The organism is Cellulomonas sp. GTC20042 (genome assembly GCF_055389595.1).
In genome coordinates, this window is record NZ_AP043678.1 from 1,076,412 (window position 1) to 1,999,157 (window position 922,746).

At 73.9% G+C, this 922,746-nt stretch carries 808 protein-coding genes, 10 tRNA genes, 3 rRNA genes, 1 other RNA gene, 3 pseudogenes and 1 riboswitch (2 of these 826 running past the window's edge); of the genes and pseudogenes, 542 read left to right on the forward strand and 283 right to left on the reverse strand.

Annotated elements, in window-relative coordinates:
- Positions 1-400, reverse strand: partial view of a Na+/H+ antiporter NhaA gene (gene nhaA / locus ACZ5HG_RS05050; protein WP_464180790.1) — the 5' portion only. The gene continues 986 nt to the left of window position 1, outside the view; only the first 400 of its 1,386 coding nucleotides appear in the window; the start codon lies at positions 398-400; its stop codon lies off the left edge, out of view.
- A 246-nt stretch (positions 401-646) separates the two neighbouring features.
- On the opposite strand from nhaA, the gene ACZ5HG_RS05055 reads away from it, so the two are divergent.
- Positions 647-1,453 carry an SDR family NAD(P)-dependent oxidoreductase gene (locus ACZ5HG_RS05055; RefSeq protein ID WP_464180791.1) on the forward strand — a complete coding sequence of 269 codons (807 nt, stop codon included), beginning with the start codon at positions 647-649 and terminating at the stop codon, positions 1,451-1,453.
- A 26-nt stretch (positions 1,454-1,479) separates the two neighbouring features.
- Here ACZ5HG_RS05055 and ACZ5HG_RS05060 read toward each other — a convergent pair whose 3' ends face one another.
- Genes ACZ5HG_RS05060 through ACZ5HG_RS05070 form a run of 3 tightly spaced genes read right to left on the reverse strand, consistent with a single transcriptional unit; the run spans position 1,480 to position 3,107 of the window.
- Complete coding sequence (locus ACZ5HG_RS05060; RefSeq protein ID WP_464180793.1) at positions 1,480-1,926, reverse strand: HIT family protein; 447 nt, start codon at positions 1,924-1,926, stop codon at positions 1,480-1,482.
- A 30-nt stretch (positions 1,927-1,956) separates the two neighbouring features.
- A complete protein-coding gene (locus ACZ5HG_RS05065; RefSeq protein ID WP_464180795.1) occupies positions 1,957-2,544 on the reverse strand; it encodes a DUF1697 domain-containing protein in 588 nt (195 codons plus the stop codon).
- A complete protein-coding gene (locus ACZ5HG_RS05070) occupies positions 2,544-3,107 on the reverse strand; it encodes an NYN domain-containing protein (protein WP_464180797.1) in 564 nt (187 codons plus the stop codon). The genes ACZ5HG_RS05065 and ACZ5HG_RS05070 overlap by 1 nt, the downstream gene beginning before the upstream one ends.
- Before the next feature lie 101 nt (positions 3,108-3,208).
- Between ACZ5HG_RS05070 and ACZ5HG_RS05075 the strand changes: the two genes are divergently transcribed.
- The 13 genes from ACZ5HG_RS05075 to ACZ5HG_RS05135 all read left to right on the forward strand — a co-directional run bounded on the left by ACZ5HG_RS05075 (position 3,209) and on the right by ACZ5HG_RS05135 (position 16,119).
- The gene (locus ACZ5HG_RS05075) at positions 3,209-3,727 is read left to right on the forward strand and encodes a MarR family winged helix-turn-helix transcriptional regulator (protein WP_464180798.1); all 519 of its coding nucleotides are present in this window, start codon (positions 3,209-3,211) and stop codon (positions 3,725-3,727) included.
- A gap of 191 nt (positions 3,728-3,918) precedes the next feature.
- Positions 3,919-4,428, forward strand: coding sequence for a flavodoxin domain-containing protein (locus ACZ5HG_RS05080; protein ID WP_464180800.1), 510 nt, complete (start codon positions 3,919-3,921; stop codon positions 4,426-4,428).
- A gap of 74 nt (positions 4,429-4,502) precedes the next feature.
- Positions 4,503-5,513 carry a LacI family DNA-binding transcriptional regulator gene (locus ACZ5HG_RS05085; protein ID WP_464180801.1) on the forward strand — a complete coding sequence of 337 codons (1,011 nt, stop codon included), beginning with the start codon at positions 4,503-4,505 and terminating at the stop codon, positions 5,511-5,513.
- Positions 5,514-5,631: 118 nt separating this feature from the next.
- Positions 5,632-7,302 carry a glycoside hydrolase family 13 protein gene (locus ACZ5HG_RS05090; RefSeq protein ID WP_464180803.1) on the forward strand — a complete coding sequence of 557 codons (1,671 nt, stop codon included), beginning with the start codon at positions 5,632-5,634 and terminating at the stop codon, positions 7,300-7,302.
- A 55-nt stretch (positions 7,303-7,357) separates the two neighbouring features.
- Positions 7,358-8,740, forward strand: coding sequence for an ABC transporter substrate-binding protein (locus ACZ5HG_RS05095; RefSeq protein WP_464180804.1), 1,383 nt, complete (start codon positions 7,358-7,360; stop codon positions 8,738-8,740).
- On the forward strand, positions 8,740-9,654 hold the full coding sequence (locus tag ACZ5HG_RS05100; protein ID WP_464180805.1) for a carbohydrate ABC transporter permease: 915 nt from the start codon (positions 8,740-8,742) through the stop codon (positions 9,652-9,654). The genes ACZ5HG_RS05095 and ACZ5HG_RS05100 overlap by 1 nt, the downstream gene beginning before the upstream one ends.
- Positions 9,651-10,667, forward strand: coding sequence for a carbohydrate ABC transporter permease (locus ACZ5HG_RS05105; RefSeq protein ID WP_464180806.1), 1,017 nt, complete (start codon positions 9,651-9,653; stop codon positions 10,665-10,667). The genes ACZ5HG_RS05100 and ACZ5HG_RS05105 overlap by 4 nt, the downstream gene beginning before the upstream one ends.
- A gap of 109 nt (positions 10,668-10,776) precedes the next feature.
- Positions 10,777-12,003, forward strand: a complete 1,227-nt coding sequence (locus ACZ5HG_RS05110; RefSeq protein ID WP_464180807.1) for a ferrochelatase — start codon at positions 10,777-10,779, stop codon at positions 12,001-12,003.
- On the forward strand, positions 12,000-12,728 hold the full coding sequence (hemQ, locus tag ACZ5HG_RS05115; protein WP_464180808.1) for a hydrogen peroxide-dependent heme synthase: 729 nt from the start codon (positions 12,000-12,002) through the stop codon (positions 12,726-12,728). Before ACZ5HG_RS05110 ends, hemQ begins: the two co-directional genes overlap by 4 nt.
- Positions 12,729-12,875: 147 nt before the next feature.
- Positions 12,876-13,172, forward strand: coding sequence for a WXG100 family type VII secretion target (locus ACZ5HG_RS05120; RefSeq protein WP_464180809.1), 297 nt, complete (start codon positions 12,876-12,878; stop codon positions 13,170-13,172).
- Between the two features lie 176 nt (positions 13,173-13,348).
- Positions 13,349-13,615: a hypothetical protein gene (locus ACZ5HG_RS05125; RefSeq protein WP_464177863.1), complete on the forward strand. Its 267-nt coding sequence runs from the start codon at positions 13,349-13,351 to the stop codon at positions 13,613-13,615.
- On the forward strand, positions 13,612-15,183 hold the full coding sequence (locus ACZ5HG_RS05130) for a hypothetical protein (RefSeq protein ID WP_464180810.1): 1,572 nt from the start codon (positions 13,612-13,614) through the stop codon (positions 15,181-15,183). The genes ACZ5HG_RS05125 and ACZ5HG_RS05130 overlap by 4 nt, the downstream gene beginning before the upstream one ends.
- Before the next feature lie 9 nt (positions 15,184-15,192).
- Entirely contained in the window at positions 15,193-16,119 is a 927-nt protein-coding gene (locus ACZ5HG_RS05135) for a hypothetical protein (protein WP_464180811.1), read from the forward strand.
- A 237-nt stretch (positions 16,120-16,356) separates the two neighbouring features.
- Here ACZ5HG_RS05135 and ACZ5HG_RS05140 read toward each other — a convergent pair whose 3' ends face one another.
- The 5 genes from ACZ5HG_RS05140 to ACZ5HG_RS05160 all read right to left on the reverse strand — a co-directional run bounded on the left by ACZ5HG_RS05140 (position 16,357) and on the right by ACZ5HG_RS05160 (position 20,929).
- A complete protein-coding gene (locus ACZ5HG_RS05140) occupies positions 16,357-16,719 on the reverse strand; it encodes an META domain-containing protein (protein WP_464180812.1) in 363 nt (120 codons plus the stop codon).
- A gap of 68 nt (positions 16,720-16,787) precedes the next feature.
- On the reverse strand, positions 16,788-18,092 hold the full coding sequence (locus ACZ5HG_RS05145) for a Glu/Leu/Phe/Val family dehydrogenase (protein WP_464180813.1): 1,305 nt from the start codon (positions 18,090-18,092) through the stop codon (positions 16,788-16,790).
- Between the two features lie 156 nt (positions 18,093-18,248).
- Positions 18,249-19,310, reverse strand: a complete 1,062-nt coding sequence (locus ACZ5HG_RS05150) for a M15 family metallopeptidase (protein ID WP_464180814.1) — start codon at positions 19,308-19,310, stop codon at positions 18,249-18,251.
- On the reverse strand, positions 19,307-20,089 hold the full coding sequence (locus tag ACZ5HG_RS05155) for an aldo/keto reductase (protein ID WP_464180815.1): 783 nt from the start codon (positions 20,087-20,089) through the stop codon (positions 19,307-19,309). The genes ACZ5HG_RS05150 and ACZ5HG_RS05155 overlap by 4 nt, the downstream gene beginning before the upstream one ends.
- A 27-nt stretch (positions 20,090-20,116) precedes the next feature.
- Entirely contained in the window at positions 20,117-20,929 is an 813-nt protein-coding gene (locus ACZ5HG_RS05160; RefSeq protein ID WP_464180817.1) for a helix-turn-helix domain-containing protein, read from the reverse strand.
- Positions 20,930-21,040: 111 nt separating this feature from the next.
- Here ACZ5HG_RS05160 and ACZ5HG_RS05165 point away from each other — a divergent pair, with 111 nt between their 5' ends.
- Complete coding sequence (locus tag ACZ5HG_RS05165) at positions 21,041-24,445, forward strand: proline dehydrogenase family protein (protein ID WP_464180819.1); 3,405 nt, start codon at positions 21,041-21,043, stop codon at positions 24,443-24,445.
- A 175-nt stretch (positions 24,446-24,620) separates the two neighbouring features.
- On the opposite strand, the gene ACZ5HG_RS05170 is transcribed toward ACZ5HG_RS05165, so the two are convergent.
- The 5 genes from ACZ5HG_RS05170 to ACZ5HG_RS05190 form a co-directional block, all read right to left on the reverse strand.
- Entirely contained in the window at positions 24,621-25,658 is a 1,038-nt protein-coding gene (locus tag ACZ5HG_RS05170) for a LacI family DNA-binding transcriptional regulator (RefSeq protein WP_464182107.1), read from the reverse strand.
- A gap of 103 nt (positions 25,659-25,761) precedes the next feature.
- Positions 25,762-26,685, reverse strand: a complete 924-nt coding sequence (locus tag ACZ5HG_RS05175) for a carbohydrate ABC transporter permease (RefSeq protein WP_464180822.1) — start codon at positions 26,683-26,685, stop codon at positions 25,762-25,764.
- Positions 26,682-27,782: a carbohydrate ABC transporter permease gene (locus tag ACZ5HG_RS05180; protein ID WP_464180824.1), complete on the reverse strand. Its 1,101-nt coding sequence runs from the start codon at positions 27,780-27,782 to the stop codon at positions 26,682-26,684. The genes ACZ5HG_RS05175 and ACZ5HG_RS05180 overlap by 4 nt, the downstream gene beginning before the upstream one ends.
- Before the next feature lie 114 nt (positions 27,783-27,896).
- Positions 27,897-29,192 (reverse strand): ABC transporter substrate-binding protein, encoded by a 1,296-nt coding sequence (locus ACZ5HG_RS05185; RefSeq protein ID WP_464180825.1) that lies wholly within the window; start codon positions 29,190-29,192, stop codon positions 27,897-27,899.
- Between the two features lie 243 nt (positions 29,193-29,435).
- The gene (locus tag ACZ5HG_RS05190) at positions 29,436-29,942 is read right to left on the reverse strand and encodes a DUF2505 domain-containing protein (protein WP_464180826.1); all 507 of its coding nucleotides are present in this window, start codon (positions 29,940-29,942) and stop codon (positions 29,436-29,438) included.
- 260 nt (positions 29,943-30,202) lie between these two features.
- Between ACZ5HG_RS05190 and ACZ5HG_RS05195 the strand changes: the two genes are divergently transcribed.
- Positions 30,203-31,687 (forward strand): sensor histidine kinase, encoded by a 1,485-nt coding sequence (locus ACZ5HG_RS05195; protein ID WP_464180828.1) that lies wholly within the window; start codon positions 30,203-30,205, stop codon positions 31,685-31,687.
- Positions 31,688-31,928: 241 nt separating this feature from the next.
- Here the strand turns inward: ACZ5HG_RS05195 and ACZ5HG_RS05200 are convergent, their stop codons facing one another.
- The gene (locus ACZ5HG_RS05200) at positions 31,929-32,177 is read right to left on the reverse strand and encodes a WhiB family transcriptional regulator (protein WP_464180830.1); all 249 of its coding nucleotides are present in this window, start codon (positions 32,175-32,177) and stop codon (positions 31,929-31,931) included.
- Between the two features lie 380 nt (positions 32,178-32,557).
- On the opposite strand from ACZ5HG_RS05200, the gene ACZ5HG_RS05205 reads away from it, so the two are divergent.
- Positions 32,558-32,986, forward strand: coding sequence for a hypothetical protein (locus ACZ5HG_RS05205; RefSeq protein WP_464180832.1), 429 nt, complete (start codon positions 32,558-32,560; stop codon positions 32,984-32,986).
- A 119-nt stretch (positions 32,987-33,105) separates the two neighbouring features.
- Here ACZ5HG_RS05205 and ACZ5HG_RS05210 read toward each other — a convergent pair whose 3' ends face one another.
- The 4 genes from ACZ5HG_RS05210 to ACZ5HG_RS05225 form a co-directional block, all read right to left on the reverse strand.
- Positions 33,106-35,730, reverse strand: a complete 2,625-nt coding sequence (locus tag ACZ5HG_RS05210; RefSeq protein WP_464180834.1) for an FtsX-like permease family protein — start codon at positions 35,728-35,730, stop codon at positions 33,106-33,108.
- A gap of 23 nt (positions 35,731-35,753) precedes the next feature.
- Positions 35,754-36,572 carry an ABC transporter ATP-binding protein gene (locus ACZ5HG_RS05215; protein ID WP_464180836.1) on the reverse strand — a complete coding sequence of 273 codons (819 nt, stop codon included), beginning with the start codon at positions 36,570-36,572 and terminating at the stop codon, positions 35,754-35,756.
- 158 nt (positions 36,573-36,730) lie between these two features.
- A complete protein-coding gene (locus tag ACZ5HG_RS05220) occupies positions 36,731-37,444 on the reverse strand; it encodes a response regulator (RefSeq protein WP_464180838.1) in 714 nt (237 codons plus the stop codon).
- A 5-nt stretch (positions 37,445-37,449) separates the two neighbouring features.
- Positions 37,450-38,712 carry a sensor histidine kinase gene (locus tag ACZ5HG_RS05225; RefSeq protein ID WP_464180840.1) on the reverse strand — a complete coding sequence of 421 codons (1,263 nt, stop codon included), beginning with the start codon at positions 38,710-38,712 and terminating at the stop codon, positions 37,450-37,452.
- A 164-nt stretch (positions 38,713-38,876) separates the two neighbouring features.
- Here ACZ5HG_RS05225 and ACZ5HG_RS05230 point away from each other — a divergent pair, with 164 nt between their 5' ends.
- Both ACZ5HG_RS05230 and ACZ5HG_RS05235 read left to right on the forward strand, forming a co-directional pair.
- A complete protein-coding gene (locus ACZ5HG_RS05230; RefSeq protein WP_464180841.1) occupies positions 38,877-39,569 on the forward strand; it encodes a response regulator transcription factor in 693 nt (230 codons plus the stop codon).
- Positions 39,570-39,572: 3 nt separating this feature from the next.
- A complete protein-coding gene (locus ACZ5HG_RS05235) occupies positions 39,573-40,898 on the forward strand; it encodes an ATP-binding protein (protein ID WP_464180842.1) in 1,326 nt (441 codons plus the stop codon).
- Here ACZ5HG_RS05235 and ACZ5HG_RS05240 read toward each other — a convergent pair.
- Entirely contained in the window at positions 40,858-41,490 is a 633-nt protein-coding gene (locus ACZ5HG_RS05240; protein ID WP_464180844.1) for a GtrA family protein, read from the reverse strand. The genes ACZ5HG_RS05235 and ACZ5HG_RS05240 overlap by 41 nt on opposite strands.
- A 71-nt stretch (positions 41,491-41,561) precedes the next feature.
- On the opposite strand from ACZ5HG_RS05240, the gene ACZ5HG_RS05245 reads away from it, so the two are divergent.
- From ACZ5HG_RS05245 to ACZ5HG_RS05255, 3 genes are all read left to right on the forward strand, one after another.
- Entirely contained in the window at positions 41,562-42,734 is a 1,173-nt protein-coding gene (locus ACZ5HG_RS05245) for a 5-(carboxyamino)imidazole ribonucleotide synthase (protein ID WP_464180846.1), read from the forward strand.
- Positions 42,731-43,276: a 5-(carboxyamino)imidazole ribonucleotide mutase gene (purE, locus tag ACZ5HG_RS05250; RefSeq protein WP_464180848.1), complete on the forward strand. Its 546-nt coding sequence runs from the start codon at positions 42,731-42,733 to the stop codon at positions 43,274-43,276. Before ACZ5HG_RS05245 ends, purE begins: the two co-directional genes overlap by 4 nt.
- A gap of 96 nt (positions 43,277-43,372) precedes the next feature.
- Positions 43,373-44,590 carry an acyltransferase family protein gene (locus tag ACZ5HG_RS05255; RefSeq protein ID WP_464180850.1) on the forward strand — a complete coding sequence of 406 codons (1,218 nt, stop codon included), beginning with the start codon at positions 43,373-43,375 and terminating at the stop codon, positions 44,588-44,590.
- 12 nt (positions 44,591-44,602) lie between these two features.
- Here the strand turns inward: ACZ5HG_RS05255 and ACZ5HG_RS05260 are convergent, their stop codons facing one another.
- From ACZ5HG_RS05260 to rfbB, 3 genes are all read right to left on the reverse strand, one after another.
- On the reverse strand, positions 44,603-45,553 hold the full coding sequence (locus ACZ5HG_RS05260; protein ID WP_464180852.1) for an LCP family protein: 951 nt from the start codon (positions 45,551-45,553) through the stop codon (positions 44,603-44,605).
- A 569-nt stretch (positions 45,554-46,122) separates the two neighbouring features.
- Positions 46,123-47,424 carry an LCP family protein gene (locus tag ACZ5HG_RS05265; RefSeq protein ID WP_464180854.1) on the reverse strand — a complete coding sequence of 434 codons (1,302 nt, stop codon included), beginning with the start codon at positions 47,422-47,424 and terminating at the stop codon, positions 46,123-46,125.
- A 166-nt stretch (positions 47,425-47,590) separates the two neighbouring features.
- On the reverse strand, positions 47,591-48,586 hold the full coding sequence (gene rfbB, locus ACZ5HG_RS05270) for a dTDP-glucose 4,6-dehydratase (RefSeq protein ID WP_464180856.1): 996 nt from the start codon (positions 48,584-48,586) through the stop codon (positions 47,591-47,593).
- A gap of 197 nt (positions 48,587-48,783) precedes the next feature.
- Here rfbB and ACZ5HG_RS05275 point away from each other — a divergent pair, with 197 nt between their 5' ends.
- The 6 genes from ACZ5HG_RS05275 to ACZ5HG_RS05300 are packed head-to-tail and all read left to right on the forward strand — an operon-like array spanning position 48,784 to position 56,840.
- Positions 48,784-49,626: an ABC transporter permease gene (locus tag ACZ5HG_RS05275; protein WP_464180857.1), complete on the forward strand. Its 843-nt coding sequence runs from the start codon at positions 48,784-48,786 to the stop codon at positions 49,624-49,626.
- On the forward strand, positions 49,623-50,891 hold the full coding sequence (locus ACZ5HG_RS05280; RefSeq protein WP_464180858.1) for an ABC transporter ATP-binding protein: 1,269 nt from the start codon (positions 49,623-49,625) through the stop codon (positions 50,889-50,891). Before ACZ5HG_RS05275 ends, ACZ5HG_RS05280 begins: the two co-directional genes overlap by 4 nt.
- Positions 50,888-51,070, forward strand: coding sequence for a hypothetical protein (locus ACZ5HG_RS05285; protein ID WP_464180859.1), 183 nt, complete (start codon positions 50,888-50,890; stop codon positions 51,068-51,070). Before ACZ5HG_RS05280 ends, ACZ5HG_RS05285 begins: the two co-directional genes overlap by 4 nt.
- Positions 51,071-51,099: 29 nt before the next feature.
- Entirely contained in the window at positions 51,100-51,885 is a 786-nt protein-coding gene (locus ACZ5HG_RS05290; protein ID WP_464180860.1) for a rhamnan synthesis F family protein, read from the forward strand.
- Entirely contained in the window at positions 51,873-54,923 is a 3,051-nt protein-coding gene (locus ACZ5HG_RS05295; RefSeq protein ID WP_464180861.1) for a glycoside hydrolase family 99-like domain-containing protein, read from the forward strand. The genes ACZ5HG_RS05290 and ACZ5HG_RS05295 overlap by 13 nt, the downstream gene beginning before the upstream one ends.
- Positions 54,924-54,968: 45 nt before the next feature.
- Positions 54,969-56,840, forward strand: coding sequence for a methyltransferase (locus tag ACZ5HG_RS05300; RefSeq protein ID WP_464180862.1), 1,872 nt, complete (start codon positions 54,969-54,971; stop codon positions 56,838-56,840).
- A 95-nt stretch (positions 56,841-56,935) separates the two neighbouring features.
- Here ACZ5HG_RS05300 and ACZ5HG_RS05305 read toward each other — a convergent pair whose 3' ends face one another.
- The 5 genes from ACZ5HG_RS05305 to rfbC are packed head-to-tail and all read right to left on the reverse strand — an operon-like array spanning position 56,936 to position 61,913.
- Entirely contained in the window at positions 56,936-58,450 is a 1,515-nt protein-coding gene (locus tag ACZ5HG_RS05305) for a lipopolysaccharide biosynthesis protein (RefSeq protein WP_464180863.1), read from the reverse strand.
- The gene (locus ACZ5HG_RS05310) at positions 58,447-59,334 is read right to left on the reverse strand and encodes a glycosyltransferase (protein ID WP_464180864.1); all 888 of its coding nucleotides are present in this window, start codon (positions 59,332-59,334) and stop codon (positions 58,447-58,449) included. The genes ACZ5HG_RS05305 and ACZ5HG_RS05310 overlap by 4 nt, the downstream gene beginning before the upstream one ends.
- A complete protein-coding gene (locus tag ACZ5HG_RS05315; protein ID WP_464180865.1) occupies positions 59,331-60,374 on the reverse strand; it encodes a glycosyltransferase family 2 protein in 1,044 nt (347 codons plus the stop codon). The genes ACZ5HG_RS05310 and ACZ5HG_RS05315 overlap by 4 nt, the downstream gene beginning before the upstream one ends.
- Positions 60,371-61,303, reverse strand: a complete 933-nt coding sequence (locus ACZ5HG_RS05320; RefSeq protein WP_464180866.1) for a glycosyltransferase family 2 protein — start codon at positions 61,301-61,303, stop codon at positions 60,371-60,373. The genes ACZ5HG_RS05315 and ACZ5HG_RS05320 overlap by 4 nt, the downstream gene beginning before the upstream one ends.
- The gene (gene rfbC, locus ACZ5HG_RS05325) at positions 61,296-61,913 is read right to left on the reverse strand and encodes a dTDP-4-dehydrorhamnose 3,5-epimerase (RefSeq protein ID WP_464180867.1); all 618 of its coding nucleotides are present in this window, start codon (positions 61,911-61,913) and stop codon (positions 61,296-61,298) included. Before rfbC ends, ACZ5HG_RS05320 begins: the two co-directional genes overlap by 8 nt.
- Positions 61,914-62,019: 106 nt before the next feature.
- On the opposite strand from rfbC, the gene rfbD reads away from it, so the two are divergent.
- The 3 genes from rfbD to ACZ5HG_RS05340 all read left to right on the forward strand — a co-directional run bounded on the left by rfbD (position 62,020) and on the right by ACZ5HG_RS05340 (position 63,702).
- A complete protein-coding gene (gene rfbD, locus ACZ5HG_RS05330; RefSeq protein ID WP_464180868.1) occupies positions 62,020-62,871 on the forward strand; it encodes a dTDP-4-dehydrorhamnose reductase in 852 nt (283 codons plus the stop codon).
- A gap of 235 nt (positions 62,872-63,106) precedes the next feature.
- A complete protein-coding gene (locus ACZ5HG_RS05335; RefSeq protein ID WP_464180869.1) occupies positions 63,107-63,439 on the forward strand; it encodes a hypothetical protein in 333 nt (110 codons plus the stop codon).
- On the forward strand, positions 63,439-63,702 hold the full coding sequence (locus ACZ5HG_RS05340; RefSeq protein WP_464180870.1) for a hypothetical protein: 264 nt from the start codon (positions 63,439-63,441) through the stop codon (positions 63,700-63,702). Before ACZ5HG_RS05335 ends, ACZ5HG_RS05340 begins: the two co-directional genes overlap by 1 nt.
- 46 nt (positions 63,703-63,748) lie before the next feature.
- On the opposite strand, the gene ACZ5HG_RS05345 is transcribed toward ACZ5HG_RS05340, so the two are convergent.
- Positions 63,749-66,130, reverse strand: a complete 2,382-nt coding sequence (locus ACZ5HG_RS05345) for a glycoside hydrolase domain-containing protein (protein ID WP_464180871.1) — start codon at positions 66,128-66,130, stop codon at positions 63,749-63,751.
- Between the two features lie 166 nt (positions 66,131-66,296).
- Entirely contained in the window at positions 66,297-67,358 is a 1,062-nt protein-coding gene (locus ACZ5HG_RS05350; protein ID WP_464180873.1) for a hypothetical protein, read from the reverse strand.
- Positions 67,359-67,535: 177 nt separating this feature from the next.
- Here ACZ5HG_RS05350 and ACZ5HG_RS05355 point away from each other — a divergent pair, with 177 nt between their 5' ends.
- Positions 67,536-70,028, forward strand: coding sequence for a SpoIID/LytB domain-containing protein (locus ACZ5HG_RS05355; RefSeq protein WP_464180875.1), 2,493 nt, complete (start codon positions 67,536-67,538; stop codon positions 70,026-70,028).
- A gap of 32 nt (positions 70,029-70,060) precedes the next feature.
- Here ACZ5HG_RS05355 and ACZ5HG_RS05360 read toward each other — a convergent pair whose 3' ends face one another.
- The 5 genes from ACZ5HG_RS05360 to rfbA all read right to left on the reverse strand — a co-directional run bounded on the left by ACZ5HG_RS05360 (position 70,061) and on the right by rfbA (position 76,595).
- Positions 70,061-70,477, reverse strand: a complete 417-nt coding sequence (locus ACZ5HG_RS05360; RefSeq protein WP_464180876.1) for a DUF2304 domain-containing protein — start codon at positions 70,475-70,477, stop codon at positions 70,061-70,063.
- Positions 70,474-71,214, reverse strand: a complete 741-nt coding sequence (locus ACZ5HG_RS05365) for a glycosyltransferase family 2 protein (RefSeq protein WP_464180877.1) — start codon at positions 71,212-71,214, stop codon at positions 70,474-70,476. The genes ACZ5HG_RS05360 and ACZ5HG_RS05365 overlap by 4 nt, the downstream gene beginning before the upstream one ends.
- A 55-nt stretch (positions 71,215-71,269) precedes the next feature.
- The gene (locus ACZ5HG_RS05370) at positions 71,270-72,697 is read right to left on the reverse strand and encodes a hypothetical protein (protein ID WP_464180878.1); all 1,428 of its coding nucleotides are present in this window, start codon (positions 72,695-72,697) and stop codon (positions 71,270-71,272) included.
- A gap of 111 nt (positions 72,698-72,808) precedes the next feature.
- A complete protein-coding gene (locus ACZ5HG_RS05375; RefSeq protein ID WP_464180879.1) occupies positions 72,809-75,592 on the reverse strand; it encodes an N-acetylmuramoyl-L-alanine amidase in 2,784 nt (927 codons plus the stop codon).
- A 130-nt stretch (positions 75,593-75,722) separates the two neighbouring features.
- Positions 75,723-76,595 carry a glucose-1-phosphate thymidylyltransferase RfbA gene (gene rfbA / locus ACZ5HG_RS05380; RefSeq protein ID WP_464180880.1) on the reverse strand — a complete coding sequence of 291 codons (873 nt, stop codon included), beginning with the start codon at positions 76,593-76,595 and terminating at the stop codon, positions 75,723-75,725.
- 138 nt (positions 76,596-76,733) lie between these two features.
- On the opposite strand from rfbA, the gene manA reads away from it, so the two are divergent.
- The 4 genes from manA (at position 76,734) to ACZ5HG_RS05400 (ending at position 82,084) form a co-directional block, all read left to right on the forward strand.
- Positions 76,734-77,936 (forward strand): mannose-6-phosphate isomerase, class I, encoded by a 1,203-nt coding sequence (manA, locus tag ACZ5HG_RS05385; protein WP_464180881.1) that lies wholly within the window; start codon positions 76,734-76,736, stop codon positions 77,934-77,936.
- Positions 77,937-78,041: 105 nt separating this feature from the next.
- Entirely contained in the window at positions 78,042-79,043 is a 1,002-nt protein-coding gene (locus ACZ5HG_RS05390) for a glycosyltransferase family 2 protein (protein WP_464180882.1), read from the forward strand.
- Positions 79,044-79,136: 93 nt separating this feature from the next.
- On the forward strand, positions 79,137-79,868 hold the full coding sequence (locus ACZ5HG_RS05395) for a class I SAM-dependent methyltransferase (RefSeq protein ID WP_464180883.1): 732 nt from the start codon (positions 79,137-79,139) through the stop codon (positions 79,866-79,868).
- A complete protein-coding gene (locus tag ACZ5HG_RS05400) occupies positions 79,865-82,084 on the forward strand; it encodes a hypothetical protein (protein ID WP_464180885.1) in 2,220 nt (739 codons plus the stop codon). The genes ACZ5HG_RS05395 and ACZ5HG_RS05400 overlap by 4 nt, the downstream gene beginning before the upstream one ends.
- 37 nt (positions 82,085-82,121) lie before the next feature.
- Here the strand turns inward: ACZ5HG_RS05400 and ACZ5HG_RS05405 are convergent, their stop codons facing one another.
- Entirely contained in the window at positions 82,122-82,886 is a 765-nt protein-coding gene (locus tag ACZ5HG_RS05405) for a TIGR03089 family protein (protein WP_464180886.1), read from the reverse strand.
- 246 nt (positions 82,887-83,132) lie between these two features.
- Here ACZ5HG_RS05405 and ACZ5HG_RS05410 point away from each other — a divergent pair, with 246 nt between their 5' ends.
- The 3 genes from ACZ5HG_RS05410 to ACZ5HG_RS05420 are packed head-to-tail and all read left to right on the forward strand — an operon-like array spanning position 83,133 to position 89,134.
- The gene (locus ACZ5HG_RS05410) at positions 83,133-83,468 is read left to right on the forward strand and encodes a WhiB family transcriptional regulator (RefSeq protein ID WP_464182108.1); all 336 of its coding nucleotides are present in this window, start codon (positions 83,133-83,135) and stop codon (positions 83,466-83,468) included.
- Between the two features lie 36 nt (positions 83,469-83,504).
- The gene (locus ACZ5HG_RS05415) at positions 83,505-87,416 is read left to right on the forward strand and encodes a glycosyltransferase (RefSeq protein ID WP_464180887.1); all 3,912 of its coding nucleotides are present in this window, start codon (positions 83,505-83,507) and stop codon (positions 87,414-87,416) included.
- A gap of 5 nt (positions 87,417-87,421) precedes the next feature.
- Complete coding sequence (locus ACZ5HG_RS05420) at positions 87,422-89,134, forward strand: DUF5719 family protein (protein ID WP_464180888.1); 1,713 nt, start codon at positions 87,422-87,424, stop codon at positions 89,132-89,134.
- 107 nt (positions 89,135-89,241) lie between these two features.
- Here ACZ5HG_RS05420 and ACZ5HG_RS05425 read toward each other — a convergent pair whose 3' ends face one another.
- Complete coding sequence (locus ACZ5HG_RS05425; RefSeq protein ID WP_464180890.1) at positions 89,242-90,102, reverse strand: glycosyltransferase; 861 nt, start codon at positions 90,100-90,102, stop codon at positions 89,242-89,244.
- Between the two features lie 12 nt (positions 90,103-90,114).
- On the reverse strand, positions 90,115-90,597 hold the full coding sequence (locus ACZ5HG_RS05430; protein WP_464180892.1) for a metallopeptidase family protein: 483 nt from the start codon (positions 90,595-90,597) through the stop codon (positions 90,115-90,117).
- 95 nt (positions 90,598-90,692) lie between these two features.
- Between ACZ5HG_RS05430 and ACZ5HG_RS05435 the strand changes: the two genes are divergently transcribed.
- The 6 genes from ACZ5HG_RS05435 (at position 90,693) to ACZ5HG_RS05460 (ending at position 94,666) form a co-directional block, all read left to right on the forward strand.
- On the forward strand, positions 90,693-91,073 hold the full coding sequence (locus ACZ5HG_RS05435) for a DUF3499 domain-containing protein (protein WP_464180894.1): 381 nt from the start codon (positions 90,693-90,695) through the stop codon (positions 91,071-91,073).
- A gap of 4 nt (positions 91,074-91,077) precedes the next feature.
- Positions 91,078-91,362: a hypothetical protein gene (locus tag ACZ5HG_RS05440; protein WP_464180895.1), complete on the forward strand. Its 285-nt coding sequence runs from the start codon at positions 91,078-91,080 to the stop codon at positions 91,360-91,362.
- Positions 91,363-91,511: 149 nt separating this feature from the next.
- Positions 91,512-92,546 carry a phosphohexomutase domain-containing protein gene (locus ACZ5HG_RS05445; RefSeq protein ID WP_464180896.1) on the forward strand — a complete coding sequence of 345 codons (1,035 nt, stop codon included), beginning with the start codon at positions 91,512-91,514 and terminating at the stop codon, positions 92,544-92,546.
- Positions 92,543-92,743, forward strand: a complete 201-nt coding sequence (locus ACZ5HG_RS05450; protein WP_464180897.1) for a Trm112 family protein — start codon at positions 92,543-92,545, stop codon at positions 92,741-92,743. Before ACZ5HG_RS05445 ends, ACZ5HG_RS05450 begins: the two co-directional genes overlap by 4 nt.
- Positions 92,744-92,822: 79 nt before the next feature.
- A complete protein-coding gene (locus tag ACZ5HG_RS05455) occupies positions 92,823-93,746 on the forward strand; it encodes a cation diffusion facilitator family transporter (protein WP_464180898.1) in 924 nt (307 codons plus the stop codon).
- Positions 93,747-93,949: 203 nt separating this feature from the next.
- The gene (locus tag ACZ5HG_RS05460; protein ID WP_464180899.1) at positions 93,950-94,666 is read left to right on the forward strand and encodes a DUF3800 domain-containing protein; all 717 of its coding nucleotides are present in this window, start codon (positions 93,950-93,952) and stop codon (positions 94,664-94,666) included.
- 193 nt (positions 94,667-94,859) lie between these two features.
- On the opposite strand, the gene ACZ5HG_RS05465 is transcribed toward ACZ5HG_RS05460, so the two are convergent.
- The 3 genes from ACZ5HG_RS05465 to ACZ5HG_RS05475 form a co-directional block, all read right to left on the reverse strand.
- On the reverse strand, positions 94,860-95,783 hold the full coding sequence (locus ACZ5HG_RS05465; RefSeq protein WP_464180901.1) for a glycine betaine ABC transporter substrate-binding protein: 924 nt from the start codon (positions 95,781-95,783) through the stop codon (positions 94,860-94,862).
- Positions 95,784-95,904: 121 nt separating this feature from the next.
- Positions 95,905-96,810, reverse strand: coding sequence for an ABC transporter permease (locus ACZ5HG_RS05470; RefSeq protein ID WP_464180902.1), 906 nt, complete (start codon positions 96,808-96,810; stop codon positions 95,905-95,907).
- The gene (locus ACZ5HG_RS05475) at positions 96,807-98,051 is read right to left on the reverse strand and encodes a quaternary amine ABC transporter ATP-binding protein (RefSeq protein ID WP_464180903.1); all 1,245 of its coding nucleotides are present in this window, start codon (positions 98,049-98,051) and stop codon (positions 96,807-96,809) included. Before ACZ5HG_RS05475 ends, ACZ5HG_RS05470 begins: the two co-directional genes overlap by 4 nt.
- A 506-nt stretch (positions 98,052-98,557) precedes the next feature.
- On the opposite strand from ACZ5HG_RS05475, the gene ACZ5HG_RS05480 reads away from it, so the two are divergent.
- The 4 genes from ACZ5HG_RS05480 (at position 98,558) to ACZ5HG_RS05495 (ending at position 102,596) form a co-directional block, all read left to right on the forward strand.
- The gene (locus ACZ5HG_RS05480; protein ID WP_464180904.1) at positions 98,558-99,928 is read left to right on the forward strand and encodes a sensor histidine kinase; all 1,371 of its coding nucleotides are present in this window, start codon (positions 98,558-98,560) and stop codon (positions 99,926-99,928) included.
- Between the two features lie 43 nt (positions 99,929-99,971).
- Positions 99,972-100,637: a response regulator transcription factor gene (locus tag ACZ5HG_RS05485; protein ID WP_464180906.1), complete on the forward strand. Its 666-nt coding sequence runs from the start codon at positions 99,972-99,974 to the stop codon at positions 100,635-100,637.
- Positions 100,638-100,729: 92 nt separating this feature from the next.
- Positions 100,730-101,164 carry a hypothetical protein gene (locus ACZ5HG_RS05490; RefSeq protein ID WP_464180907.1) on the forward strand — a complete coding sequence of 145 codons (435 nt, stop codon included), beginning with the start codon at positions 100,730-100,732 and terminating at the stop codon, positions 101,162-101,164.
- Positions 101,165-101,360: 196 nt separating this feature from the next.
- The gene (locus tag ACZ5HG_RS05495) at positions 101,361-102,596 is read left to right on the forward strand and encodes an acyltransferase family protein (protein WP_464180908.1); all 1,236 of its coding nucleotides are present in this window, start codon (positions 101,361-101,363) and stop codon (positions 102,594-102,596) included.
- Positions 102,597-102,660: 64 nt separating this feature from the next.
- Here ACZ5HG_RS05495 and ACZ5HG_RS05500 read toward each other — a convergent pair whose 3' ends face one another.
- Positions 102,661-103,932: an MFS transporter gene (locus ACZ5HG_RS05500; protein WP_464180910.1), complete on the reverse strand. Its 1,272-nt coding sequence runs from the start codon at positions 103,930-103,932 to the stop codon at positions 102,661-102,663.
- 82 nt (positions 103,933-104,014) lie between these two features.
- Entirely contained in the window at positions 104,015-106,210 is a 2,196-nt protein-coding gene (locus ACZ5HG_RS05505) for a glycoside hydrolase family 3 protein (protein WP_464180911.1), read from the reverse strand.
- Between the two features lie 146 nt (positions 106,211-106,356).
- On the opposite strand from ACZ5HG_RS05505, the gene ACZ5HG_RS05510 reads away from it, so the two are divergent.
- The gene (locus ACZ5HG_RS05510) at positions 106,357-106,998 is read left to right on the forward strand and encodes a TetR/AcrR family transcriptional regulator (protein ID WP_464180913.1); all 642 of its coding nucleotides are present in this window, start codon (positions 106,357-106,359) and stop codon (positions 106,996-106,998) included.
- A 33-nt stretch (positions 106,999-107,031) separates the two neighbouring features.
- Here ACZ5HG_RS05510 and ACZ5HG_RS05515 read toward each other — a convergent pair whose 3' ends face one another.
- Positions 107,032-108,015, reverse strand: coding sequence for a TIGR03557 family F420-dependent LLM class oxidoreductase (locus ACZ5HG_RS05515; RefSeq protein WP_464180915.1), 984 nt, complete (start codon positions 108,013-108,015; stop codon positions 107,032-107,034).
- A gap of 23 nt (positions 108,016-108,038) precedes the next feature.
- A complete protein-coding gene (locus ACZ5HG_RS05520) occupies positions 108,039-109,079 on the reverse strand; it encodes a threonine aldolase family protein (protein ID WP_464180916.1) in 1,041 nt (346 codons plus the stop codon).
- 80 nt (positions 109,080-109,159) lie between these two features.
- Between ACZ5HG_RS05520 and ACZ5HG_RS05525 the strand changes: the two genes are divergently transcribed.
- Complete coding sequence (locus tag ACZ5HG_RS05525) at positions 109,160-110,461, forward strand: PucR family transcriptional regulator (RefSeq protein WP_464180918.1); 1,302 nt, start codon at positions 109,160-109,162, stop codon at positions 110,459-110,461.
- 14 nt (positions 110,462-110,475) lie between these two features.
- Here ACZ5HG_RS05525 and ACZ5HG_RS05530 read toward each other — a convergent pair whose 3' ends face one another.
- The 9 genes from ACZ5HG_RS05530 to ACZ5HG_RS05570 all read right to left on the reverse strand — a co-directional run bounded on the left by ACZ5HG_RS05530 (position 110,476) and on the right by ACZ5HG_RS05570 (position 120,227).
- Positions 110,476-111,444: an LLM class flavin-dependent oxidoreductase gene (locus tag ACZ5HG_RS05530; RefSeq protein WP_464180919.1), complete on the reverse strand. Its 969-nt coding sequence runs from the start codon at positions 111,442-111,444 to the stop codon at positions 110,476-110,478.
- 2 nt (positions 111,445-111,446) lie between these two features.
- Positions 111,447-112,745, reverse strand: a complete 1,299-nt coding sequence (locus ACZ5HG_RS05535; protein ID WP_464180920.1) for a pyridoxal-phosphate dependent enzyme — start codon at positions 112,743-112,745, stop codon at positions 111,447-111,449.
- Positions 112,742-113,947 carry a M24 family metallopeptidase gene (locus ACZ5HG_RS05540; protein WP_464180921.1) on the reverse strand — a complete coding sequence of 402 codons (1,206 nt, stop codon included), beginning with the start codon at positions 113,945-113,947 and terminating at the stop codon, positions 112,742-112,744. Before ACZ5HG_RS05540 ends, ACZ5HG_RS05535 begins: the two co-directional genes overlap by 4 nt.
- Positions 113,947-114,963, reverse strand: coding sequence for a TIGR03619 family F420-dependent LLM class oxidoreductase (locus ACZ5HG_RS05545; RefSeq protein WP_464180922.1), 1,017 nt, complete (start codon positions 114,961-114,963; stop codon positions 113,947-113,949). The genes ACZ5HG_RS05540 and ACZ5HG_RS05545 overlap by 1 nt, the downstream gene beginning before the upstream one ends.
- On the reverse strand, positions 114,960-115,799 hold the full coding sequence (locus ACZ5HG_RS05550) for an ABC transporter ATP-binding protein (RefSeq protein ID WP_464180923.1): 840 nt from the start codon (positions 115,797-115,799) through the stop codon (positions 114,960-114,962). Before ACZ5HG_RS05550 ends, ACZ5HG_RS05545 begins: the two co-directional genes overlap by 4 nt.
- Entirely contained in the window at positions 115,786-116,601 is an 816-nt protein-coding gene (locus ACZ5HG_RS05555; protein WP_464180924.1) for an ABC transporter ATP-binding protein, read from the reverse strand. Before ACZ5HG_RS05555 ends, ACZ5HG_RS05550 begins: the two co-directional genes overlap by 14 nt.
- Positions 116,598-117,467, reverse strand: coding sequence for an ABC transporter permease (locus ACZ5HG_RS05560; RefSeq protein WP_464180926.1), 870 nt, complete (start codon positions 117,465-117,467; stop codon positions 116,598-116,600). Before ACZ5HG_RS05560 ends, ACZ5HG_RS05555 begins: the two co-directional genes overlap by 4 nt.
- Positions 117,464-118,486, reverse strand: coding sequence for an ABC transporter permease (locus tag ACZ5HG_RS05565; protein ID WP_464180928.1), 1,023 nt, complete (start codon positions 118,484-118,486; stop codon positions 117,464-117,466). Before ACZ5HG_RS05565 ends, ACZ5HG_RS05560 begins: the two co-directional genes overlap by 4 nt.
- 100 nt (positions 118,487-118,586) lie before the next feature.
- Complete coding sequence (locus ACZ5HG_RS05570) at positions 118,587-120,227, reverse strand: ABC transporter substrate-binding protein (RefSeq protein ID WP_464180930.1); 1,641 nt, start codon at positions 120,225-120,227, stop codon at positions 118,587-118,589.
- Positions 120,228-120,605: 378 nt separating this feature from the next.
- Between ACZ5HG_RS05570 and ACZ5HG_RS05575 the strand changes: the two genes are divergently transcribed.
- Complete coding sequence (locus ACZ5HG_RS05575; RefSeq protein WP_464180933.1) at positions 120,606-121,409, forward strand: hypothetical protein; 804 nt, start codon at positions 120,606-120,608, stop codon at positions 121,407-121,409.
- Here ACZ5HG_RS05575 and ACZ5HG_RS05580 read toward each other — a convergent pair.
- Positions 121,385-122,374, reverse strand: coding sequence for a stage II sporulation protein M (locus ACZ5HG_RS05580; protein WP_464180934.1), 990 nt, complete (start codon positions 122,372-122,374; stop codon positions 121,385-121,387). The genes ACZ5HG_RS05575 and ACZ5HG_RS05580 overlap by 25 nt on opposite strands.
- Positions 122,375-122,442: 68 nt before the next feature.
- Between ACZ5HG_RS05580 and ACZ5HG_RS05585 the strand changes: the two genes are divergently transcribed.
- A complete protein-coding gene (locus ACZ5HG_RS05585) occupies positions 122,443-123,264 on the forward strand; it encodes an RDD family protein (RefSeq protein ID WP_464180935.1) in 822 nt (273 codons plus the stop codon).
- Between the two features lie 157 nt (positions 123,265-123,421).
- On the opposite strand, the gene ACZ5HG_RS05590 is transcribed toward ACZ5HG_RS05585, so the two are convergent.
- Positions 123,422-123,883 (reverse strand): MarR family winged helix-turn-helix transcriptional regulator, encoded by a 462-nt coding sequence (locus ACZ5HG_RS05590; RefSeq protein ID WP_464180937.1) that lies wholly within the window; start codon positions 123,881-123,883, stop codon positions 123,422-123,424.
- A gap of 77 nt (positions 123,884-123,960) precedes the next feature.
- On the opposite strand from ACZ5HG_RS05590, the gene ACZ5HG_RS05595 reads away from it, so the two are divergent.
- Both ACZ5HG_RS05595 and ACZ5HG_RS05600 read left to right on the forward strand, forming a co-directional pair.
- A complete protein-coding gene (locus ACZ5HG_RS05595; protein ID WP_464180938.1) occupies positions 123,961-125,856 on the forward strand; it encodes an ABC transporter ATP-binding protein in 1,896 nt (631 codons plus the stop codon).
- A gap of 16 nt (positions 125,857-125,872) precedes the next feature.
- Positions 125,873-126,070 (forward strand): hypothetical protein, encoded by a 198-nt coding sequence (locus ACZ5HG_RS05600; RefSeq protein WP_464180940.1) that lies wholly within the window; start codon positions 125,873-125,875, stop codon positions 126,068-126,070.
- A 150-nt stretch (positions 126,071-126,220) separates the two neighbouring features.
- On the opposite strand, the gene ACZ5HG_RS05605 is transcribed toward ACZ5HG_RS05600, so the two are convergent.
- Entirely contained in the window at positions 126,221-127,384 is a 1,164-nt protein-coding gene (locus tag ACZ5HG_RS05605) for a winged helix DNA-binding domain-containing protein (protein ID WP_464180941.1), read from the reverse strand.
- Positions 127,385-127,795: 411 nt separating this feature from the next.
- Here ACZ5HG_RS05605 and ACZ5HG_RS05610 point away from each other — a divergent pair, with 411 nt between their 5' ends.
- Both ACZ5HG_RS05610 and ACZ5HG_RS05615 read left to right on the forward strand, forming a co-directional pair.
- Positions 127,796-128,812: a hypothetical protein gene (locus ACZ5HG_RS05610; RefSeq protein WP_464180943.1), complete on the forward strand. Its 1,017-nt coding sequence runs from the start codon at positions 127,796-127,798 to the stop codon at positions 128,810-128,812.
- A gap of 278 nt (positions 128,813-129,090) precedes the next feature.
- Complete coding sequence (locus tag ACZ5HG_RS05615; protein WP_464180945.1) at positions 129,091-131,673, forward strand: hypothetical protein; 2,583 nt, start codon at positions 129,091-129,093, stop codon at positions 131,671-131,673.
- A gap of 111 nt (positions 131,674-131,784) precedes the next feature.
- Here ACZ5HG_RS05615 and ACZ5HG_RS05620 read toward each other — a convergent pair whose 3' ends face one another.
- The 5 genes from ACZ5HG_RS05620 to ACZ5HG_RS05640 all read right to left on the reverse strand — a co-directional run bounded on the left by ACZ5HG_RS05620 (position 131,785) and on the right by ACZ5HG_RS05640 (position 137,665).
- Entirely contained in the window at positions 131,785-133,077 is a 1,293-nt protein-coding gene (locus tag ACZ5HG_RS05620) for a DUF58 domain-containing protein (RefSeq protein WP_464180947.1), read from the reverse strand.
- A 10-nt stretch (positions 133,078-133,087) separates the two neighbouring features.
- Positions 133,088-134,092, reverse strand: a complete 1,005-nt coding sequence (locus ACZ5HG_RS05625; RefSeq protein WP_464182109.1) for an AAA family ATPase — start codon at positions 134,090-134,092, stop codon at positions 133,088-133,090.
- Between the two features lie 299 nt (positions 134,093-134,391).
- Entirely contained in the window at positions 134,392-135,585 is a 1,194-nt protein-coding gene (locus ACZ5HG_RS05630) for a DUF4350 domain-containing protein (protein ID WP_464180949.1), read from the reverse strand.
- Positions 135,582-136,262: a DUF4129 domain-containing protein gene (locus ACZ5HG_RS05635; protein ID WP_464180950.1), complete on the reverse strand. Its 681-nt coding sequence runs from the start codon at positions 136,260-136,262 to the stop codon at positions 135,582-135,584. The genes ACZ5HG_RS05630 and ACZ5HG_RS05635 overlap by 4 nt, the downstream gene beginning before the upstream one ends.
- Entirely contained in the window at positions 136,259-137,665 is a 1,407-nt protein-coding gene (locus ACZ5HG_RS05640) for a DUF7847 domain-containing protein (RefSeq protein ID WP_464180951.1), read from the reverse strand. The genes ACZ5HG_RS05635 and ACZ5HG_RS05640 overlap by 4 nt, the downstream gene beginning before the upstream one ends.
- Before the next feature lie 107 nt (positions 137,666-137,772).
- Here ACZ5HG_RS05640 and mtrA point away from each other — a divergent pair, with 107 nt between their 5' ends.
- From mtrA to secA, 7 genes are all read left to right on the forward strand, one after another.
- Positions 137,773-138,456: an MtrAB system response regulator MtrA gene (gene mtrA / locus ACZ5HG_RS05645; protein WP_464180952.1), complete on the forward strand. Its 684-nt coding sequence runs from the start codon at positions 137,773-137,775 to the stop codon at positions 138,454-138,456.
- A complete protein-coding gene (gene mtrB, locus ACZ5HG_RS05650) occupies positions 138,453-140,288 on the forward strand; it encodes an MtrAB system histidine kinase MtrB (protein ID WP_464180954.1) in 1,836 nt (611 codons plus the stop codon). The genes mtrA and mtrB overlap by 4 nt, the downstream gene beginning before the upstream one ends.
- Positions 140,285-142,030 (forward strand): LpqB family beta-propeller domain-containing protein, encoded by a 1,746-nt coding sequence (locus ACZ5HG_RS05655; RefSeq protein WP_464180956.1) that lies wholly within the window; start codon positions 140,285-140,287, stop codon positions 142,028-142,030. Before mtrB ends, ACZ5HG_RS05655 begins: the two co-directional genes overlap by 4 nt.
- Positions 142,031-142,241: 211 nt before the next feature.
- Positions 142,242-143,300: a ComF family protein gene (locus ACZ5HG_RS05660; protein WP_464180958.1), complete on the forward strand. Its 1,059-nt coding sequence runs from the start codon at positions 142,242-142,244 to the stop codon at positions 143,298-143,300.
- Positions 143,301-143,467: 167 nt separating this feature from the next.
- Positions 143,468-144,097, forward strand: a complete 630-nt coding sequence (hpf, locus tag ACZ5HG_RS05665) for a ribosome hibernation-promoting factor, HPF/YfiA family (protein ID WP_464180959.1) — start codon at positions 143,468-143,470, stop codon at positions 144,095-144,097.
- Positions 144,098-144,249: 152 nt separating this feature from the next.
- Positions 144,250-145,599, forward strand: coding sequence for a winged helix-turn-helix domain-containing protein (locus ACZ5HG_RS05670; RefSeq protein ID WP_464180961.1), 1,350 nt, complete (start codon positions 144,250-144,252; stop codon positions 145,597-145,599).
- A gap of 163 nt (positions 145,600-145,762) precedes the next feature.
- Positions 145,763-148,567, forward strand: a complete 2,805-nt coding sequence (secA, locus tag ACZ5HG_RS05675; protein ID WP_464180963.1) for a preprotein translocase subunit SecA — start codon at positions 145,763-145,765, stop codon at positions 148,565-148,567.
- Between the two features lie 241 nt (positions 148,568-148,808).
- On the opposite strand, the gene ACZ5HG_RS05680 is transcribed toward secA, so the two are convergent.
- On the reverse strand, positions 148,809-149,618 hold the full coding sequence (locus ACZ5HG_RS05680) for an Rv3235 family protein (protein ID WP_464180965.1): 810 nt from the start codon (positions 149,616-149,618) through the stop codon (positions 148,809-148,811).
- Positions 149,619-149,798: 180 nt separating this feature from the next.
- On the opposite strand from ACZ5HG_RS05680, the gene ACZ5HG_RS05685 reads away from it, so the two are divergent.
- Positions 149,799-150,269, forward strand: a complete 471-nt coding sequence (locus ACZ5HG_RS05685) for a DUF6912 family protein (RefSeq protein ID WP_464180967.1) — start codon at positions 149,799-149,801, stop codon at positions 150,267-150,269.
- An 86-nt stretch (positions 150,270-150,355) separates the two neighbouring features.
- Here the strand turns inward: ACZ5HG_RS05685 and hisN are convergent, their stop codons facing one another.
- The 4 genes from hisN to ACZ5HG_RS05705 form a co-directional block, all read right to left on the reverse strand.
- On the reverse strand, positions 150,356-151,156 hold the full coding sequence (gene hisN / locus ACZ5HG_RS05690; RefSeq protein WP_464180968.1) for a histidinol-phosphatase: 801 nt from the start codon (positions 151,154-151,156) through the stop codon (positions 150,356-150,358).
- A 43-nt stretch (positions 151,157-151,199) separates the two neighbouring features.
- Positions 151,200-152,258, reverse strand: coding sequence for a ribosome small subunit-dependent GTPase A (gene rsgA / locus ACZ5HG_RS05695; RefSeq protein ID WP_464180970.1), 1,059 nt, complete (start codon positions 152,256-152,258; stop codon positions 151,200-151,202).
- Positions 152,255-153,580 (reverse strand): 3-phosphoshikimate 1-carboxyvinyltransferase, encoded by a 1,326-nt coding sequence (gene aroA / locus ACZ5HG_RS05700; RefSeq protein WP_464180971.1) that lies wholly within the window; start codon positions 153,578-153,580, stop codon positions 152,255-152,257. Before aroA ends, rsgA begins: the two co-directional genes overlap by 4 nt.
- Before the next feature lie 171 nt (positions 153,581-153,751).
- Entirely contained in the window at positions 153,752-154,327 is a 576-nt protein-coding gene (locus ACZ5HG_RS05705) for a DoxX family protein (RefSeq protein WP_464180973.1), read from the reverse strand.
- 126 nt (positions 154,328-154,453) lie between these two features.
- Here ACZ5HG_RS05705 and ACZ5HG_RS05710 point away from each other — a divergent pair, with 126 nt between their 5' ends.
- Entirely contained in the window at positions 154,454-155,224 is a 771-nt protein-coding gene (locus tag ACZ5HG_RS05710) for a sigma-70 family RNA polymerase sigma factor (RefSeq protein WP_464180974.1), read from the forward strand.
- On the forward strand, positions 155,221-155,550 hold the full coding sequence (gene rsrA / locus ACZ5HG_RS05715) for a mycothiol system anti-sigma-R factor (RefSeq protein WP_464180975.1): 330 nt from the start codon (positions 155,221-155,223) through the stop codon (positions 155,548-155,550). The genes ACZ5HG_RS05710 and rsrA overlap by 4 nt, the downstream gene beginning before the upstream one ends.
- 87 nt (positions 155,551-155,637) lie before the next feature.
- On the opposite strand, the gene ACZ5HG_RS05720 is transcribed toward rsrA, so the two are convergent.
- A complete protein-coding gene (locus ACZ5HG_RS05720) occupies positions 155,638-155,712 on the reverse strand; it encodes a 50S ribosomal protein bL37 (RefSeq protein WP_123371254.1) in 75 nt (24 codons plus the stop codon).
- 157 nt (positions 155,713-155,869) lie between these two features.
- Here ACZ5HG_RS05720 and ACZ5HG_RS05725 point away from each other — a divergent pair, with 157 nt between their 5' ends.
- The 3 genes from ACZ5HG_RS05725 (at position 155,870) to ACZ5HG_RS05735 (ending at position 158,647) form a co-directional block, all read left to right on the forward strand.
- Positions 155,870-156,958: a type IV pilus twitching motility protein PilT gene (locus ACZ5HG_RS05725; RefSeq protein WP_464180976.1), complete on the forward strand. Its 1,089-nt coding sequence runs from the start codon at positions 155,870-155,872 to the stop codon at positions 156,956-156,958.
- A gap of 97 nt (positions 156,959-157,055) precedes the next feature.
- Positions 157,056-157,898 (forward strand): DUF4097 family beta strand repeat-containing protein, encoded by an 843-nt coding sequence (locus ACZ5HG_RS05730; protein ID WP_464180978.1) that lies wholly within the window; start codon positions 157,056-157,058, stop codon positions 157,896-157,898.
- The gene (locus tag ACZ5HG_RS05735; protein ID WP_464180979.1) at positions 157,898-158,647 is read left to right on the forward strand and encodes a PadR family transcriptional regulator; all 750 of its coding nucleotides are present in this window, start codon (positions 157,898-157,900) and stop codon (positions 158,645-158,647) included. Before ACZ5HG_RS05730 ends, ACZ5HG_RS05735 begins: the two co-directional genes overlap by 1 nt.
- 67 nt (positions 158,648-158,714) lie before the next feature.
- Here the strand turns inward: ACZ5HG_RS05735 and ACZ5HG_RS05740 are convergent, their stop codons facing one another.
- Complete coding sequence (locus ACZ5HG_RS05740) at positions 158,715-159,314, reverse strand: GDSL-type esterase/lipase family protein (RefSeq protein WP_464180980.1); 600 nt, start codon at positions 159,312-159,314, stop codon at positions 158,715-158,717.
- Between the two features lie 105 nt (positions 159,315-159,419).
- Positions 159,420-159,575 (reverse strand): hypothetical protein, encoded by a 156-nt coding sequence (locus ACZ5HG_RS05745; RefSeq protein WP_464180981.1) that lies wholly within the window; start codon positions 159,573-159,575, stop codon positions 159,420-159,422.
- A gap of 93 nt (positions 159,576-159,668) precedes the next feature.
- Between ACZ5HG_RS05745 and ACZ5HG_RS05750 the strand changes: the two genes are divergently transcribed.
- The gene (locus ACZ5HG_RS05750) at positions 159,669-160,643 is read left to right on the forward strand and encodes a GlxA family transcriptional regulator (protein WP_464180982.1); all 975 of its coding nucleotides are present in this window, start codon (positions 159,669-159,671) and stop codon (positions 160,641-160,643) included.
- Positions 160,644-160,740: 97 nt separating this feature from the next.
- Here the strand turns inward: ACZ5HG_RS05750 and ACZ5HG_RS05755 are convergent, their stop codons facing one another.
- Positions 160,741-164,634: a multifunctional oxoglutarate decarboxylase/oxoglutarate dehydrogenase thiamine pyrophosphate-binding subunit/dihydrolipoyllysine-residue succinyltransferase subunit gene (locus ACZ5HG_RS05755; RefSeq protein WP_464180984.1), complete on the reverse strand. Its 3,894-nt coding sequence runs from the start codon at positions 164,632-164,634 to the stop codon at positions 160,741-160,743.
- 278 nt (positions 164,635-164,912) lie between these two features.
- Positions 164,913-166,181 carry a multidrug effflux MFS transporter gene (locus tag ACZ5HG_RS05760; RefSeq protein ID WP_464180985.1) on the reverse strand — a complete coding sequence of 423 codons (1,269 nt, stop codon included), beginning with the start codon at positions 166,179-166,181 and terminating at the stop codon, positions 164,913-164,915.
- On the opposite strand from ACZ5HG_RS05760, the gene ACZ5HG_RS05765 reads away from it, so the two are divergent.
- A complete protein-coding gene (locus ACZ5HG_RS05765) occupies positions 166,180-166,761 on the forward strand; it encodes a MarR family winged helix-turn-helix transcriptional regulator (RefSeq protein WP_464180987.1) in 582 nt (193 codons plus the stop codon). The genes ACZ5HG_RS05760 and ACZ5HG_RS05765 overlap by 2 nt on opposite strands.
- 15 nt (positions 166,762-166,776) lie before the next feature.
- Here ACZ5HG_RS05765 and ACZ5HG_RS05770 read toward each other — a convergent pair whose 3' ends face one another.
- Genes ACZ5HG_RS05770 through ACZ5HG_RS05785 form a run of 4 tightly spaced genes read right to left on the reverse strand, consistent with a single transcriptional unit; the run spans position 166,777 to position 170,503 of the window.
- Positions 166,777-167,583: an ABC transporter permease gene (locus ACZ5HG_RS05770; RefSeq protein WP_464180988.1), complete on the reverse strand. Its 807-nt coding sequence runs from the start codon at positions 167,581-167,583 to the stop codon at positions 166,777-166,779.
- On the reverse strand, positions 167,580-168,572 hold the full coding sequence (locus tag ACZ5HG_RS05775; RefSeq protein WP_464180989.1) for an ABC transporter ATP-binding protein: 993 nt from the start codon (positions 168,570-168,572) through the stop codon (positions 167,580-167,582). Before ACZ5HG_RS05775 ends, ACZ5HG_RS05770 begins: the two co-directional genes overlap by 4 nt.
- 57 nt (positions 168,573-168,629) lie before the next feature.
- The gene (locus tag ACZ5HG_RS05780) at positions 168,630-169,721 is read right to left on the reverse strand and encodes a sensor histidine kinase (RefSeq protein WP_464180991.1); all 1,092 of its coding nucleotides are present in this window, start codon (positions 169,719-169,721) and stop codon (positions 168,630-168,632) included.
- A complete protein-coding gene (locus ACZ5HG_RS05785) occupies positions 169,718-170,503 on the reverse strand; it encodes a response regulator transcription factor (protein WP_464180992.1) in 786 nt (261 codons plus the stop codon). Before ACZ5HG_RS05785 ends, ACZ5HG_RS05780 begins: the two co-directional genes overlap by 4 nt.
- A gap of 165 nt (positions 170,504-170,668) precedes the next feature.
- Here ACZ5HG_RS05785 and ACZ5HG_RS05790 point away from each other — a divergent pair, with 165 nt between their 5' ends.
- The 3 genes from ACZ5HG_RS05790 (at position 170,669) to ACZ5HG_RS05800 (ending at position 174,289) form a co-directional block, all read left to right on the forward strand.
- Positions 170,669-172,015, forward strand: a complete 1,347-nt coding sequence (locus ACZ5HG_RS05790) for a hemolysin family protein (RefSeq protein ID WP_464180993.1) — start codon at positions 170,669-170,671, stop codon at positions 172,013-172,015.
- Positions 172,012-173,055: a hemolysin family protein gene (locus ACZ5HG_RS05795; protein ID WP_464180994.1), complete on the forward strand. Its 1,044-nt coding sequence runs from the start codon at positions 172,012-172,014 to the stop codon at positions 173,053-173,055. Before ACZ5HG_RS05790 ends, ACZ5HG_RS05795 begins: the two co-directional genes overlap by 4 nt.
- Before the next feature lie 286 nt (positions 173,056-173,341).
- On the forward strand, positions 173,342-174,289 hold the full coding sequence (locus ACZ5HG_RS05800) for a M15 family metallopeptidase (RefSeq protein ID WP_464180996.1): 948 nt from the start codon (positions 173,342-173,344) through the stop codon (positions 174,287-174,289).
- Positions 174,290-174,367: 78 nt separating this feature from the next.
- Here the strand turns inward: ACZ5HG_RS05800 and ACZ5HG_RS05805 are convergent, their stop codons facing one another.
- Positions 174,368-175,279 carry an aldose 1-epimerase family protein gene (locus ACZ5HG_RS05805; protein ID WP_464180997.1) on the reverse strand — a complete coding sequence of 304 codons (912 nt, stop codon included), beginning with the start codon at positions 175,277-175,279 and terminating at the stop codon, positions 174,368-174,370.
- Positions 175,280-175,388: 109 nt separating this feature from the next.
- Between ACZ5HG_RS05805 and prfB the strand changes: the two genes are divergently transcribed.
- The 6 genes from prfB to ACZ5HG_RS05835 all read left to right on the forward strand — a co-directional run bounded on the left by prfB (position 175,389) and on the right by ACZ5HG_RS05835 (position 182,107).
- Positions 175,389-176,501, forward strand: a complete 1,113-nt coding sequence (gene prfB / locus ACZ5HG_RS05810) for a peptide chain release factor 2 (RefSeq protein WP_464180998.1) — start codon at positions 175,389-175,391, stop codon at positions 176,499-176,501.
- Between the two features lie 149 nt (positions 176,502-176,650).
- On the forward strand, positions 176,651-177,340 hold the full coding sequence (gene ftsE / locus ACZ5HG_RS05815) for a cell division ATP-binding protein FtsE (protein WP_464180999.1): 690 nt from the start codon (positions 176,651-176,653) through the stop codon (positions 177,338-177,340).
- Positions 177,341-177,356: 16 nt separating this feature from the next.
- Positions 177,357-178,274 carry a permease-like cell division protein FtsX gene (ftsX, locus tag ACZ5HG_RS05820; protein ID WP_464181001.1) on the forward strand — a complete coding sequence of 306 codons (918 nt, stop codon included), beginning with the start codon at positions 177,357-177,359 and terminating at the stop codon, positions 178,272-178,274.
- A 2-nt stretch (positions 178,275-178,276) separates the two neighbouring features.
- Positions 178,277-179,602 (forward strand): M23 family metallopeptidase, encoded by a 1,326-nt coding sequence (locus ACZ5HG_RS05825; RefSeq protein ID WP_464181002.1) that lies wholly within the window; start codon positions 178,277-178,279, stop codon positions 179,600-179,602.
- 172 nt (positions 179,603-179,774) lie between these two features.
- The gene (smpB, locus tag ACZ5HG_RS05830) at positions 179,775-180,245 is read left to right on the forward strand and encodes an SsrA-binding protein SmpB (RefSeq protein ID WP_464181004.1); all 471 of its coding nucleotides are present in this window, start codon (positions 179,775-179,777) and stop codon (positions 180,243-180,245) included.
- The gene (locus ACZ5HG_RS05835; protein ID WP_464181005.1) at positions 180,242-182,107 is read left to right on the forward strand and encodes a DUF2207 domain-containing protein; all 1,866 of its coding nucleotides are present in this window, start codon (positions 180,242-180,244) and stop codon (positions 182,105-182,107) included. Before smpB ends, ACZ5HG_RS05835 begins: the two co-directional genes overlap by 4 nt.
- Positions 182,108-182,140: 33 nt before the next feature.
- Here the strand turns inward: ACZ5HG_RS05835 and ACZ5HG_RS05840 are convergent, their stop codons facing one another.
- Positions 182,141-183,202, reverse strand: a complete 1,062-nt coding sequence (locus ACZ5HG_RS05840) for an ATP-dependent DNA ligase (protein WP_464181007.1) — start codon at positions 183,200-183,202, stop codon at positions 182,141-182,143.
- 62 nt (positions 183,203-183,264) lie between these two features.
- Here ACZ5HG_RS05840 and ACZ5HG_RS05845 point away from each other — a divergent pair, with 62 nt between their 5' ends.
- Positions 183,265-185,154 (forward strand): methyl-accepting chemotaxis protein, encoded by a 1,890-nt coding sequence (locus ACZ5HG_RS05845; RefSeq protein ID WP_464182111.1) that lies wholly within the window; start codon positions 183,265-183,267, stop codon positions 185,152-185,154.
- 65 nt (positions 185,155-185,219) lie between these two features.
- Here ACZ5HG_RS05845 and ACZ5HG_RS05850 read toward each other — a convergent pair whose 3' ends face one another.
- Both ACZ5HG_RS05850 and ACZ5HG_RS05855 read right to left on the reverse strand, forming a co-directional pair.
- Positions 185,220-185,954 carry an ABC transporter permease gene (locus ACZ5HG_RS05850; RefSeq protein ID WP_464181009.1) on the reverse strand — a complete coding sequence of 245 codons (735 nt, stop codon included), beginning with the start codon at positions 185,952-185,954 and terminating at the stop codon, positions 185,220-185,222.
- On the reverse strand, positions 185,951-186,943 hold the full coding sequence (locus tag ACZ5HG_RS05855) for an ABC transporter ATP-binding protein (RefSeq protein ID WP_464181010.1): 993 nt from the start codon (positions 186,941-186,943) through the stop codon (positions 185,951-185,953). The genes ACZ5HG_RS05850 and ACZ5HG_RS05855 overlap by 4 nt, the downstream gene beginning before the upstream one ends.
- 158 nt (positions 186,944-187,101) lie before the next feature.
- Here ACZ5HG_RS05855 and ACZ5HG_RS05860 point away from each other — a divergent pair, with 158 nt between their 5' ends.
- Positions 187,102-187,911: a TetR/AcrR family transcriptional regulator gene (locus ACZ5HG_RS05860; protein WP_464181011.1), complete on the forward strand. Its 810-nt coding sequence runs from the start codon at positions 187,102-187,104 to the stop codon at positions 187,909-187,911.
- A gap of 7 nt (positions 187,912-187,918) precedes the next feature.
- Here ACZ5HG_RS05860 and ACZ5HG_RS05865 read toward each other — a convergent pair whose 3' ends face one another.
- A complete protein-coding gene (locus ACZ5HG_RS05865; RefSeq protein WP_464181012.1) occupies positions 187,919-188,428 on the reverse strand; it encodes a DUF6328 family protein in 510 nt (169 codons plus the stop codon).
- A gap of 197 nt (positions 188,429-188,625) precedes the next feature.
- Between ACZ5HG_RS05865 and ssrA the strand changes: the two genes are divergently transcribed.
- Positions 188,626-188,993: a transfer-messenger RNA gene (gene ssrA / locus ACZ5HG_RS05870) on the forward strand.
- 89 nt (positions 188,994-189,082) lie between these two features.
- On the opposite strand, the gene ACZ5HG_RS05875 is transcribed toward ssrA, so the two are convergent.
- The 3 genes from ACZ5HG_RS05875 to ACZ5HG_RS05885 all read right to left on the reverse strand — a co-directional run bounded on the left by ACZ5HG_RS05875 (position 189,083) and on the right by ACZ5HG_RS05885 (position 190,351).
- Entirely contained in the window at positions 189,083-189,757 is a 675-nt protein-coding gene (locus ACZ5HG_RS05875) for a restriction endonuclease (protein WP_464181014.1), read from the reverse strand.
- Positions 189,758-189,893: 136 nt separating this feature from the next.
- A complete protein-coding gene (locus tag ACZ5HG_RS05880; protein ID WP_464181015.1) occupies positions 189,894-190,145 on the reverse strand; it encodes a hypothetical protein in 252 nt (83 codons plus the stop codon).
- The gene (locus tag ACZ5HG_RS05885) at positions 190,145-190,351 is read right to left on the reverse strand and encodes a hypothetical protein (RefSeq protein WP_464181017.1); all 207 of its coding nucleotides are present in this window, start codon (positions 190,349-190,351) and stop codon (positions 190,145-190,147) included. Before ACZ5HG_RS05885 ends, ACZ5HG_RS05880 begins: the two co-directional genes overlap by 1 nt.
- A gap of 299 nt (positions 190,352-190,650) precedes the next feature.
- Here ACZ5HG_RS05885 and ACZ5HG_RS05890 point away from each other — a divergent pair, with 299 nt between their 5' ends.
- Entirely contained in the window at positions 190,651-190,998 is a 348-nt protein-coding gene (locus ACZ5HG_RS05890; protein ID WP_464181018.1) for a hypothetical protein, read from the forward strand.
- 32 nt (positions 190,999-191,030) lie between these two features.
- On the opposite strand, the gene ACZ5HG_RS05895 is transcribed toward ACZ5HG_RS05890, so the two are convergent.
- Both ACZ5HG_RS05895 and ACZ5HG_RS05900 read right to left on the reverse strand, forming a co-directional pair.
- A complete protein-coding gene (locus ACZ5HG_RS05895; protein WP_464181019.1) occupies positions 191,031-191,396 on the reverse strand; it encodes a hypothetical protein in 366 nt (121 codons plus the stop codon).
- Positions 191,397-191,520: 124 nt separating this feature from the next.
- Positions 191,521-191,835, reverse strand: coding sequence for a hypothetical protein (locus ACZ5HG_RS05900; RefSeq protein WP_464181021.1), 315 nt, complete (start codon positions 191,833-191,835; stop codon positions 191,521-191,523).
- Between the two features lie 496 nt (positions 191,836-192,331).
- Between ACZ5HG_RS05900 and ACZ5HG_RS05905 the strand changes: the two genes are divergently transcribed.
- From ACZ5HG_RS05905 to ACZ5HG_RS05935, 7 genes are all read left to right on the forward strand, one after another.
- Positions 192,332-192,886, forward strand: a complete 555-nt coding sequence (locus ACZ5HG_RS05905; RefSeq protein WP_464181022.1) for a hypothetical protein — start codon at positions 192,332-192,334, stop codon at positions 192,884-192,886.
- 197 nt (positions 192,887-193,083) lie between these two features.
- Complete coding sequence (locus tag ACZ5HG_RS05910; RefSeq protein ID WP_464181023.1) at positions 193,084-194,334, forward strand: hypothetical protein; 1,251 nt, start codon at positions 193,084-193,086, stop codon at positions 194,332-194,334.
- Between the two features lie 176 nt (positions 194,335-194,510).
- Positions 194,511-196,055, forward strand: coding sequence for a TIGR02677 family protein (locus ACZ5HG_RS05915; protein ID WP_464181024.1), 1,545 nt, complete (start codon positions 194,511-194,513; stop codon positions 196,053-196,055).
- Positions 196,052-197,389: a TIGR02678 family protein gene (locus ACZ5HG_RS05920; RefSeq protein ID WP_464181025.1), complete on the forward strand. Its 1,338-nt coding sequence runs from the start codon at positions 196,052-196,054 to the stop codon at positions 197,387-197,389. The genes ACZ5HG_RS05915 and ACZ5HG_RS05920 overlap by 4 nt, the downstream gene beginning before the upstream one ends.
- Positions 197,386-201,318 (forward strand): TIGR02680 family protein, encoded by a 3,933-nt coding sequence (locus ACZ5HG_RS05925; protein WP_464181027.1) that lies wholly within the window; start codon positions 197,386-197,388, stop codon positions 201,316-201,318. Before ACZ5HG_RS05920 ends, ACZ5HG_RS05925 begins: the two co-directional genes overlap by 4 nt.
- Positions 201,315-202,508, forward strand: a complete 1,194-nt coding sequence (locus tag ACZ5HG_RS05930; RefSeq protein ID WP_464181028.1) for a TIGR02679 family protein — start codon at positions 201,315-201,317, stop codon at positions 202,506-202,508. The genes ACZ5HG_RS05925 and ACZ5HG_RS05930 overlap by 4 nt, the downstream gene beginning before the upstream one ends.
- A gap of 414 nt (positions 202,509-202,922) precedes the next feature.
- Positions 202,923-203,291, forward strand: coding sequence for a hypothetical protein (locus tag ACZ5HG_RS05935; RefSeq protein WP_464181029.1), 369 nt, complete (start codon positions 202,923-202,925; stop codon positions 203,289-203,291).
- Positions 203,292-203,440: 149 nt separating this feature from the next.
- Here the strand turns inward: ACZ5HG_RS05935 and ACZ5HG_RS05940 are convergent, their stop codons facing one another.
- Positions 203,441-203,605, reverse strand: coding sequence for a hypothetical protein (locus tag ACZ5HG_RS05940; protein WP_464181030.1), 165 nt, complete (start codon positions 203,603-203,605; stop codon positions 203,441-203,443).
- A gap of 492 nt (positions 203,606-204,097) precedes the next feature.
- Between ACZ5HG_RS05940 and ACZ5HG_RS05945 the strand changes: the two genes are divergently transcribed.
- From ACZ5HG_RS05945 to ACZ5HG_RS05985, 9 genes are all read left to right on the forward strand, one after another.
- Positions 204,098-205,465, forward strand: coding sequence for a variant leucine-rich repeat-containing protein (locus ACZ5HG_RS05945; RefSeq protein ID WP_464181031.1), 1,368 nt, complete (start codon positions 204,098-204,100; stop codon positions 205,463-205,465).
- The gene (locus ACZ5HG_RS05950; protein WP_464181033.1) at positions 205,462-207,963 is read left to right on the forward strand and encodes a VWA domain-containing protein; all 2,502 of its coding nucleotides are present in this window, start codon (positions 205,462-205,464) and stop codon (positions 207,961-207,963) included. Before ACZ5HG_RS05945 ends, ACZ5HG_RS05950 begins: the two co-directional genes overlap by 4 nt.
- 130 nt (positions 207,964-208,093) lie before the next feature.
- The gene (locus ACZ5HG_RS05955) at positions 208,094-209,779 is read left to right on the forward strand and encodes a DUF7937 domain-containing protein (RefSeq protein ID WP_464181034.1); all 1,686 of its coding nucleotides are present in this window, start codon (positions 208,094-208,096) and stop codon (positions 209,777-209,779) included.
- A gap of 110 nt (positions 209,780-209,889) precedes the next feature.
- Entirely contained in the window at positions 209,890-212,301 is a 2,412-nt protein-coding gene (locus ACZ5HG_RS05960; protein ID WP_464181035.1) for a variant leucine-rich repeat-containing protein, read from the forward strand.
- A gap of 1 nt (position 212,302) precedes the next feature.
- Positions 212,303-212,749: a hypothetical protein gene (locus ACZ5HG_RS05965; protein ID WP_464181036.1), complete on the forward strand. Its 447-nt coding sequence runs from the start codon at positions 212,303-212,305 to the stop codon at positions 212,747-212,749.
- 242 nt (positions 212,750-212,991) lie between these two features.
- Entirely contained in the window at positions 212,992-213,390 is a 399-nt protein-coding gene (locus tag ACZ5HG_RS05970) for a hypothetical protein (protein WP_464181037.1), read from the forward strand.
- 7 nt (positions 213,391-213,397) lie between these two features.
- Positions 213,398-213,763 (forward strand): hypothetical protein, encoded by a 366-nt coding sequence (locus tag ACZ5HG_RS05975; protein ID WP_464181038.1) that lies wholly within the window; start codon positions 213,398-213,400, stop codon positions 213,761-213,763.
- Positions 213,764-213,943: 180 nt separating this feature from the next.
- A complete protein-coding gene (locus ACZ5HG_RS05980; protein WP_464182112.1) occupies positions 213,944-217,684 on the forward strand; it encodes an nSTAND1 domain-containing NTPase in 3,741 nt (1,246 codons plus the stop codon).
- 94 nt (positions 217,685-217,778) lie between these two features.
- Positions 217,779-218,735, forward strand: coding sequence for a GGDEF domain-containing protein (locus tag ACZ5HG_RS05985; RefSeq protein WP_464181039.1), 957 nt, complete (start codon positions 217,779-217,781; stop codon positions 218,733-218,735).
- A gap of 115 nt (positions 218,736-218,850) precedes the next feature.
- Here the strand turns inward: ACZ5HG_RS05985 and ACZ5HG_RS05990 are convergent, their stop codons facing one another.
- Positions 218,851-219,618: an SAVMC3_10250 family protein gene (locus ACZ5HG_RS05990; protein WP_464181040.1), complete on the reverse strand. Its 768-nt coding sequence runs from the start codon at positions 219,616-219,618 to the stop codon at positions 218,851-218,853.
- A gap of 239 nt (positions 219,619-219,857) precedes the next feature.
- On the opposite strand from ACZ5HG_RS05990, the gene ACZ5HG_RS05995 reads away from it, so the two are divergent.
- Entirely contained in the window at positions 219,858-220,613 is a 756-nt protein-coding gene (locus ACZ5HG_RS05995) for an SDR family NAD(P)-dependent oxidoreductase (protein WP_464181041.1), read from the forward strand.
- A 46-nt stretch (positions 220,614-220,659) separates the two neighbouring features.
- Here ACZ5HG_RS05995 and ACZ5HG_RS06000 read toward each other — a convergent pair whose 3' ends face one another.
- Complete coding sequence (locus ACZ5HG_RS06000) at positions 220,660-221,793, reverse strand: ABC transporter ATP-binding protein (RefSeq protein ID WP_464181042.1); 1,134 nt, start codon at positions 221,791-221,793, stop codon at positions 220,660-220,662.
- Positions 221,794-222,005: 212 nt separating this feature from the next.
- On the opposite strand from ACZ5HG_RS06000, the gene ACZ5HG_RS06005 reads away from it, so the two are divergent.
- Positions 222,006-223,493, forward strand: a complete 1,488-nt coding sequence (locus tag ACZ5HG_RS06005; protein ID WP_464181043.1) for an aminotransferase-like domain-containing protein — start codon at positions 222,006-222,008, stop codon at positions 223,491-223,493.
- Here ACZ5HG_RS06005 and ACZ5HG_RS06010 read toward each other — a convergent pair.
- Positions 223,390-224,163 (reverse strand): DUF4118 domain-containing protein, encoded by a 774-nt coding sequence (locus tag ACZ5HG_RS06010; RefSeq protein ID WP_464181044.1) that lies wholly within the window; start codon positions 224,161-224,163, stop codon positions 223,390-223,392. The genes ACZ5HG_RS06005 and ACZ5HG_RS06010 overlap by 104 nt on opposite strands.
- 144 nt (positions 224,164-224,307) lie before the next feature.
- Between ACZ5HG_RS06010 and ACZ5HG_RS06015 the strand changes: the two genes are divergently transcribed.
- Complete coding sequence (locus tag ACZ5HG_RS06015; protein WP_464181046.1) at positions 224,308-224,892, forward strand: acyl-CoA thioesterase; 585 nt, start codon at positions 224,308-224,310, stop codon at positions 224,890-224,892.
- Between the two features lie 4 nt (positions 224,893-224,896).
- On the opposite strand, the gene ACZ5HG_RS06020 is transcribed toward ACZ5HG_RS06015, so the two are convergent.
- The gene (locus ACZ5HG_RS06020) at positions 224,897-225,328 is read right to left on the reverse strand and encodes a type II toxin-antitoxin system PemK/MazF family toxin (protein ID WP_464181047.1); all 432 of its coding nucleotides are present in this window, start codon (positions 225,326-225,328) and stop codon (positions 224,897-224,899) included.
- Between the two features lie 4 nt (positions 225,329-225,332).
- On the opposite strand from ACZ5HG_RS06020, the gene ACZ5HG_RS06025 reads away from it, so the two are divergent.
- Positions 225,333-225,974: a helix-turn-helix domain-containing protein gene (locus ACZ5HG_RS06025; protein WP_464181049.1), complete on the forward strand. Its 642-nt coding sequence runs from the start codon at positions 225,333-225,335 to the stop codon at positions 225,972-225,974.
- Between the two features lies 1 nt (position 225,975).
- On the forward strand, positions 225,976-226,479 hold the full coding sequence (locus ACZ5HG_RS06030; protein ID WP_464181050.1) for a DUF6036 family nucleotidyltransferase: 504 nt from the start codon (positions 225,976-225,978) through the stop codon (positions 226,477-226,479).
- Between the two features lie 10 nt (positions 226,480-226,489).
- Here ACZ5HG_RS06030 and ACZ5HG_RS06035 read toward each other — a convergent pair whose 3' ends face one another.
- On the reverse strand, positions 226,490-227,359 hold the full coding sequence (locus ACZ5HG_RS06035; RefSeq protein WP_464181053.1) for an alpha/beta fold hydrolase: 870 nt from the start codon (positions 227,357-227,359) through the stop codon (positions 226,490-226,492).
- A gap of 30 nt (positions 227,360-227,389) precedes the next feature.
- On the opposite strand from ACZ5HG_RS06035, the gene ACZ5HG_RS06040 reads away from it, so the two are divergent.
- A complete protein-coding gene (locus tag ACZ5HG_RS06040) occupies positions 227,390-227,755 on the forward strand; it encodes a DUF1905 domain-containing protein (protein ID WP_464181054.1) in 366 nt (121 codons plus the stop codon).
- 107 nt (positions 227,756-227,862) lie between these two features.
- Here the strand turns inward: ACZ5HG_RS06040 and ACZ5HG_RS06045 are convergent, their stop codons facing one another.
- Complete coding sequence (locus ACZ5HG_RS06045) at positions 227,863-228,252, reverse strand: CBU_0592 family membrane protein (protein ID WP_464181055.1); 390 nt, start codon at positions 228,250-228,252, stop codon at positions 227,863-227,865.
- 174 nt (positions 228,253-228,426) lie between these two features.
- Here ACZ5HG_RS06045 and ACZ5HG_RS06050 point away from each other — a divergent pair.
- Positions 228,427-229,245: pseudogene (locus tag ACZ5HG_RS06050) on the forward strand (LysR family transcriptional regulator); the annotation flags it as partial.
- Here ACZ5HG_RS06050 and ACZ5HG_RS06055 read toward each other — a convergent pair.
- Both ACZ5HG_RS06055 and ACZ5HG_RS06060 read right to left on the reverse strand, forming a co-directional pair.
- Entirely contained in the window at positions 229,190-230,380 is a 1,191-nt protein-coding gene (locus ACZ5HG_RS06055; protein WP_464181056.1) for a glycosyltransferase, read from the reverse strand. The pseudogene ACZ5HG_RS06050 and the gene ACZ5HG_RS06055 sit on opposite strands and share 56 nt — an antisense overlap.
- A gap of 3 nt (positions 230,381-230,383) precedes the next feature.
- Positions 230,384-231,373: a phosphodiester glycosidase family protein gene (locus tag ACZ5HG_RS06060; protein ID WP_464181058.1), complete on the reverse strand. Its 990-nt coding sequence runs from the start codon at positions 231,371-231,373 to the stop codon at positions 230,384-230,386.
- A gap of 117 nt (positions 231,374-231,490) precedes the next feature.
- On the opposite strand from ACZ5HG_RS06060, the gene ACZ5HG_RS06065 reads away from it, so the two are divergent.
- Both ACZ5HG_RS06065 and ACZ5HG_RS06070 read left to right on the forward strand, forming a co-directional pair.
- Positions 231,491-231,760 (forward strand): hypothetical protein, encoded by a 270-nt coding sequence (locus ACZ5HG_RS06065; RefSeq protein ID WP_464181059.1) that lies wholly within the window; start codon positions 231,491-231,493, stop codon positions 231,758-231,760.
- Positions 231,761-231,886: 126 nt separating this feature from the next.
- Positions 231,887-232,306 carry a VOC family protein gene (locus tag ACZ5HG_RS06070; protein WP_464181060.1) on the forward strand — a complete coding sequence of 140 codons (420 nt, stop codon included), beginning with the start codon at positions 231,887-231,889 and terminating at the stop codon, positions 232,304-232,306.
- A gap of 21 nt (positions 232,307-232,327) precedes the next feature.
- Here the strand turns inward: ACZ5HG_RS06070 and ACZ5HG_RS06075 are convergent, their stop codons facing one another.
- Positions 232,328-233,284, reverse strand: coding sequence for a hypothetical protein (locus tag ACZ5HG_RS06075; RefSeq protein ID WP_464181061.1), 957 nt, complete (start codon positions 233,282-233,284; stop codon positions 232,328-232,330).
- Between the two features lie 125 nt (positions 233,285-233,409).
- Between ACZ5HG_RS06075 and ACZ5HG_RS06080 the strand changes: the two genes are divergently transcribed.
- Positions 233,410-235,089, forward strand: coding sequence for an AMP-binding protein (locus ACZ5HG_RS06080; protein WP_464181063.1), 1,680 nt, complete (start codon positions 233,410-233,412; stop codon positions 235,087-235,089).
- 70 nt (positions 235,090-235,159) lie between these two features.
- On the opposite strand, the gene ACZ5HG_RS06085 is transcribed toward ACZ5HG_RS06080, so the two are convergent.
- The gene (locus ACZ5HG_RS06085; RefSeq protein ID WP_464181064.1) at positions 235,160-236,536 is read right to left on the reverse strand and encodes an NYN domain-containing protein; all 1,377 of its coding nucleotides are present in this window, start codon (positions 236,534-236,536) and stop codon (positions 235,160-235,162) included.
- A 100-nt stretch (positions 236,537-236,636) separates the two neighbouring features.
- On the opposite strand from ACZ5HG_RS06085, the gene ACZ5HG_RS06090 reads away from it, so the two are divergent.
- Positions 236,637-238,190 carry a PucR family transcriptional regulator gene (locus ACZ5HG_RS06090; protein ID WP_464181065.1) on the forward strand — a complete coding sequence of 518 codons (1,554 nt, stop codon included), beginning with the start codon at positions 236,637-236,639 and terminating at the stop codon, positions 238,188-238,190.
- Positions 238,191-238,389: 199 nt separating this feature from the next.
- Here ACZ5HG_RS06090 and ACZ5HG_RS06095 read toward each other — a convergent pair whose 3' ends face one another.
- Together ACZ5HG_RS06095 and add are read right to left on the reverse strand one after the other, a co-directional pair.
- Complete coding sequence (locus ACZ5HG_RS06095; RefSeq protein WP_464181067.1) at positions 238,390-238,848, reverse strand: PPC domain-containing DNA-binding protein; 459 nt, start codon at positions 238,846-238,848, stop codon at positions 238,390-238,392.
- A 2-nt stretch (positions 238,849-238,850) separates the two neighbouring features.
- The gene (add, locus tag ACZ5HG_RS06100; protein ID WP_464181069.1) at positions 238,851-239,861 is read right to left on the reverse strand and encodes an adenosine deaminase; all 1,011 of its coding nucleotides are present in this window, start codon (positions 239,859-239,861) and stop codon (positions 238,851-238,853) included.
- Between the two features lie 377 nt (positions 239,862-240,238).
- On the opposite strand from add, the gene ACZ5HG_RS06105 reads away from it, so the two are divergent.
- The 11 genes from ACZ5HG_RS06105 to ACZ5HG_RS06155 all read left to right on the forward strand — a co-directional run bounded on the left by ACZ5HG_RS06105 (position 240,239) and on the right by ACZ5HG_RS06155 (position 252,419).
- Entirely contained in the window at positions 240,239-241,312 is a 1,074-nt protein-coding gene (locus ACZ5HG_RS06105) for an ABC transporter substrate-binding protein (protein WP_464181072.1), read from the forward strand.
- A complete protein-coding gene (locus ACZ5HG_RS06110; RefSeq protein ID WP_464181073.1) occupies positions 241,309-242,094 on the forward strand; it encodes an ABC transporter ATP-binding protein in 786 nt (261 codons plus the stop codon). Before ACZ5HG_RS06105 ends, ACZ5HG_RS06110 begins: the two co-directional genes overlap by 4 nt.
- Positions 242,094-242,891: an ABC transporter permease gene (locus tag ACZ5HG_RS06115; protein ID WP_464181074.1), complete on the forward strand. Its 798-nt coding sequence runs from the start codon at positions 242,094-242,096 to the stop codon at positions 242,889-242,891. Before ACZ5HG_RS06110 ends, ACZ5HG_RS06115 begins: the two co-directional genes overlap by 1 nt.
- On the forward strand, positions 242,888-243,682 hold the full coding sequence (locus ACZ5HG_RS06120) for an ABC transporter permease (RefSeq protein ID WP_464181076.1): 795 nt from the start codon (positions 242,888-242,890) through the stop codon (positions 243,680-243,682). The genes ACZ5HG_RS06115 and ACZ5HG_RS06120 overlap by 4 nt, the downstream gene beginning before the upstream one ends.
- Positions 243,679-245,295, forward strand: coding sequence for an N-acyl-D-amino-acid deacylase family protein (locus ACZ5HG_RS06125; protein ID WP_464181077.1), 1,617 nt, complete (start codon positions 243,679-243,681; stop codon positions 245,293-245,295). Before ACZ5HG_RS06120 ends, ACZ5HG_RS06125 begins: the two co-directional genes overlap by 4 nt.
- Positions 245,292-246,506 (forward strand): type III PLP-dependent enzyme domain-containing protein, encoded by a 1,215-nt coding sequence (locus ACZ5HG_RS06130; RefSeq protein ID WP_464181078.1) that lies wholly within the window; start codon positions 245,292-245,294, stop codon positions 246,504-246,506. Before ACZ5HG_RS06125 ends, ACZ5HG_RS06130 begins: the two co-directional genes overlap by 4 nt.
- A gap of 23 nt (positions 246,507-246,529) precedes the next feature.
- Positions 246,530-247,729: an amidohydrolase family protein gene (locus ACZ5HG_RS06135; RefSeq protein WP_464181079.1), complete on the forward strand. Its 1,200-nt coding sequence runs from the start codon at positions 246,530-246,532 to the stop codon at positions 247,727-247,729.
- 287 nt (positions 247,730-248,016) lie between these two features.
- The gene (locus tag ACZ5HG_RS06140) at positions 248,017-248,775 is read left to right on the forward strand and encodes a hypothetical protein (RefSeq protein ID WP_464181081.1); all 759 of its coding nucleotides are present in this window, start codon (positions 248,017-248,019) and stop codon (positions 248,773-248,775) included.
- A 65-nt stretch (positions 248,776-248,840) separates the two neighbouring features.
- A complete protein-coding gene (locus ACZ5HG_RS06145; protein WP_464181082.1) occupies positions 248,841-250,049 on the forward strand; it encodes an NAD(P)/FAD-dependent oxidoreductase in 1,209 nt (402 codons plus the stop codon).
- Positions 250,050-250,453: 404 nt separating this feature from the next.
- Positions 250,454-251,875 carry a putative T7SS-secreted protein gene (locus ACZ5HG_RS06150; RefSeq protein WP_464181084.1) on the forward strand — a complete coding sequence of 474 codons (1,422 nt, stop codon included), beginning with the start codon at positions 250,454-250,456 and terminating at the stop codon, positions 251,873-251,875.
- A gap of 31 nt (positions 251,876-251,906) precedes the next feature.
- The gene (locus ACZ5HG_RS06155; RefSeq protein WP_464181086.1) at positions 251,907-252,419 is read left to right on the forward strand and encodes a hypothetical protein; all 513 of its coding nucleotides are present in this window, start codon (positions 251,907-251,909) and stop codon (positions 252,417-252,419) included.
- Between the two features lie 94 nt (positions 252,420-252,513).
- Here the strand turns inward: ACZ5HG_RS06155 and ACZ5HG_RS06160 are convergent, their stop codons facing one another.
- Positions 252,514-253,551 carry a LacI family DNA-binding transcriptional regulator gene (locus tag ACZ5HG_RS06160; RefSeq protein ID WP_464181087.1) on the reverse strand — a complete coding sequence of 346 codons (1,038 nt, stop codon included), beginning with the start codon at positions 253,549-253,551 and terminating at the stop codon, positions 252,514-252,516.
- 181 nt (positions 253,552-253,732) lie between these two features.
- On the opposite strand from ACZ5HG_RS06160, the gene ACZ5HG_RS06165 reads away from it, so the two are divergent.
- The 8 genes from ACZ5HG_RS06165 to ACZ5HG_RS06200 all read left to right on the forward strand — a co-directional run bounded on the left by ACZ5HG_RS06165 (position 253,733) and on the right by ACZ5HG_RS06200 (position 261,206).
- The gene (locus ACZ5HG_RS06165; protein WP_464181088.1) at positions 253,733-255,064 is read left to right on the forward strand and encodes an ABC transporter substrate-binding protein; all 1,332 of its coding nucleotides are present in this window, start codon (positions 253,733-253,735) and stop codon (positions 255,062-255,064) included.
- Between the two features lie 111 nt (positions 255,065-255,175).
- Entirely contained in the window at positions 255,176-256,147 is a 972-nt protein-coding gene (locus ACZ5HG_RS06170) for a carbohydrate ABC transporter permease (RefSeq protein ID WP_464181090.1), read from the forward strand.
- Positions 256,148-256,155: 8 nt separating this feature from the next.
- Positions 256,156-256,980, forward strand: a complete 825-nt coding sequence (locus ACZ5HG_RS06175) for a carbohydrate ABC transporter permease (RefSeq protein WP_464181092.1) — start codon at positions 256,156-256,158, stop codon at positions 256,978-256,980.
- A complete protein-coding gene (locus ACZ5HG_RS06180; protein ID WP_464181094.1) occupies positions 256,977-258,923 on the forward strand; it encodes a glycoside hydrolase family 127 protein in 1,947 nt (648 codons plus the stop codon). The genes ACZ5HG_RS06175 and ACZ5HG_RS06180 overlap by 4 nt, the downstream gene beginning before the upstream one ends.
- Before the next feature lie 134 nt (positions 258,924-259,057).
- Positions 259,058-259,942, forward strand: a complete 885-nt coding sequence (locus ACZ5HG_RS06185) for an LLM class F420-dependent oxidoreductase (RefSeq protein WP_464181095.1) — start codon at positions 259,058-259,060, stop codon at positions 259,940-259,942.
- A gap of 185 nt (positions 259,943-260,127) precedes the next feature.
- On the forward strand, positions 260,128-260,466 hold the full coding sequence (locus ACZ5HG_RS06190; RefSeq protein WP_464181096.1) for a YciI family protein: 339 nt from the start codon (positions 260,128-260,130) through the stop codon (positions 260,464-260,466).
- Positions 260,467-260,556: 90 nt separating this feature from the next.
- Positions 260,557-260,748 (forward strand): type II toxin-antitoxin system HicA family toxin, encoded by a 192-nt coding sequence (locus tag ACZ5HG_RS06195; protein ID WP_464181099.1) that lies wholly within the window; start codon positions 260,557-260,559, stop codon positions 260,746-260,748.
- Positions 260,745-261,206 carry a hypothetical protein gene (locus tag ACZ5HG_RS06200; RefSeq protein ID WP_464181100.1) on the forward strand — a complete coding sequence of 154 codons (462 nt, stop codon included), beginning with the start codon at positions 260,745-260,747 and terminating at the stop codon, positions 261,204-261,206. Before ACZ5HG_RS06195 ends, ACZ5HG_RS06200 begins: the two co-directional genes overlap by 4 nt.
- Before the next feature lie 13 nt (positions 261,207-261,219).
- Here ACZ5HG_RS06200 and ACZ5HG_RS06205 read toward each other — a convergent pair whose 3' ends face one another.
- Entirely contained in the window at positions 261,220-262,860 is a 1,641-nt protein-coding gene (locus ACZ5HG_RS06205) for an endo-1,4-beta-xylanase (RefSeq protein ID WP_464181101.1), read from the reverse strand.
- Positions 262,861-263,187: 327 nt separating this feature from the next.
- Here ACZ5HG_RS06205 and ACZ5HG_RS06210 point away from each other — a divergent pair, with 327 nt between their 5' ends.
- Positions 263,188-263,955, forward strand: coding sequence for a M15 family metallopeptidase (locus tag ACZ5HG_RS06210; RefSeq protein WP_464181102.1), 768 nt, complete (start codon positions 263,188-263,190; stop codon positions 263,953-263,955).
- Positions 263,956-264,264: 309 nt separating this feature from the next.
- Positions 264,265-265,251, forward strand: coding sequence for a universal stress protein (locus ACZ5HG_RS06215; RefSeq protein ID WP_464181104.1), 987 nt, complete (start codon positions 264,265-264,267; stop codon positions 265,249-265,251).
- Between the two features lie 74 nt (positions 265,252-265,325).
- Here ACZ5HG_RS06215 and ACZ5HG_RS06220 read toward each other — a convergent pair whose 3' ends face one another.
- Entirely contained in the window at positions 265,326-265,931 is a 606-nt protein-coding gene (locus tag ACZ5HG_RS06220; protein ID WP_464181105.1) for a sugar O-acetyltransferase, read from the reverse strand.
- Between the two features lie 23 nt (positions 265,932-265,954).
- A complete protein-coding gene (locus ACZ5HG_RS06225) occupies positions 265,955-267,013 on the reverse strand; it encodes a LacI family DNA-binding transcriptional regulator (RefSeq protein WP_464181106.1) in 1,059 nt (352 codons plus the stop codon).
- A gap of 381 nt (positions 267,014-267,394) precedes the next feature.
- Here ACZ5HG_RS06225 and ACZ5HG_RS06230 point away from each other — a divergent pair, with 381 nt between their 5' ends.
- The 5 genes from ACZ5HG_RS06230 (at position 267,395) to ACZ5HG_RS06250 (ending at position 273,993) form a co-directional block, all read left to right on the forward strand.
- Complete coding sequence (locus ACZ5HG_RS06230) at positions 267,395-268,216, forward strand: carbohydrate ABC transporter permease (RefSeq protein WP_464182114.1); 822 nt, start codon at positions 267,395-267,397, stop codon at positions 268,214-268,216.
- A gap of 4 nt (positions 268,217-268,220) precedes the next feature.
- Positions 268,221-269,153, forward strand: coding sequence for a carbohydrate ABC transporter permease (locus tag ACZ5HG_RS06235; RefSeq protein WP_464181109.1), 933 nt, complete (start codon positions 268,221-268,223; stop codon positions 269,151-269,153).
- An 81-nt stretch (positions 269,154-269,234) separates the two neighbouring features.
- On the forward strand, positions 269,235-270,554 hold the full coding sequence (locus ACZ5HG_RS06240) for an ABC transporter substrate-binding protein (RefSeq protein WP_464181111.1): 1,320 nt from the start codon (positions 269,235-269,237) through the stop codon (positions 270,552-270,554).
- Between the two features lie 141 nt (positions 270,555-270,695).
- On the forward strand, positions 270,696-272,462 hold the full coding sequence (locus ACZ5HG_RS06245; RefSeq protein WP_464181112.1) for a glycoside hydrolase family 35 protein: 1,767 nt from the start codon (positions 270,696-270,698) through the stop codon (positions 272,460-272,462).
- A gap of 157 nt (positions 272,463-272,619) precedes the next feature.
- The gene (locus ACZ5HG_RS06250) at positions 272,620-273,993 is read left to right on the forward strand and encodes a PAS domain S-box protein (protein ID WP_464181113.1); all 1,374 of its coding nucleotides are present in this window, start codon (positions 272,620-272,622) and stop codon (positions 273,991-273,993) included.
- Positions 273,994-274,122: 129 nt separating this feature from the next.
- Here ACZ5HG_RS06250 and mtnN read toward each other — a convergent pair whose 3' ends face one another.
- Positions 274,123-274,872: a 5'-methylthioadenosine/S-adenosylhomocysteine nucleosidase gene (mtnN, locus tag ACZ5HG_RS06255; protein WP_464181115.1), complete on the reverse strand. Its 750-nt coding sequence runs from the start codon at positions 274,870-274,872 to the stop codon at positions 274,123-274,125.
- The gene (locus ACZ5HG_RS06260; RefSeq protein WP_464181117.1) at positions 274,869-275,321 is read right to left on the reverse strand and encodes an S-ribosylhomocysteine lyase; all 453 of its coding nucleotides are present in this window, start codon (positions 275,319-275,321) and stop codon (positions 274,869-274,871) included. The genes mtnN and ACZ5HG_RS06260 overlap by 4 nt, the downstream gene beginning before the upstream one ends.
- A gap of 155 nt (positions 275,322-275,476) precedes the next feature.
- On the opposite strand from ACZ5HG_RS06260, the gene ACZ5HG_RS06265 reads away from it, so the two are divergent.
- The 3 genes from ACZ5HG_RS06265 to ACZ5HG_RS06275 are packed head-to-tail and all read left to right on the forward strand — an operon-like array spanning position 275,477 to position 278,126.
- A complete protein-coding gene (locus ACZ5HG_RS06265; protein WP_464181119.1) occupies positions 275,477-276,415 on the forward strand; it encodes an ABC transporter ATP-binding protein in 939 nt (312 codons plus the stop codon).
- Positions 276,412-277,272 (forward strand): ABC transporter permease, encoded by an 861-nt coding sequence (locus ACZ5HG_RS06270; RefSeq protein ID WP_464181120.1) that lies wholly within the window; start codon positions 276,412-276,414, stop codon positions 277,270-277,272. The genes ACZ5HG_RS06265 and ACZ5HG_RS06270 overlap by 4 nt, the downstream gene beginning before the upstream one ends.
- Positions 277,269-278,126 (forward strand): ABC transporter permease, encoded by an 858-nt coding sequence (locus tag ACZ5HG_RS06275; RefSeq protein WP_464181122.1) that lies wholly within the window; start codon positions 277,269-277,271, stop codon positions 278,124-278,126. The genes ACZ5HG_RS06270 and ACZ5HG_RS06275 overlap by 4 nt, the downstream gene beginning before the upstream one ends.
- 116 nt (positions 278,127-278,242) lie before the next feature.
- Here the strand turns inward: ACZ5HG_RS06275 and ACZ5HG_RS06280 are convergent, their stop codons facing one another.
- Positions 278,243-278,722 carry a hypothetical protein gene (locus ACZ5HG_RS06280; RefSeq protein ID WP_464181124.1) on the reverse strand — a complete coding sequence of 160 codons (480 nt, stop codon included), beginning with the start codon at positions 278,720-278,722 and terminating at the stop codon, positions 278,243-278,245.
- Positions 278,723-279,009: 287 nt separating this feature from the next.
- The gene (locus ACZ5HG_RS06285) at positions 279,010-280,026 is read right to left on the reverse strand and encodes an NAD(P)-dependent oxidoreductase (RefSeq protein ID WP_464181125.1); all 1,017 of its coding nucleotides are present in this window, start codon (positions 280,024-280,026) and stop codon (positions 279,010-279,012) included.
- 148 nt (positions 280,027-280,174) lie between these two features.
- Between ACZ5HG_RS06285 and ACZ5HG_RS06290 the strand changes: the two genes are divergently transcribed.
- Positions 280,175-280,396 (forward strand): hypothetical protein, encoded by a 222-nt coding sequence (locus ACZ5HG_RS06290; RefSeq protein WP_464181127.1) that lies wholly within the window; start codon positions 280,175-280,177, stop codon positions 280,394-280,396.
- 30 nt (positions 280,397-280,426) lie between these two features.
- Here ACZ5HG_RS06290 and ACZ5HG_RS06295 read toward each other — a convergent pair whose 3' ends face one another.
- Positions 280,427-280,849, reverse strand: a complete 423-nt coding sequence (locus tag ACZ5HG_RS06295; protein ID WP_464181128.1) for an RNA-binding S4 domain-containing protein — start codon at positions 280,847-280,849, stop codon at positions 280,427-280,429.
- Between the two features lie 25 nt (positions 280,850-280,874).
- The gene (locus ACZ5HG_RS06300) at positions 280,875-281,870 is read right to left on the reverse strand and encodes a ketopantoate reductase family protein (protein ID WP_464181129.1); all 996 of its coding nucleotides are present in this window, start codon (positions 281,868-281,870) and stop codon (positions 280,875-280,877) included.
- 83 nt (positions 281,871-281,953) lie between these two features.
- On the opposite strand from ACZ5HG_RS06300, the gene ACZ5HG_RS06305 reads away from it, so the two are divergent.
- The 3 genes from ACZ5HG_RS06305 (at position 281,954) to arfA (ending at position 286,375) form a co-directional block, all read left to right on the forward strand.
- The gene (locus tag ACZ5HG_RS06305) at positions 281,954-283,201 is read left to right on the forward strand and encodes an amidohydrolase (RefSeq protein ID WP_464181130.1); all 1,248 of its coding nucleotides are present in this window, start codon (positions 281,954-281,956) and stop codon (positions 283,199-283,201) included.
- A gap of 153 nt (positions 283,202-283,354) precedes the next feature.
- Positions 283,355-284,728: a S1C family serine protease gene (locus ACZ5HG_RS06310; protein WP_464181131.1), complete on the forward strand. Its 1,374-nt coding sequence runs from the start codon at positions 283,355-283,357 to the stop codon at positions 284,726-284,728.
- 132 nt (positions 284,729-284,860) lie between these two features.
- On the forward strand, positions 284,861-286,375 hold the full coding sequence (arfA, locus tag ACZ5HG_RS06315) for an arabinosylfuranosidase ArfA (protein ID WP_464181132.1): 1,515 nt from the start codon (positions 284,861-284,863) through the stop codon (positions 286,373-286,375).
- Positions 286,376-286,451: 76 nt separating this feature from the next.
- On the opposite strand, the gene ACZ5HG_RS06320 is transcribed toward arfA, so the two are convergent.
- The 3 genes from ACZ5HG_RS06320 to ACZ5HG_RS06330 form a co-directional block, all read right to left on the reverse strand.
- Complete coding sequence (locus ACZ5HG_RS06320) at positions 286,452-289,133, reverse strand: fibronectin type III domain-containing protein (RefSeq protein WP_464181134.1); 2,682 nt, start codon at positions 289,131-289,133, stop codon at positions 286,452-286,454.
- 310 nt (positions 289,134-289,443) lie between these two features.
- On the reverse strand, positions 289,444-291,123 hold the full coding sequence (gene pgi / locus ACZ5HG_RS06325; protein WP_464181136.1) for a glucose-6-phosphate isomerase: 1,680 nt from the start codon (positions 291,121-291,123) through the stop codon (positions 289,444-289,446).
- Positions 291,124-291,301: 178 nt separating this feature from the next.
- Positions 291,302-292,714, reverse strand: coding sequence for a leucine-rich repeat domain-containing protein (locus ACZ5HG_RS06330; RefSeq protein WP_464181138.1), 1,413 nt, complete (start codon positions 292,712-292,714; stop codon positions 291,302-291,304).
- A gap of 279 nt (positions 292,715-292,993) precedes the next feature.
- Here ACZ5HG_RS06330 and ACZ5HG_RS06335 point away from each other — a divergent pair, with 279 nt between their 5' ends.
- From ACZ5HG_RS06335 to ACZ5HG_RS06380, 10 genes are all read left to right on the forward strand, one after another.
- Complete coding sequence (locus ACZ5HG_RS06335; RefSeq protein WP_464181139.1) at positions 292,994-294,199, forward strand: ROK family transcriptional regulator; 1,206 nt, start codon at positions 292,994-292,996, stop codon at positions 294,197-294,199.
- A gap of 104 nt (positions 294,200-294,303) precedes the next feature.
- Complete coding sequence (locus ACZ5HG_RS06340) at positions 294,304-295,602, forward strand: extracellular solute-binding protein (protein ID WP_464181140.1); 1,299 nt, start codon at positions 294,304-294,306, stop codon at positions 295,600-295,602.
- 106 nt (positions 295,603-295,708) lie between these two features.
- Positions 295,709-296,683 carry a carbohydrate ABC transporter permease gene (locus ACZ5HG_RS06345; protein ID WP_464181142.1) on the forward strand — a complete coding sequence of 325 codons (975 nt, stop codon included), beginning with the start codon at positions 295,709-295,711 and terminating at the stop codon, positions 296,681-296,683.
- Entirely contained in the window at positions 296,680-297,603 is a 924-nt protein-coding gene (locus tag ACZ5HG_RS06350; RefSeq protein ID WP_464181144.1) for a carbohydrate ABC transporter permease, read from the forward strand. Before ACZ5HG_RS06345 ends, ACZ5HG_RS06350 begins: the two co-directional genes overlap by 4 nt.
- A gap of 40 nt (positions 297,604-297,643) precedes the next feature.
- Complete coding sequence (locus ACZ5HG_RS06355; protein WP_464181146.1) at positions 297,644-298,579, forward strand: ROK family protein; 936 nt, start codon at positions 297,644-297,646, stop codon at positions 298,577-298,579.
- A complete protein-coding gene (gene nagB / locus ACZ5HG_RS06360) occupies positions 298,579-299,373 on the forward strand; it encodes a glucosamine-6-phosphate deaminase (RefSeq protein WP_464181147.1) in 795 nt (264 codons plus the stop codon). Before ACZ5HG_RS06355 ends, nagB begins: the two co-directional genes overlap by 1 nt.
- Before the next feature lie 173 nt (positions 299,374-299,546).
- Positions 299,547-300,530: a hypothetical protein gene (locus ACZ5HG_RS06365; protein WP_464181148.1), complete on the forward strand. Its 984-nt coding sequence runs from the start codon at positions 299,547-299,549 to the stop codon at positions 300,528-300,530.
- A 128-nt stretch (positions 300,531-300,658) separates the two neighbouring features.
- Positions 300,659-301,054 carry a DUF3039 domain-containing protein gene (locus ACZ5HG_RS06370; RefSeq protein ID WP_464181149.1) on the forward strand — a complete coding sequence of 132 codons (396 nt, stop codon included), beginning with the start codon at positions 300,659-300,661 and terminating at the stop codon, positions 301,052-301,054.
- Positions 301,051-302,883 carry a DEAD/DEAH box helicase gene (locus ACZ5HG_RS06375; RefSeq protein ID WP_464181150.1) on the forward strand — a complete coding sequence of 611 codons (1,833 nt, stop codon included), beginning with the start codon at positions 301,051-301,053 and terminating at the stop codon, positions 302,881-302,883. Before ACZ5HG_RS06370 ends, ACZ5HG_RS06375 begins: the two co-directional genes overlap by 4 nt.
- 178 nt (positions 302,884-303,061) lie before the next feature.
- On the forward strand, positions 303,062-303,217 hold the full coding sequence (locus ACZ5HG_RS06380) for a hypothetical protein (RefSeq protein WP_464181151.1): 156 nt from the start codon (positions 303,062-303,064) through the stop codon (positions 303,215-303,217).
- A 118-nt stretch (positions 303,218-303,335) separates the two neighbouring features.
- On the opposite strand, the gene ACZ5HG_RS06385 is transcribed toward ACZ5HG_RS06380, so the two are convergent.
- The gene (locus ACZ5HG_RS06385) at positions 303,336-304,661 is read right to left on the reverse strand and encodes a nicotinate phosphoribosyltransferase (protein ID WP_464181152.1); all 1,326 of its coding nucleotides are present in this window, start codon (positions 304,659-304,661) and stop codon (positions 303,336-303,338) included.
- 47 nt (positions 304,662-304,708) lie between these two features.
- Here ACZ5HG_RS06385 and clpS point away from each other — a divergent pair, with 47 nt between their 5' ends.
- The 10 genes from clpS (at position 304,709) to ACZ5HG_RS06435 (ending at position 317,043) form a co-directional block, all read left to right on the forward strand.
- Positions 304,709-305,008 (forward strand): ATP-dependent Clp protease adapter ClpS, encoded by a 300-nt coding sequence (gene clpS, locus ACZ5HG_RS06390; RefSeq protein WP_464181154.1) that lies wholly within the window; start codon positions 304,709-304,711, stop codon positions 305,006-305,008.
- A complete protein-coding gene (locus ACZ5HG_RS06395; RefSeq protein WP_464181155.1) occupies positions 305,009-305,629 on the forward strand; it encodes a DUF2017 family protein in 621 nt (206 codons plus the stop codon). It abuts the gene before it with no gap.
- A 91-nt stretch (positions 305,630-305,720) separates the two neighbouring features.
- Positions 305,721-306,536, forward strand: a complete 816-nt coding sequence (murI, locus tag ACZ5HG_RS06400; RefSeq protein ID WP_464181157.1) for a glutamate racemase — start codon at positions 305,721-305,723, stop codon at positions 306,534-306,536.
- Between the two features lie 218 nt (positions 306,537-306,754).
- Positions 306,755-307,546: an MBL fold metallo-hydrolase gene (locus ACZ5HG_RS06405; RefSeq protein WP_464181160.1), complete on the forward strand. Its 792-nt coding sequence runs from the start codon at positions 306,755-306,757 to the stop codon at positions 307,544-307,546.
- A 44-nt stretch (positions 307,547-307,590) separates the two neighbouring features.
- Positions 307,591-308,412, forward strand: coding sequence for a ribonuclease PH (rph, locus tag ACZ5HG_RS06410; protein ID WP_464181162.1), 822 nt, complete (start codon positions 307,591-307,593; stop codon positions 308,410-308,412).
- On the forward strand, positions 308,409-309,026 hold the full coding sequence (gene rdgB, locus ACZ5HG_RS06415; RefSeq protein WP_464181164.1) for an RdgB/HAM1 family non-canonical purine NTP pyrophosphatase: 618 nt from the start codon (positions 308,409-308,411) through the stop codon (positions 309,024-309,026). Before rph ends, rdgB begins: the two co-directional genes overlap by 4 nt.
- 4 nt (positions 309,027-309,030) lie before the next feature.
- The gene (locus ACZ5HG_RS06420; RefSeq protein WP_464182115.1) at positions 309,031-310,647 is read left to right on the forward strand and encodes an ABC-F family ATP-binding cassette domain-containing protein; all 1,617 of its coding nucleotides are present in this window, start codon (positions 309,031-309,033) and stop codon (positions 310,645-310,647) included.
- 59 nt (positions 310,648-310,706) lie between these two features.
- Positions 310,707-312,089: an SWIM zinc finger family protein gene (locus tag ACZ5HG_RS06425; RefSeq protein WP_464181167.1), complete on the forward strand. Its 1,383-nt coding sequence runs from the start codon at positions 310,707-310,709 to the stop codon at positions 312,087-312,089.
- Positions 312,086-314,575 carry a hypothetical protein gene (locus tag ACZ5HG_RS06430; protein WP_464181169.1) on the forward strand — a complete coding sequence of 830 codons (2,490 nt, stop codon included), beginning with the start codon at positions 312,086-312,088 and terminating at the stop codon, positions 314,573-314,575. The genes ACZ5HG_RS06425 and ACZ5HG_RS06430 overlap by 4 nt, the downstream gene beginning before the upstream one ends.
- Positions 314,572-317,043 (forward strand): DUF6493 family protein, encoded by a 2,472-nt coding sequence (locus tag ACZ5HG_RS06435; protein WP_464181172.1) that lies wholly within the window; start codon positions 314,572-314,574, stop codon positions 317,041-317,043. The genes ACZ5HG_RS06430 and ACZ5HG_RS06435 overlap by 4 nt, the downstream gene beginning before the upstream one ends.
- 13 nt (positions 317,044-317,056) lie before the next feature.
- Here the strand turns inward: ACZ5HG_RS06435 and ACZ5HG_RS06440 are convergent, their stop codons facing one another.
- Together ACZ5HG_RS06440 and ACZ5HG_RS06445 are read right to left on the reverse strand one after the other, a co-directional pair.
- Positions 317,057-317,776, reverse strand: coding sequence for a Pr6Pr family membrane protein (locus tag ACZ5HG_RS06440; RefSeq protein ID WP_464181174.1), 720 nt, complete (start codon positions 317,774-317,776; stop codon positions 317,057-317,059).
- Between the two features lie 8 nt (positions 317,777-317,784).
- Positions 317,785-318,339 (reverse strand): NUDIX hydrolase family protein, encoded by a 555-nt coding sequence (locus tag ACZ5HG_RS06445; RefSeq protein WP_464181176.1) that lies wholly within the window; start codon positions 318,337-318,339, stop codon positions 317,785-317,787.
- Between the two features lie 156 nt (positions 318,340-318,495).
- Between ACZ5HG_RS06445 and trxA the strand changes: the two genes are divergently transcribed.
- Positions 318,496-318,867 (forward strand): thioredoxin, encoded by a 372-nt coding sequence (trxA, locus tag ACZ5HG_RS06450; RefSeq protein WP_464181179.1) that lies wholly within the window; start codon positions 318,496-318,498, stop codon positions 318,865-318,867.
- A gap of 77 nt (positions 318,868-318,944) precedes the next feature.
- Here trxA and ACZ5HG_RS06455 read toward each other — a convergent pair whose 3' ends face one another.
- The 5 genes from ACZ5HG_RS06455 to bcp form a co-directional block, all read right to left on the reverse strand.
- Positions 318,945-320,543 carry a methyl-accepting chemotaxis protein gene (locus tag ACZ5HG_RS06455; RefSeq protein WP_464181181.1) on the reverse strand — a complete coding sequence of 533 codons (1,599 nt, stop codon included), beginning with the start codon at positions 320,541-320,543 and terminating at the stop codon, positions 318,945-318,947.
- Between the two features lie 166 nt (positions 320,544-320,709).
- Entirely contained in the window at positions 320,710-322,359 is a 1,650-nt protein-coding gene (locus ACZ5HG_RS06460) for a methyl-accepting chemotaxis protein (protein ID WP_464181183.1), read from the reverse strand.
- Between the two features lie 233 nt (positions 322,360-322,592).
- A complete protein-coding gene (locus ACZ5HG_RS06465; RefSeq protein WP_464181184.1) occupies positions 322,593-322,880 on the reverse strand; it encodes a DUF1905 domain-containing protein in 288 nt (95 codons plus the stop codon).
- Positions 322,881-322,921: 41 nt separating this feature from the next.
- Positions 322,922-323,007: transfer RNA gene (locus tag ACZ5HG_RS06470), tRNA-Leu, on the reverse strand.
- A gap of 53 nt (positions 323,008-323,060) precedes the next feature.
- Positions 323,061-323,528, reverse strand: coding sequence for a thioredoxin-dependent thiol peroxidase (bcp, locus tag ACZ5HG_RS06475; protein ID WP_464181185.1), 468 nt, complete (start codon positions 323,526-323,528; stop codon positions 323,061-323,063).
- 174 nt (positions 323,529-323,702) lie between these two features.
- Between bcp and ACZ5HG_RS06480 the strand changes: the two genes are divergently transcribed.
- The 3 genes from ACZ5HG_RS06480 (at position 323,703) to ACZ5HG_RS06490 (ending at position 324,515) form a co-directional block, all read left to right on the forward strand.
- Positions 323,703-323,999, forward strand: coding sequence for a GroES family chaperonin (locus tag ACZ5HG_RS06480; protein ID WP_464182116.1), 297 nt, complete (start codon positions 323,703-323,705; stop codon positions 323,997-323,999).
- 77 nt (positions 324,000-324,076) lie between these two features.
- Positions 324,077-324,355: a hypothetical protein gene (locus ACZ5HG_RS06485; RefSeq protein WP_464181186.1), complete on the forward strand. Its 279-nt coding sequence runs from the start codon at positions 324,077-324,079 to the stop codon at positions 324,353-324,355.
- 87 nt (positions 324,356-324,442) lie between these two features.
- Positions 324,443-324,515, forward strand: a tRNA-Lys gene (locus ACZ5HG_RS06490).
- Between the two features lie 77 nt (positions 324,516-324,592).
- On the opposite strand, the gene ACZ5HG_RS06495 is transcribed toward ACZ5HG_RS06490, so the two are convergent.
- On the reverse strand, positions 324,593-326,080 hold the full coding sequence (locus ACZ5HG_RS06495; RefSeq protein WP_464181188.1) for an outer membrane protein assembly factor BamB family protein: 1,488 nt from the start codon (positions 326,078-326,080) through the stop codon (positions 324,593-324,595).
- A 69-nt stretch (positions 326,081-326,149) separates the two neighbouring features.
- Positions 326,150-326,437 carry a DUF1905 domain-containing protein gene (locus ACZ5HG_RS06500; protein WP_464181189.1) on the reverse strand — a complete coding sequence of 96 codons (288 nt, stop codon included), beginning with the start codon at positions 326,435-326,437 and terminating at the stop codon, positions 326,150-326,152.
- 164 nt (positions 326,438-326,601) lie between these two features.
- Here ACZ5HG_RS06500 and ACZ5HG_RS06505 point away from each other — a divergent pair, with 164 nt between their 5' ends.
- Positions 326,602-328,209 (forward strand): methyl-accepting chemotaxis protein, encoded by a 1,608-nt coding sequence (locus ACZ5HG_RS06505; RefSeq protein ID WP_464181191.1) that lies wholly within the window; start codon positions 326,602-326,604, stop codon positions 328,207-328,209.
- Between the two features lie 138 nt (positions 328,210-328,347).
- On the opposite strand, the gene ACZ5HG_RS06510 is transcribed toward ACZ5HG_RS06505, so the two are convergent.
- Complete coding sequence (locus tag ACZ5HG_RS06510; protein WP_464181193.1) at positions 328,348-328,560, reverse strand: hypothetical protein; 213 nt, start codon at positions 328,558-328,560, stop codon at positions 328,348-328,350.
- Positions 328,561-328,807: 247 nt separating this feature from the next.
- On the opposite strand from ACZ5HG_RS06510, the gene ACZ5HG_RS06515 reads away from it, so the two are divergent.
- Positions 328,808-330,346: a dihydrolipoyl dehydrogenase family protein gene (locus ACZ5HG_RS06515; RefSeq protein WP_464181194.1), complete on the forward strand. Its 1,539-nt coding sequence runs from the start codon at positions 328,808-328,810 to the stop codon at positions 330,344-330,346.
- 134 nt (positions 330,347-330,480) lie between these two features.
- Here ACZ5HG_RS06515 and ACZ5HG_RS06520 read toward each other — a convergent pair whose 3' ends face one another.
- Genes ACZ5HG_RS06520 through ACZ5HG_RS06530 form a run of 3 tightly spaced genes read right to left on the reverse strand, consistent with a single transcriptional unit; the run spans position 330,481 to position 333,062 of the window.
- On the reverse strand, positions 330,481-331,485 hold the full coding sequence (locus tag ACZ5HG_RS06520) for a glycine betaine ABC transporter substrate-binding protein (protein WP_464181196.1): 1,005 nt from the start codon (positions 331,483-331,485) through the stop codon (positions 330,481-330,483).
- Positions 331,486-331,537: 52 nt separating this feature from the next.
- Positions 331,538-332,374, reverse strand: a complete 837-nt coding sequence (locus ACZ5HG_RS06525; RefSeq protein ID WP_464181198.1) for an ABC transporter permease — start codon at positions 332,372-332,374, stop codon at positions 331,538-331,540.
- A gap of 1 nt (position 332,375) precedes the next feature.
- Entirely contained in the window at positions 332,376-333,062 is a 687-nt protein-coding gene (locus tag ACZ5HG_RS06530) for an ABC transporter permease (RefSeq protein ID WP_464182117.1), read from the reverse strand.
- A gap of 187 nt (positions 333,063-333,249) precedes the next feature.
- On the opposite strand from ACZ5HG_RS06530, the gene ACZ5HG_RS06535 reads away from it, so the two are divergent.
- Positions 333,250-334,257 carry an ABC transporter ATP-binding protein gene (locus ACZ5HG_RS06535; protein WP_464181199.1) on the forward strand — a complete coding sequence of 336 codons (1,008 nt, stop codon included), beginning with the start codon at positions 333,250-333,252 and terminating at the stop codon, positions 334,255-334,257.
- A gap of 57 nt (positions 334,258-334,314) precedes the next feature.
- Complete coding sequence (locus tag ACZ5HG_RS06540; protein WP_464181201.1) at positions 334,315-335,232, forward strand: ATP-grasp domain-containing protein; 918 nt, start codon at positions 334,315-334,317, stop codon at positions 335,230-335,232.
- Between the two features lie 64 nt (positions 335,233-335,296).
- On the opposite strand, the gene ACZ5HG_RS06545 is transcribed toward ACZ5HG_RS06540, so the two are convergent.
- The 5 genes from ACZ5HG_RS06545 to ACZ5HG_RS06565 all read right to left on the reverse strand — a co-directional run bounded on the left by ACZ5HG_RS06545 (position 335,297) and on the right by ACZ5HG_RS06565 (position 337,884).
- A tRNA-His gene (locus tag ACZ5HG_RS06545) sits at positions 335,297-335,372 on the reverse strand.
- A 105-nt stretch (positions 335,373-335,477) separates the two neighbouring features.
- Complete coding sequence (gene orn, locus ACZ5HG_RS06550) at positions 335,478-336,131, reverse strand: oligoribonuclease (RefSeq protein WP_464181202.1); 654 nt, start codon at positions 336,129-336,131, stop codon at positions 335,478-335,480.
- 58 nt (positions 336,132-336,189) lie between these two features.
- Positions 336,190-336,405, reverse strand: coding sequence for a hypothetical protein (locus ACZ5HG_RS06555; protein WP_464181204.1), 216 nt, complete (start codon positions 336,403-336,405; stop codon positions 336,190-336,192).
- Positions 336,406-336,539: 134 nt separating this feature from the next.
- On the reverse strand, positions 336,540-337,163 hold the full coding sequence (locus tag ACZ5HG_RS06560) for an alpha/beta hydrolase (protein WP_464181205.1): 624 nt from the start codon (positions 337,161-337,163) through the stop codon (positions 336,540-336,542).
- 1 nt (position 337,164) lies between these two features.
- Entirely contained in the window at positions 337,165-337,884 is a 720-nt protein-coding gene (locus ACZ5HG_RS06565) for an NADPH-dependent F420 reductase (protein WP_464181207.1), read from the reverse strand.
- Here ACZ5HG_RS06565 and ACZ5HG_RS06570 point away from each other — a divergent pair.
- Positions 337,883-338,410: a MarR family winged helix-turn-helix transcriptional regulator gene (locus ACZ5HG_RS06570; protein WP_464181208.1), complete on the forward strand. Its 528-nt coding sequence runs from the start codon at positions 337,883-337,885 to the stop codon at positions 338,408-338,410. The genes ACZ5HG_RS06565 and ACZ5HG_RS06570 overlap by 2 nt on opposite strands.
- A gap of 33 nt (positions 338,411-338,443) precedes the next feature.
- Here ACZ5HG_RS06570 and ACZ5HG_RS06575 read toward each other — a convergent pair whose 3' ends face one another.
- Entirely contained in the window at positions 338,444-338,794 is a 351-nt protein-coding gene (locus ACZ5HG_RS06575) for a PGPGW domain-containing protein (RefSeq protein WP_464181210.1), read from the reverse strand.
- Between the two features lie 144 nt (positions 338,795-338,938).
- Here ACZ5HG_RS06575 and ACZ5HG_RS06580 point away from each other — a divergent pair, with 144 nt between their 5' ends.
- The gene (locus tag ACZ5HG_RS06580) at positions 338,939-339,733 is read left to right on the forward strand and encodes a class I SAM-dependent methyltransferase (RefSeq protein WP_464181212.1); all 795 of its coding nucleotides are present in this window, start codon (positions 338,939-338,941) and stop codon (positions 339,731-339,733) included.
- A gap of 27 nt (positions 339,734-339,760) precedes the next feature.
- Here the strand turns inward: ACZ5HG_RS06580 and ACZ5HG_RS06585 are convergent, their stop codons facing one another.
- Entirely contained in the window at positions 339,761-340,603 is an 843-nt protein-coding gene (locus ACZ5HG_RS06585) for a helix-turn-helix transcriptional regulator (RefSeq protein ID WP_464181214.1), read from the reverse strand.
- A 164-nt stretch (positions 340,604-340,767) separates the two neighbouring features.
- Here ACZ5HG_RS06585 and ACZ5HG_RS06590 point away from each other — a divergent pair, with 164 nt between their 5' ends.
- Complete coding sequence (locus tag ACZ5HG_RS06590; protein WP_464181215.1) at positions 340,768-341,700, forward strand: SDR family oxidoreductase; 933 nt, start codon at positions 340,768-340,770, stop codon at positions 341,698-341,700.
- 7 nt (positions 341,701-341,707) lie between these two features.
- Here the strand turns inward: ACZ5HG_RS06590 and ACZ5HG_RS06595 are convergent.
- Positions 341,708-341,780, reverse strand: a tRNA-Arg gene (locus tag ACZ5HG_RS06595).
- A gap of 253 nt (positions 341,781-342,033) precedes the next feature.
- On the opposite strand from ACZ5HG_RS06595, the gene ACZ5HG_RS06600 reads away from it, so the two are divergent.
- The 8 genes from ACZ5HG_RS06600 to ACZ5HG_RS06635 all read left to right on the forward strand — a co-directional run bounded on the left by ACZ5HG_RS06600 (position 342,034) and on the right by ACZ5HG_RS06635 (position 350,384).
- Entirely contained in the window at positions 342,034-343,650 is a 1,617-nt protein-coding gene (locus tag ACZ5HG_RS06600; protein ID WP_464181216.1) for a dynamin family protein, read from the forward strand.
- Positions 343,647-345,176: a P-loop NTPase family protein gene (locus ACZ5HG_RS06605; protein WP_464181217.1), complete on the forward strand. Its 1,530-nt coding sequence runs from the start codon at positions 343,647-343,649 to the stop codon at positions 345,174-345,176. Before ACZ5HG_RS06600 ends, ACZ5HG_RS06605 begins: the two co-directional genes overlap by 4 nt.
- 200 nt (positions 345,177-345,376) lie before the next feature.
- A complete protein-coding gene (locus tag ACZ5HG_RS06610) occupies positions 345,377-345,934 on the forward strand; it encodes a single-stranded DNA-binding protein (RefSeq protein ID WP_464181219.1) in 558 nt (185 codons plus the stop codon).
- A gap of 274 nt (positions 345,935-346,208) precedes the next feature.
- Entirely contained in the window at positions 346,209-347,891 is a 1,683-nt protein-coding gene (gene ettA / locus ACZ5HG_RS06615; protein ID WP_464181221.1) for an energy-dependent translational throttle protein EttA, read from the forward strand.
- A gap of 126 nt (positions 347,892-348,017) precedes the next feature.
- Positions 348,018-348,593, forward strand: coding sequence for an acyl-CoA thioesterase (locus tag ACZ5HG_RS06620; protein WP_464181223.1), 576 nt, complete (start codon positions 348,018-348,020; stop codon positions 348,591-348,593).
- Positions 348,594-348,778: 185 nt separating this feature from the next.
- On the forward strand, positions 348,779-349,021 hold the full coding sequence (locus ACZ5HG_RS06625; protein ID WP_464181224.1) for a hypothetical protein: 243 nt from the start codon (positions 348,779-348,781) through the stop codon (positions 349,019-349,021).
- Positions 349,009-349,494 carry a hypothetical protein gene (locus ACZ5HG_RS06630; RefSeq protein WP_464181225.1) on the forward strand — a complete coding sequence of 162 codons (486 nt, stop codon included), beginning with the start codon at positions 349,009-349,011 and terminating at the stop codon, positions 349,492-349,494. Before ACZ5HG_RS06625 ends, ACZ5HG_RS06630 begins: the two co-directional genes overlap by 13 nt.
- Entirely contained in the window at positions 349,485-350,384 is a 900-nt protein-coding gene (locus ACZ5HG_RS06635; protein WP_464181226.1) for a hypothetical protein, read from the forward strand. Before ACZ5HG_RS06630 ends, ACZ5HG_RS06635 begins: the two co-directional genes overlap by 10 nt.
- 179 nt (positions 350,385-350,563) lie before the next feature.
- Here the strand turns inward: ACZ5HG_RS06635 and ACZ5HG_RS06640 are convergent, their stop codons facing one another.
- The 4 genes from ACZ5HG_RS06640 to ACZ5HG_RS06655 all read right to left on the reverse strand — a co-directional run bounded on the left by ACZ5HG_RS06640 (position 350,564) and on the right by ACZ5HG_RS06655 (position 354,905).
- A complete protein-coding gene (locus ACZ5HG_RS06640; RefSeq protein WP_464181229.1) occupies positions 350,564-352,255 on the reverse strand; it encodes an SDR family oxidoreductase in 1,692 nt (563 codons plus the stop codon).
- 249 nt (positions 352,256-352,504) lie between these two features.
- A complete protein-coding gene (locus ACZ5HG_RS06645; protein WP_464181231.1) occupies positions 352,505-353,515 on the reverse strand; it encodes a DNA topoisomerase IB in 1,011 nt (336 codons plus the stop codon).
- 43 nt (positions 353,516-353,558) lie between these two features.
- Positions 353,559-354,419, reverse strand: a complete 861-nt coding sequence (locus tag ACZ5HG_RS06650; protein WP_464181232.1) for an acyl-CoA thioesterase — start codon at positions 354,417-354,419, stop codon at positions 353,559-353,561.
- 57 nt (positions 354,420-354,476) lie between these two features.
- Positions 354,477-354,905, reverse strand: a complete 429-nt coding sequence (locus tag ACZ5HG_RS06655) for a globin (RefSeq protein ID WP_464181234.1) — start codon at positions 354,903-354,905, stop codon at positions 354,477-354,479.
- A 196-nt stretch (positions 354,906-355,101) separates the two neighbouring features.
- Here ACZ5HG_RS06655 and ACZ5HG_RS06660 point away from each other — a divergent pair, with 196 nt between their 5' ends.
- Positions 355,102-355,332: a glucose PTS transporter subunit EIIB gene (locus ACZ5HG_RS06660; protein ID WP_464181236.1), complete on the forward strand. Its 231-nt coding sequence runs from the start codon at positions 355,102-355,104 to the stop codon at positions 355,330-355,332.
- 111 nt (positions 355,333-355,443) lie between these two features.
- On the opposite strand, the gene ACZ5HG_RS06665 is transcribed toward ACZ5HG_RS06660, so the two are convergent.
- Together ACZ5HG_RS06665 and ACZ5HG_RS06670 are read right to left on the reverse strand one after the other, a co-directional pair.
- Positions 355,444-356,505: a mechanosensitive ion channel family protein gene (locus tag ACZ5HG_RS06665; RefSeq protein ID WP_464181238.1), complete on the reverse strand. Its 1,062-nt coding sequence runs from the start codon at positions 356,503-356,505 to the stop codon at positions 355,444-355,446.
- A gap of 81 nt (positions 356,506-356,586) precedes the next feature.
- Entirely contained in the window at positions 356,587-358,743 is a 2,157-nt protein-coding gene (locus ACZ5HG_RS06670; protein WP_464181239.1) for a prolyl oligopeptidase family serine peptidase, read from the reverse strand.
- 60 nt (positions 358,744-358,803) lie between these two features.
- On the opposite strand from ACZ5HG_RS06670, the gene malQ reads away from it, so the two are divergent.
- Entirely contained in the window at positions 358,804-360,969 is a 2,166-nt protein-coding gene (gene malQ / locus ACZ5HG_RS06675; RefSeq protein WP_464181240.1) for a 4-alpha-glucanotransferase, read from the forward strand.
- A 131-nt stretch (positions 360,970-361,100) separates the two neighbouring features.
- Here the strand turns inward: malQ and pepN are convergent, their stop codons facing one another.
- Positions 361,101-363,716, reverse strand: a complete 2,616-nt coding sequence (gene pepN / locus ACZ5HG_RS06680) for an aminopeptidase N (RefSeq protein ID WP_464181241.1) — start codon at positions 363,714-363,716, stop codon at positions 361,101-361,103.
- Between the two features lie 177 nt (positions 363,717-363,893).
- On the opposite strand from pepN, the gene ACZ5HG_RS06685 reads away from it, so the two are divergent.
- The 9 genes from ACZ5HG_RS06685 (at position 363,894) to ACZ5HG_RS06725 (ending at position 370,425) form a co-directional block, all read left to right on the forward strand.
- Positions 363,894-364,523 carry a mycothiol-dependent nitroreductase Rv2466c family protein gene (locus ACZ5HG_RS06685; protein ID WP_464181243.1) on the forward strand — a complete coding sequence of 210 codons (630 nt, stop codon included), beginning with the start codon at positions 363,894-363,896 and terminating at the stop codon, positions 364,521-364,523.
- A 49-nt stretch (positions 364,524-364,572) separates the two neighbouring features.
- Positions 364,573-365,130 (forward strand): DUF6636 domain-containing protein, encoded by a 558-nt coding sequence (locus ACZ5HG_RS06690; RefSeq protein WP_464181245.1) that lies wholly within the window; start codon positions 364,573-364,575, stop codon positions 365,128-365,130.
- A gap of 78 nt (positions 365,131-365,208) precedes the next feature.
- A complete protein-coding gene (locus ACZ5HG_RS06695; protein WP_464181246.1) occupies positions 365,209-365,946 on the forward strand; it encodes a hypothetical protein in 738 nt (245 codons plus the stop codon).
- 184 nt (positions 365,947-366,130) lie between these two features.
- Positions 366,131-366,691 carry a hypothetical protein gene (locus ACZ5HG_RS06700; RefSeq protein ID WP_464181248.1) on the forward strand — a complete coding sequence of 187 codons (561 nt, stop codon included), beginning with the start codon at positions 366,131-366,133 and terminating at the stop codon, positions 366,689-366,691.
- A 171-nt stretch (positions 366,692-366,862) separates the two neighbouring features.
- Positions 366,863-367,357 carry a hypothetical protein gene (locus ACZ5HG_RS06705; RefSeq protein ID WP_464181249.1) on the forward strand — a complete coding sequence of 165 codons (495 nt, stop codon included), beginning with the start codon at positions 366,863-366,865 and terminating at the stop codon, positions 367,355-367,357.
- A gap of 98 nt (positions 367,358-367,455) precedes the next feature.
- Entirely contained in the window at positions 367,456-368,166 is a 711-nt protein-coding gene (locus ACZ5HG_RS06710) for an ABC transporter ATP-binding protein (RefSeq protein WP_464181250.1), read from the forward strand.
- A gap of 95 nt (positions 368,167-368,261) precedes the next feature.
- On the forward strand, positions 368,262-369,419 hold the full coding sequence (locus ACZ5HG_RS06715) for a hypothetical protein (RefSeq protein WP_464181251.1): 1,158 nt from the start codon (positions 368,262-368,264) through the stop codon (positions 369,417-369,419).
- Positions 369,416-370,027, forward strand: a complete 612-nt coding sequence (locus ACZ5HG_RS06720; RefSeq protein ID WP_464181253.1) for a hypothetical protein — start codon at positions 369,416-369,418, stop codon at positions 370,025-370,027. The genes ACZ5HG_RS06715 and ACZ5HG_RS06720 overlap by 4 nt, the downstream gene beginning before the upstream one ends.
- A 65-nt stretch (positions 370,028-370,092) precedes the next feature.
- Positions 370,093-370,425, forward strand: coding sequence for a hypothetical protein (locus tag ACZ5HG_RS06725; RefSeq protein ID WP_464181254.1), 333 nt, complete (start codon positions 370,093-370,095; stop codon positions 370,423-370,425).
- Positions 370,426-370,503: 78 nt separating this feature from the next.
- Here ACZ5HG_RS06725 and ACZ5HG_RS06730 read toward each other — a convergent pair whose 3' ends face one another.
- Entirely contained in the window at positions 370,504-372,480 is a 1,977-nt protein-coding gene (locus ACZ5HG_RS06730; RefSeq protein ID WP_464181255.1) for a M13 family metallopeptidase, read from the reverse strand.
- A 90-nt stretch (positions 372,481-372,570) separates the two neighbouring features.
- A complete protein-coding gene (locus tag ACZ5HG_RS06735; RefSeq protein WP_464181256.1) occupies positions 372,571-373,239 on the reverse strand; it encodes a TetR/AcrR family transcriptional regulator in 669 nt (222 codons plus the stop codon).
- Positions 373,240-373,403: 164 nt separating this feature from the next.
- On the opposite strand from ACZ5HG_RS06735, the gene ACZ5HG_RS06740 reads away from it, so the two are divergent.
- The 15 genes from ACZ5HG_RS06740 to ACZ5HG_RS06810 all read left to right on the forward strand — a co-directional run bounded on the left by ACZ5HG_RS06740 (position 373,404) and on the right by ACZ5HG_RS06810 (position 392,078).
- On the forward strand, positions 373,404-373,856 hold the full coding sequence (locus ACZ5HG_RS06740; RefSeq protein ID WP_464181258.1) for a ribose-5-phosphate isomerase: 453 nt from the start codon (positions 373,404-373,406) through the stop codon (positions 373,854-373,856).
- Between the two features lie 161 nt (positions 373,857-374,017).
- Positions 374,018-375,037, forward strand: coding sequence for a LacI family DNA-binding transcriptional regulator (locus tag ACZ5HG_RS06745; RefSeq protein WP_464181260.1), 1,020 nt, complete (start codon positions 374,018-374,020; stop codon positions 375,035-375,037).
- A 699-nt stretch (positions 375,038-375,736) separates the two neighbouring features.
- A complete protein-coding gene (locus ACZ5HG_RS06750) occupies positions 375,737-377,050 on the forward strand; it encodes an MFS transporter (RefSeq protein ID WP_464181262.1) in 1,314 nt (437 codons plus the stop codon).
- A gap of 106 nt (positions 377,051-377,156) precedes the next feature.
- Positions 377,157-377,933 carry an electron transfer flavoprotein subunit beta/FixA family protein gene (locus ACZ5HG_RS06755; protein WP_464181265.1) on the forward strand — a complete coding sequence of 259 codons (777 nt, stop codon included), beginning with the start codon at positions 377,157-377,159 and terminating at the stop codon, positions 377,931-377,933.
- A 29-nt stretch (positions 377,934-377,962) separates the two neighbouring features.
- Complete coding sequence (locus ACZ5HG_RS06760) at positions 377,963-378,883, forward strand: electron transfer flavoprotein subunit alpha/FixB family protein (RefSeq protein ID WP_464181267.1); 921 nt, start codon at positions 377,963-377,965, stop codon at positions 378,881-378,883.
- Between the two features lies 1 nt (position 378,884).
- The gene (locus tag ACZ5HG_RS06765; RefSeq protein ID WP_464181269.1) at positions 378,885-380,201 is read left to right on the forward strand and encodes an FAD-dependent oxidoreductase; all 1,317 of its coding nucleotides are present in this window, start codon (positions 378,885-378,887) and stop codon (positions 380,199-380,201) included.
- Entirely contained in the window at positions 380,198-380,503 is a 306-nt protein-coding gene (locus ACZ5HG_RS06770) for a ferredoxin family protein (RefSeq protein ID WP_464181270.1), read from the forward strand. The genes ACZ5HG_RS06765 and ACZ5HG_RS06770 overlap by 4 nt, the downstream gene beginning before the upstream one ends.
- A 194-nt stretch (positions 380,504-380,697) precedes the next feature.
- Positions 380,698-381,936 carry a CoA transferase gene (locus ACZ5HG_RS06775; RefSeq protein ID WP_464181271.1) on the forward strand — a complete coding sequence of 413 codons (1,239 nt, stop codon included), beginning with the start codon at positions 380,698-380,700 and terminating at the stop codon, positions 381,934-381,936.
- A 28-nt stretch (positions 381,937-381,964) separates the two neighbouring features.
- On the forward strand, positions 381,965-383,185 hold the full coding sequence (locus tag ACZ5HG_RS06780) for a CoA transferase (RefSeq protein ID WP_464181274.1): 1,221 nt from the start codon (positions 381,965-381,967) through the stop codon (positions 383,183-383,185).
- A gap of 33 nt (positions 383,186-383,218) precedes the next feature.
- A complete protein-coding gene (locus tag ACZ5HG_RS06785; RefSeq protein ID WP_464181276.1) occupies positions 383,219-384,511 on the forward strand; it encodes an MFS transporter in 1,293 nt (430 codons plus the stop codon).
- Positions 384,512-384,599: 88 nt separating this feature from the next.
- Positions 384,600-386,687, forward strand: coding sequence for an oxidoreductase (locus ACZ5HG_RS06790; protein WP_464181278.1), 2,088 nt, complete (start codon positions 384,600-384,602; stop codon positions 386,685-386,687).
- The gene (locus ACZ5HG_RS06795; protein WP_464181281.1) at positions 386,687-387,436 is read left to right on the forward strand and encodes an enoyl-CoA hydratase/isomerase family protein; all 750 of its coding nucleotides are present in this window, start codon (positions 386,687-386,689) and stop codon (positions 387,434-387,436) included. The genes ACZ5HG_RS06790 and ACZ5HG_RS06795 overlap by 1 nt, the downstream gene beginning before the upstream one ends.
- Before the next feature lie 7 nt (positions 387,437-387,443).
- Positions 387,444-390,089, forward strand: a complete 2,646-nt coding sequence (locus ACZ5HG_RS06800) for an AMP-binding protein (protein WP_464181282.1) — start codon at positions 387,444-387,446, stop codon at positions 390,087-390,089.
- Positions 390,090-390,141: 52 nt separating this feature from the next.
- Positions 390,142-391,296 (forward strand): acyl-CoA dehydrogenase, encoded by a 1,155-nt coding sequence (locus tag ACZ5HG_RS06805; protein WP_464181284.1) that lies wholly within the window; start codon positions 390,142-390,144, stop codon positions 391,294-391,296.
- A gap of 5 nt (positions 391,297-391,301) precedes the next feature.
- On the forward strand, positions 391,302-392,078 hold the full coding sequence (locus tag ACZ5HG_RS06810; protein ID WP_464181285.1) for a TIGR03084 family metal-binding protein: 777 nt from the start codon (positions 391,302-391,304) through the stop codon (positions 392,076-392,078).
- Positions 392,079-392,183: 105 nt separating this feature from the next.
- On the opposite strand, the gene ACZ5HG_RS06815 is transcribed toward ACZ5HG_RS06810, so the two are convergent.
- Positions 392,184-393,458, reverse strand: coding sequence for a GNAT family N-acetyltransferase (locus tag ACZ5HG_RS06815; protein WP_464181286.1), 1,275 nt, complete (start codon positions 393,456-393,458; stop codon positions 392,184-392,186).
- A gap of 150 nt (positions 393,459-393,608) precedes the next feature.
- On the opposite strand from ACZ5HG_RS06815, the gene ACZ5HG_RS06820 reads away from it, so the two are divergent.
- Both ACZ5HG_RS06820 and ACZ5HG_RS06825 read left to right on the forward strand, forming a co-directional pair.
- Positions 393,609-394,709: a PP2C family protein-serine/threonine phosphatase gene (locus ACZ5HG_RS06820; RefSeq protein WP_464181288.1), complete on the forward strand. Its 1,101-nt coding sequence runs from the start codon at positions 393,609-393,611 to the stop codon at positions 394,707-394,709.
- A gap of 1 nt (position 394,710) precedes the next feature.
- Positions 394,711-395,040, forward strand: a complete 330-nt coding sequence (locus ACZ5HG_RS06825) for an MGMT family protein (RefSeq protein ID WP_464181289.1) — start codon at positions 394,711-394,713, stop codon at positions 395,038-395,040.
- Between the two features lie 169 nt (positions 395,041-395,209).
- Here the strand turns inward: ACZ5HG_RS06825 and ACZ5HG_RS06830 are convergent, their stop codons facing one another.
- Positions 395,210-396,742, reverse strand: a complete 1,533-nt coding sequence (locus ACZ5HG_RS06830) for an MFS transporter (protein WP_464181290.1) — start codon at positions 396,740-396,742, stop codon at positions 395,210-395,212.
- A gap of 133 nt (positions 396,743-396,875) precedes the next feature.
- On the opposite strand from ACZ5HG_RS06830, the gene ACZ5HG_RS06835 reads away from it, so the two are divergent.
- A complete protein-coding gene (locus ACZ5HG_RS06835) occupies positions 396,876-397,538 on the forward strand; it encodes a TetR/AcrR family transcriptional regulator (RefSeq protein ID WP_464181292.1) in 663 nt (220 codons plus the stop codon).
- A 103-nt stretch (positions 397,539-397,641) separates the two neighbouring features.
- On the opposite strand, the gene ACZ5HG_RS06840 is transcribed toward ACZ5HG_RS06835, so the two are convergent.
- The 10 genes from ACZ5HG_RS06840 to ACZ5HG_RS06885 form a co-directional block, all read right to left on the reverse strand.
- On the reverse strand, positions 397,642-398,136 hold the full coding sequence (locus ACZ5HG_RS06840) for a CoA-binding protein (protein WP_464181293.1): 495 nt from the start codon (positions 398,134-398,136) through the stop codon (positions 397,642-397,644).
- On the reverse strand, positions 398,133-399,611 hold the full coding sequence (locus tag ACZ5HG_RS06845; RefSeq protein ID WP_464181294.1) for an O-acetylhomoserine aminocarboxypropyltransferase/cysteine synthase family protein: 1,479 nt from the start codon (positions 399,609-399,611) through the stop codon (positions 398,133-398,135). Before ACZ5HG_RS06845 ends, ACZ5HG_RS06840 begins: the two co-directional genes overlap by 4 nt.
- Entirely contained in the window at positions 399,608-401,734 is a 2,127-nt protein-coding gene (gene acs / locus ACZ5HG_RS06850) for an acetate--CoA ligase (RefSeq protein WP_464181296.1), read from the reverse strand. Before acs ends, ACZ5HG_RS06845 begins: the two co-directional genes overlap by 4 nt.
- Positions 401,731-402,624: an ABC transporter permease gene (locus tag ACZ5HG_RS06855; RefSeq protein ID WP_464181298.1), complete on the reverse strand. Its 894-nt coding sequence runs from the start codon at positions 402,622-402,624 to the stop codon at positions 401,731-401,733. Before ACZ5HG_RS06855 ends, acs begins: the two co-directional genes overlap by 4 nt.
- Positions 402,625-402,655: 31 nt before the next feature.
- Positions 402,656-403,738 (reverse strand): aliphatic sulfonate ABC transporter substrate-binding protein, encoded by a 1,083-nt coding sequence (locus ACZ5HG_RS06860; protein WP_464181301.1) that lies wholly within the window; start codon positions 403,736-403,738, stop codon positions 402,656-402,658.
- Positions 403,739-403,777: 39 nt separating this feature from the next.
- On the reverse strand, positions 403,778-404,632 hold the full coding sequence (locus ACZ5HG_RS06865; RefSeq protein WP_464181302.1) for an ABC transporter ATP-binding protein: 855 nt from the start codon (positions 404,630-404,632) through the stop codon (positions 403,778-403,780).
- A gap of 905 nt (positions 404,633-405,537) precedes the next feature.
- Complete coding sequence (locus tag ACZ5HG_RS06870; RefSeq protein WP_464181304.1) at positions 405,538-406,722, reverse strand: benzoate/H(+) symporter BenE family transporter; 1,185 nt, start codon at positions 406,720-406,722, stop codon at positions 405,538-405,540.
- 70 nt (positions 406,723-406,792) lie between these two features.
- Positions 406,793-407,830 (reverse strand): LLM class F420-dependent oxidoreductase, encoded by a 1,038-nt coding sequence (locus ACZ5HG_RS06875; RefSeq protein WP_464181306.1) that lies wholly within the window; start codon positions 407,828-407,830, stop codon positions 406,793-406,795.
- A 142-nt stretch (positions 407,831-407,972) separates the two neighbouring features.
- Complete coding sequence (locus ACZ5HG_RS06880) at positions 407,973-409,013, reverse strand: DUF1648 domain-containing protein (RefSeq protein WP_464181307.1); 1,041 nt, start codon at positions 409,011-409,013, stop codon at positions 407,973-407,975.
- Positions 409,010-409,405: a GntR family transcriptional regulator gene (locus tag ACZ5HG_RS06885; RefSeq protein ID WP_464181309.1), complete on the reverse strand. Its 396-nt coding sequence runs from the start codon at positions 409,403-409,405 to the stop codon at positions 409,010-409,012. Before ACZ5HG_RS06885 ends, ACZ5HG_RS06880 begins: the two co-directional genes overlap by 4 nt.
- 133 nt (positions 409,406-409,538) lie before the next feature.
- Here ACZ5HG_RS06885 and ACZ5HG_RS06890 point away from each other — a divergent pair, with 133 nt between their 5' ends.
- Together ACZ5HG_RS06890 and ACZ5HG_RS06895 are read left to right on the forward strand one after the other, a co-directional pair.
- Positions 409,539-409,985 (forward strand): methylglyoxal synthase, encoded by a 447-nt coding sequence (locus tag ACZ5HG_RS06890; protein ID WP_464181310.1) that lies wholly within the window; start codon positions 409,539-409,541, stop codon positions 409,983-409,985.
- A gap of 49 nt (positions 409,986-410,034) precedes the next feature.
- A complete protein-coding gene (locus ACZ5HG_RS06895) occupies positions 410,035-410,367 on the forward strand; it encodes a DUF6191 domain-containing protein (RefSeq protein ID WP_464181311.1) in 333 nt (110 codons plus the stop codon).
- A 51-nt stretch (positions 410,368-410,418) separates the two neighbouring features.
- On the opposite strand, the gene ACZ5HG_RS06900 is transcribed toward ACZ5HG_RS06895, so the two are convergent.
- From ACZ5HG_RS06900 to cysK, 3 genes are all read right to left on the reverse strand, one after another.
- Entirely contained in the window at positions 410,419-410,994 is a 576-nt protein-coding gene (locus ACZ5HG_RS06900; protein ID WP_464181313.1) for a hypothetical protein, read from the reverse strand.
- Positions 410,995-411,033: 39 nt separating this feature from the next.
- Positions 411,034-411,615: a serine O-acetyltransferase EpsC gene (epsC, locus tag ACZ5HG_RS06905; RefSeq protein ID WP_464182118.1), complete on the reverse strand. Its 582-nt coding sequence runs from the start codon at positions 411,613-411,615 to the stop codon at positions 411,034-411,036.
- Positions 411,616-411,776: 161 nt separating this feature from the next.
- On the reverse strand, positions 411,777-412,712 hold the full coding sequence (gene cysK / locus ACZ5HG_RS06910) for a cysteine synthase A (RefSeq protein WP_464181315.1): 936 nt from the start codon (positions 412,710-412,712) through the stop codon (positions 411,777-411,779).
- A gap of 470 nt (positions 412,713-413,182) precedes the next feature.
- Here cysK and ACZ5HG_RS06915 point away from each other — a divergent pair, with 470 nt between their 5' ends.
- On the forward strand, positions 413,183-414,139 hold the full coding sequence (locus ACZ5HG_RS06915) for an alpha/beta hydrolase (RefSeq protein WP_464181317.1): 957 nt from the start codon (positions 413,183-413,185) through the stop codon (positions 414,137-414,139).
- A 112-nt stretch (positions 414,140-414,251) separates the two neighbouring features.
- On the opposite strand, the gene ACZ5HG_RS06920 is transcribed toward ACZ5HG_RS06915, so the two are convergent.
- A complete protein-coding gene (locus ACZ5HG_RS06920) occupies positions 414,252-415,016 on the reverse strand; it encodes an SCO1664 family protein (RefSeq protein WP_464181318.1) in 765 nt (254 codons plus the stop codon).
- Positions 415,013-415,573, reverse strand: a complete 561-nt coding sequence (locus tag ACZ5HG_RS06925; RefSeq protein WP_464181319.1) for a DUF3090 domain-containing protein — start codon at positions 415,571-415,573, stop codon at positions 415,013-415,015. Before ACZ5HG_RS06925 ends, ACZ5HG_RS06920 begins: the two co-directional genes overlap by 4 nt.
- A gap of 63 nt (positions 415,574-415,636) precedes the next feature.
- Between ACZ5HG_RS06925 and ACZ5HG_RS06930 the strand changes: the two genes are divergently transcribed.
- Complete coding sequence (locus tag ACZ5HG_RS06930) at positions 415,637-416,866, forward strand: BaiN/RdsA family NAD(P)/FAD-dependent oxidoreductase (protein ID WP_464181321.1); 1,230 nt, start codon at positions 415,637-415,639, stop codon at positions 416,864-416,866.
- Between the two features lie 97 nt (positions 416,867-416,963).
- Here ACZ5HG_RS06930 and ACZ5HG_RS06935 read toward each other — a convergent pair whose 3' ends face one another.
- Positions 416,964-417,662 (reverse strand): histidine phosphatase family protein, encoded by a 699-nt coding sequence (locus ACZ5HG_RS06935; RefSeq protein ID WP_464181322.1) that lies wholly within the window; start codon positions 417,660-417,662, stop codon positions 416,964-416,966.
- 111 nt (positions 417,663-417,773) lie between these two features.
- Between ACZ5HG_RS06935 and ACZ5HG_RS06940 the strand changes: the two genes are divergently transcribed.
- Positions 417,774-418,208 (forward strand): YybH family protein, encoded by a 435-nt coding sequence (locus ACZ5HG_RS06940; RefSeq protein ID WP_464181323.1) that lies wholly within the window; start codon positions 417,774-417,776, stop codon positions 418,206-418,208.
- Between the two features lie 123 nt (positions 418,209-418,331).
- Positions 418,332-418,967, forward strand: coding sequence for a dTMP kinase (gene tmk, locus ACZ5HG_RS06945; RefSeq protein ID WP_464181325.1), 636 nt, complete (start codon positions 418,332-418,334; stop codon positions 418,965-418,967).
- Between the two features lie 68 nt (positions 418,968-419,035).
- Here the strand turns inward: tmk and ACZ5HG_RS06950 are convergent.
- A tRNA-Gly gene (locus tag ACZ5HG_RS06950) sits at positions 419,036-419,109 on the reverse strand.
- 71 nt (positions 419,110-419,180) lie between these two features.
- Here ACZ5HG_RS06950 and ACZ5HG_RS06955 point away from each other — a divergent pair.
- The 4 genes from ACZ5HG_RS06955 to ACZ5HG_RS06970 all read left to right on the forward strand — a co-directional run bounded on the left by ACZ5HG_RS06955 (position 419,181) and on the right by ACZ5HG_RS06970 (position 424,145).
- Positions 419,181-419,254 (forward strand) — tRNA-Pro (locus ACZ5HG_RS06955).
- A 416-nt stretch (positions 419,255-419,670) separates the two neighbouring features.
- A complete protein-coding gene (locus ACZ5HG_RS06960; protein ID WP_464181327.1) occupies positions 419,671-420,522 on the forward strand; it encodes a hypothetical protein in 852 nt (283 codons plus the stop codon).
- Positions 420,523-420,651: 129 nt separating this feature from the next.
- Positions 420,652-423,297: an HtaA domain-containing protein gene (locus ACZ5HG_RS06965; protein ID WP_464181328.1), complete on the forward strand. Its 2,646-nt coding sequence runs from the start codon at positions 420,652-420,654 to the stop codon at positions 423,295-423,297.
- A 467-nt stretch (positions 423,298-423,764) separates the two neighbouring features.
- Positions 423,765-424,145, forward strand: coding sequence for a DUF2255 family protein (locus ACZ5HG_RS06970; RefSeq protein WP_464181330.1), 381 nt, complete (start codon positions 423,765-423,767; stop codon positions 424,143-424,145).
- Between the two features lie 53 nt (positions 424,146-424,198).
- On the opposite strand, the pseudogene ACZ5HG_RS06975 reads toward ACZ5HG_RS06970, so the two are convergent.
- Positions 424,199-425,214: pseudogene (locus ACZ5HG_RS06975) on the reverse strand (aldo/keto reductase).
- A 372-nt stretch (positions 425,215-425,586) separates the two neighbouring features.
- Between ACZ5HG_RS06975 and ACZ5HG_RS06980 the strand changes: the two are divergent.
- The 12 genes from ACZ5HG_RS06980 (at position 425,587) to ACZ5HG_RS07035 (ending at position 440,287) form a co-directional block, all read left to right on the forward strand.
- Positions 425,587-426,183, forward strand: a complete 597-nt coding sequence (locus tag ACZ5HG_RS06980; RefSeq protein ID WP_464181332.1) for a hypothetical protein — start codon at positions 425,587-425,589, stop codon at positions 426,181-426,183.
- A 318-nt stretch (positions 426,184-426,501) separates the two neighbouring features.
- Positions 426,502-426,684: a LysM peptidoglycan-binding domain-containing protein gene (locus tag ACZ5HG_RS06985; RefSeq protein WP_464181335.1), complete on the forward strand. Its 183-nt coding sequence runs from the start codon at positions 426,502-426,504 to the stop codon at positions 426,682-426,684.
- Positions 426,685-426,786: 102 nt separating this feature from the next.
- A complete protein-coding gene (locus tag ACZ5HG_RS06990) occupies positions 426,787-430,806 on the forward strand; it encodes a hypothetical protein (RefSeq protein ID WP_464181336.1) in 4,020 nt (1,339 codons plus the stop codon).
- Entirely contained in the window at positions 430,775-431,245 is a 471-nt protein-coding gene (locus ACZ5HG_RS06995; RefSeq protein ID WP_464181337.1) for a hypothetical protein, read from the forward strand. The genes ACZ5HG_RS06990 and ACZ5HG_RS06995 overlap by 32 nt, the downstream gene beginning before the upstream one ends.
- Before the next feature lie 252 nt (positions 431,246-431,497).
- A complete protein-coding gene (locus ACZ5HG_RS07000; protein ID WP_464181339.1) occupies positions 431,498-432,106 on the forward strand; it encodes a hypothetical protein in 609 nt (202 codons plus the stop codon).
- 97 nt (positions 432,107-432,203) lie between these two features.
- A complete protein-coding gene (locus tag ACZ5HG_RS07005; protein ID WP_464181340.1) occupies positions 432,204-433,772 on the forward strand; it encodes an esterase/lipase family protein in 1,569 nt (522 codons plus the stop codon).
- Between the two features lie 258 nt (positions 433,773-434,030).
- Positions 434,031-435,413, forward strand: a complete 1,383-nt coding sequence (tig, locus tag ACZ5HG_RS07010; protein WP_464181341.1) for a trigger factor — start codon at positions 434,031-434,033, stop codon at positions 435,411-435,413.
- A gap of 303 nt (positions 435,414-435,716) precedes the next feature.
- Positions 435,717-436,340 carry an ATP-dependent Clp protease proteolytic subunit gene (locus ACZ5HG_RS07015; RefSeq protein ID WP_464181344.1) on the forward strand — a complete coding sequence of 208 codons (624 nt, stop codon included), beginning with the start codon at positions 435,717-435,719 and terminating at the stop codon, positions 436,338-436,340.
- Between the two features lie 43 nt (positions 436,341-436,383).
- Positions 436,384-437,085: an ATP-dependent Clp protease proteolytic subunit gene (locus tag ACZ5HG_RS07020; RefSeq protein WP_464181346.1), complete on the forward strand. Its 702-nt coding sequence runs from the start codon at positions 436,384-436,386 to the stop codon at positions 437,083-437,085.
- A gap of 191 nt (positions 437,086-437,276) precedes the next feature.
- Complete coding sequence (gene clpX, locus ACZ5HG_RS07025; protein ID WP_464181347.1) at positions 437,277-438,557, forward strand: ATP-dependent Clp protease ATP-binding subunit ClpX; 1,281 nt, start codon at positions 437,277-437,279, stop codon at positions 438,555-438,557.
- A 91-nt stretch (positions 438,558-438,648) separates the two neighbouring features.
- A complete protein-coding gene (locus tag ACZ5HG_RS07030) occupies positions 438,649-438,960 on the forward strand; it encodes a chorismate mutase (protein WP_464182120.1) in 312 nt (103 codons plus the stop codon).
- Positions 438,961-439,084: 124 nt separating this feature from the next.
- The gene (locus ACZ5HG_RS07035) at positions 439,085-440,287 is read left to right on the forward strand and encodes a baeRF2 domain-containing protein (RefSeq protein ID WP_464181349.1); all 1,203 of its coding nucleotides are present in this window, start codon (positions 439,085-439,087) and stop codon (positions 440,285-440,287) included.
- A 69-nt stretch (positions 440,288-440,356) separates the two neighbouring features.
- Here the strand turns inward: ACZ5HG_RS07035 and ACZ5HG_RS07040 are convergent, their stop codons facing one another.
- The 7 genes from ACZ5HG_RS07040 to valS form a co-directional block, all read right to left on the reverse strand.
- Positions 440,357-442,174, reverse strand: a complete 1,818-nt coding sequence (locus ACZ5HG_RS07040) for an AMP-dependent synthetase/ligase (RefSeq protein ID WP_464181350.1) — start codon at positions 442,172-442,174, stop codon at positions 440,357-440,359.
- A gap of 159 nt (positions 442,175-442,333) precedes the next feature.
- Complete coding sequence (locus ACZ5HG_RS07045) at positions 442,334-443,116, reverse strand: amino acid ABC transporter ATP-binding protein (RefSeq protein WP_464181352.1); 783 nt, start codon at positions 443,114-443,116, stop codon at positions 442,334-442,336.
- Positions 443,113-443,967 carry an amino acid ABC transporter permease gene (locus ACZ5HG_RS07050; RefSeq protein ID WP_464181354.1) on the reverse strand — a complete coding sequence of 285 codons (855 nt, stop codon included), beginning with the start codon at positions 443,965-443,967 and terminating at the stop codon, positions 443,113-443,115. Before ACZ5HG_RS07050 ends, ACZ5HG_RS07045 begins: the two co-directional genes overlap by 4 nt.
- 2 nt (positions 443,968-443,969) lie before the next feature.
- On the reverse strand, positions 443,970-444,773 hold the full coding sequence (locus tag ACZ5HG_RS07055) for a transporter substrate-binding domain-containing protein (RefSeq protein WP_464181356.1): 804 nt from the start codon (positions 444,771-444,773) through the stop codon (positions 443,970-443,972).
- A gap of 206 nt (positions 444,774-444,979) precedes the next feature.
- Positions 444,980-446,194 carry an MFS transporter gene (locus ACZ5HG_RS07060; RefSeq protein WP_464181357.1) on the reverse strand — a complete coding sequence of 405 codons (1,215 nt, stop codon included), beginning with the start codon at positions 446,192-446,194 and terminating at the stop codon, positions 444,980-444,982.
- Positions 446,195-446,293: 99 nt separating this feature from the next.
- Positions 446,294-446,959 (reverse strand): 7-cyano-7-deazaguanine synthase, encoded by a 666-nt coding sequence (locus ACZ5HG_RS07065; protein ID WP_464181359.1) that lies wholly within the window; start codon positions 446,957-446,959, stop codon positions 446,294-446,296.
- A 293-nt stretch (positions 446,960-447,252) separates the two neighbouring features.
- Positions 447,253-449,952 carry a valine--tRNA ligase gene (valS, locus tag ACZ5HG_RS07070; protein ID WP_464181362.1) on the reverse strand — a complete coding sequence of 900 codons (2,700 nt, stop codon included), beginning with the start codon at positions 449,950-449,952 and terminating at the stop codon, positions 447,253-447,255.
- A gap of 179 nt (positions 449,953-450,131) precedes the next feature.
- On the opposite strand from valS, the gene ACZ5HG_RS07075 reads away from it, so the two are divergent.
- Together ACZ5HG_RS07075 and ACZ5HG_RS07080 are read left to right on the forward strand one after the other, a co-directional pair.
- Complete coding sequence (locus ACZ5HG_RS07075) at positions 450,132-454,031, forward strand: Pls/PosA family non-ribosomal peptide synthetase (protein WP_464181363.1); 3,900 nt, start codon at positions 450,132-450,134, stop codon at positions 454,029-454,031.
- On the forward strand, positions 454,028-455,356 hold the full coding sequence (locus tag ACZ5HG_RS07080; protein WP_464181364.1) for a M1 family metallopeptidase: 1,329 nt from the start codon (positions 454,028-454,030) through the stop codon (positions 455,354-455,356). Before ACZ5HG_RS07075 ends, ACZ5HG_RS07080 begins: the two co-directional genes overlap by 4 nt.
- A 92-nt stretch (positions 455,357-455,448) precedes the next feature.
- On the opposite strand, the gene ACZ5HG_RS07085 is transcribed toward ACZ5HG_RS07080, so the two are convergent.
- Together ACZ5HG_RS07085 and ACZ5HG_RS07090 are read right to left on the reverse strand one after the other, a co-directional pair.
- On the reverse strand, positions 455,449-456,303 hold the full coding sequence (locus ACZ5HG_RS07085; RefSeq protein ID WP_464181367.1) for a 4'-phosphopantetheinyl transferase family protein: 855 nt from the start codon (positions 456,301-456,303) through the stop codon (positions 455,449-455,451).
- A gap of 26 nt (positions 456,304-456,329) precedes the next feature.
- On the reverse strand, positions 456,330-457,727 hold the full coding sequence (locus ACZ5HG_RS07090; protein WP_464181368.1) for an MFS transporter: 1,398 nt from the start codon (positions 457,725-457,727) through the stop codon (positions 456,330-456,332).
- Between the two features lie 202 nt (positions 457,728-457,929).
- On the opposite strand from ACZ5HG_RS07090, the gene ACZ5HG_RS07095 reads away from it, so the two are divergent.
- From ACZ5HG_RS07095 to ACZ5HG_RS07110, 4 genes are all read left to right on the forward strand, one after another.
- A complete protein-coding gene (locus tag ACZ5HG_RS07095; RefSeq protein ID WP_464181370.1) occupies positions 457,930-458,775 on the forward strand; it encodes a LysR family transcriptional regulator in 846 nt (281 codons plus the stop codon).
- Positions 458,776-458,897: 122 nt separating this feature from the next.
- Entirely contained in the window at positions 458,898-459,275 is a 378-nt protein-coding gene (locus ACZ5HG_RS07100; protein WP_464181371.1) for a hypothetical protein, read from the forward strand.
- A gap of 138 nt (positions 459,276-459,413) precedes the next feature.
- The gene (locus tag ACZ5HG_RS07105; RefSeq protein WP_464181374.1) at positions 459,414-460,433 is read left to right on the forward strand and encodes a TIGR03557 family F420-dependent LLM class oxidoreductase; all 1,020 of its coding nucleotides are present in this window, start codon (positions 459,414-459,416) and stop codon (positions 460,431-460,433) included.
- Between the two features lie 2 nt (positions 460,434-460,435).
- Positions 460,436-461,242 carry a coenzyme F420-0:L-glutamate ligase gene (locus tag ACZ5HG_RS07110; RefSeq protein ID WP_464181375.1) on the forward strand — a complete coding sequence of 269 codons (807 nt, stop codon included), beginning with the start codon at positions 460,436-460,438 and terminating at the stop codon, positions 461,240-461,242.
- Positions 461,243-461,303: 61 nt separating this feature from the next.
- Here the strand turns inward: ACZ5HG_RS07110 and ACZ5HG_RS07115 are convergent, their stop codons facing one another.
- Entirely contained in the window at positions 461,304-461,684 is a 381-nt protein-coding gene (locus ACZ5HG_RS07115; RefSeq protein ID WP_464181376.1) for a YbjQ family protein, read from the reverse strand.
- Positions 461,685-461,847: 163 nt separating this feature from the next.
- Here ACZ5HG_RS07115 and ACZ5HG_RS07120 point away from each other — a divergent pair, with 163 nt between their 5' ends.
- Positions 461,848-462,243 carry a hypothetical protein gene (locus ACZ5HG_RS07120; protein WP_464181378.1) on the forward strand — a complete coding sequence of 132 codons (396 nt, stop codon included), beginning with the start codon at positions 461,848-461,850 and terminating at the stop codon, positions 462,241-462,243.
- Between the two features lie 7 nt (positions 462,244-462,250).
- Here the strand turns inward: ACZ5HG_RS07120 and ACZ5HG_RS07125 are convergent, their stop codons facing one another.
- The gene (locus tag ACZ5HG_RS07125) at positions 462,251-462,823 is read right to left on the reverse strand and encodes an HhH-GPD-type base excision DNA repair protein (protein WP_464181379.1); all 573 of its coding nucleotides are present in this window, start codon (positions 462,821-462,823) and stop codon (positions 462,251-462,253) included.
- 59 nt (positions 462,824-462,882) lie between these two features.
- Here ACZ5HG_RS07125 and ACZ5HG_RS07130 point away from each other — a divergent pair, with 59 nt between their 5' ends.
- Positions 462,883-463,245, forward strand: a complete 363-nt coding sequence (locus ACZ5HG_RS07130; RefSeq protein ID WP_464181381.1) for an iron chaperone — start codon at positions 462,883-462,885, stop codon at positions 463,243-463,245.
- 3 nt (positions 463,246-463,248) lie between these two features.
- On the opposite strand, the gene ACZ5HG_RS07135 is transcribed toward ACZ5HG_RS07130, so the two are convergent.
- Positions 463,249-463,434, reverse strand: coding sequence for a hypothetical protein (locus ACZ5HG_RS07135; RefSeq protein WP_464181383.1), 186 nt, complete (start codon positions 463,432-463,434; stop codon positions 463,249-463,251).
- A gap of 69 nt (positions 463,435-463,503) precedes the next feature.
- On the opposite strand from ACZ5HG_RS07135, the gene cofC reads away from it, so the two are divergent.
- Complete coding sequence (gene cofC / locus ACZ5HG_RS07140) at positions 463,504-464,193, forward strand: 2-phospho-L-lactate guanylyltransferase (RefSeq protein ID WP_464181385.1); 690 nt, start codon at positions 463,504-463,506, stop codon at positions 464,191-464,193.
- A gap of 28 nt (positions 464,194-464,221) precedes the next feature.
- Here the strand turns inward: cofC and cofD are convergent, their stop codons facing one another.
- The 5 genes from cofD to ACZ5HG_RS07165 all read right to left on the reverse strand — a co-directional run bounded on the left by cofD (position 464,222) and on the right by ACZ5HG_RS07165 (position 470,198).
- Positions 464,222-465,220, reverse strand: a complete 999-nt coding sequence (gene cofD / locus ACZ5HG_RS07145; protein WP_464181387.1) for a 2-phospho-L-lactate transferase — start codon at positions 465,218-465,220, stop codon at positions 464,222-464,224.
- Positions 465,217-466,017: a putative F420-0 ABC transporter ATP-binding protein gene (locus ACZ5HG_RS07150; RefSeq protein WP_464181388.1), complete on the reverse strand. Its 801-nt coding sequence runs from the start codon at positions 466,015-466,017 to the stop codon at positions 465,217-465,219. The genes cofD and ACZ5HG_RS07150 overlap by 4 nt, the downstream gene beginning before the upstream one ends.
- A complete protein-coding gene (locus tag ACZ5HG_RS07155) occupies positions 466,008-467,111 on the reverse strand; it encodes a putative F420-0 ABC transporter permease subunit (protein ID WP_464181391.1) in 1,104 nt (367 codons plus the stop codon). The genes ACZ5HG_RS07150 and ACZ5HG_RS07155 overlap by 10 nt, the downstream gene beginning before the upstream one ends.
- Positions 467,112-467,117: 6 nt before the next feature.
- Entirely contained in the window at positions 467,118-468,131 is a 1,014-nt protein-coding gene (locus ACZ5HG_RS07160) for a putative F420-0 ABC transporter substrate-binding protein (protein ID WP_464181392.1), read from the reverse strand.
- Positions 468,132-468,608: 477 nt separating this feature from the next.
- Entirely contained in the window at positions 468,609-470,198 is a 1,590-nt protein-coding gene (locus ACZ5HG_RS07165) for an aminotransferase-like domain-containing protein (RefSeq protein WP_464181394.1), read from the reverse strand.
- Between the two features lie 225 nt (positions 470,199-470,423).
- On the opposite strand from ACZ5HG_RS07165, the gene ACZ5HG_RS07170 reads away from it, so the two are divergent.
- The 9 genes from ACZ5HG_RS07170 to ACZ5HG_RS07210 all read left to right on the forward strand — a co-directional run bounded on the left by ACZ5HG_RS07170 (position 470,424) and on the right by ACZ5HG_RS07210 (position 479,885).
- Positions 470,424-471,272, forward strand: a complete 849-nt coding sequence (locus tag ACZ5HG_RS07170; protein ID WP_464181395.1) for a nitrilase-related carbon-nitrogen hydrolase — start codon at positions 470,424-470,426, stop codon at positions 471,270-471,272.
- Positions 471,273-471,304: 32 nt separating this feature from the next.
- Positions 471,305-472,738 (forward strand): dihydropyrimidinase, encoded by a 1,434-nt coding sequence (gene hydA / locus ACZ5HG_RS07175; RefSeq protein ID WP_464181396.1) that lies wholly within the window; start codon positions 471,305-471,307, stop codon positions 472,736-472,738.
- 34 nt (positions 472,739-472,772) lie between these two features.
- Complete coding sequence (locus ACZ5HG_RS07180; RefSeq protein WP_464181398.1) at positions 472,773-473,804, forward strand: TIGR03842 family LLM class F420-dependent oxidoreductase; 1,032 nt, start codon at positions 472,773-472,775, stop codon at positions 473,802-473,804.
- Complete coding sequence (locus ACZ5HG_RS07185) at positions 473,801-474,709, forward strand: ABC transporter permease (protein ID WP_464181399.1); 909 nt, start codon at positions 473,801-473,803, stop codon at positions 474,707-474,709. The genes ACZ5HG_RS07180 and ACZ5HG_RS07185 overlap by 4 nt, the downstream gene beginning before the upstream one ends.
- Positions 474,706-475,536 (forward strand): ABC transporter ATP-binding protein, encoded by an 831-nt coding sequence (locus tag ACZ5HG_RS07190; RefSeq protein WP_464181401.1) that lies wholly within the window; start codon positions 474,706-474,708, stop codon positions 475,534-475,536. Before ACZ5HG_RS07185 ends, ACZ5HG_RS07190 begins: the two co-directional genes overlap by 4 nt.
- Positions 475,533-476,303, forward strand: a complete 771-nt coding sequence (locus tag ACZ5HG_RS07195) for an ABC transporter permease (RefSeq protein WP_464181403.1) — start codon at positions 475,533-475,535, stop codon at positions 476,301-476,303. The genes ACZ5HG_RS07190 and ACZ5HG_RS07195 overlap by 4 nt, the downstream gene beginning before the upstream one ends.
- Before the next feature lie 81 nt (positions 476,304-476,384).
- A complete protein-coding gene (locus tag ACZ5HG_RS07200) occupies positions 476,385-477,548 on the forward strand; it encodes an ABC transporter substrate-binding protein (protein ID WP_464181405.1) in 1,164 nt (387 codons plus the stop codon).
- Positions 477,549-477,656: 108 nt separating this feature from the next.
- A complete protein-coding gene (locus ACZ5HG_RS07205; protein ID WP_464181406.1) occupies positions 477,657-478,979 on the forward strand; it encodes an aminotransferase class III-fold pyridoxal phosphate-dependent enzyme in 1,323 nt (440 codons plus the stop codon).
- Positions 478,980-479,129: 150 nt separating this feature from the next.
- Complete coding sequence (locus tag ACZ5HG_RS07210) at positions 479,130-479,885, forward strand: SDR family NAD(P)-dependent oxidoreductase (RefSeq protein WP_464181408.1); 756 nt, start codon at positions 479,130-479,132, stop codon at positions 479,883-479,885.
- A gap of 52 nt (positions 479,886-479,937) precedes the next feature.
- Here the strand turns inward: ACZ5HG_RS07210 and ACZ5HG_RS07215 are convergent, their stop codons facing one another.
- From ACZ5HG_RS07215 to ACZ5HG_RS07225, 3 genes are all read right to left on the reverse strand, one after another.
- Complete coding sequence (locus ACZ5HG_RS07215; RefSeq protein WP_464181409.1) at positions 479,938-480,585, reverse strand: response regulator; 648 nt, start codon at positions 480,583-480,585, stop codon at positions 479,938-479,940.
- Positions 480,582-482,726 (reverse strand): sensor histidine kinase, encoded by a 2,145-nt coding sequence (locus ACZ5HG_RS07220; protein WP_464181410.1) that lies wholly within the window; start codon positions 482,724-482,726, stop codon positions 480,582-480,584. The genes ACZ5HG_RS07215 and ACZ5HG_RS07220 overlap by 4 nt, the downstream gene beginning before the upstream one ends.
- Before the next feature lie 80 nt (positions 482,727-482,806).
- Positions 482,807-483,517 carry a hypothetical protein gene (locus ACZ5HG_RS07225; RefSeq protein WP_464181411.1) on the reverse strand — a complete coding sequence of 237 codons (711 nt, stop codon included), beginning with the start codon at positions 483,515-483,517 and terminating at the stop codon, positions 482,807-482,809.
- A 199-nt stretch (positions 483,518-483,716) separates the two neighbouring features.
- On the opposite strand from ACZ5HG_RS07225, the gene ACZ5HG_RS07230 reads away from it, so the two are divergent.
- Entirely contained in the window at positions 483,717-484,223 is a 507-nt protein-coding gene (locus ACZ5HG_RS07230; protein WP_464181413.1) for a phosphoribosyltransferase, read from the forward strand.
- 10 nt (positions 484,224-484,233) lie between these two features.
- Here ACZ5HG_RS07230 and ACZ5HG_RS07235 read toward each other — a convergent pair whose 3' ends face one another.
- The 4 genes from ACZ5HG_RS07235 to ACZ5HG_RS07250 all read right to left on the reverse strand — a co-directional run bounded on the left by ACZ5HG_RS07235 (position 484,234) and on the right by ACZ5HG_RS07250 (position 487,043).
- Positions 484,234-484,794, reverse strand: coding sequence for a hypothetical protein (locus ACZ5HG_RS07235; protein ID WP_464181414.1), 561 nt, complete (start codon positions 484,792-484,794; stop codon positions 484,234-484,236).
- Positions 484,795-484,879: 85 nt separating this feature from the next.
- A complete protein-coding gene (locus tag ACZ5HG_RS07240; RefSeq protein WP_464181415.1) occupies positions 484,880-485,479 on the reverse strand; it encodes a hypothetical protein in 600 nt (199 codons plus the stop codon).
- Positions 485,476-486,741 carry a hypothetical protein gene (locus ACZ5HG_RS07245; protein ID WP_464181416.1) on the reverse strand — a complete coding sequence of 422 codons (1,266 nt, stop codon included), beginning with the start codon at positions 486,739-486,741 and terminating at the stop codon, positions 485,476-485,478. Before ACZ5HG_RS07245 ends, ACZ5HG_RS07240 begins: the two co-directional genes overlap by 4 nt.
- Positions 486,738-487,043 carry a hypothetical protein gene (locus tag ACZ5HG_RS07250; protein ID WP_464181418.1) on the reverse strand — a complete coding sequence of 102 codons (306 nt, stop codon included), beginning with the start codon at positions 487,041-487,043 and terminating at the stop codon, positions 486,738-486,740. The genes ACZ5HG_RS07245 and ACZ5HG_RS07250 overlap by 4 nt, the downstream gene beginning before the upstream one ends.
- 459 nt (positions 487,044-487,502) lie before the next feature.
- Here ACZ5HG_RS07250 and ileS point away from each other — a divergent pair, with 459 nt between their 5' ends.
- The 31 genes from ileS to whiG all read left to right on the forward strand — a co-directional run bounded on the left by ileS (position 487,503) and on the right by whiG (position 522,158).
- The gene (ileS, locus tag ACZ5HG_RS07255; RefSeq protein ID WP_464181420.1) at positions 487,503-490,823 is read left to right on the forward strand and encodes an isoleucine--tRNA ligase; all 3,321 of its coding nucleotides are present in this window, start codon (positions 487,503-487,505) and stop codon (positions 490,821-490,823) included.
- Positions 490,820-492,208 (forward strand): bifunctional folylpolyglutamate synthase/dihydrofolate synthase, encoded by a 1,389-nt coding sequence (locus tag ACZ5HG_RS07260; RefSeq protein WP_464181421.1) that lies wholly within the window; start codon positions 490,820-490,822, stop codon positions 492,206-492,208. The genes ileS and ACZ5HG_RS07260 overlap by 4 nt, the downstream gene beginning before the upstream one ends.
- 177 nt (positions 492,209-492,385) lie before the next feature.
- Entirely contained in the window at positions 492,386-493,381 is a 996-nt protein-coding gene (gene dhaK / locus ACZ5HG_RS07265; RefSeq protein WP_464181422.1) for a dihydroxyacetone kinase subunit DhaK, read from the forward strand.
- Between the two features lie 70 nt (positions 493,382-493,451).
- Positions 493,452-494,099 carry a dihydroxyacetone kinase subunit DhaL gene (dhaL, locus tag ACZ5HG_RS07270; RefSeq protein ID WP_464181424.1) on the forward strand — a complete coding sequence of 216 codons (648 nt, stop codon included), beginning with the start codon at positions 493,452-493,454 and terminating at the stop codon, positions 494,097-494,099.
- Complete coding sequence (gene dhaM, locus ACZ5HG_RS07275) at positions 494,096-494,833, forward strand: dihydroxyacetone kinase phosphoryl donor subunit DhaM (RefSeq protein ID WP_464181425.1); 738 nt, start codon at positions 494,096-494,098, stop codon at positions 494,831-494,833. Before dhaL ends, dhaM begins: the two co-directional genes overlap by 4 nt.
- Positions 494,834-494,892: 59 nt before the next feature.
- Positions 494,893-495,555, forward strand: coding sequence for a TetR/AcrR family transcriptional regulator (locus ACZ5HG_RS07280; RefSeq protein WP_464181426.1), 663 nt, complete (start codon positions 494,893-494,895; stop codon positions 495,553-495,555).
- Between the two features lie 146 nt (positions 495,556-495,701).
- Positions 495,702-497,402, forward strand: coding sequence for an MDR family MFS transporter (locus tag ACZ5HG_RS07285; RefSeq protein WP_464181428.1), 1,701 nt, complete (start codon positions 495,702-495,704; stop codon positions 497,400-497,402).
- Positions 497,403-497,427: 25 nt separating this feature from the next.
- Positions 497,428-497,814 (forward strand): DUF4233 domain-containing protein, encoded by a 387-nt coding sequence (locus tag ACZ5HG_RS07290; RefSeq protein ID WP_464181430.1) that lies wholly within the window; start codon positions 497,428-497,430, stop codon positions 497,812-497,814.
- Positions 497,815-497,836: 22 nt separating this feature from the next.
- Complete coding sequence (gene ndk / locus ACZ5HG_RS07295; RefSeq protein WP_464181431.1) at positions 497,837-498,262, forward strand: nucleoside-diphosphate kinase; 426 nt, start codon at positions 497,837-497,839, stop codon at positions 498,260-498,262.
- A gap of 109 nt (positions 498,263-498,371) precedes the next feature.
- The gene (gene smc, locus ACZ5HG_RS07300) at positions 498,372-502,019 is read left to right on the forward strand and encodes a chromosome segregation protein SMC (protein ID WP_464181433.1); all 3,648 of its coding nucleotides are present in this window, start codon (positions 498,372-498,374) and stop codon (positions 502,017-502,019) included.
- Between the two features lie 86 nt (positions 502,020-502,105).
- Positions 502,106-502,438: a hypothetical protein gene (locus tag ACZ5HG_RS07305; protein WP_464181435.1), complete on the forward strand. Its 333-nt coding sequence runs from the start codon at positions 502,106-502,108 to the stop codon at positions 502,436-502,438.
- Positions 502,439-502,487: 49 nt separating this feature from the next.
- Entirely contained in the window at positions 502,488-503,675 is a 1,188-nt protein-coding gene (gene ftsY, locus ACZ5HG_RS07310) for a signal recognition particle-docking protein FtsY (RefSeq protein WP_464181436.1), read from the forward strand.
- A gap of 25 nt (positions 503,676-503,700) precedes the next feature.
- A complete protein-coding gene (locus tag ACZ5HG_RS07315) occupies positions 503,701-504,399 on the forward strand; it encodes a hypothetical protein (RefSeq protein ID WP_464181437.1) in 699 nt (232 codons plus the stop codon).
- A 181-nt stretch (positions 504,400-504,580) separates the two neighbouring features.
- The gene (locus ACZ5HG_RS07320) at positions 504,581-505,894 is read left to right on the forward strand and encodes an ammonium transporter (protein WP_464181439.1); all 1,314 of its coding nucleotides are present in this window, start codon (positions 504,581-504,583) and stop codon (positions 505,892-505,894) included.
- Positions 505,894-506,235 carry a P-II family nitrogen regulator gene (locus ACZ5HG_RS07325; protein WP_464181441.1) on the forward strand — a complete coding sequence of 114 codons (342 nt, stop codon included), beginning with the start codon at positions 505,894-505,896 and terminating at the stop codon, positions 506,233-506,235. Before ACZ5HG_RS07320 ends, ACZ5HG_RS07325 begins: the two co-directional genes overlap by 1 nt.
- Positions 506,236-506,254: 19 nt before the next feature.
- On the forward strand, positions 506,255-508,042 hold the full coding sequence (locus tag ACZ5HG_RS07330; protein ID WP_464181442.1) for a [protein-PII] uridylyltransferase: 1,788 nt from the start codon (positions 506,255-506,257) through the stop codon (positions 508,040-508,042).
- 28 nt (positions 508,043-508,070) lie between these two features.
- The gene (gene ffh, locus ACZ5HG_RS07335; protein ID WP_464181443.1) at positions 508,071-509,678 is read left to right on the forward strand and encodes a signal recognition particle protein; all 1,608 of its coding nucleotides are present in this window, start codon (positions 508,071-508,073) and stop codon (positions 509,676-509,678) included.
- A 20-nt stretch (positions 509,679-509,698) separates the two neighbouring features.
- A complete protein-coding gene (locus ACZ5HG_RS07340; protein WP_464181444.1) occupies positions 509,699-510,781 on the forward strand; it encodes an amidohydrolase family protein in 1,083 nt (360 codons plus the stop codon).
- Between the two features lie 159 nt (positions 510,782-510,940).
- A complete protein-coding gene (rpsP, locus tag ACZ5HG_RS07345) occupies positions 510,941-511,381 on the forward strand; it encodes a 30S ribosomal protein S16 (RefSeq protein ID WP_464181445.1) in 441 nt (146 codons plus the stop codon).
- The gene (locus tag ACZ5HG_RS07350) at positions 511,381-511,620 is read left to right on the forward strand and encodes an RNA-binding protein (protein ID WP_464181446.1); all 240 of its coding nucleotides are present in this window, start codon (positions 511,381-511,383) and stop codon (positions 511,618-511,620) included. Before rpsP ends, ACZ5HG_RS07350 begins: the two co-directional genes overlap by 1 nt.
- A 130-nt stretch (positions 511,621-511,750) precedes the next feature.
- The gene (rimM, locus tag ACZ5HG_RS07355) at positions 511,751-512,299 is read left to right on the forward strand and encodes a ribosome maturation factor RimM (RefSeq protein ID WP_464181448.1); all 549 of its coding nucleotides are present in this window, start codon (positions 511,751-511,753) and stop codon (positions 512,297-512,299) included.
- A 1-nt stretch (position 512,300) separates the two neighbouring features.
- Positions 512,301-513,083 (forward strand): tRNA (guanosine(37)-N1)-methyltransferase TrmD, encoded by a 783-nt coding sequence (gene trmD / locus ACZ5HG_RS07360; protein ID WP_464181450.1) that lies wholly within the window; start codon positions 512,301-512,303, stop codon positions 513,081-513,083.
- 187 nt (positions 513,084-513,270) lie between these two features.
- Complete coding sequence (gene rplS / locus ACZ5HG_RS07365; protein WP_464181451.1) at positions 513,271-513,639, forward strand: 50S ribosomal protein L19; 369 nt, start codon at positions 513,271-513,273, stop codon at positions 513,637-513,639.
- Between the two features lie 130 nt (positions 513,640-513,769).
- The gene (gene lepB / locus ACZ5HG_RS07370; protein ID WP_464181453.1) at positions 513,770-514,507 is read left to right on the forward strand and encodes a signal peptidase I; all 738 of its coding nucleotides are present in this window, start codon (positions 513,770-513,772) and stop codon (positions 514,505-514,507) included.
- Entirely contained in the window at positions 514,504-515,271 is a 768-nt protein-coding gene (locus ACZ5HG_RS07375; protein ID WP_464181455.1) for a ribonuclease HII, read from the forward strand. The genes lepB and ACZ5HG_RS07375 overlap by 4 nt, the downstream gene beginning before the upstream one ends.
- Before the next feature lie 42 nt (positions 515,272-515,313).
- Positions 515,314-515,637 (forward strand): DUF2469 domain-containing protein, encoded by a 324-nt coding sequence (locus tag ACZ5HG_RS07380; RefSeq protein WP_464181456.1) that lies wholly within the window; start codon positions 515,314-515,316, stop codon positions 515,635-515,637.
- 158 nt (positions 515,638-515,795) lie between these two features.
- Entirely contained in the window at positions 515,796-516,269 is a 474-nt protein-coding gene (locus ACZ5HG_RS07385; protein ID WP_464181457.1) for a YraN family protein, read from the forward strand.
- Positions 516,270-517,808 carry a YifB family Mg chelatase-like AAA ATPase gene (locus ACZ5HG_RS07390; RefSeq protein WP_464181459.1) on the forward strand — a complete coding sequence of 513 codons (1,539 nt, stop codon included), beginning with the start codon at positions 516,270-516,272 and terminating at the stop codon, positions 517,806-517,808.
- Positions 517,805-519,709 carry a DNA-processing protein DprA gene (gene dprA, locus ACZ5HG_RS07395; RefSeq protein ID WP_464181460.1) on the forward strand — a complete coding sequence of 635 codons (1,905 nt, stop codon included), beginning with the start codon at positions 517,805-517,807 and terminating at the stop codon, positions 519,707-519,709. Before ACZ5HG_RS07390 ends, dprA begins: the two co-directional genes overlap by 4 nt.
- Before the next feature lie 509 nt (positions 519,710-520,218).
- Positions 520,219-521,103, forward strand: a complete 885-nt coding sequence (locus ACZ5HG_RS07400; RefSeq protein ID WP_464181461.1) for a tyrosine recombinase XerC — start codon at positions 520,219-520,221, stop codon at positions 521,101-521,103.
- A gap of 107 nt (positions 521,104-521,210) precedes the next feature.
- A complete protein-coding gene (whiG, locus tag ACZ5HG_RS07405) occupies positions 521,211-522,158 on the forward strand; it encodes an RNA polymerase sigma factor WhiG (protein ID WP_464181462.1) in 948 nt (315 codons plus the stop codon).
- 78 nt (positions 522,159-522,236) lie between these two features.
- Here whiG and ACZ5HG_RS07410 read toward each other — a convergent pair.
- Positions 522,237-522,869: pseudogene (locus ACZ5HG_RS07410) on the reverse strand (peptidoglycan DD-metalloendopeptidase family protein); the annotation flags it as partial.
- 556 nt (positions 522,870-523,425) lie between these two features.
- Between ACZ5HG_RS07410 and rpsB the strand changes: the two are divergent.
- From rpsB to dxr, 8 genes are all read left to right on the forward strand, one after another.
- Entirely contained in the window at positions 523,426-524,328 is a 903-nt protein-coding gene (gene rpsB / locus ACZ5HG_RS07415; RefSeq protein WP_464181463.1) for a 30S ribosomal protein S2, read from the forward strand.
- Between the two features lie 37 nt (positions 524,329-524,365).
- Positions 524,366-525,211 (forward strand): translation elongation factor Ts, encoded by an 846-nt coding sequence (gene tsf, locus ACZ5HG_RS07420; RefSeq protein WP_464181465.1) that lies wholly within the window; start codon positions 524,366-524,368, stop codon positions 525,209-525,211.
- Positions 525,212-525,348: 137 nt separating this feature from the next.
- A complete protein-coding gene (pyrH, locus tag ACZ5HG_RS07425; RefSeq protein ID WP_464181467.1) occupies positions 525,349-526,089 on the forward strand; it encodes a UMP kinase in 741 nt (246 codons plus the stop codon).
- 70 nt (positions 526,090-526,159) lie between these two features.
- Complete coding sequence (gene frr / locus ACZ5HG_RS07430; protein ID WP_464181468.1) at positions 526,160-526,717, forward strand: ribosome recycling factor; 558 nt, start codon at positions 526,160-526,162, stop codon at positions 526,715-526,717.
- On the forward strand, positions 526,717-527,574 hold the full coding sequence (locus ACZ5HG_RS07435) for a phosphatidate cytidylyltransferase (protein ID WP_464181470.1): 858 nt from the start codon (positions 526,717-526,719) through the stop codon (positions 527,572-527,574). The genes frr and ACZ5HG_RS07435 overlap by 1 nt, the downstream gene beginning before the upstream one ends.
- Positions 527,575-527,618: 44 nt before the next feature.
- Positions 527,619-528,737, forward strand: a complete 1,119-nt coding sequence (gene rlmN, locus ACZ5HG_RS07440; protein WP_464181472.1) for a 23S rRNA (adenine(2503)-C(2))-methyltransferase RlmN — start codon at positions 527,619-527,621, stop codon at positions 528,735-528,737.
- On the forward strand, positions 528,734-529,291 hold the full coding sequence (locus ACZ5HG_RS07445) for a DivIVA domain-containing protein (protein ID WP_464181474.1): 558 nt from the start codon (positions 528,734-528,736) through the stop codon (positions 529,289-529,291). Before rlmN ends, ACZ5HG_RS07445 begins: the two co-directional genes overlap by 4 nt.
- A 35-nt stretch (positions 529,292-529,326) precedes the next feature.
- On the forward strand, positions 529,327-530,622 hold the full coding sequence (gene dxr, locus ACZ5HG_RS07450) for a 1-deoxy-D-xylulose-5-phosphate reductoisomerase (RefSeq protein WP_464181476.1): 1,296 nt from the start codon (positions 529,327-529,329) through the stop codon (positions 530,620-530,622).
- Between the two features lie 103 nt (positions 530,623-530,725).
- Here dxr and ACZ5HG_RS07455 read toward each other — a convergent pair whose 3' ends face one another.
- The 3 genes from ACZ5HG_RS07455 to ACZ5HG_RS07465 are packed head-to-tail and all read right to left on the reverse strand — an operon-like array spanning position 530,726 to position 534,050.
- Positions 530,726-532,165, reverse strand: coding sequence for an NAD(P)/FAD-dependent oxidoreductase (locus ACZ5HG_RS07455; RefSeq protein WP_464181477.1), 1,440 nt, complete (start codon positions 532,163-532,165; stop codon positions 530,726-530,728).
- Complete coding sequence (locus ACZ5HG_RS07460; RefSeq protein ID WP_464181479.1) at positions 532,162-533,556, reverse strand: aspartate aminotransferase family protein; 1,395 nt, start codon at positions 533,554-533,556, stop codon at positions 532,162-532,164. The genes ACZ5HG_RS07455 and ACZ5HG_RS07460 overlap by 4 nt, the downstream gene beginning before the upstream one ends.
- Complete coding sequence (locus tag ACZ5HG_RS07465; RefSeq protein WP_464181480.1) at positions 533,553-534,050, reverse strand: Lrp/AsnC family transcriptional regulator; 498 nt, start codon at positions 534,048-534,050, stop codon at positions 533,553-533,555. Before ACZ5HG_RS07465 ends, ACZ5HG_RS07460 begins: the two co-directional genes overlap by 4 nt.
- Before the next feature lie 176 nt (positions 534,051-534,226).
- Here ACZ5HG_RS07465 and ACZ5HG_RS07470 point away from each other — a divergent pair, with 176 nt between their 5' ends.
- The 7 genes from ACZ5HG_RS07470 to ACZ5HG_RS07500 all read left to right on the forward strand — a co-directional run bounded on the left by ACZ5HG_RS07470 (position 534,227) and on the right by ACZ5HG_RS07500 (position 542,540).
- A complete protein-coding gene (locus ACZ5HG_RS07470; RefSeq protein WP_464181482.1) occupies positions 534,227-535,654 on the forward strand; it encodes a gamma-aminobutyraldehyde dehydrogenase in 1,428 nt (475 codons plus the stop codon).
- A 130-nt stretch (positions 535,655-535,784) separates the two neighbouring features.
- A complete protein-coding gene (locus ACZ5HG_RS07475) occupies positions 535,785-537,089 on the forward strand; it encodes a polyamine ABC transporter substrate-binding protein (protein WP_464181484.1) in 1,305 nt (434 codons plus the stop codon).
- On the forward strand, positions 537,086-538,243 hold the full coding sequence (locus ACZ5HG_RS07480) for an ABC transporter ATP-binding protein (protein ID WP_464181486.1): 1,158 nt from the start codon (positions 537,086-537,088) through the stop codon (positions 538,241-538,243). Before ACZ5HG_RS07475 ends, ACZ5HG_RS07480 begins: the two co-directional genes overlap by 4 nt.
- Positions 538,240-539,199, forward strand: a complete 960-nt coding sequence (locus ACZ5HG_RS07485) for an ABC transporter permease (RefSeq protein ID WP_464181488.1) — start codon at positions 538,240-538,242, stop codon at positions 539,197-539,199. The genes ACZ5HG_RS07480 and ACZ5HG_RS07485 overlap by 4 nt, the downstream gene beginning before the upstream one ends.
- Positions 539,200-539,216: 17 nt before the next feature.
- Positions 539,217-540,053, forward strand: a complete 837-nt coding sequence (locus ACZ5HG_RS07490; RefSeq protein ID WP_464182121.1) for an ABC transporter permease — start codon at positions 539,217-539,219, stop codon at positions 540,051-540,053.
- A gap of 30 nt (positions 540,054-540,083) precedes the next feature.
- Positions 540,084-541,364 carry a saccharopine dehydrogenase family protein gene (locus ACZ5HG_RS07495; RefSeq protein WP_464181489.1) on the forward strand — a complete coding sequence of 427 codons (1,281 nt, stop codon included), beginning with the start codon at positions 540,084-540,086 and terminating at the stop codon, positions 541,362-541,364.
- Between the two features lie 21 nt (positions 541,365-541,385).
- On the forward strand, positions 541,386-542,540 hold the full coding sequence (locus ACZ5HG_RS07500; protein WP_464181490.1) for a GGDEF domain-containing protein: 1,155 nt from the start codon (positions 541,386-541,388) through the stop codon (positions 542,538-542,540).
- A 34-nt stretch (positions 542,541-542,574) separates the two neighbouring features.
- Here the strand turns inward: ACZ5HG_RS07500 and ACZ5HG_RS07505 are convergent, their stop codons facing one another.
- From ACZ5HG_RS07505 to gabT, 6 genes are all read right to left on the reverse strand, one after another.
- Positions 542,575-543,258: a hypothetical protein gene (locus tag ACZ5HG_RS07505; protein WP_464181491.1), complete on the reverse strand. Its 684-nt coding sequence runs from the start codon at positions 543,256-543,258 to the stop codon at positions 542,575-542,577.
- Positions 543,255-543,956 carry a hypothetical protein gene (locus ACZ5HG_RS07510; RefSeq protein WP_464181492.1) on the reverse strand — a complete coding sequence of 234 codons (702 nt, stop codon included), beginning with the start codon at positions 543,954-543,956 and terminating at the stop codon, positions 543,255-543,257. Before ACZ5HG_RS07510 ends, ACZ5HG_RS07505 begins: the two co-directional genes overlap by 4 nt.
- Positions 543,953-544,612: a hypothetical protein gene (locus ACZ5HG_RS07515; protein ID WP_464181494.1), complete on the reverse strand. Its 660-nt coding sequence runs from the start codon at positions 544,610-544,612 to the stop codon at positions 543,953-543,955. Before ACZ5HG_RS07515 ends, ACZ5HG_RS07510 begins: the two co-directional genes overlap by 4 nt.
- Positions 544,613-544,635: 23 nt before the next feature.
- Entirely contained in the window at positions 544,636-546,804 is a 2,169-nt protein-coding gene (locus ACZ5HG_RS07520; RefSeq protein ID WP_464181495.1) for a hypothetical protein, read from the reverse strand.
- Complete coding sequence (locus tag ACZ5HG_RS07525) at positions 546,801-547,094, reverse strand: hypothetical protein (protein ID WP_464181496.1); 294 nt, start codon at positions 547,092-547,094, stop codon at positions 546,801-546,803. The genes ACZ5HG_RS07520 and ACZ5HG_RS07525 overlap by 4 nt, the downstream gene beginning before the upstream one ends.
- A gap of 79 nt (positions 547,095-547,173) precedes the next feature.
- Complete coding sequence (gabT, locus tag ACZ5HG_RS07530) at positions 547,174-548,505, reverse strand: 4-aminobutyrate--2-oxoglutarate transaminase (RefSeq protein WP_464181498.1); 1,332 nt, start codon at positions 548,503-548,505, stop codon at positions 547,174-547,176.
- Positions 548,506-548,726: 221 nt separating this feature from the next.
- Between gabT and ACZ5HG_RS07535 the strand changes: the two genes are divergently transcribed.
- The 3 genes from ACZ5HG_RS07535 to ACZ5HG_RS07545 are packed head-to-tail and all read left to right on the forward strand — an operon-like array spanning position 548,727 to position 552,118.
- Entirely contained in the window at positions 548,727-550,043 is a 1,317-nt protein-coding gene (locus ACZ5HG_RS07535) for a M50 family metallopeptidase (protein ID WP_464181500.1), read from the forward strand.
- A gap of 48 nt (positions 550,044-550,091) precedes the next feature.
- A complete protein-coding gene (gene ispG / locus ACZ5HG_RS07540; RefSeq protein ID WP_464181502.1) occupies positions 550,092-551,243 on the forward strand; it encodes a flavodoxin-dependent (E)-4-hydroxy-3-methylbut-2-enyl-diphosphate synthase in 1,152 nt (383 codons plus the stop codon).
- Complete coding sequence (locus ACZ5HG_RS07545; protein WP_464181503.1) at positions 551,240-552,118, forward strand: GNAT family N-acetyltransferase; 879 nt, start codon at positions 551,240-551,242, stop codon at positions 552,116-552,118. Before ispG ends, ACZ5HG_RS07545 begins: the two co-directional genes overlap by 4 nt.
- Before the next feature lie 31 nt (positions 552,119-552,149).
- Here the strand turns inward: ACZ5HG_RS07545 and ACZ5HG_RS07550 are convergent, their stop codons facing one another.
- Positions 552,150-553,043, reverse strand: coding sequence for an Fpg/Nei family DNA glycosylase (locus tag ACZ5HG_RS07550; RefSeq protein WP_464181504.1), 894 nt, complete (start codon positions 553,041-553,043; stop codon positions 552,150-552,152).
- Between the two features lie 128 nt (positions 553,044-553,171).
- On the opposite strand from ACZ5HG_RS07550, the gene ACZ5HG_RS07555 reads away from it, so the two are divergent.
- A complete protein-coding gene (locus tag ACZ5HG_RS07555; RefSeq protein WP_464181506.1) occupies positions 553,172-554,983 on the forward strand; it encodes a proline--tRNA ligase in 1,812 nt (603 codons plus the stop codon).
- Positions 554,984-555,188: 205 nt separating this feature from the next.
- On the opposite strand, the gene ACZ5HG_RS07560 is transcribed toward ACZ5HG_RS07555, so the two are convergent.
- Positions 555,189-556,295 carry a DUF4439 domain-containing protein gene (locus tag ACZ5HG_RS07560; protein ID WP_464181507.1) on the reverse strand — a complete coding sequence of 369 codons (1,107 nt, stop codon included), beginning with the start codon at positions 556,293-556,295 and terminating at the stop codon, positions 555,189-555,191.
- Positions 556,296-556,494: 199 nt separating this feature from the next.
- Between ACZ5HG_RS07560 and ACZ5HG_RS07565 the strand changes: the two genes are divergently transcribed.
- The 5 genes from ACZ5HG_RS07565 (at position 556,495) to rbfA (ending at position 562,174) form a co-directional block, all read left to right on the forward strand.
- Positions 556,495-557,061, forward strand: a complete 567-nt coding sequence (locus ACZ5HG_RS07565; RefSeq protein ID WP_464181508.1) for a ribosome maturation factor RimP — start codon at positions 556,495-556,497, stop codon at positions 557,059-557,061.
- Position 557,062: 1 nt separating this feature from the next.
- Entirely contained in the window at positions 557,063-558,181 is a 1,119-nt protein-coding gene (gene nusA / locus ACZ5HG_RS07570) for a transcription termination factor NusA (protein WP_464181510.1), read from the forward strand.
- 125 nt (positions 558,182-558,306) lie between these two features.
- Positions 558,307-558,549, forward strand: coding sequence for a YlxR family protein (locus ACZ5HG_RS07575; protein ID WP_464181511.1), 243 nt, complete (start codon positions 558,307-558,309; stop codon positions 558,547-558,549).
- A 169-nt stretch (positions 558,550-558,718) separates the two neighbouring features.
- On the forward strand, positions 558,719-561,586 hold the full coding sequence (infB, locus tag ACZ5HG_RS07580; protein WP_464181512.1) for a translation initiation factor IF-2: 2,868 nt from the start codon (positions 558,719-558,721) through the stop codon (positions 561,584-561,586).
- 108 nt (positions 561,587-561,694) lie between these two features.
- Positions 561,695-562,174 (forward strand): 30S ribosome-binding factor RbfA, encoded by a 480-nt coding sequence (gene rbfA, locus ACZ5HG_RS07585; RefSeq protein WP_464181515.1) that lies wholly within the window; start codon positions 561,695-561,697, stop codon positions 562,172-562,174.
- A gap of 192 nt (positions 562,175-562,366) precedes the next feature.
- Here rbfA and ACZ5HG_RS07590 read toward each other — a convergent pair whose 3' ends face one another.
- Entirely contained in the window at positions 562,367-563,899 is a 1,533-nt protein-coding gene (locus ACZ5HG_RS07590; RefSeq protein ID WP_464181516.1) for a DHA2 family efflux MFS transporter permease subunit, read from the reverse strand.
- 77 nt (positions 563,900-563,976) lie between these two features.
- Between ACZ5HG_RS07590 and ACZ5HG_RS07595 the strand changes: the two genes are divergently transcribed.
- Together ACZ5HG_RS07595 and truB are read left to right on the forward strand one after the other, a co-directional pair.
- Positions 563,977-564,570 (forward strand): TetR/AcrR family transcriptional regulator, encoded by a 594-nt coding sequence (locus tag ACZ5HG_RS07595; protein WP_464181519.1) that lies wholly within the window; start codon positions 563,977-563,979, stop codon positions 564,568-564,570.
- Complete coding sequence (truB, locus tag ACZ5HG_RS07600) at positions 564,567-565,604, forward strand: tRNA pseudouridine(55) synthase TruB (protein WP_464181521.1); 1,038 nt, start codon at positions 564,567-564,569, stop codon at positions 565,602-565,604. The genes ACZ5HG_RS07595 and truB overlap by 4 nt, the downstream gene beginning before the upstream one ends.
- A gap of 43 nt (positions 565,605-565,647) precedes the next feature.
- On the opposite strand, the gene ACZ5HG_RS07605 is transcribed toward truB, so the two are convergent.
- Both ACZ5HG_RS07605 and ACZ5HG_RS07610 read right to left on the reverse strand, forming a co-directional pair.
- Positions 565,648-566,172 carry an NUDIX domain-containing protein gene (locus ACZ5HG_RS07605; RefSeq protein WP_464181522.1) on the reverse strand — a complete coding sequence of 175 codons (525 nt, stop codon included), beginning with the start codon at positions 566,170-566,172 and terminating at the stop codon, positions 565,648-565,650.
- An 11-nt stretch (positions 566,173-566,183) separates the two neighbouring features.
- Positions 566,184-566,633 (reverse strand): YdeI/OmpD-associated family protein, encoded by a 450-nt coding sequence (locus ACZ5HG_RS07610; protein WP_464181524.1) that lies wholly within the window; start codon positions 566,631-566,633, stop codon positions 566,184-566,186.
- 175 nt (positions 566,634-566,808) lie between these two features.
- Between ACZ5HG_RS07610 and ACZ5HG_RS07615 the strand changes: the two genes are divergently transcribed.
- From ACZ5HG_RS07615 to ACZ5HG_RS07645, 7 genes are all read left to right on the forward strand, one after another.
- Complete coding sequence (locus ACZ5HG_RS07615) at positions 566,809-567,780, forward strand: bifunctional riboflavin kinase/FAD synthetase (protein ID WP_464181526.1); 972 nt, start codon at positions 566,809-566,811, stop codon at positions 567,778-567,780.
- Between the two features lie 92 nt (positions 567,781-567,872).
- Entirely contained in the window at positions 567,873-568,142 is a 270-nt protein-coding gene (gene rpsO, locus ACZ5HG_RS07620; RefSeq protein WP_179685891.1) for a 30S ribosomal protein S15, read from the forward strand.
- Between the two features lie 211 nt (positions 568,143-568,353).
- On the forward strand, positions 568,354-570,582 hold the full coding sequence (locus tag ACZ5HG_RS07625; RefSeq protein WP_464181528.1) for a polyribonucleotide nucleotidyltransferase: 2,229 nt from the start codon (positions 568,354-568,356) through the stop codon (positions 570,580-570,582).
- A gap of 1 nt (position 570,583) precedes the next feature.
- Positions 570,584-571,906 carry a M16 family metallopeptidase gene (locus ACZ5HG_RS07630; protein WP_464181529.1) on the forward strand — a complete coding sequence of 441 codons (1,323 nt, stop codon included), beginning with the start codon at positions 570,584-570,586 and terminating at the stop codon, positions 571,904-571,906.
- Between the two features lie 215 nt (positions 571,907-572,121).
- Positions 572,122-572,961, forward strand: a complete 840-nt coding sequence (locus ACZ5HG_RS07635) for a helix-turn-helix domain-containing protein (protein WP_464181531.1) — start codon at positions 572,122-572,124, stop codon at positions 572,959-572,961.
- 9 nt (positions 572,962-572,970) lie between these two features.
- A complete protein-coding gene (gene dapB / locus ACZ5HG_RS07640; protein ID WP_464181534.1) occupies positions 572,971-573,726 on the forward strand; it encodes a 4-hydroxy-tetrahydrodipicolinate reductase in 756 nt (251 codons plus the stop codon).
- 5 nt (positions 573,727-573,731) lie between these two features.
- Positions 573,732-574,256: a hypothetical protein gene (locus ACZ5HG_RS07645; RefSeq protein WP_464181536.1), complete on the forward strand. Its 525-nt coding sequence runs from the start codon at positions 573,732-573,734 to the stop codon at positions 574,254-574,256.
- Positions 574,257-574,263: 7 nt separating this feature from the next.
- On the opposite strand, the gene ACZ5HG_RS07650 is transcribed toward ACZ5HG_RS07645, so the two are convergent.
- The 3 genes from ACZ5HG_RS07650 to ACZ5HG_RS07660 all read right to left on the reverse strand — a co-directional run bounded on the left by ACZ5HG_RS07650 (position 574,264) and on the right by ACZ5HG_RS07660 (position 578,213).
- Entirely contained in the window at positions 574,264-576,030 is a 1,767-nt protein-coding gene (locus tag ACZ5HG_RS07650) for an EAL domain-containing protein (RefSeq protein ID WP_464181538.1), read from the reverse strand.
- A 147-nt stretch (positions 576,031-576,177) separates the two neighbouring features.
- The gene (locus tag ACZ5HG_RS07655) at positions 576,178-576,738 is read right to left on the reverse strand and encodes an N-acetyltransferase family protein (protein ID WP_464181540.1); all 561 of its coding nucleotides are present in this window, start codon (positions 576,736-576,738) and stop codon (positions 576,178-576,180) included.
- Positions 576,739-576,743: 5 nt separating this feature from the next.
- Positions 576,744-578,213 carry an NAD-dependent succinate-semialdehyde dehydrogenase gene (locus ACZ5HG_RS07660; protein ID WP_464181542.1) on the reverse strand — a complete coding sequence of 490 codons (1,470 nt, stop codon included), beginning with the start codon at positions 578,211-578,213 and terminating at the stop codon, positions 576,744-576,746.
- 65 nt (positions 578,214-578,278) lie between these two features.
- Between ACZ5HG_RS07660 and ACZ5HG_RS07665 the strand changes: the two genes are divergently transcribed.
- Complete coding sequence (locus tag ACZ5HG_RS07665) at positions 578,279-579,097, forward strand: thymidylate synthase (RefSeq protein WP_464181544.1); 819 nt, start codon at positions 578,279-578,281, stop codon at positions 579,095-579,097.
- A 44-nt stretch (positions 579,098-579,141) separates the two neighbouring features.
- Here ACZ5HG_RS07665 and ACZ5HG_RS07670 read toward each other — a convergent pair whose 3' ends face one another.
- Entirely contained in the window at positions 579,142-579,462 is a 321-nt protein-coding gene (locus ACZ5HG_RS07670; protein ID WP_464181546.1) for an AzlD domain-containing protein, read from the reverse strand.
- Positions 579,459-580,199, reverse strand: a complete 741-nt coding sequence (locus tag ACZ5HG_RS07675) for an AzlC family ABC transporter permease (RefSeq protein ID WP_464181548.1) — start codon at positions 580,197-580,199, stop codon at positions 579,459-579,461. The genes ACZ5HG_RS07670 and ACZ5HG_RS07675 overlap by 4 nt, the downstream gene beginning before the upstream one ends.
- A 244-nt stretch (positions 580,200-580,443) precedes the next feature.
- Here ACZ5HG_RS07675 and ACZ5HG_RS07680 point away from each other — a divergent pair, with 244 nt between their 5' ends.
- The 9 genes from ACZ5HG_RS07680 (at position 580,444) to ACZ5HG_RS07720 (ending at position 591,337) form a co-directional block, all read left to right on the forward strand.
- On the forward strand, positions 580,444-581,367 hold the full coding sequence (locus ACZ5HG_RS07680) for a carbohydrate ABC transporter permease (RefSeq protein WP_464181550.1): 924 nt from the start codon (positions 580,444-580,446) through the stop codon (positions 581,365-581,367).
- The gene (locus tag ACZ5HG_RS07685; RefSeq protein WP_464181552.1) at positions 581,364-582,314 is read left to right on the forward strand and encodes a carbohydrate ABC transporter permease; all 951 of its coding nucleotides are present in this window, start codon (positions 581,364-581,366) and stop codon (positions 582,312-582,314) included. The genes ACZ5HG_RS07680 and ACZ5HG_RS07685 overlap by 4 nt, the downstream gene beginning before the upstream one ends.
- Before the next feature lie 135 nt (positions 582,315-582,449).
- Positions 582,450-583,814 carry an ABC transporter substrate-binding protein gene (locus tag ACZ5HG_RS07690; RefSeq protein ID WP_464181554.1) on the forward strand — a complete coding sequence of 455 codons (1,365 nt, stop codon included), beginning with the start codon at positions 582,450-582,452 and terminating at the stop codon, positions 583,812-583,814.
- A 94-nt stretch (positions 583,815-583,908) separates the two neighbouring features.
- Positions 583,909-584,823 (forward strand): 4-hydroxy-tetrahydrodipicolinate synthase, encoded by a 915-nt coding sequence (gene dapA, locus ACZ5HG_RS07695; protein ID WP_464181556.1) that lies wholly within the window; start codon positions 583,909-583,911, stop codon positions 584,821-584,823.
- Between the two features lie 13 nt (positions 584,824-584,836).
- Positions 584,837-586,522 (forward strand): ribonuclease J, encoded by a 1,686-nt coding sequence (locus ACZ5HG_RS07700; protein WP_464181558.1) that lies wholly within the window; start codon positions 584,837-584,839, stop codon positions 586,520-586,522.
- 132 nt (positions 586,523-586,654) lie between these two features.
- Entirely contained in the window at positions 586,655-589,384 is a 2,730-nt protein-coding gene (locus ACZ5HG_RS07705; protein WP_464181559.1) for a DNA translocase FtsK, read from the forward strand.
- A 71-nt stretch (positions 589,385-589,455) separates the two neighbouring features.
- Positions 589,456-590,130, forward strand: coding sequence for a CDP-diacylglycerol--glycerol-3-phosphate 3-phosphatidyltransferase (pgsA, locus tag ACZ5HG_RS07710; RefSeq protein ID WP_464181560.1), 675 nt, complete (start codon positions 589,456-589,458; stop codon positions 590,128-590,130).
- Between the two features lie 118 nt (positions 590,131-590,248).
- Positions 590,249-590,761 carry a CinA family protein gene (locus tag ACZ5HG_RS07715; protein ID WP_464182122.1) on the forward strand — a complete coding sequence of 171 codons (513 nt, stop codon included), beginning with the start codon at positions 590,249-590,251 and terminating at the stop codon, positions 590,759-590,761.
- Between the two features lie 234 nt (positions 590,762-590,995).
- Complete coding sequence (locus ACZ5HG_RS07720; RefSeq protein WP_464181562.1) at positions 590,996-591,337, forward strand: helix-turn-helix domain-containing protein; 342 nt, start codon at positions 590,996-590,998, stop codon at positions 591,335-591,337.
- A gap of 114 nt (positions 591,338-591,451) precedes the next feature.
- Here ACZ5HG_RS07720 and ACZ5HG_RS07725 read toward each other — a convergent pair whose 3' ends face one another.
- The 3 genes from ACZ5HG_RS07725 to ACZ5HG_RS07735 form a co-directional block, all read right to left on the reverse strand.
- The gene (locus ACZ5HG_RS07725; protein WP_464181564.1) at positions 591,452-592,255 is read right to left on the reverse strand and encodes a DNA-formamidopyrimidine glycosylase family protein; all 804 of its coding nucleotides are present in this window, start codon (positions 592,253-592,255) and stop codon (positions 591,452-591,454) included.
- Positions 592,256-592,303: 48 nt separating this feature from the next.
- Positions 592,304-597,523, reverse strand: coding sequence for an Lhr family helicase (locus tag ACZ5HG_RS07730; RefSeq protein ID WP_464181566.1), 5,220 nt, complete (start codon positions 597,521-597,523; stop codon positions 592,304-592,306).
- A gap of 286 nt (positions 597,524-597,809) precedes the next feature.
- A complete protein-coding gene (locus ACZ5HG_RS07735) occupies positions 597,810-599,705 on the reverse strand; it encodes an HNH endonuclease signature motif containing protein (RefSeq protein ID WP_464181569.1) in 1,896 nt (631 codons plus the stop codon).
- A 222-nt stretch (positions 599,706-599,927) separates the two neighbouring features.
- On the opposite strand from ACZ5HG_RS07735, the gene ACZ5HG_RS07740 reads away from it, so the two are divergent.
- The 6 genes from ACZ5HG_RS07740 (at position 599,928) to rny (ending at position 607,889) form a co-directional block, all read left to right on the forward strand.
- On the forward strand, positions 599,928-600,161 hold the full coding sequence (locus tag ACZ5HG_RS07740) for a DUF3046 domain-containing protein (RefSeq protein WP_464181571.1): 234 nt from the start codon (positions 599,928-599,930) through the stop codon (positions 600,159-600,161).
- Positions 600,162-600,307: 146 nt separating this feature from the next.
- Positions 600,308-602,431, forward strand: coding sequence for an alkaline phosphatase family protein (locus tag ACZ5HG_RS07745; protein ID WP_464181573.1), 2,124 nt, complete (start codon positions 600,308-600,310; stop codon positions 602,429-602,431).
- The gene (locus ACZ5HG_RS07750; protein WP_464181575.1) at positions 602,428-603,252 is read left to right on the forward strand and encodes an MBL fold metallo-hydrolase; all 825 of its coding nucleotides are present in this window, start codon (positions 602,428-602,430) and stop codon (positions 603,250-603,252) included. The genes ACZ5HG_RS07745 and ACZ5HG_RS07750 overlap by 4 nt, the downstream gene beginning before the upstream one ends.
- A gap of 246 nt (positions 603,253-603,498) precedes the next feature.
- Positions 603,499-604,539: a recombinase RecA gene (gene recA, locus ACZ5HG_RS07755; protein ID WP_464181577.1), complete on the forward strand. Its 1,041-nt coding sequence runs from the start codon at positions 603,499-603,501 to the stop codon at positions 604,537-604,539.
- Between the two features lie 135 nt (positions 604,540-604,674).
- Positions 604,675-605,982 (forward strand): regulatory protein RecX, encoded by a 1,308-nt coding sequence (locus ACZ5HG_RS07760; RefSeq protein ID WP_464181579.1) that lies wholly within the window; start codon positions 604,675-604,677, stop codon positions 605,980-605,982.
- A gap of 353 nt (positions 605,983-606,335) precedes the next feature.
- The gene (gene rny / locus ACZ5HG_RS07765; protein WP_464181581.1) at positions 606,336-607,889 is read left to right on the forward strand and encodes a ribonuclease Y; all 1,554 of its coding nucleotides are present in this window, start codon (positions 606,336-606,338) and stop codon (positions 607,887-607,889) included.
- A 33-nt stretch (positions 607,890-607,922) separates the two neighbouring features.
- Here rny and ACZ5HG_RS07770 read toward each other — a convergent pair whose 3' ends face one another.
- The 4 genes from ACZ5HG_RS07770 to ACZ5HG_RS07785 all read right to left on the reverse strand — a co-directional run bounded on the left by ACZ5HG_RS07770 (position 607,923) and on the right by ACZ5HG_RS07785 (position 611,291).
- Positions 607,923-608,795, reverse strand: coding sequence for an amino acid ABC transporter permease (locus tag ACZ5HG_RS07770; protein WP_464181582.1), 873 nt, complete (start codon positions 608,793-608,795; stop codon positions 607,923-607,925).
- Positions 608,792-609,442: an amino acid ABC transporter permease gene (locus tag ACZ5HG_RS07775; protein ID WP_464181583.1), complete on the reverse strand. Its 651-nt coding sequence runs from the start codon at positions 609,440-609,442 to the stop codon at positions 608,792-608,794. The genes ACZ5HG_RS07770 and ACZ5HG_RS07775 overlap by 4 nt, the downstream gene beginning before the upstream one ends.
- Before the next feature lie 96 nt (positions 609,443-609,538).
- The gene (locus tag ACZ5HG_RS07780; protein WP_464181584.1) at positions 609,539-610,426 is read right to left on the reverse strand and encodes a glutamate ABC transporter substrate-binding protein; all 888 of its coding nucleotides are present in this window, start codon (positions 610,424-610,426) and stop codon (positions 609,539-609,541) included.
- A gap of 88 nt (positions 610,427-610,514) precedes the next feature.
- Positions 610,515-611,291 carry an amino acid ABC transporter ATP-binding protein gene (locus ACZ5HG_RS07785; RefSeq protein WP_464181585.1) on the reverse strand — a complete coding sequence of 259 codons (777 nt, stop codon included), beginning with the start codon at positions 611,289-611,291 and terminating at the stop codon, positions 610,515-610,517.
- Between the two features lie 164 nt (positions 611,292-611,455).
- On the opposite strand from ACZ5HG_RS07785, the gene miaB reads away from it, so the two are divergent.
- Positions 611,456-613,054 (forward strand): tRNA (N6-isopentenyl adenosine(37)-C2)-methylthiotransferase MiaB, encoded by a 1,599-nt coding sequence (miaB, locus tag ACZ5HG_RS07790; protein WP_464181586.1) that lies wholly within the window; start codon positions 611,456-611,458, stop codon positions 613,052-613,054.
- Positions 613,055-613,142: 88 nt separating this feature from the next.
- Here miaB and ACZ5HG_RS07795 read toward each other — a convergent pair whose 3' ends face one another.
- Complete coding sequence (locus ACZ5HG_RS07795; RefSeq protein WP_464181587.1) at positions 613,143-613,643, reverse strand: YbjN domain-containing protein; 501 nt, start codon at positions 613,641-613,643, stop codon at positions 613,143-613,145.
- Entirely contained in the window at positions 613,640-614,200 is a 561-nt protein-coding gene (locus ACZ5HG_RS07800; protein ID WP_464181589.1) for a type III secretion system chaperone family protein, read from the reverse strand. The genes ACZ5HG_RS07795 and ACZ5HG_RS07800 overlap by 4 nt, the downstream gene beginning before the upstream one ends.
- 195 nt (positions 614,201-614,395) lie before the next feature.
- On the opposite strand from ACZ5HG_RS07800, the gene ACZ5HG_RS07805 reads away from it, so the two are divergent.
- The 8 genes from ACZ5HG_RS07805 (at position 614,396) to ACZ5HG_RS07840 (ending at position 622,772) form a co-directional block, all read left to right on the forward strand.
- On the forward strand, positions 614,396-614,884 hold the full coding sequence (locus ACZ5HG_RS07805; protein ID WP_464181592.1) for a type III secretion system chaperone family protein: 489 nt from the start codon (positions 614,396-614,398) through the stop codon (positions 614,882-614,884).
- Entirely contained in the window at positions 614,884-615,402 is a 519-nt protein-coding gene (locus ACZ5HG_RS07810; RefSeq protein WP_464181594.1) for a type III secretion system chaperone family protein, read from the forward strand. Before ACZ5HG_RS07805 ends, ACZ5HG_RS07810 begins: the two co-directional genes overlap by 1 nt.
- A gap of 98 nt (positions 615,403-615,500) precedes the next feature.
- Positions 615,501-617,453: an HSP90 family protein gene (locus ACZ5HG_RS07815; RefSeq protein WP_464181596.1), complete on the forward strand. Its 1,953-nt coding sequence runs from the start codon at positions 615,501-615,503 to the stop codon at positions 617,451-617,453.
- Positions 617,450-619,414, forward strand: coding sequence for a hypothetical protein (locus ACZ5HG_RS07820; RefSeq protein ID WP_464181598.1), 1,965 nt, complete (start codon positions 617,450-617,452; stop codon positions 619,412-619,414). Before ACZ5HG_RS07815 ends, ACZ5HG_RS07820 begins: the two co-directional genes overlap by 4 nt.
- A gap of 57 nt (positions 619,415-619,471) precedes the next feature.
- Positions 619,472-620,377, forward strand: coding sequence for a hypothetical protein (locus ACZ5HG_RS07825; protein WP_464181600.1), 906 nt, complete (start codon positions 619,472-619,474; stop codon positions 620,375-620,377).
- A complete protein-coding gene (gene miaA, locus ACZ5HG_RS07830; RefSeq protein WP_464181602.1) occupies positions 620,374-621,330 on the forward strand; it encodes a tRNA (adenosine(37)-N6)-dimethylallyltransferase MiaA in 957 nt (318 codons plus the stop codon). The genes ACZ5HG_RS07825 and miaA overlap by 4 nt, the downstream gene beginning before the upstream one ends.
- On the forward strand, positions 621,327-622,259 hold the full coding sequence (gene dapF, locus ACZ5HG_RS07835; RefSeq protein WP_464181603.1) for a diaminopimelate epimerase: 933 nt from the start codon (positions 621,327-621,329) through the stop codon (positions 622,257-622,259). Before miaA ends, dapF begins: the two co-directional genes overlap by 4 nt.
- Before the next feature lie 183 nt (positions 622,260-622,442).
- On the forward strand, positions 622,443-622,772 hold the full coding sequence (locus tag ACZ5HG_RS07840; RefSeq protein ID WP_464181604.1) for a TlpA family protein disulfide reductase: 330 nt from the start codon (positions 622,443-622,445) through the stop codon (positions 622,770-622,772).
- Between the two features lie 177 nt (positions 622,773-622,949).
- Here ACZ5HG_RS07840 and ACZ5HG_RS07845 read toward each other — a convergent pair whose 3' ends face one another.
- On the reverse strand, positions 622,950-623,645 hold the full coding sequence (locus tag ACZ5HG_RS07845) for a class I SAM-dependent methyltransferase (RefSeq protein WP_464181605.1): 696 nt from the start codon (positions 623,643-623,645) through the stop codon (positions 622,950-622,952).
- A 265-nt stretch (positions 623,646-623,910) separates the two neighbouring features.
- Between ACZ5HG_RS07845 and hflX the strand changes: the two genes are divergently transcribed.
- From hflX to ACZ5HG_RS07860, 3 genes are read left to right on the forward strand one after another with little or no spacing between them, the layout of a single operon-like run.
- Positions 623,911-625,416 (forward strand): GTPase HflX, encoded by a 1,506-nt coding sequence (hflX, locus tag ACZ5HG_RS07850; protein WP_464182123.1) that lies wholly within the window; start codon positions 623,911-623,913, stop codon positions 625,414-625,416.
- A gap of 18 nt (positions 625,417-625,434) precedes the next feature.
- Positions 625,435-627,555, forward strand: a complete 2,121-nt coding sequence (locus ACZ5HG_RS07855; protein WP_464181606.1) for an ATP-dependent DNA helicase — start codon at positions 625,435-625,437, stop codon at positions 627,553-627,555.
- Between the two features lie 54 nt (positions 627,556-627,609).
- Positions 627,610-628,617 (forward strand): L-lactate dehydrogenase, encoded by a 1,008-nt coding sequence (locus ACZ5HG_RS07860; RefSeq protein ID WP_464181607.1) that lies wholly within the window; start codon positions 627,610-627,612, stop codon positions 628,615-628,617.
- Between the two features lie 95 nt (positions 628,618-628,712).
- On the opposite strand, the gene ACZ5HG_RS07865 is transcribed toward ACZ5HG_RS07860, so the two are convergent.
- Complete coding sequence (locus ACZ5HG_RS07865; protein WP_464181608.1) at positions 628,713-629,633, reverse strand: LysR family transcriptional regulator; 921 nt, start codon at positions 629,631-629,633, stop codon at positions 628,713-628,715.
- 81 nt (positions 629,634-629,714) lie between these two features.
- On the opposite strand from ACZ5HG_RS07865, the gene ACZ5HG_RS07870 reads away from it, so the two are divergent.
- Complete coding sequence (locus ACZ5HG_RS07870) at positions 629,715-630,785, forward strand: aminotransferase class V-fold PLP-dependent enzyme (protein ID WP_464181609.1); 1,071 nt, start codon at positions 629,715-629,717, stop codon at positions 630,783-630,785.
- A gap of 91 nt (positions 630,786-630,876) precedes the next feature.
- On the opposite strand, the gene lexA is transcribed toward ACZ5HG_RS07870, so the two are convergent.
- A complete protein-coding gene (lexA, locus tag ACZ5HG_RS07875) occupies positions 630,877-631,629 on the reverse strand; it encodes a transcriptional repressor LexA (protein WP_464181610.1) in 753 nt (250 codons plus the stop codon).
- 302 nt (positions 631,630-631,931) lie between these two features.
- Here lexA and ACZ5HG_RS07880 point away from each other — a divergent pair, with 302 nt between their 5' ends.
- The 3 genes from ACZ5HG_RS07880 to ACZ5HG_RS07890 all read left to right on the forward strand — a co-directional run bounded on the left by ACZ5HG_RS07880 (position 631,932) and on the right by ACZ5HG_RS07890 (position 635,571).
- The gene (locus ACZ5HG_RS07880; RefSeq protein WP_464181612.1) at positions 631,932-632,396 is read left to right on the forward strand and encodes a LysM peptidoglycan-binding domain-containing protein; all 465 of its coding nucleotides are present in this window, start codon (positions 631,932-631,934) and stop codon (positions 632,394-632,396) included.
- Between the two features lie 572 nt (positions 632,397-632,968).
- The gene (gene nrdR, locus ACZ5HG_RS07885) at positions 632,969-633,466 is read left to right on the forward strand and encodes a transcriptional regulator NrdR (RefSeq protein WP_464181614.1); all 498 of its coding nucleotides are present in this window, start codon (positions 632,969-632,971) and stop codon (positions 633,464-633,466) included.
- 98 nt (positions 633,467-633,564) lie between these two features.
- Complete coding sequence (locus ACZ5HG_RS07890; protein WP_464181615.1) at positions 633,565-635,571, forward strand: S9 family peptidase; 2,007 nt, start codon at positions 633,565-633,567, stop codon at positions 635,569-635,571.
- Between the two features lie 76 nt (positions 635,572-635,647).
- Here ACZ5HG_RS07890 and ACZ5HG_RS07895 read toward each other — a convergent pair whose 3' ends face one another.
- The 5 genes from ACZ5HG_RS07895 to ACZ5HG_RS07915 all read right to left on the reverse strand — a co-directional run bounded on the left by ACZ5HG_RS07895 (position 635,648) and on the right by ACZ5HG_RS07915 (position 642,904).
- Positions 635,648-636,547 carry a phosphotransferase family protein gene (locus ACZ5HG_RS07895; protein WP_464181616.1) on the reverse strand — a complete coding sequence of 300 codons (900 nt, stop codon included), beginning with the start codon at positions 636,545-636,547 and terminating at the stop codon, positions 635,648-635,650.
- Entirely contained in the window at positions 636,544-638,241 is a 1,698-nt protein-coding gene (locus ACZ5HG_RS07900; RefSeq protein WP_464181617.1) for an AMP-binding protein, read from the reverse strand. The genes ACZ5HG_RS07895 and ACZ5HG_RS07900 overlap by 4 nt, the downstream gene beginning before the upstream one ends.
- A 56-nt stretch (positions 638,242-638,297) precedes the next feature.
- Entirely contained in the window at positions 638,298-639,335 is a 1,038-nt protein-coding gene (locus tag ACZ5HG_RS07905; protein ID WP_464181618.1) for an aldo/keto reductase, read from the reverse strand.
- Positions 639,336-639,367: 32 nt separating this feature from the next.
- Positions 639,368-640,564 (reverse strand): phosphoglycerate dehydrogenase, encoded by a 1,197-nt coding sequence (gene serA, locus ACZ5HG_RS07910; protein ID WP_464181619.1) that lies wholly within the window; start codon positions 640,562-640,564, stop codon positions 639,368-639,370.
- 69 nt (positions 640,565-640,633) lie between these two features.
- Complete coding sequence (locus tag ACZ5HG_RS07915; RefSeq protein WP_464181621.1) at positions 640,634-642,904, reverse strand: HelD family protein; 2,271 nt, start codon at positions 642,902-642,904, stop codon at positions 640,634-640,636.
- A 245-nt stretch (positions 642,905-643,149) separates the two neighbouring features.
- Between ACZ5HG_RS07915 and ACZ5HG_RS07920 the strand changes: the two genes are divergently transcribed.
- The 3 genes from ACZ5HG_RS07920 to ACZ5HG_RS07930 all read left to right on the forward strand — a co-directional run bounded on the left by ACZ5HG_RS07920 (position 643,150) and on the right by ACZ5HG_RS07930 (position 645,942).
- Positions 643,150-644,085 (forward strand): proteasome assembly chaperone family protein, encoded by a 936-nt coding sequence (locus ACZ5HG_RS07920; protein ID WP_464181623.1) that lies wholly within the window; start codon positions 643,150-643,152, stop codon positions 644,083-644,085.
- 45 nt (positions 644,086-644,130) lie between these two features.
- Positions 644,131-645,381, forward strand: a complete 1,251-nt coding sequence (locus tag ACZ5HG_RS07925) for an MFS transporter (protein WP_464181624.1) — start codon at positions 644,131-644,133, stop codon at positions 645,379-645,381.
- A 357-nt stretch (positions 645,382-645,738) separates the two neighbouring features.
- Entirely contained in the window at positions 645,739-645,942 is a 204-nt protein-coding gene (locus tag ACZ5HG_RS07930) for a cold-shock protein (RefSeq protein ID WP_464181625.1), read from the forward strand.
- Positions 645,943-646,096: 154 nt separating this feature from the next.
- Here the strand turns inward: ACZ5HG_RS07930 and ACZ5HG_RS07935 are convergent, their stop codons facing one another.
- A complete protein-coding gene (locus ACZ5HG_RS07935) occupies positions 646,097-646,948 on the reverse strand; it encodes a spermidine synthase (RefSeq protein WP_464181626.1) in 852 nt (283 codons plus the stop codon).
- A 210-nt stretch (positions 646,949-647,158) separates the two neighbouring features.
- Between ACZ5HG_RS07935 and ACZ5HG_RS07940 the strand changes: the two genes are divergently transcribed.
- From ACZ5HG_RS07940 to ACZ5HG_RS07950, 3 genes are all read left to right on the forward strand, one after another.
- Positions 647,159-647,572, forward strand: coding sequence for an SAV_6107 family HEPN domain-containing protein (locus tag ACZ5HG_RS07940; RefSeq protein ID WP_464181628.1), 414 nt, complete (start codon positions 647,159-647,161; stop codon positions 647,570-647,572).
- Positions 647,569-648,915, forward strand: a complete 1,347-nt coding sequence (locus ACZ5HG_RS07945; RefSeq protein WP_464181630.1) for a DNA polymerase IV — start codon at positions 647,569-647,571, stop codon at positions 648,913-648,915. Before ACZ5HG_RS07940 ends, ACZ5HG_RS07945 begins: the two co-directional genes overlap by 4 nt.
- Positions 648,916-649,056: 141 nt before the next feature.
- Complete coding sequence (locus tag ACZ5HG_RS07950; RefSeq protein ID WP_464181631.1) at positions 649,057-649,452, forward strand: DUF3040 domain-containing protein; 396 nt, start codon at positions 649,057-649,059, stop codon at positions 649,450-649,452.
- A gap of 194 nt (positions 649,453-649,646) precedes the next feature.
- Here ACZ5HG_RS07950 and ACZ5HG_RS07955 read toward each other — a convergent pair whose 3' ends face one another.
- From ACZ5HG_RS07955 to ACZ5HG_RS07970, 4 genes are all read right to left on the reverse strand, one after another.
- Positions 649,647-650,006 (reverse strand): VOC family protein, encoded by a 360-nt coding sequence (locus ACZ5HG_RS07955; RefSeq protein ID WP_464181632.1) that lies wholly within the window; start codon positions 650,004-650,006, stop codon positions 649,647-649,649.
- 68 nt (positions 650,007-650,074) lie between these two features.
- A complete protein-coding gene (locus tag ACZ5HG_RS07960; RefSeq protein WP_464181634.1) occupies positions 650,075-652,426 on the reverse strand; it encodes a transglutaminase TgpA family protein in 2,352 nt (783 codons plus the stop codon).
- On the reverse strand, positions 652,423-653,646 hold the full coding sequence (locus tag ACZ5HG_RS07965) for a DUF58 domain-containing protein (protein ID WP_464181635.1): 1,224 nt from the start codon (positions 653,644-653,646) through the stop codon (positions 652,423-652,425). Before ACZ5HG_RS07965 ends, ACZ5HG_RS07960 begins: the two co-directional genes overlap by 4 nt.
- A complete protein-coding gene (locus ACZ5HG_RS07970; RefSeq protein ID WP_464181636.1) occupies positions 653,646-654,650 on the reverse strand; it encodes an AAA family ATPase in 1,005 nt (334 codons plus the stop codon). Before ACZ5HG_RS07970 ends, ACZ5HG_RS07965 begins: the two co-directional genes overlap by 1 nt.
- A gap of 452 nt (positions 654,651-655,102) precedes the next feature.
- Here ACZ5HG_RS07970 and mraZ point away from each other — a divergent pair, with 452 nt between their 5' ends.
- From mraZ to ACZ5HG_RS08115, 29 genes are all read left to right on the forward strand, one after another.
- The gene (gene mraZ, locus ACZ5HG_RS07975) at positions 655,103-655,576 is read left to right on the forward strand and encodes a division/cell wall cluster transcriptional repressor MraZ (protein WP_464181637.1); all 474 of its coding nucleotides are present in this window, start codon (positions 655,103-655,105) and stop codon (positions 655,574-655,576) included.
- A gap of 206 nt (positions 655,577-655,782) precedes the next feature.
- Entirely contained in the window at positions 655,783-656,787 is a 1,005-nt protein-coding gene (rsmH, locus tag ACZ5HG_RS07980) for a 16S rRNA (cytosine(1402)-N(4))-methyltransferase RsmH (RefSeq protein WP_464181638.1), read from the forward strand.
- A complete protein-coding gene (ftsL, locus tag ACZ5HG_RS07985; protein ID WP_464181639.1) occupies positions 656,784-657,200 on the forward strand; it encodes a cell division protein FtsL in 417 nt (138 codons plus the stop codon). Before rsmH ends, ftsL begins: the two co-directional genes overlap by 4 nt.
- On the forward strand, positions 657,197-659,074 hold the full coding sequence (locus ACZ5HG_RS07990; protein WP_464181641.1) for a peptidoglycan D,D-transpeptidase FtsI family protein: 1,878 nt from the start codon (positions 657,197-657,199) through the stop codon (positions 659,072-659,074). Before ftsL ends, ACZ5HG_RS07990 begins: the two co-directional genes overlap by 4 nt.
- 67 nt (positions 659,075-659,141) lie before the next feature.
- On the forward strand, positions 659,142-660,737 hold the full coding sequence (locus ACZ5HG_RS07995) for a UDP-N-acetylmuramoyl-L-alanyl-D-glutamate--2,6-diaminopimelate ligase (RefSeq protein ID WP_464181642.1): 1,596 nt from the start codon (positions 659,142-659,144) through the stop codon (positions 660,735-660,737).
- On the forward strand, positions 660,734-662,242 hold the full coding sequence (locus ACZ5HG_RS08000) for a UDP-N-acetylmuramoyl-tripeptide--D-alanyl-D-alanine ligase (protein WP_464181644.1): 1,509 nt from the start codon (positions 660,734-660,736) through the stop codon (positions 662,240-662,242). The genes ACZ5HG_RS07995 and ACZ5HG_RS08000 overlap by 4 nt, the downstream gene beginning before the upstream one ends.
- Positions 662,239-663,315 (forward strand): phospho-N-acetylmuramoyl-pentapeptide-transferase, encoded by a 1,077-nt coding sequence (gene mraY, locus ACZ5HG_RS08005; RefSeq protein ID WP_464181645.1) that lies wholly within the window; start codon positions 662,239-662,241, stop codon positions 663,313-663,315. Before ACZ5HG_RS08000 ends, mraY begins: the two co-directional genes overlap by 4 nt.
- The gene (gene murD, locus ACZ5HG_RS08010; RefSeq protein WP_464181647.1) at positions 663,316-664,749 is read left to right on the forward strand and encodes a UDP-N-acetylmuramoyl-L-alanine--D-glutamate ligase; all 1,434 of its coding nucleotides are present in this window, start codon (positions 663,316-663,318) and stop codon (positions 664,747-664,749) included.
- Positions 664,750-664,760: 11 nt separating this feature from the next.
- Entirely contained in the window at positions 664,761-666,011 is a 1,251-nt protein-coding gene (ftsW, locus tag ACZ5HG_RS08015; protein ID WP_464181650.1) for a putative lipid II flippase FtsW, read from the forward strand.
- Positions 666,012-666,081: 70 nt separating this feature from the next.
- Entirely contained in the window at positions 666,082-669,348 is a 3,267-nt protein-coding gene (murC, locus tag ACZ5HG_RS08020) for a UDP-N-acetylmuramate--L-alanine ligase (protein ID WP_464181653.1), read from the forward strand.
- Positions 669,345-670,520, forward strand: coding sequence for a cell division protein FtsQ/DivIB (locus ACZ5HG_RS08025; protein WP_464181655.1), 1,176 nt, complete (start codon positions 669,345-669,347; stop codon positions 670,518-670,520). The genes murC and ACZ5HG_RS08025 overlap by 4 nt, the downstream gene beginning before the upstream one ends.
- A 135-nt stretch (positions 670,521-670,655) precedes the next feature.
- Positions 670,656-671,870 (forward strand): cell division protein FtsZ, encoded by a 1,215-nt coding sequence (gene ftsZ, locus ACZ5HG_RS08030; RefSeq protein WP_464181656.1) that lies wholly within the window; start codon positions 670,656-670,658, stop codon positions 671,868-671,870.
- Positions 671,871-671,877: 7 nt separating this feature from the next.
- Entirely contained in the window at positions 671,878-672,639 is a 762-nt protein-coding gene (gene pgeF, locus ACZ5HG_RS08035) for a peptidoglycan editing factor PgeF (RefSeq protein ID WP_464181657.1), read from the forward strand.
- Between the two features lie 110 nt (positions 672,640-672,749).
- Positions 672,750-673,250 (forward strand): cell division protein SepF, encoded by a 501-nt coding sequence (locus ACZ5HG_RS08040; RefSeq protein WP_464181659.1) that lies wholly within the window; start codon positions 672,750-672,752, stop codon positions 673,248-673,250.
- Positions 673,251-673,262: 12 nt separating this feature from the next.
- Positions 673,263-673,550, forward strand: a complete 288-nt coding sequence (locus ACZ5HG_RS08045; protein WP_464181660.1) for a YggT family protein — start codon at positions 673,263-673,265, stop codon at positions 673,548-673,550.
- 138 nt (positions 673,551-673,688) lie between these two features.
- Complete coding sequence (locus ACZ5HG_RS08050; RefSeq protein ID WP_464181662.1) at positions 673,689-674,378, forward strand: DivIVA domain-containing protein; 690 nt, start codon at positions 673,689-673,691, stop codon at positions 674,376-674,378.
- Positions 674,379-674,516: 138 nt separating this feature from the next.
- Entirely contained in the window at positions 674,517-674,975 is a 459-nt protein-coding gene (locus tag ACZ5HG_RS08055; protein WP_464181663.1) for a TraR/DksA family transcriptional regulator, read from the forward strand.
- A gap of 39 nt (positions 674,976-675,014) precedes the next feature.
- Positions 675,015-675,680: a signal peptidase II gene (locus ACZ5HG_RS08060; RefSeq protein WP_464181665.1), complete on the forward strand. Its 666-nt coding sequence runs from the start codon at positions 675,015-675,017 to the stop codon at positions 675,678-675,680.
- Complete coding sequence (locus ACZ5HG_RS08065) at positions 675,673-676,611, forward strand: RluA family pseudouridine synthase (RefSeq protein ID WP_464181667.1); 939 nt, start codon at positions 675,673-675,675, stop codon at positions 676,609-676,611. Before ACZ5HG_RS08060 ends, ACZ5HG_RS08065 begins: the two co-directional genes overlap by 8 nt.
- 63 nt (positions 676,612-676,674) lie before the next feature.
- Positions 676,675-680,244, forward strand: coding sequence for a DNA polymerase III subunit alpha (gene dnaE, locus ACZ5HG_RS08070; protein ID WP_464181669.1), 3,570 nt, complete (start codon positions 676,675-676,677; stop codon positions 680,242-680,244).
- Between the two features lie 43 nt (positions 680,245-680,287).
- On the forward strand, positions 680,288-680,509 hold the full coding sequence (locus ACZ5HG_RS08075; RefSeq protein WP_464181670.1) for an RNA-binding S4 domain-containing protein: 222 nt from the start codon (positions 680,288-680,290) through the stop codon (positions 680,507-680,509).
- A 179-nt stretch (positions 680,510-680,688) separates the two neighbouring features.
- Positions 680,689-682,011 (forward strand): histidinol dehydrogenase, encoded by a 1,323-nt coding sequence (gene hisD, locus ACZ5HG_RS08080; RefSeq protein WP_464181671.1) that lies wholly within the window; start codon positions 680,689-680,691, stop codon positions 682,009-682,011.
- Positions 682,012-682,203: 192 nt separating this feature from the next.
- Complete coding sequence (locus ACZ5HG_RS08085) at positions 682,204-682,500, forward strand: WXG100 family type VII secretion target (RefSeq protein WP_464181673.1); 297 nt, start codon at positions 682,204-682,206, stop codon at positions 682,498-682,500.
- A gap of 72 nt (positions 682,501-682,572) precedes the next feature.
- Entirely contained in the window at positions 682,573-686,952 is a 4,380-nt protein-coding gene (locus ACZ5HG_RS08090) for an FtsK/SpoIIIE domain-containing protein (protein ID WP_464181675.1), read from the forward strand.
- 43 nt (positions 686,953-686,995) lie between these two features.
- Positions 686,996-687,250: a hypothetical protein gene (locus ACZ5HG_RS08095; RefSeq protein ID WP_464181677.1), complete on the forward strand. Its 255-nt coding sequence runs from the start codon at positions 686,996-686,998 to the stop codon at positions 687,248-687,250.
- A 74-nt stretch (positions 687,251-687,324) separates the two neighbouring features.
- Positions 687,325-689,427: a hypothetical protein gene (locus tag ACZ5HG_RS08100; protein ID WP_464181679.1), complete on the forward strand. Its 2,103-nt coding sequence runs from the start codon at positions 687,325-687,327 to the stop codon at positions 689,425-689,427.
- An 89-nt stretch (positions 689,428-689,516) separates the two neighbouring features.
- Positions 689,517-690,176: a hypothetical protein gene (locus ACZ5HG_RS08105; protein ID WP_464181681.1), complete on the forward strand. Its 660-nt coding sequence runs from the start codon at positions 689,517-689,519 to the stop codon at positions 690,174-690,176.
- Between the two features lie 80 nt (positions 690,177-690,256).
- The gene (locus ACZ5HG_RS08110) at positions 690,257-690,913 is read left to right on the forward strand and encodes a hypothetical protein (protein ID WP_464181683.1); all 657 of its coding nucleotides are present in this window, start codon (positions 690,257-690,259) and stop codon (positions 690,911-690,913) included.
- A 344-nt stretch (positions 690,914-691,257) separates the two neighbouring features.
- Positions 691,258-691,632 carry a hypothetical protein gene (locus ACZ5HG_RS08115; RefSeq protein WP_464181684.1) on the forward strand — a complete coding sequence of 125 codons (375 nt, stop codon included), beginning with the start codon at positions 691,258-691,260 and terminating at the stop codon, positions 691,630-691,632.
- A 137-nt stretch (positions 691,633-691,769) separates the two neighbouring features.
- Here the strand turns inward: ACZ5HG_RS08115 and ACZ5HG_RS08120 are convergent, their stop codons facing one another.
- Positions 691,770-693,953 carry a RecQ family ATP-dependent DNA helicase gene (locus ACZ5HG_RS08120; RefSeq protein WP_464181686.1) on the reverse strand — a complete coding sequence of 728 codons (2,184 nt, stop codon included), beginning with the start codon at positions 693,951-693,953 and terminating at the stop codon, positions 691,770-691,772.
- Positions 693,954-694,063: 110 nt separating this feature from the next.
- Between ACZ5HG_RS08120 and ACZ5HG_RS08125 the strand changes: the two genes are divergently transcribed.
- The 6 genes from ACZ5HG_RS08125 (at position 694,064) to ACZ5HG_RS08150 (ending at position 698,668) form a co-directional block, all read left to right on the forward strand.
- Positions 694,064-695,188, forward strand: a complete 1,125-nt coding sequence (locus ACZ5HG_RS08125) for a histidinol-phosphate transaminase (protein ID WP_464181688.1) — start codon at positions 694,064-694,066, stop codon at positions 695,186-695,188.
- The gene (gene hisB, locus ACZ5HG_RS08130) at positions 695,185-695,799 is read left to right on the forward strand and encodes an imidazoleglycerol-phosphate dehydratase HisB (protein ID WP_464181689.1); all 615 of its coding nucleotides are present in this window, start codon (positions 695,185-695,187) and stop codon (positions 695,797-695,799) included. The genes ACZ5HG_RS08125 and hisB overlap by 4 nt, the downstream gene beginning before the upstream one ends.
- On the forward strand, positions 695,796-696,425 hold the full coding sequence (locus ACZ5HG_RS08135) for a hypothetical protein (RefSeq protein ID WP_464181690.1): 630 nt from the start codon (positions 695,796-695,798) through the stop codon (positions 696,423-696,425). Before hisB ends, ACZ5HG_RS08135 begins: the two co-directional genes overlap by 4 nt.
- Before the next feature lie 61 nt (positions 696,426-696,486).
- Positions 696,487-697,134: an imidazole glycerol phosphate synthase subunit HisH gene (gene hisH, locus ACZ5HG_RS08140; protein ID WP_464181692.1), complete on the forward strand. Its 648-nt coding sequence runs from the start codon at positions 696,487-696,489 to the stop codon at positions 697,132-697,134.
- Positions 697,135-697,172: 38 nt separating this feature from the next.
- Entirely contained in the window at positions 697,173-697,913 is a 741-nt protein-coding gene (gene priA / locus ACZ5HG_RS08145; protein WP_464181694.1) for a bifunctional 1-(5-phosphoribosyl)-5-((5-phosphoribosylamino)methylideneamino)imidazole-4-carboxamide isomerase/phosphoribosylanthranilate isomerase PriA, read from the forward strand.
- Positions 697,910-698,668 carry an SseB family protein gene (locus ACZ5HG_RS08150; RefSeq protein WP_464181696.1) on the forward strand — a complete coding sequence of 253 codons (759 nt, stop codon included), beginning with the start codon at positions 697,910-697,912 and terminating at the stop codon, positions 698,666-698,668. The genes priA and ACZ5HG_RS08150 overlap by 4 nt, the downstream gene beginning before the upstream one ends.
- 155 nt (positions 698,669-698,823) lie before the next feature.
- Here ACZ5HG_RS08150 and ACZ5HG_RS08155 read toward each other — a convergent pair whose 3' ends face one another.
- The 3 genes from ACZ5HG_RS08155 to ACZ5HG_RS08165 all read right to left on the reverse strand — a co-directional run bounded on the left by ACZ5HG_RS08155 (position 698,824) and on the right by ACZ5HG_RS08165 (position 701,163).
- Positions 698,824-699,501 carry a hypothetical protein gene (locus ACZ5HG_RS08155; protein WP_464181698.1) on the reverse strand — a complete coding sequence of 226 codons (678 nt, stop codon included), beginning with the start codon at positions 699,499-699,501 and terminating at the stop codon, positions 698,824-698,826.
- Positions 699,502-699,595: 94 nt separating this feature from the next.
- Positions 699,596-700,333, reverse strand: a complete 738-nt coding sequence (locus tag ACZ5HG_RS08160) for a S1C family serine protease (protein ID WP_464181699.1) — start codon at positions 700,331-700,333, stop codon at positions 699,596-699,598.
- Positions 700,330-701,163: a zinc ribbon domain-containing protein gene (locus ACZ5HG_RS08165; RefSeq protein ID WP_464181700.1), complete on the reverse strand. Its 834-nt coding sequence runs from the start codon at positions 701,161-701,163 to the stop codon at positions 700,330-700,332. Before ACZ5HG_RS08165 ends, ACZ5HG_RS08160 begins: the two co-directional genes overlap by 4 nt.
- A 105-nt stretch (positions 701,164-701,268) precedes the next feature.
- Between ACZ5HG_RS08165 and ACZ5HG_RS08170 the strand changes: the two genes are divergently transcribed.
- Positions 701,269-702,633, forward strand: a complete 1,365-nt coding sequence (locus ACZ5HG_RS08170; RefSeq protein WP_464181701.1) for an MFS transporter — start codon at positions 701,269-701,271, stop codon at positions 702,631-702,633.
- A gap of 16 nt (positions 702,634-702,649) precedes the next feature.
- On the opposite strand, the gene ACZ5HG_RS08175 is transcribed toward ACZ5HG_RS08170, so the two are convergent.
- The 3 genes from ACZ5HG_RS08175 to ACZ5HG_RS08185 all read right to left on the reverse strand — a co-directional run bounded on the left by ACZ5HG_RS08175 (position 702,650) and on the right by ACZ5HG_RS08185 (position 705,161).
- Positions 702,650-703,006: a DUF1844 domain-containing protein gene (locus tag ACZ5HG_RS08175; protein WP_464181702.1), complete on the reverse strand. Its 357-nt coding sequence runs from the start codon at positions 703,004-703,006 to the stop codon at positions 702,650-702,652.
- A 180-nt stretch (positions 703,007-703,186) separates the two neighbouring features.
- Positions 703,187-704,629 (reverse strand): catalase, encoded by a 1,443-nt coding sequence (locus ACZ5HG_RS08180; RefSeq protein ID WP_464181703.1) that lies wholly within the window; start codon positions 704,627-704,629, stop codon positions 703,187-703,189.
- An 85-nt stretch (positions 704,630-704,714) separates the two neighbouring features.
- Positions 704,715-705,161: a Fur family transcriptional regulator gene (locus ACZ5HG_RS08185; protein ID WP_464181705.1), complete on the reverse strand. Its 447-nt coding sequence runs from the start codon at positions 705,159-705,161 to the stop codon at positions 704,715-704,717.
- 299 nt (positions 705,162-705,460) lie between these two features.
- Here ACZ5HG_RS08185 and infC point away from each other — a divergent pair, with 299 nt between their 5' ends.
- The 8 genes from infC (at position 705,461) to ACZ5HG_RS08225 (ending at position 717,706) form a co-directional block, all read left to right on the forward strand.
- Entirely contained in the window at positions 705,461-706,543 is a 1,083-nt protein-coding gene (gene infC / locus ACZ5HG_RS08190; RefSeq protein WP_464182124.1) for a translation initiation factor IF-3, read from the forward strand.
- Between the two features lie 87 nt (positions 706,544-706,630).
- Positions 706,631-706,825 (forward strand): 50S ribosomal protein L35, encoded by a 195-nt coding sequence (gene rpmI / locus ACZ5HG_RS08195; RefSeq protein ID WP_464181706.1) that lies wholly within the window; start codon positions 706,631-706,633, stop codon positions 706,823-706,825.
- Between the two features lie 63 nt (positions 706,826-706,888).
- Positions 706,889-707,275 (forward strand): 50S ribosomal protein L20, encoded by a 387-nt coding sequence (gene rplT / locus ACZ5HG_RS08200; RefSeq protein WP_464181707.1) that lies wholly within the window; start codon positions 706,889-706,891, stop codon positions 707,273-707,275.
- A 227-nt stretch (positions 707,276-707,502) separates the two neighbouring features.
- The gene (locus tag ACZ5HG_RS08205; protein WP_464181708.1) at positions 707,503-708,405 is read left to right on the forward strand and encodes a TrmH family RNA methyltransferase; all 903 of its coding nucleotides are present in this window, start codon (positions 707,503-707,505) and stop codon (positions 708,403-708,405) included.
- 150 nt (positions 708,406-708,555) lie between these two features.
- Positions 708,556-709,200: an RNA 2',3'-cyclic phosphodiesterase gene (thpR, locus tag ACZ5HG_RS08210; RefSeq protein ID WP_464181709.1), complete on the forward strand. Its 645-nt coding sequence runs from the start codon at positions 708,556-708,558 to the stop codon at positions 709,198-709,200.
- A gap of 282 nt (positions 709,201-709,482) precedes the next feature.
- Positions 709,483-710,550 (forward strand): phenylalanine--tRNA ligase subunit alpha, encoded by a 1,068-nt coding sequence (pheS, locus tag ACZ5HG_RS08215; RefSeq protein ID WP_464181710.1) that lies wholly within the window; start codon positions 709,483-709,485, stop codon positions 710,548-710,550.
- The gene (gene pheT / locus ACZ5HG_RS08220; protein WP_464181711.1) at positions 710,550-713,090 is read left to right on the forward strand and encodes a phenylalanine--tRNA ligase subunit beta; all 2,541 of its coding nucleotides are present in this window, start codon (positions 710,550-710,552) and stop codon (positions 713,088-713,090) included. Before pheS ends, pheT begins: the two co-directional genes overlap by 1 nt.
- 485 nt (positions 713,091-713,575) lie before the next feature.
- Positions 713,576-717,706 carry an ExeM/NucH family extracellular endonuclease gene (locus ACZ5HG_RS08225; protein WP_464181713.1) on the forward strand — a complete coding sequence of 1,377 codons (4,131 nt, stop codon included), beginning with the start codon at positions 713,576-713,578 and terminating at the stop codon, positions 717,704-717,706.
- Between the two features lie 65 nt (positions 717,707-717,771).
- On the opposite strand, the gene ACZ5HG_RS08230 is transcribed toward ACZ5HG_RS08225, so the two are convergent.
- Entirely contained in the window at positions 717,772-718,539 is a 768-nt protein-coding gene (locus tag ACZ5HG_RS08230) for a DsbA family oxidoreductase (protein WP_464181714.1), read from the reverse strand.
- Positions 718,536-719,519: a quinone oxidoreductase family protein gene (locus ACZ5HG_RS08235; protein WP_464181715.1), complete on the reverse strand. Its 984-nt coding sequence runs from the start codon at positions 719,517-719,519 to the stop codon at positions 718,536-718,538. Before ACZ5HG_RS08235 ends, ACZ5HG_RS08230 begins: the two co-directional genes overlap by 4 nt.
- A 125-nt stretch (positions 719,520-719,644) precedes the next feature.
- Here ACZ5HG_RS08235 and argC point away from each other — a divergent pair, with 125 nt between their 5' ends.
- From argC to ACZ5HG_RS08320, 17 genes are all read left to right on the forward strand, one after another.
- Positions 719,645-720,715, forward strand: a complete 1,071-nt coding sequence (gene argC / locus ACZ5HG_RS08240) for an N-acetyl-gamma-glutamyl-phosphate reductase (RefSeq protein ID WP_464182125.1) — start codon at positions 719,645-719,647, stop codon at positions 720,713-720,715.
- Entirely contained in the window at positions 720,712-721,875 is a 1,164-nt protein-coding gene (argJ, locus tag ACZ5HG_RS08245; RefSeq protein WP_464181716.1) for a bifunctional glutamate N-acetyltransferase/amino-acid acetyltransferase ArgJ, read from the forward strand. The genes argC and argJ overlap by 4 nt, the downstream gene beginning before the upstream one ends.
- Entirely contained in the window at positions 721,872-722,936 is a 1,065-nt protein-coding gene (argB, locus tag ACZ5HG_RS08250; RefSeq protein ID WP_464181717.1) for an acetylglutamate kinase, read from the forward strand. The genes argJ and argB overlap by 4 nt, the downstream gene beginning before the upstream one ends.
- Positions 722,933-724,225 (forward strand): acetylornithine transaminase, encoded by a 1,293-nt coding sequence (locus ACZ5HG_RS08255; RefSeq protein WP_464181719.1) that lies wholly within the window; start codon positions 722,933-722,935, stop codon positions 724,223-724,225. The genes argB and ACZ5HG_RS08255 overlap by 4 nt, the downstream gene beginning before the upstream one ends.
- Complete coding sequence (gene argF, locus ACZ5HG_RS08260; RefSeq protein WP_464181720.1) at positions 724,225-725,169, forward strand: ornithine carbamoyltransferase; 945 nt, start codon at positions 724,225-724,227, stop codon at positions 725,167-725,169. The genes ACZ5HG_RS08255 and argF overlap by 1 nt, the downstream gene beginning before the upstream one ends.
- Complete coding sequence (locus ACZ5HG_RS08265) at positions 725,166-725,711, forward strand: arginine repressor (RefSeq protein ID WP_464181721.1); 546 nt, start codon at positions 725,166-725,168, stop codon at positions 725,709-725,711. Before argF ends, ACZ5HG_RS08265 begins: the two co-directional genes overlap by 4 nt.
- A 44-nt stretch (positions 725,712-725,755) precedes the next feature.
- Complete coding sequence (locus tag ACZ5HG_RS08270) at positions 725,756-727,003, forward strand: argininosuccinate synthase (protein ID WP_464181722.1); 1,248 nt, start codon at positions 725,756-725,758, stop codon at positions 727,001-727,003.
- Positions 726,996-728,420: an argininosuccinate lyase gene (argH, locus tag ACZ5HG_RS08275; protein ID WP_464181723.1), complete on the forward strand. Its 1,425-nt coding sequence runs from the start codon at positions 726,996-726,998 to the stop codon at positions 728,418-728,420. Before ACZ5HG_RS08270 ends, argH begins: the two co-directional genes overlap by 8 nt.
- Complete coding sequence (locus tag ACZ5HG_RS08280; protein ID WP_464181724.1) at positions 728,417-729,019, forward strand: uridine kinase family protein; 603 nt, start codon at positions 728,417-728,419, stop codon at positions 729,017-729,019. Before argH ends, ACZ5HG_RS08280 begins: the two co-directional genes overlap by 4 nt.
- 44 nt (positions 729,020-729,063) lie before the next feature.
- Entirely contained in the window at positions 729,064-729,774 is a 711-nt protein-coding gene (locus ACZ5HG_RS08285) for a DNA-3-methyladenine glycosylase (RefSeq protein ID WP_464182126.1), read from the forward strand.
- A gap of 97 nt (positions 729,775-729,871) precedes the next feature.
- Entirely contained in the window at positions 729,872-731,137 is a 1,266-nt protein-coding gene (tyrS, locus tag ACZ5HG_RS08290) for a tyrosine--tRNA ligase (RefSeq protein ID WP_464181725.1), read from the forward strand.
- A gap of 824 nt (positions 731,138-731,961) precedes the next feature.
- Positions 731,962-733,484, forward strand: a 16S ribosomal RNA gene (locus tag ACZ5HG_RS08295).
- 394 nt (positions 733,485-733,878) lie between these two features.
- A 23S ribosomal RNA gene (locus ACZ5HG_RS08300) occupies positions 733,879-736,990 on the forward strand.
- Between the two features lie 112 nt (positions 736,991-737,102).
- Positions 737,103-737,219 (forward strand): 5S ribosomal RNA (gene rrf, locus ACZ5HG_RS08305).
- The 16S, 23S and 5S rRNA genes sit together here, the layout of an rRNA operon.
- 365 nt (positions 737,220-737,584) lie before the next feature.
- The gene (locus ACZ5HG_RS08310) at positions 737,585-739,150 is read left to right on the forward strand and encodes an alpha/beta hydrolase-fold protein (protein WP_464181726.1); all 1,566 of its coding nucleotides are present in this window, start codon (positions 737,585-737,587) and stop codon (positions 739,148-739,150) included.
- A 21-nt stretch (positions 739,151-739,171) separates the two neighbouring features.
- Positions 739,172-739,816, forward strand: a complete 645-nt coding sequence (locus ACZ5HG_RS08315) for a nucleoside/nucleotide kinase family protein (protein WP_464181728.1) — start codon at positions 739,172-739,174, stop codon at positions 739,814-739,816.
- 124 nt (positions 739,817-739,940) lie between these two features.
- Positions 739,941-740,324, forward strand: coding sequence for a hypothetical protein (locus ACZ5HG_RS08320; protein ID WP_464181729.1), 384 nt, complete (start codon positions 739,941-739,943; stop codon positions 740,322-740,324).
- A gap of 88 nt (positions 740,325-740,412) precedes the next feature.
- Here ACZ5HG_RS08320 and ACZ5HG_RS08325 read toward each other — a convergent pair whose 3' ends face one another.
- Positions 740,413-741,270, reverse strand: coding sequence for an alpha/beta hydrolase (locus tag ACZ5HG_RS08325; protein ID WP_464181731.1), 858 nt, complete (start codon positions 741,268-741,270; stop codon positions 740,413-740,415).
- 289 nt (positions 741,271-741,559) lie between these two features.
- Here ACZ5HG_RS08325 and ACZ5HG_RS08330 point away from each other — a divergent pair, with 289 nt between their 5' ends.
- From ACZ5HG_RS08330 to ACZ5HG_RS08340, 3 genes are all read left to right on the forward strand, one after another.
- Positions 741,560-742,498 carry a hypothetical protein gene (locus tag ACZ5HG_RS08330; RefSeq protein ID WP_464181732.1) on the forward strand — a complete coding sequence of 313 codons (939 nt, stop codon included), beginning with the start codon at positions 741,560-741,562 and terminating at the stop codon, positions 742,496-742,498.
- 137 nt (positions 742,499-742,635) lie between these two features.
- On the forward strand, positions 742,636-744,369 hold the full coding sequence (locus ACZ5HG_RS08335) for an ABC transporter ATP-binding protein (RefSeq protein ID WP_464181733.1): 1,734 nt from the start codon (positions 742,636-742,638) through the stop codon (positions 744,367-744,369).
- Positions 744,366-746,375 (forward strand): ABC transporter ATP-binding protein, encoded by a 2,010-nt coding sequence (locus ACZ5HG_RS08340; protein ID WP_464181734.1) that lies wholly within the window; start codon positions 744,366-744,368, stop codon positions 746,373-746,375. Before ACZ5HG_RS08335 ends, ACZ5HG_RS08340 begins: the two co-directional genes overlap by 4 nt.
- A 127-nt stretch (positions 746,376-746,502) precedes the next feature.
- Here ACZ5HG_RS08340 and ACZ5HG_RS08345 read toward each other — a convergent pair whose 3' ends face one another.
- Positions 746,503-747,438: an aldo/keto reductase gene (locus tag ACZ5HG_RS08345; protein WP_464181735.1), complete on the reverse strand. Its 936-nt coding sequence runs from the start codon at positions 747,436-747,438 to the stop codon at positions 746,503-746,505.
- A 113-nt stretch (positions 747,439-747,551) separates the two neighbouring features.
- Here ACZ5HG_RS08345 and ACZ5HG_RS08350 point away from each other — a divergent pair, with 113 nt between their 5' ends.
- Both ACZ5HG_RS08350 and ACZ5HG_RS08355 read left to right on the forward strand, forming a co-directional pair.
- On the forward strand, positions 747,552-748,457 hold the full coding sequence (locus tag ACZ5HG_RS08350; RefSeq protein WP_464181737.1) for a LysR family transcriptional regulator: 906 nt from the start codon (positions 747,552-747,554) through the stop codon (positions 748,455-748,457).
- Positions 748,458-748,506: 49 nt separating this feature from the next.
- Positions 748,507-749,460, forward strand: a complete 954-nt coding sequence (locus ACZ5HG_RS08355; RefSeq protein ID WP_464181738.1) for a hypothetical protein — start codon at positions 748,507-748,509, stop codon at positions 749,458-749,460.
- Positions 749,461-749,583: 123 nt separating this feature from the next.
- On the opposite strand, the gene ACZ5HG_RS08360 is transcribed toward ACZ5HG_RS08355, so the two are convergent.
- The 3 genes from ACZ5HG_RS08360 to ACZ5HG_RS08370 all read right to left on the reverse strand — a co-directional run bounded on the left by ACZ5HG_RS08360 (position 749,584) and on the right by ACZ5HG_RS08370 (position 749,864).
- Positions 749,584-749,658 (reverse strand) — tRNA-Val (locus ACZ5HG_RS08360).
- A gap of 12 nt (positions 749,659-749,670) precedes the next feature.
- Positions 749,671-749,741 (reverse strand) — tRNA-Cys (locus ACZ5HG_RS08365).
- Between the two features lie 51 nt (positions 749,742-749,792).
- Positions 749,793-749,864, reverse strand: a tRNA-Gly gene (locus tag ACZ5HG_RS08370).
- Positions 749,865-750,041: 177 nt separating this feature from the next.
- On the opposite strand from ACZ5HG_RS08370, the gene ACZ5HG_RS08375 reads away from it, so the two are divergent.
- Positions 750,042-751,286, forward strand: coding sequence for a chorismate-binding protein (locus ACZ5HG_RS08375; protein ID WP_464181739.1), 1,245 nt, complete (start codon positions 750,042-750,044; stop codon positions 751,284-751,286).
- Positions 751,283-752,071 carry an aminotransferase class IV gene (locus ACZ5HG_RS08380; protein ID WP_464181741.1) on the forward strand — a complete coding sequence of 263 codons (789 nt, stop codon included), beginning with the start codon at positions 751,283-751,285 and terminating at the stop codon, positions 752,069-752,071. The genes ACZ5HG_RS08375 and ACZ5HG_RS08380 overlap by 4 nt, the downstream gene beginning before the upstream one ends.
- Before the next feature lie 13 nt (positions 752,072-752,084).
- Here the strand turns inward: ACZ5HG_RS08380 and ACZ5HG_RS08385 are convergent, their stop codons facing one another.
- Positions 752,085-752,513: an SsgA family sporulation/cell division regulator gene (locus ACZ5HG_RS08385; protein WP_464181743.1), complete on the reverse strand. Its 429-nt coding sequence runs from the start codon at positions 752,511-752,513 to the stop codon at positions 752,085-752,087.
- A gap of 215 nt (positions 752,514-752,728) precedes the next feature.
- Between ACZ5HG_RS08385 and ACZ5HG_RS08390 the strand changes: the two genes are divergently transcribed.
- The 20 genes from ACZ5HG_RS08390 to ACZ5HG_RS08485 all read left to right on the forward strand — a co-directional run bounded on the left by ACZ5HG_RS08390 (position 752,729) and on the right by ACZ5HG_RS08485 (position 772,802).
- Positions 752,729-752,800 (forward strand) — tRNA-Val (locus ACZ5HG_RS08390).
- 147 nt (positions 752,801-752,947) lie between these two features.
- Positions 752,948-754,963 carry a threonine--tRNA ligase gene (gene thrS / locus ACZ5HG_RS08395; protein ID WP_464181745.1) on the forward strand — a complete coding sequence of 672 codons (2,016 nt, stop codon included), beginning with the start codon at positions 752,948-752,950 and terminating at the stop codon, positions 754,961-754,963.
- Positions 754,950-755,522, forward strand: a complete 573-nt coding sequence (locus ACZ5HG_RS08400) for an HIT family protein (protein WP_464181747.1) — start codon at positions 754,950-754,952, stop codon at positions 755,520-755,522. The genes thrS and ACZ5HG_RS08400 overlap by 14 nt, the downstream gene beginning before the upstream one ends.
- A 7-nt stretch (positions 755,523-755,529) precedes the next feature.
- Entirely contained in the window at positions 755,530-756,138 is a 609-nt protein-coding gene (gene pgsA / locus ACZ5HG_RS08405; protein ID WP_464181748.1) for a phosphatidylinositol phosphate synthase, read from the forward strand.
- On the forward strand, positions 756,135-757,136 hold the full coding sequence (locus ACZ5HG_RS08410; RefSeq protein WP_464181749.1) for a phosphatidylinositol mannoside acyltransferase: 1,002 nt from the start codon (positions 756,135-756,137) through the stop codon (positions 757,134-757,136). The genes pgsA (ACZ5HG_RS08405) and ACZ5HG_RS08410 overlap by 4 nt, the downstream gene beginning before the upstream one ends.
- A 44-nt stretch (positions 757,137-757,180) precedes the next feature.
- Positions 757,181-758,380: a glycosyltransferase family 4 protein gene (locus tag ACZ5HG_RS08415; protein WP_464182127.1), complete on the forward strand. Its 1,200-nt coding sequence runs from the start codon at positions 757,181-757,183 to the stop codon at positions 758,378-758,380.
- Complete coding sequence (locus ACZ5HG_RS08420; protein ID WP_464181751.1) at positions 758,377-759,003, forward strand: hypothetical protein; 627 nt, start codon at positions 758,377-758,379, stop codon at positions 759,001-759,003. The genes ACZ5HG_RS08415 and ACZ5HG_RS08420 overlap by 4 nt, the downstream gene beginning before the upstream one ends.
- A gap of 94 nt (positions 759,004-759,097) precedes the next feature.
- Positions 759,098-760,021, forward strand: a complete 924-nt coding sequence (pdxS, locus tag ACZ5HG_RS08425) for a pyridoxal 5'-phosphate synthase lyase subunit PdxS (RefSeq protein WP_464181753.1) — start codon at positions 759,098-759,100, stop codon at positions 760,019-760,021.
- Positions 760,018-760,647, forward strand: coding sequence for an NUDIX hydrolase (locus ACZ5HG_RS08430; protein ID WP_464181755.1), 630 nt, complete (start codon positions 760,018-760,020; stop codon positions 760,645-760,647). The genes pdxS and ACZ5HG_RS08430 overlap by 4 nt, the downstream gene beginning before the upstream one ends.
- Positions 760,648-760,697: 50 nt before the next feature.
- On the forward strand, positions 760,698-761,894 hold the full coding sequence (locus tag ACZ5HG_RS08435) for a pyridoxal phosphate-dependent aminotransferase (RefSeq protein ID WP_464181756.1): 1,197 nt from the start codon (positions 760,698-760,700) through the stop codon (positions 761,892-761,894).
- A gap of 51 nt (positions 761,895-761,945) precedes the next feature.
- A complete protein-coding gene (gene pdxT / locus ACZ5HG_RS08440) occupies positions 761,946-762,578 on the forward strand; it encodes a pyridoxal 5'-phosphate synthase glutaminase subunit PdxT (protein WP_464181757.1) in 633 nt (210 codons plus the stop codon).
- 92 nt (positions 762,579-762,670) lie between these two features.
- On the forward strand, positions 762,671-763,426 hold the full coding sequence (locus ACZ5HG_RS08445; RefSeq protein ID WP_464181758.1) for a YebC/PmpR family DNA-binding transcriptional regulator: 756 nt from the start codon (positions 762,671-762,673) through the stop codon (positions 763,424-763,426).
- Positions 763,427-763,544: 118 nt separating this feature from the next.
- Positions 763,545-764,117, forward strand: coding sequence for a crossover junction endodeoxyribonuclease RuvC (ruvC, locus tag ACZ5HG_RS08450; protein ID WP_464181759.1), 573 nt, complete (start codon positions 763,545-763,547; stop codon positions 764,115-764,117).
- An 85-nt stretch (positions 764,118-764,202) separates the two neighbouring features.
- On the forward strand, positions 764,203-764,820 hold the full coding sequence (ruvA, locus tag ACZ5HG_RS08455) for a Holliday junction branch migration protein RuvA (RefSeq protein ID WP_464181761.1): 618 nt from the start codon (positions 764,203-764,205) through the stop codon (positions 764,818-764,820).
- Positions 764,813-765,859, forward strand: a complete 1,047-nt coding sequence (gene ruvB / locus ACZ5HG_RS08460; protein WP_464181762.1) for a Holliday junction branch migration DNA helicase RuvB — start codon at positions 764,813-764,815, stop codon at positions 765,857-765,859. The genes ruvA and ruvB overlap by 8 nt, the downstream gene beginning before the upstream one ends.
- A gap of 188 nt (positions 765,860-766,047) precedes the next feature.
- On the forward strand, positions 766,048-766,479 hold the full coding sequence (gene yajC, locus ACZ5HG_RS08465; protein WP_464181763.1) for a preprotein translocase subunit YajC: 432 nt from the start codon (positions 766,048-766,050) through the stop codon (positions 766,477-766,479).
- Between the two features lie 94 nt (positions 766,480-766,573).
- A complete protein-coding gene (gene secD, locus ACZ5HG_RS08470) occupies positions 766,574-768,442 on the forward strand; it encodes a protein translocase subunit SecD (RefSeq protein ID WP_464181764.1) in 1,869 nt (622 codons plus the stop codon).
- A complete protein-coding gene (gene secF / locus ACZ5HG_RS08475; protein WP_464181765.1) occupies positions 768,442-769,548 on the forward strand; it encodes a protein translocase subunit SecF in 1,107 nt (368 codons plus the stop codon). The genes secD and secF overlap by 1 nt, the downstream gene beginning before the upstream one ends.
- Complete coding sequence (locus ACZ5HG_RS08480; protein WP_464181767.1) at positions 769,545-770,102, forward strand: adenine phosphoribosyltransferase; 558 nt, start codon at positions 769,545-769,547, stop codon at positions 770,100-770,102. Before secF ends, ACZ5HG_RS08480 begins: the two co-directional genes overlap by 4 nt.
- Positions 770,103-770,471: 369 nt before the next feature.
- Complete coding sequence (locus ACZ5HG_RS08485) at positions 770,472-772,802, forward strand: RelA/SpoT family protein (RefSeq protein WP_464181768.1); 2,331 nt, start codon at positions 770,472-770,474, stop codon at positions 772,800-772,802.
- An 816-nt stretch (positions 772,803-773,618) separates the two neighbouring features.
- Here the strand turns inward: ACZ5HG_RS08485 and ACZ5HG_RS08490 are convergent.
- Positions 773,619-775,361 carry a DUF349 domain-containing protein gene (locus tag ACZ5HG_RS08490; RefSeq protein ID WP_464181770.1) on the reverse strand — a complete coding sequence of 581 codons (1,743 nt, stop codon included), beginning with the start codon at positions 775,359-775,361 and terminating at the stop codon, positions 773,619-773,621.
- Positions 775,358-776,152 carry a peptidylprolyl isomerase gene (locus tag ACZ5HG_RS08495; RefSeq protein WP_464181772.1) on the reverse strand — a complete coding sequence of 265 codons (795 nt, stop codon included), beginning with the start codon at positions 776,150-776,152 and terminating at the stop codon, positions 775,358-775,360. Before ACZ5HG_RS08495 ends, ACZ5HG_RS08490 begins: the two co-directional genes overlap by 4 nt.
- 177 nt (positions 776,153-776,329) lie before the next feature.
- Between ACZ5HG_RS08495 and ACZ5HG_RS08500 the strand changes: the two genes are divergently transcribed.
- Both ACZ5HG_RS08500 and hisS read left to right on the forward strand, forming a co-directional pair.
- On the forward strand, positions 776,330-777,052 hold the full coding sequence (locus ACZ5HG_RS08500; protein WP_464181774.1) for an MBL fold metallo-hydrolase: 723 nt from the start codon (positions 776,330-776,332) through the stop codon (positions 777,050-777,052).
- A 5-nt stretch (positions 777,053-777,057) separates the two neighbouring features.
- Positions 777,058-778,416: a histidine--tRNA ligase gene (gene hisS / locus ACZ5HG_RS08505; RefSeq protein WP_464181776.1), complete on the forward strand. Its 1,359-nt coding sequence runs from the start codon at positions 777,058-777,060 to the stop codon at positions 778,414-778,416.
- A 20-nt stretch (positions 778,417-778,436) separates the two neighbouring features.
- Here the strand turns inward: hisS and ACZ5HG_RS08510 are convergent, their stop codons facing one another.
- Entirely contained in the window at positions 778,437-778,970 is a 534-nt protein-coding gene (locus ACZ5HG_RS08510) for a TspO/MBR family protein (RefSeq protein ID WP_464181778.1), read from the reverse strand.
- A gap of 115 nt (positions 778,971-779,085) precedes the next feature.
- Here ACZ5HG_RS08510 and ACZ5HG_RS08515 point away from each other — a divergent pair, with 115 nt between their 5' ends.
- From ACZ5HG_RS08515 to ACZ5HG_RS08525, 3 genes are all read left to right on the forward strand, one after another.
- A complete protein-coding gene (locus ACZ5HG_RS08515) occupies positions 779,086-780,150 on the forward strand; it encodes an Rv2578c family radical SAM protein (protein ID WP_464181780.1) in 1,065 nt (354 codons plus the stop codon).
- A 197-nt stretch (positions 780,151-780,347) separates the two neighbouring features.
- Positions 780,348-782,156: an aspartate--tRNA ligase gene (gene aspS / locus ACZ5HG_RS08520; protein ID WP_464181782.1), complete on the forward strand. Its 1,809-nt coding sequence runs from the start codon at positions 780,348-780,350 to the stop codon at positions 782,154-782,156.
- Positions 782,157-782,281: 125 nt separating this feature from the next.
- Positions 782,282-783,022, forward strand: a complete 741-nt coding sequence (locus ACZ5HG_RS08525; protein ID WP_464181784.1) for a GNAT family N-acetyltransferase — start codon at positions 782,282-782,284, stop codon at positions 783,020-783,022.
- Positions 783,023-783,149: 127 nt separating this feature from the next.
- Here the strand turns inward: ACZ5HG_RS08525 and ACZ5HG_RS08530 are convergent, their stop codons facing one another.
- Both ACZ5HG_RS08530 and ACZ5HG_RS08535 read right to left on the reverse strand, forming a co-directional pair.
- Positions 783,150-783,512, reverse strand: a complete 363-nt coding sequence (locus tag ACZ5HG_RS08530; protein WP_464181786.1) for a hypothetical protein — start codon at positions 783,510-783,512, stop codon at positions 783,150-783,152.
- Positions 783,513-783,519: 7 nt separating this feature from the next.
- Positions 783,520-785,757 (reverse strand): MMPL family transporter, encoded by a 2,238-nt coding sequence (locus ACZ5HG_RS08535; protein WP_464181788.1) that lies wholly within the window; start codon positions 785,755-785,757, stop codon positions 783,520-783,522.
- A 117-nt stretch (positions 785,758-785,874) separates the two neighbouring features.
- On the opposite strand from ACZ5HG_RS08535, the gene ACZ5HG_RS08540 reads away from it, so the two are divergent.
- From ACZ5HG_RS08540 to ACZ5HG_RS08805, 54 genes are all read left to right on the forward strand, one after another.
- Positions 785,875-787,296: a replication-associated recombination protein A gene (locus tag ACZ5HG_RS08540; RefSeq protein ID WP_464181790.1), complete on the forward strand. Its 1,422-nt coding sequence runs from the start codon at positions 785,875-785,877 to the stop codon at positions 787,294-787,296.
- A 220-nt stretch (positions 787,297-787,516) separates the two neighbouring features.
- A complete protein-coding gene (gene rpsD / locus ACZ5HG_RS08545) occupies positions 787,517-788,143 on the forward strand; it encodes a 30S ribosomal protein S4 (RefSeq protein ID WP_464181791.1) in 627 nt (208 codons plus the stop codon).
- Positions 788,144-788,324: 181 nt separating this feature from the next.
- Complete coding sequence (locus ACZ5HG_RS08550; protein ID WP_464181792.1) at positions 788,325-788,687, forward strand: DUF948 domain-containing protein; 363 nt, start codon at positions 788,325-788,327, stop codon at positions 788,685-788,687.
- A complete protein-coding gene (locus tag ACZ5HG_RS08555; protein ID WP_464181794.1) occupies positions 788,687-789,121 on the forward strand; it encodes a hypothetical protein in 435 nt (144 codons plus the stop codon). Before ACZ5HG_RS08550 ends, ACZ5HG_RS08555 begins: the two co-directional genes overlap by 1 nt.
- 126 nt (positions 789,122-789,247) lie before the next feature.
- Positions 789,248-791,935, forward strand: a complete 2,688-nt coding sequence (alaS, locus tag ACZ5HG_RS08560) for an alanine--tRNA ligase (RefSeq protein WP_464181796.1) — start codon at positions 789,248-789,250, stop codon at positions 791,933-791,935.
- Between the two features lie 17 nt (positions 791,936-791,952).
- A complete protein-coding gene (ruvX, locus tag ACZ5HG_RS08565; protein WP_464182128.1) occupies positions 791,953-792,525 on the forward strand; it encodes a Holliday junction resolvase RuvX in 573 nt (190 codons plus the stop codon).
- Positions 792,522-793,691 carry an endolytic transglycosylase MltG gene (gene mltG / locus ACZ5HG_RS08570; protein ID WP_464181798.1) on the forward strand — a complete coding sequence of 390 codons (1,170 nt, stop codon included), beginning with the start codon at positions 792,522-792,524 and terminating at the stop codon, positions 793,689-793,691. Before ruvX ends, mltG begins: the two co-directional genes overlap by 4 nt.
- Positions 793,688-794,638, forward strand: coding sequence for a shikimate dehydrogenase family protein (locus ACZ5HG_RS08575; RefSeq protein ID WP_464182130.1), 951 nt, complete (start codon positions 793,688-793,690; stop codon positions 794,636-794,638). Before mltG ends, ACZ5HG_RS08575 begins: the two co-directional genes overlap by 4 nt.
- 150 nt (positions 794,639-794,788) lie before the next feature.
- A complete protein-coding gene (locus tag ACZ5HG_RS08580) occupies positions 794,789-796,462 on the forward strand; it encodes a GspE/PulE family protein (RefSeq protein ID WP_464181800.1) in 1,674 nt (557 codons plus the stop codon).
- 148 nt (positions 796,463-796,610) lie between these two features.
- Positions 796,611-798,005 (forward strand): type IV pilus twitching motility protein PilT, encoded by a 1,395-nt coding sequence (locus tag ACZ5HG_RS08585; protein ID WP_464181802.1) that lies wholly within the window; start codon positions 796,611-796,613, stop codon positions 798,003-798,005.
- Entirely contained in the window at positions 798,005-799,231 is a 1,227-nt protein-coding gene (locus ACZ5HG_RS08590; RefSeq protein WP_464181804.1) for a type II secretion system F family protein, read from the forward strand. The genes ACZ5HG_RS08585 and ACZ5HG_RS08590 overlap by 1 nt, the downstream gene beginning before the upstream one ends.
- 155 nt (positions 799,232-799,386) lie before the next feature.
- On the forward strand, positions 799,387-799,845 hold the full coding sequence (locus ACZ5HG_RS08595) for a prepilin-type N-terminal cleavage/methylation domain-containing protein (protein ID WP_464181806.1): 459 nt from the start codon (positions 799,387-799,389) through the stop codon (positions 799,843-799,845).
- A 94-nt stretch (positions 799,846-799,939) separates the two neighbouring features.
- Positions 799,940-800,398 carry a hypothetical protein gene (locus tag ACZ5HG_RS08600; protein WP_464181808.1) on the forward strand — a complete coding sequence of 153 codons (459 nt, stop codon included), beginning with the start codon at positions 799,940-799,942 and terminating at the stop codon, positions 800,396-800,398.
- 1 nt (position 800,399) lies between these two features.
- A complete protein-coding gene (locus ACZ5HG_RS08605; protein WP_464181811.1) occupies positions 800,400-801,041 on the forward strand; it encodes a PilW family protein in 642 nt (213 codons plus the stop codon).
- Positions 801,042-801,121: 80 nt separating this feature from the next.
- Positions 801,122-802,675: a polymer-forming cytoskeletal protein gene (locus ACZ5HG_RS08610; protein ID WP_464181812.1), complete on the forward strand. Its 1,554-nt coding sequence runs from the start codon at positions 801,122-801,124 to the stop codon at positions 802,673-802,675.
- A gap of 43 nt (positions 802,676-802,718) precedes the next feature.
- A complete protein-coding gene (locus tag ACZ5HG_RS08615; RefSeq protein ID WP_464181814.1) occupies positions 802,719-803,507 on the forward strand; it encodes a prepilin peptidase in 789 nt (262 codons plus the stop codon).
- A 109-nt stretch (positions 803,508-803,616) separates the two neighbouring features.
- A complete protein-coding gene (gene pilM / locus ACZ5HG_RS08620) occupies positions 803,617-804,687 on the forward strand; it encodes a type IV pilus assembly protein PilM (RefSeq protein WP_464181817.1) in 1,071 nt (356 codons plus the stop codon).
- A complete protein-coding gene (locus ACZ5HG_RS08625; RefSeq protein WP_464181819.1) occupies positions 804,684-805,379 on the forward strand; it encodes a PilN domain-containing protein in 696 nt (231 codons plus the stop codon). Before pilM ends, ACZ5HG_RS08625 begins: the two co-directional genes overlap by 4 nt.
- Positions 805,379-806,218 (forward strand): hypothetical protein, encoded by an 840-nt coding sequence (locus tag ACZ5HG_RS08630; RefSeq protein ID WP_464181820.1) that lies wholly within the window; start codon positions 805,379-805,381, stop codon positions 806,216-806,218. Before ACZ5HG_RS08625 ends, ACZ5HG_RS08630 begins: the two co-directional genes overlap by 1 nt.
- 84 nt (positions 806,219-806,302) lie before the next feature.
- Positions 806,303-807,493, forward strand: a complete 1,191-nt coding sequence (gene aroC, locus ACZ5HG_RS08635) for a chorismate synthase (protein WP_464181822.1) — start codon at positions 806,303-806,305, stop codon at positions 807,491-807,493.
- The gene (locus ACZ5HG_RS08640; protein WP_464181824.1) at positions 807,490-808,065 is read left to right on the forward strand and encodes a shikimate kinase; all 576 of its coding nucleotides are present in this window, start codon (positions 807,490-807,492) and stop codon (positions 808,063-808,065) included. Before aroC ends, ACZ5HG_RS08640 begins: the two co-directional genes overlap by 4 nt.
- Positions 808,062-809,183 carry a 3-dehydroquinate synthase gene (gene aroB, locus ACZ5HG_RS08645; RefSeq protein ID WP_464181825.1) on the forward strand — a complete coding sequence of 374 codons (1,122 nt, stop codon included), beginning with the start codon at positions 808,062-808,064 and terminating at the stop codon, positions 809,181-809,183. Before ACZ5HG_RS08640 ends, aroB begins: the two co-directional genes overlap by 4 nt.
- A gap of 70 nt (positions 809,184-809,253) precedes the next feature.
- Entirely contained in the window at positions 809,254-809,784 is a 531-nt protein-coding gene (locus ACZ5HG_RS08650) for a Pycsar system effector family protein (RefSeq protein WP_464181826.1), read from the forward strand.
- Positions 809,785-809,908: 124 nt separating this feature from the next.
- Positions 809,909-810,472: an elongation factor P gene (gene efp / locus ACZ5HG_RS08655; RefSeq protein ID WP_464181828.1), complete on the forward strand. Its 564-nt coding sequence runs from the start codon at positions 809,909-809,911 to the stop codon at positions 810,470-810,472.
- A 1-nt stretch (position 810,473) separates the two neighbouring features.
- On the forward strand, positions 810,474-810,890 hold the full coding sequence (nusB, locus tag ACZ5HG_RS08660; protein ID WP_464181830.1) for a transcription antitermination factor NusB: 417 nt from the start codon (positions 810,474-810,476) through the stop codon (positions 810,888-810,890).
- 323 nt (positions 810,891-811,213) lie between these two features.
- Positions 811,214-811,804 (forward strand): bifunctional pyr operon transcriptional regulator/uracil phosphoribosyltransferase PyrR, encoded by a 591-nt coding sequence (pyrR, locus tag ACZ5HG_RS08665; RefSeq protein ID WP_464181831.1) that lies wholly within the window; start codon positions 811,214-811,216, stop codon positions 811,802-811,804.
- On the forward strand, positions 811,801-812,853 hold the full coding sequence (locus ACZ5HG_RS08670) for an aspartate carbamoyltransferase catalytic subunit (RefSeq protein ID WP_464181833.1): 1,053 nt from the start codon (positions 811,801-811,803) through the stop codon (positions 812,851-812,853). Before pyrR ends, ACZ5HG_RS08670 begins: the two co-directional genes overlap by 4 nt.
- A complete protein-coding gene (locus tag ACZ5HG_RS08675) occupies positions 812,850-814,232 on the forward strand; it encodes a dihydroorotase (RefSeq protein WP_464181835.1) in 1,383 nt (460 codons plus the stop codon). Before ACZ5HG_RS08670 ends, ACZ5HG_RS08675 begins: the two co-directional genes overlap by 4 nt.
- Positions 814,217-814,774 (forward strand): PH-like domain-containing protein, encoded by a 558-nt coding sequence (locus ACZ5HG_RS08680; RefSeq protein WP_464181837.1) that lies wholly within the window; start codon positions 814,217-814,219, stop codon positions 814,772-814,774. The genes ACZ5HG_RS08675 and ACZ5HG_RS08680 overlap by 16 nt, the downstream gene beginning before the upstream one ends.
- Positions 814,771-815,964, forward strand: coding sequence for a glutamine-hydrolyzing carbamoyl-phosphate synthase small subunit (carA, locus tag ACZ5HG_RS08685; protein ID WP_464181839.1), 1,194 nt, complete (start codon positions 814,771-814,773; stop codon positions 815,962-815,964). The genes ACZ5HG_RS08680 and carA overlap by 4 nt, the downstream gene beginning before the upstream one ends.
- Entirely contained in the window at positions 815,964-819,308 is a 3,345-nt protein-coding gene (gene carB / locus ACZ5HG_RS08690; protein WP_464181841.1) for a carbamoyl-phosphate synthase large subunit, read from the forward strand. Before carA ends, carB begins: the two co-directional genes overlap by 1 nt.
- A gap of 86 nt (positions 819,309-819,394) precedes the next feature.
- Positions 819,395-820,222 (forward strand): orotidine-5'-phosphate decarboxylase, encoded by an 828-nt coding sequence (gene pyrF, locus ACZ5HG_RS08695; protein ID WP_464182131.1) that lies wholly within the window; start codon positions 819,395-819,397, stop codon positions 820,220-820,222.
- Positions 820,223-820,462: 240 nt separating this feature from the next.
- A complete protein-coding gene (locus tag ACZ5HG_RS08700; protein WP_464181843.1) occupies positions 820,463-820,750 on the forward strand; it encodes a hypothetical protein in 288 nt (95 codons plus the stop codon).
- A gap of 61 nt (positions 820,751-820,811) precedes the next feature.
- Positions 820,812-821,564, forward strand: coding sequence for an ABC transporter ATP-binding protein (locus tag ACZ5HG_RS08705; protein ID WP_464181844.1), 753 nt, complete (start codon positions 820,812-820,814; stop codon positions 821,562-821,564).
- Positions 821,561-822,772 carry a DUF7224 domain-containing protein gene (locus ACZ5HG_RS08710; protein WP_464181846.1) on the forward strand — a complete coding sequence of 404 codons (1,212 nt, stop codon included), beginning with the start codon at positions 821,561-821,563 and terminating at the stop codon, positions 822,770-822,772. The genes ACZ5HG_RS08705 and ACZ5HG_RS08710 overlap by 4 nt, the downstream gene beginning before the upstream one ends.
- On the forward strand, positions 822,769-823,476 hold the full coding sequence (locus ACZ5HG_RS08715) for a hypothetical protein (RefSeq protein ID WP_464181848.1): 708 nt from the start codon (positions 822,769-822,771) through the stop codon (positions 823,474-823,476). Before ACZ5HG_RS08710 ends, ACZ5HG_RS08715 begins: the two co-directional genes overlap by 4 nt.
- Before the next feature lie 132 nt (positions 823,477-823,608).
- Positions 823,609-823,920 (forward strand): integration host factor, actinobacterial type, encoded by a 312-nt coding sequence (gene mihF / locus ACZ5HG_RS08720; RefSeq protein ID WP_464181849.1) that lies wholly within the window; start codon positions 823,609-823,611, stop codon positions 823,918-823,920.
- Between the two features lie 68 nt (positions 823,921-823,988).
- Positions 823,989-824,558, forward strand: coding sequence for a guanylate kinase (gene gmk, locus ACZ5HG_RS08725; protein ID WP_464181850.1), 570 nt, complete (start codon positions 823,989-823,991; stop codon positions 824,556-824,558).
- A 45-nt stretch (positions 824,559-824,603) separates the two neighbouring features.
- Positions 824,604-824,867: a DNA-directed RNA polymerase subunit omega gene (rpoZ, locus tag ACZ5HG_RS08730; RefSeq protein WP_464181851.1), complete on the forward strand. Its 264-nt coding sequence runs from the start codon at positions 824,604-824,606 to the stop codon at positions 824,865-824,867.
- Between the two features lie 10 nt (positions 824,868-824,877).
- Positions 824,878-826,101 (forward strand): bifunctional phosphopantothenoylcysteine decarboxylase/phosphopantothenate--cysteine ligase CoaBC, encoded by a 1,224-nt coding sequence (gene coaBC / locus ACZ5HG_RS08735; RefSeq protein WP_464181852.1) that lies wholly within the window; start codon positions 824,878-824,880, stop codon positions 826,099-826,101.
- Positions 826,102-826,110: 9 nt separating this feature from the next.
- Positions 826,111-827,328 (forward strand): methionine adenosyltransferase, encoded by a 1,218-nt coding sequence (metK, locus tag ACZ5HG_RS08740; RefSeq protein ID WP_464181853.1) that lies wholly within the window; start codon positions 826,111-826,113, stop codon positions 827,326-827,328.
- A gap of 5 nt (positions 827,329-827,333) precedes the next feature.
- Positions 827,334-829,604 carry a primosomal protein N' family DNA-binding protein gene (locus ACZ5HG_RS08745; protein ID WP_464181854.1) on the forward strand — a complete coding sequence of 757 codons (2,271 nt, stop codon included), beginning with the start codon at positions 827,334-827,336 and terminating at the stop codon, positions 829,602-829,604.
- Entirely contained in the window at positions 829,601-830,218 is a 618-nt protein-coding gene (locus ACZ5HG_RS08750) for an HAD-IA family hydrolase (RefSeq protein WP_464181855.1), read from the forward strand. Before ACZ5HG_RS08745 ends, ACZ5HG_RS08750 begins: the two co-directional genes overlap by 4 nt.
- A 10-nt stretch (positions 830,219-830,228) precedes the next feature.
- Entirely contained in the window at positions 830,229-831,197 is a 969-nt protein-coding gene (gene fmt, locus ACZ5HG_RS08755) for a methionyl-tRNA formyltransferase (protein WP_464181858.1), read from the forward strand.
- Positions 831,194-832,873, forward strand: a complete 1,680-nt coding sequence (locus ACZ5HG_RS08760; protein WP_464181860.1) for an RsmB/NOP family class I SAM-dependent RNA methyltransferase — start codon at positions 831,194-831,196, stop codon at positions 832,871-832,873. The genes fmt and ACZ5HG_RS08760 overlap by 4 nt, the downstream gene beginning before the upstream one ends.
- 48 nt (positions 832,874-832,921) lie before the next feature.
- On the forward strand, positions 832,922-833,587 hold the full coding sequence (gene rpe, locus ACZ5HG_RS08765; protein WP_464181861.1) for a ribulose-phosphate 3-epimerase: 666 nt from the start codon (positions 832,922-832,924) through the stop codon (positions 833,585-833,587).
- Between the two features lie 154 nt (positions 833,588-833,741).
- Positions 833,742-833,873: riboswitch (FMN riboswitch) on the forward strand.
- A 105-nt stretch (positions 833,874-833,978) separates the two neighbouring features.
- Entirely contained in the window at positions 833,979-835,343 is a 1,365-nt protein-coding gene (ribD, locus tag ACZ5HG_RS08770; protein ID WP_464181862.1) for a bifunctional diaminohydroxyphosphoribosylaminopyrimidine deaminase/5-amino-6-(5-phosphoribosylamino)uracil reductase RibD, read from the forward strand.
- Positions 835,343-836,008: a riboflavin synthase gene (locus tag ACZ5HG_RS08775; protein ID WP_464181863.1), complete on the forward strand. Its 666-nt coding sequence runs from the start codon at positions 835,343-835,345 to the stop codon at positions 836,006-836,008. Before ribD ends, ACZ5HG_RS08775 begins: the two co-directional genes overlap by 1 nt.
- A complete protein-coding gene (gene ribA / locus ACZ5HG_RS08780) occupies positions 836,005-837,348 on the forward strand; it encodes a GTP cyclohydrolase II (RefSeq protein ID WP_464181866.1) in 1,344 nt (447 codons plus the stop codon). The genes ACZ5HG_RS08775 and ribA overlap by 4 nt, the downstream gene beginning before the upstream one ends.
- Positions 837,345-837,818 (forward strand): 6,7-dimethyl-8-ribityllumazine synthase, encoded by a 474-nt coding sequence (ribH, locus tag ACZ5HG_RS08785; RefSeq protein WP_464181868.1) that lies wholly within the window; start codon positions 837,345-837,347, stop codon positions 837,816-837,818. Before ribA ends, ribH begins: the two co-directional genes overlap by 4 nt.
- Positions 837,815-838,507, forward strand: coding sequence for a nicotinamide riboside transporter PnuC (pnuC, locus tag ACZ5HG_RS08790; protein ID WP_464181869.1), 693 nt, complete (start codon positions 837,815-837,817; stop codon positions 838,505-838,507). Before ribH ends, pnuC begins: the two co-directional genes overlap by 4 nt.
- 54 nt (positions 838,508-838,561) lie before the next feature.
- Positions 838,562-838,825, forward strand: coding sequence for a phosphoribosyl-ATP diphosphatase (locus tag ACZ5HG_RS08795; RefSeq protein WP_464181871.1), 264 nt, complete (start codon positions 838,562-838,564; stop codon positions 838,823-838,825).
- A gap of 111 nt (positions 838,826-838,936) precedes the next feature.
- Entirely contained in the window at positions 838,937-839,785 is an 849-nt protein-coding gene (gene hisG / locus ACZ5HG_RS08800; protein WP_464181872.1) for an ATP phosphoribosyltransferase, read from the forward strand.
- Between the two features lie 9 nt (positions 839,786-839,794).
- Positions 839,795-840,382 (forward strand): PH domain-containing protein, encoded by a 588-nt coding sequence (locus ACZ5HG_RS08805; protein WP_464181873.1) that lies wholly within the window; start codon positions 839,795-839,797, stop codon positions 840,380-840,382.
- Positions 840,383-840,598: 216 nt separating this feature from the next.
- Here the strand turns inward: ACZ5HG_RS08805 and ACZ5HG_RS08810 are convergent, their stop codons facing one another.
- Complete coding sequence (locus ACZ5HG_RS08810) at positions 840,599-841,903, reverse strand: DUF3866 family protein (protein WP_464181875.1); 1,305 nt, start codon at positions 841,901-841,903, stop codon at positions 840,599-840,601.
- A gap of 33 nt (positions 841,904-841,936) precedes the next feature.
- On the opposite strand from ACZ5HG_RS08810, the gene ACZ5HG_RS08815 reads away from it, so the two are divergent.
- The 6 genes from ACZ5HG_RS08815 (at position 841,937) to ACZ5HG_RS08840 (ending at position 846,475) form a co-directional block, all read left to right on the forward strand.
- Entirely contained in the window at positions 841,937-842,968 is a 1,032-nt protein-coding gene (locus tag ACZ5HG_RS08815) for a helix-turn-helix transcriptional regulator (protein WP_464181877.1), read from the forward strand.
- Complete coding sequence (locus ACZ5HG_RS08820; protein WP_464181878.1) at positions 842,961-843,971, forward strand: helix-turn-helix transcriptional regulator; 1,011 nt, start codon at positions 842,961-842,963, stop codon at positions 843,969-843,971. The genes ACZ5HG_RS08815 and ACZ5HG_RS08820 overlap by 8 nt, the downstream gene beginning before the upstream one ends.
- A 9-nt stretch (positions 843,972-843,980) precedes the next feature.
- Positions 843,981-844,316, forward strand: a complete 336-nt coding sequence (locus ACZ5HG_RS08825) for a hypothetical protein (protein ID WP_464181879.1) — start codon at positions 843,981-843,983, stop codon at positions 844,314-844,316.
- 96 nt (positions 844,317-844,412) lie between these two features.
- Positions 844,413-844,757: a Sec-independent protein translocase subunit TatA gene (gene tatA, locus ACZ5HG_RS08830; protein WP_464181880.1), complete on the forward strand. Its 345-nt coding sequence runs from the start codon at positions 844,413-844,415 to the stop codon at positions 844,755-844,757.
- Between the two features lie 45 nt (positions 844,758-844,802).
- A complete protein-coding gene (tatC, locus tag ACZ5HG_RS08835) occupies positions 844,803-845,561 on the forward strand; it encodes a twin-arginine translocase subunit TatC (RefSeq protein ID WP_464181881.1) in 759 nt (252 codons plus the stop codon).
- Positions 845,558-846,475, forward strand: coding sequence for a diacylglycerol/lipid kinase family protein (locus ACZ5HG_RS08840; RefSeq protein WP_464181882.1), 918 nt, complete (start codon positions 845,558-845,560; stop codon positions 846,473-846,475). Before tatC ends, ACZ5HG_RS08840 begins: the two co-directional genes overlap by 4 nt.
- Before the next feature lie 31 nt (positions 846,476-846,506).
- On the opposite strand, the gene ACZ5HG_RS08845 is transcribed toward ACZ5HG_RS08840, so the two are convergent.
- From ACZ5HG_RS08845 to ACZ5HG_RS08880, 8 genes are all read right to left on the reverse strand, one after another.
- Positions 846,507-847,355 (reverse strand): hypothetical protein, encoded by an 849-nt coding sequence (locus tag ACZ5HG_RS08845; protein ID WP_464181883.1) that lies wholly within the window; start codon positions 847,353-847,355, stop codon positions 846,507-846,509.
- Positions 847,355-849,514, reverse strand: a complete 2,160-nt coding sequence (locus tag ACZ5HG_RS08850; protein ID WP_464181885.1) for a hypothetical protein — start codon at positions 849,512-849,514, stop codon at positions 847,355-847,357. Before ACZ5HG_RS08850 ends, ACZ5HG_RS08845 begins: the two co-directional genes overlap by 1 nt.
- 8 nt (positions 849,515-849,522) lie before the next feature.
- Positions 849,523-849,657 (reverse strand): hypothetical protein, encoded by a 135-nt coding sequence (locus ACZ5HG_RS08855; RefSeq protein ID WP_464181887.1) that lies wholly within the window; start codon positions 849,655-849,657, stop codon positions 849,523-849,525.
- A gap of 254 nt (positions 849,658-849,911) precedes the next feature.
- Entirely contained in the window at positions 849,912-850,616 is a 705-nt protein-coding gene (locus tag ACZ5HG_RS08860; protein ID WP_464181889.1) for a hypothetical protein, read from the reverse strand.
- Positions 850,613-852,778 (reverse strand): WXG100 family type VII secretion target, encoded by a 2,166-nt coding sequence (locus tag ACZ5HG_RS08865; RefSeq protein ID WP_464181890.1) that lies wholly within the window; start codon positions 852,776-852,778, stop codon positions 850,613-850,615. The genes ACZ5HG_RS08860 and ACZ5HG_RS08865 overlap by 4 nt, the downstream gene beginning before the upstream one ends.
- A 6-nt stretch (positions 852,779-852,784) precedes the next feature.
- Entirely contained in the window at positions 852,785-853,057 is a 273-nt protein-coding gene (locus ACZ5HG_RS08870) for a hypothetical protein (RefSeq protein WP_464181892.1), read from the reverse strand.
- Positions 853,054-857,457, reverse strand: a complete 4,404-nt coding sequence (locus tag ACZ5HG_RS08875; protein WP_464181893.1) for an FtsK/SpoIIIE domain-containing protein — start codon at positions 857,455-857,457, stop codon at positions 853,054-853,056. Before ACZ5HG_RS08875 ends, ACZ5HG_RS08870 begins: the two co-directional genes overlap by 4 nt.
- Before the next feature lie 83 nt (positions 857,458-857,540).
- On the reverse strand, positions 857,541-857,828 hold the full coding sequence (locus ACZ5HG_RS08880; RefSeq protein WP_464181894.1) for a WXG100 family type VII secretion target: 288 nt from the start codon (positions 857,826-857,828) through the stop codon (positions 857,541-857,543).
- Positions 857,829-858,198: 370 nt separating this feature from the next.
- Between ACZ5HG_RS08880 and ACZ5HG_RS08885 the strand changes: the two genes are divergently transcribed.
- The 7 genes from ACZ5HG_RS08885 to ACZ5HG_RS08915 all read left to right on the forward strand — a co-directional run bounded on the left by ACZ5HG_RS08885 (position 858,199) and on the right by ACZ5HG_RS08915 (position 871,868).
- Positions 858,199-861,174, forward strand: a complete 2,976-nt coding sequence (locus tag ACZ5HG_RS08885) for a hypothetical protein (protein ID WP_464181895.1) — start codon at positions 858,199-858,201, stop codon at positions 861,172-861,174.
- Positions 861,171-862,388: an ABC transporter substrate-binding protein gene (locus ACZ5HG_RS08890; protein WP_464181897.1), complete on the forward strand. Its 1,218-nt coding sequence runs from the start codon at positions 861,171-861,173 to the stop codon at positions 862,386-862,388. Before ACZ5HG_RS08885 ends, ACZ5HG_RS08890 begins: the two co-directional genes overlap by 4 nt.
- Positions 862,385-864,424: a serine/threonine-protein kinase gene (locus tag ACZ5HG_RS08895; RefSeq protein WP_464181898.1), complete on the forward strand. Its 2,040-nt coding sequence runs from the start codon at positions 862,385-862,387 to the stop codon at positions 864,422-864,424. Before ACZ5HG_RS08890 ends, ACZ5HG_RS08895 begins: the two co-directional genes overlap by 4 nt.
- 41 nt (positions 864,425-864,465) lie before the next feature.
- Positions 864,466-867,387, forward strand: coding sequence for a DEAD/DEAH box helicase (locus ACZ5HG_RS08900; protein WP_464181899.1), 2,922 nt, complete (start codon positions 864,466-864,468; stop codon positions 867,385-867,387).
- Positions 867,388-867,453: 66 nt separating this feature from the next.
- Entirely contained in the window at positions 867,454-869,127 is a 1,674-nt protein-coding gene (locus ACZ5HG_RS08905; RefSeq protein ID WP_464181901.1) for an amidohydrolase, read from the forward strand.
- A gap of 426 nt (positions 869,128-869,553) precedes the next feature.
- Positions 869,554-871,119 (forward strand): apolipoprotein N-acyltransferase, encoded by a 1,566-nt coding sequence (lnt, locus tag ACZ5HG_RS08910; RefSeq protein ID WP_464181903.1) that lies wholly within the window; start codon positions 869,554-869,556, stop codon positions 871,117-871,119.
- A complete protein-coding gene (locus tag ACZ5HG_RS08915) occupies positions 871,116-871,868 on the forward strand; it encodes a polyprenol monophosphomannose synthase (protein WP_464181904.1) in 753 nt (250 codons plus the stop codon). The genes lnt and ACZ5HG_RS08915 overlap by 4 nt, the downstream gene beginning before the upstream one ends.
- Positions 871,869-872,124: 256 nt before the next feature.
- On the opposite strand, the gene ACZ5HG_RS08920 is transcribed toward ACZ5HG_RS08915, so the two are convergent.
- The 3 genes from ACZ5HG_RS08920 to ACZ5HG_RS08930 form a co-directional block, all read right to left on the reverse strand.
- Positions 872,125-872,469 (reverse strand): RNA polymerase-binding protein RbpA, encoded by a 345-nt coding sequence (locus ACZ5HG_RS08920; RefSeq protein ID WP_147793582.1) that lies wholly within the window; start codon positions 872,467-872,469, stop codon positions 872,125-872,127.
- Positions 872,470-872,675: 206 nt separating this feature from the next.
- Positions 872,676-872,996 carry a hypothetical protein gene (locus tag ACZ5HG_RS08925; protein WP_464181905.1) on the reverse strand — a complete coding sequence of 107 codons (321 nt, stop codon included), beginning with the start codon at positions 872,994-872,996 and terminating at the stop codon, positions 872,676-872,678.
- A gap of 512 nt (positions 872,997-873,508) precedes the next feature.
- Positions 873,509-874,636, reverse strand: a complete 1,128-nt coding sequence (locus ACZ5HG_RS08930) for a carboxylate-amine ligase (protein ID WP_464181906.1) — start codon at positions 874,634-874,636, stop codon at positions 873,509-873,511.
- Positions 874,637-874,765: 129 nt separating this feature from the next.
- Between ACZ5HG_RS08930 and ACZ5HG_RS08935 the strand changes: the two genes are divergently transcribed.
- A complete protein-coding gene (locus ACZ5HG_RS08935; RefSeq protein WP_464181907.1) occupies positions 874,766-875,374 on the forward strand; it encodes a TIGR00645 family protein in 609 nt (202 codons plus the stop codon).
- Between the two features lie 87 nt (positions 875,375-875,461).
- Here the strand turns inward: ACZ5HG_RS08935 and ACZ5HG_RS08940 are convergent, their stop codons facing one another.
- Positions 875,462-877,768, reverse strand: a complete 2,307-nt coding sequence (locus ACZ5HG_RS08940; RefSeq protein WP_464181908.1) for an exo-beta-d-1,3/1,6-glucosidase — start codon at positions 877,766-877,768, stop codon at positions 875,462-875,464.
- A 100-nt stretch (positions 877,769-877,868) separates the two neighbouring features.
- Between ACZ5HG_RS08940 and ACZ5HG_RS08945 the strand changes: the two genes are divergently transcribed.
- Entirely contained in the window at positions 877,869-878,375 is a 507-nt protein-coding gene (locus ACZ5HG_RS08945) for a fluoride efflux transporter FluC (protein WP_464181909.1), read from the forward strand.
- Complete coding sequence (locus tag ACZ5HG_RS08950; protein ID WP_464181910.1) at positions 878,372-878,752, forward strand: fluoride efflux transporter FluC; 381 nt, start codon at positions 878,372-878,374, stop codon at positions 878,750-878,752. The genes ACZ5HG_RS08945 and ACZ5HG_RS08950 overlap by 4 nt, the downstream gene beginning before the upstream one ends.
- 9 nt (positions 878,753-878,761) lie before the next feature.
- Here ACZ5HG_RS08950 and ACZ5HG_RS08955 read toward each other — a convergent pair whose 3' ends face one another.
- Together ACZ5HG_RS08955 and ACZ5HG_RS08960 are read right to left on the reverse strand one after the other, a co-directional pair.
- The gene (locus tag ACZ5HG_RS08955; protein ID WP_464181911.1) at positions 878,762-879,418 is read right to left on the reverse strand and encodes a cation efflux transmembrane domain-containing protein; all 657 of its coding nucleotides are present in this window, start codon (positions 879,416-879,418) and stop codon (positions 878,762-878,764) included.
- On the reverse strand, positions 879,415-879,744 hold the full coding sequence (locus tag ACZ5HG_RS08960) for an ArsR/SmtB family transcription factor (protein WP_464181912.1): 330 nt from the start codon (positions 879,742-879,744) through the stop codon (positions 879,415-879,417). Before ACZ5HG_RS08960 ends, ACZ5HG_RS08955 begins: the two co-directional genes overlap by 4 nt.
- A 76-nt stretch (positions 879,745-879,820) precedes the next feature.
- Between ACZ5HG_RS08960 and ACZ5HG_RS08965 the strand changes: the two genes are divergently transcribed.
- Genes ACZ5HG_RS08965 through ACZ5HG_RS08980 form a run of 4 tightly spaced genes read left to right on the forward strand, consistent with a single transcriptional unit; the run spans position 879,821 to position 883,506 of the window.
- Positions 879,821-880,231, forward strand: a complete 411-nt coding sequence (locus ACZ5HG_RS08965) for a VOC family protein (protein WP_464181913.1) — start codon at positions 879,821-879,823, stop codon at positions 880,229-880,231.
- Positions 880,228-880,851, forward strand: coding sequence for a Type 1 glutamine amidotransferase-like domain-containing protein (locus ACZ5HG_RS08970; RefSeq protein WP_464181915.1), 624 nt, complete (start codon positions 880,228-880,230; stop codon positions 880,849-880,851). Before ACZ5HG_RS08965 ends, ACZ5HG_RS08970 begins: the two co-directional genes overlap by 4 nt.
- 55 nt (positions 880,852-880,906) lie before the next feature.
- Positions 880,907-883,012 (forward strand): excinuclease ABC subunit UvrB, encoded by a 2,106-nt coding sequence (uvrB, locus tag ACZ5HG_RS08975; RefSeq protein ID WP_464181916.1) that lies wholly within the window; start codon positions 880,907-880,909, stop codon positions 883,010-883,012.
- 44 nt (positions 883,013-883,056) lie between these two features.
- A complete protein-coding gene (locus ACZ5HG_RS08980) occupies positions 883,057-883,506 on the forward strand; it encodes a VOC family protein (RefSeq protein ID WP_464181917.1) in 450 nt (149 codons plus the stop codon).
- 198 nt (positions 883,507-883,704) lie between these two features.
- Here ACZ5HG_RS08980 and ACZ5HG_RS08985 read toward each other — a convergent pair whose 3' ends face one another.
- The 14 genes from ACZ5HG_RS08985 to ACZ5HG_RS09050 form a co-directional block, all read right to left on the reverse strand.
- Positions 883,705-883,968 carry a hypothetical protein gene (locus tag ACZ5HG_RS08985; RefSeq protein WP_464181919.1) on the reverse strand — a complete coding sequence of 88 codons (264 nt, stop codon included), beginning with the start codon at positions 883,966-883,968 and terminating at the stop codon, positions 883,705-883,707.
- Positions 883,968-891,407, reverse strand: coding sequence for a DNRLRE domain-containing protein (locus ACZ5HG_RS08990; protein WP_464181921.1), 7,440 nt, complete (start codon positions 891,405-891,407; stop codon positions 883,968-883,970). The genes ACZ5HG_RS08985 and ACZ5HG_RS08990 overlap by 1 nt, the downstream gene beginning before the upstream one ends.
- Positions 891,408-891,765: 358 nt before the next feature.
- Positions 891,766-892,200, reverse strand: a complete 435-nt coding sequence (locus tag ACZ5HG_RS08995; RefSeq protein ID WP_464181922.1) for a hypothetical protein — start codon at positions 892,198-892,200, stop codon at positions 891,766-891,768.
- Between the two features lie 129 nt (positions 892,201-892,329).
- Positions 892,330-892,620 (reverse strand): hypothetical protein, encoded by a 291-nt coding sequence (locus tag ACZ5HG_RS09000; RefSeq protein WP_464181923.1) that lies wholly within the window; start codon positions 892,618-892,620, stop codon positions 892,330-892,332.
- A gap of 30 nt (positions 892,621-892,650) precedes the next feature.
- Positions 892,651-892,857, reverse strand: coding sequence for a hypothetical protein (locus ACZ5HG_RS09005; RefSeq protein ID WP_464181924.1), 207 nt, complete (start codon positions 892,855-892,857; stop codon positions 892,651-892,653).
- Positions 892,854-893,291: a hypothetical protein gene (locus ACZ5HG_RS09010; protein ID WP_464181925.1), complete on the reverse strand. Its 438-nt coding sequence runs from the start codon at positions 893,289-893,291 to the stop codon at positions 892,854-892,856. Before ACZ5HG_RS09010 ends, ACZ5HG_RS09005 begins: the two co-directional genes overlap by 4 nt.
- A gap of 40 nt (positions 893,292-893,331) precedes the next feature.
- On the reverse strand, positions 893,332-893,637 hold the full coding sequence (locus ACZ5HG_RS09015; RefSeq protein ID WP_464181928.1) for a hypothetical protein: 306 nt from the start codon (positions 893,635-893,637) through the stop codon (positions 893,332-893,334).
- Positions 893,638-893,700: 63 nt separating this feature from the next.
- A complete protein-coding gene (locus ACZ5HG_RS09020) occupies positions 893,701-895,311 on the reverse strand; it encodes a hypothetical protein (RefSeq protein ID WP_464181929.1) in 1,611 nt (536 codons plus the stop codon).
- The gene (locus tag ACZ5HG_RS09025; RefSeq protein ID WP_464181930.1) at positions 895,308-895,700 is read right to left on the reverse strand and encodes a hypothetical protein; all 393 of its coding nucleotides are present in this window, start codon (positions 895,698-895,700) and stop codon (positions 895,308-895,310) included. The genes ACZ5HG_RS09020 and ACZ5HG_RS09025 overlap by 4 nt, the downstream gene beginning before the upstream one ends.
- A gap of 16 nt (positions 895,701-895,716) precedes the next feature.
- Positions 895,717-895,998 (reverse strand): hypothetical protein, encoded by a 282-nt coding sequence (locus ACZ5HG_RS09030; RefSeq protein ID WP_464181932.1) that lies wholly within the window; start codon positions 895,996-895,998, stop codon positions 895,717-895,719.
- Positions 895,999-896,092: 94 nt separating this feature from the next.
- Positions 896,093-896,359 (reverse strand): hypothetical protein, encoded by a 267-nt coding sequence (locus ACZ5HG_RS09035; RefSeq protein WP_464181933.1) that lies wholly within the window; start codon positions 896,357-896,359, stop codon positions 896,093-896,095.
- Positions 896,356-896,634: a hypothetical protein gene (locus tag ACZ5HG_RS09040; RefSeq protein WP_464181934.1), complete on the reverse strand. Its 279-nt coding sequence runs from the start codon at positions 896,632-896,634 to the stop codon at positions 896,356-896,358. The genes ACZ5HG_RS09035 and ACZ5HG_RS09040 overlap by 4 nt, the downstream gene beginning before the upstream one ends.
- Positions 896,631-897,014, reverse strand: coding sequence for a hypothetical protein (locus tag ACZ5HG_RS09045; RefSeq protein ID WP_464181937.1), 384 nt, complete (start codon positions 897,012-897,014; stop codon positions 896,631-896,633). The genes ACZ5HG_RS09040 and ACZ5HG_RS09045 overlap by 4 nt, the downstream gene beginning before the upstream one ends.
- Positions 897,011-897,901, reverse strand: coding sequence for a hypothetical protein (locus ACZ5HG_RS09050; protein WP_464181938.1), 891 nt, complete (start codon positions 897,899-897,901; stop codon positions 897,011-897,013). Before ACZ5HG_RS09050 ends, ACZ5HG_RS09045 begins: the two co-directional genes overlap by 4 nt.
- 311 nt (positions 897,902-898,212) lie before the next feature.
- On the opposite strand from ACZ5HG_RS09050, the gene ACZ5HG_RS09055 reads away from it, so the two are divergent.
- Together ACZ5HG_RS09055 and ACZ5HG_RS09060 are read left to right on the forward strand one after the other, a co-directional pair.
- Positions 898,213-899,265 (forward strand): TerC family protein, encoded by a 1,053-nt coding sequence (locus ACZ5HG_RS09055; protein WP_464181940.1) that lies wholly within the window; start codon positions 898,213-898,215, stop codon positions 899,263-899,265.
- 7 nt (positions 899,266-899,272) lie between these two features.
- Positions 899,273-900,277 carry a TerC/Alx family metal homeostasis membrane protein gene (locus tag ACZ5HG_RS09060; protein WP_464181941.1) on the forward strand — a complete coding sequence of 335 codons (1,005 nt, stop codon included), beginning with the start codon at positions 899,273-899,275 and terminating at the stop codon, positions 900,275-900,277.
- A 30-nt stretch (positions 900,278-900,307) separates the two neighbouring features.
- On the opposite strand, the gene ACZ5HG_RS09065 is transcribed toward ACZ5HG_RS09060, so the two are convergent.
- Positions 900,308-900,604, reverse strand: coding sequence for a YciI family protein (locus tag ACZ5HG_RS09065; RefSeq protein WP_464181943.1), 297 nt, complete (start codon positions 900,602-900,604; stop codon positions 900,308-900,310).
- A gap of 46 nt (positions 900,605-900,650) precedes the next feature.
- On the opposite strand from ACZ5HG_RS09065, the gene ACZ5HG_RS09070 reads away from it, so the two are divergent.
- Entirely contained in the window at positions 900,651-901,487 is an 837-nt protein-coding gene (locus ACZ5HG_RS09070; RefSeq protein WP_464181944.1) for an aldo/keto reductase, read from the forward strand.
- A gap of 2 nt (positions 901,488-901,489) precedes the next feature.
- Entirely contained in the window at positions 901,490-902,638 is a 1,149-nt protein-coding gene (locus tag ACZ5HG_RS09075; RefSeq protein ID WP_464181945.1) for an acyl-CoA dehydrogenase family protein, read from the forward strand.
- 25 nt (positions 902,639-902,663) lie between these two features.
- Here the strand turns inward: ACZ5HG_RS09075 and ACZ5HG_RS09080 are convergent, their stop codons facing one another.
- From ACZ5HG_RS09080 to ACZ5HG_RS09090, 3 genes are all read right to left on the reverse strand, one after another.
- Positions 902,664-903,797, reverse strand: coding sequence for a DUF4190 domain-containing protein (locus ACZ5HG_RS09080; protein WP_464181946.1), 1,134 nt, complete (start codon positions 903,795-903,797; stop codon positions 902,664-902,666).
- 74 nt (positions 903,798-903,871) lie between these two features.
- Positions 903,872-904,561, reverse strand: a complete 690-nt coding sequence (locus tag ACZ5HG_RS09085) for an MBL fold metallo-hydrolase (protein ID WP_464181947.1) — start codon at positions 904,559-904,561, stop codon at positions 903,872-903,874.
- The gene (locus ACZ5HG_RS09090; RefSeq protein ID WP_464181948.1) at positions 904,558-906,420 is read right to left on the reverse strand and encodes a glycoside hydrolase family 15 protein; all 1,863 of its coding nucleotides are present in this window, start codon (positions 906,418-906,420) and stop codon (positions 904,558-904,560) included. Before ACZ5HG_RS09090 ends, ACZ5HG_RS09085 begins: the two co-directional genes overlap by 4 nt.
- A 115-nt stretch (positions 906,421-906,535) precedes the next feature.
- On the opposite strand from ACZ5HG_RS09090, the gene uvrA reads away from it, so the two are divergent.
- Positions 906,536-909,397: an excinuclease ABC subunit UvrA gene (uvrA, locus tag ACZ5HG_RS09095; protein WP_464181951.1), complete on the forward strand. Its 2,862-nt coding sequence runs from the start codon at positions 906,536-906,538 to the stop codon at positions 909,395-909,397.
- A gap of 148 nt (positions 909,398-909,545) precedes the next feature.
- Here uvrA and ACZ5HG_RS09100 read toward each other — a convergent pair whose 3' ends face one another.
- Positions 909,546-910,046 (reverse strand): OsmC family protein, encoded by a 501-nt coding sequence (locus tag ACZ5HG_RS09100; RefSeq protein ID WP_464181952.1) that lies wholly within the window; start codon positions 910,044-910,046, stop codon positions 909,546-909,548.
- Between the two features lie 59 nt (positions 910,047-910,105).
- Here ACZ5HG_RS09100 and uvrC point away from each other — a divergent pair, with 59 nt between their 5' ends.
- The 14 genes from uvrC to ACZ5HG_RS09170 all read left to right on the forward strand — a co-directional run.
- On the forward strand, positions 910,106-912,208 hold the full coding sequence (gene uvrC, locus ACZ5HG_RS09105) for an excinuclease ABC subunit UvrC (protein ID WP_464181953.1): 2,103 nt from the start codon (positions 910,106-910,108) through the stop codon (positions 912,206-912,208).
- A complete protein-coding gene (gene rapZ / locus ACZ5HG_RS09110) occupies positions 912,205-913,149 on the forward strand; it encodes an RNase adapter RapZ (protein ID WP_464181954.1) in 945 nt (314 codons plus the stop codon). Before uvrC ends, rapZ begins: the two co-directional genes overlap by 4 nt.
- A gap of 2 nt (positions 913,150-913,151) precedes the next feature.
- Positions 913,152-914,147 carry a gluconeogenesis factor YvcK family protein gene (locus ACZ5HG_RS09115; RefSeq protein WP_464181956.1) on the forward strand — a complete coding sequence of 332 codons (996 nt, stop codon included), beginning with the start codon at positions 913,152-913,154 and terminating at the stop codon, positions 914,145-914,147.
- 4 nt (positions 914,148-914,151) lie between these two features.
- Complete coding sequence (gene whiA / locus ACZ5HG_RS09120) at positions 914,152-915,132, forward strand: DNA-binding protein WhiA (protein ID WP_464181958.1); 981 nt, start codon at positions 914,152-914,154, stop codon at positions 915,130-915,132.
- A 235-nt stretch (positions 915,133-915,367) separates the two neighbouring features.
- On the forward strand, positions 915,368-916,372 hold the full coding sequence (gap, locus tag ACZ5HG_RS09125; RefSeq protein ID WP_464181960.1) for a type I glyceraldehyde-3-phosphate dehydrogenase: 1,005 nt from the start codon (positions 915,368-915,370) through the stop codon (positions 916,370-916,372).
- A 189-nt stretch (positions 916,373-916,561) separates the two neighbouring features.
- On the forward strand, positions 916,562-917,749 hold the full coding sequence (locus tag ACZ5HG_RS09130) for a phosphoglycerate kinase (protein WP_464181962.1): 1,188 nt from the start codon (positions 916,562-916,564) through the stop codon (positions 917,747-917,749).
- 4 nt (positions 917,750-917,753) lie between these two features.
- A complete protein-coding gene (gene tpiA, locus ACZ5HG_RS09135; RefSeq protein ID WP_464181964.1) occupies positions 917,754-918,530 on the forward strand; it encodes a triose-phosphate isomerase in 777 nt (258 codons plus the stop codon).
- A gap of 220 nt (positions 918,531-918,750) precedes the next feature.
- The gene (gene secG / locus ACZ5HG_RS09140) at positions 918,751-918,993 is read left to right on the forward strand and encodes a preprotein translocase subunit SecG (protein ID WP_464181966.1); all 243 of its coding nucleotides are present in this window, start codon (positions 918,751-918,753) and stop codon (positions 918,991-918,993) included.
- 13 nt (positions 918,994-919,006) lie between these two features.
- Positions 919,007-919,363, forward strand: a complete 357-nt coding sequence (locus ACZ5HG_RS09145) for an RNA polymerase-binding protein RbpA (RefSeq protein WP_464181968.1) — start codon at positions 919,007-919,009, stop codon at positions 919,361-919,363.
- 278 nt (positions 919,364-919,641) lie between these two features.
- On the forward strand, positions 919,642-919,923 hold the full coding sequence (locus ACZ5HG_RS09150; protein ID WP_464181970.1) for a hypothetical protein: 282 nt from the start codon (positions 919,642-919,644) through the stop codon (positions 919,921-919,923).
- Between the two features lie 61 nt (positions 919,924-919,984).
- Positions 919,985-920,602, forward strand: coding sequence for a hypothetical protein (locus ACZ5HG_RS09155; RefSeq protein WP_464181972.1), 618 nt, complete (start codon positions 919,985-919,987; stop codon positions 920,600-920,602).
- Between the two features lie 44 nt (positions 920,603-920,646).
- Positions 920,647-921,645, forward strand: coding sequence for a peptidoglycan-binding domain-containing protein (locus ACZ5HG_RS09160; protein WP_464181973.1), 999 nt, complete (start codon positions 920,647-920,649; stop codon positions 921,643-921,645).
- A 107-nt stretch (positions 921,646-921,752) separates the two neighbouring features.
- Positions 921,753-922,265, forward strand: a complete 513-nt coding sequence (locus ACZ5HG_RS09165; RefSeq protein WP_464181974.1) for an ATP-binding cassette domain-containing protein — start codon at positions 921,753-921,755, stop codon at positions 922,263-922,265.
- A protein-coding gene (locus ACZ5HG_RS09170; protein ID WP_464181976.1) for a hypothetical protein crosses the window boundary here: on the forward strand, positions 922,262-922,746 show its 5' end (the start). The gene runs 589 nt beyond the window's last position; the window shows 485 of its 1,074 coding nt (coding positions 1-485); it begins with the start codon at positions 922,262-922,264; the stop codon falls past the right edge of the window. Before ACZ5HG_RS09165 ends, ACZ5HG_RS09170 begins: the two co-directional genes overlap by 4 nt.

Below are 922,746 nucleotides of genomic sequence, written 5' to 3' on the forward strand. Positions count from 1 at the left end.
GCAGCGCGGGCACGGCGAGCCCGCCGAGCGCCCCGAGCGCGGGCACCGCCACCGTGCGCCGGTCGCGCAGCTCGCCGCTGGTGACCTCGCGGTTGATCTCCAGGCCGACCACGCAGAAGAACACCGCCATCGCGGCGTCGTTCACCCAGGCGTGCAGCGAGAGGTCGAGCGTCCACGAGCCGAGGTGCATCCCGGCTCCGGTGGACCACAGCGCGTCGTAGGCCTCGGACCACGGGGAGTTCGCCCACAGCAGGGCCACCACCGTCGCACCCAGCAGGAAGACAGCGCTGCCGGCCTCGGTCGCCAGGAAGTCGCGGACCGAGGGGGACACCGACGGCAGCCGCAGCCGCAGCGGCGGGCCGGGCAGCGTGCGGGACGGGTCGGTGGCGTCGGTGGTCACGGGCGGCTCCCTGACGGACGGGCGGCGGAGGGGGTTCCAGGCGGGCGGGGCGCGTGCGCGGGCACGGCCCCGGACGTCCCCAACGCCGCGGCACCAGCCAGTATGCCGATCCCGCGGCCACCGCTCCCGCCGAGCGGACAGCAGGTGTCGCTTCGACGGCCCGGTTGACGACAACTGGCGTCCTCTCGGCGTGCCGCGGGGTGGGCGCGCGGGTGGGTGCAGCCGCGGATGGGCGACCATGGGGGCATGACGAACCCGCGCACCGCAGTCGTGACCGGAGCAGGACGAGGCATCGGCCGGGGGATCGCCCTCGGGCTGGTGCGTGCGGGGTGGGACGTGGCCCTGCTCGGCCGCACGCGTGAGCACCTGGACGCGGTGGCCGCGGAGTGCCGTGCGGCGGGCGGCATGGCCGGCGTGCACGACCTGGACGTCACCGACCGCGCCGCCGTCGAGCGGGTCGTCGCGCAGATCCAGACCGGGTTGGGCGGGATCGGCCTGCTGGTCAACAACGCGGGCGTGATCGAGCGCCAGGAGGTCGACCTGGTCCGTGACGACCCCGACGACGTGTGGCGCGTGATCGAGACCAACGTGCGCGGCCCGCTGCTGATGTCCCGCGCGGTGCTGCCCGGGATGCTCGCGCGCGGCACCGGCTACGTGGTCAACATCAACTCCGGCTCCGGGCACCGGCCGTCCGGCGTCTACACCGGCTACGGGATCAGCAAGGGCGCGCTGGCCCGGCTGACCACGATGCTGGACGCGCAGTACGCCGACCGCGGCGTGCTCACCCTCGACGTCGCCCCCGGCGTGGTCGTCACCGACATGACCTCCGCGATGCCGCTGCACGACGGCCGCACCGCGTGGACGCCGGTGGAGGACACGGTCGACCTGGTGGACGCCTTCGGCTCCGGGCGCCTGGACGCCCTGCACGGGCGGTTCGTGCGCGCGGGCACCGACACGGTGGACTCGCTGCTGGCGATGGCCGACCGGATCGTGGCGACCGACGCCCGCACGCTGCGGCTGGCGGCCTGGGGCGAGGACGACCCGGTGGCCTGATCCGCCGGTCCTCCGGCGCGGGTGTCCTACAGGGCGGGCGACCCCAGCGCCGCCGGGACGTGCGCCCCGTGCCCCGCGTCGCGCAGGGCGGCACGCAGCCGCTCGGCCGCGGCGTCCAGCCGGTCGGCGGGCTCGTCGACGCGGGCGTTGCCGAAGGACAGCTCGGCCTCGCCCCAGGCGGGCAGCACGTGCAGGTGCAGGTGCGGCACCTCGAAGCCGGCGACGAGCAGGGCGGCGCGCGGGGCGTCCCAGGCGGTCTGCTGCGCGGTGCCGATCGTCTTGGCGACGGACATCAGGTGCGCCAGCAGGTCGTCCTCGGCCTCGGTGAAGCTGGCGACCTCCGCGCGCGGCACCACCAGCACGTGCCCGTCGGTGATCGGGGCGATGGTCGCGAAGGCCACCGCCCGGTCGTCGGCCCAGACGAACCGTCCGTGGATCTCGCCGTCGATGATGCGGGTGAACAGCGTGCTCATGCGCCTCACCGTAGCGCTGCGCCCCGGGGTTCAGACTCGCGCGTGCAGCAGGTCCCGCACCGCGAGCACCGTGCGCCAGTTCCGCCCGGTGCCGCGCCGCCCGCTGACCCGGTCGAGCACCGCACCGGTGACCGTGGACCGGCCGATGCCGTCCGGGTAGTGCAGGTACGCCTCGCTCCCGTGCCAGAGCAGGCGCTCGCGGCCGTACCGGCTCAGGTCGACCGGCTCGTCCGGCGCCGGGCCGTCGAGGAACAGCACCAGCAGGTGCGACGGGTCGTCCTGCGCCACGTCGGCCCAGGGCAGATCCGCGACCAGCGCGTCGATCTCGGCGACCGTCCGGACCACGAGATCCAGCGGCAGAACGAGCCGGTCGCGCAGCCCCGCGGTGAGGTCCGCGGCGAGGGCGGCCGGGTGGGTCGGCGCGGAGGGGGCAGGGCGCAGCACGAGGTTGCCGGTGGCGAGGTGGGTGGCGACGTCGGTGTGCCCGAGGTCCGCCGCCGCCTCGCGCAGCGCGGGCATGGCGACCTTGCCGGTGCCGCCGACGTTCACGGCGCGCAGCAGCACCACGACGGGCTCGCGGACGTCGCCGCGTGCCGTGCCGCCGCGTGCCGCGGACATCAGAGGTAGCGCAGCGGGTCGAACTCGTCGAGCGAGATGATCCGCAGCCGGGGCAGCGTGACGTTGAAGGCGTGCACGTCGCTCTCCAGGTCGAAGGTCTGCAAGCCCCGCTCGGCCAGGTGCGCCAGCGACTGGCTGGTGAACTCGCGGAACGCCAGCAGCCCGACGCGGCGCTCGCCGCCGAGCAGCGCCTCGATCTCGGGGGTGAAGTCGCCGTCGTGCGAGGCGAGCAGCACGTCGCCGTCCCGGGCGGCCAGCGCCTCCAGCGTGCGCTTGATGCCGATGTCGACGACCTTGCCCTCGCCGGACAGCGGGATCGGCTGGAACCCGATCGCCATCAGCGCCTGCACGAAGGACATCGGCAGCGTGCCGCTGGTCGCGTTGAGGAAGAACAGCCCCTTGACCGGGGAGTCCCACTGCCGCTCGGCGAAGTCCAGCACGCGCTCCCAGCGCGGTCGCTGCTCGGGGTTCGGCCGCCCGTTGAGGATCGAGGACCCGAGGGTCGCGTCGATGTTCTCGCCGTCGACGAGGACGTAGGTGGTGCGGGCGCCGTCGGTGTCCATCCCGCCAGGGTAGAGGGCCGCGGAACACCGTGCGGCCTTCTGCGGTTGTGCCGTCAGGATCGATGCGTTCGCATGGACCCGACGGCGAGGAGGACGACGGCATGACCGTGCAGACGGGGCAGCGGGCCGACAGCAGGACGGCGGGCGTCGCGTGGGAGGAGCTGTTCCGCGCGCAGGTGACGGTGATGCGCCGCCTGCAGCGCGACCCGATCTGGGACCGGCTGAGCATGCGCGAGTACGACGTGCTGTTCACGCTGTCCGACGCGCCGGGGCACCGGCTGCGGCTGCGCGACCTGGCCGGGTCCAGCCTGCTCAGCCAGCCGAGCCTGAGCCGGATGGTGGAGCGGCTGGAGCAGTCCGGGTGGGTGCGCCGCGAGGCGGTGCCCGGTGACGGCCGGGGGGTCGACGTGGTCCTCACCGCCGAGGGCGCGCGCCTGCAGAAAGAGGTCGGCCGCCGGCACGTGCAGGCGATCGAGCACTACGTCGCCGGGGCGCTGGACGCGGACGAGCTGCGTGTCCTGACCGACCTCTCCCACCGGCTGCGCACCGCCCAGACCGCGATCGGCGACCTGCCCCGCCCGGGCTCGACGACGGAGGCTCACGGCTCCGACCAGCCATGACGTCCGTCACACCGACGGGTCTCCACCCGGGTCCTGCCGCCGGTGAGCGGCGCGCCCGCGCGGATCGACCTGGTCGGGAGGGACCTCCGGCCCACGACTTGCGGGGCTCTGCCACACACCATGGGAGGCAGAGAAATGAGGACCAGGGGGGTCTCTCGAACGGTTCATCTCAGCCTCGGGAGGGCAGAGCGATGCAGATCCTGGTGACGGTGGCGTCCCGCCACGGCGCCACCGCCGAGATCGGCTCTGCGATCGGCGCGGTCCTCACCGCCGCCGGGCACGTGGTGACCGAGGCGGCGCCGGACGAGGTCATCGACGTGACGCCCTACGACGCCGTCGTGCTGGGCTCCGCGGTGTACACCGCCCACTGGCTGCCCGCCGCCCGCGAGATGGCGGCCCGGTTCGCCGACGACCTCGGGGCGCGTGCGGTGTGGGTGTTCTCCTCCGGGCTGGCGACGCAGCCGGCCGCCTCGGCGAACTCCCCGCACGAGCTGCTGGCCCTGATGCAGCGGATCGGCGCCCGGGGGCACCGGGCCTTCGCCGGCCGGCTGCTGCGCAGCGAGCTCGCCTTCGCGGAGCGCGCGCTGATCGCCGGTGCCCGCGCCAAGGAGGGCGACCACCGCGACTTCGCCGCCGTCGAGGCGTGGGCGCAGCAGATCGCCCAGCAGCTCGCCGAGCTGAGCCCCACGCCCACCGCCTGAGGCGCCCCGCGCGGCCACGTGCCGACCGCGCAAGAACGCAAGCGGCTTGCGTAAGGCAGTCGTAGGCTTGCGGCATGTCTCGACGACTTGCGGATGTCGCTCAGAAGGTCGGCGTCTCCGAGGCGACCGTCAGCCGGGTGCTCAACGGCCGGCCGGGGGTCTCCGAGGCGACGCGGCAGGCGGTGCTCACCGCCCTCGACGTGCTCGGCTACGAGCGCCCGACCAAGCTGCGCGGCGAGCGCGCCCGGCTCGTCGGCCTGGTGCTGCCGGAGCTGCAGAACCCGATCTTCCCGGCCTTCGCCGAGGTGGTCGGCGGGGCGCTGGCGCAGCAGGGCTACACGCCGGTGCTCTGCACGCAGACCGCGGGCGGGGTGTCCGAGGCGGACTACGTGGACCTGCTGCTCGCCCAGCAGGTGTCCGGCATCGTGTTCGCGGGCGGCAACTACGCGCAGCGCGGCGCGGACCACGGGCACTACGCGCTGCTGGCCGAGCGCCGGCTGCCGGTGGTGCTGACCAACGCGTCGATCGACGAGCTGCCGTTCCCGCGGGTGTCCTGCGACGACGAGGTGGCCGTGGAGCAGGCGGTGGGGCACCTGGCGTCGCTGGGTCACTCCCGGATCGGCCTGGTGCTGGGCCCGGTGGACCACGTGCCCTCGGAGCGCAAGCTGCGCGCGGCCCGGCTGGCGGCGCAGCGGCTGGGGATCGAGATCGCCGACGAGGACGTGGTGCGCAGCGCGTACTCGCTGGAGAGCGGGCAGGCGGCGGGCACCCGGCTGCTGCGGCGCGGGGTGACCGGGCTGGTGTGCGCGAGCGACCCGCTGGCGCTCGGGGTGATCCGGGCGGCGCGGCGTGCCGGGCTGCGGGTGCCGGAGGAGGTGTCGGTGGTGGGCTACGACGACTCGCTGTTCATGAGCTGCACGGAGCCGCCGCTGACCACGGTGCGGCAGCCGATCGAGCCCATGGGGCGGGCGGCGATCGACCTGCTGGTGGGGCTGATCGCCGGGCAGGAGGTGCCGCAGGACGAGCTGCTCTTCGAGCCGGAGCTGGTCGTGCGGGGGAGCACGGGGCCGCTGATCGGGGACTAGCCAGGGTTTGGTCGCGTTTCGATAACGCATCTGTCGAGTTCTTGCGCGTAAGTCGTCGCGTCGTTACTGTCATGCCCACGCCGGCATCGGCGTGCGATGACGAAAGACGAGGCACGACGTGGTGCTCCCCCCTGACTCGACCCCTGACCCGCTGTGGTGGCGCGACGCCGTCATCTACGAGGTCTACGTCCGCTCCTTCGCGGACGGCGACGGTGACGGCACCGGCGACCTGGCCGGCGTGCGCGCCCGGCTGCCCTACCTGCGCGACCTCGGCGTCGACGCCCTGTGGTTCACGCCCTGGTACGTGTCCCCGCTGGCCGACGGCGGCTACGACGTGGCCGACTACCGGGCGATCGACCCCGCCTTCGGCACGCTGACCGAGGCGGAGGCGCTGATCAGCGAGGCGCTGGACCTGGGCATCCGCACGATCGTGGACGTCGTCCCCAACCACGTCTCGGACCAGCACCCGTGGTTCCGCGCCGCGCTGGCCGCCGGCCCCGGGTCGCCGGAGCGCGAGCGGTTCTGGTTCCACCCCGGCAAGGGCGATGACGGCGAGCAGATCCCGACGCACTGGGTGTCGAGCTTCGGCGGGTCGACCTGGACCCGCACCACCGCCGAGGACGGCACGCCGGGGGAGTGGTACCTGCACCTGTTCACCCCCGAGCAGCCGGACCTCAACTGGAACCACCCGGACGTCGCCGCCGAGCACGAGGACGTGCTGCGGTTCTGGTTCGACCGGGGCGTCGCGGGCATCCGGATCGACTCCGCCGCCCTGCTGATCAAGGACCCCGCGCTGCCCGAGCTGCCGGAGCCCGGCACCGAGACCCCCGGCGGCCACCCGCACATCGACCGGGACGAGCTGCACGACGTCTACCGGGCCTGGCGCAAGGTCGCCGACTCCTACCCGGGCACCCGCGTGCTGGTCGGCGAGGTGTGGCTGGACGACACCGCGCGCTTCGCGCAGTACCTGCGCCCGGACGAGATGCACACCGCCTTCAACTTCGACGTGATGACCCAGCCCTGGGACGCGACGGCGCTGCGCACCTCGATCGACCGGACCCTGGACGCGCACCGCGCGGTCGGCGCCCCGGCCACCTGGGTGCTGTCCAACCACGACGTCACCCGCCCGGTCACCCGCTACGGACGGGAGGACAGCGCCTTCGCCTTCGCCACCAAGCGCTTCGGCACCCCGACCGACCTCGATCTCGGCACCCGGCGCGCCCGGGCCGCCGCCCTGCTCACCGCCGCGCTGCCCGGCTCGCTGTACGTGTACCAGGGCGACGAGCTCGGCCTGCCCGAGGTCGAGGGGCTGCCGCCCGAGGTGGTGCAGGACCCGATGCATGAGCGTTCCGGCGGCGTCGACCCCGGCCGCGACGGCTGCCGGGTCCCGCTGCCCTGGTCCGGCCAGGCCGCGCCCTACGGGTTCAGCCCGGAGGGCGCCACCGCCGAGCCCTGGCTGCCGCAGCCCGCCGGCTGGGCGTCGCTGACCGCCGAGGCGCAGGCCGCCGACCCGACGTCGATGCTCCGGCTGTACCGCGCCGCCCTCGCGCTGCGCCGCGCCGAGCCCGCCCTGGGCGACGGCACGCTGCACTGGCTCGACGCGGGCGACGCCGCGGCCCCGGTCCTCGCCTTCGCCCGCGGCGACGTGCTGTGCGTGGTCAACCTCGACCACGTGCCCGTCCCGCTGCCCCCGCACTCGGCGGTGCTGCTGACCAGCGCCGACGACCCGCACGCCCCCCTGCCCGCCGACCTGCTGCCGCCGGACACCGCCGTGTGGCTGCGGGCCTGACCTGCTTTTCCGATCGATCCCACCACAGTTCGACCACCACAACCGAGGAGTGACGATGAGGTCCTCACGTACCGCGGCGCTCGCCCTGACCGGCGCCCTGACCGTGACCCTGCTGGCCGCCTGCGGCTCCGGCGACGACGACAGCGCCGAGGCCGACGGCCGCACCGTGCTGCGCGTCGTGTCCCTGCTGCCCGGATCGGAGCAGGAGGCGTTCGACGCCTTCGACGAGCAGGTCGCCCAGTTCGAGGCCGCCAACCCGGACATCGACGTGCAGCCGGAGGAGTACGAGTGGAAGGCGACCACGTTCGCCGCCCAGCTCGCCGGCGGCACGCTGCCGGACGTCTTCGAGATCCCGTTCACCGACGGCAAGACGCTGATCGAGAACGGCCAGCTCGCGGACATCGACGCGCAGGTGCAGGCGCTGCCCTACGCCGACCAGTTCAACCCGAACGTGCTGGAGGCCGGTCTCGGCGCCGACGGCAAGGTCTACGCGATCCCGGCGAAGTCGGTGTACGGCATCGGCCTGCACTACAACCGGACGCTGTTCGAGCAGGCGGGGCTGGACCCCGACGACCCGCCGACCACCTGGGACGAGGTCCGCGCCGACGCCAAGGCCATCGCGGACGCCACCGGCCAGGCCGGCTACGCGCAGATGACGCAGAACAACACCGGTGGCTGGCAGCTGACGGTCGCCACCTACGCCCGGGGCGGCCGCGTCGAGGAGGTCGCCAAGGACGGCACCGCCACGGCGACGCTGGACAACGACGGCACCCGGGAGGCCCTGCAGTACCTGCACGACCTGCGATGGGAGGACAACTCCATGGGCGCGAACTTCCTGCTCGACTGGTCCTCGATCAACCAGGCCTTCGCCGCCGGCCAGATCGGCATGTTCACCTCGGGCTCCGACGTCTACACCTCCCTGGTGCAGACCAACGCGATCAACCCGGACGACTACGGCCTGACCGCCGTGCCGCTCGAGGGCTCCGACGCGGGCGTGCTCGGCGGCGGCACCCTGGCCGCCGTGAGCGCCAAGGCCGATGAGGCGGTGAAGGACGCCGCGGTGAAGTGGATCGACTTCTACTACCTGCGCAAGCTCACCGACCAGGATGCCGCGGTGAAGGACGCCGAGACGCTGATCGCCTCCGACCAGCCGGTCGGCACGCCGGTGCTGCCGATCTTCAGCCAGGAGCAGTACGACGAGTCGCAGACCTGGATCGCCGACCTGATCAACGTCCCGCTGGACCAGATGACCGGCTTCACCTCGGTGATCTTCGACCAGCCGCTGATCCCCGAGCCGGCCGCCTCCACCCAGGAGCTGTACGGCGCCCTCGACACCGTCGTCCAGGCGGTGCTGACCGACCAGAACGCCGACATCGACGCGCTCCTCGCCACGGCGAACGAGAACGTGCAGGCGATCCTGGACAAGAACGCCGCGTGATGTCCGAACGCACCCACAGCCGTCCGCGGCGGACCCCCGGGGTCCGCCGCGGCGGGCTGAGCACGCTCGTCTTCGCGATCCCGCTGCTGGTGATCTTCGGGCTGTTCTCCTGGCTGCCGATCGGTCGCTCGATCGTGATGAGCCTGCAGGAGACCAACCTGATCGACACCTCGTGGGTCGGCCTGGACAACTTCCGGACCGTGCTGTCCGACCCGCTGCTCGGCACCGCGATCCGCAACACCCTGTGGTTCGCGGTGCTCGCCCTGGCGATCGGCTACCCGGTGCCCTTGCTGGCGGCGGTGCTGATGAGCGAGGTCCGCCGGATGAAGGGCCTGTTCAGCGCCCTGGCCTACCTGCCCGTCGTGGTGCCGCCGGTGGTCGCGGTGCTGCTGTGGAAGTTCTTCTTCGACGCGCGGCCGGAGGGCGTGTTCAACACGATGCTCGGCTGGGTCGGCCTCGGCCCGGTGCCCTGGTTGCAGGACGCCGGCTGGGCGATGCCCTCGCTGGTGCTGGAGGCGACCTGGGCCGGTGCGGGTGGCACGATCATCATCTACCTGGCCGCGCTGACCTCGGTGCCCGCCGAGCTGTACGACGCCGCGGAGGTGGACGGCGCCTCGGTCTGGCGCAAGATCTGGCACGTCACCATGCCGCAGCTGCGCGGGGTGCTGCTGATCACCTTCATCCTGCAGATCATCGGGACCGCGCAGGTGTTCCTGGAGCCCTACCTGTTCACCGACGGCGGGCCGGCCAACGCCACGATCACCGTGCTGCTGCTGGTCTACCGCTACGCCTTCGGCAACTCCCTCGGCGGCGACTACGGGGCGGCGACCGCGCTGAGCCTGATGCTCGCGGTGTTCCTCGCCGTCCTGTCGATCGTCTACTTCCGCCTGACCCGATCGTGGAGCACCTCATGACGACGGTCCTCACCCCGCCGCCCCGCGGTTCCGAGCCCAGCGGGGCCGACATCCCGGAGGTCGAGCCCGTGCCCGCCCGGGCGCTCGGTGGCGCCTGGTCGCGGCTGCGCCGACGGCCCGCCCCGGCCCCGGACGACGCCGAGCGCGGCGCGCTGTCGGTGGCCGACTGGCGCCGCCCGCTGGTCCGCCGGTCCATGCGCACCTCGCACCTGGTGCTGCTGGCGCTGCTGGTGCTGTGCGGCCTGGGCCCGCTGCTGCTGCTCGCCAAGTTCGCGATCACCCCGACGCAGGACATCCTGCGCACCCCGCTCGCGCTGTTCCCGCACGGCATCGCGTGGGAGAACCTCTCCGACGCCTGGAACGACGTGCAGGTCAGCCGGTACTTCCTCAACACGGTGGTCCTGGCGGCGGGATCGTGGGCGAGCCAGATGCTGGTCGCCACCACCGGCGGCTACCTGCTGTCGGTGCTGCGGCCGCGCTACGCCAAGATCGTGCAGGCGGCGGTGCTGTCCACGCTGTTCGTGCCGGCGGTGGTGCTGCTGGTGCCGCTGTACCTGACGATCCTCGACCCGCCGGTGTGGCACTCCTCGCTGATGAACTCCTACTGGGCGGTGTGGCTGCCCGCCGGGGCCTCGGCGTTCAACGTGCTGCTGGTGCAGCGGTTCTTCGACGCCCTGCCGCGCGAGGTGTTCGAGGCCGCGCGGGTCGACGGGGCCGGGCCGTTCCGGCTGTTCTGGTCGATCGTGCTGCCGATGAGCCGGCCGATCCTCGGGGTGGTGTCGGTGTTCGCGATCATCGCCTCGTGGAAGGACTTCCTCTGGCCGATGCTGGTGCTGCGTGACCCGAACATCCAGCCGCTGTCGGTCCGGCTGCCCTCGTTGCAGGCCACCACCGACCTCGGCGTGCTGATGGCCGCGCTGGCGATCTCCACGCTGATCCCGGTGGCGCTGTTCCTGGTGTTCCAGCGGCAGTTCCTGCGCGGCGCCGGGCTCGGGGGAGCGGTCAAGGGCTGATCGAGGGGCCGTCCCGCGGTCGGGTTCTGACGGGGTGTCGCGACAACGTCACGCTCGTGCAGCACCCGACCGCGGACGATGGTCCCAGAGCCGGTGGGAGGATGGGTGCGTGGTTGCTCCCTCCTCGACATCGACGTCGCTCGCCCCCTACGACGCCGTCCTCCTGCTCTCGTTCGGTGGTCCGGAGAAGCCCGAGGACGTCCTGCCGTTCATGCGGAACGTCACCCGCGGCAAGGGGATCCCGGAGGCGCGGCTGGTCGAGGTCAGCCAGCACTACGCCCTGTTCGGCGGGCGCAGCCCGATCAACGACCAGAACCGCGCCCTGATCGCCGCCCTGCGCGCCGAGCTCGACGCGCGGGGGATCGACACCCCGATCGCCTGGGGCAACCGCAACTGGGACCCGTACACCGAGGGCGCCCTGGACGGCCTGCGCGCCGACGGCGCCGAGCGGGTGCTCGCGCTGGTGACCAGCGCCTACGGCTCCTACTCCGGCTGCCGGCAGTACCGCGAGCACGTCGCCGCCGCCCTGCGCGGGCTGGGCACCGACCCCGGCGACCCCACCGGCGACGCCGGGACCGCGGGCGTGCGGGTGGACAAGCTGCGGCACTACTTCAACCACCCCGGCTTCGTGCGGGCCAACGCCGACGCCGTGGTCGAGGCCTACACCGCGCTCGCCACGACCACCGGCCGCCCGGTCGCCGACCTGCTCGCCGACGCGCCGCTGCTGTTCGTCACGCACTCGATCCCGCTGGCCATGGAGGCCGGCTCCGGTGCGCAGCGCCCCGGCTACCTCGCCCAGCACCAGGAGGTCGCCCGGCTGGTCGCCGCGCTGGCCGCCGAGGACCTGGGCGCCGAGCCCGCGTGGAGCCTGGCGTTCTGCTCCCGCTCCGGCCCGCCGCACCAGCCCTGGCTGGAGCCCGACATCAACGACGTGCTCGCCGAGCGTGCCGACGCGGGGACGACCGCCGTGGTCATGTCGCCGATCGGCTTCGTCTCCGACCACATGGAGGTCGCCTTCGACCTCGACACCGAGGCGATGGCCACGGCCGCCGACCTGGGCATCACCGCCGTGCGCGCCGGCTCCGCCTCCACGCGGCAGCCCTTCGTCGCCGGGCTGGTCGACCTCCTGCTCGAGCGGGCCGCCGCCGAGCGCGGCGAGGACCCGGAGCGCGTCACCGTCGGCGACCTCGGGCCCTGGCCCGACGTGTGCGCCACCGGCTGCTGCTTCCAGCGCGCCGACCAGGACACCGGCATCCCGGCGGTCGCCGGGTCCGACCCGGCCCCCGCCCCCGGGGAACCCGCCACCGTCAGCAGCGAGGGAGCAGCACGCGCATGAGCCAGAACGAGGGCGGTCACGCCCCGGAGGTCGCCGAGCAGATCAACGGATCGATCCGCTACGCCATGTACGCGGTCTTCGAGCTGGCGTCCCCGCTGCCCCTCGACGCGATCGAGCGCGGGCGGATGGTCGACGCGGCACTGTCCGCGCTGACCGGGCCGGACGCCCCCGAGGGCCTGGTGGTCCGCGGCTGGTACGACGTCGCCGGGCTGCGCGCCGACGCCGACCTGATGGTCTGGTGGCACGGCCCCACGATCGAGTCCGTGCAGGACGCCTTCCACCGGCTGCGCGCCAGCGACCTCGGCGCCCACCTGCTGCCGGTCTGGTCCGTGGCCGCGCTGCACCGCCCCGCCGAGTTCAACCGCGGGCACGTGCCGGCGTTCCTGGCCGGCGAGGAGCCGCTCGCCTACCTGTGCGTCTACCCCTTCGTGCGCTCCTACGAGTGGTACGTGCTGCCCGACGAGGAGCGCCGCGAGCTGCTGCGCGAGCACGGCCACGCCGCCCGCGACTACGCCGACGTCCGCGCGAACACCCTGTCGTCCTTCGCGCTGGGCGACTACGAGTGGATCCTCGGCTTCGAGGCCGACGAGCTGCACCGGATCGTCGACCTGATGCGCGACCTGCGCGCCACCGGCGCCCGGCTGCACGTCCGCGAGGAGACGCCGTTCTACACCGGCCCGCGGGTCGAGCTGGCCCAGTGGGCGGAGCGTCAGCCCCGCGACTGAGCACGGGGAATGACCGGGGAATGCCCCGGGGACGGTCACGCGCAGATCGTGATTGCGCGCGGTGTTGGCGTGCTAGTTTCGCGGAACTGTATCCCACGCGGGTATTCGTTCGGCGTGGGTCCCGCACTATCGAGAGCAGGGGCGAGCATGGCCAACCTGAATGTGACGTACCAGGAGCTGCGTGACGTGTCGACCAAGCTGACCAACGGTCAGCGCACGGTCGAGGACGAGCTGTCGGCGCTCAAGAGCGCGGTGGACAACCTGGTCGCGGCTGGTTTCCAGACGGACAGCGCCTCGGGCGCGTTCCAGGGCTCGTACTCGGAGTTCGACTCCGGGATCCGTCAGGTGATCTCGGGGCTGGAGGGCATGAGCTCGTTCCTGACCGCTGCGGCGAACGCCTACGAGCAGACCGACTCGGACCTCGCCTCCGCCGTTCGCAGCTGACATGGCGCACGTGCGTGGCACCCGACCGAAAAATGGGACTTAAGTCCCGGCAATGTCGGGTGCCGCGCCTGTTCGCGTCAATCACGATCATCGGCGCAACGCCGCGCAGGGGGAGGTATCCGGTGGCTGACCGGTTGTATGTCGCGGGGGATTCTCTGTCCTCGTTGGCGACCCGCATGAGCGATGCTGCGGCGCTGCTCGACAACGAGGTCTCCGGCCTGTCCGGGCGCGAGGCGGGTGTCGGGCACCAGGGCGTGGTCAGCGCAGTGGCGGGGTTCGAGCGCCACTGGGGCGACGGCCGCACCCGCGTGCGCAAGCAGGCCGAGCAGCTCGCGCAGATCCTGCGCGACTCGATCGTCGCCTACGACGACACCGAGTCCCAGCTGACCTCCGCCCTGCGCGAGGGCGGAACGCGCCCGGCAGGCGCTGCGAGGGCGGTGTGAGCCGCCCGGGTGACTGGCAGCTCGTCGGCCTGTGGACCGATCCGACCCCGGGCGAGTCCTGGCAGGTCCGCGAGATCGCGAGCGTCTACGGCGCGACGTCGTCGGCGGCGAACCAGACCGGCCAGCTCGTGCGAGCTGCGTTGCAGGCGTCGGGGACGGGGATCTGGCACGGGCAGGCCGGGGATGCGTTCCGTGAGCAGCTCGGACAGTTCCCCGCACAGGTCGAGGCCTGCGAGACCTCCTACGCCACTGCGCGCGACGCGATGAACTGGTGGGCCGGGCGCCTCGAGGACAACCAGGCAGGCGCCGACCGCGGCCTCGAACAGGCCCGTGCCGCCGACGCCGACCTGCGTGCCGCCCAGGTGGCCCTCGACGCCGCGATGAGCAGCGCCCGCACCACCAGCAACGCTCTGGAGCAGATCGAACGCAACCAGGTCCGCTACGCCACGACCACCCCACCGGCGGGGTGGAACGCACCGACCCCGGGTGAGATCGCCCGCGCCCGCCGCGCCGCCTCGACCGCGGCCACCGCCCGGGCCGCCGCCGAGCGTGCGAGCGCTGACGCCCAGTCGCGTCTGGACGTCGCCGCCCGGCTTGTCGCCGAAGCCGCCGCGTCTTACCAAGAAGATGCCGCGACCGCGATCAACCGCATCGAGCAGGCCACCGACCAGGCACTGCCCGAGAACAGCCTCTGGCGCAAGATCTACGAGTCCGACGCCTGGGGCGTCATCGTCACCATCGCCACCGTCGTGGTCATCGTTGCCGCCATCGCCGCGTTCATCCTCACCGGACCCATCGCCGCGATCGTCGGGATGATCGCCACCATCGCCGGCGTGCTCCTCATGCTCAACGACGTCATGGCCTGGCGAGCCGGCGACGCCGAAGGCTGGCAAGCAGCACTCTCCGTCGTGCTGACCGTGGTCCCCGGCGGCGTCCTGCTCAAGGCAGGCAAACGCGCCACCAGCCTCCTCGCCGACACCGCGACCGCCATCGCCCCCCGCTTCACCGGCCTGGCCACCGGATTCCTGCGCACCGCCCGCGGCGTCGCCTCCGAAGGCCTGCTCCGCATCACCCGCATCACCGACCCCTGGGTCGCACGCATCAACACCGCCATCTCTCGGCGTCCACCGGTGAACGTGCAGAGCATTGCCGACATACAGAGCTGGCTGCCCCGGATCAACCTCGACCAAGTCACCGGGATACCTCGGAGTCTGGACAACTGCGGCAGTTGTACCGCACGCGTGCACGAAGCCTTCTCAACAGGAACCACGGCGCCATCGAGCCTGAGGACATACTCGACACCGGAGATGGAAGCGATCACCGGAGGACACCAGATCCCGATGGGACCAGAAGAAATTGAGGGCGCGCTCCGCGGTTCCGGCGCAGGGGCGCACGCCGTCGTCGGGATCGATCGGCGCAGTGGTGCCGGCCATTGGTTCAATGCGTATTTCGACGGGGATCGGGTGGTTCGAGTGGACGCCCAGGTCAACATCGTCTCCGATTGGCCACCCACCGACCTCGGCGATGTCTCCGCCTGGGACGCCGCCATCTTCGGCTCGCACCGGTAGGATTGAACCGTGGAGATGCCATCAGATCCCGTCCTCGCGCATGCTGCTGCAGTCCTCGACACCACCGAGGCGGAGGCCGGAAATCGCGCGACCCGGGTGAATGAGATCAAGGCGACTGCTTTTCTCACACCAGGTCGAGGTGGGAAGCAGATTCTTGTCGGCGACGATCTGTCTGTCCTGACGATGACTTCTGCGCGCGACCTCGATTGGCACGTCAACCAGTTCCGCAATGGAGTGCGCGACGGCCTCACCGGATGGCATCACTCCGACACGCCCGAAGCTGGCGCCCTCGATGTGTTCGACTCGATGGATCCCGATCAGATCGCCGCGGTAGTGCTCGAGAGTCCCCTCGGTTCCCACCTCTCGAAGCAAAGACTCCCCGAGATGCACGCGACGGCATTCGCGCATCCAGTACGCGGAGGCGGAAGCTGCATCGTCGGCGACGACAACAGCACGTACTACGCACACTCGTACCTGAGTCGGAGCGATGCACTCCTTCTCTTTCGAGCTGGAGTTCGGCATCGCCCGAGCGACGTCCGAGCGATGAGAACCCCGTTGTCGCTCAACAGTGGCAGCTGCGCGAGCGCGCTCTTCCGGACCTTGAGCTCTGGTCTTCTGCATCAGGCCGAGCCGGTGCTGATGACCCAGGAGGAGGTCGCGCACCAGATTGGATCGTCGTTCCATGAAACAACCGCTCAGGCTGCAAAGGATGAACTCATAGCACGAGGTGCCGGTGCCCACGGGGTGGTCGGGTGGGATCGAGATCCTGGTTTCTCTGGATACTGGTTCAACGCGTTCTACGATGGTGATCAGGTGTGGGTCATCGACGCGCAGCAAAATGCAACGACCCGATGGCCGCCGAACAGCGACGGGGTTGCGCGCTGGGAGATCGCCCTCGGAACGCGAGCCGTCGCAGGCGTGGCCCACACCCACTGACCCGCGGGATTCTGCTGGCTGTCTACCGAATCAGCGTCCAGCGAAAGAATCCACCACAACTCAGTCCGCTTTGCCCCTGGCGCCGTGAACGGTGCGTCTCGGCTCGTCAAAGGGCGGACCCGCAGTTTGAGGGAGTCCAGCAACCGAGGTCAACGCCCACCGCACCGCCGGCCCGACGTCGTCTGGGGAGTGGGTCGAGGTCCTCTGACGGTGGGGTGCTTCGCAATGCAGGTGCGCTCAGACCGTGTCGCCTGCGGGCACGACCGCGATCAGCCGGCTCTCCCGCCCGTCGGCGCCGGTGAGCACCAGCTCCGGCCCGTCGTGCCCCAGGGTCACCGGCCCGCCGAGCAGGTCCAGCACCGCCCGCTCGCGCGCCATGTGCTCCGGGGTGCCGGCCATCAGCGTGGTCACCACCGGGCCGAACGTGAGTGTGCCGTCCTCCTCCTGCCAGGTGCCGCGCAGCCGGTTGATCCCGCCGGTGCCGTAGACCTGGCCGTCGCCGTCGAAGGTCAGCGACGGCCGCGCGCGGTCCGGCACGTCGGTCACCGGCTCGCCGGCGACGGTGGTGAACTCCCAGGTGTGCCCGACGACGTCGTCCATCGACCGATCATGGCACCGGGGGCGCACCACCGCCGCGCGGGCGGGGCGGTCGCGGGTCTGCGGCTCGATCAGGGGTAGAGGCCGCGCAGGCGGTGGGCGTCGGCCACCCGGTGCACGCCGATCGCCAGCGCCGCGTCGCGCAGGCCGGTGCCGTCGGCCCGGGCCCGCTCGGAGACCGCCAGGTACGCCGTGCGCATCCGGTGCTCCAGCCGCTCCTCGATCTCGGCCTCGGTCCACCAGTACGCCTGGTTGGCCTGCACCCACTCGAAGTAGGAGACGACCACGCCGCCGGCGTTCGCCAGGATGTCCGGCACGACGGTGATCCCGCGCTCGGCGAGCACCCGGTCGCCCCCGCTGGTGGTGGGGCCGTTCGCGCCCTCGACCACCCAGCGCGCCTTGACCGTGCGCGCGGTGTCCTCGTCCAGCACGTCCTCCACCGCCGCCGGGACCAGCACGTCCACGTCGAGGGCCAGCAGCTCGGCGTTGCCGACCGGGTCCGCCTCCGGGAAGCCGACCACCGATCCGGTGGCGGCGACGTGCGCGCGCAGGGCGGTGACGTCCAGCCCTGCGTCGTTCTTCACGCCGCCGTACTGGTCGGAGACCGCCACCACGCGGGCGCCGCCGTCGGCGAGGAACTGCGCGGCGTGCGCTCCCACCTTGCCGAAGCCCTGCACGGCGGCGCTGACCTCGCCCAGCGAGACGCCCGCGTCGGCCAGCGCCGCGACGGTGGCGTGCACGACGCCCCGGGAGGTGGCGGTGGCCCGCCCGAGCGATCCGCCGACGGCCAGCGGCTTGCCGGTGACCACCGCGGGGATCGTGTACCCGGAGTTCACCGAGTACGTGTCCATCACCCAGCTCATCGTCTGCTCGGTGGTGCCGACGTCCGGCGCCATGATGTCCCGCTCCGGGCCGATCACCGGCATCACCTCGGAGGTGTACCGCCGGGTCACCCGCTCCAGCTCGGCGGTGGAGTACCCGCGCGGGTCGATCGCCACGCCGCCCTTCGCCCCGCCGTAGGGCAGGTCGACCACGGCGCACTTCCAGGTCATCCACATCGCCAGCGCCCGCACCTCGTCGATGTCGACGCCCGGCGCGTAGCGCAGCCCGCCCTTGCCTGGCCCGCGGGAGATGTTGTGCTGCACCCGGTAGCCGGCCAGCAGCTCGATCCGGCCGTCGTCGCGCCGCAGCGGGACGGCGACGTGCAGCTCACGGCGCGGGGTGGCGAGCATCCGGTGCATCCCCTCGTCGTAGCCCAACCGGTCCACGGTGGTGGCCAGCTGCGCGAGCGCGGTGGTGAGGGGAGAGGTGCGCGGGGCGTCCACGTCGGACCCGGGGGTGGTGGGGGTCGTGGGGCCCTGCTCGGTCGCGGTCATGCGGGGGTTCCTCCTGTGCGGCAACCGCCCGGTCGGCCCGGGAGCGGCCTCGTCGCCGCACCCGCGGGTAGCCGCCGGGTCGGGGCCACTGTGCCACACGGTCCGGTGCGCGGCCCGCGCGGGCACAGCGGCGCGCCCGGGTGGCGTCCGGGCCGGTCAGCTGGTGCGGCCGGGGCCGTACTCGAAGTGCCAGTACTCGGCGTAGGGCTGGCCCTCGCGGACCCGCGCCGGGGCGTACCAGCCGTAGGTCGGGCCGTTCTCCACCAGCCAGGTGTACCGCTCGGAGCCGAAGGCGTAGGTCGCCCACTCCTGCACGTCCAGGGCGGTGCCGGTGCCGTGCGAGGAGGTGCCGGGCGTCGCGGCCAGCCCGCCGAACGCGGCCTTCATCGCGACCTGGTCCTCGTAGGAGCGGTAGGTGAGGTCCATGTCGATCGCGGCGCCGAACCGCGCGGTGAACGCCTGGTTCAGCGCGGTCAGCGCGTCGGCGGCGTCGCAGCGCAGGTACTGGGCGAAGCCGAGCTGGTCGGTGCCCCACGGGATCAGGCACATGCTCGACATCGGCATCCGGCCGTTGGACCCGTCCCCGTCGGAGGTGGGCACCGAGGTCACCCACAGCACGTTCCCGGCGGCGTCCACCGGGCGACCGTCCACCCACCCGGCGATCCGCGAGCCGGAGGAGGTGACGGCGGAGCCCGAGGACGCGGATGCGCGGGCGGCGGCGTCGGCCTCCTCCTGCGCGACGCGGGCGGCCTCCGCGGCGGCGGCCTCCTCGGCTGCCCTGGCGGCCTCGGCGGCGGCGCGCTCGGCCTGGATCGCGGCCTCGCGGGCCAGCGCCCGGCTGCCGGCGTCGGCCTGCGCCAGCCGGTCCTGCGCGGACAGGAACTCCGCGTCCTCGGCGGCCACGTCGGCGGCCAGCCCGATCGCCTCCGCGCGCTCGGCGGCCTCGGCGGCGCGCTGCCGGGAGGTGTGCAGCTGCACCCCGGCGAGGGCCACGGCCCCGACCAGCAGGACGGTGGTCGTCGCCGCGACCACGGTGCGGGTGCGGGCGTGCCGGCGACGGGCCGTGCGCGCGGAGCGGCGGCTCGGGGGCGGGGCGGCGGGCGCGGCCGCGGGCGTGGGGCTCGGCGCGGGCGTGGGCACGGCCTCGCCGATGGGTGCTGCCGTGCCGTCGACACCCGCGTGCTCGACCCCCGCGCCCTCGGCCGCCCGCCCGGTCACCGCGTGCTCAGCCCGTCGATCCGCGCGATCTCCTCCGGCGTGAGCGCGAACGACAGCGCGGCCAGGTTCTGCTCGATCCGCTCCCGGTGCACCGACTTGGGGATCACCACGATCCCGTGGTCCACGTGCCAGCGCAGCACCACCTGCCGGGTGCTGACCCCGTGCGCGGCGGCGATCTCGGTGAGCACCGGGTCGTCCAGGTCGGTGCGCTTGAACGGGCTGTAGCCCTCGACGCGCACCCCGCGCTCGGCGTGCGCGGCCAGCAGGTCGGCGTCGTAGTCGCCGGGGCTCCACGGGATCTGGTTGATCGCCGGGGCCTCGCCGGTGGCGGCGATCAGCTCGTCGATCTGCGCGATCGAGTAGTTGGACACCCCGATCGAGCGCACCAGGCCCTCGTCGCGGGCGGCGATGAACTGCTCCCAGGTGGCCGGCGTGGCCTGCTTGTGCGGCGGCCAGTGCACCAGCCAGAGGTCCAGGTGGTCGGTGCCGAGCGCGGACAGCGACTCGGTCAGCGTGCGGCGCTCGCGGCCCGCGTGGTCCGGCGGCAGCTTGGTGGTGACGAACACCTGCTCGCGAGGGACGGGGGACGCGGCCAGCGCGCGGCCGACCTCCGCCTCGTTGCCGTAGCCGGTGGCGGTGTCCACGTGCACGTAGCCGAGGTCGAGGGCCGCGGTCACGGCGCGCTCGGCGTCGCCGCCCTCGGACTGCCAGGTACCGATGCCGAGCAGGGGCATGGCGCCGCCGGGCAGCGCGACGGTGGGGGTGTCGATCAGGGTCATGCCCCCATCGTCACCCGTCCGCGCGCGTCAGGCCAGGGCTGGCAGCGGCAGCGGCACCGCGACCACCGGTCCGCCGGGGGCGGCGCGCCGGTACTGCGCGGGGGTCTCGCCGGTCAGCCGCCCGAACGTCCGGGTGAAGGACGCCTGGTCGTAGAAGCCGGTGGCGGCGGCGACCTCGACCAGCGGCAGGTCCGTCCCCGCGAGCAGCGCGGCGGCGTGGTCCACCCGGGCGCGCAGCACGTACTGCTGCGGCGACAGCGTGTAGACCCGCCGGGTGCGCCGGTCCAGCGTCGAGGGGGAGCAGCCCGCCGCCTCCGCCAGCTCGGCCACCGTCGGCGGATCGGTCAGCCGGCCCCGCACGAAGGCGGCCGCCCGGGTCAGCGACTCGACCGTGGCACGGTCGGCGTCGGCGGCCCGCAGCGCCTGCGAGATGCTGACCAGCCCGACCACGGTGCCGTCCTCCGCACGCACCGGCACCTTGGAGGTGAGGTACCAGCCGGGGGCGCCGCCGGGCCGGCGGATCAGCTCCAGCTCGCGGTGCAGCGAGCGCCCGATGCTCAGCACCTCACGGTCCTGGGCGTCGTAGCGCGCGGCCAGGTGCGGGTCGAACAGCTCGCCCGCCGGATGGCCCACCACCGCGCGGCGGGAGCGCTCGGAGGTGCGGCGCACGAAGGCCTCGTTGACCACCACGTAGCGACCGGTGACGTCCTTCGCGCAGAACATCGTGCCGGTCAGGTCGTCGCACAGCCGGAGCAGGGCGGGGCTGAGCGCACGCAGCAGGGCGCGGGCGGCCGCGGGCGCTGCGGCGGGCTGCGGGTCGATCGGTGGACGGGTCGGCATCTCGGGGGCAGCGTAGGTGGTGCATGTGTCGCCGGCATGTCACGGATCGGGGCGCCGGGGGCACGGGATCGGTGCAAGACGTGCCCCGGCCGGATCGGTGACGATGCCGCCATGACGACGACCAGCAGCGGACCGACCAGCGCCGCGACCCCGTCCGGGCCGGAGCACGAGGCGCTGACCGCTGCGGCGGTGGACCTCGCCCACCGCTGGATGGCGGCCACCACCGCCGACGAGACCCCCGCCGAGCGCCGGGCCACCGGCCGCCTGGCCGCGCTGGTCGCCGACCCGGTCGGCCTCGACCTCGCGGTGCGCTTCGTCGACCGGGTCGCCCGCCCGCAGGACCTGCGCGTCGCCGCGCACGAGCTGGCTGACCTCGGCGACCGGGCCGCCGACGCCGCCGGGTTCCTCGGCCTGACCGATCGCACCCTGCTGGCGATCGGCTCGCGGGTGGCACCGGTGCTGCCGGGGGTCGTCGTGCCCGCCGCGCGGGTCCGGCTGCGCCAGCTGGTCGGGCACCTGGTCGCCGACGCCGGTCCGGGGCTGGCCGGGCACATCGCCCGCGCCCGCAAGGACGGCTTCCGGCTCAACCTCAACCTGCTCGGCGAGGCGGTGCTCGGCGAGGACGAGGCCGCCCGCCGGCTGCGCCGCGTCACCGAGCTGGTCGCCCGTCCCGACGTGGACTACGTGTCGGTGAAGGTCTCCGCCGTCGCCAGCCAGCTGTCCACCTGGGACACCGCCGGCAGCGTGGCGCGGGTGGTGGAGCGGCTGCGCCCGCTGTACGCCGCCGCCGCGCAGCACGGCACCTTCCTCAACCTCGACATGGAGGAGTACCGCGACCTCGCGCTCACCGTGCAGGTGTTCGACGCGCTGGTGAACGACCCGGCGGTCCGCGACCAGCAGCACGGGATCGTGCTCCAGGCCTACCTGCCCGACACCTCGGACGCCCTGGAGGAGATCACCGCGATCGCCCGGCGCCGGGTGGACGCCGGCGGGGCACGGCTCAAGGTGCGCCTGGTCAAGGGCGCCAACCTCGCGATGGAGCGGGTGGAGGCCGAGCTGCACGGCTGGCCGCAGGCGCCCTACGGCGGCAAGCCGGAGGTCGACGCGCACTACGTCCGCCTGGTCCGCACCGCCCTCGACCCGGCGCGCACCGACGCGCTGCGGGTCGGCGTCGCCAGCCACAACCTGTTCCACGTCGCCTACGCCCACCTGCTCGCCGAGCACCGCGGGGTGTCCGAGGCGCTGGACGTCGAGATGCTCCAGGGCATGGCCCCGGCGCAGTCCCGCGCGGTGCAGCGCGACGTCGGCCAGGTGCTGCTCTACACGCCGGTGGTCGCGAAGCAGGACTTCGACGTGGCGATCTCCTACCTGGTGCGACGGCTGGAGGAGAACTCCCAGCACGAGAACTTCCTGCACGCGCTGTTCGCGGGGGAGCCGGACGCCGCCGGGGCGGTGGCCGCCCCGGCGCCGGACGAGGGGATCCCCGCGCAGGAGGCCGCCTTCCTCGCCTCGGTGCGCGACTCCGCGACCGTGCCCACCGCGCGCCGCCGCACCCCGCGGGCGCCGGGGGCGGGCGTGGCCGGATCGGGCACGGCAGGGATCGGCTCGCCGGAGACCGACCGCTTCGCGAACTCCGCCGACACCGACCCCGCCGTCGCCGAGCACCGCGCCTGGGCCGCCGGCCTGGTGGCCCACGACGTCGAGCCGCCCGCCGGCGCCGTCACCGTCGAGACCGTCGCGCAGGTGGACGAGGTCGTGGCCCGCGCCGTCGCCGCCGCCCCCACGTGGTCCGCGCGCACCCCCGCCGAGCGCGCCGCCGTGCTGCGCCGGGCCGCCGACGAGCTCGAGGCGGTGCGTGGCGACCTGGTCGCGACCATGGTGCACGAGGGCGCCAAGACCGTCGCCGAGGCCGATCCCGAGGTCAGCGAGGCGGTGGACTTCGCGCGGTACTACGCCGAGCAGGCCGAGCGCCTGGCCGACGGGGCCGTGCCCGGCGCCCGCTTCCGCCCGCACGGGGTCACCGTGGTCACCCCGCCGTGGAACTTCCCGGTGGCGATCCCGGTCGGCTCGACCCTCGCGGCGCTCGCGGCCGGATCGCCGGTGCTGGTCAAGCCCGCCCCGCAGACCCCGCGCTGCGTGCGGGTCGCGATGGCCGCCGTGCAGCGCGCGCTGGACGCCTCCGGCGTCACCGAGGACGCGCTCACCGTGGTGCTCTCGCCGGAGGGGGAGGTCGGGCGGCGCCTGGTCACCCACCCCGACGTGGCCCGCGTGGTGCTCACCGGATCGATCGACACCGCGCGGCTGTTCCTCGGCTGGCGGCCCGACCTCGACGTGCTCGCCGAGACCTCCGGCAAGAACGCGCTGGTCATCACCCCCTCCGCGGACGTCGACCTCGCGGTCGCCGACCTGGTGCGCTCCGCCTTCGGGCACGCCGGGCAGAAGTGCTCCGCGGCCTCGCTGGCGATCCTGGTGGGATCCGCCGGCACCTCGGACCGGCTGCGCCGCCAGCTCGCCGACGCGGTGACCTCGCTGCACGTCGGCCCGGCGGACGACCTCGGCACCACCATGGGCCCGCTGGTCGAGCCGGCCTCCGGCCCGCTGCTGCGCGCGCTGACCACCCTGGACGCGGGGGAGGGCTGGCTGGTCGAGCCCCGGCGCCTGGACGACGAGGGTCGGCGGTGGACGCCCGGCGTGAAGCACGGCGTGCGGCCCGGCTCGTGGTTCCACCGCACCGAGTGCTTCGGCCCCGTGCTGGGCGTGATCCGGGTCGACACCCTGGACGAGGCCATCGCGGTGCAGAACGCCGTCGCCTTCGGGCTCACCGGCGGCCTGCACTCGCTGGACGAGGCGGAGATCGCGCACTGGCTGGAGCGGGTCGAGGTCGGCAACGCCTACGTCAACCGGCACATCACCGGCGCGATCGTGCAGCGGCAGCCCTTCGGCGGGTGGAAGGCCTCCGTGGTCGGCCCCGGCGCCAAGGCCGGCGGACCGCACTACCTCGGCGAGCTCGGCACCTGGCAGGACGACCCCGAGGTCTCCGCCCTGGACGACGACTCCTGGCTCGCCTGGGCCGAGCGCGACGACGCCCGCGCGTGGGCGGAGCGCTTCGGCACCGGCCACGACCCCTCGGGGCTGGCCGTCGAGGAGAACACGCTGCGCTACCGCCCGGTGCCCGCGCTCACGGTGCGGCTCGGCGCCGACGGATCCGCGCGCGACCTGCGCCGGGTGCTGGCGGCCGCGGCCACCGCCGGGGTGCCGGTGGCGGTCAGCCGCGCCGACGCCGAGACCGACCAGGCCTTCGCCGCGCGCGTCGAGCACGGGGACGTCAACGGGCGGATCCGCGTGGTCGGCACCGCGCCGGGCCTGCGGGCCGCCGCCGTCGGGCGCGTCGGCGAGGTGACCGTGCTGGACGGTCCGGTGCTGGCCTCCGCGGAGCGCGAGCTGCTGGGGCTGCTGCGCGAGCAGGCGATCAGCCGCACCCGCCACCGCTTCGGCCACGTCGACCCCACCCGCTGAGGAGAGCGGGTGCGCACGCACCCCGCACGCGCACGCACCCCTCCTGCGCTCGCTTCCCCTCGCCGAGTTCGGTGGTTCGTGCGAGAAAAGTGCCCCCGAACCACCGAACTCGGCCCGAACCACCGAACTCACGGGCAGGGGAGAACGGGCAGGGGCGCGCAGAGCGCGCGGGCGCTCAGGCGCTGCCGCGGACGATGAGCTCGGGGTGGAAGATCTGCGGCTCGGTGCGCGCCGGCTCGCCGTGCAGCTGGCCGACCAGCTCCTCGCCGGCGGCCCGCGCCATCGCGATCACCGGCTGCACCACGGTCGTCAGGTTGGGCTTGGTGGTCATCGCCAGGCCGCTGTTGTCGTAGCCGACCACGGCGACGTCCTCGGGCACCCGGCGGCCGGCCTCCTGCACCACCGGCAGCGCTCCCACCGCCATCAGGTCGGAGGCGATGAACAGTGCGTCCAGGTCGGGGTGCTCGGCGAGGATCTGCCGGGCGGCCTGCTCGCCGCCCTCGACGGTGAAGTCGCCGTGCACCACGGCGTCGTCGGGCAGCCCGGCAGCGCGCAGCGCCTCGCGCCAGCCGGCGAGCCGGTCCAGGCCCGCGGACATGTCGGCGGGGCCGGCGATCGTGCCGATCCGACGCCGGCCGAGGCCGATCAGGTGCTCGGTGGCCAGGTGCGCGCCGCGGACGTTGTCGGTGTCGACGAACGCCACCGCGCGGCGCGAGGTGAGCGGCCGGCCGATGAACACGCAGGGCAGCCCGGAGTCCTCCAGCGCCTGGTCGATCGAGTCGTCGCGGTGGTGCGACACCACGATCGCGCCGTCCACGTGGCCGGCGCGCAGGTAGCGCACGGTGCGGGCGGAGTCGCCGGGGCGCGCGATGATCAGCAGCAGCTGGAGATCGGACTCGGACAGCGGGGTCGACACGCCGTTGAGCACGCCGGCGAAGAACGGGTCGGAGAGCACGCGCTCGTCCGGCTCCGGCACGACCAGCGCGACCGAGTCGGTGCGCCGGGTCACGAGCGACCGCGCGGCGCGGTTGGGGGTGTAGCCGAGGTCGTGCACGGCGGCGGCGACGGACTCCATCGCCTCGGGGGACACCCGCAGGCCCCCGTTGATCGCACGGGAGGCGGTCGAGCGGGACACGCCGGCCCGCTCGGCGACCTGCTCGAGCGTCGGGGCGGAGTGCGCCGGGGGCGCAGTTCTCTGGTCGACCACGTGGATCGCCCCCTTGCCTGGGAAGAGTGGTGCTGGGGCGCTGACGCCCGCGTCGGGCACACCCGGCGCGGGGGACCGGGGCTCGGTCCCCCGCGCGGAAGCGTAGCGGTCAGCCCTTGACGGCTCCGGCCATGATGCCCGCGACGAGCTGGCGCCCGGCGACGATGAACAGCAGGAGCAGCGGGATCACGGAGAGCACGACACCCGCCATGATCAGCGGCATGTCCTGGAAGAAGCCGGCCTGGAGCAGCTTGAGGGCCACCGGCAGGGTCGGGTTCTGCGAGCCGAGCACGATCGACGGCCAGAAGAAGTTCGTCCAGGACCCGATGAACGTGAACAGCGCCAGCATCGCGGCGGCCGGCCGGGCGGCGGGCAGCGCCACCGACCAGAACGTCCGGAACATCGACGCGCCGTCCACGCGGGCGGCCTCGATCAGCTCGTAGGGCAGCGCCGAGTCGAGGTACTGGGTCATCCAGAACACGCCGAACGCGGTGACCATGGCGGGCAGGATCACGGCCAGCAGGTTGCCGGTCAGGTGCAGGTTGCGCATCACGATGTACAGCGGGACCACGCCGAGCTGGGTCGGGACGGCCATGGTGGCGATCACGAAGACCAGCAGCGGGCCACGGCCCTTGAAGCGCAGCTTGGAGAACGAGAAGCCGGCCAGCGTGGAGAAGAACACCACGGAGATCGACGTGACCACCGCGGCGATCAGCGAGTTGCCGGTGGCGGCGAACAGGTTGATGTCTGCGTCGAACACGCGCTGGAGGTTGCTGAGCAGCTCGCCGTCCGGGATGAGCGACGGGATCGGGTTCTGCGCGATCTTCTGCGAGGTCGAGGACGCCAGCAGCAGGGTGAAGTACAGCGGGTACGCCGAGATCAGGATGACCAGGCCGAGCACCACGTAGGTGACCCAGCCGGCACGGCGCTCCGAGCCACCGGCGACGGCGGTGCCACGACGGCGCCGGGCGGCGCGGGCGGCGGACTTGCCGGCGGTCTGCTCGATGACGGGGATGGACGGGGTGGTGCTCATCGCTGGGCCCCCTCGGAGGTCGGGGCGGCGGTCGTCGTGGTGGACGCGGCCTGCTGCTTGATGGACCGCTCCAGCGCCTTGGCGTTGCGGCGGGTGGCCTTGCGGGCGGCCTTCGCGGTGCGGCTGGTGTCGTCCGCCGAGGCGATCTTGCGGCTCAGGAAGTTGTTGAGCAGCGCGAACACGATGATCACGAGGAACAGCAGCCAGGCGACCGCGGCGGCCCGTCCGAGCTGCTGCTTGTTCCAGCCCAGCTCGTAGAGGTACAGCGTCACGGTCTTCCACTGGCCGGAGGACCCGCCGAGGCCGGTCGCGTCGTACATGCGCGGCTCGTCGAAGATCTGCAGACCACCGATGGTCGAGGTCAGGATCACGAAGATCATGGTCGGGCGGACCATCGGGATCGTGATCGAGAAGAACTGGCGCAGCCGGTTGGCGCCGTCGATCGTGGCGGCCTCGTACAGGTCGCGCGGGATGGCCTGCATCGCGGCCAGCAGGATCAGCGCGTTGTAGCCGGTCCAGCGGAAGTTGACCATCGAGGCGATGGCGATGTGCGACGCGAAGGCGTCCTTGTGCCAGCCGATCGGGTCGATCCCGACCAGGTCCAGCAGCGAGTTGATCAGGCCGGAGCCGTCCGCGAACATCTTGGAGAACACCAGGCCGACGGCCACCGGGGCGACGACGTAGGGGAGCAGGACGCCCATCCGCCAGAACGTCTTGGCACGCAGGTTGGCATCGAGCATCGCGGCGATCACGAGGGCCGCGATCACCTGCGGCACCGTGCTCAGCAGGAAGATGCTGAAGGTGTTGCGCAGGGACAGCCAGAAGAACTTCTGGCCCAGCACGAAGGTGAAGTTGTCCAGCCCGACGAAGTCGCCCTGGCCACCGATCAGGCTCCAGTCGTGCAGCGAGACCCACGCGGTGTAGATCAGCGGGAACAGGCCCACGATCGCGAACAGGATGAAGAACGGCGAGATGTACAGGTAGGGGGACACCTTGACGTCCCACCGGCCCAACGTCTGACGGAAGCCGATCTTGCGGGGCGGGCGGTCGTCGCCGAGCGGTGCCGCGCCCTTGAGGGGCGCCGTCTGGGTGCTCATGGTTGTCCTTCGGTGCGGGCGTGGAGCTGGGGGAGCGTTCGCCCGGCGGTCGTGCGGGGCGCGTGCAGCGGGCCGGGCCGCCGGGAGTGGTCCCGGCGGCCCGGCCCATGAGGGTCAGCCGATGGCTGCGACGGCGTCCTCGAAGCCGGACCACGACGCGTCGGCATCCTGCGACTGGTCGACGTCGACACGGTTGATCGCGTCGGACAGCGCGGTGCGGATCGTGAAGTAGTTCGGGCCCTTGAACGGGATCACGTCGATCGCCGCGGCACGCTCGGTGAAGAACTGACCGGTCGGGGCGTTGTTGAAGAACTCGTTCGTGACGGCCTGCAGGGTGTCGGACTCCTGGGCCTCGACCTGGCTCGGGAAGTTCGAGGTCTGCTCGAACGCCTTGAGCTGCTGCTCGGGGGCGGTCAGCCAGTCAGCGAGCTTCTGGGCCTCCTCCTGGTGCTTGCCCATGGTCGGGACGGTCAGGAAGGAACCGCCCCAGTTGCCGCCGCCGCCGGGGAAGACGTTGGCGACGTCCCAGCCGGTGACGCCGGCGGAGTTGCCCTCGATGTTGGAGAGCATCCAGGACGGGGCCAGCATGACCGCGAAGCCGTTGTTCTGGAACGCGTTGGTCCAGTCCTCCTCCCACTGCTTGAGGTGGGCCGACTGGTCCGTGTGCGACAGGATCGTGTCGTACATGTCACGGATGTCGGGGTTGGAGGTGGCGATGATCGTGCCGTCCTCCTCCTCGAGCGGGAACTCCTGCTGGTTGATCATGCCCTGGGCGATGGCGTCGGCCGAGTCGAAGAAGCCGACCCCGGTGCCCGCGGCGATGAACTGGTCGCCGACCTTGAAGAAGTCGTCCCAGGTGGCGTCCGCGCCACCGAAGAGCTCGGCGACGGCCTCGCGGTCCGTCGGCAGGCCGGCGGCGGCGAACAGGTCGGAGCGGTACGCGATGACCTCGGGGCCGATGTCGGTCGGGTAGCCGAGCAGCGCGCCGTCCGGCGTGGTGGCCTGGTCGACGGTCCAGTTGTTCCAGCGGCCCTCGACCGAGTCGGAGGACAGGTCCTTGAACTGGTCGGAGTACTGGATGATCTGCGGCATCCAGTCGACCTCGACGCCCACGACGTCGGCGAGACCGGAGTTGGCGCCCAGAGCGGTCTGGAACTGCTCCTTGGCGTCGTCCGACTTGCCGAACTTGTTGTGCTCGATCTTGATGTTCGGGTTGAGCTCCTCGTACTCCGCGATCAGCGGGTCGTAGCCCCACTCGTTGAAGGTGGAGATCGTGAGGGTGATCTGCCCGTCCTCGCCCTCGCTGGCGTCGTCGGACGAACCGCCGCCGCCTCCGCAGGCCGTCGCGAGCAGGGCGACCCCGGTCGCACCGGCCACTGCCATCCAGGTCTTGCGCGTGCTCCTCAGCACTGTGACTCCCTCGTCAGTCGGACGGCGACGTCGCCGTTCTGGTGTGACGCCTTGGCGTCGTCGGGGGCGGTGAGAGCGTTCCCAAGATCCTGCGGGAGCGTTCCCACGCCAACGCTCCGCAGCCTGTCCGAGGGGTGGAACCGTGTCAAGCGACCCACATGCGCAAACGGGTGTGGAAGCGATCCCATGACCGCATCGTCGCAGGTCAGCGCTCCAGCGCGGCAGGGGCGTGTTACCCAATCGTTACGCGTCGGGGGAGGTGGCCACCCATTCGCGCGCCACGCCCTGCTCGGCCTCCAGCGCGCCGCGCACCGCCGTGGCCGCCGCCTCCTCCACCGCGGACGCGAACAGCGGCACCGAGGCCTTGAGCTCGCCGTCGTACACGATCGTCGAGACCGCGTCGTCGCCGGTCAGCGCGACGGTGCCCGTGAGGCGCACCGGGGCGCCCGCGATCTCCACCGCCACCGTGCCGCGCCGCGAGCCGTCGGCGGCCGGGCCCTCCCACGCCTCGACCTGACGCACCTCCAGCCGCGCGCCGACGAAGGCCCGCACGTTGGCCGGGATCAGGTCGGTCGGCAGCGAGCGCCGCGTCGTCACCGTGAACGCCTCGCCGTCCCCCGGGGTCACGTCCAGCGCGACCTCCTCGGCGCCGCTCGCCCGGACCTTCGCCCGCACGTACACGGGGTCGGCCAGCATCGCGGCGGTGCTGCGGGGATCGGTGTCCACGGTGAGGGTGACCTGCAGGTGCACGGCGTCGGGTCCTTCCAGGGTGCGCTGTCGCGCGGGCGCGGGTGTTCCGGCGAGCGTAACCGCCCGGGGCGGTGGCGGTCTCGTGCGCGCGCCGGGTGCGCAGCGGTCGGTGGGCGCACGGCCGGCACGGACGGTCGGCAGGGGCGTGCGCGGGGCCCCGGGCGTCCAGGGCGGACGGTGAGGTGGACGTCACGTCCGCTCCTGGCGGACGGGCGTGGTCACGGCGCCGGCCGCGTCGGCAGACCACCTACCCTGGACGGGTGTCCACCCTGAGCGACCTCGCACAGCGCCACGCGCACCTCGACGCGGCCGACCTGGAGTGGTTGCACCTGCTCGTCGGCGACTGGCAGGTGATCTCCGACCTCGCCTTCGCCGACCTGGTGCTCTGGCTGCCCACCGACGACGGCGACTTCGTGGCCATCGCCCAGTGCCGGCCCAGCACCGGCGCCACCGTGCACTACGACGACGTCGTGGGCTCCCGCGCCCCGGACGGCCAGCGTCCGCAGCTGGTCAGCTCGCTCACCGAGGTGCGCGCCCAGCGGTCCCGCGAGCCGCGCTGGTTCGGCTCCTACGCCGTGCGCGAGGAGGCCGTGCCGGTGGTCCGCGAGGGCCGGGCCATCGCCGTGATCGCCCGGCAGACCAACCTCGGCGGCGCCCGCACCCCCAGCCGGCTCGAGCTCAACTACGTCGAGGCCGCCGACGACATCATGGGCATGATCGTGCGGGGCGAGTTCCCGCTGCCCAACGCCGCCACCGGCCCGCGCCGCGGCGCCCCGCGCGTCGGCGACGGGCTGGTCCGCCTCAACTCCGAGGGCGAGGTGCTGTACGCCAGCCCGAACGCCCTGTCCTGCTTCCACCGGCTCGGCGCCATGGACGACCTGGTCGGACGATCGCTGGTCGAGGTCGTCGCCGACCTGATCGAGCAGAACTCCCCGGTGGACGAGTCCATGCCGCTGGTGCTCATGGGGCGCGCGCCCTGGCGCACCGACATCGAGGCCCGCGGCGTCGCGCTGTCCCTGCGCGCGGTCCCGCTCACCGAGGGCCCCGACCGGATCGGCGCCGTGCTGCTCTGCCGCGACGTCTCCGAGCTGCGGCGGCGGGAGCGCGAGCTCATCACCAAGGACGCGACGATCCGCGAGATCCACCACCGGGTGAAGAACAACCTGCAGACCGTCGCCGCGCTGCTGCGTCTGCAGGCCCGTCGGATGGACTCCCCGGAGGCGCGGGCCGCGCTGGAGGAGGCGATGCGGCGCGTCGCGACCATCGCCCTGGTGCACGAGACCCTGTCGCAGACCCTGGACGAGACCGTGCAGTTCGACGAGCTGGTCGGGCGCAGCCTGCGCCTGGCCGCCGACGTCGCCTCCGCGGGCGCCTCCGTCCGCACCCACGTGCGCGGCACCTTCGGCCCCGTCTCCGCCGAGGACGCCACCGCCCTCGCCCTCGTGCTCACCGAGCTGGTGACCAACGCCGTGGAGCACGGGCTCGCCGGTCGCGAGTCCGGCACCGTCGAGGTCACCGCCGAGCGGATCGAGGACGAGCTGCGCGTGGTCGTCGGCGACGACGGCGCGGGCATCCCGGAGGGCGCCGGCGCGGGCACCGGGCTCGGCACGCAGATCGTCAACACCCTCGTCACCAACGAGCTGCGCGGGTCGATCACCTGGTCCGCGCGCGAGGGCGGCGGCACGGAGGTCGTCCTCACCGCCGGCCTGCGCACCCCCGGCCGCGAGGCCAACACCGTCGCCTGACCCCTGCGCGCCGCGCCCCGCAGGACCCCGGCATGCGCCGAGTTGTCAGTTCTTGTCGCTTCCCGGGGGCCCGAAGCGACAAGAGATGACAACTCGGCGGGCGTGAGCGCGGGGCTCGGCGGGACGCGGGAGCGCGCGGGCCGGCTCGGCGGGGTGCCTCTGCGCGGGCCGCAGACGCGACGACGCCCGCGGCCCCGGAGGGGGGACGCGGGCGTCGTGGGTGCTGCGAGGTGCGGGCCGGTCAGCCGGCGCGGCGCTGGCGGGCGGTGCGGCGCTTGAGGGCGCGGCGCTCGTCCTCGGAGAGGCCGCCCCAGACGCCGGCGTCCTGGCCGGACTCGAGGGCCCACTTGAGGCAGGTGTCCACGACGTCGCAGCGACGGCAGACGGCCTTGGCCTCCTCGATCTGCAGGAGCGCGGGGCCGGTGTTGCCGATCGGGAAGAACAGCTCCGGGTCCTCGGTCAGACACGCGGCGTTGTGGCGCCAATCCATCAGAACTCCTCTGCACAGGGGCGTACCACTCCCAGGGGGGAGGAGTGGAGGGGCGCAGAAGCACACGTCGACGCACGAGATCTCGTGGGGGCGTGAGCGTCGGCGCTCGTGAACAGCAACTAGAAATAGGTTCACACGGCGACGCACAGCGCACAAGGGGTTACGGGCAGGTTTCTTGCGCGTAACCAGTGAGGCGTTGGTCACATCTGTGTGAACCCTGGACGCCTTGGCTGCACCGTACCCCGTGCCGGGGGTCGGGTGCCAACCGTCTCGACCTGTGGGACCTACGTCCCTGGTCGGTGCCGCGTGATCACGCGGGGAGCGGGCTGCCGCACGCCCGTTTCACCCGTCGCGCCGGTGCGTCGTCGTAGGGTCGGCGGGTGAGCGACGCCCCCGCACCCGTCCCTGCGCCCGCGTCCGGCCTGCGCCCGCCCGGCCTGGTGCTCGGCGTGGTCGCTCTGGTGCTCGCGCAGGCGCTGGTGCTCGTGGTCGCCGGGGTCGGCATGCTGGTCGCCCTGGTGCGGGGGAGCGACATGCCGGGGCCGGTGGTGTTCCTGGTGGTGATGGCCCTCGGGGTCGCCGCGCTGCTCGCCGGTGCGGGGCGGGCCCTGCTGCGCGGGCACCGGTGGGCGCGCTCGCCGGTGATGACCTGGCAGATCCTGCTCGTGGTGCTGTCGTTCGGCTGGATCGGCTCCGAGGCCGGGCCGTGGGCGGTCGGGGTGCTCGTCGTCGCGGTGGTGGTCGGCGTCGGTCTGCTGCTGCCCCCGGTCGTCGCGTGGACCACCCGCACCTCCGCCGCCACCGACTGAACCCCGAGCGCCCCCGCACCCGCGCGCCGCACCGCACGCACGGACGCCCGCGTCCGACCGGCCCTCCACCGGTCGGACGCGGGCGTCCGTCGTCACCCCTCACGAGGGCGGACGGCCCCTCACGCCACGGCGAGCGCCGCGACCGGGGGAGTGCGGGCCGCGCTGCGACCGGGGAGCACCGAGGCGAGCACCCCGGCGACCACGGCGACCAGCAGCACCAGGCCGAGGTCGGCCCACGGCACCCGCAGCTCGACGGTGCCGAGCTGGCCGAGCACCGCGGCCGAGCCCGCCCAGCCGTAGACCGTGCCGAGCAGCACGCCGACCACGGCCCCGGTGCCGGCGATCAGCACGCCCTCGACGGCCATCGACGCCCGGAGCCGGCGGCGGGTGAGCCCGAGCGCCCGCAGCGTGGCGGACTCCCGCCGGCGCTCGATCACCGACAGCGACAGCGTGTTGGTGACGCCGACCAGCGCGATCACGACCGCGACGGCGAGCAGGCCGATCACGACGGCCAGCACCGTGTCGATCGCCCGCTGGTACATCGCACGCTCCACCGCGGCGCCCATGATGCTCAGGCCCTGGTCGGCGGTGGCGTCCTGGATCTCCTGCACCACCGCGCCGGAGTCGTTGACGTCCGCGACCCGCACCCACGCGGTGCCGGTGGCGCCCGCCGTACCGAGCCCGGCCAGGGTCGCGTCGGTGACGATCGGGGTCCACCCGGACAGCCGGGCCACGGCGGCGGTCAGCGTGACGGTCGGGGAGTCGTCCACCCCGGCCAGCGTCACCGGGATCCGGTCGCCGTCCGTGATGCCGAGCGACGTCGCCATGGTCTCGCCGATCACGATGCTGTCGTCCCCGATCTCCGCGGAGATCTCCTGGTCGCGCAGCAGCCCGGCGATGTCGGAGGGCAGCACGGCGTCCACCGGCGACTCCGTGTCGGCGTCGCCGCCGAGCAGCACCTGGGCGGTGGCGACCGGTGCCACGGCGACCACGCCGTCGATGTCGGCCAGCCGGTCGACGGTGCCGGCGGGCAGCGGGCGGGTGCTCGCGGTGCCGTCGGCGGCGAAGTCCGTGCCGGTGCTGACCTCGAGGTCGACCGGGAAGCGGGTGTCGAGCTCGCCGTCCAGGGTCGCCCGGGCGGTGACCGCGCCGGTGCTCATCATGGCGACGAGGGTGACGCCGATCAGCAGAGCGGTGCTGGTAGCGGCGGTGCGCGCCGGGTTGCGGCCGGTGTTGGCGGCGGCGAGCCGGGCCGGCATGCCGAGCCGGCCGACCAGCGCGCCGATGCCGGCGACGATCTTCGGCATCCACAGCACCGCGGTGACCAGCAGGCCGACGAAGGACGCCGCCCCGCCGAGGATCGCGACGCCGACGCCGAGCAGCGCCTCCTTCTCGATGGCGAGCCACACGCCGCCGGCGAGCATGGCGAGCCCGCCGAGGCCGAGCAGCAGGCCGATCACCAGCCGGGCGCGGCCGGCGCGGTGCAGCCCTTCCGGGGCGTCGGCGGGCCGCAGCGCCGCGATCGGGGACACCCGGGTGGCCGCGCGGGCCGGGGACAGCGCCGCGAGCACGGTGACCAGGGTGCCGACCAGCAGCGGCGCGAGCACGGCGGCCAGCGTGAGGTGCACCGCCGACGGCACCGGGAACGGCAGGTCCGCGCTCTGCATCACCCACAGGGCGATCTGCACCAGGCCGGTGCCGAGCAGCAGCCCGGCGACGGAGGCGGTGGAGCCGAGCAGCGTCGCCTCCAGCAGCACGGAGCGGCGCACCTGGCTGCGCACGGCGCCGACGCAGCGCAGCAGCGCCAGCGTGCGGGTGCGCTGCGCGACGAGCACCTGGAAGGTGTTGGCGATCACCAGCCCGGCGACCAGCAGCGCCACCGCCGCGAAGGACAGCACCACCACGGTGATCGGGCCGGTCTCGTCCCCGGAGAGCGAGCGTTCGGCGGCCTCGTCCCGGGTGAGGGCGAGCGCCCGCTCGTCGCCCGGGACCGACAGGGTGTCGACGATCTCCTGCCGGACGGCGGCGGCGTCCGCACCGTCGGCCAGCGCGATCATGACCTGGTGGGAGCCGAGGGCCTCCAGCGTGGGGGCCTCGCCGTCCATCGACTGCCCGGACCAGGCGACCACGTCGGTGAGCTGTGCCTGGGCGGCCCCGTCGAACTGCGACCAGGCCGAGCGCGGGTCGGTGGTGAGGCCGACGACGGTGACCTGCTGCTCGGTGCGGCCCCAGCCGAGATCGCCGTCCAGCGCGTCGGCGGCAGCCCCCGCGGCGTCGGCGGCGGAGCCGGTGCCCGCGGCGCCGGGGGCGTAGTAGGAGACGGTGACGGTGTCGCCCACGCCGACCTCGAGCCGCTCGGCGGCCCGCTCGGGCAGGGTGATCTGGTCGGTCCCGGAGGGCATCTCGCCCTCGGTGACGTGCTGGGTGTCGAAGACGCTCGACGTCGGTGCCGGCACGACGGCCTGGCTGATGCTGCGCTCGCCGGCGCCGATCTCGACCGCGCTGAGCTGGACGTAGGGGTCGGCGGCGGCGACGCCGGGCAGCGCCCGCAGGTCGTCGAGGTCCTGCTCGGTCACCGTGCGCGCGCCCCCGGCGATCAGGTCGGCGGTGCCGTAGGAGGCGGTGAGCGAGTCCGCGGAGATCCGCCGCATCACGTCACCGGCGAGCAGGGTCGCGGCGACGAAGGCGGTGCCGATCGCGATGGCGACGGCCGCGGCGGTCAGTCGGCCGATGCTGCGGCGCATCTGCGCCAGGGTCAGCCGCCACATCAGGCACCGACCGGGGAGTCGGTGCTCTCGAGCTGGCGCAGCGCGTCCAGCCCGGTCAGCACGGCCTCGGGCGTCGGGTCCACGATGTCCCCGGCGATCCGCCCGTCGGCCAGCAGGACCACGCGGTCGGCGTAGGCGGCCGCCGTCGGGTCGTGGGTGACCATGATGATCGTGCGGCCGAGCTCGCGCACGGAGCGGCGCAGGAAGCTCAGCACCTCGGCGCCGGAGCGCGAGTCCAGGTTGCCGGTGGGCTCGTCGGCGAAGACGACCTCCGGCTTGGCGATCAGCGCGCGGGCGATGGCGACGCGCTGCTGCTGCCCGCCGGACAGCTCGGAGGGCCGGTGGGTCAGCCGGGCGCCGAGGCCGAGGGTGCCGACCAGGGTGTCGAACCAGCCGCGGTCCACCGGGGCGCCGGCCAGCTCGAGCGGGAGCAGGATGTTCTGCTCGGCGGTGAACATCGGCAGCAGGTTGAACGACTGGAACACGAAGCCCACCCGGTCGCGGCGCAGCCGGGTCAGCGCGTCGTCGCCGAGGGTGGTGACGTCGGTCTGCCCGAGGAACGCGGAGCCGGAGGTCGCGGCGTCCAGGCCGGCCAGCACGTGCATCAGCGTCGACTTGCCGGAGCCGGACGGGCCCATGATCGCGGTGAACGCCCCGCTGGCGAAGTCCACGTCGACGCCGGCCAGCGCGTGCACGGTCGCCTCGCCGCGTCCGTAGACCTTGGTCAGGCCGCGCGCCCGGACGGCGGGTGCGTCGGTGACGGCGTAGCTGCGGGGGTCGGCCGGCGGGCCGGCGGGGGAGAGGGCGGTGCTGTCCACGGGATGCTCCACGGGTGGGGTGCGATGACGTGATCGACGCTACGGACCCGCACCCTGCGTCGTCGTCCACCCGTGGGCCGGACCCGGCATCATCCCGGGGGACGACACCGGGACGCGACCGGGGTCGCACGCTCCACCCGCGGTGGGGCGGGCCCGGTTCAGGAGCCGGGGACCACCAGGCCGGTCTCGTACGCGACGACGACGGCCTGCACCCGGTCGCGGGCGCCGAGCTTGGCGAGGATCCGTCCGACGTGCGTCTTCACGGTGGCCTCGGCGACGAACAGGTCCTCGCCGATCTCGGTGTTGGAGCGTCCGCGCGCCATCAGCACCAGCACCTCGCGCTCCCGCTCGGTGAGCTGGGCGAGGGCGTCGTGCGCGGCGCTCGCCTGCGGCTGCTCGGGCGGCAGCGCGGTCACCAGGTGCTCCAGCAGGCGCCGGGTGCTGGACGGGGCGATCACCGCGTCGCCGTGGTGCACGGTGCGGATCGCGGCGAGCATGTCCTCCGGCGGGGCGTCCTTGAGCAGGAACCCGCTGGCGCCGGCGCGGATCGCGGACAGCACGTACTCGTCCAGGTCGAAGGTGGTCAGCACGATGATCCGCGGGGCCGGGTGCTCCGGCGTGCCGGCGGCGACGATCTGCTCGGTGGCGGCCAGGCCGTCCAGGTGCGGCATCCGCACGTCCATCAGCACGACGTCCACCGGTCCGAGCACCTGCGCCTGCGGGGTGCCGGGCGTGAGCGCGCGCACCGCCTGCTGGCCGTCGCCGGCCTCCAGCACCACGGACAGGTCGGGCTGGGAGTCGATCACCAGGCGGAACCCGGCCCGCACGAGCTGCTGGTCGTCCACCACGCCGACCCGGATCGTCTCGCTCATGCCGGTCAGCCTAGGGGCGCGGCGGCCGGTGCCGGACCGGGGGCCGGTGGCAGCGGGATCTCGGCGCGCACCCGGAACCCACCGCCCGGGCGCGGGCCGGTGCTCACGGTGCCGCCGAACATGGCGGCGCGCTCGCGCATGCCGAGCAGCCCGTGACCGGCGCCGTCGGAGTCGGCGGCGGCTCCGCGCCCGTCGTCGGTGACCTCGATCAGCAGCGCCACCGGCAGCCACTGCACCAGCACCGTCACGGTGGGGCCGGGGCCGGCGTGCTTCATCACGTTGGTGAGCGCCTCCTGGGTGATCCGGTACGCGGCCAGGCCGGTGCCCGGCGGCAGCGCGCGGGCGGTGCCCATCCGGACCAGCGAGACGTTCACCCCGCTGGCGCGCACCTGCTCGACCAGCTGCTCCAGGTCCTGCTCGGCGGGCTGCGGGGTGAACGGCGCGACCGCACCGCCCGCGGGAGCGCCGGGGTCGGCGGGGGCGCCCTCGGGGGCACGCAGCACGCCGAGCAGCCGGCGCATGTCGGCCAGCGCCGCCCGCCCGGTCTCGGAGATCGTGCCCAGCGCCCGCACTGCGGCGTCCGGGTCCGCGGCGGCGGCGTAGCGACCGCCGTCGGCCTGCGCGATCACCACGGACAGCGAGTGCGCCACGATGTCGTGCATCTCGCGGGCGATCCGGGTGCGCTCGGCGGCGGTGGCGATCCGTGCCTGCTGGTCACGCTCGACCTCCAGCCGCTCGGCGCGGTCGCGCAGCGCCACCAGCGTCTCCCGCCGGGCGCGACGCATCAGCCCGAACGCCCAGGTGGCGATGGCGCACATGCCGCAGAAGATCGCGATCGAGACCACGCTGAAGACCTGCTGCTCGATCGAGTACAGCGGCCGGGAGGCGATCAGCAGGTTCAGCGACAGCAGCAGGCTGCCGACCACCGCGCCGACGATCGCGGTCAGGTGCGCCCAGCGCGGGCCGTAGACGGTGACCGAGTACAGCGCGATCAGCACGGCGAGGTCGGTCGGCAGGAAGGTCGGGGCGCCGAGGAACAGGTGCAGCAGGCCGGCGGAGTACACCAGCACCACCGAGGTCACCGGGTTGCGGCGCCGCCATGCCAGCGGCGCCCAGGTGACGAACGCCCAGGACGCGGTCAGCAGGTCCCCGGCGCCCAGCGGCCCGCTGAGGATCACCAGGAAGAACCCGGTCGCCGAGGTCACGGCGACGTCGATGCCGAACCTGTGGCGCTCGTTCCACTGCGTCACGCGGTCCCACCAGCTCATCGCGCCAGCGTAGGCGGCGGCCGACGGGACGGTCGTGCCCCCACGGGCTGATCCCGGGGCGGCACGGGTCCACCCCCGGTCCGAGCGCGCCGACCGGCGGACGTGACGACGACGATGCCCGTTTCTGCCGTGGACAAGACCGTTCCATGACCTAGCATGGCGGAATGACCCAGGTGCTGCTGGCCGAGGACGATCCCGCGATTGCCGAGCCTTTGGCGCGGGCGCTGGGCCGTGAGGGCTACGACGTGCGCGTGCAAGGGACCGGTCAAGGTGCCATCGACCGCGCCGCCGAGGCGGACCTGGTGGTCCTCGACCTCGGCCTGCCGGACATGGACGGCCTCGACGTCGCGCGCGCGATCCGCAACCAGGGCCTGACCACGCCGGTGCTCGTGCTGACCGCGCGCGCCGACGAGGTGGACCTGGTGGTCGGCCTGGACGCCGGCGCCGACGACTACGTCACCAAGCCGTTCCGGCTGGCCGAGCTGCTGGCCCGGGTGCGGGCGCTGCTGCGACGCACCGGTGCGGACGGCCCCGAGGAGGAGGAGCTGCGCAGCCAGGACGTCCGGGTCGACGTCGCCGCGCACCGTGCCTTCCAGGGCGAGCGCGAGCTGCACCTCACCGCCAAGGAGTTCGACCTGCTGCGCGTGCTGGTCGGCGCGGCCGGCACGGTGGTCGCCCGCGAGACGCTGATGCGCGAGGTCTGGGGCTCCGACCCCACCGGCTCCACCAAGACGCTCGACATGCACGTGTCCTGGCTGCGCCGCAAGCTCGGCGACGACGCCAGCGCGCCGCGCTACATCAGCACCGTGCGGGGGATGGGCTTCCGGTTCGAGTCCGGCGAGGGCACCCGGGGCTGACCCGTGCGTCGTCGGGTCCTGCAAGCCACGATCGCGGCCGTCACGGTCGCGGTGCTGCTGCTCGGCTTCCCGCTGGCGTTCCTCGGCGCGCAGTACGTGCGCGACAACGAGATCAGCTCGCTGGAGACCCGGGCCTCCGACCTGGCGCGGCAGATCGACGGCCGCGTGCAGGAGGGCACCCCGCTGTCCGACGGCATGCTCGAGCCCTACGTGGACCGGCGCGGCGGGATCGTGGTCTCCGTCTTCGTGGTGGCCGCCGACGGCGCCCGCTACCAGGCCGGCCCGGAGGTCCCCGCGCGCACGATCACCATCACCGAGACCTCGGTGACCGGCGCGCACATCACCATGTACGCGTCCTGGTGGGACGTGTTCCTGATGAGCACGCAGGTGATGGGCCTGGTGGTCGCCGCCGCGGTGGTCGCCTTCGCCGCCGGCATCGCGATGGCGATCTGGCAGGCGAACCGGCTCACCGCCCCGCTGGTCTACCTGGCGGCCTCGGCGGAGCAGCTCGGGTCCGGCCAGGTGCGCCCCCAGCTCGAGCCCTCCGGCGTCGAGGAGATCGACCTGGTGGCCGCCGAGCTCGCCCGCAGCGCCGACCGGATGGCCGGACGGCTGGCCGCCGAGCGGCAGTTCGCCTCGGACGCCTCGCACCAGCTGCGCACGCCGCTGACCGCGCTGACGATGCGGCTGGAGGAGATCATGCTGGCCTCCCGCGACGAGTCGGTGCGCGAGGAGGCGAGGATCTCGCTGGAGCAGGTGGAACGGCTGGTCACCGTGGTCGACGACCTGCTCACCCGCTCGCGCCGGGCCCAGGGTGGCACCACGGAGGCGGTGCGGCTGCTCGAGGTGGTGCACCAGCAGGAGGAGGAGTGGCGGCCGACCTTCGAGTCCGAGGGGCGCCGGCTGGTGATCGACGTCGACCCGACGGCGCAGGTGCTGGCCACCCCGGGGGCGCTCGCGCAGGTGCTCGCCACCCTGATCGAGAACTCGCTGCGGCACGGCGGCGGCACGACCACGGTGCGGTCGCGCCAGGGCGCCTCGCGCGCGGTGGTGGTCGAGGTCGCCGACGAGGGGGACGGCGTGCCGGACGACCTGGCGCCGCGGATCTTCGAGCGCGAGGTCACCTCGGGCGCCGGCACCGGGCTCGGCCTGTCGCTGGCCCGCGACCTGGCGTCGGCGGACGGGGCGCGCCTGGAGCTCGCCCAGCGGCGGCCCGCGGTGTTCGCGCTGTTCCTGACCGGGGTGCCCGCGGCGATGGCGCCGGACGTGGTGCTGCCCCGGGGGTCGGTCATCTCCCCGCGGGTCGAGCGGAGCCGTCGGCGTCGCTGACGTCGTCCTCGGTCGTCGTGTGCGGGTGGGGCAGGATCGCGATCACCGGGTGGTCCGGGATGCCGTGCACCTCGTGCGCGATCTCCACCAGCGAGGTCGGCAGCGTCGCCGTGCCGGTGAAGACGAACAGCTTGTAGCCGACGTAGCGCACCACGGTGCCGAGCCCGATGCCGACGACGTTCGCCACGTTGTCCCACCACGGGCCGCTCAGCCCGAGCACCGAGTGCCAGAACGCCAGCACGCCGACGGTCACGCCCATGCCGAGCACGTTGATCACCGCGAACAGCGCGGCCTCGCGCCCCTGCCGACCGCTGCGCTGGTCCGCGAAGGTCCAGTAGCGGCTGCCCAGCCAGGACACCAGCGTGGCGAGCACCACCGCGATCACCCGGGCGGTCAGCGGGTGGCCGCCGAGCACGTCGCCGGGGCCGAAGCGCAGCAGGTTGTAGGTGCCCATGTCCACCACGAAGGCCACCGCGCCGACCGAGGAGAACCGTGCGAGCTCCACCAGCCGGGCCCGCACCAGCCCCTGCCAGCGCGCGGCCCGGTCGGCACCGGGCACGGCCGGGAGCTGCTGCGTGCCGGGGGAGGTCATCCCCCCACCGTATCGCCGTCGGCTGGGAGGCTCCGATGAACGGTCACGGGAGTCGGTTAGGCTCCACGCTCGTGGCGTCTCCTGTGGTGGCAGTGGTCGGTGGTGGGCAGCTCGCCCGCATGATGGCGCCCGCGGCGACGGCGCTCGGCGTGCACCTGCGCGTGCTGGTCGAGGACGCGGCGTCCTCCGCGGCGCAGGTGGTCGTGGACGCGCCGGTCGGTGCCGCGTCCGACCCCGAGGCGATCGAGGCGCTGGTGGTCGGCGCGCAGGCGCTGACCTTCGAGCACGAGCACGTGCCGAACGGCCTGCTGACCGAGCTGGTGGACCGCGGCGTCGCGGTGCGGCCCGGCCCGGACGCCCTGGTGCACGCGCAGGACAAGATCGTCATGCGGACCCGGCTGACCGCCCTCGGCGTGCCGTGCCCGCGCTGGGCGCCGGTGGGCGACGCCGCGGCGCTCGCCGCCTTCCTCGCCGCCGGTGGCGGCACGGCGGTGGTCAAGACCGCGCGCGGCGGCTACGACGGCAAGGGCGTGCGCGTGGTCCGCGACGCCGACCAGGCCGCCGACTGGCTGGACGCGGCCGCCGCCGGCACGGGGGCGCCGCTGCTCGCCGAGGAGCGGGTGCCGTTCACCCGGGAGCTCGCCGTGCTGGTGGCCCGCCGCCCCTCCGGCGAGGTGCGCACCTGGCCGGTGGTCGAGTCCGTGCAGCGCGACGGGGTGTGCGCCGAGGTGGTCGCCCCGGCGCCCGGCCTGGACCCGCGCACCGCCGCCGAGGCCGAGCGGATCGGCCGGCTGGTCGCCGAGGGTCTGGACGTCACCGGTGTGCTGGCCGTCGAGCTGTTCGAGGTGCCCGGCGCTGCCGCGGGCGACGCGCCGCGGGTGCTGGTGAACGAGCTGGCGATGCGCCCGCACAACTCCGGCCACTGGACGATCGACGGCGCCGTCACCAGCCAGTTCGAGCAGCACCTGCGGGCGGTGCTCGACCTGCCGCTCGGCGGCACCGGTGCCCGCGCCCCGTGGACCGTGATGGCGAACGTGCTCGGCAGCACCCGCGCCGAGCTGACCGACGGCCTGGCCGAGGTCGCCGCGCTGGACCCGGAGGCCAAGGTGCACCTGTACGGCAAGGGCGTCCGCCCCGGCCGCAAGCTCGGTCACGTCACCGTCAGCGGGGACGACCTGGACGACGTGCGCGCCCGCGCGGTGGCCGCCGCCGCCGTGCTGCGCGGTGAGGAGGAGGACGCATGAGCACGCAGCCGCTGGTCGGCATCGTCATGGGCTCGGACTCGGACTGGCCGGTGATGGAGGCCGCCGCCGAGGCGCTGGCCGAGCTGGACGTGCCGGTCGAGGTGGACGTCGTCTCCGCGCACCGCCAGCCGGACAAGATGGTCGACTACGGTCGCACCGCCGCCGACCGGGGCCTGCGGGTGATCGTCGCCGGTGCCGGCGGGGCCGCGCACCTGCCCGGCATGCTCGCCGCGGTCACCCCGCTGCCGGTGGTCGGCGTGCCGGTGCCGCTGGCCCGCCTGGACGGTCTGGACTCGCTGCTGTCGATCGTGCAGATGCCCGCCGGGGTGCCGGTGGCCACGGTGTCGATCGGCGGGGCGCGCAACGCCGGGCTGCTGGCCGCGCGGATCCTCGCCGCCGGCACCGACGAGACCGCCCTGCGGCTGCGTGCCGCCATGGTGGCGTTCCAGGACGGGCTGCGCGCCCAGGCGGACGCCAAGGGGGAGCGGCTGCGCGCCCAGCACGGCGACGGGCGCCGGACGACCACCGGCTTCGGGATCTGACGCTCCCCGATCGGCACGGCGCGGTCGCAATGCGCTGACCTGCGGTGACGTCCGCTCGCCGGGCGAGGTGCGCCGGGCGCGCCTACCGTCGAACGGATGACGACCCGCGCCCCCGCGACGGCCGCCGAGGCTCCCGCCCGCCCGGCCGACGCCCACGAACCGCCCGTCGCCGCACTCCCGGCACCCGCGGCCGCGCCCTCGCAGCGGCTGGCGGCGCTGGACGGGCTGCGGTTCCTCGCGGCGCTCGGCGTGCTCGCCTACCACTTCACCGCGCGCCAGACCGACGCGTGGGGGCGCGACCTCGCCGAGGTGGCCCCGGCGGTGGCGCCGTGGGCGGTCTACACCTCGCTCGGGCCGGAGCTGTTCTTCGTGATCAGCGGTTTCGTGATTCTGATGACCGCCTGGGGCCGCACGGTGCCGGACGTGATCGGCTCCCGGGTCGGACGCCTGTTCCCGGCGTACTGGGTGGCGGTGCTGGCCACCGGCGCGCTGCTGCTCTTCATCTGGCCCGGCAAGCACATCACCGGCGACCAGGTGCTGGTGAACCTCACCCTGCTGCAGAGCATGGTCGACGTCGGCCACGTGGACGGCGTCTACTGGACGCTCTGGGTGGAGGTGCGGTTCTACCTGCTGATCGTGCTGCTCGCCGCCTGGGGCGTCACCCGGAGCCGGGTGCTGTGGGCAGCCGCGCTGTGGCCCGCCGCCGCGATGCTGGTGCGCGCGGTCGGCCCCTCCGAGCTGGTGACGCTGCTGGTGGCGCCGTACGCCCCGCTGTTCGCCGCCGGGATGGCGCTGTACGTGATCCACCGGACCGGGCACGCGCTGGTGCCCTGGCTGCTGGTCGTCGGCAACGCCGCCGTCGCGATGGCCGCGCTGGTGCCCGCGCGGATGGGGTCGCTCGGCCGGAACTCGGTGGTCGCCCCCGACCCGCTGCTGCTGGCGCTCGCGCTGTCCGGCTGCGTCGGCCTCGTCGCGCTGGTGGCGCTGACCCCGCTGTCCCGGTGGCGCTGGGCCGGGCTGACCGCCGCCGGCGCGCTGACCTACCCGCTGTACCTGACGCACGAGTACTGGGGGCTGTGGATCGTGCACCTGATCGGCGGGCGCGCACCGGTGGCCGTCACCCTGGCGGCCGCGGTCGGGGTGTCGCTGCTGCTGGCCTGGCTGGTGCACCGCTGCGTGGAGCGACCGCTCGGGCCCCGGCTGCGCCGCGCCACCACCGCGGGGTGCGCGGGCGTGCGGGAGCGGGTGGCGGCGGCGTGGTTCGGCTGGCGCGCGCGGCTGGCGCTGGCGGCGGCGCTGCACGGGCGGCGCTGAGGTGGCGCGGGGTCAGCCCTGCGGGACGCCGCCGACGACGCTGCCCGGCGCGAACGTGCCGTCCTGGATCGCGGTGAAGAACGGGCCGACCTGATCGGGGTCCAGCTGCACCGTCGAGCCCACGCCACCGGGCCGGTAGTCCAGGCTGAGGATCGGTGGGGTACCGGTGACGCCCTCCGGGCCGGTCGCCGCGCGGAACGCGAGCGCCAGGCGGCCCAGGTCGACGACGTCGGTCTCGTCGCTGGTGGTCAGGGCACCCGTGCCGGTGCGGATCAGGTCGACCTGCGTCGTGGGCCTGAGCAGCAGCGACGGGTCCTCCGCCTTGGCGGCCACCGCCGAGATCAGCTGCCGCTGCCGCAGCCCGCGGCCGATGTCGCCCGAGGGATCGGAGTAACGCATCCGGGAGAAGGCCAGCGCCTGCACGCCGTCGACCGTCTTGCAGCCCGGGGCGTCCCAGACAAGGCCGGACTTCTCGTCGTTCACCGGGAACGTGATGCCGGTGGAGCCGTCCAGGCACAGCTCGACCCCGCCGAGCGCGTCCACGATCTGCTCGACGCCGCCGAAGCCGACCTCGACGTAGTGGTCGACTGTCATGCCGGTGAGCTGCTCGACGGTCTGCACCAGCAGCGGCGCGCCGCCCCAGGAGTAGGCCGCGTTGAGCTTGCTCGGCTCGTAGCCGGGGATCTGCACATAGGTGTCGCGGGGCAGCGAGATCAGCGCGCTCGGCCCATGCTCCGGGACGTGCAGCAGCAGGATGGTGTCGGTGCGCGCGCCGACGGTCTCGGAGTCCTCGATCACCCCGTCCTCGCGCGAGTCCGAGCCCGCGAGCAGGTACGTGGTGCCGGGTGTGCTCGCGGCGCCGGACAGGGCCGCGGTGTGCTGGATCTTGCCGTTGGCCCAGAGCACCAGCCCGACGGGCCAGGCGATCACGAGCAGCAGCACGAGCACGGCGATGACGGCCACGACGCGCAGGCGGCGACGGCGTCGGGGCGGCGTCGCCGAGGTCCCCACCCCGTCCGGGGGGGTGCCGGGGCCGCCCGGTCGACGGCCCGCCGGTGCGGCGGCGCGTGCGGCGGGGTGCCCTGGACCCGCGGGGGCGGAGCGCCGCGGCGGGCGGGTCGTCCCGGCGTCCTGAGGTGTGCTGCGCGACGCGGCTGGCGGGTCCTGCCGGGCGGCGTCGGCACGGGCGCTGCCGTCCGCGGGGACGGCGGAGGAGCCGGGCCGCGCCGAGGAGCGCGCACCGCTGTCGGCGGCGGGGCGGCGGGCGGCGGGACCGGTGCCCCGCGGGGCGAAGCTCGCCGGGGTCTGGTCCGCGGGTCCGGGTTGCGGGGTCGGTCGTCCGGCGTCCCGCCCGGGCACGGCAGGACGGCTCGGGCGCGACGTGCGTCCGGGGCCTTCGGCCCGCGCCGGACCGACCGGCACGGCGCCGTCCGAGGAGGGGCGCGTGCCACGCCCGCCGGGCGCGAAGCTCGGCGGGGTCGTCGCGTCGCGCGACGGCTCCTGACGGGGTCGATCCTCCCGGGGTGCCACGATCAGCCGCAGGAGGCCGTGATGTCGTTGGCGCTGAACGCCTCCTTGCCGGCCTCGCGCGTCTGCGCGGCGGTCGGGGTGGAGGGTGCGGTGGTCGTCGGCGCCCCGGTGGCGGTCCCGGCATCCGAGTCACCGGTGCCCGCGTCGCCCGTGCCCGTGTCGCCCGTGCCGGCGTCGGCGGTGGCGCTCTCGTCCTCGCTGGTGCCGGTGAGCATCGGCTGGTCGGCCGCGACGTTGGCCCAGATCGTGTCGGCCTCGGAGGTCCACACCACCCGGTTCTTGTCGCTCGGCGCCGCGCCGAAGGGGATCGTCATGAAGGTGATGTTCTCGCGCGGAGTGCTCCGCAGGCTGTAGGCGAGGCCGGCCATGTCGGTGAGCGAGCTGAACCCGGAGTCGATCGACAGCGACTCGGTCGCCGAGTCGAGGAAGCTGATCAGCTGCGTGATGTTCGTCAGCACGTTCTTGGTCAGCAGCTCGTTGATCACCGCGGACAGCAGCTGCTGCTGGCGGCCCAGCCGGTTGGTGTCCGAGCCGTCGCCGACGCCGGTGCCCTTGCGTGCCCGGGCGAACGCCAGCGCGGTCGTGCCGTCCAGCACCTGCTGGCCCGCGGTGAGGTTCAGCCCGGCGAGCGGGGCGTTCATGTCGTTCGGGACGCAGATCGAGACGCCGCCGATCGCGTCGATCATCTTGGCGAAGCCGGCGAAGTCCACCACGACGAAGTGGTCGATCCGCACGCCGGTGTTCTGCTGCACCGTGTTGATCGCGCACGCCGCGGCCGAGGCGATGTCGCCGCCCTGGTCCGCACCGATCGAGAACGCCGAGTTGAACATCGCCGACTTCTGCGCCTTGGACGTCGAGCCGTCCGTCATCGTGCAGGAGGGGATGTCCACCAGCGAGTCGCGCGGGATCGAGATCATCTCGACGCGGCTGCGGTCCGCGGAGATGTGGGCGACGATCGTCGTGTCCGAGCGCATGCCGCCGACGTAGCCGCCGATCGCCTCGTTCTCGCCGTCGCGCTCGTCCGACCCCATCAGCAGGATGTTGACGTCGCGGCCCGCGTTCGGGTCGTCGGGGTCGGCAGGGCCCGTGGCGGTCGGCTCGGGCAGCGCGCTGACCAGGTCGCTGACGTCGACCGAGTCGATGTTGCCCTGGTACTTGACGTACAGGGCGGCGGCGCCGGAGACGCCGAAGCACAGGACGCTGACCACCGTGAGGGCCACGCCGCGCAGGACGCCGTGCCTCCGGTGGTGCCTGCCGTGGCGGACGGCGCGGGGGCGGCTCGGGGCAGCGTGGCGGGAGGTCACCGGTGCAGCATAGGAGAACGCCCCGTGGAGCCCGCGGAACCGGGGCGTGCAGCGGGTGGAGGATTCGTGCAGATCATCCGCTCGTGGGCGCGCCGGACGCAGCGCACCCGGCCACAGTCCGGCCTCGTGGCGAGGCGGACCGTGACCGGGTGCGAGACCGGCCGGGTCAGCGACCGAGCTGGGTGTACTTCGCCTCGGTGGCGTCCTTCTGGCCGCGCCACCACGCCTCGTTCGTGACGTACCAGTCGACCGTGGCGGCCAGGCCGTCGCGGAAGGTGGTGTAGCGCGGCGTCCAGCCGAGCTCCTCGCGCAGCTTGGTGGAGTCGATCGCGTAGCGCAGGTCGTGGCCCGGGCGGTCGCTCACCAGGTCGTAGGCGTCGGACGGCTGGCCCATCAGCTCGAGGATCAGCTCGACGACGGTCTTGTTGTTCTCCTCGCCGTCGGCACCGATCAGGTAGGTCTCGCCGAGGCGGCCCTTGGTGATGATGTCCCAGACCGCGGAGTTGTGGTCCTCGACGTGGATCCAGTCGCGGACGTTCTCGCCGGTGCCGTAGAGCTTCGGGCGCACGCCGTCGATCACGTTGGTGATCTGGCGCGGGATGAACTTCTCGACGTGCTGGTAGGGCCCGTAGTTGTTCGAGCAGTTCGAGATGGTCGCCTTGACGCCGAAGGAGCGCGCCCAGGCGCGGACCAGGAGGTCGGAGGAGGCCTTGGTCGAGGAGTACGGGCTCGACGGGTTGTACGGGGTGTCCGGCGTGAACTTCGCCGGGTCGTCCAGCTCGAGGTCGCCGTAGACCTCGTCGGTGGAGATGTGGTGGTAGCGCACGTCGTGGCGGCGCACCGCCTCGAGCAGCGTGTACGTGCCGATCACGTTGGTGTGCACGAAGGGCCACGGGTCGTGCAGCGAGTTGTCGTTGTGCGACTCGGCGGCGAAGTGGACGACGACGTCCGACTCCTTGACCAGGTCGTCCACGATGTCGTTGTCGGTGATCGAGCCCTTGGCGAAGGTGATCCGGTCCCACACGGGGGCCAGGCTCTTCTCGTCGCCCGCGTAGGTCAGCGAGTCGAGGACCGTGACCTGCACCTCGGGGTGCTCGCGCACGACCTGGTGGACGAAGTTGGAACCGATGAAACCGGCTCCGCCGGTGACGAGCATGCGCACGAGGAGACCTCCGTCGAGTGTGAGAGCGCCTGAGTCTAGAGGACCAGGGACCGCTGCTAAGGTCTGATGTCCGGTTGGCCCGAAGCGGGTCGCCCCCGTGAGATCCGACGCGATGGCCTGCGCGGGGACACGGTGTTGCAGGGCCCCCCGGCGTGGCCGGATCGTGGAGCCACCCATCGAGGAGCAGGAGCGTCGGTGTGACGCAGGTCGACACGGTCCGCGTGCGGGAGGTCCGCCAGACGGCGCCCCTCTGGCGACAGTGGAACCTGATCTGGAACTTCGCCCAGCGGGACTTGAAGTCGAAGTTCAAGGCGTCCGCGCTCGGCTGGGCGTGGTCCCTGGTCGTGCCGCTGGCGACGCTCGGCATCTACACGATCGTCTTCTCCATCGTGTTCCGCGGCACGGCGCCCGACATGGGCAACGGTCGTGAGGGCATCTTCGTGGTCTGGCTGTTCGCGGGCCTCACGGTGTGGACGTTCTTCTCGTCCAGCGTGAACGGGGGGATCGGCGGTCTGATCGGCACCGGCGCGCTCCTCAAGAAGATCTACTTCCCGGCCTACGCCCCGGTGCTCGGGTCGACGGTGGCCCAGGGCGTGCAGAGCCTGATCGAGCTCGGCCTGTACCTCGCGGTGCTCCTGGTGCTCGGCAGCGTCGGGTGGACCTGGCTGCTGCTCCCGCTCGTCGTCGGGCTGCTCGTCGTGTTCAGCGCCTCGGTGGCCACCGCGCTCGCGATCCTCAACGTCTACGTGCGCGACCTCGCGCACCTGGTGTCGGTCGCGCTCCAGCTGCTGTTCTACGCGACCCCGATCATCTACACGCTCGACTTCGTCCCGGTCGAGTACCACGGCGTCCCGATGCGGGCGATCATCGAGTGGAACCCGCTCAGCCTGTTCGTCGAGCTGGTGCGTTCGGTCACCTACGGCCTGGAGACGGGGCCGGCGTCGGCCTGGATCGCGCTGTCGATCTGGACGGCCGCGGCCCTGGGCCTGGCGATGCTGGTCAGCCGCCGACGCGGCGGCGACCTGGGGGAGGAGCTGTGAGCGTGCACGCCGACGGGCCCGCGATCCGGGTCGAGAACCTGTCCAAGTCCTTCAAGCTGCACACCGAGCGCCGCAACTCCATCAAGGAGCGCGTGGTCCGCGGGCGGGAGCACACCGACGGGCGCTTCCGCGCGCTCAAGGACGTCTCCTTCGAGGTCCCGCGGGGCACCACCGTCGGCCTGATCGGGCACAACGGCTCGGGCAAGTCGACCCTGCTCAAGGTGCTCGCCGGCGTCTACCGCCCCACCAGCGGTGCTGTGCTCGTGGACGGGCGCGTCTCCGCGTTGCTGGAGCTCGGCGCGGGGTTCCACGGCGAGCTCACCGGCCGGGAGAACATCTACCTCAACGGGTCGATCCTCGGCATGAGCCGCAAGCAGATCGAGGCGTCGATCGACGACATCATCGAGTTCGCCGGGATCGGGGAGTTCATCGACTCCCCGGTGAAGATCTACTCCTCCGGCATGTACGTGCGGCTCGGTTTCGCCATCGCGGTGACGCTCGAGCCGGAGATCCTCATCGTCGACGAGATCATCGCGGTCGGTGACGAGGAGTTCCAGCGCAAGTGCTTCGACCACCTGTTCCGGCTGCGCAGCCAGGGCACGACGATCGTGCTGGTCACGCACTCGATGGGGCTGGCGGCCGAGCTCTGCGACTCCGCCGTGTGGCTGGACCACGGCGACGTCCGCGCGATCGGCTCGGCTCCCGAGGTGATCGACCAGTACCTCGCCGAGGTCAACGAGCGCGAGGCCGAGGCGCGCGGGGGCGAAGAGCCCGATGACGAGGTGGCGGGTGCGACGCGGACCGGTTCCGGTGAGGTGCGGGTCACGGACCTGGAGATCCTCGACGCCGACGGGCGTCCCGCGCAGCTGATCGTCCCGGGGGACCCGCTCACGCTGCGGCTCCACTGGCGTGCGACGAGCGCGGTGCCCGAGATCCTCTTCTCGCTCGGGTTCGTGCACGAGAACGGCCTGGCGATCGCAGGGTCGAACACGCGCCTCCAGGGCGTCGCCGTCGATCTCGAGCCCGGTGCGGGGACCATCGACTACACCTTCGACGAGCTCCCGTTCCTGGCCGGCAACTGGCGGGTGTCGGTCGCAGTGCGCAGCCGGGGCCACGTCTACGACCATCGCGACAAGGCGTTCGAGCTCGCCGTTCGTGCCAAGAGCGGTGAGCCGGAGGGCGGTGCCGTGCGGCTCAAAGGTCGCTGGTCGGCGCCTGCGGTGCTGGGCGCGCCCGTCGTCGCCTCGACGAGGACGACGCCGTGACCGAGGAGCGCGACCCCGCCGGCGCCGAGCTGGAGCGACTGCGTCACGAGCTGGTGGTGGTCACCGGCCAGCGCGATGCCGCCTGGGGGCAGATCGAGGCGATGCGACGGTCCGTGTCCTGGCGTGCGACGTGGCCTCTGCGACGGTTCCGGGCCGCTCTCACCAGGTGGCGCGGGTGACGTTGCGACGCTACCCGCGAGCACGTGCGATGGCGACGAGCCATGTCGAGCACGCGCACGGGGATCCGCGGGACGCGGCCCGGACCGCGATGGTGGCGCACTTCTCGACGGACGCCCGGGTGACTCGTTCCTTCTCCCGCCTGGTCGGCGAGCTGCGGGAGGGCGGGTTCCACGTCGTCGTCGTGTCGTCCTCGCCGGCCGTGTCCGCCCTGGAGTGGGGCGCCACCGACCTGAGCGGGGTCACGGTCCTGCGCAAGTCCAACCACGGCTACGACTTCGGCTCGTGGTCGGTCGGCCTCGCCCGGTTCCCCGAGATCGTCCGCCAGGAGACCGTGGTCCTGACGAACGACAGCCTGGTGGGTCCGTTCGCCTCGATCGGTCCGCTGCTCAGTCGGCTCGACGAGGCGCGTACCGACGTGTGGGGGATGACCGAGACCGAGCAGTTCGTCCGTCACGTGCAGAGCTACTTCCTGGGCTTCCGCGGCGGCGTGCTCGCCGACCGACCGCTCGCGCACTTCTGGGCGGATGTCCGGCACTACGACGACAAGCAGATGGTGATCCACCGCGGGGAGCTCGGGCTCGCGCGGCTCCTCCGACGTGAGGGCTACACGATCGACGCGGCTTTCCCCGCGCAGAGCGTCGCGAGCAGCGGCGACAACCCCACGCTCGCCGGCTGGCGGGGCCTTCTGGAGGGTGGGTTCCCGTTCGTCAAGCGGGAGCTGCTCCGGGTCCCGACCCTCGTGCACGACGGCCATGAGGTGGCGTCGGTGGTGCGGGACCTCTTCCAGGAGGAGGTCGACGCGTGGCAGAGCTGACGTCGGTCCCGACCCCCGCCCCGTTGCTCTCGGTCGTCGTGGTCGCGCACCAGATGCAGCGTGAGCTTCCCCGCACCCTGATCTCGCTGTCGCGTGCGTACCAGCGTGACGTCGACGCCATCGACTACGAGGTGGTCGTGGTCGACAACGGCTCCGAACCCCGGGTGAGCGAGACGGTCTTCGACGGTCTGGACGGGTCGTTCCGGCTCGTCACGGTCGATCCGGCCCCGCCGTCGCCGGCCCGCGCGGCGAACCTCGGGATCGCCGCCGCACGGGGCGCGCTCGTGGCCCTGGTGCTCGACGGGGCCCGCATGGTGACGCCCGGAGTGATCGCTGCGGCCGTCGACTCGCTGCGCGAGCGGCCGCGCGCGGTCGCGACCCCCATCGCCTTCCACCTCGGCGCAGAGCACCAGTCGATCTCGGTGGCGAAGGGGTACGGCCCCGCTGCCGAGGACGCGCTGCTCGCGCGGGTCGCGTGGCCGGGCGACGGCTACCGGTTGTTCGACGTCTCGGCGTTGGCGGGGGCCAACCCCGAAGGGTTCACCGGCCCGCTGAACGAGTCCTGCTTCCTCGTCGCGCACCGCGCGCTCTGGGAGGAGGTCGGCGGGCTCGACGAGCGCTTCGACCTGCCGGGCGGTGGGCTGGTCAGCCTCGACCTCTTCACACGGTTCGTCGGTCTGCCCGAGGTGGCGGTCCTCGTGCTCGTGGGCGAGGGGTCGTTCCACCAGGTGCACGGAGGTGCGTCCACCGCACCCGGGGCCAAGCACCAGCTCTGGCACGAGCAGTACGCCCAGATCCGCGGTGGCGGCTACCAGCCTCCACGGTTCCAGGCGATCCACCTTGGCGAGGCATCCGGTCCGGCGGCGAGGTTCGCCGCACCAGCACAGCCCGTCCCCGACACCAGCACGAAGGATGAACCGACGGTGAGCAGCGCAGAGGGGTCCGTGTCCGCGGTCCGAGTGACGGCAGGTCGGGTGGTCCGGGGGACGGTGCGCCGGTTGACCGGCAAGGAGATCACGCGGGCCGGGCTCGTCGGACGGATCAAGCGTCTCCGGATCGCCGTCGGCATCCGGATCGCGGGGACCCGTCCCCGGCGGCCCGACACCGGTGCCCCGACGAGCATGGCCTCCTGGCAGCGCCGGCAGCGAGGACGCCGCACCGGAGCGTTCCCGGACGCCTGGCGCGTGAACCCCGCGCTGCCGTTCGTCGAGCCGAGCCGGGTCGCAGTGCTCATGCACGTGCACTTCCCGGACCTCGTCCCCGAACTGGTCGCCCAGCTCGCGCACCTGCCCGTCGAGGTCGACCTGCTGGTCACCAACTCCTCGGGCACCACCCTGGACCTCGGGGCCTCGCTGCCGCCGGCGGTGCGCCACGTGGCCGTGCTGGACGTCCCCAACCACGGGCGGGACATCCTGCCGACGGTGGGGGTGGTCAACGCCGGGCTGCTCGACCCGTACGACCTGGTGCTCAAGATCCACACCAAGCGGAGCGCCTGGCGTGACACCCGCGAGGACCTGGCCGGCACCGGCCAGGAGTGGAAGGACGCCTTCCTGACCGCGCTGCTCGGCTCGCGGGAGAACGTCGAGGAGATCCTCGGATCCTTCGCCGCAGACCCGGACCTGGGCCTGGTCACCGCTGATGGCAGCCTGCACGGCCCTGAGCACTGGGGCGGTGACGAGGAGATCGTCCGCGACCTGCTCGACCGGCTCGGCCTGCCGCTGGACCACGACGGCCTGTGGTTCCCCGGCGGTTCGATGTACTGGGTCCGTGGCTTCGTCCTCCAGGGCCTGCGGTCGCTCGCGCTCACCGCTGACGACTTCGCCGAGGAGGCCGGTCAGATCGACGGCACCACGGCGCACGCCGTGGAGCGGCTGGTCGGGATCCTGTCGAAGGAGGCCGGGCTGCGCCTCTCCGACCGTTCCTCCGCGCACGGCGGGGCCGACGGCGTCGCACGGTACTCCTGGACGCAGCCCGCTCCCTGCCGGGTGCGGCTCGTGCCGTTCTACCTGCCGCAGTTCCACCCGTTCCCCGAGAACGACCGGTGGTGGGGAACCGGGTTCACCGAGTGGCAGAACGTCACCGCGGCCCACCCGATCTACCCGGGTCACGAGCAGCCGCTGCTCCCGTCCGACCTCGGCTTCTACGATCTTCGCCTCGACTCGGTCCGGGACGCCCAGCAGGACCTCGCGACGGCCTTCGGCATCGAGGGCTTCATGTACTACTACTACTGGTTCGCGGGCAAGCGGCTGATGTCGATGCCGATCGAGAAGCTCGCAGCCGGTACCACGCCCAAGACGTTCTGCCTGATGTGGGCGAACGAGAACTGGACCCGGCGCTGGGACGGCCGCCAGTCCGACCTGCTGATCGGGCAGGACTACGACGAGGTCCCGGCGACCGAGTTCATCGAGGACGTGATGGACTTCCTGCGCGATCCCCGGTACCTCACCGTCGACGGGCGCAAGGTCATCTCGGTCTACCGGATCTCGCAGATCCCGGACTTCCCCGCGGTGCTGGAGCACTGGCGCCGGCGCGCCCGCGAGGAGGGGGTCGGCGAGCTCCTGCTGGTCAACGTGGACGTCGCCAAGGAGTTCGACGGGCTGGACCGCGCGGCGGCGACCGTCGGCCTGGACGGGACGCACTGGTTCCCCCCGCACAACGCGAAGTGGGACTGGATCGACTACGGCGACCTGGGCGCGGACGCGGAGTTCCGCGGCAACCTCCTCAGCTACGGGTCGCTGGTGCGGGACGCTGAGAAGCGTCTCGAGCGGCTCGAGCCGGGGACCTATCCCGCCGTGATGGTGAACTTCGACAACACGGCGCGGCGCCAGTGGGGTGCCGACGTGTGGCACGGCTCCAACCCCTACACCTTCCGCCGCTGGCTGGCGGCCACGGCACGGGCCGTGGAGCACCGGACCCCCGAGCAGCGCCTGGTCTTCTGCAACGCGTGGAACGAGTGGGCCGAGGGCGCCGTCCTGGAGCCCACGGTGAGGCACGGCAACGGGTATCTTGGCGCGGTGCGCGACGTCGTGCGGGGGTGACGTGGCCCTGATCGACCGTGCCCCGACCAGCGATTGCGAGATCCCGTGACCGAGACCCTGACCCCGCTGCGCGCCCTTCCTGCCGACGTCGTCGACGGGGTCCGGGTCGTGCGGGCCGCGCAGACGCCGTGGCTCGACGGATCCGAGGGCCTGCTGTACGACCGGATGGGCACCGGGCTGCCGCTCGACTCGCTGAGCGACGAGCTGTACGCGACGGCCACCGACTGGCCGCAGCGCTACCACCTGTCGCCGTCACGGGCGAACGTGATCCGTGCGCTCGACCTGCCGGCCGACGCCGTGGTGCTCGAGATCGGCGCCGGGTGCGGCGCGATCACCCGCTACCTCGGTGAGACCTGCGCCGTGGTCGACGCGCTGGAGCCCACGTTCGAGCGCGCCCGCGTCGCCGCGCGTCGCACAGCCGAGCTGCCGGGCGTCACGGTGCACAACGCCGAGGTCGCCGACCTGCCTGCGGAGCCCACGTACGACCTGGTGGTCGTGGTGGGCGTCCTGGAGTACGTCGGTGGCGGCGGGCGTGACGAGCGCCCCTACGTCGAGTTCCTCGAGGCGCTGCGCCGCACGCTGCGCCCGGGAGGTCGGCTCGTGCTGGCGATCGAGAACGAGCTCGGCGTGAAGTACCTGGCCGGTGCACCGGAGGATCACTCCAACCAGGTGTTCCACTCGGTCGAGGGCTACCCCGAGGACGGCCCCGCCCGGACGTTCTCCCGTCGTCGCCTGGCCGGGCTCGCGCGGACCGCCGGCTTCGACGACACCGAAGTGCTCGGCGCGTTCCCGGACTACAAGCTGACGCGTGCGGTGCTCTCCGAGCGGCTGTTCGACGAGGCGCCCGCGCTGGCCTCGCAGCTGCCCTCGTTCCCGAGCCCCGACTGGACCACCCCGCGCCCGGTGCTGCTCGACGAGGGCGACCTGTGGCGCGAGCTGGTCGAGGCGGGTGTGGGCGCCGAGTTCTCGAACTCGTTCCTGCTGATCGCGGGCACGGGCGGCGACGCCTCCCCGCTGTGGCCGCAGGACCGGCTGGCCCGCTACTTCTCGCTGCACCGTCGGCGGGCGTTCCAGGTCCGCAAGACGGTCACCGCGGCCGACGGGGACGTCACCGTCACCAGTGAGCCGTTGGGTGCGGGCGAGTCCGACGGCCTGCGCGTCCTCGGGTACAGCGAGCCGTGGACGGCCGGCACGTCGCTGGTCGAGCGGCTGCTCGCCGGGCCCGACGAGCTCGATGCCCTGGTGGCGCAGTGGGCTGGCATGCTGCGCGAGCGTGCCGTCGCCGCCGCACCCGAGGTGCCGTTCGACGTGCAGCCGGGCAACGTCCACCTGGACGCCGACGGCGCACGGCTGATCGACGACGAGTGGCGGGCGGCCGATCTCACCCTGGACCAGGTGGTCCTGCGCGGATCGCTGCTCCTCGCCCGGGACCTCGTCGCCGCGGCGCCGGCAGGACGATGGGGGTGCCAGGACGCCGTCGCGCTCGTCGTGCGTCTCGCGGCGGCGGCCGGGTTGACCGCCGACCGTGACCAGGTGGACGAGGCCGTGGCCCTCGAGGCGGCGCTCCAGGCGCGGGTCGGTGGCGGCGAGCCCGGCAGCGACGCGGCGGAGCGGACGCGGGAGACCGTGGAGGCGCAGCTGCGCCGCCAGCTGGTGGAGCCGGCCGAGGGGCGCCGTGCGGACCCGCTCTGGGTCACCGCTGCACGCGCGGAGCAGGATGCCGTGCACGCGCGCGACCAGCTGTTCATGACGGGTGATCAGCTGCGGGATGCGCGCAAGGCTGCTGCGGACGCGGAGGCGGCGCTGCTCGCGGCGCAGCGGGCGGTAGGTGCCGCCCACGACGAGATCCGGCGGATGCGCCGCAACCCGGTCGTCCGGGTCGCAGACGGCATCGCCCGTCAGTTGCGGCGCGGCTGAGCGAGCAGGCACCGCGGGAGACCGCGGTGCCTGCTGCCATGCACGGGCCGATCAGTCCCTGTGCTTCCGAGCCGCGGTGTCGAGGAGAGGTCCGCTCAGACGGGAGCCTGTCCGAGATCGTGGCCCGCACGCCGGGACCGCAGCACGGGCAGCAGCGCGACGGCGGCGCCGAGCAGGGCGACGACCACCAGGCATGCCAGGGTCGTCCAGCGCCCGTCGACGACCCGGGTGACGCCCCAGGAGGCCGCCGCGGTCGCCGCGGCGAGCACGAGAGCGCCGAGCAGCGGTCGCAGGCCCGGGCCGGCACCCGGTGCGGTGAGCCCGCGCGACCCGCGCAGCAGCACCGCGAGCGCGGCGGAAGCGGCCAGCAGGCCCGAGGCGGCCAGACCGATCATCCCGCCGACAAGCGCGAGCGCCACGCCCGCAACCACCTTGACCAGGGCGTACACCACGTAGGAGCGGGTCTCGATCCCCGGGCGCCCGGCCGCGCGCACCAGCACCGCGCGGGCGTTGCCCGCCAGCGACACCACGAAGCCCGCGGCGAGCACGGCGGTGAGCGGCACGATCCCGGAGACCTGCGGACCGAGCCACTGCGCGGCAGCGAAGGGCAGCACGCCGAGGGCCAGTGCGGCGAACGGGAGCACCAGGCGCAGCCATCCGCGCTCGGCCCGGGCACCGGCGGCCGGCAGCCCCGCCGGGTCGCGGCCCGCCTGCACGCTCAGCGAGGTGAACACCGGGGTGAGCAGCACCGTCGGCGCCAGGCAGGCGGCCGCCGTCAGCGGGGCGGCCGCCGAGACGCTGGCGAGCGCGCTGGTGGTGAGCAGGATGCCGGCGAGGATCACGTCGAGCTCGCGCTGGGCGACGAAGCCGAGCGCCGACAGCTGGTTGCGCCAGGCGTAGGCCCACAGGTCCCGGGTCTCCGCGCGGTCGGTGGGACGGCGGACCTCGTGCAGCAGGTGTCGTCGGCACTGCACGGCGCCGAGCACCAGCGCGACGCCGGTGTCGGCGAAGGAGGCCAGCAGCAGACCGGGCAGGCCCTGGTCGGTGAGCAGCGCCCAGCCGATCCCGGCCGCGAGCACGCCCCGTGCCACCAGCGACTGCGCGAACACCGCCACGAAGCGTCCGTGCGCGGCCAGGTAGGAGCTCAGGGCCAGCGCGCCGAGCTGGAGCACCGCGATCGTGCCGGCGTGCCGGAACAGCAGCGCGGCGTCGTCGTGCACCGCAGCGGGCACGTCGACCACGGCGAGCACGGCGCGGGAGATCCACGGGCCGGCGGCGACGACCACCACGAGCAGCGCGCCGAGCACCAGCAGGACGGACGAGGTGATCCGTCCGCCGAACGCGGGGTCCGAACGGCCCCGGGCGACGCCGTGGTAGCGCTGCATGATGCCTACGACACCGAGGTCAGCGGTGAGCAGCAGGTTGATGGTGGTCATCATCAGCGCCCAGGCCGCGTACGCGCCGTCGCCCAGCCGGTCGAGGACCAGGGGCGTGGCGAGCAGCTGGACGCCGAGCGGCGCCATGCGGGCCACCGCGACCAGCACCGCGTCGCGGCGGTACGTGGGATCGGCGGCGGGCACCTCGGGCTGCTCGGGGACGGTCGCGCTCACCGCGCGGACCCCGGACGCATCCGCTCGTCGGTCCGGCCGGACCAGCCGTCGCGGGCGCCGCGCGCCAGGGTGGCGAGCCGGCGGAGCCGGGGCGGCTCGAACAGCAGCACGGTCAGCGCGACGTAGGCCTGGAGGGCCAGCGAGGTCGCGACCCACCCGGGCTCGCGGCGCAGGTTCTCCCGGGCCAGCACCGTGCCGTTGCGGGCCGTCCAGTACAGCCGCCACGTCGGGTGGCTCGTCGAGCGCAGGCGCAGCGGACCGACGCCCCGCCACCGGGTGTCGCCCAGCGAGTGCGGCAGGCGCACCCGGGCGTCCTGGACCACGCGCCAGCCCGCCCGGCGCACCCGCAGGCAGAAGTCCTGGTCCACGCAGTCGACGAAGAAGTCCTCACGGAACGGCCCGGCGTCGGCGAGCGCGGCGGCCCGCACGAGCATGCCGGAGGTGATGATCACCGGCAGGTCGGCCAGCTCGGGCCGGTGCGCGGCACGCGGGTCCAGCGGCCGGTCCGCGGCGGCGTCCCAGGGGAGCGGGCCGGTGACCCCGATCTGCGGGTCGGCGTCGAGCCGGGCGGTCAGGGCGTCGACCGCACCGGCCGGCAGCGCCGAGTCCTGGTCCAGGAGCAGCAGGGCGTCGACCTCGCCGGCCTCTGCGGCCCCGAGGTTGAGGGCCCCGGCCAGGCCGAGGTTCCGGCCCGGACGCAGCAGGCGCACGGTGTCACCGATCTCGGCGACACCCTCGGCGCCGGGCTCGCCGTCCGGGGTGTTGTCCACCACGACGACCAGCGCGGTCTGCCCGACCGCGGACCGCACGACCTCGGCCAGGCGTGCGTCCGGGCGGAACGCCGTGACGACGGCGGCCACCCCGCCGCCGCGGGCGGCGGTCACAGCGCTCTCCGCGAGGCACGCCACCACAGCCGGAGCAGCCCCTGCGCCGGTGCGGCGGCGGCGGGCAGCGGCATCTGGGCGGAGTCGAAGGTGTCGGTCATCAGGTGCGCCAGGTCGCGGTCGGGCACGGTCCGGGAGGACTGCACCAGCCGGCGCCGCCGGGCCACCGCACCGGGGTGGCGCAGCACCCAGCCCCAGCCGCGGAGCTTCTGCCGGCCCCAGCCCTGCGCCCCCGCCACCAGCGCCATCGCGAGCTCGAAGCCGAGCAGCGGCACGGCGAGCAGCAGCAGCGTGCGCGTCTGGTAGGTGGTGAGCACGAACAGCAGGCGGTTGCGCTCCAGCAGGTACATCTTGAGCGGCGACCGGCTGAACTCGAAGTGGTGCACCGCGCTCGCCTCGGGCACGTAGCGCACCGAGCGACCGTGCTGCCAGGTGCGCCAGGACAGCTCGAGGTCCTCCATGTAGGCGAAGAACTCCGTGGGGAACCCGCCGAGCTCGTCCCACAGCGCGCGGTCGACCGCGACGAAGGCACCGCTCGCCGAGGCGACCTCGCGCCCCTCGGCGTGCGCGGACACCGGCTCCTCCAGCCCGCCGGCCCAGCACAGGCCCAGGACGTGCAGCGGGTTGCCCGCCGAGTTCACCAGGTCGGGGTCCGAGGCGAGCCGGACCAGCCCGCCCGCGACACCGACGTGCGGGTCCGCCGCGAGCGTCCGGAGCAGCACAGCGATCGCGTCCGGGGCCACCACGGCGTCCGAGTTGACGAGCACGAGGGGCCGGCCGGAGGTGGCTGCCGCCGCGGCGTTCATGCCACCGGTGAAGCCGAGGTTCTCGCCCGGCACGATCACCCGCACCCGGTCGTCCGGCGGGAGCGTGGCGACCGCGTCGGTCGTGCAGCCGTTGTCGATCAGCACGATCCGCACGTCCACGTCCGCGGAGCCCAGCACCGCCGCCACCGCCTCGTGCAGGTACGGCTCGGCGCCGAACGCGAGCATGAGCACGTCGGCGGTCAGGGGCGCCGCGGCGCCCGTCGTCCCGGTCACAGACCCTCCCGCAGCGCCCCGGTGCGTCCGCGGAACCCGTCGGCGAGCCCGCGCAGCAGCAGGCCCGCACGCCGGAGCCGCGGGGCGACGGCCAGGACGTAGAAACCGCTGTACTTGGTGATCCAGGCCAGGTAGCCGACGCGCCAGGCGGCCGGGAGCAGCCCCGAGCGCACCAGCAGCACCGTGTTCCGGGCCATGTAGTAGTTCCGGACGGGGGAGTGGATGTGCACGTCCCGCTCGCGACCGGGGATCCGCTGCACCCGGTCGCCCAGGGAGTGCTCCAGCCGTGCGCCGACCACGCCGAACAGGCCGTAGCCCGCGCGACGGGCTCGCAGCCCCCACTCGAGGTCGATGTGGTCGATGAACCAGTCGGCGTTCATCTCGCCGATCTCGTCCAGCGCCGCCAGGTCGACCAGGCAGCCGGAGGCGATCAGGAAGGTCGCCGGCACCAGGGCGCCGTCCACGGCCGGCACGACGGCCCGGCGAGGGCCCCACCGCCGGTCGGAGAACAGCAGGGCGGCTCCGGGGTTGCGGTCGTCCACGGTGACCGGGCCGACCGCCGCGACCCGCCCGTGCTCGGCCCGCGCCCGCGCGATGCCGTCAGCCAGCCGCCGCACCATGTCGGGGGCGGGCGCCGAGTCCTGGTCGGACAGCAGCACGTACCCGGCGTCGAGCGCGCGCGCCCGCTCGATGCCGAGGTTCTGCGCCGCCGCGATGCCGACGTTCTCCGGCAGGTCCAGCAGCTCGCCGTCGAGTGCGTCGGTCTCGGCGCGCAGCGACGCGACGACGTCCGGCCCGCTGCCGTTGTCCACCACCACGAGCCGGGTGACCTGCGGGGCGAGCGCGCGCAGCAGCACCGACGTCGCGGTCAGGTCGGGCCGGTGGGTGACGACGACCGCGACGACACGGTCGGTCGTCGGCTCAGGCACGCAGGCTCGCCAGGAAGGCCTCGACCTCGGACGCCCGGGGCAGCAGCCCGTCGGCCTGCGCCTGCTCCAGGGTCGGCGCGGCGGTGTCCTTCTCCGACAGCAGCGGCTCGAGCGGGCTGCCGTCCCGCGCCGTGGTCGGCCAGTCGATGCCGATCGTCGGGTCGAGCGGGTGGATGCCGTGCTCGCGGCCGGGCGCGTAGCCCGTGGAGCACAGGTACAGCACCGTGGAGTCGTCCTCGAGCGACATGAAGGCGTGGCCGAGGCCCTCCGCCAGGTAGATCGCGCGACGGTCCTGGTCGTCGAGGAGCACCGAGTCCCAGGTGCCGAAGGTCGGCGAGCCGACCCGGATGTCGACCACCACGTCGAGGACCGCGCCACGGGCGCAGGTCACGTACTTGGCCTGCCCCGGGGGGACGTCGGCGAAGTGGATCCCGCGCACGACCCCCGCGGCCGAGACCGAGAGGTTGGCCTGCTTCAGGTCCAGCGAGTGCCCGGCGGCCTCGGCGAAGGGCGCGTCCTTGAACCACTCGAGGAAGACCCCGCGCGGGTCGCCGAACTGCTTCGGGGTGATCTCCCAGGCCCCAGGGACGGCGAGCTCGCGGTACTGCACGGTTGTTCTCCTTCGATCGGTGCGCACGGGCGGTGCGGCGCCCTCAGCCTAGCCGGGCCGACTACCCTGACCCGGAGATCGGACGTCGAGGCGAGAAGAGGATGCGGTGCGCTGGTTGGTCACGGGGGCCCACGGGATGCTGGGCCAGGACCTGGTCGCGCGGGTGCGCGCCGAGGGGCACGAGGCGGTCGCGGTCGATCGCGACGAGCTGGACATCACCGACGGCGCCGCGGTGCTCGCCGGGGTCGCCGGGTTCGACGTCGTCGCGAACTGCGCCGCGTGGACCGCGGTGGACGACGCGGAGACCCGGGAGGGCGACGCCTTCACGGTGAACGCGGTCGGGCCGCAGTCGCTGGCCCGCGCCGCCGCGGCGCACGGGGCGCGCCTGGTGCACGTCTCCACGGACTACGTGTTCGACGGGCACGCGAAGGAGCCCTACGCCGAGGACGGCTTCGCCGCGCCGCGGTCCGCCTACGGGCGCACCAAGCTGGCAGGCGAGTGGGCGGTGCGGGCCGAGGCCGCCGACCACGTGATCCTGCGGACCGCCTGGCTCTACGGCGCCGGCGGCGGCTGCTTCCCGAAGACGATCGCCCGCGTCGCCGCCGAGCGCGGCGCGCTGGACGTGGTCGAGGACCAGGTCGGGCAGCCGACCTGGACGCGTGACGTCGCCGACCTCGCCGTCCGGCTGGTCGTCGCGCAGGCGCCCTCCGGCACCTACCACGCGACCTCCTCGGGCCGGACCTCCTGGTACGGCTTCGCCCGCGAGGTCGTGGCGGCCGCCGGTCTCGACCCGCAGATCGTCAGCCCCACCACCTCGGAGGGCTTCGTGCGACCCGCCCAGCGCCCGGCGTTCTCGGTGCTCGGGCACGACGCGCTGCGGGCCGTGGGCGTCGAGCCGATCGGCGACTGGGAGCAGCGCTGGGCCACCGCGGCGGCGGAGGTCCTGGCGGGCCGCTGACCCGCCTCAGGAACAGTGGGGGCGCGGTCGTCGTCGAGGGGTCGCAACGTGACCGCGAACCGACGACCGCGCACCTCCACGAATGCCCGGGAGCGCTCGGGGTCGGACACGCGGAGCAGGTCGAACTGCTCCGCGATCGACCTGTCGGCGTCGAGGCGGGAGTCCGCCGGACGGCGACGCGGGTAGTACGTCGGCTCGCCCTGCTGAGGCTCGGGGCGAGCCGGCGCGCGACGCAGTGGCTCTCCCGCCGGCCTACCCGGTGCTGACGACGCTGATGGGCGGTGACGCGATCGCCTTCCGGCTCGCCTGGATCGTGCCGGTCCCGGCGGTGGTCGGGCTGCTCGCGAGCCTGCCGGTGCGGGGGGTGCTGCTCCCGGTGGCTCCCGTGACCGCGGGTGCCCTCGCGGTGCTCCTGGTCGCGGGGCAGCCGCTGTGGTCCGCCGAGAACTCGGCGCACCTGGGCCGGCCCGGCACGTGGAAGGTCCGCGACCAGGCCGACCTCGCCGCGGGTGGATCGTCGAGCAGCAGCCCGAGGGGCGGCACCTCGCGGCGAACTGGGTGGCGATGATGACCGGCGTGCTCACCTCGACGATCCAACCGGTCGGGACCCGGATGGACTACGTGCGCTCGTTGGACGAGATCCCGGGGGCGCGCACCGAGCAGCGGGTGCTGCTCCAGGAGATCGCCGACGGTACCGGCCCGCAGCGTGAGCCTGCACGGCTGGACGACGCGCTGGAGGCGCTGGACGACCTGGACGTCGACGTGGCCTGCGCGGCCGTCGGCTTCGAGCCAGGGCTCGCGGTCGGCCCCTGGACCTGCTGGAGCCGCTGAGCCGCTCGTGCGCCGGGGGACGGCTGTCGCGTCCCCCGGCGCACGCTCAGCGCACGTCGAGCCAGGAGCACCCGAGCTCGCGGCTGGTGCCGGGGCCGACGTTGACGGCGTAGACGCACGCCCGGTGCTCACCTCGCGTGACCGCGGCCGACATGGCGAAACCGCGTGCTGCGCTGTAGCCGGGGTAGGCCGCCGCGACGTCGGGCCGCGACTGGTCGGCGCGGGCCATCGCACGGATCTGCCCGTCCACGTAGAGCTGGACGATCAGGGACTCGGTGCTGTCCGGGTCCAGGGTCCATCCGCTCACGACGACGTTCCCGCCCGCGGCTCGCATCGAGTCGACCTGCCCGATCGGGTCGCCCGAGGGCACCGTCACCCAGCCGCAACCGAGCAGCGTGCTCGCGCCGGGTCCCTCGTTGACCGCGTACACGCAGACGGTGTGGTTGCCCGGCGAGGCGGCGGCGGGCACGCGGTAGCCGTGCGCCGCTCCCGCGGAGGGGTAGGCCGCAGCCACATCAGGTCGGGAGACCGAGGCGCGCCCCATCGCGGAGTACTGGCCGTCGACGTAGACCTGCACGATCAGCGAGGCGCTGGTGTCCGGGTCGATCGTCCAGCCCGAGGCGGTCACCGTGCCGGAGGAGGTGGCCAGCGCGTCGATCCGGCCGAACGGGTCGGAGGACGGCACCACCGCGGTCGTGCACCCGAGCGTCGTCGGGTTCCCGGGGCCGACGTTCACGGCATAGACGCACACCTGGTGCGCCCCGGGTCCCGCCGCGGCGGAGATCGTGTAGCCGTGGTCGGGGCCGGCGGCCGGGTAGGCGCTCGCCACGTCGGGGCGGGACGAGGACGCCCAGCCCATCGCGGCGTACTGGCCGTCCACGTAGACCTGCACGATGATCGGGCCGGACTGGTCGGGATCGAACGTCCAGCCCGCGACCGTGATCTTCTGGTTGCTGGTCGTCACCTGGTCGAGCTGACCCCGCGGGCTGCCGGCCCGCGGGTCGGTGTCGACGCGGTTGCTGTCGATGTTGATCGACGCCCCGCCCCAGGTCTCGACGTGGCCGCCGCGGTACTGGTGCACCCGGGCGTACGGGGTCCACATGTTGTCGGCGACGTAGGGGGTGTGGCCGTAGATGGACGCGGTGCCGGTCCACCGGGCGATCCAGATCTTGTCCGGCGGGGTGAAACCGGGCTGCCCGACGGACTGCGCGAGGTCGCGGATGCCTGTGGACACGCTCGAGTAGACGCCGGAGCTGTAGCCGTAGGCGTGCAGCGTCTGCGTCCAGACCGACAGGTAGGTGAGCACCGAGGCGGAGCACAGGCCGCCGGTCGGGTAGCTCTCCATGTCGTAGTAGATGTCCGAGCCGGCACCGAGCCCGAGCGCCTGCGCACGGGCGACGGCGTCCTGGGCGGCCTCGGTCGCCTGCTGGGCCTCGGCGCCCGGTGTGATCTTGCTGCTGAAGGAGCTGCAGGACGCCTGGCGGCCGACGTAGATCGGCAGTGCGCTCCACCCGGTCGTCGCGAGCGAACGCAGGTAGTCCGAGGTGAGGTTCGGCTGGGCGCAGCCCCGCGCGGACCCGCCGATGTAGACGCCGACCGTGCGGTACGGGGATGCGGAGCGCCAGGCGTTCATGGTGCTGAGCGCCGGGGCGGTGCAGGCGTCGAAGCCCTCGCCGTTGCCCCAGGTGAACGACCGGTCCAGCGGGGCCGGGAGGGCAGCCGCCGCGGCGGTCGTCGCGACGCGCGCCCGGGACGCGGCGGGCGTGGCCTGGAGCCCCGAGAGGACCGCGGCGACCACGTCGGCCTGGTCGGCCAGCGTCGCGGTCACCAGCACGGAGGTCCCTGTCACCCGGGTCACGACCTCGCCGGAGGTGAGCTGCGCCGAGGTGAGGACGAGCGGCTCGCCCGCGGTCAGATCCACCTGCCCGGGGAGCGCGGACGCGGCGACGTCACCGAGGTGGACGGTCGGGGCGGATCCGAAGACAGTGGCCGGGCAGCTCGGGGAGTCGCCCGCCGGGCCGAGATAGACCGTCGCGATGTCGTGCCGGACGCACGCGGTCGGGTCGGCGACCAGGTCGACGACGCGCCACCCGTCGGGGACGGTCACGGTCACCCCGCCGTAGGACGCGGTGCCGTCGGCGACCGCCGGCTCCTCGGCGACGGTCGAGCCGTCGTCCGGTGCCGTGGTGCCCTCTGGGGTGGCGCTCGGCGCGGGGGAGGCCGCCGGCTCCTCGCCGGTCTCCTGCGGCACCCCCGTCGTCTCCTCGCCCGACGCCGGTGCGGCCGGCTCCGTGGCGCTCGGCGACGGCTCCGCGGTGGCCGCCGGCTCGGCGGATCCCGGATCTGCTGCGGCACCGGCGGGCACCGCCGACATCAGCAGCAGCGCGGCGACCACAGGCACCACCAGATGCCCGGCTCTTCTCTTCACGACAGCCCCTCTGCTCCGGCCCCCGCCGGGTCACACCCGCCGGCGCTGCCGTGCGGAGACCGGTCCGACCGGCCGCCCGGAGCATAACCGCGCAGCGGATCGCTCCGAGGGCAGACCGCGCCGTGGTCCGACGATCGGGCGACCGGCCGGTGCAGAGTGCCGTGCGTCAGACCTGGACCCGGACGCAGCCGAGCTGTGTGCTCGACCCCGGGCCGATGTTCACCGCGTACACGCAGACGGTTCGGGTGCCCGGCCTGACCGTCGGACGCAGGTCGAACCCCCGGTAGGGGCCCCACGCACGGAAGAAGGGTGACGGCTCGGTGCGCAGGATGTCGGACCGGGCCATCCCGGCGTACCGCCCGTCGACGTACACCTGCACGATCACCGGGTCGGGCACGTCCTGGTCCATGGCCCACCCGGTGACCACCACCGTGGTGCCGGCGGCCCGGACCGAGTCGATGTGCCCGATGGGGTCGCGGCCGCTGGGCGCCATGGTCCGGCAGCCGAGCGCGGTGCTCGACCCGGGGCCGACGTTGACCGCGTAGATGCACACGGTGTGCGTCCCGCTCTCCATCCGGCCGTTGAGCGTGTACCCGTGCTGCGTGCCCGCCGCGCCGAGCACCGCGAGGTCGGGCCGGTTCTCCGCCGCGCTCGCCATCGCCGCGAACCGGCCGTCGACGAACATCTGCACGATGAGCGGCGTCGTCTGCTCGTCCGGGTCGACCGCCCACCCCGAGGCGGTGACGGTCCCGTCCGTGTGCACGGTGATCGAGTCCAGCTGCCCGAACGGGTCGGAGGACGGCACGACGACGTCGCGGCAGCCCAGAGTCGTGCTGGCGCCGGGTCCGACGTTCGCCGCGTAGACGCAGACACGGTGCCGGCCCGGTGCGGCGGCCGCGTCCAGCTGGTACCCGCTGGTCGGACCGACCTCCGGGTGGACGCCGGGGACGTCCGGCCGGGCGATCGAGGTCAGGCCCATCGCCTTGTACACCCCGTCGACGTAGAGCTGCACGATGACCGAGCCGTCCGGGTCGAACGCCCAGCCCGTGACCCGCACCTGGCCCGTGCCGCCCTGGACGCCGTCCAGCGCGCCGAACGGGCTGCCCGGCGGATCGGTCGCGGCCCGGACCGAGGTCGAGGCGACCTCCGTCCGCGGTGCCTCGGCCGTGGCGGCTGGTGCACCGCCCAGCAGGAGTGCTCCTGCCGTCACGAGGGTGGTCGCTCTCACCCGCAGTCGTCTGGTCATGACAGAGCCCCCTTGCTCCGCTGCCGCCGACGGCCGCGTCATTGCGGCCTGGCCGCGAGCATACCGATCGCGGGGCGCCCGGCGAGCCGGTCCTCCGTCGAACGCTGCGCCGGATACCGTGCGGCGGACGCGGGGGCGCACCAGCAGTCGGACGAGGGGATGGACGTGCAGGATCGAGGTCGACGCCGGCTGACCGCGGCGCTGGCAGCAGTGATCACCGCCTTCACGGGACTGGTCCTGGCACCGCCCGCGGGTGCGGCCGACGTGCTGGACATCCCCGCGAGCAGCTCGTGGACCGTGGCCGGTCGCGGCTGGGGCCACGGGATCGGCATGTCGCAGTGGGGTGCCCAGGGTGCGGCCCTCCAGGGCGTGAGCACCGCGGCGATCCTCGACTTCTACTACCCGGGCACCACCGACTTCGACATCGGTCAGGACTACCCGCTGCGGGTCCGGCTGCTCAGCCTGGCCGGCGCGTCCGCCCGGATCGCGCCGTCCAGCGGCTCCCTGGTGCTCACCGACCTGTCGACCGGCGCGGCCACGACGCTCGCCGCGGGCGGGCAGGTCGTCGTCACGCGGTCCGGCGGGCTGTTCCAGGCCACCGTCGGGGGAGCGGCGGTGCAGATCGCCGGATCGTCGGCGTTCGCGGGTCCGATGCAGGTGTCCGGTGCCCAGGCGAGCGAGATCTGGGCGCTCGACTCCTCAGGCGCCGGGCGGCTCTACTCCGGCTCGGTCCGGCTGAACGCGACCGGCACCGCCGCCCTCGAGGTGGTCAACCACGTGCCGATGGAGCAGTACCTGCGTGGCGTCGTCCCCCAGGAGGTCTCGTCCTCCTGGGACCCGGCGGCGCTGCGCGCGCAGGCGATCGCCGCCCGCTCGTACGCCCTCGCGGTCCGCTCGACGACCGGGACCGCCGACCTGTGCGACACCACCGCGTGCCAGGTCTACGGTGGGCTCGCGTCCCGGACGTCCGGCGGCACCGTCACCACCGTCACCCGGGCCACCACCGACACCGCGATCAGCGCGACCGCCCGGATCGCCCGCTACTACGGCGGGGGGCCCGCGTTCACGCAGTTCTCGTCCACGAACGGCGGCTACACCAAGGCCGGCAGCCGGCCGTACCTGGTCGCCAAGGCCGACCCCTACACGGGCACGGCACCGGGTGACACCCGGACCCGGTGGACGGACACGCTCACCGTCGCCCGCGTCCAGCAGTCCTGCCCCTCGGGCGGCACGTTGCAGCGCATGGTGCTCAACCGGGACGGCAACGGCGACCTCGGCGGCCGGATCACCTCGGCGGAGCTCCAGTGCTCGACCGGCACGGTCACCGTCGCGACCCCGGCGTTCGGGCTGCTGTCGAGCTGGTGGATCCCGACGTCGGTCAACCAGCCCTTCGGCAACTTCGAGGTGGCCGAGACCGCCTCCGGCGGCGTCCGCGTCAAGGGCTGGGCGATCGACCCGGACACCGGTGCGTCCATCGACGTCCGTGTGAACGTGGGCGGGACGGTCACCACCGTCCAGGCGAGCACCACCCGCAACGACGTGGCGGCGGTCTACCCCAGCGCCGGGGCGGCGCACGGGTTCGACGCGGTGGTCCCGGGGTCGGGCAGCACCGCCTGCGTCACGCTGGTGAACGTCGGCGTCGGCTCGGACACCGAGCTCGGCTGCCGGACGATCACCGTCTCGACCGTGGGCACACCACCGTTCGGCTCCTTCGACTCGGCGTCGGCGGCCCCGGGCGCCGGGGAGGCGGGGCCGGTCGTGACCGTGTCCGGGTGGACGGCCGACAGCGACGCGCCGCAGACCTCGCTGGGTGTCCGGGTGACCGTGGACGGCACCGTGGTGGCGTCAGCGACGGCCGACGGGGCTCGCTCCGACGTCGCGGCGGCGCTGCCCGGGTTCGGGTCCGCGCACGGCTATGCCGTCTCGTTCACCGCGGCACCGGGTGCCCGGCAGGTGTGCGTCCTCGCGGTCGACACGCCCTCGGGCAGCACGACGTCGCTCGGGTGCCGTTCCGTCACCGTCCCCGGCGGGTCGCCGACCGGCAACTGGGAGGTCGGCGAGGGCGTGCCGGGCGGCATCAAGGTCGCCGGCTGGGCGATCGACCCCGACACGACCGCGTCGGGCTACGTGTGGGTCGACGTGGACGGCAGCGGAGGACCGGTGCGCGCCGCCGGCACCCGTTCCGACGTCGGCCGCGTCTACCCGGCGTACGGCAACGCGCACGGCTTCTCGACCACCGTCGCCGCCGCCGCGGGCACGCACACGGTCTGCGTGACCGGCGTGAACGTCGCCCACGGCTCGAACACCTCCTTCGGCTGCCGCACGGTGACGGTCCCCGGAGGCTCGCCCTTCGGCAACTGGGAGGTCGCGCAGGGCGTGCAGGGCGGTGTGCGGATCACCGGCTGGGCCATCGATCCCGACACCACGACCTCGCCCTACGTCTGGGTCGAGGTGGACGGCGTCGGGCACTACCTGCGGGCCTCCACGAGCCGGAGCGACGTCGGGAACGCCTACCCGGCGTACGGCAGCTCCTTCGGGTTCACCGAGGTCGCCGTCGCCGGCCGGGGCACGCACCAGGTGTGCGTGACCATCTCCAACACGGGGGCTGGGGGGAACACCTCGCTCGGCTGCCGCCAGGTCGCGGTCCCCTAGGTGTCGGCTCGTGCGCGTCCGGTGCGCACCGGTCAGCGCCCGGTGGCCGGATCCTCGGGCACGGTGCCGGGCACCTCGGGGGAGGGCGCGTCGTCTCGGGCGACGAGGGCCGCTTCCAGCACGTCGACCCGGCGGGCCAGCAGCGCGTGCTCCTCGGCGAGCGTGCGGGTCTCCTCCTCCAGGCCGGACAGCTCCGTGCTGAGCTGCACGCACACGAACAGCAGCACGACCAGCGAGGTCGCGAACAGCAGATTGGACGGGGTGTCGACGCCGACGAACCCGGCGAGCGTGACGACCAGGCTGGGGAACGCGCCGAGCACCACGATCGCCAGGGAGAGGACGATCCAGATCGCCGCGTACTTCTCCCGCAGGCGACGTGACCGCAACAGCCAGAGGATGAAGACCAGCGTGACGGCAGACAGGCCGAGCGCGAAGCCGTAGCCGCTCATCGGACCGCCTCCCCGGGGACCGGAGTGCCGGGACGAGTCAGCGCCACGGCCAGCGCCAGCCCGGCACGCATGAGGAAGATGGCTGCTCGCAGCGGGCTGTGCGAGGGCTCGCCGCCCGCCCGCGGGCGCATGGACACGCCCACCTGCCGCACGCTGAGGCCCGCGCGATGCGCGATCACGAGCGACTCGATGGTGTCCCCCAGGTACTCGGCCGGGTAGTTGCTCGCGAACAGGCGCACGGCGCGCGGCCCGCAGAGCTTGAACCCCGAGGTGGTGTCGGTCAGGCGGGTGCCGGTCAGCCGGGAGAGCACGGCCGACAGCCCCTTCATGGCCCATCGGCGTGGCCCCCGTGCCTGGTAGGTGCCGGTGCCCGCGAACCGTGCGCCGATGACGATGTCCGCCTGCTCGCGATCCATCGCCTCGAGCAGGTCTGTGATGTTGCGCGGGTCGTGCTGCCCGTCGGCGTCGAGCTGGATCACCGCCCGGTGACCCGCCCGCAGGGCGTAGGAGTAGCCCGCGCGCATCGCGCCACCGACACCGAGGTTGATCGGGAGGTCGAGGACCGCCACCCCGGCCGCTCGTGCGACCTGCGAGGTCCGGTCGGTCGACCCGTCATTGACGACGAGGACGTCGGCCTCCGGGACGCTGGAGCGCAGCTCGGCGAGGACACCGGGAAGTGCCTCTTGCTCGTTCCAGGCCGGCAGGACGACCAGCACGCGGTCGAGAGGAGCAGACACGCGGAACACTGTAGTCGACCGTCGATCACCCGCGTCGCCGCCGGGACCCTCCTGGTCAGACGAGCCGCAGCACCGAGAACAGCAGCGCGGCGACGGCCAGGCCTCCGGCGGCGACGGTCGCCGGTCGCGTCTTCAGACCGGTCGCGGTGAGCACGGCCATCGCGGGGACCAGCGCGTAGCCGTACCGGGCGGGCGGCGGCACGTACAGCGCCTGGGCGTAGAACGTCAGCAGGATGAAGAAGGTCGCGCCGAAGAGCCCGGTCAGGAGCAAGGACCAGGCGAGCACCCGCTCACGGAGGTTCCGCCAGCCGATCACGGCCGCGGAGAGGAACCCGGCTGCGACCACGAGCTGGGCCAGACGCTGGAGCACGTCGGTGAACTCGGGACGTCCGACGACGGTCCACGGGCTCGACAGCGGGGTCAGCCACTGGCCGAAGTAGCTGACGAGGCCGCTCAGGCTCAGCTCGTCGGCGTGGAACTGCTGGTTCATCGGGATCAGGTCGAGGTCGCCGTGCGTGAGCGCCGTCTGCGTGAGCTGCCAGCCGACCGCGACGACCAGTGTGGTCACCGCGAGGGTCGCTCCGCCGATGAGCCAGTCCACCAGCCGGGGCTCGCGCACCGGACGTGCGTCGCGGTCGTCGTGCGCCGTGCGGGCCGCGACGAGCTCGGCCTGCGCGGGGAACCAGCGCTGCACCACGAGCCGGATGAGCATCGCGACGCCGACCGCGAGGAGGATCGTGATGTTGCTCATCTTGATCGCGAGAGAGGCCGCGGTCACCAGCGCGAGCACCGGCCAGCGCCGGGTGGGGCGCTCTTCCCACCACAACGCGGCGAGGAGCGCACCGGCACCGACCGCGAAGGTCGCGGCGTCCGGCGTGATCGTCGAGCTCGGGTACACGATGGCCGGGGTGCACGCGAGGATCGCGAGGACCGACGCGGCCGCCCAGCGCCCGGCGCCGAGCCGTCGTGCGGCCGCGTAGGCGAGCAGCAGACCGCCGGCGAGCCAGAGACCGCCGACCAGGCGCCCCGCGGTGACCAGGCTGTCGAGCCCGGCGACCGCCTTCAGCGGGGCGGCGACCAGGTGGGTGATCGAGTAGTACAAGGGCGTGTTCGCCGAGGCGGTGTTGTAGCCGGCCTCCTGGAAGTCATCGGGGTCGTAGTCGCCGCCGACCTCGCACGCGGGAAGGACGAAGCCGGGGTAGTCGAGCCCGCGGCACGCCTCCTCCTGCATCGCCTCGTCGCCGAACTGGTCACCGGGGCGGACGATCTGCGGGCTCTTGTACAGGTAGTCGATGTGCTGGAGCTCGTCGATCGGCCCTACGAGCGTGTACGTGCGCACGTGCAGACCCACCGACACGAAGGCGACGAGCACGACCAGCAGGGGCGGGAGCAGGCGGCGCAGGAGCGTGCGGGCACGACCAGGTGCGTCCGCACCCTCCTGCGCCGTGCTGGCGGCGGCGATGGGCTCGGCGGTGTGGCTCACGGTGTCCCTGTCCTCGTCGTGCTGCTGACGCTGCGCCCCGGCGTCGTGGTGCCAGGGCCGTGGTCACCCTAGTCGGTGCGGCGGCCGGCACCTGCCACCCGGCGGACCGGGTCAGGGCATGGTGACGGTGCGGCAGGACAGGGCGGGGTTGTCGCCGGCGGGGGTGTTGATGGCGTAGACGCACAGCCGGTGGTTGCCGGCCGGGATCCGGACGGTGACCTGGAAGCCGTGGTTGGTGGTGGGGGAGATCGAGGCGAGGTCGGGTCGGTCCCGGTTGGCGGTGGTGGCGGTGCCGCCGGTGTCGACGTAGACGTGCACGGCGATCGGTTGGGTGGTGTCACGGTCCAGCGCCCATCCGGACACCGTCGCCGTCCGGGCCGTCGTGTCGATCCGCACCGAGTCGACCTGCCCGATCGGGGGCGTCGCCGGCATGGTCACCGTGCGGCAGCCGAGGGAGGGGTTGTCGCCGGCGGGGGTGTTGATGGCGTAGACGCACAGCCGGTGGGCGCCGGCCGGGATCCGGACGGTGACCTCGAACCCGTGGTTGGTGGTGGGGGAGATCGAGGCGAGGTCGGGTCGGTCCCGGTTGGCGGTGGTGGCGGTGCCGCCGGTGTCGACGTAGACGTGCACGGCGATCGGTTGGGTGGTGTCACGGTCCAGCGCCCAGCCCGACACCGTCGCCGTCCCCGCGCCGGTATCGAGGCGTACGGAATCGACCTGGCCGATCGGGGGCGTCGCCTGCATGGTGACGGTGCGGCAGGACAGGGCGGGGTTGTCGCCGGCGGGGGTGTTGATGGCGTAGACGCACAACCGGTGGTTGCCGGCGGGGACCCGGACGGTGACCTGGAAGCCGTGGTTGGTGGTGGGGGAGATCGAGGCGAGGTCGGGTCGGTCCCGGTTGGCGGTGGTGGCGGTGCCGCCGGTGTCGACGTAGACGTGCACGGCGATCGGTTGGGTGGTGTCGCGGTCCAGCGCCCAGCCCGACACCGTCGCCGTCCCGGTCGACTGGTCGAGCGTCACGGAGTCGACCTGTCCGATCGGTGGCGTGTTGGTGACCGTGACGTAGCGGCACCCCAGGATGCGGTCCGAGCCCTCGCCGACGTTCACCGCGCGCACGCAGACGACGTGGGTGCCACCGGCGGCGGGCGCCGTGACCGCGTATCCGTGCCGAGGACCGTACGCCGGGAACAGGCGCCCGATGTCGGGGCGGTCTCCATCGGCGACGGCCTGCGTGTTCACACCGTCCACCGAGACGCTCACGGTGATCGGGGCGCTGAGGTCGGGGTCGATCAACCACCCGGACACGGTGATCGATCCGGCGGTGGTGGTGGTGGAGTCCCAACCGCCGTAGGGCGTGGCCGCGCTCGCGACGTCGGTGAGCGCGGCGACCCGGGCGCGGATCGCGCCGAGCTGGTCGTACAGGCGCTGGCCCGGGCAGGAGGTGTACTGGACGTCGCGGTGGGCGAAGATCGTCGGGAAGGTGACGACCGTGCCCGCCGGGAACTTGGTCGCGCCGCCGCCCGAGACCATCGACACCGTCCCCGAGCCCATGATGCGGTGCATGGCGAACTTCCACGCGACGAGCTGGGAGATGGCCTCGGTCATCGCGGGGGTCGGGCTAACGGTGTCGTAGGTGCCGATCGCCGCGACGCCGAACGTCCGCGAGTTGAAGCCTCCGGTGTGCACGCCGACGACGGGCACGTCCACGCCGCCCGCTCGCCCCTCGAACACGCGCCCGAACTGGTCGACGAGGAAGTTGTAGCCGATGTCGCACCAGCCGCGGCCGCCGGCCGCCTCGGGACGGGTGTGGTAGGCGAGGAAGCCGCGCAGCAGCCCGGGCACGTCAGCCGCGGAGTACGCCGTCGTCGACGCGGTGTGGTGGATGGCCGCCGCGACGACCTCGGTGGACAGGTCGGGGCGGCAGGTGCGCATCGACTCGTCCGCACCCCACTGCGCGCGGGTGATGATCGCCGGCGCGGCGGGCGCAGCCGCCGTGAGGACGCTGCCGGCGGAGGTCGCGAGCGCCGTGCTCACCGTCGCCTCGCCGCTCGAGGACACGCCACGCGCCGCCGACGCGGGGTCGGCATCCGTGGTGCGCGTCCCGGGGTCGATCAGCACGGCCTTCAGACCGGTCACCGTCGTCGACTCCGAGTCCGCCCAGATCTGCAGCCCGTCTGCGTGCAGCGCGACGACGGGGTCGGTCGCTCGCCGCTCGCCCGACCCGCTCTCCGGAGAGGTGGAGTCCGGGGCGATGTCGGAGACCCCGACCGCCTCCCACTCGGACCAGGTCCCGGCCTGCCGCACGCGGTAGCGGATGACAGTGTCGTCCTCGACGCCGGCCGGGGTGGCGGCCTCCCAGCTCACGCCGAGCACCGAGAAGTCGGCCGTGTCGAGCTCGGCGGTGAGGACGTCGGCCGTCGGCTCTGCTGACTCGTCCTGCGGGCCCTCGACGCTCGGCGTCGGGGTCGACGTCCCCGTCGGCGTCGGGGTGGGCGTGCTCGGCGCCAGTGTCGCCGAGGGCTCCGGCGACGGCGCGGGCGACGGGTCGGTGCCGGTCGCCCGCGCCGCGGGCGCACCCACGGTGCGGGACACGGTGGCGATCGACGCACCGGCGTCCAACGCCGAGGTGCCCTCGACGACGGGAGCGTCCTCCACCGCGCCGGTGATCGACTCCGCCGGCTCCGGCGGCGAGTCGGGCAGGTCGGCCACCGCCGCTGCGGAGACCCCGCTGAGGTCGAGCTCGACCGTGGACAGCGGCGAGTCGCCGGCCGCCGCGGGCAGCTCCGCACCGGCCGTGGTGCGGGCCTGCGTCGTGGCGGCGGTGCTCGGTGGAGCACCGAGAACTAACACCGCTCCGGTCGTCACCACCGCGGCCAGTGCTGCAAACCTGGACATCCGAGCCCCTCCGTCGCGAGGGGCTAGGGAAGCACGTCCTGCGCTCCGGCGCAGCGGGACACTCCGAAGGCCGGCCGGACCGGGGCGCCGTCGCCGTCTCGAGGACGGTGCCGCGCCCCGGTCCGAGCGGTCAGCGGTCGCCGGACTCGAGCAGCCCCAGCAGGTACGCGCCGTACCCGGACTTCACCAGGCCCTCGGCCCGGACCCGCAGCTCGTCGTCGCTGAGGAACCCGCGACGCCAGGCGACCTCCTCCGGGGAGCCGATCTTCATGCCCTGGCGGCTCTCGATCGTCCGGACGAAGTCCGAGGCCTCGAGCAGCGAGTCGAAGGTGCCGGTGTCGAGCCACGCGGTGCCGCGGGGGAGCACCTCGACCTGCAGGCGGCCCTGCTCGAGGTACTTGCGGTTGACGTCGGTGATCTCGTACTCGCCGCGGGCGGAGGGCTCGAGGTCCCGGGCGATGGCGACGACGTCGTTGTCGTAGAAGTACAGGCCGGGCACCGCGTAGGACGACTTCGGCTGCGCCGGCTTCTCCTCCAGCGACAGGGCACGGCCCTCGGCGTCGAACTCCACGACCCCGTAGGCGGTCGGGTCGGCGACCCGGTAGGCGAACACCGCGGCGCCGTCGATCTGCTCGAAACGCTGGAGCTGGGAGCCCAGACGGGGTCCGTAGAAGATGTTGTCGCCGAGCACCAGCGCCGCGGAGTCGTTGCCGACGAAGTCCGCGCCGAGCACGAAGGCCTGGGCCAGTCCGTTCGGCTCCGCCTGCACGGTGTAGGAGATCGAGATGCCGAACTGCGAGCCGTCGCCCAGAAGGCGGTGGAACTGCTCGGCGTCGTGCGGGGTGGTGATGACGAGGACGTCCTTGATCCCCGCCAGCATCAGCGTCGTGAGCGGGTAGTAGATCATCGGCTTGTCGTAGACCGGGACGAGCTGCTTGCTCACGCCGAGGGTGATCGGGTGGAGCCGGGTGCCGGAGCCGCCGGCGAGGATGATTCCGCGCATGGGCAGACATTCTGCCCCACCGGGGCTCGTCGCCGTGGGCGACCGGGGGATCGCGGGTGCACCGGTGCCGTGGTCGGTATCGTGGCCGGACCGCCGCGGGCGCCGCTCCGGGCCCGGCGCGCTCCACGAGGGGGGACGATGTTCGCGATCTCGACCGCGCTCCAGGACTACGCCTGGGGCTCGCCGACGGCGATCCCGCTCGCGCTCGGCCTCGACCCCGACGGGTCGCCGGTGGCGGAGGCATGGTTCGGCGCGCACGACGCGGCCCCGTCCCGGGCGCGGGTCCGCGGTGCCGAGGGAGACCAGCCGCTGGGCGCGGTGCTGGCGGCGGAGCCCGAGGCGATGCTCGGGCAGGACCTGGTGGCCCGGTTCGGCCCCTCGCTGCCGTACCTGCTGAAGCTGATCGCCGCAGACGGCCCGCTGTCGTTGCAGGTGCACCCGCACGTCGCCGCGGCCCGCGAGGGCTACGCGCGGGAGGACGCCGCCGGGGTGCCGCTGAGCGCCCCGCACCGCAACTACCGGGACCGGAACCACAAGCCGGAGCTGGTGTACGCGCTGACCCGCTTCGAGGCCCTGTGCGGGTTCCGGGCGCCCCGACGTGCGGCCGAGCTGCTGGAGGACCTGGACGCGCCGCTGGCCAAGGAGCTGCACGACGTCCTGGTGGCCCAGCCGACGGCGGTCGGGATCGAGGCGGCGTTCACCCGGCTGCTGCGGCCGGAGACCCGCCCGGACGCGGCGGCGGTGCAGGGTGTGGTCGACGCCTGCGCCGCGCGCCTGGAGGAGGGCTCGCCCTCGCCGCGCGCGGACCGCACCGTCGTGCGCCTGGCGCAGTCCTACCCCGGCGATCCCGGGATCGTCACCTCGCTGCTGCTCAACCCGGTGACGCTGCACCCCGGGGACGCGCTGTTCGTGCCGGCCGGCGGGGTGCACGCGTACCTCAAGGGCCTCGGCGTGGAGATCATGGCCTCCTCGGACAACGTGCTGCGCGCGGGCCTGACCCCCAAGCACGTGGACGTGGACGAGCTGCTGCGCAACGTCGACTACGTCGCGGCCCCGCCGATCCGGATCGCCCCGGAGCGGTTCCACGGCGCGACCCGGGTGTTCTACGCGCCGGTGGACGACTTCGAGCTGTCGGTGACCGAGCTGATCGACGACGACCCGCACCCGCTGCCGGGCCGAGGGCCGCGCATCCTGCTCTGCCTGGAGGGCTGGATGGAGGTCAGCGCGACCTCGGGCGACAGCCTGAAGCTGGGCCGGGGCCGGGCGGCGTTCGTGCCCGCCTCGGACGGCGCGCTGACCGTGCGCGGCACCGGCCGGCTGGTCCAGGCCGACGTGCCGTGACCGGTCCCGTGCCGACCGCGCCGCCGCGCTGAGCGGGCGCCGATACGCTGGCCGCCGAGCAGAGGAGGCGCCGGTGTCGGTGCGGGTGACGGGTCCGGTGGCCCCGTGGTGAAGGTCGTCGTGCAGGTGCCGTGCCTGGACGAGGAGGAGACGCTGCCCGCGGTGCTCGCGTCGATCCCGCGCGCGATCGACGGCGTGGACGTGATCGAGGTCGTCGTGGTGGACGACGGGTCGACGGACCGCACGGCGCAGGTCGCGCTGGCGCACGGCGCGACGGTGATCCGGCACACCCGCCGGCGCGGGCTCGCGCGCTCGTTCCGGGACGGCGTGGACCACGCGCTGTCACGCGGCGCCGACGTGGTGGTGAACACCGACGGCGACAACCAGTACCCGCAGGAGCGGATCGGCGACCTGGTGCGGCCGATCCTCGAGGGTGTCGCCGACATCGTGATCGCCGACCGGCAGACCGCGACGATCGCGCACTTCTCGCCGTTCAAGAAGGCGATGCAGCGGATCGGCAGCCGGGTGGTGAACGGCGCCGCCGACACGCACCTGCCGGACGCGGCGAGCGGGTTCCGGGCCTACTCGCGGGGCGCGCTGCTGCGGCTGAACGTGGTCACGGACTTCTCGTACGCGATGGAGACGATCATCCAGGCCGGGCACAAGCGGCTGCGGATCGTCTCGGTGCCGGTGGTGACGAACGCCAAGACCCGCGAGTCCCGGCTGTTCCGCAACGTGTTCCACCACATGATCAAGTCCGGCTCCGCGATCGTGCGCTCGTACCTGATGTACAAGCCGCACGTGGTGTTCGCCTGGCTGGCGACGGTGTTCGGGGTGGCGGCGCTGGTGCCGATGGTGCGGTTCCTGGTGCTGTGGCTGGCGCACGGGCACGCGGGCAACGTCCAGTCGCTGATCTTCGGGTCGATCATGGCGGTGGCGGCGCTGCTGTCGGTGGCGCTCGGGGTGATCTCCGACCTGCTGCGCACCAACCGGACGCTGCTGGAGGAGCAGCTGGAGCGGATCAAGACACTGCAGTACGGCGCCCCGGCGGCCTCCGGGGTCCCGCCGGTGCAGGGCGAGGTGCTGGAGCCGGACGACCCCTCCTGAACGGCCACGGGCGCGCCGGGGTGCTGCGGCTACGCTGGCGGCTCGCCCCGGGTCGACTCCGCACCCCGGGTCCGACCTGCGGAAGGACGGCTGGTGCCAGAACCGGGTGAGGTCGCGCGCGCGGCGTACGTGGGGGCGTGGCGGGCGCTGCGCTCCGGCGCCGAGACCACCGGCGTGCTGGACCGGCTGGACCGGCGCGCGCCGAGCAGCCGGGTGGCGGCGCACCTGCGCTCGCTGTTCGCGATCCACGACGTCGACGACCTGGTGCGGTTGGACGCCCCGTGGTGGACCTACGGCGCGACCGCCGAGGTCGAGGCGCACCTGGCGGCGCTGGACGGGCGTGCGCGGGTGTTCGAGTACGGCGCCGGGGCGTCGTCGGTGTGGTTGGCCCGCCGGGCCGCGCGGGTGCACAGCGTGGAGCACGACCCGGGCTTCGCCGGGGTGATGCGGCGGCTGGTCGACGAGCACGACCTCGGCGACCGGCTGACGCTGCTGGAGGTGCCGCCGACGGTCTCCGCGGAGCCTCGCGTGCCCTCCACCCGGCGCGGGGAGCAGGGCCGCGACTACGCCGGGTACGTGGCGGCGATCGACGCGGTGCCCGGCGACCTGGACCTGGTGGTGGTGGACGGGCGCGCCCGGATGGCCTGCCTGGAGGCGGCGGCGCGCCGGCTCGCCCCGGGCGGGATCGTGCTGGTGGACGACTCGCAGCGACCCCGGTACGCCGCCGGTCTGGCGTCCTGCGGGCTGGCGGTGCGCCGGCACCGCGGCTGGGTGCCGTCGCTGCCCTACCCGCGCGAGACGGCGGTGCTGCGAGGGCGGCGATGAGCGCCGACCGGGTGGCGCACGGGTCGGCGGGCCGGTGGTCGCCGGTCGGGGACGTCGCGGTGCCTCGTGCGGCGGGCGCGGGGCGCGCGGCCTCCCGACGGCCGGTCGACCGGGTGCTCGACGGTCTGCTCGCCCTGCCGGACCGGCTGCCGGTGGTCGTGCTGTGCCTCGGCGTCGCCGGGGTGCTCGCGGTGCTGGCCGACCAGTTCCGCCCTGTCGTGGTGCTGCCGCTGGCGCTGCTCGGCGTGGTCGCCACCTGGCGGCTGGTGCCTCCCGCCCCGCCGCGCACGGCCGCGCACCTCGGGGCGCTCGCGGCCGTGCTGGTGCTGTGCGCGGGATGGCTGGTGGTCTCGCTGCGGTACGTCTCGGCGTACGTGGTGGTCAACCGGGACCCCGGGTTCCTCACGCTGCGCGGGCTGTGGCTGAGCGGGCACCCGACCGGGACGATCCCGGTGGGCTCGGCGGAGGCGGTGGGTGCGGCGGTGCCGGCGGTGAGCGCGGGCACGGAGGCGTTCTGGTTGCAGGACGGCGCGCTGCACGTGCAGGGCAACGCGATGCTGCCGACGCTGCTCGGGATGCAGGGCTGGGTCGGCGGGGAGCGGGCGGTGCTCGCGGGCAACCTGCTGATCGGCGTGGTCGCGCTGCTCGCGGTGTTCGCCGCGGCGCGGGCCTTCGCGGGGCCGCTGTGGGCGCTGGTGCCGGTGACGGCGCTCGCGCTGTCGCTGCCCTTCCTCACGGTGACCCGGGCGGCGTACACCGAACCGCTGACGGTGGTCTTCCTGTGCGGCGGGCTGGCGCTGCTGCGCAGGGCGTGGCACGGCGCCGGTGCGGGACGGCACCTGATGATCGGGCTGCTGACCGGGGCGGTCGCGGCGGCCCGGATCGACGGGGCGGTGGTGGTGGTCGGGCTGGCCGTCGGCTACGCGCTGGTCGCGGCGAGCCCGCTGGGCCGGGCGGACCGCCGGACCGCGGTGCGGCGCGCGCTGGCGGCGATCGGCGGCGCGGTCCCGATGCTGGTGCTCGGCATGGTGGACGTGCTGCGGCTCAGCCCGGAGTACGTCCGGGTGCACGACTCCCAGCTGACCCAGCTGCTCACGGCGACGGCGGCGGTGGTGCTGCTCGCCGTGCTGGTGGTGCTGGCCCCGGCCGGGCTGCTCGGGTGGCTGCGCCGGTGGGTGCACGCCCGACGGCGGGCGCTCGGTGCGGCCGCGGCGGTGACCGTGCTGCTGGTGGCGGCGGTGCTGATCAGCCGGCCGCTGTGGTGGCAGGGGCACCACACCGAGGCGGACACCGGCTTCGGCTACGCGGTGCAGGTGCTCCAGCAGGCGGCGGGGCTGCCGCTGGACGCCACCCGCTCCTACGACGAGCAGACGGTCACCTGGGTGTCCTGGTACCTGGGCTGGCTCGCCGTGCTGCTCGGCTTCGCCGGGCTGGCGGTGCTGGCGCGGCGGGCGGTGGCGGGGCGCGACCCGGCGCGCACGGTGCTGGTCGCCGTGGTCGCGGTGGCGGCGGTGTTCCCCCTGGTGCGGGTGAGCATCACGCCGGACCAGATCTGGGCGGTGCGCCGGCTGGTGCCCGCGACGTTCCCCGGGCTGCTGGTGGCGGGGACGTGCGCGCTGGCGGCGCTCGCGGGCCGGTGGCGGACCGGGGACGCGCGGGTGAGGTCGGGCGCGCGCGCCGGGCACGCCGCCGGGGCCGGTCCGGCCGCGCCGCTGCTGCGACCCGTGGTGCGGACCGGGGCAGCGGTGGGGCTCGGCGTCGCGGTGGCGCTCAGCCCGGTCGCCACCTGGGGCTCGGTGGCCGGCGTGGTCGAGCTCAGCGGGCGCGACGTGCAGGCGCACGCGGTCTGCGACGCCCTGTCCGACGCGGGGGTGGATCGGGTGGTCTGGGTGCACAGCAGCCCGTTCCGCTACCTGGCGACGCTCCGGGTGATCTGCGACGTCGAGGTGGTCGAGACGCTGACCCCGCCTTCGGTCACCGACCTGGCGGCGGTGCGGGCGGCGTGGGGCGGAGCACCCGTGGCGGTGGCGTCCTTCGACGTGGCGGACCTGCCGTGGACGCAGGCGCCCGCCGGGTCGGTCGGGGGAGTGGTCTCGACCACGCTCGGCCGCACCCTGACCGGCCCGCCGACGACGGTGGACCGCACATGGAGCGAGGTGTGGATCGGGCTGCTGGAGGCCGACGGGACGGTGACGCCGCTCCCTGCGGCGGGGTGACCGTGCGGCCCCCGGGTGCGGCTCAGCAGTGGTCGGTTCAGCGGCGGGCGGTGACCCGCTCGTCGGCGCAGATCCGGTCGGCGCGCGCCGCGACCTGCTCGGGGGTGGCGTCGGGGTCGGGGGCGAGCAGGACCACCGACCCGTCCTCGGCGAGCAGCCCGAGCACGGTCAGCAGCACCTCGCGGGTGGTCGCGCGGTCGGCGTCCACCAGGAGCAGGGTGCGGGCGCCGGGCTCGTGGCCGGTGTCCGCGGAGCGAGCGGCGAGGGCGGCGGAGGCGGTGGCGATCAGGTCGGCGTGCGGGGTCCCGCTGCCGTCGGCGATGAGTGCCGGGGCCGCGGGGTCGACCGGCGGGGCCCAGCCGATCACGTCGCCGTAGGTCATCACGGCCTGCGCGGCGTCGATCGCCCCGGCCGGCAGCACGCCGTCGAACCGGCGGGCGAGCGCGGGCAGCGCCACCGCGATCGTCGCGGCTCCCGGTGCTCCGGTGCCCGGCCGGTCGGTGACGACCACGTCCGCCGCCACCCCGTCGAGGGACACCGTCGCGCCGGTGCGCCAGGTCGCCAGCGCCCACACCACGGTCCGCCAGTGCGGCGGCAGGTCGAGCAGCACGGTGCTCCCCGGCGCGGCGTCCATCTCCTCCACGAGCAGGTTCGTGGTCTTCGACACCCAGTTGTCCAGCACCGCGCCGGACAGCTCGATCCGCTCGCCGTCGGGCCCGTACCAGGTCAGGCGGGGGCGCCCCGGGGCGGTGACCAGGGCGGACAGCACGTCGGCGACGGTGGTGGGGGTGCGGTGGGGCATCGGCCCAGACTAGGTCCCGCACGGTGGCGGACAACCGGACATTTCGCCAGATGTGCCGCCAATAGCACGGGCCCGCTTGACGGATGGGAACGACACGCGTGTAATTCCGTGGAAAGGTCTCCTTGTCACGAGTGCTCTGACCCCGTCACGACGGGGGCGACGCGCGGGACGATCCCGGCGTCCAGAGGCATCGGGTGAGCACGGCCGGACATGACCAGCACGACGATCGAGCGCGGGAGGCACGCCATGTGGAGTCTGCTCGACGACGAGGGACCCTTCCCGAGCGACGCCCGGACCCCTGCCCAGCGACCCGACGCCGGCGCCGCGGTGCTGCCGCTGTTCGGCACGCCGGAGGACGACGGGCTGATGGGGTGGCAGGAGCGCGCGCTGTGCGCCCAGACCGACCCCGAGGCGTTCTTCCCGGAGAAGGGCGGCTCCACCCGTGAGGCCAAGAAGGTCTGCACCGGGTGCGACGTGCGTGCGGAGTGCCTGGAGTACGCCCTGGCCAACGACGAGCGCTTCGGCATCTGGGGCGGCCTGTCCGAGCGTGAGCGCCGCAAGCTCAAGCGGCGTGTGGTCTGACCCCGGGGCCGTCCCGGGGCGCATGATGTCGTGAGGATGCCCGACACCCCGCCCTCCCTCGGGAGCACCCCGGACCCCCGGACGAGCCCGACCGTCGCCGCCGTGGCGGCCGTCGTCGTCTCCCGGGGGCGCACCTCCTTCCTGGAGACGACGCTGCGCGCCCTCGCCGCGCAGACCCGGCTGCCCGCGCGGCTGCTGCTGGTCGACGTCGGCCCCGCCCCGGATCCCGAGGTCACCGCCCTGCTGCGCCAGGCCGGCCTCGACCCGACCCCCGTCGAGGGACCCGCGCTCAGCCGCGGGCGCGCCGTCGTGCGGGTGCTGCACGCCCCGCGCGCCAGGACCTTCGGCGAGGCCGTCCGCACCGCCGTCGCCACCCTGCCGCCCGCCGACGAGCGGACCTGGCTCTGGCTGCTGCACGACGACTCCGCCCCCGAGCCGACCGCGCTCGCCGAGCTGGTCCGCGCGGTCGAGGCCGCCCCCTCGGTGGGCGTCGCCGGCGTCAAGCAGCGCACCTGGACCCGGCCGGCCCGCCTGCTCGAGGTCGGCGTGCGCACCTCGCGCTCCGGGCGTCGGATGACCGACGTCGAGCCGGGCGAGGTGGACCAGGGCCAGCACGACGGCCGGGACGACGTGCTGGGCGTGGGGATCGCCGGGGCGCTGGTGCGCCGGGACGTGTGGGACGCGCTGCGCGGCCCCGACCCGGTGCTCGGCCCCTTCGGCGACGGCTTCGACCTGTCCCGGCGGGCCCGGCTGGCCGGTCACCGCGTGGTCGTGGTGCCGACGGCCGTGGTCCGGCACGCCCAGGCGGCCTACCACGGGCTGCGCGGCGAGGACCTGGGCGACGTCCCCGTGGTCGACCTGGACGCCGACGGCGAGCCCGACGCCGCCGACCCGCGACGCTCCTACGCCGCCCGCCGCACCGCCCTGCTGCACCAGCGGCTGATCTCCGCCCCGCTGCCGCTGCTGCCCTTCGTGGCCGTGATGGCGGTGCTGGCCGGCCTGGTGCGCGTGCTGGTCCGGGTCGCCACCAAGGAGCCGGTGCTGGCCGCCGCCGAGATCGCCGCCCCGTTGCGCGCGCTCGGTCGCCCCGCCGCCGTGCTGCGCGCCCGGGCGCAGGCCCGACGGACCCGGCGCCTGCCGCGCCGCACGCTGCGGCCGTTGCAGGCCGACTGGCGCACGGTGTGGCAGCAGTGGCGCGACCGCCGGCTGACCCGCTCCGAGGCGCGTCGGGTGGTGCGGGCCCCCTCCGAGCTCGAGCTGCGCGAGATGGCGGCGCTCGCCGTCCGGCGGCGTGCCGGGCTGGCCGTCGTGGTGGTGGCGCTGGTCGCCGTCGCCGCGCTGGCCTACGGACGGGTGATCGTGCCGCTGACCGGTGGCGCGAGCCTGGTCGGCGGGGCGCTGCTGCGGGTGCAGACCGGGCTGGGCGACCTCTGGCAGGCCGCCACCGACGGGTGGGTCGCCGGTGGTCTGGGTGACACCGGGCCCGCCGACCCGCTGCTGACCGCGCTGCTGCCCTTCGCCGCCCTCACCGGTGGACGGCTCGACCTGGTGGTCGCGGTGCTGGTGCTCGGCGCGGTGCCGCTGGCCGGGATCGGCGCCTGGTTCGCCGCCGGTGCCGCGACCCGCGCGGTGACCGTGCGGGTGTGGGCCGCGGTGGTGTGGGCGGTGCTGCCGCCGCTGCTGCTCGCCTCCGGGCAGGGCCGGGTCGGCGCGGTGCTGGTGCACGTGACGCTGCCCTGGCTGGTGCTGGCGCTGGCCCGGGCGGTGGGGGCGCAGCGGGTCGACGTGATCGCCTCCGGCGTCTCCACGGCCGCCCGTGCCGGGGACGACCTGCGCGAGCAGCGCGGCGTGGACGAGTGGAGCGACCCCGAGGCGTGGGTGCGCGACGGCGGCGAGCGCGTGGTGCGGGACGAGCGGCGCGGACGCCGGGCGGCCGAGCGTGCCGGAGCGGCGTGGGCCGACGACGCGGACGACGTGGACGGGGACGGCCCGACCGGGTCGGTCGGCGCGAGCGCGGCCGGCGCGAGCGCGGTCGGCACGGGCGCTGCCGGGACGGGCACGACCCCCGCCGCGGACGACGACCTGCCGGAGCACGACCCCGAGACGACGCCGGTGCGGGGCGTGCCCGCCGTGCCGGCCCCCGCACGGCAGTCCGGCTGGCCGGGCGCCACCGTGCCGGTCGCGGCACCGCAGCGCCCGGCGTCGCCGGAGCGCCCGGAGCCGACGGTCCCGTCGGTGCCGACGCTGACCGACGTGCTGCCGGTCACGCCCGCCGCCGAGGAGCCCGTGCCCACCGCACCGGTGCCGACCCGCCCCACGGGCTCGATCGCCGCAGCGGCCGGTGCCTCGCTGGCCTTCGCGCTGGTCGTCGCGGGTGCGCCCGTGCTGCTGGTGCCGGGTCTGGTGGCCCTGCTGGCGGTGGCGGTGTGCGCGCCGCGCCGGCACCGGCTGCGGGTGCTGGTCGCGGCGGTCCCGGCGCTGGTGCTGCTCGGCCCGACGCTGGTCGAGGCGGTCGGGCGCGGCACGGACGGGCTGCGGCTGCTGCTCGCCGATCCCGGGTCCCCGCTGGCGTCGAGCGCGCAGACGCCGCTGGCGCAGCTGCTCGGCGTGCCGACGGACGCCACGACGCTGGTGCCGACCTGGCTGCCCTCCTGGGTGCCGGAGCAGGTCGTCACCTGGTGGCCGGCGGCGACCGGTGCCGTGCTGCTGCTGGTCGCCCTGCTCGCGCTGCTGCGCGGCGCCCCGCAGGCGCGGGCGGTCCGGCTGGGCTGGTTCGTCGCGGCGCTCGGCGTGGCCACCGCAGTCGTCAGCGGCCGGGTGGTCGTCGGCGAGGACGGCGGCGTGCCGGTGGTGGGCTGGGCCGGCGCCGGGGTCTCGCTGGCGACGGCGGGCCTGCTCGCCGCCGCGGTGATCGGCACCCGGGACGTGCAGGCGGTGCTCGGCCGCGCGACCTTCGGCTGGCGTCAGCCGCTGGTGGTGCTGGTGGCGGCGGTCGCGGTCGTGGTCCCGGTGGTGCAGACCGGCACCTGGGCGTGGGAGGCGCGGCGCGGCGACGCCGCGGACCTCAGCGCGCTGGACCGTGCCGTGGTGCCGGCGATCGGCCGGCAGACCCAGCAGTCGCAGGACGCCCCGCGGATCCTCGCGCTGACCGCCGGCGCCGACGGGAGCACCGCCTGGCAGCTGTGGCGCGGGGACGGCCCGCAGCTGGTCGAGGAGGCCGCCGCCGTGCGCACCCGGGCCCTGGTCGGCGACCTGGACGGCGCGACGACGGCGGCGCCGGACGAGGCCACCACCGAGCTGGAGGCTGTGGTCGCGGCGCTGAGCGCCGGGGCGAGCGTCGACCTGGCCCCGGACCTGGCCGCGCTCGGCATCGCGGACGTGCAGGTGCCGCCGACCGCCGCGGACGCCGACGCCGGGCTCGGCCAGGCCCGCACGACGCTGGTCGGCCGGCTGGACGCGACCCCGGGCCTGGAGCGGATCACCGACGGCGAGACCGGCGTGATCTGGCGCGTGCAGCCCGCCGCGCCGACCGACGGCTCCGCGGACGCGACCGATGCCGACACCGGATCGGTGGTGCAGTCCTGGGCGCGCCTGGTGCCCGACGCCACCGCCGCCACGGACGCCGCGGGGCTGACCGGCGAGGCGGTGGCGGTGCCCTCCGAGGGCTTGCGGGTGCACACCGACATCGACGCCGGCGGCACGGACCGGCTGCTGGTGCTGGCCGAGCGCGCCGACAGCGGCTGGCACGCGACCCTGGACGGCCGCCCGCTGCGGGCGGTGACCGACGGCTGGCGGCAGACCTTCGCGGTCGGCCCGGACGCCGGGCACCTGGTCGTGACGTACGAGGCGACGGACCGCACCGCGTGGACGGTGGCGCAGGGGGCCGTCGGCCTGCTCGCGCTGCTGCTCGCGCTGCCGGTGCGCCGACGCCGGGCAGGCAGGAGGTGACGGCGATGACCGACGACGGCACGACGGAGGGCCCCCGCCCGCGGGTGTGGCCCGGTCGGACCGCCCGGATGCTGTCCGGGCTGCTGGTGCTCGGCCTGACCGGCGGCACGGTCGCCTGGGCGAGCACCCTGCCCGGCACCGACGCGAGCCCGGTCGCGGCCGACGCCGTGGACGTGCCCGCCGCCACCACCACGCTGGTCTGCCCGGGACCGCTGCGCCTGCCGGACGACACGTCCTCCGGCGGCAGCGCCTTCGACCGGGTGCCGGTGGACCCGGTGGAGCGGGTCAGCGGCGTGTCCGTGCTGGACGGCGGCGACGCGACGCTCACCGGCCTGGACGGCTCCGGTGCCGTGGACCTGGACGGCAGCGCCTCGACCGGGCGGCTGACCGGGCCCGTGGTGCTGCGCGCCGACCCGGTGGACGACGAGCCCGCCCAGGCGGCCGGCGTGACCTCCGCGGTGGTGACCGACGGCGACCTGCGCGGTCTGTCCGCCGCGTCCTGCGCCGCGCCGTCCTCCGACGTGTGGCTGGTGGGCGGCAGCACCGCCCTGGAGAGCTCGGCCGACCTGGTCGTGGTCAACGCCGGCTTCACCACCGCGGACGTCACCGTCGAGCTGTGGGGGCCGTCCGGCCCGGTCGACCTCGGCACCGGCGGGCGCCTGCTGGTGGCACCCGGCGGGGAGCAGGAGGTCGTGCTGGCCGCGGTCGCCGCCGAGCAGCGCCGCGTCGTGGTGCACCTGTCGGCGGCCGGCGGGCAGGTCTCGTCTTACCTCCAGGACTCCCTGCTCGACGGGTTCACCCCGCGCGGCACCGACCTCGTGACGGCGGGCTCCGCCCCGGCGACCCGCCAGGTGGTGCCCGGGATCGTGGTGACCGACACCCAGGTCGACTCGCCGGACGCCGGCCTGCTGCGGCTGCTGGCGCCGGGTGACGACGGGGCGACGGTCTCGGTGACCCTGCTCGGCCCGGACGGCGAGCAGCCGCTCACCGGCGCGCAGGACCTGACGCTCGGCACCGGCGAGGTCACCGACCTGTCGCTCGGCGGGCTGCCGGCGGGCGCCTACACGGCGGTGGTCGAGGCGGACGCCCCGGTGGTCGCCTCGGCGATGACCGCGCGGCTGGGCCAGGCGGGCGAGCTCGACGAGTCGCCGCGGGTGGACCGGGCGTGGTCCTCGGCCATCGGCACCGGCGGCGGGCTGCTCGCGGTCCCGGCCGGCACCGGCGTCACCGGGGGGATCTCCGGCAGCCTCGTGCTGTCCGCCGTGGACGCCCCCGAGGAGGCTGAGCCCGCCGAGCCCTCGGCATCGCCGACGAGCGCACCGACCGCCGCACCCAGCCCGTCGACGACCTCGAGCCCGACCGACGACGCCACCGTGATCGACCCGATGGCCGTGCCGGACGCCCCGGTGGGAGCCGTGCTCGACGCCACCGTGCGGATCTACGGCGCCGGCGGCCTGCTGGACGAGCAGGACGTCGAGGTGCCGGTCGGCGGCACGCTCACCCTGGCGCTGGCCGACCTGGTGGCCGAGGCCGGTGGCACCGTCACCGGCCTGGAGGTGGTGCCGGCCGACGGCGCCGACGCCGCGCTGTCCTGGGCGTACGTCGCCACCGCGCAGGCGCCGGACGGACCGCTGCTCTCGGTGATCACCCCGACCCTCGCCTCGGCGGGGGCCGGTCAGGCGCTGGTCCGCGAGGGCCGCCGCCTCGGCCTGGGCTGAGCCGCGTCGGACGGGCCACGCTGCCGCGTGGCCCGGCGTGCGGAGGCTCGGCGTGCGAGGGCCCGGCGTGCGGAGGCTCGGCGTGCGGAGGCTCGGCGTGCGAAGGCTCAGCGTGCCGCGCGCAGCTCCGCGAGCTCGCGGGCCTTGAGCCCGAGGGTGATCGCGGCGCGCACCGGCCATTGGTACCACCGGTGGTAGCGCCGGTGCAGGTAGCGCCGGGCGCTCGCGTGGTGCGCGGAGATCATCCGGGCCGGGCGCGCCTTCCACGACACCCCGCCCACGTGCAGCACCCGCGCGGCGGGCACGTACACGTTCGCGCGACCGCTGCGGCCGAGCCGCTCGCCCAGGTCGACGTCCTCGAAGAACATGAAGTAGTCCTCGTCGAAGCCGCCCACGGCCTCGAAGGCGTCCCGGCGCAGCAGCAGGCAGGCGCCGGACAGCCAGCCGGCGGTGCGCTCCTCGCCGACCGTCTCCTGCCGACGGTGGTACGCCTGCGTCCACGGGTTGCCGGGCCAGACCTTGCCGAGCAGCGCGTGCCCGGTGCCCTGGGTCAGCGAGGGCAGCTCGCGCGCCGAGGGGTAGACCGTGCCGTCCTCGTTGAGCAGCGCCGGTCCGAGGGCGCCCGCCGTCGGGTGCCGCCGTCCGGCGTCCAGCAGCACGTCCAGCGCGCCGGGCTGCCAGACCACGTCCGGGTTGGCGACGACGAGCCAGGGCTGGTCCGCGCCGGCCGCACCGGCGTTGGCACCGCCGCCGTAGCCGAGGTTCGCGCCGGTGCGCACCACGCGGGCGCCGTGCTCGGCCGCCACCGCGTCGGTCACCGCCGGGTCGTCGCCGTTGTCCACGATCACCAGCTCGATCTCGGCGGTGGTCGCGTCGGCCAGCGACCGGGCGAAGTCGGCGAGCTCGTCACCGGGGTGGTAGGCGATCGTCACGACGCGGACGCGGTCGGGGGCGGGGCTGCTGGTCATGTCCGGGTCAGGCTACCGTCCGTCGCCGACCTCGGGGTCGACCTCGTCCGGGGAGCGGCCGAGCAGGTGGGCGACCTGCTCCACGACCACCTCGTGCACCAGGTCGGCCAGGTCGTCCGAGTCCTGCGCGCGGCTCTCGACCGGTCGGCGGTAGACCACGATCCGCGGCGGCAGGCCCGGCTGCGAGGGGAAGCAGCGCCCGAACGGCACGCCGCCACGCTCCCACGGCGCCGGGCTGGACGGGGGCACGTCCTCGACCGCGAACTCCACGCCGTCCAGGTACTTGCCCCACCGGTGCTCCAACCGCTCGACCGAGTCGAGCACCAGGTCGTCGAAGCGCTCGGCGCGGCTGCGGTAGGCCGGCAGGGTCGCCGGCATCAGCGGGCCACGGACCCCGCGGCCCCGCCGGTCACGTCGGCGCACCGGCCCCACGATGCCGTCCGGACCGGGGAGGGACGGCTCCGGGGTGCTGGGGACGATCCGACGCGGGGCCATCCGGGCACTGTATCTCCGCCCGATCGGTGCGCATCACCCGCCTGCCGCGCGGGTCGCGGCGCCACCACGGCACCGGCGGCGGTACCGTCGTCCCCGTGAGATCCGTTCGTCAGTGCTCCCGCACCGCGTGCGGTCGCCCGGCGGTCGCCACGCTCACCTACGTGTACGCCGACTCCACGGCCGTGCTCGGACCGCTCGCCACCCTGGCCGAGCCGCACTCCTACGACCTGTGCGCCGAGCACGCGTCCCGCCTCACCGCCCCGCGCGGCTGGGAGGTCGTCCGGCTGAGCCCGGAGTTCGTCGAGACCGGACCGAGCCACGACGACCTGGTCGCGCTCGCGGAGGCGGTGCGCGAGGCAGGCCGCCCCGCACCGCGGCACGCCGCCACCGCGTCCGACGGCCTGCCGCCGGCCTCCGACCTGGCCGAGACCCGGCGACGTGGCCACCTGCGCGTGCTGCACGGCGAGGACGGCTGACCGCGTGGCAGCCGCAGGGGGCACCGGCGGACGCCGGCGACGGGGCGAGCCCGAGCAGACGCCGCTCGGCTCGCTGAGCCGGCCCGAGGAGCACCTCGCGCCCGGCGCGGGGGAGTGCGAGGTCTGCGGCTCCACCCGGCTGACCCGGCTGCACCTGGAGCTCGCCGACGGCACGGCCGTCACCTTCGTCTCCTGCCACGAGTGCGAGCACCGCGCGTGGTTCCCGCTGGACGGCGACGGCACGTCGCTGAGCCGGGACGAGGTCGTCGCGCGCAGCACCCGCCGCTGAGTCCCGGCGGCGCCGGTCGCGGGCGACGTGCCCGGCCACGGGCCCGGCGATCGGGGCGGTGCGCGGCACGCGCCGATGCGGCCGGCCACGGGTCCGACGACCCGGCCCGCGATGCCGGGCGCACCGACCGCATGGGATAGCGTGACCGGGTGTCCGCGACCCCCTCGACGCCCCCGCCCGGGGAGGCTGACGTCGCCGCCACGGTCGCCGCGCTGACCGCCCGTGCGGGCCTCGACCCGGTCCGCCCGCTGACCCTCGTGGTGGACGACCCGACGGTCGCCGCTGCGCTGGCCTCTGCGGCCGCCGATCGGGTGCGGGTCGACCTCGCCCCCGGTGACCTCCCGGCCGACGCCGCGATCACCGAGCGCGTGCGCGATCTGCGGCACGCCGTGCTGGGTGCCTCCGCGGACCTCGGGATCGTCGTCGAGACGCTGACCGGCGCCGACGTGGCGGTGCCCGCGGTGCGGGTGCGGGTGCTGGACGAGAACGGCGAGCCGGTCGACCCCGCCGTCGTCGCCGCGCTGGTCGCGCTGCCCGAGGTCGCCGCCCTGCGCGCACCCGGCCGCACGCCCGTCGTCGTGCACGACGTGCTCACCTCGCGGGCGCTGCCCGACCTGCTGGACGCCGCCGGCGCGCGCACCGTGCGCGTGGCCACCGGCACCGGACCGCTCACGGCGGCCCTCGCCGCGGAGGGCGCCGCGCTGGCCCTCGGGCACGACGGCCTGGTCGCGATCGCCGACCGGGGCTCCCTCCCCGGCGCGGAGGGTCGGCCCGATCTGCCGGTCGCCGGTCTGCTGGCCGTGCTGCACGTGCTCGCCGCCGTCGGCGCACGCCCGCACCCGCTGTCCGTGCTCGCCGAGCTGCACCAGCCCTACGTCGGCAGCGGCGAGCTCGTCGTGCCGGTGACCGATGCCGACGCGGCGCGCGAGCGCGTGGTCGAGGCCTACGTCGAGCGGCGCGGCGCGGGCGAGGTGGCGGTGGACGACCTGGACGGCCTGACCGTCTCGCACTGGGACGGCACCCCCGCGTGGTGGTTCCACCTGCGCACCGATCGCACCGGCAGCGTCGACCCCGCCGCGCAGGACGCGCCCGTGCTCCGGCTGCGCGTCGAGGCCGCCGACGAAGACATCATGGAGAAGGTGCGCGACGACCTGCTCGCGCTCGCCCGACAGGAGGACCGATGACCGAGAGCACCACCACCGGACTGGCACCGTGGGTCCGGGAGCTGCTGCGCTGCCCGGTGACCGGCGCGACGCTGGTCGACGGTGTCGGCCCCGGCGGCCAGCCCGAGCTGGTCTCCACCGACCCGGACCGCCCGCTGGCGTACCCGGTGCGCGACGGGATCCCCGTGCTGCTCGCCGACGAGGCCCGCGAGGTCTAGCATCTCCGCTCGGGTCCGCAGCGGGACCTGACGTCCCCGCCGGTCGGAGGGGGTGTCCGGCACCGGCAGGAGGACCCGCATGGCCCACGGGGGCGGTAACAAGGCGATCGTCGCGGCACTGTCCGCGAACCTCGGCATCGCGGTCACGAAGTTCGTCGCGTTCCTGCTCACGCAGTCCAGCTCGATGCTGGCCGAGTCGGTGCACTCGCTCGCCGACTCCGGCAACCAGCTCCTGCTGCTGCTGGGCGGTCGCCGGGCGCGCCGGGCCGCCGACGAGCAGCACCCCTTCGGCTACGGCCGTGAGCGCTACATGTACGCGTTCATCGTGTCGATCGTGCTGTTCAGCCTCGGCGGGCTGTTCGCGCTGTACGAGGCGTGGCACAAGTTCGCCGACCCGCACCCGATCCACTCCTGGCACTGGGTGCCGATCGTGGTGCTGCTCGCCGCGATCGTGATGGAGGGGCTGTCCTTCCGCACCGCGATCCGCGAGGCGAACCACACGCGCGGGAAGCAGTCCTGGGTGCAGTACATCCGCACCGCGAAGGCGCCGGAGCTGCCGGTGGTGCTGCTGGAGGACTTCGGTGCGCTGATCGGCCTGGTCATGGCGCTGTTCGGTGTCTCGATGACGCTGGTCACCGACGACGGGCGCTGGGACGCGATCGGCTCGGCCGGGATCGGCGTGCTGCTGGTGGTGATCGCCGTGGTGCTCGCGGTGGAGACGAAGTCGCTGCTGCTCGGCGAGTCGGCCACCCGCGCCGACGTGGACGCGATCCGTGCCGCGCTGGTGGGGGAGGGCGTGCCCTCGGTGATCCACCTGCGCACCCTGCACCTCGGTCCGGAGGAGCTGCTGGTCGCCGCGAAGATCGAGGTCACCGCCGACGCGAGCGCCGCCGACGTGGCCGGGGCGATCGACGCCGCCGAGCAGCGGGTGCGTGCCGCCGTGCCGATCGCCCGCGTGATCTACCTCGAGCCCGACCTGCGCCACGCGGTCGCCCGCGCCTGAGACTTCGTGGCAGACGGTGTACCTGGGTTGACAGCCTGTGACGTGACGTCACAGACTGACCGGGTCGAGAGGACTGCCTACGCGGTTCCGATCAGCAGGGTGGGACTGCCAACGCGGTGCCTGCATCGCTGACTCGGCGCAGAGTAAGGCCTGGCCTCGGCCAGGCCTTACCTCGTTTCTGGCTACTCGACGGAGCGTGGCGCGTGTATCTCTTGTTCGTCGACGAATCGGGGACGCACGGCGGGAGCCCGGCGTTTGTCCTCGGCGGTGCTGCAGTGCACGAGGACGATGCCCAGCGGCTCCAGAGCTCACTCGACAACTTGGTGATCGAACACCTGGGCCGCGTCCCCCCGAACCTGGACGAGTACGAACTGCACGCCGGCGAGATGCGCAATGCCAAGAAGCCCCACAAGTCGGAGCAGCGGGGGAGCATCTGGGCGGGAGTTTCCCGCGCTGATCGTCTTGCGCTCCTGAGTGACGCCTATCGCACCATTGCTGAGTTCTCTCCGTCTGACCCGGATCTGCCCGTGGCGCTGTTCGGAGTTGTTGTCGATGCGCGTTTCCACTCGGCCGATTCGGCGGAGAATCGAGAGCGTTTCGCGTACGAGGTGTTGCTCAACAAGTTCGACATGATGCTGATGAAGGCGCGCGTCGAACGACACAAGCCGAACCGCGGACTGGTGATCCACGATCGCCGGGTGGTGGCGGAGCGGGACATCCAGTCATGGACGTCCGAGTGGCGCAAGGCTGCGGGAAACGTGGGGCAGTTGCGCAATCTGGCAGATGTCCCCCTGTTCGCCGACTCGCGCGCCACTCGGCTGCTCCAAGTCGCCGACCGTCAGCTACTCGCTGTCCCGGCAGTTCACATCGAGCGGAGTCGACTCGGAGTTCGATCGACTCTGGCCGTTGTTCGCTGCTGACAAAGGTGTCACCCACGGTTGCGTCCACTTCACCCCCTCGTACGGACAGGGTGAGTGTGGATGTCGGCCCTGCGAGCAACGGCTGCTGGCCGAGGCGACTCAGCGAACGCGTTCGCGTCGGACGCGAAGACCGACCGAGCGCGCTCGCGCCTGAAGGCGCGTACATCAGCACGAGCCTTCAGGCGCGACGGGATCAGACCCCGGCGGCGGACTTGAGATCGGTGACGAAGTCCGGGTTCTGCTCGAGCCAGGTCGCCGCGGAGGCCGCGGGGTCGGTGCCGCCGTCCTCGTTGAACATGAGGTTCTCCAGCGAGAACAGCTGCTCGTCGGTCAGCGTGAAGGCCTCGATCAGCTTGGTCAGCGTGGGGTAGTCCTCGGAGAAGCCGAGCCGGCCGACGGTGTGGATCTCCTCGGCGGTGCCCATGGCGCCCTCCGGGTCCTCCAGGTCGCGGATCGGGTACTCGTCGTAGGCCCAGTGCGGACGCCACAGGGTGACCGCGATGTTCTCGCCGGCGTCGGTGGCGCCCTTGAGCTCGGCGAGCATGGCCGGGGTGGAGGACACGACGAACTCCATGCCGTCCAGGCCGTAGGTCGGGATGGCCTCGTCCTGGGTGATCCGGGTCAGGCCGGCGCCCGCCTCGATGCCGACGATCCGGTTGCCGAAGGCGTCGGCGTTCTCGGCCAGCTCGTCCAGGGAGGTGATCGGGGCGTCCTCGTTCACCGCGATCGTGAGCACGGCGTCGTCGTACCAGACGCCGAGCTGCTCCATCTGGTCGCCGTACTCGTCCAGGTAGTCGGCGTGGGTGCTGGGCAGCCACATGTCGAAGTTCACGTCGAAGTCGCCGCCGGTCAGGCCGGTGTAGACGACGCCCGGGTCGGCCTCCTGGGACTCGACGGTGTACCCGTCGGCCTCCAGCATCGCGCCGAACAGGGCCGAGACGGCGATGCCCTCGTCCCAGCCGGAGTGCACGCCGATCGCGACGGTCTCCAGGTCGCCGTTGTCGAGGCGCGGGGCGTCCTCGTCGGCGCCGGTCGAGCCGGAGCCTGAGGAGCAGGCCGCGAGGGCGAGGGTGAGGCCGAGGGCGGCGGGGGCGAGCAGACGGGTGCGGTGACGCATGGTGTCCTTCCGGGTGGGGGTCGTGCGGATGGTGCGGACCGGGGCGTGCGGGGGCACGCCGGGCCCAGGGTGTGCGGTCGCCCGGGACCCGGTGCGGACCGGACCCCGTGGGGCGGGTGGATCAGGAGCGGGCGGAGGCGGCCGCGACGGCCCGGGAGACCGTCGACCGGGTGCCGAGCGCGCTGGTGACGCGGTCGAGGAACATCGCGAGGATCACCACGGACAGGCCCGCCTCGAAGCCGAGCGAGACATTGATCCGGTTGAGGGCGTTGACCACCTGGCCGCCGAGGCCGCCGGCGCCGACCAGGCCGCCGATCACCACCATCGACAGCGCGAGCATGATCACCTGGTTGACGCCGGCCATGATCGTCGGCAGCGCGAGCGGCAGCTGGATCTGGCGCAGGATGCGGCCCTCGGAGGAGCCGAAGGCGTGCCCGGCCTCGACGACCTCGCGGTCGACCTGCCGCAGCCCGAGCTCGGTGAAGCGCACGCCGGGGGCCATCGCGAAGATCACGGTGGCGACGATCCCGGGCACCACGCCGACGCGGAAGATCACCACGGTCGGGATCAGGTACACGAAGGCCGGCATCGTCTGCATGAAGTCGAGCACCGGCCGCAGCACGCGGGACACTCGGTCGTTCCGGGCCGCCCAGATGCCGAGCGGGATCGCCACCAGCAGCGCGATCACGCTGGCCAGCAGCACGAGCGCCAGAGTGTCCATCGCGTTGCCCCACTGGTCGACGCCCGCGATCACCACGAAGCCGACCAGCGACCCGACCGCGAGCTTCCAGCCCTTCGCGAACAGGGCGATCAGCGCGAGCGCGACGGCGACGAACCAGAACGGCGGGCCGGAGAGCACCTGGTCCAGGCCCTCGTAGAGCAGGGACAGCAGGTCCTTGATCGCGGCGAACAGCCCGCGGAAGGTGCTGGTGACCCAGTCCACGGCCACGTCGACCCAGGACCCGAACGGCAGGCGGGGGATGCCGCCCTCGGTGGTGCCGGCGGCGAGCACGGAGAGCGCGGTCACGCGGTCACCTCCACGGGGGTGTCGATCGGGTCGGTCGCGACGGGGGTGCCGCGCGGCGGCGTGCTGGTCTCCGGCGGGACCATCGCCTCGAGCAGCGTGACGCGGGGGATCACCCCGACCAGGCGGCCGTTCGCGTCGGTGACCGGCACCGGCAGCGGGGACTCGGCGGCGGGGGCGAACACGTCGGCCAGCGGCGTGTCCTCGTGCACCGCGGTGAGCGAGGTGTCGACCAGGCCGTCCAGCGTCTCGGCGCCGGCGCGGGTGGCGTCCACGGCGTCGGCGTCCCGGATGATCCCGCGCAGCGTGCGGGTGCGGTCCACCACGTAGGCGGCGGCGACCTGGGCGTCACGCATGGTGCGCAGCGCGAGGCGCGGCCCGCCGGCCAGCGAGACCACGGCGGCGGGGCGCCGCATCACCGAGGACGCGGTCAGCACGCGGGTGCGGTCCACGTCGGCGACGAACTGCGCCACGTAGTCGTCCGCGGGGTCGGACAGGATCTGCTCGCTGGTGCCGACCTGCACGATCCGGCCGTCGCGCATCACCGCGATCCGGTCGCCGAGGTACATCGCCTCGTTGAGGTCGTGGGTGATGAAGACGATCGTCTTGCCCAGGCTCTGCTGGAGCTCGAGCAGCTGGTCCTGCATCTCGCGGCGGATCAGCGGGTCGAGGGCGGAGAACGCCTCGTCCATCAGCAGCACGTCGGTGTCGGCGGCCAGCGCGCGGGCCAGGCCGACCCGCTGGCGCATGCCGCCGGACAGCTCGTGCGGCAGCGATCCGCCCCACTGGCCGAGGCCGACCATCTCCAGCGCCTCCTGGGCGCGGGCCCGGCGCTCGTCCTTCGGCACGTCCTGGAGCGCCAGCGGGTAGGCGGCGTTGTCCAGCACGGTGCGGTGCGGCAGCAGCGCGAAGTGCTGGAACACCATGCTGACCTTGCGCTGCCGGATCGAGCGCAGCTGGGCCGCGCTCACCGCGCCGAGGTCGTCGTCACCGAGCAGCACGCGCCCAGCGGTCGGCCGCCACAGCCCGTTGAGCATCCGGATCAGGGTCGACTTGCCGGAGCCCGACAGCCCCATGACCACGAAGGTCTCGCCGCCGGCGATCTCCAGGTCGGCGTCGATCACCGCCGCCGTGCCCCACGGACGCACCTCGTCGCGGGTCGCCCCGTCCTTCAGCCGTCGCACCGCCTCGCCCGGCCGTCGGCCGAACACCTTGTACACGCCTTCGACGCGCAGACCCGTCACTCACTTCACCTTCCAGTCCTGACGCACCGCCCACCGGCCCGTGCGGGCAGGCGCACCCGGAGGTGCACCGCGGTTCGGCGCGTCGTCGGTCGGCCCCGCCACGCGGCCCGGTCAGGGGCCGCCGGCGGCGGGAGGGGCGCACTCCGAGGCCCTCGCTCGTGCTGCCCGGGGAGGGCGCCGCGAGGGCCGGGTCAGGGGGTGCCGCACCGACCGTCTTGTCGATCTGGTCGTGGTCCACCGTGCCCCATGACCGGTGGTCGGCGCAGGGCGGGACGGGTGGATCGAGGGGTCGATCGCTGGTCATGGGATGACCGTTACCCGATCTGACCTGCGACTTTACCGATTCTTGGATCGTTACGGTTTCGTGATCTTTCGTGGGACGATTTCCGGCCTGCGCCCCGCCCCGGACCCGGGGGACAACCCCCGCACGACCGGGGGCCGACCGGGTGCCGCGGGAGGGTCCGCGCGCGGCACGATGGGACTCCGCACCACCCGAGGAGCCACCCATGTCCCACCCGCCGACGCCCACCGCGCCCGGCACCGCCGAGGTGCCCTCGACCGCCGCGGCCGCGCCGGCCCCGCGCCCGACGGGTGCCCTGTGGCGCCCGGGGGTGTGGGTGCGCACCTGGCGGGAGTTCGGCTACCTCGGCACGGCGTTGCTGCTCGCCTCGTTCGGTCTGTTCTACGTCCTGGTCACCATCGCCCTGGCCGCGGGCCTCGCGGTCACCGTCGTCGGGCTGTTCGTCCCCGGATACCTGGTCGTCGGCGGGCGCGCGTGGGGGGCGATGTACCGGGGGATGGCACGCGGGATGCTCGGCACCGACGTGCCCGAGCCGCGGCCCTTCCGGCACGGCCGCGGGTTCTGGCGCTCGCTCGGCAGCGTGCTCGGCGACGCGACCGGCTGGCGGGCGCTGGCGTTCCTGGTGCTGGTGTTCCCGCTGGCCATCGTGTCCTTCGTGCTGTCGGTGACGTTCCTCGCCCTCGCGCTCGGCGGCACGACGCACTGGATCTGGTCGCGCTGGCTGCCCGCGCAGGCGGCCTCCGACGGCTCGCTGCACCGCGGCGCCCAGTTCGGCACCGACTACTACATCGACACCCCGATGCGGCAGATCGGGCTGGTGATCATCGGCCTGCTGGCGCTGCTGGCGTGGCACCGGGTGACGATCGCGATGGCCCACCTGTTCCGGCTGCTCACCCGCGCCCTGCTCGGCCCCAGCCGGTCCAGCGAGCGGATGGCGCACCTCGAGCAGACCCGGGGCAGCGCCGTGCTGGACGCCGACGCCCGCCTGCGCCGGATCGAGCGCGACCTGCACGACGGCACCCAAGCGCGGCTGGTGGCGGTCGCGATGCAGGTGGGGGAGGCCCGCGACCAGCTCGCCACCGGCGGGGGCGACGCCGCCGAGCTGCTGGACGAGGCGCACGCCGCCCTCAAGGAGACCCTGGCCGAGCTGCGCGAGATCGCCCGCGGCATCCACCCGCCCGCGCTGGACAACGGGCTCGCCGTCGCGCTGGAGACCCTGGCCGCCCGGTCGCCGCTGCCGGTCACCGTCGACGTCGACCTCGGCAGCACCCCCGCGCCGGAGGTCGAGACCATCGCCTACTTCGCCGTCGCCGAGCTGCTCGCCAACGTGGTGCGGCACTCCGGCGCCAGCGGGGCCTACGTCCGCGCCGAGACCGTCGCCGGCCTGCTGCGGGTGCGGGTGCGCGACGACGGGCGTGGCGGCGCCCGGCCCGCGCTGCCCGGCGCGTCCGGCGGCACCGGCCTGCACGGGCTGGCCGAGCGGGTCGCCACCGTGGACGGCGACCTCGACATCGTCAGCCCGGTCGGCGGGCCTACGGTGGTCACCGTGCACCTGCCGCTGAGCGTCGCCCGATGACCGCCCCCCGTCCTGCGCGGCGCCAGGCTGCCGGAGGTGCCGCGTGCGGATCGTGATCGCCGAGGACTCCGTGATCCTGCGCGACGGCCTGGTCGCGCTGCTCGGCCGGCGCGGGCACGAGGTCGTGGCGGCGGTCGGCGACGGCGACGCCCTGGTCCGGGAGGTCGGCGCGCTCGCGGCCACCGACGCCCTGCCGGACATCGCCGTGGTCGACGTGCGGATGCCGCCCGCCTTCACCGACGAGGGGCTGCGCGCCGCCCTCACCCTGCGCGCCCGGCACCCCGGCCTCGGCGTGCTGCTGTTCTCCCAGTACGTCGAAACCCGGTTCGCCGCCGAGCTGTTCGGCGGGGACGCCCGCGGCGTCGGCTACCTGCTCAAGGACCGGGTCGCCGACGTCGGCGACTTCCTGGACGCCCTGGAGCGGATCGCTGCCGGGCGCACCGTGCTCGACCCCGAGGTGGTCACGCAGCTCATGGGCGCCGCCCGCGTCGACCCCGGCGTCGAGCGCCTCACCCCCCGCGAGACCGAGGTGCTCGAGCTCATGGCCCAGGGGCGGTCCAACGGGGCCATCGCCGAGGCGCTGTTCCTGTCCTACGGCGCGGTGGAGAAGCACGTCACCGCGATCTTCGGCAAGCTCGGCCTCGCGCCGGACGCGGGGGACCACCGGCGGGTGCTCGCGGTGCTGCGCTACCTGCGGCTCGGCGAGTGACGCGACCGACGCATCCGGCGTCCGGGCAGGTGGCGCAGCAGGTACGGTCGTCGGGAGCCGCGCGCAGCGGCCCCCGGCACCGAGGAGGACCCATGCCCCGCCTGCGTCCCAGCAGCATGTTCTGGACCGGAGCCGTCGTGCTCCTGGTCGGCGTGACGGGGAGCGCGGCGTCGAGCTCGCTGTTCTCGGCCTGGCTCTACGACGGGCCGTACTGGTTCTACACCGTCCTGTCCTACGGCTGCTCCGCGCTGATCACCTTCGGCGCCGCGCTGGCGGCGGGGGCGCTGGTGCTCGCCGCGCTGGAGGCGAGGCTCGGTGGCGGCGCGGGTGCGGGCGGTGGCGTGCCGGGTGGTGCGGGGTCGTCCGGGGTGCCGGGTGCAGCACCGTACGGGCCCTACGGACCCGGCGCGCAGGCGTCGCCGTACGCCCAGCCCGGGCACCCCTCGCCGTACCCGCAGCCGGGTCCGGTGCCGCAGCCCTCGCCGTACCCGCAGGACGGCCCCGGCGCCGGTACCCCTCCGGTCTGACCGCCCCCGGGGCCCCGGCCGACCGGGGGCGTCCCCGCACCCGGCCCGGGGGAAGACCCCCGCCTGCCCCTCCGGTGCGCACCCCCGGTGATCCGGGGGCCAGACCCGTTCTGACCTGCGGCGATGCTCGACAGGCTGGTGACGTGCCCGATCGCCGGGCGCCCGCGCCCACCGCGCGGTCCCCCGGGGGAGCACCATGACCGCCCTGCATCCCGCACCGCCGAGCCCGTCCCGGGTCGGCGTCGCACCGTCCGGCCCGGCCCGTGCCGCCGCGTCCCTCGCCGCCGCGCGCCCCGTCGTCGCCCGTCCGGCGCCCACCCGTCCGGCCCCTGCCCGCCCGGCGCTGAACCGTCCGCCGCGGGACACCTTCGTCGACGGCGTCCGGGTGATCGGCACCCTGCTCGTCGTCGCGCTGCACTGGATCATGGTCGAGGCCACCTGGGACGGCGAGACGCTGGTGGTCGGCAACGCCCTCGCCCACGGCTCCGCCTGGCTGCTCACCTGGCTCCAGCCGCTGCCGATCCTGTTCTTCGCCGCCGGGGCCGCCGCCCGCTACGACCTGATCCGGCACCCCGCGCAGCCCGGCTGGCGGTTCGCCGGCTCCCGCCTGGTGCGGATGGGGCGGCCCGTCCTCGTGCTGGTCGCCGTCTGGTCCGCCCTGCTGGTCGCCCTGCCCGCGCTCGGCGCCCCCGAGCAGGCCGTGCAGCGCGCCGCCCGGATCGTCCCGCAACCGCTGTGGTTCCTCGGCGTGCAGCTCGGGCTGCTCGCGCTCACCCCCTGGCTGGTCCGGCTGCTGCACCGCCACGGCCCCCGCGTGCTCGTGATCGCCGCGACCCTGCCGATCGTGGTCGACCTGCTGCGCTTCTCCGACGAGCTGCCCGTGCCCGGCACCCCGAACATCCTGCTCGTGTGGGCGGTGCCCTACCTCGCCGGGCTGCTCTACGCCGAGCGCCGTGCCATCGGCGGGTCGATCGCCTCCCGCGGCACCCTCGTCGGCCTGGCCCTCGGCGGCCTCGCAGCCACCGTCGCGCTGCTGACCTTCGGTCCCTACCCGATCTCGCTGATCGGCATGCCCGGCGACGCGATCTCCAACCTGGCCCCGCCCACCGCACCGGTGGTCACCTTCGCGGTCGCGCAGGTCGCCGTCGCGCTGCTCGCGCGGGACGCCGTCGCCGCCTGGGCCGGGCGCTCCCGCCTGGTCGCCTGGGTGAACGCGCGGTCGATGGGGCTGTACCTCTGGCACCTCACGGCGATGTTCGTGGTCGCGGGCGTGGTGCTGCTCGGCGTCGGGCGCGTGCTGCCGGAGCCGTGGACCTGGGACTGGTGGACCTCGCGGGCGGGGTACCTCGGGGCGTCAGCGGTGGTGCTGGTGGGGCTGGTGGCGCTCGCGGGGCGGGCGGAGCGGGTGCTGCGCGGGCGGCGAGCGGCCTGATGCGCGACGGCCCGGGGACCCGCGTGGAGGTCCCCGGGCCGTGACGCCCGATGTCGTCGCGCGATCAGCGCACCCGGCGGATCGCCATGATCAGCCCGGCCCCGACCAGCGCGAGCACCGCGGCGAACGGGAACACCGCCTGGTAGCCCACGGCCGAGATCGCCGCAGCGGCGACGACGGGCCCGACGATCTGCCCGCCGGTGTTCGCCAGGTTCAGCACGCCGAGGTCCTTGGCGGCGGTCTTCTGGTCGGGCAGCACCTCGACGTTCAGCGCCTGGTCCACCGCGTTGAAGGCGCCCATCCCGACGCCGGCGATCACCGCGTAGACCAGCATCGTCCACGGGCTCGCGGAGACCGCGGGCACCAGCACCCCGATCGCCACCAGGACGCCGGCCACGACGACGGGCAGCTTGCGTCGGCCGAGCCGGTCGGACACCGGCCCGGACACCGCCGACATCACCAGGGCGGTGATCATGAGGATGGTCGCGATGCTGGAGATGTAGCCGGCGGTGGACGTCTCGCCCAGTCCCATGTAGTCGGTGAGGATGTAGAGCTGGTAGCCGGAGATCGCGAACGTCGCCGAGATGATCGCGAACTTGCCGAACAGCGCGAGGTAGTAGTCGCGGCAGTCCTTGCGCGGCAGGCTGAACGAGTCGAGCAGCATGTCGCGGCTGAGCGTGCGTCGCGGCAGGTCTCGGCTGGACGGCTCGCGCAGCACGGCGGCGGCCACCGGCCCGGACAGCAGGGTCAGCGCGGCGAGCACCACGAAGCCGGTCCACTGGCTGCCGAGGAACTGCGCCCCGATGATCTGCCCGCCGTACAGGCCGGCGGAGTAGCCGAAGGCGTAGACCGAGGAGATCGTGCCGCGGTGCTTCGGGGCGATCCGGTCGGAGATCACCGCGATCAGCGGTGCCACGATCGCGTTGAGGAAGACCTGGTAGACGGCCCACAGCGCGAGCAGCGCGCCGACGCTGGACGCGCGGCCGACGGCGAGCAGCATCGCGGCGGATCCGACCGAGCCGACCACCAGCCAGGGGGTGCGACGGCCCCACCGTGAGCGGGTGAGGTCCGAGAACGCGCCGATCACGATGTTGGCGAGGGTGGCGACGACCATCGCGACGGTGGCCAGCAGCGCCAGCACCGAGGTCTTGTCGTCCGGCGCCACGTCGGCGATCCGCGCGGGCAGGAGCACGGCGTTGACACCGAGGTACGGCCCCAGCCAGAGGAAGCAGCCGAGGGCGAGCGCGACGCCGATCCGGATCGGGACGCGGGGCTGCTGGTCGTCCGTGGGGGAGGCCGCCGCGTCGGTGGCCTCGAGGGGGGTAGGAGCAGTCATGGGTCTCTCTCGTCGTTGAGCGGAGGTGCGGGGAAGGGGCGCGCAGGGCCGGAGGGCCGGCCCTGCGCGGGTGCTGCTCGGATCAGAGGTCGACCGTGGCGACCGCGGCGTCCGGGTCGCCCCAGGACGACGCCGCCTCGACCACGACGCCGCCGCCGGGCAGCGTCGTCGTGGTCGACCGGGTGTCCCACCGGGTCAGCGCGGTCAGCGGCACGTCGAGGGCGACCTCGACCGCGTCGCCGGAGCGGACCTCGACCGTGGCGAAGCCGAGCAGCTCGCGCTCGCCGGCGCGGTCGCCGTCGGTCCGGGTGCCGTACACCTGGACGACGTGCCGGCCGTCGCGGTCGCCGGCGTTGTGCACGGTGACCCGGCCGGTCAGCCTCCGGGCCACGGGGTCGACGGCGTCGATCCGCAGATCGGTGACCGACCAGCCGGTATACGACAGCCCGTGCCCGAGCGGGTACAGCGCGGCGACGCCCTCGCGCTGGAGCCGGCGCTGGCCGTACCAGCGGTCGTAGGTGATCGCGCTGGCGTCGATGTCGAGCTCGGGCAGGTGGGCCGCGTCCGCGGGGATCGCGTAGGGCAGGCGCCCCGAGGGGTTGTGGGCGCCGGTGAGCACGTCGGCCAGCGCGCGACCGCCCTCCATGCCGCAGTACCAGGAGACGAGCACGCCGGGGACCTGCTCGTGCCACTCCTCCATCAGCACCGCCCCGGCGGTGACCACGACGACCACCGTGCGCGGGTTGGCCGCGGCGACCGCGCGGACCAGCGCGACGTCCTCGGGCCGCAGGTGCAGGTCGCGCCGGTCGCCACCGGCGGCGCCCGCGCCGACCACGCTCAGGCCGGAGCCCATCGCGTCCATGACGTGCTGCTGCCAGGCGCTCTGCTGCTCGTCGGCGGGCTCGGGGTAGAGCTGCACCAGCTCGCCGCGGGTCGCGAGGGAGCCGTCCACGAACTCGCCCTCGTCCTCGGCGGTGAAGCCGACCACGACGACCGCCACGTCCGCCGCGGCGGCGCTGCGGGCGGCGGCCTGCGGATCGACCCCCGTGTCGTGCCGCACGTCCACGCCGGGCAGCGCCTCGGTGATCCCGGCCAGCGCCGAGACGACCCGGGGCGCCCGGACGTCCGAGGAGCCGTGGTCCCCGGTGTTCGCCTCGTCGGCGAGCCGGCCGACCACGGCCACCGAGCGCAGCGCGGCGGGGTCGAGCGGCAGCACCGGGGTGCCGGCGACCGGCTCGTTGCGCAGCAGCACCATCGCGCGGCGTGCCGCGTCCCGGGCCAGCTCGGTGTGCGCGGCGCTGACCACGACGTCCGTGCCCGGTTCCTCGCTGACTCGCTCGGCGTAGTGCCGGAGCTGGGTGGCGAGGATCCGGATGCCGGCGCGGCGCACGTCCGCCCAGTCCGCGGCACCGGCGTCCAGCGCCGCCCGCAGGTGCGCCCCGCGCTGCTGACGGAACGGTGCCTCGACGTCCAGCCCGGCGCGCAGCGCCGCCGTGCCGTCGCGCATGCCCCAGATGAAGTCGGTGATGACGGTGCCCTCGAAGCCCCACTCCTCGCGGAGCACCGTGGTCAGCGTGTGCGGGTTCTGGCCCGCCCACTCGCCGTTGATCGAGTTGTAGGAGCTCATCACCGCGTGCGCCCCCTCGTCGATCACCCGGCGGAAGTGCGGCAGGAAGTCCTCGTGCAGGGTGGCGTCGTCGATCGTGACGTCCACCGAGAACCGGGCGTTCTCCATCGAGTTCAGCGCGAAGTGCTTCACGCACGCCATCGCGTGCCGCTGGATGCCCCGGGTCAGCGCGGCACCCATCTCGCCCAGGAGCGCGGGCTGGTCGGAGTAGGTCTCCTGCGCGCGGCCCCACGCCGGGTGCCGGGGCAGGTTGATGCACACGCCGCCGAAGAAGTTCCCGCCCAGGGCGCGCAGCTCGGCGCCGATCGCCTCGCCGATCCGCTCCTCGAGGTCGACGTCCCAGGTGGCGCCGCGGGCCATCGAAACCGGGAACGCCGTGGCCCGCCCGACCACGCAGCCGCGCGGGCCGTCGACGAACCGGATGCCGGGGACACCCAGGCGGGGGACTGCGCCCATCACGTACGGCTCGACGTTGTAGCCGTCCGTGACGAAGGAGTACATGCCCTGCCAGAACGGGGTGTCTCCGTCCAGGAGGTCCAGCCGCTCGTCCTCGGTCAGCGCCTCGTACAGGTGCGCCGCCCGGGCGGCGGCCGGTGCGCCGGCGGCGACCGCGGCGACCGCGCTGCGGAAGGGGGTGGTGGGGGTGGTCATGCGTCGTCTCTCCACTCGTCGTCGAGGGGGCACGGGGTGACGACCTCGGGTCGAGATCGTTACTGAGTGCTCGTTCAGTGTTCAGTAACGTAGCGCCTGGGCGGCCTCTGCCACAATGGCCCAGGCCGGACGACCGAGGAGACCAGGTGCCGAACAGCCCCACCACCAGCGGGTACTCTCCCCGCGCGACCCGGTCGCGGATGAGCGCGTCGGACCGGCTCACCCAGATCCTCACGGTCTCCGCCGGGCTGATCGCCGAGCGCGGGTTCTGGGGCCTGACGCTGCGCGACGTCGCGCTGGCCTGCGGGATCACCGAGGGCGGGGTGCTGCACCACGTCGGGTCGAAGGAACAGCTGCTGGTCGCGGTGCTCGAGTACCGCGACGCCGTCGACCTGGCCCAGCTCGCCGACCTGCTCGGGACGGACCCCGAGGTGTTCGACTCCGGCCACGACGCGACGGTCCCGCTGCCCGAGCTCTGCGCGGCACTCGTGCGGCGCAACGCCCGGCAGCCCGAGATCGTCCGGCTCTACACCGTGCTCAACGGGGAGTCGCTGGACCCGGCGCATCCTGCGCACGAGTACTTCCTCACCCGCGAGCGCTGGGCGCTCGACCTGTTCGCCAGCGGCGCCGACCCGGCCTGGGGCGACCCGGAGGAGACCGCGCGCGACGTGCTCGCGGCGATGGACGGTCTGCAGCTCCGGTGGCTGCGGGACCTGGACGGCCTGGACCTGGTGAGCGAGTGGGAGCGGATCGCCGCGCGGCTGATGGGCACGCCCGGCGTCCGCTGAGGGTCGGCGCCGGTCGCAGCCGGCGCCGCCCCGTCACCGCGTCAGCGCGGGCAGCACCTCCCGCGAGAACACGTCGATCCACTCCCGCTGGTTGCGCCCCACGTTGTGCAGGTACACGTGCGTGAAGCCGGCGTCGATGAACCGCTGGATCTCGGCGCGGTGCGCGTCCGGGTCGTCGGAGACCAGCATGCGGCCGTCGAAGTCCTCGGGGCGGACCAGCTTGGCCATCTGCTCGAAGTCGTAGGGGGAGCGGATGTCGCCCTTGGGGAACTTCATGCCGCCGTTGGGCCACTCGGTCATCGCGTTGGCGACGGCCTCGGCCTGGGTCGGCGCCCAGGACAGGTGCAGCTGGAGGATCTTCGGCATGGTGTCCGGGTCCTTGCCGGCCTCGCGGGCGCCCTCGGCGAACTTGTCCAGGATGCCGCCGACCTTCTCCAGGGTGGCGCCGGGGGTGATGATGCCGTCGACCTGGCGGCCGGTGCGCTTGGCGGTGACCGGGCCGGCGGTGGCGATGTAGATCGGCGGGGCCTCGTCCAGGGTCCAGAGCTTGGTCTTCTCCAGGGTGAAGAACTCGCCGGCGTGCTTGACCTCCTTGCCGGAGAACAGCGTGGTGATGATGTCGACGGCCTCCCACATGCGGCGCAGGCGCTCGGGGGCCTCGGGCCAGTAGCCGCCGACCACGTGCTCGTTCAGCGCCTCGCCGGAGCCGAGGCCGAGCCAGTGCCGGCCGGGGTACATGGCGGCGAGGGTGGCCGAGGCCTGGGCGACCATCGCGGGGTGCATCTTGAACGACGGGCAGGTCACGCCGGGCCCGAGGTCGGCGGTGGTGGCGGCGCCGACGGCGGTGAGCAGGTTCCACACGAAGGGCGCGTGGCCCTGCGCGGGCACCCACGGCTGGAAGTGGTCGGCGGCCATGGTGCCGCGGAACCCGGCGGCCTCGGCGGTGCGGCACAGGTCGACGAGCTCGGTGGGGTGGAACTGCTCGCTCATGGCGGCGTACCCGATCTGGGCGGTCATGGGGTGCTCCTTCGTGGGGCGGATCACGCGGTGGGCGCGGCGAGGGCCGCGAGGGTCGTGGCCGATCGGGTGATCGTGGACAGGACGGTCTCGACGTCGGCGGGCCCGACGTCGCGGTGGGTGACGAAGCGGACGTGGCCGTTCATCGCGGAGGCCAGCACGCCGACCCCCTCCAGGGCGGCCAGCGCGGCGGGCAGGTCGGCGACGGCGACGAGCAGGATGTTGGTGGCGGGCGGCACGACGGCGCAGCCCAGCGCGGTCAGCCCGTCGGCGAGCCGCTGCGCGAGGACGCGGTCGGCATCGATCGTGGGCAGGTGCTCGTCCAGCGCGACCAGGCCGGCGGCGCCGAGCACCCCGCCCTGACGCACCCCGCCGCCGAGCATCTTGCGGATCCGTCGGGCCTCGGTGATCTTCGCGGTCGACCCGGCGAGCACGGAGCCGACCGGGGCGCCGAGGCCCTTGGACAGGCAGACCGAGACGGTGTCGGCGGCGCCCACGCACTCGGCGACGGACACCCCGAGCGCGGCGGCGGCGTGCCAGATCCGCGCGCCGTCCAGGTGCACGGCGAGCCCGGCGGAGTGCGCGGCGTCGACCAGGGCGTGGTGCGTCGCGGGCGGGGTGATCGTGCCGCCGGCGGCGTTGTGGGTGTTCTCCAGGCTGAGCAGCGCGGGCCGCAGCGCGTAGTACGGGCCGGTGGCCCCGGCGGCGGCGCGCACGTCCTCGACGGAGGGCACGCCCGGGCCGGCGGCCCACGGCAGCTCGACGGGCATGCCCTGGGCGATCCAGGCGGCGGTGCCGAGCTCGAAGTCGACCACGTGGGCGTGCGCGGGGGCGAGGAAGCGGTCGCCGCGGCGCAGGTGCAGCATCAGGCCGACCAGGTTGGACAGGGAGCCGGTCGGCATCCACAGCGCGTCCTCCAGGCCGGTGATCCGGGCGACGGTGCGCTCCAGCTCGCGCAGGGTGGGGTCGCCGTCGAGCACGTCGTCGCCGACCGCGGCCTCGGCCATCGCGCGGCGCATCGACGGGGTGGGGCGGGTGACGGTGTCGGACCGCAGATCGATCACAGGGTTCTCCGGGACGCTGGGCGGGGCTGGTGAGGCGGGACAATGGTCCCGGACGTGTGGTCGCGGGACGAGGAGGCACGGTGGCGAGGACACCCGACGAGGTGCTGCGGGTCGCGCGGTCGATGGTGGCCGACTTCGAGGAGCTGATCGGCGAGATCACCGATCGCGTCTGGCGCATGGTGCCCGCGTACCCGCAGGTCGTGGTGGACCGCGGCGACCTCAACGAGCAGGTGCGCGACTCGATCCTCAACGTGCTGGTCTGCCTGATGGAGGACCGCGCCCCCTCGGAGGCCGAGCTGGCGACCGCGGCGACCAACGGCGAGCGCCGGGCGCTGCAGGGGGTGGCGCAGTCCGCGATCATCCAGTCGTACCGCAACGCCGAGCGCAGCCTGGTCGACACCTTCCAGGCCCGCTGCGCGCGGATGCAGGTGCCGGTGGGCGCGCTGCGCGCGGGTCAGCAGGCGATCGTCACGGTGCTGGACCAGCTGGAGGGCGCGATGCTGCGCACCTACCTGGAGATGCAGCAGCGGATCGCGACGCGCACGGTGCTGACCGAGCCCGACCTGATGAACCGGCTGGTCACCGGCGAGCCGATCGACCCGGTCGACCTGGCTCGTCTGGTGCGCACGCTCGGGCTGGACGTGGACGAGAGCACCCGCGTGGTCGGGCTGGCCGTGGGGCTGGCGGGGGACGCCGTCGAGCCGGAGGACGGCACGGACGGTCCCGGGCCGTCGGAGGCGGAACGGCTGGCGCAGGTGCGGCACCACGTGGTCGCGCACCTGCACGCGGTCACCGGGCGCACCGCCCTGTCCGGGGTGGTCCGCGAGGACGACCAGCCACCGGTGATCGTGCTCGCGGTCGCCTGGGACGGCCCGGTGGCGGAGCTCGGCGCGCGACTGGCCTCCGGGCTGGACCGGCGCCGGCTCGCGGTGACCGCGCTCGGATCGATCGGGGAGCCCCGGCGCGGGCTGGGCACCGTCGGCGGGTCCTGCCGGCAGGCGATCGGCGCGCTGCGTGTCGGCGGGCGGCGCGGTGCGGAGCGCGAGGTCGTGCTGTTCGCGGACGTGCTGCTGGAGGTGCTGGCGCTGCGCGACCCGCGCATGGTGGTCAACCTGCAGGACCGCTACCTGCGGCCGCTCGCCGCGCACGAGCACCTGGTCGAGACGCTGCGCTGCCACCTCGGCACCGACCTGTCCGTGCCGGAGACCGCGCGCCGGCTGGTGGTGCACCCGAACACGGTGTCGTACCGCCTGCGCCGGATCTCCGAGCTGAGCGGCCTGGACCTGCACCGGGTGACCGACGTCGCCCGCGCGGTCCTGGCGGTCGAGGGCCTCACCCTGGGCATCAGCGCGGACTCGCACGGCTCCGCCGCCGTCGACTGAGGCGGACCCGCGGGTCACAGCAGGCCGGCGCGGCTCGCGCAGGCGGCGGCGCGGTCCAGGGCCTCCTCGGCGGGGCTCACGCCGTCGTCCATCACGACCAGGGTGTCCAGGCCCGCCTCGGCGAACGCCCGCATGCCGTCGGCGACCTCGTCCGGGGTACCGGCGAGGGTGAAGGTGCGCAGCAGGTCGTCGTCCACCAGGTCCGACCCGTCGGCCCCGGCGAGCATCCGCTCCCGCAGCCCCTCCGCACGCTCGGCCGACAGCCCGGCGACGGCGGTGATCGGCGAGGCCCCGTGCATCCCGAGGAACCGCGCGGTGCGCGCCCGCACGCGGTCCCGGGCCAGCGCGCCGTCCTCGTCGCAGGAGAACGCCGCGTAGCCGGTCAGTCGCAGGTCGGCGCGCGGGTGCTGCTCGCGGATCCACCGCACGTAGGCAGGGGTGGACAGCACGGAGAGCATCAGCCCGTCGGCGATCTCGGCGCCGACCGCCAGCGCCCGCTCGCCCTTGACGCCCAGGTAGACCGGCACGTCGGTGCGCGGCGGGGTGAAGGAGAGCGCGGCGTCCAGGGTCAGCCCGTTGACGTCGCCGGCCACCGTGCCCCCGGCGAGCAGGGTGCGCAGCGCGGCGGTGTAGGCGGCGAGGGTGCTGATCGGCTTGGCGAACGGGATGCCGAGCCGGTCCTGCATCCAGCCCTTGTTGCTGGCGCCGATCCCGACGATCAGCCGACCGCCGCTGATCTCGTCCAATGCCGCGCACTCCATGGCGGTGAGGGCGACGTGCCGGGTCCACGGGTTGATCACGCCGAGGCCGATCGCGACCCGGGACGTGCTGGCGGCGACCGCACCGGCGGCGGCGAAGGCCCCGCGCTCCAGGTAGTCCTCGCTCAGCCACACCTCGGCGAAGCCGGCGTCCTCGGCCCGGCGCGCCAGGGCGACCGCGGTGGCGGCGTCCCGGCGGCCGGCGGGGGCGTAGGCGATCCGCACGCTCAGACCCCCACGGCGGTCGGGGCGGCGGTCGGTGCGGCGGCTCGGGCAGCCGCGTCGAAGGCCGCCAGCGTCGGCTCGATCACCGGCACGCCGGGCAGCCGCGCGGCGGTGGCGCCCACGTCCTTCAGCCCGGTCGAGGTGCCGAGCAGCACCACCGTGTCGTCCGCGCCCACCACGCCACGGTCCACCAGGGTCGGCAGCACCGCCAGCGTGATCACCGAGGACGCCTCCAGGTACAGCCCCTCGGTGGCGGCGAGCGCGGCCTGCGCCCGCATCACCTGCTCGTCGGTGGCCGTCGCGGCGGCGCCCCCGGTGGAGCGCAGCGTGTCCCACGCCTGCCAGGTCGCCATGGAGGAGCCGATCGAGAACGCCACCGTCGGCCCGGAGGGGACGCTCGCGCCGGGCTCGAAGCCGTCGCGCAGGGCCATCTCGTGCGGGCCGAAGGGCTCGGCGGCGACCATCCGCGGCACCCGGTCGGTCAGCCCGAGGTCGACCAGGTCCGCGAAGCCGCGGGCCATCCCGGCGGTGCCGTCGCCGTAGGCCACCGGGGCCACCACGACGTCGGGCACCCGTCCGCCGAGCTGCTCGAAGATCTCATAGGCGATCGTCTTGTAGCCGTCGACGCCGAACGGGTTGGAGCCCGACGGCGGGCTGAGGTAGCCGGAGACCGGCACCCAGCCGCGCTCCTCGACGCCGGCGCGCATGACGGTCCACCGGTCGCGCGGGTCGTCGAAGGCCACCACGTCGGCGCCGTAGGACTGCATGAGCGTCTTCATGGTCTGCGGCACGGAGGCGATCGTCAGCACCACGCAGCGCAGCCCGGCGCGGGCGGCGTAGGCGGCGGTGGCGGCACCGTGGTTGCCGGTGCTGGCGACCACGACGGTGTCGTGCCCCTGCTGCACGGCCTTGGTCACCGCGACGGCGGCCAGCCGGTCCTTGTACGACCAGGTGGGGTTGCGCGACTCGTCCTTGACGAACAGCGAGGGCACGCCGAGGCCGGCGCCGGTGCGGGCGACCGGGACCAACGGGGTGCCGCCCTCGCCGAGGCTGACCAGCGGCCCGGCGGGGTCGACCGGCAGCAGGGAGGCGAAGCGGAACAGCCCGGGCCGCGCGGGGTCGGGCGCCGGCAGCGCGGCGGGCCCCGCCAGCCGGGACAGGTCGTACACCGGGGAGGCGTAGGCGTGCACGCCGCGGGCCAGCGCAGGGGCGGACGGGCGGTAGGCGTCGGCCTCCGCCACGTCCTCGCCGGTCACGCCGCAGCGCAGGACCCCGGTGTAGGCCGAGGGAAGAGCAGTCACGCGGGCACCTCCGTCAGGCCGCGGGCCAGCGTGGTGAGCGGGGCGACGCCGTCGGCGGTGACCACCAGCGCGTCCTCGATCATCATGCCGCCCCAGCCGATCTCGTAGTACGGGGTCTCGAAGCAGAAGGTCATGCCCTCCTCCAGCGGCACGTCCTCGCCGGGGCGCACGATCGGCGCCTCGTAGACGTCCAGGCCGATGCCGTGCCCGCAGTGGTGCCGGCGGTAGGGCGCCAGCCCGGCGGACTCGGTGGTGGCGACCGCGAGGTCGAACACCGAGGCCGCGGACACCCCCGGGCGGGCGGCAGCGAGCTGGGCGTCCAGGCCGTCCAGGATCGCGTCGTACCGCTGGGACTGCAGGGTGGTGGGGGAGCCGACGACGGCGGTGCGGCCGATGTCGGACCAGTAGCCGTCCAGCAGGCAGCCCACGTCGAAGCGCAGCAGGTCGCCGGGCGCGAGCAGCCGGTCGGTGGCCACCGCGTCGGACAGCGCAGACCGCTCGCCGGCGGTCACCACGACGAACTTCGGCTGGCCGCCGCCGTCGACCATGGTGCGGGCGACGACGCGGGCGAGCTCCTGCTCGCTGACCCCGGTGCGGGCCACGGCGAGCGCCGCGACGATCCCGGCCTCGGCCAGGCGCGCCGAGCGGCCGATCAGCTCGACCTCCCCGGGCAGCTTGCGGGAGCGGACCCGGGCCAGCCAGGCGCTGGCGTCGACGAAGGTCACCCCGGGCAGGGCGGCGGCGAGCGCGGCGCGCAGCGGTGCCGGGCAGGCGGCCTCGTCCAGGCCGATCGTGGCGGTGGCGGCGACCCCCGCGCGGACGACGGCGGCGGCGACGGCCTCCGGGGCGCCCGGGTGCTGGTCGACCAGCAGGGTCGGCGTCGCGGCGGACCCGGCGGACTCGTAGTAGAACCGCCCGAAGGCCACGAAGTCGTCCTCGCCGATCCCGGCGTCGAAGGCGGGGGCGGAGTCGGCCACCGGCCCGGCGAGCACGGTGCGCCCCGGGGTGATCACCGCGGCGATCGACGAGGTGCCGTGCACGGATCCGGACATCGAGCGGTAGCCGGTGGCGTAGTCGACGTTCGGGCCGGACAGCGCCAGCACGGCGTCGAAGGGCGCGGCGGCCAGGTGCTCCAGCAGGCGGGCGGTGCGCTGGGCGACCAGCGCCGGGCGCGGGGTGAGGATCCCGGTCGGTGCCGTCATCACGCCACCGTCCCGTTGATCGGCGCGATGACCTCGGCGGAGAACTGCGCCATCTGGTCCAGGGTCTCCTCGACGGTGTTGCAGGCGAACAGCAGGGCGGACAGCGTGGTCACGCCGGCCTCGGCGTAGGCGGCCACCTGGTCCTGGATCTGCGCGGTGGAGCCGACCAGGTTGCGCGCGGCGAAGCCGTCCTGCTGGCCCTTGAGGGTGGACGTCGAGAGCGAGCGCATGTGCTGGTGCAATTGCGTGCGCTCGAAGCGCTCCATCGCGTCCGGCACCGAGGAGCCCATCGCCACCGACAGCTGCGGTGCGACGTCGAAGTCGGCGGGCAGGTCGCGGCCGATCGCCTCGGCCTCGCGCCGGATGTCGGCCAGACCGGCGGCGACCTCGGCGGGGCTGAGCACGGCGGGCAGCCAGCCGGTGCCGTAGCGGGCGGCGCGCTGCTTGGAGCCCACCGCGTTGCCGCCGGAGAGGATCGGCAGCGTGGCCTGCGCCGGCTTCGGGAAGGACTCGACGTCCTCGAACTGGATGAACTCGCCGCTGAACGACGCGCGACGGTCCCGCAGCAGCGTCTCCATCGAGGCCAGGAACTCGTCCGCCTGGCGCCCGCGGTGCAGCGTTCTGCCGGGCCACATGGCGTCGGTCTCCTCGCGGTACGCGCCGATCCCGACGCCGAGGATGAACCGCCCGCCGGACAGCTGGTCGAGGGTGGCGGCCTGCTTGGCGGCGACCACCGGGTGCCGGAAGGCCATCACCGTGATCGCGGTCGCCAGCCGGAGCGTGGTGGTCCGCGCCGCGACGAAGGACAGGTACAGGTAGGGGTCGTAGAACCGCGGCGGCGTGTCGAACTCCTCGCGCACGTACCTCTGCGTGGTCACGTGGTCGTTGCCCCACACCGAGTCGAAGCCCAGCCGCTCGGCCTCGACGGCGATCCGCACCGCCTGCTCCGGGTCGGCGTAGGGCACCGGGTACATCAGGCCCTCGGTGCCGGTGGGGACTCCCAGTCCGAACTTCATCGTGCGCTCTCCTCGGTCGTGGGGGTGGTGGGCAGATCAGCGGGTACGGCGCCCGGCAGCCGGCGGGATCGGCGGCGCGGGTCGGCCACCGGCACGGCGGCCAGCAGCGCGCGGGTGTAGTCCTCGCCCGGGGTGTCGAGCACGGCGGTGCGGCTGCCGCGCTCGACCACCAGGCCGTGGTGCATGACGACCACCTCGTCGGCGATCCGGCGCACCACGGAGATGTCGTGCGTGATGAACAGGTAGGCGGCCTGCGTGGTGCCCTGGAGGTCGCGCAGCAGGTCGACGATCCGCCCGCGCACCGACTGGTCCAGGCCGGAGGTCGGCTCGTCCAGCACGATCAGGTCGGGGGAGGGCGCCAGCGCCCGGGCGATGGCCACGCGCTGCTGCTGACCGCCGGACAGCTCGGACGGCATCCGGCGGCGCATGGCGCGCGGCAGGCCGACCAGGTCCAGCAGGTCGTCGATCCGGGCGCTCGCGGCGGCCCCGCGGGTGCCGGTCAGCCGGGCCAGCGGCTCGCCGAGGATGCGCTCCACCGACCAGCGCGGGTCGAGCGACTGGTACGGGTGCTGGAACACCATCTGCACCGACCGGCGGCGCTCGCGGTCCCACGAGCCGTCCAGCAGGTCGAAGCCGCCGAAGGTCGCGGTGCCGGAGGTGGCGCGGTGCAGGCCCGCGACCACCCGGCCGAGGGTGGACTTGCCCGATCCCGACTCGCCGACCAGGGCGACCGTGCGGGCGGTGTCCAGGTCGAGGTCCACCCCGCGCAGCGCGTGCACGGTGCGGCCCCTGCCGGTGAAGGTCTTCGTGACGTCCCGCAGCTCAAGCAGCGCCATCGGTCGCCTCCTCGGTCTCGGGCGCGGCGTCCCCGGCCGCCACCAGGTACTGCGTGTACTCGTGCTGCGGGGCCTCGAACAGGTCGACCACGCCGGTGGTCTCCACCAGGTCGCCGCGGTACAGCACCGCCACCCGGTCGCAGACCTCCGCGACCACGCCGAGGTCGTGGGTGATCAGCAGCACCCCGCAGCCGGTCTCGTCGGCCAGCTCGGTCAGCAGCGTGAGGATCTGGGCCTGCACGGTCACGTCGAGCGCGGTGGTCGGCTCGTCGGCGATCAGCAGCGTCGGCCGGCAGGCCAGCGCCATCGCGATCATCACGCGCTGGCACATGCCGCCGGACAGCTGGTGCGGGTAGCAGCGGGCCACCTGCGCCGGGTCGGCGATGTGCACCCGGCCCAGCAGCCGCTCCGCCTCCGCCCGCGCGGCACCCTTCGACGCCCCGGGGCCCTCGGGCTGGTGCAGCCGCACCATCCGGGCGATCTGCTCGCCGACGCGCATCAGCGGGTTCAGCGAGTCCTTGGGGTTCTGGAAGATCATCGCGAACCGGTGCGCCACCGAGCGGCGGGCGGTCGCGGTGGCGTCCACGCCATGCACCCACACGGTGCCGCCGGTCATCTCGATCCCGTCCGGCAGCACGCCCATCACGGCCAGCGAGGTCATCGACTTGCCGGAGCCGGACTCGCCGACCAGCCCGACGATCTCCCCGGCGCCGACGGTCAGCTCCACGTCGCGCAGCAGGCTCGCGCCGGTGGCGGTCACCCGGACGTCCAGCCCCTCGATCTCCAGCACGGGCGCGGTCATCGGTCGCCTCCCAGGTCGTCGCCGACGAAGTGCAGGCCCATCACGGCCAGCGCGATCAGCAGGCCCGGGAAGAACGCCGTCCACCACTGGCCGGTGAGCATGTTCTGCGCGCCCTCGGCCACCATCACGCCCCACTCGGGGGTCGGTGCGTGGATGCCGATGCCCAGGTAGGCCAGGCCGGCGACGTTGAGGATCGAGTAGCCGCAGACCAGCGTGAACTGCACGGCTGCGGGGCGCAGCGAGTTCGGCAGCACGTGCGTGAACGCGATCCGCAGCCACCCGGCACCGGCCACCCGCGCGCCGTCCACGTACTCCAGCTCGCGCTGGGTGAGGGCCTCGGCGCGCACCAGCCGGACGAAGGGCGGCACCGCCGCCACCGCCAGCGCGACGGCGAGCTTCGGGGTGCTCTCGCCGATCGCGAGCAGCAGGATCATCGCCAGCACGAAGCCGGGGAAGGACATCAGCACGTCGACGCACCGCATGATCACGTCGTCCACCCGGCCGCCGAGGTAGCCGGAGACCACACCGATCGCGGAGCCGATCACCATGGCCAGCAGCGCGACGCTCACGCCGAGCAGCAGGTCGAGGCGGATGGCGTGCACCGCGCGGGCCAGCACGTCGCGGCCGTAGTAGTCGGTGCCGAACCAGTGCGCGGCGGACGGGTGCTGCAAGGCGTTCGACGGGTCCACGGCCAGCGGGTCGGCGACCAGGAACGGGCCGATCACACCGGCCAGCACCAGCACGGCCAGCACGCCGAGGCCCACCCAGAGGAACGGGCGGCGGCGCCGGGCGCGGGTGCGCACCACGTCGGCGGTCGAGGCCGGGGCCGGTGCACCACCGGCGGTGGCGAGGGCGGGGGTGGTCATGCGCGGGCACCTCCGAGCCGGATCCGGGGATCGACGGCGGCATAGGCCAGGTCGATCACGAAGTTGAGGGCGATGTAGAGGACGCCGATGACGATCGCGTAGCCCTGGAGGATCTCCAGGTCGTTGGCCCGCACCGCGTCGTAGGCGAGCCGGCCCATCCCGGGCCAGGAGAACAGCTGCTCCACGATCACGTTGCCGCCGAGCAGGAAGCTGAAGACGATGCCGAGCGAGGTGAGGATCTGGAGCATCGCGTTGCGCATCTGGTCCCGCCACAGCACCTCGCGCCCGGCGACGCCGAACGCCCGCGCGGTCCGCACGTAGCCGGTGCCCTGCGTGGCGATCAGCGCGGAGCGGACCATCTTCACCACCGCCGCCGAGGCGCCGATGCCGAGGGTCAGCGCCGGCAGCGCCAGGTACCGCACCGCCTGCCAGGCCGTGCCCGGATCGCCGGTGAGCAGCGCGTCCAGCACGTACATGCCGGTGATCTCGGTGGGCGGCACCGCGCCGATCGGCAGCCGACCCGTCGGACCGGGCAGCCAGCGCGCCACCGAGAACAGCCCGTAGATCAGCAGCAGGCCGAGCCAGAACGGGGCCATCGACGAGCCGAGCACCGCCCAGACCCGGGCGGCCGCGTCGGCGGTCCGGCCCCGGTGCGCGGCGGCCAGCACACCCAGCGGCACCCCGATCACCAGCGCCACCAGCAGCGCCGTCAGCGCCAATTCGATCGTCGCGGGCAGCCGGGCGAACAGCTCGGTGCCGACGTCGCGCCCGGTGGACACCGCCTGCCCGAGGTCGCCCTGCGCCAGCCGGAGCAGGTAGTCCTTGAGCTGGACGAGCAGCGGGTCGTCCAGGCCGTACTGGGCGCGCAGCGCGGCGATGTCCTCGGGCGTGGCCTCCGGGCCGAGCCGGGCGGCCGCCGCGTCGCCGGGCAGGATGCGCGTGACGAGGAAGACGACCAGCACCAGCCCGAGGACCGTCAGCGCCGAGATGCCGAGCCGGCGCAGGACGTAGCGGGTCACGGGTGCTCCTGATTCGTGGGGGCGGACGAGGGATCGGGGAAGCCGGCGGGATGCGGGGCAGGGGTTCCGCGCACCCCGCCGGCGTCAGGTCACCGAGCTGTCACTCCGTGGTGAGGTACTGCAGCCGCAGCTGCTCGGTGTTGTCCTTCGTCAGGCCGGACACCCCGTCGCGGACCACGAAGGTCCAGTTCGGGTTGTAGATCGGGATGAACGGCATGTCGTCGTAGATGACCTTCTGCGCCTGCGCGGAGATGTCCGCACGCTCGGTCTCGTCCGTGGTCGCGACCCCCTGCTGGAGCAGGGCGTCGAGGTCCGCGTTGGCGTACGACGTGAAGTTGGTGCCCGCCGCCGATCCGGCCAGGTAGTACATCTGGTAGAACGGGTCGGCGCCCCAGCCGAGGAAGTTGTTCAGGTACATCGGCAGCGACCGGGCGTTGGTCTGGGACGTGAAGTCCGCGTCGGTGAGCGGCTTGAGCTCGATGTCGACGCCGATCTCCTTGAGGTTCGCCTGCACGAGCACCGCGGCGGCGGCCTCGACCGCGTTCGACTGCTTGAAGTACAGCGTCGAGGAGAAGCCGTCGGCCAGACCCGCCTGGTCGAGCAGGTCACGGGCGGTGTCGAGGTCCTCGGTGAACTCGCCCGCGTCGTCCGAGTGCGTCTCCATCGAGGCCGGCACCACGCCGGTGGAGGCGTTGGCGTAGCCGTACAGCACCTGGTCCACCAGGTCCTCGTAGGGCACCGCCGCGGCGATGGCCTGGCGCACCAGCGGGTCGTCGAACGGCGCCTCGCTGGTGTTGAAGCCCAGGTACTCCAGCCGGTTCGACGCCTCGGACACGACCGTCAGGCCGTCCTCGTCCTCCATCTGCGCGACCTGGTCCAGCGGGATGCCCTGCGCGACGTCGATCTCGCCGGACCGCAGCAGCAGCGCGCGCTGCGAGGGGTCGGAGACGAACTGGATCGTCACGCCGCCGTTCGCGATCTTGTCCTGGTCGTAGTAGTGCTCGTTCGGGGTGAGCACCAGCTGCTGCGTCGGGTCGTAGGAGCCGACGGTGTACGGGCCGGAGGAGTTCGCGTTCTCGCGGAAGTACGCGCCCGCCCACGGGTCGTCCGTGGTGGCGTTCGCCTCGCCGGTGGTCTGGGAGAAGATCCCCAGCGGCTGCATCGCCTCCATCTTGGTGAGCAGCGGGCTGGCGAAGGTGCTGGTGACGACCACGGTGCTGTCGTCCGGCGCGGTGACGTCGTCGGCGCTCGGCACGCCCGCGAAGGGCAGCAGGGCCTTGACGTAGCCGGGGCCGAGCAGGCTGCGCTGGTAGGACCAGACGACGTCCTGCGCGGTGAGCGGTGTGCCGTCGGCGAACGCCAGGCCGTCCCGCAGGTGGAACGTGGTGGTCAGGCCGTCCTCGGACGTCTCCCAGGACTCGGCCAGCGCCCCCTCGAAGCCGCCGTCGCCGGTGCGGACGATGCCGTCCTCGGAGTAGGTCTGCTCGATGAGCTGCTCGACCAGCGATCCGGTGGCCACCATCGCGGCCGGGGTGCGCCACGCCTGGGCGTCCAGCAGGTCGACCGAGGAGTCCAGGCTGATCACCAGCGGCTTCTTGCTGCCGTCGGCGGTTGCCGAGGAATCGGCGCCGGAGGTGTCGTCGCCGCCCGCGCAGGCGGTCAGCGCGAGCACGGAGACGACCACGGCGGCGCCGGCGCCGAGGGCGCGGCGGCGGGGTGCTCGGGGGGAGTGCGGCTTCACAGGGGCTCCTAGCACGGTCGGTCCGGGCGGACCGTGCGGCCACCGGCCGGACGCCGGGGCGCGGTCGGGGGAGAGCGGGTCCGCGCCGTCGGGGGAGCGGCGCGGTGCTGCGCCGGGATCAGCCTCCGCCCGGCCGGGGGACCGGGGCATCGGCGGTCGGGCCAAACCGCGCGCACCCGGGTTGTGGTCCACCCGGGAGCCCCTGCGGCGGGGTCCAGCCCGGTGACGAGGGTAGGCAGACGGGTGTTTCACGCCCGGCCACCGGACGGAAACGTCACGGAAACGCGGGGGCGGACCCGCTGCTCGTCACCGGTTCGGGTGCGAGCGCGTCGGGCAGAAGTTCAGCCGGTTCCCAGGCTCGCGTGGTCCACTGGTGAGGTGCTGCACCACCGACTCCGACGCCGGATCGACGCCGCCCGGTCGGCCGACGACGCCCGCCCCGTGCCGGCCGGCGCTGCCGCCGCCGACCCCGCCGTGATCGACGACCTGCCGTGCGAGGACACCGTCGGGCCCTGGCAGGTGCGCCGTGCCGGGCTGGTCGACGTCAACCCGATCGCCCGGATGCTCCAGCAGCACCGCCCGTTCATCGACCTGGACGGAGACGGCGAGCCCGACGAGGTGCCGGACCCCGAGCACGCCGCCCCCGCCACCCGCCTGGTGCTCAGCCTCGGCGCGCTGGAGCACGGCGAGGTCTGGTACGCCCAGGACGCCGAGGGCGTCACCGCGGTCGCGGTGTGGATGCCGCCGGACGCCGAGCACCTGGCCGGCGACCTGCACCGCGTCGTCGCCCGCGAGCTCGGCGAGCCCACCGACCTCGACCCGGAGCCCGCGCACGCCCCGTTGCGCTCGATCGTGGGCGGCACCGCCCAGCTGCTCGGCGCACTGAGCGAGGACGAGGCCCGCCGGGTGCTGATCATGCTCGCCGACGCCGGGCGCACCGCGCCGGAGGACCGGCGGACCCTGCTCGCCGACGTGCTCGCGCCGGTGGTCACCGCCGAGCTGCTGGACGGCCGCAGCGTGCTCGCCGTGACCGTCGACCCCGAGCAGGTGGCGGACCTGCGCGCCCTGGGCTTCGGCGAGGTGCGCAGCGAGCCGCTCGGCGCCGCGTCGCTGTGGCTCGGCGCGATGCGGCCGGCGGCGGTGTCGGGCGCTGCGGGTCAGGCCGCGACGGCGACGGTGTAGCCCGCCTCGTCCGACGCGAGGTCACCGGTCTCGCCGTCGCGCACGGCCCGGCGGCCCAGCACGATCGTGTACGTCCAGAACGCCGCCAGCGCGAGCGCCCCGATCACGATCTTCAGCCACCACGGCAGCGACGACCCGGTGACGAAGCCCTCCACCAGGCCGGACAGCGCCAGCGCCCCGGCCAGCCCGATCGCCACCGTGATCAGCGAGCGACCCTCCTCGGCGAGCGCCCGCGCCCGGGGGCGGCCTTGCGGGTCGATCCAGGTCCAGAAGATCTTCAGGCCCGCGGCACCGGCGACGAAGATCGAGGTCAGCTCGAGCAGGCCGTGCGGTGTGATCAGCTGGAGGAACAGCCCCAGCTCGCCGTGCACGGCCATCATGCCGCCGATCGACCCCACGCTGATCGCGTTGCTGAGCATCAGGTAGAGCGGGCCGATCCCGGAGATCCCGACGCCGATGCAGAGCGCCGCGATCCACGCGTTGTTCGTCCACACCATCGTGGCGAAGCCGGCACCCGGGTCGTAGTAGCTCGCGAAGGCGTCCTGCACGTACGCCTCCTGCTCCGTGGGCGTGCCCATCGCCGCCAGGGCGTCCGGGTCGGTCGCCACCCACCAGCCGGACACGACCGCCACCGCGAGGAACCCCACGGTCACCGCCACGGTCCACCAGCGGATCCGGTACAGCGCCGCCGGCAGGGAGACCGCCACGAACCGCGTCACGTCCCGCCACGAGGGCTCGTGCGTGCCGGAGATCGTCGCGCGCGCCCGCGCCAGCAGCTGCGACAGCCGGGTCACCGTCTCCGGGTCCGGCGCCGAGGAGCGGATCGTGGACAGGTCGGTGGCGGTCGCCTGGTACAGCCGCACCAGCTCGTCCGCCTCCGCGCCGTCGAGGCGCCGCCGCTTGGCCAGCGTGTCCAGGCGCGCCCACGCGTCCTGGCGTACGGCGGTGAAGGCGTCGAGGTCCACGCCCGCTACCCTGCCACAGGGGCACCGTGCGCGGTGCCGCGTCGCAGCGTCCGACCAGGGGAGGGATCGTGCAGGACGAGGGGATCGTCACCGGCGAGGGCGTGCTGCTCGACGCGCGCCCCGTGTCCTTCGTGGTGCGGCTCGCCGCCGCGCTGATCGACCTGGTCGCGCTGTTCCTGCTCGGGCTGCTCACCGTGTTCGTGCTCGGGCAGACCCCGCTGACCCTGGACGAGCACACCTCGCGGATCGTCAGCGTCGTGCTGATCGTCCTCGTGCTCCTCGTGCTGCCGACCTCCGTCGACACGCTCACCCGGGGCCGCTCGCTCGGCAAGCTCGCCGTGGGCATCCGCGTGGTGCGCGACGACGGCGGGCCGATCCGGTTCCGGCAGGCCTTCGTGCGCGCGCTGGTCGGCGTGCTCGAGCTCTGGTTCACCCTCGGCTCGGTCGCGCTGATCACCTCGCTGGTGCAGGCCCAGGGCAAGCGCCTCGGCGACCTGCTCGCCGGCACCTACGTGGTGCGCGTCCGCGGCAAGGCGGCCCCCCGGGCGGTCGTGCCGATGCCGCCGCACCTGGCAGTCTGGGCGACCACCGCGGACGTGCGCCGGCTGCCCGACGGGCTCGCGCTGTCCGTCCGGCAGTTCCTGGTGCGCGCCGCCTCGCTGCACCCCGGCTCGCGGGTGGCCCTCGGGCAGCGGCTCGCCGACGACGTGGCGCGCTACGTCGCCCCCGGCCCGCCGCCGGGCACCCACCCCGAGGACTTCCTCGCCGCCGTGCTCGCCACCCGCCGGGACCGCGAGTACGTCGCCGCCGGGCGCGCCGGTGCGCGGGCGCAGGCCGAGGCCGCGAGCCTGCACCGGCTCCCGCACGCCGTCCCCGACCCCGCGCGCTGAGCGCCTGCCGGCTGCGCGCGGCCTGCGCCCGCGTGCCCTTGCCTGCCCGAGTGCGCGCCCTGCCCGCTCGCACTGTTCGCCGAGTTGTCACTTCTTGTCGCTTCGCATGCGGCGGAAGCGACACAAGATGACAACTCGGCGCGGGTGGACGGACGTGTCAGTCGTCCGCGAGGCGGTGCAGGAGGCGCAGCAGCTCGGCGCGCTCGGCGTCGGTGAGCCGGGCGAGCAGGTCGTCGGCGCGTCGGCGTCGTTCGGCGTCGGCGGCGGCCAGCACCGCGCGGCCCTCGTCCGTCAGCGCCACCAGCGTCGCCCGGCGGTCGGTCGGGTCGGGCCGGCGCTCCACCAGGCCGGCGTGCTGGAGGTCGTCCACCACCGACGTGATCGAGCGCGGGACCACGTCCAGCGCCGAGGCGAGCGCGGTCTGACGCTGCGGCTCGCCCGCCCGGGCGACCACCCGGAGCAGCCGGTGCTGCGAGGGCGTGAGGTCCACCGGTGCGAGCTGCTCGCGCACGTCCCGCCGCAGGCGCCGCAGCGTGGTGCGCAGCAACCAGAACAGCTCGTCGCCCTGACCCGCGGGCTCGCAGACGTGCTGGTCGTGGCCGTGGTGGTGGTCGCGCATGGCACCACGATAGCGAGCCTTCAACATAGAGAGGTAGACTCACTAAATGAGCGGCGACCCGCGCCGCAGGAGGTCCCATGTCGATGCACTCCCGCCCCGGGGGGATGGACGCCCGGTCGATGTACCGGTCCTTCCGCCTGGACCCCTCCGTCACGCAGCGCCGCCTCACCCGCGACGTGCTGCGCCGGATCCTCACCTTCGCCCGGCCCTACCGCCGCCTGATCGCCGTCTTCCTGGTGATCGTCGCGCTGGACGCGGCCGTCGGCGCCGTCACCCCGCTGCTGTACCGCCAGATCATCGACCACGGCATCGCCCAGGGCCGCACCGGCCTCGTGCTGGCGCTGGCCGGGGTCGTCGCCGGGCTCGCGATCACCGCCGCCGGCCTCGCGCTGGCGTCCCGCTGGTGCTCCGCCCGGATCGGCGAGGGGCTGATCCTCGACCTGCGCACGCAGGTGTTCGACCACGTGCAGCGGATGCCGCTCGCGTTCTTCTCCCGCACCCAGACCGGCGCCCTCGTGCAGCGGCTCAACGGTGACGTGCTCGGCGCCCAGCAGGCCTTCACGTCCACGCTGTCCAACGTCGTGTCCAACGTGCTGACCGTGGTGCTCGTGCTCGCCGCGATGCTCTCGCTGTCCTGGCAGATCACCCTGGTCTCGCTGATCCTGCTGCCGCTGTTCGTGCTGCCGGTGCGCGCCATGGGCCGCCGCCTGGCCACCGTCACGCAGGAGAGCTACACCCTCAACGCCGCCATGGGCCAGACCATGACCGAGCGCTTCAACGTCGCCGGCGCCCAGCTGGTCAAGATGTACGGCCGCGCCGACGACGAGACCCGCGAGTTCACCGACCGCGCCGCCCGCGTGCGGGACATCGGCATCACCTCGGCGATGTACGGCGCCGTGTTCCGGGTCGGCCTGACCCTGGTCGCCGCGGTCGCCGTCGCGATCGTCTACGGCCTCGGCGGCGTGCTCGCGATCCGCGGGTCGCTGACCGTCGGCGTCGTCGTCGCGCTCACCAGCTACCTCACCCGGCTCTACGGGCCGATCACCGCGCTGTCCAACGTGCAGGTCGACATCATGACCACCCTGGTCTCCTTCGAGCGGGTGCTCGAGGTGCTCGACCTCGAACCCACCGTCGCCGACGCCCCCGACGCCCGTCCGCTGCCCGCCGACGTCGCCGAGCGTGCCAGCATCGAGCTCGACGACGTCACCTTCCACTACCCGGCGGCCTCCGAGGTGTCCCTCGCGTCGCTGGAGTCGGTGGCCCGGCTCCAGACCGAGATCCCCGGGACCACCCTGGAGCACGTCTCCTTCACCGTGCCGCACGGCCACCTGGTCGCGCTGGTCGGGCCCTCCGGCGCCGGCAAGACCACCGTCTCCCAGCTCGTCGCCCGCCTGTACGACGTCACCTCCGGCACCGTCCGCGTCGCCGGGCAGGACGTCCGCGAGGTCACGCAGGACAGCCTGCGCGCCGCGATCGGCGTGGTCAGCCAGGACGCCCACCTGTTCCACGACACGATCCGCGCCAACCTGCTCTACGCCCGGCCGACCGCCACCGACGCCGACCTGGAGCAGGCGCTGCGCCGCGCGCAGATCTGGGACCTCGTCTCCCGGCTGCCCGACGGGGTGGACACCGTGGTCGGCGACCGCGGGTACCGGCTGTCGGGTGGCGAGCGCCAGCGCCTCGCCATCGCGCGGCTGCTGCTCAAGGCCCCGCCGGTCGTCATCCTCGACGAGGCCACCGCGCACCTCGACTCCGAGTCCGAGGCCGCCGTGCAGCACGCGCTCACCGAAGCCCTGGTCGGACGCACCGCACTGGTGATCGCGCACCGCCTGTCCACCGTCCGCGAGGCCGACACCATCGTCGTGCTGGACGAGGGGCGGGTCGTGGAGCAGGGCAGCCACGCCGACCTGCTCGCGCGCGGCGGGCTGTACGCGGAGCTCTACGCGACGCAGTTCGCGCCCGCGGCGGGGTGATCCGGGCCGGCGGGGCGTGGCCGGCTGGGAGACGTTCCCGGACCCCTCGTTCGTCGATCCGCCGGCGTGGTGCCTCGGCGGGCCGTTCGTCTTCGACCGGGTGCAGCACGAGGCCGTGCTGCACCGGTTCGTCGCGACCTTCGACGCCGTCCGCGCCACGCTGCCGATCGATCCGCCGGTGCCTCCGGGGCGTCGGCGGTGGTGGCGGCGCTGACGGGCGTGTGCGCGCTCGGTGCGCGGCTCGACCGGGCGTGCTTGATCGGTGTACGGCAGGTCCGGGTGCAGCCGATCGGCGCGTGACGGGACCGCGTGCCGCCGTCAGCATGCGGAGTCGCCGCCCGGGCGGCGCGGCCGGGACGGGACGTCAGGCCCCCGCGATCGTGACCTGGTGCTCCACCGCACCGTCCGCCACGAACCGGACCAGCGGCTCGCCCTCGGCCACCACGGCGGCACGCTCGGCGCGGGACCACCTCCGCAGCGGTGTGACCTCCAGCCGGGCGTGCTCGGGTCGGCCCCGCTCGCCCGGCACGGCGTCACCCCGTGACCGGGTGATCGACCAGGCGCCCGCGACCAGCCCGTCCACCAGCACCGTGCCCGGCGGCATCCCGTTGCGGCTCGCGAGCATCGGTCGGATCTCGGGCGGCACGATCCGGCTGCGGTCGTCGTGGCCGAGCAGCACCTCGTCGAAGTCCGGCAGGAAGCGCACCGGCGCGGGGACGTCGGCATCGGGACGCGGGGCGTCGGGCAGGTCCCACAGCGGACGGCCCCGGTCGTCCGCGCCGAGATCGACCAGGTCGGACCGGATCCGGGCGATCACCGCGGCGACCCGGGTCAGCCCGGACCACCGCTGCACGTCCGCCGCCGTCGCGGGCCCGAACGCCGCCAGGTAGCGCCTGACCAGGTCCTCCACGACCCGCTCGGGGTCCTGCGGCGGGGGAGCGGCCCCGAACCAGGCCTCGGCGGTGGCCCAGGTCGTCGTCATGCTCCGGCCCCACACCCCGCGCGGCGTCACCTGCACGAGCGGCAGCATCCCGCGCGCGCCCAGCGCGAGGTGCCCGGGGTCGTGGCCGGGGAAGTCGGGCGCCAGCCGCTCGCCGAGCGCGCGTGCGGTCAGCGGCCCCTCCGCCAGGGCGGCCCGCGCACGATCCTCCAGCCGGTCCAGGTCGACCTCGCGCAGGGTGGCGCCCCCGGAGGTCGAGAGCATCCGGCGACGCAGCAGCGGGGCGAGCAGCGCGTGCAGGCCGTGCGCCTCCTCGGCCGTGACCAGGTGCACGGTGTCCCGCATCAGCGCGAGCCGCCCGACCGTGCGGTCCAGCATCGGCCTCGAGAGGTCGTCGTGCGTGAAGCCGTCGATCCGCGCGTGCAGCGCCAGGTACGCCGACGACGGGTTCTGCGACTGCATCCCCACCAGGTGCCGGACCATCGGCACCGTGCCGGCGCCCGGTCCCGTGGCGCGCTCCAGCAGGTGCTGCCGGGCGAGCAGGGCGCGGCCGAGCGCTCGGGTGCTGGACGCGGTGATCGGGGGCACGGAGCCACGGTACGACGGGGTGCCGACAGGCGAGCGGCCACCCTGCGGGCACGGGGACGGGCGCCCGCCGAGGCTCTCCGCACGGGCGCGACCCTGCCCGTGCGGTCCTCGGAGCGGTCGGCGACCTGCCGGTGCGACCCCCGGATCCGGGCGCGCCGGACGTCGTCCCCAGGGTGGCGGACCTCGGCCTCGACCGCCCTCGAACACGGCTGACCAGCCGCATCGCCGTGCCGACCTGGGGACGACGGGCCCCTCCGATGCACCTGGGCGCAGGTCGGCGCCGCACCGCCCTCGGATGGCCCTACCGTGGTCCTCGGTCGTCCCGTTCGTCGTCGCACCGGCGGGGTCCAGGGCGACCGACGAGGTGCCAGCCGCGCCCATCGCCTCGTCCGGAACCACCCGAGGGCGTCCATGAGCACCACCGATCCGCATCACCCCGACCCGCCGACCCGGCACCGTCGGACCCGCCTCGTCGCGAGCCTGCTCGTGGCGGTGCTGGCCCTCGGCGTCGCCGGCCTGACCTGGTGGGACCGGTCCACCGACGCCGCGCTCGCGGACGCCGAGGCCGGTCGCACCGCACTGCTCGACCAGGTCGTCACCCGGCACCGCGAGGGCGAGGACCTGCTGCTCCGCGCCGACGGGCAGGTGGCCGACACCGCCGTGCTCGACGGGCTGGCTGCTGCCGTCGCCGAGGCGGGTGCGTCCATCGACGTGCCCGTCACCGACGAGGGATCGCGCCGGCAGCGGACCGATCGTGCCCGTGCCCACACCGAGCGCCTGCGTGACGCGCTCGGACACCTCGAAGACCACATCGCCGTCGTGGCGGACACCCATCACCGGTGGGTGCACGACACGGCGGTCGCCGACCGTGCCGCCGCCCTCGGCGAGCTGTCCCTCGCGGTCGACGCCGCCACGGCGGCCCTCTCGGCGAGCGAGGGCCGGGTGCTCGACGACGCCCTGCGCACCACCTTGCGGGCGGCGCTCGACGCCGCGACGACGGCAGCGGACGACGCTGCGCCGACGGAGGCCGACGCGCTGACGGCGGCAGCGGCGGCGCTGCGCGAGCATGCCGGTCTGCTCGCCGCCGCGACGCGGGCCGTGCACGAGGCGCAGGCCGTCTGGCAGGCCGAGCAGGACCGTCTGGCGGCGGAGGCGGCCGCCGTCGCGGGATTCGGCTCGGGCTCGACGGGTCGCGGCGGCGGGTCGGGGGCTGCCGGCGGGTCCGGTGCTGCCGGTGCGTCAGGTGGACGGTCCGGCAGCTCGTCCGGCACCGGGTCGGGCAGTGCCGGGGCCGCTGATCCGGGGGCCGGTGGCTCCGGGTCGACGGGATCGGCCGGTGGCGGCTCGGGCGGTGTCTGGGTCGAGGAGCCGGACGGCGTCGACTGGGGCTGGTGCGCGGACACCTCGGGGAACGCCTGGGAGTGCTGAGCGGGCGCCTGCCGTGACGGACCCACCGCCGACCGCACGAACCGCTGCACGCACCGACCTCACCGTGAGCACGACCGACCTGGAGGCACCCCCGCAGACACCCGAGCACGCATCCCGCACGACGAAGGGCCCCGGTGCTGGCACACCGAGACCCTTCCGCCCGCACTCGATCCTTCGGAGACCCCATGCAAGCAGCACCATCCTGGCACGCCCGTACCCGCCACGACCCGGCTGTCGGCCACCGACCGGCGCCCCCGCCGGACCCCTGCCCGGCGTCGGTGCCGCCTCGCCGGCGGACGCGTGCCGACCGACGCCGACGTCTGGCGGGCCTCATCGGGATCGTCCTGGCGGCGGGGTTCCTGCACGCCACCCCCGCCGCCGCGTCCGGCCCGGTGACGGCGCCCCGGCCGACCACCGACCATCCCGCCCCGCAGGCCACCGCCGACCCGTTCGACCAGGCCGACCTCGGCACGCGGGCCCCGACCGTCACGCTGCCCAGCCCGGCGGTCACCGGCGGCACGCCCAACCCGGCGGCCTCCTCCGGCGCCGCCCGTGGGCTGTCGCCGTTCGCCACCCGGGCCGTCCCCGCCCAGGGCGTCGTGGTGCGCCCCGCCGGCTACGGCGAGGTGCGTCTCGGCCCGTACCCCGGCCCGGCCGGCGCGCCCGAGCACGGCTACTGCGTGCAGGCGCGCGTCTCGCCGACGGGCCCGGCGGACGTGCCGGAGTCCGTCGGGTTCGTCGTCGACCCGTTGCTGGCCGCAGTCCTCGCCGAGCATCGCGGGTCCACCGACGACCTGACGCAGGCCGCCCTCGCGCTCACGGTGCACCAGCGTCACGAGCGGCCCGGGACGATGGAGGGCGGTGACGCGGAGGCGGCCGCGCGTGCGGTCGTGGCCGCCGCCCCGCAGGCGGTGCTCGACCGTCAGGCGGAGATCCTGTCCGGGGCTGCGCGCGCCACGGGGCCGTTCACCGCCGACGCGGGTCCGGTGGACGCGAGCGAGCGGCGCACCGGTGTGCTGCGCGGGATCGCGCTGCGTTCTGCGACGGGCGAGCCGGTCGCGGGCAAGTCGTTCACCGTGACGCTGCACGGCCCCGCGGTCTTCGACCTCACCGGCGAGCCCACCTACCGGGGAACCACCGGCACCGAGCCGATCGACCTGACGTGGACGGCCACCGGCACCGGCACGGTGACGTCCGAGGTCCGGTTCCACGGTGCGACCCGCACCACGCTCACGCTGTACGACATGGCCGGGAACCGGCAGGACCAGATCTCCTACGGCAACCGCCCCGGTCACGATCCCGAGACGATCGTCCGCGAGCTGCCGCCCTTCGAGGTCGCCGCGGATTTCCAGCCGGTCGCGGCCTCCGACGTCGGCGGGTCGAAGGTCGTCGACGCCGGGCAGCCGATCACCGACACGCTGACCGTCGCGGCCGCCCCGGGCGACACCTGGCTCCGGGTCGACGGCGAGCACGTGCCGGTCCTGCTGGAGGGGACCGCCTACGGCGTCGGCACGGTGCCGGTCACCCAGCGTGACGACGTGCCCGCCGAGGCCCCGGTGGTCGGCCGAGCGACGGTGACCGCCACCGGCCCGGGCACGTACACCGCGACCGTCGACGGACCCGCCGCCGGTCAGGTCGTCACCTGGGTGTGGCGGGTGGTGAAGGAGCATCAGCCGCCGGAGCACCGCGCCCTGGTGCGCGGCGACTGGTCCGACGACTACGGGATCGCCGAGGAGACCACGTCGGTCCGCTGGACCACCGGCACCGTCGACTCAGCGCTCAGCATCCGCACGACCCGGGGCGGCACCTACCTGGTCGACGACCTCATGGTGACCGGACTGCCCGAGGACCATCCGGGCTTCGCCGGTGGCCATGGGCTGCGCCCCGACCACGGCACGCTCACGCAGGAGCTCTGGTTCTTCGCCGAGGGCGTCCCGGTGGACGACGACCACCTCGCCGAGGCCGACCTGCGCGGATCGGTCGAGGTCCCCGCCCGCAACGGCTTCCATCCCTCGATCTCCCACCCGTCGTTCCGGGTCCAGGAGGTCGACGGCCGACCCGTGCCGGGCACCTACGTGTTCCGCACCGTGTTCGCGGGGGACGACCGGCTCGCCGCCTTCGCCTCCACGGTCACGGACGTCACCGAGCAGCACCTCGTCGCCGGCGACCCGCTCCGCGTGACCACGCGCGCGCGGGCGGACCGGCAGCTCGTCGCGGGGCAGCCCGCGGTGCTGCACGACGTCGCCACGGTCGACGGGACCACCCCGCCGGGCGCCACCCTCGAGTTCGCCCTGCACCGCTGGGACGGCGACAGCCCCACCTGCACCGAGGAGACGCTCGTGGACCGCACGGCACCGGCGGCGCTGACCGGCCCGGGGGAGCACCCCTCCGCTCCGGTGACCGTCGACGCCCTCGTCCCCGGTCGCTACGGCTACGTCGAGACCGTCCGCGCCGCCGACGGGCGGGTGCTGCACCGCGGCGAGTGCGGCGTGAGCGCCGAGACCCTCGTCGCCCGGATCGTCCCGGAGACGCCGGCGCAGCCCGAGGGCCCGGCGCCGGCACCCGCACCGGTTGCGTCCGGGTCCGCGACGACGCTGGCGGTCACCGGCGCCCCGCTCGCCGCGCTCGGAGGGATCGCGCTGCTGGCGCTCGCGGCCGGGGTGCTCGCGCTCGGTGCACGCCGTCGTGGTGCACGCCGTGCTGCGGCCGATCGCGGCGACGTCCCGTGCGCCGAGACGGCCCGTGGCGAGGCATCTCGTGACGACGCAGATCGTCGCGACACCGATCGTGCAGGCGCGAGCCGTGGCGGGGCGGGAGGTCGTGAGCGCCGACCCCAGGGGAAGGAGGCGACCGCAGGCTGACCGCTCGGCGGCCACGGGCGGCCGGTCGGCGGTCGCTCGCGGACGGTCCGTGGTCCGGTGCCCCGCGTCGGAGGCGGCGGGCACCCGACCGCGGACCAGCGGGCCCGCTCGCTACAGCCGACCGGCCGCCTTGAGCGCGAGGTACGTGTCGGCGAGCCGGGGTGCGAGGTCGTCGGGCAGCGCGTCGACCACCTCGATCCCGCGCCCGCGCAGCCGCTGCGCGACGGCGGAGCGTTCCAGCTCGGTGCGCTCCGCAGCGGCGGCGTCGAACAGCGCACGGGCCGACCCGCGGCCGGCGCGCAGCTCCTCGATCTCGGGGTCGCGCACGGAGGCCAGCACCACCTGGTGCCGGGCGGCGAGCTGGTCGACCACCCCGAGCAGGCCCTGCTCGACGGCAGCGGGCTCGAGCGCGGACAGCAGCACGACGAGCGCGCGCTGCGACAGGCGCTCCTGCACCTGCGCGACGACGCCGGGCCAGTCGGCCTCGACCAGGGTGGCCTCGACGGTGGACAGCGCATCGGCGATTCCGGGCATGAGGCGCGGGCCGGACATCCCGGCGACGCGGGCGCGGACCTTGCGGTCGTAGGCCAGCAGCTCCACGCGGTCGCCGGCGCGGGACGCGAGGGCGGCGAGCAGCAGCGCGGCCTCGATCGACGCGTCGAGCCGGGGGGCGTCGTGCACGCGGGCGGCCGCGGTGCGGGAGGTGTCGAGGACGAGCAGCACACGGCGGTCGCGCTCGGGCCGCCAGGTGCGGACCACGACGTCGTTGCGCCGGGCGCTGGCCCGCCAGTCGATCGAGCGGACGTCGTCACCGATCACGTACTCGCGCAGGGAGTCGAACTCGGTGCCGCCGCCGCGGACCTGCACCGCGGCACGGCCGTCCATCTCGCGCAGCCGGGCGAGCCGGCTGGGCAGGTGCCGTCGGGAGGCGAACTCGGGCAGCACGCGCAGGGTGCCGGGCACGTCGATCGACGCCTGCCGCCCGGCGAGCCCGAGCGGCCCGACGGTGCGGATCGTCACGCGGTCCGCGCGCAGGTCGCCGCGCCGGGAGGGGAGCAGCGCGGTGTCGACGCGGGTGGACTCGCCGCTCGGCAGGTCCACCAGGTGACGGTTGTGGTCGGCGCCGGCGGAGGGCTGCCAGGCGTCGCGCACGATGGCGCGGAGCCGGCGCGGCCCCTGCTGGGTCACCAGCAGCCGCGAGCGGGAGGGCTCGTGCAGCCGGACGGGTCCGGTGACGTCCCGGCGCAGCGCGACCTGGCGCGGCGAGGCGGCGAGCGCGGTGTCCAGCGCGCACAGCGCTGCCACGAGCAGCGCCCAGACCAGCACCGTCCCGGGCACGGGGACGAGCGCCACCGCCACGACGCCGACGGCCGTCAGCGCGGCCGCACGCCAGGTGATCGCCACGCCGGGGACCTCAGCGGGGGACCGGGACGGACGCGAGCACGGTGTCCAGCACCGACTCGGCGGTCACGCCCTCGAGCTCGGCCTCGGCGCGCAGCTGCACGCGGTGGCGCAGCGTCGGGTGCGCGAGCGCCTTGACGTCGTCCGGGGTCACGTAGGAGCGGCCGGACAGCCACGCCCAGGCGCGCGAGGTCGCGAGGAGCGCGGTGGCCCCGCGCGGGGACACCCCGAGCGACAGCGAGGGCGACTGGCGAGTCGCGCGCACCAGGTCCACCACGTAGCCGAGCACCTCCGGGGCGACCTGCACCTCGGCGACCTCGCGGCGCGCGCGGTCCAGCACGTCGGTGCCGGCGGCGGGGCGGACCCCGGCAGCGGCGAGGTCACGGGGGTCGAAGCCGGCGGCGTGCCGGGCGAGCACCTCGATCTCCTCGTGCCGCTCGGGAAGCGGCAGCGTCAGCTTGAGCAGGAACCGGTCGAGCTGGGCCTCGGGCAGCGGGTAGGTGCCCTCGTACTCCACCGGGTTCTGCGTGGCGATCACGACGAAGGGCTCGGGCAGCGGGCGCGGGGTGCCGTCCACCGACACCTGGCGCTCCTCCATCGCCTCGAGCAGCGACGCCTGGGTCTTCGGGGGCGTGCGGTTGATCTCGTCGGCGAGCATGAGGTTGGTGAACACCGGGCCCTCGCGGAACGAGAACTCGGCGGTCCGGGCGTCGTAGACCAGCGAGCCGGTGATGTCGCCGGGCATGAGGTCCGGGGTGAACTGCACGCGCTTGGTGTCGAGCTCGAGCGCGGCGGACAGGCTGCGGACGAGCAGGGTCTTCGCCACGCCGGGCACGCCCTCGAGCAGCACGTGGCCGCGGCAGAGCAGGGCGATGACCAGACCGGTGACGGCGGCGTCCTGGCCGACCACGGCGCGGCCGACCTCGGCGCGCACCGCGCCGAGCGCGGCCCGCAGCTCCGGGCTGGGCGTGGGGACGGCCGGCGGTGCCGCGGGCGCTGCGACGGGAGCGGCCGGCACGGGCGACGGCGCCGCGGCCTGCTGCGGTGCGGGTTCCGGCGCGGGCGACGGCGTCCCGTACCCGGGAGCGGACGGCTGCGCGCCGTACGCGGGCGTGGACGGCTGCTCGCCGTCCACGGGGACCGGTGCGGACGACAGGGTGGCGCCGTGCCCGGGGACCGGCGCGGACGGCTGCTCGCCGTACCCCGGAGTCGCCGGCGGCACCGGCTGCGGGTACCCCGGCGCAGCAGCGCCGGGTGTCGTGGGCTCGGCGCCCTGCGGGGCGTGCGGCCAGGTGGGCTGGGCGGGGTGTTCCTCGGTCACGTGCGGTGAACCTCGCTCTCGAGCTGGTCGAGCCGACGGACCAGGGTCTCCAGGCCCGCGTCGGTGGTGGGCGGTGGGCCGTACAGCAGGTCGGCCACCTCGTCGGTGGTGCGTCCGCTGGCGCGGGCGACGGCGTCGATCACGTCGGTGGCGCCGGCGGAGCGGGGCAGGCCGAGGCGCTGGGCGCAGCGGCTGGCGGCTCCAGCGCGCAGGGCGGCGGCGGCGTGCCCGTGCGAGCGGGACACCCGGTACAGGCGTGCGCGTCCGCGGGTGGTCTCGGCGGCGCGCACGGTGACGGGGAGCCGCTCGACGACGACCCGGCCGAGGCGGCGCCCGCGCCACAGGGCGAGCGCAAGCACCACGACGAGCAGCTGGAGCCCGATCACGGAGACGACCGGCGGCACCCGCAGGCCCAGGTCGCCGGAGCCGGCGCCCTCGCCGCCGACGGACAGGTCGTCCAACGAGGGCACGTACCAGACCAGATCGTCGTGCCGGCCGAGCGCACGCAGCACCAGCGCGGCGTTCCCGGCGTCGTCGATCCGCTGGTTGGTGAGCATGCCGGGATCGGCGATCACGGTGACCCGCCGGTCGCCGTCGTCCTGCACGGCGTACAGCGCGGCGGGGGTCGCCTCGGCGGGGTCGAGGTAGCACAGCGTGACGCCGGTGGCGCCGGCACCGGCGACCACTCCGGTGCCGGCCGCGGAGATGGGGCCGGCGGCGAGCGCGTCGGGGTCCTCGCAGGCGGCGCCGACGAAGGCCGGGGTGGTGCTCCCGGTCCAGGCGCTGCGCAGGTCGGAGGTCAGGCTGAGCAGCATGGAGGGGGCGAGCAGCACCAGGTCGGCCTCGGTGCCGGCGACGGCCGCCGCCTGGTCGGTGCTGAACAGCCAGTCGCTGGTGACGAGCAGGGTGCTGCCCGCGGTGGCGGCGCGGGTCGCGTCGGCGGTGGTGCGCACGTAGGTGATGTGCACGCCCTGGCCCTCGAGAACCTGGGCGACGGCGCGCGCGCCCTGGTCGCCGGGGTTGTCCGGGGCGAGGGTGACCTGCGAGGTGACGGGCTCCGGCAGCACGGCCGCGAGCACGGCGACCAGCAGCACCCCGGCGAGGGCCAGCAGCCAGCGGCCGCGGCGCCAGCGTCGGCCGGCCCGGCTGCGCGTGGTGGTGCCGTCGCCGACGACGGTGACGGCGGTCATCCGGCACCGCCCGGTGCGCCCCAGCGCGCGCCGACGGCGGCCGGGGCAGCGGCGGAGGGACGGGTGCCGGCGACGCGGTGGTCCAGGTCGCGCAGCGTCTCGTCGTCCTGCCGGCGGGCGGCGAGGTCGCCGTAGACGACGTCGTCGAACAGCCGGCCGGCGCCGCGCAGGTCCTCGACCAGGGTGGGCAGCCGCAGGGCGGCGGCCTCGACGGCCTCGTGCGCGGTGACGCCGGGTCGCTCGTCCAGGATCGTGCGCTGCTCCAGGGCACGGACGATCGCACGGAACCGGTCGGCCACGGCGGTCGACCAGTCGCCCCGGGCGGCGGCGGAGTCGGCGGCGGCGCGCAGCTCGTCGGCGGTGCGCCGGTCGTCGCCGTCGAGCACGGCGCGGTCGGTGCCCCGGCTGCGGCGGGATCGTCGGACCGGTCCGGCGACCCAGAACGCGATCAGCGTGACGACCAGCAGCACGGCGACCACGACCACCAGGGCGCCGGTGCCGCTGATCGGCAGCCCGTCGGTGCCCTGGAACAGGTCGCGCAGCCACTCCAGGAACCGCTGGAGCAGGCTCGGTCGCTGGTGGTACACGGGGTCGGCGAGCTCACGCTCGATCCACGAGCGCGCCTCGTCGGCGTCCGGGACCACCGGCACGTCCGTCGGGAGGCGGCGCGAGATCACTGCGCGGCGTCTCCGGCGGCCGCGGCGCGGGCCAGCTCGACGTCCAGGCCCTCGCGGCGCATCCGGGCGTCGATGTAGGCCAGGGCCCAGACGCCCGCGCTGAACACGGTCGTGAGGGTGAGCGTGAGGATCGAGGTGACGCCGTTCAGCGCGATCGACGGGAACGTGGTCAGCATCGGGTCCTGGAACAGCAGGGTGGCGATCACCGAGACCGGGACGCTCAGCAGGCCGGAGACGACGAAGACCAGGATGTTGACCAGCAGGTACAGGCCGGTGAACCGCCAGAAGCTGCCGCGGGTCAGCCGCCAGGCGCGCCCGATCGAGGACCAGAAGCCGCCCCCCTCGAGCATGATCGCCGGGGCGACGAGCAGCGTGCGCACCGTGAACCACACGGCCAGCACGAGCATCGCGGCGACGCCGACCAGCACGATCAGGATGGACCAGGCGCTGTCGACCGCGACGGCGGCGGCGATGGTCGCGACCACGATCACCGCCACGCCGATCACCGCGACGAGCCCGGACAGCAGCGCGAAGCCGACCACCCAGAACAGGCGCTTGGCGGACCCGCGCAGCACCTCGCCGATCGTGGCGGTCCGGCCGATCACCGACCGGCTGACCGACAGGATCAGCAGACCGGTGAGCACCGTGGTCGCCAGCGAGATGAGCGGGGTGGTCAGCGCGCTGCCGAAGGAGCTGCCGGCGACGCCGAGCTGCTCCGAGATGAACATGCCGTCGGCCGAGGAGGGGCCGGTGAGCGAGGGGTCGAGCGAGGAGAACCAGTCGTTGAGCTCGTTGGCCACGATGGTCGCGATGTACCAGGTGAGCACGGACGAGATCGCCACGACGATCGTGACCACGCCGGCGGTCAGGCCGAACATCGTCTTCGGGTTCGCCCGGATCGCGCGGAAGGCGCCGTCGAAGATCTCCCAGATGCTCAGCGGCCGCAGCGGGATGATCCCGGGGCGGTACGCCTCCTGCTGGTAGGGCGTCTGGTACCCGCCGCCGGGGTAGCCGTAGCCGGGCGGGACCTGGCCGGGCTGCTGCCAGCCGGGCTGCCCGTAGCCAGCAGGGCCGGGCGCTCCGGGGGTGCCGGACCACGGGCCCGCGCCCCAGGCGCCGACCGGCTGACCGGCGGGCGGCACGGGCGCACCCGGCACCGGTCCGCCGGGCGGGACGGGCTGCACGGGCGCTGCGCTGCCGGGCGCCTGCCACCCGGCGGGGGCGTACTGGCCGTAGCGCGGCTCGGGCCTGGGCTCGCCGACCGGGGGCACGGCGCCCTGCCCGGTCGGGACCTCGGGGCGGCCCTCGTCGTGCGGCGTGGTCATCGCGCTCCCTCGGTCGGGGTCGTCGGTCTGCCCGCCGAACCCGCGGAGCAGGGCCGGGACGAGCATGGCTGCCGCCATCGTGCCACGTCCGTCCGCACCGCGGGCGCGCCGTCGGACGTTCCCCCGGACGGGTGCGGGGCGCGCCGTCGCCGCCGGTCAGGCCCGTCCAGTGCGATCATGGTGCGATGAAGGGACGCGTCCTGGTGGTCGACGACGACACAGCCCTGTCCGAGATGATCGGCATCGTGCTGCGCTCGGAGGGGTTCGAGCCCGTGTTCTGCGCCGACGGCGACGAGGCGCTCGACACGTTCCGCAGCACCCAGCCGGACCTGGTGCTGCTGGACCTCATGCTGCCCGGCAAGGACGGCACGGAGGTGTGCCGGCTGATCCGTGCGGAGTCGGGCGTGCCGATCGTGATGCTGACCGCCAAGGCGGACACGGTGGACGTCGTGCTCGGCCTGGAGTCCGGTGCCGACGACTACATCTCGAAGCCGTTCAAGCCCAAGGAGCTGATCGCCCGCGTGCGCGCGCGGCTGCGGCGCAGCGACGAGCCCGCCCCCGAGCACCTGCGGATCGGCGACCTGTCGATCGACGTCACCGGGCACCGCGTCACGCGCGACGGCGCGCCGATCTCGCTGACCCCGCTGGAGTTCGACCTGCTGGTGGCGCTCGCGCGCAAGCCGTGGCAGGTGTTCACCCGTGAGGTGCTGCTGGAGCGGGTGTGGGGCTACCGGCACGCGGCCGACACCCGGCTGGTGAACGTCCACGTGCAGCGGCTGCGCTCGAAGATCGAGGCCGACCCGGAGCGCCCCGAGATCGTGGTGACCGTGCGCGGCGTCGGCTACAAGGCGGGCGCGACTCCCGCGTGAGCGAGCCCGGGGGCGGGCGCCCGGCCGGGTCGGGCCGGAGCGCGCGGGCTGCCCGTGCCGCGCGGGCCTGGCGGCTGGCGACCGTGCGGGGCGCCCGACGGGCCCGTCGGCTGGCCCGGGTGTGGCGCACGTCGTTGCAGTTCCGCGTGCTCGGGTCGACCCTCGTGATCGGGCTGATCGCGCTGGTGGTGATCGGCGGGTACCTGTCGGTGACGGTGCGCGACGGCCTGTTCACCCAGCGGGTCGACCAGCTGCTCGACGAGAGCGCCCGCAGCGCCGCGCAGGCGCAGAAGACCTTCGACGCCTCGACGGCGACCACCGAGCCGGAGGTCCAGCTGCTGCTCAACGACATGGTCACGGCGTTGCAGTCCGGCGGCTCGGGGGAGCGGGAGGTGTTCCTGCTGCGCTCCCGGGGCCAGCAGGTCGCGATCCTGGTGCTCAGCGCCTCCACGGACTCCTCGCTGCTCGGGCTGGTCTCCGACGACCTGCGCACCGCCACCGCGGCCGGTGAGGGGCAGCGCTGGCAGTCGGTCGCCCTGCCCGGCACCGCCACGGCCACCGGCGAGCCTGAGCCCGCGGTGGTGGTCGGCCAGGCGGTGACGGTGCCCGCGGCCGGCAGCTACGAGCTGTACTTCGTGTACAGCCTCCAGGCCGAGCAGGAGCGGCTGGCCTTCCTCCAGGGCGTGCTGCTGATCGCCGCGGTGGCCCTGGTCGGGCTGCTGGTCGGGATGACCTGGCTCGTGACCCGGCAGGTGGTGCACCCGGTGCGGCAGGTGGCGCACGTCGCGGAGCAGATCGCGGACGGCGACCTCACCGAGCGGGTACCGGTGCGCGGCGAGGACGAGATCGCGCGGCTCGGCCGGTCCTTCAACGAGATGGCCGGCAGCCTCCAGGACCAGATCGAGCGGATGGAGAACCTGTCGGCGCTGCAACGGCGGTTCGTCTCGGACGTGTCGCACGAGCTGCGCACGCCGCTGACCACCGTGCGGATGGCCGGCGAGGTGATCTACGAGGCCAGCGACGACTTCGAGCCCGCGGTGCGCCGCTCCGCGGAGCTGATGCAGACCCAGCTCGACCGCTTCGAGGACCTGCTGGCGGACCTGCTGGAGATCAGCCGGTTCGACGCGGGCGCCGCGGTGCTCGACGCCGAGGCCCGTGACGTGCGTGACGTGGTGAACAGCGCCGTGGACCAGGCCGTGCCGCTGGCCGGGCGCAAGGGGACCTGGCTCTCGGTGCAGGTGCCGGACGAGCGGTGCGTGGCCGACGTGGACCCGCGCCGCGTCGAGCGGGTGCTGCGCAACCTGCTGGTCAACGCGATCGAGCACGCCGAGGGCACCGACGTCGTGGTGACGGTCGCGGCCGACCCGCAGGCGGTGGCGGTCACCGTGCGCGACCACGGCGTCGGCATGAGCCGCGACGAGGCCGAGCACGTCTTCGACCGGTTCTGGCGCGCCGACCCCGCGCGGGCCCGCACCACCGGCGGCACCGGGCTCGGCCTGGCGATCTCCCTGGAGGACGCGCACCTGCACGGCGGCTGGCTGGAGGCGTGGGGCCGTCCCCGCCAGGGCGCGAGCTTCCGGCTCACGCTGCCGCGCCGCGCGGGGATCGTGCTGACCTCCTCGCCGCTGCCGCTCGAACCTCCGGCGGAGCCGCAGGTCCCGCAGGCCCCGGTCGTGCGCGCCGGCGTCGACCCCGCGGCGCTGCCCACCCTGCCGGCGACCACCGGCTCGCTGGAGGTGGTCGAACGCGTCCGGCAGGCCCAGCGCGAGCGCGAGGACCAGATCCGCGAGGAGCGGGCCCACCAGGAACCCCCGACGGAGGAGCGGCGATGACGGCGACGACCGGGCACCACGGACCGTCCGCCGGGCCCCGGGCACGGGCCGCGCGCGCGGCGGCGCTGCTCGGTGCGCTCGCGCTGCTGCTCGCCGGCTGCGTCGCGATCCCGACCTCCGGGCCGGTGGGCGTCGGGGTCGACGACGTGTCGGACCAGGGGTCGATCGAGCTGCTGGGCGACCCCCCGCCGCAGGACGGCACCCCCGAGGACATCGTGCGCGGGTTCCTCGGCGCCGGTGCCGCGGGCTTCAACCGTTCCGCGGAGGCGGAGTCCGGCGACGACTTCCGGATCGCCCGCGAGTACCTGTCCGGCGAGGTCCGCCGCTCGTGGAACCCGCGCGAGCGCGTGGTCGTCTACGCCACCGCGTCCAGCCCGACCGTCACGCCCACCTCCGCCTCGCAGGTGGAGGTCCAGGTGCGGGTGTCTGCCCGGATCGACGCCGACGGCCGGTACTGGGCGGCCGGCCCCGACGCGGAGGAGACGTTGTCCTTCGAGCTGGTGCAGGACGACGAGGGCCAGTGGCGGATCTCCGGCCTGGAGAACGGCGTCGTGCTGTCCGAGCCCGTGTTCGAGGCGATCTACCGCTCCGCCACCCTGTACTTCCTCTCGCTCGACGGCACGTTCCTGGTGCCGGAGACCCGCTGGTTCCCGCTGCGGAACCTGGCGACCTCCATCGTCCGCGAGCTGATCGCCGGGCCGTCGGACTGGCTGCGCGACGCCGTGCGCACCGCCATCCCGGAGGGCGCGGTGCTCCAGCCGGACGCGGTCTCGGTCGACGACGACGGGGTCGCCACCGTCAGCCTGGCCGCCGGTGGTCTGCCGACCGAGATGGACGACCGCGAGCTCATGCTGGCCCAGCTCCAGGCCTCGTTGCGGATCGCGCGGGTGCGCAGCGTCGAGGTGTCCGCCGACGGGGTGGCCCTGGGTGCGCAGGCCGCCGACCTGGAGCGCGGGCAGGACGGGGGCGGCGCGCTGGAGATGATCCAGGACGACACGCTGGTGGACCTGGAGCAGTCCGAGCTCGTGCCGGTCGAGGGGATCGCCTCGCTGGCCGGCCTGGACGCGCACGATCCCGCGCGCGACGGATCCGGCGAGGTCCGCGTGCTGCTGTCCGGCACCGACACGCTGATGACGGTCCCGACGACCGACGCGCCCGCGCGCACGCTGCTCAGCGCCTCCGCCCTGGTCGCGCCCTCGGTGGACCGCCTGGGCTGGGTGTGGACGGCCTCGCGCGACGTCGACGGGTCGCTGCTGGCCGTGTCCGCCGACGCGGGGACGCGGATCGACGTCGAGGGCGACTGGCTCGACGGGCGCACCGTGCGCTCGATCCGGGTGGCCCGGGACGCCACGCGCGTCGCGGTGGTCTCCGCCGGTGCGGACGGGGTGCGGGTGGACGTCGCGGCGATCATCCGGGACGCGTCCGGCACGCCGCAGGCGCTCGGCGAGTCCTGGCGCACGGCGGTGAACCTGGTCGACGCGACCCGGGTGGTCTGGGTGGACGAGTCGACGCTCGGCGTGCTCGGCCGGACCGCGAGCGGCACCACGCCGGTGCTGCACCTGGTGCAGGTCGCCGGGCAGTCGCAGGCGCGGCCCGCGATCGTCGACCTGGTGGACATCGCGGCCGGCAAGGGCGAGGGCACGCTGTACGTGGTGACCGCCCAGGGGACGCTGTACGGGCGCTCGGGGTCGAGCTGGGCGCAGGTGGTCTCCGGCGTGCGGGACCCGTCCTTCCCGGGCTGATCGGGCTGCCCGGCGGTCGGGCTGCCGGGCTTCGGCCCGACCGACGACCGCGCGTCCGGGCCGGCCGACGATCGGATCGTGGATCGCCGGGCCCTCGGTCCCGCTCGGGGAGCGGGCGTCGAGCCGTCCACAGGCGCCCCGGGCCGTCGTCGTCCCCAGGAGCGGCTGTGCGGGGGTGCGGCGGCCGGCACCGGTCGCGCACCGTGGCGGCATGACCGCCGATCCGCACCGTGACCCCGCTGACCCCGCTGCCCGCGCGGGACCCGCCACCCCCGGTGCCCGCGCTGCGCTCGCCGCGCCCGGAGCGCCTGGTGCCCGTGGCGTCCTCGCCGTGCTCGTCCTGCTCGCGCGGGCCGCCCTGGATCTCGTGCTGCCCGTCACCTGCGCGGGCTGCGGCACCGGTGGCGTGCGGGTGTGCCCCGCCTGCGCGGCGGTGTGGTCGGCAGCCCCGCACCGGTGCGAGACCGGGGCCGCGCGCTGGGACTGGCTGGAGCCCGGCGGGCCGCCGCCGGTGTGGGCGCTCGCGGCGCACGAGGGCCGGGTGCGGCGGCTCGTGGTCGCGTGGAAGGACGGCGGACGCGCGGACCTCACCGGGTGGCTGTCCGCCGTCGGGCGCCGGGCAGGGCGCTGGCTCGCCGCCACCGGGCGGATGCGCGCGGCGACCGGGCTGCCCGACGCGCGTGCCGCGCCGGACCCGCGTGCCGCGCCGGACCCGCGTGCCGCGCCCGACGCGCGTGCCGCGCCCGACGCGCGTGCCGCGCCCGACGCACGGGCAGCGCCCGGGGTGCGCTCGCCGGCCGTGGTGGGCGCCCCGTCCTCGCCGGTCGGGCCCGAACCGCCGGACCCGCCCGCCCTGCTCGTCGTGCCCGCGCCCCCGTCGGCGTCCGGTGCGCGCCGACGGGGCGAGGACCTCGTCGCAGCGGTGGCGCGGGCGGTGGCCGACGGGCTGTCCGACGGCGGGCTGCCCGCCACCGGCGCCCGCGTGCTGCGGCTGCGCGGCGGCGGGCCGGACCAGGTCGGGCTCGGTGCCCGCGGGCGCTCCGCGAACCGTGCCGGACGGGTCCTGCTGCGCCCCGGCGGTGCCGTGCGGGTGGCGGGCCGGGACGTGCTGCTGGTGGACGACGTGCTCACCACCGGCGCCACCCTGGCCGAGTGCCGGCGCGTCCTGGAGCGCGCCGGTGCGCGCGTCCGCGGGGCGGTGGTGCTCGTCGTCACCCGGTCGCCCGGCACGCGGACCGGTCGGTTGGAAACACCCGGCGACCAGGGCTAGCGTGGGTCCCCAGACCACGGCGGCAGCGACGTCGCCGGATGGTCCGCACGTGTCGCGACGGGTCCGCCCGTCGGCGAGGAGGTGGTGCCGACGATCCGCCCCACGAGGGCGTTCCGCGCATGTCACCGGGCGGGATCACCCGCCCCCAGACCTCCAGGAGGTACCCCATGGAGATCGTCGTCGCAGGCCGTCACACCGACGTCCCCGAGCGGTTCCGGCGTCACGTCGAGGACAAGCTCGCCAAACTCGAGCAGCTCGCCCCCCGGGCGCAGCGCATCGACGTCGAGGTGACCCACGAGTCCAACCCCCGTCAGGCGGCCGCCGCCGAACGGGTCGAGCTGACCGTGGTCGGCAAGGGGCCCGTCATCCGGGCCGAGGCGTGCGCGGACGACCGGTACGGGGCGTTCGACCTGGCGATCGACAAGCTGTCGGAGCGGCTGCGCAGGGCACGCGACCGGCACAAGAACCACCGGGGCAAGGTGCCCACGCCCCCGGTGGACGTCCGTCCGTTCGAGCCGGAGCCGGAGCCCGTCACCTCGACGGTCACCGCCGACGGCGTCGTGGAGACCACGCTCGGCGACTCGCCCGTGGTGATCCGGGAGAAGATCCACGCCGCCCAGCCGATGACCATCGACGACGCACTGTACGAGATGGAGCTGGTCGGTCACGACTTCTTCCTCTTCGTCGACGCCGAGACCGCCCAGCCGTCGGTGGCCTACCGCCGGCGCGGCTGGAGCTACGGCGTGATCAAGCTCGACGCCGCCGTCGGAGCGCCGCTGGTGCCCGTCCAGGCCTGATCGACCGCCGGACGCCCCGTGCCCTCGTCGGGCGCGGGGCGTCCGTGCGCACGTCCGCGGTCCGGGGGCGGACGGACGGAGCCGGGCGCGCTCGGGCCTGTCGCGCGCCGAGAACGCGCCCGTGTGTGGGTGGTCACCGGCACGATGGCCCCATGACCTCCACGGACCCGGGGCCCCGCACCGTCGCGCCCACCGGCACCGCCCGCGCCGTCGGCACCGCCCACCGCCCGTCCGGCACGCTGTCGCTCTCGCAGGCCCGGCGGGTCGCGCTGCGCGCGCAGGGGCTCGACCGACCCCGGGCGGTCCGCGCGGGCGCGCCGACGATGCGCCAGTTCCAGCAGGTCGTCGACCGGGTGGGGCTGATCCAGATCGACTCGGTGAACGTGCTGGCACGGGCGCACCTGATGCCGGCGTTCTCCCGCCTGGGCCCCTACGACACGGCCCTGCTCGACCGGGCGTCCGGGCGCGCGCCGCGCCGGCTGGTCGAGACCTGGGCGCACGAGGCGTCCTTCGTGCCGCCGGAGACCTGGATGCTGCTCGGCTGGCGCCGGCGGGCCTACCTGGACCACGCCTGGGGCACGATCGCCGAGGTCCCGGTGCGCCACCACTCGCTCGTGGCCGACGTGCGCGCGGTGATCGCCGAGCACGGTCCGCTCACCGCGCGGGAGGTGCACGAGCGGGTCGGCGCCGACCACCCCCGGGCCACGGTGGAGTGGGGCTGGAACTGGTCGGCGTCCAAGCGCGTGCTGGAGTTCCTGTTCTTCACCGGGGAGGTGTCCTCGGCGCGGCGCAACGCGCAGTTCGAGCGCTGCTACGACCTGACCGAGCGGGTGCTGCCGCCCGAGGTGCTGGCGGCGGGGGAGCCGGACCAGCAGGAGGCGCTGCGCGCGCTGGTGACGATCGCGGCGCGGGCGCACGGGGTGGCCACCGAGCGCTGCCTGCTCGACTACTTCCGGCTGCGCGGGCCGAAGGCGCAGGCGGCGGTGGCCGAGCTGGTCGAGGAGGGGCGCCTGGTCCCGGTCTCCGTCGAGGGCTGGTCCCGCCCGGTGCTGCTCGACGCGGGGGCCGACCTGCCGCGGGCCGCGACCGCGCGTGCGCTGCTCAGCCCGTTCGACCCGCTGGTGTTCGAGCGCCGCCGGCTGAAGGAGCTGTTCGGGCTGCGGTACCGGATCGAGATCTACGTGCCGGAGGACAAGCGGGTGCACGGCTACTACGTGCTGCCGTTCCTGCGCGGGGAGCGGCTGGCGGCGCTGGTGGACCTCAAGGCGGACCGCAAGGACGGCGTGCTGCGCGTGCACGCCGCGCACCTGCCGGACCCGGTCGAGGGCGGGTCGGCGTCCGAGTGCGACCCGGCTCCCGGCGACGTGGCCGCCGACCTCGCGGCGGAGCTGCGGCTGATGGCGGGCTGGCTCGGGCTGGCGGACGTGGTGGTCGGTGACAAGGGCGGGCAGCCGCGCGGGTCGCTGGCGGCCACCCTGACGGCCGCCCTGCTCGCCGGATGAGCGGGTCCGGTCCGGCCTGATCTGCGCGGACCTCGTGCGGATCTCGGCGCGAGTTTGCTCCGGCCGCTCTCGCCTCACCTACGATGGACCGGGCCCGGCTGTGCGGTCGGGGCACCGGGTCGTCCCGCGAGGTCTCGCGGGACCCACGAGTTCGGGAGTGCACGTGCCTGCGATCCTCGAGAAGGTCCTCCGCCTCGGTGAGGGCCGGATCCTCAAGAAGCTGTCGGGCGTCGCCCAGCAGGTCAACGCGCTGGAGGACAGCTTCACGTCGCTGTCCGACGCCGAGCTGCGCGAGGAGACCGACCGCTTCAAGGCCCGCCTGGCCGACGGTGAGAAGCTCGACGACCTGCTCGCGGAGGCGTTCGCCGCGGTCCGCGAGGCCGCCCGGCGCACCCTCGGCCAGCGGCACTTCGACGTGCAGCTCATGGGCGGCGCCGCCCTGCACCTCGGGAACATCGCCGAGATGAAGACCGGTGAGGGCAAGACCCTGGTCGCCACCGCGCCGGCCTACCTCAACGCGCTGACCGGCAAGGGCGTGCACGTCGTCACGGTCAACGACTACCTCGCCTCGTACCAGGCCGACCTGATGGGCCGCGTGTACCGGTTCCTCGGCCTGACCACCGGCGTCATCCTCACCGGGCAGACCCCGGCCGAGCGCCGCGTGCAGTACGCCGCCGACATCACCTACGGCACCAACAACGAGTTCGGATTCGACTACCTGCGCGACAACATGGCGTGGAGCACCGAGGAGCTCGTGCAGCGCGGCCACCACTTCGCGATCGTGGACGAGGTCGACTCGATCCTCATCGACGAGGCCCGCACCCCGCTCATCATCTCCGGCCCCGCGTCCGGCGACGCCAACCGCTGGTACGCCGAGTTCGCCAAGGTCGTCCGCCGTCTCCAGCCGGAGCGCGACTACGAGGTGGACGAGAAGAAGCGCACCGTCGGCGTGCTGGAGCCCGGCATCGCACGCGTCGAGGACTACCTCGGCATCGACAACCTCTACGAGTCGCTGAACACGCCGCTGATCGGCTTCCTCAACAACGCGATCAAGGCGCAGGAGCTGTTCAAGCGCGACAAGGACTACATCGTCGACAAGGGCGAGGTCCTGATCGTCGACGAGCACACCGGTCGCGTGCTGCCCGGCCGTCGCTACAACGAGGGCATGCACCAGGCGATCGAGGCGAAGGAGGGCGTCGCGATCAAGGCCGAGAACCAGACGCTCGCCACGATCACGCTGCAGAACTACTTCCGCCTGTACGACAAGCTCTCCGGGATGACCGGTACCGCCGAGACCGAGGCTGCCGAGTTCCAGGGCACCTACAAGCTCGGCGTCGTGCCGATCCCGACCAACCGCGGGATGCAGCGCATCGACCAGACCGACCTGGTCTACAAGGCCGAGGCCGGCAAGTTCGACGCCGTCGTCGCGGACATCGTGGAGCGGCACGCCGCCGGCCAGCCGGTGCTCGTCGGCACCACCAGCGTCGAGAAGAGCGAGCTGCTGTCGGGCAAGCTGCGCAAGGCGGGCGTCCCGCACGAGGTGCTGAACGCCAAGCAGCACGCCCGTGAGGCGTCGATCGTCGCGCAGGCCGGCCGCAAGGGCGCCGTCACCGTCGCCACCAACATGGCCGGTCGTGGCACCGACATCATGCTCGGCGGCAACGCCGAGTTCATGGCCGTCGCCGACCTCGCCGCCCGCGGGCTCGACCCCAAGGAGAGCCCGGAGGAGTACGAGGCCGCCTGGCCCGACGCCCTGGAGAAGGCCCGCGAGGCCGTCGCCACCGAGCACGACGAGGTGGTGGAGCTCGGCGGTCTGTACGTGCTGGGCACCGAGCGCCACGAGTCCCGCCGGATCGACAACCAGCTGCGCGGCCGCTCCGGCCGCCAGGGTGACCCGGGCGAGTCCCGGTTCTACCTGTCCCTGCAGGACGACCTGATGCGGCTGTTCAACTCGGGCATGGCCGAGTCGATGATGACCCGCGCGGGCTTCCCGGACGACATGCCGCTCGAGGCCAAGATCGTCGGCCGCGGCATCCGCTCCGCGCAGTCGCAGGTCGAGGCGCGCAACTTCGAGATCCGCAAGAACGTGCTCAAGTACGACGACGTGCTGTCCCGGCAGCGGGAGGTCATCTACGACCAGCGCCGCCGCGTGCTCGAGGGCGAGGACCTGCAGACCCAGGTCCAGCACTTCATCGAGGACGTCGTCACCGACTACGTGCAGGGCACCACCGGTGAGGGTCACCCGGAGGAGTGGGACCTCGAGGGCCTGTGGACCCAGCTCCGCGCCGTGTACCCGGTGTCGATCACCGTGGACGACGTCGTCGAGCAGGCCGGCGGCCTGGGCCGGGTCACCCCGGAGCTGCTCACCACCGAGCTGCTGTCCGACGCGCGGATCGCGTACACCGAGCGCGAGACCGCCCTCGGCGAGACGAACATGCGCCAGCTGGAGCGTCGTGTGGTGCTCTCGGTGCTGGACCGCAAGTGGCGCGAGCACCTCTACGAGATGGACTACCTCAAGGAGGGCATCGGCCTGCGCGCGATGGCCCAGCGCGACCCGCTGATCGAGTACCAGCGCGAGGGCTACCAGCTGTTCCAGGCGATGACCGACGGGATCAAGGACGAGGCCGTCGGCTTCCTCTTCAACCTCGAGGTCAAGGTCGCCGAGCCCGCCGAGGGCCAGACGGACGGCGCCGTCGTCCCGGCCGAGGGTGAGGCGGCGTCCTCCGACGGCGCGGCGCCGGTGCTGGTCGCCAAGGGGATCGACGGGCCGGAGCGCCAGGTGCCGCTGCAGTACTCGGCGCCCAGCGAGGACGGCGACGGCGGCACCGTGGTCTCCCGTGACGGCCGCTCCTCCGCGAGCAGCGGCTCCGCCGGCACGACGACCTCCGCCGGCTCCGACGCGGCGGACTCCGGCGCGTCGAACCGTGAGGCCCGCCGCAAGGCCGCGCGCAAGCAGCAGCGCCGCTGACTGACGCCCGTGGGGTGGGCCGGTGCCGTGCGCGCCGACCCACCCCACGGACGTTCCCGGGGCCGGTGCGTCGCGGCATCGCGGCGGTCCAGCGCGCGGCACGCCGGGTTGCGGCGTGGTCGGGCCGAAGCGGCCCGGTGCGATGCGTCGCGGCGCGATCCAGCGCGGTGCGACGCGGCTCGCGATCGTCGGGCGGACGAGGAGAGCCCCCGCCCACCCGACGTCGCGCCGGCTTCCGGTGTCAGCCGATGACCAGCTCCGCGGCGCGCCACCGACCGTTGCGCCGCACCAGCCGGAGCGCGACGGCACGCACCCGCCCGACGTGCGAGACCACGACGGCGGACTCGACCGTGTCCTCGTCCACCCGCATCATCCGCAGCGCGCGGACGACGGCGCGCAGGCCCTGGGCGGCGATCGTGCCACCGACCATCTCCGGGCGTCCCGTGGCCGAGGTGGCCGGACCGCCACCGGCGGCAGGCCCGGACCGGGCACGAGGTCGGGAGGCACCAGCGCCGCCGACGCGGGCACCGACGGCGGAGAGCGCGGCCCGCTGCCCGAGCGCCTCGTAGACCTCGGGCAGCAGCCACCGGGCGAGCTGGGCCTGCTGCCGCGCGCCGGAGAGCACCTCGACGGTGGCGATGGCGATCATCATCGACGCCTGGTCCGGGTCGACGACGAGGCCGACCGGTGCGCGTTCGCCCGGTGCGCGGGGTGTGCGCCGGGCGAACGCGGGCAGCGGTGCGTCGCCGCGGGTACCGGGTGACGAGGCGAGCGTGGTGCCGGTGCCGGTGCCGCGCGGGCGGGGGATGACCCCGGGCGGGGCGCTGCTCCCGTGCGGCGCGCCACCGTCGCCGAGCGCGGCGCTGTCGACAGGGCTGCTGTCCTCGTGGCGCGCACGGCCGACGTGCGGCGTGCCGCCGTCGGGCGGGGCGCTGCCGCCGTTCGGGATCCGGGTGGGGACGCCGCGGTGCGGCGCGGCGGGCGTCGATGCGGGCGCGCTCGGGACCAGCAGGGGTGACGGGACGAGCCGGACGGTGGGCACGGTGCTCACAGGACCTCCTCGGTCGTGGGTCCCCGGGGGCGGAGGTCCCGGTCTACCCCGTCCGGGTGACCGCGGTCCACGCCGCTGACCTGCACCTGTGGACAGAACAGGACAGCGCCGGCCTGTGGATGACGACGGGTCCGCGGGTCGTGGCTGGGAGCACCGGCCCGGGCACGGCACACTGGTGCCGTGCGCCTCTACGTCCCCGCGACCCTCGACGAGCTCGACACCCTCACCGGCCCGGACGCCGCCCTCGCCGGACCGCGGCGTGCCCACGCGGTGACGCCCCGGCTGAGCGGTCTGCTGCCGGACGAGGACGAGGAGGGCTGGGAGTTCGCCGCGCAGCTGATGGCCGCCGACGACGCGCTGGTGCTGCTGGCCTCTCGCCCGCAGGCGCCGACGCTGCGGCTGCTGGTGACGGTGGAGGTCGCGGACTCCGCGGTGGACGTGACGCCCGCGGCCGAGGACGAGCCGGTGAGCCTGGTGACGCTGGTCGAGCCGCTGGACCTGGACGACGTGGTGTGCGCGCTGGTGGACGAGCCGGCGGCGCGCGCCGAGGTGGTGCGGGCGCTGGACGGCGACGACGCGGCGCTGGACGCCCTGGGCGAGCGCGACCTGCTCTGGTACGACGTGAGCGAGCTCACGCGCATCCCGCGCTGACCCGCTCTCGCTCGACCTCGCGCGCGGATCGACCCGGCCTGCGCGATCCCGCGCGCCGATCGACCCGGCCCGCGCGAGCCCCGCGCTCAGTCCGCGATCAGCGGGTCGAGCACCTGCAGCGTCGCGCTGTGCAGCAGCCCGTTGGTCACCAGCGCCGACCCGCCGAACGGCCCGTCGACGCCCTGCACCGACGTGAACCGCCCGCCGGCCTCGGTGACGATCGGCACCAGCGCGGCCATGTCGTGCAGCGCGAGCTCGGGCTCGGCGGCGATGTCCACGGCACCCTCGGCGACCATGACGTAGGACCAGAAGTCGCCGTAGGCGCGGGTGCGCCACACGCGGCGCGTCAGGTCGAGGAAGTGGTCGAGGCGACCCTGCTCCTCCCAGCCGGACAGGCTGGAGTACGACAGCGAGGCGTCCTGCAGCCGGCCGACCTGCGACACCTGCATCCGGGTCGCCGAGGTGAGCGAGCGCCCGCTCCACGCGCCGGACCCGGTGGCGGCCCACCAGCGACGGCCCAGCGCCGGGGCGCTGACCAGGCCGACCACCACCTCGTCCCCGTCGAGCAGGGCGATCAGGGTGGCCCACACCGGCACGCCGCGCACGAAGTTCTTGGTCCCGTCGATCGGGTCGACCACCCAGCGGCGCGGCCCGTGCCCGGTGTCCGGCATCTCCTCGCCGTGCACGGCGTCCCGCGAGCGGGTGCGGGACAGCTGCGCGCGGATCAGCGCCTCGGCGGCACGGTCGGCGTCGCTGACCGGGGTGAGGTCCGGCTTGGTCTCGACCTGGAGGTCCAGCGCCTTGAACCGCGACATGGTCAGCGCGTCCACCTGGTCGGCGATCACGTGGGCCAGGCGCAGGTCGTCGTCGTACCGGGGGGTGGTCATGCGCTCCAACCTAGCGGTCGGCGGGGGAGGGCACCGGCCCCGCTCAGCCCTCGGCGGCGCCGGTGCGGCTGACCAGCAGGCGGCGGAACGAGTCCACCCGCGCGGCGCGGGCCTCGCGCTCGGTGTCGTCGCCGGCGGCCTCCACCCACTCGTCCAGGGCGCAGTCCGGGGCGTCGGCGGCGTGGGTGCAGCCGCGCGGGCACTCCTCGGCGACCTCGGCCAGGTCCGCGAACGCGCCGATCAGGTGGTCCGGGTCCACGTGCGCCAGGCCGAAGGAGCGCACGCCGGGGGTGTCGATCACCCAGGTCGGCTCGTCGGCGTCGGGCACCCGCAGGGCGACCGCGGAGGTGGAGGTGTGCCGGCCGCGCCCGGTGACGTCGTTGACCACGCCGGTGGCGCGCCGGGCGTCCGGCACCAGCGCGTTGACCAGGGTGGACTTGCCAACGCCGGAGTGCCCGACCAGCACGGAGGTCCGTCCGACGAGCGCGGCGCGCACCGCGTCGATCCCCTCGATGTCGGCCTCGACGGCGCCGCGGCTGGACACGACCACCTGCACGCCGATCGGCTCGTAGAGCGCCCGCAGCGGTCCGGGGTCGGCGAGGTCGGCCTTGGTCAGCGCGAGCAGCACGTCCATGCCGGCGTCGTAGGCGGCCACCACGCAGCGGTCGATCATGCGCGTGCGCGGCTCGGGGTCGGCCAGGGCGGTGACCACGACGAGCTGGTCGGCGTTGGCGACGATCACCCGCTCGACCGGGTCGGTGTCGTCGGCGGTCCGCCGGAGCACGGTGGTGCGGTCCACGATCCGCACGATCCGCGCCAGCGAGCCGTCGGCGCCGGAGGTGTCGCCGACCAGGTCCACCCGGTCGCCGGGCACCACGCGCTCGCGTCCGAGCTCGCGGGCCTTCATGGCGATCGCGACCCGCTCGGCGGGACCGTCGGCGTCCACCAGGACGGTGTACCGGCCCCGGTCGACGCCGGTGACCAGCGCGCGCTCGGCGTCGGCGTGCTCCGGTCGGGTCTTGGTGCGCGGACGCGACCCGCGTCGGCCCGGGCGGACCCGGACGTCGGACTCGTCGAAGGTGCGGCGCGCCGCGGCGCTCACGCGAGCATGCCGTCCCACAGCCCGACGAAGTCGGGGATGGTCTTGGCGGTGGTGGCGACGTCCTGCACCCGCACGTCGGGGACCACCAGGCCGATCAGCGCGCCGAAGGTCGCCATCCGGTGATCGGCGTAGGTGCGCACCGTGGCGGCGTGCAGCGGGCGGGGGGTGATCAGCAGGCCGTCCGGCGTCTCCTCGGCCTCGCCGCCGAGCCGAGTGATCTCGGCGGTGAGCGCGGCCAGCCGATCGGTCTCGTGCCCGCGCAGGTGCGCGATCCCGCGCAGCCGGGTCGGGCCCTCGGCGAGCACGGCCACCGCGGCGATCGTCGGGGCGATCTCTCCGGCGGCGCTGAGGTCCAGGTCGATGCCGCGCACGGTGCCGGTGCCGGTCACGGCGAGCACGTCGCCGTCCAGCGCGCAGCGCGCCCCCATCCGCTCCAGGATCCCGGGCAGCAGCCCGCCCGGCTGGGTGGTGCTCGCCGGCCACCCCGGGACGCGCACGGTGCCGCCGGCGACGACCGCCGCGCTCAGGAACGGTGCGGCGTTGGACAGGTCGGGCTCGACGCGCACGTCCCGCGCGCGCAGCGGGCCGGGGGCGACCCGCCAGACGGCGTGCTCGGAGTCGTCCACCTCGACACCTGCGGCGCGCAGCACCTCGACGGTCATCTCGATGTGCGGCACGCTCGGCAGGCTGGTGCCAGTGTGCCGGACGGTCAGCCCCTCGGTGAACCGGGCGCCGGCCAGCAGCAGGGCGGAGACGAACTGGGAGGATCCCGAGGCGTCCACCGCGACCTCGCCGCCGCGCACGGCCCCGGCGCCCGCGATCTCGAACGGCAGGAAGCCGGGCTCGCCGAGCGCGCGGGTGCTGACGCCGAGGTCGCGCAGCGCGTCGAGCACCGGCCCCATCGGCCGCACGCGGGCACCGGCGTCGCCGTCGAAGGTGACCGTGCCGGCGGTGAGCGCGGCCACCGGGGGCACGAAGCGCATGACGGTGCCGGCGAGCCCGCAGTCGATCGTGGTCGCCGGGACGGTCGCATTGGTGGCCAGCGGCTCGACCAGCCAGTCGCCGGGGGCGTCCGGGGCGTCGGTGATCCGCACGCCGAGCGCGCGCAGCGCCTGCGCCATGAGCAGGGTGTCGCGGGAGCGCAGCGGGGACCGCAGCCGACCGGGGCCGTCGGACAGCGCGGCGGCGACCAGGTAGCGGTTGGTCAGCGACTTCGACCCGGGCACGTCCACGGTCGCGTCGAGCGGCCGGGTGACGGTGGGGGCGGTCCAGGCGTCCGCCAGGGAGGCGTCGGCGAGGTCGGCGGCGCTGTGCGAGGTCATGGGTCCCAGGTTATCGGCCGGGGAGGTCCGACCCGGCGGGTGTCCGCGCGGCGGGGCGGCGGGCTCCCGGGATCGTGGGGGAGCGGCCGGTCGAGCGACCCCCGCCGGCCTGCTGCGCGATCTCGTACGAGTGCGCCGTGCGTCCCGCCCTCGCGGCGTCAGCCCAGAGCGTCAGCCGAGCGCGTCGGCGACCGCGTCCCGCGCGGCCCCGGCCTTCTCCACCGCCGCCCGCGTCGCGCGTGCGTGCTCCACCCGCCAGGCGATCCCGGGACGCCCGGCGGTGTCGGCGGCGGCGATCAGCGCGCCCCCGGTCAGCGCCAGCGAGCGGACGAACCGGCGGCGGCGCTCGGCACGGTCGGCCTTCTCCGCGGTCTCCTGCGCCGAGGCCGTGCGGCGCGGGTGGGGCAGGTGCGGGCGGTGACCCTCCGGGGCGTCGGCGGCGGCCAGCGGCAGCGTGAGCCCGGCCAGCGCCAGGGCGGCGGTGCGCGGGGCGCGCCCGGTGGCGAGCATCAGCGCCGCGACGGCGGTGGCGGCGCCGTGCCCGCGGACCAGGAGCGTCAGGTCGCGCTCGCTGGGCCGGCGGAACCGCTCCAGCGGACCGAGGGAGCCGTCGGGGACCATCGCGGTGGCGCGGCCCAGGGCGTCCCGGGCGACCTCGACGTGCGGGGCGGGGTGCCGGACGGCGTCGATCCCCTCGGTGAGGAACCACGACGCGAAGAGCGGTCGGGCGATCCGGCGCAGCAGCATGACGTCCTCCCTCGCACGGCCCACGCGGTGCGGACCAGCGGTGATCCGCGTCGTGCGGGCCACCTCCACCCACGCTAGCCGCCCACCGGCGGGAATGCGTCGGCTGTGAGCAGTGTTGTCCCGGCCATGAGCTGCACCACCCTCGAGCGCCCCTCCGTGACCGGCGCCACCGGCGGCGCGGGCACCGCGGTGCTCGACGCCCGGCCCGTGGCGGGCTCCATGCCCTCGGGCGGACTAGGCTCGCCGGTGATGAGCGACGACACCACCCGCGCCCCCGAGACCGAGGACGACGCGGCGCGCAGCGAGCGGTTCGAGACCGAGGCGCTGGTCTACCTGGACCAGCTCTACGGCGCCGCCCTGCGCATGACGCGCAACCCCTCGGACGCCGAGGACCTGGTGCAGGAGACCTTCGCGAAGGCGTTCGCGGCGTTCCACCAGTACCGCCCGGGCACCAACCTCAAGGCGTGGCTGTACCGGATCCTCACGAACACCTTCATCAACTCGTACCGCAAGAAGCAGCGCGAGCCGCAGCAGTCCCAGGCCGACGACATCGAGGACTGGCAGATCGCGCGCGCGGAGTCGCACACCTCGACGGGCCTGCGGTCCGCGGAGGCGGAGGCGCTCGACCATCTTCCGGACTCGGACGTCAAGGACGCGCTCGCGCGGCTGCCCGAGGAGTTCCGGATCGCGGTGTACCTCGCAGACGTCGAGGGCTTCGCGTACAAGGAGATCGCCGAGATCATGGGCACCCCGATCGGGACGGTGATGTCCCGGCTGCACCGTGGGCGGGGTCAGCTGCGCGAGATGCTGGCCGACTACGCCCGCGACCGGGGGCTGGTGGTCGCGGCCCCGTCCGGGTCCGAGCCCGGCACGGGATCGTCGAGGAGGGCACGATGACGGGGTGGGACACCGCGGAGGGCGGGTCGGCTGCGGTCGGCGACGCGTCGCGCACGGCGGAGGTCGTCGGCGGGTGCGGTCCGGACTGCGAGCAGGCGCTCGGCCGGCTGTTCACCTACCTGGACTCCGAGCTGGAGGCGACGGACGCCGAGCAGGTGCGCGCGCACATCGAGGACTGCCGTCCCTGCCTGGACGAGCTGGCCGTCGAGACCATGCTGAAGAACCTGGTCAAGCGCTGCTGCCAGGAGGAGGCCCCCGCCGACCTGCGGGTGCGTATCCACGCGCAGCTCACCACGCTCAAGGTCGTCCGGCCCGAGCAGGCCTGACGCGCGACCGCAGCGCGTGACGAGCAGAGCATGACGAAGGGCCCGGTGCATCAGCACCGGGCCCTTCGTCAGATTCGCGCGCGACGCTCAGGCGTTGGGGCGCTTGCCGTGGTTGGCGGAGCTCCCGGCGCGGGAACGGCGCTTGCGGCCACGCTTGCTCATCGATCTCTCCCTGGTCTGGCGTGCGGCCGACGATGGCGCACGCGAGGGTGCTCCGACGGCCCGAGGACTCCCCATCGTCCCACACCCGGGCGGGTGGTTCCGCATCGGGGGAGCGCGGGCGTTCAAGGCAAGGCCCTTCCCGGCCGATGACCAGGGGGTGAGCGAGCAGCCCCAGTCCGTCGTCCCCCTCCTGCACGCGCTGGCCCAGGCCGGCGGGTCCGACCTGCACGTCAAGGTCGGCTCCGAGCCGCGGGTGCGCGTGGACGGCCGGCTGCGCCGGTTGCAGGTGCCCTCGCTGTCGCCGCGCGACACGGCGCACATGCTCGAGGAGGTGCTGCCGGAGGACCTGGTCGACGAGTTCCGTCGCACCAAGGAGGCCGACTTCGCGTTCTCGCTGTCCGGCGTCGGGCGGTTCCGTGTGAACGCCTACCAGGCGCGCGGCACCTACGGCCTGGTGTTCCGCCTGGTCGCGATGGGCGTCGAGTCGCTGTCCGAGCTGGGGCTGCCGGAGGTCGTCGGCGAGCTCGCGCTGGAGCCGCGCGGGCTGGTGCTGGTGACGGGGCCGACCGGATCGGGCAAGACCACGACGCTGGCGTCGATGATCGACCTGATCAACACGGTGCGCGAGGCCAACATCATCACGATCGAGGACCCGATCGAGGTGCTGCACCAGGACAAGCGCGGCATCATCTCCCAGCGCGAGATCCGGCAGGACACCGACGACTTCACGGTCGCGCTGCGTGCCGCCATGCGTCAGGACCCGGACGTGATCTTCGTCGGCGAGATGCGTGACGTCGAGACGGTGCGCGCGGCGATGTCTGCGGCGGAGACCGGTCACCTGGTGCTCTCGACGCTGCACACGATCGACGCCTCGGAGTCGGTGAACCGCATCGTCGACTTCTTCCCGCCGCACGAGCAGCAGCAGGTGCGCGTGGCGCTGGCGCAGGCGCTGCGCGGGATCGTCTCGCAGCGCCTGGTGCGCCGTGCCGACGGCCAGGGTCGGACCGCGGTGGTGGAGGTGCTGGTCAACACGGGCCGTACTGCCGAGGCGATCCTCGACCCGGCGTCGGCGGAGCCGCTGGTGGACCTGATCCGCCAGGGCGACTACTACAAGATGCAGACCTTCGACCAGCACCTCGTGTCGCTGGTGGCGGACGGCACGGTCGCCTACGAGGAGGCGTGCGCGGTCGCGTCCAACCCCCAGGACCTCACCGTCGAGCTGCGCAGCGTGGGCCTGATCTCCTGATCCGCTCGACGTGTGTGGGACGCACGAGGGTTGTCGTGCGCGGAGACGCGATATATCGTGTCGGAACGCGATATATCTCGAACGCGAGGAGAGTGCGATGGCCACGGAGTCCTGGGTCGTGATCGGCCCGCAGGTGATCGAGGTCGACGGCGCGCACGCCGTCAACGTGCACGTGAACGGCGGCCGGGTCGACGTGGTCGCGCACGACGACCCGACCCGCACCGACGTCCGGCTGGAGGTGCACCGTGTCGACGGCTTCCCGCTGGAGGTGACCTTCGCCGACGGTGAGCTGCGGCTCCGCGTGCGGTCGGTGACCGGGCTGGACGGGATCTTCGAGCGGCTGCGCGGGCCGCACCACCGCGACCGCATCGACGTGCACCTGGCCGTCCCGCAGCACGTGCGCGCCTCGCTGGCCTCGGTGAACGCCGACCTGCTGCTCGCCGGGGTGCAGCAGGACGCCTCGGTCAGCACGGTCGGCGGAGCGGTGGTCGTGGACGGCACCCGCGGTGCGCTGTCCACCAAGAGCGTGTCCGCGGACGTCGTGGTGCGCGATCACGTGGGCGACCTGTCGATCGGCACGGTCTCCGGCGCGGCCACCGCCTCCGGCGCGCTGGCCCGGGTGCAGGTGACCACGGTGTCCGGCGAGGTGACGCTGGACTGCCTGGCGGCGACCTCGGTGTGCCAGGTGCGCACGGTCTCCGGCGACATCGCGGTGCGGCTGCCCGCCGGTCACGGCGTCGGCATCCAGTCCAGCAGCGTCTCCGGCCGGGTGGTCGTGGACGGGGTGGAGCACGGCGAGCGGCGTCCCGGACGGACCTCGGTGGACCTGCGTGACCCGCAGGCGACCTGCTTCGTCACCTCGCACTCGGTCTCCGGGCACCTGACCGTGCTGCACGGCGCCCCGCTGCCGGAGGGGTCCGGGGTGGGGAGCGCCGACTGATGCCGCCGGTCTTCGCGCACGGTCAGCTGCGGCTCTACCTGCTGTCCCTGCTGGAGGACGGCCCGCGGCACGGCTACGAGCTGATCACGGCGCTGTCCGAGCGGTTCGGCGGCACGTACCGGCCCAGCGCCGGCACGGTGTACCCCCGGCTGGCCCGCCTGGAGGAGGACGGGCTGGTCCGGCGCACCGACGCCGGTCGCAAGAGCCTGTACGAGCTGACCGACGCGGGCCGTGCCGAGCTGGAGGAGCACCGCGACGAGCTGGTGGCACTGGAGCACGACCTGGCGGACACGGTGCGGCGGCTGGCCGCGCAGGTGCGGCACGAGGTCACCGGGGCGATGGCCGGGATGAAGGCGGACCTCGCGGCGGCGGCGCAGGAGGCGCGCGCGGCGGCGGTGCGGGTGGCGGCGGTCGCGGGGGAGGCCGTGCAGGGCGGTGGCTCCTGGGCCGGCGGTCCGCCCGGTGGTTCCGGCGCGGGTACGACCGACCCGGCGCCGGGTGCGACCCCGTCCGGAGCGCCGCACCCGCACGCTGCCCCCACCGAGCAGCCCCACCCCACCGACCGCGCCGAGCAGCGCAGGCGTCGGGCCGAGGTGGAGGCGGAGCTGATCCGGTTCCGCGAGGAGGTGCGCGCCGCCGTCCGGGTGGCCGAGGCGCACGGGGACCTGCCGGCGCTCACGGTCGACACCGTCCGCACGGTGCTGGCCAGCGCCCGCTCGGCGATCACCGGCACCCTGCCGCGCCGCTGAGACGCGCGCCGGGTCGCCGTCGCGCGGGCCGCCGCACGCCTCAGCGGCACGCGCGCGGCGCGAGGTCTCAGGCGGCGTCGTCCGGCAGGCCGAGCCAGGTGCCCCAGTGCGAGTGCAGCACCAGCCAGGCCATCAGCCCGTACCCGGCCTGCCCGGGGAGGGCGCCGTCGCCGGCGGCGAGGTCGGCGAGCCACTGCTCGTGGGAGACCAGCGGCGTGAAGGTGTCCACGTAGGGCACCCGGCGGCGGGTGGTGACGTCGGCGAAGGCCGCCGAGAGGTCGGAGAGCGCGGTGGGGTCGGTGCCGGCGCCGGGCGGCGGGCCGATCACGAACGCGGACATCCGCCGCTGGTCGGCGGCGTCGAGGATGTTCGCCAGGTTGAGCCGGCTGCGGGCCAGCGAGAGGCCGGCGTGCAGGTCGGCGCGCCCGAGCGCCACCACCAGGCGGTTGTCGGCCTCGGCGGAGGTGCGCAGGTCGACCTCGGCCTCCCAGCGGGCGGACAGGCCGGTGGTGGTCTCGCCCGGGACGGCGAGGGTGAGCACGGTCGGCGGGACGGGTGTCGTCGTGCGCGCGGCGACCCGTCCGACCCAGCCCAGCGCCTTGGGGTCGCCGGCTCCGGCGGCCAGCTCGTCCCCGATCACCAGCAGACGCACCGGCAGCTCGCCCACAGTCCCCACCCCACCCGTTCTCGACCTTCAGCCCCGCACGTACCCCCGCGCGGTGACTCCTCAAGTCTCCCAGGTGGTCCGGTGCGGGCCGCAGAGCGACGCGCCTCATCGGTGGCGCAGCGGGTCGGACCCCTCGGTCCAGTCGTGGTGCGAGGCCGGCGGCCGACGGTTGCCGAGGCCGTCGCGGCGGACGGCGAGCACCAGCCGGACCGCCCACCACGCGGTGAGCGCGATCACGATGAGCAGCAGCGACGTGTCCATGGCAGAAAGTCTGTCGTCGCGCAGATCGCGACACGAGTGGCAGCAGTGCCGGTCTCCATCGAGATCCCGCCAGAACCGTGCCACACTGGCCGCATGCTCCAGCGCGTCGCCGCCATCGCGGTCCCGGGCCTCGCCCCCTTCGAGCTCGGTCTGGTCTGCGAGGTGTTCGGGATCGACCGGTCCGACACCGGCGGCCCGACCTTCGACCTGACCGTCTGCACCCCGGAGCCGGGGGTTCTGCCGATGAAGACCGGGCTCGCGCTCACCGTGCCGGACGGGCTGGAGGCCACGCAGGACGCCGACCTGGTGATCGCGCTGCCCTTCGACGCCTCGGCCGCGGTGCCCGAGCCGGTGCTCGACGCGCTGCGCGCCGCCCGGGCCCGGGGCGCCTGGGTGATGAGCATCTGCTCCGGGGCGTTCGCCCTGGCGCAGGCCGGGCTGCTGGACGGCCGGCGCTGCACGACGCACTGGATGTACGCCGACGACCTCGCCCGCCGCTACCCGCGCGCGGAGGTGGACCCCGCCGTGCTCTACGTGGAGGACGACGGGGTGATCACCAGCGCCGGCACCGCCTCGGGCATCGACGCCTGCCTGCACCTGGTCCGCCGCGAGCTCGGTGCCCGCCAGGCCGCCGCCGTCGCGCGCCGGATGGTGGTGCCGCCGCACCGGGACGGCGGGCAGGCGCAGTACGTCGACACGCCGCTGCCCTGCGACGCCGACACGCTCGGTCCGCTGCTGGCGTGGATGGTCGAGCACCTGGACGCCGAGCTGACCGTGCCGGACCTGGCAGCCCGCGCGCTGATGTCCGAGCGCACCTTCGCCCGGCGGTTCCGCGCCGAGACCGGCACCACCCCGGCTGCCTGGGTGACCCGCCAGCGGCTGGTGCGCGCGCAGGAGATGCTGGAGCGGACCTCCGCCGGCGTGGACGAGATCGCCCGGCGCAGCGGCTTCGGCGGCGCGGCGATCCTGCGGCACCACTTCGCCCGGGTGCTCGGCACCAGCCCGCAGGCCTACCGCCGGCAGTTCGCGTGCACGACCGAGGCCGAGGAGGCCGCCCGCGTGGCGTGACGGCCCCCCGGGTGCCGTCGGCGCACGCACGAGGGCCGGGCCCCGCCCTCGGCGAGACCCGGCCCTCTGCGTCGTCCGGACCCGGCCGGAGCGGACGTCAGCGCTCGAACGCCTCACGCAGCAGGTCCGCCTGCTCCGCCTGGTGGGCCTTCGCCGACCCCGCCGCCGTGGATGCCGAGGCCGGGCGCGACACCGCGCGGACCGGGGCGCCGACCACCTGCGGCATCGCCAGCGACACGTAGGACCACGCGCCCTGGTTGCGCGGCTCGTCCTGCACCCACACCAGCTCGGCCCCGTCGAAGGGCGCCAGGGCGGTGCGCAGGGCCTCGTGGTCCAGCGGGTACAGCTGCTCCAGCCGCACGATCGCGGTCCGCTCGTCCTGCCGCTCGGTGCGCTGCGCGACCAGGTCCCAGTAGACCTTGCCGGAGCAGAGCAGCACCCGGTCGACCGACGCGGCCCGCTCGGCGGCGGCCTCGTCCGGGATCACCGGGCGGAACGTCCCGGTGGTGAACTCCTCCACGGGGGAGGCGCCGGCCTTGAGCCGCAGCATCGACTTCGGGGTGAAGACGATCAGCGGGCGACGCGGGCGGGCGTAGGCCTGCCGGCGCAGCAGGTGGAAGTACGAGGCCGGCGTGGTCGGCTGCGCCACCACCATGTTGCCCTCGGCGCACAGCTGGAGGAACCGCTCGATCCGCGCGGAGGAGTGGTCCGGGCCCTGCCCCTCGTAGCCGTGCGGCAGCAGCAGCACCACGGAGGAGTGCTGGCCCCACTTCTGCTCGGCGGAGGAGATGAACTCGTCGATCACGGTCTGCGCGCCGTTGACGAAGTCGCCGAACTGCGCCTCCCACAGCACCAGCGCGTCCGGCCGCTCCACCGAGTAGCCGTACTCGAAGCCGAGGGCCGCGTACTCCGACAGCGAGGAGTCGTAGACCCAGAACTTCGCCTGGTCGGCGGACAGGTACAGCAGAGGGGTCCACTCGGCGCCGGTCTCCCGGTCGTGCAGGACCGCGTGCCGCTGCACGAAGGTGCCGCGTCGCGAGTCCTGGCCGGCGAGCCGCACCGGCGTGCCCTCGATCAGCAGCGAGCCGAAGGCCAGCAGCTCGCCGAAGCCCCAGTCGATCCCGCCCTCGCGGGACATCTGCTCCCGCTTGGCGAGCAGCTGCGCCAGCTTGGGGTGCACGGTGAAGCCCTCCGGCGGGCGCACGTGCGAGGCGCCGATCCGCTCCAGCACCTTCGGCGTCACGGCGGTCTGCCAGCCGATGATCATGCCGGCGTCCTCGCGCTGGGACTCCGGGCGCTCCAGGCCGGCGACCGGCTCGGCGTCCGGCGGCGGCGGGGTCCAGCCGTCCTCCCGCGTCTCGGCGAACACGCGCTCGAGCTGCGACTGGTAGTCGCGCAGCACGTGCTCGGCCTCCTCCAGGGTGATGTCGCCGCGGGCCACCAGCGCCTCGGTGTAGAGCTTGCGCACGGAGCGCTTGGCCTCGATCAGGTTGTACATCAGCGGCTGGGTCATCGAGGGGTCGTCGCCCTCGTTGTGCCCGCGCCGGCGGTAGCAGACCATGTCGATGATCACGTCGCGGTCGAACTGCTCGCGGTACTCGAAGGCCAGCTCGGCCACCCGCACGCACGCCTCGGGGTCGTCCCCGTTGACGTGGAACACCGGGACCTGCAGGCCCTTGGCGATGTCGGTGGCGTACTGCGAGGAGCGCGAGGACGACGGGCCGGTGGTGAAGCCGACCTGGTTGTTGATGACCAGGTGGATCGTACCGCCGGTGCGGTACCCGCGCAGCTGCGCCAGGTTGAGCGTCTCGAAGACCACGCCCTGACCGGCGAAGGCCGCGTCGCCGTGCAGCAGGATCGGCAGCACGGAGAAGCCGTCGCCGCCGAGGTCGATCCGGTCCTGCTTGGCGCGCACGATGCCCTCGAGCACCGGGTCCACCGCCTCCAGGTGCGAGGGGTTGGCGGCCAGGTACACCCGGGTGCTGGCGCCGGACTCGGCGCGGAACACGCCCTCGGTGCCCAGGTGGTACTTGACGTCGCCGGAGCCCTGCACGGACTTCGGGTCCTGGTTGCCCTCGAACTCGCTGAAGATCTGCCCGTAGGACTTGCCGGCGATGTTGGCGAGCACGTTGAGCCGGCCGCGGTGCGCCATGCCGATCGCGACCTCGTCCAGGCCGCCCTCCGCCGCGCGGGACAGGATCGCGTCGAGCAGCGGGATGACGGACTCGCCGCCCTCCAGCGAGAAGCGCTTCTGCCCGACGTACTTGGTCTGCAGGAACGTCTCGAAGGCCTCGGCGCCGTTCAGCCGCCGCAGGATCCGCAGCTGGTCCTCGCGCGGGGTGGGGGCGTAGCCGGACTCGAGCCGCTCCTGCAGCCAGCGGCGCTGCCGCGGGTCCTGCAGGTGCATGTACTCCACGCCGGTGGTGCGGCAGTAGGAGTCGCGCAGCAGGGCGAGCACCTGGCGCAGGGTGGCGCGGGGCTTGCCGGTGAACCCGCCGGTGGGGAAGCTGCGGTCGAGGTCCCACAGCGACAGGCCGTGGGTCTGCACGTCGAGGTCCGGGTGCTTGCGCAGCCGGTAGGCCAGCGGGTCGGTGTCCGCCATGAGGTGACCGCGCGAGCGGTACGCGTGGATCAGCTCGGCGATCCGGGCGGGCTTGATCGCCTCCGCGTCCGGGTCGGCGGCCTCCTTGACCCAGCGGATCGGCTCGTAGGGCACGCGCAGCGAGGCGAACACCCGGTCGTAGAAGCCGTCCTCGCCGAGCAGCTTGCGGTGCAGGATCCGCAGGAAGTCGCCGGACTGCGCGCCCTGGATGATCCGGTGGTCGTAGGTGGACGTCACCGTGAGCACCTTGGACACGCCGATCTTGTTCAGGTGCTCGTCGGAGGTGCCCTGGAACTCCGCCGGGTACTCCATCGCGCCGACGCCGACGATCGTGCCCTGGCCCTGCATCAGGCGCGGCACCGAGTGCACCGTGCCGATCGTGCCGGGGTTGGTCAGCGAGATCGTGGTGCCCGCGAAGTCGTCCACGGTGAGCTTGCCGCCACGCGCGCGGCGCACCACGTCCTCGTAGGCGGTCCAGAACTGCGCGAAGTCCAGCGTCTCGGCGCGCTTGATGCTCGGCACGAGCAGCTGGCGGGTGCCGTCCGGCTTGGCCAGGTCGATCGCGAGGCCCAGGTTGACGTGTGCGGGCGCCAGCACGCCGGGCTTGCCGTCCACCTGCGTGTACGCGGAGTTCATCGCGGGCATCTCGCCCACGGCCTCGACCAGCGCGAAGCCGATCAGGTGCGTGAAGGAGATCTTGCCGCCCCGGCCGCGGGCCAGGTGGTTGTTGACGACGATCCGGTTGTCCACCAGCAGCTTGGCCGGGATGGCGCGCACGGAGGTCGCCGTCGGCACCTCGAGGCTGGCCTCCATGTTGGTGACCACCCGGGCGGCGGGGCCGCGCAGGCGCTCCACGCTGTCGGTGGCGTCCTCGGCGGGGCCGGCGTCGCGGCCGGCGGTGGCCAGCGCGGCGTAGGGGGCGGTGGCGGGCTGCGCGGTGGCGACCGGGGAGGTGGCGGGCGCGGGCTCGGGCTCGGCGGGGGCGTGCGGGCCGGCCGGCGCCGTCGCCGGGGTGGACTGCGGGACCGGTGCGGGGGCGGGCGCCGCGGGGGCGGCCTGCTCCGGGGAGGGCGCGGGGGAGACGATCGGCACGGCGTCGACCCGGGCCGCGTCGACCGGCGCGGGTGCGGCCGGCGCGGGGGTCCCGGCAACCGCGGTGGTCCCCGTGGCACCGGCGCCGACCGGGCCGTTCCCGTCCTGCGCCGCACCGTCGGACGGCGCCGCGCCGTCCGCGTCAGGGGCGCCGGAGGACGTCGTCGCGGGCACCGACGGGCGGTACCCCTCGAAGAAGTCCCACCACGCGGGGTCGACCGCGGTCTTGTCCTGGAGGTACTGCTCGTACAGCTCGTCCACCAGCCACGCGTTCGCGCCGAAGTCGGCCCGGCTCACGTCTGGCTCGGCATGCTGGGACACGCGAGGATCGCCCACTTCCTCCGCGGCCCGCAGGACCGCGTCATCGCCGGATCTGTCGAAGCCCCACCCTACGTCGTGACCCCGTGTCATCTCCCGTCGAGAGCGCGCGGCTCGCGGGTGGTTCTGGTGTCGGCGAGGTGATGGGCCAGGTCCAGGTCAGGGGCGGGTCGGGCGCACGTCATCGGTGGGCATGGCGGTGGTCTGCACGCCCCCTGCGCGTCCCCCGCACGGGCGAGGTGCAGACCACCGCGCGGTCAGTCGCGGTCCGCCTGCGGGGCGCCCGTCCCGCCCCGGGTCAGCGTCACCAGAGCCACCGCGGCGAGCACGGCCGCCGCGAGCATGGTCAGCGCCATCGGCAGCGCGTCGTGCTCCCCGCGCAGGCCGACCAGCGGGGACACCACCGCCGCCAGCCCGAACTGGAGGGCGCCCATCACGGCGGATCCGGTGCCGGCGGTGCGGGCGACCTCGTCGGTGGCGAGCGTGGTGGCGTTGCCGAACACCAGGCCGAGCGCGCTGACCGTGAGGAACATCAGCACCAGCGTCGGCCAGCGCGGCAGGTCGAGCACCGCGACGTCCACCAGCAGCAGCGCGCAGAGCACCAGCACCGCGGTCACGCCGATCGCGAGCAGCCGGCGCGGGGCGACCCGCTGCACCAGGTGCCCGGCGAGCGCGGAGACCCCGGCGAGCCCGAGCGCGTTCGCGGCGAAGGCCACCGAGTACCAGCCGACGGACAGCCCGAGGATGTTCTGGAGCACGAAGGGCGAGGCGGAGATGTACGCGAACATCGCGGCGAAGCCGAGCACCAGCGTGGCGGTGTAGCCGAGGTAGCGCCGGTTGGTGAGCACGGCGCGCGCGTCCCGGCCGAAGGCGGCGAGCCCGCGGGTGCGGCGCTCGGCGGGCAGCGTCTCCGGCACCCGGAGCAGCACGCCGACGATCATCAGGGCGCTGAGCGCGGCGAGGATGCCGAACACCCCGCGCCAGCCCACGGCGGTGACCAGGCCGCCGCCGACCAGCGGGGCGAGCACCGGGGCGACGCCCTGGATCATCATCATCACCGCGAACAGCCGGGCCGCCGCGACCCCGGAGGCCCGGTCGGCGATCACCGCGCGGGCGAGCACGACGCCGGCCGCGCCGCCGAAGCCCTGCACGAACCGCGCGACCACCAGCACCCCGATCGAGGGCGCCAGCGCGCACACCAGGCCGGCGACCGCGCAGACGGCGGTGCCGGCGAGCAGCAGGCCGCGGCGTCCGCGCTGGTCGGACAGCGGGCCGATCACCAGCTGGCCCAGCGCGAGGCCGATCATGAACGCGGTCAGCGTGAGCTGGATCGCCGAGGCGGTGGTGCCCAGGTCGGTGGCCATCCGCGGGAACGCCGGCAGGTACATGTCGGTGGCGAGCGGGGTGATCGCGGTCAGCGCCGCCAGCACGACCGTGGTGATCGCGGGCAGGCCGACCGGGGAGGGCAGGTTGAGGACGGGTGCTGCGAGGGCGCCGGGCTCGGCGGTGCGCAGGTTGTCGGGCATGACGGAGTGCTCCAAGCGGGGTGGGGACGGCCGGGGCGTGATCGCCGCCGTCGTCCGCCATGATACATATGAACTCATATGGATCGGCCGCTACGATCGCTCCATAACCCGCGACGACGCCGACCTGCTCCGCCGCCTGGGCTCCGTGCTGCACGACCTGTCCTGGGCGGTGCGCCAGATCGGCGAGGGCGGGCAGACCGACGACGACGGCAGCCCGCACCCGCCGCTGCCGCCCACCGAGTTCGAGGTCATGCGGCACGTCGACCGGCACCCGGGCGCCAGCGTCGGGGCCGTGGCCCAGGCGCTCGCGCTGCGGCAGAGCAACGTCAGCGCCGCCGTGCGCGGGCTGGTCGAGCGCGGGCTGCTCCGCCGGGAGGTCGACCCGCAGGACCGCCGGGTCACCCGCCTCGTCGCCACCGAGCACGCCGCCCGACGGCGCGAGCCGGTGGAGCAGGGCTGGTCGCGCACGCTCGCCGACGCCCTCGACACGCTGCCGCCCGCCGACGCCGCGCTGGTGCGCGAGGCCGTGGAGCCGCTGGAGCGGCTGGTGGCGGTGCTGCGCGCCGAACCGCCCCGCTGACGCGGGCCGCGGACGTCAGGTGATGTCGCGGCGGAAGGTCGTCATCCGGCCGATCGCGGCCAGCACCAGCGCGTAGCCGATCAGCACCAGCGCGCCCTGCCAGGGGCTGAGCAGATCGGCCATCCCGGCGCTCGCGTAGACCGACCCGCCGCTGATCGCCTCGCCCGCGGCCCCCGGCAGGAACTTCTGCACGCCGGCCAGCGCGTCGACCTGGGTCAGCAGCACCCGCAGCAGCGGCTCGACGAACTGCGTGAACGCGAGCAGGGCGACCACGGCGACCACCTGGTTCGTCAGGGCGGAGCCGAAGCCGACGCCGACCACGCACCACACCGCCAGCGCGAGCACGGTCTGCGCCAGCGTGCGCAGCACGTCCGGGTCCGTGAGCATCGTCGGCTGGTCGCGCAGCGCGAGCACCAGCGCACCGGGCAGCACGGTGAACACCGTGCCGACCACGCCGAACAGCAGGCCGAGCGGCACGGCGGAGATCATCTTCGCGGTGATCAGGCGGGTGCGGTCCGGCTGGGCGAGCAGCGTCGGCGTCAGCGTGCGGTGCCGCACCTCGCCGGTCACCGACAGCGCGCCGACCAGCACCGGGAACACGTACCCGAGCGAGGCGGCCAGCGTGTAGACCGCCAGCGCTACGGCGGCGGGGGACAGGTCCTGCGGCATGTCGGTGGTGACGTCGCCGCCCGGGGTGATCGTGAAGGAGAAGGCCAGCACGGCGCCCAGGAACGCCATGTAGAGCGCCATCACCAGCAGCAGCACCCACCAGGTGCGGGTGGTGACGAGCTTGCGGTACTCGGAGCGCAGCGTGTCCCTCACCGGGCACCTCCCTCGGGCAGACCGGGCGCGGGGGCGACGGACCCGGGCGCACCGGGTGCCCCCGGCGGGGGTCCGGGCGGCGGCGGCGCGGTGAGCCGGAGGAACAGCTCCTCCAGCGTCACGCCGTGGCTGCTCAGCCCGTGCACCTCGAGGTGCGCCTCGTGCGCGGCGTGCCCGACGGCGGCGGTGTCCGTGCCGACCAGGTCGGCCACCCCCGGCGCCGGTGCGTGCCCGGCGACCCGCTGCCAGCCGGCCCGCGCGACCAGCGCGTCCAGCCCGGCGACGTCGGGGGAGGTGATCCGTACCTGCGGCTCGGCCATCCGGGTCAGGTCGGCCAGCGTGGAGGCGTGCACCAGGCGGCCCCCGGCGATGATCACCACGTCGTCCACGGTCTGCTGCACCTCGGACAGCACGTGGCTGGACACGAGCACCGTGCGGCCCTCGGCGGCCAGCGCGCGCAGCAGGTCGCGCAGCCAGCGGATCCCCTCGGGGTCCAGGCCGTTCGCCGGCTCGTCCAGCAGCAGCACCGGCGGGTCGCCGAGCAGGGTGGTCGCCAGGGCGAGCCGCTGCCGCATGCCGAGGGAGAACCCGCCGACCCGGCGCTTGGCGGCCTGGGTCAGCCCGACCAGCGCCAGCACCTCGTGCGCGCGGGAGTCGGGGACCCCGGCGTGCGGCGCCTGCACCCGCAGGTGGTCCAGCGCGGAGCGCCCGGGGTGGAAGTCGGCGGCCTCCAGGGCGGCGCCGACGGTGCGCAGCGGGCGCTCCAGCTCGCGGTAGGCGCGACCACCGATGGTCGCGGTGCCGGAGGTGGGGCGCACCAGGCCGAGCAGCATGCGCAGGGTGGTCGTCTTGCCGGCCCCGTTCGGGCCGAGGAAGCCGGTGACCCGGCCGGGGCGGACGCTGAACGAGAGGTCGTCCACGGCGCGGACCGACCCGAACGTCTTGGTGAGTCGACTGACCTCGAGGGCGGGGGTGTCGGCGGCTGACATGCATCGACCCTAGCCTGTTCTAGTGCGACTAGAACAGGGTTTCGGCAGCGGGATCGCTCAGAACGCCCCGGCGGTCGGCCGGCTGGACCGGCGCGAGGGCAGCATCACCCGCATCGTGCAGCCCTGCTCGGTGTCCGCGACCTCGACGGTGCCGCCGTGCAGGGTCACCGCCCAGCGCACGATCGACAGCCCGAGCCCGGTGCCGCCGGTGGAGATCTGCCCGGTGATCGCCGGGGTGTTGCCGCGCGCGAACCGCTCGAACACCCGCTCGCGCTGGTCCGGGGCGATGCCGGGGCCCTGGTCGATCACGTCGATCCGCACCCAGCCGCCGGCGCGGTGCGCCTCCAGCCGGACCGGGGCCCCGCGAGGGGAGTGCCGCACCGCGTTCTGCACCAGGTTCGCGACCACCTGGTGCAGGCGCTCGCGGTCCGCCGGCACGGTGAGGTTCGCCGGCTCGACGACCACCGGGAACGTGAGGTTCTTGCTCGCGCCGATCAGCCCGGCCTCCTCGGCGGCCTCCGCCAGGAAGTCCTGCACCGGCACGTCGGCGACGGTCAGCTCGACCGCGCCGGCCTCGATCCGCGACAGGTCCAGCAGCGTCGACACCAGGCGGCTGAGCCGCTGGGTCTGCGCCAGCGCCGCCTTCATGGTGGCGGGGTCGGCGTCGCTCACCCCGTCCACGATGTTCTCCAGCTGCGCCTGGAGCGCCGTCACCGGCGTGCGCAGCTCGTGCGAGACGTTCGCGACCATCTCCCGGCGCAGCGTGTCCGCCTGCTCCAGGTCGTCCGCCATCCGGTTGAACGCCGTCGCGAGCTGCCCCACCTCGTCCCGGCTGGTCGCCCGGACGCGACGGCTGTAGTCGCCCGCGGCCATCGCCCGCGCCGCCGAGGTCATCTCGCGCAGCGGCGAGGTCATGCCGCGCGCCAGGATCTGCGTGACCACCAGCGCCAGGATGATCACCACCGGGAACGTCCGCGTCGGCCCGAGCGAGTTGTTCAGCCCGAGCCAGGTGAGCAGCGCCGCCACGAACACGGTCAGCGCGACGAGCACGCCGAGCTTGATCTTGATCGAGCGCAGCCGGTCCAGCGGGCGCACGTCCGGCAGGCGCCCCGGGCGGAGCACCGTGCGCTGGTGGCGGGGAGCGGTCACGCCGGGTCGGCGCCCGTCCCCGGCGCCACCGGCTCCAGCGCGTAGCCGACGCCGTGCACGGTCCGGATCAGGTCGGCGCCGAGCTTCCTGCGCAGAGCCTTCACATGCGAGTCGACCGTGCGGGTGCCGGAGGCGTCCACCCAGTCCCAGACCTCGGCCAGCAGGCGCTCGCGGGTGAGCACGGTGCGCGGGCTGGCGGCCAGCGCGAGCAGCAGGTCGAACTCGGTCGGCGTCAGGTGCACCTCCTCGCCGGCGCGGTGCACCCGGCGCTGGGCGCGGTCGATCACCACGTCGCCCACCGCCACCGGCGGCTCGGACTCGGCGGAGGTCGCGGCGATCTCGGCGGCGAGCGCGGCCCGCTGCTGACGCCGCAGCAGCGCCTTGACCCGGGCCACCAGCTCGCGCATGGAGAACGGCTTGGTCATGTAGTCGTCCGCGCCGACGCCCAGGCCGATCAGCATGTCGGTCTCGTCGTCGCGGGCGGTCAGCATCAGCACGGGCACCGGGCGCTCGGCCTGGATCCGGCGGCAGACCTCGAGCCCGTCGATCCCCGGGAGCATCACGTCGAGCACCACCACGTCGGGGGTCAGCCGGGCGGCGGCGTCCACCGCGGCCAGGCCGTCGCCGACGGTCTCGACCTGGTAGCCCTCGGCGGCCAGGCGACGTGCGACCGCGGTCGCGATGGCGGGCTCGTCCTCGACGACGAGCACCGTGGCGGTGCCGGTCGGAGCAGGGCCGCTGGCGGGGCCGGCACCGACGCCGGGACGGTTCACAGACGACATCTGCTCAGCCTGTCACACGCATGTGGAGGTTTCGTATGATGTCGCCACCATGAGCAGCTCAAGTCGCTGCCGGCACGCCGCCCGGGCCTCCGAGCCCGGGTGCGACCATGCCGGCCTCCTCTGCCTCCTGATCCTCCCCGCCCGGCGCCCCCGCGGTGGTGACGTGTGCTGACCGACTGGTTGCTGGTCGGCCTCGGCGTGCTCCTCACCGCCGGCACCGCCGTGTTCGTCGCCAGCGAGTTCTCCCTGGTCACGCTGGACCCGGGCGTCGTCGCCAAGGACCCGTCCTCGGCCGACCGCCGCGGCCGCAGCGTGCTCAAGGCGCTGCGCCGGCTGTCCACGGAGCTGTCCGGCGCCCAGGTCGGCATCACGCTGACCACGGTGCTGCTCGGCTACACCACCCAGCCCGCGGTGAGCCGGCTGCTCGGCGGTGCGCTCACCGGCCCGCTGGGGCAGGCGATCGGCGGCGCGGTGGCCGGCGTGCTGACGCTGATCCTGGTGAACGGGTTCTCCATGCTGTTCGGGGAGCTGGTGCCGAAGAACTTCGCGATCAGCCACCCGCTCGGCACCGCCCGCGGGGTCGCCCCGATCCAGGCCGGCTTCACCTCCGCCCTGCGTCCGCTGATCACCCTGTTCAACTCCAGCGCCAACGCCCTGCTGCGCCGGTTCGGCGTGGAGCCGCGCGAGGAGCTGTCCGGCGGGCGCTCCCCGCAGGAGCTCGCCTCGCTGGTCCGCCGCTCCGCACAGGTCGGCACGCTGGACGCCTCGACCGCCACCCTGCTCACCAACTCCATCGAGTTCTCCGAGCTCACCGCCGTCGACGTGATGACCGACCGGCAGCGTGTGCGGGTGCTGCGCCGCGACGAGCCCGCCGCCGAGGTGGTGCGGCTCGCCCGCGAGACCGGGCACTCCCGGTTCCCGGTGATCGGCGACGACAGCGACGACATCGTCGGTCTGGTGCACCTGCGCCGGGCCATCGCCGTCCCCTACGAGAAGCGCGGAGAGGTGCCGGCGGCTGCGCTGATGATCGACGCGCCGCGGGTGCCGGAGACCGTGCGCCTGGGCCCGCTGCTGGTCGAGCTGCGCGACCACGGCATGCAGATGGCGGTGGTGGTGGACGAGTACGGCGGCACCTCCGGCGTCGTCACCCTGGAGGACGTGGTCGAGGAGCTGGTCGGGGACGTCGCCGACGAGCACGACCGCCGGCGCACCGCCGCCTCGCCCCGGGCCGACGGCGCCTGGATGGTGTCCGGCCTGCTGCGCCCGGACGAGCTGCACGAGACCACCGGCCTGGTCGTCCCCGAGGACGGCCGCTACGAGACCCTCGGCGGTCTGGTGATGGCCGCGCTCGGCCGGGTGCCCGAGGTCGGCGACGAGGTGCTGGCCGGCGACGTGCGCCTCAGCGTCGAGTCGATGGCCCGGCGCCGGGTGGAGCGCGTGCTGGTCCGACCGGCGGAGGCCGGTGCGGGCGCCGCCGCCGACGACGCGGCGACCGCGGGGGAGGACCGATGAGCCCCGGGGTCGCCCTCGCGCTGGCCGTGCTGCTGCTGGCCGGCAACGCCTTCTTCGTCGCCGCGGAGTTCGCGGTGATCTCCGCGCGCCGCTCCGCGATCGAGCCGCTGGCCGAGGCGGGGGACCGTCGCGCGACCACGGTGCTGTGGGCGATGGAGCACGTCTCGCTGATGCTCGCCTGCGCGCAGCTCGGCGTGACCGTCTGCTCCACCAGCCTCGGCCTGGTCGCCGAGCCCGCCATCGCGCACCTGATCGAGGACCCGCTGCACGCCCTGGGCGTCAGCAGCGAGTGGACGCACCCGATCGCCTTCGTGGTCGCGCTGCTCGTCGTGGTGTACCTGCACGTGGTGCTGGGCGAGATGGTGCCGAAGAACCTCGCCGTGTCCGGCCCGGACCGGGCGGTGCTCGTCTTCGGGCCACCGCTGGTCTGGCTCGGTCGCGTGGTGCGCCCGGTGATCTCGGCGCTGAACTGGGTGGCGAACCACGTGCTGCGGCTGTTCCGGGTGGACCCCCGCGACGAGGTCGCCTCCGCCTTCACCGCCGAGGAGGTGCAGTCGATCGTGGAGCAGTCCCGGGCCGAGGGGCTGCTCGCCGACGACCAGGGGCTGCTGTCCGGCGCGCTGGAGTTCTCCGACCGCACCGCCGCCGACGTGATGGTCCCGCTGGCCGACCTGGTCGCGGTGCCCGCCGACGTCACCCCCGCGGAGGTGGAGCAGCAGGTCGCCCGCACCGGGTTCAGCCGGTTCCCGGTGGCCGGCCCCGGCGGGCGCCCCACCGGCTACCTGCACGTCAAGGACGTGCTCTACGCCGACGACGACAGCCGCCTGATGCCGGTGCCCACCTGGCGGGTGCGGGCGCTCGCGGTGGTGGCGCCCGGCGACGAGGTGGAGGAGGCGCTGGCCGCCATGCAGCGCTCCGGCGTGCACCTGGCACGGGTGGAGGCGGACGGCGCCTGCGTGGGCGTGGTGTTCCTGGAGGACATCCTCGAGGAGCTCGTCGGCGAGGTCCGGGACGCGATGCAGCGGGGTCACCTGCGGTAGTCGACGGCCGCGGCCGCGCCACCCGACGCGCCGCGGCCGTGCCCGGGGGCCCTGCCCGGGGCTGCCCTCGGGACGGGAAAGTTGGGACCTTGGTCACATCTCTCCGGCGGGCCGACACGTTTCGGCAGGCCGGGACCCCGGAGATCGACCAGATCCACCCGCGTGCGGGCTTGGAACCCGACCACCCGGCCCGTTATGGTTTCGTGATCGTCCTGACGGGACCCCTCCACGCGGTGACGCGTGACCCGGACGGACCCGCCTCGTACTCCACCCTCCGGAGGTCTGCGTGCCCTCGCACCGCGTGCTGCCGCCTGATGGTGGCGTCCCCACGCGGCGCCAGCTCCGCGAGGCGGAGCAGGGCACCCGGCGGCAGGCCCGCGACCATGGTCGCACCGCTGCGCAGCAGACCGCCGAGCAGCCGACCGAGCTGCCGGTGGACTCGCTCGTCATCCCGATCACCACGCCCGCGCCCGACGGCCGCACCCGGACCGTGCACCGCGGCGTCCTGGGCATCGGGCACGGGGCCCTGGCCCGCTGGAGCGCCCGCGCCGGCGTGCTGGCCTGCCTGGCCGCGGTGACCGTGGCGGTGCCGCTGTCGCAGCAGTCCGCGCGCGGCGGGGACGACGCGATCGACGACACCGCCGCCGACCTGACGCTGCCGGACACCGTCCAGGCGCTCACCTCCTCGCCCGGCAGCGTGCTGCCGCCGGCCTCCCTGCTGTCCAGCGACGCGACGGCCCTGCGCTCGCAGGTCGAGGTCAGCCGGTCCGAGACCCGCGAGGTGCTGCCGGGCTGCGACGGCCAGGCCTCCACCGGTGCGGCCAACGGGCAGATCCCGCAGTCCGACCTCTGCTACCTCTGGGACGGCAAGACCGAGCTGCGCGCCGACGCCGCCGAGGCGCTGGCCGGGCTCAACGCGATGTGGGTCACCCGCTTCGGCACCGACCTGTGCCTGTCCTCCGGCTACCGGACGCTCGCCGAGCAGCGCGCGGTCAAGGCCGCCAAGGGCAGCCTCGCCGCCCCCGCCGGTCGCAGCAACCACGGCTGGGGCCTCGCGGTCGACCTGTGCACCACGCAGACCACCGGCACCCAGTGGGAGTGGCTGAACGAGAACGCCCCGCTGTTCGGCTGGGAGAACCCGGCCTGGGCGAAGCCGGGCGGCTCCGGCCCCTACGAGCGCTGGCACTGGGAGTACACCAAGGGCGTCATGGCCGACGGCGAGTACTACGGCTGACCTCCAGGCAGGCACCTGCACGAAGGGCCCCGTCCGACGGATCGGACGGGGCCCTTCGGCGTGCGGGGAGGGGGAGGGTCAGAGCAGGGCCATGCCCCAGGTGACGGTGTGCGCGGCGCCCGGCTCCAGGCGGACCAGGCGCTCGCCGGTGCGGAAGGCGTCGGCGATGGCGCTCATCGGCTCGGCGGCCACGCCGCGACGGTCGATCCGGGGGATGCCGTCGCCGGTGCACACCTGCCAGGTGTCCATCGACCCGTCCATCCACACGGCCGAGGCGTGCCCGTCCGGGGAGCCCAGCACGATCCACGCCAGGCCGTCGGCGTCGCGGGTCACGTCCACGAAGGCGTCGTCCAGCGGGACGCCGGCCAGCGGCTGCGGGGTGCGCCGGTCGGCGGCGCCGGTCAGCGGGACCGTGCCGGTGGGCAGCAGGCGCTCGTCCACGGTGACCTGCGCGGCGGCGTCGACCCGCAGCGTGCACTCGTCGACCGTGGCGTCACCGGGGGACAGCCACGGGTGGAAGCCGATCGCGTAGGGCGCGGCCTCGGCGCCGAGGTTGGTCGTGGTCACCTGCACGCGCAGCCCGGCCTCGGACAGCGTGTACGTGACGTCGGTGCGCAGCGGGAACGGGTAGCCGGGGGTCGGGACCAGGTCGTGCCGGAGGGTGACCTCGGTGGCGCTCGGGGTGCCGACCGGCTCGAAGCGCGCGTGCGCGACCAGCCCGTGCAGGGCGGTGGAGCGGTCCGGCTCGGTGACGGCCACCTGGTACGCGGTGCCGTCCCAGGTGTACTGCCCGTCGCGCAGACGGTTGGGCCAGGGGAGCAGCACCGCTCCCGAGAAGGCCGGGGCGAGGACGTCCTCGGCGAACGGCAGGGCGACGTCGCGGCCGCCGACGGAGTAGCTGCGGACGCTCGCGCCGACCTCGGTGACGACGGCGAGCTGGTCGCCGAGCGCGAGGGCGTGCTGACGGCCGGTGGGTGCGGGGATGTTCACGCTCACACGGTAGCGGGCGCGGTGCGGACGGCGCCTGGGACCGTGCGTCCGCGGGCCTCCGGCGGCGTGCGGCGCGGGGGACGTCCCGCACCGGGTAGCCTGGACCGTCGTGGCAGCCACCGACTTCCCCGCCGAGATCCGCGACCTGCGCAGCACCCTCGCGACGATCCAGGCGGTCTCCGACCCCACCGCGCTGCGGGCCAAGATCGCGGACCTCTCCGAGCAGGCCTCCGCGCCCGACCTGTGGGACGACCCCGAGGCCGCGCAGAAGATCACCAGCGCGCTGTCGGCGGCGCAGTCCGAGCTCGAGCGGGTGGACCGCCTGGCCGGGCGGATCGACGACCTGGAGACCCTGGTCGAGCTGGCCGCCGAGGAGGACGACGCCGACACCCTGGCCGAGGCCGAGGCCGAGCTGGCCGCGATCGGCAAGGACCTGGGCGAGCTCGAGGTCCGCACGCTGCTGAACGGCGAGTACGACCAGCGCGAGGCCGTGATCACCATCCGCGCGGGCGCCGGTGGCGTGGACGCCGCGGACTTCGCCGAGATGCTGCTGCGGATGTACCTGCGCTGGGCCGAGCGGCACGGCTACCCGACCACGGTGCTCGACACCTCCTACGCGGAGGAGGCGGGCCTGAAGTCCGCGACCTTCGAGGTCAAGGCGCCCTACGCCTTCGGCCACCTGTCCGTCGAGGCCGGCACGCACCGCCTGGTGCGCATCTCGCCCTTCGACAACCAGGGTCGCCGTCAGACGTCCTTCGCGGCGGTCGAGGTCATCCCGCTGATCGAGCAGAGCGACGACAACATCGAGATCCCCGAGTCGGAGATCAAGGTCGACGTGTTCCGCTCCTCGGGCCCCGGCGGCCAGTCGGTCAACACCACCGACTCCGCGGTCCGGATGACGCACATCCCGACCGGCATCGTCGTGTCGATGCAGAACGAGAAGTCGCAGATCCAGAACCGCGCCGCCGCGCTCCGCGTGCTCCAGTCCCGCCTGCTGCTGGTCCGCAAGGCCGAGGAGGACGCGAAGAAGAAGGAGCTCGCCGGCGACATCAAGGCGTCCTGGGGCGACCAGATGCGCTCCTACGTGCTGCACCCGTACCAGATGGTCAAGGACCTGCGCACCGAGCACGAGGTCGGCAACACCGCGGGCGTCTTCGACGGCGACATCGACGGGTTCATCGAGGCCGGCATCCGCTGGCGCCGGTCGGGCCAGCAGGACTGAGGTCCGGTTCGTCCCGCTTCGTCCCTCGTGGTGGGTGACTCACAGCCACCCGGGCGGCGTGTCACGGTCCGATCACGGTGGGGTGCTGCCTACCCTCGACGCGGCTGGTGCAGCACCCTTCTCCCGTCCCCCAGACCGGCCGGCACCCCGTGATCAGATTCGAGAACGTCACCAAGGTCTACGCGCGTGGCGCGCGCCCCGCCCTCGACCAGGTCTCCCTGGAGGTCGAGCGCGGCGAGTTCGTGTTCCTCGTCGGGGCCTCCGGCTCCGGCAAGTCCACGTTCCTGCGCCTCGCCCTGCGTGAGGAGCGCCCGTCCGCCGGGCACGTCTTCGTCGCGGGCAAGGACCTCACCACCCTCTCGTCGTGGAAGGTGCCGCAGCTGCGCCGGCAGATCGGCGCGGTGTTCCAGGACTTCCGGCTGCTGCCGAACAAGACGGTGTTCGAGAACGTGGCCTTCGCGCTCCAGGTGATCGGCAAGCCGCGCCACCACATCCTCACCACCGTCCCGGACGTGCTGGAGATGGTCGGCCTGGCCGGCAAGGAGAAGCGCCGCCCGCACGAGCTGTCCGGCGGCGAGCAGCAGCGCGTGGCCATCGCCCGCGCCTTCGTCAACCGGCCGTCGATCCTGCTGGCCGACGAGCCCACCGGCAACCTCGACCCGACCACCTCCCTGGGGATCATGCGCCTGCTCGACCGGATCAACCGCACGGGGACCACGGTCGTGATGGCGACGCACGACGACGAGATCGTCGACCAGATGCGCAAGCGCGTGATCGAGCTGTCCGGCGGCGAGCTGGTGCGCGACCAGTCGCGCGGCGTCTACGGCTCGGACCGCTGAGGGGAGGGGACAGACCATGAGACTGCAGTTCATCCTCTCCGAGATCGGCATCGGCCTGCGCCGCAACCTGTCGATGACCGTCTCCGTGATCCTGGTGACCTTCGTGTCGCTGACCTTCGTCGGTGCGGCCGCCCTGCTCCAGATGCAGATCGGCAAGATGCAGGACGACTGGTACGACAAGGTCGAGGTCGCGGTGTACCTCTGCCCGGCCGGCACCTCCTCGGCCCCCACCTGCGCCGGCGGCGAGGTCACCGACGAGCAGAAGCAGGCGATCAAGGACGCGCTGGACGCCCCCGACGTCGCGCCCTACATCGACGAGATCTTCGAGGAGTCGAAGGAGCAGGCCTACGCCACCTTCGAGCGCCAGTTCGAGGGCCAGTTCTGGGCGCAGCTGACCACCGTGGACGACATGAACGAGTCGCTGCGGATCAAGCTCAAGGACCCCTCGCAGTACGAGGTCGTCGCCGACGTGCTCAAGGGCCGGCAGGGCGTGGAGTCCGTGCAGGACCAGCGCGAGCTGTACGACACCCTGTTCCTGGTGCTGAACCGCGCCACGCTGCTCTCCGTCGGTCTGGCCGGCGTGATGCTGCTGGCGGCGGTGCTGCTGATCACCACGACGATCCGGCTGTCCGCGATGAGCCGTCGCCGCGAGACCGGGATCATGCGGATGGTCGGCGCCTCGAACCTGTTCATCCAGCTGCCGTTCATGCTCGAGGGGGCCATCGCGGCCACCATCGGCGCGGCGTTGTCGGTGGCGGGCCTGTGGGCCGGCGTGAAGTACCTGATCTCCGACTGGCTCGGCAGCCAGATCGTCTGGATCCCCTACGTGGGCACCGACGAGGTCTGGCGGATCGCGCCGATCCTGGTGGTGGCGGCGATCCTGCTCGCCGCGATCTCGTCCCTGGTCACCCTGAGCCGCTACACGAAGGTCTGATCATGGCCGGCATCGCGCGCACCCACGGCACCCGACGCACCCGCATGCTCGCCGGGTCGATGGCGGGCGTGCTCGCCGTCCTGGTCGGGCTCACCTCCGCCGGGCCCGCCTCGGGCGACAACCTGGACGACCAGAAGGCCGCGCTCCAGCAGCAGAAGCAGCAGCAGGAGCAGGCGCGCTCCGACGCCGAGGCGGCGCTGGAGGGGCTGAGCGCGCAGTACCAGCAGACCGCGCTGGACCTCCAGGCCGTCGAGGCGCAGCTGCCCGGTGCGCAGGCCGAGCTGGCCACCGCCGAGCAGACCCTGGCGGGCTACGAGCGGGAGGCCGCGCTGATCGCGGCGCGGCTGCAGGACGCCGAGGACCAGCAGTCCACGATCACCACCACCATCGCCTCCGACAGCGCGCGCGCCGAGGAGATCCGCACCCAGATGCGCCAGATGGCCCGCGAGGCGTACCAGAGCGGGCCGTCGATGTCCGGGCTGAGCATCGTGGTCGGCGCGCAGAGCGTGGACGACTTCGTCGAGCAGTACGGCCTGGCGTCCACCGCCCAGCGCGCGCAGAACGCGGTGCTGGACGACCTGGCGCAGATCGACGCGGACAACAAGAACAGCCAGGCGCGGCTCACCGCCGTCCAGGACAAGATCAGCGACCTCAAGGACGAGGCCGACGCCAACGTGGCCCAGGCCGAGGAGGCCCGCCAGGTCGCCGCCGACCGCAAGGCCGAGGTCGAGGACCTGATCAGCCAGCAGACCGCCAAGAAGGCCACGCTGGAGAGCCAGAAGACCGCCGCGCAGGCCGAGGTGGACAAGATCGACGCCGAGCGCGCCTCGATCGAGAACCAGCTCGCCGAGATCGCCCGGCAGCAGCAGGCCGCCGCAGCGGCGAACGGCGGCGGCACCCGGCCGGGCACCGTGAGCGGGGCGATCTTCAGCAACCCGACGTCGATCAACCCGATCTACGTGACCAGCGAGTACGGGATGCGCCTGCACCCGATCCTCGGCTACGTCCGGCTGCACGCCGGCATCGACCTGCGCACCTACTGCGGCACCCCCATCTACGCGGCGAAGGCCGGCACGGTGGAGTGGGCGCAGTGGCGCAACGGCTTCGGCAACCAGGTGATGGTCGACCACGGCCTGGTCAACGGCTCCTCGCTGATGACCTCGTACAACCACATGACCAGCTTCGTGGTCTCCGGCGGGCAGAAGGTGGACGTCGGCACGCTGCTCGGCTACTCCGGCAACACCGGCACCTCGGCGGCCTGCCACCTGCACTTCGAGGTCTACGTCAACGGCGCCACGGTCAACCCGCGCCCGCTGCTCGGGCTCTGATCCCGCGCGCGTCCGACCTGCGCCTCCGGCGAAATCGGCTGGGGGAGCGGGGCCGGCCCGGATAGGCTGGGCCCTCGCCCGATCCGCGGGCGTGCGGGTCAGACCACGTGGTGCGTCCCGTGGTGGGACCGCACGTCGGACGGCGCGCGGCGGTGAGGCAGGAGGAACGGCGATGGCCAAGCAGACCGGGCGTGCGCTGGTGGCCTCCAACCGCAAGGCGCGGCACGACTACGTGATCGAGGACGTCTTCGAGGCGGGGATCGTGCTCAGCGGCACCGAGGTCAAGGCGCTGCGCGCGGGCCGGGCGTCGCTGATCGACTCCTGGTGCTCCGTGGACGACGGCGAGGCGTGGCTCGAGGGCGTGCACATCCCCGAGTACGCGCAGGGCACCTGGACCAACCACGCTCCGCGGCGCAAGCGCAAGCTGCTGCTGCACCGCCAGGAGATCGACCGGCTCGACGCGAAGACCCGCGAGAAGGGCCAGACCATCGTGCCCCTCGCCCTGTACTTCGTGGACGGGCGGGCCAAGGTCGAGATCGCGCTGGCACGCGGCAAGCGCGAGTACGACAAGCGGCAGGCGCTGCGCGAGCGGCAGGACAACCTCGAGGCCCAGCGGGCGATGCGCGAGAAGCGCGACCGGTGAGGCGCGTCGGCGTGCGGGCCGCCGCGGTCGGGGCGGCGGCGGTGCTGCTGTGCGGCCTCGGCGCGGTCGGGGCGTCGGCCGCCGACCTGTCCGACGGGCAGGAGCTCACCCGCTACGACGTGGACGTCACCGTGGGTGCCGACGGGGTCGCGCAGGTCGCGATCGACTTCGACATGGACTACGGCGACGAGCCCGGTCACGGCCCGTACCTCACCCTGCCGACCCGGCAGCACGTGGACGCCGAGCACGACCGGCTGTACGAGATCTCCGACGTCACCGCCGAGAGCCCCTCCGGGGCGCCGGCCGACCTCGACGTGGAGACCCAGAGCGGCGGCCTGGTGCTGCGGATCGGCGACGAGGACGTCGACGACGTCTCCGGCGTGCAGACCTACCGGGTCACCTACACCGTGGACGGCTGGATCAACCCGGCCTCGCACGACCACTCCGGCGACGAGCTGTACTGGAACGTGATCGGCGACGCCTGGGAGATCCCGGTCTCCGGCGTGACCGTCTCCGTGCACGGCCCCGCCGCCGTGCAGGACGCGCTGTGCTTCGCCGGCCCCGCCGGTGCCACCACCTCCTGCACCGGCATCACCAGCACCGGCGGCACCGCCACCGCCACCCAGGACGCCCTGCCGGTCGGCGACCAGCTCACCGTGGCGATCGGGTGGCCCGGCGGCACCTTCCCCGGCGTGCAGCCGATCCTGGTCGCGCCGATCGACGGGATCGCCCCGCTGCGGCCGGTGTCCGCGTGGGGCGGCGCGGCCCTCGCGGTGCTGCTGCTCGGCGGCGGGCTCGCGATCGGCCGCGTGCGGCGCACCGGTCGCGACCGCGCCTACCTCGGCCTGACGCCGGGCCTGACCCCCGCGCGCGGCGCCGAGGACACCGGCACCGGCCACCGCGACCGGCGTGCCCCCGTGGCCGTGCGCTTCACCCCGCCGGACGGCGTGCGCGTCGGCGAGGTCGGCGTGCTGGTGGACGAGCGCGCCGACCCGGTGGACGTGACCGCCACGCTGATCGACCTCGCGGTGCGCGGCTACCTGCGCGTCGAGGAGGTCCCGCGCAAGGACCCCACCAAGAGGGCCAGGGACTGGACCCTGGTCGCGCTGCGCCCCGCCGACGCCGACCTGCTGCCCTTCGAGGCCACCCTGCTCGGCAAGGTCTTCGACGGCCGCGACCACGTGAAGCTGTCCGAGCTGCGCACCACCTTCGCCGCCTCGATGGCCGAGGTGCAGCAGCAGATGTACGCGCACGTCACCGAGGTCGGCTGGTTCCGCGCCAACCCGCACCGCGTGCGCTCGGCCTGGGTCGCGCTCGGGATCGTGCTGCTGGCGCTCGGCGGGATCGCCGCGATCGTGCCCTTCGCCGCCGGCTGGCAGGTGCCCGGCACGGCGCTGGTGCCGATCGCCGTCGCCCTGCTCGGCGTGCTGCTGCTCGTGCTGTCCGGCGCGGCCCCCGCCCGCACCGCCGAGGGCACCGCGGTGCTCGCCCAGGCGCTCGGCTTCCGCCGCTACCTCGCCACCGCCGAGGCGGACCAGATCCGGTTCGAGGAGGGGCAGGACGTCTTCAGCCGGTACCTGCCCTACGCCATCGCCTTCGGGCTGACCGAGCGCTGGGCGCGGGTGTTCGCCGACCTCGCCGCGCAGGGGCACGTCGTCGACCAGCCCGGCTGGTACGTCGGCGCGCACCCGGTGGTCGGCGTCTACTGGGCCACCGCCTTCGCCGGGTCGATGGACCGCTTCCAGTCGGTGGCCACCACGGCGATCTCCGCGCCGACGCCGGGCTCCGGCGGCTCCTCGGGGGTCGGCGGGGGCGGGTTCTCCGGCGGTGGCGTCGGCGGAGGCGGCGGCGGGGGCTGGTGAGAGCGGCGGGCGCGTGAGCGGCGGCCGGTCGCGTCACACCGGGCGGAGCACGTCGGACAGGCGGTAGCCCACCGGCTCGTCGAGCTGGGCGTAGGTGCAGGACGCGGCCTCGCGGTCCGGGCGCCAGCGCTTGAACTGCGCGGTGTGCCGGAAGCGGTCGCCCTCCAGGTGGTCGTAGCCGACCTCCGCCACCAGCTCGGGTCGCAGCGGGACGAACGACAGGTCCTTGCCGCCGGTCCACCGGCTGGTGGCGCCGGGCAGCCGACGCCCCTCGGCACCCGCGGCATCGGCGTCGCCCGCCCACGGGTGGTCCTGCACGCCCTCGCGGTAGGGGGCGAGCTCGTCCATCAGGCTCGCGCGGCGGGCCATCGGGAAGGACGCCGTGACCCCGACGTGCTGCAACCGGCCGTCCTCGGTCCACAGCCCGAGCAGCAGCGAGCCGACCACGTCACCGCTGGTGTGCCGACGGAAGCCGGCCACCACGCAGTCCGCCGTGCGGGCGTGCTTCACCTTCGTCATCGTGCGCTTGCCCGGCTGGTAGAGCCCGTCCAGCGGCTTCGCGACCACGCCGTCCAGCCCGGCGCCCTCGAACTGCTCGAACCACGCCAGCCCCTCGGCCAGGTCCGCGGTGGCCGGGGTGACGAACACCGGGTCGTGCGCACCGCCCAGCGCCTCGACCAGACGAGCCCGGCGGTCCCGGAAGGGCGTGCCGGTCAGGTCGGCGTCGCCGAGGGCCAGCAGGTCGAAGGCCACCAGCGACACCGGCTTCTCCGCGGCGAGCAGCCGCACCCGGCTCTCCGCGGGGTGGATCCGCTGGCTCAGCACGTCGAAGTCCAGCCGGTCGCCCTCGACCCGCACGATCTCGCCGTCCAGCACGCAGCGCTCCGGGGTGTGCTCCAGCACCGCCGCCACCAGATCCGGGAAGTACCGGGTCAGCGGCTTCTCGTTGCGGCTGCCGACCACCACCTCGTCGCCGTCGCGGAACACGATCGTGCGGAAGCCGTCCCACTTGGGCTCGACATGGCCGAGGTCGGGGATCTCCGGCGCGGACTTCGCGAGCATCGGCGCCACCGGCGGCATCACGGGCAGGTCCATGGCGCCCATCCTGCGCGTGGGGCCGGGTGCGCGCGAGCGGAGCCGGCACCCGGCCGCCGTCGGTGCGGCAGGGCGCTGACCGGCGGCTCCGCGCGTCGGCCCGGGACCTCCGTCCCATCCTGCGGGCGGTCCGCCGGTCGATCGGCGGGGCGGAGCACTGCGCTCCGCACCACCCGACTTCGAGGGAGTCCCCGCATGACAGACCTCCGTCCCACCACGCTCGTCGGCGATCCGGCTGCCGTCCGCACCCTGCCGGGCACCTCCCTGCCTCGTCCCGGGGGGGGGGGGGGGGGCTCATTTCCGCTCCCGCACCCGGGGGTGCCGCGCGGACCGGGTCGTCGTCGCGGCGGCGGGCCGGCTTCGGTGATCTGAGCGTCCGCACCCGGATCGTCGCGGCCGTGCTGGTCGCCTCGGTGGTCGCCGCGCTGGTCGGGGTGGTCGGCATCGCCGCGCTGGCCCGCACCAACGACGCCACCGCCAGCGTCTACCGGGACGACCTGCTGGGCTACGAGCAGGTGGTGGCCGTGCGCCGCGCCACCCTGGAGATGCGGCTGGACGTCACCAGCCACGCGCTCGCCCCGAACGCCGCCTCCCGGGACGGCTTCGCGAAGAACATCGACGAGCTCGACACCGAGATCGCCGGGCTGCTCGGCACGATCGAGGACGGCGCGCTGGACCTGGGGGACGTCGTCACGGCCTTCCGCGCCACGCTGGCCGACTACCAGGACCTGCGTGACACCGTGCTGCTGCCGGCCGCCGAGCGCGGCGACCTCGACACCTGGCGCACCGCCCGCGACGCGCAGGCCGCCCCGCTGATCGAGGCGCTGTCCGACGACCTGGAGGCGATGGTCGAGCAGCAGAAGGAGGCGGCCCGGGTCAGCGTCGAGGGCGCGGACGAGGACTACCGGTCCAACCGCACGCTGATGCTCGCCCTGGTGGTCGCCGGGGTGGCGCTCGCGCTCACGCTCGGGCTGCTGATCGCGCGCGGGATCGTCCGGTCCGTCGAGCGGGTGCGCGCCGTCTGCGACGCCCTCGCCGCCGGTGACCTCACCGCGCGCTCCGGCCTGACCACGCGGGACGAGCCGGGGCGGATGGGTCAGGCTCTGGACGCCGCCCTCGGCACGCTGCGCTCGGTGGTCGGGCGGATCGACGGCTCGTCCACCACGCTCGCCGCCTCGGCGGAGGAGCTGTCCGGCGCCTCGCAGCAGATCGCCGCGCAGGCCGAGCAGACCGAGGCGCAGGCCGGGGTGGTGTCCGCCGCCGCCGAGCAGGTGTCCCGCAACACCCAGACCGTCGCCGCCGGCGCGCAGCAGATGGGCGCCTCGATCAAGGAGATCAGCCGCACCGCCACCGAGGCCGCCCGGATCGGCGACCAGGCCGTGCAGTCCGCCACCGGCACCTCCGAGGTGATCGCCCGGCTCGGCGAGTCCAGCAAGGAGATCGGCGACGTGGTGCAGCAGATCGCCGCCATCGCCGGGCAGACCAACCTGCTCGCGCTCAACGCCACGATCGAGGCCGCCCGCGCCGGTCAGGAGGGCAAGGGCTTCGCCGTGGTCGCCGGCGAGGTCAAGGACCTCGCGCAGGAGACCGCCACCGCCACCGAGGACATCGCCCGCCGGGTGGAGGCGATCCAGCAGGACGCCGGGCGCGCGGTGGACGCGATCGGGGAGATCTCCCGCGTGGTCGCCTCGATCAACGAGCTGCAGGCCACCATCGCCGCCGCCGTCGAGGAGCAGACCGCCACCACCGCGGAGATCAGTCGCAACGTGGTCGAGGCGGCCAGCGGATCGGGGGAGATCGCGGCGAACATCGCGGGCGTCGCGCAGGCGGCCTCGGTCACCCGCGAGGGCGCCACCGGGTCGCAGCAGGCCTCGTCCTCGCTGGCGTCGCTGTCCGCCGAGCTGAGCGAGCTGGTCGGGCACTTCCGCTACCGGGACGGCGCGCAGGGGTGATCCCGGCGGTCCGGCCCCGCGCGCGCGATCGTGACGCGCGGGGCCGGGTCGCGTGACCCCGCCGATCAGGCCCGGCGGCGCAGCGCGAGGGAGGCGCCGGCCACCGAGGCGACGCACCAGGCCACCAGCACCACCAGCGAGCGCAGCGGCATGTCGAAGGTGCCCTGCACCAGCCCCGCGCGGACCAGCTGCGCCATCGGCTCGACCGGCAGCCACTCGTGCACGCCCTGCAACCAGCCGGGCATCCGGTCCGCCGGGTAGCTGACCGGCGAGAACAGCAGCACCACGAACACCAGCACCTGCGTCATCAGCATCGCCACCGCCGGAGCCAGCAGCGAGGCCATCGCGTAGCCCACCGCCGCCGAGGTCAGCGACACCAGCAGCGTCGCCGGCACCAGCCACGGCGCCACGTCCAGGGTGATGTCGAAGCGCATCGCGCCCGCGACCACGCCGAGCACCATGCCGGGCAGCGCCAGCAGGGTCCACACCAGCAGATCGGTCACCAGGAACGCCGTGCGCGGCACCGGCAGCGTGCGCATCCAGTCCAGGCTGCCCTCGGTGCGCGCCTGCGCGTGCATCTGCGGGGTCATCACCAGCCCGACCGTGATCAGCGTGACCGTCGGCGCGCCGGTCGCCAGGTACAGCGCGACCTCAGGCGGCGGGTCGCCCACCAGCAGGCCGTAGCCGACGACCGTGGTGATCGCGAGGAACACCTGCACCACCACCAGCAGCGGCAGGTACGACGCCTGGCGGCGCAGCTGCCACTGGGCGAGCAGCAGGGTCTGCCGGACGGCGGTCACGCGGCCGCTCCGTCCATCGTGCCGGACGCCGTGCCGGTCGCGGCGTCGGTCGCGTGCTGCTCCTCGCCGACCAGGTCCACGTAGACGTCCTCCAGCGAGGCGGGGGTCAGCGCGTAGCGCTCCAGCCGTCCGACCTCCACCTCGGCCTGCGCCCAGCGCACCACCTCGGCGGCCTCGTGCGCGGGCACGGTGCCGGTGGCGCGGGAGCGGGCGTCGGTGCCCGGGCGGACCGCGGGGTGCCAGGCGAGCGGGTGGTCGGGGGAGACGTCCACCTCGACGGTCAGCGAGCCGCGCAGGCTCGCGGTCAGGCCCGCAGGGATGTCGGCTGCGAGCACCACGCCGCGGTCGAGGATCGCCAGGTGGTCGACCACCCGCTCGGCCTCGCGCACGTTGTGCGTCACCAGCAGCACCGCGCAGCCGCGCTCGTCGGCCAGCAGCCGGATCTGCTGCCAGAGCAGGCGCCGGCGCACCGGGTCCACGTCGTTCGTCGGCTCGTCCAGCACCACCAGGCGACCCGGCCGCACCACCGTCATCGCGAAGGCGGTGAGCCGGGCGATCCCGCCGGACACCTTCTCCGCCGGGGTGTCCGCCCACGGGCCGAGGTCGAGCGCGTCGATCAGCGTCTGGGTGCGCCGCCGCACGTCCGGCCGGCTCGCCCCGCGGATCCGCCCCACCAGCTCGACCGCCCGGCGCGGGGTCAGCCCGGAGATCGGCACGTTGGCCTGCGCCTGGATCGAGGCCCGCTGCCGGGCGAGGTGCGGCTCGGCGACCGCGTCCACCCCGTCGAGCACGATCGTGCCGGCGTCCGGGCGGACCAGGCCGACCACCTGGTTGACCAGCGTCGTCTTGCCCGCGCCGTTGTGGCCGAGCAGGCCGACCACCTGACCGGCGGCGACGTCGAGGTCGATCCCGTCGTTCGCCTGCACACCGGAGCGCCCGCGGTAGCGCTTGCGCAGCCCGCGCACGGCGAGCACCTCCTGGGGGCCCATGCCCGCCTCCTCGTGATCGGTCCGTCGGCGATATACCGAGCGGTACATGCCGCAACGTAGCAGAGACCGGACGGTATGTACCAGGGATCTTCGCTGGTCGATCAGCCTGGTCAGGGCCGGTTCGTACCGATCGGTACCTCAGCGGATACCATCGGCGCATGGCGCGTACCGACCCGACCGATCCGGCCACGTCCGGTGACGGCGACAGCATCAGCGCGGCCGCCCGCGCGCTCGCCGACGCCACCGCCGCCCTCACCCGGATGCTCGGCAAGCAGGTGCAGGTGGTCGGCGACGAGCTGAACGACACCATCGCCAGCAGCCTGCGCGAGGCCTCCCGCGGGCTCGCCGACGCCTCCGAGAGCGTCGCCAAGCACGCCGGACGCTCCCGCGCCGAGGACCGCCGCCGCGAGAAGGTCGACCGCACCCGCGCCGACCTGCTCGCCGCCGCCACCCGCGCCTTCGCCCGCCAGGGCTACGAGGGCGCCTCCGTCGGCGACATCGCCGCCGACGCCGGGTACACCAAGGGCGCCCTCTACGCGCACTTCGGCTCCAAGAACGAGCTGTTCCTCGAGGTCGCCCGGCGCACCATCGCCGAGGCCCCGGAGCAGTCCTGCCTGCCGCCGCTCGACGACGACAGCCTCGAGCCCGGCGTGATCGACGCGCTGGACCAGATGCACGACGACGACGACCTGCTGCTCGCGCTGGAGTTCCTCTCCTACGCCGTGCGGCACCCCGAGGCCCGTGCGGAGATCGGCGCGTTCTACGAGGAGGGCTTCGGCCAGCTCGCCGCCCAGATCGCCCAGCGCCGGCACCCCGAGGACGACACTCCTACCCAGGACGACTGGGACACCGCGCTCGCCGTCACCAGCATCTCCAACATCGCCCTGCTGGTCGGCGCCGTCACCGGCTCCCCGCACGCCTCGCCCGCCGCGTCGGCGCGGCTGATCGCGAAGCTGCTGCGGGGCTGACGGGCGGTCAGCCGGCCGGGTGCTCCTCGCGCCGCGCCTGCCGGGACAGCCGCAACGGCACCACCAGCCACACCGCGCTCAGCCCGACCAGCACCGCCCCGCCGGCCGCCCATCCCGCCGTCCGTCCGACCACCACGTCGAACAGCAGCAGCGCCGACCCCGCCAGCACCAGCGCCAGCAGCGCCAGGCCCGCCAGCGCCAGCCGGTCCGCCGACTCCACCAGCTCACGCTTGAGATGCTTGCGGAACAGGATCCGGTGCAGCGACACCGGCGCCACGATGAACCCGGTCGCCGCCACCGCCAGCACCACCAGCACCAGGTAGACGTCCCGCTGGTAGGCGTCCAGATCCGCGAACCGCTGCTGGAACGGCACCGTCAGCAGGAACCCGGTGAGGATCTGCACGCCGGTCTGCGCCACGCGCAGCTCCTGCAGCAGCTCGTTCCAGTTCCGGTCCATCCGCTGCGTGACCGTCTCGTCGCGGCCGTCGGTGGGGTCGGCGTCGGGGAGGGGTGGCATGGGGCTCTCCTCTGGGGCGGCGGGTGTGCGGTGCGGCGGGGTTCGTATCGTGCCGCCGGGTGCGGGGTCGCGCGCGCCGGGGGAGCGCGGGTGGCGGAATCAGTGCGACGTGCCGGGTGTTGGGCACGTATGCTGGACACGCTGCGCACGACGGCCGGGCGACCGGGCGGCGGGCACGGCGATTGACAACTCCACATGGGGGTGATCGGTTTCGACGGTGATCGTCGAGCCAGGAGAAGCGGGTCGAGGACGCACGGTTATCTCGTCAACGCTCCGTGCAAACCCATAGGTGCCGATTCCAAGCGCACCGACTTCGCCCTCGCCGCCTGAGCGAGCCTCGAAGTCCGTCAGCCTGAGCTAGCTTCCGTCTCAGATCCTGGCGTCATCTAGGGAGCCACTGCTCGTAGCCTTCGTCACCGGGGCTGCGGGGACTTTTTGGTGACTGAGCCCGTCCGCGACTTGTCTGCGTGATCGCGGGGGCCGAGAAACTCATCAGCAGACTGCACCCGGAGAATCCCTGGTTCCACGTCATCGGACGCGGGTTCGATTCCCGCCACCTCCACGTCTGTCCACGAAGAGCCTGCCGGCGACGGCGGGCTCTTCGTGCGTCCGGGGTGACCTGGCATGTCAGTTCACCACGACCCAGGTGGTACATCATCGGACCGATGGCGCCCTGAACAGCACGGTCCCGCCGTCGGGCAGCAGGTCCTCGGCGATACGCAGCGACGTGAAGGTCTTGCCGGTGCCGCAGGCCATGATCAGCTTGCCGCGGTCGTGCTCAGCCAGGCCCTCTCGGACCTTGGACAGCGCGGTCTTCTGGTGCGGGCGCAGCTCCTTGCGGTCTCGCAGGACCATGACCTCGGGGGTCGAAAGATCGAACTGCGACCAGTCGATCGAGGACTCGGCCAGGTCCTGGAAGCGCAGCCGATGCACCGGGACCTGCTGGCCCTCGATGGTGGCCTCGGCGTTCTTGCCCCAGTGATCGGTCGTCGACACGATCAGGCGCTGCGCGAACGGCTGCTTGCCGGACGCTGCGAGGAAGGAGTCGATGTGCTCCTTCTGCAGGTAGTTGTTGGGGTCGTAGAACTTGCACTGGATCGCGACCGCCTCGCCGGTGAGGGCGTCGGTGGCGACCAGGTCGATCCCAGTGTCGGGGCGGCCCTGCCGTCCGGGCCAGTCCGACCACATCCACACGTCGGAGAACCGGTCAGCCCACTGCAGGTCGGTCTTGAAGAACTGGAGCATCAGCCGCTCGAACTTGTCGCCCTTGTCCCGCTCGTTGATCGCGGTGAAGTACAGCTGGTCGAGGACGTCTTCGAGGGTGCTCACGGGTGCATTCTGGCAAGAGCCGGGCCGAAGTTGGGCCAGTCCGGGCACGGCGGGTCGCCCAGTGGTCGACCGTCACCCCGTTGCCGTACGCAGCGGCCCGTGGACTCCCCCCCGGGGCCGCTGCGTACGGTGCCTGCTACAACTTGAGCACGATCCGGGTGCCTTCGCTGATGGCCGTCGCCCACTCGGTGAGCTCGGGCTCGCCCGCGTTCCCGCCACCGCGGCGCAGCACGTCCCGGAGCGCCATCTTGACCTCGTTGACCGGCCGGCCTCGGTAGCGCCGGCCGAGGTCGTCGAACGACCGCTGCAGGTCGCGCTGGGCACCCCGCATCGCGTCCTGCACGACCCTGTCGATCGCTCCCTGGTCGAACTTGAACTGCGCGGGCATCAGATCGCCCGCGTGATCGTCGTGTCCGGGTGGCGCTTGGCGGTCGCATCCGAGACGAACCGACCCGTGATCGCCGACTGGTTGACGGTCCCGCCGGACTTCTTGCCTCCGACGGTCTGGGTGACCGTCGTGCGGGGCGATCGCGTGGTGGTGCCGGACGAGACGAAGCGTCCCGTGCGGCTGGACCTGCTGACAGAGCGTGTCATCTGACGCCGCTCCTTCCTGGCCTCGTGAGGCCGATCGGGAGCACTCGACGCCGAGAGGAAGTTAGGATCGCGGTCTACCTGCCAGTAGAACCTGGACCCCGTTCGCCTCGGCCCCCGGTCGTGTCGAGCGGGGTTCGGTGCTCATGACACGAGTGTAATTTGCGTCACCGACACCGTGCCCTCCCGCATCGGCGCGCGGCGCGGGTTGGAGCGGTCCCAGGTCTGTCCCGGCCCAGAGACACGTGCCGCTTTCCGGCCGGGCCAATGCCACGGGACGACGCACGCGCACCGTGCCGTGCATGACGAACACGAACGACCGGACCGAGCTACGCATCGACGAGGGCGGCCTCTGGGCCGTCCGGAGCACGAGCACGACCGTCTGCTACCTCGATCTGGACCGGTCGATGCTGCTGCGAGCCCGGGGTCCCGGCAGCCCGGTGTTCCCGTACGACGGGCAGTGGGTGCCGCTGGTGCGGATCTCCTCGCAGCGGGGCGACGTCGGGGTCGTGCGCGTCGGCGACCGCCACGAGTACCTGACCGACCCCGATGGGACGGACAGCGAGGCGTACCGGTGGTGGGTGCCGCGGGTGTGCGTGTCGATCGAGGGTGTGACGCCCGACGAGGTGCCCGCGACGCCCGCGGGCTGATCGGCCCGCGCCCGTGGCGGTCGCGAGGGTGGCTACGGTGCGTTGACCGTGACCGCGTTGAGGGCGTCCTCGTACTCGCGGGCGGACTGCATGATCTCGTCCTCGGTGACGAAGTCGTCCCACTCGCGCAGGTAGGGGCGGTCGGTGTTGACGCCGTCGCTGCACTCGACGTCGTTGTGCCAGTCGTTGTCGTACGTCGGGGAGTAGACGCACTCCCACGCCGAGGGGACCTCCGGCGCAGGGACCGGGTCGATGGGAGGGTTCGGGGTCTGGATCTCCTGGGGCTCGTCCCAGATCGTGTCGTCCGGGACGTCGCCGAAGCGCGGGTTGCCGGGGCCGGTGCACCCGGCGAGGAGGATCAGGGTCGCGACCGCGAGAGCGCAGCGCGTGGTCTTCATCGTCCCCCCGGTCGTCGGCCCGCGTTGGGGCCTCGAGACGCAGGGTAGGGATCGCAGCCGCCTGGATGGCGGCGCTCGGAGCACGATCACCCGGACGGGGGCACGGATGCCGCGCGCAGACGGCTCAGGTCGTCCGTCGGTCCGTGCCGGGCTCGTCGGGGCGGGGGAGCACGGTCCAGACCTCCAGCTCTCCGCAGGTCCCGGTCGGGGGCTCGCCGGTCGGGGCCTCGGTGTACGAGAGAATCCAGTGTGTCCTGGCGGGCAGCGCCTGCAAGGACAGGGCGTGGTCGAGGGCGTGGAGGGCGGCTGCCGCGAGGGCGTCGATGCCGGGTTCGGACACCGGCGGCAGCTCGACTTCTCGACGGTCGTCGACGTGCATCTGACCGATGTCGGTGAGGGTGAACTCGGCGAACTGGGGTGCGCCGTCGATCAGCTCCATGCGGACAGCGGCGCGCCTCTTCGCGTGTTCGGCGAGCGGTGGTGCCGGTCGAACGGTGGCCTTGACCTCGATGGCCGCTCCGCCGGCGATCGGGGTCAGTTGGGCGGTGTCCCGGTCCGCGGTCAGGCCGATGAACGCGAGGTCGACGTCGAACGCGACCTTCGTGATCGCGGTGGCTTCTTCGTCGCTGAGGGTGCGGGCATCACGACGGCGGGTCCAGAGCTGCTCGGCGGTCTCAAGTGCATTGGTGGAGAGGGTGCTCTGTCAGGTGGAGCTGCCTGGAGAGGTGAGAGCAAGCTCTCCGTCCAGGGGCACGGAGCCGACGCCCCTGTCGCCGAACTCGAGTCGTCCGGTGAGCAGGGTCGCGGTGTCGGCGGTCGAGGGGAGGGCGTCGGTACTCACGACGCCATCCTGCTCGCGCATGACCTGCCGACATTCGGTCCGCCCCGCCATGCGCGAGGGAGAGCCCGGCTCGCCGCGCCCCACCCTCATCGTCGTGTTCAGCTCCGTGGTCGAACGCTCGACATACCTGGAGGAGGTGCCCCGAGCCGCGGCGGTCGGGATGTCAGAGGTCGAGAGCACGATGTCCGACATGGACCAAGATGCCGTCAATGTCGCCAACCTCTGGATCCAGAGCGTCGTCGCTCTCGCCGCGATCATCGCTGCGGTCGTCGCACTGGTCATCGGTGCGCTCGACCGAAGGAACGCTCGAAGCATCGCCGCGGACGACCGCAAGGCGTCGTTGGCTCACGCCAAGCTGATGTTCGACCTGGACGTCCTCTCGCGGCTCCTCGAGAACCTCAACCGAGGCGGGTCGAGCGACCCGGCAGAGTCGAAACGCATGGGAGCTGAAGCCCTCACGTTGATCGGTCTGCTCGGGCCCGACCTCATCCCCACGCAGTGGAACCACCGGGTGGGCGACGAGGCAGCGTTGCGGGGGCTCCTGGACGACGACGACTTCCCGGAGTGGAAGAAGAACGCGATCGAGGTTCAGGTCGCCGTGAACACCGTGCTCGCGAGGATTCGCGAGGAGCTCGCCAGGTCCGCGTGATCTCGGGAGTTCACGGCCGCCCTGCAGTTGCCATCCAGGGATGCTGCCTGATGGGCAAGGTCACCCGGGCGGAGCGAGTACGGTCACTGCTCGCCGGCCCCGTGCGGCCGGGCGCCAGAGTAGGGAAGGCGCGGGCATCGCTCCCAGAGCCGTCTGGGCTGAACCGCTGGAGCACAGGACGTGGGCGGGAGCACGTGATGAGTGGCGAGATCGAGTTGGTCAGCGACGGCGAGGGTGTGGCGCTGCTCGGAGACGCAGGTGCCATCGACCGGTTCCTGGCATCGGAGGGACTGCCCTCGCGAGAGCTCGACCTCAGCCGGCTCAGCACCGCGGCAGCGACAGGGGCGGGCGCGGTCCAGGTCGGGTCCCAGGCCGCGGCGACTTCGGGCCGCTGGGTGCTGCTGACGGAGAAGTCCGCCCAGGCGATGAAGAGCATGCCGATGATGAAGGGCTCGACCGCCAACACCAGTCGTGCGGTCGCGATGGACGGCGGCAAGACGAGCCACATCCTGGAGATCGTCCGCACACCGGGTGCGATGCTGACCAACCCAGCGATCCTCACCGGGGTCGCCGGGCTGATGGCACAGATGGCGATGCAGCAGGCGATGCAGCAGATCACCGACTACCTGGTGCGGATCGACGCGAAGGTCGACGACGTGCTGCGGGCCCAGAAGGACGCAGCACTGTCGGCGATGGTCGGGGCCCAGATGGTGATCGAGGACGCGCTCACGATCCGTGAGCAGGTCGGGTCGGTCTCGGAGGTGACCTGGTCGAAGATCCAGGCGACGCCGACGACGATCGCGCAGACTCAGGCCTACGCGATCAGACAGCTCGACGCGATCACCCAGAAGCTCGAGCGGGCATCTGCGGTCGGTGACGTGGCCAAGGCGGCTCAGGAGGCGCGGTCGGCGGTCGGGGAGTGGTTGGCGGTCCTGGCCCGGTGCTTCCAGCTCCAGGACGCAGTGGCGGTGCTGGAACTCGATCGGGTGCTCGGCGCCGCGCCGGAGGAGCTGGAGCAGCACCGGGCAGGGATCCGGATCGCGCGGCAGAACCGTCTCGATGTCATCGAGCGCAGCACGGCCAGGTTGATGACGCGCGTGGACGAAGCGGCGGGGACTGCGGACGCGAAGATGCTGCTGCACCCGCGGCCCGCGCAGACGATCAAGGTGTCGAACGAGCTGGTCGGCTCCCAGGTCCGTGACTTCGCCGACAGCCTCGGGATCGAGACCGGGCGCGAGTCCGTGCAGGTGCGAGGCTGGCTCGAGGCGGTGACCGACGCGCGCGATCGCGCGCTGGAGTCCGGTGCGACCGGTGTCGAGACCGCGAAGGACTTCAGCGAGCAGACCGTCGACCGGGCGCGGACGGCCACGACCAAGCTGGTAGGCACTCTCGCCGCGCGGGCTAAGCGCAAGGGGACTGAGGTCACAACGAGCGGCGACGAAGACTGACGCTGGGCGTGCCATGCAGTCCCGGCAGTCCCGTCGACGAACCTCTCGTTCGAAGCGTTCACCTGCGGCGGGACCGACTGCCCATGATCAGATCAGCCCCCGATGTCTCTGACCGATGTGGGCGCCTTCCATTAGCGTGGTGCGGGTCGGCGATTGCGCATCGGAAGGGGACGGTGATGCGGTACACGTCCCTGCCTGCGGAGCTGTTCCGGTTCGCGACGACGGACCGCTCCGAGCTGCACACCGCCGTCCTGTACGCCTTCGGTGCCGCCAACGACCGCATGGTCACCTCCCTGACGGCGGACGACGTGCGCGGTCACCTGCAGGCCGTGGGTTGGCGAGACGAGCTCACAGACGAGGACCTCGCGTCGTCGCTCGACCAGCTGGTGAGCTGGAGGCTGCTCGACGTGGGGCAGAACCACACGGAGCGATACCGCACGGCCCGCGACTACGAGCGGCGCAACCTCCAGTACGCGATGACGCGTGCCGGTGAGGCCGTGCTCGTCGGACACGCGGCGACGGTCGAGTCGCTGTCCGCGACCGGTGCGCTGCAGAGCGCGGTGCTCGAGGCGGTCGCCGAGAAGCTTGACGCGATCGCCGACCTGATGGCCGCGTCGACCGACACTCCCGCCGGCGATCGCCGGGTCTACGTCCGGCTCCAGGAGCTCGAGGCGCACCTGGCAGCGCTTGCCGGCAATGTCAAGCAGTTCAATGGTGAGCTCCAGCGCCTGCTCCGGGCGGAGAACGTCGACGAGGAGACGTTTCTCCAGGTCAAGCAATCCACAGTGACCTACCTGCAGGAGTACATCGCCCGGCTCGACGAGCGTGCCGCCCGGGTACGCCGCGCGCTGGAACGGGTCCGCGCAGCCGACGTCCGCCGGGTCTTCACCCGGGCGTACGCGGGAGCGGAACTCCCGCCTCACCTCAGCACTCCGGAGCGAGAGCTTGAATGGCTCGTGCAGGTCGAAGCGCGGTGGGCGGGACTGGACGCGTGGTTCGCGCCCACCGACGGCACCGGGCCACGCATTCGGGATCTCAGCGCCACAGGTCGTCGCGCGATCGTCGCGCTGCTCCAGGTCATCGATCGTCTGCGCGCTGCTCGCCGCCGTCCGTCCAGCGCGGAAGCAGACCTGCGTCAGCTGGCACGATGGTTCGCGGCGGCGCCGAACGAGGAGGCCATGCACCAGCTGTGGCGCGTGGCCTTCGGGCAGAGCCCGGCACGTCACGCCCACCTGGCGCATCCCGATCCCGACACGATCGCAGTGGGGACGCGCTGGGCCGACGCCGAACCGGTACCGGTCTCGCGCACGTTGCGCGAGTCGGGACGCACCGAGGTCTTCTCGCGGACGGCCCGGGTCCGGGACGTGGCCGCGGTGCGTCGCGAACGGGCGGAACGTGCGCGGGCCGAACGAGAAGCCGCGGCCGTCGCGCTGGAGTCGCTGCGCACCGATGGGGCCACTCGTCTGTCGGCACTCGCGGAGCTCGAAGCCGAGCCGTTCCGGGAGCTGATCGACCTCATCGGGCGCGCGGTGTCCGAGCCCGCCGCAGCGGTGCGACGGGCCCGCTCCGCGGACGGACGGGTCGAGATCGTGCTCGGAGAACCCCGAGACGACGCCCGCGCTTCGCTGCGCACATCCGCGGGAGTGCTCAACTGCCCGGACTTCGACGTGACGATCACGGTGACCAGTGCCGCCAGCCTGGTGCAGGCGGCAGCGGGATGAGCACGCTGCAGAACCAACTCGCGCTGACTGAGCGCGAAGAGACCGCCCGAGCGATCCGAACCTTGCTGAGATCGCCGACGCTCCGTCAGGAGCGGGCGCCGGCGGACTACGAGCTCGTGCGCCGGCGCCGGTTCCCGGTGGCGGAGTGGTTCGACCGGACGCTGGGCTGGTCGCTCGATGTCCAGCCTCGCAGCGGCGTCGCTCGGCTGGTCAAGGTGCCCCCCGCCGCGCTCGTCGAAGGCGACGTCCGTCCGGCGCGGCGTCATCGCTCGGGTGCGCCGTTCGACCGGCTCCGCTACGTGCTGTTGTGTGTGGTCGCAGCCGAGCTCACGACCCGGCGGATGGCTGCGCTGGGAGAGCTCGCGGACGCCGTCGTGCACGCCTGCGCAGTCGACGAGGCGCTGCCGCTGTTCGAGACCGGCCGGCACCAGCACCGCAAGGCCTTCGTCGACGTCCTGCTGCTGCTCGAGGAGCTCGGCGTGCTGGTCACGGTCGACGGTCGTACAGAGGCGTTCGCCGACGATGCGGCCTCCGCGGTGCTCTACCGGATCGACACTGTCGGGATCTTCGGCCTCACGTCGTCGCCGGTGGGGGCGAGCCAGGTCACCACGGCGGGTCCCGACTGGCTGGCGCAGGTCCTCGACCGACTTCGGGCCGAGCCCGACTTCGAGGTTCCGCTGATGCTCGACGACGCGGACCCGGACGGTCCGGACGATCCGCGCGTGCTGCGCCGACGTCGCCACCAGGTCATGCGTGCGCTGTTCGACGACCCGGTGGTGTACCGCGATCGGCTGCCCGAGGACCAGCGCGCCTACCTCGAGTCGATCAGCGGGCGCCGGCTGATGCGCCAGGCCGCGCAGATCGCCGGCTTCGTGCTCGAGGAGCGGGCGGAAGGATGGCTGCTCATCGACCCGGAGCGGTGGAGCTCGGACGAGGCGTTCCCCGCTGACGGCGCATCCTCTGTCGCGGCGCTGCGGCTCCTGGGGGTGCTGACGGGGCGGGGGCGTGCCGAGGTCCCGATCAGGCTGCTGCGCGACTCCGTCGCTGAGCTGCTGGCGCACAACCGTGGTTGGGCGCGGACGTTCCAGGACGACGACGGACCCGGGCGGCTGCTCGGCGAGGCGGTCGACCTGCTGCGACGTCATCACCTGGTGGAGGGTCGTGGCGAGACGCTGCGCGCTCTCCCCGCCGCGCAGAGGTATCGCACCGCCACGCTGGAGTCGATGCCCCGCACGGCCAGACACTCCGGGTCTGCACCACAAGCCTTTGCCGACGGTGAGCTCTTCGCTCTCGCCGACCTCGACGACGAACCCGACGGAGGACAGAGCCCGTGACGACGCGTTGGCGGCCCAGCCGCGCAGGGATCCTCAACGTCTGGCGGTACTACGACGAGGTCTTCAGGTTCCACGACGGCCGTCTGCTGCTGCGAGGGCCGAACGGATCGGGCAAGTCCAAGGCCCTCGAGCTCCTGCTGCCGTTCTTGTTCGACGCGAATCTGAGTGCATCCCGGCTCTCGACGTTCGGGCAGGGGGCACGCTCGATGCACTGGAACCTGATGGGTCAGGGTGCCGCAGGGAGCACCCGTGTCGGCTTCGTGTGGTTGGAGCTGGTCCGAGACGAGGACGACGAGGAGCAGCACGTCACCATCGGTGCACGCCTGCAGGCCAGCCGCTCCGAGACCCGCCCTCGTGTCGACTACTTCGTCACCCAGGGGCGCGTCGGCGTCGACATCGACCTGGCGGTTGACCAGACACCCGTGACAACAGGGGTGCTGCGCGAGCAGCTCGCCGGGCACGGGACGGTGTTCGCCACGGCGGGCGAGTACCGCGCAGCGGTCCGTCAGACGTTGTTCCCGACGATGTCGCCGGATCGGTACGACACGCTGGTTCTCGCGCTGCTGCAGCTGCGTCGGCCGAAGCTGTCCGAGCACCTGGATCCCGCGGCGCTCTCGTCGATCCTGTCGAGCGCGCTTCCGCCGGTCGACGCCGCCCAGATCCAAGAGCTGGCCGAGGGCTTCGAGAGGCTGGACCAGCAGCGCGCTCACCTGCTGGGACTCGACGAGGAGGTCAAGGCGGCACGCGCTCTGCTCGAACGAGCGCGTAACTACGGACGAGCCGTGCTGCGCGAGCGTGCTCGGGCTGTGACGAGCGCCGCGACCAGGTTCGACGCGACGTCGCGCGACCTCCGGCGCGGTGCGGAGCGACTCGAGGATGCCCGATCGGCGGCGTCGGTGGCGCGACAGGACTACCTCGCGGCACAACGACGGCTCAAGGACCTGACCGGTGACCGCGAGACGGTGGCCAGATCCGAGGACTACCGCAGCGGACAGCAGCTCGAGGAGCTGCGTCGACGGGTGCACGATGCCGAGCTGAAGGCCGGCGTCACTGAGAGCGATGCGCGACAGGAGGCAGATCGCGCGGATCGCTCGGAAGATGACGCCCGCGAGCACGAGGCCGCGGTCGGCGCCGCGCGCGCCGAGCGGACCCGGCGCGACGACGCACTGCGCGTGCTGGCGGCCGGACTCGGCATGGTGGAGCTCGTCGACGCGCCGGCAGATCTCCGCGCACGGCTGGGAGCCCGAGAGGACCAGGTAGTTGAGTTCGGACGCCTCATCAGCGCGCACGATAGCGCGGTCGTGGACCGTGAGCGGCGCGATGAGCAGCTCGCGCAGGCGACCGACGCCGTCGAGGACGGGCTGCGTCGGCTTGCCGAGGCGGAGCGAGCGTTGGACCTCGCGGTGGGGCAGTTCGTGGCGGCCGTCGACGCCTGGGCGGCGCGCTGCGTGGAGCTCAATCCGACGATGGCGGATGTCCAGGTGGCCGTTCGCGACGAAGGTGTGACGGGTTACGTCGCCGCGCTCCTGCGGGAGCAGCTGGCGAGGCTGGCCGCTGACCGCGCCCTGCTGCGCAAGCAGCGCGACGACGCGGTCGTGCGGCGCGATGCGCTAGTGGTCGAGCGGGACCTGCTCGCGACCGAGAGCCCTGTTCCGCCACCATCCACGCGGTTCCGGACCGCTGAGCGGGACGGCCGGCAGGGTGCTCCGCTGTGGCAGGTGGTCGACTTCCGCGACGGCTTGAGCGATGACGAGCAGGCGGCCCTCGAAGCTGCACTCGAGGCCAGCGGTCTGCTGGACGCCTGGGTGTCGCCGACCGGTGACCTGTGGGTCGAGGGTCACGACGTGGTCGTCGGAGCGGGAGCGCCGATCGAAGGGCCCGCGCTCGCGGACGTCCTGACCGTGGACGACGCGGCGGGTCCTGGAGCGGACTCGGTCGGTCGTGTGCTTGCGGGCGTCGGGCTCGGGCCGAGCGACGCCGCGTCGTGGGTCGCCCTCGACGGACGGTGGCGGCTCGGTGTCGAGTTCGGCTCGTGGTCAAAGCGGTCGGCGCAGTACGTGGGTATGGCCGCACGAGAGCGGAACCGCCAGGAGCGCCTCGCCTTCCTCGCGGAACAGCTCGCCTCCGTCGGCCAGGAGATCACCGGCCTCGAGGACCTGCTGATGACGCTCGAGGGCCGGGAGGCCGCTGCCCGTCGTGAGGCCGAAGAAACACCTGCCGGCAGCGAGGTCGGTGTCGCTCGGCGGGACGTCGGCCACTGCCATGTCGTGCTCGCGGAACGCCGGCGCGCGTCGGCGGACTCCCTCTCCCAGCGCGACGCGGCCCAGCGACGGGTGGACGAGCACGCACGCGCGCTCGCTCTTGAGGCGGATCGACTCGCCCTGCCGACGACGCGGGACGAGCTTGCTGGGGTGCGCAAGCAGATCGCGGACACGTCACGTGCCGCAGAGGAGCTCGTCCGCGCCGATCGCGACGCGTCAAAGGCTGCCGATGCCGCCGAGGCTGCCCGGTCGCGGGCCGACGAAGACCTAGCCCGGAGAGACGAGCTCGCGGCTCGCGCCGACAGCGACCGTGCCGAGGCCACGGCGCTCGCCGCCAGGTTGGCCGCGCTCCAGGAGCTGCTCGGTGCCGGGTATGAGCGCGCGGTTGCTCGGATGCGTCAGATCGAGGAGGAGATCGACTCGCTGCAGACCGAGCTTCCTCGTCGTGAGTCCGCGAGCACCAAGGCATCGGTTGCGGTAGCCGCATTGGAGGAGCGCTCGGTCGTGGCCGAAGCCGCCCACGAAGATGCGAAGGTCCACCGCGCCGCGGTGAGTGACGCCCTCGTCGCCGTGGCGCGGACGTCGTTGGCGCGGGACGCGGGCGTCGCCTTCGACTTCGGTGCCGAAGACCGAGTGCGCGCGGTGCTCGAGGCAGCGCGCAGGATCGACCGAGAGGTCCCCGAGCGTGTGAACGACACGGTCGCCGGGACGCTGAACCGTTTGACTCAGGCCTTGTACGACACCGCCCCTCGGCTCGGCGCGCGAGCCCTCGTGGAACTGGAGGAAGCTGAGGGGTTCGTCGTCCCGACCGCCGGTGCCGCCGGACGCCGCCTCGGCACGCAGGACCTGCTCGATGTCGTGGACGGCGAGAGGGCTCGAGCGGGCGAGGAGATCACCGAGGCGGAGCGTGCGTTGTTTGAGCAGGCCCTGACCGGCGACACGCGCCGCCACCTGTCCGCGACGATCCGCGACGCGCGCGAGCTGGTGGACCGGATGAACGACCGTCTGGCGACCGTCCGGACCGCTTCGGACGTTCGTGTTCGGCTGCGGTGGGAGGTCCGCGATGACGAAGGCGGCAGTCTGCGGGACGCGCAGGCGCTGCTGCTCAAGGACCCGGCGCGGCTCGTCGAGGAGGAGCGCCGGGCCCTGCACGACTTCTTCCGCGCACGCATCGACCACACACACGCCGAGGACGTCGGCGGCAGCTGGGCGCAACAGCTCGCGGCAGTCTTCGACTACACCGCCTGGCACCAGTTCAGGGTCGAGATGAACCGGGGTGACGATCAGGGCTGGCGGACGCTGACCCGGCAGGCGCACGGGGTGCTGTCGGGCGGCGAGAAGGCGATCGCGTTGCACCTGCCGCTCTTCGCGGCTCTCGCCGCCCACTACGAGGCCACGCCGCTCGCGCCCCGGCTCATCTTGCTCGACGAGGTGTTCGTGGGGATCGACTCGGTCAACCGGGGGCAGATCTTCGCGCTGCTGGGGGAGCTGGACCTCGACCTCGTCCTGACGTCCGACCACGAGTGGGCGACCTACCCGGAAGTGGCGGGAATCGCGATCCACGCCCTCGCGGCTGGGATGGACGACGACGACGCCGTCACGACGACGCGCTTCGTGTGGACCGGGCACGCGCTCGTCGAGGACCCGGCCGAGACGTTGTTCGCATGACCGGGCTCGATCCGCTCCTGCGTGAGTGCCACCGGCGGCTGTCGACCGGCGCACCGGTGAGCAGGGTGCGGGTGGACGCCATGGACCGGGAGGAACAGGACGCGATCGCCGATCTGTTCGGCCTGCCGAGCCGGCCGGTCCCGGGAGTGTCGTTCGCCCTCGACGACGTCGAGAGAGCGGTGCTCGAACTCACCGGGCGGCGGTTGCGAGAGGTGCTCGAAGAGCGGTTCGGGCCGATCGGGGACGCGCGTGCGGCGCGTGTGTCGGCGGCCGACGAACGTGCGGCGCTGTGGGCCTGGCTCGTGGCGCACCCTGTGGTCCGTGAGCGTGACCTGTTCGACTGGGCCGCGGAGGTGCGATCCACGGGTGTCCGTGGGTCCGTCGAGACGACCCGCAGGTTGCTAGAGCGCGCCGTGCAGGTGCTCGACGCCCTGCCGTCGCCTGGCGAGCCCATGCCGGTGTTCGCGGGACGAGTGTTGAACGACACGCACGCGCTGGATGCGGACTCGCCGCTGTCGACCCTCGTGCTGCGGGCGTTGGGCCCGTCGGCACGTGCAGCCGACCGTCGGTCGACCTGGAGGGCCGTCGGCGTCCTCGACGATGAGCTGTCCTCGACGGTGCTCGTCGCGGGCCTCGACGCTGCTGGCTCCTCAGTCGCCGACAGGATCTGTCGCGTGGGCGTCGCGGCCGGACAAGCGGTCAGCCTCACCCTCGCTGCGATCCGGACGGGCGCGCCGGTGTTCCCCGGCCCGCGCGACGTGTTCGTCGTCGAGAACCCGGCGATCCTCTCGATGGCGTCCACCGCGCTCGGCGACAGGATCCCGCCGATGGTGTGCGTCTCGGGCTGGCCGTCCGGAGCCGCGATCGAGCTGCTCGTCGGTCTCGGCTCGCAGGGACACGCGCTGCGGTACCACGGGGATCTCGACGGCGAGGGTGTGCGGATCGCGGCGTACGTGTGCGCCGAGACCGGCGCACGACCGTGGCGAATGTCTGCGGCGGACTACCTTGCGCGCGTGGAGTCGCGGGGTGCGCCGGTCGGCCGGGTGACCGAGGCCTCGTGGGACGCCGCTCTCGGCGCTGTCATGCACGAGCGTGGCGTCGCCGTCCTCGAGGAGACCGTGTGGGCTGATCTGCGCGTGGATCTTGAAGTGGCGTCCAGGCGTCCGCCATTGAACGCGGACGCGACCTGACGGCTGTCTGTGCCGTGCGGACCACCGGGGTGTCCGGGAGGTCACGGCGCCGGATCTGGAGGGCGACCCCGCCCGATCGCTCTCCGTGGGAGATCGCCACGGCTTCGTCGCCGGACTGGAGGCCGGGCGGCCGCTGTAGCCCGGCTCTCGCCCGTCTCGAGAGATTGGAGGATCGGATGCGCGAGTTGGTGAGGGCGGCACGAGCCTCGGCGACGCGTGCTCGCGCCGCGCGTCCGGATAGCGGCACAGGCACCGCGACGGGGCATTGACGGGTGTCGCGCCGAAGTGCCAGCATGGTGGCGAGGCGTCGACGTCCGGTTGGGGCGGCGCTTGCGTAGAGAAGTTACATCAAAACAGTTACTAAGGCGCTAAGTGCAGAGGCACTTGGCGCCTCGTGCCGTATAAGGAGCAAAGTTGAATAATCCTGAGAAGAACTATCAGAACGTGACTATTGGTGCTCAGGCCAAGCATCCACTGCCGGCGCCGCAGCAGCGACCCCGGATCCAGTGTCCTCGTGCGCTGCGGGTTTGGCACTTCAGCCCGCACGCTCGAGAGCACATCGACGCTCGTGGCTTCGACCCGCACCAGGTGGTCGCGACGTGCGAGGGGCCGCAGATCACGGTCACGGCGTACAACTACGGGTCCGGACGGGTGAGGTTTATCGCCGGTGACCTCGTCGTCATCGCAGTGCCCCAGACCCGTCAGGTCATCACGGTCCTGGTGCGCTCCCACGAGCAGTGGGATGACGATGACGCCCGGCGCGCATCGGGAGTGTCAGCATGACGACCGCCGAGCGCTCCGGTTGGGTCACTACCCTGCGCGGCGAGACCGTTCTGTACACGGGAACGGCTCACGTCGACGGGGACCACATGGAGCGACGCACCTTGAAGATGCACACGCGCCGCCTCAGAGGGACGCCGGCGCCCGACCGATCACGCGCCGTCACCCTCATGGTGCACGGCGAGCTCGGCGGGCGGCACCTGACGGATCCCGAGCGCGGCTACAGCCAGAAGCTCGTGTTCGTCGAGCGTGTCATGCGTGAGCGTGACCAGCATGTTCACGTGATCGACGACCGCGGGTTCGAGGAGCTGCTTCACGGTCGACCTGCACCGTGCCACAGGCTCCGAGCATCGAGCGGCTCCCTCCGTGCGGAACCGGCCTGAGGCAGCACGGATCCGAGCTGGACGGGTGCTGAAACGTGGACGGAAGGGTGCAGAGCGCCGTCCGTCTTCGTAGATTGATAGCCCTGACCTGCGGTCTTGCAATTCACGAACACCCCACGTCGTCACGAGGCCCGCCCCCTGCCGGGGGCGGGCCTCTGCTGCGTCCGCCGCCGGTCTCCACGGCGCGACCGAGCACGGGGAGGCACGTGCTCGGGGGACCCGTGCGCCGCCCGCGGCGATCCGGCGTCCCCGCAGGTCGTACGCGTCGTCGGGACCCGCTGCCGCCCCGCCTCGCCGGATGTCCGAACAGGTCCGGACGCCGGGAACGCGGACGCCGCGCGGGTCTGGTCGGGACACTCGCCTCGACGGTCCGGGAGTCATGCCCCGGGCTGTCGAGCGACCCCGACCAGCGGACCAGGAGCACAGGTGACAGACGGCTCGGACCTCCCGCGCGACCCTGACGCGATCCGCGCGGCCGACCCGGCGACACCGCCCGAGGAGCTGGCCCGGATCGCGCACCTCGTCCCCGCGCTGCGGGCCGTCGTCGCGCAGAACCCGTCGGCGTACCCCGGGCTGCGGCAGTGGATCGCGGAGCAGCCGCCGGTCGCGCACCCCGCACCGGCGCAAGGCGCGGCGGCGGCACCTCAGCTCCTCGCGCCGCAGACCGCGCACCCGGCGCGGGCGGCCGGGGGCGACACCGACGTCGCGCCGGATCAACCCGAAGCAGAACGCGCGGAGCCGGTCGTGGAGCCCGACCGCGACGCCGACACCGCACCGGAGGACCGCCCTGGACGGACCCGTCGACGCCGCGGCGCCGGGCTGCTGGTCGGCGCCGCGACGCTCATGCTGCTCGGCGCCGTTGCCGGCGGTGTCGCGCTCGGATGGACGGCCCTGTCCGAGGTCGAGGCGCGGCGGACCCCCAGCGAGCCGGCCGCGACCGCCGAGCCGGTCGATCTGGCCCCGGTGACCAGCACCGCGGCGGTGATCATGCCGGACGTCCGGGGGCTCGGGGAGGACGCGGCGCGCGAGGTCCTCACGGACTCCGGCGTCGCGCCGTCGCTGGTGTCGGTGAGCACGCGCCCGGCCGCCGGCCCGGCGGGGGCGGTGGTCGAGCAGACGCCGGCCTTCGGCACCGAGGACCCGGACGCGGTGACGCTCGTGCTGTCGGAGCAGGTGACGGTCCCCGAGGCGGTGGGGATGGACGGTGCCGCGGTGGTCGCCGCGCTCGGGGAGTACGGGGCCGAGGTGACGATCGAGCAGCGGTACGTGCCCGGCGCGACCGTCGGTGTCGTGCAGTCGATCGACCCGGCGCCGGGGACGCCGCTGCCGAACCAGGTGCTGGTGGTCGTCGCGGAGCCGCCGTCGTCCGTGTATCTCGCGGACCTCGATCCGGTGGACGGCAGGTGCACGAGCGGATCGGAGGGCGTGAACGGCACGACGTACGACAGCTCGCTGGCCTGCCGTGTCGATCGTGACCCCACCGAGACCTCCTGGGTGGTGTCGCGCGTCGTGGACGGCTTCACGGCGACCGTCGGCGTCCCGGACGACGGCGACACCGGCTCGCGGGTGCGGGTCGAGGTGCTGGCCGACGGCGTGGTCGTCGGGTCCGCGGAGGCCGGGTACGGGCAGCCGGCCGCGCTCGATGCCACCGTGACGGGGGCGCTGCGCCTCACCGTGCGGGTGACGCTCGTCAGCGCGACGGAGGGCAGCCGGTCCAGCGGCTCGGCCGTGCTGGCCGACGCGCGCCTGGTCGGTGGGGCGGACGCGATGCAGAACCTCGGCGTCGAGCCGTGAGCCGGCACGGCGCGCGCACCCGGGTCGGCTCGGTGCTGGGGCTCGGCGGGATGCTGCTGGTGATGCTCGCGGCGGTCGGGGCGGGTCCGGCCGCGGGCGCGAGCACGCCGCCGCCCGCGGCCGAGGTCACCGCCGCGCCGGGGACCGCCGGCACCACGACGTACTCGACCGCGCTCACGCAGCCCTTGGTCGTGATCGTGGACCTGTCGTCCTCGATGCTCGAGGACGACGGTGCCGGGACCGTCCGGCTCGACGGGGCGAAGGTCGCGCTGTCCTCGCTGGTGCGCCGGCAGCCGACCGGAGCCGAGGTCGGTCTGTGGACCTACCCGTCCCCGTCGGACTCGTGCGGCGCAGGAGGCTACGTCCCGGGTGCGGAGATCGGGCCGGTGGCCGACCCCGGCCTGCTGTCCGCGAAGATCAACGCGCTGAAGGCTGCGGGCGACACCCCGACGGCGGCCGCGCTCACCTCGGTCGCGGACTCCCTGCGGGCACGGGACATCACCGGCGCGACCCTGCTGCTGGTCTCCGACGGCGAGAGCAACTGCGGCATCGACCCGTGCGAGGTGGCGCAGCAGATCTCCGACGAGGGGTTCGACCTCACGGTGCAGGCGATGGGCTTCCAGATCTCGCAGAACGGCCGGTCGGAGCTGGAGTGCATCGCCGCCGCGACGAACGGTCGCTACTACGACGTGCGGGACAGCGCCGAGCTGGCGACGCTGCTGGACGAGGTCGCCGTACCCCGGCTCGCGCTCGACGTGACCGCCGCCGCCACCGTCACTGCCGGGATGGCGACCACGATCCGTGCCCAGGTGTCGAACTCCTCCGCGCAGGCCACCGAGGACGTGTCGGTCTCGCTGGTCTTCACCGACGACGGCTCCCGGACGGTGTTCCCGGCGGTCGTCCCACCGCGCTACCGGCTGGGCAACATCCCCGGCGGCGCGACGGTGGTGCGGGAGTGGACGCTGTCCACCGCGGGGGCCCCGGGAGGCACCGGCGTGGACGAGCAGTCCGCGAGCTGGCGGGTGACCGCGTGGGCGACCGATGTGGGGGCCGTGAGCCAGACCGGCAGCATCGCCGTCCGCTCCGGGGAGGCGACCCTGGACGACGCCGGGCCCGTGCTGCGCGACCTGTCGTCGGGCCCGGTGGTGGTCCTCGGGGACTCGTACTCCTCCGGAGAGGGTGCGGGGGACTACCTGCGGGGCACCGACGACGAGAGCACGCTCTGCCACCGCAGCATGTCGACGTACGGCGTGCGGCTGGTGTCGGCGAGCCGGACGGAGATCGTCGCGTGCTCGGGGGCGGTGACGGCGAACCTCGAGACCCCGCAGTGGGACCGGCACGTCTCCGCTCAGCTGGACGACGTCGCGGACCTCGCGGACCCGCCGTCGGTGGTGCTGATGACCATCGGTGGCAACGACATCGGCTTCGCGAACATCATCATGCGCTGCGTCTACACCGGTATCGGCGACTTCGCGGTCCCCTGGCCCGAGACGGACAACTGCAACGAGGACCCGTTGTTCGTCGCCTCGACGGCGCGACGGCTCTCTGAGCTCGGAGGCACGCTGGAGCAGACGTACGTGAAGGTCTGGGACCAGGTGAACACCGCGTCGATGGTGGCCGCCCGCGGAGGGTACGCGCCGGTGATCGTGCTCGCGTACCCGCAGGTGCTGCCGCAGTGGCAGCGCGGCTCGTGCCAGGGCTTCAGCGCGTCCGAGATCGACTTCGGCAACCGCGTGGTGGCCGAGCTCGACCGGGTGGCGGCGGCCTCGGTCGCGGCGGTCCAGCAGGACGGGTACTCCGTCTACTTCGCCTCGGACGTGCACGGCGCCGTGCTCCCTCGGCACACGGCCTGCGACCCGGAGCCGTTCATCAACCCGGTGGACGCCCTGCGCGGCTACTCCGTGGCGCTGGACCAGGGTCGCAAGCAAGAGCTGCTGCACCCCGACGCCCAGGGGTACGACGCCATGACGAACGCCCTGCTGGCCTGGTCCCAGACGGTCGAGCCGGTGCAGGTCAGCGCTCCCGCTGCCGTGCCGGTCCGGACGGTCCGTGCTCAGGAGCCCGCGATCGCCGTGGACATGTCGACGGTCGACGAGGACGCGGTCCTCCGGGTCGAGGCGGGCCGGGCCGTGGACGTCACGATGAGCGGCCTGGTGCCGGGCACCACCGTCACCGTGGTGGTGCACTCCACGCCGCGGGTGCTCGGCTCGCTGCCGGTGGACGAGGACGGCACCGCGCACGGCGTGGTCTACGTCCCGGCGGACCTGGAGGCCGGGGCGCACCGGCTGTCCGTGACCGGGCTCGGGCCGGAACCCGGCGTGGTCGAGCGATCGACGGGGCTCTCGGTGCTGCCGCCGCGGCCGGCGTGGCTCCCGCCGCTGGTCGCGGGATCGGGGGTGCTGCTGCTCGGCGGGGTCGTGCTGCTGGTCCGAGGTGTCCGGCTGCGCAGGACGGCGCCGGTGACCGCGACCACGGTCGATCCGGAGGATCCGGAGTGACCCGGGACGTGCCGACGCCTGCCGTGCCGGTCCGCCCCGGTGCGGCCCGGCCGCGACGCGCTCCGGCGCCCTGCTCACCGCGGTCCTCCCGACGAGGGCGCTCCGTGACCACCACGAACGAGGGACGACGATGACCGGTGACGCGCAGCAGGGATTCTGGCCGACCGGCGGGCAGGGTGCGCCCCCGCCACCCCCGTCGGCGGCGGCGCGCGAGGCTCCGCCGGCCCCGGCCTCGGGCGCGCCGGTGGTGGCGGGGCCGAGCCCGTTCACCGCGGTGACCGCGGGTGACTACGCCCGTGACGTGGTGGCGGCGGTGCTGCTGCTGACCTCCCTCGCACTGCCGTGGGACTACACCCACGACGCGACCGCACGGGTCGACGTCATCCTCGCCACGATCGTGTCGCTGCTCTCGCTCGCGCTGCCGTACCTGGCTCGGGTCGGGGCGTTCGGCCCGACCTTCACCGTGCGCACCGCCGCGACGGTCCGCACGCTCGCGAACGGGCCCTACCTCGTGGTCGTCCTGGTGTACGTGCTGATCGACGCGGTGACGGGTGACGGGGGCGGCGGTGGGATCGGGGCCGCCGCGGCGGTCGGGCTCGCCGGCGCCGTGCTCGCGGCCCAGGCTCGGGAGTCGGAGCTGCGGGACGGGATCCCGTCGGCGGACCGCACCGGGTTCTGGGTGCTCGGGGGGCTGGCGGGTCTGCTGGTGCTGCTCAAGGTGGTCTCGACGGTGGTTCTGCTGACCCGGGCGGGCGATCTGGTGCGGTACGGCGGTGCCCTGTCGCTGATCGCGATGCTGCTGTCGAGCGGGTTGACGCTGCTGCTCATCGGCTGGCCGCTGCTGGGGACCGTGCAGCGCGACGCCGCCTGGCGCCTCGTCGTGGTCGCGACGGGGGCACCGGTGGTCGGGATCTACCTGCTCGGCCAGGGTGACGGGATCGTGGCGCCGTCGGTGGAGTCGGTCCACGCGCTGGGCCCGGGCCTGGTGCTGTGGCCGGCGATCGCCGCTGCTGCTGCGGCACCTGTCGTCCGCCGCGGCACGCGTCCCGTCACCGGCCGGTCGATCTGGGAGGCGGCCGCCGCGCGGCTGCTGACGCTCACGGCCGTCGCGGACGTCCTGGTCGTGACGATCGCGGTCCTCGCGCTGGTGGACGCCGCCGACCGGGGGCGCCTGGTCGTCCTGGTCGTGCTCGGGGCGCTGTCGGTGGTCGCTGCGCTGATCGGGCGCAGCGCGCTGCTGGTGGCCCAGGCCGGCGCGCGCACCACGGCGTACGCGGCGGCGGGTGGCCTGCTGGTGCTGGGGATCGCCCAGCTGGTGGTCGCGGCGAACAGCACCACCGGGAGGTTCTCGGGCATCGACCTCGTGGTCACGCTGGTGCTGCCGACCGCGCTCCTGGTGGTGCTCGCGGTGCCTGCGGTGCAGGCAGGTCGGTCGGTCGCCCCCGGAGGTGTCGACGGGTCCGTCCGTCCCGGGTCGCCGCCCCCGCCCGTCGCTGCGCCGCCCGCGCCCGCCGCGCCACCCGCGCCCGCCCCGCCGCCCCCGCCCGTCGTTGCGCCGCTCGCGCCCGCCCCGCCGCCGCCCGCGCCCGCCCCGCCGCCGCCCCCGCCCGTCGCTGCGGTGGTGGTGAGCACCGAGGTGCGGCTCGCCGCCGACCCGGGCACCCCGGCGCACGTCCTCGCGGACCTCGCCGCGCGAGCGCCCGAGACGTGGGTGCACCTGGCCCGCAACCCCGCGAGCTACCCGGCGCTGCTCGGGTGGCTCGCGGCGCTCGGGGACCCCGAGGTGACCGCGGCGCTCGCGCAGCGCGGGCGCTGAGCCGGAGCCGCGCGGGCACTGGGCCGGGGAGCAGGAGGCGTGGGCCGGGTGCCCGCGGTGCCGCCACCGACGGTGGCGAGCAGGTCAGGTCGTGACGGATGGAGGTCGTGGTGACGGAGCAGACGGTGACAGCAACGGCGAGAGCGGCGGACGCGCGGGTCGCGCTCGACCCTGCGACGCCTCCGGAGGTGCTGGCAGCGATCGCGGAGACCCGCCCTGAGCTGAGGGTCTTCGTCGCGGCCAATTCCGGCGCGTACCCGGGGCTGGTCGAGTGGCTCGGGCGCCTCGGAGACCGTGCGGTCGACGCGGCGATCGCGCAGCGCCGACCGATGACCGGCGCCGCGCCGCCGCCCCCGGTGGTCGCCGCACCGTCGCCCGCGGTGCTCTCCGCCCCCGCGCCCGCGGTGCTCGCCACGCCCGCGCCCGCGGCGGTCGACGCCCCGGCCGGGCCCACCTTCGTGGCACCCGTCGAGGCGGCACCGGCCGTCGAGGCCGGGCAGGCCGGTGGGGGCCGCCGGCGTTGGCCCGCGCTGGTGGCGGTCGGAGCCGGGGTGGCGATCCTCGCGGCGGTGGGCTGGCTCGTGGTCGGTGCGCTGCTCGGCGGGGGTGGCGCGTCCTCGCCGGAGGCCGCGGTGCAGTCTCTGGCCGACGCCCTGGACCGCGAGGACCCCGCCGCAGCGATGGCCGCGCTGGCGCCCGACGAGGTGCGGATGCTCACCGCCCTGGTCGCCGACGTCGAGGATCGCGCGACCTCGCTCGGCTTCGCCCGGGAGGGCAGCACGTACGCGGGCATCGACCTGTCGGTCGACGGGCTCGAGCTCACGGTCGACCAGCTGAGCGAGGACGTCGCAAGGGTGGAGATCAGCGCCGGCACCCTGCGCGTCACCACCGACGCCGACGCCGCCGCCGAGCGCACCGGGGCCGTCCTGCGCGCGGGCGACGTCGGCACGGCGAGCGTGACGGCGGACGACCTGGCCTTCCAGGACCACGACGTCCGTGAGACGCCGCCGTTCCTCATGGTGGTGCGCCAGGGACGCGGCTGGTACGTCAGCCCGCTGTACACGGTCGGCCAGATCGTCAGCGAGGTCACCGGCGAGCGCACGCCCTCCTTCGCGGAGTCCGGGTGGGCGCCGCGGGTGCAGGAGGACCCGGAGTCGGCGGTCCGCGCCTTCCTGGAGGCGGCGGGCAGCCTGGACCCGGACGACATCGCGGAGACCGTGCCCGAGCGGGAGGCCGCGGCGGTGATGGCCTACCGCCGGGTCTTCGCCAGCCTGCCGGCCCGGCTGGGCCTGGGCGACGCGGGCACGGTGTCCCTCACGGTCGACGACCTGCGCGCCACGACCCAGGACCTCGGCGGTGGGATGACGGCGGTCACGGTCGACTCGCTGGAGCTCAGTGCCACGACGCCGTCCGGCTCGGGGACCCTCCGGATCGACCAGTCCTGCGTGCTCGTCGACGGCTCCGAGGAGTCCTGCCTGGAGGACACCTACGGCGCGGCCGAGGCGCGGCTGACGTTCGTCGCCGTCGAGACCGACGGCGGCTGGACGGTCAGCCCGCTCGACAGCCTCGCGCAGACGCTCCGTTCGGTGGTCGCCAGCGCCGACCTGGACGTCGTGCTGGCCCGGTTCGGCGCGCCGTGGCTGATCGAGCCGAGCGCGGAGCTCGCCGTCGACGACGGTGGGACCGATGCCACGATCGGCACCGGCGGGGTGGTGACGGCGACGCTCACCGGCGCCGGCCCGGTGTTCCTGGACGGCGGGCAGTACGGCATCCAGGTGTTCACGCAGACGGGTGATCTCCTGTCGTCCGGCGGGTACTCGGAGCTGCCGGACGGGGGCCCGTTCGTCCTCGTCGCGTGGGGTGATCCGTCCGAGGAGGTCCACCTGGCGGTGCGCGGGGCCGACCCGACGCCGCTGACGCTCGACGTGCCGGCCTCGGGGACGCTCGACGCGGACTCGCCCCGGGCGGCGTTCACCTTCGACCTGGCGGAGGACGGCATCGCCATCGACGTGGACGGGGCACCCTTCTGGTCCGTCTACCAGGACGGCGAGCAGCAGTGCAGCGGCTACGGCGACGACGGCGTCACGCTGTGCATGCCGCTGACCGAGGCCGGACCGGCCACGCTTCTGCTGGAGGGGAACCCGGGGGAGGGCGATGACTTCACCGTGACTCTGACGGACCGTCCGGCGCTCGCGGTCGACGGCGCGTCACGGTCCGTCCGTGCCGACATCGACGCCATCGATGCCGGGACCCACTACGTGACGTCGATCCCGGCCGGCTCACGGGTCACCATCTCGCTCACCCCCCTCACCGACTCGGACCTGGTGCTCTCGGTCGCCGACATCCAGACCTGGGACTACCACACCATCGACAGCGGGATCGCCGGCGTCTCCGAGTACTACACCTATGAGAACACCACCGGGAGGATGGTCGACCTGGAGGTCACGGTCTGGGTGTACGGGCAGACCGGTCCGGCGAGCTACGAGCTCGCGGTGGACGACTCCACGATCTACGGGGAGTGAGGTGCGCGACCGCATCACCTCGGGCCTGCTCGTCGCGGCGGCGCTGTGCTGCGCCGCCGCGACGGTGCTGCCCTGGCGCGCCCGGGGTCCGACCTCGGCGCTGACACCCGTCGAGCTGGCGCGGGCCGCGCTCGCCGGCGGGTTCGGCGACGTCGTGCCCCGGGGCGTCGGTCTCGTCGCGCTGGCCCCGGCGCTGGCCTGCGCGGTGCTGGTCGGATCGGTGGCCTGGGCCGGGGGTCGCCGCTGGGGCGGGCTCGTCGCCGCCCTGCTCTGCGCGGTCCCGGTCGTCGCCCTGGTGGTGCTGCCGGGGCCGGCGCGGCTCGCCCCCGGCGGCCTGCTGCTGCTCGGGGCGCTCGTGGCCTCGCTGGGCGTGGTCGCGGTGAGCGGCGGCCGGCGATCTGCGTCCTCGGCCCGGGCAGGATGTCCGAACGATCTCGGACGTACCTGACGGGCCGTCGGGCAGTGCCGGCAGGCGCGCCGCTCCTACCGTGTACCCGACCTCCCGTCGTCGTCCGGTGCGCGGCTGCTCGGCACGCGAGAGGGGAGCCTCCGCGTGGTTCCCGACACCTCGGGAGGCTCGGCCGCGCTCGCGCTCCCTTCGTGCTCACGACCGTGCTCGCGGCGCGGTCACCGCAGGACACCGGGCGATCGCGGCCGCGCTCGCACCGGCACGACTGATCAGGAGTAGACGTGGGACAGAAGGAGAAGGCGCGCGCGATCGTCGACGAGCGCTACGGCGTCGAGCTGGAGACCGCGTTGTCCACGGACGGGTGGATCCAGGCCGCGCGGCGAGCCGCTGAGGCGTCGAAGCACCGGCTCAAGGGCAAGGTCGTCGAAGGCCAGGTGACCACGAACGGCGAGCGCCAGACGCTCGCCACCTACAAGGTCGTCGGGCCGGGCGGCGTCGTCACGGTGATGGTGTTCGTGCTCTCGGGGGTGACGACCGATCGAGGGACGACCCGGGTGTCGCTCAGGGTCGGCGACTTCTTGTTCCAGAGCGGGTCGCTCGGCATGAAGCCCACGATCAACGCCGGCAAGGTCATGGACACGTTCGTCGACGTGCTCCGCACCGAGCTGACCGCGGGCTGACGCGCCGATGGGCACCCTCGTCGTCCTGGCGGTCCTGCTGGTCGGCGCGATCGCGGTCACCTGGCTCAAGGTCGCGCTGGGGAGCGCCGTGGACTCGGGTGCCGACGCGCTCATCGCCTCGGCGCGTGCTCGCCGGGGTTCGGCGTTCTGGATCGTGCTGTCAGCCCACGATGCTGCGGCGATCGCCCCCGGTGTCGCCGGTGCCATCGCCGATCAGGGCATCACGGGAGTGACGGTCTCCACGGAGGTCCGGCGGGGCAGGCAGACCCTCAGGGTCACGGTGGCCCCGGGGGCGGACGTCGCGGCCGCCCGGGCGGTGAGCCTGCGCGCCGCGCGCGAGGTCGACTCCGAGAGCCTGCTCCGGCTGCGGTGAGGACAGCAGCACGGATCCGCGCTGCGGGACTCGGCGATCCGCCCCGGGGGAGCGGGGTGCACCACTATGCTCCCGACCGGGAGCGCACTGCGCGGACGACGGTGATCTGACGTCCAGGAGGGACCGACGATCAGCGACGACACGTACCCCGATCGGGCCGATGGTGAGCCCGCGGGTCAGATCCTCGACCGGGCGGATCTCGCGCGGCGTCTGACGGCGCTGCGCGAGGCGCGCGGCCTGAGCGTCCGCGACGTCGCGCGCCTCGCCCGCCTCCCGCTCAGCACGGTCGGTGGCTACCTGTCGGGACGGCACCTTCCCCAGGCGGCCGCGCTCGACCAGTTCGAGCGGGTGCTCGACGCGTTGCGGGTGCCTGCGGACGAGCGCCCGGCCTGGCTGGAGGTCGTTGGACGGCTCCGGCGTGCACCCGGTCCTCGGCCCGCGTCGGCCACGGCACCGTACCTGGGGCTCGCGGCGTACGGGACCGACGACGCCGACCGCTTCGTCGGGCGGGAGGCTCTCACGCGCACCCTGGTCGCCCGGGTGCAGGCACACCCGTCCCGTCCGCTGGTGGTGCTGGGCGCCTCGGGCTCCGGCAAGTCCTCGCTGCTGCGTGCGGGTCTCGCGGCCTCGTTGCAGGGCGTCGGGGTCGAGGTCGTCGTGACGACGCCCAGCCTGCTCGCGACCGGCCAGGAGACCGTGCCGGCGCGGCCGCAGGTGCTGATCGTCGACCAGTTCGAGGAGGCGTTCGTCGCCCCGGAGCCCGAGGACGGCCCGGACCTCCCGTCGGGTCCGGGCGCGGCGGACCTGGTGGACCGGCTCGGGGCCTGGCACGCCGCCGGGACGACGGTGGTGCTCGGGTTGCGGGCCGACCTGGTCGACCGTGCGCTGGAGCACGAGACCCTGGCGGGCTGGCTGGCCGAGGGGACCGTCGTCGTCACGCCGATGACGTCCGAGGACCTGCGGCGCGTCATCGTGGAGCCGGCCCGACAGGTCGGGGTAGAGGTCGACGAGGCCCTGGTCGACGTGCTGGTGCGGGACGCCGCGGGCGAGACGCCACCGCGGCGATCGGCGGGGACGCTCGCGGCGGGTGTGCTGCCGCTGGTCTCGCACGCGCTGCTCGCGACCTGGGCGGCGAGCTCGGGCCGCCGGCTCACCCTCGTCCGCTACCGGGAGGTCGGCGGGCTCGGGGGAGCGATCACCCAGACCGCGGAGTCCGTGCTCGACGCGCTCCCGGCCGACCTGATGGCCACCGTGCGGCGTGTCCTGCTCGCCCTCGTGCACGTGCGCGACCTGCACGTGGTGGCGCGGGCCGTGGCGTCCGAGGACCTGGTCCGTGCCGGCTCCTCCGAGGAGGCGGCGGTGCGCGCGCTGGTCGACGCCCGGCTGCTCACCTCGGACCACGGGCAGATCCGGATCGCGCACGAGGCGCTGATCAGCGCCTGGCCCCGGCTGGCCGGGTGGATCGAGGAGGACCGCGACGCGCTCAGGCTGCACGGTCGGCTGGCGGAGGCCACCCGCACCTGGCAGGACGCGGAGCGCGATCCCGACCTGCTCTACCGCGGGGCGGTGCTCGACGCCGCGCTCGCCTGGCAGTCCGGCGGTCCGACGACGACCGCGCCCGAGCGTGCCTTCCTGGCGGCGGCCCGCGCGGCGCGTGACCGGGAGGCCGCCGTGCAGCACCGGTCGGCCCGGCGGCTGCGGCTGCTGTCGGCCTGCCTCGGCGTCCTGGCCCTCACGTCGGCCTCTCTCGCGGGCGCCGCCGCGCACCAGTCGCGGGTGACGGGTCGAGAACGCGACATCGCGGTCTCCCGTCAGCTCGCCGTCACCGCGCAGGCGCTGACCAGCACCGATCCGGGTCTGTCCTCCCAGGTCGCGAACGCGGCCTTCGCCACCGCCGCGACGCTGGAGGCGCGCTCCGCGCTGCTGTCCAGCACCGGGGTCGCCACGTCGTCCCGACTCGGATCGACCGGCGCCCTGGTCAACGCCGTCGCGATCAGCCCTGACGGGTCCACCGCGGCGCTGGCCACCGACGCCTCAGCGGTCGACCTGTGGTCGCTCGGGGACGACCCGCGCCGGATCACCCGGCTCGAGGTCGCCGACTCGGCCCTGTACGCGGTCGCCTTCACCCCGGACGGGGCCACGCTCCTGGCGGGCGGGGACGCGGGGGTGCTGCACGTGTGGGACGTCGCGGACCCGACCTCGCCGCGTCCCCTGCCGGACCGGGGCGAACCGGCGGGAGCGACGCTCTACGACGTGACCGTGTCCGACGACGGCACGACGGTGGTGGCGGGCGCCTCCGACGGTGCCGCCCTGCTGTGGGCGCTCTCGGAGGGCGCCGTGCCCACGCCGGCGACCACCGTGCCGGCGGTCGCCGGGGGAACGGTCGAGTCCGCTGTCCTCGACCCCTCGGGCTCGCGCCTCGCGGCGGCCGGCTCGGCGGGCGAGATCGCGCTGTGGGACCTCGCCGACCCCGGCGCCCCGGTGCGGTCCGCGGGTGTCCTCGACGTCGGGGCGCCTGTCCAGTCGCTCGCGTGGTCGCCGGACGGCTCGACCCTGGCCGCGGGCACGACCGACGGCGGGGTGCGCCTGATCGACGTCAGCGACCCCGCGGCCCCGGCGGAGCGGGCGTCCCTCGCCGGTCCGGCGTCCTGGGTGAACGACCTGTCGTGGACCCCGGACGGAGCTGCTGTCGCCGGGGCGAGCTCGGACCAGCACCTCTGGGTCTGGGACGCGAGCACGGGCACGACGCTCTGGCGTGCCGCGGCCCCCACGACCCTGCTCGGTGCTCAGTGGTCGCCCGACGGGACCGTGATCTACGGCTCGGGTGCCGACGGCATGCTGCGCGAGTGGCCCGTGCCCGGCTCCGTGCTCGGGGGGTTCGCGTCGATCCCGGGCCAGGGCGCGTTCGGCACCGGTCGGGGCGGCGACCAGGTGGTCGTGACCGCGACCACCAACGGGCTGCGGGTCTGGGACGCCACCGACCCCGCCGCGGCAGTCCTGCTCGGCGCGGCTCCCGCCCCCGACGGGGCCCGCCTCGACGGCGCGGTCGACGTCTCGGACGCCCTGCACCTGGCCGTCGCCGGCGACACGGCCGGCGGCATCCACACCTGGGACATCGAGGACCCCGCCGCTCCGGTGTACCTCGGATCCGCCGCCGCGCACACCGACTGGGTCGACACCGTCGCGTTCGACGCCTCCGGCACCCGGCTGGCCGTCTCCTCCGACGACGGCGCGATCACCCTGTGGGACCTGTCCGGGGGTGCGGTGCCGGACGAGCCCACGGGCCGGATCGACGGCCTGGGCGGTGCCGTCTACGTGGTCGCGTTCTCGCCGGACGCCTCGGTGCTGGTCGCCTCGGTGCTCAGCGGGTCCGTGCACCTGGTCGACGTGAGCGATCTGGCGGCTCCCGCGGTGATCGGCGCCCCGCTGACCGGCCCCGAGGGGTACGTGTACTCCACCGCGTTCAGCGCCGACGGGCGCACCGTCGCCGCGAGCGGGAACGACGGGACGGTCTGGCTGTGGGACGTGACCGATCCCGCTGCCCCGGGGGTGCTCGGGGAGCCGCTGCGCTGGGGCGAGGGATACGGCACCAACACCGCGTTCTCCCCGGACGGGACCCGGGTGGCGGTCGCCAGGACCGACGGCACCATCCGGCTGTGGGACCTGTCGAGCCGCACGCACCCCGCCCGGTGGGCCACGCTCTCCGGCGCCGAGGGGACCGTCTACGGCATCGAGTTCTCGCCGGACGGGAGCGTGCTGTCCGGGGCGTCCGCCGACCGGACGGTGCGGCTGTGGGACGTCACCGTGGAGGGGGCGCTGCGACGTGCCTGCGCGGTGGCCGGCCGTGGTGTCGCCCTGACCGGGGCCGAGTGGTCCCGGATCGCGGGCAGCGACGTCGAACGGCCGGCCACCTGCACGTGATCCCGGCACCGGCGGCGCGTCGAGGTGAGGCCGTGACGCGTCTCACCCCGTCGAACCCGTCAGGTCGCAGGTGCCACCTGCCGATACCGGAGGCATGGGTCTCGTCGACGCGTCGGTCCGCCGGCTCTACGGCACCCGCGGCCTGCTCGCCGTCACCCTGGCCGTCATGGCGGTGATCGTGTTCGCCGCGCTGCGCTGGTCGGTGAACCCGCACGCGTCGGCCGTGCCGTGGGTGACGGTCGGGACGCTGCTCGCCCTGACGTCCGGGTTCACGCTGCTGGCGCCGGAACGCCCCGGGGTGCGACCGGTGGTCCTCGCGCTGGCGACGCTCGGGCTCGGGGTGCTCCTGGCGTCCTGCCGGACAGCCGAGGGACTGGTCTCGATGTCGCTCGGGCTGATCACCGCGGCCCAGCTCGCCGCCTTCGCCTTCCCCGCGGCGCAGGCCGTCCCCCTGGTCGCGCTCGCGCTCGCGACGATCACCGGCGGCATGGTGGCCGCGCCCGCGCCGTTCCACCCGATGACCTGGGTGGCCGTGACCGTGATGACGGTCGCGTCGACGTCGTTGCTCGGCTACGTCACGCACCGGCTGCGCCGCCACGCGTCGACCGACGACCTCACCGGTGCGCTCACCCGACGCACGCTGCTGGACAGCCTCGCGACGCTGCTGCGCGAGTCCCGGCGCACCGGCGCGGCGCTGGCGGTCGTGTCCGCGGACGTGGACGACTTCAAGACGATCAACGACACGCGGGGTCACCTCGCCGGTGACGAGGTGCTGGGCTCGCTGGTGGCGACCTGGCGCTCTGCCGAGCACGGGGCGCCGCCGGTGGTCGGGCGGACCGGGGGCGACGAGTTCGTCGTCGTGCTGCCGGGGTACGACGACGCCCGCGCCGCCGACTGGGTCGCCCGTACCCAGGCGGTGTCGACGGCGCCGTGGAGCGCCGGGATCGCCGTCGCGGGCCGGGACGACACCGTGCACGACCTGCTGCACCGGGCGGACGTGGCGCTGTACGTGACGAAGCGCGGGCGGCGGCGGGGCGAGGCCGCGGAGTGAGCGAGCGATTCGGCTTATCTGTCTGGGATCGCCCGCTCAGAGTTGCTCACTGTTCTCGTCGTCAGACCTGCGGCGCGGTTCTCCGCCTCCGGGTTTGCCCGTCGGCGCATCGATGTCATTGGCGCCCAGGCTTGAATTCGACGCCGTTCTTGTCGATGAACTTCTTTCGCTGCGCCGCGAGGCGCCGTGACTCTCTCGAGGTGGGCTGGCAGATCCTGACGAACAGCGGGGTTGCAACAACATGCCGAGCGATGTAGTCGTTGTCGATCGTGTGGAGGACCCGGGCAAGCCCTTCGACACGACCTACTTGCCCCAGGGGTGCCTCGGTCGAGACGATTCGGCTGAGGTGAGTTGCCGACTCGGCGGCGTCGGGAGGTAAGAGGTCGCCACGCGAGTCGATCAGCAAGGGGCTCTCGGCGATCTCGAAGAGGGTCTTACTGTTCGAGCCCATGCGGCCGACTGACCCGGTGCGGTCGAGTAGGTGACATGTCGATCCGAGAAGGACCAGGTCTGTCTCGCCCTTCGGCTGCGGAAAGCAGGTGGTGAAGACGACCACTCGATCCGGGCCGTCGGGCCCGCTGTCCGGGTGCATCGTCGCCCACCGCATCTCGCATGAGAAGTTCACCCAGGTATTGGGTGCGACGTCGGTGTCGCGATAGTCGCGGGACTGCGCACGCAGGCGCTGTCCGAGCGGTTCGATTCGGCGTAGGTGATCTGGGCGAAGATCGGCGCCCACGCTCGACAGTTGTGCAGAGAGTGGCGGAATGCTGGCGGAGAGTGATGCGAGTCTGACGGCGGAACGAGCGGGACCTTCGTCGAGGCCCTCCATCTTGGCAGTCGAAATGTACAAGTACTCGCGCACGGGGATTCGTCGATTGAACACCTGGCGAGCATAACCACGTCTCTCGCGCTGACCGCCCGATCGCAAGGTGCACACGAAATCGCGAGCAGTGGAGTCACCACTTCGGCGAGTGCCTGAGGATCGTCGCTCGCGCCACCGACCAGACTCCTTCCCTGTGACCGCCGAGACACCCCCGCGACGCCATCACCGACCACCCGGTCGGTGTTGACACGTCAGGTACCGCAGACGGCGGCACCGGACGTATCGAGGAGTGACGGGCGATGGCACGGTTCGACGGCAAGGTGGCGCTGGTGACGGGCGGCGGCAGCGGGATCGGTGAGGCGGTGGCGACGCGGCTGGCCGCGGACGGTGTCTCGGTGGTGCTGACCGACATCCGGCTGGACGCGGCGCAGCGGGTGGCCGACACGATCACGGCGAGCGGTGGCACGGCGACCGCCTTCCAGCAGGACACCGCGGACGCCGAGCAGTCGTTGGCCGCCGTCGAGTTCGCGCAGGCGACGTACGGGGCCCTGCACCTCGCGGTGAACAACGCGGGAATCGCCGCGAAGCACCAGCTGCCGACCGGTGAGCTCGACCTGGATGCGGACTGGCGCCGGGTGATCGACATCAACCTCAACGGGGTGCTGTACGGGCTGCGCTACGAGCTGCCGGCGATCGAGGCGGCCGGTGGCGGGGCGATCGTCAACATGGCGTCGATGCACGCGCTGGTGGCGGCGCCGGGCAACTCGGCGTACGTGGCGTCGAAGCACGCGATCAACGGGCTGACCAAGAACGCGGCTGTCGAGTACGGCACCCGCGGGGTGCGGGTGAACGCGGTGGCGCCGGGCAACATCTGGACCCCGCTGATGGCGGCGCTGCCGCAGGAGCAGATCGACGCGATCACGGCTAAGCACCCGATCGGCCGGATCGGCCGCCCGGAGGAGGTCGCGTCGCTGGTGGCGTTCCTGCTGAGCGACGAGGCGTCGTTCATCACCGGCAGCCTGCACCAGGTGGACGGCGGCTACCCGGCGGTCTGACCCGGGGCGAGCAGCGGTGGGCGCCCGTCGTCGGGCGCCCACCCGCTCAGACCTCGATCCGCGCCCCCGACGCCGGGTGGAACAGGTGCTCCTCCCCGGCGCGCACGGTCACGGCGATCTCCGACCCCGGACGGGGCACGGCACGCGGGTCGATCCGCACGACCACCTGCGCCCCGCCGGCGCCGTCGGTGAACACCGGTGCCTCGGCCTGCGCCGCCCCGCCGAGCACGGTGCCGTACACGTAGGCGTCCGAGCCGAGCTCCTCGACGACGTCCACCCGCACCGGGATCGCGCCGGGCGTGCCGACGGAGGCCACGTCGAGCGCCTCCGGGCGGAACCCGAGCGTGACCGCGCCGGCGTCCTCGCCGGTCAGCGCGTCGAGGGCGGCACGAGGGACGGGGACCGCGGCGGTGCCGACCCGGGCGGCGCCGTCGACGACCGGGTAGGTGCCGAGGTTCATGGCGGGGGAGCCGATGAAGCCGGCGACGAACACGTTGGCCGGGGTGTCGTACATGTCGCGCGGAGTGCCGACCTGCTGGAGCAGCCCGTCCTTGAGCACCGCGATGCGGTCACCCATCGTCAGCGCCTCGGTCTGGTCGTGCGTGACGTAGACGGTCGTCACGCCGATCCTCCGGGTGAGGGAGGCCAGCTGGGTGCGGGTCTGGACGCGGAGCTTGGCGTCGAGGTTGGACAGCGGCTCGTCCATGAGGAACACGCGGGGCTGGCGCACGATCGCGCGGCCCATGGCCACACGCTGACGCTGGCCACCGGACAGGGCCTTGGGCTTGCGGTCCAGGTACTGGGTGAGGTCGAGGATCTGGGCGGCCTCCTCCACGCGGGTGCGGATCTCGGCCTTGGGGGTGCCGGCGATCTTCAGCGCGAAGCCCATGTTGTCCGCCACGGTCATGTGCGGGTACAGGGCGTAGTTCTGGAACACCATCGCGATGTCCCGGTCCTTGGGCTGGACGTCGGTGACGTCACGGTCGCCGATCAGGATCCGGCCGGCGTTGACGTCCTCGAGGCCCGCGAGCATGCGCAGGGAGGTCGACTTGCCGCAGCCCGAGGGGCCGACGAGGACGAGGAACTCGCCGTCCTCGATGTGCAGGTCCAGGGCGTCCACCGCGGGGCGCTCGGTCCCCGGGTAGACCCGGGTGGCCTTGTCATAGGTGACAGTTGCCATGATCAATCCCTTCACCGGCAGGTACGTGCCGGACGATCCGTCGTGCGGCACGGTCGTCGTGCCCGGGCCGACGCTAGGGACCCGCCGACCTGCGACGGCGGACCGATCCGGGGGCGGATCCGGCAGACCGATCGCGCGGTCGACGGGGCGGTGTGCGGCGGCAGGGACCTCCGGACCTCGGGGCCCGGCGCCGGCGGTCCTACGGTGGCGGTGTGCTCAGACCAGCGGCGTCGGTGGTGGTGGCCGACGTGACCCTCGATCTCGGTGACGGGCCGATCGGTCACGTGCGCCTGGCCGGTGCGCTGCGTGCGGCCGTCCGGCGGGGGACCCTGCGTGCGGGGACCCGGCTGCCGCCGAGCCGTGACCTGGCCGGATCGCTCGGCTGCTCCCGCTCGGTGGTGACCGAGGCCTACGGGCTGCTGGTGGCCGAGGGCGTGCTGGCGGCCCGCACCGGGTCCGGGACCTGGGTGCACGGTGTCGCACCCGCCCCGGCGGAGCCCGCCGCGCCCGCGGTGGTGACGGGGCCGCCGGTGCTCGACCTGAGGCCGGGCCTGCCGGAGCTCGCGTCCTTCCCCCGAACCCGGTGGCGTCGGGCACTGGCGACGGCGCTCGCGACCGCCGGGCACCAGGACCTCGCGGGCTCCGGCGCTCTCGGGCTGCCACGGCTGCGCGCCGAGCTCGGCCCCTACCTGGTGCGGACCCGCGGGGCGGTGCTGCCGGCGGAGGTCGCGGTCGTCGCGACGCGCGGCTCGGCCGACACCCTGGACCGGCTGTTCCGGATCGTGCGGCGGATCGGGCTGACCCAGGTGGCGCTGGTCGGGCCGGTCGCGGAGCGCACCCGGGTGCTCGCCGAGGCCGAGGGGCTGTCGGTGGTGCCGATCGGGGTGGACGCGCACGGACCGCGGATCGACGTGCTGCGCCGCTCGGGTGCTCGTGCCGTCGTGGTCGCGTCCTCGGCGGTGCACCCGTGCGGGTGCGGCGCGGGCTGCCGCGAGGCGCTGGTCCGGTGGGCGCGGGACGTGGACGGTGTGGTGATCGAGCACGACGACGAGGGCCCGCTGGTGACGGGACGCCGGGTGCCGGTGCTCCAGTCGGTCGGGCCCGACCGGGTGATCCTGCTCGGCTCCTGGGACACGTCGGTCGGGCCGGGGCTCGGGCTGGGCTGGATGCTGCTGCCGACGCTCTGGTTGCGGACCGTCGCGCCGGTGCTGCCGTTGATGGCCGGACCGCCCGCGCTGGACCAGCTCGCACTGGTCGAGCTGCTCACCAGCGGCGACCTGGACCGGCACGTGCGGCGGATGCGTGCGCGGTACCGCACCCGGGCGCGCGGGTTCGCCGCTGTGCTCGCCGCCCGGCTGCCCGGCTGGGACGTGCAGGTGCCGGACGGGGCGACCCACGTGCTCGCCACGATGCCGGCGGGCAGCACGTCCAGGGACGGTGCGGCGGTGGTGGTCGCGGCACGCGCGCGCGGGCTGGTGCTGGTGCCGGCGCCGGGGGAGGACCGGCCCGCGTTCGCGCTGGGCTTCGCGAACCTGCGCGAGTCCGAGACCGTCGCGGCGGTCGACGCGTTGGCCGGGGCGGTGCGGGCGAACGCGATCAGCCCACCCGCGCCGCCAGCCGCGTGCCCACCTGGTCCGCCAGCGTCACCGCCACCCGCCGCTGCTCCACGGTCGGCCGCGCGTGCCGGGTGGAGGACGTGACCAGGAACCGCCCGAGCGGCACCCCGTCGTGCTCCACCGGCAGCGCGAGCAGGTCGTCGGTGGGCAGGCCGTGCCGGTCCACGTCGATCCGGGCGCCGCGCTGGGCGACGGAGCCGTCGCGGTGCAGCGTGGTGGCGGAGGCGGCGTGCCGGCCCTCGGCTGGCTCGAACCGGCACGCGTCCACGCCCAGCACGTCGGTGATGCGGTCGGCGACCTCGTCGGTGAGGGTCTGCGGGGAGGCGTCGTGCAGGGCCACCAGGTCGGCGGTGCGCAGCACCCCGGCGAGGTAGCCGGCCTGCCGGCTGGCGCGGGCCTGCTGCCGCCGGCCCCACAGCGCCACCTCCGTGACGGCGAGCCCGACCAGGAGCAGCAGCACCAGCACCTCGACGTCGTCCCGGTCCACGATCGTCAGGCTCAGCCGCGGCGCGGTGAGGAAGAAGTCGAACCACACACCCGCCGACACCGCCGCCAGCACCCCGGCGATCCGCACGCCGGAGGTCGCCGCCGCGACCACGACGAGCACGAGCACCAGGGCGCCGACGGCGGGCGTGACGGCGTCGCCGAGCAGGTGCAGCACCCCGGCCACCGCCGGTGGGACGACCAGGGCGAAGCCCACGACCACCGCTGTCCGGGGTGGGGCTGCTGCCGGTGTGCCGATCTGCTGCGTCATGGTGCGCCTCCGTGTCGATGGACCACCTCTCAGCAGACACCTGCGCGCGGGCGGCGGCGGCGATCCTGACGGGATCCGTACGCTCACGCCGCCGTCCCTCACGCCTTCCTGACGCCGGGCGGCGGGTGGGGGTCGGCGGATACCGTGACCGAGGACCAGTGCCGATCCGAGGAGCCGCCGCCCGTGAACATGTACCTGCGCCTGCTCCGGCTGCGCGCCCGTGCCCGGCGCCGGCCCGCGCTGGACGTCTGGGACACCGCCCGCACCCCGCTGCGCGTCGGGATCACCGACCTCGACCTGCTGCGGCACGTGAACAACGGCACGTACCTGACGATGCTCGACCTGGGCCGGATGGACCTGCTGCTGCGGTCGGGGTTCTGGGCGAAGGCGGTCGCGGCGGGCTGGTACCCGGTGGTCGCCGGGCAGACGATCACCTACCGCCGCTCGCTGACCCTCGGGCAGCGGTTCGACCTGTACACGCGGATCCTCGGCTACCAGGACCGGTGGGTGCTGGTGGAGCAGACCTTCTGCCGGGGCGAGGTCGTGCACGCCCGCGCGGTGGTGCGCACCCGGTTCCTGCGTCGGAGCGGCGGCACGGTGGAGAACGACGAGCTGCGGGCGCTCGCGGGCGACCCGCCGGACGGGCGCGAGGTGCCGGACTGGGTGCGTGCCTGGACCGAGGCGACGCGTGTCGGCGGCGACGTGGAGCGACCGGTCACGACGGACTGACCGGTCAGCGGGACTGCGCGCGGTACCAGTCGAGCAGGCGGGTGCTCGCGCCGCGGATCCGACGCCGGAACGCGGTCGCGTCCAGGGCACGCGGGTCCAGGGCGATCCACGACGGCTTGTCGAGGCCGTTCCAGCCGTCCGGCACCCGCACGTGGTCGCGGCGGTCGCCCTTGTCCTGCGAGGTGAGCGTGGCGACCCAGCAGGTGCTGCCGTGCACGTCGAGCACCAGCACCGGGCGGTCCTTGGCGCCGGTCCCGTCGGAGAACGGCACCAGGGCGAACCACACCTCGCCGACCCCGACCCGCGACGGGGCGGACGGCCGCGGGCGGGTCGGCCGGCGGCGACGGCGGCGCGGGCGCAGCGCGCGCAGGCCCCACAGGACGAGCAGCAGCACGAGGATCGCGAGCCAGGGGTGGTCGTCGAGCAGCGCGGTCACGCAGGTGAGTCTGCCGGACGGCGTGGTCGCCCGAGGCCGACACGGTGTGCGCAGGTATGCTCACGCCATGGAGTCGGCTGCCGAGATCGTCCGGGACGCGCGTCGTGCTGCGGGGTTGTCCGTGCGGGCGCTGGCCGCGCGCGCGCAGGTGCCCGCCTCGACCGTCACCCGTGTCGAGCACGGTCACGTCGACCCCACCGTCTCGACCCTGCTCCGCCTGCTGCGTGCTGCGGGTCGTCACCTCGTGAGCGAGCCGGCGTTGGCGCCGATCTCCCGGATCGCCCGCACAGCGGTCGCCGAGGGGGGATCTCCGGACTTCACCGTGCTGCGGGACTGGCTGGACCGTGCGTCCGAGGCCCCGGACGTGATCGCGCTGGCCGCGGTCGCCGAGGCACCGGCCCGCTCGGGCTCGGCGGTCGTCGACACCCTGATCGCTGGGATCGCCGAGAAGGTCTGCGACGATCGCGGCGCTGCGCGGCCACCGTGGACAGCCGCGGTACCGCCGCTCGCCGAGGAGTGGTCGGCGCCGGGCACGCCGCGCATGCGGGCGTCGTGGCGCGCGCAGACGCCGCCGTCGCTCGCCGCGCGCGGGCTCGTGATCGACGAACCCTCGCTGTGGCGCCGACCGCTGGACCAGGTGTCCTGACGTGGCGCTCGACGCCGAGCGGATCCGCACGCTGCTGCTGGAGGTCGGTGCCGCCCTGCCCGAGGGTCCGGTGCACGAGGTGGTGCTCGCCGGGGGTGCGCTCCTCGCGCTGCACGGCCTGCGGGGGACGACCGTGGACGTGGACAGCGTGCGGGCGCTCGACCGCGCGGTGCAGGACGCGGTCAGGTCGGTGGCTGCGCGGCACGGGCTCGGCCCGCGCTGGCTCAACGACGCGGCTCGGCCGTTCCTCCCGGCGACGGTCGACCTGGACGCGTGCGAGGTGCTGATCGAGCACGGTCGGCTGCGGGTGCTCGGGCTGCCGTGGCGCGACCTGTTCGCGATGAAGCTCTACGCCGCACGCGCCCGCGACGCCGACGACCTCCGGGCGATCTGGCCGCGCTGCGGGTTCTCCGACGCGGACGAGGCGGTCGAGCATTTCCGGCGCGCCTACCCCGACGAGCCCGACGACCCGTACCTGGTGCAGTTCGTCGCCGCGTTCGCCTGAGCGTCCCGCGTCAGCCCCCCAGCACCTCCCGCAGCCGCGCCGCGAACGCCTCCGGCTCGCCCGCCTGCCCGAGCTCCGGCCCGAGGAACCCGCCGTGGTGGCTCGGGAACACGGCGAGGTCGGTCCCCAGCGCGGCGGCCAGCGCCTCGGAGGTGCGCCACGTCAGCAGCCCGCGCGATTCGGTGCCGGCGGCGATCACCACGCGGGTGCTCGCGGCGCGCAGGGCGTCGAGGTCGGGGCGGTAGGCGGTGACGGGGGCGGAGCGGCCGGACAGCAGGGGGTCCTCGCGGGTGCCGTCGTCCTCGGCGGGCAGGCCGAAGGCGTCGGGTGAGGGCAGGCCGGTGCCGAAGTCGGCGGTGAACGGGCCCTGCCAGGAGGTGAGGGCGATGAACGCGGCCATGCCGGTGCCCCAGCCGGCGCGGTGGTACGCCTGGCGGACCTGCTCCTCGGCGGCGAGGGCCTGCTCGGCGTCGGGCAGGACGGTGAGCAGCGGCGGCTCGTGGGCGACGAGGGTGCGCACGTCGGCGGGGTGCGCGGCGACCAGCGCGAGGGCGGTGACGGCTCCGCCGCTGCTGGCGAAGACGTCGACCGGTCCGGCGTCCAGGCCGGTGATCAGGGCGTGCAGGTCGGCGGCCTGCTCGTCGGGCAGGTGGTCGGTGCCGCCGTCGGTGCGGGTGCTGCGGCCGAGCCCGCGCGGGTCGTAGGTGAGGACGGTGCGGTCGGGGAAGTGCGAGGCGAGGGTGGCGAAGCCGCTGGCGTCCATCGGCTGGCCGACCAGCAGCAGCGGCGGGGTGCCGTCGGCGGTGGGCAGCGGGCCGCGCACGTCGTAGGCGAGGGTGACGCCGGGGAGGTCGAGGGTGCGGGCGGTGGGCTCGGTCATCGCGGGGTCCTTCCGGGTCGGCGCGCGCGGGTGGCGCACGTCCTCATCCTGGCCCGCGCCGGGGTGGTCCGCGTGTCGGAGGCGTGGGGGAGGATCGTCGGCGTGGAGATCGAGTTCGAGGCGCCGCTGTGGGAGTGGCAGGCACGGGTGGACCGGTGGACGTTCGTGTCCGTTCCGGAGGGCCTGTCCGACGAGGTGGAGCAGCGGGCGGGTGCGTTCGCGCACGGGTTCGGGTCGCTGCGGGTCGAGGTGACGGTGGGCGGCACGGTGTGGCGCACGTCGATCTTCCCGGGGGACTCGGCGTACTCGCTGCCGATCAAGAAGGTGGTGCGGGTCGCGGAGGGGCTGACCGTCGGGGAGCCGGTGCGGGTCCGGCTGCGGCTGCTGGACGTCTGACGGGCGGCCGGCTCGCCGTCGGGCTGCTCGACCCGCATGGCCCCGAGACAGGACGAGCCCTCGGCGCCGCCACTGGCGCCGAGGGCTCGTCCTGCGAGCTGGCGTTCTCAGGCCACCAGCACGTCCGCTCCGCGCTGCGTGGGCAGCACGGGCACGTCTTCGATCGTCCCCACCGGGGCCGCGGTCGTCTCGACCGTCGTACCCGCAACCGCCTCGACCGTGACCGGCGATGCCACCGCCGCGGCACGCCGCCGCCGACGGGCCACCAGGATCACCGCCACCGCGTACACGCCCACCGCGGTCCACACCAGGTTCGTCGCCACCGACGGCCACACGCCGCTGCGCGCGGCGACCAGGCCCATCAGGGCGCCGGAGACCACGTTGGTCAGCTGGTAGCGCCCCGACGAGGGGGCCCAGCGACCACGGGTGACCATGACGTAGGCGACGAGGCACGTGACCGCGCCGACCCAGCCGAGCGCGGTGACGAGAGCGGACACGGGCGTGCTCCATGCAGGCAGAGAGGGGTGGAGGGATGGCGTCTTTCCCTGATGATCAGGGGGAACGACCCCTCCAGTGTGCCGACTTGCGGGGTTCAGCGCAATCGAACAAAAATGTACCGGGTATCAAGCAGAACTACATGACTGAACCGTGATCCAGCGCTGGGAGAACCGATGCCGACCGACCCCCGACGCCTGGCCGTCCTCCTCGCCGTGCATCGTGCCGGTGGGGTGCTGGCCGCGGCCGACGTGCTGCACGTGACCCCCTCGGCGGTGTCCCAGCAGATCGCCCGGCTGGAGGCCGAGGAGGGGGTGCCCGTCCTGGACCGCGGACCGCGCGGCGCGACCCTCACGGCGGCCGGCCGGATCCTCGCCGAGGCGGCCGAGCGGATCGAGGCGGAGCTGGTCGAGGCGCGCAAGTCGCTGGCGGCCCTCGGCGGCGAGCTGTCCGGGCGGGTGACGATCGCCGGGTTCCAGACCGCGATCCGTGCGGTGGTCGCCCCGGCGCTCGCGGTGGTCGCCGAGCACCATCCCGGCGTCGAGCTGGTGGTGGAGGAGCGCGAGCCGGGGGAGTCGGTGCGTCGGCTGCGCGAGGGCGACGCGGACATCGTGCTGCTGGAGCGGGACGAGGACGCCGACACCCACGTGCCGCGCGGCCAGCGGGACGTGGTGCTGCTGGAGGAGCCGTGGCGCGTGGTGCTGCCGGAGGCGGTCGCCACCCCGACCCAGCTGTCCGACCTCGCCGGGGCCACCTGGCTCGGTGCCGAGCCGGGCACCGCCGCCGCGCGTGCGATGGGCCGGATCGCGACCGCCCTCGGCCCGCTGACCACCCGGCACGTCTACTACGACTTCGACGTGGCGCTGGCGCTGATCGCCGCCGGGCAGGGGGTCGGGATGCTGCCCGCGCTGGCGCTCCAGGGCGAGCTGCCGGACGGCGTCACCGTGGCGACCGTGCCCGGTCTGGGATCGCGGCGGCTGGTGGCACGGCACCGCGCGACCCGACGGGAGCCCGGTCCTGCGACGGTCGCGGTGATCGAGGAGCTGCTGGCGGCGGCGTCGGGGCTCGACCTGGTGTGACGTCCCGGGCGGTGGCATCCGACGCGGTGCCCCGCGCGAACACGAACCGCCGCTGCACCTGGAAGCTCACCAGGTACAGCACCACCTCGGTCGCCACCTTCGCCGCCAGCAGCGGCACACCGATCCCGGTCAGCGCGGCGAGCAGCGCGTAGGAGGCGGCGAGCAGCCCGATCGCCAGCGAGCCGTAGCGCAGCGCCGCCCGCCCGACGGGCACCCGCCGACCCCGGTCGAACACCCGCCGGTTGAGCAGGAAGTTCGACCCGGCGCTGAGCACCCGCGCGCCGACCACCGAGACCGCCAGCGAGCCGGTGGCCGCGTGCAGGGCGAGCAGCGCGATCGTGTCGATCGCGAAGGCGCTGAGCGAGGACAGCGAGAACCGCAGCAGCGGCGCGAGCACCCGCACGGAGTCCTGCACCGGGCGGAAGTGCGAGGACGCGTTCTCGTCCAGGTAGATGGTGGCGATCTCGACCTCCTCGATCGGCACGCCCTCGGCGGCGGCGCGCAGCAGCAGGTTCAGCTCGTACTCGAAGCGCTCGCCGCGCACCGCTCGCAGCCAGCCGAGCATCGATCCGGGGTAGCCGCGCAGCCCGGTCTGGGTGTCGCGCAGCCGCACGCCGGTGGCCAGGTGGAACAGCCGCGCGGTGGCCCGGTTGCCGACGATCGACCGCGCGGGCACCGGACCGGTGAAGGACCGCCAGCCGAGCACCATCGCGGGCGACCCGGCGTCCTGGGCGTGCAGCGCGGCGGCGACCCGCAGGATGTCGGCCACCGAGTGCTGGCCGTCGCTGTCCGCGCACACCACCGCCTGCCCGGGCCAGCGCCGGGCGACGTAGGCGAAGCCGGTCTTGAGCGCGCAGCCCTTGCCCCGGTTGCCGACGTAGGACAGGACGGTGCGGCCGGGGCCCTGGAGCGCCGCGAACACCGGGCGGTAGGCGGGGCCGGAGCCGTCGTCCACCACCACGACGTGCACGTCGGGGGCGCTGGCCCGCAGGTCGTCGAGCAGCCGGCCGAGGCGCTGGTCGGGCTCGTAGGACGGGATGAGGACGATCACGGCTCAGCCCCCGATGTAGAGGATGTCGGAGGTGCCGCGCTCGGTGCCGGTGCCCAGCGGGTCGTTCACCAGCTCGCCGTCGAAGTACATGGTCGAGGAGCCGCCGCCGTCGAGGTTGTACGCGGTGGTGGCGCCGAGCGACTGCATGATCTCCGCGAGGTCGGTCATGGTGACGCCCGCGGAGTAGCCGGGGGAGCGGCCGTCCACGACCACGAACACCAGGTGGTTGTCGTCGATCACGCCGACGGCGGTGCGCGGCTGCTCGCCCTGGATCGAGTGGTTGCCGATGTTGGTGTCGACCTCGACGTCCTCGATCCCGTCGACCACCTGCCCGTCCTCCAGCAGCGCCGGGCCGAAGGACAGGGTGTTCCACACGCCGTCGGCGACCAGCTCGTCCGCGGTGGTGGTGGTCTCGTCGTAGACCTCCACGGTCCCGTCGCGGTAGAACGCCAGCCCCTCGCGGGCGCCCTCGTCGCGGTAGACCACGCCGTTGCGGATCACGATGCCGGTGTCACGGAAGCCGTAGTAGTCGCCGTTGATCGCGAAGACCGCGTCGTTGTCCTCGGCGATGTCCGAGGTGGTCTCGGTGATGTTGGTGCCGAAGGCGTTCTGCGCGAAGGCGGAGCGGAGCACGGTGGCGTCGCTCAGCGTGACGTCGGCGACGTAGTAGGTGACGGTGTCGTCGCCGCTGCCCGTGACGACGGTGGAGATCGAGATGCTGGCATCGTCGGACTCGTACGTGGTGTCGGTGGTGGTGGCGTCGGTGCCGGCGTCCGTGCCGGTGTCCGTGGAGGCGGTCGTGGAGCCGCTCTGCGCGGCCTCGTAGGCGTCCACGTCGCTGATCTCGACGTGCTCGATCACGTACCGGTCCAGCGCCCAGGCGGTCGCGCCGCCGAGGGTCAGGGTGACCACGAGCGCCGGGATCACGACGACGCGGCGGAGCAGGCGGGGGCGACGCCGTCGGTCGCCGGGGGTGCGGGTGCGTGGGCTCATGCCCCGTTCCTAGGGAGCGGGCCGAGGGCCGCCCCGTGGGTCCGCTGAGCGAGGGCCATGAGGGTGACGCCGGACGGACCGGCCACGGCGGCGCCGCGAGGCTGGCATCCTGGAGCGGTGCACGAGGTGTCCTTGCAGGTCGATCAGCTCCGGCTGGCCCTGGAGGTGCTGCTGGACGAGGTCGAGCTGCGGCACGGCACCGACCTGGACCTCACAGCCGTGGCACAGGCCCACGAGGACCGCGACCTCGGCGCCGACGTCGCGGCGCTGACCGTGGTGCCCGGTGCGGGGTCGGTGGACGTGGGGGCCGATCTCGGGCACGCGATCGGGGTGCTGCGCGGCCTCGCGCACCTGGAGATCGCCCGCCGCGACCGCACCCTCGGCTGAGCCGGGAGCGCGGTCGGGAGGGTGCGCGCAGGAGCGCGTGCCGCGCTCACCCGTGCGCAGTACGGTGCGAGCGGGCCGCGCCGTGGCGGCCTGATCGATCGCCGCACCCACACCCAGGAGCGCACGATGGCTGTCCGGCTGAACCCCTACCTCAACTTCCGTGACAACGCCCGCGCCGCGATGGAGTTCTACCGCGACGTCTTCGGCGGCGACCTGGCCGTCAGCACCTTCGGCGACTACCAGATGGCCCAGGACCCGTCCGAGCAGGACAAGGTGATGCACTCCCAGCTGGAGACGCCGGGCGGCCTGCTGCTCATGGGCGCCGACACCCCGGTCTCCATGGGCGAGCCGACCCCGAACGGCAGCGTCTCGCTCAGCGGCGGGCACGAGACCGACGCCGAGATGCGCGGCTACTGGGAGAAGCTCGCCGACGGCGGCACCGTGGTCGAGCCGCTCGCGGTGGCGCCCTGGGGCGACGCCTTCGGCATGGTCACCGACAAGTTCGGCGTGTTCTGGCTGGTGAACATCGCCGGCGCGCAGGCCTGAGCCGACCGCGCGCCCGAGGGTTCAGATCCCGGGCGCGCACGCTCCCTGCCCGACCAGCGCGAGCCCGGCGAGGTCGCCGGCCTGGAACCCGTGCACGGTGGTGGTCGGGTACATCAGCTGCGCGGGGTCGTCCACGTGGTCCAGCCCGACCAGGTGGGCCATCTCGTGCCGCAGCACCTCCGGGTACCACTCCAGCGCGCCCGGATCGGTGAGCAGCGTCGCGTCCAGGTACACCGACCCGGACACCAGGAACGAGACGCCGGCGATCCGGTCGTGCACGGTCTGCGTGCCCGCGACGCCGACCACGTCGCCGGTCAGGTCGGGCACGGTGGCCGCGTCGCTGAACCGCACCAGCACCGGCGCCCACCGGTCCCCGTACTGCTCCGGCAGGTAGGCGGGGCGCTCGGCGCTCGCGGCCTCGGTGGTGGGGCCGTCCACGGTGAGCACCAGGCCGGTGGCGGCGGTGATCTCCCCGGCGACCACGGTCACCAGGTCGGCGAAGCCCTCCGGCGCGCCGGTCGGGTCGACCACCAGGTGCACCGGGCGGCACGGCGACCACGCGACCGGCACGGTGCTGCCCTCCGGCTCGGGCTGCCTCTGCTGCACGGCGTAGCCGGCCGCGTCCGGACCGGCGACCGGCGGCAGCAGGCGGTCGGCGGACTCCTCGTAGCCGGGCGTCGGGTAGTCGCGGTCGGTGGCGGCGGGCAGCGGCAGGGCACCGCTGAGGCTGCTGCGCAGATCGGCGACCACCCCGATCTCGGGCAGCCAGCGCGCCCCGTAGACGGCCGCGATCGTCAGCACCACCAGCCACGGCAGCACCCGCAGCGACCGCGGCGTCCGGCGACGGCGGCGGTCCCGGCGGCCCGGCGGGGCGGGCGGCGGCACCCACGGCGAGCCGCCCCGGTCGCCGGCCGGGTGCGTGGTGGACCACGGCGCCGGGTCGGGGGACCAGTCGCGCGGTCCCGGGGGATGGCTCACGTCTGTTCATCGGCCACCGGGGGCCCGACGTTGAGCAAGACGTCCCGGCACCCGCCTGACCAGGAGGGCTAGTGTGCGCTCGGCACCCGCTGCGGGCGCCGCGGGACGTGAGAAGGGCCGGCAGGATGATCGGGTTGCACGAGGAGTACCTCACCGAGGAGCTCGACGAGGCCGGGCACCCCCGGACGTTCACGCTGACCTGCCCGCCGACGTTCAACTTCGGCTACGACGTGGTCGACCGGCTCGGCCGCGAGACCCCGTACCGGCGGGCCCTGCGCTGGTGCGACGACACCGGCGCCGAGCACACCTACTCCTTCGCCGACGTCGCGCGGCTGTCCGACCAGGCGGCGTCGTACTTCCGCTCCCTCGGCATCGGTCGCGGCGACCGGGTGCTGCTGGTCCTCAAGCGGCACGCGCAGTTCTGGTGGGCGATCACCGCCCTGCACAAGCTCGGCGCGGTCGCGGTGCCCGCCACCAACCAGCTCAAGGCCTACGACCTGGTGTACCGGCTGACCGAGGCCCGGGTGACCGCCGTGGTCAGCACCCTGGAGGGCGACGTCGCCGCCGAGGTGGACGCCGCCGAGCAGCAGATCGGCCGCCCGCTGGTGAAGATCGGCGTGCGCGGCACCCGCGACGGCTGGACCGACCTGGACGCCGGCATGGCCGCCGCCGCACCGTTCGAGCGCCCCACCGGCGAGGACGTGCCGGCGCTCGGCGACCCGATGCTGCTCTACTTCACCTCCGGTACCACCGCGCAGCCCAAGATGGTCGTGCACGACTACTCCTACCCGATCGCGCACATCGCCACCGCGAAGTACTGGCACAGGGTCGACCCGGAGGGCCTGCACCTCACGGTGTCGGAGACCGGCTGGGCCAAGTCGGTGTGGGGCAAGCTCTACGGGCAGTGGCTGCTCGAGACCTGCGTGGACGTCTACGACTTCGACCGCTTCGACGCCGCCCGCCTGCTCGAGCACCTGGAGCGCGCCCGGGTGACCACGTTCTGCGCGGCACCGACCGTGTACCGGTTCCTGATCACCCAGGACCTGTCCCGCTACGACCTGTCGGCGCTCCAGCACTGCACGATCGCCGGCGAGGCGATGAACCCTGTCGTGTACGAGACCTTCCGCGAGCAGACCGGGCTGGAGCTCAAGGAGGGCTACGGCCAGACCGAGATGACGCTCGCCGTGGTGACGAACTGGTGGGAGGCCACCAAGCCGGGATCCATGGGCACGCCGTCGCCGGGCTACGACGTGGTGCTGCTCACCGAGGACGGCCGCGAGGCCGAGGTCGGCGAGGACGGGGAGATCTGCATCCGCGTGCCCGCCGGCGGCAAGCCGATCGGCCTGTTCACCGGGTACGACGGCGACCCGGAGACCACCGCCGCGGTCTGGCACGACGGGTACTACCACACGCACGACCTGGCGACCCGCGACGCGGACGGCTACTTCTGGTACGTCGGGCGCACCGACGACATGATCAAGACCTCCGGCTACCGGGTCGGCCCCTTCGAGGTGGAGAGCGTCGTGATGGGCCACCCGGCGGTGGTGGAGTGCGCGATCACCGGCGCCCCCGACGAGGTCCGCGGCGTGGTGATCAAGGCGACGATCGTGCTCGGCGAGGGCTACGAGCCGTCCGACGCGCTCGCGAAGGAGATCCAGGGCTACGTGAAGAGCCGCACCGCGCCGTACAAGTACCCGCGGATCGTGGAGTTCGTCGACGCGATGCCGACCACGATCTCCGGCAAGATCCGCCGGGTGCAGATCCGCCAGGACAGCGAGCGGGCGGCGGCGCGCACGGAGGACTGAGGCGGGGCCCGGCGCGCGCGTCGGCCCGGGCGCCCGCGCGGGAGCGGCGGCAGGCGGCTCCCGCCGACGCTCAGGCGTCGAGCAGGCCGCCGCCGACCCAGGCGCGGATCGCCGCGACGTCGCCCTCGGTCAGCTCGATCCGGGCGCCCCGGCACAGACCGATCACGTTGTCCGCCCACGCCTGCGCGACCTGCCGCACCGTCACCGACGGCCCGAGGTCGAGCCCGGCGTACAGCACCCCGGAGATCACGAAGTTCACCGTCGACCGGCCGACCGCGGCGCCCGCCTCCTGGCAGGTGTCGCGCACCCGGCGGGAGGTCGCGATCCGCTCGAAGGGCGTGCGGCGCACGTCCTCGGCGAGGGTGGTCAGCAGCACCCGGTAGTTGGCGGCGCTGAGCCCCGGCACGTCGGTCACCGTGATCACCTGGCGCTGCAGCGTGGTCGGGTCGGTGTCGGCCACCGCCCCGGGCAGGTCCGCCTCGCCGAAGCGCTTGGGGTCCCAGACGAAGCCCGGCGCCGGGCGCGAGGCCGCGCCGAGCTCGGGGACCGCCTGCGCGAGCCAGGCGAAGAACCCGCCGGTGCCGGCCCAGCGGGTCGCGGGCAGCGTGGGGTCGGCCTGCTGGGCTGCCTGCGCGGCGGCGCCGGAGGGGACCGGTCGGTCGGCGGAGCGCACCCGCTGCAGCACGGCGCGGCGGGCGGCGAGCTGACCGGCGGGGTCGACGGCGGGGGTGGCGGCCGGGGTGGTCGCGGCGGGTGCGGTGGCTGCGGCGGTCGGCGGGGCGGCGGGGGCCGGTGCGGCGGCAGAGCCGGCAGCGGCCGGTGCTGGGGGAACGGCGGCGGGCGGGATCTCGGCGGCCTCCGCAGCGGCGGCGGTGGCGGCCCGCCCGGTGACCAGCGCGGTCTGCGTCACCAGCTCGGCGAGGTCGTCGGCGGTGACCACGGTGTCCGCGACCGCGCGGTACGCGGCGGCAGCCGGGCTCGCGGTGATGATCGTGACCCGGCGGTCGGCGGCCCGGCAGCGCAGCGCCAGCGGGGTGAAGTCGGCGTCCGCGGAGACGATCACGAACTCGTCGTAGCGGGTCGGCGCGGCCAGGGCGTCCACCGCGTCCAGCACCAGGTTGATGTCCGCGCTGCTCTTGCCCTGCTGGGTGAGCGAGGGGCAGTCGACCACCTGGAAGCCGGCGCGGGTGAAGTTCGGCCGGAACTGCGAGAAGCGCGAGGGGTTGAGGTAGCAGGCGCGCACCAGGAACCGCCGGGCCAGGTCGCCGTCGGCGTCCGAGCCCGACTCCAGCTCGCCGAGCCAGTGGCCCGGGTCGGTGGCGAAGGCCTCCGCCGCCGTCGGGTCCAGCCGTTGCAGGCCGATGTAGACGTTGTCGAAGTCGACGAACAGGGCGCTGCGCAGCCGCGGGCGGGTGCCGCCGGGGCCGACCAGGGGTGCGAGGCTCACCCCGCCATCATCCACGGTTCGCCCGGTGCACGGGCCGGTCGGCGCGCGGCGCCCTCGTAGACTGCTCCGGTGCTGAGGTGGGACCGGGTGGTGACGAGCGATGGACGTCCGTGACCTCCTGGCGGTGCCGGGCCTCGGCCTGACGGTGGTCGCCGCGGAGCCCGACGCGCTGGACCGCGCGGTCACCGCCGCCTACATCACCGACCTGCCGGACCCCTCGCGGTTCCTGTCCACCGGCGACGTGGTGCTCACCAGCGGCCTGTGGCTGGACCGCGCCGACGGGGCCGAGACCTTCCTCGGCGCGCTGGCGCAGCAGCACGTCGCGGCGCTGATCCTCGGGCTGATCGAGATCGGCGTGATCCCGGACGAGGTGATCGATCGCTGCCGCCGCTCCGGGCTGACCCTGCTCACGGTGTCGCCCGGGGTGTCGTTCCGGCAGATCTCCGACGAGATCACCGCCCGGCAGCCCGGCTCCGCCGCCGGCATGGCCACCCGCACCATGCGGTTCAGCCGTCGCCTGGCCGACACGGTGTCCCGCGGCGGGGGAGTGTCCGAGCTGCTGGGCCAGCTCGCCGACGAGTTCTCGATCGGCTGCTGGGTGATCGACGAGACCGGTCAGCTGCTCGCCAGCGTCGGCACGGCCCCGGACCGGGCGCAGGTCGCCGAGCAGTGGAACAGCATGGTCCGGCGCGAGCACGAGCAGCGGATCATCCTGACCGACGAGCGCGGGCCGGTGACGATCACCCGCACCGGCGCCGGGGACCGCACCGGGTTCGTCGGCTGCTGGGGGGACCACCGGTCGTTCTCCGACGAGGTCACCCTCGCGATGGACGCCCTGGTCGGCGCGCTGCGCGTGGAGCTCGAGCTGGCCAGCCGCTGGCGGGAGACCCGCAACGCGCAGGTCGAGGCGCTGATCACCTCGATCCGGAACCAGGAGGCGTCGCCCGGGGCGATCTCCGCGCGGATGCGCCTGGAGGGGCTCGGCCCGCAGGACGAGACCACGATCGTCGCCGCGCGGGTGGACGACCCGCGGTTCAGCGTGACCGCGGTGGTCGAGATGCTGTCCCGCACGCTGTCCGCCCGCGGGCACCGCGTGATGGGCGCCCGCTGCGACGACCTGGCGATCCTGCTGGTCAACGGCGGGGGAGAGTCGGACCGGCCGCTCGCCGAGGAGCTGACCGAGGAGTACCACCTGCTGCTGGCCGGCCGGCAGCTGCGCGTCGGCATGAGCGATCCGGTCAGCGGGGTCAGCCGGCTCAACTCGGCCATCGCCACCGCCGTCGAGCGGGTGCAGCACGCCGGCGGGTCCGACCCGGTGGTGGTGTCGACCTCGCTGCACGTGCAGAGCCACCGCGCGCTGCTGCGCATGCTCGGCGAGAGCACCCGGCAGGGGTACGCCCGCGAGGTGCTGGCGCCGCTGCTGTCCTACGACGAGCGGCACAACGCCGACCTGGTGGGCACCCTGCGCGCGTTCCTCGACGGCGGCGGGGCGTGGCAGGAGACCGCCCGGCAGCTGCACCTGCACACGAACACGCTGCGCTACCGCATCGCGCGGATCGAGGAGCTCACGCACCGCGACATGGGCACCATGGCCGACCGGGTGGACCTGTTCCTCGCCATGACCTGCCTCGACGACACCGACCCCGAGCCCTGACCCCGCGCGTGCCTGACCCGCGCGCGCTGATCTCACGCGCCCGCGTGCCCACCCGCGCGCTCGCCCGGTCCGCCGAGTTGTCATCTCTTGTCGCTTCAGCGCGCCGTGAAGCGACAAGAGATGACAACTCGGCGCAGGGCGCGCGGCGGCGCAGGGCGCGTGGCAGCGCAGGGCGCGTGGCAGCGCGCAGCGCGCGGGGTCAGGCGAAGTGCAGGGTGGGGATGCCGTGGGCGGCGGGATCGGGGACGCGGAGCATCGCGGGCTCCAGCACCTCCTCGATCAGGATCTCGACCGTGTAGTGCGCCTCGGCGCCGAGCAGGTGCCCGGCGTAGGCGGCCGCGGCGGCGTTCTTCACCCCCACGGCGAGGTGCAGGTGCGGCTCCGGGGTGCCGGCCGTGGCGTCCCAGAGCACGGTGCCGCTGCCGATCCCCTCGGTGTACGTCACCGCGACCTCCTGCGGCAGCGGGGGCTCCTGGTCGTCGACCGGGGTGTGCGCGGCGATCAGCCGGACGGTGCGGAACGCGCCGGAGAACACCGGCACGAACGCCTGGCGCACGCCGTGCTCGCGGCAGGCGCGGGCGACGGAGCCGAGCACGTCGTCCCCGGGCTCCAGCACGACGGCGATCCGGCGGCCGGTGGTGACCTCGCTGGTGCGCACGCTCAGCCGTTCCCGCCCGCTGCGGCCGGCACCGCCGCGCCGACGGCGAGCGCGTGCGCGCGGATCTCCGCCAGCAGCGCCGCCTTCTCCGCGTCCGGCAGGAAGGACGCGAGCACGGAGTTCGCCGCGAGCACGCCGAGGTGGTCCTCGGTGACCAGCCCGGCGTCCAGCAGCGCGCGCTGGTTGTCGTCCAGGTAGCCGCCGAAGTAGGCGGGGTCGTCGGAGTGCACGGAGGCCAGCAGACCCTCGTCCAGCATGACGGCGATCGGGTGCGCGGCCAGGTCGTCCACGGCGCGCAGGGCGACGTTGGACAGCGGGCACACGGTGAGCGGGACCTGCCGGGCGCGCAGGTGGGCGACCAGCTCGACATCCTCCAGCGCACGGATGCCGTGGTCGATCCGCTCGGCGCCGAGCACGTCCAGGGCCTCCCAGACGTAGTCCGGCCCGCCCTCCTCGCCGGCGTGGGCGACCCGGCGCAGGCCCTCGGCGGCGGCGCGCTCGTAGACGTCCTTGAACAGCGAGGGCGGGAAGCCGACCTCGGAGGAGTCCAGCCCGACGCCGAGCAGGTGCTCGCGCAGCGGCAGCGCCTCCTCCAGGGTGGCCATCGCGGCGTCCGGGCCGAGGTGGCGCAGGAAGCACAGGATCAGCGCGCCGCTGAGGCCGTGCCGCGCCGGGGCGGCCTCCAGCGCGCGGGCCAGCCCGTGCACGACGTCGGCCAGCGGGACGCCCCGGGCGGTGTGGCTCTGCGGGTCGAAGAAGATCTCGGCGCGGCGCACCCCGGCGGCGGCGGCGCGCACCAGGTAGGCCTCGGCGAGGTCGTGGAAGTCCTGCTCGGTGCGCAGCACGTCGAGGTTGGCGTAGTAGACGTCCAGGAAGTCCTGCAGGGAGCCGAAGGGCGCGCCGCCGTCGGCGCCGGCGGGCACCGGCAGGCCGTTGCGCGCCGCGAGCGTGCGGATCAGGGGGCCGCCGAGCGTCCCCTCGATGTGCACGTGCAGTTCAGCCGTCGGCCACACGCCCGGTCCTCACGATCTTCTGTCTCGGTGCCGGATCCTCGGTGCCGGACCCCTGGTCAGGGAGCCAACCACAGGACCGCCCGCGCATCTTCGTGCGATCCACCAACGACGCCCGGGGTCGATCGGCGCGCGGCCTGGGCGATCGGTCAGCCGAGGCGCGGACCGATCGGCGAATGTGTCCGCGAGATGACACGCTCGTCCCATCGCACGACGTGGACGGGCTCCGGGGGCGGGGGAGTTCGGACGATCCCACATGGCGGCGTCGCGAGCCCGCCGGGTTCGATGAAGGACGTCGCCGGGAGCCGTCCCGACGCGCTCCCCCCAGGCACCGCGGCCACCCGAGGACCGGGTGGCCGCTCGACGTGATCGAGGTTGACGTGACCCGTTCCCTCCCGACCGGCCGCCGCGCGCGGCTGGGGCTCGCCGCCGTCGTGGCGGCCGCCGGACTCCTGCTGTCCGCCTGCTCCGGCGGCGACTCCGCCGACGCCGGCTCGACGAGCTCCGCGGGCGGGGAGGCCGACGGCTTCGACGCCGTGAACGTGCAGCTGTCCTGGCTGAAGAACACCCAGTTCGCCGGCGAGTACGTCGCCGCCGAGGACGGCTTCTTCACCGACGTGGGCTTCGCCGACGTCACGCTGACCGCCGGTGGCTCCTCGGCCACCTCCGCCGAGGCCGCCGTCGCGACCGGGCAGGCCTTCGCCGGCATCTCCTCCCCGCTGATCACCGCCCCGGCGATCCAGGGCGGCGCGGAGCTGAAGATCATCGGGGCCACCTACCAGCGCAACCCCTTCGCGCTGATCTCTGCCTCCTCCGCCCCGATCGAGGGCGCCGCCGACCTGCCGGGCACGACGATCGCGGTCTCCGACTCGAACACGCTGGTGTGGAACGCGTTCCTCGCCGCGAACGACATCGACGCCTCCGAGGTCACCACGGTGCCGCTGTCCGACACCTCGATGCTCACCACCGGCCAGGTGGACGGCTACATCGGCTACACCACCTCCGGCGCCTCCGCGCTGATCGAGGCGGGCTTCGACGCCACCGAGTTCCTGCTGTCGGACGAGGGCCTGCCGATCGTCGGCGAGGTGATCGTGACCTCGCAGGAGGCGATCGACGAGCGTCCCGAGGAGGTCAAGGCCTTCCTGCTCGCCCTGGCCCGCGGCTGGTACGGCGCCCTCGCCGACCCGGAGCGCGCCGTCGACCTCACCGTGAACGTCTACGGCAAGGACCAGCAGTACGACCTGGGCCAGATGACCCTCGCGTTCCAGCGCCAGTCCGACCTGATCGCGACCGACGACACCGCCGCGCACGGCCTGCTGACGATCTCCGACGACCTGCAGGCGGGCACCATCGCCTCGCTGGCCTACGCGGGCATCGACATCGCGCAGGAGGACCTGTTCGACACGTCGCTGCTCGACGAGGTCTACGCCGAGAACCCGGACCTGCTGAAGTGACCTCCACCGCGACCGTGCCCGCCGGCATCGAGATCTCCGGCCTGGACAAGGTCTTCCGCTCCGGCCGCCGCACCGTGCAGGCGCTGGACGACGTGAGCCTGTCCACGCCGCGCGGGTCGTTCCTCTCGCTGCTCGGCCCCTCGGGCTGCGGCAAGTCGACGATCCTGCGGATCCTCGCCGGGCTGGAGACCCCGACGGCGGGCACGGTCGCGGTGAACGGCGCGCCGGTGGCCCCCGGCCGGCGCGCCGACGGCATGGGCATCGCCTTCCAGGACCCCGCGCTGCTGCCGTGGCGCTCGGTCCGTACGAACATCCGCCTGCCGCTGGAGATCCAGCGGAAGCAGGACGACGGGATCGTGGACGAGCTGATCGACCTGGTCGGCCTGTCCGGCTTCGAGAAGGCCCGTCCCGCGCACCTGTCCGGCGGCATGCGGCAGCGTGCGTCGATCGCCCGGGCGCTGGCCGTCCGGCCGGACTTCCTGCTGCTGGACGAGCCCTTCGGCGCCCTGGACGACATGACCCGGCAGCGGCTGAACTTCGAGCTGCAGCGCATCTGGTCCGAGCGGTCGGCGACCACGTTGATGGTCACGCACGGCATCTCCGAGGCGGTGCTGCTGTCCGACGTCGTCGCGGTGATGTCGGCGCGTCCGGGCCGGATCGTCGAGCTGGTGGAGATCCCGTTCGAGCGCCCGCGCACGCCGGAGATGATGCGCACGCCGGAGTTCCACGAGATCGTCGACCACCTGTCCGGGCTGCTGTTCTCGCCCGGCAAGGAGCACTGATGCCCGCACTGCCTCGGGCGGGTGCCCGGCGCTGGGCCAGCGCACTGGCGCGGCCGTGGGTCGGCGGCACCGTCGGCATCGTGCTGCTGATCGCGCTGTGGTGGGCGATGACCGCCGGGCTGACGAACAGCACGTCCTTCCCGACACCCGCGGCGGTGCTGCGCTCGGCGGTGGAGGACGGCTGGTCGTTCTACGGCCCGAACCTCACGCCGTCGCTGACCCGCGCCGCCCAGGGCTACCTGTGGGGCAACCTCGCCGGTCTGGCGCTGGCCGCCGTGGTGCTGGTCGTGCCGAAGCTGGAGGAGGTCGTCACCCAGCTCGGCGTGATCGCGTCCTGCCTGCCGGTGACCGCGATCGGTCCGATCGTCATGGTGATCTTCGGTGGGCGCGCCTCGGCGATCTTCCTCGCCGCGCTGCTCACGTTCTTCACCACCCTCGTCGGCGCGATCCTCGGGATGCGCTCGGCGACCCGGTCTTCGCTGGACCTGGTGGCCGCGTACGGCGGCGGCCGGTGGACGCAGATCCGCAAGGTCCAGCTCATGTCGGCGCTGCCGGCGATCGTCACCGCCCTGCAGGTGGCGGTCCCGGCAGCACTGCTCGGCGCGATCGTCGGGGAGTACCTCGGCGGCATCGACTCCGGCATCGGTGTGGCCCTGAACGCCGCGCAGCGGCAGGTGCAGCCGGACCGGGTGTGGGCGCTGAGCATCCTCACCGGTCTGATCTCGCTGGCCGGCTACGGCCTGGTCGGACTGCTGGGCCGGGTGCTGACCCCGTGGGCGAAGGAGGTGCGGGCATGAGCGCGGCGCAGGCGTGGCGGTTCGTCGGGCGCCGGGTGCTGACCCTGCTCGCGGCCGTGGTGGTGGCGATCGGCGTGTGGATCGCGGTGCTGGAGGCCTTCGACGTCAGCGACCTGGTGGGCAAGCGCCCGTGGCAGGTGCTGGAGTACCTGGTGACCGGGGACGGCGCCGCGGACCACCGGTCGACCGTGCTGGAGGGCCTGCTGGTCACCGTGCGGGACGCCGGGATCGGCTACCTGGTCGGCCTGGCGGCGGCGTTCGCGCTCGCGGTGGTGTTCTGCGTGTCGCCGGTGGCCGAGCGGATCGTCATGCCGACCGCGATGGTGCTGCGCTCGATCCCGCTGGTGGTGCTGACCCCGCTGATCACGCTGATCTTCGGCATCGGCCAGTCCGGCGTCACCGCGATCGTGATCATCGTGGTCTTCCTGCCGGCGCTGGCGAACATCCTCTACGGGCTGCGCAGCGTCTCCGGCGAGCACCGCGACCTGGTGCTGGCCTATGGCGGGTCGTCGTGGACGGTGCTGCGCAAGGTGGCGCTGCCGGCGGCGGTGCCCTCGACGCTGGCCTCCGCGCGGATCTCGGTGCCCTCGGCGGTGACCGGCGCGATGATCGCCGAGTGGCTGTCCACCGGCGAGGGGCTGGGCGGGATGATCTCCCGCGCGGCCGGCTCCTTCGGCTACGACCTGATGTGGGCCTGCGCGATCACGATCGCCGGGGTGACCATGCTGGTGTACGCGGTGGTCGCGGTGGCGGACACCCTGGTGCAGGAGCGGATGGGGCGCCTGTCGTGAGCCTGCTGATCCGGGGCGGGACCGTCGTCGACGGCACCGGCGCGGCCCCCGTGGTCGCCGACGTGGCGGTCGAGGGGGACCGGGTGGTGGCGATCGGCCGCGACCTGGCTGCCGGCTCCGACGTGCGGGTGATCGACGCGCGCGGGCTCGTGGTCGCGCCGGGGTTCATCGACGCGCACACCCACTCCGACGTGGTGGCGTTCATGGCCGAGGCGCAGCCGTTCAAGGTGCTCCAGGGCGTGACCACCGAGGTCGTGGGCAACTGCGGCAACTCGGCGGGCCCGCTGGTGGACCAGCGCGCGGTCGACCTGCACAAGCCCATCTCCTCGACGGTGGCGGCCGGGGTGGACGGCGTCTGGCACGAGCCCCGCAGCTTCGCCGGCTACCTGGACGCGGTGGAGCGGCATGGCACGACGACGCACCTGGCCTCGCTGGTCGGGCACCATACGCTGCGGATCAGCGCGAACGGCATGGCCGAGCCGCTGGCACCCGGCGCGCTGGACCGGATGGTGGCGCTGGCCGACCAGGCCTTCGCCGAGGGGGCCTTCGGGCTGTCGACCGGGCTGATCTACGCCCCGGGCGTCTACGCCGACGCCGACGAGGTGGCAGCGCTGGCCGCCGTCGCCGCCCGCTGGGGCCGCCCCTACGCCACCCACATGCGCGACGAGGGCGACGGCCTGGCGGACTCGCTGGCGGAGACCCTGGACGTCGCGCGGCGCACCGGCGTGCAGGTGCAGGTCTCGCACTGCAAGGCCGCCGGCCGGCAGAACTGGGGCCGCTCCGGCGAGCTGCTGGCGGCGCTGCACGAGGCGCGCTCGCGGGGCGTCGAGGTGTTCGGCGACCAGTACCCGTACACCACCGGCGAGTCCTTCCTCACCGCCCTGCTGCCCGCCGCCGCGCAGGTGGGCGGGCGTGAGGCGCTGGTGCGCCGGCTCTCCGACCCCGCCGAGCGGCGCGCGCTGGCCGAGCGCGGGGCGGCCGGCGGACCGGGCTCCGGGTCGTGGGGGCAGACCACGCCCGCCGGGGTGATGCTCTCGATGCACACCGACGCGAGCCTGCTCGGGCGCAGCGTCGCGGAGGTCGCCGCTGAGCGCGGGCTGGACCCGTGGGACGCGCTGTGCGACCTGATCCTGGCCGACCCGGGCGCGATGATGGTCTACGAGCTGATGGACGAGGCGGACGTGCGGGCGATCCTCGCCGACCCGCTGATCGCGATCGGCTCGGACAACTCGGTGCCGGTCGGCAACGCGCACCAGCGCGGCTGGGGCTGCTTCCCGACCGTGCTCGGCCGCTACGTGCGCGACCTCGGCGTGCTCGACCTGCAGGAGGCGGTCCGCAAGATGACCTCGCTCACCGCACGCGCCCTCGGGCTGCCCGGTCGCGGGTACCTGGCGGTCGGCTCGATCGCCGACGTGGCCGTCTTCGACCCCGCGACGATCGGCCACGCCGGCAGCCCGCAGGCGCCGTGGGTCCGGCCGGCCGGCGTGCGGTGCACGGTGGTCGCCGGGCACGTGGTGGTGGACGCGGGGGAGTTCACCGGGGAGCGGCACGGGCGGGTGCTGCGCGCCGGGTTCGCCGAGCCGGGGGCCGCTGCGGCGGGGGCCGCCGCGTGAGCGGGCGGCACGCCGGGCTGCCCGGCGCGGGCGTCGCTACCCGCCCGGCCGCGGTCGACGACCTCGACCTGCCGGTGATGCTGCTGCACGACGACGCGCTGGAGCACAACCTGCGGGTGATGGCCGACTGGTGCCGCGAGGCCGGCGTCGAGCTCGCCCCGCACGCCAAGACGCACATGTCCCGCGACGTGGTCCGTCGGCAGACCGCCGCCGGCGCCTGGGGCTTCACCGCGGCCACGCCCGCGCAGGTGCGCCGGCTGCACGCCTGGGGCGTCCCGCGGGTGCTGCACGCGAACACGCTGGTCGACGCCTCGGCGATCCGCTGGCTGGCTCGGAACGTGCTCAGCGGCCCTGACCGCGCGGAGCACCTGTCGTACGTCGACTCGATCGCCGGGGTCGACCTGCTGGAGGGGATCCTCCGGGAGGCACGCCCGGAGCGCCCGCTGCGGGTGCTGGTCGAGCTCGGCTTCCCCGGTGGTCGCACCGGGGTGCGCCCCGGGGACCCCGGCCCGGACCAGGACGCCGCAGCGCTCGCGCTGGCCCGGCGGGTGGCGGACAGCGACGTGCTGGCGCTCGCGGGGGTCGCGGCCTTCGAGGGCCTGATGCCGGCCGGCGACGACCCGGGCGAGCCGATCGGTGCGGTGGACCTGCTGCGCCGGGTGCGCGCGCTGGTGGTCGCGATCACCGACGCGGACCTGGTGGACGGCGGCGTGCCGGTCGTCACCGCGGGCGGCTCCTCCTACTTCGACCTGGTGGTGCGCGAGATCGGCCCTGCCGTGTGGGACCGCCCGGTCACCGCCGTGCTGCGCTCCGGCTGCTACCTCACCCACGACCACGGCGTCTACCGGCGCACCTCCCCGCTCGGCGAGGAGCGCGGCACCCCCGGGCGTCCGACGTTCCGGCCCGCCTTCGAGCTGCGCGCCTCGGTGCTCTCCGCCCCGGAGGACGGCAGGGTGATCCTCGGCTTCGGCCGCCGCGAGGTGCCCACCGACGACCGGCTGCCCGTGGTGCTGGACCGCGAGGGCTGGGAGGTCACCGGCGTCAACGACCACCACGCCTTCGTCCGGGTGCCCTCCGGCGAGACCCCGGCGCCCGGCACCGTCGTGCGCCTGGGCATCAGCCACCCGTGCGGTGCCTTCGACCGCTGGCGGCACCTGCCGCTGGTGGACCCCGACGGCACGGTGGTCGGCGAGATCACCCCCGCGCTGTGAACGACCCCCGAGAGGACCGAGTGATGACCGAGCACGTGCTGGACGGGCTGCCGCTGTGGGACGGCGAGCGTGAGGTCGGCCCCGCGCGGATCACCTGGGCCGGCGACGAGATCCTCGCCGTCGAGGAGGCCCCGGCCCGCCGCACCGACCTCAGCGTGATCCCGGGCCTGATCGACACGCACGTGCACCTCGGCTACCCCGCGGGGGAGCCCGCCCGTGACGCCTCGACCTGGCCGCTGGTCACGCCGCCGGAGGAGCGCTCGCTGCACGTGGCCGCCAATGCGCTGCGCTGCGCTCGTGCCGGCGTCACCACCCTGCGCGACCTGGCCGCCGACTCGGTCCAGCTCGCCGTCGGCCGCGCCTTCGACGCCGGCTTCCTCGCCGGTCCGCGCCTGCTGAGCCACGGCCAGGTCGGCATGACCGCCGGGCACGGCGACCTCTTCGTGCCGCCGCACTACCCGCACCGCCCGCCGACCGCCGACAGCCCGGACGAGTGCCGCAGGCTGGTGCGCCAGTGGGCGCGCGCCGGGGCGACCGGCGTGAAGATCTACACCTCCGGCGGCGTGCTCTCCCTGGGCGACCGGGTGGGCTGGCGCAACCAGACCCGCGCGGAGATCGCCACCACCGTCGACGAGGCGCACGCCCTGGGCATGCTGGTCGCGGCGCACACCCACAGCGTCGAGGGCCTGGACATCGCGCTCGCCGAGGGCGTCGACTCGATCGAGCACGGCACCGCCATCGCCGAGCACCACCTGGCGACGCTGGTCGGGCGCGGGCTGCCGGTGGCGCCGACCCTGCTGATCAACGACATCATCGCCGAGGGCCGCAAGCCGGTCGGCGCCGAGGCGCAGGCCAAGGCGCGCGAGGTGGTCGCGGTGCGGGACGCGGGCTTCGCGCGGGCCGCCGAGGCGGGGGTCCGCTTCGTGCTCGGCACCGACGCCTCCGGGCAGTTCGTCGGCTTCGGTGACCAGATGGAGGAGGTGCGCACCATGGCCGCCATGTTCGGCTGGTCCGCCGAGCGGGCGCTGGTCTCCGCCACCTCCGACGCCGCCGACGCGATCCGGATCGGCGGCTCCACCGGGCGGCTGCGCGCCGGGCTCGGCAGTGACCTGGTGGTGCTGCGCGGACGCCCCTGGGAGGACGTGGACGCGCTGCGGGTGGAGAACATCGTCGCCGTGGTGAGCCGTGGCCGGGTGGTCACGGGGGAGCTGCCCACCACCTGACCGGCAAGCGCTTGCCGCGCTGACCTGCGGAAACGTGGCAGATCGGGCGGTTCGGGACATCTCGGGCGTGAGCCGCGGCGGGTCGATGCGCGGGCGCGGGTGAAATGCGTCACGACGTGGCGCGACACGTCACGGCGGTCACCCGGACGAGGGAAGCGTCGTGACCAGCGCGGGCGTCACCCGGGCGGGTGGCCGGGCCGTCGTCGCGCGCCGACGCGGTGCCGTGGCGGGTGCCAGCACCCGTACGCCCGCGCGGCGCCGTGCGTGACGCCGGGCACAATGGGGACGTGCCCCCTGCTGCTCCCGCGCGCCTGCTGCGACCCGTGCTCGTCCTCGTGACGACCACGGCGCTGCTCGCCGCCTGCGCGAGCCTGCCGGGTTCGAGCACCGGCGCGGAGTCCCCGACGAGCTCGCCGACGACCTCCACCGGGATCGGCACGCCGCTCGCCCCGGCCCCCGTCACGCTGCCCGAGCAGCGCCTCGACGCCGGCGTCGTGAGCGCCGGTGCACCCGTCACGGTCACCGGCGACGGACCGGCCGTGCTCGACTTCGTGCGCGGCGGCGCCTTCGGCGTGGTCGCCCGGGTGGACTGCACCACCTGCTCCGGCCCGCTCGCGCTCACCGACACCGCGGGCTCCGTGCTCGGCGCCGGCGACCCGCCGCTGTCCGGCTCCTACCTGGTGGACCGGCTGGACGAGGACGAGACCCGGCGGGCCGTCGTCGTCGACGCCGAGGGCCCCTGGTCGGTCGAGCTGCTCGCCTGGGACGACCTGCCCGTGGTCACCGGTCCGCAGCAGGGCACCGGATCGACCGTGCTGCGCCTCGGCGACGCGACGCGCTCCGTGCAGCTCGCCTACACCCCGCTCGACGCGGAGGACGGCCTCAGCGCCCGCGCCGTGCCGGAGACCGGCATGGCCACCGTCGGCACCCCGGGATCGACCGCCTTCGGCGCCGACTCCGCGGTCGACCAGCCGATGGCCGTGCCGCTGCCCGGCGTGGTCGCCGTGGCGACCGAGGGCGCCTGGGCCCTCACCCCGCTGGGCTGATCCACCCGCTCGGCTGATCCGCCCCTGCGCGCGCGTCCGCCGGACCGGCGTGCCACGGTGGTTCCATGGTGCGCGAGACCTCCGACTACGTGATCGTCGGCGCCGGTGTCGCCGGTGACGGCGCGGCCCGCGGCGTGCGCGAGCGCGACCCCGACGGCACCGTGCTCATGATCGGCCGCGAACCCACCGCCCCCGTGGACCGGCCCGCGCTGACCAAGGCGCTGTGGAACGATCCCGGCACCACCCTGGACGACGTGTGGCTCCGCACCGCCGAGCAGGCCGGCGTCGAGATGCTGCTCGGCACCGCCGTCACGGCGATCGACCTGGACGAACGCACCGTCACCACCGACTCGGGGCTCACCATCGGCTACGGCGCCCTGATCCTCACCACCGGCGGCCACCCCCGGCCCATGGGCATCGAGCCGTCCGGGCGGGTGATCGCCTACCGGACCGTGCACGACTACGAGCGGCTGCGCGACCTCGCCGGGGAGGGGCGGCACGTCGTCGTGGTCGGCGGCGGGTTCATCGGCACCGAGATCGCCGCCGCCCTGGTCCGCCACGACACCCGCGTCACGCAGGTGGTCCCGACCGACGTCCTCACCGCCCACGTGTTCCCGGCCGGCCTCGCCCGGCACATCGACGCGATGTTCGTCGACGCCGGGGTGACGCTGCTGCGCGGGCGCCGCCTGGTCTCCGGCTCCTCCGACGCCGACGGGGCGCACGTCGTGCTGGACGACGGCACCACCCTGGACGCCGACGCCGTGGTGCTCGGCACCGGCATCGTCCCCGACGCGGGCATCGCCGCGGCCGCCGGGCTGACCGTCGCCGGGGAGCACGGCGCCGACGGGATCGAGGTCGACGACCACCTGCGCACCTCCGACCCGCACGTGTGGGCCGCCGGCGACGTCGCCCGCTACCCCGACGCCCTGCTCGGCCGCCGCCGCGTCGAGCACGTGGACGCCGCCGGCACGATGGGCCGGCACGCCGGGCGCGCCGCCGCCGGGGCCGACGAGGTCTTCGACCACACCCCGTACTTCTGGTCCGACCTGCTCGACGCCGGCTACGAGGCGGTCGGTCGGCTGGACGCGTCCCTCGACACCGTGGAGGACTGGCACGAGGAGGCCTACGGGGCCGGGGTCGTGTACTACCTCGACGCGGGGCGGGTGGTGGGCGTGCTGCTGTGGAACGTGTGGGATGCCACCGACCGGGCGCGTGCGGTCATCCGCGACCAGCGGGACGTGTCGGAGGGCGCGCTGCGGGGGCTGATCGGGTAGGGCAATCCGGTTGCCACGGGATCTGCGCCGGTGGCACCGTGGGGCTGCCGGCGCGGCATGGACCTTCCGGAATCCGGTGGAGTCATGCTCAGTGTCGGTTTTTTCATGCCCTTGGGTCGCCGGCGTGACGTCGTGCCGGTGGTGCTCGCGAGGAGTGATCGCCGGGTGAGACCGGGCAGCGCGTCGAGGTGCGCACGGGCTTCGACGGGATCTGCGGGGACCTGAGGTCGCCGTGGCGCCGCGCCGTGACGCGGCGCGGACCTGTGGGCGGGTCGTCGAACGGGTGCGAGGCACCACGCAGATCGCGTCTCACGTGCGCTACGTATCGGTAGCGTGTCTTCGTTGGGCCATCGGGCCCGCGGGGAGGCGCGCGTGGACGACATCAGGCGGCTGGATGGTGCGTCGTGAGCGTGGCGGTGCTGTCGGCGGGGGCTGATCCGGTCGATCTGATCCCCGGTGACGTGGAGGCGGTGCGTCGGGACGCGGAGGATCTGATCGCCCAGGCGGGGGATCTGGAGGACATCGGGGCGTGCGCGGCGCGTCGGCTGATCCCCTCCTGGCAGGGGACTGCCGCTGACGGGTATGCGGCGCGGCGGGTGGTCGAGGTCGAGCGCCTGGGTGCGGTGGGGCAGGTCTACCGGTGGGCGGCCGAGACCCTGCATGCCTATGCCGACGTGCTGGCCTGGGCCCAGCGTCGGGCCGCCGCCGCGATCACCCTGTATGCCACGGCGAGCGCCACCCCCGCGGGGCGTCGACCGAATCTCGTCGGGCAGATCGACGTCGCCCCGCCCAAGCAGCTCGACCCCTTCGGGCGCCCGATCGGTGGTCCGCTGCGTCCCGGTGGGGTCGAGGCAGCGAAGGTGCGGGCGCAGGCTGCCGCGGATCTCGAGGCCGCCCGGGCGGTGGTGGCGCAGGCCGAGCGGGCCGCCGCCGAGGCGATCGATCGTCTGGTCGAGGGGATGCCGGACGGGCGCTGGCACTGGGACTCCTTCGCCGCGGGTGCGTGGGACTGGCTGACCGACACGGTGCGGTTCGTCGCCTGGGACACCAACCTGATCCGCGGGGTCATCGACCCGGACGGGTTCGCCCGGGACGCGGTCGCGATCTGGGACTCCGCGACCGGGACGTACCGGTTGCTGACCACCGATCCGCTGGGTGCGCCGGACGTGCTGCTGAACGGCCAGCAGCGCCGCGACGACCCCGGGCGGTGGTGGGGCGGGCTCGCGCCGGACATCGCCCTGAGCGTCGTCGCAGGTGCGGGGACGCTGTCGCGTGCGGTGTCGGCGGCGCGGGCCGGGTCGCGTGCGGCGGAGGTGGCGGCGGCCGGGGCGCGGGTCGGCGAGCGCGTGACGATCGGACCGACACCCTGGACCGCGGAGGAACTTGCCACGCTGACACCCGGGGACGGGCCGGTCGTCTTCGCCTTCCGTGCGCACTGGAGCACTCCGGAGAACCTCAACGGGCTCGAGCACCTGGACGTCGCGAATGCGACGCGGATCGAGGGCGGCTTGTCGCCGACCGGCCGGGTGCCGACGAAGGGGGACCTGCGGGATGATCTCGATGCGGCGGCGGCTGCCGAGCGGGCCCGTGCGCGCGCGGCCGGCGACGACCGGTACGAAGGGATGGTCGTCGGGCACGGACCCGACGGCACGTGGACCGGAGAGGCGAACGCGCGGTACTACCAGGCGCAGTACGTGTCCGTGAACGGCTCGTTCGGCGGACAGGCCAACGGCTACCCCTTCGGATATCGGCCGACCGTGTTCCGCGGTGTCATGCCGGACGGCAGGATCGTCCACGGCAGCTGGGAGGCGATTGCAGATGAGTGACAGGGTTCCGTGGGACGTCATGATCGGGGAGATGCTGCGTCGCCGCATCGCGCTGGAGCAGGTCGATCCCGACGTGTACCCGATGCCGGGGTTCGGCGTCCGGGCGACGGGAGCGGATCTCGCGGCGGCGGAGCAGCGCCTGGGGCACCCGCTCGACGCGCATCACGCGGCGATCCTGCGTGAGGTGGACGGATGGCGGTCGGCGTTCTTCCACGGGGATGTCCTCGGCACGTGCGACATGGGCGCGGGACCCCGGTGGCGCGATGCCGAGGCGATGCTGCGGGGCTACTACGAGGACGGTCCTGCGATCGACTTCCCGCCGCGAGAGTCGATCTACCCGATCCACGTCGGTGAGACCTCGCTGTGCGTCGTCGACATGGCGGGGCCGGTCACCGACGGCGGGCACCCGGTGCACCGCCTCGACGGCGCACTGCTCGACTCGTGGCCGAACGCGTATCAGTACTGGGTGGCCGGGTGCGCGATGCTCGACCGCCTGACCGCACGGATCGCCGAACGACAGCGGTCCGAGCGCTCGGGCTCGTGACGCCTGCACATGCCCACGCTGACCCTTCGAGCGCCGACCTGCTCACGCGGCTGGCGCGCTGACGGCCGGCTCACCCCCGGCGCGGCCGACCCGTTCACCCCACCGGCGCCGTCGACCCCCGCGGCACCACACGGCAGCCGATCGTCTCCACCCCGTGCCGCTCGTGCCGCCCGTGGCCGTCGATCGCCTCGGCGAGCCGGCGGGCGGCGAGCCGGCCGAGCTCTTCGAGGTTCATGTCGACGCTGGTGAGCTCGGGGCGGGCGCCGGTGGCGAGGATCTCCCAGTTGTCGTGGCCGATCACGGCGACGTCTCCGGGGACGTCGCGGCCGGCCTCGCGCAGGGCGTCGATGGCGCCACGGGCGATCTGGTCGGAGCCGCAGAGCACGGCGTCGACCTCGGGGTGGCGGGTGAGCAGCAGGCGGGTGGCGCCGCGGCCCCAGGCCTCGGTCCAGGAGCCGAAGGTGACGCCGCCGCCGAGGGGTTCGAGCCCGGCCTCGGCCAGTGCGGCGAGGGCGCCGTCGGCGCGGTCGTGGGCGGCCCCGTAGTCGGGGTCGCCGGAGATGATCGCGATGCGGCGGCGGCCGCAGGTGAGCAGGTGCTCCAGGGCGAGCCGGCCGGCGCCGACGTTGTCGCTGACGACGGACAGGTCGGCGGGGTCGGCGGAGGGGGCGTAGGCGTAGACGACGGGCACCGGCAGGTCGCGGCCGAGGGAGGGACGCGGGTCGGGACGCGCACCGACGACGATCAGCCCGTCGACGCGGCGGCCGAGCAGCGCCTGCACGTGGTGCCGCTCGCGGATGGCGTCGCCGCGGGCGTCGCACAGCAGCACGGAGACCTCGTCGGAGCCGAAGTAGTCCTCGGCGCCCATCATCGTGGGGATGGAGAACCGGCCCTCGAGGTCGTGGGTGACCAGGCCGACGGTGCCGGAGCGTCCGGCGAGCAGCCCCTGGGCGAGCGGGTTCGGCGTGAAGGACAGCTGCTCGGCGGCGGAAAGCACGCGATCACGTGTTTCGGCGCGCACCTGGGCCCGCCCGTTGAGGGCCTTGGAGGCGGTGGCGACGGACACCCCGGCGAGCCGGGCGACATCGCTGAGCGTGCTGCGACGGAAGCCTGATCGTGCGGTCCCTGCCACCGGCTGTCTCCTTCGATCGGGTGAACGCTGCGGTCACCGTCGATCAGGAGCGTAGCGCGGATTGTTGACGAAAACCTTTTCGGTCTGTTTCATCGGTGATGCACAGCACACGCTCCCCACGGTCCGTCCCTCCGACGGGCCCGCGTGCTTCGACGACGAAGAACCCGAGGAGACGACCACCATGACCATCAGCCGCAACCCCGCACGGACGCCCCGCGCGCGTCGTGCCCTGGCCGCGCTCGCCGCCGGTGCGCTGCTCACCGGCGGCCTGGCCGCCTGCGGATCCGGAGACAGCGGCTCCGACGACCCCGGCGCCGCCGCCGAGGTGGGCGTCGAGGGCCTGGACGACGGCACCACCCTGACCATGTGGACCCGCGCACCGCTGGAGCGCCAGGCCACGATGCTGGTCGACGCCTACAACGAGACGCACCAGAACCAGGTGAAGCTGGAGATCATCCCGAACGACGACATGGAGGGGAAGGTCGGTGGCGCGGCCACCAACGGCGAGCTGCCCGACCTGCTCGCCGGTGACGTCGTGCGCCTGCCGTACTGGGTCGCGAACGGGCTGTTCACCGACCTCACCGACCGGATCGACGCGCTGCCCTACGCCGACGACATCGCCCGGGGGCACATCGACGCCGGCACCGACGCCGACGGGGCGAAGCACACGCTGCCCTTCGTCACCGACATCTCCGTGATGGCGTGGAACAAGGACCTCTACCGGCAGGCCGGTCTGGACCCGGAGGCGGGGCCGACCACCGTCGAGGAGTACGTGGAGCAGGCGGAGGCCGTGCAGGCGCTCGGGCAGGACGGCGTCTCCGGCACCTACCTGGCCGGCAACAGCGGCGGCGCCGCGGTGTTCACGCTGTTCCCGATGATCTGGGCCTCCGGCGAGGAGGTGCTGTCCGCCGACGGCACCGAGTCGCTGCTGGACGGCGACGCCGCCACGGAGGTGCTCGGCGCGTACCACCGGCTCGTCGAGGCCGGTGCGGTCGGTGCGGGCTCCAAGGAGGAGGACGGGTCCACCTGGACGGCGCCGTTCTCCAACGGGTCGGTCGGTGTGATGCAGTACCCGAACACCGCGGTCTTCGCGGCGGTGGAGGCCGGCATCGACGTCGGCGTCGGCCCGATCCCGGGCGTGGACGGCGGGGAGTCGACCTTCCTCGGCGGTGACGCCATGGGCATCTCCTCCACCAGTGAGCACGTGGACCAGGCGTGGAACTTCCTGTCCTGGCTGACCTCGGACGACACCCAGCTCGAGGTGATCGCGAAGGCCGGCGAGGTCCCCGCGCGGACTTCCCTGCTGGACAACGAGTACACCGCCGCCGACCCGCTGGCCCTGACGATGAACGCCGTGGTCGCCAGCGGTCGCACCCCGGTCGCGCCGTACTTCTCCGAGGCGTTCAACGCCGCCGGCAGCCCGTGGATCACCGCCCTGCGCAGCGCGGTCTTCGACGGCAGCGACACCCTGCCGGCCGACAACGAGGCGATCACCGAGGTGCTCGCGCAGTAGCGCGCACCCGCGAGGGTTCGCGGCGGGGGCGCTCCTCCGCCTCCGCCGCGACCCCGCACCCGCCGTGCCCGCACCCGCGCCCGCCACCCCGCACCACCCGCAGGAGCCCTCATGACAGCCCCCAGCACGGCGACCGCCGCTCGCCGCGTCGCCCCACCCCGACCCCCGCGCCCGCCCCGCGCCCCGCGCCCCCGTCCGGCGGGCGGCACCCGCCGTCCCTCCTGGCAGGGGTGGGCCTACGCCAGCCCGACCGCCGCCCTGGTGCTGGTGTTCTTCGTCATCCCGATCGGCCTGGTCTTCGTGATGTCCGGCTCCGACTGGATGCTGCTCGGCGGCCGCCAGGGCGTGAACCTGCCGGAGAACTACACGGCGGTGCTGGACCACCGGATGTTCTGGCCGGCGGTGCGGTTCACCCTCACGTACACGGTGATCGCGACGGTGCTGCTGATCGGCCTCGGGCTCGGCCTGGCCCTGCTGGTGCAGGAGAGCAGCCGCTGGCACTCCTTCCTGCGCACGGCGTTCCTGCTGCCGACCGCGCTCGGCCTGGCGTCGTCCTCGCTGCTGTTCTACGCGCTGTACTCCCCGCAGGTGGGGCCGATCAGCCCGCTGCTGGACCGGCTCGGGCTGACCGACGGGCTGGTGTCGATCCTCGGCAGCCCCGGCGGGGCGCTGTGGGGGACGGTGTTCCTGATCGTCTGGCGGTACACCGGCTTCTACATGCTGCTGCTCCTGGTGGGGCTGCAGGGGATCTCCGCCGACGTCTACGAGGCCGCGCGGCTGGACGGCGCCGGCACCTGGCAGTGCTTCCGCCGGATCACCCTGCCGCTGCTGCGGCCCTCGCTGGCCCTGACCACCGTCATGTGCGTCACCGGCTCACTGCTGGCCTTCGACCAGTTCTTCATCCTGACCAAGGGCGGCCCGGACGGATCGACCATGACGATCGTCCAGCTCGTCTACAACCTGGCCTTCGAGTCCAAGCGTGATCTCGGCATGGCGGCGGCGCTGTCCGTGATCGCCCTGCTCGCGCTGGTGGTCATCAACTTCTTCCAGCTGCGCGTGCTGCGCGGCGCCGACGACGAGTGAGGGCACCGGTGCACGCGATCTCCCGCGGTCTGACCCGCACGCCGTACTACGTCCTCACGGGCGGTCTGGCGATCATCTTCCTGTACCCGCTGATCTGGACCACGATCAGCTCGATCTCCCCGCAGCCGGGCTCCGCGCAGGTGGACGGCATGGGCTGGAACAACTACGCCACGCTGGCGCAGTACCAGGCCGGCATCGGCACCTACCTGACGAACTCCGTGGTGATCTCGGTGTGCGCGGTGGTGTTCACGGTGCTCGCCTCGACGCTCGGCGGCTACGCCTTCGCGCGGTTCACCTTCCCCGGCAAGAACCTGCTGTTCCTGGTGACGCTGGCGATCCTCATGGTCCCGTACGCCACGCTGCTGATCCCGCTGATGATCTGGCTCAAGGCGATCCACCTGAACAACACGCTGGTCGGCGTCGCGTTCGTGCTGGCGGTGTTCCAGCTGCCCTTCGCGACGTTCATGATGCGGATCTCCTTCGAGGCGGTCCCGCGCGAGATCGAGGAGGCGGCGCTGGTCGACGGCTGCGGCTCCTTCGGGGCGCTGCGCCGGATCCTGGTGCACGCGGTCAAGCCCGGGCTGATCACGGTCGGCCTGTTCGCCTTCCTCGCGGCGTGGAACGACTTCATGGTGCCGCTGTACCTGCTCGGCGGGGACAAGGCGCCGCTGCCGCTGGCCCTGGTGAACATGCGCCAGCAGGTGATGGGCGTCATCGACTACGGCGCCACCGAGGCCGGCGTGGTCGTGCTGACCCTGCCCTGCGTCGTGCTGTTCCTCGTGCTGCAACGCCACTACGTGCGCGGCTTCATGTCCGGCGCCCTGAAGGGATGACCCCCGTGACGACGACGACCGGCAGCCGCGCGCTGCCCGTGGCCCCCGCGACCGGCGCGCTGCGCCCGCTCACCCTGGACGAGGTCCGCCTGGACGGCGGGTTCTGGGGCGAACGGCAGCGGGTCAACGCCACCGCCACGATCGACCACTGCGACACCTGGGAGCAGCGGGTCGGCTGGATCGGCAACTTCGCGCGCGCCCTGGACGGCACCCTGGTCGGGCGCCGCGCCGGCCGCGAGTTCTCCGACTCCGACGTCTACAAGCTGATCGAGGCGATGGCGTGGGAGGTCGGCCGCACCGGCGACCCCCGGCTGGAGGCCCGGATCGGCGAGCTGACCGCGCTGATCGGCCAGGTGCAGGAGCCGGACGGGTACCTCAGCACCCGCTACGGCAGGCCCGGTCAGCCCGCGCGGTACAGCGACCTGGCCTGGGGGCACGAGCTGTACTGCTACGGCCACCTGATCCAGGCCGCCGTCGCGCGGCTGCGCACCGGGCACGACGACGACCTGGTCACGATCGCCCGCCGCGCCGCCGACCACGTCTGCGACACCTTCGGGCCGGACGGCATCGCGTCGGTCTGCGGGCACCCCGAGATCGAGGTCGCGCTCACGGAGCTCGCGCGGGCGACGGGGGAGCGGCGCTACCTCGACCAGGCCGCGCTGTTCCTCGCCCGGCGCGGCACCGGCACCCTGCCGGAGATCGAGTTCGGGCGCGCGTACTACCAGGACGACCAGCCGATCCGCGAGGCGACCGTGCTGCGCGGGCACGCCGTGCGGGCGCTCTACCTGGCCGCCGCCGCCGTGGACGTCGCGGTGGACACCGGGGACACCGACCTGCTCGACGCGGTCCGCCGTCAGTACGCCACCACGCTCGACCGGCGCACCTACCTGACCGGCGGCATGGGCTCGCACCACCAGGACGAGGCCTACGGGGAGGACTACGAGCTGCCCGCCGACCGCGCCTACTGCGAGACCTGCGCCGGCGTCGGCTCGATCATGGTCGCCTGGCGGCTGCTGCTCGCCACCGGCGACCCCGCGCACGCCGACACCATCGAGCGCACCCTGCTCAACGTCGTCGCGACCTCGCCCGCCGCCGACGGCCGGTCGTTCTTCTACACCAACCCGCTGCACCTGCGCCGGCCCGGCGCGGTCGCCGACGCCGACGCGGTCAGCCCCCGTGCCGCCGCCCAGCTGCGGGCGCCCTGGTTCGAGGTCTCCTGCTGCCCGACCAACGTCGCCCGCACCCTCGCGCAGCTTGCCTGCTACGTCGCCACCACGACGGACGACGGGGTGCAGATCCACCAGTACGCCGGCGGGACCGTGCGGGCCGTGCTCGGCGACGGGCGGACGATCGGGCTCGACGTGCGCACCCGCTACCCGGAGGACGGGGCGATCACGGTGACCGTCACGGACGCGCCCGGCGGCGAGTGGGAGATCGCGCTGCGGGTGCCCGCCTGGGCGCGCGGGCAGGCCCTGCTGGACGGGACGGCGGTGGACGCCGGGCTGTCGCAGGTGGTGGTGCGGCGGGCGTTCGCGGTGGGGGACGTGATCCGGCTCGACCTGCCGGTGGCCCCGCGGATCACGGCCGCCGACGGACGGATCGACGCGGTGCGCGGCACGATCGCGGTCGAGCGCGGGCCGGTGGTGCTCTGCGCCGAGTCGGTGGACCTGCCCGCGGGGGTCGGGGTGGACGACGTGCGGGTGCTCGCCGGGACGACGGCGGAGGACCTGGGCGCGGGCGGCGGGGCTGGTGGCGACGGCGTGCGGCCGGTGGCGGTGCTGCGCGGGCGGGTGGTCCGGCACCGGGCGGACGGGTGGCCGTACCGGGACGCGTCCGGCACGGGTGCGGGGGTCGGGCCGGAGGTGGCGATACCGCTGGTGCCGTACCACTCCTGGGCGGAGCGGGGACCGGCGACGATGCGGGTGTGGCTGCCGGTGGGGTAGCGCGCTCGCTGTGCCGGCTTGACTTCGAGCGCGCTCGCTCTGCCGACTTGACTTCGAGCGCGCTCGAAGGGGGATCGTCGGACCCGGTCGTCGTGCTGCGCGGCGACCGGATCCGACCCCCCAGGAGCACACCCATGCGTCTCGGTGCCCACCTCATGCGGTTCGACGCCGTCGAGCCCGCCCACCTGCGTCAGGACCTGGCCGACACCGCCGAGGCGGCGCAGGAGGCCGACCTGGCCTGGCTGTCCGTCATGGACCACTACTTCCAGATGGAGCCCGGCGGCTTCCCCGCCGAGGACCCGATGCTGGAGGCGTACACCACCCTCGGCTTCCTCGCCGCGCGCACCGAGACCGTGCAGCTCGGCGTGCTGGTCACCGGCGTCACCTACCGGTACCCCGGTCTGCTCGCCAAGATCGTCGCCACCCTGGACGTGCTGTCCGGCGGGCGCGCCACCTTCGGCATCGGCGCCGCCTGGTACGAGCGCGAGCACCTGGCCCTCGGCGTGCCGTACCCGCCACTGGCCGAGCGCTTCGAGCGGCTGGAGGAGACCCTGCAGATCGCCCAGCAGATGTTCGACCCTGCGCAGGAGGGCCCCTACACCGGCAAGCACTACCAGCTCGCCGAGACGCTGTGCCGTCCGCTGCCGCTGAGCCGTCCCGGTCGCGGGCCGGAGATCATGGTCGGCGGCTCCGGCGAGCGCAAGACGCTGCGCCTGGTCGCGCAGTACGGCGACGCCTGCAACCTGTTCGCCACCACCCCCGACGAGGTCGCGCACAAGCTCGACGTGCTGCGCGGGCACTGCGAGGACCTCGGCCGCGACCCCGCGGAGATCCGCACCACCCTGCTGATCGGGGGCGACGACCTGCTGCGCGGCGACGTCCCCGCGTTCGTCGACAGCCTGCGCCCCTACGCCGCCCTCGGTGTCGAGACCGCGATCCTGCGGCCGCCGACCACCCCGCTCGCCGCCTGGGTGCGGGACGCCGTCACCCCTGCCGTCGAGGCCGTGCGCGACCTCTGACCGGCGCTCGCGGGGCGGTGCGGCCGGTGACGTGACCCGGCCGTGCCGCCCCGCATCCGTCTGCCCGCGGGCGGATCCGCGCCGACCCGGTGCGCGCCGCCCCGCGACCTGGCACCGTGGGTCTCCTCGCCGCAGCACCGGGCAGCGTCGCCCGGCCCGCGGCCCGCCCCCGAAAGGTGCGCACCGTGACCCAGTACCTGCTCAGCATCGTCCAGCCCGACGGCCCGGTCCCGGAGCCCGCGGTGCTGGACCGGATCATGGCCGAGGTCGAGGCGGTGGACGCCCAGATGCGCGCCGCCGGGGTCTGGGTCTTCACCTGCGGGCTGGAGCTGCCCGCCGCCGCCACGGTGCTCCGGGTGACCGACGGCGACGTGCGGGTCACCGACGGCCCGGCGGTCCCCGGCGACGTGCACCTGGGCGGCTTCACGATCGTCGCCGTGGACGACCGCGACGCCGCGCTGGAGTGGGGCGCCCGGCTGGCCCGTGCCACCACGCTGCCGGTGGAGGTCCGCGCCATCGCGTGACGCGTTCGAAGTGCCGCGTCTAGTCGTGCTGGACTGGAACAGTCAATCGTGACTAGACTTTGTCGATGGAGCGAGCAGGCGACCCGCACGGTGGTCAAGGAGCTCCGGACCGCCGGGTTCGCGCCGCTGCGGACACGCGGCTCGCACACCCTGTGGAAGCACGCGACGGGCGTGGCGATACCGGTGCCCGACGGGCACCGGGTCATCAGCCCCGGGGTCTACCGCACCATCCGCGCCGCGATCGACGAGGCCGCGCGCATCGAGGAGGCAGCCCGACGATGACGAACGATCCGCGTGCCCGCAGCAAGAACCCGAGCCGTCCCGAGCATCCGCAGGAGTCCGTCGTGCCCGACAGCCCCGGTCTGATCCGTGCCGTCGCGAACGTCTCCCGCGACGGCAGGTGGTGGATGGTCGAGGTGCCCGGGTTCGGCCTGACCCAGGCGCGTCGTGTCGCCGAGGTCGCGGACATGGCTCGGGGCCTGGTCGCCGTCGTCCGTGACGTGCCCGAGGACCAGGTCGAGGTCGAGATCCGGTACGCACCGGTCGAGGACGTCGACGTCGAGGCGCGGCTCGAGGCCATCGACGACCTGCGGCGCCTGGCGGCCGACTACGACCAGCGGGCCCGGGAGCAGACCCAGGCGCTCGCGAGGGCGCTCGCCGAGCACCACGTCCCGCAGCGCGACATCGGCACCGTGCTCGGGGTGTCCGGGCAACGGGCCAACCAGCTGCTCTCGTCCTGATCCCGGGACCGGGCTACCCCTCCACGCCGCGCACGAACCCCCAGAACGCCGGCTTGGCCTGGAGGTCGTCGTCGAACAGCAGTGGCGCCTCGAACGGGCGGTCGCGCGGCCAGGTGCGCAGCCACGAGCGGGTGTCGTACAGCCCCCAGACGCTGACGAACGCGGGGTCGTGCGCGGCGAGCACCCGCAGCAGCGCCTCCACGTCGGCTCCCTGCTGCTCGACGCGGTCGGCGGGGGTGCTGTCGAGGTGCTCGTCCCGGCTGCTGATCGCCACGTCGAGCTCGGTGATCGCCTGGTCGACACCGAGGTCGCCGACCGCGTCCAGGGTCGCGTCGATCCGGTCGGTGGATGCGCCGAGGCGCAGGTGCATCTGGTGGCCCACGCCGTCGATCGGCACGCCCTCGTTCCGCAGCCCCTGCACCAGGGAGACCAGCGCGCGCCGGCGGTCCGGCTGCTCGGTCTCGTAGTCGTTGAGGTAGAGCGCGACGTCGGGGCCGAGCACGTCGCGGGCGATCCGGAACGCGTCGGCGACGTAGCCGGGGCCGAGCACCTGGTACCAGCGGCTGCGGCGCAGGCCGTCGTCCTGCGCGGGGTCGAGGGCCTCGTTCACCACGTCCCAGGAGCGGACCGGGTTCGCGTCGCCGTAGCGCTGCGCGAGGTGGTCGGCGATCGTCCGCACGTGCGTCTCCAGCCGGCCGAGCAGCAGAGCACGGTCCTCGTCGCTGCTGGTGAGCGGGGTGCCGTCCGGGCGCTGGAAGAACCAGTCGGGGGTGGACCGGTACCAGACCAGCGTGTGCCCGTGCACGGTGAGACCGCCGGCGACCGCGGCGTCGAGCACCTGGTCCATCGGCCCGAAGTCGAACTCGCCCTCGACGGGCTGCACGGTGATCGGCTTCATCGCGTTCTCGGGGGTGACCTGGTCGAAGTGCCGGGTGAGCAGCTCGGCGGGCCGGCCGGTGAGGTCCTGCGGGCCGACCGCGGTGCCCACCGGGAACGGGGCGACGTCGCGCAAGGCGGGCACGTCGGTCTGCACGGGCGGGCTGGGGCGGCTCACGGTCACGTCGTCGATCCTCAGGTCGGACAGGGCGCCGGTGGTCTCCACGTACAGCCGCCACGGCCCCGCGCCCTCGGGCACGTCCACGGTGCCGACCACCGGGGTCCACCCGTCGTCGCCCGCGCGCACCGGGTCGAGGTGCAGGTAGACCGGCTCGCCGTCGGGGTCGCGCTCCAGGGTGAGCTGCACGTCAGCCTCGCCCCCGCCGGTGCGCACCCAGGCGGTGACGGTGTGCGGGACGCCGGGCGAGACCACGCCGGACACGTCCACGGCGGCGCCGTGCCAGGCCTCGGTGCGCCCGGTGATCCGCAGGCTGCCCGCGCCGCTGTGCGTGACGTCCTCCACGCGGGCGACCTCCACCGCCTCGCCGAGGGGCTGCCAGCCGTCGTCGCCCTCGTCGAATCCGCTGCTCAGCACGGTGGTGAGGTCCGCGGTCAGGTCGGCGGCCGGGTCGGACGCGGACGCGCTGGGCGTGGGGGTCGGGGCGCCGTCGTCGGGCGCGTCCTCGCGGTTCGGGCGGAGCACCAGCAGGAGCACCAGCGCCGACAGCAGCAGCACGCCCAGCACGACGAGCAGCGGGGCGGCGGTCGGTCGGCGCACAGGCACGGGTCCTCACGGTCGGTCGATCGAGAGCGGTCGATCACGGGGGTGTCGGCGCGGCGCTGCGTCCCCACCGTAGGCACGATCGCCACGGTCTGTCATCGTGAACGTGACACGCAGCCGCCGAGCCCTCCCGTCCCCCCCAGGACGACGAGGTCGGTGGTTCGCGCACGACACGCCGTGGGGACACGCCGTGCGGGCTGCGGAACCACCGACCTCGTGGAGGGGCGGGGCGTGCGGGGTCCGGGAGGGGGAGCGGGTGCGGGGTTCAGGGGTGCGCGCAGGGTGCGTGCGCTGGTGGGTGCGCGTGCGCTCGGGGATGCGCTGATGAGTGCGCAGGGTGCGGGTGCGCTGGTGCTCGCGGGGCTGCTGCTCGCTGGGTGCACGGACGGAGACGGCTCGCCGCCCGTGACCTCGCCCGCTCCTGCCGCGAGCCCGACCGCCGACCCCACCCCCGTCGCCGTCGGCGACCTGCCCTGGACGGCGCACGACGGACCCGCGCCGGACGCGCTCGCACCGGAGGGCCCCATGTTCACCAGCACGATCGCCGCGATCACCCCGGACCTCGCTGCACGGATGGCACCGTCCTGGCGGGAGGGCTGCCCGGTGCCGCTGGCCGACCTGCGCTACGTGACGGTGACGCACCTCGACATGACCGGCGCGGTGGTGACCGGCGAGATCGTGGTGCACGCGGACGTCGCGGAGAGCGTGGTGGCGGTCTTCGGCGAGCTGTTCGCGCTGGGCTACCCGATCCGGTCGATGCGCCTGGTGGACGACTACGGCGGCAGCGACGACGCCTCGATGGCCGCCGACAACACCTCCGCGTTCAACTGCCGGCCGATCAGCCGCGGCACCGGCTGGTCCGAGCACGCCTACGGCCGGGCGATCGACCTCAACCCCCGCGAGAACCCCTACGTGCGCGGCTCCCTGGTGCTGCCGCCCGAGGGCATCCCGTACGCCTCCCGCCCCGACGAGCCCGGGGTGCTGCACGCCGACGACGCGGTGGTGCGCACCTTCGCCGCCCACGGCTGGCAGTGGGGCGGCGACTGGGCGAGCCCGATCGACTACCAGCACTTCTCCACCACCGGCCGCTGACCCGCGTACCCCCTGGCCAACCCCAACCTCGTCCCTCCAACCCCACGAGGTCGGTGGTTCGTGCACGACACGCCATGCCGACACGCCGCGCGGACCGCCGAACCACCGACCTCGTCGGAGAGAGGGGCCCGGACACGGGGGTGGGAAGGAGGGGCGGGGGAGCACGGGTGCGAGTGCAGGGGTACGGGTGGAGTGGGCGCGGGGGATCCCGGGTGCGGGAGGGGGCGCGCGTAGGACCTCCGGCCCCTGGAACTCGGGCGCGGACGGGCGCACGCTGGAGGGGCAGGCGCCGATCGGGGGAGGTGCGCCATGGACGACAGGGTGGTCGTCGGGTACGACGCGTCGCAGGAGTCGTCGACCGCGGTGCGGTGGGCGGCGGTGGCCGCGGAGCGGCTGGGCTGGGCGCTGGACGTGGTGCACGTCTGGGGCTTCGCCGGTCAGGAGGGTGGCGGAGCCGGGTCCTCGTGGCTGGGCATGCAGGTGCGCGCCGCCGTCGAGGAGGTCGCCGAGCAGGGGGCCGCGCTGGCCCGCGAGGCAGCGCCGACGGTGACCGCCCAGGCCTGCGTGGAGCACGGCTCGCCGGCCGGGGTGCTGGTGGACCGGGCCCGGCACGCGCGGCTCGTGGTGCTGGGTCGGCACGGCGCGGGCCGGTTCGCCGGGGCGCTGATCGGCTCGGTGACCTCGGGGGTGCTGCACCACGCGCCCTGCCCGGTGGTGGTGGTGCCGGAGGGTGCGGATGCGGGCGTGCCGGACGACACCGCCCCGGTGCTGGTGGGCTTCGACGGGTCGGCGGAGTCCTTCGGCGCGCTGGAGGCGGCGTGCGACCAGGCACGGCTGCGCGGCGCCCCGGTGACGGTGGTGACCGCGTGGACGGTCGGCACGGAGACGACCCGTCCGGCGTACTGGACGATGGCGTACCCGAGCCGGTCGCCGGGGGAGGTGGCCGTCGAGGAGGGCGAGCGCACGCTCGACCGGGCCCGCCAGTGGTTCGCGCCCCAGCACGACCTGACGGTCACCTACGACCTCGCGGAGGGGCGCGCGCAGGAGGTGCTGGTGCGGCGCTCGCGGCACGCGGGGCTGGTGGTCGTCGGAACGCGCGGGCGCGGCGGGTTCACCAGCCTGGTGCTGGGATCGGTGAGCCGGGCCGTGGTGCAGCGGGCGCACTGCCCCGTGCTGGTCACGCGGGCGCCGCGCGCGGTGCAGGAGGCGTGGCCGGCGCAGGCCAGGCCCGTCGCCGAGCAGGAGCAGATCGCGCAGCAGGAGCAGGTGCCGCAGCAGGCCGCGCTCTCGCGCTGACCCGCCGCACCCGCGCGCCGTGCCGGCCCTGCTCTCGCGCGCCGCACCGACCCTGCGGACCCGCTCCCGCGCGGTCAGATCTCCTTGATCACCCGCGCCGGGTTGCCGGCGACGACCACCCCGGCCGGCACGTCGCGCGTCACGACGGACCCCGCGCCGACCACGCTGTTCTCGCCGATGGTGACACCGGGCAGCACGACGACGCTGCCGCCGAACCACACGTTGTCGCCCACGACGATCGGGGCCACGCGCTCGTAGCCGGCCCGCCGGTCGTCCGGGTCGAGCGGGTGGTTCGGCGTGTAGAACCGGCAGGAGGGGCCGATCAGCACGTGCTCGCCGATGGTGACGCGCCCGCCGCCGAGCACCAGGAAGTCGGTGTTGATGAAGGTGCCGCGCCCGATCGAGACGTGGTGGCCGTACTCGACGACGAACGGGGGCCGGAAGTCGACGTCCTCGCCGACCTCGCCGACGATCTCCCGCAGCAGCGCGAGCCCGGCGTCGGGGTCGGTGCGGTAGATCTCGGTGAGCCGGCGGCACGCCTCCTGGTTGCGGGTGGTGATCTCCGCCAGCTCGGGGCTGATCCGGTAGCGGTACCAGTCGCCGGCGACCATCTTGTCGTACTCGGAGCGGTCGGGGTCGGGGGTGGGACGCACGTCTGCGGCGGTGGAGGTCGAGGTCACGGCCCCGACCCTACGCCCAGCCGTCAGCCCCGTGGCGGCGCCGTGCTCTCCCGCACCATCAGCCGGGTGGGCACGACGATCCGGTGGTCGGTCAGCTCGGCACCGTGCCGGATCTGCCGCAGCAGCAGGTCCATCAGCTGCCGCCCGATCAGGTGGAAGTCCTGCTGCACGGTGGTCAGCGGCGGCCAGAGGAAGTCGGCGAGCGGGATGTCGTCGAAGCCGACCACGGAGATGTCCTCGGGCACGCGGCGCCCGGCCTCGTACAGCGCGCGGATCAGCCCGGCGGCCATCTCGTCGTTGGCGCAGAACACGGCGGTGACCTCGGGGTCGGCGGCGATCCGGCGGCCCTGCTCGTAGCCGGAGCGGGCGGACCAGTCGCCGCGGATCGGCTCGTGCACCTCGCGCCCGGAGCCGACCAGGTGCTCGCGCCAGACCTCGATGCGCACCTCGGCGGGGGAGGAGTCGGCGGGGCCGGCGAGGTGGTGCACGGTGCGGTGGCCGAGGTCGAGCAGGTGCTGCACGGCCATGTGGGTGCCCGTGACCTGGTCGGCGCCGACGGCGGGGTGGTGGCCGACGAAGCGCGAGTCGGAGACGACGACGGGAACCCGTGGCGGCAGCACGAGGCTGGTGGGGGTGGCGGTCTCGGCGCGCACGATCACCAGGCCGTCGATCGACTGGTGCGACAGCCGGGCGACGGCGGCGGTGACGTCGTCCGAGGACGGGCTCTGCACGTCGACCAGGCTGACGGTGTAGCCCTCGGCGCGGGCGGCCTCGACCACGGCCTCGACGGTGCGGGACTCGCCGGTGCGGGCGAGGCGGTGGGCGATCATCCCGATCGTGCCGAAGGAGCCGTTGCGCAGCGCGCGGGCGGCGTGGTTGGGGGAGTAGCCGAGCTGGGCCATCGCGTCGAGCACGCGGCGGCGGGTGGCCGGCCGGACGTTCTCTGCGCCGGTGGACACGCGCGACACGGTCTGCGACGACACGCCGGCGAGCTGGGCGACGTCGGCGATCGACGGGTGGGAGCGTCCGCGTGCGACGGGCCCCGCGACATCGGGGGGCACGGCGTCGTCGGTCGTGTGCATGGCAGGGATGATAGCCGGATGGTGACGTCACCATCCGGGACGTGCGTGGTGCCTCGCGGCGCGAGCCGCACTCGAACGGCGTCCCCGTCGCCCGATCGGATCATCAGTCGCCGTTCCCGGTGATCATGCGGATGGTGACGTCATCATTTCGTGACCTGCCACTACCGACCACTCGGTTGACAGTCGATCGGCCGCCATGGCAGCGTGACTCCTCGCGACCGATGTTGACGTCAACATCCCGGCCGCACCGGAACCCCGAAGGAGTGGCTCGCAGTGACGCTGAGTACCCCCGCGGTGGCGGCCCCCGCCCCGCAACCCACGCGCCGACGCCGGTCGACCAACCGTGGCCGCTGGACCGGCTGGGGCTTCGTCGGCCCGTTCATGGGCATCTTCACGCTCGTGTTCCTGGCGCCGATCGCCTACTCGATCTACCTCAGCCTGTTCCGCAAGCAGCTCGTCGGCGGCACGTCCTTCGTCGGCTTCGACAACTACCAGCGCGCGTTCACCGACCCGCAGTTCTGGTCGGCGACCGGCCGGGTGTCGCTGTTCCTCGCCGTGCAGGTGCCGATCATGCTCGGGATCGCGCTGCTGGTGGCCCTGGCCCTGGACAGCGGCCGGCTGTACGGCAAGAGCTTCTTCCGGATCTCGATCTTCCTGCCCTACGCGGTGCCCGCCGTGGTCGCCTCGCTGATGTGGGGCTTCATGTACGGCACGCGCTTCGGCCTGGTCGGCAACATCAACGACGCGCTCGGGATCACGCTGCCGAACCCGCTCTCGCCGGATCTGGTGCTCGCCTCGATCGGCAACATCGTGACCTGGGAGTTCGTCGGCTACAACATGCTGATCTTCTACTCGGCGCTCCGCACGATCCCGACCTCGCTGTACGAGGCGGCGGAGATCGACGGCGCCGGCCAGTGGCGGATCATCCGGGCGATCAAGCTGCCGGCGATCCGCGGCGCGCTCGTGATCGCGACGATCTTCTCGATCATCGGCTCCTTCCAGCTGTTCAACGAGCCGAGCATCCTGCAGAGCCTCGCGCCGAACGCGATCACCACCTACTTCACGCCCAACCTGTACGCCTACTCGCTGTCGTTCTCCGGCCAGCAGTACAACTACTCGGCGACCGTCGCGATCATCATGGGCCTGATCACCATGGCCATCGCCTACGTCGTCCAGCTGCGCGGCATGCGCAAGGAGGCCTGACGCGATGACGACGACGACCCCCACCACGGCCCCCGCGGTCGCTCGCCCGGTGCGCGGCCCGCGCCTGCGCACCACGCGCCGGCACAACCCGGACAAGCCGCGCCGCAGCGTCCTGATGACCGTGCTGACCGGCATCGTGCTGGTCTACAGCCTGGTCCCGCTGCTGTGGCTGTTCATCAACGCGAGCAAGACGCAGTCCGACCTGTTCGACAGCTTCGGGCTGTGGTTCAGCGGCGACTTCGCGCTGTTCCGGAACATCGGCGACACGCTCGCCTACGACGACGGCATCTTCGTGCGGTGGCTCGGCAACACGCTGCTGTACGTGGTGGTCGGCGCCGGCGGGGCCACCCTGCTCGCGGTGCTCGGCGGCTACGGCCTGGCGAAGTTCAGCTTCCCCGGCAAGAAGGGCGTCTTCGCGATCGTCATCGGCGCGGTGGCGGTGCCCGGCACGGCCCTCGCGGTCCCGACGTTCCTCATGTTCAGCAAGATGGGTCTGACCAACACCCCGTGGTCGGTGATCATCCCGTCGCTGATCTCGCCCTTCGGCCTCTACCTGATGTGGACGTTCGCCGCCGAGGCGATCCCGACCGAGCTGCTCGAGGCGGCGCGGATGGACGGGGCGAGCGAGGCGCGCACCTTCGGGCAGATCTGCCTGCCGCTGCTGGCCCCCGGCATCGTCACGGTGCTGCTGTTCACGATGGTCGCGACCTGGAACAACTACTTCCTGCCGCTGATCATGCTGAAGAACCCCGACTGGTACCCGTTGCCGCTCGGCCTCAACGCGTGGAACGCGCAGGCCGCCACCGCCGGCGGCGAGGCGATCTTCAACCTGGTGATCACCGGCGCGCTGCTGACGATCATCCCGCTGATCATCGCGTTCCTGCTGCTCCAGCGGTACTGGCAGTCCGGTCTGGCGGCCGGCTCCGTCAAGGAGTGATCGACCGATCCACCGACGTCGGCACCCGCCGGCGCCGTCCCGATGTGCCTGTTTTCTGACGACGAAGTGAGAGGACCCCTCATGACCACCCCCACCCGCCGCACGCTGTGGCGCGGCGTCGCGCTCGCCGGTGTGCTGGCCCTCGGCCTGACCGCCTGCTCCTCGAGCGACTCCGGCTCCGGCTCCGACGACGCGTCCGGCTCCTCCGACGGCGGCTCGCTGACCGTCTGGGCCTGGGACAACACCGTGGAGCCCATCGCCGAGGCGTACATGGACGAGCACCCGGACGTCACCATCGACGTGGTGAACGCCGGCACCAACAACGACCAGTACACCGCCCTGCAGAACGCGGTGGCCGCGGGCTCCGGCATCCCGGACCTGGCGCAGATCGAGTACTACGCGGTGCCGCAGTTCGCCATCGGCGAGGCGCTGGCCGACATCTCCGACCTGGGCGCGAGCGACCTGGACGGCACCTACAGCCCCGGACCGTGGTCCGCGGTGCACCAGGGCGACGGCATCTACGGCCTGCCGATGGACTCCGGCCCGATGGCGCTGTTCTACAACACCTCGGTGTTCGAGAAGTACGGCGTGACCGTGCCGACCACCTGGGACGAGTACCTGACCGCCGCGCGCGCCCTGCACGCCGCGGACCCGAACGTCTACATCACCAACGACACCGGTGACGCGGGCTTCACCACCTCGATGATCTGGCAGGCCGGCGGCCAGCCGTACACCGTCGACGGCACCGACGTGCAGATCGACTTCTCCGACGCGGGCTCGCAGAAGTTCGCCGACCTGTGGCAGCAGCTGCTGGACGAGGACCTGCTCGCCCCGACGTCGTCCTGGAGCGACGAGTGGTACCAGGGCCTCGGCAACGGCACGATCGCCACGCTGACCATCGGCGCCTGGATGCCGGGCAACCTGGAGGCCTCCGTGGCCGCCTCGGCCGGTCAGTGGCGCGTCGCGCAGATGCCGCAGTGGGAGGCCGGCGCGTCCGACACCTCCGAGAACGGCGGCTCGGCCATGTCGATCACCGAGGCCAGCCCCAACAAGGAGCTCGCCTACGACTTCCTGACCTACCTGTCGAACGGCGCGGGCACCAAGATCCGCATCGACGCCGGTGGCTTCCCCGCCACGACGGCCGACCTGGAGTCCGACGAGTTCAAGAACAAGACCTCGGACTACTTCGGCGGCCAGAAGATCAACGAGGTGCTCTCGCAGGCCGCGGCCGACGTGGTGACCGGCTGGCAGTACCTGCCGTTCCAGGTCTACGCGAACAGCATCTTCAACGACACGGTCGGCCAGGCGTACGTCTCCGGCACGACCCTGAGCGAGGGCCTGACCGACTGGCAGGACGCCTCGATCGCCTACGGCAACGAGCAGGGCTTCACCACCAAGTGACGCGCTGACCGGTGGTCCCGGCGGCGGGGGAGCGATCCTCCGCCGCCGGCCCGCCACGGACCCGGTCCTGACCGGGCCGAGCACCACCCGATCCACCCCTGATCCGCCCCGCCCGCGGGGCACGAGGAGCGAGCACCCGCCATGCCGACGTTCGAGATCGGTGACCGCGACTTCCTGCTGGACGGACGTCCGCACCAGGTGATCTCCGGCGCCCTGCACTACTTCCGCGTGCACCCCGAGCAGTGGGCGGACCGGATCCGCAAGGCCCGGCTGATGGGGCTCAACACCATCGAGACCTACGTGGCGTGGAACTTCCACTCCCCGGAGCCCGGCCGGTTCGACACCGACGGGCAGCGCGACCTGGGCCGGTTCCTCGACCTGGTCGCCGCCGAGGGCATGCACGCGATCGTGCGCCCCGGCCCCTTCATCTGCGCCGAGTGGGACGGCGGCGGCCTGCCCGGCTGGCTGTTCGCGGACCCCGAGGTCGGCGTGCGGCGGCACGAGCCCCGCTACCTCGCCGCGATCGGCGCGTACTACGACGCCCTGCTGCCGATCGTCGCCGCGCGGCAGATCACCCGCGGCGGCCCGGTGATCGCCGTGCAGGTCGAGAACGAGTACGGCGCCTACGGCGACGACCACGAGTACCTGCGCGCCCTGATCGACCTGACCCGCGCCGGCGGCATCGACGTGCCGCTGCTGAGCTGCGACCAGGCCGACGACGAGATGCAGACCCGCGGCTCCGTGCCCGAGCTGCACCGCACCATCACCTTCGGCTCCCGCGCCACCGAGCGCCTGGCCCTGCTGCGCCGCCACCAGCCCACCGGCCCGCTGATGTGCATGGAGTTCTGGAACGGCTGGTTCGACTCCTGGGGCCTGCACCACCACGTCGCCCCGCCGGAGGCCAACGCGCAGGACCTGGACGACCTGCTGGCCCAGGGCGCCTCGGTGAACCTCTACATGTTCCACGGCGGCACCAACGTCGGCTTCACCAACGGCGCCAACGACAAGGGCACCTACCTGCCGATCACCACCTCCTACGACTACGACGCCCCGCTGTCCGAGCACGGCGCGCCGACCGCGAAGTACCACGCCATGCGCGAGGTGATCGCCCGCTACGCCCCGGTGCCGGAGGAGGTGCCCGCCGACGCGCCGCCCGCCCCCGTGCTGGACGCGACCCTGGACCGCGCGCTGCCGCTGGTGGAGGCGCTGCCGCTGCTCGGCGCCGCGCGCACCTGGGACCACCTGCCGACGATGGACGAGCTGGGCCAGTGGCACGGCTTCACCGCCTACCGCACCGCGATCACCGCCGAGGACCGCGCGCTGACCTTCGGTGAGGTGCGCGACCGCGCCGTCGTGCTGCTGGACGGCGAGCCGGTCGGCGTGCTGAGCCGCACCGAGCACACCGCCACCATCCCGCTGCCGGCCCGCGCCGGCGAGCTCACCGTGCTGGTCGAGGACCAGGGCCGGGTCAACTACGGCCCGCGGATCGGTGAGCCCAAGGGGCTGATCGGCGGCGCCCGCACCGCCGTGCGCGACCTCACCGCCTGGCAGACGGTCTCTCTGGACCTGGACACCTGGGACGGGGCCGCCGCCGACGCGCTGGCCGCCGCGCCGACGATCGCCGCCGACGCCCCGGTCGCGGGCCCGGTGCTCGTCCGTGGCACCTTCGACACCGTCGCGGGCGCCGACCACTTCCTGCGCACCGACGGCTGGAGCAAGGGCGTGGTCTGGGTGAACGGCTACCTGCTCGGCCGCTACTGGAGCGCCGCGCCCACCGGCACGATGTACGTGCCCGGCCCGGTGCTGCGCGCCGAGGGCAACGAGATCGTGGTGCTGGAGCTGCACGGCGCCGCCGCCCCGCGGGTGTCGTTCGTCGCCGAGCCCGACCTGGGGTCGAGCGAGGTCTGAGACCGTTCCCGGCGAGCGCTCAGAAGGTCCCTAGACCGGTCGATCAGAGTGTCAGCCGCCCGACCCGGGCCGACGGACCGGGTCGGACGACGGCACGCGGCCGGACGAGCGCCCCTGGGCGACCCCGCGTGCCTCCGGCGCAGGGGATGGGACGGCAGTGGACGGCACGGGACGGGAGTCGTCGCAGGACGACCTGCGCGCGCTGCTCGCTGCCCAGGCGGAACGGCTCGTCCTGCTCGACACCGTGATCGAGGCCGCGCCGGTCGGCATCGGTGTGGTGGACCTGGACGGCCGCACGCCGCTCACCAACGAGACGCTGCGCCGGCTGCTCGGCTACACCCGCGAGGAGTTCGCCGCACGCACCTTCTCCGACTACACCCACCCGGACGACGTCGCGGCCAACGAGGCGCTGTTCGACCGGATGGTCGCCGGGGACCTCGACCGGTTCGCGATGGAGAAGCGGTTCGTCCGCAAGGACGGCGGCACGCTCTGGGCCGACCTCACGGTGTCGCTGGTGCGCGACGCGCAGGGCCGGCCGGAGTACTCGATCGGCATGACGCAGGACATCACCGAGCGCAAGCGGCTGGCCGACGAGCTGCGCGCCGCCGAGCTGCACTACCGGCTGCTGGTCGAGCACGTGCCCGCGGTGGTCTACATCGCCGAGCCGGGCGCCGCCGGGCGCTGGCGGTACGTCAGCCCCCGGATCGAGCACATGCTCGGGATCGCCCCGCAGGACCTGATCGACGACCCGACGCTGTGGGCGTGCCACATCCATCCCGAGGACCGCGAGGCGGTGATCCGGCACGAGGACGCCGTGAGCGCGCGCGGCGTCTCCGACGACCTGCTGCCCTCCTTCACCTACCGGATACGGCACGCCGACGGCCGGACCGTCTGGGTGCGGGACGACGCCATGCTGCTGGCCGACGCCGACGGCACGCTCGCGTTCCACGGGGTGCTGGTGGACGTCACGCAGGAGAAGCTGCTGGAGGAGCGCCTCGCGCACCTGGCCGACCACGACACCCTGACCGGGCTGGTCAACCGCGCGCACCTGCACCGGCTGATCGACGCGGCGCTCGACGCACGCGCGGTGGCCGAGGCGGGCGGCGGGGTCGCGCCGCGGGTGGCGGTGCTGTTCGTCGACCTGGACGACTTCAAGTCCGTGAACGACGGCTACGGGCACGCCACCGGCGACCGGGTGCTCGGGGCCGTCGCCGGGCGGCTGATGTCCAGCGCCCCGCCCGGGTCGACCGCGGCGCGGATCGGCGGGGACGAGTTCGCGGTGCTGGTGCTGGGCGACGTGGACGTCGCGGAGGTCGCGGAGCGGGTGTGCACCGCCGTGCAGGACGTGCGGGTCGCGGTCGCCGGCGAGCCGGTGCCGATCACCGCGAGCGTCGGCTGGGCGTCCGCCGAGCGCTGGCACACCACCGAGCTGCTGCTGCACGACGCCGACCAGGCGATGTACCGCGCCAAGCTGCGCGGCGGCGCCGGCTCCTCCGGCGTCGCCCCGCCCGACCCCGCCCCGCACCCCTGACCCCTGCGCGCGTCCCTCATGCGCCGAGTTGTCATCTCTTGTCGCTTCCCGGCGTCGGGATGCGACAAGTGTTGACAACTCGGCGACGGCGGACGGCCCGAGCGAGCGAGGGCGGGCGAGGGCGCGGGGTCAGAGCCGGGGGAGCAGGGCCTCGACCACGTCGGCGGAGCGGTCGGCGGCGTCGTCGACGTGGGTGAGGAAGTCGTCCGCGCCGGCGGGTCCGCACAGGTCGGAGATCCCGCGCACCGCGAGGAACGGCACCCCGTACACGTGCGCGACCTGGGCGATGGCGGTGGTCTCCATGTCGGTGGCCAGCGCGCCCGCGAACTGCTCGCGCACCGGACCGACCAGGGCCGCGTCGACGAACTGGTCGCCGGAGATCATCAGCCCCGCGCGGACCGTCCGCTCGGTGCCGGAGGCGAGCGCCGCCGCGCGCAGGTCCGGCGCGCCGCGGTAGGTCGCCGGCATGCCCGGCACCTGGCCGAGCGCGTAGCCGAACGCCCGTGCGTCCGCCCCCGTGTACAGGTGCTCGGTGCCGACGACCACGTCGCCGACGTGCACCCCGGCCTGCACCCCGCCGGCGGTCCCGGCGCTGACCAGCGCGGACGGCACGGCGCCGCCGCGGGCCGCGGTCAGCAGCACCAGCGCCGCGGAGGCGGCGGAGGCGGCGTTGGCGAGGCCGATCCCGCCGCGCACCAGCAGCACCGCACGTCCGCCGAGCCGCAGCAGGTGGTGCTCGGCGCCACCGACGGTGGTGGGGGTGCCGACCTCCTGCGCGCGGGCCAGGAACGGCGCGGCCTCGTCCGGCATGGCGACCTGGACGACGACCTCGACCTCGGCCAGCGCGGGCACGCCGGTGCTCTCGGGCAGGATGCTCACGCGGTCACCTGGCTCCACTCGGCGCGGTGCGCGAGGAACTCCCGCGCCGCACCCTGGGCGCCCTCGAGCGTGTGGTTGGCGCCCCAGCCGCACTGCACCTCGTTGGCGGCGGGCACCTCGGTCGCGGTGGTGATGTCGGTCAGCGTCGCCGCGACCAGCTCCTGCACCTGCTCGGACTCCCAGCGCCCCTCGAGGATCAGGTAGAACCCGGTCTGGCAGCCCATCGGGGAGAAGTCGATCACCCGGTCGCTGTGGTTGCGGGAGTGCTCGGCGAACAGGTGCTCCAGGGAGTGCACCGTCGGCATCTCCAGGTGGGCCTTGTTCGGCTGGGTGAACCGGATGTCGAACTTGCTGATCACGTCACCCGCCGGCAGCACCTTGGTGTCGGCCAGCCGCACGTACGGCGCGGCGACGGTCCGGTGGTCGAGGTTGAAGGACTCGACGTTCATGCGGGGCTGGTTCACGAGGACCTCGGATCTCGGTGGTCGGGCTGGTCGCGCCGGGGCCGGGTCGAGCAGCCCCGCGCAGGGACCATTGTGCAGCGACGCGCCCGTCCGGGGTATTCCGTGCTCTCCTGTCGGACCTCGTCGCTAGGGTCGTCGCCGTGCACCCACCAGCCACGACACCCGTGATCGCCGCCCGCGGCCTCGTCAAGCGCTTCGGCGACCTCGCCGCCGTCGACGGCATCGACCTCGAGGTCCCGCCGGGGGAGGCCTTCGGGCTGCTCGGCCCGAACGGTGCCGGCAAGTCCACCACCATGCGGATGATCGGCGCGGTGTCCTCGCGGACCGGCGGCGACCTGCGGGTGCTCGGCATGGACCCGGAGACCCACGGGCCGGAGATCCGCTCGCAGCTCGGCGTGGTCCCGCAGGAGGACAACCTCGACACCGAGCTGCGCGCCCGCGACAACATCGTGGTCTACGGCCGGTACTTCGGCCTGCCGCGCGCCGTCTGCGAGGAGCGTGCCGGCACGCTGCTCGAGTTCGCGCAGCTGGAGGACAAGGCCCGCGCGAAGGTCGACGACCTGTCCGGCGGCATGAAGCGCCGGCTCACCATCGCCCGCGCCCTGGTCAACGAGCCGACCGTGCTCATGCTCGACGAGCCGACCACCGGCCTCGACCCGCAGGCGCGCCACGTGCTGTGGGACCGGCTGTTCCGGCTCAAGGAGCAGGGCACCACCCTCGTGCTCACCACGCACTACATGGACGAGGCCGAGCAGCTCTGCGACCGGCTGGTCGTGGTCGACCACGGCCGGATCATGGCCGAGGGCAGCCCCGCCGAGCTGATCCGGCAGCACTCCTCGCGCGAGGTGACCGAGCTGCGCTTCGGCTCCGACCGCAACGCCGAGGCCGCCCGCTCGCTGGAGGGTGTCGGCGAGCGGATCGAGGTGCTGCCGGACCGGGTGCTGGTCTACTCGGCCGACGGCGAGGCGGTGCTGGACCACGCGGTGCGGATCGGCCTGCGCCCGACCACCAGCCTGGTGCGCCGGTCCAGCCTGGAGGACGTCTTCCTCCGCCTGACCGGACGGAGCCTGATCGAGTGAGCACCGCCCCCGTGGTCCCCACCGCCGCCGTCGACCCGGTCGCCCGCGCCACCGCCGCCGCCCGTGGGCCCCGTCGGTTCGGCGCCCTCTACGTCGCCGAGTACCGGCTGCGCTCCATGCGCGCCTACGGCTGGACGATCGTGATCATGGGCGTCGGCGCCCCGCTGCTCTACCTGGTCGGCCTCGGCAGCGGGTTGCAGACCTTCGTCGGCGAGCTCGGCACGGGCGGTGACGGCCGCCCGGTCGAGTACCTGGTGTTCGTCGCGCCCGCGCTGCTGGTCACCGCCGCCGTCTCGGTGGCCACCGAGGAGTTCACCTACTCGGTGATGGAGGGCTTCAAGTGGCGGCGGACCTTCCTCGCCATGAACGCCACCCCGATCAGCCCGTCGCAGGTCGCCGGGGGTCTGGTGATCGCGGTGGCCGTGCGGATGCTGTTCACCGCTGTCGCCTACGCGCTGATCGCCCTCGCCTTCGGCGCCGTGCACGGTCTGACGGCGGTGCTGCTGCTGCCGGTGGTCGGCCTGCTCGGCGGTCTCGCGTTCGGCCTGCCGCTGCTGGCGTACTCGGCGTCGCTCACCGAGGACACCGGGCAGTTCTCCGTGGTGCAGCGGTTCGTCTTCACGCCGATGTTCCTGTTCTCCGGCACGTTCTACCCGCTGGACACCCTGCCGGTCTGGCTGCACTGGATCGGCTGGGTCTCGCCGGTGTGGCACGCCACCGAGCTCGGCCGGGTCGTCGCCTTCGGCGCGCCGGTCTCCCCGCTGATGATCGCGGTCCACCTGGTCGTGCTGCTCGGCCTGGCCGTCGGCGGCTGGCTGCTGGCCCGCCGCCTGTTCGAACGGAGGCTGCGCGGATGAGCGACAGCACGGATCTGGTGGTCACCGCCGTCGGCGCGACCGCACGCCCCCCGCGCGGGCTGCGCAAGATCGACGCCGTGCGCGCCGTGTACTCCGGCAACGCCCGCGTAGTGGTCCGGCGCGGGCTGCTCGCCACCAAGAGCACCAACTGGGTGGTCGTGGTCTCCGGCTTCTTCGAGCCGGTGTTCTACCTGCTCGCCATGGGCGTCGGCCTCGGCACGTACGTCGGCGACGTGACCACCTCTGCCGGCACGATCAGCTACGCCGCCTACATCGCCCCGGCCCTGCTCGCGGTGTCCGCCATGAACGGCGCGGTCTACGACTCGACGTGGAACGTGTTCTTCAAGATGCACTTCGGCAAGCTCTACGACTCGATGCTGTCGACATCGCTGGGCCCGCTGGACGTCGCGCTGGGCGAGATCTCCTACGCCCTGCTCCGCGGGGTGGTGTACGCCGCCGGCTTCCTCACCGTCATGCAGGTGCTCGGGCTCAACCTGTCCTGGACGGCGGTGCTGTCGCTCGGCGCGGTGGTGCTGATCGCCTTCGGCTTCGCCAGCCTCGGCATGGCGATCACCAGCTACATGTCGACCTTCCAGCAGATGGACTGGATCACCATCGTCATGCTGCCGATGTTCCTGCTCTCGGCGACGTTCTTCCCGCTGAGCGTGTACCCGGAGCCGGTGCAGTGGGTGATCCAGGCGATGCCGCTGTGGCACGCCGTCGAGCTGATCCGTGGGCTGACCACGGGGGCGCTGGACGGGGCGACGCTGGTGCACGTGGGGTACTTCGTCGCGATGATCGCGATCGGCCTGGTCGCCACCACCCGCCGGCTGCGCGCGCTGTTCCTGGCCTGAGCGCGGAGGAGGTCGGCCCGGTACGGGGCGTCGAGCCGGGGTCCGGAGCAGGTGGCCGGGGTGTCGTCCGGCGGTCGCCGTGCGCGCCGACGCACCGTCGGCACGGCCCTCCGGCGTCAGGCGTCGTCGCCGGGGAGCCGGGGCTGCGGCACGTCGTCGCAGTCCGGCGCCTCCGGGACGGCGGCGTCGATCGCGGTGAGCAGGCTCGCACGGAGCACCACGCGGGTCGCCGCCGCGGTGACCTCCAGCGCGGGGTCGCCGCCGGGCGACGGTGCGGCCTCGGTGAGGACGGGGGCGTCCTCGTCCAGCACCTCGGTGACCAGCCGGGCGAGGTCCACGGACATGGCGCCGCCGACGCCCAGGTAGGGCTGGATCAGCAGCAGCGCCGACTGGAGCGCGACCTCGCGGGTCAGGTCGTCGGTGACCCCGACCGCCCGGGTGGCGGTGCGCAGCGCGTGCCGGGTGCGGTCGCCCGCCGGAGAGGCGTCCCGCGCGTGCGGCGCCGCCCGCCGGGTACGCCGACGGACGGCGTCCACGCCGCGCAGCTCGCGGTAGATCTGGGCCGCCTGGTGCGCGGTCACGCGGACGGTGCCCATCACGCTCGCCTCCTGCCGGTGCCGACCCGGCAGGACCGCCCTGCGGGGCCGAGCCCGGCTCAGAAGGTCGCACCCTCCGGCGCCGCGGGGGCACGCGGGCCGGAGGGTGCGACGGCCGTGAGCGTCGGGGTGGGGTGAGGACGCTCACGGGGTCTGGTCGCCGGACTCGCAGCAACCCTGCGCGCCCGCTCCGGGCTCTGGCACCACCCAGAGGGAAATCTCCGTGGAGAACTGCCGTTTCTGCGTAGGCCGGAGGCGCTTCTGCGTACTCGACTGCGTAGAACTACTCAGATGCTCGGCGCGCCCGGCCCGACCACGACACGCACCGGTGCGCCTGCGCAGAACGCCTCGACGGCGCTGACGCAGCCCGCCGCCATCCGGTCCAGCGCCTGCGGGGTGCGGAACCCGAGGTGCGGGGTGAGCACGGTGCCGGGGGCGGCGAGCAGCGGGTCGTCGGCAGGCAGCGGCTCGGGGTCGAAGACGTCCAGCGCCGCGACCACGTCACCGCGGGCCAGCCGTGCCACCAGCGCGCCGGGGGCGATCAGCTCGCCGCGGGCGGTGTTGACCAGGATCGCGCCCGGGTGGAGCAGGTCGAGCTCGGCGGCGCCGATCAGGTGCCGGGTCTGCGGGGTCAGCGGCAGGTGCAGGCTCACCACGTCCGACCCGGCGAACAGCGCGGCGAGGTCGGGTGCCCGGCGGGCCCCGAGGGAGGCGAGCAGGGCGTCGTCGGCGCGACGGTCCCACACCAGCGGCTGCATGCCCAGCGCGTGCACCATCCCGGCGAAGGTGCGTCCGATCCCGCCGAGCCCGACGACGCCGACCACCGCACCCGCGAGCTCGCGTCCCGGTGACCCCGTCCAGTCGCCGGCGCGCACGGCGGTGTCGGCGGCGGGGATGCCCCGGGCGGCGGCGAGCAGCAGCGCGAGGGCGTGCTCCGCGACGGCGCGGTCGCCGTAGCCGGTGACGTTGGTGACGGTCACGCCGAGCCGTTCGGCGCGCGGCAGGTCGACGTAGGAGGCGACGCCGGTGCCGGTGAAGGCGACCAGCGCCCCGGGGGCGAGCACGTCGAGCGCCGCGTCGGGCAGATGGGTGGACAGCAGGACGACGTCGGCACCCCGCACCCGGTCGACCACCCCGGCGGCGTCCGGCTCGTCCAGGTGCACGGTGACCTCGCCGAGGGCGGTGAGCCGGTCGCGCAGCGCGTCGATCCGCCGGGCGAGCCCGCCCTCGCCGCTGGGGCAGACGATCCGGCGCGGGTGCGCGGCGGTCGGCGTGGCGGGGTCGGTCGGGGTCGCGGAGGTCACGGCGGTGACGGTATCCCCGGCGTGTGACCACGAGGTTGCACGGATGCACAGGGTCCCCACAGCCCGCGATCCCTCAGGTCAGGAGCCCGGCGGGTCGATCGGTCGGGGGACGCCGGGATCGTCCCGGCCGTCGGGGAGGAGACCCGCCGTGGAGATCGGCTCGAGCACCAGCAGCAGCGTCGCGGACCTGCAGAAGCAGCTCCAGGCTGACCAGCGCACGCTGGTGCAGCACCAGCGCGCCGGGGCCGGGGACACCGTGATCGCCGCCGACCAGGCCAAGATCGTGCAGGACCAGATGGCCATCGCGGCGGCGCAGATGTCGTCCACCGCCTCGGACGGCACCGGCGGCACGGTCGACGTGCTCGCCTGAGCGCGCCGCCCTCGCCCGATCGCTCGCGGCTCAGTCCCGCCCGCGCAGCCGGTCGATCTCGCGGCGCTCGCGCTTGGTGGGTCGCCCGGCCCCGCGGTCGCGCTGGGCGGCCAGCGCGACGTGCTCGCGCGGCGGCGGCGGGGGAGTGCGGTCGTCGTAGCACTCGGCGGCCGGGGCGGGGCCGACGCGACGCTCGATCACCCGGGTCACCAGCACGATCCGCTCGGGGCCCTCGCCGCGCACCCGCACCTCGTCGCCGATCTTCACCGTGGTCGCGGGCTTGGCGCGCTCGCCGTTCACCCGGACGTGCCCCGCCCGGCAGGCGGCCGCGGCCAGCGCCCGGGTGCGGGTCAGCCGCACCGCCCACACCCAGCGGTCGACCCGGGTCGCCGCCGGACCGGCGGGCAGCGGGCGCGGCGTCGGTCCCGCTGCCGGGGCGTCGGGGGTGCTCATGGTGGACGAGCCTAGGCGTGCGGTCTCAGGCCAGCGCCGTGGCGAGCACGGTGGTGGCGTCGTGGCCGCCGGGGGCGGCGTGCGCGGCGGCGGCCCGCTCGGCCAGGCGGAGCAGCGTCGCGTTCACCGGCACGGGCACGCCGTGCAGCCGGCCGAGCAGGGTGATCTCGCCGTTGAGGAACGCGGCCTCGATCGACCCGGCCCCCCGGGCGAGGCTCTGCCAGGAGGACCCGCCGCCGCGCGGGGCGCCGGGCAGGTCGACCAGGGCGAAGCCCGTGCGGGCGCGCGCCTGCTCCTCGTCCGAGGTCGGCGTGACGCCGGCGGCGGCGAGCACGGTGCGGGCCTCGGTCACGGCGGCGCCGAGCAGCGCGCGGGTGGCGTCGTCGCGGATCGGGCCGCACAGCGCCTCGACCGCGTTGCCGAGGTTGCTCAGCAGCTTGCCGTACTTCCACGCGAGCACGTCCTCGACCACCGGCGCGGAGAAGCCGGCGGCCTCCAGGTCGGCGGACACCGTGGCGAGATCCGGGTCCGGTGCGCCGACCGGCACGCTGCCGAGGGTGAGCACGCCGGTGACCGGGCTGCCGGCCGCCGACACGTGCCCGGGCTCCAGGAAGGTCGCGGGCAGCCACACGCACATGCCGGCGACCCGGGCGACGTGCCGCAGGGCGGTGCGCTCGTTGTCGACGCCGTTCTGCGCGCAGACCAGCAGCAGGTCCTCCCCGGCGGTCCGGCCGCCGGCGACCGGGCGACCGGCCCACGCGGCGACGGTGGCGGCGGTGTCCTGGCCCTTGACCGCGAGCACCAGCACGTCGCCGGGGCGCAGGTCGACGTCCTCGGGCCCGGCGGCGGTGGCGCAGCGGATCGTGCGCGCGCCGGCCGGGGTGGTCAGGTGCAGGCCATCGGCCCGCAGCGCGTCGAGGTGGGCGCCCCGGGCGACCAGGACGACGTCGCGCCCCGCCTCCGCGAGCAGCCCGCCGATGGTCCCGCCGACCGCGCCGGCGCCGATGATCACGTATCGCACCAGGCCACGGTGCCACACCTCGGGCGTGCCGCGATGCGGGCGCCCGTGCGAGCGACCTCGGTGGCGGACGTACGGTGGAGGTCATGACCACTCCCACCGCAGGTTCCCCGTCCGTCGTCGCCGTCACCGGCGGCCGTGTCGTCCCCGTCTCCGCCGCGCCGATCGAGGGCGGCACCGTCCTCATCCGGGACGGGCGGATCGTGGCGGTCGGCACCGCGGCCGAGGTCGACGTGCCGGCGGACGCGCGGGTGGTCGACGCCACCGGTCGCTGGGTGCTGCCGGGCTTCGTCGAGGCGCACGGTCACGTGGGCATCCACGAGGAGGGCGAGGGCGTCGCCGGGAACGACACCAACGAGATGACCGGCCCGAACATGGCGGCGGTGCGCGCGATCGACGCGGTGAACATCGACGACGAGGGCTTCCGTGACGCGCTGTCCGGCGGCGTGACCTCGGTGGTCGTCAAGCCGGGGTCGGGCAACCCGATCGGCGGGCAGAGCGTCGCGATCAAGTCGTGGGGCGGCCGCACGATCGACGAGCAGGTGATCAGCGACGCGGTCAGCGTGAAGTCGGCCCTCGGCGAGAACCCCAAGCGGGTGTACGCGGAGAAGAAGCAGACGCCGTCGACCCGCCTCGGCACGGCCATGATCATCCGCGAGGCCTTCACCGCCGCGCAGCACTACCGCGCCGCCCGTGCCGCCGCCGAGGCCACGGGCGAGCCGTTCAAGGTCGACCTCGGGCTGGACACCCTGGCCCGGGTGCTGGAGGGCGAGCTGGTCTGGGACCAGCACACCCACCGGCACGACGACATCGCCACCGCGATCCGGCTGGCCGACGAGTTCGGCTACCGCCTGGTGGTCAACCACGGCACCGAGGGGCACAAGATCGCCGACGTGCTCGCCGAGCGGGACATCCCGGTGATCTTCGGCCCGATGTTCACCTCGCGCTCCAAGGTCGAGCTGCGGGACCGGGCCATCGCGAACCTGGCCGCGCTGGCCGCTGCGGGGGTGCGGGTGGCGATCACCACGGACCACCCGGTCGTGCCGATCAACTTCCTGGTGCACCAGGCGACGCTCGCCGTGAAGGACGGGCTGCCCGTGCAGACCGCGCTGGAGGCGCTGACGGTGAACCCGGCGTCGTTCCTCGGGCTGGACGGCCGGGTGGGCGCGCTGGAGGCCGGGCGCGACGGCGACGTGGTGATCTGGTCCGGCGACCCGCTGGACGTGCACGCCCGCGCCGAGCACGTGCTGATCGAGGGCCGCACGGTCTACACCTGGGACGCGGAGACCGGCACCGGTCACGTGGTCGAGCGTTCCGAGCGGTTCGCCCGCTGAGCACCACCTGAGCGTGCGTCCCGCGGGATCACGCGGCGCACCCGGCACGATCCACGGCTGGCTCCCAGGAAGAGCCCAGCGCACGTCCTGCCACGAGAGGTCCACTGGATCTCAGCGACGCCACCGCGGCGTCCCGTCGCAGGAGGTGCCCTCGTGGACCAGAACCAGCAGCAGCCCGTGCCGGGTGCGCAGCCCGAGGGCGCGTACTCCGCCGCCGGATCGTCGACCCCCGCCGACCCGCTGACCGCACCGTCGGCGGGGGAGCCGTGGCCCGCGCCGCCGCGTCGTCGTCGGCGCACCGCCCTCGCGCTGCTCGCCAGCGGCGTGGTCGCCACCGGTCTGGTGGTCGGCGGCGCGCTGATCGCCACCGGCCTGCCGGGCGCCACCGCCACCACCGGGTACACGGCGACGGACCCCGGCGCGTCCTTCGGGATGTTCGGCCGCGGCTCCTCGGCGCGTGGCGGCTCGGCCACCGGCGGGTCCACCTCGGGCGGCTCGACGCAGGGCGGCACCGCGACCCAGGGCAGCACCGGCACCTCGACGCTGGACGTCACGGACGCGACCGACGCGCAGCAGCAGGGCGTGGTGCTGATCGACACCGTGCTCGGCTACGCGGGCGCCGAGGCGGCGGGCACCGGCATCGTGCTCACGTCGGACGGGCTGGTCGTGACCAACAACCACGTGATCGAGGGGTCCACCGAGATCCAGGTGACCATCGCGTCCACCGGCGAGACCTACACCGCGACCGTGGTCGGCACCGACAGCACCGCCGACGTCGCCGTGCTCCAGCTCCAGGGCGCCTCCGGGCTCACCACCGCCACGCTGGACACCGACGACGCGGTGGCCGTGGGGGACGACGTGACCGCGGTGGGCAACGCCGAGGGCGGCGGCGTGCTGGTCGCGGCGGACGGCACGGTGACCGCGCTGGACCAGCCCGTGACCACGCAGGCCGAGGGCGTGTCCGACGGTGAGTCGCTGACCGGGATGATCGAGGTGGACGCCGACGTGGTGTCCGGCGACTCCGGCGGCCCGCTGCTGGACGACGAGGGCGAGGTGGTCGGCATCACGACCGCGGCGTCCTCGGGCTCGGCGGACATCACCGGCTACGCGATCCCGATCGAGGACGTGCTCGACGTGGTGACCCAGATCGTCGCCGGCCAGGACTCCGACTCGATCACGATCGGCTACCCGGCCTTCCTCGGCGTCGAGCTGGCGACCACCTCCACCTCCACGCTCCCGGGGGCGACCACCGGCGGCGCGACCGGGCTGCCCGGGTCCGGGCTGAGCACCACGACCTCCGGCGCGACCGTGGGCGGCGTGATCGACGGAACCCCCGCGGCGCAGGCCGGTCTGGTGGCCGGCGACACGATCACCGCGGTGGACGGCACGGCCGTGACCTCCGGCGACGACCTGCGCACCGCGCTCGCGGCGCACGCCCCCGGCGACCAGGTGACGCTGACCTGGACCACCGCCTCCGGCACCGCGCAGACCGCCACCGTCACCCTGATCGCCGGCCCCGCCGACTGATCCCTCCCACGCGGGTCCTCGCACCGCCTCCCCTCCCGGCGGTGCGGGGACCCGCCTCTCGTCGTCTCGGTTTACATCGATGTACTCATCGATGCAGAATGGGTGGACCGTCCATCGAGAGGATCCCGTCCTGTGAGCACCGCCGCCCGCCTGACCGTCGACCCCGAGCAGGTCGTCTCGCCCGTGCACCGCCGCACGTTCGGCTCCTTCGTCGAGCACCTCGGCCGCTGCGTCTACACCGGCATCCACGAGCCGGGTCACCCCACCGCCGACGCGGACGGCTTCCGCCAGGACGTGCTCGACCTGGTGCGTGAGCTCGGCGTGACCACGGTCCGCTACCCGGGCGGCAACTTCGTCTCCGGCTACCGCTGGGAGGACGGCATCGGCCCGGTGGAGGACCGCCCGGCACGCCTCGACCTGGCGTGGCACAGCCTGGAGCCGAACACCGTCGGCGTCGACGAGTTCATGCGCTGGACCCGCAAGGCCGGCGTGGAGCCGATGATGGCCGTGAACCTCGGCACCCGCGGCGTGCTGGAGGCGGTCGACCTGCTCGACTACTGCAACGGCACCTCCGGCTCCGCCTGGTCGAAGGCCCGCGCCGCCAACGGCTCGCCGGAGCCCTACGCGGTACGGATGTGGTGCCTCGGCAACGAGATGGACGGCCCCTGGCAGACCGGGCACAAGACCGCCCACGAGTACGGCCGGATCGCCGCCGAGACCGCCCGCGCCATGCGCCAGGTCGACCCGACGCTCGAGCTGGTCGCCTGCGGCTCCTCCGCGCCGGACCTGCCGACCTTCGGCACCTGGGAGCGCGAGGTGCTCACCGAGACCTACGACCAGGTGGACTACATCTCGATCCACCGCTACTACGAGATCAAGGGCGAGGACGTCCGCTCGTTCCTCGGCTCCTGCGTCGACATGGACGCGTTCATCGAGGACGTCGTCGCCACCGCCGACGGGGTGCGCGCCGCCCTCAAGCAGGAGAAGCGGCTGAACCTGTCCTTCGACGAGTGGAACGTCTGGTACCAGTCGCGGGCCGCCTCGGTGCCCCCGCAGGGCGACGACTGGCCGGTGGCCCCGGTGCTGCTCGAGGACCACTACACGGCGGCGGACGCCGTGGTCGTCGGCAACATGCTGATCACGCTGCTGCGGCACTCGGACCGGGTCACCTCGGCCTCGCAGGCGCAGCTGGTCAACGTGATCGCGCCGATCATGACCGAGCCCGGCGGCCGGGTGTGGAAGCAGACGATCTTCCACCCGTTCGCGCAGGCCGCCGCCCTGGCTCGCGGGGTGGTGCTGCGGGTGACCCCGACCTCGCCGACCTTCGCCACCGACCAGCACGGCGACGTGCCGTCGGTGGACGCCGTGGCGACCTGGGACGAGGAGACCGGCACCGGCGCGCTGCTGGTGGTCAACCGCGACCCCGAGCGGGCGCTGCCGCTGAGCGTGGACCTGTCTCGCTTCGGCGACGTGCGGGTGACCGCCGCGACCACGCTGCACGACGACGACCTCTTCGCCGCGAACAGCGCCGACGAGCCGGATCGGGTGGCCCCGCGCGACCGCGACGACGTGACGGTCGACGGCGGGGTGCTCACGATCGACCTGCCGTCGGTGTCGTTCTCGACGGTGTCCTTCGCGCGGGCCTGACGCGGACGCCCGACGCACGACGAGAGCGGGGCGGGTGGTCGACCGACCACCCGCCCCGCTCCGCTGCCGCCAGGCGTCAGACGCGCGCGACCCGGCGGCGGGCCAGGTGGCGGACCCGCAGCGCGAGCACGCCGAGCCCGACCATGATCGCCGCCATCAGGCCGAGGGTGTCGGCCTGCGAGCCGGTGGCGGCCAGCGGTGCCGGCGCCGCCGCGGCGTCGGCCAGCACGACCACGCCGGTGGACAGCGAGCGGACCGAGCCGTCGGTGCCGACACCGTTCATCTGCACGGTGTGCGCCCCGACCGGGACGTCCGCCGGCAGGGCGAACGCCTGCGAGAAGGTGCCGTCGGCGCCGACCGTGGCCTGGCCGAGCAGGTACGGCGTGGAGAACAGCCACACGTCCACGGTGCTGCCGGGCAGGAACCCGGTGCCGGAGACCTGGACCTTGCCGCTCTCGTGCACGATCAGGCGGCCGGCCTCGTCGACGTCCAGCGGGGTGCCGTCGGTCTCGGTGGCCTGGAGGCGCGCGGTGAAGCCCTCGCCGGTCACGTTCCACGCGCCGTCGGTGGTGGACACCTGCACCGGCTGGCGGACGTCGTCCACGACCAGCCAGGACTGGCCGGCGGGGACGGTCGGCCGGGCGGAGCCGGTGACGCCCGGCGCCTCGATCGGCGCGAGCGTGGTGGTGCCGACCACCGCGGCGGAGGCGTCGCCGCCGCCCGCCGCGTTGATCGCACGCAGCTGCACGGAGTAGGTCTTGTCGTTGTCCAGGCCGCGCAGGACCAGCGGCGAGGTGGTGCCGGTGGCCCGCTTCCAGGTGGCGCCGCCGTCGATCGTGTACTCGTAGGCGGTGACCGCGCTGCCGCGCACGTCGGCCGGGGCGGTGAAGGCCACGGTCAGCTTGTGCGCGCCGCTGGTGACCGACTGGATCACCGGGGAGGACGCCGGGGCGTACGGGGTGACCTGCACCAGTGCGCCGGCCTCACCGGTGCCGGTGGCGTTGACGGCCGCGACGCGGAACGCCGTGCTGGCGCCGCCGGTCAGGCCGGTGACGGTGTACGAGGTCGCGGCGGAGCCGGTGCTCTCGGTGACGACCGTCCAGGAGACGCCGCCGTCGTCGGACCGCTCGACGCGGTAGCCGGAGGTGGCGGAGCCGCCGAGCCAGGCCGGGCCGGACCAGGACAGCGTGACCTGGCGGTCGCCCGCGGTGGCGGTGACCGGGCCGGGGATCCCCGGCACCGTCGGCGGGACGTCGACCGAGACCACGTACGGCGAGGACACGGTGACGCCGGCGGCGGTCACGGTGAAGGCGTACTGCTCGGTGGTGGGGACGAGCTGCGCGTCCACGGCGGCGGCCGAGGGCACGAAGGCGTAGCGACCGGTGGTGCTGTTCACGTACAGCGTGCCGAGGGCCCCGGTGCGGGCGTGGGTGAACGGCTCGCCCTCGATCGTGGCGGCCTGCGCCACCGCGCCGTCGATGCCGTAGGTGAGCACGTCGCCGTCCGGGTCGTCCGCGACGATCTGGCCGGTGGTGGTGGCGTAGGTCTGCGCGCCGTCCACGTTGGACAACCGGGTCTCGACCGTCGTGCCGGAGATCGCCGGGGCGTCGTCCACCGGCTCGATGGTGACGACCGCGCTGCCCGGGACGGTGCCGCCGGACTGGGTGACGGCGTTCATCGTGATGGTGCGCGAGGACGCCGGGCGGTCGGTGCTGGAGGAGTACAGCAGGTGCTGGGCGACCTGCTGCACGACCGCGCCGTCGACCTTGTGCCCGTAGACCTGCACGTTGTCGATCAGCAGCGACGCGCCGGCGGCCTGGCCGCAGGACAGGTCGTGCGTGCCGGCGACGAACACGAAGGTGTAGGTGCCGTCGGCGGGGATCTGGGTGGCCTTGGTGGTCCACTCGGTCTGGCCGCCGGTGGCGTCCAGCACGTCGATCTGGTTGCCGGACTGGTCGACGATGTAGCCGAAGACGTGGAAGTTGTCGCTGCCCGCGTAGGCCCGCCAGTCGAAGTAGATCGAGTCGCCGGCGACGGCGCGGAACGGCGAGGAGTAGACGGCGGGGCCGTGCACCACGTCGCAGCCGGCGAGCGTGCCCATGTTGGAGGTCAGGCGCAGCGCGTACTGGCCGTCGCTGACGTTGCCCCTCTCGACCGCGGAGTCGTACTCCGCGTACTCCGGCTCGTTGTTGTCGAGGTTCGGGACGTTCCCCGGGTAGGTGGAGCGGTCCTGCGCGACGAAGCCGTTGATCGGGGTCACGCCGAGGTCGATCCGCTGGTTCAGGACCGTCCAGCCGTCGGCGTCGCCGGTCTCGAAGGAGGCGTTGGAGAACGCCGAGCCGAAGTTGACCCGCAGGGTGCGCCCACCGGCGCCGTCGGAGACCTCGTCGACGGTGCCGACCTGCTCCGCGGTCGTGCCGTTGCCGAGGTAGACGACGTCACCGACGACGGTGACCTCGCCGGCGACGGTCGAGGCGACCGCGTCCTGGCGCAGCGTGAGGGAGTCCGAGGCGTCGGCGCCCTGGACCTGGAAGTCGACGTACTTGCCGTCGTAGGGGCCGGGGTCGCTCACGGTCAGGTACTGGCCGACCGGGGTGGGCTCGCCCTGCTCGACGTAGGGGATGTCGGTCGTGGCGAACGCGGACGTGGCGGTCAGCGTCGTCAGCGTGGGCAGTCCGGCGAGCACGGTGGCGGCGCACACCCCCGTGACGGCCAGCAGGCGAGCGCGGGCGCCGGAGGCGCGCGTCGCAGCGATCATGTGGATCTCCTCGATGGGCCGCGGGGCCGCGGCTGGCTGTCACGTCAGGCGAGGTGACGTCGCCCTATCGGAGGAGGACCAAGGTCCCTGATCGATGCTGAGTGTGACCTGGCTCACTCATGGAACGGGTTTCGCGAGGAATCGGACCACCCGTCCGGGGGACAGCGGTTGCCCGCCGGACTTCACCCGGTCCGGCACCCGCCCGGCGCTCTGCTCGCGGTCGGTCCGCGCCCGGTCGGCCCCGGACGCACGACCGCCGCCGGCCCCGGGCGGGGGCGCGACGGCGGTCGTGACGGGCGGGTGCGGGGGATCAGCCGCGCAGCCCCAGGTACGTCGTGATCAGCGCCTGCGTGGACGGGTCCTGCGCAGCCAGCGCGGCGGCGTCGCCCTCGACCGCCGGGGCGATCTCCATCGCGAGCTTCTTGCCGAGCTCCACGCCCCACTGGTCGAAGGAGTCGATGCCCCAGACCACGCCCTGCACGAAGGTGATGTGCTCGTACAGCGCGATCAGCTGGCCCAGCACCGACGGGGTCAGCGAGGCGGCGAGGATCGACGTCGTCGGGCGGTTGCCGCTGAACACGCGGGCCGGGACGATCTCCTCCGCGGTGCCCTCGGCACGCACCTCCTCGGCGGTCTTGCCGAAGGCCAGCGCCTTGGTCTGCGCGAAGTAGTTCGCCAGGAACAGCGCGTGCACGTCGGTCTCGCCGTCCTTCAGCGGGTGCGCCGGGTTGGCGACCGCGATGAAGTCCGCCGGGATCAGCCGGGTGCCCTGGTGGATCAGCTGGTAGAACGCGTGCTGGCCGTTGGTGCCGGGCTCGCCCCAGAAGACCTCGCCGGTCTCGGTGGTGACGGGGGTGCCGTCCCAGCGCACCGACTTGCCGTTGGACTCCATCGTCAGCTGCTGGAGGTAGGCCGGGAACCGGTGCAGGTACTGCGCGTACGGCAGCACGGCGTGGGTGTGCGCGTCCAGGAAGTTCACGTACCAGACGTTGAGCAGGCCCATCAGCACCGGCACGTTCTGCGCGAAGGGCGTGGTGCGCACGTGCTCGTCGACGGCGTGGAAGCCGGCCAGGAAGTCACGGAAGCCGTCCGGGCCGATCGCGATGGCCAGCGAGGTGCCGATCGCGGAGTCCACCGAGTAGCGCCCGCCGACCCAGTCCCAGAAGCCGAAGGCGTTCTGCGGGTCGATGCCGAACGCGGCGACCTTGTCCAGCGCCGTCGACACCGCGACGAAGTGCTTCGCGACCGCGCCCGTGCGGGCCTCCTCGGTGTCCTCGATCGCCCCGGCGGCGGCGAGCTCGCGCCACAGCCAGTCGCGCGCCAGGCGCGCGTTGGTCAGCGTCTCCAGGGTGCCGAAGGTCTTCGACGCCACGATGAACAGGGTGGTCGCCGGGTCGAGGCCCTTGACCTTCTCCGCCAGGTCGGTCGGGTCGATGTTCGACACGAACCGGATCTCCAGGCCCTCCTGCACGTACGGCTTGAGCGCCTCGTACGCCATGACCGGGCCGAGGTCCGAGCCGCCGATGCCGATGTTCACCACGGTCGCGACGCGCTCGCCGGTGACGCCGGTCCACTCGCCGGAGCGGACCTTGTCGGCGAAGGCGGCGACCTTGGCCAGCACGGCCTGCACGTCGCCGTCCACGTCCTGACCGTCCACGACCAGCGCCGGGGTGGCGCCGGCCGGGCGGCGAAGCGCCGTGTGCAGCACCGCACGGTCCTCGGTGACGTTGATGTGCTCACCGGCGAACATGGCGGCCAGGCGACCCGCGAGGTCCACCTCGTCGGCCAGGCGGGTCAGCAGCTCGAGCGTCTCGTCGGTGACCAGGTTCTTGGACAGGTCGACGTGCAGGTCGCCGACCGTGCGGGTCAGGCGCGTCGCGCGCTCCGGGTCCGTCGCGAACCAGCCGCGCAGGTCCGGGGTCAGCGCGTCGCGGTGCGCGGTCAGGGCGGACCAGGCGCCGGTCGTGGTGGCGTCGATGGGTGTGCTCACGGATCGTCCTTCTCGAGTGCTCTGTGCTGCGTGCTCAGGCGCGGGTGCTGCGTCAGGGGACACGGTAGTCGCGTGGCCCCACCTGCTGCCCGGGACGTGCGGCCCGCGAGGCCTTCCCACCACGGCCGCGCCGGTCCCGTGCAGGGGACCGACGCGGCCGTCGGGATCGGTGCCGCCGTCAGGCGGAGCGACGCCGCCGCAGCAGGACCAGCGCGCCACCGGCCGCGAGCAGCACCACGGCCGCTCCGGCCGCCAGCGTGACCTCGGCACCGGTGGTCGCCAGGACCTCGGAGCCCTGCGTGGTCGCCGCGGGGGCGGCTTGCGCCGGGGCGGCGGGCTGGGCGGGGGCCGCCGGCGCGGCCGGGTCCACCGGGGCCGCGGGGTCGACCGGGGTGACGGGATCGACCGGGTCCGCGGGGTCGACCGGGTCGACGGGCGGCGCGACGAACGGCACGACGTCCTGCGTGGCGGTGCCCGAGAAGGTGCCGCCGCCGATGAGGACCGAGCTCCAGGTCATGCTCGACGTGCCCTCGGCGTCGTAGGTCCACGAGGTCGCGTCGGCGGTGGCCACCGGACCGTCGGTGACGGTCACCGCGACCGGGCCGACGCCGTCGCGCACGGTGTCCGTGGTCGCCACCGTGGCCATCGCCGCGGGGATCACCGCGACCTGTCCGGTGGCGGTCGCCATGGTCAGGTTCGGCAGCGCGCCGAGCGCGGAGAGGTCGTAGATCCGGTTGTTCGTGAGCGTCACGGACGTCAGCGAGGGGATCTGCGCGATCGGCGACGGGTCCACGATCTGGTTGTCGGCCGCGTACAGCATGACGAGCTCCCGCATGCCGACCAGCGGGGTGAGGTCGGCGACCTGCGTCTGCGCGACGATCAGCTGGGTGATGCCGGTCTGGTTCGCGATCGGCGAGAGGTCGCTGAGCGGGAGGTAGAACAGCATCAGCCGCTCGAGGTCGAGCTCCGCGAGCGGCCCGACGTCGGTGACGCCCATGTCCGAGAGGGCGAGGTCGGTGACGTCGCTCTGCCCGATCGGGCCGAGGTCCGTGGCGGGGATCGCCGACAGGTTGAGCGTGCGCAGCCCGGGCATGGAGGCGATCGGGGTCAGGTCGGCCACGGGGCTGTCGGAGACGAACAGCGAGCTGAGCGCCGGTCGGTCGGCGAGCGGCGACAGGTCGGTGACCTGGCTCCCGGTCACGTCGACGGACTCGAGCGCGTCCATCCCGCCGAGCGGTGCGAGGTCGGTGAGGTTCGGCGTCTCGATCAGCTTGACCGCGGTGATGCCGTCCAGCAGCTCGAGCCCGGTGAGGTCGGCGACGTCGCTGTAGTTGCAGACGAGGGTGCCGCCGAGGCTCGCGGCCTGGTCGATCGGCACCGGCTCACCGTTGAGGTTCTCGCCGGTGGTGTCCTCGAACCACGCCGAGACGCAGGAGTCGAGCTCGGGGTCGGGGAACGGGCTCTCCGCGGCGTGCGCGTCGGGGGCGACGGCGGTGGAGAGCGCGATGCCGGCACCGGTCAGCGCGACCGTGGCGGCGAGGACGGCGCCGGTCGAGCGCACGGCGCGACCGGATCGCAGGGTCTGAGACATGAGGACCTCGTCGTGAGAGGGATCGGGCATCCACGAGCGGCACGGGATGGGTGCCGTTCGCGGTACGGGGGAGAGGATCTCCGGCCGGGCTCCGAATGCGGGGTGCCGGTCAGTGTTTCCACTGACGATCTGGGACCGGTGTGACGGGACGCACAGCGGCGGCGTGCGGCAGGACCGCGCGACCGGCCGCATGTCGGCGCGATGAACGCCCGGTCACGATGCGGTCACGGTCCGCCGAACTCCTTGACGGCGATTAGTAAGGAAGGTCTACTAACAAACATGACGACGGCGACGGAGGCGTCGAGGCCGGCCCGTACGGGCGGCCCCGGGCCGGGTGGAGTGGGACGCACGCTGCGGCCCACCGCGAAGGTGCTCCCGGAGCACGCGCGGGCCCACAACCGTTCGCTGGTGCTCCAGCACCTGTTCCACCAGGGACCCTCCTCGCGCGCCGACCTGGCCCGCGCCACCGGCCTGACCCGGGTCACCGTCTCCGACCTCGTCTCCGTGCTGATCGCCGAGGGGCTGGTCGCCGAGCTCGGCGTCCGCCCCGAGGGGAGGGTCGGCAAGCCCGCCACGCTGGTCGGGATGCGCACCGAGGACCACCAGGTGATCGCGGTGGACCTCGCCGACGACGCCGCCCTGCGCGGCGCGGTGATGACGCTGACCGGCGCGGTGGTCGCCCGCCGGTCCGTGGCGCTCGACGGCCGCACCGGCGACGAGGCGCTCACCGTGCTCGAGGACCTCTGCCGCGAGCTGCTCACCGCCGCGGACCAGCCGGTGATCGGCGTCGGGATCGGCTCGCCCGGCGTGATCGACCACGAGGGCGTCGTGATCGAGGCCCCGAACCGCGGCTGGTACCACCTGCCGCTCGCCCGGCGGCTGACCGACCTGCTCGGCGTCCCGGTGCACGTCGCCAACGACGCGAACACGCACGCGCTGGGGGAGTTCACCTACGGCGGGGCCACCGGCACCGGCCTGATGGTCGTGACGATCGGCCAGGGCGTCGGCGCCGGCATCGTGCTGGACGGGGCCCTGGTCCGCGGGCGCGGCGACGCCGCCGGCGAGATCGGCCACGTCACCGTCGTCGACGACCGGGACGTGCGCGCCGGCGACCCGCTGCCGCTGCCCTGCGCCTGCGGACGCGCCGGCTGCCTGGAGACCCTGCTCTCGCTGCCCGCCCTGCGCCGCGCCACCGCCGGCCGCACACCCCAGGATTCCGACGCGGTCCTCGCGTCGGTCGGACGGAAGCTGGGCATCGCCCTGGCTCCCGTCGTCAGCGCCCTCAACCTCGCCGAGGTCCTGCTGTCCGGCCCCCCGGACCTGCTCGACGGACCCCTGCGGAGCGAGGCGCTCGCCACCGTCCGGAGCAGGACCATGCCGCTGATCGGGCAGGACCTGGTGCTCCGGATGGGAGCTCTCGACGAGGACGGGGCGCTCTCGGGCGCCGCGGCCCTCGTCCTGGCCGGTCAGCTCGGGGTCACGTGACGACCCCGAGCCGACCGCTTGCAGTGCCGGCATCACCACCCCCGGCGACGCCTCAACGGCCTCGCCTCGCATCAGGGAGGAACACCAACGTGAAGATCGTACGGATGGCAGCCGTCGGTGTGGCGGCGGCGCTCGTGCTGACCGCCTGCTCGTCGGGCGACGACGGCGGTTCGACGGGCTCCGACGGCACCCCCGAGGCCTCGGAGATCACCCTCTGGCTCGCGGGCCCGGACACCCCGGACGCGCTGCGCGAGTACCTCGTGACGACGTTCGAGGAGGAGAACCCCGGCTCCACGCTGAACATCGAGGAGCAGGACTGGTCCGACCTCGTCACCAAGCTCACCACCGCGCTGCCGGACGAGGCCAACACCCCGGACGTGGTCGAGATCGGCAACACCCAGTCGCCGACCTTCACCACCATCGGGGCGTTCCGCGACCTGACCCCGCTGTACGAGGAGCTGGGCGGCGACGACCTGCTCCAGTCCTTCGTCGAGGTCGGCGCCGTGGACGGCAAGAACTACGCGCTGCCGTACTACTTCGGCTCGCGCTACATGTTCTACCGCAAGGACCTCTGGACGGCCGCCGGCCTGGAGGCGCCGACCACGCTCGACCAGTTCGCCGCGGACGTCGCCCAGCTCAAGACGGACACCCAGTCCGGCTTCGCCCTGGGTGGCCAGGACTGGCGCAACGGCATCTCGTGGGTGTTCGCCAACGACGGCGAGCTCGCGACGGTGGACGGCACCGAGTGGACCTCCACCCTGTCCGACCCGAACACGATCGCGGGCCTGGAGCAGTGGCAGCAGGTCTACCAGACGGCCTCGAACGTGCCGGCGACCGAGAAGGACGTCGCGTACTGGGAGTTCCTGAACGACGGCGAGGACGGCTCCGCGCCGGCCGCGGCGACGATCATGGCCCCGGGCTGGGCCCGCTGGTCGATCGGTGACCTCACCACCAACGACGCCGGCGAGGAGGTCCGCGACGGCATGGCGGACACCGCGAAGTTCGGCATCTTCGCCCTGCCCGGCAAGGACGGCGGCATCGCCCCCGTGTTCGCCGGTGGCTCGAACATCGCGATCTCGGAGAAGTCCCAGCACCCGGAGCTGGCCGAGAACCTGCTGAAGATCATCTTCTCGCCGGAGTACCAGCAGATGCTGGGCGAGAACGGTCTGGGCCCGGCGAACTCGCAGTACGTCGACTCGCTCGGCGACGACGAGTTCGCCCAGACGATGATCGAGACCGCGGCCGCCTCCAAGCTCACCCCGGCGGCGCCGGGCTGGGCGTCGGTCGAGGCCGCGTCGGTCTACGAGGAGCTGTTCCAGAAGATCGCCGAGGGCGGTGACGTGACCGCGCTGGCCAAGGAGTTCGACGAGCGCATCACGCCGATGCTCAACGGCCAGGGCTGACCCCTGCCGGCCGGTCGCGGGGGTCTGCACGCTCCCGCGACCGGCCGGAACCCCCCGCACAACCCCGCCCCGCAGACGTCGCCTCGTCGCGCGGAAGGAGAGGCGCATGCCTTCGACAGCCCCGGTCGACCCCGGGCAGAGTCCGACCACCACCCCCGACCCCGCAGCCGGCACCCGCGTGGTGCGGCAGCGGCGCGGTCCCCGGTGGACCCCCTACCTGCTGCTGATCCCCGTGCTGGCCGTGCTGGCCGCCGGCCTCGGCTACCCGCTGATCTGGCAGGCCATCACCTCGTTGCAGAAGTTCGGGCTGGCGCAGCAGTTCGGCCAGCCGCCGGAGTTCGTCGGCCTGGAGAACTACGTCCGGGTCCTCACCGACGACCGGATGTGGGCCGTCGTCGCCCGCTCCATCGCGTTCTGCCTGGTCAACGCGTTCCTCACCGTCGGCATCGGCGTGCTCTTCGCCCTGCTGATGAAGGCCCTGCACCCCGTGGTCCGGATCGTGCTCCAGGTGGCGCTGCTGCTGGCCTGGGCCATGCCGATGGTCGCGGCCGTCACCGTGTGGAAGTGGCTGTTCGACTGGCGCACCGGTGTCATCAACTGGCTGCTGGTCCAGGTCGGCCTGGACGACTACCACCAGCACAACTGGCTCGCGAGCCCGCTGTCCTTCTTCTTCGTCGCCACCGTGATCATCGTGTGGATGTCGGTGCCCTTCGTGGCGCTGTCCGTCTACGCCGCGCTGACCCAGGTGTCCGACGAGGTGCTGGAGGCCGCGCGGATCGACGGCGCCGGCCCGAGCCGGATCCTCTGGCACATCACCATGCCGCTGATCCGCCCGGTGCTGTCGATCGTCCTGCTGCTCCAGATCATCTGGGACCTGCGGGTGTTCGCGCAGATCCGCCTGCTCCAGGACTCCGGCGCCCCCGTGGGCGAGACCAACCTGCTGGGCAACTTCATCTTCGAGCTCGGCGTCGGCAGCCAGGACTTCGCGGCCGCCGCGGCGGTGTCGATCCTCGTGCTCGCGCTGACCGTCCTGCTGAGCTGGCCCTACGTCCGCTCCCTGCTGAAGGAGGACGCCGCATGAGCGCCGCCGTCTCCCACGCACCCGTCACGGCCGCAGCGCCCGCGGGCCAGGTGCCCGCGCGGACGCCCCGCGCCGGCGGTCGCACCCGTCGCCGCGTCACCTCGGTGCTGCTCGGCGTGCTCGCGGTGCTGATCGCGCTGGTCTGGGCCTTCCCGGTGTACTGGATGGTGCTGTCCTCGCTGCTGCCGAACGCGCGGCTGCGCTCGGCGACCCCGTCCTTCCTGCCGACCCACTCGACCTGGGGCAACTACCGCTCGGTGCTGACCGGCTCCGGCTTCGGCCCCGCGTTGCAGATGAGCCTGATGATCACCCTGCTCACCGTACTGGCGGTGCTGGTGTTCGCGTTCTTCGCGGCGCTGGCGATCAGCCGGTTCCGGTTCCGCGGGCGCAAGACCTTCATCGTCGCCGTGCTCTTCGTGCAGATGCTGCCCGCCGAGGGCCTGTTCATCGCGCAGTACAAGATGCTGTCCACCGTGGGCCTGCTGAACAGCGTGATCGGCGTGAGCATCCTCTACACGGCGGCCGTGGTGCCCTTCACGATCTGGATGCTGCGCGGCTTCGTCGCCGGTGTGCCGATCGAGCTGGAGGAGGCCGCGATGGTCGACGGGCTCAGCCGGACCAAGGCGTTCCTGCGGATCACCTTCCCGCTGCTGGCCCCCGGGCTGGTGGCCTCCGGGGTGTACGCGTTCCTCCAGGCGTGGAACGAGTTCACCGTCGCGCTGGTCGCGCTGCCCGCCGAGTCGGCGCAGACGCTGCCGCTCTGGCTGCGCGGGTTCCTCGCGTCCAGCGCGAGCCGTGGTGTGGACTGGGGCGAGGTCATGGCCGCGTCCACGCTGATCGCCGTGCCGGTGATCGTGTTCTTCCTGCTGGTGCAGGGCAAGATGACCTCGGGGCTGGTCTCCGGGGCGGTGAAGGGCTGACACGGTGGTGGAGCTGGCGACGGACCTCCGGACGGGGGACGTGAGCGCGCCGCGCGGCTGGTCGGTCGGCCTGGACGTCGGCGGGACCAAGACCCTCGGGGTGCTCGTGCGACCCGACGGCACGGTGGGCGGCACCCCCCTGCGGCTGCCCACCGGCCACGGCGTCGACGCGGTGGTCGCCACCGCCGCGCAGGCCGTGCGCGGTCTCGCCGAGGCGGTGCCCGGTGGGACCGGTGCCCTCGTCGGCGTCGGGATCGGGCTGCCCGGCGTGGTCGACCCGGCCTCCGGGCGCGTCGAGCACGCGGTGAACCTCGGGATCGAGGACGGCGTCCCGCTCGCGGCGCTGGTGTCCGCGGCGCTGGACGGCGTGCCGGTGCAGGTCGAGAACGACCTGAACGCCGCCGCCCTCGGCGCCGCCCACCTGCTGCCGGGCCCGGCCACCGACCTCGCGTTCCTGGCGCTGGGCACCGGCCTGGCCGCCGGGCTGGTGCTCGACGGTCGGCTGCGCCGCGGCACGCGCGGATCTGCCGGGGAGATCGGCCACCTGGTGCACGTCGTGGACGGGATCCCGTGCCCGTGCGGCCAGCGCGGCTGCCTGGAGCAGTACGCGTCGGGCTCCGCGGTCGGGGCCGCCTGGCCGGTCGACGGCGACGTGCCGCCCCCGGTGGCGCTGTTCGCGGCCGCCGACGCGGGCGACCCGGCGGCGGTGGCCGTGCGGGACACGTTCGCCGACGCGGTCGCCGCCGCGGTGCGCGTGCTGGTGCTCACCACCGACGTCGCCCACGTGGTGATCGGCGGCGGGGTCTCCGAGCTCGGCGAGCCGCTGCTGCGCGAGGTGCGTGCCGCCCTGGACCGGGCGGCCGAGGGGTCGGCGTTCGTCGCCGCCATGCAGATGGGGGAGCGGGTCCGTCTCGCTCCCCACGGAGTGCCGGTGGGTGCCGTGGGCGCCGCGCTGGCCGGACGGAGGGAGTACTGATGGAGGTCGTCATCGCGACGGGGCCGGAGCTGGCCCGGATCGCCGCGGACGCGGTCGAGCGCGTCGTGCGCGGACGGGCCGCCGAGGGGCGGACCGCCGTGCTGGGCCTGGCCACCGGGTCGAGCCCGCTGGCCGTCTACGACGAGCTGGTCCGCCGGCACGAGGAGGAGGGCCTGTCCTTCGCCGGTGCGCGCGCCTTCATGCTCGACGAGTACGTGGGCCTGGCCGCCGACCACCCCGAGCGGTACCGCAACGTCATCGAGACCGAGTTCGCCTCCCGCGTGGACATCGACCCCGCGGCGGTGCAGGGGCCGGACGGCCTCGCCGCCGACATCCCCGCGGCCTGCGACGCCTACGAGGACGCCATCACCGCCGCCGGGGGCGTGGACGTGCAGATCCTCGGGATCGGCACCGACGGGCACATCGCCTTCAACGAGCCCGGCTCCTCGCTGGCCTCGCGCACCCGGATCAAGACGCTCACCCGGCAGACCCGCGAGGACAACGCGCGCTTCTTCGACGGCGACGTCGACCGCGTGCCCACCCACTGCCTCACCCAGGGCCTCGCCACGATCATGTCCGCCCGGCACCTGGTGCTCGTCGCCGTCGGCAAGGGCAAGGCCGAGGCCGTGCACCAGCTGGTCGAGGGGCCGGTCAGCGCCATGTGGCCCGGCACCGTCCTCCAGCACCACCCGCACGTGACGGTCCTCGTCGACGAGGCGGCGGCCAGCCGCCTCCAGCTCGCCGCCTACTACCGCGAGACCTACCACCTCAAGCCCACCTGGCAGCGCCCCTAGCCCCACTCCCGACTTTCCCGCTCCCCCCTTCCCGTGAGTTCGGTGGTTCGGGCCGAGTTCGGTGGTTCCGTGGCTGTTTTCTCGCAGCAACCACCGAACTCGGCGCGGCGGTTGTCCACAGATCTGCGCGCGGGGGTAGCGGCGAGGCGCTCCGGCGGGTGACCGTCGAGGGCATGGGAGCGATGCGCGCGGGGAGTTCGAGCAGCACCGGCGGGCCGGAAGGCCGTGGAGATCCCGAGCGGCCGGCGGCGGTTCAAGGCCCGGACGAGCTGAGCCCGCAGGTGCTCCTCACGCGGGACCTCGAGCGCGCCGAGCTCGACCGGTTGCGCACTGGTGGTGTCGTGCATCGGCTCCGCCGCGGTGCCTACACGGAACGGCTGCCCACGCAGGGGAGGTCGCGCGACAGGCGGCACGAGACGCTGGCGCGGATCCGCGCGGTCGCCGCGCAGACACGTCTCGACGCGTGGTTCAGCCACACCTCGGCCGCGGTGGTCTGGGGATGCCCGGTGCTCCACCTCGCGGGCGAGGTGCACGTGATCCAGCGGTCGCACCCCGGGCGGCGGAACGACGACTGCCTGGTCCGGCACGTCGGCGTGCTCGACCCCGCGGATCGGGCAGTGGTCGACGGGCTGCGCGTCACGGGGCTCGCACGCACGTTGATCGACTGCGCCTGCGTGCTGCCGGAGCGGGACGGGCTCGTCGTCGCGGACGCGGCGCTGCGGCGCGGTGCGGACCTGGGCCGGGTGAACGCCCTGCTGCGATCCCGGGCCGGGGGCCGAGGTGTGGTGCGTGCCCGCGCCGTGCTCGCGCTCGCCGACGCCCGCGCCGAGTCGGCCGGCGAGACCCTCGCGCGCTGGGAGATGCACCGCGCCGGGCTCCCCGCACCCGACCTCCAGGTGCCGGTCCGGACCCGTCGGTGCTGGCGGTACGTCGACCTCGGCTGGCCCGCGCAGCGCGTGGGCCTGGAGTTCGACGGGCGCATCAAGTACACCGGCGAGGCCGGCATCGGCGGCGTGCCGGCCCTGGTCGCCGAGAAGGAGCGGCAGGAGGAGCTCGAGGAGGAGGGATGGCGCCTCGTGCGCGCGAGCTGGCGAGACGTGCACACCGAGGGAGGGGAACTGGCGTCGCGGGTGCGGCGGGCCCTGGCTGGCCGGTGAGTTCGGTGGTTCGTGCGAGAAATCACCCTCCGAACCACCGAACTCGACCCGAACCACCGAACTCGCGGGATGGGCGTGCGTGCGGGGGTGCGGGGGGTGTGTGGGAGGGGGGACGTAGACTCGGGGGCATGAGTGAGCCCCTGCCGCCGAGCACCGAGCCGGACCGCCTGTCGGAGCCGTCGACGGGCACGTCCACGGGGCTGCTGGAGCGCACGGAGTCCCAGGAGCAGGTGGAGCCGGGCGACCACGAGCGCTTCGCGCACTACGTGCGCAAGGAGAAGATCATGGAGTCGGCGCTGTCCGGCAAGCCCGTGGTCGCGCTCTGCGGGAAGGTCTGGGTGCCGGGTCGTGACCCGAACAAGTTCCCGGTCTGCCCGGTGTGCAAGGAGATCTACGAGGGCCTGCGCGAGCCGCAGGACGGCGGTGACGGCTCCGGGGGCTCGGGGGGATCCTCGGGCGGCGGGGGCCGGCGCTGGGGCTTCGGTCGCGGCAAGGGCTCGGGCGACTCCTCCGGCGGACAGTGACCGCCGCGGACCGGTCCCCGTCCGCACCCACCACGCACGCCTCGACGTCGGCAGCATCGCAGCTGCCGCCGGCGTTCCCCGGGCGTGCGCCGTGGGGGACGGCGGGCAAGCTGCGTGCCTGGCAGGCGGCGGCCCTCGACCAGTACCTGACGACGTCACCGCGCGACTTCCTGGCGGTGGCGACCCCCGGCGCCGGCAAGACGACCTTCGCGCTGCGGATCGCGACCGAGCTGCTGGCGGCGGGCGTGGTGCGACGGGTCACCGTCGTCGCCCCCACCGAGCACCTCAAGCACCAGTGGGCGGACGCGGCGGCGCGGGTCGGCATCAAGATCGACCCGAACTTCCGCAACGCCCAGGGCCGGCACGGCCACGGCTTCGACGGCGTCGCGCTGACCTACGCGCAGGTGGCCGCCAAGCCGGCGCTGCACGCCGCGCGCACCACCGCCGCGCCGACGCTGGTGATCCTGGACGAGGTGCACCACGGCGGTGACGCGCTGTCCTGGGGCGACGCGGTGCGCGAGGCGTTCGAGGACGCCACCCGCCGGCTGTCGCTGACCGGCACGCCGTTCCGCTCGGACACCGCCGCGATCCCGTTCGTCGAGTACGAGCGCGACCGGGACGGCATCCGCCGCAGCCGCGCGGACTACACCTACGGCTACTCCGAGGCGCTGCGCGACCACGTGGTCCGGCCCGTGCTGTTCCTCACGTACTCCGGCTCGATGCGCTGGCGCACCAAGGCCGGCGACGAGGTCAGCGCGCGCCTGGGCGAGCCGCTGACCAAGGACATGACCGCGCAGGCGTGGCGCACCGCCCTCAACCCCGAGGGCGAGTGGATCCCGTCGGTGCTGGCCGCCGCCGACCGCCGGCTGACCGAGGTCCGGCGCACCGTGCCGGACGCGGGCGCCATGGTGATCGCCACCGACCAGACCGACGCGCGCGCCTATGCCGGGCACCTCGCGCGGATCACCGGGAAGTCACCCACGGTGGTGCTCTCCGACGACGACGGCGCCAGCGCCCGGATCGACGAGTTCTCCGCCTCGGACGACCGGTGGCTGGTGGCCGTGCGCATGGTGTCCGAGGGCGTCGACGTGCCCCGGCTCGCGGTCGGCGTGTATGCGACCAGCGCCTCGACCCCACTGTTCTTCGCGCAGGCGATCGGCCGGTTCGTGCGTGCCCGCAAGCGTGGCGAGACCGCCTCGGTGTTCCTGCCGAGCGTGGCGCCGCTGCTGGCGCTGGCGAACGCGATGGAGGTGCAGCGCGACCACGCCCTCGACCGGCCGCTGACCGGCGAGGAGCAGGGCGAGGGCTTCAACCCGGAGGACGCGCTGCTGGCGGCGGCGAACCGCGAGGAGCGCGGCTCGGACGCGATCGGGCCGGACGGTCAGCAGGGGACGTTCGAGGCCTTGGAGGCGCAGGCGTCCTTCGACCGGGTGCTGTTCGACGGCGGCGAGTTCGGCACCGGCGCGGACGTCGGCTCGGACGAGGAGCTGGACTTCCTCGGGCTGCCCGGCCTGCTGGACGCCGACCAGGTGACCACGCTGCTGCGTCAGCGGCAGGCGGACCAGGTCAGCGGGCGCCGGGGCCGGCACAAGAGCGCGGCGCAGCAGGCCGAGGAGCTCGCGGCGATGGACCACCGCAAGCAGGCCGAGCTGCGCAAGGAGCTGGCGCAGCTGGTCGGTGCGTGGTCGCGGCGCAGCGGTCAGCCGCACGGGGCCGTGCACACCGAGCTGCGGCGGCGGTGCGGTGGTCCGGAGGTGCCGATGGCCGACCCGGCGCAGCTCGAGGCGCGGATCGCGATGCTGCGCGGCTGGTTCGTCGGCAAACGTTGACGCACGAGCGTCGTCGCAGGTCAGCGGCCTGGTGGTCGCGTTTCCATAGCACTGTCGTGGCGGCTCGCAAGCCGGGCGTTCGACGTGCCGACCGGCCCCGACGGTGCCACGCTCGACCTGTGACAAGGCCCCGGACCGCCGATCCGGACGGGGCGCGCGGGACGAAGGGAGACGTCAGATGCCGGCGTGGTTGATCCTCATCATCATCGGTGTGGTGCTGCTGATCCTCGGTGTGGCCGTGGAGGCCGCGAAGTTCCTGCTGTACGTGGGGGTGGCGGTGCTCGTCATCAGCCTGATCCTCGGGCTGATCGGTCGAGGCCGGTCCCGCGTCTAGGCGGGCACCGGGCGGGAGCGGGGTGCAGCAGAGCGCCTGACCGTCCGGTCGCACCACGACTCGCGCCCGCGGCGCCGGAGACACCCTCCGGCCCGCGGGCGCCGTCGTGCGCGGGCGATCAGACCGTCAGCGTGACCGTCGGCAGCGCCGCCTCGTCGGCGGAGAGCCGCCGGGCGCCGCGGGGCAGCTCCTCGCGGGAGGCCTGGTGCCGGGCGGCGGCGATCCGCACGCCCTCGGCGCCGGTCCAGCCGGGCAGCACCTCGCCCTCGCGCACCAGCGGCACCACCAGCGGGCGCAGGTCGTCGGAGCCGGGCCGCCAGCCGGAGACCGCCGCGTCCTCGCCGACCACGACGACCTCCGCGACGGCGCGCCCGTCCTCGCCCAGGCGCCGGGCGGCGGACTTGCGACCGCCCACGGACTGCTTGGCGACGGAGGCCTTCGCCACCGGCGCGAGCCGGCCGTCGGCGCCCTCGCGGGCGACCAGCTTGTAGACCATCCCGCAGGTGGGGGCGCCGGAGCCGGTGACCAGGGAGGTGCCGACGCCGTAGGAGTCCACCGGCGCGACGGCGAGGGCCGCGATGGCGTGCTCGTCCAGGTCGGAGGTGACGGTGATCTTCGTGCTCCGGGCGCCGAGCGCGTCGAGCTGGGCGCGCACCTCCTGCGCGAGCACGCCGAGGTCGCCCGAGTCGAGCCGCACCGCACCCAGCCCGGTGCCGGCAGCGGCGACCGCCCGCTCCACGCCGGTGCGCACGTCGTAGGTGTCGACCAGCAGCGTCGTGCCCGGTCCGGCGGCGGCCACCTGCGCGGCGAAGGCGGTCTGCTCGTCGTCGTGCAGCAGCGTGAACGCGTGGGCCGCGGTGCCGATCGTCGGCAGACCGTAGCGCCGGCCGGCCTCGAGGTTGGAGGTGCCGGCGAACCCGGCGACCGCGGCGGCGCGGGCGGCGGCCACGGCGGCCTCCTCGTGCGCGCGCCGGGCGCCCATCTCCAGGCAGGGCCGGCCGATCGCGGCGCTGGTCATCCGGGAGGCGGCGGAGGCGACGGCGGAGTCGTAGTTGAGGATCGACAGCACCAGCGTCTCGAGCAGCACCGCCTCGGCGAAGGTGCCGTCGACGGTGAGCACGGGGGAGTGCGGGAAGAACGTCTCGCCCTCGGCGTAGCCGCTGATCGACCCGGTGAACCGGTAGCCGGCCAGGAACTCCAGCGTCACGTCGTCCACCACGCCCTCGGCGGCCAGCCAGTCGAGCTCCACGGCGCCGAAGCGGAAGTCCGCCAGCGCCTCCAGCACGCGCCCGGTGCCGGCGACCACCCCGTAGCGGCGACCGTGCGGCAGGCGCCGGGTGAACACCTCGAAGACGCAGCGACGGTGGGCGGTGCCGTCGGCGAGGGCGGCCTGGAGCATGGTCAGCTCGTACCGGTCGGTGAGCAGCGCGGTGCTGGACGTCATGGGGACACGGTAGGTCCCCGCAGGTGGATCGCACCTACAGTGGAGCGGTGCCCGTGCAGACCGCCCCCGAGGAGACCGTCCAGACCGACGGTGCGCCCGCCGACGCCGTGGCCGACCCCTGGGTGACGATCGTGTGGAACGACCCGGTCAACCTGATGTCGTACGTCAGCTACGTGTTCCGCTCGTACTTCGGCTACCCGGAGGCGAAGGCCGAGAAGCTGATGCGCCAGGTGCACGAGGAGGGCCGCTCGGCGGTCTCGTCCGGCAACCGCGAGCAGATGGAGGTCGACGTGCAGGCGATGCACGGCTTCGGGCTGTGGGCCACCCTCCAGCGGAGCGACGCCTAGGTGCGCGCGTTCCGGGTGGTGGACGACGCCCTGACCGCGGGTGTCGGCGAGGACGAGCGGCACGTGCTGTCCACGGTGGTCGCCGACGTCGCCGAGCTGCTGGGGGCCGGACGGCTGGAGTCTCGTGCACCCCACGGTGACGGTGCGCCCGAGGACCAGGTCGGGCTGCGGCTGCGGCTGGACCCGCTGCCCGCGCCGGACGACCCGGCTGTGCACCGCCTGCTCCCCGACGCCTCCCGCGAGGACCCCGAGGTGGCCGCGGAGTTCCGCCGGCTGACCGAGGACGACCTGCGGCAGGACAAGATCGACCGGCTCGCGATCCTCTACGCGGCGCTGACCGCACCGGAGGCCGCCGAGGAGGGCGTGCTGCTGCTGCCGCGGGCGCACGGCCCCCGGCTGGCGGCGACGCTGACCGACATCCGTCTGGTGCTCGCCGATCGCCTCGGCCTGACCGACGAGGAGGCCGCCGCCGCGCTGGAGGACGAGCTCGACGGCCCGGAGCCGGACGCCGACGACCGCAGCGCGCAGGTGCGGCACTACCTCGGCACCGTCTACGTCGCGCTGGGCTGGTGGCAGGAGACGCTGATGTCCTGCCTGCTCGCGGACCTGGACCGGAACTGAGCGCACCGATCACCGGATCGTCACAGCATCGCCACCCGGCGACCCGCCCCGGCGGCGAGAGGGCCCCGCGTGCGGGACTAGGCTCACTCGGGTGAATGACGCCCCCATCGGGATCTTCGACTCGGGCGTGGGCGGTCTCACCGTCGCGCGGTCGATCCTCGACCAGCTGCCGCAGGAGTCCACCCTCTACATCGGGGACACCCTCAACACCCCGTACGGCACCAAGCCGCTCGCCGCGGTCCGCGCCCACGCCCTCGAGGTGATGGACGACCTGGTGGATGCCGGCGTGAAGATGCTGGTGATCGCGTGCAACACCGCCTCGGCGGCCATGCTGCGGGACGCCCGCGAGCGGTACACCCTGCGCAAGGGCCTGCCGGTGGTCGAGGTGATCCTGCCCGCGGCCCGCCGCGCGGTCGCCGCCACCCGCACCGGGCGGATCGGCGTGATCGCCACCAAGGCCACCGTGGAGTCCCGGGCCTACGACGACGCCTTCGCGGTGGCCCCCGGGATCACCCTGACCACGCAGGCCTGCCCGCGGTTCGTGGAGTTCGTCGAGGCGGGGGTCACCTCCGGCCCCGAGCTGCTGGGCGTCGCCGACGAGTACCTGCGCCCGGTCAAGGAGGCCGGCGTGGACACCCTCGTGCTCGGCTGCACGCACTACCCGCTGCTCACCGGCGTGATCTCCTACGTGATGGGCGAGGACGTGACGCTGGTGTCCTCCGCGGAGGAGACCGCCAAGGACGTGTACCGCACGCTGGTCGCGCACGACCTGGAGCGCGACCCGGCCGCCGGCCCCGCCGAGCACCGGTTCCTCGCCACCGGCGACCCGGAGCCGTTCGCGGCGCTGGCCCGCCGGTTCCTCGGCCCCGAGGTGCGCCACGTGGAGGCCCGCGGCGCTCTGCGCTGATCGGGCACGGCGCGCTGCGCTGATCGGGACACCGCCCGCCCGGACACCGCCCGCCCGGACCCCGCCCGCTCGGGCGTCCCCGCCCCTCCCCGGCGTGACGAGCGACACGTCCGGACCGGGACCCTCGGCCGGTCGTCGGCCGGCCCCGCGGGGCAAGATGGGCGACGGGCCGCCGCAGGGTCGACGTCGTCACTCGGGCCCGCCAGGGGAGTGTGCCGATGAGGCTGGTGGTCGTGGGCAGTGCCGGGTCGTTCCCCGGCCCGGACTCCGCCGCGTCCTGCTACCTGGTGCAGGCGGAGGACGCCGCGGGTCGCACGTGGAACGTGCTGCTCGACCTGGGCAACGGCGCGCTCGGCCCCTTGCAGCGCTACCTGCCGCCCACCGACCTGGACGCGGTGGCGATCAGCCACCTGCACGCCGACCACGTCGCAGACGTCGTGGTGCTCGGCGTGATGCTCCGCTACGGCCCGCAGGGCCCGCGCCCGGCGCCGCTGCCGCTGCACGGCCCGGAGGGCACCCGCGAGCGGCTGGCCCAGCTGGCCGGTCACGACCCCGCCACCAGCACCGCCGACCACCTGGACGTCGGCACCTGGCGCGCCGGGGAGGCGGTGCACGTCGGCCCGCTGACGATCGAGCCGGTGCCGGTGGAGCACCCGGTGCCGGCGTTCGGGCTGCGGATCACCGGGCCCGCCCAGGCCGACCCGTCCCGCACGGTCACGCTGGCGTACACCGGCGACACCGACGAGTGCCCCGGGCTGGACGAGCTGGCGCGCGACGCCGACGTGCTGCTCGCCGAGGCCGCCTACCTGGAGACCACCGTCGGGGCCCCGCGCGGCGTGCACCTGACCGGGCGCCGGGCCGGTGCCGCCGCCGCGCGCGGGGGATCCCGCCGGCTGGTGCTCACCCACCTGGTGCCGTGGAACGACCCCGCCGCCTCCCTGGCCGAGGCGCAGGGCGTGTACGACGGCCCGGTGGACCTGGCCCGCCCGGGGCTGGTCGTCACGCTGTAACCCGGTGTCGGCGACCTCCGGCCCGCCCGACTACCCTGGCGGGCATGACGTCCGACGCCACCACCAGCCCCGCCGCTCCCGCACAGCCCGTCGTCCGTGAGGACGGCCGCGCCACCGACGAGCTGCGCCCGATCTCGATCACCCGGCGCTACCTCGACGCCGGCGAGGGCAGCGTGCTGGTGGAGTTCGGCGGGACCAAGGTGCTGTGCGTCGCGTCCTTCACCGCGGGCGTCCCGCGCTGGCGCAAGGGCTCCGGCCAGGGCTGGGTCACCGCCGAGTACGCCATGCTGCCGCGCGCCACCACCACCCGCTCCGACCGCGAGTCCGTGCGCGGCAAGATCGGCGGCCGCACGCACGAGATCTCCCGGCTGATCGGCCGCTCGCTGCGCGCCGTGATCGACGTCTCCGCCCTCGGCGAGAACACGATCGTGCTGGACTGCGACGTGCTCCAGGCCGACGGCGGCACCCGCACCGCCTCCGTCACCGGCGCCTACGTGGCGCTCGCGGACGCGGTGGCCTGGGGTGTCGCGCAGGGCTCGGTCGACCCGTCGAAGAAGGTGCTCAGCGACTCGGTGTCGGCGGTCAGCGTCGGGATCATCGACGGCACCCCCATGCTCGACCTGCCCTACGTGGAGGACGTGCGCGCCGAGACCGACATGAACGTCGTCGTCACCGGCTCCGGCACCTTCGTCGAGGTGCAGGGCACCGCCGAGCACGCCCCGTTCCGCCGCGCCGAGCTCGACGCGCTGCTCGACCTGGCCCTCGGCGGCACCGCCGAGCTGGCGCGGGTGCAGGCCGAGGTGCTGGCGGTGCCGGCCTCCGAGGGCACGATCACCCGTCGTGGCGGCTCCGCGGTGCGCGCGTGACCAGCGCCCGGCTCGTCCTCGCGACGCACAACCAGCACAAGATCGGCGAGCTGCGCGCGATCCTCGCCCCGCAGATGCCCGACCTCGACCCGGCCCTCGTGGTCGGCGCGCGGGACGTCGGCGCCCCCGAGCCGGTCGAGGACGGCGTGACCTTCGCCGAGAACGCCCTGATCAAGGCGCGGGCGCTGGCGGCGTTCACCGGCCTGCCCGCGATCGCGGACGACTCCGGGCTGTCGGTCGACGTGCTCGGCGGCGCCCCGGGGATCTTCTCCGCGCGCTGGGCCGGCCGGCACGGCGACGACGCCGCGAACCTCGCGCTGCTGCTCGCCCAGCTCGGCGACATCGCCCCGGAGCACCGGGGTGCGCGCTTCACCTGCGCCGCCGCCCTGGTCACCCCGGGCGGCACCGAGCACGTCGAGGTCGGCCACCTGGTCGGCACCCTGGCGACCGCCCCGCGCGGCAGCCACGGCTTCGGCTACGACCCGATCCTGGTGCCGACCGGCGAGCAGCGGACCTGCGCGGAGCTCGACCCGGCGGAGAAGAACCGCATCTCGCACCGCGGGCAGGCGTTCCGCGCGCTCGTGCCGGCGGTCGTCGCGGCCCTGCGTGGCTGATCCGGTGGGGGCCGTCCACCTGGTCGCCGACGACCTGACCTTCGGCTACCCGGGGCGGCCGGTGCTGGACCGGGTCGGCGTCTCGGCGTCGGCGGGGGAGCGGATCGGGCTGGTGGGCGAGAACGGCGCCGGCAAGACCACCCTGCTCCGGCTGCTGTCCGGCGACCTGGTGCCGACCGCGGGCGAGGTGCGGCGCTCCGGCACCGTCTCCGTGGTGCACCAGGAGCTCGACGTGCCCGCCGGATCGACGATCGGCGACCTGGTCGCCCGCACCGCGCGGCACGTCCGCGCGGCCGCCGAGCGCCTGGACGCCGTGGTGGCGGACTTCGACCACGAGTCCGGCGACCTGACCGCGCTGAGCGAGGCCATCGCCGCCGTCGAGCACCTGGCGGCGTGGGACGTCGACCGGCGGGTGGACGAGGCGCTGACCCGGTTCGGCGCCCCGCGCGACCCTGCCCGGCGGCTGGACACCCTGAGCGTCGGCGAGGCCTACCGTGCCCGGCTGGCCTGCCACGTGGCCGAGCGTGCCGACATCCTGCTGCTGGACGAGCCGACCAACCACCTCGACGTCAGCGGGATCGACTACCTGACCGGCGCGCTGCAGCAGTGGCCGGGCGTCGTGGTGATCGTGACCCACGACCGACGGCTGCTGGACGACGTGATGACCGGCATCCTCGACCTCGACCCCTCGATGGACGGCCGCCCGGTGCTCTACGGCGCCACCCGCTACGCCACCTACCGCTTCGCCAAGGACCAGGCGCTGCGCCGCTGGCGGGCCCGGTACGCGCAGGAGCGCAAGCGCGCCGCCGCCCTGGCCCGCCGCCTCGACGAGTCCTACGAGGGGCTGTCCGACGAGTGGCGGCCGGAGAAGGGCTCGCAGAAGCACCGCCGGGCCACCCGCGCCCGCATCCACGTCAAGGCCGCCGACCGGCTGGTGCAGAAGCTGGAGGCCGAGGCCGTCGAGGTGCCGGTGCCGCCGCCCGCGCTGCTGTTCCCCGACCTGCCCAGCATCCCCGCGGACTACCGCGGCGGCCCGCTGCTCGAGGTGCGGGCCCCGCGGGTCGGCGACCGCCTCGACCTGCCCGGGGTGCGCGTCGAGCTGCCGCCGGCCGGTCGGCTGCTGGTCACCGGGGCCAACGGCGCCGGCAAGTCCACCCTGCTCGCCGCGCTCACCGGCGCCCTGCCGCTCGACCGCGGGCTGCGCACGATCGCCCCCGGGGTGCGCCTCGGCGTGGTCGGCCAGGACGACGGCGCCGGTCTCGATCCTGCCGCCAGCGGCTTCGACACCGTGGCCCGGCACGCGCGCGACCTGCTGGAGGCCGGCCTGCTCGACCCCGCGCAGGTGCTCCCGGTCGCCGCCCTCGGGCTGCTGGAGGAGGCGGACCTGGACCGCCCGCTCGGCGAGCTGTCCGTCGGGCAGCGCCGCCGGTTCACGCTGGCCGCCGCGCTGATCGCCGCCCCGCACGTGCTGGTGCTGGACGAGCCGACCAACCACCTGTCGATCGCGCTGGTGGACGAGCTGACCGAGGCGCTGCGGCTGACCTCGGCGGCGGTGGTGGTGGCCACGCACGACCGCGCGATGCGCGCCGACCTCGCGGACTGGCCGAGCATCGAGCTCTGAGAGCGCGAGAACCGCCGGACCGCCCACGCCGGGTGGGTGCGGTGTGCTCAGATGACCGGGTGAGCACCGCACAGTCCTACGGCTACGCCACCCCCTCCGTGCTGAACGCCTCGGACGACGGCGCCGACCTGGCGTTGGCGACCAGCGGTGGCGTGGCGCTCGACGGATCCCCGGTGCCGCACCCGTACTTCTTCTCCGGGTTCGCCGAGCGCCCCGACGTGGTGGCGACGGCGCTGCTGGTCGTCGCGCGGGTGGCGCGCACGCGCTACCACGTGCCGCCGAACACGCTGGCCGCGGTGCTGCGCGCGGCCGACCCGGTGGTCACCGCGACACCGGAGGGTCTGCGGTTCGAGTCGTTCAGCGTCTGCTGCGGGGTGTACGCGCGACTGGACGTGCTGCCGGACGGCCTGGACACCGCGTTCAGCGCCGCCGGGGTGACCAACGTCGACGTGAACCCGCCGCTGCGCCAGGCCCTCGCCGGTCTGCGCGCCACCGAGCCGCTGCACCTGAGCGTCGGTGCCGAGGAGCTGCGGGTCAGCACGCTGGACGCCGAGGTCGTGGAGGAGAAGGTCCCGCTGCCGGACCGCTGGCTCAAGGGCTTCGCGGAGACTCAGGTGCTCGCCGCCGGGATGCGACTGCGGCACGAGCTCGACGCGGTGAGCGCCCGCCGGTTCGTGCAGGGGTTGCCCGCCACCTCCGCCACCCGGACCGTGATGTGGGCGACCCCGGCGGTGCGCTCGCTGCGGCTCGCGACCCGGCCGACGCCGGGGTCGGTGTGCGTGGCCGGCCCGGAGCGTCTGCGGGCGCTCGAGCCGCTGCTCGGCCTGGCCACCGGGCTGCGTGCCTACGGCCCCGAGGTCGACTCGTCCTCCCGCCCGATGCCGAGCGTGTGGGTGCTCCACCTGCCGGGCGCCCGGCTCAGCCTGGCGCTCAGCCCGGAGAAGGCGCGCGGGTTCTCCGGCGAGGGCGCGGTGCTGCTCGGGCTCACCGGCACCGAGGTGGTCGAGGACGCCGACCTGGTCGCGGCCCTGCTCGCCTTCGAGCCGCGGATCGACGTCGACCGGCTCGCCGCCGAGGCGGACCTGCCGGTCGCGCGGGTCGCCGCCGCGCTGGGGGTGCTCGCGACCTCCGGGCAGGTCGGCTACGACGTCACGGCCGAGGCGTACTTCCACCGGCCGTTGCCGTTGGACTCCTCGACGCTCGGCGTGCTGCACCCGCGGCTCGCCGGCGCGCAGTCGCTGGTGCGCGAGGGCGGGGTGCGCGTGCTCGGGCCCGGGTGGTTCGCCGTGCAGGCATCGCACGGGGGCGAGCACGAGGTGCGGCTGGGCGGTGGGGACGGGGCAGACCGGTGCACCTGCCCGTGGTTCGCCAAGCACCGCGGCACACGCGGGCCGTGCAGCCACGTGCTCGCGGCCCGGATGACGGCGGAGGTGCGGGTGTGATCGCGCTGGCGGAGCGACGGACGCTGCTGCGGGCGGCGACGACGGCCGAGCACCGCGAGGTGATGGACCTGCTGCGGCGGGCGTTCGACGGAGCCGACGAGGCGGAGCGCACGGCGCTGGCACGCACGCTGCCGCCGACGCGATGGCTCGAGCAGGAGGGGGCGACACCACGAGCGGTCCTGGTGCTCGCGGCGCTCGGGAGCCCCGCGGCGCTGGCCGAGGCGCTGCTGCCGTTCGCGACGCCCGCGGAGCGGCGGGCGGTCGGGCCCGTGGGGGAGGCGCTCCGGGCGGTGGTGCGCCCGGGCGTGGCCGGCCGGTCGACGCCGTGGGCGACACGGTGGGTGGACGCCATCGCGGAGAACGCGGCGTGGAACCCGTGGCTGGCGGAGCGTCTGCTCGCGGACGTGATCGCGGACCACGACCTGCGCCCGGACTCAGTGACCTACCTGCGGCACCGGGTGCACGCCGTGCTGGTCGACGGCACGGCCCGACCGGACGCGTGGTTCTGGGAGCACGACCTGTGGCAGGTGTTCCGGGTCGACGGGGTCGGCGGCGAGTGGTCGTTGCTCGAAGGGGAGTGGGAGGACGCGCTGCGCGCGCGTGCCGCCGCCGATCCCGCCTTCCGCACCCGTCTGCTCACGGAGAGCCTGGACGGCCTGCTCCGCGACTTCCCGGCGAGGAGCATCGTCTGGTACCACCGGGTGCACCGGTTGCTGGAGCCGACACCGGTCGAGGCCCGGAGCCTGGAAGGTCGGTACCTGGCGGTGCTGCGCACGGCGCCGTCGGCGTCGGTCGGCCTGGCGCAGGAGATGTTGACACGGTCCCTGACGTCCGGTGCGGGTGACGCGGTGGGGCTGCTGGACGCCTCGCGGGTCGTGCTGGGCCGGACGGAGAAGAAGGTGCTGACCGCGCAGGTGCGGCTCCTGGCTGCGCTCGGGAAGGTCGCACCGGAGCAGGCCGCGGCGATCGGGGAGGTGCTGGCCGAGGCGCTGCCGACGCTGCCGCCCGACGTGGCGGCGCGCGCCCGCCGGCGGCTCCCGGACGCCCCGGCACCCGTCGTGCCGTCCTCGGTGCCGCCGCGGTCCGTGGACGCCGTGGTCGTCCCGGCCCCGCGCGCCACCGACCTGGCGCCCGGACCCGCGCACCGGCCGGCGGTCGGCTCCGACGAGGAGGCTCTCGCCCTGGTCACGGACCATCTCGAGGGCGTCGGCGACGGCGCCGACCTGCCGCGGCTGGTGACGTGGTTGTGCGGGACGACGGTCACCGGAGGGACGCGCGACCTGCCGGAGCCCGTGATCGACCGTGCCCGTGCCGTCCTCGGCGACGTCTGGGACGACCGGGGCCTGTCCCCGCGCCGCCATCTGGCTGCGCTGCTGCTGGCCCGTGCCGGTAGCCCGGTGCCCGGTCCCCGGGTGTCCGGCTACGTCCGGATCGACTTCCGTCGGTCGCTGCTCGATCCCCGCACCTTCGTCGAACGTCAGCGGCGGGTGCCGACCCACGCCCCGGCGGTGGTGCTCGCCCGGACCCTGGGCCAGGACACCGACGACCTGCGCACGGCGGTGCAGGTGCGGCGTCGCGCGCTCGGGGTGCCGACCTGCCGGTCGGGTGTGCTGGGCGCGCCGCTGGCGGCACGGCCGGAGGTCTGGGAACGCGCACCGCGCCTCCCCGAGGGCGGTGATCTCGGGCCGCCGCGGGCCGCCGGGTGGCCCGCCGCGGACCGGCCGTGGCCGTTCTGGCGCTCGGACGCCGCTCCGCCCCGTCGGGCCGATGACCTGGCCGCAGCGCTGCTGGACGTGGCACCCGTGGGCTCGGAGGCGTGGTGGCGCGTCGGCTCGGCGCGGGAGCAGGACGGCTTCGAGCAGATCGTGCAGTGGACCACGTGGGTGCTGCGGGAGAACCCGGACGCGCTCGCCGCGCACGCGCACCCGATGCTGGTCGCCGCGACCGTCGTGGCGAACGTCCGTGGCGTCGTCCCGTTGCTGTCGGCGCTCGGCGGCTCCCGTCGGACACCCGGCGGGCCGACCTGGAGCGCCCTGGCGCTCGCGCTGTCGGCCAGGAGCGCCGAGCACCGGGCGGCTGCGGCGGAGGCGCTGGCGACGCTGGCGGGATCGGGCCTGCTGGACCCGGTGGCCCTGGCCGAGCAGGCGCGCCTGCTGCTGGGTGAGGGGTTCGTGATGGCGGGTCGGATCGCCGGGTCGGCGGCGGATGCGGCGTCGATCAGCGCGCTCGCGGGGTACCGGGTGCTCCAGGTGCTCGAGGCGCTGCTGCCGGACGTGGCCGGCGTGACCGGCGGCGGGAGGCTGGTCGAGCTCGCGGCGCGGTTGTCGCAGGATTACGGGACGCCCGTGGCGGTGCCGGAGGCCTGGGTCGCGAAGGGCCGTGGCGGCTCCGCGACGGCGGTGGCGGTGCGGGCGCTGCTCGCGGTGCGGCCGGCGGCGACGGACCTGGTGGTCGTGGCGGCGGCGCAGGCGAGGGCGGCCGCATGAGCGAGGAGGTGGTGCCGGTGGGGTGGGTGGGCCCGCTGGACCGGCTGGCCGCGGCGGGTGCACCGCTGGAGGACCTTCACCGGGAGGTTCGGCGCCGCGACCTCTACGGGGACGAGGTCGCGCGGTTCGGCGGCACCTTCGGCCTGGCGCAGAACTGGCCGCAGATCCCGCTGTTCGCGGCGCTCCGGCTACGCGAGCTGTTCGGCGACCTGGTGCTGGAGCACTCCGATGACTACGTGCTGGCGATGGTGAGCGCGCTCGGCGACCGCCGGACCCCCTGGGTGCGCGAGCACCTGCTGCGGCAGGACCACGCCCTGCGCGAGGAGACGTTCTGGCGGATCTTCGAGGTCGAGGGCAACCAGATGATCTCGCTCGCGAACGTCGACAAGTTCTCGTTCGCACCCGCGACCTGGAAGCAGACGGTGCTCACCCTGGTCGCCGACGGAACGCTGGACCGCGCCCGGGTGCTGCGGTGCTGCCTGGAGGCGCTCGGCCGTGACTTCAGCGCGTACCGCGCGGGCTGGTTCTCCCGGATGTACCGCGCGCTGGCACCGACGCCGCAGGAGCAGGTCACCCACGAGAACCTGCTGCTCGGCCTGCTCGGGTCGCGGGTGACCGCCGGCGTCAGCCTCGCGGTGGCCGGGCTGGTGGTGGTGCACCGGGCCGGGGCGCTGGACGGACCGGGGTTCGTGGCCGCCTGCCGCCCGGCGCTCGACAGCACCCGCGCCGACGGGTTGGCGGTGCTGCGGGTGCTGGCGGACCTGGTGCCGGAGCGCCCCGAGGCGTCGGACCGGGTCGCGGACGCCCTGAGCCACCCGCACCCCGACGTGCAGCGCGCGGCGGTGCGAACCCTGACCGTGCACGGACGGGCCGACGTGGTCGCCGCGCACCGGGCGGTGCTCGCCCCCGCGGTGGCGGCGGAGGTGCTCGGCGCCGAGAGCCCGTCCGACGACGCGTCGCCCGTGGACCCGGGCGGCGGCATGGCGGGTCGCGGTCTCCCGCTGCCGACCCGCCCGGCGCCGCTCGTGCCGTGGGACGACACGCAGGCGCTCGACGGCGTGGCGACCCTGCTGGAGGACCCCACCGACCCGATCGCGTTCGAGGCGCTGCTCGCGTGGCTCGCCGCGCACCCCGACCCCGCTGCGGTGCTGGCGCCCGTGGCTCGCCGGGCCCGTGACCGGCGGCGCACCGCGAGCGACCTGGTCGCCGGGCTCGTCGTCGCGGTCACCGACCCCGAGGCAGACCCGCGCCCGGTCCCCGAGTGGTGGGCCGGCACGGTGGTGCCGCTGCTCACCGGTCGGGTGGCTGAGGTCGTGGAGGGGGTCCGGGGCAGGTCACCGCGTGGCGCGCTGCTCGCCACCCCGACCGACGCGGACGGGTGGATCTCGCCGCAGGTGCTGGTCGACCGGTTCCTCGCCCGGGAGCCCGCCGGGGCCGCGCCCGCACCACTGGACCTGGTCCAGGCGCTGCTCCGCCTCGGCACGCAGGACCGTCCGGCGGCGCTGGCGCTGCTCGAACCCCACCTCGGCCGGTCGGCCGGGGACGCGGCGCCGGGCTGGGAGGAGGCCGGTGCGGCGCTCGCGCACGCGCTCGGCTCGGACCGGGTCCCGGTCGTCCGCACGACGCCGTGGTGGGCGGCGGCGGGCTGCGCCCGGGGCGGTCCGGTGCACCCCGCGCTGGCCGCCGCCGGTCTCGACGCCCCCGGCCTGGCTCGCCCGCCGGTGCTCGCGATCACCTGGCGCTCGGTGACGAGCACGGTCGACGGCCGCGACTGGACCAGCTGGTGGCCCGAGGTGGTCGACGGCAGCACGGACCCGCGGCGGTCCGGCGCACGTCCGCTGGTGGTGCCGAGCGGTCGACGTCGTGCGGACGAGGACCTGACCCGTCCGGCGGAGCTCCGCGCGCTCGTGCACCTGCTGCCGTCGAGCACCGTCCCGCTGGTGGAGGCGTCGATCGGCGTGCTGCACCACTGCACCGTCTCGACAGGCCCGCTCGGGGAGACCGACGTGCTGGACGCGCTGGCCGTCCACCCGGGGGAGTGGACCGCGCAGACCGCACAGCTCGTCGCCCTCGCGCTGTCCTCGGTCCGCGCCGAGGTGCGCGCGCAGGCCGCCGAGCTGCTGGTGACGGTGGTGCCCGCGCGGATCGACGTCGACCGGTTCGCGGCGGGGATGCTGGCGTGCGCACCGGCCTGCCTGCCGGGCCGCTGGACGACCGCGTTGGCCGACGCCGCGTCGATCTCGGCGGCCGGGGCGGCGACGGTGCGGGCGGTCCTCACCGCGCTGCTGCCGTCGCTCGACCGGTCCACCCGCGGTGTCGGCGGACTGGTCGGGCTGCTGCTGGACGAGCAGATCCGGGCAGGGGAGCCGGTGGCCGACCCGGCCCTGCGGGAATGGCTGGGCGGGTTCCGCGGGTCGTCGCAGGGCGCCCGTGCCGCGCGTGGCCTGCTGACGTCGCGGGTCGGGTGACGGCACCGGGCCGTCAGGCCGGGGGTGCGATCTCCGCATCCGCAGCGGCCCCGGGGATCGCCCGCGGCGCTGCCGGCAGCACGCGCTCCAGCAGCCGCACCAGCGCCGCCAGCAGCAGGAACCCGACCGCCACCAGGGCGGTGTTGCGCGCCGCCGCGCCGAGGCCGATCTCCCCGACGTCGAGGAACGGGTACGGGTACCAGTCGGTGATGGCGCCCCGGACGAAGGTGTACGCGATCCACGCCAGCGGGTAGGCCACCGCCCACAGCACGGTCGCACCGGAGAACCGGGGACGCGGGCCGACGGAGAGCCAGACCAGCCAGGCGCCGACCGGGGTGACGGTGTGCAGCAGGAAGTTCGCCAGCCAGCCGCTCGGGGTCAGGGCGCCGGAGTCCCCGGCGAGCAGCGTGTGGTAGACGATCCCGGTCACCGTGATGCACAGCAGCGCGTCCAGCTGGATGACCGACCGCACCCGCCCGACCCGCAGCGGGGCGACGGCGATCAGGACGCCGGCCAGCGCGACGATCAGGTTGGACTGGATGGTGAAGAACGAGAACAGCCGGACCAGCCGCTCGGTGCGCGAGTCCGCCATGCCGGGGCCGCCGGTGAACGCGGTGGCGAGCTCGATGCCGACGCCGACCAGCGCCGCGAGGGCGAGCAGGGCGTGCAGCACCCGGACCGCACGCGTGCCGCGGATCAGCCAGACCTCGTCCACCGCCCCGGGCACGCTCACGCCCGGCCTCAGGGCATCCGGCCGACGTGCGCCATGGCCTGCCGCAGCAGCAGACCCTGCCCGCCGTTCATCTCGACCTGCACCTGCTCGCTGGACGCCTCCTCGGGGGTCAGCCAGGCCAGGTCGAGCGCGTCCTGCTGCGGGCGGCAGTCGCCGGACACCGGCACCACGTAGGCCAGCGAGACGGCGTGCTGCCGGGGGTCGTGGTACGGGGTGACCCCGGGGGTGGGGAAGTACTCGGCGACGGTGAACGGCTGCGGCGAGGCAGGGATCTGCGGCAGCGCCACGGGTCCCAGGTCCTTCTCGATGTGCCGGAGCAGGGCGTCGCGCACGCGCTCGTGGTACATGACGCGGCCGGAGACCAGCGCCCGGGACATCACGCCCTCCGGGGTGACCCGCAGCAGCAGGCCCACGGCGACCACGTCGCCGGACTCGTCCACCCGCACGGGCACGGCGTCCACGTACAGCAGCGGGAGGGAGCGGCGCGCGGCGGCGATGCCCTCGGGGCTCAGCCAGCCGGCAGGACGCTCGGGCTCGCGGGGCAGGTCGGCCGTGTCGGTCACCGTGCAGTTGTACCCCGAGGGTGCCGGGCGGCGACAGCCCGACGCGCGGAGCGGCAGGTCGGGGCCTCGGTCGGGCGGGCTGTGCCGCCTCCGGGAATACTGGAACCAGTCCGGACGCTCAACCGTCCGACACCCGAGTCATACAGGAGGCGAGAGATGGCCACGACCGAGCTGACGGCCGACACCATCCAGAAGACGATCGACACCGAGGGGATCGTCCTGGTGGACTTCTGGGCCGAGTGGTGCGGTCCGTGCAAGCGGTTCGGACCGATCTTCGAGCAGTCGTCCGAGGAGAACCCGGAGATCGTGCACGCCAAGGTGGACACGGAGGCCGAGCAGCAGCTCGCCGCCGAGCTCCAGATCACGTCGATCCCGACGCTGATGGCGTTCCGCGACGGCATCCTGGTGTTCAACCAGGCCGGCGCGCTGCCCGCCCCGGCGCTCGCGCAGGTCGTCGACGCGGTGAAGGCGCTGGACATGGACGACGTCCGCGCGCAGATCGCCGCCGCCGGCGCCGCGCAGGGCTGACCGCCCGCCGCACGCAGCACCACGCGAGGGGCCCCGCACGCGCACCGCGTGCGGGGCCCCTCGCGCGTCCGGCCCGCTCAGGAGCGGAACTGGGCGACGCGGGAGCGCAGGTCCTCGGACAGCCGTGCCAGCTCGGCGATCGATCCGCCCATCTCGGTCAGCGTGGACGAGGAGTCGGCGGCGGCGTCCGCGACGCCGGTGATCGTCCGGGCGATCTCGCCGGAGCCGGTGGCTGCCTCGCCCACCGAGCGGGACATCTCGGCGGTGGTGGCGGTCTGCTCCTCGACCGCCGACGCGATCGTGGTCTGGAAGTCGTTGATGCTGGCGATGATCGCGGAGATCTCGCCGATCGCCCCCACCGCGCCGATGGTGTCGGCCTGGATCGCCTCGACCCGCCGGGCGATGTCCTCGGTGGCCTTGGCCGTCTCGGAGGCGAGCTCCTTGACCTCCCCGGCGACGACCGCGAACCCCTTGCCGGCCTCCCCGGCGCGGGCGGCCTCGATGGTGGCGTTCAGGGCCAGCAGGTTGGTCTGCTCGGCGATCGAGGTGATCACCTTGACCACGTTGCCGATCTCCTGGCTGGACTCGCCCAGCCGCGTGACCTGCTCGTTCGTCATGGCGGCGACCTCGGTGGCGGCGCCGGCGACCTTCGCGGCGCGGGAGGCGTTCTCGGCGATCTCGCGGATCGAGGAGCCCATCTCCTCCGCGCCGGCTGCCACGGCCTGCACGTTGCGGTTCACCTGGTCCGCGGCGGTGGCGACGACGCCGGCCTGCGCGGAGGTCTGGTCGGATCCCGCCACCACCTGCTGCGAGGAGGCGGCCAGCCGCTCGGCGGCCTGCGCGACGGTGCCGGCGGTGGCGACGATCCCGTCCACCATGCCGCGCAGCGTGCCGGTGGCGCTGTCGAGCGCCTGGGCGGTGCGGCCGATCTCGTCGCCGCCGGAGACCCCGCTGCTCACGGTCAGGTCGCCGTCGGCGAGGGCGTGCGCGACGTCCGACACCCGGTCCAGCCGCCTGCTGAGCCGCCGTGCGACGATCCGCCCGACCACCGCGGCCAGCGCCGCCCCGAGCAGCACCGTGATCCCGACGACCAGGATCCGCAGCCGGCTGTAGGCGGAGGCCTCCCGGTCGGCGTCGGCGGCGGCCTGCGCCTGGAGGTCGATCAGGTCGTCGATCTGCCCGGCCACGGTGACCGCCGAGGAGTCGGCGGAGGTGGTGCGGGCGACCAGGTCGGCGTAGACGCCCAGGGACTCGCCCAGGGCGTCGGCGGCCTCGACCTGCTCGTCGGAGAGGCCGGGCAGCGCGAGGTACTGCTGACGCAGGTCCTCGACGACGGACACGGCGGCGTCCCGCTGTCCGGCCATGCTCGCCGCGCGCACGGGGTCGCCGGAGGACTGCGCGTACCGGATGTCGGCGGCGACCTGCTGGGCGGCCCCGAGCTGGGAGCGCATCTGGCTGGCCAGGGTGAGCCCGGTGACGTGCTCGGTGTACATGGAGTGCGTCATGGCGGCGAGCTGGCTCATCGCGACCACGCACAGCGTGCCGAGGCCCAGCGAGACGGCGACGGACACCGAGACGGCGAGCAGGATCTTGCCGGTGAACCCGGTCGTGCGGGCGCGGCGCGGGCCGCGGGCGCTGCGGGGGCTGCGGGACTTCCGGGACGAACGGGTCGTCACGTGGCGGCACCTCTCGATCGCGCGCACGCCTGCCGTGCGTCGTCAGCCCTCTCGGTCGGTGGCCGTGACCGCTGCCTGAGGGAACCGACGGCGACGGGCCGCCAGGTCCACCCGTCCGGGTGCTCCTGACGGCCCGTCGCGCGGCCGACCGGGTGAGCGCGGTCGATCAGTACCGGAAGGCGCTCACCCGCAGCCGCATGTCCTCCGACATCCGGGCCAGCTCGGAGATCGACGCGCCCATCTGCTCGAGCACCTCCGTGTTGCCGGCGGTGGCCGATGCGACGCCGGTGATCGTCGCGGCGATCTCGCCGGACCCCGTGGCGGCCTCGGTGACCGAGCGGGACATCTCCGTGGTGGTGGCGGTCTGCTCCTCCACGGCGCTGGCGATGGTCAGCTGGTAGTCGTTGATGCTGGCGATGATCGTGCCGATCTCGCCGATCGCCCCGACCGCACCCGTGGTGTCGGCCTGGATCGCCTCGACCCGCCGGGCGATGTCCTCGGTGGCCTTGGCGGTCTCCTGCGCGAGCTCCTTGACCTCGCCGGCGACGACGGCGAAGCCCTTGCCGGCCTCCCCGGCGCGCGCGGCCTCGATCGTCGCGTTGAGCGCCAGCAGGTTGGTCTGCTCCGCGATCGAGGTGATCACCTTGACCACGTTGCCGATCTCGATCGACGACTCGCCGAGCCGGGCGACCTGCTCGTTGGTGCTGGCGGCGGCCTCGGTGGCCTGGCCGGCGACCTTCGCGGCGTGCGAGGCGTTCTGCGCGATCTCGCGGATCGAGGCGCCCATCTCCTCCGCACCGGCGGCCACCGACTGCACGTTGCGGTTGACCTGCTCGGCGGCGGCGGCGACCACCCCGGCCTGCGCCGAGGTCTGGTCCGAGCCGGAGACCACCTGCGCGGAGGCCGCGGACAGCTCCTCGGCGGCGGTGGCGACGGCCTGCGCCGTGGTGACGACCCCCGCCAGCATGCCGCGCAGCTGCTCGGTGGCGGCGTCCAGGGACTGCGCGGTGCGACCGATCTCGTCACCGCCGGTCACCCCGCTGCGCGCGGTCAGGTCACCGTGCGCCAGCGCGTCCGCGATCACGCCGACCCGGTCCAGCCGCTGCCGCAGCCGGCGCGCCACCAGCATGCCGACCAGAGCGGAGAGCACCGAGCCGAGCACCAGCAGCACCACGATCAGCACCGTGCGCTGCGTGCCCATCGCGGCCGCCGAGTCGTCCGAGTGCTTCGACGCCTCGACCTGGAGGTCCACCAGCGTGTTGATGCCGTCGGTGATCGCCTGCCCGATCGGCGCGGTGTCGTTCTGGAGCTGCTGCGCGGTGGCGGTGTCCCCGGACGCCTGCGCGTCGGCCAGCGCGGCAAGCTTCTCCTGGTAGGAGGTCACGTCGGCCAGCACCTCGCCGATCGCCGTCGACTGCTCGTCGGTCAGCCCGGCCTGCTGCGAGTACTCCTGGCCGAGCACCGCGACCTGCTGGAGGGCGGCGTCCCGCGCGGTGACGAACTGCCGGATCATGTCGTCGCCGCCGTGGACGGCCTGCTGGTAGAGCGTCGCCACGGTGTTCTGCCGGGCGGTCGCCATCTGGAAGCGCATCTCGCCGGCCAGCGCGGTGCCCCGCACGTCCTGGCTGTACATGGTGTGCGCGACGGTCACCATCGAGCGCACCGCCATGATCGACGTCACGCCGACACCGACCGTGACCACCAGCGCGACGCTCACCGTCAGCAGGATCTTGGCGGTGAAGCCCAGACCGGCGGTGCCCCGGCGGCGGGGCTGCGGGGCGGGTGGGGTCGTGGGTGCGGTGGCGGTGCTCGTCATCGAAGGCGCTCCTCAGTGCTCGGCGCGCTTCTGTGCGCGCTCCACCGACCCATCGACGGGACGCCGGAGCGGGTGAGACGGCGACGCCGCATCCTTCGGGTGAGGCACCCGGGTGAGCCCGGCGACGGGGTGAACCCCGGGCGGGTGACGGGCCGTCGCGGGTGGGGCCGGTCGGGCGACGGACGATGGTCCCGGTGGTGCTGCCGGCGCCGGCGCGCGGCCCGAGGGAGCGGTCAGGTGTCGGCGGGCTGCCGCCGGGAGACGGTCACCTCGACGGTGTCGCCGATCTCCTTGCCCAGGGCGCGGCGGACCTTGGCGCTCAGCGACACCATGTGACCCCCGGTGCCGGTGACCATCGCACCGACGTCGGTCAGCACGACGTCGTCGATCCGCGCGTCGACCCGGACGGTCCTGCGGGTGCCGAAGAGCTCCGCCGACCCGGGGATCTCGACGCAGCTCCAGGTGTCGCCCTTGACCTCGACACCGATCGTCGTGGTGAAGACCAGCTCGTCCGCGCCCATGGCTCCGAGCGTAGGTGATGCCCGGCGCCCGCGCAGGGCCGTGGTGCAGGAGACGGGAGTCGAACCCGCACGCCCTCGCGGGCACCAGGACCTAAACCTGGCGTGGCTGCCGTTTCACCACTCCTGCGCGAGCGGCACTCTGCCAGACCCGGGCGGGTCCGCGCAGGCGCCGTCGCCGTGTCAGTCGATGCCCAGGTCGCGCCGCAGCTTGGCGACGTGCCCGGTGGCCTTCACGTTGTACTGCGCGAGCGCGACGGTGCCGTCCGGGGCGACGACCACCGTGGAACGGATCACGCCGGTGACGGTCTTGCCGTAGAGGGTCTTCTCGCCCCAGGCGCCCCACGCCGCCAGCACGGCGTGCTCCGGGTCGGAGACCAGCGGGAAGGTCAGCTCCTCCGCCTCGGCGAAGGACGCGAGCTTGGCGGGGGAGTCGGGGGAGACGCCGACCACCCGGTACCCGTGGCTCTGCAGGGAGGCCAGGTTGTCCCGGAAGTCGCACGCCTGCTTGGTGCAGCCGGGGGTGCCGGCGGCGGGGTAGAAGTACACGACCACGTGCTCCCCGCGCAGGTCGGACAGCGTCAGCGACCCGCCGTCGGCGGTGGGCAGCGTGAAGTCGGGGGCGGTGTCCCCGACGGCGAGGCGCGGCATGGGCGGGCTCCTGGGCGTGCTCGGTGGGGTGCCGGGGGACCCCGGCCGGACCAGCGTACGTCGGGGGTGCGACGCCGCCGCGGGGTCTGCGCGCCGGGCGGTAGCGTCAGCCCGGTGAGTGCACAGCGCAGCGCCCCCGACCCCTCGGCCACCGCCTCCGGGCTGCCGATCCGGATGCTCAACGACCGGCTGCTGGTCCGGCTCGACCCGGACGCCTCCGAGCGCCGGTCGAACGCCGGCATCGTCATCCCCGCCACCGCCGTGGTCGGCAAGCGGCTGGCGTGGGGCGAGGTCGTCGCCGTCGGCCAGCACGTGCGCCAGGTCGGCGTGGGGGACCGGGTGCTCTTCGACCCCGACGAGCGCGCCGAGGTCGAGCTGTCCGCGCAGACGTACCTGCTGCTGCGCGAGAAGGACGTGCACGCGGTGGCCGAGCCCCGCGACGGCGGCGAGGGCACCGGTCTCTACCTGTGAGATCAGTGCGGGGACCGCTGTTGCGGACCGCACCGCGGGGTGGTCCCATGGGCGGCAGGACGACCGGGGGTGGGGCCGTGCACGAGGACGAGAAGACAGGGAGCGGGACGGGCGAGGTGGGCCGGATCGACGAGGAGGCCGCGGGCAGCGTGATGCACCTGCTCGCCGAGCACGTGCCGCTGACCCTGCTCGCCGACCTCGCCGCGCCGGAGCCGCGCTCGGACGCGATCCTGCGCGCGGAGGGCCTGCCCGCCGAGGCCTGGTGGGAGGACGAGGAGGGCGCCGAGCCGGTGGCGGCGGTGGAGCCGGGGGTCGTCGAGGACGAGCTGCCGGTCGATCCCGACGCCGCGGAGTGACCCACGTCACTGCACGTCAGGGGCTTGCGGGCCGCTGACGGAGCCGATTCGCGTCCGACGCCCGAGGCCTGCTATCTTTCTTCTCGCGCGCCATTAGCTCAATTGGCAGAGCAGCTGACTCTTAATCAGCGGGTTCGGGGTTCGAGTCCCTGATGGCGCACAGCGGAAGGCCCCGACCGGGAACAGTCGGGGCCTTCGTCGTTCCCCGGAAGGGGCGGCGGGCGGCTGCACGTGCGCTCAGCCGAGCACCCGTGGGCCCTCGGCGCCCCAGCCGACGAGCAGATCGCCGACGGCGGCCACGGACGTGACCCCGTCGGGCAGCGGCGTGGTCCACCGCTGCTCCCCGTCGTGCAGCCCGTAGGCCGCGAGCACCGCCTCGCCGGTGCGCCGGTCCGTCTCCGAGCGCAGCAGCGCCGACCCGTCGGTCAGCAGGTACCCGGCGGTCTGGCTCTGGTCGGTGGCCGTCTGCCAGACCGTCCGGCCGGTCGTCAGGTCGCGGGCCCACAGCGTCTGCCCGGTGCTGCCGTAGACGATGCCGTCCAGGACGACCAGGTTGGTCGCGGCGGCAGCGCCCTCCCGCGCCCACAGGGTCGTCCCGGTGGGCACGTCGACCGCGCGCAGCTCGCCGAGGAGCGTGCCGTCGGCCACGGAGAGCAGCAGCACGTCCGGGGCGCTGCCGTCGTCCGGGAAGACCTGCGCAGGGATGCCCTCCAGCGCGCGCCCTGCGTCCGCGGCGGAGGAGCGGTCGGTGCGACCGAGCACGGTGGTGGCGGAGCTGCCCTGCGACGCGACCAGCCAGGCGCCCCGAGCGACCGGCAGGCCGTCGTCCGTGGCGAGCACGGTGCCGTCCGCGGCGTCGAGCACGGTGGTCTCGGTGCCGGTGATCGCGGCGTACCCGTCGAGGACCAGGAGGGACGGCGTCACTCCGGCGTCGGTCTCGATCGCGTCCGGCAGGACGGTGTGCCAGGCGACGGTCGTGGTGCCGACCTCGGTCGCGGTGACGTCGAGACCCTCGGCGGTGGGCGCGACCACGATCTGCCGCCCGCCCGTGACCGCGGCGGACGCGCTGTCCGGCAGGTCCTGCGCCTCCCCGACGTCACCGGTGGCGAGGTCGACCTCGAGCAGCGACGACCGGAAGTGCAGCCCGGTCCAGTCATCCTCTGCGGTGCTCCCCGGCGGGGCCACCAGCACCGGGACCTGCACGGTGCACCACAGCGAGCGGGCGGGGGTGGCGTCGGGCGCGCAGCCGACCGACGGGGGCAGGCCCTCGACGTCGGAGGTGGCCGGTGCGACGACCGCACGCCAGCGCTCGTCCCCGGTGGCGAGATCCAGCCCGACGACCTCCCAGGGGCCGTCGGCGCGCTCCCGCACCAGCCCCGCGATCGTGCCGTCGTCGGTGGTCCAGCCGGTCCCCAGCACCTCCGAGGTCGCGTCGGTGCCCCACGCCGTGCTCTCCAGCGGCGGGCTGACGGTCGTGCCGATCACGTCGGCGGTCTCGCGCAGCCGCGCCACCTCGGCCCGCGTCCGGGCGTCGCCGACCAGCTGCCACGCGACCAGGGCGACCAGCACGACGGCGGGGACCGGCCACCAGCGGCGCAGCAGGCGGCGCACCCGTCCCCGGGGATCGCGGGCGGTGTCCGGGTCCGCCGCCGACTCATCGACCGGGGCGACCGAGCCGTCCTCGACCAGCTCGACCTCGTCCATGTCCCTGCGCGCCCGCCCCATGCGCCGACCCTAGGGCGACCGGTGCTCCACGCGGGCCGGTTTCGCCGGTGACCTGCGCACTCGTCGCGCTCAGGCGTCCAGGCGCAGCAGCACGGCGACCTCGTCGCCCAGGTCGATCTGCTCGGCGCGGCGCACCACCGCCTTCACCGGCAGCAGGTACCCGCCGTCCTTCGGGAACAGCGACGTGGTCCAGGTGGTGCGGCCGATCCGGGCGCTGACCGGGATCACGCCCCAGCCGTAGGTCACCAGCGAGGCCACCGACCGCACCTCGGCGGCGGCCGGGCCGGGCAGGGGCACGAAGTGGAAGGGTGACGGGCCGCGCCAGTGGATCACCGAGCCCTCGAACGCCACGTCCATCCGTTCAGGGTACGGACGGCGCCGTGACGTGCACCCGGACGGGTGGGGGCGCAGGTCATCCCATCACTTCACCCGGCCCGGCCCCTCACCGCCTCGCGGGCCGCGTCGATCGGGCCCTCGAGGGCGGATCCACGCCCACCCCCGAGACGGACGGAGCACACCCGATGCCCGGCACGCCGCTGGCCGCCACCCGCACCCCCTCCCGCAGAGTGGGAGACCTCCCGATCGGCGCCCGGATCGGCAGCGCCCTCGGCATCCTGGTCCTGGTCACGATCGCGGTGGCGACCGTCGGCATCGTCCGGCTCGGCGCCCTCGACTCGCGGGTGGAGGAGCTCGGCCGTACGGCGATCGAGCCGCAGACCTACCTGGTGAACACGCAGCGCTGGTTCCAGGCCAGCCGTGCCCGCGTGCTCGAGTACGGCATGGTCGACCCCTCCCAGCGCGCCGAGATCGAGCAGCAGCGCGCGGACTACGACGCCGACGCGCTGGAGAACATCGAGGCCTACGGGCCGTACGTGCTGGACGCCGAGGCCTACGCGACCCTCCAGGACGCCTACGCCCGCTACCAGTCCGAGGCCGACGGCCTGATGGCGCTCGCCGACGAGGGCGCCACGGCGTACCACACGGCCTACGCCGGATCCGTGCGGGGCACCACCACCGAGATCGGCGACGCCATGCAGGCGCTCACCGACTCCGTGTCCGCCAAGGCCACCCAGGACGTCGCGGACTCCGGCGCCATCGCCCGCAGCGCCACCCTCGTGATGATCGGGGCCGGGATCGCCGGCGTGCTGCTCGCGATCGGGCTGGTCGTCGTGCTGGTCCGCCGGATCGTGCGCGACCTCGGTCGCGTGCAGGGCACCGTCGAGGCGATCGGTCGCGGCGACCTCACCGTCTCCGTCGACCTGGACACCCGCGACGAGCTGGGCCGGATGGCGGGCTCGCTGAACGACGCGCAGGGATCGCTGCGCTCGCTGATGTCCGGCGTGGTGGACACCGCGCAGACCGTGGCCGCCGCCGCGGAGGAGCTGTCCGTCGCCTCCGCGCAGGTCGTGGCCGGCTCCGACGAGACGTCCTCGCAGGCCGGTGTCGTGGCTGCCGCCGCGGAGCAGGTCTCGCGCAACGTGCAGACCGTCGCCGCCGGTGCCGAGGAGATGGGCGCCTCGATCCGGGAGATCGCGCAGAACGCCTCGCAGGCCGCGAAGGTCGCCGGTCAGGCCACGGACGCCGCCGCGGTGACGAACGACCAGGTGGCCCGCCTGGGCGCGTCCTCGCAGGAGATCGGCAACGTGGTCAAGGTGATCACCTCGATCGCGGAGCAGACGAACCTGCTGGCGCTCAACGCCACGATCGAGGCCGCCCGTGCGGGTGAGGCGGGCAAGGGGTTCGCCGTGGTGGCCGGTGAGGTCAAGGAGCTGGCGCAGGAGACGGCCAAGGCGACGGAGGACATCGCCCGGCGCGTCGAGGCGATCCAGGCCGACACCACGGGTGCGGTCGGGGCGATCGGCGAGATCTCGCACATCATCGCGTCGATCAACGACTACCAGCTGACCATCGCCTCGGCGGTGGAGGAGCAGACCGCCACCACGACGGAGATGTCGCGCTCGGTGGCCGAGGCGGCGACCGGCTCCGGGGAGATCGCGGTGAACATCACCGGTGTGGCCTCGGCGGCGTCGACCTCCTCGCAGACCCTGGGCCAGATGGGCAGCGCCATCGCCGAGCTGGCGCGGCTGTCCGAGGACCTGCGCGGCCAGGTGTCCCGCTTCACGTACTGACCGCAGGGCTTCCCCCGTCGAGCTTGCACGAACGCGTGCTTCCCGGCGGGGGAAGCCTGCATTCGTGCAAGCTCGGCGACGGAGCGGGGCGCGCAGGGCGCGTCGCGCGGGTGCGGGGCGCGCGGCGCCCGCGCGAGGTCAGTCGGCGTCGGGGGTGCGGGAGGAGCGGCGGGCGCGCACGGCCTCGGCGAGCTGCTGCGCCTGGGTGTGGATCAGGGCGCGCAGGTCGTCGTAGAGGCGCTCGACGCGGGCGTCCGGGACGTCGGCGTCGTCGCGCGCCGCGATCCACGCGCGCTTGGCGGTGCGGATGTCGGCATCGGTCACGTCGATGCGCCAGGTGTCCTCGGTCATGGGTCCAAGGTCCCACCTCGACAACCCCTCGCGCACCGGTGCGGGCCGGTTTCACCCGGGTACCAGCACCCCCCACGCGGACATCTCACCCGCAACCCGGGTGAACCCGGACAGATCGCCTGCGCCGTTCGGGTGAGCGCCTCCCGGCGACGCCTGCCCGGTCTCGACCTGCCGAAGCGCGCGAGGCGCTGGACGATGGACCCGCCGCGCACGCCGCGCGGTCCGTCGAGCCGTCTGGAGCGCTGTCATGGCCGAGCCCACCTCTGCCCCGTCCACGGGGACCGTCACCTACGACGTGGTCGTGATCGGGGCCGGAGCCGTCGGGGAGAACGCCGCCGACCGGGCGGGCCGGCGCGGGCTGACCGTCGCCGTCGTGGAGCACGAGCTGGTCGGCGGGGAGTGCTCCTACTGGGCGTGCATGCCGTCCAAGGCGCTGCTGCGACCCGGCTCGGTGCTGGCGGCCGCCCGCGCGGTCCCGGGCGCCGCCGAGGCGGTCTCCGGGTCGCTCGACCCCGCCGCCGTGCTGGCGCGCCGTGACGAGTTCGCCGCGCACTGGGACGACCACGGGCAGGTGGGCTGGCTGGACTCCGTGGGGATCGCGCTGCTGCGCGGCGAGGCCCGGATCGTCGGGGAGCGCGAGCTCGTCGTCGAGGGCGAGGACGGGCCGACCCGGGTGATCGCCCGGCACGCGGTGATCGTCGCCACCGGCAGCGAGCCGGTGGTCCCGCCGATCGACGGCCTGGCCCTGGCGCGCCCGTGGACCTCGCGCGAGGCGACCTCGGTCAAGGAGGTGCCAGGGCACCTGGTGATCCTGGGCGGCGGCGTGGTCGGCGTCGAGATGGCCGTGGCGTACCGCGACCTCGGTGCGGAGGTGACGCTGCTGGTGCGCGGAGACCGGCTGCTCACCGGGGCCGAGCCCTTCGCCGCCGAGGAGGTCGCCGCCGGGCTGCGCGACCTCGGCGTGGACCTGCGGTTCGGCGCGGAGACCACCGCCGTGCGCCGCGACGAGCAGGGGGTGCACCTGGACGTCACCGGGCCGCAGGGCGCCGCGGAGGTGCACGCCGACGAGGTGCTGGTCGCCACCGGTCGCCGCCCGCGCACCTCGGCGCTCGGCCTGGACGTCCTGGGCCTGGAGCCCGGTGCACCGCTCGCCGTGGACGACGCGCTCCAGGTGACCGGGGTCGAGGGCGGCTGGCTGTACGCGGTCGGCGACGTCACCGGGCGCACCGCCACCACCCACCAGGGCAAGTACGACGCGCGGGTGGTCGGCGACGTGGTGGCCGCGCGGTTCGCCGACGCGGCGGCGGGCTCCGGTGCCGACGTGTCCGGCGAGGGCACCGGGACGTCGGCCTGGGGCGAGGAGGGCGACCCCGCCGCGATCGAGCGGGACGCCGGGCCCTGGTCGCGGTACCGGGCCACCGCCGACGAGGCTGCGGTGCCGCAGGTGGTGTTCTCCCGGCCCGAGGTGGCCTGGGTGGGCCGCACCGAGCAGCAGGCGCGGGACGCCGGGATCGACGTCCGCACGGTGTCGTACCCGATCGGCTCGGTGGCCGGTGCGTCGGTGGCGGCGGACGGCTACAGCGGCACCGCGCAGGTGGTGCTCGACCTCGGGCGCGGCACGATCGTCGGTGCCACGTTCACCGGCCCGGACGCCGCCGAGCTGGTGCAGGCGGCCACCGTCGCCGTGGTGGGGGAGGTGCCGCTGACGCGGCTGTGGCACGCGGTGCCCGCCTACCCGACGGTGAGCGAGGTGTGGCTCCGGCTGCTGGAGAGCGCCGGGCTGTAGGCGGTGCGGGGCGTCGCCGAGCCGGCCGCGCACCCGGCACCCCAGCCGTGCACCCGGGCGGGCACCCCGCCCACGCACGACGGCCGCGCCCCGAGGTCACCCCCGGGACGCGGCCGTCGCGTCGTGCCGCCGGATCAGCTCGCGAGCGAGCCGTCCGAGGAGAGCACCAGGCCGATCGACGCCTCGCCCTGCCGGACCGCGTCACCGATCAGGCCGAAGTCGTACGCGGTGAAGTCGGTGAACTTCAGGCCGTACGTCTCCTCCAGACCGGGCTGGCAGAACGGGCGCTCCGGGCACTCGGCCGGTCCGGCGAGCACGAGCCCGCCGTCGCAGGCGGTCGCCAGGTCGGAGAGGGTCGCCACGTCGTGCTCGTCGGCGAAGGCCGAGGTCACCGCGAAGGCGTTCTGGTCCTGCGCGGCCGAGACCGCCCCGAACACCAGGCCCACCCCCTCGCCGAGGGTGGTCAGCGCCGCGACGGTCGCGTCCGGGTCGCCGCTCGCGACCGGCTCCGCGTCGGCACCGTTGGCCGAGGTGTTGAGGAACTCCGCCAGGGTGGCGGCATACTCCGGGGTCAGCGTGACCTGCCCGCTCTCCAGCGCCGGCAGGTAGGTCTCGCGGTTGCCGATCGTCTGCACCTCCGCCGAGTAGCCGGCGGACCGCAGCACGGCGGCGTAGATCTCGGCGAGCGTGGCGCTCTCGGAGAAGTTCGCCGCGCCGACCACGATGCTGGTGCCGGAGCCGACGCTGCTGTCGGAGGCGGCGAGCCCCTGGTCGGCGACGAACTGCGCGGCGACCTCGGTCGACGTCTGCCGGTCGATGTCGACGGACTTGTTCAGCCCGATCAGCACGTCGGTGTCCAGGGCGTCCGACACGGTGTCGAGCAGCGGGATCACGTCAGGGTGCGCGGTGGCGAAGGCCCCGTTGACGGCGGGGATGACGTTGTCGGCGTTCTGCAGCCCCTTGTCGTCCTCGAGCACGACGAGCTGGTCGCCGGCGACCGGCGCGCAGACGGTGCCGGAGGCGTCGCCGCCGGAGGTCGGGTCGGCGGTGCCCCCGCCGGACCCGGGGTCGCCGCAGGCCGCGACGAGGAGGAGGAGCCCGGCCGCCGCGGCGGCGAGGGCGGGTCGGCGTGCGTTCATGGTGCGTTCCTCTGCTCGGTGGTGGAGGTCGTCGCTGATCGCGTCTGACATCTCAGCGGTGCGGTGCCCGGTCGGCAACCGGGGGAGCCGTGGCGTCGCGATCGGTCCTGGGGTCGGGAGCCGGGTCGGTGGTGCGTGCGGCCGGGTCGCGGGTCGCACCGCCGGGTGCGGTGGCGGGGTCGGCCGCGGAGCGTCGGCGCGCGGGTCGGCGGCGTCGGCCGGGTGCCGTGGCGCGCATCGGCGGCGGGGTGAGCACCCGCTGCACGAGCGCGAGCACCCCCTCGGCGAGCAGGCACAGCGCGGCGACCAGCAGCGCCCCGGCGACCACCTGGCCGTAGCGCTGGAGGGCCATGCCGGACACGATGATCGAGCCCAGGCTGGTGCCGCCCACCAGCGCGGCCAGCGGGACGGTGGCGAGCACCTGCGTGGTGGCGGTGCGCAGACCCGCGCCGATCAGCGGCAGCGCGAGCGGCAGCTCGACCTGCGCCAGGGCCTTCCCGCCGGACATGCCCATGCCGCGCGCCGCGTCCCGCACGTCGGCGTCCACCTCCATCAACCCGGTGAAGGTGTTCGCGAGGATCGGCGGCACCGCGAAGATCGCGACGGCGAGGATGGTCGCGCGCGAGCCGAACAGGCCGGTGGACGCGAAGATCGTCAGCAGGGCGAAGGTCGGCAGGGCCCGCGAGGTGTTCGCGAGCACCACCGTCACCACGCCGCCGCGCCTCCGGTGCCCGAGCCAGATCCCGACCGGCAGCGCCACCACCGCGGCGAGCAGCACCGCCAGCACGCTGAGGCGCAGGTGCTCGACGGTCAGCGCGAGCACGCCGCGCCGGCCCTGCCAGTTCAGCGGGTCGTTCAGCCAGGCGAGGGCCTCGGACAGCACGTCCATCTCAGGCCTCCCGTCCGCGTCGGGCCCACGGCGTCACGGCGCGGCCGATCAGCCAGAGCAGCAGGTCCAGCACCAGCGCGAGCGCCAGGCAGAGCAGCGTCGCCGTGAGGATCTCCGCGTGGTACTTGTTGTTGCGGAAGCCGCGGAACATCAGCGTGCCGAGCCCGCCGTAGCCGACGACCACGCCGACGGTCACCAGCGCCACGGTGGTGACGGTGGCGAGCCGGATCCCGGCGACGATCGTCGGCAGCGCGTTGGGCAGCTCGACGGTCAGCAGCAGCCGCCACCGGCCGTAGCCGAGCCCGCGTGCGGCGTCGCGGACGTTCTCGTCCACCCCGTCCAGCCCGACCACCACGTTGCGCACCAGCACCAGCAGCGCGTAGACCACCAGGCCGATCAGCACCGGCGTGCGGCCGATGCCGGTCCACGGCACGAGCACCGTGAACAGGGCGAGCGAGGGGATCGTGTAGAGCACGCCGGTGGTGCCGACGATCGGCGCGGCGAGCCGGGGCCGCAGGTGCGCCAGCATGCCCAGCGGGACGGCGATCAGCACCGCGATCAGCACGGCCTGCACGGTGAGGGTGGTGTGCTGCTCCAGCGCGTGCACGATGTCCGACCAGTTGCGCCGCACGTAGTCCCAGGACAGCCACGGGTTCCCGGCGGCGTCGCCGGAGGCGGCCTGGTGCACGGTCTGCGCCGCGGCGCGCACCACGCCCGGGGGGCGGGCGGGCAGCACGGTCGCCGCGAGATCGGTCCAGGTCACCGCAGGGACGCTACCCGCGACCACCGACACGCGCCCGGCCACCCTGCGCTTCTCGCACCCGGGGCGCAGCACCCCCGGGCGGGTGTGGGTGCCCGCCGGTAGGTTCGACCGCATGGTGACGGCGATCGGGTTCGAGCACGTCCGCAAGGAGTACGCCGACGGGACGGTGGCCGTCGGCGACCTCTCGCTGGAGGTGCGCGAGCACGAGCTGCTGGCGCTGGTCGGTCCGTCCGGCTGCGGCAAGTCCACCACCCTGCGCATGGCCAACCGCCTGGTCGAGCCCTCCTCGGGCCGGATCGTGCTCGGCGGCGACGACGTGACCGACGTGGACCCGGTGGGCCTGCGGCGACGGATCGGCTACGTGATCCAGAACGTCGGCCTGTTCCCGCACCGCACCGTCGAGCAGAACGTGGCCACCGTGCCCCGGCTGCTCGGCTGGGACCGCGCCCGCACGCGCGCCCGGGTCGGCGAGCTGCTGGAGCTGGTGGGACTGGAGCCCGGCCGGTACGCCCGCCGCTACCCGCACGAGCTGTCCGGCGGCGAACGGCAGCGCGTCGGGGTGGCCCGTGCGCTCGCGACCGACCCGCCGGTGCTGCTGATGGACGAGCCCTTCGGCGCGGTGGACCCGGTGGGCCGGCGCCGGCTCCAGGTGGAGTTCCGCCGGATCCAGCAGGAGCTCGGCACCACGGTCATGCTCGTCACGCACGACGTGGACGAGGCGGTGCGGCTCGCCGACCGGGTGGCGGTGCTCAGCCGGGGCGGTGTGCTGGAGCAGCTCGCCGACCCGGTGCGGCTGCTCGCGGCCCCGGCGAGCCCGGCGGTGGCCGACCTGGTGGGCTCCGGCGCGGCGGTGCGGCTGCTCGCGCTGGGCGCCGTCGAGCGCGCCGACCTCAGCCCGGGGGCCGAGACCGCTGACGCCCCGGAACCGGTGCGGCTGGGCGACCCGCTGGATGAGGCCTTCGCCGCCCTCGCCGCGACGCCCGAGGGTCGGGTCCCGGTGCTCGACGGGGACCGGCCCGCCGGCTGGCTGGACGCCCCCGGCCTGCTGCGCGCGCTGCACCGGGTGGTCGACGCCGCCCGCCCGGACGCGGAGGAGGAGACCGCCGCCGTCGCGGGCTGAGCGCGTCCCGCGACCCCCGCCTCCCCGCGCCGCCGACCGCGTGGGTAGTCTGCCCGCGTGACCACTCGTATCGCGCTCGCCACCTGCGCCGCCCTGCCGGACCTCGACCCGGACGACGCCCCGCTCGTCGCGGCGCTCCGGGAACGCGGCTACGAGGTCTCCGCGCCGGTGTGGAACGACCAGTCCGTCGACTGGTCCACCTACGACCTGGTCGTGGTCCGCTCCACCTGGGACTACACCGAGCGACCGCGCGACTTCCGCTGGTGGGCGCAGCGCGTCGGCCAGGTGACGAAGCTGCTCAACCCGCCGTCGGTGATCGCCTGGAACATCGACAAGACCTACCAGCGCACCATGGAGTCCGCCGGGCTGCCGATCGTCCCGACGATCTGGATGGACCCCGAGCGCAACTTCAACGCCCGCGCGATCCACACCCGCTTCCCGGCGTTCGGCCACTTCGTGATCAAGCCCACGGTCAGCGCCGGCTCCCGCGACACCGGGCGCTACGACGCGGGGGAGACCCCCTCGCGCGCGCTGGCGATCACCCACGTGAAGGACCTGCTCGGCGCGGGCCGGCACGTCATGGTGCAGCGCTACCTCAAGCAGGTCGACACCGTGGGCGAGACCGCGCTGGTCTACTTCGACGGCGTGCTCAGCCACGCGGTGCGCAAGGCCCCGCTGCTGGAGGGCCCGTACCGGGCGGGCGAGATGGACGGCGTCCTCTACAAGGAGGAGGTCATGACCGCGCGTGAGCCCTCCGAGGCCGAGCTCGAGGTGGGCCGCCGGGTGATCGAGGCGCTGCCGGCGCTGGTGCCCGGTGTCGACGGCCCGCTGCCCTACACGCGGGTGGACCTGATCCCGGACGACGAGGGCAACCCGGTGGTGCTGGAGCTCGAGCTGATCGAGCCCTCGCTGTTCTTCGCGCAGGCGCCCGGATCGGTGGAGCGCTTCGTCGACACCATCGTCGCGCGGCTCTGACCGGCGGCCGATCCGCGGCACGCACGACGAAGGCCCCGCACCTGCTGGTGCGGGGCCTTCGTGCTGGGGTGGCTAACGGGACTTGAACCCGCGACCTCCTGGACCACAACCAGGCGCTCTACCACCTGAGCTATAGCCACCATCGCCGTGCCGGACGAGCCGACCCGCGTGCCCCGATGGATCTGGGGCCGACGAAAAGTGTACGGGATGCGCGGGGGTGCCGGTGACACCCCGCGCGCGGGATCTCAGCCGGCCTGGTGCGCGGCGGCCACGGAGGTCGCGGTGATCTGCGCGGCGACCGCCTTGGCGGTCTTGGAGTCCGGCCCGGGCTGCGGCACCAGCAGCGCCGCGCGGTAGTAGCGCAGCTCGTCGATGCTCTCCAGGATGTCGGCGAGCGCGCGGTGTCCGCCGTGCTTCTGCGGGGACGCGAAGTAGACCCGCGGGTACCAGCGCCGGGCGAGCTCCTTGATCGAGGAGACGTCGATGATCCGGTAGTGCAGGTGGCCGATCAGCTCGGGCATGTCGCGGTCGAGGAACACCTTGTCGGTGCCGACCGAGTTGCCGGCCAGCGGCGCCTTGCCGGGGTCGGGCACCCAGGTGCGCACGTACTCGAGCACCTGCGCCTGCGCGTCGGCCAGCGTGGTGCCGGCGGCCAGCTCGTCCAGCAGCCCGGAGGTGGTGTGCATGGTCCGGACGAAGTCGCCCATGGCCTCCAGCGCGCCTGGCGGCGGGGCGATCACGACGTCCACCCCCTCGCCGAGCACGTTGAGCTCGGAGTCGGTGACGACCGCCGCGACCTCGACGAGCGCGTCGTTGACGGAGTCGAGTCCGGTCATCTCGCAGTCGATCCACACGATCCGGTCGCTGCTGGGGGTGCCGTTGCTGTTCACGGTGCTCACCGGACCAGGGTACGGCTGAGCCCGCCGGGCGGTGGGCCCGGCGGGCTCGTGAGGTGGTTCACCGTGCCGCGGCGACCGTGGTGGTCGCGGCGAGCACCGGGCGCGGACGCCAGCGGGGGCGCCGTTCCGGCGGATGACCGCGATCCGTGGTGACGGGTCTGCGGCCGCTCTGCCGCTCGGCGGCCCGGGCCTGCGCCTGGGCGATCCGGCGAGCGGTCTCGATGCGGTCGAGGTGGTCCTGCTGGACCAGCTCGAACGTGAGGGTGGGGTGCATGGTGGTGGTCTCCCGACGTGCTGCTGGGGTGGGGCCTGGCCGGGCCCCGGGGACTCACCGCGGTGAGCACCAGCACACCACTGCGCACCGGCGCGGTCACCTTCTTTTCCGCGCGATCACGCGGCGCGCCCGGGTCAGGCGGGCAGCACCCGGTCCAGGAACGCCACCACGTCGGCCAGCTCCGGCCCGGCGATCCCGTGCCCGAGGCCGGGGTAGCGGTGCTCCTCGGCGGCGGTGCGCCGGGCCAGCCACGCGGAGGTCCGCACGGTCGCGTCGGCCGGGATCACCGGGTCGGTGTCGCCGTAGCCGAAGAACGTCGGCACCCGGCGCTCGGTGAGTGCGGCGTCGCCGGGCTCCTCGGCGTCCAGGCTGAACCCGGACAGCACCACCCCGGCGGCGAACCGCTCCGGGCGGGTGCGCAGCAGCTGCGTCGTCATCAGCCCGCCCTGGGAGAAGCCGAGCAGCGCCACCGGCACGTCGGCCGGCACCTCGGCGTCGATCCAGGCCGCCAGCGCCTCGGCGGCCGCGCGCACCGGAGCCGGGTCGGGGCGTCCGGGGGCGGCGAGCGGTGCCCAGGCGAAACCCGGGCCGGCGGGGATCGGCGCGCGCGGTGCGATCAGTCGCAGGTGCGCGGGCAGGTGCGCGCCGAGGCCGATCAGGTCACCCTCGTGGGAGCCGTAGCCGTGCAGCAGCACGAGCACCGGCGCGCCGGGCAGGTCGGAACCCGCCCGGCGCAGCGTCGTGGTGTCGATCGCCACCTCAGCGCTCCAGCGCGAACCCGCTGGTCCACGAGGTCTGCTCGCTCGCGGCGAGGGTCATCTGGAGGAAGCCGACCGCCTCCAGCTCGTGCGCGCGCTTGAGCGAGCCCGCGTCGATCCCGCGCAGGCCGGCGGCGGTCACCAGGGCGATCAGCGCGGCCTTGGCGTCGGTGTCGTCGCCTGCGACGAGCACGGCGGTCGGCAGGGCGCCGACGGTGCCGGTGGCCAGGGTCGAGGCGAAGTTCGTGTTGAACGCCTTGAGCAGGTGCGCCTGGCTCAGGCGGGCGGCGAGCTGCGCGGTGGCCGAGGAGCCCTCCGGCACGACCAGCGAGTCGAAGGTCGAGAAGTCCACCGGGTTGGTGGGGTCGACGACCGTGCGGCCCGCGAAGCCGTCGGGGTACTGCGCCAGCACGTCGTCGATCGCGCCGTAGGGGAGGGCGAGCACGACGATCTCGCCGGTGACGGCCTCGCCGATGGTGCCCGCGGTGACGGCCGGGTCGACGGCGGCGGCCTTGGCGGCGTCGCGGGTGAGCACCTGGACGCTCGCGCCGGCCTTGAGGGCGATGCGGGCCACCGCGGCGCCGATGTTGCCCGCTCCGATGATCGTGACGCTGGTCATGTCGTGCTCCTTCGTGATCCGGTGCGGCAGTTGTTGTCGCTTCAACGACCATAGACCTGATCTGATTGAAGCGTCAACCAAATCGTGCGAGACTGAGGGCATGACGACGCCCGACCCCACGCCCCGGTGGCTCACCGCGGACCAGCTGCGGGCCTGGACGCGCCTGGAGGCCGTCGCCGAGCTGCTGCCCGCCGCGCTCGACCACCAGCTCCAGCGCGACGCGGGCCTCTCGCACTTCGACTACCTCGTGCTGGCCAAGCTCTCCGAGGCCCCCGACCGCACGCTGCGGATGACCCGGCTCGCCGCGCAGACCAACGCGAGCCTGCCCCGGCTGTCCCACGTGGTCAGCCGGCTCGAGCAGCGCGGGCTGATCACCCGGCGCCGTTGCCGGGACGACCGCCGGTCCACCCTCGCCACGCTCACCGAGCCGGGTTGGGAGACCGTCTACGCCACCGCGCCCGGGCACGTCGCCGAGGTCCGGCGCCTGGTGATCGACCGGCTGACCCCGGAGCAGGTCGAGCAGCTCGACGCGCTGGCGCTCGCGGTGCTGGGTGCGCTCGACCCGGAGAACCGGCTGGAGGCGCAGGGCGCCGATCCTTCGGCGGAGGACGGCTGCGCGACGGCCTGACGGTCTCTGCTCAGGCCGCTGCGCGGTGCCTGCTCAGGCCGCTGCGCGGCGTGCGGCCCGGCGGGCGCGGTGCTCGCGCCTGCGATGCCACACCCGCAGCACCAGCGCCTTGAACCGGTCGGTGATCCGCCGCACCGCGGGGAACTCCGTGCCCAGGATGCCCAGGCCGAGGAAGATCATCAGCCAGCCCGGGCCGGGCAGCACCAGCAGGGCGATCCCGATCAGCACGATCGTGCCGCCGACCACGGTCACCACGACCTTGTAGGCGGTGCGCAGCCACGGCCGGCTCTCCGTGCGGGCGCGCAGCGCGGCCAGGAACCGGCGCGGACCGGCGTCCGGGTCCTCGGACGCGGCGATCTCGGCGGCGAGCGACTCGTCGGGCATGCGGACCTCCGTCGGCCGGGCGGGGGTTCCCGGTACCGCAGGAGACGATCGGCGGGGTGCGTTGGTTCCCGGCACGCCGGGCGATCCGCGCTCGTGGGACGAAAACCCCTGGTCGGAGCGGTGGGCGTCGACCAGGCTCGTGCCATGACGACGCAGGCCGACCTCGACGACCGCATCCGCCGCTACTACGGGTCCCGGTACGCCGAGGCGGAGCGGCTGACCACCCGCTCCGCCGCCGGGCAGATCGAGGCCGCCCGCACGCGTTCCCTGATCGAGGCGCGGATCGCCCCGGCCTCCCGGGTGCTCGACGTCGGCGGCGGCACCGGTGCGCACGCCGTCTGGCTGGCCGCCGCCGGCCACGACGTCACCCTGGTCGACCCGGTGCCCGAGCACGTCGCCGCCGCTGCCGCCGTCGGCACCTTCGGTGCGCAGCAGGGCGACGCCCGGACGCTGGCGTTCCCGGACGCGTCCGTCGACGTCGTGCTGCTGCTCGGTCCGCTCTACCACCTGCGCCACCGCGCCGACCGGCTGCAGGCCCTCGCCGAGGCGCGCCGCGTGCTGCGCCCCGGCGGGCAGGTGCTCGCCGCCGGGATCTCCCGCAGCATCGCCGCGCTCGACCTCGTGCTCGCCGCCGACTTCGCCGACCTGCCCGGCGCGGCCCTGATCCGCCTGCTGGAGACCGGCGAGAGCCTGGACGACGCCGACGGCTTCCCCGCCGGGCACTTCCACACCGCCGCCGAGCTGCGCGACGAGCTGACCACCGCCGGGTTCACCGAGGTCGACGTCACCGGGATCGAGGGGCCGGGATCGCTCGCGCTGGAGCTGGTGCGGCCCGAGGACGAGGTGGTGGCGGCCGCGACCCTGCTCGCCGAGCGGGCGCAGGGGCACCCGGCGTCGGCGGACCTGTCCGGGCATCTGCTGGCGGCCGGGGTGCGCTGAGGCGCCCGTCCGCGGGACTCGCACGGCTCAGCGCGGCACGGGCGGCGCGACCACCGACAGCAGCCGCAGCCGCTCGCTGCTCTCGCTGCCCGGCAGCGCCGTGTAGACCAGCAGCGAGTGCTGCTGCACCGGGTCCAGCAGCGTCTGGCAGGCGAGGTCCATCGCCCCGACCTCGGGGTGCACGAAGCGCTTCGTCTCGCGCGGGCGCAGGCCGACCTCGTGCGCGTCCCAGGCCTGCCGGAACTCCGCGCTGCGCGTCAGCAGGTCCTCGACCAGGCCGGCAGCCCGCGATCCCGCCCCGCGCCGCGTCGCCACCTCGCGCAGCCCGGACACCCAGAGCCGGGTGAGGAAGTCGTGGTCCTCCGGGGCGTAGAGCAGCCGGGAGGCGGGATCGGTGAACCAGCGGTAGCCGATGCTGCGCGCCGGCCCGCGGTGCACGGTCAGGTCGCCGGTCAGCGCCGCGCCGAGCGGGGTCTGCCGCAGCGTCTCGCCGAGCTCGGTGACGATCTCCGCCGGGGTGTCCTGCAACCGGTCGAAGATCCGCAGCAGCCCGGGGCCGACGTGCTCGCTGGTGCCACCGCGCAGCGGCGGGTGCTGACCGGCCAGCCGGAACAGGTGGTCCCGCTCGTCCAGCGACAGGTGCAGCCCCTGCGCGATCGACGCCAGCATCTGCTCCGAGGGCTGCGGCCCGCGCTCGCGCTCCAGGCGCGCGTAGTAGTCGACCGACATGTGGCACAGCGCCGCCACCTCCTCGCGCCGCAGCCCGTCGGTGCGGCGCCGCGCGCCACGGGGGAGCCCGACGTCCTCCGGCTGCAACGCCTCCCGGCGCCGCCGGAGGAACTGCGCCAGGCCCGGACGGTCGATGCTCATGCCCTGTTCCTACCGGCCCGCCGCCCGCGCAGCCAGGGCCCGGCGATCCGCCCCTCGCGGCGAGCAGCCACGGACCGTGGATCCGCGGATCGACGATCCCTGGAGCCCCGCCGGAACGTGGGCCAGCGTGGACGCACCGATCCCCGCACCGACAGGAGCCCACCGTGGCACGCACCGATCTCACCGTCCCCGACCTCACCGGCCGTCGCGCCGTCCTCACCGGAGGCAGCGACGGCATCGGCCTCGGCATCGCCACCCGCCTCGCCGCCGCGGGTGCGCAGGTGGTCCTGCCGGTCCGCAGCCGGGCCAAGGGCGAAGCCGCCCTCACCGCGATCCGCCGGCAGGTCCCGGCTGCCGACGTCTCGCTGCGCGACCTCGACCTGTCCTCGCTCGCCTCGGTCGCCGCCCTCGGGGACACGCTGCGGGCGGAGGGCGACCCGATTCACCTGCTGATCAACAACGCCGGCGTGATGACCCCGCCGGAGCGGCAGGTCACCGCCGACGGCTTCGAGCTCCAGCTCGGCACCAACCACCTGGGCCACGTCGCCCTGGTCGGCCACCTCCTGCCGCTGCTGCGTGCCGGACAGGCCCGCGTGACCTCCCAGATCAGCGTCGCGGCGAACCGCGGGCGGATGCACTGGGACGACCTCGGCTGGGAGCGCTCGTACGACGGGATGCACGCCTACGGCCAGTCCAAGGTCGCGCTCGGGCTGTTCGGCCTCGAGCTCGACCGGCGCAGCCGGGCCGGCGGCTGGGGGATCACCAGCACCCTGTCCCACCCCGGCGTCGCACCCACCAGCCTGCTCGACGCCCGCCCCGAGATCGGCCGCACCCGGGAGACCGCCGGACGCCGGACGATCGTGCTGCTGTCCCGCCTCGGGCTGACCGGCACGGTGCAGAGCGCCGGGCTGCCCGCGCTGCTCGCCGCCACCGGGCCGTCCGTCGTGGGAGGCACCCTCTACGGGCCGCGGGGGATCGGGCACGTCGGCGGCGCGCCGGGGGAGCAGGCGCTGTACCCGCCGCTGCGCAGCGCGCAGGACGCGAGCCGGGTCTGGCGGGTGTCGCAGGAGCTGACCGGGGTGGCGCTGGACGGGTGAGGTCGGGTGCCCCCAGCAGGACTCGAACCTGCAACCGACGGATTAGAAGGCCGTTGCTCTATCCATTGAGCTATGGAGGCGTGGTGCCCGGCCCGAGGTCGGCCACCCGGCGCACCAGCGTACGCGTGCGGGGCCCAGGGCGGTGACGGCCCGCCGCGCCGTCCTCCTGCGCGACACGGAGCGCAGATCGTTTGGCCCAGGTCGCCCGGACGGGCGAGTATGGACCCTGTGAATGCGCAGGCGGGGAGCCCGACGGGCACGGCGGACCGATCCGGTTCCGCGGCGAGGGACGTCCTCGACCGTCCGCTCGCCGCCACGTCCCTCCTGGACGCCATGGGCGACCTGCTGCGCGACGTCGAGGCAACCGGTTTCCCGCTGGACGTGCCGGGGGTCGAGACCTCGCGGGCGTCGCGCTCGCGGCTGGTCGACCAGCTCGCCGACCACCTGCTGCCCCGGCTGCGCGAGCTGTCCGCCCCGGCGGTGGTCGTGGTGGCCGGATCCACCGGCGCGGGCAAGTCGACGCTGGTGAACTCGCTGGTGGGGGCCGAGGTGAGCGCCGCGGGCGTGCTGCGGCCGACCACCCGGCGCCCGGTGCTGGTGCACCACCCGGAGGACGCCGAGCTGATGGCCGCGCACCCGGTGACCGACGCGGTCGAGGTGGTGGCGAGCGACCAGGTGCCGCGCGGGATCGCGCTGATGGACGCCCCCGACCTCGACTCCGTGCTGGAGACCAACCGCCGCTCGGCGCAGCGGCTGCTGGAGGCCGCGGACCTGTGGCTGTTCGTCACCACCGCCGCCCGGTACGGCGACGCCCTGCCGTGGCGGGTGCTCGGCGGGGCCGCGGAGCGTGGCGCGTCGGTGGCGATGGTGCTCAACCGGGTGGACCCGGCGGCGCTGCCGACCGTGCGCGGCGACCTGCTGGAGCGGCTGCGCGCGCACGGCATGCAGGGGTCGCCGCTGTTCGTGGTGCCGGACGTCGGCCCGCACGAGGGTGTGCTGGAGCCGGGGGTCGTCGCGCCGATCGGGCGCTGGCTGTCGATGCTCGCCGGGCCGGACCGGGCGCGCACCGTGGTCGCGCGGACGCTGCGCGGCTCGCTGGCGGCGCTGCGACCCTGGGTGGACGAGCTCGCCGAGGCGGTGGACGGCCAGGCCGAGGCCGCGACCGGCGTGCGTGCGGCGATCGACGAGGCCGTGGTGGCCCCGCGCGAGGAGGCGCGGGCGACCGTGCGGCGCGGTGCCGTCGCGCAGGGACCGGCGCAGGCGCGCTGGGCCGAGCTGACCGCACCGGGCGCGCCGCTGGTCGACGTGCTGCGCGGGTCCGGCCGGGTGGACCGGTCGCGCCGTGCCGGCCGGGAGCGTGCCGGGTCGGTGGACCCGCTGGTGCAGGACGTCGTCGCCTCCGCGCGGTCGACCGTGGTCGCGATCGGCGAGGCCACCGAGCGGGCGCTGCGCGAGGCGCTGGTGCAGGGGCCCGCCGGTGGCTCCTCCGTGGAGCGTGCCTGGTCGGCGGCGAGCCGGTCGGAGGTCCGTCCCGACGAGGCCGAGCGGGCCGCGCTCGCCTGGGCGTCGTCGGCCGAGCCCGCGCTCGCCGAGGTGCTGGCCGCGACGGTGGAGCCGGAGGGCCCCGGTCGTGCCGCGCGCCGTGCCCTCGCCCGCGCCGAGCGCCGGGTCGCCGCCGGGCGTCGTGCGCTGGGGGACGAGGGGCTGGTCGCGCTGGGGCTCGCCGCCGCCGCGGGGCTGGACGCCGCCGAGCGGATGCTCGTGGACCTGCTGGGTGAGCGCGGGCGCCGCCTGGTCGTGCTGCTGCGGGACCGGCTCGCGCAGGAGGCCGCCGGGCAGGCCGACCGGGAGGCCGCCGCCGTGGCCGCCGTGCTCGACAGGCCCGAGCTGGCGCCCGACGCGGCCTCGACGCTGCGCCTGCGGCTCGCCGTGATCAAGGGGCTGACATGACCGGGACCGCCGTGGACGCCGTCGAGACCGACGGGTCGGGCAGCGACACCGCGCGGCTCGCCGAGCGGCTGGCGGCGCTGGAGGAGGCCCTGGTGCTGGCCGGCGACCGGGTCGACCCCGCGGTGACCGCGAAGGCCCGGGCGATCGGCGACCACGTGCGCGACCGGCTGGCGCTCGGCGTGGACCACACGATCGTCTCGCTGCTCGGTGGCACCGGGTCCGGCAAGTCGTCGGTGTTCAACGCGGTGTGCGGGCTCGAGTTCGCCGAGGTCGGCGTCAAGCGGCCCACCACGTCCCTGGCCGCCGCCTGCGTGTGGGGCGAGGGCGGGACCGCGCTGCTCGACTGGCTGGACGTCGACCGCGACCGGCGGATCGTCCGCGAGAGCGCCCTGGACGGCGACACCGAGGCCCCGCTGCGCGGGCTCGTGCTGCTCGACCTGCCCGACCACGACTCGATCGAGCCCGCGCACCAGGCGGTGGTGGACCGGTTGCTGCCGATGTCCGACCTGCTGGTGTGGGTGGTCGACCCGCAGAAGTACGCCGACGACGCCCTGCACTCCGGCTACCTGCGCAAGCTGGTCGGTCACGAGGGCGCCATGCTCGTGCTGCTCAACCAGATCGACACCGTGCCCGCCGACCAGCGCGAGGCCCTGGTCGCGGACCTGGAGCGGCTGCTGGTCGCCGACGGGCTCGCCGGGGTCACCGTGCGGGCGGTCTCGGCCCGGGCCGGCGAGGGGATCGCGGAGCTGCGCGACGACCTCGCCGCGGTCGTGCGCGGCCGCAGCCTGGCCGCACGCCGGGGATCCGCGGAGATCGGCGACGCCGCCCGGCTGGTCGCCGCCGAGCTCGCCCCGGACGAGTCCGGCTCCGACGCGCTGGACGCCGCGCAGGTCGCGCACACCCTCGCCGAGGCCGCCGGTCTGCCCGCCATCGCCTCCGCCGTCGCCGCCGTGGTGCGCGGCGGGGCCGACCCGGTGCCGTCCTTCGTCGCCGTGCAGCCGGACACCGTCGAGCTCGCCCGGTCGCAGTGGGCGACCGCCGCCACCGCGCGGATGCCCCGCCGGTGGGCGGATGCCGTCCGCTCCGCGCTCGCCGGCGTCGAGGAGATCCGCACCGCCGCCGACCGGGCGCTCGCGCAGGTCACCTTGGTCGCCCGCCGGTCCGCCGCGGCCGCGACGCTGTTCACGCTCGCGTTCGTCGCCGGGGTCGCGGGCCTCGTGCTGGCCTCTGTCGGCGGGGGACTGGCGCTCGGCTCCGACCTGCGCACCGCGCTCACCCTGCTCTGGCCGGTCGCGCTGGGGCTGGCGGTGGTGGCGGTGGTCCTCGTCGTGCTCGCGCTGCGCGCCCGGCGGTCCGCGGCGCTCCGCCGGGCGGACCGGGTGATGCTCGACGGGCGCGCGGCGCTGGAGGGTGTGGTCGAGCAGCGGCTCGCGGTCCCGACCGCCGCGGTGCTGGCCGATCACCGGCGGGTGCGCGAGCTCGTCGCCCGGGCGGCGCGGGACACGGAGACGGTCGCGCAGGGCTGATCTCGGCTGCTGCCGGAGAGCTCGCGACCGGCTCGTCCGGGGCTGTTCCGCTCGGTGAGCGGGCGTCGAGCCGTCCACAGGCGGTCCAGGCGTTCGTCGTCCCCAGGCCGCGTCCTCGCGGCGTGACGTGCGCGGGTGCACGTCGTGACGCTGTCCGGACCGCCGGCGCCATCGGGTGCCGGCACGGACGAGGAGGACCGATGGCCGCGAACGACATCGACATCACGGTGGCCGGCTGGGTCGGCAGCGACCCCCGCCACTACCCCGGGCAGGACGGGCAGGTCCCGTTCACGCAGGTCCGGGTCGCCCGCACCCGGCGCTCCTACGACCGCGCCCACGACACCTACGTCGACGCCGGCACCGACTGGTTCACCGTCAAGGTGTTCCGCGACGCCGCCACCAACGTCGCGGAGTCGCTGCGCCGTGGCGACCCGGTCGTCGTGCACGGGCGACTGCGGCTCGACGAGTGGATCGCCGCGGACGGGCAGGAGCGCACCACGGCGACGCTGGTCGCGACCGCGCTCGGGCACAACCTCGCCCTCGGCACGTCACGGTTCGCCCGGACGGTCCGCGGCGGGGCGACCGGCGGCGGGGCGCGTCCGGACCAGGCGGGCGGCGGCGAGCCCGGGATCGGCGACGTGCTGCCGACGGACCCGCTGGACGGCGTCGAGGACGGGCCCGGCGGCGTGCCGGTGGACCTGTCGGGAGCGCTGCTGCTGGACGACGAGCCGGACGAGGGGATCGGCGCGGTGGCGTGATCGTCGCGGGTGCCCCTGCCGCGGACGGCGGCAGGGGTGCCCGTGCGGGGCGCGCCGATGGTCGTGCCGCGCACCTGCCGGGCAGGTGCCGGACCGACGCCCGGGCGGCGGCCCGGCCCAGGTCCCGCTGACCCGGGCGGCGTGATCGCCTAGGCTGGGTCACCGCGAGCCCACCCGGCACCGCGCCCCGCCGCCGACAGGCACGAGCGGACCGGCGCAGGACGTCGGCCCGCGACCGACGACACCGACGAGCACCGAGGCGGACGAAGAGCCAGTGGCTGAGTTCATCTACAGCATGTACAAGGCGCGCAAGGCGCACGGCGACAAGGTCATCCTCGACGACGTCTCGCTGAACTTCCTGCCCGGCGCCAAGATCGGCGTCGTCGGGCCGAACGGCGCGGGCAAGTCGACCATCCTCAAGATCATGGCCGGGCTGGATCAGCCCTCCAACGGCGAGGCGCGCCTCAGCCCCGGCTACACCGTCGGCATCCTCCAGCAGGAGCCGCCGCTGAACGAGGAGAAGACCGTCCTCGGCAACGTCCAGGAGGGCGTCGCCGAGATCAAGGGCCAGATCGACCGCTTCAACGAGATCTCCGCCCTGATGGCCGAGCCGGACGCCGACTTCGACGCCCTGCTCGCCGAGATGGGTCAGCTCCAGGAGGCGATCGACGCCGCCGACGCCTGGGACCTCGACGCCCAGCTCGAGCAGGCGATGGACGCCCTGCGCTGCCCGCCGGCCGACGCCGACGTCTCCGTGCTCTCCGGTGGTGAGCGCCGCCGCGTCGCGCTGTGCAAGCTGCTGCTCGAGAAGCCCGACCTGCTGCTCCTCGACGAGCCCACCAACCACCTCGACGCCGAGAGCGTGCTCTGGCTCGAGCAGCACCTCGCGTCGTACCCCGGCGCCGTGCTCGCGGTCACCCACGACCGGTACTTCCTCGACCACGTCGCCGAGTGGATCTGCGAGGTCGACCGCGGTCGCCTCTACCCCTACGAGGGCAACTACTCCACCTACCTGGAGAAGAAGCAGGCGCGCCTCGAGGTGCAGGGCAAGAAGGACGCCAAGCTCGCCAAGCGCCTCAAGGACGAGCTCGAGTGGGTCCGGCAGAGCGCCAAGGGCCGTCAGGCCAAGTCGAAGGCCCGCCTCCAGCGCTACGAGGAGATGGCCGCCGAGGCGGACCGCACCCGCAAGCTGGACTTCGAGGAGATCCAGATCCCGCCGGGCCCGCGCCTGGGCAGCGTCGTCCTCGAGGCCACCGACCTCAACAAGGGCTTCGACGGCCGCACCCTGATCGACGGTCTGAGCTTCACGCTGCCGCGCAACGGCATCGTCGGCGTGATCGGCCCGAACGGCGTCGGCAAGACCACCCTGTTCAAGACGATCGTGGGTCTCGAGCCGCTCGACGGCGGGTCGCTCAAGGTCGGCGAGACCGTGTCGGTGTCCTACGTCGACCAGTCCCGCGGTGGCATCGACCCGAAGAAGACCCTGTGGGAGGTCGTGTCCGACGGGCTCGACTTCATCAAGGTCGGCAACGTCGAGATGCCCTCGCGCGCCTACGTCGCGTCCTTCGGCTTCAAGGGCCCGGACCAGCAGAAGCCCGCGGGCGTGCTGTCCGGTGGTGAGCGCAACCGCCTCAACCTCGCGCTGACCCTCAAGCAGGGCGGCAACCTGCTGCTGCTCGACGAGCCCACCAACGACCTGGACGTCGAGACCCTCGGCTCGCTGGAGAACGCCCTGCTGGAGTTCCCCGGCTGCGCCGTCGTCGTCTCCCACGACCGCTGGTTCCTCGACCGGGTCGCGACCCACATCCTCGCCTACGAGGGCACCGAGGAGGACCCGGCGAACTGGTACTGGTTCGAGGGGAACTTCGCCTCCTACGAGGAGAACAAGGTCTCGCGGCTCGGCGCCGACGCGGCCCGCCCGCACCGGGTCACCTACCGCAAGCTGACCCGCGACTGACACCCTCGGCCGCCGCGACCACCACGGTCGCGGCGGCCGAGCCGTTCCACCCGGGGTCGTCCCGCGCCTGCACCACCCGGTGCCCACGCCCGCCGACCCGCACGACCACGACGAACGAGGTGCACCATGGCCCGGCTGCGGGTCCCCGTCGCGCTGCGCTGGTCCGACATGGACGCCTACGCGCACGTCAACAACGTCGAGATGCTGCGGCTGCTCGAAGAGGCGCGGATCGAGGCGTTCTGGGCGCACCCGTCCCCGGTGACCTCGGTGGCGGTGCCGGCGACGGGGAGGACGCCCGCGCCCGAGGCCGACGCCGCGGGCGTGCCGGACGCCCGCCACCCCGCCCCGGCGGACGCCCGCACCCCCTGGCCGACCGCGGTGCTCGACGCCGGACCCGGCGCGCAGACCTCCACGCTGGTCGCCCGGCAGGAGATCGAGTACCTGCGCCCGCTCGGCTACCGCCGCACGCCGGTGGTCGTCGAGATGTGGATCGGTCACCTCGGCGGCGCCAGCCTCGATGTCTGCTACGAGGTGCACGGCGGCGAGGAGGACGACGAGGCCGGTCCGTTCGCCCGCGCGGTGACCACCCTGGTGCTGGTCGACGCCGCCACCGGGTCCCCGCGCCGGATCGCCCCCGTGGAGCGCGACGCCTGGCTGCCCTACGTCGAGGAGCCGCCCCGGTTCCGCCGCCGGGGGCGCTGAGCAGCGCGGACGCTGGGCATCACTACTCAGGGACGACGCCTGACCACCTAGTGCAGGGGTGACAGCACTCATCTTCGGGGTCCGGACCACTCATGTTCGTCCGATGCCCTGGCTCCGGTGGTGGCCAGTCCGACACGGTGGTCTGAGGCGGTCGCAGGGGCCGCCTCTGAGCAGGAGGTCCACGCATGAGATCACGGTTCGGACGGCTCGTCGGGACGATCGGCGCGACGGCGGTGCTGGCGACGTCGATGGCGGTCGTCGCCCCCGCCGCGCAGGCGGACTCGCGGTGCAACACGCGCGACCACACGCACGGGATGGCGTGGTGGAAGCGGACGGACAACTACATCAACAACACGGACAGCGCCAAGGGGCCGTCGTACCGGGACTACCACCACACCAACTCGGACCCGACGTCGTGCCGCGTCTGACCCGGGTGCAGCGGGCGGCCACCGTCATGACGGTGGCCGCCTGCTGCGGCGCCCTCGTCGCCTGCGCGAGCGCGGACAACCGGACCGCTGACCCGGACACCGTCGTCAGCGCCTCCCCGAGCGTGAGCGAGGCGCCGATCTGGCGTCCGAACGCCGAGGAGCAGGAGATGCTGCTGGCGTGCGCGGCGGAGAAGCTCGGCTACGCCTTCACCCTCGACGACATCGTCGACCCGGACATGTCCGACGGCGAGGGGATCATCGACACCCCGGAGGAGTGGGAGGGCCGCCGGATGACCCGGGCCTACACCCAGTGCTGGTGGGTCAACCAGCCGGACCTGGAATCGCTCGACATGGACGACTTCGGGAACCGCGCCCGGTACAACTCGGCCTACGGGATCATCTGGGGCGAGGACGAGCCGCGCGACGACCCCCTCGCGCCCTGGCCCGGCGAGGAGAACCTCGGATGGGGCTGACCCGGGGCGTCCGCACCCTCGTCGCGGTGGGTGCCCTGCCGCTCGCCCTCGCCGCCTGCGGCACGGGCACCGGGTCCGCCGACGCCCCGAGCCCGGCCGTGTCCCCGGCGACGACCTACGCCGAGAGCCCGCTGGCGCCGTACCTGCCGCTCTTCGCGATCTCCGTCGATGAGCAGCGCGCGATCTCCGCCGAGGCCGAGACGCTGATCGCCGGGTGCATGAAGGACCAGGGCTTCACCTACGACCAGCCCTACGTGCCGGACGAGCCGATCCTGCCGCCGCTCGACGGGCTGACGCCGGTGCAGTGGGCGGAGCTGTACGGCTACGGCGTGACGACGCTCGACGCGGGGGAAGCGACCGCCGAGCCGGAGCAGCGCAGCGGGGCCGAGCAGGCCGCCTACGACGCCGCGCTCTACGGTGCGGGCACCGGGGACGAGTCGGCCTACGACTGGCAGCAGGAGGGCTGCATGGGCGCGGCGTACCACGAGGCGACCGGGGGAGCCGACGAGATCATGCGCGACCCCCGGTTCGCCGCCCTGTTCGCTGCCGTGGCTGTCGTGCAGCAGGACGCGGCGACCTCGGAGCCGATGATCGCGCTCGACTCGGAGTGGTCGACCTGTCTCGCGGATGCCGGGCACCCGGGGATCGCGTCACCCGCGGACGCCGCGGCGCGCATCCGCGCGGCGTGGTTCGCCGCCGGGGGCGAGGAGGCGAGCGCCGAGGTGCGCACGGAACTGCGTGCGGAGGAGATCGCGCTGGCGACGGCGGACGCCTCCTGCCAGCAGACGGTCGACTACCGCGGGCGGGCCGAGCAGGTCCTCTGGGCGGCCGAGGCGGTGCTGGTCGCGGAGCGGCAGGACGAGCTCGACGCGCTGGTGGCCGAGGACTGATCGACGGGCGCATCGACCGCATCGCGGGCAGGCCGGTCGATGCGCCCGGTGGTGGTGCCGTCGGCGTGCAGACCGTGGCCGGCGCGAGCGGTCGCGTGGACGCACGGCCGGCACGAGCGGTCGCGCGGACGCACGGCCGGTGGCCGGCACCGACGCGCGGTCGACAGCCCGACGTGCGGTCAGCGGTCCGATCGCGCCCGCTCGGCGGCCTCCGCGGCGCGGGCGATGTTGCGCTGCATCCCGCCGAACACGATCCCGTGGAACGGCACGACCGTCCACCAGTACAGCTGCCCGGCGAGGCCGTGCGGGTGGAAGACGGCGCGCTGCGCGAAGACGACCGGCGGCGTGCCCCACGCCTCGGCATCCCACGGATCGACGGCCGTCCCCGCATCGGCCGCGTTCGTCGCGTCCGCCGAGTCGTCCGCCGGCTCCACCCGCAGCTCCAGCCACGCCAGACCCGGCACCCGCATCTCTGCGCGCAGCCGGATCAGCCGCCCCGGCACCACCTCCTCGACGCGCCAGAAGTCCAGCGCGTCGTCCACCACCAGCCGGCGGGGGTCCCGGCGTCCGCGTCGCAGCCCGGGGCCGCCGACGAGCCGGTCGGCGAGCCCGCGGACCCGCCACGCCAGCGCCCAGGAGTACCAGCCGCGCTCGCCGCCGACGGCCTCGAGCACCCGCCAGAGCGCCGCGGGGGAGGCCTGGACCTCGGAGCGCCGGTCGTCGACGTAGAGGGAACCGCCGGCCCAGTCGGGGTCGCCGGGCAGCGGGTCGGAGGGGACGCCGGGCAGCGCGGCGGAGGACCAGCGGGTCGCGACGGCGGCCTCGTGCACGCGGGCGAGGGCGAGCCTCACGGCGCGGTCGAAGTCGATCAGCCCGGACGGCGGGTCGGGCACGTAGCGGGCGATGTCGTGCTCGCCGGCGACCACCTCGTGCACCAGCGACTCGACCAGCGGGCGGGCGATGCCGGAGGGCACCGGTGTGACCAGGGAGACCCAGAGGCTGGACAGCCGTGGGGTGAGCACGCCGACGCCGACGATCACCCGTCGCGGCAGCCCGGCGACGGCGGCGTAGCGCTGCATCATGTCGCGGTAGGTGAGCACCTCGGGCCCGCCGATGTCGAAGGTGCGGCTGACCTCCGGCGGCAGGGCGGCGGCGCCGACCAGGTAGCGCAGCACGTCGCGCACGGCGATCGGCTGGATGCGGTTCTCCACCCAGCGCGGCACCGTCATGGCGGGCAGCCGCTCGGTGAGGTACCGCATCATCTCGAAGGACGCCGACCCGGAGCCGAGGATCACGGCGGCGCGCAGCACGGCGGTGGGCACCCCGCAGGCGAGCAGGATCTCGCCGACCTCGCGGCGGGACGCCAGGTGCGGGGAGAGGTCCTCGACGTCCGGGGACAGTCCGCCGAGGTAGACGATCCGGCCGACGCCCGCCTCGCGCGCCGCTCGCCCGAAGCCGAGGGCGAGCGCCCGGTCGCGCTGCTCGAACCGGCGCCCGCCGTCCATGGAGTGGATCAGGTAGTACGCGACCGCGGTGCCGTCCAGGGCGGCGCGCAGGGCCTCGGGGTCGCCGACGTCGGCGGCGACCACCTCGACGGCGTCGTACCAGGGGCGTCCGCGCAGCCGCTCGGGGTGCCGGGCGAGCGCCCGCACCCGGTAGCCGGCGGCCAGCAGCTCGGGGACCAGCCGTCCGCCGACGTAGCCGGTGACCCCGGTGACCGCGACCAGCGGGGCGTCGGCGCGGGGCCGTCCGTCGGCGTCGGTGCCGGGCACCAGCCCGGGCAGGGTGCGCGCGACAGGCTCGGGCAGCAGGTCGTCGCCGGCGGGCGCGCCGGGGCCGGCGGCGGGTGTGGTGCGGGCGGGCTCGGGCATCACCGCAGTCTGCGAGCGCGGACCGGGTGCCGCATCTCGGCGCGGTCGCGGGGACGTGGTCGGCGGGGCGTGGATCCGCGGCGGCCGTCCGGTCGTGCCCGCGCCGCACCGCCCGGCGTCACCCGCGACCCCGCCTCAACGCCCGGCCCCGGTCGTGCCCGCGCCGCAGCGACCGGCCCCCGCGACCACGTCGGATCGCCCGGCCTCGCCCGCGAGCCAGCGCGCGCCCAGCCCGCGACCCCGCCCCGATCAGCCCAGCAGCCGGAGCGTGTCCCGCTCGGCCACCGCCTGCGAGCGGGTCGGCCGGATCGTCTCCCCGTGCGCCCACAGGTCGATCAGCCGCGGGTCGATGTACGAGGCGCGGCAGACCGCTGGGGTGTTGCCGAGCTCGGCGGCGACGTCCCGGACCACCCCGGCGACCGCCGCCCGGCGTGCCCGGTCCGAGGCGGGCGGCTCCCCGACGTCGGCGAGCCCGCGGGCGGCGAGCACGGTGGCGTGCCAGGTGCGGAAGTCCTTCGGGGTGGCGTCCGGGCCGAGCCGGCGCTTGACGTCGGCGGCGACGTCCGCGCTGGTCAGGTCGTGCCAGCCGTCGTCGTCGCGCCACGCCAGCAGCTCGGGGCCGCCGCCACGACGGCGCAGCAGCGTGCCGACCAGGGCGGCGACCCGCGCGTCCTCGACGACGACGTCGCGCACCTGCCCGGACTTGGCGGGGTAGTGGAACCGCACGGCGGCCTCCTCGCCACCGGCGCGGGCGGGCTCGCCGGTGCCGTCCAGCACGGTGACGTGCTCGCGGCGCAGGGTGGCCAGCCCGTAGGAGCCGTTGCGCTGGGCGTAGCCCTCGCCGCCGGCCCGGAAGTACGCGAGGTCGAGCAGCCGGAACGACAGGGCGAGAGCGGTGGCGCGCGGCATGCCGTCCAGCGCGAGGTCGCGGCGCACGGAGCGGCGTGCGGCCGGCAGCCGGCGGGCGATCTCGAGCACGTGGTCGTGCTTGCGCCGGTCGCGTCGCAGCCGCCACTGCGCGTGGTACAGGTACTGGCGGCGCCGGGCCTCGTCCAGCCCGGCGGCCTGGATGTGCCCGGTGGGCCACGGGCTGATCCAGACGTCCTCCCACGCGGGCGGGATCGCGAGGCCGAGGATGCGGTCCAGGTGCTCCGGCTCGGTGATCCGCACCCGGTCCAGGTCGAGGTAGACGAACCCGCGACCGGCACGGCGGCGTGCCCAGCCCGGGACGTCGATCCGGACGCGTCGCAGCCTCACCACCGGCACATCGTGCGACGTGCCCGGCGGGTGCGCGACCGGGGGGTCAGTCCGGGACCCGGACCATGCCCTCCTGCGCGATGCTGGCGACGAGGGTGCCGTCCTGGGCGAACACGCGGGTGGCGCCGAGGCCGCGCCCGCCCTGCGCGCTGGGGCTGCTCTGGTCGAACAGCAGCCACTCGTCCACGCGCACGTCGCGGTGCCACCACATCGCGTGGTCGAGGCTCGCGACGGACAGGCCGGAGGTCAGCCAGGACAGCCCGGCGCGCCGCAGCACGGGCTCGAGCATGATCTGGTCGCAGGCGTAGGCGACGAGCGCGCGGTGCAGCAGCTGGTCGTCGGGCAGCGGCGCCTTGGCGCGCATCCACACCCGCTGGGTGCCCTCGGCGGTGGGTGCGGGGCCGAGGTAGAGCGACCCGCCGACGTGCCGGACGTCGAAGGCGCTCTGGTGGGTCCAGAACTGCGCGACGGGGTGGTCGAGGTGCCCCATGCGGTCCATCGCGGACTCGACCTGCTCGGGGTCGGGGACCTCGGGCATCGGCTGCGTCAGGTCGATCCCGGGCTGCTCCTCCTGGAAGGACGCGATCATCGACAGGATCGCCTCGCCGCCCTGGCTGGCGTGGGTGCGCCGGGCGGAGAAGGACCGGCCGTCGCGCAGCCGCTCGACGGACAGGTCGATCGGGGTGCCGACGTCGCCGGCCCGCAGGAAGTACCCGTGCAGGGAGTGCGGCAGCCGGCCGTCGGGCACGGTCCGGCCCGCGGCGATCAGCGCCTGGGCGACCACCTGGCCGCCGAACACCCGGCCGCCGGGCTTGGGCAGGCTGTCCGCGACGAACGTGTCCGGGCCGTCACCGGGGGCGAGGTCGAGGACGTCGAGCAGGGCGGCGATGGTGTCGTGCGAGGTCACGCGGACCAGCGTCTCACGTCGGTGCGACGCCTCCGGCGCGACCTGCGGTGGCCCGCATCACGCCGGCCGGTGCCCGCCCGCGGTGTTGACCAGCGAGTGCGCGGCCCGCTCCAGGTAGTCCCAGAGCGTCGCCTCGTGCAGCGGCGCCAGGTGCAGCCGGTCGACGGCCACCCGCATGTGCGCCAGCCAGCGGTCGCGGGCGTCCAGGTCGACCGCGAAGGGCATGTGCCGCATCCGCAGCCGGGGGTGGCCGCGCTCCTCGGAGTACGTGGTGGGGCCGCCCCAGTACTGCTCCAGGAACATGGTCAGCCGCCGCTTGGCCGGGCCGAGGTCCTCCTCGGGGTACATCGGCCGGAGCACCGGGTCGTCCGCGACGCCCTCGTAGAACGAGTCGACCAGCCGCTCGAAGGTGTCGTGGCCGCCGATCGCCGCGTAGAAGGAGTCGCGCCGGCTCGGGTCCTCGCCGGTGGGGGTGGGCTCGGTCATGCGGCCAGTGTCGCACCGGGCGCCAGGCGTGACACCGACGCGCCTCGCGGGCGTGACCAGCGTCTCCTCCCGTGCCGCCGCGACCCTCCGGTCCCCGGACCGCGGTACCCGCGCGCGCGGGCTAACCTGGGGCGCAGACGGCTGTGACGTCACGGCCGACGCAGGGCCGTTCACGCACGATCATGACGGGGGTTCGATGAGCAAGGCAGAGCAGATCCTGGTGGCGCTGGGCGGCGGCGGGAACGTCGTGGACCTGGAGCCGTGCATCACCCGGCTGCGCGTCGAGGTCACCGACCCGGGCCAGGTGGACGAGGCGGCGCTCAAGGCGACCGGCGCGTTCGGCGTCGTGCGCTCGGGTCGCATCGTGCAGGTGATCGTCGGCCCGGAGGCCGACAGCCTGGCCGCGGAGCTCGACGGGCTGCGCTGAAGCCGCGCACGCACCGCAGACGCCGGAGGGCGCCACCGACGAGGGTGGCGCCCTCCGGCGCGTCCGGGAGCACGTGGTCGGTGATCGATCCGTCCGGCCCGGCGTCGGCGATCAGCCGCGGTCGGCCGCCGCGTCCTCGTCCGAGGCGCCGCCGTCCGCCAGCCGCTCGCGGTGCGCGGTGAGCAGGTCGCGCTGCCCGGCGAGCGGGATGTCCGCGGCCTCCAGCGCCTGCCGCACGGCCACCCGCAGCGCCCGCCCCACGGCCCACTGCCGGGCGGGGGAGGTGCGCTGGGTGACGCGGATGGTGACGGCGTCGAAGGTGAGGTCGTCGGCGGTGGCGACGGTGGGGGAGCCCTCGAGGTCGTGGCCGACGTCCGGGTCCTGCGCGAGGGCGGTGGCGGCGGCGGTGAGCAGCTCGGTCACCTCGTCCAGGTCGGCGAAGTAGTCGACCTTGACCTCGACCACCGCGTTGGCCCAGCCCTGGGTCTTGTTGCCGACCCGGGTCATCGTGCCGTTCGGCACGTACCAGAGGGTGCCGTTGACGTCGCGGATCTTGGTGACCCGCAGGCCGACCTCCTCGACGGTGCCCTGCGCCGGGCCGACGTCCACCACGTCGCCGACGCCGTACTGGTCCTCCAGCAGCATGAACAGGCCGGACAGCACGTCCTTGACCAGGCTCTGCGCGCCGAAGCCGAAGGCCACGCCCACGATGCCGGCGGAGGCGATGAACGGCGCGATGTTCACGCCGAGCTGGTCGAGCACCAGCAGCACCGCGATCGAGCCGATCACGATCGCTGCGGTGGAGCGCAGCACCGAGCCGATGGTGCGGGCGCGCTGGCTGCGCCGGGCGTTCGCGATCGGGTTGGCCTTGCGCAGCGCGGCGGCGACCTCGGTGCCGCCGAGCGGGCGGGCGATGCCGCGCTGGAGCAGCGAGGTGCCCTCGGCGATGTGCTCGGTGGCGGCCTTGATCACCCGCTGCACGATCAGCAGCGTGATCGCGCCGATCGCCAGGATGATCGCGATCCGCAGCCCGGGGCCGAGCAGCCAGTCCACCAGCGCGTTCGCGCCGTCGCCGACGGCCTCGCCGAGCCCGGGCGTGCTGTCGTCGGTCGGTGCCGTGGTCGGGTCGGACGCCAGGGCGGTCAGGTCCAGCAGGGATCGTGCGGAGAGCATCGCCCCACGCTAGCCGGACCGGGCGCACGGTCGTCGCACCGGTCCGGCGGGTGCGCGGGACCCGCACACCACCTGCACGTCTCAGGCCAGCCCGGTCCGCTCGGCCACGAACCGCAGCTGCTCCACGGTCAGCCCGATCGTGCGGGACAGCGCCCGCCCACCGTGCCCGACGCCCTTCTCCCGCCGGACCAGCACCGGCGCCTCCTCGATCGTCGCCGAGGTCGCCGCCTGCATCGCGGCGGCGAGCTTGCGGGCGTGCAGCGGGTCGACGCGGGTGTCGCCGTCGAAGATCGTGAACAGCGTCGCCGGGTACGCGGTGCCCTCGTGCACGTGGTGGTAGGGCGAGTAGTCGAGCAGCCAGTCGAGCTGACGGGCGTCGTCGGCGTCGCCGTACTCGTCGGTCCACGTGACGCCGAGGCCGAACCGCTGGTAGCGGACCATGTCGAGCAGCGGCGCGGAGCAGACCACGGCCGCCCAGGTCTGCGGGCTGCGGGTCAGCGCGGCGCCGACCAGCAGGCCGCCGTTGGAGCCGCCCCAGCAGGCGAGCCGGTCGGTGGTGGTCCACCCCTCGGCCACCAGCAGGTCGGCCACCGCCTGGAAGTCCTCGAACACCCGCTGCTTGTGCGCCCGGCGCCCGGCGCGGTGCCAGGCCTCGCCCTCCTCGCCGCCGCCGCGCAGGTTCGCCACCGCGTAGACGCCGCCGGCCTCGACCCAGGCCAGGGTGGTCGCCGAGTACGCGGGGTCGAGGGAGATCTGGAAGCCGCCGTAGCCGTACAGGATCGTCGGCGCGGGAGCGGTGGGGCGGCCCTCGGCGTCCACGAGGTCGGCGCGGGCGACCACGAACGCCCGGATCGGGGTGCCGTCGGCGCTGGTGGCGACGACCTGCCGCACCCGCACCTCGGGCAGGTCGGCGACCAGCCCGGGCGGCGCGGCCCAGACCTCGGTGACCTGCCGCTCGGCGTCGTGGCGGTGCACGGTGGAGACCGTGGTGTGGTCGGTGTAGGTGAACCAGATCTCCGGTCCGCCCTCGGGACGCGTGGCCAGCCCGCCGATCGATCCCAGACCCGGCAGGTCGACGGTGCCGGTGCGCTCGCCGGTGACCGGGTCGTGCACGGTGAGCTCGCTGACCGCGTGCCGCCGCCAGGAGACGAGCAGCCGGCGCGGGGCGGTGGCGTCGCCGCCGTCGTCGGTGAGCGCGACGTCCTCCAGCACCGCCTCCGGGTCCTCGGCCAGCAGCGGGCGCCAGTGCGGGACCCCCGGCTCGGTGGGGTCGGCCACCGCGAGGCGTGCCCGGTCCGCGTCCAGGGTGGTGTGCAGGTACAGGCGTCCGTCGCGGCCCACCCAGGCGCCGGTCTGCGCGTCGATCCCGACGTGGATCTCCCGGAACGCCGGCACCTCGCCCGGTGCGGTGGCGGTGAGGTCGGCGATCCACACGTCGTTGCGCGGGGCGGTGCCGGCCGCCGCCGAGGCGATCAGCCAGCGTCCGTCGCGGGACACCGAGACGCCGTAGTAGTTGGTCATGTCCAGGCCGGCGCCCAGGATCTCGACGTCGGTGGCCGGGTCGGTGCCCACCACGTGGCGCCACACCCGCCGGTGGTACTGCCGCTCGTCCTCGGGCAGCAGCTCGGGGGCCAGCCGCCGCACGTAGAAGAAGGCCTCGCCGCCCGGCTCCCACGCCACCGGCGAGTACCGGGCGCGATCGATCGGACCGTCCACGGCGGCGCCGGTCGCGACGTCGATCACGTGCAGCACGCTCTCCTCGGTGCCGCCGTGCGACACCTGGTAGGCGAGCAGGTCGCCCTCCTTGCTCGGCTGCCAGGCGTCCAGCGTGGTGGTGCCGACCGGGTCGATCGCGATCGGGTCGACCAGCACGCGCTCGCGCTCGGCGCCGGGGACGTCGGGATCGGGCTCGGCCACCACGACCACCGCGTGCTCCTGCTCACCGGTGCGCCGGGAGAAGAACCGCCGGTCCCCGCGCCACGCCGGGGTGCCGACGAAGCCCGCCCCCAGCAGCGCCTGCAACCGGGCGGTCAGCGGGCCGGTCCCCAGCGGTCCGTCGGCGTCGATCGCGGCGTCCAGCCGGTCGCGGTGCGCGGCGTACAGCGCGTCCTGCGCGGTGGACCACTCCTCGGTCACCGGGTCGGCGGCGTCCTCCAGCCAGCGGTACGGATCGGCGACCTGACGGCCGTGCAGGTCCTCGACCAGGTCCAGGCGGCGGGCGGCGGGGTAGGAGGTCATGGTCAGCACCCTACGGCGCGCTCTCCCGCCGGCCGGTGCTCGCTCTGGCAGGATCGGCACGTGGCTGACGACGGCACCCCGAGCCCGGCACTGGTCGCGCTGGCGCGCGCGCACGGCGTGGCGCACGAGTTCGACGGGTTCCACGGCGAACGACGGCAGGCGGGCACCGGCACGCTGATCGGCGTGCTCGGCGCCCTGGGCGTGGACGCCTCCTCCCCGGAACGGGTCGAGGTGGCGCTGCGCCAGGCCGAGACCGCGCCCTGGCGGCAGGTGCTGCCCCCGGTGGTGGTGCTGCGGCAGTCGCAGCAGGTGCAGGTGCCGGTGCACGTCACCCACGGCGACCCGGTGCAGGCCTGGCTGGTGATCGGTGCGGGCGAGGCGGTGGCCGCCGCCGGTGCCGCGACCGCCACGGCGGGGCCCGGCGGCACGGTCGAGCTGGAGCAGGCCGACGTCTACACCGAGCCGCGCAGCGTCGACGGGCGGCTGGTCGGCCGCGCCACCTTCACGATCCCGGCGGATCTGCCGCTCGGCTGGCACGTGCTGCGCACCAGCGGTCCCTCCGGCGACGCCGCCTGCCCGGTGGCCGTCACCCCGGACCGCCTGGAGCTGCCGGAGGCGCTGACCGACTCCTCCGCGTGGGGGCTGATGGTCCAGCTGTACTCGGTGCGCTCGCGGGCGTCCTGGGGCGTGGGCGACCTGCGCGACCTGGCCGACCTCGCCTGGCTGTCCGCGCACGAGGCCGGTGCGGGCTTCGTGCTGGTCAACCCGCTGCACGCCGCGGAGCCGGTGCCGCCGCTCACCCCCTCGCCCTACCTGCCGACCACCCGCCGGTTCGTCAACCCGCTCTACCTGCGGGTCGAGGACGTCGACGAGACCGCCTACCTGTCGTCCGCGGACCGCGCGCTGGTGGAGTGGGCCGCCGAGCGCGCCCTCGCGCTGGACACCGACGACGGGCCGATCGACCGGGACGTCGCCTGGGAGGCCAAGCGCGCCGCCCTGGACGTCGTCTTCGCCGCCCCGCGCTCGGCCGCCCGCCAGGCCGACCTCGACGCGTTCCGCCGTCGCGAGGGCCGCGGCCTGGAGGACTTCGCGCTGTGGTGCGCGCTGGTGGAGCGGGACGGTCCGCCGCCGTGGGACGCCGACCTGCGCGACCCGGCCGCCCCGGGCGCGCTGCGTGCCCGCACCGAGCTGGCGCACCGGGTGGAGTTCTACTGCTGGTTGCAGTGGCTGTGCGACCAGCAGCTCGCCACCGCCCAGCGGCGGGCCCGCGAGGGCGGCATGTCCGTCGGCGTGGTGCACGACCTGGCCGTCGGCGTGCACCCGGACGGCGCCGACGTGTGGTCCCTCGGCGCCGTGCTCGCCCGCGGGGCGTCGGTGGGCGCGCCGCCGGACATGTACAACCAGCAGGGCCAGGACTGGTCGCAGCCGCCGTGGCACCCCGCCGAGCTGGCCCGCGTCGCGTACCGCCCGTACCGGGACCTGCTGCGCACGGTGCTGCGGCACGCGGGGGCGGTGCGGATCGACCACATCATCGGCCTGTTCCGGCTCTGGTGGATCCCGCAGGGCGCCCCTGCCGACGCGGGCACCTACGTGCGCTACGACCACGAGGCGATGATCGGCATCCTCGCCCTGGAGGCGCACCGCGCCGGCGCCCTCGTGATCGGCGAAGACCTGGGCAACGTCGAGCCGTGGGTCCGCGACCACCTGATCGAGCGCGGGGTGCTCGGCACCTCGGTGCTCTGGTTCGAGAAGGACGAGCAGGGCCGGCCGCTGGCGCCCGAGCGGTACCGCCGCCTGGCGCTGTCCACCGTCACCACCCACGACCTGCCGCCCACGGCGGGCTACCTGGCCGAGGAGCACGTCGCGCTGCGCGAGCGCCTCGGGCTGCTCACCCAGCCGGTGGCCGAGGTGCGCCGGGCCGCGCGGGAGGAGCGTGCCGACATGCTCGCCGCCCTGCGCCAGCGGGGTCTGGTCGGCGCCGACCCCTCCGAGCGGGAGGTCGTCGAGGCGCTGCACCGCTACGTGCTGCGGACGCCCTCGGTGCTGGTCGGGGTGTCGTTGGCCGACGCCGTGGGGGAGCGGCGCGCGCAGAACCAGCCCGGGACGGACACCGAGTACCCCAACTGGAAGGTCCCGCTGGCCGACGGCGCCGGCCGCCTGGTGCTGCTGGACGACCTGCTCACCAACCCCCGCTGGCACTCCCTGGTGGACGTGCTGCGGGCCTGACCGCCAGGCTCAGCTCCCCACCCCGCACATCCCCCCGACGAGGTCGGTGGTTCAGCACGAGGTCGGTGGTTGCGCGCCGCATGATCGCGCGCGAACCACCGACCTCGTGGCCGGGCAGGTGAGCCGGGGGCTCAGAGCTGGTGGTAGCTCCGGTCCGCCTGCTGGGCCGCCAGGGTGCGGCGGACGCCGTCGCGGGCCTCGATCACCAGGCGGCGCAGCGCGGGGGCGGCCTCCGTGTGCTCGGCGAGCCACGCGTCGGTGACCGCCGCGACGTCGACCGTCTCGTCGTCGGCGAGCTCCGTCGGGTACAGGCCGACCACGATGTTCTGCGCCATCTCGTTGGTGCGGTCCGCCCACACCTGCTCCAGCGCGTCGAAGTACGGCGCGACGTACGGGCGCAGCAGGGCGCGGTCGTGCACCCGGCCGAAGCCGTTGATCGTCGCGGCCTGCAGCGCGTTCGGCAGGTCGCCCGACTCGACCACGGCGGCCCACGCGGCGGCCTTGGCCTCCGCGGTGGGGATCGCGGCGCGCGCGGCGGCGGCGGCTCGCTGGCCGGTGGCCGTCGGGTCGGCCTCGAGCTGGGCGTCGATCTGCTCCGCGCCTGCGCGGCAGCCGGTGACCAGCGAGGTCAGCAGCTCCCAGCGCAGGTCGGTGTCGATGCTCAGACCCTCCAGGCGGGTGCCGCCGTCCAGCAGGGCGGCCACCGCGTCGAGCTGCTCCGGGGTCGAGGCACGGGCGGCGAACGCCTTGACCAGCTGGAGCTGGGTGTCGCTGCCGGCGGCCGCATCGGTCGCCAGCGTCCACAGCCGGTCGGCCGCGGCGACCTCGGTGGCGGTGCGGTGCTCCGCGGCCACGTACAGGTCGAGCGCGGTGGCGAGCTGGCGCAGCAGCACCAGGACCACCGAGGAGTCGGTCTCGTGCGCGATGTTGCCGAGCAGCAGGTCCACGTAGTCGCGGGCCGGGGTCTCGCCGTCGCGGGTGGCGTCCCAGGTGGCGGCCCACACCATCGTGCGGGGCAGCGAGGCGGTGAAGTGTGCCAGGTGGGCGACCGCGGTGGCGAGCGAGCGCTCGTCCAGGCGGACCTTGGCGTAGGCCAGGTCGTCGTCGTTCAGCAGCAGCAGGTCCGGGCGGCGCTCGCCGACCAGCGCGGGCACCTCGGTGCGGGCGCCGTCCACGTCGAGCTCGGTGCGGCTGGTGCGGACCAGCACGCCGTCCACCACGTCGTAGCCGCCGATCACCAGGCGGTGCGGCCGCTGCACCGGGTGCGTCTCCGGCACCTCCTGGAGCACGGCGAGGCCGGTGATCCGCTCCACGCCGTCGGCGTCGGGGGCCGAGGTGATCTCCGGGCGGAGCAGGGTCACGCCGGACTGCTCCAGCCAGAGCGCCGACCACGCCGACAGGTCGCGGCCGGAGGTGGCCTCCAGCTCGGTCAGCAGGTCGCGCAGCTCGGTGTTGCCCCACGCGTGCTTGGCGAAGTACTGCCGGACGCCGGCGAAGAACTGCTCCTGGCCCACCCAGGCGACGAGCTGCTTGAGCACGCTCGCGCCCTTGGCGTAGGTGATGCCGTCGAAGTTGACCTCGACGTCCTCCAGGTCACGGATGTCCGCGGCGATCGGGTGCGTGGAGGGCAGCTGGTCCTGACGGTAGGCCCAGCCCTTCTCCAGCGAGGAGAACGTCGTCCAGGCGGAGGTCCAGCGGGTCGCCTCGGCGGTGGCCAGCGTGGAGGCGAACTCCGCGAAGGACTCGTTCAGCCACAGGTCGTCCCACCAGCGCATGGTCACCAGGTCGCCGAACCACATGTGCGCCAGCTCGTGCAGGATCGTCACCGCACGACGCTCGACCGTGGCCTCGGGCACCTTGGAGCGGAAGACGTAGTTCTCCAGGAACGTGACCGCCCCGGCGTTCTCCATCGCGCCCGCGTTGAACTCCGGCACGAAGAGCTGGTCGTACTTGGCGAACGGGTACGGGAAGTCGAAGGACTCCTCGTAGAACGCGAAGCCGGCCCGGGTGATGTCCAGGATGTTCTCGGTGTCCAGGTGCTCGGCCAGCGAGGAGCGGCAGTACACGCCCAGCGGGATCGTGCGGCCGTCGCTGCTGGTCAGCTCGCCGTGCTCGTGGTGGTACGGACCTGCCACGACCGCGGTGATGTAGGACGAGATCCGCGGGGTCGGCTCGAAGGTCCACGTCGCCGTGCCCTTCTCGGCGCCGCCGTTGCGGTTCACGCCGCCCTCGACCGGCGTCGGCTCGCCCGCCTGCGGGGAGTTCGACACGACCACCCAGTGCGCCGGGGCGGTCACGGTGAAGGAGAAGGTCGCCTTGAGGTCGGGCTGCTCGAACACCGCGAACACGCGGCGGGAGTCGGCGACCTCGAACTGCGAGTACAGGTACACCTCGTCGTCCACCGGGTCGACGAACCGGTGCAGGCCCTCGCCGGTGTTCATGTACGCGCAGTCGGCGACCACCAGCAGCTCGTTGCGCTCGGCCAGGCCGTCCAGGCGGATCCGGGAGTCCGCGACCACGTCGGCCACGTCCAGGTCGACGCCGTTCAGCACCACCCGGTGCACGGTGGGGGCGATCAGGTCCACGAACGTGCCGGCACCGGCCTCGCGGGCGGTGAACCGGACGGTCGTCGTGGACGTGAACGTCTCCGGACCGGTGGTCAGGTCGAGCGCGACGTCGTACTGCTCGACGGCGACCAGCCCGGCGCGGGCACGGGCCTCGTCACGGGTCAGGTTCTCAGCGGGCACGCGGTGTTCTCCTCGCAAGATCGGGTCGTGGACCGTCCGGCATCATTGCACCGAACTGCGGTCCTGTGCGCCGCCGGAGGTGACAGAGACCCGGGGTCGCGGGGCATGATGGCGGACGCGACCCCCTCTCGCGGGGTGCGCGTGTGCCCGCAGCCGCCGCTGGAAGGACCCCCACCCGTGACCGTCGACCCCTCGACCGCACCCGCCCGCGACACCGCCGACTTCTGGTTCGACCCCGCCTGCCCGTGGGCGTGGATGACCTCGCGGTGGATGGACGAGGTGCAGCGCGTCCGGGACGTCGACGTGCGGTGGCACGTGATGAGCCTGTCGGTGCTCAACGAGGGGCGTGACCTGCCCGAGGAGTACCGCACGCTGATGGACGACTCCTGGGGCGCGGTCCGGGTGCTGATCGCCGCGCAGGAGCTCTACGGCGCCGAGCACCTCAAGCCGCTGTACGACGCCCTGGGCACCCGGCGGCACCCCGGCGGCCGCAAGGACACCGCGGCGATCATCCGCGAGTCGCTCGCCGAGGCCGGCCTGCCCGACTCGCTGGCCGCCTACGCCGACACCGACGAGTTCGACACCCAGCTGCGCGCCTCGCACGCCGAGGCCATCGCGCTGGTCGGCGACGAGGTCGGCACCCCGGTCGTCGCCGTCAACGGCACCGCGTTCTTCGGCCCCGTGATGACCCCCGCGCCGAAGGGCGAGGACGCCGGTCGGCTGTGGGACGGGTTCGTGCTGGTCACCGGCGTGCCCGGCTTCTACGAGATCAAGCGCACGCGCACCGCGGGCCCGGACTTCGGGTGACCGCCGCGGGGCGGGGCGTCTGCCGGTCGAGGATGACGGAGGGGATCACATGTCAGGGCTGAGCCGTGGGATCAAGATCTTCCTGGGCGTGGACGCCGTGCTCGTGCTCGCGCTGGTCATCGCGGCGGCGATCGTGCTCAGCGGCGGCGACTCCGGCGACGACACCGCGGGGGACCGGTCGCCGGCCGCGACCTCCGCCACCGGCGGGTCGAGCCCGTCGGGCACGTCGGACGCGTCCTCGCCGCAGGCCACCTCCGCCGACGTGTCCACCTTCGCGTCGCCCAGCGGCAACATCGCCTGCACCATGTCCGCCGACGGCGTGACCTGCACGATCGCGCACATCACCTTCGCGCCGCCCGCCGTCGAGGGCTGCACCGGGTCGACCGGGCACATGGTCGTGCTGAACACCGACGGCGTCACCGTGCCCTGCGTCGAGGGCGCCGACCCCGCCGTCGCCTCCGCCGACGTGACCGTGCTCGACTACGGGCGCTCGCAGCAGGTCGACGGCTACACCTGCACCAGCGCCACCAACGGGATGACCTGCGTGGTGGAGGAGTCCGGCGTCGGGTTCCGGGTGGCGACGGCGGAGCTCGTCACGCTGCCCTGAGGCGCTCGACCTGATCGCGTCCCGACGGGGGTCGGGGAACGACCGATCTGCTGCCGGTGATCCAGCATGATGGCCCTCATGAGCGAACCGACACCCAAGGGGACGGTGCTGGTGAAGCGGCACCCGGTGGTGCTGAGCGTCGTGCCGACGGCCGCGGACACCTGGACCTTCCCGCGTGAGGCCGTCGAGGACGTGCGGCCCCGGCCGCGGCGGGTGGTGACCGGTCTCGTCCTCGGTCTGCTGCTCGGTGCGCTGCTGCTGCCCGCGGCGTCGGCCGTCCGGATCCCGGGGCTCGATCTCGGCACGTCCCGTCTGGTCGGCTTCGGCCTGGCGCTGGTCCCCGCGATGCTGATCCACCTGCGGGGCCATCCGGTCGGCCTCCTGCTGGGCGCGGTCATCGGAGCGGTCGGCGCTGCGGTGACCGGCGGCGGGGTGCCGGCCGTGGGGACGGCGCTGCTCTTCGCCGTGCCGGCGTGGCCGTCCTGGGCGGGCTACCGCGCGCGCGAGCAGTGGTGGCCGTCGCTGGCACGGCTGCTGGACGAGCACCGTCGGGCGGAGGGACGCGTGGTCGCGCTGCGGCTGATGGCCGACTACCCGCACCGGCTCCGCATCACGGTGACCACCCCGGACGTGCCGGACCGCTCCTGGTGGCTCGACGTGCAGGCGAGCACGCAGGTCCAGCTCGCGGTCGGGGACCCGGTCGCCGTGTGGTTCTGCCCGTCGGAACCTGCCGCCGCGGTGCTCTGCGTGTCCGAGGACGCGGTGAGCCTGGCGGCCTGGCTCGCGCACCCGGGCGGCGTGGACCCGACGGGCTGAGCCCGGCGCGAGGGGTGCACCGCACACCACCTACGCAGGCGGTACTCAGACGCGCCTCACACCACTCAACTTCCCGCTGAGGGATGGTGCGGTCGCGTGGCGGCCGGGCACGGTGGTCGCACGGCAGGGCTTTCCAGCCCGAGCGGTCGTGAACGTTTCTGAGGAAGGCGTGGAAGTGCGGAGGATGGCGTCCCTGGTGCAGATCGGTGCGGTCGTGCTGCTCGTCGGGTGCTCGCCCGGGCAGGGACCTGCTCCTGCTCCGGAGGGCACGGCTCAGTACACCGGGCCGTGGGCGGACACCTTCGCCGCATGGGCGGCGATGACGGACGTCCCCTTCGGGCTCGCCGTGTTCAGCGACTCGACGATCACCCCAGCAGAACGCGCGGAGGGACTGGCCCTCGTCACCGAGTGCTACGAGTCGCGCGGGTACACGGTGGAGTACGACCAGTTCGGCTACGAGACGGTGACGAGCACGGGTGGCACGCAGGACACGGCCGAGGTCATGGGTGAGTGCGCCTTCGCGGACGGCGGGGTGGTGGCGCTCTCGGACATCATCGCCGTCAACCCGAACAACGACGACATGCTCGCGCTGGCGGCGGAGTGCCTCGTCCGGGAGGGGATCGTGGAACCCGGCTACACCCGTCACGACCTCGAGGCGGCCGACGGCGTCCCGGGGGGAGGGCCGGGGACCGTGGGCGAGCGCTGCCTGCGGGATCCGCTGGGGCTGCTGACGGGGTCGTCCTAGCCCACCTACCCGGTTCCCCCCGGACATACTCAGATTCGCTCCCGCGCTACTCAACTTCCTGATCAGGGGTGGTGCGGGCGCCCGCGACCGGGACACGGTGGGCGCACGGCGGGACGTCCTCGCCGTCGGTGGACGACACGTCGTCCCCGGGATGCGGACGAAAGAGTCCCCATGCGATCGGTCTCGGCAGGCAAGCTCAGGTCCAGGGCGGTCGCCGCTGTCGTCGGGGCGTCGGCCCTGCTCATCGGTGCGGGGGTGGGTGCCTCGGCGCTGAGCACGGGCACGCTGACCGCGCGGCGCGACGGCGCGATCGTCACGAGTGGCAGCGCCAGCGTCTTCCGCGGCTACTCCGGCGTCGCCGGCGGCAACATCCACTCGGCCGACTTCACGGTGCGCGACCGGAGAGCGGACGGAAAGGCGTCGTACGGCGAGCTGGTCGGGCTGCACCAGCAGAACGTCTGGCGCGGCTATCCCGGCGGCAAGTGGTTGCTTGTGCCGACCACGGTCTCCGATGGCTCGACCCAGACGTCGCGTACCGAGGGGACCATCAGCACCGGCGTGATGATCCGGGCGTCGGCGGACAACACCGGGGTGTGGACGACGACGGCGCGGGTGTGCCTCGACGTGCACTTCGCCCCCGACTCCTGCGCGAGCAAGACCTTCTGATGGTCACCACGCTTCGGGCCGACGGTCTGGCGCGTGCGTACCGTGGAATCGACGCCCTCGCACCCTTGGATCTGACCTGGGGTCCGGGGGTGCACGGTGTGCTCGGGCCCAACGGAGCCGGCAAGACCACGCTGCTCCGGATGCTGGCGGGCGTCCTGGTCCCGACCAGCGGTCGCCTGCTGGTCAGGGGCGCCGAGGTCCGGTCGTCACGGCAGCGCGCCGCCTATCGGCACGAGGTCGGCCTGCTGCCCCAGGAGCCCGGGTGGCCCGGCGAGTTCACCGCGGCCGAGCTGGCCGGGTATGTCGGCGTGCTCCGCGGCCTCGGACGGCGACGTGCGACAGTGCGGGCGCGGGAGGTGCTGGACGAGGTCGGGCTCGGTGACCGGCGGGACGTGCAGATCCGGCGGATGTCCGGCGGCGAGCGGCGGCGCGCATTCCTGGCGCAGGCCCTCGTGCACGACCCCTCCGTCGTGATCCTCGACGAGCCGACCTCCGGGCTCGACCCGGTGCAGCGCCTGCGCGTCCGGCACCTGCTCGGCGACCTCGCCGCGCACCGGACGGTGCTGCTGTCGACCCACCTGGTCGAGGACGTCGTGCGCACCGCGGACACGTTGCTGGTCCTCGATTCCGGCCACGCGGTGTGGTCGGGGAGCCCGACGGACCTCGTGCGGCGCCGCGGCGGCGGTGACGCCCCGGACGGGGCCGACGAGGCGGTCGCCGCCGAGTCCTCTGCCGAGTCGGCCCTGCTCGATCTGCTCGCGGGCGCTGTCGCCCGCGAACGCACGGACCCGGGCGAGGGCGGGCGATGAGGCGGTTCTGGCCGGTCGCATTGGTCGCAGTCGGTCTCGGGCTGGTCCTCCTACTGACTCCCGACAGACCTGTTCTCCGCAGCGGACTCTGGGCGGTGGACGCCGCGACGACCCAGGTGATCATCCTCTGGCCGGTGATCGTCGGACTCGCCGCCGCGGACGCCGTGCGGCTCCGGCGGACCGGAGCGCTCGATCTGCTCGCGGTGGCACCCGTCGCGTCCAGGGTCCGGCTGCTGGTCGGCCGGTCGCTCGGCCTCGCGGCATGGGCCTCGATCGGCATCGTCGCGTGCGCCGTGCTGGGCGTGGTCCTCGCGCGGGTGCACGGGTCGACGGTCCCCTGGAGGCAGCCGGCCGCATGGTTCCCGCTCGTGCTCGCGATCATCGGCCTGCTCGCCGCGGCCGTCCTCGGCACCGCGCTGGCCTGCCTTCCTGCGCACAGGAGATCGTGGTCGCTGCCTCCGCTGGCCGCGGCGCTCACGTACGCCTTCCTGATCTTCGACCACGGGATCGCGCCGGGACTGCTCGCGTTCACCGGGGCCACCGGGACATCGGTGGTGGTGCTGGACTTCGTGCCGGCCGCGGTCGGGTGGCAGCTCGGACTCTTCGTCATGGTGATCGCCCTCATGACGGTCTTGGTGGCGGTCGCGACCGGTGCGGGGCGCGCCGCTCGGGTGTGCCTGGTCGTCCTTGTCGTGGCGCTGGTGCCGGTGGAGCAGCAACGATCTGCGGCGGTGACCTCCGGCATGTTCACGCTCGCGGACGTCTCGACCTGGCCGTGCGAGCACGTCTCGGCACGCTCGCAGGTGTGCCTTCCGCGCGATCAGCAGCACACCCTTGCCGGCCTCGCGGAGTCGATACGCCCGCTGGACGCCCGGCTGCGGGAGCTCGCCCCCGAGACGGCTGCGGTCCGCTACGGCCCGGTGTCCGCCGCCCCCGAGCCTCTCCCGGGTTGGCTCGACGTCCGTGCGCCGATCTCGAGCGACGAAGGCGGCGGGCTCGCGACCGACCTCGCGAGCGGACTCGCCGGCTGCTCCGTCCCCGAGGAGGCACCCGAGTGGTCCGAGGCCGATCACGCGGCCTACGTGCGCGCCCTGGTCGCGGTGACGCGCTACCTCGACCCGGAGTTCGACGTCGGCCCGATGACGTCGACCTGGTCGTGGAGCGGTGACGGTCGACCGCTCGACCTACGGCCGACGCTCCCGGAGGCGCAGGCGGCGCTGGTCGACCTGCGCACCTGTCGAGGATGCTGGTGAGCCTCGCACCGCTGCCGGTGCTGTTCGCACGGTCGCGCGGCGGGTTCGTGCCGCCTGCCGTGGTCGTCGTCGCGAGCGTGCTCGTCGTCGGGTGGGCCCCGGTGGGACTGCGTCGTGTGCCGCTGATGGACCACGTCGCCCTGGTCGCCCTCGGCGTGTCCGCGGTGCTGCCGGCCTTCGGCTGCCTTCGCGGCCTCGGCGCCCCAGGCCCGGAGATCGAGCGCCCGGTGGCGGGGTGGCGCCTGGTGGCGTGCCGGCTCGCCTGGACGCTGCTGCTGTCGGCGCTGGTGGTCGTCACCGGTGTCACGGTGGCGGTCGCGCGTGGGCTCGGCCTGGACGGGGCGGTGCTGGTCGCCCGCAACGGGATCATCGGGACCGGCATCGTGCTGGTCTGCGCCGTGCTGCTGCGCCCGGCGCTCGCCTGGGTCCCGCTGTCGCTCTTCGCCCTGGCCGGCTGGATCTTCGGCACCACCGATCTCGCCGGCACGGCGCGCTGGTGGGCGGTGCTCAGCCACACGCCGGACAGCAGGTCCGCCGCGGTGGTCGCGGTGCTGCTGTGGTGCGGTGGGTGCGCGCTCTACGTCACCCGGGATGCACGCGCCGGGTGAGCGCGCGCCCTCCGCCGTCGGCAGGATCGGCCCCGGGATCGGGCGTCGTCCAGCAGAATGCGTCCGTGCCGATCTCCGTCGTCGTCCGTGACGAGCGCCATCACGACCTCGCGCGCCTGGAGGACGCGCTCGTCACCCTGCCGATGCCGCCGGTGACCGTCACCGCGGACCTGCTGCGGCTGGGGCGATCGGCGGGCTTCCCGCTGCTGGCGCACGTCGAGCCCCACGGCAGCACCTGCTTCAACCGTGCCCAGTCGGCTGCGGTGGTCGCCGAGCTCGACGCGTGGCACCGGGCCGCGCCGTCCGAGGGGTCGCGGACGCTGCTGGCGGGGATCAGGGTCCTGGTCGCCGGGCACATGGCGCGGCCGCACCGCTACCTCTGGTTCGTCGGCGACTGAGCCCCGGGCAGCACCCGCCGGACGCACGACGCCCCGGCCGCCACCCCACGGGCAGCGACCGGGGCGGGCGTCACGGCGTCACCAGATGCGCACGCGCTCCTCCGGCGCGAGGTACAGGCCGTCGCCGGGCTGCACGTCGAACGCCTCGGCGAACTCGTCGATGTTGCGCACCACCGCGTTGCAGCGGACCTCGTCGGGGGAGTGCGGGTCGACGGCGAGCCGGCGGATCACCTCTTCGTCGCGGCCCTTGGCACGCCAGACCTGCGCCCAGCCGAGCAGCACGCGCTGCACGCCGGTCAGGCCGTCGATCACCGGCGCCTGGTCGAGCGGGGTGCCCAGTGCGATCCGGTAGGCCTTGAGCGCGATCGACAGGCCGCCGAGGTCGCCGATGTTCTCGCCGATGGTGAGGGCGCCGTTGACGTGGTGCGAGCCGTCGAGCTGCGCGGGGCTGAAGCCGTCGTACTGCGCGATCAGCGCGGAGGTGCGCTTCTCGAACTCGGTGCGGTCGGCCTCGGTCCACCAGTCCTCCAGGCGGCCCTGGCCGTCGTACTTGGAGCCCTGGTCGTCGAAGCCGTGGCCGATCTCGTGGCCGATCACAGCGCCGATCCCGCCGTAGGAGACCGCGTCGTCGGCGTCGGCGTCGAAGAACGGCGGCTGGAGGATCGCCGCGGGGAAGACGATCTCGTTCATGCCGGGGTTGTAGTACGCGTTCACGGTCTGCGGGGTCATGAACCACTCGTCGCGGTCGATCGGCCGGCCGATCTTGTGCAGCTCGTGGTCCTGCTCGAAGGCGGAGGCGCGTCGGACGTTGCCGAGCAGGTCGTCGGCGCGGACCTCGAGGGCGGAGTACTCGCGCCACTTCACCGGGTAGCCGATCTTCGGGGTGAAGGCGTCGAGCTTGGCGAGCGCCTTGGCGCGGGTCTCCTCGCCCATCCAGTCGAGGCCGCTGATCGACTCGCGGTAGGCCTCGACCAGGTGGCCGACCAGCACCTCCATGCGGTCCTTGTGCGCGGGCGGGAAGTGTCGGGCGACGTAGACCTCGCCGACGGCCTCGCCGAGCACGCCCTGCACCAGGGAGACGCCGCGCTTCCACCGGTCGCGCAGCTCCTGGGCGCCGGTGAGGGTGCGGCCGTGGAAGTCGAAGTTGGCCTCGACGACCTCGCTGCTGAGGAACGGTGCCCGCGCGGTGATCAGGTGGTAAGCCAGCCAGGCCTGCCAGTCGGCGGCGGGCTCGGACGCCCACAGGGCCGCGAAGGCGGTGGCGAAGGAGGGCTCGCGCACGACGAGCTGGTCGAGCGAGCCGGCGGGGGCGCCGAGGGCGTCGGCCCAGGCGGCCCAGTCGAAGCCGGGGGCGTCGGTGGCCAGCGCGGCCAGCGTGGTCGGGTTGTAGGTGCGGTCGGCGTCGCGGTCGGCGACGACGTCCCAGTGCCCGGCGGCGATCTTCGTCTCCAGCGCGAGCACCCGGCCGGCGGCCTCGCCGGCGGTCACGTCGTCGGCGGACCAGCCGCCGAGGCGCAGCATGCGGGCGACGTGCGGGCGGTAGGCGGCCAGCACCTCGGCGTACTGCTCGTCGCGGTAGTAGGACTCGTCGGGCAGGCCGAGGCCGGACTGCGTGAGGTAGACGACGTAGCGCTCCGGGTCCTTGGCGTCGTTGTCGACCCAGAAGCCGGTGGCGGAGACGGCGCCGGTGCGCTGGAGGTCGCCGAGCACGCGCGTGAGGGCGGCCGGGTCGCCGGCGGCGGCGATGGCGTCCAGCTCGGGGCGCAGCGGGGCGACCCCGGCGGCCTCGACGGCGTCGGTGTCCATGAAGGACGCGTAGAGCGCGCCGATCTGGGCCTGCACGCCGGTGGGCTCGGCCAGGTCGGCGGCCTCGGTGATGATGTCGCGGACCTGCTCCTCGGCCTGGTCGTGCAGCGCGCGGAAGGATCCGTCCATCGCCCGGTCGGCCGGGATCTCGTGGGAGGCGACCCAGCGGCCGTTGACGTGGGCGTACAGGTCGTCCTGCGGGCGGACGTCGGGGTCGAGGGCCGTGAGGTCGATGCCGCTGCGAGTCATGGGTGGAGGTGCGTCCCTTCCGGTGGTGCGCGGGCGGTGGCCCGGGGCGTCGGTGCGCGCCCGGAGCCAGCGTAGGCGTCGCCGCCCACCTCAGGCGGGTGCGACCTCCCCGCGCGGCCGGGACAGCGCGAACAGCATGGCGGGCAGCACCTCGGGGTCGGCGCCCGCGGTGCCCTCGGAGGTGATCGCGGGGACCGCCGAGGCGGCGTCCACGTAGACCGGCACGATCATGGCGACCAGCGCGGGGATCGGCACGACGGGCTCGCGGCCCAGCCGGTCCAGGGCGACGGCGAACATCGCGTGCAGGCGCTCCTGGGTCTGCCGGGTGTGCTCGGCCATCGGCGTGACGGCCGCGGGGTTGCGCAGCGAGTAGAGGCGGAACTCGGCGTTGATCAGCGCCCACTCCCGGTCGAGGGGGGCGAAGCGCTCGATCACCCCGGCGATGATGCGGCGCGGGTCGTCGGTGTCCTCGGGCGCCTCGGCGATCACCTGCTCGGCAGCGGCGATCATCAGGTCGTTCATGTCGGCGAAGACCGCGAAGAACAGCTCTTCCTTGGTGCGGAAGTTGGAGTAGACGGCGCCCTTGGTGAAGCCGGCGGCGTGGGCGACGTCGTCCACGGAGGCGCCGGCGAGGCCCTGCTCGGCGAACACCCGGCGTGCCGCGTCCAGCACCCGGCGGCGGGTGACCTCGCGGCGGGGGCTGCTCGGACGGGCGTCCTCGGTGTCCGGGTCGTGCGCGGGCGTCGGTCCGGTGGTCATGCGGCGGGGCTCCCTTCGGCGGCGGGGTCAGGCTACCGATCCCGGGGCGGATGCACCCTGCGGAGACGCACGGACGGATCCGCCCGTGACCTGGCGGGGCTGCGACGGGTCCGCGCGCCGGTCGGATCGGCACGCCGTCCGGGCCGATGGGGCACTATGGCCCCATGCGTATCCATGTCGCCGCCGACCACGCCGGATTCGAGCTCAAGGTCGCGCTCGTGGAGCATCTGCGTGCCGGTGGGCACGAGGTGGTCGACCACGGCGCCGAGGCCTACGACCCCCAGGACGACTACCCGGCGGTGTGCTTCGCCGCGGGGGAGGCCGTGGTGGCCGACCCGGGCAGCCTGGGCGTGGTGATCGGTGGCTCCGGCAACGGCGAGCAGATCGCGGCGAACAAGGTGACCGGCGTGCGTGCGGCGCTCGCCTGGAACCTGGACACCGCGCGGCTGGGCCGTCAGCACAACGACGCGAACGTGGTGGCGATCGGCGCCCGGCAGCACTCGGTGGACGAGGCGCTGGAGCTGGTGGATGCGTTCGTCGCCGAGCCGTTCAGCCAGGACCCGCGCCACCAGCGCCGGATCGACCAGCTCGCGGCGTACGAGGCGCAGCGTTCCTGAACCGGTTCTTTTTCTTGCGCGGACGTTCGCGCAGGGAAGCGCTTCGCTGAACCGCGTCAAGCGCGGGCGCGGCGACATTCGTCGGTGTCCGACTTCCGGGTAGCATCACCGCTCGGACGTGCCGGCTCCCGCCGCACGCCGGACGCAGGGCCGGAGGCAGCGTGAAGCGGGTCACGATGGCGGACGTCGCCGCGCGCGCGGGCGTCTCCAAGGCGACGGTGTCCTACGCGCTCAACGACCGGCCCGGTCTCGCCGCCTCGACGCGCGCGCGGGTGCTCGCCGCCGCCGAGGACCTGGGCTGGACCCCGAACGCCGCCGCCCGGGTGCTCTCCGGCGCCCGCACCGACACCGTCGGCCTGGTGCTGAACCGCCCGCCGGGCCTGGTCGGCATCGAGCCCTGCTACACCGGGTTCCTCCAGGGCGTCGAGGGCGAGCTGTCCCGGCACGCCGTGTCGCTGCTGATGAAGGTGGTGCCGGACCACGAGCAGGAGCAGCTGACCCTGCGCTCGTGGTGGAGCGGCGGCCGGGTGGACGGCGTGGTGCTGATCGACCTGCGCGTCGGCGACGACCGCCCCGCGCTGCTGGCCGAGGCCGGCATCCCCGCGGTCGGCGTCGGCGACCCCTCGGTGTCCGGCGGGATCCCGACCTCGTGGACCGACGACGCCGCCTCGGTGCACGACGTCGTGCACTACCTGGCCGCGCTCGGTCACCGACGGATCGCCCGGGTGGCCGACCGCGCGGTGCTGGTGCACTCGACGATCCGCACCCGCGCGTTCCACGAGGCCTGCGCCGCCGCCGGGGTCACCGAGACCGCCGTGGTGGAGTGCGGGGCCTCGCCCGCCGAGGGGGCGGCCGCCACGCGCGCGCTGCTCACCCGGCCGGACGCGCCGACCGCGCTGGTCTTCGACAACACTGTCACCGCCATGGCCGGCATCGCGGTGGCCGCCGAGATGGGGGTCGACGTTCCCGGTCGGCTGTCGGTGGTCGCCTGGGGCGAGGCGTCGCTGTGCGAGTACACGCACCCGACGCTGTCGGCGGTCGACCACGACCCGCTGGAGCAGGGCGCCCGCGCGGTGCGGATGCTGCTGGACATCGTGGCGGGCGGCGACGGCGGCGACGGTGCCGGTGGGGCGCCGGTGTTCGTGCCCCGGGGGAGCACCGCGCCGGTTCGCGCGGTCTGACCTGCGCGCTCTCTGACCTGCGCGCTCTGACCTGCGTGCTCTGACCCGCGCGCGGGCCTGCGTGCGCTGTGCGCTCGCGCCCGCGCTGTGTGCTTGTGCCCGCGGCTGTGCGCCGAGATTGCACGACATGCCGTGTGCGTGGCGAACGATGCGGCGTGTTGTGCAATCTCGGCGGGAGAAGGCGCTCGCGCGAGGCTCGGCGGGTGCGGAGCGCGCGTGCGGCGGGGTACGGGTGCGGCGTGCACACGAAGCTCGGGACGCAGGACGTGCGCGTGAGGCGTGAGGCATGCGCGGGAGTCCCGCGAGCACGTGCGTGCCCGCGCGTCTGATCGTCTGACCGGGCGTCTGAACGTCACCTCGGCCGGCCCGCGGCTCCCGGCGGCGCGCCCGCACGCGTCTGGGACCGTGGTCCCACATTCCTGCGCCGGTCGTCCCATCATTCCCGCCGCGCCCGCACCAATGCGCGGACGTATTTTCGCAACGCACGTGTGATGCAATTCGCACGCAGGACGTTTGTCCTTGGTGGACCGAGGACGATAGTCCCGTCTGAACCGGTTAATCAGCCATAGGTTCAGTGGCGTACTCCATCGGCGGTCGACGAGGATCACGAGGCCCGAGGAGCCGGCGCAGCCCTGCGCCCGGCTGCTCGACGCGGCGGTCCCGCGGCCTCGTGCGCGCTCCCAGGAAGGCGGGTCCTGCATGTCCTCGGCTCACCGTTCGCGTCCGCAGACGGCCCGCCCCCACCGGGCGTGGCTGATCCTCGTCGCCTGCTGCGCGCTGTTCGGCGCCAGCGTCGGGGTGATCGGCAACTCCGCCGGCATCTACCTGGTCCCGGTGTCCGAGGACATGGGCTGGTCGCTGGGCGACCTGAACTCGTACCTGACCTTCGTGGCGCTGTTCATGACCGCGTCGCTGCCGGTGGCGGGCTGGTTGCTGCCGCGCACGGGCATCCGGTTCATCCTGGCCGGGGCGGTGACGCTGGCGGCGGTGGTCTACGGCGCGAGCTCGCTGTTCACCGAGCTGGCCCACTGGTACGCGGGCGGGGCGCTGCTCGGCATCGCGTTCTCCTTCCTGTTCTACCTGCCGGTCCCGCTGCTGGTGAACAACTGGTTCACCAGGCGCAACGGGCTGGCGGTCGGCATCGCGGCGGCGTTCGCCAGCGTGGTCGCGGCGGTGGCGAACCCGGTCGGCAGCCGGCTGATCGAGGCGGTCGGCTGGCGCGAGACCCGCGTGATCATGGCGGTGGTCGCCTGGCTGATGGCTGTGCCGCTGGTGCTCGCCGTGGTGCGGCTGACCCCGGGCGAGCTCGGCCTGCGCCCCTACGGCGCGGACGACTCCGACGCACCCGCCGAGTCCTCCGAGCCGGCCGCGGCCGCCGCGCCGGCCCCCGCGCTGGGACGCGTGCTGCGCTCCGCTCCCTTCCTCGCCGTGCTGCTGCTGTCCGGGCTGCTGGCGATGACCGCCTCGATGCTCCAGCAGGTGCCGAGCGTGGCCGACTCGCAGGGGCTGTCGGCGACCACCGGCGCCACCGGCGTCTCGGCGATCATGGTCGGCGGCATCCTGGGCAAGCTCGCGCTGGGCTGGGTGTTCGACCGGCTCGGCATCCTGCCGACCACGCTGATCGCGGCCGCCTTCGGGGCGATCGGCTCGGTGGTGGTGATCGCCGCGGGCACGACCACGGCGGTGTTCCTGCTCGGCTGCTTCCTGTTCGGCGGCGCGTACGCCGGTCTGACCGTGATCCCGCCGCTGGCGGTCCGGCAGCTCTTCGGGACCGCGCGGTACAGCCGGATCTACTCCTTCGTCACCGTCGCGCTCGGGCTGTTCGCCGCCGTCGCGCCGGTGCTCTACGCCCGCATCCACGACGCCACCGGCACCTTCGACGGCGCGTGGTGGGTGTGCGTGGGCGCCTACGCGGTGGTCGGCCTGCTGATGGCGGTGGCCGTCCGCACCGCCCGCACCTCGCCGGCCCTGCGCACCACCACCCCCGACGCGCCGCTCGTCCCGGTGCCCTAGACCGCACCACCGAGCCGCACCCCTGATCCGCACGCACCCGCACGACCCCCCGACGCCCCCGCGCCGGACACCCCCGTCAGTCAGCACGACCAGCAAGGAGCAGACCATGACCGTCGTCGTCGCCTACAAGTGGGCGCGCAACCCGCAGGACGTCTCGATCGGGGCCGACGGCACCGTCGACTGGTCGCGTGCCAAGGGCGCGGTCAGCGAGTACGACCCGGTGGCGATCGAGGTGGCGCGGCTGCTGGCCGACACCCTCGGCACCGAGCTGGTCGGCATCAGCGTGGGCGGTCCGGACGCCGGGTCACCGATGGCGCGCAAGGCCGCCCTGTCCCGCGGGCTGGACCGTGCGGTGCTGGTCGCCGACGCGGCGTTCGAGGACGCGGGCAGCACCACCACCGCGCAGGCGCTGGCCGCGCTGGTGGGGGAGATCGGCGACGTGCAGGTGGTCGTGACCGGTGACTCCTCGGTGGACGTCGGCGCGCACCTGGTGCCGACGCTGCTCGCGGGGGTGCTGGGCTGGCCGGCGCTGGCGCAGGTCTCCGCGGTGACGCCGGTGGACGGCGGCCTGGTGGTCGAGCAGGCGGCCGGCGGCGGCACGCGCACGCTGCGGGTCGAGGGCCCGGCGGTGCTCGCGGTGGCGACCGATGCGGCGCTGCCCCGGGTGCCCGGCATGAAGGACATCCTGTCCGCCGGCAAGAAGCCGGTGGACGTGCGCGAGCCGGCCGATGTCGCCGCACCCGCGGGCGCCGCCCGCGTCGAGGTGCGCACGATCGCCCGCCCCGAGACCCCCGCCCGTCGCCGCCGGATGATCGACGCCTCGGACCCCGCCGCCGCCGCTGCCGAGCTGGTGGCCGCGCTGCGCGCCGACGCGATCCTCTGAGCCTGCGCGACCGAGAAGGAGAAGGACCCATGAGCTCCACCCTGTGCATCATCGTCGGGACCGACGCCGGCGTGGCCGGTCCGGTCGCGCTGGCCCGTGCGGCGGGCGGCCCGGTGACGGCGGTCGTCGCCGGCCCCGCCGCCGTGGCCGAGCAGGTCGCCGCTGCGGGCGTCGACGAGGTCGTCCACGTGACCGGGCCGGAGGGTGCGCCGGTCGAGGCGCTGGCCCCGGCGGTCGCCGAGGTCGTGGCCGGTCTGGCCCCCGCGGCGCTGCTGGCCGTCCCGGGCGACGCCGAGCGCGTGCTGCTCGGTGCGGCCGCAGCCCGTCTGGGCGCCCCGGCGCTGGCCGGCGTGACCGGTCTGGAGGCGATCGACGGTGGCCTGCTGGTGCACCGCTCCGCGCTGAACGGCGCGGCGGCCACCTCCGAGGCCGTCACCGGCGGCCCGGTGGCCCTGGTGGTCGACGCCCTGGCCGACCCGACCGCCACCGACCCCGCCCCGATCCGGACGGTCCCCGCCGCGCAGCAGCACCCGGTGACCGTGGTCGAGGAGGCCCCGGCCCGCGCGGTGCAGGCGGACCTCGGCTCGGCGGCCCGCGTGGTCGGTGTCGGCCGTGGCCTCAAGGCCGAGGCGGACCTGGCGCTGGTGACCGACCTGGCCGACGCGCTGGGTGCGGTGACCGCGTGCTCCCGCCCGCTGGCGGAGGGCTCGGGCTGGTTCCCGCGCGACCGCTACCTGGGCGTCTCCGGCCGGCAGATCGCGCCGGAGGTCTACCTGGCCCTCGGCATCTCCGGCCAGGTGCAGCACATGGTCGGCGTGCGGCAGGCCCGCACGGTGGTGGCCGTGAACACCGACAAGGACGCGGCCGTGTTCGCCGAGTGCGACTACGGGATCGTCGGCGACCTGTACGCGGTCGCCCCGGCGCTGGCCGCGGCGCTGCGCGGGGCCTGACATGACGGAGGAGCAGGAGCCGGACTTCGACGTCATCGTCGTCGGCGGCGGACCCGCGGGATCGGTGACCGCCTACCGCCTGGCGCAGGCCGGGCACTCGGTGGTGCTGATCGAGCGCGGCGAGGCGCCGGGGTCCAAGAACCTGTCCGGCGGCGTGCTGTACGGCCGGGTGCTGGACCAGGTGTTCCCGGGGTTCGCCGACGAGGCGCCGGTGGAGCGGCGGATCACCCGGCACGTGACGACCTTCGTCACCGGGGACTCGACGGTGTCGCTGGACTACGCCTCGGCGCGGCTGGCGGCGCCGGTGAACGCGGTGACCGTGCTGCGCGCGAAGTTCGACGCGTGGCTGGCCGAGCAGGCCGAGGCCGCCGGGGTGTTCCTCATGCCGGGCGTGCGGGTGGACGCGCTGCTGACCGAGCCCGGCCCGGACGGCACGCCTCGCGTGGTCGGCGTGCGCGCCGGTGACGACGAGCTGCGCGCCCGGGTGGTCGTGGCGGCGGACGGGGTCAACTCGTTCCTGGCCCGGTCGATCGGCCTGCGGCCCCAGCCGCCGGAGCACCACCTGGCGGTCGGCGTGAAGGCCGTGATCAGCCTGCCGCGCACCACGATCGAGGACCGGTTCTCCGTCTCCGGCGACGAGGGGGCCGCGCACGCGCTGGTGGGGGACTGCACGCAGGGCATCGGCGGCGGCGCGTTCCTCTACACGAACACCGACACGCTGTCCTTCGGCGTGGTGCTGCGGCTGGACGACCTGGTGAAGTCCGGGAAGCAGTCCTCGGAGGTCTTCGACCACTGCTACCGGCACCCGGCGCTGGCGCCCTACCTGCGCGGCGGCGAGATCGTCGAGTACGGCTCCCACCTGGTGGCCGAGGGCGGGCTGGCGATGGTCGGCGAGATCGCGACGCACGGCCTGGTCGTGGTCGGGGACGCCGCCGGTCTGACGATCAACTCCGGGCTGACCGTGCGCGGCATGGACCTGGCGATCGGGTCGGCGATCGCCGCCTCGGACGCGCTGGTGGCGGCGCTGGCGGCGGGGGACACCTCGGCGTCGGGGCTGGCCGGCTACCGCGAGCGGCTGTTCGCGTCCTTCGTCGGGCAGGACCTGACGACCTACGCGAAGGCGCCGGCGTTCCTGGAGCGTCCGGGCATGTACGGGCCCTACGGGGACCTGGCGGCGGACGTGCTGCACGACGTGTTCAGCCTGGACACGACGCCGCGGCGGCACCTGACGAGCACGGCGCTGCGCGCGCTGCGTCGCTCGGGGGTGCGCACGCGGGACCTGGTGCGTGACGGATGGGCGGGGGTGCGGGCGCTGTGAGCTCGATCGTGGTGCTGGACGTCCCGACGGTTCCGGCCCGGCTGGGTCTGAATCGGTTCGAGGTCGACGAGGAAGAACCGCACATCGAGGTCGACCAGGAGCTGTGCCGGGCGACCGGCACCGGTGACCGGCTGATCGCGGTGTGCCCGGCCGAGGTGTACAGCCGCGGCCCCGCCGGCGAGGTGCTGGTGGAGGCGGCGGCCTGCCTGGAGTGCGGGACCTGCCTGGCCGTCGCGGCGCCCGGTGCGCTGCGGTGGCACTACCCCCGGGGTGGCTACGGGGTGCAGTTCCGCGAGGGATGACCGGGTCGCGGGCAACCCGCGCGACCCGGTGCGAGACCGGGTCGGGCGGAGCTGACGGGGCTCCGCCCGACCCGACCTGAGGAATGTCCGAAATGTGTTCCAGAATGGGGACGTAGGTCCCTCTGAACCGGATAAGCACGCAATAGGTTCGACGCGAGAAAGCACGCGTCGAGGACGACGAGAGGTGGCACGTGGTGAGCGAGTCTCGGCCCGAGTTCGGGCTGCTGTCCGGGATCCGGGTCGTGATGACGGGGCTGTCCGTGGCCGCCCCCTTCGCCGCCCAGCTGTACGCCGAGCACGGCGCCGACGTGATCTGGCTGGAGAACCCCGCCAGCGTCGACACCGCCCGCACCTCCCGGCGCTCCGGCGCCTGGCAGCAGGACCGCCGGAACATGCGCAGCCTGGCGCTGAACTACATGGACCCGGACGGCCGGGCCGTGCTGATGGACCTGCTGGCCGGCACCGACGTGCTGATCGAAGCGTCCACCGGCGGTCGCTGGGCGCGGATCGGCCTGTCCGACGAGGTGCTCTGGGAGCGCAACCCGGGACTGGTGATCGCGCACATCTCCGGCTTCGGCCAGACCGGCGACGAGCGGTACACCCGCCGCCCGTCCTACGACCCGATCGCCCAGGCGTTCAGCGGTGCCATGCGGATGAACGGCCTGCCGGGCCAGCGCTCGGTACCCGCGATGCCGTTCCCCGCCGACTACACCGCCGCGTTCTACGCCTTCGGCATGGCGAACGCCGCGCTGGTGAAGCGTCAGGAGACCGGCAAGGGCGAGAGCATCGACATCGCGCAGTTCGAGGCGATGATGCGCGTGCAGGCCAACTACCCGACGGACTACCTGCGCTACGGCCTGGACTACGTCAAGGAGGGTGACCACTCGCTGATCTGCGCCGTCTACGGCACCTACGTGTGCGGCGACGGCGAGGAGGTCTACGTGCTGGTGCTCGGCCCCGGCGTGGTGCAGCGCACCGTGGCGCTGCTCGGGCTGGCCGAGCGCACCGACCTGTTCCCGGCCGGCGCCGGGCTGGTGCCGGTCGACACCGAGGCCGCCGCGGTGATCGAGGAGGCCTGGGCCGCGTTCATCGGCGCGCGCACCGCCGCCGAGGTCGAGGACGTGCTGGCCGAGCACGGCATCCCGAGCTCGCGGCTGATGGACTACGCCGCCGCCCGCGAGCACCCGCACTACCGGGCGCGCGGGGTGTTCACCGAGTGGACCGCCGCCGACGGCGAGACCACCGTGCCCGGCGTCAAGGTCGTGCCCGAGCTGACCCGGCACCCCGGACGCGTCTGGCGCGGCGCCCCCACGATCGGCCAGGACAACGACGACCTGCTGGACGAGCTCGCCGTCACCGCCGCCACCCGCGCCCGCATGGTCGCCGCCGGCGTGCTCGCCTCCGCCCCCTACTCCGAGACCACCGGCGCCTGAGCGCCGGTTCGACGAAAGGCACCACACCATGAAGAACCCGGACGGCACCGGCTTCGGCACCCTGCAGGGGCTCAAGGTCATCAACGCCTCCTCGGTGGTGGCAGGCCCGTTCATGTGCGAGCTGTTCGCCGAGCAGGGCGCGGACGTGATCCAGGTGGAGAGCACCAAGGTCCCGGACATGTACCGGCTCTGGCCGCAGTCCTGGTCGCAGGAGCGCCGCAACCAGCGCTCGATCACGCTGAACATCCCCACCGAGCAGGGTCGCGCGGTGCTGTTCCGGCTGATCGAGGACGCCGACCTGCTGGTCGAGTCCTCCCGCGGCGGCACCTGGGCGCAGTGGGGCCTCACCGACGAGGTGCTGTGGGAGGTCAACCCGCGCCTGGTGATCGTGCACATCTCCGGCTTCGGCCTGTCCGGCGACCCGGCGTACCTGCGCCGGGCGTCCTACGACTCGATCGGTCAGGCGTTCAGCGGCTACCTGGCGATCAACGGCTTCCCGGACCCGATGCCGCCGTACGTCACCAAGCCCTACACCGGCGACTTCGTGACCGGCCTGTTCGGTGCCTGGTCGGCGCTGGCCGGCGTGATCCGCGCCCGGGAGACCGGCAAGGGCGAGAGCGTCGACCTGGCGCAGTTCGAGACCCTGGTCCGCCTCCAGGCGTCCTACCTGTCCGACGGCCTGAACAAGGGCCTCCAGGCGCCCCGGATGGGCAACCTGGACACCGTCGGCGCGTGCAACGGCACCGAGCGCTGCAAGGACGGCTGGATCTTCATCGCCGTCGGCGGCGCCCGCGGCATCCGCTCGATGATCGAGCTGTTCGGCCTGGGCGACGACCCCGACTTCGAGGGCGTCATCCAGTCGATCACCCGCGACAAGCCGGAGCGCGCCCGCAAGTTCACCACCGCGCTCGAGGCGTACTGCGCCGAGCGCACGGTGGCGGAGGTCGAGGCCGAGCTGGGCCCGCTGGGCGTGGCTCTCAGCCCGATCATGGACTACCGCATGATGCAGGAGAACTCCCACTACCAGGCGCGCGGCGTCTTCGAGTCCTGGGAGGACATCCAGACCGGCGAGACCGTCCAGGGCGTCGCCCCGGTCCCGCGGTTCCGCAACAACCCCAGCCGGACCGTGCGCGGTGGCGCGCCCTACGACCACGACACCCGGTCGGTCCTGCGGGAGCACCGCTACTCCGACGAGGAGATCGACGCCCTGTACGCGGCGTACGTCCTCGGCGACGGCGCACCGGCGTAGCGCACACCTCTTCGAGAAGAAGGTCACAGAACCATGAGCGGATCTACCCGCAGGTCGACCTATGCCTGGCTGATCGTCCTGGCATGCATCGGCTTCTACGCGATCCCGGTCGGGGTCGTCGGCAACACCTCCGGCCTGTTCGTCACCCCGGTGATGGACGAGTTCGGCTGGGACCGCACCACCGCCACGCTCTACATGACGATCCAGCCCTGGGTCGCCGCGGTGTTCACGCCGGTGGCCGCCCGGATCATGAAGAAGTACAACCCGCGCTGGGTGCTCACCGCCTCCGCGCTGGTGTACGGCCTGGCGACGATCTGGACCGCCTACGCCGACCAGCCGTGGCAGTGGCACCTGTACGGCGTGATCTACGGCATCTGCTGCTCGTTCTTCATGTTCCTGGCCGTGCCGACGCTGATCAACGCGTGGTTCCGCCGCAGCACCGGCCTGGCCCTCGGCATCGCCGGCGCCACGCTCAGCCTGATCGCGGCGATCATGAGCCCGGTCGCGCAGTCGCTGATCGAGAACCACGGCTGGCAGTACGCCCGCACCGTCTTCGGCATCGTGATCACCGTCGTCCCGACCGTGCTGGCGGCGCTGTTCGTCCGGCGCGACCCGGCGTCGATGGGCATGCAGCCCTGGGGCGCCGAGCAGGAGGCCGCCGAGGCCGCCACGACCGCCGCCGCCCCGGCCCCCGCTGCCGAGGGCGCCACCCTCGCCCAGGCCAAGCGCTCCCCGGCGTTCTACCTGCTGATCCTGGTCGCCGGCATGTTCTGCCTGGGGGCGTCCTTCTTCCAGCAGATCCCGTCCTTCGCGGCCACCGGTGACCTGGGTGCCGACGCGGGTGCGACCGCGGTGTCGATCATCATGGTCGGCGGCACGCTCGGGAAGTTCTTCCTGGGCTGGCTCAGCGACCGGGTGGGCGCCAAGATCTCCGGCGTCGTCGCGGGAGTCTGCGGCGCGGGCGGTCTGACCGCCGCGATCCTGTCCGGCTCCACCGCCGCGATCTTCTTCGTCGGCATGGGCGTGTTCGGCGTCGCGTACTCCGCGCTCACCCTGATCCCGCCGCTGCTGGCCCGCGAGGGCTTCGGCACCGCGAACTACTCGGACATCTACTCCTGGGTCTCCACCGGCATCTTCATCTTCTCCGGTGCCGCCGCGCTGCTCTACGCGCGGATCTACGACCTGTCCGGCTCGTTCACCCCGGCGTTCGTCCTGGTGATCGGCATGTACGTCGCCACCGCCGTGATCGTCCCGATCATCGCCCGCACCGCGCGCCGCAGCTGGTCGCCGTCCACCGCACCCGTGCCGGTCGCCGCCGGTCGCTGAGGCGCACCATCCGTCCGGCGGGGCGGCCACCCCCGACCGCCCCGCCGGCCACTCCTCACCGCTGTACCCACGAAAGGAACCACTCGCCATGGGCCGGGACTTCCCCCACCTCTCCTCTCCCGTCCGGGTCGGGGGCGTCACCCTGAAGAACCGGATGATGACGACCTCGATGTCCCCGGGCGCCGGGTACACCGACAAGGACTCCCGCCCCACGCAGCGGTTCCTCAACTACCTGGAGCAGCGCGCCGCCGGCCAGACCGCGATGATCGTGCAGACGATCTGCCCGCACGAGCGCAGCGAGGCCCACCCCGGCATGTCGCCGATCCCGGGCTCCTACGACGACACCTGCATCCCGCACCTGGCGCAGATGGCCGACGCGGTGCACAAGCACGGCGGGCTGATCGTCGGGCAGCCGTACTTCGTGCACGACTGGAAGACCAAGGCCGACGAGGACGAGCACCCCTGGGGCCCCTCGGACATCTCGATCCTGCCGTTCATGGGCCCGTTCCGGGCGATGACCGGTGAGCACATCGAGATCTTCACGCAGCAGTTCGTCAACTGCGTGCGCGTGATGCAGGCCGCCGGCTGGGACGGCGTCGAGGTGATGGCCGGTGTCGGCGGCATCCTCAACCGGTTCCTGTCGCCCGCGACCAACAACCGCACCGACCAGTACGGCGGCAGCCTGGAGAACCGGGTCCGCCTGACCGTCGAGGTGATCAGCGAGATCCGCGCGCTGGTCGGCCCGGACTTCCCGATCCTGGTGCGCTGGTCGCCGGTCGAATACGTGAAGAGCCCGCACGGCGAGGGCCACACCATCGAGCAGTCGCTGGAGGTCGTGCCCCACCTGGAGCGTGCCGGTGCCGACCTGCACGACCTGGCCGTCGGCTGGCACGAGACCTCGGTGCCGCTGACCACCAAGCAGGTCAAGGACGGCCAGTGGTCGTGGATCTCGGAGCAGATCAAGACGGTCGCCACCAAGCCGGTGGTCACCGCCTACCGCGAGACCGACCCGCAGGTGATGGAGCAGATCCTGCGCGAGGGCAAGGCCGACGTCATCGGCGGCCTGCGCTACTCGATCGCCGACCCGGAGTTCCCGCGCAAGGTGATCGAGGACCGCGCCGAGGACATCGCCATGTGCATCTGCTGCAACCGGTGCCTGGACGACGTGGTCGGCAAGGAGCTGCCGCTGGAGAAGTGCGGGATGAACCCGCGCCTCGGCCCGGAGCTCGACACCCTCACCGTGCCGCCGGCCACCACCCGCAAGAAGGTCATGGTCGTCGGCTCCGGCCCCGGCGGGCTGCGCGCGGCGCTCACCGCCAGCGAGCGCGGCCACGACGTCACCGTCTACGAGCTCGGCCCGCGCATCGGCGGCTCGGTCAAGATGTCCTCGATCTTCTCCCCCCTGCACGAGCGGCTGCTGTCGTACTACAAGGTCCAGCTGCGCAAGCACCCCGAGGTGAAGATCCGGCTGCGCACCCCGGTCACCCCCGACCTGGTCCGCCAGGTGAAGCCGGACGCGGTGATCGTGGCGAACGGCGGCGAGCCCCAGGGCATCGACGTGCCGGGCGTGGAGGGGCGCAACGTCGTCACCTCGCACGACTTCCTGCAGATGCTGTCCGGCAACCCGCCGAAGAAGTCCGGCCTGATCAACTCGTTCATGTGGAAGGCCGGAGCCGTCGTGCTGCGGATGTACTACACGCCCGGCTTCGCCCGGGTGGCGACGAAGTACAGCCCGTGGCCGCTGCGCGGCTCGGTGGCGATCATCGGCGGCGGCCTGCCCGGCTGCGAGCTCGGCGAGCTGACCATGCACAGCCCGCGCACCACGACGATCTTCGAGGAGGGCAAGAAGATCGGCTACGACGTGGGCGCCTCCGACCGGTTCCACGTCACCTCGGCGTTCAAGAAGTCGCCGAAGGTCACCACCTACCCCTCCACCCGGGTCACCGAGATCACCCCGGACGGCGTGCGCGGCATGCAGCAGACCCCCGAGGGCGAGCAGCCGGTGGAGGCCAAGGCCAAGACCGTCGCCGTGACGCTGGGCTTCCAGCCGAACATGGACCTGTTCACCGAGATCGAGAAGATGGGCATCGAGGTCTACGCGGCGGGCGACTGCCGCAGCCCGGGCCGGATCGCCGACGCGACCAAGGCCGGCTACCAGGCGGCGGTGCGGATCTGATGGACGAGACCGTCTTCCTGGAGCGCCCCGAGGACGGCGTCGCCGTCGTGGTGCTCAACCAGCCGCGCAAGAAGAACGCGATCAGCGCGGTGATGATGGACCGGCTGCGCGAGCTGCTGATCGCCTGCGACGACGACCCGGACGTGCGGGTGGTCGTGCTGCGCGGCGCGGGGGAGCACTTCTCCTCCGGCGGTGACCTCACGCAGACGCCGCCCGAGGAGGCGACGATCGCCCGGGCCCGCGAGCAGCTGCGCCGCTACCTGCGCGCCACCGAGACCCTCCGGCAGATCGCCACCCCGGTGATCGCCATGGTCGACGGCTACGCGGTGGGCGGGGCGTTCAGCCTGATGCTGGCGAGCGACCTGGTGGTGGTGAGCGACCGCGCGACGATCGTGCCGGCGTTCTGCCAGATCGGGATCGTGCCGGAGATGGGCATGATGAAGTTCTTGCCCGACCTGGTCGGTCAGCAGCGCGCCAAGGAGATCCTGTTCCTCGGCGAGCGGCTCACCGGCGACGACCTGCTGCGGCTCGGCATCGCCAACCGGGTGCTGCCCGCCGCCGACCTGGAGACCGGCACGCTCGCGCTGGCCCGGCAGGTCGCCGGGATGCCGCCGCTGTCGGTGCAGATCACCAAGAGCATCATGAACGCCGCCGCCGATCCCGGGCTGGCGCAGGTGCTCCAGGCCGAGGCCACCGCCTCGCCGTTCTGCACCGCCACGGGTCCGTTCGCCGGCGGGCCGGGGAAGTAGCGGCGCCGTGATCCCGATCCCCCCGCCCTCGTCGATGCGGTCGATGGCCGAGCCGTTCGTCGCTGCCGCGCGCCGGCACCCGGACCGGCTCGCGATCGTGCACGGCGACGTCGCGCTCACCTACGCGCAGGTGGCCCGACGCATCGAGCAGGTGGCGCACGTGCTGCTCGCCCGCGGCGTGCGGGCGGGGGACCGGGTGGCGTACCTGCTGCCCAACGGGCGCGACCTGGTCGAGCTCTACTACGCGATCCAGGCGGTCGGGGCGGTCGCGGTGCCGCTGAACTACCGGTGCTGCGCCGCCGAGGTCGCCTACCTGCTACGCGCCTCCGGGTCGACCGTGCTGGTGTTCCCGCAGGCCGCCGCCGAGCGGGTGGCCGAGGCGCGAGCCGAGGTGCCCGACCTGCGCGTGCTGCTGTGCACGGACGCGGCCCTCGACTCCGCGGAGTGCCTGACGGCGCTGGCCGAGGCGGTGCCGGACGGGGTGGTCCCGGACCTGCCGGAGCCCGATCCGGACGCCGTCTCGCGCATCCAGTACACCGGCGGCAGCACCGGCGTGCCCAAGGGCGTCGAGCGCACCCACCGCGCGGACCTGGTGGAGATCGAGGGCACCTACCTGTCCAACGGCCTCGACCAGGACCCGAGCAAGATCGTGCTGATCCAGTGCCCGCTGGAGCACCACGGCGGCCACGACTGGTTCTGCATGTCCTTCGCCTGCGGCGCCACCGTCGTGCTGGTCGACAAGTTCCGGCCCGAGGTGATCCTGGACGCGATCGAGCGGCACCGGGTGTCGTACATGATCCTGCTGCCGCCGACCACCTACGCGCGGCTGATGGACCACCCCGCGATCGACGAGCACGACCTGACCTCGGTGCGGCTCGTGCAGAGCAGCGCGGGCGCCACCACCCCGGAGATCGTGCGCCGGATGCACCGGCACTTCCCGCAGGCGCGGGTGCTGTACGGCTGGGGGCAGACCGAGTCCGGCCTCGGCACCAGCCTGGTGCTCACCCGCGAGATGGCCGAGACCGAGCACCCCCGGATCGCCAGCATCGGCCGCCCGCAGCCCTACCTGGAGCTGCGGATCCTGGACGAGCAGGGCGCCGAGGTCGGCCCCGGCGTGATCGGCGAGGGGGCCGTGCGCTCCGTCGCCGTCATGCGCGGCTACCACCAGCAGCCCGAGCTCACCTGCGGCGCGTTCACCGCCGACGGCTGGCTGCGCACCGGCGACATGATGGAGCGCGACGCCGACGGCTACCTCTACCTGCGCTCCCGCAAGCGCGACCTGGTCAAGTCCGGCGGCGAGAACGTCTTCGTCGGCGAGGTCGAGGGCGTCGTCCGCTCCCACCCCGCGGTCCGCGACGCCCTGGTGCACGGCGTGCCCGACCCCCGCCTCGGCGAGGTCGTCGCGGTCGCCGTCGAGCTGGTGCCCGGCGCCACGCTCACCCTGGACGAGCTGCAGGACTTCTGCCGCGCCCGGATGGCGTCCTACAAGAAGCCCCGGCACCTGGAGGTCCTGGAGAGCCTGGGCCGCGACTACTCCGGCAAGATCGACCGGGTCCGGGTGCTCGCCGAGGCGCAGCGCCGACGCGACCTGCGGACCGCCGGCGAGGACGTCTGCACCCAGGTCGGCATCGACCCCGACGTGTACCGGGTGGCCCTGCCGCTCAGCGAGGGCTTCGAGCGGAGCACCGCCTGCTACGTGCTGCCCGACGGGGACGGCGGGGCGCTGATCGTGGACCCCGGCGCGGACGACCCCGCGTCGCTCGCCGTGCTGCGCGGGGCGCTGGACCGGCTCGGCGTGGACCTCGCCCGCTCGCGGGTGCTGGTGACGCACGAGCACGCCGACCACCTCGGCGGGGCGGTGCGGCTGGCCGGGGCGGGCGGGGCGCCGGTCGCGGCGCAGCCCGGCACCGGCCCGACCGTGCTCGCCTCGGCCGCGCTGGTCGACCTGCTCCGCGACTGGTGGGCGCCGGAGACCTCCGCCGCCTGCGTCGCACGCTTCGTCGCCGCCGGGTTCGGCGCCGAGGAGGCGCGTGACCTCGACGCCATGCGCGTCCGCGTGATCCCTGCGGCTGCCGCGGATGCTGCGATCCGGCCGGTCGCCGACGGCGAGCGCCTGCGGGTCGGCCGCCACGACTACACCGTGCTCGCCACCCCCGGTCACGCCGCCGGGCACCTGTGCCTGTACCAGGAGGACCGCCGGCTGCTGCTGTCCGGCGACCACGTGCTGTTCCACCTGTCGCCGCCCACGCTCGGCGCACCGGGCGGGTCCGCCGATCCGGGTGCCGGGGCGCTGACCGCGTACCTGGCGAGCCTGGACCGGCTGGCCGCGCTGGAGATCGACCGCTGCCTGCCCGGGCACGGCGACCCGCAGGGCGACGCCTCCGCGCGGATCGCCGCGCTGCGCCGGCACCACGAGACCCGGCTCGACGCGGTGCGCGCGCTGGTCGCCGGGGGAGAGGCGCCGACCGCCGCCGAGATCGCCCGCTCCCTGCGGTGGAGCAGCGCCCCCGGCCCGTGGGACCGCGCCCCCGCCGGCCTGCGCTGGCTGCTCGCCACCGAGACCCTCGCGCACCTGGACCACCTGGTCGGCGTCGGCGAGATCCGTCGCGTCCCGCGTCCCGACGGGGCCACCGGCCACGTCCCCACCGCCTGATCCCGCGCCCCCGCGCGCACCCCTGCTGTCAGCACCGACGAGAGGCACCACCATGGACTTCAGCATCACCGACGAGCAGAACCTGCTCCTCGACAGCCTCCGGGAGGTGATGGCGCGCTCCTGCACCGAGGACTACATGAAGGAGTGCAACGAGAACAGCCGCTACCCGCAGGAGTTCATCGACGCGCTGACCGAGGCCGGCTTCACCTCCCTCGGCGTGCCCGAGGAGCACGGCGGCACCCCGGTCGACACCACCACGCTCATGCTGGTCGCCGAGGAGATCACCAAGCACGGCGGCCCGCACTTCGCGTTCGGCCAGGCGCTGTCGATCGCCGACATGCTCGAGTTCGGCTCCGAGGAGCAGAAGGAGCAGTGCATGGGCGAGGTGATGAACGGGCGCGTCGGCTTCGTGCTCGGCTTCACCGAGCCGCAGGCCGGCTCCGACTCCTCCGCCATCGCGACCACGTTCACCCGCCGCGACGGCAAGGTCTACCTCAACGGCCACAAGACGTTCATGAGCAACGCGCTGCGGTCGACCTACATGCTCTGCCTCGCGAAGGACGCGGACGCGCCCGAGGACTCGACGAAGAAGAACGCCTTCACCATGTGGTGGATGCGGATGGACGCCCCGGGCGTGACCATCGAGCCGCTGAAGAAGATCGGCTGGCACATGATGGACACCTGCGAGGTCTACCTGGACGAGGTCGAGGTCGAGGAGAAGGACCTCGTCGGCGTCGAGGGCAACGGCTTCATGCAGGCCATGATCAACTTCGAGGTCGAGCGCCTGCTGATGGCCGCGTCCCTGCTCGGCATGGCCGAGTGCGCCTTCGGCGACGCCGCCCGCTACGCCACCCAGCGCATGCAGTTCGGCAAGCCGATCGGCTCCTTCCAGCTGATCCAGCAGAAGATCACCATGATGAAGATCAAGATCGAGAACATGCGCGGTCTGGTCTACAAGACGGCGTGGGAGATCGACAACGGCATCCCGGTGCAGATCGACTCGGCGCTCGCCAAGCTGTACTGCGCGCAGGCCGCCAACGAGGTGATCGACGACGCGCTGCAGATCATGGGCGGCATCGGCTACACCACCGACGCCCGCGTCTCGCGGCTGTGGGTCGACGCCCGCGTGCACCGGATCGGCGGTGGCACCGACGAGGTGATGATCCACATCGCCGGTCGCAGCATCCTCAAGCAGTTCCGGGACTGAGCGCCGTGGACGCCATCGTCACCGACCTGATCGCCGAGCAGGCCCAGGTCGACACGCTCATGGACGGCTTCACCGAGGCCGACTGGGACCGGCAGGCCGCCACCTGCGACTGGACGTTCAAGGACGAGCTGCTGCACCTCGCGGCGTTCGACTGGGCGGCCATGCAGATGATGCTCGGGGTGGCCCCGGACGTGAAGACCCTCGCCGACGCCGAGTTCGGCCACGACGAGGTGCACCGCGTCACGCGGTACCGCGACCGGCCCGGCGCCGAGGTGCTGGCGTTCTGGCGCCGCACCCGCAGCCGTCTGGTGTGCGCGTTCCTCGACCAGGACCCCAAGGCACGCATCCCGTGGGCGCCCGGCCTGCCGATGTCCGCACGCTCGCTCGCCTCCGCGCGGCTGATGGAGCTGTGGGCGCACTCGGTCGACCTGTACGACGCCCTCGGCATCGAGCCGGTGGTCAGGGACCGGATCGCGCACACCCTGTTCCTGTCCTGGCAGGCGCGGCCCAACGCGTACCGGATCAACGGGCTCGACCTGCCGGAGACGCCGGTGCGCGTCGAGGTCACGCTGCCCTCGGGCGCTGTCTGGGCCCGTGGTGAGGAGGGTGCCGCCGACGTGATCCGCGGCACCGCACGCGACTGGGCCCTGGTCGCGGTCCGTCGGCGCGTCTGGCAGGACACGGCGCTGGAGGTCGTCGGCGCCGAGGCGCAGCGCTACGCGACGATCGTGCAGACCTTCGCCGGCGACGCCAGCCCCGCCCCCGTCCCCTACGCGGGCTGAGCGCGCGGCGCGCAGACGCCGAGGTTGCACGGATGCAGGCTTCCTGGCTCGGGAAGCCTGCATTCGTGCAACCTCACCGGGGACCGGCGGGCGCCGGGGCAGGTCTCAGAACACCCAGGGGCAGACGGGCGCGACCGGCCAGCCGAAGGCGGCGCTCGCGGCGTGCAGGGCGGCCGGGGTGCGCGACCGGACCTGCCCGGCCCCGGCCAGCGCGGTCAGCGACCGCCCGCCGAGGTAGGCCGCGCCGAGCTCGCGCACGTCCAGCGTGAGGTCCGCCTCGCCCTCGGCGGCCGCCGCCTCGACGCGCGCCGGGTAGGTGCCGTCGGCGCCGGCCTCGCCGGTGACCAGCCGCCAGGTGCCCGCGTTCGCCGGCAGGTGCGCGTCGGTCACCGCGATCGTCACGTCCAGCGGGGCCGCGTACCGGCGCCCGGCCAGCGCGGCCGGCACGTCCAGCAGCCGCACCCAGAGGTTGTCCGTCACCTTCGGCACCGTGCGGCGCACGTCCACCAGCATCCCGAGCAGCGGGTCGTCCACCGCGAGCATGCCGGTGGTCAGCGTGGTCACCAGGTCGAGGTCCAGCAGGAACGACCACAGCCGGTGCGCCGCCGCCGCGTCCACCGCCGCCGACTTGTTCACCGCCACCGTGTACTCCGGGTTGTTGTCCGGCCACTTCTCGGTCCGGCGCAGGATCGCGTACGCCCGCGGCTCGCCCTGCGCGTCCCGCACCGTCACCAGCCGCGCCGGCTCCGCGCCCTGCCGCCAGGCCGGCGGGTCGGCCACCGCGGCGATCCGCTGCGCGTCGTTCGACCGGATCACCCAGCCCGGACGGCCCTGACCGGCGGCGATCTGCACGGCGTCCACCAGGTCGCGGTGCTGCTCTGCGTCCAGCGGCTCGAAGCGCACCGTGAGGTCCGCCGATCCCGGCACGTCGCGCAGCCGCGCCCCGCGGGGCACCGTGAGCCGCAGGTTGTCGGACGCCGAGCCGTAGCCGAACCGCCCGTAGATCCCGGGCTCGGCGGCGAACAGCGCCGACACGGCCTCGCCGCGCTCGATCGACCGGGCGAAGTGGCTGCGGATCATCGTCGACAGCAGCCCGCGCCGCCGGTGGTCCGGCCGCACGCCCACCCAGGTCAGCCCCGCGCACGGGACCTCGCCGCCCGGCACCGGCAGCGTGAACGCGTAGGAGCCGTGCACCGCCACCAGCTCGCCGTCCGCGGTCTCGATCGCGCGGGTGCGGTCCAGCGGCACGGTGAACGGCACGGCGGCCTCGACGGCCGGGTCCGGGGCCTCGGCGAAGGCCATCTCCTCGACGGTGCGGAACTCGGGGAGGCGGTCCTCGGGGATGGTGATCTGGCGGTAGCCCTGCGGTGCGTCGGTCATGGCGCCATCCTGTCCCGGCGGTCCGACACGCGCGACGTCTTTCCTGGTGGGCGGCGTCGCGCCCGGGGATCGGCCAGGTGCTCGCGCGTCTCGGACCTGCCCGGTCGCCGCCCCTGTGCCGCTGTCGGTGCCGCTGGTTACGCTCGCCGCGTGAGCCCGACGTCCCCGCCCCGCCGCCGCTCGGCGACGAGCGCGCTGGAACGCGTGCGGGCCCGGCTGCACCGGTGGGGGATGGGCTCGCAGCCGGCGCTCACCACCCTGCTGATCGCGCTCACCCTCGCCGCCTCGGTCGGGATCGTGCTGGCGCGGCCCTGGGTGCCGCCCTCGACGTTCATCCTGATCGAGCTGCTCGGCGCCTTCCTGCTCCGGATGCGCGGCATGGTCATGCTGTGCGCCGCGATCGTGGCGCAGGTGCTGGTCGTCACCCTCGGCGGGCTGGCCGACTTCACCCCCGGCACCTTCGTGCTCCAGGGGATCGCGATCGTCGCCCTGCTGCTGTTCGCCGCGCACCGGGACCGGCTCGGCCTCCAGGGCGCCCCCGGCGACCTCATGCTGGTGGACCTGCGCGACCGGCTCGCCGCCCACGGGACGATCCCGGCGCTGCCCGCCGGCTGGGTGGTGCAGACCGCGCTGCGCTCCGCCCACGCCGAGGCGTTCTCCGGCGACTTCGTGGTCACCGCGACGCGCGCCCACGGCCAGGTGCTGGAGATCGCGCTGGTCGACGTCTCCGGCAAGGGCCAGGGGGCGGGGGTGCGCTCCCTGCAGCTGTCCGGGGCGCTCGCGGGGCTGGTCGGCGCGATGGACAGCGCCGACCTGCTGCCCGCCGCCAACGCGTACCTGATCGGGCAGGACTGGGACGAGGGCTTCGCCACCGCCGTGCACCTGACCGTCTCGCTGACCACCGGCGACTTCACCGTCCACTCCGCCGGCCACCTGCCGCCGGTGCACCTGCACGCCGGGTCCGGGCTGGTCGAGCTGCTGGACACCGCCGGCAGCCCCGCGCTGGGGATCGTGGAGGACGTGCCCTTCGCGCCGCTGCACGGGCGGATCGAGCCCGGCGACGTGCTGCTGCTCTACACCGACGGCCTGGTCGAGGCGCCGGGGGAGGACCTGGACCAGGGGATCGACCGGCTGATGGGCGCCGTCGAGCACCTGCTCGCGACCCGTCGCGGGGACGCCGACGCCGTGCTCGCGCAGGTGCGCGCCGGCGAGGGCGACGACCGCGCGCTCGTGCTGGTGCGGAGGGACTGACGTGGACCTGGACTACCTCGAGGCCGTGCTCGACGTCGTCGCCGAGATCCCCTCCGGGCGGGCGATGACCTACGGCACGATCGCGGAGGTCGTGGCCGACCGGCTGGTGGCGGCGGGGGAGCCGGCGCGCGGCGGCCCGCGTCAGGTCGGGCAGATCATGTCCCGCGGCGGGTCCGACGTGCCGTGGTGGCGGGTGGTCAACGCCTCGGGCGCCCCGCCCGCGCACCACGCCCGCGCCGCGCTGGAGAACCTGCGCGCCGAGGGCACCCCGCTGTCCGCCGACGGCACCCGCGTCGCCCTGCGCCGCGCCATCTGGTTCCCCGACGACTGACCCGCGCGAGTCCGCGCACCCAGCCGCGCCCGCGCGCTCGCGCTCGCGCCCGCCCGCGCCCGCTCTGCCCGCTCGCGACCCGCGCACGAACGCCGAGTTGTCAGCTCTTGTCGCTTCGCGGGCGTCGGAAGCGACAAGTGCTGACAACTCGGCGAGGTGCAGCGCGAGGTCAGTGCGCGATGACCGGGGCCTCCGCGGGCGCGGCGGGGGCGTCGGCGGCGCGGGTCTCGGCAGCGGCGACCTCGGTGGCGGAGACGCGGGCGCGCCGGTCGTCCCGGGTGCGGAACAGCACCGCGGCCAGCACCGCACCGCCGACGAAGATCCCTGCGGACCACACGTAGGCGGTGTCGAAGGAGTGGATCGACGCCTGCGCCAGCACCTCGGGCGTGGCCGGCGCGTGGTCGGCGACGTACGCGGTGGCCGCGGTCGCGGCGAGCGTGTTGAGCAGCGCCGTGCCGATGGCCCCGCCGACCTGCTGGCTGGTGGACACCAGCGCGGAGGCCGCGCCGGCGAGCCGCTGCTCGACGCCCAGCGTGGCGAGCTGGAAGGACGCGGGCATGATCGACGCCATGCCGATGCCCATGAGGATCAGGCCGGGCAGCACGTGCGGGTAGGTGCTGTCGACGTCCAGCAGCGTGAAGGACAGCAGACCGGTCGCGGCGAGCAGCATGCCGATCGGCACCAGCAGCTTGGGCCCGAACCGGGGGATCAGCAGGTTCGACTGGATCTGCGCGGTGATGATGATCGAGGCCACCATCGGCAGGAACCCGAGGCCGGTGCGCATCGGCGTGAAGTCGAGGGTGCTCTGCAGGTAGTACGTGAGGAACAGGAACACCCCGAACATGCCGGAGCCGGCGACCAGGATCGCGAGGTAGGAGGCCCCGCGGTCGCGGTCGAGGATCACCCCGAGCGGCAGCACGGCGTTGGCGGCGGTGCGCTGGCGGAGCACGAAGCCGACCAGCAGCACGACCGACGCGGCGAGCGGCCCCCAGGTCAGCGCGGAGTCCCAGCCCTGCGGCTCGGCCTGCGAGAAGCCGAACACCAGCGCGAACAGACCGCCGGATCCGAGGATCACGCCCGGCACGTCCAGGCGGTGACCGGCGACGCCGCCGGCGCGCGGCAGCAGCACGATCCCGGCGACCAGGGCGATCACGGCGATCGGCACGTTGACGTAGAGGTTCCAGCGCCAGTCGAAGTGCTCGGTGAGGTAGCCGCCGAGCAGCAGGCCGATCGCGCCGCCCATGCCGGCGATGGCGCCGAAGATGCCGAAGGCGCGGCCGCGCTCGCGCGGGTCATGGAAGGTCGTGGTCAGCACGGACAGCGCCGCGGGGGCGAGGACAGCGCCGAAGACGCCCTGGAGGGCGCGGGCGGCGACCAGCAGCTCGAAGGTGCCGGCGGCGCCGCCGAGGGCCGAGGCGCCGGCGAAGCCGACCAGGCCGACCAGGAACATCCGGCGGCGGCCGAGCATGTCGGACAGGCGTCCGCCGAGCAGCAGCAGGCTGCCGAAGGCGAGGGCGTAGGCGGTGACGATCCACTGCCGGTCGTTGTCGGAGAAGCCGAGCTCGGCCTGCGCCGAGGGCATGGCGATGTTCACGATGGTGGCGTCGAGCACGACCATCAGCTGGGCGAGGGCCACGGTGGCGAGCACGAGCCAGCGGCGACGGGATGCCGTCGTCGCGGCGGGGGTGGCGGGTGTGGACATGGTGGTGCTCCGGTGGGACGTCGGGGTCGGTGCACCGACTGTAATACCGAACCGGCGAGTTTCGATACCCGGCAGTCGCGATTTGATCCAGGCTGTGCGCAGCGGCACAATGGCGGGCGAGGAGAGGAGCCTCATGTCCGTCAGCGAGGCCGCGGTACCCGAGGTCGACACGTCCCCGAGCCCTCAGCGGCGCCCGGGGCGTCGGCGTGACGCCGGCAAGGACGAGGTGATCCTCCAGGCCGCCCGCGAGCTGCTCACCGAGTGCGGCTACGAGGCGATGACCATGGACGCCGTCGCCGAGCGCGCCGGCACCGGCAAGTCCACGGTGTACCGCCGCTGGCCGTCGAAGGTGCGCCTGACGGTCGACAGCCTGCTGTGCAGCAAGCAGCTCAGCATCTCCGAGGTGCCCGACTCCGGCTCCCTGCGCGAGGACCTGCTCAGCGTCGCGACCATGGCGATGCGGATGAAGAACGACGAGCTCATGTCCGGGCTGATCAGCGCGATCCGTGAGGACGCCGAGGTCGCTGCGGTGTTCCACGAGCAGTTCGTCAGCGGCCGGGTGCGCCTGATGCGCCAGCTGCTCGAGCGCGCCCGCGAGCGCGGCGAGGTGGCCCCGGAGGCCGATCTCGACATGATTGCCGCCGTCGCCCCCGCGATGATCCACTACCGCAAGATCGTCGCGCACCGCCCGATGGACCAGGAGTTCGCCGAGCGGCTGGTGGACGCGGTGATCCTCCCGCTGGTGACCGGCCGCACCACGCAGGTGCCCGAGCCGGCCCTGATCGCCGGCGCGTAGGCAGGCTCCACCCCGACGAGGTCGGTGGTTCGTGCGCGATCACGCGGCACAGAACCACCGACCTCGTGCGCAACCACCGACCTCGTGGGAGGCCTGGGCGGGCTCAGCTCAGGGCGCGCTTGGCGCTGATCACGCCGGTGTCGAAGCCTGCGAGGTGCAGGCCGCCGTGGAAGCGGGCGTGCTCGATCTTGACGCAGCGGTCCATCACCACCGTGAGCCCGGCGGCCTCGCCCCGGCGCGCGACGTCCTCGTGCCAGGAGCCGAGCTGGAGCCAGAGCGCGGGCGCGCCCACGGCCAGGGTCTCGTCCAGCACCCCGGGCAGGTCGTCGTGCCGGCGGAACACGTCCACCAGGTCCGGCACCACCGGCAGCGCGTCCAGCGAGGGGTACACCGGCTGCCCGAGGATCTCGGTCTCGCGCGGGTTGACCAGGTACAGGTCGTAGGGCGAGGACGACAGCAGGTAGGTCGTGACGAAGTACGACGCGCGGGACGGGTTGTTCGACGCGCCGACGATCGCGATCGAGCGGGTGCGGCGCAGCAGGGCCAGGCGCTGGGGGGCGCTGGGGCCGACCCAGGTGCGGGGGGCGGACGTGCTCATCGGGTGGCCTCCGGGAGGGCGCAGGACGCGGTCGCGTCGACGGCGGGGATCGCGAGCGGGGCAGGTGATCCGGCGGCACGCGATCCGGCCGCGCCGGCACTGCCGCCATGACCCCCGCCCCCGCCTGCACCGGCGCCCGCACCCGTCGCCGCCGGTGCCGTCGCCGCGCGCAGGGCCTGGTCCAGGTCCCACAGGATGTCCTCGGGGTCCTCCAGCCCGACGCTGATCCGCACCAGGTCCTCCGGCACGCCCGCGGTGGCGAGCTGCTCGGCGGACAGCTGCTGGTGTGTGGTCGACGCGGGGTGGATCACCAGCGTGCGCGCATCGCCGACGTTGGCCAGGTGGCTGGCGAGCTGCAGGGCCTCGATGAACCGGCGGCCGACCTCCCGTCCGTCGCGGTCACCGGTCGGCGCGAGCCGGAAGGCGAACACCGAACCCGGTCCGAGCGGCAGGTAGCGCGCGGCGCGGGCGTGGTGCGGGTGCGAGGGCAGCCCCGCCCAGTGCACGGCGGACACCCGGGGGTCGGCCTCCAGCCACTCGGCCACGGTGCGGGCGTTGGCGAGGTGCGCGTCCAGGCGCTGCGGCAGGGTCTCGACGCCCTGGAGCAGCTGGAACGCGGACTGCGCGGACAGGGTCGGCCCGATGTCGCGCAGCTGCTCGGAGCGCAGCTTGGTGAGGAAGCCGTACTCGCCGAAGTTCTCCCACCACTTCACGCCGTTGTACGACGGGACCGGCTCGGTCATCTGCGGGAACTTGCCGTTGCCCCAGTCGAAGCGCCCGCTCTCCACCACCACGCCGCCGAGGGTGGTGCCGTGCCCGCCGAGGAACTTGGTGGCGGAGTGGATCACGATGTCGGCGCCGTGCTCGATCGGCCGCACCAGGTAGGGCGTGGACAGCGTGGAGTCGACCACCAGCGGGATGCCGGCCTCGTGCGCGACGCGGGCCAGACCGGCCAGGTCGGCGATCTCGCCGGAGGGGTTCGCGACCACCTCGGTGTACAGCACCTTGGTCTCCGGGCGGATCGCCGCGGCGTAGTCGGCGGGGTCGGTGCCGGGCACGAAGGTGGTGTCGACGCCGAACCGGCGCAGCGTCACGTCGAGCTGGGTGACCGTGCCGCCGTAGAGCTGCGCGGAGGCGACCACGTGGTCCCCGGCGCCGACCAGCGCGGCGAAGGTGATGAACTCGGCGGCCATGCCCGAGGCGGTGGCGACGGCGCCGATCCCGCCCTCCAGCGAGGCGATCCGCTCCTCCAGGGCGGCGACCGTGGGGTTGCCGAGCCGGGAGTAGATGTTCCCGTACTTCTGCAGCGCGAACAGGTTCGCGGCGTCGGTGGTGTCGGAGAACACGAAGGACGTCGTCTGGTAGATCGGCACGGCGCGGGCACCGGTGGCGGCGTCCGGCACGGCGCCGGCGTGCAGCGCGCGGGTGCGGAAGCCGAACCGGTGCTCCGGCTCGCGGGGGGTGGGGCTGGTCATGCGCGGGGAGTCTCCTCGGTCGGGGCCGTGCGGGGAAGGGGTGCGCCGGTCGCGGCGGGTGCGGGGGTGCGCAGCAGGGCGGCCACCTGCTCCACCGCCCAGGGGTTCTGCAGCGACGTGCGGTCGCCGAGCGGGCGGTCGTCGTGCAGCTCGGCGAGCAGCCGGCGCAGGATCTTGCCGGAGCGCGTCTTGGGCACCTCGGGCACCACGATCACGTGCCGGGGCTTGGCGACCGGGCCGATCTGCCGTCCGACGTGCGCCCGCAGGTCCTCGCGCAGCGCGTCGGTCGCCGCCCGCCACGCGCCGAGGTCGTCCACCGGACCGGGGGCGACCGCCGGTACCACGAACGCCGCCACCGCCTGCCCGGTCACCGGGTCGGTCACGCCGGTCACCCCGGCCTCGCCGACCGCCGGGTGCGCGACCAGCGCCGACTCGATCTCGATGGTGGACAGCCGGTGCCCGGAGACGTTGACCACGTCGTCCACCCGGCCGAGCAGCCAGATGTCGCCGTCCGCGTCGTACGCGGCGCCGTCGCCGGCCAGGAAGTAGCCCTGGCCGTCGACCCCGTGCCCGGCGAACCGCCGCCAGTACGAGTCGAGGTAGCGCTGCGGGTCGCCCCACACCGTGCGCGCCATGCCGGGCCACGGCCGGTCGATCACCAGGAACCCGCCGGCCCCGCGCGGCACCTCGACGCCCGCCTCGTCCACCACGCGGGCGGACAGCCCGGGCAGCGGACGGGTGGCCGACCCGGGCTTGAGGGTGGAGGACCCGGGCATCGGGGCGATCACCCCGGCGCCGGTCTCGGACTGCCACCAGGTGTCGACCACCGGGGCGGTGCCGCCGCCGACCTGCTCGCGCAGCCACACCCACGCCTCGGGGTTGATCGCCTCGCCGACGGTGCCGAGCAGCCGCACGCTGGACAGGTCGTGGGTGCCGGGCAGGCCGTCCGGGAACCAGGTCATCAGCGTGCGGATCAGCGTGGGCGCCGTGTAGTACGTCGTCACGCCGTAGCGCTCGATGATCTCCAGGTGGCGCTCGCGGTGCGGGGTCTCCGGGGTGCCCTCGTAGATCACCTGGGTCAGCCCGTTGCTCAGCGGCCCGTAGATCTCGTACGTGTGCGCGGTGACCCAGGCGAGGTCGGCGGTGCACCAGTGCACGTCGTCCGGGCGGGCGTCGAACATCGCCCAGTGCGTCCAGGACGTCTGCGTCAGGTAGCCGCCGGTGGTGTGCACCAGCCCCTTCGGCTTCCCGGTGGTGCCGGAGGTGTAGATGATGAACAGCGGGGTCTCGGCGTCGAAGGCCTCGGCCTCGTGCACGTCGGAGGCGGTGCCGACCACCTCGTGCCACCAGACGTCCCGGCCCGGCGTCCACGCGACGTCCTGCCCGGTGCGCCGCACCACCAGCACGTGCTCCACGTGGTCCAGCCCGGCGACCGCCTCGTCCGCCGCCGACTTCACCTCGACGGCCGCCCCGCGCCGGAACTGCCCGTCGCTGGTCACGAGCACCTTGGCGCCGGTGTCCTGCACCCGGAACCGCACCGCCTCCGCGGAGAAGCCGCCGAACACCAGGGAGTGCACCGCGCCGATCCGGGCGATGGCCAGCGTGACGATCACGGTCTCCGCGATCACCGGCAGGTAGACGACCACCCGGTCGCCCTTCCCGACCCCGAGCGCCGTCAGCGCGTTGGCGGCCTTGGACACCTCCCGCTGAAGATCGGCGTAGGTGTAGACCCGGCGGTCGCCCCGCTCGCCCTCCGCGTACAGCGCGACCTTCTCGCCGATCCCGGCGGCCACGTGCCGGTCCACGCAGTTCACCGCGGCGTTCAGCCGCCCTCCCTCGAACCAGCGGGCCTCGGGCACCGTGAGGTCGTCGGTGCCCGCGATCGGCACGGCGGGGGACCAGGTGTGCGCGGTGTGCCACGGCTCCGCCCACTCCAACCGGCGCGCCGCCGCCTCCCAGAAGCCGACCGGGTCCGCCTCGCCCCAGGCGCGCAGCCGCTCGTGCTCGGCGGCGTCGATCTGGGCGCTCGCGGCGAACGCGGCCGGCGCCGGGTAGGTGCGGGCCTCCTGCTGGAGCGCGTCGAATGCGCCCGCCCGGGTCCGGGTGTCGTCGATCGTGCTCATGCCCACCTCCGCAGCAGGGAGCGCTCGGCCAGGCCGACCAGCGCATCCGTCGTCTTGCCCAGCAGCGCCAGCAGCACGATCGCCAGCAGCATCCGGTCCACCCGGCCGTTCTGCCCGGAGTCCATCAGCAGGAAGCCGAGGCCCATCGAGGAGGCGATCAGCTCGGCCGCCACCAGGAACAGCCAGGACTGCGCGACCGCCAGCCGCAGCCCCGCCACCACCGAGGGCACCACCGCCGGCAGCTGCACGCCGGTCAGCAGCCGCACCCCGCGCAGCCCGTACGCCCGCCCGGCCTCCACCAGGTGCGGGTCGACATGCCGCAGCGCGGCCACCACCGTCGTGTACACCGGGAAGAACGCGCCGATCGCGATCAGCGTGATCTTGGAGTCCTCGCCGAGCTTCATCCAGAGGATCAGCAACGGCACCCACGCCAACGACGGCACCGCGCGCACCGCCCCCAGCAGCGGCTCCAGCAGCGCCCCCACCACGCGGGACAGCCCCACCGCCGACCCGATCGCCAGGCCGAGCGCGGCACCGATCGCGAAGCCGATCAGCACCCGCTGGGTGGAGATCGCGACGTAGGGCAGCAGCAGCCCGCGGGCGTGCAGGTCGGTCGCCGCGGTCCACACCGAGGACGGTGCGGGCAGCTGGTACGGCGCCACCCGACCGGTGCTCGTCACCCACTGCCAGAGGGCGAGCAGCAGCACCGGCAGCACCAGGCCCACCCCGGCCCGCACCCACCGCCGGGCCAACGGGCCGCGGCGCAGCGCGCTGTGCCCTTCCCGACCCGACGGTGCCGGGGCGAAGGGGTTGAGGCCGACGCGGGGACGGCCGCGGGCGTCGGTCACCGGGGCGGGGCTGCCGGTGATCGTGCCGATCGCCTGGGACATGGGGGGACTCCTGACGGGGCGTGGGGGAGGGTCAGCCGGTGATCGTGGACGGGTCGGCCTGCTCGGCGAACGTCGGCTCGAACAGCGCGTCCAGGGCGGCGTCCACCAGGTCCTGGCTCGCGACGTCACCGGACTCGACGAAGATCGGGCCGACCACCTCCAGCACGTCCCGCTGCGCCTGCCCCGGCACCGGGTCGATGTCGAGGGTGGTGCGCTCGGTGATCACGGTCTGCGCCACCGCCGGGTCGATCCCGGCCACCTCGGCGAGGATCGCGACGACCTGGTCCGGGTTCTCCTGCGCCCAGGCACGGGCCTTCTCGTAGGCGTCCACCACGACCTGCGCCAGGTCCGGGCTGGCGTCCAGGAAGTCCTGGGTGGCGTTGAGGAAGCCGTAGGTGTTGAAGTCGACGTTCCGGTACAGCAGCGTCGACCCGGCGTCCGCCTGGCTGGCGGCCATCAGCGGGTCCAGCCCGGCCCACGCGTCCACCGAGCCGTTCTCCAGCGCGGCCTTGCCGTCGGCGTGCTGGAGGTTCTGCACCTCGACGTCCGCCGGGTCCACCCCCGCCTCGTCCAGCGCCTGGAGCAGGAAGAAGTACGGGTCCGTGCCCTTGGTGGCGGCCACCGAGCGACCGGCCAGATCGGCCACGTCGGTGATCTCCGAGCCCTGCGGGACGACCAGCGCCGCCCACTCCGGCTGCGAGTACACGTCGATCGTGCGGATCGGCGAGCCGTTCGACCGCGCCAGCAGCGCCGCCGAGCCCGCCGTCGATCCCACATCGATCGCCCCGGCGCGCAGCGCCTCGTTGGCCTTGTTCGACCCCGCCGACTGCACCCACTCCACGGTCACGTCGTCGCCGAGCGTGTCCTCCAACCAGCCCTGGTCCTTGATCACCAGGCTCAGCGGGTTGTACGTGGCGTAGTCGAGCGTCAGGGTGTCGGCGCTCCAGCCCTCGGCGGCGCTGTCGCCTGCGGTGGTGTCGTCGGCTGGTGCGTCGGCGGCGGCGTCCTCGCCCGCGACGCAGCCGCCGAGCAGCAGGGTCGCGGCGAGGGCGGTGGCGAGGGCCAGCGGGCCCCGGCCGCTGCGTCGGGCGGCGTGCGTGGTGCGGGCGGTCATGGTCGCTCCTCGATCGGTGCTTCGTGGTCGGGGGGTGGGTCAGATCTGGTGGTGGTCGGCGGGGGCGGTGTGGTGCGTGGCGACGCCGAGCCCGTCCAGCAGCTCGGCGCGCAGCTCGGCCAGGCGGGCGTCCGCACGATCCCGGGGCCGGCGGCCCGGCACGGTGATCACCGAGCGCACCGATCGTCCGGTGTCGGCGGCCGAGCCCAGCAGCACCACCCGGTCGGCCAGGTACAGCGCCTCCTCGACGTCGTGCGTCACCAGCAGCACCGTCGTCGGACGGCTGCGGTGCACGTCGAGCAGCAGGTCCTGCATCCGCAGCCGGGTCAGCGCGTCGAGGGCGCCGAAGGGCTCGTCCAGCAGCAGCACGCCGGGACGGCGGGCCAGCGCCCGGGCCAGCGACGCGCGCTGCGCCATGCCGCCGGACACCTGCCGCGGGCGCAGCGCCGCCGACCCCTCCAGCCCGACCAGCGTCAGCAGCCGGTCCACCTGCTCCCGTGCCTCGGCGCGGGGCGTCCCGCGCGGCACGCCGAGCGCGACGTTCTGGGCGATCGTGCGCCAGGGCAGCAGCCGCGGCTCCTGGAACGCCACCGCCGTGCGGGTGTCGATCCCGTCCACCGGGGACCCCGCCACATCGATCCGGCCGGCGTCCGGGCGGTCCAGCCCGGCGACCTGGCGCAGCAGCGTCGACTTCCCGCAGCCCGAGGGGCCGATCACCGCGACCACCTCGCCGGCGGCGATCTCCAGGTCGACCCCCGCGAGCACCGTGCGTGGGCCGGTCGGCGTCGGGAACGTCCGGCCGACGCCGCGCAGCGTCACCGGCAGCGCGTCGACGGTGCCGGCCGCGGGCGTGCCGGCGGCGCCGGTGGCGGCGGGGGCGAGGGCTGAGGTCATCGTGGGTCCCGTGGTCGTCGTGGGCGGGCGGGGCGAGGTGCGGTGCTGCGTGCTGCGTCGTTCGTGCGGGGCGGTGCGCGTGCGGCGTGCGGTGCGTGTGGGGCGTGCGTTGCGTGTGCAGCGTGGTGCGGGTGCGGGTGCGGGTGCGGGTGCGGGTGCGGGTGCGGGTGCGGGTCGTGCGGGTGCGAGTGCGGGTGCGGGTCGTGCGGGTGCGGTTCGCGCGTGCGATGCGGGTGTCCGGGGATGCCCTGCCCTGCGCCTCGGGGCGGTGCGCGAGCATCGGGCGGCGGCTGCCTGGCGGCGGTCCGCGGTGCGACCCGGGCGGGCCCGGTGCGTGGTCGCAGGTCCGTGGGTGGCTGCTCGTGCCGGCCGGGTGCACCCCGGCGGAGGGGCATGCGGCGCGACCGGCGCCGGGAGGATCGGGCTCAGGGCCGGTGGGAGCGCCCCTGCCCGTGACGGGCGATGGCGGTCCCGGTCAGCGCCGGGGGATCAGCGGCCGAGCGTGCTGCGACAGCGGTCCGTGGGGCGACAGCAGCGGCGACAGCGGGGGTCGGGCATGCCGGGGCGCGGGGTCGTGCGCGGGTGCGTCGACCGGGCCACGGGCCGTCCCCTCTCGTGCGTCGTCAGGTCTGCGAAGTCGCAATGTCCCATCATGTGAGACGTGAACGCTCACGCCTCGGGACTGCGAACGACAGTAGCCGGACGTGGCCCCCCTCACAACCCCTGCCCACATCCCGAACCCCGCCCGCCCGCGCGCACGCCTCCACGACGCCGAGTTGTCACAACTTGTCGCTTCGCGGGCCTCGGAAGCGACAAATGCTGACAACTCGGCGCGAGTACGCGCATGTGCGAGGTGAGCGCGCGGGTGCGCGCAGGGGTGCGAGCGGGCGTGGGTGCGCGCGGGGTCAGCGGCGGGGGAGGACGAGGCGGCAGGCGATGCCGGCGACCAGGCCCCAGAACGCGGCGGACACCCCGCCGACGCTGATCCCGGACACCGTGACCAGGAACGTCACCGCGGCGGGGACGCGATCGGCCGGTGCGGTGAACGCGGCGCCGAGCGAGGATCCGAGCGTGCCGATCAGTGCCAGACCCGCAGCGGCGGCGATCAGGCCGGCGGGTGCGGCGAGGGCGACCGCGGCCACCGCCGCCGAGCCGACCCCGAGCACGAGGTAGCCGAGGCCGGCGACGACGGCGGTCCGCCAGCGCCGGCGCGGGTCGGGGCCGCCCTCGGGTCCGGCGGCGAGCGCGGCGCTGATCGCGGCGAGGTTGATCGCGTGCCCGCCCCAGGGCGCGGCGAGCACGGTGCCGATGCCGGTCACCAGCATCACCGGGCGCAGGGGAGCGGTGTACCCGAAGCCCGCGAGCACGGCCATGCCGGGGATGTTCTGCGAGGCCATGGTGACGACGAACAGCGGCACCGCCACCGACACCACCGATGCCCACGAGGGGTGCGGCGTGGTCCACACCAGGCTCGGTGCGAGGTCGGCGGGGGTCAGCGCGCGCACCTCGGGGGTGGCCACCGCGAGGGCGACAGCCAGCCCGATCGCCGCCGGGGTGGCCCAGCGCGGGGCGAGCCGCAGCAGCACCAGCCAGGTCACGATCACCGGACCCACCAGCAGCGGTCGGTCCGCGACGGCGAGCACCGGCTGGAGGCACAGGTCGACCAGCACGCCGGCGAGCATCGCGTTGGCCAGCGGCACCGGGATCATCCGCACCCAGCGTTCGAGCCGCCGCCAGAGCCCGACCAGCGCGAGCAGCACCCCGCACAGCACGAAGCCCGCCACTGCCTCCGGCCACCCGTCCGCGGCGGTGCCGGTCGTCGCGAGCAGGGCCGCGCCGGGGGTCGACCAGGCCACCGTGATCGGCAGGCGGGTCCGCCACGCGAGCAGCGCCGAGGCCGCGCCCATCGCCACCGTCACCGCGAGCAGCCCGGACGCGGCTTGCGCCGGGGTCGCGCCGACCGCCCGCAGCCCGCTGAGCACCACCGCGAACGCGCTGGTGAAGCCCACCAGTGCGGTCACCACGCCCGCGGACAGGGAGGTCCGGTCGCGCGGCGTGGGCCCCGGTCGGGCGGCGGTCTCGGCGGTCACCCGCCGGACCGTAGCGGACCCGTGTGTCCGCCCTGTTGCCCGCACGCCCCGGGCACCCGACCCGCGCGCGCTACCCGCGCAGCAGGTCGGCGACCTCGGCCACGTGCGCGGGGGCGGTCTGCACGAGCAGCGTGGTGACCGCGGTGCCCTGCCAGGCGCGGGCCTGCTCGCGCACGTCCTGCGGGGTGCCGACCAGGGCGATGTCCCGCACGAGCTCGGTCGGCACGGCCGCCGCCGCCCGGGCGCGGTCGCCGGCCAGGTAGTGCGCCTGGATCTCCGTGCACGCCTCGCCGTAGCCGAGCCGGGCGAGGGCGTCGGCGTGGAAGTTCGCGCCTTTCGCGCCCATGCCGCCGGCGTAGAGCGCGACGAAGGGCCGCACCGCGTCGGCCGCCTGCTCGACGTCGGGGCCGAGCACCACGGGCACGGTCGCGGTGACCTCGAAGTCCTCGATCGCCCGCGTCCCCGCCGCGCGCCGGGCGAAGCCCTCGGCCAGCAGCCCGCGGAAGTCGGCGTCCAGGCGCGGCGCGTAGAACAGCGGCAGCCAGCCGTCGGCGATCTCCGCGGCGAGCGCGATGTTCTTCGGTCCCTCGGCGGCCAGGTGCACCGGCAGGTCGGCGCGCAGCGGGTGCACGGTCGATCGCAGGGGCTTGCCGAGGCCGGATCCCTGGTCGGCGGGCAGCGGAAGCCGGTAGAAGTCCCCGTCGGCACGCACCGGTCCCTCCCGGCGCAGCACGTCGCGCACGATCGCGACGAACTCCCGCGTCCGGGCCAGGGGCCGCGGGTAGGGCTGCCCGTACCAGCCCTCGACCACCTGCGGTCCGGAGACCCCGAGCCCGAGCACGGCCCGCCCGCCGGACAGGTGGTCCAGGGTGAGCGCGGCCATGGCGGTGGCGGTGGGGGTGCGGGCGGCGATCTGCGCGACGGCGGTGCCGAGCCGGACGTGCCGGGTGCGCGCGCCCCACCAGGCGAGCGGGGTGAAGGCGTCCGACCCGTAGGCCTCGGCCGTCCACACCGAGTCGTAGCGGGACGCGTCGGCGGCGACCACGGCCTCGGCGACGCCCGGCGGGGGACCGGCCGACCAGTACCCCGTGTGGTAGCCGAGCCGCATCGTCGCCTCCTCGCGCGCACCCGCCGTCGGGCGCTGATGCGGCCCCATCGTGCCGTGGCACGGGCGGTGACGCGAGGGATCAGCCCGCCGCGTCAGCCCGCCGCGCCCTCCGCCGCGTCAACCCGCGGAGCCGCCCGCCGCGTCAGCCCGCGGTGCCGTCCGACCCCGACCCTGTGCCCGCCGCCACCGGCCCGTCCCCGTCCCGCCCGCGCCCGGCGAGCGTCGTGAGCAGCGCGGCACCGGTCTCGGCGTCGGCCACGGTGACCAGGAACCGCCGCCCGCCCGCGCGCTCGACCTCGATCGCCGGGCCGGAGCGTGCGACCACGCCGACGGTGCCGTCCATGCGGACGCGGTAGCCCCAGCCGCCGAAGTCGCGCAGCGGGTGGACGTCGCGGGCGCGGACCGCCACCACCTCGTCCAGCGGGACGGTCACCCGCGGGAACCCGGCGACCGAGCGCACCCGCAGGCCGCGGTCGTCGACGGTCACCGTGTAGAGGGTCGTCGCGCCGAGCAGCACGCCGAGGACCAGCGCGAGCACGGCGAACACCGGCATGTCGAGCGCGATCGTCAGGACGCTGACCAGCACCACGGACGTCACTCCGGCGACCACGCCGACCGGGCTGCCGACGCGGCCGATCCACGCCGCGTGCTCCTGGTCGCCGAGCAGGATCGTCGGACCGTCCACGGCGGTCCCGGGATCGGCGGGCCGGTGTGCGTCGCGTGGCAGCAGCAGCGCCACGCCGGCACCGAGCACCAGGGCGCCGACGATCGCGACGGTGATCACCGGGTCCACGTCGCCGACGTCGGCCGCGTCGGTCAGCCCGCGGTGCATCAGTCCGGTGCCGACCAGGATCGAGGCGCCGAACCACGCCATGCCGAGCGAGGTGCCCACGGCGATCCGCCGGGTCGACCCGTCCTGCCCGCGGAAGAACGCCAGCGCCCACGAGCCGATCACCAGCACGGCGAACACCCCGGCCATCAGCGCGACGAACGGCACGACCGCGCCGAACCCGTCGGCGTGACCGCCCGGGCCGAAGTGGATCGCGATCTGCGCCGGTATCTGGTCGCGCCAGGACAGCGTCAGCACCGTGGCCACGACCAGCACCAGCAGCGGCAGCACCAGGCCGAGCAGGGTGCTGGACAGCCGGTGGGTCACCGGGGCGGCCGGCGTCGGCGTGGTCATCGATCCTCCTGGGTGGGTGCGGTGGCGGGTGCGAGCGGTGCGGTCAGGGCGTCCTTCACCAGCCCGAGGGTGGTGCCGGGGGCGAGATCGAGGTCGCGGGACGTGCGGACCAGCGCCTCGATCGCGTCGTGCAGCGGGGAGAGGTCCGGCACGCCGCGCTCGCTGACGACGGCGCCCCGGCCGCGTCGCAGCTCGATCAGCCCCTCGTCGCGCAGGTCCTGGTAGGCGTGCAGCACCGTGTGCAGGTTCACGTCGAGCGAGGCGGCGAGGTCGCGGGCGGAGGGAAGGCGGGTGCCGGGGGCGAGGTCGCCGCGGACGACGGCGGAGCGCACCTGCGCGGCGAGCTGCGTGAACAGCGGCTCGGCGGAGGTGGGGTCGATGCGGAAGAGCACGCCGATCATCCTAGTTGTTAGATGAGAACTAGAACAACGTGTCGGACCCGCGACGTGCGCGCACCGCCGGGGGCCCTAGGGTGAGCCGCAGCGCGAGGAGCACCCGTCCCCGCACCGCACGAGAGGAGCCGCCATGTCCGGCGCAGCCCATCACATCGCCCTGGTGGCCCACGACAACAAGAAGGTCGAGCTGCTGCGCTGGGCCGAGTTCAACCGTGGCACCCTCTCCCGGCACCACCTGTACGCCACCGGCACCACCGGCACCATGCTCGAGTACGAGCTCGGCCTGCCGGTGACCCGGCTGCTGTCCGGCCCGATCGGCGGCGACCAGCAGATCGGCGCGAAGATCGCCGAGGGCGTCATCGACATGCTGGTCTTCTTCTGGGACCCGCTGGAGCCGCAGCCGCACGACCCCGACGTCAAGGCGCTGCTGCGCATCGGCGCGGTGTGGAACGTCCCGATGGCCTCGAACCGGGCCACCGCCGACATGCTGATCTCGTCCCCGCTGCTCGCCGAGCCGTGGACCAGCCGCCCCGACATCACCCCGCGCGGCTGGGACGGCGGCGCCCCGACGTCCTGAGGACCTCCGACCCCTCCCGCTCGGCGCCCGCGCGCCGTACCGTCGGGGCATGACGCCTGTCGCGTGGGTGCTGCTGGTGCTCGGGGTGGTCGCGGTGCTGTTCGTCGCCGACCGCCTCGTCGCCCGGCTGCCCGTGCGCCCGCGCGAGCATCGGCGTCCTGCCCCCGGTGGCAGCGGTGCGGGGCTGGCCGGTGGCGAGCTGGTGGAGATCTTCCACCCGCCGAGCCGGCACGTGGCCGAGGAGCGGGAACGGCGACTGCTGGACGTGCAGCTGGTCGCCTCGGGTGCGCCCGGCCCGGTGGACCTCGACGCGGGGGTGGTCGTCCTCGACCCGCAGGCGCCGGCGACCTCGGCGACGGCACCCGCGCCGGACGCCCGCTGAGCGGTCGGGTCGATCCGACCCGGCCGACCGGTCGCGGTCAGGCCGCCCCGGTCAGCCGATCCCGAGCAGCGGGCGCAGCACCGCCCAGGTGACCGGCTCCGCCCCGTCGGCGGGCAGCGGATCCGGCGCCGCCGCGACCGGTGACCGGTGCTCCCCGGTGAACGCCGGGCTCGGCCCCACCCGGGGTCGACGGACCCGCGAGCGCGCGCCCTCCTCCTGCGCGAGCGCCAGCACCGCGCGGGCGTCGTCGGCGATCCACCCGGGCCCTGCCGTCGCGGCCTCCAGGTCGTCCAGGGCGCGCAGCGGGTCGCCGACCGGCCCGCGGACCAGCACGCCCCGCACCCCGCGCAGCACCAGCCGGTCCAGCGGGCGCTCCACCCAGGTGGTCAGTGCCAGGTCGCAGCAGTGCACCGCCGTCTTCGGCTGCCGGTGCAGCAGGGCCGAGGCGACGTCCATCAGCCACGCCTCGGGCGTCCACGACCCGCCGGCCACCGTCCGCCACTCCATCGCGGTCCGGTACAGGGCGTACCAGTCGTCGGCGGCGACCAGCCGGGCGCACTCGTCGCGGAACCAGCCGGCGTCGCGGACCTGCGGCAACCGGGCGTGCGGGGGCCGTGCGTCGCTCACCCGCAGCAGGCTACCGGCGCGCGGCCGCGCCGGTGCAGGTCAGATGTAGATCGCCGGGTCGTCGACCTCGGGCTCCGGGGGCGCGCTGGCCGGCTTCTGGCGGATCGTCGCGGGCACGCCCACCGCCACCGCCCCCGGCGGCACGTCCTTGAGCACCACGGCGTTCGCACCGATCTGCGCGTCGTCGCCGATCCACACCGGGCCGAGCACCTTGGCGCCCGCCCCGACCACCACCCGGTCACCGACCGTGGGGTGCCGCTTGCCGCGCTTCATCGACTTGCCGCCCAGCGTCGCGCCGTGGAAGAGCACCACGTCGTCGCCGACCACGGCGGTCTCGCCGATCACCACGCCCATGCCGTGATCGATGAACAGCCGACGCCCGATCGTGGCCCCCGGGTGGATCTCCACGCCGGTGACCGCGCGGGACACCTGTGCCAGCAGCCGCGCGGGCAGGCGCAGCCCGGGCTCCTGCCACAGCCGGTGCGCGACCCGGTGCACCCAGACCGCGTGCAGCCCGGGGTACGCCAGCGCGACCTCGAGCCGCGATCGAGCGGCGGGGTCGCGCCGACGGGCGGCGTCCAGGTCCTCGCGGAACGCGCGCAGCAGGTGACGCACCGCCACCGCGATCCGCGCCGAGGTGGGGCGGTCGGTGGCCCGGGCCGCCTCGCCGGACGCCACCCCGACCCCGCGGCCGGGCACGCCGGCGCCACCCTCGCCGCCCGGAGGGCGCACGGGTTCGGGCACGCCGCCGTGCGGCAGCCGCTGGGTCGAGGTCATCCTGATCAGTCCAGCAGATCGGCGTAGAGGATGGACGAGAGGTAGCGCTCGCCGAACGACGGGATGATCGCGACGATCAGCTTGCCGGCGTTCTCCGGGCGCTTGCCCAGCTCGATCGCGGCGTGCAGGGCGGCGCCGGAGGAGATGCCGACCAGCAGGCCCTCCTCGGTGGCGGCGCGGCGCGCGGTGGCGACGGCGGTGTCGGCGTCCACGTCGATGATCTCGTCGTAGACGCTGGTGTCGAGGATCTCCGGCACGAAGTTCGCGCCGATGCCCTGGATCTTGTGCGGGCCGGGGGCGCCGCCGTTGAGGATCGGGGACTCGGCCGGCTCCACGCCGACGATCTGCACGCCGGGCTTGCGCTCCTTGAGCACCTGGCCGACGCCGGTGATCGTGCCGCCGGTGCCGATGCCGGCGACCAGGATGTCGACCTCGCCGTCGGTGTCCGCCCAGATCTCCTCGGCGGTGGTCTTGCGGTGGATCGCCGGGTTGGCCTCGTTGGCGAACTGGCGGGCAAGAATGGCACCCGGGCGCTCGGCCACGATCTCGTCGGCCTTGTTCACCGCGCCCTTCATGCCCTCGGACGCCGGGGTGAGGATCAGTTCCGCGCCGAACGCCCGCAGCAGCGCGCGCCGCTCCTTCGACATCGACTCCGGCATGGTCAGCACGACGTCGTAGCCGCGCGCCGCACCCACGAACGCCAGCGCGATGCCGGTGTTGCCGGAGGTCGCCTCCACGATCGTGCCGCCGGGCTTGAGCTCGCCGGAGGCCTCCGCCGCGTCCACGATCGCCACGCCGATGCGGTCCTTCACCGAGTTCGCCGGGTTGTAGAACTCGAGCTTGCCGACGACCGTGGCGCCGATGCCCTCGGTCAGCTTGTTGATGCGCACCAGCGGGGTGTTGCCGACGAGCTGGGTCGCGTCGTCGTAGATCTGTGCCATGAGAGTCCGTCCTGTCGTGGGGTCCGCGATCAGCGGGCCGGGGCTGTGCTGCGGGGAAGCAGCGGGGAGGTGTGCTGCGGGGCGGTCGCGGGGCGAGGACCGCGGGGGCGAGCGCTGGCCGGGTGCCGGGAGCCCCGGGCGCGTGGCTCCGCCGTCAGGGGCGGAGCGGCCAGCGCTCTAGCGACACAGACAGGTGCAGGTCGCCGCCGGGCGGGCGGCGGTCGTGGTGGGGACGGCGACGGGTGCGGTGCGCATGCCGGCCTCCCTCTGCCACGTGGTGCCCCGGACGGGGCTGCTGCACTGACAGTAGCCGTAACGACAGACCGGCCACAAAGATGCCCGGGGGCACCCGATCGGGTGGACCGGCTGGTCGCGGGCGAGGTCACGATCCCACGGTGGTCCACCTCGTCGGGTGCTGCCACCGGGCGGGATCCCGGCGGGCCGACGGGCGGGGTGGCACGATGCTCGGCATGGCGACCGTCGACGCTCCCCGCCCGGACGTGCTCGGACCCGGATGGGTGCAGCGGACGATCCACCTGCGCCCCGACGCGCACGGCGACCCGGTCGCCACGCTGGTGCACCGCGAGGACGCCGGGGCCGCGCGCACGGCGGTGCTCTACGTGCACGGCTTCGTCGACTACTTCTTCCACCCGCACGTCGCGCAGGCGCTGGCCGACGCCGGGCAGGACCTGTACGGCCTGGACCTGCGCGACTACGGCCGGTCGATCCGCCCGGGGCGCGTGCCGAACGACACCCGCGAGCTGGCGGTCTACGCCGAGGAGATCGACGCGGCCGTGCACCTGCTGCGCGACACCTACGACCACGTGGTGCTGCTGGGCCACTCCACCGGCGGGCTGGTCGCGGCGCTGTGGGCCGACGCGCGGCGGGGCCGCGGCCTGGTGGACGCCGTGGTGCTGAACAGCCCGTGGCTCGACCTCCGCGGATCGCGGCTGGAGCGCACCGTGCTCACCTGGGCGATCGTCGGCGTGATCGGCCGGGTGGCGCCAGACCTGGTCGTCTCGCACCTGGCCCCGCACTACGGGCAGGCGCTGCACGCCGGCACCGGCGGCGAGTGGGACTACGACCTCACCTGGAAGCCGCACGAGGGTTTCCCGGTGCGCGCGGGCTTCGTCCGGGCGATCCGGCGCGGGCACGCCCGGGTGGCACGCGGGCTCGCGATCGACGTGCCCGTGCTGGTCGCGACCTCGGACGCCACCGGCCCCGACGACCGCTGGCACGAGGACCTGCTCAGCACCGACTCGGTGCTGGACGTGGCGGACATGCGCCGGCTCGCGCCGGGGCTGGGCCCGGACGTGACCCTGGTCCAGATCCCCGGCGGCGCCCACGACCTCGCGCTCTCGCCCGCCCCCGCCCGCGAGCAGTACCTGAGCGAAGTCACAGGCTGGCTGGCCGCACGAGGCCTGTAGCCCCACCCCCCCCCAGACCCACGAGGTCGGTGGTTCGGCACGAGGTCGGTGGTTCTGCGCCGCATGATCGCGCTCGAACCACCGACCTCGTGCAGGGGCCCTGCCGAGCGGGTCAGAAGAAGGGCCAGGGGAGGGCGGGCATGTCGCCCTCGGGGCCGGGGAAGTGCGGGTCTGCCAGGATCCGCTCGCAGCGGTCGGTCAGGGCCGCGATCTCCGGCTCGGCCAGCAGATCGCGCAGCGCTGCGCCGAGATCCGACGACAGCCCGTCCAGCGCCCGCTCCACCCCGGCGATCTCCTCGGCAGCCAGCGGCTCGCCGACCCAGCCCCACAGGACGGTGCGCAGGCGGGGCTCGGTGTGGAACGTGACGCCGTGGTCGACGCCGAGGCGCCGCCCGTCGGGCATCGGCAGCACGTGCCCGCCCTTGCGGTCGGCGTTGTTCAGCAGCACGTCCAGCACCGCCATCCGGCGCAGCGCGGAGGAGTCCTCGTGCACCAGCGCCACCGGGGTGCCCTGCTCGTCCTCGCCGGTGATCACCGCGCGCCGGTCGCCGACGGCAGCGGGATCGACCACGTCCACCGGGTCCTGCGCGCGGTCCGGCTCCTGCCAGAGCTGCACCATGCCGGGCCCGTGCGGGCCGTCCCCGAGCCAGGTCGGCGGGACGACGCCCCAGCCGGTGACCTCGGACACCAGGCGCGCGGCGACCTCGCGGCGGGCGAGCGTGCCGTCGGGGAAGTCCCACAGCGGCTTCTCGCCGGCCACCGGCTTGTAGACCACCGGCACCTCGCCGATCCGGCCCAGGAACGTCGCGTTCGAGGCGACGGTGATCCGGCCGACCAGCTCCAGCGGGGCGTCGGGCAGATCGGGCGGGACGCTCACACGGCCGCGGGCGGCGCGCAGAGGTGGCCGTCCGGATCCATCGGCTCCCCGCACCGGGGGCAGGTGGGACGACCCGCGGCCACCACCTGACGGGTGCGCTCCGCGAACGCCCGCGCGGTGCCGACCGGGATCCGCAGCACCAGCGCCTCGGCGGGCTCGGGCGCCTCGTCGTCCCCGTCGACCGGCTCCTCGTCGTCGTCCTGCTCGGCGACCGGGAACGCCTCCACCACGAGCTGCGCGGTGGTCGGGTCCCAGCCCATCCGGATCGCCCCCAGGCGGAAGTCCTCCTCGACGGGCTGCTCCACCGGGTCGGTGTCGACCAGCTCGGCGGTGGCGTGCGCGGGCACGCTGAACGGGTTGCCCTCGGCGGCGGAGAGCTCGTCCAGCACCGCGTCGATCTTCTCGGCGAGCAGCGCCGCCCACTGCTTCTCCAGCGCGACGCTGGTGGTACGGCGGCCGGTGCGGACCTGGAGGTAGAACGTGCGCTGACCCGGGCGGCCGACAGTGCCGATGACGACGCGGTCGGGCCAGTCGTGCTCGTGGACGATCGTGGGCATGGGCCCATGCTACGAGCGCCCGCCCACGTCGGCCCGAGGCGGCCCGTGCGCTACCGTCGCCCGGTGCGGACGGCGGGAGTGGTCGGTGGCGGCCCGGCGGGGCTGATCGCCGCGGAGGTGCTGGCGAGGGCCGGCGTGGCGGTGACGGTCTACGACCGGATGCCCTCGGTCAGCCGCAAGATGCTGCTCGCCGGGCACGGCGGCCTGAACATCACGCACTCCGAGGACCTGTCCCGCTTCCTGCCGCGCTACGGCGCCGCCGCGGACGTGCTGGCGCCGATGATCGCGGATTTCACCCCGACCGACCTGCGCGCCTGGTGCGCCGAGCTGGGGGAGGAGACCTTCGTCGGCACCAGCGGACGGGTGTTCCCGCGATCGTTCCGCGCCACCCCGCTGGTCCGTGCCTGGCTGACCCGGCTGGCCGGGCTCGGCGTGACGATCGAGACCCGCACCCGGTGGGCCGGCTGGACCGCCGACGGCGCGGGGCTGCGGCTGGTCGGCGTCGGCGGGGCCGCGGACGGCGTCGAGACCTCGGCGTCCCATGACGTCACTCTGCTCGCGCTCGGCGGTGCGTCCTGGCCGCGGCTGGGTGCCGACGGCTCGTGGATCGACGGGCTGGTCGCGCGGGGCGTGGACGTGGCGCCGCTGCGGGCCGCCAACGTCGGGGTGCGGGTGACGTGGGGCGCCGACTTCGCCGAGCGGTTCCAGGGGGTGCCGCTGAAGAGCGTGTCGTTGGCGGTGCGCGGGCAGGACCGGCCGGCGGTGCGCGGTGACGCCATGCTCACCCGCACCGGTCTGGAGGGCGGACCGGTGTACGCGCTGGGTGCGCCGATCCGGGACGCGCTGGACGCCGGGGAGTGCGTGATCGAGGTGGACCTGCGCCCCGACCTGCCGCTCGACCGGCTGATCGACCGGCTGTCGCGGCGTCGGCCCAAGGACTCGCGATCGACCTGGCTGCGTCGTGCGCTCGGCCTGGACGCCGCCGCGGGTGCCCTGCTGCGCGAGGCGGTGGCCGGTGCGGTCCCGGACGACCCCGCCGCCGTCGCCGCCCTGGTCAAGGCGGTGCCCGTGCGGGTGGCGGACACGATGCCGATCGACAAGGCGATCTCCTCGGCGGGCGGCATCCGCTGGTCCGAGGTGGACGACGACCTCATGCTGCGCGCGCTGCCCGGCGTGTTCGTCGCGGGGGAGATGCTCGACTGGGAGGCGCCCACCGGCGGGTACCTGCTCCAGGCGTCGTTCAGCACCGGTGTGCGGGCCGCGCACGGGATGCTGCGCCGGCTCGGGGCCTGATCGCGGGGCGTGATTCGCGGGGCTCGGTCCCTCGGGGCGGATCGTCCGGCTGGATCACGGGGGCGGGCCGCGGAGCCCTGGCCAGCCCGCCCGGGCGTCAGGCCGTCGGCGCGCCCGGGCCCGCCCCGCCGCCCACCGGCGCGTCCCCGCCCGGTGCCGCCGCGCGCAGCCAGGACAGGTCGCCCCCGGTGGTGTTCATCGCGACCACGTCCGGCTGCCGGGGCCCGTAGCGCACGATCGACACCGACGCCGGGTCCGGCCCGATCCGCTGGAACAGGTCGAGGTGCATCCCGAGCGCGTCCGCGAGCAGCGCCTTGATCAGGTCGCCGTGCGTCACCACCGCCCACACCGCCCCCGGACCGTGCTCCGCCGTGATCGCCGCGTCCCGCTCCCGCACCGCCGCCACCCCGCGGGCCTGCATCCCCGCCAGCGACTCGCCGCCGGGGAACACCACCGCGCTCGGCTGCCCCTGCACCGTCGCCCACAGCGGCTCCGTCGCCAGCTCGCGCAGCGGTCGGCCCTGCCAGGTGCCGTAGTCGCACTCGGTGAACCGCTCGTCCACCAGCACGGTCGGCGTGACGGCCTGCCGGTCGGTGATCGCCTGCGCGGTCTCGCGGCAGCGCTCCAGCGGGCTCGTCACCAGCGCCACCAGCGGCACCGCCGCGATCCGCTCGCCGGTGCGCGCCGCCTGCTCGCGCCCGACGTCGTCCAGGTGCACGCCGGGGGTGCGTCCGGCGAGGAGCCCCGAGGCGTTGGCGGTGGTGCGGCCGTGGCGGACGAGCAGGACGGTGGCCATGCCGGGAGCCTAGGCGGACCGGGTCTGCCGCGCGTCGGCCTCGCTCGCGCGTGCCGGTGGCACCCGGCACGATGGATCGATCCGGTGAGAGAAACGCAGGAGGGTGCCCCCGTGGACGCGACCGACGACGTCGTCACGCAGACCATCGACGCGTACCGGGCGGCCGTGCTCGCCCGCGACGCCGAGGCGCTGCTCGCCCTGTACGCCCCGGACGTGCGGGTCTACGACCTGTGGGGCCCGACGTGGTCCGCCGAGGGTGGCGACGCCCGGCGCGCGGCCGTCGAGGAGTGGTTCGGGTCGCTCGGCGAGGAGACCGTGCACGTGACGATGTCCGACGTGCGCGCCCAGCTCGGCACCGACCTGGCCGTCGTCGAGGCCGTCACCCGCTTCGAGGCCCGCGACGCCGACGGCGCCGTGCTCCGCTGGATGGCGAACCGGCTGACCTGGGTGCTGCTGCCCGACCCGCAGGGCCGCTGGCAGATCGTGCACGAGCACACCTCCGCACCGGTCGACCCGGACAGCGGCGCGGTGATCCTCCAGCGCTGACGCAGGGCCGCGCGGCGTCGCGCTCCCGGGCCCCGCGCGCCCGGCCGACCGCCCCGGACGGGTAGCGTGAGCGCCCGTCCGCCGCACGGTGGACCGAGGCGAGCGGTGGAGGGCACGGCGAGGATGAGCACGACGCAGCGGGGACGGTTCATCGTCGTCGAGGGGATCGACGGTTCCGGCAAGTCCACGCAGGTCAGCACCCTCGTGCGCCGCCTGGAGGACGCCGGCGTGCCGGTGCACGTCACCGCCGAGCCGACCACCGGACCCATCGGCGTGCTGATCCGCCAGGCGTTCTCCGGCCGCATCCCGCTGGACGACCGTGTGATCGCCGCGCTCTTCGTCGCCGACCGGATCGACCATCTCACCAACGACCGGGACGGCCTGCTCGCGCTGCTCGACTCCGGCGTCACCGTGATCAGCGACCGCTACCACCTCTCCTCGGCGGCGTACCACTCCGGCGACACCGGCATGGACTGGGTGCTCGCCGCCAACTCCGTCGCCACCGACCTGCTGCGCGCCGACCTCACCGTCTACCTCGACCTGAGCCCCGAGGCCGCCCTGCGCCGGCTCCAGGCCCGCCGCGAGGCCACCGACAAGTTCGAGGTGATCGAGCGGCTGACCGTCGCGCACGACGGCTACGAGCAGGTGATCGCCCGGGTGCAGGACGTCGAGCGCGTCGAGCGCGTGGACGCCGACCGCGACGCCGACGCGGTGGCCGACGACGTGGAGCGCCTGGTGCGCGGGGTGCTCGGGGTCTGAGCGCCGCGTCCCCTGCCGGGCCGGACAAGCACGACGGCCGGCCCCGTGGAGGGGACCGGCCGTCGAGGTGGAGCGGGTGACGGGAATCGAACCCGCGTAGCCAGTTTGGAAGACTGGGGCTCTACCATTGAGCTACACCCGCGTGATCTGCGCCGGGACAGCCTACCAAGCGTGACGACGCGCTCCGCGCACCCGACTAGACTCCCGCTCGCACGGGATGTGGCGCAGGTTGGTAGCGCGTCCGCTTTGGGAGCGGAAGGTCGTGGGTTCGAATCCCGCCATCCCGACCGTACGGCGGGAGCCGGTTCTCCCGCCCGCCGAGTGCCCCGCCGGCACTCCCGGCCTCCGCCGCCCTGCCATCGCCGCGCGGCCGGCGCCCCGGAGCGCATCGACTCCCGGCACCGGCTCTTCGCCACGCAGCCGGGCTGGTCGCCACCTCATGTCGGGCGCGCGCTCGGCGCACCGAGATCCGCGAGGCAATTTTCGCGACGCTCTGTCAGGACAGCCTTACTTAGGTTAGGGTTACCTGAGTAGGGCGGATCTGCCCTGAGACAGACGAGCAGGTCCGGGCGTGCGTAGGGGCGGCGCCGAGGTGACCGCTCCCATGGCGAGAGGTGCCTCCAGCGTGCGCACGTGGTCCCTTGCTGCCCGACGCGATCGTGGTCACCGGTCGGTGCACCCGCGCCGATCTGCGCTGACCGCCGTGCTGGCCGTGACCGGCGCGCTGGTCGCCCCGGTGCTGGCCGCCGGCCCGGCGTGGGCCGCTCCCGCCGTGCAGGTGCAGAGCGCCGTCGGCTCCGCCACCGCGAGCAGCACCGAGCCCACCGCCGTCACGGTCTCCGGCACCGGGTTCCAGTCCGTCCAGGGCGGCTTCGGCGGCATCTACGTCATGTTCGGCTGGGTGGACCCGACCTCGGGCGCCTGGGCCCCCAGCCAGGGCGGCGTGTCCGGGGTGGACTACCGGTACGCCGCCGACACCGCCTCGGTCGACAACGAGGGCTTCCAGCGGTTCGTCGCGTTCCCCGGGTCCGACACCGCGTCCGCCGCCAACGGCGGGGAGATCGCCGCCGACGGCACCTGGTCGGTCACCATGACCATCCCCACGCCGCAGCTCGAGCTGATCGGCCTGGACGGCGCCACGACCCCCGTGGACTGCACCGTCGAGACCTGCGGCGTCCTCACCATCGGCGCGCACGGCGTCGCCAACGCCGCCAACGAGACCTTCACCCCGATCACCTTCGTCGACGACCTCGCCGCCCCCGCAGGGGCGGCCCCGACGGCTGAGCCGAGCGAGCCGGCAGCCTCGGTCACGGGCGAGGCCGAGCCGACCACCGCACCGGTCGCCGCCCCCGCAGACGGGTCGGCCACGACGGAGAGCGCCGCCGAGGACAGCGGACCCCCGGTGGCGGCGTTGGCCGCGGGTGGCGTCGCGCTGCTGGTGCTGCTCGCGGGTGCCGTCGTGCTGATCCGGCACCGCGTCGCGACCGCCCGGGCCTCCACAGACGGTGCCGGAGCGACCGCCGACCCGCCGGATCCGGGCCCGAGCACCCGCTGATCGACCCGGCCGACATCCGGCCACCCCGGCCGGACCCCGGCCACCACGAACGTCCGCGCCGGCACCGAGCCGGCCGCGGAACAACACCGACGCCGCGAGGCCCGGTGCGGACCCGAGGAGAGGGACAGGATGCAGACAGGACGGACGGCGGTACGGGACCGGCGCCGCGCGGTGACCGCGATCGCGGCGCTCGTGGCGGTGGTCACCACGATGCTCGCCCTCCCCGCACAGGCGGCCACGACGGTGGCGTCGGCCCAGTGGGGGATCAAGGCCTCGTTCCAGAACTACGTGACGAGCTACGCCTCGGTGAAGCCGGTCGTCGCGGCGACGCCCGCCACCCTGGCCTCCGGCGTGTTCACGCTGCCGGCGACCGTCACCTCCGACACCGAGGTCGCCCTCGGCGGCGGCATGACGTTCAACGCGTTCGGGCACGGGTTCCGCCTCGGGTTCGCGAACCTGCACGTCGAGACCGACGGCACCACCGGCTCGATCGTCGGTGACGCCACGATCCAGACCTTCGACACCACGACGTTCGAGCAGCTCACCACGAGCACCACGCCCGACTTCATCGTCGCGACCTTCGACCTGAGCACCGTCACGCCGACGGTGGGCGGGGACGGCAGCAGCACCTACGCCGGCGTGGCGACCACGCTGGGTTCCGGCTGGGGATCGCTGCACTCGGGCCTCGCCTCGTACAGCAACGGTGCGGGTGACCTGCTCACCGTCACGCTCCCGGAGGCGGGCACGGCCACCGGCACGGCGCTGACCGCCGCCCAGTGGGGGGTGCGGGCCTCGTTCCAGAGCTACGTGACGAACTACGCGTCGGCGAAGCCGGTCGTCGCCGCGACCCCGGCCACCCTCGCCTCGGGCGTCTTCACCCTGCCCGCCTCTGCCACCTCGGACACCGAGGTCGCGCTCGGCGGCGGCATGACCTTCAACGCGCTGGCGCACGGCTTCCGCCTGGGCTTCGCGAACCTGAAGGTCGTCGTGTCCGGCACCACCGGGTCGATCGTCGGCGACGCCACGATCCAGACCTTCGACACCGCGACGCTGGAGCGTCTGACGTCCACCACAACCCCGGGCTTCGTGCTCGGCACCTTCGCGACCGACGGGGCCACCCCGGTCGAGAACGTCGACGGCACGCTGACCTACACCGGTCTGGCGACCACCCTCGGCTCCGGCTGGAGCTCCCTGCACCCCGGCCTGACCTCGTACAACAACGCCGTCGGCGACGCGATCACGGTCACTCTGCCCGCCGTCGAGACCGATCCGACGACGCCGACCGACCCGACGACGCCGACGGATCCCACGGACCCGACGACGCCGACCGACCCGACCACGCCGACCGACCCGACCACGCCCACGGACCCGGGCACCACGCCCACCGGCCCGTCGACCTCCGTCACCCGCACCGCGAACGCCGACGGCTCGCTCGACCTGACCGTGACCGGCACCGGCTTCACCACCGCGGCCGCGGGCGTCGGCATCTACGTCGCCGTCGGCCCGAAGGTCGGCGACGCCTGGTACCTGAACGCCTCGGTGTTCCAGGACGCCAAGTGGGTCACCACCTCCGCCGCCACCGAGACCGCCGTGATGGCGCCGCTCGCCGCGGACGGCACGTTCACCGTGCACTTCACCGGCGTCACCCCGACCTACGTCGGCGGCGGCGTCACCTACGACCAGGCGACCACGCCGTTCTCCGTGCTGACCTTCGCGGCGCACGGCAGCACCGACCGGTCCTCCGACACGGCCACGGCGATCTCGTTCGTGATCGACGACGAGACCCCGACGACCCCGACGATCCCGAGCGTGCCCAGCGTCGGTCCGACCGTCACCCCGGCCGCCGTCGACGTCGCCACCACCGACGGCGTGATCCGCACCGGGTCGCAGGTCACCATCACCGCCGGCGGATTCGGCGCGAACGAGACCGGCATCCGGCTCGAGCTGCACTCCGACCCGATCCTGCTGGCGACCGGGCTCACCGCGAACGCCGCCGGCGTGGTCACCGCCACGTTCACGATCCCGGCCGACGCACCCACCGGCGCGCACACCCTGGTGCTGATCGGTGCCGGCCACCAGGCGGAGGTCGCGATCACGATCGCCGCCGCGCTGCCCACCTGCACCGCCCGCGCGGTCTCCGGGGCGAGCCTCACCTGGGGCGTGCGGGACTCGTTCCGGTCCTACGTGACCGGCCCGATCGCCGGCGGCAGCATCTCGTCCTCCGGGGTCAGCGGCTCCGGCCCCTGGACCTGGTCCGGCGGCACCGGCAGCTTCAACGCCAGCAGCGTGATGGGGCTGACGAGCTGGGGCGGATCGGTCCACTTCACCGGCCACAACGGCACCCTGGACGTCACCCTGTCCTCGCCCGCGATCCGGGTCACCAGCGCGTCCGCCGCGACGCTCTACCTGACCGTCACGGACTCCGACGGGAACACCTCGCGGGTCGCCTTCGCCACGCTGAACCTGGCGGCGGGCTCCTCGAGCACCGGTGACACCGCGGCCCGCTGGAGCGGGGTCCCGGCCACGCTGACGACCGCGGGTGCCGCGGCGTTCGCCGGCTTCTACTCCGCGGGGGAGTCCCTCGACCCGGTGTCGTTCACGCTCCCGCTGGGTGCGGAGGTCGAGTGCGACGCCTCCACCGGCGCCCTGGCGACCACCGGCGCCGACGGTGCAGGTGCGCTGACGGCGCTGGCCGGGATGCTCATCCTCGGTGGCGCCGGCCTCGCGGTGGCGACCCGTCGTCGCCGTCGCGGCGCGGTGCTCGGCACCGTCTGACGCTCGGACCCAAGGAGGGCCCGGCGCGGGGCTATGCTCCCGCGCCGGGCCCTCCTGCGGTCGGTCCCGCCCGCCGGCCGACCGGTCGTCGCCGGCTCAGCGCCCGCGACGCCCGCCGTCCGGATCCGCCGCCGCCCCGGGGCCGCACCTGCCGCACCCGCCGGAGGGGTCCGGCGTCGGCTGGGCGTCGTCGGCGGGGCGCTGCCTCGGGCGGCGGCGGGCGCGGGTGCGCTCCGGCTCCTGCTCGTGCCACCAGCGTTCGAGGGGGTGCTCCGCGATCATGGGACCAGCACACACGCTCGTGGCCGCGCGTGCCAGGCACTGCTGCTGCCTGTCTGTGAGCCGCCGAGCCCCCGGCCCGACGCCGCTGACAGGTAACGCCAGTGCCTCCTCCGCTCACCGCCGCCGACCTACCGTGCTGGACGGACGCGCGACCCGCACGCGTCCGCCGCGACGAGGAGCACACGATGACCACCTGGACCCCCGACGAGCTGACCCGGATCGGGCGGGCCGACGAGCTGCGGATCGCCTCGCGCCGCTCCGACGGGACGCTGCGCGGCTTCGTGACGATCTGGGTGGCCCGCAGCGGCGACGAGGTCTACGTCCGGTCCGCGCACGGCGTGGACAACCCGTGGTTCCGGCGTGCGGTGGCGTCCGGCAGCGGGCGGATCGAGGCCGGCGGCGTGGCGCGGGACGTCACGTTCGAGCAGCCGGAGGACGAGGTGCACGCCGGGGTCGACGCGGCCCTGCACACGAAGTACGACCGCTACGGGCCGGGGCCGGTCGGGGCGATCACCGGGGCGTCTGCGCACCCGGGCACGTTGCGTCTGATCCCGGCCGCCGCCTGAGCAGCGACGGGGCGGGGTGCCGATCGGCGCCCGCCCCGTCGTCGTCCCCGCGGTCAGCGCCGACGCGCCGCCGGGGCGAGCTCGTGCGTGCCGTAGGAGTTGTCCACCGGGTTCAGCGTGACGCCGGGGGCGACGATCTGGTCGATCCGGTCCAGCACGTCGGCGGGCAGGGTGATCTCCGCGGCCGGCAGGTAGGACTCCAGCTGCTCCATCGTGCGCGGGCCGACGATCGCGGCGGTCACGCCCGGGTGGTTGATCACGAAGGCGATCGACATCTCGAGCAGGCTGAGGCCGGCCTCCTCGGCCAGCAGCGCGAGCTGCTCGACGGCGGCGAGCTTGCGGACGTTGTCCGGCAGGCTCATGTCGAAGCGCGCACCGGGGCGGGCCGTGGACGCCGGGGTCGGCGGGTTGTCCGCCCGCCACCGCCCGGACAGCCAGCCGCCGGACAGCGGGGAGTAGACCAGCGATCCCATGCCGTAGCGCTGGAGGGTCGGCAGCACGTCCTCCTCGATGCCGCGCACCAGGATCGAGTACGGCGGCTGCTCGGTGACGAAGCGCTCCAGGCGGCGCTCGCGGGAGGCCCGCTGCGCCTCCACCACCTGCGAGGCGGCGTAGGAGGACGAGCCGATGTACCGGACCTTGCCCTGACGGACCAGGTCGGTCAGCGCGCCGAGGGTCTCCTCGACGTCCACCGCCGGGTCGGGCCGGTGCACCTGGTACAGGTCGATGTGGTCGGTGCCGAGCCGGCGCAGCGAGTCCTCCACCGCGCGCACGACCCACCGGCGCGAGCCGCCGCGGGCGTTCGGGTCGGCGCCCATCGGCATGAAGAACTTGGTGGCGAGCACCACCTCGTCGCGTCGACCCTTCAGCGCCTCGCCGACGATCTCCTCGGACACCCCGGCGGAGTACACGTCCGCGGTGTCGACGACGTTGATCCCGGCGTCGAGCGCGCGGTGGATGATCCGGGTGGCGTCGGCGCGGTCGTCGTTGCCCCACGGGCGAACATCATCGCGCCGAGGCACAACGGGCTGACCTGGACGCCGGTGCGTCCCAGCGGTCGCAGCTGCATGAGCGTTCCTTCTTCCCTGCTCGGACCGGGCCTGGTGCACCCGGTGCTCCTCGACCGTAGGGAGATCGGGGCAGGTGGTGGGAGGGTCTGTCGCTACCCCGGTGGGCGAGCGGCCGCGTCGATCGTGGTGAGGTCCGCAGTGTCCGTCGCGGGTTCGGGTCCCCTCATCCCGGCGGGCCCCCTGGAGCGCCGACGTAGTGCGTGCCGATAACGGTGCCGACACTTGTAGCGATCGTCCGGCTGACCGGTGAAGGATCGTGTGATCCACGTCACACAGGAATCCGTCCTCTGTGGTTCGTGGCGCGCGGCATGATCGTCTGCAAATGCACGAAGCCGTGGCGTCGGGCGCCATTGTTCGATCCAGGTCCGCCGATGCGCGAGATCGTGGTCGAGGAACGAACAGGGGGGCTTATGCGATTCGCTGCTAAGATTGTGCTCGGGACGATGTGTGCCGCCATGATGACGCTCGCCGTGACGGTGCCAGCGGGGGCTGCCGACGTCGGCTCGCCGGACCGGGGAGTCGCGGTGGTCGGTGTCGAGGCGATCGATCCCTCGACGCTCGACTGGTTCGACGAAGAGACCGGTGCGTCGATCGCCAACCCTTTCCCTGACGCGCCCGTGCCAGGTCACGGCGGGATCTCGCCGATGACGACCGAGGAGGGCTGCACCGCGTCGAACTACAGGGTGCTGTTCACGAAGTACGCCGACGCCACCTACTACAGTCTCTGCTACCGGGGCGTCGGAACCTTGTCCGTGGCGAAGTCCCAGCTCGACTACCTGATGCTCGACAAGGTGATCGGCGTGTGCCCGGGCAACAACCGGGGGCAGATCCGCTACCAGACCTGGAGCGGCAGCTACACCTCCACCCTGCGCGGTCCTTACGCCTACAACAGCACGTGCTTCTACTTCGCGGACTCGGGCTTCAACCCCACCGGCTTCGACAGGGTGACCCTGAATCCTGGCGCGTAGGTGCGCACAGCCATGCTGACCTGGGCTCGGATTCGGCGACGACACGTTGTGCCGGTCGTGCTCGCCCTGCTGGTCACAGCGACTGTGGCGGCGTGCGAGGCGCGGGATCCGGTCCCGGTCGAGCAGCCGCCGACGCGGGCGAGCACTCCGGCGCCCGCGTCACCGCCGACGGCGGCACCCGCCCCGCCCGAGCCGGCCGTCACCGCGACCCCGTCGTGGCCCGACGCGGCCTCCGGCGTCGCCCTGCCTGCCCATCCGCTCCGCGACACCGGCGAGGCGCCGGGGGCGGGAGGGTCCGTCGGTCCGCAAGTCGACGGGATGCTCACCTACACCGTGGTCGAGGGCGACGAGCTGGCGAGGATCGCGGCGCGGTTCTACCCGGACGACCCGCTCGGACTCGCGCTCAACCTGCTCGGTGGCGTGAACAACACGGGGCCGCTGGTCCCGGGAGACGCGCTCGTGCTCCCGTCTGGAGTCGGCCCGGGAGACCAGGTCGGCTGACCGCTCCGACGCCCTCCGACGTCTCCAGGGTGTCGTCTCCGCGTCGCGGAATACTCCGCTCGCGTCGCTCGTGAATGACTTGTTGATCGAGGGGGAAACGGCGTGAAGAAGGTGACGCTGCGGCGACGCAGGATGATGGCGACGTTCGTCGCCGCACTCATCGCAGGGTCCGGGGTGCCCCTTTCTGCCGAGGCGTCGTCGCCGCCGGTGGATGATTCCGAGCCGGCCGCCGCGGTGGACGCCGGGCGGCCGGATCGGTTGACCTCGGCGCAGGCAGACCGCATCGTCGGGGACGAGTGGGAACAGTCGGACGACTTCTCCTGGCGGCTGGTCGGCGACCCCTCGGGACTGCACGTCGTCGTGGCGCGCGCCGACGCAGGCTTCTCGTCCGAGACTGTCGCCACCCTCGGTGCCGACGGCGTCGAGACGGACCGGTGGATCGGCAACGGCTGTCTCGCGGCGGACGGGGTGCACCTGGTGGTGGCATACGCGCCCCGCGCGTTCACGAACGACGAGCAGCTCTTCCTGCGCGGCGCGCTGGTCGCAGTCGTCGACCTCGAGACCGGTGCGGTGACGACCAGCACGGCGCGCTCGTCGCTTGAGTACTTCTCCCCGGGGTGCGGTGCCGGGGACGACGCGGTGCTCACCGCGTCGGGCGGCGAGAGCATCGACGCGACGCTCCTCAGCGTGATCGATGTCGGCACGGGCGAGGTCACGCAGCAGGTCGAGGTCGCCACGACGATCACCTCGGCGATCCCCACCGAGGCCGGCATCGTCGGCGCGGCCGGCGGGACCCTCGTCCGCGTCGAGGACGACGCGAGCGTGACCGCGGTCGCCGCGACGACGGCGACGGCCTCCGAGCTGGTGCTGGACGCCGAGGGCGGGCTCGTCTACCTCGACCACGATGGCGACCTCGCACAGATCGCGCGCCTGGCACCGGCCGACCTGCGGGGCGACGGCCCGGTCGTCACGGCCGAGGCCTTCGCCGAGGCACCGCTGGGCGACGTCGGCGTGACCAGCACGAGCGAGGGGCGTGTCCTGGTCACCGGCGACGCCCGCGCGATCTCCGACCTGCCTACGGACGTCGAGCTCGTCGATGCGCCCGCGCAGGCTGAGGTGAGCGTGCACGGCACCTCCCTGGCCGTGCTCGACTCGGTGGTCCCGGCCGGGACGACCCTCGACCTCACGGCGGCGCCGACGGAGCTCGCGCTCACGGTGCTGGACAGAGAGGGCGACGACCAGGTGGCGCTGCGGGGCGTCGCGACCCCGGTGGCCACCGTCATCGCGCCGTCGGAGGCACCAGGCTCGGCGCCGGCGGCTGAGGACGCGGCGGACACCTCGGCGCGCGCAGGGGTCGCCGCAGCGCGTCCTGCCGGTGATCCTCATGACCCGGTCGAGGCGGAGCGCACCTGCTCCGTCCCGCGCAACGACCCGCAGAACCAGGCGCTCCAGCCCAAGCCGCGGCAGGTCGAGTGGGCGGTCAACCGGGCGGTGTCCGACACCCTGGACATCCAGCGCCCGGCCAACTGGAACAACCTCGGAATGCCGGCGTACACGCCGCAGGGGATGTTCCCGTTGGTCCAGCTCGACGGTTCTGCGGCCGGCACCCGCATCCCGTCGCAGGTCGTGCTCGGCGTGCTCGCACAGGAGTCCAACCTCTGGCAGGCGACCGGCAGCGTGATGCCAGGCATGACCGGCAACCCGCTCACCGGCAACTTCTACGGGCTCGACTTCGACGCGCCGTCCGACCTCGCCCGCTGGGATGTCGACTGGGACAAGTCAGACTGCGGCTATGGTGTGGGGCAGATCACCGACGGAATGCGCCTACCGGAGTACGTCGGCACCGGTGTGGCGTCGTACCCGTACGCTACCCAGCGCGCCATCGCGCTGGATTACACGGTCAACATCGCACTGGCGACCAACATGCTCGCCGAGAAGTGGAACCAGACCCGTGCAGCAGGTCTGATCGTCAACGACGGCAACCCGGCACGCATCGAGAACTGGTTCTTCGCGATCTGGGCGTACAATTCCGGTCTCTACCCGGAGTCCGCGCGATTCACCCAGGACCGCAACGGCGCCTGGGGTGTCGGCTGGGGCAACAACCCGGCGAATCCGAGCTTCCCTGCCACGCGCGGACGCTTCATGGCGTTGCAGGCCGACGCAGCGAATCCGCAGAACTGGCCTTACCCCGAGAAGGTCATCGGCTTCGCCGCCTCGCCGCCTACGCTCTACGAGGCCCCGCTGACCCCGGTGGCGGGCTTCCGCGCCGCCTACTGGGTGGGTACCGACCCGACCGGCAACCGAGAGACCTCGAAGCCGCCGATCAACACCTTCTGCTTCGACACCAACGACTGCTACCCGGGCACGAACCAGACCGGGCAGGCTCCGGGGATCGACGGGTACCCGGTCGGTCCTTGCCAGCACAAGAACGCCGCGGGGCAGTACGACGGGAAGTGCTGGTACCACGGCCCCGTGACCTGGAAGGACAGTTGCAGCACCACATGCGGGCGTGAGTTGTGGCGGTTCGACAACACCTACCTGGCTGAGCAGGCGAACGGGAACTCCTATCCGCCGGCGTGCACCCGGTCTGGCCTGCCGGCCGGTGCGCTTGTGATCGACGACATCCCCGCGTCGGCGCCGATCGTCCGCCCTGGTTGCTCCCGGTCCTCGACCTCGGCAGGGACCTTCAGCTTCGACTTCGCCCGACGCGGCGGGGACTTCCCGTCCAAGGTCGATCTCCATCAGGTCGGCGGCGGGTATGACGGGCACTTCTGGTTCGGCCATGCCCGCACCGACGACATCCGCGAGGGCAGCATGAAGATCTCGGGGACCTGGACCCTCGATCGCAGCCTCCAGCAGTGGGCACGGGTCCTGGTGCACATCCCGGACGTAGGTGCGCACGCGCAGGACGCCCGCTATACGGTGTCGGACGGCAACGGGGGGACGAGCGAGCGGACGCTCCCACAACGTGTCGGGACCAACTCGTGGATGAGCCTCGGCGTCTTCGAGATCGACGGCGTGCCCTCGGTCACGCTCTCGACCGAGACCTGGAGCGGGGACGGCTTCTGGAAGGACGGCCAGGGCAACCTCGTCGTGACCAACCAGGACGTCGCCTTCGACGCCGTCGCCTTCGAGCCGCTCGCGCAGAAGCCGGCGGACATCGTCGTCGCGCTGGGGGACTCGTATTCCTCAGGCGAGGGAGGTTCGGCGTCCGGCGGTGTCGACTACTACTCCGTCTCGAACAACAACGGGAACAACGGCCCGCTCCGCAACGGGTGCCACCGCTCGCCGTTCACCTGGTCCCGGGTCGCCCAGCTCGACGGTGCTGTGGCCACGGTGGGGGCCCGGGCGGACGCGCTCGACCCAACCCTGGACTACCACCTGGTCGCGTGCAGCGGCGCCGAGGTGCACAACATCTTGGCGACCCGCACGACAGCGCTGGACGACTCGGTCTACGCGGACGCGAGGCAGACCACGAACCGTGGGCAGTACGGCGAGCCCACGCAGATCGACCAGGGATACCTCAACGAGGACACGACCCTGGTCACGTACTCGATCGGGGGCAACGACTTCGGATTCGCCGACATCATCCTGGCGTGCGTGGACCCGAAGATCATCTCCTGCCGGTCGCACATCTTCGGTGACGACGGCGCACCGCTCTACCAGGTGTACCAAGCGCGGATCGACGACTTCGTCAAACCGTCGATCTCGACCACCCTGCAGGCGATCCACGACCGAGCGCCCAATGCCAAGATCGTCCTCATGGGCTACCCGGCGGTGATCGCGGGCGACGGCTCCACGCTGGTGACGATCGAGGAACGAGCATTCACCGTCGAGATGGCGTCGGCGCTGAACGCGGGAATGGCCGAGGCCGTCGACGAATTCAACGCATCGGTCGGTGTCAGCGGCAACGCCAGCGTGGCGGCGTTCGCCGACCCGCAGAGCGACTTCGCAGGCAAGGGTGCGGGCGGCAACCCTGAGATGATCCATGCGGTGATCACCACGACCACCGCGGGTGAGGAGTCGGGAATCGCCTCGCAGCAGTCCTTCCATCCGAAGATCGGAGGGTACGAGCTCTATGCGGATGCTCTTGAGCGTCGCCTCTCCGAGCTGGGGTGGTAAGGCGGCGGGTCTGGTCGCGCTCGTCGGCCTTCTGGTGGCCCTCGGCCTCGGGGGGTGTGCGATCTCGGGGTCGCAGCGCCGCGAGGCCGAGGAGATCGCCACCGCACGGGTGCGTGACCTGGCGCGGCTCGACCGGCTGGACGTCGAGCGTGCCGCATCGGCGGGGGCGCTCGACGCGGCGGAGATGGTGGCGGTCCTGGTCGCATCGGACCGCGCGGTGGTCGTCCGGGAGTCGCCGGACACCGTCGGCGGGGTCGTGCTGGGCTACCTCGACTGGGGGCAGGCGGGCGGCGGCACTACTGGGGCGACCGTGTACGCGCGCCTCTGCGTCGAGCTGACGGTGAGCGGCGATGGGGCGGCGTCGATGGTCGACGCGGGCTGTCCGGAGCGGATCACCGCTCCGCCCGGCAAGTCGCTCGTCGGGGTCACGCTCGACTAGAGCGCGTGTCCGCGCCACGCGTCGGGAGGCGTTGGGCGACCGGGCCGTGGAATCTGCACGGGAGGGCGGTGCGATGCAGGCCGGTACGTCGATCGCGATGTGACGAGATGAATATGTGAAAGCGCTGCGCGCGTGTTGGTGGAAGCCTAGTGTGATCCTTGTCGGACGTTGATTCCGACAGTGATCGCGAACAGGGGAGAAAGAATGTCCACGTCATCACGAATCACGCATCTTGCCACAGTGGTTGGCGCGGTGGCTGCGCTCGTCGTTTCCGCACCGGCGGCGATGGCCTCGCCCGAGCCCGCCGTTCCGCCGGTCGAGAGTGCGACCGTCTCCATCCCGGAAGGAGCGACCCTCGTCACCGTCGACGAGCTCTTGGCCCTCGGTGCTTCGGCTGCCGAGGTCGCCGACCAGCAGGAGCTCTGGGCCTCGCTGCCGGCAGACGTACGCGCCACCCAGGTTGCGCAGTCGCGGGTCGAGCATGAGCTGTTCGCCGACGCGTTCGAGAGCATCTCCGTCGCTCCTCCGGTGCTCCAGAATCCTGGGGGGATCACGCCGATGGTGATCAAGTCCGACTGCACGACCAATTCATACAAGATTCGCGCGGTCTCGACCTACCAGTGCTTCATCGGCACGGCAGGCACGCTCGCGTTGGCGACCCCGGTTCACAGCTATGGCGAGCCGGGCACCGTCGCGCTCCAGCCCGGGGGCTACACGGGTCGGGTGAAGTACATGGTCGGCAACGGCGCGTACTGGAGCGCGTGGCACGGAATTCCTGACTACAACTGGTACGTCTTCGGCGAAGAGACCTACGACTACGACGACCACTTCCAGATCACGCACGTCCAGTTCCTCCCGTGACGGACCTGATTCAGGAGGACCCTGTCCGGTATATCCGGATCGGCGTAAACTGACCCCTGACGGCCGCACGAGGCGGTGCGACCGTCAGGGGGGCGTCATGGTCATCGCGACCTCGCAGAGCAGGCTGCCGATCATCTACCTGCGCGGCTACGCCGGCGGCCCGTCCGGGATCAACGCCGCGGTCACCGATCCGTTCAACGGCTTCAACGACGGCTCGGTGCAGGTGCGGGTCAGCGGCGAGGACCGGCCGGTGTTCCACCAGTTCGAGAGCCCGCTGCTCCGGCTGATGACCGACCACGGCTACGTGCTGCGGGTGCAGGGGGACCAGCTGCGGCTGCTGGAGCAGGCGGCGCAGGAGGCACCGGGGTCGATCGAGCCGGCCTCGATCTGGGTGCACCGCTACTACGACGACCACGCGAGCGACCTGACGCCGGGAGCCGCACCGTTCAGCATGGAGGGCGCGGGGCGCTCGCTGCTGGCCTTTGTGGACCTGGTGCTCGACGCCACGGGCGCCCCGCAGGTGTTCCTGGTGGCGCACTCGATGGGCGGGCTGGTCGCCCGGACGATGCTGCAGAAGTCGCTGCCGGAGGCCACCGGGCGGCCTGCGGACCGGGTCGACCCGGTGGCGCGGCTGTTCACCTACGGCACGCCGCACGGCGGGATCGAGTTCGCGATCGGCGGCGGGCTGATCGAGCGGCTGCGGGACCTGACCGGGTTCAACGGGGCGGACGTGTTCGGCCCGGCGCGGATGCGTGCCTACCTGACGCCGGCGGGGGCCCGGGACGACGGGGGAGAGTTCGACGCCCGCGTGATCCCGTCCGGCGGCTTCCCGGCCGAGCGGATCTTCTGCCTGGTCGGCACCAACCCGGAGGACTACGACGTCGCGCTCGGGCTCTCCGCGCGGGCGGTGGGGCCGCGCTCGGACGGGCTGGTGCAGATCGACAACGCCGCGGTCGCGGGGGCGCCGCGGGCGCTGGTGCACCGCAGCCACTCCGGGCGGTTCGGGATGGTCAACTCCGAGGAGGGCTACCAGAACCTGCACCGGTTCCTGCTCGGCGACCTGGAAGTGTCCGCGGAGCTGAGCGGGCTGCGGCTGCCGACGGCCGAGGGGCTGACCTGGCAGCTGGAGACCGCGCTGTCGGTGCGCGGGCTGCCAGTGAGGCTGCACGAGCAGAGCACGGCGCACCTGTGCCCGGTGCAGATCGGTGCGCCGCCGGGGCCGGACCGGCCGTCGGACCCGGTGCCGCTGGCGCGGTCCTACCTGCTCACCGGGGCGCCGCGTGCGGGCAGGGACCCGGGATCGGGGGTGCCGATGCGCTACGTGCTGGCGCTGCGGCTGCTGTCCCTGCGCGAGCGCGGCGGGCTGCTGTCGTTCCGCGACCACCTGGAGCAGACCGCCGAGTGGGAGGACGTGCTGGTGGTGGACATCGCGATCGATCCCGGCGCGGCGGGCGCCACGACCCCGCGGGCATGGGCGTCCTGGGTGTCCACGATCGCGGAGCCGCTGGCCGACCACGACCCGACCGGCGACGCACCGCTGACCGACCAGGACCCCGCGCCGGGATCGTGGCTGGCCGAGGTCCCCGTCCCCGCCGCGCAGCGCCCCCTGCTCGGCGCGGACGCCGCCGTGCGCCTCACCGTCCGTCCGCACGCGCTGCCGGGCTGACCCGGTCCCATCGAGTTGTCATCTCTTGTCGCTTCGGGTGCCCGGCAAGCGACAAGAGATGACAACTCGGCGATCCGCGGGGCGCGGGAGGTTTTGGCAGGGCGCGGGCCCGGTGGCGTAAGATCGACCGGCCGGTGCGGCGAGCCATGCCCGCACGCGCCGATGCGTGCCGCCGAGGGGGTTCGACCGTCCGGCGCGCGTGAGCGCCCCTCGCCGGACCCCCGGCGCACGTCGTCCGAGCAGTTGGAGATCACTGAAGTGAAGAGCGCCGTCGAGACCCTGGAGCCCACCAAGGTCAAGCTGACCGTCGAGGTGTCGTACGACGAGCTCAAGCCGAGCATCGACCACGCCTACTCGCACATCGCCCAGGACGTGAACATCCCGGGCTTCCGTCGGGGCAAGGTCCCGCCGCGCATCATCGACCAGCGCGTCGGCCGCCCGGCCGTCATGGAGCACGCCGTCAACGAGGGCCTGTCCGGCTTCTACGCCGAGGCCGTCCGCGACAACAAGCTGCGCCCGCTGGGTCAGCCCGAGGTCGAGGTCACCAAGGTCCCCGGCCTGGTGCCGGGCGAGGAGACCGGTGACCTGGTCTTCACCGCCGAGGTCGAGGTCCGCCCGGAGATCGAGGTCCCGGAGCTGGACGGCCTGTCCGTCACGGTGGACGGCGTCGAGGTGTCCGAGGAGGACGTGCAGTCCCGCCTGGACGCGCTGCGCGAGCGCTTCGGCACCCTGGTCGGCGTGGACCGCCCGGCCGCCGACACCGACTTCGCGGTGATCGACCTGATCGCGTCGATCGACGGCGAGGAGGTCGACACCGTCTCCGGCGTCTCCTACCAGATCGGCTCGGGCAACATGCTCGACGGCCTGGACGAGGCCCTGACCGGCCTGTCCGCGGGCGAGACCACCACCTTCACCACCGTGCTGGTCGGCGGCGAGCACGCCGGCGAGAAGGCCGACGTCAAGGTCACCGCGACCGCCGTCAAGCAGCGCGACCTGCCGGAGGCGGACGACGACTTCGCGCAGATGGCCTCGGAGTTCGACACCGCCGAGGAGCTGCTGGCCGACGTGCGCGAGCAGGTCGCCCGGATCAAGGCGCAGAACCAGGCCGTGCAGGCCCGCGACGTGCTGCTCGAGCAGCTGCTCGAGAAGATCGAGATCCCGGTGCCGGCCGGTGCCGTCGAGACCGAGGTGCACCGTCACCTGGAGTCCGAGGGCCGCCTGGAGGACGAGGTGCACCGCGCCGAGGTCACCGAGCAGGCGACCGACGCGCTGCGCAACCAGATCCTGCTGGACACCCTGGCCGAGAACCTCGAGGTCAAGGTCGCCCAGGGCGAGCTCGTCGACTACCTGGTGAGCGCGTCCCGCCAGTACGGCATGGACCCGAACACCTTCATCCAGACGATCGACCAGCAGGGCCAGATCCCCGCGATGGTGGCCGAGGTCGCGCGCTCCAAGGCGCTCGCCGTGGCCCTGCGCCGCGTGGCGATCGTGGACGCCGCCGGCACCGCCGTCGACCTGTCCGAGTACATCGGGTCGGACGAGGACGACGCCGCGCAGACCGCGCTGGAGGCCGCCGTGGCCGAGGCCACCGCCGACGAGACGGCTGCTGACGAGGCGCCCGCCGAGGACGCCACGGCCTGACGCACCGCACGACGCCCGCAGGGCCCCGCACCGCTGGTCGGCGCGGGGCCCTGCGCGCAACCGCGCCGGGCGCGCCCGCCCCGGCCGGGCGAGCGCGCTGCCGTCCGCCGGGCGAGCGCGCTGCCGTCCGCCGGGCGAGCGCGCTGCCCTCCGCCGGGCGAGCCCGGTGCGCCGACAGCGAAACGGGCCGCGACCGGGACGAACGGCGGACCGGCCGGGCGTTAGGGTCGCTGCAAGCAAGACATTCAGAGGTCCGCACCGGGCGTGCCCCGGACGGACCCGAAGCCTGACGAGGGAGCCTTCGTGAACGACCAGACGCCGGCCATCGCCCGGGCAGAGTCCGGCGGACTCGGCCTCAACGACAGCATCTACAACCGGCTCCTCCGCGAGCGGATCATCTGGCTCGGGTCGGAGGTCCGCGACGAGAACGCGAACGCGATCTGCGCGCAGATGATGCTGCTCGCCGCCGAGGACCCGGACAAGGACATCTTCCTGTACATCAACTCGCCCGGCGGGTCGATCACGGCGGGCATGGCGATCTACGACACCATGCAGTTCATCCAGCCGGACGTCGCCACCGTGGCGATGGGCATGGCGGCCTCGATGGGCCAGTTCCTGCTGTCCTCCGGGGCCAAGGGCAAGCGCTACGCCACCCCGCACGCCCGCGTGATGATGCACCAGCCCTCCGGCGGCATCGGCGGCACCGCCACCGACGTGCGGATCAACGCGCAGCTCATCCTGCACATGAAGACCGTGCTGGCGGGCCTGATCGCCGAGCAGACCGGCAAGACCGTCGAGCAGATCACCGCCGACTCGGACCGCGACCGCTGGTTCACCGCGCCCGAGGCCCTCGAGTACGGGTTCGTCGACAAGGTCGTCACCCACGCCGGTGCCGTCACCGGTGGCGGCGGCACGCAGGCCTCCTGACGGCCCGCCCGACGACCACACCCCGAGACCTCAAGGAGAACCCGTGAGCACCGAGTCGCAGTTCATCGCCCGCGCCGGCCGGCTCGCCGGCGGCTGGGGCGCCACCTCCGCCGCGCCGAGCGCCCGGTACGTGCTGCCCCAGTTCGAGGAGCGCACCGCCTACGGCTTCAAGCGCCAGGACCCGTACACCAAGCTGTTCGAGGACCGGATCATCTTCCTCGGCGTCCAGGTCGACGACGCGTCGGCCGACGACGTCATGGCCCAGCTGCTCGTGCTGGAGAGCTCGGACCCGGACGGCGACATCACGCTGTACATCAACTCGCCCGGTGGCTCGTTCACCGCGCTGACCGCGATCTACGACACGATGCAGTACATCAAGCCGCAGATCGCCACCGTGTGCCTCGGCCAGGCGGCCTCCGCCGCGGCCGTGCTGCTCGCCTCCGGCACCCCCGGCAAGCGTCTCGCGCTGCCGAACGCCCGCGTGCTGATCCACCAGCCCGCGATGGAGGGTGGCGGCTACGCGCAGGCCTCGGACATCGAGATCCACGCCAACGAGCTGATCCGCATGCGCGAATGGCTCGAGGAAACCCTCGCGCACCACACGAACCAGCCGATCGACAAGGTGCGGCAGGACATCGAGCGCGACAAGATCCTCACGGCGGCTCAGGCGCTGGTGTACGGTCTCGTGGACCAGGTGCTCACCAGCCGCAAGGGCGTGCAGCCCACCGTGGTCGAGCCCTCCTGACAGCTGGACCGCCCGTCGGGCCCCGTGACCAGGGGTCCGACGGGCGGAACACCCCCGCTCCCGGGCGTGGCGCTGACACGGCGCGCGTCGTGGTGTGCAATGGTCGGACGGTGTCGTGACGCGGACCGCGTGACGCACGGTGGAAGTGGCAGGACGCGGCGCTCGGCCGCACAGACGCGAAGGAGAGGCACGTGGCTCGCATCGGGGACGGCGCCGACCTCCTGAAGTGCTCCTTCTGCGGCAAGTCGCAGAAGCAGGTCAAGAAGCTGATCGCCGGCCCCGGCGTCTACATCTGCGACGAGTGCATCGAGCTCTGCAACGAGATCATGGAGGAGGAGCGGGCCGAGGCCACCGAGATCGGCATGGTCGAGCTGCCCAAGCCGAAGGAGATCTTCGCCTTCCTCGAGCAGTACATCGTGGGGCAGGACGCCGCGAAGCGGTCGCTGGCCGTCGCCGTCTACAACCACTACAAGCGCATCCAGGCCGGCGAGGGCGCCGGCGGGACCCTGGGCTCCGGCGAGGACGCCGTCGAGATCGCCAAGTCGAACATCCTGCTGATCGGCCCCACCGGCTGCGGCAAGACCTACCTCGCGCAGACCCTCGCGAAGATGCTCAACGTCCCGTTCGCCATCGCGGACGCCACCGCCCTCACCGAGGCGGGCTACGTGGGCGAGGACGTCGAGAACATCCTGCTCAAGCTGATCCAGGCCGCCGACTTCGACGTGAAGAAGGCCGAGACCGGGATCATCTACATCGACGAGATCGACAAGATCGCCCGCAAGAGCGAGAACCCGTCGATCACCCGGGACGTGTCCGGCGAGGGTGTGCAGCAGGCGCTGCTGAAGATCCTCGAGGGCACGCAGGCGTCGGTGCCGCCGCAGGGCGGGCGCAAGCACCCGCACCAGGAGTTCATCCAGATCGACACGACGAACGTGCTGTTCATCGTGGCCGGCGCCTTCGCCGGGCTGGACGAGATCATCACCTCGCGCGCCGGACGCCGGGGGATCGGCTTCGGCGCCCCGCTGCACACCGCCGACGACCGCGACGTCTACGGCGAGGTCATGCCGGAGGACCTGCTCAAGTTCGGGCTGATCCCCGAGTTCATCGGCCGCGTGCCGGTGATCACGACGGTGTCGCCGCTGGACCGTCCGGCCCTCACCCGCATCCTCACCGAGCCGCGCAACGCGCTGGTCAAGCAGTACCAGCGGATGTTCGAGATCGACGGCGTCGAGCTGGAGTTCACCGAGGACGCCGTGGGCGCGATCGCCGACCAGGCGCTGCTGCGCGGCACCGGGGCGCGCGGTCTGCGGGCGATCATGGAGGAGGTCCTCCAGCAGGTGATGTTCGAGGTGCCGAGCCGCGACGACGTCGAGCGCGTGGTCGTCACCCGCGAGGTCGTGCTGGAGAACGTCAACCCGACGCTGGTCCCGCGCCAGGCGCCGAAGCGCACCCCGCGGGAGAAGTCGGCCTGATCCGGGTCGTGGGGCGGCGCGTCTGCACCGCGGGACGCACCGGCCCGATCGCCGCACGGCCCGTAGGATCGCGCACGTGAGCGACGACCCGATGACCGCGCTGCCCGCCGACCTGGTGCGCCTGCGCCACAGCATCGACAACATCGACGCGGCGCTGATCCACCTGCTCGCCGAGCGGTTCAAGGCCACCCAGCAGGTCGGCGTGCTCAAGGCCCGGCACGGGCTGCCGGCCTCCGACCCCGGTCGCGAGGCCCGTCAGGTGGCGCGGCTGCGCGATCTCGCGCACGAGGCGGACCTGGACCCGGTGTTCGCGGAGAAGTTCCTCGCGTTCATCGTCGCCGAGGTGATCCGGCACCACGAGGCCATCGCCGCCGACCCGGAGCAGCGCGACCCCATGGCCTGAGAGGTTCACCCGCAGGGGTGGCGCGCGGGCCCGCCCTGTCAGAGGGTGGGAGGGGTCAGGACCGGTCGGCCTGTGACGTGGCAGCGCCGGTGACGGTCGCCCCCTCTCGCAAGGAGGTCGCTTCGTGGAACTGCACTGGCTCAAGCCCCTGCTCGGCCGGCCCGGCCCGTTCGTCACGGTCCACCTCGACGCCACGCGCGCCGACGCCGCCGGGGACGAGGAGGTGGCGGGCCGATGGCGGGCGCTGCGCCGGGACCTGGAGCGTGCCGGGGCGGGCGCCGGGGTGCTGGACGCGATCGAGGAGCGGGTGACGCGGCCCACCGGGGTCACCGGCCCGCACGGCCGGGTGGTGATCGCCGACACCGAGGAGGTCGTGGCGGACCGGGTGCTGCGCGAGCCCCCGGCGCTGTCGACGGCGGTGCTCGACGCGGTGCCGGTGCTGCTGCCGGCGGCGCGGGCCGCCGACCAGTCCACCCGGTTCCTGCTGGTGGAGATCGACCGGCAGGGCGCCGACCTCACCTGGTCGGACGGCACCGGGCCCCGCCCGGCCGCCAAGGAGGTCGTCGAGGGCAGCCACGACGTGCTGCACAAGGTCCGCGAGGGCGGCGGCTGGGGCGAGCGACGGGTGCAGACCCGCGCGGAGGACTCCTGGGAGCGCAACGCCGGGGTGGTCGCCGCCGACCTCGAGAAGCAGGTGGCCGAGCGGTGCCCGGAGATCGTGCTGGTCACCGGGGACGTGCGCGCGGTCGGGCTGCTGCGGGACGCGGTCGGTGCCAAGGTGCGCGAGGTGCTGGTCGAGGTGCCGGGCGGCTCCCGCGCCGACGGCGTGAACCAGCAGGCGTTCAAGGCCAAGGTCGGGGCGGCGCTGGACGCGCACCGGGAGCGGCGGCGCGAGGCCGTGCTGGACCGGTACCGCTCGGAGCAGGGTCGTGGGGGAGCGGCGGTGACCGCCCTGGAGGACGTCGTCGCCGTGCTGCAGCGCGGTCAGGTGGCCGAGCTGCTGCTGGACGACGCCGCGACGCTGCCGGGCTCCGCGCTGCACGAGCGCACGCTCTGGGTCGGCCCCGAGCCGTTGCAGGTCGCGGTCGCGGAGGACGACCTGGCGGCGCTCGGCGTGACGGGCGGCGAGGGACGCGCCATGCCGGCGGACGTGGCGCTGCTCCGCGCGGCCCTGGGCCAGGACGCGGGGCTGACGATCGCCCCGACCGACGCCGTGGAGCTGGTGGACGGTGTCGGCGCGGTGCTGCGCTGGTCGGACGGCTCGACGCCCAGCGAGGCGGTGCCCTCGCAGTCGCAGGACCAGCGCCGGCTGCACAAGGTGGTCTGAGCGAGACGGACGACGCCCCGCCTCCCGGTCGATGCCGGGGGCGGGGCGTCGTCGTGCGTGGACCGGGGCTCAGTGCTCCCCGCGGGTGTCCACGTAGAGCTGCTCCACGTCGTCGGCGAAGTCCTTGAGCACCAGCGCGCGCTTCACCTTGAGCGAGGGGGTCAGGTACCCGTTCGACTCGGTGAAGTCGGTGGTGAGCACCCGGACCTTGCGGATCGACTCGGCGCGGGACACCGCCTCGTTGGCGCGGGTGGCGGCGCGGTCCAGGGCGGCCAGCACGGTCGGGTCCTGCGCGGCGGCGCGGACGTCCATCGGCGGCAGGCCGTGCATGGTGAGCCAGCCGGGCAGCATATCGGCGTCCAGGGTGACCAGCGCGCCGATGAACGGGCGTCCGTCGCCGACCACGACGACCTGGCTGACCAGCGGGTGACCGCGGAAGCGGTCCTCCAGCACGGCCGGGGCGACGTTCTTGCCGCCGGCGGTGACGATGATCTCCTTGGCGCGGCCGGTCAGCCGCAGGTAGCCGTCGTCGTCCAGGGTGCCCAGGTCGCCGGTGGCGAACCAGCCGTCGGCGTCCAGCACCTCGGCGGTGGCCTCCGGGTTGTCGTGGTAGCCGCGAAACACGTGCGGGCCCTTGGCGTAGACGTTGCCGGCGTCGTCCACCCGCAGGCTGGTGCCGGGGTAGGCGGGGCCGACGGTGCCGACCTTGATCCGCCCGGGCAGGTTCACCGCGGAAGGCGCGGTGGTCTCGGTCAGGCCGTAGCCCTCGAGCACCCGCACGTCGATGCCGCGGTAGTAGTGGCCGAGCCGCTCGCCCAGGGGGGCGCCGCCGGAGATCGCGTAGCGCAGGGCGCCGCCCATGGCGTCCTTGAGCTTGTGCAGCACGAGGGCGGTGGCCACGACGTGCGCGGCCCGCAGCTGCGCGGACGGCCCCTGCGGGGTGTCCAGCGCGCGCGAGTAGGTGATGGCGACCTTGGCGGCCCAGCGGAACATCTTGAGCTTGGCGCCGTGGCCGGCCTTCTGCTCCGCGGAGTTGTAGACCTTCTCGAACACGCGCGGCACGGCCAGGATGAACGTCGGCTTGAACGACGCGAAGTCGGCGAGCAGCGTGCGGGTGTCGGGGGAGTGTCCCAGCACCGCGCCGGAGGCGATCGCGACCATCTGGATGAACCGCGCGAACACGTGCGCCAGCGGCATGAACAGCAGCGTGCGGGACCCCGGCGTGCCGCAGACCTCGCGCAGGGCGGTGGCGCCGTTGACGGCGTTGTCGACGAAGTTGCCGTGGCTCAGCTCGACGCCCTTGGGGCGGCCGGTGGTGCCGGAGGTGTAGATGATCGTGGCGAGGTCGGCGGCCTTGGCGATCGACCGGCGGCGCTCGATCTCGGCGTCGGCGATCTCCCGCCCGGCGGTGACCAGCGCGGGCAGCCCGCCCTCGTCGATCACGAAGACGTCGCGCACGTCGGGCAGCTCGGTGCGCACCTGGCCGACCACGGCCGCGTGCGCGGCGGTCTCCACCACGGCCAGCGTCGCGCCGGAGTTCGACAGGATCCACTGCACCTGCTCGGCGGAGGAGGTCTCGTACACCGGCACGCCCACGCCGCCGGCGAACCACACGGCGAAGTCGGTGAGCGTCCACTCGTAGCGGGTGCGCGACATGATCGCGACCCGGTCGCCGGGCTGCACGCCCTGCGCGACGAAGCCCTTGGCCAGGGCGGTCACCTCGGAGACGAACTCGGCGATCGTCTGCGGGGTCCACGACCCGCCCAGGTGGGACGGCCGCTCGATGAATACCGCCTGCGGGTCACGGGCCAGCCGGGCGAGCAGCAGCCCCGGGATCGCGAGGTCGGGGTCGTGCGGGACGGGGGTCTCGGCGCTGAACTCGCGCATCGTCGCTCCAGTCGGGGGCCGTCGGGCTGTCAGGGTCGGGCGGTCTCGGTCACGCGGCCGCCCTCGGGCGGCGCCGACCAGCGGACATGCTACCGGGCAGGGTGCGTCCGGACCGGGACCCGGTCCTGGCAGAACCCGCCCGGAGGTCCGGGCCGGCGCTCAGCCCTGCGGCGCGCCGGTGTGCGTCGGGTCGAGCACGCGCTGGAGGAAGGTGCGGGTGCGCTGCTCGCGCGGCGCGCCGATCACCTGGTCCGCGGGGCCCTGCTCCACGATCACGCCCTCGTCCATGAACACCACGCGGTCGCCGACGTCCCGGGCGAAGGCCATCTCGTGCGTCACGACGATCATGGTCATGCCCGCGTCGGCGAGGTCGCGCATCACGCCGAGCACGTCGCCGACGAGCTCCGGGTCGAGCGCCGAGGTCGGCTCGTCGAACAGCATGAGGTGCGGGTCCATCGACAGTGCCCGGGCGATGGCCACCCGCTGCTGCTGCCCGCCGGACAGCTGCGAGGGGTGCGCGTCGGCGCGGTCGGCCAGGCCCACCCGCTCCAGGTTGGCGCGGGCGATCTGCTCCGCCTGCGCGCGGGAGCGGCCGAGCACCTGGCGCTGCGCCATCGTGCAGTTGTCGAGCACGCTGCGGTGGCTGAACAGGTTGAACTGCTGGAACACCATGCCGACGTGGGTGCGCACCCGGTCGATGTCGACGTCGGGGTCGGTGACGTCCACGCCGAGCACGTCGATCCGCCCGGCGGTGGGCTGCTCCAGCAGGTTCACGCAGCGCAGCAGGGTCGACTTGCCCGAGCCGGAGGGGCCGATCACGCAGACCACCTCGCCGGCGTGCACGTCCAGGTCGATCCCGCGCAGCACCTCGCGCTCGCCGAAGGACTTGTGCAGCCCGGCGATCCGGACGACGGGTGCCCCGGCGGGGGTCGTGGCGGTCATGAACGGCTCCTCGCGCCGGTGCGCTTCTCCAGGTACCGGGCGAGCGCGCCCAGCGGCAGCGTGATCAGCAGGTAGAACGCGCCGATCACGAACAGCGGGGTGATGCCGCCGGTCGCGGAGTTCAGCGCGTCGCGGCCGATCTTGGTCAGGTCGTACTGGGAGGTGCTCAGGCCGAGCAGCAGCACCAGCGAGGTGTCCTTGGTCAGGAGGATCAGCTCGTTGGTCATCGGGGGCAGCACGATCCGGAACGCCTGCGGGATCACCACGCTGATCAGCGTGCGGGTGTGCGACATGCCGAGCGAGCGCGCCGCCTCGACCTGGCCCTTCGGCACCGCCTGAATGCCGGCGCGCAGCGTCTCGGCGATGTACGCGGCGGAGACCATGCCCAGCGCGATGGCCGCCTTGAGGGTGATCGACCCGAGCTGCACGCCGAAGGCGATCGGCACCGCGTAGCCGACGGTGATCAGCACCAGCAGCGCGGGGATGCCGCGGAAGAACTCGACGTAGACGGTGGCGATCCACCGGTACAGCCCGACCTGGGACAGCCGCATCAGCGCGAGCAGGGTGCCCAGGGTCACGCCGACCGCGAAGGCGGCCAGCGTGTACCGCAGCGTGTTCACGAAGCCGGTGGGGACCTGCTCCAGGATGCTGGACGCCGCCTCGACGTCGAAGAAGTTGGACCGGACGTCGGCCCAGTTCACCGTGGCGGCCAGCACGCCCAGGACCAGCACGACGACGCCGTACTGCACCACCCGGGCGACCCGGGCGCGCTTGCGCGGGCTCCAGCGGGCCTTGCCCGGGGGCAGGGTGAGCGGGGTGCCGGGCGTGCCGGCCGGCACGGTGGTGGTCATCGTCAGCCGTCCGTGCCGCTGCTGGGCGCGGTGCCGATGAACTCGGTGTAGAGCGCGTCGTAGGTGCCGTCCTCGCGGATGCGGTCCAGCGTCGCGTTCACCTGGTCGAGCAGGGCGCTGCTGCCCTTCTTGACGCCCAGGCCGTACTGCTCGCCGGTGGAGAACTCCGCGGCGACCTCGTAGCCGTCGCCCACGTAGGCGCCGAGCACGGCGATGTCGTTCACGACGGCGTCGACCTGGCCCGTCTTCAGCGCCTGCACCTGGAGGCCGAGGTCCTCGAACTGCACGACGTCGAGGCCGTTGTCGGTCGCCCAGGTCTCACCGGTGGTGGCCTGCTGCACGCCGACCTTCTTGCCCTCGAGCGAGGCGACGTCGTCCAGGCCGGAGCCCTCGGCGACCAGCAGGCCCTGGTTGGCGTCGAAGTACGGCTCGGAGAAGTCGATCTTCTCCTCGCGCTCCGGGGTGATCGTGATGCCGGAGGCGACGATGTCGCAGCTGCCGGAGTTCAGGGCCACGCCGGACTGGATGCCGTCGAAGGAGGTCGAGACGACCTCGAGGTCGACGCCCAGGTCGGTGGCGACCTCGTTGACGATCGCGATGTCGAGGCCGGTGACCTCGCCGTCCTCCTCGTACTCGAAGGGCTCGAACGGCGGGTTGGTGCACAGCGTCAGGGTCCCGGCGGTGACCAGGTCGACGCCGCCCTCGGTCGTGTCGCCCCCGGCGGAGTCGTCGCCGCCACCGCAGGCGGCGAGCAGCAGGGCCGTGACGACGGCGGCGGGCAGCAGGGCGGTGGAGCGGGTACGCATCGGGTTCTCCTCGACTGGCGACGGACCGCAAGAATATACGCGAGCGAAGATACATATGCATAATCCGGACGGATGGGACCACGGTCCCACGATCACCGGGGTGGCGCATGGCGCGGAGGAGCCGCCGGGGAACGCACGAAGGGCGCCTGCGGGGAGCAGGCCCCGAGGCGCCCTCGTGCGTCCGACGTGCGGTGTCGGCGACGTGCTCAGCTCGCGACCGAGGTGGGGGCGACATCGGGATGCGTCGCCGTCGGATCGGTCTTGAGGGCCACGGCGACAGCACTCCCCACAGAGGCCGCGATGAGAGCGGCGAGCAGCCAGGTCGCCCTCTGCGTGCCGAGAGCGGACTGCAGCCACGGAGCGGCCAGGTAGCCAACCGGCATGAGGCCGAACGAGCCTACGTAGTCGAAGGAAGAGACGCGCCCCAGCACCTCGGCGGGCACCCGGGTCTGCATCGTGGTGGCCCACCAGATGCCTGCAAGATCGAGCCCCGCTCCTGCGAGCCCTGCAGTAGTCATCAGCACGAGCGGGGGCGCGTCCGATGCCACCGCGGCGAGCGGGATGATCGTGACCGCCTGGGCGAGCAGGGAAGCGACGGTGAGGTCTTTCGGCTTCCAGCGCAGGCCCGCGAAGGACCCGAGGAGGTAGCCGAGGGCCATGGCCGATCCGACCAGGCCCCACGAGCGAGATGTGCCACCGTTCTCCACGACCGCTGCCGGAGCGAGCACTCCGAAGCCTGCCGTCCACGCGAGGAGAGCCGTGGAGAAGGCGGGAATGCAGGCCAGCAGCCAGGTGCGTTCGCGCACCTCGCGCCACCCCGCGGCGAGCTCGACCCACGCGCCGGACCGGGCTGTCGCTGAACCGGCGATCGGCACGGTCGTCAGCACGAGAGTGGACAACGCCGCGCTGGCCGAATCGATCGCGACGACCCAACCCGGACCGACGGAGGCGACGACAAGACCACCGACGGCGGGGCCGATCACGGAGCTCGCATTGCGGACGATCCTCATCAGTGCCTGCGCTGACTGAATGAGTCCAGGGGGCACGAGCGTCGGTGTCGTGGCGTAGATCGACGACGCAGCCAGCGCCTGTGCAGAGCCGAGCACGAGCACCGCAGCCACCAGGATCGCGAGCGGGGTGTGGCCTCCGAGGAGGGTCGCCGCGACGCAGGCTTGCACTGCGGCACCGACGGCGGCGCAGGTGACCATGACCGTGCGTCGGTGGTATCGGTCGGCGAACACGCCCCCGACCAACCCGAACAGCACCGCGGGGAGGGCCCGGGCGCCCAGGAGCGTTCCCGCCCCTGCGATCCCGTAGTCAGACCCCAGCATGGCGAACAGCAGTGCGATCGTCGTGCCGGCTGATCCCAGCCACACCAGCGCCTGCGCCGCGAAGAAGCGCATGAATGCTGCCTCGTGCATCAACGATCGTAGGTCGCTGATCACTCGCTCTCCCTCAGATCGGGGTGTCGGGGAGGCGCGTCGATGCGCATCCCCGACACCTGAGACATCACTGCCCGGTCAGGCGACCGGGATCGTCTGCACCTGGCTGAGGGTTTCGTATCCGGTGGTGTCGACCAGTCCGGCGTCGATGAACGCCTTGCGTCGGATGCCGCACGCGAAGCACTCTCCGCAGTGAGTCGTGGACTGCTCGGTGCACGACCAAGTGCTTCCCAGGTCCACCCCGAGCTCGGCGCCACGAGCGAGCACCTCGTGCTTCTCCATCCCGAGCATCGGCGTCAGGACTGCGAAGTCCTCGCCGAGATCGATGGAGATGGCGCGCGAGAGAGAGGCGAAGAAATCCTCGCAGTTGTCCCGGAACATCGTGTCGCCCTTGTGGACGCCGTAGTAGAGGCGCCGAGCGCCCATCGAGGCCGCTGCCGAGGCGACGATGCTGAGCGCGACACCAGATCCGAACGGCTCTGTCGCCCGGCACACCATCGGACCGCGCAGCACGGCGGGCAGCGGCTTCCGGTAGATGGTTCGCAGGCTGCTCGCCAGGTCGATGGTGTAGAGATCTGCACCCACGGCGGCCGCCTGTGCCGCAGCGCGCGGCGCATCTGCCTGCGACTCCAGCTCGCCCAGGTTGAGATGGATCGCCAGCGCGCGCTCTCCGCGGGCGTAGATGTCATGCAGCAGGACCGCAGAGTCGGGACCGCCGGAAACCAGAACTGCACTGACTGTCATGAGAGTTCCTTCACTCGTTCGGATGACAGCAAGTGACGGTAGTGATCACTCGAATGGCCTAGTGGGACATTCGTCACTTGATCGATGGCTTCAGGTAGACGGTCTAGGTGTGCTTCTCCGTAAGGCATCCCCGTTGCGGCCGACGGGATGCGCAAGATCTCGTTCGTTCGGTGAGGCTCACGCCCCACGTGCTGTCATCTGACACCCACGGCTCGTCCGCCGGAGAACGCAACGAAGGGCGCCTGCGGGGAGCAGGTCCCCGAGGCGCCCTCGTGCGTCCGACGTGCGGTGCGTCAGCCCTTCTGCTTGGGCTCCGGCGGCAGGATCTCGGCGTCGCGCGCCACCACGGTCGCGTCGGCGGCGTCCGGCACCTCGACCACGTCCAGCGTGCCGGTGGCCCGGCCGGCGGCGCGCACGTCGCCCAGCGCCACGGTGACACCCGCGAGCAGCGCGGTCGGCACCTCCAGACGGGCCGAGGTGATCTCCGCGCGCATCGAGACCTTGGCCTCGGACTTCACCTTGCGCAGGGCGGCCAGGGCGGCACCGGCGGCCGCGACCACCGACGGGTCGCCGTCTCCGGCGGCCGCGCGCAGCGGCTCCGCCACCGGCCACGGCGCGCGGTGCACCGAGCCCTCTCGCCACCAGGACCAGACCTCCTCCGTGGCGAACGGCAGCACCGGGGCGAACAGCCGCAGCAGCACGTCCAGCGCGATCCCCAGCGCCGCCCGGGCCGAGGCCATCTCCGGCGTGATGTCGGCGGCCTCGGCACCGGCACCGTAGGCGCGGTCCTTCACCAGCTCGAGGTAGTCGTCGCAGAACGTCCAGAAGAACGTCTCGGTGATCTCCAGCGCGCGGGTGTGGTCGTAGGACTCGAGCGCGGCGGTGGCCTTGTCGACCACGTCCGCCAGCCCGGCGAGCATCGCGCGGTCCAGCGCGTCGGTCACCAGGCTCGCGTCCAGCACCGTCGCGCCGTCGGTGGCGTCGCCGAAGGACAGCGCGAACTTGGAGGCGTTGAGCACCTTGATCGCCAGGCGGCGGCCGATCTTCATCTGCCCGACCTCGAAGGCGGCGTCGGTGCCCAGGCGCGCCGAGGCCGCCCAGTACCGCACCGCGTCCGAGCCGTGCTCCTCCAGCAGGCCCATCGGCGTGACGACGTTGCCCTTGGACTTCGACATCTTCTTGCGGTCGGGGTCCAGGATCCAGCCGCTGATCGCCGCGTCCTTCCACGGCAGGCTGCCGTGCTCCAGGTGCGAGCGGACCACCGTCGAGAACAGCCAGGTGCGGATGATGTCCTGGCCCTGGGGGCGCAGGTCCATCGGGAAGACGCGCTCGAACAGGTCGGGATCGGTGCGCCAGCCGCCGGCGATCTGCGGGGACAGCGAGGACGTCGCCCAGGTGTCCATGATGTCGGGGTCGCCCACGAAGCCGCCCGCGACGCCGCGCTGCTCGGCGGTGTAGCCGGCCGGCACGTCGGAGGAGGGGTCGATCGGCAGCTGGTCCTCGCTCGGCACGATCGGGTGCTCGTGGTCGATCTCGCCGGCCGCGGACACCGGGTACCAGACCGGGAACGGCACGCCGAAGAACCGCTGGCGCGACACCAGCCAGTCGCCGTTCAGGCCGCCGACCCAGTTCTCGTACCGCACCCGCATGAAGTCGGGGTGGAAGCCGAGCTCGGCACCGCGGGCCAGCAGGGCGGCGTTCAGGTCGGCGTCGCGGCCGCCGTTGCGGATGTACCACTGGCGGCTGGTGACGATCTCGAGCGGCTTGTCGCCCTTCTCGAAGAAGTTCGCCTTGCGCTGCGTCGCCTGCGGCTCGCCGTCCAGGTCGCCGGACTCGCGCAGCCCGGCCACCACGGCCTCGCGCGCGGAGAAGGTGGTCTTGCCGGCCAGCTCGCCGTAGAGCGCACGGCCGGCCTCGTCGGCGATCCAGTCCGGGGTGTCGCGGACCAGGCGCCCGTCGCGGCCGATCACCGAGCGGGTCGGCAGCTGGAGCTCACGCCACCACTGCACGTCGGTCAGGTCGCCGAAGGTGCAGCACATGGCGATGCCGGCGCCCTTGTCCGGCTCGGCGGCCGGGTGCGCGAGCACCGGCACCTCCACGCCGAACAGCGGGCTGGTGACCGTGGTGCCGAACAGGTGCTGGTAGCGCTCGTCGTCCGGGTGCGCGATCAGGGCGACGCAGGCGGGCAGCAGCTCGGGACGCGTCGTCTCGATGTAGACCGGCCCGTCGGCCGCGTGGAAGGCGACCTTGTGGAAGGCGCCCGGGTAGTCACGGGCCTCCAGCTCGGCCTGCGCCACCGCGGTCTGGAAGGTCACGTCCCACAGGCCCGGGGCCTCGGCCTGGTACGCCTCGCCGCGGGCGAGGTTGCGCAGGAACGCCTGCTGCGCGACCGCGCGGGCCTCGCCGGAGATCGTCTGGTAGGTGCGCGTCCAGTCCACCGACAGGCCGAGACGGCGCCACAGCGCCTCGAACTGCTGCTCGTCCTCGACGGTCAGCCGCTCGCACAGCTCGACGAAGTTCGTCCGGCTGATCGGCACCTGGTCGGCGGCCTTGACGCTCTTGCCCTCACCGCCGACGAACGGCGGGGTGAAGTCCGGGTCGTAGGGCAGCGAGGGGTCGCAGCGCACGCCGAAGTAGTTCTGCACCCGGCGCTCGGTGGGCAGGCCGTTGTCGTCCCAGCCCATCGGGTAGAACACCTCGGCGCCGCGCATCCGGCGGTAGCGGGCCACCACGTCGGTGTGCGTGTACGAGAACACGTGGCCGACGTGCAGCGACCCGGAGACCGTCGGCGGCGGGGTGTCGATCGAGTACACCTGCTCGCGGGTCTTGCTGCGGTCGAAGGCGTACGTGCCCTGCGCGGTCCACGACGCGTCCCAGCGCCCCTCGACGCCGTCCAGCGACACCCGGTCCGGTACCTCGCGCACCGCGCGTACCCCGAAGGCGGAGGCGGTCGCGGGCTGGGCGGGGGACGGTGCGGTGGGCAGGTCGGTCATGGTCGGACATTGTTCCAGAGTCGCGGGGTGCGGTGCGCCGCGGGCCCGCGCGGGTGGCACGTCGGCGAACGGGGGACGACGATCCGGTGAACGACGCGACCGGCGCGGCGTCCCGGGCGGCGACGCATGCGACCCTGCCCGACGCGTGCGCCGTCCGGCGCTGCGTGAGCGGAGGACCGGTGGAACAGGTGGCAGGCGTGACGGGTGCGGACGACGGCCTGCTGAGGTCGGCGCTGGCGGCACCGCCGCGGACCCTGGTCGACGTGCTCGCCGCGACGGTGGCGGCCCACCCGGACGCCCCGGCGCTGGACGACGGCAGCACGGTCCTGACCTACCGCGAGCTGGACGACCGGGTGCGGGCGGCCGCGCGCGGGCTGGCCGCCGAGGGCGTCGGCCCGGGATCGCGGGTGGGCGTGCGCGTGCCCTCGGGCACCGCCGAGCTGTACGCGGCGATCCTGGCGGTGCTGGTCGCCGGTGCCGCCTACGTGCCGGTGGACGTGGACGACCCGGACGAGCGGGCGCGCACGGTGTTCGCCGAGGCGGCGGTGGACCGGGTGATCGCGGAGGGCGACCTGCGCGACCTGGTGGCGGCCGGGCGCCGTGCGGCCGGGGGTGCGCTCGCGGCCCCGGGGCTGGGTGACGACGCGTGGATCATCTTCACCTCGGGCTCCACCGGCACCCCCAAGGGCGTCGCGGTGACGCACCGGTCGGCGGCGGCCTTCGTGGATGCGGAGGCACGGATCTTCCTCGCCGAGGCGCCGCTGGGTCCGGAGGACCGGGTGCTGGCGGGGCTGTCGGTGGCCTTCGACGCCTCCTGCGAGGAGATGTGGCTGGCCTGGGCGCACGGGGCGTGCCTGGTGCCGGCGCCGCGCGCGCTGGTCCGCACCGGCACCGACCTCGGCCCCTGGCTGGTGGCGCAGCAGATCACCGTGATCTCCACCGTGCCGACCCTGGCCGGGCTGTGGCGGCCGGAGGTGCTGGCGGGGGTGCGGCTGCTGATCTTCGGCGGCGAGGCGTGCCCGCCCGAGCTGGCGGCGCGGCTGGCGACACCGGGACGCGAGGTCTGGAACACCTACGGCCCGACCGAGGCGACCGTGGTGGCCTGCGCGGCGCGGCTGACCGGCGAGGGCCCGGTGCGGATCGGGCTGGCGCTGGACGGCTGGGACCTGGCGGTGGTCGGCGAGGACGGCACGCCGGTGGCCGAGGGGGAGACCGGCGAGCTGATCATCGGCGGGGTCGGCCTGGCGCGGTACCTCGACCCGGTCAAGGACGCCGCCACCTACGCGCCCGCACCCGCGCTCGGCTGGGAGCGCGCGTACCGCAGCGGCGATGTGGTGCGGCTGGACCGCGCGGGCCTGCTGTTCGTGGGACGCGCGGACGACCAGGTGAAGATCGGCGGCCGACGGATCGAGCTCGGCGAGGTGGAGGCGGCGCTGTCCGCGCTGCCCGGGGTGCACGGCGCGGCCGTGGCGGTGCGCCGCACGCCGGCGGGGACGGCGGTGCTCGCCGGGTACCTGGTGCCGGAGGACGGCACGGTGCTGGACCTCGGCGCCGCACGCACCCGGCTGCGGACGGTGCTGCCGGGGGCGCTGGTGCCGGTGCTGGGCGTGGTGGAGGCGCTGCCGACCCGCGGCTCCGGCAAGGTCGACCGGGACGCGCTGCCCTGGCCGCTGCCGGGGACTGGTGCGGGGGCCTCGGCCGACGGCGGTCCGGTCGTCGGCCTGTCGCCCACCGCCGCCTGGGTCGCCGGGCTGTGGACCGCCGCGCTCGGTGCGCCGGTGAGCGGGCCGGACGACGACTTCTTCGACGCGGGCGGCGGCAGCCTGGTCGCCGCGCAGCTGGTGTCGGCGCTGCGCGAGCGGTACCCGACGGTCACGGTGGCCGACGTCTACGACTTCCCCCGGCTGGGCGACCTGTCCCGGCGGCTGGACGAGCTCGCGCCGGCGACCCCCGCCGAGCATCGCGAGGTCCGGCCGACGCCGCGCCGCGCCCGCGTCGTCCAGACCCTGCTCGGCGTGCCGCTGGCCGCGCTGGTGGGGCTGCGCTGGCTGGTGTGGCTGCTGGCCGCCGAGCAGGCGCTGGTGCTCACCGGTCTGGTGCCGTGGCTCGACCCGCTGCCGGGGGTGTGGTGGTGGCTGGCGATCGGCTGGCTGCTGCTGATCAGCCCCGCCGGGCGGATGGGCACCACCGTCGTCGTGGCGCGCCGGCTGCTGCGCGACCTGCGACCCGGCACCTACCCGCGCGGCGGACGCGAGCACCTGCGGCTGTGGTTCGCCGAGTCGTGGGCGGAGGCGGCCGGCGCCGAGAACCTGTCCTGCGCGCCGTGGACCGCCACCTACGCGAGGCTGCTCGGCGCCAAGGTCGGGCAGGACGTCGACCTGCACACCCCGCCGCCGGTCACCGGCCTGCTCACCCTCGGCGACCGGTGCGCCGTCGAGCCCGAGGTGGACCTGCGCGGGCACTGGCTGGACGGCGACGTGCTGCACGTCGGTCGGGTGCGGATCGACAAGCGCGCCACTGTCGGCACCCGCAGCACCGTCGCGCCGGGGGTGCGGATCGGCCAGGGCGCGCAGGTCGCCCCGGGATCGGCGGTCCTGGTCAGCGTCCCGCCGGGGGAGGTCTGGGCCGGGTCGCCCGCGGTGTTCGAGGGACCGGCGGGGGAGGACTGGCCCGCCGGACGGGCGCCGCGCGGACGCCGCTGGGTGCTGGTGTACGCCGCCACCGCCGCGGTGCTGTCCGCGCTGCCGGTGCTCGCCGCCACCGTCGGGCTGCTGGTGGTCGGGACCAGCCTGCGCGACGCCGGGTCGTGGGCGGGCGCCTGGGACGACGCGGCGCTGGCGGTGCCGCTCGGGGCACTCGCGTCCTTCGCCATGCTGGCCGCGCTCACGCTGCTCGGCGTGCGGCTGCTGGCGCGGGGGATCGGCGAGGGGTACCACCCGGTGCGCAGCCGGACCGGCTGGCAGATCTGGGCCACCCAGCGGCTGATGGACGACGCCCGGTCCACGCTGTACCCGCTCTACGCCAGCACGCTCACCCCGCTGTGGCTGCGGGCGCTCGGCGCGCGGATCGGCCGGGACGTCGAGGCGTCCACGGTGCTGATGCTGCCCTCGCTGACCACGGTCGGCGACGGGGCGTTCCTCGCCGACGACACCCTGATCGGCTCCTACGAGCTCGGCCGGGGCTGGATGCGCGTCGAGCGGGCGAAGGTCGGCAAGCGCGCGTTCCTCGGCAACTCCGGGATGATCGCCCCCGGTCGCGCCGTGCCCAAGCGCGGGCTCGTCGCCGTGCTCTCGGCCACCCCGGAGCGCGCCAAGCCGGGCACCTCCTGGCTCGGCTCCCCGCCGGAGCCGCTGCGCCGCACCCCCGGCGCAGGGGACACCGGACGCACCTACGACCCCTCGGTCGGCCTGCGGGTGGCCCGGGCCGCCGTCGAGCTCTGCCGGCTGCTGGCCGTGGTCGTGGCCTTCGGGATCGGCCTCGGCGTGCTGCTGGTGCTCGGCGAGGTCGCGCACGCCCACGGGATCGGGGCGGCGGCGTGGCTGTCGCCCGTCGTGGTGCTCGGCGCGGCGGCGGCCGGTCTGGTGGTGTCGGCGGGTGCCAAGTGGCTGCTGGTCGGACGGATCCGCCCCGGCGAGCACCCGCTGTGGAGCACCTTCGTCTGGCGCAACGAGCTCGCCGACGCCTTCCTGGAGGTCGTCGGGGTCGCCTGGCTGGGCCCGGCGGTGGCGGGATCTCCGGCGCTGAACCTGTGGCTGCGGGCGCACGGTGCACGGATCGGGCGCGGGGTCTGGTGCGAGACGTACTGGCTGCCGGAGGCCGATCTGGTCGACCTCGGCGACGGTGCCACCGTCAACCGCGGTTGTGTGCTCCAGACCCACCTGTTCCATGATCGGGTGATGAGCATCGACGGGGTGCGCCTGGGACCCGGCGCCGGCATCGGACCGCACGGCGTGGTGCTGCCCGCCGCCACCCTCGGCGCAGGGGCGGCGGTCGGCCCCGCGTCGCTGGTGCTGCGTGGCGAGACGATCCCCGCCGGCACGCGCTGGACCGGCAACCCGGTCGCCCCGGAGCAGCGGTGACGGCGGACGCCCCGACGCTGCCCGCGCCGGACCCCTACCTGCCCGACCGCCTGCCCGGCGGCCTCGACGTCGACCGCTACGAGCTCGATCTCGGCTACCGCGTCGCCACCAACCGGCTGGACGGGGTGGCCCGGGTGCACGCCCGCGCCGCCGACGACCTGGACCGGCTGTCCCTCGACCTGGTCGGGCTGACCGTCTCCCGCGTGCTGGTCGACGGCCGCCGACCCGGCCGGTTCGCGGTGCGCGACGGGCGGCTCGAGGTGCGGCTCGCCCGGCGGATCCCGGCCGGTGCGCCGGTGCTGGTCGAGGTGCACTACTCCGGCATGCCCGGACCGCGGGTCGGACCCTGGGGCGAGGTCGGCTGGGAGGAGCTGACCGACGGGGTGATCGTCGCCGGCCAGCCCGACGGCGCGCCCTCCTGGTTCCCCTGCGACGACCGGCCGTCCGCCAAGGCGGCGTTCTCGATCGCGATCACCACCGAGGCCGGCTACGAGGTCGCCTGCAACGGCGTGCTGCGCTCGCGCCGGGCGCGGTCCAGCCGGGTCCGCTGGGAGTTCGAGCAGCCCGAGCCCACCGCGCCCTACCTCGCCACCGTGCAGATCGGCCGGTACGAGCGCACCGACCTCGCCACCGGCCCCGTCCCGCAGGGCGTGCTCGCCCCGCCCCGGCTGCGGGACGCCGTCGCGCACGACCTCGCCGCGCAGCCCGCGATGATGGCGCTGTTCTGCGACCGGTTCGGCCCCTACCCGTTCCCGCGCTACGACGTGGTGGTCACCGACGACCCGCTGGAGATCCCGCTGGAGGCGCACGGGCTGTCCGTCTTCGGCGCCAACCACACCGACGGACGCGGGGGATCGCAGCGGCTGGTCGCCCACGAGCTCGCGCACCAGTGGTTCGGCAACAGCCTGACCGCCGCCACCTGGCAGGACATCTGGCTGCACGAGGGCTTCGCCTGCTACGCCGAGTGGCTGTGGGAGGAGCAGGCGGGCGGCCGCACCGCCGACGCGCACGCCCGCACCTGGCGCACCCGGCTCGCGCTGCTGCCGCGCACGATCGTGATCGGCGACCCCGGGCCGGCGCACATGTTCGACGACCGGGTCTACAAGCGTGGGGCGCTCACCCTGCACGCGCTGCGGCTCACCCTCGGGGACGCCGCGTTCTTCCACGTGCTGCGGGCGTGGACCGCGCGGCACCGGCACGGCACGGTCACGACGGCCGGGTTCGTGGCCTGCGTGGCCGACGTCGCGGGCGTGGACGTGAGCGGCCTGGTCGCGGACTGGGTCGACCGCCCCGCCCTGCCGCGCCTGCCCGCCCGCGCGCGCTGACCGGCGCGCGCTCGCGCGGGCGCGCGCCGAGGTTGCACGAATGCAGGCTTCACGGCGCGCGAAGGGTGTTTTCGTGCACTCTCGGCGCGGGCTCAGGCGGTGAGGTGGGCGGGGGTGATCTCGAGCAGCTCGATCCGGGGTGCGGAGCCGATCGGCAGCGCGAGCGCGAGGGCGCCGACGTGGGATCCGCCGAGGTCCAGGTCGTCCACCCACCAGCGCGTGCCCGCGGGCGGGTCCGGCAGGTCGTCAGTGCGTGCAGGTCGATCCGTGTCTGCTGATCGGCCCGCTTCCGCCAGCATGTCGGTCGCTGCCACGCGCTGATCCGTCGCGACCACCTGTCGGCGGAGCGCCTCCTGCACCCGCGCGCCGCGGGGGTCGATCGCGAGGCCGGTGCCGGCGGCCTTGAGCAGGGCCTCGGTGCGCGCCCAGGTGCGCAGAGCCGGACCCCGGGCGCCGCCCGCGCCGGCATCGGCCGCGCTCGTACCCGCACTCGCCGCGTGGGTACCGGTGCCCACGCCCGCGTCAGCGCCCAGCGCCGCAAGCGCGGCGGCCTCGGCGTCCGCGCGCTCCACGTCCACCCCGACCGGCCCCGCGGCGCTCGCCGCGACGACCACCCGATCCGCGCACCGGCCGAGCGAGACGTGCGGCACCGGCCTGCCGTCGACGCGCCGGACCCGGGGCACGCCGTGGGTGGTGGCCCCGCAGCGCGGGCAGCGGCGGTCGACCCGGACCGCGTCGGCCGGCAACCCGCACACCTCGGCGGCGAGCGTCCGCACCAGCAGCAGCGAGAGCGCGACCGCCGGACGATCGACGGGTGCGGCCCGGGCGACGCGGTCGGACTCGGCGGGCAGCAGGGCCGTGGCCACCGCGACGGCCTCGGCGAGGTCGGCCCGAGCCCAGCGCACGCGCACGACCGCACCGGTCTCCTCGGTCGCCGCGTGCGTCACGCCCTCATCATGGCGCGCCGGAGCCGTCAGACCTGCGGGCTGCCCGGCGCGGGGGCGGGGGCGACCGGGATCGTGCGGGTGCGCAGGGCCGAGCGCACGTCCCAGTCCGAGCGACGCGCGAGCACCAGGCCGACCAGCAGCGCGCCGAGCAGCGGGCCGGTGCCGGCGGCGACCATGCCGATGCGCGGGCCGAAGTGCTCGCACACCCAGCCGATCAGCGTGCCGGAGATCCCCTGCGCGCCGAAGCCGGTGAGGATGTAGAGGCTCATCACCCGGCCGCGCAGGTGCGGGGCGACGGTCATCTGCACCAGGGTGTTCGAGCTGGTCAGGTACATGATCGTGCACAGCCCCATCGCGACCAGCGCCACGATGAACACCGGGCGCGAGGGGGCGGCGGCGGCGAGCAGCTGGATCGTGCCGACGGCGGCGGCGAGCAGCACGAGCGTGAGCAGGCGACCTCCGCGACGACGTCCGGCGAGCACCGCCCCGATCAGGGCGCCGACCGCGAGCATCGAGTTGAGCAGCGCGTACCCGCCGGCGTCGGTGGCGAACACCCCGTCGGCCCAGGCGGCGAGCACGGTCGCCATGTTGACGCCGGTGATCGAGACGAAGCCGAGCAGCACGGTCGCCCACAGGATGCGCGGGCTGCGCCGGGCGTGCCGCAGGCCCTCGCGCAGCTGGCCCTTGGCGCGCTCGACGCGCGGGGGAGCCGTGAGCTCGGACGGACGCATGGCGGTGAGCAGCACCACGGCGACCAGGCAGGCGATGGCGTTGAGCTCGAAGGTCCAGCCCTGGCCGACCAGGTTGATCAGCACGCCGGCGACGCCGGGGCCGACCAGCCCGCCGAGCTGGAACACCGCGGAGTTGATGCTGATCGCCTGGCGGAGGTGCGCCGGACCGGCGACCTCGTGCACGAATGCCTGCCGCGCGGGGTTGTCGAAGGCGGTCGCGATGCCGCCGACCAGGGCGCCGGCGAGCACGTGCCACGCCTGGACGTGCCCGGTGAGCGCGAGCACGCCGATCGTGGCGGCGGACAGCCCGAAGATCGACTGGGTGACCATGAGCAGCTTCCGGCGGTCCACCCGGTCGGCGAGCATGCCGCCGAGCAGCCCGAAGGCGAGCACCGGCAGCAGCTGGAGGGTGACGGTGAGGCCGACCCACGCGGCGGAGCCGGTGAGCGTGAGCACCAGCCAGTCCTGGGAGACGCGGGCCGCCCAGCCGAAGGTGTTGGTGAGCACCTGCGAGGTGACGTAGAGCCGGAAGTTCCGCACACCGAGCGCGTCGCGGATCGTGCTGCGCTGCACGGCGGCGGTGTCGGCGGTGCGCTGGTGCGGGACGGCGCGGGCGGTGCCGCGGGCGGCACGGACGGTGCGGGAGAGGCGGGTGCGGGTCGGGGACGGGGACGGGCGGCGGGCCGAGGGCACGGAAGGTCCTTGCTGCGGGATGCGGGTGCGGTGTCGTGGCGGACGCGGATCGTGGACGTCTGGTCCCTCTACGGTACGGTCCGTCACGGCGATTCCTTCACGTCATGCACGCTCTCAGTGTGATCATGGTTCGTGATAAGTGGCCCGCGTCACCGCAGGTCATCGAGCCGATCGACCCGGCCACGCCGACGAGGAGCAGCACGTGTTTGACCCGGACCAGCTCCGCTCGTTCCTCGCCGTTTCCGAGTCGTTGAACTTCACGCGGGCTGCCGCGCGGCTGGGTCTGTCGCAGCCCACGATCAGCCAGCACGTGCGCAAGCTCGAGGCCGCCGCCGGGCGCCGCCTGCTGGATCGGGACACCCGCGGCGTCGCGCTCACCGACAACGGTCAGGCCATGGCGGGTTTCGCCCGCACGATCCTCGCGGCGCACGACGAGGCCACCCGCTACTTCGCCGGGTCGGCCATGCACGGCCGGCTCCGGTTCGGCGCCGCCGACGACCTCGCGCTCGCCCAGCTGCCGCGGGTGCTGCGCGACTTCCGGCGGCTGCACCCGCGGATCAACCTCGAGCTGACCGTCGCGCAGAGCGGCGCCCTGCACCGGCGGCTGCTGGCCGGTCAGCTCGACCTGGTGTTCCTCAAGCAGGCGGCGGGGCGCACCGAGGGACAGCTGGTCCGCCGGGACCGGCTGGTGTGGGTCGGGCTGGCCGGCACCGTGATCGAGGCGGGCGCGCCGGTGCCGCTGATCACCTACCAGGGCGCCTCGCTCACCCGGCAGACGGCGGTGCGCGCGCTCACCGACGCCGGGCGGACCTGGCGGGTGACCTGCAAGACCGTCGAGGTGAACGGCGTGCTCGCGGCCGTGCGCGCCGGGATCGGGATCGCGGTCTTCGCGCAGAGCCTGATCCCGTCCGACCTGGTGCAGCTGCCCGCCGGCCTCGGCCTGCCCGAGCTCGGCGACGTGGACATCACCCTGGTCGCCAACCCGCAGTCCCCGCGCGAGCCGATCGAGGCGCTGACCTCCGCGATCCTGGACCAGGCGCCGCGCTGAGCCGGGGGTGTGATCTCGGCCGCGGACCCGCCGCGCGCACCGGCACCTGCGCTACCGTCGGGCCGCCCTACCGGCGATGACGTCGCGGGGCGCACCGATCAGCACCACCGAGAGGACACCCCGTGCCCAGCGCCGACTACTTCCTGCAGGGATCGCCCGAGGCCGCCCGGCAGGCCTTCGCCGCCGCGCTCGCCGAGCACGGCTTCACGGTCGACTCCACCACCCCCGGCGGCTGGCTGGTCGCCCGCGGGTCCAAGGCCGCGACGTTCTGGCTCGGTGCGTGGGCGGGCCGCAAGCGGCAGCGCCTGGAGTACCGCGTCGACTTCTTCGACCACCAGGGCACCCCGGTGGCGCGGTTCGGCCGGGACGGCGGTGCCGGCGTGATGGGCGGCGCGGTCGGGATCGCCCGCTCGAACAACGTCTTCGGCGAGGTCAGCGAGGCGGTCGCCGCCCGGCTGCACGCGCAGGGCCTGCTGCTCAACCTGGTCCGCGGCGCCTGACGCGAGCCGATCACCGGGACGTGACGGGGTGGCCCTCGTCACGTCCCGGTCCATGGTCGGAGGAAATGGCGGCGACACACTCCGTCGTTACCCTCGAGGAGGTCCACGAGGATCGTGGGCGCAGACGAGGGAGAAGTCGTGGCACAGGGTGTGGTGGCCGACGGCCTGCAGGTCGGGTACGCGGCGATGCTGGAGCAGTTCCATCCGACGGAGGCCGTCGAGCTGTCCGCCTACGCGGAGTCCCAGGGGTTCCTCGGGACCATGGCGGCCGACCACTACCAGCCGTGGGTGCCGCAGCAGGGCCAGTCGGCGTTCGTGTGGAACGTGCTCGCGGCGCTCGGCGAGCGGACCACCGGCGACATGGGTCCCGGCGTGACCGCGCCGACCTTCCGCTGGCACCCCGCGATGGTGGCGCAGGCCTCCGCGACGCTGGCCGCCATGTACCCGGGCCGGCACTGGCTGGGCCTCGGCTCCGGCGAGGCGCTGAACGAGCACATCACCGCCGGCTACTGGCCGGAGGCCCCGGAGCGGATCAACCGCATGTTCGAGGCCATCGAGATCATCAAGAAGCTGTTCACGGCCTCGCTCGCCGGCAAGGACGTCAAGCACGCCGGGCAGTTCTACAAGCTCGAGTCGACCCGGCTGTGGACCATGCCGGAGGTCGCCCCGGAGATCCTGGTCGCCACCGCCGGCCCGGTCACCGCCAAGCGCGCTGGCCGGCACGCCGACGGCCTGATCACCGTCGGCGCCCCGCTGGAGAAGATCAGCGGCCTGTTCGGCAAGTTCGACGAGGGCGTCCGCGAGTCCGGCCGTGACCCGCAGGACCTGCCCAAGGTGCTCCAGCTGCACCTGTCGTGGGCCGAGACCGACGAGCAGGCCATGGAGAACGCCATGGTCGAGTGGCCCAACGGCGGCATGAAGTTCCCGAAGGGCGACATCCGCTCGCCCTTCGACTTCGCGCAGATGGCCAAGCTCGTGCGCCCGGAGGACTTCGAGGGCCGCATGGTGATCTCCGCCGACCCCGACGTGCACCGCGCCGAGATCCAGAAGTACGTGGACCTGGGCTTCGACCGGATCTACCTGCACAACGTGGGCCGGAACCAGCGCGAGTGGATCGACGTGTTCGGCCGCGACGTGCTGCCGAAGCTGGTGCGCTGACCGTGACGCAGGCCGCTGACGTGCTCAGCGCGTGGGGCGTCCCCGGGATCGGCGAGATCCGGCCCGGGGACGACCTGGCCGTGCTGATCGGCGACGCGCTGGCCGCCGACGCCGTCGCGCGCCCGGCGACCGCCCCGCAGGACGGCGACGTGCTGGTCGTCACCAGCAAGATCGTGTCCAAGGCCGAGGGGCGGATCGTGCGCGCCGACGACCGCGAGGACGCGATCACCGCCGAGACCGTGCGCGTGGTCGCCACCCGCGAGCACCCGGGCGGGATCACCCGGATCGTGGAGAACCGGCTCGGCCTGGTGATGGCCGCCGCCGGCGTCGACGCCTCGAACACCGACGAGGGGACCGTGCTGCTGCTCCCCGAGGACCCCGACGCCACCGCCCGCACGCTGCGTGCCACGCTGTCCGCGCGCTTCGGGGTGCGGCTCGGCGTGCTGGTGTCCGACACCGCCGGTCGTCCCTGGCGGCAGGGGCAGACCGACATCGCGATCGGCGCCGCCGGGGTCGTCGTGCTGGACGACCTGCGCGGCTCGACCGACACCCACGGCCGGCCGTTGCAGGTGAGCATGGCCGCCGTCGCCGACGAGATCACCGCCGCCGCCGAGCTGGTCAAGGGCAAGGCCACCGGCGTCCCGGTCGCCGTCGTGCGCGGGATGGCCCACGTGGTCACCGCCGAGGACGGCCCCGGCGCCCGCACGCTCACCCGCACCGGCCCGGACGACATGTTCGCCGAGGGCACCGCGGAGGCCTACGCGCGCGGGTGGAAGGACGCGGCCGGCTCCGGGGGCGTCGCCGGCTGACCCCCCAGGCACGATCGGGCCGGGGCGCGCACGTCGCGCCCCGGCCCGAGCTGCGGATCGATCAGTGCTGCTGCGCCTGCGCCGCCATCTGCGCGGACTGCCCGGTCGCCCCGGGCTCACCGGCTGCGATCGGCTCGGCGATCACCGCGGTGCCGTAGGCGCACACCTCGCTGAACTGGCCCAGCGAGTCGGTGTCGAAGCGCATCGCGACGATCGCGTTCGCGCCGAGCCGCTGCGCCTCCTCGGTCATCCGGCGCATCACCTCGTGCCGGCTCTCGTACATGATCTTCGTGTACTCGGGGATCTCGCCGCCGCCCAGCGAGCGGAAGCCCGCCGTGAAGCTCGCGCCGATGTTGGTCGAGCGCACCGTCAGGCCCATCGCCTCGCCCAGCACCGCCTGGATCCGGTAGCCGGGGATCTCGTTCGTCGTCACCACGATCATGGGGCGATCGTGCCAGGTCGAGGGCCGGGGCGCGTCATGCTCAGCGCGTGGTGGTGGGTGGATCGGCGCGGCGCGCGGATCGCCCTGCGGCCGGGCCTAGCATCGACGGCGACCGCCGGTCGCACCCGCGGCCGGTCGGTGATCGACCAGGAGGAGGCCCACCGTGGGCGATTTCGAGAAGCTCCAGTACGGCGGCGGCGCATGGGGCGGCGACCTCGCCGCGACACCGAGCCTGGCGATCGAGGTGCACGACAGCGACATCGCGGTGATCGACTACCGGCCCGTGCCGGAGGGCGCCTCCGGGCGGTTCTACCTCGGCTTCCAGCCGCGCGACTACTACGACGACCCGGCGGAGAGCGAGCCGGTCGACCTCGCCGCCGAGGCCGAGGGCTTCGCCGCCTGGGCGGAGTCGATCGGTGCCGACGACGTGCGGCCGAGCGAGGTGCGGCGGCTGATGGCCGTCGAGGGCGAGGAGCCCGAGGACACCTTCGTGGAGGAGACCGTCGAGCGGCTGGTGCGGCTGATCGGGCTGCCGGTGCCGGACGCGCTGCGGGGGTAGCGGCGCGTCAGCCCTTCGCGGCGCGGGCGGCGGCCTTGGCGGCCTGCTTGGTCTCGCGCACCGCGCGCAGGGAGTCCGGGTCGCGCACGTCGGCGATCGAGCGCGGCACGTCGTCGCCGTAGGCACCGGCGGCCTCGCGCCAGCCGGCGGGCGTGACCCCGCGCTGCTTGCCGAGCAGGGCGAGGAAGATCCGCGCCTTCTGGTCGCCGAATCCGGGCAGGGCCTTGAGCCGCCGCAGCACGGTCGCGCCGTCGGGGTCGCCGTCGGTCCAGATCCGCGTCACGTCGCCGTCGTGCTCCTCGACGATCGCACGGGCGACGGCCTGGATCCGTCCGGCCATCGAGCCGGGGAACCGGTGCACGGCGGGCGGGGTGGCGCACAGGGCCGCGAACGCCTCGGGGTCGGCGTCGGCGATCCGGTGCACGTCGAGGCCGTCCATGCGGGCGGCGATCTTGGCCGGGCCGGCGAAGGCGGACTCCATGGTGACCTGCTGGTCGAGGAGCATCCCGACGAGCAGGGCGAACGGGTCCTCGTCGAGCAGACGGTCGGCGGAGGCGTCGCCGGTCAGCCACAGGGTCATGCCGTCATGGTCGCACCCGGTGGCAAGATCGGCTTCGGGCCGAGCGAGGAGGCAGGCAGATGGGCGAGGTCACGGACTACGTCGCCGGGCTGGACGAGCCGGGACGGTCGCTGGTGGCGCGGCTGGTGGAGCGCGCACGGGCTGCCGTGCCGGAGGTCGAGGAGGGCCGCTCCTACGGGATGGCGGCGCTGCGCTACCGGGGCCGACCCCTGGTGGCGGTGGTCAGCGGCGCCCGGGGCGTGACGGTGTACCCGTTCAGCTCGGAGGTGACGGCGGCGGTGCACGCGACCGTGCCGACGTTCCCGGCGAGCAAGGGCGGCATCCGGTGCACGGTCGCGGAACCGCTGCCGGACGCGGCCTTCGACGCGCTGGTGTCCGGCCGGCGGGACCAGATCGACACCGGGACGGGCCCGCGGCCGTGATCCTCAGGTGTGCTCGTGCAGCAGGTGCAGCAGCGCACGCTCCTGCTCACCGGTGACCCAGAGGTTGTCGCCGCCGGCGAAGTGCACGCGGGTGCCGTCGCGCCCCTGACGGACGTAGGTGATCGCGTCGACGTTGACGGTCAGGGCGTCGTCGGGGTTGCCCGACTGCAAGGTCACGAACTCGGCCATGCACGGACCCTGGCACCGATCACCGACCCCGGCAACAGGCCGGACACCTGCCGCGCGTAGGGTGCTCGGGTGCTGGTCGGACGGTGGGTCGTGGTCGTGCCCGTGAAGGACGCGAGCCGGGGCAAGACCCGGCTGGCCGAGGTGCTGGAGCCCGGGGCGCGGGCGGCGCTGGTGCGGGCGATGGCCCTGGACACGGTGGACGCGGTGCTCGCGGCGCCGGAGGTCGGTCGGGTGCTGGTCGTGACCGCGGATCCGGTCGTGTCGATCGAGGCGGCGCGTGATCCCCGGGTGCGCGTGCTGCCGGAGCCGGACGGCGCGGCGACGGGAAGCGGGTGGGCGGCGCTCGATCGGGCGGTGTCCACGGGCGTCGACGCGGCCCGCACGGAGGTCCCCGGTGCGCCGGTCGGGGTGCTGCTCGGCGATCTGCCCGGCCTGGATCCCGCCGAGCTCGGCGCGGCGCTGCGTGCGGCGGCGGAGCACCCGCGCGCGGTGATCCCGGACGCCGAGGGCACCGGGACGACGCTGCTCACGGTCGCGGCGGGGGAGCCGTTCACGCCCCGGTTCGGCGGCGGGTCGGCGGCCGCGCACCGGGCGCTCGGGCACGTGGCGATCGACCTGCCCGCCGGGTCGACCCTGCGGCAGGACGTGGACGTGCCGGCAGACCTGACCGCGCTGGTCGCACGGGGGATCGGTGGGCGCACGGGCACGCTGCTGCGACGGCTCGCGCCGCTGCCGGGGGTCGCCGGGCCGGTCGCCTGATCGGCGCGCGGGCGGGTCGCCGGTCGGCTCAGCGCTCGACCAGGGCCAGCGCCTGCGCCGCGATCCGTGCGGTGGTCGGCACGTCGTGCATGAGCGTGCCGGTGGCCGCCGCGCGCCAGCCGTCGGCGGTCAGTGCCTCGGCGGCGTCGGCGTCCACGGTGTCGACCAGCCAGCCGTCCAGCACGCCCAGCTCGCCGGTGGCGGTCACGGTCCCGCGCCGGCCGAGGTGCCGGGCGACGGCCTCGGCGGTGGCGTCGACGTCGATCGCGGCCAGGCACTCGGCGGCCATGCCGCGCACGGGCGCCCCGCCGACGATCCCGGAGATCCCGACCACCGGGGCCGGGGTGGCCGCCAGCGCGGCACGGATGCCGGGGACGCCGAGGATCGTGCCGACCGACACCACCGGGTTGGACGGCGGCACGACCACCACGTCGGCGCTGCTCAGCGCGTCGAGCACCCCCGGGGCCGGGGCGGCGGACTCGACGCCGACCTGCACGAACCGGCGGGCAGGCAGGGCGGCGCGGTGCCGCACCCACCACTCCTCGAAGTGGATCAGCCGGCCGTCCTCGACCTCGACGTGGGTCTCGACCGGCTGGTCGGACATCGGCAGCAGCCGGACGTCGACCCCGGTGCCACCGGTGAGGTCCCAGCGTCGGCACAGCCGCTCGGTGGCCTGCGACAGGGTCAGCCCCTCGTGCAGCCACTGGGTGCGCGCCAGGTGGGTGGCGAGGTCGAGGTCGCCGAGGGTGAACCACTCCCAGCCGACGTCGTAGGCCGCCAGGTCGGCGCTGACCCGCGCGGACTCCTCGCGACGGCCCCAGCCCTGCTCCTCGTGCACGGCGCCGCCGAGCGTGTACATGAGCGTGTCGAGGTCGGGGCAGACCCGCACACCGTGCAGCCACATGTCGTCGCCGGTGTTGGCGATCACCGTGACCTCGCAGGGCACGCCGCGGTCGTGCAGCAGGGCGAGCAGGCCGCGGGTGAAGCGGGCGCCGCCCACGCCGCCGGACAGGACGGTGACCTTCATCGGGCTCCCTCGGTGACGGGGTGGGGGATCGGGACCGGGGCGGGATCGCCGAACGCGATCACCGGCCGTCCGGTCGCCGGGTGCGTCATGACCTCGCAGTCCACGCCGTAGACGTCCCGCACCAGGTCGGCGGTGAGCACGTCGCGCGGGTCCCCGGCGGCGACCAGGCGGCCCCCGGCGAGCACCAGCACGTGCGCGCAGTACGCGGCGGCGAGGTTGAGGTCGTGCAGGGCGGCGACGGTGGTGGTGCCGAGATCGCGGACGAACCGGAGCAGCGCGAGCTGGGCGCTGACGTCCAGGTGGTTGGTCGGCTCGTCGAGCAGCAGCAGCTCGGGCTCCTGGGCCAGCGCCCGGGCGATGTTGACCCGCTGCCGCTCGCCGCCGGACAGCGCGGACCAGGGGCGATCGGCGAGGTGCGCGGCGTCGGCGGCGTGCAGGGCGCGGTCGACGGCGGTCTCGTCGGTGTCGGCGCCCCAGAGCGTGCGGTAGGGGATCCGCCCGAGGGCGACCACCTCGCGCACGGTCAGCGGCACGGTCGAGGACGACTCCTGCTCCAGCAGGGCCACCCGGCGGGCGCGGTCGCGGCGGCCGATCGTGTGCACCGGGACGCCGTCCACGAGCACCGCGCCGGCCTCGGGATCGAGCAGCCCGGCGACCAGCCGCAGCAGCGTCGTCTTGCCGGCGCCGTTGGGGCCGAGCAGCCCGGTGAGCGCCCCCGTCGGCGGGGTGGCGTCCACGCCGTCGACCACCCAGCGCCCGCCGAGCCGGGTGCCGACGCCCGCGATCCTCAGGTCCATGCGCTGCCTCCGCCGTTGCGCCGTCGCAGCAGCACCGCGAACACCGGCACGCCGATCAGGGCGGTGACGATGCCGACCGGCAGCTCGCGCGGGTCGAACAGGGTGCGGGCACCGGTGTCCGCCCACACCAGGAAGATCGCGCCGGTCACCGCCGCCACCGGCAGCAGCCGCCGGTGCGCGGGGCCGGTCAGCGCCGACACCACGTGCGGCAGCACCAGGCCGACGAAGCCGATCGACCCGGACACCGCGACCATCGCGCCGGTGAGCAGCGCGACCAGGGTCATCAGGGTCCAGCGCGTGCGGTCCACGTCGATGCCGAGGGCCGCCGCGGCGGTGTCACCGAAGGCGAACGCGTCCAGCCGCACCCCGCTCGCGATCAGCACCACGCCGACCAGCACCAGGGCGATCCCGGCGATGGCCACGCTCTGCCACGTCGACCCGGCGAGCGAGCCGAGCAGCCAGTTGAGGATCTCCCGGTAGGAGTCGCCGGTGGACGACCAGAAGATCACGAAGGACGTGCCCGCCGCCGCGAGCTGCGACACCGCCAGCCCGGCCAGCACCGCGCGCCCCGGGGTGAGCACCCCGCCGACCCGCGCCAGGCTGAGCGTGGCGACCAGCGCGAGCAGCGCACCGCCGAAGGCCGCCACCGGCAGCAGCAGCCCGACGCCGAGGATCAGCACCGCCACCGCGCCGAGCGACGCCCCGGAGGACAGCCCGAGCAGGTACGGGTCGGCCAGCGGGTTGCGGGTGAGCGACTGCATGACCGCCCCGGCCAGCGCCAGCCCGGCGCCGACCGCCGCACCGGTGAGCACCCGCGGCAGCCGCAGGTCCCACACGATCGCGTCGGTCAGCACCGGCACCCCGCCCGGCTCGCCCGCCCCCGCGCCCAGGTGCAGGTGCCCGGCGATGCTGCGCGCGACGTCCGGCACCGCGATGTCCGCGGGCCCGATCGTGACGCACACCAGCACGGTCGCGACCAGCAGCACCAGGCCGACGCCGAGCAGCACGCCGAGCGGCAGCCGGCGGGCCGGGATGCTCGGCGCGACGGCGCGCGAGGCCGCAGGGGCCGTGGGGGCGGGGGACGGGCGGGGCACCGCTGCTCAGCCCTCCAGCGCGGCGAGCTGCGCGGCCAGGTCGACCACGGCGTCGGCGTTCCGCACGCCCGCCTCGGCCGCCGGGAACGGGATCGTCAGGTAGCGGTGCTCCTTCACGGCGGTGAGCTGCGCGGTCGCCGGGTTGCCCTCGAGCATCTCGATCTTGGACGCCGCGGTGTTCCAGGTGGCGTCGACCAGCACGATCACGTCCGGGTCGGCGGCGACGACCTGCTCCCAGCCGGCGGAGGTCCAGGTGTCGTGCACGTCCGCGAAGATGTTGGTGAGCCCCGCGGCGTCCATCATCATCTGCGGCGCACCGATCCCCGCGCCGACGTAGGGGGTGTCCGAGCCGGAGGAGTACCAGAGCGCGGTGACCTCGTCCGCCGGCTTCTCGACCGACGCCAGCGCGGCCTCCTGCTCGGCGATCAGGTCCTCCGCACGGTCCTGCACGCCGAACACCGAGGCGATCTCCCGGATCTCGTCGAACAGCCCGTCGAAGGTCAGCGGGTCGGGCATGTAGCCCTCTTCCTTGCAGGCCGCCGGCGACACGTAGGTGCCGATGCCGAGGCCCTGGAGCGTCGCACGCTCGCCGGCGCCGTCGGCGGAGAAGTTCGACTCCCACCCGGCGTAGACGAAGTCGGGCTGCACCTCGAGCAGGGCCTCCTGGTCGGGGACCTTGTCGGAGAGCACGGGGATCGCGGCGTACGCGTCGGTCTGGTCGTCGGGCACCGGGCCGTCGGAGAACGCGGTGCCGACCATGCGGTCGCCCAGCCCGAGGGCGAGCAGCATCTCGATCGAGGTCGACTTGATCGCGACGACCCGCTCGGGCGGGGTGTCGACGGTGACCTCGGTGCCGCAGTTGTCCAGGGTGATCGGCGTGAACGCGGTCTCGGTGGCGGCGGCGCTGCTGCCGCTGTCCGTGGGGGCTGCGGCGTCGCCGGAGCCGGAGCCGCAGGCGGCCAGGACGGCCACCGCGAGCACGGCGGGCAGGGCGATCAGGGGGCGGGGGAGGTGACGCATCGGTGCTCCTGACAGGTGCGGTCCGTCGCGGGGTGCGCCGAGGCGCGGGGCGGCGGGACCGGTGCGGCCGGGTCGCCGGGAGGGCGGGCGGCCCGGTCCGACGGTGGACGCTGGTCAGCACGCCGGGGCTGCGACCAGCCGCGGGGCGTGCGGAGTGAGGGGGAGGGTGCACGTCGCGCCCGTGGATGCGTCGCCCAGACCGGGCGGCGGCCTCCGGGCCACGTCCGGCCCGGTCCGCTGCACACCCTACGCCCAGCCCACCCGGGTCCGACCAGCCCGTCCGCGCGCCGGCCCGTGCGCGTCCCCGCGCCGAAGTTGCACGAAGGCAGGCTTCGCGCGCGCTGAAGCCTGCGTTCGTGCAACCTCGCCGCATCCGGGCGCGAGGCCCGCGATCGAGAGGGCGATTCCTGTCGGTCGATGCCGGGTTTGGGCGACAGTGATCGACCTCTCGACGAGAGAGGGCGCGGACGCGCGGGCTCAGGGGGCGGCAGCGAGGGCGAGGGCGCGGGCGACCTGGTGCACGGTCTCGGGCGGTCCGGACAGCCCCGCGACCGTGACCCGCACGTGCCCGTCCGGCGCGGCGTGCCCGTCGGACGTCCCGCGCCCGGACGCCGCACCGGCCGCCGACGCGGCCGCGACACCCGCGCCCGCCCCCGCAGCCACCCCGGCGCTCGGCTCGGCCTGGAACGGGCGACCCCGCGCGACGCGGATGCCGGCGGCCTCCAGCCGGACCAGCGCGGTCGGCTCGTCGGCGACCGGCACCCAGAGGTTGATCCCGTCGCCGGGCTGCACGTCGACGCCGAGGTCGGCCAGGGCCGTGGTGAGGGCGCGCTGCCGGGCGTAGTACACCCGGCGGGCCTGCGCGACGGCGTCCATCGCGTCGCCGTCGGTCAGCAGGTCCACCAGCAGGTGCTGGAGCAGGCGGCTGGTCCAGCCCGGTCCGAGCATCCGGCGTGCGATCACCCGGTCGAGCACGGCCGCCGGCCCGCCCATGGCGGCGATCCGCAGGTCGGGCCCGTGGGACTTGGAGTACGAGCGGACGTGCACCACGCGGTCGGGCAGGTGGCTGCCGAGGGAGACGTCGGCGCTGGAAGCGATCTCCCCGGAATGGTCGTCCTCGATCACGTGCACGTCGGATCCGGGCGAGGCGGCCAGGTGCGTGCGGATGACCGCGGCGAGCTCGCGGGCACGGGTGGAGGACATGGACACGCCGGTGGGGTTGTGCGCGCGGGGCTGCAGCACGATCACCTCGGCTCCGGTGCGCAGCGCGGTCTCCAGGGCGTCGGGGCGCAGGCCGGCGCGGTCCAGGGGGACCGGGACGCGTTCCAGGCCGAGCTGGTCGCACAGGTCGAAGATCGGCGGGAAGCCCGGGTCCTCCACGATCACCCGGTCGCCGAAGCCCGCGACCTGCTCCAGGGTGCGGCTGAGCGCGTCGACGGCGCCGTCCACGACGGTGACCCGCTGCGGGGTGAACGGCCAGGACGCGCGCAGCAGCCGCTCCAGCGGCTCGACCACCGGCGCGCCGAGGTAGGAGCCTGTGCCGGCGGCGGGGGTGCGCCGGGCGGTCCGGCCGAGCGCGGGGGCGAGCGGGGGCAGCAGCGCGGGGTCGGGCGTGCCGGTGGACAGGTCGAGGCGGGGCAGCCCGCGGCGGGCGGTCGAGAACGGTGCCGCGATCCGGTCGGCGGCGGTCGGATCGGCAGGCCTCGTCGCGTCCCTGACGCGCGACCCGCCGCCGTCCACCCGTGGCACCCCGCCGTCCACCCGCTCCGCGGGGTCCAGCTCCACCCGCCCGCCCTGCGCCATGTCCCGGTACCGCGGCGGCAGCCAGGACGCCGGCTCGGGCAGCACCACGGTCCCGGCGCGCCCGCGCGAGGCGACCAGCCCGACGGCGGCCAGCGCCTGCCAGGCACCGCTCACGGTGGCGGGGCTGACGCCGAGGTCGGCGGCGAGCCGGCGCACGGTGGGCAGGCGGTCGCCGGGCCGCAGGTCGCCGTTGCGCACCAGGCGCGAGACGGCGGCGGCGATCCCTCGAGGACTGCGGTCCTCCACGTGCTGGACCACGTCCATGCCCGCCATGGTGCCTCCGCCCAGGAACCCCTCCGCGCCCCGTGAACGGTCCCGGCGCAGTGTTTACCTGCACGTCACGAACGTTCTCGGGACGGAAACGCCGGGTAACGCCGCAGAAATGTTCAAGCCCCAGAGTCACATTCCACGGCGAGGAGGCCCGGGCAGGCTGACCATCGCCACCGGGGACCGCCGTGCGAGCCGAGCACCGATCAGCGGAGGAACCCCATGACAGTCGTGCGTGTCGCGTTCACCCAGGCCACCTGGACGGGCGACAAGGAGTCGATGATCAAGCTGCACGAGGACTGGACCCGTGAGGCCGCCTCGGCCGGTGCCCAGATCATCGGCTTCCAGGAGCTGTTCTACGGCCCGTACTTCGGGATCACCCAGGACACCCAGTACTACGACTACGCCGAGACGATCCCCGGCCCGACCACCGACCGGTTCTCGGCGCTGGCCAAGGAGCTGGGCATCGTGGTCGTGCTGCCGATCTACGAGGAGGACCAGCCGGGCGTCCTCTACAACACCGCCGTCGTGATCGACGCGGACGGGACCGTGCTGGGCAAGTACCGCAAGCACCACATCCCGCACCTGCCGAAGTTCTGGGAGAAGTTCTACTTCCGTCCCGGCAACCTGGGCTACCCGGTGTTCGAGACCGCGGTCGGCAAGATCGGCGTGAACATCTGCTACGACCGGCACTTCCCGGAGGGCTGGCGGGTGCTCGCGCTGAACGGCGCCGAGATCGTGTTCAACCCGAACGCGACCGCCCCCGGCATCTCCAACAAGCTGTGGGAGGTCGAGCAGCCGGCGGCCGCGGTCGCGAACGGCATGTTCATCATCGCGAACAACCGCGTGGGCCTCGAGGACAACGAGTACGGCGACGAGGCGGTCAACTTCTACGGCTCGTCCTACGCGGTCGGCCCGGACGGCAACTACGTCGGCGAGGTCGGCTCCACCAGCGAGGACCAGCTGCTGATCCGCGACCTCGACCTGGAGCAGATCCGCACCACGCGCGAGCGGTGGCAGTTCTTCCGCGACCGCCGTCCGGACGCCTACGGCGCGATCGTCGCCCCCTGATCACTGAGTCGACCCCGGAAGGAGCACCGCACATGAAGACCCTCATCACCGGCGGCACCGTCGTGAACGCGACCGGCCGCGGACCGGCCGACGTGCTGATCGACGGCGAGACCATCGTGGCCCTGCTCCAGCCGGGGTCGACCCTGCTGGGCGCGGACCTGAGCGCCACCGTGGACCGCGTGATCGACGCGACCGGGAAGTACGTGATCCCGGGCGGCATCGACGCGCACACCCACATGGAGATGCCGTTCGGCGGCACCTTCGCCTCGGACACCTTCGCCACCGGCACCACGGCGGCGGCCTGGGGCGGCACCACCACGATCGTGGACTTCGTCGTGCAGTACCCGCACGAGAACCCGATCGACCAGTACGCCCTGTGGCACGCCAAGGCCGCCGGGAACTGCGCGGTGGACTACGCGTTCCACCAGATCCTGTCCGACGTGCAGGACTCGTCCCTGCAGGCGATGGACGAGCTGATCGCGGAGGGCGTCACGTCCTTCAAGCTGTTCATGGCCTACAAGGGCGTGTTCCTGTCCGACGACGGGCAGATCCTGCGGGCGATGCAGAAGGCGTCGGACAACGGCGCGATGATCATGATGCACGCGGAGAACGGGTCGGTGATCGACACCCTCGTGCAGCAGCACGTGGCCCGCGGCGAGACCACCCCGTACTACCACGGCGTCTCACGCCCCTGGCAGGCGGAGGAGGAGGCCACCCACCGCGCGATCATGCTGGCCGACCTCACCGGCGCGCCGCTGTACATCGTGCACGTGTCCGCCAAGCAGGCCGCCGAGCAGATCGCGCTGGCCCGTGACAAGGGCCAGAACGTCTTCGGCGAGACCTGTCCGCAGTACCTGTACCTGTCGCTCGAGGACCACCTGGGCGCGCAGGGCAAGGAGTGGGGCGAGTTCGAGGGCGCCAAGTGGGTGTGCTCGACGCCGCTGCGCTCCAAGCACGAGGGCCACCAGCACCAGATGTGGAACAGCCTGCGGACCAACGACCTCCAGCTGGTGTCGACGGACCACTGCCCGTTCTGCATGAAGGACCAGAAGGACATGGGGATCGGCGACTTCTCCAAGATCCCCAACGGCATCGGCTCGGTCGAGCACCGGATGGACCTGCTCTACCAGGGCGTGGTCACCGGCGAGATCAGCCTGGAGCGCTGGGTGGAGATCTGCTGCACCACCCCGGCCCGGATGTTCGGCATGTACGGCAAGAAGGGCGTGCTCGCCCCGGGTGCCGACGCCGACGTCGTGGTCTACGACCCGAACGGCCACACCTCGATCGGCCTGGGCAAGACCCACCACATGAACATGGACTACTCCGCCTGGGAGGGCTTCGAGATCGACGGCCACGTCGACACGGTCCTGTCCCGCGGCGAGGTCGTCGTGGACGGCGGCGCGTTCCTGGGCCGGGTCGGCCACGGGCAGTACGTGAAGCGCGGCCTGTCCCAGTACCTGATCTGACCCCCACCCTCTCGACACGACAGGAGGCGCGCCCATGGAGTTCGGCGTCGTCATGCAGAACGACCCGCCCGCGTCCCGGGTGGTCGATCTGGCCCGCCAGGCCGAGACCCACGGCTTCGACTACGTGTGGACCTTCGACTCGCACCTGCTGTGGCAGGAGCCGTTCGTGGTGTTCTCGCAGATCCTCGCCGCGACCCGCAAGGTCAAGGTCGGGCCCATGGTGACCAACCCGGCCACCCGCGACTGGACGGTGCTCGCCTCGTCCTTCGCGACCCTGAACGAGATGTACGGCAACCGCACGGTCTGCGGCATCGGCCGTGGCGACTCCGCCGTGCGCACCCTGGCCGGCAAGCCGTCCAACCTGGCCACGCTGCGCGAGTCGATCCATGTGATCCGCGAGCTGGCGAACTCCCGGGCGGTGGAGCACAACGGACGCACCGTGCAGTTCCCGTGGTCCAAGGGCTCCGAGCTGGAGATGTGGGTGGCGGCCTACGGCCCGCTGGCCCTCAAGCTGACCGGCGAGGTCGGCGACGGCTTCATCCTGCAGTGCGCCGACCCGGACGTCGCGTCCTGGATGATCCGCACCGTCCGCGACGCCGCCGAGGCCGTGGGCCGGGACCCGGACGCGATCAAGTTCTGCGTCGCGGCGCCCATGTACGTCGGCGACGGCGACTCCCCGGCGGCACGGGCGCACATGCGCGAGCAGTGCCGCTGGTTCGGCGGCATGGTCGGCAACCACGTGGCGGACATCGTGGCCAAGTACGGCCAGGGCTCCTCCGTCCCGAAGGCCTTGACCGACTACATCGCGGGCCGCGAGGGCTACGACTACAACGAGCACGGCCGCGCCGGGAACTCGCACACCCAGTTCGTGCCGGACGAGATCGTCGAGCGGTTCTGCCTGATCGGCTCCCCGCGCGAGCACGTGGAGAAGCTCAACGCCCTGCGCGACCTCGGCGTCACGCAGTTCGCCGGCTACCTCCAGCACGACAACAAGGACGAGACGCTGCGGATGTACGGCGAGCGGGTGATCCCGGCGATGGCCGAGACGGTCGTGGCGACGGCATGACGGCCGTGGTCGTGCCCGTGAAGGCGCCGCGCGGCGTCGCCCGGCGGTTGCGGCCGGTCGCCCTCGGACTGGCCGCGCTCGTGCTGCTCGCCGCGCTGTGGGAGCTCGTCAAGGCGGTCGTGCCGGACGACGGGTGGAGCATCGGCGAGCTGCGGGTGCTCCCGCGCACCACCGACCTGGCCATGCCGCACGTCTCGGAGATGATCGCTCGGCTCGGCGAGCCGCTGACCGCGCAGCCCGGGGCCGACCCGCTGTGGCTGGCCGTGCTGCGCGCCGGGGGCACCAGCCTGCGGATCGCCACGGTGTCCTGGGTGATCGGCGTGGTGGTCGGCATGCTGCTGGCGCTGCTGATGAGCCGGTTCCGGATCGCGGAGTCCGCGGTGCTGCCGCTGGTGGTGCTCAGCCAGACCGTGCCGCTGATCGCGCTGGCCCCGCTGGTGAAGGGCTGGGGCTCCAAGCTCGAGCTCGGCTTCACCTGGGAGCCGTGGATGTCGGTCGCCGTGATCGCCTCCTACCTGGCCTTCTTCCCGGTGGCGGTGGGTGCCCTGCGCGGGCTCCAGTCGCCGGACACCCTGCACCGCGAGCTGTTCCAGGGCTACGCGGCGTCGTGGACGCAAGAGCTGATCCATCTGCGGCTGCCGGCCTCGGTGCCGCACCTGCTGCCCGCACTGCGCCTCGCGGCGACCAGCGCCGTCCTCGGCGTCGTGGTCGCGGAGGTCTCGACCGGGATGCCCGGAGGTATCGGACGCATGATCCTCGAGTTCGCCAACTTCGCCAGCAGCGATCCCGCCAAGCCGTGGGCGCCGATCTTCGGTGCCGTGCTGCTCGGCCTGATCGCCTCCGGCGCCGTCGCGCTGCTGGGCCTCGGCCTGGGCCGCTACCGCCGGGCGGAGGTGGCCGCATGAGCGCCGCCGCCGTCGAGGCCGCCGCCGCGGTCGAGGTCTCGGGTGTCGGCCGGGTGTTCCCCGCCGACGGCGGGCGCAGCGTGACCGCCCTGGAGTCCGTCGACCTGACGATCGCGGCGGGGGAGTTCGTCTCGCTGATCGGCCCCTCCGGCTGCGGCAAGTCGACGCTGCTCCGGCTGATCGCCGACCTGGACCGGCCGACCTCCGGATCGATCAGCGTCTTCGGGCGCTCTGCCGAGCAGGCCCGCCTCGCCCACGACTACGGCATCGCGTTCCAGCAGGCGGGTCTGCTGCCGTGGCGCACCGTGCGCGCCAACATCGAGCTGCCTCTCGCGCTGCACGGCGTCGGGCGGGCCGGCCGGCGGGAGCGCGCCGACGAGATGCTGGCGCTGGTCGGTCTGACCGACTTCGCCGACCACTTCCCGGACCAGCTGTCCGGCGGCATGCAGCAGCGGGTGGCCATCGCCCGGGCGCTCGCGGAGCGGCCGAGCCTGCTGCTGATGGACGAGCCCTTCGGCGCCCTGGACGAGATGACCCGCGAGCGGCTCCAGTCCGAGCTGGTGCGGATCTGCGCCGAGACGCAGGCGGCGGTCGTGTTCGTCACGCACTCGATCCCGGAGGCGGTGTTCCTCTCCGACCGCGTCGTGGTGATGTCCGCCCGCCCGGGCCGGATCGCCGGGATCGTGGACGTCGGCCTCGGCCGGTCGGGGGAGCGCGGGGACGACCTGCGCGAGGACGCCGGCTACTTCGCCGCCGTGACCGCGGTGCGCGAGGCGCTGCACGGCGGGGCCGAGGCCGTGCCGACCCGCGGCGTGGAGACCCGATGAGCCCGCGGGCGACCCGGATCGCGCACCGGCTGGCACCGGTGGTGCTGTTCGTCGCGCTGCTCGGCGGGTGGCAGGCGGTGGTGGTGCTCGGCGACGTGCCCGCGTTCCTGCTGCCCAGCCCGACGGCCATCGCCGGCGAGTTCCGCGAGTTCTTCCCGACGATCGCCTCCGCGGCCCTGGTCACCGGCACGAACGCGCTGGTCGGCCTGCTGATCGGCGCGGTGGTCGCCATCGCCGCCGCCGTGCTCGCCTCGGCGGTGCGGACCGTGGACGCGCTGCTCAACCCGGTGGTGGCGGGCCTGGCGGTGGTGCCGATCGTGGCGCTCGCGCCGGTGCTCTACACGATGTACGGCGCCTCGGTGGAGACCGGCCGGCAGATCGTGGTGGCCGTCGCGGTGGCGGTGCCGGTGTTCGTCAACACCCTGCGCGGCCTGCGCCAGGTCCGCCCGGTGCACCGCGACCTCATGCGGGCCTACGCCGCGACCCCCCGGCAGGCGGTGCGGGTGGTGACGATCCCGACCGCTCTCCCCTTCGTGTTCACCGGCCTGCGGCTGGCGTCCTCGCTGGCGGTGATCTCCGCGATCGTCGCCGAGTACTTCGGCGGGCCGCGCAGCGGGATCGGCTCGTTCATCACCACCGCCGCGGCGGGCTCCAACTACGCCCGCGCCTGGGCGTACGTGCTCGGCGGCGTGATCGTCGGGCTGCTGTTCTACGGGATCACCCTCGCCGTCGAACGGCGGGGGAGCAGGGGGATGCACCGCTCCTAGGGGCGGTGTGCACGTCCACCTGCCAGGGCCGTCAGGTGCAGGTTCCACCCACCAGTGATCGATGCAGGGAAAGGGGATGACATGAGGAACAGCAAGCGGGTCGCGGCCCGGTTCGGCACCCTCGCCGTCGCGGCGGCGCTCGTGCTCACCGGATGCTCCGGCAGCAGCGACGACGAGGCGACCGCCGGCGGCTCCGAGGAGACCTCGGCCTCCGGGGACCTCACGCCGGTCAAGCTGCAGCTCCAGTGGCTGACGCAGGCCCAGTTCTCCGGCTACTACGCGGCCGTGGACCAGGGCTTCTACGAGGACGAGGGCCTCGACGTCGAGATCATCCCCAGCGGCGGCGACATCGTGCCGCAGGACGCGCTGGCCAACGGCGAGGTCGACTACGCCATCGCCTGGGTGCCCAAGGTGCTCGGCTCGATCGAGCAGGGTGCGAACATCACCGACGTCGCGCAGATCTTCGAGCGCTCGGCCACCCTCCAGGTGTCCTTCGCCGACTCCGGGATCGAGGGCCCCGAGGACCTCGCCGGCAAGACGATCGGCTCCTGGGGCTACGGCAACGAGTGGGAGCTGTTCGCCGGTCTGAACAAGGCGGGCGTCACCGACTACTCGATCGTGTCGCAGGCCTTCGACATGAACGCGTTCCTGGCCGGGGACATCGACGCCGCGCAGGCGATGACCTACAACGAGTACGCCCAGCTGCTCGAGACCGAGAACCCGGACACCGGCGAGCTCTACCAGCCCGAGGACTTCAACGTCATCGACTGGAACGACGAGGGCACCGCCATGCTCCAGGACGCGATCTGGGCGGACGCGGGCCGTCTGGCCGACGACCCGGACTACGCCGAGACCACGGTCAAGTTCATCAAGGCGTCGATCAAGGGCTGGCTCTACGCCCGGGACAACCCGGAGGAGGCGGCGAGCATCGTCACCGCCGCCGGCTCCACCCTCGGCACCAGCCACCAGCTGTGGATGACCAACGAGGTCAACAAGCTCATCTGGCCGTCCACCTCCGGCGGCATCGGCATCATCGACGAGTCCGCCTGGGACGCCACCGTCGACATGGCGCTCAAGACCTCCAACGAGACCGGCGCCACGATCATCACCTCCGAGCCGCCGGCCACCGCGTACAGCAACGAGTACGTGCAGCAGGCGCTGGACGAGCTGACCGCGGAGGGTCTGGACGTCGTCGGGGCGGACTTCACGCCCATCGACGTCGAGCTCCAGCCCGGCGGCAACTGATCGACGCGTCCCCGGGCCGGTGGCGCAGGTCAGCCGCCGGCCCGGGGGCTGATCCACCCCGTTCGGCACGCTTTCGATGGGCACAGCCCTGCCAGGAAAGGCACCTCCATGACCGCTCCGCTCGACGCCGACGGGCAGCTCGCCTACGACCTCGACCGCGCCCACGTCTTCCACTCCTGGTCGGCGCAGGCCGCGCTCACCCCGATGGTGGTGCGCTCCGCCGCCGGCTGCGAGGTCGAGCTCGCCGACGGGCGCACCCTGCTGGACTTCAGCAGCCAGCTCGTCAACACCAACGTGGGCCACCAGCACCCCGCCGTGGTCGCCGCGATCACCGAGCAGGCCGCCACCCTGGCGACGATCGCCCCCCAGCACGCCGTGCTGCCGCGCGGCCGGGCCGCCGAGGCGATCGTCCGGCACGCCCCCGCGGGCTTCTCCAAGGTCTTCTTCACCAACGCGGGCGCCGACGCCAACGAGAACGCGATCCGGATGGCGCGGATCGCCACCGGCCGGGACAAGATCCTGTCGTTCTACCGCTCGTACCACGGCAACACCGGCTCCGCCGTGGTCGCCACCGGCGACTGGCGCCGGGTGCCCAACGAGTACGCCCGCGGGCACGTGCACTTCTTCGGCCCCTACCTGTACCGCTCCGAGTTCTGGGCGGGCACCCCGGAGCAGGAGTGCGAGCGCGCCCTGCACCACCTGGAGCGGGTGATCGTCTCCGAGGGCGCCACCTCGATCGCCGCGATCCTGGTGGAGACCGTCGTCGGCACCGGCGGCATCCTGATCCCGCCGCCCGGCTACCTCGCCGGCGTGCGTGCCCTGGCCGACAAGCACGGGATCCTGCTGATCCTCGACGAGGTGATGGCCGGCTTCGGGCGCACCGGATCCTGGTTCGCCCTCGACCAGCACGACGTGGTGCCCGACCTGATCACCTTCGCCAAGGGCGTGAACTCCGGCTACGTGCCGGCCGGCGGCGTGCTGATCTCCGACGCCGTGGCCGCCACCTTCGACGACCGGGTGTTCCCCGGCGGACTGACCTACTCCGGGCACCCGCTGGCGATGGCCGCGATCGTCGCCACCATCGAGGCGATGGAGACCGAGGGGATCGTGGAGAACGCCGCCCGGGTCGGCACCGACCTGCTCGCCCCCGGGCTGGCCGCGCTCGCCGACGCGCACCCGAGCGTGGGGGAGGTGCGCGGCACCGGCGCGTTCTGGGCGCTGGAGCTCGTCACCGACCGTGCCACCCGCGAGCCCGTGCCCGCCGCCGCGATGGGCGCCCTCAAGTCCGGCCTGATCGACCGCGGCATCCTCCCCTTCGTCCAGGACAACCGCATCCACGTGGTGCCGCCGTTGATCATCACGGACCCCCAGGTCGCGACCGCCCTCGCGGCCTACGACGAGGTCCTGACCGAGCTGGACCAGACGCTCTAGCCCTCTCGAACTCCCGCGAGGTCGGGGGTTCTGCACGAGGTCGGTGGTTCTGCACCCGATGAACGCGCACGAACCACCGACCTCGTCGCCGGCACCCCGCCCGGCCGTACAGTCGGACCCATCCGCTCGCCTTCCAGGAGGACCACCCGCATGTCCAGCACGCCCGCACCCCGCGCCGTCGTCACCGGCGCCTCCTCCGGCATCGGCGCCGCCACCGTCCGACGGCTGCGCGCCGAGGGCTGGGACGTCGTCGCCGTGGCCCGCCGCGCCGACCGCCTGGCCGCGCTCGCGGAGGAGACCGGCGCCGAGGCCTTCCCGATGGACGTGACCTCCGCCGAGGACGTCGTCCGCCTCGCCGCGCACCTGGAGGCCACCGGCGGCGTCACCAGCCTGGTCAACAACGCCGGCGGCGCCCTCGGCCTGGACCGGGTGGCCGACGCCGACGTCGACGGCTGGCGCCGGATGTACGAGCTCAACGTGCTAGGCACCCTGCAGGTGACCAAGGCCCTGCTGCCGCTGCTCGTCGCCAGCGGCCGGGGCGACGTGCTGGTCGTCACCTCCACCGCCTCGATCGCCCCCTACGAGGGCGGGGCCGGCTACACCGGCGTCAAGCACGCCGAGCGCATGCTCACCACCACGCTCCGCCTCGAGCTGATCGGCCAGCCGGTCCGCGTCATCGACATCGCCCCCGGCAACGTCGCCACCGAGGAGTTCAGCCTGGTGCGCTTCGCCGGAGACGCCGAGCGCGCCGCCAAGGTCTACGCCGGCTACCAGCCGCTGGTCGCCGACGACATCGCCGACGTGATCGCCTTCGCGCTCACCCGCCCGCACCACGTCAACATCGACACCCTCGTCGTGCGGCCGCGCGCGCAGGTCAGCAACACGCAGGTCGCGCGGGACGTCTGACGCGGCCGGAGGGCCGGTCGGGCGGGCGTCGGGCTCGGCGGCGGGGGTGTTCTCAGGCGCTCGCGCCGCCGAGCCCCTCCGCCCGTGCCCGCACCACCGCCGCCGCGCGGTCCGGCACCTCGATCTTCGTCAGCACGTTCGCCACGTGGTTCCGCACCGTCTTCGCAGACAGCCCCAGCCGCCGGGCGATCACCAGGTTGTCGTGCCCGCCGGCCACCAGGTCGAGCACCTCGCGCTCGCGGTCGGTCAGCCGGGGGAACGGCACCCGCACCGCCGTGCGCCCGCCGAGCACGTAGGCCATCGCCCGCTCGGCGACGGTCGGACCGAGGATCATCTCGCCGGCCGCGACGGCCCGCACCGCCCGTTCCACCTGCTCCGGCGGCGCCGACTTCACCAGATACCCGCGCGCACCCGCCCGCACCGCCGCGAGCACCGCGTCGTCGTCCTCGTGCATGCTCATCACCAGCACCGCGACCCCCGGCCAGGCCACCAGCACCTCACGGGTCAGGTCGATGCCGGAGCCGTCACCGAGGTCGAGGTCCATCACCACCACCTCCGGCCCGTCCCCGGCGAGCAGCTCGCGCGCGGTCGCGGCGGAGTCCGCCTCGGCGGTCACGGCGATCCCCGGCAGGGAGCCCAGCAGCGCAGCCATGCCGATCCGGAACACCGGGTGGTCGTCGACCAGCAGCACGCGGATCATCGGGCGGCCGCCCGTCCGGCGTCGGTGCCGCGCGCGACGGGGCGCGGGGCGGCCGCGCGCGGGTCGGCCGCGGTCAGCACCGGGCGCAGCGGCAGGACGGCGTGCACCCGCGTGCCGGGGGCATCGGCGGCGGCGGGGTCCGCGGGCCCGATCCGGAACACCCCGCCGATCTCCTCCACCCGCTCGCGCATCGCCCGCGTGCCCACGCCGACCGTCCCCTCCGGGCCGCGACCCCGGTCCTCGCACAGCACCTCGAGGGTGGTGGCCGTGCGGCGCAGGACCAGCCGGCAGCCCGCGGCCCCCGAGTGCCGCCAGGCGTTGCGCGCCGCCTCGCTCAGCACCCCGTACGCGGCCGCCGCGACGGCGGGGTCCAGGTCGCCCGGGTCGTCGCCGGACCGCCGCACCGTGAACCCCTCGGCCGACAGCCGTCGCACCAGGTCGTCCAGCGCGGCGTCGAGCCCCTGCTCGTCCAGCACCGGGGGCAGCAGGCTCCGCGCGAGGTCCCGCACGTCCTCCGCACGCCGGCCGGCCTCGGCGTGCAGCGCCTCCAGCACCGCGCGGGCGCCCGCCGGGTCGTCGTCCAGCCGGTTGATCGCCCCCTGGATCCCCAGCCGCACCCCGCTCAGCCAGGGACCGAGGCCGTCGTGCAGCTCGCGCCGCACCACCCGGCGCTCCGCGAGCCGGGCGCGCAGGGCGGCGTCGCGGGCGTCGGCCAGGTCGCGGGCGCCCGCCGCGAGCGCCAGACCGGCGGCGACCACCGGCAGCACCTGGTCCAGGCCGTCGCGGGTGCGCGCGTCCAGCCGCTCGCCCGGCGGGGCGGTCACGGCCAGGTCCCCGATCACCCGATCGCCCCGCGGCACCGCCACGTGCAGCGCCGGGGAGGTCGCCACGCCCCACGTCCCCGCGCCACCCGCCGCGACTGCAGGACCCGCCCTCTCCCGCGCGGATGCAGTCTCGACGTCGACCATCCGCAGGGTGACCGACTCCAGCCGCAGCGACCGGCCGACCGCCGCCGCCAGGTCGTCCAGCAGGTCGTCCGGATCGGTGGTCGACCCGGCACCGTCGGCCAGCGTGCGCCCGACCCGCAGCGCCGCACCGGCCGGGTCGATCTCGCCGTACACCAGCCGGTGCACCCGTCCGCCCAGCCAGGTCCGCACCGGCTGCATCGCCAGCACGACGCCCACCGCCGCCGCGACCTGCGCCCACCCCGATCCGCCCACCAGCAGCGACACCCCGGCGGCGACCCCCGCGTACCCCGCGGCCAGCACCAGCGTCGCCAGCGCGGCCACCGTCGCCCGGCTCACCACCAGGTCCAGCCCCCACAGCCGGTTGCGCAGCACGCTGACCAGCAGCGCCGCCGGGAACAGCGCCTGGCAGACCAGGTGGCTGATCGGCACCAGCAGGAACAGGGCGGGGCCGGGATCGGTGAGCACCAGCGGCACGAACGACAGCGCCATCACCGCCGTCGCGCCCGCCAGCACCCCGAGACCGCGCCGCTCGTCCACCGGCCCGCGCCGCGACCGCCACCACGTCGCCCCTGCCGTCACGATCCCGGCCACCACCACCGCCGCGATCGGCGCCCGCGCATCCGCCATCGGTGCCAGCAGCCGGGTCCCCGTCAACCAGACCGTCACCGCCGCGCCGAGCAGCACCCCCGCCCGGGCCACCGGTCCGAGCGCCCGGTCCCGCGCCAGCCACGGCACGATCGTGAACAGCGCCACCGTACCCGGCACCCACACCCAGCCGAACGCGCCGACGAGGGGATCGAGCGCGGGCAGCCCCGGCCGGGCCAGCAGCAGCGCGCCCCACGCCCCGCCGACCGCCGACACCCCGCCCGCGATCCCGGTGCCCGCCACCAGCCAGCCGACCGGGTGCCGCCTCCGCGACAGGATCACCGCGCCGACCGTCCCGTAGACGGCCGCCACCGCCACGTCGACCGCCGTGAACAGCAGATCGCCCGCCGTCATCGCGTGCGGGCCGGCGGTCGCGGCGGCCACGTGCAGCACGGCGGCGGTGCCGGCGAGCAGCCAGGCGGTCAGCGCGATCACGGTGGCCGTGCGGGGCAGCCCGGGGGAGCGCGGACGGTCCCCGGCGCCGGGCGCGACGGATCCCGGACGCGCGACGGCCCCCTCCCGTGCCATGGCGCCACCGTAGGGGCAATCCACCACAGAACGGGAGGGGTCGGGGCATACCGGGACAGATCGCCCCGGGATCGACGTGCTCAGCGCCGACCGCCGAGCGTGAAGCCCAGCGCCACCACCAGCAGCCACAGCGGACCGGTGAACCCGGCCATGTACTGCAACGGCGAGATCCCGGCGACCAGCGTCAGCCCGCCCAGCACCGCGCTCACCCAGCCGATCCACCGCGGCGCCGCCCCGTGCCGCAGCGCCGCCACCGCCACCGCCACGCCGGTCAGGCCCGCGCCGACCCACAGCCACGGGATCGTGGCCACCCAGTCCGTGTAGAACGCCCCGGACTCCGGCACCAGCTTGTCGGTCTCGGCGAAGGCGAACAGGAACTGCGTGTCCAGCCCGCTGCCCAGCAGCCCCGCCACGGCCACCAGCAGCAGACCGCCGGAGGCCACCGACGGCAGCAGGCTCCCCGCCGGCCCCTGCTGCGCCAGCCGTCGTGCGAGCCCGGCGGCGAACACCACCAGCAGCAGCGTCGTCAGCACCGTCGCCGTGTGGAACACCAGCTGCGTGCCGAGCTTGCCCGCCATCCCCGCCACGATCGCGTCCGCGTCCCCGGCCGTCGTCTCCCAGTCCGCCGACAGCCCCATCGACGACTGGATCGAGACCAGCCCGGTGATCCCGGCGGCGACACCCGCGACCGCCCACCCGCGCGGCCCCCGGGCGACGCCGGTGCCGCCCCCTGCTGCGGCACCGACGCCGGTCCGTGCGCGGTGCTCCAGGGGTGTGTCCTGCGTGGTCATCTCGTGCTCCTCACCGTGAGGGGCGCCGACCGCCCCCGTCGGCACCGACCCTCGGCCGGTCGGCGTCCCGGGCAGAAGGGCGCCCGTCCCGGATCCTCGGGCGATCCGCCCGGGACACCCGCCCTGCCACCTCGCAGGGCGCTTCACCCGGGACCGATGTCGTGACCCGCCGGACATCTGCGCCGTCTACCCTGAGCGCATGACGACAGCGGAGGCCGCGCCCGGCCAGCAGATGCCCGACGAGCGCGAGATCCTCGGCTGGGACCAGTTCGGCGAGGCCTCCCGCGACCTGGCCCGCGCGGTCGTCGCCTCCGGCTTCGAGCCCGACGTCGTCGTCGCGGTCGCCCGCGGTGGTCTGCTCCCCGCGGGGGCTCTGTCCTACGCGCTCGGCCTCAAGGCTTGCGGCACCCTCAACGTCGAGTTCTACACCGGCATCGACACCCGCCTGCCGGACCCCGTGCTGCTGCCCCCGCTGCTCGACACCGCCGCCCTCGTCGGCCGCCGCGCGCTGGTGGTGGACGACGTCGCCGACACCGGCGAGACCCTGGCCCTGGTGCAGCGCATCGTCGCCGAGCACTGCGAGGAGGCCCGCACCGCCGTCCTCTACGCCAAGCCGCACTCGATCGTGAACCCGGACTTCGTGTGGAAGCGCACGGCGCAGTGGATCACGTTCCCCTGGTCGGCGGAGCCGCCGGTCACCGCGTGACCGTGGTCGCTCACCGGACGGGTGGGCGGTCGAGCAGGACGGTGACCGCAGGCTCCGGGTCGGTGGTCGCGATCAGGTGCAGCCAGGCGACGTCCGAGCAACTCGTTCCGGGTGGGAGATCGAGCACCACCTGGGCGCTGACCTGTACGCACGCCTCGGTCAGCGGTGCGCCGAGCATGTCCGTCTGGTCCGCGGTCACGCATCCGCCGTGCGCGGAGGGATGCGGCGGGAGCGTCGTGCTGAACGGCGCGGCGGCGACGATCGCGTCGAGGTCGGTCGAGTCGACGCGAAAGCGCACGATCGCCATGTCCTCGTACGGCCGCCCCGGCTGGGGTTCGTAGGCCACGCCGTCGACGGCGAGATCTTCCGCGGACTCCGGGAGCGCGATCCCGACGGCTGCGAGCCGACGATCGGCATCCCCCCGGGCCTGTGCGGGCGGTGTGCTGGTGGTGGTGCGCGCGATCTCGGCGCCCGTGCCGGCTGCGGTCGCGTTCGGCTCGTGCGTCCAGCGGGGGCGGAGCAGCAGATCGGGGACCAGCACCAGCACGAGCAGCGCGAGGCCAACGAGCACAGCGAGCGTGCAGGTGGTGCGTACGAGACCCCAGCCTCCTCGCGCGCGAGGGGAATAGCGTGCTCGTGCCTGCTCGGAGGTGCGTTCACCGGGTCGGCGGTGTGATGAGCAGAACCGTCACCTCGACATCTGCCGCCGAGGAGACCGCGCGGACCTCGACGTCCGTCCAGGTCCCGTCGGGGCGGTCGATCTGCACTCGGGTGCGCAGACATCCTGGAGGAAGCTGCTTCTCGACGATGTCGAGCAGGTTCGGAGCGAAGCACTCGGGCTCGCTGTCGTCCAGAACCACGGCTGGGCCGACGCCGGACAGCGGCGGCGTGGAGGCGAACGCGTCGAACTCGTCCGCACCGACGGTGAACCGGATGATCGTCACGGCCTCGTACGGCGCACCGGAGAGCACCTCGTAGTCGATGTCCTCGACCCCGACGTCATGGACAGAGGCAGGCAGGGTCATCTCGAGCGCGGCCAGTCGCTCTCGCGCCGTGGCGACGGCTCGATCGTCGGCGACCGGGCGGACGTGTCGCGCGATCGTCTGCCCGGTGCCCATCCCGATGGTGGTGGGCGCATGCACCCAGGGGAAGAGCACGTCGTCCCCGTGTCGCAGGTGCACCGTCAGGCCGCCGAGACCGAGCAGGACGACAGCACCGATCGCTGCTGCGGCCCAGCGCCATCGGGTTCGTGTCATCGGGCGCTCCCGCTGCTCGTCTCCGCCGTCGAGGTGCCGTGCAGGTCGTACTCCTGGGCGAGCCCCGCGGTGTGAAGGCTCGCCATCTGTTGGTCGGTGACGTCGATCCCGTCGATGTTTGTGCTCTTGCCCGGGTCCCAGTTGTACCGGTCGTAGGTCGACACCGTGGTCGACATCTCGTAGGTCCAGGCGCCGTCGGGTGTTGTCGGCGGTGCGACGGTGACCTGGCCCGTCAGCGCGTAGGAGGTCGCGCCCGAGGCCAGGTACCAGTTCCTGTCCTGGAGATCGTGGCCGGTCCAGCCAGAGGCCACCGGGAAGGTCACCGGCCCCGAAGCTCCCTGCGTGCGTGCAGCGGCGACCGCCGCACCGATGAGGTCGGTGCGTTGCGCCGCGACACGGGCGGCGAACGACGGATCGTCCATGAGCATGCGGTCCACGTCCTGCTCCAACGACCGACCGCTGCCGCCGAGGTAGTGACGCAGGTTGCGCGATGCGTCCGGCCACCGCGCCGCCATGGCGGTCGCCGCAGCATCGACGATGCCGTAGGTGAGAGCGTCGCTCCATCCTGGCTCCCGCGAGGCGTACGCACCCGCACCGGCATCGATCGGTGGCCACGCGGGTTCGACAACGGCGTAGCACCCAGGCGCACTCATCGGCCCCAGCCCGGGGTACTCGTACGCCGTGCCGTGCGGGCTCTCCGAACCCGGGGTGTACGGATGCGGGGTCCGTGTCGTCCCCTCGCCCACAGGCGCGTGAGCGCGAAACGCGTCGATCACCGCCTCCGCGGCCCGCGCGAGCCCCTGCTGCGCGGTCGCCGCCTCGTCGTGTGCGGTGCTCCCCGCGGCGGCCGCGGATCGGAGTGCACGCGCGCGGGAGACCACGCCGGTCGGCAGGCAGAACGCCCCTGGTCGAACGGTCGGCAGCACCGACAGGAGCGCCGTCCGTGCGGTCGCGAGCGCGGCGTCCTCGGCGCGCGCGGCATCGACCGTCGCCCGCGCGGTGTCGAGCGCGACCGCGTAGGAGTCCAGGGCCGCGGCGATCTGCACGAGCCCGTCGACGTCGGACGCGATCGTGGTCGTGTGCCGGTCGAACCATCGCCCGGCGGCCCGTGCGGACGGTCCCTGCCAGGTGTCGAGCAGGGCGGACGCACGGGAGAACGTGTGACGGCGCTCGTCGGTCGCGGTGGCGGCGGCGCGGAACGTGTCGGCGGCGGCCCGGACGTCGGCGGGCGCGTCGGCGGGGTAGGTGAGGGTGCGGCTCATCGCGGGACCGGGACCCGGCGGCGGGCGAGCGCGGTCATCCGGGCCTCGACGTCTGCGTCCACGGCGCGCAGAGAGGCGCCGGTGGCACGCAGGGCGTCGTGCGCGTGCTCGGCGAGCTCGTCCAGACGGCGGGCGTGGCGTCGCCAGTCGTCCGTCGCGGCGGCGAGGTGGGGCGCGATCGTCGGGGTGCGGTCGGCGGTCCAGGAGGGCATGGCATCGAGCGCACGGTCCAGCGCGCACGGCTCGGCCACGATCCGGGCGGCGGTGTCGAGGTCGTCGTAGGTCACGGCGAGGGTGGGCACGGGCGTGCTCCTCTGCGGTCGTGACGCGGCGGCTGCACCCGGGCGGGTGCGCGTCACCTCGACCCTGGCACAGGTCGACGCGGGCGATCGACGAATCCAGTGGTGCCCTCGCCCCCCCCCGGGATCCGCGCCTGTCCTGCCCTGGGCCGTCCTCGCGTCTACACTGACCCCCACAGGCACCGATCCGGCCATCACCGGGGAGCCTCCGGAAGAACGGCCCCGCCCCCGCCAGAGCGGAGCCCAGTAGAACCGGACGGGTAGGCCCGTCACAGCCCTCACGAGCGGTCGCAGCGCGCTCCTCGACCCCGGCCGGGGCCACGGGACGCACGGCGGCAAGCGGGGTGGTACCGCGGTCCGGTGCCGGAGCGATCCGGCGTCAGGTCGTCCCCGGGCACACCACCACCGCACGCGCCCGCGCCGCAGCACGGCAGGGCGCCGACCACAGGAGCGCCATCCGCCATGGCCTATCCGCTGCACCGCACCACCCCCGCCGCGACCACCCCCGCCGCGCCCGCCGCCGCCCCGGCCCCCGGCGCGTCCTTCGGCCTGCCCGCCTCCCCGGACCTGCCCGGCCTGGAGAAGGACGTCCTGGCCTACTGGGAGCACGACGGCACGTTCCAGGCGTCGATCGACGCCCGCCCGGCCGGCGAGGACGGCGCGAACGAGTTCGTGTTCTACGACGGCCCGCCGTTCGCGAACGGCCTGCCGCACTACGGGCACCTGCTGACCGGGTACGCGAAGGACATCGTGGGCCGGTACCAGACGCAGCGCGGGCGCCGGGTGGAGCGGCGGTTCGGCTGGGACACGCACGGTCTGCCGGCGGAGCTCGAGGCGGAGCGGATCCTCGGCATCACGGACAAGTCCCAAATCGACGAGATGGGCATCAAGGCGTTCAACGAGGCGTGCCGGTCCTCGGTGCTGCGCTACACCGACGAGTGGCAGGTCTACGTCACCCGGCAGGCGCGCTGGGTGGACTTCGATCACGACTACAAGACGCTGGACCCGACGTTCATGGAGTCGGTGATCTGGGCGTTCAAGCAGCTGTACGACAAGGGCTGGGCCTACGAGGGCTACCGGGTGCTGCCGTACTGCTGGAACGACGAGACGCCGCTGTCGAACCATGAGCTGAAGATGGACGACGACGTCTACAAGGACGTCCAGGACCAGACCGTCACCGTGACCTTCCCGCTCACGGGCGAGCGCGCGGCCGCGCTGGGGCTGGACGGGGTGGCGGCGCTGGCGTGGACGACGACGCCGTGGACGCTGCCGACCAACTCGGCGCTGGCGGTCGGGCCCGAGGTGGCCTACGCGGTGCTGCCGGCCGGCCCGGAGGGCACCAGCGCCTCGGCGACCACCTTCCTGATGGCGCAGGACCTGGTGAAGGCTTACGCGAAGGACCTGGGCTACGCCTCGGCGGAGGACGCGCTGGCCGCGGTCAGCCGCGAGGTCGTCGGCTCCGACCTGGAAGGCGTCCGCTACGCGCCCCTGTTCGACTTCCTGGCGGACCAGCCCGGCATGGCCGAGCACGGCTTCCAGATCCTGCTCGCGGACTACGTGACCACCGAGGACGGCACCGGTGTGGTCCACCAGGCGCCCGCCTACGGCGAGGTCGACCAGGAGACCTGCGAGAAGGCCGGCATCCCGACGGTGCTGAGCGTGGACGAGGGCGGCCGCTTCACGTCGCTGGTGCCGGACTTCGAGGGCCAGCAGGTGTTCGAGGCGAACAAGCCGATCACCCAGCGGCTGCGCGCGGACGGCCGGCTGCTGCGCCAGGCGTCCTACGTGCACTCGTACCCGCACTGCTGGCGCTGCCGCAAGCCGCTGATCTACAAGGCGGTGTCGTCCTGGTTCGTGCGCGTGACGGCGTTCCGCGACCGCATGGTGGAGCTCAACCAGGACATCTCCTGGGTGCCGGAGCACATCAAGGACGGGCAGTTCGGCAACTGGCTGGCCGGTGCCCGTGACTGGTCGGTGTCCCGCAACCGCTACTGGGGCACGCCGATCCCGGTGTGGGTGAGCGACGACCCGGCGTACCCGCGGATCGACGTGTACGGCTCCTTCGCGGAGCTGGAGGCCGACTTCGGCCGCCTGCCGCTGAACGACGCCGGCGAGCCCGATCTGCACCGGCCGTTCATCGACGACCTGACCCGCCCCAACCCGGACGACCCGACCGGTGCGAGCACGATGCGCCGCATCCCGGACGTGCTGGACGTGTGGTTCGACTCCGGGTCGATGCCCTACGCGCAGGTGCACTACCCGTTCGAGAACACCGACTGGTTCGAGAACCACTACCCGGGCGACTTCATCACCGAGTACATCGGGCAGACCCGGGGCTGGTTCTACCTGCTGCACGTGCTGGCGACGGCGCTGTTCGACCGGCCGGCGTTCCGCACCAGCGTGTCCCACGGGATCGTGCTGGGCTCGGACGGCCGCAAGATGAGCAAGTCGCTGCGCAACTACCCGGACGTCAACGAGGTCTTCGACCGTGACGGCTCGGACGCGATGCGCTGGTTCCTGATGGCCTCGCCGATCCTGCGCGGCGGCAACCTGGTCGTCACCGAGGAGGGCATCCGCTCCGAGGTGCGCCAGGTGCTGCTGCCGCTGTGGAGCACCTGGTACTTCTTCGCGCTCTACGCCAACGCGGGCAACGGCGGCGCCGGGATCACGGGCCGTCGGGTGACCGCGGACACCCCGCTGGCGACCATGGACCGCTACGTGCTGGCCCGGACCCGCAAGCTGGTCGAGGACGTCACCGCGCAGCTGGACGCCTACGACGTGCCGGGCGCCTGCGAGACGGTGCGCGTGCACCTGGACCTGCTGACCAACTGGTACGTCCGCACCCAGCGCCAGCGGTTCTGGGACGAGGACCAGGCGGCCTTCGACACGCTGTGGACCGCGCTGGAGACGCTGACCCGGGTGATGGCCCCGCTGGCCCCGCTGCTCAGCGAGGAGGTCTGGCGCGGCCTGACCGGTGACCGCTCGGTGCACCTGACCGACTGGCCGGTGCTGGACGCGGGGTCTCCGGACGACGTGGCGCTGCCCGCGGACGACGACCTGGTCGCCGCGGTGGACGGCGTCCGTGAGGCGGTGTCGGCGGCGCTCGGCCTGCGCAAGGCGAACAGCCTGCGGGTGCGCCAGCCGCTGCGCAGCCTGCGGATCGCCGTGCCGGACCCCGACGCGCTGGCGCCCTTCGTCGCGCTGATCGCGGCGGAGCTCAACGTCAAGGAGGCCACCACGACCTCGGTGGCCGACGCCGCCCAGGGCGGGGTCTCGGTCCGCAGCACCCTCGCGGTGAACGCCCGCGCCGCCGGCCCGCGCCTCGGCCGGGGCGTGCAGGCGGTGATCCGCGCGGCCAAGGCCGGCGAGTGGTCCACCGACGCGGAGGGGACCGTGGTGGTCCGCACCGACGAGGGCGACGTGCCGATGCTCGAGACCGAGTACGAGCTCGCCACCACGATCGACCTGGCCGAGGGCGAGGGCGACACCCTGGCCGCCGCGGTGCTGCCCTCGGGCGGGTTCGTGGTGCTGGACCTCGCGCTGGACGACGCACTGCGCGCCGAGGGCTACGCCCGTGACGTGGTCCGTGCCGTGCAGGACGCCCGCAAGGCCGCCGACCTCGACGTCAGCGACCGGATCCGCCTCACGCTGCGGGTGCCGGAGGCCGACCAGGCGGCGGTGCGCACGCACCAGGACCTGATCGCGGGGGAGACCCTGGCCACCGAGATCACGGTCGAGACCGGCCCGGCCCTGGAGGTCGTCGTGGAGAGGATCGCGCGATGAGCGCCCGCAAGAAGGGTGGTGCCGACCACCTGAAGGACGAGGTCGCCCGCGCGGCCCGGCAGGCGGCGGACGAGGTCTACGCCGGGATCCTCGAGCGTGCCCCGGAGCACGACATCGACCCGACCCTGGCGCGCGTGCAGGGCGTCTGCGAGCTGCTCGGCGACCCGCAGAAGGCCTACCGGGTGGTGCACCTGACCGGCACCAACGGCAAGACCTCCACCTCGCGGATGGTCGAGCGGCTGCTGCGCGAGCACGGCCTGCGCACCGGCCGGTTCACCAGCCCGCACCTGACCCGGGTCACCGAGCGGATCGCGATCGACGGCGAGCCGATCAGCGACGAGCGCTTCGTCGAGGTCTGGCAGGACGTCGCGCCCTACGTGCACATGGTCGACGCCCGCGAGCAGGCCGAGGGCCGCCCCCGGCTGTCGTTCTTCGAGGTGTTCACGGTGATGGCCTTCGCGGCCTTCGCGGACGCACCGGTGGACGTCGCGGTGATCGAGGTCGGCCTCGGCGGGCGCTGGGACGCCACCAACGTCGCCGACGGCGAGGTCGCGGTGATCACGCCGGTCGCCCACGACCACGAGCGCTTCCTCGGGCACACGCTGGTGGAGATCGCCGGGGAGAAGTCCGGGATCGTCAAGGACGGCGCCACGCTGGTGCTGGCCCGGCAGGACGAGGACGCCGAGGGCGTGATCCTGCACGCCGCAGCCGAGCGCGGTGCACGGGTGGTGCGCGAGGGCGTCGAGATCGACGTGGTGGAGCGGCAGGTCGCCGTCGGCGGCCAGCTGCTCACCCTGCGCGGCACCGGCGGCGTCTACACCGACGTGTTCCTGCCGCTGCACGGCGAGCACCAGGCGCACAACGCGCTGCTGGCGCTCGCGTCCGTGGAGGCGATGATGGCCGGCGGCGGCGCGCTGTCCGGTGCCGTGGTCGAGGCCGCGTTCGCGGACGTCGACTCGCCCGGACGCCTGGAGCTGGTGCGGTCCAGCCCGACGGTGATCGTGGACGGAGCGCACAACCCCGCCGGGATCGAGGCGCTCACCGCGGCGCTGGAGGAGGCCTTCGCCTTCCAGCGGATCGTGGCGGTGGTCGGCGTGATGGCCGACAAGGACGCGGAGAACATCCTCGCGGGCCTGGAGCCGACGGTGGCCGAGATCGTGGTCACCCGGGCGTCCTCCGACCGGTCGATGGAGGTCGACGAGCTCGCGGAGATCGCGGTGGACGTCTTCGGCGAGGACCGGGTGCACGTGCGCGAGCGCCTGGACGACGCCGTGACGCTCGCGGCGGACCTGGCGGAGGCCGAGGTGGAGCGCGGTGCTGCGGTGGTGGTGACCGGCTCGATCGTGCTGGTCGCCGAGGCGCGGATCCTGTTCGGCCGCCCCTGACGACGGAACCGGTCCTGCCCCGGCGCGGGCCGGTGCAGCTAGACGAGCGGCGCGGTGTGCACCAACGTGCACCCGCGCCGCACGTCGTCCCCTTGACGTCCGGCTGACCTGCGGCGAGGGTGGGCGGTGTCGCGGCAACGAGGCCGTGGTCGACCGCCGGGAAGAGGGAACGCCGCCGTGAAGAAGCTCATCAACGACCCGCAGCACGTCGTCGCCGAGTCCGTCGAGGGCTTCGGTCTCGCCCACGCCGACATCGTCACCGTCCACACCGACCCGCTGTTCGTCGCCCGCGTCGGCGGAGCGGTCAGCGGCAAGGTCGGCCTCGTCTCCGGCGGCGGCAGCGGGCACGAGCCCCTGCACGCCGGCTTCGTCGGGGAGGGCATGCTCGACGCCGCCGTCCCGGGCGCCATGTTCACCTCGCCGACCCCGGACCAGATCGCCCCCGCGCTCCAGGCCGCCGACGGCGGTGCCGGCGTGCTGGCGATCGTGAAGAACTACACCGGCGACGTGCTCAACTTCGAGACCGCCGCCGAGCTCGCGGACGCCGAGGGCGTCACCGTGCGCTCCGTGATCGTCAACGACGACGTGGCCGTCGAGGACTCGCTCTACACCGCCGGCCGGCGCGGCGTCGCGGGCACGGTCGCGGTGGAGAAGATCGCCGGGGCCGCCGCCGCGCGCGGGGACGACCTGGACGGCGTGGTCGCGGTGGCCGAGAAGGTGATCGCCAACGTCCGCTCGATGGGGGTGGCGCTGACCGCCTGCACCGTGCCGCACGCCGGCAAGCCGTCCTTCGACCTGCCGGACGACGAGATCGAGATCGGCATCGGCATCCACGGCGAGCCCGGCCGGCGCCGGATCAAGGCCGCCCCCGCCGACGAGATCACCGAGATGCTGCTCACGCCGGTGGCCGACGACCTGGGCCTCACCTCGGGCGAGCAGGTGCTGCTGTTCGTCAACGGCATGGGTGGCACGCCCGCCTCGGAGCTCTACGTCGTCTATCGTCAGGCGCGCACGCTGCTCGAGGCGCGCGGAGTGCAGGTGACCCGCTCGCTGGTGGGCAACTACGTGACATCACTGGAGATGCAGGGAGCCTCGGTCACTGTTCTCCGGCTGGACGACGAGCTGACGGCGCTCTGGGACGCGCCCGTCCGCACCGCCGCGCTGCACTGGTAGCAGCCGACGGGTCGATCACGCCGGGGTCGGCCCGGCCCCCGACCGAACGACGTGGAGGTGGGAACGGAGCATGGCGGGATCCCTGGGGACCGGCTGGGCGCTGGCCTGGACGCGACGGACCGCGCAGGCGGTGGCCGAGCGACGCGAGGAGCTGATCGAGCTCGACCGGCAGATCGGCGACGGCGACCACGGCGAGAACCTCACCCGTGGCTTCACCGCCGTCGTCGCCAAGCTGGACGCGCTGGAGGAGCAGCCCGCCGACGTCGGCGCGGTGCTCAAGCTGGTCGCGACCACGCTCATGTCGACGGTCGGCGGCGCGGCGGGCCCGCTGTACGGCACCGCCTACCTGCGGGCCGCCAAGGTGACCGCCAGCCCGGAGCTCGACAGCGCCGCGGTGGTCGCGATGCTGGAGGCCGGCCTGGAGGGCATCGTCGCGCGCGGCAAGGCGGCGCCGGGGGAGAAGACCATGGTCGACGCGTGGACCCCGGCGGTGGAGGCCGCGGTGGCCGCCGCCGACCACGGGGCCTCCCCGGCGGCGGTGCTCGCGGCGGCGGCCGAGGCGGCGCAGGCCGGTGCGGTCGCCACCACCCCCCTGATCGCCACCAAGGGCCGCGCGTCCTACCTGGGCGAGCGCTCCGCGGGCCACCAGGACCCGGGGGCGACCTCGACCGCGCTGATCCTGGACGCGGCGGCGAGCACGGCGGCGGAGCAGGCATGACCACCGCGCCCGTCGCCCTGGTGCTCGTCTCGCACTCGCACGGCCTCGCCGAGGGCGTGCGCGAGCTCGCCGGCCAGATGGCGCCGGGCGTGCTGATGATCGCGGCCGGCGGCGACGGGTCCGGCGGGCTCGGCACCTCCTTCGACCTGGTCGAGCAGGCGATCACCGAGGCGGCCGGCGACGGGCGCTCGGTGGTGGTGCTGACCGACCTGGGCTCGGCGGTGCTCACCGCGGAGTCGGTGGTGGAGTTCCTCGACGAGGACGTCGCCGCGCGGGTGCGGGTGCCGGACGCGCCGCTGGTCGAGGCGGCGGTGGCGGCCTCGGTGGAGGCGGCCGGCGGCGGGGACCTGGACGCGGTGCTCGCGGCGGCGGTGCGCGCCGGGACCACCTTCGGCGCGGGCGCGGCGACCGGCGGCCCGGCGATCACGGACGCGCCGGCGGCCACGGCCCCGCCGGAGGCCGAGGCCGCCGATCCGGCCGTGCTCACCGCGCACGTCGTGGTGCGCAACCCGCTCGGCCTGCACGCCCGCCCGGCGGCGGTGCTGGCGCGCTCGATGGCCGGCTTCGACGCGCAGGTGCAGGTGGACGGCGTGAACGCCGCGAGCGTGCTGGAGCTGATGAAGCTCGGCGCCACCCAGGGCCGGGAGCTGACGGTCTCCGCCACCGGTCCGCAGGCGCGGGTCGCCGTGGACGCCTTCGTCGCCGCGGTCGAGGAGGGCTTCGGCGAGGTGTGAGCGGGATCGCAGCCGATCCCGTGGGACAGAACATTGCAGGGCGTGCAAGAATGCATGTCATGCAAGAAGTCGAGGAGACCGTCGGGCTGCGTGGGCCCGAGCCCTCGGGGCTGCGCGAGCGCAAGAAGCGCGCACGCCGCGAGGCCCTCGTCGACGCCACCCACCGACTGGCCGCCGAGCACGGCCTGGAGAACGTGACGGTCGAGGCGATCTGCGCCGAGGTCGGCATCTCCGTGCGCACGTTCTTCAACTACTTCGAGACCAAGGACGACGCGGTGCTCGGCCTGGGGCAGTGGTCCCTGGATCCCGACGCGTCCGAGGTGTTCGCGGCGGGCGGTCCCACCGGTGACCTGCTCGCCGATCTCCAGGTGCTCGTGCGCAGCATCCTGGAGCACCCGCCGCTGGGCCCGGACCGGATGGCCCGCGCCTTCGAGCTCGCCAAGCAGCACCCGGACCTGCTGGTGCGCGCCTACGTCCTGATCCACAACCAGCACGAGGCGGTCGCCGGCCTGGCCCGGCGCCGGCTGCAGGCCACCGCCGACGGCACGGCGACCGACGACGCGCTGGTGCACGTCGTCGGCGCGCTCATGATGGTGCTCTCGCACGCCACCTTCGAGAGATGGGGCGTGCGGGGGCACGAGGGCGAGGTCGGCGACCACCTGCCGAGCATCGTCACCGACCTGCGCGCGCTGCTCCTCGGCGCCCCGGTCCCCGCCACCTGAACCCACCCTGACCCGCACACTTCACGACCCGCCCCCGCGGGCCGCACCCTCCTGCGCGCCGACGACGGCCCCCGGCCGGTCCGTCGTGCCCTGCCGCGGGACCGCTGCCGGCCACCCACCGACCAGAACGGACGAGGTACCTCCTCATGGCGTCCACCGCCCCCGCCCCCGACAAGCCGCTGGTGGTGCTGAACCAGCGCACCGTCTGGCTGATCTTCGGCGCCCTGCTCGCGAGCATGCTGCTGTCCTCGCTCGACCAGTCGATCGTCGGCACCGCGATGCCCACGATCGTCGGCGAGCTGAACGGCGTCGAGCACCAGGGCTGGGTCGTGACGGCCTACATCCTGGCCATCGCGATCGTCATGCCGCTGTACGGCAAGTTCGGCGACCTGTGGGGGCGGCGCTGGCCGTTCCTCATCGCCATCGGCCTGTTCACCGTCGCCTCCGCCGGCGCGGGCTTCGCGCAGTCCTTCATCGAGCTGGTGATCTGGCGCGGGATCCAGGGCCTCGGCGGCGGCGGTCTGATGATCCTGTCGCAGGCGATCATCGCGGACATCGTCCCGGCCAAGGACCGCGGCAAGTACATGGGCCCGATGGGTGCGATGTTCGGCATCGCCGCCGTCGCCGGCCCGCTGCTCGGCGGGCTGTTCACCGACCACGCCGACTGGCGCTGGTGCTTCTGGATCAACATCCCGATCGGCATCGCCGCCTTCGCGGTCGCCTGGTTCACCCTCAAGCTGCCGACGCACCGCGCGGGCAAGCACATCGACATCGCCGGCATCGTCCTGATGACGCTCGGCACCTCCGCGATCGTGCTGCTGACCTCGTGGACCTCGCTGACCGGCGAGTCCGGCTACGACTGGTCGGACGGCCGCCTGGTGGGCCTGCTGGTGCTCACCGTCGCCGCGATCATCGCGTTCATCCTGGTCGAGCAGCGCGCCGAGGAGCCGATCCTCCCGCTGCACCTGTTCCGCAACCCGACCTTCGCCATCGCCACCTCGGTCGGCCTGGTGATCGGCATGGGCATGTTCGCCTCGCTGGCCTTCCTGCCGACCTTCCTGCAGATGGCGACCGGCGCGGGCGTCACCGAGTCCGGCCTGCTCATGCTGCCGATGACCGTCGGCGTCATGCTCACCGCGATCGGCTCCGGCTTCGCGATCACCAAGACCGGCCGCTACAAGAGGTTCCCCGTGGTCGGCATGGCCATCGCCACCCTCGGCCTCGCCTGGCTCACCACTCTGACCGGCGACATGTCGATGGTGCTGTTCGGCGTGATGATCTTCGCGCTCGGCGCCGGCCTCGGCCTGGTCATGCAGACGATCGTGCTCGCCGTGCAGAACTCGGTGGACCCGCACGAGCTCGGCACCGCGACCTCCGCGAACAACTTCTTCCGCGAGATCGGCGCGGCGGTCGGCACCGCCCTGTTCAGCACGATCTTCACCTCCCGGCTCACCGAGCGGCTGACCGACGCCTTCGCGGGCGTCCCGGCCGACCAGGTGCCCACCGGCGGCGGTGCGGAGTCGCTGACCCCGGCGATCGTGGCCGGCCTGCCGGAGCAGCTGCACGACGGCATCGTCAACGCCTACGCCGACGCGCTGGCCCCGGCGTTCTGGTACCTGGTGCCGCTGCTGGCCCTCGGCTTCGTGCTCACGCTGTTCCTGCGCGAGGTGAAGCTCTCCGACGTCGCCGGCATGGTGGCGCGCGGCGAGGCGACCGTCGAGGGCGCTCCCGGTGCTGAGGGCACCGCCCCGTCCGCCTCGGTCACCGCCGGGGTCGCCGCGGCCGCGGGGGAGACCCCTGTCGGCTCCGTCACGACGGACGACGGCCGCGCCGCCGACCGCACCTGACGATCGCCGGGTAGCCTCACCTGCGATGAGCATGCACGCCTCGCGGCCCGTGCGCCCCAAGCGCCCCGCCAAGCCCCAGTTCACCTCGATGATCCTGGTCCTCGAGGGCGTGCTGGTGCTGTTCGCGGCGCTGACGGCGCACGGGCTCGAGTCGTTGCCGGCCCCGGTGCTCTGGTCCTCCGCCGGTGCGATCTTCCTCGCGCTGGTGGTGCTGTCCCGGCTGGTCACCGTGCCGGGCGGCTACGTCGCGGGGTCGGTCGCGCAGGTGCTCGTGCTGGCCTGCGGCTTCGTGCTGCCGGCGATGTTCGCCCTCGGCGGGCTGTTCGTCGTGCTCTGGGTGGTGGCCCTGCGGCTCGGCGGGCGGATCGACCGGGAGCGCGCCGCCTACGACGCCGCCCACCCCGAGGGCTGACGCTGCCGTTAGGGTGACGGCCATGAGCGACATCCAGCGCACCCTCGTCCTGGTCAAGCCCGACGGCGTCCGCCGTGGCCTGGTGGGGGAGGTGCTCCGCCGGATCGAGGCCAAGGGCTACACCCTGGTCGCGGTCGAGCTGCGCACCGCCGACGACGCCCTGCTGGGCGAGCACTACGCCGAGCACGCCGGCAAGCCCTTCTTCCAGCCGCTGGTCGACTTCATGAAGTCCGGCCCGGTGGTCGCCGTGGTCGTCGAGGGCCACCGCGTGATCGAGGGCTTCCGCTCGCTGGCCGGGTCCACCGAGCCGACCACCGCCGCGCCCGGCACGATCCGTGGCGACCTCGGCCGCGACTGGGGCCTCGCGGTCACCCAGAACCTCGTGCACGGCTCCGACGCCCCCGAGTCCGCCGCCCGCGAGATCGCCCTCTGGTTCCCCGCGCTCTGATCTCTCCCCGTCCTTGCGCCGAGAGGGCAGTGGCTGCTGTCTCCCGACCCCGGGAAGCGACAGCTACTGCCCTCTCGGCGCAGGCGCACCCGATCGGTAGGCTGCGCGGGTGCACCTCAAGACGCTGACCCTGCGCGGGTTCAAGTCGTTCGCCTCGGCGACGACGCTGAACCTCGAGCCCGGGGTGACCTGCGTCGTCGGGCCGAACGGCTCCGGCAAGTCCAACGTCGTGGACGCTCTCGCCTGGGTGATGGGCGAGCAGGGCGCGAAGTCGCTCCGCGGCGGCAAGATGGAGGACGTCATCTTCGCCGGCACCTCCGGCCGCCCGCCGCTGGGCCGCGCCGAGGTGTCGCTGACGATCGACAACACCGACGGCGCCCTGCCGATCGAGTACACCGAGGTCACGATCTCCCGGACGCTGTTCCGCAACGGTGGCTCCGAGTACGCGATCAACGGGCGCGGCTGCCGGCTGCTGGACATCCAGGACCTGCTGTCCGACTCCGGCCTCGGCCGCGAGATGCACGTGATCGTCGGGCAGGGCCAGCTCGACGCGGTGCTGCGCGCGACGCCGGAGGAGCGGCGCGGCTTCATCGAGGAGGCCGCGGGCGTCCTCAAGCACCGCAAGCGCAAGGAGAAGGCTCTCCGCAAGCTCGACGCGATGCAGGCCAACCTCACCCGGCTGACCGATCTCACCGGGGAGCTGCGTCGGCAGCTCGGGCCGCTGGGCCGGCAGGCGGAGGTCGCCCGCAAGGCGCAGACCGTGCAGGCGGACCTGCGCGACGCCCGCGCCCGGCTGCTCGCCGACGACCTGGCCCAGCTCACCGCCACCCTGGAGCAGGACCTCGCCGACGAGACCGCGCTGCTGGCCCGGCGCGCCGAGGTCGAGGCCGCCCTGGGGGACGCGCGCACCCGCCTGGCCGTCCTGGAGCGGGAGGCCGCCGAGGCCGCGCCTGCGCTGGGCGAGGCCTCCGACGTGTGGTTCCGGCTGTCCTCGCTGCGCGAGCGGCTGCGCGGCACCGCCTCCCTGGCCACCGATCGCGCCCGCCTGCTGGGCTCGGCGGCCCCCGAGCGCACCGGCGGCCAGGACCCGGAGGAGCTGCTGCGCCAGGCCGAGCGTGCCCGGGCCGCCGAGGCCGAGCTCCAGTCGGAGGTGGACGTCGCCCGTGCCGGTCTGGAGCGGGTGCAGGCCGCCCGGCAGGAGGCCGAGGACGCCGCCGCCGCCGCGGAGAAGGCGCTGGCCGCCGTGCTGCGCGGGGCCGCCGACCGGCGTGAGGGGCTGGCCCGGCTGGCCGGTCAGGTCGGCGCCCGGCGCTCCCGCCTGGAGGCCACCGAGGCGGAGATCGGCCGGCTGCGCGAGACGCTGACCGCCGCCGAGCGGCGCGGGCACGAGGCGACCGTCGAGTTCGCCGCCCTGGAGACGCAGGTCGCCGGGGTCGAGGAGGGCGAGGAGGGGCTGGACGCCGCTCACGAGGCCGCCGCTGACGCTGTCGAGCAGACCTCCGCCCGGGTGCGCGCCCTCACCGAGGACCTGACCGCCGCCGAGCGGGACCGGGCCGCGCTGGAGTCCCGGATCGAGACCCTGGAGCTCAGCCTCACCCGCAAGGACGGCGCGGGCGCGCTGCTCGCCTCGGACGAGGTGCCGGGGGTGCTCGGCTCGCTGGCCGCGCTGCTCGGCGTGGCGGCGGGGGACGAGGACGCGATCGTGGCGGCGCTCGGCGCCTCGGCGGACGCGGTGGCCGTGCAGTCGGTGGAGGCCGCCGTCGACGCGATCCGCTTCCTGCGCGAGCAGGACGCCGGACGCGCCGGGCTGGTGGTGGCGGACGCGGCCTCGGCCGGCGACGACGCGCGGGCGCCCGCCCCCGACGGTGCCGCCTGGGCGCTGGACCTCGTGCAGTCGCCCGCCCCGGTCCGCCCCGCGGTCGCCCGGCTGCTGCGGGACGTCGTGGTGGTGGACGACCTGGCGCAGGCCCGCGCCGTGCTGGCCGATCACGGAGATCTGGTGGTGGCCACCCGCACCGGCGACGTGCTCGCCGCGCACCGGGCGTCCGGCGGCTCCGCGACCGCCCCGAGCGCCCTGCACCTCCAGTCCGCCCTGGACGAGGCCCGCGCCGGTGCCGAGGCCGCCGCCGCCCGCGGTGAGCAGGCCCGGTTCGCGCTGGTCGCCGCCCGTGAGGCCGAGACCGAGGCCGGCGAGGTCTACGCCGAGACGCTGGAGCGGCTCAACGAGTCCGACGCGGCCCTGGCGGCGGTCTCCGAGCAGCTCGGCCACCTCGGGGCCACCGCCCGCGCCGCCCGCGCCGAGGCCGAGCGGGTGCAGGCCTCGCTGGCCACCGCCGAGCAGACGCTGGCCGACGGCCAGGGCGAGCTCGCCGAGCTGGTCGAGCGGCTGCGCGTCGCCGAGGAGGAGCCCGCCGACACCGAGGCGGCGATCGAGGAGCGCACCGTCGAGCGCGACGCCCGGGCGGCCGCCGCCACCGAGGCCCGCGCCCGCGAGACCGAGGCCCGGCTGACCCTGCGCACCAGCGAGGAGCGTGCCCGTGCGCTCTCCGGTCGTGCGGAGTCCCTGGACCGCGCCGCCCGCACCGAGCGCGCCGCCCGGGAGCGGGCCGCCGAGCGCGAGCGGCAGCGCGCCCGGCAGGTCGCCGTCGCGCACGCCGTGGCCGCCGGTGCCGCCGCCACGCTGACCGCCGTCGAGCGCGCGGTGCAGCAGGCCGCCGACGCCCGGGACGCCGCCGAGGCCGCCCGCACCGAGCGGGAGACCGCACTGACCGCCGTGCGCACCGCCGTGGACGGCCACCAGCGCGACCTGGCGCAGCTCACCGACGCGGCGCACCGCGACGAGGTGGCGCGCGCCGAGCAGCGGCTGCGGATCGAGCAGCTGCGCACCCGCAGCGTCGAGGACCTCGGCATCGACCCGGACGTGCTGGTCGAGGAGTACGGCCCGCACCAGGGCGTGCCGGTCGTCGCGCCGGTGGTCGTGCCGCGCCCGGCACCGGTGGCGGATCCGGACGCCGACGCGACCGCGGACGACGCCCCCGCGACGGCTCCGACGACGGACGAGCCCGCCCCCGAGCCGGTCGAGACCGTGCCCTACGTGCGCGCCGAGCAGGAGAAGCGCCTGCGCGCGGCCGAGCGGGCGCTGTCCCAGCTCGGCCGGATCAACCCGCTGGCGCTGGAGGAGTTCGCGGCGCTGGAGGAGCGGCACCGGTTCCTGGTCGAGCAGCTCGCCGACCTCAAGAAGTCCCGCGCCGACCTGCTGGAGATCGTCCGGGAGATCGACGAGCGCGTGGAGCAGGTGTTCGCCGACGCCTACCGCGACACCGCCGCGCAGTTCGACCGGGTGTTCCCGCGCCTGTTCCCGGGCGGCGAGGGCCGGCTGGTGCTCACCGATCCCTCCGACATGCTCACCACCGGGATCGAGGTCGAGGCGCGTCCGGCGGGCAAGAAGGTCAAGCGGCTGTCCCTGCTGTCCGGCGGCGAGCGCTCGCTCACGGCGGTGGCGCTGCTGGTGTCGATCTTCAAGGCCCGCCCGAGCCCGTTCTACGTGATGGACGAGGTCGAGGCCGCCCTGGACGACGCCAACCTGGGCCGCCTGCTGGAGATCTTCCGCGAGCTGCAGGAGGACTCGCAGCTGATCGTGGTGACCCACCAGAAGCGCACCATGGAGATCGCCGACGCCCTGTACGGGGTGACCATGCGCGGCGACGGGGTGACCACCGTGATCAGCCAGCGGCTGCGCGACGAGGTGCCCGCGTAGGACCGCTGTGAAGGTCTCGTGCCGGTTCCTCGCCGGTCCGGCCCGGCACGCAGCGAGCCCGGGTGAACGGGGCGAGAATAGATCCCATGACCGGGGCGCTGCTGTGGGGGATCGGGATCGCGTTGCTGGCCGCTGCCGGCGTGATCGGGGCGGCGAGCGCGTGGGGCGACGACGCCGGGGCGCTGCGCACCTTCTGGCGTGACCTGCGCTCCGGGCTGCACCGCCGACGCTCCGGCCAGCAGCCGCTGCCCGAGGAGGCCGCCGAGCCGGTGGACGTGACCTTCGCCGAGATCTTCGCGCAGGACGCCGAGCCGGAGGACGGCTACCTGCACCTGGACGACCTCGCCGACCTGCTCGACCGCACGGGGGAGCGTGCCGGCCGGCTGCTGCACGCCCCGCACCGCACCCACCAGGACTGAGCAGGGCGCTGCGGCGCCGATCGGGACCCGCGCCTGACACACTGGCCCGGTGGACCAGAACGATCTCCTGAACCTGCTGTACGTCGCCGTCCCCGCGCTGGTGGTGCTGGGCGGCGGCGGTGCGCTGATCGCCCGTCGTCGCTCCGGCCGTGGCGAGCAGCCCGGCGCCGGCACGAGCCCGGGTGCGGGCACGACCACCCTCGGCCGTCCCGAGGCCCCCGCCGCCGAGGCACCCGTCGAGGTCGAGCCGGTCGACGAGCCCGCCGCCGCGGTCGAGGCCCCGGCGCTCGACGTCCCCGCGCCCGCCACCGGCCGCCTCGCCCGGCTGCGCGACCGCCTGGCCCGCTCCGGCTCCCCGCTGGGTGCCCGGATGCTCGCGGTGCTCTCCCGCGACCACCTCTCCGAGGACGACTGGGACGAGCTCGAGGAGACCCTGCTGCTCGCCGACGTCGGCGCCGGCCCCTCCGCCGAGCTGGTCGACGCCCTGCGCACCCAGGCCCGCGTGCAGGGCCTCAAGGACCCGGCGCAGGTGCGCGCCCTGCTCCGCGAGCAGCTGCTCGCGCTGGTCGACCCCGGCCTGGACCGCACCCTGGCCACCGAGCGCGTGCCCGGCCCGTCCGGCGAGCCGGTTCCCGCCGTCGTGATGGTGGTCGGCGTCAACGGCACCGGCAAGACGACCACCGTCGGCAAGCTCGCGCGCGTGCTGGTCGCCGAGGAGCGCACCGTCCTGCTCGGCGCCGCCGACACCTTCCGCGCCGCCGCCGCCGACCAGCTCCAGACCTGGGGATCCCGGGTCGGCCTGCGCACCGTGCGCGCCGACCGCGACGGCGCCGACCCGGCCTCCGTCGCCTTCGACGCCGTGCGCACCGGCGTCACCGAGGGCGTGGACGTCGTGCTGGTCGACACCGCCGGCCGCCTGCAGAACAAGGCCGGCCTGATGGACGAGCTCGGCAAGATCACCCGCGTCATCACGCGTGAGGCCCCGCTGTCCGAGGTGCTGCTGGTGCTGGACGCCACCACCGGCCAGAACGGCCTGACCCAGGCGCGCGTGTTCGCGGAGGTCGCCGGGGTGACCGGCATCGTGCTCACCAAGCTCGACGGCACCGCCAAGGGCGGCATCGTGGTCGCCGTGCAGCGCGAGCTCGGCGTGCCGGTCAAGCTGGTCGGCCTCGGCGAGGGCCCGGACGACCTGGCGCCCTTCGACGCCGCGGAGTTCGTCGACGGCATCCTCGGCTGACCCGGTCGACTCGACCCGCCCGCCCGTGAGCACCCCGCCGGTCGCCCGGCACCGCACGCCGGGCGAGGCCGACCACGACCCGCTGACCCGGCGCGCCCCGGCGGTGGCGTCGTGGCTGCTCGGCCCCGGGCTGCTCTGGGGCGGGCGGCTGCTGGTCGTCGGGTGGGCGGTGCTCGCGGTGCTGGTGCCGCTCACCCGGGACGTGTGGTCCACCGCGCCCCGGGACGCCGGCGGGATGCCCGACCACCCGCTGCCGATCGTGTTCTTCGTCGTCTGCTTCCTCACCGGGCTGCTGCTGCCGATGCTGCTGGCCCCGGTCGGACCGGTGGCGCTGGCCCGGGTCGACGACGAGGTGCTGACCCTGCCGACGGTGCTCGGCCGGCGCCGGGTCGACCTGCGCACGCTCCGGATCCGATCGGTCCGGATCTGGGTCCGCCGCGGCAACCCGTGGCTGCACCTGCTGACCGACGGGCGCGGCGGTCGCGTCGTCCTGCTGCACTCGCTGCGTGGCGGCACGCCGCCGGAGCTGCGCGAGGCCGTCGAGGACCTGGCGGTCGAGGGGCGGCTGCCGCCGGCCGCGCTGCTCGACCTCGGCTGGGGCGTCTCGCGCAGGGACCGTGCCCGGGTCACCGCGCTCGGCGGGGTGCACGTCGTGTCGAGCGGGGTGCTCGCGTTCGTGGCGATGACCCTGCTCGCCCTGCCGCTGCTCGCCACCGCCGGATGACCGACCCTGCTGAGACCCAGGTCACAGCCTTCTCACCCGCTGCACACCGGTGCAACGCAACGTTTACCTGGCCCGCCCCGTTGTCACACCGCTGTAACGCACGCCGCCGCCGACGGTAACGGCCGGTCGGGAACCTTGTCCCCGACCGGCCGCCCGGCTGGCGAGGGGAGAGGCGTTCCACATGGATCTGGACACCGGAGCGACAGCCTGGATGCTGATGTCAGCATCGCTGGTGCTGCTCATGACGCCTGGACTGGCGTTCTTCTACGGCGGCATGGTCCGCGGCAAGTCCGTCCTCAACATGATGATGATGTCCTTCATCGCGATCGCGGTGGTGGTCGTCGTCTACGTGCTCTGGGGCTGGTCGATGTCCTACGGCTCGGACGTCGGCGGGCTGTTCGGCAACCCGTTCGACCAGTTCGGCCTCTCGGGGACGATCTGGGACGACGCGGGTGAGTTCGCGATCGACGGGTTCGGCGTGCCGGTCGTCGTCGGCGTGGCCTTCCAGGTCACCTTCGCGATCATCACGGTCGCCCTGATCAGCGGCTCGATCGCCGACCGCGTCAAGTTCGGCACCTGGGTCGTCTTCGTGGCGCTCTGGGTCACCGTCAGCTACTTCCCGCTGGCCCACATGGTCTGGGGCGGCGGTCTGCTCTCCGGCCTGAACGAGAACGGCATCGCCGCGAAGCTGTTCGGCTGGGACGCCGAGGCCGGTGCGGCCGTCGTCTCGCCGATCGACTTCGCCGGTGGCACCGTCGTGCACATCAACGCCGGTATCGCAGGCCTGGTGCTCGCGCTGATCATCGGCCGCCGCAAGGGCTTCGGCAAGGAGCCCATGCGTCCGCACAACCTGCCGTTCGTGATGCTCGGTGCCGCCCTGCTGTGGTTCGGCTGGTTCGGCTTCAACGCGGGCTCGGCGTTCACCGCCGACGGCAACGCCGGTCTGGCGTGGGTCAACACCACCGCCGCCACCGCCGCCGCCGTGATCGGCTGGCTGGTCACCGAGAAGATCCGTGACGGTCACGCCACCTCGCTGGGTGCCGCCTCCGGCATCGTCGCGGGTCTGGTCGCGATCACCCCGGCCGCCGGCGCCCTGCGCCCGGTCACCTCGATCGTGCTCGGTGTCGTCGCCGGTGTGCTCTGCGCCCTGGCGGTCGGCCTGAAGTACAAGTTCAACTACGACGACTCGCTCGACGTGGTCGGCGTGCACCTGGTCGGCGGTCTCGTCGGCACCATCGGCATCGGCTTCCTGGCCGCCGACGGCGGTCTGTTCTTCGGCGACGGCGTCAAGCTGCTCGTGGTGCAGTTCGTGGTCGCGCTGATCGCGCTGGTGTTCTCCGGCTTGGTCACGGCCGTGATCGGGTACATCCTCAAGGTCACCCTCGGCTGGCGGGTCAGCGAGGAGGCCGAGGTCGGCGGGATCGACCTGGCCGTGCACGGTGAGACCGCATACGAGACGCTGGGCGGCGCCCGCGTGGTGACGGAGGTGAAGTGATGACGAAGCTCGTGAGCGCGGTGATCCAGCCGCATCGCCTGGACGACGTGAAGTCGGCGCTGGAGGCGGCGGGTGTCCGCGGCCTGACGGTCAGCGAGGCCAGCGGCTACGGCCGCCAGCGCGGCCACACCGAGGTCTACCGCGGGGCGGAGTACACCGTCGACCTGGTGCCGAAGGTCAAGATCGACGTGCTGGTGACCGACGAGGACGCCCCGGTCGTGGTCGAGGTCGTCGTCAAGGCGGCCCAGACCGGCAAGATCGGCGACGGCAAGGTGTGGGTCGTGCCGGTGGAGGACGTGGCTCGCGTCCGCACCGGTGAGCACGGCCCGGACGCCCTCTGACGGAGGCGATCCTTCACAGATGAACACCGATCGGCCGAAGGGCACGGCCGGCGGGTCCTCGGAGGTCCCGCACCCTCGTCAGGGGGTGCGGGACCTCCGCGTCGAGAGGATCGAGCTGGCGGCCCGCCTGTCCGGACCGGGCAGCGACGGACCCACCCGGCGCGCCGCGATGTCCGACCTGGTGCTGCGGCGCCTGGCGGAGCTGTGGGACGAGGCCACCGAGGGGCAGGCGACGCCCGGCGTGGCGCTCGGCGCCGTCGGCAGCATCGGCCGCGGCGACGCCAGCCCGGCCAGCGACCTGGACCTGCTGCTGGTGCACGAGGGGCGCGGGCACTCCGCCGAGGAGATCGGCCGCCTGGCGGACCGGCTCTGGTACCCGCTGTGGGACGCCGGGGTCGACCTGGACCACTCGGTGCGCTCGCTGGCGCAGTGCCGGCAGGTGGCCTCGCGCGACCTGCCCGCCGCCGTCGGCCTGCTCGACCTGCGCCCGGTCGCCGGTGACCCCGTGGTGGTGCACCGCGCGGGATCGGCGCTGCTGGCGGACTGGCGCGACGCCGCCCGCCGCCGGCTGCCCGAGCTGCTCGCCTCCACCCGGCAGCGCGCGGAGCGGCACGGCGAGGTCGCCTACCTGATCGAGCCGGACCTCAAGGAGGCGCGCGGCGGCATCCGGGACGCCGTGGTGCTCTCGGCGCTGGCCGCCACCTGGCTCACCGATCGCCCGCACGGGGCCGTCGACCGGGCGCACGCGCACCTGCTGGACGTGCGCGACGCCGTGCAGACCGTCAGCCGCCGGCACACCAACCGCCTGCTGCTCCAGGACCAGGACGAGGTCGCCGAGCTGCTGGGCGTGGGGGACCGGGACGACCTGCTCGCCGGGATCGCCGAGGCCGGACGGGTGATCTCCTACGCGCTGGACACCACCGCCCGCAACGCCCGGCAGGCGCTGCACCGGCCCGCCCGCAAGCCGGTGCTGGTGCGCGGCCGTCGCACGCCGCCCCGGCTGCGCGCCGTGGGGGAGGGCCTGGTCGAGCACGACGGGGAGCTGGTGCTCGCCGCGGACGCCCAGCCCGCCGCCGACCCGCTGCTCTCGCTGCGCGCCGCCGCCACCGCCGCGCGCACCGGGCTCACGCTCTCGCCGATCTCGGTGACCAGCCTGACCCGCACCCCGCCGCTGCCCGAGCCGTGGCCGCGCGCCGCCCGCACCCTGCTGGTGCAGCTCCTCGCCACCGGCCCCGCGCAGGTGCCGGTGTGGGAGGCGCTGGACCTCGCCGGCGTCGTCACCACCTGGATCCCGGAGTGGGCGGGGGTGCGCAACCGGCCGCAGCGCTCGCCGATCCACCGGCACACCGTGGACCGGCACCTGGTCGAGGCGGCCGCCCGTGCCGCCGGTCTGCGTCGCAGCGTCGAGCGGCAGGACCTGCTGCTGGTGGGCGCGCTGCTGCACGACATCGGCAAGCGCGCCGGCGCCGGCGACCACTCGATCGAGGGGGCCCGGCTGGTCGGCCCGATCGCGCTGCGGATGGGCTTCTCGGGCGAGGACGCCGCCGACCTGACCACCCTGGTGCGGCACCACCTGACCCTCGCCGACCTGGCCACCGGTGCCGACCCGGACGACCCGGCGACCGTCGACCGGCTGCTCGAGGCGGTGGACGGACGGCTCGACCTGCTGCACCTGCTGCGGGCGCTGACCGAGGCCGACGCCTCCTCCGCGGGGCCGACGGCGTGGACCGCGTGGCGCGCGCACCTGGTGGACGACCTCGTGGCGCGGGCGACCGCCCGGCTGGCGGGTACCCTGGGACGTCCCTGACCTGCCTACAGAGCGTGAGGATCGCGCGGTGTTCGACACCCTGTCCGACCGGCTGACGTCGACCTTCAAGAACCTGCGCTCCAAGGGGCGCCTGTCCGAGGCGGACATCGACGCCACCGTGCGCGAGATCCGTCGCGCGCTGCTCGACGCCGACGTCGCCGTGCCGGTGGTGCGCACCTTCACCGGTGCCGTGCGCGAGCGCGCGCTGTCCTCCGAGGTCTCGGGCGCGCTGAACCCGGCGCAGCAGGTCGTCAAGATCGTCAACGAGGAGCTCGTCGCGATCCTCGGCGGCGAGAACCGGCCGCTGGCCCTGGCGAAGAACCCGCCGACGGTCATCCTGCTCGCGGGCCTCCAGGGCGCCGGCAAGACGACGCTCGCCGGCAAGCTCGCGCTGCACCTCAAGGGCCAGGGCCACACCCCGCTGCTGGTCGCCGCCGACCTCCAGCGGCCGAACGCCGTGACCCAGCTCCAGGTGGTCGCCGAGCGCGCCGGCGTGCCGGTGTTCGCCCCGCACCCCGGCAACCAGGGTGCCGAGGACGACGTGGTGCTCGGCGCCGACCCGGTGGCCGTCGCCCGCGAGGGCCTCGCCACCGCGAAGGCCCGCCAGCACGACGTGCTGATCGTGGACACCGCCGGCCGCCTCGGCGTGGACAGCGTGCTCATGCAGCAGGCCGCGGACATCCGCGACGCCGTGCAGCCGGACGAGATCCTGTTCGTGATCGACGCGATGATCGGTCAGGACGCGGTCGCCACCGCCACGGCCTTCCAGGAGGGTGTCGGCTTCACCGGCGTCGTGCTGTCCAAGCTCGACGGCGACGCCCGCGGTGGTGCCGCCCTGTCGGTCGCCTCGGTCACCGGCCGGCCGATCCTGTTCTCGTCCACCGGTGAGAAGCTCACCGACTTCGAGGTCTTCCACCCCGACCGCATGGCGTCGCGCATCCTCGACATGGGTGACGTGCTCACCCTGATCGAGCAGGCCGAGAAGGCCTTCGACGCCGAGCAGGCCGAGCAGATGGCCGGCAAGCTCGCCAGCGGCGAGGGCTTCACGCTGGAGGACTTCCTCCAGCAGATGCAGCAGCTCAAGAACATGGGCTCGATGAAGAAGATGCTCGGGATGCTGCCGGGCATGGGCCAGATGCGCGAGGCGATCGACAACTTCGACGAGCGCGAGGTCGACCGGGTCGAGGCGATGATCCGCTCGATGACCCCCGCCGAGCGGGTCAACCCGAAGATCATCAACGGCTCGCGCCGCGCGCGGATCGCCGCCGGCTCCGGCATGCAGGTCTCGGACGTCAACGGGCTGCTGGAGCGGTTCGAGGGCGCGCAGAAGATGATGAAGCAGATGGCGCGCGGCGGCGGCATGCCGGTGCCGGGCATGGGCAACCTGCCGGGCATGGGCAAGAAGGGCCGGGGCCGTCAGGCGCCGTCGTCGAAGAAGGTCAAGGGCAAGTCCGGCAACCCGGCCAAGCGCGCCCAGCAGGCGCAGGAGGCCGCCGACCGCGCCGCCGGCATCGCGCCCGCCGCGCCCGCCGCGCCGAAGGGGTCCGCGTTCGGCCTCGGCCGCTCCTCGGGGCCCGCCGAGACCGACCCGGCGTCGATCGACCTGGCGGGTCTGGAGAAGTTCCTCGGTCGCTGACCACGCGAGGGGGGTGGGCCGTGCTGCACCTGCGCGGCACGATCGTGCTGGACGACGAGCGTGAGGTCGGCGAGGCCTGGGTGGTCGGCGACCGCCTGACCCTCGACCGCCCCTCCGGCGTGCCGGAGACGACGCTCACCGGCTGGGTGCTGCCCGGGCTGGTCGACGTGCACTGCCACATCGGCCTGGCCGCCGAGGGAGCCGTCGACCGTGCCACCGCGCAGGCGCAGGCGCTGGCCGATCGTGACTCCGGCGTGCTGCTGGTCCGCGACGCGGGGTCCCCGGCCGACACCTCCTGGGTGCACGACCGTGCGGACCTGCCCCGGCTGATCCGCGCCGGACGCCACCTGGCCCGCCCGAAGCGCTACCTGCGCCACTACGGCCGCGAGCTCGACGCGGTCACCGACCTGCCCGGGGCGGTCGCCGAGGAGGCCGTGCGCGGTGACGGCTGGGTCAAGCTCGTCGCCGACTGGATCGACCGCGACCTCGGTGCCGAGGGCGACCTGCGCCCGCTGTGGCCGGACGACCTGCTCGCCGAGGCCGTGGCCGTCGCGCACGCCGCCGGCGCCCGGGTGACCGCGCACACCTTCGCCACCGAGGCGCTGGACCCGCTGCTCGACGCCGGGGTGGACTGCCTGGAGCACGCCACCGGCGCCGACGCCCGGCAGATCGACCGGATCGCCGCCGCCGGCATCCCGGTCACCGCCACGCTGCTCCAGGTCGCCCAGTTCGCCGCCATCGCCGACCGAGCGGACCGGTACCCGGTGTACGCGGCCCGGATGCGCCGGATGCACGCCCGCCGCGAGCAGCACGCGCGCGACCTGCACGACGCCGGGGTGCCCCTGCTGGTCGGCACCGACGCCGGTGGCACGATCGGGCACGGGCGGATCGCGGACGAGGCGCTGGCGATGGTCGAGGCCGGTCTGCCCGCTGCCGACGTGGTCGCCGCCGCGTCCTGGCGCACCCGCGCCTGGCTCGGCGTGCCGGGGCTCGCGGAGGGGCAGAACGCCGACCTCGTGGTGTACCCGGCCGACCCGCGCGCCGACGTGCGGGTGCTCGCCGCGCCGGACGCGGTGGTGCTGCGCGGGCGACGGGTGGCGTAGTCGCGACGACGTCGTCGCGTCTGGCACAATGACCTGCTGTACTCGGCGCGCGCGGCCCCTCTACCCACGCGATGCCGTGTCCTTCAGGTCCGAGCCGAGCCGCATGCCCCACGTGCGCGGTGCGAGGACCGCCCCGTAGACACCAGGAGAGACCACACAGTGGCCACCAAGATCCGCCTGAAGCGCCTCGGCAAGATCCGGGCGCCGTACTACCGCGTCGTCGTCGCGGACTCCCGCACCAAGCGTGACGGTCGCGTCATCGAGGAGATCGGCAAGTACCACCCCACCGAGGAGCCCTCGCTCATCGAGATCTCCTCCGAGCGTGCGCAGTACTGGCTCGGCGTCGGCGCGCAGCCGTCCGAGCAGGTCCTCGCGCTGCTCAAGGTGACCGGCGACTGGCAGAAGTTCAAGGGCCTGCCGGGCGCCGAGGGCACCCTGCGCACCAAGGCCACCCCGGCCGAGGGTGACGTCAAGGCCAAGGTCGAGGCCATCGCCGCCGACGCCGAGAAGGCCAAGGCGAAGGCTGCCGAGAAGAAGGCCGCCGCCCCGGTCGAGGCCGAGACCGCCGAGGTCGAGGCCACCGAGGACGAGCAGGCCTGATGCTCGCCGACGCGCTGGATCACCTGGTCCGCGGGATCGTCGACCACCCGGACGAGGTCCGGGTCGACGCCCGGACGCTCCGCCGCGGTGACCTGCTCGAGGTCCGGGTGCACCCCGAGGACCTCGGCCGCGTCATCGGCCGCGGCGGGCGCACCGCCCGTGCGCTGCGCACCGTCGTCGGTGCGCTGTCCACGGACGGCCCGGTCCGCATCGACGTCGTGGACGTCGCCCGGCGCTGACGCCCGTCCCGCCGGCCCGTGAGGGTCGCCGGACGACAGCACGCAGGCCCGGTCCCCACCGTGGGACCGGGCCTGCGCTGCGTCTCCACCAGTGCCTACGCTGGTGGTCACGACCCGAGAGGAACACCCCATGCTGCTCACCGTCGCCCGTGTCGGCCGTGCCCACGGCCTGCGCGGAGAGGTCGCGCTCGAGATCCGCACCGACGCCCCCGAGGAGCGCCTGGCGGTCGGCGCCGTGCTGCGCACCGAGCCCGCCGACCGAGGGCCGCTGACGATCGCCGGCGTCCGCGTGCAGCACGACCGGTGGCACGTGACCTTCGTCGAGGCCGCCGACCGCACCGCCGTCGAGGCGCTGCGTGGCGTCGAGCTGGTCGTCGAGGCCGACGACGAGGACGAGGACGACGCCTGGTACCCGCACGAGCTCGCCGGCCTGCGCGCCGAGCACGTCGACGGCAGCACCATCGGCGAGGTGATCGGCCTGGAGCACCTGCCCGCGCACGACGTGCTCGTCGTCCGCGAGACCGGCGGCGCCCGCACGCTGGTGCCGTTCGTCCGCGCGATCGTCCCGGTGGTGGACGTGCCGGGCGGGCGTGTGGTGATCGACCCGCCGGGCGGGCTGCTCGCCTCCGACGCGGCGAACCTCGTGGTCAGCGAGGAGACCGTGGGCGAGGACGCCTGACGTGCGCATCGACGTCGTCTCGATCTTCCCGGACTACCTGGCCCCGCTGGAGCTGTCGCTGGTCGGCAAGGCCCGCACCTCCGGCATCCTCGACCTGCGGGTGCACGACCTGCGCGACTGGACCACCGACCGGCACCGCACCGTGGACGACACACCCTTCGGCGGCGGCGCCGGCATGGTGATGAAGCCCGACGTGTGGGGCACCGCCCTGGACGATCTGGTCACCGAGGGCACCCACCTGCTGCTGCCGACCCCGTCCGGCGCCCCGCTCACCCAGCGGCACGCCGAGGCGTGGGCCGCCGACACCCACCTGGTGATCGCCTGCGGGCGGTACGAGGGGATCGACGCCCGGGTGGCCGAGCACTACGCCGCCCGCCCCGGGGTGACGGTCAGCGAGTACTCGATCGGCGACTACGTGCTGAACGGCGGCGAGGTGGCCGCGATGGTGCTGGTGGAGGCGGTGGTCCGGCTGCTGCCCGGCGTCGTCGGCAACCCGGAGTCGCTGGTGGAGGAGTCGCACGGCAGCGCGGGTCTGCTGGAGTACCCCGTCTACACCAAGCCGCCGGCCTGGCGTGATCTCGAGGTGCCGGAGGTGCTGCTGTCCGGCCACCACGGCAACGTCGAGCGCTGGCGGCGCGACCAGGCGCTGACCCGGACCGCCGCCCGGCGACCCGACCTGCTGGCCCGTCTCGACGTCGCCGGTCTGGACAAGGCCGACCGTGCGGTGCTGGACGCGATCGGCTGGCGCGTCGCGGGGGACCGGCTGGTCCCGGAGACCGACTGATTTCCTGCGCTGCCTGCGCTGTGGCAGAATCGTCGGTCGGTGCGCGCAGCCGCGTCTCTGCCACAGGGGAGACGACCACGGCCCGCCGAGCGATCGGCGACGCACCTTTCGAATCCAGCCTCGGCGCCCCGGCGGTGCCGACGACGTACGTGCGTGACCTGTGGCACCGCGAGAAAGCGACCGTGTGATGTCCCACACTCTCGACCTGGTCGACGCAGCCTCCCTGCGCTCCGACGTCCCGGACTTCCGCCCCGGTGACACCCTCAAGGTGAACGTCAAGGTCGTCGAGGGCAACCGCTCCCGCGTCCAGGTGTTCCAGGGTGTCGTCATCGCCCGCCAGGGCGACGGCGTCCGCGAGACCTTCACCGTCCGCAAGGTCAGCTTCGGCGTCGGCGTCGAGCGCACCTTCCCGGTGCACTCCCCGACCCTCGAGTCGATCGAGGTCGCCATCCGTGGTGACGTCCGTCGCGCCAAGCTGTACTACCTGCGCAACCTGCGCGGCAAGAAGGCGAAGATCAAGGAGAAGCGCGACTCCGTGCCGGCCAAGAAGGCCTGAGCACCGCGCTGACGTCGACGGGCGGTCACCCCTGCGGGGGTGGCCGCCCGTCGTGCGTCCCGGGGAGGTTCGGTGCGCGCGGTGCGGGACGTGGGCGACGGGCCGGGTGACGTGGGAGAGTGTGCGGGTGATGGACCAGCCCGACGCGCCGCCCCGACACCAGCGCGGTGCCACCGCCGCCGCCCCCGCCTCGGGCCGACGGCGCGGACCGGTCGCCTCCTTCGTGCGCGAGACCGCGATCATCCTGGTCAGCGCGATCGTGCTCTCGCTGGTCGTCAAGACGTTCTTCGCCCAGGCGTTCTTCATCCCGAGCGCGTCGATGCACGACACCCTGCTCGAGGGCGACCGGGTGCTCGTCAACAAGCTCGCGCCGGGACCGTTCGACCTGCACCGTGGCGACATCGTCGTCTTCGAGGACCCGGCCAACTGGCTCGAGGGCGCCCAGCAGGTCGACACCAACGTGGTGCAGGACGCGTTGATCGCGATCGGTCTCATGCCGCAGCAGTCCGAGGACCACCTGATCAAGCGCGTGATCGGCCTGCCCGGCGACCACGTCGTCGCCGCCGGCGACGGCTCGCCGCTCACCGTCAACGGCGTCGCGATCGACGAGTCGCTGTACCTGGCCCCCGGCGCCAGCCCGAGCGAGATCGCCTTCGACATCACCGTCCCCGCCGACTCGATCTGGGTGATGGGCGACAACCGCCAGCACTCCGCCGACTCGCGCTACCACCTGGGCGACCCCGGCGGCGGCTCGGTGCCGATCGACAACGTGGTCGGCACCGCCTTCATCACCCTGTGGCCCTTCGACCGCGTCGGCCTGCTCCGCAACCCCGGCGACGTGTTCCGGGACGTCCCCGACCCGTCATGACCGATCTGCGTGACGTGCTCCTGCCCGGCACGGCCGCCCCGGTGCGGCGGGCGACCCGGCGGGGATCCGTGGCCCCCGCGCGCTCGACGGCCCCGACGCTGCGGCTCGAGCGGCAGATCCTGCGCGCCGGCGCCGTCACCCTGGCCTGCTGCGACGAGGTCGGCCGCGGCGCGCTCTCCGGTCCGGTCACCGTCGGCGCCGTCCTGATCGGCGAGGGCACCCGGTCCGCCCCGCAGGGCGTGCGCGACTCCAAGCTGCTCGCACCCGCGCGCCGCACCGCCCTCGCCCCGCAGATCCGCCGCTGGGCCGATGCCTGGGGCGTGGGCCACGCGAGCCCGGACGAGATCGACGCCCTCGGCATCATCCCCGCGCTGCGGCTCGCCGGACGGCGCGCGATCGAGGCGCTCGGCGTGGTGCCCGCGCACGTGCTGCTCGACGGCAACCACGACTACCTGTCCGCGCCCGCGCAGGTCTCGCTGTTCGACGAGGACGAGCCCGGCGCGGCGTGGCCCGTGACCACCCGGATCAAGGGCGACATGACCTGCGCCGCCGTCGCCGCGGCCAGCATCCTCGCCAAGACCACCCGTGACGCCATGATGCTCGAGCTCGCCGAGCAGCACCCCGAGTACGCCTGGCACGAGAACAAGGGCTACGCCAGCCCCGAGCACGTCGACGCGCTGCGGCGGCTCGGCCCGACCGTGCACCACCGCCGGTCCTGGCGGCTGCCCGGGGTGGACGTCACCCCGTCGACCGAGGGCGACTGACCCGGGTGCGGCGCGCGGGCGCGGATGGGGGATGATGGACCGGTGAGTGCGGAAGACCTGGAGAACTACGAGACCGAGATGGAGCTCGCGCTCTACCGCGAGTACCGCGACGCGGTGGGGCTGTTCTCGTACGTGGTGGAGACCGAGCGCCGGTTCTACCTGGCCAACCACGTCGACCTCCAGGTGCGGTCCGCCGCCGGCGAGGTCTACTTCGAGCTCACGCTCGCCGACGCCTGGGTGTGGGACGTCTACCGCTCCGCCCGGTTCGTGAAGTCCGTGCGCGTCGTGACGTTCAAGGACGTCAACGTCGAGGAGCTGGTGAAGGCCGACCTCGACCTCGGCGCGGGTGGCGGCTTCCCCCGCTGATCGCGGATCCCGGCTCCACCGGCCGCTGAGCGGTTCCGCTCGGCGAGCGGGCGTCGAGCCGTCCACAGGCCGTTCGGGCGTTCGTCGTCCCCAGATCGCGGGCCGACGCCTCGATCTCCGCCCTCCGGCGACCCACGGTGGTCGCAGGAGGTGGCGCGATGCCGAGAGCAGGACGACCCACGGGGTCGAGCAACAGGCCGGGTGGCGACAGGTCGAGCGGTGCCGGGGCGAGGGAACGGCCCGCCCGGGCGGATCAGCGCGCCCGGACGGAGCGGCCCACCCGGGCGCAGACCGGGCGGCTGGGGGAGGACCTGGCCGCAGGCTGGGCCGCGGCGCAGGGCTGGCAGGTGGTCGACCGCAACTGGCGGCACGGGCGCGCCGGCGAGCTCGACCTCGTCGCGCTGGACGGCGACGGCCTGGTCGCCGTCGAGGTCAAGACCCGGCGCGGCGACGCCTACGGCCACCCCGCCGAGGCCGTCACCCCCGCCAAGGTCGCCCGGCTGCGACGCCTGACCGCCGCCTGGCTGGACGCCCACGAGCTGCACCCGGCGACCGTGCGGGTCGACGTGCTGGCCGTCACCCTGCACCCGCACGGCGGCCACCGGGTCGAGCACCTGCGGGCGGTGGACTGAGTGAGCCTCGGACGCACCCTCGCCGTCGCCCTGGTCGGCCTGCACGGACACCTGATCGAGGTCGAGGCGCACCTCGCCTCCGCCCTGCCCGCGTTCGTGCTGGTCGGCCTGCCGGACGCCTCGCTGGCCGAGGCCCGTGACCGGGTGCGGGCCGCCGTCGGCTCCTCCGGGCTGGTCTGGCCGAACCGGCGGATCACCGTCAACCTCTCGCCGGCGGCGCTGCCCAAGGCCGGGCCCGCCTTCGACCTCGCCGTGGCCGTCGCCGTCCTGGCCGCCGCCGAGCTCCTGCCCGGCGAGCGGGTCGCCGGCACCGTGCACCTCGGCGAGCTCGGCCTGGACGGTCGCCTGCACCCCGTGCGCGGCGTGCTGCCCGCCGTCGCCGCCGCGGTCGCCGCCGGTCGCCCGGACGTCGTGGTCCCCGAGGCCGACGTCGCCGAGGCCGCCCTCGTGCCCGGTGCACGCGTCACCGGCTGCCGCAGCCTCGCCGAGGTGGCCCGCCGGCACGGCGCCGACCTCCGACGCCCCCGGGTCGAGGTCGCCGCGGTGCCCGTCGTCCGGGGCACCGGGATCGGCGCGCCGCGGACGACTGTCGGCGACCTGTCCGACGTCCGGGGCCAGCACGACGCCCGCACCGCGCTCGAGGTCGCCGCCGCCGGCGGGCACCACCTGCTGCTCATCGGCCCGCCCGGCACCGGCAAGACCATGCTCGCCGCCCGCCTGCCCGGCCTGCTGCCCGATCTCACCGAGGAGGAGGCCGTCGAGGTGACCACCGTGCACTCCGTCGCCGGCACCTTCGACCCCGGCGGCGGCCTGCTGCGGCGTCCGCCCTTCGAGGACCCGCACCACACCGCCACCCCGGCCAGCATCGTCGGCGGAGGGTCCGGCGTGCCCCGCCCCGGAGCGGCCTCCCGCGCCCACCGCGGCGTGCTGCTGATGGACGAGGCCCCCGAGTTCTCCGCCGCCGTCCTCCAGACCCTGCGGCAGCCCCTCGAGCACGGCGAGCTCGTCATCCACCGCACCGCCGGCGTCGCCCGGTTCCCCGCGCGGTTCCAGCTCGTGCTCGCCGCCAACCCGTGCCCCTGCGGCCAGGCCATCGGCACCGGCCTGCGCTGCACCTGCACCTCGCTGGCCCGCCGTCGCTACCTCGGTCGGCTCTCCGGACCGCTGCTCGACCGCGTCGACGTCCAGGTCGAGGTGCCACCCGTGCGCCGCTCCGCGCTCGACGGCCCTGCCGAGAGCACCGCCGAGGTCGCCGCCCGCGTGCTCGCCGCCCGGCACGCGCAGCGCGACCGCTGGGGCAGCACCGGCTGGGTCCGCAACGCCGACGTCCCCGGCAGGGTGCTGCGGGACCGCCTCGGCGCCGGGCCCGGCCTGCTCGCCGAGGTCGACGCCGGCGTCGACCACGGGCTGCTGACCCTGCGCGGCGCCGACCGCGTGCTCCGCGTCGCGTGGACCCTCGCCGACCTCGCCGGGCGCGACGCCCCCGGCCGGGTCGACATCGGCCGCGCGCTGCTGCTGCGCACCCGGGGGCAGGCATGACCGCCGACGAGCAGCGGCTCGCCCTGGTCGCGTGGAACGTCGTCGCCGAGCCCGGTGACCCCGTGGCCGTCGCCCTGGTCCGGGCGCTCGGCCCGGCGCGCGCCCTCGACTGGGCGCGCTGGGCCGTCGGGGCCGGTGCGGGCGCGGGGGTCGGCGGTGGCTCCGGTCCGCGTGCGGGTGCTGGCGCGGGTGTGCGGGTCGGTGCGGGGTCGCGCGGGTCGAACGGGTCGAACGCGTCGAGCGGGGAGATCGACGTCGACCGAGCCGTGCGCGCGCTGCGCGCCGCCCTGAGGGAGCCCGACCTGCCGGGCGAGCGGGCCGGCGCGACGGCCGTCTCAGGTGGCGCAACATGCGGCCGGGACGGCACCGTCGTCGATCTCTGCGGCGCGGTGGTCGACCGAGAGGGCGTGACTGGCGGCCGCGACAGGGGAGCGGTGCTGCTGCACTTCGATCCCGTGCGCGGGCCGGCTCGCGACGCGGGACATCGTGCCGAGGGCGGCAGGCTGCCGTCATCCGACGGCGACTGGGGGCGGCAGGGCGGTACGCGCGGTCGCACCGACGATCCGTCGAACGGCGGATCGGTGATCGCGTTCCCGGCGTCCGCGATCACCGGACCGGCCGCCCGCCGGGTGCTCGGCCGCGCGCTGTCCCGCTGGGCCCCGCGTCTGATGGCCCTCGAGCCGCGCCGAGCGCTCGACGCCGCCGACCGGATCGGCTGCCGGCTGCTCGTCCCCGGCGACCCCGGCTGGCCGACCGCGCTCGACGACCTCGACGCCACCGCCCCGCTGTGCCTGTGGGCGCGCGGCCCCGCCGACCTGCACGCGCTCTCCGCCCGGTCCGCCGCCCTCGTCGGGGCCCGTGCCGCCACGCCCTACGGCGAGCACGTCGCCGCCGACCTCGCCGCGGGGATCGCCGAGGCCGGCGGCATGGTCGTCTCCGGCGGCGCCTACGGCATCGACGTCGCCGCCCATCGCGGGGCTCTGTCGGCAGGCGGGACCACCGTCGCCCTGCTCGCCGGCGGCGTCGACCGCACCTACCCGGCCGGGAACCGTGACCTGCTGGAGTCCCTCGCCCACGAGCACGGTGCCGTCGTCGCGGAGTGCCCGCCGGGCACCGCACCGGTCCGCTCCCGCTTCCTGCTGCGCAACCGGCTCATCGCCGCGCTGGCCGGGGCCACCGTCGTGGTCGAGGCTGCGTGGCGCTCGGGTGCCCTGAGCACCGCCGCGCACGCCGGTGCGCTGCTGCGCCCGCTCGGAGCGGTTCCGGGTCCGGTCACCTCCATGGCCTCTGTCGGCTGCCATCGGCTGATCCGTGACGGTGCCGCGGTCTGCGTGACCAGCACCGCCGACGTGCTGGAGCTGATCGGCCCGCCCGGCGGGGCGGCACCAGAAAGTCGCGCCCGTCGTGCCGCCGCCCCGCGTGGGCACGTTCCCGGCGCGCCCTCTTCGCCCGCACCCGACGCAGACGGCCCTGCCCGGGAGGACGCCGTACCGACGGGTGGTACGGCGCACGCTCCTGACCGAGATGGCGACGGCCTCGGCGCCTCTGCCCCGGAGGTCCTCGCGTCGGACGCGCACAGCCGGTCCCGGGACGTGCCGGATCCGCGCGCGCCGGGTCCGCGATCACCGGGCCTGCGTGGCCCGGCCCTGAAGGGACCAGCCGCGGAGGGGCCCGCCCCGAACCGCTCTGCGCCGGACGACCCCGGCGACCTGCGACCGGACGACCCCCGGACCCGGGTCCTCGACGCCCTCCCGCTGCGGGGTGCCGTCGACGTCACCACGCTCGCGCGCCGTGCCGGGCTCGCGCGGGAGGAGGTCGAGGCCGCGCTCGGGTCGTTGGAGCTGTCCGGGCGCGTCCGCCGACGCGAGGGGAGGTGGTCGATCGTGCCGCCGCGTCGGTGACGCCGTCACGTCCCGCCATCGGTGACGGCATGACGTCCCGCCACCGGTGGCGCGGTCACGTCCTGTCGCACCGGAGCGAGCACTCCACGCCGCGACGGCGGAGATGCCCTCGCGCCGTGCAGGCCGGGCCCGCTCCGCGCGATGCCGACCGGGCCGCGCCGCGCGATGCCGACCGGGCCGCTCCGCGCGATGCCGACCGGGCCGCGCCGCGCGATGCCGACCGGGTCGCGCCGTACCTGCCGGACCGCTCCGCCCCGTGCCGGACGCCCTCCTGCGGCGCACCGGCGATCACCCCTCCGTCACGATGCGTCCGACAGGTGGACACATCCGACCTGAGAATGACCTCGACCGGCGCATTCCACCAGGGAGAATTCGGACAATCCACCGTGATTCACCCAGGGGTGGGTGATTCCTTCTCCCGGGCGCTTGTCGCCCGGAGGTGTGACGGGGACTCTTGTTCCGTGCACACGTCGGCCGAGTCCGCTATCGCGCGAGGGAACACCGCCCTCATGGAGGCGTTCGTCGTCCACCTGCGCGCGCAGCGCGGTCTCTCGGAGAACACCGTGCGTGCCTACGAGGGTGATCTGCGGGACCTCGCCGCCTACGCGGCGCGGCAGGGGCGGGGCGGTCTGGCCGACGTGGACATCGCGGTGCTGCGCGGATGGCTCGCTGCGATGGCGGCGGGGGAGCGGGCCCGTGCGACGCTCGCGCGGCGCGGCGCGACGGTGCGGACCTTCTACTCCTGGGCGGCACGGACCGGCCGGGTCGTGCACGACCCCGCGCTGCGTCTGGCCTCGGCGCGCCCCGCCTCGGTGCTGCCGGACGTGCTCGCGCAGGACGCCGCCGCGACGCTGCTGGACACGGCCCGGCTGCGGGCCGACGACGGCGACCCGGTGCACCTGCGCGACTGGGCCGCGGTCGAGCTGCTGTACGCCACCGGGGTGCGCGTCGGCGAGCTGTGCGGCGCCGACGTGGACGACCTCGACCTGGGCACCCGCACCCTGCGCGTCACCGGAAAGGGTGACAAGCAGCGTGTGGTCCCTGTGGGTGAGATCGCGGTCGACGCCGTCACGGCGTGGCTGGAGCGGGGTCGCCCGCTGCTCGCCGTCGAGGGCTCCGGTCCCGCTCTGCTGCTGGGCAGCAGGGGTGGTCGCGTGGACCAGCGTCGGCTTCGTCACGTTGTGCACGAGTTGTCCCGAATGGCCGAAGTGGAGGACATCGCGCCGCACGCTCTGCGACACTCGGTGGCGACCCACCTGCTGGAGGGCGGTTCCGACCTGCGCAGCGTCCAGGAGGTGCTCGGTCACGCGAGCCTCGCCACCACGCAGCGCTACACCCACGTGACGGCGGACCGGCTCCGCGCGTCCTACCAGCAGGCGCACCCCCGAGCATGACGTCCGAGATGGAGACCAGCATGACCGTTCCGGCCGAGGACTGGGTCCCGGCGGCGGCTCCTCAGGCGCGCGCTGCTCGTGCACCTCTCGGTGTCATTCCGCGGCAGGTGTCGGTCGAGGCCGACGCCGACCTGCTCGACGTCGACGCCGCCGAGCTCGTCGCCCTGCGGGCCGTCACGGACACGGACCTCGATGTCGAGGTGCTGGAGGAGGACGACCTCGACGGCGTCGTGGTGGTGCTCACCGCGGTCGAGGACCTGGTCGAGGTCGACGACTCCGAGCAGGTGGTGCTGGACCCGGTCGAGCAGGACTGGCAGATCTTCAAGACCGGTGGCGACCGCCTCGTGCGCGAGCGGCTGATCCTGCACTACGCGCCGCTGGTCACCGCCGTCGCAGGCCGGGTGGGCATGCGGCTGCCGGCGATGGTCGAGCAGGCCGACCTGGTGTCCTACGGCATGTTCGGGCTGATCGACGCGATCGAGAAGTACGAGCCGGGTCGCTCGGTGAAGTTCGAGACCTACGCCAGCTCGCGCATCCGCGGCGCCATCATCGACGAGCTGCGCGCGATGGACTGGATCCCGCGCTCGGTGCGCACCAAGGCCCGTGCGGTGGACCGCGCGTACGCGGAGCTCGAGAGCGAGCTGCACCGGGTCCCCACGGAGACCGAGGTCGCCGCGCGGCTCCAGATCGACGTCCGGGAGCTGCGGGCGCTGTTCACCCAGCTCTCCACGGTCAACGTCGCGGCGCTCGACGAGCTGCTGGGTGCCGGCGAGGACCGCTCCGACCGGCTGTCGCTGATCGACACGCTCGGCGACGACCGCACGCCCGACCCGGAGAACTCCTTCGAGGCGCAGGAGACCAAGTTCCTGCTCGCCCGAGCGATCGACCAGCTCGGTGAGCGCGAGAAGCTGGTGCTGGTCCTCTACTACTACGAGGGCATGACGCTCGCGGAGATCGGCCGGGTGCTGGGCGTGACCGAGTCCCGGATCTCGCAGATGCACACCGCGGCGATGCTGCGGCTGCGTGCCCGGCTCACCGAGGCCGACCGCGCCTGACCCTGCGCCGGCCGGCGGCTCCGTCGTGGCGAGCAGCACCACCGGCCCCGCCCGGAGCAGCAGCATCGGGTCGAGATAGGCGTCCCCGTCCCGCACCCCCCAGTGCAGGGCCGAGCCGCCGTCCGGTGCGGTGACGGCCGCGTCCGGGTCCCGGGCGACGTGCGCGCTCCCGGTGAGCACCCCGACCGGGTCACCGCCGTGCACCCGCGCACCCACCGCGACGGTCGGCTCGACCGGTTCGAGGGTGCTGCGCAGCCCGTCGTCGTGCTCGACCACCACGACGGGGCGGTCCACCACGACGCCCGCGAAGGTGACGGTCCCCGTCCGGGGTGCGCGGACGATCGAGCCGGGCGGTGCGGACAGGTCGACGCCGCGGTGACCGGCGAGCCAGGGCCGGTTCGGCGGGTCGAACGCCCGGCGCACCTCGACCGGCTCGCCGACGGGGGAGGACCACGGGTGCGCGGAGACCGTCGTTGGCCACCCGCCGGCGGCGGCGTCGCCGTCGAGCAGCAGCAGGCCTGCCGTCGCCGCGCCGAGCGCGAGCAGCACCAGGACGCGGAGCAGCACGAGCACGCGCGGCGGCGCGACCGTGCGCGGCGGCGCGCCCGTGCGCAGCTGCGCGGCAGTCCGCGGCCACCGGCCCGGCACCGCGTGCGCAGACGGTCGGCGCGATCGGCTCGGGCGGCGTGAACGGTGCGGGTCGGCTGTCATGGCGCCGATGCTGCGGTCCCGTCGCCGGCGGCCGCACCCGTGGGCGCCCGGATCTGGGGACGACGAACGCGATCGTCGCCTGTGGACGGCTCGACGCCGCGTGATCGTGCGGCACCGGGCGTGGTGACCTTGCCGTCAGCTCGCCCACGCCGACCCCACGCCGACCCCGCACCGACCTCGCGCGCCCGCCCTCACCACCGTCAGACCCGGACGGGTGGCCTCGCCGAGAGTGCACGGCAGCACGCCCCGGCCGGCTGTCCCGGGCCAGGTCCGCGGTCCGGTAGACTCCTCGCTGCGACCGGCACGTGCCGGTCGACTTCGCGCGCCATCACCGAGGCGCGGCCACCCGACCGGAGACGGTCGACGGGGCCGTCGTCCGAGGGGCCGCGCTGGCAGCGGTCCGGTCCGCCCCTCGGGGGAGAACCGGCGCCAGCACGGTCGTGGCGCCAGGGGAGCCGTCCACCCGGACGGCGCCGACAACCCGACGAGCGGGACGCCCACGGCGGCCCGCGATCACAGTGCGCGCCCCCGCTGGGGCGTGCCGGAAGGACGTGCCATGGCCGTCGTGACCATGCGCCAGCTGCTCGAGAGCGGTGTCCACTTCGGGCACCAGACCCGCCGCTGGAACCCCAAGATGAAGCGCTTCATCTTCACCGAGCGCAACGGCATCTACATCGTCGACCTCCAGCAGTCGCTGTCCTACATCGACCGCGCCTACGACTTCGTCAAGCAGACGGTCGCCCACGGCGGCTCGATCCTGTTCGTCGGCACCAAGAAGCAGGCGCAGGAGCCCGTCGCCGAGCAGGCCGCCCGCGTCGGCATGCCGTACGTGAACCAGCGCTGGCTCGGTGGCATGCTCACCAACTTCCAGACGGTCAACAAGCGTCTGCAGCGCCTCAAGGAGCTCGAGCTCATCGACTTCGACGACGTCGCGGGGAGCGCCTTCACCAAGAAGGAGCTGCTCATCATGCGTCGCGAGAAGGACAAGCTCGCCAAGACCCTGGGCGGCATCCGCGACATGACCAAGGTGCCGTCGGCGGTGTGGATCGTCGACACCAACAAGGAGCACCTGGCCGTCGACGAGGCGCGCAAGCTCGGCATCCCGATCGTCGCGATCCTCGACACCAACTGCGACCCCGACGTCGTGGACTACCCGATCCCGGGCAACGACGACGCGATCCGCGCCGTGCAGCTGCTGACCCGCGTGATCGCGGACGCCGCCGCCGAGGGCACCATCGCCCGCCACGCCGCCCGCACCGGCTCGACCGAGGGCGCCGCTGCCGGCGCCGCCGCCGAGTCCGAGCCGCTGGCCGAGTGGGAGCGCGAGCTGCTCGCCGGCTCCGAGACCGCCGAGACCCCGGCCGCCGAGGCCGCCCCGGTCGTCGAGGAGACCCCGGCTGCGGAGGCCCCGGCCGCCGACGCCGCTCCCGCCACCGAGGGCGACGCCGCGTCCGAGTGACCGCGGCCCCGACGAACCGACGAGAGGGAAAGAGCTGATGGCGAACTACAGCATGGCCGACATCAAGGCGCTGCGTGAGAAGACCGGCGCCGGGATGATGGACGTCAAGAAGGCCCTGGAGGAGGCGGAGGGCGACGCCGACAAGGCGCTCGAGATCATCCGCGTCAAGGGCCTGAAGGGCGTCGCCAAGCGCGAGGGCCGTGCGGCCTCCGACGGCCTGGTGGCCGCGCACGTCGGCGCCACCGCCGACGGCGAGGGCGAGTCCGGCGTGATCGTCGAGATCAACTCCGAGACCGACTTCGTGGCGAAGAACGCGACCTTCCTCACCCTGGCGGAGACGGTCCTCGCGGCCGCCGTCGCCTCGGGTGCCCGGGACGCCGACGCGCTGCTCGCGGCGGACGTCGACGGCACCCCGCTCACCGAGGTCGTGGACGGCACCGCCGCCACGCTCGGCGAGAAGGTCGTCGTGCGTCGTCTGGCCCGCGTGGCCGGCGAGAAGGTCACCGTCTACCTGCACAAGGTGAACAAGGACCTCCCCCCGCAGGTCGGCGTGCTCGTGGCGACCGACGTCAAGGGCGCCGAGGTGGCCCGTGACATCGCGACCCACATCGCGGCGTTCTCGCCGTCGTACCTGACCCGCGACGAGGTCCCGACCGAGACGGTCGAGAACGAGCGCCGCATCGCCGAGGAGACCGCCCGCAACGAGGGCAAGCCCGAGGCCGCGCTGCCGAAGATCGTCGAGGGCCGGCTCAACGGCTACTTCAAGGACGTCGTGCTGCTCGACCAGCCGTTCGCGAAGGACCCGAAGAAGTCGATCGCCCAGGTGCTCGCCGAGGTCGGCGGCACGGTGACCGGGTTCGTCCGGTACCGCGTCGGCGCCTGACCCACCTGCTCGACCCGGTGGCCCCGTCCCGTGAGGGGGCGGGGCCACCGGCGCGCAACCGCCCGACCGGCGGGGGCGCGCCAGCACGGAGCACGACCGAGCGCCCACCCGAGCGTGAGACGACCTGGAGGAACCCCATGACCACGGACATCCCGAAGGACGACGCTCCCACGGCGCGCCGTGTCCTGCTCAAGCTCTCCGGCGAGGCGTTCGGCGGCGGGTCCGTCGGCCTGGACGCCGGGGTGGTCCGCCGGATCGCCGCCGAGATCGGCCAGGCCGTCGCCGAGGGCGTGCAGGTCGCGATCGTGGTCGGCGGCGGCAACTTCTTCCGCGGCGCCGAGCTCGCGCAGAACGGCATGGACCGGGCGCGCGCCGACTACATGGGCATGCTCGGCACCGTGATGAACTGCCTGGCCCTCCAGGACTTCCTCGAGCAGGCCGGCGTGAGCACCCGCGTGCAGACCGCCATCGCGATGGGCCAGGTCGCCGAGCCGTACATCCCGCTGCGGGCGATCCGCCACCTGGAGAAGGGCCGCGTCGTGATCTTCGGCGCCGGCGCCGGCCTGCCGTACTTCTCCACGGACACCGTCTCGGTGCAGCGCGCCCTGGAGACGCACTGCCAGGAGGTGCTGATGGGCAAGAACGGCGTCGACGGCGTCTACTCCGCCGACCCGCGCACCGATCCCACCGCGCACCGCCTGGACCACCTGACCTACACCGAGGCGATCGTGCAGGAGCTCGGGGTCATGGACTCCACCGCCCTGTCGATGTGCCGGGACAACGGCGTGCGGATGCGCGTCTTCGGTCTCGAGGGCGCCGGCAACGTCACCGCGGTCCTCCGGGGTGAGAAGATCGGGACGCTGGTCACCGAGGACTGACGCCCCGGCGGCCGACGCACGGCCCGCCCGCACGCCACGCACCGCAGCACCGAACCACCAGGGAGCACACGTGATCGACGAGATCCTCCTCGAGGCCGAGGAGAAGATGGACAAGGCCGTCGAGGTCGCCAAGGACGACTTCGCGGCGATCCGCACCGGCCGGGCCAACGCCGCGATGTTCAACAAGATCGTCGTCGACTACTACGGTGCGCCGACCCCGTTGCAGCAGCTCGCGTCCTTCAACGTGGTCGAGGCCCGCACGATCCTGATCACGCCCTTCGACAAGTCGGCGATGCAGGGCATCGAGAAGGCGCTGCGCGACTCCGACCTGGGCGTGAACCCGACGAACGACGGCAACGTCATCCGTGTGTCGCTGCCGGCGCTGACGCAGGAGCGTCGCAAGGAGTTCGTGAAGCTCGCCAAGGGCAAGGCCGAGGACGCCCGGATCTCGCTGCGCTCGGTGCGCCGTCGCGCCAAGGACGAGCTGGACAAGCTCGCCAAGGACGGCGAGGCCGGCGAGGACGAGGTCGCGCGCGCGGAGAAGGAGCTGGAGGCGGTGACCAAGCGTCACGTCGAGCTGGTCGACGCGCTGCTCGCCTCCAAGGAGACCGAGCTGCTCGAGGTCTGATGTCGTCCCAGCCCGTCGTCGCCCCCGCCCCCGGCACCTCGCGTGCCGGGCGGAACCTGCCTGTCGCCGTCACCGTCGGCCTCGGGCTGCTCGTGCTGGTCGCCGCCTCCCTGTTCATCCGCAGGGAGGCCTTCGGCGTCCTCGCGGTGCTGGCGGTCGGCGCGGGGCTGTGGGAGCTGGCGCAGGCGTTCGCGCGGCGCGGGATCGACATCCCGGTGCTGCCGCTGCTGGTCGGTGACCTGGGCATCCTGGTCTCGGCGTACGTGGCCGGCATGGAGGCGCTGTTCGTCGCGTTCGTGCTGACCGTCGGCGGGATCGTGGTGTGGCGGGTGCTGGACGGCAGCGGCGCGCCCGCGGTCCGGGACGTCACCGCCGGGGTGTTCGCCGCCTCGTGGCTGCCGCTGATGGGCGGCTTCGTCATGCTGATGCTGGCCGCCGAGGACGGCGCGATGCGCGTGGCGCTGTTCATCCTGCTCTGCGTCGCGAACGACACCGGCGGCTACGTGGTCGGCGTGCTGATCGGCCGGCACCCGCTGGCGCCGTCGGTGAGCCCGAAGAAGACCTGGGAGGGTCTGCTCGGCTCCGTGGTGCTGGCCTGCGTGGTCGGCGTGCTCGGCGTGCACCTGATGCTCGACGGCGACCCGGCGATCGGTGCGTTGCTCGGCCTGGCGACCGTCGCGGTGGCCACGCTCGGCGATCTCGGCGAGTCGATGCTCAAGCGCGACCTCGAGATGAAGGACATGGGCACGCTGCTGCCCGGTCACGGCGGCATCCTGGACCGGATCGACTCCATGCTGCTCGCCGCCCCGGTCGTCTACCTGCTCCTCGAGGTCCTCCTCCCCGTCGCGTCCTCCTGACAGCGCGGCCCGCCCCCGCACCCCCCACCCGGAAGGTCACCGTCATGAGCGGCACCCCCGTCGCCCTCACGCTCACGCCGGCCCGTCGTGGCAAGCCGCCGCGTCACTTCGTCGACCTCACGCCCGCCGAGCGGGTGGAGGCGGTGACCGCCCTCGGCGAGAAGCCGATGCGGGCCAAGCAGCTCGCGACGCACTACTTCACGCACCTCACCGCGGACCCGGCGGCGATGACCGACCTGCCGGCGGCGAGCCGGGACACGCTGGTGCAGGCGCTGTTCCCGCCGCTGGTCACCGCGGCGCGCACCCTGCGCGCGGACGGCGGCACAACGGTCAAGACGCTGTGGCACCTGTTCGACGGCGCCAAGGTCGAGTCCGTGCTGATGCGCTACCCGAACCGCTCGACGCTCTGCGTGTCCAGCCAGGCGGGCTGCGGCATGGCGTGCCCGTTCTGCGCCACCGGTCAGCTCGGCCTGACCCGCAACCTGTCGACCGCGGAGATCGTGGAGCAGGTGCGGCAGGCTGCCCGCTCGCTGGCCGACGGCGAGGTGCCCGGCGGGCCGTCCCGGCTGTCGAACATCGTGTTCATGGGCATGGGCGAGCCGCTGGCGAACTACAAGACCGTGATGGAGACGGTGCGGCGCCTGGTCGCACCGACCCCGGAGGGTCTGGGCATGTCGGCCCGCAACATCACCGTGTCGACGGTCGGCCTGGTGCCGGCGATGCGCAAGCTCGCCGCCGAGGGCATCCCGGTCACGCTGGCGCTCTCGCTGCACGCGCCGGACGACGAGCTGCGCAACGAGCTGGTCCCGATCAACACCCGGTGGAGCGTCAAGGAGACGATCGACGCCGCCTACGAGTACTACCAGGCGACCGGCCGGCGGGTGTCGATCGAGTACGCGCTGATGAAGGACATCAACGACCAGGCCTGGCGCGCCGACCTGCTCGGCACCGAGCTCAACCGGCGCGGGCGCGGCTGGGTGCACTGCAACCCGATCCCGCTGAACCCGACCCCCGGCTCGAAGTGGACGGCGAGCGACCCGGCTGTCGAACAGGAATTCGTGGCACGCTTGCGGGCGCACGGCATCCCGACGACGATCCGGGACACCCGTGGCAGCGACATCGACGGGGCCTGCGGGCAGCTGGCGGCGGAGGAGGACGAATGAGCGGCGGTACGATGTTCCGGCGGATGACCGGGGTGCGCACCGGCTACCACCCGGAGGAGGTCGACGACTTCTTCGGGCACGCCAAGTCCGTGTACGAGAACGGCCCCGTCGGCGCGCTGTCCAGCAAGGACGTGCGGACGGTGTCCTTCGACCTGGTGCGTCACGGCTACTCGACCACCGCCGTGGACGCCGCGCTGGACCGCCTGGAGGCCGCGTTCGTCGCCCGCTCCCGGCAGGAGTACATCACCGAGCACGGCCGGCAGGCCTGGCTGGAGACGCTGGCCGAGCAGGCCCGCTCGCTGTACGGCCGGCTGACCCGCCCCGACGGCGAGCGCTTCGACCGCCCGCAGGGCCGGCACCACGGCTACGACGCCGGCGAGGTCGACGAGCTGTGCCGCCGCCTGGTGGCCTACTTCGACCAGAACGCGCCGCTGACCGCGCAGGAGATCCGCTCGGCGGTGTTCACCGCGCGCAAGGGCTCCGGCGCCTACGACGAGGTGTCCGTGGACGCGTTCTTCGAGCGCGCCGTGGACGTGCTGCTCGCCGCGGAGTGAGCCCGGCCGGTCCACGGATCGGCGAGGATGGACGGATGACCGAAGCGACCCAGACCGCCCGGCGCAGCGTCGTCCTGCTCGGCTCCACCGGATCGATCGGCACCCAGGCGGTCGACGTCATCACCCGCTCCCCGGAGCGGTTCCGGGTGACGGGGCTGAGCGCCGCCGGCTCCGACCCCGACCTGCTCGCCCGGCAGGCGGTGGCGCTCGGGGTGCAGACGGTCGCGGTGGCCGACGCCGACGCGGCCGGGGCGGTGTTCGCGGCGCTGGTGCGCGAGTCCGCCGCCGCGGGGCTGCGGCAGCTGGGCGTCGAGGTGCTGACCGGTCCGGACGCCGCCACCGACCTCGCGGGCCGGGGTGCCGACGTGGTGCTCAACGGGATCACCGGGTCGGTGGGGCTCGGCCCGACGCTCGCGGCGCTGCGGGCCGGATCGACGCTGGCGCTGGCCAACAAGGAGTCCCTGGTGGTCGGCGGGCGGCTGGTGCGCGCGGCGCAGCAGCGCCCCGACCAGGTGGTGCCGGTGGACTCCGAGCACTCGGCGGTCGCGCAGTGCCTGCGTGCCGGTTCGGCGGCCGAGGTGCGCCGGCTGGTGCTCACCGCCTCGGGCGGGCCGTTCCGCGGCCGGGACCGCGCGGCGCTGGCCGACGTGACGCCGGAGCAGGCGCTCGCGCACCCGACCTGGGCGATGGGCCCGGTGGTCACGATCAACTCGGCGACGCTGGTGAACAAGGCGCTGGAGGTGATCGAGGCGCACCTGCTGTTCGGCGTGCCGATCGCCGACGTCGCCGTGGTGGTGCACCCGCAGTCCGTCGTGCACTCGATGGTGGAGTACGCGGACGGTTCCACGATCGCGCAGGCCTCGCCGCCGGACATGCGGCTGCCGATCGCGCTCGGCCTGGGCTGGCCGGACCGGGTGCCCGGTGCGGCGGCGGCCTGCGACTGGACCCGTGCGGCGTCGTGGACCTTCGAGCCGCTGGACGAGGACGCGTTCGGGGCGATCCGGCTCGCCCGCGCCGCCGTCGCCGCCTCCGCGACGCACCCCGCGGTGCTCAACGCGGCGAACGAGGAGTGCGTGGCGGCGTTCCTGGCCGGGCGGATCGGGTTCCTCGACATCGTGGCGACGGTGGAGCGGGTGCTGGCCGAGCACCAGGGGATCGGCGCGGGCACCCCGGCGGACGCGGACCCGCTGGGCGGCGGCACCTCGGCCCGCACGGCGCTGACCCCGGACGGCGCGCCGGCCCCGGTCGCCCCGGACGTCACCCTGGACGAGGTCCTGGCCGCGGAGCGCTGGGCCCGCGCCCGCACGCAGGAGGTCCTCGCCGCGCGCTGACCCGCGCCCGCGCGCGTCGAGAGGGCATTCCCTGTCGCCCGAACCGGACAATCGCCGACAGGAATCGCCCCCTCGGTGCGCACGGACCCGCGCGCGCGTGGGCTCAGTGGCCGAGCAGCGGGGCCAGCGCGCGGGCGATGCGGCTCGGACGGCCGGTCAGGCGCTCCTCGGCGTCGGCCAGGGCCGCCCCGCGCAGGCCGGCGGTGATCCCGGCCCAGCGCAGCGGCTCCGGCTCCCACGCCGGCGAGCGGTGACCGACCCAGGGCAGGCGGGTGAGCGCGGTGCCGGCGCCGGTCAGCAGGTCGGCGAGCGTCCGCCCGGCGAGGTTGGTGGTCGCGAGCCCGTCGCCGACGTAGCCGCCCGCCCACGCGATGCCGGTCGTGGGGTCGAGGCCGACGGACGCGTGCCAGTCGCGCGGGATGCCGAGCGGTCCGCCCCAGGCGTGCGTGATCCGGGCGTGCCGGACGGCGGGGAACAGGTCGAGCAGGGCGGCGTGCAGGTGCCGGGTGACGCGGGGGTTCTGGTCGTGCTCGGGGCGGACGGTCGATCCCCAGTGGTAGGGGGCGCCGCGTCCGCCGAACGCGAGCCGGTCGTCGGCGGTGCGCTGGCCGTAGACGATCAGGTGCCGGCCGTCGGTGAAGGTCTGCCCGCGGTCCAGGCCGATGGTGTCCCAGACGACCTCGGGCAGCGGCTCGGTGGCGATCATCAGCGAGTACACCGGCGCGATCGCGCGCCGCGATCCGGGCAGCCGTGCGGTCCAGCCCTCGGTGGCCCGCACGACCTGCCGGGCGCGCACGGTGCCCTGGTCGGTGACGACGGCGCCGGGGGAGATCCGCAGCGCGCGGGTGCCCTCGGCGATCCGCACCCCGCGGGACTCGAGCACGTCGGCCAGGCCGCGTGCCAGCCGGGCGGGCTGCAGGCGGGCGCAGTCCGGGGTCCAGGTGCCGCCGAGCGCGTCGTCCACCTGCACGTGCTCGGCCACGCCGGCGGCATCCAGCAGGTGCAGCTCGTCGCCCCAGCGCGGGGCGTCGGCGGCCTCGGCGCGCAGCCGTTCCAGCTGCGGGCGGGTGCGGGCGACGGTGACGGAGCCGCCGTAGGCGAAGTCGCAGTCGATCTGCTCGGCGGCGGCCACCCCGCCGACCTCGACCACGGTGTCCCGCATGGCGGCGCGCATCGATCGGGCGGCGTCCTCGCCGTGCGCGCGGGCCAGCGCCGCGGCCGAGGTGGGGAACAGCGCCGAGCACCAGCCGCCGTTGCGCCCGCTGGCGCCGTATCCCGCCACCGCCTGCTCGACGACCAGCACGTCCAGCGCCGGGTCGGCCTCCAGCAGGTAGTACGCGGTCCACAGGCCGGTCAGCCCGGCGCCGACCACGACCACGTCGGCGGTGGTGTCGTCGTCCAGCGGGTCGCGCGGCACGATCGGCGCCTCGGCGTGCACCTGGTCGAACCACAGCGACACCGACGCGAGATCCCGCCCCGCGGTCCACGCCAGCGCCGGCCCGCCGCGCGCCCCGGCGGCGCCGGCCGTGCCCGCCGTGCTCACAGCCGCGCCCACGCCTCGCTGAGCACCCCGCGCAGGATCTGCTCGATCTCGTCGAACTCGGCGGGCCCGCAGGTCAGCGGCGGCGACAGCTGGATCACCGGGTCCCCGCGGTCGTCGGCGCGGCAGTACAGGCCGGCGTCGAACAGCGCCGTCGAGAGGAACCCGCGCAGCAGCCGCTCGGCCTCGTCGTCGTCGAAGGTCTCCCGGGTCGCCTTGTCCTTCACCAGCTCGATGCCGTAGAAGTACCCGGCCCCGCGCACGTCGCCGACGATCGGCAGGTCCAGCAGCTTCTCCAGCGTGGACCGGAACACCGGGGCGTTCTCGTGCACCCGGTCGGTCAGCCGCTCGCGCTCGAAGATGTCCAGGTTCGCCATGGCGACGGCCGCCGACACCGGGTGACCGCCGAAGGTGTACCCGTGGTAGAACGTCGTCGACCCGGTGCGGAACGGCTCGTACACCCGGTCGGAGACGATGGTGGCGCCGATCGGGGAGTACCCGGAGGTGAGCCCCTTGGCGCAGGTGATCATGTCGGGCACGTAGCCGAAGTCGGTGCAGGCGAAGATCTCGCCGATCCGGCCGAAGGCGCAGATCACCTCGTCGGACACCAGCAGCACGTCGTAGCGGTCGCAGATCTCCCGCACGCGCTGGAAGTACCCCGGCGGCGGCGGGAAGCAGCCGCCGGCGTTCTGCACCGGCTCGAGGAACACCGCCGCGACGGTCTCCGGCCCCTCGAACTCGATGGCCTCGGCGATCCGATCGGCGGCCCAGCGCCCGAAGGCCTCCGGGTCGTCGCGCAGCGCCTCGGGGCCCCGGTAGATGTTGGTGTTCGGCACCCGCTGCGTGGAGGGGACCAGCGGCTCGAAGGGCTCCTTGAGCGCGGGGATGCCCGTGATCGACAGCGCCCCCTGGGTGGTGCCGTGGTAGGCGATGGCCCGGGAGATCACCTTGTGCTTGCCGGGCCGGCCCTGGAGCTTCCAGAACTGCTTGGCGAGCTTCCACGCGGTCTCGACGGCCTCGCCGCCGCCGGTGGTGAAGAACACCCGGTTCAGGTCGCCGGGCGCGTGCTCGGCCAGCCGCTCGGCGAGGTCGATCGCCTGCGGGTGCGCGTAGGACCAGAGCGGGAAGAACCCGAGCTCGGTGGCCTGCTGGCGTGCCCGCTCGGCGAGCTCGACGCGGCCGTGCCCGGCCTGCACCACGAACAGCCCGGCGAGGCCGTCGATGTACCGGCGGCCCTGGTCGTCCCAGATGTGGTGGCCCTCGCCGCGCACGATCGTGGGGACCTTCTGCTCCCAGGCGCTCTGCCGGGTGAAGTGCCCCCACAGGTGGTCGCGGGCGGCGGCGTCCCGGTCGGTGCCGCGCGGGGTGCGGGTGCCGGGCAGGGTGTCGGTCATCGGGTCCCCCAGTTGTAGAGCTGCTTGCGCAGCTTGAGGTAGACGAAGGTCTCGGTGGCGCGCACCCCGGGCAGGGTGCGGATGCGCTCGTTCAGCACCTCGAGCAGGTGGTCGTCGCCGGTGCAGACCACCTCGACGAGCACGTCGAAGCCGCCGGCGGTGATCACCACGTAGTCGACCTCGGCGAGGTCGGCCAGGGCGTCGGCGAGCGCTTGCAGGTCGCCCTCGGCGCGGATGCCGATCATGGCCTGCCGGGCGAAGCCGACCTGCACCGGGTCCGTGACGGCGACGATCTGCATGACGCCGGACTCGGTGAGCCGCTGCACCCGCTGCCGCACCGCCGCCTCGGACAGCCCGACGGCCCGGCCGATGGTGGCGTAGGCACGCCGGCCGTCCTCCTGGAGCTGCTCGATGATCGCCTTGGACAGGTCGTCCAGGACGACGGGAGCGGGGCCGGCGGAGGGGGCGTGGGCAGGGGTGGAGCGCGTGGTCACGCTCCCGATCGTCCCCCGGACACCCGGCGCGGCGCAAGCGATTCCGCGATCGAGTCGCCTCGAAACAACGGATCCGCTCGTGGAAACACACTTGTTACGAGGATTTCAGCATCTGGGGCAGCGCGGGAGCGCACTCCGGCGTTAGCGTGCTCGGCACCCGGACCAAGGAGCCACCCGTGAGCACCGCTCTCCTCAACGTGATCGGCGGCCGGCAGGTGCCCGCCCGCGACGGCCGCACCAGCGCGATCATCGACCCGACCACCGGCGAGCCCTACACGCAGGCGCCGCTGTCCGGGGCGGCGGACGTGGACGACGCCGTGCAGGCCGCCGCCCGCGCCTTCACCACCTGGCGGCGCACCACCCCCGCCGAGCGGCAGCGCGCGCTGCTCCGGATCGCCGACGCGATCGACGCCCGCGCGGACGAGATCGTCGCCGTCGAGTCCAAGGACACCGGCAAGCCGATCGGCCTGACCGCCACCGAGGAGCTGCCGCCGAGCGCCGACCACTTCCGGTTCTTCGCCGGGGCCGCCCGGGTGCTGGAGGGGCTGTCGGCAGGGGAGTACCTGGCCGGGCACACCTCCTGGGTGCGACGCGAGCCGGTGGGGGTGATCGGGCAGGTCACGCCGTGGAACTACCCGCTGATGATGGCGGTGTGGAAGATCGCCCCGGCGCTGGCGGCGGGCAACACCGTCGTGCTCAAGCCCTCGGACACCACGCCCGCCTCCACGCTGCTGCTGGCGGAGATCGCCGGGGAGTTCCTGCCCGAGGGCGTGCTCAACGTGATCTGCGGCGACCGGGACACCGGCCGCGCGCTGGTCGAGCACCCGCGGCCGGACATGGTGTCGATCACCGGGTCGGTGCGCGCGGGCATGGAGGTCGCCGGCGCGGCGGCCCGGGACGTCAAACGGGTGCACCTGGAGCTCGGCGGCAAGGCGCCGGTGGTGGTCTTCGACGACGCCGACCTCGCCGCCGCGGCGGCCGGGATCGCGGGGGCCGGGTACTTCAACGCCGGGCAGGACTGCACCGCGGCCACCCGGGTGCTGGTGCAGCGCGGCGCCCACGACGACTTCCTCGCCGCGCTCGCGGCCGAGGCCCGTGGCCAGCGCACCGGCATGCCGGACGACCCGGACGTGGCCTTCGGCCCGCTGAACAACGCCGCGCAGCTCGACCGGGTCACCGGGTTCCTGGACCGGCTGCCGGACCACGCCGACGTGGTGGTCGGCGGGCACCGGCAGGGGGATCGCGGGTACTTCCACGAGGCGACGGTGGTGGCCGGGCTGCGCCAGGACGACGAGGCGGTGCAGCAGGAGATCTTCGGCCCGGTGATCACCGTGCAGACCTTCGCGGACGAGGCGGAGGCCGTGGCGCTGGCGAACGGCGTGCAGTACGGGCTGTCGTCCTCGGTGTGGACCAGCGACCACGCGCGGGCGATGCGGCTGTCCCGCGACCTCGACTTCGGGGTGGTGTGGATCAACACGCACATCCCCTTCGTGTCGGAGATGCCGCACGGCGGCTTCAAGCACTCCGGCTACGGCAAGGACCTCTCGATGTACGGCTTCGAGGACTACACGCGGATCAAGCACGTGATGTCCGCGATCGAGTAGCCGCATGTTCCAGCCGTGCAAACTTTTCGTTGCCAGACGTCGATCCGACGACGAAATCGTTGAGCGCGGTCCCTCCTGACGCCAGGATCAGCACCAACCATCCCGCCCAGGCACGACCCCGAGGAGTCCGATGTCCGCTCGCCGGTCACCCCGCCAGCTCCCCGCCGACCCGCGCGCGCGGGCCCTGATCGCCGCCCTCGGGCTGGACCGCGGCACCCCGCTGCGCCGCGCGCCCGGCGCGGGCCGTGCGGTCGCCCTGCCCGGCGCGGACGCCACCGGCCCGAACCGTCGGCAGTTCCTCGGCGGCGCCGGGGCCCTGGGCGCGGGCCTGCTGCTCGCCGCCTGCGGCACCGGCGGCAGCCCGAGTACCGGGGGGTCGGCCACCGCCGCCGCCGACCTGTCCGACACCGAGAAGCTGGTGCGCTGGGCCAACTGGACGCTCTACCTCGACCAGGACGACTCCGGCACCGGCTACCCGACGCTGGACGCCTTCACCGCGCGGACCGGCATCGAGGTCGAGTACACCGAGGACATCGACGACAACGACTCGTTCTACGGCAAGGTCTCCGGGCAGCTCGCCAACGGCCAGGACATCGGCTACGACATCATCACGCTCACCGACTGGATGGCCGCCCGGCTGATCCGGATGGGCTACACCCAGCAGCTCGACCGCACGGCGATCCCGAACGCCGACAACATCCTGCCGAACCTCGCCGAGGTCGACTTCGACCCGGGCCGCACCCACTCGCTCACCTGGCAGTCCGGCTTCGGCGGCCTGGCGTGGTCCAAGCAGCATGTGCCGAACGGGCTGGCCAGCGTCTCCGACCTGTGGGCGCCGGAGCTCGCCGGGCGGGTCGAGGTGCTCTCGGAGATGCGCGACACCATCGGCCTGATCATGCTCGACCAGGGCGTCGACCCCGCCGGCGACTGGGGGCAGACCGAGTTCGACGCGGCGCTCGCGGTGCTCAAGGAGAAGATCGACTCCGGCCACATCCGGCAGGTGCGCGGCAACTCCTACGCGCAGGACCTGGTCTCCGGCGACGCGGTGGCGGTGATCGGCTGGTCCGGCGACATCACCGCGCTGAACTACGAGAACGACGACGCGTTCTCCTTCGCGATCCCGGACGCCGGCGGCACCCTGTGGAGCGACAACCTGATGATCCCGATCGGCGCCACGCACAAGGCGAACGCCGAGCAGGTCATGAACTACTACTACGACCCCGAGGTCGCCGCGCAGGTGGCGGCGTGGGTCAACTACATCACCCCGGTGCAGGGCGCTCAGGAGGCGATGGAGGCGATCGACCCCGAGCTGGCCGAGAACACGATGATCTTCCCGGACGAGGCGACGCTGGCGAAGGCGCACGTCTTCCGCACGCTCACCCCGGACGAGGAGACCACCTACAACGGCGCGTTCCTGGACGTGATCGGCGCGTGAGCGGCACGCACACGGCTCCCGCCGCCGGCGCCGCGCTGGAGATCTGGGACGTCACCAAGACCTTCGGCTCCTTCGTCGCGGTGGACGACCTGACGCTGACGGTGCCCTCCGGCTCGTTCTTCGCGCTGCTCGGCCCCTCCGGCTGCGGCAAGACCACCACCCTGCGCATGGTCGCCGGGCTGGAGCAGCCGACCTCCGGCAGCATCTCGATCGGCGGCCGCGAGGTCACCGGCACTCGCGCCCACCAGCGCCCGGTGAACACCGTGTTCCAGTCCTACGCGCTGTTCCCGCACCTGACCGTGCTGGAGAACGTCGCCTTCGGGCTGCGCCGCAAGCGGGTCAAGGACGCCGAGGCGAAGGCCCGCGCCGGGCTGGACCTGGTGCAGCTGCCGCACCTCGCCGACCGCAAGCCCGCCCAGCTGTCCGGCGGGCAGCAGCAGCGCGTCGCACTGGCCCGCGCCCTGGTGAACAACCCGGCGGTGCTGCTGCTCGACGAGCCGCTCGGGGCCCTCGACCTCAAGCTGCGCCGGCAGATGCAGCTCGAGCTCAAGCGGATCCAGACCGAGGTCGGCCTCACGTTCATCCACGTCACCCACGACCAGGAGGAGGCCATGACCATGGCCGACACCGTCGCGGTGATGAACCACGGCAAGATCGAGCAGCAGGGATCGCCGGCCGACCTCTACGAGCTGCCGCGCACCGCCTTCGTGGCGAACTTCCTCGGCCAGTCCAACCTGGTCGCCGGGACCGTCGCCGAGCAGGGCAGCGGCACGATCGGCGTGGACGTCGGCGGCACCCGCGTGCTGGTGCCCACCGATCGTGCCGTGGCCACCACCGGGGACGTGCTGGTCGGCGTCCGCCCGGAGAAGATCCGCGTGCTGCTCGACGGGCAGCAGCCGGAACCCGGCGCCAACGTGCTCGGCCCGGGCACCGTCACCGACGTCGCCTTCGCCGGCGTGAGCACCCAGTACCAGGTGGACCTGCCCGGGCTCGGCACCTTCGGCGTGTTCGCGCAGAACCTGGTCGGCGGTGCCACCCTGCGGGTCGGCGACCGGGTGCGGCTGTGCTGGGCGACGGAGTTCACCTTCGGCCTCGCCGGTGACGAGTCCGCCGGTGCCGGTGCGGAGACCGACCCCGAGGCGGTCCCGGCATGAGCATCGCCGCGGCGCTCGCGGACTCGGGGCCGGGCTCGGGCGGGGGCGGGCTCGGGGCGCCGGGCACAGCCGGGGCGCCGGCTGCCGAGCCGACCCGGCGGTCGCGCTCCGGCGCGTTCGGGCTGATGCTGCCCGGCACGCTCTATCTGGTGCTGTTCTTCGTGGTGCCGGTCGGCGCGCTGCTCGCCACCTCGCTCTACGTGCCGGTGCCGGGCGGCGACGTCGGGCAGTTCCAGCCCGCGTTCGCCTGGCAGAACTACGTCGACGCGCTCAGCCAGTTCTGGCCGCAGCTGCTGCGGTCCTTCGTCTTCGCGTTCCTCGCCACCGCCGCCGCGCTGGTGATCGGCTACCCGATGGCCTACGTGATCGCGGTACGCGCCCGCGGGCGGACCTTCCTGCAGGGGATCCTGCTGGTGCTGATCATCGCGCCGTTCTTCACCTCGTTCATCCTGCGCACGATCGCCTGGAAGCAGATCCTCGCCGACGACTCCTTCGTGGTCTCGGCGCTGCGCTGGCTGCACCTGCTGCCCCCGGACGGGCGGCTGACCGCCACGGCCTTCGCGGTGGTGGCCGGCCTGACCTACAACTTCCTGCCGTTCATGGCGCTGCCGATCTACGCCAGCCTGGAGCGGATGGACCCGCGGCTGATCGAGGCCGGCGGCGACCTGTACGCGCGGCCGGTCACCACGTTCCGCACGGTCACGCTGCCGCTGTCCCTGCCCGGGGTCGTCTCCGGCACGCTGCTGACCTTCATCCCGGCGGCCGGTGACTACGTGAACTCCTCGCTGCTCGGCAACAACACCGACACGGCGATGATCGGGCAGGTGATCGACGCCCGGTTCTTCAAGGTGCTCGACTACCCGACGGCGGCCTCGCTGTCGGTGGTGCTGATGATCGCGATCCTGATCCTGGTCGGGGCGTACGTGCGCCGCGCCGGCACCGAGGACCTGGTGTGAGCGCGCCCGCCGCGCCGGTGGCGCGCACCTCTTTCGGACCGGGGGCCCGCCGACGCCGACCCCGCCGCCGCCTCGGCGACGCGATCGTGCCGGTGTTCGCCGGCCTCGCCTTCCTCTACCTGCTGGTGCCGGTGGCCTACACCGTGGCGTTCTCCTTCAACGACGCCGGCAAGACCAACCTGGTGTGGCGCGGCTTCACTCTCGACAACTGGAAGAACCCGTGCGGCGCCCCGCAGGTGTGCGAAGCCTTCGTCAACTCGATCCAGGTCGGGCTGCTGTCCACCCTGCTCGCCACCGCGCTCGGCACCCTGGTCGCCATCGCGCTGGTCCGGTACACCTTCCGCGGCCGGGCGCTGGCCAACCTGCTGATCTTCCTGCCGATGTCCACCCCGGAGGTCGTGCTGGGCGCGGCCCTGCTGGCGCAGTTCCTCTCGCTGCGCGTCCAGCTCGGGTTCTGGACCGTGGTCGCCGCGCACGTGATGTTCTGCGTGTCCTTCGTCGTCGTGACGGTCAAGGCGCGGGTGGCCTCGCTGGACCCCCGGCTGGAGGAGGCCGCCGCCGACCTGTTCGCCTCGCCCTGGCAGGCGTTCTGGAAGGTGACGTTCCCGCTGCTGCTGCCCGGGATCGCCGCGGCCGCGCTGCTGTCGTTCAGCCTCTCCTTCGACGACTTCATCATCACCAACTTCAACTCCGGGTCGTTCACCACGTTCCCGAAGTTCGTCTACGTCTCTGCGACCCGCGGCATCCCGCCGCAGGCCAACGTGATCGGGTCCTTCATGTTCCTGCTCTCGCTGGCGATCGTCGTGGGGTCCCAGGTCGTCCGCAGCGGACGGCTCCGCCGGCGCCGGGCCTGACCGCCCGCGCCCTCCTAGAGAAGGACAGCCATGCGCATCGTCGTGGTCGGCAGCGGTGGGGTGGGCGACGCGGTCGCCCGGATCGCGGCCCGGCGGCACTTCTTCGAGCAGATGATCGTCGCGGACTACGACCCCGGACGGTCCGCGCGCACGGTCGCGGCCGCCGCCGAGCGGGACGTGGTCGGCGGACGGTTCCTGGCCGCGCAGGTCGACGCCTCCGACCCCGGCGCGGTGGCCGACCTGCTGCGCGAGCACCGCGCCACCCACGTGCTCAACGCCGTGGACCCCCGGTTCGTGCTGCCGGTGTTCGAGGCGGCGCGCGCGGCCGGCGTGGACTACCTGGACATGGCCATGTCGCTGTCCACCCCGCACCCCACCGCTCCCTACGAGCGGGTCGGCGTGAAGCTCGGCGACGCGCAGTTCGCGCAGGCGTCCGACTGGGAGGCCGAGGGCCGGCTGGCGCTGGTCGGGATCGGCGTGGAGCCCGGGCTGTCCGACGTCTTCGCCCGCTACGCCGCCGACCACCTGTTCTCCGCGATCACCGAGCTCGGCGTGCGCGACGGCGCCAACCTGGTGGTGCACGACGAGCACGGCGAGCCGGTCTTCGCCCCGTCGTTCTCGATCTGGACCACCATCGAGGAGTGCCTCAACCCGCCGGTGGTCTTCGACGCCGCCCGGGCGCGCGCGGCAGGGGAGCGGGACGCCGGCTGGCACACCGTCCCGCCGTTCCACGAGCCCGAGGTCTTCGACTTCCCGGCACCGATCGGCCCGGTGGAGTGCGTGCACGTCGAGCACGAGGAGGTGCTCCTCATGCCGCGCTGGGTCGACGCCGAGAAGGTCACCTTCAAGTACGGCCTCGGCGAGGAGTTCATCGGCGTGCTGCGCACCCTGCACACCCTGGGTCTCGACTCCACCGCGCCGGTGCGGGTCGGCGGCGTCGAGGTCAGCCCGCGCGACGTGGTGGCCGCCGTGCTGCCCGACCCGGCCGGTCTCGGCCCCCGCATGTCCGGGGCCACCTGCGCCGGGCTGCTGGTCACCGGCACCGGCAAGGACGGCGCCCCGCGCGAGGTCTACCTGCACCACGTGGTCGACAACGCCTGGTCGATGGCCGAGTACGGCGCGCAGTGCGTGGTCTGGCAGACGGCGGTCAACCCGGTGGTCGCCCTGGAGCTGATCGCCGAGGGGCGCTGGGCGGGGGTGGGCGTCCTCGGCCCCGAGGCGTTCGACGCGGTACCGTTCCTCGACCTGCTGGCCGCCCCGGAGCCCGCGGGCTACGGCTCCCCCTGGGGGATGGACGAACGCGAGCCCTGACATGCACGCACCCCTGACCCGATGAGCGCACCGCCGCGCGAGCTGCCGGTGGCCCGACGGTCCGGCGACCCCACGGTGGGCCTGATCCGCCGGGTGCTGCTGGTGTGCCTGCTCGGCGGTGCGGCCTCGGTGGTCGGGGTGCTGGTGCTGCGGGGCGACGACCCCGTCGTGCGGTGGACCTCGCCGGTGCTGCTGGTGGTGATCCTCGCGTTCGCCTGGGTGGTGCTGCGTCAGCCGCGGGCCACGATCGCGGTGTCCCGGCTGGTGCTGATCGGCCTCGAGGTGCTGTGGCTCGTGCTGATGGCGACCCGGCTGCGCCTGCCGGTGGACGAGGGCGGCGGCTGGGACGCCCTGTTCCCGACCACCTTCATGGGCCTGGCCCTGTACGTGGTGATCGGCTACCTGGTGTTCCCGACCCGGGGTGCCGTCGTGCACGCGGGCGTCGTGGTGCTCGCCACGGTCGGTGTCGGCCTGGTCGCGCTGCACGGCGGCAGCGACCCGGACCACGCCGTCGACCTGGTCCGGTACGGCATCTACCTGGCCGTGCTCGCCGCCATGGTCTACGTGCTGTCCCGCACCAAGGAGCACGCCACCCGCGCGTTCCAGGTCGCCCAGCACGCCAGCGCCGAGGCCGCCACCATGCGCGAGATGGCCTACCGGGACGCGCTCACCGGTGCCGCCAACCGCCGCCGGCTGGAGGACGAGCTCGCCTACCAGGGCCGCGTCGTGCGCTCCGGGCTGGACGTCGCGCTGGTCTACCTCGACCTCGACCGGTTCAAGACCGTCAACGACGAGCACGGGCACGTGGTCGGCGACCGGGTGCTGATCGCGGTGGCCGTCGTGCTCGAGCAGCACGTGCGCTCCGGCGACCTGGTGGCCCGCCCCGGCGGCGAGGAGTTCGTCGTGGTCGCGCCCGGGCTCGCCCCCGAGGACGCCCGGGAGATGGCCGAGCGGCTGCGCGTCGCCCTGCCCGCCGCCGTCGAGCGGGACGCCGGGGTGCGGGTGACCGCGTCCTTCGGCGTGACCGCGCTGCGCGCCGACGAGGAGCCCGCCCGCGCGCTGGACCGGGTGGACGCGCTGATGTACCGGGCGAAGCGGGCCGGGCGCGACCGCGTCGCGGGGGACGAGGCGGGGGACGGCGACGGGACGGCCGCCGACGTGGGCGCGGGGGTCTGAGGGCTCGGTCGCGGGGTCGGGCGGGTGGCGCGGGTCACCAGGACTCCTGGATCGGACGGCCGTCGGGGCCGATGACCTCCTCGGCGGGCACGAGCCGGCCGTAGGGGGGCGGGGGGTCGAAGTAGCCGGCCCGGGGGTTGTCGGGTCGGCACGACCCGGGGGTGGTCATCTCCCTGTCGGTGACGACGGTGTGGCCGTCGGGCTCGCGGCGCAGGGCGTAGGTGAAGGCCTTGCCGCCGAACTCCTCGGACAGGTCGTCCGGGCCGGGAGGCGGGCCGCTGGCGGCTTCCCAGTTGCTGGGTTCGCAGGTGGTGATGGTGGCGTGGTCGTCCTCGGTCTTGACGTCCCGGATCGTCATCGGGTTCGGGCCGGGGGAGTAGGGGTAGTGCGAGGCGTTGCCCTCGATGTGCGAGGCGAGCATCTCGGCACTCCCTGCCCACGAGGCGATGTGCTCCTGGGTCGCGACTTCGGCGAGGGCCGGGCGGGAGAAGTCGTGGGTGTTGCGGGCGACGGCCATGGCGATCTGGTAGTCGAGCAGGGTGGCGACCCACTCGTCGGAGGTGTCGGGTGCGCCGTTCGGCCAGTCGATCGCGGGGGTGTCGGAGGCGGGGTCGGCGGGCCAGCGCACCGGGTCCGACGGCGGCCCGCCGCAGCCGGCCAGGGTGGCGAGGCACAGACCCAGTGCGGCGGCGGCCTGGGGGGCGCGAGCGCGGGTCATCGCTCGGACTCCTGGATGGGTCGGCCGTCGGGGCCGATGACCTCGTCCGCCCAGACGGTCTCGCCGTAGGGGGGCGGGGGGTCGAAGTAGCCGGCGCGGGGATTGCCCAGCTCGCAGCCGCTGCCGTTGCGGGCGTCGGTGACGTCGATGTGGCCGTCGGGTTCGCGGTGCAGGACATAGATCATCGTGTGGCCGTTGTACTTCCCGGTGTCGCCGTTGGCGAGGTCGTCCGGGTCGAGCGCGGGGCCCTCGACGGTCATCCACTCCGGGGGGATGCAGACCGAGACAGTGGCTTCGTCGCCCTCGGTCTCGACGTCCCGGATGGTCATCGGGTTGGGCCCGGGCCGGTACGCGTAGATCGACCCGGTGTCATGGAGGTTCTCGCGGTGGGACGCCTGACCCCAGGCTCCGCCGGCCCAGCCGGCTATGTGCTCCTGGGTGGCGAGGGCGGCCAGCGCGGGGCGGGAGAAGTCGTGGGTGTTGCGGGCGACGGCCATGGCGATCTGGTAGTCGAGCAGGGTGGCGACCCACTCGTCGGAGGTGTCGGGTGCGCCGTTCGGCCAGTCGATCGCGGGGGTGTCGGAGTCGGGGTCGGCGGGCCAGCGCACCGGGTCGGACGGTGGCCCGCCGCAGCCGGCCAGGGTGGCGAGGCACAGACCCAGTGCGGCGGCGGCCTGGGGGGCGCGAGCGCGGGTCATCGCTCGGACTCCTGGACGGGTCGGCCGTCGGGGCCGATGACCTCCTCGGCGGGCACCAGCTGGCCGTAGGGAGGTGCGGGGTCGAAGTACCCGGCGCGAGGTTCGTCGGGGTCGCAGCCGCCGTGGATACGGCTGTCGGTGACGACGATATGGCCGTCGGGCTCGCGGCGCAGTGTGTAGATGTAGACCCAGCCGCGGTAATTCCCGGTCAGGTCCTCGGGTGCCGGTGCGGGGCCATCGATCGTGTTCCAGTTCGAGGGGATGCACGCCCTGATAGTGGCGCGGTCGTCCTCGGCGTCGATGTCCAGGATCGTCATCGGGAACGGGCCGGGCCGGTACTCGTAGTGCGAGGCATTGCCCTCCCTGTGGGACGCGAGCATCTCGGCACCCCCGGCCCAGGCGGCGATGTGCTCCTGCGTGGCGAGGGCTGCGAGGGCAGGGCGGGAGAAGTCGTGGGTGTTGCGGGCGACGGCCATGGCGATCTGGTAGTCGAGCAGGGTGGCGACCCACTCGTCGGAGGTGTCGGGTGCGCCGTTCGGCCAGTCGATCGCGGGGGTGTCGGAGTCGGGGTCAGCGGGCCAGCGCACCGGGTCCGACGGCGGCCCGCCGCAGCCGGCCAGGACGCCCAGCAGCACCGCCGTCACGAGAGCAACCACGCGGAGCGCGTGTCGCTGGGCCATCAGGAGCCCGCCGCGTCGGTCTTGGTGACGTCGAGCGCGTCGCGCTCGTCGTCGTACTCGTCCATCCGCTTGTCCACGTAGTGATCGAGACCGCCGGCGGCCTCGATCTCCTCCGCCGGTGCCCAGCCCTCGGCGAGCGCGGTGAGCACTCGGCGGGCCGCGGCCTCCCGCTCGCCGGTGGCACCCGCCTCGGCCAGGAAGTCGCGCAGCGCCGTGTCGTAGCTGCTCGCCCAGGCGTTCTCCGCCAGGTCCTCGCCGACCGTCGTGACCACGGAGGCGGCGATGCCGGCCTCCCCGGCGATCCGGCCGAGGACCTCGCCGGAGACCAGCCCACCCAGGCCGATCTGCTGCCGGACGGCCGCGTCGTGCAGGCTCGCAGCGGTCAGCTCGGCGGCGACCTGCGCGCCGTCGACCGCACCGAGCAGCGCCGCCACCCGGTCGAGGATCTCGTTCTGCCGGATGACCGGGCTCGCGCCCAGGCTGTCGACCAGCACCACCTGGAGCGTCGCCGTGCTCGCGGTGAGCCGGGCGGCCGCGTCGGCGTCCTGCGCCACCAGCGCGAGCAGCGTCGCCAGAGTCTTGTCGGAGACCCAGACGCTGTTGCAGCCGCCGTCGGCCCCCATCCACATGATCGGCGCGTTGGTGGAACGTGCGCTGCCTTCCAGCGGTTTGTCCGCCGTCAGCACCGTCTCCAACCACAGCGGCAGCTGCCGCTCCACCACCCCCGCCAGCGCGTCCGCGGCCTCGGCGTCCAGCCGGGTCAGGTGCCGCGCCGGGTCGTCCATCCACGCGTTGATGATCGCCACGTTCGCCGCCACCAGCCGGTCCACCAGCACCGGGTCCGCCCCCGGCCCGGCCAGCGCCCCCGGCACGGTCTGCAACGCCTCCCACAGCACCAGCGGAGCGGCCCACCCGCCCGCGGCGGGCCAGTCGCGCGCGCCGTACCAGTGCTGCGCCCGCGCCGCGTCCGCGGCCAGCCACGCCGTGACGTCGCCCGGGCACCCCGCGGCCTGCCGGAGCAGCACCGCCGCCGGATCGACGAACCACGAGGGCGAGCCGTCGCCGAGCGGCGCGAGCAGCCCGTCGGCCATCGGCCCGACGCCCCCGGCGTCGGGATCGAGCTGCCAGATCAGCATCCCGTCGCGCTCGCGTGCCTGGATCGCGTCGAGGGTCGCGCAGATCAGCCCGGGCGGCATGGGCGCGCCCTCGGCGTCGGCGAACAGGTACGACACCACCAGGGCGGCGTTGGTGCCGGTGAGCAGGCCGGTGGCGAAGACCGCCTGCTGGTCCTCGTCCCACGCGCCGGCACCGAGCGCGAGGGCGCGGCGCAGGGCGTCCTGCACGGCACCGGCCTGGTCGGCGCGGGCGGGGTCGCGCAGCGCCTCCGCGTCCACCGCGGTCAGCAGGTCGGCCAGGTCGCGCCCGCCGAGGTCGCGCAGGAACGAGCCCATGATCGACGCGGACGTGCCCCAGGTCGCGAGCAGGGTCGCGAGCTCGTCGGTCGCGCTGCGCTCGCCGTCGGCGACACGGCGGGCCAGGTCCACCAGGCTCGTGCGCAGTCCGCGCCAGGTCAGGTGCTCCGCGCCCGTGATCCCCGCGGTCTGCAGTGCGGCCGCGACGGAGTCCCAGGACGGCACCCCCTCCAGGACCAGCGCGCCGCGCACCCGGGTGTCGGCGGCGGTGCGCTCCTCGCCCAGCCGGTCCAGGTCCCGGTCGACCGCGGCGAGCGTCCGGTCGGCCTCGGCGACCTGGGCGGACGCTCGGGCGATCGTGCTCGCGTCGATCACCTCGCCCGGGTGCGGCACCCGGTTCAGCACGGCCTGGCCGGCACGCCGGTCGTCCAGGGCGGCGTCCCGTCGCACACGCACATGGTGCGCGTCCTCGGCGATCTGCTCGACCGTCCCGGCGTAGACCAGCAGCTCGGCGGCGCACCACGCGATCGACTCGACGACCGACCGCACCCGCGCGCAGAACTGCTCGACCCCGTCCCGGAACGCTTCGGCGGCCGCCCCGGACCACACCGTCGACGTCACGTTCCCCTGGTGGGTGCGCATCAGGGCGTGCGCCTCGGCCAGCATCGTGGACGTGCGCTCGTGCTCCGCCGCCTGCAGGCGGAGGCCGGCGACGTCCCCGGCGCCCGGATCCTGCCGGGTCCAGGTGCCGCTCATCCCTGACGCGCCAGCGCCGCGTCGGCGTCGAGCAGCTGCGCCGCGCAGTCGACCGCACCCTGCCCGATCCGGAACACCTCCGAGGCGGCGCCGAGCACCTGGCGTCCCACCACCGGGTTCAGTGCGCGCACCGCCTCGTCGACGGGGCCGGATCCCGATTCGAACGCCCCGGCCCAGCACGGCGACTCCATCATCCGTGCGAGCGACCGGATCACCGATCCCGTCGCGGACACCACCCCGGCATCGACCACCAGATCCGACACGAGCACCTCCAGGACGAGCGCGACCACCTCGACCCGGACCCTGGCACGATCGCGCCGGTCCCCGCTCGCCCGCGTGTGTGGTTCCACTCTTCGCGAGGGATATCCCTCAGCCCAGGGTCGCCAGCGCCTCGACCAGCACGTCCAGCGCGTCGTCCAGCAGCGCCGGCTCGATCACCAGCGGCGGCAGCAGCCGCACCACGTTGCCCCAGGTCCCGCAGGTCAGCAGCACCACCCCGGCGGCCAGGCAGGCGGTGGCGACCCGGCGGGCGGCGTCCGCGTCCGGGTCGAGCGTGCCGGGCCGGACCAGCTCGACGCCGATCATCGCGCCCCGCCCGCGCACCTCCGCCACCGGGCCGCCGGGACGCACCAGGGGCGCCAGCCGCGCGCGCACCCGGGTCTCGATCGCGCGCGCCGCGCCCGCGAGGTCGCGGTCCTCGAACAGGGCGATCGACGCGAGCGCCGCCGCGCAGGACACCGGGTTGCCGCCGAAGGTGCCGCCCAGCCCGCCGGCGTGCACCGCGTCCATGATCTCGGCGCGGCCGGTGACCGCGGCCAGCGGCAGCCCGCCGGCGATCCCCTTGGCGGTGCACACCAGGTCCGGCACCACGCCCTCGTCCTCGCAGGCGAACATCGTGCCGGTGCGGGCGAAGCCGGTCTGCACCTCGTCGGCGACCAGCACGATCCCGTGCGCGCGGGTCCACGCCGCGAGCGCGGGCAGGAACCCCGGCGCCGGCACCACGAAACCGCCCTCGCCGAGCACCGGCTCCACCACCAGCGCCGCCACGCGCTCCGCGCCGATCTGCCGCTCCGCCACCGCGACCAGCCGCGCGGCCGCCTCGGCACCGGTCATCCCGGCGGGGTCGCGCAGCGGGTAGGAGGCGGGCACCCGGTAGACCTCGCCGGCGAAGGGGCCGAAGCCGGTCTTGTACGGCATGGCCTTAGCGGTCATCGCCATCGTGAGGTTGGTGCGCCCGTGGTAGGCGTGGTCGAGCACCAGCACCGCGTCCCGGCCGGTGGTGCGGCGGGCGATCTTGACGGCGTTCTCCACCGCCTCGGCCCCCGAGTTGAGCAGCACCGAGCGCTTGGCGTGGTCGCCGGGGGTCAGGCGCGCCAACGCCTCGCACACCGCGACGTAGCCCTCGTAGGGGCCGACCATGAAGCAGGTGTGCGTGCTGGCGGCGGCCTGCGCGGCGACGGCCTCGACCACCTCGGGCGCGCTGGCGCCGACCGAGGTCACCGCGATCCCGGAGCCGAGGTCGACCAGGGTGTTGCCGTCCACGTCGCGCAGCACCCCGCCCCCGGCACGCTCCACGTACACCGGCAGCGTCGAGGTGACCCCGGCGGCCACCACCGCGGCGCGTCGCTCGGCCAGCGCCCGCGAGCGGGGACCGGGGACCGCGGTGACCAGGTGGCGGCGCTGCTCCAGCGTGTGCGACATCTCGTGCTCCGGAAATCGTCGGTGATCGGGGGTCGATCGCACGGTATCCGTCGATTGTTACGGATGATCGTGCGGTTTCGCGCCCTGATCTGCCCGCGGCGGCGCGATCGGCGATGTGCAGGTCTCGTGCCCCGGGTGGGGGATTCCCGCACGGCGTCCAGCGCACGCCCAGCCGGAGGGGGCAAGATGTGGCAGCCCTGCCTGATCAACCGGAGGACCGCGTGGCCTACTTCATCGGCGTGCTCGTGCTCGTCGTGGGCGTGCTCGTCTCGATCGCCCTGCACGAGCTCGGCCACATGCTGCCCGCCAAGAAGTTCGGCGTGCGCGTCAGCCAGTACATGGTCGGCTTCGGTCCGACGCTCTGGTCCCGCACCCGCGGCGAGACCGAGTACGGCGTCAAGGCGATCCCGCTCGGCGGCTACGTCCGGCTGATCGGCATGTACCCGACCCCCGAGGCCGTGGGCAACCCGCCGGTCAAGGGCTTCCTCAGCCGGATGGCCGCCGACGCCCGCGAGGCCTCCGCCGAGGAGATCCTGCCCGGGCAGGACCACCGCGCGTTCTACCGGCTCTCGACGCCGAAGAAGCTCGTCGTCATGCTCGGCGGACCGGTGATGAACCTGGTGATCGCGGTGGTGCTGCTCGCGATCCTGTTCCTCGGGATCGGCACCTCGGCGCTGTCCACCACGATCTCCTCGGTCAACCAGTGCGTGATCCCGGTCAGCTCCACCGCCACCGAGTGCACCGACGCCGACCCCGAGGCCCCCGCGGCGGCCGCCGGCATCCTGCCCGGCGACACCGTGGTCGAGTACGACGGCGTGACGATCGACTCCTGGGACCAGCTGTCCGGGCTGATCCGCGGCACCGGCGCCGAGGAGGTGCCGATCGTGGTCGAGCGCGACGGCGAGCGGCTCACCCTCCAGGTCACCCCCGTGGTGGCCGAGCGACCGGTGGCCGACGAGGACGGGATGGCCGTGCTGGACGACGACGGGCAGCCGGTGACCGCCAGCGTCGGGTTCCTCGGCATCGGCCCCGGCACCGAGCTGCAGCGCACCTCGCCGTCCGAGGTCGTCACGGTGACGGCGGACTGGGTGTGGCAGACCGGCAAGGCCATGGTCACGCTGCCGGCGAAGATCGTGGACATCGCCCGCAGCACCTTCGGCAGCGAGGAGCGGGACGCCACCGGCGTGATCGGCCCGGTCGGCATCGCCCGCCTCGCCGGCGAGGTCGCGTCCAGCGACGTCCCCGGTGTCGGCACCGCCGAGCGCGTCGGCACGGTGCTCAGCCTGCTCGCCTCGCTGAACATCGCGCTGTTCGTCTTCAACCTGATCCCGCTGGTGCCGCTGGACGGCGGGCACGTCGCCGCCGCGCTGTGGGAGGGGATCAAGCGGCAGTGGGCCCGCGTGCGCCACCTGCCCCGGCCGCGCCCCGCCGACGCCGCCCGGCTGCAGCCGCTGGCGCTGACCATGTTCGTGCTGCTCGCCGGCGCCGGGCTGCTGATCGCCTACGCCGACATCGTCAACCCGACCACGCTGGGCTGACCGGCCGGGTGCCGGGCACGCGGACGACCACGGTGGGAGGATGACGCGGTGAGCACCCCGATCGCCCTGGGCATGCCGGAGCCGGCCGCCCCGGTCCTCGCCCCGCGACGCCCCACCCGCCGGATCCGTGTCGGCTCGGTGGACGTCGGCGGCGGCGCGCCGGTGAGCGTGCAGTCGATGACCACCACGCTGACCTCCGACGTCAACGCCACCCTCCAGCAGATCGCCGAGCTGACCGCCGCCGGCTGCGACATCGTGCGGGTGGCCGTGCCGACCCAGGACGACGCCGACGCGCTGGCGGCCATCGCCCGCAAGTCGCAGCTGCCGGTGATCGCCGACATCCACTTCCAGCCGCGCTACGTCTTCGCCGCGATCGACGCGGGCTGCGCCGCCGTGCGGGTCAACCCCGGCAACATCCGCAAGTTCGACGACCAGGTCAAGGAGATCGCCCGCGCGGCCTCCGACGCCGGGGTGTCGCTGCGGATCGGGGTGAACGCCGGCTCGCTCGACCCGCGCCTGCTGGCCAAGCACGGCAAGGCCACCCCGGAGGCGCTGGTCGAGTCCGCCGTCTGGGAGGCCTCGCTGTTCGAGGAGCACGACTTCCACGACTTCAAGATCTCGGTCAAGCACAACGACCCCGTCGTGATGGTCCGTGCCTACGAGCTGCTGTCCGAGCGCGGCGACTGGCCGCTGCACCTCGGCGTCACCGAGGCCGGGCCGGCGTTCCAGGGCACGATCAAGTCCGCCACCGCCTTCGGCGCGCTGCTGAGCCAGGGGATCGGCGACACGATCCGGGTCTCGCTGTCCGCGCCGCCGGTCGAGGAGGTCAAGGTCGGCATCCAGATCCTCCAGTCGCTCAACCTGCGCCCCCGCAAGCTCGAGATCGTGTCCTGCCCGTCCTGCGGGCGCGCGCAGGTGGACGTCTACTCCCTGGCCGAGCGGGTCACCGCCGGCCTGGAGGGGCTGACCGTGCCGCTGCGGGTCGCCGTGATGGGCTGCGTCGTCAACGGTCCCGGCGAGGCGCGCGAGGCCGATCTCGGCGTGGCCTCCGGCAACGGCAAGGGCCAGATCTTCGTGCGCGGCGAGGTGGTCAAGACCGTCCCCGAGCACGCGATCGTCGAGACCCTGATCGACGAGGCCCTGCGGATCGCCGACACCCTGCCCGCCGGCGACGGCGGCCCCGTCGTCACGGTGGGATGAGCCCCGTCCGCACCGGACCCGGCACCGGCCGGGTGCTGGACGACGCCGACGTGGCCGACGCCCTCGCCGTCTGCGCCCTCGACCCGGTCGCCGCCGTGCTCGCCACCGTGCGGCTGCAGCAGGCCGCGCACGTCGGGCTGCGCCGGGTCGGCGGGCAGGCCTGGGGCTACGAGGTGGACGGCGTGCTGCGCGCGATCTGCTGGGCCGGCGCCAACCTCGTGCCGGTGGTCCCCGGCGACGACCCCGCGGTCCGGGCCGGTGCCGTCGACGCCTTCGCCGCCTTCGGGCGGGCCCAGGGCCGGCGCTGCTCCTCGATCGTCGGTGCCGCCGAGGTCGTGCTGCCGGTCTGGGAGCGCCTGGCGCCCACCTGGGGCGGCGTCCGCGACGTCCGCGCCGACCAGCCCTCGATGGTGATCGACCACGAGCCCGCCCTCGCGCCGGACCCCGCCGTGCGCCGATCCCGGCCCGAGGAGTACCCCCTGGTGCTGCCCGCCTGCGTGCGGATGTTCACCGAGGAGGTCGGCTACTCGCCCCTCGGCGGTGCCGGCGGCGCCTACGAGAACCGGGTGCAGGCGCTGATCCGCGACGGCCGGTCCTTCGTGCGCGTCGAGGATCCCGGCCCCGAGGTGGTGTTCAAGGCCGAGCTCGGCGCGGTCGCCGGGGGAGTGGCGCAGGTGCAGGGCGTCTGGGTCACCCCCGCCCGGCGCGGGCAGGGGCTGTCCGAGGGGGGCATGGCCGCCGTGGTCGCCGCCGCCCGCCGCGAGGTCGCCCCGACGGTGTCGCTGTACGCGAACCACTACAACGAGCGGGCGCTGGCGGCGTACCGGGCGGTGGGGTTCCGGCAGGTGGGCACGTACGCGACGGTCTTGTTCTGACGCCCTGCGGGCGTGGCTGCATCGTCGCGGTTCAGCGCAGCAGGCGGGACATCCGGCGGTCGGCGAGCGGCATGCCGCCGGTCTGGCAGGTCGGGCAGTACTGCAGGGACGAGTCCGCGAACGACACCTCGTGCACGGTGTCCCCGCACGGCGTGCTGTCCCACCCCGGGCAGGGCTCGCCGGTGCGGCCGTGCACGCGCATCCCGCGGCGCTTGGCGTCCTTGAGGTCGGCGGCCGGGCGGCCCCGCGACGTCTCCACCGCCTCGGTGAGCACCGCCACCACCGCGGCGTGCAGCCGGGCCACGGCGTCCGCGTCGAAGGAGCGGGTGAGCGCGAACGGGCTGGTGCGGGCGACCAGCAGGATCTCGTCGGAGTAGGCGTTGCCGATCCCGGCGATCGTCCCCTGGTCGCGCAGCAGCCCCTTGATCTGCTGGTTCCTGCTCGCCATCAGCGCCGCGAACCGCTCCACGGTGAAGTCCGGGCCCAGCGGCTCGACACCCAGCGATGACACCTGCGGGACCTCGGCGGGATCGGCGACGACGTAGACGGCCAGGCGCTTGCGGGTGCCCGCCTCGGTGAGGTCGAAGCCGGAGCCGTCGTCCAGCCGTACCCGCAGCGCCAGCGGCGACTTGCCGGGGCGCACCGGGTTCGTCGACAGCGCGTCCGACCAGCGCAGCCAGCCGGCGCGGGCCATGTGGAAGACGAGGTGCAGGGCGGCGTCGCCGGACTCGGGGTGGACGGTGAGGTCGAGCCACTTGCCGTGTCGGCCCGCGCCGACGACCTCGCCGCCCGCAAGGTCGGCCGGGCCGGGTCGGAACGTCTTGAGCGCGCTGATCGCCCCCACCTCGACCGCCGTCACGCGACGGCCGACGGCACGGGTGCGCAGGAACTCCGCCAGCGACTCGACCTCGGGCAGCTCGGGCATGGGGCCATCCTGGCGCACACCACCGCCTGAGGCGCCCGGTGGGCGCGACCGACGGAGGCGCCCGGTGGGCGCGGCCGACCGAGGCGCGACGCGCGGGCGGGGTCCTCGCGGCCACTAGGCTGCGGACCATGCTGCTACGCCTGTCCACGCTGTTCGTCCGCACCCTGCGCGAGGACCCGGCCGACGCCGAGGTCGCGAGCCACAAGCTGCTCGTCCGCGCCGGCTACATCCGCCGCGCCGCCCCCGGCATCTACACCTGGCTGCCGCTGGGCCTGCGGGTGCTGGCGAAGGTGGAGGCGGTCGTCCGCGAGGAGATGGACGCGGCGGGCGCGCAGGAGGTGCACTTCCCGGCGCTGCTGCCGAAGGAGCCCTACGAGGCCACCGGCCGCTGGACCGAGTACGGCCCGAACATCTTCCGCCTGCAGGACCGCCGGGAGAACGACTACCTGCTCGCGCCCACGCACGAGGAGATGTTCACGCTGCTGGTCAAGGACCTGTACTCCTCGTACAAGGACCTGCCGCTGGCGCTCTACCAGGTGCAGACCAAGTACCGCGACGAGGCCCGCCCGCGCGCGGGGCTGATCCGCGGCCGCGAGTTCATCATGAAGGACGCCTACTCCTTCGACCTGGACGACGCCGGCCTGGACGCCTCCTACCAGCGCCAGCGCGACGCCTACGAGCGGATCTTCACCCGCCTCGGCCTGGAGTACGTGATCGTCGCGGCGACCTCCGGCGCCATGGGCGGCTCGCGCTCCGAGGAGTTCCTCACCCCCACCGCGATCGGCGAGGACACCTTCGTCCGCTCGCCCGGCGGGTACGCCGCCAACGTCGAGGCCGTCACCACGGTCGTGCCGGACGCGCTGCCGTTCGCCGACGCGCCGGCCGCGCACGTCGAGGACACCCCCGACACCCCGACGATCGACTCGCTGGTCGCCGTCGCGAACGAGCGCTTCGCCCGCACCGACCGCGCCTGGACCGCAGCCGACACGCTGAAGAACGTCGTGCTGGCCCTGGTGCACCCGAGCGGCGAGCGCGAGCTGCTGGTCGTCGGCCTGCCCGGCGACCGCGAGGTCGACATGAAGCGCCTGGAGGCCGCCGTGGCCCCCGCCGAGGTCGAGACCGCCAACGAAGCCGACTTCGCCGCGCACCCCGAGCTGGTCAAGGGCTACATCGGCCCCGCCGTGCTCGGCCCGAACCTCGACGGGCTGGCCGCCGACGCCGAGGGCCGCACGGGCGTGCGCTACCTGCTCGACCCCCGCGTGGTCGAGGGCACCCGGTGGATCACCGGCGCGAACGTCCACGGCAAGCACGTCTTCGACCTGGTCGCCGGCCGTGACTTCGCCGCCGACGGCACCGTCGAGGCCGCCGAGGTGCGCGCCGGGGACCTCGCCCCCGACGGCTCCGGCCCGCTGGAGCTCGCCCGGGGCATCGAGATCGGCCACATCTTCGCCCTCGGCCGCAAGTACGCGCAGGCCCTCGGCCTGACCGTGCTCGACCAGAACGGCAAGTCCCAGGTCGTCACCATGGGCTCCTACGGCATCGGCGTCACCCGCGTGCTCGCCGCGCTGGCCGAGGCCAACCACGACGACCGCGGCCTCGCCTGGCCGGTCGGCGTCGCCCCCGCCCACGTGCAGATCGTCGCCACCGGCAAGGACGCGACCGTCTTCGAGGCCGCCGAGGAGCTGGCGACCACGCTGGAGCAGCGCGGCATCGAGGTCGTCTACGACGACCGTCCGAAGGTCTCGCCCGGCGTGAAGTTCGCCGACGCCGAGCTGCTGGGCGTGCCGCTCACCGTCGTCGTGGGTCGTGGCCTCGCCGACGGCCTGGTCGAGGTGCGCCCGCGCGTCGTCACCGAGGGCGGCCCGCAGGCCGAGCAGGTGCCGGTGGCCGAGGTCGCCGACCGCGTCACCGCCCTGGTGGCGGACCTGCTCGCCGGCTGACCGCGCGCACCGCGCGCTGGCCGCGCCCGCCCGAGAGCCCCCGTCCGCCCCGCGCGGCCGGGGGCTCTCGCGCGTCTGTGCCCGTGAGCTGAGCGCCGAGGTTGCACGAACGCAGCCTTCAGCGCCCGGGAAGCCTGCATTCGTGCACTCTCGGCGCTGTTCTCAGACGCGCCACGGCCCGCAGGTGGTCGGCGCAGCCCGCGCGTCAGCCCGCGGGGGTCGCGGCGGGGAGCCCGGGCAGCGCGGTCGGGGTCGCGTCCCACGCGAGCGACGCCACGGCGGCCTCGCGCAGCGCGTCCACCACGGCCACCCGGTCCGCGGTCCCGCCGGCGCTGGCGAGCACCGCGTCGCCGTAGACCCCGGTGAGCGTGGTCTCCAGCCCGCCGCAGAACGTGCGGACGGCCGCCACCGAGGACAGGTCGGCGCCGAGGGCGTAGGTCACCCGGCGCGGGTCGTCGGCGGTCCCGGCGACCCCGGCGCGCGCGGCCCAGGCGTCACCCTGCGCGCGGTGCCGGGCGGCGGAGGCGCGGGCGGCCTCACGGTCGGCGTCGGACAGCCGTGCCGCGGCGACCTCGAAGCCGTAGCCGGCCTGGTCCTCGGCGGCGACCAGCGCGAGCAGCGCGGCACGGGAGAGGTCGTCACCGGTGGCACCCGAGCCGTCGGTCGTGGCCGAGGGCGTGGCGCCCGGATCCGCCGCCGAGCCGTCGCCGGAGCCCGAGCCGTCCGCCGAGCCGCCGGTGGTGGTGCCGGAGGCGGGTGCGGTGGTGTCGATCGCCGGTACCTCCACGCCGAGCCCGCCGGCCAGCCGCACCGCGAGCTGCGCGCGGGAGGCGGACACGGCGGCGAGCAGCCGGGCCAGCGCGCCGTCCTGCGCGGCGACCGCACCGGCCCGCGCGTCGGAGGCCGTGCCGGCGAGCAGCGCGAGCACGTCGGCGGGCAGCGCGGCGGGGGAGGTGGTCGCGGTGGCCGAGGGGCTCGCGCCCGGCAGCCCGGAGTCGTACACGCCGCCCAGCGCGGTCACCTGCTCGGTGGCGGTCGCCCCGACCAGCGTCAGCGCGGCGAGCACGGGGTCGACGGTGCCGACCGAGGCGGCGGTCGCGGCGGCCTGGAGCGCCAGCGCGTCGTCCACGGCGTCCCGGCGGACCTGCTCGACCGCGTCGGGCGACGGCTCCGTCGGCTCCGGGGTCTCGCGGCGCAGGTCGCAGCCGGCGAGCGCGACCGTCGCGACCGCCACGAGGAGGGCGGCGACGGTGCGCCGGGACCGGGACGGGCGGGGCTGGGCGGTGGCGGACATCACCGTGGATCCTCCCATGTCGGGCGGGGTCCGGGCCGGACGTCGGGTGCGAGCCGCAGGAGTCAGTACGCTTGCCTCAGCAGCAGGACGGTCCGCCGCCCCGCGCACGCACCACCAGCAGGGCCCGACAACATCACAGCGTCGACGTCCCCGGTGGCGGACGTGCGCCCGGGGACGCCCGGACCGCCCGTCATCGCAGGACCGACAGGAGGACACCATGGCCGCGCCGACGAGTGCGCAGCGCATCCGGGAGAGCATCGAGCCGGTGGTGACCGGGTCGGGTCTCTGGCTGGAGGACGTCGCGCTGGTGCGTGACGGCGGACGCCAGGTGCTCCGCGTGGTGGTCGACGCCACCGAGGACGCCGAGGAGGCCCCGGACCTCGACGCCGTGGCCGAGGTGTCCCGCGCGGTGTCCGCCGCCCTGGACGACCTGGACGGGCTGCCTGACAGCTACACCCTCGAGGTGTCGACCCGCGGCGCCGCCGCCCCGCTGACCGCGCGTCGGCACTACGTGCGCGCCATCGGCCGCCTGGTGACGCTGCGGCTGACCGACGGCGGCACCCTCGCGGGCCGCCTGGTCGAGGTGGAGCCGGCGGGGGAGTCCGCCACGGTGGTGGTCGTCCCCGTGACCCCGGGCGTGAAGGGTCGTCCCGCGAAGATCGGCGACCCGGTGCGCGTGGACCTCGCGGGTGTGCGCGACGGTCAGGTGGAGATCGAGCTGGTGAAGGACATCCCCGGTGCCGACCGCGCCGGGGCGAACGGGCCGACGGGCCAGGAGGACTGACGTGGACATCGACATGCAGGCGCTGCGGCTCATCGAGCGCGAGCGCGACATCAGCCTGGACGTGCTGGTCTCGGCGATCGAGCAGGCGCTCCTGTCCGCCTACCACCGCACGCCGGAGGCCCACCAGGACGCCCGCGTCGAGCTGGACCGCCGGTCCGGCCACGTGACCGTGTGGGCTCGCGAGCGCACCGTGGTCCCGGCCGCGCCGGTGGAGGAGGACCCGGAGGCCGAGGCGACCGCCGTGCCGCCGACCACCGTGGTCACGGGCCCCGAGTTCGACCACACGCCCGCCGGCTTCGGCCGGATCGCCACCGCCACGGCCCGCCAGGTGATCGTGCAGCGGCTGCGCGACGCCGAGGACGACCAGGTGCTCGGGCAGTTCCGCGGCAAGGAGGGCGAGGTCCTCGGCGGCGTGATCCAGCAGGGTCGCGACCCGCGCGTCGTGCTGGTGGACGTCGGCGGCACCGAGGCCGTGCTGCCCGCCCACGAGCAGGTCCCCACCGAGCAGTACGTGCACGGCGAGCGGATCCGCGCCCTCGTGCTGGACGTCTCGCGCGGACCCAAGGGCCCGCAGATCACCCTGTCGCGCACCCACCCCAACCTCGTGCGCAAGCTGTTCGAGCTGGAGGTCCCGGAGGTCGCCGACGGCAGCGTCGAGATCACCGCGCTCGCCCGCGAGGCCGGCCACCGCACCAAGATGGCCGTGCGCTCACGCGTGGCGGGCCTGAACGCCAAGGGTGCCTGCATCGGCCCGCTCGGCTCCCGGGTGCGCGCCGTGATGGCCGAGCTGCACGGCGAGAAGATCGACATCGTCGACCACTCCGACGACCCGGCCGCGATGGTCGCGCACGCGCTGTCCCCGGCGCGGGTGCTGAACGTCACGGTGGTGGACGCCGCCGCCCGGGCCGCCCGCGTGGTGGTGCCGGACTACCAGCTGTCGCTCGCGATCGGCAAGGAGGGCCAGAACGCCCGCCTCGCCGCCAAGCTCACCGGCTGGCGCATCGACATCCGCTCCGACGCGGCCGAGAACGCCCCGGGCGCCGGGTCGGACGACACCGACGACGCCGGTGCGGAGACCGAGGTCACGGGCTCGTCCGAGACCGACGGTCACGGTCGGTGACGTCGCGCGCTAGACTGGACCACGCTGGGCCGGAGGCCCGGCAGTCCTCGCCGAGCAGGCGGAACCCCGATGCCCGCGCAGCGCACGCCGCTGCGGAGGTCGTCGTGGGTCCGGTCCGCACGTGCGTGGGGTGCCGAGCGACCGGCCCGAGGTCGGTCCTGCTGCGCGTGGTCCTCGCGTCGGGGGCCGTGGGGACACCCGCGGTCGTCGTCGACGTGGCTCGCACGCTGCCGGGCCGGGGGGCGTGGCTGCACCCCGAACCTCGCTGCCTCGAGCTCGCCGAACGCCGACGTGCGTTCCCGCGGGCCCTGCGTCACGCAGGGCCGCTGGACACGTCCGCGGTGCAGGCGCACCTCGCAGGTCGCTGAGGGGGACCAGGCCGCCGGGCCACATCACCCGGTGGCGAACCGTCGATCAGGGAAAGCGGGTTGGAAGCCGATGGCTACCCGATGAGCACGCACCGATGAGTACCCAGCGATGAGTACCCAGCACTAACGACGGTCCGCACCTGTCCGGGCGGACCGAGACAGGAGAGATGTGGCCAAGGTCCGCGTCTACGAGCTCGCCAAGGAGCTCGGAGTCGACAGCAAGACCCTCATGACCAAGCTGAACGACCTCGGTGAGTTCGTTCGCTCGGCGTCCTCGACGATCGAGCCGCCGGTGGTCCGCAAGCTGCGGGACACCTACCCGGCGGCCGGTGGCGGCAGCAAGCCCGCCGCCCGTCCGGCGCCGGCGAAGCCCGCCGCGCCCGTGCAGCAGGCGGCCCCGGCCGCTCCGGCGGCGACCCCCGCGGCGGCTCCGGCCACCCCGGCGCAGGCCGCTCCCGCCGCCCCCGCGGCGTCCGCCCCGGCCGCGTCCGCCCCGGCGGCTCCGGCCGCCTCCGCGGCGCCCGCCGCCCGTCCGGCCCCGGCCCGTCCGGCGGCTCCCGCCCCGGCAGCCCCGGCCCGTCCGGCCGCCCCGGCGCGCTCCGAGGGTGGCGAGGGCTCGCGCACCTCGGCGCCGCGCCCCGGCGCCCCGCGCCCCGGCAACAACCCGTTCGCGTCCTCCCAGGGCATGCCCCGCTCCGGCGCTCCGCGCCCGGGTGGTCCGCGCCCCGGCGGCCCGCGTCCGGGCAACAACCCCTTCGCGTCCTCACAGGGCATGCCCCGTCCGGGCGAGCGTCGCTCCGACGCCCCCGCGGCGCAGGCCGGTGCCGGCGCCCCCGCGGGCGAGCGTCCCGGCGGCCCGCGTCCCGCGGCGCCGCGTCCGGGTGGTCCGCGCCCGAACCCGGGCATGATGCCCGGCCGCTCGGCCAGCGGTGTCGGTCGTCCGGGCGAGCGCCCGGCCCGTCCCGGTGGTGGCGGTCGTCCCGGCGGCGGTGGCGGCTACGGCGGTGGCGCCGGTCGTCCCGGCGGTGCCGGTGGCGGCGGTGGCTACGCCGGTCGTCCCGGTGGCGGCGGTGGCCGTCCCGGTGCCGGTGGTCGTGGTTCCACCCAGGGTGCGTTCGGTCGCGCCGGGGGCCGTCCGGTCCGCGGTCGCAAGTCGAAGCGGGCGAAGCGCCAGGAGTTCGAGCAGATGCAGGCGCCGTCGCTCGGCGGCGTGCAGGTCCCGCGCGGCAACGGCAAGACCGTCGTCCGCCTGCGTCACGGCTCCTCGCTGAACGACTTCGCGGACAAGATCGACGCGAACCCGGCCTCGCTGGTCACCGTGCTGTTCCACCTCGGTGAGATGGCCACGGCGACCCAGTCGCTGGACGAGGACACCTTCGGCACCCTGGCGGCGGAGCTCGGCTACGTCGTCGAGATGGTGTCGGCGGAGGAGGAGGACCGCGAGCTGCTCGGGTCCTTCGACATCGACCTCGACGCCGAGCTGGAGGGCGAGTCCGACGAGGACCTGGCCCCCCGGCCGCCGGTCGTCACCGTCATGGGTCACGTCGACCACGGAAAGACCAAGCTGCTCGACGCGATCCGCCAGACGGACGTCGTCGCGGGCGAGGCCGGCGGCATCACCCAGCACATCGGTGCGTACCAGGTGCGTGCCGAGCACGAGGGCGTCGACCGGGCGATCACGTTCATCGACACCCCGGGTCACGAGGCGTTCACCGCCATGCGTGCCCGCGGTGCGCAGGTCACCGACATCGCGATCCTCGTGGTCGCGGCGGACGACGGCGTGATGCCCCAGACGATCGAGGCGCTGAACCACGCCCAGGCGGCCGGCGTGCCGATCGTGGTCGCGGTCAACAAGGTGGACAAGGAGGGGGCCAACCCCGCCAAGATCCGCCAGCAGCTCACCGAGTACAACCTGGTGGCCGAGGAGTACGGCGGCGACACGATGTTCGTCGATGTCTCCGCGAAGCAGAAGATGGGCATCGACGACCTCCTCGAGGCCGTGCTGCTCACCGCGGACGCCTCGCTCGACCTGCGGGCCAACCCGGACAAGGACGCGCGCGGTGTCGCCATCGAGGCGAACCTCGACAAGGGCCGCGGCGCCGTCGCGACCGTCCTGGTCCAGTCCGGCACCCTGCACGTCGGTGACGCGATCGTCGCCGGCACGGCCCACGGCCGTGTCCGCGCGATGTTCGACGAGCACGGCAACAACGTCACCGAGGCGGGCCCGGCCCGTCCGGTCCTGGTGCTCGGCCTGGCGTCGGTGCCGAGCGCCGGTGACACCTTCCTGGTGGCGCCGGACGAGCGCACCGCCCGTCAGATCGCCGAGAAGCGCGAGGCCGCCGAGCGTGCCGCCCTGCTGGCCAAGCGTCGCAAGCGCATCAGCCTGGAGGACTTCACCAAGGCTCTCGAGCAGGGCAAGGTCGAGACCCTCAACCTCGTCATCAAGGGTGACGTCTCCGGTGCCGTCGAGGCCCTGGAGGACGCGCTGCTCAAGATCGACGTGGGCGAGGAGGTCGAGCTGCGGGTCATCCACCGCGGCGTCGGCGCGATCACCCAGAACGACGTGAACCTGGCCACGGTCGACAACGCCGTGATCATCGGCTTCAACGTCAAGTTCGGCGAGCGGGTCGAGGAGCTGGCGGACCGCGAGGGCGTCGAGGTCAAGTTCTACTCGGTCATCTACGCGGCGATCGACGACGTCGAGGCGGCCCTCAAGGGCATGCTCAAGCCGGAGTACGAGGAGGTGCAGCTCGGCACCGCCGAGGTGCGCGAGGTGTTCCGCTCCTCCAAGTTCGGCAACATCGCCGGTTCGCTGGTCCGCTCCGGCGAGATCCGCCGCAACACCAAGGCGCGCGTCCTGCGGAACGGGGCGGTGATCGGGGACAACCTGACCATCGAGTCGCTCAAGCGGTTCAAGGACGACGCCACGGAGGTCCGCGAGGGCTTCGAGTGCGGTATCGGCCTCGGGTCGTACAACGACATCCAGGAGGGCGACGTCATCGAGACCTGGGAGATGCGCGAGAAGCCGCGCTCCTGACGCCTCGACAGGTACGAGACCGCGGGTCTGCGACACCGGTGCACGCGCACCGGGTCCAGGCCCGCGGTCGTCCGCCCGCAGCAGCGGGCACGTGAAGGAGGACCGCACATGGTCGACCACCCGCGGGCGCGCAAGCTCGCCGACCGCATCCAGCAGATCGTCGCGCAGATGCTCGACACCCGGATCAAGGACCCGCGCCTGGGCTTCGTGACCGTCACCGACGTGCGCGTGACCGGCGATCTCCAGCACGCCAGCGTGTTCTACACCGTGCTCGGCGACGCCGAGGCCCGGGAGGGGACCGCCAAGGCGCTGGAGAGCGCCAAGGGGCTCATCCGCTCCGAGGTCGGCAAGCAGACCGGCGTGCGCCTGACCCCGACGCTCGAGTTCCACCTCGACGCCGTGCCGGAGACCGCCGCGCACCTGGACGCCGCGCTGCTCGAGGCCGCCCGTCGGGACGCCGAGGTGTCCCGCCTGGCCGAGCACGCCGCGTTCGCGGGGGAGGCGGACCCGTACCGTCGCCCCGCCGACGAGGAGGACGAGGACGACGCGCCGGAGGACGACGCGTCCGAGGACAGCTCGGCGCGCTGATCCCGCGCACGCACGCACAGAAGGGCCGGACCCCCACGGGGCCCGGCCCTTCTGCACACCCCCAGCCCTGCCCCCTCCCGCAGCCTTCCTCCCGACGAGGTCGGTGGTTCGTGCACGACACGCCTGGGCGACACGCCGTGCGGAGCGCAGAACCACCGACCTCGCGGGGTGTGGGGTGGGAGGAGCGGGGGATCAGAGCGGGAGCGGGTGCGCGTGCTCGGGGTGCGTGCTCGGGTCTCCGGTCCCTGCACCCGTGACTGCACCCGTGCTCGGACCCGTGCCCGTGCTCGAACCCGCACCTGCACCCACGCCCGCCTCCGCCCCCTCCGCGGGCACGGCGCGGCCGGTGCTGCGGGGCATGGCGAGCGACACCAGCGCGGCGGCGGCGATCACGGCGGCCCCGAGCAGCACGGCGGGGCGCAGCCCGTCGGCGAAGGCTGTCGGGGTGAGGTCGCCCCCGGCGGCCTGGAACGCGGCGGTCAGCACGGCGACGCCCAGCGCGACGCCGATCTCGCGCAGCGTGGAGTTGGTGGAGGAGGCGGTGCCGTGGTCCTCGGCGGGCACGTCGGCCAGCACGGCGGTGGCGCTGGGCGCGAAGGTCAGGCCCATGCCGACGCCGGCGAGCAGCAGCCCGGGCACCAGCGAGACGTAGGACGCGTCGGCGCCGGCGACCAGCGCCAGCCACACCAGGCAGCCGGACTGCGCGACCAGGCCGGCGGTGAGCAGCGGTCGCACGCCGACCCGGGCGGTGAGCAGCCCGGCGATCGGCGCCACGACCATCGGCGCGGCGGTCCACGGCAGGGTGCGCAGCCCGGCCTGGAACGGCGAGTGCCCCTGGACGACCTGGAGGTACTGGGCGAGCAGGAACACCGCGCCGAAGATCCCGAGCGAGAACGCGGCACCGGTGAGGTTGGCGACGCTGAACGAGCGGGCGCGGAACAGCCGCAGCGGCACCAGGGCGTGCGGGGTGCGGGCCTCGTGCCGGACGAACAGCACCAGGGCGAGCGCTCCGGCGAGGATCGGGCCGAGCACCGTCGCGGACGTCCAGCCGTCGTCGTTGCCGTGCACGACGCCCCAGACCACGGCGAGCACGCCGAGCCCGGCGAGCAGCAGGCCGATCAGGTCGAGGCGCTGCACCCGGCCGCGGGACTCGGGCAGCGCACGCAGCACCAGCGGCACGGCGACCAGCGCCACCGGCACGTTGATCCAGAACATCGCCTGCCAGGAGATCCCGTCCACGACGGCGCCGCCGACCACCGGGCCGAGCGCGACGCCGAGGCCGGAGATCCCGCCCCAGAGGCCGATCGCCATCGCGCGCCGGGCGACCGGGACCGCGGAGGCGAGCAGGGTGAGCGACAGCGGCATGATCGCGGCGGCGCCGACGCCCTGGACGGCGCGGGCGGCGATCAGCGTGGCGGGGCTGTCGGCGAGCGCAGCCCCGATCGACGCGAGGGTGAACAGCGTGATCCCGCCGAGGAAGGTCCGACGGCGTCCCCAGCGGTCGCCGAGGGTGGCGGCCGCGATCATCAGCGCGGCGAAGGAGAGCGTGTACGCGTTGACCACCCATTGCAGGTCGGTCAGCGAGGCGGCGAGCTCGGTGCGCAGCACGGGCAGCGCGGAGGTGACGACGAGGTTGTCCAGGGTCGCCATGAACATGGGCAGCGAGGCGGCGAGCAGGGCGATCCCGACGGGGACCGCGCGGCGCTCGGCGAGGGGGTGCGACATCGGTGGCTCCCGCGGAGTAGTTGGCATCGACTGATAACAAGCCCTGACGCTAGTTATCGACTGATAACATGTCAACCATGACGACGACACGGATGTCGGGGGAGCAGCGCCGCGAGCAGATCCTCGCCGCCGCCCTCACCGCCTTCGCCGAGGGGGGCTACGCCGGCACGAGCACCGATCAGGTCGCCCGTGCCGCCGGCGTCTCCCAGCCCTACGTGGTGCGGCTGTTCGGCTCCAAGCAGCAGCTCTTCCTCGAGCTGTACCGCGGGGTGGCCGAGCGGATCGTGCACACGCTGCGTGACGCCGTGGCCGCGCTGGCCACCGGCGAGCAGTCCGTGGCGAGCGCCGGAGCGGCGTACGTGGAGCTGATGGGCGACCGCACGCTGCTGCGGGTGCTCATGCACGGCTTCGTCGCCGGGGGAGACCCGGAGATCGGCCGGATCGCCCGCACCGCGCTCGGCGAGGTGTTCGCGGTGGTCCGCGCGGGGATGCCCGGTGACGACCCCGAGGCGCAGGAGGACGCCGCCCGCGACTTCGTGGCCGTCGGCATGCTGATCAACGTGCTGCTCGCGGTGGACGCCCCCGAGCACCGCGGCGAGGACCCCGGGCTCGACGCCCTGCTGCGCTGCGTGCTCGGGCACGACGCCGAGCACGAGAAGATCGAGGCATGAGCGAGAGCACCACCCCCGCCGAGCCCCCGACCCCCGGGGCCCCGGCGCTGTCCAAGCGCGAGCGCGCCCGCGAGCGGGAGCGCCGCCGCGCCGCCCGGGCGCAGCAGCCGCGCCGCCCCACCGCCCCGGACGGGCTGCTCGTGGTGGACAAGCCGCAGGGCTGGACCAGCCACGACGTCGTCGCACGCCTGCGCCACCTGGCCGGCACCCGCAAGGTCGGGCACGCGGGCACCCTCGACCCGATGGCCACCGGCGTGCTGGTGATCGGCGTCGGGCGGGCCACCCGGCTGCTCACCTACGTGGTCGGCGCGGACAAGGAGTACACCGCGACGATCCGGCTGGGCGTGGTCACGAGCACCGACGACGCCGAGGGCGAGGTGCGCACCCGCACCGCCGCCGATGCGGTGACCCGCGAGGCGCTGGACGCCGGGATCGCGGCGCTGACCGGCCCGATCCAGCAGGTCCCCAGCTCGGTCAGCGCGATCAAGGTGGACGGTCAGCGCGCGTACGCCCTGGCGCGGGCCGGCGAGGAGGTCGAGCTGGCGGCACGTCCGGTGACGATCGGCCGGTTCGACGTGCACGACGTCCGTGCGGTGCCGGACGCCGACGGGTCGGGCGTCCCCGCGCTGGACGTCGACGTGACGGTGGTCTGCTCCTCGGGCACGTACATCCGTGCGCTGGCTCGCGATCTCGGCGCCGGCCTCGGCGTCGGCGGGCACCTGACCGCGCTGCGGCGCACCCGGGTCGGCGGCTACCCGGTGGACACCGCCCGCACCGTCGAGACGCTGGACGCCTGGCCCGCCGACATGCCGCTGGACACGCTGCCGCTCGCCGACGCCGCCCGCGCGACCTTCCCGGTGCGCGACCTGACCGAGCCGGAGGCGACCGCGCTGTCCCACGGGCAGCGGATCCCGGCCGGGGGGCTCGGCGCCGGGGTGACGGTCGCCGCGATCGGCCCGGACGGCACGCTGGTCGCGCTGCTGGAGGACAAGGGGCCGCAGGCGCGCCCGGTGCTGGTGTTCGGCGCGGCCTGAGCCGCGTGCTCGGCGCGGTCGAGACCGTCGATCGGGCCGCCGCTCAGACGTCGAGCAGGAATCGCGCCAGCGCGGTGAGCGACATCCCGTCGAGCACCCCGCCGCCGCGGACCAGCGCCCGCACCTCGTCCAGCGGCACCCAGGCCACCCGCTCGGACTCCGAGGGGTCGACCGGGTCCCCGGTGTGCGCGGCGCCGTCGGCGACGAACGCGTGGAACGCCTGGTCGGACAGCCCGTTGGACGGGTGCCAGGTGGCCAGGTGTCGCAGAGGCCCGGGCCGCCAGCCGGTCTCCTCCCAGGCCTCGCGCGCCGCTGCCTCCGCGGGGTCCTCGCCGGCCTCGATGCTGCCCGCCGGCACCTCCCAGCCCCAGGTGTCGGTGATGAACCGGTGCCGGTGCAGCAGCAGCACGCCGCGCTCCGGGTCGTGCACCACCGTGCCGGCGGCGGGCGGCACCCGCACCACGTGGTGGTCGATCCGGCCGTGACCGGGGACCTCCACGTCCACCTGGGTCAGCCGCACCCACGGGCTGTCGTAGATCGTTCGTTCTCCGAAGGTCTGCCAGCGCATGGTGCTCGACGCTACCCCTGTCCCGTGGCCCCGAGCGCCTCCAGCACGGCGGCGAGCCGGCGGGTGCGGGTGGCGTCGGTCTTGGCGCCCGTCACGGCGGCGACGTGCGCCTTCTGCTTCGACGCCGACAGGGCGGCCCACGTCTCGCCCGCACCGGCGTCGGCCAGCGCGGCGGCCAGGTCCTCCGGCCCCTCGACGGTGCGCGGGGCGTCGTCCGGCACCAGCTCGACGGTGATCTCGTCACCCGCCGCGATCCCGGCGGCGGCGCGGTCGGCCGAGGACACGGCCACCCAGTACGACCCGCGGTACGGCGCGATCGAGGTGCGCCAGGAGTTCGCGCCGATCGTCGCGACCACCGGCACCCGCTTGCCGCGGTCCAGGCTCAGCACCACGTCCTGAGGCACCTCGATGCCCGTGGTGGTGCCCCCGGTGGCGGCGAGGGTGGTGCGCAGGCTGACCACGGGATCCTCCGAGGGGTCGCAGGTGGTGCGGGTGGCCGCAGCGTAGACCCGCGCCGGGCGGTCGGCCCGTGGACCCGTGCGCGGAGCGACCCGTGCGGCGTGGCAGGCTTGTCCCCGCGCACCGGCCGGTGCGCATCGAGCGTGCGCCGGGAGGCGCCGACCGACGGGAGCAGTCGTGCAGCGCTGGACGGATCTCGCGCAGGTCCCGCGGGACCTCGGACCGTCGGTGGTGACGATCGGCAGCTTCGACGGGGTGCACCGCGGTCACGCCGGGGTGCTGGCGCGGATGGTCGCCGACGCCCGTGCCGCCGGTGCCGCCGCCGTCGCGGTGACGTTCACGCCGCACCCGGCGCAGGTGCACCGGCCCGAGGTCGCGCCGCCGCTGCTGACCGGCGACGCGGACCGCCTGGAGCTGCTGGCGCGGACCGGCCTCGACGGGGTGCTGCTGGTCACCTACACGCTGGAGTTCGCCCGGCAGACCCCCGAGGAGTTCGTCCGCCGCTACCTGGTCGAGGGGCTGCACGCCCGCACGGTCGTGGTCGGTCGGGACGTGCGTTTCGGTCTCGACAACGCCGGCGACCTCGCGACGATGATCGCGCTGGGGGAGCGGTACGGCTTCGACGTCGAGGTGATCGAGGACGTGGCCGGCGAGGAGCCCGGGGGCGACGCCCCGACGCACCGGCGCTGGTCCTCGACCTGGGTGCGCGAGGCGCTGTCCGCCGGTGACGTGCGGCAGGCCGCGCACGTGCTCGGCCGCCCGCACCGGATGCGCGGCGAGGTCGTCCACGGGGACGCCCGGGGTCGCGAGCTGGGCTTCCCGACCGCCAACCTGTCGCCCGAGGCCACCGGCATGGTGCCCGCCGACGGCGTGTACGCCGGGTGGCTGCGCCGCACCGCCTGCCCGGCGGACGCCCCGGACGCCGTGCTGCCCGCCGCGATCAGCGTCGGCACCAACCCGACGTTCGAGGGATCGCAGCGCCGGGTGGAGGCCTACGTGCTCGATCGCACCGACCTGGACCTCTACGGCGAGGAGGTCGTGCTCGAGTTCGTCGAGCTGCTGCGCCCCACGCTGCGCTTCGACTCGGTGGAGGCGCTGGTCGAGCGGATGCACGCGGACGTCGACGGCGTGCGCCACGTGCTGGCCTGATAGCATCGTCTCGCCGTCAGAACGGCCACGGAACGAGAGCGCCCGGGTGGACCAGCCCCGGAGCACCGTGCAACGAGACAACCGGGAGAGTCGTGCCCCTCGACAGCGCCACCAAGCAGTCCATCATGACCGAGTACGCCACCCACGAGGGTGACACCGGTTCCCCCGAGGTCCAGATCGCGATGCTCACGCAGCGCATCAAGGACCTCACCGAGCACCTGAAGACGCACAAGCACGACCACCACAGCCGCCGTGGGCTGCTGCTGCTCGTCGGCCAGCGTCGTCGTCTGCTCGGCTACCTGCAGAAGGTCGACATCAACCGCTACCGCAGCCTCATCGAGCGCCTCGGCCTGCGTCGTTGACACCCCGGGACCAGCCCGGACCCGCCTGAGGGTCCGGGCTGGTCCCGCGTCGGGGCCCCTCGGGAGAGGCGCACCGGCAACCCGTCCCACACCGCGCCGGCCGATGCGTCCGGTCCTCGGTAGTGGCGCCCGGAACGCCTGAGCGGTCCGGGCACCACGGTCGAAGACCGCCGTGAGCCGGTCGGCGCCTTCGAAGAGAAGGAGGGCACCCGTGGAGGGTCCCGAGATCCAGTTCGCCGAGGCCGTGATCGACAACGGTCGCTTCGGCACCCGCACCGTCCGCTTCGAGACCGGCCGTCTGGCCAAGCAGGCCGCCGGCTCCGCCATGGCCTACCTCGACGGCGAGACCGCCCTGCTGTCCGCGACCACCGCGGGCAAGCACCCCAAGGACCAGTTCGACTTCTTCCCGCTGACGGTGGACGTCGAGGAGCGGCAGTACGCCGCCGGCAAGATCCCCGGCTCGTTCTTCCGTCGCGAGGGCCGCCCCTCGACGGACGCGATCCTGGCCTGCCGCCTGATCGACCGCCCGCTGCGCCCGCTGTTCGTCAAGGGCCTGCGCAACGAGGTCCAGGTCGTCGTCACCGTGCTGGCGATCCACCCGGACGACGCCTACGACGTGCTGGCGATCAACGCCGCGTCGATCTCCACCCAGATCTCCGGCCTGCCGTTCTCCGGCCCGGTCGGCGCCGTGCGCATCGCGCTGATCGACGGCCAGTGGGTCGCCTTCCCGCGGTACACCGAGCGTGAGCGCGCCACCTTCGAGATCGTCGTGGCCGGCCGCGTCGTCGAGGGCGGCGACGTCGCCATCGCGATGATCGAGGCCGAGGCGCCGGAGAAGTCCTGGAACCTCATCAAGGACGAGGGCGGCGTCGCCCCGACCGAGGCCGTCGTGGCCGAGGGCCTCGAGGCGTCCAAGCCGTTCATCAAGGCCCTGGTCGAGGCGCAGCAGGCGCTCGCCGCGCAGGCGTCCAAGGAGACCCGCGAGTTCCCGACCTTCCCGGACTACCAGCCCGACGCGTACGCCGCGGTCGAGGGTGCCGGCGAGGCCAAGATCCGCGAGGCGATGACCATCGCCGACAAGCAGACCCGCGAGAACCGCCTGGACGAGGTCAAGGCCGAGGTCCTGGCCGAGCTCGGCGCCTCCTTCGAGGGTCGCGAGAAGGAGCTGTCCGCCGCGGTCCGCTCGGTGACCAAGAAGGTCATCCGCCAGCGCATCCTCACCGACGGCTTCCGCATCGACGGCCGTGGCCTGCGGGACATCCGCACCCTGTCCGCCGAGGTCGAGGTGCTGCCCCGCGTGCACGGCTCGGCGCTGTTCGAGCGCGGCGAGACCCAGATCATGGGTGTCACCACGCTGAACATGCTCCGCATGGAGCAGCAGCTCGACACGCTGTCGCCCGAGACGCGCAAGCGCTACATGCACAACTACAACTTCCCGCCGTACTCCACCGGTGAGACCGGCCGCGTCGGCTCGCCGAAGCGTCGCGAGATCGGCCACGGCGCGCTCGCCGAGCGGGCGCTCATGCCGGTGCTGCCGAGCCGCGAGGAGTTCCCCTACGCGATCCGTCAGGTCTCCGAGGCGCTGGGCTCCAACGGCTCGACCTCGATGGGCTCCGTCTGCGCCTCGACCCTGTCGCTGCTGAACGCCGGTGTGCCGCTGCGCGCCCCGGTCGCCGGCATCGCCATGGGCCTGGTGTCCGACACGGTGGACGGCGTCACCAAGTACGCCGCCCTCACCGACATCCTCGGTGCCGAGGACGCCTTCGGCGACATGGACTTCAAGGTCGCCGGCACCCGTGAGTTCGTCACGGCCATCCAGCTCGACACCAAGCTCGACGGCATCCCCGCCTCCGTGCTGGCCGACGCGCTGACCCAGGCCAAGGAGGCTCGCCTGGCGATCCTCGACGTGCTCAACGAGGCGATCGACGTCCCGGACGAGATGTCCCCGAACGCCCCGCGCGTCATCTCCGTGAAGGTGCCGGTCGACAAGATCGGCGAGGTCATCGGCCCGAAGGGCAAGATGATCAACCAGATCCAGGAGGAGACCGGCGCCGACATCTCGATCGAGGACGACGGCACGGTCTACATCGGCGCCACCGACGGTCCGTCGGCGGAGGCCGCGCGGGCGGCGATCAACGCGATCGCCAACCCGCACATGCCGGAGATCGGCGAGCGCTTCGTCGGCACCGTCGTCAAGACGACCACCTTCGGCGCCTTCGTGTCGCTCTCCCCGGGCAAGGACGGCCTGCTGCACATCTCGCAGATCCGTCGCCTGGTCGGCGGCAAGCGCGTCGAGAAGGTCGAGGACGTCCTCGGCGTGGGCCAGAAGGTCCAGGTCGAGATCGGCGAGATCGACCCGCGCGGCAAGCTGTCGCTGCACGCCGTGGTCGACGAGGCCGCCGAGGGCGAGGCTGCCGCCGAGCAGCCGGCCGACGCCTGACGTGCCGCTGGACCTCCCGCTCGTCGCACCCGGTCAGCCGGGCAGCGAGCTGACCGCCGGGCAGGCGGGCGACTTCCGTCGCTCCGTCCTGCCCGGCGGGGTCCGCCTGCTCACCGAGCAGGTGCCGGGCATGCGCTCCGCCTCGGTGGGCGCCTGGGTCGGCGTGGGCTCCCGCGACGAGAGCGACGGCCACCACGGCTCCACGCACTTCCTCGAGCACCTGCTGTTCAAGGGCACCGCGCGGCGCACGGCGATGGACATCGCCGAGGCGTTCGACGAGGTCGGGGGAGAGGCGAACGCCGCCACCGGCAAGGAGCACACCTGCTACTACGCGCGGGTGCTGGACGAGGACCTGCCGATGGCGGTCGACGTCATCGCCGACATGGTCACCTCCGCGCGCCTGGACGCCGAGGAGCTCGAGACCGAGCGCGGGGTGATCCTCGAAGAGCTCGCGATGAACGACGACGACCCGAGCGACGTCGTGCACGAGCGCTTCGCCACGGTCGTCCTCGGCGACCACCCGCTCGGCCGGCCGATCGGCGGCACCCCGGAGACGATCCGGGCCGTGCCGCGCGACGCCGTCTGGGAGCACTACCGCCAGCACTACCGCCCGGGGACCCTCGTGGTCACCGCGGCGGGCGGCGTCGACCACGACCGGCTCGCCGAGCAGGTCGTGCAGGCGCTGGCCGACGGCGGCTGGGACCTCACCGCGGGCGCGGTGCCGGCGGGCCGACGCGGTCCGTCCGACGCGCTGCCCGTCACCGCCGGGGCCTCCCGGGTGACCGTGCGCCGTGCCACCGAGCAGGGCAACGTGATCATCGGCGGCACCGGGCTCACCGCCACCGATCCGCGCCGGTTCACGCTCTCCGTGCTCAACGCGGTGCTGGGCGGCGGCATGTCGTCCCGACTGTTCCAGGAGATCCGCGAGAAGCGGGGGCTGGCGTACTCCACGTACTCCTTCGCCTCCGGGCACGCCGACACCGGGGTGTTCGGGCTCTACGCGGGCTGCGCGCCGGGCAAGATCGACCAGGTCACCGAGCTGCTGGTCGCCGAGCTCGAGCGGCTCGCCGACGGCGGGATCACCGACGCCGAGCTGCGCCGGTCCGTCGGGCAGCTGTCCGGCGGCCTCGTGCTCGGGCTGGAGGACTCCGGCTCCCGGATGAGCCGTCTCGGCAAGTCCGAGCTGGTGCACGGCGAGCTGCTGTCCACCCAGGAGTCCCTGGACCGGGTGCGTGCGGTCACCGCCGCGGACGTGCAGGAGCTGGCCGTCGACCTGGCCGGGCGTCCGCGCTCGGTCGTCCGCGTCGGCCCCTTCGGCGACTGACCCGCTGCTGATCGACCCCGAGAGCGCCCCTGCCGACCTGGCGGGGGCGCTCTCGTACGTTGCGGCGTGCGGGCGCGGGGCGCGGGTGCGCCGAGGTTGCACGTATGCAGGCTTCACGGCGCACGAAGGGTGCTTTCGTGCACTCTCGGCGACCAGCGCGCGTCCGGGCCTCAGGTCCCGGGACGCGGGGCGGTCCTGCGGCGCATGATGGCGGCATGAGCGTCGATCAGGTCGAGCGCAGCGTCGTCGCCCCGGGGCCGGCCGCCGTGGGGCTCGTGGAGCAGATCTGGGTGGTGCGCGCGTCCGCCGGGGTGCCGCCGCGGGTGGCCCTGCCGGACGGACGGGGCGCCGTGGTGGTGCGCCTCGGTGCGCCCGCGCGCTGGTCGGACCCGCTGAGCCGCACCCAGCAGCAGGTCGGCAGCGTGGCGCGTGGCCCGCGCAGCACCCCGCACCTGGTGGTCGAGCCCGGTGAGGCGTGGTCGGTCGGCGCGCGCCTGACGCCGTGGGCGCTGGCCCGGATCGGCACCGGACGGCTGCTGGTGGACGACGTGGCGCCGCTCGGCGAGGTGCTCGGCACCGACGAGGCCGTGCTCGCCGGGACCATGCGCGCCTGCTGGGACACCGCCGACCCCGCGCACGGCGCCGCCCGCCTGCTGGAGGGCGCCCTGGTCGCCGCCGTCCGCCGGCCGCTGAGCGCCGAGCGCCAGGCGGACCTGGAACGGATCAGCGCGGTCGCCGAGCAGGAGCGCGGGCTGGTCCGGCCGATCGACCTGGCCCGCGCGATCGACCGCTCGCTGGCCTGCCTGCACCAGATCCTCGCCGAAGAGGTCGGGCTCGCCCCCACCGCGTACCTGGCCGGCGTGCGCCTGAGCTGTGCCGTGCGCGAGCTCGGGATCGACACCCGGGGCGGCACCGACGCCGCGCAGGTGGTCGCGACCCTGCGCCGGTACGCCGACGCCGGGTTCTCCCCGCGCGAGGTCGAGCGGTTCACCGGCCTGAGCCCGCTGGACCTGCGCCGGTGCGTGCGCGGGCTGGAGGAGCTGCTCGCCGGTTAGGGTCGGCGGGTGAGCGGACGACAGAGGGTGGCCGTGCTGGGCGCGGCCGGACGCATGGGCGCGACGGTGGTGCAGGCGGTGCAGGCCGCGCCGGACCTGGACCTGGTGGCGCAGATCGGCCCGGACGACGACCTGTCGGCGATCACGGCCGACCGGGTGGACGTCGCGGTGGACTTCACCGTGCCGTCGGTGACCGAGCAGCACGTGCACGCGCTGGTCGACGCCGGGGTGCACGCGGTGGTCGGCACGACGGGCTGGGACGCCGACGCGCTGCGCCGGGTGCAGGACCACCTGGTGCGCGCCCCGGGCGTCGGCGTGCTGGTCGCCCCGAACTTCGCCCTGGGCGCGGTGCTCGCCATGACGCTGGCCGCGAAGGCCGCCCGGTGGTTCGAGTCGGTCGAGGTGATCGAGCTGCACCACCCGGACAAGGTCGACGCGCCCTCGGGCACAGCCCGGCACACCGCCGAGGCCATCGCCCGGGCCCGCGCCGAGGCCGGCGTCGCGCCGAGCCCTGACGCCACCACCACGGCGATGGACGGCGCGCGGGGTGCGGACGTCGACGGGGTGCGGGTGCACGCGGTGCGGCTGCGCGGGCTGACCGCGCACGAGGAGATCCTGCTCGGCAACCCGGGGGAGCAGCTGACGATCCGGCACGACTCCTTCGACCGGACGTCCTTCATGCCCGGCGTGCTGCACGCGGTGCGCCGGATCGGTGACCGTCCGGGGCTGACCGTGGGCCTCGAGCACCTGCTGGACCTGGGCTGACCGCGATGGGCACCGACCCCGCCGAGCCGACCACGCCCGACCCCGCGCACGACGCGCCCCGACCGCGCCGCAGCCGCACCGCGCTCGCCGCCGCCGTCGCGCTGACCGCGCTGCTCGCCCTGTACGTCTGGCTGGTGGCCGGGCGCGCGGTGGCGCTGGTGCGCACCGGGGAACCGGTGGGCGTGGTGCTGGGGATCGCCTTCGGCCTGCTGCCGCTGCTGGTGCTGGTGCTGGTGGCCCGGGAGTGGCTGCTGGCGATCGACGTGCAGCGGATGGCCGACCGGCTGGCCGAGCGCGGCGAGCTGCCGGTGGACGACCTGCCGCGCTCTCCCGGCGGACGGGTGGACCGCGAGGCGGCGCTGGAGGCGTTCGGGGCGGTGCGTGCCGAGGCCGAGCAGGCGGCGCCGGACGACTGGGGCGTCTGGTACCGGCTCGCCTTCGCCTACGACGCCGCGGGCGACCGGCGGGCGGCGCGTGCGGCGCTGCGCTCGGCCTCGCGCATCCACCGCGGGCGCGCAGCGCGCGACTGAGGCGCCCTCACACCGCGACCAGGAACTCCGCGAGCGCGTCGGCGGGCATCGGGCGCCCGGTGAGGTAGCCCTGGACCAGCGGCACCCCGGCGTCCCGCAGCGCGTCGAGCTGGTCGGCGTGCTCCACGCCCTCGGCGACGACGGTCAGCCCGTGCGCGAGCGCCAGCCGGTGCAGCAGCTCCACCAGCAGCGCGTCCACCGGGTCGGCGAGCATCCCGGCGACCACGGACCGGTCGATCTTGAGCACGTCGACCTCCAGGCGCGCCACGTACCGCAGCCCGGCGATCCCGGACAGCGCGGCCCCGAGATCGTCCAGGGCGATCGGCACCCCGGCGGCGCGCAGCAGGTGCAGCTCGGGGCGCGCCCGGTCCACCTGCGCGGCGGTGGCGGCCTCGGACAGCTCGAGGCGGACGGCCGCGTGCGGGGTTCCGGTGCGGTCCAGCACGTCGAGCACGCGGGCGGCCAGGCCGGGGGCGGTGAGCGCGGTAGGGGACAGGTTCACGTTGACGGTGCGCGGCGCCCGGCCGCCGAGGGTGCCCTGCCAGTGCTCCAGGTCGGCGCAGGCGTGCTCGAGCACCCACAGGTCGAGGTCGAGGGACCGGCCCTCGTGGGCGGCGCGGTCGAGGGGTCCGGCGGGGCCGGTGAGCGCGCCGTCCTCGTCCCGTCCGCGCAGCAGCGCCTCGACCTCGCGGGCCAGCCCGTCGGCGGTGGAGACGATCGGCTGGTAGTGCACCTCGAGACCCCGGGTGATCTCGGCGGGCAGCGGCACGTCCCACGTCCCCTCGGCATCGTGACCGACGCCGGCCCCGGTCAGGTCCGCGCCGGCGAGCCGGACTCGGTTGCCGCCCGCCTTCTTGGCGCCGTACATCGCCTGGTCGGCGTCCCGGAGCAGCCGGTCGTCGTCCACCCCGGCGCCCGCACCGATCGCCAGGCCGACGCTCGCGGCGGAGCGTACGGTCGACGGCAGCTCGGGGTCGTCGGCGGCCAGGGCGGCGCGCAGCGTCTCGCCGAGGGCCAGCGCCTGGTCCCGCCAGGGGGTGTCCGGGGTCTGCGGCGGCAGCAGACGGGCGACCGCGAACTCGTCCCCGCCGATCCGTCCCACGACGTCGCCGGTGCGGGTGCTGGCGACGATCCGGCGGGCCACCGAGGCGAGCAGCGCGTCGCCCGCGGTGTGCCCGAGGGTGTCGTTGACCTCCTTGAGCCGGTCGAGGTCGAGGAAGGCCAGCACCACGGCGGCCCCGTCGGTGCGGGCGAGGGCGCAGCGCTCCCGCAGGGCGTCGACGAAGGCGGCTCGCGAGGTGATCCCGGTCAGGTGGTCGTGCGAGGCCTCGTGCGACAGCTCGGCGGCCAGCGCCTCCATCAGCGTCGTGGGGTCGAGGATGCCCACAGGTTCTCCTGAGGTCGCGGTGACGATCATGTCCGACCAGCCGTCGGTCTCGGCGAGCCGGGCGGCGGCCTCGGTGAGGCTGGCGGTGACCACGACCACCGGCACGTCCCAGCGGGCGATCTCGGCGATCGGCCGGCGCGCCCACAGCGAGCGCCCGAAGCCGTAGCGGCCGGTCATCAGCGTGAGGAAGTCCTTGCGCGAGACCAGCCCGTACGGTCCGGCGGGGTCGCGGGGGCCGACCAGCACGGAGCCGGCGGTCCAGGTGGTGCGGAAGCCGACGTCCACGGCCGCGCACGGCTCCTCCGGGTCGACGACCACCGGCGGGGACAGCAGGTCGACCAGCGCCCGGCCGTGGTCGGACCGGCGCCACGACGTTCGCGGTGTCACGCCCGCACGATCGGCCGCGCGGAGCCGTCCGCGAGGGATCCCGCGCCGCCGCCGGCGGATGTTCGGCCGGGGTTCACCGGGCGGACCCGGCGGCCACCACGGGCGGGTGACCGGCAGGTCCGGACGGGTGAGCGGGCAGGCGCCGGCTCAGATCTCCGCACCCCACAGGTGCTCGCTGATCTGTCGCGGGTCGTCCTGCTCGCCGAGCACCCGGCGGGCGCCGACGTCGCCGAGCCCGGCGGACCCGAGGAACTGCTCGCGCCCGGTGTCGCCGTCGATCACCCAGGTCTGCACGCTGGTCGCGTGGTCCTCGTCGCGCAGCAGGTCGACCACGGCGGCCAGCAGCCGGGAGCCGTGGCCCACCCGGCGGTCGTCGGGGTGCACCTCCAGCGCCAGGATCTCCCCGCCGGGGGTGTCGTCGCCGCTGCCGGCGGGGGCGGTCACCGGGACCACCGAGGCGAAGCCGACCAGGCGGGGGCCGTGCATGGCGACCAGCACCCGGTAGCCGGGGCCGGGCGGGGCGGTGATCGCCTCGCGCCATTGGGCGGCCATCCGTGCGCCGTCGATCCCGTCCAGCACCTCGGCGCCGAGCCGGTCGGCGTGGGTGGCCCGCCAGGCGGCGATCTGCACGGCGGCGACGGCGGTCTCGTCACCGGGCACGGCGGGGCGCACGGAGACGTCGGAGGTGGCGGAGAGCAGGGGACCCATGCGGGTCACAATGCCACGTACCGCGTCTCCAGGTACTCCTCGATGCCGGCCTCGCCGCCCTCGCGGCCCAGGCCGGAGGACTTCACGCCGCCGAAGGGCGCGGTCGCGTCGGACACCATGCCGCGGTTGATCCCGAGCATCCCGGTCTCGACCTGCTCGGCCAGCCGCATCACCCGGCCGACGTCTCGGGTGTAGGCGTAGCCGACCAGCCCGAACTCGCTCGCGTTGGCCAGCCGCACCCCCTCGGCCTCGTCGCCGAAGGTCACCACCGGTGCCACCGGCCCGAAGATCTCCTCCTGCACGACGCGGGCGTCCGCCGGCACCCGGTCGAGCACCGTGGGGGCGTAGAAGTAGCCGCGTCCGGCCGGGCGCTCGCCGCCGGTGCGCACCCGGGCGCCCGCGTCGGCGGCCTCGGCCACCACCTCGGACACCCGGTCCACCGCCGCGCGCTCGATCAGCGGGCCGACGGTCACCCCCGGGTCGGTGCCACGGCCGACCACCAGGGCCTCGAAGGCCGCGGTCAGCCGGTCGGTGAACTCGGCGGCCACGCCCTGCTGCACCAGGAACCGGTTGGCGGCCACGCAGGTCTGCCCGGCGTTGCGCATCTTGGCGGCGACGGCGCCCTCGACCGCGGCGTCCAGGTCGGCGTCGTCGAACACCAGGAAGGGCGCGTTGCCGCCGAGCTCCATCGACGTGCGCAGCACGCCCTGCGCGGCCTGGCCGAGCAGCACCCGGCCCACCTCGGTCGAGCCGGTGAAGGACAGCTTGCGCAGGCGGGGGTCGGCGATCACCGGGGCGGTCAGCCGGCCGGAGGAAGAGGTCGGCACCACGTTGAGGACCCCGGTCGGCAGGTCCCGGGCGTCCAGCTCCTCGCGGACCAGCTCGGCGAAGAACGCGGTGGTCAGCGGGGTCAGGCTCGCGGGCTTGATCACCACCGGGCAGCCGGCGGCCAGCGCCGGGGCGACCTTGCGGGTGATCATCGCGATCGGGAAGTTCCACGGCGTGATCAGCAGCGCCGGGCCGACCGGTGCGCGCAGCACGAGCTGGTGGTGGGTGCCCGCCGGCGCCCGCCGGGTCAGCCCGTCCAGGCGCACCGCCTGCTCGGCGTACCAGCGCACGTACTCGGCGGCGTAGGCCACCTCGGCGCGGGCCTCGGCCAGCGGCTTGCCGCCCTCGGCGGTGACCAGCGCGGCGAGGTCCTCGGCCCGCGCGGTCATCGTGTCGAAGACGGCCCGCAGCAGGTCGGACCGGGCGCGCGGGGACGCCTGGCGCCAGGCGGGCCAGGACCGGTGCGCGGCGTCCAGGGCCGCCAGGCCGTCCTCCGGCGTCGCGTCGGCCACCTCGAACAGCACCTCGGTGGTGGCGGGATCGGTCACCGGGAAGGTGCCGCCACCGCTGGCGTGCCGCCAGGCGCCGTCCACCAGCAGCCCCGTGGGCACGTGGGCGGCGACGGTGGGCGGCAGCGACGCGGACATGCGTCCAGTGTCGCGCGGGGGCGCGGCGCCAGCACCCCCAGCGGACCGACGCCTACGATGACGCCATGACGTCTGTCGCGACCACGACCGTGCCGACCGCGTACGAGGACCTGCTGCGGCTGGTGCTCGAGACCGGCACCGCGAAGTCCGACCGCACCGGCACCGGCACCCGCAGCGTCTTCGGCCACCAGATGCGCTTCGACCTCCGGCAGGGCTTCCCGCTGATCACCACCAAGAAGGTCTTCGTCCGCGGCATGGCCGAGGAGCTGTTCTGGTTCCTGCGCGGCGAGTCGAACATCGGGCCGCTGCTGGAGCGGAACGTGCACATCTGGGACGAGTGGGCTGACGAGCACGGCGACCTCGGGCCGGTGTACGGCGTGCAGTGGCGCTCCTGGCCGACCCCGGACGGCCGGCACGTCGACCAGATCGCCCGGCTGCTGGACGACCTGCGGGCGAACCCGGACTCGCGCCGGCACATCGTCTCCGCGTGGAACGTCGCCGAGCTGGACAAGATGGCCCTGGTCCCGTGCCACGCGCTGTTCCAGTTCTACGTGGCCGACGGAAAGCTCTCCTGCCAGCTGTACCAGCGCTCGGCGGACCTGTTCCTCGGCGTGCCGTTCAACATCGCGTCCTACGCGCTGCTGACCCACATGGTCGCCCAGCAGGTCGGCCTGGAGGTCGGCGACTTCGTGTGGACCGGCGGCGACTGCCACATCTACGACAACCACGTCGACCAGGTGCGCGAGCAGCTGTCCCGCGAGCCGTACCCGTTCCCGACGCTGGAGCTGCGCCCGGCGGCCTCGCTCTTCGACTACACCTTCGAGGACGTCGAGATCGTGGGCTACCAGCACCACCCGGCGATCAAGGCGCCGGTCGCGGTCTAGCAGACCGGTTCGGGCATCGCGGTCTGAGCCCGCTCGCCCCGCGCTCAGGGCATCCCGAGCGCGCGCAGCCCCGCCGCCACCACCGCGGCGACCAGCACCACCACCACGAACGGCGCCCGCAGCGCCAGCGCCACCGCGGCGGCCGCCAGCGCGACCACCCGGGCGTCCAGCACCAGCGCGCCGTCGGCGGTGGCGGTCTGCACCGCGACCAGGGCGGCGAGCAGCGCCACGGTGACCAGCGCGGCGGTGCGGGTGATCCGTGGGTGGGCGAGCAGCCGCTCCGGCACCAGGTGCCCGGCGAGCTTGGTCAGGTAGACGACGACCGCCGAGGCGATCACCGCGACCCAGATGCCGAGCCGGCTCACGGCTGCACCACCGGTCCCGGCCCGCGCGTGCCGTCGTCGGGCGTCCCGCCCCAGGTGCCCGCCAGCACCGCCACCACCGCGGCGGCCAGCACCGGCACCCCGGCCGGCACCACCGGCGTGAGCACCAGCGCCACCACCGCGGCGGCCGCCGCCACGACCCGCGCGGTGCCCGCGCCGGCACCCGCGCCCGAGCCGTGCAGCCGGGGCCAGAGCAGCGCGAGGAACGCGGCCGCCGCCGCGGCGTCCAGCCCGTAGCGTCGCGGGTCGCCGAGGGCGTCGCCGAGCAGCGCGCCGAGCAGGGTGCAGGCGTTCCACAGCACGAACACCCCGGCGCCGGTCCACCAGAACCCGGCACGGGCCGCGCGGGACGTGGGCTGCGCGGTGCCGACGGCGGTGGACTCGTCGATCGTCAGGTGGGCGGCGAGCAGGGTGCGCCAGCCGTGCGCCCCGAGCATCGGCGCCACCTGCACGCCGTACAGCCCGTTGCGCGCGCCGAGCAGCCCGGCCGTGCCGACCACCGCGCCGATCGCGCCGCCGGCCCCGATCACCCCGATCGCGGCGAACTGGGAGCCGCCGCTGAACATGAGCAGGCTCAGCGCCATGGTCTGCGCGAGGTCCAGGCCGGCGGCGACGGACAGCGCGCCGAAGGAGATCCCGTACAGCCCGGTCGCCACCGACACCGACAGCGCGGTGCGCACCGCAGCGCGCACGGCGGGGTCGGGGGATCGGGGTCGCACCCGGCCGAGGCTAGACGCTCCGCGCCGGGTGGCCCCGAGGTGTCCAGCGGTGGTCCGCCTCCCGACGTGCGAGCAGACACCGACCGGCTGATCGGTGTCCTCCGGGCGACCTCGATGAACACCCGGCGACGGCTCGCGGAACCCTGGCTCCAGCGGTCCAGAACCCGCTCAGGGCCTGCCTAGCGTGGTCGAGGCCGCCACGGATGTCGGTCACCGCCCCGATCCCCCCGAGCGGAAGACTCCCGTGACGACAGCCGATCTCCACGCGCCCCGCACCGGCAGGCTGAGCAGCCGCCGCCGGCGCACCGCGCTCCTCTGGTTCGTCCTGCTGGCCGGACCGAACCTGGCCCTGCTGCTGGTGTTCGTGTACCGCCCGCTGATCCAGAGCTTCTACCTCTCGACGCTCCAGTGGAACCTCGGGTCGCCGCAGGCCCGCTCGGTCGGCCTGGGGAACTACGTCGAGTGGTTCACCGCCCCGAGCACCGGCCGGATCGTCGTCACCACGCTGGTGTTCACGGTCGCGACGGTCGGCGGGGCGATGGTGCTCGGCCTCGGCCTGGCCCTGCTGCTCAACCAGAAGCTGCGCGGACGCGGCTTCGCCCGCACGGTGGCCTTCGCGCCGTACGTGCTCTCGGGCTTCGCGGTCGGCATCCTCTGGCTGTTCATCTTCGACCCGCGCTACGGGCTGATGAGGGAGGTGCTGAGCTGGGTCGGCGCGTCCTCGCCGCAGTGGTACACCCAGCGCCCCTGGCCGCTGGTGATGATCGTGGTGGTCTACCTCTGGAAGAACCTCGGCTACGTCGCGCTGATCTACCTGGCGGGCCTGCAGTCCGTGCCGCAGGACCTCAAGGACGCGGCGGCCCTCGACGGGGCGACGAACGCGCGCACGCTGCGCTCGATCGTGCTGCCGCTGCTCACGCCGACCACGTTCTTCCTGCTGGTGACGATGCTGCTCGCCTCCCTGCAGTCCTTCGACATCATCCAGGCGATGACCCAGGGCGGACCGCTCGGATCGACGACCACGCTCATGTACTCCGTGTACCAGGAGAGCTTCGTCAACGGCCGGGCCGGCTACGCCTCGGCGGTCGCCACGATCCTCTTCCTCGTGCTGCTGGCCGTCACCGCCGTGCAGATGCGCTTCGTCCAGCGGAAGGTCCACTACGCATGAGCGCCCCGACGATCCGCCGGCCCGCACCGGCCGACGCGACCCCCACGACGGCCGGTGCCGGGGCGACCGGCACGACGCGCGACCGCGGCGCCGTCCGCGCCACCCCGCCGTCCTCCCGCCCCGGGCGCCGCACCCGCCCGCCGGTGATCAGCTACCTGACGATGGTCTTCGCGACGATCGTGCTCGGCGCGCCGCTGGTGTGGATGCTGCTGGCCAGCCTGAAGACGCCGGGCGAGCTCTACCAGCAGCCGTTGCAGTGGCTGCCCGGCTCGGTGAACCTGGACAACTACGCCGACGCCGCCGACACCGTGCCGCTGGCCCGGCTGCTCGCGAACAGCATCGGCATCACCGCCGTCGGCGCGGGGCTCAAGGTGATCCTCGGCCTGATGTGCGCCTACGCGCTGGTGTTCCTCGAGTTCCCGTTGAAGAAGATCGTGTTCGGGCTGGTCATCGCGACGCTGATGATCCCGCCGCAGGTCACGATCATCCCGAACTACACGCTGGTCGCCGATCTCGGCTGGCTCAACACGTACCAGGGCATCCTCGTCCCGGGCCTGGCGAGCGCCTTCGGCACCTTCCTGTTCCGGCAGCACTTCCTCACCCTGCCGGCCTCGATCCTGGAGGCCGCGGAGCTGGACGGCGCCGGGCACTGGCGGCGGCTGTGGCGGTTCGTGGTGCCGATGAGCACCCCGACGGTCGCGGCGGTCGGTCTGGTGTCGGTGGTCACCGAGTGGAACGACTACCTCTGGCCGTTCCTGGTGATCGACCGCCCGGACAAGATGACGCTGCCGATCGGCCTGACCCTGCTGAAGAACATCGACGGCATGACCAACTGGGGCGTGCTGCTCGCCGCCACCGTCGTGGTCACCCTGCCGATCCTGGTCGTCTTCCTGGTGCTCCAGCGCCGGCTGGTCGACGGCCTCACCGCGGGCGCCGTCACCGGCTGACCCCGGGCGTCACCCCGCACGAACCCCCACCCACGTGGCCGGCCCACCGCCGGTCGCCCCGACGGTCATGCCCTCGCACGGCCGTCCGCCGAGCGCCGCACCCGCGGCGCACGACCCCCCCGAAGGAGCACACCCGTGTCTCACCCCCTGACCGGCCGTCGCCGGACGACCACCGCGCTCGCGGCCCTCGTCGCCGGCACGACCCTCGCCCTCACCGCCTGCGGTGGTCCGAGCGTCGGTGCCGAGAGCTCGGACACGCCCAGCACCGAGGCGACCGACTGGTCGCAGGTCGAGCCCGCCTCCGAGATCACCTGGTGGAGCAACCACCCCGGCCAGTCCCAGGCCGTCGAGGAGCAGCTCATCGCCGCCTTCAACGAGGAGCACCCGGAGATCACCGTCAACCTGGTGACCGCCGGCGCCAACTACGACGAGGTCGCCCAGCGGTTCCAGGCCGCCTCGCAGACCGACGAGAAGCCGGACCTGGTGATCGCCTCGGACGTCTGGTGGTTCCGTTACCACCTGAACGACCAGATCATGCCGCTGGACGACGTCTTCGACTACCTCGAGGCCGACGCCGAGGACTTCCAGCCCGCGCTCTACAGCGACTACGAGTACGACGACCAGCACTGGGCCGCGCCGTACGCCCGCTCGACGCCGCTGTTCTACTACAACAAGACCATGTGGGACGCCGCCGGCCTGCCCGACCGCGGCCCGGAGACCTGGGAGGAGCTCCAGGAGTGGAGCACCGCCCTGGACGCCCAGGTGCCCGCCGACGGCTCGCCCTTCGGCCTGTCGCTCGGCACGTCGTGGTCCGCCTGGTGGTTCGAGAACATGATCTGGGGCCAGGGTGGCCAGTACTCCGACGGCTTCGACGTGACGCTGGACACCCCGGAGGCGCTCGCCGGCGGCGAGTTCCTGCGTGACCTGTTCCACGGCGACCAGGCCATCGCGACCGTCTCGGCCACCGACTCGATGGCGGACTTCGCCTCCGGCCTGATCGCGTCGACCGTCGGCTCCACCGGCTCGCTCAAGGGCGCGCTGGACGCCGCGCAGTTCGAGGTCGGCACCGCCTACCTGCCGGACGGCCCCGAGGGCACCGGCACCCCCACCGGCGGCACCGGCCTGGCGATCTCCTCCTCCAGCACCCCGGAGAAGCAGCTCGCCGCCGCGATGTTCCTCGAGTTCCTCACGAACACCGAGAACACCGCGACCTTCTCGCAGGCCACCGGCTACATGCCGGTGCGCACCTCGGCCGTCGAGTCCGACACCATGAAGGCCGTCTACCAGGCCGCGCCGCAGTTCCGCACCGCGGTCGACCAGCTCGGCGAGAAGGCCCGCTCGCAGGACTACATCCGGGTGTTCGTCCCGGGCGCCGACGCGCTGCTCACCGACGCGATCGAGCAGATCGTGCTGGAGGGCACCGACCCGGCCACCGCGTTCGAGCAGGTCGCGCCGCAGATCGAGACGGCGTACCGCGAGAACGTCGAGCCGTACCTCTGATCGTCGCCTGAACGATCCGGTTCACCCGCGCCGCACGTGCCCCTCCGATGGGCGCGTGCGGCGCCGGTGCGTCCACGGGCGGTACCGTGAGCCCATGCGCCCCAGCACTCCCTCCCGCCCGTTCGGCGCGGTGCTCACCGCCATGGTGACCCCGATGACGACGGACGGTGCGGTCGACCTGGACGCCGCGGTGGCCCTGGCCACGCACCTGGTGGACCACGGGCACGACGGCCTGGTGCTCAACGGCACCACCGGCGAGTCGCCCACCACCCACGCCCCGGAGAAGGCCGACCTGATCCGCGCGGTCGTCGCCGCGGTGGGGGACCGGGCCTCGATCGTCGCCGGCGCCGGCTCCAACGACACGCTGCACGCCGTGCGGATGGCCGAGCAGGCCGCCGAGGCGGGCGCGCACGGGCTGCTCGTGGTCAGCCCCTACTACTCCCGCCCCTCGCAGGAGGGCGTGGTCCGGCACGTCACCGCCGTGGCCGACTCCACCGGCCTGCCGGTCATGCTCTACGACGTGCCCGGCCGCACCGGCGTCCGGTTCGCCCCCGCGACCCTCGACGCCCTGGCCGCGCACGACCGCGTGGTCGCCATGAAGGACGCCACCGGCGACGTGTACTCCGCCGCCAAGCACGCCGCGCGCACCGGGCTCGCCTGGTACTCCGGCGACGACTCGCTGTACCTGCCGTTCCTCGCGCACGGCGCGGCCGGCATCGTCTCCGTGGTCGGCCACGTCGCCGGCCCGCAGCTCGCCGCGATCACCGCGGCCCACGACGCGGGCGACCACGCCCGCGCCCTCGAGATCTTCCTGTCGATCGCACCGGCGATCGACGCGCTGAACGGCCAGGGGTTCCAGGCGGTCGCCGCGAAGGCGGCCGTGTGGGCGCTCGGCCTGATCCCCACCCGACACCTGCGGCTGCCCAACGTCGCCGCGTCGGACGAGGACACCGAGGCCGTGCGCGCGGGACTGCGCGCCGCCGGCCTGCTGGACGCCCTCGTCCGCTGAGACCAGGAGAAGCATGTCCCACCCGCACCCCGAGCTCACCCTGCCGCCCGCCCTCGCCGCCGGTGCCCTGCGCATCGTCGCCCTCGGCGGCCTCGGCGAGGTCGGCCGGAACATGGCCGTCCTCGAGTTCGACGGCCGCCTGCTGATCATCGACTGCGGCGTCCTCTTCCCCGAGGACCACCAGCCCGGCGTCGACCTGATCCTCCCCGACTTCGAGTACATCCGGGACCGCCTGGACGACATCGACGGCATCGTGCTCACCCACGGGCACGAGGACCACATCGGCGCGGTGCCCTACCTGCTGCGCCTGCGCCGCGACATCCCGCTGATCGGCTCGCAGCTGACCCTCGCGTTCGTCGAGGCCAAGCTCAAGGAGCACCGGATCCAGCCGCTGACCCTCACGGTGAAGGAGGGGCAGACCGAGCAGATCGGCGCGTTCTCCTGCGAGTTCGTCGCGGTCAACCACTCGATCCCGGACGCCCTCGCCGTCGCCGTCACCACCGCCGCCGGCACCGTGCTGCACACCGGCGACTTCAAGATGGACCAGCTGCCGCTGGACGGCCGGATCACCGACCTGCGCGCCTTCGCCCGCCTGGGCGAGAAGGGCGTCGACCTGTTCATGGTCGACTCCACCAACGCCGAGGTCCCCGGGTTCGTCACCCCCGAGCGCGAGATCGGCCCGGTGCTCGACTCGGTGTTCCTGGACGCCGAGGGCAAGATCGTCGTCGCGTCCTTCTCCTCGCACGTGCACCGCGTGCAGCAGGTGCTCGACGCCGCCGAGGCGCACGGCCGCAAGGTCGCGCTGGTCGGCCGCTCGATGATCCGCAACATGACCATCGCCGCCGAGCTCGGCTACCTCAAGGTGCCCGAGGGCGTGCTGGTCGACGCCAAGCGCCTCGGCGACCTGCGCGACGACGAGCTCGTGCTCATGTGCACCGGGTCGCAGGGCGAGCCGATGGCCGCGCTGTCCCGGATCGCCAACCAGGACCACAAGATCTCGGTCGGCCCCGGCGACACGATCATCCTGGCGTCCTCGCTGATCCCCGGGAACGAGAACTCGGTGTTCCGCGTGATCAACGGCCTGACCCGGCTCGGCGCCCGCGTGGTGCACTCCGGCAACGCCAAGGTGCACGTCTCCGGGCACGCCTCGGCCGGCGAGCTGCTCTACTGCTACAACATCCTGCGCCCGCGCAACGTCATGCCGGTGCACGGCGAGGTCCGCCACCTGGTCGCCAACGGCGCGCTCGCGGTGAAGTCCGGCGTGCCGGCCGACCGCGTGGTGCTCGCCGAGGACGGCGTGGTCGTCGACCTGGCCGGCGGCAAGGCCACCGTCGTCGGCGCCGTGCCCTGCGGCTACGTCTACGTGGACGGCTCCAGCGTCGGCGAGATCACCGAGGCCGAGCTGAAGGACCGCCGGATCCTCGGCGACGAGGGCTTCATCTCGATCTTCGCGGTGGTGTCCTCCACCGACGGCAAGGTGCTCGCCGCCCCGCAGATCCACGCCCGCGGCTTCGCCGAGGACGCCGCCGTCTTCGAGGACATCCTCCCCGAGGTCACCGCGGCGCTCGAGGAGGCCGCGCGCGGCGGCAACGCCGACACGCACCAGATGCAGCAGATCGTGCGCCGGATCGTCGGCCGCTGGGTGTCCAACCGCCTGCGCCGCCGTCCGATGATCATCCCGGTGGTCGTCGCGGCCTGATCGCGTTGCGCTCGCGCGGGTGGCTCGGCCGCTCGCGCGAGCCGGACCAGGCGCTCGCGCGAGCCGGCCCGCCCGCTCGTGCGGGCGCGGCGGTCCGCGGGTCCGGCGCGTGCTCGGGCTACCGTGAGGATCATGGCCCCGCGTCCGTCCTCGACCGCCACCCGTGCGGGCGCCCCTGCGCGCTCCCGCGCCGCGGCCCCGGCCGCACGGTCCGGCGCCGCACGATCCGGATCCGGGCGGTCGGGCGGCAAGGCCGCGTCCGGCCCGGCCCCCGAGCATCGGCCTGCGCTGCCGCTGCGGATGATCCGCGGGATCTGGATGGGCCTGGCCCACCTGGTCGGCGGGGCCGCACGGCGCGTCGGCCGGGGAGCCCGCGACCTCGACCCCGCGCTGCGGCGCGACGGCGGGGCGTTCTTCCTGCTCGCGCTGGCGATCGTGGTCGCCGCCCGCGAGTGGTGGGGGCTGGACGGCATGGCGGGCGACGCCGTGCACGTCGTGGTCGCCGGGGTGTTCGGCCGGGTCGCCGTCGCGGTGCCGGTCGCGCTGGTCGGCATGGCCGTGCGCCTCATGCGGCACCCCGAGCGCAACCAGGCGAACTCCCGGATCAGCATCGGCGTCACCGCGATCACGGTCGCCGCCTGCGCCCTCGCGCACATCGCCGCCGAGCTGCCCGCCCCTGCCGACGGCTTCGAGCCGGTGCGCGACGGCGGCGGGATCATCGGCTACCTGGTCGGCACGCCGCTGGTCAGCCTGGTCACCACCTGGGCCGCCGTGCCGCTGCTGGTGCTGCTGGCCTTCTTCGGCGTGCTGGTGGTCACCGCCACCCCGGTCAACCAGATCGTGCCCCGGCTGCGCGCCGGCTACGACCGCCTCACCGGCAACCACCGCGAGGAGGAGGTCGAGGACGACGACGCCCCGCTGGTGATCAACGCCGGGCACACCGCGATCGAGGAGCCTCCCGCGAAGCCCGCCCGCCGCGGCCTGCGCGACCGCCTGCGTCGCGGCGCCAAGGACGAGCACGTGGACGACGCCCGCCTCGACGGCTACGAGGCCGACGAGGCCTTCGAGCGCGCCGCCACCGTCGAGGCGCGCGAGGACGACGCGACCGCCGTGCTCGGCGCCGGCCACGACCCGATGACCGCGCCCACCGAGGCGGTCTCCGCGGTCGACCTGGACGAGGAGACGGGCGTCGCTGCTGCCTCCTCGACGCCCGCCGCCCGGCGCGAGCCGGTCGCCCCGCCCACCACCGGCGTGCCGCGCGGCGAGCAGCCGATGCTCACCGGCGACGTGCTCTACACGCTGCCCTCGGAGGAGGCGCTGGCCAAGGGCGCCCCGCACAAGGTCCGCTCGGCCGCCAACGACCGGGTGGTGGAGGCGCTGACCAGCGTGCTCGAGCAGTTCGAGATCGACGCGCACGTCACCGGCTTCACCCGGGGACCGACCGTCACCCGCTACGAGGTCGAGCTCGGCAAGGGCGTCAAGGTCGAGCGGGTCACCGCGCTCAGCAAGAACATCGCCTACGCGGTGGCCAGCGCGGACGTGCGGATCCTCTCGCCGATCCCCGGCAAGTCCGCGATCGGCATCGAGATCCCCAACACCGACCGCGAGACCGTCTCCCTCGGCGACGTGCTGCGGTCCAGCGCCGCGCGCCGCACCGAGCACCCGATGGTGATCGGCGTCGGCAAGGACGTCGAGGGCGGCTACGTCACCGCGAACCTCGCCAAGATGCCGCACCTGCTCGTCGCGGGCGCCACCGGCGCCGGCAAGTCCTCCTTCGTGAACTCGATGATCGTGTCGATCCTCATGCGGTCCACGCCGGACCAGGTGCGCATGGTGCTGGTCGACCCCAAGCGCGTCGAGCTCACCGTCTACGAGGGCATCCCGCACCTCATCACGCCGATCATCACCAACCCCAAGAAGGCCGCCGAGGCCCTGGAGTGGGTGGTGCGCGAGATGGAGGCGCGCTACGACGACCTGGCCATGTTCGGCTTCAAGCACATCGACGACTTCAACGTCGCCGTGCGCGCCGGCAAGGTCAAGCCGCTGCCCGGGTCCGAGCGCAAGATCGCGCCGTACCCGTACCTGCTGGTGATCGTGGACGAGCTCGCCGACCTGATGATGGTCGCCCCGCGCGACGTCGAGGCGTCGATCCAGCGGATCACCCAGCTCGCCCGCGCCGCCGGCATCCACCTGGTGCTCGCCACGCAGCGCCCCTCGGTGGACGTCGTCACCGGTCTGATCAAGGCCAACGTGCCCTCCCGCCTGGCGTTCGCCACCTCCTCGCTCACCGACTCCCGCGTCGTGCTCGACCAGCCCGGCGCCGAGAAGCTGATCGGCCAGGGCGACGCGCTGTTCCTGCCGATGGGCGCCGCCAAGCCCATGCGCACCCAGGGCGCCTGGGTCACCGAGAGCGAGATCCACGCGGTCGTCGACCACGTCAAGGGCCAGCTCAAGCCGGTCTACCGCGAGGACGTCACCGTCACCGCCGCCAAGAAGCAGGTGGACGAGGACATCGGCGACGACCTCGACCTGCTGCTCCAGGCCGCCGAGCTCGTGATCACCTCGCAGTTCGGCTCGACGTCCATGCTCCAGCGCAAGCTGCGGGTCGGCTTCGCCAAGGCCGGCCGCCTGATGGACCTGCTGGAGTCCCGCGAGATCGTCGGACCCTCCGAGGGGTCCAAGGCGCGCGAGGTGCTGGTGCAGCCGGACGACCTGCCCGGCACGCTGGCGATGCTGCGCGGCGAGCCCGGTGCGGAGGAGGACGGCCCGGCCGACGACCGGTACGCCGCCCCCGAGGGCCGGATGCCCGGCGAGCCGCCGGAGGCCGTCGACTACGACGACGACGCGGACGACCTGCGCTGACCCTCTGGCGGGTGGCTGCGCGGTCGTGCGCGCGTCGCCGGGCACCGGCGCCGAGCCCGTAGGCTGTCGGGGTGGTGGACCACCGACCGTCTTCGTTCAACCTGCCGAACGTGCTCACGGTGGCTCGCATCGTGGCGGTGCCGTTCTTCGCGTGGGCGCTGCTGATCGACGGCGGGCACTCCGTGGTGTGGCGTCTCGTCGCCGCCGGCCTGTTCGCGCTGGCGGCCGTCACCGACCGCATCGACGGCTACCTCGCCCGCCGGATGGGCCTGGTCACCGACCTCGGCAAGCTGCTCGACCCGATCGCCGACAAGGCCCTGATCGGCACCGCGCTCGTGCTGCTGTCCGCGCTCGGCGAGGTGTGGTGGTGGGTGACGATCGCGGTGCTGGTGCGCGAGCTCGGGATCACCGTCATGCGGTTCTTCCTGCTCAAGTACCTCGTGCTGCCCGCCTCGCGCGGCGGCAAGATCAAGACCGTCCTGCAGTCCGTCGCCGTCGGGATCTACCTGCTGCCGCTCGACCACCTGCCCGCCGTCGTCGGCTGGGTCGCCGCCGTCGTGATGGGCGCCGCCGTGGTCGTCACCCTCGTCACCGGCGCCGACTACGTGCGCACCGCCGTGCGCGTGCACCACGAGCACCGGGCCGGCGTCGTGCCGGGGCCCGGGGGAGCGACCGCCGTCGCCGCGGGCACCGGGACCACCAGCCGGGGCGTCGCGGACGGCGACGGTGACGACGCGCGACGCTGACGGCGCGCCCGGCGCGGGCGGGGCGGCCGACGCGGGCGGCGCGGGCGGGGCGGCCGACGCGGGCGGCGCGGGCGGGGCGGCCGGCGCGGGCGAGCCGGACGCTGCGCGGCCGGCGGCGCTGCCCGCTGCGCTGCCCCCTGCGCTGCTGGAGGCGCTGCCCGCCGCGTTGCTGGAGGCGCTGACCGCGCGCGGCTGGACCGTGGCCACCGCCGAGTCGCTGACCGGCGGGCTGGTCGCCGCCACCCTGGTCGACGTCCCCGGCGCCTCCCGGGCGCTGCGCGGTGGCGTCGTCGCCTACGCCACCGACCTCAAGGGCAGCCTGCTCGGCGTCGACGTCGCGCTGCTCGCCGCCCACGGGGCCGTGCACCCCGAGGTCGCCCGGCAGATGGCCGCCGGGGTGCGCCGCGTGACCGGCGCCGACGTCGGCCTCGCCACCACCGGCGTGGCCGGTCCCGACCCGCAGGACGGCTTCCCGCCCGGCACCGTGCACCTCGCGGTGGCCACGCCCGAGGCCGAGCGGGTGATCTCCGTCGTGCTGCCCGGCGGACGCGCCGAGGTGCGTCACGCCGCCGTGACCACCGTGCTCGGTCTGGCCGAGACGCTGGTCCGGGGCGGTACCGACGGGCGCTGACACCCGCCCGCGCACCGGCCGGGGAACATCGCCGGGGGTCCGGGCGTTGGGATGGTCGTGATGAGCACACGGCCTCCGACCCGCACCGGCGCTGCCCCTGTGGGTGGCGACATGTACGGTAGGAGCCTCCCCAAGCGGGGGCACAAGGGTGTCGCACTCGTCCGGACGACGCCTGCGGGCGCGCCCACGACGGTGCGGCAGGAGCAGGACCGAGAGACGAGAGGAGGACGCCAGATGGTCGTGTTGCGCCGAGAGATCGGTGACGTGCTGCGGGATGCGCGGCAGCGGCAGGGTCGCACCCTGCGCGAGGTGTCCTCCGCCGCCCGGGTGTCGCTGGGGTACCTCAGCGAGGTCGAGCGTGGGCAGAAGGAAGCGTCCTCCGAGCTGCTGGCCAGCATCTGCGACGCGCTCGACGTGTCGATGTCGCGCGTGCTGCGCGAGGTCAGCGACCGGATCGCCGTCGCCGAGGGTCTGCTGATCCCCGACACCGTCCCGGCCGACCTCGCCTCGGTGTGGGCCGCCGGCCCCGAGCGCGACTGGACGCGCCGCCGTCCCGAGCTGGCACCGATCGGCTGATGCGCTGATCAGCTGAGCACAGCGTCGCTGAACGCCCCTCGTCCGTGTCCGACCTCGTCGGATGACCGACGGGGGGCGTTCGCGCGTCTCGCGCTTCGTGGGTCGTTCCCGCGTTCAGCCCGCCGCCGGTACCTGGCACACCCCGCAGAAGAACACCGGCCGCTCGTACGGCGGCTTGCGCGCCTGACCCACCCGGATCGGCGCCCCGCAGCGCCGGCAGGGCTGCCGGAACCGCCCGTGCACGTAGGACGACCGCCCGCGCCCGGACTCGCCGGTGGACGACGGCAGCGGTGAGCGCACCGAGCGGAGCATCAGCGCCCGAGCCACCCGCAGCAGCCGCGCCGGGTCCGGCACCTGATCGGCCGGCGTCCACGGCCACAGCCGCTCCAGGAACAGCGGCTCCGCCATGAAGATCGTGCCGATCCCCGCCATCACCGTCTGGTCGAGCAGCACGTCGCACACCGGCGCCGACCCGCGCTCCGCCCACCGGCGCAGCCCCTCCGGCAGCCCGACCTCCTCGAAGTCGTCCGCCAGCACGTCCGGGCCGAGGTGGCCGATCAGCGTGTGCTCGTCCCGGGTCGCCACCACGTCGAGCATCCCGAGCAGCCGGCCGATCGCCGTCCACGTCTCGTTCGCCAGCACCGCGCGGACCTGCGGGGACGCAGCACGGGCGCCGGGAGAGCCGGTCCGCTCGACCCGCCAGGACCCGTCCATCCGCAGGTGGGTGTGCAGGGTGCGGCCGTCGTCCAGCCGGGTCAGCAGGTGCTTGCCGTAGGGGACCGTCGTCAGCACCGTCCGGCCGGTCAGGTCCGTGCTCGCGGCACTCGGCCAGCGCAGGTCGCCGCGCACCAGCACCCGCCCGGCCAGCGCCTCGTCCAGGCGGGTGGCGGTGCGGCGCAGGATGTCACCCTCGGGCACCGCGTGCCCCTCGCGCCTCGCGTGCCTCTCGCACCCCGTGCATCCCTGTCACCGCACGTCCCGCAGCCGCAGGCCGCGCGGCGTCGGGCCGAAGCCCGCATCCACCAGCGCCCGGCCCAGCGGCGTCGATCCCGGCCCGCCGGTGAGCAGGTCCTCGCCGTCGGCGCGCACCAGGGTCATCCGCCCCAGGCGCCCGGCGCGCACCGTCGCCGCGAGGTGCTCGGCGGCCAGCCGCAGCGTCGCGGGCTCCTCGGTGAAGGTCAGCACCGTGCGACCGCCCTTCTCCACGTAGAGCACCAGGTCGCCGTCCACCAGCACCACCAGGGCGCCCGCCTTGCGACCCGGACGGTGCCCGGTCCCGCCCTCCGTCGACGCCGGCCAGCCCAGCGCGGCGCCGTAGGGGTTCGCCGGGTCGGTGGCCGCGAGCAGCACCACCGTGCGATCCGCGTCGGCGGGGTGGTCCTGCTCGGCCAGCCGCTCCAGCGTGCGGGCGTCCGCGCGCAGCTGGTCGACCGCGCCCGGCAGCGCGAACTGCGAGCCGCCGAGGTGCTCCACGAAGTACCCGCGCCGCACCTGCCCGGCCTGCTCCAGCGCCGACAGCACCCGGTACACCCCGGCGAACTGCGCCGACACGCCCTCCGCCGGGGCCACCGCGCGGGTCAGCACCCCGTGCCGGTCGAGCAGCTGCGCAGCGAGCGCATGGGCGCGCCGCGTCGGGTCGGTCTCGCGCGGGGGCAGCAGCGACCAGCGGCCCGCCCCGTCGGGGGCCACCGCGATCGCCCCCGTGGGACGGCTGCCGCGCGGACCCGCCGCGCCGATCCCGCGCAGCGCCAGCCCGCCGTACCGGCCCGACATCGCCCGGGCGCGGGGTGCGCGCGGCGCCGTGCGGTGCGCGGTGCTGCCCCCGGCGATCCGGGCGCGCAGGGGGGTCAGCCCGTCGTTCGTGACCACCCCGGCCCAGACCAGGTCCCACACCGCGGCCAGCAGCGCGGCGGAGGAGGGCGCAGTGCTCGTTCCATCGCTGCTGCCCACGCTGCCCACGCTGCCCGCGCCGCCCGCGTCGCTGTCGCCGCGAGCCGCCAGGATCTCCGCGACCCGCGCACCCAGTGCACCGAGGAAGAACGCACCCCCGCCGCCACCCGTGCCACCCAGCGCCTCCACGACCGCCGCGTGCAACGGGGTGTCGATCGACGCCGGGACCTCGACCGGCGCGAGCGGCAGCGTCAGGTCCGCCGTCGCCGCGAGGTGCAGGCTCACCAGCCCGTCGCTGCCCGGCAGCGTGCCGTGCCCGGCCCACAGCACCTCGCCGGCGGCGGTCAGCTCGTCCAGCAGCACGGGCGTGTAGTCGACCACCCGCGCCGGCAGCACCAGGGTCTCCAGCGCCGAGGCGGGCAGCGCCGCACCGGCGAGCTGTTCGATCGCCCGCGCCAGCCCGTCGAGCCCGCGCAGCGCATTCGGTGTGCGGCTGCGTCCCGGGTCCGGCGCGACGGTCGCGTGCTGCCAGGCGGGCAGGAACCGGCCCAGGGCGGTCTGCGGCACCGGCTCGACCTCGGAGCGCAGCGCGGCCAGCGACCGTCGGCGCAGGGTGCGCAGCACGTCGGCGTCGCAGTACTCGTCGCCGACGCCGCCCAGCACCTCGGGGCGCAGCCGGCCCTGCACGATCGTGCCCGCGCGCTCCAGCGGGCGCAGCCCGGCCTGCACCACGGCGGTGCCGAGCCCGAACCGCGAGGCCACCTGACCGGCGGTGAAAGGTCCGTGCGTGCGCGCGTGCCGGCGCAGCAGATCGCCGAGCGGGTCGGGCAGCACCTCCGTGAACACCTCCGGCACCCCCACCGGCAGGGCCACGCCGAGCGCGTCGCGCAGCCGTCCGGCGTCCTCCACCGCCGCCCACTGCTCCGCCTCGGCGGGGTCGACCCCGCCGAGCCGCACCCGGATCACCCGACGGGCGCGCTCCAGATCGGTCAGCCACTGCTCGGTCTGCGCGCGCACGTCCTCGCGCACCCGTGCGGACACGCCGGCCAGCGGCAGCGGGCCGTGCCGGCGCACCGCATCCGCGAGCTGCTCGACCGATCGCGCCTGCCGGTCCGGGGCCGTGCCGGTGACCTCGGCCTCCGTGCGCAGCACCGCATCCGGGTCGAGCAGATCCGCCACCTGCGAGCCGCCGCCCCCGCCGAGCAGCTCGTCCAGCAGCGTCGGGTCCAGCGTCAGCGCGGCGGCGCGGCGCTCGGCCAGCGGGGCGTCCCCGTCGTAGAGGAACTGCGCGGTGTACCCGAACAGCAGCGACTGCGCGTAGGGCGAGGGTCGGGAGGTCGTCACCTCGACCACCCGCACCCGCCCGGCGGCGACGTCCCGCATCAGCGTCGTCAGCGCCTCGACGTCGAAGTCGTCCTGGAGGCACTCGCGGACCGCCTCCAGCAGGATCGGGAAGTCCGGGTACCGCGCCGCGACGCTGAGCAGCTGCGCCGAGCGCTGACGCTGCTGCCACAGCGGCTGACGGCGATCGGGCCGGCGCCGGGGGAGCAGCAGCGCGCGCGCCGCCGCCTCACGGAACCGGGCGCCGAACATCGCCGACCCGCCGAGCTCCGCGCGCACCGCGTCGGCGACCTCGTCCGGCTCGATCAGCAGGTCCGCCGTGCCCACCGGCTCCTCGGTGCCCCCGGTCGGTCCGGGCCATCCCGCCGCGGACCAGCCCGCCGACCCAGCCGATCCGTCGGGCTCCGACGCGCCACCCGCTCCCGGCATCGCGCCACCCGCTCCCGGCATCGCACCGCCCGCCCCCGGCATCGCGTCGTCCAGGCCGAGCAGATCGGTCAGCGGGTCGCCGGTGATCATGTCCGGCAGCCGCAGCACGATCCCGTCGTCCGCGTGCAGCGCCGCCGCGTCGACCCCGTAGCGCTCGCGCAGCCGCGCGCCCACCACCAGCGCCCACGGCGCGTGCACCCGGGCGCCGTAGGGCGAGTGCACCACCACACGCCAGTCGCCGAGCTCGTCACGGAACCGCTCGACCACGATCGTCGAGTCCGAGGGCAGCACCCCGGTCGCCTCGCGCTGCTCGCGCAGGTAGGCCAGCAGGTTGTCCGCCGCCCACGGGTCCAGCCCCGCGTCCCGCACCTGCGCCCGCGCCTCGGCGTCCGGCAGGTCCGCGACCTCCCGCGCCCACGCGCCCATCGCCTGACCCAGCGACGCCGGGCGGCCCTGGGAGTCGCCCTTCCAGAACGGGAGCCGTCCCGGCAACCCGGGCGCCGGGGTCACCAGCACCCGGTCCGGGGTGATCTCCTCGATCCGCCAGGTGCTCGACCCCAGCGTGAACGTGTCGCCCACGCGGGACTCGTAGACCATCTCCTCGTCGAGCTCGCCCACCCGCTTGCCGCCGCGCGCCCGCCCGCCCGACCGTTCGGTGTCCACCGGCACGTCCGCCGTGTCCGAGCCCGTGGCCAGGAACACCCCGTACAGCCCGCGGTCCGGGATCGTGCCACCGCTGGTCACCGCGAGCCGCAGCGCGCTGGGACGCCCGCTCAGCACGTCCGTCGCGCGGTCCCACACGATCCGCGGGCGCAGCTCGGCGAACTCCTCGCTCGGGTACCGCCCGGCCAGCATGTCCAGCACCGCGCGCAGCGTCGCGTCGCCCAGCGTCGTGAACGGCGCCGACCGCCGCACCGTCGCCGCGAGGTCCGTCATCGTCCAGTCCTCGGTGGCCACCATCGCCACGATCTGCTGCGCCAGCACGTCCAGCGGGTTGGCCAGCACGTGCAGCGGCTCGATCTGCCCCGCACGCATCCGCTGCGCCGTCACCGCCGCCGGCACCAGGTCGCCGCGGAACGTCGGGAACACCACGCCGTGCGACACCGCACCGACCTGGTGGCCCGCACGGCCGATCCGTTGCAGCCCGCTCGCCGCCGAGGGGGGAGCGCCGACCTGCACCACCAGGTCCACCGCCCCCATGTCGATCCCCAGCTCCAACGAGCTCGTCGCCACCACCGCCGGCAGATGACCCGCCTTCAGCTCCGACTCCGTGCGGGTGCGCTCCGCGCGGCTCATCGACCCGTGGTGCGCCCGGGCGATGATCGTCGCCGCCTCCCGGGTGTCCACGCCCACGGCCGTGCCCGACTGCGCGGTCACCTGCGCCGCCCACAGCGCGCCGGGATCCGGCACGTCCTCGCCCTGGCGCTCCGCCCACACCTCGTTCATCCGCGCGGTCAGCCGTTCCGCCCCGCGCCGCGAGTTCGTGAACACCAGCGTCGATCGGTGCTCCGCCACCAGGTCGACCACGCGCTCCTCGACGTGCGGCCAGATCGACGCACGGGTCGCCCCGCCCCCCGGTCCCGCCGCCTGCCCCGTCAGGTCGACCTCGCCCGGCGCCAGCGGCGCGACCGCGGGCTCGACGGTCGGTCGGGCCGTGCCGTCGGCGGTGGTCGCAGGGACTGCGAGCTCGGTGAGATCGGGCACCGGGACCACCACGTCCACCCGGATCTCCTTGGTCGACGGCGGCTGCACCACCACGACCTCGCGTCCGCCGTCCGCGGGGGTGCGTCCGCCCGCGAGGAACGCCGCCACCCGGTCCACCGGCTGCACCGTCGCCGACAGGCCGACCCGCTGCGCCGGCCCCGGACCATCCGGCCGGTCGAGCAGGGCGTCCAGCCGCTCCAGCGACACCGCCAGGTGCGCGCCCCGCTTCGTCCCCGCGACCGCATGGATCTCGTCCAGGATCACCGTGCGCACCCCGGAGAGCCCCGCACGCGCGCCCGAGGTCAGCACGAGGAACAGCGACTCCGGCGTCGTGATCAGGATGTCCGGCGGCTTCGTCGCGAACGCCCGGCGCTCCTGCGGCGGCGTGTCGCCCGTGCGCACCCCGACCCGCACGTCCGGCAGCTCGATCCCGCGGCGGGTCGCCGCCTGCCGGATCCCGACCAACGGCGAGCGCAGGTTCCGCTCCACGTCGGTCGCCAGGGCCTTGAGCGGGGAGACGTAGAGCACCCGGCAGCGCTGCAACGGATCGGCGGCGGCTGCCGCGTCCTGCCCCGGCCCGGTCTCGTCCGCCGTCACGATCCGGTCGAGCGCCCAGAGGAACGCCGCGAGCGTCTTGCCGGATCCGGTCGGCGCCACCACCAGCGCGTGCCGGCCGGTCGACACCGCGTCCCACGCGCCGGCCTGCGCCGACGTCGGCTCGGCGAACGCGCCACGGAACCAGTCCTGCGTGGCGGGCGAGAACCGTGCCAGCACGTCGCCGCCCTCGGCAGGGCGTGGAGCGTCGGAGGCGTGGCTGGTCACCGGGTCATTGTGGCCCGCGGCACCGACACGCGCGGCGCGGAGACACTCACACGTGCGGCGTGGGGCAGGGGGTCTGACGCGGCGGGCTCAAGGAGTGTGCGTCGGTGGTCCCGAAGGACGCCGGTTGCGGGGAGGTTGGCGGGCTCCCGTCCGGTGTGCGGGTCGGGAGAAGGCTGGAGGTAGTGCTCTGGCCGCTCGGCGAGCCGGAGGCACAGGACGGTGGTGGCGTCGAGTCGTCATCAGTGTCAGATCGATGGCGGGGTGGCGGGCGTCGGCTCCGCACTGCCTAGAACGGTGGTGGCGGAGCGGCCGTCGAGCGGGCGTCGTCTCGGTGCGGTGGTGCCGGCATGGGCCCGGGTCGGGAGTCGTGCGCTCGTGGTGGTGCGGTGCCGAGGTGTGCGTGGTGGTTGTCGTGGCCGGGGGTGGTGGCGTACTGGTGTCCGGTGGGTGTGGTCCACAGGTAGGTGCCGGGGGTGGTGTGGCGCAGGGTGAAGCCTCCGTCGGTCTTGAGGCGGTGGTCGCGTCGGCACAGGGGGCCGAGGTTGTGGTGGGCGGTGGTGCCGGGTGGTTGTCCGTCGGGTGGGTGGTGGTACTCGATGGTGTGGTCGAGGTCGCAGGTCTCGGCGGGGGTGGTGCAGCCGGGGCGGGCGCAGATCTGGTCGCGGGTGCGGACGTGTCGGGCCAGGGCGCGCGGTGGGCGGTAGGTGGTGCGGCCGACGTCCAGGACGGTGTCGGACAGCGGGTCGGTGACGATCCGCCGCCAGACGCCGCCCTCGGCCAGGGCGAGGTCTCGGGCGGTGGTGGCGTCGACGGGTCCGATGCCGGCGAGGTCGCCGGGGTGCTCGTCGAGGCCGAGCAGGGTGGTCAGGGCCACGGTGACGCGGATCTCGGTGCGGTGGTGCGGGGCGTTCCCGCAGACGGTGCGGGCCGCGGAGGCGTGGACGTCGTCGTCAGGGCTGGTGGCGTCGATGTGGACGTCGTCGTCGGGGCTGGTGGCGTCGGTGTGGTCGGTGCGGACGATACGGCCTGGTTCGTCGAGGGCGTCCGTGTCGTGGGCAGCGCAGGTTCCGCGGGCGTCGCTGCCGGGCCTGGTCGATGCTGTGGCGCCGGTGCCCCTCAGACCGTGAGTGCGTATCCCGAGGCCGGACGTCGAAAGCGGTCCGGCGTCCGGCACCTGGACGTCGCTGTCGGGCGTGCTGCTGGTGCAGGTGGTGTGCAGGACGAGGTCGGTGAGTCCGTCGGCGCGTAGCTGGTCCAGGGTTCGGGGATCCCCGGCGGTGCGTGCGGTGCGGGCGGCGGATTCCAGGGTGGTGTCGATGCGTGCGGCGGTGGCGGCGGGCAGGATCGCGGTCACCGAGGCCATCCCGTCGGGCAGCACCCGCGGCCGATACACGCACCGCTTGCTCCGTGCCTTCTCGACGCGGTGGGCGGCTTCGTGCGGGTCGACGACCAGCAGGGCCTTTTCCAGGTCGCGGTCGATCTGGGTGGGGGTGCGCTCACCGGCCTGCGTCAGGACCCGGTGCTCGGCGGCCAGGGCGACGTCGATCGGCTGATCACCCAACCGGTCGGCGATCTTGTCCGCGACCACCGCCGTGATCCGCCCGGCCGCCAACGCGTCCCCTGTCGCGGACAGCACACCGGTGTAGGCCTGTCCGTGCTCGACCAGGCGGGTGGCGGTGCGCCGGGAGCAGGCCAGGCGCATCGCGAGCTCATCCCCGGCCACGCACGCTCGCGCGGGTGGGCCACCGGCGGCGGGGCTCCAGGCCGGGTTCATCGACGCCCGCCCCGCCAGGGTGGCCGCTGCACGGGTGGTGTGGGCGTGCACCCACGAACCGATCCGCTGCCAGGCCGCGACGACCTCCACCAGACCCGCGTCGGAGACCCCGTCCAGGTCCGCGGCGTCCAGCACGGCCGCCAACGCCACACCCGGGGCCACCCCAGCCAGGCCGTCCACGTCCACCACGCCGCCCTCGACGCCCACGCCCACTCCCTCGCCGCCCACACCCACGCCCTCGATGCCCGGGATCGTGGAGGCCAGCAACGCCACCGCCGTGGCGTGGTCCTGCTCGGCGTGGATCACCCGCACCCACTCCGGGACGAGCACGTCACCGCCCCTGCGCGCACCACCGCCACCGGCGGACTCGCCGCCGGCGTCAGGGTGTTCGTGCAGGTCAGATGCCATGAACCCACCCTAGGCACCACCACCCACACGCGCCCCGCCCCACACACCCCACCTGGGGACGACGAACACACATCACGCCTGTGGACGGCTCGACACCCGCTCCTGGAGCGGAAGAGCGTCCGAGACGATCTCGTCGCGATCAGGAGATCTCCTCGGTGATCGGCGATCGGCGATCAGTGATCGGCGCGTGGGGACGTCGGTGGTCCGTGGCAGGCTGGTGCGGTGCGTTATCGAGAGTTCTGGCAGCTGGTCGACGAAGTGCTGGGGTCTGCCCACGGGCGGGTGCTCGTCGCGGACCTCGTGCTGATCGGGCTGGACCAGCGCACCGCGCAGCAGGCGCTGGACGACGGGGTCGAGCCGCGCGACGTCTGGCACGCGCTGTGCGACGAGCTCGACATCCCGGACGCGCGCCGCTGGGGGAGCGACCGGCACCGGCAGGCGCCCCCGCACCGCTGATCCCGATCAGCGGTGCTGCACCGATCCCCCCCACCTCGCCCGACCGCCCGCTGCACCGGCCGCCCACGATCCACCGGCCAGCCGTGATCCATCCGCCGACCGCGATCCACCGCCCCCACCGCTCCGCCGCGTGGCAGGCTGGCCCCGTGCCCGCCGCACCTGCACCGACGTCCGCCCGATCGCGGTGGGCCGTCACGCTCAGCGACGTGGGCGACGCGCTGCTCTCCCTGGTCACGACGGCTGTCGGCCTGGGCGTGGCGATCGCGCTGGTCGACGGGGTGTCGGCGTCGAACCCCGGGGCGGTGGTCCTCGCGGCGCTGGTGGTGGCGGTCGGCGACCTGGTGCTCCGCCCGGCGCTGCGCGTGCTGGCACGGGTCGGCGGGGCGATGGGCGCGCTGCTCGCGGGGCTGGCCGCGCAGGTGCTGGTGGCGTGGCTGGCGCTGTCGGTCGTGCCGGGCGTCGCCACGACGAACGCGTTCGCGGTGGTGCCGGTGCTGATGATCGCGGCGGTCGTGATGGCGCTCGGGCGCTGGGTGTGGGGCGCGAGCGACTCGGAGTACGTGGTCGGTGACGTGCTGCGGCGCGCGCGGTCGCGGGCCCGGCGCGCGGGGGCTGACGGATCCGGGCCGGGGGACGTCCGACCGCCGGGGCTGCTGGTGGTGCAGCTCGACGGGGTGGCCGCGCCGGTGCTGGCGCAGGCGGTGGACGCGGGGCTCGCGCCCACGATGGCGCGGTGGATCACCGGCGGCAGCCACCGGGTCGACCGCTGGTGGGCGCAGGCGCCCTCGACCACGCCGGCCAGCCAGGCGGGTCTGCTGCACGGGGCCGCCGACGCGATCCCCTCGTTCCGCTGGTGGGACCGTGATCTGGGCCGGCTGGTGGTGACGAACCACCCGGACGACGCGGCGCTGGTGGAGCGGCGGATCGCGGACGGCCGCGGTCTGCTGAGCGGTGGCGGCGCGGCGGTGGCGACGATGTTCTCCGGCGACGCCTCCGCCCAGCTGCTCGTGATGAGCCAGGCGCGGCGGGGGATCGGGCCGGGCACGCCGTTCCTGCGGTTCTTCGCGAGCCCGTTCGTGCTGGCGCGCGCGGTGTCGCTGACGATCGGTGAGATGGTCAAGGAGCTGTACCAGGGGCGCCGGCAGCAGGTGCGTGACGTGCGGCCCCGGGTGTCGCGGCGCGGCTGGTACGTGGTGCTCCGCGGGGTGACGAACGTGCTGCTGCGCGATCTGGCGACGTCGCTGGTCGCGGAGCAGCTGGTGCGCGGGACGCCGACGGTGTTCGTGGATCTGGTCGACTACGACGAGATCGCGCACCACGCCGGTCCGACCCGCCCGGAGTCGCTGCGCGCGCTGGAGGGGCTGGACCGCGTGCTCGCCACGCTGGAGCGGGTGGTGGAGGTGGCGCCGCGCGACTACCGCGTGGTGGTGCTGTCGGACCACGGCCAGACCCTCGGTGCGACCTTCGAGCAGATCGGCGGTCGGTCGCTGGTCGAGGTGGTGCGCGCGCTGATGTCGCAGGCGTCGGCGGGCGGGGACGTCGCGGCGGTGCACTCGGCGGGCGACGAGGAGTGGGGTCCGCTGAACGCGTTCCTCAGCTCGGTGACGGCCCGCAAGGGCGAGGAGCGATCGAGGGTGCTCGGTCCGCAGGGACGCGAGCGGCGCGGCGAGGACCGCGAGCAGGCGCCGGCCCCCGGATCGTCGAAGCTGCCGCCGGAGGTGGCCGTCACCGGCTCGGGGAATCTCGGCATGGTGTGGTTCCCGCGCGAGCCCCGGCGGCTGGTGCTGGAGGAGATCGAGCACCGCTGGCCCGGTCTGGTGCGCTCGCTCGCGGCGACCCCGGGGATCGGGATCGTGCTGGTGGACACGGCGGCGCGCGGGCTGATGGCGGTCGGGCCCGGTGGGGTGGCGTGGCTGGAGGAGCAGGGGCCGGAGGCGACGGACGGCGCCGACCCGCTCGCCCGGTACGGCCCGCACGCGCGGGCGGACCTGCGCCGACTCGGACGGCTGGACCACGTCGGCGACCTGGTGCTGCTGTCGACGGTGACGGACGCCGGGCACGTGCACGCCTTCGAGGGGCAGGTCGGGTCGCACGGGGGGATCGGCGGCGCGCAGAACGAGGCCCTGCTGCTGCACCCGGCGGCGCTGCCGGTGGACGAGGACCTGTGCACGGACGATGCGGACGGGCCGATGCTGATCGGTGCCGACCGGGTGCACGCCCAGCTGCTCCGGTGGGCGTCGGCGCTCGGGCTGCGCGAGGCTGAGGGATGACCGGGCCCGGATCCGCCGCCGCCGCCTCCGCGCACGGCGAGATCGCCGTCCGCTGGCTCGGCCACGCCACGGTGGTGCTGGACGTCGGCGGGGCTCGCCTGCTCACGGATCCGCTGCTGCGCCCGCACGCGGGGCTGCTGCGTCGCGCGGGCGGTGCGGCGCCGTCACGGTCGGCATGGGCGGACCCGTCGGTGGTGCTGGTCTCGCACCTGCACCACGACCACGCGGAGATCGGCTCGCTGACCCTGCTCGGCCGCACGCCGGTGCTCACCGCTCCGGCGAACGCGCACTGGCTGGCCCGGCACGGCGTGCCCGGTGCGCACGGGCTGCCCGACGACACGTGGTGGACGGTGCCCGGATCGGCGGTGCGGGTGCGCACGGTGACCGCGGTGCACGGGCACCGGCCGATGCCGCACCGGCCGAACGCGGCGCACGGGTTCCTGGTGGACGCGCCGGGCGCACGGATCTGGTTCGCCGGCGACACCGCCCCGTACCCGGAGATGCGCCACCTGCCCGATCTCGCGGGCGGGCCGATCGATCTCGCGCTGGTGCCGGTCGGCGGCTGGGGCCCACGGCTGTCCGGCGGGCACATGGACCCGGTGCAGGCGGCCGGGGTGTGCGCGCTGGTGGGGGTGCGGCGTGCGGTGCCGATCCACTGGGGCACGCTGCACGCGCCGGCCTCGCGGCGGCTGCCTCCGGGCTGGATGGACCGGGCCGGGCCCGCGTTCGCGGCGGCGCTCGCGCGTGGCGGGCAGGGCGAGGCGGTCGTGCTGGCGCCGGGGGAGCGGGCGGTGCTGGACCCGGTGCGCGCAGGGTCCTGACCTGCCGACACGCCGGATGCGCGGGGTCGGCGGCGATCGAACACCTGTTCGGCTACAGTGGCCCTCGGATGACACGCCCCGGTCCGGAGGCGGGCGTCGAACGGTCCCCAGCGGGATCGCGCGGCGGCCCTGTGGACGGCTCCGAGGTGCATGTCGGTGGTCGGGCATACCGTCATCCGCGACGACAGAGACCAGTCCCCGCAGGCGCAGCACGACCGCTGCACGAGACGCACGAGGTGGAACACCATGGCCGCTCCCCAGGACCGCGAGAAGGCCCTCGAGGCCGCCCTCAGCCAGATCGACCGTCAGTTCGGCAAGGGCTCGATCATGCGCCTCGGCGACGACGGGCGTGCCCCGGTCGAGGTCATCCCCACCGGCTCGATCGCGCTGGACGTCGCGCTCGGCATCGGCGGACTGCCCCGCGGCCGCATCGTCGAGGTCTACGGCCCGGAGTCCTCGGGCAAGACCACCGTCGCCCTGCACGCCGTGGCCAACGCCCAGCGCGCCGGCGGCATCGCGGCCTTCATCGACGCCGAGCACGCGCTCGACCCCGACTACGCCAAGAAGCTCGGCGTGGACACCGACGCCCTGCTCGTCTCCCAGCCGGACACCGGTGAGCAGGCGCTGGAGATCATGGACATGCTGATCCGCTCCGGCGCGATCGACATCATCGTCATCGACTCCGTCGCGGCGCTCGTGCCCAAGGCCGAGATCGAGGGCGAGATGGGTGACAGCCACGTCGGCCTCCAGGCCCGCCTCATGTCGCAGGCGCTGCGCAAGATCACCGGTGCGCTCAACGCCTCCGGCACCACCGCGATCTTCATCAACCAGCTGCGCGAGAAGATCGGCGTGTTCTTCGGCTCGCCCGAGACCACCACCGGTGGCAAGGCGCTCAAGTTCTACGCCTCGGTCCGCATGGACATCCGCCGCATCGAGACCCTCAAGGAGGGCACCGACGCGGTCGGCAACCGGACCCGGGTCAAGATCGTCAAGAACAAGATGGCCCCGCCCTTCAAGCAGGCCGAGTTCGACATCCTCTACGGCGTCGGCATCTCCCGCGAGGGCGGCCTGATCGACATGGGCGTCGAGCACGGGTTCGTGCGCAAGTCCGGCTCCTGGTTCACCTACGAGGGCGACCAGCTCGGCCAGGGCAAGGAGAACGCGCGGTCCTTCCTGCGTGACAACCCGGAGCTGGCGGTCGAGCTCGAGCGCAAGATCAAGGAGAAGCTCGGCATCGGGGTCAAGGCCGAGGCGCCGGCGGAGGACGCGGTCAAGGTCGACTTCTGAGCGGACCTGATCGGTGAACGACGGACGGCCCCTCACGTGCCCGCGACGACGGGTGGGTGAGGGGTCGTCCTGCGCCGGGCCGGCGGCGCGGGGTGCGCGGCGGCTGGTGGTGCGGCGCGCGCGACGGTCGGCGACGTGGCGCGCACGACGGTCGGCGGGAAGGCGAGCGTGATGCAGCAGCAGGACGGTGCCGGGGACGGCGCGCGCGCGGCGGGGCGGCCGAGCCACGAGGAGCAGGTGGCGGACCTCGCGCGTCGGCTCGCGGAGCTGACGGCGGGACGCGCGGACGCGGCGCGCGGTGGCGTGGCTGGTGGTGGCGCGGCGGACGGTGGCGTGGCCGGCGGCGGTGCGGCGGACGGTGGCGTGGCCGGTGATGGCGTGGCCGGTGATGGCGTGGCCGGCGGCGGCCTGGTCGGCGGTGGTGCGGCGCGGTCGGCGGGGGTCTCCGCGGCTGAGGCGGCCACAGACGAGGTGGCGCAGGGCGAGGCGGCGACGGGCGAAGTCGCGCGCGCCCAGACTGCGCGAGCCCGGGCAGCACGCGCCTCATCCGCGGGCGCCGATGATCCCTGGGCCGAGGTGCCGACGGGGTCCGAGCCGGAGGATCCCTGGGCCGGCGCTCCAGCGCGGCCGGTCGACGCCGTCGACCCGTGGGCCGGCACGCCGGCGCTGCCGGTGTCCGAGGACCCATGGGACGGTGCCGCAGGCGAGCCGCATGACCCCGAGGATCCATGGCTCGGGCCTCCTGCCGCGCCCGAGGACCCGCGGGGCGGTGCTGATGCCGAGCGCGGTTCCCGGCGCGGCACGAGGGGCGGCGCGTCCGGCACCCGACGCAGCAGTGGCTCGTCCTGGTCGGGCCGTGGCGCGCGGGGCGGCCGCCGGGGTCGCGGTTCGGCGCAGGAGCCGCCGGAGACCGGCGCGGCCGCGGTGGACGCGGAGCCGGACCGCGAGCAGGTCGCCCGCACGGTGGCGCTGCGGCTGCTCACCGGGGCGCCGCGCAGCCGGGCGCAGCTCGCGGAGGCCATGGCGCGTCGGGACGTCCCTGACGAGATCGCCGACCGGGTGCTCGATCGGTTCACCGAGGTCGGCCTCGTGGACGACGCCGCCTACGCGGAGGTGCTGGTGCGCAGCCGGCACGCCGAGAAGGGGCTGTCCCGTCGTGCGCTCGCGATGGAGCTGCGGCGTCGGGGGGTCGACCCGGTGACGGCAGCCGAGGCGCTGGAGCAGGTCGAGGAGTCCGACGAGGAGAGTGCGGCGCGGGTGCTGGTCCGGCGCAAGCTCGCGTCGACGCGCGGTCTCGACCGGGAGGTCCGGGTGCGACGCACGTCGGCGATGCTCGGGCGCAAGGGTTACGGCGGCGGGCTCGTCTCGCGGCTGGTGCGCGAGGAGCTGGCGGCGGAGGGGCAGGCCGACGCTGACCCGTGGGCGGACGAGCCGCTGGGGTGACCGCTGGGGCGAAGCGCAGGCCGGCTCGGGCCGGTGCGCGGACGCGCCCTGGGCGTGACCTGCGGGGGCGAAGGGGCAGTCCGACAGCACCCATGCGGCCGCGCCGCCCGCGCCGCCCGCGCCGCCCGCCCGCGCCGCCCGCCCACGCCGCCCGCCCGCTGATACTCGACGGTATCCGCGCCTCCGGGATGCGGGTCGCTCGTCTCCTGTGAGCCGCCGGTGCGGGAGAATGCCGGGAGCGTCACAGCTGCGGCGCCGGGGTGATCCGGTGCCTGGACCTCGCGTGGCGCTCACCCGCGGAACCGGACCCCCGTCCGGGGCGTTGTCGGTCCGAGACCGGGCGAAGGAGAGTGGTGCACGTGCGCGACATGGTGATCGTCGTCGGTCTGCTGGCGGCATGCCTGGTCGCGCTGATCCTGGTGCTGCTCGCCCGTCGCGAGGCGGATGCGGTGCGTCGGCAGGCGAACGAGGACGTGCAGACGATCCGCGACGAGGCCCGCACGCTGCTCGCGGACGCCCAGCGCCGGGAGGTCCGGGTCGAGGCGCGCGAGCGGTCGGTCGGGGAGCAGGAGCGGGCGACGGCGGAGCGTGAGCAGGCCGCCGGTCGCCGGGAGTCGGCGGCGCGGGCCGCGCGGGACGAGGCGGAGGAGCTGCGCAGCGCGGTGCAGCGCGAGCAGTCCGAGGCGGCACGCGCGGCGGAGCAGACGCGGGCGGAGGCGGAGCAGCGGGCGGCCGCCCGGCTGACCGAGGCGGAGCGCGAGGCGACGGCGCGGCTGGAGGCGACCTCCGGGCTGTCGGCGGCGGAGGCGCGTGCGGAGCTGCTGCGGCAGCTGACCGCGGACGCGATGCAGCAGGCGTCGGCGTCGGTGCGTCGGATCGAGGCGCAGGCCAAGCGGACGGCGGAGGCGCGGGCGCGCCGGGTGGTGGCGACGGCGGTGCACCGCACGGCCGTGCCGACGAGCGCGCAGGCGGCGGTGACGATCCTGCCGCTGCCCTCGGACGAGATGAAGGGCCGGATCATCGGCAAGGAGGGCCGGAACATCCGGCTGTTCGAGGCGCTGACCGGTGTGAACGTGCTGGTGGACGACACCCCGGGATCGGTGGTGCTGTCCTGCTTCGACGTGGAGCGGCGTGAGGTCGCGCAGGTGGCGCTGGACGCGCTGATGGCGGACGGGCGGATCAACCCGCAGCGGATCGAGGCGGCGTACGCCGAGGCGGTGGCGGGTGCGGACCAGCGCGCCGACGAGGCGGGTGCGGACGCGGCGGAGCGCGCCGGGGTGCGCGGCCTGGACGAGACGCTGCTGCGGCTGCTGGGCCGGCTGCGCCTGCGCGGCTCCTACGGGCAGGACGTGCTGGAGCACCTGGTGGAGACGGCGCTGCTCGCGGCGCAGATCGCCGCGGAGCTCGGTGCCGACGTCGAGGTGACCCGGCGGGCGGCGTTCCTGCACGACATCGGCAAGGCGGTGACCGGTGAGGTGCCGGGCACGCACGCGCAGGTGGGTGCGGCGCTGGCCGGTCGGCACGGGGAGTCGGCGGTGGTCGTGAACGGGATCGCCGCGCACCACGACGAGGTCCCGCAGGAGACGGTCGAGGCGGTGCTGGTGCAGGTCGCGGACGCGATCTCGGCGGCGCGCCCGGGTGCCCGTCGCGAGGACATCGACCAGCACGTCGAGCGGCTGGAGCGCCTGGAGGAGCTGGTCGCCGGGCACGCGGGGGTGCGGCGCGCGCTGGCGATGGCCGCCGGTCGGGAGATGCGGGTGGTCGTGGAGCCGGAGACGGTGCCGGACGAGGCGCTGGGCAGGCTCGCGGTGGAGATCGCCCGGCACATCGAGGCCGACCTGTCCTACCCGGGCGAGATCAAGGTGACCGTCGTCCGCGAGGTCCGCGCCAGCGCCACCGCGGGCTGACGCGCCACCCGCCGTCGAACCCGAGCACCGCGCTCACACCGCGCGGCCGCTGGCGAGGTCGCTGCCGGGCAGCGTCGGATCGCCGACGGACGGCGCGGCGGTGCGCAGCGAGCGCCCCTGAAACCAGATCGCGAGCCGGGTCAGCGTGAGGTTCACGATCAGGTAGGTGCCCGCGCCGACGACGAACAGCGCCACGTAGTACTGGTTGCCGAAGTACTGCGCGTTGTTCTGCATGGACTTCAGCAGCTCGGCGTAGCCGACGATGTAGCCGAGCGAGGAGTCCTTGAGCAGCACGACGAGCTGGGCGATCAGGCTGGGCAGCATCGTGCGGACGGCCTGGGGGAGCAGCACGAGCAGCAGGGTCTGCGTGCGGGACAGCCCGATGGCGTAGGCGGCCTCGGCCTGACCGCGCGGCAGCGAGGCGAGCCCGGCGCGCAGGATCTCCGCGATGATCGCCATGTTGTACACCGACAGGCCGAACACCACGGCGATGAACGCGTCCCAGCCGAAGACGAGCAGCCCGGCGAGCATGAGCAGCAGCACGGGCAGCCCGCGGAACAGCTCGATCACGACGGTGGCGGGCAGCCGCAGCCAGCGGTGACGGGTGGTGCGCCACAGCGCGAGCAGCAGGCCGAGGGCGAGGGCGATCGGGGCGGCGACGACGGCGGCGCGCAGGGTGGCGCCGAGCCCGCGGACCAGCATGGACGTCCACACGGCCGAGGCCGACTGGTTCTTGGGCGGGTCGTAGAGCACGTCCCAGCGGTCGGCGCCGAACAGCCCGCGCTGGTCGGCGTAGCGGAAGGCGAACGCGAGCAGCACGATCAGCGCCAGCGCACCGATCACCGAGCCGATCCGCTCGCGCCGGCGGGTGGCCGGTCCGGGGGCGTCGTACAGGACGGAGCTCATCGCGCGAACGCCACCTTCCGCTCGAGGACGCCGGCGAGGTAGCCCGCCGGCACGGTGATCACCAGGTAGAAGATCGCGACGCCGGCCAGCGCCCACATCGCGTCGGCGGGGTTGGCCAGCGCGAGCCGGCGCCCGGTGGCCAGCAGCTCGACCACGGCGAACCCGGCGGCGACCGAGGTGTTCTTGGTCAGGGCGATCAGCACGTTGATCAGCGGCGGGATCACCGAGCGCACCGCCTGCGGCAGCACGACGAGGCCGAGGGTCTGCCCGAAGGTCAGCCCGATCGCCCGCGCGGCCTCGGCCTGCCCGACGGCCACCGAGTTGATCCCGGAGCGCACCGCCTCGCAGACGAAGGCCGAGGTGTAGAGGGACAGCGCGACGACCGCGGTCCAGAACCCGAGCGGGGGCAGGATGCCGAACTGCGGGGCCACGAAGACCAGGAAGAAGAACACCAGCGTGAGCGGGGTGTTGCGCAGGATCTCGACGTAGACGGTGGCGGCGGCGCGCAGCGGGGCGAGCGGCGACACCCGCAGCGCGGCGAGCAGGGTGCCGGCGACCAGGGACAGCGCGCCGGAGATCAGCGTGAGGCGCAGGGTCACCCAGAAGCCGGTCAGGTAGGCCGGGAGGTTGTCGACGATCAGGTCCACCGGTGGGTCCTCACAGGGATCAGGTCGGCTCGCCGGGACGGGTCAGGGTGCAGGGCCCCGGCCCGTCCCCGCGGTCGCGGACGGTCGGTGGTGCGGTCAGTACCGGTCGACGGTCGGCGGCTCCGGCGTCGGGAGCACGGCGCCGGCGGTCGAGGTCCAGGCGGCCTCCCAGCTGCCGTCCTCGAAGGACTCCTCCAGCACGTCGTTGATCCACATGCGGAAGTCGGTGTCGTCCAGCGCGAGGCCGATGCCGTAGGGCTCGGCGGTGAACGGCTCGCCGCGCACCTCGAAGGTCGGGTCGGAGTCCGCGAAGCCGGCGAGGATCACGTTGTCGGTGCTCATCGCGTCGACCTGCCCGTTGCGCAGCGGGTCGAGGCAGTCGGAGTAGGCGCCGAACGCGACGACCTCGGTGTCGGGGAAGTTCTCCAGCAGGTTCTTCTCCGGGGTGGAGCCGCCGACGGTGCAGACTGATCTGCCGGCGAGGTCGTCCTCGCCCTGGATGTCCTCGTTGCTGGCGAGCGTGAGGATCGACTGCCCGGCCTCGTAGTACGGACCGGCGAAGGAGACGACCTTCTTCCGGTCGTCGTTGATCGTGTAGGTCGCGATCACCAGGTCCACCTGGTCGGACTCGATGAAGGTCTCACGGTTGGCGGAGATCGTCTCGGTCCAGGTGATGCCGTCCTCGGGGATGCCGAGCTTGCCGGCGATCAGCTTGCCGATCTCCACGTCGAAGCCCTCGGGCACGCCGTCCGGGCCGACCAGGCCGAACAGCGGCTGGTCGAACTTGGTGCCGATCCGGATCTCGCCGGCCTCGGCGAGCGCCGCCATGGTGGAGCCCTCCGGGAAGCTGGCGGGGTCGACGGCGGTGACGGACTCCTCGGGGGTGTCGCCCCCGTCGGCGCCGTCGTCGGAGCTGCTGCACGCCGCCAGGGCGAGGGTGGCGGCGGCCAGGACGGCGATCGGTCCAGCGGTGCGGGTTCTCATCAGGATCTCCTCGGTTCGCGGCGGTCGTGGTCTGCGGGCGGAGCTCTGTCGGTCGGGGTCGGGTGCGGGTCGGGGTCGGAGGGTCGGCTCAGTGGGTGAGGATCTTGGACAGGAAGTCGCGGGCGCGCTCGCTGCGCGGGGCGGTGAAGAAGGTCTCCGGATCGGCCTCCTCGACGATCCGCCCGCCGTCCATGAACACGACGCGGTCGGCGGCCCGCCGGGCGAAGCCCATCTCGTGCGTGACGACGATCATCGTCATGCCGTCGGCGGCCAGGGCGGTCATCACGTCGAGGACCTCGTTGATCATCTCCGGGTCCAGCGCGGAGGTCGGCTCGTCGAAGAGCATGACCTTGGGCTCCATCGCCAGCGCGCGGGCGATGGCGACGCGCTGCTGCTGCCCGCCGGACAGCTGCGCCGGCAGCTTGGCGGCCTGACCCGCGACGCCGACCCGCTCCAGCAGGGCGGTCGCGCGGGCCCGTGCCTCGCCGGTGGGCACCCGGCGGACCTTGCGGAGGCCGAGGGTGACGTTCTCCAGCACCGTGCGGTGCGCGAACAGGTTGAAAGACTGGAACACCATGCCGACGTCGGCGCGCAGCCGGGCCAGCGCACGGCCCTCGGCGGGCAGCGGGGCGCCGTCGACGGTGATCGTGCCGGAGTCGATGGTCTCCAGCCGGTTGATCGTGCGGCACAGCGTGGACTTGCCGCTGCCGGAGGGGCCGATCACCACCACGACCTCGCCGCGACGCACCGTGAGGTCGACGTCCTGGAGCACGTGCAGCGCGCCGAAGTGCTTGTTCACCTGATCGAGGACGACGAGGGGGTCACCGGCGGCGGTGGGGGCGGGGCCAGGGCGGGTCTCTGCCATCTGGGAAACCTATGACCCGTCTGTTAAGGCTGCCATTCGATCGAGTCACGATCTGGAAACAGACCTGGTCAGTGCAACCGTCTGCCGACCAGCAGATCGGCGCGCGCCCGCCGTCGGAAGGGCGCGGCGGGACGAGGGGATCGCGGGTCGTACCCTTGACGGCGATGAGCACGATCACGCCCCCCGCACCTGAGACGCTCGGCGCCCCCACGCCCGGCGCCGCGCCGCGCACGTACCTGGTCAAGACCCTCGGCTGCCAGATGAACGTGCACGACTCCGAGCACATGGCCGGCATGCTGGAGCAGGCCGGCTACGTCCCCGCCGACCCGGCGTCCGCCGCCGCGGAGGAGGTGGACGTCATCGTGATCAACACCTGCGCGGTGCGCGAGAACGCCGCCGACCGCCTCTACGGCAACCTGGGCCGCCTCGCCGGCACCAAGCGCTCGCGACCCGGCATGCAGATCGCCGTCGGCGGCTGCCTGGCGCAGAAGGACCGCGCCGGGATCGTCGAGCGCGCGCCGTGGGTGGACGTCGTCTTCGGCACGCACAACCTCGACGTGCTGCCGGTGCTGCTGGAGCGCGCCCGGCACAACGCGCAGGCCGAGGTGGAGATCGAGGAGTCGCTCAAGGTCTTCCCCTCGACGCTGCCCACCCGCCGCGAGTCGGTCTACGCCGGCTGGGTGTCGATCAGCGTGGGCTGCAACAACACCTGCACCTTCTGCATCGTGCCGCACCTGCGCGGCAAGGAGCGCGACCGCCGGCCGGGCGAGGTGCTGGCCGAGGTGGCCGCGCTGGTCGACCAGGGCGCGATCGAGGTGACCCTGCTCGGGCAGAACGTGAACTCCTACGGCGTCGAGTTCGGCGACCGCGGGGCGTTCGCGAAGCTGCTGCGGGCCACCGGGCAGATCGAGGGGCTGGAGCGGGTGCGCTTCACCTCGCCGCACCCGGCGTCCTTCACCGACGACGTGATCGCGGCGATGGCCGAGACGCCGACCGTGATGCCGAGCCTGCACATGCCGTTGCAGTCCGGCTCGGACCGGATCCTGCGCGCGATGCGCCGCTCGTACCGCTCGGAGAAGTTCCTCGGGATCCTCGACCGGGTGCGCGAGCGGATGCCGCACGCGGCGATCACCACCGACATCATCGTGGGCTTCCCCGGCGAGACCGAGGAGGACTTCGCCGAGACGCTGCGCGTGGTGGAGGCCTCCCGGTTCTCCTCGGCGTTCACCTTCCAGTACTCGCCGCGCCCCGGCACCCCGGCCGCGGACCTGCCCGACCAGCTGCCGAAGGAGGTCGTCCAGGAGCGCTACGAGCGGCTGGTCGCGCTCCAGGAGCGGATCACGCTGGAGGAGAGCCGCGCGCAGGTCGGTCGCACCGTCGAGGTGCTGCTCGCCGAGGGCGAGGGCCGCAAGGACGGCGAGAGCCGCCGGCTGTCCGGCCGCGCCGACGACAACCGCCTGGTGCACCTCTCGCTGCCGGTCGACCTGCCGGCCGCCGACGCCCCGCGCCCCGGCGACCTGGTCACCGTGCAGGTCACGCACGCCGCCCCGCACCACCTGGTCGCGGACTCCGCGCTGGACGGCGGCCCGTTCGCGGTCCGGCGCACCCGGGCCGGCGACGCCTGGGAGCGCCGGCAGAACGGCGAGGACGAGCACACGCACGGGGGAGCGGGGGACTCCTGCGGCACCGGTGGCGGCGGTGCGGAGGGCGGCGGTCCGGCGGCCCCGGTGCTGCTCGGCCTGCCGACGATCGGGCTGCGCTGATCGATCGGGCTGCGCTGATCGATCGGGCTGCGCTGATCGATGGGGCCGCGCTGATCGATGGGGCCGCGCTGATCGATCGCGCCGCGGCTCACTCCGACGGCGGCAGCAGGCTCTCGAAGGACGCGAACGCCTGCACGCCGGTGCCCAGCCCGCAGGAGACGAGCTGGTCGAGCTGCTCGGCGGTGACCCCGTGCTCCAGGTCGGTGGAGACCTCGGAGTAGATCGCCAGCTGGCCCTCCTCCTCGCGGACGTAGAGCTTGGGCCAGATGCGCTCGCGGTTCCAGTCGTTCAGGGCCAGCGTGACCGCGCGGCGCCCGGCGACCGGCAGCTGGCGATGCCAGCGGCCCCGCACCTGGAGGATCTCGTGCTCCTCGCCCAGCAGCAGGAACCAGAACCGGGACTCGTTCCACACGCCGGTCAGGTCGCCGTCGTCGTCGATCCGGTGGTGGTAGCCGTGCGCGGTGAGCGTCTCGGCCACCCGGTCGCGGGTGAGCGGCGTCGGCCGGGCCTGCACCGGAACCCGGCGCTGCGGCACCGGCTGGCGCACCGCGAGCACCCGGGACAGCCAGCCCGGCTGACGGGCGCTCACGGAGCCACCGCGGCGGGGTCGGGGTACAGGTCGTCGATCGCGTCGAAGAAGGTGGTCGAGCTGCTCAGCCCGCAGAACAGCAGCTGGCTGAGCTGGTCGTCGGTGGCGCCGTGCTCCAGGTCGGTGGAGACCTCGGCCACCACGTGCACCATGCCGTTGTCCCGCACGCGCACGTAGGCCTTGGGCCAGATCCGCTCGGCGTTCCACTCGGTGCAGGCGTCCAGCACCTCCTCCAGGCGCTCGATCGCGACCTCCCGGTGCCACTGCCCGCGCACCTGGAGGATCTCGGAGCGCTCGCCGAACAGGAAGAAGTAGAACAGCCGGCCGCGCCACAGCCCGCCGAGGTCGCCGTCGTTGTCCACGAAGTAGTGGAAGCCGTTCGCCTCCAGCCACTGCACCACGCGCTCGGTGCTCAGCGGCGAGGGCCGGCCGTCGTCCACGGTCGCGGGCACGGCGGCGCGATCCGCCCGCGACGGGCTGCCGGGCGGGGTGCCGACGCCCTCGTCCTGCGGACCGCCCGGACCTCGGCGCTGCCGCCGGTTCCGGAAGAGACCCATGAGAAGACCCTACCCGGGGGTCCGCGGTGCCACCCGGACGGGTGCGCGCGCGGCCCACAGGTCGCTTTGTCCGATTCGGTTGTTAGTCTCACCTTCGACGGGCACGCGAGTGCTCTCACCTGCACCGACAGGTTCCCGGGGTGCGGCGTCCACCAGGACCACGGCCGCGCCCGACCGACGAGCGACGAGGACGACATGGGATTCTTCACCAAGCCGGATGCTGCCGCGGGCGGCCACCTGACCCCGCTGACCCACGACCGGATCACCGGTGTGCTGGACGGCCGCGACATGCGGTACGCCGTGGACGACGACGGCGACATCGGCGGCTACTGGGACGGGCACCTCTTCTACTTCTTCCGGATGGGCCAGCACCAGGAGTACCTCCAGGTGCGCGGGCGCTGGAACCGGAAGATCGGCCTGGACCAGCTCGAGCGCGCCACGGCGCTGGTGAACGCCTGGAACGCCGACAAGCTGTGGCCCAAGGGCTACGTGCGCGTCGAGGACGACGTGCTCGGCATCTACGCGGAGCACACCGTCGACTACGAGCACGGCGTCACCGACGAGCAGATCGACCTGCACCTCGCCTGCGGCATCTCGACCGCGCTCCAGCTCTTCGAGCACATCGACGAGGCGTACCCGGCCGAGGCCGCCGTCGCCAAGGCCGAGTACGACGCGGCGGAGTGATGGGCTTCTTCACCAAGGACGCCCTGCCCGCCGACGGCGGCGAGGCGCTGGCCCCGCTGAGCCGTGAGCGGGTGCGCGCCTACCTGGACGCCCAGGGGTACCGCTACGAGGTCGACGAGGACGGTGACGTCTGGGGCTGGTGGGACCAGCACGGCATCTGGTTCCTGCTGCTCGGCGCCCAGGAGTCCGCGCTGTTCGTGCGCGCGCAGTACAACCGCAAGATCCCGGTCGACCGGCTCGGCCAGGTGCTGGAGATCGCGAACGCGTGGTCGCAGAGCCACCCGTGGCCGCACGTGTACGCGGTGCCGGACGCCGACGGCGAGTTCCTGATGATCTACGCGCACCACACGGTCGCGTACCCGGAGGGCCTGTCCGACGCGCGGCTCGCCGACCACATCACCTGCGGGATCGAGACGACGCTGCCGTTCTTCGACCACCTCGACGAGTTCTTCCCGGAGGCGGTCGCCGAGGCGCACGTGCGGCTCGGGATCACCGGGACGGACGAGGCGCAGGACTGATCGAGCAGGACTGATCGACCCGGCGGGGCCGGTGCGCGCGGACGACCTCCCGCACCGGCCTCGCCGCGAGGCATGACGGACGAGACGAAGGAGCACACGTGGGACCGAGCACGGGCAGCGGGGACGTCACGTCCTCGAAGGCGTTCCAGGTCGACCTGCACGGGATCGTCGACCTGCTGGCGCGGCACCTGTACTCCGGCCCGCGGGTCTACCTGCGCGAGCTGCTGCAGAACGGCGTCGACGCGATCACCGCGCGGCACGCCCTGGACGCGGACGCCCCGGCGACGCTGCGGCTGCGCCCGCTGCCGGACGGCTCGCTGACCGTGACCGACTCCGGCGTGGGGCTCACGCTCGCCGAGGCGGAGGAGCTGCTGGCGACCGTCGGACGGTCCTCCAAGCGGGACCTGGACCTCGGGCTCGGCCGCGAGGAGTTCCTCGGCCAGTTCGGCATCGGCCTGCTGTCGGCGTTCATGGTCGCGGACGAGATCGAGCTGGTGTCCCGCTCGGCGAAGTCGCCGGACGCGGCGCCGGTGCGCTGGCGCGGGCACGCCGACGGCTCCTACGACCTGGCGGAGATCCCCGGTGCCGACACGGCCGCCGTCCCGGTCGGCAGCACCGTGCGGCTGCGGCCCCGGCGCGACATGGAGCACTGGCTGAGCGGCGAGACCGTGGTGGCGCTCGCGGGCGAGTTCGGCTCGCTGCTGCCGGTGGACGTGGCGGTGGAGGTCCCGCTGGGGGCGGCCGGTGGCGCCGTCCCGGGGGCGGCCGCGCCGGACGACCTGCCCCTCGCCGGCGGCGACCCGCGCCCCGGGCACGTCTGGCGCCGGATCACCGAGCCGGTGCTGCCCTGGGCGCGCGAGCACGGCGACGAGGCGTCCCGGCAGCGCGCGCTGGCGCAGTACTGCGAACGCACCCTCGGCTTCACGCCGCTGGCCAGCATCGACCTGTCCGTGCCGCTGGCCGGCGTCAGCGGGGTGGCCTACGTGCTGCCGGCCGCCGTGCCGCCGGGCGGGGGCGGGTCGCACCGGGTGTACCTCAAGCGGATGCTGCTCGGCACCCGCGTGGAGGGGCTGCTGCCGGAGTGGGCGTTCTTCGTGCGCTGCGTGATCGACGCCTCGGGGCTGCGGCCGACCGCCTCCCGCGAGCAGCTCTACACCGACGAGGTGCTGCTGGCGACGCAGGAGGCGCTGGCCGGAGCGATCCGGGAATGGACCCTGCGCACGCTGGAGTCCTCGACCACGCTCGCCAAGACCTTCGTCACCACGCACCACCTGGCGGTGCGCTCGCTGGCGCTCACCGACGACACCATGCTCGACCTGGCGACGAAGATCCTGCCGTTCGAGACCACCGACGGACCGCTCAGCCTGGCCGAGGTCGCCGAGCAGCACGGCCGGATCGTCTACGCGCCCACCCTGGAGGAGTACAAGCGGATCGCCCCGGTGGCCCGCGCCCAGGGCCTCGCGGTGGTCAATGCGGGCTACGTCTACGACGCCGACCTGCTGGCACGCCTGGCCGCGCGGTCCTCCGGCGAGGTGCGGCCGCTCGGCGGCGGGGACATCGCGCAGGTGCTGGAACCGGTGACCCCGGAGCGCGAGCTGGCGACGCTGGACGCGGTCACCGCCGGCGACGCCGTGCTGCGCCCGCTGGACTGCGAGCTGCTGCTGCGCACCTTCGAGCCCGCCGGGCTGCCCGCCGTGCTGCTGCACGACCGCGAGGGCGACCACCAGCGCGACCTGGCCCGCACGGTGGCCGAGGCGGACGACCTGTGGAGCGACGTGCTCGCGGGGTTCGCCGCCCCCGCCGCCGCGCGCAGCCTGGTGCTCAACGACCGCAGCCCGCTGGTCCGCGACCTGCTGGCCGCGCCGCCGGGCGAGGTCTTCGAGGCGGGCGTGCGCTCGCTGTACGTCTCCGCGCTGCTGCTGGCCGGCGAGCCGCTGCGCGCGCGGGAGTCGGAGCTGATGACGGGATCGATGAGCGTGCTGCTCCGCGAAGGGCTGCGGGGCGCGCGCGGGACGGATGCCGGGGGACCGGCGGGGGAGGACGGGCGATGAGCCGGACGCTGGACGAGGCCAACCGGGAGATCTCCGCGGTGCGGGGCATGCCCTACGGGCTCGCGCGCACCCAGGCCGCCGAGCGGCAGGTGCGGGTGGTCGAGGCCGAGGGGCCGGACGAGGCGCGTGCCTTCGCGCTGTCGACCCTGGTCGAGGCGTACAACTGGGGCGGCGAGCCGGAGAAGTCCTTCGTGCCCTTCGCGCAGCTGCTGCGCTGGTGGGACGAGCACCCGGAGAAGTTCGACGAGTACGACCGGCACGGCATGTTCTGGTCGTACAAGTGGATGGTCAGCGAGCTGGCGAACTTCCCGACCGTGCCCGCCGCGCAGATCGACCGCACCCTGGCCGACATGGAGCGCCGCTACGCGCTGGCCGGCAACGGCATGGACGCGGTCGCCTACGAGCGCTTCGCCTGGGCGCGGCAGCGCGGGTCGGCGGACGTCGAGCAGCACTTCCAGGCCTGGGTGGCCACCCCGCGCGACGACTTCTCGCAGTGCGAGGCCTGCGACCCCGGCGACCGCGCGTCCTGGCTGATCGCCACCGACCGGGTCGACGAGGGCATCCGCCTGATCGAGCAGACCCTCACCACCGACCCGTCCTGCGCCTCCGAGCCGGCGGACATGCTGTCCTACCTGGCGGAGGCCTACCTGCTCACCGGTCGCGCCCAGGACGCCGCCCGCGCCTACCGTCGTGCGGTCGCCGCCCTCGCCGAGGCCGACTCCGACATGGTCGGCGCCCGGGGCCGGCGGATCCGCCTGCTGGCCCGTGGCGGCCAGCCCACCCGGGCGATCCGCGCGATCGAGGAGGAGCAACACCTTTTCACCGGCGGGGACTCGCCGTACTCGCGGCTGGTGTTCTCCGTGCTGGTCGGTGCCGCCACCCACGTGCTGCGCGCCGAGCACGCCGACGCACCGGTCCGGCTGACCGGGGTGCCCGCCGCCACCGTGGCCGAGCTGGACGACTGGCTGCGCGCGCAGGCCGACGAGCTGGCCACCGCCTTCGACGCCCGCAACGGGACCTCCTCCGAGTCCGAGAGCGTCGCGACGGCGTGGGCGACCGAGCCGGCGGGGGTCGTGCTGGACCTCGACGTGCTGCCGCGCGGGGCGGGGCTCGCGGGCGGTGCGGGTTCTGTGGGCGGATCGGCGGGGTCGGGATCCGGTGCTCCGGCGGCGGGGTCGTCGATCGCCGATCCGGGTGCGTCGATCGCGGACCCCACGGCCCTGATCGCGGAGGCCGAGCGGCTGTCCGGCGCCGGGGACACCGAGGGCGCCGCCACCGCCTACCTGCGCGCGGCCGGCGCCGCCGAGTCCGCGGGTCTGCTGGTCGAGTCCGGCTTCTGCTACGCCGAGGCCGCCTACTGCGCCCAGACGCTCGGGGACGACGACGGGGCCGCCGGTGCCTACGAGGCCGCCGTCGCCCGCCTGACCGCCGGGGGCGCCGAGCCCGCGACCGTCGCGCCGGTGGTCGTGCAGTGGGCCCGCGCCGCCGCCGTCGCCGGGGGAGCCGACCGGGTGCTCGCCACCGTCGAGACCCTGGTCGCCGCGCTCGCCGCCCAGCAGCCCGCGCCCGACCTCGCCGCGGACCTCGCGAAGAAGGCCGAGGCCGAGCGCCGCCGCACCACCGCCGACCTGCAGGACGCCGCCGCCCGGCTGCTCGCCACCCGGGGCGACGACGCGGGCGCCGTCGAGGGCGCCCGGCTCGCGCAGCAGGCCGCCGAGTCCTTCGGCGGGCTCGGGGCGATCGGCGACGCCGCGCACGCGTTCTGGCTGGCCGGTCGGCTGCACGACCGCCTCGGGCAGGTGGACGAGGCGGTGTGGAACCTGGAGTCCGCCATGGAGGGCTTCGCCATGGTCCGGCGGCGCGACCTGCGCGGCGAGGTGGCGAACCTGCTGATCGACGTGCTGCGCCGCTCCGGGCAGGTCGCCCGCGCCGAGGCGCTGGCCGCCGAGCTCACCGCCTGAGCGCCGGGGCCGGCGTCGCGGGCAGGACCATCCCTGGTGACGGGCTACCGTCGGGGGGTGATCCTGCCCGTGGTGCTGCTGCCCGACACCGCCCTGCTCGTGCCGGGTGCCGCCGGGCGGTCCGATCCGCTGGCCGGGCTGCGCGCGGCGGCGGTCGAGGCGCTGGTGGAGGCGTGGGCGCAGGTGAGCGGGAGCGACCTTGCCGGCGCGCGGCGTGCACCGGGCGCGTGCTCGGTCCTGGTGATCGCTCCGGGTGCCCACGACCGTGACCTGCGCGGCGCGCGCGGCTCGCTGACCGCCGCCGGGGTGCCCGTCGCCCTGGTGCCGGAGGTCGGACCCGTCGACGGCCCGCCTGCCGACGTCCCCGCGTCGGTGGCGCTGCACCTCCTGCACGCCGCGGGGGTGCCGCTGGACGCGGTGCAGGTGCGGGAGGTGGCGCGCGTGGCGGCGGGCGGAGGGATCGCGCTGCCTGACCCGGAGCGGATCGATGCCGTGCTGCCCGATCTGCTGGTGGTGGTCGGGTCGCTCAGCGCCCGGGACGGCGAGGACGCCCCGCTGGCCGCCGACCCGGACGCCCCCGCCCTGGACGAGGCGCTGGCCGCGGCCCTCGGCACCGGCCCCGCCGCGCTCGCCGCCGTGCTGGACGGGCCCGCGGACCTGGCCGCGCTCGCGGTGTCCGGCGCCGGGCCCTGGCGGGCGCTGCTCGGGCTGCTGGCCGAGCACGACGTGTCGGCCGAGCCCTCAGATCCCGCTGATCCGGTTGATCTCGTCCGGGTGCTCGCGCGCACCACCGGAACCGCGCTCGGCGCGCACGTCGTCGCCCGCTGGCTGCTCGACGTCCCGGACCCGGCCCACGCGCCCGGTCTCGATCCCACCGCCGCCGCGGCCCGTGCGTCCGCCCCGGTCCCGTCCCGGGCGACCGCCCCCGTCCCCGCTGCCCCGAACGCCGAGGAGCCCCGTTGACCGTCGTCGTCGCCGTGGTCGGACCCACCGCCACCGGCAAGTCCGACCTGGGGCTCGCTCTCGCCGAGCGCCTCGGGGGCGAGGTGGTCAACGCCGACGCCCTCCAGCTGTACCGGGGGATGGACATCGGCACCGCCAAGCTGGCGCCCGCCGAGCGGAACGGGGTGCCGCACCACCAGCTCGACGTGCTCGACCCGCACGAGGACGCCACCGTCGCCGCGTACCAGGAGTCCGCCCGCGCCGACCTGGCCGACATCGCCGCGCGCGGGCACCGGGCCGTGGTCGTCGGCGGGTCCGGGCTGTACGTGCGCGCGCTGCTCGACCGGATGGAGTTCCCCGGCACCGACCCGCAGGTGCGTGCCGACCTGGAGGCCCGCGTCGAGGCCGAGGGCTCCCGGGCCCTGCACGCCGAGCTCACCCGCCTGGACCCGGTGGCCGCCGAGGGGATCGGCCCGCGCAACGCCCGCCGGATCGTCCGGGCGCTCGAGGTGATCGCGCTGACCGGCCGCCCCTACTCGGCGAACCTGCCGAGCCACGAGTACCAGGTGCCCGCCGTGCAGATCGGCCTGGACTGCGACCGCGCCGTGCTCGACACGCGCGTCGCGGCACGGGTCGACCGGATGTGGGCCGCCGGGCTGGTCGAGGAGGTGCGCACGCTCGCCGCCGCCGGGATCGGCCGGACCGCCTCCCGCGCGGTCGGCTACGCCGAGGTGCTGGCCGTGCTGCGCGGGGAGATCACCGAGGACGAGGCCCGCGAGCAGACCGTCGCCGGCACCCGCCGGCTCGCCCGCAAGCAGATGGGCTGGTTCGGCCGGGACCCGCGCGTGCACTGGCTGGACGCCCAGGACCCCGACCTGGTCGACCGTGCCCTCGCCCTGGTCGCCGCGGCCGACGCCGGCACGCTGGGACCGGCCACGGAGGACCCGGCGCCGCGCCGTAGTCTGGGCTCATGACCGAGGCGCTGCACGTCACCAAGGGGCACGGCACCCAGAACGACTTCGTGCTGCTCGACGGCCGCGACGGCGCCGCGCTGGACGCCGACCTGGTGCGGGCGCTCGCGGACCGGCGGGCCGGCATCGGCGGCGACGGCGTGATCCGGCTGATCGCCAGCGAGGCCCTGCCCGAGGGCGCCCCCGTGCTCGCCGAGGACCCGGCCGCCACCTGGTTCATGGACTACCGCAACGCCGACGGGTCGATCGCCGAGATGTGCGGCAACGGCGTGCGCGTGGTCGCGGAGTACGCCCGCCACCTCGGCGTCTGGGACCCGGCCGCCGGCGACCTCGTGCTCGGCACCCGCGCCGGCGTGCGCCGCGTCCGCGAGGTGCCCGCCGCCGACGGTGGCGACGCCACCTGGTACGCCGTCGACATGGGCCCGTGGCGGCTGCCCGGCGGTGACGCAGCGGTGGCCGCCGGCCTCGACGCGCAGGTGACCGTCGCCGGGCTGGACGTCCCGCGCCCCGCGCTCAGCGTCGACCTGGGCAACCCGCACACCGTGATCGCCCTGGCCGACGCCGCCGACCTGGTCGCCGCCGACCTCACCCGCGCCCCCGTCGTCGACCCCGTGCCCCCGCACGGCACCAACGTCGAGCTCGTCGTGCCCCTCGGCGAGGACCGGGCCGCCGACGGCACCCCCGTGGGCCGGCTGCGCATGCGCGTGCACGAGCGCGGCGTCGGCGAGACCCGCTCCTGCGGCACCGGCGCCTGCGCCGCCGCGCTCGCGGTCCGCACCTGGGGCGGCGCCGGGTCGCCGGACGTGTGGCTGGTGGACGTCCCCGGCGGGACGGTGCGGGTGACCGTGCTCCCCGACGGCCACGTCGAGCTCGCCGGCCCCGCCGTCCTCGTCGCCGAGATCCAGGTCACCCGCGCGTCTCTCGCGCACTGATCCCTGCGCCCCCGGCCTGCTCCCGCACCCGTGCCCGCCCGCACCCTCCCGTGCGGCGCACCTCCCGCGAGTTCGGTGGTTCGGGCCGAGATCGGTGGTTCCACGGCCCATTTCTCGCATGAACCACCGAACTCGGCGCGCGGGGCGGGAACAGAGCGGGCGCCGCGCAGGGTTGAGGGTGGCGTGAGCAGCGAGCGTGCACCCCTGGATGCCGGCACCCTGCGGCACCCGCTGGGCGAGCGCGCGACCTTCGTGCAGATCTCCTCGGGCTTCTGCGCGCCGTGCCGGGCCGCCCGCCGGGTGCTGGAGCGGGTGGTCGACACCTCCGAGGGCGTCGCGCACGTCGAGGTGGACGTCGCGCAGCGGGCCGATCTGGCGGAGGCCTTCGCGATCACCTCGACGCCGACCGTCGTGCTGCTCGACCCGGAGGGCACCCCGGTGCTGCGCGTCGAGGGCGTCCCCACCCTCGCCCAGGCCCGCGCCGCCGTCGCCCCCCTCCTGCCCCCGCACTGAGCTACCCCGCGCACCGCGGGCCCCCATCCCGCCGAGTTGTCATCTTTCGTCGCTTCAGGTGCTCGCGAAGCGACAAGAGGTGACAACTCGGCGATGTGCCGGCCGCGGGGAGGTGCTGTCCAGACCTGTGCGCGGAGGGTCAGGCGCAGACGAAGCCCGCGGCCGGAAGACGGGCAGTCAGCGGGCGGTGACGCGCAGGACGCGGAATCCGCGGTCGGTCTCGACGCGCTCGACGTCGGCCGCCGCGCCGAGCTCCGTGGCGATCCACCGCTGGAGCGAGTCCGCGCCGAGCTGCTTGCCGACCACCAGGTAGGCGGACCCGCCCGGGAGCAGCCGGGGGAGCCAGTGCAGGAGCATCGCGTGCAGGGCGGGTTTGCCCACGCGGATCGGCGGGTTCGACCAGATCGCCGCGAACCGCACGTCCTCCGGCACGTCGTCGGGGTGCACCGCGCGCACGCCGGCGCTCGCGCCCGGGGTGCCGGCACCGTGCTCCGGTCCGGCGTCGCCCTCGGCCGGCGCGCCGTCGCCCGCGCCGTCCGGCCACGCGGCGCCCACCCGCTCGGCGTTGCGCCGGGTCAGGTCGAGCGCCCGCTCGTTGACGTCCACGGCCCACACCGTCGCGCCGGGGGCGAGCAGGGCCATGCTCAGCGCGACCGGCCCCCACCCGCAGCCCAGGTCGAGCAGGTGGCCCTCGGCCGGCGGCGCGGGGACGGTGCGCAGCAGCACCTCGGTGCCGGAGTCGAGGTGGTCGGGGGAGAACACCCCGCCGGCGGTCTCCACGGTGAGGTCGCGACCGGCGAGGTGGACGGTGCGGGTGCGTCGCTCGTCGGGGGAGGCCGGCTCGGCGGTGAAGTAGTGGTCGTTCCCGGTCACGCCCGCGACCCTACCGACTCCCGCGCCCGTGCCCGGTCACCGGCCCAGCCCCCGCGACCCTGCCGCCCCCACCCCGCGCCGCTCGAACCACCCCCCGCGTCCGCCTCTGGCGAATGACGTCGCGCCCCCGCGCCCCGCCGTGACACCCTGGATCACGACGCCGCCGCACCGATGCCGGCGGCCCACGACTGACGTCGACCCCGCCGGGCCGACCGGAAGGACCCGCGTGAACGATCCCCAGCACCCCACGACGGACGCCCAGGACGTGACCGAGGTGGACGCGCAGCAGGCCGCGCGCGACGCCCAGCGGGTCGCGGACGACGTGGTGGCCCGCGTGCTGGCGCGGGCCGGGACCGCGGTGCACGAGGGCGGCACGGTCCACTCCGCGCACGACGGCGACCAGCTCGACCTGGAGGAGCGCACGTCGCTGCGCCGGGTCCAGAACCTGTCCACCGAGCTCCAGGACGTCACCGAGGTCGAGTACCGGCAGCTGCGCCTGGAGCGCGTGGTGCTGGTGGGCCTCTGGGGCGGCAACGCGACGCAGGAGGCCGCGGAGATCTCGATGCGCGAGCTCGCGGCGCTGGCCGAGACCGCGGGCTCCGAGGTGCTCGACGGGCTGCTCCAGCGCCGGCAGAACCCCGATCCCGGCACGTACCTGGGCTCCGGCAAGGCCGCCGAGCTGGCCGGCATCGTGCTGGCGCACGGCGCGGACACCGTGGTCGTCGACGGCGAGCTCGCCCCCTCGCAGCGCCGCGCGCTGGAGGACGTGGTCAAGGTCAAGGTGGTCGACCGGACCGCGCTGATCCTCGACATCTTCGCCCAGCACGCCAAGTCGCGGGAGGGCAAGGCGCAGGTGGAGCTCGCGCAGCTCGAGTACCTGCTCCCGCGCCTGCGCGGCTGGGGCGAGTCGATGTCCCGGCAGGCCGGTGGCCAGGTCGGCGGCGCGGGTGCCGGCATGGGCTCGCGTGGTCCCGGTGAGACGAAGATCGAGCTGGACCGGCGCCGGATCCGCAACCGGATGGCGAAGCTGCGTCGTGAGATCGCCGCGATGGAGCCGGGCCGGCAGACCAAGCGCGCGTCCCGCCGCAAGAACGCGATCCCCTCGGTGGCCATCGCGGGGTACACCAACGCCGGCAAGTCCTCGCTGCTCAACCGGCTGACCGACGCCGGGGTGCTGGTGGAGAACGCCCTGTTCGCCACCCTGGACCCGACCGTCCGCCGCGCGCAGGCCGCCGACGGGCGGGTGTACACGCTGGCCGACACGGTGGGCTTCGTGCGGAACCTGCCGCACCAGCTGGTCGAGGCGTTCCGTTCCACGCTGGAGGAGGTCGCCGACTCGGACCTGGTGCTGCACGTCGTGGACGCCTCGCACCCGGACCCGGAGGGGCAGATCGCGGCGGTCCGGCACGTGTTCGCCGACATCCCGGGCGCGATGGACGTGCCCGAGGTGATCGTGCTGAACAAGGTCGACCTGGCCGAGCCGGAGGTGGTGGCCCGGCTGCGCTCGCGCGAGCACGGGGCTGTCGTCGTCTCCGCGCACACCGGCGAGGGGATCGACCAGCTCCAGGCCCTGATCGCCGACCAGCTGCCGCGCCCCGGCGTGGTGGTCGACGTGGTGATCCCGTACGACCGCGGCGACCTGGTGCACCGCGTGCACGAGACCGGCGAGATCGACCGCGAGGAGCACACCGCGCACGGCACGGCCCTGCGCGGCCGGGTGGACGAGGGGCTGGCGGCGGAGCTGCACGCGGCGTCCGTGGCTGTCGGATGACCGGACTACCCTTCTCGGGTGCCTGACCCCGCTCCCGACGTCGACCACCTGCTCGACCTGGCCGTCGCCGCCCTCGGCGGGGCGCCCCGTGACGGCCAGCGGCAGATGGCCCGTGAGGTCGCGCAGACGATCGAGGCCGGCGAGCACCTGATGGTGCAGGCGGGCACCGGCACCGGGAAGTCGCTCGGCTACCTGGTGCCCTCGGTGCGGCACGCGGTGCTCGCGGACGAGAAGGTCGTGGTCTCCACCGCGACGCTCGCGCTGCAGCGCCAGGTGATGACCCGGGACCTGCCGCTGGTCGCCGGGGCGCTCGGTCCCGCGCTGCCCCGTGCGCCGAAGATCGCGCTGCTCAAGGGCTGGCACAACTACGTCTGCGTGCACAAGACCGACGGCGGCTACCCGCCGGACGAGCAGGGGATGCTCTTCGACCTCGGCGAGCACGGCGCGGCCGACCACCCGGCGCCGGAACCGGGTGAGGGCGACGACGGCGGCAAGGAGTCGCTCGGCGCCCAGGTGGTGCGGCTGCGCGAGTGGGCGCAGGGCACCGACAGCGGCGACCGGGACGATCTGGTGCCCGGCGTGAGCGACCGCGCGTGGCGGCAGGTGTCGGTGACCTCGCTGGAGTGCCTGGGCCAGCGCTGCCCGCTGCTCGCCGAGTGCTTCCCGGAGCGCGCCAAGGCCACGGCCCGCGCCGCCGACGTGGTGGTGACGAACCACGCGATGCTCGGGATCGCCGCCTCGGGGTCGACCCACGTGCTGCCGGAGCACGACGTGCTGGTGGTGGACGAGGCGCACGAGCTGGCCGACCGGGTGACCGCGCAGTCCACCGCCGAGCTGTCCGTGAGCACCGTCGAGCACGCCGGGCGGATGGCGCGGCGGCACGGTGGCATCGTCACCACCGATCTGGACGCGGCGGCGACCGCCCTCGGCACGGCGATGTTCGCGCTGCCGGAGGGCCGGTTCACCGACGGGCTGCCCGCCGAGGCGCGCGCGGCGGTGGCGATGGTGCGGGACGCCGCGCGCGGTCTGCTGTCGGACCTCAAGCCGGACAAGCCGGCGGGCGGTGGTGGCACGGCGGAGGCGGACACCGGGCTCAAGATCGCGACGTCGGCGGTGCAGTCGCTGTTCGAGGTCGCGGAGTCGATGGCGGCCGATCCGGAGGCCCAGCGGTACACGGTGCTGTGGTGCTCGCGCGGCGACGGGCGCGGCGGTGACGGGGCGACCCGGCTGCACGCGGCCCCGCTGGCGGTCAACGGGTTGATCCGCACCCACCTGCTCACCGGGCGGGCGACGGTGCTCACCTCGGCGACGCTCAGCCTGGGCGGCGAGTTCCGCTCGATGGCGCGGGGGATCGGCCTGGAGGGCGCCAGCGACAAGGCGGCGGCCACGGCCTCCGCCGCCGACGGCCCGGGCGGCGCGGACCCGGCGCCCGGCGCCGAGACGTCGAGCACGCTGCACTGGCGGGGGATCGACGTCGGCAGCCCGTTCGACTACCCGAAGCAGGGGATCCTCTACATCGCCCGCCGCCTGCCGCCGCCTGGGCGTGAACCCGCCACCGACGCGCAGCTGGACGAGATCGCCGAGCTGATCACCGCCGCCGGCGGCCGCACGCTGGGGCTGTTCTCCTCGCGACGCGCGGCGACCGTGGTGGCCGAGGCGATGCGCGAGCGGCTGGACGTGCCGGTGCTGGTGCAGGGCGACGACCAGCTGCCGACCCTGGTGCGGCAGTTCGCCGAGGACGAGCCCACCTGCCTGTTCGGCACGCTGTCGCTCTGGCAGGGCGTGGACGTGCCCGGCCCGTCCAACCAGCTGGTGCTGATCGACCGGATCCCGTTCCCGCGCCCGGACGACCCGGTCCGCTCGGCGCGCTCGGAGGCGGTGGTGGCCGCGGGCGGCAACGGCTTCATGTCGGTGGCCGCCACCCACGCCGCGCTGCTGCTCGCCCAGGGCGCCGGCCGGCTGATCCGTTCCACCGCCGACCGCGGGGTGGTGGCGGTGCTCGACCCGCGGCTGTCCACCGCGCGCTACGGGGAGTTCCTGGTCCGCTCGCTGCCCGGGTTCTGGCGGACCACGGATCGTGACGTCGCTCTCGGTGCGCTGCGGCGCCTGTCGGGTCAGGAGCATGCCGCCAGCGCGTGAACTACCCTCGTGACCGGCGCCGACACCTGCGGCGCAGACCTGCGAGGAGGACCCGTGAGCGACCAGACTGACGACGGCGACGAGCTCGGCCTGGCCGGCACCACCGCGGGGCCGCGACGGACCACCAAGCTCGCCGTGATCGGCGCCGGCGCGGTGGGATCGACGATGGCCTACGCCGCGCTCATGCGCGGGGCCGCGCGCAGCGTCGTGCTCTACGACATCAACAAGGCCAAGGTCGAGGCGGAGGCGCTGGACCTCGGGCACGGCATCCAGTTCATGCCGATGGCCGAGGTGATCGGCTCCGACGACATCGCCGCCTGCGCGGACGCCGACGTGGTCATGGTGACCGCGGGCGCCAAGCAGAAGCCCGGTCAGACCCGGATCGACCTGGCCGAGGCCACGATCTCGCTGGTGCAGAAGATCCTGCCGCCGCTGGTCGAGGTCGCGCCGAACGCGGTGTACGTCATGGTCACCAACCCGGTGGACATCGTGACCTACGCCGCGCTGAAGTACTCCGGCCTGCCGCCGACGCAGATGTTCGGGTCGGGCACCGTGCTCGACTCCTCCCGGCTGCGCTACCTGATCGCCCAGCACACCGGTGTGGCCGTGCAGAACGTGCACGCGTACATCGCCGGCGAGCACGGCGACTCCGAGCTGCCGCTGTGGTCCTCCGCGACGATCGGTGGCGTGCCGATCCTCGACTGGAACGGCATCGACGGCCACGTGCCGCTGACCTCCGAGGTGCGCGACTCGATCGCCCGCGAGGTGGTCGACTCGGCCTACCGGATCATCGCCGGCAAGGGCGCGACCAACTACGCGGTGGCGCTGGCGGGCTCCCGGATCATCGAGGCGATCGTGAAGGACGAGCGGCGCATCCTGCCGGTGTCCTCGCTGCTGGACGGCTACCACGGGATCAGCGACGTGTGCCTCTCGGTGCCCTCGGTGGTCGGCCGCGGCGGTGTCGGCGAGCGCCTCGAGGTCCCGATGTCCGTGGACGAGCTCAGCGGCCTCCGCCGCTCGGCGGAATCCCTCCGCGCCGTAGCCCGCCGCTTCGGCCTGTAAGCCCAGGCCCTCTCACCCCACCCCAGCCCCACCCACCCCCTCCATTCCGCGAGGTCGGTGGTTCTGCACGAGGTCGGTGGTTCCGCGCCGCATGGTCAGGCGCGAACCACCGACCTCGTCGCCGTCTCGCGCAGCACGTGCAGGGCGGCGGCCACCGCGGGCACGCGGTCCATGCCCGGGGCGTGCACGGCCTCCACCAGGCGGAAGGTGCGCTGCGCGGGCCGGTGCACGTCCACGCCCTCGTGCGGCACGGCTGCCAGCGCGAGCCCGGGCAGCGTCGCGACGCCGAGCCCGGCGCGGACCAGACCGAGCACGGTCACGTAGTCGTCGGTGGCGAAGTCGATCCCCGGGTCGAAGCCCGCCCGGGTGCAGCTGCGGACGAGCTGGGCGCGGCACTGCTCGCAGCCCGCGATCCACGGTCGGTCGGCGAGATCGGCCAGGTCCACCGGATCGCCCACCGCGCGCTCGCCGCGCGGCAGCACCAGGTGCACCTCGTCGCGCAGCAGCGGAACGGCGGCGCGGCGCGGGCCCTCGCGATCCGGCTCGACGTCCGGGTCGCGGAAGGTCAGCGCGATCTCGCAGCGTCCGGCGTCCAGCAGGCTCAGCGCCTCCGGCGGCTCGGCCTCGACGAAGGTGGTCGCGATCCCCGGGTGCGCGGCGCGCAGCGCGGCCAGCGCGCGGGGGAGCAGCGTGGCGGCGGCGGAGGGGAACGCCGCCAGCCGCACCCGTCCGGCGCGCAGGCTGGCCACCGCCGCGACCTCCTCCAGCGTGGCGTCGAGCGCCGCCTGCACCTGCACCGCGCTGCGCGCCAGCACCTGTCCCGCCTCGGTCAGTCGCACACCTCGCCCCGAGCGGACCACCACGGGCGTGCCGATCAGCCGTTCCACCGCGCGCAGCTGCTGGCTGGCGGCGGGCTGGGTCAGGCCGAGGTGCTGCGCGGCGGCGGTGACCGAGCCGGTGGTCTGCACCGCCCGGACCAGGCGGAGGGCGGCGGCGTCGAGGGCGCGGGGAGCCATGGCCGCAGCATAAGACCGATGCATGGATCGCGTGGCAACTGGCCGTTGTGCGCATGGGTGGGCGCCCGGCACGCTCGTGGGGTGACCTCCCTCGCCGATCTGCGCGCCGCCTTCCCGCCCGTCCGGGGCCACCTCGACGCCGCCACCGCCGGCCTGCCCACCCGGGCTGCCACCGCCGCGCTGCGCGCCGACCTGGACCGCTGGGCCGACGGAGGGCTGGACGCCGGACGCTACGACGACGCGGTGACGCGGGCGCGGTCCGCCTTCGCACGGCTGGTCGGCGTCGGGCCGGACCGGGTGGCGATCGGCGCGCAGACCTCGGTGATGGCAGCCCTGGTCGCGGCCTCGCTGCCTGACGGTGCCGAGGTGCTCTGCGTCGAGGACGACTTCTCCTCGATGGTGTTCCCGTTCCTGGTCGAGCAGCCGCGGATCCATGTCCGCCAGGTGCCCGCCGAGGCGCTGGCGGAGGCGATCGGTCCGCGCACGTCGCTGGTGGCCTTCTCGCTGGTGCAGTCCGCCACCGGGGCGGTGCTGGACGGTCCCTCGATCGCCAGGACCGCCCGTGAGCACGGGGCGTGGACGTTCGCCGACCTCACCCAGGCGGCGGGGTGGAAGGCGGTGGACGCGGGGGTCTACGACCTCACGGCGACCGCCGCCTACAAGTGGCTGTGCGCGCCGCGCGGCACCGGCTTCCTCACCGTCGGCGAGCACGTGCAGCCCGCGCTGCGCCCGGTGCAGGCCGGGTGGTACGCGGGGGAGGACGTCTGGGGCTCCTGCTACGGGCCGTCGATGCGGCTGGCGGCGGACGCGCGCCGGTACGACGTCTCGCCCGCGTGGCAGGCGTGGATCGGCGCCGCCGAGACGGTCGAGGCCTTCGCCGCCGTCGATCCCGTGACTGTGGAGGCGTACGCGGCCGGGCTCGCCGACCGCCTGCGCGCCGGCCTCGGCCTGCCGGAGACCGGCAGTGCGATCGTCACGCTGGACGATCCCGACGGCCGTCGGCGTGCGGCCCTGGAGGCGGCGGGCTGCCGGGTGGCCGGGCGCGCGGGCAGGGTGCGGCTCGCGTGCCACGTGTGGGCGGACGAGGGCGACGTGGACCGGGCGGTGGCAGCGCTCGTCGGCGCCGGGGTGCCGGCCCGCGGCGCGGCCTGACCCGCCCCGCGTCGGTGCGGAGCGCCTGCGCCCAGGGCGCCTGAACGCCGGGTGACCAGCGTCGCCACCCTCGACCCGGGCGGGTCCGGCGTCAGAGGCTGCGCAGCACCGACACGACGCGACCGAGCACCTGCGCCTCGTCACCGGGGATCGGCGCGTACGAGGGGTTCTGCGGCAGCAGCCACACGTGGCCGTCGGAGCGCTTGAGCGTCTTCACGGTGGCCTCGCCGTCGAGCATGGCGGCGACGATCTCGCCGTTCTCCGCCACCGGCTGACGCCGCACGACCACCCAGTCGCCGTCGCAGATCGCGGCGTCGATCATCGAGTCGCCGACCACCTTGAGCAGGAACAGCTCGCCCTCGCCGACGAGCTGACGGGGCAGCGGGAACACGTCCTCGACCAGCTGCTCGGCGAGGATCGGCCCGCCGGCGGCGATCCGGCCCACCACCGGCACGTAGGCGGCGCGCGGCGCGCCGTCGCGCTCGGCGGAGTCCTCGTCGCCGAAGCCCGCGACCGTGGGGCCCGCCTGCCCGGGCAGCGCCGTGACGCCGCGGGAGTCGTCCGGCTGCACGACCTCGATCGCGCGCGGACGGTTGGGGTCGCGCCGCAGGTAGCCCTTGCGCTCGAGCGCCATCAGCTGGTGCTTCACCGAGGAGGGGCTGGTGAGGCCGACCGCGTCGCCGATCTCGCGCATGCTCGGCGGGTAGCCGCGGGACTCCACGGAGGCGCGCACCGTCTCCAGCACGAGGCGCTGGCGCGGGGTCAGCCCGTCGTCCTCGGCGTGCAGGTCGACCACGCCGTCCGTCGTGCCGGCACCGGTGGCACCGCTCGTCCCGCTCGTCATGATGACCCTCTCCGTCGTCCCTGCCCGCTGCCCGTACCTGCTCGCACCCGCCCCTGCGCACCGTCCGTGCTGGTCACGGTCGCGCGGCGTCCGCGTCGGCCGGCCGTGTCAGTGGTCGGTGGTGGGCTTGCCCCGATGTGCCGAGCCTAGGCGGAGCGAGCGGACGGATCAAACATCTGTTCGAGCGTGTCTCGACAACGACGCCCGGTCGTGGCAGCATCGTACAAGCGTTCGACGAACAGGTGTTCGAGCGGGATCGATCGAGAGCGGCGGGCGACCGTCGGCGAGAGGGAGTGGTGAGGATGAGCGCGATCACGATGGCCCCGCGGGTGGCCCTGGCCGACGTGCGTCGTCCGGCGTCCGCTCCCCGGCGGTCGGCTGCTTCTCGGCGGGCGACTGCGGCCCGGCGGGCATCCGCTCCCCGGCAGGAGGCTGCGACCGGGGCGGTGGTGGCGGAGCGGGCGGAGCCCGGGCTGCGCGACCTGCACCTGACCCGGCGCGGGCGTGCGGTGCTCCTCCTGCTCGCCGCGCTGATCGTGCTCGCGGGCGTCCTCGGTGGGCGTGCGGTGGCCGACGGGCCGGAGCAGGCGATCGAGGTGCGCACCTACGCGGTGCAGGCGGGCGAGACCCTCTGGCAGATCGCCGGCGACGTGGCGCTGCCCGGTGAGGACGTGCGGGACGCGGTGCTGCGCCTCCAGGAGCTCAACGGTCTGGCGGACGCCTCGCTGCGCGCCGGCCAGGTGCTGCTGCTCCCGGCCGACTCCTGATCCCGCGCGGACTTCGCACCGGCCTCCGGCTGGCCTTGCGCCGGCCGCGCGCTGACCTCGCACCGGCCGCGCGCTGCCCCCGCACTGGCCTGGGGCTGACCCCGTGCAGGTCGCGGCGAGTATTACGAAAGTGCAGGCTTGCGTAAATCGGATCCCGGCCCCTACAGTGGTGATCACTTCGACGGCTGGCTGGGGGGCTCGCCTCGAAGGACGCATCGACGTCGGCACCGAGTGCGCGACGCAGGCGCGTGAAGCAACGCCGTTCTGACGAGGCGAGTCGTCCGGACGAGACGGGACGGGGGCGTCCCCACGAGGGTGGCCGCAGCACTGCGGCCACCCTCGTCGTCTGTCCGGGACCCGGTGCGGGTGCGCGGCCCGGACTGCGCAGCCGCGCGAAGACCGGACGGCGTGGCCGGGCGGCGCCCGGGAACGGTCCCACCGTCGCTCCGAGGCGAGCCGCCTTGCACCGCCGACCGGCGGCGACCTACGTTGTCCCGGTCCTTGCGGGGGTGAGGCACGTCGGCGTCGTGGCCGGGCCCGCCCTCCGGGAGAAGCACCGAGGAGGCTCCACCATGCACTGCCCGTTCTGCCGTCACGCGGACTCCCGCGTCGTCGACTCGCGCACCTCCGACGACGGCCTGTCGATCCGTCGCCGCCGCCAGTGCCCGCAGTGCAACCGCCGGTTCACCACGATCGAGACCGCGAGCCTCTCGGTGGTCAAGCGCTCCGGGGCGACCGAGCCGTTCAGCCGGGACAAGATCGTCAACGGCGTCCGCAAGGCCTGCCAGGGCCGCCCGGTGAGCGAGGACGACCTCGCCCTGCTCGCCCAGCGCGTCGAGGAGACGCTGCGTGCCAGCGGCAGCGCGGAGCTGGACGCCTACGAGATCGGGCTGGCGATCCTCGGACCGCTGCGCGACCTGGACGAGGTGGCCTACCTGCGGTTCGCGAGCGTCTACCAGGCGTTCAGCTCGCTGGACGACTTCGAGGCGGCGATCACGGTGCTGCGCGCCGAGAACGAGGTCGCGGACGCCGAGCGCGCCGGGCGCGAGGGCGACGCGTCCGCCTCCTGAGCGGTGACGTGGCGCGAACCCTCGCGCTCGCCGCGCCGGGGATCCCCGCCCGTGGATGACCGACGCGGCCTGTCGGGGCGTCGTACTACGGTCATGGGGTGATCCCTGACGACCTCGCGCTCCTGCACGCACCCGGCACCCCGACGCTCAGCCCCGACGGCCGCACCGCCGTCGTCGCGGTGACGTCGCCCGACCTCGACCTGGACGAGTACACCGGCCAGCTGTGGCGGGTGGCGACCGACGGCTCCGCCGAGCCGACCCGGCTGACCCGCGGCCACCGTGACACGGACCCGCAGATCTCCCCGGACGGCCGCTGGGTGGTGTTCCTGCGCGCCGAGGCGAAGGGGCGCCCTCAGGTGCACGTGGTGGAGTTCGCGGGCGGTGAGCCGGTGCGGCTGACCGACGCCCCGCTCGGTGCGCAGTCGCCGCGGTTCTCCCCGGACGGAAGCCGGATCGCCTACCTCGCCCGCGTGCCGGAGGAGGGTCGCTACGTCGCCGACGGCAACCCCGCCGCCGAGCGGCCGCGGCACATCACCGAGCTGCCGTACCGCGGTGACGGCGCGGGCTTCACCCGGGACAAGCGCCGGCACCTGTTCGTGGTGGACGTCCCGGCGCAGACGCCGGGCGCGGTGGCCGAGACCGAGCCGCGTCAGATCACCAGCGGCGACCTCGACGTCGACGGCGCCGAGTGGCTGGCCGACGGCCGTCACCTGGTCGCGGTGTCCGCCCGGCACGCCGGCAAGGACACCGATCTGCGCGAGGACGCGGTGCTCGTGGACGCCTCCGAGGGGTCGGACGGCACGCTGGTGCCGCTGACCGACGTCGACGCGGGCAGCACGCTCGCGGTGATCGCCGCGCGCCCGACGACGGACGGCTCCGGCGTCTGGCTGCTCGCGCAGGACATGGGCACCTCCGGCCGCGAGTTCGTCGCCAGCCAGACCGGCCTGTTCGCGCTCGCGCTCACGGCGACGGCGGACGGGCCGCGGGCGGACGGCACGCCGGTGCGGCTGACCGACGCCGAGGCGGTCGACCTCGACGCGGGCACGTTCCTTGCGGTGGACGGCGGGGTGCTGGTCGGTCGGCTGCACCGCGGCACGGTGGTGCTGGACGAGGTGCACGCGGACGGCACGGCCCGGGAGGCGTTCGGCGGCGCGGTCGTCGTGCACGGCGTCGCTTCCGCCGGCGGGACCACGGTGGCCTCGGTCGCCGGCCCGACCGACAGCGGTGACCTGCACGTGCTGGACCTGACGGCGGGCACCTCGCGGGCGTTGACCGACCTGTCGGCCCCGCTGCGCGCCACCGGTCGGGTGCGCGAGCCGCGCGAGGTGAACGCCACCGCCCCGGACGGGTACCCGGTGCACGGCTGGGTGGTCACCCCGGACCCGGAGCGCTTCGGCGCGGGCCCGCACCCGACGATCCTGATGATCCACGGCGGCCCGTACGCGCAGTACACGGTCGGCCTGTTCGACGAGGTGCAGACGCTGGCCGAGGCCGGCTACGCGGTGGTCTACGGCAACCCGCGCGGTGCCGCCGGCTACGGCTCCGCGCACGGCAAGGCGATCCATCGCGCGTTCGGCACCGTGGACACCGACGACGTGCTCGCGCTGCTGGACGCGGCGACCACTGACCCGGCGCTGGACGCCGAGCGGGTGGGCGTCATGGGCGGCTCCTACGGTGGCTACCTCACCGCGTGGCTGACCACCCGCACCGACCGGTTCGAGGCGGCGATCGTGGAGCGCGGGTTCCTCGACCCGGTCAGCTTCACCGGATCCTCGGACATCGGCTGGTTCTTCGGCCTGGAGTACCTGGGCGACGGCGACTCCGACGCCGAGAAGGCCGCCGTGGCCGCGCAGTCGCCGATGGCGCACGTGGCGAAGGTGACCACGCCGACGCTGGTGATCCACTCCGAGCAGGACTGGCGGTGCCCGGTCGAGCAGGGCCAGCGCTGGTTCGTCGAGCTCAAGCGCCGCGGCGTCGAGGCCGAGCTGCTGCTGTTCCCCGGCGAGGGCCACGAGCTGACCCGTTCCGGCCGCCCGCAGCACCGGCTGGTCCGGTTCGAGCACGTCCTCGACTGGTGGGCCCGGCACCTGCCGCTGTCCCGCTGAGCGGTCCTGCTCCGGACGGCCCGTCGAACGGCCCCGCGCACGTCCATCCGGGCGGGCGCGGGGCCGTGCGCACGTCTCAGCCCGAGCCCAGCAGCTCGGCGAGCAGCGCGTGCCCCTCGGCCTCGAAGTCCTCGGCACCGACGGCGTACGCCCACGCGATCGTCCCGATCGCCTCGCGCACCAGCGACCGTGTCCACGCATCAGCGCCCTCCCGCGCCGCGCCGTCCCGCGCGCCCGCTGCCTCGTCGGCCACGCGCGGGTCCGCACCGTACCCGTCGAGGAACGCGGCCTCGCACGCGGGGGAGCGCCGGAAGTCGCGCTGCGTCAGCCGGGTCAGCTCGCTCGCCGCCGGGCGCAGGTCGGCCCGCCCGAGGTCGATCACCCGCACCTCGCCCGCGTGCCGCAGCCAGTTGCGGGGCTGCCAGTCGCCGTGCGTCGGCACCAGCACGGCGGGCGGCTGCGGCCAGGAGGCGAGCAGGTCCCGCAGGTGGGTCACGATCGCGGGGGCGATCCGGTGCGGGCGGTCCAGCCACGCGAGCGAGCGGGCGTTCTCCCGCGCCTCCCACCCGTCGTCCACGATCCCGGGCGTCTGCGTGTGCAGGGCGGCGAGCAGGGAGCCGGCCTGGCGGTACGTGTCGGGGTCGTCCTGCGCGGGGGTGCCGAGCACCAGCTCGCCGGGCAGCCAGCGGGTGACCAGCAGCCGGGCGTCGCGGTCGTGGTGCAGCAGCGTCGGCGCGCGTCCGGGCGTCCAGGGGCCGAGCCAGTCGAGGTGCGCGCGGATCTCCCGGGCGATGTGGTGGTCACCCGGGCCGCCGGCCTTCACGACCAGGTCGTCGTCGCCGGCACGGACCCGCAGCACGGTCGTCGCGATCAGCCCCCAGCCGAGATCGGCGACGACCTCGTGCCCGGGCAGCCAGTCGTCCAGCAGCGCACGCTGCTCCGGCGCGAGGCCGGTGAGCGCAGCGCCGGAGGTCACGCGGGCTGGGCGGCGATCAGGTCGTCCCGGACCACGCGGCGCATGACCTTGCCGATCTGCGAGCGGGGCAGCTCGGTGAGGATCACCAGGTCCTTCGGCACGGCGTAGCGGGCCAGCCGCTCGCTGCACCAGTCGCGCACGGCCTGCAGCTCGATCTGCGCGTGCCCGATCTCCATCACGACCGCCGCGACGACCTTCTCGCCCAGGTCACCGCCGGGCATGCCCACCACGGCGACGTCGCGGACGCCGGGCATGCAGCGCAGGTGGTCCTCGACCTGCGAGGGGTACACCTTGAACCCTCCGGTGACGATCATCTCCTTGATCCGGTCGACCAGGACCACGAAGCCGGTCTCGTCCACGCGGACCACGTCGCCGGTGCGCAGCCAGCCGCCGTCGAGCAGCTGACCGGCCGTCTCCTCCGGGCGGCCCCAGTAGCCCTGGAACACCTGCGGGCCGCGGATCAGCAGCTCGCCCTGCTCGCCGGGGGCGACCTCGCGGGTCGGGTCCTCCTGGTCGACCACGCGGATGTCGGTGCTGGGGAACGGCAGCCCGAGGGCGCCGGGGCGGCGGTCGGCGGACAGCGGGCTGCCGAGCGCGACGGGGGAGGTCTCGGTCATGCCGTAGCCCTCGACCACCAGCCCGCCGGTCAGCGCCTCCCAGCGCGCGGCGGTCTCGGCGGACAGCGACATCGCGCCGGAGATCGCGTAGCGGAACGAGGAGAGGTCGCTGCGGGTGGCCTGGGCGGCGGTGGCGAGGCGGTCGAGCATCGGCGGCACCGCGGGCAGGAAGGTCCCGGGCCGGCGGCGCTGGGCGGCGAGCACGGTCTTCGGGTCGAACTTGGGGAAGGCGACCAGCGTGGCGCCGACCCGGGTGGCGTAGGTCAGGCAGAGCGTCAGCCCGAACGCGTGGAAGAACGGCAGCACCGCGTAGATCGTCTCGGTGCCCGGGACCGCGCCGGTCCACGCCTGGCCCTGCACGGCGTTGGCGACCAGGTTGCGGTGCGTGAGCACGGCCGCCTTGGGGGTGCCGGTGGTGCCGCCGGTGTACTGGAGCAGCGCGACGTCGCGGGTGGTCGGGTGCGGGTGGTGCGGCGGCAGCGGGCGGGCGGCGTCGACCAGCCGGTGCCAGACCGGCGTGCCCTCGGGCACCTCGGCGCGCAGGGCCTCGCGGGTCTGGCGCGCCTTGCGCAGCGGCAGGTGCAGGGCGAGCCGCTTGGTCCACGGCAGGTCGGCGGAGACGTCCACCGAGACGACGGTGCGCAGCTCGCTGGACTCGCGGGCGGCCAGGGCGGCGTCGACGGCCTTCTCCCAGACCAGCGCGACGGTGGCGCCGGAGTCGCGCAGCTGGTGGGCGAGCTCGGCGGCGGTGTAGGTGGGGTTGTGCTCGACCACGACCGCACCGATCCGCAGCACCGCGTAGAACGCGACGACGTGCGAGGTGCAGTTCGGCAGCGCGATGGCGACCCGGTCACCGGCGACGACGCCGAGGTCGCGCAGGGCGGCGGCCCCGCGGGCGACCTGGTCAGCGAGCTCGCGGTAGGTGACGGTCGCGCCGAGGAAGTCCACGGCGACCCGGTCCGGCCAGGTGGCGGCGGCACGGTCCAGGGCGGCGTCCAGCGGCTCGTCGGGCACGTCGATCTCGGCCGGGACTCCGGCGGAGTACGAGGCGTGCCAGGGGCGCGTGAAGTCGGTCACGTGGTCACCGTAACCTACGCAGCCGTAACTTAGGTGTGCAGGTCCTGTGCAGGGGGTTACAGCTCGCTCGAACGGGAGCCCCACAGGTTGATCCCGCCGTCCACCGCGTACCGGTCGATCTCCGCCAGATCCGCGTCGTCGAGCGGATCTGCGTGCACCGCGGCGAGGTTCTCCTCGAGCTGTGCGGCGGTCCGCGCGCCGAGCGCCACCGACGTCACCCGCGTGTCGCGCAGCACCCAGGTGATCGCGAGCTGGGCGAGGGTCTGCCCGCGCCGCTCCGCGACCGCCGCCAGCGCGCGCACCCGGGCCAGGTTCTCCTCGGACAGGTACTCCGACCGCAGCGAGCCGCCCCGCGCCGCGCGCGAGCCCTCCGGCACGCCGCCGAGGTACTTCGTGGTGAGCATCCCCTGGGCGAGCGGGGAGAAGGCGACCACGCCCATCCCGGCCTCGCCGGCGACGTCCAGCAGGGTGCGGCCGTCGATGTCCGGCTGCTCCACCCACCGGTTCAGCATCGAGTACGAGGGCTGGTGCAGGGTCAGCGTCAGCCCGAGATCGGCGGCGACCGCCAGCGCCTCGGCGGTGCGCCGCGCGGAGTACGACGAGATCCCGGCGTAGCGGGCCCGCCCGGAGTCGACCGCGGTCTTCAGCGCGCCGATCGTCTCGGTGAGCGGGGTGCGCGGGTCGAAGCGGTGGCTGTAGAACACGTCGACGTGATCGGTGCCGAGCCGGCGCAGCGACTGGTCCAGCGAGGCCAGCAGGTACTTGCGCGAGCCGAACTCGCCGTACGGTCCCGGCCACTGCCGGTAGCCGGCCTTCGTCGCGATCAGCAGCTCGTCGCGGTACGGCGCGAGGTCACCGGCGAGCAGCCGGCCGACGCTCTCCTCGGCGGCTCCCGGCGGCGGGCCGTAGTTGTTCGCCAGGTCGAGGTGCACGATCCCCAGGTCGAACGCGCGCAGCACCAGCGCCCGCTGATCGGCGAACGGCGTGGCGTCACCGAAGTTCTGCCAGAGGCCGAGCGTCACCAGGGGCAGGTCGAGGCCCCCGGCGCGGCGCAGCGGGAGACGGTCGTGGCGGTCGGCGTCGGCGAGGTGCACCCCCCGACCGTAACGTCAGCCGGCGGCAGCGGTCAGGAGACGACCCGCAGCCGGATCGACTCCGGGCGGGCCCGCAGCGCCTCGACGACGTCCCGGTGCACGGACACGGCGTCCGTCACCACGTAGCCGACGTCGCCGCGGGTGGCGAGCAGCTGGGCCTCGATGTTGGCGCCGTGCTCGGCGAGCGTCTGGTTCACCGCCGCCAGCACACCCGGCACGTTGCGGTGCAGGTAGGCCAGCCGGTGCACGCCCTCGCGCGGCTCCAGGGTGAGGTTCGGCAGGTTGACGCTGAGCATGGTGGTGCCGGTGCCCATGTAGTCGCGCAGCTTGTTCGACACGAACTGGCCGATCGCCTCCTGCGCCTCCTCGGTGGAGCCGCCGGTGTGCGGGGTGAGGATCACGTTCGGCAGCCCGCGCAGCTCGGACTCGAAGGGGTCGCCCTTGCGCTTGGGCTCCTCCGGGAACACGTCCACGGCCGCGCCCGCCACGTGGCCGGAGAGCACCGCCTCGCGCAGGGCGGCGTAGTCGACCACGAAGCCGCGGGACAGGTTGAGGAAGATCGCGCCCGGGCGCATCCGCGCGAACTGCTTGGCGCCGAACAGCCCGGCGTTGCCGCTGCGGCCGTCCACGTGCAGGGTCACGATGTCCGCGACGTCCAGCAGCTCGTCCAGCGAGTCGGCGCGGCGGGCGTTGCCCAGCGACAGCTTCTCCGCGGTGTCGTAGAACACCACCGACATGCCGAGGTTCTCCGCCAGCACGGACAGCTGGGTGCCGATGTTGCCGTAGCCGACGATCCCGAGCGTGCGCCCGCGCACCTCGTGCGAGCCGTCCGCCGACTTGTTCCACACGCCGTCGTGCATCGACCGGTCGAGCACGGTGAGCCGGCGGGTCAGCGCGATGATGTCCGCCAGCGCGATCTCCACCACCGAGCGCGTGTTGGAGAACGGCGCGTTGAAGGTCGCGACGCCGTTGGTCGCGGCGGCGGACAGGTCGATCTGGTTGGTGCCGATGCAGTACGCACCGACCGCCACCAGGTCGGGGGCGGCGTCGAGCACCGCCTTCGTCACCTGGGTCTTGGACCGGATGCCGAGCAGCTGGACGCCCTGGAGGGCGTCGGCGAGCTCGGCCTCGTCCAGGGCTCCGGAGCGGGCGGTCACCTCGTAGCCGGCGGCCTCCAGGATGGACCGGGCCTGAGGATGCAGGTTCTCGAGCAGCAGGGCGCGTGGCACGCCCCTATGGTGCGCCCGACCGGGCGTGCGTCCAAGCCGGTCCCGATCCTCGGACAACCGCGCAGGTCCTCAGGCCTCCCAGCCCGCCGGCAGGTCCTCGGTGTGCACCACGCGCAGCGCCTGCGTCGGCCGGGTCATCGCGACGTACAGGTCGCCCGCCCCGCCGCGCGGCCCGGCGCCGTCGCGCAGCACCGCCGCCGGCTCCACCAGCACCACCGCGTCGAACTCCAGGCCCTTGCTCTGGGTCGGCGTGAGCAGGGTGAGCGGGGCGTCCAGGTCCGGCGATCCGTTGCGGCGCGGGTCCGGGCGCATCCCCGGCAGATCGCGCAGCGCGACCGCCAGCGTCGGCAGGGTGCCCGGCACGGCGATCACCGCGACCCGGCCCGCACCGCTGGCGTCCCGCACCTGCTCCACCGCAGCGGCGGCCGCCTCGACCACCGCGTCCACGACGCCCTCCGGGGTCACCCGGCGGGTGGTGAGCGCGTCCGGCACGTCGCGCGCGGCCGTGGTCGGCGTCAGCGGCAGACCCGCCGCGTGCCCGACCCGCTCGGCAGCCTCGGTGACCGCGGCGGGGGTGCGGTAGTTCACCGTGAGCTCGGCCAGCCGCCACTGCCCGGCCAGCACCGGGTCGAAGGTGCGCGCCCAGTCCTGGGTGCCGGCGGAGGTGGAGGTCTGCGCGACGTCGCCCACGATCGTCAGCGAGCGGGTCGGCACCCGGCGCAGCAGCGACCGCCACGCCATCGGCGACAGCTCCTGCGCCTCGTCCACCACCACGTGCGCGTAGGTCCACGTGCGGTCGGCGGCGGCCCGCTCGGCCGTGGTCAGCGAGGGGCCGGTGCTGGCGAACCGGTCGGCCAGCAGCTCGGCGGACACCAGACCGGTGCCGGACTGCTCCAGCACCTGCCGGGCGTAGTCGAGCTCGGCGGCCCGCTGCTGCGCGTCCTGCTTGGCCTGCGCGCGGGCGGCCTGGTCGTCCTCGCCGAGCAGCTCGGCGGCCTCGTCCAGCAGCGGCACGTCGGCGGCGGTCCACGGCGCGTCGGCGTCCCGGAGCAGCAGCGCGCGCTCGCGGGCGGACAGCTCGGGGGCGGCGGCCTCCAGCCGGGCGGGCTTCGACAGCAGCCCGGCGACCAGCCCCTGCGGCGTCAGTGGCATCCAGGCGAGGTTGAGCGCGACCCGGATCTCCCGGGTGGTGCGCAGCTCCTCGATCACCTCGCCGCGCTCGTCCGGCGCCACCGCCCAGCCGAGCTGGCTGACGTACTGCTCGGCGAGCTTGCCGAGCATGTCACGCACGAAGGTGACCCGCGCCAGGTTGTGCGGCCGGTGACCGCGCCGGGCGTGCGCGATGGCGTGCCGCACGTCCGAGGGCTTCACCACGATCCGGTGGCCGTCGATCATCACCACGGTCGCCTGCGCGGGCACCCGCTGGCGCTGCTGCACGGCTCGGTCGATGATCCGCGCCCACACCGTGCGGCCCTTGATCGCGGCGACCTCGTCCGGCTCCTCGCCGGTCGCGACGATCCCGGGGTACAGCTCGCCGATCGTGGTGGCGACGACGCCGGTCTCGCCGAGGGAGGGGAGCACCTGGTCGATGTAGCGCAGGAAGGTCCGGCTCGGGCCGACCAGCAGCACGCCGGACCGCTCCAGGGTGCGTCGGTGCGCGTACAGCAGGTAGGCGGCGCGGTGCAGCGCGACGGCGGTCTTGCCGGTGCCCGGACCGCCCTGCACCACCAGCGCGCCCTGGAGCTCGGCGCGGATGATCGCGTCCTGCTCCGCCTGGATCGTCGCGACGATGTCCCCCATCCGGCCGGTGCGCCGGGCGGCCAGCGCCGCGAGCAGCGCCCCCTCGCCGGACAACCCGGCCAGCGCGCCGTCGCCGGCCTGGCCGTCGGCGGCCAGATGGTCCAGGTCGAGCACCTCGTCCTCGACGCCGGACACCGACCGACCGCGCGTCACCAGGTGCCGGCGCCGGGCCACGCCGTCCGGGTTCGCCGAGGTCGCGCGGTAGAACGCCTGCGCCGCCGGGGCACGCCAGTCGGTGAGCATCGAGGCGTGCTCGTCGTCGTTCAGGCCGATCCGGCCCACGTAGCGGCGCTCGCCGTCCACCAGGTCCAGCCGGCCGAACGCCAGCCGGTCCTCGACGGCCTCCAGCCGGGCCAGCCGGTCCTCGTACAGCGTGGCGAAGGCGTCGCGCTCCGAGCGGTTCTGCGGCGACCCGGAGGGACCGACCCGTCGGGTCTCCGCCAGCCGGGACCGGGTCTGCGCGCGCAGCTCGTCCAGCCGGCGGTACAGCTCGTCCACGACGTCCTGCTCGGCGCGCAGCTGCGCCTCGATGCCGGTCACCCGTGCTCCCGTCCACGTTCCCCGCGACGTGCCTGATCCCACGTCGCCACCACCGTCCGCGCACCCCACGGCCCGCGAGCGGCCGTCCATTATCCAGCAGCGGGACGGGTGCGCGGGCACGACGTCCGCGCAGGACCGCGCGCCGATCCACGAGTCGATCGGGGAAGAATCCGGGACCGCCCGTGCGTTGCACCTCGCAGAGGCACCACCGCACGGTGGCGCAGCCGAGACCAGCAGGAGGACCGATGCTCGACCCGAGCGAGATCTACGACGTCGACCCGGCGGTCGCCGCCGAGGTGGAGGCGCGGTCCGCGGGCGGCGCCGGGCCGGTGCTGGTGCACGCGGTGCGCGGGTTCGTCGACGCCGGCGGCGCCGGACGGCTGGCCGCCGAGCACCTCACCGAGCAGCTGTCGACGAGCCGGCTGGTCACCTTCGACGTCGACCAGCTGCTCGACTACCGCTCGCGGCGCCCCACGGTGACCTTCGACTCGACCCGGTGGATCGACTACGAGGAGCCCGAGCTCGCCGTCGACCTGGTGCGCGACACCTCCGGCGTGCCCTTCCTGCTGCTGCACGGCGTCGAGCCGGACGTGCAGTGGGAGCGGTTCGCGGCGGCGGTCCGGCAGATCGTGGAGCGCTTCGACGTGCCGCTGACCGTCGGTGTGCACGGCGTGCCGATGGGCATCCCGCACACCCGGCCGCTCACCGTCACCGCCCACGCCAACCGTCCCGAGCTGATCGCGGACTACACGTCCTGGTTCGGCTCCGTGCGGGTGCCCGCCGACGCGGGGGCGCTGCTGGAGATCCGGCTGGGGGAGTCCGGCCACGACGCCGTCGGCTTCGCCGTGCACGTGCCGCACTACCTCGCGCAGTCGCCCTTCCCGCAGGCCAGCATCACCGCCCTGGAGCACGTGCAGCGCGCCTCCGGCCTCGAGCTCGAGGTCGCCGCGCTGACCGAGGCCGCCGAGGAGACCCGCCTGGAGGTGGACCGCCAGGTGTCCGACTCCGCCGAGGTCGCCCAGGTGGTGCACGCGCTGGAGGAGCAGTACGACGCCTTCACGCACAACATCGGCCGGCCGAGCCTGCTCGCCGAGACCGCCGAGCTGCCCACCGCCGACGAGCTGGGCGCGGAGTTCGAGCGCTTCCTCGCCGAGCAGGGCGGTGACGACAAGGGGATCTGAGCGCGCGGGCCGTCCCGCCCGGGCGACCGGGCAGAATGACCCCACGTGGAACCCGAACGCTCCGACCGCCGCGCCCTGATCGTCTGGGGAGTGGCGGTCGCGGCGTACGTGGTCGCGATCACCAACCGCTCGTCCTTCGGCGTGGCGACCCTCGAGGTCACCGAGCGGTTCGGCGTCTCCTCCTCGCTGCTCGCGACCATGGCCGTCGCGCAGCTCGTGGTCTACGCAGCCCTCCAGGTGCCGGTCGGCGTGCTGCTGGACCGCTACGGCCCGCGGCTGCTGGTCGCCACCGGCGCCGGAGTGATGGCCCTCGGGCAGGCGGTGCTCGCGCTCGCGCCCTCCGCGGCGGGGGTGCTCGCGGGGCGGGTGCTGGTCGGCGCGGGGGACGCGCTGACCTTCGTCTCCGTGGTGCGCCTCATCCCCGCCTGGTTCGCGGTGCGACGGGTGCCGCTGCTCACCCAGCTCACCGGGTCGATCGGCCAGCTCGGGCAGGTGGTGTCCGCGGTGCCGCTGGTGGCCCTGCTGCACGCCGCGGGCTGGCGCACCACCTTCCTGTCCGTGGCGGCGGTGGGCGTGGTCGCGACGATCGCGGTGCTGGCCGTGGTGCGTGACGCGCCGGGAGAGGTGACGCCACGGCGTGCCCGGCCGCCCCGGGAGCGGGGTGCGCTGCGGGCGGTGCTGCGCGAGCCCGCGGTCCGGCTGGCGTTCTGGATCCACTTCTCCGGGCAGTTCAGCAACCACGTCGTCGTGCTGCTCTGGGGCTTCGCGTTCTTCGTCGAGGGCCAGGGCCGCACCGCCGCGGAGGCCAGCGCCCTGCTCACTCTCAACGTCGTCGCCGCCGTGGTGGCCGGCCCGGTGATCGGGCTGCTCGCCGGGCGGCACCCGCGGGCGCGGTTCGCGATGGCGATGGGCACCAGCGCCGCGATCGGCCTCGCCTGGCTGGCGGTGGTGCTGCCCTCGGGGCCGGTGCCCCTGTGGGTGCTGGGCGCGTTCGTGGTCGTGGTGGGCGTCGGCGGGCCGATGTCGCTGGTGGCCTTCGACGTCGCACGGTCCCGCGTGCCGGCGCCCCGGCTGGGCAGCGCCACCGGCTTCGTCAACACCGGCGGGTTCGTCGGCGCCTTCGCCACCATGCTCGTGGTCGGCCTCGTGCTCGACCGGGCCACCGGTGGCGCGGCGCTGCGCGACCTCGACGCGTTCCGCTCCGCCTTCGCCTGGGTGGCGGCGCCGTGGTCCGTCGGCGTGGCCGGGATGCTGCTCGGCCGGCGCGCGATGCGTCGCGGCGGGACCCCTCTCTGACCGACCGTGCCTGGTCGTCCGCTGGACGTCACCGGGTCATGAGCAGGACGTCGACGGGGCCGCGCGCCGCCGGTGACCGCGGCCCGGACCGTGACCTCGCCGTGACCAGATCGTTGTCTTCAGGCGACCTGGAAAGCCGGGAAACACCATGGCGCGGCCCTGACGTGCGTGAGAAGATCGCCGTGTTGCAGTGACGTACTGACGCTTGACCGGCGCCACTCCCGCGGAGCGATCCGTGGAGCGGCACCCTCCAGCCGTCCGGCTGGTCCTCCCGGTGCAGGACGCGGGTAAGGCATTGCGGCACGGAGCGGGGCACGAGGTCCCGGACCGTCACCGGATGGACAGAAGGACAAGAACATGGCACAGGGTGCTGTCAAGTGGTTCAACGCTGAGAAGGGCTACGGGTTCATCGCCCAGGACGGCGGCGGCGCCGACGTCTTCGTCCACTACTCCGCGATCGACTCCTCCGGCTACCGCTCCCTCGAGGAGGGCCAGCGCGTCGAGTTCGAGATCACGCAGGGCCCGAAGGGTCCGCAGGCCGAGAAGGTCCACGCCCTCTGAGCTCGTCTCGACCGGCGTAGGCCCTCGCGCGTCACTGGCGCAGAGCCTCGACGAGCCCGCACCCCGCGTGGGTGCGGGCTCGTCCGCGTTCCGGGGGGCAGCGGGTGGTGCCGGGTCGTGCGCGCGCGGGGTGAGTCGTGCGCGCGCGGGGTGATCAGACGTGGTCGTCCGGCGATCCCTGCGCGGCGCCCGCGTCCTCCTCGACCGCGCCGCCGTCCGCGATCTCCGGGGCCGCGTCGTGCAGCGGCGGGGTGCGGCCGACGAAGGCCGCCAGCTCCTCGCCGACCAGCAGCCGCGCGGGCACCGGGAGCGAGCGCAGGTCGCGGGCGAGGCCGGCGTCGTCCAGCACCGCCGGGTCGTCGGTGGCGACCAGCACGAGGTTGCCGTAGCGGCGGCCGCGCAGCACGCCCGGCTCGGCCACCAGCCCGACGTGCGCGAACACCTCCGTCGCGGTGGCGACCTCGGCGCGGGCCAGTGCGAGCGGCGGCCGGTCGGCGCAGTTCGCCAGGTAGACGCCCCCGGGTCGCAGCGCGCGGGCGACGTCCCGGGTGAACTCGACCGTGGTGACGTGCGCGGGCGTGCGGTCGCCGGCGAAGACGTCGCGCACCAGCACGTCCGCGCCGCCGTCGGGCAGGGTGCCGAGCTGCTCACGGGCGTCGCCGGTGCGCAGCCGCAGCGCGGGGGAGCGCGGCAGGTCGAACCAGTCGCGCACCAGCGCCACGAGCACCGGGTCCAGGTCGATCGCCACCTGGCGGGACCGCGGGTCGCGCGCGGCCACCCACCGGGCCAGCGCGCAGCCGGCCGCCCCGAGGTGCACCACCCGCAGCGGGTCGTCCTGCGGCAGACGCTCGAGCACCGCCGCCATCTGCTGCATGTACTCGAACTCCAGGCGCAGCGGGTCGGCGAGGTCCAGGTGCGAGCTCGGCACGCCGTTGACCAGCAGCGTCACCGCGTCGGGGTCGTCGGGGGAGCGCTGCACCTCGACCGTCCCGGTGGCGATCGGCACCGGCCCCTCCGGGATCGGCGGGCGTGCGGACGCCCCGCGCCCGGACCGTGTGGGTGGTCGGTGCGACGCTGGTGCCCGACGCCCGGACCGGTCCTTCGCCATCGGGCCACCGTACGGGTTGACCGGATCGAACAGGTGTTCGATACTGGTGCTGTCGAGAGAGGGAGGTGCGCGATGCCGGTCAGGACCTTGCGTTCCGCACGGAGCGCCGTGCCCGGGCTGTCGGGCCGGACCGCCGAGCTGCTCGAGCGCGCGGACGCCGAGCTGGTGGCCGCGCAGTTCTCCTCCGAGCCGTGGGAGCAGTTCACCCACGCCCACCTCGCCGCGCTGCGTGCCGGGGCGGCCGTGCTCGCGGAGCGTCAGCCGGTGTCCGGCCGTCGTGCCCCGCGCACGGTGTGGGAGCTGCTCGACCTCGCGGCGCCGGAGCTCGGTCGCTGGGCGACCTACTTCGCCGCCGGTGCGGGGCTGCGCGCGGCGGTGGACGCCGGCCGGTTCGACGCGGTGACCGCCGAGCGCGCGGAGCAGGTGCTGTGCCACGCGGAGGACTTCCTCGACATCGTGCGCGGTGAGCTGGAGGCCGCGGCCGCGGAGCCGGGCGACCGGCTCGTGGCACGAGCGGGATGAGTCGCGGCCCACGGTCGGAGGCGGCCAAGCGGGACTGGGGCAGCGAGGAGGAGGGCTGCTCGATCCTGCACGTGGACATGGACGCGTTCTTCGCGTCCGTGGAGCTCGCCCGTCGGCCGCACCTGCGCGGGCGTCCGGTGATCGTCGGCGGGTCCGAGCGGTCCGTCGTGCTCGCGGCGACCTACGAGGCCCGGGCGTTCGGCGTGCACTCGGCGATGCCCATGGCCCACGCGCTGCGTCGCTGCCCGCAGGCGGTGGTGGTGCCGCCCGACCACCACGCGTACCGCGCCGTCTCCGCCCGCGTGATGGAGGTGCTGCGCAGCACGACCTCGCTGGTCGAGCAGGTCAGCGTCGACGAGGCCTTCCTCGACGTGAGCGGCGCCCGGCGCCGGCTGGGCCCGCCCACCCGGATCGCCGCGCTGATCCGTGAGCAGGTCGCCGCCGAGCACGGCATCACCTGCTCCGTCGGCATCGCCGCCACCAAGTTCGTCGCCAAGCTCGCCTCCGGCCACGCCAAGCCCGACGGCGTGCTGCTCATCCCCAAGGACGCGACCGTGCCCTTCCTGCACGCCCTGCCGGTCGGGGCCCTGTGGGGGGTCGGCGAGCGCACCGCCATCGCCCTCGAGCGCTGGGGCGTCCGCACCGTCGAGCAGCTCGCGCACGCCGACGTCGAGACCGTGCAGCGTGCCGTGGGCAAGGTGGCCGGTGCGCACCTGCACGACCTCGCCTGGGGCCGCGACCCGCGTCCGGTCGTCCCCGTGCGCGAGGAGAAGAGCGTCGGCGCCGAGGAGACCTTCGCCGTCGACGTGCACGACCTGACGGTGGTCGAGAGCAAGGTGCTCGAGCTCGCCGATCGGTGCGCCACGCGCCTGCGCGCCCAGGGCCTCGCCGCCCGCACGGTGTCGATCAAGGTCCGCACCTCCGACTTCCGCACGCTCACCCGCTCCCGCACGCTCGCCCAGCCCAGCGACGTCGGGCGCGAGGTCTACCTCGCCGCACGCGGGCTGCTCTCCGCCGTGGACCTGGCCGGTCTGCCCGTGCGACTGATCGGCGTGCGGACGGAGGGTCTGGTGCCGGCCGGCGAGGTGGTCCGCCAGCTCACGCTGGACGAGGCCGTCACCGACAACGCGGACGCCCGGCGCGACGCGGAACGGGCCGTCGACCTGGTGCGTGAGCGGTTCGGGGAGCACGTGATCGGTGCGGGCACCCGTGCCGTCGGGCGGACGGCGGCGCGGGCGGAGACGCCGGCGGGCCCGGAGGAGGTCGCCGGGACGGGCGGTGCCGAGGGTGACGCCACAGCGCTGCGGCCGGCGTGGACTGCCGACGGGCGGCCGGTGGCGTGAGCGTCACGCGGGTCGCACCTCGGCGTCGTGCGGAGAGCCGAGGGTGATCCGGTGCGCGTGACGGCGCTCGACTACCGAGTTCGGCCGAGGCCATCTATCCTGACGTGAAGAAAGTCCCGACGGCGGAGCACGGGGGTCGGAATGCCTCTCTCCGAGTACGAACAACGTGTACTGGAGCAGATGGAGCGTCAGCTCACATCTGATGATCCCCGGCTCGCGAACACGCTCACCTCGCGTGGTCGACGGCCGGTCCTGCGGTATGTCCTGGGCGGCGTCGGCGCCGTGGTGGGGCTGCTGCTTCTCGTGGTCGGCGCGGCTGCCTCGCAGGTGTGGCTCGGCGTGCTCGGCTTCGTGGTGATGTTCGCCTCGGTCGCCTTCGCTTTCGCCCGGCCGCGTGCGACGGCGCAGAACGGCCCGGTGGGTGTCGTGCGCCCGGACGGCTCCACGAGCAAGCGTCCCGCCGCCCCGCGCAAGAAGGGCTTCATGAACCGCATGGAGGACCGCTGGGACCGGCGCCGCGAGGGCGGCGACCGCTGACCCTGCACGCGCGGCAGGCCTGACGGCCGGCGTGTCGCGAGCCTGACGGGCTCGCGCGGCCGCGCGTCCGGCCGTGCCGTCGTCCGGTTGCGGTCCGTGCCGTGATCCGGTCGAGGTCGAGCCGCCGTCGGCCGTGGGGCCGCAACGCTCCCGACGATGGTCCCGAACGCGCCGTCGGCGCGCGGACGGACCTGTCAGGATTCGGGCGCGAGCAGCGCGTACAGGCTGAGCCGGTTGCCGTCCGGGTCGCTCAGGTCGACGTAGTCCACCGCGCCCTCGACGTGCTCCACCGGACCCACGGTGACGCCCAGCCCGAGCAGGCGCTCCCGCTCCCGCGCCACGTCGGCGACCCCGAGCCGCAGCACTACCTCGGCGCCGGTGCGTGCGGTCGGCTCCTCGCCGAACTGGAGCCACACGGGGCCGAGGGCGAGCTCGACGACGCCCTCCGCCGGTTCCAGGTCGGGGTCCGGCAGGTCGAGCACGCGGCGGTACCAGCGCACCGCGGCGGTCAGGTCGCTGACCGGCAGCCCCACGGTCACGCTCGTCACGTCCATCGGCCCATGGTTCCACCCGCACGACCGCGAGGCGCGCCGCGAGGCGGGCGCGACCAGGCGTCGGCGCGTCAGGCCGGTGCTGCCTCCGGCCCGCCGTCGCCGCCGCCACGGCCCGCCGCCGATGCCGCAGGCGCCCGCCGGTGCGACCCGCTCACGTCGGTCAGCACCTCGCCGACCCAGCGTTGCAGCACCTCCGCGTCCACCGATGCGGGCCGGGGTGCGTAGCGGGCACCCTCGACGGCGGCGGCGAGCGCGGTGAGCGCGGCGTCGGCGGTGGCGCCGAGGGGGGTGCCGCGCGCGGTGCGGACCTGCTGCCGCACGAGGGCGGCCGCCTGCCGGGGGGTGTGCGCGTCGCTCCAGGTGATGTCGGCCCGACGCAGCCGGCTGCGCAGGCGTCGCCAGGCGGTCTCGGGGGTGAGAGCGGCGGCAGGTCGACGGCGGAGCACGAGGAGTCCGAGCGCGGCGGCGACCATGAGTGCGACGCCGACGGCGATCCACGGACCGGAGCCGGTGCTGCCGGTGGCACCGGGCGCGTCGGGGGTGGTGCCCGCGCCGGTGGTCGGGGTGGCGCCGGGGGTGCTGGACGGTGCGGTGGTGGGCTGCTGCGCCTCGGTGGTGGGGCTGGCGCCGGGGTCGGCGCGGAACGGGTTGCTCCACGAGGGCGGCGGGCCGGTCTGCACGGCGGGGGTGGGCTCGAAGCGCACCCAGCCGGTGCCGGGGAAGTACAGCTCGGGCCAGGCGTGGGCGTCGGCGCCGGTGACCCGGTAGGTGCCGTCGCTGCTGATCGACCCGGGCAGGAAACCGACGCCGAGGCGCGCGGGGATGCCGACCATGCGGGCCATCACGGTCATGGAGGTGGCGAACTGGACGCAGTAGCCGCGCCGGCTCTCCAGGAAGTCCCAGACGGCGTCGTCGGTCCGCGCGGTGGCCACGGAGGTGTCGTAGCGGAACTCGGTGCCGCTGCGGAAGTAGGTCTGCAGCGCCATGGCGCGGTCGTAGGCGGTGGTGGCGCCGGCGGTGAGCTGTTCGGCGAGCGCGCGCACGTCGTCCCCGTGCTCGGTGTCCGGGACGGTGAGGTACGGCTCGACCTCTTCGGGCAGGTCGCCCTCGGCGGAGCGGAGCAGCTCGGGGGTGAGGTCGGGGACCTGCACGATCATGCGGTAGGTGCTGCCGGTGTCGGTGCGGCCCCGGCCGACCACCTCGTCGCGCAGGCTGTCGTACTGCCAGGTGCCGTCGATGTCGACGGTGCGGGGGAAGGTGCTGACCGGCAGCCGCTGCTCGCGCAGAGCGCCGACCTCGACGTCGACCTCCACCAGGGTGCCCTGGTCGGGGTCGGGGGTGGTGCCGAGCAGGCCCGGGTCGGAGGTGAGCAGGGTGTCGGCGTCCCACTCGCCGAGAGCGGAGTCGGTGTCCCGCTCCCAGGCGCGGCCGTCGAAGTCGCGCAGGGTGAAGGAGCGCAGCGGCCCGACCAGCCCGGCGGTGGCCGCGGGGCGGTCCTCGTCGGGGTCCTCGTCGCCGGTGAGGTAGGGGTCGACGGCGTAGGACAGCACGACCTGGCTGGACTGGGCGCGCAGGCTGTCGCGCAGGTCGAGGTCGTCGGACAGCCGGACCGGGCCGACGGCGCCCGTGCCGACCTCGGGCAGGTCCACCCAGGACCACACGGGCACGGCGGCGACCACGGGCCCGGCGGCGAGGGTGACGGCGACCAGCGCGGCCGATCCGCCGAGGACGGCGGCGGTGCGCCGGGAGGTGAGGCTGCGCGCGGCGGGGGCGTGCCCGAGGGCGAGCAGCACCAGGTAGAGGAAGCCGGTGCCGGCGACGGCCCAGGTGGAGCCGGGGAAGCCGATGATGACGCCGGGGGTCCACACGGCGAGCAGGGCGATGCCGGAGGCCGCGGGCACGCCGGTGCCGACGGCGAGCATGTCGGCGGCCAGGAACACGAGCACGGCGGCGCTGACCATCACGAGCTCGACCGGCGGCCACACGGTCATCGGCACGACGGAGGTCTCGATCAGGGTGGCGGCCTGCCGGATCAGCTGGTCGGCCCAGGACAGGGTGTCGCCGTCCGGGATCAGCCAGCTCGACCCCGGGGGCGTGGCGTAGCGGGCGAGGATCGCGTAGGTGGCGACGACCAGGCCGACCAGGGTGGGCAGCACGACGGAGCGGGTGAACGCGCGGACGCCCGCGACGACGGCAGCGGTGCCGAGCACGGCGACGGCCACGTGCCAGCGCCAGGCCCCGGAGGCGAGGACGCCGGTGAGCGCCCCGGTGGAGACGATGGTGGCGAGGGCGACGATGCCGGTGGCCACGGGGGAGCGCCAGCCACGGCGCAGCGCGGAGACGGGTCGGCGTCGCCCGCCGGGGGCGGACCGCCGTCGACCGCGCCGGGCGTCCCGGGTGCTGGTCGTGGGCGCGCTCATCGTGCCCCCTCGGTCAGCCGCCACCACACGTCGGCGGGCGGCTCGCCGGCCTCGGCGCGCACCACCCGCCATCCGGCGCGGCGCAGGGCGTGCGCGGTGGCGCCCGCCTCCTTGTCGTCCGGCCCGCCGCGCACCACGGCCCAGCAGGAGCGGGTCTGGCTGAGCCCGGCGAGCGCGGCCCGGCCGGCCGGTCCCTGCGCGCCGAGCACGCCGACCACCAGGCCGGCGCCGCCGTCGGTGTCGTCGATGTCGCGGACCTCGGCGAGCAGCGCCTGCTCGGCGGTCGCCCGGTCGGGGTGGCCCTCGAGGTCCACGCAGGCGTCGAGCACCTGCTGCCGGACGGGGGCCTCCAGCCGCAGCGTGCGGCGCTCGTCGCCGGCGGTGCCGGACAGCAGGTGCGCGGCGTGCCCGGCGTCCTGCATCGCGAGGGCGACGGAGGCGGCCAGGGTGATCGACCACTCCAGCTCCTCGCCGGGGGCGGCCTGGTCGAGCAGCACGGAGACGGGGCGCAGCCCGGCGCGCTCGTCGGCGCGGACCACCAGCTCGCCCCGTCGGGCGGAGGACCGCCAGTGCACGCGGCGCAGGTCGTCGCCCACCTGGTACTCGCGCAGGGCGGCGTCGTCGGTGGCGGGGGTGCGGGCGCCGACCACGGCGCGCTCGGGCTCGGCGACCAGCAGCTCGCGGGGCACGTCGAGGTCGACGACGGCGGGCCACACGGTGACGGTGTCGCGCTCGCCGAGCACGGCCTGCACCCGGGCGACGCCGAACGGGTCGGTGCGGGTGACCACGAGCGGTCCGAGCCCCCAGCGTCCGCGCCGGGTGGCGCGCACCGGGTAGTGCAGGTGCACGGCGCGGGGCTCGCGGCTGACCTGCGCGCGCAGCGGGCGGCCGCCGGACAGCTCGACGGCGGCCTGCTCGCGCAGCCGCAGGTCGGCCAGCCGCGCGCCGGACCGCCCGCCGGAGACGGTGACGTCCACCCGCACGGCGGCCTCCTGCCCGGTGTGCACCGGGTCGGGGTGCACGGTGCGCCGGGCGCGCAGCCCGCGGCGGCCCCGGCCGGGGTCGACGAAGCCGAGCACGACGGTCGAGGCGATCACCAGCACCACCGGCAGGATCCCGAGGGTCAGCAGGTCGGGGGAGCCCAGGGCGGTGCCGGTGCCGGCCACCGCCATGCCGAGCAGCAGGAGGCCGAGCCCACGGGCGGTGGGGCGCAGGCGCATCAGCCCGCGACGGACCGGTCGCGCACGGACGTGCGGGTGGGGGAGGCCACGGGCACGCGCGCGACGATGTCGGCGACGACGTCCCGGGTGCTGCGGCCGGACAGCCGGGACTCGGCGCTGGGGATCAGCCGGTGCGCGAGCACCGGTTCGGCCAGCGTCTGCACGTCGTCCGGCAGCACGTGGTCGCGGCCGGAGACGGCGGCCAGGCCCTTGGCGGCGCGCAGCAGCTGGATCGACGCGCGCGGGGACGCCCCGAGCCGCAGCCCGGCGTCGTCGCGGGTGGCGGCGACCAGATCGACGACGTACTGCTTGACGGCGGGGGCGGCGTACAGGTGGCGGGTGGTCTCGATCAGCCGACGGACCTGCGCGGCGTCGGTCACCGGGTGCAGGTGGTCCAGCGGGTCGGCGGTCTCCTGGAGGTCGAGCATGGCGAGCTCGGCGTCGACCTCGGGGTAGCCGACGGTCAGCCGGGCCATGAAGCGGTCGCGCTGCGCCTCGGGCAGCGGGTAGGTGCCCTCCATCTCCACCGGGTTCTGGGTGGCGACGACCAGGAACGGCCGGGGCAGCGGGTAGGTCGACCCGTCCACGGTGACCTGGGCCTCCTGCATGGACTCCAGCAGGGCGGACTGCGTCTTGGGCGAGGCGCGGTTGATCTCGTCGCCGATCACCACGTTCGAGAACACCGGGCCGGGGCGGAACTCGAACTCGCCGGTGGCCGAGCGGTAGATCGTCACGCCGGTGAGGTCGGAGGGCAGCAGGTCCGGGGTGAACTGGACCCGGCCGACGGTGCAGTCGATCGTGCGGGCGAGCGCCTTGGCGAGGGTGGTCTTGCCGACGCCGGGCACGTCCTCGAGCAGCAGGTGCCCCTCGGCCAGCAGCACGGCCACGGTGATCCGCACCAGGTCGGGCCGCCCGGAGACCACGCGGTCGATGCCCGCGCGCATCCGGTCGGTGATCCCGATCAGCTCGTCCAGCGCGGGTGTGCCGGGTACAGCCCTCGTCATGGTTCCCCCATCGTTCGGCTGAGCAGAGCCTAAAGGTCGTCCGGCCTGCGCGGGAGGGCGTCGGACCGCCGGATCGCGCGCCACCCGGTCGGCCCACCCACCCCCTCCACCCCGCCCCACCACCGCGCGCCACCCGCGCCGCCCCGGATCCTCCACATCGCTCCCCCTCGGGGTGGAGCGGCTGCGACCGCGCCCCGACCGCTCCGACCAAACCCTCCCTGACCTGCGGAAACACCGGGAAGCGCTGACCTGCCGCCGACCGATCCGCCACCCCGAGGGCCCGTGTCGCAGTGTTTTCCCTCCACCTCCCTCCACCGGCTCTGACCTGCGGCGACGCAGAACATTCACCCGTCCGTCGCGGATTCACCCGTGGATCGTGGAGCAAAGTGGAGTACCGTGGAGCCATCGGGTGCCGAGGGGTGCCCGCAGACGCCCGGGGGAGGTGGACGTCCGTGGGGTTCGAGCAGACGCTCGCCGGCCTCGGCGCGACGGTCCCGTTCCTCGGCACGCACACACCACGGCTCGACGAGAAGGGACGGCTGATCCTTCCGGCGAAGTTCCGCCCCCAGCTCGCGCAGGGCCTGGTCATGACCCGAGGTCAGGACCGCTGCCTGTTCCTGCTGCCGCTGGACGAGTTCGCCCGGATGCACGACAAGCTCCGCCAGGCCCCGGTGACCAGCAAGCAGGCGCGGGACTACCTGCGCGTCTTCCTGTCCGGCGCCTCCGACGAGGTCCCGGACAAGCAGGGGCGCATCTCGATCCCGCCGATGCTGCGCACCTACGCCGGGCTCGACCGGGACGTCGCCGTGATCGGTGCCGGCACCCGGGTCGAGATCTGGGACCTGGCGGCCTGGGAGACCTACCTGGCCGCCCAGGAGGCCGGCTACGCCGAGACCGCCGAGGAGGTGTTCCCCGGCGCCTTCTGAGCACGACCCCGCAGAACCCCGCACCACAGCACCACGTACGAGGCCCGCACCACCGCCCGGTGAGACCTCCTCCCGTCGCTCTGACGCCACTTCCCCGGCGCCAGAGGGTCGGTGGGGGATCTGGTCGGACGGCGGAGGGGCCGCCCGACCACCAGCCCCGCAGCAGCACCCGCACCACGCACGCACCACGACCCCGAGGAGCACCCATGAGCACGAGCGATGCCGCCGCGCGGCACACGCCCGTGCTGCTCCAGCGCTGCATCGACCTGCTCGCCCCCGCGCTCGCCGAGCCGGGGTCGGTCATGGTGGACGCCACGCTCGGCATGGGCGGGCACACCGAGGGGATCCTGGACGCGCTGCCGCACGTGCGGGTGATCGGCATCGACCGCGACCCGCAGGCGCTGCGCCTGGCGGGGGAGCGGCTCGCCCGGTTCGGCGAGCGCTTCACCCCGGTGCACGCGGTGTACGACGAGATCCCCGAGGTGGTCGAGCGGCTCGGCCTGCCCGGCGTGCAGGGCGTGCTGATGGACCTGGGCGTGTCCTCCTTGCAGCTGGACGAGGTCGAGCGCGGCTTCGCCTACGCGCAGGACGCGCCGCTGGACATGCGGATGGACCCGACCCGGGGTCGCACCGCCGCCGAGGTGCTCAACACCTACGACGAGGCCGCGCTGATCCGCGTGCTGCGCGAGTACGGCGAGGAGCGGTTCGCCCAGCGGATCGTCCGCAAGATCCTGCAGGCCCGTCAGGTCGCACCGGTCACCCGCTCCGGCGAGCTGGTGGAGCTGGTCCGCGCCGGCATCCCCGCGGCGGCGCGCCAGACCGGCGGCAACCCGGCCAAGCGCACCTTCCAGGCGCTGCGGATCGAGGTGAACGACGAGCTGGCGGTGCTGGAGCGCGCCGTGCCCGCCGCCGTCGAGTCCCTGGTGGTCGGCGGCCGGCTGGTCGTCGAGGCGTACCAGTCGCTCGAGGACCGCATCGTCAAGCGGGTGCTGGCCGCCGGATCGCAGATCAGCGCGCCGCCCGGCCTGCCGGTCGTGCCGGACACCCACCAGCCGTACCTGCGGCTGCTCACCCGGGGCGCCGAGGAGGCCGACGCCGTCGAGCGGGAGCGCAACCCGCGCTCGCAGTCCGTCCGGCTGCGCGCCGCCGAGCGCCTCCGCCCGACCCCCGAGCACCTGCTTCCCAGCTCCACCCCGAGGAGGACCGCATGAGCGCCGAGCAGGCCCTGCGCGCGCCGCGCCCCGTCCCTCGTCCGCACCACACCCCGGGCAGCCCGGCGGCCCAGCCGCGCGAGCGGGCCCGGCTGCGGCTGGTCCGCCCGCCGGCGCAGGCGCGCACCCACGTGCCGTTCGTGGTGGTCTGCATGGCGATCCTCGCCGCCGCGCTGCTCTCGGCGCTGCTGCTCAACACCCACCTCGCGCAGGGCTCGTACACCGAGCAGAAGCTCGACGTCCGGCTGGCCGAGCTGGCCCGCACCGAGCAGCAGCTCTCCGCACAGCTCGACACCAACCGCTCCCCGGAGCAGCTGGCGGCCGCGGCCATGGCGCTCGGGATGCAGCCCGCCGAGCAGGTCGGCTGGCTGACGCTCTCCGACGGCACCGTGCGCGGCGGGGCCGAGGGATGACGACGCAGCGCCCGGGCCGCGACGGCCGGGCCCCGCAGCGCGCGGCACGTCCCGCCCGCCCGGCCGCCCGTCGTCCGCAGGCCACCGCGCCGCTCGCCGCCCGCACCCCGCGCCGCCCCGCCGCCGGCAACGGCCCGAGCATCGCGGTGCTGGACCGCCGTCGCACCTCGCTGGTCGTCGTCGTGACGCTGCTGCTCGCGGTGTTCGCCGGACGCCTCGCCTACGTGCAGGTGGTCTCCGGCCCCGCCGTCGCCGCCGAGGCCCGCGACGACCGGCTGAGCAGCGCGACGCTGATCGCCAGCCGCGGGCAGATCACCGACGCCCAGGGCCAGGTGCTCGCGACCTCGGTGCAGCGCTACGACATCGTGGTCAACCAGGTGGAGCTCGCCCGCTGGCACTCGACCGTGGACGAGCAGGAGCTGTCCGGCGCGGCCGGTGCCGCCCAGCTGATCGCCCCGCTGATCGAGGCGAACGCCGCCGAGCTCGGCGCGAAGCTGGACGGCGAGTCCAAGTACCGCAAGATCGCCAGGGGCGTGCTGCCGGAGGTCTGGCAGTCCGTCAAGGCGCTGCGGATCGACGGGATCAGCGCCGAGCAGGTCGCCGAGCGCGTCTACCCGAACGGTGACGTCGCGGGCAACGTGCTGGGCTGGGTGAACGCCGAGGGCGTGGGCGCCCAGGGCGTCGAGAGCCTGCTGAACGAGGAACTGACCGGCACCGACGGCTCCACCGTGTACGAGCGGGGCGCCGGCGGGCAGCAGATCCCGGGCGGCTACTCCGAGTCCACCGCCGCCACCGACGGACGCAGCGTGCAGCTGACGATCAACACCGACATCCAGTGGAAGGCGCAGCAGGCCATCGAGGCCCAGGTCGCCGCCACCGGGTCGGACTCCGGCTCGATCGTGGTGCTGGACACCCGGACCGGCGAGATCCTGGCGCTGGCCGAGTCGGCCACGGTGAACCCGAACGACCCGGGGGCCGACGCGACCCTGCTGCGCTCGTCCAGCGCGGTGACCGACGTCTTCGAGCCCGGCTCGACGGCCAAGGTGATCACGATGGCGGCGGCGATCGAGAACGGCCTGGTCGAGCCGACCTCGCAGTTCGAGGTGCCCTACCAGTACACGACGCCGAACGACCAGACCTTCAAGGACTCGCACGAGCACGCCGGCCTGCGGCTGACCGCCACCGGCATCCTCGCCGAGTCCTCGAACACCGGCACGGTCATGATCGGCCAGAACATCCCGCAGCAGGTGCGGTACGACTACCTGGCGAAGTTCGGCTTCGGTTCGAAGACCGGCGTCGAGCTGCCGAACGAGTCCGCGGGCATCCTGCACGACTCGGACGCCTGGGACGGCCGCACCAAGTACGCCGTGCTGTTCGGCCAGGGCGTCTCGGTGACCGCGCTCCAGGCGACCGAGGTGTTCGCCACGATCGCGAACGGCGGCGTGCGGATCGCCCCGCACCTGGTCAAGGGCTGGACCGAGGCCGACGGCAGCTACACCGCCGCCGATCCCGCAGCCACCGCCCAGGTGGTCTCCGAGACCACCGCCGACACCGTGCTCTCGATGATGGAGAGCACCGTCAGCGACGGCACCGGCTCGAACGCCGCGATCCCGGGCTACCGGGTGGCGGGCAAGACCGGTACCGCGCAGAACTGGATCGACGGCGTGCCGGGCATCACCTCGTCCTTCATCGGCGTCGCGCCCGCGGACGACCCGGCCATCGCGGTCAGCGTCATCCTGCACAACCCGCGCACCTCGGAGTGGGGCGGCACCGTGGCGGCGCCGGTGTTCAGCGACGTGGCCGGCTACGCCCTGACCGAGCTCGGCATCGCACCCAGCGGCACGCCCGCCCAGCTCTTCCCGACGACGTGGTGACGAGCGGCACCTGCGCCGCGCCGGTCCCCGGGGCGGTGGCCCGCGCGCGTCGCGGTAGATTCTCCCTATGACGTCCCCGCAGGGCCGGCTGCGCCCGGAGCACCCCCGAAGCCGCCGGGTCGTCGACCTCGCCGACACGTTCGCGCTGGTGAGCGCGGGGGCACCCGTGCGCCCCGATCTCGAGACCACCGGCATCACCGTGGCCAGCGGCGACGCGGCCCCCGGTGACGTCTTCGTCGCCCTGGCCGGTGCGCACGCCCACGGTGCCTCCTTCACCGCGCAGGCCGTCGCCGCCGGTGCGGTCGCGGTGGTCACCGACGCCGCCGGCGCCGAGGTCGTCGCGGGCCTGGAGCCCGCCGTCACCGTGCCCGTGCTCGTCACCGCGGACCCGCGCGCGCTGGCCGGGGACCTCGCCGCCTGGCTGCACGACCACCCGGGCCGCCGGATGACCACGGTCGGCATCACGGGCTCGAACGGCAAGACCACCACCAGCTACTTCGTCGACGCCGCACTGCGCCGGGCGCACGAGCGCACCGTCGTGATGGGCACCGTCGAGCTGAAGATCGGCGACGAGGCGATCGAGAGCCCGCGGACCACCGTCGAGGCCCCGGTGCTCCAGTCGATCCTCTCGCTCGGCCTGGAGCGCGACGCGAGCGCGGCCGTGATGGAGGTGTCCTCGCACGCCCTCGCGCTCGGCCGGATGAACGGCCTGGTGGTGGACGTCGCCGGGTTCACCAACCTCCAGCGCGACCACCTGGACTTCCACGGCGACATGGACGGGTACTTCCGGGCCAAGGCGCTGCTGTTCACCCCCGAGCACGCCCGTCGCGGCGTGGTGGTGGTGGACGACGAGTGGGGCCGGCGGCTGCTCGCCGAGGCGACGGTCCCGGTGGAGTCGGTGGCCACGCACGTCGGCACCCCCGAGGCCGCCACCGCCGACTGGGCGGTCACCTCGGCGGACGTCGGCCTGGACGGCGTCGGCTCCTCCTTCACGCTGCGCGGGCCGGACGGCGTCGAGCACCTGGCCGCGAGCCCGCTGCCCGGTCTGGTCAACGTCTCCAACGCCGCGCTGGCCGTCGTCGTCGCGCACCGCGCCGGGGTGGACCTGAGCGTGGCGATCGACGCGGTGGCGCACGCGCACCAGATCCCCGGCCGGATGGAGCGGGTGATCGAGCGCCGCCCCGCGCCGGACGCCCGCCCGCTGTGCCTGGTGGACTACGCGCACACCCCGGACGCGCTGGTGCTGGCGCTCGAGGCGGTGCGCCCGATCACCCCGGGCCGGCTGATCATCGTGCTCGGCTCCGACGGCGACCGGGACCGCGGCAAGCGCCCGATCATGGGCTCGATCGCCGCCCGCCTCGCCGACGTGGTCGTCGTCACCGACGAGAACCCGCGCTCCGAGCCGCCGGCGTCGATCCGCGCCGCGATCCTCGACGGCGTGCGCGAGCAGCGCCCGGACCTCACCGACGTGCACGAGGCGACCAGCCGCACGCAGGCCATCCATGACGCCGTCGCCCTGGCGGGAGAGCAGGACACCATCATCATCACCGGCAAGGGCCACGAACCGACCCAGGAGATCGCCGGGGTGTTCCACCGGTACAACGACCGCGACGTGCTCAAGGCCGCTGATGCGGCGCTCACCGCCCGGGGGTCGGTCGCGTGATCGCGCTGACGGCGGCGGAGGTCGCGGAGGCGACCGGCGGACGGCTGCACCCGGCGACGCTGGACCCGGCGACGGTCGTCACCGGCCCGGTGGTCGTGGACTCCCGGCAGGTCGAGCACGGCTCGCTGTTCGTGGCGCTGCCCGGCGAGCACGTGGACGGCCACGACTACGCCGCCCGTGCGCACGCGGCGGGCGCGACGCTGGTGCTGGCCGCCCGCGAGGTGGACGACGCCGACGGCGCCCCGGTGCCGAGCGTGGTGGTCGAGGACGTCGAGCACGCGCTGGGCGACCTGGCCCGCGTGGTGCTGGCCCGGCTGCGCGAGGCGGCCTGCGAGCCCGGCGGCTCCGGCCTGAAGGTGATCGGCGTGACCGGCTCGGTCGGCAAGACCACCACCAAGGACCTGCTGGCGCAGCTGTGCACCGCGCAGGGGCCGACGATCGCGCCGGTGCTGTCCTTCAACAACGAGATCGGCCTGCCGCTGACCGTGCTGCGCGCCGACGAGAGCACGCAGTACCTGGTGCTCGAGATGGGCGCCTCCGGGATCGGCCACCTCGACTACCTGACCGACATCGCCCCGCCGGACGTCGCGGTGGTGCTGGTGGTCGGGCACGCGCACCTCGGCGGCTTCGGCGGGATCGAGGCGGTGGCCCGCGCCAAGTCGGAGATCGTCACCGGCCTGGTGCCCGGCGGCACGGCCGTGCTGAACGCCGACGACCCGCGGGTCTCGGCGATGGCGGCGGTCGCCCCCGGACCGGTGGTGTCCTTCGGCGCCACCCGCGGCACGGACGTGCGGGCGCTCGACCTGCGGGTGGACCGCGCCGGGCGCGCCGCCTTCACGCTGGACGTCTCCGGATCGCTGACCGGGGCCGGCGCCGAGGCGCCGCGCGAGCAGGCCGAGGTCGCGCTGCGGCTGGTGGGGGAGCACCACGCGCACAACGCGCTGGCCGCCGCTGCTGCCGCCCTGGCCGTGGGTCTGCCGCTGGCCGACGTCGCCGCCGGGCTCAGCGCCGCCGACGCGCTCAGCCCGCACCGGATGCACGTGGTCGACCGGCCGGACGGGGTCACGGTCGTGGACGACTCCTACAACGCCAACCCGGACTCGGTCCGCGCCGCGCTGCGCGCCCTGGCGGTGCTCGCCGGGCGCGAGCGTCGCTCGGTGGCCGTCCTCGGCGAGATGATGGAGCTCGGCCCGGACGCCCTCGCCGAGCACGAGGCGATCGGGCTGCAGGTGGTCCGGCTCAACGTCGGCCTGACCGTCGTGGTCGGCGCCGGCGCGCACGGCATCGCCACCGGCGCGGTGCGCGAGGGGTCCTGGGGCGAGGAGGTGGTCGAGGTCGCCGACGTCGACGAGGCCGCCGCCCTGCTGGACCGTGAGCTGCGGCCCGGTGACGTGGTGCTGGTCAAGTCCTCGAAGGACGCGGGGCTGTGGCGGCTGGGCGACCGGCTCACCGCGGCCGACGCCCCGGCCGCGACCGCCGCGGGCGCGCAGGAGGTGGCCGAGTGATCTCCGTCCTCGTCGCCGGCGGCATCTCGATGATCGTCGCCCTGCTCGCCACGCCGCTGTTCATCAAGTTCCTGGTCACCAAGCAGTACGGCCAGTTCATCCGCCAGGACGGCCCCACCGCGCACTACACCAAGCGCGGCACCCCGACGATGGGCGGTGTCGTGATCATCGGCGCCACCCTGATCGGCTGGGCGGTCGCCGCGCTGGTCTCCGGGCAGGTGCCGAGCGCCTCCGCGGTGCTGGTGCTGTTCCTGATGACCGGGCTCGGCGTGGTCGGGTTCCTGGACGACTTCATCAAGATCTCCCGGCAGCGCAGCCTCGGGCTCAGCGCGCGGTGGAAGATCGTCGGGCAGGGCTTCGTCGGCATCGTGTTCGCGATCCTCGCGCTCCAGTTCCCCGACGCGACCATGCGCACCCCCGCGTCCACCAAGATCTCGTTCATCCGGGACACCAACCTGGACCTCGCGTTCGCCGGTGTCGCGATCGGCGCGATCCTGTTCGTGATCTGGGCGAACTTCCTGATCACCGCCTGGTCCAACGCGGTCAACCTCACCGACGGCCTGGACGGCCTGGCCACCGGCGCCTCGCTGATCGTGTTCGGCGCGTACGTGATCGTCTGCGTCTGGCAGTTCAACCAGCGCTGCGCGCTCACCGCCGGGGCCCGCTGCTACCAGACCCGCGACCCGCTGGACATGGCCGTGGTCGCCGCCGCGATCACCGGCGCCTGCTTCGGCTTCCTGTGGTGGAACGCCAGCCCCGCGAAGATCTTCATGGGCGACACCGGCTCGCTGGCCCTCGGCGGCGCGCTGGCCGGCATGTCGATCGTCACCCGCACCGAGGTGCTGGCCGCGATCATCGGCGGGCTGTTCGTGATCATCGTGCTCTCGGACGTCATCCAGATCGGCTTCTTCAAGATGACCGGCAGACGGGTGTTCAAGATGGCACCGCTGCACCACCACTTCGAGCTGTCGGGGTGGGGCGAGGTCACGATCGTGATCAGGTTCTGGCTGATCGCCGGGCTGTTCGTCTCGCTCGGCGTCGGCATCTTCTACGCGGAGTGGGTGGCGGGCTAGGTGGTGCTGGACCTGAGCACGGCGCACGTGCTCGTCGCCGGGCTGGGGGTGTCGGGCCGGGCCGCCGCGCAGGTGCTGACCGGGCTCGGCGCCGCCGTGACCACGGTGGACGCGCAGGCGCCGGACGCCGACGTCGCGGACGTGGACGCGTTCCTCACCGCCGACGGGCTCGCGCGCACGGATGTGGTCGTGGTCTCGCCGGGCTGGCCGCCGAGCCACCCGCTGCTGGTCGCCGCGCGCGCCGCCGGCGTGCCGGTGTGGAGCGAGGTCGAGCTCGCCTGGCGGCTGCGGGTCGACCGCGCGTCCGGCGGGGGACCGGCGCCCTGGCTGGCCGTCACCGGCACCAACGGCAAGACCACCACCGTGGAGATGCTGGCCTCGATCCTGCGCGCCGCCGGACGCAGCACCGCCGCGGTCGGCAACGTCGGCACCCCCGTGGTGCTCGCCGCCACCGACCCGGACCTGGACGTGCTGGCCGTCGAGCTGTCCTCCTTCCAGCTGCACCACACCGAGTCGATGGCCGCGCAGGCCGCCGCCGTGCTCAACGTCGCCGCCGACCACCTGGACTGGCACGGCTCGATGGAGGCCTACGCCACCGACAAGGGCCGGATCTTCACCGGCGTCGAGGTCGCCTGCGTCTACAACACCGCCGATCCGGTCACCGAGCACCTGGTGCGCGAGGCCGACGTCGCCGACGGAGCGGTCGCGGTCGGCTTCACCCTCGGCACGCCGGGCCTCGGCCAGGTCGGCCTGGTGGAGGACGTGCTGGTCGACCGCGGGTTCGCCGCGCTGCGCCACACGCACGCCGCCGAGCTCGCCACCTTCGCCGACCTCGCCCACCTCGCCGGGCCGGACGGGCTGGCCCCGCACGTGGTCGCCAACGCGCTGGCTGCGGCCTCGCTGGCCCTCGCGCACGGCGTGCCGCCGGAGGCGGTCGGCGCCGGGCTGCGCGCCTACGCGCCGGGCGGGCACCGGATCGCCACCGTCGCCGAGGTGGACGGCGTCCGCTGGGTCGACGACTCCAAGGCCACCAACGCGCACGCCGCCGCCGCCTCCCTGGCGTCCTTCGCCGCCGGCAGCGTCGTGTGGATCGCCGGCGGGCTGGCCAAGGGCGCGACCTTCGACGAGCTGGTCGCCTCCCGCGCGGACCGGCTGCACGCCGTGGTGCTGATCGGGGTGGACGCCGCCCCGCTCGCCGACGCGCTCGCCCGACACGCGCCGCAGGTTCCCGTCGTCCGGGTCGATCCCGGTGACACTGGGACGGTGATGACCCGCGCCGTGACCGAGGCTCGCCGCCTGGCGTCCGGCCGCGACGCGGGCAGCACGACCGTCCTGCTCGCACCGGCGTGCGCCTCGATGGACCAGTTCGCGTCCTACGCCGCCCGCGGCGACGCGTTCGCCGCCGAGGTCCGCGCACTCGTCCCGAGGGGGTGACCCCGGCGCCGATGGCCCAGACCACCGTGCCGCCCTCGTCCTCCTCGGCGACCCCCGACGCGGACGGGCGCCGTCGTCGTTCCCGCCTCGGGCAGTGGAACAGCGCGGTCACCAGCTACTACCTGCTGATCGGCGCGACCCTCCTGCTGCTCGTGCTCGGTCTGGTCATGGTGCTGTCCTCCTCCTCGGTGGAGTCGCTGGCCGACGGCAAGTCGCCCTACGCGGTGTTCTTCGGCCAGGCGCAGTACGCGCTGATCGGCCTGCCGCTGATGTGGGTCGCCTCGCGGCTGCCGGCCCGGTTCTACCAGCGCGCCGCCTGGTGGCTGCTGGCGCTCGGCATGTTCGCCCAGCTGCTGGTGTTCACCCCGCTCGGCCGCGGCAAGGGCGGCAACCTCGGGTGGATCTACCTCGGCCCGGTCTCCGCGCAGCCCTCCGAGGCGCTCAAGCTGGCGCTGGCGGTGTGGCTCGGCGCGATCCTGGTGCGCAAGCGCCCGCTGTTCGACGACTGGAAGCACGCCGCCATCCCTGCGCTGCCGGTCGCCGCCCTCGCCGTCGGCCTGGTGCTGCTCGGGCACGACCTCGGCACCGCGATCGTCATGCTGATTCTGGTCGCCGGGGCGCTGTTCGTCGCCGGGGTGCCCATGCGGATCTTCGCCGGTGCCGGCGTCGCGGCCGGGATCGTGGTCGCGTTCCTCGCGATCGGCAGCGACAACCGCACCAAGCGGATCATGGACTTCTTCAGCGGTGACTGCGACGTCACCGCCGGCTGCTACCAGACCACCCACGGGCTCCAGGCGCTGGCCACCGGCGGCTGGGCCGGCCTCGGCCTCGGGCAGAGCCGCGAGAAGTGGTCCTACCTGCCCGAGGCGCACAACGACTTCATCTTCGCGATCATCGGCGAGGAGCTCGGCCTGATCGGCACCCTGCTGGTGCTCGCGCTGATCGGGGTGCTCGCCTTCGCGATGATCCGGGTGATCGCCCGGCACACCGACCCCTTCGCGCAGATCGTCACCGGTGCGATCACCGCGTGGATCGTCGGGCAGGCGCTGGTGAACATGGGCGTGGTGATCGGGCTGCTGCCGGTGATCGGCGTGCCGCTGCCGCTCGTCTCGGCGGGCGGCTCCGCGCTGATCACGACGCTGGTCGGGATCGGCGTCGTCATCTCCTTCGCGCGCACCGAACCGGGGGCCGCCGAGGCGCTGGCCGCCCGGCCGTCGGTGGTGCGCCGCTCGCTCGCGGTGATCGGCCGGACCCGTGCCTGACACCGACCCCGCTGCGCCCGCAGCACCCTCGGCGCGTGACCCGCGCCCGACCGACCACCCGGAGGACCCCGTGACCGACAGCACCGCCCCCCTCGGACCGCGCCCGCGTGCGGTGCTGCTCGCGGGCGGCGGGACGGCCGGTCACGTCAACCCGCTGCTCGCCGTCGCCGAGGAGCTGCGGCGCCGCGACCCCGACCTGCGCGTGGTCGCCCTCGGCACCGCGGAGGGGCTGGAGGCCCGGCTGGTGCCCGAGCGGGGGATCGAGCTGCTGCTGGTGCCCAAGGTGCCGCTGCCGCGCCGCCCCACCGCCGACTGGTTCCGGCTGCCCCGGCTGCTGCGCTCCGCCGTGGAGTCCGCCGGGCACGCCATCGACGAGATCGGCGCGCAGGTGGTGGTCGGCTTCGGCGGGTACGTGTCCACCCCCGCCTACCTGGCCGCCCGCGCCCGCGCCGTCCCGGTGGTCGTGCACGAGCAGAACGCCCGCCCCGGGCTCGCCAACCGGCTCGGCGCCCGCGGGGCCGCCGCCGTCGCGATCACCTTCCCCGGCACCCGCCTGCCGCGCGCCCAGGTCACCGGCCTGCCGCTGCGCCCCGAGATCGCCGGTCTGCTCGCCGAGCGCGCCGCCGACCCCGAGGGCGTGCGCCGCCGCGCCGCCGCCGAGCTCGGCTTCGAGGCCGACCGGGTCACCCTGCTGGTCACCGGCGGGTCCCTCGGCGCGGTCTCGGTGAACACCGCCGTCGCCGCGCGGGCCCGCGAGGTGCTCGCCACCGGCGCGCAGGTGCTGCACCTGACCGGTGCCGGCAAGGCCGAGTCCGTCCGCGCCGCCGTGCGCGGCGTGCCGGGCGCCGAGCGCTACCACGTGCGCGAGTACCTGGGGGAGATGGAGCAGGCGCTCGCCCTCGCCGACCTCGTGCTGTGCCGCTCCGGCGCGGGCACCGTCAGCGAGCTCGCCGCCCTGGGGATCCCCGCCGTGTACGTGCCGCTGCCGGTCGGCAACGGCGAGCAGCGGCTCAACGCGCAGCCGGTCGTCGCCGAGGGCGGCGGCCTGCTGGTGGCCGACGAGGACCTCACCGACGACTGGATCGCCGCGCACCTGCTGCCGCTGCTCGCCCCCGAGGCCGCCGAGGAGCGGGCGGCGATGGGCCGGGCCGCCGCGTCGGTGGGGGTGCCGGACGCCGCCGCGCGGGTCGCCGACATCGTCGAGGAGCTGGTGGAGGCCGAGGTGCTGGCCGCGGAGCAGCGGGCGGCGGAGGCCGAGCGCGCGGCGGCCGAGGCGGAGCGGGCGGAGGCGGAGCGCGTGGCGGCCGAGGGGGAGGCCGGGGCGGGCGATCTCGGGCCGGACGAGCTCGGCCCGGACGGCCTCGGCTCGCAGGACGCGGGGCTGGGTGATGCCGGGGCTGACGACGCCGCGCCGGAGGAGGACGCGCCGGAGGCTGCGGAGGAGCGTGCGGACAGCGTGGATCGCGAGGACGCCGGGCAGGCCGGGTCCGTGGCGACCGGTGCCGCGCCCGTCGTGACCGCCGCCGTGCCGATCGGCACCATCCCCGCGGGCACCGTCTCGGCCACCGCCGCGCCCACCACCGCCGTCCCGGCGGTCGCCGCGCCCGATGCTGCCGCCGCACCCGACGCCGCCGCCGAGCGGGTCGCGTTCGTCCCCGGGGCCGCGCCGGTCGCGGTCGCGGACCTCGGCCGGGTGCACCTGATCGGGGTCGGCGGTGCGGGCATGTCCGCCGTGGCCGGCCTGCTGGTCGCGCGCGGGCTCACCGTCTCCGGCTCCGACGCCGCCGAGGGCCCCGCGCTGGACGGCCTGCGGGCCGCCGGGGTGCGAGTGCACGTCGGGCACGACGCCGCGCACGTCGAGGACGTCGACACCCTCGTGGTGTCCTCCGCGATCCGCAGCAGCAACCCCGAGCTGGTCCGGGCGCGCGAGCGCGGGCTGCGGGTGCTGCACCGCTCCGAGGCGCTGGCCGCGCTGATGTCCGACCGGATCGGCATCGCGGTCGCCGGCGCCCACGGCAAGACCACCACCTCGGCCATGGTCGCCACCGCCCTGCGCGCGATCGGCCGCGAGGACGCCGTGCTCGACCCCTCCTACGCGATCGGTGGCACCGTGCGCACCGACGACGGGCCGGTGCCGGGCTACCGCACCGGTGACGGCGACGTCTTCGTCGCCGAGGCCGACGAGTCCGACGGCTCCTTCCTCGCCTACGCCCCGGCGGTCGCCGTGGTCACCAACGTCGAGCCGGACCACCTGGACCACTACGGCACCCGCGAGGCCTTCGAGGCGGCCTTCGAGGCCTTCGCCGACCGGGTGCTCGACGGCGGCGCGCTGGTCGCCTGCGCCGACGACCCCGGCGCTGCCCGGCTGGTCGCGGCGGTGGACGAGCGGCTGACCCGGCGCGGCGTCCGCGTGCTCACCTACGGCACCACCGATCCGGCCGAGGGCCACCCGACGGACCTCCTGCTCGGCCTGGTGCGCGAGGTCGACGGCACCTGGCAGGTCGCGCTGACCTCCCGGCTGGCCGAGCTGCCCGACGTCACCCTGTCGCTCGCCGTGCCCGGCGACCACAACGCCGCGAACGCCACCGCCGCCCTGCTCGCCGCCTGGGCCGTCGGCGCCGACCCCGAGGCGGTCGCCCGCGGGCTCGGCGAGTTCCGCGGCACCGGTCGCCGGTTCGAGGACCGGGGGACCGCCGACGGCGTGCGCGTGGTGGACGACTACGCGCACCACCCCACCGAGGTCGCCGCCCTGCTGCGCACCGCCCGCACGCTGGTCGGCGACGGCCGGGTGCTGGTGCTGTTCCAGCCGCACCTGTTCTCGCGCACCCGCACCTTCGCCGTCGAGTTCGGCCAGGCGCTCGACCTCGCCGACCAGGTGGTCGTCACCGACGTCTACGCCGCGCGCGAGGACCCGGACCCGGAGACCACCGGCGCGACGATCGTCGACGAGGTGCCCACGCCCGGCCGTGCCCAGCACGTCGCCGACCGGCACGAGGCCGCGCTCACGATCGCCGGTCTGGCCCGGCCGGGGGACCTGCTGCTCACCGTCGGCGCCGGGGACGTCACCGCGCTCGCGCCGGTGGTGCTCGCCGCGCTCGCCGAGCGCGCGGCCGGCGGCGGCGAGCCCGACGCCGCGCCCGCGGTGCCCGACGAGGCGTCCGCGACCGACGACTCGGCCACCGCCGCGCCCGACGAGGCGTCCGCGACCGACGACCCGACGACCGACCTGCCCGAGGACGGCACGGCGGCCGACGACCCGGCCGACGTCGCGACCGACGACCCGGCAGACCCGGCCACCGACGCGCCCGAGGACGGCACGCCGACGGGGGCGGTGTGACGCCGCAGCGTCCCCGACCGCCGCAGGCCGACCGCACCGCCGGCCCGCGGCGGCCCGCCGCCCCGCGCCCGGCACCGCCGCGCACCGACCCGGGCACCACCGGCGGCGACGGGGCGACCGCCACGCCGGCCCCGCGCCCGGCGACCGCACCGACCCCGCGCCCAGCGGCCGCTCCGCGGCCCGCGGCTGCCCCGCGCACCGCCGCCACGCCGCGCAGCACCACCCCGGGCACCACCCCCGCGGCCGGCGACGGCGCCCCCCGCGCCCCGCGCCGCACCACCGGCTCCGGCCGCAGCACCACGCCGCCCGGCGCCACCACGCCCGCCACCCCCGCCGCCGGCAGCGCCCTGGCCCCGAGCAGGGGCTCGGTGTTCCCGGTGCGCCCGCCGGTGGTCAGCCAGGGATCGGTGGCCCGGTTCTCCGAGCGCGCCCGCGCCCGGCAGCGGATGGCGTGGCGGCAGATCCTGCTCACCGTCGGCGGCGTGCTGCTGGCCGGCCTGCTCGCGTGGGGTCTGCTGTTCTCCCCGCTGCTGGCCCTGGACGCCGAGCAGGTGGAGGTCTCCGGCGCGGGCACGGTCGTCGCGGTGGACCAGGTGCGCGCGGTGGTCGACGCCGAGGCGGGCACCCCGCTGACCCGGCTGGACACCGCAGCCCTGCGCACGGCGCTGCTGGACGTGCCCGGTGTGCGCGACGTGACCGTGTCCCGGAACTGGCCGCACGGCCTGACCGTGGCGCTGGAGTCCCGCGAGCCCGTCGCCGCCGTGCCGGAGTCCACCGACGTGGCCGAGCAGGCCGAGGGGGCGGCGGACGCCTCGGAGGGCACCGGCTACGCGCTGGTGGACCAGGACGGGGTGCAGGTCGGTCGGGCGGACGCGCCGCCGGAGGGTCTGCCGGTGGTGCAGGTGCCGGTGGGCGAGGCGCGGATCCTGGCGTCGACGCTGGGCGTGCTGGAGTCGCTGCCGGCCGATCTGCTCGCGGCGATCGGTCAGGTCTCGGCCTCCTCGCAGGACACCGTGCAGCTGGTGCTGCGCGACGGGGCCGTCGTCGAGTGGGGGAGCGACCAGGACTCGGCGCTCAAGGTCGCCGTGCTCCAGGCGCTGCGCGCCGCGCCGGAGACCGCGGGTGCCGCCCGTTACGACGTGACCGCTCCGACCATGCCCGTCGTGGGGTGAGCGTGACGACACGCGACCGAGGTCGTTGATCCGGTCCGGTCCGGCACCTACCGTCACGTCTTAGAGAAAATGACATAACTGTAACTCTCTACTTGAGGGTGAAGGTTGTCCGCAGCGCAACGAGAGGCACCCACCGTGGCAGCTCCGCAGAACTACCTGGCGGTCATCAAGGTCGTCGGCATCGGTGGCGGTGGCGTCAACGCCGTGAACCGGATGATCGAGGTCGGCCTCAAGGGTGTCGAGTTCATCGCCGTCAACACCGACGCGCAGGCCCTGCTCATGTCCGACGCCGACGTCAAGCTCGACGTCGGCCGCGAGCTCACCCGTGGGCTCGGCGCCGGCGCGGACCCCGAGGTCGGCAAGAAGGCCGCCGAGGACCACGCCGAGGAGATCGAGGACGTCCTGCGCGGCGCCGACATGGTCTTCGTCACCGCGGGGGAGGGCGGCGGCACCGGCACCGGCGGCGCCCCCGTCGTCGCGCGGATCGCCCGCTCGCTCGGCGCGCTGACCATCGGTGTGGTCACCCGCCCGTTCACCTTCGAGGGGCGTCGCCGCTCGGTGCAGGCCGACTCCGGCATCGAGGCGCTGCGGGCCGAGGTCGACACGCTGATCGTGATCCCGAACGACCGCCTGCTGTCGATCTCCGACCGCTCGGTCTCCGTGCTCGACGCCTTCCGTTCCGCCGACCAGGTCCTGCTGTCCGGTGTCCAGGGCATCACCGACCTGATCACCACCCCCGGCCTGATCAACCTCGACTTCGCCGACGTGAAGTCGGTCATGCAGGGCGCCGGCTCCGCGCTGATGGGCATCGGCTCCGCCCGCGGCGAGGACCGTGCGGTGCAGGCCGCCGAGCTGGCGATCTCCTCGCCGCTGCTCGAGGCCAGCATCGACGGCGCGCACGGCGTGCTGCTGTCGATCCAGGGTGGCTCCGACCTCGGACTGTTCGAGATCAACGAGGCCGCCCGCCTGGTGCAGGAGGCCGCGCACCCCGAGGCCAACATCATCTTCGGCGCGGTGATCGACGACGCCCTCGGCGACGAGGTGCGGGTGACCGTGATCGCGGCCGGCTTCGACGGCGGCGCCCCGGTCGTCCGTCGCGACGGCCGGGCCCTCGGCCAGGTCAGCGCCGGTGCCCCCGCGAGCATCCCGCCCGCCGCGGCCGCCCCGGCCGCGCACGCCGCCGCGCAGCCCCGCCCGGTCGGCCCGGACGACGAGTCCTCCGACGTGCCGGCGTTCCTCACCCCGGACGCCTCCACCAGCACCAGCCAGCTCGAGGTGCCGCGGATCTTCGAGGAGGAGGTCGCCCGCCGCAAGGAGGACGACCTGGACGTGCCCGACTTCCTCAAGTAGATCGCGCATGAGGACCGCGCCGCCGCCCGTGCTCGAGGTCGACCTCGGGCCGGGCGTGCGCGCGGGCTTCACCACCCGTGCCGGCGGGGTCAGCCTGCCGCCGTGGGACTCCCTCAACCTCGGCCTCGCGGTGGACGACGACCCGGACCGGGTGCTCGCCAACCGTGACCTGGTCGGCCGGTGGACCGGTTCCTGGGTGGCGTGGGCGAGCCAGGTGCACGGCGCCGATGTCCGGGTGATGACCGACCGGCTCGGCGACGCCCGCACCACCGTCGGCCGCTACGACGCGCTGGTGTCGGTCACGCCGGAGGCCGCCGTCGGGATCCTGGTCGCCGACTGCGTGCCCGTGCTGCTCGCCGACCCGGACGCCCGGGTGGTCGCCGCCGTGCACGCCGGCCGGCGCGGCCTGGTCGCCGGCGTCGTGCAGGCCGCCCTCGGTGCGATGGTCGAGCACGGCGCCGACCCCGCGCGGGTGCGCGCCGCGATCGGCCCCGCGATCAGCGGACCCCGGTACGAGGTCCCCGCCGCGATGCGCGACGAGGTGGCCGCGATCGTGCCGGAGGCCGCCTGCGAGACGGTCTGGGGCACCCCCGGCCTCGACCTGCCGGGCGGGGTGGCCGCCGTGCTGCGCCGCGCGGGCGTCGAGCAGGTGCACGAGACCGGCTGGTGCACCGACACCGACGACCGCTTCTACTCCCACCGTCGCGCCCAGCGGGCCGGCACCACCACCGGCCGCAGCGCCGCCCTCGTCCGGCTGCTGCCCACCTGAGCACATCCGACGCGCCCGCACGCGCCTGGCGTGTCGGAACGCGGTGACGTGCTCGCGCGTTGTTACCGTGACCGTGCAGGACATGTCAGTACGGGGATGGAGTGATCGCGATGGCCGGAGCGCTGCGCAAGACCATGCTGTACCTCGGGCTTGCCGACGACCGTGGCGAGCACGACCAGTACGTCGACGAGTACGACGAGCCGGAGGCGACCGTGAACGACTACGAGGCCGAGGTCACGCCGCTGCACCGCCCGGCGCCCCAGGCGGAGCGCTCGGCCTATGCCGCGCCGCAGACCGCACCGGCCCCGCACCACGGCGCCGAGGGCGAGATCCGTCGCATCACCACGATCCACCCGCGCTCGTACAACGACGCGCGCAAGATCGGCGAGGCCTTCCGCGACGGCACCCCGGTGATCATGAACCTGTCCGACATGGACGACTCCGACGCCAAGCGCCTGGTCGACTTCTCCGCGGGCCTGATCTTCGGCCTGCACGGGTCGATCGAGCGGGTCACCAACAAGGTCTTCCTGCTCTCGCCGTCCTACGTCGAGGTCGCCGGCGAGGGCGGCCCGGCCGAGGCCCCGCGCGGCGGCTTCTTCAACCAGAGCTGACGGCCGCACCCGGTGGGGCTCGTCGTCGGGCTGCTCCAGCTCGTCCTCCTGGTCTTCGTCCTGCTCCTGCTCGCACGGCTGGTGCTGGACTGGGTCCAGTACTTCGCACGCGACTGGCGTCCGACCGGCTTCGCGCTGGTCGTCGCCGAGATCGTGTACTCCGTGACCGACCCGCCGCTGCGCCTGCTGCGGCGCGTCATCCCGCCGCTCACCATCGGATCCGTGCGCCTCGACCTGGCGTTCATGATCCTGATGCTGGGCTGCTGGTTCCTCCTGTCCTTGCTCCCGCTGCTGGCCTGAGCGGTCCGTCGCGCGACACGCGCGAGGGTTCGCGCCGGGCCGGGTCGCGTGCAACGGCGTGAATGTCCGCTACGGTGGCCCGAGGTGGTCGGTGATCTGCCACCGGCTCGACCCAGTACGACCGAAGAGGTGACGACGATGGCACTGCTGACGGCAGACGACGTCCTGAACAAGAAGTTCCAGGCGACGAAGTTCCGCGAAGGGTACGACCAGGACGAGGTCGACGACTTCCTGGACGAGGTCGTCAACACCCTCCGGGAGACCCAGGCCGAGAACGACGACCTGAAGGGCAAGCTGGCCGCCGCCGAGCGCCGGATCGCCGAGCTCAGCCGGGCCGGCGCCCAGGCGCAGGCCGCGCCGAAGCCCGAGGCCGAGAAGCCCGCCCCGGCTCCCGTGCCGGCCCCGGCCCCCGTGGTCGCGCCCGCCCCGGTCGCTGCGCCGGCACCCGCGGTCTCCGCGCCGGTCCAGCCGCAGCGGCAGAGCGAGCCCGAGTCCGCGACCGGCATGCTCGCCCTGGCGCAGAAGCTGCACGACGACTACGTCCGCAGCGGCCAGGAGGAGGGCGACCGCCTCGTCACCGAGGCCAAGGGCCAGGCGGCGCGGATCGTCCGCGAGGCCGAGGACACCTCGGCGCGGACCCTCAGCCAGCTCGAGCAGGAGCGTTCGCTCCTCGAGCGGAAGATCGACGAGCTCCGGGTGTTCGAGCGGGACTACCGCACGCGCCTCAAGAGCTACCTCGAGAACCTGCTCGGCGACCTCGACAACCGTGCCAACGCGCTCCCCGCGCGTGGCGCCCAGGGCGCGACGCCCTCCGCCGACCGCATCTGACGTCGCGGGGGGTCTGCCGCCCGCCGCACCGTCACCCACGACGCACCACGTCCGCACGCCGGGCGTGGTGTGTCGTGTTGTGCGGGCCGTGCGCGGGCGCATACTCTCTGCGGACTCTGACAGAAAGAGGATCGCCACGTGGCCATCAACGACTCGCTCAGCGCGCCCGCCCGCCGTGCGCTCCCCGACCTGACGGACGCGGCGACCCGGTTCCCGGTCCGCGCGGGTGAGGACCCCTGGACGCCCGCCGAGGTGCAGGAGATCGCCGACGAGCTGATCTCCGAGATCGACCGGCTCACCTCCGAGCTGGCCGCCGCCGACCAGGAGCTCACCGAGCTGCTGCGCAACTCCGGCGACGGCGCGGGCGACGACCAGGCCGACTCCGGCTCCAGCGCCCTGGAGCGCGAGCACGAGCTCACCCTGGTCAACAACACCCGCGACATGCTCGAGCAGACCACCCGTGCGCTCGCCCGCATCGAGGCCGGCACCTTCGGGCGCTGCGACTCCTGCGGCGAGGCGATCGGCAAGGCGCGCGTGCAGGCCTTCCCGCGCGCCACGCTCTGCGTCACCTGCAAGCAGCGCGAGGAGCGTCGCTGACGGCGGGGGACACCCCTCCCGCTGCGTAGACTCGCCCCGATGTCCAGCACCTCTGCCTCCGCCGAGCCCGACGACCGTCCTGCCTCCGCCGCCCGGCGCACCCGGCTCGTGGGGACGCTGGTCGCCCTCGCCGCCGCGGTGCTCCTGGTCGACCAGGCCACGAAGGCCTGGGCGCTGAGCGCCCTCGACGAGGGCGTGCGCACGCCGGTGCTCGGCGACCTGCTGGGCATCCAGCTGCTGTTCAACCCCGGTGCGGCCCTCGGGCTGGCCAACGGCACCACCTGGGTGCTGTCGCTGGTCGCGGTCGCCGTGGTCGTGGTGATCGTGCGCGTGTCGCGCCGGCTCGGCTCGCGCGGGTGGACGCTCGCGCTCGGGCTGCTGCTCGGCGGCGCGCTCGGCAACCTGGTCGACCGGCTGATCCGCGATCCCGGCGTCTTCCGCGGGCACGTCGTGGACTTCATCGCCTACGGCGACCTGTTCGTCGGCAACGTGGCGGACATCGCGATCGTGGTCGCCGCCGGGCTGCTCATGCTGCTGTCGGTGCGCGGCGTGCGGCTCGACGGCACGCGGGAGCGCGACGTGCGGGCCGCCGAGGAGGCGGAGGCGGCTGCCGAGGCCGCACCGCCGGCACAGGACGCGCCCGCGCCGGACGCCGAGGCCCCGGCCCCCGTCACCCCCGACGAGAGCGCCCGTCGCGATGCCTGACGTGCGCACGCTGCCGGTGCCCGACGGCCTGGTGGGGGAGCGGGTCGACGCCGCCCTCGGCCGGATGCTGGGCCTGTCCCGCACCCGCGCCGCCGAGCTGGCGGAGGCCGGCCGGGTCCGCCTGGACGGCGTCGAGATCGGCAAGTCCGCCCGCCTCACCGCCGACTCCTGGCTCGAGGTCGAGCTCGAGGACCCGACGCCCGCCCCCAGCACGACCGTGGTCGCGCACGACGTGCCCGAGCTGCGCGTCGCCTACGAGGACGACGACGTGGTCGTGGTCGACAAGCCGGTCGGCGTCGCCGCGCACCCCTCGCCGGGCTGGACCGGCCCGACCGTCGTCGGCGTGCTCGCCGCGCGCGGCTACCGGATCAGCACCTCCGGCGCCGCCGAGCGCCAGGGCGTCGTGCACCGGCTGGACGTCGGCACCTCCGGCCTGATGGTGGTCGCCAAGAGCGAGCACGCGTACACCGTGCTCAAGCGCGCGTTCAAGGAGCGCACGGTCGAGAAGGTCTACCACGCGCTCGCCCAGGGCCACCCGGAGCCGACCACCGGCACCATCGACGCGCCGATCGGCCGGCACCCCGGGCAGGACTGGAAGTTCGCCGTGGTCGCGGACGGCAAGCCCTCGGTCACCCACTACGAGGTGCTGGAGATGCTGCCCGCCGCCTCGCTGTGCGAGGTGCACCTGGAGACCGGCCGCACCCACCAGATCCGGGTGCACTTCGCCGCCCTGCGCCATCCCCTCGTCGGGGACCTCACCTACGGTGCCGACCCGGCGCTGGCCCAGCGGGTGACGCTGACCCGGCAGTGGCTGCACGCCGTGCGGCTCGGCTTCCACCACCCCGCCGACGGGCGCTGGCTGGAGATCACCAGCGAGTACCCGGCGGACCTGGAGCACGCCCTGGAGACGCTGCGCGCCGCGTACCGCTGATCGAGCGGCCGGTCGTCGCGCCGGTGCGCGGGGCTGTCGGACCGGCGACCTAGGATGGCTGGCATGGCCTCGGGTACCGACTTCGTCCACCTGCACGTGCACTCCGAGTACTCGATGCTCGACGGGGCGGCGCGGGTGGGGGAGATGCTCGCCGAGGCCAAGCGGCTGGGTCAGTCGGCGATGGCGATCACCGACCACGGCTACCTGTTCGGCGCCTTCGACTTCTACTCCCAGGCCAAGAAGGCCGGGATCAAGCCGATCATCGGCGTCGAGGCGTACGTCACCCCGGGCACCAGCCGCTTCGACCAGACGCGCGTGCGCTGGGGCGAGGCGCACCAGGCCGCCGACGACGTGTCGGCCCGCGGTGCCTACACCCACATGACCCTGCTGTCCCGGACCACGCAGGGCATGCACAACCTGTTCCGGATGGGCTCGCTGGCCTCGCTCGACGGCCAGATGGGCAAGTGGCCGCGGATGGACCGCGAGCTGCTCCAGACCTACTCCGAGGGCCTGATCGCCACCTCCGGCTGCCCGTCCAGCGAGGTGCAGACCCGCCTGCGCCTCGGCCACTGGGACGAGGCCGTCCGCGCCGCCGGCGAGCTGCAGGACATCTTCGGCAAGGAGAACTTCTTCGTCGAGGTGATGGACCACGGCCTCGAGATCGAGCGCCGGACCGTCAAGGACCTGCTGCGCCTCGCCGAGACGATCGGCGCGCCCCTGGTCGCCACGAACGACCTGCACTACACGACCAAGGAGGACGCGCACGCGCACGAGGTGCTCCTCGCCGTGCAGTCCGGCTCCACCCTGGACGAGCCGACCTACGACCAGGGCGGCTCCCGCTTCGCCTTCGGCGGCGACGGCTACTACGTCAAGTCCGCGGAGGAGATGCGTCGCACCTGGGCCGAGCTGCCCGAGGCCTGCGACAACACGCTGCTGATCGCCGAGCGGTGCGAGGTCGAGTTCCCGACCGGCGCCAACTACATGCCGCGCTTCCCGGTGCCCGAGGGCGAGGACGAGAACTCCTGGTTCGTCAAGGAGGTCGAGCGCGGCCTGCTGCGGCGGTACAAGGGCGCGATCCCGGACGACGTGCGCGCGCAGGCGGAGTACGAGACCGGCGTGATCGTCCAGCTCGGCTTCTCCGGCTACTTCCTCGTGGTCGCCGACTTCATCCAGTGGGCCAAGGACCAGGGCATCCGCGTCGGACCGGGCCGTGGCTCGGCGGCCGGGTCGATGGCGTCCTACGCGATGGGCATCACCGAGCTCGACCCGCTGCGGCACGGGCTGATCTTCGAGCGCTTCCTCAACCCGGAGCGCGTCTCCTGGCCCGATGTCGACGTCGACTTCGACGAGCGTCGGCGCGGCGAGGTCATCCGGTACGTCACCGAGAAGTACGGCGACGACCGGGTCGCGCAGATCGTCACCTACGGCACGATCAAGGCCAAGCAGGCGCTCAAGGACTCATCGCGCGTGCTCGGCTTCCCGTTCGCGATGGGCGACAAGCTCACCAAGGCCATGCCGCCGGCCGTCATGGGCAAGGACATCCCGCTGTCCGGCATGTACGACCCCGAGCACCCGCGCTACGCGGAGGCCGAGGAGTTCCGCAAGGTCGTCGAGGCCGATCCCGAGGCGCAGCGCGTGCTGGAGACGGCGCGCGGCCTGGAGAACCTCAAGCGCCAGTGGGGCGTGCACGCCGCCGGCGTCATCATGTCCAGCCACCCGCTGATCGACATCATCCCGATCATGAAGCGGCCGCAGGACGGCGCCGTCATCACGCAGTTCGACTACCCGACGTCCGAGGGCCTCGGCCTGATCAAGATGGACTTCCTCGGGCTGCGCAACCTGACGATCCTCGACGACGCCCTGCGCAACATCGTCGCGAACGACAAGACGCCGATCGAGCTCGAGGAGATCCCGCTCGACGACAAGGCCACCTACGACCTGCTCGGCCGGGGCGACACCCTGGGCGTGTTCCAGCTCGACGGCGGCCCCATGCGCGCCCTGCTGCGCCAGATGCGCCCCGACAACTTCGAGGACATCTCCGCAGTCATCGCCCTGTACCGGCCCGGGCCGATGGGCATGAACTCGCACACCAACTACGCGCTGCGCAAGAACGGCCTGCAACCGATCACCCCGATCCACCCGGAGCTCGAGGCCCCGCTGGCGGAGGTGCTCGACGGCACCTACGGCCTGATCGTGTACCAGGAGCAGGTGCAGAAGGCCGCGCAGGTGCTCGCCGGCTACTCGCTCGGCCAGGCGGACCTGCTGCGCCGCGCGATGGGCAAGAAGAAGAAGGAGATCCTCGACAAGGAGTTCGTGCCCTTCGAGGCGGGCATGAAGGAGCGCGGCTACTCCAAGCCGGCGATCCAGGCGGTCTGGGACACCCTGGTCCCGTTCGCGGGCTACGCCTTCAACAAGGCGCACTCCGCGGGCTACGGCGTCGTCTCCTACTGGACCGCCTACCTCAAGGCGAACTACCCGACCGAGTACATGGCGGGCCTGCTCACCTCGGTCGGTGACGACAAGGACAAGTCGGCGCTCTACCTCGGCGAGTGCCGACGGATGGGCATCACCGTCCTGCCGCCGGACGTCAACTCCTCGGTGGCGCTGTTCACCGCCGTCGGCAAGGACATCCGCTTCGGCCTGACCGCCGTGCGCAACGTCGGCGCCAACGTGGTCGAGGCGATCGTGCGCACCCGCGAGGAGAAGGGCGACTTCACGTCCTTCACCGACTTCCTGGACAAGGTGCCCGCCGTCGTCTGCAACAAGCGGACCATCGAGTCGCTGATCAAGGCCGGCGCCTTCGACTCCCTCGGCCACTCCCGCCGCGCGCTGCTGCTGGTGCACGAGCAGGCCGTCGAGTCCGTGATCGGCGTCAAGCGCAAGGAGGCCGAGGGGCAGTTCGACCTGTTCGCCGACCTCGGCGGCGACGACGGCCCCGGCTTCTCCGTGCAGGTGCCGGACGTGCCGGACTGGGACAAGAAGCAGCGCCTCGCCTTCGAGCGCGAGATGCTCGGCCTGTACGTCTCCGACCACCCGCTGTCCGGCCTGGAGCACGTGCTGTCGGCCGCCGCGGACGTCTCGATCGCCACCCTGAACGCCGACGAGGCGCGTCCGGACGGCTCCACCGTGCAGGTCGCGGGCCTGATCACCTCCTTGCAGCGCAAGATGTCCAAGCAGGGCAACCCCTGGGCGGCCGTCACCCTGGAGGACATGGAGGGCGGCGTCGAGATCATGTTCTTCGGCGAGACCTACCTCGCGTACTCCACGGTGCTCGCCGAGGACGCGGTGGTCGTGGTGCGCGGACGCGTCCGGCGCCGGGACGACCAGATGCAGCTCCAGGCCATGGAGGTGTCGCTGCCCGACCTGTCGGCGGTCGCCGACGCGCCGGTGGTCGTCACCCTGCCGGAGTCGCGTTGCATCCCGCCCGTCGTGGAGCGGCTGCGCGAGGTGCTCACCACGCACCCCGGTGTCTCCGAGCTGCACCTGCGGGTCGCCCGCCCCGGCGGACGCACCACCCTGCTGCGGGCCGGCGCCGGCTTCCGCGTCGAGCGCTCGCCCGCGCTGTTCGGCGACCTCAAGGCGCTGCTCGGCCCGGGCTGCCTCCAGTCCACGAGCACCCCGGTGGGGGTGTGAGCGCGGTGCGGTGCGACGCCCGGGTGCTGGCAGGATGGCGGCCGTGAACCTCACCGTGCCGATCTCCGACGACTCGATCCGTCTGGGCCAGTTCCTCAAGCTCGCCGGGATCGCCGACTCCGGCGCCGACGCGCGCCTGCTGCTGGACGACGGCGTGGTCCAGGTCAACGGCGAGGACGAGGCCCGGCGCGGTCGCCAGCTGCACCGCGGCGACGTGGTGGAGGTCGACACCCCCGCCGGGGTGCAGCGCGCCGAGGTCGGCTGACCGCGGCGCGTCCGCTCGCCGTGCGGCGCGCCGCGCGCGCACCGAGCCGCGCCGCCCGCCGAGGTTGCACGAATGCAGGCTTCCCGGCGCGTGAAGCGTGCTTTCACGCAACCTCGGCGCAGCCGCCCGGAGTACGGGCAGGTCGGAGGGCGCGGGGCAGCGACGCCTAGACTCGGCACGTGATCTCCCGGATCGACCTGCGCGGTCGCGACCTGTCCCGCCGTGAGCTGCTCGAGACGCTGCCCCGTCCCGAGCTCGACGTGGAGTCCGCCGCCGACGCGGTGGCCCCGATCCTCGCGGACGTGCGGCATCGCGGCGCCGCAGCCCTGCGCGACCTCGCCGAGAAGTTCGACGGCGTCCGCCCCGCGCACCTGCGCGTGCCCGCCGCCGACGTCCAGGCGGCCGTCGAGGTGCTCGACCCCGCCGTGCGCTCCGCCCTGGAGGAGACGATCCGCCGGGTGCGCCTGGTGCACGCCTCCCAGCGCCCCGCCGACCACACCGTCCAGGTCGGCCCCGGCGCGCAGGTGCGGCAGCGGTGGATCCCGGTGCGCCGGGTCGGTCTCTACGTGCCCGGCGGCCTGGCCGTCTACCCCTCCTCGGTGATCATGAACGTCGTCGCCGCCCAGGAGGCCGGGGTCGGCTCGCTCGCCGTCACCTCCCCGCCGCAGCGCGACAACGGCGGTCTGCCCGACGCCGTGGTGCTCGCCACCTGCGCGCTGCTCGGCGTCGACGAGGTCTACGCCGTCGGCGGCGCCCAGGCGATCGCCATGCTCGCCTACGGCGCCGAGGGCTCCGAGGACGTCGACGGCACCACCCTCTGCGAGCCGGTGGACGTCATCACCGGTCCCGGCAACGTCTACGTCGCCGCCGCCAAGCGCCTGGTGCGCGGGGTCGTCGGCATCGACGCCGAGGCCGGCCCCACCGAGATCGCGATCCTCGCCGACGGCACCGCCGACGCCGAGCACGTCGCCGCCGACCTGGTGTCCCAGGCCGAGCACGACCCGCTGGCCGCATCCGTCCTGGTCACGCCCTCGGTCGAGCTCGCGCTGGCCGTCGAGGCCAAGCTGGTCGACCGGGTGCAGACCACCCGGCACGCCACCCGCGTCGCGCAGGCGCTGTCCGGCAAGCAGTCCGCGATCGTCCTGGTGGACGACCTGGACGCCGGGCTCGCCGTCGTCAACGCCTACGGCGCCGAGCACCTGGAGATCCAGACCGTCGGCGCCGCCGCCCTCGCCGAGCGCGTCACCAGCGCCGGGGCGATCTTCGTCGGGCCGTACTCGCCGGTCTCGCTCGGCGACTACATGGCCGGGTCGAACCACGTGCTGCCCACCGGCGGCTGCGCGCACTTCTCCTCCGGGCTCGGCGTGCACTCCTTCGTGCGGGCGGTGCAGGTGATCGAGTACGACGCCGACGCGCTGCGGGAGATCGCCGACAAGATCGTCGCGCTGGCGGACGCCGAGGGGCTGCCCGCCCACGGCGAGGCGGTGCGCGCGCGGTTCTGAGCCCGTCAGGCTGAGGACGAAGGTCCTGGTCGATGCGGTGATCGGACGAATCTTCCTGGCGCGTGAGTGGAAACCCCTACGCGGGCGCCCGAGGGTCGCGAGCGGTCGGTACTGTCCCGCAGGGGGGCGTCGTCCGGCGTTCTCGCAGGTCAAGGGCGTCGCAGTGTGCGGCGTGTGCAGGAGGGCAGTGCCATGGCGAACCTCAACGTGAGCTACCAGGAGATCGAGCAGGCGGCCACGCGCCTGTCCACCGGCCAGGACGAGCTCACCACCAAGCTGACCGAGCTGCGCACGTTCATCGCGAGCCTGGTGTCCTCCGGCTTCGTCACCGACCAGGCGTCGGTCGCCTTCGGTGAGTCCTACGAGCAGTTCACCACCTCGGCCACCCAGACGGTCGCCGCGCTGACGAACCTCTCGCAGTACCTGCGCAGCACTGCCCAGACGCTGTCCGAGGTGGACGCCCAGCTCGCGGCTGGCCTGCGCGGCTGACCTGTCCCGGGGTGCGGCCGCGGGCCGCGCCCCGGTGCATCGGGTGCTGGGCGGGGACGACGAGGGGGACAGGTGCGCACACGGCTCGGGCTGCGTCGGCCGAACGGTGGCGAGACCGCCGTGGTGGTCACGGCGGACGCCGGTGCGACGGCGGGCGACGTCGCGGATGCGCTGCTGCGCGTCGACCCGGCGTACGGCGCGGAGCCGGGACGCGCGACCCTGCGGCTCTGCCCGCCCAACGCCACCGAGTTCCGCAGCGTCCCCCGGACGGCCACCCTGGTCGAGGCCGGGGTGCGCGCGGGGTCGACGATCGCGGTCGGCCCGGCCGCCGAGCGCTGGTCCGAGCCCGGCACCGCGCCCGCCCTCGCCGCCGCCCGCGTGACCGTGCTCTCCGGCCCCGACGCGGGGCTCGAGATCGACCTGCCCCTCGGGTCCAGCACGGTCGGCCGCGGGCCGGCGAACGACGTGCGCCTCAAGGACCAGATGGTCTCCAAGCTGCACGCCCGCATCGTCGTCGGCGCCGGGGTCGAGATCGTCGACTCCGGATCCTCCAACGGCGTACTCGTCGGTGACGGGCGCGTCGCGCGCACGGTCCTCGGCCCCGAGGACGTCGTCCTGCTCGGGGAGTCCGAGCTCCAGATCCGCCGGCTGCCGCAGGTCGCCGCCTCCGCGGGCGCCGGTGCCGTCACCGCCTTCAACCGATCGCCCCGGGTCGTGCCCCGGTACGTCGAGCGCACCCTGCCGGCCCCCCGAGTCCCCGAGCCGGTGAAGCCGCAGAAGTTCCCGCTGCTCGCCTTCGTCGCCCCCGTGGTGATGGGCGGTGCGATGTACGCGATGACCCGCAACCCGTTGACCCTGATGTTCGTCGCCCTGAGCCCGCTGCTGATGGCCGGCACCTGGTTCCAGCGATGGTCGGGGGAACGGCGGCGGGTGCGCGACGAGACCGCCGCGTTCCGCACCGGGATGGACCTGCTCGTCGAGCAGGTCGCCGGCGAGCACCGGCGCGAGGTCGAGGTCCGGCTCGCCGAGGTGCCGTCGAGCGGTCGTGCCGTGGACGACGCGCTGCGCCTGAGCCCGGGCCTCTGGAGCCACCGGCCCGACCAGGCGGGGTTCCTCACGCTGCGCGCCGGCACGGGCAGCAGCAGGTCGCGCACCACCGTCGAGGCGCAGGCCCGGGGTGCCGCGGACCCGGTGCTCTGGGACGAGCAGCAGGCGGCCCTGCGCGGCATGGAGACCGTCGACGGCGTCCCGCTGGTCGCCGACCTGCGAGCCTGCCGGTCCTTCGGCGTGGCGGGTGCCGATCCGGTCGCGCAGGCCGTGGCGCGCGGGCTCGTCGCGCAGCTCGTCTCGCTGCACTCGCCCTCCGAGCTGGTGCTCGCCGCGGTCACCTCGGCGGCGAGCGCACCCCGGTGGCAGTGGCTGAGCTGGCTGCCGCACGTCGCCAGCCCGCACAGCCCGCTGCCCGCGCACCTCGCGTCGAGCCCGGCCGCGTGCACCGCCGTGGTCACCGGCATCGAGGAGCTGGTCGCGGCCCGTACCGCCGCGGGCGGCCGCCCGAGCACCGTGCCCTCGGTGGTGCTGCTGGTGGAGGACGACACCCCGGCCGAGCGTGGCCGCCTGGTCCGGCTCGCGGAAGAGGGCGCCGCTGTCGGGGTGCACGTGCTCTGGTGCGCCGCCGTGCCGCACCAGCTCCCGGCGGCCTGCCGCAGCTTCCTGGTGGTCGACGGCGCGGGTGCGCGCCTGGGCAGCACCGCGGACGGCGTCTGGAGCGATCTCGCCTGCGAGCCGATGAGCGCGGAGGCCGCCCTGGCGCTCGCCCGGCACCTCGCCGGCGTGGTGGACGCGGGGGCGCCGACGATCGACGAGTCCGACCTCCCGCGGGCGGTCGACTACCTCGCGCTGACCGGTCAGGAGCTCGCCCAGGACGCGACCGCCGCGCTCGAGCGCTGGCACGAGACCGGGTCGGTGCTCGACCGCAGCGGTGCGCCGCCGGTGCGGCGACGGTCCGACGCCCCGCTGCGCGGGCTCGTGGGTCAGGGTGCGGACGGGGAGTTCGTGCTCGATCTGCGGGCGCAGGGTCCGCACGCGCTGGTGGGTGGGACGACCGGGTCGGGCAAGAGCGAGTTCCTGCAGGCGTGGGTGCTCGGCATGGCGGCGGCGCACAGCCCGGACCGGGTGACGTTCCTGTTCGTCGACTACAAGGGTGGCGCGGCGTTCGCGGACTGCGTGGACCTGCCGCACTGCGTGGGTCTGGTCACCGACCTGTCCCCGCACCTGGTGCGGCGCGCGCTGGCCTCGCTGCGGGCCGAGCTGCGTCACCGCGAGCACCTGCTCAACCAGGCCGGTGCCAAGGACCTGCTCACCCTCGAGCGTGCCGGCGACCCGCGCACGCCGCCGGCGCTGGTGATCGTGATCGACGAGTTCGCGGCCCTGGTGCAGGAGGTGCCGGAGTTCGTCGACGGGGTGGTCGACGTCGCCCAGCGTGGCCGCTCCCTCGGTCTGCACCTGATCCTGGCGACCCAGCGCCCGGCGGGGGTGATCAAGGACAACCTGCGCGCCAACACCAACTTGCGCATCGCGCTGCGGATGGCCGACGAGCACGACTCCACCGACGTGCTCGGATCGCCGATGGCCGCGCAGTTCGACCCCCGGGTGCCCGGGCGGGGTGCGGTGCGCACCGGGCCGGGACGGCTCGCCATGTTCCAGACCGGCTACGTCGGCGGACGCAGCGACGCCGCACCCGCCGCACCGGCCGTCAGCATCGAGACCCTCACCTTCGGACCCGGGGAGGTGTGGGACGTGCCCGCCGCGGCCGATCCCGGCGCCGCTTCCGTCGAGGGGCCGACCGACGCCGCCCGCCTCGTGCGGACGCTCGGGGCCGCCGCGCAGGTCGCCCGCGTGCCCGCGCCGCGTCGCCCGTGGCTGCCCGAGCTGCCGACCGTCGTCCCGCTCGACCTCGCGGGAACCCACCCCGACGGCGCGCTGCCGCTCGGCCTGGTCGACGTGCCCGCCGAGCAGGCGCAGGTGCCCTTCGTGTACCGGCCCGACGAGGACGGGTCCGTGGTCGCCTTCGGCACCTCCGGCGCCGGCAAGTCCACCTTCCTGCGCTCGGTCGCGGTCTCCGCGGCCACCGCGCGCGGCCACGTGCGCCTCTACGGGCTCGACTTCGCCGGCGGGGCGCTGAGCGTGCTCGACGCGCTGCCGCAGGTCGGGTCGATCGTCCCCGGCGGCGACTCCGAGCGTGTCGTGCGCATCGTCACCGACCTCGTCGCGCTCCTGGACGCGCGCGCCGTCGCCTTCGCCGCCGCGCGCGCCGCCACGCTGGCCGAGTACCGCACGCTCACCGGGACCGACGAGCCGCGGGTCCTGCTGCTCGTCGACGGCCTCGCCGCGTTCCGGGACGCCTTCGAGCAGGACACCCAGGGCATGAAGGCGGTCGCCGGCTTCGCCCGGCTGCTGGCGGAGGGCCGCCCGCTCGGCGTGCACGTCGTCATGTCCGCCGAGCGGCCGCACGCGCTGTCCACCTCGATGGCCGCCTCCGTCGCGACCCGGATCGTCATGCGCCAGAGCGACGAGAACGCCGCCGTGCAGCTCGGGATCGCCCGCGACGCCCTCGGCGACGACCCTGCCGCCGGTCGGGCCGTGCTCGCCGGCGGCACCGACGAGCTCCAGATCGCCGTGCCCGGTGGGGGCGCCGACATCGCCACGCAGGCCGGGGTGATCGACCAGATCGCCGCCGCTCTGCACGCGGCCGGCACCCCGCGGGCCCCCGCCGTCCGCCGGCTCGAGGCGATCATCCCGGCCGCTTCGCTGCCCGACGCCGTCGGCGGCGACCCGGTGCTCGGCGTGGCCGACTCCACCCTCGAGCCGATCGGCTTCGACCGGCGCGGCACCCTCATGGTCGCCGGCATGACCGGCTCCGGGCGCACCACCACCCTCGTCGCCCTCGCGCACGCCTTACGCCGGCACCTGCCCGACGCCCCGGTCTACTACATCGGCCCCCGCCGCTCGCCGGCCGCCCAGGCCTCCTGCTGGACGCGGATGGCGCACCGGCCCCCGGAGGTCGCCGAGCTGCTCGCGGAGGTCCAGCCGCTGCTCGACCAGTCCGCGGACGACATCCCGCCGGTCACCCTGGTCGTCGAGGCGCTCACCGACCTCGCCGCCACCGAGGTCGAGATGCCGCTCGCTGCTGCCGTCCGCGCCGCCAAGCGCAACGGGCACCTGGTGATCGGCGAGGCCGAGACGACGACCTGGGGATCGATCAGCCCGCCCGTCGCCGAGCTGCGCAAGGCCCGCCGTGGTCTGGTCCTGCAACCCACGCAGGACGACGGCGGCGCGCTGATGGGCGTGACCTTCCCGCGTCTGACCACCGCCGACTTCCCGCCCGGTCGCGGGCTCTACGTCGCCGCCGGACGGATGCACCGCGTGCAGGTGCCTCTACCACCCGGGTGAGCACCGCCCGCCGACCGATCGTTCGACTCCGTGAGGATTCACCGTGGCTGACCTGTTGATCGACGCCCGCGCCATTCGTGATGCCGGTTCCGGTATCCGTGATGTCTCGCGGATGATGCCCGATCCGGGGTGGGGTCCGTCGTGCGCGAGCGGGTCGGCGGACGTCGATGCGGCGTTGCGCGCGCTCACCCCGACCGTGGTGAACCAGCTGCTGGGTGCCGCGGGGGAGATGTTCCGGATCGGTCAGGGGACCGCTGATGCCGTGCAGGTGTTCCTCGACACCGACGCGGCGATCTGAGGGGGGTTGGCGTGGTGCAGTGGACTGCTCAGGATCCGGGTGCGGGGGATACCGCGGGGGTGCGTGCACGGGCGATGGCGATGGACACCCTGGTGCGGTGCCTGGACGATGCGCGTTCGCGGTTCCGGGGTCATGTCGACGGGGTGACGCCGGTGGTGTGGTCGGGTCAGGCCGGTGAAGCGTTCCGCGCCACGGGGGCGTCGTATCTGGCGGATCTGGGTGTGCTGATCAACGCGTTGGCGCCGTATGCGGCGGCGTTGCAGACCTATGCGGGTGAGGTCGAGTCGATCGCGGACGAGGCTGCGCGGATCGAGCGGTCGTGGCAGGACGCGCAGGACGACATCACCGCGGCGCGGCGGGTGGTCCCGCACTACGCGCAGAGCGACGACCTGACCGACGCGCAGAAGCGTGCGCAGTCGAGCCTGGTCGCGGCGCGCCGGGTGCAGTCCGGTCTGGAGCTGCAGCGCGAGGACCTGGTGGCGCGCAGGCAGTCCGCGGATCGGATCGCGGCCGGGGCGTTGCGGGCCGCGCCGGTGGCTGACTGGCAGGTGGTGGGTGCGGCGATGGCCGCGGCGGGGATGACGCGTCCGGAGGAGTTCACGACGCTGGCGGTGCGTGATGCGCTGGTCGAGCTGTCCGAGCAGGTGTTGGACGGTGACCCGGATGCGGTGGCCGGGTTGTCGGCGTTGCTGGCGGCATGGGGTGGGTCGGCGACGTTGATGAGCCAGTACTTCGACACCCTCGGGGGCGGGAAGACCGTCGAGGTCCTCGACCTGCTCGGGGACGAGATCTACGCCGGCCGGATGGACTCGGATGACGGGTTGGGTCTGGCGCTCGCGCTGCGGTCCGCGCTCGCGCTGGCGTCGACCACGTGGAGCAGCACGAAGGCGCGGTCCTTCGCCGCGGACCTGTTCAACGCGCCGGAGGCGGCGTCGGTGGTCGGGTTCCTGTTCGGCGACCCGGGCGAGTCCCCGATGGGTGAGCGGTTCACGGTCGCGGCGGCCGATCTCATCGACGAGCGTGAGCGGCTCGGGGTGGGGGCGTGGTTCGCGGCGCTGCCCGGTGGTGGCCTGGTGCTGGCGAACCTGGCCGACCCCGATCAGCCCGGGCGCGCGGTTGATCCGGCCTCGGCGGTGCTCGAGACGCTGGGGGGCTATCCGGACGCGGCACTGGCCTGGCTGACCGCCGGCGGTGACGCGGGGAATGGGTTCCCGCGGATCGACTACTGGTTCGGTGAGCGGGACTGGTCCGGTGACGGGTTTGTCGGCATCACGGCGCTGTGGGACGGGATGCAGACCGCGACCGGCGGACCGATGACCTATCCGGAGTACGACCCGGCGACCTGGGACGCCCTGGCCGCAGCGAACGCGCGTGTGTTCCAGAGACTGGCGGACAACCACGCGTTCATCGCGGAGCACACCTCGATCGAGGCGCAGACCCACCTCGCCGAGGCCATCGCCGCACAGCTGCCACTGCTCACCGAGAACGCCGTCTACCTGATCGGCTCGGACGGCGAATGCGGCAGCGACCTAGTCTCGGAGAGGCCGATTCCAGGTCTCGGACTCCGCCTCGTGCCGAACGTGACGCCGGGGGCGTTGACGGAGGTCTTTGGCATCGCCGCCTTCGACCCGGGTGTGCGGGCGACGCTGGACGTCGCGGTGCAGGAGTTCCAGAACAAGATGCTCGCGACGATCGGACAACCGGTCACCTACGGTCCCCTGGGCGCGATCGAGCGCGCCGCCATGCTGCAAGGCCTGATCGACGGTGCCTCGGGAGGGGCGACGCTCAACGTCGCCGCGCGGCACGACGAGATCGTGTCCGGTGGCATCTCCTCCGCGGAGTCGATCGCCGGCGTCGCGACGGCGTTCATCCCGGTCAAGCCGGTGCCCGGCCTCATGATCGACGGGATCGTGGGAGGACTCGCCGACGGCGCACGCTGGTGGAGCAGCACCTACGACTCGGTGCATGCCGCAGTCGCCGCAGAGAACGGGACCCAGCAGGACACGCTTCGCGGCGTGGTCGAGCGACTCGTGGCGGAGCACGTCACCGATGACATGCTCGCCGACGACGCGATGCTCCACGGCCCGACCGACCGCTCCGCTACGGTCGCCAAGATCGTCTCCGACTACTACACGATGGCCGACACCGTCGACGACAAACCCCAGGAGTGCGAGTGAACAGGCGGGTATACCGGGCGATGGCGATCGGGGTAGGTGCCGCTCTGGCGCTGGTGGGGTGTGCGCCTGACCCTGCGCCGAGTGATCCGGTGGTGCAGCAGGTCGAGTGGCACACCGAAGGTGCTCCCGACGTGCTGTGGCCGAACGGGTTGCCCGATGACGGCCGATGGGCGGATGACGAGTGGGTAGCGGCCTACCGGCAGTTCGAGGTGTTGGAGGCAGTGGGTCGCTACATGCGTGACTTCTCCGACTCAGGGTTCGTGGCCCTGGTCGGTGGGCAGTACACGCCGTTCTACGACACGCGGGCGGTTCGCGACGAGGGTCGCGACATGCCGTATCTGCCGGGACCGGCACCGAGCATCGTCCTGGATGTCGAGGAGGATGATGACCAGGCCGTGGTGTCGGTGTGTCGGGTGCAGGCATGGGCATTCACGTCGGACGAGGACTTCCGGGACTTGCCCCCGCTGGATGGCTACGGTGATCGCGCCGAGTTCACCGTGCGTCGCGAGGGCGGCGCTCTGGTGATCGCGAAGCGGGTGTACGGGTTGGGGTTATGCGATCTGGATGGGGTGCGGGTGGGGGAGTTCGATCCGCCGCCTCCGTACGGCGAGGCGTTCGACTACCTGTCGTTCCTCGGTGTTGACGGCGAGCCGTACTGGTACACGTTTGCTCCGAGCCTGCCGCCGAACACGGAGCTGCTTCCCGAGCCGACGGCCACGGCCTCGGCGGAGCCGGGTGCTGACGGGTGAAGTGTCGCTGGGGGCCGTCTCTGCTCGCGGTGGTTCTGTTGGCGGGATGTGCGCCGGGTCCGGCGCCGAGTGATCCGGTCGTGCAGCAGGTCGAGTGGCGCACCGAGGGCGCGCCCGACGTGCTGTGGCCGAACGGGTTGCCCGACGACGGCCGGTGGGCGGATGACGAATGGGTGGCGGCCTACCGGCAGTTCGAGCTGCTGATGGCTGTCGGCATGTACATGCGTGACTACTCCAATCCGGAGTTCGTTGCCCTGGTCGGCGGGGAGTTCGCACCGGAGTTCAACGTGAGCGTCGTGAGCGACGAGGGCCGTGGCTACAAGTACTTCCCTGGTCCTGCGCCGAGCATCGTGCTGGGGGTCGACGAGGATGGGGACCAGGCCGTGGTGTCGGTGTGCCGGGTGCAGGCATGGGCATTCACCTCGGACGAGGACTTCCGGGACCTACCACCGCTGGATGGCACGGGCGACCGCGCGGAGATCACGGTGCGTCGCGAGGGCGATGCTCTGTTGATCGCGGAGCGGGAGTACAGGTTGGGGATGTGTGATCTGGACGGGGTGCGGGTGGGGGAGTTCGATCCGCCACCCCCGTACGGTGAGCCCTTCGACTACCTGTCGATCCTCGGCGTGGACGGCGAGCCGTACTGGTACACGTTCATCGAGGGCTATCCGGAAGCGAAGAAGTGGGTCACCGACCCGACCGCCACGGCGACGGCGGAGCCGGGTGCTGACGGGTGAGGTTCCGCCGGGGGCTGTCGGTGCTCGCGGTAGAGCTACTCGCGGGGTGCACGTTGCCGTCGGATCAGCAGCCCCCGGCCCCCGGCCCTTCGACATCCGTGACGGTCGGTGAGACGGCGGCGGGTGAGCCGCTGCAGATCGTGTGGCCCTACGGGGAGCCGGACGACGGGAAGTGGGCAGACGACATCGCTGTGAAGACCTTCCGCCAGCACAAGATGGCGATTGCGGTCGCGCGCTACACGCACGACTGGTCATCTCCCGATCTCGCGGCCTCCACTCGCAGGTGGTTGTACGAGCAGTACTAAGACGCACAGCTGCGCGAGGCACGGAGTCATCCGGAGGGCGTGACGCCCACGGACGATGGACCGGACGGCCCGGGTGGCGCTGTCATCGTGGATGTGGTCGAAAGGTCTGATGGTGCCTATCTGGTGAGTTCGTGCGTGCCCATCGGTGGCGTGAACGGGCAGGATCTGCGTGATGCTGAGCCCGTGCTGATCGAGTCGTTGCTCGAGATCGAGGACGGGGTGCTCAAGGTGACCGACCCCAGGTACTCACACACCAAGGACCCGGGTGCGGGTCTCGGCGGCGCGTGTGACGGCACCATGGCGGGTCTGCGATACGGGTACTTCGACCCGGGGCCTGCGGACTCGGGCGTGTGGACGGTGGACGACCTCGTGTCGCCCGACGGAGTCCGAGGCGACACGAACCCCGACTGGTGACGTGCTGACTTTCGCGCCGATGGTGAAGAGCGCCTACCGTGACGCCCTCTCCCGAACGGGTTCTTCGACCCGGACCCGGTGGAGTCGGGTGCGCGTTCGGTGGACTACCTCGCGTCGCCTGACGGCGTCGCGACCGATCACCCCACGCCCAGCACGAACGGCAGCACCGCCTCCGCCCCCGCGAGCCGTAGCAGCCGCGCGCCGACGGTGAGCGTCCAGCCGGAGTCGGTGCGGTCGTCCACCAGCAGCACCGTCCGCCCGGGCAGCCCGGCGGCCGCCGCGGGGCCGAGGTCCAGGTCGAGCCGGCGGGCGACGGCGGCGAGCCGGTGCGCGGAGTTCACGTCGTGCCGGGTGGGCGGGCTGTCCGGCCGGGGGGCGAGGGCGCCGACGACGGGGATGCCGAGGTGCCGGGCCACGCCGTGCGCGAGCTGTTCGACCAGCGCGGGGCGGGTGGCGGAGCGCACGAGCACGACGCCGGCGGGCCGGTGCTCGGGCTGCCAGGCGTCGAGGGTGGCGAGCACGGGGTCGCGCAGCGCCACCGGGAGCCCCGCGTCCGGGTCGGCCTCGCCGCCGAACAGGTCGCGCAGCAGGCCGCCCCAGCCGACCGAGTCGAGGCGGGCCACGGCGCGTCCGGTGCCGGCGCGCTCGTCCTCGGGGATCCGGCCGGACAGCTCGACGCCGAGGGTCGCCATGCCGCTGGGCCACTGGCGGCGTGGCTCGACGGCGACGCCGGCGGCGGTGAGCAGGGCCTGCGCGCCGGCGACGTGGGCGGCGTCCGGGGTGGTGCCGGCGGTGCGTCCGGTGCAGCGGTCGCAGCGTCCGCACTGCCAGCCGGCGGCGTCGGGGCCGGCGGTGGCGCCGACCAGCTCGGGGTCGTCCAGGGCTCGGCGCAGGTGCGCCATCCGGCAGCCCTCGCCGGTGACGTAGTCGACCATCGACTGCTGCTCGTCGTGGCGGGTGGCGCTGACCCGGGCGTAGCGCTCGGCGTCGTAGGACCACGGCGCGCCGGTGGCCTCCCAGCCGCCGCGTACCCGCCGCACGGCGCCGTCGACGTCCAGCACCTTGAGCATCTGCTCCAGCCGTGACCGGCGCAGCGAGACGTGCGTCTCCAGAGCGGCGGTGGACAGGGTGCCGGCCTCGCCGAGCGCGCGCAGGGCGGCCCGCACGTCGTCCTCGGGCGGGAACGCGGTGGACGCGAACCACTCCCAGATCGCGCGGTCCTCACGTCCCGGCAGCAGCACGGCGCTGGCGCGGCCGCCGACGGCCTCGGCGGCACGACCGGCACGGCCGACCTGCTGGTAGTACGCGATCGGGGACGAGGGCGCGCCCACGTGCACCACGAAGCCGAGATCGGGCTTGTCGAAGCCCATGCCGAGGGCGGAGGTCGCCACCAGCGCCTTCACCCGGTTCGCCAGCAGGTCGGCCTCGGAGACCTCGCGCTCGGCGGGGTCGGTCTGGCCGGTGTAGGTGCGCACGTCGATCCCTGCGCCGCGCAGGTGCTCGGTGACCTGCTGCGCGGCCGCGATCGTCAGGCAGTAGACGATGCCGGAGCCGGTCATCGCCGGGAGGTTCTGCGCCAGCCAGGCGAGCTGTCCGGCGGTGTCGGGCAGCCGGACGACGGACAGGTCGAGGCTGGACCGGTCGAGCGGGCCGCGCAGCACGAGTACGTCGTCGTGGGCGGCGGTGCCGAGCTGCTCGGCGACGTCGGCGGTGACCCGCGCGTTCGCGGTGGCGGTGGTGGCCAGCACGGGGATGCCCGCCGGCAGCTCGGCGAGCAGGGTGCGGATCCGCCGGTAGTCGGGCCGGAAGTCGTGGCCCCAGTCGGAGATGCAGTGCGCCTCGTCGATCACCACCAGCCCGGCGTCGGCCGCCAGCCGGGGCAGCACCTCGTCGCGGAACTGCGGGTGGGTCAGCCGCTCGGGGGAGACCAGCAGCACGTCGACCTCGCCGGCGGCGATCTGCTCGTGCACGGCGTCCCACTCGGTGACGTTGGCGGAGTTGAGGGTGGCGGCGCGCACCCCGGCACGCTGGGCGGAGGCGACCTGGTTGCGCATGAGCGCGAGCAGCGGGGAGACCAGTACGGTCGGCCCGGCGCCCCGGGCACGCAGCAGGGCAGTGGCGACGAAGTAGACCGCGGACTTGCCCCAGCCGGTGCGCTGCACGACGAGCGCCCGCCGGTGATCGGTGACCAGCGCGTCGATCGCCCGCCACTGGTCGTCGCGCAGCCGGGCGTCCTCACGGCCCACCAGCCGGCGCAGCACCGCCTCGGCCTCCGTGCGCAGGTCGGCCGAGGGGACGGGGTGCAGGTCGGTGTCGCTCATCGGGATCGACCCTAACCACGCCCGCCGACACGACCGCCCCGCTCCGTGCACCTGAGCATTCGCTGAGACGTGCCCCGGCGTCCACGGCTCACGTGGATACGATCGGCCGCGTGACCACCGCACCCGATCCCACCCCCGCACCGGTGCTCCCGCTGCGCCCCGAGCTGGCCGGCAGCGCGCCCTACGGCGCCCCGCAGCTCGCGGTGCCGAACCTGCTCAACGTCAACGAGAACCCGTACCCGCCCTCGCCCGAGGTCGTCGCGGACATCGCCGCGGCGGTGGCGGAGGCGGCGGCGGGGCTCAACCGCTACCCGGACCGTGAGTTCCTCGACCTGCGCGCCGACCTCGCCGACTACCTGGCTGTCGAGTCCGGCGTGCGGGTGGCCCCGGAGCAGGTGTGGGCCGCCAACGGCTCGAACGAGGTCATGCTGCACGTGCTCCAGGCCTTCGGCGGCCCCGGGCGCACCGCGTTGTCCTTCGCGCCGACGTACTCGATGTACCCCGAGTACGCCCGGGACACCCACACCCGCTGGGTCGCCGGTCGCCGCACCGAGCAGTTCGAGGTCGATCCCGCGCAGGCCCGCGCGCTGATCGCGGCCGAACAGCCCTCGGTGGTCCTGCTGACCAGCCCGAACAACCCCACCGGCACCTCGCTGGAGCTCGACGTGGTGCGCGAGGTGCTCGCCGCCGCCGCCGAGGTGCCGGGCGGCTGCGTGGTGGTGGTGGACGAGGCGTACGCGGAGTTCCGCCGCGAGGGGGTCGACTCGGCGCTGACCCTGCTGGCCGACCACCCGCACCTCGCGGTGAGCCGCACCATGTCCAAGGCGTTCGGCCTCGCGGGCGCGCGCGTCGGGTACCTGGCCGCCTCGCGGGCGTTCGTGGACGCGCTGCGCGTGGTCCGGCTGCCGTACCACCTGTCCGCGGTGACCCAGGCGGTCGCCCGTGCGGCGCTGCGGCACCGCGAGGAGCTGATGGCGCAGATCGGGTCGCTGCGGTCCGAGCGGGACGAGCTGGTGCTGTGGCTGCGCGACCGGGGGATCCGGGTGGCGGAGTCCGACGCGAACTTCGTGCTGTTCGGCGTGTTCGAGGAGCGGCACGCGGTGTGGCAGGGTCTGCTGGACCGGGGCGTGCTGATCCGTGAGGTCGGCCCCGAGGGATGGCTGCGGGTGTCGGTCGGCACCCCGCAGGAGACGGCGGCGTTCAAGGCCGCGCTGGTGGAGGTGGTGGGGCTGTGAGCAGCACGACGGGCGGGCGCACCGCACGGATCGAGCGGACGACGAGCGAGTCGACGGTCCTGGTCGAGGTGGACCTGGACGGCACCGGCCGCACCGAGATCGACACCACGGTGCCGTTCTACGACCACATGCTCACCGCGCTGGGCAAGCACTCGCTGATCGACCTGACCGTGCGCGCCACCGGCGACACCCAGATCGATGCGCACCACACCGTCGAGGACGTGGCGATCTGCCTGGGCGAGGCGCTGCGCGAGGCGCTGGGCGACAAGCGGGGGATCGCGCGCTTCGGCGACGCGACCGTGCCGCTGGACGAGGCGCTGGCGCAGGCCGTCGTGGACGTGTCCGGCCGCCCCTACCTCGTGCACACCGGCGAGCCCGCCGGGCAGGAGTACCACCTGATCGGCGGGCACTTCACCGGCTCGCTGACCCGGCACGTGCTGGAGTCGATCGCGCACCACGCCGCCTTCGGCATCCACGTCCGCGTGCTCGCGGGCCGCGACCCGCACCACATCGTCGAGGCGCAGTTCAAGGCGCTGGCCCGCGCCCTGCGCGCGGCGGTCGCCCTGGACCCGCGGGTCGACGGCGTGCCGAGCACCAAGGGCGCGCTGTGAGCGTCGACGACCCGCGCCCCGGCGGCGAGGGTCCCGGCGAGGACGACGACCTCGGCATCGAGATCCCGGACGACCTGTCCGGGCTCGACGCCCTGCTCGGTCCCGACGCCACGGCTGCGCTCGACCGCGCCCCCGGTGCCTCCGACGGCGCTACCGGTGCGTCCGACGCCGCCGCCGCGGCGGCCGAGCCGGAGGACGAGCCGGTGCTCGCCGTGCTGGTGACCCAGGTCGCCGGCGCCCGTCCGCTGGCCGCCGCCTGCGCGCTCGCCGGGATCGAGGCCGACACCGTCGCGTCCCCGGTCGGTGCGCTCGCCGTGCTGCGCGACGTCTCCACCGCCGCCGTCGTCGCGACCGCCGCGGGCGACCTGTCCCGGGTGCTGCGCCTCTCGCCGGTGATCCTGCTGGACCGCCGCGGTGGTCGCATCGCGGCGAGCCGGTGGCTCGGCGGGGCTCAGGAGGACGAGCTCGCGGCCGGGCTCGTGCTGTCGGGAGCCCCCGAGGTGCTCGAGGACCTGGTGGTCGGCGGCACCTCCGTGCAGGACGTGCCGGGCGTGCAGACCAGCGTGGGCATGTCCCGCTGGGCGGCGATGCGCGCGCTCGCCGGCCGCAAGGGCTCCAAGGGCTGACGCGCGTTCCGCTCGCCGGACGTGCGGCGTGCCGGGCCCCGCGGACGGTTAGCCTGACCCCGTGCCCAGCCAGCCTCGTGTCGTCGTCCTCGACTACGGATTCGGCAACGTCCGGTCCGCGGTGCGCGCCCTGGAACGGGTCGGCGCGCATGTCGAGCTGACCGCCGACGCGCGTGCGGCGGGGGAGGCCGACGGCCTGGTGGTGCCGGGTGTGGGCGCCTTCGCGGCCGTGATGGCCGGCCTGCGCGAGGTCCGGGGCGACCAGATCGTCGACCGGCGGCTCGCCGGCGGTCGTCCGGTGCTCGGCATCTGCGTCGGCATGCAGGTGATGTTCGGCTCCGGCGACGAGCACGGCGTGCTGACCGACGGGCTGGGGGAGTGGCCCGGGCTGGTGGACCGGCTCGAGGCCGAGGTCGTGCCGCACATGGGCTGGTCCACGGTCGACGCCCCCGAGGGCACGGTGCTCTTCGACGGCGTGCAGGACGAGCGGTTCTACTTCGTGCACTCCTACGCCGCCCGGTCGTTCCCGCTGCTGACCGAGGGCGACCCGGACCGGTTCGCGCTGCCGCGGGTGACCTGGGCCGACCACGGCGGCCGGTTCGTCGCCGCGGTGGAGAACGGTCCGCTGTCCGCCACGCAGTTCCACCCGGAGAAGTCCGGCGACGCCGGCGCCCGCCTGCTCGAGAACTGGGTGCGCTCGCTGTCCTGAGCGCGAGCAGCCCCCACCCCACCCGAACGAGGAGATCCATGTCCGACCGTCTGCAGCTCCTGCCCGCCGTCGACGTCGCCGACGGACAGGCCGTCCGGCTGGTCCAGGGCGAGGCCGGGTCCGAGACCAGCTACGGCGACCCGCTGGCCGCCGCGCTCGACTGGCACGCCGGCGGCGCCGAGTGGATCCACCTGGTCGACCTGGACGCGGCCTTCGGCCGGGGGTCGAACGCCCCGCTGCTCGCCGACGTCGCCCAGGTGCTGTCCGGCAAGGGGGTCAAGGTCGAGCTGTCGGGCGGCATCCGCGACGACGCCTCGCTGGAGCGGGCGCTGGGCACCGGCGCCACCCGGGTCAACCTCGGCACCGCCGCCCTGGAGGACCCGGAGTGGACCGCCGACGCCATCGCCCGGCACGGCGACGCCATCGCGGTCGGCCTGGACGTGCGCGGCACCACGCTCGCCGCGCGCGGCTGGACCCGTGAGGGCGGCGACCTGTGGGAGGTGCTGGCCCGGCTCGACGCCGCCGGCTGCGCCCGCTACGTGGTGACCGACGTGACGAAGGACGGCACCCTGCGCGGCCCGAACGTCGACCTGCTGCGCGAGGTGTGCGCGCGGACCGACGCCCCGGTGGTCGCCTCCGGCGGGATCTCCTCGCTGGACGACCTGGTGGCGCTGCGTGCGCTGGTCGGCGAGGGTGTCGAGGGGGCGATCGTGGGCAAGGCGCTGTACGCGGGGGCCTTCACGCTGCCCGAGGCCCTGGACGTCGCCGGCCGGCCGTGACCGGGCGCGCGCTGCCGCCCTCCTCGCCCTTCGCGGGCGACGACGGGCGGGCGGACCCGGCGCTGGCGGCGGTGCTCGCCGCGCACGCCGCCGGTGACGCCGACGTGGCCGCGGTGGTGGCCGCGCTCGCCGGGACGCGGGTGCTGGTGCCGGTGCTCGCGGAGCTGGAGTCCGCCGAGACCGTCGAGGTCGGCGGGCACGCGCACACCGTGGAGAAGGAGGCCTCCGCCGGGATCGTCGCGCTGCGCGCCCCGGACGGACGGACCGCGCTGCCGGTGTTCTCCAGCGTGCAGGCCGTCGCCGCCTGGCGTGCGGACGCTCGTCCGGTGCCCAGCGAGATCGCCCGTGCCGCGCTGTCGGCGGTGACCGAGGGCTGGGAGCTGCTGGTGCTCGACCCGGGCGGCCCGGTGACGGTGCTGCTGCCCCGCCCTGCCGTGTGGGCGCTCGCGCAGCAGCAGGAGTGGCGTCCCGCGGTGCCGGGCGTCGGCGAGCGCCGCGCGGTGGACCCCGAGGTGCGCGACGCGGTGCGGGCGACGCTGTCCGGGGTGCCCGGCCTGCTGCACGCGGACCGCGGACCGGTGGTCGCGGTGGACGCCGAGCCGGGTCGCCGCGCCGAGGTCGCCGTGGCGCTGACACTGGTGCCCGGCCTGGACCGGACCGCGCTGGACGCGGTGCTGCGTCGGGTCGGCGACGCCCTGGCGACGGACGAGACGGTCACCCGCCGGGTCGACTCGCTCGAGATGCGCCTGTCCTGATCCCTGCGCGGTCCTGATCCCCGCGCTGCCCGGTCCCCGCGCCGCCCGACGCAACGCCGTCTGATCCCCGCTCCGCCTGAACCCGCGCTCGGCCCTGCGCCGACGGGCCCGGGCGCGACCTGGCCCCGCGCCGCCGTCGCCGACCCGCGCGGGCGTCAGCGCCGCCGGTGCAGCACCCAGGCGAGCGCGAGCACGGAGACCGCCCCGACCACCTGGCCGCCGAGGATCACCCGGTTGAGGTCGAGCGCCGGGTGCCAGTGCACGCCCTCGTCGTCGACCACGTAGACGCCCAGCGGCTTGGTGCGGGTGGCCGCCGATCCCGCGTCGGCCCAGCCGCGCCCGCGGCCCCGGCCGTGCGCGTGACCCGGTCCACCGTGCGGGTGCGGCCCGTGCCAGCCGCCGCCCGGCCCGGGGCGCCCGTGCCCGAACGGTCCCCAGCCGGGCCCGCGCGGTGCGCGCCCCCACGGTCCCGCCGCGCGAGCGGCCTCCGGAGCAGCCTCGTCCGCCACCGCCTCCGGCCTGCCCTCCGGCGCGTCGGCCGCGTCGGCGACGTCCTGCACGTCAGCACCATCCGCGTCGACCGGCCCGCCACCGGCCCCGTGCCGTCCCGCGCGGAAGCCGTAGCGCCCACCACCGGCGGCGCGGGCCAGCGCGTTCAGCCCCATCACCTTGGCGACCGGCACCACGAGCACCCCGTCGCGCTCGTAGGCCTCGCCGAACACCCGGCGCACCGAGGACGCGTCCCCGACGGCGCGGGCGAGCTCGGGCAGGTCGGCCAGCTCCGGCACGTCGGCGAGCTCGACCGGCTCCGGTGCATCCTCGTCGTGGCTCATCGCGTCCTCCTGGGTGTCCGGTGGTCCCGGCGGGTCCGGGCGCGGACGTTCCACCGTGGCACGTCCGGGCGGCCGCCACCAGGGCCCCGCGGGATCAGCCGGCGCAGGAGGTCGTCGCGGTGAAGGAGGAGTCGTCGGCGAGCATCTGCCTCAGCGTGCTCACCGGCACCACGAAGCTCTGCCCGGTGGAGTTCTTGGCGTAGACCACGCCGACCACGCGTCCCTCGGTGTCCAGCACCGCGGATCCGGAGGACCCGGGCTCGACCGGGGCGTCGGTGACCAGCACCTGCCCGAGGTTCTCGTTCAGCGGGTCGGTGGTCGCGCCGATCACCTGGCCGCTGGTGACGGTCAGCGCACCGCCCTCGGGGTACCCGACCACGGTCACCGCGTCGCCGGGGGCGGGATCGGCCTCGGCCAGCACGGGTGCCGAGGGCAGCGGGTCCGCGGTGCGCACGACCGCCAGGTCGGCCAGCCCGGCGGTCGAGGACGCGGTCACGGCGATGTCCCGGCCGTCGTAGGTGGACAGCTGGAGGTCGGCGGAGTCGGCCACCACGTGCTTGTTGGTGATCAGGGTGGTCTCGTCGATCGCGAAGCCGGACCCGGTGGACAGCGACGCGCAGCCGACGTTGCGGATCCGCACCGCCATCCGCTGCGCGGCGTCGAAGCCGTCGGGGGACAGGTTTCCGGAGGAGGTCGGCGTGGCGGCCGGCACGCTGGTCGGCACCAGGTCGGTCGGCACCGGGCCGGGCATCGCGGGCAGCACCCCGCAGCCGGCGAGCAGCACCACCGAGACGGCGGCGACGAGCACCGTGCTCCCCGTCGAGCGCCTCACCCGTCCGTCCCCGCGGCGAGCTCCTGCTGGAGCTGGGTGTTGGCGTCGGTGGCGATCCCGCACACCCGGGTCACGTCGTCCTTGAACCGTTGCAGGTCGGTCGGGTCGTAGGCCGCCGAGTTCTCCAGGTAGCCGATCAGCTGGTTCTGCCCGTCGATGCAGGTGGACAGCGCGGAGGCGACGTTGGCGGCGGCCTGGGAGACGCGCTCCTGGTAGTCCACCAGCTGCCGCTGGATCTCCCGGTCGTCGCCGATCTGGGCCTTCTCGTCGGCCAGCTCGGTGATCCGGGCCTGCGCGGTCGCGAGCTGATCGTTCACGGCGGCGAGCTCGCCGACGGTGCCCTCGTGCTCCTCGCGCAGCGCGGTCAGGTCCGTGCCGATCGTGCGTGCCTGGTCCTCGATCCCCTGCGCGTAGTCCTCGAACCGGACCGTGCGGATCCACAGGTAGGTCGACAGCGCGGTCACCAGCACCAGCAGCACCGACAGCACGATCACGGCCCACGGGCGACGGCGGTGCCGGCCGGCGGGCGCCGGGGCGACGTGCCCGTGACCGTCCTCGCGCGGCGTGGCCCCCGGCAGGTCCGGCGCGCCGAGCGGCGGCAGGAACGGCGTGCCGAGCGGCTGCGTGGGCGCGGGCTGCGGTGCGGGTGTCGGCGCGGTCGAGGCCCACGACCCGGCGGCGGGCCAACCCGGCGTGTGGCCGGCCGGGGTCGCGGACGCGGTCTCGGCAGCGGGCTCGGGGGCGGCGCCGGCGGCGGGTCCGGGCAGCCAGGACGACTCCCCGGGCGGCGTCGGCGGTCCGGGGCGGTCGGGAGGCGTGGCGGACGTCACGCGCCACAGGATAGGCGGACGAGCAGGCGGCACGCCCGGGCATCCACCGTCCACGGCTCGGATTCACGTCGAGCCCGTGGCCCGCGGCACGGCAGAATTCCTCCCATGCCCCTCGCCCCCTACGGACGTCTGCTGCGCCTGCCCGGAGTCCTCCCGCTCGTCCTCGTCGCCTTCGTCGCGCGCATCCCGCACGCGATGACCGGCGTCGTGCTCACCCTGCACGTCGTGAGCACGCTGGACCGCGGGTACCGCGACGCCGGGCTCGTGGCGGCGGCGATGACCGTGGGCGTGGCGATCGGCTCCCCGTGGCGCGGCCGGCGGGTGGACAAGCTCGGCCTGCGCCGCGCGCTGATCCCCTCGGTGGTCGTCGAGTCGGCGGTGTGGATCCTCGCGCCCCGGCTCGGCTACGAGGCGCTGGTGGTCGCGGCGGTGGTCGCCGGGGCGTTCCTGGTGCCGGTGTTCTCGGTGGTGCGCCAGTCGCTGGCGGTGATCGTGCCGCCGGAGCAGCAGCGCACCGCCTACGCCATGGACTCGGTCGGCACCGAGATGACCTTCATGCTCGCGCCGACGATCGGCGTGCTGATCGCGACCCAGGTGTCGACCTCCGCGGCGCTGACCGTGATCGGTGTCGCCACCGTCGGCGCCGGGCTGTTCCTCATGTGGTTCAACCCGCCGACCCGGTCGGCCCCGGTCGAGGGCGCGGTGCCGGTCGCCGCGCCGAAGGGCCGGCTGGTGTCGCCCGGCGTGCTGGTGATCCTCGCGGCGGCCTCCGCGGCGGCGCTGATCCTCAACGGCACGGACGTCGGCATCATCGCGGCGCTGGAGGGCTGGGACCAGGAGCAGGCGGTCGGCTGGATGGTCGCGCTGTGGTGCGTCGGCTCGGTGATCGGCGGGCTGGTCTACGGCGCCGGCCGGCACGAGCTGCACCCGCTGGCGCTGGTCGCGCTGCTCGGCCTGTGCACGCTGCCCGCCGCGCTCGCCAGCACGCAGACCCAGCTCGCGGTGGCGGTGGTCATCGCGGGCCTGCCCTGCGCGGCGAGCCTGTCCGCGATCAACGCGGCCCTGGTCCGGATGGTGCCCGAGCACCGGCGCGGCGAGGTGATGGGCTGGAGCGGCACCGCCAACACGGTCGGTGCGGCGCTGGGCGCCCCGGTGTGCGGCGCGGTGATCGACCGGCTCGGCCCGCAGGCCGGCTTCGCGATGGCCGGCGGGGTGGGCCTGGTGCTCGCCGCCGCGGGGCTGGCGGTGCTGACCGTGTTCCGGCGCCGGTCGGCGGCGCGCGCGGCCGTGGATTCGGCCGAGGTCGTGACGGCGGCCGACCAGGTCGCGGACGAGGGGATCGTGGCGCAGATCGTCGTGCCCATGGATCTGGCGGAGCCGGCGGGGATCGCCGAGCACACCGACCGCGACGTCGCGCGTCGGGCGGGGCAGATCGGGCACGGCGCGGGACGGGCCGCCGCCGCGGACTGACTCCGCGGCGTCCCCGTTAGGACACGGGGCCGGTGAACTTCTCGCCCGGGCCCTCGCCGGGGGCGTCCGGGAACGGCGAGGCCTCGCGGAAGGCGAGCTGGAGCGAGCGCAGCCCGTCGCGCAGCGAGCGCGCGTGCTGGTTGCCGACGTCGGGCGCCGAGGCGGTGACCAGGGCGGCCAGCGCGGTGATCAGCTTGCGGGCCTCGTCCAGGTCCGTCAGGTCGCGCCCCGCCGTGGTGGCGGTGTCCTCCGCGAGCCCGCACTTCACCGCCGCGGCGCTCATCAGGTGCACGGCGGCGGTGGTGATGACCTCGACCGCGGCCACGTCGGCGATGTCGCGGGTGGCGGTGGAGGCGTCCGGGATCTGGCTCATGCGCCGATCCTGCCATCCCACCCCCACTCGCACCCCCGCTCCCGCACGCGTGCCCGCACCCCGCCCGCAGACACCCCCTGCTCCCCGAGCCCCGGCGAGGTCGGTGGTTCTGCACGAGGTCGGTGGTTCTGCGCCGCGTGATCGTGCACGAACCACCGACCTCGTAGGCCGGCGCGAGTGCTACGCCAGCGCGGCCGCCAGGGCTGCGCCGAGCTGGGCGTCCATGTTCGTCCAGTACTGGATGGCACGGGCGCGGATCTCGGGGCTGCGGACCGCGCCGACGTGCCCGGTGATCGTGGTGAGGAAGCGTGCGCGGGCGGCGTCGTCGAAGACCTCGCGGTACAGCGTGCCCGCCTGGACCCAGTCGTCGTCCTGCGGGTGCAGGGTGGCCGCGGAGCGGACCATCTCGCCGTCGGACTCCCACCCGCCGTGCTCGCCGGCACGTGCCGGGTCGGCCGCCGGGCCGCCGAGGGAGTTCGGCGCGTACACCGGCACGTCGGCGGGCGGGAAGGTGATCCGCGCCGCGCCGTCCTTGGAGTAGGCGTGCACGGGGGAGTGCGGGGCGTTCACCGGCAGCTGCGCGTGGTTGGTGCCCACCCGGTACCGGTGCGCGTCGGCGTAGGAGAAGATCCGGGCCAGCAGCATCTTGTCCGGGCTGGCGGCGATCCCCGGCACGAAGTTCGAGGGGGCGAACGTCGCCTGCTCGATCTGCGCGAAGTAGTTCTCCGGGTTCCGGTTCAGCTCCATGACGCCGACCTCGATCAGCGGGTAGTCCGCGTGCGGCCACACCTTCGTCAGGTCGAAGGGGTTGAACCGGTAGGTCTTCGCGTCCTCGTACGGCATCACCTGCACCGACAGGGTCCAGCGCGGGAAGTCCCCGGCGGCGATGTGGTCGAACAGGTCGCGGATGTGGTGGTCGGCGTCCGACCCGGCGAGGGCGGCGGCCTCGTCACTCGTCAGGTTCTCGATCCCCTGCTGGGTGGTGAAGTGGTACTTGACCCAGAACCGCTCGCCCGCGGCGTTGATCCACTGGTAGGTGTGCGAGCCGAATCCGTCCATGGTCCGCCAGGAGCGCGGCAGCCCGCGGTCGCCCATCAGCCAGGTCACCTGGTGCGCCGACTCGGGCGACAGCGACCAGAAGTCCCACTGCATGTCGTTGTCGCGCAGGTTGGAGCCGGGCAGGCGCTTCTGCGAGCGGATGAAGTCGGGGAACTTGATCCCGTCGCGCAGGAAGAACACCGGGGTGTTGTTGCCGACCAGGTCGTAGTTGCCCTCGGACGTGTAGAACTTCAGCGCGAAGCCGCGCGGGTCGCGCCAGGTGTCGGGGGAGCCGTGCTCGCCGGCCACCGAGGAGAACCGCGCCAGCATCTCGGTGCTGACCCCGGGCTGGAAGAGCGCGGCACGGGTGTAGCGGCTGACGTCGTGGGTGGTGGTGAAGGTGCCGAAGGCGCCGCCGCCCTTGGCGTGGACGACGCGCTCGGGCACGCGCTCGCGGTTGAACTGCGCGAGCTTCTCCACGAGGTAGTGGTCGTGCAGGACGATCGGGCCGTCCGCGCCGACGGAGAGCGAGTGCGCGTCGGACGCCACGGGGGCGCCGGAGGTGGTCGTGGTCGGGTCGGTCACGAGAGTCCTTCCGGTGGGAGGGTGCGCGAGGGCACGCCGGGGACCGGCCGGGCTGGACCCGGTCGGTGGATGGGTGGGGTGGGTGTCAGCAGCCGGCGCGGCAGGAGGGGCAGACGCCCCAGTAGGTGACCTCGGCGGCCTCGATCGTGAAGCCGGAGGTCGAGCTCGGGGTGAGGCAGGGCGCCTCCCCGACGGCGCAGTCCACGTCGTCGACCGCGCCGCAGATCCGGCACACGACGTGGTGGTGGTTGTCGCCGACCCGCCGCTCGTAGCGCGCGGGGTGCCCGGCGGGCTCGATCCGGCGCAGGATGCCGGCGTCGGTCAGCGCGTGCAGCACGTCGTAGACCGCCTGCACCGACACGGTCGGCAGGGCGGTCCGCGCCGCGCGCAGCACGGTGTCGGCGTCGGCGTGCGGGAGCGACCCGACCGCCTCGAGCACCGTGAGCCGCGGGGCGGTGACGCGCAGCCCGTGCTCGCGCAGCAGCTCCGCGGGGTCGGTGACCGGTACGGGGTGGCTGTGCTCGACGGGCATGACCTCACCCTGGCATGCTTTCTGGAACAGTTCAAGCAGGGATCTGACGGTGCGTCAGGTCGATCGGCGGTCGCGCCGAGGGTGGTCGGGGGTTCTGGTAGAGTTCTCCATGACTGGCCTGGGTCGACGTGCGTCCTCTCGAAGACGGACGACGAACCAGGTGCACAAGTGGAGTCCATCCCACCTGAGTCTCGACCGACCGGTTCGCCGGCGACAGAGTCCAGGTCTCGGTCCGAGGGTCGTCGTCGCTCGCTGCTGCGGGTGTCGTGCGACTCGGTGCTCGTGCCCCCGTGGCACGGGTGCGGACCTGTCGTGGCCCCCACCTGTACCCAGGATCGGGGGCCTTCCTCGTTCCTGGCGGTCGTCCACGACGACTTGAGGAGCACCACATCAGCGAGCCCCGCATCAACGATCGGATCCGCGTCGCCGAGGTCCGCCTGGTCGGCCCGAACGGCGAGCAGGTCGGGATCGTCCGCGTGGAGGACGCACTGCGCCTGGCCCAGGACGCCGACCTCGACCTGGTCGAGGTCGCCCCGGACGCCCGTCCGCCCGTCTGCAAGATCATGGACTACGGCAAGTTCAAGTACGAAGCCGACATGAAGGCGCGCGAGGCACGGCGGAACCAGACCAACACGGTTCTCAAGGAGATCCGCTTCCGGCTCAAGATCGACCCGCACGACTACGCCACCAAGAAGGGCCACGTCGAGCGGTTCCTCGGTGCCGGCGACAAGGTCAAGGTCATGATCATGTTCCGTGGTCGTGAGCAGTCCCGCCCCGAGATGGGTGTGCGCCTGCTGCAGCGGCTCGCGGACGACGTGACCGAGCTCGGCTTCATCGAGAGCATGCCGAAGCAGGACGGGCGCAACATGATCATGGTGCTCGGCCCGACCAAGAAGAAGGCTGAGCAGAAGAACGAGCAGCGGCGCGCCCGCCGCGAGGAGCGTCCGGAGCAGGCCCCCGTCGCGGAGACCGCGGTGGACGCGCCCGTCGAGGCGGCACCCGTCGCGCAGGCTCCGGCCGCGGAGGCCCCGGCCGCCCCGGCCCCGGTCGTCGAGGCCGAGCCGGCAGCGCCGGTGGTCGAGGCGGAGCCGGTCGTCGAGGCCGCTCCGGTCGCCCCGCGTCCCGCCGCGAAGCCGGCTGCTGCCAAGCCGGCCGCGGCACCGCGTCCGGCCGCTGCGCCGAAGCCGGCCACCTCGGCCGCGCCGAAGCCGGCGGCGGCGCCCAAGCCCGCTGCTGCGCCGAAGCCGGCCGCCCGGCCGAAGCCCGCACCGGCTGCCGGTCCCGCCGCGACGCCGGCACCCCGGCCCGCGCCGCGCCCCGGCCCGGCCGCACCCCGTCCTGCTGCTCGACCGGCGCCCCGGTCGACCGGCGGGACCGCCTGACCAGCACCATCACGGACGGGTCCCACCGGGCCCGGACGGACGAGTCACGCGAGAGCGCGACGCGACGACAAGGAGAGAGCGGCAGCCATGCCGAAGAACAAGACGCACTCCGGTGCGAAGAAGCGCTTCCGGGTCACCGGCAGCGGCAAGGTCATGCGCGAGCAGGCGAACGCCCGTCACCTGCTGGAGCACAAGTCGAGCCGCCGCACGCGTCGCCTCGCCGCCGACCAGGTCGTCTCCGCGGCCGACGCCCCCAAGATCAAGAAGCTGCTCGGCAAGTGACCCGTCGGCGCCTCTCGGGGCGCCACGGGGCCGGCTGAGCCCTGACTACGCAAGGAGCATCACGTGGCACGCGTGAAGCGGGCGGTCAACGCCCAGAAGAAGCGCCGGGCAACTCTCGAGCGCGCCAGCGGCTACCGCGGTCAGCGTTCGCGCCTGTACCGCAAGGCCAAGGAGCAGGTCACCCACTCCCTCGTCTACGCCTACCGTGACCGCAAGGTCCGCAAGGGCGACTTCCGCAAGCTGTGGATCCAGCGGATCAACGCTGCGGCGCGTGAGCAGGGCATGACCTACAACCGCCTGATCCAGGGCCTCAAGCTGGCCGGCATCGAGGTGGACCGTCGCGTCCTCGCCGACATGGCCGTCAACGACGCCCCGGCGTTCAACGTCCTGGTCCAGGCCGCGAAGGACGCGCTGCCGGCCGACGTCAACGCGCCCCGCGCCGCCGCCTGATCCCTTCCGGGACAGCACCCCGCGAGCACGGCCCCGTCCGCGCCCGCGTCCCGAGACCCCCGTGAGCCCCCGTGGCTCCCGGGGGTCTCGTGCGTCCGGGGCCGTGCGCGCTTGCGCCGAGCGGACAGCAGTTGTCGCTTCAGCGCGCCCGGAGGCGACAAGAGCTGTCCTCTCGGCGAGTGGGGTGTGCGGCCCGCGGGGCGTGGGCGATGGGAGGATGGCTCACCATGAGCGCTGAGAGGCCCGGCTCGGGGCTGCTGACCAACCCGCACGCGGACCGGGTCAAGGCGGTGCGCGGGCTGTCCGCGCGGTCGGCACGGCGGCGGGCGGGGCGCTACCTGGTCGAGGGACCGCAGGCGGTGCGCGAGATCGTGCGCTGGGCGCCGGAGCAGGTGCTCGACGTGTACCTGACCCCGGAGGCCGCGGAGCGCTACGCCGAGATCGTCGCGGACGCCGAGGCGGCGCGGCTGCACGTGCACCTCGGCGAGGACGCGGTGCTGACGGCCATGTCGCCGGACGCGCAGGGCGTGCTCGCCGTCGCGGCACCGCCGGCGTCGGTGGCGGCGGTCGGCCCGCTGGGGGCCGAGGCGCTGGACGACGTGCTGGCGACCCGTCCGCGGCTGGTGGCGGTGCTGGCGCAGGTGCGCGACCCGGGCAACGCGGGCACGGTGATCCGGGTGGCCGACGCCGCCGGTGCCGACGCCGTGGTGCTCGCGGGGGACTCCGTCGAGGTGACGAACCCCAAGGTCGTGCGGTCCACCGTCGGCTCGCTGTTCCACCTGCCCGTCGTGACCGGGGTGCAGGTCGCCGAGGCGGTGGACGCCCTGCACGCCGCCGGTCTGGCCGTGCTGGCCGCCGACGGCACGGGGGAGCACGACCTGGACGACCTCCAGGACGCGGCCGTGCGCGGTGCGGCGGCTGCCGATGGCGCCGGGGACGGTGGCGCGGCCCCCGACCTGCGGGCGCCGACGGCGTGGATGTTCGGCAACGAGGCGTGGGGGCTGCCCGCCGAGGACGCCGATCGTGCTGACGCGGTGGTGCGGGTGCCGCTGCGCGGGCGCGCCGAGTCGCTCAACCTCGGCACCGCGGCGGCGGTCTGCCTCTACGCCTCCTCGCGCGCGCACCGCTGACCGGCCCGGCGCGCTGCGTGCCGGCCGTTCGGCGGTCGGGTCGCCTCGTCCCGGGTGCGCGCGGCCCGCGGTCCTTCCGCCGAGGTGCGCTCCGGTCGGTGACGCACGATCCGTCCGGACCCGCGTCGATCCCGGTGGCATGCTGGCCCGATGCGTGTCTTCGCCGGTCTGTGGCCGTCCCCGGAGGTGTCCGAGCACCTGAGGTCCACGCTGGTGTCCGCGGTCGGCGTCGACCCGGTGATCGCGCCCGGGCGGGGCGAGGACGGCGTGCGCTGGTCGGCGGCGGAGTGCTGGCACGTCACCCTGGCGTTCTACGGCGACCTCGGTGACGGGCGGGTCGAGGACCTGGCGGCGTCGCTGGAGCGGGTCGCGACAGGCGCCGACCCGTTCGCGCTGCACCTGACCGGCGCCGGGGTGTTCGCGCACCGCACGCTGTGGACCGGGGTCGGCGGGGAGGTCGACGCGGTGCACGACCTGGTCGCGGCGTGCCGGGAAGCCGGTGACGAGGTCGGTGCCCGGCAGGACGAGCGGGTGCGCTCCCGTCCGCACCTGACCCTCGGCCGGGCGACGCCGGGCGGCCCGGATCGTCGACGGTCCCGCGCCCGTCGTGCCGCCGGCCCGGACCCTGCCGACCTGCTGGTGCACGCGCTGGCGGTGTACCGAGGACCGACCTGGCCGGTGGACGAGCTCGTGCTCACCGCGTCGCGGCCGGGGGAGGGGCGTGCCGGCGGCCCGCTGTACGAGCACCTCGGCCGGTGGCCGCTCGGCGGCGCGGGCACGGGCGCGGACGGCTGATCGTCCGAGCGCGCCCGATCGCGCGGCCCTGCTCGCCCGGTCCGCCTGCTCGCCCGCGCGCCGACCCCCGGCCCGCCGCGCCGCCCCCGTGTGGCACGATGGCGGCATGACCTCCGCCGCGCGCCGATTTCCCGGGCCCGTTCCCGGGCAGCGTCGCTGACGCGCGGACCCTCCCGTCCTGACCGGCGGGCGGACCTCAGCCCTGGGAGCGGGCGCCACTAGACTGCCCTGCTGGTCGGCGCGTCGAGTCGGCCGGCCACCCCTCCCGCCTGGAAGGTCCGGATGTCCACGCCTGACGCACCACCCCTGTCCCCGCTCGACGCCGCCGGTGTCGAGCACGCCCTCACCGAGGCGCTGTCCGCCGTCGCCGCCGCCGGCGACCTGGACGCCCTGAAGACCGCGCGCCTGGCGCACACCGGCGAGCAGAGCCCGCTGGCGGTCGCGAACCGGCAGATCGGCGGCCTCGCGCCCGCGGACAAGGGCGTCGCCGGTCGCACCGTCGGCCAGGCCCGTGGCCGCCTGAACGCCGCGCTGGCCGCGCGCCTGACCGAGCTCGAGGCCGAGCGTGACGCGCGCGTGCTGGTCGAGGAGGCCGTGGACGTCACGCTGCCGACCGGTCGCCGTCCGGTCGGCGCCCGGCACCCGCTGGAGCTGCTGCAGGAGCGCGTGGCGGACGTCTTCGTCGCGATGGGCTGGGAGATCGCCGAGGGCCCCGAGGTCGAGGCCGAGTGGTTCAACTTCGACGCGCTGAACTTCGGCCCGGACCACCCCGCGCGCCAGATGCAGGACACGTTCTACGTGGCCCCGGGCGAGGGCGAGCCGGACCCGCACCTGGTGCTGCGCACGCACACCTCGCCGGTGCAGGCGCGCAGCCTGCTCCAGCGCGACCTGCCGGTGTACATCGCGTGCCCGGGCCGGGTGTTCCGCACCGACGAGCTCGACGCCACGCACACCCCGGTGTTCCACCAGGTCGAGGGCCTGGCGGTCGACAAGGGCCTGACGATGGCGCACCTCAAGGGCACGCTGGACCACTTCGCGAAGGCGATGTTCGGCCCCGAGGCCCGCACGCGGCTGCGCCCGTCGTTCTTCCCGTTCACCGAGCCCTCCGCGGAGATGGACCTCTGGTTCCCGCAGAAGAAGGGCGGGGCCGGCTGGATCGAGTGGGGCGGCTGCGGCATGGTCAACCCGAACGTGCTGCTCGCGGCCGGGATCGACCCCGAGGTCTACTCCGGCTTCGCGTTCGGGATGGGCATCGAGCGCACGCTCATGCTCCGTCACGAGATCGCGGACATGCACGACATGGTGGAGGGCGACGTGCGCTTCTCCACCCAGTTCCGGGCGGTGATCTGATGCCTCGCATCCCTCTGACCTGGCTCGGCGAGCACGTCGAGCTCCCCGTCGGCCTGTCGGCCGAGCAGCTCGCGGTCGACCTGGTGAAGGTCGGTCTCGAGGAGGAGGCCGTGCACCCCGCGGCCGTGACCGGTCCGCTGGTCGTCGGCCGGGTGGTCGAGCGCCTGCCGGAGCCGCAGAAGAACGGCAAGACGATCAACTGGTGCCAGGTGGACGTCGGCGAGGCGGAGCCGCGCGGGATCGTCTGCGGTGCGCACAACTTCGACGTGGGCGACCACGTGGTCGTCGCGCTGCCGGGCGCGGTGCTGCCGGGGCCGTTCGCCATCGCCTCGCGCAAGACCTACGGCCACGTCTCCGACGGGATGATCTGCTCGGCCCGTGAGCTCGGGCTGGGCGAGGACCACGCCGGGATCATCGTGCTGGCCGAGATCGGGATCGACGCCGCCCCGGGCACCGACGCGCGCGAGCTGCTCGGGCTCGGCGAGGAGGTCCTGGAGATCAACGTGACCCCGGACCGCGGCTACTGCTTCGCGATGCGCGGCGTGGCCCGCGAGTTCGCGCACTCCACGGGTGCGACGTTCACCGACCGTGGCCTGCCGACCGCCGACCTGGACCTGGGAGAGGCCGGTGACGGCTTCGCCGTCGAGATCCGGGACGAGGCGCCGATCCACGGCGTGCCCGGCGCGGACCGGTTTGTCGCCCGCGTGGTGCGGGGCGTGCGCGCCTCGGCGCCCTCGCCGTCCTGGATGCAGCAGCGCCTCACGCAGGCGGGCATGCGGCCGATCTCGCTCGCGGTGGACGTCACGAACTACGTGATGCTCGACCTCGGGCAGCCGCTGCACGCCTACGACCTGGCGACGCTCAGCGCCCCGATCGTGGTGCGGCGGGCCCGCGCCGGCGAGCGGCTGACCACGCTGGACGGCACGGACCGTGCGCTGGACGCCGAGGACCTGCTGATCACCGATGGTCCGGACGCCTCGCGCGTGCTCGGCCTGGCCGGGGTGATGGGCGGCGCCGACAGCGAGGTCTCCGAGGCGACGACCGATCTGCTGATCGAGGCCGCGCACTTCGACCCGGTGACGATCGCCCGCACCGCCCGTCGGCACAAGCTGCCCTCCGAGGCGTCCAAGCGCTTCGAGCGCGGTGTCGACCCGCTGCTGCCGCGGGTCGCGGTCGCGCGGGTGGTGGCGCTGCTGGTCGAGCACGGCGGTGGCACCGCCGAGGCCGTGGTGACCGACGTGGACCGCACCGCCGGCCCGCGCACGGTCGCGCTGCCGCTGTCCCTGCCGTCCCGGCTGATCGGGCTGGACCTGGACGCGGAGGCCGTGTCCGGCTACCTCACGATGATCGGCTGCACCCTCGGCCCGGTCACCGACGACGTCCTGCAGGTCACGGTGCCGTCCTGGCGGCCGGACCTGACCGTCGGCGTGGACCTGGTCGAGGAGGTCGCGCGGCTGCACGGCTACGACCTGATCCCCTCGGTGGTGCCGCGCTCGCCGGTGGGCCTCGGCCTGACCGTCGACCAGCGTCGTCGTCGCGCGGTGGCGCAGGCGCTGGCCGGTGCGGGCTGGGTGGAGACGCTGTCGTACCCGTTCGTCTCGACCGCGCAGCTCGACGCCCTCGCGCTGCCCGCCGACGACGCGCGGCGCGCGATGGTCCGGCTGGCGAACCCGCTGTCCGAGGAGCAGCCGTTCCTGCGCAGCAGCCTGCTGGTCACGCTGCTCGACACCGCCCGGCGCAACGTCTCGCGCGGCACCACGGACCTGGCGATCTCGGAGATCGGTGCGGTCACCCGCCCGCGCTCCGGCGCCCCCGTCGCCCCGGTGCCGCCGGTGGCGCAGCGCCCCTCCGCCGAGACGCTGGCGGCGCTGGACGCCGCCGTGCCCGAGCAGCCCCGGCACGTCGCCGGTGTGCTGACCGGGCTGCGCGAGCCCGCGGGCTGGTGGGGGCCGGGCCGGGTGGCCGACCACACCGACGCGGTGGCGGCCGTCCGCACGATCGCGGAGACGCTGGGCGTGGAGATCCGGCTGGTCGCCGACCAGGTGACCGCGCCGTTCCACCCGGGCCGCTGCGCCCGCGTGGAGACCGCCGAGGGCGTCGTCGTCGGCCATGCCGGCGAGCTGCACCCGAAGGTGGTCGCGACGCTCGGCCTGCCGGCGCGTGCCTGCGCCTTCGAGGTCGACCTGACCGCGCTGCTGGCCGCCGCCCCGCAGGCGCCGGTGGTGGCCCGTGAGGTGTCGACCTTCCCGGTCGCCAAGGAGGACGTGGCCCTGGTGGTCGAGGCCTCCGTGCCGGCGGCGGACGTGCTGGACGCCGTGCGGGCCGGTGCCGCCGCGAGCCCGGCGGGCGAGGTGCTGGAGAGCGCCGAGCTGTTCGACGTCTACACCGGCGAGCAGGTCGGCGCGGGTCAGCGGTCGCTGGCCTTCGCGCTGCGGCTGCGCGCCGCCGACCGCACGCTGACCGCGGAGGAGACCGCGGGTGTGCGCGAGGCGGTGGTCGCCGAGGCGCACCGCCGGTTCGGCGCGACGCTGCGCGCCTGACGCACCACCCTCGACGGCCCCGGCCGCTGCTCCCGCGCGGGCAGCGCCCGGGGCCGTCCAGCGTGCGGGCCCGGCGCCCGCTCTCTCCGCGCCCGCGCGTCGAGCGTGCACCAACGCAGGCTTCCGGTGCGCTGAAGCCTGCGTTCGTGCACGCTCACCGAAGGCCGGTGCGTCCCTCGGATCCGGTCCGCAGCGCCCGAGCGCCCCTCCTGCGCCCGGGCGAGACGCGGCCGATCGGGGGATCACTCGTCCGGACCGCGGGATCGGGGTCTCAAGGATCGGGCACGGGCCGGAGTTCACCGCGTGGACGCCCGCCCGTCGCCCTGACCTGGTTGCCTATCCGGACATTCCGCCCATACTGTCAAGCGGCTGTGTGACCTGCATGACACAGCCATGTGACGATCTGGGCGAACGGAGATGTCGTGAGCGTCGTAGCACGGGCAAGAGGCAGATGGGCGGTCGGCCTGGCCGCCGCGGGGGCGTTGGTGGTGGCACCGCTGGCTGCCGCCGCGCCGGCGGTCGCGGTGGAGGACACCAGCACGATCGCGGAGATCCAGGGGACGGGGGCGGCCTCCCCGCTGGCCGGTCAGACCGTCACCACCACCGGTGCGGTGACGGCGGTGTACGCCACCGGCGGCTACCGCGGCTACGTGATCCAGACCCCGGGCACCGGCGGCGACGCCGACCTGGGCGCCCGCACCGCCTCGGACGCGGTCTTCGTGTTCTCGCAGGCCACCGTGGGATCGGTGCAGATCGGCGACCTGGTGCAGGTCACCGGCGCCGTGTCCGAGTACCAGGGCCTCACCGAGATCACCGTGACCGCCGCGGCCGGTCTGACCGTGCTCGACCAGGACTACCCGCCGGTGCTGCCGGTGACCGCCACGTGGCCCGGTGTCGACGCCGCCCGCGAGACGCTGGAGTCGATGCTCTACCTGCCCTCGGGCGACCTCACGGTGAGCAACACCTACACCACCAACCAGTACGGCGAGGTCGGCCTCGCGGTGGGTGCCGAGCCGCTGGTCCAGCCGACCGAGGTGGCCGCACCCGGCACGCCGGAGAACGCCGCGGCCGCCGCCGACAACACCGCCCGCGCGGTGACGCTGGACGACGGCGCCTCCACCAACTTCCTCTCAGCGGCGAACAGCGGGCTCACCCCGCCGTACGTCTCGCTGGAGAACCCGGTGCGCGTGGGCGCGCAGGCCACCTTCACCGCGCCGGTGGTCGTCGACTACCGCAACAGCGCGTGGAAGCTCAGCCCCACCCTGCCGGTCGACCCCGCCGACCCGAGCACCTCGCCGGTCACCTTCGCGGACGACCGCACGGCCGCCCCGGAGGGCCTCGGCGACGCCGACGTCACCGTGGCGTCCTTCAACGTGCTCAACTACTTCACCACCCTGGGCGCGGACACCGCCTCCTGCGTGGCGTACACCGACCGCACCGGTGACCCGGTCACCGTGCGCGAGGGCTGCGCGCAGCGCGGCGCCTGGGACCCGGACGACCTCCAGCGCCAGCAGGACAAGATCGTCGCGGCGATCAACGCCCTGGACGCCGACGTGGTCGGCCTGATGGAGATCGAGAACTCCGCGGTGGTGGACGGCGTGGCCGACGAGGCGCTCGCCACCCTGACCGAGGCGCTGAACGCGGACGCCGGCGCCGGCACCTGGGCCTACGTGCCCTCCTCGACCGACCTGCCGGCCACCGACCAGCAGGACACGATCACCAACGCGCTGATCTACCGCCCCGCCGCCGTCGAGACGGTCGGCGAGGCCCGCGCGCTGGGCGACCAGTCCGGTGACGAGCAGGCCTTCGGCAACGCCCGCGAGCCGATCGGCCAGACCTTCGCCCCCGTCGGCGGCGGCGAGGAGCTGTTCGTCGTGGTCAACCACCTCAAGTCCAAGGGATCCGCCGGGCCGTGGCCGGGCGACGTCGACGCCGGTGACGGCCAGGGCGCGTCCAACGAGTCCCGGGTCCGTCAGGCCGAGGCGCTGCGCGACTGGGTGCCCACCGCTGCCGGTGACGTCGAGGCGGTCGCCCTGCTCGGCGACTTCAACTCGTACACCGCCGAGGACCCGCTGCAGCTGCTGTACGCGGCGGGCTACACCGACGCCGCGACCGCGCTGGACCCGGGGGAGTACTCCTACTCCTTCTCCGGCCTGTCCGGGTCGCTGGACCACGTGCTGCTGAACGAGGCGGCGCTGGGCCGGGCCACCGGTGCGGACATCTGGAACATCAACGCCGGGGAGTCGGTGGCGCTGGAGTACAGCCGCTACAACACCCACGGCACGCTGTTCTACGCCGACGACGCCTACCGCTCCTCGGACCACGACCCGGTGCTGGTGGGGCTGTCCGCGGGCGAGACGACGCCCGAGGGCCCGGTGGACCTCACGCTGCTCAACATCAACGACTTCCACGGCCGGATCGACGCGAACACCGTCGCCTTCGCCGGGACCGTCGAGCAGCAGCGCGCGGCGGCCGAGCAGGCCGGGGGCGCGGCGGTGTTCCTGTCCGCCGGCGACAACATCGGCGCCTCGCTGTTCGCCTCCGCGGTGGCCGAGGACCAGCCGGCGATCGACGTGCTGAACGCGCTGGACCTGGCCGCCTCGGCGGTGGGCAACCACGAGTTCGACCGCGGGTACTCGGACCTGATCGACCGGGTGATCGCGGGCGGCTCCAACGCCGAGTTCCCGTACCTGGGCGCGAACGTCTACGCCAAGGGCACGCAGGACCCGGCCCTCGACGAGTACGCGCTGGTCGAGGCCGGCGGGATCACCGTCGGCGTGATCGGCGTCGTCACCCAGGAGACCCCGACGCTGGTCACCCCGGGCGGCATCGCCGACCTGGACTTCGGTGACCCGGTCGAGGCGGTCAACCGCGTGGCGGCCCAGCTCACCGACGGCGATGAGTCCAACGGCGAGGCCGACGTGATCGTGGCCGAGTACCACGAGGGCGCCGGTGCGGGCACGCCGGACGGTGCGACCCTGGAGGAGGAGATCGCCGCCGGCGGTGCCTTCTCGGAGATCGCCACGCTGACCTCGGCCGACGTGGACGTGATCTTCACCGGCCACACCCACAAGCAGTACGCCTGGTACGGCCCCGCGTCCGAGGACACGAGCAGCGAGTGGACCCGGCCGATCGTGCAGACCGGCTCCTACGGCGAGAACATCGGCAAGGTGACGCTGACCTACGACCCGGCCACCGACGCCGTCTCCGCGCTCGCGGGCTCGAACGTCGCCCGGATCGCCCCGGCCGCCGGCCAGACCCCGGCCGAGTTCCAGGCCGCCCTGGTCGCCGCGTACCCGCGGGTCGCGGAGGTCAAGTCGATCGTGGACGCCGCCATCGCCGCGGCCGACGTGGTCGGCAGCCAGCCCAAGGGCTCGGTGACCGCCGACATCACCACCGCCTTCGCGGGCGGCGGCTACACGGGCACCGGCGGCACCTACGCCGGCGGCACCCGGGACGACCGGTCCAAGGAGTCCACGCTGGGCAACCTGGTGGCCGACGCGCTGCTGGAGACCCTGGCCTCCGCCGATCGTGGCGGTGCCCAGATCGGCGTGGTCAACCCCGGCGGTCTGCGCGCCGAGCTGCTCTACGCCCCGGACGGGACCATCACCTACGCCGAGGCCAATGCGGTGCTGCCGTTCGTGAACAACCTCTGGACCACCAGCCTCACCGGTGACCAGGTGATCACGATGCTCGAGCAGCAGTGGCAGACCAACGCCGACGGCACCATCCCGTCGCGGCCGTACCTCCAGCTCGGCCTGTCGGACAACGTCACGTACACCTACGACGAGACGCAGCCCCTGGGCAGCCGGATCACCTCGGTCACGGTGGACGGCGCACCGATCGACCCGGCCGCGTCCTACCGGGTCGGCACGTTCTCCTTCCTGGCGCAGGGCGGGGACAACTTCCGGGTGTTCAGCGAGGGCACCGGCACCACCGACTCGGGTCTGATCGACCGGGACGCGTGGATCACCTACCTCGAGACGCACCCGGGGCTGACCCCGGACTTCGCCGAGCGGGCGGTCGGCGTGCCGGCGCTGCCGGAGGAGGTCACCGCGGGCGAGGAGCTGTCCTTCGACGTCACCGGGCTGGACCTGACCAGCCTGGGCGCGCCGCAGAACACCGCCCTCGACGTGCAGCTCGACGGCACCTCGATCGGCAGCGCCACGGTCACCGCCGGTGCGGCGACGGTCGCCGTCACCGTCCCGGCGGCCACCGCCGAGGGTGCGCGCACCCTCACGCTGGTCGCGGCGCCCTCGGGCACCACGGTCACGCTGCCGCTCACGGTGGCCGCTCCGGAGGGTCCGGACCTCACGGCGTCCAGCACGCACCTGATCACCACCCGGTCCAGCCAGTCGTACAACACCTGGCTGCCCGCGGTGCTGATCGCCACCGTCCACGTGGACGGCACCTGGTTCCCCTCCGGCACCGTGGAGTTCCGTGAGGGCGACACGGTGATCGGGCGCTCGCGGGTGGTGCTGGGCCTCGCGCTCGACACCGTGCCCCGCAAGGCGTCGGTCGGGGTGCACCAGTACACGGCCACCTTCGTGCCCTCCGCCCCGGACGTGGTGGCGGGCAGCACCAGCGCACCGGTCACGGTGACGGTCAAGAAGTAGCCGCCTGAGAAGCACGACGGCCCGGGCGGGGAGCGATCCCCACCCGGGCCGTCGTGCGTCCGGCCTCAGCAGCCCTCGGGCCCGCACGCCTCCGCGTCGGCCGCGCCGGGCACGGTGATCAGCGGGTGCCCGTCGGCCCAGCCCTGGGTGAGCAGCTGGCGGAACACCTCCACCGGCTGCGCCCCGGACACGGCCAGCCGCCGGTCCACCACGAAGAACGGCACCCCGGTCACGCCCAGCGCGGCCGCCTCGGCCTCGTCGGCGCGCACCGCCCCGGCGCCCTCGTCGGTGGCCAGCGCGGCCAGCACGGCGTGCCGGTCCAGCCCGGCCTCGGCGGCGACGTCGGCCAGCACCTCGACGTCGTCCACCACGCGGCCGTGCTCGAAGTGCGCGCTCATCAGGCGCTCCATCAGATCGCCGATCGTGGCGCGTGCGTCCGGCGCGTCACCGAGCAAAGAAGCAGCGATGTGCACCAGGCGGTGCGCGTCGAAGGTGTTCGCCGGCACGACGGTGTCGAAGTCGTAGGCCAGGCCCACACCCGCGGCGACCTCGGTCACCTGCGCGAACATCCGGTCCACCTGCTCGACCGGCATGCCCTTCATCCGGGACAGCAGCTCGCGCTCGGTCATGCCGGGGTGCGCGGAGGACGGCTCGGCCTCCGGCTGCAGCTCGAAGGACCGCCAGGTCACCTCGACCTTGTCGCGCTGCGGGAACTCGGCCAGTGCGGCGGCGAACCGGCGCTTGCCGATGTAGCACCACGGGCACGCGATGTCGGACCAGATCTCGACCTGCAAGGAAGCCTCCGGGGCGGTGGGGAAGGGGAACGTGCTCATGGGATCAGGACCACCTTGCCGGTGGTGGTGCGGCCCTCCAGGGCCAGGTGCGCGAGCTCGGCGTCGGCCAGCGGGTAGGTCGCGCCGATCCGTACGTCGAGCGTGCCGGCGGCCACCGCGTCGAACAGCTCGCCCGCGCGCCAGGTCAGCTCCTCGCGGGTGGCGGTGTGGTGGCCGAGGGTCGGGCGGGTGAGGAAGACCGACCCGGCGGCGTTGAGCCGCTGCGGGTCCACCGGCGGCACCGGCCCGGAGGAGGCGCCGAACAGGGCGAGGCCGCCGCGCGGGCGCAGGGACGCCAGCGAGGCGTCGAAGGTGCTCTTGCCGACCCCGTCGAAGACGGTGTGCACCCCGGCGCCGCCGGTCAGGCCGCGCACGATCGCCGGCAGCTCCTCGGTCAGGTCCCGCAGCTCGGAGTAGCGGATCACGTCGGCGGCCCCGGCGGCGCGGGACAGCGCCTCCTTCTCCGGGGTGCTGACCGTGGTGATCACCCGTGCCCCGCGCGCGACCGCGAGCTGGGTGAGCAGCAGGCCGACCCCACCGGCCCCGGCGTGCACCAGCACGTCCTGGCCCGGCTGCACCGGGAAGGTCGAGGTCACCAGGTAGTGCGCGGTCATCCCCTGGAGCGGGAGCGCGGCGGCCACCTCGGCGCTGACGCCCTCGGGCACCCGCAGCGCGAAGATCTGCGGCACCACCACCAGCTCCGCGTAGGACGAGGGCGCGTCGGCCCAGGCCACCCGGTCGCCGACGGCGAAGTCCGTGACGTCGCGGCCCACGGCCACCACCTCACCGGTGCCCTCGGAGCCCACCACGTGCGGGAAGGGCATCAGGTAGGCGCCGCTGCGCCGGTAGGTGTCGATGAAGTTGACCCCGGCGGCGGCGGTCCGCACCAGCAGGTCGCGGGGGCCCGGGGCCGGATCGTCGATCTCGACCAGGTCGAGGACGTCGGGGCCACCGGGCGCGGTGGCGATGATCGCGTGCATGCTCGCTGCAACCGCGCGGTCCGCTCCCGGCATTCCCGCAGGTGACCCCGCTCACCCGCGCGCAGGAGCACAATGAGACGTACGACCCCGCGTGAGTGCATCACCCTGCATTCGGTTGTATGATCATGCACATGTCGTTCTCCGTCGCGGTCGCGGGCGCCAGCGGGTACGCCGGTGGCGAGACCCTCCGCCTGCTGCTCGGTCATCCCGAGGCCACCATCGGTGCGCTCACCGCGCACGCCAACGCCGGCAGCCGCCTGGGCCCGCACCAGCCGCACCTGCGCGCGCTGGCCGACCGCGTGCTCACCCCCACCACCGTCGACGAGCTGGCCGGCCACGACGTCGTCGTGCTCGCCCTCCCGCACGGGGCCTCCGGCGAGGTCGCCGCGGCGCTCGCGGACCGGGGCGACCCGGCTGTCGTGGTCGACCTCGGCGCCGACCACCGGCTGACCGACCCGGCTGCCTGGTCCCGCTACTACGGCACCGAGCACGCCGGCACGTGGCCCTACGGCATGCCCGAGCTGCTGCACGCGGGGGAGACCACCCCGGCGGCGCAGCGCGCGGCCCTGGCGCAGGCGCGCCGGATCGCCGTCCCGGGCTGCAACGTCACCGCCGTGACCCTCGGCATGCAGCCGGGCGTCGCCGCCGGGATCGTCGACCCGGCCGATCTGGTCGCCGTGCTGGCCGTCGGCTACTCCGGCGCCGGTCGCTCGCTCAAGCCGCACCTGCTCGCCTCCGAGGCGCTCGGCTCCGCGCAGCCCTACGCCGTCGGCGGCACCCACCGGCACATCCCGGAGATCGTGCAGAACCTCGGCGTCGCCGGGGCCGCCGGCACCCGGATCTCCTTCACGCCGGTGCTGGTGCCGATGTCCCGCGGCATCCTCGCCACGACCACCGCCCCGCTGGCCCCCGGCACCGACCCGGACGCCGTGCGCGCCGCCTGGGAGGCCGCCTACGCCGACGAGCCCTTCGTCCGGCTGCTGCCCGCGGGGGAGTGGCCCACCACCGGCATGACCACCGGCGCCAACACCGCCCTGGTGCAGGTCGCCGTGGACGCCGACGCGGGCCGGGTCGTCACCGTGACCGCGCTGGACAACCTGGTCAAGGGCACCGCCGGCGCCGCCGTGCAGTCGCTCAACCTCGCGCTCGGCCTGCCCGAGACCACCGGACTCAGCACCGAAGGAGTCGCCCCGTGAGCGTCACCACCCCCGCCGGCTTCCGCGCCGCGGGCGTCACCGCCGGGCTCAAGGCCTCCGGCCGATCGGACCTCGCCCTGGTCGTCAACGACGGCCCGCTCCAGGTCGCCGCGGGCGTCTTCACCACCAACCGCGTGGTCGCCGCGCCGGTGGTCTGGTCCCGCCAGGCCGTCTCGGACGGCGTCGCCACCGCGGTGGTGCTCAACTCCGGCGGCGCCAACGCGTGCACCGGCCCCGAGGGCTTCGGCGACGCGCACCGCACCGCCGAGCACGTGGCGCAGGTGCTCGGCACCTCGGCGGGCGACGTGCTGGTCTGCTCCACCGGCCTGATCGGCGAGCGGCTGCCGATGGACCTGCTGCTCGCGGGCGTGGACAGCGCCGCCGCGGCGCTCACCCCGGAGGGCGGCCCCGACGCCGCCACCGCGATCATGACCACCGACACCGTGCCCAAGACCGCCACCGCGCAGGGTGACGGCTGGTCGGTCGGCGGCATGGCCAAGGGCGCCGGCATGCTGGCCCCCGGGCTGGCGACCATGCTCGTGGTGCTCACCACCGACGCCGTGATCACCGCCGAGCAGGCGGACGCCGCGCTGCGCGGGGCCACCCGCACCACCTTCGACCGGGTCGACTCCGACGGCTGCATGTCCACCAACGACACGGTGCTGCTGCTCGCCTCGGGCGCCTCCGGCGTGACCCCGGACCCGGAGGCCTTCGCCGCCGCGGTCGCCGCCGTGTCCGCCGATCTGGCCCGCGCGCTGGTCGCCGACGCCGAGGGCGCGTCGCACGACATCGCGGTCACCGTCACCGGTGCCACCACCGAGGAGGCCGCCGTCGCGGTCGCCCGGGCGGTCACCCGCTCCAACCTGTTCAAGGCCGCGGTCTTCGGCAACGACCCCAACTGGGGCCGGGTGCTCGCCGCCGTCGGCACCGTGCCTGCCGAGGTCGCCCCCTACGACGCCGACCGGCTCGACGTCGCGATCAACGGCGTGCAGGTCTGCCGTGCCGGCGGTGTCGGCGACCCGCGCGAGGGCGTCGACCTGGCCGCCGCCCGCGAGGTGCGCGTCGACATCGAGCTGCACGCCGGCGACGCCGCCGCGACCGTGTGGACCAACGACCTCACCCACGACTACGTCCACGAGAACAGCGCGTACAGCACATGAGCGAGCAGCCCACGGTCGTCCCGGACGACTTCGTCTTCAACACCCGCACCGACCTGCGCCCCGACCAGAAGGCCGAGGTGCTGATCGAGGCGCTGCCCTGGCTGCAGCGGTTCGCGGGGGCGATCGTCGTGGTCAAGTACGGCGGCAACGCCATGATCGACGAGGACCTCAAGCGCGCCTTCGCCGAGGACATGGTCTTCCTGCGGCAGGTCGGCCTTCGCCCGGTGGTGGTGCACGGCGGCGGCCCGCAGATCAACGCCATGCTCGACCGGCTCGGCATCGCCAGCGAGTTCCGCGGCGGCCTGCGCGTCACCACCCCCGAGGCGATGGACGTCGTCCGGATGGTGCTGACCGGGCAGGTGTCCCGCGAGCTGGTCGGCCTGCTCAACGCGCACGGCCCCTACGCGGTCGGCCTGTCCGGCGAGGACGGCGGCCTGCTCCGCGCCCGGCGGCGGACCGCCGTGGTGGACGGGGTCGAGGTGGACGTCGGCCTGGTCGGCGACGTGGTCGAGGTCAACCCCGGCGCCGTGCTCGACCTGCTGGAGGCCGGCCGGATCCCGGTGGTCTCCACCGTCGCGCCGGATCTCGAGGACCCGACCCAGGTGCTCAACGTGAACGCCGACACCGCCGCCGCCGCGCTGGCCGTGGCCCTCGGCGCCCGCAAGCTGATCGTGCTGACCGACGTCGAGGGCCTCTACACCTCGTGGCCGGACACGACCTCGCTGGTCCGCCGGATCCGCTCCTCGGCGCTCGCCGAGCTGCTGCCGACGCTCGACTCCGGCATGCGGCCCAAGATGGAGGCCTGCTGGCGGGCCGTCGAGGGCGGCGTCGGCCGGGCGCACGTGATCGACGGGCGCTCCGCGCACTCGATCCTGGTCGAGGTCTTCACCACCGACGGCATCGGCACGATGGTGCTGCCCGACGAGGAGCAGCAGCCCTCGCTGTTCACCGCACCGATCCCGCGCGTGGTCGTGCCGAGCACCCCGACCGGGCCGGTGCCGGTCGTCCCCGCCCACCGCGCAGCCACCGAGCACCGGGCCGCATCCGAGGAGACGCTGTGACCGACGTCGTGCCGTCCGAGCAGGAGACCGCCGCCACGCTGGCCGGCACGGACTCGGTCGCCCACTGGACCGAGCGCTACACCCACGCCGTGATGGACACCTTCGGCGCCCCGCAGCGGGTGCTGGTGCGCGGCGAGGGCGCCTACGTCTGGGACGCCGACGGCACCCGCTACCTCGACCTGCTCGGCGGGATCGCGGTCAACGCCCTCGGCCACGCCCACCCCACGCTGACCGCAGCGATCTCCGCGCAGCTCGGCACCCTGGGCCACATCTCGAACTTCTTCGCCAGCCCGACCCAGATCGCGCTGGCCGAGCGGCTGATCGCCCTGGCCGACGCACCCGAGGGATCGCGGGTCTTCCTCACCAACTCCGGCACCGAGGCCAACGAGGCCGCCTTCAAGATGGCTCGGCGCAACAACGACGGACCGCAGGGCCCGGGCACCCGCACCCGGATCCTCGCGCTGGAGGGTGCCTTCCACGGCCGGAGCATGGGTGCCCTCGCGCTCACCTCCAAGAAGGCCTACCGCGAGCCCTTCGAGCCGCTGCCCGGCGGGGTCGAGTTCCTGCCGGCGGGGGACACCGCCGCCCTGGAGGCCGCCTTCGCCGACGGCGCCGGTGGCACGGTCGCCGCGCTCTTCCTCGAGCCCGTGCAGGGCGAGGCCGGCGTGCTCCCGCTGCCCGCCGGCTACCTGGCGCTGGCCCGCGAGCTCACCGCCGCGCACGGCGCCCTGCTGGTGCTGGACGAGGTGCAGACCGGCATGGGCCGCACCGGCCGGTGGCTGGCCCACCAGCACCCGCACCTCGGCGGCGGCATCCACCCGGACGCCGTCACGCTGGCCAAGGGCCTCGGCGGCGGCTTCCCGGTCGGCGCGCTGGTGGCCTACGGCGAGCGGGCGGCGACGCTGCTCGGCCGGGGTCAGCACGGCAGCACCTTCGGCGGCAACCCGGTGGCCTCGGCCGCCGCGCTGGCGACGATCGGCGTGATCGAGCGGGACGACCTGCTCGCCCACGTCCGTGACCTCGGCGCCTCGTGGAAGGCCGACATCGAGGCGCTCGGCCACCCGCTGATCGCCGGGGTGCGGGCCGAGGGGCTGCTGATCGGCGTCGCGCTCACCGCCGACGTGGCCCCGCAGGTGGCGGCGCGGGCGCTGGCGGCGGGCTTCGTCGTCAACCCGTGCAACCCGCGCACGATCCGCCTGGCCCCGCCGTACATCCTCACCCGGGAGCAGGCCGCGACCTTCACCGCCTTCCTCGCGGATCTCCCGCACGACCTCACCCCGGAGGCCTGATGTCCAGCACCACCCTGCGGCACTTCCTGCGGGACGACGACCTGAGCCCGGCCGAGCAGGCCGAGGTGCTCGAGCTCGGCCTGGTGCTGCGCGCCGACCGGCTGGCCCGCCGCCCGCTGGACGGCCCGAAGCCGGTCGCGATCATCTTCGACAAGCCGACGCTGCGCACCCAGGTCTCCTTCGCGGCCGGGGTCGCCGAGCTCGGCGGCTACCCGCTGATGGTCGACGGCAAGCTCGCGCAGATCGGCGTCCGGGAGTCGGTGGCGGACAGCGCCCGGGTGCTCGGCCGCCAGGTTGCCGCGATCGTCTGGCGCACCCACGCGCAGACCCGCCTGGAGGAGATGGCCGCCGTCGCCGGGGTGCCGGTGGTCAACTCGCTGACCGACGAGTTCCACCCCTGCCAGGTGCTCGCCGACCTGCTCACCCTGGTCCAGCACTGGGGGAGCGTCGACGCCCTGCGCGGCCGCACGCTCGCCTACGTCGGCGACGGCTCCAACAACATGGCGCACTCCTACCTGCTCGGCGGGGCCACCGCCGGCACGCACGTGCGGATCGGCACCCCGGCGGGCTACCTCCCCGACGCCCAGGTGCTCGCCGACGCGACCGCCCGCGCCGCGCAGACCGGGGGATCGGTGCTGGTCACCTCCGACCTGGCCGAGGCCGTCACCGGCGCTGACGCGGTGGCCACCGACACCTGGGTCTCCATGGGCCAGGAGGACGAGGCCGCCGACCGCGAGCAGCCCTTCGTGCCGTTCCGGCTGGACGCCGCCGCGCTGGCCCTGGCCGCCCCCGGCGCGCTGGTGCTGCACTGCCTGCCCGCCTACCGCGGCAAGGAGATCACCGCCGAGGTGCTCGACGGCCCGCAGTCGGTGGTCTGGGACGAGGCGGAGAACCGCCTGCACGCCCAGAAGGCCCTGCTCACCTGGTTGATGGAGCGCGCATGAGCGCCGAGGACGTCCCCACCACCACCGGCCGGGTGCCCGCCACCAAGGCGGCCCGGCACGCGCTGATCCGCGCGGTGCTGTCCCGCCGCCCGGTGCACTCGCAGTCCGAGCTCGCCGACCTGCTGGCCACCGAGGGCGTCACCGTCACTCAGGCCACGCTGTCCCGCGACCTGGTCGAGCTGCGCGCGGTCAAGATCCGCACCCCCGTCGGCGCGCTGGCCTACGCGGTGCCCGGCGAGGGCGGCGACCGCACCCCCGTGCCGGTCGCCGACGCCGAGGCGCTGGCCGCCCGGCTCGCCCGCCTGTGCGGGGAGCTGCTGGTCACCGCCGAGGCCTCCGGGTCGCTCGTGGTGCTGCGCACACCGCCGGGCGCGGCGCAGTTCCTCGCCTCCGCGATCGACCACTCGGTGGTGCCGGGGATCCTCGGCACGATCGCCGGGGACGACACCGTGCTCGTGATCACCCGGGAGGGCCCCGACGGGCCCGAGGGGGCCGCGATCGCCGAGCGCTTCCTCGAGCTGGCCACCACCGGCACCGCCTGACACCCCCTCCTTGCCTCACCCTCCGCTGACGAAAGAGAAGAACCATGACTGAGCGCGTCGTCCTCGCCTACTCGGGCGGTCTGGACACCTCCGTGGGCATCGGCTGGATCGCCGAGGCCACCGGCGCCGAGGTGATCGCCGTGGCGGTCGACGTCGGCCAGGGCGGCGAGGACCTCGACGTCATCCGCCAGCGCGCGCTGGACTGCGGCGCCGTCGAGGCCTACATCGCCGACGCCCGCGACGAGTTCGCCGCCGAGTACTGCATGCCGGCGCTCCAGGCCAACGGCATGTACCTCGACCGCTACCCGCTGGTCTCCGCGCTGTCCCGTCCGGTGATCGTCAAGCACCTGGTGCGCGCCGCCCGCCAGTTCGGCGCCACCACGGTCGCGCACGGCTGCACCGGCAAGGGCAACGACCAGGTGCGCTTCGAGGTCGGCATCACCTCCCTCGCGCCGGACCTCAAGTGCCTCGCGCCGGTGCGCGACCTGGCGCTGACCCGCGACAAGGCGATCGAGTTCGCCGAGCGCAAGAAGCTGCCGATCGCGACCACCAAGCACAATCCGTTCTCGATCGACCAGAACGTGTGGGGCCGCGCCGTCGAGACCGGCTTCCTCGAGGACATCTGGAACGCCCCGACCAAGGACGTCTACACCTACACCGACGACCCGACGTTCCCGCCGGTCGCCGACGAGGTCGTCATCACCTTCGAGCAGGGCGTGCCGGTGGCCCTGGACGGCGTGCCGGTCACCCCGCTCCAGGCGATCCAGGAGATGAACCGCCGCGCGGGCGCCCAGGGCGTCGGCCGGATCGACATCGTCGAGGACCGCCTGGTGGGCATCAAGTCCCGCGAGGTCTACGAGGCCCCCGGTGCCATCGCCCTGATCGCCGCGCACCAGGAGCTCGAGAACGTCACCGTCGAGCGCGAGCAGGCCCGCTTCAAGCGCCAGGTCGAGCAGCGCTGGACCGAGCTGGTCTACGACGGCCAGTGGTTCTCCCCGCTGAAGAAGTCGCTGGACACCTTCATCGCCGACACCCAGCGCTACGTCTCCGGCGAGGTCCGCCTGGTGCTGCACGGCGGCCGCGCCACCGTCACCGGCCGACGCAGCGAGTCCTCGCTGTACGACTTCAACCTCGCGACCTACGACACCGGCGACTCCTTCGACCAGTCGGCGGCCCGCGGGTTCATCGAGATCTACGGTCTGTCGTCCAAGCTCGCCGCCGCGCGCGACGTGAAGTTCGGCAACGCCGAGGACCTCGGCTCGCAGGGCGGGATCGGCGGCACCGGTGCCTGAGCAGGCCGGTGCGCTGTGGGGCGGCCGTTTTGCTGGTGGCCCTTCTGAAGCGCTAGCCGCCCTGTCCGCCAGCACGCACTTCGACTGGCGGCTGGCCCCGCAGGACATCGCCGGCTCGAAGGCCCACGCGCGGGTGCTGCACACCGCCGGGCTGCTGGACGACGCCGCGCTGGCCGGGATGCTCGAGGCCCTGGAGCGGCTGCGCGCCGATGTCGAGTCCGGCGCCTTCGTGGCGGCGGAGTCCGACGAGGACGTGCACGGCGCCCTGGAGCGCGGGCTGATCGAGCGGGCCGGGGCGGACCTCGGCGGCCGGCTGCGTGCCGGGCGCTCCCGCAACGACCAGATCGCGACGCTGGTGCGGATGTACCTGCGGGACGAGGCACGGGCGATCGTGGCGCTCACCCTCGACGTCGTGGACGCGATCGTGGCGCAGGCCGCGGCCGCCGGCGACGCCGTGATGCCCGGTCGCACCCACCTCCAGCACGCCCAGCCGGTGCTGCTCGCGCACCACCTGCTCGCGCACGCCTGGCCGCTGCTGCGGGACGTCGAGCGCTACATCGACTGGGACAAGCGGGCCGCGGTGTCGCCCTACGGCTCCGGCGCGCTGGCCGGGTCCTCCCTCGGGCTCGACCCGGCGGCGGTGGCCGCCGACCTCGGCTTCGACGGGCCGGTGGAGAACTCGATCGACGGCACCGCCTCCCGCGACGTCGTGGCCGAGTTCGCCTGGGTCAGCGCCATGCTCGGCGTGGACCTGTCCCGGCTGGCCGAGGAGGTCATCCTCTGGTCGACCCACGAGTTCGGCTTCGTCCGCCTGGACGACGCGTACTCCACCGGGTCGAGCATCATGCCGCAGAAGAAGAACCCGGACGTCGCCGAGCTCGCCCGCGGGAAGGCCGGCCGCCTGGTCGGCGACCTCACCGGCCTGCTCACCACGCTCAAGGGCCTGCCGCTGGCGTACAACCGCGACCTCCAGGAGGACAAGGAGCCGGTGTTCGACCAGGTCGACACCCTCACCGTCCTGCTGCCGGCCTTCGCCGGGATGATCGCCACGCTGCGCTTCGACACCGCGCGGATGGCGGCGCTGGCCCCGCAGGGCTTCTCGCTGGCGACCGACGTCGCCGAGTGGCTGGTCCGCCAGGGCGTGCCGTTCCGCGTCGCGCACGAGGTGGCGGGTGCCTGCGTCCGTGCCTGCGAGGAGCACCAGCCGCCGGTCGAGCTGTGGGACCTCACCGACGCCGAGCTCGCCGCGATCTCCGAGCACCTCACCCCCGAGGTGCGCTCGGTGCTGACGGTCGAGGGATCGGTGGCCTCCCGCTCGGCCCACGGCGGCACCGCGCCCGTGCGGGTCGCCGAGCAGCTCGGCCGGGCGCGCGCCCGCGCTGCGGCCCTGCGTGACTGGGTGGGCACCGGGGCGTGACCGATCGGTCGGAGCACCAGGGGCACGAGGACGCCGTGGGTGTCCTCGTGCCCCTGGTGCTGCACCGGCCCGCGCGTCTCGGGCCGGTACGCCTGGTCACGATCGACGGGCCCGCCGGATCGGGCAAGACGACGCTCGCGGCCGCGCTCGCCGCCGGCTGCGTCGCGCAGGGCGCCACGGCGACGGTCCTGCACCTGGACGACCTCTACGCCGGGTGGACGGGCCTGGAGGGCGACCTGTGGCCCCGGCTGTCCGCGCAGGTGCTCGAACCCCTGCGTCGCGGCCGGGACGGGCGCTTCCAGCGCTACGACTGGGTCGCCGGCGCCTTCGCCGAGTGGGTCGACGTGCCGCGCTCCGACGTGCTGGTGATCGAGGGCTGCGGCTCCGGGCGCCGGGACGGCGACGCCCTGCGCTCGGTGCTGGTCTGGGTCGAGGCCGACGACGACCTGCGCCTGGCGCGGGGGCTGGAGCGCGACGGCGCGGCCGCCCGCACGCAGTGGGAACGCTGGATGACCGAGGAGCGCGAGCACTACGCCCGCGAGGGCACGCGTGGACGTGCCGACATCGCGGTGGACGCGTACGGCAAGATGGCGCCGTGAGCCAGGAGCGGGAACCGGGGTCCGGTGCGGCCGAGGACGGCACTGTGCCATCGTCCGCGCCCGCGGCCCTGTCCGCTGTGCCCGTCCTGCCCGCTGTCCCTGCGCGTGTCTGGTACGCCCGGCCCGTGCTCGCCGTGGCCGCCGACCTGCTCGGCGCGCACCTCACCGTCCGCTCGCCGGAGGGCGACGTCACCGTGCGGATCACCGAGGTCGAGGCCTACGGCGGCACCGACGACCCCGCCTCCCACGCCTTCAAGGGCCGGACCGCGCGCAACGGCGCGATGTTCGCCGAGCCCGGCCGGCTGTACGTCTACCGGCACCTCGGCCTGCACCACTGCCTCAACGTCGTCACCGCCCCGGCCGGCGAGGCCGCCGCGGTCCTGCTGCGCGCCGGCGAGGTGGTCGACGGTGCCGGGCTGGCCCGGGAGCGTCGCGAGCGCGTCGGCGTGGTCGAGACCGAGCGCCAGATCGCCCGCGGACCGGCACGGCTCGCGGTGGCCCTCGGGCTGGACGTCGAGGCGAACGGCGCCGACGTCACCGAGGCCGGCGGACGGATCGTGCTGCACCGCGACCCCGACGCGCTCGTGCCCGCGCACGCCACCGGTCCCCGGGTCGGTGTCGGCGGCGCCGGTGCCGACGCGGCCCGCTACCCGTGGCGCCTGTGGCTGACCGGCGAGCCCACCGTGTCGGCCTTCCGGCCCGCGTATCGCCGGCCGGCGTCGGGAAACCCGCTGAGCGGGACGACGTCGGCATGATCCCTGCGCGGCGTGCGGCCCGGAGCCGCCCCCGCCTCCCCACCCGTGACGGACCGATCGATCCGCGGCCACCTGCCGCGACCCGAGGAGCACTGACGTGACGCACATCCTGGACGAGCTCGCCTGGCGCGGGCTCGTCTCCCAGACCACCGACACCGAGGCCCTGCGCGAGGCCCTCGACTCCGGGCCGATCACCTTCTACGCCGGCTTCGACCCGACCGCCGCGAGCCTGCACCACGGCCACCTGGTGCAGCTGGTGCTCATGCGCCACCTCCAGCTCGCCGGCCACCACCCGCTGGCCCTGGTCGGCGGCGCCACCGGCCTGATCGGCGACCCGCGCATGTCCGGAGAGCGCGTGCTCAACACCAAGGACACCGTCGCCGACTGGGTCGGCCGCCTGCAGGCGCAGATCAGCCGCTTCCTCGACTTCGACGGCTACAACCCGGCGCGCATGGTCAACAACCTGGACTGGACCGGCGGGCTGTCCGCGATCGACTTCCTGCGCGACGTCGGCAAGCACTACCGCCTGGGCACCATGCTGGCCAAGGACACCGTCGCCCGGCGGCTCGCCTCCGACGAGGGCATCTCCTTCACCGAGTTCAGCTACCAGATCCTCCAGGGGCTGGACTACCTCGAGCTGCACCGTCGGCACGGCTGCGTGCTCCAGACCGGTGGCAACGACCAGTGGGGCAACCTGCTGTCCGGCGTCGAGCTGATCCGCAAGGCCGAGCGTGCCTCCGTGCACGCCCTGACCACCCCGCTGATCACCAAGGCCGACGGCACCAAGTTCGGCAAGTCCGAGGGCGGCGCCATCTGGCTCGACCCGGAGATGATGAGCCCGTACGCCTTCTACCAGTTCTGGCTCAACCAGGACGACGCCGAGGTGGTCGGCTACCTCAAGGTCTTCACCTTCCTCACCCGCGAGCAGATCGCGGACCTGGAGCAGGCGGTGGCCGAGCGCCCGCAGGCCCGCGAGGCCCAGCGTGCCCTCGCCTACGAGGTGACCTCCCTGGTGCACGGCGTCGACGCGACCGAGAAGGTGATCGCCGCGAGCAAGGCGCTGTTCGGTGGCGGCGACCTCGCCGGTCTGGACGCCGACACCCTCGGTGCCGCCGTCGCGGAGCTGCCCACCGTGGACGTCCGCGTGGGTGACCCGCTGGTGGACGTGCTGGCCGGATCCGGTCTGGTCGCCAGCAAGGGGGCCGCCCGCCGCGCCATCGCCGAGGGGGGCGCCTCGATCAACAACACCAAGGTGAGCGACGAGGCCCAGGTGCTGACCGCCGAGGACCTGATCCACGGTCGGTGGGCGATCCTGCGCCGGGGCAAGCGCACCCTCGCGGTGGCCCGCCTGGTCGAGGGCTGAGCGCCCGCACGTCACGCACGTCCTGTCGTCGGAGGGCGGTCCCCGGTCCGGGGGCCGCCCTCCGGTGCGTCCGGTCCGGGGCCGGGCCGAACCTCGGCGGCAGAACCCGGTGGCCGATCACGGTGGTGGATTCCGGTGGCGGGGGAGCGCGGGCTGGTGCAGGCTGGGATGTGTCCGGGGGCACAACGGTGCTCCGGGCCCGATCAGCGGCGGTCAGTCGGCTCGATCCGCGCATCGACGCTGGTGAGAGCGTTGCGGACCGGTGCCGAGGGGTGCCCGCGACCGGGATTTGACGCTGCGCGCGACGTCCGCGTAATGTTCTCCGAGTCGCCCCGCCAGGGAGGAACGGACACCGCGGATCTGAACCGTGGTGGCTGGTCCCGGGGAGCGGCCACTCCCTGTAGCATCGTGTGGCGCATTTCGGTGTGCCCGGTACGGTGCGTGCTGGGATGGCATTTGTTGGTTGTTTTCTTTCCGGTGAAACGGTGGGAAACGGGCCGGGAAATGTCTGGTAGGATTGAATGGCAGCCTCCGGTGCGAAGCGGTGAGAGCCGTTGAGCGGGGATGCGCGTCTGTTCTTTGAGAACTCAACAGTGTGCCTAGTAGTTGATGCCAAGATGGTTCATCGCTCGGGTGGTCTTGCCTCGTTCGGGGCAGGGTGCTTGTAGTGGTGGGTCTTGGCTTTGACTGGGAGTCGACCCCAACCCCGTTGGGGTGGCTTCCATAATCAAGCCGAATTTGACTGATCCGTCATCGCCAGCGGTGGTGGGTCGTTTCGTGTGTCGGTGGATCGCCTGCTTCGGTGGGTGGTTGCCATGTAGACATTTACGGAGAGTTTGATTCTGGCTCAGGACGAACGCTGGCGGCGTGCTTAACACATGCAAGTCGAACGGTGAAGGTGGAGCTTGCTCCGCTGGATCAGTGGCGAACGGGTGAGTAACACGTGAGTAACCTGCCCCTGACTCTGGGATAAGCCTTGGAAACGAGGTCTAATACTGGATATGTGACGTTCAGGCATCTGATGCGTCTGGAAAGATTTATCGGTCAGGGATGGGCTCGCGGCCTATCAGCTTGTTGGTGGGGTGATGGCCTACCAAGGCGACGACGGGTAGCCGGCCTGAGAGGGCGACCGGCCACACTGGGACTGAGACACGGCCCAGACTCCTACGGGAGGCAGCAGTGGGGAATATTGCACAATGGGCGCAAGCCTGATGCAGCGACGCCGCGTGAGGGATGAAGGCCTTCGGGTTGTAAACCTCTTTCAGCAGGGAAGAAGCGCAAGTGACGGTACCTGCAGAAGAAGCGCCGGCTAACTACGTGCCAGCAGCCGCGGTAATACGTAGGGCGCAAGCGTTGTCCGGAATTATTGGGCGTAAAGAGCTCGTAGGCGGTTTGTCGCGTCTGCTGTGAAAACTCGAGGCTCAACCTCGGGCTTGCAGTGGGTACGGGCAGACTAGAGTGCGGTAGGGGAGACTGGAATTCCTGGTGTAGCGGTGGAATGCGCAGATATCAGGAGGAACACCGATGGCGAAGGCAGGTCTCTGGGCCGCAACTGACGCTGAGGAGCGAAAGCATGGGGAGCGAACAGGATTAGATACCCTGGTAGTCCATGCCGTAAACGTTGGGCACTAGGTGTGGGGCTCATTCCACGAGTTCCGTGCCGCAGCAAACGCATTAAGTGCCCCGCCTGGGGAGTACGGCCGCAAGGCTAAAACTCAAAGAAATTGACGGGGGCCCGCACAAGCGGCGGAGCATGCGGATTAATTCGATGCAACGCGAAGAACCTTACCAAGGCTTGACATACACCGGAAACTTCCAGAGATGGTTGCCCCGCAAGGTCGGTGTACAGGTGGTGCATGGTTGTCGTCAGCTCGTGTCGTGAGATGTTGGGTTAAGTCCCGCAACGAGCGCAACCCTCGTCCTATGTTGCCAGCACGTGATGGTGGGGACTCATAGGAGACTGCCGGGGTCAACTCGGAGGAAGGTGGGGATGACGTCAAATCATCATGCCCCTTATGTCTTGGGCTTCACGCATGCTACAATGGCCGGTACAAAGGGCTGCGATACCGCGAGGTGGAGCGAATCCCAAAAAGCCGGTCTCAGTTCGGATTGGGGTCTGCAACTCGACCCCATGAAGTCGGAGTCGCTAGTAATCGCAGATCAGCAACGCTGCGGTGAATACGTTCCCGGGCCTTGTACACACCGCCCGTCAAGTCACGAAAGTCGGTAACACCCGAAGCCGGTGGCCCAACCCTTGTGGGGGGAGCCGTCGAAGGTGGGACTGGCGATTGGGACTAAGTCGTAACAAGGTAGCCGTACCGGAAGGTGCGGCTGGATCACCTCCTTTCTAAGGAGCTTCTGACATCGCCCCTGATGCTGTAGTGGCTCAGGGGGGTGTGCAGAGACCATGCTCAGGCCGTTCGCGTCTGGGGTGGTGCTCATGGGTGGAACATCAACTACGGTGACTCGTTTCGGGTCGGCGCCGCGTCAGTACCCCGCTTCGGTGGGTGGAACCTCGCATAGTCGGTCAGGGGATGGGTCGCTCAGGCACGCTGTTGGGTCCTGAGGGAACAGCCCGCTTTGGGGTGTTGCTTCTGACGGGTCCGGTCGGTCGGTCGAACCGCCCACCAGCTCACCGCGAGGTGAACGGTGTTGGGTAGGCGCTGGCGTAAGGTCGGGGATCGTTCGTTGTTTGAGAACTGTACAGTGGACGCGAGCATCTTTTGAAGTATTGTCTTTGTGGTCAAGTTTTTAAGGGCACAGGGTGGATGCCTTGGCACTAGGAGCCGAAGAAGGACGTTGTAGCCTGCGATAAGCCTCGGGGAGTTGGCAAACGAACCGTGATCCGAGGATGTCCGAATGGGGAAACCCCGCACGAGTCATGTCGTGTGACCCGCACCTGAATATATAGGGTGTGTGGAGGGAACGCCGGGAAGTGAAACATCTCAGTACCGGCAGGAAGAGATATTCCGTGAGTAGTGGCGAGCGAAAGCGGATCAGGCCAAACCGTATGCGTGTCAAGCCGGCAGGCGTTGCGTGTGCGGGGTTGTGGGACCTTTCAGTTGATTCTGCCGAGTCAGCAGGGAGTCAGAAAGTCGTGTCATAGTCGAAGGGCATTGAAAGGCCCGGCACAGAGGGTGGTACCCCCGTAGACGAAATGGCATGGCCTCCCGAAGGGGATCCCAAGTAGCACGGGGCCCGAGAAATCCCGTGTGAATCTGGCAAGACCACTTGCTAAGCCTAAATACTACCTAGTGACCGATAGCGGACAAGTACCGTGAGGGAAAGGTGAAAAGTACCCCGGGAGGGGAGTGAAATAGTACCTGAAACCGTGTGCCTACAATCCGTCGGAGCCTCCCTAGCAGGGGTGACGGCGTGCCTTTTGAAGAATGAGCCTGCGAGTTAGTGGTACGTGGCGAGGTTAACCCGTGTGGGGAAGCCGTAGCGAAAGCGAGTCCGAATAGGGCGATACAGTCGCGTGCTCTAGACCCGAAGCGAAGTGATCTAGCCATGGGCAGGTTGAAGCGCGGGTAAGACCGCGTGGAGGACCGAACCCACCTGGGTTGAAAACCGGGGGGATGACCTGTGGTTAGGGGTGAAAGGCCAATCAAACTTCGTGATAGCTGGTTCTCCCCGAAATGCATTTAGGTGCAGCCTCGCGTGTTTCTTGCCGGAGGTAGAGCTACTGGATAGCCGATGGGCCCTACCAGGTTACTGACGTTAGCCAAACTCCGAATGCCGGTAAGTGAGAGCGCGGGAGTGAGACTGCGGGGGATAAGCTCCGTAGTCGAGAGGGAAACAGCCCAGACCACCAGCTAAGGCCCCTAAGCGTATGCTAAGTGGGAAAGGATGTGGAGTTGCACAGACAACCAGGAGGTTGGCTTAGAAGCAGCCACCCTTGAAAGAGTGCGTAATAGCTCACTGGTCAAGTGATTCCGCGCCGACAATGTAGCGGGGCTCAAGTATACCGCCGAAGCTGTGGCATTCACACAACAGTTCAGCCTTCGTGGTTCAGACGTGTGGATGGGTAGGGGAGCGTCGTGTGGCGGGTGAAGCTGCGGGGTAACCCAGTGGTGGACGCCACACGAGTGAGAATGCAGGCATGAGTAGCGAATGACGGGTGAGAAACCCGTCCGCCGAATGACCAAGGGTTCCAGGGCCAGGCTAATCCGCCCTGGGTAAGTCGGGACCTAAGGCGAGGCCGACAGGCGTAGTCGATGGACAACGGGTTGATATTCCCGTACCGGCGAAGAACCGCCCATACCGAGCCCGGTGATGCTAAGCGCCCGAGCCCACGCACCGCTTCCTTCGGGGAGCACCGTGTGGGGGAGCGCGTGACCCGATCCGGTAGTAGGTAAGCGTATTAACAGGAGTGACGCAGGAAGGTAGCCCAGCGTGGCGATGGTAGTCCACGTCCAAGGCCGTAGGGTGAGTGGTAGGCAAATCCGCCACTCGTGAAGCCTGAGAACCGATGGTGACAGCGTATGCTGGATGATTGGGTGATCCTATGCTGCCGAGAAAAGCTTCGACGCGAGGTTCTAGCCGCCCGTACCCTAAACCGACTCAGGTGGTCAGGTAGAGAATACTAAGGCGATCGAGTGAATCGTGGTTAAGGAACTCGGCAAAATGCCCCCGTAACTTCGGGAGAAGGGGGGCCTGAAACGTGAACCGGCTTGCCCGGGGCAGCGTGGAGGGCCGCAGAGACCAGGGGGAAGCGACTGTTTACTAAAAACACAGGTCCGTGCGAAGTCGCAAGACGATGTATACGGACTGACGCCTGCCCGGTGCTGGAAGGTTAAGAGGACGGGTCAGCCGCAAGGCGAAGCTTAGAATTTAAGCCCCAGTAAACGGCGGTGGTAACTATAACCATCCTAAGGTAGCGAAATTCCTTGTCGGGTAAGTTCCGACCTGCACGAATGGCGTAACGACTTCCCCGCTGTCTCAACCGCGAACTCGGCGAAATTGCACTACGAGTAAAGATGCTCGTTACGCGCAGCAGGACGGAAAGACCCCGGGACCTTTACTATAGCTTGGTATTGGTGTTCGGTGCGGCTTGTGTAGGATAGGTGGGAGACTGTGAAGCCGGCACGCCAGTGTCGGTGGAGTCAACGTTGAAATACCACTCTGGTCGCTCTGGATATCTAACCTCGGTCCGTGATCCGGATCAGGGACAGTGCCTGGTGGGTAGTTTAACTGGGGCGGTTGCCTCCTAAAATGTAACGGAGGCGCTCAAAGGTTCCCTCAGCCTGGTTGGCAATCAGGTGGCGAGTGCAAGTGCACAAGGGAGCTTGACTGTGAGACTGACAGGTCGAGCAGGGACGAAAGTCGGAACTAGTGATCCGGCGGTGGCTTGTGGAAGCGCCGTCGCTCAACGGATAAAAGGTACCCCGGGGATAACAGGCTGATCTTGCCCAAGAGTCCATATCGACGGCATGGTTTGGCACCTCGATGTCGGCTCGTCGCATCCTGGGGCTGGAGTAGGTCCCAAGGGTTGGGCTGTTCGCCCATTAAAGCGGTACGCGAGCTGGGTTTAGAACGTCGTGAGACAGTTCGGTCCCTATCCGCTGCGCGCGCAGGAAACTTGAGAAGGGCTGTCCCTAGTACGAGAGGACCGGGACGGACGAACCTCTGGTGTGCCAGTTGTTCCGCCAGGAGCACGGCTGGTTGGCTACGTTCGGAAGGGATAACCGCTGAAAGCATCTAAGCGGGAAGCCTGCTTCAAGATGAGGTTTCCACGGACCTTCGGGTCTGAGAGGCTCCCGGCTAGACCACCGGGTAGATAGGCCGGATGTGGAAGGCAGGACTAACGACTGCCGCAGCTGACCGGTACTAATAAGCCGACAACTTCACCACAACACTTTTGATGTGTCGCGTCCACTGTGCGGTTCCCGAACCGCGAACACCCACCCCCCGCACGCGCCTTGCGTGCGGGTGGGTGGCCTGTGTTTGACAAGTTCGACAGAGTTACGGCGGTCATAGCGAAGGGGAAACGCCCGGTCCCATTCCGAACCCGGAAGCTAAGCCCTTCAGCGCCGATGGTACTGCACTCGCCAGGGTGTGGGAGAGTAGGACGCCGCCGGACACCATTTCACGAAGAGCCACCCCCTTGCGGGGGTGGCTCTTCGTCGTACCTGGACACTGATCCGTACCCGGACACTGATCCGTACCCGCACAATGATCCGTGCTCGGACATCGGTCGTGCTCGGATGAGGGCATTCCCGGACGATGCCACCGGGTCGCGCGACGGGATAGGGAGCACGCAGCGCGCTTTTCGTCCGCGTGACGGGATCGGAGCGCGCGGCTGACGCGAGCAGGTGTCAGCTCGTACCTAGGTGAGCGGGTGCGTGGTGGCGGGTTCGTGGGGCTGTGGGACCGGTCATGCGAGCGGCATCGTGGAGCGGGGTGCGGGCGACGCCTGACGGGGGCCTGAGCGCCTAGCCTGGGCGGATGACGTCGCAGCAGGCATCTCCGGGGCCACCGACGAGGACCGCGATGCTGCCGACCGGCGTCGGTCGGCGGCCGACTGCCGAGGAGGACGCCTTCCTCGCGCTGTCCGCGGTCGAGATCGGCATGCTCAGTGACGTGATCGGTGTGCAGGCCGGCACTCGCGCCGGTACGCCTGCTCGTTCTTCTGATCCTGCCGTCGTTGCGCGTGACGTCGGTGCGCGCGATGCCGAGGCCGCTGCCGGTTCCACGGACTGGTGGCGGGCTGTGGAGCACGCGGGGACGCCGCTGTGGTTCCCGGACGGGCTCGTCGATATCGGCTGTCGGCGATCGGGTGTGCCTACCGTTGTGTTCCTGCATCGTGACGCTTCGGAGGCGGGCGTCTATGTCGACCTCGTGGGGCTGACCGATCGGTCCGATCTGGCGTCCGGTGTGATGCGCCGGGTGCCAGGCACGGATGTGCGCATCGCGGCCTTCGGCGTCGAGCCGGGGTTCGTGGCGTCGTTCGGGTTCGTCTCGTTCAGCGGCGAGCTGGAGTCCCCTGCGGCGCGGGACACCTCGGAGGCGAGACGGTGGTGGCTCGGGGTGCTGGCGGGGTCGGGGCCCGATCCGTTGGCGCGGGTTCGACGTCAGGTGGTGCGGCAGGGCGCTCGGCGGTCGGTGGTCGAGGTGGCGGCGAACCCCGCGGTGGGTGACGCGAGGCGGCTGGACGCGGGGTCGGCGGACGCACCGCGGGCGGCTGGTCGGGTGGACGAGCGGGTGTGGGAGCGATCCGACGGAGTGGCGCAGCCGGCGTGGCTCTACCTGCCGTCGTCGCTCGGCGGAGAGACGGGTCGGGAACCCGGCAGCTCGTCCGGGTCTGGGGTGGGCCCGTCCGGCCACGCTGCCGGGTCCTCGACAGCGACGTCGGCCGCGACGTCGACAGGGGCTCCGGCAGGGGCCGTCGCCGAGGTCGGACTGCTGGTGCTCTTCGACGGGCGTCCGTGGGCGGAGTCGGTGCCGGTGGCTCCGGTGCTGGACGCGCTGCACGCGTCCGGGGCGATCCCGCCGACCGCGGCGGTGCTGCTGGACGCGATGGGGCCCGACCGGCGGGAGGCGGATCTCGCCCGTGATCCGGCCTACCTCGACCTGCTCGCGGACGAGCTGCTGCCGCAGGTGGTGGCACCGCTGCTGGCCGCGCGTGGGCTCACGCTGACGACCGATCCGGCGCGCACGGTGATCGCAGGGCAGTCCTACGGCGGGCTGGCGGCGTTCCGGGCGGTGGCGCGGCGACCGGACCGTTTCGGCGCGAGCGTGAGCCAGTCGGGGTCGCTGTGGTGGGCCGACGAGGATCCGTCCGGGGAGCCGGTGGTGGTCCGGTGGCTGCGCACCACCGCGCCGCGACGTGCACGCACGGTGCTCCAGGTCGGGGCGTACGAGGGGCCGATCACGGCGGCGAACGCGCAGGTGGCGTCGCTGGTGCGGGATCGCGGCGAGCACCTGGTGCACACGGTGGTGCCTGGCGGGCACGACTGGGCCTGGTGGTCGGTCCGGCTCGGCGAGGGGATCGTGGCGGCGCTGGGTCGCTGAGCGAGCGGGCAGACTGGGGCGGTGCGTGTCGAGCCGGTGAGTCCCGAGGTCGTGGTGCAGCGGCTCGTGGAGCGGGTGCTGGCGGCGGCGGAAGAGGCAGACCGCGCGGGCGGTCATGCGCGGGTGCTGGTCGACGGATCGCCGGCGACGGCACCGGAGCGGTGGGCGGATGCGCTGATGGAGCCGCTCCGGGCGGCAGGACGTGCGGCCGTGCGCGTCCGGGCGGAAGACTTCCTGCGGCCGGCCGGCGTGCGGTTCGAGTTCGGGCGGGAGGATCCCGACGCGCTGCTCGACACCGCCCTGGACGACGGTGCGCTGATCCGCGAGGTGCTCGACCCGCTGGGCCCGGAGGGTGACGGGACCTACCTGCCGGCGCTGTGGGACGCGGTGCGCGAGCGGTCGGCGCGGGCGGTCCGGGTCGAGGCGCCGGCCGGGGCGGCGCTGCTGCTCGACGGCGGTCTGCTGCTCGGGCGGTGGCTGCCGGCCGACCTGAGCGTGCACCTGGCCGTGCGGCCGGCGACGCTGGAACGGCTGACCGCACCTGCCGACCGTTGGCGGCTGGCGGCGGAGCACCGGTACGCGGACGAGGTCGACCCCGAGGGCGTGGCGGACGTCGTGGTGCGGGTGGACGACCCGCGCCACCCGGGCTGGGTCACCGAGCGCTGATCCCGATCCGTCGCGTCCGGCGTCCGACGTGCGATGCCTCGCTCCCGTCCGCCCGGTGCGCCGTCGCGTCGGGGTCCGGGACCCGTCGCGCCGAGCCAATACCCCATGGGGGTATCCTGTGCCGGTGAGCACGAGCGACACGGCGGACGACCGTCCCGGGCTGACCGCGTGCAGCCTGTGCGCGGGGGAGACCCTCGAGGGTCGGGACGACCACCCCGGCGGTCAGGCGGCCCGGGTCGCGGCCCTGGCGGACGTCGCGCGGGTGACCACCGTGGAGTGCCTGGACGAGTGCGAGCGCGGTGACGTGCTGGTGGTGCGCCCCGGACCGGGCGGCCGGCGTGCCGGCGGTCGGCCGGTGTGGTTCGAGCGGCTCGCCGGGGACGAGGACACCGCCGCGCTGCGCGGGTGGCTCGCCGACGGCGGACCCGGCCGGGTGCCGATGCCCGACGCGCTGGCCCCGCGGGTGCTGCACCGGTCCGCCGCCGCGGAGTCGGCCGTCGACGCCTGAGCGCGGAGCGCCCGCACGGGTGCCGCGTCGCGCCGGTGCCCACCAGCCTCGACAGGCGGGACGGGTGGGCACCGGTGCCGACGTGCGGTCAGGCGGCCCCGACCGGCGTGGTCCGGGCGTGCTCGACGGCCCAGTCGAGCGCGAGGTCGGCGACGGCCTCCCAGCCCGGCTCCGCGCAGGTCCAGTGCGAGCGCCCGGGCAGCTCCTGGTACTCGGTGATCGCCGGGGACTTCTCGTACTTCTTGGCGTTCCCGCGGTTCACCGAGGCGGGCATGATGTGGTCCTCCCCGCCGGCGATGAACAGCAGCGGTGCGCGGTCCTGCGCGTAGTCGACCCAGGTCTCCTGGTGACCGGGCTTGAAGTTCGCGATCAGCCCGTACGCCCAGATCCATGATCCCGGGGCCGCGATGGCGTACTTCGCGTGCACGGCGTCGGAGTCCTCGCGGCTGAGCGTGTTCGCGAAGGCGTAGTGGAACTGCTCGGGCGTGAAGGCCAGCGCCTCGTGCCGGCTCGACGGGTGGGTGAACGCGGGCAGCAGCGACTTGAGCTGCGAGGGCGGCGTCACGTAGACGTTCTCGGTCGGTGCGGAGTCGATCACCACGCCGGCGGCGCCCAGCCCGCGGGCGAGCAGCAGCTGGGTCAGCGTGCCGCCGAAGGAGTGGCCGATGATGATCGGCGGCTTGCCCAGGCCCTCGATCACGGCGGCGAGGTGGTCGACGGTCTCCGGGACGGTGAGTCGGGCGATGATCTCCGGCCGCTCGCGGAGCGCCTCGACCTCGATGTCGAAGCCGGGGTAGGCCGGTGCGATCACCCGGTACCCCTTCGCCTCGTAGTAGGGCACCCAGTGCTCCCAGGAGCGGGGTGTCATCCAGAGGCCGTGCACGAGCACGACGGTGTCGGGTGCGGCGGCGTCGGGGCCGTTGGTGGGCAGAGGTGCAGCGTTCATGGGGACTCCCGAGGGGGATGTCGGCGCGAGGTGCGATCACGGTGCGGTGTCGGCGGTGGCCTGGTCGGCCCGCCGGATCGACGACCGGGGCGCATCGGCTCCGGTCAGGCGCGCGGGGATCCGGGTGGGGGAGCGCGTCCGGACCTGTCGCCCGGGTCCTGCGCTGCCCATCGCCCGGGTGCTGCCCCCGTGGAGCACATCATGGTGGGAGCGATCTCCCGAGGGGAAGGCCCTGGGCCCGGGGCACCTGCGGTGGGATGATGCCGCGAGGAGCACGAGGAGGTGCGCGATGGTGCGGACGACGACGGCGCAGGGGCCCGGCAGCACGGCGGAGTACGACGCGTTCGGGCCGTGGGTCGACCCGGTGCGCTCGGTCGAGGAGCTGCCGCGGCTGTACCGCGACCAGGGGATCGACCCGGCAGCCGAACGACTGGTGCTCAAGGTGCCGCGCGACGTGCAGCGGCGGGACGCGACGCCGGACATGGATCTCTACGACCACCTGCTCGTGCTCGGCGACCGCGGGCTCACGGTGCTGAGCCGGGACGGCGCGGCGGTGGTCCGGCACGAGGTGGCCCACGACCAGGTGGCCGCGGTGCGCACCCAGGTCAACCTGCTCGACGGTCGGCTGCGGGTGCAGGCCCGCGACGGGTCCGAGGTGCTGGTGCGGTTCTCCGGATCCTCCGCGGAGCCGGTGCAGCAGCTCGTCGACCTGCTGCGGGCAGCGGCCTGGCCGACGCCGGCGGACGCGGGCGGCACCGAGCCGGCGCGACCGCTGGACCGGCACGCCCTGGGCGACCGGGAGCTCGGGCTGATGACCGTGTACCGGGACGCGCTGCGCTCCTCGCCGGGGGTGCGCACGCTCGCCGCCGAGCCCCGCCGGGTCGTCGCGCCGGTGGCGGGCGGACCGACCCGGCTGCTGCACGCCCTGCGCCCGATGACGCTGCACGCGGTGCTGGTGTGCGCGGACGCCACCGAGCTCCAGGTGTTCGGGCGGGCGCACCCGCTGGTGCGGGGACGGACCCCGGACCACTCGTGGTCGCGGCTGGTGCTGCCGCTCGCCGGGATCACCGACGTGCGGGCGGTGGCCGACCCGCGCTACCGGGGCGTGACGACGGTGACCCTGGTGCTGGGGCGTGCGCAGGTGCACCTCCCCGTGCGCTCCGGGTCGGAGCCGGCGGAGGTCCTCGCCGGCCTCGGTCACCCGCACGGGGCCCGGCACCGGGGCTGAGTGCGAAAACCTCCATATCAAGCGGTGGATGTCGGAGGCTGTGCGTACCCTCGTCCAGCAGACCGCGGACCGTCCCCAGCCGGGCCGCGTGCACCCACCAGATCGACGACCCCCGCGCCCACCCCTCGGAGGCCTCCGTGCTCGCCCGCCTGCTCCTGCGCTACATGCGCCCCTACCGCTGGTACCTCGCCGGCGTGCTGGTCTTCCAGCTCGCGTCGGCGCTGGGCATGCTCTACCTGCCCAGCCTGAACGCCGACATCATCGACCAGGGTGTGGCCCTGGGTGACACCGGCTACATCTGGCGGACCGGCGGCTTCATGCTCGCCGTCTCGCTGGGACAGATCGTCGCCGCGATCATCGCCACCTACTTCGCCGCCCGCGCGGCCATGCAGGTCGGCCGCGACCTGCGCGACGACGTCTACGGGCGGGTCAGCGGCTTCTCCGAGCGCGAGGTCTCGACCTTCGGCGCCGGGTCGCTGATCACCCGCAACACCAACGACGTCCAGCAGGTGCAGATGCTGGCGATGATGGGCGCGACCATGCTGGTGAGCGCGCCGATGCTCGCGATCGGCGGCATCGTCATGGCGCTGCGCCAGGACGTCGGGCTGTCCTGGCTGATCGGCGTGTCCGTCCCGGCGCTGCTGCTCATCGCCGGTGTGGTGATCAGCCGGATGGTCCCGCTGTTCCGCTCCTACCAGGGCAAGCTGGACGGGGTGAACCGCATCATGCGGGAGCAGCTCACCGGCGTGCGCGTGGTGCGGGCCTTCGTGCGCGAGGACATCGAGGCGGAGCGCTTCCGCGGCGCGAACACCGACATCATGGTCGTCGGCCGCAAGATCGGCTCCCTGTTCGTCGTGCTGTTCCCGCTGGCGATGCTCGTGCTCAACGTGACCGTGGTCGGCGTGATCTGGTTCGGTGCGATCGAGATCGACAAGGGCGACGTGCAGATCGGGACGCTGCTGGCGTTCATGCAGTACATCGGCCAGATCCTGTTCGGCGTCCTGATGGCGTCGTTCATGACGGTGATGATCCCGCGCGCCGCGGTGTCCGCCGAGCGCATCTCCGAGGTGCTGGCGAGCGAGACGGCGCTGGCCGAGCCCGCCGAACCGGTGCACGACCTGCCGCGCCCCGGCGAGGTCGCCTTCGAGGACGTCACCTTCGCCTACCCGGAGGCCGAGCACCCGGTGCTCGACGGCATCACCTTCACCGCCCGCCCCGGCGACACGCTCGCCGTGATCGGTTCCACCGGCGCCGGCAAGACCACGCTCGTCTCGCTGATCCCGCGGCTGTTCGACGTCACCGGCGGCACCGTGCGGGTCGGCGGCGTGGACGTGAAGGACGTCGAGCTCGAGCGGCTGTGGCGCAGCATCGGCCTGGTGCCGCAGCGCCCGTTCCTGTTCGCCGGCACGGTCGCGTCGAACCTGCGCCTCGGTGACGCGGACGCCACCGACGCCGACCTGTGGCGCGCGCTGGAGATCGCCCAGGCCAGCGACTTCGTCGCCCAGATGGACGGCGGCCTGGAGGCCCGGATCGCCCAGGGCGGCACCAACGTCTCCGGCGGGCAGCGGCAGCGGCTCGCCATCGCGCGCGCGATCGTGCGCCGGCCGGACGTGCTGGTCTTCGACGACTCGTTCTCCGCGCTCGACCTGGCGACCGACGCCCGGCTGCGGCAGGCGCTGTGGCGCGAGCTTCCCGACGTCACCAAGATCGTCGTCGCCCAGCGGGTGTCCACCGTGACCTCCGCGGACGCCATCCTCGTGCTGGAGGACGGTCGCGTGGCCGGGCTCGGCACCCACGAGCAGCTGCTCGAGACCAACCAGACCTACCGCGAGATCGCGGAGTCCCAGCTCTCCGTGGAGGCCGGCGCATGAGCGACAAGACGACCACCACCCCGGCGGAGCCCGAGCTCACCGAGGACGAGAAGTACGAGATCGAGCTCGGCGAGCAGGCGCGCATCGCGGCCGACTCCTGGGACTCCGTGGCCCCGGGCAAGGCGGACAACTTCAAGGAGTCGTTCGGGCGGATGCTCGGGCTGCTCCGCCCGTACAGCGCCGCGCTGATCGCGGTGACGATCATGGGTGCGGCGGGCGTGGTGCTCACCGTGCTCGCCCCCAAGGTGCTCGGCCGGGCCACCGACGCGGTGTTCACCGGGTTCCTGTCCCGGCAGATCCCCGCGGGCATCACGCAGGAGCAGGCCGTCGAGGGGCTGCGCGCGCAGGGTCAGGACACCTTCGCTTCGATCGTCGAGGGTGCGGACGGCCTGGTGCCCGGTGCGGGCATCGACTTCGACCTGCTGGGCCGCCTGCTGCTGACCGTGCTGGCGCTGTACGTGGCCGGGGCGTTCCTCATGTGGGCGCAGGGCTACATCATCAACGTCGTCATGGTCCGGGCCATGTGGCGGCTGCGCGAGCAGGTCGAGCAGAAGATCAACCGGCTGCCGCTGGCGTACTTCGACAAGGTGCAGCGCGGCGAGCTGATCTCGCGCGTCACCAACGACATCGACAACATCACGCAGACCATGCAGCAGTCGCTGTCCTCGGCGCTGACCTCGGTGCTCACCGTGATCGGCGTGCTGGTGATGATGTTCTCGATCTCCTGGCAGCTGGCGCTGATCGCGCTGGTGTCGATCCCGCTGATGGGCGTGATCTTCGGGGTGATCGGCCCGAAGTCGCAGAAGGCCTTCGGCACCCAGTGGCGCAAGGTCGGCCGGCTGAACGCACGCGTCGAGGAGTCGTTCTCCGGGCATGCGCTGGTCAAGGTGTTCAGCCGCCGCCAGGACTTCGGCGACAAGTTCCGCGCCGAGAACGAGGAGCTCTACCAGGCGTCGTTCAAGGCGCAGTTCCTGTCCGGGATCATCTGGCCGGGCATGTCCTTCGTCGGCAACCTGACCTACGTCGGGATCGCGGTGGTCGGCGGCCTCATGGTCGCGAGCGGATCGATGGGTCTCGGCTCGGTGCAGGCCTTCATCCAGTACTCGCAGATGTTCACCCAGCCGCTGTCCGAGCTGGGCGGCATGGCCGCGGTGGTGCAGTCCGGCACCGCCTCCGCCGAGCGCGTGTTCCAGCTGCTCGACGAGGACGAGCAGTCCGCGGACGACCCGCAGGCGCCGGCACCCGCCGAGGGCGACGGCACGATCGAGTTCGACCACGTGGCGTTCTCGTACAGCGCGGACCAGCCGCTGATCTCCGACCTGTCGTTCACGGTGCGCCCCGGCCAGACCGTCGCGATCGTCGGGCCGACCGGCGCCGGCAAGACCACCCTGGTCAACCTGCTGATGCGGTTCTACGAGCTGGACGGCGGGCGGATCCTGGTGAACGGCCAGGACATCGCCACCCTGAGCCGGCACGACGCCCGCGCCCGGACCGGCATGGTGCTCCAGGACCCGTGGCTGTTCTCCGGCACGATCCGCGAGAACATCCGCTACGGCCGGCAGAGCGCGACGGACGAGGAGATCCTCGCCGCGGCGCAGGCCACCTACGTCGACCGCTTCGTGCACTCGCTGCCGCAGGGGTACGACACCGTGCTCGAGGAGGACGCCGCCAACCTGTCGGCGGGGGAGAAGCAGCTGATCACGATCGCCCGCGCGTTCGTGGCCCAGCCCTCGGTGCTGATCCTGGACGAGGCGACCTCCTCGGTGGACACCCGCACCGAGCGGCTGCTCCAGCGGGCGATGGCCTCGCTGCGCCAGGGCCGCACCTCCTTCGTGATCGCGCACCGGCTGTCCACGATCCGCGACGCCGACCTCATCCTCGTGATGGAGCACGGCGCGATCGTGGAGCAGGGCACGCACGACGCGCTCATCGAGGCGCAGGGCGCGTACCACCGGCTGTACCAGTCGCAGTTCGCCGGTGCGGTGGTGGACGAGGACGCCGCCTGAGCCGGTGAGCGCGGCCGATCGATCCGGGTGACCGGGGTCGATCGGTGGCCGGCAGGGACGAGACGAGGCCGGGTGGTCGCCCCCGTGAGGGAGCGGCCACCCGGCCTCGGTCGTCTGTCGCCCGGGATCAGGGCACGATGTGCCCGGCGGCGCGGAACAGCTCGTACCACTCGGCCCGGGTCAGCGGCAGGTCCGAGCCCTGCGCGGCACCGGCCACCCGCTCCGGCGTGGTGGTGCCGAGCACGACCTGCATGTGCGCGGGGTGCCGGGTGATCCACGCGGTCGCGATGGCGATCGGCGGCACGTCGTACTGCGCGGCCAGCCGGTCGATCACGGCGTTGAGGTCGGCGTACTCCGGGTTGCCGAGGAAGGTGCCGGTGAAGAACCCGCCCTGGAACGGCGACCACGCCTGCACGGTGATGTCGTGCAGCCGGCAGTAGTCGAGGATGCCGCCGGCGTCCCGGGTGACCGACTGATCGGCGCCGACCATGTTCGCGGAGACGCCCTGCGCCACGATCGCGGCGTGCGTGATCGACAGCTGGAGCTGGTTGGCGACGATCGGCTGCTGGACGGACCGACGCAGCAGCTCGATCTGCCCCGGCGTGTGGTTGGAGACACCGAAGGCGCGCACCTTGCCGGCGGCGGCGAGCTCGTCGAAGGCGCGGGCGACCTCGTCCGGCTCGACCAGCGCGTCCGGGCGGTGCAGCAGCAGGATGTCGAGGTAGTCGGTGCGCAGCGCCTGCAGCGAGCCCTCCACCGACGCCAGGATGTGCTCGTAGGAGAAGTCGAAGTACGGGCCGTCCTTCACGATGCCGCACTTGGTCTGGATGGTGACGGCCTCGCGCTCGGACGGGCTGAGGTCCATGGCGGCGGCGAACCGCGCCTCGCACTCGTGCATGTCGCCGCCGTAGACGTCCGCGTGGTCGACGAAGTCGATGCCGGCGTCGCGCGCCGTGCGGACCAGGGTACGGATCTCGTCGTCGGACTTGTCCGCGATGCGCATCAGGCCGAGCACGACGTTCGGGGCGACGATCTCGGTGCCGGGCAGGGTGAAGGTCTTCATGGGGTGGGGCTCCTCCTGGAGTGACGTCCTCGTCGGTGCTCTCGACCCTAGGTACCCTCGGCATCAGAAGTCCAACGACTGACGGTCATGGCATTCAGAAGCGGAGTCGATCAATGGATCTGCGGCAGATGGAGTACGTCGTCGCGCTCGCCGAGGAGCAGCAGTTCACCCGCGCCGCCGCGCTGTGCGGCGTCTCGCAGTCCGGCCTCTCGGCGGCGATCCGCGCGCTGGAGGACGAGCTCGGCACCCGGCTGTTCGCGCGCAGCACCCGCAGCGTCACGCCGACCGCCGCCGGCCTGGCCCTGCTGCCGCACGCCCGCTCGCTGCTCGACGGCGCCGCCGCCGGTCGGGACGCCGTGGTCCGGGCGACGCGCGAGCTCGACGGCACGCTGCGGCTGGGCGCCGAGCAGTGCCTCGGCGTGGTGGACGTGCCGCCGCTGCTGGAGCGGTTCCGGCGCCGGTACCCGCAGGTGGACATCGCCTTCACCCAGGCCGGTTCGCACGAGCTGGTGCAGGCGGTGCGATCCGGCGACCTGGACCTCGCCCTGGTCGCCACCGAGGAGCACCTCGCCGGCGCGCAGCGGTTCGAGCTCGGCCGCCGCGAGGTGGTGCTGCTCTGCCCGCCCGGGCACCCGCTGGCCGCCACCACCCGCCTGCCGTGGTCCGCGCTGGCCGGGCACGACTTCGTCGACTTCCACCCGAGCTGGGGCGTGCGGTCGCTGAACGACACGGTCTGCGCCGGTCACGGAGTCACCCGGCAGGTCCGCTGCACGGTGAACGACATCCACACCCTGCTCGACCTGGTGGGCCGCGGGCTCGGCGTCGCGCTGGTGCCGCAGCACGTCGCGGCCAAGCCGCAGGCCGCCGGGCTGGTCACCGTGCGGCTGGCGCAGGAGGCGTGGTGGGTGGTGCACGCGATCACCGGACGTGGGCCGAGCCTGGCCCCCCGGCTGCTGGAGCTGCTCGACCCGGAGGTGGGGGAGGGCGAGGTGGCGACCGCGGTCGCTGCCGGCGCCTGAGCGTGCGGACCGGCCACGCGGGTCGGGGCGGTGTGCCACGATCGCGGGCATGACAGCCGATCGGCGGGCGCGGACGCCGGCCATCGCGCGGCGCCGTGCCACCTCCGCCGTGCCGGGGCCCGCCACCCGTGCCCTGCCGGTGCGTGCCGGCCGTGCGCGCCCTCGGCCCGGTGCCCGCGCCGTCCTCGGCCTCGTGCTGCTGCTCGCCGGGTGCGCGACCCCGCCCGGCTCGGCCGGTGCGTCGGGCGGGCCGGCCAGCGCCGCCGTGCCGCCAGCGCCCACCCCGGGGATCACCGGCCCCGCCGATCCGCCCGCGGACACCACCGGCTGGACGCTCTCCGTGGCGGACGTCACCGAGGTGCTGCCCGGCGACGGGCCCAGCAGCCTGCTGCTGCGGACGGTGGTCGTGGCCGTCGCCCCGAGCTGTGCGGATCAGCCGGAGATCACCCACTCGGTCTGGGAGAACGGGATGTTCTCCGCCACGATCGCGGCGCCGGTCTCGGATGCCACCCAGCAGTTCGGCGGCCCGTGCGCCGAGGGCGCGGCGACGGGCGAGGTGCTGGTCGACCTCGGGCGGTCGCCGGACGGCGCGGTGCTCGTGCTGAACGAGCAGACCTGGGAGCCCGGGCCGGACGGCGCGTACCAGCGCTGCGACGAGTTCCTCGGCTGCGGCGAACCGCCCGCCGACCCCTGCGAGGGCTACACCGGCCGGTTCATCGCGCGGATCGACGCACCACGCGGCGCGAGCACGGGCATCGAGTCCTGCGACGGCACCTGGATGATCTTCCGGGTGGATCCCTCGTCGGGGCTGTGCGGCCCCCAGGACGGTGAGCCGACCTGTGACGTGCCCTCGGACCGGCGGTACGCGGTCCTGTGGTTCGACGCCTCGATCCCGGCGTGGGTGGAACGAGACTGGATCAACGAGCGACGGAGCTGCGACGAGGTGCTGGCCGCGCTGCCGGACCTGCCGGAGGCGATGTGTCGGGACCTGGTCGTGCCCTGACGACCGTGCCGTGGCAGGGGAGCCGTGAGCGGGCGCGCTCCGTGCCGGAGAACGGCAGGGCCGAAGAACGATGGAGCCGCAGAACGGCAGAACCCCCAGGTCAGGAGACCTGGGGGTTCGTGCTGGTGGGCGATACTGGGATCGAACCAGTGACCTCTTCCGTGTCAGGGAAGCGCGCTACCGCTGCGCCAATCGCCCGGGGTGCATACGAGGTGGAGACGGGATTCGAACCCGTGTATACGGCTTTGCAGGCCGCTGCCTCGCCTCTCGGCCACTCCACCCTGAGACCTCAGTCCTCAGCGACCGGTAGGTCGGCCGGGAGTCTGCCTCCGAGCGGACGACGGGATTCGAACCCGCGACCCTCACCTTGGCAAGGTGATGCTCTACCACTGAGCCACGTCCGCGCGTCACTTCCCACCGGCGTTTTCCCCGGTGTTCCGTGGTGCGAGAAGAACTCTAGCCTGAGATTCCGGGAAGAGTCCAACTGGCGTCTTGCACGGCTGAAGTTCCGCGTGATCATGCGGAACTCCTCGACGCCGACCAGCCCGAGGACCGGCGGAGCACCCGGGTAGCGTGACGCCATGCCCCCGCACGGAGCCCCGTCGACGCCCCCCGCGCCGCTCGCGCACCCCCTCGGCACCGTCGACGGCCCCGAGCGTGACGGTGCGCCGGGGGAGGCGTGGTTCGTGGGTCGCGCGCTGCGCGGGGTGGTGGAGCACGTGCCCGACGTCGCCGCGGAGCCGGAGCGGCTGCGTGCGCCGGGGCACTGGGTGCTGGTGGGGGAGTTCGAGGGCCCGGTGGCGGCCTGGCGGTTCGCCGAGCGCACCGACGCCTGGCGCACCGACCTCGCACGCACCGACGCCGTGCCGCCCGCGTCCGTCGCCCCCGACGCGCCGACCCCGCCGACAGCCCTCGTCGCGTCGGCCGGCCCCTGGCGCGGACCCCGGCGCGACGCGTGGACCACCTCCGCCGACGAGGCCGCGTACACCGACGCCGTGCAGCGGGTGCGGGCGACGATCCGGGAGGGCGGCGTCTACCAGGCGAACCTCTGCCGGGTGCTGAGCGCCCCGCTCCCGGCCGACGGCGCCGCAGCCGACCCCGCGCGCACCGAGCCCGACGCGCGCGCCCTGGCGGCCGTGCTGGCCGCCGGCAACCCCGCCCCCTACGCCGGCGGGGTGCACGTGCCCGCCGGGGGCGACGTCCCGCCGGTGTGGGTGGTGAGCGCGTCGCCGGAGCTGTTCCTGCGGATCGAGGACGGCTGGGTGACGTCGGCGCCGATCAAGGGCACGGCGGTCACCGCCGCGGGGCTGACCGCCAAGGACCGGGCGGAGAACGTGATGATCACCGACCTGGTGCGCAACGACCTCCAGCAGGTGTGCGAGCCCGGCACGGTGGAGGTGACGACGCTGCTCGGCGTGGAGCGGCACCCCGGGCTGGTGCACCTGGTGTCGACGGTGCGCGGGCGGATCGCGGCGGACGTGCTCGGTGCGGGGGACCTGTGGGCGCGGCTGCTCGGGGCGACCTACCCGCCGGGATCGGTGTCGGGGGCGCCGAAGCGCGCGGCGCTGGACCTGATCGAGCGGCTGGAGCCGGAGCGACGCGGGCCGTACTGCGGGGCGGTCGGCTGGGTGGAGGTGGCGGAGGACGGCACGGTGCGCGCGGAGGTGGCGGTGGGCATCCGGACGTTCTGGTGGTCGGACGGGGTGCTGCGCTTCGGCACCGGCGCCGGGATCACCTGGGGCAGCGACCCGGCGGGCGAGTGGGCGGAGACGGAGCTCAAGGCGGCGCGGCTGGTCGCGCTGGCGTCGACGGAGGAGGACGCATGACGGTCTGGGCCGGTGGACGCCTGATCGATCCCACGGAGCCGGTCTACGGCGCGCAGGACCCGGTCGCCACGCACGGGTTGGGGCTGTTCGAGACCTGCCGGGTGCTCGACGGTCGAGTGGTGGCCCTCGAGCGGCACCTGGCGCGGCTGTCCCGGTCGGCGCAGGCACTGGGGCTGGCGCTCGACCTCGGCGCGGTGCGGGCAGGGGTCGCGGCGGTGCTGGGCCCGGACGTGCAGCGCGTGCGGGTGACGATCGGCTCGCCCGCCGGTCCGGTGGTGGTCGGGGGACCCGCCCCGGTGCGCGGCGAGCCGACGGCCCGGCGGTCGGCCTGGGTGCGCAACGAGCGCTCGCCGCTGGCCGGGCACAAGTCGACCGCCTACGCCGCCGACGCGCTGGCCCTGGCGGACGCGCGCGAGCACGGCGCGGACGAGGCGCTGCTGGCCGACACCCGGGGGCACCTCAGCGAGGGCGCCACCTCGAACGTGTACGTGGAGGTCGACGGCGTGCTGCTCACCCCCTCGCTCGCCAGCGGCTGCCTGCCGGGGATCGCGCGCGAGCTGGTGCTGGGGTGGGCGCGCGAGGAGGGCATGCCGGTGCGGGAGGCCGAGGTGCCGTGGTCGGTGCTGGAGCGCGTGACGGCGGGGGAGGCGGGGCTGGCGATCAGCAACGCCCTGCGCGGCTTCGTGCCGGTGCGCGCGCTGGACGGCGTGCCGGTGGCGGGCACGCCGCTGGTCGACGCCGTGCGCGCGATGGTGGACCGCCGGGTGGCGGCCGGTGAGGACTGAGCGGGCGGGCCGGTCAGGCGGTGAGCAGCGCCGCGATGAGCGCGGTGATCTCGCTCTCCATGCGGTCGCTCTCGGTGCCCAGGGCGACGAGCTGCTCGGTGGCCGTGAGGAACCGCTCCAGCGGCTCGGACGGCGCCGCGAGCAGCGCGCTGCCCTCGATGCCGGTCAGCGAGATCAGCGTGAACATCGGGTCCTCGTCGCGCCAGACCTGCACGTCACCGGTGCCGGCCGGGTCCTCGGAGTCGGCGAGCATGCCCTGGAGCAGCAGCTCGCGCCCGAGCAGCCACACCGAGGTGGACTGGGGCGAGGTGAACACGGCACGCACCGTGTAGGGGTCGCCGGCGCGGTACGACAGCTCCGCGGTGACCGGCAGGACGCTGGCGTCGGAGCTGATGAGCTGCATGGCGACGGACTCGACGACGTCGTACGAGCGCTGGGCCACCGCATCCTCCTTCACGTCTCACGAGTTCACCGGGCGCGAGACTGACATCATGACAGGCCCGTGCGGTTCCGCCGAGGGCCGGCACGGAACTTCACCCGGTGGGAGTCCTCCGGGTGGTCCCGCCGGCTCCGGCACGGGTGCACGCGGCGGATCGAGCGGGTGGACGGAGCCGGTTCGCGAGCACCCCCGCCGATCAGGTAACGTACTCACCTGCCGGGCGATTGGCGCAGTGGTAGCGCGCTTCGTTCACACCGAAGAGGTCACTGGTTCGAACCCAGTATCGCCCACCGGCTGACGGCCCCTGGTCCCTCGTGGACCGGGGGCCGTTCGCGTTTCCCGGACACGTCCGCGCACGGTGCCGGCAGGACTCACGCGGTCGGTAGCATCGACCTGCGTCCGCGCGCGAGGTGCGGGCCGGAAGGAGAGCAGGCACCGTGCCCGAACCCATCACCCTGACCGTCGACGGCACGAGCACCACCGCCGAGACCGGGACGACGGGGGCGGACCTGTTCTCCTCTCGCCGCGAGGTCGTCGTGGTCCGCGTGGACGGCGAGCTGTGGGACCTGTCCCGCCCGCTGCCGGACGGCGCCACCGTCGAGGCCGTGACGATCGACTCCCCGGACGGCCTGGCCGTGCTGCGCCACTCGGCCGCGCACGTGCTCGCGCAGGCGGTGCAGGAGGTCAACCCGACCGCCAAGCTCGGCATCGGCCCGCCGGTGACCGACGGCTTCTACTACGACTTCGACGTCGAGACCCCGTTCACCCCGGAGGACCTGCGCGCCCTGGAGAAGGTGATGTCCCGGATCGTCAAGGAGGGGCAGACCTTCCGCCGGGTGGAGGTCACCGACGACGAGGCGCGGGCGATCGAGGCCGGCGAGCCGTACAAGATGGAGCTGATCGGCCTGAAGTCCACCGCTGCGACGGCGGGCGAGGGCGCCTCCGTCGAGGTCGGCGAGGGCGGTCTGACCTTCTACCAGAACGTGCGCGGCGCCGGCCGTGAGTCCGAGACGGTCGTCTGGCAGGACCTGTGCCGCGGCCCGCACCTGCCCAGCACGAAGCTGCTCGGCAACGGCTTCCAGCTGATGCGCTCGGCGGCGGCGTACTGGCGCGGCAGCGAGAAGAACCCGCAGCTCCAGCGGATCTACGGCACCGCGTGGCCGACCAAGGACGAGCTCAAGGCGTACCTGGACCGGATCGCCGAGGCCGAGCGCCGCGACCACCGTCGGCTCGGCACCGAGCTGGACCTGTTCTCCTTCCCGGACGAGATCGGCTCCGGCCTGGCGGTGTTCCACCCCAAGGGCGGCATCATCCGGATGGAGATGGAGGAGTATTCGCGCCGCCGGCACGTGCAGGCGGGCTACTCCTTCGTGAACTCCCCGCACATCACCAAGGAGCAGCTGTTCCAGACCTCCGGGCACCTGGACTGGTACGCCGACGGCATGTACCCGCCCATGCAGCTCGACGAGGAGCGGGACGCCGACGGCAACGTCCGCAAGGCGGGGCAGAACTACTACCTCAAGCCGATGAACTGCCCGATGCACAACCTGATCTACCGCTCGCGCGGGCGCTCGTACCGTGAGCTGCCGCTGCGGCTGTTCGAGTTCGGCACGGTGTACCGGTACGAGAAGTCCGGCGTGGTGCACGGCATGACGCGTGCCCGCGGCTTCACCCAGGACGACGCGCACATCTACTGCACCCGCGAGCAGATGAAGGACGAGCTGACCAGCCTGCTCACCTTCGTGCTCGACCTGCTCAAGGACTACGGCCTGGACGACTTCTACCTGGAGCTGTCCACCCGCAACCCGGAGAAGTCGGTCGGCGACGACGCGGTGTGGGACGAGGCGACCCGCACCCTGGAGGAGGTCGCCACCGCCTCCGGCCTGGACCTGGTGCCGGACCCGGGCGGCGCGGCGTTCTACGGCCCGAAGATCTCCGTGCAGGCCAAGGACGCGATCGGCCGCACCTGGCAGATGTCGACCATCCAGCTCGACTTCAACCTGCCCGAGCGCTTCGAGCTCGAGTACACCGCCTCGGACGGCACCCGGCAGCGCCCGGTGATGATCCACCGCGCGCTGTTCGGCTCGATCGAGCGGTTCTTCGCGGTGCTGACCGAGCACTACGCGGGCGCGTTCCCGGCCTGGCTGGCGCCGGTGCAGGTGCTCGCGGTGCCGGTGGCGGAGCCCTTCGAGCCGTACCTGGACGAGGTCGTCGCGCAGCTGCGCGCGCAGGGGATCCGCGCCGAGGTGGACCGCTCCAGCGACCGCTTCGGCAAGAAGATCCGCAACGCGAGCACGCAGAAGATCCCGTTCGTGCTGATCGCGGGCGGCGAGGACGCGGAGGCGGGTGCGGTGTCCTTCCGGTACCGCGACGGTCACCAGGACAACGGCGTGCCGGTGGCCGAGGCGGTCGAGCGGATCGTGTCCGCGGTCCGTGACCATGCCCAGGTCTGACGGCGACGTCGTGCCGGAGCCGGCCGGCACCCTGCCCGGGGTGCCGGACGGCTTCGGCCGGCTGTGGGTGCCGCACCGGATGGCGTACATCGGCGGAGAGAACAAGCCGGACGACTCCGCCGCCGGGTCGCAGTGCCCGTTCTGCCGGGCGCCGTCGCTTCCCGACGAGGACGCGCTGATCGTCGCCCGGGGCACCACCGCCTACGTGCTGCTCAATCTGTACCCGTACAACGGCGGGCACGTGCTGGTCTGCCCGTACCGGCACGTGGCCGACTACACCGACCTGGAGCCCGCCGAGGTGGTGGAGGTCGCCGAGCTGACCCGCACCGCCATGCGCGTGCTGCGCGAGGTCAGCGCACCGGCCGGCTTCAACCTGGGCATGAACCAGGGCGACGTGGCGGGGGCCGGGATCGCCGCGCACCTGCACCAGCACGTCGTGCCGCGCTGGGCGGGGGACGCGAACTTCCTGCCCGTGGTGGGGCAGACCCGCGCGCTGCCGGAGCTGCTGCACGACACCCGCGCCCGGCTGGCCGCGGCGTGGCCGACGACCGAGGAGTGACCCGCACGTGCTGAACCGACTGCGCGGCGCCATGACCCGCCTGTTCACCCCGGTGGCCGACGTGCTGCTCAAGCGCGGGGTGTCGCCGGACGCGGTGACGATCACCGGCACCGTCCTGGTGGTCGCGACCGCGCTCTGGCTGTTCCCGACCGGGCACTTCCTGGCCGCGAGCCTGATCATCGCGTTCTTCGCGCTCACCGACTCCCTCGACGGGGTGATGGCCCGGCGCGCCGGCCGCTCCGGCCCGTGGGGGGCTTTCCTGGACTCGACGCTGGACCGCTTCGGCGACGCGGCGATCTTCAGCGGCCTGGTGCTGTGGTTCATCGGCGAGGGCGACTCGACCTGGGGCGCCGGGCTCGCGCTGGCCTGCCTCGTGCTCGGCGCGATCGTGCCCTACGCCCGGGCCCGTGCCGAGGGCCTGGGCATGACCGCGCAGGTCGGGATCGCGGAGCGCGCGGACCGGCTGGCCGCCGTGCTGGTCGCCACCGCGCTGATCGGGGTCGGGGTCCCGCAGGTCGTGCTGGTCGTGGTGCTCGGGCTGCTCGCGGTGGCCTCGTTCGTCACGGTGATCCAGCGGATGGTCGTGGTCCGGCGTCAGGCGGTGGACGCCGCGTGACGCAGGAGAGCAGCACGCCGCGCACCCGTCGCGGCCCGGACGTCGCCGCGCTGTACGCCTTCGCCTGGCGGGTCACCGGTCGCCTGCCGGACGCCGTGGTGCGCGGCGCGTTCCGGCTGGTCGCCGACGTGACCTGGCTGCGCCGGGGTGGCGGGGTGCGTCAGCTGGAGGCCAACCTGCGGCGGGTGCGCCCGCACGCCGACCCGCGCGAGCTGCGCCGGCTGAGCCTGGCCGGGATGCGCTCGTACATGCGGTACTTCGGCGAGGCGTTCGCGCTGTCCGGGTCGACGCCGGAGCAGATCACCGCGCGGGTGCGGCTGGCGGACGGCGACCAGGTGGTCGAGGAGATCGCGAGCGGCCGGATGGTCGTGATGGCGCTGGGCCACCTGGGCAACTGGGACCTGGCCGGTGCCTGGGCCACGAAGCACCTGGGGCGGACCGTGACGGTCGCCGAGCGGCTGAAGCCGGAGGCGCTGTTCCAGGAGTTCCTGGCGTTCCGCGAGTCGATCGGCCTGGAGATCATCCCGCTCGAGACCGCCGGCGGCGGGGTGTTCCGCGAGCTGGTCCGCGCGGTGAAGAAGCCCGGCGGGGGACTGGTGCCGCTGCTGGCCGACCGCGACCTGACGGCCCGCGGGGTCGAGGTGACGATGTTCGGCGAGCGCGCCCGTGTGGCGGCGGGCCCGGCGGCCCTGTCGGTGTCCACCGGGGCGCCTCTGGTGACCGCGGTGCTCTCCTACGAGCGGCTGACCGGTGCCCGGCGTCGCGCGGCCGGCACCCCGTGGGGCCTGGTGATCGAGTTCGGCCCCCTGCTGACCGTGCCGGCGGACCTGCCGAAGAACGAGCGTGTGCCGACGCTGACCCAGCTGTGGGTGGACGCGCTCGCGGACGGCATCGACCGGCACCCGGAGGACTGGCACATGCTGCAGAAGGTCTTCGTGGCCGACCTCGACCCGGAGCGCTACGCGAAGACGCTGGCGGACGAGGCGGCGGGCGCATGACCGGCGTGCCCGGCCTCGACGCGCTGGAGCGTCCGGAGCGCCCGCTGCGGATCGGGATCGTCTGCCCGTACTCCTTCGACGTGCCCGGCGGTGTGCAGTTCCACGTGCGGGACCTCGCCGAGGCTCTGATCGGGCGCGGGCACAGCGTCTCGGTGCTGGCCCCGGCCGACGAGGACACCCCGATCCCGGAGTACATGACCTCGGCGGGCAAGGCGGTGCCGGTGCGCTACAACGGCGCCGTCGCCCGGCTGACCTTCGGTCCGATGACCGCCGCGCGGGTGCGCCGCTGGCTGGAGGCGGGGCGGTTCGACGTGCTGCACCTGCACGAGCCGGTGACGCCCTCGCTGTCGATGCTGGCGCTGTGGATCGCGGACGGCCCGGTCGTCGCGACCTTCCACTCCTCCCTGGTGCGCTCGCGCTCGTTGCAGATCGCGTACCCGCTGGTCCGGCAGTCGCTGGAGAAGATCAGCGCCCGGATCGCGGTGTCCGAGGACGCCCGCCGCACGCTGGTGGACCACCTGGGCGGCGACGCCGTGGTGATCCCGAACGGCGTGTTCGTGGACGCGTTCCACGTCGAGAAGGACCCGCGGTGGACCGGCACGCCCGAGGCGCCGACCGTGGTGTTCCTCGGCCGGCTGGACGAGCCGCGCAAGGGACTGCCGGTCCTGCTGGAGGCCGTGCCCGCGCTGCGCCGGGCGGTCCCCGGGGTGCGCGTGCTGGTGGTGGGGCGCGGCGAGACCGGGCCGGACGACGTCCGCGAGCTGCTGGGCGAGGACGCCGCCGCCGTCGAGTTCGTCGGCGGGGTGAGCGACGAGGACAAGGCCCGGCTGCTCGCCTCGGCGGACGTGTACGTGGCGCCGCAGACCGGCGGCGAGTCCTTCGGGATCGTGCTGGTCGAGGCGATGAGCGCCGGCACCGCCGTGGTCGCGAGCGACCTGGGCGCCTTCCGTCGGGTGCTGGACGAGGGGAACGCCGGCGTGCTGTTCCGCACCGGCGACAGCGCCGACCTGGCACGCACCCTGATCGAGCTGCTGGGCGACCCGGAGCGGCGCGCGGCGGTGGCCGAGGCCGGTGCGCGCGCGGTCTGGCGCTACGACTGGTCCTCGGTGGCGCACGAGATCCTCACCGTCTACGAGATGGCCGTCGAGGGCAGCGAGGCGCCGGTCGGCGAGGACCCGACGTCGCGGCGCGGTGCCCGCCGGCTCGACCTGCGCCGGATGCGCGGGGAGGAGGACGCCCGATGAGCTGGTCCGAGACCGCCGTGCTCGTGGTGGCCGTGCTGGTGGTGCTGGTCTGGTGGACGTGGGTCTCCGCCTCCCGGATCGACCGGCTGCACCGCAAGGTCGAGGCCTCCCGCGCCGTGGTGGACACCCAGCTGATGCGCCGGGCGTCCGCCGCCTCGACGCTGGCCGCCTCCGGGCTGCTCGACCCGGTCAGCTCCGTGCTGGTCGGCGAGGCGTCCTGGGCGTCGATCAGCGCGGGCACCCCCGGCACGCAGGGCATGGGGCCGCTGCCGACCGAGCTGGTCGGCGAGGACCGGGCGACGGTGGACCGCGGGCTGATCGAGAGCGAGCTGTCCTCCACCCTGCGCGAGGCGCTGGACGACCCCGAGGAGGTCGCCGAGGTCCGCGACGAGCCGGGCGGCGACGACCTGCTCGACGCCCTGGCCGACGCCTGGTACCGGGTGCAGCTCGCCCGCCGGTTCCACAACGAGGCGGTCGCCCAGGCGCAGCGGATGCGGCGCGGTCGCGTCGTGCGCGCGCTGCGGCTGGCCGGTCGTGCGCCCCTGCCGCAGACCCTCGAGCTGGACGACTCCTGGCCACCCGCGCTGGGCCGTCCGGGCGCCCCGCCCGGCGCCGACACGTGACGCGCGTCCACGCCGTGACCACCGGAACCGCCCGCCCGGGCGGTGACTACGATGGGTGGCGGAACCCACCCTCCTTCGATCCTGCGAGGACACCGTGACCAGCGAGAGCACCCAGCCCACGACCAGCGACACCGCCTCGGTGGTCGGCACCGCCCGCGTCAAGCGCGGCATGGCCGAGATGCTGAAGGGCGGCGTCATCATGGACGTCGTCACCGCCGAGCAGGCCAAGATCGCCGAGGACGCCGGCGCGGTGGCCGTGATGGCGCTGGAGCGCGTGCCCGCCGACATCCGTGCCCAGGGCGGCGTGGCGCGGATGAGCGACCCCGACCTGATCGACGGGATCATCTCGACCGTCTCGATCCCGGTGATGGCCAAGGCCCGGATCGGTCACTTCGTCGAGGCGCAGGTGCTGCAGAGCCTCGGCGTCGACTACATCGACGAGTCCGAGGTGCTGACCCCGGCGGACTACGCGCACCACATCGACAAGTGGCAGTTCACCGCCCCGTTCGTCTGCGGCGCCACCAACCTGGGCGAGGCGCTGCGCCGGATCACCGAGGGCGCGGCGATGATCCGCTCCAAGGGCGAGGCCGGCACCGGTGACGTCTCGAACGCCACCACCCACATGCGCACCATCCGCGACGAGATCCGCCGCCTGACCTCCCTGCCGGAGGACGAGCTGTTCCTCGCCGCCAAGGAGCTGCAGGCGCCGTACGAGCTGGTCGCCGAGGTCGCGAAGAACGGCAAGCTGCCGGTCGTGCTGTTCACCGCGGGCGGCATCGCCACCCCGGCCGACGCGGCGATGATGATGCAGCTCGGCGCCGAGGGCGTGTTCGTCGGCTCCGGCATCTTCAAGTCCGGCAACCCGGCGCAGCGCGCCGCCGCGATCGTCAAGGCGACCACCTTCTACGACGACCCGGACGTGATCGCCAAGGTCTCCCGCGGCCTGGGCGAGGCCATGGTCGGCATCAACGTCGACGACGTGCCGGTGCCGCACCGCCTCGCCGACCGCGGCTGGTGAGCAGCACGTCTCCCGTCGACGGCCCGTCCGCCCCGCAGGGGGAGGGCGGGCCGTCCGCCGTTCCCGGAGCAGTCGCGCCCGCGCCGAGCGTGCCCTCGACGCTCAGCGACGAGTGGGTGCCGGGGCCGGACGGGGTGCCGTTCCGCCGGGCCGCCCGGGTGATCCTGCTCGACGCCGAGGACCGGCTGCTCCTGCTGCGCGGGCACGACCTGGACCAGCCGGAGCGCTCCTGGTGGTTCACCGTCGGCGGCGGGATCGAGCCGGGGGAGTCGGACGCGCAGGGCGCCTTGCGCGAGCTCCGGGAGGAGACCGGCCTCGTGCTGGGCGAGGACGAGATCGTCGGCCCGGTGCTCACCCGCTCGGCGGTCTTCGACTTCTTCGCGCAGACCTGCCGGCAGGACGAGGTGTTCTACCTGGCCCGGGTGCCCTCCGGCCTGACGCTGCGGCACGACGGCTGGACCGAGGTCGAGACCGCGCTGATGGACGAGGTGCGCTGGTGGGCGCTGGACGACCTGGCCGAGGTGCGGATCGAGGTGTTCCCGGAGGGGCTGGTCGGCCTGGTGCGCCCGCTGCTGACGGGGTGGGACGGCACCGTCCGGCACCTGGGCACCCAGCACGACGCCTGAGGCGTACTGGGGAGTAACTTCCGGGCCGGAGGATCGGTTAGGGTCGGCCCGTGCCCACCTCCACCTCCTCCGTGACCCAGATCCACCGCAGCGGCATCCGTACGCTGATGGAGCTCGCCATGCGCGACCCCGAGGCGATCCGTCTCGAGATCGGCGAGCCCGACGCGACGACGCCCGCGCACGTGGTGGCCGCCGCGTCGCGCGACGCCGCCGCCGGGCACACCGCCTACACGTCCAGCACCGGCACGCCGGACCTGCGCGCCGCGCTCGCGGAGAAGGTCCGCCGGGTCAACGGCCTGGACGTCACCGCGGACGACGTGGTGGTGACGCACGGAGCCATGCACGGCCTGGCGATGGCGATCAACGCGCTGGCCGGCCCGGACGACCAGGTGCTGCTGCCGGACCCGGAGTTCCCGAACTGGCGGATGGCCGCCGTCGCCGCCGGCGTGCAGGTCGGCACCTACCCGGCGCGGGCCGAGAACGGCTTCGTGCCGACGCTCGCCGACATCGAGGCCGCGATCACCCCGGCGACGAAGATCCTGGTGGTCTGCTCGCCGAACAACCCCACCGGCGCGATGTACCCCGCCGAGCTGCTGGCCGGCGTGGTGGACATCGCCCGCCGCCACGACCTGTGGGTGTTCTCCGACGAGTGCTACGAGGCGATCACCTTCGACCAGCCGCACGTCAGCCCCGCGTCCTTCGACACCGACGACCGCGTGGTCACCTTCTTCTCCTTCTCCAAGACCTACGCCATGACCGGCTGGCGGATCGGCTACGTCGTCTCCCGCAGCGAGATGGTGGTCGACCTGCTCGGCCAGGTCGCCGAGGCCACCGTCGCCTGCCCCTCCTCGGTGGGCCAGCGCGCCGCGCTCGCCGCCCTCACCGGCCCGCAGGACGAGGTCGCTAAGGCGGTCGACTCCTACCGGGAGCGCCGGGACGCCGCCCGCGCGCTGCTCGCGGAGCGCGGGGTGCCCTCGGTGGAGCCGCAGGGCGCGTTCTACCTGATGGTGGACGTGTCCGCCGCCACCGACGACTCCGAGGCCTTCGCGCTGCGGCTGCTGGACGAGCGGCACGTGTCGGTCTCCCCGGGCAGCGCCTTCGGGGCCGGCGGCGAGGGCATGGTGCGCGTGTCGCTGGCCAGCGAGCGGGCCGGGCTGCTCGAGGGCCTGGGCCGGCTGGCCGACCTGGTGCACGGCTGGGACGTCGACCCGCTGGTCGAGGTCGACGGGGCCGTCCCGGTCGCCTGACCCGAGGGCGCGTCGGGGGATGGTCGCCGAGCGGTCGCGTCGATTCGTAGGATGAGACCCGTGACCTCCCCCTCCACCCCGACGATCGGCGTGCTCGCCCTCCAGGGCGACGTGCGCGAGCACCTGGCCGCACTGTCCGCGAGCGGTGCCCGCGCGGTGCCGGTGCGCCGCACCTCCGAGCTGGACGCCGTGGACGGCCTGGTGCTGCCGGGCGGCGAGTCGACCACCATCGACAAGCTGCTGCGCGCCTTCGAGCTGGACGGGCCGGTGCGCGAGCGCCTGCGCGCGGGCATGCCGGCCTACGGCTCCTGCGCCGGGATGATCCTGCTGGCGGACCGGATCGTCGGCGGGATCGAGGGCCAGCGCACGCTCGGCGGCCTGGACGTGACCGTCCGCCGGAACGCCTTCGGCCGGCAGGTGGACTCCTTCGAGACCGACCTGCGGATCGACGGCATCGCGGACAGCGCGGAGCAGCCGGTGCACGCCGTGTTCATCCGCGCGCCGTGGGTGGACGAGATCGGTCCGGCGGCCACCGCCCTGTCCCGGGTCGAGTCGGGGCCCGCCGCCGGTAGGATCGTCGCGGTGCGCCAGGGCTCGTTGCTCGCCACGTCCTTCCACCCGGAGGTGACGGGGGACACGCGGGTGCACCGGCTGTTCGTCGAGATCGTCCGCGACGCCCTGTGAGAGCGACGCGCTGATCGCCGCGGTGCTGTGGCGGTCGCGCGACGCACCGGCCGGGGGAGCGCAGGTCGACCGCGGAAACGAGAGGGTACGGAATGTCGGGTCACTCCAAGTGGGCCACCACGAAGCACAAGAAGGCCGTGATCGACGCGAAGCGCGGCAAGCTCTTCGCGAAGCTCATCAAGAACATCGAGGTCGCCGCCCGCACGGGCGGTGGTGACCCCGCGGGCAACCCGACGCTCTTCGACGCCATCCAGAAGGCGAAGAAGACCTCGGTCCCGAACGACAACATCGACCGCGCGATCAAGCGCGGCTCCGGCCAGGAGGCCGGCGGCGCCGACTACCAGACGATCCTCTACGAGGGCTACGGCCCCGGCGGCGTCGCGTTCCTGGTCGAGTGCCTCACCGACAACCGCAACCGCGCCGCCGCCGACGTGCGCGTCGCGTTCACCCGCAGCGGCGGCCAGATGGCCGACCCGGGCTCGGTGGCCTACCTGTTCTCCCGCAAGGGCGTCGTCATGGTCCCCAAGGAGGGCACCAGCGAGGACGCCGTGATGGAGGCGGTGCTCGAGGCCGGCGGCGAGGAGATCAACGACGCGGGCGACTCCTTCGAGGTGCTGTCCGAGGCGACCGACCTGGTCCCGGTGCGCACGGCCCTGCAGGACGCCGGCATCGAGTACGACTCCGCCGACGTGGTGTTCTACCCGGCCACGCAGATCGAGGTCGACGCCGAGGGCGCCCGCAAGGTGCTGCGGCTGATCGACGCGCTCGAGGACTCGGACGACGTGCAGAACGTCTACGCGAACTTCGACGCCTCGGACGAGGTCATGGCGGAGCTCGACGCCGACTGATCCCCGCGCGGTCCTGGTGACCGCTGCACGCACGACCCTGGACGCCAGGGTGCCGCCCGGACACGCCGGGTGCGCACCCTGGCGTCCGTCGCGTCCGGGGGCCTGCGAGGATGGCCGGGTGCGCGTGCTGGGAGTGGATCCGGGTCTGACCCGTTGCGGTCTGGGCGTCGTGGACGGACTGCCGGGCCGCCGTGCCCGGATGGTCGCGGTCGGCGTGGCCCGCACCGACCCGGGCGAGGACATCGACCAGCGGCTGCTCGGGGTGGCCGCCGCCCTGGACGAGTGGATCGAGGAGCACGCCCCGGACACCCTCGCCGTCGAGCGGGTGTTCGCCCAGCACAACCTGCGGACCGTGATGGGCACCGCGCAGGTCGCCGGGATCGCGATGCTCGCGGCCGCGCGGCACCGGGTGCCGGTGGCCCTGCACACGCCCAGCGAGGTCAAGGCTGCCGTCACCGGCAACGGCCGGGCCGACAAGGCGCAGGTGCAGACGATGGTCGCCCGGCTGCTCAGCCTGGACGAGATCCCGAAGCCCGCCGATGCCGCCGACGCGCTCGCGCTGGCGATCTGCCACCTGTGGCGTCCCGCCGGCGCGGTCGGCGCCCCGCAGCGCGCCCCGGGGTCGATGACGGCGGCGCAGCAGGCGTGGGCCGCCGCCGAGCAGAAGGCACGGCGCGCGGTCCGGCTGTGAGCGCGCGCCGCGCGGCGTTCGTACACGTGTTCGGATCCGTGGCAGACTGCGGGGGACCTCAGGTGGCAGCAGGAAGGAGCCGGGTGTGATCGCCTCGGTGCACGGGACGGTTCTCGCGGTGCGGCTGGACGCCGCCGTGGTCGAGGTCGGCGGTGTCGGCCTGCTGGTGCAGACCACCCCGGCGACGCTCGCGGGGCTGCGGGTCGGGCAGCAGGCGCGCCTGGCGACCTCGATGGTGGTCCGCGAGGAGTCGCTGACCCTGTTCGGCTTCGGCGACGAGGACGAGCGCGAGGTCTTCGAGATCCTGCAGACCGTCAGCGGCGTCGGCCCGCGTCTCGCGCTGGCGATGCTCGCCGTGCACACCCCGGACGGGCTGCGCCGTGCCGTCGCCGGCGAGGATCTGGCCGCCCTCAAGCGGGTGCCGGGCATCGGCCACAAGGGGGCCCAGCGCATCGTGCTCGAGCTGGCGGACCGGCTCGGCGCGCCGCACGGCGAGGTCACGTCGACCGGGGGCCGCGTGCCCGCTCCGGGGGACCGGCGGGACCAGGTGGTCGAGGCGCTGGTCGGCCTCGGCTGGAACCAGAAGGCCGCCGCCGACGCGGTCGGCCAGGTGCTCGGCGAGGGCGACGAGCCGGTCGGGGACGAGGATGTGGCGGGCGTGCTGCGCGCCGCCCTGCGCGCCCTGGGCGGTGGCCGTGGCTGAGCCGACCGTGGACGACGACGGCGGGGCCGGCCTGGTCCGGTCCGGTGCCGACGAGGTCGAGCGGGCCGCCGAGGCCGCGCTGCGCCCCCGGCACCTGGACGAGTTCGTCGGGCAGAAGGTCGTGCGCGAGCAGCTGTCGCTGGTGCTGGAGGCCGCCGTCGGCCGCGGCCGTGCCCCGGACCACGTGCTGCTGTCCGGGCCGCCCGGGCTCGGCAAGACCACCCTCGCCATGATCATCGCCGCCGAGCTCGGCGTCTCGCTGCGCGTCACCAGCGGCCCGGCCATCCAGCACGCCGGGGACCTCGCCGCGGTGCTGTCCTCCCTGGAGGAGGGCGAGGTGCTGTTCCTGGACGAGATCCACCGGCTCGCCCGGCCCGCCGAGGAGCTGCTGTACGTCGCCATGGAGGACTTCCGGGTGGACGTCGTCGTCGGCAAGGGTGCGGGGGCGTCGGCGATCCCGCTGGCGCTGCCCCCGTTCACCGTGGTCGGCGCCACCACCCGCGCCGGACTGCTGCCCGCACCGCTGCGCGACCGCTTCGGCTTCACCGGGCACCTCGACTTCTACGCCGACGACGAGCTGGAGCGGGTGCTGGTGCGCTCCGCCGGCCTGCTCGGCGTGCCGCTGGCCGGCGAGGCCGCGGCCGAGATCGCCTCCCGCTCGCGCGGCACCCCCCGGATCGCCAACCGGCTGCTGCGCCGGGTGCGCGACTGGGCGCAGGTGCGCGGAGACGGCACGCTGTCCCTCGACGCCGCACGGGCCGCCCTCGACGTCTACGAGGTGGACGTGCGCGGGCTCGACCGCCTCGACCGCGCCGTGCTCACCGCGCTGTGCACCCGCTTCGGCGGCGGCCCGGTGGGGCTGACCACGCTCGCGGTGGCCGTGGGGGAGGAGCCGGAGACCGTGGAGACCGTCGCGGAGCCGTTCCTGGTGCGCGAGGGGCTGATCGGGCGGACCCCGCGCGGACGCGTCGCGACGCCGGAGGCGTGGGCGCACCTCGGGCTGCGCGCCCCGGAGCCGAGCGGCACGCTGTTCGGCTGAGGGCGCGTGCGCACCCGTCCGTGCTGGTACGCAGGTCTGCGACCAGGGCACGGGTCCACCCGCTAGCATGGCGCGCGTGCGTCGCAGTGCTGCGCGCCGGGAACCGCCGACCACCTCTGGTCGTTAGGAGCGCGGAGCCGCGGCGCCTAGACTGCGGCGGACGTCATCACCGACTGGAGCATCTCGCTGTGGACCTTCTGATCATCCTCGTACTCGCCGTGGGCGCCATGTGGCTCATGACGAGCCGCACCCGCAAGCAGCAGCGCGCGGCCCTGAGCTTCCGCGACAACCTGCAGGCGGGCCAGGAGGTGCAGACCGCCTCGGGCATGCTCGGCACCGTGGTCGAGGTCGAGGACGGCGTCGTCACCCTCGAGTCGCCCTCCGGCAGCCAGACCCGCTGGGTGCTGGCCGCGATCTCCCGCCTGGTCGAGCCCCCCGTCGAGGACGAGGACGAGGACGGCTCCGACGAGGACGTCGATGACGAGTGGGAGGACGACGAGGACGTCGAGCAGGACGCGGACGAGGTGATCGGGACCATCGAGGTGCCCGACGACCTGTCCACGCTGCCGCCGGCCCGCGGCGAGGACGCCCCCGAGGACGAGGACAAGAAGAAGAAGTAGTCGCGCCGGCCCCCGGCCGCTCGTCGGCCGGGGTCTCCATCACCCGTACCGCCCGCACACCACGGGCGGTACGCGCACGAGAGAAGAAGATCCGTTGGCCCCACCCACCCGTCGCCGGCACCCGGCGCGCACGCTGGTCACGCTCGGTGTCCTGGTCGTCGCCGTCTTCGGCACCCTGTTCGCCGGCACCAAGCTCTCCGACGCCACCTGGGCGCCGAAGCTCGCGCTGGACCTGGAGGGCGGGACCCAGCTGATCCTCGCCCCGATCGCGGAGGACGCCTCCTCGGTCGACCAGGAGACCATCGACCAGGCGATCGAGGTGATCCGCCAGCGCGTGGACTCCTCCGGCGTCGCCGAGGCCGAGATCACCAGCCAGGGCGGGTCCAACATCGTCGTGGCCCTCCCCGGGCGCCCGAGCGAGGAGACCCTGGACCTGGTCCGGACCTCCGCGCAGATGGAGTTCCGCCCGGTCCTGACCTACGGCAACCCGACGCCGACGGCGGACGCCACGGCCACCTCCGACCCGACCGCCTCGGCGGACGCCACCGCGGAGCCCTCGGACGAGCCGACCAAGGACGCGCCGGACAGCGCCAGCGACGCCGAGTACTACATCACCCCGGCCGTGCAGGCGGCGTTCGACCAGCTCGACTGCACCGACCCGGCGAACCTCACCGGTGGCGGCGGCAACGACCCCGACACCGCGCTGGTCACCTGCGACCCCTCCGGCACCGTGAAGTACATCCTCGGGCCGGTCGAGGTGGAGGGCGACCGGATCAAGACCGCGTCCTCCGGCCTGCGCACCACCTCCACCGGTGCCGTCACCAACGAGTGGGTCGTCAACCTCGAGTTCGACTCGCAGGGCGCCGAGGAGTTCAAGGACGTCACCCAGCGGCTCCAGGCCCTGACGAGCCCGCAGAACCAGTTCGGCATCGTGCTCGACGGCCTGGTCATCTCCGCGCCCAGCCTGTCCAGCGGCACCGTGATCGCCGACGGCAAGGCCGAGATCTCCGGCTCCTTCACCCGCGACAGCGCGACCGCGCTGGCCAACCAGCTGAAGTTCGGCGCGCTGCCGCTGTCCTTCGAGGTGCAGAGCCAGGAGCAGATCTCCGCGACGCTCGGCTCCGAGCAGCTGGAGAAGGGTCTGATCGCCGGTGTGATCGGCCTGCTGCTGGTGGTGCTCTACTCGCTGTTCCAGTACCGCGCCCTCGGCCTGGTCACCGTCGCCTCGCTGGTCATCGCCGCGGTGCTCACCTACGGCGTGATCGCGCTGCTGTCCTGGGGCCAGGGCTACCGCCTGTCGCTGCCCGGCGTCGCCGGACTGATCGTGGCGATCGGCATCACCGCGGACTCGTTCATCGTGTACTTCGAACGCATCCGTGACGAGCTGCGCGAGGGCCGGACGCTGGTCGCCGCCGTGGACCGCGGGTGGGAGCGGGCGCGCCGCACGATCCTGGCCTCGGACGCGGTGAACTTCCTCGCTGCCGTCGTCCTCTACCTGCTCGCCGTCGGCGGGGTGCGCGGCTTCGCCTTCACCCTCGGACTGACGACGCTGCTCGACCTGCTGATCGTCTTCGTGTTCACCCACCCGGTGATGCTGCTGCTGGCCAGGACCAAGTTCTTCGGCAGCGGTCACCGGTTCTCCGGCCTGGACCCCAAGCGCCTCGGCGTCACCGAGTCCCCGCGCTACGTCGGCCGCGGCCGGGTCAGCAGCGGGCGCAAGCCCGCCGGCGAGGCCGCGCTGCTCGGCGCGGACGCGAGCACCACGACGTCCACCCTGGTGGAGACCCCGCACGGCCAGACCATCGCCGAGCGCCGCGCCGCCGAGCGCGCCGCAGCGGCGGGAGTGGCTGCCGAGACGGCCGGCGCGCCGGAGCCGGTGGCCGAGGCGCCGGACGGTGACGACGGACCGCCCGCGGACGTCGACCAGACCCAGACCCGACGCACCGAGGGGAGCGAGGGCTGATGGCCGTCAACTTCGCCCAGTGGGGCAACGACCTCTACACCGGTCGCCGCTCGTACGACATCGTCGGGCGCCGCCGGACGTGGTTCACCATCTCCGGCGTGCTCGTGGTGCTGTCCGCGATCCTGCTGATCTGGCCCGGCCTCGAGCCCGGCATCGAGTTCCGGGGTGGCTCCGAGTTCACCGTCTCGAACGTCAAGGACGCCGACCAGGACGCCGCCAGCGAGGCCGTCACCTCCGTGGCCCCGGAGGAGGTGCCGCGCGTCACCAGCGTCGGCTCGTCCACGCTGCGCATCCAGACCTCGACCCTGACCAACGACCAGGTCGAGCAGGTGCGCACCACCCTCGAGCAGACCTTCGACGTCACGGAGGACGACGTCGCGAGCTCGTTCATCGGCCCGACCTGGGGCAAGGACGTCTCGAACAAGGCGATCACCAGCCTCATCGTCTTCCTGGTGCTGGTCACGGTCGTCATGACGATCTACTTCCGCAACTGGCGGATGGCCATCGCGGCACTGATCGCGCTGTTCCACGACCTGGTCATCACCGCGGGCGTGTATGCGGCGGTCGGCTGGGAGGTCACGCCGGCGACGGTGATCGGCTTCCTGACGATCCTCGGGTACTCGATCTACGACACCGTCGTGGTGTTCGACAAGGTGCGCGAGAACACCGTCGCGATCACCGACCAGACGCGGGCCACCTACGCCGAGCGCGCGAACCTCGCGGTCAACCAGACCCTGGTCCGCTCGATCAACACCTCGGTCGTGGCGCTGCTCCCGGTCGCGGCGATCCTGTTCATCGGGGCCTTCGTGCTCGGCGCCGGCACGCTGCGCGACATCGCGCTCGCGCTGTTCGTCGGCATGATCGTCGGCGCGTTCTCCTCGATCTTCCTGGCGACGCCGCTCGAGGTCGCCTTCCGCAACGGTGAGCCCGCGATCCGCGCGCACACCACGAAGGTGCTGGCGGCCCGTGCCGGACGGACCGAGGAGGCGACCGCCGAGGGCGCCGAGGTGAGCACCGCCGACGTCGCGCGGGTCACCGGCCAGCTGCGTCCGGGCGGCCACCAGGGAGTCACCGCGCAGCCGCGCAAGAAGAAGGGACGGCGATGAGCGCCGGGAACGACACCGCCCTGAGCGGCGAGGCGCTGGTCGCACGGATCCACGAGCTCGTGCGCGACGTGCCGGACTACCCGACGGCCGGCGTGGTGTTCAAGGACATCACCCCGCTGCTCGCCGACGGCCCCGCCTTCGCGGCGGTCGTCCGCGAGATCGCCGCCCGGGTGCCCGGACCGGTCGACCTGGTCGCCGGCATGGAGGCGCGCGGGTTCATCCTCGCCGCCCCCGTCGCCCGCGAGCTCGGCGCCGGGTTCCTGCCGATCCGCAAGGCCGGCAAGCTGCCCGGACCGACCGCCTCCCGCCAGTACGAGCTGGAGTACGGGGCCGCCACCGTCGAGGTGCACCCGTTCACCGTCCCGCGGGGCGCGCGCGTGCTCGTCGTGGACGACGTGCTCGCCACCGGCGGCACCGCGGCGGCGACCGTCTCGCTGCTCGAGGAGTGCGGGGCGGAGATCGTCGGCCTGTCGTTCCTGATGGACCTGACGTTCCTGCCCGGGCGTTCCCAGCTCACCGGCTACCCGGTCGACGCACTGCTCGCCGTCGACTGAGCACCGGGCGGATCGCGGCCGCCGCGCAGGCAGCGGCCGGATCACCCGCAGCACCTCTACTGGCGCCCGCGCCCGTCCTCACGACGGACGCGGGCGCCGGTGCGTCGGGGGCGGCGGTCGGCGGGCGTGCCCGTGCGGTCCGCGCCCTCGGTGCGCGCGCACGAACTGCTCGCACCGAGCGCATCGCCCGCGTGTCCTCCACGCCCCGACCGTCCCGCGACGCCGCGACCTGCCGGTTCACCTGGTCGAGGTCACGATCGCGCATCGGAGGCCGCCGCGCCGGGGCGTGATCGCGCAGGGCGGAGAGCGAGGCTCCCACGACGCCGTAGAATCGTCCGGATCAGCAGCGCGACCACGGTGGAGGCGTCGATGGCGGACCCGGTACGGACGTCGACCACGCCCGAGGCGCGCGCGGAAGCCCCCACCGCGACGGGGGCCACCGCTCGGGTGCGCTCGCGCCTGGCCAGGTTCGGCACCGGGCGGGCCCCGACGCAGTCGCCGGTGATCGAGCCGCTGCTCCAGGCCGTCCGCACCAACCACCCGAAGGCCGACCTGACCCTGCTGGAGCGCGCCTACGCGACCGCCGAGCGCGCGCACCGGGGTCAGCTGCGCAAGAGCGGCGACCCGTACATCACGCACCCGGTGGCGGTGGCGACGATCCTGGCCGAGCTCGGCATGACGCCGCCGACGCTGGCCGCCGCGCTGCTGCACGACACCGTCGAGGACACCGACTACTCGCTCGAGCAGCTGCGCAGCGAGTACGGCCCCGAGATCGCGATGCTGGTCGACGGCGTGACCAAGCTCGACAAGGTCACCTACGGCGACGCCGCGCAGGCCGAGACCGTCCGCAAGATGGTCGTGGCGATGTCCCGCGACATCCGCGTGCTGGTGATCAAGCTCGCGGACCGGCTGCACAACGCGCGCACCTGGAAGTTCGTCCCGGCGGCCTCCGCGGAGAAGAAGGCCCGCGAGACGCTGGAGATCTACGCCCCGCTGGCGCACCGGCTCGGCATGAACACGATCAAGTGGGAGCTCGAGGACCTGTCGTTCTCGACGCTCTACCCCAAGGTGTACGACGAGATCGTGCACCTGGTGGCGGAGCGCGCCCCCGCCCGCGAGGAGTACCTGGCCGTCGTCCGCGAGCAGGTCGGCACCGACCTGCGCACCGCGAAGATCAAGGCCACGGTCACCGGCCGGCCGAAGCACTACTACTCGATCTACCAGAAGATGATCGTGCGGGGTCGCGACTTCGCCGACATCTACGACCTGGTGGGCGTGCGCGTCCTGGTCGACACCGTCCGGGACTGCTACGCGGCCCTCGGCGCCCTGCACGCGCGATGGAACCCGGTGCCCGGCCGGTTCAAGGACTACATCGCGATGCCGAAGTTCAACCTCTACCAGTCGCTGCACACGACGGTGATCGGCCCCGGCGGCAAGCCGGTGGAGATCCAGATCCGCACGCACGACATGCACCGTCGCGCGGAGTACGGCGTCGCGGCGCACTGGAAGTACAAGGAGGGCGCCAAGAACCAGGCCGGCGCCGAGGACTCCGCCGGCAACGACATGACCTGGCTGCGCCAGCTGGTCGACTGGCAGAAGGAGACCGCGGACCCGTCGGAGTTCCTGGACTCGCTGCGCTTCGAGATCGCCGACGGCGAGGTCTACGTCTTCACGCCCAAGGGCGACGTGATGGCGCTGCCCGCCGGCGCGACCCCGGTGGACTTCGCCTACGCGGTGCACACCGAGGTCGGCCACCGGACCATGGGCGCCCGGGTGAACGGGCGGCTGGTGCCGCTGGACTCGACGCTGGAGAACGGCGACGTGGTCGAGGTCTTCACCTCGAAGTCCGAGACCGCCGGCCCGAGCCGCGACTGGCTCGGCTTCGTCACCAGCCCGCGTGCGCGGAACAAGATCCGCCAGTGGTTCACCAAGGAGCGCCGCGAGGAGGCGATCGAGCAGGGCAAGGACCTCATCGCCAAGGCGATGCGGAAGCAGAACCTGCCGATCCAGCGCCTGCTGTCGCACGAGTCGCTGGTCGCCATCGCGAACGAGATGCGCTTCGCGGACGTCTCTGCGCTGTACGCGGCGATCGGCGAGGGCCAGGCGTCGGCGGCGAGCGTGGTGCAGCGCCTGGTGCACGCCATGGGCGGCGAGCCGGGCGCGGAGGAGGACATCGCCGAGACGGCGCGTCCCGGCCAGACCGCGCGGCGGGTGCGCACCGGTGATCCCGGCGTGGTCGTCAAGGGCGTGGACGACATCTGGGTCAAGCTCGCCAAGTGCTGCACGCCGGTGCCGGGCGACGACATCGTCGGCTTCGTCACCCGGGGCGCGGGCGTGAGCGTGCACCGCTCGGACTGCATCAACGTCACGCAGCTGCGCTCCGAGCCCGAGCGCATGGTGGACGTCGAGTGGAGCCAGGGCAGCACGGCGCTGTTCCTGGTGCAGATCCAGGTGGAGGCGCTGGACCGCAGCCGCCTGCTGTCGGACGTGACGCGGGTGCTGTCCGACCATCACGTCAACATCCTGTCCGCCTCGGTGTCGACCTCCCGCGACCGGGTGGCGATGTCCCGGTTCGTCTTCGAGATGGCCGAGCCCTCGCACCTCGCCTCGGTGCTGTCGGCGGTGCGCAAGGTCGAGGGCGTCTTCGACGTGTACCGGATCACCGGTGCCAAGGCGGGGGAGACCCCGGTCCTGCACTGACCGCCCGGCTCCTGCGCCATCAGCGCGCGCAGGGCGGTCTCGGCCTGCCGGATCCCGCGCCGGTTCGACCACGCGGCGAGCGCGAGCCACGCCGCGCCCAGATCGACCCCGGCGTGCGTGCGCAGCCGGTCGACCAGCGGCCGCGCACGGTCGAGCGGCACACGGCGCAGCAGCTCGACCGCCGTCCCGACCGGGTCCAGCACCGGGATCCCGGCGAGCACCACCACCCCGCCGGGCGAGGTGCGGCCGGCCGCCGCCGGCAGGCACGTGTCCAGCAGGTCGGGGCACGGCCCACCGGTGTGCACCCAGACCGCAGCGGCTCCGCAGACCGCACGACCCTTGGCAGGACGCTCCGGCAGCGCCGCCGCCCGGTGCACGGGCCGCACCGGCGTGCCGCCCGGGACGCCGACCTCGTCTGTGAGCGCCAGCACGGCGCCGTCGTGCACGAGCACCTGCCACGCCACCGAGCCGAGATCCGACCGGCGGACCACCGCGTCGGGATCGCGTGCGGGGCGCACCGGCGGGTCGTCGGCGGCCAGCCCGACGCGCGGGTTCGCGTCGAGCAGCGGGGCGGGGAGCCAGGGCGCGGTCATGCGGACAGCGTGACCTGCGCGCTGTCGGTCTCGCCAGGGGCACCTGGTCGGCCTGTGGACGACGGAGCGATCTCGGACCTGTGGACGGCTCGACGACCCGTGATCCTGCGGGTGTCCTGATCGCGGCCGGTCCCGGTCGTCGTGGTGCGTCGTCGGCGAGACGCCCGACGGGGCCCGCGATCAGGCGATCACGGGCCCCGTCGGGGTGCTGCGAGGCGGTGCGTCAGCCGCGCGACTCCTCGGCGGCGCGCTGCACCTGCTCCAGCCACGACCGGCGGGCGTCGAGGGCGGCCTGCGCCTCCTTGACCTTCCGGGCGTCGCCGCCGGCCTGGGCCTTGGCGAGGTCGGACTCGAGCTGCGCGATGGCGTTCTCGAGCTGCGCGGCCGCACCCTCGGCGCGGGCCCGCGTCTCGGGGTTGGTCCGGCGCCACTCGGCCTGGTCGGCGTCCCGCACGGTGGCCTCGACCGCGCGCAGGCGGGCCTCGACGCGCTGGATGTCGCCGCGCGGGACCTTGCCGGCAGCCTCCCAGCGGTCCTGGATCGAGCGCAGGGCGGACTTCGCGGCGGCCAGGCCGCGCGACACGTCGATCGCCTCGGCCTCGACGAGCAGGGCCTCCTTGACCTCGAGATTGGCGCCGAACTCGCGGTCGGTCGCGGCGTTCACCTCGTCACGGGCCTGGAAGAACGCGTCCTGGGCAGCACGGAACCGGGCCCACAGCGCGTCGTCGTCCGCACGGCTGGCGCGCCCTGCCGCCTTCCAGCGGGCCATCAGGTCGCGGTAGGCACCGGCCGTGGCACCCCACTCGGTGCTGGTCACGAGGCGCTCGGCCTCGCGGACGATCTCCTCCTTGGTGGCCTTCGCCCCCGCGTTGCGGGACTCGAGCTCGGCGAAGTAGTGCCGACGCTCGCGGTCGAAGGTCGTCCGCGCGTGGCTGAAGCGCTTCCAGAGCGCCTCCTCCGTCGGGCGGTCGATGCGCGGGCCGGAGCGCTGCGCGTCCTTCCACTCGTCCAGCAGCGCGCGCAGCTGCTCGCCCGCGGGGCGCCACTGCATGCGCGACGGGTCGGTGCCCGCGACCTTCTCGGCACGGTCCACGATCGCGGTGCGCGCCTCGACGGCGGCGGCGCGGGCGGCGGTGCGCTCGGCCTCCACGGCGGCACGACGCTCGGCGGCGGCGCCGCGCAGGCCCTCCAGGCGGGTGCGGAGCCCGTCCAGGTCACCGACGGCGGCCGGCTCGGCCAGCTCCTCGGTCAGTTTGGCGAGGGTCTGGTCGATCTCCTTGACCGCGAGGTCGGTGGCGGTCAGGCGGGCCTCGAACAGCACGACCTTGGCCTGGAGGTCCAGGAACCGGCGGACGTAGAGCGCGAGCGCCTCGTCGGCACCGGCACCGGGGAACTGGCCCACGGCGCGCTCACCGGCGGGCTCGCGCACGTAGACGGTGCCCTCCTCGTCGACCCGGCCGAACTCGGCGGCGGCGGCCGCCTCGGCGGAGTCGTCCGGCGCCGGGACCGGCACGGCGGGTGCGGCCGGCGCGGCGCTCTCGGCGGCGGGGGTCGCGGGGCGCGGCCGGGGACGCATGGCGCTCGGCAGCGGCGGGCGCGGGCCCGGACGGGGGGCGGGGGTCGTCGCGGCGGGTGCGGCCTCGGCCTGCACCTCGGCGTCCTCCGCGGCGGTCTCCGGCTCGGTCTCGGACGCGGCGGGCTCGGCTGTCGCGTCGCTCACCTCGGCCTCGACGGGCGTGGGCTCGGCCTTGGCCTCGGCCGGGGTGGCGACCTCGTCGGTGGTCTCCGGCTCGGCGGCCACGGCCTCCGGCGCGGTCTCGGCCGGCGTCGCGACCTCGGCCTCGGTGGCCGTCTCCTCGGCGACCGGGGCGGTCTCCGGCTCCGTCGGCTCGGTGGTCGGCGCGAGCGCAGCGTCGACCGCGGCCTCGTCGCTCTCGGGGCCGTGCTGCTCGGGCGTCTCGGTCACTGGGTCTCCACTCCCTCGATGGTGACGGGGATGGCCGGGGTGCCGTCGGAGGCACCCCCGCTCACGCCCGCGTCAGCGATTGCCTGCACCACGTCGAGTCCTGACGTGATGCGGCCGAACACGGTGTAGCCGCCCGCGGTGTCGGACGGGATGGTCGAGTCCTCGTAGACGAGGAAGAACTGGCTGCCCATCGACTCGCCGTCGCCGCCCTGGCGGGCCATCGCGATGGTGCCGGCCGGGTAGACGTCGTCCGAGGGCGCGTTCTCGATCGGGCCCCAGGAGTAGCCGGGGCCGCCGGTGCCGGTGGCGGTCGGGTCGCCGCACTGGAGCACGTAGATGCCGCTGGTCACGAGCCGGTGGCAGGCGGTGTCGTCGAAGTAGCCCTCCTGGGCCAGCGTGACGAAGTTCGCGACGGCCTGCGGGGCGACGTCGCCCTCGAGCTCGATGCCGATGTCGCCCTGGTCCGTGGTGATCGTGCCGGTCCAGGTGCGGTCCTCGGCGAGCGAGATGTCGGGCAGCACACCACCGTTGCCGGTGCGGGCCTCGGTGGAGGCGGTCGACGCGTCGGTCGCCGTGCTGGCGGAGGCCGAGGGGCTCGGCGAGGCGCTGGCGTCATCGCCGCGGGACAGCCCGATCGCCGCGGCGACACCGCCGACGACGACGAGCACGCCCACGACGGAGCCCGCGATCACCTGGGTGCGACGACGCTGCGCCCGTCGCACCTGCTGGCGCTCCTGCCACTTCTCGTACCGGCGGCGCTCGTACTCGCGCTCGCGCTTGCTGGACGGCACGCACACTCCTCGGTCTCGGTCACGAGGCCGCGGGGGACCGCACCGTCGCAGACGTCGACGGCGCACGGCTCCCGCACCCGCCGGACAGTCTAGGCAGCCCGGACCCGTCCGACGGCATCGACGGTGCGGTGCGTCGGGTCGGTGCGGCGCGGGACCGGTCCCGGCTAGCGTGACGGGGTGCGCATCCTCGCCCTGGTGGCCCCCGTCTTCGGCACGAGCTGCTACCTCCTGGTGGCCGACGACGGCGCCTGCGTCGTGGTCGATCCGGGTGGCGGCGCGGCCCCGCTGGTCGAGCGCGCGGTCGCCGAGCACGGGCTGCACGTGGTGGCCGTGCTCGCCACGCACGGGCACCCGGACCACGTGTGGGACGCCGCCGCGGTGGCGGGTGCCGCCGGTGTCCCGCTGCGGCTGCACGCCGCCGACGCCGCAGCGGCGATCGATCCGCTGCACGTGCTGGCCGGGGGAACAGGTCCGGCCTCGCTCGCCGTGGGCGGGGCGCTGGCGGACGCGCTGCGTTCCGCCGGACGGGACCCCGGCACGTACGAGGTCCCGGTGGTCGAGGCGTTCGGCGAGGTGGCGCCGGAGGGCGGCCGGTCCGACGACGTCACGCTCGACCTCGGCGGGATCCGGGTGCTCGCGCGGCACGCGCCGGGCCACACCCCGGGATCGACGCTGTACCTGGTCGAGGTGGACGGCGCACCGGTCGTGCTCACCGGCGACGTGCTGTTCGCCGGCAGCGTCGGCCGCACCGATCTGCCCGGCGGCGATCCCGCGGTCATGGAGCGGACCCTGCGCGAGGTGGTGCGTGCGCTGCCCGCCGACGCGCACGTGCTGCCCGGCCACGGCCCCGCCACCCGCACGGACGTCGAACGTCGCACCAACCCCTACCTGGCAGGATGACCCCCATGGCACGCCCCACCCCGCTGTCCGGCTTCCCCGAGTGGCTCCCCGACGGTCGTCTCGTCGAGCAGCACGTCCTCGACACCCTGCGCCGCACCTTCGAGCTGCACGGGTTCTCCGGGATCGAGACCCGCGCGGTCGAGCCGATGGACCAGCTGCTGCGCAAGGGCGAGACCTCCAAGGAGGTCTACGTGCTGCGCCGGCTCCAGGAGGACAGCGGCGAGGCGGGCAAGGACGCCGGGCTGGGCCTGCACTTCGACCTCACCGTGCCCTTCGCGCGCTACGTGCTGGAGAACGCCGGACGGCTGGCGTTCCCGTTCCAGCGCTACCAGATCCAGAAGGTGTGGCGCGGCGAGCGCCCCCAGGACGGCCGGTTCCGCGAGTTCGTGCAGGCCGACATCGACGTGGTCGGCTCCGGGGACCTGCCCTACCACTACGAGGTGGACCTGCCGCTGGTGATGGCGGAGGCGCTGGGCGCGCTGCGCGAGATCGGCGTGCCGTCGGTGCGGATCCTGGTGAACAACCGTCGCGTCGCCGAGGGCTTCTACCGCGGGATCGGGCTGGACGACGTCGAGGCCGTGCTGCGCAGCATCGACAAGCTGGACAAGATCGGCCCGGAGAAGGTCGTCGCGCTGCTGGTCGCCGAGGCCGGTGCCACCGACGCGCAGGCGCGGGCGTGCCTGGACCTCGCCGCGATCTCCGGCGAGGACACGGGCGTGATCGACCGGGTGCGCGCGCTCGCGGCCGCCCACGGCGTCGAGTCCGAGCTGATGGAGCAGGGTCTGACCGAGCTGGCGCAGCTGATCACCGCCGCCGCCGTGCGCGCGCCGGGGGTCGTCGTCGCCGACCTGAAGATCGCGCGGGGCCTCGACTACTACACCGGCTCGGTCTACGAGACCGTGCTGGTGGGTCACGAGCAGCTCGGCTCGATCTGCTCCGGCGGCCGCTACGACACCCTCGCGTCGGACGGCGCGAACACCTACCCCGGCGTCGGCCTGTCGATCGGTGTCTCGCGGCTGGTGTCCCGGCTGATCTCCGGCGGTCTGGTGCGGGCCACCCGTGCCGTGCCCGCCGCGGTGCTGGTCGCGGTCACCGACGAGGAGACCCGGGCGGCCTCCGACGCGGTGGCCGCCGCCCTGCGTGCCCGGGGGATCCCGGTCGAGGTCGCGCCGACCGCCGCGAAGTTCGGCAAGCAGATCAAGCACGCCGACCGTCGGGGGATCCCCTTCGTGTGGTTCCCGGGCGCCGACGCCGCCGATCAGGTCAAGGACATCCGCTCCGGCGAGCAGGTGGACGCCGACGCCGCGACGTGGGCGCCGCCGGCCGAGGACCTGTGGCCCCGGGTGGTGCCCGCGGAGGTCTGAGTCGCGGACCGCGCGCGGGCTCAGGCCAGCGCGGCGATCCCGGCGTTGAGCGTGGTCGCGTACAGCACCCAGGCGAGGTACGGGCCGAGCAGCCACGCCGCGCCCGGGGTCAGCCGGTGGAAGGCCACGATCGTCGCGACCAGCGCCACCTCCAGCGCGAGGATCACCGCCAGCCCGAGGCCGAGCTGCTCGGCGCCGAAGAAGACCGGCGTCCACGCCGCGTTCAGCGCCAGCTGCGCGCCGTAGAGGGTCAGCGCCGTGCGCGCCCCGCGCCAGCCGTGCTCGCGCCACACCCACCAGGCGGCGACCGCCATCGCGGCGTAGAGCACCGTCCACACCGGCCCGAACAGCGCGTCCGGCGGTGTCCAGGACGGCTTCGCGGCGTCCTGGTACCAGCCGTCGACGCCGGACGCGGAGGCGAGACCGCCGACCAGGGCGACCGCGACGCTCAGGGCCAGCAGGCCACCCAGCACCAGCCAGCGGCGGGTGGCGGACGGCGCGTGGGGTCCCGGGTCGGTGGCCGGCTCGTACGGGGTGGCGGGTGCGGTCGTCATGCCTCCACCGTCCGGCGGCCCGGCCGACGCGGCAACCCGGCGGGTCTCGGACGGGCTCGTCGACCGGGCGCGCGGAGATCTTGCCTCTCGTTCGAACGCGTGTTCGAATGGAGACATGCGATGGGACGGGCAGAAGCTGGGCGACGAGAGCGGTGGCGACGCGCTGCCCGGCCTCGCGCTCGCGGGCCTCGTCCGCTCGGTGCGCACCCCGGAGTTCGCCGGGGTCACCTTCCACGAGGTGCGCGCCCGCTCGGCCCTGAACAAGGTGCCCGAGGCCTCGGACATGCCGTTCCGGTGGACGGTCAACCCGATGCGCGGCTGCCTGCACGCCTGCGCGTACTGCTTCGCCCGGCCCACGCACGAGTACCTGGGGATGGGGGCGGGTGCGGACTTCGAGACCCAGATCGTCGTGAAGACCAACGTGGTCGAGGTGCTCACCGCCGAGCTGCGCCGCCGTAGCTGGGCGCACGAGCACGTGGCGCTCGGCACCAACACCGACCCCTACCAGCGGGCCGAGGGCCGGTACGCGCTCATGCCGGGGATCATCGGGGCGCTCGCGGCCTCCGGCACGCCGCTGTCGCTGCTGACCAAGGGCACGCTGCTGCGCCGCGACCTGCCGCTGCTCGTGGAGGCCTCCGGGCAGGTGGGCGTGAGCCTCGCGGTGTCCCTGGCGATCGGGGAGGAGCAGCTGCAGCAGGCGCTGGAACCGGGCACGCCGACCCCGCGCGCCCGGCTGGCGCTGATCCGGGCGGTCCGGGACGCCGGGCTGGACTGCGGGGTGCTCGTGGCGCCGGTGCTGCCCTGGCTGACCGACGGCACCGCGCACCTGGACGGGCTGTTCGCCGACCTGGCCGAGGCGGGCGCGTCCTGGGTGACGGTGATCCCGCTGCACCTGCGCGGGCCGGTGCGGCCGCTGATGCTCGCGTGGCTGGCCGAGCACCGGCCGGACCTGGTGGCGGGCTACCACCGGCTCTACCGGCGCGGGGCGAACGTGCCGGAGGAGTACCGGCGGTGGCTGCGGGACCGGGTGCGCCCGCTGCGCCACCGGTACGGGCTGGGCCACCCGCCCGGGCCCGCGTCGGAGGGGGAGCCGTCCTTCGCGCCCTGGCGGCGGGGTGCGGGCGGGACGTCGCAACCCGTGGCGAGTGGTCCGGCGATCCTGCAACCGGCGCTGTTCTGAGCGGGGGATCGGGGTGCGGGGCGGATCGGGGGGTGCCGGTGGGCGGTGAGCGGGGCGAGCGACGCGCGGACCCGACCGGCAGCGAGCGAGGGAGGCGACGCGCGGGCTCGACCGGCGGTGAGCAGGGCGAGCGGCCCGCAGTAGACTCGCGGGGCTGCCCGCCGTGGCCAGCGCCCCACCACCTGAGAGGACCTGTCGTGCTGCGCACCCACACCGCCGGCTCGCTGCGAGCCGAGCACATCGGCACCACCGTCACCCTGACCGGGTGGGTGGACCGGCGTCGCGATCACGGTGGCGTGGCCTTCGTGGACCTGCGGGACGCCTCCGGCATCGCCCAGGTGGTGATCCGGGACGAGGCCGTCGCGCACGGGCTGCGCGCGGAGTACGTGCTCCAGGTGACCGGCGAGGTCGGCCGCCGTCCCGCGGGCAACGAGAACACCGCGCTCGCCACCGGCGAGGTCGAGGTCGTCGCCACCGAGGTCGTCGTGCTGAACGAGGCGGCGCCGCTGCCGTTCCAGGTCTCCTCCTCGCTGGACGAGCCGGTCGGCGAGGAGGCGCGCCTGCGCCACCGCTACCTCGACCTGCGCCGGCCGGCTCCGGCCAAGGCGCTGCGCCTGCGCTCGAAGGCCAGCCAGGCCGCGCGCGGCGTGCTGGAGGCGCACGAGTTCGTCGAGGTCGAGACCCCGACGCTGACCCGCTCCACCCCGGAGGGCGCCCGCGACTTCGTGGTGCCCGCCCGTCTGGCCCCCGGCTCCTGGTATGCGCTGCCGCAGTCGCCGCAGCTGTTCAAGCAGCTGCTCATGGTCGGCGGCGTCGAGCGCTACTACCAGATCGCCCGCTGCTACCGCGACGAGGACTTCCGCGCGGACCGTCAGCCGGAGTTCACCCAGCTCGACATCGAGATGTCCTTCGTCGACCAGGAGGACGTCATCCGCCTGGGCGAGGAGCTGCTCGTCGCGCTGTGGGGCCTGATCGACCACCAGGTGCCGACGCCGCTGCCGCGGATGACCTACGCCGAGGCGATGGCCCGCTACGGCACCGACAAGCCCGACCTGCGCTTCGGCCTGGAGCTGGTCGAGCTGACCGCGTTCTTCGCCGACACCCCGTTCCGGGTGTTCCAGGCGCCCTACGTGGGTGCCGTGGTGCAGCCCGGCGGTGCCTCCACCCCGCGCCGCGGCTTCGACGCCTGGCAGGAGTGGGCCAAGCAGCGCGGCGCCAGGGGCCTCGCGTACGTCACGGTAGCCGAGGACGGCACCCTGGGCGGGCCGGTCGCCAAGAACATCTCCGAGGCGGAGCGCGACGGCCTGGTCGCCGCTGTGGGCGCCCAGCCGGGCGACGCGGTGTTCTTCGCCGCCGGCAAGGCCTCCGAGGCGCGGGGGCTGCTCGGTGCCGCCCGCCTGGAGATCGGCCGTCGTGGCGGCCTGATCGACGAGTCGCAGTGGTCGTTCCTCTGGGTGGTCGACGCCCCGCTGTTCAAGCCCACCGGCGAGGACGACGACGTGGCCGTGGGCGACGGCGCCTGGACCGCGGTGCACCACGCCTTCACCTCGCCGACGCCGGAGTGGATCGACCGCTTCGAGGAGTCGCCGGGCGAGGCGCTGGCCTACGCCTACGACATCGTGTGCAACGGCAACGAGATCGGCGGCGGCTCGATCCGTATCCACCGCCGCGACGTGCAGGAGCGCGTGTTCGCGACGATGGGGATCGGCGAGGAGGAGGCCCGCGAGAAGTTCGGCTGGCTGCTCGACGCCTTCCAGTTCGGCGCCCCGCCACACGGCGGGATCGCGTTCGGCTGGGACCGCGTGGTCGCGCTGCTGACCGGCTCGGAGTCGATCCGCGACGTCATCGCGTTCCCGAAGTCGGGTGGCGGCTACGACCCGCTGACCGGTGCGCCGGCCCCGATCTCCGCGCAGCAGCGCAAGGAGGCCGGTGTGGACGCCAAGCCCAAGGACGCCACGAAGGACGCCGAGAAGGCCGCCGCGGAGCAGACCGCGGCCCAGAGCTGACCGCCGGGACGCCGGGGGCGGGCCACGGCCCGCTCCCGGACCCCTGGTCCCGCGACGAGCTGCTGCTCGGCGAGCGGGAGGAATGGCTGCCGGGCGCCTGGGAGGTGGCCGGGGACGCGCTCTGCGTGGTGCTCGAGCAGGTGGCGACGCCCGGCGGTGACCCGGCGACGCGCGGCCGGATGCTCGTCGCGCTGGACGGATCCGCGGGTGCGGGTCACGACGACGGCGCGGGCAGCAGCAGCGCCGGCCACGACGACGACCTCAGCCGTGCCACCACCGTGCCGCTGGTGCGCCGGGCGCTGGCCCGCGACCCGGGCACGCTGCGGCACGCCTGGGTCCCCACCGCCGCGATGCCGGACCTGCGCGACGCGCTGCTCGCCGACGGCCTGCGGCCCAACCGCACCGGCTGGGAGTGGATGGTGCTGCGCACGGCCCCGACCGAGGTCACCGCGGAGCGCCGGCTGCGCGTGCTCACCCCCGACGACCGGGAGGCGGCGGTCGCGTGCCTCGCGGTGTCCAACCCCGGCACCGAGGCGGTGCCGCTGGCCGAGGGCGAGCGCTGGTGGGGCGTCGACGACGCCGAGGACACCGGCGGCGGGCTCGCGGGCGTGATCGGCGCGGGCTGGACCACCGGCACCGTCGGCGGTGCGGGCTCGTGGCACCTGCACGGCCTCGGCGTGCGCCCGGGAGCGCGCGGGCAGGGACTCGGGGCGGCGCTGACCGCCGGGGCGTCCCGCGCGCTGCTCGCCGACGGCACCGAGTGGGTGTCGCTGGGCATGTGGGACGACAACGACGGCGCGCGTCGGATCTACCACCGGCTCGGCTTCCGCACCGTGCACCGGCTCACCACGCTGCACCGTCGCTGACCCGCGGCACCGGCGCCGACCCCGCAGCCCCGCTGCTCAGCGCGGGGGCGGTCGGCACCTGCGCGCCTGTGCCGCCGTCACGCGTGCGCCCGCGCCCGCGCCGCCCCGCCGCCCGCGCCCCGCCCGCTCACCACCGGGTCGGTGGCGGCACCTCCCCGCTGAGCCCGCGGTGCGGGCCGGACGGCGCGTCGATCTCCGGCACCCCGACCTCCTCGCCGTGGGTGGCGTCGGCCCGCAGCACCACGGGACGCAGCCGGTACGAGCGCCGCCACACGGGCACCAGCACCCCGACCGAGACCAGCACGTGCACGCCGATCACGAAGAAGACGAAGCCCGCGCTCGCCCGCATCTGCGGATCCGTGCTGCCGGTGCGGGCGACGATCTCCAGCACGAGCCACACCAGGGGCGCCGCGAGCACCGCCGTGCAGAGCCGCGAGACGCGCAGCGCGCGCCGGTAGGCGAGGCGGTCGACGGGCAGCGGGCGCGGCACGGGCGGGTCAGTGCGTGATCGCGAGCTTCTCGTACACCCGGCGCAGCGGGCGCGGGGCCCACCAGTTGAGGTCGCCGAGCACGGTCATCGTCGCGGGCACCAGCAGCAGCCGGACCAGCGTGGCGTCGATCAGCACCGCCACGGCCAGCGAGAAGCCGACCTCCTTGATCACCAGCAGCTCACCGGCGACGAAGCCGGCGAACACCGCGATCACGATGGCCGCCGCGGAGGTGATCACCCGGCCGGAGCGCTGGAGGCCGAGGCGCACCGCCTCGTCGTTGGGCACCCCGCGGTCGTGCAGCTCCTTGATCCGGGACAGCAGGAACACCTCGTAGTCCATCGCCAGCCCGAACGCGAACGCGATCACCAGGGCGAGCACGTAGGTCTCGATGCCGCCGGTGGGCTCGAAGCCGAGCAGCCCGGACAGGTGCCCGTCCTGGAACACCCAGACCAGCACGCCGAGGGAGGCGCACAGCGAGATCGCGTTGGTGAGCAGCGCCTTGATCGGCACGAGCACGGAGCCGGTCATCAGGAACAGCAGCACCAGCGTGGCGACGGCGACGATGCCGAGGGCCCACGGTGCGCGGTCGACCAGCGCGTCCACGAAGTCGATCTGGTTGGCGGCCTGCCCGGACACCCAGGCGTCGAACGGCAGCTCGAGCGCGCGCAGCTCGTGCACGACGTCCTGGGCGACCCGGCCGCCGGGGTCGGTGGCGTCGGGGCGCACCCCGATCACGACCAGCGACCCGGCCACCGCCGGGGCGTCCACGGAGGCGACGCCGTCGATCGCCTCGATCTGCGGGATGACGGCCTCGGCCTCTTCGAGGGTGGTCTGGGTGACCACCTGCACGGCGGCGCTGGACGAGCCGGGGTACTGCTCGGCGAGCACCCGGACGAACTCGCGCTGCGGGCTGCTGAGCGGCAGCAGCTGCGTGGTGGAGTTGCGCAGCTCCAGGTGCAGCAGCGGGGAGGCGAGCACCAGCAGGATCGCCAGCGACCCGCCCATCACCCACCACGGCCGGCGCTGCACCCGCGCGGTGAGCCGGGAGAACGCGCCCTCCTCGGACTGCACGTCGGCGGTGCGCGCCAGCAGCGACCGCAGCCCGGGCACCCGGGACAGCAGCGCGGGGCGGGCGAGCCGCCGGCCGGTCAGCACGAGCAGCGCGGGGACCAGGGTGAGCGCGGTGGCCACCGCGAAGGCGATCACCGCGACGCTGCCGGCACCGAAGGCGCGCAGGATCTCCTGCCGGAACACCAGCAGCCCGGCGATGGACACCGCGACGGTGACCGCGGAGAACGCGACGGTGCGTCCGGCGGTGGCCATGGTGCGGATGATCGCCGTGGTGACCGCGCCGTCGCCACGGCGTCGCCGGGCACCCTGGCCCTCGTCGTCGCCGAGGGTCGCGGACAGCTCCTCGCGGAAGCGGGAGACCACCAGCAGGCCGTAGTCGATCGACAGGCCGAGCCCGAGCACGGTGACGACGTTGACCACCGAGGACTCCATGTCGGTGATCAGGTAGGACAGCCCGAGCAGCGCGCCGAGCCCGCCGGCGATCGAGGCCAGCGCGCCGACCAGCGGCATGGCGGCGGCCAGGAAGCCGCCGAAGACCAGCACCATGATCAGCAGCGCCACCGGCAGCGCGACGGCCTCGCCGGTGGTGAGGTCCTTCTCGACCTGGTCGGTGATCGCGGAGACGATCAGCGAGGTCCCGCCGACGATCCCGGTGGCGTCCGGCGCGACGTCGTGCAGCGCGGCGGGCACGGCCTGCATCGCGGCCTGCACCTGGTCGAGGGCGGCGGACCGCGCATCGTCGCCGAGCGCGGGGTCGAGCTCGGCCACCACCAGGAACCCGTCGCCGTCCTGGGCGAGCAGGGGAGCGGCGGCGGGGTTGGCGACGCCGTCGGGCAGCACGTAGGGGTCGATCACCGAGACGACGCCGTCCACGGCCGTGATCTCCTCGCGCGCGGGCGCCAGCGCCTCGGCCATCCCCTCGGCGGCGGGGTCGACGTCCTGCACCACGAGGGTCAGCGAGGCGCCGGAGGTGCTGGCGTCCGCGAGCAGCTCGTTCGCGTGCGCGCTGTCCGACCCGGGGACGACCGGCTCGCCGGTGGACAGCCGGTCGAAGAGGTTCTGCCCGTGCACGCCGAACAGGGCGAGCGCCAGGCAGGCGGCCGTGATCACCAGCCAGACGAGGACCGTCAGACGGGGGTGGCGGGCGACCGTGCGGCCCAGGCTCTCGAACACGCAGGTCAGCATCGCAGGCCGGAGGGCTGCCGCGCATCATCGGTGGTGGCGCGGCGGGGCGCCGACCCGCGGACCGGGTGGTCCGCGCCTGTGGGCGGGGCTGCGTAGGCTCGCGGCATGGACCTGTTCGACTCGGTGACCTCGACGGCGCAGGGCACCCCCGCCGTGCAGGCCGGGGCGCCGCTCGCGGTGCGGATGCGACCGCGCACCCTCGCCGAGGTCGCCGGGCAGGAGCACCTGCTGGTCCCCGGGTCGCCGCTGCGCCGCCTGGTCGACCCCTCGGATCCGGCCACCCGTCGTGCCGCGCCGTCCTCGGTGGTGCTCTGGGGGCCGCCCGGCACCGGCAAGACCACGCTGGCCTACCTGGTGGCCTCCGCCTCCGGGCGCCGGTTCGTCGAGCTGTCGGCGGTGACCGCGGGCGTCAAGGACGTGCGGCAGGTGGTGGAGGACGCCCGGCGCCGGCTGGCCGCCGACGGCACCGAGACCGTGCTGTTCATCGACGAGGTGCACCGGTTCACCAAGGCCCAGCAGGACGCGCTGCTGCCGAGCGTGGAGAACCGCTGGGTGACGCTGGTGGCCGCCACCACGGAGAACCCGAGCTTCTCGGTGAACTCGCCGCTGCTGTCCCGCTCGCTGCTGCTGACGCTGCAACCCCTCGGCCCGGACGACGTCGCGGCGCTGGTGGCCCGCGCGGTGGAGGACGAGCGCGGGCTGGGCGGCGCCGTGCGGCTCACCGAGGAGGCGACCGAGCACCTGCTGCGGCTGGCCGGCGGGGACGCGCGCAAGGCGCTGACGATCCTGGAGGCCGCCGCCGGTGCCGCCCTGGAGGAGCGGCAGGCGCGGCTGGCCGATCCCGACGCGGAGCCGCCGGACCTGTCCGAGCCCGCCGAGGTGGACCTGGCGACCGTGGAGCGGGCGATCGACGTGGCGGCGGTGCGCTACGACCGTGACGGCGACCAGCACTACGACGTGATCAGCGCGTTCATCAAGTCGGTGCGCGGCTCCGACGTGGACGCCTCCCTGCACTACCTGGCGCGGATGATCGCGGCGGGGGAGGACCCGCGGTTCATCGCCCGCCGGATCGTCATCTCCGCCTCCGAGGACGTCGGCATGGCCGATCCGAGCGCCTTGCAGACCGCGGTGGCGGCGGCGCAGGCGGTCGCCCTGATCGGCATGCCGGAGGCGCGGATCATCCTGGCGGAGGCCGTGGTGCACCTGGCGACCGCTCCGAAGTCGAACGCGGCCTACCTCGGCATCGACGCCGCGCTGGCCGACGTGCGCGCCGGGCGGATGGGCTCGGTGCCGGCGCACCTGCGGGACGCGCACTACGCCGGCGCCAAGCAGCTCGGCCACGGCACGGGCTACCTCTACGCCCACGACCACCCGCACGCCGTCGCCGCGCAGCAGTACCTGCCGGACGATCTGGTGGGCACCCGCTACTACACGCCCACCGACAACGGCTACGAGCGGCAGGTCACCGAACGGCTGACCCGGATCCGCTCCGTGCTCGACCAGGCGCCGCCGCCGGAGGCGCGCTGACCTCCGCCGGACCGGGCCACCGCGCAGGTGCGGTAGGCTTCTCAGGTTGTCTGCCGCCGGTCACGGCTGCGGACCGACACCCTGGGGCCCTAGCCAGCGCCACCGCACCGCCCGTCGTCCGCGACGGGCGAGGCACCGGCGCACGAAGGTCGGCCCCGCGCCCGCACCGGAACCCTCCGGACCGGGTGTGCCGTGAACGAGTACGACAGGAAGTAACCCCATGAGCAGCGTGACCCGCTCGCGTCGCCAGGTGCGCCTCTCGCGCGCCCTCGGCCTCGCCCTGACGCCCAAGGCCGTCAAGCACTTCGAGAAGCGCCCCTACCCGCCCGGCGAGCACGGCCGTGCCCGTCGTCGCACCGAGTCGGACTACGCGGTGCGTCTGCGCGAGAAGCAGCGTCTGCGCGCCCAGTACGCGCTGCGCGAGAAGCAGCTCGCCCGCGCCTACGAGGCCGCCCGCAAGGCCCCGGGCCTGACCGGTGAGGCCCTGGTCGAGGACCTCGAGACCCGTCTGGACGCGCTGGTGCTCCGCGCCGGCTTCGCCCGCACCATCCTGCAGGCCCGCCAGGTCGTCGTGCACCGTCACATCCTGGTCGACGGCAAGATCGTGGACCGTCCGTCCTTCCGCGTGAAGGAGGGCCAGACCCTCCAGATCAAGCCGAAGAGCCAGACCACCGTGCCGTTCCAGGTGGCCGCCGCCGGTGCCCACCGCGACGTGCTGCCGGCCGTCCCGGGCTACCTGGACGTGCAGCTGGAGAAGCTCAGCGCGGTCCTGACCCGTCGCCCGAAGCGCGCCGAGGTCCCGATCACGTGCGAGGTCCAGCTCGTGGTCGAGTACTACGCCCGCTGACGCGAGCCCACGCACGACGCCCCGCACGGCCCGCCAGACGGTGCCGTGGCGGGGCGTCGTCGTTCCCGGCCCGTGCGCACCGTGGGTCGGGACGCGGCGGGTCGGGGGGCCGCGGGCGCGGCCTGCCGGCGGGTAGGGTTCTCCAGGACGTAGACACCGGGCTCGGAAGAAGGACGCGCCAATGCTGGGAGACATCGCGGGGCTGATCGCCGCCATCGCGTTCGTGCTGCTCGTGGGCGCGCTCGCGCTGCCGCTGGTCAAGCTGGGCAAGGTCCTGGACGAGACCCGGCAGTCGGTGCGCGAGCTCACCGAGCACACCGTGCCGATCCTGGACGAGGCGACCACCACGGTCTCGCAGACCAACGTGCAGCTGGAGCGGGTGGACGCGATCACCTCCTCCGCGGCGACGGTCACCCAGAACGTCTCCGCGCTGTCCTCGCTGTTCGCGGCGACGGTGGGCGGTCCGATGATCAAGGTCGCGGCGTTCTCCTACGGGGTGCGCCGGGCGATCTCCTCGCTCACGGGCCGCGGCAAGGCCCGCTGATGGCCCGCCTGCTCTGGGTCGCCGTCGGGGCGGCCGCCGCCGTCGCCGGGGCCCGCAGGCTCGGGCTGATCGGCGTGCCGGAGGCCGGCTCGGCCGGTGCCGGCGGGGGAGCGGCCGCCGGGGCGCGTGCCGCCTTCCGCACGATGTCCTCGGCCGCCGGGGCCGCCCGCGCGCTGACCGACGCCCGCCGGGAGTTCTCGATCGGCATGGCCGAGCGCGAGCAGCAGCTGCGTGACGACCTGCTCGGCGACGTGGACGTGGACGCCCTGCGCGCCGCCCGCGCCGAGCGCCGTGCCGCCGCCGAGGCCGAGGAGGACACCGCGGAGGACGCGCGCGATCGGGCCCGCACGGACCGGGCCCGCCGAGGCTGGGCGGACGAGCCCACCGAGGACCCGGACGACGGCGAGGGCGACCTGCCGTACGCGTTCTACTGATCGCCGGCCGCAGCAGCACCACCCAGACACATGACCACCGGTCGTCCGGCGCGGGAACACCACCGCGCCGTGCGACGCTGAGCACCACAGGCGCCGGGACCGCCCGGCCGAGACGACGAGGACACCATGCGCACCGCCGAGATCCGCCAGCGTTGGCTCGACTTCTTCGAGAGCCGCGGCCACGCCGTGGTGCCCTCTGCCCCGCTGATCTCTCCCGACCCCTCCACGCTGTTCGTGATCGCCGGCATGGTGCCGTTCATCCCGTACATGCTCGGTGAGCAGACCGCGCCGTGGCCGCGTGCGACCAGCGTGCAGAAGTGCGTGCGCACGCTCGACATCGAGGAGGTCGGCAAGACCACCCGCCACGGCACGTTCTTCCAGATGAACGGCAACTTCTCCTTCGGCGACTACTTCAAGGAGGGGGCGATCACCTTCGCCTGGGAGCTCATCACGACGCCCCAGGACCAGGGTGGTTACGGCTTCGACCCGGAGAAGATCTGGGTCACCGTCTTCCACGAGGACGACGAGGCGGCCGAGCTGTGGAAGAAGATCGCCGGCCTGCCGGACGAGCGCATCCAGCGCCGGGGCATGAAGGACAACTACTGGTCCACCGGTGCGCGCGGCCCCGCGGGCCCGTGCTCGGAGATCTACGTCGACCGCGGCCCGGAGTACGGGCTCGAGGGCGGCCCCGTCGTGGACGAGGACCGCTACATCGAGATCTGGAACCTCGTGTTCATGCAGTACGAGCGCGGGAACGGCGGTGGCAAGGAGGACTTCCCGATCCTCGGGGAGCTGAAGCAGAAGAACATCGACACCGGCATGGGCCTGGAGCGCGTCGCGTTCCTGCTCCAGGGTGTCGACAACATGTACGAGATCGACGAGGTCTTCCCGGTGATCGAGGCGGCGCAGGCGCTGTCCGGCCGCCGCTACGGTGCCGACCACGAGGACGACGTCCGGATGCGCGTGGTCGCGGACCACGTGCGCTCCGGCCTGATGCTGATGGGCGACGGGGTCGTCCCGTCCAACGAGGGTCGCGGCTACGTGCTGCGCCGCCTGCTGCGTCGTGCGGTGCGCGCGATGCGCCTGCTCGGGGTCGAGGAGCCCGCGCTGCCGCACCTGCTGCCGGTGAGCAAGGACGCGATGAGCCCGTCCTACCCGGAGCTCGCGCGCGACTTCGAGCGGATCGCGAAGGTCGCCTACGCCGAGGAGGAGTCGTTCCGGCGCACCCTCGCGGCGGGCACCACGATCCTCGACCAGGCGGTCACCGAGGCGAAGGCCCCCGCGGGCACCTCCTCGGTGCTGTCCGGCGAGAAGGCGTTCCAGCTGCACGACACCTACGGCTTCCCGATCGACCTCACCCTCGAGATGGCCGCCGAGCAGGGCGTCTCCGTGGACGAGAAGGCGTTCCGCGCGCTGATGCAGGCGCAGCGGGAGCGGGCGCGCGCCGACGCGCTGGCCAAGCGTGCCGGCCGCACCGACACCGCGGCGTACCAGGACCTGCACTCCACGCTGGCGGGCGGCGGCAAGGCCGTCGAGTTCGTCGGCTACACCCAGGCGCAGTCCCGGTCCCGGGTGGTCGGTCTGCTCGTCGACGGCGTGCCCGCCCCGGCGGCGACCGCCCCGGCGGACGTCGAGGTCGTGCTGGACGTGACCCCGTTCTACGCCGAGATGGGTGGCCAGCTGGCCGACCACGGCACGATCGTGCTGGACGGCGGCGCGACCATCGAGGTCGACGACGTGCAGGCGCCGGTCAAGGGCCTGCCGGTGCACCGCGGCCGCCTGGTCGAGGGCACCGTGACCCTGGACGAGCCCGGAACCGCCTCGATCGACACCGACCGCCGCGTCGCGATCAGCCGCGCGCACACCGCCACGCACCTGGTGCACAAGGCGATCCGCGAGTCCCTGGGCGACACCGCCACGCAGGCCGGCTCGGAGAACGCGCCGAGCCGGGTGCGCTTCGACTTCCGCAGCGGCCAGGCGGTGCCCGCCGGCGTGCTGTCCGAGGTCGAGGAGCGGGTCAACACCCGCCTGCAGGAGGACCTCGAGGTCACCGACCAGGTGATGCCGATCGCCGAGGCGCGCGCGCTGGGTGCGATGGCGCTGTTCGGCGAGAAGTACGGCGACCAGGTGCGCGTGGTCTCGATCGGCGGCGACTGGTCGCGCGAGCTGTGCGGTGGCACCCACGTGCGCCGCTCCGGCGAGCTCGGCCTGGTCACGCTGCTCGGCGAGTCCTCGATCGGCTCCGGCGTGCGCCGGGTCGACGCGCTGGTCGGTGCGGGCGCCTACGGCTTCCACGCCAAGGAGCACGCGCTGGTCGGTCAGCTGTCCGGCCTGCTCGGCGCCCGCCCGGACGAGCTGTCCGACCGGGTGTCGTCGCTGATGGCCCGGCTCAAGGAGTCCGAGAAGGAGCTCGCGTCGGTGCGCGCCGCCCAGGTGCTCGCCGCGGCCGGCTCGCTGGCCGCCGCCGCGCAGGACGTCGACGGCGTCCGCGTGGTCGCCCACGACGCCGGCGAGGTCGGCGCGGACGACCTGCGGACCCTGGTGCTCGACGTGCGCTCCCGCCTGGGCGAGTCCGCCCCGGCGGTGGTCGCGGTCGGCGGCGTCGCCAAGGGCCGTCCGGTCGTGGTGATCGCCACCAACGCGTCGGCGCGCGAGCGCGGCGTGCGGGCGGGCGCCCTGGTCAAGACCGCGTCCACGGTGCTCGGCGGCGGCGGTGGCGGCAAGGACGACCTCGCCCAGGGTGGCGGCTCCGACGCGGCCCGGCTGCCGGAGGCGCTGACCGCGGTCCGCGACGCGATCGGGGCGAGCGCCTGAGCGGCGGCGGCGTGCCGGTGGACCCCGACGAGGTCGTGCGGGGCTCCCGGCTCGCGGTGGACGTCGGCTCGGTGCGGGTCGGTCTCGCGACGAGCGACCCGGACGGGCTGATCGCCACCCCGGTCGCCACGCTGGCGCGTGACACGCGTCGTCCGGCGCCCGGCGCGCTGCCGTCGGACCTGGCCGCCATCGTCTCCGAGGTGCAGGAACGCTTCACCGCGGTGGTCTACGTCGGCCTGCCGCGGCACCTCTCGGGGAACGAAGGCGCTGCGTCGGCCGCCGCGCGCGCGTACGCTGGTGCGCTGGCGCAGGCGATCGCCCCGGTGACGGTGCGGCTCGTCGACGAGCGGATGAGCACGGTGTCCGCCCATCAGGCGCTGCACGCGTCCGGCCGAGCCGGACGTCGTCACCGCAGCGTCGTCGACCAGGCGGCCGCGGTGGTGATCCTGCAGGCCGCGCTGGACCAGGAGCGTTCGACGGGTCGCCGACCCGGTGAGCGGGTGGAGGCACCCGTGGACGCGACTGCCCGGCGCGAGGGGAGCTGCGGGCAGGCCGGACCAGCAGGACAGACCGAAGGGACGACCGAGTGAGCGACCTCTTCCTCGGGGCGCAGCCCGCGCAGGGCAACGGCGAGCCGCCGCTGCCCTCGCGCCGCTCGCGCCGTGAAGGCCAGGAGCAGCGGACCCAGGAGCGCAAGCACCGGCGGCGGCGCAGCATCACCGTGCTCGCGCTCGCCCTGGTGCTGGTCGGCGGTGCCGCCTTCGTGGTGTGGAGCATCGTCGGCGGCCTGTTCGAGAGCGGCGGCGGCTCCGAGGCGGGGGTCAGCGACTACCCGGGCCCCGGCACCGGCGAGGTGCAGGTCGTCGTCGCCTCCGGCGACACCGGCGGAGCGATCGGCCAGACCCTGCACGACGCGGGCGTCGTCGCCACCGTCAAGGCGTTCACCACCGCCTACGCCGCGAACCCGAGCGCCGTCTCGATCCAGCCCGGCACCTACGCGCTCCAGCAGCAGATGAAGGCCAGCGACGCCGTCACCGCCCTGCTCGACCCCGCGAACCGGGTGTCCAACCGGGTGACCATCCCCGAGGGCTACACCGCGAGCCAGGTCTACCAGCGGATCTACGAGATCACCGCGATCCCGGTCGAGGACCTCCAGGCCGCCGCCGCCGACCCTGCCGCGATCGGTCTGCCGGCCGAGGCGAACGGGGTCGTCGAGGGCTGGCTGTACCCGGCGACCTACGAGGTGGAGCCGGGCAGCACCGCCGCAGGCGTCCTCTCCCAGATGGTCGCGCAGACGGTCAGCGTGCTCACCAGCAAGGGTGTCGCGCAGGACCAGTGGGAGACTGTGCTCAACAAGGCGTCGATCATCGAACGCGAGGGCAAGCGGCCGGAGGACCTGCCGAAGATGGCTCGCGTGATCGAGAACCGGCTGGCCAGCGGCTGGCTGCTGCAGATCGACGCGATCGTGGCCTACGGCCTCGGCAAGTCCGGCAGCGAGCTCACCTACGCCGACACCATCCAGGCGCAGCCGCCGTACAACCCGTACAACACGTACAAGGTCTCCGGCCTGCCGCCCACGCCGATCTCGAACCCGGGATCTGCGGCGATCGACGCGGTGCTCACCCCGGCGGACGGGCCCTGGTACTTCTGGGTCACCGTCAACCTCGACACCGGGGAGACCAAGTTCGCCGTGACGAACGACGAGCACGACGAGTACGTGGACGAGCTGCGCGCCTGGGAAGAGGCCAACTCCTGACCGAGGCCCGCACCGCGGCGGTCCTCGGCCACCCGATCGCGCACTCGCTGTCCCCGCGCCTGCACCGGGCCGCCTACGCGGCGCTCGGGCTGGACGGGTGGCGGTACGACGCGATCGACGTGACCGAGGACGCGCTGGCGGCGTTCCTGGACGGCCTGGACGGCACCTGGGCGGGGCTGAGCCTCACCATGCCGCTCAAGCAGACCGTGATCGGGCTGCTCGACCACGTGGAGCCGCTCGCGTCCGTGGTCGGCGCGGTGAACACCGTCCTCGTGCAGCCCGGCGGGCGGCGACCGACCCTCACCGGGGCGAACACCGACGTGCACGGCATCGTCGCGGCGCTGGGGGAGGCGGGGGCGCTGCCACCGGCCGACCACGGCACCGGCGCGGCCGCGGGCCTGCACGCCGGGCACGCGCACGCGGGGCCGCACGACCACGCCGAGCACCACGACGGTCCGGGGGATCGTCGCGACGCCGTGGTGCTCGGTGCCGGGGCGACGGCGGCGTCCGCGCTGGCGGCGCTGGCCGAGCTCGGCTGCCCGGTGCCGGTGGTCTACGTGCGCTCGCTCGGCCGGGTCGGACCGTTGTCGCGCGCCGCGCACCGGATGGGCGTCGAGCCGGTGTACCGGCCGCTCGCGGAGGCCGTCGACGGGCTGGCGAGCGCCGACCTCGTGGTGTCCACGCTGCCGCCCGGCGCGGCCGACGCCCTGGTGCCGGACCTGCTGGCCGGAGGGCCGGTCACGCCCGGAGCGGCTCTGCTGGACGTGGCCTACGACCCGCGCCGCAGCCCGCTGATGATCGCGTGGGAGCAGCTGGGCGGTCGCGCGGTGGCGGGCGAGCGGATGCTGCTGCACCAGGCCGGCGAGCAGGTGCGGCTGATGACCGGCCGCCCCGCGCCGCTCGACGCGATGGACCGCGCGCTGGTCGAGGCGCTGCCGGAGGCCTGAGCGGCCCCGGACGGATGCGCGGACCGGAAAGCGGTTTCACCCCCGATCGCGGGAACCCACCCGAAGGGGTGCTCATCTGCACCCGTCCACCTGCCGATGGTCCCTCCAGGGCAGGTGCACCATCCTGCCCCGACGGTGGAGGGACACAGGGTGAAGCAGCTCGGCGAGATCCTGCTGGACGAGGGCCTGGTCAGCGAGGCGCAGCTCATGGCGGCGCTGGACGAGCAGATGGCACGGGGGCAGTCCCTCGGGCGCACGCTGGTCGAGATCGGGGTCCTCACCGAGGGACAGCTGGTGGCGGCGCTCGCCCGCCAGGTCGGCATGGCCTTCGTCGACCTCGACGAGTACCCGGTGGACCGCTCCGCGGTCTCGATGGTCCCCGCGGCGCTCTGCCGCCGGTACACGGTGCTGCCGGTCGGCTTCCAGGACGGCTCGTTGATCCTCGCCACCGCCGACCCCGGCAACGTGGTCGCCGTGGACGACGTGCGCACCGTGTCCGGCATGTCGGTGCTGCCGATCGTCGCCACCTTCGAGAACCTGTCCCGCGCGATCGACCGGTTCTGCCGCGCCGACGGCGAGATGGAGGACCTGTCCTCCGCCTTCGAGGAGGAGCAGCGGCCCGCCGACCTCGACCTGAGCAAGATCGGTGACAGCGTCGAGGACGACGCCCCGATCGTCCGCTACGTGAACCTGCTGGTCACCCAGGCGATCAGCGACCGCGCCTCGGACATCCACATCGAGCCCACCGAGCACGACCTGCGCGTGCGGTACCGGATCGACGGCGTGCTGCACGAGATGCAGCGCTCGCCCAAGCAGATCCAGGGCGGCGTGATCTCCCGCGTCAAGATCCTGTCCGACATCGACATCGCCGAGCGGCGCAAGCCGCAGGACGGCCGCATGTCCGTCACGCACAACGGTCGCAAGATCGACCTCCGAGTCGCCACCCTGCCGACGGTGTGGGGCGAGAAGATCGTCATGCGTATCCTCGACAACTCCACCGCGAGCCTCGACCTGCGCGACCTGGCGTTCCTCGACCACAACTACGAGACCTACCGCGAGGCGTACACCAAGCCCTACGGGATGATCCTGGTCACCGGCCCGACCGGCTCCGGCAAGTCGACCACCCTGTACGCCACGCTCAACGCGGTCTCCAAGCCGGAGATCAACGTGATCACCGTCGAGGACCCGGTCGAGTACCGGCTGCCCGGGATCAACCAGGTGCAGGTCAACCCGAAGGCGGGCCTGACCTTCGCCGGTGCGCTGCGCTCGATCCTGCGCTCCGACCCGGACGTGGTGCTGCTCGGTGAGATCCGTGACCACGAGACCGCGCAGATCGCCATCGAGGCCGCGCTCACCGGTCACCTCGTGCTGTCCACCCTGCACACCAACGACGCGCCGTCCGCGGTCACCCGCCTGGTCGAGATGGGCATCGAGCCCTTCCTCGTCGGGTCCGCGCTCGACGCCGTCGTCGCCCAGCGGCTCGCCCGCCGCCTGTGCGCCAAGTGCGCCGAGCCGTACCTGCCCACCGAGACCGAGCTGATCGCCGCCCGGTTCCCCTGGGTGCCGGGGGAGACCATCCCCGAGCTGTTCCGCCCCGTCGGCTGCGTCGCGTGCTCCCGCACCGGCTACCGCGGGCGCGTCGCCCTGCACGAGGTGATGCGGGTGACCGAGGACATCGAGCGGCTCGCCGTGTCGCGGTCCTCCTCCGCGGAGATCGCAGCCGTCGCGCAGCAGCAGGGCATGATCACGCTCCGCGACGACGGGTGGCAGAAGGTCGCGCTGGGGCAGACGTCGGTGGAGGAGATCCTGCGCGTCGTGGCGTGAGCCCACGCCCCGAGCGCACCGGCGACGGGCCGACCGGGTGGAACCCGAGGTCAGGGCTCAAGGCCCGGTCGCGGTGAGCCGATGCATGCAGACGGAGCAGAGCACCGGAGCCGCAGGTGAGCGGCCCGGACCGACGAAGGGTGTGACGGTGAGCGAGACCTACCCGGGTGACCCCGGGCAGCAGACGAGGCCGCTGCCGCCCTACACGCCGCCCGCCGGCACGGCGCCGGTCGCGCAGCCCGCGGCGCCCGCCGCCGCACCGGGAGCCCCCGCGGCCCCGGCCGGGCAGCGCCCGCCGACCTCGCGCGCCGCCCTGCGCACCCAGCAGCAGGCGCGGGTCGGCATGGGTGACGGCGCCCGTCCCACCGACCTGGCGCTGGACGACGTGCTGGTCGCCATGGTGCAGGCCGGCGCCTCCGACCTGCACCTCACCGCCGGGGCCCCGCCCACGGTGCGCCTCGCCGGCACCCTCCAGCCGCTGCCCGGCTTCGAGCCGCTGGAGGGCGAGTCGCTCAAGCGCACGCTCTACTCGGTGCTCACCCAGAAGCACCGGGAGAAGTTCGAGGCGGAGCTCGAGCTCGACCTGTCGTACTCGGTGCGCGGCCACGCGCGGTTCCGCGTCAACCTCTACCAGCAGCGCGAGTCGATCGGGGCCGCGTTCCGCGTGATCCCCTACGAGATCAAGCCGCTCGAGCACCTCGGGATGCCGCCGGTCGTCGGCAACTTCGCCGGCCTGCCGCGCGGCATGGTGCTGGTCACCGGCCCGACCGGCTCCGGCAAGTCGACCACGCTCGCCTCGATCATCGACCTGGCCAACCGCACGCGGGCCGACCACATCATGACCGTCGAGGACCCGATCGAGTTCCTGCACCGGCACAAGAAGTCGCTGATCAACCAGCGCGAGGTGGGGGAGGACACCCACTCCTTCGCCCAGGCGCTCAAGCACGTGCTGCGGCAGGACCCCGACATCATCCTGGTCGGCGAGATGCGCGACCTGGAGACGATCTCGGTCGCCCTCACCGCCGCGGAGACCGGCCACCTGGTGTTCGCCACCCTGCACACCCAGGACGCCGCGCAGACGATCGACCGCATCATCGACGTGTTCCCCGCCCACCAGCAGGCGCAGGTGCGCACCCAGCTGGCCGGGGCGATCCAGGGCGTCGTCTGCCAGACGCTGTGCAAGCGCGCGGACAGCCCGGGACGCACCGTCGCGACCGAGGTGCTGATCGCGACACCCGCGATCCGCAACCTGATCCGCGAGGGCAAGACGCACCAGATCTACTCGGCCATGCAAGCCGGCGCCCAGCAGGGCATGCACACCATGGACCAGCACCTCGCCGACCTGGTGAAGCAGGGGCGGATCTCCTACGAGACCGGCCTGGAGAAGTGCCACCACGCCGAGGACTTCAACCGGCTGACCGGGCGCTTCGGCGGCGGTGGCCAGCTGGCGCAGGGCGGGGTGCCCGCGCAGCAGGCCATGTACGACTCCTACCCGCCGGTCGCCGCCCCCGCGGCGTACGGGCAGCCCGGAGGGGCGCTCTGATGGCCGACGCGAAGGTCTTCGAGTACGCGGTCCGCGACCGCGAGGGCAAGGTCGTCAAGGGCCGGATCGAGGCGGCGAACCAGGCCGCGGTCGCCAACCGGCTCAAGACGATGGGCCTCGCGCCGACGTCGATCACCGAGGTGCAGACCACCGGCCTGCAGCGCGAGATCCACATCCCCGGCTTCGGGGAGAAGATCTCGCTCAAGGACCTCGCGATCATGACGCGGCAGATGGCGACCATGGTGTCCGCCGGCCTGTCCCTGATCCGGACGCTGTCCATCCTCGCCGACCAGACCGAGAGCAAGCCGCTGGCGAAGGTGCTCGGCCAGGTCCGCTCCGACGTCGAGACCGGCCTGTCGCTGTCCGCCGCGATGCAGAAGCACACCGACGCGTTCCCGCCGCTGATGATCAACATCATCCGCGCCGGCGAGGTCGGCGGCTTCCTGGAGAAGTCGCTGCTGTCGGTCGCGGAGAACTACGAGTCCGAGGTCAAGCTGCGGGCGAAGATCAAGTCCGCCATGACCTATCCGGTGATGGTGTTCATCATGGCGATCGTGGCCGTGGCGGCGATGCTGATCTTCATCGTGCCGGTGTTCCGGGACATGTATTCGGACCTCGGTGGGACGCTGCCTTTCCCGACGTTGATCCTCGTGTACGTCTCGAACGCGATGAAATGGATCACAATCCCGCTCGTCGTGCTCGTGGTGCTCGGCATCTCGTGGTGGGGAAGGCACAAGAACGACCAGTCGGTGCGCGAGCGGGTCGACCCCTGGAAACTCAAGGCCCCGGTGTTCGGCGACCTGGCGCGCAAGATCGCCGTGGCCCGGTTCGCCCGGAACTTCGGCACCATGATGGGCGCCGGCGTCCCGCTGCTCCAGGCGCTCGACATCGTCGGGCAGACCTCCGGAAACTGGGTCATCGAGAAGGCCATCACGGACGTCCAGGAGGCCGTCCGTCGAGGTGAGACGCTCAGCGGGCCGCTCGCCAACCATCCCGTCTTCCCACCGATGGTCGTGCAGATGCTCGCCGTCGGCGAGGACTCCGGTGCGATGGAGACGATGCTCGAGAAGGTCGCGGAGTTCTACGACCAGGAGGTCGAGGCGACCACCGAGCAGCTAACGAGCCTCATCGAGCCGCTCATGATCGCGTTCCTCGGCGTGATCGTCGGCGGCATGATCATCGCCCTGTACCTCCCGATCTTCAACGTCTACGACCTCATCGAGTGAGGCCTTCGGGCGTGGCGACCGGGTGAACGCAGGATTACCCCCGTTCGGGTGATCAAGTGCTTCGGGAGCGGGGCCGATGCTGTGAGTGCAACACCCTGACCGGCCGTCACGGCCGGACTTGAACCTGACATTTCGCACACTCTCGGGAGCACAGCGTGATCGCTCGTTACCGCAAGGCCATTGAGGACAAGGAGCAGGGCTTCACGCTCGTCGAGCTCCTGGTCGTCATCATCATCATCGGCATCCTCGCCGCCATCGCCGTGCCGGTGTACCTGAACCAGCAGGCGAAGGCCAAGGACTCGGCCGTCAAGTCCGACCTGGGCAACGCGAAGATCGCCGTCGCCACCGCGCTGGTCGACTCCCCGAACGCCGACTCGGTCGTCCTGGGCGACTCGGACACCCCGAACGAGTCCGCACCCGAGGTGAAGTTCACCTGGTCGGACAACACGGTCGAGGTGAACGGCGCGGCCACCACGGGTGACGTCACCGTGACGATCACGAACGGTGAGTTCACCATCACGGCGACCTCCTCCACCGACAAGGTGTTCGCGGTCGACCAGGACGGCGGCATCTCCGAGGTCGCCTCGACCCCCGGCGGCGGCTCCACGAACTGATCCCAGTTCCGCACGGTTCGGCCGGGCCTCGGGGGCGCACGCTCCCGAGGCCCGGCCGCACGTCCGACACCGGCACCCACGAGAGGCAGGCACGGTGCAGCAGAGCACCTGGCGCGACCGGCGCCCCGCGCGACGGGGCGGCGACGAGGGCGTCGGCATCATCGAGATCATCGTCGCGATGACGATCTTCGGACTGGTGATGGCCGCGGCCGTCCCGCTGATGTACGCCTCTGCGGTGCAGTCCGCCCGCGCCTCCCAGCTCGCCACCGCCAGCCAGATCGCGAACCAGCAGCTCGAGCGCGCGCGCTCCGCCGGCACCAGCTGCACCCAGCTCCAGAGCCACCTGGCCGGCTCCTCGGCGAACGCGGAGAGCCAGACCAACGACTCGCGCGGGATCGACTACGTGATCGAGGAGACCGACCCGACGACGATCTCGTGCCCGTCGACGGACGGACTCGTCGCGTACTCGGTCACCGTGACCGCCGACACGAACTCCGCCAAGCGTCCGGTCCAGGCCACGCTGAGCACCAAGATCTGGGTCGGGAAGGACTGACGTGGGCCCTCTGCGCCGGATCGTCCGCCGGGCACGCGCCGCCGGCAGCGGTGGCGACGACGCCGGCGTCTCGCTCGCCGAACTGCTGGCCTACATGGTGCTGTCCGGGATCGTGCTCGCGATCGTCGGCACCCTGCTGGTGCGGTCGCTGGTGACCCAGCGCGACGTCCGCGACCAGGCCACCGCGTCCAACGCCGCCCAGGTGGTCCTCACCGACATGCAGGGAGCGCTGCGCAACGCGGTGAGCGTCCAGACCCCGTCGAGCTTCAACGGCTCGATGCTGCTGGTCAAGACGCGCGTGGGCGACGACGACTCCCAGGAGTCCTCTTTCGAGTGCCGGGCCTGGTACTACCGGGCGAGCACCGGCGAGCTGCTGACGGTGCGCGGCGCGACGGGTGACGACGCGGTCACCCGTGGCCTGACGACCACCTCGGACTTCTCCGGGTGGAACGTGGCGCTGGGCGGTGTCCGGCCGTCCGCGCTCGGTGGCAGCGACCAGGTGATCTTCAGCGCCGAGGGCGCCACCGGGGCGCAGATCCGGTTCGAGGTCGTCGACGGCCAGGACGGGTCGAGCCTCACGATCAAGTCGGCTGCCATCCCGCGGCCCCAGGGAACGAGCACAGGGAACGACTCATGCTTCTGATCCGACGGCTCCGCACTGCCCGTGGCGACGAAGGCGCAGCCCTGGTCACGGTGATCGCCATCTCGGTCATCGTGGCGATCGTGAGCGCCACGATGGTCGCGACGGTGACCTTCGCGACGAGCACCTCGGCGGTCTCCCGGGCGGCGGTGCAGGCGCAGGCCTCCGCCGAGAACGCGGTCGACCGCACGATCTCGCAGATGTCGCAGTTCGCGAAGGGCGCGGAGTCCACCTTTGTCTGCGGGCTGCCGTTCGAGGACATCACGCCCTCGGGCACCGCGACGACGCAGGTGTCGATCGCGTACCGCGTGGAGGGTGCGTCCACCTTCTCCTGCCCGATCCCGACGTCGACCCCGGTGGTCGAGGCCGAGGTCGTCGCGGTCACGGAGGTCGCGCTGTCGACCGGTGACGGACCGCGCACGGCGAGTCGAACGGTCAAGCAGCGGCTCGAGGTGACCGACAGCGAGTCGGGCGGCTCGCTCTTCGGCTACGGGGTGTTCCTCGGCTCCTCGTTCACCGCGACCAACACCCTGACCATCGACGGAGGCGGCCTGCACTCGAACGGGACCTACGAGTGCAACAGCTCCGGCACGATCGTGGGACCGGTGACGGCGACCGGCGACGTCAAGATCACCAACGGGTGCAAGACCCAGTCCGTGCGGGCCGGTGGCAAGTTCACCTGCGACTCGGGCGGCTGGGTCGACGGCGACATCACGGCGGCGGGCACCGACCAGTCCTCGATCCAGAACACCTGCAAGGTGTCGGGTACGGTCACCACCCGCGGCCCGGTCCGGTTCACCGGGTCGTCCTTCCGCATCGGCGGCAACTTGATCTCTGCCGAGAGCTATCTCCAGTTCACCAACGAGGGCTCGTCGATGGTGGCGGGCTACGGGCGTGCGGGCGGCACGGTGACGGCACCGAACGGGACACAGGCGAACATCTTCGCCGGTGGCTACTCGGCCAACAATCCCAGCGCTGCTCCGGACGCGCCCGCGGCCGAGGTGATGCCGGCGATCACCTGGACGGACATCACGCAGCCGGGCTGGCCGCAGAAGACGATGGGCGCCTGGCTCAAAGAGAGCGCGGAGGCCAACAGCGCACCGTCGTATTCGACGTCACGGTCGGGCACGGCATGCAGCACCGACTCAGCGAACTACAACCTCAACGGCAACGTGAAGTCTTTCGACGTGCCGACGGTGGTCGACGCACGCTCGTGCGACGTCGACTTCCGGAACATCACGATCAACCTCAAGGACGACCTCACGATCGTGGTGAAGAGCTTCACGATGTCGGGCTCGTTCCGGGTGAGCTCGGTCAAGAACGGCGCGAAGTTCCGGCTGATCGTGGTCGGAGCCGAGAACACTCCGACCTGCTCGTCCGCGATGCCTTCCTCCTCGAAGGGTGACATCACGTTCAAGGAGACGGTGATCTTCGACAGCAACGTCGACACACTGGTCTACACCAACGGCACCGTGCACTCGACCAACAACGTGTCGATGACCGGTGCGCTCTACACCTGCAAGCTCGACGCCTCGAACGCGCTCAAGATCACGCACGCCGAGGTGACCCCGCCCGGCATGGAAGGCCCCGACACCGGCCTGTACGCGTTCCAGGAGACCGCTCGGTACAACCTCTGACCCGCGCCGGGTCAGGGTCCTCCGGACGCTAGGGTCAGGCACCGTGCTCTTCCTCGTGATCGTCGCCGCCGTGCTGGGTCTCGCCATCGGCTCGTTCCTCAACGTCGTCGTGTGGCGCGTCCCTCGCGCGGAGTCGGTGGTCTCGCCGCCGAGCGCGTGCCCGCGCTGCGGCGCCCGGGTGCGGGCGCGGGACAACGTGCCGGTGCTCTCGTGGCTGCTGCTGCGCGGTCGCTGCCGGGACTGCGGCGAGCCGATCTCGTGGCGCTACCCGCTGGTGGAGGCGGGAACCGGGCTGGCGTTCGTCGCCGTGCTGCTCTGGGCCGGGCTCTCGTGGTCGCTGCCCGCCTACTGGTACCTCGCCGCGATCACGGTCGCGCTGGCGCTGATCGACCTCGACGTGCGCCGGCTGCCTGACGCGATCGTGCTGCCCTCGTACGCCGTCCTGCTCGTGCTGCTCGCGCTGGCCTCCTGGACCCCCGGGGGTGATCCGTCCTGGGACGCGCTGCTGCGGGCCCTGCTCGGCGGCCTGGCGATGGGCGGTGTGTACCTGCTGATCTTCCTGATCTACCCCCGTGGCATGGGCTTCGGCGACGTGAAGCTCGCCGGGATCCTCGGGCTCGCCCTCGGGTGGGTCGGATGGGGAGCGGTGGTCGTCGGGTGGTTCGCCGGGTTCCTCCTGGGCGGGGTGTTCTCGATCGGGCTCCTGCTCGTCCGTCGGGCCGGGCGTCGTTCGGCCATCCCGTTCGGCCCGTGGATGCTGCTCGGCGCGTGGGTCGGGATCGTCGCGGGTCCGGCGCTGGCCGGGGCGTACCTGGACCTGTTCGGGGTCTGAGGCGCCGCGACCGGGTGACCTGGGCGGATCCGCGGCCAGGACGCTCAAGGTCGGGCAGGCGTCGGCCGATGAGTCTGACGAGCAATTCCTCTCGTCGGAAGGACCTGGAGTGGGTTCCGCACGCGTCATCGGGCTGGACATCGGGACGACCGCTGTCCGTGCTGCCGAGCTGGAGTTCGGGAGCGGAGGGCCGTCCGGCAAGACGCCGCCGACCCTGCTGCATTACCACCAGGTGCCGATCCCGGCGGGTGCTGTGCGCGACGGCGAGGTGGTCGAGCAGCACACCGTCTCGACCGCGCTGCGCGAGCTCTGGCAGCACGGCAAGTTCACGTCGAAGGACGTCGTGGTCGGCGTCGGCAACCAGCGTGTCGTCGTCCGCGAGATGGAGCTGCCCTGGATGCCGCTCACCCAGATCCGCGAGTCGCTGCCCTACCAGGTGCAGGAGCTGCTGCCGGTCTCGGTAGACGACACGCTGCTCGACTTCCTCCCGACCGACGAGGCCGTCGGACCGGCGGGACGTGTCGTGCGCGGTCAGCTCATCGCGGCGCCGCGCGACACGGTCACCACGAACCTGCTCGCGGTCGAGTCCGCCGGGCTGCGGGCCACGATGGTCGACCTGAACGGGTTCGCGCTGGTGCGCTCGCTCGCCCGTGGGGACCTGTCCGGTCGCATCGCGGCCTTCGTGGAGATCGGCGCGCGGATCACGACGGTCGTCGTGGCCCACGGGACGACGCCCCGGCTCGTGCGCGTGCTGCCGATGGGCGGCCAGAACATCACCGATGCCGTGGCCAGCGCGCTGTCCGTCAGCACGCCGGAGGCGGAGCAGATCAAGCGTGAGGTGGGCGTCGGCATGGGCGGCGCGGCGAGCCCGGCGCACCAGACGGCGCAGGAGTCGATCGGTGCCGTGGCGCGGACCCTTGTCGAGTCGATCCGCAACACCCTCGTCTACTACTCGGGGAACAACCCGGGGCAGGGGATCGAGGTCCTGGCGCTCACCGGTGGTGGGGCGCACCTGTCCGGGCTGGGGCAGTACCTGTCGAGCGTGAGCCGGTTGCCCGCGGTGCTCGGCGACGCGCTCGCCGGGGTGCGGATGGGCAAGAGCGCGCCGACCACGGCGCTGCGGGGCATGGAGTCGCTGGTGGCGCTGCCCACCGGCCTGGCGTACGGGGTCGCAGCATGACCGCGCTGGCAGACGGGACCGCGAAGAAGACCGAGAAGGCGCGCGGACGTCGTCCGGTCGCTGAGGCGAGCGTGGTGGGCCGTGGCCTGCCCCAGGTCAACCTCCTGCCGGAGAGCGTCCGGGCGGTGCACCGGCTGCGCGAGCTGCGTGGCTGGTTCGGCCTGGCGGTGCTCGCGTCGATCGTGCTGGTCGTCGCCGCGTGGTTGCTCGGCATGCTCCGGGTCAGCGGTGCGCAGGACGACCTGACCGCAGAGCAGCAGCGCACCAGCACCCTGCTCGCGGAGAAGGCGCAGTACGCCGAGGTCACGCCCGTGCTCACGGACCTCGGTCGCGTCGGCAAGGCCTCCGTGCTGGCCTCCGGGACCGAGATCCTCTGGGCTAGCTACGTCGACGCGGTGACCGCGGTGCTGCCCGCGAACGTGCAGCTCACCTCGCTCAGCACCAAGGTCGGTGCTCCCGACCAGGCTGATCCGCTGGTCCCGCAGGGCTACGCGTCGGTCACGTTCGCCGCGACCGCGGGCACGGTCCCGGACGTCGCCAACCTGATCGACGCGCTGAACAGCGTGCCCGGGTTCGACGGCGCGACGGTGTCGGTCGTCCAGCGCAACGACGCCCAGATCTACGACATCACGGCCAGCGTCCAGGTCAGCACGGCGGCGTTCTCGCTCCGCCTCATGGGAGAGGGGCAGTGATGGGCCAGTCGCTCAAGACCTGGGTGCTCGGGACGACGCTGCTCTGCGTGGTCGTGCTCAGCCTCGGCGGGTTCCTCGTGGTCAAGCCGCAGTTCGACGAGGCCGGCGAGCTCGACCTGCAGACGCAGACGCTGGCCGCGTCGAACGACACGCTCGCCGATGAGGTCGCCGAGCTCAAGGCGCAGTTCGCGCAGATCGACGTCTACCGTGCCGCGCTGGCCGACGCTCGGGTGAAGATCCCCGAGGCCGGTGACATCAGCGCCCTGCTGCGCGAGATCCAGGCGGTGGCGGACCAGACCGGTGTCACCCTCGTGATCTCCTCGCCCGGTGCGTCGCAGGAGTACGTCGCCCCGGAGACCGACGAGAGCGCGAACGCGGAGACGGACACGTCGGCCGCGGCAGAGCCCGCGGCAAGCCCGGAGCCGACGGCTGCTGCTGACGGTGCTGCGGACGCGGCCGCCGGCACGGACGAGCAGTCGCTGCTCGAGGAGGCCGCGGCGAGCATCGCCGACGTCGACGGGCTGTTCTCGATCCCGGTGTCGATCGATGTGGTCGGGTCCTACGACGAGGTGCGGAACTTCATCGCGACGCTGCAGACCGGCACCCAGCGGTTCTTCCTCGTCGGCGACATGACGCTGGTCCGGCTCGACGGTGGCGAGGGATCGAGCGGACGCCCGGCCTCCGAGCCGGGCGACGTCGAGCTGGCGGTGTCCGTGGCGGCGTTCGCGCTCACTCCCACCAGCGGGACGGCGACGACGCCGGAGGAGCCGGGCGCGCTGCCGCAGGCGCCTGCGGGCAGGAACCCGTTCGCCGCCGAGGTGATCGGCGCCGCCAGCTGACCCACCCACCACCCAGCCCGTGCCCCGGCCCACACCCTGGACCGGGGCACGGTGATGTCCGCCGCAGGTGAGAGGATCACGGGCATGCTCCGTTGGTTGACGTCCGGTGAGTCGCACGGCCCTGCCCTGGTGGGCGTCCTGGAGGGTCTCCCCGCAGGGGTGGAGGTGCAGTCGCAGGACGTGCGCGACGCGCTGGCCCGCCGCCGGCTGGGCTACGGCCGGGGCGCGCGGATGGCCTTCGAGCAGGACGAGGTGCGGATCCTCGGCGGGGTGCGCCTGGGCGTGAGCCAGGGCGGGCCGGTGGCGATCGAGATCGGCAACACCGAGTGGCCGAAGTGGGTGGACGTGATGTCCGCCGACCCGGTGGACGACCCGGAGAAGCTGAACCGCGCCCGCAACGCCCCGCTGACCCGCCCGCGCCCGGGTCACGCCGACCTGGTCGGCATGCGCAAGTACGCCTTCGACGACGCCCGGCCGGTGCTGGAGCGCGCCTCTGCGCGCGAGACGGCGGCGCGGGTGGCGCTGGGCACCCTGGCCGCCCGGCTGCTGGAGCAGGCGGCGGGTGTGCGGCTGGTGTCGCACGTGGTGGCGATCGGGCCGGTGGCGGCGCCGGACGACGCGGACCTGCCGACGCCGGACGACGTGGCGGCGCTGGACGCGGACCCGGTGCGCTGCTTCGACGCGGCGACGTCGGCGGCGATGGTCGAGGAGATCGACGCGTGCCACAAGGACGGCGACACCCTGGGCGGCGTGGTCGAGGTGCTGGTGTACGGCCTGCCGAGCGGGCTGGGGTCCTACGTGCACGCGGACCGGCGGCTGGACGCGCGCCTGGCGGGTGCGCTGATGGGCATCCAGGCGATCAAGGGCGTCGAGGTCGGTGACGGCTTCCGCACGGCCACCCGGCGCGGCTCGCAGGCGCACGACGAGATGGAGCGGGACGCCGAGGGGCGGATCCGGCGGCGGAGCAACCGCGCGGGCGGCCTCGAGGGCGGCATGACCAACGGCGAGGTGCTGCGGGTGCGCGCGGCGATGAAGCCGATCTCGACGGTGCCGCGCGCGCTGGACACGATCGACACCGCCAGCGGCGAGCCGGCGAAGGCGCAGCACCAGCGCTCGGACGTGTGCGCGGTGCCGCCGGCGGCGGTGGTCGCGGAGGCGATGGTGGCCCTGGTGGTGGCGGATGCCCTGCTGGAGAAGACCGGCGGCGACTCGGTGGTGGAGGTGCGCCGGAACCTCGAGGCGTTCCTCGCGTCCGTCCCCGACCTGCTGCGATGAGCGCGCCGGTGCGCCCGACGGTGGTGCTGGTCGGTCCGCCGGGAGCGGGCAAGACCACGGTGGCCGAGGTGCTGGCCGGTCGCTGGGGGACCCCGGCGCGGGACACCGACGCGGAGGTCGAGCGGGTGGCCGGCAAGCCGGTGACCGAGATCTTCGTCGAGGACGGCGAGGAGCGGTTCCGCGAGCTGGAGCGCGCGGCGGTGCTGGCGGCGCTGGACGCCGGCGGCGCGGAGCGGGCGGCGGAGGGTCGGCACGTGCTGGCCCTCGGCGGCGGCGCGGTGCTGCACCCGGACGCGCAGACGGCGCTGGCCGCGTACCGCGCGGACGGCGGCGTGGTGGTGTTCCTCGACGTGACGCTGGCGCACGCGGCCTCGCGGGTGGGCTTCAACCAGCCGCGCCCGCTGCTGCTGGGCAACCCGCGGGCGCAGTGGGCCGCGCTGATGGAGCAGCGGCGCGGGGCCTACGAGCAGGCGGCGAGCGTGACGGTGCCGACCGACGGCGTGACGCCGGACGTGGTCGCGGACCGGGTCGAGGTGGCGTTGATCGAGGCGACGACGGGGGAGCAGCGGTGAGCACGGCACGGCGGGTCCAGGTCCGGGGCGACCAGCCCTACGAGGTGGTGATCGGCCGGCACCTGCTGGGCGAGCTGCCCGCGATGATCGGCGAGGACGCCCGCAAGGTGCTGGTGATCCACCCGGCGGCGCTGGCGACGACCGCCGAGACCGTCCGCGAGGACCTGTCCGCGCACGGCTACGAGGTGCTGCTGGCGGAGGTGCCGGACGCGGAGCCGGCGAAGACCTCGCAGGTGGCGGCGTTCTGCTGGCAGGTGCTCGGCCAGGCGGACTTCACCCGGAGCGACGTGGTGGTCGGCCTCGGCGGCGGGGCGACGACGGACCTGGCGGGCTTCGTGGCATCGACCTGGCTGCGCGGGGTGCGTGTGGTGCAGGTGCCGACGACCCTGCTCGCGATGGTGGACGCGGCGGTCGGCGGCAAGACCGGCATCAACACCGCCGAGGGCAAGAACCTGGTCGGGACGTTCCACCCGCCGGTCGGGGTGCTGTGCGACCTGGCGGCGCTGGCGAGCATGCCGCGCTTCGACTACGTCGCGGGCCTCGGCGAGGTCGTGAAGTGCGGGTTCATCGCGGACCCGGCGATCCTTGACCTGGTGGAGGCGGCCGGCGACCTGGTGACCGAGCCGGCGCGTGCGGCGGAGAGCGACGTGCTGGCCGAGCTGGTCGAGCGCTCGGTGGCCGTGAAGGCGCGCGTGGTCGGCGAGGACCTGCGCGAGGCCGGGCTGCGGGAGATCCTCAACTACGGGCACACCTTCGGCCACGCGATCGAGCACGTCGAGCGGTACCAGTGGCGGCACGGCGCCGCGGTGTCCGTCGGGATGGTGTTCGCGGCGGAGCTCGCGCGGCTGGCCGGCCGGCTGGACGAGGAGGTCGTCGCCCGGCACCGCTCGGTGCTGACATCGCTCGGTCTGCCGACCACCTACCGCGGGGACCGCTGGGACCAGCTGTCGGCGGCGATGCGCCGGGACAAGAAGGCGCGCGGGAGCCTGCTGCGCTTCGTGGTGCTGGAGGGGCCGGCCCGGCCGGCGCGGCTCGAGGGCCCGGACCCGTCGCTGCTGCTCGCGGCCTACGCCGAGGTGTCCGAGGGCGCGACGCCGACGGCGGGGATCTCCCTCTAGCGGGGCACGGTCGGCCCTAGGCTGCGGCCATGAGCCGCCGCACGCCGCCCTCGCCCCGCACGGCCCGCCGGTGATCGGCGTCCTGACGCGGCGACGGACCCGCCCGCAGCCCGGCTCGGAGGACGCGTTCCGCGTCATCGACCTGACCCAGCAGTCGATCGCGGGCGCCGACGTCAAGGCGAGCGTCCTGGCGACGGCGGCGACGGTGCTCGCCGGGGTCCTGGTGACGCGGGTCGACGTCGCGGTGCTGGTGCACCCCGGTGACCTGCAGACGCGCGTCGCCGCGGGCGCCGGTCTCGCCGCGCTGGTCGCGCTCGTGGCGACCGTCGCGGCGCTGGGCGCTGTGCTCGTGCCCCGGGTGAAGCTTGATCAGCAGTGGTCGCGGTTCGCCTGGCCGGGGCTGGTGGCGAAGGAGCCTGAGTGGCTCGCTGGTCTCGGTGCGGCGGACGAGCGGGTCGAGGCATGGCGCGAGGCGGTCACGCTCGCGCGGATCGCCGAGGCCAAGCACCGGTACCTCAAGCGGGCGGTCTATCTGCTCGGGGTCGGCCTGCTGCTGGCCGGGGCCTGGGGGCTGCTCGGCGGCGGAGCGGCCGTCGGCTGACCCAGGCACCGGTCCTACCGCTGGCATGTCCCGTCTCGCGCTAAGATGATCGGCGGCCCAGCCCCGTCCCGACCCGGACGCGCGTGGTGGGGCGACCGAGACCCCTGACAGGAAGCAACGAAACGTGGCGACGACCAACGACCTCAAGAACGGCACCGTGCTGAAGATCGACGGCCAGCTCTGGACGGTCATCGAGTTCCAGCACGTCAAGCCCGGCAAGGGCGGCGCCTTCGTCCGCACCAAGCTGAAGAACGTCCTGTCCGGCAAGGTCGTCGACCGGACGTTCAACGCGGGCCTGAAGGTCGAGACCGCGAACGTCGACAAGCGCGACATGCAGTACCTGTACAAGGACGGCGACGACTTCGTGTTCATGGACACGGACACCTACGACCAGATCACGGTCCCGGCCGCGACCGTCGGCGACGCCGCGAACTTCATGCTCGAGAGCACGAACGCGATGGTCGCCACCAACGAGGGCGTGCCGCTGTACGTCGAGCTGCCGCCGTCGGTGACCCTCATGGTCACCTACACCGAGCCGGGCCTGCAGGGCGACCGCTCGTCGGCCGGCACCAAGCCCGCCACCCTCGAGACCGGGTACGAGATCCAGGTCCCGCTGTTCCTCGAGTCGGACACCAAGGTCAAGGTGGACACCCGGGACGGCAGCTACCTGGGTCGCGTGAACGACTGAGGTGGGAGCCCGTACCAAGGCCCGCAAGCGGGCCCTCGACGTCCTCTTCGAGGCCGAGCAGCGCCGGCTCGACCCGATCACCCTGCTCGCGCAGCGGATCGCGGAGCCCGGCACCGAGGCGGCCCTGCCGCAGTACTCGGTGGAGCTGGTCGAGGGCGTCTGCGCGCAGCGCGCCCGGATCGACGAGGTGATCGCGACGCACTCGCACGGCTGGACGATCGAGCGGATGCCCGCCGTCGACCGTGTGCTGCTGCGGCTCGGTGCCTGGGAGATCCTGTTCAACGACGACGTGCCGGACGCGGTCGCGGTGGACGAGGCCGTGGACCTGGCCCGTGCGCTGTCGACGGACGAGTCGCCGGCCTTCGTCAACGGCCTGCTCGGCCGCCTGGTCGACCTCAAGCCGACCCTGCTCGCCTGAGCCGCGCGCGTCACGCGCACCCTCGCACGGCCCCGGACCCCACGGTCCGGGGCCGTCCGCGTATCCAGACCCCGGACTCCTGGACCCGGACTCCCGCCGAGTTGTCATCTCTTGTCGCTTCAGCAGCCCGTCAAGCGACAAGAGATGACAACTCGGCGCGCGGGCGCGCGGGCGCGCACAGCCTGCGCGGCCGCACGCGGGCGTGGCGAGGGTCACGCGCGCAGAGCGCGGACGCACGCGGCGACCCCTGCGCGACCGCTGTAAGGTGCACACGACAGGCAGTCCTTTAACACCGTCCCGTGAGGCGGGGAAGGAGCGGCCGGATGATGTCCGGTACCCCCGTGCCCGACGAGGTCCCTGCGGACTCCGCAGCGACCACCGTCCTGGGCGAGAACGACGTGGCACGCGCGCTGACGCGCATCGGGCACGAGATCCTCGAGCGGAACAAGGGTGGTGCGGACGTCGTCGTCCTCGGCATCCCGACCCGCGGCGTCCCGCTGGCGCGCCGGCTCGCGGAGCGTCTGGCAGCGGTCGAGCCCGGCCTGGTGGCCGAGCAGCTCGTCGGCAGCCTGGACGTGACGATGTACCGGGACGACCTGGCGCAGCACCCCACCCGCACGATCGGCCAGACGCTGGTGCCCCCGGCGGGCGTCGACGGCAAGGTCGTGGTGCTGGTGGACGACGTGCTGTTCTCCGGCCGGACGATCCGTGCGGCCCTGGACGCGATCAACGACCTGGGCCGCCCGCGCGCGGTGCAGCTGGCCGCCCTGGTGGACCGGGGTCACCGCGAGCTGCCGATCCGGGCGGACTACGTGGGCAAGAACCTGCCGACGTCGACCTCGGAGCGGGTGCACGTGCTGCTCGCCGAGACCGACGGCCGGGACGCCGTGGTGATCGAGGGGGGCGCGCGATGAGGCACCTGCTCTCGACCACCGACCTGGACCGGGCCGGCGCGATCCGGGTGCTGGACACCGCCGCGCAGATGGCGGCGACCCAGGGCCGGCAGATCAAGAAGCTGCCCACGCTGCGCGGCCGCACGGTGGTCAACCTGTTCTTCGAGGACTCGACGCGCACGCGGATCTCCTTCGAGACTGCGGCCAAGCGGCTGTCTGCCGACGTGATCAACTTCTCGGCCAAGGGGTCGAGCGTGTCCAAGGGCGAGTCGCTCAAGGACACCGCGCTGACCCTGCAGGCGATGGGCGCGGACGCGATCGTGGTCCGGCACCAGGCCTCCGGCGCCCCGCACACGCTGGCCCACGCGGGCTGGACCGACGCGCGGGTGGTGAACGCCGGTGACGGCACGCACCAGCACCCGACGCAGGCGCTGCTGGACGCGTTCACGATCCGGCGGCACCTGGTGGGCACGCCGGACAACCCGGACGGTGTCGGGCTCGACCTCCACGGGCTGCACGTGGCGGTGGTCGGCGACGTGCTGCACAGTCGGGTGGCGCGGTCGAACGTGGACCTGCTGCACACCCTCGGCGCGCGGGTGACGCTGGTCGCCCCGCCGACGCTGCTGCCGGTGGGCGTGGGCCCGTGGCCGGCGGCGGTGTCCTACCACCTGGACGAGGTGCTGGCCCAGGGCCCCGACGCGGTGATGATGCTCCGCGTGCAGCGTGAGCGGATGTCGACGGCGGGTGGCGGGTTCTTCCCGAGCCCGCTGGAGTACACGCGGCTGTACGGGCTGGACGCGCGCCGGATGGCGGCGCTGCCGGACCACGCGATCGTGCTGCACCCCGGGCCGATGAACCGCGGGCTGGAGATCTCGGCCGACGCGGCGGACTCGGAGCGCGCGGTGATCGTCGAGCAGGTCGCGAACGGCGTGGCCGTGCGGATGGCGGTGCTGTACCTGCTGCTCGCCGGCGACGGCGACATCGGTGCGCCGCCCGCCACCGGGGCTGTGCCCGAGGTCCCCGCCCTGACCGCCATGCCGAAGACGATCGCCGAGGTGAGCGCCCGATGACCACGAGCTACCTGCTGCGCGGTGTCGCCCCGCTGGGCGGCGACCCCACCGACGTGCTGGTCGAGGGCGGCCTGGTCGCCGCGATCGGCCCCGACGCCGAGGACGCCGCCGCCGGCGTGCCGGACGACCTGCGGGTGATCGACGGTGCCGGCCTGGTGCTGCTGCCCGGCCTGGTCGACCTGCACACCCACCTGCGCGAGCCCGGCCGGGAGGACGCCGAGACGATCGTCTCCGGCACCCGCGCCGCCGCGGTCGGCGGGTTCACCGCGGTGCACGCGATGGCGAACACCACCCCCACCCAGGACACCGCCGGCGTGGTGGAGCAGGTGTGGCGGATCGGCCGCGAGGCGGGCTGGGCGGACGTGCACCCGGTCGGCGCGGTGAGCGTCGGGCTGGCGGGGGAGCACCTCGCCGAGCTCGGGGCGATGGCCGACTCGGCCGCCCGGGTGCGGGTGTTCTCCGACGACGGCAGGTGCGTGCACGACCCGGTGCTGATGCGCCGCGCGCTGGAGTACGTGAAGGCCTTCGGCGGGGTGATCGCCCAGCACGCGCAGGAGCCCCGGCTGACCGAGGGCGCCCAGATGCACGAGGGCGTGGTCTCCGCGGAGATCGGCCTGGCCGGCTGGCCGGCGGTCGCCGAGGAGGCGATCATCGCCCGCGACGTGCTGCTGGCCGAGCACGTGGGATCGCGGCTGCACGTGTGCCACCTGTCGACCGCCGGCTCGGTGGACCTGATCCGCTGGGCCAAGTCGCGCGGGATCGAGGTGACCGCCGAGGTCACCCCGCACCACCTGGTGCTCACCGACGAGGAGGCGCGCGGCTACGACCCGGTGTTCAAGGTCAACCCGCCGCTGCGCACCCAGGCCGACGTGGACGCGGTCCGCGAGGGCCTGGCCGACGGGACGATCGACATCGTCGCCACCGACCACGCCCCGCACACCCGCGAGGACAAGGACTGCGAGTGGGCCGCCGCCGCCTTCGGCATGACCGGCCTGGAGACCGCTCTGTCCGTGGTGCAGCAGACCATGGTGGACACCGGCCGGATGACCTGGGCGGACGTCGCCCGGGTGCTGTCGCAGGCCCCCGCACGGATCGGCCAGGTCGAGAGCCACGGCCGGCCGATCGCGGTGGGGGAGCCCGCCAACCTGGTGCTGGTCGACCCGGCCGCCCGGCGCGTGGTGCGCCCGGAGGAGCAGGCCACCGCCTCGGCGAACTCGCCGCTGCGCGGCCGTGAGCTGCCCGGACGGGTGGTGGCGACCTTCCTGCGCGGCCGGGCCACCGTGCTCGACGGCGTGCCGCAGGACGACCCGGACGCCGGCCCCGGCGCCCCGACCGCCCTCGGCCGGGAGGCCCAGCAGCCGGCGTGGGTGACCCGCTGATGCCGGTCTGGCTGTCGGTCACGCTGATGATCGCCCTCGCGGTGGTCGGGCTGGCCGCCATGCTCGTCGGCTGGCGGCACCGGCTGCGCCGCAGCACCGCCGAGGTCGCGGCACCGCCCGCCGTCCCCGAGCCCGACGCGCTGGGCGCGCCCCGCACGGACGAGATCCAGGCCACCTACGTGTCCACCACCCGGGCCGGCGACTGGCTGGACCGGGTGACCGCGCACGGCCTCGGCGTGCGCTCGGCGGCCACCGTGCGCGTGCACGAGGCGGGCGTGGTGCTGCGACGACGAGGGGCGCCGGACGTGTTCGTCCCGCGCGCGGCGCTGCGTGCGGTGGGCACCTCCGGCGGCATGGCCGGCAAGGTGGTCGGCGGCGAGGGCCTGGTCGTGCTGACCTGGGCCCCCGACCCGGACGACCCCCGCGGCCTCGACACCGGCCTGCGCCTGCGGCACCCCCACGAGGGCGAGCAGCTAGCGCGCGAGGCCCAGGACCTGATCGGATCGACGCCCGCCGCGCGCGGGCCTGAGGAGACACCATGACGGACGCACTGCTGGTCCTGGAGGACGGGCGGACGTTCACCGGCGAGGCCTACGGGGCCACCGGCGAGACCTGGGGCGAGATCGTCTTCAACACCGGCATGACCGGCTACCAGGAGACCCTGACCGACCCGAGCTACCACAAGCAGATCGTCGTGATGACGGCGCCGCACATCGGCAACACCGGCGTCAACGACGAGGACCCCGAGTCGGGCCGGATCTGGGTGTCCGGCTACGTGGTGCGCGACCCTGCACGCCGGGCGTCGTCCTGGCGGGCGCAGCGCACCCTGGACGAGGAGCTGGCGGCGCAGGGCGTGGTCGGGATCTCCGGCCTGGACACCCGCGCGCTCACCCGGCACCTGCGCGAGCGCGGCGTGATGCGCGCGGCGATCGTCTCGGGCGAGGCCCTGCTGGACGGCTCCGGCCGCACCCGTGACCCGGAGGACCTGGTGGAGGCGGTGCGCCGCTCCCCGCAGATGGCCGGCGCCGACCTCGCCGCCGAGGTGTCCACCGACGCCGCCTACGTGGTGCCCGCGCTGGCCCCCGACGGCACGCCGCTGGCCGAGCCGGTGGCGCGGGTCGCCGCCGTGGACCTCGGGATCAAGGCGATGACCCCGCACCGGATGGCCGAGCGCGGCATCGAGGTGCACGTGCTGCCCGCCGCCTCCACGATCGAGGACGTGCTGGCCGTGAGCCCGGACGGCGTGTTCTTCTCCAACGGCCCCGGCGACCCCGGCGCCGCCGTGCACGAGGTCGAGCTGCTCCGCGAGGTGCTGGACCGCAAGATCCCGTTCTTCGGCATCTGCTACGGCAACCAGATCCTCGGGCGCGCGCTCGGCTACGGCACCTACAAGCTGGGCTACGGCCACCGCGGCGTGAACCAGCCGGTGATGGACCGCGCCACCGGCAAGGTCGAGATCACCGCGCACAACCACGGCTTCGCGGTGGACGCCCCGCGCGACGAGGTCTCGGTGGCCCCGCACGACGGTGGCCGCTACGGCCGGGTGACCGTCTCGCACATCGACCTCAACGACGACGTGGTGGAGGGTCTCCAGGCGCTCGACCTGCCCGCGTTCTCCGTGCAGTACCACCCGGAGGCCGCCGCCGGCCCGCACGACGCCGCCTACCTGTTCGACCGGTTCCTGGACCTCATGCGCCCGGCGACCGCCACCACCGAAGGGACGGACGCCTGATGCCGCGCCGCACCGACATCCAGTCCGTCCTCGTCATCGGCTCCGGCCCGATCGTCATCGGGCAGGCCTGCGAGTTCGACTACTCCGGCACCCAGGCGTGCCGGGTGCTCAAGGAGGAGGGCCTGCGGGTCGTCCTGGTGAACTCCAACCCGGCGACGATCATGACCGACCCGGAGTTCGCCGACGCGACCTACGTGGAGCCGATCACCACCGAGGTGCTCACCACGATCATCGCCAAGGAGCGCCCGGACGCCATCCTGCCGACCCTCGGCGGGCAGACCGCGCTCAACGCGGCCATCGCGCTGGACGAGGCCGGGGTGCTCGAGGAGTACGGCGTCGAGCTGATCGGCGCCAACATCCCCGCCATCCAGAAGGGCGAGGACCGCGAGCAGTTCAAGCAGGTGGTCGAGGTCTGCGGCGGCGAGTCCGCGCGCTCCGCGATCATCCACGACATCGACGCCGCGCTGGTGGCCGTCGAGGACCTCGGCTACCCGGTGGTCGTCCGCCCGTCCTTCACCATGGGCGGCCTGGGCTCCGGCATCGCCTACGACGAGGCCGACCTGCGCCGGATCGTCGGCCAGGGCCTGCACTACTCGCCGACCACCGAGGTGCTCCTGGAGGAGTCGATCCTCGGCTGGAAGGAGTTCGAGCTCGAGCTGATGCGCGACAAGCACGACAACGTCGTGGTGGTCTGCTCGATCGAGAACGTCGACCCGGTCGGCGTGCACACCGGCGACTCGGTGACCGTCGCCCCGGCGCTCACCCTGACCGACCGCGAGTACCAGCGGCTGCGCGACATCGGCATCGCCGTGATCCGCGAGGTCGGCGTCGACACCGGCGGCTGCAACATCCAGTTCGCGATCGACCCGCAGACCGGCCGGATCATCGTGATCGAGATGAACCCGCGCGTGTCCCGCTCCTCGGCGCTGGCGTCCAAGGCCACCGGCTTCCCGATCGCCAAGATCGCCGCCCGCCTGGCCGTCGGCTACACGCTGGACGAGATCCCGAACGACATCACCGGCTCCACCCCGGCGTCCTTCGAGCCCACCCTCGACTACGTGGTGGTCAAGGTGCCGCGGTTCGCCTTCGAGAAGTTCCCGGCGGCCGACCCGACGCTGACCACCACCATGAAGTCGGTCGGCGAGGCGATGGCCCTGGGCCGCTCCTTCACCGAGGCGCTGGGCAAGGCGCTGCGGTCGATCGACAAGAAGGGCGCCACCTTCCACTGGGACGGCGAGGCCCTGACCGGCGACGCGCTGGCTGCGCTGACCGCGACGATCTCCCGGCCGACCGAGCGCCGCCTGGTCGACGTGCAGCAGGTGCTGCGTGCGGGCACCTCGGTGGACGAGGTCTACGCGCTCACCGGGATCGACCCGTGGTTCCTCGACCAGATCCAGCTGATGAACGAGGTGGCCGCCGAGACCGCCGCCGCCCCGGACCTCACCCGCCGGGTGCTCACCCGCGCCAAGCGGCACGGGCTGTCCGACGTGCAGGTCGCCGCGCTGCGCGGGATCAGCGAGGACGTCGTCCGGCAGGTCCGGCACGCCCTCGGCGTCCGCCCGGTCTACAAGACCGTGGACACCTGCGCCGCCGAGTTCGCCGCCCGCACCCCATACCACTACTCGTCCTACGACGAGGAGTCCGAGGTCGCGCCGCGCACCCGTCCGGCCGTGCTGATCCTGGGCTCCGGCCCGAACCGGATCGGCCAGGGGATCGAGTTCGACTACTCCTGCGTGCACGCGACGCTGGCGCTCAAGGGCGAGTACGAGACCGTCATGGTCAACTGCAACCCCGAGACGGTCTCCACCGACTACGACACGGCCGACCGGCTGTACTTCGAGCCGCTGACCTTCGAGGACGTCCTCGAGGTCTACGAGGCGGAGAAGGCCGCCGGCCCGGTCGCCGGGATCATCGTGCAGCTCGGCGGGCAGACCCCGCTGAGCCTGGCGCAGCGCCTCGCCGACGCGGGCCTGCCGATCCTCGGCACCTCCCCGGAGGCGATCGACGCCGCCGAGGACCGTGGCGAGTTCGGCAAGGTGCTCGCCGCCGCGGGTCTGCCGGCCCCGGCCTTCGGCACCGCGACCACGCTGGAGGGCGCGCGGGAGACCGCCCGCCGGATCGGCTTCCCGGTGCTGGTCCGCCCGTCCTACGTGCTGGGCGGGCGCGGCATGGAGATCGTCTACGGCGAGGAGCAGCTGACCGAGTACGTGCAGCGCGCGCTCGCCGACGCCAGCACCACCGGGCGGCCGGGCACCATCCCGCCGCTGCTGATCGACCGGTTCCTGGACGACGCGATCGAGATCGACGTGGACGCCCTGTACGACGGCACCGAGCTGTTCCTCGGCGGCGTGATGGAGCACATCGAGGAGGCCGGCATCCACTCCGGCGACTCGGCCTGCGTGCTGCCCCCGGTGACGCTGTCGGCCTCCGAGCTGGACCGGATCCGGGTGTCCACCGAGGCCATCGCCCGGGGCGTCGGCGTGCGCGGCCTGCTGAACATCCAGTTCGCGCTGGTCAGCGACGTGCTCTACGTGCTGGAGGCCAACCCGCGCGCCTCGCGCACCGTGCCCTTCGTGTCCAAGGCCACCGGCGTCCCGCTGGCCAAGGCCGCCGCCCTGGTGATGACCGGCCGCACGATCGCGGACCTGCGCGCCTCCGGCGTGCTGCCGGCCACCGACGCCGGGGTGATCGACCTCGACGCGCCGATCGCCGTCAAGGAGGCCGTGCTGCCGTTCAAGCGGTTCCGCACCGCCGACGGCACCGTGGTCGACACCGTGCTCGGCCCGGAGATGCGCTCCACCGGCGAGGTCATGGGCTTCGACACCGACTTCCCGACCGCCTTCGCCAAGTCGCAGTCCGCGGCCTTCGGCGGCCTGCCCGCCAGCGGCACCGCGTTCATCTCGGTCGCCGACCGGGACAAGCGGTCGATCGTGTTCCCGGTGAAGCGGCTCGCGGAGCTCGGCTTCGAGATCCTCGCCACCGAGGGCACCGCCGCCGTGCTGCGCCGCTCCGGCATCTCCTCGCGGGTGGTGCGCAAGTTCTCCCGCGGGCAGGGTCCGGCGGGGGAGCCGACGATCGTGGACCTGATCAGCGCCGGCGAGGTGGACATCGTGGTGAACACGCCGTCCGGCCAGGGCGCCCGCGCCGACGGCTACGAGATCCGCGCGGCCACCACCGCCGCCGACAAGGCGATCGTGACGACCGTGCAGCAGCTGTCGGCCGCCGTGCAGGCGATCGAGGCGCTGGCCGCCGGGCCGTTCCGGGTCGCCAGCCTGCAGGAGCACGACGCGCGCACCGCCGAGCGTCGGGCCGCCGCGTCGGCCGGCGCCGGGGCCGTGGCGTGAGTGGGGCGCACGCCGCCGCGCCGACTGCCGGAGCCGGTGCCGGGGCCTCGGGGCGGGTGCCGTTCGGTGCCCGCCTCGGCGCGGCGATGGCCGCGCACGGCCCGCTGTGCGTCGGCATCGACCCGCACGCCACGCTGCTGGCCGACTGGGGGCTGACCGACGACGCCGCGGGGCTGCGCCGGTTCGCCCTGACCGTGCTGGAGGCGGTGGCCGGGACCGTCGCCGCGGTGAAGCCGCAGGCGGCGTTCTTCGAGCGGCACGGCTCCGCCGGCGTCGCGGTGCTCGAGGAGGTCGTCGCGATCGGCCGGGAGACCGGCACCCTGGTGATCGTCGACGCCAAGCGCGGCGACATCGGCTCCACCATGGGCGGCTACGCCGACGCGTTCCTGCGCGACGGGTCGCCGCTGGCCGGCGACGCGCTGACCGTCTCGCCCTACCTCGGCTTCGGCTCGCTGACCCCCGCCGTCGAGGCCGTGCACGCCACCGGGCGCGGGCTGTTCGTGCTCGCGCTCACCTCCAACCCCGAGGGCGCCTCCGTGCAGCACGCGCGGGACGCCGACGGGGTCGCGGTGGCGGCACGGATCGCCGCCGAGGCCGCCGCGCTGAACGCCGCCGAGGTGGCGGGGGAGCCGGCGGGCACCCTCGGCTCGGTCGGGCTCGTGGTCGGTGCCACCATCGGCGACGCCGCACGACGCCTCGACGTGGACCTGGCCGCCGTGCGCGGGCCGCTGCTGGCGCCCGGCGTGGGCGCCCAGGGGGCAGGACCCGCGGAGCTCGCCGCCGTCTTCGGTGACGCGCGGCCGGCGGTGCTCGCCTCCTCCTCGCGCGGGGTGCTGCGCGCGGGCCCGGACGTGGGCGCGCTGCGGGACGCCGCGCGGGCGGCGGCGGACGCCGCGGGGGCCGCGCTGCGCTGAGAGGACCTCTCCGGAGCACGACGGCGCCTGGCGCCGCGTCACGCCGGGTCGGTGCGATCAGCACCGGCCCGGCGTCGTGCGTCGAGGGGGCGGACGAAAGCGCAAGGTGCAGCCTTCTGACCTGCGGACCGTTGCTAGGTTCACCCCGTTCGGGTGTCACCCGAACGGGTGGATGAGCGCTGCCTGCGTACGTGCAAAGCGGTGCTCGGCCATGCCGACGACCGATCTCAGGAGTTCGACATGCTGTCCCGTCTCTGTGCCATCGCTTTCACGCTGCTCGCGGTGATCGGCGCTCCCGCCGTCGCCTCGGCGCAGCCGGCCGACGCGGCGCTGTCCTGCTGGACGACGACCTACAACACCGTCGGCAAGGGGACCTGCGACAACGGCCCGGGCACGTGGAAGGTGCAGGTGAACTGCCACTGGCAGGTGGCGCAGAGCTCGGGCTGGATCAACCAGCGCTCGGGTCGGACCAACCTGTACGCCGAGTGCATCTCGCGGGCCACGGGGACCTTCATCCACATCCGCTGACATCGCGGTCGGGTGCGGTGTCGCGCCGCACCCGACCGTTGCCGATCCGGGAGGTTCTTCCGTGCTCGACCTGATCGACCTGTCTCATCGCTATCCGCGTGCTGACACCTGGGCCGTGCGCGGGTTCACCCAGTCCTTCCGGCCGGGGATCACCGGTCTGCTCGGTCCGAACGGCGCCGGTAAGTCCACGCTGATCCGGATGATCACGACCTCCGACCGCCCCACCACGGGCACGATCCGCTGGGACGGCGTCGAGGTGACCACCCGTGCGTCGCTGCGCACCCTGCGGCGCGACCTCGGCTACCTGCCCCAGCACGTGGACTTCGACCACGGAGCCCGGTGCCGTGACGTGCTCGAGTACCTCGCCTGGCTCAAAGAGATTCCTCGAGGCAGCCGTGACGCGGAGGTGCGACGGGTGCTGGCGGCCGTCGGCCTGTCCGACCACGGGCGGACCCGGGTCCGGACGTTGTCGGGAGGGATGCGTCAGCGGCTCGGCCTTGCGCAGGCGCTGCTCGGTGCACCGCGTCTCGTCGTGCTCGACGAGCCGTCGGTCGGGCTTGACCCGCTCCAACGCCAGGAGCTGCGGGTCGTGCTGCGCGACATCGCGTCCCGCGCGGTGGTGCTGTTCAGCACGCACCAGTTCGAGGAGGTCGCGGCACTGGGTGGACGTGCCGTCGTCATGTCCGCCGGACGTGCGCCGTTCTCCGGGACCGTGGACGAGCTCGCCCGGATCGGCGGTGGCTCTGCTGACTCGGTGAACGCGCTCGAGCGTGGTCTGCTCACGTTCTTCGCGCAGGACGGGGAGGAGCGATGATCCGGCTGCTGGCCCCGTGGCGCGGACCGCTCTCGGCCTGGGTGGCCGGCACGGCCGTGATGGTGGCCACCCTCCTGCTGCGCGACCGCGACTGGACCTCTGTCTGGTCGCTCGCTTCCGCTGCGGCCGATCTCGGCGTGCTTCTCGGAGCGCCGGCGATCGCGGCGACCGCCTGCCTCGACGCGCAACGCCGGCGCCGCCAGCAGTCCCGTGACCTGCTCACGAGCACACCACGTCCGGTCGTCGTCCGGCGGGCTCTCGAGCTGGTGCGACCGGTCGCCGTCGCGGTGGCGGTCGCGCTCTGCACCCACGGCGTCGCGTGGGTCCTGGCGGTCCTCGAGGGAGCCTCCGGGCGTCCGATGCTCGGGTATCCGGCCCTCACCGCGCTCACGCTCGCCATCGCCGCGGTGGTCGGTCATGCGGTGGGGGTGGCGTTGCGCGGGAGGATCGTCTCCCTCGCCGTCGCGCTGGCAGTCTTCGCCACGATCTACCTCGTGCGCGTCGAGGGCATGGACTACTGGTTCGTCGTGCGTGGCTGGCCCCAGCTCGCGGTGTCGCCGGGCGCGCTCGTCGCGCGTGCCGCGATTCTTGCCGCCCTGGTGCTGCTGGTCCTTCTCGCCTCGCGGTCCGACCTGATGCGGACCTGGTCCGCGGCGATGGCCCTCGTCGCCACGGTGATCCTCGCGTCGACGGCGGGTCCGCCGATCGAGCCTCGTCGACCTGACGGCGCCGAGTGCACCAGCGGTGCCGTCATGGTCTGCCTGTGGCCGGACAACCGCGCACGGATCTCGAGCGTGGAACGAGCGGCGCGTGCTGCCGAGGCGGCGGTGGCAGGGACCTTGCCGCCTCCGGCGGAACCTCTGCTCGAGGAAGGGCTCGCAGGGCCCTCGGACGCGGTCGGCTCCGGTGTCACCCTGCGGATGGGTGGGCCGGGGATCGCCTCCTCGGTCGCGTCGGAGTGGTTGAACCAGTTCCCGTCCTGCCCGACGGTCGGTTCCTGGGACAGCGTCGACAGCGAGGCGTGGACCGCCTGGTCGATGTGGGTCGAGGGGCGGATCGCCGAGGCCTACCGCACGCCCGCGCCGCAGTGGATCGGCGCGGGCCGCTCGCAGCAGGTCGAGGTGGATGCCGTGCTCGATCTGCCGGAGCACGAGCAGATCGCATGGGCGGCGACCCGTGCACTGCGAGCGCAGGGCTGCGAGGCGTGAGGTTGCCGCGGGGCTTCCTCCGTGAGCACCAGGTGGTCGGCGCGCTGCTGCTGCTCCTCGGCTCAGGAACGGTGCTGTGGTTCTGCGGCGGTGTCGCGATCCCGCTGCCCGGCATCGATCTCCCGGTTCCGCTGGCTTCGATCGTCCCCGGTGCCCTGGTAGCGGTCTGTTTCGGCTGTCTCGACGGCGGCGACATGGTCTGGGCGGAGCATCTCGCCCCGCGCGACCTCGGGCCCGCTCGCGTGCTGGCTCTCGGTGCGGGGCTGCTCCTGGTCGCAGCCGTGACCTTCGCGACCGGCGCGCGGGCCTTCGACGCCACGGCGGCGTGGGTGCTGGTCCGGGCGCTCGGTGCGGTGGCCGGTCCGGCGGCGGTCGGGTGGCTGCTCGGAGGTCGCTCCGCGGCGTCGGTCGTCGCGATCGCCTCGTGCGTCGCTGTCGTGATCGTGGGGCAGCAGGCCGCCATCGCGGCGGGTGCCTGGTCGCCCTGGGCGCTGCTGCCGGCCGGATCGGTGCTCGGGTGGCTCCTGGCATCGGCGGGAGTCGTGGTGTCGATCGCCGCGGTGGCGTCGCGCGATGTCGTGCAGGCACGTGGCGGGCGAGCGCCGCGCAGGCTCGGATCGGTTCGACCTCGCCCCGGGACCGGTTCCGGGCCGACGGAGATGGTGGCGCGGCGCCGTCACCAGCGAAACGACACGGCGCCGTGACGTGCCGGGCGGCGATTCCCGTGCCATCCTCGGACGAAGGACCCCCGGGGCGGCGCGACGTCGCACCGGACCGAGGGCCCCGCAGTTCCCCGTCCAACCGCCTCCACAGACAGTGACGAGAAGGTGACTCACGTGGCACTTCCGACTCTCACCCCCGAGCAGCGCGCAGCGGCGCTCGAGAAGGCCGCCGCCGCGCGCCAGGCCCGCGCGGAGGTCAAGAACAAGCTGAAGTACTCCCAGGGCACGCTCTCGGAGGTGATCAAGCTCGGCCAGCAGGACGAGACGATCGGCAAGCTCAAGGTGCTCGCCCTGCTCGAGTCCCTGCCCGGAGTGGGTAAGGTCAAGGCACGCCAGATCATCTCCGAGGTGGGCATCTCGGAGACCCGGCGCGTCCGCGGGCTCGGCCCGCACCAGGTGAAGGCGCTGGTCGACCGCTTCGGGTGAGTCGTCCGCACCGGACGTCCCCCGCGGTCCCACCAGGGACCGCCGACACGCAGGAGCACCAGAAGAGCATGACGACGCCTCGCGCCCGGCTCACCGTTCTCGCCGGACCGACCGCCGTCGGCAAGGGCACCGTGTCCGCCGATCTGCGGGCCCGGTACCCCGAGGTGTGGCTCTCCGTGTCGGCCACCACCCGCGCGCCTCGCCCCGGCGAGGTGGACGGGGTGCACTACCACTTCGTCACGACGGAGCAGTTCGACGCCTGGGAGGCGGCGGGCGAGTTCCTGGAGACCGCGGTGGTGCACGGCAGGAACCGCTACGGCACCCCCCGGCGGCCGGTCGAGGAGCGACTGGCCGCCGGGGAGCCCGCGCTGCTCGAGATCGACCTGCAGGGCGCCCGGCAGGTCCGCACGACCATGCCGGACGCGCAGTTCGTGTTCCTGGCGCCGCCGTCCTTCGACGAGTTGGTCCGCCGACTGGTCGGTCGCGGCACCGAGGACGCCGAGGAGCGGGAGCGCCGGCTGGCCACCGCCCGGGTCGAGCTGGCCGCCGAGGCGGAGTTCGACCACGTGATCGTCAATGACGACGTGCGACGTGCCACGGACGAGCTGGTCGGCCTGATGGGACTGCCGACCAGGTAGACTGACCCGCAGTCCCCATCACCAGCATCGTCAACGGGAGCCACCGTGTCCGGAACCGTCGCCCAGCCCATCGGCATCACCGACCCGCCGATCGACCGCCTGCTGGAGCGCGCCGACTCCAAGTACGCGCTCGTCATCTACTCGGCCAAGCGCGCCCGTCAGATCAACGCGTACTACTCGCAGCTCAACGAGGGCCTGCTCGAGTACGTCGGCCCGCTGGTGGACACCCGCCCGCAGGAGAAGCCGCTGTCCATCGCCATGCGCGAGATCGACGCCGGCCTGCTGACCGTCACGGCCAACGAGGCCTGAGCCTCCCGCCGTGCGCATCGTCCTCGGCGTCGCCGGCGGGATCGCGGCGTACAAGGCCGCGCTCGTCCTGCGGCTGCTGACCGAGGCCGGTCACGACGTCCGGGTGGTGCCCACGCGCGCCGCCCTGGAGTTCGTCGGGCGGGCCACCTGGGAGGCCCTGTCGGGCCACCCGGTCACCGCCGAGGTCTTCGAGGACGTCCCCGAGGTGCAGCACGTGCGCCTCGGGCGGCATGCCGACCTGGTGCTGGTCGTCCCCGCGACCGCCGACCTGCTGTCGCGGGCGGCCACCGGGCGCGCGGACGACCTGCTCGCCGCGACGCTGCTCACCGCCACCTGCCCGGTGCTCATGGCCCCCGCCATGCACACCGAGATGTGGCAGCACCCCGCGACCCGGGCCAACGTGGCGACCCTGCGCGAGCGCGGCGTGCACGTGCTCGACCCGGACTCCGGCCGGCTCACCGGCGCCGACACCGGCCCCGGCCGGCTGCCCGAGCCCGAGGCGATCGTCGAGGCGGCGCTGGGCCTGGTGCACGCCGACGGCACGCCTCGTGAACGTGACCTGGTCGGACGCTCCGTCGTGGTCTCCGCCGGCGGCACCCGCGAGGCGCTGGACCCGGTGCGGTTCCTCGGCAACCGGTCCTCCGGGCGGCAGGGCGTCGCGCTCGCCCGCACCGCGCTCGCCCGGGGAGCCCGCGTGACGCTGGTCGCCGCGAACCTCACCGTGCCGCCGCCCGCCGGCGTGCGCGTGGTGACCGTCGAGTCCACCGCCGAGCTGCGCACCGCCGTGCGCGCCGAGGCCGCCGAGGCCGACGTCGTGGTGATGGCCGCCGCGGTGGCGGACTTCCGCCCCGCCGAGGCCGGCGAGCACAAGATCAAGAAGTCCGCCGACGGCACGGTCCCGCCGCTCGCGCTGGTGCAGAACCCCGACATCCTGGCCGAGCTGGCCGCCGACCGGCCGCGCCCCGGACAGCTCGTCGTCGGCTTCGCGGCCGAGACCGGCGACGCCCAGGGCGACGTGCTGCACCACGGGCGGGCCAAGGCGCTGCGCAAGGGTGCCGACCTGCTCGCCGTGAACGCCGTCGGTGGCGGCCTCGGCTTCGGGACCACGGACAACGCGCTGACGATCCTCGACGGGACCGGCGAGGTCGTGCTGAGCGCCGAGGGCAGCAAGGCCGACGTGTCCGACCGGCTCTGGGACGCCGTCGCGGCACTTCTGGGGTCCGCGCCCCGGTAGCCTGGGCGCATGACCGATGCCTCTCTGCGCCTGTTCACGTCCGAGTCGGTGACCGAGGGCCACCCCGACAAGATCTGCGACCAGATCTCGGACGCGATCCTGGACGCGATCCTCGAGCAGGACCCGGCGGCCCGCGTGGCGGTGGAGACCATGGTGACCACCGGTCTCGTGCACGTGGCCGGCGAGGTCACCACCAGCGCGTACGTCGAGATCCCGCAGATCGTGCGCGAGGTCGTGCGCGGCATCGGCTACACCTCCTCGGACATCGGCTTCGACGGCGACTCCTGCGGCGTGTCGGTCTCGATCGGCCAGCAGTCCCCGGACATCGCCCAGGGCGTCGACAAGGCCTGGGAGTCCCGCCAGGACGCCGCCGACCACGACCCGCTGGACCTCCAGGGCGCCGGCGACCAGGGCCTGATGTTCGGCTACGCCAGCGACGACACCCCGAGCCTGCTGCCGCTGCCGATCTGGCTGTCGCACCGGCTCGCCGAGCGGCTGACCCAGGTCCGCAAGGACGGCACCGTCCCCGGGCTGCGCCCCGACGGCAAGACCCAGGTCACCGTGGAGTACGACGGCGACCGCGCGGTCCGCCTCGACACCGTCGTGCTGTCCACCCAGCACGAGCCCGACGTGCAGCTCGAGACCCAGCTCGCCCCGGCCATCGCCGAGCACGTGGTCGCCCCGGTGCTCGCCGTGCTCGCCGAGCACGGGCTGGAGCTCGACACCAGCGACTACCGGCTGCTGGTCAACCCGACCGGCCAGTTCGTGATCGGTGGCCCGCAGGGCGACGCCGGCCTGACCGGCCGCAAGATCATCGTCGACACCTACGGCGGCATGGCCCGCCACGGCGGCGGCGCGTTCTCCGGCAAGGACCCGTCGAAGGTCGACCGCTCCGCCGCCTACGCGATGCGCTGGGTCGCCAAGAACGTGGTGGCCGCCGGGTTCGCGACGCGCTGCGAGGTGCAGGTCGCCTACGCCATCGGCAAGGCCCAGCCCGTCGGCCTCTACGTGGAGACCTTCGGCACCGGCACCGTGCCCGTCGAGCGCCTCACCGCCGCGATCCGCGAGGTGTTCGACCTGCGGCCCGCCGCGATCATCCGTGACCTCGACCTGCTCCGGCCGATCTACCGGTCCACCGCCGCCTACGGGCACTTCGGCCGCGACCTGCCGGAGTTCACCTGGGAGCGCACGGACCGCGTCGACGCGCTGCGGGCCGCACTGGCCTGACCCGCGTGGCGGAGGTCCCGGAGCAGCCGACCCTCGCCGGCCTGGCCGACGCCGGGGCCGTGCGCGCCCCCGCGCGGGCGACGCGCCGTCGTGCCCGAGCACGGGACGTCGAGGTCGAGCCGGCCGCCGACCTGCCAGTGGCCCGGGTCGCGGTGGAGCTGTCGCCGCCGCACCTGGACCGCACCTTCGAGTACCTGGTGCCCGCCGCCATGGACGCCGACGCGCGCCCGGGCGTGCGGGTCAAGGTGCGCTTCGGTGCGCAGGACGTCGACGGCTACCTGCTGGAACGGGTGGCCGAGGCCGAGCACGACGGCGACCTGCTGCCGCTGCGCCGGGTGGTCTCCGCCGAGCCGGTGCTCAGCCCCGCGGTGGCGCGGCTCGCGCGCGCGGTGGCTGACCACTACGCGGGCACCCTCGCCGACGTGCTGCGGCTGGCGGTGCCGCCCCGGCACGCGCGGACGGAGCAGGCGGCGCGCGGGGGCGCGGCGGCTGCGGGCGACGCGGACGGTGCTGCGGGCGATCCGGCCGCCTCCGACGGCGGGGCGCACGATCCTGCGGGGCCTGGATCGCCGGCGCTCGATGCCGCCTCCGATGGCACGACGCCCGCCCGCGCCCTCGACCCTGCCGCGCCCGGACACCTCACTGGCACCGCGTGGGCGCCGTACCGCAGCGGACCCGCGTTCCTCGCCCACCTCGCCGCCGGCGGATCGCCCCGTGCCGCCCTGGCCGCCCTGCCCGGACCGGCGGGGGAGCGCTGGCCGGACGCCGTCGCGCAGGCCGTCGCGGCGACGCTGGTCAGCGGGCGCGGCGCGGTGGTCGTGGTGCCCGACGCGCGCGACCTGGACCGGGTGTGCGCAGCCCTCGACGCCGCCGGGGTGCCCGCGTGGGACGAGGCGAGCGGCACGGCGTCCTACGTGCGGCTGACCGCCGACGACGGCCCGTCCCGCCGCTACCGGGCGTTCCTCGCGGCGCTGCACGGCCGCGCGCGGGTGGTGGTCGGCACCCGGGCGGCGGCCTTCGCCCCGGTGGCGGACCTGGGCCTGGCGGTGTGCTGGGACGACGGCGACGACCTGCACGCCGAGCCGCGCGCCCCCTACCCGCACGTGCGCGAGGTGCTGAGCCTGCGCGCGGAGACCGAGGGCAGCGCCCTGCTGCTCGCCGCCCACGCGCGCACCGTCGAGGTGCAGGCGCTGGTCGCGTCCGGCTGGGTGCGGGAGGTGGCCGCCGACCGCGCGGAGGTGCGGCGCCGGGCGCCCCGGGTGCGGGCGCTGACCAGCGTCGAGCTCGCCCGCGAGGGCGCCGCCGCGGCGGCGAGGCTGCCGGGGGAGGCGTGGCGCACGATCCGCGAACGGCTGGCGGACGGACCGGTGCTGGTGCAGGTACCCCGCGCCGGGTACCTGCCGGTGGTGGCCTGCGCGCGCTGCCGTGCGGTCGCCCGGTGCACCACCTGCCACGGGCCGTTGCAGCTCACCTCCGGCGACGCCACCGCGCAGTGCGGCTGGTGCGGGCGGCTCGCGACGCGCTGGCGGTGCGACGCCTGCGGGCACGGAGCGTTCCGCTCGGTGGTGGTGGGCTCCGACCGCACCGCCGAGGAGCTCGGCCGGGCGTTCACCGGCGTGACGGTCCGGACCTCCGGCGCGCGGTCCAGCGCGGGGGTGCTCGCGACCGTGCCGGATCGGCCCGCCCTGGTCGTCGCGACCACGGGTGCCGAGCCGGTGGCGCCCGGGGGGTACGCGGCGGCAGTGCTGCTGGACGCGGCGGTGACCACGGGGTCGACGTCGCTGCGTGCCACCGAGGAGTCGCTGCGCCGGTGGATGGTCGCGGCGGCGCTGGTCCGGCCGGCGGCGGACGGGGGACAGGTGCTGCTGGTCGGCGACGGCGCGGAACGGCCCACGCAGGCACTGGTCCGGTGGGATCCCGTCGGGCTGGCGGCGCGCGAGCTGACCGAGCGGCAGGAGGTGCGGCTGCCGCCGGCGGTGCGCGTCGCCGAGCTGACCGGCACCCGCGAGGTGGTCGCGGCGGTGCTGTCCCGGGTGGACCTGCCGGAGGGCGCCGACGTGCTCGGGCCGGTGCCGATGCCCGAGCCGCACGGCGGCGGGGGACCGGGCGGGGCGGTGCAGGTGTCGCTGGACCCGCCGGTGCGCACGCTGGTGCGGGTGCCGACCGCCGAGGGCCGCCGGCTGGCCCGCGCGCTGGCGGCGTCGTTGGCCGTGCGCAGCGCCCGCCGCGAGGGCGGCAGCGTGCGGGTGCGGCTCGATCCGGGGGAGATGCTGTGAGATCCGTGACGACCGTGGTGCTCGACCTGGGCAACGTGCTGGTGCGCTGGGACCCGACGCTGCCCTTCGCGGGCTGGCTGAGCGACGCCGAGGTGCAGCGGTTCTTCGACGACGTCGACTTCCCGGCGCTCAACCTGCGCCAGGACGCCGGGCGCCCGTGGGCCGAGGCGCGGGCGGAGGTCGCCGCCACCCACCCCGAGCACGTGGCCGCGCTGGACCGGTACGTGGAGCGGTTCGCCGACTCCCTGCCCGGGCCGGTGCCGGGATCGGCCGCCCTGGTCGAGGAGCTGCGCGCCGCCGGGGTGCGGCTGCTCGGGCTGACGAACTGGTCCGCGCAGACCTTCCCGCACGCGGTGCCGGCGGCCCCGGCGATCGGTCTGCTGGAGGACGTGCTGGTGTCCGGGCACGAGGGGATCGCCAAGCCGGACCCGGCGATCTTCCGGCTGCTGGCCGAGCGCTACGGGCTCGACCCGGCGCGCACGCTCTTCGCCGACGACTCCCCGCGGAACGTCGCCGCGGCGGCCGCCGAGGGTTACGTCGCCGTGCTGTTCACCGACGCCGTGAGCCTGCGGGCGGACCTGGTCGCGCACGGGGTGCTGCCCGCCACGGCCTAGGATCGGGCCCATGCGCCTGCTCTTCGCCGGGACGCCCGAGGTGGCGCTGCCCTCCCTGGACGCCCTGCTCGCCTCCCGTCACGAGGTCGTCGCCGTCCTCACCCGCCCCGACGCCCGGTCCGGCCGCGGTCGCACCCTGCGGCCCAGCCCGGTCAAGGAGCGCGCGCTGGAGGCCGGCATCGAGGTGCTGACCCCGGAGCGGCTGAGCGAGGACGGCTTCGCGGAGCGGCTGCGCGAGATCGCGCCCGACGCGGCGCCCGTGGTGGCCTACGGCAACCTCGTCCCGCAGTGGGCGCTGGACGTGCCCCGGCACGGCTGGGTGAACCTGCACTTCTCCGTGCTGCCGGCCTGGCGTGGCGCCGCGCCCGTGCAGTACTCCGTGATCAGCGGTGACGAGGTCACCGGCGCGAGCACGTTCCTGCTGGAGAAGGGCCTGGACACCGGCCCCGTGCTCGGCACCCTCACCGAGACGATCCGCCCGCGCGACACCGCCGGCGACCTGCTCGGTCGGCTCGCCGACGCGGGCAGCGGCCTGCTGGTGCACACGCTCGACGCCCTGGAGGACGGGGTGATCCTGCCGCAGCCGCAGCCCGCCGAGGGGATCAGCCTGGCGCCCCGGCTCACCACCGAGGACGCACGGGTCCGCTGGGCGCACCCCGCGCTGGCCGTCGACCGGCGGGTGCGCGGTTGCACCCCCGCGCCGGGCGCCTGGACGACGCTGCCGGACGGGTCGCGGCTCGGGCTGGGACCGGTGCTGCCGGTGCCGGAGGTGACGGACCTGGCGCCCGGCGAGGTGCGGGTGGGACGGTCCGAGGTGCTGGTCGGCACGGGCACGCACGCGGTCCGGCTGGGCGACGTGCGCCCGGCGGGCAAGCGGGCGATGGCGGCGGCGGACTGGGCGCGCGGGGCGCGTCCGGCCGAGGGCACGGTGCTGGGTGCGACGGACGCGACCGGCGCGACGGCCGGGGCGGACGCGTGAGCGGGCGTCGGCAGGACGGCCCGGGCTTCGGTGGACGGCCGGGTGCCGGGTCGGGCGGCAGCGAGCGGCCGGGTGCCGGGTCGGGCGGCAGCGAGCGGCCGGGTGCCGGGTCGGGCGGCAGCGGACGGCCGGGTGCCGGGTCGGGCGGCAGCGAGCGGTCGCGGACCGGGGGGCGGTCCGACGGCGGCCGTGACGGCGGCGCGCCGGGTGGTGGCGGGCACCGTGGTCCCCGTCGTCGCACCGCGGCGGCGCCGTCCCAGCGCCGGCGTGGGGGCGACCCCGCCCGCACCGCGGCCTTCGACGTGCTGCGCGAGGTGGACGGCTCGGACGCCTACGCGAACCTGGTGCTGCCCCCGCTGCTGCGCGAGCGCGGCATCCGGGGCCGTGACGCGGGCTTCGCCACCGAGCTGGCCTACGGGACGCTGCGGCTGCGCGGCCGGTACGACGCGGTGATCGCCCAGTGCATCGGTGGCCGCGCGATCGAGGACGTCGACCCCCCGGTGCTCGACCTGCTGCGTCTCGGCGCGCACCAGCTGCTCGGGATGCGGGTGCCGCCGCACGCGGCGGTGTCGGAGACGGTCGGCCTGGCACGCGAGACGGTGGGCGCGGGGGCGGCGCAGTTCGTCAACGCGGTGCTGCGCGCGGTCGGTCGCGAGGACCTGGACGGCTGGCTGTCCCGGATCGGTGACGCCGCCGACCCCGAGGGCACGGACACGGTGGCGCGGCTCGCGGCGACCGAGAGCCACCCCGGCTGGGTGACGCGGGCGCTGCGCGAGGCGCTGCTCGGTCACGGACGGTCCGCGGAGGAGCTCGGCGACCTGCTGCGGGCGGACAACGCGGCCCCGCAGGTCTGCCTGGTGGCGCGCCCGGGGCTGATCGACCCGGCGGACCTGCTCGCGCAGGCGGGGCCGGACGCGGTGCCGGGCCGGTGGGCGCCGACCGCGATGACCCTGGCCGGCGGCGATCCGGCCGGGCTGCCGGCGGTGCGCAGCGGACGCGGCGGGGTGCAGGACGAGGGCAGCCAGCTCGTCGCGCTGGCCCTGGCGGCGGCCCCGCTGGACGGTGCCGACGAGCGCTGGCTGGACCTGTGCGCGGGCCCGGGCGGCAAGGCGGCGCTGCTGGCGGCGCTCGCGGGCGAGCGGGGTGCGCGGCTGGTGGCGAACGAGGTGCAGCCGCACCGTGCGCGCCTGGTCGAGCACGCGGTGCACGCCGCCCCGGCGGGTGCGGTGGAGGCGGTCCGGGTAGGTGACGGCCGGGACGTCGGCGCCGCCGAGCCCGGGGCCTACGACCGGGTGCTGCTCGACGCGCCGTGCACCGGTCTCGGGGCGCTGCGGCGCCGGCCGGAGTCGCGCTGGCGGCGGACCCCGGGCGACCTGGCGGCCCTGAGCGCGTTGCAGCGCGAGCTGCTGGTCTCGGCGCTGCGCGCGGTGCGGGTCGGCGGGGTCGTCGGCTATGTGACCTGCTCGCCGCACCTGGCCGAGACCCGGCTCGCCGTGCTGGACGCCCAGCGCGCCGCCACGAAGGCCGGTCTGGGCTCGGAGGTGCTGGACGCGCGCGCGGTCGTCACCGGGATCGCCCCGGAGATCGACCTGCCGGAGCGCCCCGACGTGCAGCTCTGGCCGCACGTGCACGGCACCGACGCGATGCACCTCACGCTGCTGCGCCGCACGGCGTGACGGCGGTGCGCGGCGGGCGCGCCGCGGGGCGTGGCTAGGCTGGACGCCGTGCCCGCTCTGATCAGCCCCAGCATCCTGTCCGCCGACTTCACCAACCTCGAGCGCGACCTGCACCGGATCGCCCGGGCGGACTACGCGCACGTGGACGTGATGGACAACCACTTCGTGCCGAACCTCACGCTCGGCCTGCCGATCGTGCAGCGGATCGTCGAGGTGTCCCCGGTGCCGATCGACGTGCACCTGATGATCGAGGACGCCGACCGCTGGGCGATCGAGTACGCCCGCGCCGGTGCCGCCTCGGTGACCTTCCACGCCGAGGCCGCGCAGGCGCCGGTGCGTCTGGCCCGCGAGCTGCGTGCCGCCGGCACCCGGGCGTCGATCGCGCTGCGCCCGGCGAGCCCGGTGGAGCCGCTGCTCGACCTGCTGCCCGAGTTCGACATGGTGCTGGTGATGACCGTGGAGCCCGGCTTCGGGGGCCAGTCGTTCATCGAGGGCACCCTGCCGAAGATCCGCCGGCTGCGCGCCGCGATCGACGCCGCCGGTGCCGACACCTGGATCCAGGTGGACGGCGGGGTGAGCCGGTCCACGATCGGGACGGTGGCGGCCGCGGGTGCGAACGTCTTCGTCGCGGGATCCGCGGTCTACGGGGCGGAGGACCCGGGCGCCGAGATCGACACCCTGCGCACCCTCGCCGACGAGGTGCTGGCGGGCTGATCCCCTTTCGCGGCGTTGCCGTCCGCCGAGTTCGGTGGTTCGTGCGAGAAGAGCGCCCCGGAACCACCGAACTCGGCCCGAACCACCGAACTCGCGAGCGGGGGAGTGGGCGGGTGGGAATGGTTGCTGTGGCATGATCGTTGCAGCAGCAGCAACACGTGCTCCGGGGTCGGTGTAATTCCGAGCCGGCGGTGACAGTCCGCGACCCGCGATCGCTTCGGCGTGACCGGTTGACCTGGTGGAAATCCAGGACCGACGGTGAAAGTCCGGATGGGAGGAGTCGTGGCGGCGTACCCGGGGTGATCCCCGGGCGCGCCGTGGCCGTCGTGCGACCTCCCGGTCGTGCGCCCGCCCACATCCCCGGAGCCTTCGAGGCGACGAGGGAGCGGGCATGGCAGCGCAGGACGGGCGGCACGACGCGCACGGCGCTGATCGCGGCGCGCCTGCCGACGGTGCCGGGCACGCGCGTCAGGCGCACGCGGACGGGCCCGCCGAGCACGTCGCGACGCAGCGCGCGGCCGCCGAGCGCGCGGCGATGGTGCGCGCGATCGACCTCGCCCGCCGCGGCCCGGCCCACGGCCCCAACCCCCGCGTCGGCTGCGTCCTGCTCGCCCCCGAGGGCACCGTGCTCGGCGAGGGTTGGCACCGGGGCGCCGGGACCCCGCACGCCGAGGTCGCCGCGCTGGCCGACGCCCGGGAGAGCGGGGTCGACGTCCGGGGGGCCACCGCCGTCGTCACGCTGGAGCCCTGCGACCACACCGGTCGCACCGGCCCGTGCTCCGTCGCGCTGATCGAGGCCGGGATCGCCCGCGTGGTGATCGCCGTGACCGACCCGAACCCGGTGGCACACGGCGGCGCCGACCGGCTGCGTGCGGCCGGGGCCGAGGTGGTGACCGGAGTGCTCGCCGACGAGGGGCGCGCGCTGCTCGGGCCGTGGTGGGTGGCGGTCGGGCGCGGTCGGCCCTGGGTGACGCTGAAGACCGCGAGCACCCTGGACGGCCGGGTCGCCGCCGCCGACGGCAGCAGCCGGTGGATCACCTCGCCGGAGGCCCGCGCCCACGCGCACGCCGTCCGCGCGACGGTGGACGCGCTGGCGGTCGGCACCGGCACCGCCCTGGCCGACGACCCCTCGCTCACCGCCCGCACCCCCGAGGGCGACCTCGCCGCGCACCAGCCGCTGCGGGTGGTCGTGGGGGAGCGCGACCTGCCCGCCGGGGGTCGGCTGCACGGTGTCGGCGGTGAGCTGCTGCACCTGCGCACCCGTGACCCGCACGCCGTGCTCGCCGCGCTGCACGCCCGCGAGGTGCGGCACGTGCTGGTCGAGGGCGGTCCCCGGCTGGCCGCGGCGTTCCTGCGCGCCGGGCTGGTGGACGAGGTGCACGCCTACGTCGCCCCGGTGCTGCTCGGCGCCGGCGCGCTCGCGATTGCCGATCTCGGCATCGGCACGATCGACGATGCGCTGCGGCTCGACGTGCGGTCGGTGCAGCCGGTCGGCCCCGACGTGCTGATCGTGGCCGCGCCCCGGATCGACGGTGCGGCCCCCGGCCGGCACGTCACGCCCGAGGACCGTTCCGCCGAGCGTGACCCCGCGACCCGCACCGTGCCCGCCGACGCCGCGCCCGACCCCGTGCGCCCGGCCACCCCGGACGTGCCGCGCCCCACTGCGGCGTCGTCCGCCCCTGACCCCGTCACCGTCCGTACCACCGACCAGCGCGACGAGCGTCGCGACGGCCGCAGCGCCCGAGGAGGCCTGTGATGTTCACCGGGATCGTGGAGGAGGTCGGCGCGGTCGTCGCGCTCGACCTGGCGACGAGCGGCGGCTTGCCCGGCTCGCCGGGATCGCCCGGAAGCCGCACCGACGCGCGGATGACCGTGCGCGGCCCGCTGGTGGTGCAGGACGCCGCCCTGGGCGACTCGATCGCGGTGTCCGGGGTCTGCCTGACCGTGGCCGAGCTGCCCGGCGACGGCACCTTCGCGGTCGACGTCATGCCGGAGTCGCTGGAGCGGACCGCGCTGGGTGATCTGGCCGCGGGATCGCCGGTGAACCTGGAGCGTGCGGTGCGCGCCGACGCGCGGCTCGGCGGGCACGTGGTGCAGGGGCACGTGGACGGGGTCGGCACGGTCCGCCGCCGCACCCCGGGCCCGCGCTGGGACGAGGTGGAGATCGCGCTCGACCCTGCCCTGGCGCGCTACGTGGCGGAGAAGGGCTCCGTCGCGGTCGCGGGCGTCTCGCTGACGGTCACCGCCGTCGGCGACGACTGGTTCGGGGTCTCGCTGATCCCGACGACGCTCGCGGCGACGACCCTCGGCACCGCGCAGGTCGGCGACCGGGTGAACCTGGAGGTGGACGTGCTGGCGAAGTACGTGGAGCGGCTGCTGACCGCGGGCGCGGTGGCGGGCGTGACCGGTGGTGCCCGATGACCGCGACGGACGACCTGGGCCTCGGCACGGTCGAGGAGGCGCTGGCCGCGCTGCGTGCCGGGCGCCCGGTGCTGGTCGCCGACTCCCCGGACCGGGAGAACGAGGCCGACGTGATCCTGGCCGCCGAGATCGCCACGCCGGAGTGGGTGGCGTGGACGATCCAGATCGCCACGCCGGAGTGGGTGGCGTGGACGATCCGGCACTCCTCGGGCTACCTCTGCGCGCCGATGACCGTGGAGCGCGCCGACGCCCTCGACCTGCCGCTGATGGTGCCGCAGAGCCAGGACCCGCGCCGCACCGCCTACACGGTCACCGTGGACGCCGCGCACGGCGTGGGCACCGGGATCTCCGCGGAGGACCGCACCACGACGCTGCACGTGCTGGCCGACCCCTCCTCCGGCGCGGTGGACCTGATCCGCCCCGGGCACGTGCTGCCGCTGCGCGCCGTGCCCGGCGGGGTGCTGCACCGTGCCGGTCACACCGAGGCGGCCGTGGACCTGTGCCGGCTCGCCGGGCTGGCGCCGGTGGCCGCGATCGCGGAGCTGGTGAACGACGACGGCACGATGATGCGGTTGCCGCAGACCGCCGCCCTGGCCCGCGAGCACGGGCTGGTGGTGCTGACGATCGCCGACCTGATCGCCTGGCGGACCGCCCAGGGCGACCTGCCGACCGGCCCCGCGCCGAGCGCCGCCGTCGACGGGGCCGACCCCGCCCGCCGGGTGCACCGCGCGGCCACCGCGGCGCTGCCGACCCGGCACGGCGACCTCACCGTGCACGCCTACCGCGACCTGCGCACCGGTGCCGAGCACGTGGCGCTGGTCGCCGCCGGCGGGCTGGCCGAGGTGCCGACGGTGCGGGTGCACTCCGAGTGCCTGACCGGCGACGCCTTCGGATCGGCCCGGTGCGACTGCGGCCCGCAGCTCGATGCCGCGCTCGACCTCGCCGCGCGGGAGGGTGGCGCCGTCGTCTACCTGCGCGGGCACGAGGGCCGGGGGATCGGACTGCTCGCCAAGATCGGCGCCTACGCGCTCCAGGACGCCGGCCGGGACACCGTCGAGGCGAACCTCGACCTCGGCTGGCCCGCCGACCGGCGCGAGTACGGCGCGGCGGCGGCGATCCTCGCCGACCTCGGCGTGCACCGGGTCCGCCTGCTGACCAACAACCCGGCGAAGACCGCCGGCCTGACCGCGCACGGCATCGAGGTCGTCGAGGTGCGCGGGCTGGAGGTCGGGCGCACCCCCCACAACGAGGCCTACCTGCGCACCAAGGCCCGCGCGATGGGGCACCTGCTCCCGAGCCTCGACCACCACGACAGCACCAGCACGGAGGACGCACGATGAGCGGCAGCGGCGCACCCAGCATCACCACGGACGGCACCGGCCTGCGGGTCGTCGTCGTGGCCGCGAGCTGGCACACCACGGTCATGGACGGCCTGCTGGCCGGGGCGCGGCGCGCGCTCGCGGCGGCCGGGGTGACCGACGTCCGGGAGGTCCGGGTGCCGGGCACCTTCGAGCTGCCGGTGGCCGCCTCGCACGCCGCCCGGGGCGGTGCCGACGCCGTGGTCGCCCTCGGCGTGGTGATCCGTGGCGGCACCCCGCACTTCGAGTACGTGTGCCAGGCCGCCACCGCCGGGCTGACCGACGTGGCCGTCAACACCGGCGTGCCGGTCGGCTTCGGCGTGCTCACCTGTGACGACGAGGCCCAGGCGATCGATCGTGCCGGTCTGCCCGGATCGCACGAGGACAAGGGCGCCGAGGCTGCGGAGGCCGCCGTCGCGACCGTCGTGGCGCTGCGGGGGCTGGACGCGTGATCGGCTGGCTGTTCGACGCGCAGCTCGTGATCGCCGGGCACCCGGTCCTCTGGCGCGAGGTGATCGGCAACCTGTTCGGGCTCGCGTCCGCGCTCGGCGGCCTGCGCCGCAAGGTGTGGGCGTGGCCGGTCGGGATCGTCGGGAACGTGCTGCTGTTCACCGTGTTCCTCGGCGGGGTGTTCCACACGCCGCAGGCCCGTGACCTGTACGGGCAGGCCGGTCGGCAGGTGTTCTTCGTCGCGGTCGCCGTGTACGGCTGGGTGCGGTGGAGCCGGGCGCGCGCCGCCGCCCGCGAGGCCGGTCAGCCGGAGGCGCCGGCGGTCGTCCCGCGCTGGGCCGGGCGGTCCGGGTGGATCCAGATCGGCCTGGTCGCGGTGATCGGCACGGTCGTGTGCGCGCTGGTCTTCCAGGCGCTCGGCTCTTGGGGGCCGTGGGCGGACGCGTGGATCTTCGTCGGCTCGCTGCTCGCCACCTACGGCATGGCGCGCGGGTGGATCGAGTTCTGGCTGATCTGGATCGCGGTGGACGCCGTCGGGGTGCCGCTGCTGCTGTCCGCCGGGTACTACCCCTCGGCGGTGCTGTACGTGGTGTACGCGGGCGTGGTGATCTCCGGCTTCGTGGTCTGGCTGCGGGCACGTCGCCAGGAGGAGCCGCAGCAGATCACCGCGGCCGCCGCCGTCGAGGGCTGACCGGAGGGCGGACGCGGGCGGGCGGGGTGCGCGGGACCGTCTACCCTGGCGGGCGTGAAGACGTTCGACGCGCTGTTCGCTGAGCTGTCCGAGAAGGCGATCTCCCGGCCCGAGGGGTCGGGGACCGTCGCGGAGCTGGACGCCGGGGTCCATGCGATCGGCAAGAAGATCGTCGAGGAGGCCGCCGAGGTCTGGATGGCGGCCGAGCACGAGGGCGACCATCGCACCGCCGAGGAGATCTCCCAGCTCCTCTACCACCTGCAGGTGCTCATGGTCGCGCAGGGTCTGACGCTCGAGGACGTCTACACCCACCTGTGACCCACCGCCGCCCGCGCCGACCTGCGCGGGCGGCCACCCCGTCCAGCCGAGGCGCGCCCGCCGCGCCGGCCACGGCACCGACCGTGGCACCCTGACACCCGAGGACTCCCCGTGCTGAGGATCGCCGTCCCGAACAAGGGCTCGCTCGCCGAGCCGGCCGCCGACATGCTGCGCGAGGCGGGCTACCGCCAGCGCCGCGACTCCCGTGAGCTCGTGCTCCCCGACGCCGACAACGGCGTCGAGTTCTTCTTCCTGCGCCCCCGCGACATCGCGGTCTACGTGGGCACCGGCACCGTCGACGTCGGCATCACCGGCCGCGACCTGCTGCTGGACTCCGCCTCACCCGCCACCGAGCACCTGGAGCTCGGCTTCGCCCGCTCGACCTTCCGCTTCGCCACCCAGGCCGGGCAGATGACCGACGTGCAGCAGGTGGCCGGCCGGCGCGTCGCCACCTCCTACCCGGTGCTGGTCGCCGCTTACCTGCGCGAGCAGGGCGTCGAGGCCTCGGAGATCGTCCGGCTGGACGGCGCCGTCGAGACCGCCATCCGGCTCGGCGTGGCCGACGTGATCGCCGACGTGGTCGAGACCGGGACCACGCTGCGCGCCGCCGGCCTGGACGTGTTCGGCGAGCCGATCCTGCGCTCCGAGGCCGTGCTGGTGCGCCGCGCGGACGGTCCCGAGCCCGCCGGCCTGGACGTGCTGACCCGCCGGATCCAGGGCGTGCTCACCGCCCGCGAGTACGTGCTGATGGACTACGACGTGCCGCAGGCGCTGGTCGAGCAGGCCGTCGCGATCACCCCCGGGCTGGAGTCGCCGACGGTGTCCCCGCTGCACAACGGCGAGTGGGCGGCCGTGCGGGCGATGGTCCCGCGCGCGCAGACCAACCGGGTGATGGACGCGCTGTACGACATCGGCGCCCGCGCGATCCTGGTCACCTCGATCCACGCCTGCCGGCTGTAGGCGGACGCGGTGCCGGGGCGGGACGACGACGGCGTCGGGCCGGAGGGCGCGGAGCGCGGGAGTGCTGCGGAGCCCGGCGGCGCGGTGCGTCCGGGCGGACACGCGCGGCCCGGTGACCCGGCGCAGGCCGGGGGATCCGTGCCCGGGCGACCCGCGCTGGACGCGGTGTTCCGGCCGCGGTGGGCGCGCTGGGTGTCGGCGGCGCTCGCGCTGCTGGTGACGGTCTCGGCGGTGCTGCTGCTCGTGCTGCTGCCCACCGAGGGACCGTCGGCGTACGGCACCGGTGACCGGATCGGGCTGGTGGTCGTCGCGGGCGGGATCGTCTGGTTCTGCTGGCGTCAGGCGACCGTGCGCGCGACGCCGACCCCCGACGGGCTGCGGGTGCGCAACCTGGCGACCACCCGCACGGTGACCTGGGCCGAGATCGTGTCCGTGCGCTTCGGCGAGGGCCGGCCCTGGGTGCAGCTCGACCTCGCCGACGGCGACACGCTCGCGGTGATGGGCGTGCAGCGTGCCGACGGCGAGCGTGCCGGGCGCGAGGCACGCCGGCTGGCGACGCTGGTCGCCGCCCGCACCCGCGTCGCCCGCGACGACTGACCCGCGCCGGGCGCGCCCGCGTCCGACCTGCGCGCCCGTTCGCGGCGGACCAGCGCCGAGCGTGCACGAAAACACCCTTCACGCGCCGGGAAGCCTGCATTCGTGCACTCTCGACGAGGCCGGGCGTGCCTCAGGGCGCCGAGCGGTCACCGATGCAGCCTTGAACGGCCCGGAAGCCTGCATCTGCGACCTCTCGGCGAGGCCGGGTGCCCGGGGTCAGCGGGTGGTGAGGTCGACGGCGTGCACGCCGGCGACGGCGGCGGCGAGGAAGGCGGCGGGGTCCTGGTCCAGGGTCCGGCCCATGGTGGAGAGCCGCACGGGGCTGCCGCCGAGGGCGGTGAGCAGATCGGCACCCGCGCCCACCCGCACCAGGCGGTGCCGTCCGCTCGGGCCGGTCAGGGCCTTGACCTGCTGGTCCACCCGGCGCCCGACGGCGGCGAGGTGCGCACCCTGCTCCGCGACCGGATCGGGCACCCCGAACGCGTCGGTCGCCCCGGGCGCGCCAGGAGCACCGTGCCCGTCCTTCGCCCCGGACCCGGGCGCGCCCGCCCCCACGCCCTCCGCACCCCGCGCGCCCACCGGCGCGCCCGCGTCGGCGCGGTCCACCGGTGCGGGGTCGAACTCGGGCACCGGCACGTCGGCGGGGGAGAGCGCGACGCGCCCGTAGGCGGTGAGCGAGTGGTGCGAGACGCCGAGGTGCCGGTCGCGCGGGTCGGCGCCGGAGACGCGCAGCGAGGCGACCGGGCGGCCACCGAGCACGGCGGCGGCGTTGACGGCCTCCCCGGCGGCCACGCCGGAGAACCCCCAGCGGGTGCCGGTGCCGAGGTTGCCCGGGCCCTGGGCGACGACGACCAGGTCGGCGTCGAGCACGTGCCGGGCGGCGAGGAGCGCGGTGTGCACGGTGACGGCCTCGTGGTCGCCGCCGAAGGCCTGCCCGGCGGTGATGCAGGCGGTGATCCAGCCCGCGTCGCGCAGGCCGGCGACCGTCATGGAGAACCAGGCGGGCAGCGCGCCGCCGTCGGTCATCACGTAGACCACCCGGGGCGCGGGGCGTCCGGCGCGGGCGGCGGCGTGCCGGGCACCCGCGACCACCGCGGGCAGGGCGGAGTGCAGGTCGGCGACCACGACGGGCAGCCCGGCCAGGTCGTCGGCGTCGCGCAGCACCTCGTGGTGCGGGGACTCCTGGTCGTCCACGCCGAGCACCATCGCCTGCAACGGGGTGTAGCGGGCCTTGACCAGGTGACCGGGTCCGGCCCCGGGGTCGGCGGGCAGGTGCGCGGCGTCTCCGGGGGCCACGACCAGCGCGTAGCCGCCGGTGCCGAGCCCGCGGGCCAGCGCCGAGACGTTGAGCAGCACCGGGTCGCCGACCGCCGGGGTGCCGACCAGGTCCGGGTAGGCGAGCGCCCGCACCTCGACCGGGGTGTCGTCGGTCACGCCGTCGGGCACCCGCACCCGCAGCTCCTGCGCTCCGGGCCACGACCGGCCGACCTGCTCCACGACACCCGCACGCCACGTGATCACCGGACCACGTTACCGGCCACTACGGTGGTGCCGATGCCCGAACAGACTCCCCCCGCCGAGCGGCTGCTCAACCTGGTCATCGCCCTGGTGCACACCCCCGGGCGCATGACCAAGGAGCAGATCCGTCGCACGGTCGCGGGCTACGCCGACGCCGCCACCGACGAGTCCTTCGAGCGGATGTTCGAGCGCGACAAGGACACGCTGCGGGACCTCGGGATCCCGGTGTCGACGGTGACCTCCGCCGGGCACGGCGACGACATCGGCTACCGGATCGACCAGGACGCCTACGCGCTGCCCGCCGTCGAGCTGACCCCGGCCGAGCTGGGTGCGCTGTCGCTGGCCGCCGAGCTGTGGCAGGACCGCGCGGCCCGCACGGACACCTCGCGGGCGCTGACCAAGCTGCGCGCCGTCGGTGTCGGCTCGGGCGCCACCGACCTGGTCGCGGGGCTGAGCCCGCGGGTGCGGGCCGGGGGCGACGCCTTCGCGCCGCTGCTGGACGCGGTGCAGGAGCGGCGCCGGGTCCGCTTCACCTACCGGGCGGCGAACACCGGCGAGGTGCGCGACCGGCTGGTCGAGCCGTGGCGGCTGATCGCGCGCCGGGGCGGCTGGTTCATGGTCGGGCTCGACGTGGACCGGGGTGCGCCGCGGTCGTTCCGCTTCAGCCGGATCGAGGGCCGGGTGCGGGTCGAGGGCGAGGCCGGGGCGTTCGACGCGCCGACCGAGGAGCAGCTGACCGCCGTGCTGCGCACCTGGGACGCCGACCGGTCGAGCTCGGCCCTGCTGGCGCTGCGCCCGGAGCGCGCGGAGGCGCTGCGGGCCCGGGGGACCCCGGTCGGCGCGACCGCGACGGTCGACCCCCGGCTCGCGCCGCTCACCGCGCACCGCGACCTGGTGCGGGTGCCCTACCGCGCGATCTGGGAGCTGGCGGAGGAGGTCGCCGGGTACGGCGACGCGGTGCTGGTCGTCGAGCCCCCGGAGCTGCGCGCGGCGGTGCTGCGCACGCTGCGCCTGGCGGTGGCGCTGGGCGGCACGGCGGGAACGACGACGGGGGCGGACCGTGGCTGAGCGGGCGAGCGAGCGGCTGGTGCGGCTGCTCGGGATGATCGGCTACCTGGACCGCCACGAGGACGTCACCGTGGCGCAGCTCGCCGAGCACTTCGGCGTGCCGCCGGCGCAGGTGATGGCCGACGTGGACACGCTCTGGATGAGCGGCACCCCGGGGTACTACCCGCACGACCTGATCGACTTCGACGCCGACTCCTACGACCGCGGCGTGATCCGGCTGACCGAGGCCCGCGGGATGACCCGGCCGCTGCGCCTGGGCACCCGGGAGGCGGTGACCCTGGTGGCGGCGCTGAGCGCGATGGTGGCCGATCTCGGGCCGACGCTCGACCCGGAGCGCGCGGAGGTGCTGCGCTCGGCGCTGGACAAGCTCACCGCGGCCACCGGGGAGGCGGCGGACGCCGTGGACGTGCGGCTGGCCGTCGACGGGCGCCCGGACGTGGTCGCGGCGATCCGCACCGGCCTGGCCGAGGGGCGCCGGCTGCGGATCCGCTATGTGAACGCCGCCGACGTCACCAGCGACCGCGAGGTCGACCCGCTGCGGCTGACCACCAGCGATGAGCGCTCCTACCTCCAGGCGTGGTGCCTGCGCGCGGGGGAGGAGCGACTCTTCCGGCTGGATCGGGTGGTGGCCGCCGAGGTGCTGGACACGCCTGCCGCCGCGCACCCCGGGGCCGGCCGTGGTGCGACCGCGGAGTTCCGTCCGGACGCCAGCGGCGACGTGGTGACCCTGCACCTGCGCAGCCAGGGCCGGTGGGTCGCGGAGCAGGTGCCGGTGGAGGACGTGCGCAACCTGGACGACGGCTCCTTCGAGGTGGACCTGCGGGTGACGCAGCCGGCGTTCGTGCACCGCCTGGTGCTCCAGGCCGCCGAGGACCTGATCGGCGTGCGTCCGGCCGAGGTGGCCGTCGAGGTGGCCGAGCAGGCCCGGCTGGCGCTCGCCGCCTACGGGGACCTGGCCGCCGAGGCGGGCGGCGCGCCGGTCGACGCCGTGGTGACCGGGTAGGTTGGCCGAGTGGTCTGGGTCCTCGTCTGGTGCGTGCTGGTGCTCGGCACGCTCGTCGGCGCGTTCTTCCTCGGCCGGGACCTGTGGCGGCGCGCCCGCGCGCTGGTGACCGAGCTCGAGCGGGCGGCAGAGGTGCTGGGCGAGCTCGCCGAGACCACCGGGCGGATCGCCGAGCAGGCGCGCGAGGCCGAGCGGGCCGCGGCCGCGGTGACCGAGCTGCTGCCGGACCGCGAGGAGGCCCGGGGCCGGTGGGCGACGCTGCGCGCCGAGGCCGCCGAGCGCAAGGAGCGGCGCCGGGAGCGCGACCGCGCCACCCGTGAGCGCTGGAAGACGTACAGCCGCTGAGATCCCGCTGAGATCCACGGGCGTCACGACACGGGGCCGATACACGCCGGGGCTAGACTCGGCGGATCGATCGACCGGCTACCAGGGAGAACCATCATGGGGCGCCTCTTCGAGCACCCGCTGACGCTGATCGTCCTGCTCCTGATCATCGTGCTGCTGTTCGGTGCCAAGCGGCTGCCGGACCTGGCCAGCGGGATCGGGCAGTCGCTGCGGATCTTCAAGCGCGAGGTGCGTGACCTCTCCGACGAGGACAAGGCCACGACCCCGGCCCAGCCGGCGGCGGCGCCTGCGCAGCCGGCCGCGCCGGTCGTGCCGCAGCAGGTCGCGCAGCCCCCGGTGGCGCCGCAGCCCGCACCGGTCGCGCCCGTCGCGCAGCCGCCCGTCGCCGCCCAGCCGCCGGTCGCCCCGGAGCAGCAGCGCCCGTCCGACCCCTCCGCCTGAGCGGCGGTGGCCCGGCGTCGCCCGTCGCGCAACCCCGACGGCAGGATGCCGCTGCGTGAGCACCTGATCGAGCTCCGCAAGCGGCTGGTGCTGGCCGCGCTCGGCATCCTCGTGGGTGCGGTGCTCGGCTGGATCGTGTACGACCCGGTGTTCCGCGCCCTCCAGGACCCGCTGCTGTCGGCCGCCGCGGACCGCGGTGTGCAGGCCTCGGTGAACTTCTCCGGCGTCGCGACCGCGATGGACATGAAGTTCAAGGTGGCGATCTTCCTCGGCACGATCGTGTCGAGCCCGTGGTGGCTCTACCAGCTGTGGGCGTTCATCACCCCGGGGCTGACCCGGCGCGAGCGGCGCTCGTCGCTGGGGTTCATCGGAGCGGCCGTGCCGATGTTCCTGGCCGGTGCCGCGTTCGCCTGGTACTCGCTGCCGCAGGCCGTCTCGGTGCTCACCGAGTTCATCCCGGAGGACGCCACCAACCTGATCGACGCGCAGACCTACCTGTCGTTCGTCATGCGGTTCGTGCTGGCGTTCGGGATCGCGTTCCTGCTGCCGGTCGTGATGGTGTGCGTCAACCTGGTCGGCCTGGTGCGCGGGCGCACCTGGCTCAAGGGCTGGCGCTGGGCCGTGCTGATCTCCTGCATCTTCTCCGCGATCATGACCCCGACCCCGGACGTGCTCACCATGCTCGTGCTCGCCACCCCGACGATCGCGCTGTACATGGCGGCCGTCGGGCTGTCCGTGCTGCACGACCGCCGGGTCGACCGCCGCCAGCCCGCCACCGTCGGCGAGGACGGGGTGCCGGTGTGAGCCACCTCGGCGTCGTGGTGAACCCGGTGGCCGGCCGGGGGCGTGGCACCGGGATCGGTGCGGCCGTGCTCGACGCGCTGCGCCGGCGCGGGCACCACGTCGAGGACCTCACCGCCCAGGACCTGCACACCGCCACCGCCCACGCCCGCCGCGCCTCGGTGGCCGGGCTGGACGCGCTGGTCGTGGTCGGCGGGGACGGGCTGGTGCACCTGGGCGCCAACGTGGTCGCGGACACGGAGCTGCCGCTGGGGATCGTCTCGGCCGGCACCGGCAACGACGTCGCCCGCGCGCTCGGCCTGCCCCGGGGCGACGTCGCCGCCTCGGTCGCCGCGATCGAGCGCGGGCTGCTCACCGGCGCCCGCGCCGTGGACGCCGTCAGCGTCGGGTCCCCGCACCAGTCCGCCCGTGAGTGGTACCTCGGCGCGCTGTCCTGCGGCATCGACGCCGCGGTCAACGCCCGCGCCAACGCGATGACCTGGCCCCGCGGCGCCGCCCGCTACGTGCGCGCGCTGGGCCCCGAGCTGCGCGCGTTCCGCCCCTACGGCTTCCGGCTCACCGCCGACGAGGGCGTGGTGTGGGAGTCCGCCGGCACCGTCGTGGTCGCCGCGAACGGCCCGTGGATCGGCGGCGGCATCCGGGTCGCCCCCGACGCGCGGATGGACGACGGGCTGCTCGACGTGGTGGTCGCCGGACCGTTCACCCGCGCCGGCGTGGTCCGGATCTTCCCCGGCATGTACACCGGGCGGCACCTCAAGCACCCCGCCGTGCACGTGCTGCGCACCCGACGGCTGCTCGTCGAGCCGGTCGCCGCACTGGGTGCGCCGCCGCCGGACGCGCACGCCGACGGCGAACGGATCGGGGCGCTGCCGCTGGTGGCCGAGGTGCAGCCGGGCGCGGTGCGCGTGCTCGCCTGAGACCGAGCTGCGGACGGGGTGCCGGATGAGGTCATGGTGTGGGTGTGGGTTCGGGGTAGGTGAAGGCGCGGCGTTGTTCTCCGGTCTCGGGGTCGATGTCGGGTTCGCCGGTCTCGGGGTCGACCATGAGGCCGTCGGGCATGATGCCTTGGCGGTTGGGGATGACGACGCCGTCGGGGCCGAGGAGCTCGGTGGAGGGCACGGGGGTGCCGTAGGGCGGGGCGGGGTCGAAGAATCCGGGGCGGGATCTGGACAGGTCGCATCCGCCGTCGTCAGGCTCGCCGAGCATCGGGACGCGCATCGAGGACAGGCGGATCACTCCGGCCGCGTCGCGATGCAGCGTGTAGACGATCTTCTGGCCCCTGGTCATCTTCTCCTGGACGTCGTCGAGGGTGGGGGGGACGTACGCGCCGGAGCTGAACCAACCGGCCGACGCGGAGGGGTAGCACATGATGGCGGTGGCCTCGTCGTCGTCCACGGTGAGTTTGACGACCTGGAGCGGGGGTGGTCCCGGTGCGTAGAGGTAGGCCGAGCCACCCGAGGTGTAGACGGGTGAGGTGACGTCGGCGGCCTGGGTGGCGTACTGGGTGAGGAGGTCGTCTTCGAAGAGGTCTTTGAGGGCGGGGGTGGAGTAGTCGGCGGCGTTGCGGGCTGCTGCTGCGGCGATCTCGGCGCGGTAGATCGTGGCGGTCCACTCGTTGCTCAGGTCGGGGACGCCCAGTGGCCAGTCGATCGCGGGGACGTCGGCGATGACCTCGTCGGCTTCCCAGCGGGTCGGGTCGCCGTCGGGGGAGCAGGCGGTGGTGAGCAGAGCGGCGCCGAGGGTGAGTGCGCACCAGCGTAGGAGCAGCACGGGTCGGGGCGGGGTCGTGGCGCGCATCAGCGGACCTTCGTGATGTCGAGCGCGTCGCGCTTGTCGTAGTACGGGCTCATCATGTCGCGCAGGTACTGCTCGGTGCTCTGCCCGCCGGTGTGGATGATCTGCTCGGGCACCCACCCCTCGACCAGGTTCGCGAGCGCCTTCTTGGTGTCTTCCGCTCGGGCGGCTGCGTCGTCCTCGTCGCTGGTGGCGTCGTGGTCGGTGGACCAGAGGTCGTTCAGGACGGTGTCGTAGTTGTTCGCCCAAGCGGACGAGGCGAGGTCTTCGGCCCCGGCCACGGCCAGGCTCGCGGCGAACCCTCCGGAGGAGAGCGCCTCACCCGCCAGCAGGCCACCGATGCCGATGAGCTGGTCGACGGCCTGGTCCTGTGCGGCGGCGGCGGACAGCTCGTTGGCGAGCTTGGCGCCGTCGACCATCCCGAGCAGCCCGATGATGCGTTCGAGCGCGCCGTCATACGTCATCTCGGGCACGGTGCCGACCGAGGCGACCAGACGCGCCTGCAGGTCGGTGACCGCGTTGAGCAGGATTCCGGCCGCGGTGGGGTCGCGCTCGATCTGGGCCAGCATGATCGCCAACGCGCGCTGGGAGATGTCGACCAACCACCCGTCCCCGTCCTCGCCCAGCCAGTGGACCCTGACATATTCGGTCGCGCTCGTGCTCGTGGCTGCGTTGTTCAGGGTGGAGACGGTCTCGACCCAGACGGGCAGGTGCACGGAGACGATCGCGGCCAGCGCGGCCCGCGCCTCGGGGTCCATGTACCCGTCGTAGTAGGTCTCGAGGTCCGCCCAGGCGTTGATGATGGTGGCGTTGACGGTGGCGAGCGCCTCGGCGGTGGCGCGATCCATGTCCGGGCCGAGCAGCCCGCCGGGCACGTGCTGCATCGCTTCCCAGGCGAGCATGGGTGCGGTGTACCCCCCGCCGTCGTGCCAGTCGCGAGTGCCGTACCAGTAGTCGGCGCGCTTCTTGCCGTGCTCGGCGTCCGCGAACCATTCGAGCGTGGCGGTGGGGTCGGCGGCGAGGTGGCGGAACAGCCCGTCGGCGGGATCGAGCCGGTACATGCCCTCGCCCAGCGGTCGGTAGAGCAGGTCGGCGGCCATGCCCTCGCCGGCGTTGAGGTACTGGACGGTGAAGAGCGTGCCGTGGTCCTGCTCCCAGTCCTGGGTGGAGTCGGCAAGCGCCTGCACGAGGTGCGGGGGCATGGGCGCGCCCTCGACGTCGGCGAACAGGAACGCGATCGGGACGGCGCCCTCGCGTGCGTCGACCAGTGCGCCGGCGAACGTGGTGGCCTCGGCGTCGCTCCACAGCGGCGCGGCGAGGGACAGCGTGCGGCGCAGCTCCTCCTGGAGGAGCCGGGGGGCGTCGCTGGTGCCCTCGGCGCGGGTGACGTCGAGGCGGGTGAGCAGGTCGGCCAGACCCTCGCCGCCGAGCTCGTCCAGGAAGTCGCGCAGGACGATCGGGTCGTCGCGCCACTTCGCGAGGAGGGCCGCGAGCTGGTCGATCGACTCGGGGTGGCCCTCGGCCGCGAGGTCGGCCAGGTCGAGCAGGGCGTCACGGATCGCGTCGGCGTCGAGGAGGTCGGGTCGGGTGATCCCGGCGGTGGTGAGCGCGATGCCCGCGGTCGCCCAGTCGGCGATCGCGACGGCGCCGAGGGCGGACTCGACTGCTGCGTCGGCGTCCTGGCGGCGCTGGACGAGGTCGGCGCGATCCCGGGCGACCGAGGCGAGCGTGGCGCGCGCGTCGGCCCGCTTCGTGCTCGCGCGGCGGATCTGGGCGGCGGTGACGACGACACCGGGTGGGGGGAAATCGTTCAGGATCTTGTTGGCGGCCTCGAGGTCGCGCTGGGCCTCGGCGCCCTGCTGGTCGAGGAGCTCGTCCTGCTCGTGGATGTCGTCGATCTCGGCGGCGTAGCTGACCAGGGCCGCGGAGTAGGGCGCGAGCGAGCTGATCAGGGTGGTGATCCGCGTGAGCGTGGTCTGGCAGGACTGGCGGAAGGAGTCGGCGGCCGCACCGGACCACCGGTCCGCGGTCAGGGCGTCGTGCTGGGTGCGCATCTGCGTGCGCGCGTGATCGAGCTGGAGCACGATCGTGTTCATGGTCCCCGCGCGGGTGCGCAGCGTGGCGGTGTCGCCGATGCCGGGGTTCTGGGTCGTCCAGGACATGGGAGCTCCTACAGGCTGTGGTCGGTGAGGCGGTAGATCTCGGCGGTGTCGACAGCGCCCTGGCCGACGCGGAACATCTCTTCGGCGCCGCCGAGCAGCTGGTGACCGACGGTCGTGGACAGGTCGGACAGGAGGTCGTCCACGCGAGCGCTGCCCGAGGAGCACTCCGGTCCCCATCCGGGGTCGGGCATGTACTGCGCCGCTGTGCGGATCGCTTGACCAGTACTGGTTCGAGGCCTCACCCTCGGCGATCACGACGTCCAGGGCCGGCCGGCTGGATCGTGGACAGGAGAGCGAACTTGACCTTGACCCGATGTGCCGCGCCTCCGATGGAGCACGAGCGCGAGCGTTGGCAGCGCATCACGGGGGTGCGATGTCGAACGGTGTGCCGGTGCGGTCACCCCCACAGGTTCTCCTGCCAGTTGGTGAACTCCTGCTGGACGGGGGTGACGCCGGTGCAGTCGAAGCTGGTACCGCTTGTCGTGCTGTCGTCACGGATGAGCAGGAGGTCCTCAGGTAGGTCGTAGTTCGCCAGGGCGGCGCGCTCGGCCTCCTTGGGCGGTGACAGGAGGAACGACTGCGGACTGATCGATGTCTCTGCGGCCCCCTGAGGTTCGATCTCGTCGGAGTCGAACGAGTAGTAGCGCCAGTCGGTCGATTCGCATCCGTCGACGGTAGTAGTGCCGTCCTCGTTCTCGGTGATGGCTATCGGGGTGAACGGCGGTGGTCCGAGGGGGACGTCGGGCTTGTAGTCCCTGCTGGTGAGTGTGATGAATCGGAACGGGAAGTTTTTATTCATGCCAAGGTAGATATTGAACTGAGCGAAGTTGCTGGAATTCGTGACCTTCGCCCAGTAGAAGGCTGTGTAGCTGGTGCGGATGGCGCGGACGGCCGCGGTGTTCTCCAGGTCGTTGGTGGTGTCGAGCTCAGGTGTCAGGTGGAACTCGGCCGGGGCTGCCAGAGGCAGTACCGGGTCGGGTCGGTGGGCAGCTTCGCGGGCTTCGTCGGCGCCCGTGTACAGGACGGTCAGGCCTGCGGTGACGAGGGCGGCCAGGACGAGGGTGACGGTCGCGGCCAGGTGGGTGCGGATCCAGGCGATCACGGCATGTCCCTTCGTGGGGTGGAAGGGCCGCCTTCGAGAGCGTCGGGGGCGACGATGGAGTAGTCCTGGGTGGAGTTGATGTTGGAGGTGGCGTTGGCTGTTGTGGCGTAGGCGTTGCGAACGATCTCGGCTGGTGTCTGGTCGCGGAGGGTGGCGAGGGCTTCCGGGGTGAGGTGCAGCGCCTCGTCGAGGGAACTGGTCATCTTGTTCTGGGCGATGTCGGTGACGTGCAGGGTGCCGTCCGTTCGGGGATCTCTGCCGAGTCGGGAGAGTTCGTCGTCGCTGAGGATCTGTGGATCCATGGCGGCTATCACGCCTTGGGCCTGGCCGGCGCCGATCCCGGCTAGGTAATCAGTGATCTCGCTTCCGGTGGATGCGCCGGGAATGAATGACAGCAGGGTGAATGCCAGGTCCAAGCGTTGTTGGTGCGCGTCGCTGATGTTGCCGGCGTGGATCTGTACCTCGGCGCCGTAGGCGGCGGTGAATCCTTGCATCGCGCCGAGCATCTCCAGGGCGGTCTTGACCTCGTCGGTCGGAATTTTGCCATTGTTGATCGCCGTGACCAGGCCGGATTTCCAGAAATTCAGCGCGTCACCGAAGGACTCCAGTGAACCCTCCTGGGCCAGGGTGATCCCTAAAAGGCGCGCCAGGTTGCCGCGGTTCATTTCGAGTCCTGCCGTTTCGTGCACGCCAAGGCCCGAGTAGATGTGCTGTGTAGATTTGTCCGGGTCGCCGTTCGTTGCGCATGCGGCGATCTCTGGGATGTACGGCGTCAGGGCGGTGATGAGGTGTTCGGTGGCGGCTGCGGAGATGCTGCTCACGGTGAAGGACCTGTTGGCGCCAAGGCCCTCGACGGCGCGGCTGGCGAAGGTCGTGACTTCGTACCAGGGTGTTCCCTTGCTTGCGCTGTATCGGCCTTCCTGGAGTGTGGGGCAGGTGATGACTGATGCGAGCAGCTCGGTCGGTGCGGTGAAGCCCCCGAGTGACCAGTCGCGCTCGTAGAACCAGTAGTCGATGCGCTCCGTGGCCGAGGCGGCCCAAGTCGCACCGGTGAGCTCGGGGGCGAGGCGCGGGTCGCCCGTCAGGCCGCCGAAGGCTTCGAGCGCGAGCTGGGGGTCGGTCGAGATCCCGCCGAAGATGCTCGCAGCGAGGTCGACGACGCCGGTGCTTCCCAGGGCCCAAGCGGCCAGCCCCGCATCACCGAAGAGGCTCTCGGGTCCGCGCTCCACCCCGATCTGAGCGAACAGTGCGGGGTCTGTCGTGCGGATCTGCTCGAGCCGGACGAATGCGCCTGCGCTGATGTCTGGGGTGAGTCCGGCGGCCGACAGCAGGGCGGGGACGGTGACGATCGCTGAGCATTCGGGATCGGTGATGGTGTCGACGAGGGCGGCACCGAACTCCTGGCACGCCGTCGCGGTCCAGGTGGTCGCGGCCGAGGTCAGGCTTGTCGACAGCAGCGAGAGAAGCTGCTGTGCTCGGCGTGTGTCGAGGTCGGACATCCCGGGCACGGTGACGGCGGCGTCGAGCAGGTCGACGGTCCCGGTGGCACCCAGGGCGGTGTAAAACTTGTCGCAGAGCGCCGGGTCGGAGGCGTTCTGCAGGAGGAACTGCTGGACGAGATCGAGGTCGTCGACGGTGATCGCACCGTCGTCGACGCGTCCGATGATCTCCTCAATGATCTTCTGGTCGCTGAGCCGGCGTCCGTCCGGTCCTGTCGTCGTCGCGATCCACATGGCGGCTCCTGGCCCTGCGGAATCACCGAGTGTCCGCACGATCTCGGCGTCGAGAGACCTGCGGCGCGTGCCGGCCTCGTGCATGTCGTCGAAGTGGCGTGCGTTGGCCCTGACACCTGCGTCCGGGTCGAGGGAAGCGAGCGCGGTCTGGTAGTCGTCCTGGAGGGCGTCGAGCCGGCTGGCGTAGTCGACCAGGGTGGTGGCCAGGCGGTCCCAGGCGTCGACGATGCCGACAGCGGTCGTGGAGAAACCGTCCATCGTGGTGGCGAAGGCGGCGGCGGCAGCACCGGTCCATCGGCCGTCTGTGGCGACCTCGGCCTGACGATCGGCCGTGGCCCGGTCGTTGACGAGCGCCTGGGCGCGGCCGTTGAGCAGGCGTGCTGCCGTACGGATCGCATCGGTGTCGCCCCGGGTCGGGTCTTTCAGCACGGTGGGTCAGCTCCCTTGGGTCGCGAGGTTTTGGTCGGCGGTGGTGAAGGCGGCGAGCGTGGACGACAGCTGGTCGCCCGCGGTGGTCCAGTTCTCTCGGACGGTCGTCTCTTGCCCGGAGATCAGCGCGTAGGCCTGGCGGAACGCCTCGGCGACGGATGTCGAGCCGCAGCCGTCGATCCTGGGCGGAAACGGGTCGAGCGCGACCGTCTGCCTGAACGCGCTGAGCTGTGCTGCGGACGCCGAGATGGCGTCCTGGTTGACGATGAGGTCGCTCATCTGTCGGTCCGTTCGTCGAAGGTGTCGGAGGTGGTGATGGGCAGCTGGACCAGGCGGACCCGGCCGGACTCGGCGAGATATCCGCGGCCGGGTGGGTTGTCGGCACGTTTGACGCGGGGGAAGGATGTCCGCAGCACCTGGTCGCCGTCGGCTTGGTCGGGCTGGAGCACGATCCCGCGACGCTCGCTCTTCAGATCGTTCGCCAGCACCCAGGACGAGGCCCAGGTGGAGCTCTCCGCCTCGGCGACGATGAGGTGGCCGTTCGCCCGCGCGGCGCGGATGAGCGCGACCAGGGCGGAGTCGGCCTCGCCATTGATGTGTGCGGTGACCCCCTCGATCACGAGGGTCGAACCTCCGGAGGCGGAGGCGGGCCGCTCGAACTCCTCGAGCAGATCCTTCGCCAGTGCGTTGGTCTCGGACGGGCCTGTCGCCGAGCGGTCCCAGCGTTCTGCCAGCCGGAGGGTCGAACCGCGAGGGCCGGCGAAGTAGATCGGCAGGTCCCCGTGCTGTCGAAGTGAGCGCGTCAGGGTTCTGAGCGCGGTGGTGCGCCCAGAGCCCGAGAGACCGGCGACCAGGAAGACGCCGGAGCGGTCGAATCCGACGGGTGCGAGGTCGTCGTCGGCCACCCCGAGCACCGGCTTACCGTCCACCTCGGTCGGCAGGTCACCGAGCGCGATGTGGTCGGACAGGCGGCGGACCTCAGGCGCGCAGGGTGCTCCGGTCCACTCCAGGTGGCCCGCGAGCGCGAGTGTGGCGTCGGCCTGTGTCTTCGGCGACTCGTTGCCGCTGATCACGGCGATCTGGAGGAAGTCCGTGCTCCCGGAGAGCACGGCACGTCCCGGATGGCTCTCCGGGGTCAGCACGTCTCTCGGAGCGCCGAGCGTGCTGTAGGCGTTCTCGTCCGCCTGGCGCAGCACGAGCCGGCGGGTGATGGCGGCCGCGAAGGCGCTCGGGAGCGCGGCAGAGCGGTCGGCGGTCAGCACCACGTGGACGCCGACCGCGCGACCTTCGGTGACCAGCCGTTGGAGCGCGGCGAAGACGGCTTGACGGCCTGACTGGTTTTCGTAGCCGTCACGGAACGCCGAGAACCCGTCGACCAGCAGGAACACGCGCGCCAGGTCGCTCCCGGTCAGCCCGCGATAGGTGTCCAGGTCGTCTGCCCGAGCTGCGGAGAACGCGGCGGCGCGGGTGTCGACCTCGTCGCTCAGCTCGGTCAGCACCCGGGTGACGCGCTCGGTGTCGGAGCCGTTGATGATCGATCCGACCTGGGGCAGTGCTTCGAGCATGGCGAGGGCGCCGGTGGCGAAGTCGAGGCCGTAGATGCGCACGTGCCCGCGTGCGGTGGCGGCGGCGGTGGCGATGGTGCGCAGGACGGTGGACTTGCCCGAGCCGGTGGTGCCGAACACGGCGAGAGCGCCGTCGTCGTCGGGGAGGTATCGGTAGGGGTGCTGGGCCTGCTCGGCGGGGACGTCGATGGTGCCCAGGGGCAGGTCACCGTCGGTGTGGTCGCCGGTGGTGTCGAGCGGGATGACGGTGGGGATCTCGTCCAGCCACGGCCGCCGCGGCGCCGGAACCCCCGCCCGGTCGGCGGCCTCCCGCAGGGTGGCGACGACGCGGGCGGCTTCGGTGGGGCCGTCGGCGGCGCGGGGGAGCAGGGCGGCGGGGTGGGGTGGGACGGTCCAGGGTTCGCCGGGGCCGAAGGTGAGGGACTCGACGCCGATGGTGGGTGGGGGCGCGGTGGTGGTGGCGCGGCCGCCGACGTAGCCGGTCTGGAAGAGGGTGAGGCGTCCGGGGCCGGTGCGGACGGCGCCGCGTCCGGGGGTACGGGGGTCGATGTGGGCGGCCATGGGGCTGCCCAGGACGTCGGAGGAGTCGGACTCGTCGGCCATGCGCAGCGCGATGCGCAGGTTGGTGTTGGCGCGCAGGTTGTCCTTGATGACGCCGGCGGGGCGCTGGGTGGCCAGGACGAGGTGCAGGCCGAGGGAGCGGCCGCGCTGGGCGACGTCGACGACGCCGTCGACGAACTCGGGGATCTCCTGGACCAGGGCGGCGAACTCGTCGACGACGATGACCAGGGCGGGCGGGGTGCGGGGGTCGCCGGTGCGTTCCATGGCGAGCAGGTCCTTGGCGCCGACGGAGGCGAGCAGGTGCTCGCGGTGGCGCAGCTCGGCGCGCAGGGAGGTCAGGGCGCGCCGGACCAGGTGGCCGGCGAGGTCGGTGACGAGCCCGACGCAGTGCGGCAGGTCGACGCAGTCGGCGAACGCGGCGCCGCCCTTGTAGTCGACGAACAGGAAGGTGATCCGGTCCGGCGAGTGCGCGGCGGCCATGCCGAGCACCCAGGCCTGGAGGAACTCGGACTTGCCGGCGCCGGTGGTCCCGCCGACCAGGGCGTGCGGTCCCTGGGTGCGCAGGTCGAGCACGAACTCGCCGTCGGCGCCCTGGCCGATGGTGCCGCGCAGGTGGGCGTCGTGGCTGCGTCGCACGGGTGGGGCGTCGCGGTCGAGGAGGGATCCGGTCTCGCGCCAGCGCTCGATGACGGCCTCGGGCTCGGTGGCGATCTCGGCGCCGGCCACGGACAGGTAGCCGACGGCGCGGGGCAGGTCGGACTCGTCGAGGGTGAGCGCCCCGGCGTCGGCGACGCCGGCGAGGTGCCGGCCGAGCGCCACGGCGGTGTCCTCGTCCAGGGTCTCCGGGGTGACGGGGTGCCAGGTCCCGTCGGCGGTGCGGCCGGTGCGGGCGCCGTGCTCGTCGGCGATCAGCACGATCCGGCAGGAGGCGGGCAGTCGGCGCTGGGAGCGGGCGCACCAGATGACGACGACGCCCATGGCGGGTCCCTCTTCGGCGATCCGGACCAGGCGGCCGCGCTCGGCGGGGGCGTCGTCCTCGACCAGGACGACCACCCAGGGCGCGGTGCGAGAGGCGCCGCGGGTGGCACCGCGCCGCTGCGCGATCAGCTCTTCGATCTGGGTGACGACGCTGGTGCAGGCGGCGGGTCCCGAGGCGAGGTGCGTGCCGAGCGGGGAGTGCGCGGAGTCGACGTGCGGCAGCCAGGACAGCCAGAGCCAGCAGGGTGCGCTGGTGCGCGAGGCGAGGCCGGCGATCACGAGCTCGGCGGGGGAGTGCAGGCTGGCGATCTGGGCGAGCACCGCGCGGGCCACGGGGACGGCGTGCTCGGGCTCGCCGGCGATGCCGAGCACGCCGTCGGCGGTGAGATCGGCGACGTGCGGGACGCCGGTGACGTCCTGCAGCTCGCCGAGCGTCTGCTGCAGCTCCTCCCACAGCACGGCGTCGGCGGACCCCCGGTTCGGGGCGTCGACGGTGGTGCGGGACGGTGCGGTGCCGATGCCGAGCCGGACGGTGAGGAACCCGGCCTCGTCGGGGCGCTGCGACCACAGCACCGGGGCGAGCGCGAGGGCGGCACCGACGGTGTCGCGGGTGGCGGGCGCCTCGGCCAGCCGGGCCTCCCGCTCGACCAGGTGGTCGTGCTCGACCTGTCGGCGCAGCAGGTCGATCCCCTCGTGGAAGGCGGCGGTCTCGGTGCGCAGCCGCCGCCGGCCGGTGCTGCGTCCGTTCCACCAGTTCGCGAGCATCATCACCGGGCTCAGGGCGACGAACATCAGCGACATGGAGTTGCGGGTGACCGAGTACATCGCCACGCCCATGGCCAGGGGTGCGATCAGCGCGAGGCCGGGGAACCGGCCGGGCTGCGCCGGGCTCGGCACCTCCGGCGCGGGCAGCGAGCGGTCGGCGTAGCGCTCGACCATCCGGGGCGAGCGGTTGTGCCGGACCATCGCGCCGGTGGCGCTGACGGTGTGCGTGGTGGCGTCCGGGTCGATCAGCTGCACCTGGATCTCGGTGCCGCCGAGCACGACGGTGTCGTCCGGGCGCAGGACCGACCGCGCGACGATCTCGTCGTCGATCAGCACGCCGTTGGCGGACCCGGCGTCGGCCACCTCGATCTCCTCGCCGATGAGGAGCCGGGCGTGCAGCCGGGAGACCTGCTGGTCGGAGAGCCGCAGGTCGCAGTCCGCACCGCGTCCGACCGTGGTGACCCCGGCGGTGAGGTCGATCTCGCGGCCGGAGTCGGGGCCGGCGACGACGACCAGCCGCGCGACGGCAAGGGACCGGGCCGCCTGGGCGGTCTGCGAGGGCGTGGCGACCTCGATCGTGGAGCCGGCGCGGAAGCCGGCCTCGCTCAGGCTCGCCTCGCGCGGGATCTCGCGCAGCTCGACGTCCTCGGGGCGGTGGATGCGGACCACGGGTGTGCCTCGGCCCGCGAGGCCGCCGTCGGCGCGGGTGAGCGCGTCGGCGAGGTCGCCGGCGGTGGCGGTGGCGTCGGTGGTGATCGCGACGGGGACGGCGGTGCCGTCCGGGCGGCGCAGGACGACTCGGGTGCGCATGGGGCCTCGGGGTCGGAGGGGTCGGACGCGGTCGGGCCCGGTCCCGGCGCGTGCAGCCGCCGGGACCGGACCCCGCTCGGGTGTCAGCCGCGCAGCTGCGCGGCGAGCTGGGAGTCGGTGTCGCGGAGCACGGAGGCCGTGGTCTCCAGGTTCCGCGCCAGGACGTCCAGGTTCGCCACGGTGTTCGTCGCGGCGGTCGTGAACTGCTCGTAGGTCTCGTTGAAGGCCATCGAGGCCTGGTCGGTGACGAAGCCGCCGGACACCAGGTTGGCGATGAAGGTGCGCAGCTGGGTGAGCTGGTCCTGCAGCTGGGTCTGGCCGGTGCGCAGCTGGGTGGCCGCGCTCTGCATCTCGTCGTAGCTGACGTTCATGTTCGCCATGCGAAGGATCCCCTGTCTTCGTGGGTGTGGCCCGGGCGGATGCTCGGAGCGGGGAATCTAACCCATCGACGGCGGCCCGAAGAGCACGGACGGAGGTTTTCGCACGGCGGTCGACGAGGCATGAGTGAAAACACTGAAATAGTGCCCGAATTGTCGTTCGTGGTAGCGCTGCGCAGGGCCGTGGACCGGGGTCGGTCGGGGGCACCACGCAGATCGCACGTCGTCTACCTGCGCATCGACTAGCATCCGCCGCCAGGAACGTGCAGGACGGCCGGGCGCGAGCGCGTCGGCGGACGAACGACGAGGGGGACCGGTGCTCAGGACGGACGCGATGGTTCGACAGGTGCGCAATCACCGCAGAATGTCGGTGCTGATCGGTGCGGTGATCGTCGTCGCATTGGCGGCGACGATGTTTCTGCTGCCGCGCCCGGCGGCTGCCGATCAGGCCGGGATCCAGACGATCGAGGTCGTCATGGGTCCGGACACCTCGATCTCCGCCGTCACCACCGCCAGCGTCACGCGTGACGCCGAGGGGCACGTGACCGAGGCCGCGCAGACGCTCGACCCGACCCGGGCGGCCGCCGACCTGCCGGTGCGGGTCCAGACGTCCTGGTGGCACGACGGTGGCTCCGGCACGGACCTCGCGGAGCTGACCGGCCGGTCCGGGCGGTTCACGATCCAGGTGACCGTCGAGGACCGCACCGCCGAGGCGACCGAGCTGTCCTACGAGACCGACGGCGTGCGCTACCGGCAGCAGGCGCTGGTCGGCGTCCCGCTGACCGTGGTCGCCTCCGCCCACCTCGGTGCGGGAGACCGCGTGGTGCAGAGCGTCGAGGACGGGGTCGCGGACCCGCGGGTGACCAACGGGGTGCTGGTCGAGACGGACGACAGCGGTCGCTCGGTGCAGTGGGCGGCGTTCCTCGCGCCGCCGATGCTCTCCGGCACCACCGAGCTGACGCTGGTGCTGGACACCGACGACTTCCAGGTGCCGGCGCTCGACCTCACCGTGCAGCCCGGCCTGCTGACCGACCCCTCTGTCGAGGCGCTGGTGCAGCGCGCGTACGGCGCGGACGGCGACTCGGCCCACCTCCAGGCCTCGACCGTCGCGCTGGTCCTGGACGTGACCGCGCAGATCACGTCGGCGCGCGAGTTCGTGGACCAGGTGCACGCCGCGCTCCAGGCGGACGTGGCGCAGATCGGCGAGCAGACCTACCGCGAGCTCGAGGAGAGCTCCGCATCGGTGCTCGACCACCTCCTGGTGGCCGCGGACGACCTCGGGTCGATCCTCGACCAGGCGCAGGGCGACACCAGCCGGCTCGGGACGCAGACCCACGCCCAGGTGGACGCCTTCGCCCGATCGCTCGACGCGCTGCTCGGCCCCACCCGGACCCCGCCCGAGCTGGTAGGGGCGTCGGTGGCGGGCTGCTCGGTGCAGATGCCGACCCTCGCCGAGGGGCAGGAGCGGACCGTCGCGTCCACCGTGCACCTCGCCGACGCCCAGCTGCGGACGATCGTGGGGCTGTTCGAGGCCGGTCAGGACGGTGCCACCAGCACCTGCAGGGACGCGCTGCACCAGGTCGTCGCGCAGACCCTCGGGGACCCGGCGACGCTGGAGGACCCGGCACAGGCGACGGCCTGCCGGCAGAGCGCACCGACCGACCGCACGGTCACCTGCGTGCTGCTGCTCGCCGGCGAGTCGCTGCAGGCCGGGTTCGCCGAGATCGTGCAGGCCGGTGCCCTCGCGCGGGACGCCTACGACGGGCTCGAGGTGCCGACGCTGGCCACGGCCCTCGGTGGACCGGACGGCCTGGCGGCAGGGCTGGGCGACCTGCGCGCGGAGGTCGCCGCCCTGCGTGCCGGCGCGGACGCGCTGGGAGGCGGGCTGGACCAGGGGCTGCGCGCCGTGGAGGCGGCGGTGATCGGCGCGCAGGCCCGGACCGACGCGCTCCGGTCGACGGTGACGACGATCACGTCCTCGCTCACGGCCCTGCGGGCGACCCTCGTCGACGTCGGGTCGGACCTGGATGCTGCCGAGCTGGCTGGCGAGGGCGTCGAGAGCGTCGGCGTGTGGTTCCTCGGGTCGGGGCTCGTGGCCGGCATCGAGGACCTCGTCGCCGAGGGCCGGGGCTGCGACGAGCACTGGGCCGCCGACCTCGGCGGCGACCCCACCCAGGAGGGCCTCGACTCCGCGTTGGCCACCCTCGACCGTCCGGGCTGCTCGGTGCAGCCGGTGGCCGCGGCGACCCGTGAGCTGGTCGCTGGGTACGCGCAGGCGGCGACCGCGGTCGGGACGCAGAGCACGGCCCTGGGCGCGGCCGCGGCGGACCTGGACGCGGTGGTGCGGTCGATCGACGACCTGATCGCGCTCACCGGGCCCGCGGGCTCGCTCGTCACCGGGATCGACGCGCTGTGGAGCCCGACGCAGGGGACCGGTGCGCTGGCCGAGGTCGCCGCAGCGGTGGCGGACGTCCGCGCCGCGAGCGGCGGCACCGACCTGGCTGCGCTGCACCGGACCATCGACGCGGCCGGCACCACGCTCGACGCGATCTGGCCCGACGACTCGGTGCAGCCGGTCGGGACGGAGCACGCCTGCCCCGCGGTCCTGCCGGGCACCGCCGAGCGACCGGCAGCGGCCGGTCAGGGCGTGGTGTGGCTGACCAACCGGCTGCTGTGCGCGCAGAATGGGCTCGGCAGCCGCCTGGACGACCTGAACGGTCAGATCCTGACGAGCGCGGGTGACGCGGCGGGCTGGACGGAGCACACCGCCGGGGTCGCCACGTCGGCAGCCGAGCGGTCTGATCAGCAGATCGACCAGTTCTCCGACCAGATCGTGCAGGAGGTGACCGTGCAGCGCGAGGCGGCTCTCGGCGGCTCGCTCGCGCTGGTCGAGGCCGCTCGGAGCCAGGTGGGGACGGACGTCGACGCGATCCTCGCGAGTCACGACCTCGCGATGAACGAGATGCTCACCCGGCTGGACGCGTCGATGAACCGGTCGGCCGCACGGTCGACGGAGGTGGCGCAGATCCTCGATGCGGACTTCGCCGACCTGCTCGCGAACCTCGGATCACCCGAGCCGACCAGCCGGACCGGGCTGATGGGCAAGCTGCACGCGATCACCACGCAGGTCGGCGAGACCGGGACGGTGCTCGACACGGTCGGCGGCACCACCTCGGCCTACGGGAACCTGCGCACCGCGGGCCTGCGCGAGCTCGGCCTGCGCACCGCGCAGTTCGCCGCGGCGCAGGAGCGTCTGGACGAGTTCCGGCCGTTCGCCCGGGCCGGCGAGGACGTCAAGACGGTGCTGGTGATCCAGGTGCGTGGGGAGCAGGGCGCATGAGGGCCCGCACCAGGGCGGTGGTCGCCGCCCTCGCGCTCGCGCTGACGGTCTCGGCCTGCACCGACGACGCGCCGATGCCCGTGGCGACCGCCGTCGAGGCGTCCCTCACGCTCGCGGCGGACCTCGGGCCGGTGCGGATCGGTGTGCTCGTCCCGGCGGTGGAGGGCGAGGGCTCCGAGTTCCGGCCGCTGGTCGAGGGTGCTCGCGTGGCCGGCTACCGGTTCGCGCTCGACGAGCACGTGGTCGACCTCGAGGTGGCGCTGGACGACGGGACGGCCACCGGTGCGACCGCGGCGATGCGCTCCCTCGTGGACGCCGAGGTGGCCGGGGTGGTGCTCGCCGCGCAGGGCGACCACCTGGCCGGCGCGCTGGAGGTGGCCGAGCAGGCGGGCACCGCCGTGGTGATGCCCTTCGGGGCGCCGTCGGTGGTGAGCGACGGGGTGTGGTCGACGGCGCCGTCCGCACGAGCGGTGGCCGACCAGGTCGTGGCGGCGCTCGAGCAGGCCGGCGCCGAGCGCCCCTACCTGCTGACGGCCCCCGGGCGCACCCTCGACCTGGCCGCCGCCGTCACGGGCGATCTCGACGACCCGCGTGCGGCCGCGCAGGAGGTGGTCGCGGCCCTGGAGGCGCGGCAGGTCGACGCCGTGGTGGTGGCCGGCGGTGCGGTCGAGCAGGCCGCCCTGGTGGTGGCGGTGCAGGAGCTGCTGGGTGCCCGGCAGCTGCCGGTGGTGCTGACCCCCGAGGCGCTGACCCCGGCGTTCGGCGACGCGCTCGCCGCGGCTGGTGCACCGGTGGGGCTGGTCACGGCCGCCGGCACGCGGCCCGGTGACGGGGCGGAGGCGTTCCGGACCGCGCTGCGGCTCGCCGCCGGCGACCCGGTCTGCCGGAACGTCTACGACGACGACGCCTGCGCGGTCGGCGTCCCGCGCGCGGGGCAGGCCGCCCACGACGCGACCGTGGCGCTGGTCCGTGCCGCCGAGCGGGCGGGAAGCACCTCGCCCTCGGCGGTGCGGAAGGCGCTCGGCGGCAGCCGGCTCGGCGCTGCCGAGGGCCTGGCCGGACCGGACCTGGACTTCGGGCCGGACGGCGGCGATGCGCTTGCGGACGTCGACGTGGTGGTGCTGCACGCCGCGACCTCGCCCTCGGCGGTGCGGCCGTCGGCGGCGGCTGGCGTGGCCGAGCCGCTGACCTGGTTCCTCGGGGTGGACGGATGACCGAGGGAGCGGGACGCGCGCTGGGCAGCCGCTACCGGCTGCTCGAGCGGCTCGGGCAGGGTGCGTCCGGCGAGGTCTGGCGGGCCTGGGACCAGCAGGCCGGGCGTGGTGTGGCGGCGAAGCTGCTGTGGCCCCGGCACGCCGCCGACCCGGAGATCCTGTCCCGGTTCGTGCAGGAGCGGGCGGTGCTGCTGGGGCTCGAGCACCCGCAGATCGTGCGGGTGCACGACTTCGTCGTCGAGGGGGACGACCTCGCGATCGTGATGGATCTGGTGGCGGGTCCGAGCCTCGCCGCACTGGTCGAGGAGCGCGGCACGCTCGACGCCGTGACGGCCGTGCCGCTCGCGGCTGCGGTGCTGGACGCGCTCGCCGGCGCGCACGCGCGCGGGGTCACCCACCGGGACGTGAAGCCCGACAACGTGCTCCTCGTCGCGGCGGGCGACCCGGTCCCGGAGAACGTCCGGCTGGCCGACTTCGGGATCGCCGGGATCGTCCAGGACGAGGTCGCCGCGGTCACCGAGCTGATCGGCACCCCCGGCTACATGGCGCCCGAGCTGGTGTCCTACGGGCGGTCCGGACCCGCGTCCGACGTCTACGCGGTGGGGGTGATGCTCTACGAGCTGCTGGCGGGCCGGACCCCCTTCGCCGGTGCGGGGACGAACGTGACCGTGGCGCTGCGCCACGTCACCTCCGCGCCGCCGCGGATCCCGGTGGACGACGCGCTCTGGCAGGTGCTGGACGCGATGCTCGCGAAGGACCCGGCGCGCCGTGGGACGGCGGAGGACTGCACCCGGGCGCTGCGGGCGCTGCCGGCCTCGGCACTGACCGACCTGGCACTGCCGGTCCAGGCCGAGCCGGACCGGTGGGCGACCGCCGACGAGGGGCTGCCGGACAAGGCGGCCGTCGAGCTGTCGCTCGGCGGCGGCGCGGAGGCGCCCCGGGCGAGAGCGACGCTGGACGAGGCCGATGCCGCGGCGACGTCGATGCGCGCGCTGCGGCTGACCAGCCCGCGGACGACCGAGCCGGTCGCGGCGCTCGCTGCGGGTGCGCTGGGCGGTGAGCACGGCGAGACCATGGCGAAGGCGGCGCCCCGCGCGGCGCCCCGTCCGCCCGGACCGCGGCGGACGGGCTCGTCGGCCCGGACCCGGGTGCTGGTCGCCGCGGCGGCGGCGGTCGTGCTGGCGGGCGGCGGGGTCGCGGTCTGGCGCGCCGGGCTCCTCGACCGCGAGGGCCGGGCGGACGAGGCCGTCGAGATCACCACGGCCGCCGCGCACTCCAGCGGGACGGGTCGTCCGACGGGGCTGCGGATCGACCTGGACGCCGACTACGACACCGCCGAGCAGACGACGATGCTGACGGTGACGCTCTCCGGCGCGCCGAACGCCCCGCTGCGGGGCGACGTGCTGGTGGTGCTTCCCGGCGCGCAGGACGGGCAGGCCTGCGCGGAGGTGGTCGAGCAGGACGAGGTGGTCGTGCCGGTACGCGCCTCGACCGACGGGCTGGACATCCCGTGCGGCTACCGGCTGCCCGCCGTCGCGGTGGAGCCCGGTGCGCCGGCCACCGTCGCGCTGCCGGTGGACCTGGAGCTGGTGGACGGCGAGGGCGCGGTCACCGCCGACTACGGACCGTGGCTGGACGCCGTGCAGCGGGCCACCGACGAGGCGCTGGCCGCGATCACCGGCACGGCGTTCCCGTTGCAGCGCATCGCCGGGGTCACGGTCGAGCCGACGGGGGTGACGCTCGCCGATCCGGCGACCCCGGTGCCGTACCGGGTGCTCGCCCGGTGGTCCGGGGCCGGCCCGGAGGAGGGGACCGACCTGTTCACCGACGCCACCACCGACGGCATGGAGGTCGAGCTGCTGCTCGCGCTCACCGGCGGCCTGGGGCTGGACGGCGTCGACGTCCGGGCGTGCGGGGCCACGCAGGTGATCGGGATCCGGGTGCTGGCCGAGCAGCCGGAGAGCGGGTGCACGATCGAGGTCGGGCTGGGTGCGCTGGAATCGCCGGCGGCGTCGTTCGGGATCCGGATGCGGTGACGGCGCCGATCGGGCGTGACGGCGACACCTAGGCTGGACCCGTGGCACCCCGCGACACCTCGTCCTCCTCCCGCCCCACCGGCTCGCAGCGACCCCGTGGCCCCCGCCGGCCCGCCCCCGACCCCGAGCCCTCGCCCGCCGAGCGCTACGCGGCCGCCAAGAAGCGTGCCGCCGCCGAGCGCACCGAGCTCGCGCGGTTCCGGACGATGCTGGACTTCCCGCTGGACGACTTCCAGGTGCAGGCCTGCGAGGCCGTGGAGCGCGGCTCCGGCGTGCTGGTCGCGGCGCCGACCGGTGCGGGCAAGACCGTCGTCGGGGAGTTCGCGGTGCACCTGGCGCTGGCCGGCGGGCGCAAGGCGTTCTACACCACGCCGATCAAGGCGCTGTCGAACCAGAAGTACGGCGACCTGGTGCGCCGGCACGGGGCGGAGAACGTCGGCCTGCTCACCGGTGACACCACGATCAACGGCGAGGCGCCGGTGGTGGTGATGACCACCGAGGTGCTGCGCAACATGCTCTACGCGGGCTCGTCCACGCTGGACGGCCTCGGCTACGTGGTGATGGACGAGGTGCACTACCTGGCCGACCGGTTCCGGGGGCCGGTGTGGGAGGAGGTGATCATCCACCTGTCCGCCGACGTGCAGCTGGTGTCGCTGTCGGCCACGGTGTCGAACGCCGAGGAGTTCGGCGACTGGCTGCGCACCGTGCGCGGGGACATGGCCGTGGTGGTGAGCGAGCACCGGCCGGTGCCGCTGGGCCAGCACGTGCTGGTGCGCGACGACCTGCTCGACCTGTACGCCGGGAACGTCGACCCGACGGCGCCCGGCAAGAACCCGCCGATCAACCCCGAGCTGGCGCACCGGCTGCGCCGCGCCGAGCGCTCGGACGGCCCGCCGCACCGGGGACGTCGCGGCCCCGGCGACCGGGGGTACCGGGGATCCGGCGGTCGACGCCCCGGCGGGGGCGGGGCGGGCGGCGACCGGGGCCCCGGTCCGCGACCGGTCTCCCGCCCGGTGATGGTCGACACCCTGGACGAGGCGGGACTGCTGCCCGCGATCGTGTTCATCTTCTCCCGGGCCGGCTGCGACGGCGCCGTCGACCAGTGCGTCGCCGCCGGGCTGCGGCTGACCGACCAGGCGGAGCAGGAGGAGATCCGGCTGATCGCCGAGACCCGCTGCGCGTCGATCCCGCAGGAGGACCTGGACGTCGTCGGCTACTGGCGGTTCGTCGAGGCGTTGACCCGTGGGGTGGCCGCCCACCACGCCGGGATGCTGCCTGCGTTCAAGGAGACCGTCGAGGAGGCCTTCGCCCGGGGGCTGGTGCGCGTCGTCTTCGCCACCGAGACCCTGGCGCTCGGGATCAACATGCCGGCGCGCTCGGTGGTGCTGGAGAAGCTGGTCAAGTGGGACGGCTCGCAGCACGTCGACATGACGCCGGGGGAGTACACGCAGCTCACCGGACGGGCCGGGCGGCGCGGGATCGACACCGAGGGGCACGCCGTCGTCGTCGGGCGCGGCGACCTCGACCCGATGGCGCTCGCGGGCCTGGCGTCCAAGCGCCTCTACCCGCTGCGCTCGGCGTTCCGCCCCACCTACAACATGGCGGTGAACCTGGTCGCGCAGGTCGGCCGGGTGCGGGCCCGCGAGGTGCTGGAGACGTCCTTCGCGCAGTTCCAGGCGGACCGCGGCGTCGTCGGGCTGGCCCGGCAGGCGCAGAGCCACGCCGAGGCGCTGGAGGGCTACGCCGAGGCGATGACCTGCCACCTCGGGGACTTCGCCGAGTACGCGGCGATGCGTCGCGAGCTCGGTCAGCGCGAGCGGGGGGAGCGCCGGGCCGGTGCCGCCGCCCGTCGGGAGGCCGCCGCGCAGTCGCTGCACGCGCTCGAGGTCGGCGACGTGATCAGCGTGAGCACCGGGCGTCGCCCGTGGCAGGCCGTGGTGGTCGAGGCGGGGCGCGCCGGGGGCTTCGAGGTGAGCCGTCCACTGGTGCTGACCGCCGAGCGCGAGGTGCGCCGGCTGTCCGTGCAGGAGGTCGGCGACGGGGTGCGCACGGTCGGCACGCTGCGGGTGCCGAAGGGCTTCGCCGCGCGCGCGGCCTCGCACCGCCGTGACCTGGCCGCCGCGCTGCGCGCCGAGATCGCCTCGGGACGCCTGGCCGACGTGGCCCCGCGACGGCGTGGTGCGGCAGCGCGGACGGTGCAGGACGAGGACGCGGTGATCGCCGACCTGCGGCGCCGGCTGCGCGCGCACCCGTGCCACCAGTGCCCGGACCGGGAGGACCACGCCCGCTGGGCCGAGCGCTGGTACCGGCTGCGCGACGAGCACGACGCGCTGGTCCGCCGGATCGAGGGGCGCACGGGGTCGATCGCGGTGGTCTTCGACCGGATCTGCGACGTGCTGGACCGGCTGGGCTACCTCGCCACCGCCCCCGACCAGGGACCCGCCGGCACGCTGGTCACCGAGGACGGCATCTGGCTGCGCCGGATCTACGCGGAGAACGACCTGCTGCTCGCCGAGTGCCTGCGCCGGGGTGCGTGGGACGAGCTCGACGTGCCGGGGCTGGCCGCCGCCGTGTCCGCGGTCGTGTACTCGGCGCGCCGGGACGACCGGGGCGATCCGGCGATCCCCGGCGGCCCGGCCGGACGGCTGGGCACGGCGCTGGAGGCGACCACCCGGATCTGGTCCGAGCTGGACGACCTGGAGCGCGACCACGGCCTCGAGACCACCCAGCCGCTGGACCTCGGGCTGGTGCAGGCCGTCCACCGCTGGGCCGCCGGGCGCAGCCTGGACGCCGTGCTGCGCGGGTCGGACATCGCAGCCGGCGACTTCGTGCGCTGGTGCAAGCAGGTGATCGACGTGCTGGACCAGGTCGCCAAGGCCGCCCCGCAGGAGCGCGTCCGGCGGACCGCCCGTCAGGCCGTCGAGGCGGTGCGGCGCGGGGTCGTCGCCTACGCCGGGACCTGAACCGGTTCCGCTCGGTCGGGGCGCTCGACGCGACGCCCCCGTCCGCGCTGGCTAGGGTGACCGGATGTGAGCTCCACCCTGTACCGGGGCGGCGCGGTCCTGGCGCCCGTCGTCCCCTCCGCCACCAGCCTGCTGATCGTCGACGGGACCGTGGCCTGGATCGGCGGGGACGACGAGGCCGACGGGCTCGCCCCCGCCGCCGACGAGGTGGTGGACCTGCGCGGCGCCCTGGTCACCCCGGGCTTCGTCGACGCCCACGTGCACCTGCTCGGCACCGCCCTCGCCGCCGAGGGCGTGGACCTGTCCGGCGCGACCTCGGCCGCCGAGGTGGTCGCGACCGTCGCCACCGCCGCCCGGGGTCCGCTCGGCGCCCGCTCGGCCGCCACCGGCACGCTGCTCACCGGCCACGGCTGGGACGAGCACCGCTGGGACGACCCCCGACCGCCGCGTGGCACCGACCTCGACACGGCCGTCGGCGGGGCACCGGTGGTGCTCTTCCGGGTCGACCGGCACGCCGCCGTCGTCTCCACCTCCGTCGCCGAGGTGCTCGACCTGCGCACCCGCGCCGGATGGCGCCAGGGCGGCCTGGTCACCGGAGAGGCGCTCGCGGTGGTGCGGCGTGCCGTGATGGACGTCGACCCCGCACGCCGGGACGCGCTGCACCGGGCGGCGCTGCGGGCGGCCGCCGAGGCGGGGGTGGTGGCCGTGCACGACCACAGCGCCCCGGAGACCGGCACCCGCGCCGACCTCGCGACGCTGCTGGACCTCACCGCCGATCCCGCCTCCGGTCTGCCGCTGGTGATCGGCTACCGCGCCGAGCTGTGCGAGACCACCGACGACGCGCGGGAGATCCTCGCCGCGATCCCGGGGCTCACCGGCCTCGGCGGGGACCTGGCGGTCGACGGCACGATCGGCACCCGCACCGCCGCCCTGCGCGCGCCCTACGCCGACCTGCCCCTCGGCGCCCCGGACGCCACCGGGCGGCTGGACCTCAGCGCGGAGCAGGTGAGCAACCACGTCGCCGCCGTGACCCGCGCCGGCCTCCAGGTCGCCTTCCACGTGGTCGGCGACCGCGCGATGGACGAGGTGCTGCTCGGCTTCCGTGCCGCCTCGGACGTGGAGGGGGTCGAGGCGCTGCGCGGGGCCGGTCACCGGATCGAGCACGGCACGATGCTGGACGCGCCCGCGCTGGCGACCGCGGTGCTGCTCGGGCTGACCTGCGCGGTGCAGCCCGGCACCGACGCCGCCTGGGGCGGGGACGAGGGCATGCACGCCGCGCGCCTGGGCCGGGGCCGGGCGGCCTCGCTGCTGCCGGTGGCGGACCTGCTGGCCGCCGGGGTGCCGGTGGCGATCGGCTCGGGTGCGCCCTCGGCGCCGCTCGACCCGTGGGCGGCCGTGCGGGCGGCGGTGCGCCACCGGACGCCGGACCAGCGGGTGCCGGTGCGCGCGGCCGTGGAGGCGGCGACCCGGGGAGGCTGGACGGCGGCGGGCCTCGGGGGCACCGGCGCGGGGGAGCTGCGGGTCGGCGCCCCGGCGCACCTGGCGGTCTGGGAGATCGGCTCGGGCGAGGCTGCCGATCCGGCGACCCCGGCGGCGGAGTCGGCCTACGGCACCGCCTGGCGGGCGTACGGCACGGACCGCCGCGATCCCGTGCTGCCCGCCCTGGCGGAGCACGATCCGCTGCCGCGCTGCCTGCGCACGGTCCGCGCGGGCGTGGTGCTGCACGACACGCTCGGGTGAACGCCGGCGGCGGCCCGAGACGCGGACGGGTGAGCCCGGCGTCGCGCGGCGGGTACCCCGTTCGCCCGCCGTTCCGCGACACGCCGAGCGACACGCCGGGTGACCCGGACGGGTCGGTCAGATCGGTCGGTGCCCGGCGCCGGGGTGACCTGCGCTGACGCCGCTGACCTGGGCCTGCGGAGCCTTGACAGCGCACAGGGAGCCGGTAGGTTCTCGGCAGTGGTTCGGGTGCTGCGGCGCCGCGCAGGGGGTCCTCCTCCTCGCGCGCGCTCCCTGCCGGATCGCCCCTCAGGGCCCCGGCCGGGCCCGCGTGTTCAGTAGAGAACGGACGTCGCCCCGCCGCGACGCCCACGGTACGAAGGACACGCGGGCCGGTCGGCTCAGGGAGCGACCCGGACGGCCAGGTGGGTGCCGTACCCTGGCGCCGTGCCAGCACATGAGCCTTCCCGCTGGTGGAGCGCGGTCCTGGCGCTGGTCGGTGGTCTGGCGACGTGGAGCGCCTTCCCCGACCTCGGCTGGTGGTTCGCGGCCGCCCCCGGCATCGCCCTCCTCTTCCTCGCCCTGCGGCGCGACAGCGCCCGGTGGAACGCCCTGATGGGTCTGGTGTGGGGCGTCGCGTTCTTCGTCCCGCTGCTCACCTGGGCCGGCGACGCGGTCGGCCTGGTGCCGTGGATCGCGCTGTCGATCGCGGAGGCCGGGTTCATCGCCCTGTTCGCCGCCGCCTGGACCTGGGCGCGTCGCGGCGAGGCCGTCTGGCGCCGGGGCTCCTTGCAGCTCGTCGTGTTCGTGGTGCTCTGGGTGGCCGTCGAGGAGCTGCGCTCCGTCGCTCCCTTCGGCGGCTTCCCCTGGGGACGGCTCGCGTTCTCCCAGGCCGACGCACCGCTGGTTGCGCTCGCCCGGCTCGGCGGGGCACCGCTGGTCTCGGCCGCCGTCGCCGCGATCGGAGCCGCGCTCGCGCTGGCGTGGTGCGCCGCCCGCCGGTTCGCGCTGCTGCCCACCCTCGGCCGCCTCGGCGTCGCGGTGGCGCTGGTCGTCGTCGGGCTCGCCGTGCCGCTCGACACCAAGGCCGAGGACGGCACCCTGCGGGTCGGCGCCGTGCAGGGCGACCTCGCCGACTCCGGCCTGGACGCGTTCTCTCGCCGCCGCGAGGTGCTCGACAACCACCTGGCGGGCACCTACGCGCTGCTCGACCAGGTGCAGCCCGGCGACCTCGACGTGGTGCTCTGGCCGGAGAACGGCACCGACATCGACCCGCAGGTGGACGCCTCGGTCGCCGCCGACCTGGACGCCGCGGGGGAGGCCGTCGGCGCCCCGCTGCTGGTCGGCACGATCGAGTACCCGGAGTCCGGCGGCCGCTACAACACCGCCCTGCTCTGGGAGCCCGGCGTCGGCCCGGTGGCCCGCTACTCCAAGCAGCGACCGGCGCCCTTCGCCGAGTACATCCCGATCCGCTCGCTGGTCCGGCCGTTCTCCTCCGCGGTGGACCTGGTCACGCACGACATGATCGCCGGCACCGAGCCCGGGGTGATCCCGCTGGAGTCCGAGCGGCTCGGCCGCACCGTCGTGCTCGGCGACGTGATCTGCTTCGAGGTCGCCTACGACGGCATCGTGCGCGAGTCGGTCACCGAGGGCGCCGAGGTGCTGGTCGTGCAGACCAACAACGCCTCCTTCGGGCGCTCGCCCGAGTCCACCCAGCAGCTCGCGATGTCCCGCTTCCGTGCCGTCGAGCTCGGCCGGGCCACCGTGCAGGTGTCCACCGTCGGCGTCAGCGCCGTCATCGCCCCCAACGGGGCCGTCGCCCAGGAGACCGACCTGTTCACCGCCGACCAGCTCGTCGCGACGCTGCCGCTGCGCCAGTCGCTCACCCCCGCCGCCCGCCTCGGCCAGTGGCCGGGATGGATCACCGCCGGGCTCGGCGTGGTGGTGACGATCGCCGGCATGGCGGGCGCGCTGCGCACCCGCCGGGACGACCGGCCGGAGATGGGCGCATGAGCCGCGTGCTGGTCGTCGTGCCGACCTACGAGGAGCGGGCGTCGCTGCCCCGCGCCCTGGACGGCCTGCGCCGCGAGGTGCCGGATGCCGACGTGCTGGTGGTGGACGACGCGTCCCCGGACGGCACCGGCGAGCTCGCCGAGGAGTACGCCGAGCGGGACGCCACCACCGCCGGGCGCCGCGCGGTCCACGTGCTGCACCGCACGGGCAAGCAGGGCCTCGGCACCGCCTATGTCGCGGGGTTCCGCTGGGCGCTGGAGCGCGGCTACGACGTGGTCGTGGAGATGGACGCCGACGGCTCGCACCGCGCGGAGGACCTGCCCGCGCTGCTCGCCCGCACCGACGACGCCGCCCTGGTGATCGGCTCGCGCTGGGTGCGCGGCGGACGGGTGGTCAACTGGCCGCTGCACCGGCAGGTGCTCTCGCGCGGGGCCAACGTGTACGCGTGGCTCGCGATGGGCCTGCCGGTGCGCGACGCCACCGCGGGCTTCCGTGCCTACCGGGCCTCGGTGCTGGCGGCGCTGCCGCTGGACCAGGTGGCCTCGCACGGGTACTGCTTCCAGATCGACATGGCCTGGCGGGTGGTCCGCGCGGGCGGTGACGTGGTGGAGGTGCCGATCACGTTCGTGGAGCGCGCCGAGGGCCGGTCGAAGATGAGCCGGGACATCGTGGTCGAGGCCCTGGTAAAGGTCACGGTCTGGGGCGCCCAGGAGCGCTGGCGCCAGCTCCGGTCCCTCCTCACCCGCTAGCCCCTGCTGTCCCCTCCCACCCCCCTTCCGCTCCCTTCTCCGACGAGGTCGGTGGTTGCGCACGAGGTCGGTGGTTCTGCGCCGCGTGATCGCGCATGAACCACCGACCTCGTCGTGCCGGGCCCACCGAGCACGACGAAGGGCGGACCCCCGTGGGGATCCGCCCTTCGTGGACTGCTGTACGTCCTGCCGGACGTGGTCGATCAGGCGCTGCGGCGCAGCGGTGCCGTCAGGCGCTGCGACGCAACCGTGCCTTCTAGGCGCTGCGGCGCAACTTGCCCGCCCGGAGCAGGTCCAGGCGCTCGTCGAGCAGCTCCTCGAGCTCCTTGATCGTGCGGCGCTCCAGGAGCATGTCCCAGTGCGTGCGGGGCGGCTTGGTGGCCTTCGGCTCGGGCTTCGAGGCGTCGCGCAGCAGCGCCTCCTCGCCGCACCGGCACTCCCACACCACCGGGACGTCGGCCTCGACCGAGAACGGCAGGATGATCGTGTGCCCGTTGGGGCAGTCGTAGTACGCCTGGAGACGCGGGGCGAAGTCGACGCCCTCGTCCGTCTCCATGCTGTGGGACCCGATGCGCATACCGCGCAGGGACCGGTTCGACATCAGGGACCTCCGTGCCTTGACATGCAATGACGTGCTGGGGTGTTGCGTGCTCGGACTGGACAACGTCCGACTGCTCCCGAGTGTTCCAGGATGCCGTGAAGGTCCCGTGAACGCGCGGCGGGGATACCGCCGGGAGGTCGGTGCGCGACCGGTCCGAGGCGACGGACGACCGTACCAGTGATCACCCCGCCACGTGTCCTTGCTGGTCAGGCGGCGTGCGGCAGGGATCGGTGCACGGAGAGCACGCTGGTCCGGCGTCGACCGACGGCCACCTCGGTGACGATCTTCACCCGGAGGTCGTCGGCGGCGCGGTGGAGCGCGCGCGACCACGCGACCTCGGCGGCTCCACGTGACCCGCCGTCGGGGCGGGCGTGGCCGACAGCCACCCGCACCTCGGGTCCGTCGCTCCGTGACCGCGCGCCGACGGCGTGCAGCACGCCCCGCAGCACCCACGGGTCGGGGGAGGACGGCAGGTCGGGCACCGGCACGACCAGGCCGGTGGGGGCGTCGTGCTCGCCGAGCAGCACCAGCCACAGGGTCAGGCCGGCGGCGACCCGGGGTGCGGCGGCGAGGCGGCGGAGGAGGGCGACCGTGTCGACTGTCCGCCACGGGGGCTCGGCGGCGGCGCGGGGTCGCGGACCATCCGGTCGGCGGGCCGGCGGGCGTCGATCTGCGAGATGGAGGGGTGGGCGCGGTCCACGAGCGGCGGGCCGGAGGTTCTTCGTGGGTGGGAGCGGGGCGGGCAGGAGCGGGGTGAGGACGGACATGGCGGCAACGTGCGTCGTGCGGGGCGGGCGGATCAACCCCCGATCGCGCCACCTGGGGACGAATCACGCGCGCCGCGCCTGTGGACCGCTCGACGCCCGCCCGCCGAGCGGGAACGGCACGCGCGAGCGACGTGCGGATCGTGGACGGGGTGGTCAGGGACGCAGCGATCAGGGGCGCGGCCTCGGGGCAGGCAGGATCGGCGCAGGCAGGATCAGCGCAGGCAGGATCAGCGCAGGCAGGATCAGGGCAGGCGGGATCAGCGCAGGCGGGATCAGGACAGCGTGCGCCGGACCGCCCGCCGGACCACCTCGGCCTCGTCCGCCCCCTCGGCCCGCCAGGCGCGCTGCTGCCCGGCCCCGTTGCCGCGGCGCAGCACCTCGTCCACCTGCTGCCGCACCCAGCCGAGGTCGCCGAGCGCGTCGAGGGCGGGGGAGACGTGCTCGACCAGGTCCTGCACGGCCTGCCGGGCGGGCACGGGTGCGCCGTGCACGGGGCTCACCAGGTCGCCGGACAGCCCCGATCGCGCCGCCCGCCAGGCGGCCACCCGGATCACCTCGGTGCGCGGCTCCGCGCCCCCGGCCCCACCGCCCGTCCCCGCGCCCGCACCCGCCGACCCCGGCCCCGCCAGCGCCGACTCCGCCAGCCCGCGCACCAGCGCCGCGAGGAGCACCGCGTCGGCGGGGTCGAGGCAGACGTCGGCCACCCGCACCTCGACGGTGGGGTACCGGGCCGACAGCCGGGCGTCGAAGTAGACCATCCCCGTGTCGAGGATCGTGCCGCTGGCGGCCAGCGCGTCCACGGTGGCGCGGTAGGTGGCGCCGTCGCCGAAGGGTGCGGTGGGCCCCGCGGTCGGCCACCGCCCCCAGATCTGCGAGCGGAACGACTCGTAGCCGGTGTCCTCGCCGTGCCAGTACGGGCTGTTGGCGCTGAGGGCGAGCAGCACGGGGTTCCAGCGGCGCAGGTGGTCGATCACCCGGACGCCCTCGTCGTCGTCGGCCACCTCGACGTGCACGTGGCAGCCGCAGGTGAGCTGGTCGCGGGCGGTCTGCGCGAAGACCTCCCGGATCCGCTGGGCGCGGCGGTTGATCACGACGGTGGGGTCGGCGGGCCGGGGGGAGGTGGCGAGGGCGGCGACGTGGGTGCCGGCATGCCGGGCGGAGGCCTCGGCGCGCCAGCGGCCGGCGCGGACCTCGTCCAGCAGGGAGGCGAGGTCGGTGCACGGTCGGGTCGAGGTCTCGACCTGCTCCTGCGCGAACTCCTTCTCCAGCGCGCCGCCGGGCACGGAGGGGTCGTCGCCGTCCTCCGCGGAGGCGTGCTGGAGCACGGCCGCCGCCACGGCCCGGGGCACACCGTCTTCCGAGACGAGCAGGAACTCCTCTTCCACACCGATGGTCCGCACGGGGGAAGTCTCACCCTCCGGCGAGCCGCTGTCCTGCGGGAGAGCAGCGCGACGGCCCGCCGGGAACCTGCACCTCACCCGGGACGTTGGTCCTACCGCCCTCGACCCCGATCCCCTGGAGCACCCCGCGTGAGCAGCGCCGCCGACCCGACCCCCGCCCCGACACCGACGCCGGCCCGCGCGCTGAGCGGCCTGATCTTCTTCTCGCGCTGGTTGCAGGTGCCGCTGTACCTGGGCCTGATCGTCGCGCAGCTCGTCTACGTCTGGCAGTTCCTCAAGGAGCTGTGGCACCTGGTGGAGTTCGCGCTGCTCGGCCACGGCGCGCCGGAGTCGATGGCGGACTTCTCGATGGAGGCCACCACGATGCTGCTGGTGCTCGGGCTGGTGGACGTCGTGATGATCTCGAACCTGCTGATCATGGTGATCATCGGCGGCTACGAGACCTTCGTCTCGCGGATGCGGCTCAACGGGCACCCGGACCAGCCGGAGTGGTTGAACCACGTCAACGCGAACGTGCTGAAGACCAAGCTGGCCATGTCGATCATCGGCATCTCGTCGATCCACCTGCTGCGGACGTTCATCGAGTCCTCGCAGGGCTACGTCACCGGCGAGACGATGCTGTGGCAGACCGTGATCCACCTGGCGTTCGTGGCGTCCGCGCTGGCGCTGGCGCTGATCGACCGGATGTCCCAGGGATCGCGCGCCAAGGCCGAGCCGCACGTCGCGATCCCGGCCTGACGCGCGGCCGCCCGGCGCGGCCGCCCGCACCGAGGGCCGGCACCCGCGGAGGGTGCCGGCCCTCGTCCGTGCCCGGGCAGTGTCGCGTCAGCCCCGCACGACCACCGTGCCGCGCCGCTGGGTCGCCGCCCGCGAGGACGGGCCGACCCGCAGCTCCAGCTCGCCGGCCTCGACCACCCGCAGGCCCTCGGCGTCGACGATCGTGCACGCGGCCACCGGCACCTCGAGGTCGACGACCACGGCGGCGCCGGGCTCGACGGTCACCTGGCGGTACGCCTTGAGCTCCTGGTCCGCCCAGGTCACCGAGGTCACCACGTCGCTCACGTAGACCTGCACGGTCTCGGTGGCCGGGCGCGACCCGGTGTTGCGCACCTCCACCCGTGCGCGGATCGTGCCGTCGGCGTCGACCTCGGGGGTGAGCACCTCCAGGTCCCCGTACTCGACCGTGCTGTAGGACAGCCCGTCGCCGAAGGCGAAGGCGGGGTCCTGCGTGAGGTCGGCGTAGCGGGTGCCGTGCTGGCCGCGCACCTGGTTGTAGTAGGTCGGCTGCTGGCCGGCGTGCCGTGCGAAGGAGATCGGCAGACGGCCGGTGGGCTCGATCGCGCCGAGCAGCAGCTCGGCCACCGCGCGCCCGCCCTGCATGCCGGGGTTCGCCACCCAGAGCACCGCGGCGGCCCGGTCCACCGAGGCGGGGAGCACCAGCGGCTTGGAGGCGAGCACCACGACGGTGAACGGCGTGCCGGCGTCGGCCAGCGCGTCGAGCAGCGCCACCTGCCCGCCGACCAGCTCGAGCGTGGCGGTGGACTTGCCCTCGCCGATCAGCTCGATGCAGTCGCCGACCACCGCGACCACGTGGTCCGCCGCCGTGGCCTGCGCGACCGCCTCGGTGATGGCGGCCGGGTCGACCTCGGCGGGCACGCCGATCGGCGGGCGGGGCTGGCCGTCCGGGAAGAAGTCGCCCTCCGGGTCGGGGATCGTGCGGACGATGTCGGCGCCGTGGGCGTGGGTGACGGTCCAGCCGGCGGGGACGTGCGCGCGCAGGCCGTCCAGGACGGTGCGGATCATCTCGCGCGGGTGGCCGTCGGGCAGCCAGTCGGCCTGGCCGGAGGCGCCGGCCCAGTCGCCGAGGGTGGCGTGCGGGTCGTCGGCGTTCGGGCCGACCACGGCGATCGTGCGGACCGGTGCGGCGGAGCCGTCGGCGCGCACGACGCGGCCGTCCGGGTCGCCGGCGTCCGCCACGTAGCCGCCGTCCAGCGGCAGCGCGCCGTCGTTGCGCAGCAGCACCAGCGAGCGCCGGGCGATCTCCAGGTTGAGCGCGGTGTGCTCGGCGGACCCGATCACCGCGTCCTGGAGCGCCTCGTCCGGCAGGCGGGGGTCCTCGAACAGCCCGAGCTCGAACTTCAGCGTGAGGATCCGCGCGACGGCGGAGTCGATCTCGGCCTCGGTGATCAGCCCGAGCCGGACCGCCTCCTGCGCGCCCTCGAAGAACTGCGGCGTGGTCATCACCATGTCGTTGCCGGCCTTCACGGCGGCGGCCGCGGCCTGCACGTAGTCGGGGTAGATGTGCTGCTCCCAGACCATCCGGCCCACGTTGTCCCAGTCGGTGACCAGGGTGCCGGAGTAGCCCCACTCGCCGCGCAGCACGTCGTTCAGCAGCCACTTGTTCACCGTGATCGGCACGCCGTCGGTGGACTGGTAGCCGAGCATGAACGTGCGGCAGCCCTCGCGGGCGACCCGCTCGAAGGGCGGCAGGAACCAGGAGCGCAGCTTGCGGCGGGAGATGTCCGCCTCGGAGGCGTCGCGCCCGCCCTGGGTCTCGGAGTACCCGGCGAAGTGCTTGGCGCAGGCGAGGATCGCGGTCGGGTCGTCCAGGCCGTCGCCCTGGTAGCCGGCGACCATCGCGGAGGCCATCTCGCCGATCAGGAACGGGTCCTCGCCGAAGGTCTCGCTGACCCGGCCCCAGCGCAGGTCGCGGGCGATGCAGAGCACGGGGGAGAAGGTCCAGTGCGTGCCGGTGGCTGCTACCTCGACGGCGGTGGCGCGGGCGACCCGCTGCACCAGCGCGGGGTCCCAGGTGGCGGCCATGCCGAGCTGCGTCGGATAGATCGTCGCGCCGATCCGGAACGAGTGGCCGTGGATGCAGTCCTCGGCGACCAGGAGCGGGATCCGCAGCCGGCTCTGCGCGGTGAGGTCGATCGCCTCGTGCAGCCGTTCGGGGGAGGCGTGCAGGATCGAGCCGGCGTACATCTCCTCGATCAGGTCGCGCACGCCGGGCTTGGCGTTGAGCTGGAGCATCTGGCCGACCTTCTCGGGCAGCGTCATCCGACCGATCAGGTCGCTGACGCGCTCGGTGACCGGCAGTGCCGGATCGAGGTAGGCGGGGGTGGTGGTCACCGGTGATTCCTCTCGACGATGAGTCGCATCGCGGTCGATCGTAACGATTCGACAGTCTGTGGTCACGCTCTCACACGATCGGCTGCCATGATCGGGACCTGTGGAGGACCGTGACGCACCGCACCCGCACGCCCACGACGCCGGGCGCGCCCTGGAGATCCCGGCGCGCCCGCCGCACCGCGATCCGGCGATGCTGCTGGTCGTGCTGCTGGGCGGGATCGTCGGCACCTCGGCGCGCTACGGGCTCAAGGTGGCGCTGCCTGCCGACGACTGGCCGTGGGGCACCTGGACGGTCAACATCACCGGCGCGTTCCTGCTCGGGCTGATCGTCGCTGCGCTCGCCGCCCGCGGACCCGACGTCGGACGCCGGCGCACGCTGCGGCTGCTGCTCGGCACCGGCGTGATGGGCTCCTTCACGACGTACTCCTCGCTGGCGGTCGAGACCGAGCGCCTGCTCGCGGGCGGGCGGGTCGGCCTCGGGCTGGCCTATGCGGGTGCGACGCTGGTGCTCGGGCTGCTGGCCTCGCTGGCCGGGCTGGCGCTGGGCGCGCGGAGGCGCGGGATCAGTCGGGCGGCGCGGCGGCGCGTCGAGGAGGTGGAGGCGTGATCGCGGTGGCGCTCGCGCTGGCCGGCGCCCTCGGCGCGGTGGCGCGGTTCTGGGTCGACGGCGAGCTCACCACCCGGGCGGGTCGAGTGGATCGCGTGCCGCGCGGCACCCTGATCATCAACCTGACCGGCTCCTTCGCCCTCGGGCTGCTCACCGGGTGGGTGGCCGCCGGTGCGGCGAGCGCGGTGGTGACGATCGCCGGCACGGGGTTCCTCGGCGGCTACACCACGTTCTCCACCGCCAGCCTGGACACCGCGCGGATGGTGCGCGAGCGACGCTGGGCGGACGCGGCGGTCAACGGGCTGGGGATGCTGGTGGCCACGGTCGCGCTGGCGGCGGGCGGGTTCGCGCTCGGGGGCCTGGTCCCCTGGCCGTGAGGGCCGGGATCAGCAGCAGTCGTCGCGCTCGTCCTCGTCGCCCAGCATCTGCGCCAGCGGCGTCCCGCAGGCGTCCCCGTGCCACGCCTCCACGCCCTCGCGCACCGCGAAGCCGGCGATCACCAGCGCCGCCAGCGGATCGGCCCACCACCAGCCGACCGACGCGTTGAGCAGCAGCCCCACCAGCAGCACCCCGGACAGCAGCGAGCACAGCAGCGTCTGCCGCGAGTCGGCCACCGCCGACGCCGAGCCGAGCTCCAGCCCGGTGCGCCGCTCGAACCAGGAGAGCCCCGGCATGATCGCCAGGCTCACCGCCGCCAGCACGATGCCCACCGGTGAGTGGTCCGGCGCGTGCGCGGTGACCAGCGCCCGCACGGCGTCCGCGCCGACCAGCAGCGCGAGCCCGAAGAACGACACCGCGATCAGCCGCATCGCCGCACGCTCGCGCCGTTCCGGGTCGGGGGCGGCGAACTGCCAGGCGACCGCCGCCGCCGACAGCACCTCGACCACCGAGTCCAGGCCGAAGCCGATCAGCGCCGAGGAGGACGCCGCCCGGCCGGCCCCGATCGCGACCACCGCCTCGACCACGTTGTAGGAGATCGTCGCGATCACGACCAGGCGCACGCGCCGGGTGAGCACCGCGCGCCGGGCGGGGTCGGTGGTCACGCGCACGAGCAGTCCTCCCCGCAGCACGTCGGGTCCACCGCGAGCACCAGGTGCAGCAGGTCGCCCAGCGCGGGTGCCAGCGCGGGGTCGGCCAGCCGGTACCAGGTGCGTCGGCCGTCCGGGATCGCCTCGACCAGCCCGCAGCCGCGCAGGCAGGCGAGCTGGTTGGACATCACCTGCCGGGACACGCCGAGCGCGTCGGCGAGGTCGGAGGGGTAGGCCGGTGCCTCGCGGAGCGCGAGCAGCACGCGGGTGCGCGTCTCGTCCGCGAGGGCGTGCCCGAGCCGGGTCAGCGCCGAGGTGTGCGTGAGGGTGACGGTCTCCACGCTCGGGACAGTACAGCGAATCGTGTACTGAGGGCCAGGGTCGGTGCGTGTCGGTGGTCGTGGGCATGATCGAGGGATGGAACAGCGGATCAGCCTGATCACCCTCGGCATCGACGACCTGGCCCGCTCGCGCGCCTTCTACGAGGCCCTGGGCTGGCGGGACGGCCAGCAGCCCGACGACGAGATCTGCTTCTTCCAGGCCGGCGGCATGGTGCTCGCGCTGTGGGCGGGGCTGGAGGGGAGGGGCGCTCCGGGGATCGAGCTCGCGCACAACGTCCGCACCCCCGCCGCCGTGGCCGAGGTGCTCGAGCAGGCGCGGCAGGCCGGTGGGACGATCGTGCGCGAGCCCGAGGTGATGGAGTGGGGCGGCACCTCCGGCGCGTTCGCCGATCCCGACGGCTACGTGTGGGAGGTCGCGCACAACCCGGGCTGGACCATCCGGGAGGACGGCACGATCGACATCAGCCGTCCGGAGGTCGACGCGTGACCGCCGCGCTGCTGCTCTCGCTCGGCGCGGGAGCGGTGCCCGGGTTCCTGCGCGCGCACGGCGCCGGCGCGCGGCCGTTCACGATCGGGTACGTGCCGGACGCCGCCCGCGCCTACGCGGACGCGCCCTTCGCCGCCGAGGAGCGGGACCGGGTGCGGGCGTTCGGTCACCCCGTGGTCGACGTCGTGCTCACCGGGTCCTCGCGGGCTCAGGTGGCCGACGCCCTGGACCGGGTGGACGCGCTGTGGGTGGCCGGTGGCAGCACCTTCGCGCTGCTGGACGCGGTGCGCGGTGCCGACGCGGCCGAGGAGATCGCGGCACGGGTGCGTGGCGGGCTGCTCTACATCGGGTCCAGCGCGGGATCGATCCTCGCCGGCCCCAGCATCGAGCCCGCCTCGGTGATGGACGACCCCGAGGACGCGCCCGGGCTGACCGACCTCGGCGGCCTCGGCCTGGTGGACGCGGTCGTGGTGCCGCACGCCGACGGGGTGCTGTACCCGTCGGAGGTGATCGCGCAGACCGTCGAGCGCTACGGCGAGGATCACCGGCTGGTGCTGCTGCGGGACGACCAGGCGCTGCTGGTCGAGGGCACGGAGTCGCTGGTGGTGGCCTCGGCGTGAGCCGTGGGGGCGGTCCGGGGACGTGCGTGTGGGTGGCCGGACGTACGGTTGACGCATGCGTCCCGTGACCGATCTCCAGCGCACCGTCGCCCCGTTCGAGGTGGTGTCCGAGTACACGCCCTCCGGCGACCAGCCGACCGCCATCGCCGAGCTCGCGAAGCGGATCCAGGCGGGGGAGAAGGACGTCACCCTGCTCGGCGCCACCGGTACCGGCAAGTCCGCCACGACCGCCTGGCTGATCGAGAAGCTGCAGCGCCCGACGCTGGTCATGGCGCCGAACAAGACCCTGGCCGCCCAGCTCGCCACCGAGTTCCGTGAGCTGCTGCCGAACAACGCCGTCGAGTACTTCGTCTCGTACTACGACTACTACCAGCCCGAGGCGTACATCGCGCAGACGGACACCTACATCGAGAAGGACTCCTCGATCAACGACGAGGTCGAGCGGCTGCGGCACTCCGCGACCTCGTCGCTGCTGACCCGGCGCGACGTCGTCGTGGTCGCCTCCGTGTCCTGCATCTACGGCCTGGGCACCCCGCAGGAGTACGTCGACCGGATGGTCACCCTGTCCGTCGGCGACACCGTCGACCGCGACCAGCTGCTGCGCCAGTTCGTGTCCATGCAGTACTCCCGCAACGACATGGCCTTCACCCGCGGCACCTTCCGTGTGCGCGGCGACACCGTCGAGATCATCCCGGTGTACGAGGAGCTGGCGATCCGGATCGAGTTCTTCGGCGACGAGATCGAGGCCATCGCCACCCTGCACCCGCTCACCGGGGACGTGGTGCGCGCCGAGCAGCAGATGCACATCTTCCCGGCCACCCACTACGTCGCCGGCCCGGAGCGCATGGAGCGCGCGATCAATTCGATCGAGGCCGAGCTCGAGGTGCGGCTGGCCGACCTGGAGCGGCAGAACAAGCTGCTGGAGGCCCAGCGGCTGCGCATGCGCACCACCTACGACATCGAGATGATGCGGCAGATCGGCTCGTGCTCCGGGATCGAGAACTACTCCCGGCACATCGACGGCCGCGAGGCCGGGACCGCGCCGAACACCCTGATGGACTACTTCCCCGAGGACTTCCTGCTCGTCATCGACGAGTCCCACGTCACCGTGCCGCAGATCGGCGCGATGTTCGAGGGCGACATGTCCCGCAAGCGGAACCTGGTCGACTTCGGCTTCCGCCTGCCCAGCGCCATGGACAACCGGCCGCTGCGCTGGGAGGAGTTCGTCGAGCGGATCGGCCAGACCGTCTACCTCTCGGCGACCCCCGGCGACTACGAGCTGGCCATGTCCGACGGCGTGGTCGAGCAGATCATCCGCCCCACCGGCCTGGTCGACCCCGAGGTCGTCGTCAAGCCCACCAAGGGCCAGATCGACGACCTGCTCGAGGAGATCCGGCTGCGCGTCGAGCGTGACGAGCGCGTGCTCGTCACCACCCTCACCAAGAAGATGGCCGAGGACCTCACCGACTACTTCCTCGAGAAGGGCGTGCGGGTCCGCTACCTGCACTCCGAGGTCGACACCTTGCGCCGCGTCGAGCTGCTGCGCGAGCTGCGGATGGGCGAGTACGACGTGCTGGTCGGCATCAACCTGCTCCGCGAGGGCCTCGACCTGCCCGAGGTGTCCCTGGTGGCGATCCTCGACGCCGACAAGGAGGGCTTCCTGCGCTCCGGCAAGTCCCTGATCCAGACCATCGGCCGTGCCGCGCGCAACGTCTCCGGCCAGGTCCACATGTACGCCGACAAGGTCACCCCCGGCATGGCCCTCGCCATCGAGGAGACCGAGCGACGCCGCGAGAAGCAGATCGCCTACAACACCGCCCACGGCATCGACCCCCAGCCGCTGCGCAAGAAGATCGGCGACATCACCGACCTGCTCGCCCGCGAGGACGCCGACACCGCCGAGCTGCTCGGCGGCGCCGGGCGCCAGGCGTCGCGCGGCAAGGCCCCCGTCCCCGGCCTCGGCTCCAAGGGCGGCGCACCCACCGAGCGCACCAAGCTCGTCGGAGCCGCCGCCGGCGAGCTGGCCGACCTCATCCAGGAGCTGTCCGACCAGATGCACGCCGCCGCCGGGGAGCTCCAGTTCGAGCTCGCGGCACGGCTGCGCGACGAGATCTCCGGGCTGAAGAAGGAGCTCCGGCAGATGCAGGCCGCCACGGCCTGACGCCCCCCGGCGCGCGTGCGCCCCGACCCCGAACGGAGACGACGATGGCTCTCGAGGTGCAGGTCGTCATCGACTGCCACCACCCGCGCGCGCTCGGCCAGTTCTGGATGCTGGCGCTCGGCTACGTCGAGGAGCCGCCCCCGCCGCCCTTCGGCACCTGGGACGAGGCGATGGACGCCTGGGGCATCGGCCCCGACGACGACCGCGACCCCGCCTACGCCGTGATCGACCCCGACGGGGCCGGGCCGCGGGTGTTCTTCCAGAAGGTGCCGGAGGACAAGACCGTCAAGAACCGGGTGCACCTGGACGTGCGCTGGTCCGCCGCGCACGGAGTGAGCATGGAGGACCGGGCGGCGAAGCTCGCGGCGGCTCGGGCGCACGCGGCCACGTTGGTGGCGGCCGGCGGGGTGGTGCTGCGCGAGGTGGACGACCCGCGCGAGGGGGCGTGGGTGGTCATGGCGGACCCGGAGGGGAACGAGTTCTGCGTGACGTGAGGGTCGATGGCCGGCGTCCCGCACTCATCACGGGCGGGCACTTGACGACGCGGACGATGAGCGCAGGAGTGCGCCGAGCGGAAGAGCCCCGACCGCGATGAACTTCGTGCTGTCCCGCTCCCGCATGCGACTTCTCTCCTGGCCGGATTGCCAAGATTCAACGTCGTGCGAGGCTGGCGAGCCCAGTTGCAGCGAGGCCTACACGAGTCTCCAACCTGCGAACTCGAAAGCAGTTCGAATTCGCTCCAACGCAAACTCGCGTCTGGCAGGATCGAGCGCGCCAAACGCGTCGTCGTCGAGGGCAAACTCGTCCAGGCCTGCCTCGCCGTGGGCGACAACCTCACCCAACTCGTCCTCGTAAACGATCTCGAACCGGTTGTCGATTCTGACTGACCAGCCCTCGCTTGAGTCGACCCAACTCTTCCACCAACGCTTCCTGAGGCTTCCCTTGTCTCGTGCCATCAGACGATGTGGACGTTGATGTTGGTGCGCTTGAATTTCAACACTCGTCGCTCGATTCGAATCCATGTGCTCGTGACGAAGCGGGGGTTCGGATGGATGAAGACGTGAACATTTCGACCTGCCCCGAGTGCGAAAATTCCGGAGGCGACGTCCCATACCGGTCTCTTCCGCTCCCAGGTGCTGAGTTTCGACGTGATCTTCTCTGCTGCTCGTCCCAGTCGAGTCATGCCCAATGTGGTGCCCCCGTTCGCCTTTGCGAAAGCGGTTGCTGCCTGGTGTGCGGTCTCGCCTCCGGTCCAAAATACTCGTCCAACCTTCGGGGCGGCCTTCGTGGCGACCTCGCCGGTCATCTCTGCAGGCTTCAGCAGCTTGGAGATCGCCTTCGCGCCCTTGACGACCGATCCCGCGCCGACGAGCGACAGCGCGGCGCTAGCCGCAGAGATCAGCGCCTGCTTCTTGTCTCCCGCGGCGTAGTAGGCGCCCGCTGCGACGACCCCAGCAGCCATCCCGATCGGCCCCGGCACCATCGACGCCACGTCGGCGACGACGGCGACCGCCTTGAGCACGCCCTTCCACGACCACGTCCCCGCGAGGTCAGTGCAGTTGACCGGGTCGGCGTTGCAGTAGTCGTACGCGTTCGCGGACCCGCCCGCGACGGGGTCGATCGACAGGAACCGCCCGATCTCGGGCGAGTACAGCCGCGCGCCCATGAGGATGACGCCACCGAGCGCCTCGGCGGAGCGCTGCGCGGCACCGAGCCAGCCGTAGCGTGCGGGGGGCGCATTGGTCGCCCCCGATCCGCTCATGGGCTGGGCGACGCCGAACTCGTCGAAGGACGTGAACGCGAGCCCGGTCCAGGTGGCGGTGTCGGCGCCGTCGCCGATCGGCAGGGTGGCGACGATGTCGCCGTGCAGGTCGACGAGCTGGAGCTCGCGCTCACCGGTGAGCGAGGTGGTGATCGCGACGTCGCCCTCGACGCCGCCGACGTAGCGGGTGACGGCGGCGGGGTCGTTCGCGTCCTCCTGGATCCACGAGGGTTCGTCGGAGTCGGAGGTGTAGTGCGAGGTCTTGACCGTGGGGTCGGACCACGCGCCGTCGGCCCAGGTGCGGCTGGTGAAGGTCGCGCGGCGCAGCAGCGGGTCGATGCCCCAGGAGACGCTCTGCTGCCCGGCGATCTCCTGCGAGGCCACGCGGTCGTTCACGTAGTAGCCGTTGCTGACCTGCTGGTCCCCGGAGGGCATCGAGACCACGCGGCCGAGCGGGTCGTAGGCCCAGGTGCCACCGGCGTCGGTGGAGGAGGAGACGAGCCGGTCCGCGGTGTCGAAGGTTGAGGTGACCGTGCTCGCCCCGGCTACCGGGCACGCCTGGCCCTGCTCGCCGGCGACGCTGCTCGACCCGACGCGGTTGGTGTGGCTGTCGTAGGTGTAGGTGCGCGTCGTGCACACGCCCGACATCGCTCCGGTGTCCTCGACCTCGACGAGCCGGCCGAGCCGGTCGTAGGAGTAGTCACGGGAGCCGGTGCTGGACACGTGCCGGGTCCACTGGCCGCGATGGTTCTCCACCACGGAGTCGGTGGCGATCACGGTGTCGTCTGACGCCCGGACGTAGGTGCGTCGGACGGGGACGCGCGCCGGGTCGTAGTCGATGTCGAGCCGGACGTCGCCGGGCAGGGTCTCGGACTCGAGCTGTCCGTCGGGTCCCCAGGTCGCCGACACCGTGCCGGCGACCGAATCGGTGAAGGACGTGACGACGCCTCGCGGGTCCTTGGCGCGGTCGTAGGTGTAGGTGATCGAGCCGATCTCGCGGGTGCCGAGCGCGTCGGTGACGCTCTCGACGGCGGACTCGGGGTTGCCCCACCGGTTGTAGGTGATCGTGTTGGTGGAGCCGTCGGCGTCGGTGTAGGCGAGGACCTGACCGAGCAGGTCGTACGACTTTGTCACCTCGTCCGTCGTCGTGCCGGAGGCGTCGACCGAGCGCATGGCGAGCACGTCGCCGGTGCGTGTGTCGTACTCGGTGGTGGTCGCGGCGATTGCCTCGCCCACCCCAGCGCCGGTGCCGCTGATCTGCACCCGGGTCACCCGGTCCGCGGTGTCGTAGGTGGTCACCGTGGACCGGCTCTGCGTCACCGTCGACCCGGCGAGCGGGCCGGTGGCGGACTCGGTGATCGAGGTCGGCGTGCCGTACCGGTTGTACGCGTCGACCCGCTTCACCGGCAGCTGGCTCGCGGCGAGCGCGGCGTCGTGCCCGGTAACGGCGCCGGCCGCTCGGGTGAGGCACGGCTGGCCGGCCCACTCCGGGCGGTTGCCGCAGGAGGCGTCCGTCGGGTTCGCACCCGCGGTGTAGAGGATCGACAGGGTGGTGCCGGCGTCGGAGCCGGTGGATCCGGGCTTGCTGGAACGCAGGGGCCGGCCCTTGGTGTCGTAGACGACCGTCGAGGTCAGCGACGTGGGCTGCCCCGCGTCCACGGTGACGGACGTCGGCTGCTTGTGCACCCAGCCGGACGAGCCGCCGAGCACCGCCGCCCCGTCGACGGGGTTGTAGGCGTTGACGGTGACGATCGGGTCGAGCAACGTCGCGGTGTCCAGATCGGCCCCGACCGGCAGCCCGCCGGAGGTCGACGTCGTGACCAGGTGGTACGCGACGCCGTCCGGCTTGCCCTCGTCGTAGACGTACCGGGTCACCGCGTGCAGCGTCTGCATCGCGTCCGGGTCGTTCGCGACCGCGAGCTGCTGCGCCGGACCGCGCTGGGACCGCACGTCCAGCCCGTCTGCGGTGTACGTCGTGCGGGTGTCGAGCACCTGCGACAGGTACACCGACCCCGTGCCGCCGAGGTTCCAGGTCGCCAGGTCGGCCGACTCGGCGAGCTTGCCGAGCGCGAGCAGCCGGTTGGTGGCGTCGAGGGTTCGGACGACCTTGCCCTGGTTGTCGTACTCGGTGGTGTCGATGTAGCCCTCGACCGGCGCGTCCAGGCCGAGGGGAGAGGCGGTGTTGACCTCCTGGCCGCTGGCGTTCAGGTAGTGCACGGTGGCGGGCTTGTACCCGTCCTTGCCGGGCACGGTCGCGCTGGCGGAGGTGACGCCGGGCGGGTCCTGCGGGCCGAAGACGGCGGTGGCGTCGGTGGGGCCGTCCACCTGCGCCCAGGTGGCGAGCGCCTCCGGGCCGAGGTCGTACGGGCCACCGGCGGTGCGGGTGGTCGGGACGCCGTAGACGACTGTGGAGACGTTGTCTGGACCCCACTGGTCGGTGGTGCCGGGCTCCAGCGAGCGCCGCGAGACCGTCAGCAGGCGGCCGGTCGAGGCGTCGATGAAGTCGCCGGTGCCGGTGGTGGTCGCCCCGGCGGTGCCGTAGCCGAACCGGAAGGGTTCCTCGCCGGGGGCGGTCACCGACGTGATCCGGCCGGCGGAGTCGTAGGCGTACGCGGTGACCAGGGTGTTCGCGCCGGGTGCGGTGGCGCTGGAGGTGCCGATCCGCGGGTCCCAGACCCGGGTGAGGCGCGCCTGGGCGTCATACAGGTACCGCGTCACGGTGACCGCGCTGACCACGCCGGTGGCCGGGTCGGTGCCCCAGAGGTCGATCCGGTCGACCTGACCGGTGATCGTGCCGAGCGTCGAGGCGGTCGCGGTGGTGCTCGTGGCGTAGACGAGATCCATCACCTCGCAGCCGCGGGCCGGGGCGACACCGGTCGCGGGGTTGCAGGCGTTCGCGTTCGTCGGCCAGCCGTCGACCCCGTCCTCGATCGGCGCGATGATCCGCACCAGCCGGGACTGCCCGGCGACGGAGGTGTCGTAGACGTGCCGGGTGGCCCCGGCGGCGGCCGGCGGCGCGGTGACGGTCACCGGGAAGTCACCGCTCGCGGCGTTCTTGACGAAGTCGGTGGTGGTGCCGTCGATCTCGGTGAGGCGCCAGCTCGTCGCCGACGTCGGCGTCAGGGTGAGGTCCTCGGCGCCGGGCTCGGGCCACCACTGGGTGCCGTTGCCCGAGCTGAACCAGATCTCCCCGCCACCGGTCAGGTGCACGGCGGCGACGTCGTCGTAGGGCTTGGAGATCCGGGTGTACGCGGTGCCGGCGGAGGAGTCCCTGGTGCCGGAGGCCCACTCCTTGCCGAACGGCGACCAGAGCTCGCGCACGGAGATGTCGTCCCAGTAGACCGGCTTGGCCGCGGAGACGTTGCCGTTGTACGCACGCAGGAACGCCTCGGTGGCACCGGCCGGGATCGTCACGTCCACGCTGACCTGCTGCCAGGCGTTCGTCGCGGTGGGACGCGGGGTGGCGGCTCCGACGTTCGCCGGCTCGGAGTAGGCGCCGGTGCCGACCCGGGTGAAGACCTCCAGGCGCAGGCCACGGGACATGTCGGGGGAGAGGCCGGTCTGCTCGGGCACGTAGACCCAGCCGGACACGCGGTAGGTGCGCCCGGGCAGCATGCCGAGGCGCAGCCCGCCCGTATCCCCGCCGATCGAGACGAAGCTGTCCTGGGACGCCCCGCTCGGGGTGATCTTGTACGAGGTCGTCCCGGTGTGGAACCGGACCGTGTCGGTCGCGACGGTGCCGTAGGCGGCGCTGACACCGGTGAGCGTCGTCGCCTGGGTCTGCTCGGTGGTCAGCTTCTCGGCCTGGAGCTCGTACCCGGCATCCGTGTCGCGGGACGAGGTGGTGCGCACCACCGAGAGCCCGAACTCCTCGGCGTCGGTGACCGACAGCGTGTGGTCGCCGGTGAGCAGGTTGACCGTGCCCGGGCCGATCTCGGTGGTCGCCGCGCCTGAGGCGTCCGGGTCGACGGTGAGGGTCGTCCAGCCGCCCGCGTAGGAGCCGGCGCCGGCTGAGGACGTGGCGAGCACCGCCCGGACCTGCACCGGTCCGCCGACGAACCCGAGCGTCGCGCCGACGTCCCAGGTGGAGTAGCCGCGATCACCCTGCGGCAGCGGAGCCCAGCCGCCGATCGCGACGTCCTGCCAGCTGCTGCCCGTCGAGGTCTGGAGCTGGGCGAGCGGCACGTCCTTGATGTCGGCGGCGGGCGAGTCGGGTCCGCGGCGCCACTGGAACTTCACGTGGGTGAACACCGGCTCACCGGTCACCTGGAGCCGCGCGCGCCGGACGACCCGTGCACCCTCCTCCGGCGTGACGATCCCGCCGCGCCCGACGTGGAAGGTGTACTTCACGATCCCGGAGACGTTGCCCGCGAGGTCGACCGCCTGGACCTGGAGCACGTGGCGGCCCGGCGTCGTCGGGGTCACGTTCAGCGTGGTCGGCGCCCCCGTGGTGGAGGCGGCGACCGTCTGCGCCGGGTCCGGCGCCTTGTCCAGGCCCCACCGGTAGGTGGACAGGCTCTCGTCCACCGGCGGCTTGATCGTGAACGCACCGGCCTGGTTCTCGGCCTTGTGCCAGGTGTTGTCGTTCGGGTAGTCCGTGGAGGCCACCGTCGGCGCGAGCGGGGCGATCGTGTCCACCCGGAACCAGAAGCCGCCGGTCGACTGCCCCTCGATGATGTCGTCGCTGGCCTTGACCGAGAAGTAGTACGTCGTGTTCTCGGTGAGCGTCGGTGTCTTCACCGACGCGACAGAGCCGCTCGGGATGTAGTTCTGCGACCCGGTCCACACGACCTGGTTGCTCGGGTACTGCACCAGCGTGAAGATGCCGTGCACCAGCCCGCCGTCGGGGTCGGAGACGGTGGCGCTGAGCGTCGGCGTCTTCGTCGACGTCCACGCGCCCGAGACGGTGCCGTTCGGCGAGTTGGAGATGCGCTGGCCGGACGGCGGCCACGGGGTCGAGTTGTACGTCGCCCAGACGGTCGGCACATAGGCGCCGTAGTCAGCGGCGAAGAACTTCTTCCATCCGTAGTTGTCGGCCTCGTTCTCCGCCTTGATCCCCATGTTGCCGACCTGGGTGGCCGACGCGGCCCAGTCCCGGGCGTACTGGGTGATGTCCGCGTTGGACCAGCCACCGGGGCAGCTGCCCGAGTAGCCGTGGGTCTCCGAGCTGGTCGAGTAGTGCGCCGCCCACCCCGGCTGGTTGGCCCAGACCGTGCCCGGACCGGCGGGGTAGGTGTTCCACACCTGCCAGTTCCGCGCCTGGCACGACCAGGAGTAGAAGTTGAACAGCTCGAGCCGGGCGGAGAACACCGTGCGCCACGACAGCCCGGCGACCGGGAACTGGATGAACGCGCGCCCCACGTGCGCCCCGCCGTCGTAGGTGCCGACGTCGAGCTCGCCCTGCGTGGAGCGATCGTTCGAGTAGCCCTTGAGCACGTAGGTGTCGAAGCCCCAGGCGAGGCCCACGTCGGGGTCGATCACGACCGGGTACACCGTCGCCGGGTCCTGGAGGAAGTCCTGCTGCGGGGTCAGGTCGACCTCGGCGACCTCATGCGACGGCTGGGTGCTCGTGCGCTTGACCTCGACGGCCCCGGCGAGCGCATCGATGGTGGTGTCACCGACCACCTCGATCGGCTCGGCCTGCTCCGCGTCGGCATCGGCGCGGGTGGCGCTGTCCGAAGTCGTCGCGCCGTGGTCCGGCTCCAGCACCCAGGCCGGCATCGGGGACAGCGTCGCGGCGTCGGCGTGCTCGGCCGGCCGGTCCTGCGTGATCGGGAACGCGCGCCCGGCGTCGCTGTCCGCGTCCCACATCATCGGCACGGGCGCGGCGGCGATCACCTGGTCCTGGCCCTGCTCGACCACGCTGATCGAGCCGTCGTCGGCCGTCCGGAGCTCGGCACCGTCCGCGGTCACCGTCAGCGGGAACACCAGAGCCTGGTCCGGGGCAGGACGCTCGGCGACGACGAAGTACTCCTCGAAGCCCGTGCTGGTCGCCTCCAGCACCAGATCGATGCCGGGCTCGACCTCGCGGTAGGTCGCACGGCGCCCGTCGAGCTCCGGTTCCGGCAGCGCGCCGTCCCACTCCACCGAGGTCGTGATGCCGGTGGTGGGATCGGTGATGCTCGCGAGCGCCACTGACCCGGTCTCCGGGTCGGGCTCGCTCTCTCCGGCCAGCACCAGGTCGCCGCTGTGGGCCACCGGGCGCACGTTGCCGTCCTCGTCCGCCACGAGGGTCAGGTCGACCGGCGCCCAGTCCTCGTCGGCGGTGCCGTCGCCGTCGCCCTGCCGCACCCACACGGGGCCCGACCCGGTGCCCGACGCCATGGTGCCGTCGGGGAGCACGTACACCGAGCCGAACTCGGTGCGCTCGGCCAGCACCTCGACGGGCTGGTCCTCCAGGCGGGCGATGGCGGCGGCCGAGACGACGTCCGGTGCGGTGAGCGGTCCGGCGTCCTCCGTGCCGGCCTCGGCGGTGGCCGAGGTCGCCGCCGCGACCGGCGCGGCGGCAGGTCGGACGGCCGCCTCGGCGGGCAGCCCCGCCACGGTGATCGCGCACGCGGCGAGCACCCCGACGACGGGGACGCGACGGCGCCACGCGCCTACGGTGCCGAAGGCGACGGTCAGAGCGGCCATGAGGCCCTCCCCCTGCGAGTCGGTGGCTGGTGGGCGCACCGATGACTCCACGCGAGCTCCTCGCGCGGTCGTCTCACAGGGTCCCCATGTGAACGACACGGGAAACGTAGAGGCGGGCGGACGGGCCGACCGGGACCGAAGGCCCTGGTGGGGGCACGGAGGCCTGAGCGGTACGCCCCTGGGCGCTCGCGTTCGGGGGCCGTGCGGGGTCGATCCAGGAGTCGGCGCGCGGCGACACGGCCGTGGTCGTCGCGATGACTCGGCCCCGACGAGGCCGCGCCCCCGTCGCGTCAGCTGTCACGCGCCACGATCGCCAGGCCGAGGGTGACGAGCACTCGCGCCCGGGACAGCTCCGGCCCTACCACCGGCCGAGGCCCAGGCGGTGACGTCGACCGTGGTGACCGCCTCGCTCCAGCACGTCGTACCAGCTCCAGTACCCATCGGGAACGGTGGCTGTCCTTCCAGGATCGACCCCGTCCAGCTCGTGCAGCGTCAGTTCCATCGGACCGCCCGGCTGCCACAGCGAGAGCCCGGACCTGTTCGTCCTCGTGACCAGGTCGACCGCCCGCTCGGTGACCGCGAGTGCATCGCGCTCGTAGGCGATCAGGCCGGCGTTCGCGAACTTCGCCAGCGCGCGTGCGGCGAGGTCTGCTCCGGGAAGGTCGTGGCGAAGGTGGTCGGCGGTGCGCATCAGCGTGCCCACGCTGGTCAGCCCCGAGAGCACCGAGGCGTGCAGCAACCAGGCGTCGTCGAGGGTCCAGTGCGAGTGCCCGGGGGCCTTGTCGGGGATCACGGTCCTCCTTGGTGGTTGCTCGGCGTGTTGAGCGATCGTTCTGCGTGGACGCCGACCGGGCTACGGCCGGTTGGCCCGGCTTCTTCTCAGCGGGAGCCTTCTGGGCCGCCGACCCGCGAGATCGGTCGGTCAGCGAGGGCTCCACTCGCTTGCGGGATAGCCGTCGCGCGAGAGCACGACGTCCGGCTCGAGTATCGGAAGATCCGCGATCTTGCGTGGGTCGACGCGTTCGATCTCTCGAGCGGACACGCCGCCGATGTCGGCAGCGCGCATGAGCTGCGTCGCCCGCATCCGGGACGTCGTCATGACGATCGCCTCGAGGGTGCAGGCAGCCCCGGGTGCGACAGGACGCATCTCCGTGCCGAACATAAGACGGAAGGCGGAGAGGTTCGTACGGTCGTGATCGGTGAGATCCGACATCACGGTCCTCCTTGGGTGCGAGAGAGCGGGTCAGTCCCCGCCCACGAAGTGGTAGACGGTGAGGCAGACGAACATCGCGACGACCACGGCCGTGTCGCCGCGCGCCGACTCCTGGATCGAGGCGAACACGCCGATGCCCGGCGGTCGCCTCCGGATCTTGCGGACGGTGATCGCCATCGCGAGCGCGAAGAAGAGCATCCCCGCCCAGAACGCGATCGTCGCGAGGTCGACGCTCACGCGGCGTGACCAGGGTCGGCGAGGTTGGCCTGACGGGTACGCGTCAGCGCATCGCAACGGGCCTGCTCCTGCGCGAGCATCTGCCCGGCGAGCGTGACCGCCGTCTGCTTGTCCTCGACCACGTGGATCTCGCGCGCCTGCCGGGGGCGGTAGTCGGCGCCCCCTCGGTCGTAGACCAGCACCTCCCACTCGGTGCTCAGCCTGCGCGGGTGCCGGATCCGGTGCAGCACGCGTGACGGGATCGAGGCGATCACCAGCACGAGTGTGAGGGCGAGCGCGATCCCGTAGTCGTCACCCCCGAGATCGACGAGGCGGTCGATGAGCTTCCATCCCGGCCAGCCGTCGGCGCGGTGGATCTGGATGGTCTGCCAGGTCCCGTCGGTCGGATCGGACACCTGGACGTGCTTCTCGCCCCACGCGAACGGGTTGGTCATCGGAGCCTCTGCGTCGGTGCGCACGCGTGCCGGTCGGTGCTCATGCGATCACGGTCCTCTCGCCGTCCACGAAGATGGCGACCGCCCGGCCATCGGCGACGGCCTCGTACCTGCCTGCCGCGATCGCTGCGACCAGGCGCAGCGCGGTGTCGTCGTCGAGATCGGCCCGCATCTCGAGGAAGAGCACCCGTGCCTCTCGCGCCGCCTCGAGGTGCCAGATGATCGCGTCATCGGTCCGCGGATCGCAGAACTGGACGAGCAGGTCCTCGTCCTCACCGCGGACCCGGGTCACGGTGACCTCCGCCACGCCGGTGAGCGCGGCGATGCTCGCGCTGAGCTCGCTCATTCCCACACGCCGATCTCGTAGATCGCGTAGAGCACGACGAGGGCCACCATGAGGACGCCGCCCTCACCCACGTCCCACCTCCGGATCCGGGAGGTCGTGGACGGTGGCCACGATCCCCGCGCCCGGCAGGATGCCGATCCGGAGCCCGCCGAAGGTCGCGATCTCGCACCACGGGGCCACGACCGTCCAGGGTCCTGCCGAGGGCCCGAGCACCCGCAGCGGGTCACCGGCACCGTCCTGCGGCACCCGGGCGTCTGCCCACGCGGGGTCCAGCGGCCCCAGGCGCAGGCCCTCCATGGGGAGCCCGATGAGCCGGCGCCGTGAGCCGTGGTCGACCAGCAGGCGTGCCTCCTGGTTGATCAGGTCGAGGTCGACCGAGCGCAGGCGCATCAGCTCCGGTTCGAGCAGGCCCTCAGCGGTGCCGAGCAGCCAGCGACCGGTCGAACGGTCCTTCCGCCACCGCGCCGTGCGACCGTGGAACACGCTCGGGGCGCGGCGCGCGAGGGTCGGGCCGGGCCCCAGGGTCAGCGACGTCAGCGTGGCGGAGAAGGCGAGCCCGCCCTCGGTCGCCACCGAGCACCACCACCGGCGCGCGGGGTCGGCGCCCTTCTCCTGACCCACGTCGAACTGATCGGGTCGGGTGAGCAGCACGGCTTCCCGGACGAAGACCGACGGGTCGTCGGGATCGACAGGCGGGGTGGTGATCTCGGTGACCCCGCCGAGCGTGAGGGTGAGCGTGGTGCCGGCGCCGAAGAGCAGCAGGCGGATCTCTGCGGCGGCCAGGTCGATGGTCACGTCCAGGATCGAGAACCCGTCGCGCAGGTCGATCATGCCGTCCTCCGGGACGAGCACGAGCGGTCCGACACCGATCAGCCCGTGCAGCTCGAGGGACGTCCCCATGGTCGATTCGACTCCTGCTGGGTCGAGACGCAGGCGCCAGCCGGCGTGGGTGGCCGCCTGCCGGAGGCGGGGCAGCACGATCGCGACCCGCGCGTCGTCCAGGGCGCTCAGCCTGCCGGCGTCGGCGTCGAAGCCGAGACGGGTGCCCGAGGCGTCACCGGTCACGTCGACCACGCCCTCGGCGTCCCGGTAGCGCAGCGTGGTCCGTCCGACCAGCCGCACCGACCAGCCCTCCGTGGACCGCACCTCGCCGCCGATCGTGCTGTGCAGCCGGGGCCGGGGCGTCGCGGACCCGTGCAGGTCGACCGGGGGAGCGGCGCCCGGACGACGCTCCGCGATCAGTCCTGCCAGCCGGTCGACCGCGTGCTGCGCCGTGGCACGGTGGGTGACGAACGCCCGGAGCGAGAGCCGCAGCCCGGCACCGGTCTCCACCGCGACCACCGTCCGCGAGCCGTCGGCGACCGGGTGACCCGAGCGCGACGCGGGGAGCACCGTCAGCCGCGCGACCTCGGGCAGCGGCACGCGCCGCGTGCGGGTCCAGCCGGTGACCGACACGTCGTTCTCGTCCACCGCGATGCCGATCCGCGCCGCCCGGACGCCGACTCCCGCCGCCACCGCGAGCAGCGCCGCAGCCACCCACGGGACGCGTGGCGCGAGCAGCACGGCACCGGACACCAGCGCGAGGACCGCGACCGTCACCGCGACGCGGGGCAGCGGTCCCAGGGCGACGACGCGCACCGGGCGGAGCCGGCGGCGCGCCCGTCCGGCGCTCACCTGCGTCCATCCGGGAAGCCGGCGCCGAGCTGGCGTAACACCCACGCGGACGTCGCCTCGTCCAGCCAGCGGACCGGAATGCGTTCGCCGCGCAGCTCGACCCACCCCCGCGACCACTCGACGATCGCAGCCGCCAGGCCGCCGTCATCCGTGATGATCGCGTCCTGGTCCCAGCCCTCGTCGGGCCAGAGGTGCTCGTGGACGCACTCGGTCGGCACGGTCCACCGCCGCCACCACAGCGCACCTCCCGCGTGGCGGGCGTGGAAGTCCTGCCGGAGCAGCACCAGCCCGCACCGCTCGCCGTCGCGCATCAGCCACCCGGCACGGTTGCGGAGGCCGTCGAGCCGAGGGTCCTCGACGACACGGTCGAAATCGGGCCGTCGGCTCACGAGGCGGTCCGGGGCGTCATGACGCCTCCAGTGCGGCGAGCACGTCCTCCACCGCGGTCCGCTGCACCGTGGTGAGGCGCGGGTCGGTGAGCAGGTCGCGTGCTGCGGCCATCCCGTCGATCACCGCGCCGGTCGCGATCCCCGATCCCCGGGTGCCGCTCGCGACGGCCAGGTGGAGCAGGTTCGCCGCGATGACGGTGTCGAAGGCCGGATCCTCGACGTCGAGGTCCGCGGCGTCGCTGAACGCACGGTCGAGCGCGCGCAGGGCGTGGTCGCGCCTCCGGCTGCTCCTCGTCATGGCAGGACGCTACCGATGTCGCGCCCCCGCCGTCGTGGGGATTCCCGCAGGTCACCCGTCCGGAGCCGTGCGGCACCGGACTGACCGGCCCGGCCTACAGGAACCGCCCCAACGGCCAGCCGGCGAACTCGAACGCCGCGTGCGCCCGTCCCAGCACGAGCGCCCGACGGGCCGGAGCGAGGTGATCGAGCGAGTCGTGGTCGATCACGAAGCCGGTGCCCACGCCGTCCGCCTCGCCACGGCACTGGACCTCGCCCTCGGCGTCCACGTACATGAGCACGAAGCGGTCCGCGATCCACACCGACCAGCCCTCGTCGGAGTCCACCCGGCTGGCCCACCACCGCTTCCGGAACCTCGTCATCGTCTCCGCCTCTCCCACGCGCCGTCCACGTACACCGGTCGTGAGACGACCACCTCGAACTCGAGTGGCGGGCCGTCCTGGATCTCATCGACCCGGACCCGCCGCAGGTCGCGCGACGAGAAGCCGCCGACGCCGGACGCCCGCAGGACCTGCACGGCGCGCCAGCGCGAGGTGGTCAGCACCAGCGCCTCGATCGCGCACGCGTACTCCGCGACCTGCTCCGCCATCTCGTTGGCGACCCGCACGTGGTAGATCCCGGTGCGGTCCGCGTTCATACGGCACCACCGATCCGCAGCAGCGCCGACGCCCGGGCGTGCAGGTGCTCGGGCACCGCCCACTCGACCACCGTCGCCCCGGAGCGGCAGCGCAGGATCTGCGCGTCCTCGTCGACCGCGAGCGACTCGCGCAGGGTCGGTCGGCGCCATCCGTCGTCCACCGAGTCGACCGGGACCCGGATCCCGCCGAGCGTGAGCATGCCGGGCGTCACGCGCCACTCACCGCCGTGCCAGCCCTGGAGCAGCCCGGGGACCCGGCCCTCGACGGCGCGCACCGCGCTCAGCACGCGACCGTCGTCGGCTGCCACGACCGCCACCCGCCGGGTGCGACGGCGTGCCCACGCGTCACCGAGCAGGAAGCCGATCACGGTGTCGATCATCGCGACTCCTCTCCGGCCGGCGCCCGTCGCCGCCTCCGCCGCTCCAGCACCGCGCACCAGCTCGCCATCCCGTCCGGCACGGGTGCCGGCACCACCACGCCATCCCCGGTCAGCACGCGCAGCCCGGCGTGGGCCTGCGCGATCGCGCCGTCCTCGGCCCACGGGGACGCGTCGCTCGCGAGCGCCTCCTCCGCGAGCGCCCGGATCGGCTCGCCGAGGTGCAGCCTCCCGTCCTCGGCCGTGGCCAGACCGCTGCCGACCAGCCGCGCGATCACGTCGGCGACCTCGCCGGGCGTCGGACGGTCGTGGTTGAGGTGGTCGGCCAGCCGCAGGACGGCGGCCAGGCCCGCGTCGGCCGAGCCCACGACGGCGAGGGCGATCCAGGCGTCGTCACGGGTCCATGCGCGTGCGGGGCCGGGCTCGGCGATCCGGGCGAGCGACCCGCGGGCGGCGACGATCATGCCGGTGGTCCGGGCGGCGGCCTCCCGGGCCGAGGTGGGGCTGCCGATCGTGGCGGGCAGCAGCAGGCGCAGGCCGGAGTCGAGCCGCACGTCCAGCACGGCGAGGCCCCGCGCGGCGTCGGGGTGCAGATCGGCACCGGACGGGCGGGCGGCGCGCACGTCCACCACCGCGTGCAGCGGCAGCCGACGGGTGCGGGTCCAGCCGGTCGCGGTGAGCGCCTCTTCGTCCACGCGCACCCCGAGGCGGGCGGTGCGGGCGACCAGCAGGGTCGCGGCCACCAGGAGAGCGACGACGACCGGAGGGCGGTGCGCCAGCAGCACGGCGAGCGCGACGCCCGTCACGGCGCCGGCGACGGCGAGCAACCACGGGATCGTGCCGGCGCGCGCGGTCCGAGCGCTGCGCCGGTCGTGCCTGCCGGTGCTCATCGGGTCTCCTGCCGAGCGGCGGGTCGGTGCGCGGACGCGTCCGACGGGCCGACCGTAGGGCCCGCGGCCGGTCGCGCGCCGCACCCGTCACCCGCGTGGCGGCAGGCGCCACCAGCACCGACACCCCGTGACGGACGTCATGGAGGTGCGCACGGGACTCATGACCTATGCTGGCGCACGCAGTGGAGGGGAGTATCCCGACACGGCGCCCCCGTCATCACGGTCGCCTCCGACGTCGACCCGGGGCCGCCGGCCCGTCAGCGGGTAGGGAGAGACCTCCGGTACTCAGTCGTACGTACCGGAGGATTTCTATGTCTGTGGACCTGTGGGTCTGGATCGTCACCGCGGTGGCGATCGTCGGGATGGTCCTGTTCGACTTCTTCGCGCACGTGCGCACCCCGCACGCCCCCTCGTTCCGCGAGGCCGCCACCTGGTCGGCCGTGTACATCGCGCTGGCGATCGTGTTCGGCATCGGTCTGGGCATGGTGTGGGGCTGGGACCACGGCACGGAGTACTTCGCCGGGTACGTGACCGAGAAGTCGCTCTCGGTGGACAACCTGTTCGTCTTCCTCATCATCATGACGAAGTTCGCGGTGCCGAGGGAGTACCAGCAGAAGGTGCTGCTGGTCGGCGTGGTGATCGCGCTGGTGCTGCGGACGGTGTTCATCCTGCTGGGCGCCGCGGCGATCGAGCAGTGGTCCTGGGTGTTCTACATCTTCGGCGCGTTCCTGGTGTACACCGGCATCAAGCTGGCCAAGGAGAAGCACGAGGCCGACGAGGTCGACCACGCGGGCGAGAAGAAGGACGGTCTGGCGGTCCGCCTGCTCAAGCGCGTGGTGCCGACCACCGAGGAGTACCACGGTGACCGCCTGACCACGAAGATCGACGGCAAGCGCCTGATCACCCCGATGCTGGTGGTCATGGTGGCGATCGGCTCCACCGACGTGCTCTTCGCGCTCGACTCGATCCCGGCGATCTACGGCCTGACCCAGGAGCCGTACATCGTGTTCACCGCCAACGCGTTCGCGCTGCTCGGCCTGCGCCAGCTGTACTTCCTGATCGGCGGCCTGCTGGAGCGCCTGGTGTACCTGAACAAGGGCCTGGCGTTCATCCTCGGCTTCATCGGCGTCAAGCTTGTACTGCACGCGATGCACACCAACGAGCTGCCGTTCATCAACGGTGGCCAGCACATCGAGTGGGCGCCGGAGATCCCCACCTGGCTCTCGCTGCTGGTGATCCTCGGTACCCTGACCGTCGCGACCGTCGCGAGCCTGATCAAGACCCGCCGCGACGGCATCGACACCCCCTCGGCCCCGGCCCTGACCGCCGACGCGCCGACCCCGGAACCCAGCAAGGAGCACTGACCCTCGGATGGACGTCTCTCCGCTCGTCTGGTGCGTGTCGCTCGGCCTGGCCGCCGCCGTCCTGATCGTGGACGTCGCGGTGGTCGGCCGGCGGCCGCACATCCCCTCGACGGCGGAGTGCCTGCGGTACCTCGGTGCCTACATCGGCCTGGCACTGGCCTTCGCGGTCATGGTCGCGCTGGTGTGGGGCACCGATCCCGCGGGGGAGTTCGTGGCGGGCTGGCTCACCGAGTACTCGCTGTCGGTGGACAACCTCTTCGTGTTCCTGCTGATCATGTCGAGGTTCGCGGTGCCGCGGCAGTACCAGCAGACCGCGCTGCTGATCGGGATCATCCTGGCGCTGGTGTTCCGCGGGATCTTCATCGGCGTGGGAGCGGCCGCGATCTCGCACTTCTCCTGGGTGTTCTACCTGTTCGGCGCGTTCCTGGTGTGGACGGCGGTCAAGGTGGCCCGGGAAGGGATGGGCGAGGAGTCCGAGGACGAGGCCTACTCGCCGCCGGCGCTGGTCCGGCTGGTGCAGCGCTGGCTGCCGACCACCGACGGCTACCACGGGGTCGCGCTGACCACGAAGGTCGAGGGGCGCCGGCACGTCACGCCGATGCTGCTGGTGCTGGTCGCGATCGGTGCGACGGACCTGCTGTTCGCCTTCGACTCGATCCCTGCCGTGTTCGGGCTCACCCAGGAGCCGTACCTGGTGCTCATGGCCAACGTGTTCGCGCTGATGGGCCTGCGCCAGCTGTACTTCCTGCTCGGCGGCCTGCTGACCCGGCTGCGCTACCTGAACATCGGCCTGGGCGTGCTGCTCGGGTTCATCGGCGTGAAGCTCGTGCTCCAGGCGCTGCACGAGAACACCCTCCCGTTCCTCAACGGCGGGGAGCCCTTCGGCTGGGCACCAGAGCTGCCGTCGTGGGTGTCGCTCGCGGTGATCGTGCTGACCCTCGGGGTGACCGCGGTGACCAGCATCGCGGCGGCCCGGCGGGACGAGCGCCGCGCGGAGGTCACCGCGCGCTGAGCGCTGGTCCGTCAGCGCGCTGAGCGGGCCTCAGTCCGCCAGGCCGTCCGCCCACGGGCCGATCACCGGGTTCCACCCGCGCACCTCGGTCGCGGCGATCACGCCGGCCAGCGCGAACGGGTCGGCGGCGAGCAGCGCGTCGAGCGCGGTCCGGTCGGCGGCGCGGAACACCAGCAGCGCGCCGGCCTCGCCCTCGGTCCACGGGCCGGAGCCCAGCACCTGCCCGGCCTCGGCGAGCCCGCGCAGGTAGTCGCGGTGGGCGGGGCGGACCTCGTCCTGGAGATCGGTGCGCTGGTCGTAGGTGTAGCGGACGGCGAAGATCGACATGGCTCCCATCCTGCCGGACCCGTCGCGCCGGTGGCAGAGTGGCCGCATGACGACATCGCAGATCCCGGACCTCCCGCTGCTCGACGGCACCGCGATCCCGCAGCTCGGCTTCGGGGTGTTCCAGGTGGACGACGACGGCGCCGAGGCGGCGGTCGGGCACGCGCTGGACGCGGGCTACCGGCTGATCGACACCGCCAAGCTGTACGGCAACGAGGCGGGGGTGGGCCGCGCGGTGCGCGCCTCCGGGCTCGCCCGCGAGGACGTCTACGTCACGACCAAGCTCTGGAACGACGACCAGGGGCGCGACCGGACGCTGGCGGCCTTCGAGGCCTCGGTGGCGCGGCTCGACCTCGGGGCGCCGGACCTGTACCTGATCCACTGGCCGTTCCCCGGGCAGGACCTCTACGCCGAGACCTGGCGGACGCTGGTCGAGCTGGCCGACGAGGGGCGGGTGCGCAGCGTGGGCGTCTCGAACTTCCGTCCGGCGCACCTGGAGCGGATCATCGACGACTCCGGCGCGGTGCCGGTGGTCAACCAGGTGGAGCTGCACCCGTACCACCAGCAGCGTGAGGTGCGCGAGGTGCACGCCCGGCACGGGATCGTCACCGAGGCGTGGTCGCCGCTCGGCCGCGACCTGGGCGTGCTGGACGACCCGGTGCTGGGCGCGATCGCCGCCGCGCACGGGGTGAGCCCGGCGCAGGTGGTGCTGCGCTGGCACCTCGATCTCGGCATCGTCGCGATCCCCAAGTCGGTCACCCCGGAGCGGATCCGGGCCAATCTCGACGTGCACGGCTTCGCGCTCACCGAGGAGGACCACGCGCGGATCGCCGGGCTGGACGGCACCGGGCGGATCGGTCCGGACCCCGACCGGTTCGGGGCGTGACGATGAGCGGCGTCCTGCTGAACGAGGACCTGCTGGCGCGGATCGCGCAGCGCGCGCCGGGCCACGACCGAGAGAACACCTTCCCGCACGACGACCTGGCCGACCTGCGCGCGGCCGGCTACCTCGCGGCCTTCGTGCCGGAGCGCCTGGGCGGTGCCGGTCTGACGCTGGAGCAGGTGGCGCGCGAGCAGGCCCGGCTGGCGGCGGCGGCCCCGGCGACCGCGCTGGCGGTGAACATGCACCTGGTGGTGACCGGGATCGCCGCCGTGCTGGACCGCCGGGGCGACGACTCGCTCGGCTTCGTGCTGGCGGACGCCGCCGCGGGGGAGGTGTTCGCCTTCGGGAACTCCGAGGCCGGCAACGACCTGGTGATGTTCGACTCGCGCACCCGCGCGGAGCGCCAGCCCGACGGCGGCTACCGGTACACCGGCACCAAGATCTTCACCACGCTCTCCCCGGTGTGGACCCGGCTGGCGACCTTCGGCCGGGACGACGCCGACCCCGACGACCCGCGCCTGGTGCACGCCGTGCTGCGGCGCGAGGACGGCGGCGTCACCGCGAAGGACGACTGGGACACCCTCGGCATGCGCGCCACCCAGAGCCGTACGACGCTGCTCGACGGCGCGTACGCGGCGCCGGAGCGGGTGTTCCGCTCGTTGCCGCCGGGGCCGAGCGCCGACCCGTACGTCTTCGCGCTGTTCGCGGTGTTCGAGATCCTGCTCGCCGCTGTCTACACCGGGATCGGCCGACGGGCGCTGGAGCTCGCCGTCGCGGCCGCGCACCGGCGCACGTCGATGAAGCACGACGGCCGCCCCTACGCGCAGGACCCGGACATCCGCTGGCGGGTGGCGGAGGCCGCGATCGGGCAGGACGGGATCGAGCCGCAGGTGTGGGCGCTGGCGCGGGACGTCGACGAGCAGGTCGACCACGGCGCGCTGTGGTTCGCCAAGATGGTCGGCCTCAAGGTGCGCGCGACGGAGAGCGCACGGGTGGTGGTCGACCACGCGATCCGGGTGGCCGGCGGCGGCTCGTACTTCGCCGGCAACGAGCTCGGTCGGCTCTACCGCGACGTGCTCGCCGGGATCTTCCACCCCTCCGACGGGGAGTCCGCGCACGCCACCGTCGCGCAGGCCTGGCTCGGGCCGGCGTGACGGTGGCGCCGCGGGGCGTCCCGGATCAGAACGTCTCGGTCTCGCAGGACCAGGTGGTCTCGACCCGGTTGCCGCAGGTCTGGCCGAACTCCTCGTAGTCCGAGTCCCACGGCGAGTCGACGTAGAGGTCGTCGCAGGCGGCCATGTCGCCCGCGGCGCAGGCGTCCCAGAGCGCGTCCAGCTCGGGGTCGTCGCCGTAGGTCGAGACGTCGTCGCCGGTGCCCGACCCGGTGTCCGAGCCGGGGTCGGGCAGGCTGCTGCTGTCGCAGTACTGGCCGCCGCTGGTGGTGCCGCCGCAGGTGTCGCCGAAGTGCTGGTCGTCGGAGCCGTCGACCGCCTCGTCGTAGAGGGTGTCGCAGGCCGCCATGTCGCCGCCGGCGCAGTCGGAGCGCAGGTCGGCCATCCGGTCCTGGTAGGCGGAGACGCCGAGGAAGACGATGATCCCGATCACGGCGTACAGCACGATCTGCGCCGCGCCGAGCGCGACGCCGGCGATCGCCATGCCCTTGCCACCGGTGCCGTTCTTCTTGGTGCGGCCGATGCCGAGGATGCCGAGCACCAGCGGCACGACCGCGAGCCCGAGCAGGCCGGTGACCAGCGCGGCGATCGAGACGCCGTCGGTCGGTCGCGCCGGTGCCGGGCCCGGGTAGGGGGTGGCGTAGGGCGTCTGGCCGGGGTAGCCGGGGGCGGGCGGGTAGCCGCCGTAGGTCGCGCCGACGGGGGCCGGGGGCGCGGCCGACGTGGCATAGCCGGGCGCGGGAGCACCGTAGGGCGTGCTCGGGGCGGGCTGCTGCGGGCTGGCGCCGTAGGGCTGCTGCGGGGCGGCGCTGCCGTAGGGCGAGGGGGCCGGAGCGGGGGCGCCGTCGGGCTGCTGCGGGGCGGCGGATCCGGGCGCGGAGTACGGCGCGGCCGGTGCGGCGTAGGGCGACGCGGGCGGTGCCGGGTACGGCGCGGCCGGTGCGGCGTAGGGCGACGCGGGCGGTGCCGGTGGGGTGACCGGCGCGGTGCTCGACGGCACCTCGTACCCGGAGACGAACGGCGCGGGCGCCGGGATCGCCTGCGTGGGCTCGGTGCCGGTCGGCTCGCTGCCCTCCGCCCCGGAGCCGATCGGCTCGGTGGGCCGGTCGGCGGGGTCGGGGGTGCCGGTCTCGTGCGACATGGGGGTCCTTCCGGGCGGATCGGGTGCTGCGGGCCACTATCCCAGAGCCGATGCCCGCGCAGCAGTGGTCGTGGTCACCAGCCGCGCGCCCACCAGGACGGCAGGTGCGGCCGCTCCGCGCCGAGGGTGGTGTCGTCGCCGTGGCCGGGCAGCACGCGGGTGTCGTCCGCCAGCGGGTCGAAGACGCGCTCGGTGAGGTCGGTCATCAACGAGGCGAAGTCGGCGGGGGTGGTGGTGCGCCCGGGGCCGCCGGGGAACAGCGAGTCGCCGGTGAGCAGGACGGTGCGGTCGGCGCCGTCGCGCAGCGCGAGGGCGACGGCGCCGGGGGTGTGGCCGCGCAGCGTGATCACGTCCAGGGTGAGCGCGCCGATCGTCAGCCGGTCGCCGTGGCCGAGCCCGCGCGGGACGGTGGTGCCGGCGTGCTCGGCGACCGCCCGCGCGTCGGGGGCACCGGCGGCGTGCGGGGAGTCGGTGGCGTCGAGCACGGCGGCGAGCGCGCCGAGGTGGTCGGCGTGCCGGTGGGTGGTGACCACCAGGTCGAGACGTCCCTCCGCCGACCCCGCGCGGACCAGGTCGAGCAGCCGGTCCGGCTCCGCGGCGGCGTCGACCAGCAGCTGCGCGCCGGTGGTCGCGCAGGTGAGCAGGTAGGCGTTGTTGTCCATCGGCCCCACCGAGAGCTTGCGCAGGGTGGCGCTGCCCAGGTCGAGGGTGGCGGCGGGGCCGCCGGGCTCGACGTGGCCGGTGTAGGTGCCCGGGTCGGTCACAGTGCGGTCGCCTCCTCGGCGGTCGGGTCGGTCGCGGTGGTCGGTGCGGGCGCGGTGCCGCCCGCCAGCGCGAGGTCGTGCGCGTGGACGGCGCGGACCAGCGTCAGGTGGGACAGCGCCTGCGGCACGTTGCCCATCATGCGGCCCGCGGCGACGTCGTACTCCTCGGCGAGCAGGCCCAGATCGGTGCGCAGACCGGTCAGCACGTCCAGCACCGCGGTCGATCCCGCGACGTCGCCCTGCCGCGCCAGCGCGTCCGCCAGCCAGCCCGAGCAGGCCAGGAACGGGTGCTCGGAGCCGCGCAGGCCGTCGTCGGTGCGCTCGGTGCGGTAGCGCAGCAGCAGGCCGGGGGCGATCTCCAGCTCGGCGCGCACCGCCGCCACCGTGCCGACCAGCCGCGGGTCGTCCGCGGGCAGGAAGCCGACCTGCACCATCTGCAGCAGCGAGGCGTCGGTGTGCCCGGCGCCCGGGTGCTGCACGAACGACCCCAGACCGGCGTCCCAGTGGTGCGCGAGCACCTCGGCGTGCACGGCGTCCCGCTCGGTGCGCCACCGGTCGACCGCCCCGTCGGCGGCGGGCAGCCCGTGCTGCTCGACGGCCCGCACCGCGCGATCGAGGGCCGCCCAGGCCATCACCGCCGAGTGGGTGAACCGCCGGGGCGCGCCGCGCACCTCCCAGATCCCGCTGTCCGGCGTGCGCCAGGTGCGGCAGAGGTGCTCGACCAGGTGGGTCTGCAGCGACCAGGAGTCCGCGCTCTCCTCGATCCCGGCCTCACGCGCCAGGTGCAGCGCGCACATCACCTCGCCCAGCACGTCGTTCTGCACCTGCCCGACGGCGGCGTTGCCCACCCGCACCGGCCGGGATCCTGCGTAGCCGGGCAGGTGGTCGAGGGTGCGCTCGGGCAGGTCCCGCCGCCCGTCCAGCCCGTACATGATCTGCACGTCCGCCGGGTCGCCGGCCACCGCGCGCAGCAGCCACTGCCGCCAGTCCTGCGCCTCCTCCCGGTAGCCGTGCTCCAGCAGCGCCTCCAGGGTCATCGCCGCGTCCCGCAGCCAGCAGTACCGGTAGTCCCAGTTGCGCTCGCCGCCGAGGTCCTCGGGCAGGGAGGTGGTGACCGCCGCCGCGATCCCGCCGGTCTCGGCGTCGGTGAGCAGCCGGAGCACCAGCAGCGAGCGGACCACGGCCTCCCGGTAGGAGCCCTGGTAGCGGCAGCGACGCGCCCAGCGGCCCCAGCGGGCCTCGGTGGCCTCCACCCGGTGCTCCAGGTGCGGGCGGCGGGGGACCGGCCGCCAGGACGGCGACCAGGTGAGCGACAGCTCGACGCTCTCGCCGGCGGCCAGGCTGAAGGTGTCGGTGTGCGCGTGGTCGTCCGGCACCGGCAGGCGGTCACCGCGCAGCACCAGCGCGTCCGGACCGGCGACCGCCTGGATCACCTCGGCCCCGTCGGGATCGGTCACCCGGTGCACCCACGGCTGCACGGCGCCGTAGCCGAACCGGACCACCCACTCGTGCCGGACGGTCACGGTGCCCTCGGTGGCGGCGATCCGCCGGACCAGGTCGCAGCGGTCGTCGCCCAGCGGCATCGCGTCCAGCAGCACGGCCGTTCCGGTCGGCGTGCGGAAGGTGGTCTCCAGCACGAAGGACTCGCCCAGGTAGCGCCGCTCGACCTCGGCGTCGGGCACCGTGAGCAGCCAGCGGCCGTGCCGGGGGTCGCCGAGCAGGGCCGCGAAGCAGGCGGGGGAGTCGACCCGCGGCACGCACAGCCAGTCCACCGATCCGGTGCGGGAGACCAGGGCCGCGGTGCGTCCGTCGCCGAGCACGGCGTAGTCGTCGATCGGGGTGGGCGAGCGGTCGGGCATGGCGCCATCATGCGACGTCAGGGGCCCGTGCACCCGTCGGGACGGGGTCCCGCGCGAGGGGTTCGGCATTCGAACAGGTGTGCGGATGTCAGTCCCGGCACGTACCATGGCGCCCGTGAACGATCGACTGGTGGTCCAGGGGGCCCGCGAGCACAACCTCCGCAACGTCGACCTGGACCTGCCCCGTGACCGGCTCATCGTCTTCACGGGTCTGTCGGGCTCGGGCAAGTCCTCGCTGGCCTTCGACACGATCTTCGCGGAGGGCCAGCGCCGCTACGTGGAGTCCCTGTCGGCCTACGCCCGGCAGTTCCTCGGGCAGATGGACAAGCCCGACGTCGACTTCATCGAGGGGCTGTCCCCGGCGGTGTCGATCGACCAGAAGTCGACCAACCGCAACCCCCGGTCGACGGTCGGCACGATCACCGAGGTCTACGACTACCTGCGCCTGCTGTTCGCCCGCGCCGGCGTGCAGCACTGCCCGGTCTGCGGCGAGCGCGTGATCGCGCAGACCCCGCAGCAGATCGTCGACCGCCTGCTCGAGCTGCCCGAGGGCACTCGCTACCAGGTGCTCGCGCCGGTCGTCCGCGGCCGCAAGGGCGAGTACGCCGACCTGTTCGCCGAGCTCCAGGCCAAGGGCTTCTCCCGCGCGCGGGTCGACGGCGAGGTGATCCAGCTCAGCCAGCCGCCGACGCTGGAGAAGAAGCTCAAGCACGACATCGAGGTCGTCGTGGACCGCCTCGTGTCCCGCGAGGGCGTGCAGCGCCGGCTCACCGACTCGATCGAGACCGCGCTGCCGCTGGCCGGCGGTCTGGTCGTGATCGAGCTGGTCGACGCCGACATCGACGACCTCGGGCGCGAGATGCGGTTCTCCGAGCACCGCGCCTGCCCGAACGACCACCAGCTCACGCTGGAGGAGATCGAGCCCCGGACGTTCTCGTTCAACGCGCCCTACGGCGCCTGCCCGGAGTGCACCGGCCTCGGCATGCGGCTGGAGGTCGACCCCGACCTGGTCGTGCCGGACGAGGACCTGTCCCTGCGCGACGGGGCGGTGGCGCCGTGGGCGCAGATCTCCTCGGAGTACTTCGAGCGGGTGCTGACCGCCCTCGCCGACGACCTCGGCTTCTCGATGGACGTGCCGTGGCGCGCCCTGCCGCAGCGCGCCAAGGACGCGGTGCTGCACGGCGAGAACCACAAGGTGCACGTCAAGTACAAGAACCGCTGGGGCCGTGAGCGCCAGTACTCCACCGGCTTCGAGGGCGTGCTGACCTTCCTCGAGCGGCGCCACCAGGAGACCGAGTCCGAGTGGAGCAAGGAGAAGTACGAGGCCTTCATGCGCGAGGTCCCGTGCCCCGCCTGCGACGGCGCCCGCCTCAAGCCCGAGGTGCTGGCCGTGCTGGTCGGCGGCCGGTCGATCGCGGACGTGTGCTCGCTGCCGATCCGCGCCGCCCGTGACTTCCTCGACACCCTGGAGCTCGGCGAGCGCGAGAAGCAGATCGCCGCGCAGGTGCTCAAGGAGATCCAGGCCCGGCTCGGCTTCCTGCTCGACGTCGGCCTGGACTACCTGTCGCTGTCCCGCGCCGCCGCGACCCTCTCCGGCGGCGAGGCGCAGCGCATCCGCCTGGCGACGCAGATCGGCTCCGGCCTGGTCGGCGTGCTCTACGTGCTGGACGAGCCGTCGATCGGCCTGCACCAGCGCGACAACCGCCGGCTGATCGACACCCTCACCCGCCTGCGCGACCTGGGCAACACCCTGATCGTGGTCGAGCACGACGAGGACACCATCCGCACCGCCGACTGGATCGTGGACGTCGGCCCCGGCGCCGGCGAGCACGGCGGCCACGTGGTGCACTCCGGCGACCTCGCCGGCCTGCTCGCGTCGCAGGAGTCGGTCACGGGTGCCTACCTGTCCGGCCGCCGGCAGATCCCCATGCCCGCGACCCGCCGCGCGATCGACAAGAAGCGTCAGGTCACCGTGGTCGGCGCCCGCGAGCACAACCTGCAGAACATCGACGTGTCCTTCCCGCTCGGCGTGCTCACCGCCGTCACCGGGGTCTCCGGCTCCGGCAAGTCGACGCTGGTCAACTCGATCCTCTACACGGTGATGGCCAACGAGCTGAACCACGCCCGCCGCGTGGCCGGCCGGCACAAGCGGGTCACCGGCCTGGAGCACCTGGACAAGGTCGTGCACGTCGACCAGGGGCCGATCGGTCGCACCCCGCGGTCCAACCCCGCCACCTACACCGGCGTGTGGGACCGGATCCGCAAGCTGTTCGCGGAGACGACCGAGGCCAAGGTGCGCGGCTACACCGCCGGGCGGTTCTCCTTCAACGTCAAGGGCGGGCGCTGCGAGGCGTGCTCCGGCGACGGCACCCTGAAGATCGAGATGAACTTCCTGCCGGACGTCTACGTCCCCTGCGAGGTCTGCCACGGGGCCCGGTACAACCGGGAGACCCTCGAGGTGCACTTCAAGGGCAAGACGGTCGCCGACGTGCTGGACATGCCGATCGAGGAGGCCGCGGAGTTCTTCGCCGCCGTCCCCGCGATCAGCCGCCACCTGAAGACCCTGGTCGACGTCGGCCTGGGCTACGTCCGGCTCGGCCAGCCGGCGACCACGCTGTCCGGCGGCGAGGCGCAGCGCGTCAAGCTCGCCTCCGAGCTGCAGCGCCGGTCCAGCGGGCGCACCGTGTACGTCCTGGACGAGCCCACCACCGGCCTGCACTTCGAGGACATCCGCCGCCTGCTCGGCGTGCTCCAGTCGCTGGTCGACAAGGGCAACTCCGTCATGGTGATCGAGCACAACCTCGACGTGATCAAGAACGCCGACTGGGTGATCGACATGGGCCCCGAGGGTGGCAGCGGTGGCGGCACCGTCGTCGCGCAGGGCACGCCGGAGCACATCGCCGGCGTCGCGGCGAGCCACACCGGGCGGTTCCTCGCCGAGGTGCTGGGCCAGGAGCAGGAGCAGGTCAGCGCCTGATCGACGCGGCAGCGGCCCCGACCCCTCCACGGGGCGGGGCCGTCGCCGTTCCCCGGGGTTCGGAGCGCGGGGTCCGAGGGCGCACGGATCCGCGCGGCGCCTGACGTGCAGGGTTCGACGTCCGACGCGCCGGGAGCCGCGCAGCGGGTCAGTGCTGCTCGACGGCCACGGGCGCCGGTTCGGTGCGCACCGGGAAGCTCACCGACCGGGCGATGAAGCAGTGCTCGTGCGCCTTCCGGTGCACCTCGGCCAGCAGCGCGTCCAGGTCGCGCGCACCCGCGGCATCCTCGGGCTCACGTACGGTCACGCGCGGATGCAGCGTGACCTCGGTGAACTCGCCGTGCCCGGCCGCCGCCACGCGCATCGTCCCCGACGCCTGATCGGCGTAGCCGACGACCACCACACCCTCCACCGCTGCCAGGTGCAGGAACCAGAGCATGTGGCACTGCGCGAGCGCCGCCACCAGCAGGTCCTCCGGCGTGTGCCGGGCAGGGTCGCCGCGGAACGCGGGATCGGCGGAGCCGGCGATCACCGGCTTGCCCTCCACGTGCACGTCGTGGTCGCGGGTGTAGTCGCGGTACCCGGTGGTCCCGGTCGCCCCGGCGCCGGTCCAGACGACCTCCGCGGTGTACGTGTGCAGGAGTCCCATCGCCCGAGGGTACCCGGGGGGTTCGGGCCCTGTGGGTGGGGCGAACTAGGCTCGTCCGCATGGCTGATCCCGCGACCTACCGCCCCGCCCCCGGGGAGATCCCGGACCAGCCGGGCGTCTACCGGTTCCGGGACGAGCACGGCCGGGTGATCTACGTCGGCAAGGCGAAGAGCCTGCGGCAGCGCCTCAACAGCTACTTCCAGGACGTCGGCGGCCTGCACCCGCGCACGCAGACCATGGTGACCACGGCGGCCTCCGTGCAGTGGACCGTGGTCGGGACCGAGGTCGAGGCGCTGGCGCTGGAGTACTCCTGGATCAAGGAGTTCGACCCGCGGTTCAACGTGAAGTACCGCGACGACAAGTCCTACCCGTACCTCGCGGTCACCCTGGCGGAGCGGTTCCCCCGGGTGCAGGTGATGCGCGGCGCCAAGCGGCCGGGCACCCGGTACTTCGGCCCCTACGCGCACGCCTGGGCGATCCGGGAGACCGTCGACCTGCTGCTGCGGGTGTTCCCGGTGCGTACCTGCTCGGCGGGGGTGTTCAAGCGCGCGGGGCAGCAGGGCCGGCCGTGCCTGCTCGGCTACATCGACAAGTGCTCGGCGCCGTGCGTCGGCCGGATCTCCGAGGTGGACCACCACACGCTCGCCGAGGAGTTCGCGGAGTTCATGGCGGGGGACACCGCCCGGTTCACCAAGCGGCTCACCGCGCGGATGAAGGAGGCCGCCGCCGAGCTGGACTTCGAGCAGGCGGCCCGGCTGCGCGACGACATCGTGGCGCTGGAGCGGGCGACCGAGAAGAACGCCGTGGTGCTGTCCGACGGCACGGACGCGGACATCTTCGCGCTGGTCGGCGACGAGCTCGAGGCCGCCGTGCAGGTGTTCCACGTCCGGGACGGGCGCATCCGGGGCCAGCGCGGCTGGATCGTGGAGAAGGTCGAGGACGCCACCGACGCCGACCTGGTCGAGCACCTGCTCCAGCAGGTCTACGGCTCCGAGGCCACCGACGACGGCGCGACCGGTGCCGCCGCCGGGTCCGTCCCGCGCGAGGTGCTGGTGCCGGAGCTGCCGCCGGAGCCGGAGCAGGTGCAGACGTGGCTGACCGGCCTGCGCGGCAGCAAGGTGTTCCTGCGCGTCCCGCAGCGCGGCGAGAAGCACGAGCTGGCCGAGACGGTGCGCAAGAACGCCGAGCACGCGCTCGCCCTGCACCGCACCCGCCGCTCCGGCGACCTCACCACCCGCAGCCAGGCGCTGCGCGAGATCCAGGAGGCGCTGGGCCTGGAGTCGGCCCCGCTGCGGATCGAGTGCTACGACGTCTCGCACAACCAGGGCACCTACCAGGTCGCGTCGATGGTGGTCTTCGAGGACGGGCTCGCGCGCAAGAGCGAGTACCGGCAGTTCTCGATCCGCGGATCCGAGGGCGAGGGCGCCCGCGACGACACCGAGGCGATGCACGAGGTGATCACCCGGCGGTTCCGGCGCTACCTGGCCGAGCGCGAGCAGGCCGGCGACCTGGAGCTCGGTCTGGGGGAGGACCAGGTCGCCGAGGCGATGGCCGACGCCGACGCCGGACCCGCGCGCTCCGGCCCGGTCGACCCGACCACCGGTCGCCCGCAGCGCTTCGCGTACCCGCCCAACCTGGTCGTGGTCGACGGCGGCCCGCCCCAGGTCGCCGCGGCCGCCGCCGCGCTGGCCGAGCTCGGGATCGACGACGTCGCGCTCTGCGGCCTCGCCAAGCGCCTGGAGGAGGTCTGGGTGCCGGGCGACGAGTACCCGGTGATCCTGGAGCGCTCATCCGAGGGGCTGTACCTGCTCCAGCGGCTGCGCGACGAAGCCCACCGGTTCGCGATCACCGCGCACCGCAAGCGGCGCAGCAAGGGCATGACGGTGTCGGCGCTGGACGGCGTTCCCGGCCTCGGCCCCGCGCGCTCGGCGGCGCTGCTCAAGCACTTCGGCTCGCTCAAGCGGCTGCGTGCGGCGTCGGCCGAGGAGATCGCCACCGTGCCCGGCATGGGCGACCGCACCGCCGCCGCGGTGGTCCGCGCGCTGCACCCCGAGGCGGCGGTCCCGGACCCGGCGGTGCCCGAGCCGGCGACCGCTCCCGAGGACGACGCGAACGCCCCCCGACCTGCAGATGCGGGCGCGGCTGGCATGCTGGGGGCATGAGCAGCGACCCCTCGCCGATCACGGTCCCGCACGGCATCCCGGCCATCGAGAGGGCCACGCAGGCGCCCCGCGTCAGCGAGCCGCACCTGCTGATCATCACCGGCATGTCCGGCGCCGGCCGCTCGCGTGCCGGGGCGGTGCTGGAGGACCTCGGCTGGTACGTCGTGGACAACCTGCCCGCGCAGATGCTCACTCACCTGGTCGGCATGCTCACCCACGGCGGGCCGCCGAGCGGCGAGCTGCGGCTGGCCGCGGTGGTCGACGTGCGCGGGCGCGAGTTCTTCGCCGCGCTGACCGGGGTGCTCGACCAGCTGCGCGAGTCCGGCGTCGACTACAAGATCATCTACCTCGACGCCTCGGACGAGGTGCTGGTCCGCCGGTACGAGCAGGTCCGCCGCCCGCACCCCCTGCAGGGCGAGGGCCGGATCCTGGACGGCATCGCCGCCGAGCGCGCCCTGCTCGCCGAGATCCGTGACCGCGCCGACGTGCTGATCGACTCCTCCGAGACCAACGTGCACGAGCTCGCCCGCATCGTGCGGAACGCCGTCTCGGTCACCGAGGAGGAGGCGCTGCGGATCAACGTGATCTCCTTCGGCTTCAAGTACGGCATCCCGCTGGACGCGGACCACGTGGTCGACGTGCGCTTCCTGGCGAACCCGTACTGGATCAGCGAGCTGCGGCACCTGTCCGGGCGGGACGCCCCGGTGCGCGACTACGTGCTCGGCCTGCCCGGCGCCCGCACCTTCGTGGACCGCTACGTCGCGGCCCTGGAGCCGGTGCTCGCCGGGTACCTCCAGGAGGAGAAGCGCTACGTGACGATCGCGGTCGGCTGCACCGGCGGCAAGCACCGCTCGGTGGCGATCAGCGAGGCCGTCGCCGCCCGCCTGCGCGCGAGCGGCCAGCGGGTCACGGTCGCCGCGCGGGACCTCGGCAAGGAGTAGCCGTGACGCAGGGGGAGCGCCCCGCGTTCGTCGCGCTCGGCGGCGGTCACGGGCTGTCGGCGACGCTGTCGGCGCTGCGCCGGGTGTCGGACCGGATCACGGCGGTGGTCACGGTGGCGGACGACGGCGGGTCCTCGGGCCGGCTGCGCGACGAGCTGGACGTGCTGCCGCCGGGCGACCTGCGCATGGCGCTGTCCGCGCTCTGCGACGACTCCGACTGGGGGCGCACGTGGCGCGACGTGCTCCAGCACCGCTTCACGTCCTCCGGCGACCTCGACCACCACGCGGTCGGCAACCTGCTGATCGTCGCCCTGTGGGAGCTGCTGGGGGACACCGTCGACGGCCTGGACTGGGTCGGCAAGCTGCTGGGGGCCCGGGGCCGGGTGCTGCCCATGGCGGCGGTGCCGCTCGCGATCGAGGCCGACGTGCTGCGCCCGGACGGCTCCACGACCACGGTGACCGGTCAGAGCCGGGTGGCGGTCGCGCGCGGGCAGATCACCCACCTGCGGCTCACCCCCGAGGCCCCGCCGGCGCTGCCCGAGGCGGTGCAGGCGGTCGAGCAGGCGGACTGGGTGGTGCTCGGACCGGGCTCCTGGTACACCTCCGTGATCCCGCACCTGCTGGTCCCGGACCTGGCAGACGCCCTGCGCCGCACCCGTGCCCGCCGGATCGTCGCGCTCAACCTGGTGCCGGAGTCGGAGACCGCCGGCATGGGCCCCTGCGAGCACCTGGACGCGCTGCGCGACCACGCCGGCGACCTGCGGGTGGACGCCGTGATCGCCGATCCCGGGTCGGTGGACGACGTGGACGCCCTGGAGGCGCGCGCCGCGGCGCTCGGCGGGCGGCTGCTGCTCCGGCAGGTGCGACGCGGGGACGGCTCGCCGCGGCACGACGCGCTGCGGCTCGCCGCGGCGATCAGCGACGTCGTCGAGGACTTCCTCGGCGACGTGGGGGACCGCAGCGCGGCCCCGGGCACCGGTCAGGGGATGGCAGGATGACGGCATGGCTCTGACGGCACAGGTGAAGGACGAGCTGGCGCGGCTCCAGATCGACAAGACATCGTGCCGGAAGGCCGAGGTGGCGGCGACGCTGCGTTTCGCGGGCGGGCTGCACATCATCTCCGGCCGGATCGTGATCGAGGCGGAGCTGGACACCGGCGCCGCGGCACGTCGGCTGCGCCAGGCCATCGCGGAGGTCTACGGGCACACGTCCGAGATCATCGTGGTGCAGGGCGGCGGCCTGCGCCGTGGCAGCCGCTACGTGGTGCGCGTGGTCAAGGACGGCGAGTCCCTGGCCCGCCAGACCGGCCTGCTGGACAACCGCGGTCGCCCGGTGCGCGGGCTGCCCCCGCAGATCGTCGCGGCCGGCCAGCAGGAGGCGGAGGCCGCCTGGCGCGGCGCGTTCCTGGCGCACGGCTCGCTCACCGAGCCCGGCCGGTCGTCCTCGCTGGAGGTCACCTGCCCCGGCCCCGAGGCGGCGCTCGCGCTGGTCGGCGCCGCGCGGCGGCTGCAGATCCCCGCCAAGGCCCGCGAGGTGCGCAACGTCGACCGCGTGGTGATCCGGGACGGCGACGCCATCTCGGCGATGCTCGCCCGCCTCGGCGCGCACGAGACGCTGCTGGTCTGGGAGGAGCGCCGGGTGCGCCGCGAGGTGCGCGGCACCGCGAACCGGCTGGCGAACTTCGACGACGCCAACCTGCGCCGCTCGGCGCGGGCCGCGGTGGCCGCCGGCGCCCGGGTGGAGCGCGCCTTCGAGATCCTCGGCGCCGACGTGCCCGAGCACCTGCGCGAGGCCGGCGAGCTGCGGCTCGCGCACAAGGAGGCCTCGCTGGAGGAGCTCGGCCGGCTGGCGCAGCCCGCGCTCACCAAGGACGCGGTGGCGGGCCGGATCCGCCGGCTGCTCGCCACCGCCGACAAGCGCGCGCAGGACCTCGGGATCCCGGACACCGAGGCCGGTCTCAGCCCGGACCTGCTGGATCTCTAGGGCCGTCGCCCCTCGTGCGCGCGTGCGCGGGCGCGGTGGGTGCGTGGTCAGACCTAGGTCCCTGCGACCACTGCGCGCGGGGTATAGGCTTGGAGCCAACCGGAGACCTCAAGCGGGTCAAGACCATGTGACGAACATGTGACCTGCGGTCACCGGCCCCACGCACAGCGTCGTGCGTAGTCCATCACCGCAACAGTGTGCGTCGGCGCGTGCCGGCGCGTGCCGAGGAGGGCAAGTGACCATCAAGGTCGGCATCAACGGCTTCGGCCGCATCGGGCGCAACTTCTACCGGGCCATCGTGGCGTCGGGCGCCGACATCGAGATCGTCGGCGTCAACGACCTGACGGACAACAAGACGCTGGCTCACCTGCTGAAGTACGACACGGTGCTCGGCCGGTTCCCGCTGAGCGTGGACTTCGACGACGCGAACATCATCGTCGACGGCAAGAACATCCGCGCCCTCGAGGAGCGCGACCCGGCGAACCTCCCCTGGGCCGAGCTCGGCGCGGACATCGTCATCGAGTCGACCGGCTTCTTCACCGACGCCGAGAAGGCCAAGGCGCACATCGCCGCCGGCGCCAAGAAGGTCATCATCTCCGCCCCGGCGAAGAACGAGGACGCGACCTTCGTCATGGGCGTGAACCACACCCAGTACGACGCCGCCGCGCACCACATCATCTCCAACGCGTCCTGCACCACGAACTGCCTGGCCCCCATGGCCAAGGCGCTCAACGACGCGATCGGCATCGAGCGTGGCCTCATGACCACGATCCACGCCTACACCGGCGACCAGAACCTGCAGGACGGCCCGCACCGCGACCTCCGTCGTGCCCGCGCCGCCGCGCAGAACATCGTCCCCACCTCGACCGGTGCCGCCAAGGCCGTGGCCCTGGTGCTCCCGGAGCTCAAGGGCAAGCTCGACGGCTTCGCCATGCGCGTGCCGACGATCACCGGCTCCGCCACCGACCTGACCTTCACCGCGTCGCGCGAGGTCACCGTCGAGGAGGTCAACGCTGCGGTCAAGGCCGCCGCCGAGGGCCCGCTCAAGGGCATCCTGTCCTACACCGAGGACGAGATCGTCTCCTCCGACATCGTCACCGACCCGCACCAGAGCATCTTCGACGCGAAGCTGACCAAGGTGTCGGGCGACCTGGTGAAGGTCGTCTCCTGGTACGACAACGAGTGGGGCTACTCCAACTCCCTCGTCGCGCTGACCTCCTACGTGGGCGAGCGTCTCTGATCGTCCCGCAGCACCAGCACTGACATGCGTCCGCGTACGCCGGAGTCTCACGGCTCCGGCGTACGCGGACGCTGCTGTGCCGGGGCCTGACGGGCCCCTCGGTCGCCGCGCCGCGGCGGCACCCGCAGCACCAGGCAGCACCCGGCCGTACCGCACCGCGGCGGCCCCACCTGAGCAAGGTAGGAGAGCATGAAGACCATCGAGGACCTCGGCGACCTGCGCGGCAAGCGCGTGCTCGTCCGCTCCGACTTCAACGTGCCGCTCGACGGCACGACCATCACCGACGACGGCCGTATCCGTGCCGCCCTGCCGACCCTGTCGGGTCTGCTCGAGGCCGGCGCCCGCGTGATCGTCACCGCGCACCTGGGCCGCCCGAAGGGCGAGCCGGACGCCAAGTACTCGCTGGCCCCCGTCGCCGCCCGCCTGGGCGAGCTGCTCGGCCAGCCGGTCGCGCTGGCCGAGGACGTCGTCGGCGACTCCGCCAAGGCCACCGTCGCGGCGCTGGAGGACGGCCAGATCGCCCTCCTCGAGAACATCCGCTTCGACGCCCGCGAGACCTCCAAGGACGAGGCCGCCCGCGGCGAGCTCGCCGACGAGCTGGCCGCGCTGGCCGACGCGTTCGTCTCCGACGGCTTCGGCGTCGTGCACCGCAAGCAGGCGTCGGTCTACGACGTCGCGCTGCGTCTGCCGCACGCGGCCGGCAAGCTCGTCCTCACCGAGGTCGAGGCGCTGCGCAAGGCCGTCGAGGACCCGGAGCGTCCCTACGTCGTCGTGCTCGGCGGTGCCAAGGTCTCCGACAAGCTCGGCGTGATCGGCAACCTGATCACCAAGGCCGACAAGCTGCTCATCGGCGGCGGCATGATGTTCACCTTCCTCAAGGCCCAGGGCCACGAGGTCGGCTCCTCGCTGCTCGAGCAGGACCAGGTCGAGACGGTCAAGGGCTACCTCGCCCAGGCCGCCGAGGCCGGCGTCGAGATCGTGCTGCCGGTCGACACCCTGGTCGCCCCGGAGTTCGGCTCCGACGACTTCGAGACCGTCGCCGTCGACGCGATCCCCGCCGACAAGATGGGCCTGGACATCGGTCCGAAGTCCGGCGAGCTGTTCCGCGCCGCGATCCTCGGTGCGAAGACGATCGCCTGGAACGGCCCGATGGGCGTGTTCGAGCGTGCGGCCTACGCCGAGGGCACCAAGGCCGTCGCGCAGGCGCTGGTCGACACCGAGGGCTTCTCGATCGTCGGCGGTGGCGACTCCGCCGCGGCCGTGCGCCTGCTCGGCTTCGACGAGGCCGGCTTCGGCCACATCTCGACGGGTGGCGGCGCCTCCCTCGAGCTCCTCGAGGGCAAGACCCTCCCCGGCATCGCTGTCCTGGAGGACTGAGAACATGGCACGCACCCCCCTGATCGCGGGCAACTGGAAGCTGAACCTCGACCACCACGAGGCCGTGCACCTGGCCCAGAAGCTCGCGTGGAGCCTCAAGGACGCCAAGCACGACTTCTCGCAGGTCGAGGTCGTCGTCCTGCCGTCGTTCACCAACATCCGCTCCGTGCAGACCCTGGTCGACGCGGACAAGCTGGAGCTCGGCTACGGCGCGCAGGACGTGTCGCAGCACGCGTCCGGCGCCTACACCGGCGAGGTCTCCGCGGCGCAGCTCGCGAAGCTCGGCGTGACCTACGTGGCCGTCGGCCACTCCGAGCGTCGTGAGTACCACGGCGAGTCCGACGCGGTCGTGGCGGCCAAGGCCGTCGCCGCCTTCGGCGCGGGCATCGTCCCGATCGTCTGCGTGGGCGAGGGCCTGGAGATCCGCAAGGCCGGCGAGCACGTGTCCTACACGCTCGCGCAGCTCGAGGGCTCCCTGGCCGGCATCACCGCCGAGCAGGCCAAGTCCGTCGTGATCGCCTACGAGCCCGTGTGGGCCATCGGCACCGGCGAGGTCGCCACCCCGGAGGACGCGCAGGAGGTCTGCGAGGCCATCCGCGGCAAGCTCGCCGAGCTGTACTCGGCCGAGGTCGCCGACGCCGTGCGCGTGCTCTACGGCGGCTCGGTGAAGTCCGGCAACGCCGCGCAGATCATCGGCAAGGCCGACGTGGACGGTGCCCTCGTGGGCGGCGCCTCGCTCGACGCCGAGGAGTTCGCGAAGATCGCGCGCTTCCAGGCCTGATCCACCCGCGGCCGGTCCGGCCCCCGCACCCCGCACGGGGAGGGGCCGGACCGGCCGACGCGGCGTGACGTGCGCCGACCGGGCGACACCCGGGCGCGGGCTGCTGGCCCGGACGCCGTCACGTCGCCTACCCTGGACCGCGGTTCACCCGCACCACCCGAACATCGCACCGGGCCGACCCGGACCGGTGCCCCTTCCGACCGAGAGTTGCGACACCGTCGTGGATGCCCTCCGTATCACCCTCCAGGTCCTCCTGGTGGCCACGAGCCTGCTGCTCGTCCCGCTCGTCCTGCTGCACAAGGGCAAGGGTGGTGGCCTGTCCGACATGTTCGGCGGCGGCATCACCAGCAGCGCGGGCAGCTCCGGCGTCGCCGAGCGCAACCTGAACCGCATCACCGTGGCCGTGAGCCTGGTCTGGGCGGCCGCGATCGTGCTGCTGGGCCTGATCGAGCGCGTGAGCTGAGGGAGACACCCACATGGCGAGCGGAAGTGCGATCCGCGGGTCCCGCGTCGGCGCGGGCCCGATGGGCGAGGCGGAGCGCGGCGACGCGGCTCCCCGCATCTGGGTCTCCTACTGGTGCGCGAACGGCCACGAGACCCGCCCGAGCTTCGCGGCCGAGGCCGTCGAGGAGGCGCCCGTGACCTGGGACTGCCCGCGCTGCGGGTTCCCGGGCGGGCAGGACCAGGCGAACCCGCCGGAGCCCGTGCGCAACGAGCCGTACAAGACGCACCTGGCCTACGTGAAGGAGCGCCGCTCCGCCGAGGACGGCGAGGCGATCCTGGACGAGGCGCTGGCCGCGCTGCGTGCGCGCCGGGGTGGCCGCACGCGCTGAGCGCGTGCTGAGTCACGAGGCGAGAAGCCCTCGTCGCCGATGTGGCGACGAGGGCTTCGTGCATGCCGGCGCAGCTCCCGCGCGTGGGACCTTCGCCCCTGGATCGGTCATGCCCTCTGTGGTTGGACGTCGCGACGTCGCCCTGCTGCGGTGAGGGAAAACACTCATGTGGGGCCCGGGAGCGCCGCGCGTTCTGGCTAGCGTCAGCGCCGAGTTGCGGGACCTCCGCGGCTCTCTCAGTTCAACGACGACGGGAGAGAACGATGCAGGGCAGGCGAGTGATCACCCTGGCAGCGACGACGGCGCTGCTGATGCCGGGCTTGGTGGTGCTGGGGGCCGGCACGGCGCAGGCGGCGTGCTACTCGACGAAGACCAGCACGTCGCTGGTGTCGGCGAACGCGAGCGTGAACTACGGGAGCTGCAGGTCGGGAACGACGCGGTCGTACGCGCGGATCGGCTCGGCCAAGGGCGACTCCGGCTGGTACGCGGGCTCGACGAGCGCGTGGGCGAAGGGCATCGGGTCCACCGAGGCCCAGGCACAGGTCAGCAAGATCAAGTGAACCGATCGGGTGGAGCGGTACGCCGCTCCACCCGATCTGCTGCAAGAAAGGGGATCGTGCCATGGCACGAAGCACCCGGACGAAGCTGGTGGCCGGAGGCGTGCTGGCCTTCGCCCTGGTGGGCTGCACCAGCGAGACCAGCGCGCCGGCCGACCCGGCGACCGACGACGGGGCGCCGCTGAGCCTGAACGAGCAGTTCGTCCTCTACCGGGACGACGCGACCTCGGACTTCGAGCGCGACGTCCTCGACCGTGCGGTGACGTCGGGATCGATCGCGGCGGGTGACTACGCCGAGGCCGTCGAACGCTACCTCGCCTGCACCGAGGAGGCCGGCCACACCATCGAGGCGGTCATGCAGTCGAACGGTGTGTACCGCTGGGAGCCGCAGTCCTCGGTGGACGACAGCACCTATCTCGAGGACACGACGGCGTGCGGCCTCTCCTCCGGACTCGCGAGCATCGAAGCGCTCTACAAGCTGCAGGTCGCGAACCCGACCGGTCTGCCACAGGACGACGCGGTCGTGGCCTGCCTGCGCGAGGCCGGCGTGGTGGACGGCTCCTACGACGCCGACGCCTTCGCCGCAGACGCTGCGGCCGGGTGGGAGGGGGCGCCCTACGACGTCACCGACCCGGCGGCGACCACGTGCCTGACCTCCCTGGGCTTCGCGGTCGGTCAGTGAGCAGACAGACGGCACGGTCCCACACGACCGCACGTGTCGGTGTCATGCTGCTCGCCGGGATCGCGCTCCTCGCGGTCGGCGCGCTCGCCGCGGCGCTCGTGCTGCCGTCGCGGACACCCGCGTTCGCGGAGCAGGGCAGCGTCCCGACGTCGGCGGCGGTGACCACCCAGGTGTTCGACGACGAGCGCACGGTGACCGTCATCTCGGAGCAGGAGCCAGGCCAGGACGTCGTGGCGCCGTCGGCCGGGCGGGTCACCGCCTCGACCTGCGTCGCCGGAGCGACGGTGTCGTCCGGGGAGACCCCGTTCGCGGTGGACGGGGTGCCGGTGGTGGCTCTGGCGACCTCGGTGCCGCTGTGGCGCGACCTCGCCCCGGGCGACTCGGGCGAGGACGTCCGGGCGCTGCAGGACGAGCTCGTCAGGCTCGGGTACCCGGTCGCGGTGGACGGTCGCTACCGTGCCGCGACGCACCGGGCGGTGCGGACCCTGCTCGCGGATCGTGGCGCAGCGCTCACGGCGGCAGACCCGCTGCCGCGGGCACGGGTGCTCTGGATCCCGGCCGAGCAGGTCACGGTGGCGACCTGTGCCGCGTCGGTCGGTACTGCGGTCGAGGCGGATGACGTGCTGATCGAGCTGCCTTCCCGGCTGGTCAGACTCACTGTGGACACGGTGCTGCCGGACGTGCTACCCGGCTCGCGGGTGCTGGACATCGGCGGGGTCCTCGCCCCGACCGACGAGGTGGGGGTCGTGACCGACGAGGCCGTGCTGGGGCAGGTGGCCGCCTCGGCGGCCTTCCGGGCAGTGGTCGCAGCGGGTGAGGACTCCTTCGACACCGGGTGGGCGCTCGCCGTGCCGGTCGACCTGGCGCGTGTGCCGCCTCGGGCGCTGTTCGGCCTCTCCGGCGGCACGGGTTGCCTCTCCTCCGAGGGCACGGTGCTTCCCGTGACGGTCGTGACGTCCTCGCTCGGGGTGGCGCTCGTCGACCTCGGTGGGGCCGCTGTGCCGGAGCGGGTCGACCTGGACGTGGACGGCACCTGCCCGTGACGGCCCCAGGATCGGGTCGTGAGCTTCGGCTCGCCGGGCTCGGGCACCGCTTCGACACCGGACCCTGGCTCTTCCGCGAGGTGGCGGCGGTCTGCCTGGGTGGGACCGTGACGGCCGTGACCGGACCGTCCGGCTGCGGGAAGTCCACGCTCCTCGCCATCGCCGCCGGGGTGCTCGCCTCGACGGAGGGAACCGCGGAGCGCGTCGGGGTCGGCCACGTCGGCTGGGTGTTCCAGAATCCGCATGGGGTGCCGCGGCGGAGCGCGCTGGACCATGTGACGCTGCCGCTGCTCGCGGCAGGTGCGCGGCGCCGCGAGGCCGACGTCACGGGCCGCGAGCTGCTCGACCGTTTCGGGCTCTCCCAGGTCGCCGGGCGGGCGTTCCGGCATCTGTCCGGCGGAGAGGCGCAGAGGCTGATGCTGGCGCGCGCCGTCGCGACGGGTCCCGGCCTGCTGCTGGTGGACGAACCCACCGCGCAGCTCGACCGGACCACCGCCGACCAGGTGTCCGCGACGCTGGCGCAGACAGCGCAGGCGGGTGCGGTGGTCCTCGTCGCGACGCACGACCCGCAGGCGCGCGACGCCTGCGACGCTGTGATCGACCTGGGTGGCGTGCGATGAGGCCGTCCTCGGTGGTCGGCGAGGCCTGGCGCAATCTCTCGACGGGCACGTCGCGCGCCGCGGTGGGCACGCTCGCGCTGACCGTGCTCGTGCTGCTGTGCGCGTTGGCGGACGCTCGGGCGATCCTCGACCTGGATCGCCGCACGAGTGCGATGCTCGCCGGCGGTGGCGCCACGATCGTCCTGAGCGCTGCAGGGTCTGTCGCCGGGGAGTCCTGCGACGCGTTGGCGGACGAGCCGGGCATCGTGGGCTCGGGCGCCGTGCGCACCAGCGGGCAGCGGCTGGTCCCGTCCTCGGCGCCGGGCACCGGGGTCCCGGTCGTCGAGGTCACCGAGGGGTTGGTCGCGATGCTCGACGTCGAGCTGCGGGACGGTGCCGCGGGTGTGCTGCTCTCGACCGAGGTCGCCGACGGGATGCTCGGTGCCGACGCCACGACGATCGTCGACGAGGACGGATCAGTGGTCGCGGTCAGGGGCGTCTA

Excerpts from the sequence above, each read along its gene's own strand:
- ACZ5HG_RS05405 (WP_464180886.1), bottom strand. The coding sequence starts at position 82,886 with ATGCCCCACCGCACCCCCACCACCGTCGCCGACGTGCTGTCCGCCCTG.
- ACZ5HG_RS05400 (WP_464180885.1), top strand. The coding sequence starts at position 79,865 with ATGAGCGCCGACCGGGTGGCGCACGGGTCGGCGGGCCGGTGGTCGCCG.
- pyrR (WP_464181831.1), top strand. The coding sequence starts at position 811,214 with ATGATGTCCGGTACCCCCGTGCCCGACGAGGTCCCTGCGGACTCCGCA.
- ACZ5HG_RS05065 (WP_464180795.1), bottom strand. The coding sequence starts at position 2,544 with ATGTCCGCGGCACGCGGCGGCACGGCACGCGGCGACGTCCGCGAGCCC.
- ACZ5HG_RS08085 (WP_464181673.1), top strand. The coding sequence starts at position 682,204 with ATGGCGAACCTCAACGTGAGCTACCAGGAGATCGAGCAGGCGGCCACG.
- ACZ5HG_RS06600 (WP_464181216.1), top strand. The coding sequence starts at position 342,034 with ATGGGCGACCTGCTGCGCGACGTCGAGGCAACCGGTTTCCCGCTGGAC.
- ACZ5HG_RS07560 (WP_464181507.1), bottom strand. The coding sequence starts at position 556,295 with ATGGGAGGATCCACGGTGATGTCCGCCACCGCCCAGCCCCGCCCGTCC.
- ACZ5HG_RS05545 (WP_464180922.1), bottom strand. The coding sequence starts at position 114,963 with ATGAAGTTCGGACTGGGAGTCCCCACCGGCACCGAGGGCCTGATGTAC.
- ACZ5HG_RS05760 (WP_464180985.1), bottom strand. The coding sequence starts at position 166,181 with ATGCCCGACAACCTGCGCACCGCCGAGCCCGGCGCCCTCGCAGCACCC.
- hpf (WP_464180959.1), top strand. The coding sequence starts at position 143,468 with ATGGAGATCGTCGTCGCAGGCCGTCACACCGACGTCCCCGAGCGGTTC.
- acs (WP_464181296.1), bottom strand. The coding sequence starts at position 401,734 with ATGAGCACGATCGACGACACCCGGACCCGGGCGGGCGCATTCGACGCG.
- ACZ5HG_RS06585 (WP_464181214.1), bottom strand. The coding sequence starts at position 340,603 with ATGAGCATCGACCGTCCGGGCCTGGCGCAGTTCCTCCGGCGGCGCCGG.
- ACZ5HG_RS06570 (WP_464181208.1), top strand. The coding sequence starts at position 337,883 with ATGACGACGCCCGACCCCACGCCCCGGTGGCTCACCGCGGACCAGCTG.
- ACZ5HG_RS06170 (WP_464181090.1), top strand. The coding sequence starts at position 255,176 with ATGACAGCCCCCAGCACGGCGACCGCCGCTCGCCGCGTCGCCCCACCC.
- ACZ5HG_RS08270 (WP_464181722.1), top strand. The coding sequence starts at position 725,756 with ATGACTGAGCGCGTCGTCCTCGCCTACTCGGGCGGTCTGGACACCTCC.
- ACZ5HG_RS08920 (WP_147793582.1), bottom strand. The coding sequence starts at position 872,469 with ATGTCGAACCGGTCCCTGCGCGGTATGCGCATCGGGTCCCACAGCATG.
- ACZ5HG_RS06435 (WP_464181172.1), top strand. The coding sequence starts at position 314,572 with ATGAGCGAGGAGGTGGTGCCGGTGGGGTGGGTGGGCCCGCTGGACCGG.
- ACZ5HG_RS05210 (WP_464180834.1), bottom strand. The coding sequence starts at position 35,730 with ATGCGCCGCAGCATCGGCCGACTGACCGCCGCGGCCGTCGCCATCGCG.
- ACZ5HG_RS07435 (WP_464181470.1), top strand. The coding sequence starts at position 526,717 with ATGTCGTCCCAGCCCGTCGTCGCCCCCGCCCCCGGCACCTCGCGTGCC.
- ACZ5HG_RS05490 (WP_464180907.1), top strand. The coding sequence starts at position 100,730 with ATGCCCCGCCTGCGTCCCAGCAGCATGTTCTGGACCGGAGCCGTCGTG.
- ACZ5HG_RS06165 (WP_464181088.1), top strand. The coding sequence starts at position 253,733 with ATGACCATCAGCCGCAACCCCGCACGGACGCCCCGCGCGCGTCGTGCC.
- ACZ5HG_RS07050 (WP_464181354.1), bottom strand. The coding sequence starts at position 443,967 with ATGACCACCACCGTGCCGGCCGGCACGCCCGGCACCCCGCTCACCCTG.
- ACZ5HG_RS07475 (WP_464181484.1), top strand. The coding sequence starts at position 535,785 with ATGTCCGCTCGCCGGTCACCCCGCCAGCTCCCCGCCGACCCGCGCGCG.
- ACZ5HG_RS07400 (WP_464181461.1), top strand. The coding sequence starts at position 520,219 with ATGGAGGCGTTCGTCGTCCACCTGCGCGCGCAGCGCGGTCTCTCGGAG.
- dapF (WP_464181603.1), top strand. The coding sequence starts at position 621,327 with ATGACCGAGGCGCTGCACGTCACCAAGGGGCACGGCACCCAGAACGAC.
- ACZ5HG_RS07330 (WP_464181442.1), top strand. The coding sequence starts at position 506,255 with ATGAACACCGATCGGCCGAAGGGCACGGCCGGCGGGTCCTCGGAGGTC.
- ACZ5HG_RS07285 (WP_464181428.1), top strand. The coding sequence starts at position 495,702 with ATGGCGTCCACCGCCCCCGCCCCCGACAAGCCGCTGGTGGTGCTGAAC.
- ACZ5HG_RS09080 (WP_464181946.1), bottom strand. The coding sequence starts at position 903,797 with ATGTCGCACGAGACCGGCACCCCCGACCCCGCCGACCGGCCCACCGAG.
- ACZ5HG_RS08065 (WP_464181667.1), top strand. The coding sequence starts at position 675,673 with ATGCCTGACGTGCGCACGCTGCCGGTGCCCGACGGCCTGGTGGGGGAG.
- ACZ5HG_RS07190 (WP_464181401.1), top strand. The coding sequence starts at position 474,706 with ATGAGCGCCGCCGCCGTCGAGGCCGCCGCCGCGGTCGAGGTCTCGGGT.
- ACZ5HG_RS09145 (WP_464181968.1), top strand. The coding sequence starts at position 919,007 with ATGGCGAGCGGAAGTGCGATCCGCGGGTCCCGCGTCGGCGCGGGCCCG.
- ACZ5HG_RS07215 (WP_464181409.1), bottom strand. The coding sequence starts at position 480,585 with ATGATCCGCGTGCTGCTGGTCGACGACCACCCGGTGTTCCGGATCGGC.
- rapZ (WP_464181954.1), top strand. The coding sequence starts at position 912,205 with ATGAGCAGCGACCCCTCGCCGATCACGGTCCCGCACGGCATCCCGGCC.
- ACZ5HG_RS06340 (WP_464181140.1), top strand. The coding sequence starts at position 294,304 with ATGGCAGCCGTCGGTGTGGCGGCGGCGCTCGTGCTGACCGCCTGCTCG.
- ACZ5HG_RS06215 (WP_464181104.1), top strand. The coding sequence starts at position 264,265 with ATGGACGACAGGGTGGTCGTCGGGTACGACGCGTCGCAGGAGTCGTCG.
- ACZ5HG_RS06880 (WP_464181307.1), bottom strand. The coding sequence starts at position 409,013 with ATGACCACGCCGACGCCGGCCGCCCCGGTGACCCACCGGCTGTCCAGC.
- ACZ5HG_RS08850 (WP_464181885.1), bottom strand. The coding sequence starts at position 849,514 with ATGTCCTGGACGACCCAGAACCCCGGCATCGGCGACACCGCCACGCTG.
- ACZ5HG_RS05095 (WP_464180804.1), top strand. The coding sequence starts at position 7,358 with ATGAGGTCCTCACGTACCGCGGCGCTCGCCCTGACCGGCGCCCTGACC.
- ACZ5HG_RS07555 (WP_464181506.1), top strand. The coding sequence starts at position 553,172 with ATGCTGCTACGCCTGTCCACGCTGTTCGTCCGCACCCTGCGCGAGGAC.
- ACZ5HG_RS05550 (WP_464180923.1), bottom strand. The coding sequence starts at position 115,799 with ATGGCGCTGCTTGAGCTGCGGGACGTCACGAAGACCTTCACCGGCAGG.
- ACZ5HG_RS07820 (WP_464181598.1), top strand. The coding sequence starts at position 617,450 with ATGAGCCGGACGCTGGACGAGGCCAACCGGGAGATCTCCGCGGTGCGG.
- ACZ5HG_RS08890 (WP_464181897.1), top strand. The coding sequence starts at position 861,171 with ATGAGGGCCCGCACCAGGGCGGTGGTCGCCGCCCTCGCGCTCGCGCTG.
- ACZ5HG_RS05880 (WP_464181015.1), bottom strand. The coding sequence starts at position 190,145 with ATGCCCGCGCAGTTCAAGTTCGACCAGGGAGCGATCGACAGGGTCGTG.
- ACZ5HG_RS08875 (WP_464181893.1), bottom strand. The coding sequence starts at position 857,457 with ATGCGCACCCGAGTCGTCCTGCGCCGCCCGGACGGCACCGCCGTCCCC.
- ACZ5HG_RS07225 (WP_464181411.1), bottom strand. The coding sequence starts at position 483,517 with ATGACCACGCAGGACACACCCCTGGAGCACCGCGCACGGACCGGCGTC.
- ACZ5HG_RS06970 (WP_464181330.1), top strand. The coding sequence starts at position 423,765 with ATGACCACCTGGACCCCCGACGAGCTGACCCGGATCGGGCGGGCCGAC.
- ACZ5HG_RS06350 (WP_464181144.1), top strand. The coding sequence starts at position 296,680 with ATGAGCGCCGCCGTCTCCCACGCACCCGTCACGGCCGCAGCGCCCGCG.
- ACZ5HG_RS09130 (WP_464181962.1), top strand. The coding sequence starts at position 916,562 with ATGAAGACCATCGAGGACCTCGGCGACCTGCGCGGCAAGCGCGTGCTC.
- ACZ5HG_RS07920 (WP_464181623.1), top strand. The coding sequence starts at position 643,150 with ATGCTCGACCCGAGCGAGATCTACGACGTCGACCCGGCGGTCGCCGCC.
- ACZ5HG_RS08670 (WP_464181833.1), top strand. The coding sequence starts at position 811,801 with ATGAGGCACCTGCTCTCGACCACCGACCTGGACCGGGCCGGCGCGATC.
- ACZ5HG_RS07645 (WP_464181536.1), top strand. The coding sequence starts at position 573,732 with ATGGGCACCGACCCCGCCGAGCCGACCACGCCCGACCCCGCGCACGAC.
- nagB (WP_464181147.1), top strand. The coding sequence starts at position 298,579 with ATGGAGGTCGTCATCGCGACGGGGCCGGAGCTGGCCCGGATCGCCGCG.
- truB (WP_464181521.1), top strand. The coding sequence starts at position 564,567 with ATGAGCGAGAGCACCACCCCCGCCGAGCCCCCGACCCCCGGGGCCCCG.
- ACZ5HG_RS05985 (WP_464181039.1), top strand. The coding sequence starts at position 217,779 with ATGGGTCTCGTCGACGCGTCGGTCCGCCGGCTCTACGGCACCCGCGGC.
- ACZ5HG_RS06365 (WP_464181148.1), top strand. The coding sequence starts at position 299,547 with ATGGGAGCGATGCGCGCGGGGAGTTCGAGCAGCACCGGCGGGCCGGAA.
- ACZ5HG_RS06090 (WP_464181065.1), top strand. The coding sequence starts at position 236,637 with ATGGACGTCCGTGACCTCCTGGCGGTGCCGGGCCTCGGCCTGACGGTG.
- ACZ5HG_RS07185 (WP_464181399.1), top strand. The coding sequence starts at position 473,801 with ATGACGGCCGTGGTCGTGCCCGTGAAGGCGCCGCGCGGCGTCGCCCGG.
- ACZ5HG_RS08700 (WP_464181843.1), top strand. The coding sequence starts at position 820,463 with ATGCTGTCCCGTCTCTGTGCCATCGCTTTCACGCTGCTCGCGGTGATC.
- tsf (WP_464181465.1), top strand. The coding sequence starts at position 524,366 with ATGGCGAACTACAGCATGGCCGACATCAAGGCGCTGCGTGAGAAGACC.
- ACZ5HG_RS09035 (WP_464181933.1), bottom strand. The coding sequence starts at position 896,359 with ATGACGAGGTTCCGGAAGCGGTGGTGGGCCAGCCGGGTGGACTCCGAC.
- ACZ5HG_RS05515 (WP_464180915.1), bottom strand. The coding sequence starts at position 108,015 with ATGACCGCCCAGATCGGGTACGCCGCCATGAGCGAGCAGTTCCACCCC.
- ACZ5HG_RS07290 (WP_464181430.1), top strand. The coding sequence starts at position 497,428 with ATGAGCATGCACGCCTCGCGGCCCGTGCGCCCCAAGCGCCCCGCCAAG.
- ACZ5HG_RS08350 (WP_464181737.1), top strand. The coding sequence starts at position 747,552 with ATGGATCTGCGGCAGATGGAGTACGTCGTCGCGCTCGCCGAGGAGCAG.
- ACZ5HG_RS09015 (WP_464181928.1), bottom strand. The coding sequence starts at position 893,637 with ATGAGCGAGCTCAGCGCGAGCATCGCCGCGCTCACCGGCGTGGCGGAG.
- ACZ5HG_RS09155 (WP_464181972.1), top strand. The coding sequence starts at position 919,985 with ATGGCACGAAGCACCCGGACGAAGCTGGTGGCCGGAGGCGTGCTGGCC.
- ACZ5HG_RS07785 (WP_464181585.1), bottom strand. The coding sequence starts at position 611,291 with ATGGCAGAGACCCGCCCTGGCCCCGCCCCCACCGCCGCCGGTGACCCC.
- ACZ5HG_RS06155 (WP_464181086.1), top strand. The coding sequence starts at position 251,907 with ATGCTGCGTCGCCGCATCGCGCTGGAGCAGGTCGATCCCGACGTGTAC.
- hydA (WP_464181396.1), top strand. The coding sequence starts at position 471,305 with ATGAAGACCCTCATCACCGGCGGCACCGTCGTGAACGCGACCGGCCGC.
- ACZ5HG_RS07520 (WP_464181495.1), bottom strand. The coding sequence starts at position 546,804 with ATGAGCGGCACCTGGACCCGGCAGGATCCGGGCGCCGGGGACGTCGCC.
- ACZ5HG_RS07130 (WP_464181381.1), top strand. The coding sequence starts at position 462,883 with ATGGGCGAGGTCACGGACTACGTCGCCGGGCTGGACGAGCCGGGACGG.
- tmk (WP_464181325.1), top strand. The coding sequence starts at position 418,332 with ATGAGCACGACGCAGCGGGGACGGTTCATCGTCGTCGAGGGGATCGAC.
- ACZ5HG_RS05085 (WP_464180801.1), top strand. The coding sequence starts at position 4,503 with ATGTCTCGACGACTTGCGGATGTCGCTCAGAAGGTCGGCGTCTCCGAG.
- pgeF (WP_464181657.1), top strand. The coding sequence starts at position 671,878 with ATGAGGACCGCGCCGCCGCCCGTGCTCGAGGTCGACCTCGGGCCGGGC.
- pyrF (WP_464182131.1), top strand. The coding sequence starts at position 819,395 with ATGGCCGCGCACGGCCCGCTGTGCGTCGGCATCGACCCGCACGCCACG.
- ACZ5HG_RS05165 (WP_464180819.1), top strand. The coding sequence starts at position 21,041 with ATGACGACGACCAGCAGCGGACCGACCAGCGCCGCGACCCCGTCCGGG.
- ACZ5HG_RS06210 (WP_464181102.1), top strand. The coding sequence starts at position 263,188 with ATGAGTGCGCAGGGTGCGGGTGCGCTGGTGCTCGCGGGGCTGCTGCTC.
- ACZ5HG_RS07260 (WP_464181421.1), top strand. The coding sequence starts at position 490,820 with ATGAGCGCCCGCAAGAAGGGTGGTGCCGACCACCTGAAGGACGAGGTC.
- ACZ5HG_RS06965 (WP_464181328.1), top strand. The coding sequence starts at position 420,652 with ATGCAGACAGGACGGACGGCGGTACGGGACCGGCGCCGCGCGGTGACC.
- ACZ5HG_RS07945 (WP_464181630.1), top strand. The coding sequence starts at position 647,569 with ATGAGTCGCGGCCCACGGTCGGAGGCGGCCAAGCGGGACTGGGGCAGC.
- ACZ5HG_RS06370 (WP_464181149.1), top strand. The coding sequence starts at position 300,659 with ATGAGTGAGCCCCTGCCGCCGAGCACCGAGCCGGACCGCCTGTCGGAG.
- ACZ5HG_RS08675 (WP_464181835.1), top strand. The coding sequence starts at position 812,850 with ATGACCACGAGCTACCTGCTGCGCGGTGTCGCCCCGCTGGGCGGCGAC.
- dhaM (WP_464181425.1), top strand. The coding sequence starts at position 494,096 with ATGACCACCGCGCCCGTCGCCCTGGTGCTCGTCTCGCACTCGCACGGC.
- ACZ5HG_RS07865 (WP_464181608.1), bottom strand. The coding sequence starts at position 629,633 with ATGGCTCCCCGCGCCCTCGACGCCGCCGCCCTCCGCCTGGTCCGGGCG.
- ACZ5HG_RS05420 (WP_464180888.1), top strand. The coding sequence starts at position 87,422 with ATGACCGACGACGGCACGACGGAGGGCCCCCGCCCGCGGGTGTGGCCC.
- ACZ5HG_RS07685 (WP_464181552.1), top strand. The coding sequence starts at position 581,364 with ATGAGCGCCCCGACGATCCGCCGGCCCGCACCGGCCGACGCGACCCCC.
- ACZ5HG_RS05540 (WP_464180921.1), bottom strand. The coding sequence starts at position 113,947 with ATGACGGCACCGACCGGGATCCTCACCCCGCGCCCGGCGCTGGTCGCC.
- ACZ5HG_RS09160 (WP_464181973.1), top strand. The coding sequence starts at position 920,647 with ATGCTGCTCGCCGGGATCGCGCTCCTCGCGGTCGGCGCGCTCGCCGCG.
- ACZ5HG_RS06010 (WP_464181044.1), bottom strand. The coding sequence starts at position 224,163 with ATGACGCAGCAGATCGGCACACCGGCAGCAGCCCCACCCCGGACAGCG.
- ACZ5HG_RS05140 (WP_464180812.1), bottom strand. The coding sequence starts at position 16,719 with ATGGACGACGTCGTCGGGCACACCTGGGAGTTCACCACCGTCGCCGGC.
- ACZ5HG_RS09000 (WP_464181923.1), bottom strand. The coding sequence starts at position 892,620 with ATGTCGGATCTCACCGATCACGACCGTACGAACCTCTCCGCCTTCCGT.
- ACZ5HG_RS05930 (WP_464181028.1), top strand. The coding sequence starts at position 201,315 with ATGACCGGGCTCGATCCGCTCCTGCGTGAGTGCCACCGGCGGCTGTCG.
- ftsX (WP_464181001.1), top strand. The coding sequence starts at position 177,357 with ATGAGACTGCAGTTCATCCTCTCCGAGATCGGCATCGGCCTGCGCCGC.
- ACZ5HG_RS06245 (WP_464181112.1), top strand. The coding sequence starts at position 270,696 with ATGCCGACGTTCGAGATCGGTGACCGCGACTTCCTGCTGGACGGACGT.
- fmt (WP_464181858.1), top strand. The coding sequence starts at position 830,229 with ATGCGCCTGCTCTTCGCCGGGACGCCCGAGGTGGCGCTGCCCTCCCTG.
- ACZ5HG_RS06525 (WP_464181198.1), bottom strand. The coding sequence starts at position 332,374 with ATGGACGTGCTGTCCGAGGCCCTCGCCTGGCTGAACGACCCGCTGAAC.
- ACZ5HG_RS06640 (WP_464181229.1), bottom strand. The coding sequence starts at position 352,255 with ATGCCCGAGCCCGCCCGCACCACACCCGCCGCCGGCCCCGGCGCGCCC.
- hisS (WP_464181776.1), top strand. The coding sequence starts at position 777,058 with ATGGCACGCCCCACCCCGCTGTCCGGCTTCCCCGAGTGGCTCCCCGAC.
- ACZ5HG_RS07245 (WP_464181416.1), bottom strand. The coding sequence starts at position 486,741 with ATGAGCCGCACCCTCACCTACCCCGCCGACGCGCCCGCCGACGTCCGG.
- ACZ5HG_RS07350 (WP_464181446.1), top strand. The coding sequence starts at position 511,381 with ATGCTCGCCGACGCGCTGGATCACCTGGTCCGCGGGATCGTCGACCAC.
- nrdR (WP_464181614.1), top strand. The coding sequence starts at position 632,969 with ATGCACTGCCCGTTCTGCCGTCACGCGGACTCCCGCGTCGTCGACTCG.
- ACZ5HG_RS06735 (WP_464181256.1), bottom strand. The coding sequence starts at position 373,239 with ATGACCACCGGACCGACGCCCGCGCACGACCCGGACACCGAGGACGCC.
- pheS (WP_464181710.1), top strand. The coding sequence starts at position 709,483 with ATGTCCACGCCTGACGCACCACCCCTGTCCCCGCTCGACGCCGCCGGT.
- ACZ5HG_RS08885 (WP_464181895.1), top strand. The coding sequence starts at position 858,199 with ATGTCGGTGCTGATCGGTGCGGTGATCGTCGTCGCATTGGCGGCGACG.
- rimM (WP_464181448.1), top strand. The coding sequence starts at position 511,751 with ATGCTGCTCACCGTCGCCCGTGTCGGCCGTGCCCACGGCCTGCGCGGA.
- ACZ5HG_RS07810 (WP_464181594.1), top strand. The coding sequence starts at position 614,884 with ATGGGCTTCTTCACCAAGGACGCCCTGCCCGCCGACGGCGGCGAGGCG.
- ACZ5HG_RS06000 (WP_464181042.1), bottom strand. The coding sequence starts at position 221,793 with ATGGCAACTGTCACCTATGACAAGGCCACCCGGGTCTACCCGGGGACC.
- ACZ5HG_RS07955 (WP_464181632.1), bottom strand. The coding sequence starts at position 650,006 with ATGGACGTGACGAGCGTGACCGTGGGGCTGCCGGTCAGCGACCTGACC.
- ACZ5HG_RS06935 (WP_464181322.1), bottom strand. The coding sequence starts at position 417,662 with ATGGCCACCGTCCTGCTCGTCCGCCACGGCCGCACCACCGCCAACGCC.
- ACZ5HG_RS05120 (WP_464180809.1), top strand. The coding sequence starts at position 12,876 with ATGGCCAACCTGAATGTGACGTACCAGGAGCTGCGTGACGTGTCGACC.
- ACZ5HG_RS05610 (WP_464180943.1), top strand. The coding sequence starts at position 127,796 with ATGAGCACCACCGATCCGCATCACCCCGACCCGCCGACCCGGCACCGT.
- ACZ5HG_RS06785 (WP_464181276.1), top strand. The coding sequence starts at position 383,219 with ATGAGCGGATCTACCCGCAGGTCGACCTATGCCTGGCTGATCGTCCTG.
- dprA (WP_464181460.1), top strand. The coding sequence starts at position 517,805 with ATGACCGCCGACGAGCAGCGGCTCGCCCTGGTCGCGTGGAACGTCGTC.
- ACZ5HG_RS06555 (WP_464181204.1), bottom strand. The coding sequence starts at position 336,405 with ATGCACCCCACCCTCACGTTCGAGCTGGTCCAGCAGGACCACCTCGAC.
- ACZ5HG_RS09070 (WP_464181944.1), top strand. The coding sequence starts at position 900,651 with ATGACGACATCGCAGATCCCGGACCTCCCGCTGCTCGACGGCACCGCG.
- ACZ5HG_RS07195 (WP_464181403.1), top strand. The coding sequence starts at position 475,533 with ATGAGCCCGCGGGCGACCCGGATCGCGCACCGGCTGGCACCGGTGGTG.
- ACZ5HG_RS07305 (WP_464181435.1), top strand. The coding sequence starts at position 502,106 with ATGACCGGGGCGCTGCTGTGGGGGATCGGGATCGCGTTGCTGGCCGCT.
- ACZ5HG_RS08400 (WP_464181747.1), top strand. The coding sequence starts at position 754,950 with ATGCCCAGGTCTGACGGCGACGTCGTGCCGGAGCCGGCCGGCACCCTG.
- ACZ5HG_RS07565 (WP_464181508.1), top strand. The coding sequence starts at position 556,495 with ATGGCCGCGCCGACGAGTGCGCAGCGCATCCGGGAGAGCATCGAGCCG.
- ACZ5HG_RS07045 (WP_464181352.1), bottom strand. The coding sequence starts at position 443,116 with ATGACCGCCACGACCCCCGCCGGGGCACCCGTCGTCCGGATCGCCGGG.
- ACZ5HG_RS07205 (WP_464181406.1), top strand. The coding sequence starts at position 477,657 with ATGACCGCTCCGCTCGACGCCGACGGGCAGCTCGCCTACGACCTCGAC.
- ACZ5HG_RS07030 (WP_464182120.1), top strand. The coding sequence starts at position 438,649 with ATGACCGCGCTGCCCGCCGACCTGGTGCGCCTGCGCCACAGCATCGAC.
- mtrA (WP_464180952.1), top strand. The coding sequence starts at position 137,773 with ATGAAGGGACGCGTCCTGGTGGTCGACGACGACACAGCCCTGTCCGAG.
- lexA (WP_464181610.1), bottom strand. The coding sequence starts at position 631,629 with ATGACGAGCGGGACGAGCGGTGCCACCGGTGCCGGCACGACGGACGGC.
- ACZ5HG_RS06500 (WP_464181189.1), bottom strand. The coding sequence starts at position 326,437 with ATGGACGTGGCGTTCGAGGGCTCGGTGATCCACTGGCGCGGCCCGTCA.
- ACZ5HG_RS08445 (WP_464181758.1), top strand. The coding sequence starts at position 762,671 with ATGTCGGGTCACTCCAAGTGGGCCACCACGAAGCACAAGAAGGCCGTG.
- ACZ5HG_RS06860 (WP_464181301.1), bottom strand. The coding sequence starts at position 403,738 with ATGACCGCCCGCACCACGCACGCCGCCCGACGCAGCGGCCGGGGCCCG.
- ACZ5HG_RS05795 (WP_464180994.1), top strand. The coding sequence starts at position 172,012 with ATGAGCCCCGGGGTCGCCCTCGCGCTGGCCGTGCTGCTGCTGGCCGGC.
- dhaL (WP_464181424.1), top strand. The coding sequence starts at position 493,452 with ATGGCGGGATCCCTGGGGACCGGCTGGGCGCTGGCCTGGACGCGACGG.
- ACZ5HG_RS05375 (WP_464180879.1), bottom strand. The coding sequence starts at position 75,592 with ATGTCCAGGTTTGCAGCACTGGCCGCGGTGGTGACGACCGGAGCGGTG.
- priA (WP_464181694.1), top strand. The coding sequence starts at position 697,173 with ATGTCCGACCGTCTGCAGCTCCTGCCCGCCGTCGACGTCGCCGACGGA.
- ACZ5HG_RS05890 (WP_464181018.1), top strand. The coding sequence starts at position 190,651 with ATGACGAACACGAACGACCGGACCGAGCTACGCATCGACGAGGGCGGC.
- ACZ5HG_RS07200 (WP_464181405.1), top strand. The coding sequence starts at position 476,385 with ATGAGGAACAGCAAGCGGGTCGCGGCCCGGTTCGGCACCCTCGCCGTC.
- ACZ5HG_RS05895 (WP_464181019.1), bottom strand. The coding sequence starts at position 191,396 with ATGAAGACCACGCGCTGCGCTCTCGCGGTCGCGACCCTGATCCTCCTC.
- ACZ5HG_RS06120 (WP_464181076.1), top strand. The coding sequence starts at position 242,888 with ATGAGCGCGGCGCAGGCGTGGCGGTTCGTCGGGCGCCGGGTGCTGACC.
- ACZ5HG_RS06760 (WP_464181267.1), top strand. The coding sequence starts at position 377,963 with ATGAGCTCCACCCTGTGCATCATCGTCGGGACCGACGCCGGCGTGGCC.
- ACZ5HG_RS05955 (WP_464181034.1), top strand. The coding sequence starts at position 208,094 with ATGACCGGTGACGCGCAGCAGGGATTCTGGCCGACCGGCGGGCAGGGT.
- ACZ5HG_RS08060 (WP_464181665.1), top strand. The coding sequence starts at position 675,015 with ATGTCCAGCACCTCTGCCTCCGCCGAGCCCGACGACCGTCCTGCCTCC.
- ACZ5HG_RS08775 (WP_464181863.1), top strand. The coding sequence starts at position 835,343 with ATGTTCACCGGGATCGTGGAGGAGGTCGGCGCGGTCGTCGCGCTCGAC.
- ACZ5HG_RS05060 (WP_464180793.1), bottom strand. The coding sequence starts at position 1,926 with ATGAGCACGCTGTTCACCCGCATCATCGACGGCGAGATCCACGGACGG.
- ribH (WP_464181868.1), top strand. The coding sequence starts at position 837,345 with ATGAGCGGCAGCGGCGCACCCAGCATCACCACGGACGGCACCGGCCTG.
- ACZ5HG_RS05125 (WP_464177863.1), top strand. The coding sequence starts at position 13,349 with ATGAGCGATGCTGCGGCGCTGCTCGACAACGAGGTCTCCGGCCTGTCC.
- ACZ5HG_RS07660 (WP_464181542.1), bottom strand. The coding sequence starts at position 578,213 with ATGTCCGCGTCGCTGCCGCCCACCGTCGCCGCCCACGTGCCCACGGGG.
- ACZ5HG_RS08845 (WP_464181883.1), bottom strand. The coding sequence starts at position 847,355 with ATGCGCGCCACGACCCCGCCCCGACCCGTGCTGCTCCTACGCTGGTGC.
- ACZ5HG_RS06830 (WP_464181290.1), bottom strand. The coding sequence starts at position 396,742 with ATGTCCACACCCGCCACCCCCGCCGCGACGACGGCATCCCGTCGCCGC.
- ACZ5HG_RS07115 (WP_464181376.1), bottom strand. The coding sequence starts at position 461,684 with ATGATCGTGGTGACGACGAACGAGATCCCCGGCTACCGGATCCAGGCG.
- ACZ5HG_RS05200 (WP_464180830.1), bottom strand. The coding sequence starts at position 32,177 with ATGGATTGGCGCCACAACGCCGCGTGTCTGACCGAGGACCCGGAGCTG.
- ACZ5HG_RS08985 (WP_464181919.1), bottom strand. The coding sequence starts at position 883,968 with ATGGCACGAGACAAGGGAAGCCTCAGGAAGCGTTGGTGGAAGAGTTGG.
- ACZ5HG_RS05555 (WP_464180924.1), bottom strand. The coding sequence starts at position 116,601 with ATGACCGCGCCCGTGCTGGAGATCGAGGGGCTGGACGTCCGGGTGACC.
- ACZ5HG_RS05480 (WP_464180904.1), top strand. The coding sequence starts at position 98,558 with ATGTCCCACCCGCCGACGCCCACCGCGCCCGGCACCGCCGAGGTGCCC.
- ACZ5HG_RS08870 (WP_464181892.1), bottom strand. The coding sequence starts at position 853,057 with ATGAGCGACCTCATCGTCAACCAGGACGCCATCTCGGCGTCCGCAGCA.
- tatC (WP_464181881.1), top strand. The coding sequence starts at position 844,803 with ATGCCGCTGCGTGAGCACCTGATCGAGCTCCGCAAGCGGCTGGTGCTG.
- ACZ5HG_RS06275 (WP_464181122.1), top strand. The coding sequence starts at position 277,269 with ATGAGCGACAGCACGGATCTGGTGGTCACCGCCGTCGGCGCGACCGCA.
- aroA (WP_464180971.1), bottom strand. The coding sequence starts at position 153,580 with ATGACCTCGCACAGCGCCGCCGACCTCGCCGACGCCTCCCTGGCGGAC.
- ACZ5HG_RS08915 (WP_464181904.1), top strand. The coding sequence starts at position 871,116 with ATGAGCCGCGTGCTGGTCGTCGTGCCGACCTACGAGGAGCGGGCGTCG.
- ACZ5HG_RS08205 (WP_464181708.1), top strand. The coding sequence starts at position 707,503 with ATGAGCGCTGAGAGGCCCGGCTCGGGGCTGCTGACCAACCCGCACGCG.
- ACZ5HG_RS06260 (WP_464181117.1), bottom strand. The coding sequence starts at position 275,321 with ATGAACGTCGAGTCCTTCAACCTCGACCACCGGACCGTCGCCGCGCCG.
- ACZ5HG_RS06515 (WP_464181194.1), top strand. The coding sequence starts at position 328,808 with ATGGCCGAGCCCACCTCTGCCCCGTCCACGGGGACCGTCACCTACGAC.
- ACZ5HG_RS07280 (WP_464181426.1), top strand. The coding sequence starts at position 494,893 with ATGCAAGAAGTCGAGGAGACCGTCGGGCTGCGTGGGCCCGAGCCCTCG.
- ACZ5HG_RS08510 (WP_464181778.1), bottom strand. The coding sequence starts at position 778,970 with ATGACGACCGCACCCGCCACCCCGTACGAGCCGGCCACCGACCCGGGA.
- ACZ5HG_RS07665 (WP_464181544.1), top strand. The coding sequence starts at position 578,279 with ATGACGTCTGTCGCGACCACGACCGTGCCGACCGCGTACGAGGACCTG.
- argB (WP_464181717.1), top strand. The coding sequence starts at position 721,872 with ATGAGCGAGCAGCCCACGGTCGTCCCGGACGACTTCGTCTTCAACACC.
- rph (WP_464181162.1), top strand. The coding sequence starts at position 307,591 with ATGACGTCCGACGCCACCACCAGCCCCGCCGCTCCCGCACAGCCCGTC.
- ACZ5HG_RS05915 (WP_464181024.1), top strand. The coding sequence starts at position 194,511 with ATGCGGTACACGTCCCTGCCTGCGGAGCTGTTCCGGTTCGCGACGACG.
- ACZ5HG_RS06610 (WP_464181219.1), top strand. The coding sequence starts at position 345,377 with ATGGCCGCGAACGACATCGACATCACGGTGGCCGGCTGGGTCGGCAGC.
- ACZ5HG_RS06080 (WP_464181063.1), top strand. The coding sequence starts at position 233,410 with ATGATCGGGTTGCACGAGGAGTACCTCACCGAGGAGCTCGACGAGGCC.
- ACZ5HG_RS08550 (WP_464181792.1), top strand. The coding sequence starts at position 788,325 with ATGCTGGGAGACATCGCGGGGCTGATCGCCGCCATCGCGTTCGTGCTG.
- ACZ5HG_RS07770 (WP_464181582.1), bottom strand. The coding sequence starts at position 608,795 with ATGAGCTCCGTCCTGTACGACGCCCCCGGACCGGCCACCCGCCGGCGC.
- recA (WP_464181577.1), top strand. The coding sequence starts at position 603,499 with ATGGCCGCTCCCCAGGACCGCGAGAAGGCCCTCGAGGCCGCCCTCAGC.
- ACZ5HG_RS05640 (WP_464180951.1), bottom strand. The coding sequence starts at position 137,665 with ATGGCGGCAGCCATGCTCGTCCCGGCCCTGCTCCGCGGGTTCGGCGGG.
- rpmI (WP_464181706.1), top strand. The coding sequence starts at position 706,631 with ATGCCGAAGAACAAGACGCACTCCGGTGCGAAGAAGCGCTTCCGGGTC.
- ACZ5HG_RS09055 (WP_464181940.1), top strand. The coding sequence starts at position 898,213 with ATGTCTGTGGACCTGTGGGTCTGGATCGTCACCGCGGTGGCGATCGTC.
- ACZ5HG_RS08380 (WP_464181741.1), top strand. The coding sequence starts at position 751,283 with ATGACGGTCTGGGCCGGTGGACGCCTGATCGATCCCACGGAGCCGGTC.
- ACZ5HG_RS05155 (WP_464180815.1), bottom strand. The coding sequence starts at position 20,089 with ATGACCCTGATCGACACCCCCACCGTCGCGCTGCCCGGCGGCGCCATG.
- dapA (WP_464181556.1), top strand. The coding sequence starts at position 583,909 with ATGCGCCCCAGCACTCCCTCCCGCCCGTTCGGCGCGGTGCTCACCGCC.
- ACZ5HG_RS05105 (WP_464180806.1), top strand. The coding sequence starts at position 9,651 with ATGACGACGGTCCTCACCCCGCCGCCCCGCGGTTCCGAGCCCAGCGGG.
- ACZ5HG_RS05180 (WP_464180824.1), bottom strand. The coding sequence starts at position 27,782 with ATGAGCACCCAGACGGCGCCCCTCAAGGGCGCGGCACCGCTCGGCGAC.
- ACZ5HG_RS06875 (WP_464181306.1), bottom strand. The coding sequence starts at position 407,830 with ATGCGGCTCGGCTACCACACGGGGTACTGGTCGGCCGGTCCCCCGCCG.
- manA (WP_464180881.1), top strand. The coding sequence starts at position 76,734 with ATGTTCGCGATCTCGACCGCGCTCCAGGACTACGCCTGGGGCTCGCCG.
- ribA (WP_464181866.1), top strand. The coding sequence starts at position 836,005 with ATGACCGCGACGGACGACCTGGGCCTCGGCACGGTCGAGGAGGCGCTG.
- ACZ5HG_RS05230 (WP_464180841.1), top strand. The coding sequence starts at position 38,877 with ATGACCCAGGTGCTGCTGGCCGAGGACGATCCCGCGATTGCCGAGCCT.
- ACZ5HG_RS07170 (WP_464181395.1), top strand. The coding sequence starts at position 470,424 with ATGACAGTCGTGCGTGTCGCGTTCACCCAGGCCACCTGGACGGGCGAC.
- ftsL (WP_464181639.1), top strand. The coding sequence starts at position 656,784 with ATGAGCGCCGAGCAGGCCCTGCGCGCGCCGCGCCCCGTCCCTCGTCCG.
- ACZ5HG_RS09030 (WP_464181932.1), bottom strand. The coding sequence starts at position 895,998 with ATGACGAGGAGCAGCCGGAGGCGCGACCACGCCCTGCGCGCGCTCGAC.
- ACZ5HG_RS08050 (WP_464181662.1), top strand. The coding sequence starts at position 673,689 with ATGGCACTGCTGACGGCAGACGACGTCCTGAACAAGAAGTTCCAGGCG.
- alaS (WP_464181796.1), top strand. The coding sequence starts at position 789,248 with ATGCGCACCGCCGAGATCCGCCAGCGTTGGCTCGACTTCTTCGAGAGC.
- ileS (WP_464181420.1), top strand. The coding sequence starts at position 487,503 with ATGGCCTATCCGCTGCACCGCACCACCCCCGCCGCGACCACCCCCGCC.
- ACZ5HG_RS05415 (WP_464180887.1), top strand. The coding sequence starts at position 83,505 with ATGCCCGACACCCCGCCCTCCCTCGGGAGCACCCCGGACCCCCGGACG.
- ACZ5HG_RS06690 (WP_464181245.1), top strand. The coding sequence starts at position 364,573 with ATGTCAGGGCTGAGCCGTGGGATCAAGATCTTCCTGGGCGTGGACGCC.
- pdxT (WP_464181757.1), top strand. The coding sequence starts at position 761,946 with ATGAGACCCGTGACCTCCCCCTCCACCCCGACGATCGGCGTGCTCGCC.
- valS (WP_464181362.1), bottom strand. The coding sequence starts at position 449,952 with ATGACCGACCTGCCCACCGCACCGTCCCCCGCCCAGCCCGCGACCGCC.
- purE (WP_464180848.1), top strand. The coding sequence starts at position 42,731 with ATGAGCACGCAGCCGCTGGTCGGCATCGTCATGGGCTCGGACTCGGAC.
- ACZ5HG_RS09065 (WP_464181943.1), bottom strand. The coding sequence starts at position 900,604 with ATGTCGATCTTCGCCGTCCGCTACACCTACGACCAGCGCACCGATCTC.
- ACZ5HG_RS05175 (WP_464180822.1), bottom strand. The coding sequence starts at position 26,685 with ATGAGCACCACCCCGTCCATCCCCGTCATCGAGCAGACCGCCGGCAAG.
- rsrA (WP_464180975.1), top strand. The coding sequence starts at position 155,221 with ATGACGGGGTGGGACACCGCGGAGGGCGGGTCGGCTGCGGTCGGCGAC.
- ACZ5HG_RS06280 (WP_464181124.1), bottom strand. The coding sequence starts at position 278,722 with ATGGGCACCGTCCGCGTGACCGCGCACCAGGCGGCCCAGATCTACCGC.
- ACZ5HG_RS08170 (WP_464181701.1), top strand. The coding sequence starts at position 701,269 with ATGCCCCTCGCCCCCTACGGACGTCTGCTGCGCCTGCCCGGAGTCCTC.
- rpsD (WP_464181791.1), top strand. The coding sequence starts at position 787,517 with ATGAGCAGCGTGACCCGCTCGCGTCGCCAGGTGCGCCTCTCGCGCGCC.
- ACZ5HG_RS06915 (WP_464181317.1), top strand. The coding sequence starts at position 413,183 with ATGGCGACCGTCGACGCTCCCCGCCCGGACGTGCTCGGACCCGGATGG.
- ACZ5HG_RS08880 (WP_464181894.1), bottom strand. The coding sequence starts at position 857,828 with ATGAACGTCAGCTACGACGAGATGCAGAGCGCGGCCACCCAGCTGCGC.
- ACZ5HG_RS09010 (WP_464181925.1), bottom strand. The coding sequence starts at position 893,291 with ATGACCAACCCGTTCGCGTGGGGCGAGAAGCACGTCCAGGTGTCCGAT.
- ACZ5HG_RS08555 (WP_464181794.1), top strand. The coding sequence starts at position 788,687 with ATGGCCCGCCTGCTCTGGGTCGCCGTCGGGGCGGCCGCCGCCGTCGCC.
- pheT (WP_464181711.1), top strand. The coding sequence starts at position 710,550 with ATGCCTCGCATCCCTCTGACCTGGCTCGGCGAGCACGTCGAGCTCCCC.
- ACZ5HG_RS06625 (WP_464181224.1), top strand. The coding sequence starts at position 348,779 with ATGAGATCACGGTTCGGACGGCTCGTCGGGACGATCGGCGCGACGGCG.
- ACZ5HG_RS07930 (WP_464181625.1), top strand. The coding sequence starts at position 645,739 with ATGGCACAGGGTGCTGTCAAGTGGTTCAACGCTGAGAAGGGCTACGGG.
- ACZ5HG_RS06510 (WP_464181193.1), bottom strand. The coding sequence starts at position 328,560 with ATGACCGAGGACACCTGGCGCATCGACGTGACCGATGCCGACATCCGC.
- ACZ5HG_RS05160 (WP_464180817.1), bottom strand. The coding sequence starts at position 20,929 with ATGCCGACCCGTCCACCGATCGACCCGCAGCCCGCCGCAGCGCCCGCG.
- ACZ5HG_RS06465 (WP_464181184.1), bottom strand. The coding sequence starts at position 322,880 with ATGGGCGCGGACGAGCTGGTCTTCACCACGACGATCGGTGTCGAGGTC.
- ACZ5HG_RS05290 (WP_464180860.1), top strand. The coding sequence starts at position 51,100 with ATGGCGACGAGCCATGTCGAGCACGCGCACGGGGATCCGCGGGACGCG.
- ACZ5HG_RS07970 (WP_464181636.1), bottom strand. The coding sequence starts at position 654,650 with ATGACGAGGGCTGTACCCGGCACACCCGCGCTGGACGAGCTGATCGGG.
- ACZ5HG_RS07550 (WP_464181504.1), bottom strand. The coding sequence starts at position 553,043 with ATGCCCGAGCTGCCCGAGGTCGAGTCGCTGGCGGAGTTCCTGCGCACC.
- ACZ5HG_RS06795 (WP_464181281.1), top strand. The coding sequence starts at position 386,687 with ATGGACGAGACCGTCTTCCTGGAGCGCCCCGAGGACGGCGTCGCCGTC.
- ACZ5HG_RS05765 (WP_464180987.1), top strand. The coding sequence starts at position 166,180 with ATGACGGAGTGCTCCAAGCGGGGTGGGGACGGCCGGGGCGTGATCGCC.
- ACZ5HG_RS05900 (WP_464181021.1), bottom strand. The coding sequence starts at position 191,835 with ATGGAGCTGATCGACGGCGCACCCCAGTTCGCCGAGTTCACCCTCACC.
- ACZ5HG_RS06925 (WP_464181319.1), bottom strand. The coding sequence starts at position 415,573 with ATGCCCACGATCGTCCACGAGCACGACTGGCCCGACCGCGTCGTCATC.
- dnaE (WP_464181669.1), top strand. The coding sequence starts at position 676,675 with ATGGCCTCGGGTACCGACTTCGTCCACCTGCACGTGCACTCCGAGTAC.
- ACZ5HG_RS06320 (WP_464181134.1), bottom strand. The coding sequence starts at position 289,133 with ATGATCGCTGCGACGCGCGCCTCCGGCGCCCGCGCTCGCCTGCTGGCC.
- cysK (WP_464181315.1), bottom strand. The coding sequence starts at position 412,712 with ATGGCACAGATCTACGACGACGCGACCCAGCTCGTCGGCAACACCCCG.
- ACZ5HG_RS07220 (WP_464181410.1), bottom strand. The coding sequence starts at position 482,726 with ATGGCACGGGAGGGGGCCGTCGCGCGTCCGGGATCCGTCGCGCCCGGC.
- ACZ5HG_RS07135 (WP_464181383.1), bottom strand. The coding sequence starts at position 463,434 with ATGGCCGAGTTCGTGACCTTGCAGTCGGGCAACCCCGACGACGCCCTG.
- ACZ5HG_RS08980 (WP_464181917.1), top strand. The coding sequence starts at position 883,057 with ATGGCTCTCGAGGTGCAGGTCGTCATCGACTGCCACCACCCGCGCGCG.
- ACZ5HG_RS05240 (WP_464180844.1), bottom strand. The coding sequence starts at position 41,490 with ATGACCTCCCCCGGCACGCAGCAGCTCCCGGCCGTGCCCGGTGCCGAC.
- ACZ5HG_RS07605 (WP_464181522.1), bottom strand. The coding sequence starts at position 566,172 with ATGCGCTGGCAGACCTTCGGAGAACGAACGATCTACGACAGCCCGTGG.
- rpsB (WP_464181463.1), top strand. The coding sequence starts at position 523,426 with ATGGCCGTCGTGACCATGCGCCAGCTGCTCGAGAGCGGTGTCCACTTC.
- ACZ5HG_RS06565 (WP_464181207.1), bottom strand. The coding sequence starts at position 337,884 with ATGCCCTCAGTCTCGCACGATTTGGTTGACGCTTCAATCAGATCAGGT.
- ACZ5HG_RS06335 (WP_464181139.1), top strand. The coding sequence starts at position 292,994 with ATGACGACGGCGACGGAGGCGTCGAGGCCGGCCCGTACGGGCGGCCCC.
- ACZ5HG_RS06185 (WP_464181095.1), top strand. The coding sequence starts at position 259,058 with ATGCGTCTCGGTGCCCACCTCATGCGGTTCGACGCCGTCGAGCCCGCC.
- ACZ5HG_RS06750 (WP_464181262.1), top strand. The coding sequence starts at position 375,737 with ATGTCCTCGGCTCACCGTTCGCGTCCGCAGACGGCCCGCCCCCACCGG.
- ACZ5HG_RS06460 (WP_464181183.1), bottom strand. The coding sequence starts at position 322,359 with ATGACGAGCACCGCCACCGCACCCACGACCCCACCCGCCCCGCAGCCC.
- ACZ5HG_RS07635 (WP_464181531.1), top strand. The coding sequence starts at position 572,122 with ATGAGCGTCGATCAGGTCGAGCGCAGCGTCGTCGCCCCGGGGCCGGCC.
- ACZ5HG_RS07495 (WP_464181489.1), top strand. The coding sequence starts at position 540,084 with ATGCGCATCGTCGTGGTCGGCAGCGGTGGGGTGGGCGACGCGGTCGCC.
- ACZ5HG_RS06670 (WP_464181239.1), bottom strand. The coding sequence starts at position 358,743 with ATGACCTCCTACCCCGCCGCCCGCCGCCTGGACCTGGTCGAGGACCTG.
- ACZ5HG_RS05075 (WP_464180798.1), top strand. The coding sequence starts at position 3,209 with ATGACCGTGCAGACGGGGCAGCGGGCCGACAGCAGGACGGCGGGCGTC.
- ACZ5HG_RS05595 (WP_464180938.1), top strand. The coding sequence starts at position 123,961 with ATGTCGATGCACTCCCGCCCCGGGGGGATGGACGCCCGGTCGATGTAC.
- ACZ5HG_RS05975 (WP_464181038.1), top strand. The coding sequence starts at position 213,398 with ATGGGCACCCTCGTCGTCCTGGCGGTCCTGCTGGTCGGCGCGATCGCG.
- ACZ5HG_RS08990 (WP_464181921.1), bottom strand. The coding sequence starts at position 891,407 with ATGGCCGCTCTGACCGTCGCCTTCGGCACCGTAGGCGCGTGGCGCCGT.
- ACZ5HG_RS05430 (WP_464180892.1), bottom strand. The coding sequence starts at position 90,597 with ATGGCCCCGCGTCGGATCGTCCCCAGCACCCCGGAGCCGTCCCTCCCC.
- ACZ5HG_RS07960 (WP_464181634.1), bottom strand. The coding sequence starts at position 652,426 with ATGAGCGCGCCCACGACCAGCACCCGGGACGCCCGGCGCGGTCGACGG.
- smpB (WP_464181004.1), top strand. The coding sequence starts at position 179,775 with ATGGCCAAGCAGACCGGGCGTGCGCTGGTGGCCTCCAACCGCAAGGCG.
- ACZ5HG_RS06345 (WP_464181142.1), top strand. The coding sequence starts at position 295,709 with ATGCCTTCGACAGCCCCGGTCGACCCCGGGCAGAGTCCGACCACCACC.
- ACZ5HG_RS06035 (WP_464181053.1), bottom strand. The coding sequence starts at position 227,359 with ATGACCGAGCCCACCGCCCGCACCCTCGACCTCCCCGGCGTCACCCTC.
- ACZ5HG_RS08540 (WP_464181790.1), top strand. The coding sequence starts at position 785,875 with ATGGACCTGTTCGACTCGGTGACCTCGACGGCGCAGGGCACCCCCGCC.
- ACZ5HG_RS08625 (WP_464181819.1), top strand. The coding sequence starts at position 804,684 with ATGACCGCGCTGGCAGACGGGACCGCGAAGAAGACCGAGAAGGCGCGC.
- ACZ5HG_RS07055 (WP_464181356.1), bottom strand. The coding sequence starts at position 444,773 with ATGCGTACCCGCTCCACCGCCCTGCTGCCCGCCGCCGTCGTCACGGCC.
- ACZ5HG_RS07965 (WP_464181635.1), bottom strand. The coding sequence starts at position 653,646 with ATGCGCCTGCGCCCCACCGCCCGTGGGCTCGGCCTCCTGCTGCTCGGC.
- ACZ5HG_RS05825 (WP_464181002.1), top strand. The coding sequence starts at position 178,277 with ATGGCCGGCATCGCGCGCACCCACGGCACCCGACGCACCCGCATGCTC.
- ACZ5HG_RS08965 (WP_464181913.1), top strand. The coding sequence starts at position 879,821 with ATGGAACAGCGGATCAGCCTGATCACCCTCGGCATCGACGACCTGGCC.
- ACZ5HG_RS08815 (WP_464181877.1), top strand. The coding sequence starts at position 841,937 with ATGCCCGAACAGACTCCCCCCGCCGAGCGGCTGCTCAACCTGGTCATC.
- ACZ5HG_RS06145 (WP_464181082.1), top strand. The coding sequence starts at position 248,841 with ATGGTGCGCGAGACCTCCGACTACGTGATCGTCGGCGCCGGTGTCGCC.
- ACZ5HG_RS08175 (WP_464181702.1), bottom strand. The coding sequence starts at position 703,006 with ATGAGCCAGATCCCGGACGCCTCCACCGCCACCCGCGACATCGCCGAC.
- ACZ5HG_RS07995 (WP_464181642.1), top strand. The coding sequence starts at position 659,142 with ATGACGTCCCCGCAGGGCCGGCTGCGCCCGGAGCACCCCCGAAGCCGC.
- ACZ5HG_RS07060 (WP_464181357.1), bottom strand. The coding sequence starts at position 446,194 with ATGCACGAGGCAGCATTCATGCGCTTCTTCGCGGCGCAGGCGCTGGTG.
- ACZ5HG_RS05055 (WP_464180791.1), top strand. The coding sequence starts at position 647 with ATGACGAACCCGCGCACCGCAGTCGTGACCGGAGCAGGACGAGGCATC.
- ACZ5HG_RS05885 (WP_464181017.1), bottom strand. The coding sequence starts at position 190,351 with ATGACACGCTCTGTCAGCAGGTCCAGCCGCACGGGACGCTTCGTCTCG.
- ACZ5HG_RS06700 (WP_464181248.1), top strand. The coding sequence starts at position 366,131 with ATGGCGTCCCTGGTGCAGATCGGTGCGGTCGTGCTGCTCGTCGGGTGC.
- ACZ5HG_RS06635 (WP_464181226.1), top strand. The coding sequence starts at position 349,485 with ATGGGGCTGACCCGGGGCGTCCGCACCCTCGTCGCGGTGGGTGCCCTG.
- ACZ5HG_RS05660 (WP_464180958.1), top strand. The coding sequence starts at position 142,242 with ATGACCGCCGATCCGCACCGTGACCCCGCTGACCCCGCTGCCCGCGCG.
- ACZ5HG_RS05840 (WP_464181007.1), bottom strand. The coding sequence starts at position 183,202 with ATGGACCTGCCCGTGATGCCGCCGGTGGCGCCGATGCTCGCGAAGTCC.
- ACZ5HG_RS08235 (WP_464181715.1), bottom strand. The coding sequence starts at position 719,519 with ATGCACGCGATCATCGCCACCGCGCCCGGTGGCCCCGACGTCCTCGAC.
- uvrC (WP_464181953.1), top strand. The coding sequence starts at position 910,106 with ATGGCTGATCCCGCGACCTACCGCCCCGCCCCCGGGGAGATCCCGGAC.
- ACZ5HG_RS05920 (WP_464181025.1), top strand. The coding sequence starts at position 196,052 with ATGAGCACGCTGCAGAACCAACTCGCGCTGACTGAGCGCGAAGAGACC.
- ACZ5HG_RS06695 (WP_464181246.1), top strand. The coding sequence starts at position 365,209 with ATGAGCGAACCGACACCCAAGGGGACGGTGCTGGTGAAGCGGCACCCG.
- ACZ5HG_RS08265 (WP_464181721.1), top strand. The coding sequence starts at position 725,166 with ATGAGCGCCGAGGACGTCCCCACCACCACCGGCCGGGTGCCCGCCACC.
- ACZ5HG_RS07705 (WP_464181559.1), top strand. The coding sequence starts at position 586,655 with ATGGCCCCGCGTCCGTCCTCGACCGCCACCCGTGCGGGCGCCCCTGCG.
- ACZ5HG_RS08895 (WP_464181898.1), top strand. The coding sequence starts at position 862,385 with ATGACCGAGGGAGCGGGACGCGCGCTGGGCAGCCGCTACCGGCTGCTC.
- ACZ5HG_RS06755 (WP_464181265.1), top strand. The coding sequence starts at position 377,157 with ATGACCGTCGTCGTCGCCTACAAGTGGGCGCGCAACCCGCAGGACGTC.
- ACZ5HG_RS07160 (WP_464181392.1), bottom strand. The coding sequence starts at position 468,131 with ATGCGTCACCTCCCCCGCCCCCTGATCGCCCTGCCCGCCGTGCTCGCG.
- gabT (WP_464181498.1), bottom strand. The coding sequence starts at position 548,505 with ATGTCGCACACGCTGGAGCAGCGCCGCCACCTGGTCACCGCGGTCCCC.
- ACZ5HG_RS06895 (WP_464181311.1), top strand. The coding sequence starts at position 410,035 with ATGACGCCTGTCGCGTGGGTGCTGCTGGTGCTCGGGGTGGTCGCGGTG.
- ACZ5HG_RS06330 (WP_464181138.1), bottom strand. The coding sequence starts at position 292,714 with ATGTCTCAGACCCTGCGATCCGGTCGCGCCGTGCGCTCGACCGGCGCC.
- ACZ5HG_RS07040 (WP_464181350.1), bottom strand. The coding sequence starts at position 442,174 with ATGCGCGAGTTCAGCGCCGAGACCCCCGTCCCGCACGACCCCGACCTC.
- secF (WP_464181765.1), top strand. The coding sequence starts at position 768,442 with ATGGCCGTCAACTTCGCCCAGTGGGGCAACGACCTCTACACCGGTCGC.
- gmk (WP_464181850.1), top strand. The coding sequence starts at position 823,989 with ATGACGACGCCTCGCGCCCGGCTCACCGTTCTCGCCGGACCGACCGCC.
- ACZ5HG_RS07165 (WP_464181394.1), bottom strand. The coding sequence starts at position 470,198 with ATGGACGTGGTCCAGCACGTGGAGGACCGCAGTCCTCGAGGGATCGCC.
- ACZ5HG_RS06180 (WP_464181094.1), top strand. The coding sequence starts at position 256,977 with ATGACCCCCGTGACGACGACGACCGGCAGCCGCGCGCTGCCCGTGGCC.
- ACZ5HG_RS08355 (WP_464181738.1), top strand. The coding sequence starts at position 748,507 with ATGACAGCCGATCGGCGGGCGCGGACGCCGGCCATCGCGCGGCGCCGT.
- ACZ5HG_RS06845 (WP_464181294.1), bottom strand. The coding sequence starts at position 399,611 with ATGACCAGCCCCACCCCCCGCGAGCCGGAGCACCGGTTCGGCTTCCGC.
- ACZ5HG_RS06805 (WP_464181284.1), top strand. The coding sequence starts at position 390,142 with ATGGACTTCAGCATCACCGACGAGCAGAACCTGCTCCTCGACAGCCTC.
- ACZ5HG_RS06655 (WP_464181234.1), bottom strand. The coding sequence starts at position 354,905 with ATGACCGAGCCCACCCCCACCGGCGAGGACCCGAGCCGGCGCGACTCC.
- ACZ5HG_RS08630 (WP_464181820.1), top strand. The coding sequence starts at position 805,379 with ATGGGCCAGTCGCTCAAGACCTGGGTGCTCGGGACGACGCTGCTCTGC.
- ACZ5HG_RS08100 (WP_464181679.1), top strand. The coding sequence starts at position 687,325 with ATGGCGATGGACACCCTGGTGCGGTGCCTGGACGATGCGCGTTCGCGG.
- uvrB (WP_464181916.1), top strand. The coding sequence starts at position 880,907 with ATGCGTCCCGTGACCGATCTCCAGCGCACCGTCGCCCCGTTCGAGGTG.
- ACZ5HG_RS05495 (WP_464180908.1), top strand. The coding sequence starts at position 101,361 with ATGACCGCCCTGCATCCCGCACCGCCGAGCCCGTCCCGGGTCGGCGTC.
- ACZ5HG_RS06605 (WP_464181217.1), top strand. The coding sequence starts at position 343,647 with ATGACCGGGACCGCCGTGGACGCCGTCGAGACCGACGGGTCGGGCAGC.
- ACZ5HG_RS05455 (WP_464180898.1), top strand. The coding sequence starts at position 92,823 with ATGGCCCACGGGGGCGGTAACAAGGCGATCGTCGCGGCACTGTCCGCG.
- rfbA (WP_464180880.1), bottom strand. The coding sequence starts at position 76,595 with ATGCGCGGAATCATCCTCGCCGGCGGCTCCGGCACCCGGCTCCACCCG.
- bcp (WP_464181185.1), bottom strand. The coding sequence starts at position 323,528 with ATGCCGCGCCTCGCCGTCGGGGACACCGCCCCCGACTTCACGCTGCCC.
- ACZ5HG_RS09075 (WP_464181945.1), top strand. The coding sequence starts at position 901,490 with ATGAGCGGCGTCCTGCTGAACGAGGACCTGCTGGCGCGGATCGCGCAG.
- ACZ5HG_RS06580 (WP_464181212.1), top strand. The coding sequence starts at position 338,939 with ATGACGACGCAGGCCGACCTCGACGACCGCATCCGCCGCTACTACGGG.
- ACZ5HG_RS08480 (WP_464181767.1), top strand. The coding sequence starts at position 769,545 with ATGAGCGCCGGGAACGACACCGCCCTGAGCGGCGAGGCGCTGGTCGCA.
- cofD (WP_464181387.1), bottom strand. The coding sequence starts at position 465,220 with ATGAAGGTCACCGTCCTGTCCGGCGGCGTGGGCGGCGCCCGCTTCACC.
- ACZ5HG_RS06535 (WP_464181199.1), top strand. The coding sequence starts at position 333,250 with ATGGTGACGGCGATCGGGTTCGAGCACGTCCGCAAGGAGTACGCCGAC.
- ACZ5HG_RS05500 (WP_464180910.1), bottom strand. The coding sequence starts at position 103,932 with ATGACTGCTCCTACCCCCCTCGAGGCCACCGACGCGGCGGCCTCCCCC.
- ACZ5HG_RS07240 (WP_464181415.1), bottom strand. The coding sequence starts at position 485,479 with ATGACACGAACCCGATGGCGCTGGGCCGCAGCAGCGATCGGTGCTGTC.
- ACZ5HG_RS08325 (WP_464181731.1), bottom strand. The coding sequence starts at position 741,270 with ATGAACGCTGCACCTCTGCCCACCAACGGCCCCGACGCCGCCGCACCC.
- ACZ5HG_RS06505 (WP_464181191.1), top strand. The coding sequence starts at position 326,602 with ATGCCCGGCACGCCGCTGGCCGCCACCCGCACCCCCTCCCGCAGAGTG.
- ACZ5HG_RS06305 (WP_464181130.1), top strand. The coding sequence starts at position 281,954 with ATGACCACTCCCACCGCAGGTTCCCCGTCCGTCGTCGCCGTCACCGGC.
- ACZ5HG_RS08515 (WP_464181780.1), top strand. The coding sequence starts at position 779,086 with ATGCGATGGGACGGGCAGAAGCTGGGCGACGAGAGCGGTGGCGACGCG.
- ACZ5HG_RS05410 (WP_464182108.1), top strand. The coding sequence starts at position 83,133 with ATGTGGAGTCTGCTCGACGACGAGGGACCCTTCCCGAGCGACGCCCGG.
- rsmH (WP_464181638.1), top strand. The coding sequence starts at position 655,783 with ATGAGCACGAGCGATGCCGCCGCGCGGCACACGCCCGTGCTGCTCCAG.
- ACZ5HG_RS07700 (WP_464181558.1), top strand. The coding sequence starts at position 584,837 with ATGTCCCACCCGCACCCCGAGCTCACCCTGCCGCCCGCCCTCGCCGCC.
- ACZ5HG_RS06790 (WP_464181278.1), top strand. The coding sequence starts at position 384,600 with ATGGGCCGGGACTTCCCCCACCTCTCCTCTCCCGTCCGGGTCGGGGGC.
- carA (WP_464181839.1), top strand. The coding sequence starts at position 814,771 with ATGACGGACGCACTGCTGGTCCTGGAGGACGGGCGGACGTTCACCGGC.
- ACZ5HG_RS07460 (WP_464181479.1), bottom strand. The coding sequence starts at position 533,556 with ATGACCGACACCCTGCCCGGCACCCGCACCCCGCGCGGCACCGACCGG.
- ACZ5HG_RS05855 (WP_464181010.1), bottom strand. The coding sequence starts at position 186,943 with ATGGGCCCCCAGGAGGTGCTCGCCGTGCGCGGGCTGCGCAAGCGCTAC.
- ACZ5HG_RS06380 (WP_464181151.1), top strand. The coding sequence starts at position 303,062 with ATGCCGGCGTGGTTGATCCTCATCATCATCGGTGTGGTGCTGCTGATC.
- ACZ5HG_RS06385 (WP_464181152.1), bottom strand. The coding sequence starts at position 304,661 with ATGACGTCCAGCACCGCGCTGCTCACCGACCGGTACGAGCTGACCATG.
- ACZ5HG_RS06235 (WP_464181109.1), top strand. The coding sequence starts at position 268,221 with ATGACGACGACGACCCCCACCACGGCCCCCGCGGTCGCTCGCCCGGTG.
- ndk (WP_464181431.1), top strand. The coding sequence starts at position 497,837 with ATGAGCGACATCCAGCGCACCCTCGTCCTGGTCAAGCCCGACGGCGTC.
- ACZ5HG_RS08340 (WP_464181734.1), top strand. The coding sequence starts at position 744,366 with ATGAGCGACAAGACGACCACCACCCCGGCGGAGCCCGAGCTCACCGAG.
- lepB (WP_464181453.1), top strand. The coding sequence starts at position 513,770 with ATGGACCAGCCCGACGCGCCGCCCCGACACCAGCGCGGTGCCACCGCC.
- ACZ5HG_RS09100 (WP_464181952.1), bottom strand. The coding sequence starts at position 910,046 with ATGGGACTCCTGCACACGTACACCGCGGAGGTCGTCTGGACCGGCGCC.
- ACZ5HG_RS06620 (WP_464181223.1), top strand. The coding sequence starts at position 348,018 with ATGGCCCGGCTGCGGGTCCCCGTCGCGCTGCGCTGGTCCGACATGGAC.
- ACZ5HG_RS06705 (WP_464181249.1), top strand. The coding sequence starts at position 366,863 with ATGCGATCGGTCTCGGCAGGCAAGCTCAGGTCCAGGGCGGTCGCCGCT.
- ACZ5HG_RS06520 (WP_464181196.1), bottom strand. The coding sequence starts at position 331,485 with ATGAACGCACGCCGACCCGCCCTCGCCGCCGCGGCGGCCGGGCTCCTC.
- dxr (WP_464181476.1), top strand. The coding sequence starts at position 529,327 with ATGACCGAAGCGACCCAGACCGCCCGGCGCAGCGTCGTCCTGCTCGGC.
- ACZ5HG_RS08345 (WP_464181735.1), bottom strand. The coding sequence starts at position 747,438 with ATGAAGACCTTCACCCTGCCCGGCACCGAGATCGTCGCCCCGAACGTC.
- ACZ5HG_RS05255 (WP_464180850.1), top strand. The coding sequence starts at position 43,373 with ATGACGACCCGCGCCCCCGCGACGGCCGCCGAGGCTCCCGCCCGCCCG.
- ACZ5HG_RS06230 (WP_464182114.1), top strand. The coding sequence starts at position 267,395 with ATGGGCATCTTCACGCTCGTGTTCCTGGCGCCGATCGCCTACTCGATC.
- ACZ5HG_RS07720 (WP_464181562.1), top strand. The coding sequence starts at position 590,996 with ATGGTCGTGTTGCGCCGAGAGATCGGTGACGTGCTGCGGGATGCGCGG.
- ACZ5HG_RS05560 (WP_464180926.1), bottom strand. The coding sequence starts at position 117,467 with ATGACCACCCCCGCCCTCGCCACCGCCGGTGGTGCACCGGCCCCGGCC.
- metK (WP_464181853.1), top strand. The coding sequence starts at position 826,111 with ATGACCGATGCCTCTCTGCGCCTGTTCACGTCCGAGTCGGTGACCGAG.
- ACZ5HG_RS06060 (WP_464181058.1), bottom strand. The coding sequence starts at position 231,373 with ATGAGCCCACGCACCCGCACCCCCGGCGACCGACGGCGTCGCCCCCGC.
- ACZ5HG_RS07880 (WP_464181612.1), top strand. The coding sequence starts at position 631,932 with ATGAGCGCGATCACGATGGCCCCGCGGGTGGCCCTGGCCGACGTGCGT.
- ACZ5HG_RS06835 (WP_464181292.1), top strand. The coding sequence starts at position 396,876 with ATGTCCGTCAGCGAGGCCGCGGTACCCGAGGTCGACACGTCCCCGAGC.
- ACZ5HG_RS05750 (WP_464180982.1), top strand. The coding sequence starts at position 159,669 with ATGCTCCAGCGCGTCGCCGCCATCGCGGTCCCGGGCCTCGCCCCCTTC.
- ACZ5HG_RS08310 (WP_464181726.1), top strand. The coding sequence starts at position 737,585 with ATGACGTCGCAGCAGGCATCTCCGGGGCCACCGACGAGGACCGCGATG.
- ACZ5HG_RS07510 (WP_464181492.1), bottom strand. The coding sequence starts at position 543,956 with ATGACCCGCGCTCGCGCCCCCCAGGCCGCCGCCGCACTGGGTCTGTGC.
- ACZ5HG_RS05730 (WP_464180978.1), top strand. The coding sequence starts at position 157,056 with ATGGCCACGGAGTCCTGGGTCGTGATCGGCCCGCAGGTGATCGAGGTC.
- trxA (WP_464181179.1), top strand. The coding sequence starts at position 318,496 with ATGGCCACGACCGAGCTGACGGCCGACACCATCCAGAAGACGATCGAC.
- ACZ5HG_RS09090 (WP_464181948.1), bottom strand. The coding sequence starts at position 906,420 with ATGCCCGACCGCTCGCCCACCCCGATCGACGACTACGCCGTGCTCGGC.
- ACZ5HG_RS06070 (WP_464181060.1), top strand. The coding sequence starts at position 231,887 with ATGGCTGTCCGGCTGAACCCCTACCTCAACTTCCGTGACAACGCCCGC.
- ACZ5HG_RS07595 (WP_464181519.1), top strand. The coding sequence starts at position 563,977 with ATGACGACGACACGGATGTCGGGGGAGCAGCGCCGCGAGCAGATCCTC.
- carB (WP_464181841.1), top strand. The coding sequence starts at position 815,964 with ATGCCGCGCCGCACCGACATCCAGTCCGTCCTCGTCATCGGCTCCGGC.
- ACZ5HG_RS08590 (WP_464181804.1), top strand. The coding sequence starts at position 798,005 with ATGGCCGACGCGAAGGTCTTCGAGTACGCGGTCCGCGACCGCGAGGGC.
- ACZ5HG_RS05070 (WP_464180797.1), bottom strand. The coding sequence starts at position 3,107 with ATGGACACCGACGGCGCCCGCACCACCTACGTCCTCGTCGACGGCGAG.
- ACZ5HG_RS05340 (WP_464180870.1), top strand. The coding sequence starts at position 63,439 with ATGACCGGCGTGCTCACCTCGACGATCCAACCGGTCGGGACCCGGATG.
- ACZ5HG_RS08420 (WP_464181751.1), top strand. The coding sequence starts at position 758,377 with ATGAGCTGGTCCGAGACCGCCGTGCTCGTGGTGGCCGTGCTGGTGGTG.
- ACZ5HG_RS07065 (WP_464181359.1), bottom strand. The coding sequence starts at position 446,959 with ATGACAGTCAGTGCAGTTCTGGTTTCCGGCGGTCCCGACTCTGCGGTC.
- ACZ5HG_RS09040 (WP_464181934.1), bottom strand. The coding sequence starts at position 896,634 with ATGAACGCGGACCGCACCGGGATCTACCACGTGCGGGTCGCCAACGAG.
- hemQ (WP_464180808.1), top strand. The coding sequence starts at position 12,000 with ATGAGCCAGAACGAGGGCGGTCACGCCCCGGAGGTCGCCGAGCAGATC.
- ACZ5HG_RS06765 (WP_464181269.1), top strand. The coding sequence starts at position 378,885 with ATGACGGAGGAGCAGGAGCCGGACTTCGACGTCATCGTCGTCGGCGGC.
- ACZ5HG_RS07735 (WP_464181569.1), bottom strand. The coding sequence starts at position 599,705 with ATGGCATCTGACCTGCACGAACACCCTGACGCCGGCGGCGAGTCCGCC.
- miaB (WP_464181586.1), top strand. The coding sequence starts at position 611,456 with ATGAGCACGATCACGCCCCCCGCACCTGAGACGCTCGGCGCCCCCACG.
- ftsW (WP_464181650.1), top strand. The coding sequence starts at position 664,761 with ATGGCCCAGACCACCGTGCCGCCCTCGTCCTCCTCGGCGACCCCCGAC.
- ACZ5HG_RS05590 (WP_464180937.1), bottom strand. The coding sequence starts at position 123,883 with ATGCGCGACCACCACCACGGCCACGACCAGCACGTCTGCGAGCCCGCG.
- ACZ5HG_RS07590 (WP_464181516.1), bottom strand. The coding sequence starts at position 563,899 with ATGTCGCACCCCCTCGCCGAGCGCCGCGCGGTCCCCGTCGGGATCGCC.
- ACZ5HG_RS05505 (WP_464180911.1), bottom strand. The coding sequence starts at position 106,210 with ATGACCACCCCCACCACCCCCTTCCGCAGCGCGGTCGCCGCGGTCGCC.
- ACZ5HG_RS05100 (WP_464180805.1), top strand. The coding sequence starts at position 8,740 with ATGTCCGAACGCACCCACAGCCGTCCGCGGCGGACCCCCGGGGTCCGC.
- ACZ5HG_RS05785 (WP_464180992.1), bottom strand. The coding sequence starts at position 170,503 with ATGTCGTCTGTGAACCGTCCCGGCGTCGGTGCCGGCCCCGCCAGCGGC.
- pyrH (WP_464181467.1), top strand. The coding sequence starts at position 525,349 with ATGACCACGGACATCCCGAAGGACGACGCTCCCACGGCGCGCCGTGTC.
- ACZ5HG_RS08230 (WP_464181714.1), bottom strand. The coding sequence starts at position 718,539 with ATGAGCACGTTCCCCTTCCCCACCGCCCCGGAGGCTTCCTTGCAGGTC.
- ACZ5HG_RS07485 (WP_464181488.1), top strand. The coding sequence starts at position 538,240 with ATGAGCATCGCCGCGGCGCTCGCGGACTCGGGGCCGGGCTCGGGCGGG.
- ACZ5HG_RS07385 (WP_464181457.1), top strand. The coding sequence starts at position 515,796 with ATGCCGAGAGCAGGACGACCCACGGGGTCGAGCAACAGGCCGGGTGGC.
- ACZ5HG_RS06780 (WP_464181274.1), top strand. The coding sequence starts at position 381,965 with ATGAAGAACCCGGACGGCACCGGCTTCGGCACCCTGCAGGGGCTCAAG.
- ACZ5HG_RS07230 (WP_464181413.1), top strand. The coding sequence starts at position 483,717 with ATGACGACAGCGGAGGCCGCGCCCGGCCAGCAGATGCCCGACGAGCGC.
- ACZ5HG_RS05630 (WP_464180949.1), bottom strand. The coding sequence starts at position 135,585 with ATGACCGCCGTCACCGTCGTCGGCGACGGCACCACCACGCGCAGCCGG.
- ACZ5HG_RS07005 (WP_464181340.1), top strand. The coding sequence starts at position 432,204 with ATGGTCATCGCGACCTCGCAGAGCAGGCTGCCGATCATCTACCTGCGC.
- ACZ5HG_RS06495 (WP_464181188.1), bottom strand. The coding sequence starts at position 326,080 with ATGGGGCGGGCGCGCAGGGACATGGACGAGGTCGAGCTGGTCGAGGAC.
- ACZ5HG_RS07505 (WP_464181491.1), bottom strand. The coding sequence starts at position 543,258 with ATGACCCGCGCTCGCGCCCCCCAGGCCGCCGCCGCACTGGGTCTGTGC.
- ACZ5HG_RS07325 (WP_464181441.1), top strand. The coding sequence starts at position 505,894 with ATGACGAAGCTCGTGAGCGCGGTGATCCAGCCGCATCGCCTGGACGAC.
- ACZ5HG_RS06855 (WP_464181298.1), bottom strand. The coding sequence starts at position 402,624 with ATGTCCCAGGCGATCGGCACGATCACCGGCAGCCCCGCCCCGGTGACC.
- ACZ5HG_RS08710 (WP_464181846.1), top strand. The coding sequence starts at position 821,561 with ATGATCCGGCTGCTGGCCCCGTGGCGCGGACCGCTCTCGGCCTGGGTG.
- ACZ5HG_RS07150 (WP_464181388.1), bottom strand. The coding sequence starts at position 466,017 with ATGGACCTGAGGATCGCGGGCGTCGGCACCCGGCTCGGCGGGCGCTGG.
- hisN (WP_464180968.1), bottom strand. The coding sequence starts at position 151,156 with ATGACCACCCCCCGGTACGACGACGACCTGCGCCTGGCCCACGTGATC.
- ACZ5HG_RS05705 (WP_464180973.1), bottom strand. The coding sequence starts at position 154,327 with ATGCTGCTGCGCCGGATCGCCCGACCGCTCTTCGCGTCGTGGTTCCTC.
- ACZ5HG_RS07750 (WP_464181575.1), top strand. The coding sequence starts at position 602,428 with ATGACCGGGCCCGGATCCGCCGCCGCCGCCTCCGCGCACGGCGAGATC.
- ACZ5HG_RS05425 (WP_464180890.1), bottom strand. The coding sequence starts at position 90,102 with ATGACCAGCAGCCCCGCCCCCGACCGCGTCCGCGTCGTGACGATCGCC.
- ACZ5HG_RS07375 (WP_464181455.1), top strand. The coding sequence starts at position 514,504 with ATGACCGATCTGCGTGACGTGCTCCTGCCCGGCACGGCCGCCCCGGTG.
- ACZ5HG_RS05450 (WP_464180897.1), top strand. The coding sequence starts at position 92,543 with ATGACCGAGAGCACCACCACCGGACTGGCACCGTGGGTCCGGGAGCTG.
- ACZ5HG_RS07655 (WP_464181540.1), bottom strand. The coding sequence starts at position 576,738 with ATGGGTCCCCTGCTCTCCGCCACCTCCGACGTCTCCGTGCGCCCCGCC.
- ACZ5HG_RS05775 (WP_464180989.1), bottom strand. The coding sequence starts at position 168,572 with ATGTCAGCCGCCGACACCCCCGCCCTCGAGGTCAGTCGACTCACCAAG.
- ACZ5HG_RS08640 (WP_464181824.1), top strand. The coding sequence starts at position 807,490 with ATGAGCGCGCCGGTGCGCCCGACGGTGGTGCTGGTCGGTCCGCCGGGA.
- ACZ5HG_RS08330 (WP_464181732.1), top strand. The coding sequence starts at position 741,560 with ATGGTGCGGACGACGACGGCGCAGGGGCCCGGCAGCACGGCGGAGTAC.
- argF (WP_464181720.1), top strand. The coding sequence starts at position 724,225 with ATGTCCAGCACCACCCTGCGGCACTTCCTGCGGGACGACGACCTGAGC.
- ACZ5HG_RS05995 (WP_464181041.1), top strand. The coding sequence starts at position 219,858 with ATGGCACGGTTCGACGGCAAGGTGGCGCTGGTGACGGGCGGCGGCAGC.
- ACZ5HG_RS05080 (WP_464180800.1), top strand. The coding sequence starts at position 3,919 with ATGCAGATCCTGGTGACGGTGGCGTCCCGCCACGGCGCCACCGCCGAG.
- ACZ5HG_RS07125 (WP_464181379.1), bottom strand. The coding sequence starts at position 462,823 with ATGACCCTGTGGCTGACCGGCGACGCCTCCGCCGACCGTCTGCTCGAC.
- ACZ5HG_RS07180 (WP_464181398.1), top strand. The coding sequence starts at position 472,773 with ATGGAGTTCGGCGTCGTCATGCAGAACGACCCGCCCGCGTCCCGGGTG.
- ACZ5HG_RS06840 (WP_464181293.1), bottom strand. The coding sequence starts at position 398,136 with ATGAGCACGTCCGCCCCCCGCACCTGGGTCGGCCCCAGCGCCCCCCAG.
- ACZ5HG_RS06660 (WP_464181236.1), top strand. The coding sequence starts at position 355,102 with ATGAGCAAGGCAGAGCAGATCCTGGTGGCGCTGGGCGGCGGCGGGAAC.
- thpR (WP_464181709.1), top strand. The coding sequence starts at position 708,556 with ATGCGTGTCTTCGCCGGTCTGTGGCCGTCCCCGGAGGTGTCCGAGCAC.
- ACZ5HG_RS05145 (WP_464180813.1), bottom strand. The coding sequence starts at position 18,092 with ATGACCGCGACCGAGCAGGGCCCCACGACCCCCACCACCCCCGGGTCC.
- ACZ5HG_RS06135 (WP_464181079.1), top strand. The coding sequence starts at position 246,530 with ATGACCGAGCACGTGCTGGACGGGCTGCCGCTGTGGGACGGCGAGCGT.
- ACZ5HG_RS06890 (WP_464181310.1), top strand. The coding sequence starts at position 409,539 with ATGTCCGGCGCAGCCCATCACATCGCCCTGGTGGCCCACGACAACAAG.
- ACZ5HG_RS07210 (WP_464181408.1), top strand. The coding sequence starts at position 479,130 with ATGTCCAGCACGCCCGCACCCCGCGCCGTCGTCACCGGCGCCTCCTCC.
- whiA (WP_464181958.1), top strand. The coding sequence starts at position 914,152 with ATGGCTCTGACGGCACAGGTGAAGGACGAGCTGGCGCGGCTCCAGATC.
- ACZ5HG_RS07320 (WP_464181439.1), top strand. The coding sequence starts at position 504,581 with ATGGATCTGGACACCGGAGCGACAGCCTGGATGCTGATGTCAGCATCG.
- ACZ5HG_RS05225 (WP_464180840.1), bottom strand. The coding sequence starts at position 38,712 with ATGAGCTGGTGGGACCGCGTGACGCAGTGGAACGAGCGCCACAGGTTC.
- ACZ5HG_RS05745 (WP_464180981.1), bottom strand. The coding sequence starts at position 159,575 with ATGGACACGTCGCTGCTGCTCATCGTGATCGCGCTCACCGCGTGGTGG.
- argC (WP_464182125.1), top strand. The coding sequence starts at position 719,645 with ATGCACATGTCGTTCTCCGTCGCGGTCGCGGGCGCCAGCGGGTACGCC.
- ACZ5HG_RS06865 (WP_464181302.1), bottom strand. The coding sequence starts at position 404,632 with ATGACCTCAGCCCTCGCCCCCGCCGCCACCGGCGCCGCCGGCACGCCC.
- ACZ5HG_RS05670 (WP_464180961.1), top strand. The coding sequence starts at position 144,250 with ATGACCTCCACGGACCCGGGGCCCCGCACCGTCGCGCCCACCGGCACC.
- ACZ5HG_RS08155 (WP_464181698.1), bottom strand. The coding sequence starts at position 699,501 with ATGAGCCACGACGAGGATGCACCGGAGCCGGTCGAGCTCGCCGACGTG.
- ACZ5HG_RS07800 (WP_464181589.1), bottom strand. The coding sequence starts at position 614,200 with ATGGGTCTCTTCCGGAACCGGCGGCAGCGCCGAGGTCCGGGCGGTCCG.
- tatA (WP_464181880.1), top strand. The coding sequence starts at position 844,413 with ATGGGGCGCCTCTTCGAGCACCCGCTGACGCTGATCGTCCTGCTCCTG.
- ACZ5HG_RS08485 (WP_464181768.1), top strand. The coding sequence starts at position 770,472 with ATGGCGGACCCGGTACGGACGTCGACCACGCCCGAGGCGCGCGCGGAA.
- tpiA (WP_464181964.1), top strand. The coding sequence starts at position 917,754 with ATGGCACGCACCCCCCTGATCGCGGGCAACTGGAAGCTGAACCTCGAC.
- ACZ5HG_RS06815 (WP_464181286.1), bottom strand. The coding sequence starts at position 393,458 with ATGACCGACGCACCGCAGGGCTACCGCCAGATCACCATCCCCGAGGAC.
- ACZ5HG_RS06225 (WP_464181106.1), bottom strand. The coding sequence starts at position 267,013 with ATGCACACGACCGACGACGCCGTGCCCCCCGATGTCGCGGGGCCCGTC.
- ACZ5HG_RS07805 (WP_464181592.1), top strand. The coding sequence starts at position 614,396 with ATGGGATTCTTCACCAAGCCGGATGCTGCCGCGGGCGGCCACCTGACC.
- ACZ5HG_RS09045 (WP_464181937.1), bottom strand. The coding sequence starts at position 897,014 with ATGATCGACACCGTGATCGGCTTCCTGCTCGGTGACGCGTGGGCACGC.
- ACZ5HG_RS06730 (WP_464181255.1), bottom strand. The coding sequence starts at position 372,480 with ATGACTCGCAGCGGCATCGACCTCACGGCCCTCGACCCCGACGTCCGC.
- ACZ5HG_RS06985 (WP_464181335.1), top strand. The coding sequence starts at position 426,502 with ATGCTCACCTACACCGTGGTCGAGGGCGACGAGCTGGCGAGGATCGCG.
- ACZ5HG_RS05710 (WP_464180974.1), top strand. The coding sequence starts at position 154,454 with ATGAGCTGCACCACCCTCGAGCGCCCCTCCGTGACCGGCGCCACCGGC.
- ACZ5HG_RS05655 (WP_464180956.1), top strand. The coding sequence starts at position 140,285 with ATGACGGCGACGACCGGGCACCACGGACCGTCCGCCGGGCCCCGGGCA.
- rlmN (WP_464181472.1), top strand. The coding sequence starts at position 527,619 with ATGAGCGGCACCCCCGTCGCCCTCACGCTCACGCCGGCCCGTCGTGGC.
- ACZ5HG_RS07545 (WP_464181503.1), top strand. The coding sequence starts at position 551,240 with ATGAGCCCCGTCCGCACCGGACCCGGCACCGGCCGGGTGCTGGACGAC.
- ACZ5HG_RS06115 (WP_464181074.1), top strand. The coding sequence starts at position 242,094 with ATGCCCGCACTGCCTCGGGCGGGTGCCCGGCGCTGGGCCAGCGCACTG.
- ACZ5HG_RS05355 (WP_464180875.1), top strand. The coding sequence starts at position 67,536 with ATGGACGTGCAGGATCGAGGTCGACGCCGGCTGACCGCGGCGCTGGCA.
- ACZ5HG_RS06480 (WP_464182116.1), top strand. The coding sequence starts at position 323,703 with ATGCTCAACGACCGGCTGCTGGTCCGGCTCGACCCGGACGCCTCCGAG.
- ACZ5HG_RS06200 (WP_464181100.1), top strand. The coding sequence starts at position 260,745 with ATGACGAACGATCCGCGTGCCCGCAGCAAGAACCCGAGCCGTCCCGAG.
- ACZ5HG_RS06665 (WP_464181238.1), bottom strand. The coding sequence starts at position 356,505 with ATGCTCTCCGCACGATCCCTGCTGGACCTGACCGCCCTGGCGTCCGAC.
- ACZ5HG_RS06740 (WP_464181258.1), top strand. The coding sequence starts at position 373,404 with ATGCGTATCCATGTCGCCGCCGACCACGCCGGATTCGAGCTCAAGGTC.
- ACZ5HG_RS06240 (WP_464181111.1), top strand. The coding sequence starts at position 269,235 with ATGACCACCCCCACCCGCCGCACGCTGTGGCGCGGCGTCGCGCTCGCC.
- ACZ5HG_RS06405 (WP_464181160.1), top strand. The coding sequence starts at position 306,755 with ATGAGGCTGGTGGTCGTGGGCAGTGCCGGGTCGTTCCCCGGCCCGGAC.
- ACZ5HG_RS05735 (WP_464180979.1), top strand. The coding sequence starts at position 157,898 with ATGCCGCCGGTCTTCGCGCACGGTCAGCTGCGGCTCTACCTGCTGTCC.
- ACZ5HG_RS06980 (WP_464181332.1), top strand. The coding sequence starts at position 425,587 with ATGCGCGAGATCGTGGTCGAGGAACGAACAGGGGGGCTTATGCGATTC.
- ACZ5HG_RS09050 (WP_464181938.1), bottom strand. The coding sequence starts at position 897,901 with ATGAGCACCGGCAGGCACGACCGGCGCAGCGCTCGGACCGCGCGCGCC.
- ACZ5HG_RS05220 (WP_464180838.1), bottom strand. The coding sequence starts at position 37,444 with ATGAGCGAGACGATCCGGGTCGGCGTGGTGGACGACCAGCAGCTCGTG.
- ACZ5HG_RS08375 (WP_464181739.1), top strand. The coding sequence starts at position 750,042 with ATGCCCCCGCACGGAGCCCCGTCGACGCCCCCCGCGCCGCTCGCGCAC.
- rplS (WP_464181451.1), top strand. The coding sequence starts at position 513,271 with ATGTCCCACACTCTCGACCTGGTCGACGCAGCCTCCCTGCGCTCCGAC.
- ACZ5HG_RS07990 (WP_464181641.1), top strand. The coding sequence starts at position 657,197 with ATGACGACGCAGCGCCCGGGCCGCGACGGCCGGGCCCCGCAGCGCGCG.
- ACZ5HG_RS07445 (WP_464181474.1), top strand. The coding sequence starts at position 528,734 with ATGAGCGGCGGTACGATGTTCCGGCGGATGACCGGGGTGCGCACCGGC.
- ribD (WP_464181862.1), top strand. The coding sequence starts at position 833,979 with ATGGCAGCGCAGGACGGGCGGCACGACGCGCACGGCGCTGATCGCGGC.
- ACZ5HG_RS05360 (WP_464180876.1), bottom strand. The coding sequence starts at position 70,477 with ATGAGCGGCTACGGCTTCGCGCTCGGCCTGTCTGCCGTCACGCTGGTC.
- ACZ5HG_RS07950 (WP_464181631.1), top strand. The coding sequence starts at position 649,057 with ATGCCTCTCTCCGAGTACGAACAACGTGTACTGGAGCAGATGGAGCGT.
- ACZ5HG_RS06575 (WP_464181210.1), bottom strand. The coding sequence starts at position 338,794 with ATGCCCGACGAGTCGCTCGCCGCCGAGATCGCCGCGTCCGAGGACCCG.
- ACZ5HG_RS05865 (WP_464181012.1), bottom strand. The coding sequence starts at position 188,428 with ATGCCACCCCTCCCCGACGCCGACCCCACCGACGGCCGCGACGAGACG.
- ACZ5HG_RS05910 (WP_464181023.1), top strand. The coding sequence starts at position 193,084 with ATGAGTGGCGAGATCGAGTTGGTCAGCGACGGCGAGGGTGTGGCGCTG.
- ACZ5HG_RS06295 (WP_464181128.1), bottom strand. The coding sequence starts at position 280,849 with ATGAGCACCCCCGACGCCCCGGCAGCGGGACCGACGCCGCGCCCGCTG.
- aroC (WP_464181822.1), top strand. The coding sequence starts at position 806,303 with ATGCTCCGTTGGTTGACGTCCGGTGAGTCGCACGGCCCTGCCCTGGTG.
- rbfA (WP_464181515.1), top strand. The coding sequence starts at position 561,695 with ATGGTCGACCACCCGCGGGCGCGCAAGCTCGCCGACCGCATCCAGCAG.
- ACZ5HG_RS05860 (WP_464181011.1), top strand. The coding sequence starts at position 187,102 with ATGGCGCGTACCGACCCGACCGATCCGGCCACGTCCGGTGACGGCGAC.
- ACZ5HG_RS07780 (WP_464181584.1), bottom strand. The coding sequence starts at position 610,426 with ATGAGAACCCGCACCGCTGGACCGATCGCCGTCCTGGCCGCCGCCACC.
- ACZ5HG_RS05465 (WP_464180901.1), bottom strand. The coding sequence starts at position 95,783 with ATGCGTCACCGCACCCGTCTGCTCGCCCCCGCCGCCCTCGGCCTCACC.
- ACZ5HG_RS08185 (WP_464181705.1), bottom strand. The coding sequence starts at position 705,161 with ATGCCCGTCGAGCACAGCCACCCCGTACCGGTCACCGACCCCGCGGAG.
- ACZ5HG_RS08040 (WP_464181659.1), top strand. The coding sequence starts at position 672,750 with ATGGCCGGAGCGCTGCGCAAGACCATGCTGTACCTCGGGCTTGCCGAC.
- ACZ5HG_RS08120 (WP_464181686.1), bottom strand. The coding sequence starts at position 693,953 with ATGAGCGACACCGACCTGCACCCCGTCCCCTCGGCCGACCTGCGCACG.
- ACZ5HG_RS09060 (WP_464181941.1), top strand. The coding sequence starts at position 899,273 with ATGGACGTCTCTCCGCTCGTCTGGTGCGTGTCGCTCGGCCTGGCCGCC.
- ACZ5HG_RS07500 (WP_464181490.1), top strand. The coding sequence starts at position 541,386 with ATGAGCGCACCGCCGCGCGAGCTGCCGGTGGCCCGACGGTCCGGCGAC.